General features: G+C 53.6%; 839 protein-coding genes, 19 tRNA genes, 3 rRNA genes, 1 other RNA gene, 18 pseudogenes, 3 riboswitches and 2 other annotated features (1 of these 885 only partly in view). Of the genes and pseudogenes, 352 read left to right on the forward strand and 528 right to left on the reverse strand.

Annotated elements, in window-relative coordinates; translation table 11 throughout:
- Nucleotides 1–621: the start of a phage tailspike protein gene (locus M1D91_RS13965; protein ID WP_437432650.1), read on the reverse strand. It extends 1,746 nt beyond the left edge of the window; only the first 621 of its 2,367 coding nucleotides appear in the window; it begins with the start codon at nucleotides 619–621; its stop codon lies off the left edge, out of view.
- A gap of 148 nt (nucleotides 622–769) precedes the next feature.
- Between M1D91_RS13965 and M1D91_RS13970 the strand changes: the two genes are divergently transcribed.
- Nucleotides 770–952, forward strand: a complete 183-nt coding sequence (locus M1D91_RS13970) for a hypothetical protein (RefSeq protein WP_437432651.1) — start codon at nucleotides 770–772, stop codon at nucleotides 950–952.
- 17 nt (nucleotides 953–969) lie between these two features.
- Here M1D91_RS13970 and M1D91_RS13975 read toward each other — a convergent pair whose 3' ends face one another.
- From M1D91_RS13975 to M1D91_RS14180, 42 genes are all read right to left on the reverse strand, one after another.
- Nucleotides 970–2,796 carry a DNA transfer protein gene (locus tag M1D91_RS13975; RefSeq protein ID WP_437432760.1) on the reverse strand — a complete coding sequence of 609 codons (1,827 nt, stop codon included), beginning with the start codon at nucleotides 2,794–2,796 and terminating at the stop codon, nucleotides 970–972.
- Nucleotides 2,796–4,148, reverse strand: coding sequence for a phage DNA ejection protein (locus M1D91_RS13980; RefSeq protein WP_437432652.1), 1,353 nt, complete (start codon nucleotides 4,146–4,148; stop codon nucleotides 2,796–2,798). Before M1D91_RS13980 ends, M1D91_RS13975 begins: the two co-directional genes overlap by 1 nt.
- A 9-nt stretch (nucleotides 4,149–4,157) precedes the next feature.
- The gene (locus M1D91_RS13985; RefSeq protein WP_437432653.1) at nucleotides 4,158–4,805 is read right to left on the reverse strand and encodes a DNA transfer protein; all 648 of its coding nucleotides are present in this window, start codon (nucleotides 4,803–4,805) and stop codon (nucleotides 4,158–4,160) included.
- Nucleotides 4,789–5,172: a hypothetical protein gene (locus tag M1D91_RS13990; protein WP_437432654.1), complete on the reverse strand. Its 384-nt coding sequence runs from the start codon at nucleotides 5,170–5,172 to the stop codon at nucleotides 4,789–4,791. Before M1D91_RS13990 ends, M1D91_RS13985 begins: the two co-directional genes overlap by 17 nt.
- 9 nt (nucleotides 5,173–5,181) lie before the next feature.
- Nucleotides 5,182–5,964, reverse strand: a complete 783-nt coding sequence (locus M1D91_RS13995; protein WP_437432761.1) for a phage tail protein — start codon at nucleotides 5,962–5,964, stop codon at nucleotides 5,182–5,184.
- Complete coding sequence (locus M1D91_RS14000) at nucleotides 5,964–7,382, reverse strand: packaged DNA stabilization protein (protein WP_437432655.1); 1,419 nt, start codon at nucleotides 7,380–7,382, stop codon at nucleotides 5,964–5,966. The genes M1D91_RS13995 and M1D91_RS14000 overlap by 1 nt, the downstream gene beginning before the upstream one ends.
- Before the next feature lie 8 nt (nucleotides 7,383–7,390).
- Nucleotides 7,391–7,870, reverse strand: coding sequence for a packaged DNA stabilization gp4 family protein (locus M1D91_RS14005; protein WP_437432656.1), 480 nt, complete (start codon nucleotides 7,868–7,870; stop codon nucleotides 7,391–7,393).
- Nucleotides 7,848–8,018, reverse strand: a complete 171-nt coding sequence (locus M1D91_RS14010; RefSeq protein WP_437432657.1) for a hypothetical protein — start codon at nucleotides 8,016–8,018, stop codon at nucleotides 7,848–7,850. The genes M1D91_RS14005 and M1D91_RS14010 overlap by 23 nt, the downstream gene beginning before the upstream one ends.
- Nucleotides 8,019–8,067: 49 nt before the next feature.
- Nucleotides 8,068–9,345 (reverse strand): P22 phage major capsid protein family protein, encoded by a 1,278-nt coding sequence (locus M1D91_RS14015; RefSeq protein WP_437432658.1) that lies wholly within the window; start codon nucleotides 9,343–9,345, stop codon nucleotides 8,068–8,070.
- Between the two features lie 10 nt (nucleotides 9,346–9,355).
- Complete coding sequence (locus M1D91_RS14020; RefSeq protein ID WP_437432659.1) at nucleotides 9,356–10,237, reverse strand: phage capsid protein; 882 nt, start codon at nucleotides 10,235–10,237, stop codon at nucleotides 9,356–9,358.
- A gap of 13 nt (nucleotides 10,238–10,250) precedes the next feature.
- Entirely contained in the window at nucleotides 10,251–12,410 is a 2,160-nt protein-coding gene (locus M1D91_RS14025; RefSeq protein WP_437432660.1) for a portal protein, read from the reverse strand.
- A gap of 2 nt (nucleotides 12,411–12,412) precedes the next feature.
- Nucleotides 12,413–13,828 (reverse strand): PBSX family phage terminase large subunit, encoded by a 1,416-nt coding sequence (locus M1D91_RS14030; RefSeq protein ID WP_437432661.1) that lies wholly within the window; start codon nucleotides 13,826–13,828, stop codon nucleotides 12,413–12,415.
- On the reverse strand, nucleotides 13,825–14,247 hold the full coding sequence (locus M1D91_RS14035) for a terminase small subunit-like protein (protein ID WP_437432662.1): 423 nt from the start codon (nucleotides 14,245–14,247) through the stop codon (nucleotides 13,825–13,827). The genes M1D91_RS14030 and M1D91_RS14035 overlap by 4 nt, the downstream gene beginning before the upstream one ends.
- A 6-nt stretch (nucleotides 14,248–14,253) precedes the next feature.
- Nucleotides 14,254–14,586, reverse strand: coding sequence for a DUF1737 domain-containing protein (locus M1D91_RS14040; RefSeq protein ID WP_437432663.1), 333 nt, complete (start codon nucleotides 14,584–14,586; stop codon nucleotides 14,254–14,256).
- Nucleotides 14,586–14,975, reverse strand: coding sequence for a hypothetical protein (locus M1D91_RS14045; protein ID WP_437432664.1), 390 nt, complete (start codon nucleotides 14,973–14,975; stop codon nucleotides 14,586–14,588). Before M1D91_RS14045 ends, M1D91_RS14040 begins: the two co-directional genes overlap by 1 nt.
- A gap of 61 nt (nucleotides 14,976–15,036) precedes the next feature.
- Nucleotides 15,037–15,297: a hypothetical protein gene (locus tag M1D91_RS14050; protein ID WP_437432665.1), complete on the reverse strand. Its 261-nt coding sequence runs from the start codon at nucleotides 15,295–15,297 to the stop codon at nucleotides 15,037–15,039.
- 18 nt (nucleotides 15,298–15,315) lie between these two features.
- Entirely contained in the window at nucleotides 15,316–15,501 is a 186-nt protein-coding gene (locus M1D91_RS14055) for a hypothetical protein (protein WP_437432666.1), read from the reverse strand.
- A gap of 150 nt (nucleotides 15,502–15,651) precedes the next feature.
- Nucleotides 15,652–15,921 carry a hypothetical protein gene (locus tag M1D91_RS14060; protein WP_437432667.1) on the reverse strand — a complete coding sequence of 90 codons (270 nt, stop codon included), beginning with the start codon at nucleotides 15,919–15,921 and terminating at the stop codon, nucleotides 15,652–15,654.
- Entirely contained in the window at nucleotides 15,918–16,169 is a 252-nt protein-coding gene (locus M1D91_RS14065) for a hypothetical protein (RefSeq protein ID WP_437432668.1), read from the reverse strand. Before M1D91_RS14065 ends, M1D91_RS14060 begins: the two co-directional genes overlap by 4 nt.
- Nucleotides 16,169–16,636 (reverse strand): lysozyme family protein, encoded by a 468-nt coding sequence (locus M1D91_RS14070; protein WP_437432669.1) that lies wholly within the window; start codon nucleotides 16,634–16,636, stop codon nucleotides 16,169–16,171. The genes M1D91_RS14065 and M1D91_RS14070 overlap by 1 nt, the downstream gene beginning before the upstream one ends.
- Nucleotides 16,633–16,878 carry a hypothetical protein gene (locus tag M1D91_RS14075; RefSeq protein ID WP_437432670.1) on the reverse strand — a complete coding sequence of 82 codons (246 nt, stop codon included), beginning with the start codon at nucleotides 16,876–16,878 and terminating at the stop codon, nucleotides 16,633–16,635. The genes M1D91_RS14070 and M1D91_RS14075 overlap by 4 nt, the downstream gene beginning before the upstream one ends.
- The gene (locus M1D91_RS14080) at nucleotides 16,875–17,288 is read right to left on the reverse strand and encodes a hypothetical protein (protein ID WP_437432671.1); all 414 of its coding nucleotides are present in this window, start codon (nucleotides 17,286–17,288) and stop codon (nucleotides 16,875–16,877) included. Before M1D91_RS14080 ends, M1D91_RS14075 begins: the two co-directional genes overlap by 4 nt.
- Nucleotides 17,289–17,693: 405 nt before the next feature.
- Nucleotides 17,694–18,317, reverse strand: coding sequence for an antitermination protein (locus M1D91_RS14085; RefSeq protein ID WP_437432672.1), 624 nt, complete (start codon nucleotides 18,315–18,317; stop codon nucleotides 17,694–17,696).
- Entirely contained in the window at nucleotides 18,314–18,475 is a 162-nt protein-coding gene (locus tag M1D91_RS14090; protein ID WP_437432673.1) for a hypothetical protein, read from the reverse strand. The genes M1D91_RS14085 and M1D91_RS14090 overlap by 4 nt, the downstream gene beginning before the upstream one ends.
- Nucleotides 18,476–18,601: 126 nt before the next feature.
- Nucleotides 18,602–19,276, reverse strand: a complete 675-nt coding sequence (locus tag M1D91_RS14095) for a metallophosphoesterase (RefSeq protein ID WP_437432674.1) — start codon at nucleotides 19,274–19,276, stop codon at nucleotides 18,602–18,604.
- Nucleotides 19,273–19,860, reverse strand: a complete 588-nt coding sequence (locus tag M1D91_RS14100; protein ID WP_437432675.1) for a recombination protein NinG — start codon at nucleotides 19,858–19,860, stop codon at nucleotides 19,273–19,275. The genes M1D91_RS14095 and M1D91_RS14100 overlap by 4 nt, the downstream gene beginning before the upstream one ends.
- Nucleotides 19,860–20,153 (reverse strand): hypothetical protein, encoded by a 294-nt coding sequence (locus tag M1D91_RS14105; RefSeq protein WP_437432676.1) that lies wholly within the window; start codon nucleotides 20,151–20,153, stop codon nucleotides 19,860–19,862. Before M1D91_RS14105 ends, M1D91_RS14100 begins: the two co-directional genes overlap by 1 nt.
- Nucleotides 20,146–20,316 carry a NinE family protein gene (locus M1D91_RS14110; protein WP_437432677.1) on the reverse strand — a complete coding sequence of 57 codons (171 nt, stop codon included), beginning with the start codon at nucleotides 20,314–20,316 and terminating at the stop codon, nucleotides 20,146–20,148. Before M1D91_RS14110 ends, M1D91_RS14105 begins: the two co-directional genes overlap by 8 nt.
- On the reverse strand, nucleotides 20,313–20,684 hold the full coding sequence (locus M1D91_RS14115; protein WP_437432678.1) for a phage protein NinX family protein: 372 nt from the start codon (nucleotides 20,682–20,684) through the stop codon (nucleotides 20,313–20,315). The genes M1D91_RS14110 and M1D91_RS14115 overlap by 4 nt, the downstream gene beginning before the upstream one ends.
- A 7-nt stretch (nucleotides 20,685–20,691) precedes the next feature.
- Nucleotides 20,692–21,141: a DUF1367 family protein gene (locus tag M1D91_RS14120; protein WP_437432679.1), complete on the reverse strand. Its 450-nt coding sequence runs from the start codon at nucleotides 21,139–21,141 to the stop codon at nucleotides 20,692–20,694.
- An 11-nt stretch (nucleotides 21,142–21,152) separates the two neighbouring features.
- The gene (locus M1D91_RS14125) at nucleotides 21,153–21,347 is read right to left on the reverse strand and encodes a hypothetical protein (protein WP_437432680.1); all 195 of its coding nucleotides are present in this window, start codon (nucleotides 21,345–21,347) and stop codon (nucleotides 21,153–21,155) included.
- Between the two features lies 1 nt (nucleotide 21,348).
- Nucleotides 21,349–21,570, reverse strand: coding sequence for a hypothetical protein (locus tag M1D91_RS14130; RefSeq protein ID WP_437432681.1), 222 nt, complete (start codon nucleotides 21,568–21,570; stop codon nucleotides 21,349–21,351).
- A 30-nt stretch (nucleotides 21,571–21,600) separates the two neighbouring features.
- Complete coding sequence (locus M1D91_RS14135) at nucleotides 21,601–21,780, reverse strand: hypothetical protein (RefSeq protein WP_437432682.1); 180 nt, start codon at nucleotides 21,778–21,780, stop codon at nucleotides 21,601–21,603.
- Entirely contained in the window at nucleotides 21,780–22,076 is a 297-nt protein-coding gene (locus M1D91_RS14140) for a hypothetical protein (protein WP_437432683.1), read from the reverse strand. The genes M1D91_RS14135 and M1D91_RS14140 overlap by 1 nt, the downstream gene beginning before the upstream one ends.
- Nucleotides 22,076–22,288, reverse strand: a complete 213-nt coding sequence (locus M1D91_RS14145; protein WP_437432684.1) for a hypothetical protein — start codon at nucleotides 22,286–22,288, stop codon at nucleotides 22,076–22,078. The genes M1D91_RS14140 and M1D91_RS14145 overlap by 1 nt, the downstream gene beginning before the upstream one ends.
- The gene (locus M1D91_RS14150) at nucleotides 22,285–22,608 is read right to left on the reverse strand and encodes a hypothetical protein (RefSeq protein WP_437432685.1); all 324 of its coding nucleotides are present in this window, start codon (nucleotides 22,606–22,608) and stop codon (nucleotides 22,285–22,287) included. The genes M1D91_RS14145 and M1D91_RS14150 overlap by 4 nt, the downstream gene beginning before the upstream one ends.
- Nucleotides 22,609–22,628: 20 nt before the next feature.
- The gene (locus M1D91_RS14155; protein ID WP_437432686.1) at nucleotides 22,629–22,970 is read right to left on the reverse strand and encodes a hypothetical protein; all 342 of its coding nucleotides are present in this window, start codon (nucleotides 22,968–22,970) and stop codon (nucleotides 22,629–22,631) included.
- Entirely contained in the window at nucleotides 22,967–24,340 is a 1,374-nt protein-coding gene (locus M1D91_RS14160; protein WP_437432687.1) for a replicative DNA helicase, read from the reverse strand. Before M1D91_RS14160 ends, M1D91_RS14155 begins: the two co-directional genes overlap by 4 nt.
- On the reverse strand, nucleotides 24,337–25,173 hold the full coding sequence (locus M1D91_RS14165) for a replication protein (protein ID WP_437432688.1): 837 nt from the start codon (nucleotides 25,171–25,173) through the stop codon (nucleotides 24,337–24,339). The genes M1D91_RS14160 and M1D91_RS14165 overlap by 4 nt, the downstream gene beginning before the upstream one ends.
- Entirely contained in the window at nucleotides 25,160–25,324 is a 165-nt protein-coding gene (locus M1D91_RS14170; protein WP_437432689.1) for a hypothetical protein, read from the reverse strand. Before M1D91_RS14170 ends, M1D91_RS14165 begins: the two co-directional genes overlap by 14 nt.
- Nucleotides 25,325–25,346: 22 nt before the next feature.
- Nucleotides 25,347–25,646: a CII family transcriptional regulator gene (locus M1D91_RS14175; protein WP_437432690.1), complete on the reverse strand. Its 300-nt coding sequence runs from the start codon at nucleotides 25,644–25,646 to the stop codon at nucleotides 25,347–25,349.
- A 122-nt stretch (nucleotides 25,647–25,768) separates the two neighbouring features.
- The gene (locus tag M1D91_RS14180; RefSeq protein ID WP_437432691.1) at nucleotides 25,769–26,041 is read right to left on the reverse strand and encodes a transcriptional regulator; all 273 of its coding nucleotides are present in this window, start codon (nucleotides 26,039–26,041) and stop codon (nucleotides 25,769–25,771) included.
- A gap of 117 nt (nucleotides 26,042–26,158) precedes the next feature.
- Between M1D91_RS14180 and M1D91_RS14185 the strand changes: the two genes are divergently transcribed.
- From M1D91_RS14185 to M1D91_RS14280, 20 genes are all read left to right on the forward strand, one after another.
- Nucleotides 26,159–26,878 (forward strand): LexA family transcriptional regulator, encoded by a 720-nt coding sequence (locus tag M1D91_RS14185; RefSeq protein ID WP_437432692.1) that lies wholly within the window; start codon nucleotides 26,159–26,161, stop codon nucleotides 26,876–26,878.
- A gap of 419 nt (nucleotides 26,879–27,297) precedes the next feature.
- The gene (locus M1D91_RS14190; protein ID WP_437432693.1) at nucleotides 27,298–27,624 is read left to right on the forward strand and encodes an antitermination protein N; all 327 of its coding nucleotides are present in this window, start codon (nucleotides 27,298–27,300) and stop codon (nucleotides 27,622–27,624) included.
- A 261-nt stretch (nucleotides 27,625–27,885) separates the two neighbouring features.
- Nucleotides 27,886–28,077 carry an antirestriction Ral family protein gene (locus tag M1D91_RS14195; RefSeq protein ID WP_437432694.1) on the forward strand — a complete coding sequence of 64 codons (192 nt, stop codon included), beginning with the start codon at nucleotides 27,886–27,888 and terminating at the stop codon, nucleotides 28,075–28,077.
- Between the two features lie 38 nt (nucleotides 28,078–28,115).
- On the forward strand, nucleotides 28,116–28,310 hold the full coding sequence (locus M1D91_RS14200; protein ID WP_437432695.1) for a hypothetical protein: 195 nt from the start codon (nucleotides 28,116–28,118) through the stop codon (nucleotides 28,308–28,310).
- Nucleotides 28,311–28,466: 156 nt separating this feature from the next.
- Nucleotides 28,467–28,664 carry a hypothetical protein gene (locus M1D91_RS14205; RefSeq protein ID WP_437432696.1) on the forward strand — a complete coding sequence of 66 codons (198 nt, stop codon included), beginning with the start codon at nucleotides 28,467–28,469 and terminating at the stop codon, nucleotides 28,662–28,664.
- A 147-nt stretch (nucleotides 28,665–28,811) separates the two neighbouring features.
- Complete coding sequence (locus M1D91_RS14210) at nucleotides 28,812–29,021, forward strand: cell division protein FtsZ (RefSeq protein ID WP_437432697.1); 210 nt, start codon at nucleotides 28,812–28,814, stop codon at nucleotides 29,019–29,021.
- A gap of 72 nt (nucleotides 29,022–29,093) precedes the next feature.
- Complete coding sequence (locus tag M1D91_RS14215) at nucleotides 29,094–29,390, forward strand: host-nuclease inhibitor Gam family protein (protein WP_437432698.1); 297 nt, start codon at nucleotides 29,094–29,096, stop codon at nucleotides 29,388–29,390.
- Nucleotides 29,390–30,289, forward strand: coding sequence for a recombinase RecT (locus M1D91_RS14220; RefSeq protein WP_437432699.1), 900 nt, complete (start codon nucleotides 29,390–29,392; stop codon nucleotides 30,287–30,289). Before M1D91_RS14215 ends, M1D91_RS14220 begins: the two co-directional genes overlap by 1 nt.
- On the forward strand, nucleotides 30,282–30,764 hold the full coding sequence (locus tag M1D91_RS14225) for a siphovirus Gp157 family protein (RefSeq protein ID WP_437432700.1): 483 nt from the start codon (nucleotides 30,282–30,284) through the stop codon (nucleotides 30,762–30,764). Before M1D91_RS14220 ends, M1D91_RS14225 begins: the two co-directional genes overlap by 8 nt.
- Before the next feature lie 8 nt (nucleotides 30,765–30,772).
- On the forward strand, nucleotides 30,773–31,201 hold the full coding sequence (locus M1D91_RS14230) for a regulator (protein ID WP_437432701.1): 429 nt from the start codon (nucleotides 30,773–30,775) through the stop codon (nucleotides 31,199–31,201).
- Nucleotides 31,198–31,422, forward strand: a complete 225-nt coding sequence (locus M1D91_RS14235) for a TraR/DksA family transcriptional regulator (protein WP_437432702.1) — start codon at nucleotides 31,198–31,200, stop codon at nucleotides 31,420–31,422. Before M1D91_RS14230 ends, M1D91_RS14235 begins: the two co-directional genes overlap by 4 nt.
- Nucleotides 31,419–31,949, forward strand: coding sequence for a hypothetical protein (locus M1D91_RS14240; RefSeq protein WP_437432703.1), 531 nt, complete (start codon nucleotides 31,419–31,421; stop codon nucleotides 31,947–31,949). The genes M1D91_RS14235 and M1D91_RS14240 overlap by 4 nt, the downstream gene beginning before the upstream one ends.
- A 180-nt stretch (nucleotides 31,950–32,129) precedes the next feature.
- The gene (locus M1D91_RS14245) at nucleotides 32,130–32,591 is read left to right on the forward strand and encodes a hypothetical protein (protein ID WP_437432704.1); all 462 of its coding nucleotides are present in this window, start codon (nucleotides 32,130–32,132) and stop codon (nucleotides 32,589–32,591) included.
- Nucleotides 32,592–32,593: 2 nt separating this feature from the next.
- Nucleotides 32,594–32,851 carry a hypothetical protein gene (locus M1D91_RS14250; RefSeq protein WP_437432705.1) on the forward strand — a complete coding sequence of 86 codons (258 nt, stop codon included), beginning with the start codon at nucleotides 32,594–32,596 and terminating at the stop codon, nucleotides 32,849–32,851.
- Nucleotides 32,848–33,594 carry a DUF551 domain-containing protein gene (locus M1D91_RS14255; RefSeq protein WP_437432706.1) on the forward strand — a complete coding sequence of 249 codons (747 nt, stop codon included), beginning with the start codon at nucleotides 32,848–32,850 and terminating at the stop codon, nucleotides 33,592–33,594. Before M1D91_RS14250 ends, M1D91_RS14255 begins: the two co-directional genes overlap by 4 nt.
- Nucleotide 33,595: 1 nt before the next feature.
- Complete coding sequence (locus M1D91_RS14260) at nucleotides 33,596–33,790, forward strand: hypothetical protein (protein WP_437432707.1); 195 nt, start codon at nucleotides 33,596–33,598, stop codon at nucleotides 33,788–33,790.
- A 60-nt stretch (nucleotides 33,791–33,850) separates the two neighbouring features.
- Entirely contained in the window at nucleotides 33,851–34,420 is a 570-nt protein-coding gene (locus tag M1D91_RS14265; protein WP_437432708.1) for a hypothetical protein, read from the forward strand.
- Nucleotides 34,421–34,472: 52 nt separating this feature from the next.
- Nucleotides 34,473–34,973: an HNH endonuclease gene (locus tag M1D91_RS14270; protein ID WP_437432709.1), complete on the forward strand. Its 501-nt coding sequence runs from the start codon at nucleotides 34,473–34,475 to the stop codon at nucleotides 34,971–34,973.
- 18 nt (nucleotides 34,974–34,991) lie between these two features.
- Nucleotides 34,992–35,234 (forward strand): excisionase family protein, encoded by a 243-nt coding sequence (locus M1D91_RS14275; RefSeq protein ID WP_437432710.1) that lies wholly within the window; start codon nucleotides 34,992–34,994, stop codon nucleotides 35,232–35,234.
- A gap of 48 nt (nucleotides 35,235–35,282) precedes the next feature.
- A complete protein-coding gene (locus M1D91_RS14280; RefSeq protein WP_437432711.1) occupies nucleotides 35,283–36,572 on the forward strand; it encodes a tyrosine-type recombinase/integrase in 1,290 nt (429 codons plus the stop codon).
- A 29-nt stretch (nucleotides 36,573–36,601) separates the two neighbouring features.
- Here the strand turns inward: M1D91_RS14280 and fliE are convergent, their stop codons facing one another.
- Nucleotides 36,602–36,922, reverse strand: coding sequence for a flagellar hook-basal body complex protein FliE (gene fliE, locus M1D91_RS14285; RefSeq protein ID WP_437432712.1), 321 nt, complete (start codon nucleotides 36,920–36,922; stop codon nucleotides 36,602–36,604).
- 227 nt (nucleotides 36,923–37,149) lie between these two features.
- On the opposite strand from fliE, the gene fliF reads away from it, so the two are divergent.
- The 14 genes from fliF (at nucleotide 37,150) to rcsA (ending at nucleotide 48,703) form a co-directional block, all read left to right on the forward strand.
- The gene (gene fliF, locus M1D91_RS14290) at nucleotides 37,150–38,838 is read left to right on the forward strand and encodes a flagellar basal-body MS-ring/collar protein FliF (protein WP_437432713.1); all 1,689 of its coding nucleotides are present in this window, start codon (nucleotides 37,150–37,152) and stop codon (nucleotides 38,836–38,838) included.
- On the forward strand, nucleotides 38,828–39,835 hold the full coding sequence (fliG, locus tag M1D91_RS14295; RefSeq protein WP_437432714.1) for a flagellar motor switch protein FliG: 1,008 nt from the start codon (nucleotides 38,828–38,830) through the stop codon (nucleotides 39,833–39,835). Before fliF ends, fliG begins: the two co-directional genes overlap by 11 nt.
- Nucleotides 39,828–40,535 (forward strand): flagellar assembly protein FliH, encoded by a 708-nt coding sequence (gene fliH / locus M1D91_RS14300; protein ID WP_437432715.1) that lies wholly within the window; start codon nucleotides 39,828–39,830, stop codon nucleotides 40,533–40,535. The genes fliG and fliH overlap by 8 nt, the downstream gene beginning before the upstream one ends.
- Nucleotides 40,535–41,905 carry a flagellar protein export ATPase FliI gene (gene fliI / locus M1D91_RS14305; RefSeq protein WP_437432716.1) on the forward strand — a complete coding sequence of 457 codons (1,371 nt, stop codon included), beginning with the start codon at nucleotides 40,535–40,537 and terminating at the stop codon, nucleotides 41,903–41,905. Before fliH ends, fliI begins: the two co-directional genes overlap by 1 nt.
- A 21-nt stretch (nucleotides 41,906–41,926) precedes the next feature.
- The gene (gene fliJ / locus M1D91_RS14310; RefSeq protein ID WP_437432717.1) at nucleotides 41,927–42,370 is read left to right on the forward strand and encodes a flagellar export protein FliJ; all 444 of its coding nucleotides are present in this window, start codon (nucleotides 41,927–41,929) and stop codon (nucleotides 42,368–42,370) included.
- Entirely contained in the window at nucleotides 42,367–43,602 is a 1,236-nt protein-coding gene (fliK, locus tag M1D91_RS14315) for a flagellar hook length control protein FliK (protein WP_437432718.1), read from the forward strand. The genes fliJ and fliK overlap by 4 nt, the downstream gene beginning before the upstream one ends.
- Before the next feature lie 104 nt (nucleotides 43,603–43,706).
- Nucleotides 43,707–44,183, forward strand: a complete 477-nt coding sequence (gene fliL / locus M1D91_RS14320; protein ID WP_437432719.1) for a flagellar basal body-associated protein FliL — start codon at nucleotides 43,707–43,709, stop codon at nucleotides 44,181–44,183.
- A gap of 4 nt (nucleotides 44,184–44,187) precedes the next feature.
- Nucleotides 44,188–45,192 carry a flagellar motor switch protein FliM gene (fliM, locus tag M1D91_RS14325; RefSeq protein WP_437432720.1) on the forward strand — a complete coding sequence of 335 codons (1,005 nt, stop codon included), beginning with the start codon at nucleotides 44,188–44,190 and terminating at the stop codon, nucleotides 45,190–45,192.
- Nucleotides 45,189–45,608 (forward strand): flagellar motor switch protein FliN, encoded by a 420-nt coding sequence (gene fliN, locus M1D91_RS14330; protein ID WP_437432721.1) that lies wholly within the window; start codon nucleotides 45,189–45,191, stop codon nucleotides 45,606–45,608. The genes fliM and fliN overlap by 4 nt, the downstream gene beginning before the upstream one ends.
- A gap of 8 nt (nucleotides 45,609–45,616) precedes the next feature.
- Nucleotides 45,617–45,991 (forward strand): flagellar biosynthetic protein FliO, encoded by a 375-nt coding sequence (fliO, locus tag M1D91_RS14335; protein ID WP_437432722.1) that lies wholly within the window; start codon nucleotides 45,617–45,619, stop codon nucleotides 45,989–45,991.
- Complete coding sequence (fliP, locus tag M1D91_RS14340; protein WP_437432723.1) at nucleotides 45,991–46,728, forward strand: flagellar type III secretion system pore protein FliP; 738 nt, start codon at nucleotides 45,991–45,993, stop codon at nucleotides 46,726–46,728. Before fliO ends, fliP begins: the two co-directional genes overlap by 1 nt.
- Nucleotides 46,729–46,737: 9 nt before the next feature.
- The gene (gene fliQ, locus M1D91_RS14345) at nucleotides 46,738–47,007 is read left to right on the forward strand and encodes a flagellar biosynthesis protein FliQ (RefSeq protein WP_437432724.1); all 270 of its coding nucleotides are present in this window, start codon (nucleotides 46,738–46,740) and stop codon (nucleotides 47,005–47,007) included.
- 6 nt (nucleotides 47,008–47,013) lie between these two features.
- Nucleotides 47,014–47,808, forward strand: a complete 795-nt coding sequence (gene fliR, locus M1D91_RS14350; protein WP_437432725.1) for a flagellar biosynthetic protein FliR — start codon at nucleotides 47,014–47,016, stop codon at nucleotides 47,806–47,808.
- 271 nt (nucleotides 47,809–48,079) lie between these two features.
- The gene (gene rcsA / locus M1D91_RS14355; protein ID WP_437432726.1) at nucleotides 48,080–48,703 is read left to right on the forward strand and encodes a transcriptional regulator RcsA; all 624 of its coding nucleotides are present in this window, start codon (nucleotides 48,080–48,082) and stop codon (nucleotides 48,701–48,703) included.
- A 41-nt stretch (nucleotides 48,704–48,744) separates the two neighbouring features.
- Here rcsA and dsrB read toward each other — a convergent pair whose 3' ends face one another.
- On the reverse strand, nucleotides 48,745–48,933 hold the full coding sequence (dsrB, locus tag M1D91_RS14360; RefSeq protein ID WP_437432727.1) for a protein DsrB: 189 nt from the start codon (nucleotides 48,931–48,933) through the stop codon (nucleotides 48,745–48,747).
- 128 nt (nucleotides 48,934–49,061) lie between these two features.
- Between dsrB and yodD the strand changes: the two genes are divergently transcribed.
- Together yodD and M1D91_RS14370 are read left to right on the forward strand one after the other, a co-directional pair.
- Complete coding sequence (gene yodD / locus M1D91_RS14365) at nucleotides 49,062–49,286, forward strand: YodD family peroxide/acid resistance protein (protein ID WP_437432762.1); 225 nt, start codon at nucleotides 49,062–49,064, stop codon at nucleotides 49,284–49,286.
- 304 nt (nucleotides 49,287–49,590) lie between these two features.
- A complete protein-coding gene (locus tag M1D91_RS14370; RefSeq protein ID WP_437432728.1) occupies nucleotides 49,591–50,430 on the forward strand; it encodes a mannosyl-3-phosphoglycerate phosphatase-related protein in 840 nt (279 codons plus the stop codon).
- On the opposite strand, the gene dgcQ is transcribed toward M1D91_RS14370, so the two are convergent.
- The 3 genes from dgcQ to M1D91_RS14385 form a co-directional block, all read right to left on the reverse strand.
- A complete protein-coding gene (gene dgcQ / locus M1D91_RS14375; protein ID WP_437432729.1) occupies nucleotides 50,385–52,100 on the reverse strand; it encodes a cellulose biosynthesis regulator diguanylate cyclase DgcQ in 1,716 nt (571 codons plus the stop codon). The two genes, M1D91_RS14370 and dgcQ, sit on opposite strands and share 46 nt — an antisense overlap.
- Nucleotides 52,101–52,195: 95 nt before the next feature.
- The gene (locus M1D91_RS14380; protein WP_437432730.1) at nucleotides 52,196–52,378 is read right to left on the reverse strand and encodes a YodC family protein; all 183 of its coding nucleotides are present in this window, start codon (nucleotides 52,376–52,378) and stop codon (nucleotides 52,196–52,198) included.
- A 79-nt stretch (nucleotides 52,379–52,457) separates the two neighbouring features.
- Entirely contained in the window at nucleotides 52,458–53,369 is a 912-nt protein-coding gene (locus tag M1D91_RS14385; RefSeq protein WP_437432731.1) for a DUF808 family protein, read from the reverse strand.
- 186 nt (nucleotides 53,370–53,555) lie between these two features.
- Between M1D91_RS14385 and yedA the strand changes: the two genes are divergently transcribed.
- Entirely contained in the window at nucleotides 53,556–54,467 is a 912-nt protein-coding gene (gene yedA / locus M1D91_RS14390; RefSeq protein ID WP_437432732.1) for a drug/metabolite exporter YedA, read from the forward strand.
- Nucleotides 54,468–54,474: 7 nt separating this feature from the next.
- Here yedA and M1D91_RS14395 read toward each other — a convergent pair whose 3' ends face one another.
- Nucleotides 54,475–54,936: a very short patch repair endonuclease gene (locus M1D91_RS14395; protein ID WP_437432733.1), complete on the reverse strand. Its 462-nt coding sequence runs from the start codon at nucleotides 54,934–54,936 to the stop codon at nucleotides 54,475–54,477.
- A gap of 18 nt (nucleotides 54,937–54,954) precedes the next feature.
- Nucleotides 54,955–55,656, reverse strand: a complete 702-nt coding sequence (locus M1D91_RS14400) for a phosphohydrolase (protein WP_437432734.1) — start codon at nucleotides 55,654–55,656, stop codon at nucleotides 54,955–54,957.
- A 590-nt stretch (nucleotides 55,657–56,246) separates the two neighbouring features.
- Between M1D91_RS14400 and M1D91_RS14405 the strand changes: the two genes are divergently transcribed.
- Complete coding sequence (locus M1D91_RS14405) at nucleotides 56,247–57,326, forward strand: porin (protein WP_437432735.1); 1,080 nt, start codon at nucleotides 56,247–56,249, stop codon at nucleotides 57,324–57,326.
- 294 nt (nucleotides 57,327–57,620) lie between these two features.
- Here M1D91_RS14405 and M1D91_RS14410 read toward each other — a convergent pair.
- Nucleotides 57,621–57,710, reverse strand: a tRNA-Ser gene (locus tag M1D91_RS14410).
- 93 nt (nucleotides 57,711–57,803) lie between these two features.
- Between M1D91_RS14410 and mtfA the strand changes: the two genes are divergently transcribed.
- On the forward strand, nucleotides 57,804–58,601 hold the full coding sequence (gene mtfA, locus M1D91_RS14415; protein WP_437432736.1) for a DgsA anti-repressor MtfA: 798 nt from the start codon (nucleotides 57,804–57,806) through the stop codon (nucleotides 58,599–58,601).
- A gap of 100 nt (nucleotides 58,602–58,701) precedes the next feature.
- Nucleotides 58,702–58,777, forward strand: a tRNA-Asn gene (locus M1D91_RS14420).
- 27 nt (nucleotides 58,778–58,804) lie between these two features.
- On the opposite strand, the gene M1D91_RS14425 is transcribed toward M1D91_RS14420, so the two are convergent.
- Nucleotides 58,805–59,752, reverse strand: coding sequence for a LysR family transcriptional regulator (locus M1D91_RS14425; protein ID WP_437432737.1), 948 nt, complete (start codon nucleotides 59,750–59,752; stop codon nucleotides 58,805–58,807).
- A gap of 91 nt (nucleotides 59,753–59,843) precedes the next feature.
- Between M1D91_RS14425 and M1D91_RS14430 the strand changes: the two genes are divergently transcribed.
- On the forward strand, nucleotides 59,844–60,320 hold the full coding sequence (locus M1D91_RS14430; protein ID WP_437432738.1) for a GNAT family N-acetyltransferase: 477 nt from the start codon (nucleotides 59,844–59,846) through the stop codon (nucleotides 60,318–60,320).
- A gap of 54 nt (nucleotides 60,321–60,374) precedes the next feature.
- Here M1D91_RS14430 and cbl read toward each other — a convergent pair whose 3' ends face one another.
- Nucleotides 60,375–61,325, reverse strand: coding sequence for an HTH-type transcriptional regulator Cbl (gene cbl, locus M1D91_RS14435; RefSeq protein WP_437432739.1), 951 nt, complete (start codon nucleotides 61,323–61,325; stop codon nucleotides 60,375–60,377).
- 101 nt (nucleotides 61,326–61,426) lie between these two features.
- Nucleotides 61,427–62,344 carry a nitrogen assimilation transcriptional regulator NAC gene (gene nac, locus M1D91_RS14440; RefSeq protein ID WP_437432740.1) on the reverse strand — a complete coding sequence of 306 codons (918 nt, stop codon included), beginning with the start codon at nucleotides 62,342–62,344 and terminating at the stop codon, nucleotides 61,427–61,429.
- 331 nt (nucleotides 62,345–62,675) lie between these two features.
- On the opposite strand from nac, the gene M1D91_RS14445 reads away from it, so the two are divergent.
- Nucleotides 62,676–62,751 (forward strand) — tRNA-Asn (locus M1D91_RS14445).
- A gap of 1,047 nt (nucleotides 62,752–63,798) precedes the next feature.
- Here M1D91_RS14445 and M1D91_RS14450 read toward each other — a convergent pair.
- The 15 genes and pseudogenes from M1D91_RS14450 to tssB form a co-directional block, all read right to left on the reverse strand.
- Nucleotides 63,799–64,278: an Hcp family type VI secretion system effector gene (locus M1D91_RS14450; RefSeq protein ID WP_437432741.1), complete on the reverse strand. Its 480-nt coding sequence runs from the start codon at nucleotides 64,276–64,278 to the stop codon at nucleotides 63,799–63,801.
- Nucleotides 64,279–64,280: 2 nt separating this feature from the next.
- A complete protein-coding gene (locus M1D91_RS14455) occupies nucleotides 64,281–65,660 on the reverse strand; it encodes a VasL domain-containing protein (RefSeq protein WP_437432742.1) in 1,380 nt (459 codons plus the stop codon).
- Between the two features lie 10 nt (nucleotides 65,661–65,670).
- A complete protein-coding gene (gene tssM, locus M1D91_RS14460; RefSeq protein ID WP_437432743.1) occupies nucleotides 65,671–69,195 on the reverse strand; it encodes a type VI secretion system membrane subunit TssM in 3,525 nt (1,174 codons plus the stop codon).
- Between the two features lie 18 nt (nucleotides 69,196–69,213).
- Entirely contained in the window at nucleotides 69,214–70,617 is a 1,404-nt protein-coding gene (gene tssA, locus M1D91_RS14465; protein ID WP_437432744.1) for a type VI secretion system protein TssA, read from the reverse strand.
- Nucleotides 70,618–70,621: 4 nt separating this feature from the next.
- Nucleotides 70,622–71,380 carry a type VI secretion system-associated protein VasI gene (vasI, locus tag M1D91_RS14470; RefSeq protein ID WP_437432745.1) on the reverse strand — a complete coding sequence of 253 codons (759 nt, stop codon included), beginning with the start codon at nucleotides 71,378–71,380 and terminating at the stop codon, nucleotides 70,622–70,624.
- Complete coding sequence (gene tssH, locus M1D91_RS14475; RefSeq protein ID WP_437432746.1) at nucleotides 71,377–74,040, reverse strand: type VI secretion system ATPase TssH; 2,664 nt, start codon at nucleotides 74,038–74,040, stop codon at nucleotides 71,377–71,379. The genes vasI and tssH overlap by 4 nt, the downstream gene beginning before the upstream one ends.
- A 9-nt stretch (nucleotides 74,041–74,049) precedes the next feature.
- Nucleotides 74,050–74,859, reverse strand: coding sequence for a type IVB secretion system protein IcmH/DotU (gene icmH, locus M1D91_RS14480; RefSeq protein WP_437432747.1), 810 nt, complete (start codon nucleotides 74,857–74,859; stop codon nucleotides 74,050–74,052).
- 4 nt (nucleotides 74,860–74,863) lie between these two features.
- Entirely contained in the window at nucleotides 74,864–76,207 is a 1,344-nt protein-coding gene (tssK, locus tag M1D91_RS14485; protein ID WP_437432748.1) for a type VI secretion system baseplate subunit TssK, read from the reverse strand.
- A 2-nt stretch (nucleotides 76,208–76,209) separates the two neighbouring features.
- Entirely contained in the window at nucleotides 76,210–76,707 is a 498-nt protein-coding gene (gene tssJ, locus M1D91_RS14490) for a type VI secretion system lipoprotein TssJ (protein ID WP_437432763.1), read from the reverse strand.
- A 32-nt stretch (nucleotides 76,708–76,739) separates the two neighbouring features.
- Nucleotides 76,740–78,035 carry a type VI secretion system-associated FHA domain protein TagH gene (gene tagH / locus M1D91_RS14495; protein WP_437432749.1) on the reverse strand — a complete coding sequence of 432 codons (1,296 nt, stop codon included), beginning with the start codon at nucleotides 78,033–78,035 and terminating at the stop codon, nucleotides 76,740–76,742.
- Between the two features lie 16 nt (nucleotides 78,036–78,051).
- Nucleotides 78,052–79,098 (reverse strand): annotated as a pseudogene (tssG, locus tag M1D91_RS14500) (type VI secretion system baseplate subunit TssG).
- A complete protein-coding gene (gene tssF / locus M1D91_RS14505; RefSeq protein ID WP_437432750.1) occupies nucleotides 79,065–80,882 on the reverse strand; it encodes a type VI secretion system baseplate subunit TssF in 1,818 nt (605 codons plus the stop codon). The pseudogene tssG and the gene tssF overlap by 34 nt, the downstream one beginning before the upstream one ends.
- A 5-nt stretch (nucleotides 80,883–80,887) precedes the next feature.
- A complete protein-coding gene (tssE, locus tag M1D91_RS14510; RefSeq protein ID WP_437432764.1) occupies nucleotides 80,888–81,307 on the reverse strand; it encodes a type VI secretion system baseplate subunit TssE in 420 nt (139 codons plus the stop codon).
- A gap of 8 nt (nucleotides 81,308–81,315) precedes the next feature.
- Entirely contained in the window at nucleotides 81,316–82,800 is a 1,485-nt protein-coding gene (gene tssC / locus M1D91_RS14515; protein ID WP_437432751.1) for a type VI secretion system contractile sheath large subunit, read from the reverse strand.
- 22 nt (nucleotides 82,801–82,822) lie between these two features.
- Nucleotides 82,823–83,329: a type VI secretion system contractile sheath small subunit gene (gene tssB, locus M1D91_RS14520; RefSeq protein ID WP_437432752.1), complete on the reverse strand. Its 507-nt coding sequence runs from the start codon at nucleotides 83,327–83,329 to the stop codon at nucleotides 82,823–82,825.
- Nucleotides 83,330–84,008: 679 nt separating this feature from the next.
- On the opposite strand from tssB, the gene M1D91_RS14525 reads away from it, so the two are divergent.
- The 7 genes from M1D91_RS14525 to M1D91_RS14555 all read left to right on the forward strand — a co-directional run bounded on the left by M1D91_RS14525 (nucleotide 84,009) and on the right by M1D91_RS14555 (nucleotide 94,607).
- On the forward strand, nucleotides 84,009–84,527 hold the full coding sequence (locus tag M1D91_RS14525) for an Hcp family type VI secretion system effector (protein WP_001142965.1): 519 nt from the start codon (nucleotides 84,009–84,011) through the stop codon (nucleotides 84,525–84,527).
- A 359-nt stretch (nucleotides 84,528–84,886) separates the two neighbouring features.
- Nucleotides 84,887–85,531, forward strand: a complete 645-nt coding sequence (locus M1D91_RS14530) for a hypothetical protein (RefSeq protein ID WP_437432753.1) — start codon at nucleotides 84,887–84,889, stop codon at nucleotides 85,529–85,531.
- Complete coding sequence (locus M1D91_RS14535; protein ID WP_437432754.1) at nucleotides 85,513–85,911, forward strand: hypothetical protein; 399 nt, start codon at nucleotides 85,513–85,515, stop codon at nucleotides 85,909–85,911. The genes M1D91_RS14530 and M1D91_RS14535 overlap by 19 nt, the downstream gene beginning before the upstream one ends.
- A 769-nt stretch (nucleotides 85,912–86,680) precedes the next feature.
- Complete coding sequence (gene tssI, locus M1D91_RS14540; RefSeq protein ID WP_437432756.1) at nucleotides 86,681–88,672, forward strand: type VI secretion system Vgr family protein; 1,992 nt, start codon at nucleotides 86,681–86,683, stop codon at nucleotides 88,670–88,672.
- Nucleotides 88,673–88,682: 10 nt separating this feature from the next.
- Nucleotides 88,683–89,858 (forward strand): DUF2169 family type VI secretion system accessory protein, encoded by a 1,176-nt coding sequence (locus M1D91_RS14545; RefSeq protein WP_437432757.1) that lies wholly within the window; start codon nucleotides 88,683–88,685, stop codon nucleotides 89,856–89,858.
- Between the two features lie 2 nt (nucleotides 89,859–89,860).
- Nucleotides 89,861–94,225 carry a PAAR-like domain-containing protein gene (locus M1D91_RS14550; RefSeq protein WP_457975809.1) on the forward strand — a complete coding sequence of 1,455 codons (4,365 nt, stop codon included), beginning with the start codon at nucleotides 89,861–89,863 and terminating at the stop codon, nucleotides 94,223–94,225.
- Between the two features lie 10 nt (nucleotides 94,226–94,235).
- Complete coding sequence (locus M1D91_RS14555; protein ID WP_437434580.1) at nucleotides 94,236–94,607, forward strand: hypothetical protein; 372 nt, start codon at nucleotides 94,236–94,238, stop codon at nucleotides 94,605–94,607.
- Between the two features lie 88 nt (nucleotides 94,608–94,695).
- Here the strand turns inward: M1D91_RS14555 and M1D91_RS14560 are convergent.
- Nucleotides 94,696–94,899, reverse strand: a pseudogene (locus M1D91_RS14560) (SymE family type I addiction module toxin); the annotation flags it as partial.
- Entirely contained in the window at nucleotides 94,818–95,183 is a 366-nt protein-coding gene (locus M1D91_RS14565) for a hypothetical protein (RefSeq protein WP_457975810.1), read from the reverse strand. The gene M1D91_RS14565 and the pseudogene M1D91_RS14560, both read right to left, overlap by 82 nt.
- Between M1D91_RS14565 and M1D91_RS14570 the strand changes: the two genes are divergently transcribed.
- Both M1D91_RS14570 and M1D91_RS14575 read left to right on the forward strand, forming a co-directional pair.
- Nucleotides 95,151–96,578 (forward strand): RHS repeat domain-containing protein, encoded by a 1,428-nt coding sequence (locus M1D91_RS14570; protein ID WP_457975811.1) that lies wholly within the window; start codon nucleotides 95,151–95,153, stop codon nucleotides 96,576–96,578. The two genes, M1D91_RS14565 and M1D91_RS14570, sit on opposite strands and share 33 nt — an antisense overlap.
- Before the next feature lies 1 nt (nucleotide 96,579).
- Nucleotides 96,580–96,936 carry a hypothetical protein gene (locus tag M1D91_RS14575; protein ID WP_437434575.1) on the forward strand — a complete coding sequence of 119 codons (357 nt, stop codon included), beginning with the start codon at nucleotides 96,580–96,582 and terminating at the stop codon, nucleotides 96,934–96,936.
- A gap of 47 nt (nucleotides 96,937–96,983) precedes the next feature.
- On the opposite strand, the gene M1D91_RS14580 is transcribed toward M1D91_RS14575, so the two are convergent.
- Complete coding sequence (locus M1D91_RS14580) at nucleotides 96,984–97,190, reverse strand: hypothetical protein (protein ID WP_437434576.1); 207 nt, start codon at nucleotides 97,188–97,190, stop codon at nucleotides 96,984–96,986.
- Between M1D91_RS14580 and M1D91_RS14585 the strand changes: the two genes are divergently transcribed.
- From M1D91_RS14585 to M1D91_RS14600, 4 genes are all read left to right on the forward strand, one after another.
- Nucleotides 97,179–97,982: an RHS repeat-associated core domain-containing protein gene (locus M1D91_RS14585; protein WP_457975812.1), complete on the forward strand. Its 804-nt coding sequence runs from the start codon at nucleotides 97,179–97,181 to the stop codon at nucleotides 97,980–97,982. The genes M1D91_RS14580 and M1D91_RS14585 overlap by 12 nt on opposite strands.
- A 2-nt stretch (nucleotides 97,983–97,984) precedes the next feature.
- A complete protein-coding gene (locus tag M1D91_RS14590) occupies nucleotides 97,985–98,287 on the forward strand; it encodes a hypothetical protein (RefSeq protein ID WP_437434557.1) in 303 nt (100 codons plus the stop codon).
- 138 nt (nucleotides 98,288–98,425) lie between these two features.
- On the forward strand, nucleotides 98,426–98,611 hold the full coding sequence (locus M1D91_RS14595; protein WP_437434556.1) for a hypothetical protein: 186 nt from the start codon (nucleotides 98,426–98,428) through the stop codon (nucleotides 98,609–98,611).
- Nucleotides 98,604–98,828, forward strand: a complete 225-nt coding sequence (locus M1D91_RS14600) for a hypothetical protein (RefSeq protein ID WP_437434555.1) — start codon at nucleotides 98,604–98,606, stop codon at nucleotides 98,826–98,828. Before M1D91_RS14595 ends, M1D91_RS14600 begins: the two co-directional genes overlap by 8 nt.
- Nucleotides 98,829–99,355: 527 nt before the next feature.
- Here M1D91_RS14600 and M1D91_RS14605 read toward each other — a convergent pair.
- Together M1D91_RS14605 and M1D91_RS14610 are read right to left on the reverse strand one after the other, a co-directional pair.
- A pseudogene (locus tag M1D91_RS14605) lies at nucleotides 99,356–99,581 on the reverse strand (SymE family type I addiction module toxin); the annotation flags it as partial.
- Nucleotides 99,500–99,865 carry a hypothetical protein gene (locus M1D91_RS14610; protein WP_457975813.1) on the reverse strand — a complete coding sequence of 122 codons (366 nt, stop codon included), beginning with the start codon at nucleotides 99,863–99,865 and terminating at the stop codon, nucleotides 99,500–99,502. The gene M1D91_RS14610 and the pseudogene M1D91_RS14605, both read right to left, overlap by 82 nt.
- Between M1D91_RS14610 and M1D91_RS14615 the strand changes: the two genes are divergently transcribed.
- From M1D91_RS14615 to M1D91_RS14655, 9 genes and pseudogenes are all read left to right on the forward strand, one after another.
- Nucleotides 99,833–101,206, forward strand: coding sequence for an RHS repeat domain-containing protein (locus tag M1D91_RS14615; protein WP_457975814.1), 1,374 nt, complete (start codon nucleotides 99,833–99,835; stop codon nucleotides 101,204–101,206). The genes M1D91_RS14610 and M1D91_RS14615 overlap by 33 nt on opposite strands.
- A 1-nt stretch (nucleotide 101,207) precedes the next feature.
- A complete protein-coding gene (locus M1D91_RS14620) occupies nucleotides 101,208–101,639 on the forward strand; it encodes a hypothetical protein (protein WP_437431378.1) in 432 nt (143 codons plus the stop codon).
- Nucleotides 101,640–101,800: 161 nt separating this feature from the next.
- Nucleotides 101,801–102,226 (forward strand): annotated as a pseudogene (locus M1D91_RS14625) (RHS repeat-associated core domain-containing protein); the annotation flags it as partial.
- A gap of 8 nt (nucleotides 102,227–102,234) precedes the next feature.
- Nucleotides 102,235–102,642 (forward strand): hypothetical protein, encoded by a 408-nt coding sequence (locus tag M1D91_RS14630; RefSeq protein ID WP_437431379.1) that lies wholly within the window; start codon nucleotides 102,235–102,237, stop codon nucleotides 102,640–102,642.
- A gap of 71 nt (nucleotides 102,643–102,713) precedes the next feature.
- Nucleotides 102,714–102,851 (forward strand): annotated as a pseudogene (locus M1D91_RS14635) (RHS repeat-associated core domain-containing protein); the annotation flags it as partial.
- Nucleotides 102,852–103,756: 905 nt separating this feature from the next.
- Entirely contained in the window at nucleotides 103,757–104,191 is a 435-nt protein-coding gene (locus M1D91_RS14640) for an RHS repeat-associated core domain-containing protein (RefSeq protein ID WP_457975815.1), read from the forward strand.
- 176 nt (nucleotides 104,192–104,367) lie between these two features.
- Nucleotides 104,368–104,706: a hypothetical protein gene (locus tag M1D91_RS14645; protein WP_437431381.1), complete on the forward strand. Its 339-nt coding sequence runs from the start codon at nucleotides 104,368–104,370 to the stop codon at nucleotides 104,704–104,706.
- An 80-nt stretch (nucleotides 104,707–104,786) separates the two neighbouring features.
- On the forward strand, nucleotides 104,787–104,984 hold the full coding sequence (locus M1D91_RS14650; RefSeq protein ID WP_437431382.1) for a hypothetical protein: 198 nt from the start codon (nucleotides 104,787–104,789) through the stop codon (nucleotides 104,982–104,984).
- Between the two features lie 199 nt (nucleotides 104,985–105,183).
- Nucleotides 105,184–105,510 carry a hypothetical protein gene (locus M1D91_RS14655; protein ID WP_437431383.1) on the forward strand — a complete coding sequence of 109 codons (327 nt, stop codon included), beginning with the start codon at nucleotides 105,184–105,186 and terminating at the stop codon, nucleotides 105,508–105,510.
- Nucleotides 105,511–105,643: 133 nt separating this feature from the next.
- On the opposite strand, the gene M1D91_RS14660 is transcribed toward M1D91_RS14655, so the two are convergent.
- Entirely contained in the window at nucleotides 105,644–105,877 is a 234-nt protein-coding gene (locus M1D91_RS14660; RefSeq protein ID WP_437431522.1) for a SymE family type I addiction module toxin, read from the reverse strand.
- A 600-nt stretch (nucleotides 105,878–106,477) separates the two neighbouring features.
- Here M1D91_RS14660 and M1D91_RS14665 point away from each other — a divergent pair.
- Complete coding sequence (locus M1D91_RS14665; RefSeq protein ID WP_437431384.1) at nucleotides 106,478–106,666, forward strand: YjfB family protein; 189 nt, start codon at nucleotides 106,478–106,480, stop codon at nucleotides 106,664–106,666.
- Nucleotides 106,667–106,768: 102 nt separating this feature from the next.
- Here M1D91_RS14665 and ldtA read toward each other — a convergent pair whose 3' ends face one another.
- Nucleotides 106,769–107,707: a L,D-transpeptidase gene (gene ldtA, locus M1D91_RS14670; RefSeq protein ID WP_437431385.1), complete on the reverse strand. Its 939-nt coding sequence runs from the start codon at nucleotides 107,705–107,707 to the stop codon at nucleotides 106,769–106,771.
- A gap of 180 nt (nucleotides 107,708–107,887) precedes the next feature.
- Between ldtA and acuR the strand changes: the two genes are divergently transcribed.
- From acuR to M1D91_RS14690, 4 genes are all read left to right on the forward strand, one after another.
- Entirely contained in the window at nucleotides 107,888–108,592 is a 705-nt protein-coding gene (gene acuR / locus M1D91_RS14675; RefSeq protein WP_437431386.1) for an acrylate utilization transcriptional regulator AcuR, read from the forward strand.
- Entirely contained in the window at nucleotides 108,589–109,566 is a 978-nt protein-coding gene (acuI, locus tag M1D91_RS14680) for an acrylyl-CoA reductase (NADPH) (protein ID WP_437431387.1), read from the forward strand. The genes acuR and acuI overlap by 4 nt, the downstream gene beginning before the upstream one ends.
- Nucleotides 109,567–109,701: 135 nt before the next feature.
- Nucleotides 109,702–111,156 carry an AMP nucleosidase gene (locus M1D91_RS14685; protein ID WP_437431523.1) on the forward strand — a complete coding sequence of 485 codons (1,455 nt, stop codon included), beginning with the start codon at nucleotides 109,702–109,704 and terminating at the stop codon, nucleotides 111,154–111,156.
- Nucleotides 111,157–111,191: 35 nt separating this feature from the next.
- On the forward strand, nucleotides 111,192–112,955 hold the full coding sequence (locus M1D91_RS14690; protein WP_437431388.1) for an aminopeptidase P family protein: 1,764 nt from the start codon (nucleotides 111,192–111,194) through the stop codon (nucleotides 112,953–112,955).
- 153 nt (nucleotides 112,956–113,108) lie between these two features.
- On the opposite strand, the gene M1D91_RS14695 is transcribed toward M1D91_RS14690, so the two are convergent.
- From M1D91_RS14695 to M1D91_RS14705, 3 genes are all read right to left on the reverse strand, one after another.
- Nucleotides 113,109–113,184: transfer RNA gene (locus M1D91_RS14695), tRNA-Asn, on the reverse strand.
- A gap of 111 nt (nucleotides 113,185–113,295) precedes the next feature.
- A complete protein-coding gene (locus M1D91_RS14700) occupies nucleotides 113,296–114,729 on the reverse strand; it encodes an EmmdR/YeeO family multidrug/toxin efflux MATE transporter (RefSeq protein WP_437431524.1) in 1,434 nt (477 codons plus the stop codon).
- Nucleotides 114,730–114,817: 88 nt separating this feature from the next.
- Nucleotides 114,818–114,910 carry a DUF5951 family protein gene (locus M1D91_RS14705; RefSeq protein WP_437431389.1) on the reverse strand — a complete coding sequence of 31 codons (93 nt, stop codon included), beginning with the start codon at nucleotides 114,908–114,910 and terminating at the stop codon, nucleotides 114,818–114,820.
- 6 nt (nucleotides 114,911–114,916) lie between these two features.
- On the opposite strand from M1D91_RS14705, the gene M1D91_RS14710 reads away from it, so the two are divergent.
- Nucleotides 114,917–114,992: transfer RNA gene (locus M1D91_RS14710), tRNA-Asn, on the forward strand.
- 253 nt (nucleotides 114,993–115,245) lie between these two features.
- Here M1D91_RS14710 and clcA read toward each other — a convergent pair.
- Nucleotides 115,246–116,625, reverse strand: a complete 1,380-nt coding sequence (clcA, locus tag M1D91_RS14715) for a H(+)/Cl(-) exchange transporter ClcA (protein ID WP_437431525.1) — start codon at nucleotides 116,623–116,625, stop codon at nucleotides 115,246–115,248.
- 200 nt (nucleotides 116,626–116,825) lie between these two features.
- On the opposite strand from clcA, the gene M1D91_RS14720 reads away from it, so the two are divergent.
- A complete protein-coding gene (locus tag M1D91_RS14720) occupies nucleotides 116,826–117,158 on the forward strand; it encodes a gamma-glutamylcyclotransferase family protein (protein WP_437431390.1) in 333 nt (110 codons plus the stop codon).
- 64 nt (nucleotides 117,159–117,222) lie between these two features.
- Here the strand turns inward: M1D91_RS14720 and M1D91_RS14725 are convergent, their stop codons facing one another.
- The 3 genes from M1D91_RS14725 to M1D91_RS14735 form a co-directional block, all read right to left on the reverse strand.
- Complete coding sequence (locus M1D91_RS14725; protein WP_437431391.1) at nucleotides 117,223–118,248, reverse strand: LLM class flavin-dependent oxidoreductase; 1,026 nt, start codon at nucleotides 118,246–118,248, stop codon at nucleotides 117,223–117,225.
- Nucleotides 118,249–118,463: 215 nt separating this feature from the next.
- Complete coding sequence (locus tag M1D91_RS14730; RefSeq protein ID WP_437431392.1) at nucleotides 118,464–118,916, reverse strand: hypothetical protein; 453 nt, start codon at nucleotides 118,914–118,916, stop codon at nucleotides 118,464–118,466.
- A 148-nt stretch (nucleotides 118,917–119,064) separates the two neighbouring features.
- Nucleotides 119,065–119,949, reverse strand: a complete 885-nt coding sequence (locus M1D91_RS14735) for a LysR substrate-binding domain-containing protein (protein WP_437431393.1) — start codon at nucleotides 119,947–119,949, stop codon at nucleotides 119,065–119,067.
- A gap of 100 nt (nucleotides 119,950–120,049) precedes the next feature.
- On the opposite strand from M1D91_RS14735, the gene M1D91_RS14740 reads away from it, so the two are divergent.
- The 3 genes from M1D91_RS14740 to M1D91_RS14750 are packed head-to-tail and all read left to right on the forward strand — an operon-like array spanning nucleotide 120,050 to nucleotide 121,244.
- Nucleotides 120,050–120,358, forward strand: a complete 309-nt coding sequence (locus M1D91_RS14740; RefSeq protein ID WP_437431394.1) for a carboxymuconolactone decarboxylase family protein — start codon at nucleotides 120,050–120,052, stop codon at nucleotides 120,356–120,358.
- A complete protein-coding gene (locus M1D91_RS14745) occupies nucleotides 120,358–120,747 on the forward strand; it encodes a tautomerase family protein (RefSeq protein ID WP_437431395.1) in 390 nt (129 codons plus the stop codon). Before M1D91_RS14740 ends, M1D91_RS14745 begins: the two co-directional genes overlap by 1 nt.
- The gene (locus M1D91_RS14750) at nucleotides 120,744–121,244 is read left to right on the forward strand and encodes a DUF4865 family protein (protein ID WP_437431396.1); all 501 of its coding nucleotides are present in this window, start codon (nucleotides 120,744–120,746) and stop codon (nucleotides 121,242–121,244) included. Before M1D91_RS14745 ends, M1D91_RS14750 begins: the two co-directional genes overlap by 4 nt.
- Before the next feature lie 570 nt (nucleotides 121,245–121,814).
- Here M1D91_RS14750 and fusA read toward each other — a convergent pair.
- Complete coding sequence (gene fusA / locus M1D91_RS14755; RefSeq protein WP_437431397.1) at nucleotides 121,815–123,917, reverse strand: elongation factor G; 2,103 nt, start codon at nucleotides 123,915–123,917, stop codon at nucleotides 121,815–121,817.
- A 158-nt stretch (nucleotides 123,918–124,075) separates the two neighbouring features.
- Here fusA and M1D91_RS14760 point away from each other — a divergent pair, with 158 nt between their 5' ends.
- Nucleotides 124,076–124,390 carry an ArsR/SmtB family transcription factor gene (locus M1D91_RS14760; protein ID WP_437431398.1) on the forward strand — a complete coding sequence of 105 codons (315 nt, stop codon included), beginning with the start codon at nucleotides 124,076–124,078 and terminating at the stop codon, nucleotides 124,388–124,390.
- Nucleotides 124,391–124,610: 220 nt separating this feature from the next.
- Here M1D91_RS14760 and cobT read toward each other — a convergent pair whose 3' ends face one another.
- The 22 genes from cobT to pduF all read right to left on the reverse strand — a co-directional run bounded on the left by cobT (nucleotide 124,611) and on the right by pduF (nucleotide 143,541).
- Nucleotides 124,611–125,669 (reverse strand): nicotinate-nucleotide--dimethylbenzimidazole phosphoribosyltransferase, encoded by a 1,059-nt coding sequence (cobT, locus tag M1D91_RS14765; protein WP_437431399.1) that lies wholly within the window; start codon nucleotides 125,667–125,669, stop codon nucleotides 124,611–124,613.
- 29 nt (nucleotides 125,670–125,698) lie between these two features.
- Nucleotides 125,699–126,436 carry an adenosylcobinamide-GDP ribazoletransferase gene (gene cobS / locus M1D91_RS14770; RefSeq protein ID WP_437431400.1) on the reverse strand — a complete coding sequence of 246 codons (738 nt, stop codon included), beginning with the start codon at nucleotides 126,434–126,436 and terminating at the stop codon, nucleotides 125,699–125,701.
- A complete protein-coding gene (gene cobU, locus M1D91_RS14775; protein ID WP_437431401.1) occupies nucleotides 126,433–126,978 on the reverse strand; it encodes a bifunctional adenosylcobinamide kinase/adenosylcobinamide-phosphate guanylyltransferase in 546 nt (181 codons plus the stop codon). Before cobU ends, cobS begins: the two co-directional genes overlap by 4 nt.
- Nucleotides 126,972–128,495, reverse strand: a complete 1,524-nt coding sequence (locus M1D91_RS14780; RefSeq protein ID WP_437431402.1) for a cobyric acid synthase — start codon at nucleotides 128,493–128,495, stop codon at nucleotides 126,972–126,974. The genes cobU and M1D91_RS14780 overlap by 7 nt, the downstream gene beginning before the upstream one ends.
- The gene (locus tag M1D91_RS14785) at nucleotides 128,492–129,307 is read right to left on the reverse strand and encodes an energy-coupling factor ABC transporter ATP-binding protein (protein WP_437431403.1); all 816 of its coding nucleotides are present in this window, start codon (nucleotides 129,305–129,307) and stop codon (nucleotides 128,492–128,494) included. The genes M1D91_RS14780 and M1D91_RS14785 overlap by 4 nt, the downstream gene beginning before the upstream one ends.
- A gap of 8 nt (nucleotides 129,308–129,315) precedes the next feature.
- Nucleotides 129,316–129,993 carry an energy-coupling factor ABC transporter transmembrane protein gene (locus M1D91_RS14790; protein ID WP_437431526.1) on the reverse strand — a complete coding sequence of 226 codons (678 nt, stop codon included), beginning with the start codon at nucleotides 129,991–129,993 and terminating at the stop codon, nucleotides 129,316–129,318.
- Nucleotides 129,980–130,261: an energy-coupling factor ABC transporter substrate-binding protein gene (locus M1D91_RS14795; RefSeq protein ID WP_437431404.1), complete on the reverse strand. Its 282-nt coding sequence runs from the start codon at nucleotides 130,259–130,261 to the stop codon at nucleotides 129,980–129,982. The genes M1D91_RS14790 and M1D91_RS14795 overlap by 14 nt, the downstream gene beginning before the upstream one ends.
- Nucleotide 130,262: 1 nt before the next feature.
- Nucleotides 130,263–131,000: a cobalt ECF transporter S component CbiM gene (gene cbiM, locus M1D91_RS14800; protein WP_437431405.1), complete on the reverse strand. Its 738-nt coding sequence runs from the start codon at nucleotides 130,998–131,000 to the stop codon at nucleotides 130,263–130,265.
- Nucleotides 130,997–131,707 (reverse strand): cobalt-factor II C(20)-methyltransferase, encoded by a 711-nt coding sequence (locus M1D91_RS14805; RefSeq protein WP_437431406.1) that lies wholly within the window; start codon nucleotides 131,705–131,707, stop codon nucleotides 130,997–130,999. Before M1D91_RS14805 ends, cbiM begins: the two co-directional genes overlap by 4 nt.
- On the reverse strand, nucleotides 131,704–132,498 hold the full coding sequence (gene cbiK, locus M1D91_RS14810) for a sirohydrochlorin cobaltochelatase (protein WP_437431407.1): 795 nt from the start codon (nucleotides 132,496–132,498) through the stop codon (nucleotides 131,704–131,706). Before cbiK ends, M1D91_RS14805 begins: the two co-directional genes overlap by 4 nt.
- Before the next feature lie 10 nt (nucleotides 132,499–132,508).
- A complete protein-coding gene (locus M1D91_RS14815; RefSeq protein WP_437431408.1) occupies nucleotides 132,509–133,294 on the reverse strand; it encodes a cobalt-precorrin-6A reductase in 786 nt (261 codons plus the stop codon).
- Nucleotides 133,291–134,016 (reverse strand): precorrin-3B C(17)-methyltransferase, encoded by a 726-nt coding sequence (locus tag M1D91_RS14820; protein WP_437431409.1) that lies wholly within the window; start codon nucleotides 134,014–134,016, stop codon nucleotides 133,291–133,293. The genes M1D91_RS14815 and M1D91_RS14820 overlap by 4 nt, the downstream gene beginning before the upstream one ends.
- Nucleotides 134,016–135,071, reverse strand: coding sequence for a cobalt-precorrin 5A hydrolase (gene cbiG, locus M1D91_RS14825; protein WP_437431410.1), 1,056 nt, complete (start codon nucleotides 135,069–135,071; stop codon nucleotides 134,016–134,018). Before cbiG ends, M1D91_RS14820 begins: the two co-directional genes overlap by 1 nt.
- Nucleotides 135,052–135,825: a cobalt-precorrin-4 methyltransferase gene (locus tag M1D91_RS14830; RefSeq protein WP_437431411.1), complete on the reverse strand. Its 774-nt coding sequence runs from the start codon at nucleotides 135,823–135,825 to the stop codon at nucleotides 135,052–135,054. Before M1D91_RS14830 ends, cbiG begins: the two co-directional genes overlap by 20 nt.
- Nucleotides 135,818–136,387, reverse strand: a complete 570-nt coding sequence (locus M1D91_RS14835; protein WP_437431412.1) for a decarboxylating cobalt-precorrin-6B (C(15))-methyltransferase — start codon at nucleotides 136,385–136,387, stop codon at nucleotides 135,818–135,820. Before M1D91_RS14835 ends, M1D91_RS14830 begins: the two co-directional genes overlap by 8 nt.
- Nucleotides 136,377–136,982, reverse strand: coding sequence for a precorrin-6y C5,15-methyltransferase (decarboxylating) subunit CbiE (gene cbiE / locus M1D91_RS14840; RefSeq protein WP_437431413.1), 606 nt, complete (start codon nucleotides 136,980–136,982; stop codon nucleotides 136,377–136,379). Before cbiE ends, M1D91_RS14835 begins: the two co-directional genes overlap by 11 nt.
- Nucleotides 136,976–138,115, reverse strand: a complete 1,140-nt coding sequence (gene cbiD, locus M1D91_RS14845) for a cobalt-precorrin-5B (C(1))-methyltransferase CbiD (RefSeq protein ID WP_437431414.1) — start codon at nucleotides 138,113–138,115, stop codon at nucleotides 136,976–136,978. Before cbiD ends, cbiE begins: the two co-directional genes overlap by 7 nt.
- On the reverse strand, nucleotides 138,112–138,744 hold the full coding sequence (locus M1D91_RS14850; RefSeq protein WP_437431527.1) for a cobalt-precorrin-8 methylmutase: 633 nt from the start codon (nucleotides 138,742–138,744) through the stop codon (nucleotides 138,112–138,114). The genes cbiD and M1D91_RS14850 overlap by 4 nt, the downstream gene beginning before the upstream one ends.
- Before the next feature lie 5 nt (nucleotides 138,745–138,749).
- Nucleotides 138,750–139,715, reverse strand: coding sequence for an adenosylcobinamide-phosphate synthase CbiB (gene cbiB, locus M1D91_RS14855; RefSeq protein ID WP_437431415.1), 966 nt, complete (start codon nucleotides 139,713–139,715; stop codon nucleotides 138,750–138,752).
- Nucleotides 139,712–141,091 carry a cobyrinate a,c-diamide synthase gene (locus M1D91_RS14860; protein WP_437431416.1) on the reverse strand — a complete coding sequence of 460 codons (1,380 nt, stop codon included), beginning with the start codon at nucleotides 141,089–141,091 and terminating at the stop codon, nucleotides 139,712–139,714. The genes cbiB and M1D91_RS14860 overlap by 4 nt, the downstream gene beginning before the upstream one ends.
- 101 nt (nucleotides 141,092–141,192) lie before the next feature.
- A riboswitch (cobalamin riboswitch) is annotated at nucleotides 141,193–141,371 on the reverse strand.
- 226 nt (nucleotides 141,372–141,597) lie between these two features.
- Nucleotides 141,598–142,509 (reverse strand): transcriptional regulator PocR, encoded by a 912-nt coding sequence (pocR, locus tag M1D91_RS14865; protein ID WP_437431417.1) that lies wholly within the window; start codon nucleotides 142,507–142,509, stop codon nucleotides 141,598–141,600.
- Nucleotides 142,510–142,728: 219 nt separating this feature from the next.
- Complete coding sequence (pduF, locus tag M1D91_RS14870; protein WP_437431418.1) at nucleotides 142,729–143,541, reverse strand: propanediol diffusion facilitator PduF; 813 nt, start codon at nucleotides 143,539–143,541, stop codon at nucleotides 142,729–142,731.
- 524 nt (nucleotides 143,542–144,065) lie between these two features.
- Between pduF and pduA the strand changes: the two genes are divergently transcribed.
- The 23 genes and pseudogenes from pduA (at nucleotide 144,066) to M1D91_RS14985 (ending at nucleotide 161,569) form a co-directional block, all read left to right on the forward strand.
- The gene (pduA, locus tag M1D91_RS14875) at nucleotides 144,066–144,350 is read left to right on the forward strand and encodes a propanediol utilization microcompartment protein PduA (RefSeq protein ID WP_437431419.1); all 285 of its coding nucleotides are present in this window, start codon (nucleotides 144,066–144,068) and stop codon (nucleotides 144,348–144,350) included.
- Entirely contained in the window at nucleotides 144,347–145,159 is an 813-nt protein-coding gene (gene pduB / locus M1D91_RS14880; RefSeq protein ID WP_437431420.1) for a propanediol utilization microcompartment protein PduB, read from the forward strand. Before pduA ends, pduB begins: the two co-directional genes overlap by 4 nt.
- 18 nt (nucleotides 145,160–145,177) lie before the next feature.
- Nucleotides 145,178–146,842 carry a propanediol dehydratase large subunit PduC gene (gene pduC, locus M1D91_RS14885; RefSeq protein ID WP_437431421.1) on the forward strand — a complete coding sequence of 555 codons (1,665 nt, stop codon included), beginning with the start codon at nucleotides 145,178–145,180 and terminating at the stop codon, nucleotides 146,840–146,842.
- Between the two features lie 10 nt (nucleotides 146,843–146,852).
- Nucleotides 146,853–147,524: a propanediol/glycerol family dehydratase medium subunit gene (locus tag M1D91_RS14890; RefSeq protein ID WP_437431528.1), complete on the forward strand. Its 672-nt coding sequence runs from the start codon at nucleotides 146,853–146,855 to the stop codon at nucleotides 147,522–147,524.
- A 12-nt stretch (nucleotides 147,525–147,536) separates the two neighbouring features.
- Entirely contained in the window at nucleotides 147,537–148,064 is a 528-nt protein-coding gene (gene pduE, locus M1D91_RS14895) for a propanediol dehydratase small subunit PduE (RefSeq protein ID WP_437431422.1), read from the forward strand.
- Nucleotides 148,065–148,079: 15 nt separating this feature from the next.
- Nucleotides 148,080–149,912, forward strand: a complete 1,833-nt coding sequence (locus M1D91_RS14900) for a diol dehydratase reactivase subunit alpha (RefSeq protein WP_437431423.1) — start codon at nucleotides 148,080–148,082, stop codon at nucleotides 149,910–149,912.
- Nucleotides 149,902–150,240, forward strand: a complete 339-nt coding sequence (locus M1D91_RS14905) for a glycerol dehydratase reactivase beta/small subunit family protein (protein ID WP_437431424.1) — start codon at nucleotides 149,902–149,904, stop codon at nucleotides 150,238–150,240. The genes M1D91_RS14900 and M1D91_RS14905 overlap by 11 nt, the downstream gene beginning before the upstream one ends.
- Nucleotides 150,241–150,272: 32 nt before the next feature.
- Nucleotides 150,273–150,548: a propanediol utilization microcompartment protein PduJ gene (gene pduJ, locus M1D91_RS14910; protein ID WP_437431425.1), complete on the forward strand. Its 276-nt coding sequence runs from the start codon at nucleotides 150,273–150,275 to the stop codon at nucleotides 150,546–150,548.
- 22 nt (nucleotides 150,549–150,570) lie between these two features.
- A pseudogene (locus tag M1D91_RS14915) lies at nucleotides 150,571–150,820 on the forward strand (BMC domain-containing protein); the annotation flags it as partial.
- 155 nt (nucleotides 150,821–150,975) lie between these two features.
- Nucleotides 150,976–151,068, forward strand: a pseudogene (locus M1D91_RS14920) (microcompartment protein); the annotation flags it as partial.
- A 2-nt stretch (nucleotides 151,069–151,070) separates the two neighbouring features.
- Complete coding sequence (locus M1D91_RS14925; RefSeq protein WP_437431426.1) at nucleotides 151,071–151,703, forward strand: phosphate propanoyltransferase; 633 nt, start codon at nucleotides 151,071–151,073, stop codon at nucleotides 151,701–151,703.
- Complete coding sequence (pduM, locus tag M1D91_RS14930; RefSeq protein ID WP_437431427.1) at nucleotides 151,700–152,191, forward strand: PduM family microcompartment protein; 492 nt, start codon at nucleotides 151,700–151,702, stop codon at nucleotides 152,189–152,191. The genes M1D91_RS14925 and pduM overlap by 4 nt, the downstream gene beginning before the upstream one ends.
- A gap of 3 nt (nucleotides 152,192–152,194) precedes the next feature.
- Entirely contained in the window at nucleotides 152,195–152,470 is a 276-nt protein-coding gene (locus M1D91_RS14935; RefSeq protein ID WP_437431428.1) for a EutN/CcmL family microcompartment protein, read from the forward strand.
- A 9-nt stretch (nucleotides 152,471–152,479) separates the two neighbouring features.
- Complete coding sequence (pduO, locus tag M1D91_RS14940) at nucleotides 152,480–153,484, forward strand: two-domain cob(I)yrinic acid a,c-diamide adenosyltransferase PduO (protein WP_437431429.1); 1,005 nt, start codon at nucleotides 152,480–152,482, stop codon at nucleotides 153,482–153,484.
- Nucleotides 153,484–154,875: a CoA-acylating propionaldehyde dehydrogenase PduP gene (gene pduP / locus M1D91_RS14945; protein ID WP_437431430.1), complete on the forward strand. Its 1,392-nt coding sequence runs from the start codon at nucleotides 153,484–153,486 to the stop codon at nucleotides 154,873–154,875. The genes pduO and pduP overlap by 1 nt, the downstream gene beginning before the upstream one ends.
- 11 nt (nucleotides 154,876–154,886) lie before the next feature.
- Nucleotides 154,887–155,999, forward strand: coding sequence for a 1-propanol dehydrogenase PduQ (locus tag M1D91_RS14950; RefSeq protein ID WP_437431431.1), 1,113 nt, complete (start codon nucleotides 154,887–154,889; stop codon nucleotides 155,997–155,999).
- Nucleotides 155,996–157,366, forward strand: a complete 1,371-nt coding sequence (locus M1D91_RS14955; RefSeq protein WP_437431432.1) for a 4Fe-4S dicluster domain-containing protein — start codon at nucleotides 155,996–155,998, stop codon at nucleotides 157,364–157,366. The genes M1D91_RS14950 and M1D91_RS14955 overlap by 4 nt, the downstream gene beginning before the upstream one ends.
- Nucleotides 157,367–157,368: 2 nt before the next feature.
- Nucleotides 157,369–157,923: a propanediol utilization microcompartment protein PduT gene (gene pduT / locus M1D91_RS14960; RefSeq protein WP_437431433.1), complete on the forward strand. Its 555-nt coding sequence runs from the start codon at nucleotides 157,369–157,371 to the stop codon at nucleotides 157,921–157,923.
- Nucleotides 157,923–158,273: a propanediol utilization microcompartment protein PduU gene (pduU, locus tag M1D91_RS14965; protein ID WP_437431434.1), complete on the forward strand. Its 351-nt coding sequence runs from the start codon at nucleotides 157,923–157,925 to the stop codon at nucleotides 158,271–158,273. The genes pduT and pduU overlap by 1 nt, the downstream gene beginning before the upstream one ends.
- A gap of 4 nt (nucleotides 158,274–158,277) precedes the next feature.
- Nucleotides 158,278–158,730, forward strand: a complete 453-nt coding sequence (gene pduV / locus M1D91_RS14970) for a propanediol utilization protein PduV (RefSeq protein WP_437431435.1) — start codon at nucleotides 158,278–158,280, stop codon at nucleotides 158,728–158,730.
- Nucleotides 158,715–159,923, forward strand: a complete 1,209-nt coding sequence (locus M1D91_RS14975; protein WP_437431436.1) for an acetate/propionate family kinase — start codon at nucleotides 158,715–158,717, stop codon at nucleotides 159,921–159,923. Before pduV ends, M1D91_RS14975 begins: the two co-directional genes overlap by 16 nt.
- A complete protein-coding gene (gene cobA, locus M1D91_RS14980; RefSeq protein ID WP_437431437.1) occupies nucleotides 159,920–160,663 on the forward strand; it encodes a uroporphyrinogen-III C-methyltransferase in 744 nt (247 codons plus the stop codon). Before M1D91_RS14975 ends, cobA begins: the two co-directional genes overlap by 4 nt.
- Before the next feature lie 39 nt (nucleotides 160,664–160,702).
- Entirely contained in the window at nucleotides 160,703–161,569 is an 867-nt protein-coding gene (locus M1D91_RS14985; RefSeq protein WP_437431438.1) for an L-threonine kinase, read from the forward strand.
- 24 nt (nucleotides 161,570–161,593) lie between these two features.
- Here M1D91_RS14985 and M1D91_RS14990 read toward each other — a convergent pair whose 3' ends face one another.
- The 4 genes from M1D91_RS14990 to dacD all read right to left on the reverse strand — a co-directional run bounded on the left by M1D91_RS14990 (nucleotide 161,594) and on the right by dacD (nucleotide 165,042).
- Nucleotides 161,594–161,929 (reverse strand): DUF496 family protein, encoded by a 336-nt coding sequence (locus tag M1D91_RS14990; protein WP_437431439.1) that lies wholly within the window; start codon nucleotides 161,927–161,929, stop codon nucleotides 161,594–161,596.
- Nucleotides 161,930–162,096: 167 nt separating this feature from the next.
- Nucleotides 162,097–163,155: an FUSC family protein gene (locus M1D91_RS14995; protein WP_437431440.1), complete on the reverse strand. Its 1,059-nt coding sequence runs from the start codon at nucleotides 163,153–163,155 to the stop codon at nucleotides 162,097–162,099.
- Nucleotides 163,156–163,287: 132 nt separating this feature from the next.
- The gene (sbmC, locus tag M1D91_RS15000; protein ID WP_437431441.1) at nucleotides 163,288–163,758 is read right to left on the reverse strand and encodes a DNA gyrase inhibitor SbmC; all 471 of its coding nucleotides are present in this window, start codon (nucleotides 163,756–163,758) and stop codon (nucleotides 163,288–163,290) included.
- 120 nt (nucleotides 163,759–163,878) lie between these two features.
- Nucleotides 163,879–165,042, reverse strand: a complete 1,164-nt coding sequence (gene dacD, locus M1D91_RS15005; protein ID WP_437431442.1) for a serine-type D-Ala-D-Ala carboxypeptidase DacD — start codon at nucleotides 165,040–165,042, stop codon at nucleotides 163,879–163,881.
- A 206-nt stretch (nucleotides 165,043–165,248) separates the two neighbouring features.
- Between dacD and sbcB the strand changes: the two genes are divergently transcribed.
- Complete coding sequence (gene sbcB / locus M1D91_RS15010) at nucleotides 165,249–166,673, forward strand: exodeoxyribonuclease I (protein ID WP_437431443.1); 1,425 nt, start codon at nucleotides 165,249–165,251, stop codon at nucleotides 166,671–166,673.
- 49 nt (nucleotides 166,674–166,722) lie between these two features.
- Here sbcB and M1D91_RS15015 read toward each other — a convergent pair whose 3' ends face one another.
- Both M1D91_RS15015 and M1D91_RS15020 read right to left on the reverse strand, forming a co-directional pair.
- Nucleotides 166,723–168,084, reverse strand: a complete 1,362-nt coding sequence (locus M1D91_RS15015; protein ID WP_437431444.1) for an APC family permease — start codon at nucleotides 168,082–168,084, stop codon at nucleotides 166,723–166,725.
- Nucleotides 168,085–168,469: 385 nt separating this feature from the next.
- The gene (locus tag M1D91_RS15020; RefSeq protein WP_437431445.1) at nucleotides 168,470–169,294 is read right to left on the reverse strand and encodes an SDR family oxidoreductase; all 825 of its coding nucleotides are present in this window, start codon (nucleotides 169,292–169,294) and stop codon (nucleotides 168,470–168,472) included.
- A gap of 176 nt (nucleotides 169,295–169,470) precedes the next feature.
- Between M1D91_RS15020 and hisL the strand changes: the two genes are divergently transcribed.
- The 10 genes from hisL to M1D91_RS15070 all read left to right on the forward strand — a co-directional run bounded on the left by hisL (nucleotide 169,471) and on the right by M1D91_RS15070 (nucleotide 177,907).
- Nucleotides 169,471–169,521: a his operon leader peptide gene (gene hisL, locus M1D91_RS15025; protein WP_437431529.1), complete on the forward strand. Its 51-nt coding sequence runs from the start codon at nucleotides 169,471–169,473 to the stop codon at nucleotides 169,519–169,521.
- Nucleotides 169,497–169,620, forward strand: a sequence feature (His leader region). It overlaps the preceding gene by 25 nt.
- 34 nt (nucleotides 169,621–169,654) lie before the next feature.
- Nucleotides 169,655–170,554: an ATP phosphoribosyltransferase gene (hisG, locus tag M1D91_RS15030; RefSeq protein WP_437431446.1), complete on the forward strand. Its 900-nt coding sequence runs from the start codon at nucleotides 169,655–169,657 to the stop codon at nucleotides 170,552–170,554.
- A gap of 87 nt (nucleotides 170,555–170,641) precedes the next feature.
- A complete protein-coding gene (hisD, locus tag M1D91_RS15035) occupies nucleotides 170,642–171,946 on the forward strand; it encodes a histidinol dehydrogenase (protein ID WP_437431447.1) in 1,305 nt (434 codons plus the stop codon).
- Complete coding sequence (gene hisC / locus M1D91_RS15040; RefSeq protein WP_437431448.1) at nucleotides 171,943–173,004, forward strand: histidinol-phosphate transaminase; 1,062 nt, start codon at nucleotides 171,943–171,945, stop codon at nucleotides 173,002–173,004. The genes hisD and hisC overlap by 4 nt, the downstream gene beginning before the upstream one ends.
- Complete coding sequence (hisB, locus tag M1D91_RS15045; protein WP_437431449.1) at nucleotides 173,001–174,068, forward strand: bifunctional histidinol-phosphatase/imidazoleglycerol-phosphate dehydratase HisB; 1,068 nt, start codon at nucleotides 173,001–173,003, stop codon at nucleotides 174,066–174,068. Before hisC ends, hisB begins: the two co-directional genes overlap by 4 nt.
- On the forward strand, nucleotides 174,068–174,658 hold the full coding sequence (gene hisH, locus M1D91_RS15050; protein ID WP_437431450.1) for an imidazole glycerol phosphate synthase subunit HisH: 591 nt from the start codon (nucleotides 174,068–174,070) through the stop codon (nucleotides 174,656–174,658). The genes hisB and hisH overlap by 1 nt, the downstream gene beginning before the upstream one ends.
- Nucleotides 174,658–175,395 (forward strand): 1-(5-phosphoribosyl)-5-[(5-phosphoribosylamino)methylideneamino]imidazole-4-carboxamide isomerase, encoded by a 738-nt coding sequence (hisA, locus tag M1D91_RS15055; RefSeq protein WP_437431451.1) that lies wholly within the window; start codon nucleotides 174,658–174,660, stop codon nucleotides 175,393–175,395. Before hisH ends, hisA begins: the two co-directional genes overlap by 1 nt.
- Complete coding sequence (gene hisF / locus M1D91_RS15060; RefSeq protein ID WP_437431452.1) at nucleotides 175,377–176,153, forward strand: imidazole glycerol phosphate synthase subunit HisF; 777 nt, start codon at nucleotides 175,377–175,379, stop codon at nucleotides 176,151–176,153. The genes hisA and hisF overlap by 19 nt, the downstream gene beginning before the upstream one ends.
- A complete protein-coding gene (gene hisIE, locus M1D91_RS15065; protein WP_437431453.1) occupies nucleotides 176,147–176,758 on the forward strand; it encodes a bifunctional phosphoribosyl-AMP cyclohydrolase/phosphoribosyl-ATP diphosphatase HisIE in 612 nt (203 codons plus the stop codon). The genes hisF and hisIE overlap by 7 nt, the downstream gene beginning before the upstream one ends.
- 144 nt (nucleotides 176,759–176,902) lie before the next feature.
- Nucleotides 176,903–177,907, forward strand: coding sequence for an NAD-dependent epimerase (locus tag M1D91_RS15070; RefSeq protein ID WP_437431454.1), 1,005 nt, complete (start codon nucleotides 176,903–176,905; stop codon nucleotides 177,905–177,907).
- A 44-nt stretch (nucleotides 177,908–177,951) separates the two neighbouring features.
- Here M1D91_RS15070 and ugd read toward each other — a convergent pair whose 3' ends face one another.
- From ugd to M1D91_RS15240, 34 genes and pseudogenes are all read right to left on the reverse strand, one after another.
- Nucleotides 177,952–179,118 (reverse strand): UDP-glucose 6-dehydrogenase, encoded by a 1,167-nt coding sequence (ugd, locus tag M1D91_RS15075; protein ID WP_437431455.1) that lies wholly within the window; start codon nucleotides 179,116–179,118, stop codon nucleotides 177,952–177,954.
- 553 nt (nucleotides 179,119–179,671) lie between these two features.
- Nucleotides 179,672–181,078 (reverse strand): NADP-dependent phosphogluconate dehydrogenase, encoded by a 1,407-nt coding sequence (gene gndA / locus M1D91_RS15080; RefSeq protein WP_437431456.1) that lies wholly within the window; start codon nucleotides 181,076–181,078, stop codon nucleotides 179,672–179,674.
- 191 nt (nucleotides 181,079–181,269) lie between these two features.
- Complete coding sequence (locus M1D91_RS15085) at nucleotides 181,270–182,610, reverse strand: glycosyltransferase (protein ID WP_437431457.1); 1,341 nt, start codon at nucleotides 182,608–182,610, stop codon at nucleotides 181,270–181,272.
- Between the two features lie 24 nt (nucleotides 182,611–182,634).
- Nucleotides 182,635–183,567, reverse strand: a complete 933-nt coding sequence (locus M1D91_RS15090) for an NAD-dependent epimerase/dehydratase family protein (protein ID WP_437431458.1) — start codon at nucleotides 183,565–183,567, stop codon at nucleotides 182,635–182,637.
- A gap of 78 nt (nucleotides 183,568–183,645) precedes the next feature.
- Nucleotides 183,646–184,986: a glycosyltransferase family 4 protein gene (locus M1D91_RS15095; protein WP_437431459.1), complete on the reverse strand. Its 1,341-nt coding sequence runs from the start codon at nucleotides 184,984–184,986 to the stop codon at nucleotides 183,646–183,648.
- An 11-nt stretch (nucleotides 184,987–184,997) separates the two neighbouring features.
- On the reverse strand, nucleotides 184,998–188,792 hold the full coding sequence (locus tag M1D91_RS15100; protein WP_437431460.1) for a methyltransferase domain-containing protein: 3,795 nt from the start codon (nucleotides 188,790–188,792) through the stop codon (nucleotides 184,998–185,000).
- 59 nt (nucleotides 188,793–188,851) lie between these two features.
- On the reverse strand, nucleotides 188,852–190,297 hold the full coding sequence (locus M1D91_RS15105; protein ID WP_437431461.1) for an ATP-binding cassette domain-containing protein: 1,446 nt from the start codon (nucleotides 190,295–190,297) through the stop codon (nucleotides 188,852–188,854).
- Entirely contained in the window at nucleotides 190,287–191,105 is an 819-nt protein-coding gene (locus tag M1D91_RS15110; protein ID WP_437431462.1) for an ABC transporter permease, read from the reverse strand. The genes M1D91_RS15105 and M1D91_RS15110 overlap by 11 nt, the downstream gene beginning before the upstream one ends.
- Before the next feature lie 56 nt (nucleotides 191,106–191,161).
- A complete protein-coding gene (locus tag M1D91_RS15115) occupies nucleotides 191,162–192,091 on the reverse strand; it encodes a glycosyltransferase family 2 protein (RefSeq protein ID WP_437431463.1) in 930 nt (309 codons plus the stop codon).
- Nucleotides 192,092–192,192: 101 nt separating this feature from the next.
- Entirely contained in the window at nucleotides 192,193–192,741 is a 549-nt protein-coding gene (rfbC, locus tag M1D91_RS15120; RefSeq protein WP_437431464.1) for a dTDP-4-dehydrorhamnose 3,5-epimerase, read from the reverse strand.
- A 12-nt stretch (nucleotides 192,742–192,753) separates the two neighbouring features.
- Nucleotides 192,754–193,635, reverse strand: coding sequence for a dTDP-4-dehydrorhamnose reductase (gene rfbD, locus M1D91_RS15125; protein ID WP_437431465.1), 882 nt, complete (start codon nucleotides 193,633–193,635; stop codon nucleotides 192,754–192,756).
- A 27-nt stretch (nucleotides 193,636–193,662) separates the two neighbouring features.
- Nucleotides 193,663–194,529, reverse strand: a complete 867-nt coding sequence (gene rfbA / locus M1D91_RS15130; protein WP_437431530.1) for a glucose-1-phosphate thymidylyltransferase RfbA — start codon at nucleotides 194,527–194,529, stop codon at nucleotides 193,663–193,665.
- A gap of 15 nt (nucleotides 194,530–194,544) precedes the next feature.
- Nucleotides 194,545–195,633: a dTDP-glucose 4,6-dehydratase gene (rfbB, locus tag M1D91_RS15135; RefSeq protein ID WP_437431466.1), complete on the reverse strand. Its 1,089-nt coding sequence runs from the start codon at nucleotides 195,631–195,633 to the stop codon at nucleotides 194,545–194,547.
- A 409-nt stretch (nucleotides 195,634–196,042) separates the two neighbouring features.
- Nucleotides 196,043–196,936 carry a GalU regulator GalF gene (gene galF / locus M1D91_RS15140; protein ID WP_437431467.1) on the reverse strand — a complete coding sequence of 298 codons (894 nt, stop codon included), beginning with the start codon at nucleotides 196,934–196,936 and terminating at the stop codon, nucleotides 196,043–196,045.
- A gap of 173 nt (nucleotides 196,937–197,109) precedes the next feature.
- The gene (gene wcaM / locus M1D91_RS15145) at nucleotides 197,110–198,531 is read right to left on the reverse strand and encodes a colanic acid biosynthesis protein WcaM (RefSeq protein WP_437431468.1); all 1,422 of its coding nucleotides are present in this window, start codon (nucleotides 198,529–198,531) and stop codon (nucleotides 197,110–197,112) included.
- A 12-nt stretch (nucleotides 198,532–198,543) separates the two neighbouring features.
- Nucleotides 198,544–199,764 carry a colanic acid biosynthesis glycosyltransferase WcaL gene (gene wcaL, locus M1D91_RS15150; RefSeq protein ID WP_437431469.1) on the reverse strand — a complete coding sequence of 407 codons (1,221 nt, stop codon included), beginning with the start codon at nucleotides 199,762–199,764 and terminating at the stop codon, nucleotides 198,544–198,546.
- A complete protein-coding gene (gene wcaK, locus M1D91_RS15155; RefSeq protein ID WP_437431470.1) occupies nucleotides 199,761–201,038 on the reverse strand; it encodes a colanic acid biosynthesis pyruvyl transferase WcaK in 1,278 nt (425 codons plus the stop codon). The genes wcaL and wcaK overlap by 4 nt, the downstream gene beginning before the upstream one ends.
- A 167-nt stretch (nucleotides 201,039–201,205) precedes the next feature.
- The gene (gene wzxC / locus M1D91_RS15160) at nucleotides 201,206–202,684 is read right to left on the reverse strand and encodes a colanic acid undecaprenyl disphosphate flippase WzxC (RefSeq protein WP_437431471.1); all 1,479 of its coding nucleotides are present in this window, start codon (nucleotides 202,682–202,684) and stop codon (nucleotides 201,206–201,208) included.
- A gap of 10 nt (nucleotides 202,685–202,694) precedes the next feature.
- A complete protein-coding gene (gene wcaJ, locus M1D91_RS15165; RefSeq protein WP_437431472.1) occupies nucleotides 202,695–204,089 on the reverse strand; it encodes an undecaprenyl-phosphate glucose phosphotransferase in 1,395 nt (464 codons plus the stop codon).
- An 80-nt stretch (nucleotides 204,090–204,169) separates the two neighbouring features.
- Nucleotides 204,170–205,540, reverse strand: a complete 1,371-nt coding sequence (gene cpsG, locus M1D91_RS15170; protein ID WP_437431473.1) for a colanic acid biosynthesis phosphomannomutase CpsG — start codon at nucleotides 205,538–205,540, stop codon at nucleotides 204,170–204,172.
- A gap of 193 nt (nucleotides 205,541–205,733) precedes the next feature.
- The gene (gene cpsB / locus M1D91_RS15175; RefSeq protein ID WP_437431474.1) at nucleotides 205,734–207,170 is read right to left on the reverse strand and encodes a mannose-1-phosphate guanyltransferase; all 1,437 of its coding nucleotides are present in this window, start codon (nucleotides 207,168–207,170) and stop codon (nucleotides 205,734–205,736) included.
- A complete protein-coding gene (gene wcaI / locus M1D91_RS15180) occupies nucleotides 207,167–208,471 on the reverse strand; it encodes a colanic acid biosynthesis fucosyltransferase WcaI (protein ID WP_437431475.1) in 1,305 nt (434 codons plus the stop codon). The genes cpsB and wcaI overlap by 4 nt, the downstream gene beginning before the upstream one ends.
- Complete coding sequence (locus M1D91_RS15185; RefSeq protein ID WP_437431476.1) at nucleotides 208,468–208,941, reverse strand: GDP-mannose mannosyl hydrolase; 474 nt, start codon at nucleotides 208,939–208,941, stop codon at nucleotides 208,468–208,470. The genes wcaI and M1D91_RS15185 overlap by 4 nt, the downstream gene beginning before the upstream one ends.
- 2 nt (nucleotides 208,942–208,943) lie before the next feature.
- The gene (fcl, locus tag M1D91_RS15190) at nucleotides 208,944–209,909 is read right to left on the reverse strand and encodes a GDP-L-fucose synthase (protein WP_437431477.1); all 966 of its coding nucleotides are present in this window, start codon (nucleotides 209,907–209,909) and stop codon (nucleotides 208,944–208,946) included.
- Nucleotides 209,910–209,911: 2 nt separating this feature from the next.
- Complete coding sequence (gene gmd / locus M1D91_RS15195; RefSeq protein WP_437431478.1) at nucleotides 209,912–211,033, reverse strand: GDP-mannose 4,6-dehydratase; 1,122 nt, start codon at nucleotides 211,031–211,033, stop codon at nucleotides 209,912–209,914.
- A gap of 27 nt (nucleotides 211,034–211,060) precedes the next feature.
- Entirely contained in the window at nucleotides 211,061–211,609 is a 549-nt protein-coding gene (gene wcaF / locus M1D91_RS15200; RefSeq protein WP_437431479.1) for a colanic acid biosynthesis acetyltransferase WcaF, read from the reverse strand.
- 35 nt (nucleotides 211,610–211,644) lie between these two features.
- Complete coding sequence (gene wcaE / locus M1D91_RS15205; RefSeq protein WP_437431480.1) at nucleotides 211,645–212,394, reverse strand: colanic acid biosynthesis glycosyltransferase WcaE; 750 nt, start codon at nucleotides 212,392–212,394, stop codon at nucleotides 211,645–211,647.
- Nucleotides 212,395–212,407: 13 nt separating this feature from the next.
- Entirely contained in the window at nucleotides 212,408–213,628 is a 1,221-nt protein-coding gene (gene wcaD, locus M1D91_RS15210; protein WP_437431481.1) for a colanic acid polymerase WcaD, read from the reverse strand.
- A complete protein-coding gene (wcaC, locus tag M1D91_RS15215) occupies nucleotides 213,603–214,820 on the reverse strand; it encodes a colanic acid biosynthesis glycosyltransferase WcaC (protein ID WP_437431482.1) in 1,218 nt (405 codons plus the stop codon). Before wcaC ends, wcaD begins: the two co-directional genes overlap by 26 nt.
- Nucleotides 214,817–215,309 (reverse strand): annotated as a pseudogene (gene wcaB / locus M1D91_RS15220) (colanic acid biosynthesis acetyltransferase WcaB). Before wcaB ends, wcaC begins: the two are co-directional and overlap by 4 nt.
- Entirely contained in the window at nucleotides 215,309–216,151 is an 843-nt protein-coding gene (gene wcaA, locus M1D91_RS15225) for a colanic acid biosynthesis glycosyltransferase WcaA (protein WP_437431484.1), read from the reverse strand. The pseudogene wcaB and the gene wcaA (M1D91_RS15225) overlap by 1 nt, the downstream one beginning before the upstream one ends.
- A gap of 304 nt (nucleotides 216,152–216,455) precedes the next feature.
- The gene (wzc, locus tag M1D91_RS15230) at nucleotides 216,456–218,618 is read right to left on the reverse strand and encodes a tyrosine-protein kinase Wzc (protein ID WP_437431485.1); all 2,163 of its coding nucleotides are present in this window, start codon (nucleotides 218,616–218,618) and stop codon (nucleotides 216,456–216,458) included.
- Nucleotides 218,619–218,620: 2 nt separating this feature from the next.
- Nucleotides 218,621–219,064 carry a low molecular weight protein-tyrosine-phosphatase Wzb gene (wzb, locus tag M1D91_RS15235; RefSeq protein ID WP_437431486.1) on the reverse strand — a complete coding sequence of 148 codons (444 nt, stop codon included), beginning with the start codon at nucleotides 219,062–219,064 and terminating at the stop codon, nucleotides 218,621–218,623.
- 6 nt (nucleotides 219,065–219,070) lie between these two features.
- Nucleotides 219,071–220,210 (reverse strand): polysaccharide export protein, encoded by a 1,140-nt coding sequence (locus tag M1D91_RS15240; protein WP_437431487.1) that lies wholly within the window; start codon nucleotides 220,208–220,210, stop codon nucleotides 219,071–219,073.
- Nucleotides 220,211–220,905: 695 nt separating this feature from the next.
- Here M1D91_RS15240 and M1D91_RS15245 point away from each other — a divergent pair.
- A complete protein-coding gene (locus M1D91_RS15245; protein WP_437431488.1) occupies nucleotides 220,906–222,489 on the forward strand; it encodes a TerC family protein in 1,584 nt (527 codons plus the stop codon).
- A gap of 34 nt (nucleotides 222,490–222,523) precedes the next feature.
- On the opposite strand, the gene asmA is transcribed toward M1D91_RS15245, so the two are convergent.
- The 3 genes from asmA to udk form a co-directional block, all read right to left on the reverse strand.
- The gene (gene asmA, locus M1D91_RS15250) at nucleotides 222,524–224,377 is read right to left on the reverse strand and encodes an outer membrane assembly protein AsmA (RefSeq protein WP_437431489.1); all 1,854 of its coding nucleotides are present in this window, start codon (nucleotides 224,375–224,377) and stop codon (nucleotides 222,524–222,526) included.
- 26 nt (nucleotides 224,378–224,403) lie between these two features.
- Entirely contained in the window at nucleotides 224,404–224,985 is a 582-nt protein-coding gene (gene dcd / locus M1D91_RS15255) for a dCTP deaminase (RefSeq protein WP_437431490.1), read from the reverse strand.
- 80 nt (nucleotides 224,986–225,065) lie between these two features.
- Nucleotides 225,066–225,707: a uridine kinase gene (gene udk / locus M1D91_RS15260; RefSeq protein WP_437431491.1), complete on the reverse strand. Its 642-nt coding sequence runs from the start codon at nucleotides 225,705–225,707 to the stop codon at nucleotides 225,066–225,068.
- Nucleotides 225,708–226,061: 354 nt separating this feature from the next.
- On the opposite strand from udk, the gene M1D91_RS15265 reads away from it, so the two are divergent.
- Nucleotides 226,062–229,391, forward strand: coding sequence for a diguanylate cyclase (locus M1D91_RS15265; RefSeq protein WP_437431492.1), 3,330 nt, complete (start codon nucleotides 226,062–226,064; stop codon nucleotides 229,389–229,391).
- On the opposite strand, the gene alkA is transcribed toward M1D91_RS15265, so the two are convergent.
- Nucleotides 229,384–230,229, reverse strand: coding sequence for a DNA-3-methyladenine glycosylase 2 (gene alkA / locus M1D91_RS15270; RefSeq protein ID WP_437431493.1), 846 nt, complete (start codon nucleotides 230,227–230,229; stop codon nucleotides 229,384–229,386). The genes M1D91_RS15265 and alkA overlap by 8 nt on opposite strands.
- 133 nt (nucleotides 230,230–230,362) lie before the next feature.
- Here alkA and yegD point away from each other — a divergent pair, with 133 nt between their 5' ends.
- From yegD to M1D91_RS15310, 8 genes are all read left to right on the forward strand, one after another.
- A complete protein-coding gene (gene yegD / locus M1D91_RS15275) occupies nucleotides 230,363–231,715 on the forward strand; it encodes a molecular chaperone (protein ID WP_437431494.1) in 1,353 nt (450 codons plus the stop codon).
- Nucleotides 231,716–231,964: 249 nt separating this feature from the next.
- Nucleotides 231,965–233,206: an MdtA/MuxA family multidrug efflux RND transporter periplasmic adaptor subunit gene (locus tag M1D91_RS15280; RefSeq protein WP_437431495.1), complete on the forward strand. Its 1,242-nt coding sequence runs from the start codon at nucleotides 231,965–231,967 to the stop codon at nucleotides 233,204–233,206.
- Nucleotides 233,206–236,328 carry an MdtB/MuxB family multidrug efflux RND transporter permease subunit gene (locus tag M1D91_RS15285; protein WP_437431496.1) on the forward strand — a complete coding sequence of 1,041 codons (3,123 nt, stop codon included), beginning with the start codon at nucleotides 233,206–233,208 and terminating at the stop codon, nucleotides 236,326–236,328. The genes M1D91_RS15280 and M1D91_RS15285 overlap by 1 nt, the downstream gene beginning before the upstream one ends.
- Nucleotides 236,329–239,406 carry a multidrug efflux RND transporter permease subunit MdtC gene (mdtC, locus tag M1D91_RS15290; RefSeq protein ID WP_437431497.1) on the forward strand — a complete coding sequence of 1,026 codons (3,078 nt, stop codon included), beginning with the start codon at nucleotides 236,329–236,331 and terminating at the stop codon, nucleotides 239,404–239,406.
- On the forward strand, nucleotides 239,403–239,579 hold the full coding sequence (locus M1D91_RS15295; RefSeq protein WP_437431498.1) for a hypothetical protein: 177 nt from the start codon (nucleotides 239,403–239,405) through the stop codon (nucleotides 239,577–239,579). Before mdtC ends, M1D91_RS15295 begins: the two co-directional genes overlap by 4 nt.
- Nucleotides 239,576–241,021 carry an envelope stress sensor histidine kinase BaeS gene (baeS, locus tag M1D91_RS15300; protein WP_437431499.1) on the forward strand — a complete coding sequence of 482 codons (1,446 nt, stop codon included), beginning with the start codon at nucleotides 239,576–239,578 and terminating at the stop codon, nucleotides 241,019–241,021. Before M1D91_RS15295 ends, baeS begins: the two co-directional genes overlap by 4 nt.
- Complete coding sequence (baeR, locus tag M1D91_RS15305) at nucleotides 241,018–241,740, forward strand: envelope stress response regulator BaeR (protein ID WP_437431500.1); 723 nt, start codon at nucleotides 241,018–241,020, stop codon at nucleotides 241,738–241,740. The genes baeS and baeR overlap by 4 nt, the downstream gene beginning before the upstream one ends.
- A 132-nt stretch (nucleotides 241,741–241,872) precedes the next feature.
- Nucleotides 241,873–243,201, forward strand: a complete 1,329-nt coding sequence (locus M1D91_RS15310; protein WP_437431501.1) for a HEAT repeat domain-containing protein — start codon at nucleotides 241,873–241,875, stop codon at nucleotides 243,199–243,201.
- A gap of 34 nt (nucleotides 243,202–243,235) precedes the next feature.
- Here the strand turns inward: M1D91_RS15310 and M1D91_RS15315 are convergent, their stop codons facing one another.
- Nucleotides 243,236–244,573, reverse strand: a complete 1,338-nt coding sequence (locus tag M1D91_RS15315) for a fimbrial protein (RefSeq protein WP_437431502.1) — start codon at nucleotides 244,571–244,573, stop codon at nucleotides 243,236–243,238.
- Nucleotides 244,574–244,908: 335 nt separating this feature from the next.
- Here M1D91_RS15315 and trhP point away from each other — a divergent pair, with 335 nt between their 5' ends.
- Nucleotides 244,909–246,270: a prephenate-dependent tRNA uridine(34) hydroxylase TrhP gene (gene trhP / locus M1D91_RS15320; RefSeq protein WP_437431503.1), complete on the forward strand. Its 1,362-nt coding sequence runs from the start codon at nucleotides 244,909–244,911 to the stop codon at nucleotides 246,268–246,270.
- Between the two features lie 253 nt (nucleotides 246,271–246,523).
- The gene (gene yegS, locus M1D91_RS15325) at nucleotides 246,524–247,435 is read left to right on the forward strand and encodes a lipid kinase YegS (protein WP_437431504.1); all 912 of its coding nucleotides are present in this window, start codon (nucleotides 246,524–246,526) and stop codon (nucleotides 247,433–247,435) included.
- Between the two features lie 98 nt (nucleotides 247,436–247,533).
- Here the strand turns inward: yegS and fbaB are convergent, their stop codons facing one another.
- The 3 genes from fbaB to thiM all read right to left on the reverse strand — a co-directional run bounded on the left by fbaB (nucleotide 247,534) and on the right by thiM (nucleotide 250,319).
- Nucleotides 247,534–248,586 carry a class I fructose-bisphosphate aldolase gene (gene fbaB / locus M1D91_RS15330; RefSeq protein ID WP_437431505.1) on the reverse strand — a complete coding sequence of 351 codons (1,053 nt, stop codon included), beginning with the start codon at nucleotides 248,584–248,586 and terminating at the stop codon, nucleotides 247,534–247,536.
- 147 nt (nucleotides 248,587–248,733) lie between these two features.
- The gene (gene thiD / locus M1D91_RS15335) at nucleotides 248,734–249,534 is read right to left on the reverse strand and encodes a bifunctional hydroxymethylpyrimidine kinase/phosphomethylpyrimidine kinase (RefSeq protein ID WP_437431506.1); all 801 of its coding nucleotides are present in this window, start codon (nucleotides 249,532–249,534) and stop codon (nucleotides 248,734–248,736) included.
- Nucleotides 249,531–250,319, reverse strand: coding sequence for a hydroxyethylthiazole kinase (thiM, locus tag M1D91_RS15340; RefSeq protein WP_437431507.1), 789 nt, complete (start codon nucleotides 250,317–250,319; stop codon nucleotides 249,531–249,533). Before thiM ends, thiD begins: the two co-directional genes overlap by 4 nt.
- Nucleotides 250,320–250,353: 34 nt before the next feature.
- Nucleotides 250,354–250,450: riboswitch (TPP riboswitch) on the reverse strand.
- Between the two features lie 883 nt (nucleotides 250,451–251,333).
- Here thiM and M1D91_RS15345 point away from each other — a divergent pair.
- The 3 genes and pseudogenes from M1D91_RS15345 to M1D91_RS15355 form a co-directional block, all read left to right on the forward strand.
- Nucleotides 251,334–251,978: pseudogene (locus M1D91_RS15345) on the forward strand (HNH endonuclease signature motif containing protein); the annotation flags it as partial.
- 16 nt (nucleotides 251,979–251,994) lie between these two features.
- Nucleotides 251,995–252,489, forward strand: coding sequence for a YrhA family protein (locus M1D91_RS15350; protein ID WP_437431508.1), 495 nt, complete (start codon nucleotides 251,995–251,997; stop codon nucleotides 252,487–252,489).
- 182 nt (nucleotides 252,490–252,671) lie between these two features.
- Nucleotides 252,672–253,031 (forward strand): putative T6SS immunity periplasmic lipoprotein, encoded by a 360-nt coding sequence (locus tag M1D91_RS15355; RefSeq protein ID WP_437431509.1) that lies wholly within the window; start codon nucleotides 252,672–252,674, stop codon nucleotides 253,029–253,031.
- 743 nt (nucleotides 253,032–253,774) lie between these two features.
- On the opposite strand, the gene M1D91_RS15360 is transcribed toward M1D91_RS15355, so the two are convergent.
- From M1D91_RS15360 to M1D91_RS15375, 4 genes are all read right to left on the reverse strand, one after another.
- Nucleotides 253,775–257,101 carry an AAA family ATPase gene (locus M1D91_RS15360; RefSeq protein WP_437431510.1) on the reverse strand — a complete coding sequence of 1,109 codons (3,327 nt, stop codon included), beginning with the start codon at nucleotides 257,099–257,101 and terminating at the stop codon, nucleotides 253,775–253,777.
- Between the two features lie 11 nt (nucleotides 257,102–257,112).
- A complete protein-coding gene (locus M1D91_RS15365) occupies nucleotides 257,113–258,693 on the reverse strand; it encodes a hypothetical protein (RefSeq protein WP_437431511.1) in 1,581 nt (526 codons plus the stop codon).
- Entirely contained in the window at nucleotides 258,683–259,603 is a 921-nt protein-coding gene (locus tag M1D91_RS15370) for a helix-turn-helix transcriptional regulator (RefSeq protein WP_437431512.1), read from the reverse strand. Before M1D91_RS15370 ends, M1D91_RS15365 begins: the two co-directional genes overlap by 11 nt.
- A 287-nt stretch (nucleotides 259,604–259,890) precedes the next feature.
- Nucleotides 259,891–260,964, reverse strand: a complete 1,074-nt coding sequence (locus tag M1D91_RS15375; protein WP_437431513.1) for a LacI family DNA-binding transcriptional regulator — start codon at nucleotides 260,962–260,964, stop codon at nucleotides 259,891–259,893.
- Between the two features lie 268 nt (nucleotides 260,965–261,232).
- Between M1D91_RS15375 and M1D91_RS15380 the strand changes: the two genes are divergently transcribed.
- Nucleotides 261,233–262,498: a maltoporin gene (locus tag M1D91_RS15380; protein ID WP_437431514.1), complete on the forward strand. Its 1,266-nt coding sequence runs from the start codon at nucleotides 261,233–261,235 to the stop codon at nucleotides 262,496–262,498.
- Nucleotides 262,499–262,746: 248 nt separating this feature from the next.
- Here M1D91_RS15380 and M1D91_RS15385 read toward each other — a convergent pair whose 3' ends face one another.
- From M1D91_RS15385 to M1D91_RS15410, 6 genes are all read right to left on the reverse strand, one after another.
- Complete coding sequence (locus tag M1D91_RS15385; RefSeq protein WP_437431515.1) at nucleotides 262,747–263,061, reverse strand: glucose PTS transporter subunit EIIB; 315 nt, start codon at nucleotides 263,059–263,061, stop codon at nucleotides 262,747–262,749.
- Nucleotides 263,062–263,130: 69 nt separating this feature from the next.
- Nucleotides 263,131–265,188, reverse strand: a complete 2,058-nt coding sequence (locus tag M1D91_RS15390) for a beta-galactosidase (RefSeq protein ID WP_437431516.1) — start codon at nucleotides 265,186–265,188, stop codon at nucleotides 263,131–263,133.
- Between the two features lie 159 nt (nucleotides 265,189–265,347).
- A complete protein-coding gene (locus M1D91_RS15395; protein WP_437431517.1) occupies nucleotides 265,348–266,550 on the reverse strand; it encodes a glycoside hydrolase family 53 protein in 1,203 nt (400 codons plus the stop codon).
- 4 nt (nucleotides 266,551–266,554) lie between these two features.
- Nucleotides 266,555–267,406: a sugar ABC transporter permease gene (locus M1D91_RS15400; RefSeq protein WP_437431518.1), complete on the reverse strand. Its 852-nt coding sequence runs from the start codon at nucleotides 267,404–267,406 to the stop codon at nucleotides 266,555–266,557.
- Nucleotides 267,407–267,415: 9 nt separating this feature from the next.
- Entirely contained in the window at nucleotides 267,416–268,723 is a 1,308-nt protein-coding gene (locus tag M1D91_RS15405) for a carbohydrate ABC transporter permease (protein ID WP_437431519.1), read from the reverse strand.
- A gap of 178 nt (nucleotides 268,724–268,901) precedes the next feature.
- Nucleotides 268,902–270,134 (reverse strand): extracellular solute-binding protein, encoded by a 1,233-nt coding sequence (locus tag M1D91_RS15410; protein ID WP_437431520.1) that lies wholly within the window; start codon nucleotides 270,132–270,134, stop codon nucleotides 268,902–268,904.
- 356 nt (nucleotides 270,135–270,490) lie between these two features.
- Between M1D91_RS15410 and M1D91_RS15415 the strand changes: the two genes are divergently transcribed.
- On the forward strand, nucleotides 270,491–271,600 hold the full coding sequence (locus M1D91_RS15415) for an ABC transporter ATP-binding protein (protein ID WP_437431521.1): 1,110 nt from the start codon (nucleotides 270,491–270,493) through the stop codon (nucleotides 271,598–271,600).
- A gap of 955 nt (nucleotides 271,601–272,555) precedes the next feature.
- On the opposite strand, the gene M1D91_RS15420 is transcribed toward M1D91_RS15415, so the two are convergent.
- Nucleotides 272,556–273,515, reverse strand: a complete 960-nt coding sequence (locus tag M1D91_RS15420; RefSeq protein ID WP_457975816.1) for an IS110 family RNA-guided transposase — start codon at nucleotides 273,513–273,515, stop codon at nucleotides 272,556–272,558.
- A 451-nt stretch (nucleotides 273,516–273,966) separates the two neighbouring features.
- Here M1D91_RS15420 and M1D91_RS15425 point away from each other — a divergent pair, with 451 nt between their 5' ends.
- The 4 genes from M1D91_RS15425 (at nucleotide 273,967) to M1D91_RS15440 (ending at nucleotide 276,636) form a co-directional block, all read left to right on the forward strand.
- Nucleotides 273,967–274,095, forward strand: coding sequence for a hypothetical protein (locus M1D91_RS15425; protein WP_457975817.1), 129 nt, complete (start codon nucleotides 273,967–273,969; stop codon nucleotides 274,093–274,095).
- Between the two features lie 527 nt (nucleotides 274,096–274,622).
- On the forward strand, nucleotides 274,623–275,639 hold the full coding sequence (locus M1D91_RS15430) for a zinc-binding alcohol dehydrogenase family protein (protein WP_437434528.1): 1,017 nt from the start codon (nucleotides 274,623–274,625) through the stop codon (nucleotides 275,637–275,639).
- Nucleotides 275,640–275,845: 206 nt separating this feature from the next.
- On the forward strand, nucleotides 275,846–276,178 hold the full coding sequence (locus M1D91_RS15435) for an RcnB family protein (RefSeq protein WP_437434529.1): 333 nt from the start codon (nucleotides 275,846–275,848) through the stop codon (nucleotides 276,176–276,178).
- A gap of 14 nt (nucleotides 276,179–276,192) precedes the next feature.
- On the forward strand, nucleotides 276,193–276,636 hold the full coding sequence (locus M1D91_RS15440; protein WP_437434531.1) for a GNAT family N-acetyltransferase: 444 nt from the start codon (nucleotides 276,193–276,195) through the stop codon (nucleotides 276,634–276,636).
- A gap of 1 nt (nucleotide 276,637) precedes the next feature.
- On the opposite strand, the gene apbC is transcribed toward M1D91_RS15440, so the two are convergent.
- A complete protein-coding gene (gene apbC / locus M1D91_RS15445) occupies nucleotides 276,638–277,747 on the reverse strand; it encodes an iron-sulfur cluster carrier protein ApbC (RefSeq protein WP_437434530.1) in 1,110 nt (369 codons plus the stop codon).
- Between the two features lie 1,563 nt (nucleotides 277,748–279,310).
- Between apbC and metG the strand changes: the two genes are divergently transcribed.
- Both metG and M1D91_RS15455 read left to right on the forward strand, forming a co-directional pair.
- Entirely contained in the window at nucleotides 279,311–281,344 is a 2,034-nt protein-coding gene (gene metG / locus M1D91_RS15450) for a methionine--tRNA ligase (protein ID WP_437434461.1), read from the forward strand.
- Nucleotides 281,345–281,434: 90 nt separating this feature from the next.
- Nucleotides 281,435–281,887, forward strand: a complete 453-nt coding sequence (locus tag M1D91_RS15455; protein WP_437434462.1) for a YehR family lipoprotein — start codon at nucleotides 281,435–281,437, stop codon at nucleotides 281,885–281,887.
- Between the two features lie 51 nt (nucleotides 281,888–281,938).
- Here M1D91_RS15455 and M1D91_RS15460 read toward each other — a convergent pair whose 3' ends face one another.
- The 3 genes from M1D91_RS15460 to M1D91_RS15470 are packed head-to-tail and all read right to left on the reverse strand — an operon-like array spanning nucleotide 281,939 to nucleotide 284,863.
- On the reverse strand, nucleotides 281,939–282,412 hold the full coding sequence (locus tag M1D91_RS15460) for a YehS family protein (RefSeq protein ID WP_437434463.1): 474 nt from the start codon (nucleotides 282,410–282,412) through the stop codon (nucleotides 281,939–281,941).
- 49 nt (nucleotides 282,413–282,461) lie between these two features.
- A complete protein-coding gene (gene btsR, locus M1D91_RS15465; RefSeq protein ID WP_437434464.1) occupies nucleotides 282,462–283,181 on the reverse strand; it encodes a two-component system response regulator BtsR in 720 nt (239 codons plus the stop codon).
- Nucleotides 283,175–284,863, reverse strand: a complete 1,689-nt coding sequence (locus M1D91_RS15470; protein WP_437434465.1) for a LytS/YhcK type 5TM receptor domain-containing protein — start codon at nucleotides 284,861–284,863, stop codon at nucleotides 283,175–283,177. Before M1D91_RS15470 ends, btsR begins: the two co-directional genes overlap by 7 nt.
- Before the next feature lie 220 nt (nucleotides 284,864–285,083).
- Between M1D91_RS15470 and mlrA the strand changes: the two genes are divergently transcribed.
- On the forward strand, nucleotides 285,084–285,815 hold the full coding sequence (gene mlrA / locus M1D91_RS15475) for an HTH-type transcriptional regulator MlrA (protein WP_437434466.1): 732 nt from the start codon (nucleotides 285,084–285,086) through the stop codon (nucleotides 285,813–285,815).
- A 59-nt stretch (nucleotides 285,816–285,874) separates the two neighbouring features.
- Nucleotides 285,875–285,988, forward strand: coding sequence for a protein YohO (locus tag M1D91_RS15480; protein ID WP_437434467.1), 114 nt, complete (start codon nucleotides 285,875–285,877; stop codon nucleotides 285,986–285,988).
- On the opposite strand, the gene M1D91_RS15485 is transcribed toward M1D91_RS15480, so the two are convergent.
- From M1D91_RS15485 to bglX, 5 genes are all read right to left on the reverse strand, one after another.
- Complete coding sequence (locus M1D91_RS15485) at nucleotides 285,963–286,700, reverse strand: ABC transporter permease (RefSeq protein ID WP_437434468.1); 738 nt, start codon at nucleotides 286,698–286,700, stop codon at nucleotides 285,963–285,965. The two genes, M1D91_RS15480 and M1D91_RS15485, sit on opposite strands and share 26 nt — an antisense overlap.
- Nucleotides 286,684–287,634 carry an ABC transporter ATP-binding protein gene (locus tag M1D91_RS15490; RefSeq protein WP_437434469.1) on the reverse strand — a complete coding sequence of 317 codons (951 nt, stop codon included), beginning with the start codon at nucleotides 287,632–287,634 and terminating at the stop codon, nucleotides 286,684–286,686. Before M1D91_RS15490 ends, M1D91_RS15485 begins: the two co-directional genes overlap by 17 nt.
- The gene (locus M1D91_RS15495) at nucleotides 287,631–288,785 is read right to left on the reverse strand and encodes an ABC transporter permease (protein WP_437434470.1); all 1,155 of its coding nucleotides are present in this window, start codon (nucleotides 288,783–288,785) and stop codon (nucleotides 287,631–287,633) included. Before M1D91_RS15495 ends, M1D91_RS15490 begins: the two co-directional genes overlap by 4 nt.
- 2 nt (nucleotides 288,786–288,787) lie before the next feature.
- Nucleotides 288,788–289,699 carry a glycine betaine ABC transporter substrate-binding protein OsmF gene (gene osmF / locus M1D91_RS15500; protein WP_437434471.1) on the reverse strand — a complete coding sequence of 304 codons (912 nt, stop codon included), beginning with the start codon at nucleotides 289,697–289,699 and terminating at the stop codon, nucleotides 288,788–288,790.
- 2,627 nt (nucleotides 289,700–292,326) lie between these two features.
- Nucleotides 292,327–294,624 (reverse strand): beta-glucosidase BglX, encoded by a 2,298-nt coding sequence (bglX, locus tag M1D91_RS15505; protein WP_437430821.1) that lies wholly within the window; start codon nucleotides 294,622–294,624, stop codon nucleotides 292,327–292,329.
- A gap of 172 nt (nucleotides 294,625–294,796) precedes the next feature.
- Here bglX and dld point away from each other — a divergent pair, with 172 nt between their 5' ends.
- Nucleotides 294,797–296,503 (forward strand): D-lactate dehydrogenase, encoded by a 1,707-nt coding sequence (gene dld, locus M1D91_RS15510; protein ID WP_437430810.1) that lies wholly within the window; start codon nucleotides 294,797–294,799, stop codon nucleotides 296,501–296,503.
- Between the two features lie 141 nt (nucleotides 296,504–296,644).
- A complete protein-coding gene (locus M1D91_RS15515) occupies nucleotides 296,645–297,199 on the forward strand; it encodes a GNAT family N-acetyltransferase (RefSeq protein WP_437430809.1) in 555 nt (184 codons plus the stop codon).
- Between the two features lie 17 nt (nucleotides 297,200–297,216).
- Here the strand turns inward: M1D91_RS15515 and pbpG are convergent, their stop codons facing one another.
- Both pbpG and M1D91_RS15525 read right to left on the reverse strand, forming a co-directional pair.
- Entirely contained in the window at nucleotides 297,217–298,155 is a 939-nt protein-coding gene (gene pbpG, locus M1D91_RS15520; RefSeq protein ID WP_437430808.1) for a D-alanyl-D-alanine endopeptidase, read from the reverse strand.
- A 170-nt stretch (nucleotides 298,156–298,325) separates the two neighbouring features.
- The gene (locus tag M1D91_RS15525) at nucleotides 298,326–298,913 is read right to left on the reverse strand and encodes a Yip1 family protein (RefSeq protein ID WP_437430807.1); all 588 of its coding nucleotides are present in this window, start codon (nucleotides 298,911–298,913) and stop codon (nucleotides 298,326–298,328) included.
- Nucleotides 298,914–299,079: 166 nt separating this feature from the next.
- Here M1D91_RS15525 and M1D91_RS15530 point away from each other — a divergent pair, with 166 nt between their 5' ends.
- Nucleotides 299,080–299,664, forward strand: coding sequence for a DedA family protein (locus M1D91_RS15530; RefSeq protein WP_437430806.1), 585 nt, complete (start codon nucleotides 299,080–299,082; stop codon nucleotides 299,662–299,664).
- Here the strand turns inward: M1D91_RS15530 and M1D91_RS15535 are convergent, their stop codons facing one another.
- A complete protein-coding gene (locus tag M1D91_RS15535) occupies nucleotides 299,665–300,435 on the reverse strand; it encodes an SDR family oxidoreductase (protein WP_437430805.1) in 771 nt (256 codons plus the stop codon).
- A 109-nt stretch (nucleotides 300,436–300,544) separates the two neighbouring features.
- On the opposite strand from M1D91_RS15535, the gene yohP reads away from it, so the two are divergent.
- A complete protein-coding gene (gene yohP, locus M1D91_RS15540; RefSeq protein WP_457976342.1) occupies nucleotides 300,545–300,628 on the forward strand; it encodes a small membrane protein YohP in 84 nt (27 codons plus the stop codon).
- A 116-nt stretch (nucleotides 300,629–300,744) separates the two neighbouring features.
- On the opposite strand, the gene dusC is transcribed toward yohP, so the two are convergent.
- The 4 genes from dusC to M1D91_RS15560 form a co-directional block, all read right to left on the reverse strand.
- Nucleotides 300,745–301,677, reverse strand: a complete 933-nt coding sequence (gene dusC, locus M1D91_RS15545) for a tRNA dihydrouridine(16) synthase DusC (RefSeq protein ID WP_437430804.1) — start codon at nucleotides 301,675–301,677, stop codon at nucleotides 300,745–300,747.
- A gap of 68 nt (nucleotides 301,678–301,745) precedes the next feature.
- The gene (locus tag M1D91_RS15550; protein ID WP_437430803.1) at nucleotides 301,746–303,068 is read right to left on the reverse strand and encodes a 6-phospho-alpha-glucosidase; all 1,323 of its coding nucleotides are present in this window, start codon (nucleotides 303,066–303,068) and stop codon (nucleotides 301,746–301,748) included.
- Between the two features lie 13 nt (nucleotides 303,069–303,081).
- Complete coding sequence (locus M1D91_RS15555; protein ID WP_437430802.1) at nucleotides 303,082–304,689, reverse strand: PTS transporter subunit EIIC; 1,608 nt, start codon at nucleotides 304,687–304,689, stop codon at nucleotides 303,082–303,084.
- Nucleotides 304,690–304,809: 120 nt separating this feature from the next.
- On the reverse strand, nucleotides 304,810–305,544 hold the full coding sequence (locus M1D91_RS15560; protein WP_437430801.1) for a GntR family transcriptional regulator: 735 nt from the start codon (nucleotides 305,542–305,544) through the stop codon (nucleotides 304,810–304,812).
- 296 nt (nucleotides 305,545–305,840) lie between these two features.
- On the opposite strand from M1D91_RS15560, the gene licT reads away from it, so the two are divergent.
- From licT to M1D91_RS15585, 5 genes are all read left to right on the forward strand, one after another.
- Nucleotides 305,841–306,695, forward strand: coding sequence for a BglG family transcription antiterminator LicT (licT, locus tag M1D91_RS15565; RefSeq protein ID WP_437430800.1), 855 nt, complete (start codon nucleotides 305,841–305,843; stop codon nucleotides 306,693–306,695).
- A gap of 254 nt (nucleotides 306,696–306,949) precedes the next feature.
- A complete protein-coding gene (locus M1D91_RS15570; protein WP_437430799.1) occupies nucleotides 306,950–308,791 on the forward strand; it encodes a beta-glucoside-specific PTS transporter subunit IIABC in 1,842 nt (613 codons plus the stop codon).
- 11 nt (nucleotides 308,792–308,802) lie between these two features.
- Nucleotides 308,803–310,275, forward strand: coding sequence for a glycoside hydrolase family 1 protein (locus tag M1D91_RS15575; protein WP_437430798.1), 1,473 nt, complete (start codon nucleotides 308,803–308,805; stop codon nucleotides 310,273–310,275).
- A gap of 9 nt (nucleotides 310,276–310,284) precedes the next feature.
- Nucleotides 310,285–311,676: a glycoside hydrolase family 1 protein gene (locus M1D91_RS15580; protein ID WP_437430797.1), complete on the forward strand. Its 1,392-nt coding sequence runs from the start codon at nucleotides 310,285–310,287 to the stop codon at nucleotides 311,674–311,676.
- Nucleotides 311,677–311,738: 62 nt separating this feature from the next.
- The gene (locus M1D91_RS15585) at nucleotides 311,739–312,692 is read left to right on the forward strand and encodes an alpha/beta hydrolase (protein ID WP_437430796.1); all 954 of its coding nucleotides are present in this window, start codon (nucleotides 311,739–311,741) and stop codon (nucleotides 312,690–312,692) included.
- Nucleotides 312,693–313,226: 534 nt separating this feature from the next.
- Here M1D91_RS15585 and rhlE read toward each other — a convergent pair.
- The gene (gene rhlE / locus M1D91_RS15590) at nucleotides 313,227–314,582 is read right to left on the reverse strand and encodes an ATP-dependent RNA helicase RhlE (RefSeq protein WP_437430795.1); all 1,356 of its coding nucleotides are present in this window, start codon (nucleotides 314,580–314,582) and stop codon (nucleotides 313,227–313,229) included.
- Nucleotides 314,583–314,845: 263 nt separating this feature from the next.
- On the opposite strand from rhlE, the gene cecR reads away from it, so the two are divergent.
- From cecR to M1D91_RS15615, 5 genes are read left to right on the forward strand one after another with little or no spacing between them, the layout of a single operon-like run.
- Complete coding sequence (gene cecR / locus M1D91_RS15595; protein ID WP_437430794.1) at nucleotides 314,846–315,511, forward strand: transcriptional regulator CecR; 666 nt, start codon at nucleotides 314,846–314,848, stop codon at nucleotides 315,509–315,511.
- Nucleotides 315,511–316,506 (forward strand): secretion protein HlyD, encoded by a 996-nt coding sequence (hlyD, locus tag M1D91_RS15600; RefSeq protein WP_437430793.1) that lies wholly within the window; start codon nucleotides 315,511–315,513, stop codon nucleotides 316,504–316,506. Before cecR ends, hlyD begins: the two co-directional genes overlap by 1 nt.
- Complete coding sequence (locus M1D91_RS15605; protein WP_437430792.1) at nucleotides 316,499–318,238, forward strand: ATP-binding cassette domain-containing protein; 1,740 nt, start codon at nucleotides 316,499–316,501, stop codon at nucleotides 318,236–318,238. The genes hlyD and M1D91_RS15605 overlap by 8 nt, the downstream gene beginning before the upstream one ends.
- A complete protein-coding gene (locus tag M1D91_RS15610; RefSeq protein ID WP_437430791.1) occupies nucleotides 318,228–319,361 on the forward strand; it encodes an ABC transporter permease in 1,134 nt (377 codons plus the stop codon). Before M1D91_RS15605 ends, M1D91_RS15610 begins: the two co-directional genes overlap by 11 nt.
- Before the next feature lie 10 nt (nucleotides 319,362–319,371).
- Nucleotides 319,372–320,478 (forward strand): ABC transporter permease, encoded by a 1,107-nt coding sequence (locus M1D91_RS15615; protein ID WP_437430820.1) that lies wholly within the window; start codon nucleotides 319,372–319,374, stop codon nucleotides 320,476–320,478.
- Here M1D91_RS15615 and M1D91_RS15620 read toward each other — a convergent pair.
- Nucleotides 320,440–320,850: a YbhQ family protein gene (locus M1D91_RS15620; RefSeq protein ID WP_437430790.1), complete on the reverse strand. Its 411-nt coding sequence runs from the start codon at nucleotides 320,848–320,850 to the stop codon at nucleotides 320,440–320,442. The genes M1D91_RS15615 and M1D91_RS15620 overlap by 39 nt on opposite strands.
- Before the next feature lie 131 nt (nucleotides 320,851–320,981).
- On the opposite strand from M1D91_RS15620, the gene M1D91_RS15625 reads away from it, so the two are divergent.
- Genes M1D91_RS15625 through M1D91_RS15635 form a run of 3 tightly spaced genes read left to right on the forward strand, consistent with a single transcriptional unit; the run spans nucleotide 320,982 to nucleotide 323,946 of the window.
- The gene (locus M1D91_RS15625; RefSeq protein ID WP_437430789.1) at nucleotides 320,982–321,743 is read left to right on the forward strand and encodes an endonuclease/exonuclease/phosphatase family protein; all 762 of its coding nucleotides are present in this window, start codon (nucleotides 320,982–320,984) and stop codon (nucleotides 321,741–321,743) included.
- A complete protein-coding gene (clsB, locus tag M1D91_RS15630; RefSeq protein WP_437430788.1) occupies nucleotides 321,740–322,984 on the forward strand; it encodes a cardiolipin synthase ClsB in 1,245 nt (414 codons plus the stop codon). The genes M1D91_RS15625 and clsB overlap by 4 nt, the downstream gene beginning before the upstream one ends.
- Nucleotides 322,984–323,946 carry a lysylphosphatidylglycerol synthase domain-containing protein gene (locus tag M1D91_RS15635; RefSeq protein WP_437430787.1) on the forward strand — a complete coding sequence of 321 codons (963 nt, stop codon included), beginning with the start codon at nucleotides 322,984–322,986 and terminating at the stop codon, nucleotides 323,944–323,946. The genes clsB and M1D91_RS15635 overlap by 1 nt, the downstream gene beginning before the upstream one ends.
- A gap of 43 nt (nucleotides 323,947–323,989) precedes the next feature.
- Here M1D91_RS15635 and M1D91_RS15640 read toward each other — a convergent pair whose 3' ends face one another.
- The 6 genes from M1D91_RS15640 to moaA all read right to left on the reverse strand — a co-directional run bounded on the left by M1D91_RS15640 (nucleotide 323,990) and on the right by moaA (nucleotide 327,460).
- On the reverse strand, nucleotides 323,990–324,697 hold the full coding sequence (locus M1D91_RS15640; RefSeq protein ID WP_437430786.1) for a Bax inhibitor-1/YccA family protein: 708 nt from the start codon (nucleotides 324,695–324,697) through the stop codon (nucleotides 323,990–323,992).
- A gap of 59 nt (nucleotides 324,698–324,756) precedes the next feature.
- On the reverse strand, nucleotides 324,757–325,209 hold the full coding sequence (moaE, locus tag M1D91_RS15645; RefSeq protein ID WP_437430785.1) for a molybdopterin synthase catalytic subunit MoaE: 453 nt from the start codon (nucleotides 325,207–325,209) through the stop codon (nucleotides 324,757–324,759).
- 1 nt (nucleotide 325,210) lies between these two features.
- Complete coding sequence (moaD, locus tag M1D91_RS15650; RefSeq protein ID WP_437430784.1) at nucleotides 325,211–325,456, reverse strand: molybdopterin synthase sulfur carrier subunit; 246 nt, start codon at nucleotides 325,454–325,456, stop codon at nucleotides 325,211–325,213.
- Nucleotides 325,449–325,934, reverse strand: coding sequence for a cyclic pyranopterin monophosphate synthase MoaC (moaC, locus tag M1D91_RS15655; protein ID WP_437430783.1), 486 nt, complete (start codon nucleotides 325,932–325,934; stop codon nucleotides 325,449–325,451). Before moaC ends, moaD begins: the two co-directional genes overlap by 8 nt.
- Nucleotides 325,935–325,937: 3 nt before the next feature.
- A complete protein-coding gene (moaB, locus tag M1D91_RS15660; RefSeq protein ID WP_437430782.1) occupies nucleotides 325,938–326,450 on the reverse strand; it encodes a molybdenum cofactor biosynthesis protein B in 513 nt (170 codons plus the stop codon).
- Nucleotides 326,451–326,470: 20 nt separating this feature from the next.
- Nucleotides 326,471–327,460: a GTP 3',8-cyclase MoaA gene (gene moaA / locus M1D91_RS15665; protein WP_437430781.1), complete on the reverse strand. Its 990-nt coding sequence runs from the start codon at nucleotides 327,458–327,460 to the stop codon at nucleotides 326,471–326,473.
- A riboswitch (molybdenum cofactor riboswitch) is annotated at nucleotides 327,448–327,593 on the reverse strand. It overlaps the preceding gene by 13 nt.
- Before the next feature lie 226 nt (nucleotides 327,594–327,819).
- On the opposite strand from moaA, the gene yvcK reads away from it, so the two are divergent.
- On the forward strand, nucleotides 327,820–328,728 hold the full coding sequence (gene yvcK / locus M1D91_RS15670) for a uridine diphosphate-N-acetylglucosamine-binding protein YvcK (protein ID WP_437430780.1): 909 nt from the start codon (nucleotides 327,820–327,822) through the stop codon (nucleotides 328,726–328,728).
- A 71-nt stretch (nucleotides 328,729–328,799) separates the two neighbouring features.
- Here yvcK and uxuA read toward each other — a convergent pair whose 3' ends face one another.
- On the reverse strand, nucleotides 328,800–329,990 hold the full coding sequence (gene uxuA / locus M1D91_RS15675) for a mannonate dehydratase (protein ID WP_437430779.1): 1,191 nt from the start codon (nucleotides 329,988–329,990) through the stop codon (nucleotides 328,800–328,802).
- A 204-nt stretch (nucleotides 329,991–330,194) separates the two neighbouring features.
- On the opposite strand from uxuA, the gene M1D91_RS15680 reads away from it, so the two are divergent.
- The 9 genes from M1D91_RS15680 to yejF all read left to right on the forward strand — a co-directional run bounded on the left by M1D91_RS15680 (nucleotide 330,195) and on the right by yejF (nucleotide 341,863).
- Entirely contained in the window at nucleotides 330,195–331,661 is a 1,467-nt protein-coding gene (locus tag M1D91_RS15680) for a mannitol dehydrogenase family protein (RefSeq protein ID WP_437430778.1), read from the forward strand.
- Between the two features lie 115 nt (nucleotides 331,662–331,776).
- Complete coding sequence (locus M1D91_RS15685; protein WP_437430777.1) at nucleotides 331,777–332,754, forward strand: CobW family GTP-binding protein; 978 nt, start codon at nucleotides 331,777–331,779, stop codon at nucleotides 332,752–332,754.
- 42 nt (nucleotides 332,755–332,796) lie between these two features.
- Complete coding sequence (locus M1D91_RS15690; protein ID WP_437430819.1) at nucleotides 332,797–333,489, forward strand: phosphatase PAP2 family protein; 693 nt, start codon at nucleotides 332,797–332,799, stop codon at nucleotides 333,487–333,489.
- Between the two features lie 431 nt (nucleotides 333,490–333,920).
- Nucleotides 333,921–334,484, forward strand: a complete 564-nt coding sequence (mepS, locus tag M1D91_RS15695) for a bifunctional murein DD-endopeptidase/murein LD-carboxypeptidase (RefSeq protein WP_437430776.1) — start codon at nucleotides 333,921–333,923, stop codon at nucleotides 334,482–334,484.
- A 193-nt stretch (nucleotides 334,485–334,677) separates the two neighbouring features.
- Entirely contained in the window at nucleotides 334,678–336,234 is a 1,557-nt protein-coding gene (locus M1D91_RS15700; protein ID WP_437430775.1) for a cyclic di-GMP phosphodiesterase, read from the forward strand.
- A 127-nt stretch (nucleotides 336,235–336,361) separates the two neighbouring features.
- A complete protein-coding gene (locus tag M1D91_RS15705; protein WP_437430818.1) occupies nucleotides 336,362–338,137 on the forward strand; it encodes an extracellular solute-binding protein in 1,776 nt (591 codons plus the stop codon).
- Nucleotides 338,138–338,146: 9 nt separating this feature from the next.
- The gene (locus tag M1D91_RS15710; protein ID WP_437430774.1) at nucleotides 338,147–339,247 is read left to right on the forward strand and encodes a microcin C ABC transporter permease YejB; all 1,101 of its coding nucleotides are present in this window, start codon (nucleotides 338,147–338,149) and stop codon (nucleotides 339,245–339,247) included.
- Nucleotides 339,247–340,272: a microcin C ABC transporter permease gene (locus M1D91_RS15715; protein ID WP_437430773.1), complete on the forward strand. Its 1,026-nt coding sequence runs from the start codon at nucleotides 339,247–339,249 to the stop codon at nucleotides 340,270–340,272. The genes M1D91_RS15710 and M1D91_RS15715 overlap by 1 nt, the downstream gene beginning before the upstream one ends.
- 1 nt (nucleotide 340,273) lies before the next feature.
- A complete protein-coding gene (yejF, locus tag M1D91_RS15720) occupies nucleotides 340,274–341,863 on the forward strand; it encodes a microcin C ABC transporter ATP-binding protein YejF (protein ID WP_437430772.1) in 1,590 nt (529 codons plus the stop codon).
- Between the two features lie 3 nt (nucleotides 341,864–341,866).
- Here the strand turns inward: yejF and M1D91_RS15725 are convergent, their stop codons facing one another.
- The 3 genes from M1D91_RS15725 to rsuA form a co-directional block, all read right to left on the reverse strand.
- Entirely contained in the window at nucleotides 341,867–342,211 is a 345-nt protein-coding gene (locus M1D91_RS15725) for a YejG family protein (protein WP_437430771.1), read from the reverse strand.
- A gap of 347 nt (nucleotides 342,212–342,558) precedes the next feature.
- Nucleotides 342,559–343,752, reverse strand: coding sequence for a Bcr/CflA family multidrug efflux MFS transporter (locus M1D91_RS15730; protein ID WP_437430770.1), 1,194 nt, complete (start codon nucleotides 343,750–343,752; stop codon nucleotides 342,559–342,561).
- A 14-nt stretch (nucleotides 343,753–343,766) separates the two neighbouring features.
- Entirely contained in the window at nucleotides 343,767–344,474 is a 708-nt protein-coding gene (rsuA, locus tag M1D91_RS15735; RefSeq protein ID WP_437430769.1) for a 16S rRNA pseudouridine(516) synthase RsuA, read from the reverse strand.
- 155 nt (nucleotides 344,475–344,629) lie between these two features.
- Here rsuA and M1D91_RS15740 point away from each other — a divergent pair, with 155 nt between their 5' ends.
- Together M1D91_RS15740 and rplY are read left to right on the forward strand one after the other, a co-directional pair.
- On the forward strand, nucleotides 344,630–346,390 hold the full coding sequence (locus M1D91_RS15740; RefSeq protein WP_437430768.1) for a DEAD/DEAH box helicase: 1,761 nt from the start codon (nucleotides 344,630–344,632) through the stop codon (nucleotides 346,388–346,390).
- A gap of 128 nt (nucleotides 346,391–346,518) precedes the next feature.
- Nucleotides 346,519–346,803, forward strand: a complete 285-nt coding sequence (gene rplY / locus M1D91_RS15745) for a 50S ribosomal protein L25 (RefSeq protein WP_437430767.1) — start codon at nucleotides 346,519–346,521, stop codon at nucleotides 346,801–346,803.
- Between the two features lie 54 nt (nucleotides 346,804–346,857).
- Here the strand turns inward: rplY and yejK are convergent, their stop codons facing one another.
- Nucleotides 346,858–347,862 (reverse strand): nucleoid-associated protein YejK, encoded by a 1,005-nt coding sequence (gene yejK / locus M1D91_RS15750; protein WP_437430766.1) that lies wholly within the window; start codon nucleotides 347,860–347,862, stop codon nucleotides 346,858–346,860.
- 133 nt (nucleotides 347,863–347,995) lie between these two features.
- Between yejK and M1D91_RS15755 the strand changes: the two genes are divergently transcribed.
- The 3 genes from M1D91_RS15755 (at nucleotide 347,996) to M1D91_RS15765 (ending at nucleotide 350,154) form a co-directional block, all read left to right on the forward strand.
- A complete protein-coding gene (locus M1D91_RS15755) occupies nucleotides 347,996–348,223 on the forward strand; it encodes a YejL family protein (RefSeq protein ID WP_437430765.1) in 228 nt (75 codons plus the stop codon).
- A gap of 18 nt (nucleotides 348,224–348,241) precedes the next feature.
- Complete coding sequence (gene yejM, locus M1D91_RS15760) at nucleotides 348,242–350,002, forward strand: LPS biosynthesis-modulating metalloenzyme YejM (protein ID WP_437430764.1); 1,761 nt, start codon at nucleotides 348,242–348,244, stop codon at nucleotides 350,000–350,002.
- Nucleotides 350,003–350,077: 75 nt separating this feature from the next.
- Nucleotides 350,078–350,154 (forward strand) — tRNA-Pro (locus M1D91_RS15765).
- A 299-nt stretch (nucleotides 350,155–350,453) separates the two neighbouring features.
- Here M1D91_RS15765 and M1D91_RS15770 read toward each other — a convergent pair.
- Nucleotides 350,454–350,705 carry a hypothetical protein gene (locus M1D91_RS15770; RefSeq protein WP_437430763.1) on the reverse strand — a complete coding sequence of 84 codons (252 nt, stop codon included), beginning with the start codon at nucleotides 350,703–350,705 and terminating at the stop codon, nucleotides 350,454–350,456.
- 389 nt (nucleotides 350,706–351,094) lie between these two features.
- On the opposite strand from M1D91_RS15770, the gene iraP reads away from it, so the two are divergent.
- On the forward strand, nucleotides 351,095–351,427 hold the full coding sequence (gene iraP, locus M1D91_RS15775) for an anti-adapter protein IraP (RefSeq protein WP_437430762.1): 333 nt from the start codon (nucleotides 351,095–351,097) through the stop codon (nucleotides 351,425–351,427).
- 232 nt (nucleotides 351,428–351,659) lie between these two features.
- Here the strand turns inward: iraP and mqo are convergent, their stop codons facing one another.
- Nucleotides 351,660–353,315, reverse strand: coding sequence for a malate dehydrogenase (quinone) (gene mqo, locus M1D91_RS15780; RefSeq protein WP_437430761.1), 1,656 nt, complete (start codon nucleotides 353,313–353,315; stop codon nucleotides 351,660–351,662).
- Between the two features lie 278 nt (nucleotides 353,316–353,593).
- On the opposite strand from mqo, the gene M1D91_RS15785 reads away from it, so the two are divergent.
- A complete protein-coding gene (locus M1D91_RS15785; RefSeq protein WP_437430760.1) occupies nucleotides 353,594–354,829 on the forward strand; it encodes a SulP family inorganic anion transporter in 1,236 nt (411 codons plus the stop codon).
- Here the strand turns inward: M1D91_RS15785 and mgtE are convergent.
- The 7 genes from mgtE to M1D91_RS15820 form a co-directional block, all read right to left on the reverse strand.
- Nucleotides 354,792–356,228 (reverse strand): magnesium transporter, encoded by a 1,437-nt coding sequence (mgtE, locus tag M1D91_RS15790; protein ID WP_437430759.1) that lies wholly within the window; start codon nucleotides 356,226–356,228, stop codon nucleotides 354,792–354,794. The two genes, M1D91_RS15785 and mgtE, sit on opposite strands and share 38 nt — an antisense overlap.
- A 125-nt stretch (nucleotides 356,229–356,353) precedes the next feature.
- Complete coding sequence (locus M1D91_RS15795) at nucleotides 356,354–357,997, reverse strand: multidrug ABC transporter permease/ATP-binding protein (RefSeq protein WP_437430758.1); 1,644 nt, start codon at nucleotides 357,995–357,997, stop codon at nucleotides 356,354–356,356.
- A gap of 73 nt (nucleotides 357,998–358,070) precedes the next feature.
- A complete protein-coding gene (gene alkB, locus M1D91_RS15800) occupies nucleotides 358,071–358,721 on the reverse strand; it encodes a DNA oxidative demethylase AlkB (protein ID WP_437430757.1) in 651 nt (216 codons plus the stop codon).
- The gene (gene ada, locus M1D91_RS15805; protein WP_437430756.1) at nucleotides 358,715–359,800 is read right to left on the reverse strand and encodes a bifunctional DNA-binding transcriptional regulator/O6-methylguanine-DNA methyltransferase Ada; all 1,086 of its coding nucleotides are present in this window, start codon (nucleotides 359,798–359,800) and stop codon (nucleotides 358,715–358,717) included. Before ada ends, alkB begins: the two co-directional genes overlap by 7 nt.
- 72 nt (nucleotides 359,801–359,872) lie before the next feature.
- Nucleotides 359,873–360,916 carry an FAD:protein FMN transferase ApbE gene (apbE, locus tag M1D91_RS15810; RefSeq protein ID WP_437430755.1) on the reverse strand — a complete coding sequence of 348 codons (1,044 nt, stop codon included), beginning with the start codon at nucleotides 360,914–360,916 and terminating at the stop codon, nucleotides 359,873–359,875.
- Nucleotides 360,917–361,030: 114 nt separating this feature from the next.
- Complete coding sequence (locus M1D91_RS15815; protein ID WP_437430754.1) at nucleotides 361,031–362,152, reverse strand: porin OmpC; 1,122 nt, start codon at nucleotides 362,150–362,152, stop codon at nucleotides 361,031–361,033.
- 479 nt (nucleotides 362,153–362,631) lie between these two features.
- The gene (locus M1D91_RS15820; protein ID WP_437430753.1) at nucleotides 362,632–362,874 is read right to left on the reverse strand and encodes a hypothetical protein; all 243 of its coding nucleotides are present in this window, start codon (nucleotides 362,872–362,874) and stop codon (nucleotides 362,632–362,634) included.
- A gap of 117 nt (nucleotides 362,875–362,991) precedes the next feature.
- Here M1D91_RS15820 and rcsD point away from each other — a divergent pair, with 117 nt between their 5' ends.
- The gene (rcsD, locus tag M1D91_RS15825) at nucleotides 362,992–365,661 is read left to right on the forward strand and encodes a phosphotransferase RcsD (protein ID WP_437430752.1); all 2,670 of its coding nucleotides are present in this window, start codon (nucleotides 362,992–362,994) and stop codon (nucleotides 365,659–365,661) included.
- A 17-nt stretch (nucleotides 365,662–365,678) separates the two neighbouring features.
- Nucleotides 365,679–366,329: a response regulator transcription factor RcsB gene (gene rcsB, locus M1D91_RS15830; protein ID WP_437430751.1), complete on the forward strand. Its 651-nt coding sequence runs from the start codon at nucleotides 365,679–365,681 to the stop codon at nucleotides 366,327–366,329.
- A gap of 36 nt (nucleotides 366,330–366,365) precedes the next feature.
- Here rcsB and rcsC read toward each other — a convergent pair whose 3' ends face one another.
- Both rcsC and gyrA read right to left on the reverse strand, forming a co-directional pair.
- Entirely contained in the window at nucleotides 366,366–369,212 is a 2,847-nt protein-coding gene (gene rcsC, locus M1D91_RS15835) for a two-component system sensor histidine kinase RcsC (protein WP_437430750.1), read from the reverse strand.
- Nucleotides 369,213–369,324: 112 nt separating this feature from the next.
- Entirely contained in the window at nucleotides 369,325–371,964 is a 2,640-nt protein-coding gene (gene gyrA / locus M1D91_RS15840; RefSeq protein WP_437430749.1) for a DNA topoisomerase (ATP-hydrolyzing) subunit A, read from the reverse strand.
- 158 nt (nucleotides 371,965–372,122) lie between these two features.
- On the opposite strand from gyrA, the gene ubiG reads away from it, so the two are divergent.
- From ubiG to yfaE, 4 genes are all read left to right on the forward strand, one after another.
- A complete protein-coding gene (ubiG, locus tag M1D91_RS15845; protein WP_437430748.1) occupies nucleotides 372,123–372,851 on the forward strand; it encodes a bifunctional 2-polyprenyl-6-hydroxyphenol methylase/3-demethylubiquinol 3-O-methyltransferase UbiG in 729 nt (242 codons plus the stop codon).
- 344 nt (nucleotides 372,852–373,195) lie between these two features.
- Nucleotides 373,196–375,481, forward strand: coding sequence for a class 1a ribonucleoside-diphosphate reductase subunit alpha (gene nrdA / locus M1D91_RS15850; RefSeq protein ID WP_437430747.1), 2,286 nt, complete (start codon nucleotides 373,196–373,198; stop codon nucleotides 375,479–375,481).
- Between the two features lie 105 nt (nucleotides 375,482–375,586).
- Nucleotides 375,587–376,717 carry a class Ia ribonucleoside-diphosphate reductase subunit beta gene (gene nrdB, locus M1D91_RS15855; protein WP_437430746.1) on the forward strand — a complete coding sequence of 377 codons (1,131 nt, stop codon included), beginning with the start codon at nucleotides 375,587–375,589 and terminating at the stop codon, nucleotides 376,715–376,717.
- Complete coding sequence (yfaE, locus tag M1D91_RS15860) at nucleotides 376,717–376,971, forward strand: class I ribonucleotide reductase maintenance protein YfaE (RefSeq protein WP_437430745.1); 255 nt, start codon at nucleotides 376,717–376,719, stop codon at nucleotides 376,969–376,971. Before nrdB ends, yfaE begins: the two co-directional genes overlap by 1 nt.
- A 30-nt stretch (nucleotides 376,972–377,001) precedes the next feature.
- On the opposite strand, the gene glpT is transcribed toward yfaE, so the two are convergent.
- Complete coding sequence (gene glpT, locus M1D91_RS15865; protein ID WP_437430744.1) at nucleotides 377,002–378,354, reverse strand: glycerol-3-phosphate transporter; 1,353 nt, start codon at nucleotides 378,352–378,354, stop codon at nucleotides 377,002–377,004.
- 275 nt (nucleotides 378,355–378,629) lie between these two features.
- Between glpT and glpA the strand changes: the two genes are divergently transcribed.
- From glpA to glpC, 3 genes and pseudogenes are all read left to right on the forward strand, one after another.
- Complete coding sequence (glpA, locus tag M1D91_RS15870) at nucleotides 378,630–380,252, forward strand: anaerobic glycerol-3-phosphate dehydrogenase subunit A (RefSeq protein ID WP_437430743.1); 1,623 nt, start codon at nucleotides 378,630–378,632, stop codon at nucleotides 380,250–380,252.
- Entirely contained in the window at nucleotides 380,242–381,498 is a 1,257-nt protein-coding gene (glpB, locus tag M1D91_RS15875) for a glycerol-3-phosphate dehydrogenase subunit GlpB (protein WP_437430742.1), read from the forward strand. The genes glpA and glpB overlap by 11 nt, the downstream gene beginning before the upstream one ends.
- Nucleotides 381,495–382,679 (forward strand): annotated as a pseudogene (glpC, locus tag M1D91_RS15880) (anaerobic glycerol-3-phosphate dehydrogenase subunit GlpC); the annotation flags it as partial. The gene glpB and the pseudogene glpC, both read left to right, overlap by 4 nt.
- A gap of 43 nt (nucleotides 382,680–382,722) precedes the next feature.
- On the opposite strand, the gene yfaU reads toward glpC, so the two are convergent.
- The 6 genes from yfaU to M1D91_RS15910 form a co-directional block, all read right to left on the reverse strand.
- On the reverse strand, nucleotides 382,723–383,532 hold the full coding sequence (yfaU, locus tag M1D91_RS15885) for a 2-keto-3-deoxy-L-rhamnonate aldolase (protein WP_437430741.1): 810 nt from the start codon (nucleotides 383,530–383,532) through the stop codon (nucleotides 382,723–382,725).
- A gap of 14 nt (nucleotides 383,533–383,546) precedes the next feature.
- Complete coding sequence (locus M1D91_RS15890) at nucleotides 383,547–384,833, reverse strand: MFS transporter (RefSeq protein WP_437430740.1); 1,287 nt, start codon at nucleotides 384,831–384,833, stop codon at nucleotides 383,547–383,549.
- Between the two features lie 49 nt (nucleotides 384,834–384,882).
- Nucleotides 384,883–386,088, reverse strand: coding sequence for an L-rhamnonate dehydratase (rhmD, locus tag M1D91_RS15895; protein ID WP_437430739.1), 1,206 nt, complete (start codon nucleotides 386,086–386,088; stop codon nucleotides 384,883–384,885).
- Nucleotides 386,089–386,101: 13 nt separating this feature from the next.
- On the reverse strand, nucleotides 386,102–386,884 hold the full coding sequence (locus M1D91_RS15900; RefSeq protein WP_437430738.1) for an IclR family transcriptional regulator: 783 nt from the start codon (nucleotides 386,882–386,884) through the stop codon (nucleotides 386,102–386,104).
- A 206-nt stretch (nucleotides 386,885–387,090) separates the two neighbouring features.
- Nucleotides 387,091–388,290 carry a nicotinamide mononucleotide deamidase-related protein YfaY gene (locus tag M1D91_RS15905; protein WP_437430737.1) on the reverse strand — a complete coding sequence of 400 codons (1,200 nt, stop codon included), beginning with the start codon at nucleotides 388,288–388,290 and terminating at the stop codon, nucleotides 387,091–387,093.
- A 97-nt stretch (nucleotides 388,291–388,387) separates the two neighbouring features.
- Nucleotides 388,388–388,930, reverse strand: a complete 543-nt coding sequence (locus tag M1D91_RS15910; RefSeq protein WP_437430736.1) for a YfaZ family outer membrane protein — start codon at nucleotides 388,928–388,930, stop codon at nucleotides 388,388–388,390.
- 189 nt (nucleotides 388,931–389,119) lie between these two features.
- On the opposite strand from M1D91_RS15910, the gene nudI reads away from it, so the two are divergent.
- Nucleotides 389,120–389,545, forward strand: coding sequence for a nucleoside triphosphatase NudI (gene nudI / locus M1D91_RS15915; RefSeq protein WP_437430735.1), 426 nt, complete (start codon nucleotides 389,120–389,122; stop codon nucleotides 389,543–389,545).
- Between the two features lie 117 nt (nucleotides 389,546–389,662).
- Here the strand turns inward: nudI and menE are convergent, their stop codons facing one another.
- The 8 genes from menE to M1D91_RS15955 form a co-directional block, all read right to left on the reverse strand.
- Nucleotides 389,663–391,027: an o-succinylbenzoate--CoA ligase gene (menE, locus tag M1D91_RS15920; protein WP_437430734.1), complete on the reverse strand. Its 1,365-nt coding sequence runs from the start codon at nucleotides 391,025–391,027 to the stop codon at nucleotides 389,663–389,665.
- The gene (gene menC / locus M1D91_RS15925) at nucleotides 391,024–391,989 is read right to left on the reverse strand and encodes an o-succinylbenzoate synthase (RefSeq protein ID WP_437430733.1); all 966 of its coding nucleotides are present in this window, start codon (nucleotides 391,987–391,989) and stop codon (nucleotides 391,024–391,026) included. The genes menE and menC overlap by 4 nt, the downstream gene beginning before the upstream one ends.
- On the reverse strand, nucleotides 391,989–392,846 hold the full coding sequence (menB, locus tag M1D91_RS15930; RefSeq protein WP_437430732.1) for a 1,4-dihydroxy-2-naphthoyl-CoA synthase: 858 nt from the start codon (nucleotides 392,844–392,846) through the stop codon (nucleotides 391,989–391,991). The genes menC and menB overlap by 1 nt, the downstream gene beginning before the upstream one ends.
- A gap of 10 nt (nucleotides 392,847–392,856) precedes the next feature.
- Nucleotides 392,857–393,618 (reverse strand): 2-succinyl-6-hydroxy-2,4-cyclohexadiene-1-carboxylate synthase, encoded by a 762-nt coding sequence (gene menH / locus M1D91_RS15935; protein WP_437430731.1) that lies wholly within the window; start codon nucleotides 393,616–393,618, stop codon nucleotides 392,857–392,859.
- The gene (gene menD, locus M1D91_RS15940; protein ID WP_437430730.1) at nucleotides 393,615–395,285 is read right to left on the reverse strand and encodes a 2-succinyl-5-enolpyruvyl-6-hydroxy-3-cyclohexene-1-carboxylic-acid synthase; all 1,671 of its coding nucleotides are present in this window, start codon (nucleotides 395,283–395,285) and stop codon (nucleotides 393,615–393,617) included. The genes menH and menD overlap by 4 nt, the downstream gene beginning before the upstream one ends.
- Before the next feature lie 71 nt (nucleotides 395,286–395,356).
- A complete protein-coding gene (gene menF, locus M1D91_RS15945) occupies nucleotides 395,357–396,655 on the reverse strand; it encodes an isochorismate synthase MenF (RefSeq protein WP_437430729.1) in 1,299 nt (432 codons plus the stop codon).
- An 86-nt stretch (nucleotides 396,656–396,741) separates the two neighbouring features.
- Nucleotides 396,742–397,044, reverse strand: a complete 303-nt coding sequence (gene elaB / locus M1D91_RS15950; RefSeq protein WP_437430728.1) for a stress response protein ElaB — start codon at nucleotides 397,042–397,044, stop codon at nucleotides 396,742–396,744.
- A gap of 54 nt (nucleotides 397,045–397,098) precedes the next feature.
- A complete protein-coding gene (locus M1D91_RS15955) occupies nucleotides 397,099–397,560 on the reverse strand; it encodes a GNAT family N-acetyltransferase (RefSeq protein ID WP_437430727.1) in 462 nt (153 codons plus the stop codon).
- 72 nt (nucleotides 397,561–397,632) lie between these two features.
- On the opposite strand from M1D91_RS15955, the gene rnz reads away from it, so the two are divergent.
- On the forward strand, nucleotides 397,633–398,550 hold the full coding sequence (rnz, locus tag M1D91_RS15960) for a ribonuclease Z (RefSeq protein WP_437430726.1): 918 nt from the start codon (nucleotides 397,633–397,635) through the stop codon (nucleotides 398,548–398,550).
- Nucleotides 398,551–398,627: 77 nt separating this feature from the next.
- Nucleotides 398,628–399,653 carry a chemotaxis protein gene (locus tag M1D91_RS15965; protein WP_437430725.1) on the forward strand — a complete coding sequence of 342 codons (1,026 nt, stop codon included), beginning with the start codon at nucleotides 398,628–398,630 and terminating at the stop codon, nucleotides 399,651–399,653.
- A 66-nt stretch (nucleotides 399,654–399,719) separates the two neighbouring features.
- Here the strand turns inward: M1D91_RS15965 and nuoN are convergent, their stop codons facing one another.
- From nuoN to lrhA, 14 genes are all read right to left on the reverse strand, one after another.
- The gene (gene nuoN / locus M1D91_RS15970) at nucleotides 399,720–401,177 is read right to left on the reverse strand and encodes an NADH-quinone oxidoreductase subunit NuoN (protein WP_437430724.1); all 1,458 of its coding nucleotides are present in this window, start codon (nucleotides 401,175–401,177) and stop codon (nucleotides 399,720–399,722) included.
- A gap of 6 nt (nucleotides 401,178–401,183) precedes the next feature.
- Nucleotides 401,184–402,713: an NADH-quinone oxidoreductase subunit M gene (gene nuoM / locus M1D91_RS15975; protein ID WP_437430723.1), complete on the reverse strand. Its 1,530-nt coding sequence runs from the start codon at nucleotides 402,711–402,713 to the stop codon at nucleotides 401,184–401,186.
- Nucleotides 402,714–402,951: 238 nt separating this feature from the next.
- A complete protein-coding gene (gene nuoL, locus M1D91_RS15980; protein ID WP_437430722.1) occupies nucleotides 402,952–404,793 on the reverse strand; it encodes an NADH-quinone oxidoreductase subunit L in 1,842 nt (613 codons plus the stop codon).
- Nucleotides 404,790–405,092: an NADH-quinone oxidoreductase subunit NuoK gene (nuoK, locus tag M1D91_RS15985; RefSeq protein ID WP_002463445.1), complete on the reverse strand. Its 303-nt coding sequence runs from the start codon at nucleotides 405,090–405,092 to the stop codon at nucleotides 404,790–404,792. Before nuoK ends, nuoL begins: the two co-directional genes overlap by 4 nt.
- Nucleotides 405,089–405,643 (reverse strand): NADH-quinone oxidoreductase subunit J, encoded by a 555-nt coding sequence (gene nuoJ, locus M1D91_RS15990; protein ID WP_437430721.1) that lies wholly within the window; start codon nucleotides 405,641–405,643, stop codon nucleotides 405,089–405,091. The genes nuoK and nuoJ overlap by 4 nt, the downstream gene beginning before the upstream one ends.
- 11 nt (nucleotides 405,644–405,654) lie before the next feature.
- Nucleotides 405,655–406,197, reverse strand: a complete 543-nt coding sequence (gene nuoI / locus M1D91_RS15995; RefSeq protein WP_437430720.1) for an NADH-quinone oxidoreductase subunit NuoI — start codon at nucleotides 406,195–406,197, stop codon at nucleotides 405,655–405,657.
- A 13-nt stretch (nucleotides 406,198–406,210) separates the two neighbouring features.
- Nucleotides 406,211–407,188: an NADH-quinone oxidoreductase subunit NuoH gene (gene nuoH / locus M1D91_RS16000; protein ID WP_437430719.1), complete on the reverse strand. Its 978-nt coding sequence runs from the start codon at nucleotides 407,186–407,188 to the stop codon at nucleotides 406,211–406,213.
- Entirely contained in the window at nucleotides 407,185–409,911 is a 2,727-nt protein-coding gene (gene nuoG, locus M1D91_RS16005; protein WP_437430718.1) for an NADH-quinone oxidoreductase subunit NuoG, read from the reverse strand. The genes nuoH and nuoG overlap by 4 nt, the downstream gene beginning before the upstream one ends.
- A gap of 202 nt (nucleotides 409,912–410,113) precedes the next feature.
- Complete coding sequence (gene nuoF, locus M1D91_RS16010) at nucleotides 410,114–411,451, reverse strand: NADH-quinone oxidoreductase subunit NuoF (RefSeq protein ID WP_437430717.1); 1,338 nt, start codon at nucleotides 411,449–411,451, stop codon at nucleotides 410,114–410,116.
- Complete coding sequence (gene nuoE, locus M1D91_RS16015; RefSeq protein WP_437430716.1) at nucleotides 411,448–411,948, reverse strand: NADH-quinone oxidoreductase subunit NuoE; 501 nt, start codon at nucleotides 411,946–411,948, stop codon at nucleotides 411,448–411,450. The genes nuoF and nuoE overlap by 4 nt, the downstream gene beginning before the upstream one ends.
- A gap of 2 nt (nucleotides 411,949–411,950) precedes the next feature.
- Nucleotides 411,951–413,753: an NADH-quinone oxidoreductase subunit C/D gene (gene nuoC / locus M1D91_RS16020; protein ID WP_437430715.1), complete on the reverse strand. Its 1,803-nt coding sequence runs from the start codon at nucleotides 413,751–413,753 to the stop codon at nucleotides 411,951–411,953.
- A 90-nt stretch (nucleotides 413,754–413,843) separates the two neighbouring features.
- Complete coding sequence (nuoB, locus tag M1D91_RS16025; RefSeq protein WP_437430714.1) at nucleotides 413,844–414,518, reverse strand: NADH-quinone oxidoreductase subunit NuoB; 675 nt, start codon at nucleotides 414,516–414,518, stop codon at nucleotides 413,844–413,846.
- A gap of 15 nt (nucleotides 414,519–414,533) precedes the next feature.
- Nucleotides 414,534–414,977: an NADH-quinone oxidoreductase subunit NuoA gene (gene nuoA, locus M1D91_RS16030; RefSeq protein ID WP_437430713.1), complete on the reverse strand. Its 444-nt coding sequence runs from the start codon at nucleotides 414,975–414,977 to the stop codon at nucleotides 414,534–414,536.
- A gap of 621 nt (nucleotides 414,978–415,598) precedes the next feature.
- Nucleotides 415,599–416,537, reverse strand: a complete 939-nt coding sequence (lrhA, locus tag M1D91_RS16035) for a transcriptional regulator LrhA (protein ID WP_437430712.1) — start codon at nucleotides 416,535–416,537, stop codon at nucleotides 415,599–415,601.
- A gap of 940 nt (nucleotides 416,538–417,477) precedes the next feature.
- Here lrhA and alaA point away from each other — a divergent pair.
- Both alaA and yfbR read left to right on the forward strand, forming a co-directional pair.
- A complete protein-coding gene (gene alaA, locus M1D91_RS16040) occupies nucleotides 417,478–418,692 on the forward strand; it encodes an alanine transaminase AlaA (protein WP_437430711.1) in 1,215 nt (404 codons plus the stop codon).
- Nucleotides 418,693–418,773: 81 nt separating this feature from the next.
- The gene (gene yfbR / locus M1D91_RS16045; RefSeq protein ID WP_437430710.1) at nucleotides 418,774–419,373 is read left to right on the forward strand and encodes a 5'-deoxynucleotidase; all 600 of its coding nucleotides are present in this window, start codon (nucleotides 418,774–418,776) and stop codon (nucleotides 419,371–419,373) included.
- Between the two features lie 39 nt (nucleotides 419,374–419,412).
- Here the strand turns inward: yfbR and M1D91_RS16050 are convergent, their stop codons facing one another.
- The 4 genes from M1D91_RS16050 to yfbV form a co-directional block, all read right to left on the reverse strand.
- On the reverse strand, nucleotides 419,413–421,245 hold the full coding sequence (locus M1D91_RS16050; RefSeq protein WP_437430709.1) for an SLC13 family permease: 1,833 nt from the start codon (nucleotides 421,243–421,245) through the stop codon (nucleotides 419,413–419,415).
- A gap of 75 nt (nucleotides 421,246–421,320) precedes the next feature.
- Entirely contained in the window at nucleotides 421,321–421,998 is a 678-nt protein-coding gene (locus tag M1D91_RS16055; RefSeq protein ID WP_437430708.1) for a sugar phosphatase, read from the reverse strand.
- Nucleotides 421,991–422,485 (reverse strand): YfbU family protein, encoded by a 495-nt coding sequence (locus M1D91_RS16060; protein WP_437430707.1) that lies wholly within the window; start codon nucleotides 422,483–422,485, stop codon nucleotides 421,991–421,993. Before M1D91_RS16060 ends, M1D91_RS16055 begins: the two co-directional genes overlap by 8 nt.
- Nucleotides 422,486–422,570: 85 nt before the next feature.
- Entirely contained in the window at nucleotides 422,571–423,026 is a 456-nt protein-coding gene (gene yfbV / locus M1D91_RS16065) for a terminus macrodomain insulation protein YfbV (RefSeq protein WP_437430706.1), read from the reverse strand.
- Nucleotides 423,027–423,361: 335 nt separating this feature from the next.
- Between yfbV and ackA the strand changes: the two genes are divergently transcribed.
- Together ackA and pta are read left to right on the forward strand one after the other, a co-directional pair.
- On the forward strand, nucleotides 423,362–424,564 hold the full coding sequence (gene ackA / locus M1D91_RS16070) for an acetate kinase (protein WP_437430705.1): 1,203 nt from the start codon (nucleotides 423,362–423,364) through the stop codon (nucleotides 424,562–424,564).
- Nucleotides 424,565–424,763: 199 nt separating this feature from the next.
- On the forward strand, nucleotides 424,764–426,902 hold the full coding sequence (gene pta, locus M1D91_RS16075) for a phosphate acetyltransferase (RefSeq protein WP_437430704.1): 2,139 nt from the start codon (nucleotides 424,764–424,766) through the stop codon (nucleotides 426,900–426,902).
- A 50-nt stretch (nucleotides 426,903–426,952) separates the two neighbouring features.
- Here the strand turns inward: pta and M1D91_RS16080 are convergent, their stop codons facing one another.
- The 5 genes from M1D91_RS16080 to yfcF all read right to left on the reverse strand — a co-directional run bounded on the left by M1D91_RS16080 (nucleotide 426,953) and on the right by yfcF (nucleotide 431,761).
- Nucleotides 426,953–428,749, reverse strand: a complete 1,797-nt coding sequence (locus M1D91_RS16080) for a vWA domain-containing protein (RefSeq protein ID WP_437430703.1) — start codon at nucleotides 428,747–428,749, stop codon at nucleotides 426,953–426,955.
- Nucleotides 428,750–428,751: 2 nt separating this feature from the next.
- Nucleotides 428,752–429,813, reverse strand: a complete 1,062-nt coding sequence (locus M1D91_RS16085; protein ID WP_437430702.1) for an AAA family ATPase — start codon at nucleotides 429,811–429,813, stop codon at nucleotides 428,752–428,754.
- 141 nt (nucleotides 429,814–429,954) lie between these two features.
- The gene (gene yfcD, locus M1D91_RS16090; RefSeq protein ID WP_437430701.1) at nucleotides 429,955–430,500 is read right to left on the reverse strand and encodes an NUDIX hydrolase YfcD; all 546 of its coding nucleotides are present in this window, start codon (nucleotides 430,498–430,500) and stop codon (nucleotides 429,955–429,957) included.
- Between the two features lie 53 nt (nucleotides 430,501–430,553).
- On the reverse strand, nucleotides 430,554–431,105 hold the full coding sequence (gene yfcE / locus M1D91_RS16095) for a phosphodiesterase (protein WP_437430817.1): 552 nt from the start codon (nucleotides 431,103–431,105) through the stop codon (nucleotides 430,554–430,556).
- A gap of 11 nt (nucleotides 431,106–431,116) precedes the next feature.
- Nucleotides 431,117–431,761, reverse strand: a complete 645-nt coding sequence (gene yfcF, locus M1D91_RS16100) for a glutathione transferase (protein ID WP_437430700.1) — start codon at nucleotides 431,759–431,761, stop codon at nucleotides 431,117–431,119.
- A 131-nt stretch (nucleotides 431,762–431,892) separates the two neighbouring features.
- On the opposite strand from yfcF, the gene yfcG reads away from it, so the two are divergent.
- The 5 genes from yfcG (at nucleotide 431,893) to M1D91_RS16125 (ending at nucleotide 435,023) form a co-directional block, all read left to right on the forward strand.
- Nucleotides 431,893–432,522, forward strand: coding sequence for a GSH-dependent disulfide bond oxidoreductase (gene yfcG, locus M1D91_RS16105; protein WP_437430816.1), 630 nt, complete (start codon nucleotides 431,893–431,895; stop codon nucleotides 432,520–432,522).
- Between the two features lie 60 nt (nucleotides 432,523–432,582).
- The gene (gene folX, locus M1D91_RS16110; RefSeq protein WP_437430699.1) at nucleotides 432,583–432,945 is read left to right on the forward strand and encodes a dihydroneopterin triphosphate 2'-epimerase; all 363 of its coding nucleotides are present in this window, start codon (nucleotides 432,583–432,585) and stop codon (nucleotides 432,943–432,945) included.
- Between the two features lie 18 nt (nucleotides 432,946–432,963).
- A complete protein-coding gene (locus tag M1D91_RS16115) occupies nucleotides 432,964–433,857 on the forward strand; it encodes a TIGR01777 family oxidoreductase (protein WP_437430698.1) in 894 nt (297 codons plus the stop codon).
- A gap of 77 nt (nucleotides 433,858–433,934) precedes the next feature.
- Entirely contained in the window at nucleotides 433,935–434,435 is a 501-nt protein-coding gene (locus M1D91_RS16120) for a GNAT family N-acetyltransferase (RefSeq protein WP_437430697.1), read from the forward strand.
- Nucleotides 434,436–434,438: 3 nt separating this feature from the next.
- On the forward strand, nucleotides 434,439–435,023 hold the full coding sequence (locus tag M1D91_RS16125) for a hypothetical protein (RefSeq protein ID WP_437430696.1): 585 nt from the start codon (nucleotides 434,439–434,441) through the stop codon (nucleotides 435,021–435,023).
- Between the two features lie 7 nt (nucleotides 435,024–435,030).
- Here M1D91_RS16125 and M1D91_RS16130 read toward each other — a convergent pair whose 3' ends face one another.
- From M1D91_RS16130 to dalD, 3 genes are all read right to left on the reverse strand, one after another.
- The gene (locus M1D91_RS16130) at nucleotides 435,031–436,305 is read right to left on the reverse strand and encodes an MFS transporter (RefSeq protein WP_437430695.1); all 1,275 of its coding nucleotides are present in this window, start codon (nucleotides 436,303–436,305) and stop codon (nucleotides 435,031–435,033) included.
- Between the two features lie 65 nt (nucleotides 436,306–436,370).
- Nucleotides 436,371–437,831: a xylulokinase gene (gene xylB, locus M1D91_RS16135; RefSeq protein WP_437430694.1), complete on the reverse strand. Its 1,461-nt coding sequence runs from the start codon at nucleotides 437,829–437,831 to the stop codon at nucleotides 436,371–436,373.
- Nucleotides 437,832–437,840: 9 nt separating this feature from the next.
- Nucleotides 437,841–439,238, reverse strand: a complete 1,398-nt coding sequence (gene dalD / locus M1D91_RS16140; RefSeq protein ID WP_437430693.1) for a D-arabinitol 4-dehydrogenase — start codon at nucleotides 439,236–439,238, stop codon at nucleotides 437,841–437,843.
- A 199-nt stretch (nucleotides 439,239–439,437) separates the two neighbouring features.
- On the opposite strand from dalD, the gene M1D91_RS16145 reads away from it, so the two are divergent.
- The gene (locus tag M1D91_RS16145) at nucleotides 439,438–440,385 is read left to right on the forward strand and encodes a sugar-binding transcriptional regulator (protein WP_437430692.1); all 948 of its coding nucleotides are present in this window, start codon (nucleotides 439,438–439,440) and stop codon (nucleotides 440,383–440,385) included.
- Nucleotides 440,386–440,415: 30 nt separating this feature from the next.
- Here the strand turns inward: M1D91_RS16145 and hisP are convergent, their stop codons facing one another.
- From hisP to dokD, 10 genes are all read right to left on the reverse strand, one after another.
- On the reverse strand, nucleotides 440,416–441,189 hold the full coding sequence (gene hisP / locus M1D91_RS16150; protein WP_437430691.1) for a histidine ABC transporter ATP-binding protein HisP: 774 nt from the start codon (nucleotides 441,187–441,189) through the stop codon (nucleotides 440,416–440,418).
- Between the two features lie 7 nt (nucleotides 441,190–441,196).
- Complete coding sequence (locus tag M1D91_RS16155; protein ID WP_437430690.1) at nucleotides 441,197–441,913, reverse strand: ABC transporter permease; 717 nt, start codon at nucleotides 441,911–441,913, stop codon at nucleotides 441,197–441,199.
- The gene (locus M1D91_RS16160; protein WP_437430689.1) at nucleotides 441,910–442,596 is read right to left on the reverse strand and encodes a histidine ABC transporter permease HisQ; all 687 of its coding nucleotides are present in this window, start codon (nucleotides 442,594–442,596) and stop codon (nucleotides 441,910–441,912) included. The genes M1D91_RS16155 and M1D91_RS16160 overlap by 4 nt, the downstream gene beginning before the upstream one ends.
- Nucleotides 442,597–442,681: 85 nt before the next feature.
- On the reverse strand, nucleotides 442,682–443,464 hold the full coding sequence (hisJ, locus tag M1D91_RS16165; RefSeq protein WP_437430688.1) for a histidine ABC transporter substrate-binding protein HisJ: 783 nt from the start codon (nucleotides 443,462–443,464) through the stop codon (nucleotides 442,682–442,684).
- 247 nt (nucleotides 443,465–443,711) lie between these two features.
- Nucleotides 443,712–444,494, reverse strand: a complete 783-nt coding sequence (gene argT, locus M1D91_RS16170) for a lysine/arginine/ornithine ABC transporter substrate-binding protein ArgT (RefSeq protein WP_437430687.1) — start codon at nucleotides 444,492–444,494, stop codon at nucleotides 443,712–443,714.
- Nucleotides 444,495–444,761: 267 nt separating this feature from the next.
- Nucleotides 444,762–445,343 carry a UbiX family flavin prenyltransferase gene (locus M1D91_RS16175; RefSeq protein ID WP_437430686.1) on the reverse strand — a complete coding sequence of 194 codons (582 nt, stop codon included), beginning with the start codon at nucleotides 445,341–445,343 and terminating at the stop codon, nucleotides 444,762–444,764.
- 87 nt (nucleotides 445,344–445,430) lie between these two features.
- Complete coding sequence (locus M1D91_RS16180) at nucleotides 445,431–446,825, reverse strand: amino acid permease (RefSeq protein WP_437430685.1); 1,395 nt, start codon at nucleotides 446,823–446,825, stop codon at nucleotides 445,431–445,433.
- A 59-nt stretch (nucleotides 446,826–446,884) separates the two neighbouring features.
- A complete protein-coding gene (locus M1D91_RS16185; protein WP_437430684.1) occupies nucleotides 446,885–447,988 on the reverse strand; it encodes an alanine/ornithine racemase family PLP-dependent enzyme in 1,104 nt (367 codons plus the stop codon).
- 1 nt (nucleotide 447,989) lies between these two features.
- Entirely contained in the window at nucleotides 447,990–449,411 is a 1,422-nt protein-coding gene (locus M1D91_RS16190) for an APC family permease (RefSeq protein WP_437430683.1), read from the reverse strand.
- 94 nt (nucleotides 449,412–449,505) lie between these two features.
- A complete protein-coding gene (dokD, locus tag M1D91_RS16195) occupies nucleotides 449,506–450,903 on the reverse strand; it encodes an ornithine/lysine decarboxylase DokD (protein ID WP_437430682.1) in 1,398 nt (465 codons plus the stop codon).
- 206 nt (nucleotides 450,904–451,109) lie between these two features.
- Here dokD and M1D91_RS16200 point away from each other — a divergent pair, with 206 nt between their 5' ends.
- Nucleotides 451,110–452,537: a sigma-54 interaction domain-containing protein gene (locus M1D91_RS16200; protein WP_437430681.1), complete on the forward strand. Its 1,428-nt coding sequence runs from the start codon at nucleotides 451,110–451,112 to the stop codon at nucleotides 452,535–452,537.
- Between the two features lie 37 nt (nucleotides 452,538–452,574).
- On the opposite strand, the gene purF is transcribed toward M1D91_RS16200, so the two are convergent.
- The 9 genes from purF to pdxB all read right to left on the reverse strand — a co-directional run bounded on the left by purF (nucleotide 452,575) and on the right by pdxB (nucleotide 461,887).
- Nucleotides 452,575–454,092, reverse strand: a complete 1,518-nt coding sequence (gene purF / locus M1D91_RS16205) for an amidophosphoribosyltransferase (RefSeq protein WP_437430680.1) — start codon at nucleotides 454,090–454,092, stop codon at nucleotides 452,575–452,577.
- Nucleotides 454,093–454,267: 175 nt separating this feature from the next.
- Complete coding sequence (gene cvpA / locus M1D91_RS16210) at nucleotides 454,268–454,756, reverse strand: colicin V production protein (protein WP_437430679.1); 489 nt, start codon at nucleotides 454,754–454,756, stop codon at nucleotides 454,268–454,270.
- A 267-nt stretch (nucleotides 454,757–455,023) separates the two neighbouring features.
- Complete coding sequence (dedD, locus tag M1D91_RS16215; RefSeq protein WP_437430678.1) at nucleotides 455,024–455,704, reverse strand: cell division protein DedD; 681 nt, start codon at nucleotides 455,702–455,704, stop codon at nucleotides 455,024–455,026.
- Nucleotides 455,694–456,962, reverse strand: coding sequence for a bifunctional tetrahydrofolate synthase/dihydrofolate synthase (folC, locus tag M1D91_RS16220; RefSeq protein WP_437430677.1), 1,269 nt, complete (start codon nucleotides 456,960–456,962; stop codon nucleotides 455,694–455,696). Before folC ends, dedD begins: the two co-directional genes overlap by 11 nt.
- A 194-nt stretch (nucleotides 456,963–457,156) precedes the next feature.
- Nucleotides 457,157–458,071 (reverse strand): acetyl-CoA carboxylase, carboxyltransferase subunit beta, encoded by a 915-nt coding sequence (gene accD, locus M1D91_RS16225; RefSeq protein WP_437430676.1) that lies wholly within the window; start codon nucleotides 458,069–458,071, stop codon nucleotides 457,157–457,159.
- A 103-nt stretch (nucleotides 458,072–458,174) separates the two neighbouring features.
- On the reverse strand, nucleotides 458,175–458,834 hold the full coding sequence (locus M1D91_RS16230; protein WP_437430675.1) for a DedA family protein: 660 nt from the start codon (nucleotides 458,832–458,834) through the stop codon (nucleotides 458,175–458,177).
- A 26-nt stretch (nucleotides 458,835–458,860) separates the two neighbouring features.
- Entirely contained in the window at nucleotides 458,861–459,673 is an 813-nt protein-coding gene (truA, locus tag M1D91_RS16235; RefSeq protein ID WP_437430674.1) for a tRNA pseudouridine(38-40) synthase TruA, read from the reverse strand.
- Entirely contained in the window at nucleotides 459,673–460,686 is a 1,014-nt protein-coding gene (locus M1D91_RS16240) for an aspartate-semialdehyde dehydrogenase (protein WP_437430673.1), read from the reverse strand. The genes truA and M1D91_RS16240 overlap by 1 nt, the downstream gene beginning before the upstream one ends.
- Before the next feature lie 64 nt (nucleotides 460,687–460,750).
- Nucleotides 460,751–461,887 (reverse strand): 4-phosphoerythronate dehydrogenase PdxB, encoded by a 1,137-nt coding sequence (pdxB, locus tag M1D91_RS16245; RefSeq protein WP_437430672.1) that lies wholly within the window; start codon nucleotides 461,885–461,887, stop codon nucleotides 460,751–460,753.
- Between the two features lie 113 nt (nucleotides 461,888–462,000).
- Here pdxB and flk point away from each other — a divergent pair, with 113 nt between their 5' ends.
- Nucleotides 462,001–463,008 carry a flagella biosynthesis regulator Flk gene (gene flk / locus M1D91_RS16250; RefSeq protein ID WP_437430815.1) on the forward strand — a complete coding sequence of 336 codons (1,008 nt, stop codon included), beginning with the start codon at nucleotides 462,001–462,003 and terminating at the stop codon, nucleotides 463,006–463,008.
- Between the two features lie 31 nt (nucleotides 463,009–463,039).
- Here the strand turns inward: flk and M1D91_RS16255 are convergent, their stop codons facing one another.
- Nucleotides 463,040–464,470, reverse strand: a complete 1,431-nt coding sequence (locus M1D91_RS16255; protein ID WP_437430671.1) for a 6-phospho-beta-glucosidase — start codon at nucleotides 464,468–464,470, stop codon at nucleotides 463,040–463,042.
- Between the two features lie 430 nt (nucleotides 464,471–464,900).
- Nucleotides 464,901–466,115, reverse strand: a complete 1,215-nt coding sequence (gene fabB / locus M1D91_RS16260) for a beta-ketoacyl-ACP synthase I (RefSeq protein ID WP_437430670.1) — start codon at nucleotides 466,113–466,115, stop codon at nucleotides 464,901–464,903.
- A gap of 159 nt (nucleotides 466,116–466,274) precedes the next feature.
- Between fabB and mnmC the strand changes: the two genes are divergently transcribed.
- Nucleotides 466,275–468,275, forward strand: a complete 2,001-nt coding sequence (gene mnmC / locus M1D91_RS16265; protein ID WP_437430669.1) for a bifunctional tRNA (5-methylaminomethyl-2-thiouridine)(34)-methyltransferase MnmD/FAD-dependent 5-carboxymethylaminomethyl-2-thiouridine(34) oxidoreductase MnmC — start codon at nucleotides 466,275–466,277, stop codon at nucleotides 468,273–468,275.
- Nucleotides 468,276–468,323: 48 nt separating this feature from the next.
- On the opposite strand, the gene M1D91_RS16270 is transcribed toward mnmC, so the two are convergent.
- The 6 genes from M1D91_RS16270 to prmB are packed head-to-tail and all read right to left on the reverse strand — an operon-like array spanning nucleotide 468,324 to nucleotide 472,848.
- Nucleotides 468,324–468,602, reverse strand: a complete 279-nt coding sequence (locus M1D91_RS16270) for a YfcL family protein (RefSeq protein ID WP_437430668.1) — start codon at nucleotides 468,600–468,602, stop codon at nucleotides 468,324–468,326.
- Between the two features lie 9 nt (nucleotides 468,603–468,611).
- Nucleotides 468,612–469,160, reverse strand: coding sequence for an elongation factor P hydroxylase (locus tag M1D91_RS16275; RefSeq protein WP_437430667.1), 549 nt, complete (start codon nucleotides 469,158–469,160; stop codon nucleotides 468,612–468,614).
- The gene (locus tag M1D91_RS16280) at nucleotides 469,157–469,969 is read right to left on the reverse strand and encodes a sulfite exporter TauE/SafE family protein (protein WP_437430666.1); all 813 of its coding nucleotides are present in this window, start codon (nucleotides 469,967–469,969) and stop codon (nucleotides 469,157–469,159) included. The genes M1D91_RS16275 and M1D91_RS16280 overlap by 4 nt, the downstream gene beginning before the upstream one ends.
- A complete protein-coding gene (mepA, locus tag M1D91_RS16285; protein ID WP_437430814.1) occupies nucleotides 469,969–470,790 on the reverse strand; it encodes a penicillin-insensitive murein endopeptidase in 822 nt (273 codons plus the stop codon). Before mepA ends, M1D91_RS16280 begins: the two co-directional genes overlap by 1 nt.
- A gap of 3 nt (nucleotides 470,791–470,793) precedes the next feature.
- A complete protein-coding gene (aroC, locus tag M1D91_RS16290) occupies nucleotides 470,794–471,879 on the reverse strand; it encodes a chorismate synthase (RefSeq protein WP_437430665.1) in 1,086 nt (361 codons plus the stop codon).
- A 36-nt stretch (nucleotides 471,880–471,915) separates the two neighbouring features.
- Nucleotides 471,916–472,848 carry a 50S ribosomal protein L3 N(5)-glutamine methyltransferase gene (gene prmB / locus M1D91_RS16295; RefSeq protein WP_437430664.1) on the reverse strand — a complete coding sequence of 311 codons (933 nt, stop codon included), beginning with the start codon at nucleotides 472,846–472,848 and terminating at the stop codon, nucleotides 471,916–471,918.
- Between the two features lie 163 nt (nucleotides 472,849–473,011).
- Here prmB and smrB point away from each other — a divergent pair, with 163 nt between their 5' ends.
- Nucleotides 473,012–473,563 carry an endonuclease SmrB gene (gene smrB / locus M1D91_RS16300; RefSeq protein WP_437430663.1) on the forward strand — a complete coding sequence of 184 codons (552 nt, stop codon included), beginning with the start codon at nucleotides 473,012–473,014 and terminating at the stop codon, nucleotides 473,561–473,563.
- Between the two features lie 62 nt (nucleotides 473,564–473,625).
- Here the strand turns inward: smrB and sixA are convergent, their stop codons facing one another.
- The 4 genes from sixA to M1D91_RS16320 all read right to left on the reverse strand — a co-directional run bounded on the left by sixA (nucleotide 473,626) and on the right by M1D91_RS16320 (nucleotide 478,226).
- Nucleotides 473,626–474,111 (reverse strand): phosphohistidine phosphatase SixA, encoded by a 486-nt coding sequence (gene sixA, locus M1D91_RS16305; protein WP_437430662.1) that lies wholly within the window; start codon nucleotides 474,109–474,111, stop codon nucleotides 473,626–473,628.
- 209 nt (nucleotides 474,112–474,320) lie between these two features.
- Nucleotides 474,321–476,468, reverse strand: coding sequence for a fatty acid oxidation complex subunit alpha FadJ (gene fadJ / locus M1D91_RS16310; protein WP_437430661.1), 2,148 nt, complete (start codon nucleotides 476,466–476,468; stop codon nucleotides 474,321–474,323).
- Nucleotides 476,468–477,778: an acetyl-CoA C-acyltransferase FadI gene (gene fadI, locus M1D91_RS16315; protein WP_437430660.1), complete on the reverse strand. Its 1,311-nt coding sequence runs from the start codon at nucleotides 477,776–477,778 to the stop codon at nucleotides 476,468–476,470. Before fadI ends, fadJ begins: the two co-directional genes overlap by 1 nt.
- A 163-nt stretch (nucleotides 477,779–477,941) precedes the next feature.
- A complete protein-coding gene (locus tag M1D91_RS16320; RefSeq protein WP_437430659.1) occupies nucleotides 477,942–478,226 on the reverse strand; it encodes a YfcZ/YiiS family protein in 285 nt (94 codons plus the stop codon).
- Between the two features lie 368 nt (nucleotides 478,227–478,594).
- Between M1D91_RS16320 and fadL the strand changes: the two genes are divergently transcribed.
- The gene (gene fadL, locus M1D91_RS16325) at nucleotides 478,595–479,956 is read left to right on the forward strand and encodes a long-chain fatty acid transporter FadL (RefSeq protein ID WP_437430658.1); all 1,362 of its coding nucleotides are present in this window, start codon (nucleotides 478,595–478,597) and stop codon (nucleotides 479,954–479,956) included.
- A gap of 63 nt (nucleotides 479,957–480,019) precedes the next feature.
- Here the strand turns inward: fadL and mlaA are convergent, their stop codons facing one another.
- Complete coding sequence (mlaA, locus tag M1D91_RS16330; RefSeq protein ID WP_437430657.1) at nucleotides 480,020–480,772, reverse strand: phospholipid-binding lipoprotein MlaA; 753 nt, start codon at nucleotides 480,770–480,772, stop codon at nucleotides 480,020–480,022.
- A gap of 308 nt (nucleotides 480,773–481,080) precedes the next feature.
- On the opposite strand from mlaA, the gene M1D91_RS16335 reads away from it, so the two are divergent.
- From M1D91_RS16335 to M1D91_RS16345, 3 genes and pseudogenes are all read left to right on the forward strand, one after another.
- Complete coding sequence (locus M1D91_RS16335) at nucleotides 481,081–482,028, forward strand: formate/nitrite transporter family protein (RefSeq protein ID WP_437430656.1); 948 nt, start codon at nucleotides 481,081–481,083, stop codon at nucleotides 482,026–482,028.
- 68 nt (nucleotides 482,029–482,096) lie between these two features.
- Nucleotides 482,097–482,171 (forward strand) — tRNA-Arg (locus tag M1D91_RS16340).
- 128 nt (nucleotides 482,172–482,299) lie between these two features.
- Nucleotides 482,300–482,447: pseudogene (locus M1D91_RS16345) on the forward strand (integrase); the annotation flags it as partial.
- A gap of 586 nt (nucleotides 482,448–483,033) precedes the next feature.
- Here M1D91_RS16345 and M1D91_RS16350 read toward each other — a convergent pair.
- Complete coding sequence (locus M1D91_RS16350) at nucleotides 483,034–483,909, reverse strand: LysR family transcriptional regulator (protein WP_437430655.1); 876 nt, start codon at nucleotides 483,907–483,909, stop codon at nucleotides 483,034–483,036.
- A gap of 230 nt (nucleotides 483,910–484,139) precedes the next feature.
- On the opposite strand from M1D91_RS16350, the gene M1D91_RS16355 reads away from it, so the two are divergent.
- The 4 genes from M1D91_RS16355 (at nucleotide 484,140) to M1D91_RS16370 (ending at nucleotide 490,471) form a co-directional block, all read left to right on the forward strand.
- Complete coding sequence (locus M1D91_RS16355; protein WP_437430654.1) at nucleotides 484,140–485,339, forward strand: M20 aminoacylase family protein; 1,200 nt, start codon at nucleotides 484,140–484,142, stop codon at nucleotides 485,337–485,339.
- Nucleotides 485,340–485,440: 101 nt separating this feature from the next.
- A complete protein-coding gene (locus M1D91_RS16360; protein ID WP_437430653.1) occupies nucleotides 485,441–486,745 on the forward strand; it encodes an MFS transporter in 1,305 nt (434 codons plus the stop codon).
- Nucleotides 486,746–487,256: 511 nt separating this feature from the next.
- Entirely contained in the window at nucleotides 487,257–488,780 is a 1,524-nt protein-coding gene (locus tag M1D91_RS16365; RefSeq protein ID WP_437430652.1) for a GMC oxidoreductase, read from the forward strand.
- Nucleotides 488,781–488,926: 146 nt separating this feature from the next.
- Nucleotides 488,927–490,471 carry a GMC oxidoreductase gene (locus tag M1D91_RS16370; RefSeq protein ID WP_437430651.1) on the forward strand — a complete coding sequence of 515 codons (1,545 nt, stop codon included), beginning with the start codon at nucleotides 488,927–488,929 and terminating at the stop codon, nucleotides 490,469–490,471.
- A 145-nt stretch (nucleotides 490,472–490,616) separates the two neighbouring features.
- Here M1D91_RS16370 and asd read toward each other — a convergent pair whose 3' ends face one another.
- The 13 genes from asd to M1D91_RS16435 all read right to left on the reverse strand — a co-directional run bounded on the left by asd (nucleotide 490,617) and on the right by M1D91_RS16435 (nucleotide 504,266).
- Nucleotides 490,617–491,504, reverse strand: coding sequence for an archaetidylserine decarboxylase (asd, locus tag M1D91_RS16375; RefSeq protein WP_437430650.1), 888 nt, complete (start codon nucleotides 491,502–491,504; stop codon nucleotides 490,617–490,619).
- 1,217 nt (nucleotides 491,505–492,721) lie between these two features.
- Nucleotides 492,722–493,825, reverse strand: a complete 1,104-nt coding sequence (locus M1D91_RS16380; RefSeq protein WP_437430649.1) for an acyltransferase family protein — start codon at nucleotides 493,823–493,825, stop codon at nucleotides 492,722–492,724.
- 539 nt (nucleotides 493,826–494,364) lie between these two features.
- On the reverse strand, nucleotides 494,365–494,751 hold the full coding sequence (locus M1D91_RS16385; RefSeq protein WP_437430648.1) for a RidA family protein: 387 nt from the start codon (nucleotides 494,749–494,751) through the stop codon (nucleotides 494,365–494,367).
- 140 nt (nucleotides 494,752–494,891) lie between these two features.
- Nucleotides 494,892–496,097, reverse strand: coding sequence for a cystathionine beta-lyase (metC, locus tag M1D91_RS16390; protein WP_437430647.1), 1,206 nt, complete (start codon nucleotides 496,095–496,097; stop codon nucleotides 494,892–494,894).
- Between the two features lie 620 nt (nucleotides 496,098–496,717).
- The gene (locus M1D91_RS16395; RefSeq protein ID WP_437430646.1) at nucleotides 496,718–497,995 is read right to left on the reverse strand and encodes an amino acid permease; all 1,278 of its coding nucleotides are present in this window, start codon (nucleotides 497,993–497,995) and stop codon (nucleotides 496,718–496,720) included.
- A 371-nt stretch (nucleotides 497,996–498,366) separates the two neighbouring features.
- Nucleotides 498,367–499,305, reverse strand: coding sequence for a LysR family transcriptional regulator (locus M1D91_RS16400; RefSeq protein ID WP_437430645.1), 939 nt, complete (start codon nucleotides 499,303–499,305; stop codon nucleotides 498,367–498,369).
- A 507-nt stretch (nucleotides 499,306–499,812) separates the two neighbouring features.
- Nucleotides 499,813–500,334 (reverse strand): carboxymuconolactone decarboxylase family protein, encoded by a 522-nt coding sequence (locus M1D91_RS16405; RefSeq protein ID WP_437430644.1) that lies wholly within the window; start codon nucleotides 500,332–500,334, stop codon nucleotides 499,813–499,815.
- Between the two features lie 52 nt (nucleotides 500,335–500,386).
- Entirely contained in the window at nucleotides 500,387–500,713 is a 327-nt protein-coding gene (trxA, locus tag M1D91_RS16410) for a thioredoxin (protein ID WP_437430643.1), read from the reverse strand.
- Between the two features lie 31 nt (nucleotides 500,714–500,744).
- Nucleotides 500,745–501,767: an alcohol dehydrogenase gene (locus M1D91_RS16415; RefSeq protein ID WP_437430642.1), complete on the reverse strand. Its 1,023-nt coding sequence runs from the start codon at nucleotides 501,765–501,767 to the stop codon at nucleotides 500,745–500,747.
- Nucleotides 501,751–502,884: a flavin monoamine oxidase family protein gene (locus tag M1D91_RS16420; RefSeq protein ID WP_437430641.1), complete on the reverse strand. Its 1,134-nt coding sequence runs from the start codon at nucleotides 502,882–502,884 to the stop codon at nucleotides 501,751–501,753. The genes M1D91_RS16415 and M1D91_RS16420 overlap by 17 nt, the downstream gene beginning before the upstream one ends.
- The gene (locus M1D91_RS16425) at nucleotides 502,881–503,555 is read right to left on the reverse strand and encodes a cupin domain-containing protein (RefSeq protein WP_437430640.1); all 675 of its coding nucleotides are present in this window, start codon (nucleotides 503,553–503,555) and stop codon (nucleotides 502,881–502,883) included. The genes M1D91_RS16420 and M1D91_RS16425 overlap by 4 nt, the downstream gene beginning before the upstream one ends.
- A gap of 61 nt (nucleotides 503,556–503,616) precedes the next feature.
- On the reverse strand, nucleotides 503,617–503,958 hold the full coding sequence (locus M1D91_RS16430) for a carboxymuconolactone decarboxylase family protein (protein ID WP_437430639.1): 342 nt from the start codon (nucleotides 503,956–503,958) through the stop codon (nucleotides 503,617–503,619).
- Between the two features lie 26 nt (nucleotides 503,959–503,984).
- Nucleotides 503,985–504,266 (reverse strand): hypothetical protein, encoded by a 282-nt coding sequence (locus M1D91_RS16435; RefSeq protein ID WP_437430638.1) that lies wholly within the window; start codon nucleotides 504,264–504,266, stop codon nucleotides 503,985–503,987.
- 260 nt (nucleotides 504,267–504,526) lie between these two features.
- Between M1D91_RS16435 and gcvA the strand changes: the two genes are divergently transcribed.
- Nucleotides 504,527–505,516, forward strand: coding sequence for a transcriptional regulator GcvA (gene gcvA, locus M1D91_RS16440; RefSeq protein WP_437430637.1), 990 nt, complete (start codon nucleotides 504,527–504,529; stop codon nucleotides 505,514–505,516).
- A 166-nt stretch (nucleotides 505,517–505,682) separates the two neighbouring features.
- On the opposite strand, the gene M1D91_RS16445 is transcribed toward gcvA, so the two are convergent.
- The 3 genes from M1D91_RS16445 to M1D91_RS16455 form a co-directional block, all read right to left on the reverse strand.
- The gene (locus M1D91_RS16445; protein ID WP_437430636.1) at nucleotides 505,683–506,879 is read right to left on the reverse strand and encodes an MFS transporter; all 1,197 of its coding nucleotides are present in this window, start codon (nucleotides 506,877–506,879) and stop codon (nucleotides 505,683–505,685) included.
- Nucleotides 506,880–506,942: 63 nt separating this feature from the next.
- Nucleotides 506,943–507,425 carry an OsmC family protein gene (locus M1D91_RS16450; RefSeq protein ID WP_437430635.1) on the reverse strand — a complete coding sequence of 161 codons (483 nt, stop codon included), beginning with the start codon at nucleotides 507,423–507,425 and terminating at the stop codon, nucleotides 506,943–506,945.
- Between the two features lie 43 nt (nucleotides 507,426–507,468).
- Nucleotides 507,469–508,245, reverse strand: a complete 777-nt coding sequence (locus M1D91_RS16455; RefSeq protein WP_437430634.1) for an SDR family NAD(P)-dependent oxidoreductase — start codon at nucleotides 508,243–508,245, stop codon at nucleotides 507,469–507,471.
- Nucleotides 508,246–508,421: 176 nt separating this feature from the next.
- On the opposite strand from M1D91_RS16455, the gene M1D91_RS16460 reads away from it, so the two are divergent.
- Nucleotides 508,422–509,336, forward strand: a complete 915-nt coding sequence (locus tag M1D91_RS16460) for a LysR substrate-binding domain-containing protein (protein ID WP_437430633.1) — start codon at nucleotides 508,422–508,424, stop codon at nucleotides 509,334–509,336.
- A 115-nt stretch (nucleotides 509,337–509,451) separates the two neighbouring features.
- Here the strand turns inward: M1D91_RS16460 and M1D91_RS16465 are convergent, their stop codons facing one another.
- Nucleotides 509,452–510,177: a type 1 glutamine amidotransferase gene (locus M1D91_RS16465; protein WP_437430632.1), complete on the reverse strand. Its 726-nt coding sequence runs from the start codon at nucleotides 510,175–510,177 to the stop codon at nucleotides 509,452–509,454.
- A gap of 113 nt (nucleotides 510,178–510,290) precedes the next feature.
- On the opposite strand from M1D91_RS16465, the gene M1D91_RS16470 reads away from it, so the two are divergent.
- On the forward strand, nucleotides 510,291–511,058 hold the full coding sequence (locus M1D91_RS16470; RefSeq protein WP_437430631.1) for an AraC family transcriptional regulator: 768 nt from the start codon (nucleotides 510,291–510,293) through the stop codon (nucleotides 511,056–511,058).
- Nucleotides 511,059–511,292: 234 nt separating this feature from the next.
- Here M1D91_RS16470 and M1D91_RS16475 read toward each other — a convergent pair whose 3' ends face one another.
- On the reverse strand, nucleotides 511,293–511,580 hold the full coding sequence (locus tag M1D91_RS16475; RefSeq protein WP_437430630.1) for a flagellar transcriptional regulator FlhD: 288 nt from the start codon (nucleotides 511,578–511,580) through the stop codon (nucleotides 511,293–511,295).
- A 723-nt stretch (nucleotides 511,581–512,303) separates the two neighbouring features.
- Here M1D91_RS16475 and M1D91_RS16480 point away from each other — a divergent pair.
- The 3 genes and pseudogenes from M1D91_RS16480 to M1D91_RS16490 form a co-directional block, all read left to right on the forward strand.
- Nucleotides 512,304–512,438, forward strand: a pseudogene (locus M1D91_RS16480) (pentapeptide repeat-containing protein); the annotation flags it as partial.
- 108 nt (nucleotides 512,439–512,546) lie between these two features.
- Nucleotides 512,547–513,404: a colanic acid biosynthesis glycosyltransferase WcaA gene (gene wcaA / locus M1D91_RS16485; protein WP_437430813.1), complete on the forward strand. Its 858-nt coding sequence runs from the start codon at nucleotides 512,547–512,549 to the stop codon at nucleotides 513,402–513,404.
- A gap of 264 nt (nucleotides 513,405–513,668) precedes the next feature.
- Nucleotides 513,669–514,607, forward strand: coding sequence for an IdsF (locus M1D91_RS16490; RefSeq protein WP_437430629.1), 939 nt, complete (start codon nucleotides 513,669–513,671; stop codon nucleotides 514,605–514,607).
- A gap of 37 nt (nucleotides 514,608–514,644) precedes the next feature.
- On the opposite strand, the gene M1D91_RS16495 is transcribed toward M1D91_RS16490, so the two are convergent.
- A complete protein-coding gene (locus M1D91_RS16495; RefSeq protein WP_437430628.1) occupies nucleotides 514,645–515,571 on the reverse strand; it encodes a LysR family transcriptional regulator in 927 nt (308 codons plus the stop codon).
- Between the two features lie 80 nt (nucleotides 515,572–515,651).
- Between M1D91_RS16495 and M1D91_RS16500 the strand changes: the two genes are divergently transcribed.
- Nucleotides 515,652–516,605 carry an MBL fold metallo-hydrolase gene (locus M1D91_RS16500; RefSeq protein WP_437430627.1) on the forward strand — a complete coding sequence of 318 codons (954 nt, stop codon included), beginning with the start codon at nucleotides 515,652–515,654 and terminating at the stop codon, nucleotides 516,603–516,605.
- A gap of 165 nt (nucleotides 516,606–516,770) precedes the next feature.
- On the opposite strand, the gene M1D91_RS16505 is transcribed toward M1D91_RS16500, so the two are convergent.
- The 8 genes from M1D91_RS16505 to M1D91_RS16540 form a co-directional block, all read right to left on the reverse strand.
- Nucleotides 516,771–518,105 (reverse strand): HlyD family type I secretion periplasmic adaptor subunit, encoded by a 1,335-nt coding sequence (locus tag M1D91_RS16505; protein WP_437430812.1) that lies wholly within the window; start codon nucleotides 518,103–518,105, stop codon nucleotides 516,771–516,773.
- A 16-nt stretch (nucleotides 518,106–518,121) separates the two neighbouring features.
- Entirely contained in the window at nucleotides 518,122–520,305 is a 2,184-nt protein-coding gene (locus M1D91_RS16510) for a type I secretion system permease/ATPase (protein ID WP_437430626.1), read from the reverse strand.
- A gap of 95 nt (nucleotides 520,306–520,400) precedes the next feature.
- Nucleotides 520,401–521,750 (reverse strand): TolC family outer membrane protein, encoded by a 1,350-nt coding sequence (locus M1D91_RS16515; protein ID WP_437430625.1) that lies wholly within the window; start codon nucleotides 521,748–521,750, stop codon nucleotides 520,401–520,403.
- 178 nt (nucleotides 521,751–521,928) lie between these two features.
- The gene (locus M1D91_RS16520) at nucleotides 521,929–526,254 is read right to left on the reverse strand and encodes a retention module-containing protein (RefSeq protein ID WP_437434596.1); all 4,326 of its coding nucleotides are present in this window, start codon (nucleotides 526,252–526,254) and stop codon (nucleotides 521,929–521,931) included.
- A 394-nt stretch (nucleotides 526,255–526,648) separates the two neighbouring features.
- On the reverse strand, nucleotides 526,649–526,990 hold the full coding sequence (locus M1D91_RS16525; protein ID WP_437430623.1) for a tryptophan synthase subunit beta: 342 nt from the start codon (nucleotides 526,988–526,990) through the stop codon (nucleotides 526,649–526,651).
- Nucleotides 526,991–527,014: 24 nt separating this feature from the next.
- Nucleotides 527,015–528,961 (reverse strand): cyclic di-GMP receptor LapD, encoded by a 1,947-nt coding sequence (gene lapD, locus M1D91_RS16530; protein WP_437430622.1) that lies wholly within the window; start codon nucleotides 528,959–528,961, stop codon nucleotides 527,015–527,017.
- A gap of 9 nt (nucleotides 528,962–528,970) precedes the next feature.
- The gene (lapG, locus tag M1D91_RS16535; RefSeq protein WP_437430621.1) at nucleotides 528,971–529,666 is read right to left on the reverse strand and encodes a cysteine protease LapG; all 696 of its coding nucleotides are present in this window, start codon (nucleotides 529,664–529,666) and stop codon (nucleotides 528,971–528,973) included.
- Nucleotides 529,667–529,691: 25 nt separating this feature from the next.
- Nucleotides 529,692–531,383 (reverse strand): Mur ligase, encoded by a 1,692-nt coding sequence (locus tag M1D91_RS16540; RefSeq protein ID WP_437430620.1) that lies wholly within the window; start codon nucleotides 531,381–531,383, stop codon nucleotides 529,692–529,694.
- Nucleotides 531,384–531,501: 118 nt separating this feature from the next.
- Here M1D91_RS16540 and M1D91_RS16545 point away from each other — a divergent pair, with 118 nt between their 5' ends.
- Entirely contained in the window at nucleotides 531,502–532,410 is a 909-nt protein-coding gene (locus M1D91_RS16545; protein WP_437430619.1) for an alpha/beta hydrolase family protein, read from the forward strand.
- A complete protein-coding gene (locus M1D91_RS16550) occupies nucleotides 532,407–535,751 on the forward strand; it encodes a CapA family protein (RefSeq protein WP_437430618.1) in 3,345 nt (1,114 codons plus the stop codon). The genes M1D91_RS16545 and M1D91_RS16550 overlap by 4 nt, the downstream gene beginning before the upstream one ends.
- A 27-nt stretch (nucleotides 535,752–535,778) precedes the next feature.
- On the opposite strand, the gene M1D91_RS16555 is transcribed toward M1D91_RS16550, so the two are convergent.
- Nucleotides 535,779–536,030 (reverse strand): hypothetical protein, encoded by a 252-nt coding sequence (locus tag M1D91_RS16555; RefSeq protein ID WP_437430617.1) that lies wholly within the window; start codon nucleotides 536,028–536,030, stop codon nucleotides 535,779–535,781.
- A 550-nt stretch (nucleotides 536,031–536,580) separates the two neighbouring features.
- On the opposite strand from M1D91_RS16555, the gene ypdK reads away from it, so the two are divergent.
- Complete coding sequence (ypdK, locus tag M1D91_RS16560; protein WP_099458783.1) at nucleotides 536,581–536,652, forward strand: membrane protein YpdK; 72 nt, start codon at nucleotides 536,581–536,583, stop codon at nucleotides 536,650–536,652.
- A 76-nt stretch (nucleotides 536,653–536,728) separates the two neighbouring features.
- On the opposite strand, the gene alaC is transcribed toward ypdK, so the two are convergent.
- Complete coding sequence (gene alaC, locus M1D91_RS16565; RefSeq protein WP_437430616.1) at nucleotides 536,729–537,973, reverse strand: alanine transaminase; 1,245 nt, start codon at nucleotides 537,971–537,973, stop codon at nucleotides 536,729–536,731.
- Between the two features lie 387 nt (nucleotides 537,974–538,360).
- On the opposite strand from alaC, the gene M1D91_RS16570 reads away from it, so the two are divergent.
- Both M1D91_RS16570 and M1D91_RS16575 read left to right on the forward strand, forming a co-directional pair.
- Entirely contained in the window at nucleotides 538,361–540,058 is a 1,698-nt protein-coding gene (locus tag M1D91_RS16570) for a LytS/YhcK type 5TM receptor domain-containing protein (protein ID WP_437430615.1), read from the forward strand.
- 11 nt (nucleotides 540,059–540,069) lie between these two features.
- Nucleotides 540,070–540,798, forward strand: a complete 729-nt coding sequence (locus tag M1D91_RS16575; protein ID WP_437430614.1) for a LytR/AlgR family response regulator transcription factor — start codon at nucleotides 540,070–540,072, stop codon at nucleotides 540,796–540,798.
- On the opposite strand, the gene glk is transcribed toward M1D91_RS16575, so the two are convergent.
- Complete coding sequence (glk, locus tag M1D91_RS16580; RefSeq protein WP_437430613.1) at nucleotides 540,795–541,760, reverse strand: glucokinase; 966 nt, start codon at nucleotides 541,758–541,760, stop codon at nucleotides 540,795–540,797. The two genes, M1D91_RS16575 and glk, sit on opposite strands and share 4 nt — an antisense overlap.
- A gap of 202 nt (nucleotides 541,761–541,962) precedes the next feature.
- Between glk and M1D91_RS16585 the strand changes: the two genes are divergently transcribed.
- The 3 genes from M1D91_RS16585 (at nucleotide 541,963) to M1D91_RS16595 (ending at nucleotide 544,770) form a co-directional block, all read left to right on the forward strand.
- A complete protein-coding gene (locus M1D91_RS16585) occupies nucleotides 541,963–543,195 on the forward strand; it encodes an ion channel protein (protein ID WP_437430612.1) in 1,233 nt (410 codons plus the stop codon).
- Between the two features lie 110 nt (nucleotides 543,196–543,305).
- Nucleotides 543,306–544,304 carry an L-glyceraldehyde 3-phosphate reductase gene (gene mgrA / locus M1D91_RS16590; RefSeq protein ID WP_437430611.1) on the forward strand — a complete coding sequence of 333 codons (999 nt, stop codon included), beginning with the start codon at nucleotides 543,306–543,308 and terminating at the stop codon, nucleotides 544,302–544,304.
- Between the two features lie 112 nt (nucleotides 544,305–544,416).
- Complete coding sequence (locus tag M1D91_RS16595; protein ID WP_437430610.1) at nucleotides 544,417–544,770, forward strand: DUF2502 domain-containing protein; 354 nt, start codon at nucleotides 544,417–544,419, stop codon at nucleotides 544,768–544,770.
- Nucleotides 544,771–544,819: 49 nt separating this feature from the next.
- On the opposite strand, the gene M1D91_RS16600 is transcribed toward M1D91_RS16595, so the two are convergent.
- Nucleotides 544,820–546,058, reverse strand: coding sequence for an Nramp family divalent metal transporter (locus M1D91_RS16600; protein WP_437430609.1), 1,239 nt, complete (start codon nucleotides 546,056–546,058; stop codon nucleotides 544,820–544,822).
- Between the two features lie 353 nt (nucleotides 546,059–546,411).
- On the opposite strand from M1D91_RS16600, the gene nupC reads away from it, so the two are divergent.
- On the forward strand, nucleotides 546,412–547,614 hold the full coding sequence (gene nupC, locus M1D91_RS16605; protein ID WP_437430608.1) for a nucleoside permease NupC: 1,203 nt from the start codon (nucleotides 546,412–546,414) through the stop codon (nucleotides 547,612–547,614).
- A gap of 44 nt (nucleotides 547,615–547,658) precedes the next feature.
- Here the strand turns inward: nupC and M1D91_RS16610 are convergent, their stop codons facing one another.
- The 3 genes from M1D91_RS16610 to M1D91_RS16620 all read right to left on the reverse strand — a co-directional run bounded on the left by M1D91_RS16610 (nucleotide 547,659) and on the right by M1D91_RS16620 (nucleotide 550,241).
- The gene (locus M1D91_RS16610) at nucleotides 547,659–549,842 is read right to left on the reverse strand and encodes an EAL domain-containing protein (protein ID WP_437430607.1); all 2,184 of its coding nucleotides are present in this window, start codon (nucleotides 549,840–549,842) and stop codon (nucleotides 547,659–547,661) included.
- Nucleotides 549,843–550,049: 207 nt separating this feature from the next.
- A tRNA-Ala gene (locus M1D91_RS16615) sits at nucleotides 550,050–550,125 on the reverse strand.
- A gap of 40 nt (nucleotides 550,126–550,165) precedes the next feature.
- Nucleotides 550,166–550,241 (reverse strand) — tRNA-Ala (locus M1D91_RS16620).
- Nucleotides 550,242–550,461: 220 nt separating this feature from the next.
- Between M1D91_RS16620 and M1D91_RS16625 the strand changes: the two genes are divergently transcribed.
- Together M1D91_RS16625 and M1D91_RS16630 are read left to right on the forward strand one after the other, a co-directional pair.
- Complete coding sequence (locus tag M1D91_RS16625; RefSeq protein ID WP_437430811.1) at nucleotides 550,462–550,824, forward strand: YfeC-like transcriptional regulator; 363 nt, start codon at nucleotides 550,462–550,464, stop codon at nucleotides 550,822–550,824.
- Nucleotide 550,825: 1 nt separating this feature from the next.
- Nucleotides 550,826–551,221: a YfeC-like transcriptional regulator gene (locus M1D91_RS16630; protein WP_437430606.1), complete on the forward strand. Its 396-nt coding sequence runs from the start codon at nucleotides 550,826–550,828 to the stop codon at nucleotides 551,219–551,221.
- Between the two features lie 55 nt (nucleotides 551,222–551,276).
- Here the strand turns inward: M1D91_RS16630 and gltX are convergent, their stop codons facing one another.
- Nucleotides 551,277–552,692: a glutamate--tRNA ligase gene (gene gltX, locus M1D91_RS16635; protein ID WP_437430605.1), complete on the reverse strand. Its 1,416-nt coding sequence runs from the start codon at nucleotides 552,690–552,692 to the stop codon at nucleotides 551,277–551,279.
- A gap of 258 nt (nucleotides 552,693–552,950) precedes the next feature.
- On the opposite strand from gltX, the gene M1D91_RS16640 reads away from it, so the two are divergent.
- The 5 genes from M1D91_RS16640 to M1D91_RS16660 all read left to right on the forward strand — a co-directional run bounded on the left by M1D91_RS16640 (nucleotide 552,951) and on the right by M1D91_RS16660 (nucleotide 553,996).
- A tRNA-Val gene (locus M1D91_RS16640) sits at nucleotides 552,951–553,026 on the forward strand.
- A 43-nt stretch (nucleotides 553,027–553,069) separates the two neighbouring features.
- Nucleotides 553,070–553,145: transfer RNA gene (locus M1D91_RS16645), tRNA-Val, on the forward strand.
- 46 nt (nucleotides 553,146–553,191) lie between these two features.
- Nucleotides 553,192–553,267: transfer RNA gene (locus tag M1D91_RS16650), tRNA-Val, on the forward strand.
- Nucleotides 553,268–553,271: 4 nt separating this feature from the next.
- Nucleotides 553,272–553,347: transfer RNA gene (locus M1D91_RS16655), tRNA-Lys, on the forward strand.
- A gap of 304 nt (nucleotides 553,348–553,651) precedes the next feature.
- Complete coding sequence (locus M1D91_RS16660) at nucleotides 553,652–553,996, forward strand: FlxA-like family protein (RefSeq protein WP_437430604.1); 345 nt, start codon at nucleotides 553,652–553,654, stop codon at nucleotides 553,994–553,996.
- Here the strand turns inward: M1D91_RS16660 and M1D91_RS16665 are convergent.
- The gene (locus M1D91_RS16665; protein ID WP_437430603.1) at nucleotides 553,987–554,916 is read right to left on the reverse strand and encodes a LysR family transcriptional regulator; all 930 of its coding nucleotides are present in this window, start codon (nucleotides 554,914–554,916) and stop codon (nucleotides 553,987–553,989) included. The genes M1D91_RS16660 and M1D91_RS16665 overlap by 10 nt on opposite strands.
- An 89-nt stretch (nucleotides 554,917–555,005) precedes the next feature.
- Between M1D91_RS16665 and M1D91_RS16670 the strand changes: the two genes are divergently transcribed.
- Complete coding sequence (locus tag M1D91_RS16670) at nucleotides 555,006–555,995, forward strand: bile acid:sodium symporter family protein (RefSeq protein WP_437430602.1); 990 nt, start codon at nucleotides 555,006–555,008, stop codon at nucleotides 555,993–555,995.
- Here M1D91_RS16670 and M1D91_RS16675 read toward each other — a convergent pair.
- The 3 genes from M1D91_RS16675 to zipA form a co-directional block, all read right to left on the reverse strand.
- Complete coding sequence (locus tag M1D91_RS16675) at nucleotides 555,992–556,207, reverse strand: DUF3820 family protein (protein WP_437430601.1); 216 nt, start codon at nucleotides 556,205–556,207, stop codon at nucleotides 555,992–555,994. The genes M1D91_RS16670 and M1D91_RS16675 overlap by 4 nt on opposite strands.
- Entirely contained in the window at nucleotides 556,207–558,222 is a 2,016-nt protein-coding gene (gene ligA, locus M1D91_RS16680; protein WP_437430600.1) for an NAD-dependent DNA ligase LigA, read from the reverse strand. Before ligA ends, M1D91_RS16675 begins: the two co-directional genes overlap by 1 nt.
- 66 nt (nucleotides 558,223–558,288) lie before the next feature.
- A complete protein-coding gene (gene zipA / locus M1D91_RS16685; RefSeq protein WP_437430599.1) occupies nucleotides 558,289–559,254 on the reverse strand; it encodes a cell division protein ZipA in 966 nt (321 codons plus the stop codon).
- Between the two features lie 230 nt (nucleotides 559,255–559,484).
- On the opposite strand from zipA, the gene cysZ reads away from it, so the two are divergent.
- The 5 genes from cysZ to crr all read left to right on the forward strand — a co-directional run bounded on the left by cysZ (nucleotide 559,485) and on the right by crr (nucleotide 564,329).
- Nucleotides 559,485–560,246, forward strand: coding sequence for a sulfate transporter CysZ (gene cysZ / locus M1D91_RS16690; RefSeq protein ID WP_437430598.1), 762 nt, complete (start codon nucleotides 559,485–559,487; stop codon nucleotides 560,244–560,246).
- Nucleotides 560,247–560,387: 141 nt separating this feature from the next.
- The gene (cysK, locus tag M1D91_RS16695) at nucleotides 560,388–561,359 is read left to right on the forward strand and encodes a cysteine synthase A (protein WP_437430597.1); all 972 of its coding nucleotides are present in this window, start codon (nucleotides 560,388–560,390) and stop codon (nucleotides 561,357–561,359) included.
- A 390-nt stretch (nucleotides 561,360–561,749) separates the two neighbouring features.
- Complete coding sequence (gene ptsH / locus M1D91_RS16700; RefSeq protein ID WP_039079738.1) at nucleotides 561,750–562,007, forward strand: phosphocarrier protein Hpr; 258 nt, start codon at nucleotides 561,750–561,752, stop codon at nucleotides 562,005–562,007.
- Between the two features lie 44 nt (nucleotides 562,008–562,051).
- Nucleotides 562,052–563,779: a phosphoenolpyruvate-protein phosphotransferase PtsI gene (gene ptsI / locus M1D91_RS16705; RefSeq protein ID WP_437430596.1), complete on the forward strand. Its 1,728-nt coding sequence runs from the start codon at nucleotides 562,052–562,054 to the stop codon at nucleotides 563,777–563,779.
- Nucleotides 563,780–563,819: 40 nt separating this feature from the next.
- Nucleotides 563,820–564,329: a PTS glucose transporter subunit IIA gene (gene crr / locus M1D91_RS16710; protein WP_437430595.1), complete on the forward strand. Its 510-nt coding sequence runs from the start codon at nucleotides 563,820–563,822 to the stop codon at nucleotides 564,327–564,329.
- Between the two features lie 47 nt (nucleotides 564,330–564,376).
- On the opposite strand, the gene pdxK is transcribed toward crr, so the two are convergent.
- The 10 genes from pdxK to M1D91_RS16760 form a co-directional block, all read right to left on the reverse strand.
- Nucleotides 564,377–565,213 (reverse strand): pyridoxine/pyridoxal/pyridoxamine kinase, encoded by an 837-nt coding sequence (pdxK, locus tag M1D91_RS16715; RefSeq protein ID WP_437430594.1) that lies wholly within the window; start codon nucleotides 565,211–565,213, stop codon nucleotides 564,377–564,379.
- Nucleotides 565,214–565,215: 2 nt separating this feature from the next.
- Nucleotides 565,216–566,130 carry a cysteine synthase CysM gene (gene cysM, locus M1D91_RS16720; RefSeq protein WP_437430593.1) on the reverse strand — a complete coding sequence of 305 codons (915 nt, stop codon included), beginning with the start codon at nucleotides 566,128–566,130 and terminating at the stop codon, nucleotides 565,216–565,218.
- Between the two features lie 200 nt (nucleotides 566,131–566,330).
- Complete coding sequence (gene cysA, locus M1D91_RS16725) at nucleotides 566,331–567,425, reverse strand: sulfate/thiosulfate ABC transporter ATP-binding protein CysA (protein ID WP_437430592.1); 1,095 nt, start codon at nucleotides 567,423–567,425, stop codon at nucleotides 566,331–566,333.
- Nucleotides 567,415–568,290: a sulfate/thiosulfate ABC transporter permease CysW gene (gene cysW / locus M1D91_RS16730; RefSeq protein WP_437430591.1), complete on the reverse strand. Its 876-nt coding sequence runs from the start codon at nucleotides 568,288–568,290 to the stop codon at nucleotides 567,415–567,417. The genes cysA and cysW overlap by 11 nt, the downstream gene beginning before the upstream one ends.
- Nucleotides 568,290–569,123, reverse strand: a complete 834-nt coding sequence (gene cysT / locus M1D91_RS16735) for a sulfate/thiosulfate ABC transporter permease CysT (protein WP_437430590.1) — start codon at nucleotides 569,121–569,123, stop codon at nucleotides 568,290–568,292. The genes cysW and cysT overlap by 1 nt, the downstream gene beginning before the upstream one ends.
- Nucleotides 569,123–570,139 (reverse strand): sulfate ABC transporter substrate-binding protein, encoded by a 1,017-nt coding sequence (locus M1D91_RS16740; protein ID WP_437430589.1) that lies wholly within the window; start codon nucleotides 570,137–570,139, stop codon nucleotides 569,123–569,125. The genes cysT and M1D91_RS16740 overlap by 1 nt, the downstream gene beginning before the upstream one ends.
- A 183-nt stretch (nucleotides 570,140–570,322) precedes the next feature.
- Complete coding sequence (locus M1D91_RS16745; protein WP_437430588.1) at nucleotides 570,323–571,222, reverse strand: Dyp-type peroxidase; 900 nt, start codon at nucleotides 571,220–571,222, stop codon at nucleotides 570,323–570,325.
- Between the two features lie 91 nt (nucleotides 571,223–571,313).
- Nucleotides 571,314–571,889, reverse strand: coding sequence for an RpoE-regulated lipoprotein (locus M1D91_RS16750; protein WP_437430587.1), 576 nt, complete (start codon nucleotides 571,887–571,889; stop codon nucleotides 571,314–571,316).
- Between the two features lie 65 nt (nucleotides 571,890–571,954).
- Nucleotides 571,955–572,401 carry a DUF2919 domain-containing protein gene (locus tag M1D91_RS16755; RefSeq protein WP_437430586.1) on the reverse strand — a complete coding sequence of 149 codons (447 nt, stop codon included), beginning with the start codon at nucleotides 572,399–572,401 and terminating at the stop codon, nucleotides 571,955–571,957.
- Complete coding sequence (locus tag M1D91_RS16760) at nucleotides 572,388–572,813, reverse strand: GNAT family acetyltransferase (protein WP_437430585.1); 426 nt, start codon at nucleotides 572,811–572,813, stop codon at nucleotides 572,388–572,390. The genes M1D91_RS16755 and M1D91_RS16760 overlap by 14 nt, the downstream gene beginning before the upstream one ends.
- A 212-nt stretch (nucleotides 572,814–573,025) precedes the next feature.
- Between M1D91_RS16760 and amiA the strand changes: the two genes are divergently transcribed.
- The 3 genes from amiA to M1D91_RS16775 all read left to right on the forward strand — a co-directional run bounded on the left by amiA (nucleotide 573,026) and on the right by M1D91_RS16775 (nucleotide 576,184).
- Nucleotides 573,026–573,898: an N-acetylmuramoyl-L-alanine amidase AmiA gene (gene amiA / locus M1D91_RS16765; protein ID WP_437430584.1), complete on the forward strand. Its 873-nt coding sequence runs from the start codon at nucleotides 573,026–573,028 to the stop codon at nucleotides 573,896–573,898.
- The gene (hemF, locus tag M1D91_RS16770; RefSeq protein WP_437430583.1) at nucleotides 573,898–574,800 is read left to right on the forward strand and encodes an oxygen-dependent coproporphyrinogen oxidase; all 903 of its coding nucleotides are present in this window, start codon (nucleotides 573,898–573,900) and stop codon (nucleotides 574,798–574,800) included. Before amiA ends, hemF begins: the two co-directional genes overlap by 1 nt.
- Nucleotides 574,801–574,912: 112 nt before the next feature.
- Complete coding sequence (locus M1D91_RS16775; RefSeq protein WP_437430582.1) at nucleotides 574,913–576,184, forward strand: YwqG family protein; 1,272 nt, start codon at nucleotides 574,913–574,915, stop codon at nucleotides 576,182–576,184.
- Between the two features lie 58 nt (nucleotides 576,185–576,242).
- On the opposite strand, the gene maeB is transcribed toward M1D91_RS16775, so the two are convergent.
- Entirely contained in the window at nucleotides 576,243–578,522 is a 2,280-nt protein-coding gene (gene maeB / locus M1D91_RS16780; RefSeq protein ID WP_437430581.1) for an NADP-dependent oxaloacetate-decarboxylating malate dehydrogenase, read from the reverse strand.
- Nucleotides 578,523–578,799: 277 nt separating this feature from the next.
- Here maeB and tal point away from each other — a divergent pair, with 277 nt between their 5' ends.
- Both tal and tkt read left to right on the forward strand, forming a co-directional pair.
- Nucleotides 578,800–579,750, forward strand: a complete 951-nt coding sequence (gene tal, locus M1D91_RS16785; protein WP_437430580.1) for a transaldolase — start codon at nucleotides 578,800–578,802, stop codon at nucleotides 579,748–579,750.
- Between the two features lie 20 nt (nucleotides 579,751–579,770).
- A complete protein-coding gene (gene tkt, locus M1D91_RS16790; RefSeq protein WP_437430579.1) occupies nucleotides 579,771–581,765 on the forward strand; it encodes a transketolase in 1,995 nt (664 codons plus the stop codon).
- Nucleotides 581,766–581,833: 68 nt separating this feature from the next.
- Here the strand turns inward: tkt and M1D91_RS16795 are convergent, their stop codons facing one another.
- The 3 genes from M1D91_RS16795 to aegA form a co-directional block, all read right to left on the reverse strand.
- On the reverse strand, nucleotides 581,834–582,877 hold the full coding sequence (locus M1D91_RS16795; protein WP_437430578.1) for a DUF1176 domain-containing protein: 1,044 nt from the start codon (nucleotides 582,875–582,877) through the stop codon (nucleotides 581,834–581,836).
- Nucleotides 582,878–583,004: 127 nt separating this feature from the next.
- Nucleotides 583,005–583,580: a GDP-mannose pyrophosphatase NudK gene (gene nudK, locus M1D91_RS16800; RefSeq protein WP_437430577.1), complete on the reverse strand. Its 576-nt coding sequence runs from the start codon at nucleotides 583,578–583,580 to the stop codon at nucleotides 583,005–583,007.
- A gap of 70 nt (nucleotides 583,581–583,650) precedes the next feature.
- Nucleotides 583,651–585,621 (reverse strand): formate-dependent uric acid utilization protein AegA, encoded by a 1,971-nt coding sequence (aegA, locus tag M1D91_RS16805; RefSeq protein ID WP_437430576.1) that lies wholly within the window; start codon nucleotides 585,619–585,621, stop codon nucleotides 583,651–583,653.
- Between the two features lie 224 nt (nucleotides 585,622–585,845).
- Here aegA and narQ point away from each other — a divergent pair, with 224 nt between their 5' ends.
- Nucleotides 585,846–587,546 carry a nitrate/nitrite two-component system sensor histidine kinase NarQ gene (narQ, locus tag M1D91_RS16810; RefSeq protein WP_437430575.1) on the forward strand — a complete coding sequence of 567 codons (1,701 nt, stop codon included), beginning with the start codon at nucleotides 585,846–585,848 and terminating at the stop codon, nucleotides 587,544–587,546.
- A 194-nt stretch (nucleotides 587,547–587,740) separates the two neighbouring features.
- Nucleotides 587,741–590,854, forward strand: coding sequence for a multidrug efflux RND transporter permease AcrD (acrD, locus tag M1D91_RS16815; protein WP_437430574.1), 3,114 nt, complete (start codon nucleotides 587,741–587,743; stop codon nucleotides 590,852–590,854).
- A gap of 107 nt (nucleotides 590,855–590,961) precedes the next feature.
- Here the strand turns inward: acrD and ypfM are convergent, their stop codons facing one another.
- Nucleotides 590,962–591,021 (reverse strand): protein YpfM, encoded by a 60-nt coding sequence (gene ypfM / locus M1D91_RS16820; protein ID WP_100181659.1) that lies wholly within the window; start codon nucleotides 591,019–591,021, stop codon nucleotides 590,962–590,964.
- 498 nt (nucleotides 591,022–591,519) lie between these two features.
- On the opposite strand from ypfM, the gene M1D91_RS16825 reads away from it, so the two are divergent.
- From M1D91_RS16825 to M1D91_RS16835, 3 genes are read left to right on the forward strand one after another with little or no spacing between them, the layout of a single operon-like run.
- On the forward strand, nucleotides 591,520–591,876 hold the full coding sequence (locus tag M1D91_RS16825; protein WP_437430573.1) for an ArsC family reductase: 357 nt from the start codon (nucleotides 591,520–591,522) through the stop codon (nucleotides 591,874–591,876).
- 3 nt (nucleotides 591,877–591,879) lie between these two features.
- Nucleotides 591,880–593,007 (forward strand): succinyl-diaminopimelate desuccinylase, encoded by a 1,128-nt coding sequence (gene dapE, locus M1D91_RS16830; protein ID WP_437430572.1) that lies wholly within the window; start codon nucleotides 591,880–591,882, stop codon nucleotides 593,005–593,007.
- A 12-nt stretch (nucleotides 593,008–593,019) separates the two neighbouring features.
- A complete protein-coding gene (locus M1D91_RS16835; RefSeq protein ID WP_437430571.1) occupies nucleotides 593,020–593,214 on the forward strand; it encodes a YpfN family protein in 195 nt (64 codons plus the stop codon).
- Nucleotides 593,215–593,256: 42 nt separating this feature from the next.
- On the opposite strand, the gene ypfH is transcribed toward M1D91_RS16835, so the two are convergent.
- The 6 genes from ypfH to dapA form a co-directional block, all read right to left on the reverse strand.
- Nucleotides 593,257–593,952 (reverse strand): esterase, encoded by a 696-nt coding sequence (gene ypfH / locus M1D91_RS16840; protein WP_437430570.1) that lies wholly within the window; start codon nucleotides 593,950–593,952, stop codon nucleotides 593,257–593,259.
- A gap of 78 nt (nucleotides 593,953–594,030) precedes the next feature.
- Nucleotides 594,031–596,040: a tRNA(Met) cytidine acetyltransferase TmcA gene (locus M1D91_RS16845; RefSeq protein ID WP_437430569.1), complete on the reverse strand. Its 2,010-nt coding sequence runs from the start codon at nucleotides 596,038–596,040 to the stop codon at nucleotides 594,031–594,033.
- 21 nt (nucleotides 596,041–596,061) lie between these two features.
- A complete protein-coding gene (gene ypfJ, locus M1D91_RS16850) occupies nucleotides 596,062–596,925 on the reverse strand; it encodes a KPN_02809 family neutral zinc metallopeptidase (RefSeq protein ID WP_437430568.1) in 864 nt (287 codons plus the stop codon).
- Between the two features lie 125 nt (nucleotides 596,926–597,050).
- Nucleotides 597,051–597,764, reverse strand: coding sequence for a phosphoribosylaminoimidazolesuccinocarboxamide synthase (gene purC / locus M1D91_RS16855; RefSeq protein WP_437430567.1), 714 nt, complete (start codon nucleotides 597,762–597,764; stop codon nucleotides 597,051–597,053).
- A 108-nt stretch (nucleotides 597,765–597,872) separates the two neighbouring features.
- Nucleotides 597,873–598,907: an outer membrane protein assembly factor BamC gene (bamC, locus tag M1D91_RS16860; protein ID WP_437430566.1), complete on the reverse strand. Its 1,035-nt coding sequence runs from the start codon at nucleotides 598,905–598,907 to the stop codon at nucleotides 597,873–597,875.
- Between the two features lie 16 nt (nucleotides 598,908–598,923).
- The gene (gene dapA / locus M1D91_RS16865; protein ID WP_437430565.1) at nucleotides 598,924–599,802 is read right to left on the reverse strand and encodes a 4-hydroxy-tetrahydrodipicolinate synthase; all 879 of its coding nucleotides are present in this window, start codon (nucleotides 599,800–599,802) and stop codon (nucleotides 598,924–598,926) included.
- Between the two features lie 146 nt (nucleotides 599,803–599,948).
- Here dapA and M1D91_RS16870 point away from each other — a divergent pair, with 146 nt between their 5' ends.
- The 3 genes from M1D91_RS16870 to M1D91_RS16880 all read left to right on the forward strand — a co-directional run bounded on the left by M1D91_RS16870 (nucleotide 599,949) and on the right by M1D91_RS16880 (nucleotide 601,773).
- On the forward strand, nucleotides 599,949–600,521 hold the full coding sequence (locus M1D91_RS16870; RefSeq protein ID WP_437430564.1) for a glycine cleavage system transcriptional repressor: 573 nt from the start codon (nucleotides 599,949–599,951) through the stop codon (nucleotides 600,519–600,521).
- Nucleotides 600,521–600,991 (forward strand): thioredoxin-dependent thiol peroxidase, encoded by a 471-nt coding sequence (bcp, locus tag M1D91_RS16875; RefSeq protein WP_437430563.1) that lies wholly within the window; start codon nucleotides 600,521–600,523, stop codon nucleotides 600,989–600,991. Before M1D91_RS16870 ends, bcp begins: the two co-directional genes overlap by 1 nt.
- Before the next feature lie 470 nt (nucleotides 600,992–601,461).
- On the forward strand, nucleotides 601,462–601,773 hold the full coding sequence (locus tag M1D91_RS16880; protein ID WP_437430562.1) for a 4Fe-4S dicluster domain-containing protein: 312 nt from the start codon (nucleotides 601,462–601,464) through the stop codon (nucleotides 601,771–601,773).
- A 1,264-nt stretch (nucleotides 601,774–603,037) separates the two neighbouring features.
- Here M1D91_RS16880 and M1D91_RS16885 read toward each other — a convergent pair.
- Entirely contained in the window at nucleotides 603,038–604,105 is a 1,068-nt protein-coding gene (locus M1D91_RS16885; RefSeq protein ID WP_437431926.1) for an AI-2E family transporter, read from the reverse strand.
- 222 nt (nucleotides 604,106–604,327) lie between these two features.
- On the opposite strand from M1D91_RS16885, the gene bepA reads away from it, so the two are divergent.
- Nucleotides 604,328–605,791 (forward strand): beta-barrel assembly-enhancing protease, encoded by a 1,464-nt coding sequence (gene bepA / locus M1D91_RS16890; protein ID WP_437431925.1) that lies wholly within the window; start codon nucleotides 604,328–604,330, stop codon nucleotides 605,789–605,791.
- A 12-nt stretch (nucleotides 605,792–605,803) separates the two neighbouring features.
- Nucleotides 605,804–606,163, forward strand: a complete 360-nt coding sequence (gene arsC, locus M1D91_RS16895; RefSeq protein ID WP_437431924.1) for an arsenate reductase (glutaredoxin) — start codon at nucleotides 605,804–605,806, stop codon at nucleotides 606,161–606,163.
- A gap of 35 nt (nucleotides 606,164–606,198) precedes the next feature.
- On the opposite strand, the gene M1D91_RS16900 is transcribed toward arsC, so the two are convergent.
- The 3 genes from M1D91_RS16900 to upp form a co-directional block, all read right to left on the reverse strand.
- Nucleotides 606,199–606,900: a DnaA inactivator Hda gene (locus tag M1D91_RS16900; RefSeq protein WP_437431932.1), complete on the reverse strand. Its 702-nt coding sequence runs from the start codon at nucleotides 606,898–606,900 to the stop codon at nucleotides 606,199–606,201.
- 95 nt (nucleotides 606,901–606,995) lie between these two features.
- Nucleotides 606,996–608,285 (reverse strand): uracil permease, encoded by a 1,290-nt coding sequence (gene uraA, locus M1D91_RS16905; RefSeq protein WP_437431923.1) that lies wholly within the window; start codon nucleotides 608,283–608,285, stop codon nucleotides 606,996–606,998.
- A gap of 157 nt (nucleotides 608,286–608,442) precedes the next feature.
- A complete protein-coding gene (gene upp, locus M1D91_RS16910) occupies nucleotides 608,443–609,069 on the reverse strand; it encodes a uracil phosphoribosyltransferase (RefSeq protein WP_437431922.1) in 627 nt (208 codons plus the stop codon).
- A gap of 275 nt (nucleotides 609,070–609,344) precedes the next feature.
- On the opposite strand from upp, the gene purM reads away from it, so the two are divergent.
- The 4 genes from purM (at nucleotide 609,345) to ppx (ending at nucleotide 614,863) form a co-directional block, all read left to right on the forward strand.
- Entirely contained in the window at nucleotides 609,345–610,382 is a 1,038-nt protein-coding gene (gene purM / locus M1D91_RS16915) for a phosphoribosylformylglycinamidine cyclo-ligase (RefSeq protein ID WP_437431921.1), read from the forward strand.
- Complete coding sequence (purN, locus tag M1D91_RS16920) at nucleotides 610,379–611,017, forward strand: phosphoribosylglycinamide formyltransferase (protein ID WP_437431920.1); 639 nt, start codon at nucleotides 610,379–610,381, stop codon at nucleotides 611,015–611,017. The genes purM and purN overlap by 4 nt, the downstream gene beginning before the upstream one ends.
- A gap of 234 nt (nucleotides 611,018–611,251) precedes the next feature.
- Nucleotides 611,252–613,318, forward strand: a complete 2,067-nt coding sequence (gene ppk1, locus M1D91_RS16925) for a polyphosphate kinase 1 (protein ID WP_437431919.1) — start codon at nucleotides 611,252–611,254, stop codon at nucleotides 613,316–613,318.
- 3 nt (nucleotides 613,319–613,321) lie between these two features.
- On the forward strand, nucleotides 613,322–614,863 hold the full coding sequence (ppx, locus tag M1D91_RS16930) for an exopolyphosphatase (RefSeq protein ID WP_437431918.1): 1,542 nt from the start codon (nucleotides 613,322–613,324) through the stop codon (nucleotides 614,861–614,863).
- A gap of 2 nt (nucleotides 614,864–614,865) precedes the next feature.
- Here ppx and M1D91_RS16935 read toward each other — a convergent pair whose 3' ends face one another.
- On the reverse strand, nucleotides 614,866–617,094 hold the full coding sequence (locus tag M1D91_RS16935) for a sensor domain-containing phosphodiesterase (protein ID WP_437431917.1): 2,229 nt from the start codon (nucleotides 617,092–617,094) through the stop codon (nucleotides 614,866–614,868).
- 338 nt (nucleotides 617,095–617,432) lie between these two features.
- Here M1D91_RS16935 and M1D91_RS16940 point away from each other — a divergent pair, with 338 nt between their 5' ends.
- The gene (locus M1D91_RS16940; protein ID WP_437431916.1) at nucleotides 617,433–617,624 is read left to right on the forward strand and encodes a YfgG family protein; all 192 of its coding nucleotides are present in this window, start codon (nucleotides 617,433–617,435) and stop codon (nucleotides 617,622–617,624) included.
- A 40-nt stretch (nucleotides 617,625–617,664) separates the two neighbouring features.
- Here M1D91_RS16940 and M1D91_RS16945 read toward each other — a convergent pair whose 3' ends face one another.
- The 5 genes from M1D91_RS16945 to guaB form a co-directional block, all read right to left on the reverse strand.
- Nucleotides 617,665–618,315, reverse strand: a complete 651-nt coding sequence (locus tag M1D91_RS16945; protein ID WP_437431915.1) for a LysE family translocator — start codon at nucleotides 618,313–618,315, stop codon at nucleotides 617,665–617,667.
- A 43-nt stretch (nucleotides 618,316–618,358) separates the two neighbouring features.
- The gene (locus M1D91_RS16950) at nucleotides 618,359–619,165 is read right to left on the reverse strand and encodes an AraC family transcriptional regulator (protein WP_437431914.1); all 807 of its coding nucleotides are present in this window, start codon (nucleotides 619,163–619,165) and stop codon (nucleotides 618,359–618,361) included.
- Nucleotides 619,166–619,177: 12 nt separating this feature from the next.
- A complete protein-coding gene (locus tag M1D91_RS16955) occupies nucleotides 619,178–621,151 on the reverse strand; it encodes a tetratricopeptide repeat protein (RefSeq protein WP_437431913.1) in 1,974 nt (657 codons plus the stop codon).
- 245 nt (nucleotides 621,152–621,396) lie between these two features.
- On the reverse strand, nucleotides 621,397–622,974 hold the full coding sequence (guaA, locus tag M1D91_RS16960; RefSeq protein ID WP_437431912.1) for a glutamine-hydrolyzing GMP synthase: 1,578 nt from the start codon (nucleotides 622,972–622,974) through the stop codon (nucleotides 621,397–621,399).
- 62 nt (nucleotides 622,975–623,036) lie between these two features.
- Complete coding sequence (gene guaB, locus M1D91_RS16965; protein ID WP_437431911.1) at nucleotides 623,037–624,503, reverse strand: IMP dehydrogenase; 1,467 nt, start codon at nucleotides 624,501–624,503, stop codon at nucleotides 623,037–623,039.
- A 161-nt stretch (nucleotides 624,504–624,664) separates the two neighbouring features.
- On the opposite strand from guaB, the gene xseA reads away from it, so the two are divergent.
- Nucleotides 624,665–626,020 carry an exodeoxyribonuclease VII large subunit gene (gene xseA / locus M1D91_RS16970; protein ID WP_437431910.1) on the forward strand — a complete coding sequence of 452 codons (1,356 nt, stop codon included), beginning with the start codon at nucleotides 624,665–624,667 and terminating at the stop codon, nucleotides 626,018–626,020.
- A 34-nt stretch (nucleotides 626,021–626,054) separates the two neighbouring features.
- Here xseA and M1D91_RS16975 read toward each other — a convergent pair whose 3' ends face one another.
- From M1D91_RS16975 to M1D91_RS17025, 11 genes are all read right to left on the reverse strand, one after another.
- The gene (locus tag M1D91_RS16975) at nucleotides 626,055–626,270 is read right to left on the reverse strand and encodes a zinc ribbon domain-containing protein (RefSeq protein WP_437431909.1); all 216 of its coding nucleotides are present in this window, start codon (nucleotides 626,268–626,270) and stop codon (nucleotides 626,055–626,057) included.
- Nucleotides 626,271–626,323: 53 nt separating this feature from the next.
- Nucleotides 626,324–627,802 (reverse strand): ribosome biogenesis GTPase Der, encoded by a 1,479-nt coding sequence (gene der, locus M1D91_RS16980; RefSeq protein WP_437431908.1) that lies wholly within the window; start codon nucleotides 627,800–627,802, stop codon nucleotides 626,324–626,326.
- A gap of 124 nt (nucleotides 627,803–627,926) precedes the next feature.
- Complete coding sequence (gene bamB, locus M1D91_RS16985) at nucleotides 627,927–629,105, reverse strand: outer membrane protein assembly factor BamB (protein ID WP_437431907.1); 1,179 nt, start codon at nucleotides 629,103–629,105, stop codon at nucleotides 627,927–627,929.
- A 10-nt stretch (nucleotides 629,106–629,115) separates the two neighbouring features.
- The gene (locus tag M1D91_RS16990) at nucleotides 629,116–629,736 is read right to left on the reverse strand and encodes a YfgM family protein (protein WP_437431906.1); all 621 of its coding nucleotides are present in this window, start codon (nucleotides 629,734–629,736) and stop codon (nucleotides 629,116–629,118) included.
- 36 nt (nucleotides 629,737–629,772) lie between these two features.
- Nucleotides 629,773–631,047 (reverse strand): histidine--tRNA ligase, encoded by a 1,275-nt coding sequence (gene hisS, locus M1D91_RS16995; RefSeq protein WP_437431905.1) that lies wholly within the window; start codon nucleotides 631,045–631,047, stop codon nucleotides 629,773–629,775.
- A 93-nt stretch (nucleotides 631,048–631,140) separates the two neighbouring features.
- Nucleotides 631,141–632,259 (reverse strand): flavodoxin-dependent (E)-4-hydroxy-3-methylbut-2-enyl-diphosphate synthase, encoded by a 1,119-nt coding sequence (gene ispG, locus M1D91_RS17000; RefSeq protein ID WP_437431904.1) that lies wholly within the window; start codon nucleotides 632,257–632,259, stop codon nucleotides 631,141–631,143.
- A gap of 26 nt (nucleotides 632,260–632,285) precedes the next feature.
- Nucleotides 632,286–633,254, reverse strand: coding sequence for a cytoskeleton protein RodZ (gene rodZ / locus M1D91_RS17005; protein ID WP_437431903.1), 969 nt, complete (start codon nucleotides 633,252–633,254; stop codon nucleotides 632,286–632,288).
- Between the two features lie 290 nt (nucleotides 633,255–633,544).
- A complete protein-coding gene (locus tag M1D91_RS17010; RefSeq protein WP_437431902.1) occupies nucleotides 633,545–634,711 on the reverse strand; it encodes a bifunctional tRNA (adenosine(37)-C2)-methyltransferase TrmG/ribosomal RNA large subunit methyltransferase RlmN in 1,167 nt (388 codons plus the stop codon).
- Between the two features lie 186 nt (nucleotides 634,712–634,897).
- The gene (gene ndk, locus M1D91_RS17015) at nucleotides 634,898–635,329 is read right to left on the reverse strand and encodes a nucleoside-diphosphate kinase (protein WP_437431901.1); all 432 of its coding nucleotides are present in this window, start codon (nucleotides 635,327–635,329) and stop codon (nucleotides 634,898–634,900) included.
- Nucleotides 635,330–635,488: 159 nt separating this feature from the next.
- Entirely contained in the window at nucleotides 635,489–637,813 is a 2,325-nt protein-coding gene (gene pbpC, locus M1D91_RS17020) for a peptidoglycan glycosyltransferase PbpC (protein WP_437431900.1), read from the reverse strand.
- A gap of 1 nt (nucleotide 637,814) precedes the next feature.
- Nucleotides 637,815–642,779, reverse strand: a complete 4,965-nt coding sequence (locus M1D91_RS17025; RefSeq protein ID WP_437431899.1) for an alpha-2-macroglobulin family protein — start codon at nucleotides 642,777–642,779, stop codon at nucleotides 637,815–637,817.
- Between the two features lie 278 nt (nucleotides 642,780–643,057).
- Here M1D91_RS17025 and M1D91_RS17030 point away from each other — a divergent pair, with 278 nt between their 5' ends.
- From M1D91_RS17030 to M1D91_RS17045, 4 genes are all read left to right on the forward strand, one after another.
- Nucleotides 643,058–644,602 carry a PTS transporter subunit EIIC gene (locus tag M1D91_RS17030; RefSeq protein ID WP_437431898.1) on the forward strand — a complete coding sequence of 515 codons (1,545 nt, stop codon included), beginning with the start codon at nucleotides 643,058–643,060 and terminating at the stop codon, nucleotides 644,600–644,602.
- Between the two features lie 12 nt (nucleotides 644,603–644,614).
- The gene (locus tag M1D91_RS17035; RefSeq protein WP_437431931.1) at nucleotides 644,615–645,982 is read left to right on the forward strand and encodes a 6-phospho-alpha-glucosidase; all 1,368 of its coding nucleotides are present in this window, start codon (nucleotides 644,615–644,617) and stop codon (nucleotides 645,980–645,982) included.
- 216 nt (nucleotides 645,983–646,198) lie between these two features.
- Nucleotides 646,199–647,044 carry a 3-mercaptopyruvate sulfurtransferase gene (sseA, locus tag M1D91_RS17040; protein ID WP_437431897.1) on the forward strand — a complete coding sequence of 282 codons (846 nt, stop codon included), beginning with the start codon at nucleotides 646,199–646,201 and terminating at the stop codon, nucleotides 647,042–647,044.
- Complete coding sequence (locus tag M1D91_RS17045; protein WP_437431896.1) at nucleotides 647,045–647,818, forward strand: MurR/RpiR family transcriptional regulator; 774 nt, start codon at nucleotides 647,045–647,047, stop codon at nucleotides 647,816–647,818.
- A 17-nt stretch (nucleotides 647,819–647,835) separates the two neighbouring features.
- On the opposite strand, the gene sseB is transcribed toward M1D91_RS17045, so the two are convergent.
- The 11 genes from sseB to trmJ all read right to left on the reverse strand — a co-directional run bounded on the left by sseB (nucleotide 647,836) and on the right by trmJ (nucleotide 657,142).
- Nucleotides 647,836–648,639, reverse strand: a complete 804-nt coding sequence (gene sseB, locus M1D91_RS17050) for an enhanced serine sensitivity protein SseB (RefSeq protein ID WP_437431895.1) — start codon at nucleotides 648,637–648,639, stop codon at nucleotides 647,836–647,838.
- 343 nt (nucleotides 648,640–648,982) lie between these two features.
- Nucleotides 648,983–650,272, reverse strand: a complete 1,290-nt coding sequence (pepB, locus tag M1D91_RS17055; RefSeq protein ID WP_437431894.1) for an aminopeptidase PepB — start codon at nucleotides 650,270–650,272, stop codon at nucleotides 648,983–648,985.
- Nucleotides 650,273–650,332: 60 nt separating this feature from the next.
- Nucleotides 650,333–650,533, reverse strand: a complete 201-nt coding sequence (gene iscX / locus M1D91_RS17060) for a Fe-S cluster assembly protein IscX (RefSeq protein ID WP_437431893.1) — start codon at nucleotides 650,531–650,533, stop codon at nucleotides 650,333–650,335.
- 1 nt (nucleotide 650,534) lies between these two features.
- Nucleotides 650,535–650,870, reverse strand: coding sequence for an ISC system 2Fe-2S type ferredoxin (gene fdx / locus M1D91_RS17065; RefSeq protein WP_437431892.1), 336 nt, complete (start codon nucleotides 650,868–650,870; stop codon nucleotides 650,535–650,537).
- Between the two features lies 1 nt (nucleotide 650,871).
- Nucleotides 650,872–652,722, reverse strand: coding sequence for a Fe-S protein assembly chaperone HscA (hscA, locus tag M1D91_RS17070; protein WP_437431891.1), 1,851 nt, complete (start codon nucleotides 652,720–652,722; stop codon nucleotides 650,872–650,874).
- Between the two features lie 15 nt (nucleotides 652,723–652,737).
- Nucleotides 652,738–653,253, reverse strand: coding sequence for a co-chaperone HscB (hscB, locus tag M1D91_RS17075; protein ID WP_437431890.1), 516 nt, complete (start codon nucleotides 653,251–653,253; stop codon nucleotides 652,738–652,740).
- Between the two features lie 190 nt (nucleotides 653,254–653,443).
- On the reverse strand, nucleotides 653,444–653,767 hold the full coding sequence (iscA, locus tag M1D91_RS17080) for an iron-sulfur cluster assembly protein IscA (RefSeq protein ID WP_437431889.1): 324 nt from the start codon (nucleotides 653,765–653,767) through the stop codon (nucleotides 653,444–653,446).
- 15 nt (nucleotides 653,768–653,782) lie between these two features.
- Complete coding sequence (gene iscU / locus M1D91_RS17085; RefSeq protein WP_003860661.1) at nucleotides 653,783–654,169, reverse strand: Fe-S cluster assembly scaffold IscU; 387 nt, start codon at nucleotides 654,167–654,169, stop codon at nucleotides 653,783–653,785.
- A 148-nt stretch (nucleotides 654,170–654,317) separates the two neighbouring features.
- Nucleotides 654,318–655,532: a cysteine desulfurase gene (gene iscS, locus M1D91_RS17090; RefSeq protein WP_437431888.1), complete on the reverse strand. Its 1,215-nt coding sequence runs from the start codon at nucleotides 655,530–655,532 to the stop codon at nucleotides 654,318–654,320.
- Nucleotides 655,533–655,706: 174 nt separating this feature from the next.
- Nucleotides 655,707–656,198, reverse strand: a complete 492-nt coding sequence (gene iscR, locus M1D91_RS17095) for a Fe-S cluster assembly transcriptional regulator IscR (protein WP_437431887.1) — start codon at nucleotides 656,196–656,198, stop codon at nucleotides 655,707–655,709.
- A gap of 203 nt (nucleotides 656,199–656,401) precedes the next feature.
- Nucleotides 656,402–657,142 (reverse strand): tRNA (cytosine(32)/uridine(32)-2'-O)-methyltransferase TrmJ, encoded by a 741-nt coding sequence (trmJ, locus tag M1D91_RS17100; protein WP_437431886.1) that lies wholly within the window; start codon nucleotides 657,140–657,142, stop codon nucleotides 656,402–656,404.
- Between the two features lie 118 nt (nucleotides 657,143–657,260).
- On the opposite strand from trmJ, the gene suhB reads away from it, so the two are divergent.
- Nucleotides 657,261–658,064: an inositol-1-monophosphatase gene (gene suhB / locus M1D91_RS17105; protein WP_437431885.1), complete on the forward strand. Its 804-nt coding sequence runs from the start codon at nucleotides 657,261–657,263 to the stop codon at nucleotides 658,062–658,064.
- Nucleotides 658,065–658,127: 63 nt separating this feature from the next.
- Here the strand turns inward: suhB and M1D91_RS17110 are convergent, their stop codons facing one another.
- Nucleotides 658,128–659,108: a nickel/cobalt transporter gene (locus M1D91_RS17110; protein WP_437431884.1), complete on the reverse strand. Its 981-nt coding sequence runs from the start codon at nucleotides 659,106–659,108 to the stop codon at nucleotides 658,128–658,130.
- Nucleotides 659,099–659,737, reverse strand: a complete 639-nt coding sequence (locus M1D91_RS17115) for a DUF1007 family protein (RefSeq protein WP_437431883.1) — start codon at nucleotides 659,735–659,737, stop codon at nucleotides 659,099–659,101. Before M1D91_RS17115 ends, M1D91_RS17110 begins: the two co-directional genes overlap by 10 nt.
- A 124-nt stretch (nucleotides 659,738–659,861) precedes the next feature.
- Between M1D91_RS17115 and csiE the strand changes: the two genes are divergently transcribed.
- Nucleotides 659,862–661,139: a stationary phase inducible protein CsiE gene (gene csiE / locus M1D91_RS17120; protein ID WP_437431882.1), complete on the forward strand. Its 1,278-nt coding sequence runs from the start codon at nucleotides 659,862–659,864 to the stop codon at nucleotides 661,137–661,139.
- On the opposite strand, the gene M1D91_RS17125 is transcribed toward csiE, so the two are convergent.
- From M1D91_RS17125 to M1D91_RS17135, 3 genes are all read right to left on the reverse strand, one after another.
- On the reverse strand, nucleotides 661,136–662,275 hold the full coding sequence (locus M1D91_RS17125; protein WP_437431930.1) for a 3-phenylpropionate MFS transporter: 1,140 nt from the start codon (nucleotides 662,273–662,275) through the stop codon (nucleotides 661,136–661,138). The genes csiE and M1D91_RS17125 overlap by 4 nt on opposite strands.
- Before the next feature lie 99 nt (nucleotides 662,276–662,374).
- On the reverse strand, nucleotides 662,375–663,238 hold the full coding sequence (locus tag M1D91_RS17130) for an aldose 1-epimerase (protein ID WP_437431881.1): 864 nt from the start codon (nucleotides 663,236–663,238) through the stop codon (nucleotides 662,375–662,377).
- Nucleotides 663,239–663,309: 71 nt separating this feature from the next.
- Nucleotides 663,310–666,591, reverse strand: coding sequence for a DUF5107 domain-containing protein (locus tag M1D91_RS17135; protein WP_437431880.1), 3,282 nt, complete (start codon nucleotides 666,589–666,591; stop codon nucleotides 663,310–663,312).
- A 117-nt stretch (nucleotides 666,592–666,708) separates the two neighbouring features.
- Between M1D91_RS17135 and M1D91_RS17140 the strand changes: the two genes are divergently transcribed.
- Nucleotides 666,709–667,902: an ROK family protein gene (locus M1D91_RS17140; RefSeq protein WP_437431879.1), complete on the forward strand. Its 1,194-nt coding sequence runs from the start codon at nucleotides 666,709–666,711 to the stop codon at nucleotides 667,900–667,902.
- A 158-nt stretch (nucleotides 667,903–668,060) separates the two neighbouring features.
- Nucleotides 668,061–668,387, forward strand: coding sequence for a hypothetical protein (locus M1D91_RS17145; protein WP_437431878.1), 327 nt, complete (start codon nucleotides 668,061–668,063; stop codon nucleotides 668,385–668,387).
- Nucleotides 668,388–668,427: 40 nt separating this feature from the next.
- Here M1D91_RS17145 and glyA read toward each other — a convergent pair whose 3' ends face one another.
- Nucleotides 668,428–669,681, reverse strand: coding sequence for a serine hydroxymethyltransferase (gene glyA / locus M1D91_RS17150; protein WP_437431877.1), 1,254 nt, complete (start codon nucleotides 669,679–669,681; stop codon nucleotides 668,428–668,430).
- A 312-nt stretch (nucleotides 669,682–669,993) separates the two neighbouring features.
- Here glyA and hmpA point away from each other — a divergent pair, with 312 nt between their 5' ends.
- Complete coding sequence (gene hmpA / locus M1D91_RS17155; RefSeq protein ID WP_437431876.1) at nucleotides 669,994–671,184, forward strand: NO-inducible flavohemoprotein; 1,191 nt, start codon at nucleotides 669,994–669,996, stop codon at nucleotides 671,182–671,184.
- A 38-nt stretch (nucleotides 671,185–671,222) separates the two neighbouring features.
- Here the strand turns inward: hmpA and glnB are convergent, their stop codons facing one another.
- From glnB to M1D91_RS17180, 5 genes are all read right to left on the reverse strand, one after another.
- The gene (gene glnB / locus M1D91_RS17160; protein ID WP_002438074.1) at nucleotides 671,223–671,561 is read right to left on the reverse strand and encodes a nitrogen regulatory protein P-II; all 339 of its coding nucleotides are present in this window, start codon (nucleotides 671,559–671,561) and stop codon (nucleotides 671,223–671,225) included.
- Between the two features lie 74 nt (nucleotides 671,562–671,635).
- Complete coding sequence (gene glrR / locus M1D91_RS17165) at nucleotides 671,636–672,973, reverse strand: two-component system response regulator GlrR (protein WP_437431875.1); 1,338 nt, start codon at nucleotides 672,971–672,973, stop codon at nucleotides 671,636–671,638.
- The gene (qseG, locus tag M1D91_RS17170) at nucleotides 672,970–673,704 is read right to left on the reverse strand and encodes a two-component system QseEF-associated lipoprotein QseG (protein ID WP_437431874.1); all 735 of its coding nucleotides are present in this window, start codon (nucleotides 673,702–673,704) and stop codon (nucleotides 672,970–672,972) included. The genes glrR and qseG overlap by 4 nt, the downstream gene beginning before the upstream one ends.
- Nucleotides 673,701–675,137 (reverse strand): two component system sensor histidine kinase QseE/GlrK, encoded by a 1,437-nt coding sequence (gene qseE / locus M1D91_RS17175; RefSeq protein ID WP_437431873.1) that lies wholly within the window; start codon nucleotides 675,135–675,137, stop codon nucleotides 673,701–673,703. The genes qseG and qseE overlap by 4 nt, the downstream gene beginning before the upstream one ends.
- Before the next feature lie 504 nt (nucleotides 675,138–675,641).
- Nucleotides 675,642–677,342 (reverse strand): reverse transcriptase family protein, encoded by a 1,701-nt coding sequence (locus M1D91_RS17180; RefSeq protein WP_437431872.1) that lies wholly within the window; start codon nucleotides 677,340–677,342, stop codon nucleotides 675,642–675,644.
- A gap of 41 nt (nucleotides 677,343–677,383) precedes the next feature.
- On the opposite strand from M1D91_RS17180, the gene M1D91_RS17185 reads away from it, so the two are divergent.
- The gene (locus M1D91_RS17185; protein WP_437431871.1) at nucleotides 677,384–677,509 is read left to right on the forward strand and encodes a hypothetical protein; all 126 of its coding nucleotides are present in this window, start codon (nucleotides 677,384–677,386) and stop codon (nucleotides 677,507–677,509) included.
- A gap of 151 nt (nucleotides 677,510–677,660) precedes the next feature.
- On the opposite strand, the gene M1D91_RS17190 is transcribed toward M1D91_RS17185, so the two are convergent.
- The 3 genes from M1D91_RS17190 to purL all read right to left on the reverse strand — a co-directional run bounded on the left by M1D91_RS17190 (nucleotide 677,661) and on the right by purL (nucleotide 686,299).
- Nucleotides 677,661–679,283, reverse strand: a complete 1,623-nt coding sequence (locus tag M1D91_RS17190; RefSeq protein ID WP_437431870.1) for a hypothetical protein — start codon at nucleotides 679,281–679,283, stop codon at nucleotides 677,661–677,663.
- A complete protein-coding gene (locus M1D91_RS17195) occupies nucleotides 679,273–682,287 on the reverse strand; it encodes a WGR domain-containing protein (protein WP_437431869.1) in 3,015 nt (1,004 codons plus the stop codon). Before M1D91_RS17195 ends, M1D91_RS17190 begins: the two co-directional genes overlap by 11 nt.
- A 124-nt stretch (nucleotides 682,288–682,411) precedes the next feature.
- Nucleotides 682,412–686,299 (reverse strand): phosphoribosylformylglycinamidine synthase, encoded by a 3,888-nt coding sequence (gene purL / locus M1D91_RS17200; protein ID WP_437431868.1) that lies wholly within the window; start codon nucleotides 686,297–686,299, stop codon nucleotides 682,412–682,414.
- Nucleotides 686,300–686,555: 256 nt separating this feature from the next.
- On the opposite strand from purL, the gene mltF reads away from it, so the two are divergent.
- Complete coding sequence (mltF, locus tag M1D91_RS17205; RefSeq protein ID WP_437431867.1) at nucleotides 686,556–688,121, forward strand: membrane-bound lytic murein transglycosylase MltF; 1,566 nt, start codon at nucleotides 686,556–686,558, stop codon at nucleotides 688,119–688,121.
- Here the strand turns inward: mltF and tadA are convergent.
- The 4 genes and pseudogenes from tadA to murQ form a co-directional block, all read right to left on the reverse strand.
- Nucleotides 688,114–688,684: pseudogene (gene tadA / locus M1D91_RS17210) on the reverse strand (tRNA adenosine(34) deaminase TadA). The gene mltF and the pseudogene tadA sit on opposite strands and share 8 nt — an antisense overlap.
- Nucleotides 688,681–689,316 carry a phosphatidylglycerophosphatase C gene (gene yfhb / locus M1D91_RS17215; protein WP_437431866.1) on the reverse strand — a complete coding sequence of 212 codons (636 nt, stop codon included), beginning with the start codon at nucleotides 689,314–689,316 and terminating at the stop codon, nucleotides 688,681–688,683. Before yfhb ends, tadA begins: the two are co-directional and overlap by 4 nt.
- A 3-nt stretch (nucleotides 689,317–689,319) precedes the next feature.
- On the reverse strand, nucleotides 689,320–690,684 hold the full coding sequence (locus M1D91_RS17220) for a PTS transporter subunit EIIC (RefSeq protein ID WP_437431865.1): 1,365 nt from the start codon (nucleotides 690,682–690,684) through the stop codon (nucleotides 689,320–689,322).
- 10 nt (nucleotides 690,685–690,694) lie between these two features.
- Entirely contained in the window at nucleotides 690,695–691,588 is an 894-nt protein-coding gene (murQ, locus tag M1D91_RS17225) for an N-acetylmuramic acid 6-phosphate etherase (RefSeq protein ID WP_437431864.1), read from the reverse strand.
- 119 nt (nucleotides 691,589–691,707) lie between these two features.
- Here murQ and M1D91_RS17230 point away from each other — a divergent pair, with 119 nt between their 5' ends.
- Complete coding sequence (locus tag M1D91_RS17230) at nucleotides 691,708–692,556, forward strand: MurR/RpiR family transcriptional regulator (protein WP_437431863.1); 849 nt, start codon at nucleotides 691,708–691,710, stop codon at nucleotides 692,554–692,556.
- A gap of 58 nt (nucleotides 692,557–692,614) precedes the next feature.
- A complete protein-coding gene (locus M1D91_RS17235; RefSeq protein WP_437431862.1) occupies nucleotides 692,615–692,875 on the forward strand; it encodes a YfhL family 4Fe-4S dicluster ferredoxin in 261 nt (86 codons plus the stop codon).
- Here M1D91_RS17235 and acpS read toward each other — a convergent pair.
- From acpS to M1D91_RS17450, 43 genes and pseudogenes are all read right to left on the reverse strand, one after another.
- Nucleotides 692,872–693,252, reverse strand: coding sequence for a holo-ACP synthase (gene acpS / locus M1D91_RS17240; protein ID WP_437431861.1), 381 nt, complete (start codon nucleotides 693,250–693,252; stop codon nucleotides 692,872–692,874). The two genes, M1D91_RS17235 and acpS, sit on opposite strands and share 4 nt — an antisense overlap.
- Nucleotides 693,252–693,983 (reverse strand): pyridoxine 5'-phosphate synthase, encoded by a 732-nt coding sequence (pdxJ, locus tag M1D91_RS17245; protein WP_437431860.1) that lies wholly within the window; start codon nucleotides 693,981–693,983, stop codon nucleotides 693,252–693,254. Before pdxJ ends, acpS begins: the two co-directional genes overlap by 1 nt.
- An 8-nt stretch (nucleotides 693,984–693,991) precedes the next feature.
- The gene (recO, locus tag M1D91_RS17250) at nucleotides 693,992–694,723 is read right to left on the reverse strand and encodes a DNA repair protein RecO (RefSeq protein ID WP_437431859.1); all 732 of its coding nucleotides are present in this window, start codon (nucleotides 694,721–694,723) and stop codon (nucleotides 693,992–693,994) included.
- 132 nt (nucleotides 694,724–694,855) lie between these two features.
- Entirely contained in the window at nucleotides 694,856–695,764 is a 909-nt protein-coding gene (gene era, locus M1D91_RS17255; RefSeq protein WP_437431858.1) for a GTPase Era, read from the reverse strand.
- Nucleotides 695,761–696,441 carry a ribonuclease III gene (gene rnc, locus M1D91_RS17260; RefSeq protein WP_437431857.1) on the reverse strand — a complete coding sequence of 227 codons (681 nt, stop codon included), beginning with the start codon at nucleotides 696,439–696,441 and terminating at the stop codon, nucleotides 695,761–695,763. Before rnc ends, era begins: the two co-directional genes overlap by 4 nt.
- Nucleotides 696,442–696,650: 209 nt before the next feature.
- Nucleotides 696,651–697,625: a signal peptidase I gene (lepB, locus tag M1D91_RS17265; protein WP_437431856.1), complete on the reverse strand. Its 975-nt coding sequence runs from the start codon at nucleotides 697,623–697,625 to the stop codon at nucleotides 696,651–696,653.
- A 16-nt stretch (nucleotides 697,626–697,641) separates the two neighbouring features.
- Nucleotides 697,642–699,441, reverse strand: coding sequence for a translation elongation factor 4 (lepA, locus tag M1D91_RS17270; protein WP_437431855.1), 1,800 nt, complete (start codon nucleotides 699,439–699,441; stop codon nucleotides 697,642–697,644).
- Nucleotides 699,442–699,595: 154 nt separating this feature from the next.
- A complete protein-coding gene (locus M1D91_RS17275; RefSeq protein ID WP_437431854.1) occupies nucleotides 699,596–699,919 on the reverse strand; it encodes a S24/S26 family peptidase in 324 nt (107 codons plus the stop codon).
- A 1-nt stretch (nucleotide 699,920) separates the two neighbouring features.
- The gene (locus M1D91_RS17280) at nucleotides 699,921–700,163 is read right to left on the reverse strand and encodes a DNA polymerase V (RefSeq protein WP_437431853.1); all 243 of its coding nucleotides are present in this window, start codon (nucleotides 700,161–700,163) and stop codon (nucleotides 699,921–699,923) included.
- A 545-nt stretch (nucleotides 700,164–700,708) separates the two neighbouring features.
- On the reverse strand, nucleotides 700,709–701,644 hold the full coding sequence (locus tag M1D91_RS17285) for a tetratricopeptide repeat protein (RefSeq protein ID WP_437431852.1): 936 nt from the start codon (nucleotides 701,642–701,644) through the stop codon (nucleotides 700,709–700,711).
- Between the two features lie 490 nt (nucleotides 701,645–702,134).
- Nucleotides 702,135–704,624 (reverse strand): pyocin knob domain-containing S74 family peptidase, encoded by a 2,490-nt coding sequence (locus M1D91_RS17290; protein WP_437431851.1) that lies wholly within the window; start codon nucleotides 704,622–704,624, stop codon nucleotides 702,135–702,137.
- Nucleotides 704,625–704,691: 67 nt separating this feature from the next.
- On the reverse strand, nucleotides 704,692–708,585 hold the full coding sequence (gpJ, locus tag M1D91_RS17295; RefSeq protein WP_437431850.1) for a TipJ family phage tail tip protein: 3,894 nt from the start codon (nucleotides 708,583–708,585) through the stop codon (nucleotides 704,692–704,694).
- A gap of 54 nt (nucleotides 708,586–708,639) precedes the next feature.
- Entirely contained in the window at nucleotides 708,640–709,239 is a 600-nt protein-coding gene (locus M1D91_RS17300; RefSeq protein WP_437431849.1) for a tail assembly protein, read from the reverse strand.
- Nucleotides 709,227–709,958, reverse strand: coding sequence for a C40 family peptidase (locus M1D91_RS17305; protein WP_437431848.1), 732 nt, complete (start codon nucleotides 709,956–709,958; stop codon nucleotides 709,227–709,229). The genes M1D91_RS17300 and M1D91_RS17305 overlap by 13 nt, the downstream gene beginning before the upstream one ends.
- Nucleotides 709,959–709,970: 12 nt before the next feature.
- Complete coding sequence (locus M1D91_RS17310; RefSeq protein ID WP_437431847.1) at nucleotides 709,971–710,741, reverse strand: phage minor tail protein L; 771 nt, start codon at nucleotides 710,739–710,741, stop codon at nucleotides 709,971–709,973.
- Nucleotides 710,741–711,091: a phage tail protein gene (locus tag M1D91_RS17315; protein WP_437431846.1), complete on the reverse strand. Its 351-nt coding sequence runs from the start codon at nucleotides 711,089–711,091 to the stop codon at nucleotides 710,741–710,743. The genes M1D91_RS17310 and M1D91_RS17315 overlap by 1 nt, the downstream gene beginning before the upstream one ends.
- Nucleotides 711,092–711,150: 59 nt before the next feature.
- Complete coding sequence (locus M1D91_RS17320) at nucleotides 711,151–711,546, reverse strand: hypothetical protein (RefSeq protein WP_437431845.1); 396 nt, start codon at nucleotides 711,544–711,546, stop codon at nucleotides 711,151–711,153.
- Nucleotides 711,533–712,309: a hypothetical protein gene (locus tag M1D91_RS17325; RefSeq protein ID WP_437431844.1), complete on the reverse strand. Its 777-nt coding sequence runs from the start codon at nucleotides 712,307–712,309 to the stop codon at nucleotides 711,533–711,535. Before M1D91_RS17325 ends, M1D91_RS17320 begins: the two co-directional genes overlap by 14 nt.
- Nucleotides 712,310–712,457: 148 nt before the next feature.
- On the reverse strand, nucleotides 712,458–712,847 hold the full coding sequence (locus M1D91_RS17330) for a hypothetical protein (protein WP_437431843.1): 390 nt from the start codon (nucleotides 712,845–712,847) through the stop codon (nucleotides 712,458–712,460).
- 99 nt (nucleotides 712,848–712,946) lie between these two features.
- The gene (locus M1D91_RS17335; RefSeq protein WP_437431842.1) at nucleotides 712,947–715,997 is read right to left on the reverse strand and encodes a phage tail tape measure protein; all 3,051 of its coding nucleotides are present in this window, start codon (nucleotides 715,995–715,997) and stop codon (nucleotides 712,947–712,949) included.
- The gene (locus M1D91_RS17340) at nucleotides 715,997–716,284 is read right to left on the reverse strand and encodes a DUF1799 domain-containing protein (RefSeq protein WP_457975819.1); all 288 of its coding nucleotides are present in this window, start codon (nucleotides 716,282–716,284) and stop codon (nucleotides 715,997–715,999) included. The genes M1D91_RS17335 and M1D91_RS17340 overlap by 1 nt, the downstream gene beginning before the upstream one ends.
- A 17-nt stretch (nucleotides 716,285–716,301) precedes the next feature.
- Nucleotides 716,302–716,640: a phage tail assembly chaperone gene (locus M1D91_RS17345; protein ID WP_437431840.1), complete on the reverse strand. Its 339-nt coding sequence runs from the start codon at nucleotides 716,638–716,640 to the stop codon at nucleotides 716,302–716,304.
- A gap of 46 nt (nucleotides 716,641–716,686) precedes the next feature.
- Nucleotides 716,687–717,619: a phage tail tube protein gene (locus M1D91_RS17350; protein ID WP_437431839.1), complete on the reverse strand. Its 933-nt coding sequence runs from the start codon at nucleotides 717,617–717,619 to the stop codon at nucleotides 716,687–716,689.
- Nucleotides 717,620–717,665: 46 nt separating this feature from the next.
- The gene (locus tag M1D91_RS17355; RefSeq protein ID WP_437431838.1) at nucleotides 717,666–718,115 is read right to left on the reverse strand and encodes a phage tail terminator-like protein; all 450 of its coding nucleotides are present in this window, start codon (nucleotides 718,113–718,115) and stop codon (nucleotides 717,666–717,668) included.
- A complete protein-coding gene (locus M1D91_RS17360; RefSeq protein ID WP_437431837.1) occupies nucleotides 718,105–718,704 on the reverse strand; it encodes a hypothetical protein in 600 nt (199 codons plus the stop codon). The genes M1D91_RS17355 and M1D91_RS17360 overlap by 11 nt, the downstream gene beginning before the upstream one ends.
- A 2-nt stretch (nucleotides 718,705–718,706) precedes the next feature.
- A complete protein-coding gene (locus M1D91_RS17365) occupies nucleotides 718,707–719,060 on the reverse strand; it encodes a hypothetical protein (protein WP_437431836.1) in 354 nt (117 codons plus the stop codon).
- 1 nt (nucleotide 719,061) lies between these two features.
- A complete protein-coding gene (locus M1D91_RS17370; RefSeq protein WP_437431835.1) occupies nucleotides 719,062–719,544 on the reverse strand; it encodes a DnaT-like ssDNA-binding protein in 483 nt (160 codons plus the stop codon).
- Nucleotides 719,545–719,546: 2 nt separating this feature from the next.
- On the reverse strand, nucleotides 719,547–719,888 hold the full coding sequence (locus M1D91_RS17375; RefSeq protein WP_437431834.1) for a hypothetical protein: 342 nt from the start codon (nucleotides 719,886–719,888) through the stop codon (nucleotides 719,547–719,549).
- Nucleotides 719,889–719,927: 39 nt separating this feature from the next.
- Nucleotides 719,928–721,064 carry a P22 phage major capsid protein family protein gene (locus M1D91_RS17380; RefSeq protein ID WP_437431833.1) on the reverse strand — a complete coding sequence of 379 codons (1,137 nt, stop codon included), beginning with the start codon at nucleotides 721,062–721,064 and terminating at the stop codon, nucleotides 719,928–719,930.
- Nucleotides 721,065–721,080: 16 nt separating this feature from the next.
- On the reverse strand, nucleotides 721,081–721,833 hold the full coding sequence (locus M1D91_RS17385) for a DUF6651 domain-containing protein (protein ID WP_437431832.1): 753 nt from the start codon (nucleotides 721,831–721,833) through the stop codon (nucleotides 721,081–721,083).
- Nucleotides 721,834–721,970: 137 nt separating this feature from the next.
- A complete protein-coding gene (locus tag M1D91_RS17390; RefSeq protein WP_437431831.1) occupies nucleotides 721,971–722,156 on the reverse strand; it encodes a hypothetical protein in 186 nt (61 codons plus the stop codon).
- Between the two features lie 605 nt (nucleotides 722,157–722,761).
- Nucleotides 722,762–723,871 (reverse strand): annotated as a pseudogene (locus M1D91_RS17395) (phage minor head protein); the annotation flags it as partial.
- A gap of 1 nt (nucleotide 723,872) precedes the next feature.
- Complete coding sequence (locus M1D91_RS17400) at nucleotides 723,873–725,276, reverse strand: DUF4055 domain-containing protein (RefSeq protein ID WP_437431830.1); 1,404 nt, start codon at nucleotides 725,274–725,276, stop codon at nucleotides 723,873–723,875.
- 4 nt (nucleotides 725,277–725,280) lie between these two features.
- The gene (locus tag M1D91_RS17405) at nucleotides 725,281–726,585 is read right to left on the reverse strand and encodes a terminase large subunit domain-containing protein (protein ID WP_437431829.1); all 1,305 of its coding nucleotides are present in this window, start codon (nucleotides 726,583–726,585) and stop codon (nucleotides 725,281–725,283) included.
- The gene (locus M1D91_RS17410) at nucleotides 726,563–727,546 is read right to left on the reverse strand and encodes a terminase small subunit (RefSeq protein ID WP_437431828.1); all 984 of its coding nucleotides are present in this window, start codon (nucleotides 727,544–727,546) and stop codon (nucleotides 726,563–726,565) included. Before M1D91_RS17410 ends, M1D91_RS17405 begins: the two co-directional genes overlap by 23 nt.
- A gap of 102 nt (nucleotides 727,547–727,648) precedes the next feature.
- Nucleotides 727,649–727,882, reverse strand: coding sequence for a hypothetical protein (locus tag M1D91_RS17415; RefSeq protein WP_437431827.1), 234 nt, complete (start codon nucleotides 727,880–727,882; stop codon nucleotides 727,649–727,651).
- Nucleotides 727,883–727,896: 14 nt separating this feature from the next.
- Nucleotides 727,897–728,322 carry a hypothetical protein gene (locus M1D91_RS17420; RefSeq protein WP_437431826.1) on the reverse strand — a complete coding sequence of 142 codons (426 nt, stop codon included), beginning with the start codon at nucleotides 728,320–728,322 and terminating at the stop codon, nucleotides 727,897–727,899.
- Nucleotides 728,323–728,509: 187 nt separating this feature from the next.
- Complete coding sequence (locus M1D91_RS17425; RefSeq protein WP_437431825.1) at nucleotides 728,510–728,797, reverse strand: hypothetical protein; 288 nt, start codon at nucleotides 728,795–728,797, stop codon at nucleotides 728,510–728,512.
- Nucleotides 728,798–728,849: 52 nt separating this feature from the next.
- A complete protein-coding gene (locus M1D91_RS17430) occupies nucleotides 728,850–729,731 on the reverse strand; it encodes a DNA-methyltransferase (protein ID WP_437431824.1) in 882 nt (293 codons plus the stop codon).
- 77 nt (nucleotides 729,732–729,808) lie between these two features.
- The gene (locus tag M1D91_RS17435; RefSeq protein ID WP_437431823.1) at nucleotides 729,809–730,273 is read right to left on the reverse strand and encodes a lysis protein; all 465 of its coding nucleotides are present in this window, start codon (nucleotides 730,271–730,273) and stop codon (nucleotides 729,809–729,811) included.
- Nucleotides 730,263–730,760 (reverse strand): lysozyme, encoded by a 498-nt coding sequence (locus M1D91_RS17440; RefSeq protein ID WP_437431929.1) that lies wholly within the window; start codon nucleotides 730,758–730,760, stop codon nucleotides 730,263–730,265. The genes M1D91_RS17435 and M1D91_RS17440 overlap by 11 nt, the downstream gene beginning before the upstream one ends.
- A 7-nt stretch (nucleotides 730,761–730,767) precedes the next feature.
- Nucleotides 730,768–731,007, reverse strand: coding sequence for a class II holin family protein (locus tag M1D91_RS17445; RefSeq protein ID WP_164529886.1), 240 nt, complete (start codon nucleotides 731,005–731,007; stop codon nucleotides 730,768–730,770).
- 114 nt (nucleotides 731,008–731,121) lie between these two features.
- Complete coding sequence (locus tag M1D91_RS17450; RefSeq protein ID WP_457976346.1) at nucleotides 731,122–731,199, reverse strand: DUF3927 family protein; 78 nt, start codon at nucleotides 731,197–731,199, stop codon at nucleotides 731,122–731,124.
- Between the two features lie 140 nt (nucleotides 731,200–731,339).
- On the opposite strand from M1D91_RS17450, the gene M1D91_RS17455 reads away from it, so the two are divergent.
- Complete coding sequence (locus M1D91_RS17455) at nucleotides 731,340–731,528, forward strand: type II toxin-antitoxin system HicA family toxin (RefSeq protein ID WP_437431822.1); 189 nt, start codon at nucleotides 731,340–731,342, stop codon at nucleotides 731,526–731,528.
- Between the two features lie 63 nt (nucleotides 731,529–731,591).
- A complete protein-coding gene (locus tag M1D91_RS17460) occupies nucleotides 731,592–731,999 on the forward strand; it encodes a type II toxin-antitoxin system HicB family antitoxin (RefSeq protein ID WP_437431821.1) in 408 nt (135 codons plus the stop codon).
- 163 nt (nucleotides 732,000–732,162) lie between these two features.
- Here M1D91_RS17460 and M1D91_RS17465 read toward each other — a convergent pair whose 3' ends face one another.
- From M1D91_RS17465 to M1D91_RS17540, 16 genes and pseudogenes are all read right to left on the reverse strand, one after another.
- Nucleotides 732,163–732,993 carry an antitermination protein gene (locus M1D91_RS17465; protein ID WP_437431820.1) on the reverse strand — a complete coding sequence of 277 codons (831 nt, stop codon included), beginning with the start codon at nucleotides 732,991–732,993 and terminating at the stop codon, nucleotides 732,163–732,165.
- On the reverse strand, nucleotides 732,990–733,352 hold the full coding sequence (rusA, locus tag M1D91_RS17470; protein WP_437431819.1) for a crossover junction endodeoxyribonuclease RusA: 363 nt from the start codon (nucleotides 733,350–733,352) through the stop codon (nucleotides 732,990–732,992). The genes M1D91_RS17465 and rusA overlap by 4 nt, the downstream gene beginning before the upstream one ends.
- Nucleotides 733,349–733,639, reverse strand: a complete 291-nt coding sequence (locus M1D91_RS17475; protein WP_437431818.1) for a DUF1364 domain-containing protein — start codon at nucleotides 733,637–733,639, stop codon at nucleotides 733,349–733,351. Before M1D91_RS17475 ends, rusA begins: the two co-directional genes overlap by 4 nt.
- Nucleotides 733,640–733,641: 2 nt before the next feature.
- Nucleotides 733,642–733,848, reverse strand: a complete 207-nt coding sequence (locus M1D91_RS17480) for a hypothetical protein (protein ID WP_437431817.1) — start codon at nucleotides 733,846–733,848, stop codon at nucleotides 733,642–733,644.
- Nucleotides 733,848–734,444 carry a DUF1367 family protein gene (locus M1D91_RS17485; protein WP_437431816.1) on the reverse strand — a complete coding sequence of 199 codons (597 nt, stop codon included), beginning with the start codon at nucleotides 734,442–734,444 and terminating at the stop codon, nucleotides 733,848–733,850. The genes M1D91_RS17480 and M1D91_RS17485 overlap by 1 nt, the downstream gene beginning before the upstream one ends.
- Before the next feature lie 85 nt (nucleotides 734,445–734,529).
- A complete protein-coding gene (locus tag M1D91_RS17490; RefSeq protein WP_437431815.1) occupies nucleotides 734,530–734,811 on the reverse strand; it encodes a hypothetical protein in 282 nt (93 codons plus the stop codon).
- Between the two features lie 19 nt (nucleotides 734,812–734,830).
- A pseudogene (locus M1D91_RS17495) lies at nucleotides 734,831–735,085 on the reverse strand (DNA polymerase III subunit theta).
- Nucleotides 735,086–735,418 carry a hypothetical protein gene (locus tag M1D91_RS17500; protein ID WP_437431814.1) on the reverse strand — a complete coding sequence of 111 codons (333 nt, stop codon included), beginning with the start codon at nucleotides 735,416–735,418 and terminating at the stop codon, nucleotides 735,086–735,088.
- 75 nt (nucleotides 735,419–735,493) lie between these two features.
- Nucleotides 735,494–736,099 (reverse strand): hypothetical protein, encoded by a 606-nt coding sequence (locus tag M1D91_RS17505; protein WP_437431813.1) that lies wholly within the window; start codon nucleotides 736,097–736,099, stop codon nucleotides 735,494–735,496.
- The gene (locus M1D91_RS17510; RefSeq protein WP_437431812.1) at nucleotides 736,096–736,932 is read right to left on the reverse strand and encodes a DNA adenine methylase; all 837 of its coding nucleotides are present in this window, start codon (nucleotides 736,930–736,932) and stop codon (nucleotides 736,096–736,098) included. Before M1D91_RS17510 ends, M1D91_RS17505 begins: the two co-directional genes overlap by 4 nt.
- Nucleotides 736,929–737,594: a hypothetical protein gene (locus M1D91_RS17515; RefSeq protein ID WP_437431811.1), complete on the reverse strand. Its 666-nt coding sequence runs from the start codon at nucleotides 737,592–737,594 to the stop codon at nucleotides 736,929–736,931. The genes M1D91_RS17510 and M1D91_RS17515 overlap by 4 nt, the downstream gene beginning before the upstream one ends.
- Complete coding sequence (locus tag M1D91_RS17520; protein WP_437431810.1) at nucleotides 737,591–737,962, reverse strand: DUF977 family protein; 372 nt, start codon at nucleotides 737,960–737,962, stop codon at nucleotides 737,591–737,593. Before M1D91_RS17520 ends, M1D91_RS17515 begins: the two co-directional genes overlap by 4 nt.
- 14 nt (nucleotides 737,963–737,976) lie before the next feature.
- The gene (locus M1D91_RS17525) at nucleotides 737,977–738,729 is read right to left on the reverse strand and encodes an ATP-binding protein (RefSeq protein WP_437431809.1); all 753 of its coding nucleotides are present in this window, start codon (nucleotides 738,727–738,729) and stop codon (nucleotides 737,977–737,979) included.
- A gap of 2 nt (nucleotides 738,730–738,731) precedes the next feature.
- The gene (locus M1D91_RS17530) at nucleotides 738,732–739,709 is read right to left on the reverse strand and encodes a replication protein (protein WP_437431808.1); all 978 of its coding nucleotides are present in this window, start codon (nucleotides 739,707–739,709) and stop codon (nucleotides 738,732–738,734) included.
- 84 nt (nucleotides 739,710–739,793) lie between these two features.
- Nucleotides 739,794–740,342 (reverse strand): toxin YdaT domain-containing protein, encoded by a 549-nt coding sequence (locus M1D91_RS17535; protein WP_437431807.1) that lies wholly within the window; start codon nucleotides 740,340–740,342, stop codon nucleotides 739,794–739,796.
- A 37-nt stretch (nucleotides 740,343–740,379) separates the two neighbouring features.
- A complete protein-coding gene (locus M1D91_RS17540; protein ID WP_437431806.1) occupies nucleotides 740,380–740,589 on the reverse strand; it encodes a helix-turn-helix transcriptional regulator in 210 nt (69 codons plus the stop codon).
- A gap of 110 nt (nucleotides 740,590–740,699) precedes the next feature.
- On the opposite strand from M1D91_RS17540, the gene M1D91_RS17545 reads away from it, so the two are divergent.
- The 11 genes and pseudogenes from M1D91_RS17545 (at nucleotide 740,700) to xis (ending at nucleotide 748,744) form a co-directional block, all read left to right on the forward strand.
- Nucleotides 740,700–741,359, forward strand: a complete 660-nt coding sequence (locus M1D91_RS17545) for a LexA family protein (protein WP_437431927.1) — start codon at nucleotides 740,700–740,702, stop codon at nucleotides 741,357–741,359.
- 86 nt (nucleotides 741,360–741,445) lie between these two features.
- On the forward strand, nucleotides 741,446–741,862 hold the full coding sequence (locus tag M1D91_RS17550) for a hypothetical protein (protein ID WP_437431805.1): 417 nt from the start codon (nucleotides 741,446–741,448) through the stop codon (nucleotides 741,860–741,862).
- 325 nt (nucleotides 741,863–742,187) lie between these two features.
- The gene (gene kil / locus M1D91_RS17555) at nucleotides 742,188–742,472 is read left to right on the forward strand and encodes a host cell division inhibitory peptide Kil (RefSeq protein WP_437431804.1); all 285 of its coding nucleotides are present in this window, start codon (nucleotides 742,188–742,190) and stop codon (nucleotides 742,470–742,472) included.
- Nucleotides 742,469–742,666 (forward strand): DUF1482 family protein, encoded by a 198-nt coding sequence (locus M1D91_RS17560; RefSeq protein ID WP_437431803.1) that lies wholly within the window; start codon nucleotides 742,469–742,471, stop codon nucleotides 742,664–742,666. The genes kil and M1D91_RS17560 overlap by 4 nt, the downstream gene beginning before the upstream one ends.
- 12 nt (nucleotides 742,667–742,678) lie before the next feature.
- Nucleotides 742,679–742,837, forward strand: coding sequence for a YdaE family protein (locus tag M1D91_RS17565; protein ID WP_437431802.1), 159 nt, complete (start codon nucleotides 742,679–742,681; stop codon nucleotides 742,835–742,837).
- A gap of 136 nt (nucleotides 742,838–742,973) precedes the next feature.
- Nucleotides 742,974–746,216 carry a RecE family exodeoxyribonuclease gene (locus tag M1D91_RS17570; RefSeq protein WP_457975820.1) on the forward strand — a complete coding sequence of 1,081 codons (3,243 nt, stop codon included), beginning with the start codon at nucleotides 742,974–742,976 and terminating at the stop codon, nucleotides 746,214–746,216.
- Nucleotides 746,155–747,337, forward strand: a pseudogene (locus M1D91_RS17575) (RecT family recombinase). The gene M1D91_RS17570 and the pseudogene M1D91_RS17575 overlap by 62 nt, the downstream one beginning before the upstream one ends.
- A gap of 41 nt (nucleotides 747,338–747,378) precedes the next feature.
- A complete protein-coding gene (locus M1D91_RS17580) occupies nucleotides 747,379–747,540 on the forward strand; it encodes a hypothetical protein (RefSeq protein WP_437434545.1) in 162 nt (53 codons plus the stop codon).
- A complete protein-coding gene (locus M1D91_RS17585; protein WP_437434401.1) occupies nucleotides 747,537–748,184 on the forward strand; it encodes a hypothetical protein in 648 nt (215 codons plus the stop codon). The genes M1D91_RS17580 and M1D91_RS17585 overlap by 4 nt, the downstream gene beginning before the upstream one ends.
- Complete coding sequence (locus tag M1D91_RS17590) at nucleotides 748,171–748,413, forward strand: DUF4060 family protein (protein WP_437434402.1); 243 nt, start codon at nucleotides 748,171–748,173, stop codon at nucleotides 748,411–748,413. Before M1D91_RS17585 ends, M1D91_RS17590 begins: the two co-directional genes overlap by 14 nt.
- 76 nt (nucleotides 748,414–748,489) lie before the next feature.
- Nucleotides 748,490–748,744 (forward strand): excisionase Xis, encoded by a 255-nt coding sequence (gene xis, locus M1D91_RS17595; protein WP_437434420.1) that lies wholly within the window; start codon nucleotides 748,490–748,492, stop codon nucleotides 748,742–748,744.
- On the opposite strand, the gene M1D91_RS17600 is transcribed toward xis, so the two are convergent.
- The 6 genes from M1D91_RS17600 to M1D91_RS17625 form a co-directional block, all read right to left on the reverse strand.
- Complete coding sequence (locus M1D91_RS17600; protein ID WP_437434403.1) at nucleotides 748,722–749,951, reverse strand: tyrosine-type recombinase/integrase; 1,230 nt, start codon at nucleotides 749,949–749,951, stop codon at nucleotides 748,722–748,724. The genes xis and M1D91_RS17600 overlap by 23 nt on opposite strands.
- Nucleotides 749,952–750,360: 409 nt before the next feature.
- A complete protein-coding gene (gene rseC, locus M1D91_RS17605; RefSeq protein ID WP_437434404.1) occupies nucleotides 750,361–750,837 on the reverse strand; it encodes a SoxR-reducing system protein RseC in 477 nt (158 codons plus the stop codon).
- Nucleotides 750,834–751,787, reverse strand: coding sequence for a sigma-E factor regulatory protein RseB (gene rseB / locus M1D91_RS17610; protein WP_437434405.1), 954 nt, complete (start codon nucleotides 751,785–751,787; stop codon nucleotides 750,834–750,836). Before rseB ends, rseC begins: the two co-directional genes overlap by 4 nt.
- Entirely contained in the window at nucleotides 751,787–752,437 is a 651-nt protein-coding gene (gene rseA / locus M1D91_RS17615; protein ID WP_437434406.1) for an anti-sigma-E factor RseA, read from the reverse strand. The genes rseB and rseA overlap by 1 nt, the downstream gene beginning before the upstream one ends.
- A gap of 31 nt (nucleotides 752,438–752,468) precedes the next feature.
- Nucleotides 752,469–753,044, reverse strand: a complete 576-nt coding sequence (gene rpoE / locus M1D91_RS17620; RefSeq protein WP_007370770.1) for an RNA polymerase sigma factor RpoE — start codon at nucleotides 753,042–753,044, stop codon at nucleotides 752,469–752,471.
- Nucleotides 753,041–753,100, reverse strand: coding sequence for a hypothetical protein (locus M1D91_RS17625; protein WP_437434421.1), 60 nt, complete (start codon nucleotides 753,098–753,100; stop codon nucleotides 753,041–753,043). Before M1D91_RS17625 ends, rpoE begins: the two co-directional genes overlap by 4 nt.
- A 355-nt stretch (nucleotides 753,101–753,455) precedes the next feature.
- On the opposite strand from M1D91_RS17625, the gene nadB reads away from it, so the two are divergent.
- Nucleotides 753,456–755,075 (forward strand): L-aspartate oxidase, encoded by a 1,620-nt coding sequence (gene nadB, locus M1D91_RS17630; protein WP_437434407.1) that lies wholly within the window; start codon nucleotides 753,456–753,458, stop codon nucleotides 755,073–755,075.
- On the opposite strand, the gene trmN is transcribed toward nadB, so the two are convergent.
- Nucleotides 755,060–755,797, reverse strand: a complete 738-nt coding sequence (gene trmN, locus M1D91_RS17635; RefSeq protein ID WP_437434408.1) for a tRNA(1)(Val) (adenine(37)-N(6))-methyltransferase TrmN — start codon at nucleotides 755,795–755,797, stop codon at nucleotides 755,060–755,062. The two genes, nadB and trmN, sit on opposite strands and share 16 nt — an antisense overlap.
- Before the next feature lie 130 nt (nucleotides 755,798–755,927).
- Between trmN and srmB the strand changes: the two genes are divergently transcribed.
- Nucleotides 755,928–757,262, forward strand: coding sequence for an ATP-dependent RNA helicase SrmB (srmB, locus tag M1D91_RS17640; RefSeq protein WP_437434409.1), 1,335 nt, complete (start codon nucleotides 755,928–755,930; stop codon nucleotides 757,260–757,262).
- 45 nt (nucleotides 757,263–757,307) lie between these two features.
- On the opposite strand, the gene grcA is transcribed toward srmB, so the two are convergent.
- A complete protein-coding gene (gene grcA, locus M1D91_RS17645) occupies nucleotides 757,308–757,691 on the reverse strand; it encodes an autonomous glycyl radical cofactor GrcA (RefSeq protein WP_437434410.1) in 384 nt (127 codons plus the stop codon).
- A gap of 314 nt (nucleotides 757,692–758,005) precedes the next feature.
- Between grcA and ung the strand changes: the two genes are divergently transcribed.
- Nucleotides 758,006–758,695 carry a uracil-DNA glycosylase gene (ung, locus tag M1D91_RS17650; RefSeq protein WP_437434411.1) on the forward strand — a complete coding sequence of 230 codons (690 nt, stop codon included), beginning with the start codon at nucleotides 758,006–758,008 and terminating at the stop codon, nucleotides 758,693–758,695.
- A 50-nt stretch (nucleotides 758,696–758,745) separates the two neighbouring features.
- Here the strand turns inward: ung and M1D91_RS17655 are convergent, their stop codons facing one another.
- Nucleotides 758,746–759,825: a tRNA/rRNA methyltransferase gene (locus M1D91_RS17655; protein ID WP_437434412.1), complete on the reverse strand. Its 1,080-nt coding sequence runs from the start codon at nucleotides 759,823–759,825 to the stop codon at nucleotides 758,746–758,748.
- A 204-nt stretch (nucleotides 759,826–760,029) separates the two neighbouring features.
- On the opposite strand from M1D91_RS17655, the gene trxC reads away from it, so the two are divergent.
- The 5 genes from trxC to M1D91_RS17680 all read left to right on the forward strand — a co-directional run bounded on the left by trxC (nucleotide 760,030) and on the right by M1D91_RS17680 (nucleotide 765,748).
- Nucleotides 760,030–760,449 carry a thioredoxin TrxC gene (gene trxC, locus M1D91_RS17660; protein ID WP_437434413.1) on the forward strand — a complete coding sequence of 140 codons (420 nt, stop codon included), beginning with the start codon at nucleotides 760,030–760,032 and terminating at the stop codon, nucleotides 760,447–760,449.
- A gap of 70 nt (nucleotides 760,450–760,519) precedes the next feature.
- A complete protein-coding gene (locus tag M1D91_RS17665; protein WP_437434414.1) occupies nucleotides 760,520–761,218 on the forward strand; it encodes a tRNA-uridine aminocarboxypropyltransferase in 699 nt (232 codons plus the stop codon).
- 32 nt (nucleotides 761,219–761,250) lie between these two features.
- The gene (locus M1D91_RS17670; protein WP_437434415.1) at nucleotides 761,251–763,911 is read left to right on the forward strand and encodes a bifunctional acetate--CoA ligase family protein/GNAT family N-acetyltransferase; all 2,661 of its coding nucleotides are present in this window, start codon (nucleotides 761,251–761,253) and stop codon (nucleotides 763,909–763,911) included.
- Nucleotides 763,912–764,025: 114 nt separating this feature from the next.
- Nucleotides 764,026–765,381 carry a CDP-diacylglycerol--serine O-phosphatidyltransferase gene (pssA, locus tag M1D91_RS17675; RefSeq protein ID WP_437434416.1) on the forward strand — a complete coding sequence of 452 codons (1,356 nt, stop codon included), beginning with the start codon at nucleotides 764,026–764,028 and terminating at the stop codon, nucleotides 765,379–765,381.
- Nucleotides 765,382–765,424: 43 nt separating this feature from the next.
- Complete coding sequence (locus M1D91_RS17680) at nucleotides 765,425–765,748, forward strand: YfiM family lipoprotein (protein ID WP_437434417.1); 324 nt, start codon at nucleotides 765,425–765,427, stop codon at nucleotides 765,746–765,748.
- Here M1D91_RS17680 and M1D91_RS17685 read toward each other — a convergent pair.
- From M1D91_RS17685 to rluD, 9 genes are all read right to left on the reverse strand, one after another.
- The gene (locus M1D91_RS17685; RefSeq protein ID WP_437434418.1) at nucleotides 765,745–767,046 is read right to left on the reverse strand and encodes an MFS family transporter; all 1,302 of its coding nucleotides are present in this window, start codon (nucleotides 767,044–767,046) and stop codon (nucleotides 765,745–765,747) included. The two genes, M1D91_RS17680 and M1D91_RS17685, sit on opposite strands and share 4 nt — an antisense overlap.
- Nucleotides 767,047–767,160: 114 nt before the next feature.
- Nucleotides 767,161–767,616, reverse strand: coding sequence for a DUF4385 domain-containing protein (locus M1D91_RS17690; RefSeq protein ID WP_437434419.1), 456 nt, complete (start codon nucleotides 767,614–767,616; stop codon nucleotides 767,161–767,163).
- Between the two features lie 161 nt (nucleotides 767,617–767,777).
- Nucleotides 767,778–767,893 (reverse strand): 5S ribosomal RNA (gene rrf, locus M1D91_RS17695).
- 195 nt (nucleotides 767,894–768,088) lie between these two features.
- Nucleotides 768,089–770,994, reverse strand: a 23S ribosomal RNA gene (locus M1D91_RS17700).
- Nucleotides 770,995–771,212: 218 nt separating this feature from the next.
- A tRNA-Glu gene (locus tag M1D91_RS17705) sits at nucleotides 771,213–771,288 on the reverse strand.
- An 84-nt stretch (nucleotides 771,289–771,372) separates the two neighbouring features.
- Nucleotides 771,373–772,912 (reverse strand): 16S ribosomal RNA (locus tag M1D91_RS17710).
- The 16S, 23S and 5S rRNA genes sit together here with 1 tRNA gene alongside, the layout of an rRNA operon.
- A 466-nt stretch (nucleotides 772,913–773,378) precedes the next feature.
- Nucleotides 773,379–775,952 carry an ATP-dependent chaperone ClpB gene (gene clpB / locus M1D91_RS17715; RefSeq protein WP_437433187.1) on the reverse strand — a complete coding sequence of 858 codons (2,574 nt, stop codon included), beginning with the start codon at nucleotides 775,950–775,952 and terminating at the stop codon, nucleotides 773,379–773,381.
- Between the two features lie 131 nt (nucleotides 775,953–776,083).
- Nucleotides 776,084–776,815: a purine nucleoside phosphorylase YfiH gene (gene yfiH, locus M1D91_RS17720; RefSeq protein ID WP_437433188.1), complete on the reverse strand. Its 732-nt coding sequence runs from the start codon at nucleotides 776,813–776,815 to the stop codon at nucleotides 776,084–776,086.
- Nucleotides 776,812–777,792 (reverse strand): 23S rRNA pseudouridine(1911/1915/1917) synthase RluD, encoded by a 981-nt coding sequence (gene rluD, locus M1D91_RS17725; protein WP_437433189.1) that lies wholly within the window; start codon nucleotides 777,790–777,792, stop codon nucleotides 776,812–776,814. The genes yfiH and rluD overlap by 4 nt, the downstream gene beginning before the upstream one ends.
- A gap of 130 nt (nucleotides 777,793–777,922) precedes the next feature.
- Here rluD and bamD point away from each other — a divergent pair, with 130 nt between their 5' ends.
- The 4 genes from bamD (at nucleotide 777,923) to pheA (ending at nucleotide 780,672) form a co-directional block, all read left to right on the forward strand.
- A complete protein-coding gene (gene bamD, locus M1D91_RS17730; protein ID WP_437433190.1) occupies nucleotides 777,923–778,657 on the forward strand; it encodes an outer membrane protein assembly factor BamD in 735 nt (244 codons plus the stop codon).
- A 267-nt stretch (nucleotides 778,658–778,924) separates the two neighbouring features.
- Entirely contained in the window at nucleotides 778,925–779,260 is a 336-nt protein-coding gene (raiA, locus tag M1D91_RS17735) for a ribosome-associated translation inhibitor RaiA (RefSeq protein ID WP_437433191.1), read from the forward strand.
- Nucleotides 779,261–779,363: 103 nt separating this feature from the next.
- Nucleotides 779,364–779,489, forward strand: a sequence feature (Phe leader region).
- The gene (gene pheL, locus M1D91_RS17740; RefSeq protein ID WP_437433249.1) at nucleotides 779,365–779,412 is read left to right on the forward strand and encodes a pheA operon leader peptide PheL; all 48 of its coding nucleotides are present in this window, start codon (nucleotides 779,365–779,367) and stop codon (nucleotides 779,410–779,412) included. It overlaps the preceding feature by 48 nt.
- 22 nt (nucleotides 779,490–779,511) lie before the next feature.
- A complete protein-coding gene (gene pheA / locus M1D91_RS17745; protein ID WP_437433192.1) occupies nucleotides 779,512–780,672 on the forward strand; it encodes a bifunctional chorismate mutase/prephenate dehydratase in 1,161 nt (386 codons plus the stop codon).
- Here the strand turns inward: pheA and M1D91_RS17750 are convergent.
- From M1D91_RS17750 to aroF, 3 genes are all read right to left on the reverse strand, one after another.
- Nucleotides 780,633–781,538 (reverse strand): SMP-30/gluconolactonase/LRE family protein, encoded by a 906-nt coding sequence (locus M1D91_RS17750; RefSeq protein WP_437433193.1) that lies wholly within the window; start codon nucleotides 781,536–781,538, stop codon nucleotides 780,633–780,635. The genes pheA and M1D91_RS17750 overlap by 40 nt on opposite strands.
- Nucleotides 781,539–781,604: 66 nt before the next feature.
- Nucleotides 781,605–782,726 carry a bifunctional chorismate mutase/prephenate dehydrogenase gene (gene tyrA / locus M1D91_RS17755; RefSeq protein WP_437433194.1) on the reverse strand — a complete coding sequence of 374 codons (1,122 nt, stop codon included), beginning with the start codon at nucleotides 782,724–782,726 and terminating at the stop codon, nucleotides 781,605–781,607.
- A 9-nt stretch (nucleotides 782,727–782,735) separates the two neighbouring features.
- Nucleotides 782,736–783,806, reverse strand: coding sequence for a 3-deoxy-7-phosphoheptulonate synthase AroF (gene aroF / locus M1D91_RS17760; protein ID WP_437433195.1), 1,071 nt, complete (start codon nucleotides 783,804–783,806; stop codon nucleotides 782,736–782,738).
- Nucleotides 783,807–784,501: 695 nt separating this feature from the next.
- Between aroF and dgcN the strand changes: the two genes are divergently transcribed.
- Nucleotides 784,502–785,710, forward strand: coding sequence for a diguanylate cyclase DgcN (dgcN, locus tag M1D91_RS17765; RefSeq protein WP_437433196.1), 1,209 nt, complete (start codon nucleotides 784,502–784,504; stop codon nucleotides 785,708–785,710).
- Nucleotides 785,711–785,746: 36 nt separating this feature from the next.
- On the opposite strand, the gene M1D91_RS17770 is transcribed toward dgcN, so the two are convergent.
- From M1D91_RS17770 to ffh, 7 genes are all read right to left on the reverse strand, one after another.
- A complete protein-coding gene (locus M1D91_RS17770; RefSeq protein WP_437433197.1) occupies nucleotides 785,747–787,111 on the reverse strand; it encodes a PepSY-associated TM helix domain-containing protein in 1,365 nt (454 codons plus the stop codon).
- 49 nt (nucleotides 787,112–787,160) lie between these two features.
- A complete protein-coding gene (locus M1D91_RS17775; protein ID WP_437433250.1) occupies nucleotides 787,161–787,565 on the reverse strand; it encodes a DUF2946 domain-containing protein in 405 nt (134 codons plus the stop codon).
- A 149-nt stretch (nucleotides 787,566–787,714) separates the two neighbouring features.
- Entirely contained in the window at nucleotides 787,715–788,062 is a 348-nt protein-coding gene (rplS, locus tag M1D91_RS17780) for a 50S ribosomal protein L19 (RefSeq protein WP_006178051.1), read from the reverse strand.
- 150 nt (nucleotides 788,063–788,212) lie between these two features.
- The gene (gene trmD / locus M1D91_RS17785; protein ID WP_437433198.1) at nucleotides 788,213–788,995 is read right to left on the reverse strand and encodes a tRNA (guanosine(37)-N1)-methyltransferase TrmD; all 783 of its coding nucleotides are present in this window, start codon (nucleotides 788,993–788,995) and stop codon (nucleotides 788,213–788,215) included.
- Between the two features lie 45 nt (nucleotides 788,996–789,040).
- The gene (gene rimM / locus M1D91_RS17790) at nucleotides 789,041–789,589 is read right to left on the reverse strand and encodes a ribosome maturation factor RimM (RefSeq protein WP_437433251.1); all 549 of its coding nucleotides are present in this window, start codon (nucleotides 789,587–789,589) and stop codon (nucleotides 789,041–789,043) included.
- Nucleotides 789,590–789,607: 18 nt separating this feature from the next.
- Complete coding sequence (rpsP, locus tag M1D91_RS17795; RefSeq protein WP_437433199.1) at nucleotides 789,608–789,856, reverse strand: 30S ribosomal protein S16; 249 nt, start codon at nucleotides 789,854–789,856, stop codon at nucleotides 789,608–789,610.
- Nucleotides 789,857–790,114: 258 nt separating this feature from the next.
- On the reverse strand, nucleotides 790,115–791,476 hold the full coding sequence (ffh, locus tag M1D91_RS17800; protein ID WP_437433200.1) for a signal recognition particle protein: 1,362 nt from the start codon (nucleotides 791,474–791,476) through the stop codon (nucleotides 790,115–790,117).
- Nucleotides 791,477–791,645: 169 nt separating this feature from the next.
- Between ffh and M1D91_RS17805 the strand changes: the two genes are divergently transcribed.
- Nucleotides 791,646–792,434 (forward strand): cytochrome C assembly family protein, encoded by a 789-nt coding sequence (locus M1D91_RS17805; protein WP_437433201.1) that lies wholly within the window; start codon nucleotides 791,646–791,648, stop codon nucleotides 792,432–792,434.
- Nucleotides 792,435–792,451: 17 nt separating this feature from the next.
- Nucleotides 792,452–793,741 (forward strand): HlyC/CorC family transporter, encoded by a 1,290-nt coding sequence (locus tag M1D91_RS17810; protein ID WP_437433252.1) that lies wholly within the window; start codon nucleotides 792,452–792,454, stop codon nucleotides 793,739–793,741.
- A gap of 54 nt (nucleotides 793,742–793,795) precedes the next feature.
- On the opposite strand, the gene grpE is transcribed toward M1D91_RS17810, so the two are convergent.
- Complete coding sequence (gene grpE / locus M1D91_RS17815; RefSeq protein WP_437433202.1) at nucleotides 793,796–794,389, reverse strand: nucleotide exchange factor GrpE; 594 nt, start codon at nucleotides 794,387–794,389, stop codon at nucleotides 793,796–793,798.
- A 123-nt stretch (nucleotides 794,390–794,512) separates the two neighbouring features.
- On the opposite strand from grpE, the gene nadK reads away from it, so the two are divergent.
- The 4 genes from nadK to M1D91_RS17835 all read left to right on the forward strand — a co-directional run bounded on the left by nadK (nucleotide 794,513) and on the right by M1D91_RS17835 (nucleotide 798,237).
- Complete coding sequence (gene nadK, locus M1D91_RS17820; RefSeq protein ID WP_437433203.1) at nucleotides 794,513–795,391, forward strand: NAD(+) kinase; 879 nt, start codon at nucleotides 794,513–794,515, stop codon at nucleotides 795,389–795,391.
- An 86-nt stretch (nucleotides 795,392–795,477) separates the two neighbouring features.
- Nucleotides 795,478–797,139 (forward strand): DNA repair protein RecN, encoded by a 1,662-nt coding sequence (gene recN, locus M1D91_RS17825; protein ID WP_437433204.1) that lies wholly within the window; start codon nucleotides 795,478–795,480, stop codon nucleotides 797,137–797,139.
- 148 nt (nucleotides 797,140–797,287) lie between these two features.
- Nucleotides 797,288–797,629: an outer membrane protein assembly factor BamE gene (gene bamE / locus M1D91_RS17830; protein ID WP_437433205.1), complete on the forward strand. Its 342-nt coding sequence runs from the start codon at nucleotides 797,288–797,290 to the stop codon at nucleotides 797,627–797,629.
- A 56-nt stretch (nucleotides 797,630–797,685) separates the two neighbouring features.
- The gene (locus M1D91_RS17835; protein WP_437433206.1) at nucleotides 797,686–798,237 is read left to right on the forward strand and encodes a ClbS/DfsB family four-helix bundle protein; all 552 of its coding nucleotides are present in this window, start codon (nucleotides 797,686–797,688) and stop codon (nucleotides 798,235–798,237) included.
- On the opposite strand, the gene M1D91_RS17840 is transcribed toward M1D91_RS17835, so the two are convergent.
- Nucleotides 798,207–798,497: an RnfH family protein gene (locus M1D91_RS17840; RefSeq protein WP_437433207.1), complete on the reverse strand. Its 291-nt coding sequence runs from the start codon at nucleotides 798,495–798,497 to the stop codon at nucleotides 798,207–798,209. The two genes, M1D91_RS17835 and M1D91_RS17840, sit on opposite strands and share 31 nt — an antisense overlap.
- Nucleotides 798,487–798,924 (reverse strand): type II toxin-antitoxin system RatA family toxin, encoded by a 438-nt coding sequence (locus M1D91_RS17845; protein ID WP_437433208.1) that lies wholly within the window; start codon nucleotides 798,922–798,924, stop codon nucleotides 798,487–798,489. Before M1D91_RS17845 ends, M1D91_RS17840 begins: the two co-directional genes overlap by 11 nt.
- Before the next feature lie 159 nt (nucleotides 798,925–799,083).
- Between M1D91_RS17845 and smpB the strand changes: the two genes are divergently transcribed.
- Nucleotides 799,084–799,566 carry an SsrA-binding protein SmpB gene (gene smpB, locus M1D91_RS17850; protein WP_437433209.1) on the forward strand — a complete coding sequence of 161 codons (483 nt, stop codon included), beginning with the start codon at nucleotides 799,084–799,086 and terminating at the stop codon, nucleotides 799,564–799,566.
- Nucleotides 799,567–799,625: 59 nt separating this feature from the next.
- On the opposite strand, the gene M1D91_RS17855 is transcribed toward smpB, so the two are convergent.
- The 5 genes from M1D91_RS17855 to M1D91_RS17875 form a co-directional block, all read right to left on the reverse strand.
- Nucleotides 799,626–800,795 carry an HlyD family efflux transporter periplasmic adaptor subunit gene (locus M1D91_RS17855; RefSeq protein ID WP_437433210.1) on the reverse strand — a complete coding sequence of 390 codons (1,170 nt, stop codon included), beginning with the start codon at nucleotides 800,793–800,795 and terminating at the stop codon, nucleotides 799,626–799,628.
- Between the two features lie 10 nt (nucleotides 800,796–800,805).
- Nucleotides 800,806–802,938, reverse strand: a complete 2,133-nt coding sequence (locus tag M1D91_RS17860) for a type I secretion system permease/ATPase (protein ID WP_437433211.1) — start codon at nucleotides 802,936–802,938, stop codon at nucleotides 800,806–800,808.
- Between the two features lie 23 nt (nucleotides 802,939–802,961).
- Complete coding sequence (locus M1D91_RS17865) at nucleotides 802,962–804,308, reverse strand: TolC family outer membrane protein (protein WP_437433212.1); 1,347 nt, start codon at nucleotides 804,306–804,308, stop codon at nucleotides 802,962–802,964.
- Between the two features lie 68 nt (nucleotides 804,309–804,376).
- The gene (locus tag M1D91_RS17870; RefSeq protein ID WP_437433213.1) at nucleotides 804,377–813,841 is read right to left on the reverse strand and encodes a beta strand repeat-containing protein; all 9,465 of its coding nucleotides are present in this window, start codon (nucleotides 813,839–813,841) and stop codon (nucleotides 804,377–804,379) included.
- Between the two features lie 15 nt (nucleotides 813,842–813,856).
- Nucleotides 813,857–816,805: an Ig-like domain-containing protein gene (locus M1D91_RS17875; protein WP_437433214.1), complete on the reverse strand. Its 2,949-nt coding sequence runs from the start codon at nucleotides 816,803–816,805 to the stop codon at nucleotides 813,857–813,859.
- Between the two features lie 576 nt (nucleotides 816,806–817,381).
- On the opposite strand from M1D91_RS17875, the gene ssrA reads away from it, so the two are divergent.
- Together ssrA and M1D91_RS17885 are read left to right on the forward strand one after the other, a co-directional pair.
- Nucleotides 817,382–817,744: a transfer-messenger RNA gene (ssrA, locus tag M1D91_RS17880) on the forward strand.
- 285 nt (nucleotides 817,745–818,029) lie between these two features.
- Nucleotides 818,030–818,241: pseudogene (locus M1D91_RS17885) on the forward strand (transposase); the annotation flags it as partial.
- A gap of 329 nt (nucleotides 818,242–818,570) precedes the next feature.
- Here the strand turns inward: M1D91_RS17885 and M1D91_RS17890 are convergent.
- Nucleotides 818,571–819,308 (reverse strand): ankyrin repeat domain-containing protein, encoded by a 738-nt coding sequence (locus M1D91_RS17890; RefSeq protein ID WP_437433215.1) that lies wholly within the window; start codon nucleotides 819,306–819,308, stop codon nucleotides 818,571–818,573.
- 830 nt (nucleotides 819,309–820,138) lie between these two features.
- On the opposite strand from M1D91_RS17890, the gene M1D91_RS17895 reads away from it, so the two are divergent.
- Both M1D91_RS17895 and M1D91_RS17900 read left to right on the forward strand, forming a co-directional pair.
- On the forward strand, nucleotides 820,139–820,585 hold the full coding sequence (locus tag M1D91_RS17895) for a DUF943 family protein (RefSeq protein ID WP_437433216.1): 447 nt from the start codon (nucleotides 820,139–820,141) through the stop codon (nucleotides 820,583–820,585).
- Nucleotides 820,586–821,124: 539 nt separating this feature from the next.
- The gene (locus tag M1D91_RS17900; RefSeq protein ID WP_437433217.1) at nucleotides 821,125–821,511 is read left to right on the forward strand and encodes a DUF7079 family protein; all 387 of its coding nucleotides are present in this window, start codon (nucleotides 821,125–821,127) and stop codon (nucleotides 821,509–821,511) included.
- Nucleotides 821,512–821,635: 124 nt separating this feature from the next.
- Here M1D91_RS17900 and M1D91_RS17905 read toward each other — a convergent pair whose 3' ends face one another.
- From M1D91_RS17905 to opgC, 5 genes are read right to left on the reverse strand one after another with little or no spacing between them, the layout of a single operon-like run.
- Nucleotides 821,636–822,055 (reverse strand): ATP-binding protein, encoded by a 420-nt coding sequence (locus M1D91_RS17905; protein WP_437433253.1) that lies wholly within the window; start codon nucleotides 822,053–822,055, stop codon nucleotides 821,636–821,638.
- Nucleotides 822,056–822,074: 19 nt separating this feature from the next.
- A complete protein-coding gene (locus M1D91_RS17910) occupies nucleotides 822,075–822,413 on the reverse strand; it encodes an STAS domain-containing protein (RefSeq protein ID WP_437433254.1) in 339 nt (112 codons plus the stop codon).
- Nucleotides 822,403–823,617 carry a PP2C family protein-serine/threonine phosphatase gene (locus M1D91_RS17915; RefSeq protein ID WP_437433218.1) on the reverse strand — a complete coding sequence of 405 codons (1,215 nt, stop codon included), beginning with the start codon at nucleotides 823,615–823,617 and terminating at the stop codon, nucleotides 822,403–822,405. Before M1D91_RS17915 ends, M1D91_RS17910 begins: the two co-directional genes overlap by 11 nt.
- A gap of 8 nt (nucleotides 823,618–823,625) precedes the next feature.
- Complete coding sequence (locus M1D91_RS17920) at nucleotides 823,626–824,525, reverse strand: hypothetical protein (RefSeq protein WP_437433219.1); 900 nt, start codon at nucleotides 824,523–824,525, stop codon at nucleotides 823,626–823,628.
- 10 nt (nucleotides 824,526–824,535) lie between these two features.
- Entirely contained in the window at nucleotides 824,536–825,753 is a 1,218-nt protein-coding gene (opgC, locus tag M1D91_RS17925) for an OpgC domain-containing protein (RefSeq protein ID WP_437433220.1), read from the reverse strand.
- Nucleotides 825,754–826,039: 286 nt separating this feature from the next.
- Between opgC and M1D91_RS17930 the strand changes: the two genes are divergently transcribed.
- Genes M1D91_RS17930 through M1D91_RS17960 form a run of 7 tightly spaced genes read left to right on the forward strand, consistent with a single transcriptional unit; the run spans nucleotide 826,040 to nucleotide 837,405 of the window.
- Complete coding sequence (locus M1D91_RS17930) at nucleotides 826,040–827,857, forward strand: glycosyltransferase family 2 protein (protein WP_437433221.1); 1,818 nt, start codon at nucleotides 826,040–826,042, stop codon at nucleotides 827,855–827,857.
- Nucleotides 827,854–829,185 (forward strand): DUF3131 domain-containing protein, encoded by a 1,332-nt coding sequence (locus M1D91_RS17935; protein WP_437433222.1) that lies wholly within the window; start codon nucleotides 827,854–827,856, stop codon nucleotides 829,183–829,185. The genes M1D91_RS17930 and M1D91_RS17935 overlap by 4 nt, the downstream gene beginning before the upstream one ends.
- A 41-nt stretch (nucleotides 829,186–829,226) precedes the next feature.
- Entirely contained in the window at nucleotides 829,227–830,729 is a 1,503-nt protein-coding gene (locus M1D91_RS17940; RefSeq protein ID WP_437433255.1) for a DUF3131 domain-containing protein, read from the forward strand.
- Nucleotides 830,714–832,108: a DUF3131 domain-containing protein gene (locus M1D91_RS17945; RefSeq protein WP_437433223.1), complete on the forward strand. Its 1,395-nt coding sequence runs from the start codon at nucleotides 830,714–830,716 to the stop codon at nucleotides 832,106–832,108. Before M1D91_RS17940 ends, M1D91_RS17945 begins: the two co-directional genes overlap by 16 nt.
- Nucleotides 832,105–832,539: a globin gene (locus M1D91_RS17950; protein WP_437433224.1), complete on the forward strand. Its 435-nt coding sequence runs from the start codon at nucleotides 832,105–832,107 to the stop codon at nucleotides 832,537–832,539. The genes M1D91_RS17945 and M1D91_RS17950 overlap by 4 nt, the downstream gene beginning before the upstream one ends.
- A gap of 2 nt (nucleotides 832,540–832,541) precedes the next feature.
- Nucleotides 832,542–835,211: a hybrid sensor histidine kinase/response regulator gene (locus tag M1D91_RS17955; RefSeq protein WP_437433225.1), complete on the forward strand. Its 2,670-nt coding sequence runs from the start codon at nucleotides 832,542–832,544 to the stop codon at nucleotides 835,209–835,211.
- Nucleotides 835,201–837,405, forward strand: coding sequence for a glycoside hydrolase family 2 protein (locus M1D91_RS17960; protein ID WP_437433226.1), 2,205 nt, complete (start codon nucleotides 835,201–835,203; stop codon nucleotides 837,403–837,405). The genes M1D91_RS17955 and M1D91_RS17960 overlap by 11 nt, the downstream gene beginning before the upstream one ends.
- A 59-nt stretch (nucleotides 837,406–837,464) precedes the next feature.
- Here the strand turns inward: M1D91_RS17960 and M1D91_RS17965 are convergent, their stop codons facing one another.
- The 8 genes from M1D91_RS17965 to cspE all read right to left on the reverse strand — a co-directional run bounded on the left by M1D91_RS17965 (nucleotide 837,465) and on the right by cspE (nucleotide 845,913).
- A complete protein-coding gene (locus M1D91_RS17965) occupies nucleotides 837,465–838,640 on the reverse strand; it encodes a YncE family protein (protein ID WP_437433227.1) in 1,176 nt (391 codons plus the stop codon).
- 70 nt (nucleotides 838,641–838,710) lie between these two features.
- On the reverse strand, nucleotides 838,711–840,930 hold the full coding sequence (locus M1D91_RS17970; RefSeq protein WP_437433228.1) for a TonB-dependent receptor domain-containing protein: 2,220 nt from the start codon (nucleotides 840,928–840,930) through the stop codon (nucleotides 838,711–838,713).
- A gap of 184 nt (nucleotides 840,931–841,114) precedes the next feature.
- Nucleotides 841,115–841,903 carry an energy transducer TonB gene (locus tag M1D91_RS17975; protein ID WP_437433229.1) on the reverse strand — a complete coding sequence of 263 codons (789 nt, stop codon included), beginning with the start codon at nucleotides 841,901–841,903 and terminating at the stop codon, nucleotides 841,115–841,117.
- Nucleotides 841,900–842,766: a ChaN family lipoprotein gene (locus M1D91_RS17980; RefSeq protein WP_437433230.1), complete on the reverse strand. Its 867-nt coding sequence runs from the start codon at nucleotides 842,764–842,766 to the stop codon at nucleotides 841,900–841,902. The genes M1D91_RS17975 and M1D91_RS17980 overlap by 4 nt, the downstream gene beginning before the upstream one ends.
- 233 nt (nucleotides 842,767–842,999) lie before the next feature.
- A complete protein-coding gene (gene mmuM / locus M1D91_RS17985) occupies nucleotides 843,000–843,932 on the reverse strand; it encodes a homocysteine S-methyltransferase (protein ID WP_437433231.1) in 933 nt (310 codons plus the stop codon).
- Nucleotides 843,919–845,319, reverse strand: coding sequence for an S-methylmethionine permease (gene mmuP, locus M1D91_RS17990; RefSeq protein WP_437433256.1), 1,401 nt, complete (start codon nucleotides 845,317–845,319; stop codon nucleotides 843,919–843,921). Before mmuP ends, mmuM begins: the two co-directional genes overlap by 14 nt.
- Nucleotides 845,320–845,502: 183 nt before the next feature.
- Nucleotides 845,503–845,688: a cold shock small protein YmcF gene (gene ymcF / locus M1D91_RS17995; protein WP_437433232.1), complete on the reverse strand. Its 186-nt coding sequence runs from the start codon at nucleotides 845,686–845,688 to the stop codon at nucleotides 845,503–845,505.
- Between the two features lie 12 nt (nucleotides 845,689–845,700).
- The gene (gene cspE / locus M1D91_RS18000; RefSeq protein ID WP_437433233.1) at nucleotides 845,701–845,913 is read right to left on the reverse strand and encodes a transcription antiterminator/RNA stability regulator CspE; all 213 of its coding nucleotides are present in this window, start codon (nucleotides 845,911–845,913) and stop codon (nucleotides 845,701–845,703) included.
- Nucleotides 845,914–847,004: 1,091 nt separating this feature from the next.
- On the opposite strand from cspE, the gene M1D91_RS18005 reads away from it, so the two are divergent.
- Nucleotides 847,005–848,435, forward strand: a complete 1,431-nt coding sequence (locus tag M1D91_RS18005) for a DNA cytosine methyltransferase (RefSeq protein WP_437433234.1) — start codon at nucleotides 847,005–847,007, stop codon at nucleotides 848,433–848,435.
- Here the strand turns inward: M1D91_RS18005 and M1D91_RS18010 are convergent.
- Complete coding sequence (locus M1D91_RS18010) at nucleotides 848,410–849,309, reverse strand: LysR substrate-binding domain-containing protein (protein WP_437433235.1); 900 nt, start codon at nucleotides 849,307–849,309, stop codon at nucleotides 848,410–848,412. The two genes, M1D91_RS18005 and M1D91_RS18010, sit on opposite strands and share 26 nt — an antisense overlap.
- A 98-nt stretch (nucleotides 849,310–849,407) precedes the next feature.
- Here M1D91_RS18010 and M1D91_RS18015 point away from each other — a divergent pair, with 98 nt between their 5' ends.
- Nucleotides 849,408–850,016, forward strand: a complete 609-nt coding sequence (locus M1D91_RS18015; RefSeq protein WP_437433236.1) for a short chain dehydrogenase — start codon at nucleotides 849,408–849,410, stop codon at nucleotides 850,014–850,016.
- A 7-nt stretch (nucleotides 850,017–850,023) separates the two neighbouring features.
- Here the strand turns inward: M1D91_RS18015 and M1D91_RS18020 are convergent, their stop codons facing one another.
- Together M1D91_RS18020 and M1D91_RS18025 are read right to left on the reverse strand one after the other, a co-directional pair.
- Nucleotides 850,024–850,872 (reverse strand): hypothetical protein, encoded by an 849-nt coding sequence (locus M1D91_RS18020; RefSeq protein WP_437433237.1) that lies wholly within the window; start codon nucleotides 850,870–850,872, stop codon nucleotides 850,024–850,026.
- Between the two features lie 144 nt (nucleotides 850,873–851,016).
- Complete coding sequence (locus M1D91_RS18025; RefSeq protein ID WP_437433238.1) at nucleotides 851,017–851,175, reverse strand: YqaE/Pmp3 family membrane protein; 159 nt, start codon at nucleotides 851,173–851,175, stop codon at nucleotides 851,017–851,019.
- Nucleotides 851,176–851,387: 212 nt separating this feature from the next.
- On the opposite strand from M1D91_RS18025, the gene M1D91_RS18030 reads away from it, so the two are divergent.
- On the forward strand, nucleotides 851,388–851,567 hold the full coding sequence (locus M1D91_RS18030) for a YodC family protein (protein WP_437433257.1): 180 nt from the start codon (nucleotides 851,388–851,390) through the stop codon (nucleotides 851,565–851,567).
- A gap of 448 nt (nucleotides 851,568–852,015) precedes the next feature.
- Nucleotides 852,016–852,462, forward strand: coding sequence for an L-alanine exporter AlaE (gene alaE / locus M1D91_RS18035; protein ID WP_437433239.1), 447 nt, complete (start codon nucleotides 852,016–852,018; stop codon nucleotides 852,460–852,462).
- Nucleotides 852,463–852,493: 31 nt separating this feature from the next.
- Here alaE and M1D91_RS18040 read toward each other — a convergent pair whose 3' ends face one another.
- Nucleotides 852,494–852,838: a DUF2002 family protein gene (locus M1D91_RS18040; protein ID WP_437433240.1), complete on the reverse strand. Its 345-nt coding sequence runs from the start codon at nucleotides 852,836–852,838 to the stop codon at nucleotides 852,494–852,496.
- Nucleotides 852,839–853,001: 163 nt separating this feature from the next.
- Here M1D91_RS18040 and M1D91_RS18045 point away from each other — a divergent pair, with 163 nt between their 5' ends.
- The 16 genes from M1D91_RS18045 (at nucleotide 853,002) to M1D91_RS18120 (ending at nucleotide 870,199) form a co-directional block, all read left to right on the forward strand.
- Nucleotides 853,002–853,328, forward strand: coding sequence for a DUF883 family protein (locus tag M1D91_RS18045; RefSeq protein WP_437433241.1), 327 nt, complete (start codon nucleotides 853,002–853,004; stop codon nucleotides 853,326–853,328).
- Between the two features lie 249 nt (nucleotides 853,329–853,577).
- Nucleotides 853,578–853,823 carry a glutaredoxin-like protein NrdH gene (gene nrdH, locus M1D91_RS18050; RefSeq protein ID WP_437433242.1) on the forward strand — a complete coding sequence of 82 codons (246 nt, stop codon included), beginning with the start codon at nucleotides 853,578–853,580 and terminating at the stop codon, nucleotides 853,821–853,823.
- Nucleotides 853,820–854,230, forward strand: a complete 411-nt coding sequence (gene nrdI / locus M1D91_RS18055; protein WP_437433243.1) for a class Ib ribonucleoside-diphosphate reductase assembly flavoprotein NrdI — start codon at nucleotides 853,820–853,822, stop codon at nucleotides 854,228–854,230. The genes nrdH and nrdI overlap by 4 nt, the downstream gene beginning before the upstream one ends.
- Nucleotides 854,203–856,347: a class 1b ribonucleoside-diphosphate reductase subunit alpha gene (nrdE, locus tag M1D91_RS18060; protein WP_437433244.1), complete on the forward strand. Its 2,145-nt coding sequence runs from the start codon at nucleotides 854,203–854,205 to the stop codon at nucleotides 856,345–856,347. The genes nrdI and nrdE overlap by 28 nt, the downstream gene beginning before the upstream one ends.
- A gap of 10 nt (nucleotides 856,348–856,357) precedes the next feature.
- Nucleotides 856,358–857,320, forward strand: coding sequence for a class 1b ribonucleoside-diphosphate reductase subunit beta (gene nrdF / locus M1D91_RS18065; protein WP_437433245.1), 963 nt, complete (start codon nucleotides 856,358–856,360; stop codon nucleotides 857,318–857,320).
- A 982-nt stretch (nucleotides 857,321–858,302) separates the two neighbouring features.
- On the forward strand, nucleotides 858,303–859,505 hold the full coding sequence (gene proV, locus M1D91_RS18070) for a glycine betaine/L-proline ABC transporter ATP-binding protein ProV (protein WP_437433246.1): 1,203 nt from the start codon (nucleotides 858,303–858,305) through the stop codon (nucleotides 859,503–859,505).
- Nucleotides 859,498–860,565, forward strand: a complete 1,068-nt coding sequence (proW, locus tag M1D91_RS18075) for a glycine betaine/L-proline ABC transporter permease ProW (RefSeq protein WP_437433247.1) — start codon at nucleotides 859,498–859,500, stop codon at nucleotides 860,563–860,565. Before proV ends, proW begins: the two co-directional genes overlap by 8 nt.
- 68 nt (nucleotides 860,566–860,633) lie before the next feature.
- Nucleotides 860,634–861,629 (forward strand): glycine betaine/L-proline ABC transporter substrate-binding protein ProX, encoded by a 996-nt coding sequence (gene proX, locus M1D91_RS18080; RefSeq protein ID WP_437433248.1) that lies wholly within the window; start codon nucleotides 860,634–860,636, stop codon nucleotides 861,627–861,629.
- A gap of 613 nt (nucleotides 861,630–862,242) precedes the next feature.
- Nucleotides 862,243–863,427: an MFS transporter gene (locus tag M1D91_RS18085; RefSeq protein WP_437432640.1), complete on the forward strand. Its 1,185-nt coding sequence runs from the start codon at nucleotides 862,243–862,245 to the stop codon at nucleotides 863,425–863,427.
- 121 nt (nucleotides 863,428–863,548) lie between these two features.
- Nucleotides 863,549–864,292 (forward strand): AzlC family ABC transporter permease, encoded by a 744-nt coding sequence (locus M1D91_RS18090; protein WP_437432639.1) that lies wholly within the window; start codon nucleotides 863,549–863,551, stop codon nucleotides 864,290–864,292.
- Nucleotides 864,285–864,620, forward strand: a complete 336-nt coding sequence (gene ygaH, locus M1D91_RS18095; RefSeq protein ID WP_437432638.1) for an L-valine transporter subunit YgaH — start codon at nucleotides 864,285–864,287, stop codon at nucleotides 864,618–864,620. Before M1D91_RS18090 ends, ygaH begins: the two co-directional genes overlap by 8 nt.
- Nucleotides 864,621–864,710: 90 nt before the next feature.
- A complete protein-coding gene (mprA, locus tag M1D91_RS18100; RefSeq protein ID WP_437432637.1) occupies nucleotides 864,711–865,241 on the forward strand; it encodes a transcriptional repressor MprA in 531 nt (176 codons plus the stop codon).
- A 130-nt stretch (nucleotides 865,242–865,371) separates the two neighbouring features.
- Nucleotides 865,372–866,544, forward strand: coding sequence for a multidrug efflux MFS transporter periplasmic adaptor subunit EmrA (emrA, locus tag M1D91_RS18105; protein WP_437432636.1), 1,173 nt, complete (start codon nucleotides 865,372–865,374; stop codon nucleotides 866,542–866,544).
- A gap of 12 nt (nucleotides 866,545–866,556) precedes the next feature.
- Nucleotides 866,557–868,095 (forward strand): multidrug efflux MFS transporter permease subunit EmrB, encoded by a 1,539-nt coding sequence (gene emrB / locus M1D91_RS18110; RefSeq protein WP_437432635.1) that lies wholly within the window; start codon nucleotides 866,557–866,559, stop codon nucleotides 868,093–868,095.
- A 284-nt stretch (nucleotides 868,096–868,379) separates the two neighbouring features.
- Nucleotides 868,380–869,087, forward strand: coding sequence for an RNA ligase family protein (locus tag M1D91_RS18115; RefSeq protein WP_437432634.1), 708 nt, complete (start codon nucleotides 868,380–868,382; stop codon nucleotides 869,085–869,087).
- Nucleotides 869,084–870,199: an AAA family ATPase gene (locus tag M1D91_RS18120; protein ID WP_437432633.1), complete on the forward strand. Its 1,116-nt coding sequence runs from the start codon at nucleotides 869,084–869,086 to the stop codon at nucleotides 870,197–870,199. The genes M1D91_RS18115 and M1D91_RS18120 overlap by 4 nt, the downstream gene beginning before the upstream one ends.
- A 35-nt stretch (nucleotides 870,200–870,234) precedes the next feature.
- On the opposite strand, the gene M1D91_RS18125 is transcribed toward M1D91_RS18120, so the two are convergent.
- Nucleotides 870,235–871,821, reverse strand: a complete 1,587-nt coding sequence (locus M1D91_RS18125) for an FKBP-type peptidyl-prolyl cis-trans isomerase N-terminal domain-containing protein (RefSeq protein WP_437432632.1) — start codon at nucleotides 871,819–871,821, stop codon at nucleotides 870,235–870,237.
- Between the two features lie 101 nt (nucleotides 871,822–871,922).
- A complete protein-coding gene (locus M1D91_RS18130) occupies nucleotides 871,923–872,261 on the reverse strand; it encodes a hypothetical protein (protein WP_437432631.1) in 339 nt (112 codons plus the stop codon).
- A 426-nt stretch (nucleotides 872,262–872,687) separates the two neighbouring features.
- On the opposite strand from M1D91_RS18130, the gene leuA reads away from it, so the two are divergent.
- Entirely contained in the window at nucleotides 872,688–874,346 is a 1,659-nt protein-coding gene (gene leuA, locus M1D91_RS18135) for a 2-isopropylmalate synthase (protein ID WP_437432630.1), read from the forward strand.
- Here the strand turns inward: leuA and M1D91_RS18140 are convergent.
- From M1D91_RS18140 to norR, 20 genes are all read right to left on the reverse strand, one after another.
- Nucleotides 874,343–875,113 (reverse strand): AraC family transcriptional regulator, encoded by a 771-nt coding sequence (locus M1D91_RS18140; protein ID WP_437432629.1) that lies wholly within the window; start codon nucleotides 875,111–875,113, stop codon nucleotides 874,343–874,345. The genes leuA and M1D91_RS18140 overlap by 4 nt on opposite strands.
- Before the next feature lie 52 nt (nucleotides 875,114–875,165).
- On the reverse strand, nucleotides 875,166–875,681 hold the full coding sequence (gene luxS / locus M1D91_RS18145) for an S-ribosylhomocysteine lyase (protein ID WP_437432628.1): 516 nt from the start codon (nucleotides 875,679–875,681) through the stop codon (nucleotides 875,166–875,168).
- 151 nt (nucleotides 875,682–875,832) lie between these two features.
- A complete protein-coding gene (gene gshA / locus M1D91_RS18150) occupies nucleotides 875,833–877,377 on the reverse strand; it encodes a glutamate--cysteine ligase (RefSeq protein ID WP_437432627.1) in 1,545 nt (514 codons plus the stop codon).
- Nucleotides 877,378–877,457: 80 nt separating this feature from the next.
- Nucleotides 877,458–877,886 (reverse strand): YqaA family protein, encoded by a 429-nt coding sequence (locus tag M1D91_RS18155; protein ID WP_437432626.1) that lies wholly within the window; start codon nucleotides 877,884–877,886, stop codon nucleotides 877,458–877,460.
- Entirely contained in the window at nucleotides 877,883–878,449 is a 567-nt protein-coding gene (yqaB, locus tag M1D91_RS18160) for a fructose-1-phosphate/6-phosphogluconate phosphatase (protein WP_437432625.1), read from the reverse strand. The genes M1D91_RS18155 and yqaB overlap by 4 nt, the downstream gene beginning before the upstream one ends.
- A gap of 171 nt (nucleotides 878,450–878,620) precedes the next feature.
- Nucleotides 878,621–878,697, reverse strand: a tRNA-Arg gene (locus M1D91_RS18165).
- A gap of 62 nt (nucleotides 878,698–878,759) precedes the next feature.
- Nucleotides 878,760–878,836 (reverse strand) — tRNA-Arg (locus M1D91_RS18170).
- A 63-nt stretch (nucleotides 878,837–878,899) separates the two neighbouring features.
- A tRNA-Arg gene (locus tag M1D91_RS18175) sits at nucleotides 878,900–878,976 on the reverse strand.
- 63 nt (nucleotides 878,977–879,039) lie between these two features.
- Nucleotides 879,040–879,116: transfer RNA gene (locus M1D91_RS18180), tRNA-Arg, on the reverse strand.
- Between the two features lie 4 nt (nucleotides 879,117–879,120).
- Nucleotides 879,121–879,213: transfer RNA gene (locus M1D91_RS18185), tRNA-Ser, on the reverse strand.
- Nucleotides 879,214–879,534: 321 nt separating this feature from the next.
- Entirely contained in the window at nucleotides 879,535–879,720 is a 186-nt protein-coding gene (csrA, locus tag M1D91_RS18190; RefSeq protein WP_002434672.1) for a carbon storage regulator CsrA, read from the reverse strand.
- 242 nt (nucleotides 879,721–879,962) lie between these two features.
- Nucleotides 879,963–882,590, reverse strand: a complete 2,628-nt coding sequence (alaS, locus tag M1D91_RS18195; protein ID WP_437432624.1) for an alanine--tRNA ligase — start codon at nucleotides 882,588–882,590, stop codon at nucleotides 879,963–879,965.
- Nucleotides 882,591–882,718: 128 nt separating this feature from the next.
- Nucleotides 882,719–883,219: a recombination regulator RecX gene (gene recX, locus M1D91_RS18200; RefSeq protein ID WP_437432623.1), complete on the reverse strand. Its 501-nt coding sequence runs from the start codon at nucleotides 883,217–883,219 to the stop codon at nucleotides 882,719–882,721.
- 68 nt (nucleotides 883,220–883,287) lie between these two features.
- Nucleotides 883,288–884,352: a recombinase RecA gene (gene recA, locus M1D91_RS18205; protein ID WP_437432622.1), complete on the reverse strand. Its 1,065-nt coding sequence runs from the start codon at nucleotides 884,350–884,352 to the stop codon at nucleotides 883,288–883,290.
- Between the two features lie 88 nt (nucleotides 884,353–884,440).
- Nucleotides 884,441–884,938 (reverse strand): nicotinamide-nucleotide amidase, encoded by a 498-nt coding sequence (gene pncC / locus M1D91_RS18210; protein ID WP_437432621.1) that lies wholly within the window; start codon nucleotides 884,936–884,938, stop codon nucleotides 884,441–884,443.
- A gap of 123 nt (nucleotides 884,939–885,061) precedes the next feature.
- On the reverse strand, nucleotides 885,062–885,940 hold the full coding sequence (locus tag M1D91_RS18215) for a metal ABC transporter substrate-binding protein (RefSeq protein ID WP_437432620.1): 879 nt from the start codon (nucleotides 885,938–885,940) through the stop codon (nucleotides 885,062–885,064).
- Nucleotides 885,937–886,803, reverse strand: a complete 867-nt coding sequence (locus tag M1D91_RS18220) for a metal ABC transporter permease (protein ID WP_437432619.1) — start codon at nucleotides 886,801–886,803, stop codon at nucleotides 885,937–885,939. The genes M1D91_RS18215 and M1D91_RS18220 overlap by 4 nt, the downstream gene beginning before the upstream one ends.
- The gene (locus M1D91_RS18225; RefSeq protein WP_437432618.1) at nucleotides 886,800–887,468 is read right to left on the reverse strand and encodes a metal ABC transporter ATP-binding protein; all 669 of its coding nucleotides are present in this window, start codon (nucleotides 887,466–887,468) and stop codon (nucleotides 886,800–886,802) included. The genes M1D91_RS18220 and M1D91_RS18225 overlap by 4 nt, the downstream gene beginning before the upstream one ends.
- A 225-nt stretch (nucleotides 887,469–887,693) precedes the next feature.
- On the reverse strand, nucleotides 887,694–888,782 hold the full coding sequence (gene mltB, locus M1D91_RS18230; RefSeq protein ID WP_437432617.1) for a lytic murein transglycosylase B: 1,089 nt from the start codon (nucleotides 888,780–888,782) through the stop codon (nucleotides 887,694–887,696).
- A gap of 283 nt (nucleotides 888,783–889,065) precedes the next feature.
- Nucleotides 889,066–890,580 carry a nitric oxide reductase transcriptional regulator NorR gene (gene norR, locus M1D91_RS18235; protein WP_437432616.1) on the reverse strand — a complete coding sequence of 505 codons (1,515 nt, stop codon included), beginning with the start codon at nucleotides 890,578–890,580 and terminating at the stop codon, nucleotides 889,066–889,068.
- Between the two features lie 179 nt (nucleotides 890,581–890,759).
- Between norR and norV the strand changes: the two genes are divergently transcribed.
- Complete coding sequence (gene norV, locus M1D91_RS18240) at nucleotides 890,760–892,208, forward strand: anaerobic nitric oxide reductase flavorubredoxin (protein WP_437432615.1); 1,449 nt, start codon at nucleotides 890,760–890,762, stop codon at nucleotides 892,206–892,208.
- Nucleotides 892,205–893,353, forward strand: a complete 1,149-nt coding sequence (norW, locus tag M1D91_RS18245) for an NADH:flavorubredoxin reductase NorW (RefSeq protein WP_437432614.1) — start codon at nucleotides 892,205–892,207, stop codon at nucleotides 893,351–893,353. Before norV ends, norW begins: the two co-directional genes overlap by 4 nt.
- 85 nt (nucleotides 893,354–893,438) lie before the next feature.
- Here norW and M1D91_RS18250 read toward each other — a convergent pair whose 3' ends face one another.
- Nucleotides 893,439–894,449, reverse strand: a complete 1,011-nt coding sequence (locus M1D91_RS18250) for a LacI family DNA-binding transcriptional regulator (RefSeq protein WP_437432613.1) — start codon at nucleotides 894,447–894,449, stop codon at nucleotides 893,439–893,441.
- A gap of 254 nt (nucleotides 894,450–894,703) precedes the next feature.
- Here M1D91_RS18250 and ascF point away from each other — a divergent pair, with 254 nt between their 5' ends.
- The 4 genes and pseudogenes from ascF to M1D91_RS18270 all read left to right on the forward strand — a co-directional run.
- Complete coding sequence (ascF, locus tag M1D91_RS18255; protein WP_437432612.1) at nucleotides 894,704–896,149, forward strand: PTS cellobiose/arbutin/salicin transporter subunit IIBC; 1,446 nt, start codon at nucleotides 894,704–894,706, stop codon at nucleotides 896,147–896,149.
- An 18-nt stretch (nucleotides 896,150–896,167) separates the two neighbouring features.
- A complete protein-coding gene (locus M1D91_RS18260) occupies nucleotides 896,168–897,592 on the forward strand; it encodes a 6-phospho-beta-glucosidase (protein WP_437432611.1) in 1,425 nt (474 codons plus the stop codon).
- Nucleotides 897,593–897,955: 363 nt separating this feature from the next.
- On the forward strand, nucleotides 897,956–898,195 hold the full coding sequence (locus tag M1D91_RS18265; protein ID WP_437432610.1) for a SymE family type I addiction module toxin: 240 nt from the start codon (nucleotides 897,956–897,958) through the stop codon (nucleotides 898,193–898,195).
- 50 nt (nucleotides 898,196–898,245) lie between these two features.
- A pseudogene (locus M1D91_RS18270) lies at nucleotides 898,246–898,409 on the forward strand (hydrogenase expression/formation protein HypE); the annotation flags it as partial.
- A 41-nt stretch (nucleotides 898,410–898,450) separates the two neighbouring features.
- Here M1D91_RS18270 and M1D91_RS18275 read toward each other — a convergent pair.
- On the reverse strand, nucleotides 898,451–898,795 hold the full coding sequence (locus tag M1D91_RS18275; protein WP_437432609.1) for a nitrous oxide-stimulated promoter family protein: 345 nt from the start codon (nucleotides 898,793–898,795) through the stop codon (nucleotides 898,451–898,453).
- A 311-nt stretch (nucleotides 898,796–899,106) separates the two neighbouring features.
- Here M1D91_RS18275 and M1D91_RS18280 point away from each other — a divergent pair, with 311 nt between their 5' ends.
- From M1D91_RS18280 to M1D91_RS18345, 14 genes are all read left to right on the forward strand, one after another.
- Entirely contained in the window at nucleotides 899,107–899,523 is a 417-nt protein-coding gene (locus M1D91_RS18280; RefSeq protein ID WP_437432608.1) for a hypothetical protein, read from the forward strand.
- Between the two features lie 65 nt (nucleotides 899,524–899,588).
- Nucleotides 899,589–900,338 carry a thiol:disulfide interchange protein DsbG gene (gene dsbG / locus M1D91_RS18285; RefSeq protein WP_437432607.1) on the forward strand — a complete coding sequence of 250 codons (750 nt, stop codon included), beginning with the start codon at nucleotides 899,589–899,591 and terminating at the stop codon, nucleotides 900,336–900,338.
- Between the two features lie 142 nt (nucleotides 900,339–900,480).
- Nucleotides 900,481–901,398 carry a bestrophin family protein gene (locus M1D91_RS18290; protein WP_437432606.1) on the forward strand — a complete coding sequence of 306 codons (918 nt, stop codon included), beginning with the start codon at nucleotides 900,481–900,483 and terminating at the stop codon, nucleotides 901,396–901,398.
- A gap of 680 nt (nucleotides 901,399–902,078) precedes the next feature.
- The gene (locus M1D91_RS18295; RefSeq protein ID WP_437432605.1) at nucleotides 902,079–902,819 is read left to right on the forward strand and encodes a hypothetical protein; all 741 of its coding nucleotides are present in this window, start codon (nucleotides 902,079–902,081) and stop codon (nucleotides 902,817–902,819) included.
- A gap of 86 nt (nucleotides 902,820–902,905) precedes the next feature.
- Nucleotides 902,906–903,388 (forward strand): hypothetical protein, encoded by a 483-nt coding sequence (locus M1D91_RS18300; RefSeq protein ID WP_437432604.1) that lies wholly within the window; start codon nucleotides 902,906–902,908, stop codon nucleotides 903,386–903,388.
- Between the two features lie 148 nt (nucleotides 903,389–903,536).
- Nucleotides 903,537–904,682 carry a tellurite resistance domain protein gene (locus M1D91_RS18305; RefSeq protein WP_437432603.1) on the forward strand — a complete coding sequence of 382 codons (1,146 nt, stop codon included), beginning with the start codon at nucleotides 903,537–903,539 and terminating at the stop codon, nucleotides 904,680–904,682.
- A 49-nt stretch (nucleotides 904,683–904,731) separates the two neighbouring features.
- The gene (locus M1D91_RS18310; protein WP_437432602.1) at nucleotides 904,732–906,237 is read left to right on the forward strand and encodes an SrfA family protein; all 1,506 of its coding nucleotides are present in this window, start codon (nucleotides 904,732–904,734) and stop codon (nucleotides 906,235–906,237) included.
- A 17-nt stretch (nucleotides 906,238–906,254) separates the two neighbouring features.
- A complete protein-coding gene (locus M1D91_RS18315; protein ID WP_437432601.1) occupies nucleotides 906,255–909,323 on the forward strand; it encodes a virulence factor SrfB in 3,069 nt (1,022 codons plus the stop codon).
- Entirely contained in the window at nucleotides 909,323–912,034 is a 2,712-nt protein-coding gene (locus tag M1D91_RS18320; RefSeq protein WP_437432600.1) for a putative virulence factor, read from the forward strand. The genes M1D91_RS18315 and M1D91_RS18320 overlap by 1 nt, the downstream gene beginning before the upstream one ends.
- Nucleotides 912,028–913,068, forward strand: coding sequence for a single stranded DNA-binding domain-containing protein (locus M1D91_RS18325; protein WP_437432599.1), 1,041 nt, complete (start codon nucleotides 912,028–912,030; stop codon nucleotides 913,066–913,068). The genes M1D91_RS18320 and M1D91_RS18325 overlap by 7 nt, the downstream gene beginning before the upstream one ends.
- Nucleotides 913,065–915,026 (forward strand): vWA domain-containing protein, encoded by a 1,962-nt coding sequence (locus M1D91_RS18330; RefSeq protein ID WP_437432598.1) that lies wholly within the window; start codon nucleotides 913,065–913,067, stop codon nucleotides 915,024–915,026. The genes M1D91_RS18325 and M1D91_RS18330 overlap by 4 nt, the downstream gene beginning before the upstream one ends.
- Complete coding sequence (locus M1D91_RS18335) at nucleotides 915,026–915,757, forward strand: ABC transporter ATP-binding protein (protein ID WP_437432597.1); 732 nt, start codon at nucleotides 915,026–915,028, stop codon at nucleotides 915,755–915,757. The genes M1D91_RS18330 and M1D91_RS18335 overlap by 1 nt, the downstream gene beginning before the upstream one ends.
- Entirely contained in the window at nucleotides 915,747–916,961 is a 1,215-nt protein-coding gene (locus M1D91_RS18340; protein WP_437432596.1) for an ABC transporter permease, read from the forward strand. Before M1D91_RS18335 ends, M1D91_RS18340 begins: the two co-directional genes overlap by 11 nt.
- 43 nt (nucleotides 916,962–917,004) lie before the next feature.
- Entirely contained in the window at nucleotides 917,005–918,573 is a 1,569-nt protein-coding gene (locus M1D91_RS18345) for a formylglycine-generating enzyme family protein (protein ID WP_437432595.1), read from the forward strand.
- A 126-nt stretch (nucleotides 918,574–918,699) separates the two neighbouring features.
- Here M1D91_RS18345 and M1D91_RS18350 read toward each other — a convergent pair whose 3' ends face one another.
- Together M1D91_RS18350 and M1D91_RS18355 are read right to left on the reverse strand one after the other, a co-directional pair.
- Nucleotides 918,700–919,542, reverse strand: coding sequence for an MBL fold metallo-hydrolase (locus M1D91_RS18350; protein WP_437432594.1), 843 nt, complete (start codon nucleotides 919,540–919,542; stop codon nucleotides 918,700–918,702).
- Nucleotides 919,539–920,342, reverse strand: coding sequence for an OBAP family protein (locus M1D91_RS18355; protein ID WP_437432593.1), 804 nt, complete (start codon nucleotides 920,340–920,342; stop codon nucleotides 919,539–919,541). The genes M1D91_RS18350 and M1D91_RS18355 overlap by 4 nt, the downstream gene beginning before the upstream one ends.
- A 516-nt stretch (nucleotides 920,343–920,858) precedes the next feature.
- Between M1D91_RS18355 and M1D91_RS18360 the strand changes: the two genes are divergently transcribed.
- Nucleotides 920,859–922,397 carry a methyl-accepting chemotaxis protein gene (locus M1D91_RS18360; RefSeq protein WP_437432592.1) on the forward strand — a complete coding sequence of 513 codons (1,539 nt, stop codon included), beginning with the start codon at nucleotides 920,859–920,861 and terminating at the stop codon, nucleotides 922,395–922,397.
- Nucleotides 922,398–922,746 lie beyond the last annotated feature (349 nt).

The raw sequence follows: 922,746 nt of genomic DNA on the forward strand, positions 1-922,746 counted from the left end.
CCACCACTCAGCATTATCAAATAAAAGAGTTCCCGGGCCGTAGTATCTGGCAGTCTGGCTTAAAGCCATCGGAGTGGTAATTCTGTATGTCCCTTCTGGAACATAAATAATGCCATTCGTTCCGGATGCTAATTCCGCAGCATTAAATGCTGCAGTGTCATTGGTTGTTCCATCCCCTTTGGCGCCATGATACTTGACGTTTACTGGTAGCGATTTGAATAAAGTCGTTGAGCCATGCCCTATTGCGGCAGTGCCCCCTGGTCCAGCCAGCCTTTTCTCCAACTGGTCAGGGTCATACTTCGCCACGTCCTCAAAATAGAACTGCTGCGCACCGTATGCGTCTTGGATCAGCATCGAGTAGTTCTGCACCGTGACGAACTTGCGAATCTGGCCTCCCAGCACCGGGAATCCTCCGGCGTTGATTACGATAGGCTGAGGAACCTGTACGAGCGAACCATCCTCGTTCTCAACGTAAACCGGTATCTGATTAGCCGGGTTGGTCGGGTCGGTATCAGGGATGCCGATGAAGATTTTTCCGTTTGCGTTTGCTTTAAAAGAGCGGGCCAGCGTAAAGAGTTGCGCGGGCATTCCTACCACTAAATTTGCAGTTAAATCTGGCATTTATTTTTTACTCCGGCGCGAGTAGTTCCCACTGCATAGCAGTGGTGTGTTATAGAAGGGAAATTAAGTTGTTAGTAAGTACAAAGCCAAGGGTTATGCCGAGGCGTCGATGTTTGGTGTACAGTGATAAAAAACTAAGGAGATGATTATGAAAAGATTGATCGTCAGTGCTTCAAAGGCCGTTGCTTTTATTTCATGCGCGTATGCTCTTGGAGCAAGTAATGAATACCTTTTTCCTTCAGAAGGTCTGCAGGTAACGTTTGGGTTGACCGCAATCCTTATTGTTATTGCATGGTCTGAAATAAAGGATTTAATCCGTAGTAAAAAATAACCATCCCTGGAGGTAAATCATTCCGTTATCTGAGGTGCTATCAGCGGTCTCGCAGCAATTGCCGCCTGATTGAGAGCTCGCTCATAAGCAGGAGTACCAGCCTTGGTGTTAGCCAATCTGAGCATCGCATTCCTTACCTGCTTGCTTTCGTAAAACCTCGCTACCGCACCGTAACTTAATCCTGCTGCCGTACCTACCCCGCCCGTTCCAACGATGTCAGTGGCCACGCCTGCCGGGACTGCTACCTGAAAAAGCTCCTGACCGGTTGGCGTAACAGTACCGGCCCTTGCCGCACGTCGAGTCTGATCCAGATATGTCGTAAGCCCTTTCAGGTATTGCCGCTCATCACCTTTGAACAAAATACCCGTTTGAGATGACAGGCGATTAATTTCATTCAGGAACCTGTCAGGGCTTCCGCCAGACTTCTCATACGCCTTGCCAATTACTGATGCTCTGGCAGCGCTACGCCCCCTACCGTCAAGGGAGTTATAAAGTTGGCGAACCTCGCTTGGCTTGCTACTGAAAAGCAGGTTGTTCACCACCTCCGGCGTCAGATCACCTTTCTGAAGGACGTTCTTCAGCCTGGTGTTATTTACCAGCTGAGCCTCATTGGCATAAACGGCATTGGCTTGTCGATACCTGCTGGCAACCTGGGGGCCAAGGCTGTCTGTTACGGCCTTATTTACGTCATTAGTCAGGGCAGAATAAACCCGGTTAACAGCGGCCTGAGACTGGTTAGGCCATTCAATGCGATCACCTTTAACGTCCTGCCTGAATTGCGTCCTTAAATCTCTCAACAGCCCAAAATCAGCGCCTTTATTTAACTCATCCCTGTACGTCTGCAGCTTAGAGATGGTCTGCGTATCAGCAGCGCCTCCAAGCCTGGACAGGCGGCTTATTTCTGTATCAATGGCTGATATGGCCTGAGTTGGTGTAATGCTCCCTGCAGAAGACATTGCATCGTTAACCTGACTAAGGCGATCACCCGCCGCCTGCTTAACACGGCTGGTTTGCCGCCGAAGACTCTGCACAATCTCATCAGGAGCTGGCGCGTCGAATTGCTGGGAATATCGCTGAACAAGCTCATTCCTTACTTCCTGCTGCCCTCTTCGCAAACCTCCAGTGCCGGTAGCTGGAATTTTCTCTCCCAGCGCCTGCGCGGAACGTCCGGTGAATGTCCCTGGAGGAAGAACGTCAGATGTAAGTAGCGGTGCATCTGCCTGTTCTGCAAATCTGATGGCCTGTTGAGCATCTGGCGCAATATCACCCTTAATGGCGGTGATTCCGCGCCCAACCCCCTTTGCAACACCAGAAAGAATCCCCTGAGTACCGAGGTTGATCGCAGCGTTTTTTGCAACGTTCTCGGCAAAATCCCCCTGCTGATTTGCAGCCTCTGCTACAGAGCCGAGCGCCATATTTCCGGCAACACCTGCGCCTGGAATTAGATACCCGCCGATGGCCTCACCTGTCTGCGCATACGGGTCTGTTGGGCGATCTACTGGACGATAGACATCATCCAGCACCCGCGGGCCGCCAAGCCCCTGGCTGATTGCATTAATCAGGCTGGCTCCACCCTGGAGAACGTCAAACGGGATGTTAACCAGCCCTCGACCGGCCTGCTCTGCTATCTGTCCCGCACTTTGCCCTCCGGTGAGCCAGTCGCCTGCCTGCTGTACAAGTGATGTCTCTGGTTGCTGCGCTGGCGGGCTTGCTACCGGCACTGATTGAGCCTGCTCTTGTGGCGTTGCTTGACCAGCAAAGTACTCATCAATCGCATTACCAATGTCTTCGTTACTGGTCCCGTCAGGAAAATTGAAGGTTTTACCGTTAGCTGTAACTTCCATCATTTCACCGTGAATTGGATACCTGATTTCGATGTATGCACACCGGTTGTCTGCTGCGCCGGTTGAGGAGCGGCTGACTGACGGCCTGAGCCAACATTGACGTTGTATTGCTGGTTGTAGTTGTCAGTGTATGACTTGATATCGTTTACTGATTGCTGAACAGCCTCCGGGCTGGAGAAATCGACCTGAGGCATGCCCTGAAAGTACATTTTTGCCTCTGCAACGGTGTTGATCCCCGACGCGCCCATATCCCTTGCCGCTGCTATGCCCTGATTCTGCATTTTCCCCTGGATTCTCTGCGCGGCATTGTAGATTTGCCTCTGCTCTTTGCTGCCAATTCGGCTTCTGACATCAGCGCCGAGCGCTGGCTTACCAGTGCCACCCGTTACGCCAGTCAGGAAATCAAGGCTCTCTGGGTTGGCCTGGCTAATCATGTCGATGTCTTTCTTCATCGCATAGTTTTGAGCATTGGCGCCAGAGGATGCGGTAGCTGCTATCGCAGACGGCGGCACTCTGATAGTGTTTCCTGCGTTATCAGTGGCCTCATAGAAAGCGTTTTGACCTGCCCCATGAAGCTTCCCTTTGATGCTTACTGTTCTGCCGTCAGATAACTGCACCTGCCTGTTGTCGGCACCTTCAGTTTTAATACCAGCGACCTGAGCAAACAGAGCGGCGGCTTCTGGGTCGGTTTTCAGCAGGCGAGAATAAGCGTTGAAGTTTTTCATATCGCTCGTCTCGCCGCTGGAAGCAAGCCGGGCGTTCTGAGCAGATATATTCTGTCCACGAATAGTTGCTGCGTTTTGCATGTCATTATTGCGGATTTGCTCTGCCAGTTTCGCCCGGTCATTCTGCCTCTGGGCACGGTCGTTTTCGACTCCGTAATAATCCTTGGCTCCAAGAGCACTAAGCCCAACCGCATCGACGGTATGCGCCAGGGACTGCGGGTCCTGCTGGAACTGCTGCACAATTTCCTCAGGCGATGAGCCAACGGTTCCCAGAACACCTGCGTTCTTTAATGCGGCGCTCTGCACCGCTTGGGGATTGCCTGTAGCCATAGCGATGCGCAAATCACGCGCTGCACTTCCGAGCGCCATCTGGTGCTGCTCATTCTGGAATCCAATACCGGCTTTGAGTAGCTCCATTTGCCCTGGGTATTTTGCTGCGAGGGCGGTCATTTTCTGCGGATCACCAAAAGATGCCTGCCACTCAGTCTGAAACTGAGCCTGCTGCTCTGCTGCTCTCTGGGCCTGCTCAACCGCCATTGCCCGCTGCTGTATTTCGTCCTGCAACCCCTTCAGCTGAAGCCCCTGAGCAAAGCCGTTGCCGGATGAGTAATCTATAGGTGCGATCATAATTCCACCTTAAAATAAGCCAGTAAGGAAGCTACCCAAACTATTGCCCAATGTTTTTGCAGTGCTTGTTCCCGCAAGATAGCCAAGTCCACTTGTAAGAGCATTACCATTAGCCAGGCTGGCACCGGCGTTAGCCGCACCAACCTGAGCCAGATTATTTTGTACCGAGTTGGAGTAGTTGCCTGCAGCTGCATTAGTTGCTCCGCCTGAGCTGAGTCCGACATTAGTCAGGCCGAGAAGCTGCTGATACATGTTATTTTGCTGGTCGGTCATCATTGACAGGTAATTTTGCCCAAGTTGAGGGGCGATGGATGAAAGCATGTTCCCGGTGGCGGTAGACCCAAGCCCACCGGTCGCTTCGGCAGCATTCAATCCCTGATATCTGGCCTGGTTCGACAACATCTGGTACTCAGGGCTGGACAGGTATGATAACAGTGAAGCATTGCGGTCTATTGGCTGGCCTGCCAGTCCCTGCAACCCCGTAAGCGCTGCTTGTCCGGCACCCAAAAACGGTGCGAGTGTCTTTTTCTGGTCGTTGTAAATCTGCAAAGCCGTTGCGTTTGACTGATTGGCTGCGCTTTTCTGCGCACTTGCCGCCTGATTAGCACCAGTGATAGACCCGACTATGCTACCGACGCCTTTAGCTATCCCGCTCATCTGCGTACCTCTTCATTAAAATTAATTCTCCGCTCGTATCGTCGACATACTCAACAACACCGCGCCAGGTTTCGATAAAGCCAAATTTGCGAGCCAGATTGCACACCTGCTTGTGCTCAATGCGGATTGGTGCATGAACCTCACGGTTTCCGATGAGTGCCAACACCTCTCTCACCGCATCCCGGCATCGGTATCTCTCTCCGGGTTTCATTGCCATGTGCAGGTCAACGTGGGAGCCGAAATCCATGCAAACGAAGATGCCCACGCCATTCCAGAGAAGGTGATCGCCCTCGACGACAGGGAATGACGGGACGCCCCATAGACGCATCAATTCCTGCCCGGTAAGAGGATCGATTTGTGTGAGCATGGGGAATCCTTAATTCATCAGGCCGTGGGTGCGCAGCATGTCCTCAAGGGCTTTGATGCGCTGGCGGGCCTGAATCAGTCCGTTAGCTATAGTGGTCACTTCCGCCTGGGTGTAAGCAGCGCTGACGGTGTACGCCTGGCTGGCGTTGAACGCACCGAGCAATGCAGTACCAGTTGCCGCCGTCCACCCGGTAGCGCGAGCGCCGATCACTTTGGTACCGCCGACTGAGTAAGACGTGGTTACGTTCAGTGGCGATGCGAGAGACTGGACACTTGTTGCCGATTTCGAGACGTAATCGCCATGCAGCGCGGTAATATTGCTTTCAGCCGTGCCGATACGCGTCGTTAGCGAAGATACGTCGCTTTGGAGTGTCGTTATGTTGCCTTCCGCAGTAGTAAGACGGCTACCCTGGCTTGCAATATCAGATTCGTTCTGCGTAATGCGTATTTCATGGTTAGCGAGTTCTGCCTCATTGGCTGCAATCCTGCTTTCGTGGTCAACAAGCGTTTCCTCGGCAGCAGAGATACGCGTCTCGTGGTTCTGAAGCGTCGCCTCTGCCGTATCAAGGCGCTGCTCATGGTCATCAAGCACGACATCCTGCTCATCGTTCCTGACCTGAGCATCATATGCACCCTGCCCGGCTTCATTCGCTTTCCCTGCGACGTTGGTGAAGTCCAACGACTGATTAAGGATGTACATCTGGTAAGCCGGAGACAGACCGGAAGGGAGGGAGGCCGCCGAGAGCCCAATAGCGCTTATTTTTATCGGCGTATTCAGAGAGTTATCAGCCATCATTCAACCCTAACCTGACATCCAGACAACGTAACCGGTGAGCTGGTCACTATGCGGATTTTGAACGCTATATTCTTGCGTACTCTCCCGATTCGACTCCAGATAGCTCGCTGGTCGTAACGGAACGGCGCATTCCAGGGTATCAGCTGCTCTCGACCGTGGTTGATGCCGTCAGTCGTTGCAGAGATAAACATCCGCTCCGCCATCTGCGCGACGCCGGTAGATGATTCCAGTTCGAGGTCGAACAGCCTGGCGTTGTCCGCCTTGAATAGGGGTGTGTACAGGACGTGCTCCTGCTGATTCCCGTACTGGCTGGAGATATCAAACCTGAGCCGCCCGATAAACCCCTGACCCCTGTCGCCGCAGGTGATCACGTTATCTTCGTAGATGAAGTCGACGGCACGATACGCTCCGTTATCCAGGCCAGACCGCAATACCGACCACTGAGGTCCGTTCTGACTGGCTGCGGCGTCATAGACGAGAGTCTGGTCAGTGAGGTTGATGATAAGCAACTCATGCCCATCAATCCTCAATGAGCCCATAGTCGTCAGGGCCAGGTCATCAGCAGAATAGCTGCGAATTATTTTCTCTATTGACGGAGTGGCAATGCTCTTTACTTGCCCAGACTCCAGCAGATATACCGAGGGTGCGCCGGTCGCAGGGTTGCTGATAATCGCGAAGGCATCCAGGTAGTTGCACTTGCAGAACGTTCCGGCGATGCCCTTCTGCACCAGATACGCCGGGTTATTGACGTATAGCGCCGCACCGGAAGTTGTCGCGCCTGTCAGCGTGAAAAATTCAGTGGTTGATGTGCCGAAACAGACAACAAAATCACGCCACACGCCCATGCCGATTATCCCGTCCGGCTGGGATTCCGCCCGGTACTCTGCGCTGTTACGGTCTGGATGAGACTCGTCTTCGATGTCGGAAATAAAGAATGAATCAGTGCCATCCTTCGACCAGATATAGCGACCACGAACACGCACAATATCTCTGGCGCTTCCCAGCTCATATTGCGTATAGGTGCTGGATACAGGCCAGTTGGAGATTGTCTTCGTCGTTCCGTCATACCGGTATAAAACGACCTGACCGTTTACGATAACAGCCTGGCTGTTCCGTGAGTGAGCCATTGCCGCTCGACCCCTGCCGCCAACGCTGCCAACCTGAGACAGTCCTCGGTACAATTTGCTACCGCAGACGCGGTAAACGGTGCTCTGCGCGGTGTTGTACTCAGCGCCACGTGATGGCCCGTCAACATCTGCCATTTTCTCAATGCCCGGGAATGAGCGCAGATAACCCGCAGCATTCAGTACCTCTTTAGGTGTGGCCAGCAGATTTACCGGCAGATAGTCGATGTAGTCGGCGCTCAGGTAGTCTTTGCCGACCCCTTTCATTAACGGTAATTGTTGAACCGACATTTTGTCACCTATGGATTGAGGATGTCTCCGTCCGCCTGCTGCTGGTCATCCGGGTAATAGCGCTCACCTGTCAGGGTGTCGTATTTGTTGCCCTGCCCAACGGGGAAGTCTCCGCGTCGTAGCATCGAAGGCACGACAAGGGTGTCAGTCAGCAGTGCGTCATAAGCTCGTGAGGCGTTAGTTTCAATGCGTGGCGATGGTTCAATGCTGTAATCCGACATCATTCGAAGCAGGAGTTGATAACCTACAGCGTGTTTGTATTTTCTCGGCAGGCCAGAGTCATCATCTGGCAGGGGTTCTGAGTCATCAGAAGAAAAAATGTAGCCAACGTTGCCCGGGTTAATTAGCCATTCCGACATCATGTCTTCCAGATCGTGAACCCCGTCTTCCAGTGACTGAGGTTCAACGTCTGTTAGTGTTGCGTCTGAGGCAATGGCAAATTTACGCAGGGCGAATTTTACTATTTCACCCTTTGTGAGACTCGCCATTATCTGCCGCCTTGCGCCCGCGCGTTTTGGATTTGACGTCATCAGCCGATTTAACAAACCCCAGCTTTTCGTACTCCGGGAAGTCTGTAGCGACAATTACGGCCTGGACATAACCGGCATCATTGTCTGCAGGAAGGAAAACGCTCATGCGATCCATTTGAACCTCCAAAAAAGAAAGGGGCCGAAGCCCCTGTTGATTACGGATTACCGAAGAACTGACCGCCCATGTGCGGGTTGTAGCACACATAAGCAGGCAGCAGGTCGAAACGCATTTTCTGCACGTTGGCGTCACCGTCAGCATATTTGTGAACGCGGATAGAGAAGCCTTCGTAAGTTGCGACGGCGGAGTCGATGCTGTTCAGTTTCGGCAGCGGGACCGTTCCAAGACCAACAAAATATTTGTTGTAGAACAGGTTCGGCTTCATCGTCTGCCCTGCGGTGCCAATCACCGTCACGGCGTCGCCGGAGGTCACGGCGCGGCTGACTGAGTTGTACTGCGGGTTGGTGGTGTCGTAAATCGGCACACCTGACAGCGTCACGGTTACGGCGCCACCGGCAGTAGAGTTAGCATCTGCCAGAACGGTCGCGGTGAAGCTTATCGCCGTAGAGCCGTTATAAAGAACCTGCTTGGTCTGCTGCTGCAGCCAGTAGGTGTTTGTGAACTTAAGCTGATCGCCAGCTTTCAGGAAGCCAGTGACCGAAGCCGTTGCGCCAGCCAGAGTTACCTGGAACTGATAGGTGTCTTTCACCGCATCGTAGGTCACGGTTGGGGTGCTGGAGACAGTAAGCGTACCCCCGAATGCGCCTTGGGTACGTGACGCCAGGCCGTTCGACATCAGCGCACGGATGCCGCCGAAGTTAGAGGCGATCTGCGCCTGCTCCCATGCAGTACGGACCAACTGGTCAGATGCATGCAGACCTGACTGAGCATCTGCAAGACGCTGCGCCGACCACGGGTCCATTACCGCATAGTTTTCACCTTCTTCCACGCCCAGGTCTTTCAGGAATGACGCGGTTTGAGCAACGTCAGACCATTTGTTGATCGGGGTGTTAGGGCTACCCAGCGACAATGCGCCGTTGTTCATCATGAACTTGGCGAGTTCCGTTTCGAGGTCGGTAACGATGCGCTGGCGAACAGGGGCGAGGATTTCATCCAGTTGGTTGAGCTTGATAGCCTCTTCCAACTGTCCGTATTCCACCGCCACGGTGATGTAGTTGCCAACTTTACCGGTCGCTTTACCTGAAACCAGGTTGTTTTTAGCCTGACCTGAGATGTCACCGGTTGGAGTACGCACGGATGCGAACTGGTGCGGCCGTTTGAAGCTTACGCTGTCGCCAGTGCTGGAGTTGATTTCACCTGCCAGCAACTGACGGTCTACGGTTTTTGCCAGCACCAGGTCAGACATGAAGCCCGGCAGGAATTTTTTGAGTACGATTTGACTGACGTTGCTGTCGAGTTTGTTGGTAGTAGCCATTTAGCTTTTCCTATTCGATGATTGCGCCGGGGCAGAATTTGTTGAACTCGTCTTGTTTCGCATCAGCACCGCCACCGCGAACTTCCGGCTCTGGTTTGATGGCTCTCTTCGGTTTAGGCGCAAGGCTCACTTGCTTGCTAATCTGGCCTAAGAGGAATGCTGCGCGAATTGGGTCTGTCTCAGCGGCTACACGCTGGCGTAGTTGTTGGCTCTTGCCCAGCCCGTAGGCAATAAGCTCTGAGCCTTCATCAGCGCAGTGGATCAGGATATCCTTGTGCAGGTCAGGCACCTCGGTACGCACGATTTCCTCCATCTCCTGGTAATCTTTCACCGGGAGCTTGGCGGCTCGCTGCTTATGGGCCTCAATGCGCTGCTGAAAACGCTGCTGGATTTCCTGCTTCTGACGCTCTTGCTGCTGTTTACTCTGCTCGGCACGGCCCTTCTTCTCATGCCAGTCAGTCAGTGCTGTCTCAAACGCCTCTTCATCGTAATCACACGACTCAAGAGTCGGCTTCGGCGGGAGTGCGTCTGATTGTGGCGGTTGCTGCTGTTCAGGTGGCTTGGATTGAATCTGCTCAAGCTGTCGGCGCAGTTCCCGTATCTCTTTATCTTTCTCGCGGTTGTTTTTGCGTAAATCTTTCACCCAATGAGGGGCAGGCTGACCATCAACGTGATCGTCATCCTCTTCCGTCAGAGGGATTTCCTCGTCACCGACATGCAGGGAGTACTCTTCCGGCTGCTCTTCGGCCTGTCCACTTTCGGCCTCCACTTCCTCTTCCGATTCCTGGACTTTCTCCTCAGGTTTCGATTGTTCAGTGGTTACTTCTTCGGCTGATTCCTGTTTTTCAGACAGGTCAATAACCTGACCGTCGATGATCAGTTCGCTTTCCATTGATTACTCCTGATTAACTCGGCAGTGAGTCTGCCGGTGACTGTGATGCTGTTGGGGTGTGACGCAGAATCAGATCTGCGTTATCGCGAGAGTTTTGTTGCTGCTGTTGATACCAGTCATTAAGCACCTTCAGAGCATCTTGCACTGACTTGGCATCAGTGGCTTTGGCATCGACCAGCGTCTTAACGACTTGGGCCTGGCTAAGTTGCGCATCCTGCTGGGCAGAGAACGCCTTGATCTGCACCTGCGCAGTTTCGTTCTGAGCCTTCTGAGCCTCGGCCTGAGCCGCGACCATCTGAGCCTGAGCGAGAACCATGTTCGGATCTGGCTGGCTCTGCGCTGCCATCTGAGCCTGCTGAACAATCTGCTGCTCTTTCTGGTTGCGCGGCTTAACAGCGCCAGACGTAAGCAGCTGCTTGCGGTTGAACTCTTTGAAGTCATCCATCCCCTCGCCGTCGAGGTTGTCAAGAATGATTCCCTGAATTATCGGGCGCATAGGGTCATTAGGCAGCATTGTGTTGAGAACGTTGGTAAGGGCTGAAACTGTTGCATCTCGGCGGGCGGTATAGCTCGGGCCAACGTCAACCGTGACATCGTAACGACCGGCTGAGAGGTCATTCAGAGCGACAACATTCCCCGTCTGCCTGTCGACTACCTGAGCATTCATCAGCGCGATGTCATCGGTGCCGTCATCATTAACCACCCTGACTTCACGATCAGAACCGTAAACCTCACGGGCCATAGACAGCCATACTTCACCTGCACGTTTCAGGCTCTTCGCCATGTTGTCCAGGTAGATGAATGACGCCATATCAGAGCGGTTCATCAGGTTGTTGACGGTCTCCTGAGCGATGTTGCTGGGCATCTGTTGCATTGCCTGGCTGCCACCGGTCACTTCCTGAATATCAGCACTTGTCTGCTGTAGTAGCGCAGCTAAGGCCTGATTCATCACGGCTGGTTGCGTATAGCCTGCCGGGGTAGCTCCAGCAATAATGTTACCTGCTTTGTCCTTCACCTCACGCAATGGCAGGAACGCCGGTCTTTTCTTATTGCGAGCCTCCCAGTGCTTTTCGAGACCTCTAATCTGCTCCATTCCAACAATCGGGATTTGCCCAGGGTCTTGGGCCGCAGTATCAGCAAGCATGGAAACCTGTAGGTTGTAGAGCCTCTGCGGGTCCATAGCCTTGGCAATATGGCCCTCTACTCGTTCGATATCGTCAATGAACCAGCGTTTGCCATAAACCGGAATCAATGGGATATGCTCGCCAGGTATGCGGCGCGGCTTCTCAAGGAAGTTCTCACCATCAACCACGGAGACGTAAACACGGCGACGTTTAACAGAACGCCGAGCCACCTCAATGAACCCTGCATCAGCCAGTTCATCAAGAATTTCTTCAATCTGGTCGCTGTCGTAAGTGGCTATCTCTTTGGTGAGCGGATGCTGATAGCTGATTACGTCAACGGATTCCTTGCGCACCTCGTAATACTTCGCGACGTACACCACTTCAGGCCTGAACCACTCATACTCCCAACTGGTATTAGTGGTGACATCGAGTGATGCAGGAGGCTTCTTCCCATACTCTGCCTCATATTTTTCAGGGGACAGAGAGAACATGCAAAAGGCCCACATTGCATCTGATTTTGAGTACTTCTTAGCGTCTGGCTCAAACCAAACGGACCTGCTGGGGTCGTATACCGGCTCTATTCCAATCCTCTGCCGATCATCCATTGGGTCGTTTTCGTTAACCAGCATGGTTGTTAGCCTGAAGCATCCAAAACCACCTGTTGCCGCATCATCGAATGCGTTATCGCAAGCCTCTCCGCCGTCCGTTTCTTCATAGTCTGCGCGGAAAAGGCCATTCAGCTTATTGGCTAACTCTTCGCTGGCCTCGCGGTCACCGGGGCGGAACTTGACGGTGATGCGGTTATTCCGGTACTCGGAAATGATGCGGTTAAGCTCAGTGGCTACCTTGTTGATCTCAAACTTCGGGTACTTCTCAAACTGGTCATCAAGCTTTGTCCCGGCTGCCGTCGCTCCTTCCCACTGGCCACCGGGGACGCGGGCAAAGCGAGTCGCTTCGATACACTTCTCGCGCACGTCCTGCTGCGGCGAATAGGCGCGGTCGAACCTGAGCATGATGCGCTCATGTGTTTTCTCTAATTTCTCTGCCATGTTTACCAACCGGAGGATGAGGGAACGTAGATTTCCGTTTCTTCTGGCGCCATAGCCGGACAATGCATGCACATCATCAGGGAGTCTGCCAGGTTAGGTGATGGGATGCCGAGCTTCTGCTTCATGTCGACTTTGGTCATCAGCTCAAGCTTGCCGTTACCGTTGAATTTGCGCTGAATCTGCGTGAGTTCAGCGAATGCCTTCTCCAGCATCTTCTCGCCAATAGCTTCTTTGTCGAAACTGAGCATGCCGTCAGGGTCTGCATACTCGCCATGCACAACGGCGCGGTACGTCAGATAAAGCCTGTCAGCCAGGGTGTAGTAGAACTGCGCCCGCTTATTGCGGAACACGTCGCCAATGGTGCGGATGTTGTCACCCTGCACCACTTCATCTGCCCATGCTCCAGACTGATATGGCGCATCTTCATCGAACGGGGACTCGCTGCCTTTGAACATGGTCGCAGTGATTTTCTTACCTGAGAACGAGTCAGTAATTTGACGACGCAGCCCGGCCCCGAGACCGTCACCATCCCAGAGGAAGTGATCGGCACCGTCTTTAATCGCTAATCCGGTAGCCCAATCAGCACCATCGTTAACGTCCACCGTCTCTGGAGGCTCGGCAATACGCTTGACAACCGAACCGTGACGCATGGCATAACCTTTGGCATCCGGCCCGGTATCTGACGGGTCATGAGAAGCAACGACAGCCCCTCTCGCTTTCCATCCCAGCTTCTTGTGCGCGTCTGTGGCCGCTTCCAGCCATTCACGCTTGATGATTGCCATGTCGCTTGCACTTACCGGCTCACCGAGCCAGATGTGACGATACAGAGTGGGATTGCGCCGCTTGCACTCCTCCATCTCCAGCCGGAGAACTTCGGGGAAATGCGGATTGTCGGTGTAGTTCACCGTCAGCAGGCAGATATCATCTGGATGGTCGACAACAAAGCGCTGATAGGTATCGTCGAGGATGTTCTTCGGGTTGAAGCTTACCCAGATTTCAGAGCTCGGCTTTCGAATGGTCGGTATCAGAATGTCCCACGACTCTTTCGTTACAGCTTCGGCCTCTTCCACCCAGCAGATGTCTATCCCCTCAAGAGATTTAATCTTGGTCGGGTTGTTCTTGATGCCGTAGAACATGAACTCGGCGCCGGTACCCAGGTGCCTGACCATCGAGCGCTGGATTTCGAACTCTGCCGCATATCCTTCACGCTCAATGGTGTCCTCAAGCAAGCGGATCACCGAATCACTGATACTGTTCTGCAGCTCACGAGCGCACAGGATGCGCACTGGCTGACGCCTTGCCGCTTCAACGAGTAGCCGGGCAATGGCCCACGACTTACCGCTACCTCGACCGCCCTTGGCGACTTTATAGCGATGCGCCTCGATGAACGGTTGGAAGATAGGGTTTATCGTTGTCATTTGCCGAATAGCGTACTCATTGGTGAGGTTTCAATCTGGATAGCGCCGCCGTCTTTGCCGACCAGCTCGTTAGTAACCTTGTCGCCATACTTGCGGGGATTCATTCGAGCCAGCGCCCATTTCCGGGTATCGACTCGCAGCCTAGCCTTTGCAACCTCAGCAGAATCAGGGATGACGTCATCAGCGATGTCGAACATATCTTCAAATATCGCATCTGCCCTGGCCTCGGTAGCTTTTGCGTACTTGTCGCGAAACTCTTCATGGACCGCAAGCCAGCGAAACACCGTCGACTTGTCAGGCATCTCCTGTTTCTTGCATACCTTCAGTAAGCTCTCACCGGAGGCAATCAGAGCACATATATCGTCTGCCACCTCCGAGGTATATTCAGAGGGGCGACCAGTTTTATTTTCAGTCGCCATATTTTATTAAGCCTTAGTGAATGCTTGTGCGTACTCGATGGTGCGGCCTGGTCCCATCTGGATAACACTCATGTCACCCAATGGCAGGAAGCCTGCGGTAATCTTCGCATTGCATTTAGTTGTGAAGTCGGCACGGTCAAAGCTGACCACGATGTCGTAATCAGATACCGCTGTACCGCCAGTCGCTACCACCTGAAAGTATTCCATTTTTGATGTCGTAGCTTTCACGCCGACGAGGCTACCTGATGGATATCGCAAGGCGGCAATGTGTTTTTTAACTTCTGTCACGATCGAAGAGACAGAGCCGGCAGTTGCTGTCTGTATTTGGGTGATTGCCATTATTTGGCTCCTTCTTCTGTAGGTTCATTGATGAATGGGAGGAAGTGGCTAAACATCCTGTCGAGCAGATAGCAGTAAGTCTCACTTGATAAGTCAGCATCAGTTGGTACGCCCACATCCCGGCAAACGTAAAACGCCACATGGCCACATTCGTGCACCAGGGTTGCCGCGTCATCATTGAATACGCCGAGTAGATAAAGCACCTGGCCCTCTTCCTTATTCTCAAATGTCTGAGTGCACCCAGCTTTGAAGTCATGCGACTCAGGAGCATTGCCGAGATATTCAACCGCGGCATTCCATTCTTCTTTTGAGCGGACTAGGTATGTGATGGCATTACCAAACAGAGGAATCTTGAACCATGGCAACTTAGGCCATTTCTTCTTTGCCATGTTTGTTTGGCCTTTAACGGTAAGACATTATCAAGCGCCAGGGTGTGACGCTTTGTAATGGCTACTTGATAATCGAATATCCAGACTCGAATGCCTCTGCAGGGCTATACGATTCATAACCACCCTCGTACTGCACGTAGTAACCGCCAGCCTGAGGGAGGTGCTTTTCGATGTACCAAGACTCAACATCAAAATCACCGAACCCATCCTCTTCAGGGGTAATAACTCCAGTCCCATCAGTCATGACTTTGATGGCTTTAATTTTCAGCGCCCATACTTTCTTGTGACATTGATAACGTGGCATTTCACATGAATTTGACATTTTGTCTCCGGGTTTAATTTACTGGTCTTTCTTCATCATCTCTTTCATGCGGTCCATTGCTTCGTTTACTGAGCGCATGCTTTCACGCCTCATCGCGTCCAGCTCAGCTTTGTGAGCCTGGTGCATTTTCCACATCCGCAGAACGCCAATCAGAAACCCGATGGCAACGCCTGAGAGGATGTTGTAAATCGAATACATGCTCATTTCGGTTCCTTGCCGCAGTTCAGCTTCCAGGCTTTGTTATGCGTGAGAATTGCACGCTTAGTCCTGTCATCCATTGTGAGGATGTCTGACTCAGTAACGAGGATTGGCTTTACCCAGGCGCAGGCAGTGTCTACCACTACCGGACCTGCTTTATTTGTTGAGCCATTCATTGCGCAACTCATCGTCAACAGCGCGATCAGACATGCGGGAAACATTGTCCTGAACATTTGCGGCCTCTTTGGTTGTTTCGGTCTGGCGCTTTGTTGCGGCATTCGTTTGTTCGATAATCTGCTTAGTCTTCTGCTCGTCAGCGACCCTTTCTGCTTTCGCCTTACCCTTTGAATGACCAATACCGAATGCGCCGGCTACAAGGGCAATCAGAACGCCTATGCCGGAGACAATCATCTGCAGTGTGCTCATGGCTTATCTCCTGTAATACCAGCGTCTAATTTTTGCTCGGTGATGTCTTTATCCACGGCTATCTTTTTGGCTCCAATGTAGCCAGCAGTAGCAAACCCAAAATAAAGACCAAACGTCACATCGGATAATTCACCCTTGTAGGCCTGCCAGATGATGACGCCTGAGCAAACAAGGAAGCCGAGAGCTGCCTGGGTACGGCTGAATGATATGCCGCCAGATGAGCCGCGCAGCATGCTGAATATGTCCATCAAATCAGCCCCTGATATGCGTCATAGGTGCCGGTCCGCATTACTTCTGAATGCCGCTTTGCGCGGTTGGGCGTTTGCTTTGCCCATCTGCTGTTAAGCATTCCGCTTGCAGCAGCGCCGAAGTCGCCACTGGCAATCATCTTCAGAGTGTTGATGAATCCGGCAAGACCATCCGGGCCCATCTGGTACGCCATACTGATAAGTACGTCAGCACGGGCGTCGTTGCACATAGCCAGGGCCGCTTTAATGCCAGGCCTTTTATTCATCTCAACGATGGTGTTTTCAACGAACAGCTGCTTCCATACATCCCCGACTTTACGAGGGACCGTGAAGGTGTAGTTTTTCAGCGACGCACCCTGGGGGCCAATCTTTATACCTCCTGCAACAGTCGGGTAGCCGAGGGTGTCAAGGTATGGCCTCTCTTTGTACCCTTCCTCAAAGTTGAGAATCGCGTTAACCTGCGTCATTTTTTCTCTTCCTCGGTTTTTATCTGGCTGGGTAACTGGTCAACCTTATGACTCAGGGCGTTTATTGCTTTATCCCTGGCCTCGGTTCGCTGAAGACTCTCGGCGCGGAACATGAAATATCCCGATGTCACGCCACCAAGAAATATTCCAAATGCTGATACGGCCACCACAAGAAGCAGCTGCCAGTGCGTGTACCAGGGCCTGCGCTCTTTTTCTGGTATCTGGTTATTCGTGCCGGTCATCTGGTACCTCCGATAGCCGCACGCATGTGCAGTATTTCTGTCTGCAAATCTTTGTTGGATTGGGTTAGCCCTCTGACCTGCTCAGTAAGGCGCTCATTCTGCTCCTTCAGGCCATTCAGTTGCTCCTGAATCACCTGAAGCTTGCCGTTTGCAAACGTCAATTCTTCAAAATACTTCCGTATCTGGTCATCGCGCTCTGTTATCGCCGTTCTCAGCTGCTGATTTTCTCTTTCCAGGCGATCGAGGCTTCTTTCCTGCCTGTCTAGCATGTCTATTTGCTGAGTATCGTTGGCGTTTTTTGCCCGGTTACTGACCCAGAACCTGGAGAACGCCATAATCCCTGCGGCGGCTGATGCAAGTGAACTTCCAGCGCCAATCAGAAACTCTTTAGTTAGAAATTCAAATGCCATCGCCGGACTCCGGCTGCTGTGAGAAATAACCCGCATGCAGGGAATCCTTAGCGCATACAGGCGAAATAAAAAACCCGGCGACAGGCCGGGAATATGAGGGGGTCGAGCATGATGGCCTACAGGCCGAAGAAACCCACTGGCTGGGATTTTATGTATGGCGGAAGACGCGTATTTGATGCGCATTCACCACAATGGGAAGCCATCCCTCCCGGGCACTTAGTGTCAAGCCTAAGCAGGGCATGAAGGATGACTTTCCGTTGTTTGCAAAACGCAAAAAGCCCCGAGCTATTAACTCAGGGCTTCTATGAATGACAGCGATCCATCATTAGTGTCAAATTTACCCAATGTTATTCAATATGTCAACATCTTGCGCTTAAAATGGTGCCATCCGTGGCGATGATGTGCCTATCGTGTGATTCTGGCCAAAACAGAATCGGCAGAAGCTTCTTCCTTGTGACATTGAGCCACCAGTGCGTCGTACAGCGGCTTTATCGTCCTTGACCATGTAGGTTGTGTCAGGTCATGGATATATACGCTTACAGCGCGATACGCAGCGCTTGCAGGCATCCGACTGTAGCCAACTCCCTTACATCTTCCGCACTCTTTTTCGACCAGTCTCCCCCATAGCTCTGTTTTACCCTGGTCGACCGCTCTGCCAGTCCCGTGACAGTCTTTGCATCTTGCTCCGGGAGTCGCCGCACTTCGGCAATAGTCCGCATACGCGAATGTTGCGAGCACTTGCAGCACCTTTGCCCTAACATTTCCTTCAAGTTTTGAGACGCCGCGGTATTTCCCCGATACCTTGCTGGCGAATTGCATGAGATAGTTGATCGCCTTTTGCTTATCGGTCTGGCTGAGTTCATGTTTCCCGCAGAATGCAGCCATTCCGAAACCTGCTTGTGATTGAGCCATCCCCATAGCTGTCATCACATCAGTGCCGTTCAGATTGTCAGACGCCGTAGCCCGTGGTGAGTCGCTCATCATTGGGCTTTTTGGTGAGTGATATTTGGCGACGGATTCCAGTCTCATCGTGACATCTCCCAAATGAAATAAGGCCAAGCAAGGCCGGCACCTAAAGACACCAGAGCAATACCATTTTTGGATCCAAGGCTTTTGAGTCTTGTGTGCGACCACTCAGCAGTCATGCCTGCCATGAATGCATAAAAAATCAAAAGCGCGGTTATCATGCTGTCACCTCTTTGGGTTTGGTTCGCTGCGTGCGGGAAAAAAGTCTGGTGAGTAATGGGTCTTGCTTTCGGTGACGGGGTGGACTGTTTGCTCTGATTACTGACTCTCTCTCGTAGGTGTTGAAGTTAAGCCGGTTCATACCCCTCTCCCTGCAATTGCCTGATGGTCAGGTTTCCGCAGAACACTGCGCCAGTGTCGATGTAAAGCTGATTGGCGTAACGGAGTGGAATTCTCGCTGGGGTGTGTCCAAAAACGAACAGGTCAGCGCCTTTAATTTCTTTTAGCACTCCATCCATAGAGTCACTGATACGCTCGCGATTCCAGATAACGCTTTCGGCATCGACTTGAGCACCAAACTGATAAGCATCCCGCGGGTAATCAGCATGGCAGATGACTATCGTGCGCTCGCCGGATGTGAGTTCGATAATCAGTGGTAGTTTGGCAATGAAATGCAGAAGCGCTTTCGCCTGCCGCTCTTTGTCGTAGTCCTGATGGAAGAACCAGCCGCCGCCATTAGCCAGCCAGTGATTGACGTTCCCATGCTCTGATAACCCATCCAGCATCATTTGCTCATGGTTTCCACGCACCGCCTTGAACCAGGGGAATGTTGTGAGTTCCATGCATTCGACGTTTTCAGATCCCCGGTCTATCAGGTCTCCAACCGAAATGAGCAGGTCCTGCTTCGTATCGAACTTGAGAGCATCAAGCTGATTCATCAAATTTGTGTAGCAGCCATGCAGGTCGCCTACAACATAGATATTTCGGTACTTACTGCTATCTATCTTTTCGTAGATATTCATGCTGCATCCTTCTTCAGTCCCCGTAATTTCGCTCTGTATCGAATCCTGATGCCTTCAAGTTCCTCACGGGTGTATCGGTGTGGGTTGTTGTTATTTTCAAGCGCCAGGACGCGCTCAGGACCGATTTTGGCTATCAGGTTGATGCGGTACTGAGTGATAGCGCCGGAGTGATGGACATTGCAGGATGCACACTGGCTATGTACGTTGTCCTCATTGAACCGGAGTTGCGACGCCGCAGCGGTAGTCCGGTAATGGCCGGCATGGTAGCTGACCGCCTTTGTGCTGCCGCAACTGATGCACACATCGCCGTCACGGGCACGGATGTAGTCGTTAAAAACACGCTGGGTCATCTGCACCCAATGGCTTAGTGGTTTCACCGCCGCTTTCCGCTCATTCCATTCCGCTCTTTCCCTGGCTTCCTCCTTTGCCTTTCTACGCGCAGCATCACGCTCATCAACACGGCGGTTGAATTCGAGTGCGCATTTGTAGTTGTGGCAGACTTTCTGGAGAGAACTTCGGGGGATGTATTCGGTGGAGCAGATGGGGCAGACTTTGGGTTTTGGTGGCTTACGCTGGCTAGCCATTATGGTTCGCTCCAGTAATTTTCAATTGCAACTCCCATTCTTTGCATCCACTCGGCAAGCTTAAGAGCTGCCTCTCTTTCTGATGCACATCGCGGAAAGTCTTTCATTTCCATTGACGCAACAAACGCCGGGTATCTGAGGTCGCCTTTAATAACCAATTCCTGATTTAAAATTGAACCTCTGCGGCCGTTAAACCGGGCAGTTCTTGATACGTGCTGAGTGAAGTACCGAGACTCAGTGGTATTTTCATCTCGGTTTTTGCTGAATGAGACCAGTTCTGAATAGTCACCCATGCTTCCTCCTCGCCGCTCTCCGCAGCCAGATGATGTCGTTGAGATGTGCGGTATATGAAAACGTTGGTATGTCGGATGGTTTTACTGCTTGCTTGCGTTTCTTGCGGTGGGTGACGCGGTAGATACAGTTCTCGCATATTCGCTCTATAGGGCTTCGTCTCATGATTCAGCCTTAGCTTCCTGCATCATCAGGAAGACAATCATGGCGGCGCGGAGTGGGTTTGATTGGTGCTGAATCCCGTGCTTTTGGTCTGGTGAAATAGCGTCAATCCATTCGTGATACTCACCTTCGTATTGAGGGTCAGTACCGTCAAACATGATGCTGATTCGCTTACCGACAATAATCGGCCATGCGTCGGCGGGGTTGTTGCAGTAGTCTGGGATGTCTATTTGATTCCATCCGTCACCGGTTGGTCCGCAATCGTAAAAGCATGTGCTATCTACACTCAGGCACATGTGCTTAATGTCTGGACTAAATACCTCCAGCACCTCGCAGTTAATCTCAAAATCACTCAGTTTCGAATAATCCATACTCACCTCAGAAAAATGATTGAAGCCGGTTGAGGATGTTTTGATCCGCTGTTCCGGCGAATACGTGTTTTATGGCGGCGTTAATCAGCGCACCGTACAGCTCCTCGAATTCATCTTGTTTCATGTTGGCGTAGGCAATACTCTTCGCCTCAGCCCGCACCTCACCGCGAATGTTCACAACCGTGTCGTAGTACCCGGCGAGTATCGTCAGGTCTTTGCGGAAGCGGTTGAATTGCGTTCGCTCATCGGCGTTGCCCATGCCGGACTTTTCTGCGTTCCAGAATTCGAAGCAGAAGCCGAAGAAGGCCATTACCTTGCGATGAAATTGGGGATTACGGGTTAACTTGATTTCGGCGGTGTACATCTCGCCGTTTTTGAATCGCTGGAGTCGCTCGAGGTCGCTGTCATGTGCTGGAGAAAATACGCCGCCCGGGTGTTTAACCAGGTCGAATTGCAAGTTTCACCTCGCTATTGCATGGCGGATTTTAACTGAGCTTCGATTACCTGCCGCAACTGCTGGGCCTGGTAGAGAGCCGTCTCTGAATGCTTGCTGCCGTCCGTTCCAATGGCGAGAATCTGCTGCCCCATGTTCACCGTGTTTATCAGGGCATCGTATAGGGCGCGATACTGTTTCCTTGTTAAAGTTACCGTTTTCTCTGACATCTCACTCCCCTTTAATGCGGAGGCCAACAGCGCGATGCGCCATGATTTCTGTTATTAATGCCGACAGAGCTACAGCCTGAACTGGAGTCTGATAATCACCTTGCTTACCAAATATTTCATCGAGACAAAGGAAAAATTCACTGGCGTAAATGCTCTCAGGGTCTTCGATAGCGCAATCTGCATTGAACTTGATCCTTTCCAGTTGAGAATCTGTAAGCTCCATATCCCCTCCAGTGCCAGCGTAGGCTGACGATTATTGATTATCCAGCCATTCCTGATAAGCCTTCCTGGCGCTTTCCTTGCGGTACCCCATATCGAACAACCACCCCCAGTCAGCCCACTTTGCCACGACGCTTTGCGCTTCTGGCTTTATTGAATAGTTGCGCACGATTATTTTCGCCATTTCATTCCTGAACTGACTTTTTTCGCTCATCACGCATCCCCCTCCTCCCCCATGAATTTTCCATCCTCATATGCAGTAGCAAGCTCATGACATACCCTTAAGCATGATTTTTTAGTGCCGACATAAAGTTTTCTTTCCCCGCTTCCGCAAATTACTTTATGGATAAAGCCATTTCTTTCAACGCGATACCTATTTTCTGATTGACTGATGTTGGATTTTTGCAAAATAATGTCCGCCGCCTGGTCGAGAAGTTCAGGGGTTTTCACTTCTCCTTTGCCCCTCAAGAAACAAGCCCTCCCTCTTAACATCCGAATGAGTTCTTTCATCACTGGCTCTCCATCAGCTCGTCAGGAATGTCTACCTCATCACTCAACTGGTGCGCGGCTTTAAAGCCACTCCAGGCCATTATCATGTACTGTCGTTGGCGCATGGCCGGAGTTTCTGTATCTTTAAGGTCCTGCCTCCATGCTGTCTCAAACCACGCAGAGAAAACCTTTTTCAGCTGCTCTTCGCTCAGCTCTGCTGTTTTAATCTTCATGATTTATCCCCGAGGGCTTTGGCAATGGCTGCTTGTGCGAGGAACATTGGATGTGATTCATCAACCCAATTGTGACCGTACTGGGCAGCGTGCATGTCCTCAACGTATTCACGGAGCTGTCGCAATGCTTCCAACAATTCCGGCGCGGCGGCTATGAGGTTAGCATTTGCCTGGTGATGCCCAGGCTTGCCATCGAATTCCACCCACGCAACAGGAATAATCATCCCGTATGACTGGTCATCATCTTTGCATACCGGGCCAATGCTTCTGTCAGAAGTTGAAGCAATCCAAGGGCCAGGTGTACCTTTAAATCCACTCATCTCTCTATCCCTCTCAGTAATTAAATGGCCCTACCGTAAAAAGCCAGCACCCGCTTCATGTACGGGCTGTTGCGGCAGTCAGCAATAACATCGCTGGTTTTCTCAGTGACAAATTCAACCTTCACCTTGCCTTTCCTGCATCTTTCGCTGCGCTCTGGTTTGGATTGAGCGAACCACTCGTTGTAAGCGGCATAGTCCCTGAAATAACCAACGCTCGGCATGCTGAATATCTCGCCTGATTCGAGGAGCTCATAAACTATGCGAGAGACTTTGCACTGGCTCAGATGAAACTGACTGGCGATATCTTTGCGGCTGGTTTTTGGTCTGGCGTGGATAAACATTTTGACGTCAAGCCTGTTCATACGTCTGCTCCTCTGGAGTATTTCTTCCCACGGGCGGGGTCGGCTGATTTCGTGCATATCCCTCTCGCCTCGTCCTGGTCGCATGGCAGGAAATGCCCGTTATGGAAGCGTTGATAGACAGTTCCGAGAGAGCCGAATCGGTTTTTAGTGACGATTATTTCAGCGTACCTGGCTGCCGGGCTGTTCTCGTCATACACCGCCTCTCGGTAGAGCATGATGATTGAGTCGGCGTCCTGCTCGATTGAGCCGGAGTCACGCAGGTCTGCGTTGGTTGGGCGTTTGTTTGGGCGCTTCTCCACGTCACGAGACAACTGGCTTAGTGAGATGACAGGTGTTTTCAGGTCCTTCGCCAGTGCCTTCAGGCTGCCGGAAATATGGGCTATCGCCAGGTCGTTGCGGTCGGCTTTAGGCTTCTCAATCAGGCCAAGGTAATCGACCATGATTAGCGAAAGGTTTGGGTGTTCCTGTTTCTGCCGTTCTGCCACTGCGCGGATCTGCTCGACAGTCAGCTTCGACGCATCTACCAGCCACACATCCAGGTCCTGCAGGTGTGAAATGCCGTTCGATACCCTTCCCCACGCCTCGTCATCCATGCGGGCCGGGTTGCGCAGGACGCTCACCGACATGTTGCCGGCACCGGCGATGCTACGCTCTGCAATCTGTAGCTTGCTCATCTCCATGCTGAAAATCAGCACTCCACGCTTCGTTTTGCTCCCTGGTATCTGCCGGTTAGCCACGCCTTCCGCGATTTTTAGCGCCAGTTCCGTCTTACCCATGCCGGGCCGGGCGGCAATAATCACAAGGTCCTCTGCGTTCATCCCACCGGTGATGGCGTCCAGGTCATCAATCCCGGTCTTCATCGTGTCGGATTCTTCGCCGTTGGTGAGGCGCTTCTCAAGCGTATCGGTGTAGTCAGACAACAGGTCGCCCAGACGTACCGGCTGAATCTGCTGTTTAGGCTTCCTGATGGCCCCCAGGCGCTTTGAAAGCTCGTCCATTGCCTGAGTTGACTGGTCAAGCGTTCCGTTGCTTATGGTGCCTCTCAGCTCGTCCATCAGCTGCAAAACCAGTCGGCGCTGGTATGCATCCGTCACCATCCCGGCGTAACCCTTCAGGTTTGCCGCGCTCGGACATGCCCTGGCGGTTTCCATGATGTCAGCGAAATGCCCGTCACCGCATTCCTCGGCAACCATCAGTCCATCAATCAGGTTTCGTACAGCAGCTTGCTTCTGGATGACCCGGAATGCCGTCTGGTACAGCGGGATTGAAAATGCCTCAGGCGGCACCGTCGCCAGAACTTCACTGGCTGCCGGAGTAAGTCCTCCCATCAGCAGGCCGCCGATTACGCTGGCCTCGATATCCTGTCTCATAGCGCCCCCTTGTCAGCGAATTTAGCCTCACGGACGCCTAGCAGGGTTTTATCCCGAAGAAGGTAATCAATATCCGCCGCCCATCCAGTGTCGTTCTGTCCGAAGTAAAACGGCTTGGCCTGGGAGACAAAAGCTTTCACGTAAGCTCTCCAACCTTCGACGTTTGGCGTTTTGAGCTGAGGGATTAGTTTCTTAAGTCGGCGCTTGCGGGTGTCGTTCAGCGCTACGGCGTGAGGTAGTAATTCGCCGACCTCTTCGTTGTAGGCCTGAAGAAATGACTGATAGTCAGTACGATCTGCCTTTCGCTTTTCAGGTTTAAGAACCTGCGCGACTTCCCCCTCTGGGGGTAAGGGGGTATTTGTCTTTATTGTCTTTTGAATATTGTCTTTTGTGTTTAGCTGAGTTGGCAAATGGGTATTAGCTGACTTAGCTAATGTTCCATTAGCCGAGTTGGCTAATGGTTCGCTAACATGGCTAATGTTCTTTCCTTCCCACATAGAAACATGCTTGTTAATACCTACTCGCTGACCGCTGCCAATGAGGAATCCTCTTTCCATAAGCTGGCGTTTAGCAACGCATACATGCGTGTGATGTATTCCAGTCATGGCTGCTATTTGCGTGTTGGTAAGGCGATCCATTGCTTTGTTGAATCCGTAGGTCTTGCGCATGATAGCGAGCATTACCTTCAACTGCCTGGCTGTTAAATCAGCCATCAGGATGTTGTCTGTAAGCTCGTTGGCAACGCGCATGAAACCGTCTTCAGTGTCAGCCACGCGATGCTCCACGACCTCCTGCTGAGGTCTGTAGTCTGCTAATCTCTCAACGACGCCCATCTTTCTTCACCCCTGCTTTCGCCAGTCTGAATACGCCAATAAACCGCTCCGCAAACGGTCGGTTATTAGCAGCTGCGACAACCAGTCCATCGGGTAAATCAGGGTGTCGAATCTCTTCGTTTTCCTGGTGCTTCCGTTTGCGTTTTGACATATAATTACCTCTGTAAATTGCTTTAAAAATCCATGTCTATCTGGTCATTACGCTCGGTTGCCCCCGGGCGTTTTGTTTTTGTAAGCAGTGCCGCCACTTCCTTGGCTAGTCTCGCCATATCCTCATCGACCACGCCCCACTCCAGCACCGCCAGGAGCATTGCCATCTTCGGCAACATCTGCTCTTTCCAGCGTGAAATCTGCGATTTATCGACGCCTACCGCTTTGGCTACATTCGTGGTGCCACGGATTGAAATCTGATTCATGAGCCAGGACTGAATGCGCCTGGCCTCCAGTTTGTTGCGTGATGTTGTGTCATCCATTTGTGATACTTCCCTTAGGTTGAATGCATGAAAAGGCCGTGCGCATACAGGCGCAAGCCATGTTGATTTGTTTGTTTGAAGCGCCCTTTTTCAGGGCTGAGATGTGATAAGAGCGGTGTTGCTTAAGCTGCTTTGCTACCAGAAGCTTTTCTTACGGGTGGAAAAGCAATCGCTTCTTTGGTTACAGGTTTTGGAAAGCGGAAATTCAAAGTTGCGTTGGCAATGTCACTTGCCTTTTTAGCTGAAGCTCCGCGATATCCATAAGCCAGCTGGTCCAGATTCCCAGGAGTGGTATTTGCAAGCGCTGCCAGCTTTTCCCAATCTTTCCTGGAGGCCTGTTTTCTCCAGCGCAGCAGGTCATTCATTTGTTCAAACTGCTTTACGTTGGTTTCCATAGGTGCTCCATCTGCTAATGCACAAAAGGGATATTAGCGCCATGCTAAATTTAAATCAAGGGAGAGTTTAGCTTTATGCATATTTATCGCCGTGCTAAAAAGTGGGATGATTTATGCATGGATATAAAAGACATCAGGCGGAGCAATCTCCGCTACCAACAGAACGCTGCGATCCGTAGCGGGATATCAAAAGCAGACTTCGCAGAAAAGGTCGGCACCTCTGCATCTACGATAAGCCAGATACTTGGCGATAAGGCCGTCAGAAATTTAGGTGATGACCTCGCTCGTAAAATTGAGAGCAATTTAAACCTTCCGCATGGATGGCTTGATCAAACTCACCCAGAGGTTGAGGAAAGCGGTCTAAAAGATGAAGCAAAAATAATAGGCGGAATTGAGCCTTGGGATAGCGACACATCACTGGATGATGATGAAGTTGAGATTCCGTTCCTGAAAGAAGTACAGTTGGCAGCAGGAGCTGGAAGCGCGTTTAGAGAAGACCATAATGGATATAAGTTGAGATTTGCAAAATCAACACTTCGAAAATTAAACATACATTACAGCAATGCCGTTTGTGTAGAAGTAATAGGGAATAGCATGGAGCCAGTGCTCCCCAACGGAGCAACAGTGGGGGTTGATACTGGCTGTAAAGAAGTAAAAGACGGGAAAATGTACGCGATAGATTACGGCGATTTGCTTAGAGTAAAATTGTTATACGCAATGCCCGGAGGAATGCTAAGAATCAGAAGTTACAACAGCGACGAGCACCCGGAAGAAATTAGACCATCTTCAGACATTCGTGTCATAGGTAGAGTTTTCTGGTCTTCAGTTACGTACTAACCACAAATCAGCACCATAATCCAACCCGCTTCGGCGGGTTTTTTATTTTCATAAAACCCTCACTCCTTCCTCGCTAAATTATTTCCCATTTAAAAACATTCATTTAGCAAAATATGCTAAATTTTTAGCATAAGCATCTTGCGCAGAATTTAGCATGGTGCTAATTTTATCCCATCAGCAGGACGCACTACTCACCAGGACGGTGATGCTCATTAAAATCTGGCGCTGAAAAAGCGCAAACATTCAAAGCAGCAAGCTTTGGGGTGTGACGATATTGGCCGCAGGTGACCAAAGAAGGATAAGGCTTGGACAAAGCAAACTCCATCAGCGGAATGACCGACGAAGGGTCACGACTGATCACCGTGATATCTATCGAAAGACTGCCGTCACACCACCAAAGCTAACTGACAGGAGGATGTATGAACTCACAATCACGTCGCCGCGACCGCCGCGCAGATAAACAGGCTGAGTGGAAAGCTGCAAACCCCTTGTTGGTTGGGGTGAGCGCAAAGCCTGATAACCGCCCTCTTCTCTCTCTTTCTCGCAAGCCTAAATCACGCGTAGAAAGCGCTGTAAGCCCGATTGATTTAAACGAGCTGGCTCAGTATCGGGAGCAGTTAGAAAACCGCGCTGCGGTAGTTGAGCGCAAGAATCATCTCACCTGGTACAGCAAGCCGCGCACTGAAATGGGCGTGACCTGCACCGGCCGTCAGAAAACGAAAGGCAAATCCATCGCATTAATCTGAGGTGGCATATGAAGAACAGAATCAAGTGCCCGGTATGCGGTCGGGATTTCGACCCGAGAACGCCGGTATGCCACATCAGCAGATATCACCAGGCCTCTAAGAATTGCGAGCTGGAGAAGATACGCGATGCACGTCGGCAGCATTTCAACCAGCTCCCCAGGGGCTGACGGTAAACAAACAGAGAGGTGGGTATGGAAGACGAAATTGAAGAGTTTGATGAGCATCCACAGGATGACATGAGCCAGTACCAGGACTATCCGTATGAGTACGATTACTGATTCTGATGCTTACAAATGGTGCAGCCAGTTCAATAAATGCAAAGGCTGCAAACTTGATTCTGAATGCGCTGTCGGGCCAATGGATAAAGACCCATACATTAAAGATGGAGTGATTATCGACCCGTGGGCCATACGGACAACAGAAATGATTAAACGAGAATTGGCTGCCAAATAGGCGGCCTTTTTTATCGGGTAACTACAGAGGGTAAGGCGATGAAAAGCAGTCTATTAACAAGTGATATTGAAAAAGATAAGGCCAATGAGATTAGCGAAATCATTTTTCAGGCACTGCAGGAAATCGATCCCGCAGAGTTTAAAGATGATGACTCTGGCGGCCAGGAGCGGGCGTCAGGGCTAGCTGATCAAATATCTGAACGCTTAGTGCTTAAAGGTGTATCTGTCGACTAACCCGCTCCGGCGGGTTTTTTATTACCTCATACCCAGGCTCATTTACGAGTGAGCCACGTTATGAAAGCGGCTATCCACCGCGGAAAAAATACAGCAAGCGCCCCTGGCGCGAGGTCTTTAAACGTTCAGCGGCCCGGCTTAAGGGCGGATATGATTATGAGCAAAGCACGGCCAACACCACGCCTGACTGAGCCAGAAATGGCTAAGCTGGCAGTTAAGACGGTTCAGGAATTTGTTAATGCCTGCCACTGCCAAAACGAAGATGACGTCCTGCTGGCGTTAAGTTTCTGGCTGAATGTTGGCATTGATGCCGGTGAGCTTGTTCAGCATGGGCAAAAGGTGGTCCTGCAATGATGACAGTTACTCACAAAGGCCTTCAGTACACCGTTACAAGGACAACAGAACACGAATGGAAGCTCACTCTGGTAGACAATCCACGCTGGTCAAAAACGATGAGCCGTGACCAGTTAATATTGGCTGGAATATGGGAGCAGATGGAAAATGATGTCTCATTACGGAATGACACCGCTAATTCGACAGTGCATTAAGCCTGGAATGTTCGCGCTGGTAAATGGACGGACCTACCGGGTATCAGCTGTTATTCATGAAAAGAAAAGCGTTTATCTTCACACTGCCGCAGAAATAATCCGCGTTGAGCATTGCGTACTTGATGTCCTCATAGACGGTTTCGGCAACCCCATTATTCACTAACCCCATCCCCCATTAATTCACTGGCAGCAATTACGCGGCGGCTATCGTGTACACGTTATTCAGGAGTTCAGCATGAACGCTTATTACGCCCTGGACCGGATTGAGGAACAGTCATGGATTGTTGCCCAGCACCAGATTGAATGCACGGAACGCATCAATGAGCTGGCAGATGACCTTGAGAAAGCGCTCAAGCAGAGATTCCTGGAAGACATGTGCCTTTCAGAGCTACAGCGCCTCGGGGCCAGTAAACAGGCAATTTCACGCGCTTTTGATGATGATGTTGATTTTCAGGAGCGAGCAGCAGCTTTTTTAAGACTGATGTCGGAGGTAATAGCCCAGCACCAGATTGATATTGAAGGAGAGCAGTGATGAGTGGTTTCAACATCGTCGAGTTTGTTCAGCGGCAGGAGCCGCTTTTTGTCGGAGCAGCGACAGGACAGGAAGTCACATGGGCTAAGGAAAGTCAGTTTGCCATCCAGCTTTTTCAGAAAAACGACTTCCTCGCAAAGACAGCTATCAGCAACCCTACCAGTGCGCAGAACGCGATCATAAACGTCGCAGCCATCGGCATCACGTTAAACCCGGCAAGCAAACTGGCGTACCTGGTCCCGCGCGATGGCATGGTTTGTCTCGATATCAGCTATATGGGCCTTCTACACCTGGCGCAGTCAACCGGGTCTATAAAGTGGGGTCAGTGCAAACTGGTTTACTCAAAAGACACCTACGAATCAAACGGACTCGATAGCGCACCAACGCACAAATATAACGCTTTCGGTGAGCGCGGCGAGATTGTAGGTGGCTACTGCACGGTTAAAACTCCTGACGGTGACTATCTCACGGAAGAGATGAGCCTGGCAGAGATTAAAGCAACGGAAGCCACAAGCAAGGCCAAGAATGGGCCGTGGAAGAACTTTTGGGAAGAGATGGCCCGTAAGACCATCGTTAAGCGAGCATCGAAGTACTGGCCCCGCGCAGAGCGTCTGGATAACGCTATTCACGTCATCAATGAGGATGAGGGGGTATTTCAGGAGCCGGTAATGCCGCATAAGTCAGAGGAAGATATCAGGGAAGACGAGCGCCGCCTTCAGCAGGAAATTATGGATAAAGTGCAGGCGCTTTGTGACGACATGGCCCAGGCGGAGACAATGGATGACCTGAAGCGAATCTTTGCGGATGCTTATAAGCGCACTGCTGGCATGAAGCTGCAGCAGAATGTCCAGGCCATTTATGCAGAGTGTAAGAAAAAGCTGGAGGTGAGCAGTGAGTAAGCTTTATGAAATCGCCAATAGCTACGCAAAGCTGATGGACTCTGACTTTGATGCTGATGAGATTGCAGACACTCTTGAAGGAATGGAGGGTGAGCTGTCCGATAAGATTGAGCAGTTGCTGGCTATCTGCAAAAACGAGTCGACGTATGCGGAGCGCCTCAGGGATGAGGCAAAGAACCTGACTGAGCGAGCTGTATGCATTGAGAACAAGGTTGCTAATATACGCGCCTACATCGCCACATCGCTCGAAACAGCTGGTAAGAAATCAATCCGAGCTGGTATTCACCAGGTGACAGTCCGGGCGCCGTCACGTTCTGTAGAAATTACTGACAGCGCACTCCTCCCTCATGAATACGTCGAATACGACACGGTTATTAAAGCGAATAAGCTCGCCATCAAGCATCAGATTGAGGCTGGAATTGACGTGCCTGGCGCGGCCCTGAAGGTAGGTAAACCATCTCTGATTATTAAGTAGGAGAGAATATGAAGAAATGCCCCTTCTACCGCCGCCCGGGTAAGAAAGGGAAATTCACCGGACTCAAGGAGCGAGTCATCTGGATGATTCAGACACGCGGCGCACCAGTCACCGGCGCTGAAATCGCAGAAAAGTTTGGCATCACCCTCATAGAATTCAACCGCACCGCCAACACGTTAACCCGCGGTGACGGACAGATAGTAAAAGTTATCGCCTCCCCCACATGGAAGACAGAGACAGGGATTGTCGACCGACACTTCAGCATTGAAAGCCAGCCAAAACTCCTCTCCCCCTCAGGAAAGGAAAAGACTTTCACCCGCAAAGGCAAAGACCAGGCCGCCAGAAATCAGCAGAAAGAATGCATAGCCCGCGCCGCTCGCCGGGCTCGGCTGATTGCTGCCGGTCTTTATATTGACGAATTTGAGGATGTCCTATGACCGCTGAGATTATTGACCAGGCCAGCGCACTCGAAGAATTGATGCGCGAGAACGCCATTAAAGCACACCGCATTAATCACGCTGCTGTATCTGCCATCTACTGCGAGGAATGCGACGAGCCTATCCAGGAAGGACGGCGCATTGCGGTGCCGGGCTGTAAGACATGCGCGGATTGCCAGCAAATCATCGAACTCAAAAATAAGCAGCGGGGGATGCTATGAAACAGGTAACGATGGAAAGCGTTAAAGAGCGTATTGCGCGGATTGAAAGTGGCGCTGCGGCAATAAAACCAGGCGGCATGGAATTAAGTCTTCAGCATGAATTTGAGCTTGCCTGTCTGCGCGAGCTGGTAGCAGTGACTGAGCAGCGCGACGCGGTGGTGGCGGAAAGTTTGGTGCTGAATGCTGCGGCAAAAAAAGTAATCAAGATGAACCGTCAGCACGCAAAAGACCAGCACGGGAATCCAGACATTGCTGAATCATGGGCCTGCGTAAAGGTTTTGCGCGAAGCTCGGAAAACCCCCGCCACCGACGCCGCAATCGCAGCCCTGCGAGCAGAAGGGGTGGAGATGGCTATCGAAACCGCTAAGCCATTTATTGCCAGCGAATACCAGTATTCAGATTTTGAAGCATGCGTATCTGCGTCTTTTAAGTATCCAGAAAGTGACCTGTTTGGGAAAGTTGAAATGGTCGAATGGCTTGAAGATTTCGCCCGCCAGCTTCGCGAGAGCAAAGGAGCGCAGTCATGATTACCGGCACCAGTAATTTCGACGAAGTACCAGAGGTTCAATGCAACATATGCGGTGGTTATTACAAGGCTGACGAACCCGAGCAGCATGAGTGCGAATTACCTGAAATCGAGTGTGAAATTTGCGGGTTTAAAAGTACGTCGCCTGACGGCGCGCACTATTGCTGCGAGGACAATAGCAATGATTAGCAACGAACAGATTCAGGCACTCAAAGCGGCTGCTGAGGCTGTCAAAGAAACGGCACACATCGCCCGATACACGAAAGCTATGGTAGCGCGGCAGGACTTCAAGGAAGCAGCAACGCCGGAAGCAATTCTATCCCTTCTGGCAGAGCGTGAGGCGGATAAGGCGCTGATTGCGGAACTTAGGTCTGATGTAGAAGACGCAGAGCATCGCAGAGATATGACACTGAAAAACTCCGACGCTTTATTTACTCGCATCATCGAACTGGAGTCCCGCAAGCTCATCGTTAAGTTGCCAAATGATGAGGATGGACAGCCGTATGGGTTCTCCAAATGGGCTAACCATAAATTACCCTCCGAAACGGGAACCATGACCATTTCGCGTTGCGAAGATTCATGGCGAGAGGCGTTTAACGTATTCGCTGCCGCCGCTGGCATCACTTTAGTCGTGGAGGAGTGAAGATGGGAATTAAGCAGATATGGGATGGTAAAGACCTTCCTCCGGTAGGGTGCCACGTGCTGATTGAGCTGGCATCATACGGCATCCATGAATATGAAGTTACGGGTTATGAAGTGCGCAAGTCGGTCATTGAAGAAGAAAGACGCAAGGGAATTTTTGTCGTTTGCATTAACGTCAAATTCCCTGGCAGCAACTCTACCAATCAGCGTTTTCTTGATGAGGTTTTCCCACTTGATTACCGTGAGGAAGTTAAGAAATGACCACACAATTATCGAAAGAGCGGCTGGCGCATATCGCCAACTTTCACCGTGCCATGACGCTACCTCCGTCGCATGAAGAAATCGAAGCAATGGCCCGCGCACTCCTGGCGGCATACGAGCAAGAGCCGGTGGCGTACAGGATTGGTGGCTATTACTTAATGCACGCTGCTGACCCAAAGGTTGACAACTATAGCTCAGCCGAACCGCTCTACACCCACCCAGCGCCATCAATCCCGGCAGCGGTGCCGGAAGTGCGCAACTTCAACTTTGACGACTTCATGTTTGGCGTTCGGCGCAATCCTCCATTCCGTGGTGAAACGCTGGCAGACAATCTGAAAGATGACGCGGTAGCGCTGATTGAAGAGGCATTCCGCGCCGCCATGCTCCAGGCTACACCACGAAGTGATGAGCGCTTGATGGAAGTGCCAACGGATAGCGAGATGCTTCTGGAGATTGAGGGAATCATAGCGCGTGATGACTGGATTCCGGTAAGCGAGCGTTTGCCAGATGCTGGCGAGGTGGTGCTGGTTTATACGCCACCTCAGCCAGGCGAATATCCTGGCGGAAATAGAATTGAATTTGACTATATCGACCCCGATAGCGACGACCCGACATACTGGTTTGCGCACGGAGAAAATTACGAGCACTTTTGCATGGTGGCTTGCGATGGCATGACGGGGCCAACTGAACACGCACCGTACACCCACTGGCAACCTTTGCCAGCACCGCCGAAGGGGGTGTGATGTGGAAAAACAAACAATTGTGATCCGCGCAAACAGTAAAGAGATGGCTGAAAAGCTGTATCGCGGAGTTTGGGCTGTATGCCCTGATGCTGACATTCAACTCCATTGGCCTGGTATGAATGTAGCTTACGGGCGCCAGGCTTCATCATTCAAGGGTTCTGCGACGATGATGGGATCGGCATGCCCAGTAAATTAAAACAGCGCCGCTACAAGACAGCCTCGCCAATGCGGGGCTTATTTATTTCTGGAGGATGTGATGACACTTTTAGAATTGCTGGTACAGGAATTGCCCAAGCGTGGCGGATGGCCGGATGGATATGATGTGGCCTCTATCAATCATTACGGCTGTGTTTGTTTCTACATCACTAGCCTCAACGGAAACGCTACCGGATATGTGACTGACATACACACATCGGAGAATGGTCGCATGACTCGCGAGCAATACGAAGCAGCACTGGCCGCAGCGAAGAAACCTGTATGGAAAGGTGAGGATTTACCGCCGGTTGGGACTGAGTGTGAAACCTTACATTGCTTCGTCGGCTCGGAATGGAAAAGAGTAATCATAAAGTGGAGTGATGAAAATCAATTTCTGTATGAATGGGTTAGACAGGGGCATCCAGTTCATCACATGTTAGCTTATGTAGGTCAGCATAAATTCCGCCCTATCCGCTCAGAAGCCGATAAGAAGCGCGATGAATCCACCAAAGTAATTGCTGACTCATTATTCAAGGATGGTGACTTTGACTACAAAGAATCATTGCGGTTAGCAGGGTTTGTATACGGTGACATAGCAGCCGGCAAAATCCCCGGCGTCCGCATCGAATAACCATCGCATCAACACTGACCGCCTACGGGCGGTTTTTTATTGGAGAAAATTCATGTCTGTTAGCAGAAAGGAAAACGCATCTTACGAAGAGGTCGCATCTTCCTTTGAATACGACCCATCGACCGGTCTTTTCTACAGAAAGAAGAGCCGGGGCTCATATAGGGGTTGCTGGACAAAGGGTTCAAAACATAACGCTGGATATAGATTTTTCATCATAAATGGCAAGAGACATTTGGCGCATAGGATTGCATTTTTGCTCTACTACGGATGTTACCCATCTGGAGTTATCGACCACATAAATGGAATTAAAGATGACAACAGGATAGAGAATCTTCGCGACGTTAGCCAAGCGGAGAACATGAAGAATCAAAAGATAGTCCTTGAAAGGAAGAGTAAGTTTTCTGGATGTTTTTTATCTTCAAGAAAAAACAAATGGAGGGCTGAGGCAAGAATAAATAGTAAGAGATTTGGCCTTGGAACGTTCGAAACAAAAGAAGAGGCACATGAGGCTTACATGCTCTTTATGAAAACAAAATTCACCTCGACGAATTAATTTTCCCGGAGATAACCAATGAATGACGTGTCTTTAGTTGTCCCCAATGAATGGGTGACAGAGCAAAAGCTGACTGAGCTAACCGGATTGCGCCCGGGTACGATAGAGGCGGCACGTAAAAAATCATGGCTTGTCGGCAGGGAGTATCTTCACATCGCCCCGGATGGCGAGCCCAAGCCAAACAGCGAATGCATGTACAACCGCAAGGCTATTGATCAATGGGTCGAGAGCTTCAGAAAAAAACAGCCAGGTGCGCGTTGATGATGAACCGTTTATTCTTAACACGCTCTTGGGCGTCAGGAGGGTTGTATGAGTAAGTCATACCCAACAGGCGTTGAAAACCACGGCGGATCACTTCGCATATGGTTCATTTATGAAGGACGGAGGGTAAGAGAGAATCTGGGAGTAGCCGACACCCCAAAGAACAGAAAGATGGCTGGAGAACTCCGGGCGTCGATAAGCTTCGAAATTAAAACCGGCAGATTCAATTATGCGGCGCAATTTCCCAACTCCCCTAACCTGTCCAGGTTCGGCGTTGCAGAAAGGCAGATTACGGTTTCAGAGCTTTCGGCACGGTGGCTGGAGCTGAAGAAGGTAGAAATATGCTCCAATGCTCACGGTCGATACCGCTCAGTGATGAGGAACATGCTACCGAGGCTGGGTCCATCTCGCATGGTTTCATCGTTCACCAAGGAAGACATGATGAACATACGCCGGGAACTGTTGACCGGATATCAGATACTGAAGAAGGGTCATACCACGCCGGTAAAAGGTCGCTCAGTGCCTACTGTAAACAATTACATGGGCGTGGTGTATGGGCTGTTTCAGTTTGCGATTGATGGTGGGTATATAAAGGAAAGCCCGTTCAATGGCATGGCACCGCTCAAGAAGTCACGGCCTGAACCTGACCCGCTGACAACTGATGAGTTTACCCGGCTGATTGATGCTTTCAGGCATCAGCAGGTGAAAAACATGTGGTCACTTGCGGTTTATACCGGATTGCGGCACGGTGAGCTTGTTTCTCTTGCATGGGAAGACATCGACCTGGTGCAGGGAACCATTACGGTTTCGCGCAACCACACTCTCACGAATGAGTTTACGTTTCCCAAAACTGAGGCCGGGACGGACAGGAAGGTTTATCTGGTAGACGCTGCAATACGGGTGCTGAGAAACCAGGCTGAGATGACAAGGCTTGGGGCTACGCAGGAGGTAGAGGTGAAAACGAGGGAGTACGGACGGTCGGTAATGCATCAATGCACATTTGTCTTTAATCCGAAGATTAGTGCGTTAAACGGTCGCTCTGGGAATCACTACTCGGTTAGCTCAATAAACCAGGTATGGAGGGAGGCCTTAAAAAGGGCTGGACTGAGGCACCGCAATGCTTATCAGTCCAGGCACACCTATGCATGCTGGTCGTTGTCTGCGGGAGCTAACCCGAACTTTATAGCAAACCAAATGGGGCATGCGGATGCTCAGATGGTTTACAAAGTTTATGGCAGATGGATGGCTGATAACAATCTGGATCAGATCGCAATTCTTAACCAGAAATTATCAAGTTTTGCCCCACCCATGCCCCATGCAGTTGGATCGAACCAGTAAACGCATTTAAATACAGTAACTTAACTCTATTAAACTTGCATGTTCATCACTTCCTGATACGCAGACACCAACTTGTTGCGCACCTGGATGCCCATTTGCAGCGAAATGGATGATTTTTGCAGATCGGTCATCACGTCATTTAACGCAACGCCCGGCTCACCGAGGGTGAATTTTTCAGCCTGAGTGCGCGCAGCGTTTTGCGTGTCGCTGATCCGATCCAGCGCGGCATGCAATTGCCCGGCAAAACTGACGTTTTGCACGCTGTCGGCGTTGTCAACGCTTTGATTTTTCGCGATTCCTGCCGTCGCCTGCAGCTGACTGACAACGCTTTCAATACCCTGTACTGCCATGGATTTTCCCCGGATGGTTTGATACCTGGACAAGACTACCAGTTTGTCAATGCGATAATGGCGGTAAATAACGATAAAAAACCAGGTTATTTGAAGCATAGAAAATTCCGAATCATCAAATAATGGCACTGCCATGTTAATGGTCAAATGTCGAGTTTGCCGACCCGGGAGTCTGTTTTGCTTCACTACTCAAATAACAACATCCACCCTGAGTTAAGAGGTGCACAATGAGTGCGACTTCAGCGACTGCACCACAGAATAAATCTCTGGAGTGGATGAACCGCTTACGTGCCAACCCCAAAATTCCATTAATGGTAGCGGGCGCTGCCGCCGTTGCCATCGTTGTGGCGATGGTGCTATGGGCAAAAAGCCCGGATTACCGCACGCTGTATAGCAACCTGTCCGACCAGGACGGGGGGGCTATCGTCACCCAACTGACCCAGATGAATATCCCCTACCGCTTCGCTGAGAACGGCGGTGCGTTAGAAGTGCCTGCCGATAAAGTGCATGAACTGCGTCTGCGCCTTGCGCAGCAGGGATTACCAAAAGGTGGAGCGGTAGGGTTTGAGCTGCTCGACCAGGAAAAATTTGGTATCAGCCAGTTCAGCGAACAGGTGAACTACCAGCGTGCACTGGAAGGTGAACTGGCACGGACCATTGAAACCCTCGGTCCGGTGAAAGGCGCGCGCGTCCACCTCGCTATGCCTAAGCCGTCGCTGTTCGTGCGCGAACAAAAATCCCCGTCTGCCTCCGTCACGGTCAATCTCGAACCGGGTCGTGCGATGGATGAAGGCCAGATTAGCGCCGTGGTTCATCTCGTCTCCAGCGCGGTGGCGGGTCTGCCACCGGGCAATGTCACCGTTGTCGATCAGGCAGGTCGCCTGCTGACCCAGTCGAACACGGCAGGCCGCGATCTCAATGACGCCCAGCTTAAATATGCTGCGGATGTCGAAGGACGCGTTCAGCGCCGCATTGAATCCATCCTGGGTCCGATTGTGGGCAACGGTAATATTCATGCGCAGGTCACAGCGCAAATCGATTTCGACAACAAAGAACAGACCGAAGAGCAGTATCAGCCAAACGGCGATGCCTCTCGGGCGGTGCTGCGTTCGCGCCAGACCAATGAAAGCGAACAGATTGGTGGACAGTATCCGGGCGGCGTTCCGGGTGCCCTCTCTAACCAGCCTGCACCGCCCAATACGGCACCTATTACGACGCCACCGGCTAATCAGCAACAGAATGGGCAGCAGAATGGTCAGCAGCAGACGACATCAACCACCAATGCTGCCGGGCCACGCAATACCACGCGTAATGAAACGGCTAACTATGAAGTCGATCGCACCATTCGTCACACTAAGATGAATGTCGGCGACATTCAGCGCCTCTCCGTTGCCGTGGTGGTGAACTATCGCACCCTGGCAGATGGCAAGACCGAAGCGCTGACGGCCGATCAGATTAAGCAGATTGAAAATCTGACCCGTGAAGCGATGGGCTATTCAGAAAAACGTGGCGATACCCTGAACGTGGTTAACTCACCGTTCAACACCACCGAGGATGTGGGTGGTCAGCTACCGTTCTGGCAACAGCAGGCGTTTATCGATCAGATGCTGGCTGCGGGCCGTTGGCTGCTGGTGCTTATCGTTGCCTGGTTGTTGTGGCGTAAAGCAGTACGTCCACAGCTGGTTCGTCGTCAGGAAGAGGCGAAAGCGATTCAGGAAGAGCAACGTGCACGTGCTGAAATTGAAGAGTCCGTTGAAGTACGCCTGAGTAAAGATGAGCAGCTCCAGCAACGCCGCAGCAATCAGCGCATGTCGGCGGAAGTCATGAGCCAGCGCATTCGTGAAATGTCTGATAACGATCCGCGCGTTGTGGCGCTGGTCATTCGCCAGTGGATGAGTACCGAAAATGAGCAATAATGCAGCCCCTCTTAGCGGGACGGATAAAAGCGTCATCCTGTTGATGACCATCGGCGAGGACCGCGCGGCAGAGGTGTTCAAACACCTCTCGCAACGGGAAGTACAGCATCTCAGTACCGCCATGGCCAGCGTCAAGCAGATTTCCAACAAGCAATTGATGGATGTTCTGCAGGAGTTTGAGAGCGAGGCAGAACAGTTTGCCGCACTCAATATCAACGCCAACGACTACCTGCGCTCCGTGCTGGTTAAAGCGCTCGGCGAAGAGCGTGCGGCCAGCCTGCTGGAAGATATTCTCGAAACCCGCGACACCACCAGCGGGATCGAGACGCTCAACTTTATGGAGCCGCAGAGTGCCGCCGATGTTATTCGCGACGAGCACCCGCAGATTATCGCCACCATTCTCGTCCACCTCAAACGTGGTCAGGCGGCCGACATTCTTGCCCTGTTTGATGAGCGTCTGCGTCATGACGTAATGCTGCGTATCGCCACCTTCGGCGGCGTTCAGCCTGCGGCACTGGCTGAACTGACCGAAGTGCTGAACAACCTGCTCGACGGTCAGAACCTCAAGCGCAGCAAAATGGGCGGCGTAAGAACAGCGGCAGAAATTATCAACCTGATGAAAACGCAGCAGGAAGAGGCGGTCATTACCGCGGTGCGCGAATTCGACGGCGAGCTGGCGCAAAAAATTATCGACGAGATGTTCCTGTTCGAAAACCTGGTGGATGTGGACGATCGCAGCATTCAGCGTCTGCTCCAGGAAGTGGATTCCGAATCCCTGCTGGTTGCACTGAAAGGTGCCGAGCCACCGTTGCGCGACAAGTTCCTGCGCAACATGTCGCAGCGTGCGGCAGACATCCTGCGCGACGATCTGGCCAACCGTGGTCCGGTGCGTCTGTCTCAGGTGGAGAACGAACAGAAAGCTATCCTGCTTATTGTTCGTCGTCTGGCAGAAACCGGCGAGATGGTAATTGGCAGCGGCGAGGATACCTATGTCTAATGATTTGCCGTGGAAAATCTGGAAACCCGAGGATCTGGCTATCCCCGTGCCTGCTTTCGCCCCCGCGTTTGTCGAAGAGGGCGATGCGGTAGAAGAGCACGCTGAAGACGAACTCTCTGCGGAGGAGAAACGTCAGCAGCAGCTTGCACAGATCCAGATGCAGGCGCACGAAGCGGGTTATAACGCCGGTCTGGCGGAAGGTCGCCAGAAAGGCCAGGAACAAGGTTACCAGGAAGGTCTTGCACAGGGACTGGAAAATGGCGTCAACCAGGCGCGTCAACAGCAGGCCCCCCTGCATGCCCGTATGCAGCAACTGGTCAGCGAATTCCAGTACACGCTTGATGCGCTCGACAGCGTTATCGCCTCTCGTCTGATGCAGATGGCGCTTGAAGCCGCCCGTCAGGTGATTGGTCAGACGCCCTGCGTTGACAACACGGCACTGATTAAACAGATCCAACTGCTGCTCCAGCAGGAGCCGCTATTTAGTGGCAAACCGCAGCTGCGCGTCCATCCGGATGATTTGCAGCGGGTGGAAGAGATGCTTGGCGCAACCCTGAGCCTGCACGGCTGGCGGTTACGCGGCGATCCGACGCTTCATCCGGGCGGCTGCAAAGTCTCTGCCGATGAAGGTGACCTTGATGCGAGCGTGGCGACACGCTGGCAGGAACTGTGCCGCCTGGCAGCACCAGGAGTGGTGTAATGACCACACGTCTGAACCGTTGGCTGAATACGCTGGATACCTTTGAAGCCCGGATGGCGCAACTGCCCTCCGTGCGTCGTTATGGTCGCCTGACCCGTGCGACCGGTCTGGTGCTGGAAGCGACAGGCCTGCAGTTGCCGCTGGGTGCAACCTGCATTATTGAGCGTCATGACAAAGGTGAAATGACGGAAGTCGAAAGCGAAGTTGTCGGCTTTAACGGTCAGCGTCTCTTCCTGATGCCGCTTGAAGAGGTGGAAGGTATTTTACCTGGCGCACGCGTTTATGCCCGCAGCGCCTCTGCGGATGGTCTGCACAGCGGCAAACAACTGCCTCTCGGCCCCGCTCTGCTTGGCCGTGTGCTTGACGGTGCGGGTAAACCGCTTGATGGCCTCCCCTCCCCGGACACCACTGAAACCGGCGCGCTTATCACCCAGCCGGTAAACCCGCTCCAGCGTACGGCTATCGAACACGTGCTTGATACCGGCGTGCGCGCTATCAATGCGCTGCTGACCGTTGGCCGTGGTCAGCGTATGGGCCTGTTTGCGGGTTCCGGGGTCGGTAAAAGCGTGCTGCTCGGCATGATGGCGCGTTACACCGAAGCTGACGTAATTGTCGTCGGGCTGATTGGTGAGCGTGGACGTGAAGTAAAAGATTTCATTGAGAACATCCTGGGGGCTGAAGGCCGTGCACGTTCGGTCGTCATTGCCGCCCCTGCGGATGTCTCTCCTTTATTACGTATGCAGGGCGCGGCCTACGCTACGCGCATCGCCGAGGATTTTCGCGATCGCGGTCAGCACGTCTTGCTGATTATGGACTCCCTGACCCGTTACGCCATGGCCCAGCGTGAAATCGCGCTCGCCATCGGTGAACCGCCTGCAACCAAAGGCTATCCGCCGTCGGTATTCGCCAAACTGCCAGCCCTCGTTGAACGTGCGGGCAATGGCGTCAGCGGTGGCGGCTCGGTAACGGCGTTTTACACCGTTCTGACCGAAGGTGATGACCAGCAGGATCCGATTGCCGACTCCGCGCGCGCCATCCTTGATGGACATATCGTCTTGTCACGCCGTCTTGCCGAAGCGGGTCACTATCCGGCTATCGACATTGAGGCGTCCATCAGCCGTGCCATGACCGCGCTGATTACGGAAAAACATTACGCGCGGGTCAGAAATTTCAAGCAGTTGTTATCAAGTTTCCAGCGCAACCGCGACCTGGTAAGCGTAGGTGCCTATGCGCGCGGCAGCGATCCGATGCTGGATAAAGCCATCGCACTGTGGCCCCAACTGGAAGCGTTTTTGCAGCAAGGTATTTTTGAACGTGCAGGATGGGAAGATTCTGTTCAGTCCCTTGAACTTATCTTCCCGACGGTCTAATCCACCTGGAGAGCGACGATCATGACGCAAAATAGCGCGTTAACGACGCTAAAGGATCTGGCAGAAAAAGAAGTAGAAGACGCGGCACTGAAGCTTGGAGAAATGCGCCGCGGTTGTCAGCAAGCGGAAGAGCAGCTGCGTATGCTGATGGATTATCAGCATGAGTACCGTAATAACCTCAATACCGACATGAGTCACGGGATTGATGCTCAGCGCTGGCAAAACTATCAGCAATTTATTCTGACGCTGGAAAAAGCCATCGAACAACACCGTCAGCAGTTAGCGCAGTGGTCCCAGAAAGTGGACAGCGCCCTGGACTGCTGGCGAGAGAAAAAGCAACGCCTTCAGGCCTGGCAGACGTTGCAGGACAGACAGGCAGCCGCCCTTCTTCAGGCGGAAAACCGACTCGATCAAAAGAAAATGGATGAATTTGCCCAGCGCGCATCCCAGAGGAAATTTGAATGATCACCCTGCAAACAATGCTTACAACAGATGGGGATGCAACCGCAGGAAGCCTTAGCGGGAAAGCAGGCGGCGACGCAGCCCAGGATTTTCTTGCCCTGCTTGCCGGAGCGCTCGGCGGTGTAAACGCGGCCGGTGAAGATGCCGGTGCGACGCTTTCACTGACGGACCTGCAAAATGCGGGAGGAAAATCTGCGAAGAATCTGCGTGCGCTTGTTGCTGATAACACCGGCACACCGGCGCAAAAGCTGGCTGCATTGCTGGCCCGCGAGACATCAGACGCAGCGTCGCTGTCAGCCGATGAATCCGTCCAGATGCAGCATTTGTTGTCGGGTCTCTCGCCGACCGCGAAGAGTGATGTCCTTGCTGCGCTGACCAAAAACAGCAAGAGCAGCGATGACACGAAAACCACATTAAGTGACGAAGAGATGTCCGGCCTGAGTGCATTGATGGCGATGTTGCCTCATCAGCAAACGGCCCAGCTGACGCCGAAAGTCCAGACCACTGACGCCTCCGTGAGCGCCACAGTGGCGGCCTCCGGCACCCCTAATGCCTCCTCTCTGACCGGTAAAAACAGCGATCTCTCCGGACTTGCGACCCAGTCAAAAGCAGAGGGTGCACAAACGCAGCAAACCTTCTCCTCTCTGGATGATGCATTCCAGTCGGCCGCTGCTCTGGCGGTAAAGAAAGAGGCGGATAGTGCCAGCCAGACGGTGAACACAACCACCAGCCTTGCGCCGGTCATCAGCCAGGCATCATCAGCCCAGGCCAGCGCCCCGGTGTCGGCCGCGGTACTCAGCGCACCGCTTGGCAGCAATGAATGGCAACAGACATTGAGCCAGCATGTGACCCTCTTCACCCGTCAGGGGCAGCAAAACGCCGAACTGCATCTGCACCCGGAAGAGTTGGGCAAAATTCAAATCTCGCTTAAAATTGATGATAACAATATGGCGCAGTTGCAGATGGTGTCACAGCATAGCCATGTGCGCCAGGCGCTGGAAGCGGCCCTGCCCACCCTGCGCACCTCTCTGGCGGAAAGCGGGATCCAGTTGGGCCAGAGTAATATCAGCAGCGAAAGCTTTGCGGGTCAGCAGCACGCTTTCTCCGATCAACAACAGTCATCCCGGTCAGGCCGCAGCACGCCTTTTGCCACTGAAGATGATGAGCCGCTGATTACTCCGGCAAGCCTGCAATCTGCGGCTCGTGGTAACAGTGCGGTTGATATCTTTGCCTAAACGCCAGAGGTAGCATGATTATCCCCGTCTTTTCCACCCTTTGACGCGAACAGGACACGGGATAATCAGCCTATCAGCAGTACCTAACAGGAAGCATGTATCAGATGACTGACACCGCTATAACCAAAAAACGTAAGCGTTCAATCTGGATCCCGCTGTTGGTGTTAATCACCCTTGCTGCATGTGCCACGGCGGGCTATAGCTACTGGCGCATGCAACAGCACCCGGATTCGGATGCCAAAGCAGAAGCCGAAGCGCCACCACCGCCCCCGGCACCGGTCTTTTTCGCTCTGGATACTTTTACGGTCAATCTGGGCGATGCGGATCGTGTGTTGTACATCGGTATCACGCTGCGTCTGAAAGATGACCTGACGCGCGCAAGGCTGAGTGAGTATCTGCCGGAAGTTCGCAGCCGTTTGCTGCTGCTCTTCTCCCGTCAGGATGCGTCACAGCTAGCAACCAATGAGGGGAAAGAAAAACTTTCCGCCTCGATTAAAGAAGCGCTCGCAGCACCGTTAGTGCCAGGACAGCCGAAACAGGAAGTCACTGACGTGCTTTATACAGCTTTCATTTTGCGGTAAAGACATGGGCGATAGCATTCTTTCTCAGGCCGAAATCGATGCGCTGCTCAATGGAGACAGCGATAAGAGTGATGATCCGAAACCGGGTGTAGGTGGCGACACGGATATTCGCCCCTATGACCCTAATACCCAGCGTCGTGTCGTTCGTGAGCGACTGCAGGCGCTGGAGATCATCAACGAACGTTTCGCGCGTCAGTTCCGTATGGGGCTGTTCAACCTGTTGCGTCGTAGCCCGGATATTACCGTCGGTGCCATTCGCATTCAGCCGTACCATGAGTTTGCGCGTAACTTACCCGTACCCACTAACCTTAACCTTATCCATCTCAAACCGTTGCGCGGGACCGGACTCTTTGTCTTCTCTCCAAGCCTTGTGTTTATTGCCGTGGATAACCTGTTTGGTGGTGACGGACGTTTTCCGACGAAAGTGGAAGGTCGTGAGTTCACCCACACTGAGCAGCGCGTCATTAACCGTATGCTGAAGCTGGCGCTGGAAGGCTACAGTGACGCATGGAAAGCGATTCACCCGCTGGATGTTGAGTACGTTCGTTCAGAGATGCAGGTGAAATTTACCAATATCACCACCTCCCCTAACGATATTGTTGTCAACACGCCGTTCCATGTGGAAATTGGCAACCTGACCGGTGAATTTAATATTTGTTTGCCTTTTAGCATGATCGAACCGTTGCGCGAAGTGCTGGTGAACCCGCCGCTGGAGAACTCCCGTTCTGAAGATCAGAACTGGCGTGATAACCTGGTTCGCCAGGTGCAGCACTCCGAACTGGAGCTGATTGCTAATTTTGCTGATATATCACTGCGACTGTCGCAGATACTTAAGCTCAAACCCGGTGATGTCCTGCCGATCGATAAACCCGATCGCATCATTGCGCATGTGGACGGAGTGCCTGTACTCACCAGCCAGTACGGCACGCTTAACGGTCAGTACGCCTTGCGTGTCGAGCATTTGATAAACCCGATTTTGAATTCGCTGAATGAGGAACAGCCCAAATGAGTGATATGAACAATCCGTCCGATGACAACAACAATGCAATGGACGATCTGTGGGCTGACGCGTTAAACGAACAAAAAACCACCACCAGCGGCAACAAAAGCCCTGTAGATGCCGTGTTCCAGCAACTGGGCGGTGGTGATGTCAGCGGCAGTCTTCAGGATATCGATCTGATTATGGATATCCCGGTCAAACTGACTGTCGAACTGGGCCGCACCCGGATGACCATTAAAGAGCTGCTGCGTCTGACGCAGGGGTCAGTGGTCGCCCTGGACGGTCTGGCCGGTGAGCCTCTGGATATTTTGATCAACGGTTACCTTATCGCGCAGGGTGAGGTTGTGGTGGTGGCAGATAAATACGGTGTTCGTATTACCGATATCATCACCCCGACCGAACGTATGCGCCGTCTGAGCCGCTAAGTCCCGATATGAAAACCCAGGCCACGGTGACACAACCGTCTGCCGTACCCGGTTCGCCACTGCTGCAAGTCAGTGGCGCACTGGTGCTGATTATTGCCCTGATACTCGCTGCGGCCTGGATTGCCAAACGCACCGGCTTTGCGGGTAAAAACGCAGGCGCTCGCGGGTTGAAAATCAGCGCCAGTACCTCCGTTGGCCCGCGCGAGCGAGTGGTCATCGTCGATGTCGATGATGCGCGACTGGTACTGGGGGTCACGGCCGGGCAAATCAATCTGCTTCATAAACTGCCTCCTGCACCTGTCGAACCTGAGAAGGTGAACGAGAAGACCCCGGACTTTCAGTCCGTGATGAAGAATTTGCTTAAGCGTTCCGGGAGATCCTGATGCGCCGTTTGTTACCTTTCGCGCTGGCCGGCTTAGGCCTGGTCGCCCCTGCCGCTTTTGCCCAGCTTCCCGGACTCGTCAGCCAACCCCTCGCAGGCGGAGGCCAGACCTGGTCTTTACCGGTGCAGACGCTGGTTTTTATCACCTCCCTGACCTTCCTGCCCGCCATTTTGCTGATGATGACCAGTTTCACTCGCATCATTATCGTCTTTGGCCTGCTGCGAAATGCGCTGGGTACGCCTTCTGCGCCGCCAAACCAGGTATTGCTCGGACTGGCGCTGTTTCTGACCTTTTTTATTATGTCTCCGGTCATCGATAAAATTTATACCGAGGCCTATCAGCCTTTCACTGAGAGCAAGATTTCGGTGGATGTGGCACTGGAGCGCGGGGCACAGCCGCTGCGTGAATTTATGATGCGCCAGACCCGCGAAGCTGACCTTGCGCTCTTTGCCCGTCTGGCAAACAGCCCGCCAATTCAGGGCCCTGAAGCCGTGCCGATGCGGATACTGCTCCCCGCCTATGTGACCAGCGAACTGAAGACGGCGTTTCAGATTGGCTTTACCATTTTTATTCCGTTTCTGATTATTGATCTGGTTATCGCCAGCGTGCTGATGGCGCTCGGGATGATGATGGTGCCTCCGGCCACCATTGCGTTGCCCTTTAAGCTGATGCTGTTTGTGCTGGTGGACGGATGGCAACTGCTGGTCGGTTCACTGGCCCAGAGCTTTTACAGTTAGGAGTAAAGAATGACACCCGAATCAGTCATGATGATGGGCACCGAGGCCATGAAAGTGGCGCTTGCCCTCGCTGCCCCGCTCCTGCTTATCGCGCTGGTGACCGGTCTTATCATCAGTATCCTGCAGGCTGCGACCCAGATTAACGAAATGACGCTGTCATTCATTCCAAAAATCATCGCGGTATTCGTGGCGATCATCGTTGCCGGCCCGTGGATGCTGAACCTGCTGCTGGATTACATGCGCTCCCTGTTTACTAACCTGCCGTACATCATCGGGTAAGCGGCAATGTTGCAGGTTTCCAGCGATCAGTGGCTTGCCTGGCTCAGTATGTATTTCTGGCCATTCGTTCGCATCATGGCGTTAATTATGACCGCCCCTATTCTGAGCGAGCGGAGTATCCCGAGGCGGGTGAAAGTGGGTCTGGGCCTGATGATTACGTTTATTGTCGCCCCGACGCTGCCTGTCAATAACACCACTATCTTTTCCGCAAGTGCCGTCTGGATGATCTTCCAGCAAATGCTGATCGGCATTGCGCTGGGCTTTACGATGCAGTTCGCTTTTGCCGCCATTCGTACCGCTGGGGAGTTGATCGGCTTGTCGATGGGCCTCTCCTTCGCCACCTTTGTCGACCCCACTAACCACCTCAACATGCCGGTTCTGGCGCGACTGGTAGATATGCTGGTGTTACTGCTGTTCATGACCTTTAACGGCCATTTATGGCTCATTTCGATGCTGGTGGACACCTTTCACACGCTGCCTGTCGGCGGCGATCCTATCAACAGTAATGCGTTTATGGCACTGACGCGTGCGGCTGGCATGATTTTCCTGAATGGACTGATGCTGGCGTTGCCCATTATTACCTTGCTGCTCACAGCTAACCTTGCGTTAGGTTTGCTCAACAGAATGGCCCCCCAGCTGTCCGTGTTTGTGATCGGCTTTCCCATTACCTTAAGCGTTGGCATGTTGCTCATGATGGCAATGATGCCGCTTATTGCTCCTTTCTCCGAACGTTTATTTAGCGAGATATTCAATCTGTTAGCGGATATTGTGAGCGAGTTACCCCGAAATACTATTCCCTGACGACCTCATGGACATCTTGAGGATAATCCTAAAGTGAAACTGGCGTAATACCCCCCACGATATACCCCACGCGGTTTAATTGTTTTTAGCACTCTCACATAACCTAAGATTTACTTTACTTTAAGATGATTCCTGGCAAATTATACGTAACTTTACGGGATAGTGGTTTCGCCTGAGGTCTACATCCTGCTCATTGTTATTACTATTTTGTTTTGTGATTCAGACCTTTGGCGAGGGTGAATTATCGTTACGCATTGAGTGAGGGTATGCCATGTCAACGATTATCATGGATTTATGCAGTTATACCCGCCTGGGACTAACGGGGTATCTGGCGAGTCGGGGGGTTAAGAAGCGAGAAATCAACGATGTAAATACCGTTGAAGAACTTGAATCAGTATGTTCCGCGCTACAGCCATCGGTGGTGTTTATTAATGAGGATTGCTTTATTCACGACCCGGTAAGCAGTCAACATATCAAAGAAATCATTAATCAACATCCTCGTACTTTATTTATCGTTTTTATGGCAATAGCCAATATTCATTTTGATGAATATCTGTTAGTCAGAAAAAACTTATTGATCAGTTCAAAATCTATTAAGCCTGAATCTCTGGATGTCTTTTTAGCCGATTATCTTAGTAAAGAAAAAAAGAATATTGCCCTTGCTAATTTACCTACGCTTTCCCTGAGTCGCACGGAATCAAGCATGCTGAAGATGTGGATGTCCGGGCAGGATACGATTCAGATTTCGGATCAAATGAATATCAAGGCAAAAACGGTCTCATCACATAAGGGAAATATTAAAAGGAAAATTAAAACGCATAATAAGCAAGTGATCTATCACGTGGTCCGCCTGACGGACAATGTTACCAGCGGTATTTTCGTCAATATGCGCTAAACCCAAGGGCTTCACCCTCCTTGCCGGGAGGGCGAATTTAACTATTCGACTTTTTCGACAAAAACCCCGTCCGGATGGTCCTTTTCATTAAAGAACCAGATACCGAGCGGGTAATCATCAAGCGAAACCAGGTACATTGTCCCTTCACTGAATTCTTCTATCGCCAGCACCACTCCCGGGCGGCGTGGACCACCGTCCGTCTTGACCGTCACACGATCGTTAACCTTCATAACGCTCCTCCTGTCTGATTTGTGCCAGTGTAGAACAATTCTCATTACCTGACAGCGTCCTGGCGTTCAGCTGGCTATTTTTTCTACCGACTATACTTAATCCTGGCTCAGCCGATGAGGTAAGCATGATGAAAACCGACAAAGCGAACAACGGCACCGTCAAAGGTGACGTGGACGTGGATGCGTTGCTGGCTGCAATCAATGAGATTAGCGAAAGTAACGTCCGGCGCGTGGACGACAGCGAAGGAGAGCGGGTCAGCGTCGATGGACGGGAGTTTCATACCTGGCGTGAACTGGCGGAGGCTTTTGAACTGGATGTCCATGATTTCAGCATCAGCGAGTTAACCCGCTGAAATAAAAAATCCCGGTCATGAGTGACCGGGACAAAGCTTGCTCTCGCAAGAAGCACTTAAAAATTCGTTACATCAGGGAATCTGATGTAGCACGCACTGTATCCGCAAACTATTTGCAAGACAAGGATATATTTGGGGTCTCAATCATTAGTTTTGAAATATATTTCAGGCACATAATTACGCAAACGTAAGGCTGGCGCGTCCTCCAACCCGCATCTTGCTAAGGCGGGCGGAAAGCGGCGTGGCTAAATTGAGATTTGTCTTAGCAGTAAATGCCTGGCTGATAACAACTACAGGAGTTTGTATGCCCACATTACACGATGCGCTGCTGGTATTTTCCGATGTTGATGGCACCCTGATGGACAATCATACCGGGGAATGGCAGGCGGCCGCCCCCTGGCTTACACGCCTGCGCGACCAGCAAATTCCGCTCATTCTCTGTAGCAGCAAAACGGCGGCTGAGATGGTCGCGATTCAGCGCATTCTGGGTCTTCAGGGCTTGCCCTTTATTGCCGAAAACGGGGCGGTTATCCAGCTGGATGAACACTGGCAGGACAGCGCTGATTATCCACGTATTATTCAGGGCGCGTCACACGACGAAATCTTTAGCGTGCTGTCTCAACTGCGCGAACGGGATGGGGTTAAGTTTACCGCCTTGAGCGAGCTGGATGAGCATGCGCTGGAAGAGGTAACCGGACTTCCCCCTGCTCAGGCGGGGCTGGCACGTTTGCAGGAGGCGTCGGAAACGGTCATCTGGCGCGACAGTGACGAACAGCTGGAGACATTTAATACTACGCTGGCAAGCCTGGGTCTGCGCTTCGTACAGGGGGCGCGATTCTGGCACGTACTTGATGAACGCGCCGGGAAAGATCGGGCGGTGAACTGGCTGACGCGTCAGTATCACCATTATCACAACCGCGCTTTCACTACGCTTGGACTGGGAGATGGGCCTAATGACGCCCCCTTACTGGACAACGTCGATTTTGCCATTGTGGTTAAAGGATTAAACCGTCAGGGTATTGAGCTGCGGGATGACACTCCCTCGCGCGTTTATCACACCACCCTTGAAGGCGCGGCAGGCTGGCGCGAGGGGATGGATCACATGCTGGGTGGCGCGGACGATGCGTCCTGCGCACAAACCTGATTACGACCAGAACGTTTGGCGACGTATAAACGGCTGTCGGCAACGGATTGCAGGTACTGAAAATCATAGTTACTGGTTTCCTGGGCGCTGCTCACCCCGAATGAGGCGCTGATACGGATGGTCTGACTTTTGGTCACCAGGATCTCTTTGCCACTGATGCGCGCCCGAATGCGCTCTGCAATGCGGGCAGCCTCCTCAAGGGTACTACCGGGGAGAAGAACGCAAAACTCTTCCCCGCCTACCCGACCTGCCATGTCAGGCTCGCGCAGGGAGCTACCGATCAGGCGTGCGGCATGCGACAGCACCAAATCCCCTGCCTGATGACCGTAACGGTCATTAATATGTTTAAAGTGATCCAGATCGATTTGAATCACCGAGAAAGGAAGCTGATTCGCCACGCCTTCGGCAGAGAGCACCTTTGCCCGCTCGAATAGCGCCCCCCGGTTCGGGAGCCGGGTGAGCGGATCGTACCAGGCCTGCCACTGCAATGTGTGCTGCAGGCGGTACATATTGCTGACCATCCTGCGGATAACGCCCCAGGCAATCAGCAACATACAGGTAAAGAGCAGCCATAACAGGGCCAGCGCAATGCTTATCGAACCAAAATCCCCCCCGAGTCCTTCCCGCAGGGTGTGAACGCGCAGCATGACACCCTCAAAATGCCTTAGCTTTTCCCAGCTGACAAAACGCGCTCCCACGCGCATCCAGCCCGTCATTTCACGACTCATCGCCTGGTTGAGGGTGTGACGTTCGTCAGGGGTGAAGCCATGAAGCTGCTCATCCGCGGAGGAGAGCGAGCTCGCCAGCAGTGACCATTGACTGTCATACAGCTGATAGTCACCATCTTTTTCCGTCTGTCGCGCCTCGACCAGAATCTGGCGCAATGATGTAACGGTGAAACTCATGGCTAGCACGCCATACCAGTAATTTTGGTAATCGAGCGGCACACTGGCGGTGACAACGGCGTCATTATTGCCAGCCTGATGAGCCTGATCGGTAAACCAGCGCACGCCGCGCCCCGTATTACGCGCTTCACGCTGTTGGCTAAACCACGCCCGGGTCAGCAACTGGTAGTACTCGCGGGTAATAGTGTCACGGGGCGTGACCGGGTTCGTAGAGAGATAGAAGCCCGCGCGGGAAACGTACCAGGCCTGACGCGGGCGCATCACCGATGTCGAGGCCAGCCGGAACAGATAACCCAGCTCAAGGGCGGCGGTGAGTTCGTTATGCAGGAGTTCGTTATCGCGGCTCAGTAAGGGGCTCTGATCGACAGAGTAATCTGACACGCCATACAGCGGGAGTGTTCGTCGGTTATCCAGTTCAATCTGCCAGTCAGGAAGCATTCTCTGACCTTCAAATTTTCCCTGCACATTACGTAACACCTCAAAGGCGAGCGGCGTTTGCAGCGCGCCCTGCATACCGTTGCGGAAAAAAATCAGGCGATCGACGCCGACCTGTAACTGCCTGTCCAGCTCATTGCTGACGTTATCCAGTGCATTGCGCTCGCTGGCAATATAGGCATCCCGGAGAACCACCACTTCTCGCCATGTGAGGAGAGTGGAGCAGACGAGGACGATAACGAAGCAAAGGTTAACCACCCAACTGGGATCGAACCCTTTTTTTAGCCTCTCAAGCCTCGAAGGGCTTTTTACGACGCTGGTCTGTCGCACAGTCACTCCCTGGGATGGTGAAAGGTAGCATTACGTTGCCCGCAGACGATGCGACCCTAAATGAAAACGCCCGGGCATGCCGGGCATTTCAATGGCTATGCTTGTTCGCAAGCGCACTGTCGGGTGCCAGAAACCAGCTCCTCTTCCCGAAAGGCTTCACGTTTTACGGCATATCCGTCATACCAGCGGCATTCAACCATGCCACTGGCATAACCGGTCACTATCATGGCAGGGCCGCCGTTTTTCGCTGTCACTTCATCACTGACCAAAAAGACCATTATTGCCTCCGGCATCAGGGTGAAACGTTTTCACCTTAGACGACATTGTCATGAATTGCGTAACAACGGACCTCCCTTTTTATGATTTTCCTTTGCGCAGTCCGGAGACGGCTTTGACCGCCAGCAGCACGATGGCGCCTACCACCAGCCCCGTTAACAGGTTTGCCAGCATGGGCAGCAGGGCCTGTAAAATGGCAGGGTAACCGGCAGCAAAGGACTCGATAGCATGGTGCAACGGTGCTATACCATGTACCACGATCCCCCCGCCCACCAGAAACATAGCCAGCGTACCGACGACCGATAAAACTTTCATCAGCCAGGGGGCGACAATTAACAGTCCCTTGCCGATGACCTGCGCCAGCATGGCTTTCTTTTCAACCAGCCAGTAACCCATGTCATCCAGCTTAACGATGATACCGACCAGGCCATATACTCCCAGCGTCACTATCAGCGCAATGCCTGACAGCACCAGAACCTGGTTGAGCAGAGGCGCCTCCGCCACAATACCCAGCGTGATAGCGACGATTTCGGCTGAGAGGATAAAGTCCGTACGTATTGCGCCTTTCACCTTGTCACGCTCAAATACTTTAGGATCCTGCGCGGCTATCGCCTGAAGACGCTGTTGTCTCACTTCCGGGCTTTCGGGGTGCTTACGCGCATGGAGGGTATGAACCACTTTCTCCAGCCCTTCAAAACACAAAAAGGCCCCGCCCACCATCAATAAAGGCGTAACCGCCCAGGGGATAAACGCACTGATGAGCAACGCCAGCGGAACCAGAATGACTTTATTAAGCAGCGAGCCTTTCGCTACGCTCCAGACCACCGGCAGCTCACGGTTTGCACGTACCCCCGTCACCTGCTGCGCGTTCAGGGAGAGATCATCCCCCAGTACACCTGCTGTCTTCTTTGCCGCCAGTTTACCCATCACTGAAATGTCATCCAGCAGTGTGGCAATGTCATCCAGAAGAGTTAATAAGCTACTTCCTGCCAAAATATCCTTCCTTATTAAAAGCCGTCATGATCGATTCACCACCTAAGTATGATGTAAAAAGCGAGGTACGAAAATCGCTTGAGCACTGGCAACAGAAATTTAACAGTAAAACACCACTCGCCTCTCGCAAGTCCGATAGTTTTCGCGTTAACTATATGCTTCCTTTTTATTTCGCAGTGAGGGAGTATGCGATTCCGGCACGTTCTACCGCTTCTGGGTTCACTTTTTGCACTTTATATTATCTGGGGTTCCACCTATTTTGTTATCCGCATAGGCGTTGAGAGCTGGCCACCGTTTTTGATGGCAGGGACACGTTTTCTCTCAGCCGGACTGTTGCTGACCGCCTTTTTACTGCTGACCGGACACAAACTTCCTCCGCTTCGGCCCCTTCTGAATGCCGCCCTGATTGGCGTACTGCTGCTTGCTGTAGGTAATGGTTTTGTCACCGTGGCCGAACATCAGAATGTGCCTTCCGGTATTGCTGCGGTGGTCGTTGCGACGGTGCCCCTGTTCACGCTCTGCTTTAGCCACTTCTTTGGTATCAAAACGCGCAAGCTTGAGTGGATGGGGATTGCGATTGGTCTTGCCGGCATCATTTTGCTTAACAGCGGAGGTAACCTCAGCGGTAATCCCTGGGGTGCACTGATGATCCTTGTCGGATCCATGAGCTGGGCCTTCGGCTCTGTCTACGGTTCACGTATCACACTGCCCATCGGTATGATGGCTGGTGCCATCGAGATGCTGGCGGCAGGCATTGTACTGCTGGCCGCCTCGTGGCTGTCCGGTGAACGCCTGACGACACTGCCGACCACCGAAGGGTTTTTAGCCGTGGGCTATCTGGCGCTATTTGGTTCTATTATCGCCATTAATGCCTACATGTATCTCATCCGTAATGTCAGCCCGGCCGTGGCGACCAGCTACGCGTATGTTAATCCGGTTGTGGCTGTGTTACTGGGCACAGGTTTCGGCGGAGAATATCTCTCATCAACCGAGTGGATAGCGCTGGGCATTATTATCATGGCCGTCGTGCTGGTGACCCTTGGGAAATATCTCTTCCCGGCTCGTCCGGTTATCACTGCCTGCAAAACTGAGAAATAAGCCCCGGTTAGTGAATGCCCTGAGTGTCGATCTGCGCGGCGTCACCGCCTTCGCAGATCCACTCTTCAACGCGTTCTGACAGCGCCGGGGCTGACAGTTTCAGACGCCCACGTAATGCACACTCCCAGACCACCATCACCCGCCAGCCTTGTTCGCGCAGCAGGGCGATGTCGCGCTTGTCACGCTCAACGTTTTTACCAATTTTCTCCAGCCAGAAATCCGTGCGCGTCGCCGGCACCTTAAAGAGATAGCAGTCATGGTGATGCCAAAAACAACCGTGGGTAAAAATGACGCAGCGCTGCTCATCCAGCACAAAATCGGGCCGCCCTGCGAGATCCGCCGCCTGAACACGGTAGGCCAGTCCCAGATCATCGAGTAACGTGGCGAGGCGCTTCTCAATAGCCGTATCACGGGTCGCAATCGCGCGCATATTTTTACTGCGTGTCGCTTTATCATGAACGTCAGCCATCACCTGCCTCGCTATCACTCATTCAGAGTATGAGGGACGAAAGCGTGTGAGTATGCTCTCGTCCGTGCCGTAAAAATCGCCGCGCAGTTCAGCGGCCAGTTTCGCCATAAACTGCACCAGATACCCGGCGTTATGGCGAGCCAGCTCACGCCCTTTTGCTGTCTGCATCGTCTGCGGAAGCGAGAGCAGCTTGGTGCGAAAGTGGTCCAGGGCATACTGTTTATCGTTCAGCACACGATGGTCCGCAAAAGGATCATTGCCGTCGAATAAGGCTACGCCAAGTGCGCCGGACACGGCAAAAACTCGTGCCAGCCCTATTGCGCCCAGTGCTTCAAGGCGATCGGCATCCTGTACTATTCTGGCCTCCGGCGTTTGCGGCACAATGCCGGCGCTGAAGCTGTGCGCCTCAATGGCATGCATTATCCCGTCGTAGCATTCGCAGGGAAAATCAGGGAAGTCGGTTTGCAGAATGTCGCGGGCTTTGCGTGCAGCCATTTGCGATGCCTGATGGCGTTGCGGATGATTTTTGGGCAGGCTCACGATGTCGTGAAAGTAACAGGCAGCCAGAATGATCCGCTCGTCCACGGATTCCCCTTCACATAAATGCTGCGCCGTTTGCCATACCCGGCGAAAATGGGTCACATCGTGCGCGGCATCGGCCCCGGTATAATGTTGATGCAGCCAGGCGTCAAAACGTGGCTGCCACTGCGTTACCGTCATTATCTTTCCGTTTTATCAGCACCTTCACCCCTTCTTTTTTGTATCCGCTCAGGCGGGTGAAACAGCCTGAGTGCATTTTCGGTGGAGCTTATCTGTTTTAATATTTTAATGAATAATTTCAGCCTTTGCATTTGAAGAATGAATTATTTAATTTTCAGACACAGATCTGTATTTTTCCGCCAACCTGTGACATTATTTGCAGGCTAACTGCATTGAGTAGCTTCTGATTTATTAACACTTACTTTTGCCTTCCTCAGGAATACCCGAACGTCAGTTCGGGTTTTTTTCATATAGACCCAGCAAATAGTTCATAAAAATATATTCACAACCAACATTTCATACATTAAGGCATTGTAAAATTCGCCATCCATAACTTAAATCACATTTGATTCAATCATTGCATGAATATGCTTAATTATTTGAATTCATGGCAAAAATATAACTCCTTGATGAAATATTTTGCAATATTTAAACCCATTTAGTTACATCTTTGTCGTAAATTTAAATGAACTTCATAGAATAGTATCAAGCTGTAATTTCGGATGAAGTTACTGACATTCATAAAAATTATGATCTTAAGGGAATAGATTATGAAAAGAAAAGCACTGGCACTGGTAATTCCAGCGTTATTAGCCGCAGGCGCAGTTAACGCAGCAGAAATTTATAATAAAAACGGTAATAAAGTTGATTTTTACGGCAAAGTCGTTGGTGAACGAGTCTGGACAAACACCGATAACAGCAATAGCGAAAATGCCGATACCTCTTATGCGCGTATTGGTATTAAGGGTGAAACCCAGATAAATTCCGAACTCACAGGCTTCGGTCAGTGGGAATATAATATGAAGGCGAATACCCCTGAAGGCACCCAGGATGAGAGCACCCGTCTGGCGTTCGCAGGGCTGAAGTTCGGTCAGTTTGGCTCATTTGATTATGGTCGTAACTACGGCGTGGCCTATGATGTGGCGGCCTACACCGATATGCTGGTCGAATGGGGTGGTGACTCCTGGGCTGCAGCCGATAACTTTATGAATGGTCGTACCAACGGCGTTGCCACCTACCGCGTGACCGATTTCTTCGGTGAGGTTGAAGGCCTGAACCTGGCGCTGCAGTATCAGGGTAAAAACGATAGTGATCATAGCGTGACCCAGCAGAATGGCGACGGCTACGCGATGTCTGCCTCCTATGATTATGAAGGCTTTGGTGTTGCTGCAACCTATGGCAAATCCGATCGTACCGACGAGCAGTCCTTAGACCGTAAAGGCGACAACGCTGAAGTCTGGTCAATTGCTGCGAAATATGATGCTAACGATATTTATGCCGCAATGATGTACGGCGAAACCCGTAACATGACCGTCGAAACAGATAAACAGTTCGCCAACAAAACACAAAACTTCGAAGCCGTTGTGCAGTATCAGTTTGACTTCGGTCTGCGTCCATCACTCGGCTATGTTTACTCTAAGGGCGATGATCTGAGCCGTCGCGGTAAATTCAAAGGCGGCGATGCCTCGCGCGTGAATTACATTGAAGTGGGTACCTGGTACTATTTCAATAAAAATATGAACGTTTACGCGGCCTATCAGTTCAATCTGCTGGATGACACTCACTACGTCAAAGAAACCGGCACCAATAAAGATGACCAGTTCGCGCTGGGTATCGTTTACCAGTTCTAAACTTATCCCCGCTCACTCAAGCCCGCAGACTGCGGGCTTTTTATGCCTGCCCCTGCATCGCCCTCTTTACTCTGGCACCCTCGTCGGATTTGCACTTCATTACGCTACCGGTTTTCTGGCTACGCTTTAAAAAAGAAGAGAGGCCACAAAATGAGAAAAAGGATTTCACTTCGCGGCGAATAAAAGCGTAGATTGCGTTACGTTTATGAGAGCTATGCACATGACAGGTTTGTCCATGATGTGTAACATTCATGGCCTTCAGGCGGGAGATTTCGGAAGGAAATCAATAAGAAGTGGCGGAGAGAGGGGGATTTGAACCCCCGGTAGAGTTGCCCCTACTCCGGTTTTCGAGACCGGTCCGTTCAGCCGCTCCGGCATCTCTCCGTTTCAATGGTTGCCATCATGCCAGGTTATTTGGCATTTTAACAGCCCCTCTCCCGTGAATGGGGTTCAAGTGGCGAGTTTGCGAGCAAAGCGATGATAAAGTGGCCCTGGAAAACGAAAGAAACTTCCCAAGACGCTGAATTTCCGTGGGAAGATGCGCTGAATATCCCTCTACTGGCGAGTCTGACTTTAGAAGAGCAAACGAAGCTGGTGCATCTGGCTTACCGTTTTTTGCAACAGAAACGGTTGGTTGCGCTGCAGGGTTTCGAGCTTGATGCCCTCAAGAGCGCCCGGATTAGCCTGATATTTTGCCTGCCCGTGCTCGAACTCGGTCTCGAGTGGCTGGACGGCTTTCATGAAGTCCTCATCTACCCTGCCCCGTTTGTGGTGGATGACGAATGGGAAGATGACATCGGGCTTGTGCACAGCCAGCGCATGGTCCAGTCAGGCCAGAGCTGGCAGCAGGGTCCTGTTGTCCTCAACTGGCTGGATATCCAGGACTCTTTTGATGCTTCGGGTTTCAACCTGATCATTCACGAAGTCGCCCATAAACTCGATGCCCGCAACGGCGACCGTGCAAACGGCATCCCTTATATTGCGTTGCGTGAAGTTGCCGGATGGGAACACGACCTGCGTGCCGCAATGGACAACATTCAGGATGAAATCGATCTGGTGGGAGAAAGCGCGGCGAGTATCGATGCTTATGCCGCAACCGATCCCGCTGAATGTTTTGCGGTCTTGTCCGAATACTTTTTCAGTGCCCCGGAACTCTTTGCCCCTCGTTTTCCGCTGCTCTGGCAACGGTTCTGTGCCTTTTATGGTCAGGATCCCTTAACCCGGCTGCGCGACAGGCCCCATGCACCAGATACGCATGAGAAACGCGTACATTAAAACCACAGCCTGCGGTTTAATTAATCAATTGAATCAGCAGGTTAAATTTAGCGTTGACACACCCCGACGTGGCAAGTAATATGCGCCCCGTTCACACGATTCCTCTGTAGTTCAGTCGGTAGAACGGCGGACTGTTAATCCGTATGTCACTGGTTCGAGTCCAGTCAGAGGAGCCAAATTTTAAAAAGCCCGCTTAAGGCATCTTAAGCGGGCTTTTTGCTCTCTTTCGCGCAAATTTCCTGTCTCAGTACCAGCAACGTCTGCTTCAGCCAGTCCGTTACCGCCCGTTTACCGCTGCGCTTATGTGAATAAATTCTCACTTCAAACGCCGGTACGTTAAAGGGTAAAGGAAATATCTTCACCGGAGCGGCGGAAGACAATTTTTCTGCCGCATAGCGCGGCATCGCCATCAGCAGGTCACTCTGCGCAACCATAAAAGGCGCACTGAGCATAGAGGGTGTTTTTACCGTCACCTGACGCGCATGGCCCATCTGCGCAAGCTGCAGATCCAGTATCCCCATTTTCTCATTCCAGGGGGTCACCACTACATGCCGCGCGGCGAGATACTCATCCAGCGTTAACCCGTTGCGGGCACGATTGCTGATAACCACATATTCATCCTCAAACCAGCCTATCTCATCGAGTTCAGGATGACCCCTGTCATCAGGGGCGCTGAAACCCAGCGCCAGATCGATCTCTCCGGCCAGTAATTCGGTAAGCGCCGGGCTGTGGGGTAAATAGCGGAGCTCAAAACGCAGACCCGGCGCCTGCTTCTGTAAGTGGTTCATCAACGCAGGGAAGATACAAAATGCCGTAAAATCCGTAATGGCAATCTGCAGGCAGTCCGTACTGGCCGAAGGAACAAATGCCGGTTGTGGCGTCAGCTCCTGATTAAGGAATTTGAGGGCGGAGGCAATCGACGCTGCGAGCGATGTTGCATACACGCTGGGGCACATGGTGTGGCCCTCACGGAAGAAAAGCGGATCGTTAAGGCTCACCCGCAGTCTCGAAAGCGCATGGCTCAGTGCTGACGTGCTCATCGCCAGCTCCTCTGCCGCCAGCCTTACCGAACGATGTCGGTAGATGGCATCGAACACCAGCAAAAGGTTTAAATCGAGACGCCGCAGAACTGAATGCATAATATTCATCAACCAGTGATTTCATTGCACTTAATTCTTTTAACGATAACGCTTATGCTTGGCGCTATCAATGTTGACCACCCATGAAAGGACAGAAATATCAATGAGTACCCTCATCCGCCAGGCACGCCCGGCTGACGCCCAGGCCATTTACGACATGATTTATGAGCTGGCCGTGTATGAAAAAGCCCCAGAAGAGGTTGTGACGACGCCGGATGAGATCGCCGCCACCCTGTTTGGTGAAGGCAGTAAAACGGAAGCGTTGATTTGCGAAATCGAAGGAAAAATCGCGGGCTATGCCGTCTTCTTTACCAGTTACTCAACCTGGCTCGGTCGCAACGGTATCTACATGGAAGATTTATATATTTCTCCGGATTTTCGTGGCAAAGGGGCCGGCAAGGCGCTACTTAAGCACATTGCGCAATGCGCCGTACAACGAAAATGTGGCCGCCTTGAGTGGAGCGTGCTGGACTGGAATCAGCCGGCCATTGATTTTTATCTCAGTATCGGTGCACTTCCCCAGAGTGAATGGGTGCGTTATCGCCTTGACGGTGATGCGCTACGCAAATTTGCCGAATAACGCCAGTTCATTCATACCCGCCCGCGACAGCATAGCTGCGCGGGGAAAAGGTTATTAGATCTGGTAATCAATGGCCTCTTCATCGGCTTCCATAACCTGGCGTTTTATATCCTCAACGGACAGGCCCGCATTACAAAGCTCAATAAAGCGCCAGACATAGTTACGTTGTAACTGACCCCGTTTTAACCCAAGCCACACCGTGTTGGCATCAAACAAATGACGGGTATCGAGCCGGACAAGTTTACCCTCCTCATTCTCGCCGCTTGACTGCTCGGCAACCAGGCCCACCCCCAGCCCCAGCTCAACATAGGTTTTGATAACATCTGAATCCTGCGCGCTCAGTACCACATCCGGTAGCAGCCCTTTTCGGCCAAACGCTTCATCAATACGGGAACGCCCGGTAATGCCCTGACGATAGGTTATCAGCGGCCAACGGCTGATCTCCTCGAGTGTGAGCGGCGAACATTGCACCAGCGGATGATCCTGGGGCACCAGTAGGCTATGATGCCACCGGAACCAGGGAAATGCCGCCAGCGAAGGGTCCGTGCTCAGGCGTTCACTGGCAATGCCAATGTCTGCACCACCGTTGTGCAATAACGCCTCAATCTCCTGGGGCGTCCCCTGGATGAGTTCAAGACGCACTTCAGGAAACAAAGCGCGGAAAGATTTTATCACCGACGGCAGGCTGTAACGCGCCTGGGTATGGGTCGTGGCGATAGTCAGAACGCCTGAGGTATCGTTGGTGAAGAGATCGGCAAGGCGACGCACATTGCTGGCTTCATTGAGAATGCGTTCGGCAATGACCAGTAGCGCTTTACCCGGCTCGGTCATGCCCAACAGACGTTTACCGCGACGGATGAAAATCTCAATCCCCAGCTCTTCTTCAAGCTCCCGGATATGACGACTGACACCCGACTGTGATGTGTAAAGCATATTGGCAACGTCGGTAAGATTAAAATCCCGGCGCGCCGCTTCCCGGATAATTTTCAGTTGCTGGAAATTCACCCTTCCCTCCAGGGCCATCAGACATGACGGTATTGTTAAAGTCTGAGGCCTGAGAGAACAAATAATAAAAACCCGCATCTTATTCCGTTATGGAATAAAACTTAACTCACCAGCTGTAGTTCATGGTTATCCAGCGTCGGACGGCTGACCAGAGACATAAGAATTTCTTTTACCGCCTGTGCCTGGGGAGAGAGCGCGCCTCGCGCGGAGACATTGAGCGATAAGGGCAGGCTCATTGATGGTGTGGTAATTCTCGCCATCCAGCCTCCTGCCGCGCTGCTCAAAGAACGCGCAGCGGACTCCGGCAGAACCGTAACGCCCATCCCGCTGGCTATCGCCGCTGTCAGCGTAGAAATAGATTCGATTTCGCCGATGATTTTTGCCGTCAGGCGGCGCAGGGAGAAGGCTTCATCCACCCGCAGGCGAACGGCACTGTAATCACGCGGCAGGAACAGATTCATTTCAGCGACCGCGGTTAAGTCCACACTCTGCCCGGGGCAGTCCCGCGTTCCCACCAGATAAAGATCCTCCTTCAGTAGCGGAAGGCTGGTTATCCCCGTGCCGGGTGCGCGCTCATACAGTACGGCCATGTCCAGTTGGCCGCTCAACAATTTTTCGTTCAGCACCGCACCGCTATTCTCATGCAGATAGACCGTCACCTCCGGCAGTTCATTACGCACCGCCTGCAACAGCGGCATGGTGACAGAAGAGGCCGCCGTACCCGGTGCAAGGCCTATAGAGACCTGCCCGCGCAGACACTGCCCTACATTATTTACCGCCATCTGGGCCTGCTCACATTGCCGCAGGATAGTACGCGCATGGGTATAGAGAATTTTTCCCGCTTCAGTGGGGGTAACGCCGCGTTTGGTGCGGATGAGTAATTGCTGGTCCAGCTCACCTTCAAGCGTGGCCACCTGCTGACTCAGCGCTGGCTGTGCAATGTGAAGTACTTCTGCAGCCTGCGTCAGGCTTCCGATATCAACGATTTTGACGAAGTATTTCAGGCGTCTTAGGTTCATTTTGCCTCCTGTTCGGGATACCAGTGCCACGGTGGGCATTTATGTTGTCGGAGGAGTTGCAAGATGCTTGCCAGTTTTTGGCAAGAATTTCCGTTATGCCTAAGGGGCTGGATAATAAGAGATTCTGATAAAAGCAGCGATAGTGATAACTGAAACACGGGTTCGTTATTTGCCCCATAAGAGACGCTTCTGCTTCATGATGGTGCAATACCGGGCCAGATGCTTAACCTGCGCGCGGTTTGCTGAAATTGTCAGCAAACAGTTCGCGGGAAACGTTACAGCCTTTGACAAGGTTTAATGGCATCGCTAATATGCGCCCCGTTCACACGATTCCTCTGTAGTTCAGTCGGTAGAACGGCGGACTGTTAATCCGTATGTCACTGGTTCGAGTCCAGTCAGAGGAGCCAAATTCTTGTTTTCATGCCACTTTGCGAATCACTAACGATTCAATAAGTTAGCCTGAAAAACCTTCCCGGTGTATTTTCACTTCTCTCTCCGTTTTAAGCAAAGCTGTTGGTTTGAGGCAGTGTCACGTTCCTCGATGACGAAGTGATCGCTGCTGTCTCTAGCGGCTCAAAAACACGCAACTTAACCGCACCCGCACGATCCTTTAGCGTAACCGGCTCAGGCGGTCCGTAGTGCGAGTCACCCCGGTGTTACACGCCTCTGTTCACCTGAGCGTCGCTTTAAATGAAGAGAAGGTGCATCATTTCTGACATAAAATCTGGCCGGGCCCACCCATACGAAAGGAACTGAGATTATATTGATGTATACAACATTGACGTCGTTACTTGATGCAATATTAAATCATTCAATCTTCAAGTAATAATAAAAGAATATTTTTAAAACACCCATGATAATGTAAGTGTAACAGCTTTCGATATCAATATGGATAATTCACTACTGCAATCTGATAATAAAAGATGAATAAAATAAAAACGTTGTAAAATTGCAAGAAAACACATAGCGCTACGAAGCCTCCATATATCTCCTTAAAAGAAATCTTTAATAACCTTTTCATTTCAACATTGCCTGCAACAACCGAACTGCAATATCCCCCGACATTGTTAAAAGCGATAAATAATATATTCCCGGGCAAGCCACACCCTATCTGGAGGGAAAGCACCTCAGATGATTAACATATCTGTTTTGACGACACTTCTGGTTTATCCTTTTTAAAGGCCTGCATCGTGAACGCTTACAATAGCCTAACAGGATATTGAAAAAGCCAACCAGACTCCGCTTTTATCAAGTGATTTCTGACAAAAATCGTCAATGACAGACTCCTCCTGATAGCAATGTAAACATGCATAATTTCAGGACCAACGTGCAGCCTCATTTAAATGCAATCATCCCTCTGTCGGACGTCAGAGCAATAATGTCTTTACTGTTAGGTACTGTTTTGGCATAAGCTGAATCATCCCTGGAGGCTCCACGGCAAAAAAGAGTATTTCTCAGAAAAGCCGCTCTTCCCACAGGCTGTAGGTGCTGGTTCCGGCGATACAGTGCTCCCAGCTAATACTCTCATAGGTCAACGATAATGACTCTTCGGGTTGTCCGTGACTATCGGTAACGGCGTGAGGAACGATCAGATCAATTTTTGCTATCCGGGCGTTAATCAGTTTCAGGTTATAGTACAGTTCATTTATCCCGAAACGGTTAGTACGGTAGAAATCAAAATCACAGGTCAGGCACTCATTTTCCGAGATGGCCTTATTCAGCAGGGGAGAAGATTTATCCATCGGCTTACGCACCGTCATCATCAGATGATTGACGTTTTGCGCTCGGCTCAAACTATGATTCATGCTCAGCACCATAATCTGGTCCATGTGGTCAATCTGCGCCTTATTACCAATAGACGCCAGTGATGAGCAGCCCGCTGAAATCAGCCCCTGAAGTTGTCCGTTCAGCGTCAGATACGTTACGTTTGCCATAATTATTTCCTCTCCATGTGTGGTACCTGTTTGCCGGAGCCGTCATTGTTCTCCGGGTCTTGCAATATGTTGTTTTTCAGCAGCAGCCAGCGACTTAATACGCCCTCCAGCCGTTCATTAATCTCTTTTTCGAGCGCGTCAGTGCTCTGCCCTTTGGCATGAACATCCTGGAACTGCGTTAATAGTGACTCCAGCGGAGTTTCCTGACCCAGCCCCCGCTCCGCCTGCCAGATAACATTTTTGATATACGAAAGCGTCAGCCCCTGTTTTTCCCGCTGCATCACCAGATCGGCGAAAGCATGCAAATCCTGACGGGTCTGTAGCCATCCACGCAGTTGCGGACTGTGCTGTGCGCGGGTTTTCAGCGTTTCATTCCACTGCGCCGTAGCCTGTTGCTGCTGCAGACTCTCTGGCCAGCGGCTGTCCGCTGCCTGCGTCATTTGTATGCCTGTCTCCAGCGATTGGAGCGGCGAGGCATCAGGAAGCTGTTGTAGCCTTTGCCCGTAGCTGTTCAGATCAGGGGCGACCAGCCAGGCGGTGGCAGCTCCCTGCGCAGTATCTTTCACCCGCGCCAGTTGTTGCTGCATCGGGTATACCAGCCACCACCAGAGCGCGGCAGCAACCACTACCGTAAAGGCCGCCCCCGCAATAAATTCTTTAACGCTATGGCGCGACACGCGCCGCGCTTTGCCATCGGCGAAAGCATGATGATGCACTGCTACCTTCATTTCCGGCAGGTCAGGCAAGGGCGGGAATATCTCCGCTACGGTCGATGTGGAAGGGGGGGCGCTTTCCGGGGCATACACCAGCGTTCTGACCGTGGTTTTCGCCTGTGAGTCCATGCCGTTGCGGGGTTGTGGCTCCAGTCGCTTACGCGTGTTTTGCACAAAATAGAGCAGATTTTCTACCCGCGGCTGACGTTTCAGTTCTACCTGCTGGAGTTTGTCACAGATAAGCTGCAATGCCCTTTCAGTACGGTACAACAAGGGCAAATCAGCTAAAGCAAAAGAGAGTTGCTGGCGCAATATATTGCCGGTACGGGTATTAAACCAGTCCAGCATCTCAGTACGTGCCGAATCGCCCTGCGGCCAGAATTTGTCCCAGTCATGGCTTATCATCGCCGCCAGCAGTTCCGTACCTTCACTGAAACCCGCCAGTCCCTGCGTGCGGGTACGCGCCAGGGTGTAATAAATAGCGGTATGTAAATCCACACCACTGGTCTTAAAGATGGTCAGCGCCAGCGACTCCACCAGTTTCCAGTTCAGTTCCGGCTGCGACGGGTGGCTGGCTTTGTTAATCTCTTCACGGATAGCACTGAACTCCGGCAGATCACGTGGGTCGCTGCCGGTCACAATCCTTTGCGTGAGTGCATCATTGCTCATCTCTGTCTCCTTAGTACAGCGTATCCGGCAGGCGGAACTGACTGAATAGTCCACCGCTGAACGGGTTATCATGGCTGTCGGTATGCACCCGATACACCATTGCCCCACCGTCCACGTTAAAGCGCACGCTGAAAGTGCCGGACTGCACGCCTGTGAGCTGACCAGCGCCAAAAAGCCTGAACTGTGCCCATGGCCCGCCAAAAGCGATGCTGCGCGGAGCGCTGCCGCTGGTGCTAATTAGCGTCAGCTTGCTTTCATTCCCCTCGCGCATATTATTTGGCCAGACCAGATGCGCCGTATAGTGACGTCCCTGGCTGTAATCAACCAGCTGACCGTCCAGGTTCAACACGCTGCGCCGTTTGTTGCCGGAAAGAGACACGGTTTCCACCGCAAACTGCGCGCCCAGGCCGTTCTGCTTGCTGAAGAAAGTGTCGCGGATTTTTTGCGCGGTCTTCAGTTGCGCCCGAATATCCTCACGAATAATCACCCTGTTATCCCCATCCTCCAGATTGAGATCGTTTTCCATAAACAATTTCAGGTTCTGCTGGTAGAACTTGTCCAGGATGCCCTCCGGCTCAAAGAAACGTTCAAAAGCCTCGAGCGAAGCATCCTGGGGTGAATGTGGATTGAACGGATAGCTTCCAGCCAACTGCTCGTTGAACGGTCTTACCACGCTATCGCGCCAGTCAACTTCCATGTAGTGAACGGCTTCCACCATCACGACATGCCAGGCCTGGTCTGCAAGTTTGCCTATCCAGCGGTTAAGCGGTGCAGGCAGGGTTTTCGCCATCTGCCGGGCGGCAAAAATGGGATCGCTGCTGTTCTGATCCAGCCGAAGCTGTACGGCCTTCAGCGCCGATTTGCCCGGCACTGGCGCGTTCTGTATCGCCAGCAGATAACGGTGTAATTCTGTCAGTTGCCGGTAGACAGCCTGTAGGGTGCTTTCTTTATTCTTTTGCCCCTCCAGAGCGCTGTTTTCAGAAGAAAATTCATGGCCCAGGCGGGCCAGAAGCTGATAGTCTGCTGCGCGCCCGGCATCTTCCCGCTCCTTATCATTCAGCTTTTCCGATAGCACAATGGCCTGTGTGTTGTCGCGCAATGCGCTCAAGGCCCGCTGGAGCGGCTGGTCGCCACTGATGATCTGTTCCAGCGCGCCGGTCAGTTGCGCAATGGATTCATAGTCACGCACGTTCAGGTTATCCATTCCGGCGCGCCAGGTGGCGGTATAGTCGCTGAGATACTGTTCGGTAAGCTGACGCTGGATTTCTGTCCGATCGGCATCGCTGTAGTGCACACTGTGGGTGAGATCCAACACCCAGGAGTCCAGCGCGGTCACTTCCACCAGTTCATCACGCTGCTTCACAAAATAGCGTTGCAGGCCATAACGGGTAAGTATCTGCGGCACAATCAGCCTGGCGTCATCCGCCGAAATAAACACCTGGTCAAATGTCGGCCCCACCTGAAAACGCAGGTTCAGGTCTGCAGGAAGCAGCCCCACCGCCCGCGTTTTCAGGCTCTGGTAAACACGCTGATAAGCCGGCAGTTTGCTCAGTTCATGCTGTGCGTCAGTGACGCGTTTTTCATACGGTGCCCAGCGACTGATGGCATCGCTTTCACCCTTCTCACGCTGTGTGTGCCAGTCGGTGTGCTTCAACGCATAGTCCAGATGGGAGATAAGTTGCGCCTGAATATCCCGTTGGCCATGAAACTTTTCGCTCCAGCGCTTCGCCATATACTGTTTCACCACCTCATCATTACGCCCGCTTTTATCCTCCAGCATCCGGATCACGCGCAGCACGGCCAGTTTTTGTTCGCCCCCCTGCGGCGCGGCCGCCAGATCCTTCATCAGGCCATTTAAGAGAGCCGGAAGATAGCGCTGTTCCAGCAGTTGCAGGTAGGTCTGCTCCACATACGGGCCAATGTTTCTGCCCTGATACAGACCGAAATCGGCAAGGGGGCTGCGGCTGCCCCAGTCGCCGTAAGCCAGGGTGGCATCGCGTACCGGGTTAAGCAGAGACAACTGAAGGTTGCCATACTCATCAATACCCTGTGGGGGCGGGACAGCCATAAAGGCCCTGGCCTGTTTAAGCACCTTGATACCAGACTGCCAGTTCTGGTTGTAGTAATGATGCCAGCCGCCTGTCAGCAGAACCACAAGCACGGCGCTACCCAGGGTGAACGCCATCATCCGACGGCGGGTGTTGCTAAGCCACACGCTGTTCTCCCCGGACAGATTGGGTTCAGCCAGCAATGCCTGCGGAAAGAGGTTGCGGGTAAAGTACGGGACGGAATCCACCAGAGGCCAGGCCGTGAGGGGGCTACTACCCAACCGGTACTGGCGGGCAGCAGACTGGATAAAAATATCATCCATCTGACCGCGTTGTAGCGAGGAAGTGAGGTATACACCACGCAGCATAACGTCCATATTTTCGCCGTCCAGCAGGTTGCTCAGCAGTGAGGCCAGCAGGTCATGACAACCCTGCATCTGGCGGACAAAGCTGAACAGCGCACTGCGGTTGTGGTTTTGTGCGAGCATCAGATCCGGCATGGCATTGTTGAGTTGTTCGCCCCATGTCTGCCAGAAGCTACTCAGCTGCGCGCGCCAGTCATCACTCTCGTGGGCGTGACGAGTGAAGGTGACGCCAAGAATGGCATCGCGTCCCTGCCTGTCCAGCGTCTCAAACAGCGTGGCGAAGCCAGCCAGCAGATCCAGCCGGGTCAGCACAACATAGACGGGTAACTGGCAGTGAAGATGCTGACGGATGTCCTGCAAACGGCTGCGCAGAAGTTGCACCAGTTGCTCCTGGCGACATTTATCGGCGGTCATCAGGTCAGGTAAGTCCAGGGTCAGGATCAGGCCGTTGAGTGGCTGGCGGGCGCGTTTTTGTCCCAGCCAGTCCAGCCAGTTTTCCCAAAGGCGACGGTGCAGTGTATCGGCATCTGTTTGTCCGCAGAGGCCGCCATCTGTATCAAATATTACGGCCTGTTTGCCAACGTGTGGCGTTATATACAGACGCTGTTCTGCTCCTCGCACGACTTCCGGGGTATAAATAATATCGGATGGGAATCCCTCACATAGCAGCGCGGTTTTACCGCTGCCTGCAGGGCCGATAACCATATACCAAGGCAACTGCCACAGGTAACGGCGGCTGTCGAGGTGGCGTTGCAGGCGCAGCAACCAGCGGTCGAGGTAGCGCTGCTGGAGGTTCAGTTCCACGCTTATGGGGTCCAGAGTTTCCTCACGCTGCTGCTTTTGGTGCCGTTCAAGCTGTTGCAGACGCCTCATCACTCTGATGATTATCCAGATCAGGGCAATCAGCCCCCAGGCGGCGGTCGCCAGCCAGCGGTTCACCAGTGGCTGCAGCCACTGTCTGTCATATATTGTCCACGTCGGGCCTTTCCACCATATCCATACCAGCAGAAAAATCCACGCCAGCACCAGCAGCCAGAGAGCGGAAACCTTAAACCGGGGCATCGCCGGTCGAAGCGTGGAACGCAGCCCGCTGAAGAGTCGGGGTGTCGGTAATCTGAACACAAAAGCTCCTGTTATTTCTTACTGTTCTGCCATGAATTTGCTTTCAAGCTGTTCCAGAAGGAGAGGTTCCCAGTCGGCCAGTTTCATCTGCAATCCCAGCCTTAACAGCACCCGGTAATGCTGTTGCGCCAGTTTTTCCATGCCCACCTCTTCCATGAACTGCGCGCCCATAAACTGGCGATAAAACTGGTCGCGGGGGGAGCCCTCTGGCAGCGCGTCCAGATAGCGCAGCGCGGCCTCCAGCCCCTGTCCGTTAAAACACTCGCGGGCGGCCTGCTGTTGCTTGCTGGGCGTTGCCACCGACGTGGCCTGGCGGTGATTGTCAGAAGAGGATGCCAGCCACTGTTTTGTCGTTTCGGCGATAAACGGCGTATGGTCGTTAAAGAGCAGAGTGGAAAGCCGGGGGAGCCGCGCCAGGAAACGGGCGACTTCATCGCGGATCGCCTCCGATACGTCGGTATAGCCAAGGCGTTGCGCAGCCTGTGCTGACAGGTGATGCCCGTCCAGCCAGTAGGGTGCCAGTAGCAGGCTTTTCTCCAGCTGCTGCCATAGCGCCACATCGGCACTGGCAAGCCGCATCTGGTAGTCTGCGACCATGTCGGCAGACACCGCCGCCAGCGGTGTTCGTCCGCTGCTCTCCGCCTGAGGCACGCTGGTAATGTTCTGCCACAGCGCGTGGCGACGCAGGCGGTAGCCTTGCGGGGAACCCGGTTGCCGCTCGCAGAGAATGGCAGCGACCTGCAGCAGCGTGTCGCGCCAGGCTTTATCGTCATGGCTGTCAATGTTCACGACTGGCGCGGGCGCGGCGGCTGGCGGAGCAGTGGGAGGCGCAACGGTTGCAGGGGGAGAGGCTGGCGATGCAGAAACAGGGATCGCCGGCGTGCAGTCGCGCAAAACCCGCTGACACAGTGAAAAGAGATCCTCCGCCGCCTTCGCCAGTTCCGGCGCATTATGCTGCTGCCAGCACCGTGCGAGTTTCGAAAGCTCTGCCAGCAATAAATCGCGTTGTGCCGTCCCTGCACTTTTTGCCAACGCCTCACTGGCTGCTTCAAAGCGTTTGACCACCTGAAGCGCAATGCGTTTCTTCTGTGTGGCGTTCTGCGGCGCGCCCACCGTCCAGTAATGTTCCACATATAAATTCAAAAGTCGTAAAGCGAGCAGCGGCTCGCCTGTATGTTGCAGGGTACGCAGCAGGTGTGCCAGCAGGCGAAAATCCTTGCTTTCTGATGCCAGAAGATCCAGCCCCTGCCGCTGGATTTCCGGGATATTAAGCTGGCTATGAGCCAGCGAACCGAGCTTGACGATTTCGCCGTCTATATACTCCCACGCGGGATTGTCATCTTTCAGGGGCGCAACCAGTTTTTCTTCCGGCAGGTTTTCCAGCAGGTGCGATATCCATATATCAGGATTACGTAAGTCCATATTGTTATTCTCCCGTCCAGTGGCAGGCATCGCGTAGCGGAACAATGGTTTTCGCCAGTCCGTCAATATTAAAAGTCAGTTTTCCACCATCGCTGCCCGTACCGATATCAATCGTCAGCGTTTTGCTGCCAAAAAGCTGCTTAATCTCATCAATACCGGATAAACCCCGACTGGACTCCAGCAAAGAGCCGTTTTCGCGGATAAACCAGTGGCTGCGAAACTGCCCGGTATCGGTATTCAGCGTCACTGGCAGGTCGTTTTCGGTCCGGGCATGGGTCAGCGCCACCTGCATCCGGGTGATGTTGTCTACACAACTGAACATCAGCACCGGGCGCGGTGGCACGCTGCCGATAGCGGGAGTGGTGATAATCACCATCGGGTGCTCACCGGGGCTTTGGGTCATCATCAGTGCCGTGGAGTTGTCCGGGCGCTGCTTCTCCTGGGCGAAGGCCCGCTTCCACTGTTCTCCTTCATAGCGAGCCTTCGACAGCGCACCAGTGAAGCCTTCCGGCTGCGCCGGTGCCAGAATGCGGTCATAGCAGTCCAGACGCTCCAGTGCTGCAGGCTCTTTCCTGCACGCGTTCATGGCGTTTACCGTAACCCGTGCATCTGCACCAGCAACGGCCTTAATATCCGCCGCCGTTGCCGCCGCGACGATAAGGGCGATGCCTGGAACCTTCTGCTGCGGCTGCGCCAAAGCCTGCTGCCCGGCAACCAGTGCGGCCAGCAGGGCAACAGACCGGTAAACCTGTGCGTGATTCACAGAGCGACGTCCTCTGTCTCAGGTTCCGGCGCATCATTGCTGGCAGCCGCCTCGTCGATATCGGCGGTAAATGCGCCCTTCGTCACACCGAGGCTTATCTTTGTGATCACCGCGTTTGCCGCCATTTTCTGCAATAGCAGAAGCGACAGCGGCGGCAGCATCTCGCCATCAATAACCGATTCCAGCATTCGCGCGCCGTTTTCCGCGCGGGTGACGCGCTGCATGATTTCGTCTGTCACCTCCGGCGCAATCACTACGTCTGTGTTAAAGCGCGAACGCAGTACGTTATCGAGGTGCGCCAGCTTGTCGGCGATAATGGTGGAGAGCGTCGCTCTGGAAAGCGGCAGGTACGGCACCACTTCCATGCGTGCCAGCAACGCAGGTTTGAAGAAATCCGTCAGTACCGGGTACAGCGCATCGTGCATTTCCTCAGGCCTGTCTGCATGGTCGACAATCACCTGGTAACCCAGGTTTGAGGTCAGGAAGAAAACGATATTCCTGCAGTCAATCAGGCGCCCTTCTCCGTCTGCCATCTCCCCTTTATCAAAGGCCTGGTAGAACAGGTTGAGCACATCCGGGTGGGCCTTTTCCACTTCGTCGAGCAGTACGACGGAATAGGGCTTCTGACGAATTGCTTCAGTGAGTACGCCACCCTCGCCGTAGCCGATATAACCAGGCGGTGAACCAATCAGCCGGGAAACGCTATGCTTTTCCTGGAATTCAGACATATTGATGGTGGTGAGATACTGACGCCCGCCGTAGAGCAGTTCAGCCAGCTGTAAAACGGTTTCGGTTTTACCCACACCACTCGGACCCGCAAGCAGAAACGCCCCCAGCGGTCTTCCCGGACGACGCAAATCCGCGCGCGCGGTCAGCAGGTGCTTATGCAGGTGTTTAATGGCTAAATCCTGGCCTTTAATGGTGCTGCCCAGCCACTGTGGCAGATCGGTTATCACCGCCATCTCATTCCGGGACAGACGATTAAGCGGCACGCCGGTCCATTCGGCAATTACCGCCGTAATCTGATGCTTATCGACGTGCGGAGAAACCAGCAATTGCGTGTTGTGCAGGGCATTAAGTTCGGCAATCAGCTGCGACAGGCGTTCAGCTGGAGAAAGTGCTGATGCTGCGTCGCGCGTGGTTTCAGTCTCTTCCAGTAGCCCCTTACGCAGCGCAATAATCTCCTGCACCAGCGTCCGCTGCTGACGCCAGGCTTCGTCCACCAGCTGAAGCTCTGTTTGCGCGTTTTCATACTGCGCGTGGACTTCCTCCAGCCGCGTGGTATCTGCGCGTAGACCAATACGAATTTCGCGTTCAAGCTGGCGGGTTTCCGCCTCACACTGACGACACAGAGTGGTCAGAGCCGAAATCTGCTTTGGTGGCGAGGAGAGATTAATCGCCACGCGGGCGCAGGCGGTATCCAGCACATCAATAGCCTTATCCGGCAACTGACGACCGGAGAGGTATCGCTCGCTTAACACTGCGGCAGCCTGCAAGGCTTCATCGTCAATCAACACGCCATGAGACTGCTCATACACCGCCGACAGGCCGCGCAGGATAATGGTCGCCTCAGCGGCATTCGGTTCACTGACTTTTACCAGCTGGAAGCGGCGCGACAGGGCAGCATCTTTCTCAAAGTATTTTTTGTATTCGCGCCAGGTGGTAGCGGCGATAGTTTTCAGCTCGCCACGCGCCAGCGCAGGCTTCAGCAGGTTGGAGATATCCAGTCCACCCTGCGCATTACCCGCACCAATCAGCGTATGCGCCTCGTCGATAAACAGGATAATCGGCTTCGCTGACTGAGTGACTTCCGCCATTAGTCCCTTAAAGCGTTTTTCAAACTCACCTTTTACCGATGCACCCGCCTGCAACGCCCCCAAATCCAGGGTCATGATCTCAGTATCGCGCAACGTGTCCGGCACCTGACCGGCAATAATGCGCAGCGCCAGCCCTTCGATTAAGGCGCTCTTACCGACACCCGCCTCTCCCACCACCACCGGGTTGTTCTTACGGCGACGGCAGAGAATGTCGATCATCAGATCAATTTCGTTATCACGGCACAGCACCGGATCGAGTCGTCCCTGACGGGCATCTTCGGTCATATTCCTGGTATAGCGGACAAGCAGGCTCTCGCCATCAACCACTGCGGCACTAAGGGTCTGATCGTTGGTATCCTGTATGACAGATTCGGCAGACGTTTGCGTCCATCCAGCAAAATTCTGCTGAAGCTGATCCCGGTTAATAGTAGTCAGTAACCGTGCAGCGGCAGGGGGTACGTAGCGCAGCGGCGAATGAAGCAGAGCGAGCAACAAAGCGCCGCCACGCAGCTCTGTTTGTTGCATTTCGGCCGAGGCCAGCAGCCAGGACTCTTTCAGCCACTCAACCAGCAGGGGCGAAAACGCGGGATAACCGTCAGCGGAACGGCTGGTGGCATCATTTTCCACTTTCAGCGCCTGGCGCAGCGCTTCTTTCCTGATTTCCGCTTTTTCTGCTATCACTCTGACGTCACTGCGTGGGATAGCGAGCATCTGGTCGAGAACGTGAGCAACGGTAATTTCCATCGCCTGCTGACTCATGCACTCTGACGCAGCCTGCTCCAGCGCCTGCCGTGAAAAAGTGTTGAGTCGTTTTACCAGAGTGGCTAAATCAATGTGGATCATGGGATGTCCTTATCGGAGTAACCTATTGAGCTGCAGCAGAATATCCTGCGTCTGGCTCTCCAGCCGAAGCAGGTAGAACAGATAAGCCGCTGTCAGAACGACGATGCTGCCGAGCAGCACATGTTTGATGGTAAGTCGTTTGATGAGGTGATAACGTCCGTCCTGGATTTTCTTATCCTGATGCAGTAGCGGGAAAGGGGCATCACCCCGCAGTTGATGCAGAACGTGGTGCAGGCGTCGATATATCTGCTCAAACTCACCCGGATCCTGCACCGCCACTTTGTAGCGTCCACGAAAACCGAGCGAAAAGCAGATGTATAAAAATTCAAGCAGATGCTGGTAACGTGCAGGCTCACGCATCAGCCGCTCCAGCAGGATAAAAACCTTCTCCCCGCCCCAGGCTTCATTATGGAAATGCACCAGCAACGACTGCCTGATCCATTCATTTTTATTTGACCAACCGTTGCCCAGCGCGGCTTCGTCAATAAAAGTGCACAGGATGTAGCGAAACGAAACAATCACACCAGGCTCATAGCCCTGCTCCTGAAGCAACTGCTCAACGGCCTGCACGTCAGTCACCACCTGGGTAAAGAGATGTTCCGGCATGGCGTTGCTGGTCATGCCAGCCACGCGCATAACCATGCCCAGTAGCGGCGTAGCAGCATCGATCATCGGGTTGAGGCTATGGCCACGAAGGGGGAGCCGATACTGGCGACGGCTCGTTTCTCCGTCTCGTTCAGGCCGCGCGGCACTGTCGTGAAGGCGGCTTTCCGCCAGATAATGATCGCTGCCGGACGCAGGAGCATGCTGTTCACTCATGCCATTAACCTCTTATCGCCCAGAGCTGCATATCAAGATCCGGGAAAGTGCCAGAGATATGTAGCCCCAGCGCACCGGCCTTCACCACGTCATTCCATGCAGCGGTGCCTTTTTCCAACTCGAAGTAAACGTACCCATCATGATAAGGCAGCTGCCGAGGCGCTGCGCTGAGCGGACGTAACGGGACACCTGGTACCTGGACGCTGACCACATTTCGTATCTTGTCGGTAGCTGCAATTTTCGACTGCTGAGTGAACTGAAGAATAATCTGGTTGCTCGGCATCCTCGCCCGAACAGCCAGCACAAAGGAGCCGGACTGTAACAACGTCGGATCGTTAATAGTGGCAAGATACACGCCGTCTGAAAAAATCAGCGGCAGGTTCTGTGCGCGTGGCATCAGGACAGTATTGAGTGCCCGGCGCAGTTCAGGGATCACTGTTTTAAATGACTGAGTAAGGTCCCGGTGGTTATAGACCTCCACCTCACAGGGCAGCCGGTTATTTTCGGTAAAGGTCATCAGCTCGCCCAGTAGCCGGACCAGATCCAGGTAAAAGGTCTCCGGATGCAGAGTATGCAGATGCGAGCAGTGGGTAAAGTGCATGTTATTGCGGTTGAGCATCTGTAACATCATGAACTCTGCCACATCAGCGATGCCACGTTGCTCAGGAGAACCAATACGTTTTGCCAGCTCGCTGGCACGGTTCTGAATAAGTCCCTGTACATCACCGGCAAACCCGGCTAAGACACGGCTGACCCGAATGGCCTGGCAGGTCGGGATAAAGCTGTCATCCAGCACCAGCGCACCCGTTGCCTGCGTGTTGCGGATACGGCACAGCGGCAACGTCACCATCGCGCTGAGATCTTCCGCACCGCTGACAATTCTGGGCATCAGACTGGCAACTACGATCTGCTGAACGTCGCCCTCATCAGAGTGCAAATCGCGCGCATCCACGCGGGTCGCGCTGTAACGTTCTGTGCCTTGTCCAGCGCTCTGGCGGCCACTGATTTCGCAGGTGATATCACTGACTACTGGCAGGGCGAGATAGATATCATGACTGCCCGGTTTTGAAAAATCGACCGGCTGGAAAGGAACGGGAAGATTATCCTGTTCAGGGATACTGAACACCGTGCCGTCCGGCATACAACCTGACGCGCTCGCGATCATGATTTTTCCCTGAGCCAGCAGCTCTGTATTGAGCACCAGCGAAGTGAATCCCCAGGCAAAATCGCCCTGCGCGTCCATACGTTGCTTCAGGTGGTATTCGTGATTTCGCTGCTGCTGCTGAAAATGCTGCGGCAAGGCGAACAACCCCTCCTGCCAGATAACCCTGTTCTTCATGGTTGCCATCGTCAGTAATCCTCTTGTTTCATTTCGATGCTGCTTTGTCTTACATGCACCAGCAGGCGGTAGCTGTGACCGGTGCCTTCCACCGGTACAATCTGCTTCCAGACGCTTACCCGATCATCTGAGAAGTACGCCACCACGCCGATAAACTGTGTTTTCTCATCCAGTTTCACTGGCGGCAGCGTTTTAACGGTGTCTGGCAGCAGGTTGAAATCCTGGTGGTCAAGATAATTTTTCCCCAGCACATCAGGCAGCGGCGTACTGGCTATCTGGTCATAGTCGGCGGCCTGAAGTTTCGAATCATCGGTCAGGTAAATGAGTTGCACGTCCACCGGTGCGGCTTCACCGTCTGCGTTCAGGTTGGTATCCGGCTCGGTCAGCAGCATGACGACCACTTCAGATGGCTGTGATTTCAGATCACCCACCTGGATATTTGGGTTGCTGATCACCTGCCCCAGCTTTTTGGCCGTTTCGCAACCTGTCAGGGTGACGGTAAATAACATCACCACCAGACAGAGACGAAAAAAACGCCCTGTCATGCTTCCGGCTCCCGCTGTTTTTCCCGCAGTACCCGGTCATAAACCTGAGCGTATACTTCGTTAAACAGCATCTCGAAACCCTGTTGGCGACTGGAGGCCAGCTCGTTGTAGTAGTGGCTGTACATCTGCCATGCCCCGGCATCATCCAGCTCCTGTCGCAACTCATGACTGCGGCGGTATTGCACAAAACGCTTTATCAGACTCTGCGGCGAGAACGCATCCAGCAGCACGCGCAACGACTCCACAATCGCCGCCCGGTTCGCCTCTTCGTGGTTGCGAATGTTACGCAGGCTTTCGCTTACGGCGGCAGGCGCAGCCAGATGTACCGGACTCTTGCCCTCAGAAAACATCACATCCAGCGCGCTGGCATAGTCCATATTCAGACGCAGCGGGTTATCCTCCAGCGGGCGCAGGTGTTTGTCTGACAAGCTGTTACGGCATTGCTGTAAATCGAGCAATCCTTTGATGGCTGCCTGTAATGTCCTTCCGGCCTCTTCAAGAAAATCATCAGCTTCTTGCGAGTTACGCACGGCAAGTGATGAGCCCAGCCCGCGTAACAGCGGGGCGACGGCAAGGTGGCGCTGTTTCATTTCCTCTGTAGAAGTTGCGCTGTCGCTTCTGCTCTGTGGGTCGGTATACTGCGGCGGTAGATCCATAAACGGTGTATTAATCGTATTGTCCTTTAGCGGCTCTGAGACTGGCACCGTAGAACCGGAGGGGGTCCCGGAAAACAGATCGCCCGGCGTTGTCAGGCTTTCGGCTCGCAACGCCTGCAGTGGGTCGGTGGAAAAACCGTTTATCACGGTATCGGCAAGCAGATGACGCTGGGGCATTCCCGGATAGGCAGGCTGACCATCGGTGCTCAATAATGTGTCGGCCAGGCGATCGCGGTTGGTAACAATGGTTTCCGGAGCGGCCATCTGCTCACGGTAGCTGACCAGATTGCCCTCATGGATAAATGCCTTCAGCGCCAGTGCGCCCAGACCGATTTCATCCCCCTGCCGAAGACGCACCAGGCCAGTATCCGCGGAGACCGATGCCAGGTTGATCATCAGCCCTGGCATCAGGCTACGCAGGCAAAATGCGCCATCATGCATGACAATCTGGCAGGCGCGACCAGCAATCGAACCGACCCGGTCCTGCACTGGCCAGCGGCATGTAGGGGCATGACCAATATCCCCGCCTTCAGCAGAGAAGAGGCATTTTGCGGCGCGTCCGCTCTCCAGCTCATTGCCGTTCATCACCTGCAACGTCAGTGATAACGCGGCAGGCTGTGGTTTTTCCTCAGCCATATGCGGCTCCATATAGTTAGTCCCTGATGTGGAGAGTGATGGAGGGTGGCGTTTTCGGTTTACCGATAAACGCCGTGCGTTTAATACAGGTGCAGCCAGGATCACCCAGCCGCATCCCCTGCGCCTGTTCCGGCGCCATACCCAGCTGTAAATCCTAGGCAAGCTGGTCGCGCAGCAAAAAGGAGATGAACATTTTCAGTGCGTCATGGTTATCGCCATCTGGTAAAAACGAGAGGTAGCGTGACATTGACAGGTTGCCTATTCGCAGCAGAAATTTACCGCTGCGATCCTGGACTCTGGCACCCAGCGTAAAATTGACGCCGACTACTGAGCGCCCGGGGACATACCCGGCGGTTTTCTTCTTCGGATGACGCACACCCAGCCGGTTTTGCTGGGCAGGATCGATTGACACTTTACGCAGAAGCCAGCTCTCAATAGCGACATCCGGCAGATCAAAGCAGTGGGAGACCAGATTGCAAACCACGTCTGGCGAGCGCCCGGGGGTAGCCAGAATACCAGCGTAGGCCAGCATCCGACTGTGGTTGATGGCCAGTTTGTCGCGCACGCTTTTATTACCCAGCCCAACCAGCGCGTACATGCGCTGTGAAAAAACGTCCGTACCGCCGTTGCGAAAGCAGATGTAATAGCGGTATTTACGCCAGGCGTGATAAGCAAACTGCGTCCAGCGGTGACTGAACAGGTCAAGAAATGCCGCAAGCCCCTCTTCATTCTGCGCAGACTCCCGCGCCATACGATCCAGGTAATAACCAGGCAGCGGCGACTGACTGCCGGAGAAGCCCAGAAATTTTGTGGTTAGCGTGAACTGTCCGGCATCATTGCGCGTCAGCGAGGTCAGGTCGCTGCAGGGAAAGGCAATACTGGGGTCAGATTTGAACAGAGCCACTTCCTGAGCAGGCTCAGTGCGCAGAGACGGTTCATGGCCCGGCTCGCCGTACCTGCGGTAGAGCGCATCCATCAGGACATAAAAATTCATCCCGCGTACATCTGCCGGAAAGCTGTCATGTGCCCCTACATCAGGGCGTGCTGGCCCGTGTGCTGCCATTCCCAGGCCTCCTGACTTTCCGTGTTGATGATTTTCAGACAATGAAATGAATTGATGCTGGCGTACAGGGCAAAGAAGTGCGACAGCACGGTACCCAGCAGATAAATCTCGCCTTCACAGACAAAGGGCGAAGGGTTTACCCAAATTGTGGTGGCAAGTCCCCGGACTGGTACACCTTTAAACAGGCGATCAATCGGGTGGGTATCGAGTTTTTCGATCGCATCAAGTTTCTGGCTGGAAAGCCGGGCTTGCTGTGGATGATGGATCCCGGGTAAATCGAAAGTACGCATCACCTGAATCAGCGCCTCGCGATCAAGCAGGGAGAGATAGTTCAGGTTCATGCAGGAAATCAGTGACCAGTGCATGTCGCCATCGGTAACCGGGTATAACGGGCGAGTCGGGCGCGTCACGTTGCTAAACGAAGCCACAGCCGGGTTTTTGCTGACAGCTTCACAGATGTCACCAGTATGCAGCGAAGCGGGCAGCATCCGGTTAGTACAGACCAGCGATGCGGTAAACACTTCTCCCTTCAGCCGGGACGGTTCCGGCAGGCTGCCATCGGCATGGACGAAAGCGATGGCATGTTCAAGCCCCTGGTGGAACAGGGAGGTTTTTGTCCGATGATGCCAGTAGATCACCTCGCGCTGGCGGCTGTACTCGATCTGGTGCTGAAAACCTTCAAATTCGGGCCACTGGCGGGAATGGTTGCCCTGCCCTGACTCTCGGATCTTACTGGAAACAGATTTTATCCTGAAAATATCACATGATTCGGGGTGCTGCTGGCTGGCACGAAGCGGATACTGGAACAGAGTGCCATTCGGGCTGACGGGTTCACCATAATGAAAAAAAAGGTTCACGGCAGGCGAACAGTAGGGTCGTAAGGACAGCTTACGAAGCTTGATATCCACCGGTAACGGCTGATTAAAATGCAGACGTAACGTAAAGGTGCGTACCGGAAAATCATCCGGAATTGGGGCAACGTCGCGCACATGGAAGAAGAAGAAGCTCTCTGGATAGCAAAAATACTCCTGGAGAGTACGATAGCCGTTATGGACGTTTTTTGGCCACGGCAATAGCGAATCTTCGCGCGTAAATCCGGCGGCTTCCAGCCACAAATTCGACAGAGGCAACCGTCTGTCTCCGGCGACCAGTTCGGCGTCCATCAGTCGTTCACTAAACCACAGGTAAAGCTGGTAGCGTGTGTAATCGTCCTCATTACCCAGCCAGAATGTGAGCTTATTTAAATCCAGCAGGTTCGGGGAAATATTCCCCCTGGTGAAAAAATCGACCTCAATGATCCCTTCTTTCAGAGTGCTGGTGTTACGCACATCCTGAACATTCAACGGTTGCAGCCAGGTATCGCGCGCGAGTGTAAAATGGCAGGCCGGCCGGGCACTTTGCTCATCATCAGACAATGCGCCCTGAGAGGACATTGGCGAACGGCCGGTACGGGTTTTGATCAACTCATCGCGTAAAACCTGAACCGGAGTCTGTAGCTCATTTTTGGGTTGGTATTCAATCACCGTCATAGCCGGTACAGGGCGAAGGTAATTGGGCCACAGCATATTGATTAAGCCGTGAGTAAACTCCGGGAATGCGTCCTCCAGTTTTTGTCGCAAGCCACCGGAAAGGAAGGCGTAGGCCTCCATCAGGCGTTCTACGTCTGGATCACCTTCTTTTTCAGTCAGAAAACGAGCCAGATGCGGTTTTTCACGCGCCAGTAGTTTGCCCAGTTGACGCAGGTAATCCAGTTCTTCGCGATAATAACGTTCTTCGAAGGCCATCAGGTTTACTCCACATTCCAGTGCTGGTGTTTATCCAGCAGAATGTCAAACTCCAGAACATCCTGCTGGTTGTTAAAATCCAGCGACGCCACAATATGAAAACGCAGCTCCAGCGGTGCATAGTGATCCTCTGCGACAGACATTACTGCTACGTCCGTAATACGGGGTTCGTAATGCAGAATGCAGTCTCTGATGGCCTGGAGCATCCCGTCCCGGATGTTGAGGCAGTCTGGGGATTCATCATTAAAATCAATGAGCCCCAGCTCCGGTGAGCCATAACAACTACCGGAACGGGTGTTGAGAATATTGCACAGGTTATTGCGTATCGAGTGTAACAACGCCGCTTTCTGGCACTGATGAGAAGGTGGATTTGCCGCCTCACAGATACGCTCAAAAAGACTGCTCCCGGACTCCCGCTCCGTTATCATGATGCTTATTCCCTGTCCAGACGCCCGACCAGGGACAGTTCAAACGACGCCCCCATGTACTTAAAGTGGGGACGGATGCTCAGGCCGACCTTATACCAGCCTGGATCGCCTTCCACTTCAGAGACGTCGATCTTCGCCTGACGCAACGGTTTACGGCTGCGAACATCGGCAGGCGGGTTTTCCTGGTCTGCAACATACTGACGTATCCAGGTATTCAGCTCGCGCTCAAGATCGCTCCTCTCTTTCCACGAACCGAGCTGTTCGCGTTGCAGCACTTTGATGTAATGCGCCAGTCTGTTGATAACAAAAAGATAAGGAAGCTGGGTGCCAAGTTTGTAGTTGGTTTCGGCCTCTTTCCCTTCCGGAGTGTTGGGGAAAACTTTTGGTTTCTGCACCGAGTTGGCGGAGAAAAATGCAGCATTATCAGAATTTTTGCGCATCGTCAGGGTGATAAACCCCTGCTCTGCCAGTTCATACTCCCGCCTGTCGGTGATGAGAATTTCGGTCGGAATTTTGGCCTGAAGCTGACCCATTGATTCATATAAATGCACCGGTAAATCTTTTACCGCGCCACCGCTTTGCGGGCCGACGATATTGGGGCACCAGCGCGTGGACATAAAACTTTCAGCCATGTTGGCGGCCAGAAGAAACGCAGTATTCCCCCACAAATAGTGTTCGTGGTTTTTACTTACATCTTCATGATAATTAAAGTTTTTAGTCGGATTTTCATCCGGTGCGTAAGGATGGCGCAACAGGAAGCGAGGTGCCGTCAGGCCGAGATTTCGCGCGTCCTCTGACTCACGTAATGATCGCCATTTGGTATAAGCCGGGCCTTCAAAAATAGCAGCAACATCCTTAATGCCGGGGAGTTCGGTAAATGAATCCAGCCCAAAGAATTCCGGTGATACTGAAGAGAGAAACGGGCAGTGCGCCATTGCGCTGACGGCGCTAATGTATTTGAGCAGCTTCATATCGGCAGTAGTGTTATCGAAACCGTAATTGCCAATCACGGCGGCGAATGGCTCACCACCAAACTGACCGAAACCGCTGGAGTAAACGTGCCTGTAGAACCCAGACTGAGTAATTTCAGGTGCAAATTCAAAATCATCCAGCAGCTCTTCTTTGGTAGCATGCATAACGTGAATTTTAATATTTTCACGTGGATCGGCATGGTCAACCAACAGTTTCAGTGAGCGCAGAAACGACTCCAGCTCCTGGAATTCCGGGGCGTGGAGAATAAGATCCATCTGATGCCCCATGCGCGCATCAATATCGGCAATCATTGCATTGACTGCCAGAATATCAACAGGCTCTGCTTGATCATCGCGTTGCAAAAGTGCGCTAATAAAGGCCGTTACCCCCTGGCGAGCGATATCATAACTTTCGGATTCCGGTTTAAAACGGGTCTGCGCCATGATTTCATCAAGCAGACCAGGTGCAGTGACCGGCGCGAAGGAAGCAGATACTTCCGGTGAGATGGTTTCTGACATACTGAAATCCTTGTACAAAGTGTTATTTCTGGCCAGCAAGGCCCAGCTCCGCGATCAATTGCTCGCGACTTTCTTCGTTATCCAGTAACGCCTTAATCTGGGCGCGGAAAGCAGGCAAATTACCCATCGGTCCCTTCAACGCAACCAGCGCTTCACGCAGTTCCAGTAGCTTTTTAAGTTCCGGTACCTGGGTGGTGATGTTGTCTGGCGCCAGATCGGCGAGGGATTTCACTTTCAGGTTGACGCTCATGCGTGCATCAGGCGTTTCACTAAGCGCAGAGGGAACTGAGAATTCACGTTTGATACCCGCCTGCTCCAGGACAGCGTTAAAATTATTACGGTTGATAGCAACGGGTTGCCGCTCATCCAGTGGTGTGTCATCCCGCCCTCCGGTCAGATCACCCGTTACCAACAGGTTTAGCGGCAGCTCAATTTCCGCCGTCTGATTTCCTGTTTTTGACTGAAATTTAATATTCACTCGTTCTTTAGGGGCAATACTGCCGCCACCGTCATTTTTTCTGCTGCTCATGAAAATAGTCCATCAGGTTTCAGGTTAGCGTTTTCGCCATGAAAATGGCACTGTTAGCGAAGCATAAAAAATACCAAAAAATTCGCGTTAATGGCGATAATAAATAAAGTCAGGCACTGCTTTCAAGTCGATATTCTACCCGTGAAGAATTATTTTGAAAATGCTTTTTTCATTTAAAAAAGAAAGGTATCATTAAATTAATCTAACGCACCTCGGCACGCAGTGGAACCATAAAAACCCTTATAAAACAATTAGTTATTCATATTTATTGCTTTGCAACGCATTGATTCAAATGCTCTTTTTATTAATTTTTCATGGGCCTTATAAATGAATTAACCTGGATGCATATAATATTTCTATTTAATTCATACAAAGTCATTTAAAGCGACAATGTATTTATTAAATTACAATAAAATTTTATGGATATAATATTTATTCATGATTCAAAGATGCCCATTAAAAATATCATGAAGATGCATGTTAATGACCAGCACCTGGATGTCTGAATACGCATCTAAATACACACTTGACGATTTTCGTTTTACCTGCCGGGGTAAATTTATTTACCTGAGGTGGGTACGAAAAAGCGGTTCCTGGAGAGAACCACAACACGTTACCTGCCGAAAGCTAATGGCAGAGGACGGCATTAGTCGCTGAGACTACCCAGAAGGAGTTAAACATGCCAACACCATGTTACATATCAATTACAGGCCAGACCCAGGGCAATATCACTGCAGGGGCTTTCACCGCGGATTCCGTGGGCAACATCTACGTACAGGGTCATGAAGACGAGATGCTGGTACAGGAATTCCTGCATAACGTAACAGTCCCTACTGATCCGCAGTCCGGTCAGCCAAGCGGTCAGCGCGCCCACAAGCCGTTCATTTTTACCGTAGCGCTGAACAAGGCTGTCCCGCTGATGTACAACGCACTGGCATCCGGTGAAATGCTGCCAAAAGTAGAAATGCACTGGTGGCGCACCTCTGTCGAAGGTAAACAGGAGCATTACTTCACCACGCGCTTGACCGACGCGACCATTGTGGATATGAACCTGCATATGCCGCATTGCCAGGACCCGACACAGCGTGAATTCACGCAGTTGCTCGCGGTAAAACTGGCCTACCGCAAAATCGAGTGGGAACACGTCAAATCGGGCACCTCCGGTGCTGATGACTGGCGTGCGCCGCTGGAAGCATAAATGCAGATTATGTGAACTTACAGCACCCTGCCCTTATGTGCAGCGTGCTGTTTTTGCTTGTGCAAGAAGAAAAAAGCTCGCGTCATTAAGGAGTTGCATTTTTTCTGGAGATGGCGGATGCCGGAAACTTCGGCGGTAGCATGCCTGAACACATCCGAATGCAAGCTTCACACCGTACTGCCACATTTGCTGTCCGGTAGTCGTGTCTGTTTCTGCGAACCACGGCGGTCAAAATATCACTAAGAGTTTGCATTTAATACTTCAGGTAGACAGACAGGAGGCTGACACCTTTGTCGTTGTAAGTTTTTGGTTAATACAAAGCGAATCCAAACCGTTTACACTGCATAGAGTGATAAGTGATGTCAATTTATAAATTAGGAAGCGATGACCCGAATGTTTTTACTGATGCTGGTGCAGGAGAGTGGTGTAAAATACCTCAAAGCGCATCTACGTTAGCATATAAAAGAGCTATTCAAGCGGTGATAGCATTACCTGTTATACCAAATCTTATATTTGGAAAGCATTCAATCGAACATTTCAATTATTATCTTAATATGACAGGTGATGATTATAAATTAAAAAATATGCCAGAATTACTTAAGAATTCCATAGTTCTGAGCGAAGCATATGCAAAAGAACTTAACGAGGCGCGAGAGTTTTGTGAATCATTACCACCTGAAAAATACTATATCACTTCATCTGCAACGAGTGGCGGATATTTTCAGAAGGAAAGGGATTTATACTATGCTATCGGTGGCTTTCAGTATTGGGGTAAGGGTTATGTGAATATTGAGGATTCATATGATAGAATTTATTACACTCTCGACTTTGAATTTCACATACATGATAGATACAACTGGGATAAGGGTAAGAGTATCCTTGGTTTCCTTTCGGATGATTTCTTTGGCGAGTTTCACCGAGAGTGTTTCGCCAAGGAGTTTAATATTTACGGGATTTATAAAACAGAAAAAGAAACTCCAATATCATGGTTTACAGCAAAATGAAATCTTTAATATACAAAGGATACGCTCTAATTTATATTTTTCTGATTTTTACAGGTGCAATTTATTTTAAAGAATATTATATGGTATACCGTAATCTTATCGCCGTAACCTGGGGAGATGGCCCATATGGTAAAGCAATGTATGGTGTGTATGTTTACACAGGTGCGAAAAAAAAGGGTACGGTTGAGATAAAGCTCAGAATCTACACAGGTCGACAGGATTTTTATTTTATCTCTTATTATAGAGATTTTGGTGTCATTGGAATGGTCGATAACAAGAATGAACTTGATGCATGGAGCGATATTGTTTGGCAAACTGAAGGCGTGAGAATTGGTAAAGAATTTTTCATCTCAAAAAAAATTTTAGGTGAGCATCGATGATATTTAAGTTTGGAAAAATAAAAGATAAAGTACATGCTTTTTTAATTGTATCTTTATCACTATTTACGATTTATTTTGTTTTTCAAAACCATTTTTATCATACTAAAATAATTTCCATAAGCTGGTCTACGAAAGATTTTGACATTATTCATAAGTATGGCATCGCCGTCTATATGGGTGATATACAGAATGACAGAATACAGATAAAAGCAGAACTCTATTCAGATAAAAACAGGATCATTTCACATAAATTAGGCGTAATTGGTTTATCCAGATTTAACATTAATGACAGTAACTTTTCAGACGTTATAGACCAGTGGGGAAAGATAACCTGGACACCTGAAGGTGTTTATATTGGGAAGAACACTCCATTATATTTTATTTCAGAAAGTGAGTTGAGAAAACTATGATAACGCATAACCAGTGAATTTGAATTTTTGATCGACAAACATAAAAATAACATGCAAACACATCCGTTTTTTTGGCAGCAAAGAAGTTGGCGAAGAGTGTTTTTTGTACAAAAGACACATCACCGTCTATCAAATATATAAGACCAGACTTCTGATAAACAGCACTTTGTTTTATCGAATACAAAAGCCTTTTCTACCCAGGCAGCTGTAGAAATAATAGTTGAAACACATCAAAGAACAAACATAAAAAACCAATTGAGTTAGAAATTAATGTAGTACAGATAGCTTACAGATATAGCATTCATGATTATTAAACCTGATTATTTTTCACAATTACATTCTTCAGTACAGAGGCAATTATGTCATTACAAGGTCTGCGTTTTACACTTCAGGTAGACGGACAGGAGGTAGATACTTTTGCCGTCGTGAGCTTCTGGTTAACACAACACTACTCCGAACCATTTACATTAGATATTAATGTCGCCAGCAAGCTATTTACTCTGGAAGCAAAAAACTTATTGGAAAAAAAGGTAATTTTAACTATCTGGCAAGGAATTCAGGTATTGCGTTGCGTCACCGGGGTGGTGACTGGCTTCGGGATGAAGGAGAATAATCGCTGGCAGATGCAATATTGTCTCCGTATTCAGCCCCCCTTATGGCGCTGTAGTCTGCGACAGAACTTTCGTATTTTCCAGCAACAGAATATTCAGACGATTTCTTCCACCCTGCTGGAGGAAAATGGCGTGACAGACTGGATGCCTTCCTTTAATGAAGACCACCCGCCCCGTGAATTTTGCGTGCAGTATGGCGAAAGCGATCTGGCATTTTTGTCTCGCCTGTGGGCGGAGGAAGGGATTTTCTTCTATGACAAACTGTCACCAGACAGTTCAGAGCAAAAACTGACATTATGTGACGATGTAGCCGGACTCTCTCAGACAGCAGATGCCATTACTTTCAACCCGAACACTACAACGGAAGTCACCACCGAATGTATCAGCACCTTCACTTATGAAGCCAATATCCGCCCCTCCTCCGTACTGAGTAAAGATTACACTTTTAAAACCCCAGACTGGGAAGGTAAGTATAACCAGCAAGGCCGGAATCTAAATAACCAGCTCACACAGTATGAAATCTTCGATTATCCAGGGCGATTCAAGGATGAGTCGCACGGGCAGGCGTTTTCCCGATACCAGATGGACGGCCTGCGTAACAGTGCGGAGAGAGCCGGTGGCTCCAGCAACTCACCAAAACTGTGGCCTGGGACGCGATTTACGCTGAAAAATCATCCTCAGGAAACCCTGAACCGGGAGTGGCAGGTGGTCAGCAGCGTTCTTTCAGGGGAACAGCCCCAGGCGCTTCATGGCAGCCAGAGGCGGGGCACCACGCTGCACAATCATTTTGCTGCAATCCCGGCAGACAGAACCTGGCGTTCCACTCCGCATCCTAAACCTACAGTTGACGGTCCCCAGAGTGCCATCGTCACCGGCCCGGCGGGAGAAGAGATCTTCTGCGACGAACATGGTCGTGTGCGGGTGAAATTCCACTGGGACAGATATAACCAAAAAGACGAGAACAGTTCCTGTTGGGTCCGTGTCTCCCAGGCCTGGGCGGGACCGGGATTCGGTAATCTCGCTATTCCGCGTATCAATCAAGAAGTGATCGTAGATTTCCTCAACGGCGACCCGGATCAGCCCATCATCATGGGACGCACCTATCACCAGGATAATCGTTCTCCGGGCAGCCTACCCGCCACTAAAACGCAAATGACCATCCGCTCGAAAACCTATAAAGGTGAAGGGTTTAACGAACTGCGTTTTGAGGATGCCACTGCGAATGAACATATCTACATGCATGCACAGAAGGATATGCAGACCGAAGTGCTGAATGACAAAACCACCAGGGTAAACCATGACCATACCGAGACAGTGGACAATAACCAACAAGTGACCGTGAAAGTGGGGCAAACCATTAACGTAGGCACTAAAAAAGAGGGCGGTCATGACCAGAAAACAACAGTGGCAAACGATCAGGAAATTACTGTTCACAATGACCAGAAGCTGCATGTCATCCATGATCGCCGAAAAAATGTGGACAACAACCAGTTTATTACAGTGACAGGGAATGACACCGAAACCGTGATAAAGGATCAGAACGTCAACGTTAAGCAAAGCTACACCCTTGATGTCACCAGGGAAACGAAGGTCATTTCAGGCGATCTTATTGAGCTTGTCTGTGGTGCCTGCTCAATCAAAATGGAAAAAAGTGGGAAAGTGACGATTACCGGGACAGAGTTTGACTTCACCGCAGGCGGCCCGGTGCATATCAACGGCAAAGACGTATTCATTAACTGAGGCGTGAAAAATGGAATTTCGCAATCTGACGCCATTCTCAGTGATGCAGTACGCCATGGACGACAAACACAACGAACGTCATCGCGTGGTAGTCATGAAAACCGGCTTTCGTCTTTTTAAAGATGAAGACGGCCAATGGCAGACCCAATTATTAGAAAACCCGGTACTCCCATTATGCATGGAAGATGAATATGCCGGGGAAATCAACCGCTCACCGGTACTGCGCGAAAGCGATCTTGCCCCCCTGAAACCCGCCTGCGATATAATTATCACTGGCACCGCTTACACGCCTGGCGGCGTTGCTGTGCCGGAGATGACGGCAGGGTTGCTGATCCGCTCATCGACAGGCAAGGTGCTGACAGATAAAAAGCTGCGCATAACCGGCAGACGGTTTTATCAGCGCCAGATGTTAACCGGACAGTGGTATGAAACTGAACCGGAGCCGTTCACTTCCCTGCCCCTCGATTACCGCTACGCCTTTGGTGGCGAATGTCTTGTCGAACCCGACAGCGAATACGCTGATCGTATCCCGCAGGAGTACCGTCTTACTAAATCGCAGCAGCAGGAACATCCCAGAGCAGGCAACCCGCCGCTGGCGCATATGGCCTGTCCGGTAAACCCACTCGGGCTGGGCTACACGCAGGCGTGGTATCTGCGGGCCTGCGAGCTACAGCAGATTGAAGCTCCCCGCATGATGGTACTGACCAGTCCTTTCACCCTGAAGCAGTTCACTGAGTGCCTGAACGGGAAAGCCGACTGGCTTGCGCCGGAATACCAGCCTGCGGGTTTTGGCGTGATTAGCCGTGCCTGGCTGCCACGCCTGTCACTGGCGGGCACCTATGACCAGCAATGGCTTGAGACCCGACACCCCGATTTACCGGATGATTTTAATTTCAGCTACTGGAACTGCGCCCCGGATGATCAACGGATCCCTTTCCCTCTGCCGGGTCTGGCGTTCGTGCTGACGGGGTTCAGCCCGGAGGGTGATATCCGTTTTGCCCTGCCGCCGCACGAGGGACGAATTTTACTGCGCCTGAATAACGGTGGCCTTGTGCCGCAGAAGATGCACCTCGACACGCTGAACATTGACACAAATACGCTCACCGTAGAGATGACCTGGCGCTATGTCATGCGCTTCGACATTGAAGCCCGCGTGACAGAGGTTCGCTACAACACAGGGATGTAAAAATGGCTATTAATTATATTTCGCGCAAGGACAGCGCATGGGTCGTTATCAGTTTAACACCGGATGTCTGTAAAACGCCGCGTGGTGACTCAACGCCCCCGATCCCCTATTCCGTTACCGCTAATATGGATGACTCAGTGGACACGGTTCCTTCGGTAAAAGCGAATAGTCGCCCCATACTGGTTCTGGATCAGAGCTATATCCCGCAGACAAAAGGGGACAAACCCGGCACGGCAAAGGGCGTCGCCAGCCGAACCGTGGGCGATATTTGCGAGCCGTTACAGCACAGTACGACGGTAAAAGTGGGAGGCAAAGCGGTTCTGCGGCATGGTGATACGTTCTGGATGAACAACCGCAACACCACCGGAATGATCTTCGGCCAGCCCCCCGCCATGAACGTACTTTCAGGTTTTGCTGACGCCGGCGTTAAGCCCGAGACCCCCGAAGAAAAAAGCTTCCTCGACGCCCTGTTCAGTGCTTTTGCGCATGAAGGCGCGTCCCGCAGGAACGCCACGCAAAACATGGTCGAAACACGAAATGCCTGGTCTGATGCCTTCACCGACCACACTAACGACGGAACAATGAACAGTGAGGCAATCGGGCGGATGTTATATGCATCGGGCTACTACGGCCTCTCTCCTGAGACCGCGCGTAATATTGCCGGGCAGATCGGTGGCGAGGCACTCCAGACCTACGAAGCTATCGACACGCCAGAGAATCGCGGTCTGATGATTGCCGTCCAGGCAATTGCCGGTGCGGCGTTGTTGAGTAAAGCCAATGGCATGAGCGGCAACAGGGATGGCGCGAACGTCAAGGGGAAAAAAAAGAAACAGGGCGATGAAGGCGAAGGGACTTGTTCAAGATACGGCACCTGCGAAGGTGACCCGGTAAACGTCGGCACCGGTGATTTTATCCAGCAACTCAGCGTCCTGACACTTCCCGGCTCGCTGCCGCTGACCCTCTCACGCTTCTACCGCTCCCGTGCCACGGTCGGCGGTATATTTGGCCCGAAATGGACGGATGACTGGTCTGTCTCATTGAAAATAGTCGGCAGCAACCTGCACTTTACCGATCATGAAGGCGTGGTGCTTTATTACCCTGTCGCCTGGGATGGTGTGTTCCACAACGCGGTTAACTCGCGTCAGGCAAACCTGCGGCTCTCCGGAAAACTGGGGGAAACGCTCTCCTTGTTTGACCGCCACTCCCGGCAGACACGCTGTTTCTCGCCCGCAGACCAGGGTGAGTACCGGCTCTGCGCCCTGCACGACGCCTGCGGCAACCGGGCTGAGTTTATCCACACCGACGGGCGGCTGACCGCCATCCAGCACAGCGACGGTCACACGCTCGCGCTGGGCTGGCAGGACGGGCAACTGCGCAGCATTGACCTCGTCGCACCGCAGCCGCAGCGGTTGGTTACCTGTGAGTATGATGAGCACGGCTTTCTTGTCCGCTGCGACACCTTCCAGTTCTCCCGTCTGTGGCATGAGTATTCGCCGGAGGGGTTTATGACCCGCTGGCGGGATACGGCTAAAACCTGCGTCGACATCAGCTATGACACCCTGGGCCGGGCCATCGGCACCCTGTCAACAGCAGGGTATTATGACGACCGGTTTATCTATAACGACGAAGAATACTGCACCACTTACATCGACGCCGAAGGCGGTGAGACCCGCTACTGGTATGACGACGACGGTCTGGTCACCCGCCGCCTCGACCCGCTCGGGCGCGAGAGCTTCACCGTCCGGGAGAACACACGGCTCATTTCCCACACCGACGCAGCCGGGCGGACCACCGCGTATGACTACAATGATGACGGCGACGTCAGCCGGGTCAATCTGCCGGGCGGTTACAGCCTGTATTATGACTACAACGATGCCGGGCAACTCACCCGCCTGGCCGCACCGGGTAATCAGGTCTGGCAGTGGGCGTATGATGAACGGGGCAGCATGGTCAGCCTCACCGACCCGCAGGGCCGGCAGCAGCAGTTCAGCTACAGCGAGCAGGGCGATTTACTCCGGCAGGTGATGCCCGGCGGCGCAGGCTGGCAGTGGGATTACGATGCGCTGCACCAGGTACGAAAAACCATCGCCCCCGACGGCGGCGTGACGCACACTGAGCAGGACGTCCTGGGTCGCCTGCTGAGCGTGCAGGACCCGCTGGGATTCACCACGCAGTTCCGCCAGAGCAAAACGCATGCCGGTCCACTGGGCAGTGTGGAAGAGGTTAACCGACCGGACGGCGTGCGGGAGCTGATGCGCCACAACAGCGAAAAGCTGCCGGAAAGTTTTACCGACGGAGAAGGCAGAACCACACGCTATGAGTACGGCGCGTTCGACCTGCTCACCGCCCTCATCCGCCCGGACGGCGAACGGCTCGAATGCCGCTACGACAAGCTCACCCGTCTGACCGAAATCATCAATGCCGAAGGTGAGCACTACCGTCTGGAATACGACAAAGCCGGGCAGCTCATCAGCGAAACCGACTTCACCGGGCGCACGCTGCGCTATCAGTATGATGCCGCAGGCCGCTGCATCCGCACCACCTTCCCGGACGGCACGCATCTCAACCGGCGCTTTAACGTCACCGACCAGGTGACAGACGAAACGGTCACGCACGGCGACAGCGACCGCACGCTGAGCCACACCACCTTCCGCTATGACAGCCTGTGTCGTCTGGTGGAGGCGAAAAACACTGATGCCACGGTGGCGTATGAATATAACGAGGCCAGCCGGGTTGTGGCGGAAACCCTCAACGGCAGGCGGACTGAGTACCGTTACGATGCGCAGCAGGATTATGTCGCACAGCGCACCACTGCCGGTATCACGGAGCATTTCAGCCGTGGTCTGACGGGAGAGCTGAAAGCGTGGCAGATAGCAGACCACGCCCCGCTGACCGTTGAACACGACCTGCGCGGCCAGGAAATCCGCCGGGCCAGCGCCGCCGGTTTTGACCAGCGGCAGGGCTGGACGCAGACCGGGATGCTGGCAGAGCAGCACAGCAGTGCCCTGCACCGCCAGTACCTGTATGACAAAGCGTACAACCTGACGATGACGGCCGACTCCCACCGGGGCACGATGGTCAACAGCCTGACGGCAAACGACCAGATAAACCACGCCACCTGGACGGGCAGTAAAAATGTGCCGATGCGTGAAGAGCGCCTGACCTGTGACCAGAGCCTGAATATCGCCCGCCGCCAGACGTGGGTCAATGAGGTGATGGAAAGCGAAGCGCATCAGCGCCAGCAGCATGGCCGGGTGGTTTACCGGGAACACAGAACGTACCGTCACCTTACCTCGCGCATCCACCCCGATACCGGTAAACCACAGGACGGGCATTTCGTTAAAATCAGGACCGAAGAGGTCACCTGGCAATACGACGTTAACGGCCGTCTGGTGGAGAAAGCCGTCGACAGGGGCGGCTACCGCCCTCTCCTCTGGCGCTACCGCTGGGATGCGCGAAGCCAGTTAACCGGGCTGGAAACACCGGACGGCGAACGGTGGGAGTACAGGTACGACCCGTTCGGCAGACGCATCAGTAAACGCTGCACGAACCGGGACATACCCGGTATGGACTTTCACTGGAACGGCAACCAGATGGTGGAAGAAATTCCGGTCACCCCGGACGGCACGCCGGACCATGAAAACGCCATCCGCTGGATATACGAGCCGGGCAGCTTTACGCCACTGGCACGCTACGAGAAGGGGCAACTGCTCTATGCCATCACGGATACGGTTGGACGCATTCAGGAACTGCTGACCGAAGATGGCACACTCGTCTGGCGGGGTAAGCAACAGTTATGGGGCCGGGAGGAAGGCCGCCAGAAAGACGGTGCCCCCACCTGCCGCCTGCGCTTCCCCGGCCAGTACGACGATGACGAGTCGGGGTTGTTCTACAACCGCTTCCGGTACTATGATTGCGATACCGGGCAGTATCTGAGCGCGGACCCGGTGGGGTTATTGGGTGGGGTCAATCCGTACGGGTATGTGGCAAATCCTCTCTCTTGGATCGATCCGCTTGGTCTTACTGGATGTAATGCCCAACAACGCCGTAATATATCTGATCTACGAAATGGCAAAGATGTCACGGTTAGAAGTGTTGATGAAGCAAGAGCATTATTAGATAACATGCCAGATCTTAGACCTCATGTTGAAAATTTCCCTGCAAGGTCTGGTGAGCTTTATAGTGGCACTAAGTTCAGTGATGTATGGAAACAGCCAGCGGGAACATATCGGGGTGATTTATATAATGTGAAAAATCCATTATCTGATGTTGTTCATAATTCCAAAAATCCATTACACGATAATAATCCGCACTATAATATTATCTTTGGTGATGGAACTAAAGCCGGGATAATTATCGTTCCTTAGCGAGGTTTTCATGAGAAATACAATAGATAATAGGATGTTAGGCTCAATACCGTTGGTGGAAAGGACCATTGAATCGTCTGGAAACGAACTATTTATTACATATAACATCATTGGTGATTTAGATTTCGATATTACGCTTAAGAAAATTTATTGTTCTTATGAGCAATTGGATAATTCAGTTGTGATTTTTTTATCTGATGAAAGAAAACGTAATGAAGATATATTGAACTGGAATGATGATTTTTCCATAAAGCAGAGAAAAGCAAAAAAAGAATTATTTTTAAGATTTGATGCTGGTCAGCTATTCTTACCAGATAATGGAGACGGGTTTATTTTTGATGGGGATGTCAATTACATGAGAACGTGGGTGAATAAATTATAGGGTATCTTTTGGCGATCTATTTTCATAAGCCGGGGGGATATTAAATCTTCCCGGCTTATTTTTTATTTACCCGCCGCCGTTCAGCCCACTAAACAACCGACTCCTTAATCCCCTTCACCACCTGTTTTACCTTATAAAGTTCTTCCCGCAACTCCTGCACTTCGTTGTTGTCCGCGATGATGGTCAGGCACCCCTCCGTGATCCTCACGGTCACGCCGCGCCCGGTGTCAAAACCCGCCTCAGCCAGCCAGTCGCCCTTAAAGTGCAGGCCGGGTCTTTGTGAGTAACAGGTAGCCGGGCTGGGCGGAAACCCTCAATGGCAGGCGGACTGAGTACCGTTACGATGCGCAGCAGGATTATGTCGCACAGCGCACCACTGCCGGTATCACGGAGCATTTCAGCCGTGGTCTGACGGGGGAGCTGAAAGCGTGGCAGATAGCAGACCATGCCCCGCTGAACTTTGAACACGACCTGCGCGGCCAGGAAATCCGCCGGGCCAGCGCCGCCGGGTTTGACCAGCGGCAGGACTGGACGCAGACCGGGATGCTGGCAGAGCAGCACAGCAGTGCCCTGCACCGCCAGTACCTGTATGACAAAGCGTACAACCTGACGATGATGGCCGACTCCCACCGGGGCACGATGGTCAACAGCCTGACGGCAAACGACCAGATAAACCACGCCACCTGGACGGGCAGTAAAAATGTGCCGATGCGTGAAGAGCGCCTGACCTGTGACCAGAGCCTGAATATCGCCCGCCGCCAGACGTGGGTCAATGAGGTGATGGAAAGCGAAGCGCATCAGCGCCAGCAGCATGGCCGGGTGGTTTACCGGGAACACAGAACGTACCGTCACCTTACCTCGCGCATCCACCCCGATACCGGTAAACCACAGGACGGGCATTTCGTTAAAATCAGGACCGAAGAGGTCACCTGGCAATACGACGTTAACGGCCGTCTGGTGGAGAAAGCCGTCGACAGGGGCAGCTACCGCCCTCTCCTCTGGCGCTACCGCTGGGATGCGCGAAGCCAGTTAACCGGGCTGGAAACACCGGACGGCGAACGGTGGGAGTACAGGTACGACCCGTTCGGCAGACGCATCAGTAAACGCTGCACGAACCGGGACAAACCCGGTATGGACTTTCACTGGAACGGCGACCAGATGGTGGAAGAAATTCCGGTCACCCCGGACGGCACGCCGGACCATGAAAACGCCATCCGCTGGATATACGAGCCGGGCAGCTTTACGCCACTGGCACGCTACGAGAAAGGGCAACTGCTTTATGCCATCACGGATACGGTGGGACGCATTCAGGAACTGCTGACCGAAGATGGCACCCTCGTCTGGCGGGGTAAGCAGCAGTTGTGGGGCCGGGAGGAAGGCCGCCAGAAAGACGGTGCCCCCACCTGCCGCCTGCGCTTCCCCGGCCAGTACGACGATGACGAGTCGGGGTTGTTCTACAACCGCTTCCGGTACTATGATTGTGATACCGGGCAGTATCTGAGCGCAGACCCGGTGGGGTTATTGGGTGGGGTCAATCCGTACGGGTATGTGACAAATCCGCTGAGATGGATTGACCCGCTGGGGCTGTGTAAGGGTGATGTTCAGCAATTAGATCCAAACGATATTCTTTTTAGTCAGAGTTCTGTAAATGGCACTGCTGATTTAGTAAATAATATGAAAGCTAATGGCTGGAAAGGCGATTCTATCGATGTAATCAGAATGCCGAATGGTAAATTAATAACTATCGATAATACTCGTGTCTTAGCTGCATCACGAGCTGGAGTTAAAGTTGAAGCTCGTGTTCATGATGCCTCAGAAGCATTACCTACAGAATATATTGAAAGATTTAGAACGAGGAAAAATAATCCTTCGACATGGGGCGATGCTGTTGACTTACGCATAGAAAATCAATCGGCGGGGTATAGAAATAGATATCCTGATGGTTCAATTATTATAGGATCACCTGATTAACATGGAAAAATTATTAACAGTCAATGAGTTACCTGCATGGTTCTCTTATCCTGATTCGTTTAAAAGGATTATTGATCAGGGATTAATTTATTTTGACCCTTGGATCATTATGGAAGATGAGCGGCTAAGAACCAGATATGAAGGGATGAAGAAGCGATATCCGTCCAGAGAATTAGTTCCCTTTGCTCGAAGAGAAGATAATGATGATGTTGCTTGTTGGGAGAAAGATAAACACGGAAAAGTTGTTATAATTCATGATTATGCCGGTGAAGGCTATGAGAATGTAAAAGAGTTTAATAATTTTTGGGACTGGCTACGAAGCGCCTTAGAAGCCACAATAGAATACGGTGGTGAGTAAAAATATAAAAGCCGGGTAAGATTTTATATCTTCCCATCTAATTTTATTTACTCACTGTTATTCAGCACATTCATCCTCACGCTTTTAAGTCCCTTAAAAGTCGGCTCCACCAGGTAAAGCTGCCCGCGCAGATCCCGCATCCCGTTACAGTAGGCGGGCAGCAGCCAGGTGCCGATGCGTGAAGAACGCTTTACATCGGCAGACGCATCAGTAAACGCTGCACCAACCGGGACAAACCCGGTATGGACTTTCACTGGAACGGCGACCAGATAGTGGAAGAAATTCCGGTCACCCCGGACGGCACGCCGGACCATGAAAACGCCATCCGCTGGATATACGAGCCGGGCAGCTTTACGCCACTGGCACGCTACGAGAAGGGGCAACTGCTTTATGCCATCACGGATACGGTGGGACGCATTCAGGAACTGCTGACCGAAGATGGCACCCTCGTCTGGCGGGGTAAGCAACAGTTATGGGGCCGGGAGGAAGGCCGCCAGAAAGACGGTGCCCCCACCTGCCGCCTGCGCTTCCCCGGCCAGTACGACGATGACGAGTCGGGGTTGTTCTACAACCGCTTCCGGTACTATGATTGCGATACCGGGCAGTATCTGAGCGCGGACCCGGTGGGTTTAGCTGGTGGGGTCAACCCGTACTCATACGTATCAAATCCGCTTGGTTATGTTGATCCTTTAGGACTAAGTGTTTGTGATATAGCGAAAACAAGAAATCTTGCAACAACAATCAGTGATAAGTTTAAGCAGCTTTTTCAATGTGATAAATTTGCAAATGCACTAAAAAACAAAATGCAACAAGCAGGAGTAAATGGTGAACATCTCATCCTTGAGACTAACAATAAACAAGGTGCTTTCGGTAATGTATGGAGCGATAATGTAGGCAAGAATATAGCAACCAATGGACATCATGAGGCAATAAAAGTAGGTGATACCGTTTTTGATAATATGAATCCATCAGGTATTAAATACCAGGACTGGTTAAACGATCTATACTCCCCAGGTGAGTATGCAATTACTTCTACAAGGTTTTGATTATGAATGATATTATTAAGTTAATTGATATGATAGAAAAAAGACCGGCTCTATATTTGAGCAGGCATACTATATCAGCTCTAAAAGCGTTTTTAGATGGTTGGCAAATGAGAGAGCCTAAAGACATTGTTAATATGGAAGTTTTTGCAAATTTTCAATCTTACATTGAAGATTATTATGAAATAAATGGTCATTCCTGGGATAAAATAATATTACTGTTCTCTCAGGATGAGAGTGATGCATTAAGTGATTTTTTTGTCAGATATAAAGAAATGAAAATAATATATCGCCAGAAAAATGTGTGATATTTCTCAGCTTTTATTATGAAGTAGAATGGTGTTACCAGAAGATCACGATATGATGTATTAGTTGTAGACATGTATGAATGGAATCTACAGTGTGATTTGTTGGTTGGGTAGACTCTCTGTCCTTGACTATTAGGGTTGGCGGGAGTTGGTATTGATATTGCTAATAATGAAATTGTTGTATTAGATAAAACCCGAGCTTTAACAGATAATATTGACGAATATCATGGGTACGTACGTGATTGGGATGCTTTAGATAAAAAACAGCAGCCTGCGTTGACCAAATCTGGCAAGACAACAAGAAAAGGAAAAATTTGTGGTTGATGAAAATAAACTACATCTAGAAAAACTGCTTGACTCTGGTGATTCAAGCAAGCTAACTAAAACTCTTCTTTATATTTCCTATAATATAAGTGATGTGGAATGGGCTGGGGAAGAGCTAATGAGGATGGCAAATGATCCTGATGATGATATTAGTGGATTAGCTTTGACTTGTTTGGGACATTTAGAAAGGGTAAATGGAAAAAAAATAAAGATATAGTGATTCCTTTCTTAAAAAACAAAATAGCACGTTCAAATTAGATTATATCACCGAGAGCTGAAGATGCTCTTGATGATATTAATATGTTTACTTGACCATTGATTATGTTAAGGTCAGATATCTGAAAGAGAATGGCGGTTCCAGGTTGCCAGTGAGAGCGCACTGAATATACCAAAAGTCATCCCTAATATCCAGAGACCCGCACTTTCCTGTTATTACCGAATGTAAAAATAAAAGGTTTTATGAGTAAAACCCCACTAATCCCTTGTCGGGTTACTTTGATAAAGAAAAATCTGTTTATCGTGAATATCCAAATGAATTAATGATAGAAAATCCTGTTATTATTTCTGAAAACATTAGCGATGAATATCTTTTTTTCAATCGAGGAAGATATTAGCCGTGTCTTTGTTACTGATAAATTTAAGCAACGTGATGAAGAAACCGGGTTATTAGGCTTTGACTTTTCTGTTGAAATACCAACTTCATAATTTCAATAGCCGGGTAAGATCCTCTCAAATCTTCCCGGATTATTTTTTATTTACTCGCCGCCGTTCGATCCACTTAACAACCGCCCCCTTAACCACCTGCAGCACCTGGTAAAGCTGCTCGCGCAGCTCCTGCACTCGTCGCCGTCGGCGATCAGCACGATGCACCCCGCGAAATCCGCACCGTCACGCCGCGCCCGGTGTCAAAACCCGCCTCAGCCAGCCAGTCGCTCTTAAAGTGCAGGCCGGGTCTTTGTGAGTAACAGGTAGCCGGGCTGGGCGGAAACCCTCAACGGCAGGCGGACTGCGTACCGTTACGATGCGCAGCAGGATTATGTCGCACAGCGCACCACTGCCGGTATCACGGAGCATTTCAGCCGTGGTCTGACGGGGGAGCTGAAAGCGTGGCAGATAGCAGACCACGCCCCGCTGACCGTTGAACACGACCTGCGCGGCCAGGAAATCCGCCGGGCCAGCGCCGCCGGGTTTGACCAGCGGCAGGGCTGGACGCAGACCGGGATGCTGGCAGAGCAGCACAGCAGTGCCCTGCACCGCCAGTACCTGTATGACAAAGCGTACAACCTGACGATGACGGCCGACTCCCACCGGGGCACGATGGTCAACAGCCTGACGGCAAACGACCAGATAAACCACGCCACCTGGACGGGCAGTAAAAATGTGCCGATGCGTGAAGAGCGCCTGACCTGTGACCAGAGCCTGAATATCGCCCGCCGCCAGACATGGGTCAATGAGGTGATGGAAAGCGAAGCGCATCAGCGCCAGCAGCATGGCCGGGTGGTTTACCGGGAACACAGAACGTACCGTCACCTTACCTCGCGCATCCACCCCGATACCGGTAAACCACAGGACGGGCATTTCGTTAAAATCAGGACCGAAGAGGTCACCTGGCAATACGACGTTAACGGCCGTCTGGTGGAGAAAGCCATCGACAGGGGCGGCTACCGCCCTCTCCTCTGGCGCTACCGCTGGGATGCGCGAAGCCGGTTAACCGGGCTGGAAACACCGGACGGCGAACGGTGGGAGTACAGGTACGACCCGTTCGGCAGACGCATCAGTAAACGCTGCACGAACCGGGACAAACCCGGTATGGACTTTCACTGGAACGGCAACCAGATGGTGGAAGAAATTCCGGTCACCCCGGACGGTACGCCGGACCATGAAAACGCCATCCGCTGGATATACGAGCCGGGCAGCTTTACGCCACTGGCACGCTACGAGAAGGGGCAACTGCTCTATGCCATCACGGATACGGTTGGACGCATTCAGGAACTGCTGACCGAAGATGGCACACTCGTCTGGCGGGGTAAGCAACAGTTATGGGGCCGGGAGGAAGGCCGCCAGAAAGACGGTGCCCCCACCTGCCGTCTGCGCTTCCCCGGCCAGTACGACGATGACGAGTCGGGGTTGTTCTACAACCGCTTCCGGTACTATGATTGCGATACCGGGCAGTATCTGAGCGCGGACCCGGTGGGGTTATTGGGTGGGGTCAATCCGTACGGATACGTGGCTAATCCGCTGAGGTGGATTGACCCGCTGGGGCTGTGTAAAAAGGATGCACCAAAACCTTTTAAAGCATCACTTAACAGTATTGAAACTATATTTAAAGATCCAATGGTTTTAAAAGGGCATACACCAGAATCTTTATTAGGGGAATTAGGTAGCGTACCTATTGGTTGGATCTCGGGAGAAATGAGAAAATCTCGTAGCGCGGGAGGTTTTACTCTTCGTGAACTGAACACTAGAAGTACTGATGTAACTGACAGATATATTCAATATCATCCAGGTTCATCAAGACATTATAATGGAGCACCTTATTGGAAGGTCTCGTCTGGCTCTAAAGGAACTGTAAGGTTTCCGGTTGAAGGGAATTAACATGATAGATATAAGGTCTGAAATAAAACCAGCTAACGGATTGGGAGGAATTCTTCTTGGTGAGCCTTTGTTAAAATATGAATTTTTACTTAAAGGTAAATTTGTAAAATACAAACAGGATTCATTATTCTCTGTGAGATACTTACTACCCGACTACCCCATAGAGATAGGAATTGATATTAGAAGCGGAATTATTTATAAGATATCCGCAATCAATGGGTACTTAGGATTATATAAGAACTTAAGTGTCGGGTCGCCTATAAAAAAAATAGGGAGAGATTTTTTCTATGATGAATGTGACGAAGGTTTTGTTAGCAAAGAAGTACCAGGAATAATTATTGAACCAGACATTGACGATCCTTTGCCTGACGAGTTAAAAACCGCTCATATCGGTGTCATTTCTGTATACGACCCTAAATTATTTAATTATTGAAATTCTCAATAATACCCTAAAGGATCTCTTTCAACTTATCGGCTTTTGCGTTAACTGGCACCCATTAAAAATTCTAGTATAAAGTAATGGAGCAGCGCTCAAAAAATAATAAATAATCCTAACTAAATTCAACTAATCATTCTTATAACTTCAATACAAACGAGTCGGGGTTGTTCTACAACCGCTTCCGGTACTATGATTGTGATACCGGGCAGTATCTGATCGCGGACCCGGTGGGTTTAGAGGGAGGTATAAACTTCTATGCCTATACGCCAAATCCTCACTCTTGGATCGATCCGCTTGGTTCTACTGGCTGGCAAATCGATGGAGATAGGCCGACAGCTATATTGCAAGGTAGGCCTTTCAAAGAAAAATATTATAAAGATGGAAAAACAGGATTATGGTGGTCAAAAGATACAACCGGACATGGTGGTTCAGCCTATAAAATTTACACAGAAAATTCCACATCCCTGGAATGGATCGCAGATGCTGATAAAGATGGCCAGTTCATGCCAGATAAGCATAAAGGTGATACAGGGAAAAACATTGCCAAGAAGGATTGTAAAAGCATATCTGTCAAGAAATAGGGTTGCTTATGATTAATTCACCTGAAGAGTTTATAGAATTAAGAAATAGTGATACTTTCGTCAAATACAATAGAGCCAGCACAGAGGAAGCACCCATTTCGGTATGGAATGAAATCATTGCAAAAAATCCAGAAATGAGAGTTTGGGTGGCAAGGAATAGAACTATTCCTAGAGAAATAATAGGTCGTCTTTCAAAAGATAACGATCCTTTAGTACGGGATGCAATCTGCTCTAAATACCCACTTGACATAGATATATATCTTTTATTTTCTAGAGATTTAGATGAGGGTATTAGAACAAGATTAACATATAACAAAGGGTTACCTCTCGCTATTTTAAAAGAGATGTCTGAAAACGATCCTAGCGATTTTGTAAGATCTCAATCCTTGGATAAGTATAACCAACGGGTATCTTGAAATAGTAAAAAGCCGGGAGGAATATTAAATCTTCCCGGCTTATTTTTCTTTACCCGCCGCTGTTCAGCCCACTAAACAACCACCGCTTCCGGTACTATGATTGCGATACCGGGCAGTATCTGAGCGCGGACCCGGTGGGGTTATTGGGTGGGGTCAATCCGTACGGGTATGTGACAAATCCGCTGAGGTGGATTGACCCGCTGGGGTTGGTTTGTGTATGTATTCAGCCAGGTGGCAAAACCCCATATGATCGTATATTTACAGAGCATGGAGCGATAAGAGCGAATGAGCGTAATTTCACTTCCGACTTAGTTGATAGTATCATAAATAATAACAAAGCGAAAAGGGTTAAAGAAATTGATAAACAAACAGGCAAACCTGTCTGGCGCTATCAAGATAAACGAGGAAATACAATCATTACGGATGAATATACAAAAAAAATTATAACTGTATATTCTCACCCCAAAGGCACGAATGATGGTTCTTACATTCCGAAACAGAGGTGAAACATGTTTTGTGAAAAAATTAAAAATATAAATCTTATAACCGATCCAGGCATTTATTTTGAGATAAATGATTTCTTTTCATCTCAAAGTGATATTAATAATGTGGATATTGAAATAAATGAGAATGCATATATTGTTACATTTTCGATCGCCAAGAATAACATGCCAAAGTTGAAAAATATATTAACCACATTTGTTTCTTTCATTCAACACCCTCATCTAACTTGCTATACACGAACTATTGTTAATGAAAATATAACATATGAATTAATCACAGCCGACGAGGAATTAAATGGGTTTTATTGCGAACTAAACATCAAGGTTGAAAAAGTATAAGTAATCAGAACTATCTAAAGAGAAAAGCGAAAACGTTTAGCGTAATAATTCCCAAGATGAAAATAGAGCAGGAGTAGAATTCTCACCTATCCCTTCGGATACGTCGGAAACGATTAGCGACCCGCTGACAACAACAGTAATGCCCGTACGGCGGGAATCTCCCAAGCAAGACCCAACCAAGTCAATGGAAATGATTAGTGTATATATTTATTGGAACAGTGTAAAAGGCACGCTACGAGAAGGGGCAACTGCTTTATGCCATCACGGATACGGTGGGACGCATTCAGGAACTGCTGACCGAAGATGGCACCCTCGTCTGGCGGGGTAAGCAACAGTTATGGGGCCGGGAGGAAGGCCGCCAGAAAGACGGTGCCCCCACCTGCCGCCTGCGCTTCCCCGGCCAGTACGACGATGACGAGTCGGGGTTGTTCTATAACCGCTTCCGGTACTATGATTGCGATACCGGGCAGTATCTGAGCGCGGACCCGGTGGGGTTATTGGGTGGGGTCAATCCGTACGGGTATGTGACAAATCCGCTGAAGTGGATTGATCCGCTGGGGTTGACTAAAATTTTAACTGAGGGCTCAGTTTATCGGATGGGAAGTGGTACTGATTCAAATTTAACGCCACGTCCCGGTAAAGATACAAATACAGGATATCAACAACTATCGAAAAACCAAATGGGAAATATCAAACGCTTAACGTAAAAGTTCTCAATGAGAAAGGATTAGATATAGTTCAGGATGGTAAAAATCATGCTTCGGAAAGACCCGCAAACGATCCCGATATGTCAAAACTGAGAAAATGGGCTGAAACCCGTGGCACGGATAGAATATCGCCATTTACAAGGACAATAAAAGATTCATGTGGAGCCTAGTTTTATATGAACATACTTATTTTCAAAGAATTATGCACTTTGAAAGAAAAATGCAAACATCATTTCATTAAATCTATATCGATCGAGGTTAAAAATATAGATTCAAACTCAAAATTTTATTTTAGCATATTGATCACCGATACTTTAAAAGATGACATTGCATATGATGAGATAGTTATTGAAATATCATCAAGAGATGGAATAATTTATCACGCAGACCTTTCAGACTCATCAGGTTACATTTATATAGAAAAAAATAATATAGTCAATAAACACTTGCTGACTGATTTTGTTAGAAGGGCAGAAGAACAATTTGCCAATATTCAAAAGATATTAACAAAGTAAAACGTCATTTCCCTGCCAAGTTATGAAAGCACCTGCCGGAACACCAGACCTGGCAGTGCACGAACCGGGGCAAACCCGGTATGGACTTTCACTGGAACGGCGACCAGATGGTGGAAGAAATCCCGGTCACCCCGGACGGTACGCCGGACCATCAAAACACCATCCGCTGGATATACGAGCCGGGCAGCTTTACGCCACTGGCACGCTACGAAAAAGGACAAAAAATCGGCTGCCTGAAGGCAAAAACGGTGACACGGGTCCAAAAAATGGTATTTTAAATAAGACAAATCCAGAAACAGGCACATTACAGCAATCCAGACGATACGATGAGAATGGGAAGCCTGTTAAAGATATTGATTATGGACATGATCATGGCGCAGGAGATCCTCATGCACATGATTGGTCATATTCATCACCAAAAGCACCTAATAAAACAAGAGGTCCAGGAAGACCATTAGATCCAGGAGAATCAATATAATGTGTAATGTGGATCTACATGATGCCATTATTACTGGTGTCAAATCTAGGAATGAAGGTAACAATCTGATAATTAGCGTTAAAACAGAGGCAGGAGCATCTTACGAAGTCATATTCAGTAATATATATGACTGGGTGCTTACGCCATTCGAAAACCAAAACATTATATTTTCCATAGAAAAATACACAGTAATTCCTAAGTGGGTATCGGATGAATACGGACTCATGGATAATATACCTAGTGGAGTGTTTATTTTTGTCATAAATTCTAGTTGTGGAATGAATGGTTTTATATTTTCAAAGGAAATGAATATCAATAAATTATAGCGCATAAGGGATTTAATCTTAAGTTCGATATTTCTAAAATATTTGATAGAGTAAAAGCCGGGTAGGAAATTAACTCTTCCCGGCTCATTTTTTATTTACTCGCCGCCGTTCGATCCACTAAACAACCGCCCCCTTAACCCCCCTCCAGCACCTGATAAAGCTGTTCGCGCAGCGCCTGCACCTCGTCGCAGTCGGCGATCAGCACGATGCACCCCTGCGAAATCCGCACCGTCACGCCGCGCCCGGTGTCAAAGCCCGCCTCAGCCAGCCAGTCGCTCTTAAAGTGCAGGCCGGGTCTTTGTGAGTAACAGGCCAGCCGGGTTCGGTGGAAACCCTCAACGGCAGGCGGACTGCGTACCGTTACGATGCGCAGCAGGATTATGTCGCACAGCGCACCACTGCCGGTATCACGGAGCATTTCAGCCGTGGTCTGATGGGGGAGCTGAAAGCGTGGCAGATAGCAGACCATGCCCCGCTGAACTTTGAACACGACCTGCGCGGTCAGGAAATCCGCCGGGCCAGCGCCGCCGGGTTTGACCAGCGGCAGGGCCGGACGCAGACCGGGCTGGAAACACCGGACGGCGATCGATGGGAGTACAGGTACGACCCGTTCGGGCTGCGTAAAACAGTAGACCGCCGTAAACGTCACTATCCAGAATGAACAACCACACCAGGCCACGACACTCACAAAAGCAACCAAGTAGTCGACGTTATTACCTTAATAAGTCTTACTTCCTGATTTAACAAAAGTATACAGCCACTTAACGGCAAAGACGCTTCACGTAAAAGGAGTCTGATTTCACGAGCCCGCTCTATAATTTAAGGGTGTTGCATTCCGGCCAACAGCAGTCTGCTCGACACTGCATTCCCCTCCCCTTTGGCCTAAAGTTTTTGCTGACAGCGCCGATAATTCAGTGAGGCTCTGTCCTCACGCTGTTAATTTTTTCTTAACAACAGGATGATCGAAATGGATAGCTCGCAGATCGTATCATTATCAACCAGTCTTAATTCCTACCAGCTTAACAGTCAGGTAAGTACGCTGGTTCTGAGAAAAGCACTGGACGCACAGGAGTCGGCCGCCGTTGATCTCATCAACCAGATCCCGCAGTTGCCTTCAAATCCGGCTATTGGTCGTAATATCAATACTACCGCCTAGTCAGGCTTGCCCGATGGCGCGCAACATCTGATGATTTGAACCCTCTGGCAAAACATGACAGCAAGCCCGCCGTTAATCTCAGCGGGCTTTTTTGTGCCCTGCTTACAGCAGGCGGGAAGATGTGGCGGGCAGGCTCAAATTCACCGGCATGCCGGAACGGCGTTCCAGCACGTCATTCGCCTGATTGAGGTCAACATCGTCAGCGTTAATCACAGCACGTACTGCCGGTGTTATCGACAACGGAACTTTCTTATCTGATTCAAACTCTGCACGATTGCGTGACAAAGGTTCATGGACCTCCACCCAACGACTGCCATCGGGTTCAACGGTTGCCTTCACCGACTGATCGATAATCTGCACCCGTGTGCCTACCGGGACATTATCAAACAGATATTTTATGTCTTTAGCCCGTAAACGTATGCAGCCCTGACTGACGCGCAGCCCGATACCAAAGTCAGCATTGGTTCCATGAATAGCATAGAGCCGGCCAATATAAATAGCATAGAGTCCCATCGGATTATCCGGTCCGGCAGGCACCATCGCAGGCAACGTAATTCCCTGTTTCGCATACTCACGACGCGTGTTAGGGGTCGGTGACCAGGTTGGCCCTTGCTGTTTACGCTCGACGGTCGTCACCCAGTTGCGCGGGGTTTCACGCCCGGCCTGACCGATACCAATCGGCAGTACCTCGACCGTGTTTCCCCCTTTCGGGTAGTAATAAAGACGCATTTCCGCCACGTTGATCACAATGCCTTCACGCACCGTGGCCGGCAGAATAAGTTGCTGCGGGATGGTCAACTGCGTTCCGGCTTTAGGCAGAAAAGGATCTACTCCGGGATTGGCCTCCAGCATATTGCTCAACCCCTGTCCGTACTGCGCCGCAAAAGCTTCAAGGGGCTGAATGTTTCCAGCAGGAACAGTAATAACCTGCGTGCTTCCCACCAGTCGGCTCCCTTCCGGCGGAAGCGGGTAGCTTACGGCCAGCGCACTCTGACTGGCGAACAGAATAAAAAGTCCATAAAACAGTTTCATACGACGCATGATTTCCTTTCCTCAGACGCGACGGGCGTAACCTAAGCATAGCGGTTTTTACTTATTTTCTCGCTTAACCGTATAAGTAGCGGTTTTAGCCGGTGCCAGCATGGCATTGAACTACGCCCCTTGCGTGCAGTTTCAATCCAGCGTAGGCTTACAGCCAATTAAAACCGATCGGTCTAAATTATGAGTCGTGAAACACTCCCAGTGCAGAAACCCCGTCGTGGAAGGCCGCCTAAGGTCGAACGCGAATTTACCGACACCCGGCAGGAGCTGATTCGTTCCGGGCTTGCGGTGCTGACGGAAACGGGGTATCTGTCTGCCGGTATTGAGGCGGTGATTAAAAACATCGCGGTACCGAAGGGATCGTTTTACCACTGCTTTAAGAGCAAACAGGAATTTGGCCTGGCGGTACTTGCCGCCTACGGCACCTACTTTGCGCATAAACTAGACAAACACCTGCTCAACAGTGACATGCCACCGCTCGACAGAATGACGGCATTTGTTCTCCATGCGGGACAGGGGATGGCGAAATATCAGTTCCGTCGTGGGTGCCTTGTGGGCAACCTGCTGCAGGAATCGCCGCTTCTGCCCGACGAATTCCCCGTACAGCTAAAGGCCATTCTTAACGAGTGGGAAACCCGTGTCGCCCGCTGTTTCACCCAGGCGCAGTCACAGGGTGCTATTGCGCCCGATGCCTCGCCTGAGAAACTGGCCCGTGTGTTCTGGACAGGCTGGGAGGGCGCGGTAATGCGCGCAAAACTCTGCCAGTCTGCCGATCCGCTGAACCAATACTGGGAGTTCTTTTTGCACAGTATTACTAAAATAACACCTGCACAGGACGGCCCCGACGCCGAAAATCACACTCAGACGAGGAAAACTCCGTCATGAAAGCTTTAGTTCTGGAACAGACTGAAAACAAAACCCTGGCAGCCGTAAAAGAAATCGCCCTGCCTGCTCTTGCCGACGGCGATGTACTGGTCGACATCGACTGGTCCAGCCTTAACTATAAAGATGCTTTGGCTATTACCGGCAAAGGTAAAATCATTCGCCAGTTCCCGATGGTTCCAGGCATCGATTTTTCCGGCATCGTCAGCGAAAGCCGCGATCCGCGTTTTGTAGCAGGTCAGCCCGTGCTCCTGACCGGTTGGGGCGTGGGTGAAAACCATTGGGGTGGACTGGCAGCCCAGGCCTGCGTGAAAGGCGACTGGCTGGTCAGCCTGCCGCAGACGCTCAGTGCCCGTAACGCAATGATCATCGGTACTGCGGGCTTCACCGCCATGCTGTGTGTCGATGCGCTGGTAGAAGCAGGCATTAAACCTGAAAGCGGCAACGTTCTGGTGACGGGTGCCAGCGGCGGCGTGGGCAGCACGGCGGTGGTACTGCTGAAAGCGCTGGGCTATACCGTTGTCGCCGTCAGCGGGCGTGAATCCACTCATGATTACCTGCGACAGCTGGGGGCAGACGATATCCTGTCACGCAGCGAGTTTGAAGAGACCCGACCGCTGGAAAAACAGCTGTGGGCCGGTGCTGTCGATACTGTCGGTAACAAAGTGCTGGCGAAAGTGCTGGCACAAACGCAGTATCGTGGTTGTGTCGCAGCCTGTGGTCTGGCGGGCGGTTTTGAACTGCCGACCACCGTGATGCCGTTCATCCTGCGTAACGTGCGGCTACAGGGTGTGGACTCCGTAATGGTGCCCACCGCCGAGCGTGCTGCCGTCTGGGAACGTCTGGCAAGCCTGTTGCCGGCGAGCTATTACCAGCAGGCCGCCACCGAAATTGAACTGGAACAGGCGCCTGCCTTCGCAGCCGACTTCCTGAGCAATAAAATCCAGGGTCGTACGCTGGTTAAAATCAACGGCTAATTTACCCTCTCCGGTATGGCATTCGTCATACCGGAACCTCAGGCCAATCCTAAAACCTGCTCTGCTCTTTTTGTTTCACAAAGCTGTGACATACTGTTGTTCACAGCCGCACACCCGTGGAACAAGGAGTACATGATGGATAATAAGGGTGCCAATCTGACCCCTGAAGAGGCGCTGGACCAACTGGAAGCGCTCTATGACCAGTCTGTTAATAATCTTCGTGATGCCATTGGCGTTTATATCGAAACCGGTTCGCTTCCTTCCCCTGAAGCCCGAATTAAAGGCCTGTTCGTATACCCTGAGCTTTCCGTCAGCTGGGATGGCAGCGCGACCAATCCAACCAAAACCCGTGCCTACGCGCGTTTCACCCATGCCGGTTGTTACACCACGACCATCACCCGTCCGACGCTGTTCAGACAGTATCTTCATGAACAGTTAACCCTGCTCTGCCAGGATTACGGGGCACAGATTGAAGTGAGGCTTTCTGCCCATGAGATCCCCTACCCGTACGTTATTGACGGTTCGGAGCTGACCCTCGACCGCTCCATGAGCGCCGGGCTGACCCGCCATTTCCCGACCACCGAGCTTGCCCAGATTGGTGATGAAACCGCAGATGGCCTTTTTCATCCGACCGAGCTCTATCCGTTGTCACACTTTGATGCCCGTCGGGTAGATTTTTCCCTGGCCCGCCTGCGTCATTACACCGGCACGCCGGTAGAACATTTCCAGCCGTTTGTTCTGTTTACGAACTACACCCGTTATGTGGATGAGTTCGTGCGCTGGGGATGCAGTCAGATCCTCGATCCTGAAAGTCCCTACGTCGCGCTCTCCTGCGCCGGGGGCCACTGGGTCACCGCCGACACCAACGCGCCGGAAGAAGCTATCTCCGATCTGGCGTGGAAAAAGCATCAGATGCCCGCCTGGCACCTGGTCACCGCCGACGGACAGGGCATTACGCTTATCAACATTGGTGTTGGTCCCTCAAATGCGAAAACTATCTGCGACCATCTGGCGGTTTTACGCCCGGATGTGTGGATGATGATCGGCCACTGTGGTGGCCTGCGCGAAAGCCAGTCGATTGGCGATTACGTGCTGGCGCATGCTTACCTGCGCGACGACCACGTACTGGATGCGGTGCTGCCGCCGGACATTCCCATCCCGAGCATTGCCGAAGTACAACGTGCGCTGTACGACGCCACCAAAACAGTGAGCGGGATGCCGGGTGAAGAGGTAAAACAGCGGCTGCGCACCGGCACCGTTGTGACCACCGATGACCGTAACTGGGAGCTGCGTTATTCCGCCTCTGCGCTGCGTTTTAACCTCAGCCGTGCGGTGGCGATTGATATGGAAAGCGCCACCATCGCCGCCCAGGGTTATCGCTTCCGCGTCCCTTATGGCACGCTGCTGTGCGTTTCCGATAAGCCCCTGCACGGTGAGATTAAACTACCCGGTCAGGCTAACCGTTTTTACGAAGGCGCAATCTCTGAACACTTGCAGATTGGCATCCGGGCTATCGATCTTTTACGTGCCGAAGGTGACAGGCTGCATTCGCGTAAACTGCGAACGTTTAACGAACCCCCTTTCCGTTAATCACGATGACAATAAAAAAATAAAGAAGGATTTTTATGCAAAACCCAACCCCTCTTACCGCATTGCGGACGCTGCTGGCGGCCATGGATGTCGACGGTATGATTGTGCCGCGTGCAGATGCATACCAGAGCGAAGACTGTGCCCCTCATGATGACAAACTCGCCTGGCTCACCGGTTTTACCGGCTCTGCGGGCCTGGCGCTGGTGCTGCGTGACCGGGCGCTGATCTTTGTTGACGGACGCTACCAGGTTCAGGTGCGTAACGAAGTGGATACTAATGATTTTGAGATCCACCATCTGCACAACGAACCGCTGCCCGAGTGGCTCAATACCTTCCTGCCGGCGGGAAGTCGCATTGCCTTTGAACCTATGCTAATGGTGAACAGCCAGTTCACTGCGCTTGATGCCACCCACTGCGAACTGGTCGCGCTGAGCGAAGATCCGTTCAATGCTATCTGGCTGGATCGTCCGGCACCGCCGTGCGGGACGATTCATGAGATGCCGGTCGCGATAAGCGGAGAAAGCAGCAGCGATAAACGGCAGCGGATTGCTGCCGTGCTGGCAGAAAAAGGAGCTGATCTGCTCGCCATTACCCAGCCGGATAACATCGCCTGGCTGCTGAATATTCGTGGTTCAGACGTGGCGATGAATCCGATCGCGCACTCCTTCGCCCTGCTCAGCCGCGACGGTGAACTTGAGTGGTTCGTTGATCACGCTAAAACGCACAACCTCTCCGGGACGCTGAAATCGTCGCTGCGACTCTCTGCCTGGCACAATTTTCTGCCGCATTGCCAGCAGATTGCGCCGGGGAAAAAAGTGATGCTGGATGGCGACGGCGCACCGGTCGCGCTGCGCTTTGCTATTGAACAACATGGCGGGGAGATCCTCTGGCATGCCGATCCCGTTACTTCCATCAAAGCACACAAAAACGCCGTTGAGCTAGAGGGCTACAGAGAGTGTCATCGTCAGGATGGCGCAGCATGGGTGAACTTTCTGGCCTGGCTTGCCGATGAAGTGCCGACCCGGGAGGCCGCAGGCCAACCGCTGACGGAGCTTGAAGCCCAGCAGAAACAACTCTATTTCCGCCAGCAGCAACCCGGATTTATTCAGCAGAGTTTTCACACCATTTCGGCGTCTGCCAGTAACGCCGCCATGTGTCACTATCACTCAAGTGAGGCGACCAACACCGCCATTACCGGCGCGAATTTTTACCTGAACGATTCCGGCGGGCAATATCACAACGGCACCACAGACGCCACGCGTACCCTCTCATTCAGGACATTGTCAGAGGCACATCGTCTGCACTATACCGCCGTACTGAAAGGCTTTTTATCGATGCTGACGCTGCAATTTCCAGGCGGTACTCAGGGGCACCAGATTGATGCCTTCGCCCGTCGTGCCCTGTGGGAGTTAGGTCTGGATTACGACCACGGCACCGGACATGGTGTTGGACACCAGTTGTTGATCCATGAACAACCCCAGCGAATTGCCAAAAAGGTGAATCCGTGGCCACTGGTCGCCGGCAACATTATGACCATCGAGCCGGGCTATTATCTTGCTGACCATTATGGCATCCGTATAGAAAATCAGGCCGAAGTAGTGGAAAGCCGCCCGGGTTTTTGTCGTTTTCGCTCTCTGACACTTATCCCTATTGATTTACGTCAGGTTGAACGTGCGTTGCTCAGTGAGCAAGAGATAGTGTGGCTCAATGATTACCATCACCTGGTGCGGGAAACCCTGATGCCGCTGGTGGACAGTAACGCACGCGCCTGGCTGACGGCCGCAACGGAACCCTTTTAACGGTTGAGCCTTACTTTCACCCTGTAGTGCCCTGGCGTTACAGGGTCGTATCGCCCGAGGCTGCGAGGATCTTGCCCGACCAAACAGTGGCGAGCATCCGAAACCAGAAAGCAAAAAGCCTGCTTAAGTTTCCTTAAGCAGGCTTTTCAAATTTGGCTCCTCTGACTGGACTCGAACCAGTGACATACGGATTAACAGTCCGCCGTTCTACCGACTGAACTACAGAGGAATCGTGTGAACGAGGCGCATATTAACGATGGCTCCCGCCCTTGTCAAAGGCTGTTTTCACAAAACCGTTCGTTTGCCGATTTATTCTCCACTCTGTGGGAAAATGAAGCGGTTACGTCTGATCGCGCGGGATTTTTGGGTATTTCCACAGCCAACGGCCACTTACCATTCGCCAGTAAAAGAGCGCACCGCGTACCGCCCAGTCGAGCACCATGCCAAGCCAGACGCCCACCACGCCCATCCCGAGCATGATCCCAAGGGTGTAACCTGCAACGACGCGACAGCCCCACATCCCGAGCATTGATACCCACATAGCAAAACGGGCATCACGCGCCCCTTTCTGCCCGGCAGGCAGAACCCATGAAGCGGCCCAGATGGGCATAAACGCGGCGTTAAGCCAGAGGAGGGTCTTCACGACCTCTTTCACATCCTCTTCATGGGTATAGAACGAAGCCAGTAGCCCGGCAAAAGGTGCCGTGCCCCAGGCTATCAGCGTAAGCACAATCGTCGACAGCCAGAACACATGGCGCAGCTGCCGCTCAGCTTGCCCTCTTTGCCCTTTGCCCAGACGTTTACCGGTAATAATGGTGGATGCCGAGCCAAGGGCATTACCCGGCAGGTTAATCAGTGCGGCGACTGAGAAGGCGATAAAGTTGCCCGCGATAACGTTAGTGCCCATCCCCGCCACGAACATCTGCGTCAGCAGTTTCCCGCCGTTAAACAGCACCGATTCGATGCTTGCCGGGATACCAATTCCCATCACTTCCCAGATAATGGCGAAGTTAAGCGGTTGGAAGTAACTTTTCAGGCTGATGCGTAGCGCCGGATTAAAGCCAATCATCAGCACCCAGATAATGGCTATTGCACCAATGTAGCGGGAAATGGTCAGCCCCAGCCCTGCACCGGCAAACCCCATACCCGGCCAGGAGAAAAGGCCATAGATCAGCACGCTACTGATAATAATATTGAGGATGTTCATCCCCCCGTTAATCAGCAGCGGAATTTTCGTGTTTCCGGCACCACGCAGCGCACCGCTGCCAATCAGCGTAATGGCCGCCGCCGGATAGCTCAGCACCGTCAGTTCGAGGTAGGTGAGCGCCAGCGCCTTCACCTCAGGAGTGGCTGCACCAGCAATAAAATCGATGATTTGCGTACCAAAGGCATGGATCACCGCCGCCAGCAGCACGGCAAAAATGGTCATGATCACCAGCGACTGTCGCGCTGCCGCCCTTGCCCGGCGTTTGTCGAGTTTACCGAGGCTAAAGGCCACCACCACTGTGGTCCCAAGATCGATAGCGGCAAAAAAAGACATCACCACCATATTGAAGCTGTCCGCCAGTCCGACGCCAGCCATAGCTTCTTTCCCCAACCAGCTCACCAGGAAGGTGCTAAGCACGCCCATCATCAGGACGCAGGTATTTTCAAGGAAGATCGGGACAGCCAGCGGGGTGATTTCTCGCCAGAAAAGGACTTTATAGCTCTTGCGTTTGGCGTACCAGGGCGTGCGCATGACGGCCTGGCGTATTGGGGCGACGACGTTCAAAATTGACCTTAACGAGAAAGATGAAACTTCATTTCAAATGATGGGGGAGAAAAGCTGATCCTGCAAAGCATTTCCAAAAAATTGTAGGTAATTACAGCAAAGTGACGGGAATTGCGCCAGTTGCACCACGGGAACAGAAATGAAGTTTGACAAAAGTTTTTTCGCCGCTAAGATACGACTCCACACCGATTCCTCTGTAGTTCAGTCGGTAGAACGGCGGACTGTTAATCCGTATGTCACTGGTTCGAGTCCAGTCAGAGGAGCCAAATTTAAAAAGCCTGCTTAAGGAAACTTAAGCAGGCTTTTTGTTTTGCTCGCGCGAGGCACCCCACCTTTTGTCCTGATAAAGGGCAATCTCACCCCCCACGCAAGTTCCTCAGCGCGAGGGTAACAGGCGGCCAGGGTGTGCCTGTCGCTGTGTCACCCCCGCAAAGCGCCAGCTTTTTTCCCCTGAGGCGTTGAGACAGTAAAAGGGCTTACGCTGACTGCACGCAGCGGGCTCAGGCAGACACCTGAGCGTTACCGGGTCGCGTCTCTGGCTAACGTGCGCGCAAGGATGGAGGAATATAAGGGTTTTCCTCCAAGGAATTGTGCCAGCAACGTAGCCCCCAGACAGGTGATAATCATGGGCAGAATTAACTGGTAGTTATCTGACATCTCCAGCACCAGCACAATGCCCGTGAGGGGTGCCCTGACGGAAGCCGCAAAGAGCGCCCCCATACCGGCTATCGCAAACGTACCGGCCTCAAGGCCATAAGCAGGAAACAGATCCGAGGCCCCGACGCCATAAGCGGTTCCCAGCACGGTGCCTAATGCAAGCATGGGCGCAAATATGCCACCAGGCGCCCCCGAACAGAAGCACAGCAGTGTGGCCAGCAAACGCACCAGGAACATCACAATGAGGGCGTAAAGGGTAAAATCGCCTTTCGCCACATCTGGTATAAGCTCAAAGCCACCGCCGGTACCTGGGGTATAAAAGAGCGCCAGAATACCGCAGCATCCGCCAATAACCCCGCCAGTTGCAACAGCGCGCCAGCTGCGTCCGGCGTAAAGCCGTCCAAAAGCATCCTGAAATATAAAAACGAGGCGGTTAAATAAGACACCGATCAACCCAAATACCATGCCCAGAACGAGGTAAAGCCAGAGTGTATTCACTGGCGCGCTGGCTAACTGCCCTACTGCAATGACCGGGCTCTCGCCATTGAACAGGCGAAACACAATACTGGCCATGATCACGCCAATGAAAACGGCTTTAATGGAAATTAAGTTGTAGCGGAACTGCGGCCTCATCTCTTCTAGGATGAACAGAATGCCGGCGAGAGGAGCATTAAAGGCGGCAGCTAACCCCGCGGCCGCCCCCGTCGCCAGTAAGGAATGGCGCGCGTCGCTGTGCTTAACCCCCAGCAGGTCAGTCACCATCCTGCCGATATTGCCGCCAAGCTGTACCGTCGGGCCTTCTCTGCCCAGTACCATGCCTGCCCCCAGCGTTCCCATGCCGCCAAAGAATTTCACCGGAATAACGCGCCACCAGCGAACGGGACGCAACTCCTCCAGCGCCCCTTCAATCTCCGGAATACCGGAGCCGGAAGCTTCAGGAGCAAAACGTCTGACAAGGAAATAGCCGCCCACGGCCAACAGGCCGGAGGTAACAAACGCTATAGCCCATAACACCCACCCGCGAAAGCCGGACTCGACAAGGACACCGGCGCGTAGATGTTGAACGGCATTCACGGCGCGAAAAAAAGCCACACCAACAAGGCCAACCAGCGTGCCGACAACCGCAGCGCAGGCCAGCACCGCAACAGGCGTTCTGTCACGATGCAGCAACGCCCTGAACATACTGTTTCGGGCACGCTCGGTTTGTGGAACATGCACCTCTGAGGACTGTGGATTAATCATGAGTGGTAATGACATCTTGTTCTTAAGAGGGCGAAGATTTTATCCCGCTTTCGAAACCTGGACAAAAAAATCTCACCCTGCGCTTCGCCGTTCTCTGTAACGACCGCCCTCGCCGCGCCTGATGAAATGCTTTATTCCCCCCGGCCCTGCGCGTTATTCTCCAGCCTTTGGCATTCATTGCGCTGATCGTTGAGGGGAAAATGGAACGTTTGTTTGTATACGGTACGCTACGACCGGGGCAGGTTAATGCGCACATTCTGGCGAAGATCGGCGGCGAGTGGCAGCCCGGCTATGTCCTGGGCACCTTTTACGAGCGTGGCTGGGGCGCGGCGGCAGATTTTCCCGGCATCGTGCTTGATGACAACGGGCCGCGGGTAGAAGGTTTCCTGTTTACCTCCCGGGACCTTGAGGCGCACTGGCCGATGCTGGATGCGTTCGAAGAGGGTTACGATCGCGTCAGCGTGCAGGTGACGACCAAAGAGGGTCAGCAGCTCACCGCGTGGATTTATCAGCTCTGCCCACGCACGTTGTGATAACTGCCGGTCCTAACAAGCCCCGCAGCAGGTCAGCCTGCGGGGCGTTTTTATATACGCTTACTCAGTCGCGCCAGCCCATAGCCGGTGCCACGTGTTTCAGAATGGCGTCAATGACATGCACGTTATAATCCACCCCTAACTGGTTGGGTACGGTCAACAGCAGAGTATCCGCTTCAGCAATGGCTTCATCTCTCTTCAGCTGTTCAATCAGTTTATCCGGCTCAGCCGCGTAGCTGCGCCCGAAGATGGCCCGCGTCTTCTCATCGAGGAAGCCGACTTTATCGCTGTCACTACCGCTGCCGCCAAAATACGCACGGTCGCGGTTGTCCATCAGCGCGAAAATACTGCGGCTGACGGAAACACGCGGTGTGCGGGTATGACCGGCCTCTGCCCAGGCTTCACGATAGGCCCGGATCTGTTTCGCCTGCTGAATATGAAACGGCTCGCCGGTTTCATCGTCTTTCAGCGTCGAACTTTGCAGGTTCATGCCCAGTTTTGCCGCCCAGACCGCCGTTGCGTTCGAACCGGCACCCCACCAGATTCGCTCACGCAGGCCTTCAGAGTAAGGTTCCGGGCGCAACAGTCCTGGCGGGTTCGGGAACATCGGCTGCGGGTTCGGTCTGGCAAAGCCTTCACCGCGTAGCGTGTCCAGTAGCACTTCGGTATGACGACGCGCCATGTCTGCTTCACTTTCGCCTTCCGCAGGCTGGTAGCCAAAGTAACGCCAGCCGTCGATGACCTGCTCCGGTGAGCCGCGACTGATACCGAGCTGTAAACGTCCGCCGGAGATCAGATCGGCTGCACCGGCATCTTCTGCCATATAGAGCGGGTTTTCGTAACGCATATCGATAACGCCGGTACCAATCTCTATCTTGCTGGTTCTGGCACCAATGGCCGCCAGCAGCGGGAAGGGAGAGCTCAGCTGACGTGCGAAATGGTGCACCCTGAAATAGGCGCCGTCTGCCCCCAGCTCTTCAGCCGCCACGGCCAGATCGATGGATTGCAGCAGCGCATCCGCCGCCGAGCGGGTGCCGGACTGCGGTGAGGGTGTCCAGTGGCCAAATGACAAAAAGCCGATCTTCTTCATGGCGTTTGAATCCTTATTTTCAGGGACAAGATTGCAGACAGGCTTTATTGCCTCAGATGCCTCTACTCTACCCACTCACGGATGAGAATAAATACCTTTTGTTTAACGATAAGATTCAAATTAATTGATAAAGACACAGCTAAAAAAGCGAACGACTGCTCAGGCGTGACGGGAGAGCGAAACCGGAACTAAAGTGATGCCCTGGTTTTTGGTGCTTAACTGACGATTGCAGTTACGCCATCTTCAGTGCGTAACCACCTTGGCGCATGCATCTCTTCGGCAAAGAACCACACCAGGTCACACAGAAGCCCGCGCACCGTTTTTTCCAGCGCCGGAGGCAGAGATGCCTCATGGAGCAGTGCACTCAGCGCAAGGCAATAGTCGCAGAGTTGATCGGCCTCGGGCTCAAAGCGCGGCGTGCGTTCAGGCAGCGTATCCACGGTAAAGGTCGCCACCAGATGCGCGGGAATGGCTTCATAAAGCATCGGGCGGAGTTGAGACAGGCTGGTGTGCAGGAAGTGACAAATAACGCGTCGCTCAGCAGCGTCTTTGTTATCGATAAGCAGTGATGCGTACTCATCGCAGTCATCAGCGAGATCAATAAAGTCGGGTTTTACAGGGTGTTGAAGGGTCATTAGTGGGTAAGTCTGGTTGGGGGTCGTCGCCATACACCAGCCTCCGGAAAGAAAATAAAGTGAAGTCGTTCAGGGCTCCAGTCCCGGCACCTGCGATGAAAAGTGCGGGCACAAGATACCCTGTTAAGTTATTGACAGCAAGGGAGTTTCTGGAAGGTGACTCGCAAAATCAGAAAGGCAATCACTTCACCTGCCGGAGCGCTTCTTCCATCAGTTTTGCCAGCATTACGCGTGCGCTGTGAACCGCCTCGCCACCCTGTCGTTCCTGAAGCGTTATGCCAAGATTACCCGCAGAGGGCAGTATCGGGCCCACGCTCTGCAGGTTGTCCGGCATACCGATGCGCGTACGCAGTGTGATCCCCAGTCCCGCCTGTACCGCTGCCCGGATACCGCTCAGGCTGTGGCTGACGAACACGATGCGCCAGGGAATACCTGCTCTGTCGAGACAGGCAGTGGCGCGACTGCGCATCAGGCAGGGGTGTTCAAACATCACCAGCGGCAGGGGGTCGCCGGCGGCAAGCAGCGCGGCTACATCCAGCTCCGGATGCTGGAGCCAGATCATTTCACACTGCCCGACAAGCTTACCGGCAGGCGACGTGTGCTCCGGTTGCCAGAGCAGCGCCATGTCCAGCGTGTCGTCATCCAGCGCCGATAACAGCGCCTGGTTGCGATCTACGCGGGCGATAATGCGCAGCCCCGGATGGTGACGTCGGAATGCACCGAGGATGCCGGGCATCAAAGACTCGCCAAAGTCCTCCTGCATCCCGATGCGCACCTCTCCCTGAAGCAACTCCCCCTTCATCGCCCGCTGCGCCTCGTCGTTAAGGGCCAGCAGACGCCGCGCGTAGCCCATCAGGATCTCGCCATGATGGGTGAGTTCAAGATGGCGTCCGCGTTTAACGACCAGCTCGCTGCCGCACTGCATCTCAAGCTTCCTGAGCTGGGCGCTGACGGCAGACGTGGAACGACACAGACGGGTTGCCGCCTGCGCAAAGCTCCCCGCCTCGATACCGGTCACAAAGCTTCGCAAAGCATCAAGGTCGAGGGTTACGGGAAGTTTGTCCATAATCGTCCTGAAATGCGGGATGGTGAGTCGCGAATAATTTGATTTTCAGGATGACACTATCGCGCCAGGATGGATTTACTGTCAACACGGAGAGAGCACGATGAAACCATCCCTGGACCGAAACACACTCACCCGCGTCGCCCCCAAGCTGGCTGAACTCAGTCAGGACGTCCTGTTTAACGATATCTGGCAACGTGACATCCTTTCGCCGCGTGAACGCAGTTTGGTAACCCTCGGTGCGCTGACGGCGCTCGGCCGCGTGCAGCAAATCCCCTGGCACATTAACTTTGCACAACAAAACGGGTTGAGCCGGGAAGAGATCGCTGAAGCTTTCACTCACCTTGCGTTTTACGCAGGCTGGCCCGCTGCCGTCACCGCCCTCGGCTGCCTGGATGAGGAGCAAAGCTGATGCCCTTTACCCGAATCACCCTGCGCGAGGGGTACAGTGATGCGCAACTTAAACTGATTTCCGCCACCCTGCATCACTGTCTGGTAGAGGAATTCGCCGTGCCGCCTGACGACCGTTTTCAGGTTTTCGAAACGCTCCCGGCCCGCCAGCGCGTTTTTGATAAGCACTATAAAAGCGGCGGGCGCAGCGATGATTTTATTCAGTTTCATATTTTTGCCGGAAAACCGCGCACCAAAGCGCAGAAACAGAACTTCTTCCGTTTACTGAGCGCACGCCTGAACACGCATCTGAATATTCAGCCGGACGATGTGATGGTGATAATTCAGTTTAATACCGCTGATGAGTGGAGTTTCAGCCACGGGCACATGCTTTCTGAGGAGGCGTTATGATCGTCATGCAGTACCGTTTTACGCTGCCCGCCGATTACGATATGGCGGTGATTGAGCAGCGCATTGCCGCAAGTGGCGCGAAGCTGGACGGTTTTCCCGGCCTGCTGTTCAAAGCATTTCTCTTCTCCCGCCGGGAAGAGCCCCATATCAGTGAGAACCGTTATGCGCCGCTATATCTCTGGCAGAACGCGCAGGCAATGGCGCGCTTCCTGCAGAGCGCGGGCTTTAAAAAACTGACCGACGATTTTGGCTGGCCGGCGATCGACAGCTGGCTCGCCCTTCGTGTACCAGAGGTGGAGATGGTGAAAAAGGCGTCCTGGTTGTCACTCACAAAAATCCCGGTGCTGCCCCATGCGGATTTAGCCTCACTGCCTCTGCAAAGCCCGCTCTGCGCCTGGGATGTCAGCCGCTGGCAGTTGTTGCAGGTGGACGTGGGTGATGCACCTTTGGCAGGCCGGGAGAATTATCGTATTGGGTATGTGGCGACGGGTGCGTAGTAAAGTGATGCGCTGATATTCACCCTCACCCCGGCCCTCTCCCTGAGGGAGAGGGAGAAAAACGGGCAGAGACGCTACATCAGAAGCACATTCGTCAAAGCAAAAAAACCCGCCGCAGCGCTGAGGAAGCCCCAGTAATGTTACGTTTTACAGCGATATCACGGAGAAATGAGAATAAAGCCGTCACCGCGATGACAGTGTCCGGCTGAAAATCGATGAGGCGTTGACGGATGACCGTGGCCGCTCGCAGGGAAGCGGGCGGAGGGGATAGCCTACAAGGATCCAGGCTGGTCCCCGACCCGATAGTCAGACGACATAAGCCGAATGCACCGCGTCAGCGGCGATTTTCCTTGCCGGGAGCCCGGGTCGCCAGGGTGGTGGCGGTGAACCACCCTGGCACGTTCACGGGTTCTGTCGCTACAGACAAGCAGGGAACATAAGGTGAACGGAATGCCCACAAGCGCCGCATATTTCCCCTCACCCAGGCCCTCTCCCCAAAGGAGCGAGGGGACTTTCCGTGCGCGTATTATTTTGCAGGGATCCCTCAGTGCCGCAGCGTGGTTAGGATTGTTACGCTTTTGCACGACTGGCAATGATATCGTCCGCCACGTTGCGCGGCGCTTGCGCATAGTGATGGAACTCCATGCTGTAGGTGGCGCGGCCTTGTGACATGGAACGCAGCGTGGTCGAGTAGCCGAACATTTCGGCCAACGGCACAGCAGCACGAATAATCTGGCTGCCGAAGCGCTCTTCCATCCCCTGAACCATTCCGCGACGAGAAGAGAGATCGCCCATAATGTTCCCGGCATACGCGTCTGGTGTTTCCACTTCCACATGCATCACCGGCTCCAGAATCGCCGGGTCCGCTCTGCGCGCTCCCTCTTTGAAGCCGAAGATGGCGGCCATGCGGAACGCCATTTCCGAGGAGTCAACATCATGATACGAACCAAACGTCAGGGTCACTTTCACGTCCACTACCGGGTAGCCTGCCAGCACACCGCTGTTCATGGCCTCACGCAAGCCCTTTTCCACAGAAGGAATATACTCGCGCGGTACCACGCCGCCTTTGGTGGCATCCTCAAACACAAAGCCACTGCCCGGCTCCAGAGGTTCGAGGCTGAGCACGACATGGCCGTACTGCCCCTTACCGCCTGACTGGCGCACAAACTTGCCTTCCACCTCTTTCACCGCTTTACGTAACGTCTCGCGGTAGGTGACCTGTGGACGACCGATGTTCGCTTCCACACCAAACTCACGTTTCATACGGTCAACGATAATCTCCAGGTGCAGCTCGCCCATCCCGGAAATAATGGTCTGGCCGGACTCTTCGTCGGTTTGCAGACGGAACGACGGGTCTTCCGACGCCAGCCGCTGCAAGGCGATGCCCATTTTCTCCTGATCGGCTTTGGTTTTCGGCTCAATGGCGAGAGAAATCACTGGTTCCGGGAACTCCATGCGCTCAAGCGTGATGACTGCATCCGGGTCACTCAGGGTGTCGCCGGTGGTCACATCTTTCAGCCCGACACAGGCCGCGATATCGCCTGCCCGCAGTTCGTCCACTTCATGACGATCGTTGGCATGCATCTGCACGATACGACCGATACGCTCTTTCTTCCCTTTGACCGGGTTCCATACTGCGTCGCCTTTTCTCAACACGCCGGAATAGACGCGGATAAAGGTCAACTGGCCGACGTAAGGGTCAGTCATCAGTTTGAACGCCAGCGCCGAGAAGGGTTCATCGTCGCTGGGGTGACGTTCTGCAGGCTGACCTTTTTCGTCCACGCCCTGAATAGCCGGGATATCCAGCGGCGATGGCATCAATTCCACCACTGCATCGAGCATGCGCTGCACGCCTTTGTTTTTAAAGGCACTGCCGCACAGCATCGGCTGGATTTCGCCCGCCACGGTGCGAATACGCAGCCCATTGATGATCTCTGCTTCGTCAAGGTCGCCGGTTTCGAGATAGTTATCCATCAGCGCCTCGCTGGCCTCCGCCGCCGCCGACACCATTTTCTCCCGCCATTCTTGAGCGGTTGCCAGTAACGCATCCGGCACCGGCGCATAGCTAAAGGTCATGCCCTGAGTGGCGTCATCCCACAGAATGGCGCGCATTTTGATGAGATCCACCACCCCGGTGAAGTGCTCTTCAGCGCCAATGGGGATAACAATCGGCACCGGGTTCGCCTTCAGGCGATCAATCATCATCTGCACCACGCGGAAGAAATCGGCCCCGGGGCGGTCCATTTTGTTGACGAAGGCCAGGCGCGGCACATGATACTTGTTGGCCTGCCGCCAGACGGTTTCCGATTGCGGCTGTACGCCACCAACGGAGTCATAGACCATCACCGCGCCGTCGAGCACACGCATGGAACGCTCCACCTCAATGGTGAAGTCCACGTGTCCGGGGGTGTCGATAATATTGATACGGTGCGGCTCAAAACCTCCGTCCATGCCCGGCCAGAAGCAGCTTACGGCCGCGGAAGTGATGGTGATCCCGCGCTCTTGCTCCTGCGCCATCCAGTCAGTGGTTGCCGCGCCATCGTGTACTTCACCCAGTTTGTGGCTCATCCCGGTGTAAAACAGGATGCGCTCAGTGGTTGTCGTTTTACCGGCATCGATGTGCGCGGAGATACCGATGTTGCGATAACGTTCGAGAGGGATGGGTCGGGGCATGATGCGTCCTTAGTCAGTCTGACAATTTAAATCGCGACCGGGATGGTCGCGTGTTCGTTCGTTAAGTATAATAGTCCTATTGTACGAGTATGTTCGAACTATTTTCTTATGATTGAGCGATTGTTGATATCGCTCAACCCTATGACGCCTGGAGCCAAATGATCCCAAATCATCCCGATACCGAACAAATACTGCTGGAAAACGTCCTTTTTGCGCTGGGCAACCCGCTGCGTCTGGCGATGGTCAAGCGACTCGCCGATGGCACTGAACTGAGCTGCAATGCGTTACGCCCGGAGGAAATAGCAAAGTCCACGATGACCCACCACTGGCGAGTGCTACGCGACAGTGGCGTCATCTGGCAGCGCCCCCAGGGACGCGAAAATATGATTTCGCTGCGCCGGGAAGATTTAGACGCCCGTTTTCCTGGGCTGGTGGATACACTGCTGAAGGTGATGCGGGAGGGAAAGGCTTAGGGAATAGCGTGTTGTACTCGCCCCAATATGCTGACTCTCCCGCAATAAAAGCAGACATGAACGGTTCCCTCGCCCCTCCGGCGTGAGGGTTAGGGTGAGGGGAAACATGCGGCTCTGAGGGTTATTCCGTTCACCTTATGTTCCTTGCTTTTCTGTCACGCCAGAACCCGTGAACGTGCCCCAGGGTCGCAAAGATCGAGGGAACCCATCGCGCAGTCTGTTACTTCGTTTCCGGCAACACGATATTGCTGCTGGCAAGCGTGCCCATGTTGTTGTGCATCGCGCAGGCGGCATCCACCAGTTGCATCGCCAGCGCCGCGCCACTGCCCTCTCCCAGACGCATCCCCATATTGAGATACGGCTCCAGCCCAAGATTTTGCAGGGCAATGCGCGCCCCTTTTTCCGCCGACAAATGAGACGGAATGAGATAATCCTTCACTTTAGGTTCAATGCGGCAGGCCGCCAGCGCCGAGGCGTAAGAGAGATAGCCATCGAGCACCACCGGCAGGCCACAGGAGGCGGCTCCCAGCATTACTCCGGTCATCCCCAGCAGATCAAAACCGCCCACTTTTGCCAGCACGTCGAGTCCGTCACGGGCATCCGGCTGGTTGATGGCAATCGCCCGGCGTACCACCTGGGCTTTATGGCCGAGTTGCGATGCCGGCAGATTGGCGCCGATTCCTACTACGGCTTCTGGCTCCTCTCCTGTCAGTACGCTGACCATTGCCGCCGCCGGGGTGGTGTTTGCCATGCCAAGCTCACCCACACCAAACAGCTGAACACCCTCAGCGGCCAGTTCACGAGTATAGCGAATGGTCTCCAGCAGCAGCTCCTGCGCCTGCCCTGCACTCATCGCCGGGCCCTGCGCAATGTTGCCACTGCCGCGCGCGACCTTCATATTCACAAGCCCCGGCAGAGGGTCGCTGTCGATCCCGACGTCCAGTACATGCACTGTTGCTCCCGCCTGGGCTGCCAGCACGCAGACGCCGGTGGTGCCCTGGGTCATATTGGCCGCCTGAATCGCCGTGACGATCTGCGGCGAAATGGCGACGCCCTCATGCCAGACACCATGATCCGCGCACATCACCACAATCGCCTTCCTGCCAATTTGTGGTTTGCCGCCAAGCCCCGGCAACCCGGCAAGCTGCACTGCCAGCGACTCCAGTCGCCCGAGGCTACCCGGTGGCTTAAGCAACCCGTCGATGTGGTGTTGCGCATGAGCCATCGCATTTTTGTCGGGTGCTGGAATAGCGGCCAGTATCGAAGTCAGTGTTTGCATAGAAGTTCTCATCAGGTTTAACGGGCTGCTCAGAGCAGCGCCAGAAGAAAGACCAGCTCACCCAGTTCAATGGCAGCACCGAGCGTGTCGCCCGTCTGCCCGCCCAGCGTGCGTTTGAGCATCAGGCCAAGCGCACAAATCGCAATCGCTGTGACAAGCAGCGCCATCACCCCTTTCATGCCTTCAAGGCCGATGGCAATCGCCAGCGCCAGTGCCAGCGTAATCAGGGTCTGACGCAAGGTGACCTTGCCAATAAAGAGATTCCCCAGCCCCTCTTCACGGGCATAGCGGTGACCGTACATCATCACCACCGCACAACCGCGCCCGGCAGCACAGGCAGCACCCAGCGCGGCGGGTATCGACAAACCGCGCAAGCTCAGTTCGCTGATGACCAGAATTTTTGCCACCAGCACAAACACCAGCGCCAGCCCACCGTGGGTACCAAGGCGGCTGTCGCGCATGATCTCCAGCATCCGCTCACGTGTGCGGGCGGAGAAGACGCCGTCGCACGTATCCGCCAGCCCATCAAGATGAAAACCGCCGGTGAGCAGTGCCAGGGCAAGCAGGGTAAAGAGTGCCGCCAGCGGGGTACCGCACCAGGGCTCAAGCACCATCCAGACCACGCCACTGAGCGCGCCGAGCGTCAGCCCTACCAGCGGAAAATTTACAATGCAGCGCACGTAGTCTTTGGTTTCCAGCCCATGAGTCCAGCGCTCAGGCACCGGCAGCCGGGTAATAAAGGCGAAGGTTGCCCATAACAGTTTCATTTGATTTTGACTCCAATCCCGGAGACGACCAGCCAGACCTCATCGGCAGCCTGCGCCAGACGCTGATTCACGCGCCCGGCAATATCGCGAAAATGGCGGGCGAGGCGGTTTTCCGGGACGATCCCCATCCCCACTTCGTTGGTTACCAGCACTACCGTCGCGGGGCAGCGGGCGCAGGCGGCGATAAGCGTTTCAATTTCATGATGCACCCGTGCTTCAAGCACATCGTAATCCCAGCCGTCCGGATCGCTGTCGCCGCCGTGGGCAAACAGCAGGTTCGTCACCATCGTGGTAATGCACTCCAGCAGAACGGCGTCGTCTGGCTTACTGTGAGCGGTAATGATCTCCGCCAGATCCTGCCATCGCTCTTCGGTGCGCCAGTGGGCGGGACGTCCGTCGCGATGGTGCTGAATGCGCGCGGCCATCTCTGCGTCATAAATCTGGGAGGTGGCAATATAGAGAACCTCTTGCGCGCCTGCGACGAGCGATTCGGCATGGCGGCTTTTTCCGCTGCGCGCGCCGCCGGTAACCAGCGTTAACATGGCTGCTCCTGGTGCTGATGCATAATCTGATAGATCCTGTCGATGTCGATATTTTTACGCATGGCATCTGCCAGCAGATCGAACTGCCGGGATTTGTAATGCGCATAGTCCACGGCGATATCCAGCGCGGGGAGTCCTTTGCGGGTTCGCAGCGCGTTTATCAGCGTGCGGGTAAATTCGTCGCTGTCGAAAAGGCCGTGCAGGTAGGTGCCGAACACCAGACCATTCTCGCTGACCGCGCCATCGGCCACCTGCGCGCCGTTCTTCTCCAGCCACAACAGCGGACGGCAACCCGCCTGTAAAAGAGTTTCGCCCATGTGAATTTCGTAGCCGCTGAGTTCAAGGTTGCCACAACCGGCCAGCAGGCCGGGGAGTGCCGTTTGTACCCTTGCTTTCACAAGCGTAGTGGTTTTGTTAACAGCAAACCGGGTGACCGTGTTCAGCAATCCCAGTCCGGGCAGCGTCCCCAGGCAGGACTCCACGTCATCAATGATGGTTTCACCGAGCATCTGATAGCCGCCACATACCCCGAGCACCGGGACGCCGTCACGACTGGCCTGCAGCACCGCCTGTGCCAGTCCGCTCTCCTGTAGCCAGCTGAGATCGCCCAATGTATTTTTACTGCCCGGTAAAATGATGAGATCGGTCGCTTGCAGCTCGTCGGGGGAACGAACATAGTGCACTCGTATATCAGGCTGGGCTGCCAGGGCGTTAAAGTCGGTGAAGTTTGAAATGTGCGGCAACTGGATTACGGCAATATCGATAGCCCGTTCCCCGGTGCGCAGGTATTTACCCCGCTGGAGCGCCACGCCATCCTCATCTTCTAAATCCACCTCCAGCCACGGCATCACCCCGAGCACCGGGACGCCGGTCAGCGCTTCAATCTGCTTAATGCCAGGCGTTAACAAGGTAACGTCACCACGGAATTTATTGATGATGACCCCTTTTACACGCCAGCGCTCGTGCTCCTGCAGCAGGGCAAGCGTGCCATAAATGGAGGCGAATACCCCGCCGCGGTCGATGTCTGCTACCAGCACCACCGGGCACTGGGCCATTTCCGCCATGCCCATGTTGACGATATCACGATCGCGCAGGTTAATTTCCGCCGGACTCCCCGCCCCTTCGAGCACAATGGCATCATACTCGCGTCCGAGGCTCTGATAGACATCGGTAATTTGTTCGCGCAGGTGAGGCTTATATTCATGATAACGGACGGCATCCATATCTGTTGCCACTTTGCCCATCAGCACCACCTGCGCTTTACGATCGCTTGTGGGCTTGAGCAGCACCGGATTCATGCGCACGTCCGGTACAATACCTGCCGCTTCGGCCTGAAAAATCTGCGCACGCCCCATCTCCTGGCCGTCGGGCGTGATACCCGAGTTGAGCGCCATATTTTGCGATTTAAAGGGTGCAGTCTTCAGCCCGTCCTGATGCAGGATGCGGCACAGCCCCGCCACCAGTACGCTTTTACCCACGTCTGAGGCGGTTCCCTGAAGCATAATTGCCAGCGTCATGACGCCTCCTTAATCATTGTTGCCTGTACAGAAGCAAAAAATGCGGCTTCGTTTCTGCAAAGCGGCATGCCCAGTTCGGTGTGCATTTTTACCAGCCACGGCTGAGTCAGCCCGGCCTGTTCAATCAGCGTTTTTTGGGTAAAGACCTCTGCCGGTGTGCCTTCAGCCAGCAGTTCGCCACGGCGTAGAACATACACCGCATCGCAGACTTCATAAATCAAATCAATATCATGGCTGGAGATCACCACATGATCTCCCTGAGCCACGATACGCTGAATGATGTCAATCATTTGCGCCCGCCCGGAGGGGTCGAGACCCGCCGTTGGTTCATCGAGCAACAGGTATTTAGCCTGCAATACCAACGCCCCGGCTATGGCTACGCGCTTTTTCTGCCCGTGGCTCAGACACTGGACTGGCTGATGGCGGAAGGCGTGGGCATCCACCAGGGTCAGGGCATCATCGATACGCCGGGCGATTTCCGGCGCTGGCACGCCGAGGTTACGCAGGGCAAAGGCAATGTCACTGTCGATATCGGTATAAAAAATCTGCTGATCCGGGTCCTGAAAGACGGTGGCCACCTGCTGGCGCAGCGCGAGCATCCCGCGCTTGCTGTAATCCAGCGGTTTACCCTGCCACAGGACCTTCCCCTGCTGCGGGCGCAAAATGCCGTTCAGGTTCATAAACAGCGTCGATTTTCCGCAGCCGTTCGCGCCCACCAGCCCGGTAACCGGCTGAGAGGAAAAATCGAGCGTAAGCCCCTTAAGCGTTGGCGCATCCTGGTAGTTGAACCATAGCTCATCGGTTGCCAGCATTACGTTCCTTACAGGTGAAAATCACCCTGATAAAGTTTGACATCCAGCGTGACGGCCAGCGCCCTGTAGCGCAGGAGCACGCGGGTAAATAGCAGGCCCACCAGCATTGACAGAGATCGGTAGCCCTGCGGCAATGTGCAATACCCAAAGCGCAGCGTCTGCGCCCGATGGATAGCCATTGCTTCTTCAAGCAGGATAAAAATAAAGCGCCAGATGAGCAGAATTTGCTCGGTCAGCAGACGCGGCACTCGTCCTTTTTGCAGTAGCACAATGAGCTGCACAAAGGGCAGATTAAGCACCAGCCAGAGGGTCGCGGCCAGAGCCGCAAGGCTGCGCCAGAAGGTGGCATTCGCCATCGCCAGCCCCTCCGGCATCACACCCAGCCAGTACGATCCCAACGGGACGCCCACCAGCAGACGGGCAGGATCAGTGGTGACGCTGAACAGGATAGTCAGCACGCCCACCAGCAAGAACGCCAGCGGGATCGCCATCCAGCGCAGCCAGCGCCAGAAAGTCATACGCAGCAACCAGCAGGTAAAAGCCGCCTGGCACACCAGCAATATCCCCTGCCCTACCGGAGGCAGGGAAAACGCCAGCAGCATCATCAACAGCCAGAACAGAAACTTGCGTTCCGGCGCGACCGTAAACCAGCGGCTCTGATAGCTCAGGCGATCAAGCCCGTTTATCATCACGCTGTCTGCCTTTCATATAACCCAGGATGTAGAAAATGACCGCGGCACCAAGAGAGCCCTGTAGCGTAAAAAGCAGGCTCTCAATTTCGCCACTGGCCGGTTCATACAGCGGCTGGAACCAGGGCTGATAATGCGGTGCGACAACCTGAATCTGACTTTCCGCTTCCCCGTCTGAGCCACCGTACTCCCCCCCGTGATTGATAAAAAACGGCAGGATCACCAGGGCTATTACCATCGCAAGTAAAATCACTGTTTTTTTCATCTTAATGTCCTTGTGCGGCAACCAGTTGCCGTTTGGTCAGTTGATCGTAAATCATGACCGTCAGTAACCCTTCTGCAATGGCAATCGGGATCTGAGTCAGGCAGAAGATGCCCATGAATTTCATGACTGAACCTGTTGCGCCAGCTTCCGGGTCCGGGAAGGCCACACCGAGCTGCACGGACGTGACAAAATAGGTCACCAGATCCGCCAGCATGGCGCATAAGAATACGCAGACATCACGGCGTAACCCGGCGCGGCAGGCCATTTTCCAGACCAGATAACCCACAACCGGGCCAATCACCGCCATCGACATGCCGTTGGCGCCAAGCGTTGTCAGACCGCCGTGGGCCAGAAGCAGCGCCTGAAACAGCAGGACGATAGCGCCAAGGATGGCCACGACGCCCGGCCCGAAGAGAATAACGGCCAGACCAACCCCCGTCGGATGCGAGCAGCTACCGGTGACCGACGGAATTTTCAGCGCCGACAGGACGAAAACAAAGGCACCGCACAGGGCCAGCAGCACTTTCTGATTGCTGTCTTCTGCCACAATCTGGCGTAACCGCACCAGCCCGTACCACAGACAAGGTAAAAACAGCACCCACCAGGCTACCGCCCACATCGGGGGTAAAAAGCCCTCCATGATGTGCATAGCAAACGCCTGCTCAGGTACCACCATGAGCAGCAAGGCCGCTGCCAGTCCGCTCAATGACAGACGTTTGAGCTGTTGTTCCTGTTTCATACTCTCTCCCACTGTTTATTCACGAGGATGGTCGAAAAATAGGGTAGTGCCTGGTCATCCTGCACCTGAGCAAGTTCCCGCCAGCACTGCTCTGCGGGTAGTGTGGCTTCCGCCATCATGATCGCCTTGTCCAGTAGCCCGACCTCGGCCAGCAACGCTTTAATGCGGGCAAAACGGCCATACACTTTCATCAGCACCAGACTTTCATGGTTCGCCAGCGCCTGTCGTATCTCCGCTTCAGGTGCGGTACAGGACACCACCGCCAGCGACTGTTGTTCCATAGCAAGCGGGATCTGGGTGCGGGCGGCGATAGCGGCGAACGAGGTCACACCCGGCACTATCTCCAGCCAGTCTGGTCGGCCAATTCGTTGCAGCAGGAACACCCAGGTGCTGAACAGCATGGCGTCCCCAAGGGTAATAAAACCAACCTGTTTGCCTGCCAGTGTTTCGGCGCGTAACGCCGCCGCCACTTCATCCCATACCGCCTCTTTTTCCGCGCTGTCACCACTCATGGGAAAATGGGTAGCGCGGATTTCAGTGTGCTCCCCCAGATACTCCCGCACGATGGAGAGGGCCAGACTGTCGCCTCCTCGTCGTCCTGCCGGCGCATAAAGCACATCCAGTTTGCCCAGTATGCGTGCGGCACGGACGGTAAGCAGATCGCTTGCCCCCGGCCCGATCCCCAGGGCGTAAAGCATGCCACTCATGCGGCTTCCTCCAGTTGTTGGTCCAGCGCCTGATGCAGGTGTGAGACAAACATCGCGCGAATATCACTGTTCTCACCCAGCCCCTGTAACCACGGGGTGGCGCTAATGCCGACACGCTCAAACTGCGTTTTCCAGGACTCCTCATCGTCAGATGCCATATCGTTGATGGCATGATCCCCGGCCACCAGCATCAAGGGCATCAGGTGCACCGCGCTGATACCCTCACGGCGTAGTCCATCGATGATGACGTCTATTTCCGGGTAGCTTTCTACTGCCCCGACCCGTGCCGGGAAGCGATGCGCGGCCATCATGTGGTCAAGGCAGGCATAAGCGGCGAAGGCATGGTGGCTGGCTCCGTGTCCCATAAAAACGACCTTTTCGCCGTCAGCCAGCGCAGGCATCTGGCGGGCCAGCGCCTGCATCAGCTGCATATAGTCGTCATGACCACTGAGCAGCGGCGCGCCGATGACCATGCGACTGAAGAGGTGACGTAAGGTCTGCACTTCACGAACGATTTTTTCGTATTCATCGCCATTAATGATATGCAGAGACTGAATGGCGACATCCTGATAACCCTGCTCCGCCAGTTTTTGCAGCGCCTGTAAAGGGGTATCAATGTGCAGGTTATCGCGCTGCTTCAGCTTGCGAATGATCATCCCGGAGGTAAACGCCCGGAACAGGGTACGATCCGGGCAGCTCGCGGCCAGATCGCGCTCGCACGCCACAATGTTTTTTTCACACGTGTCGTGATAACTGGTACCAAAACTGATAACCAGAAGGGCTTTTTTCATAGTGTTATCCTCACTCTGTGGCGAGCCAGCGCCCTAATCGTTGCGCAAAGGCCTGCTGGCTTTCCAGTAACTCATCTCCCGACACCGCAGGCGCCGGGCGGGTAATCACGATGCAGGGGATACCGGCATCAAGGCATGGCTCTACTTTTTCCCGGTATCCACCTTCAGCGCCGGAGGCTTTGGTTATCACCACATCGGCCCGGCACTGGCGGTAAAACGCGGCGTTAAACTCGGCGCTGAAGGGCCCGCACATGGCGTAAATCTCCGTCACGCCAAAGCCGCTTTCGGCACACTGCACCATCACATCAGCCACCGGCAGCACGCGGGCAAGCAGGGTTTTCTCAGCCAGCCCTGCGCGCCAGCGTGCTAAATCTTTACTGCCGGTGGTCAGAAGTACGCGTTGGCCAAGCCCCTTTGCCACTTCACATGCCGCTTCCAGGGTCGGCACTTTGTGCAGCAACGGATGTATAAGACGTTCGAGCTGGTCCGGGCGCTGGTAGCGACTCAGGAGCACCTTAACCTGCTGGCAGGCGCGGGTGAGGGTATCGCTGACCACCTCGGCATAGGGATGAGAGGCATCCACCACCCAGCGCGTCTGGTTCTCGGTAAGCCACGTCACCATGGCGTCAAAGTCCATTCGTCCACAGCGCACTTCGCCCCCGATCTCGCCCGCCAGGTGCTGCCCGGTAGGGGTTGCAACCGACAGGGTGTACTTCACCCCGGCGGCGTCCAGTTGCTGGCATATCAGGCGCGCATCGCTGGTGCCGCCCATTACCAGCACCTCTCCTGCCCTCACAACTCGTAGCCCCGTGGGGTAATCATCAGGCCATCAGCGATATAGGTGGTTTTGTTGCCCACAATCACCAGACTGGTCATGTCTACAGGTTCAAAGTCCATCTCACCCAGAGTGGTGAGCCATTTTTCCTCTTTTTTACGCCCGGCGGATTTCACCACCCCTACCGGCGTTGCGGCGCTTTTGCTGGCAGCCAGCAGTTCAAAAGCGCGGGCCAGATGGCCTTCACGCCCCCGGCTGCGCGGGTTGTAAAAACAGATAACAAAGTCCGCTTCACCCGCTGCGATAATGCGTTTTTCAATCACCGGCCACGGAGTAAGCAGATCGCTGAGGCTGATATGGCAGAAATCATGCATTAACGGTGCCCCCAGCAGAGCAGCGGCAGCGATACTGGCGGTCATGCCAGGGATCAGGCGAACCTCCACATCGAGTTTTTGTTTGCTCACCAGTTCCAGTACTAACCCTGCCATGCCATAAATGCCGGCATCACCGCTGCTGATAAGCGCCACGTTTTTTCCCGCCTGTGCCAGTTCGATCGCCGCCTGGCAGCGTTCGATCTCTTTGCACATGCCGGTTTTGATCACCTGCTTGTCGCCGGTGAAGGATTTCACCAGGTGAGTGTAGGTTTTGTATCCCACAACGATTTCTGCAGCCTGTAAGGCTTCGATCGCTTCCAGGGTCATCATGGCCTGTGAGCCAGGGCCAATTCCGATTACGCTTAACATCAGTGTGCTACTCCCAAAGTAATAGTGACGCCCTGCTCGCGCAGGGTTTCGCCCACCAGTTGCCCGTGACTCATCAGCCAGGCTGCGGGACCGGAAACGCTGCCCACACCAGTTGTCTTTCGGACAAATTCAGACGCCGGGAAGCGATGTTCATGCTGACGCAGGGCGTCAGCGCTAAAAATTTCGAACGGCACGCGCAGATGTTGCGCCAGCTGCGTGAGGGCTTTTTCATGCTCTTTTAAGGTGATACTGCCGATGGCTCGTAGCGCCAGAGGATCAAGCGCGTGGGCCGCCAGCTGGCGGTTGAGCAGGGTTGAAACCACCGAATACGGGGTATCGCGGCGACAACCGATTCCTGCTATCACCCGCCGGGGGACCAGTTTGAACACTGGCACCGCAAGCTCCGGTAAAGCTGCCTGCACCGTCACACACACCAGTGCGGTCAGGTCGGGTAACGCGTCCAGCGAGTCCACAGGGATAAAGCCACGTGTGTCGCAGCGGGCGACCTCAGCGCGTAACGCGTTGTCACACCACAGGCCGATGCGTTTGCCGCTGACCAGCCAGTGGTTGATGGTCTTTACCCCGGTGCGCAGATCCTCCATCCGCGCATCCAACTGACAGGCGAGGGTATCCAGCGCAGCCAGATCGTTCACGTCCGTGGCGGTAGTGATAACAGGGTCCGCCCCCAGCACACCTGCCAGGTAACGGGCAAGCTCGTTAGCGCCACCAAAATGGCCGGAGAGGAGACTGATCACATGCTGCCCGCGCTCATCAATCACGATCACCGCCGGATCGCTGAATTTGTCATTGACCAGCGGTGCCAGTACCCGCACGGCGATACCAGTCGCGCCAATAAACACCAGCGCCGAATGTTCGCTGAAGGCGCTACGCAGGGCGCTGGCAAATCCACCATCAAAAGGTACAAAGCCCTCTTCCAGTAACTTTTCACTGGTGTAACAGGTCATCGGCAGCGCCAGTTTCAGTTGGTTTGCCAGTGCAACGCCGCCGGGCGTCAGGCAAAACAGAGCGATGGATTCAGGCTTTACGGTATTCATGGCTAAAGTCCGCTGCATAAAGACGTGAGTAGTGGTACTCCTCGCCAAGAAATGCGCCAACGAGGATCAGAGCCGTTTTGCGGATCCCGGCGTCGCGCACTTTGTCCGCAATATCCGCCAGCGTGCCGCGCACGGTCTGGCTTTCAGGCCAGGTGGCTTTATAAATCACCGCAACGGGCGTGGTAGCCGGGTAACCCCCTTCAATCAGCCGCTCTGCCACGCGGTTAATGCGCTGCACGGAGAGGTAAATCGCCATTGAGGTCTGATGGCTGGCAAAAGACTCCAGCTGTTCCAGTGGCGGAACCGGCGTGCGCCCTTCCAGGCGGGTGATGATGAGACTTTGCGACACTTCCGGGACGGTATATTCCACCCCCAGTTCCGCCGCCGCCCCAAGGAACGCACTTACACCGGGCACGACCTGCCAGGCGATGCCGCGAGCGGTCAGCACTTCACCCTGCTCACGCACTGACCCATAAAGCGACACATCACCGGTTTGCAGACGCACCACCACTTTTCCGGCTTTCACACCCGCTTCCATCAGGTCGATAATCTGCTCCAGATGTAGCCCCGCACTGTCGTGGCACTCCGCGCCCGGCGAGCAGTAGTCGAGTAGCTCAGTATTGATGAGCGACCCGGCATAGATAACGACCTGCGCCTGTTGCAATAAGCGGTAGCCTTTGAGGGTGATCAGTTCGCGATCCCCCGGCCCCGCGCCAACAAACCAGACGGTTTGTGCATTAAATTGTTCAGCCATGAAACGCTTCCTTCTCGCAGGAAATCACAAAAACAGGGTTATTTGGTCTGAAGTAGTGACCGCAACCGAGCGGGTTCAGGAGCGAGACCTGGATCTGCTGGCAGTCCAGCGCCGCAACCTTGCAGGTGGCGAGGTGACTCAGCGCCGCGCTCAGGTTCTCTTGTAAAATAAAGGTCATTACCAGGCGTCCACCGGGAACCAGTTGCGCCAGCGACCAGTCAATCAACTGGGTCAGATTGCCCCCGCTGCCGCCCATAAACACCGCATCCGCAGGCTGCTCAACAAACAGCGGAGCCACACCTGAAACAATCGCAATATTGCGACAGCCAAAATGCTGGCAATTCTCCTCCAGTAGCCCCAACGCCGCCGGATTGCGTTCGATGGCGGTGATCTGCAACTGCGGGTAACATACCGCCGCCTCGATGGAGACGCTGCCGGTCCCGGCACCGATGTCAATCAAATGGCGCGCCCTTGCGAGATCCAGACGGGACAGCGCCAGCGCGCGAACCACTTCTTTGGTCATCGGCACGCTTTCACCACGTAAAAACTGTTCATCTTTCATTGAGGATCACCACCACGTTCATTTCATACTGCGCACTGACGTCATGGGCCTTTAGCCAGTGGATGCGCTCATTTTCCATACCCAGGTTTTCGCCGATAACCAGCCAGCGCTCGCCGGCCCCCCGTGCGGTCAACGCCGCCGCAATTTCCCGTGGCCCACACCGGGAATCGGTGACCATTGCGGTTTTGCTGGAACGGACCAGGGCGTCCACATCCACCTCACGCCCGTGGGAGCTGGTCAGCCACATCTCGTTCATGTCGATTCCGGTTCTGGCACAGAGGTACTGCACGGCGCTGATGCCTGGAATGATGCGCACCTGGTCGATGCCGAATTCCATGACCAGCCGTTTGCCGATACCGTAAAAAAGCGGATCGCCGGAAGCGACCACCACCACGCGTTGCTCCTGGCGGGCCGAAATCCACTGCATCAGGCCCGCAATATCTGCATCGAGGAGGCGGCGTTCTCCGCTAAAGTCTGGAAATTGCGCCAGGTGGCGCTTACCGCCTACCAGCACCTCCGCCCCGGCGATAGCATCAAGGGCCATCGGGGTCATTAACGCCAGCGTTGCAGGCCCCATTCCGACGACGGTCAGCATCGCAAATCCCCCACAATTGCCTCGAATGGCCGATTCGTGCCGAGGATCTGGTTATCAAACGAGAACATAACGGCATCACACTGGGGTGGATTTTTCGTAAAACGCAGGTTGAGCATGACGCGCTGACAGATGCGCTGTGCCAGATGGTTATAGAGATGGCTGAATCCTGCGGCATCGATGTGTTCCATCGCCGCTTCGGTAGTGTCGCATTCGCTCACCTGCATGAGCAGCGGGTGCGGGGCGCCAAGCAGGGCCAGATGCGCCACCAGGGTTTCCATGCGCGCATCGGCAATATGGCTGTGCGTGTGGAAGATACCGGCGGCAATTTTTACCAGCTTGCCCGGATGTCCGATGAGGACAATCTGCCTGTAGCCCATGCGCACCGCCTCTTCGATCATAAAACCGACGAAGTTGCTCATGGTCACCACGATGTCGCCCGGTAAGCCCATCTGTTCGCGCACGAAGCGCTCACCATGATTACCTGGCACCAGTACCACCCGCTCCAGACCGGCTTCTCGTTTCATTTCCATTTCCAGCGACAGCGAGCGTTTCCAGCTCTCTTCTGACATCGGTGTGACAATGCCGGTAGTGCCGATGATGGAAATGCCACCGAGGATACCAAGCCGGCTGTTGTAGGTTTTCTTTGCCCGCTTGTCGCCCTCCGGGGCAAAGATTTCTACTTGTGCCCCGCGCGATGGGCCAATAACTTCGCGTACAGCCGCTTCAATGGTCTGACGCGGCGTGCGGTTAATGGCAGCACTGCCGATGGGTAAGCCGATACCTTTGCGGGTGACCCTGCCTACGCCTTCACCGCCGGACAGCGCAATTTCGCCGCTGTCGTTCAGGCTCACGCGGGCAAAAATCAGCATACCGTGGGTGGCATCAACGTCATCCCCCCCGTCTTTACGAATAGCGGCAACAGCCTGCTGCCCTTCGATATGCGGAGATTCCACATTCAGACGTAGCGTGACGCCTGACGGGGTGACAATCGACACCTGGTGAATAATGTGCTGGCGCAGCACCATCAGCGCGGCAACTTTTGCTGCGGCGGTCGCGCAGGAGCCCGTGGTGTAACCCTTACGCAGCGCCTTGCCGTTGTGCCATACCGGAGTGTCGAACGTCTCTTCGCTCATTCCGCCTCCCGCAGGCTATAAAGAAATGCATTAACGATGGCCGCTGCGACGTTGCTGCCCCCCTTGCGGCCCAGTGCCGCAATGGCGGGCAGTCCACTCTCCACCAGCGCATCTTTGGATTCCGCCGCGCCGACAAATCCTACGGGTACGCCCACGATGCCTCTCACCTGTGCTTTTTGCTCCAGTAAGCGGAACAGTGCCGTTGGCGCATTACCAAAGATGAAGACTTTTTCCCCACTCTCGGTCAACGCCAGATCGACTGCGGCCATCGAGCGTGTGATGCCGTTTTCTTTGGCAACCTGTACCACGCGCGGGTCACTGATGTAACACTTCACTTCCCCCCCAAACGTCGCCAGCAGCGTTTTGTTTATTCCGGAAAGGGCCATGGTGGTGTCGGTATAGAGGGTGCAACCGCATCGCAGCGCGTTGCTCAGATTGTCCAGCGCGTCCGGGGAGAACCAGAGAATATCGAGCCAGTCGAAATCAGCGGTGGTATGAATGACGCGTTTTATGATGGCTTCGTGCAGTGGGCTGGCAAAACGGTAATCAGGCCGCGTGTCGCGAATGATGTCGCCAATAATGACAAAGCTTTTGTCTTCAATGGCCTGGGGTTGCTGTAAGTAATCCATCGTTTTCATATCAATGCTGCTCCTGCCAGCATAACGTGCGTAAGCGCAAACAAGATCAGCGCCAGCGTGGACGCCACCCACATCAGGCGGATGGTGTGCGTGATGTCCTCCACCGTGATGGTGCGCAGGTCATCACCAATCCAGGGCTTCTCCACGCGTTCACCGAAATAATCATTGGGGCCACCAAGACGCACCCCCAGCGCACCGGCCACACTGCCCTCCGGCCATGCGCAGTTGGGGCTGCTATGGTTTCGGCGATCGCGCCAGCCCACATGCAGCGCCCTGGCCGCGTTCAGTCGGCAGAGCCCGGCAGCCAGGCTCAGCAGCAGCCAGCTCAATCGCGCCGGAACAAAGTTGGCGACGTCGTCAAGGCGCGCGCTGACCATGCCAATAGCACGGTATTTTTCATGCTTGTAGCCGACCATCGAATCCAGGGTATTCACAGCTTTGTAGGCCATTGCCAGCGGCGCACCGCCCAGTAAGAGGAAGAACAAAGGGGCAATAACGCCATCAACCGTGTTTTCAGCCACGGTCTCCACCACCGCGCGGGTAATTTGCGGTGATTGCAGCTGCGAGGTATCGCGCCCCACAATCCACGAGAGCTTTTCCCGGCTTTCGCTTAAGGTGCCGTGGCGTAGTGCCCGCTCCACCTCACGCGCCGCGTCGTCCAGGCAACGGGCCGCCAGCAGGGTGTAGATCATCCACACCTCCACGCACCATCCGAACCAGGGGTGAATGAGGGTGGCGAGCTGTAATCCTCCCCAGGCGACAGCCCAGGTGACACCGACCACGACCAGCCACATTACCCCTCCGCCAATGCGCAGAGCGGTATCGGAATGGCAGAACCGGCGAACGATATGCTGTGTAAGCGTGATCAAGGTGCCAATCCAGCGCACCGGATGCGGCCAGTGCGCAGGGTCGCCCAGCCAGCGGTCCAGAAGCCAGGCCACGCCCCAGGCCAGGATCGTCATACCGCGCTCCTTGCGGCCTTTATCCAGCGGTTAAGCATTTGCGGGCGCTGGGCAAAATGAACGTGCAGGTAGCTGGCGTACGTGTTACCCACCTGCCAGCCACCCTGCCATTTCGCCAGTACTGCATTATCCCGCCTCTTCTGGCAGTCCATCACGGCTTCATGAACGGGGGTAAAATCGGAGTAGTGGAATTCATGCCCGCGCAGCGTTTCACCTTCATCCGCCAGCAGCGTTGGCTGGCGGGCGGTGGCTTCGCAGTAGCCAAAGCGGGTCAGTCGTTTGCCCATCTCGCTGTGACCGGGGATGACGCCCGCCAGGGTATGCATCTGGCCTTCGGCATCACGCAGGGAGGAGCCCAGATACATCAACCCGCCGCACTCCGCGTAAATGGCGACACCACGATGATGTGCATTGCGAATGGCTTCCAGCATGAGGGTGTTAGCCGCAAGCGCGCGAGCATGCAGTTCCGGATAACCTCCGCCAAGCCACAGCATCTGGCACTCCGGCAATTCTGTGTCATGAAGCGGGCTGAAGCGGACAATAGTCACGCCAGCGTTTTTCAGCAGTTGCAGGTTATCCGGGTAGTAGAAATTGAATGCTTCATCATCAGCGAGGGCAAGGGTTAATCCTGCCCCGGCATCCCGGGCAGGGAGCGCAGGCCACTCTCCTTGTGGCAACGTGTCGAGCGCCGTTAACGAGAGGAGTGTGTTGATATCAACCGTTTGCTCCAGGCGCGCGGCGAAATCCTGCCAGGCCTGAGCGTCAACCATCGACTCCCGGGCGGTCACCAGCCCAAGATGGCGTTCAGGTAATACCACCCCGGCGCTGACCGGGATATATCCCAGCACGGGAATACCACAATAGTGCTCAATGGCCTGTTTAAGCAGATGGTAATGGTTGTCGCTGTTAACACGGTTAACAATCGTGCCAACGATGCGTACTTTCGGGTCGAAATGCTGGAATCCCATCACCGTGGCCGCAACGGAGGTAGAGACCGCTTTGCCATCCACCAGCAGAATAACCGGCACGCCAAGTTGTTTGGCCAGTGCCGCACTACTGCAATAATCGGGGTCAACGCCATAGCCGTCATACAGCCCCATTACCCCCTCAATCACCGCCACATCAGTATGTTGCATCTGCTGGCTGAACAGCGCATTCAGGGTGGAGTCGGGCAGCATAAAACTGTCGAGGTTACGGGAGGGGATGCCGGTAATCGCCGTATGCCAGGCGGTATCGAGGTAATCGGGTCCTGCTTTAAAAGGTTGCACCCGCATGCCGCGCTGTTGTAAGGCCCTCAGCAAACCGAGCGTGACGGTGGTTTTCCCACAGCCGCTGCCGGTTCCGGCAAGAATAAAGGCACAACGCTTGTCAGACATCCTTTAAAACCCCGTTAAGGGTGGAAAGGCTGCGTCGGGATGCGCGTGGTCCCAGTGCTATGACTGTACGCGTCTCTGCAACCGACTTCCCACCGAAGTTGTTGAGTGTCACCTGTCAGGTCGGTCTTCTGGCTTAGCGTCATCCTCGCCCGTCCTTCCCGACCCTAAGGTCAGTGGTCTATACGGGGTTGTCGGCATCACAGCAGCGGGGGCTGCGGGGGAGTCTCACCCCCTTCCCTGCCACAAATAGTTGTGGCGAACCTGATGGCTTCATTTTCACGCTTCACCCGATACCACGATATAAGCTCAGGTGAAACGGCAATTTTGCCCTGACTGCAATCTATCGCATCAGGGAAATAAAAACTGGTTGAGTTTATCTTTATGGATGCAATATTTTGTTGCGCTATAACAATTTATTGCGATGCAATATCTTCAAGCCCTTATCAGAACAGCAATTCAGACCATTTCATTACCTTCATCAACAACAAAAAATTGTTCCTGGAAAGTTAATCGCTGTCACCATTCGCATTATTTTGCAGGCGAAAGACCTGCGGTGTGACCTGATAAGTCTGACGAAACACTTTGCAAAAATAGCTGGTTTGAGAAAATCCTAAATTGCGGGCAATACTGGCAATGCTCCAGTCGCTATGACACAACATCTCTTTTGCACTGGCCATTCTCTGCCGATTCACCCAGGCATTAAAACCAATACCCTGATATTTCTTGAACAGTTTGCTGAAATAATAAGGGCTGAGGTAGACATGGGCGGCCACATCCTCAAGACGAAGTTCGTCAGAAAGATGGGCATCGATATAGCGGAGCGCCTTTTTCATCTTACTGTCGTGAGGACCCTGATTACGACTCGTTTTTCCCGCTTCCGGGGATGGCTGCTGATCTTTGATGACGACAAAATTAAGCTGTTTCTTAAGGCAGTTTTCAACGATGAGTTTCAGCAAATCCGCGGACGCCATTACCCGTGAATAGTCCATTTCGGGCACATTACGAAATTCATCCATCAATTTCTGATCGGTTTGCCAGCGGTCATCTGCATTGAGAATATTGATTAACTCCACGCTCTCTCCTTCCCGTAAGCGCACCTGCCCGCACAGCACAAATCCTACGAGGTGACCTGCGATAACAAGGGGAATGGAGAAATCCGTTAATCCCGCATGACAGCGATATATGCAGGGCTGATTTGATTTCGAAGCTTCAAAACCACCGCAGCGATCGCTCATGCGACACCGGGCGCTATGTTGCGGATTCTGCCGCATCAGCTGGCAAAAGGGGGTGAAATTAAAAAGCTCGGAAATTTCTTCGCCGTGGATATTAACGACAACAACGGCCAGACCGGTGGCTTGTGCAAAATCCTGGGCGATTTTATTAATGAGTTCCGAGTTGAGGGCACTCGCAGAAATCATGATAAAACCTCTCAGTTAATTTTAATTTATTGTTATAAAAAACCAGTTCGTTTACAGCTTTTTAATGTTGCTGGTTAATTGTCAACAAGTTAAGCCGATAAACTCAATGCAAGATAACAAAAGTCTCCCATCCCTGGGAGACGATTTCTTACGTTCGTGAAAGCAGATCACGAAATAAATTTTTAACGTTGCTTTAACGGCGCGGAATATTACCCCTCATTATGAGTGCTCTTTTTCCTCTAACGTACAGAGATTACAGGGCAAATTTTTGCCAATAAGGTAGCGATAACATGCGGCACCACCGCAGGCACCCATTATCGGGGCAATAACAGGCACGAGGAAGTAAGGGATATCCCGCCCGCCAGTAAAGGCAATGTCGCCCCAGCCTGCGAAGAAGAGAAAAAGTTTAGGACCAAAATCGCGGGCCGGGTTCATGGCAAACCCTGTCAATGGCCCCATAGAGGCTCCAATCACCGCTACAAGTATCCCAATGAGTAATGGCGCAAGCGGGCCCCGCGGCACACCGTTACCATCATCCGTTAATGCCATGATCATACACATCAGGATAGAGGTAATCACAATCTCAACTAACGCAGCTTCCCATACGCTTAATGCGGCGGCAGGATAGGTGCTGAACAAGCCTGCTAACTGCAGGCTCTCAGTGCTTCCACGAACCAGGTTATGTGCAGCTTCATATTCCAGAAAAACATTATGGTAAAGCAGATACGCTATAGCCGCGCCGCCAAACGCGCCAGCCACTTGCGCCACGATATACGGCAGGACTTTACGCGCCGGAAAACAGGCAAAAAGCCATAACGCGATAGTAATCGCCGGGTTTAAATGTGCGCCTGATATCGCTGCGGTCAGGTAGACTGCCAGGGAGATTCCAAGCCCCCAGATTATGCAGATTTCCCATAGCCCCAGTGATGCGCCGGCAACTTTCATGGCGCATAAACAACCAATACCAAAAAACAAGAAAAGCCCTGTGCCTAAAAACTCGGCGATGCATTGCGCCTTAAGTGAATCATTCATGTGTCACCTTCCAGGTAGAGTCGCTTCTCACCAGCACGCCTGAAGCTGGCAGCAGAGTACAACGTCGCACACTATAGAAATGTGTTATTAAAAAGTGTTGGCAACCTCGCAGACAAAACACCAAAAAAATCGCCTGTCAGTAACATTATTTTGCTATTAAAAATAGCGTTAAAGGGTGCAATGCCTCTTATTTACTGAATATGACTACGATTATTAAATAACAAATTATTGTTATTTTGAATGCAGAGTTTTACAGCCTTGCTCACAAAAAATGCTCGCACGCGCAAATAACACAACATTTGAAGCCTGTCATTCTAAAAAATAAAAATATGAAAATGCGTTTGCAAAAATTTGGCATGCCTGAATATTTAAATAAACCATAAAATTCAATGCATTAAAAATATCCAAGACAATTATTTAGCCTGAATAACCCAGGAAGTTTCGCCGGTAATTCCAAGTCAGCCATTCTTTTTCTTCGCTTATTTGTATATTCAAAAAATCAGGGCAACCCTATCGAGGTCTTTATGCAACAAGAAGCATTAGGAATGGTGGAAACCAAAGGTTTGACGGCGGCAGTTGAAGCAGCTGATGCAATGGTTAAATCCGCAAATGTCATGTTAGTAGGCTACGAGAAAATAGGTTCTGGTCTGGTAACAGTGATTGTTCGCGGTGATGTGGGTGCCGTGAAAGCGGCAACGGATGCAGGCGCTGCTGCTGCCGCTCAGGTGGGAGAAGTGAAAGCCGTACATGTTATCCCGCGTCCCCACACTGATGTAGAAAAAATCTTACCCAAGGGAATTAGCCAATGAGTAGCAATGACCTGGTGGAACAGATCATGGCGAAGGTGATTGCCAAAGTTTCTGCACCGACATCACAGGCCACCCCCACTGTAATCCATCCCATACGAGAGACGGCTATGGCAGAAAAAAGCTGCAGTTTAACGGAATTTGTCGGCACAGCGATCGGCGACACGGTTGGTCTGGTTATCGCCAACGTTGACAGCGCGCTACTGGACGCAATGAAGCTCGAAAAACGGTATCGCTCCATAGGCATTCTTGGTGCACGCACCGGGGCAGGTCCACACATCATGGCGGCCGATGAAGCGGTAAAAGCCACCAACACTGAAGTTGTCAGCATCGAATTACCCCGTGATACCAAAGGTGGCGCTGGTCATGGTTCATTGATCCTCCTTGGCGGGAATGATGTCTCCGACGTTAAACGCGCCATTGAAGTTGCACTCAAAGAGCTCGACCGCACCTTTGGCGATGTGTACGCCAACGAAGCGGGTCACATCGAGATGCAATACACCGCCCGCGCCAGCTATGCCCTGGAAAAAGCCTTTGGCGCTCCTGTTGGCCGGGCCTGCGGCGTGATTGTTGGTGCACCGGCCTCTGTCGGCGTGCTGATGGCTGATACCGCGCTGAAGTCCGCCAATGTGGAGGTGGTGGCATACAGCTCCCCTGCCAAAGGGACCAGCTTTAGTAACGAAGCCATTCTGGTCATCTCGGGTGACTCAGGCGCCGTTCGTCAGGCCGTTATCTCTGCTCGCGAAATCGGTAAAACCGTGCTGGGCACCCTGGGTTCTGAACCGAAAAACGACCGCCCATCCTACATCTGATAACAGAGAGGCTGTTTCATGAGATCGAAAAGATTTGAAGCGCTGGCGAAACGCCCTGTTAACCAGGATGGTTTCGTGAAGGAGTGGATTGAAGAGGGCTTTATTGCAATGGAAAGCCCCAACGATCCTAAACCTTCTATTCGCATCGTCGACGGTGTCGTTACTGAATTAGACGGCAAACCCGTCAGCCAGTTTGACCTGATTGATCATTTTATTGCCCGCTACGGTATCAATCTGCAGCGTGCAGAAGACGTAATGAAAATGGACTCCGTGAAGCTTGCCAATATGCTTTGCGATCCGAACGTCAAACGCAGCGATATTGTGCCGCTGACCACCGCCATGACCCCAGCGAAGATAGTGGAAGTGGTGTCGCACATGAACGTGGTTGAAATGATGATGGCCATGCAAAAAATGCGTGCGCGTCGTACCCCATCCCAACAGGCGCACGTGACTAATGTGAAAGACAACCCGGTTCAGATTGCCGCGGATGCAGCCGAAGGCGCCTATCGCGGGTTTGACGAGCAGGAAACCACGGTTGCCGTCGCACGCTACGCCCCTTTTAATGCTATCGCGTTACTGGTGGGTTCACAGGTGGGACGTCCCGGTGTATTAACCCAGTGTTCTCTGGAAGAAGCCACGGAGCTTAAGCTTGGCATGCTGGGCCACACCTGCTATGCCGAAACAATTTCCGTCTATGGCACCGAGCCTGTCTTTACCGATGGCGATGACACCCCCTGGTCGAAAGGTTTCCTTGCCTCTTCCTATGCCTCCCGCGGTTTGAAAATGCGTTTTACCTCCGGCTCCGGCTCCGAAGTGCAGATGGGTTATGCCGAAGGCAAATCCATGCTTTATCTCGAAGCGCGTTGCATTTACATCACAAAAGCTGCGGGGGTACAGGGTCTGCAGAACGGCTCCGTCAGCTGCGTTGGTGTTCCTTCAGCCGTACCGTCCGGTATTCGCGCCATCCTGGCAGAGAACCTGATTTGTGCCGCGCTGGACCTGGAGTGCGCATCCAGTAACGACCAGACCTTCACTCACTCAGACATGCGCCGTACCGCACGTTTGCTGATGCAGTTCCTGCCAGGGACCGACTTCATCTCCTCAGGTTATTCCGCCGTTCCAAACTACGACAACATGTTCGCCGGGTCGAACGAGGATGCTGAAGATTTTGATGATTACAACGTCCTCCAGCGCGACCTGAAAGTGGACGGTGGTCTTCGTCCGGTACGCGAGGAAGACGTCATTGCCATCCGTAATAAAGCGGCGCGCGCGCTGCAAGCTGTCTTCGCCGGCATGGGACTGCCGCCCATCACCGATGAAGAAGTCGAAGCGGCAACCTACGCCCACGGCTCGAAAGATATGCCGGAACGTAACATCGTTGAAGACATCAAGTTCGCGCAGGAGATCATCAATAAAAACCGTAACGGCCTCGAAGTGGTGAAAGCGCTGGCAGAAGGCGGCTTCCGCGATGTTGCGCAGGACATGCTTAACATCCAGAAAGCCAAGCTAACCGGGGACTATCTGCATACATCCGCCATCATCGTCGGTGATGGTCTGGTGCTCTCGGCGGTGAACGATGTCAACGATTATGCCGGTCCGGCAACAGGTTATCGCCTGCAGGGTGAACGCTGGGAAGAGATCAAAAACATCCCGGGCGCACTCGATCCGAACGAATTGGGCTAAGGGGTGAATGATGGAAATTAATGAAAAGTTACTGCGCCAGATAATCGAAGGCGTGCTGTCGGAAATGCAAACCAGCGACAAACCGGTGTCGTTTAGTGCTGCACCGGCCACCCCGGCAAAACTCGCCACGGGTAGCGAAAGCAGTTTCCTGACCGAAACCGGTGAAGCGAAACCAGGCACCTTACAGGATGAGGTGATCATTGCCGTCGGGCCAGCCTTCGGACTCTCTCAGACCGTGAATATTGTGGGCTTATCGCACAAAAGTATTTTGCGTGAAGTTATCGCAGGTATTGAGGAAGAAGGCGTTAAAGCACGTGTTATCCGCTGTTTCAAATCGTCTGATGTCGCATTTATGGCCGTGGAAGGCAACCGTCTGAGCGGCTCCGGTATCTCCGTCGGGATCCAGTCCAAAGGCACGACGGTTATCCACCAGCAGGGACTGCCCCCGCTCTCAAACCTTGAGCTGTTCCCGCAGGCCCCCTTGCTGACGCTGGAAACGTACCGCCAGATTGGCAAAAACGCGGCGCGTTACGCCAAGCGTGAATCACCACAACCTGTGCCCACGCTTAATGACCAGATGGCGCGTCCGAAGTATCAGGCCAAGTCAGCCATTCTGCATATCAAAGAAACAAAATTCGTCGTGACGGGTAAAAACCCGCAAGAGCTGCGCGTTGCGCTTTAAAAGGATAACACCATGAATGCTGATGCAATTGAATCAATGGTTCGTGATGTGCTTAGCCGGATGAACACTCTGCAAGGGGCGACGCCTGCTGCAGCAGTCGCTCCGCCTGCGAGCGAAACGGCACATCAGGCAAAGGTTAGCGATTATCCGCTGGCGAATAAGCACCCTGAATGGGTCAAAACATCAACCAATAAGACCCTTGATGAACTGACGCTCGACAACGTGCTGAGCGGCAAAATCACCGCCCAGGATATGCGTATCACCCCTCACACGCTGCGTATTCAGGCATCGATCGCCAAAGATGCCGGTCGCGACCTTCTGGCGGTGAACTTTGAGCGCGCGGCGGAACTCACGGCCGTGCCGGATGACCGCATCCTTGAAATCTACAATGCCCTGCGCCCTTATCGCTCCACTCAACAAGAGCTGCTGGACATCGCTGAGGATCTGGAAAGCAGGTACAAAGCAAAAATTTGTGCAGCGTTTGTTCGCGAAGCCGCTGCGCTGTATGTCGAGCGTAAAAAGCTCAAAGGTGACGATTAAATACAGGGATGATTTATGCGTTATATAGCTGGCATTGATATTGGAAACTCATCAACCGAAGTGGCGCTTGCCGTAAAAGATGATGCGGGCACGTTAAAGATTGTGAGCAGTGCACTTGCTGAAACCACCGGCATTAAAGGCACGTTGCGCAATGTGTTTGGTATCAAAGAGGCACTCAACCGTGTGGTTGAAGGGGTCGGTATCTCTGTCAGCGATATTTCGCTTATCCGTATAAATGAAGCAACACCGGTAATTGGTGACGTGGCGATGGAAACCATAACGGAAACCATCATCACGGAATCCACCATGATTGGTCACAACCCCAAAACCCCAGGCGGTATTGGTCTGGGGGTTGGTATTACCATCACGCCGGCGGAACTTCTCACTCATCCGGCGGAACAGCCATACATCCTGGTCGTTTCCGCTGATTTTGATTTTACTGATGTGGCAGAGATGGTGAACGCTGCCTCAAAAGCCGGTTACCAGATCAACGGCATCATCCTGCAACGGGATGATGGTGTGCTGGTCAGTAATCGTCTCGATCGAAAGATCCCTATCGTGGATGAAGTTTTATATATCGAACGTATTCCGCAGGGCATGCTGGCGGCCATTGAAGTAGCAATGCCGGGCAAGGTGATTGAAAACCTCTCTAACCCTTATGGCATAGCGACCGTATTTTCATTAAGCGCCGATGAGACGCGCAACATCGTGCCTGTAGCACGAGCGTTGATTGGCAACCGCTCCGCAGTGGTCGTCAAAACCCCCTCAGGAGATGTGAAAGCACGATCCATTCCGGCCGGAAACATTGAGCTTATCGCCAAAGGCAGAACGTGGCGTGTTGATGTTGCCGCCGGAGCCGATGCCATCATGAAAGCGGTGAATGAGTGTCCGGCGCTGGATAATGTTACCGGTGAATCCGGTACGAATATCGGCGGTATGCTTGAGCACGTTCGCCAGACGATGGCTGAACTGACCAACAAACCGAGCAGCGAGGTCTTTATCCAGGATCTGCTGGCCGTCGATACCGCGGTTCCCGTCAATGTAACCGGCGGCCTGGCCGGAGAATTTTCACTGGAGCAGGCAGTGGGAATCGCCTCCATGGTCAAATCAGACCGTCTGCAGATGGCCATGATCGCTCGTGAAATTGAACAACAGCTGCATGTCGATGTGCAGGTTGGCGGCGCAGAAGCCGAAGCGGCCATATTTGGCGCTCTCACTACGCCGGGCACATCCAGACCTCTGGCTATTCTTGATTTAGGCGCGGGCTCAACCGATGCCTCCATCATCAACCCTCAAGGGGACATTACCGCCACCCATCTCGCGGGAGCCGGGGACATGGTCACCATGATCATCGCCCGGGAACTGGGCCTTGACGATCGCTATCTGGCTGAAGAGATCAAAAAATACCCGCTGGCGAAAGTAGAAAGCCTCTTCCATCTGCGTCATGAAGACGGCAGCGTACAGTTCTTTCCCGAACCACTCCCGCCCACTGTGTTCGCCCGCGTCTGCGTCGTGAAACCAGACGAGCTGGTGCCTTTACCTGGTGACCTGGCGCTGGAAAAGATCCGTTTGATTCGTCGCAGTGCGAAAGAGCGCGTTTTCGTCACCAACGCTCTGCGTGCACTACGCCAGGTTAGCCCGACCGGCAACATTCGCGATATCCCCTTTGTCGTGCTGGTTGGCGGCTCTTCGCTCGATTTCGAAATACCGCAGCTGGTGACCGATGCTCTCGCCCATTACCGACTGGTTGCCGGACGCGGCAACATTCGCGGCGTTGAAGGTCCACGTAACGCCGTAGCCACCGGCCTCATTCTCTCCTGGCAGAAGGAGTTCGCTGATGGAAATTAATCAGGACAGCCCGGTGATAGTGATAACGGCACTGTCGGAGTGCCAGTCGCTCTGGCAGGAAGTGCTGTGGGGTATCGAAGAAGAAGGTATTCCCTGGCGCTGGCAGCAGGCCTCCGGCGTGGACGTTGTTGCCCATGCATGGCAGGCAGCCAATCAGTCGGCGCTGCTGGTCGGCGTAGGCTGTGACAATGAAAAACTGGTGATCCACTACCGAAATTTACCTGCATCAGCGCCGCTTTTTTGCCTGATGCGTCATGAAGATCTCCAGTCCCGGCGAGCCGCGGGTAACAACGCCGCCAGACTGGTTAAAGGGATACCGTTCAGGTAACCCCGTTTATCCATAAACAGGAGAATCGCAGTATGAACAATGCATTGGGACTGGTCGAAACGAAAGGTCTTGTAGGGGCAATTGAAGCCGCTGATGCGATGGTGAAATCCGCCAACGTGCAGCTGGTGGGATACGAAAAAATTGGCTCAGGTCTGATAACCGTTATGGTGCGCGGAGATGTGGGCGCAGTAAAAGCGGCCGTAGACGCAGGTGCAGCTGCGGCCAGTGCGGTGGGTGAAGTGAAATCAAGCCATGTGATCCCGCGTCCGCATAGCGACGTCGAAGCCATTTTACCTAAATCAGCCTGACAGGCAGTCAGAGGAGCACAGCGTGAAGCAATCACTGGGGTTACTTGAAGTTAGCGGTCTGGCACTGGCCATCAGTTGCGCGGATGTTATGGCGAAAGCCGCTTCCATCACGCTGATTGGTATGGAAAAAACCAATGGTTCCGGCTGGACCGTTATCAAAGTTACCGGTGATGTGGCCTCTGTTCAGTCGGCCATCATCACTGGTGCACATTTTGCCAGTGCGCGGGACGGGCTGGTAGCGCAGAAAGTTATCGCGCGGCCTGCAGAGGGTCTTTTGCCAGCGGCACCAGAGGCCGCCCTCATCGCCGATACGCCAACAGAGACGATGGAAGAAGAGGCAGTGACGCCAACAGATACCGTCGCGGACATGCACATCATAGCAGGAGAACCCGCACCTTCACTCCTGCTTCACAACGTGGGAAATCAGGTCACTTGCAATCTTTGTCTGGATCCGGCCTGCACCCGTCTGAAGGGGGAACCACGCACGCTATGTCTTCATAGCGGACAGCGAGGAGAATAACTATGGATAAGCACGTCGTTGAAAATGCAGTAACTCAGGTGCTGGATGAGATGCGGGCGCGTCCCATTCCGTTGGGTATATCGAACCGACATATCCATTTGTCGCCACAGGATTTTGAACGATTGTTTCCAGGGCAATCCGTCACGGTTAAAAAAGCGCTGATGCAACCTGGTTATTTTGCTGCGGAACAAACCGTGACCTTAGTCGGCCCGAAAGGGCAGCTGAAAAATGTGCGCCTCCTTGGCCCACTGCGCGGCGCAAGCCAGGTTGAAATCTCTCGCACCGACGCGCGCACGCTGGGTGTCGCGGCCCTGCTTCGTATGTCCGGCAATCTGGCAGGCACACCGGGCATCAAAGTCGTCAGCCCTTATGCCGAAATCGAGCTGGCGAATGGGGTGATTGTGGCGCAGCGCCACATTCATATGTCGCCGCTGGATGCCTTAGTCCTGCGCGTATCCCACGGTGAAAACGTGAGGGTAGCCATTGAAGGAACCGGACGCCGCGTCATTTTTGATGATGTCGCGGTCCGGGTTTCACCAGGCCTGTTACTTGAAATGCATATCGACACTGACGAAGCCAATGCATCAGGCGCCGACGAACCGGGCGCATTCGCCCGCCTGGTTACGCACGCATGAGCAACGAACAGATGCAGCACCTCGTCGACATCATCGCTGCGCGTCTGCTTGCCCGCGTCAACAATGCTGTTGCCATTAGTCAGGATGCGCTGCGTCACGCCTCAGCGACGGCGCTTTTTCTGAAGCATGACACATTGCATGTGCAGCATACGGACATCTGTTTCTTGCGTCAGTTAGCGGACGGAGACCAGGAGAACACTGCCGTTGCCAATTTGTTCGAAGCGTTTTCATTAGGGATGAAGGTGACCGTCAGTATCAACAGTAGCCTGTTGCGCTGTCTGCCGCTCGCCGGACTGGCAACCCTGCCGCTGTCGCTCTGTGATGAACATGAAAACAGCATCAGGTATTGCAAAAACAAGGTGCTGAGCTATCGGGATATCCTCGGGTTGGGCGGCGGCTGGGTAGTCACATCCCGTAAGACCATTATCACTGTGCTGGCTCGTGAGGCGATGGCAACACAGCACATTCGACTCGTGCAGCAGGAGTAAATCATGCATCTCGCTAAGGTTACAGGTTCGGTGGTTTCCACCCAAAAATCGGCGTCCCTGGTCGGCAAAAAATTGCTGCTGGTTCGTCGGGTGAGTGCCGACGGCACGTTGCCGCCCCACCCCACGCAAGGCGATGAGGTTGCCGTGGACTCCGTGGGGGCTGGCATTGGTGAACTGGTGCTTCTGAGCAGTGGTTCCAGTGCGAGACATGTGTTTTCCGGCCCCAATGAAGCCATCGATCTGGCCGTCGTGGGCATTGTTGACACCCTTTCACGCTAAGGAGACGCGATGGCCATTTATACCCGAACAGGCGACGCGGGCACTACCGCCCTTTTCAGCGGTCAGCGCGTAAGCAAAACCCATCCGCGTGTGGAAACCTACGGCACGCTGGACGAGCTGAATTCAGCCTTAAGCCTCTGTGCCTGCGCAGTGCGTTCGCCTGAAAGCCGCGCTCTGCTGGAAGCGATTGAACTGCAAATTTTCTGGTTCAGCGCCGAGCTTGCCAGCGAAAGTGAGACGCCCTCTCCTGAGCAGCGCTACATCAGCGCCGGGGAGATAGAGGCTCTGGAACGGGCTATCGACACGGCCATGTCTCTGGTCGATAGCGTACACAGCTTTATTTTACCCGGACGGTGTGAAGCCGCCGCCAGATTGCATTTTGCCCGCACGCTTGCCCGGCGAGCCGAAAGACGTCTGGTTGAATTAAACGAGCAGATTAACGTCCGCCAGGTCCTGATGCGTTACATCAATCGCCTTTCCGACTGTTTGTTTGCCCTGGCGCGTCTTGAAGACCATCTCGCCCACCAGGAAAAGGTCATTCGCGAGGTGACGACACGATACCGGGCAGCCACACAACTGCCTGAGAGAAAAGAGGATCCGCATTCGCTTTCCTTTCATGAGCTTCATCAGGTAGTTAAAGCCGCAATGACCCGTGCGGCTGAATTGCACATCCCGGTCGTGGTTAGCGTAGTGGATGCAAACGGGATCGCCATGCTCACCTGGCGTATGCCAGACGCATTACTGGTGAGCAACGATCTGGCCCCCAAAAAAGCATGGACAGCGGTCGCCATGAAATCGCCTACGCATGAACTCTCCGACGCAGTCCAACCCGGCTGCGCGCTGTATGGACTCGAAACGCACATGGACGGCAAGGTCGTGACCTTTGGCGGAGGTTTTCCCCTCTGGCGCGACGGCAACATTATTGGTGGTCTTGGTATCAGCGGAGGCTCCGTTGAACAGGACATGGATATTGCTCAGACCGCACTTGCGGCGATAAATATGGGAACAAAATAATGAATTCATCAGATCTGGAAACGCTCATTCGCGCCATTCTGAGCGAACAACTCGCTCCGGTTGAGGAAAAACAAGCGAGCGCCAGCCACGGGGTGTTTGCCACGCCTGCCGAGGCAATTGAGGCTGCACATCAGGCTTTTTTACGTTACCAGCAGTGCCCATTAAAAACCCGCAGCGCACTTATCAGCGGTCTTCGTGCAGAACTGGCACCACATCTGGCCACCCTTGCAGAAGAGAGCGCCGTTGAAACCGGGATGGGCAACAAAGAAGATAAATTCCTGAAGAACAAAGCCGCGCTGGAAAACACGCCAGGCGTTGAGGATCTCACCACCACTGCCTTGACGGGTGACGGCGGTATGGTGCTGTTTGAATATTCGCCCTTCGGCGTGATTGGTTCAGTCGCACCCAGTACCAACCCGACCGAGACCATTATCAATAACAGCATCAGCATGCTGGCTGCGGGCAATACCATCTATTTCAGTCCGCATCCGGGTGCCAAAAAAGTGTCCCTTACGTTGATTCGTCTGATTGAGGACATTACGTTTCGCCACACGGGCATTCGCAACCTGGTGGTTACCGTTAGCGAACCGACTTTTGAAGCCACTCAGCAGATGATGGCCCACCCCAAAATTGCTCTGCTGGCCATCACCGGTGGGCCAGGGATTGTACTGATGGGTCTCAAAAGCGGCAAAAAAGTGGTGGGTGCAGGCGCTGGCAACCCACCCTGCATCGTTGATGAGACCGCTGATCTTGTCAAAGCTGCCGAAGATATCATTAACGGCGCTTCCTTCGATTACAACCTGCCCTGCATTGCAGAAAAAAGCCTGATCGTTGTGGCGTGCGTTGCTGACAAACTTATTCAGCAGATGCAAGCCTTCGGCGCACTGCGCATCACCGGCAGTGATATCGATAAACTGCGCGCCGTCTGCATTATTGACGGTGTCGCCAATAAAAAACTGGTTGGTAAAAGTCCGGCGACCATCCTGCAGGCAGCCGGGTTAACGGTTCCACCTAAAGCGCCTCGCCTGCTTATCGCTGAGGTTGCCGGAGACGATCCCCTGGTAACCGCTGAACAATTGATGCCGGTTTTACCCGTCGTCCGTGTAGATAACTTCGAAGCCGCACTGGCACTGGCGTTGGTGGTTGAAGAAGGTCTGCACCATACGGCAGTCATGCACTCGCAAAACGTCTCCCGGTTGAACCTGGCCGCACGCCGTCTGCAGACGTCGATTTTCGTGAAAAACGGCCCTTCCTATGCCGGCATCGGCGTCGGTGGCGAGGGTTTCACCACCTTTACCATTGCAACCCCGACGGGTGAAGGTACGACGTCGGCAAAAACCTTTGCCCGTTCCCGTCGTTGTGTACTGACGAACGGCTTTTCGATTCGCTAACCGGAGTGGTTATGAACAGATTCTCGCTACAAACGCGACTCTATAGCGGAGTGGGAAGCCTCGGAGCCTTAAAACGCTTTCGCAATAAGGACATCTGGATCATTTGCGACGGTTTTCTTGCTCACTCGCCGCTGATTGATATGTTGAAGCAGGCGATTGCGCCGGATAACCGACTGAGTGTCTTTAGTGATATTACGCCGGATCCGACCATAGCGACGGTGGTTGAGGGCATCGCACAAATGCAGACGCTCAAGCCGGCTGTGGTCATCGGTTTTGGTGGCGGCTCTGCTCTGGATGCAGCGAAGGCGATTGTCTGGTTCAGCAAACAGCTGGGTATTGATATCGAAACCTGCGTGGCGATCCCTACCACCAGTGGGACAGGATCCGAAGTCACCAGCGCGTGCGTCATAAGCGATCCGCAGAAGGGCATTAAATATCCGCTGTTTGATAACGCACTCTACCCGGATATCGCCATTCTCGATCCGGCACTGGTGGTGAGCGTCCCACCCGCTATTACGGCAAACACCGGGCTCGACGTGTTGACTCATGCGCTTGAAGCTTACGTGTCTCCTGAGGCCAGCGATTTTACCGATGCGCTGGCCGAAAAGGCAGCCCAACTGGTGTTTAAGTATTTGCCGGTCGCAGTGCGCAACGGAGACTGCCTGGCCACGCGCGAGAAAATGCACAATGCCGCCACGCTGGCTGGCATGGCGTTCAGCCAGTCCGGGTTGGGCATAAACCATGCCATAGCCCACCAGTTAGGAGGGCAATTTCACCTGCCGCACGGACTGGCGAATGCGCTGCTGCTGACCCCTGTCATCCATTTTAATGCCAAAGACAAACGTGCAGCCCATCGCTACGCGCGTATTGCCAAAGCCTGCCATTTTTGCCCATCGACGGCTAATGAACAGTTGGCCGTCAATGCTCTGGTGCGACAGATCGAGCAACTGAAAAAGCAGTGCAACATTCCGACCCTTGCGGGGGCGCTCAATACCACCGCTTCTGCTTTTCGCGCGCGCATTCCCGGCATGGTCGACGCTGCTCTGGCAGATGTCACCCTCAAAACGACACCGCGCCATGCTGATGCCAGCGCCATTCGTCATTTGCTGGAGGAATTATTGTGAGTGAAGTCGCCTTTGTCGCCCCTGCGTGGGGAGAGGTTAGCCCTGCCAGCGCAGATGATATTCGTGAAAGCGTCCGTGCTGGAGGCGTGGTTGGTGCCGGAGGCGCAGGTTTTCCCACCCACGTGAAATTACAGGCTCAGGTCGAGATTTTTCTCGTTAACGCCGCTGAATGCGAGCCTATGTTAAAAGTGGATCAACAGCTTATGCCACAGCAGGCCGCGCGTCTGGTGCGCGGCATTCTTTATGGCATGCGCGCGACCGGGGCAACGCAAGGCATTATCGCGCTAAAAGAGAAGTATCACGCCGCAGTCGAGGCGCTAACCCCCTTGCTGCCGCCGACAATCCGTCTGCATATTTTGCCGGATGTCTACCCTGCGGGAGATGAAGTTATCACCATCTGGCTGGCAACGGGTCTGCGGGTGCCTCCGGCGGCATTGCCTACCAGCGTTGGCGTGGTGGTGAACAATGTGCAGACGGTGTTGAATATCGCCCGGGCCGTGGAAGATAACTACCCCGTTACGCGCCGCACGCTGACCGTCAACGGCGCGGTTCATCATCCACTGACGGTGACCGTTCCCCTGGGCATCTCCCTCAGGGAGGTGCTTACCCTTGCCGGAGGAGCAACGGTTGATGCGCCGGGTTTTATCAACGGCGGGCCTATGATGGGAGGGCTTATCACCTCTCTGGATACCCCGGTCACCAAGACCACCGGCGGCTTGCTGGTTCTGCCAGATACGCATCCGTTAATTACCCGCCGCAGGCAGGATGACAAAACGGTACTCAGTATTGCCCGTACTGTTTGCGAGCATTGTCGACTCTGCACCGATTTATGCCCGCGCCACATTATTGGTCATGAACTCTCGCCACACCTGCTGGTGAGAGCGGTCAATTATCAGAATGTCGCCACCCCTTCCACGTTACTGAGCGCATTAACCTGCTCAGAGTGCAACGTTTGCGAAAGCGTTGCCTGCCCGGTCGGCATTTCGCCTATGCGGGTAAATCGTCTCCTTAAAGCCGAACTTCGCGCCAGCGGCGCACGTTATGAAGGCCCGCTGCGTGAGGCTGATGAAATGGCGCGCTATCGCCTGACGCCGGTCAAAAGGCTGATAACCAAACTCGGATTAAACGACTGGTATCAGGATGCACCAATTAAAGCGCTCACCGTTACCCCTGCTCAGGTGGTACTCCCGCTGCGTCAGCACATTGGCACGCCCGCCGTACCCTCCGTAAGGCAGGGCGACAGGGTTTCACGAGGTGAATGCATTGCGGACGTTCCTCTGGGGGCGCTCGGCGTGCCGCTGCATGCCAGCATCGACGGCGTTATTGCGTCGGTGACGGACCAGGCAATTACAGTTGTACGAGGATAACCATGTCACAAGCTATTGGAATACTTGAACTTACCAGCATTGCGAAAGGGATGGAGCTTGGCGATGTCATGCTGAAAAGCGCTAACGTCACGCTACTTGTGAGTAAAACCCTCTGCCCCGGCAAGTTTCTGCTGATGATTGGCGGTGATGTGGGTGCCGTGCAGCAGTCCATTGCGGCCGGTGAGAGCAGAGCCGGCGAAATGCTGGTCGACAGCATTGTGCTTGCCAATATTCATGCAGCAGTCTTACCTGCGATCAGCGGACTGAACGCTGTAGAAAAACGGCAGGCCGTGGGTATCGTCGAAACCTGGAGCGTGGCCGCCTGCATCAGTGCCGCCGACAGGGCAGTCAAAGCAGCGAACGTGACGCTGGTACGCGTACATATGGCTTTCGGCATCGGTGGTAAGTGTTACATGGTGGTTGCGGGCGACATTTCTGATGTTGAAAACGCGGTGACAGTGGCCAGTGAGAGTGCAGGAGAGAAAGGGCTGCTGGTCTATCGGTCCGTTATTCCTCGTCCTCACGAGGCTATGTGGCGACAGATTGTGGAGGGCTAATGGAAACGCAACACACTACGGAACGCATGATCCAGGAGTATGTCCCGGGTAAACAGGTCACACTGGCCCATCTGATAGCCAATCCCGGAAAAGATCTCTACAAGAAACTGGGGTTGAGCGAGACGGCATCGGCGATTGGTATTTTAACCATTACCCCCAGTGAAGCCTCCATCATTGCCTGCGATATCGCCACAAAATCAGGTGCCGTCGAGATCGGTTTTATCGATCGATTTACCGGTGCCGTGGTACTGACCGGGGATGTCTCTTCAGTGGAATATGCCCTGCGTCAGGTGACCCGTTCGCTGGGGGAAATGCTGCGCTTCACCACCTGTCAGGTGACACGGACCTGATGCCATGAAAAGAATGATGTTAATTGGCCCAAGCCAGTGCGGTAAAACCTCACTCACCCAGCGTCTGCGGGGTGAGGCGATTCGTTACCAGAAAACACAAGCTATCGTCTGGTCACCGGAAACGATTGATACACCGGGTGAGTACCTTGAAAACCGTTGTCTCTACAGCGCGCTGCTAACCAGCGCCTGCGAGGCAGACATTGTCGCACTGGTACTCAATGCCGATGCCCGGTGGTGTCCGTTCTCCCCGGGATTTACCTTACCGATGAATCGCCCGACCATTGGCATCGTCACTAAAGCCGATCTGGCTGGTAAAGACCAGACAGACCTGGCAGGTCAGTGGCTGACGCAATCCGGCGCTCAACAACTTTTCATCACCAGCGCGCAGACCGGTCAGGGCATTGCGGCGGTGATTGCTCATCTTCAGTCTCAGGAGTCTTCATGTCCCGCACCATAATGGCGGTTAACGCCGGTAGTTCTTCCCTGAAATTTCAGCTCATTACCATGCCTGCCGGAACGGTACTGTGTCAGGGTTTGATTGAACGTATTGGGCTTTCAGATGCCATCTTTACCCTGAAACAGGGTGAGAAAAAATGGCAGGAGACTCGCGCCATAGCCGATCACAACACCGCGGCGATGCTGCTGCTGGAAACGCTGCTTTCACATCAGATAATCTCCTCATTGGCGGCGATTGACGGCGTCGGGCATCGTGTCGCGCACGGTGGTGAAAGCTTTAAAGATTCGGCCCTCATAACCGATGAGGTGCTGGCAGAAATTGAACGCTTGTCAGAACTGGCGCCGTTACACAATCCGGTCAATGCGGCAGGCATTCATGTTTTTAAGCAGGCACTGCCCCACGCTCCTGCCGTTGCCGTTTTCGATACCGCTTTTCACCAGACGCTGGATCAGGGGGCTTTTATCTATCCTTTGCCGTGGCGTTATTACACCGATCTGGGCATTCGTCGTTACGGCTTCCACGGCACCAGCCACAAATATGTCAGCCAGTTAATGGCAGAGAAACTGGGTGTACCTTTGAGTGCTTTGCGCGTCGTTACCTGTCATTTGGGCAACGGTAGTAGTCTGTGCGCCATTAAAGAGGGGCGCTCTGTTAATACGTCGATGGGCTTTACGCCGCAGTCAGGTGTGATGATGGGCACGCGCAGTGGCGATATCGACCCCTCGATTTTACCCTGGGTGGCACAGCGTGAAGGGCTTACGCCACAACAGCTGAATACCCTGATTAATAATGAATCCGGATTGCTGGGTGTATCGGGCGTGTCCAATGATTTCCGCGATGTCGAAGAGGCCGCCCGGGAAGGCAACGAGCGTGCGGCGCTGGCGTTGACGCTTTTCGTGGAGCGCATACGGGCAACCCTTGGAAGCTACATAATGCAAATGGGTGGGCTGGACGTCCTGCTGTTTACTGGTGGTATTGGTGAGAACTCGGCGCGTGTGCGAGCGGCGGTGTGCCGCGATCTTCACTTCCTGGGAGTGGAGGTTGACGCCGGAAAAAACAGCCGCAATGAGACCTTTATTCAGACGGAACAATCGATGGTAAAAGTCGCCGTTATCAGCACCAACGAAGAGCTGATGATAGCGCGTGATGTGATGCGTATTGCGCTGCCGGAATACGCCGGGGAGTGCGTATGATAGGTAAAGTCTGGCTGGTCGGCGCAGGCCCCGGCGATCCGGGGCTGATGACGGTAAAAGGATTAGCATGTTTGCGCGACGCGCAGGCAGTGGTCTATGACAGACTGGTTAATCCGCTTCTGCTTAAGGAAGCGCCTGATAACAGTGAGTTTTATGATGTGGGCAAAGAAGCCAACTGCCACCCGATTCCACAACCACAGATCAACCAGATCCTGATTGACTGCGCCCGTCGTGGACTCAGAGTGGTCCGCCTGAAAGGTGGTGACCCTTTTGTTTTCGGACGCGGGAGTGAAGAGGCTCAGGCCTTGCATGAAGCAGGGATCGCGGTCGATATCGTACCTGGAATAACGTCTGCCATCGGCGGACTGGCAATGGCGGGGATCCCAGTGACGCATCGCCACTGTGCTTCCAGCTTCCATGTTGTGACGGGTCATTTACAGGATGGCAAAGCCCCGCAGGACTGGAGCGCACTGGCGCAACTGTCGGGTACGCTGGTCATTCTGATGGGTATGTCGCAGATTCATACGATTTGCGATGAACTTATCAGGGCGGGGAAAGCGTCGGCAACACCCGCTGCGGTCGTGATGCGGGCAAGCACCCCCGCCCAGCAGGTACTGACGGCTCCGCTGTCGCAACTTGCAGCAAAAAGTGACGCCGCAGGCTTTTGCGCACCGGCGCTCATCGTCATCGGTGAGGTTGTTTCATTACGAGAAATCCTGGCCTTCAGCGGATCCGCGTGACACTATCCGTCGGTAAGTGCTTTAGTTGAGAGGTAAAGTGTGGCGCTGGCACGGTGTCCCGCATCCTGCGGTGAAATCATTCAGGGTTGGATCCTGGGCAGTGAAAAACTGGTTTCCTGCCCGGTTGACTGGTACAGCGAGGTTGAAATCTCCACTGGTTCACCTTTGCCGACTGAACGCACGCGGATGCGGGCGATGGTTAATCTTGTGCTCCGACACTGGCAACTTCCCTCTTCCTTAAGCCGGGAGATTCGTATTGAGTGCCGCTCGACCATTCCGGTTGCTAAAGGAATGGCGAGCAGTACAGCAGATATTGCCGCCACGGCCGTCGCTACCTCACGGCACTACGGCTATTCACTGGATGAACCGACCCTTGCCCGGCTCTGCGTCATGCTCGAACCCACCGACAGTACCGTTTTTCGCCACCTGACCCTCTTCGATCACAATAGCGCCAGCATGCATATCGCCTGTCACGGTCTGCCCGCAATGGATATCCTGCTGCTTGAAAGTCCGTTGATTTTGCGTACGGAAGATTATCATCGTCTGCCGCGTGAGCCTGTACTGAAAACCCATGCGGCGGAACTGGACAGTGCGTGGCAGCAGGTGCAGCAGGCCTGCGCGCACCGCTCTCCTGCTTTACTTGCCGAAGCGGCCACCCGCAGCGCGATCGCCAGCCAGCGGCTGCTTCCTAAACCCGCCTTTCGGGAGTTAATGTCGCTGGTGGAGAAGTGCGATCTCTATGGCTTGAATGTTGCCCATAGCGGCAGCGTGGTTGGGCTCTTTTGTGACAGGAAAAAGCAGGATGTGGAAAAAGTGTGCTGGCATCTGAAAAAAACGCAGCTATCTGCTCACTGGCCAGAGCAGCATCTGTTACGGCTGGTTGAGGGGGGAGTAAAAGAACGGTGAGGAGTTCCCTCACCGTAATAAGCGTTATTCTGCTTTAAGATCAATGGTTTTTTGTTCGCCCATTGTTTTCAGCTTTTTGGAGATTTCGCGACGCTCTTTAGAAATTTCAGCGTTTTTGATGATGTAATCATCTACGCGATCTTCGTAATCGCTTTTCATGCTGGCGATGATGCCCTGGATGGCTTCAACGCTCATACCCGGTTTGATGTAGTCGCTCAGGTTGTCCAGCAGCAGAACACGCTTCTGGTTGTCACGGATCTTTTTCTCGACGTCCTGGATTTCACGCTGCAGTTTATTCTTACGACGGAACAGACGAACAAACTCCAGAACGTCCTGGAATGAAGGCTTGGTTGTTTCCATTTTGACACCCCTGATAATGTGAGATTCGGATTCGTTAAAGCAACCGCTGAAGGGTAGACCTTACTTTTTGCCGTTGCTGATGACAATGGTTTTATCCTTTTACCTATCATAACCTCAAATCAGGCTGAATCGAAACAACCTCCCTGCTTTTCAGCATCAGATGAGGCTTATTTGCGCAGCGCCCGGCAAATGAGGTGCGACAGTAATTCCAGCTGGCGGGCCAGTTCCATACTCAGCCACACATACCCGTGAATGGAGTTTTCCGCCAGCGCATCACCCTGATGATCGCGCAGAAGCTCGCGCAGCTCGGTAACTATCTCAGTGAGTTTTTCGGTATTAGCTATAATCGGCTGCGGATTCCCTTCGTATAATGCATGCGCAATGGTCAACAGCGTCTGTTGAGTCATCTGCTGCGTTTCACGAAGCGTGTGGGCATTGAGCATCACAAAATGGCTGGAGCGCGATGCCCAGTGGGCGTTAATCTGTAACTCGAGCATGCAAACCAGATTGCGGCTGACCGTCTGAATGGCTTCAAAAATAGCTTTCTGGATGTGAGTCTCTTTGCTCGCAGGGGTGATCAGTCCGCGCATTCTGACGACATCATTAAGGATTTTTTGCAGATGTTTTTCCAGGCGGGGACGTTCAACCAGATTCACTGAGAACCCCGCCTGGTAGACCCGGTTAAAGGCCGTGACATAACCCGCCATCTGAATTCGCCAGTGCAGAAATGCCCGTTGAGGCCAGATGCCGGTAAATAACATGGCCAGAAGAGAGCCAAAAATGACATCACCGCTTCGCCAGAGTGCCGTTTCCATGTCGCCTGCAGGCGCACCCACGACCACTGCCAGCGTAATACCAATAAGCAATGCCTGATAGGGTTTCTTCCCCAGTGCCAGCCAGCCGCAAAGGAACATAGCGGCCGCGCACCAGAGCAGCATGACTGGCATTGAGAGGAGTTCAAGCCGCAGGGCAACCAGGCCCAGAGCAGAGCCGCAGATAGTGCCGCCAATACGGTCAAAGGCCCGGGGAACCACATTCCCCCAAAAGGAGATGGGCCCCATCACGACAACAAGCGTAATCAAAGGCCAGGTCCCTTCAGGGATGTTCAGCAGACGCACCAGTAAAAATGTCAGAACGAAGGCCAGCGCAATACGCACCCCATGCACAACGCGGTAGTGACGATAAAGCCTGATTTCAAAAGGACTGAGTGACTTGTCGGGACGCACACCCGTTCTCCAGCCAAAAACGAAAGCGCGATTGTAACGACTTTTCTGCGGTACAGATCACTGTTCAGGACAAAAAAAGGGTAACTGACCGCATTCTGCGCTTCAGTTACCCGGTACAGGCAAGGCTAACTGTCAGGACTTGGGCTCAACCGGAATGTACATGTCGATTTCCCAGTAGCCATCCTCCTGGTCACCATTGAGGTAAAGCTCAAAGCACGGGCGCAGCGCAATCTGGTAGTGCTCATCCACCAACAGCTCGTCGAAGAAAAGATCCCAGGATTTTTCAAACTCATTGTTATAGACCTTCGCGCGAGCCACGGCGTAGTCCCCACCCGGTAACTCCGTTTTCATTACCCCTTCGCTGTTTTCCGGAATAACAAAGTCCTCGGGCACAGACACCACCACATCACAACGTAACTTGTCCGCCGGAACCTCATCGGGGTTATCGTAGTAAGCGCAAATCCAGTCGATGGGCTGAATGTGCTTATTCTTTACCCACATGTTCAACTGCGCGAAGCCCTGTTTCACCGTGACATCCCACGGCCCCACCAGATGGAACCCGGCGATAGTGCGCGTATCAACCTGCTTAACGTGGTATTCCATGCGACTCTCCTCACTGACACCGATGTTTTATACAGTGTAAATAACGGATGCTCGTCCGCCATCCTGCACGGGTCAATTATGGGAGCAGACTCGTGCACTCGCCACTTTGCCATGTCAGCCTCATTCTGGATGGTGGAAGTAATCGCTCAGACGGGAAAACAGTCCACCCTTGCCCACGTTGTCCAGGGCTACCAGCGGCCAGTGCGCTATCACCTGGTCGCGATCGTAAAGCTGGATCTCTCCTACCCGCTGGTGTGCCGCCATCGGCGCTTCCAGACTCTTGTTGTCCATGATGTAGCGCGCTTTAATATTGGGCAATTCGGCTTTTGGCAGCGCTAGCCAGAAATCATCCTCGGTGCCGACGTTCACCTTTTCTTTATCGCCGTACCAGATACGTTCACTGCCCACCTTTTTGCCCTTGTGCAGAATTTGTACGGTGTCAAAATTATCCTGCCCCCAGTGCAACAATTTACGCGCCTGCTCTTCACGCCCTTTCGGGCTTTCCGCCCCCATGATGACCGCAATCAAACGACGCTGCCCGTCCACACTTGAGGCGATAAGATTGAAGCCTGCGCCAGAGGTATGGCCGGTTTTCAGGCCATCCACATTCAGGGACTTGTCCCATAAAAGACCATTACGGTTCTGCTGGGTGATACCGTTCCAGGTCAGGCTCTTTTCACTGTACATATGATAAAAAGCGGGCTCGCCATGAATGATGGCACGTGACAATACGGCAAGGTCATAGGCCGAGCTGTGTTGGCCCGGCGCATCCAGCCCATGCACGGTTTCAAAGTGAGTGTCTTTAAGGCCAAGTTTGTGCACATAGTCGTTCATCATGGCGACAAATTGCGGTTGCCCACCGGCGACATGGTCAGCCAGGGCAACACAGGCATCGTTGCCTGAGTCGACAATCAGGCCCCGGCTCAGGTCGCGCACCGTGATCCGATCGCCGGGCTTAATAAACATGAGCGATGACCCTTCAAACACCGGATTTCCTCGTGCCCACGCGTCTTTCCCTACCGTGACCACATCGTCAGCACTGATGCGATGGCTATCAATCGCACGGTCGACCACATAGCCGGTCATCAGTTTAGTGAGGCTGGCCGGGTTACGCTGCTGGTGTTCATTGCCTGCGGTTAAAATCTGTCCGGTGGTAAAATCCATCAATACCCAGGCACCGGCCTGAATGACCGGAGGCTTCGGTGCCTGAGGCATCTCATCAGCACAGGCATGATGGACGGCGGCTGACAGAAGAGTGAAGGCAAAAAACAAACGGCATTTCAATGGAATATCCTCATTTACGTCAAATTCGCCGTCCTTTTTACGCAACTTAGTGTGTAGATACTCGGACAAATTGCAAAAAAATGTGACGGAGATCAGCTTTTACCGGCCTGATGGAGGCAAAAAAACGGGCATAGCGGGGTTTTTCTTCGGCAGAAATGGCCTGATGGTTTACCATGCAGGGGTTATTAATGAACAGGATAAGCTCAGTGTCAGATTCCAACGCAGCGCCGACATTTCTCTTCCATGACTACGAAACCTTTGGTACCCATCCGGCGCTGGACAGGCCCGCGCAGTTTGCTGCCATTCGCACCGATGCTGATTTCAACATCATCGGGGAACCTGAAGTTTTCTTCTGCAAACCTGCCGATGATTACCTGCCACAACCTGGTGCCGTACTTATCACCGGCATCACTCCGCAGCAGGCGAAAGCGAAGGGGGTGAATGAAGCCGGGTTTGCCAGGCGTATTCACGATCTGTTTACCGTCCCGAACACCTGCGTACTGGGCTACAACAACGTTCGCTTTGATGACGAAGTGACACGTAACATTTTCTACCGCAATTTCTACGATCCCTATGCCTGGAGCTGGCAGAATAATAATTCACGTTGGGATCTGCTTGATGTCATGCGCGCCTGCTATGCGCTGCGCCCGGAAGGTATTAACTGGCCGGAGAATGACGACGGCTTACCCAGTTTCCGGCTTGAACATCTCACCCGGGCGAACGGGATTGAGCACAGCAACGCCCATGATGCGATGGCTGATGTATACGCCACCATTGCGATGGCAAAGCTGGTGAAAACACATCAGCCGCGTCTGTTTGAATACCTGCTTAGCCACCGAAGCAAGCAAAAGCTGGCCACCCTGATTGACGTGCCGCAAATGGCTCCGTTAGTGCATGTTTCAGGCATGTTCGGAGCCGATCGCAGCAACACCAGTTGGGTCGCACCTCTGGCCTGGCACCCGGAAAACCGCAATGCAGTGATCATGGTTGATCTGGCAGGCGACATGACGCCTCTGCTGGAATTGAATGCCGATGCGCTTCGTGAACGGCTCTATACGGCAAAAGCCGCGCTTGAGGGGAAATCCCCCATCCCGGTGAAACTGGTGCACCTCAATAAATGCCCGGTGCTGGCGCAGGCTAAAACGCTACGTCCTGAAGATGCTGAACGGCTGGGCGTTGACCGCAAACGCTGTCTTGATAATCTGAAAATCCTGCGCGAAAACCCGCTGGTGCGGGAAAAAGTGGTCGCAATTTTTGCAGAAGCGGAACCCTTTGTGCCTTCGGATAACATCGATACACAGCTCTATAATGGTTTCTTCAGCGACGCGGATCGCGCAGCGATGCGCATCGTACTGGAGACTGATCCGCGTAACCTGCCTGCCCTGGACATCACCTTTGCCGATAAACGCATCGAGAGATTACTCTTCAACTACCGGGCGCGTAATTTCCCCGGCACGCTGGATGAAGTTGAGCAGCAGCGCTGGATGGAACACCGTCGCGAGGTGTTTACGCCCGCGTTTTTGCAGGCCTATGCTGACGAATTACAGATGCTGTTTGCACAATATGCGGATGATAAAGAGAAGGTGGCCCTGCTGAATGCCCTGTGGCAGTACGCTCAGGAGATAGTGTAGGGTAAAAAAAACCGGAGGTCAGAGCCTCCGGTTTTTAATGACGCCGTTATTACTGCGGAATGTCTTCGTACTGCGGCACCGGGTTGCGGAAGCTTCTGGTCACGCAGGCCAGATACAACAGACCAATCGCACCCCAGATAAGACCCAGAATCATTGAGCTCTGCTCCAGGTTCACCCACAACGCGCCAACAGTAAGCGCACCACACATCGGCAGTACCAGATACTGGAAGTGGTCTTTCAGCGTTTTGTTACGCTTCTCGCGGATCCAGAACTGAGAGATCACCGACAGGTTTACAAAGGTGAAGGCGACCAGCGCACCGAAGTTAATCAGAGCCGTTGCCGTGACCAGGTCAAAGTTAATCGCCAGCAGCGCAATGGCACCTACCAGCAGTACGTTCCACGCCGGCGTACGCCATTTCGGATGAACGTAGCCAAAGAAACGGGTCGGGAAAACACCGTCACGGCCCATCACGTACATCAGACGGGAGACACCTGCATGAGCAGCCATGCCGGAAGCGAGAACGGTGATGGTAGAGAAGACCAGCACACCGAACTGGAAGGTTTTACCCGCCACGTAGAGCATGATTTCCGGCTGTGACGCATCCGGATCTTTAAAGCGAGAGATATCCGGGAAGTACAGCTGCAGGAAGTACGACGCCACGATAAACACCAGACCCCCGATCAGCGCGGTCAGGAAGATGGCTTTCGGAATCACACGCTCTGCGTCTTTGGTCTCTTCAGACAGTGAAGAGATACCATCGAAGCCCAGGAACGAGAAGCACAGAATGGTCGCACCGGTAATCATCGGCACCACATGCGCACCTTCAGACCAGAACGGACGTGAACTGGTCAGGGTCCCTGCGCCTTCGCCGTGCGCCACACCGTAGACGATCAGGCCAACGATAATGGCAACGATACCCATCTGCAGAATAACAATCAGGGTGTTGAAGTTCGCAACGGACTTAATGCTGCGCAGATTGGAGATGGTCATAAAGGCCACCAGCGCAACCACAAACAGCCACGACGGTACGCTCGGAACCAGCGCTTCAAAGTAAATTTTTGCCAACAGAATGTTGATCATCGGCATGAACAGGTAGTCCAGCAGCGACGACCAGCCCACCATAAAGCCAACAGCCGGGCTAATGGATTTCTGGGCATAGGTATAGGCAGAGCCAGCGGACGGGAAGCGGCGGACCAGCTTACCGTAGCTCAGCGCAGTAAAGAGGATGGCAACCAGAGCAAAGGCATAGGCCGTTGCAACGTGACCATCAGTCAAACCAGAGACAATGCCGAATGTATCGAACAGCGTCATCGGCTGCATATAGGCAAGACCCATCATGACAACCGGAATCAACGTAAGCGATTTACGCAATTCCACGCGAGAGGTTTTTGGAGTAACGTTATGCGACATGATTATCCTCCTGAATGGCGGAAACCATTGCAAATACAAAAAATTGCCCCATTTTTTTCTGTTTCCTCAGCGACAACAACTGTCGGTTTTTAAGTAAATATCTATCCGGTACGAAGCCCGGCCTCTTGGTATTGAATGATGTTTCAAGAATGCAAAAAAATAACCGACGTGTTTACGTCGGCTATTCCTTTTTTGCGGGGCATATTTTGCACCAAACTGAGGCGCAATGACAACCCTGTGAGACGCGGCTCAACCAATAATTTCTGTCAATCGGTTGATTTTTAACACCTCAGGCAGGATTCGGATAAAAAAAAAGCATTTTTTGCAACAAATAAACGCGCCCCCGCAGGGGGACGGTTAGCCCCCTGCGGTTTGGTTAACCCGGTTAGTTCATTGGCATGGTCATCGGGTCGGGGTACTGGTATTCAAAACCCAGTTCATGGCAGATTCGGTTGCCGTCGACAAGTTTGCCTTTTCCCTGGCCGGGAGCGTCAAGAAAGAGAGGTTCAGCCAGACCAAGCTGGCGGGCCATCAGCGGATAAAAAACCGAACGGGCCGGGTGCTGCGGCGCGCAGAGATTATATATATGTCCGCCTTTTGGGGACTGAAGCAGCAATGTAATTGCAGAGATAACATCGTCCAGATGCACCAGATTCACGCCGTGCTGCCCATCCGGTGCCGTTTTGCCTGCAAAGAAGCGTCCGGGATGGCGCCCTGGCCCCACCAGCCCGGCGAGCCGTAAAATATCGACGGAGGTTCCCGGCAGATTATGCAACCAGTCTTCCAGCTCTTTTAGCACCCGCCCGCTCGCGGTAACCGGGTTGCGTGGCATCGTTTCTTTAACACTACCGCTGACATCACCGTAGACCGAAGTCGAGCTGGTAAAGAGTATCCGCGGAACACGCCAGGCCAGCGCGCTGTCGACAATTTCCTGTATCGCCTGCAAATAGAACTCTTCACCCGGACCGCTGCGCCGTGCCGGTAGCGTGATAACCAGCGCATCTGCCTGCATTAACGCCTCCAGATCGTCGGCGTCGCAGACCAGTTCAGGCTCAAGTTTCAGCACGTAGCTTTCGACGCCGCTCATTCTGGCCGCCTCCACCCCGTCCTGGGTCGTTTTGCTGCCGACCACCTGCCAGCCTCGCGCGGTAAGCGACAGCGCTAATGGCATACCCAGCCACCCTAAACCGACAATTGCGACCTTTTTCATCTGTCTCTCCCGACGTTTTGCTGATTCCCTTGTAAGGCTACGCCAGCGGGGCAGAACTGACAATTCATACCCTGAATATGAAATCATTTAATGATGTAAAAAAGCCCTTGCCTTCGTAGGCAAAAGTGGTTTAGGTTAAACGACATCAATGTGAATAAGCATTCAACGAGATTTTTATGACAAGCGTTCAGATTAAACTTCACCACCATCATCATCATCCTGACTAGTCTTTCAGGCGATGTGTGCTGGGAGACGATAAAATCTTCCAGTGGTGCATGAACGCAGAAAAAAGCCCCCGGAAGATCATCTTCCGGGGGCTTTTTTTTGAACCAAATTTAGCAGGATAACGAGGACAACAGAATGTTAGACAACAGCCGTTTACGCATAGCTATTCAGAAATCTGGCCGACTTAGCGAAGAGTCCCGCGAATTACTCGCCCGCTGTGGCATTAAAATCAACCTGCACACCCAGCGTCTGATTGCTCTGGCCGAAAATATGCCGATTGATATTCTGCGCGTGCGTGACGACGACATTCCAGGGCTGGTCATGGATGGCGTGGTTGATCTGGGTATTATCGGCGAGAACGTGCTGGAAGAAGAGCTGCTGACCCGCCGCGCTCAGGGAGAAGATCCTCGTTATTTCACCCTTCGTCGTCTCGACTTTGGTGGCTGCCGCCTGTCACTGGCGACCAACGTAGATGAAGTCTGGGACGGCCCGGCGGGGCTTGATGGCAAACGTATTGCCACCTCCTATCCGCACCTGCTCAAACGCTATCTGGATCAGAAAGGCGTCTCCTTTAAATCCTGTCTGTTAAACGGTTCTGTTGAAGTCGCGCCGCGCGCTGGACTGGCGGACGCTATCTGCGACCTCGTCTCGACAGGGGCTACCCTTGAAGCCAATGGTCTGCGGGAGGTGGAAGTCATTTACCGCTCCAAGGCCTGCCTGATCCAACGTGACGGTGAAATGGACGATGCCAAACAGCAGCTCATCAACAAACTGCTTACCCGTATTCAGGGTGTGATTCAGGCCCGTGAATCGAAGTACATCATGATGCATGCGCCTACCGAGCGCCTGGACGAAGTGATTGCTCTGCTACCGGGCGCTGAACGCCCGACTATTCTGCCGCTGGCAGGTGACCAGCAGCGCGTCGCCATGCACATGGTGAGCAGCGAGACCCTGTTCTGGGAAACTATGGAAAAACTCAAAGCACTGGGTGCCAGCTCCATTCTGGTTCTGCCGATTGAGAAGATGATGGAATAACCCTGCCTTTACGCCCGGTGAAAATGCGCCGGGCCAACGGGTTTAACGTGAGTGGGCCTCAGGCGCTTACAATAAAGGAAAACACTTATGAGCTTTAACACCCTCATCGACTGGAACGGCTGCAGCCCCGAACAGCAGCGCGCGCTACTTATGCGCCCGGCAATGTCGGCCTCCGAAAGCATAACCCGCACGGTGGCGGAAATACTCGAAAACGTCACTGCCCGTGGCGACAGCGCCCTGCGCGAATACAGTGCAAAATTTGATAAAACGGATGTCACTGACCTGAAAGTCACCGCCCAGGAAATCGCCGACGCCAGCGCGCGCTTAAGCGATGATATTAAACAGGCGATGGCCGTGGCGGTGAAGAATATCGACACCTTCCACGTGGCCCAGCAATTACAGACCGTGGATGTCGAAACCCTACCCGGCGTGCGTTGCCAGCAGGTGACCCGCCCTGTCGCCTCGGTGGGTCTCTACATTCCCGGCGGCTCCGCCCCGCTCTTTTCAACCGTGCTGATGCTGGCAACCCCTGCGCGCATCGCGGGTTGTAAAAACGTCGTGCTGTGCTCCCCGCCACCGATTGCCGATGAGATTTTGTATGCCGCGCAACTTTGCGGGGTACAGGAGGTGTTTAAAGTCGGCGGTGCGCAAGCGATTGCGGCCCTGGCCTTTGGCACCGAATCCGTTCCGAAAGTGGACAAAATCTTTGGTCCTGGCAACGCATTCGTGACCGAAGCCAAACGTCAGGTAAGTCAGCGTCTGGACGGTGCCGCCATTGATATGCCTGCCGGCCCGTCTGAAGTGCTGGTGATTGCTGACAGCGGTGCGACGCCTGATTTCGTCGCCTCTGACCTGCTTTCTCAGGCCGAACACGGCCCCGATTCACAGGTGATTTTGCTCACGCCGGATGCCAGCATGGCACGTGCGGTAGCCGACGCCGTTGAACGCCAGTTAGCCGACCTGCCGCGTGCGGAAACGGCACGCAAGGCGCTCTCCGCGAGCCGCCTGATTATTACCAAAGACCTGGCGCAGTGCGTGCAGATTTCCAACCAGTACGGCCCGGAGCATTTGATTATTCAGACCCGCAATGCACGCGACCTGGTCGATGATATCACCAGCGCTGGCTCCGTCTTTTTGGGCGACTGGTCACCGGAATCGGCGGGTGATTATGCCTCCGGCACCAACCATGTGCTACCGACCTACGGTTATACGGCAACCTGCTCCAGCCTTGGGCTGGCGGACTTCCAGAAGCGCATGACCGTACAGGAGCTCTCGCGTGAAGGCTTTGCCGCACTCGCCCCGACCATTGAAACGCTGGCAGCGGCTGAACTGCTGACCGCCCACAAAAACGCCGTCACCCTGCGCGTTAACGCCCTTAAGGAGCAAGCATGAGTATTGAGGAACTGGCTCGCGCCAACGTTCGTGCCCTGACCCCGTACCAGTCAGCGCGCCGTCTGGGTGGTAAGGGTGATGTCTGGCTGAACGCCAATGAATTCCCGACGGCGGTGAACTTTGATTTATCGCAACAGACCCTGAATCGCTATCCGGAAGGCCAGCCGAAAGCGGTGATTGAACATTATGCCCGCTATGCCGGGCTCAACAGCGATCAGGTGCTGGTCTGTCGCGGGGCGGATGAAGGTATCGAACTGCTGATTCGCGCCTTTTGTGAACCAGGCAAAGATGCCATCTTGTTCTGTCCACCAACGTACGGGATGTACAGCGTCAGCGCAGAAACCTTTGGGGTGGAGTATCGCACTGCGCTGACGAAGGACGACTGGCAACTGGATCTGGAGAGCATCTCCAGCCAGTTGGATAACGTTAAACTGGTTTACATCTGCAGCCCGAACAACCCGACCGGGCAGATCATTAACCCGCAGGATATTCGTGATGTTCTTGAGATGACCCGCGGTAAAGCACTGGTGGTGGCTGACGAAGCCTATATTGAATTTTGCCCACAGGCGACACTCACCGGCTGGTTGAGCGAATATCCGCACCTGGTGATTCTGCGTACGCTCTCAAAAGCCTTTGCGCTGGCCGGTCTGCGCTGTGGCTTCACCCTGGCGAATGCCGAGGTGATTGCCATGCTGATGAAAGTGATTGCCCCCTATCCGCTTTCTACACCGGTCGCTGACATTGCCGCCCAGGCGTTGAGTCCTGAAGGGCTGGTGGCCATGCGCCAGCGGGTTGCACAAATCGTTGAAGAACGTGAATTCCTGGCCAACGCCCTGCGCGACATTCCTTGCGTAGAGACGGTATTCAGCTCCGACACTAACTATATTCTGGTGCGCTTTGTTGCCTCCAGCGCCGTCTTTAAATCACTGTGGGATCAGGGCATTATCCTGCGTGACCAAAATAAACAACCCACCTTAAGTGGCTGCCTGCGCATTACTATCGGCACCCGCGAAGAGAGCCAGCGCGTCATTGACGCTTTACGTGCGGAGTCTGTATGAGCCAGAAGTACCTTTTTATTGACCGTGATGGCACCCTGATCTCTGAACCACCGAGTGACTATCAGGTTGACCGTTTTGACAAACTGGCCTTTGAGCCAGAAGCCATTACCGCGCTGCTGAAACTGCAAAAAGCGGGCTTTAAGCTGGTGATGATAACCAATCAGGACGGGCTGGGCACCGCAAGCTTCCCGCAGGCGGAGTTCGACGGCCCGCACAATCTGATGATGCAGATTTTTACTTCGCAGGGTGTGACCTTCGAAGAGGTGCTGATTTGCCCGCATCTGCCGGCGGACAACTGCGACTGTCGCAAGCCGAAAGTGCAGCTGGTTGAGCGCTGGCTGGTTGAGCAGGCGCTGGACAAAGCGAACAGCTACGTCATCGGTGACCGTCAGACCGACCTTGAACTGGCCGAAAATATGGGCATCACCGGCCTGCGTTATAATCGCGAGACGCTGAACTGGACAATGATTGTTGACCAGTTGACCCGGCGCGACCGCTACGCACAGGTTCTGCGCAACACGAAAGAGACGCAGATTGACGTGCAGGTGTGGCTGGACAGAGAAGGCGGCAGCAAGATCAAAACCGGCGTCGGTTTCTTTGATCACATGCTGGATCAGATTGCTACCCACGGCGGTTTTCGCATGGCCATCACGGTGAATGGCGATCTCTACATTGACGATCACCACACCGTGGAAGACACGGGCCTGGCACTGGGTGAAGCGCTGAGGAAAGCGCTGGGTGACAAGCGCGGTATCAACCGTTTTGGCTTCGTCCTGCCAATGGATGAGTGCCTGGCGCGTTGTGCGCTCGACATCTCTGGCCGCCCGCACCTGGAGTATAAAGCCGAATTTGCCTACCAGCGCGTCGGCGATTTGAGTACCGAGATGGTGGAACATTTCTTCAGCTCGCTCTCCTATACGATGGGTGCCACGCTGCACCTGAAAACCAAAGGCAAAAACGATCACCACCGCGTTGAGAGTCTCTTTAAAGCCTTTGGCCGCACCCTACGCCAGGCGATCCGCGTTGAGGGCGATACCCTGCCTTCTTCAAAAGGAGTGCTGTGATGAATGTGGTGATTCTGGACACCGGTTGCGCCAACCTCAACTCGGTTAAATCCGCCGTCTCCCGCCACGGTTATGAACCGCTGGTGAGTCGCGATCCCGACGTGGTACTGCGTGCAGATAAGCTGTTCCTGCCTGGTGTTGGCACGGCACAGGCAGCGATGGATCAGCTACGTGAGCGCGATCTTATCGACCTGATAAAAGCCTGCACCCAGCCGGTACTGGGCATCTGTCTGGGTATGCAGTTGCTTGGCCGTTTTAGCGAAGAGAATACAGGCGTCGACCTGCTGGGCATCATTGAAGAAGAGGTGCCGAAGATGGTCGACGTTGGCTTGCCGCTGCCGCACATGGGCTGGAATCGCGTCTACCCGAAAGCCGGTAATCGTCTTTTTCAGGGCATTGAAGACGGTGAATATTTCTACTTCGTGCACAGCTATGCCATGCCGGTCAACCCTTACACCATCGCGCAGTGCCATTACGGTGCCCCCTTTACTGCCGCCGTGCAAAAAGACAACTTCTACGGCGTGCAATTCCACCCGGAACGCTCAGGCCGTGCAGGCGCACAGCTGCTGAAAAACTTCCTGGAGATGTAATGATTATTCCTGCATTAGATTTAATTGACGGCACCGTGGTGCGTCTGCACCAGGGGGATTATGGTCAGCAGCGTGATTACGGCACCGATCCCCTCCCCCGCTTACAGGATTATGCCGCGCAGGGCGCAGCCGTGCTGCACCTGGTGGATTTAACCGGCGCAAAAGATCCGACGCGTCGCCAGATCCCACTGATTAAAACCCTTGTCGCCGGCGTTACTGTCCCAGTACAGGTTGGCGGCGGCGTGCGTACTGAAGAAGATGTTGCAGCCCTGCTTGAAGCGGGCGTGGCACGCGTTGTGGTCGGCTCAACGGCGGTGAAATCGCCGGAGGTGGTAAAAGGCTGGTTTGAACGTTTTGGTGCCGAGGCGCTGGTACTGGCGCTTGACGTACGCATTGATGCAGAGGGCAAGAAACAGGTTGCGGTCAGCGGCTGGCAGGAAGATTCCGGCGTCTCGCTGGAAGCGCTGGTGGAGACCTATCTGCCGGTTGGCCTCAGGCACGTGCTGTGCACTGATATCTCCCGCGACGGTACGCTCGCCGGGTCAAACGTCTCTTTATATGAAGAGGTCTGCGCGCGCTATCCACAGGTCGCTTTCCAGTCCTCCGGCGGGATTGGCGACATCAACGATGTTGCCGCTCTGCGCAATACGGGTGTTCAGGGGGTGATCGTCGGTCGCGCCCTGCTGGAAGGTAAATTCACCGTAACGGAGGCTATCCAATGCTGGCAAAACGGATAATTCCTTGTCTTGATGTACGCGATGGTCAGGTGGTAAAAGGCGTGCAGTTCCGCAACCACGAAATTATTGGTGATATCGTTCCGCTGGCCAAACGCTATGCAGAGGAAGGTGCCGACGAACTGGTTTTTTATGATATCACCGCCTCCAGCGATGGCCGTGTGGTTGATAAAAGCTGGGTGTCGCGCGTAGCAGAAGTGATCGACATTCCCTTCTGCGTAGCGGGCGGCATTAAGTCTGTTGAAGAGGCGGCAAAAATTCTCTCTTTCGGCGCGGACAAGATCTCTATTAACTCCCCGGCGCTGGCCGACCCGGAGTTAATTACCCGTCTGGCAGATCGCTTCGGCGTACAGTGTATCGTGGTCGGCATTGATACCTGGTTTGATGAGGCGACCGGTAAATATCACGTCAATCAGTATACCGGCGACGAAAGCCGCACCCGGGTGACCCAGTGGGAAACGCTGGACTGGGTACAGGAAGTGCAAAAGCGCGGCGCAGGTGAAATCGTCTTGAATATGATGAACCAGGATGGCGTGCGCAACGGCTACGATCTGGAGCAACTGAAGAAAGTGCGCGAGGTCTGCCATGTGCCTCTGATTGCCTCCGGCGGCGCGGGCACGATGGAGCATTTCCTCGAAGCCTTTCGCGATGCGGACGTGGACGGTGCGCTGGCAGCGTCCGTGTTCCATAAACAAATCATTAATATTGCTGAATTAAAACTTTACCTGGCAAGTCAGGGTGTGGAGATAAGGGTATGTTAACGGAGCTTCAACTCAGCCAACTGGACTGGGAAAAAACCGACGGGCTGATGCCTGCCATCGTGCAGCACGCGGTGTCTGGCGAAGTACTGATGCTGGGTTATATGGATAAAGCCGCGCTGGCAAAAACCCAGGAAACCGGCAAAGTCACCTTCTTCTCGCGGTCGAAAGGCCGCCTGTGGACCAAGGGCGAAAGCTCAGGCCATTTCCTGAATCTGGTGAGCATTGCCCCGGATTGCGATAACGACACGCTGCTGGTCCTCGCAAACCCTGTTGGCCCTACCTGCCACACCGGCAGCTCAAGCTGCTTTGGCGATACCCGCCATCAGTGGTTGTTTCTCTACCAGCTTGAAAAGCTGCTGGCTGAGCGTAAAACTGCCGACCCGGCCAGCTCTTACACCGCAAAACTGTACGCCAGTGGGACCAAGCGTATTGCGCAAAAGGTGGGTGAAGAAGGCGTGGAAACCGCGCTTGCCGCCACGGTGAATGACCGTGCTGAACTGACCAATGAAGCCTCCGACCTGGTCTATCACCTGCTGGTCCTGTTGCAGGATCAGGATCTTGACCTGACGGCGGTGATTGAAAACCTGCGTAACCGTCACAAATAACCCTGCGGGGAGCCTCGCGCTCCCCTCTTCCCTTCGCTAATAAACAGTTATCTTTCTTCCCGGTAGCAGGTATGATCGTCCGACTGGTTCAGCGTTTGCCATAAAACGCTGCATGTTTAGTACCACCAAATATTGAGGTTGAAGATGAAATTTCTGGTCACCGGCGCGGCGGGCTTTATTGGTTTTCATGTCAGCGAGCGTCTTTTGCAGGCTGGCCATCAGGTCACAGGGATAGATAACCTTAATGATTACTATGATGTCAGCCTCAAACAGGCACGACTGGATCGCCTGACGTCAGCACACTTCAGCTTTAAGAAACTTGATCTGGCGGATCGTGAAGGCATGGCCCGGCTGTTTGCCGACGGGAAATTTGATCGCGTCATCCATTTAGCCGCACAGGCTGGGGTGCGTTATTCACTGGAGAACCCGCATGCCTATGCTGATGCCAACCTTATCGGTCATCTGAACGTACTGGAAGGTTGCCGTCATAATCGAGTAGGTCACCTGCTGTATGCCTCCTCCAGCTCGGTCTATGGTCTGAACCGTAAGATGCCATTCTCGACGGACGACACCGTTGACCACCCGGTATCACTCTACGCCGCGACCAAAAAAGCCAACGAACTGATGTCTCACACCTACTCCCATCTGTACGGTTTGCCGACTACCGGTCTGCGCTTCTTCACCGTTTATGGTCCGTGGGGCCGCCCGGACATGGCGCTGTTCAAATTCACCAAAGCGATGCTCGAAGGCAAAAGTATTGACGTCTATAACTACGGCAAAATGAAGCGTGACTTCACCTACATTGATGACATTGCCGAAGCCATTATCCGTTTACAGGATGTTATCCCGCAGGCGGACCCTCAATGGAGCGTTGAGGAAGGTACCCCGGCGACCAGTTCCGCGCCATACCGTGTTTACAACATCGGCAATAGCTCCCCGGTTGAACTGATGGATTACATTACCGCACTGGAAGAGGCGGTCGGCATCGAAGCTCAGAAAAATATGCTGCCTATCCAGCCTGGCGATGTGCTGGAAACCAGCGCGGACACCAAAGCGCTGTACAGCGTGATTGGTTTCAAACCTCAGACCTCGGTGAAACAGGGCGTGAAAAACTTTGTTGACTGGTATCGCGCTTTTTATCAGGTATAAAAAAACGGCCCTGACGGGCCGTTTTCTTTGGAGCGGTTTATGGCTTAGTCGTTGCCGAAAAGATCGCGGGTATAGACTTTCTCCGCCACGTCAGAAAGCTCTGGCGCCATACGGTTTGAGATAATGACGTCCGCTTCCTGTTTGAAGGCTTCCAGATCACGTACCACACGGGAATGGAAGAACTCCTCTTCCTGCATCACTGGCTCATAGACGATAACCTGTACGCCTTTGGCCTTAATGCGTTTCATGATCCCCTGAATGGAGGAGGCGCGGAAGTTATCCGAGCCGCTCTTCATAATGAGTCGATAGACCCCCACCACTTTCGGACGTTTTGCCAGGATGGAGTCGGCGATAAAGTCTTTACGCGTACGGTTGGCATCCACAATCGCGGAGATAAGGTTGTTCGGCACCGACTGATAGTTCGCCAGCAGCTGCTTCGTATCCTTCGGAAGACAGTAACCGCCGTAGCCGAATGAAGGGTTGTTGTAATGGTTGCCAATACGCGGATCCAGACATACCCCTTCAATAATCTGGCGCGTGTCCAGCCCCAGCGTCTCTGCATAGCTGTCGAGTTCATTAAAGTACGCGACGCGCATCGCAAGATAGGTGTTGGCGAAGAGTTTGATTGCTTCAGCTTCGGTAGAGCCGGTGAACAGCACATCGATATCTTTCTTGATAGCACCTTCCTGCAGCAGAGCAGCAAAGCGCTCAGCACGTTCGGAGCGCTCCCCGATGACGATACGCGACGGGTGGAGGTTATCGTACAGAGCCTTACCTTCACGCAGAAATTCTGGCGAGAAGATGACATTGTCGATGCCCAGCTCTTCTTTGACAGACTGGGTGAAACCCACCGGGATGGTGGATTTAATGATCATTACGGCGTTCGGGTTGATGTGGTGAACATCGCGGATAACGGATTCTACGCTGGAGGTGTTGAAGTAGTTGTTTTTGGGATCGTAGTCCGTTGGCGTGGCGATGATGACATAATCCGCATCACGATAGGCGTCATGCTTGTCAGTGGTTGCTCGAAAGTTGAGCGGCTTATTCTGTAAATACTCCTGGATTTCCTTGTCCACTATCGGGGAGATCTTCTGATTAAGCATGTCAACTTTGGCCTGAACAATATCCAGCGCCACAACCTCGTGGTTCTGCGCAATCAGAATACCGTTTGATAAGCCAACGTAACCGGTTCCGGAGATGGTTATTTTCATTAGATAAGCAACTTATGTGGTTTAGGTTTAGGGCGAACGAACTCTCGTTGCCAGATCAATGTTACTATCGAGGGTTCTACCCCCGCTGGTAGTAAGTGTCAAGAAAACAGCGATATTATAAGAATTTACCGAATAAAAATCTCCGCAATATGCAATAAATTGTTTTCATTCAGTGCGCATAAAGGCCAGGTGTGTTGTGGCGGCAGAGTAAATTCACGAAATATCATAAAAAAACGTTGCACTGTAAAAACAGGCGCGAAAGAGGCGGGCTTAAAATATTGTTATCCGGCGAGGGCTTCGCATTCCTGCGCGAAAATATAAACCCATCAAATATAAACACCCTGAATCACATAAAACTCAAATATATTATTGCGACGCATCAGCAAGCCTTAGTAATAAAATACGCTGAACGCAGTGAAGCCAGACCGGCTCAGCGATACGAAATTCGGTTTCATTCAGGAATGTGCATTAACAGGGTATAGCGAACCTGAAAAAAAAGACCATCCTTGCGGATGGTCTTCGATTTAAAACGCCAGGTCGTTACAGCGGAAAATTAATCCAGCCATTCCGTGTGGAATACGCCATCTTTATCAGTACGCTTGTAGGTGTGCGCACCGAAATAGTCACGCTGTGCCTGAATCAGGTTGGCTGGCAGTACCGCAGCACGGTAGCTGTCATAGTAGGCCACTGCAGCGCCGAAAGTCGGAACCGGAATGCCGTTCTGTACAGCGTAAGCCACGACATCACGCAGCGCCTGCTGGTACTCGTCAGCGATCTGCTTGAAGTAAGGCGCCAGCAGCAGGTTAGCAATAGCTGGAGTCTGCGCGTATGCATCGGTAATTTTCTGCAGGAACTGGGCGCGGATAATACAACCGGCGCGGAAGATCTTCGCGATTTCACCGTAGTTCAGATCCCAGTTGTTTTCGTCAGAGGCGGCACGCAGCTGCGAGAAGCCCTGTGCGTAAGAGACGATTTTACCCAGGTAGAGTGCACGACGGACTTTCTCAACAAACTCAGCTTTGTCACCAGCAGGTTTAGCCTGCGGGCCAGTCAGCACCTTAGAGGCCGCGACACGCTGCTCTTTCAGAGAGGAGATGTAGCGAGCGAAGACGGATTCCGTTATCAGGGAGAGCGGTTCACCGAGATCCAGGGAGCTCTGGCTGGTCCATTTACCGGTGCCTTTGTTCGCCGCTTCATCCAGAATCACATCAACCAGGTATTTACCCTCTTCATCTTTTTTAGTGAAGATGTCTTTGGTGATATCAATCAGGTAGCTGCTCAGCTCACCTTTATTCCACTCGCTGAAGGTTTCCGCCAGCTCTTCATTGGTCAGGTTCAGACCGCCTTTGAGCAGGGAGTAAGCTTCGGCGATCAACTGCATGTCACCGTACTCAATCCCGTTATGAACCATTTTCACGTAGTGACCCGCACCGTCAGCGCCGATATAGGTTACGCAGGGTTCGCCATCTTCTGCAATCGCAGCAATTTTAGTCAGGATCGGAGCGACCAGCTCGTAGGCTTCTTTCTGACCGCCAGGCATGATTGATGGGCCTTTCAGTGCCCCCTCTTCACCGCCGGAAACGCCGGTACCGATGAAGTTAAAGCCTTCAGCAGAGAGTTCACGGTTACGACGAATAGTGTCCTGGAAGAAGGTGTTACCACCATCAATGATGATGTCGCCTTTATCAAGATACGGCTTCAGAGAATCGATCGCCGCATCGGTGCCTGCACCTGCTTTAACCATTAACAGGATGCGGCGAGGTGTTTCGAGGGATTCAACAAACTCCTGAACGGTAAAGAAAGGAACCAGTTTCTTGCCAGGGTTTTCAGCAATAACTTCTTCGGTTTTATCGCGGGAGCGGTTGAAAACGGAAACGGTATAGCCACGACTTTCAATGTTAAGCGCCAGGTTGCGCCCCATCACTGCCATACCAACAACGCCGATTTGTTGCTTGGACATTACATACTCCTGTCAGGTGTGATCGCCCGGACTGAAACAGATGGCCGGGTATAAGTATCAGGAATGTTAACTCAATACTGTCCGCCAGCGATAGTCATAGCTGCTCGCCGAAAGAGCAGTTCGTACAGATTACGCAGATTTAGATAAAAGACGTAAGGCACACTGGCAGACAAGCGCCAGAAAACAAAACCTTATACCCTCCAAATTCCGCTCAGTTCATCCACGTAATACGCCGTCGTTTTGGGAGGGACGGCATTATTACTTAATGTGGCGATCCCTATGGTTTGCGCCTCTGTTATTTTTCTCGCCAGATCCTGTTCACTTCCGGCCTCAAACAAAAGCCCGTTTACGCCATGCGTGATAACGGCTGAAATGCCCGGCATATCCGAACCGATGACCGGACATTTTGCCTGTTGGGCCGAATAGATAACTAAAGGCGTATTTTCAAACCAGACTGAGGGAATGATCAGGATATCCAGCTCCTGAAGAATGTCGGTCATCCGGTTGTTAGGAAAGGTGCCGCAGAAGGTAATGGCTTCATTACCTTTGGTAAGCGCGTCAAGCTCTTCCAGATACTCAGGGAACTCATCACCATTCCCATAAATCTTTAAGGTCGCCACGCCCGGCTCAAGATGATTTAACGCTTTTATTAATACGTGACAGCCCTTGTGGGGCGCCAGCGTCCCAATAAAGCCTAATCTCAGGGGCGAACCGGGTTGCGTTTCTTTCACCGGTACAAGGGTGCTGACAGGCTCACACTCAATGCCGAACGCAGACTCATGCAGGCGATGCGTCTCAACACCATAGCGCTGAAAAAGGTCATACATAAATTGGTTTGGCGCCACAATACCCTGCAGACGATTCAGCGCACCCACGGTTGACGCTAAACGAGACGTGACTGCCCGCACCTCGTTACTCATCGGATACTGAAGCACCTTTGCGCCGCGCGTTATTCTGGCGATTTCGCCAAATACCCGGTCAGGCGTGAGCGAAATAACCTTTGCTGCAATGCCATGCACCGCGTCATAAGCGAAATGCTTAACGCAGTTTCCGGAAAGCGCATCGGGGCCCTGGCAGGACGTGCCATCTGGCAAACGTAACTGCGCCGTTGGACAAACCATCCAGAAATCCGTTGGCGTATAAAACTGTGGAATAGCGTTATCGGCCAGCCAGTTAATTAACCCTATTCCCAGGCGATTAAGATGGAAATGGTGTACCAGCTCAACCTTAAAATCATCACATATTTTCCGGAGGTAGCGGACTGCCAGTTGATTTTTATAACCCACTTCAATCATGGAATTTTGCCCGGCCATCGGGACATAGGCGTGATGAAAGCGATAAATATGAATACCTTCATATTCATATTCATCAAAACGTTCATCTTCCGTAAGCACTGCCGTGGAAGGATAACCGGTAAAAATTCGAACATCATGACCGCGCCGAATCAACTCTCTGGCAACGGATAACGTCAGAACTTCAGTGCCTGCTTTATAATCCGGAAAAAATTGATGAACGGTTAATAAAATACGCATTACAGATGACTTATTCCCCGCGGCTTATTTTTCCAGCGATTTCTTCATCCAGCCTGCGGCACGAGACAGGCCATCACGCATGCTGACCTGTGGCTCCCAGCCTAATTCTTGTCTGGCGAGTTGATTACACAGAACGCTGATATCGAGGTCAAAGGTTCGGCCAGGTTTATACTGAACGTCGAGTGGTTCAGGAATAATGTCACCGAGCATCGAAATTAACTCATTCAGGCTCGTCCCCTTCCCTGAGCTAATATTGAAGCACTCTTTGTCGCCGTTATACTCGATGGCTTTGGCAAAGGCATCAGCAACATCGCTGACATGAACATAGTCACGCTGCACGCTGCCATCACCCCAAATTTCAATAGGCTGACCACGTAAAGCACGATGCAGGAAAACGCCTACCGCCCCCTGCGCCGTTTCAACTCGCTGTCTTTCACCATAGGGGTTCGCCACGCGTAAGATGACCGGCTTGATTCCATGTAATTTATGGAACATATGCAGGTATTTCTCAATCGCCAGCTTGGTAATGCCGTAGGAGACAACGGGTTCGGTCGGATGTTTTTCATCAATAGGAATATATTGTGGGCTACCGTAGACCGTTCCGCCGGAAGAGATAAAGACTATCCGGGAGACCTTCATTTCCACCATCAAATTCAGCATGGTGATAGTCGGTACAATGTTCGTCTGAACATCATATACCGGGTCGTCATTCGAGCTTTTCGGCAGCGTGGTGGAAACCAGGTGCACCACCCCTTCCATTCCCTGAATGGCATCCCGCAGATCGTGTGTGCTGCTGAAATCGCCGGTTGTCCATTCAACCTTTTCATTTTCTGCAAATACCCGATAGGGGGGAACGCGTGGACGCTCAAAAATGCGCAATTCATGACCATCAGCCAGCAGCCGCTCACAAATAGCAGATCCGATAAATCCACCACCGCCAAAAACAACAAGTTTCATTTTCCCTCCGGGAGATTACAGTGCTTCACCATGAAAACAGATGATCCCGGAAGCCTTTGCAGACTCCCGGGTCTTTTATTAGTCCAGTTGGTAAAGGCTAAATGTTTCTTTCGCCATGACTTCCGTGGTACGCAAATACTCTGTCGTCAGAGACAGTTTTCGCAGCAACCCGGGCGTTTGCAATACATAGGCAAGTTTCTCGGCAAGGCTGTCGGCATCGCCACGTTTGAAACTGTACCCATTCTCCCCTTCGGTTAGAAACTCTGTCATGCCCTCTACGTCTGAAACCAGCACCGGCGTGTGAGTTGCCAGGGAATTCAGCAGTACCAAAGGACTGTTTTCATACCAGCGAGACGGAATGACAAAGAGATCAAGATCGCGGAAAACCTCCGCAGTGAGCGATTGCTCGAAAGTGCCCATAAAGTGTACACCCTCTACGCCCTCGCTCATTTTGTACAGCTCTTCCATATAGCTCAGCGACTGATTGGTCGGGCCATAAATTTTAAGCACCGCGCTGTTTGCAGGCAGACGTTTAAAGGCCTCAATAATAAGGTCAGTTCCTTTATGAGGCGCAATCTGACCGATATAACCTATTACCGGAATATGGTCGGGACTGCGTTCAGGTTTTGCCTGGCGGTCAATATCCATACCAAACCACAGTTTGGTCATCGGCACGGTAATGCCGTTACTCTCATAAGCTTTTTTAAGGAAGGCGGTGGGCGCAACGGCCCCTTTATACCAGGAGTTATAAAGGTAAGCGAGCGTATCCGGTCGCTGAATTAAATCCTCCGCCAGCCCTTTAAGATGACCATTTTTGAGGATCCCGGCTTTATGGGTTCCGACCAGTCCTTTGGCGATAATTGTCGCCGCGGCGGGCATCGCTGCTTTTTTAAGCCAGCCACTGGCATAACCGTTTTGTGCGGACTCTTTGAGGTAACAGGCAACGCAGTTCGCTCTCGTCGGGGACGGCCCGGTGCACAAATCCCCATTTGCCGCTTCCAGTTTGTTATTAAAACAAAAACCAAAGAAGTCGGTGAACGTCGTATAGGTGGGGATCTTAAGCTTGCCGGTGACTTCAAGCAGCACTGACGTATGGTTTATCAGATGGGTGACATGAACAACATCTGGCTTCAGCTCCGTCAGCACCTCTTCCAGCACATCACGCATTTCCGGCTGGTAGTACGTTTCCTTAATTCTCGAATGCGGGATCGCATTTTTATCAATAGAGACGACCGGAATGTCTTCCCAGGTATAACGAGTAATCAGCTCTGATTGCTTAGGTTCACCCTGAAAAACAGCAGAAACGACAGAGACATCGTGCCCCCATGCACGATAGTGCTTTGCGAGGCCCAGCGTATAGGTTTCCGTACCATAAAAATGGTCAGGAAAAAAACAGTGTACAAAAAATACAATTTTCATAGTTCGCCGTATTATTTTTTCGTCATTTCAGCGTAAAGGCCAGCATAGGCGCTGATCATTGCCTGCACGGAGAACAGCCCTTCCGCACGCTGCTGATGTTCGCGTCCTAATGATGCACGCAACTCATCGTTTTCCAGGACTTCAACCGCAATTTCAGCCAATTTACTGGCATCACCCGCTGGTGCAAGCATCGCTTTTGAATTAACGATTTCGCTGATAGCCCCCACGTCATAACCGATTACCGGTACGCGCATATTCATGGCAAACGGACTGACCTGCCCGAAGCTCTCTTTCCACACCGGGGCAATGAAGAGCGACATACGGCGGTAGTAATCCGGCAGGGTGTCGTAATCGACATAGCCTGTGAATTCGAACTGCGACTCGACTCCAGCCTTTTTCACGGCTTGCTGGAAGGGGCTCAACAAGCTTCCGCCGCCAACAATCAGTATTTTGGTTTGCGGGCGTTTAAGCGCTATCGCAATAAAGGGCTCAATGGCGTGTTCGTTTAATTTATCGCACTCGAGGCGATAGACCATCCCGACACAATCGCCCGGTACCGCTTCACTGTCATCCCGCATGAAGTGGGAGAAGTCAGAGCCAGGGTAGATGGTGACGTGGGAATCGTCAGGTCGACCAAAGACATGACGGACATAATCACTCACGTAGACATAACGCTTCACCGCCGGAGACATGTGCGGGGCGATTGGCGTATTCACGTTTTCAACGACCGGTATATCCAGCACTCTTGCCGCTTCGATCGCCTGAGCATACCAGGGTTCATCCACGTCGCCCCAGTAATGCACATGGACGAAGTCAGGTTGTGTCCGCTTGAAGTAGTTAATAAACGGCGTGATGTCGTTGCAATCACGCTGCTCTTCAATACTCATACCAATATAGGCAGGCGGATTAGGCGCATAGCTGGTTAAAACAAACTGTTCATAGTCATGGCCCAGGTATTCAACTAAATCCACCACCAGACGCGAGGAGCCGCCGGTCATAAAGTTGGCAATGACGTGAGAAATTTTAGGCGCGCCAGGTTTGGTAACCGGCATTTTAATACGATAACCGCTTGAAACTTCAGCTACCGTGGTCGTGGTCTCAGCGCTTTCCACCTTCGCAACCGGCGCCGGCCGACGCGAGAAACGGGAACGCAACCACTGGGTCATTGGCTGCATGGTGCGGCGTAATGCGCGTGGCGTGGCGAGCGAGGCGCCCAGGTAGCCCATATGCAGCACTTTACGCGCCCCCCAGGGCTGATAGAGCATGACGTTACGCAGGCGCATCAGTCGGGTTTGCATAATGGCATTGAGTTGATGAATATTTGCAGCCTGCTCGGCAATGGCCTGATCTTTGAGCTGCAAGGTATTCATCAGTTCAGTAACCGTGGAGTTTAGATCCGCAATAGTGGTGCTCAGATCAACAACGGTGCTGTTCAGATCGGCATTGGTATTATTGAGATCCTCGACCGTAGTACTCATCTCCATGACGGTACTGTTCAGATCGGTATTGGTGTTATTAAGACCTTCGATCATCGCGCTCAAATCAGCAACGGTATTATTTAAATCCGTCACCGTGGTGTTCATTCCCGTAAGCGTCGTATTTTGCTCGGTAATAACAGATTGCAGTGAATCGATAGTGGTGTCTTTCACCGCCAGAACGTGCTTAAGCGCCTGATACTCTTCCTGCTGCTTACGCAATACGTTAGTCTCTTCAACGGCTTTTTCCAGGGACTGCGCGTACTGACCAAGGGAGGCCAACTGGACGTTAAGCACGCTATTTAACGCGCCTTTGGAAGCCGCCTGAGCATGTGGGCTACGGCTTACCTGCAACCACCACCAGGGTTTATCTTTAAAGCTGTCGATGTTCACCAGCGCATAAGCGCAGTTACTTGCAAAGTCGAGGACCGTCGAAAGCTCCGGCAGACCGAATTCGACCGGATCGCTTAAATCACCGAGACTCTTTTTCCAGTCGGTGCTTAGCGCTCTGTGAGCAAAGGCGATGCCTTCAGCCCAGGATTTGGTGGCAGCCTCAACCTCACCTGCATTCAGATTCAAAATCCCCAGATAGAGATAGGACTCCACCACCCGGTTCGCCAGTAACGGGCTAAATTGCAGCGGATCGGTCGCCACACACTGCTCGAATGAGGCTTTCGCTTTTTGATGCAGGCCGGCTTTGAGCCATAACCGCGCCATGACGAAATGTAACGAGACCATCCAACGGATTGCGTGCGGTGTGCTGGGGTTGCTGGCGATATAACTATCAACACGCTCAGAGAACGCCGTCAACCTGTCGAGATCGGTGCCTTTTTTCTCCCCAAGGAGCTGATAGCCCTGAACGCAGAGTGCCGCGCCCGCGTCGGCGCTATTGTCTTTATTAGAAACGTAAACCTGTTCAGCCATCTGCGTCAGCAGCGCTTTATTTTTCTGTCGCCAGCCAATATCAACAATGCCCCGCACTAACCACGGATTTTTATAATCTCTGGCGAAGGCGGTCACATTCCAGTCAGGGTCCTGATAGGTTTTGTGCTGCGTTTCCTGGTAAGGGACATCCTGCGCGGCTAACGGCGACTTCATGCCCACCGCCAGCCACCACTCTGATGGCGGCGCGTCAGATTCGCTGATGTTGGTATCAATACTGTAAATCTCGCGTCTGGCTGGCACCCACTCTTTGCTTCCCGCCGTTTTCTTATAATGGGTGGCGGACTGCACGGTGATATTTTCGATATCAAAATGGGCGTTTATCTGACTGCGAATTTTATCAAGCGTGTAAACGTGTAAATGGAACGGATTCGGATCTTCTCCCGTTTCGTCGCTCCAGTCATTCGGCACGCTAACAATAATACGGCCCGCAGGCGTCAGGATACGCTGGAATTCTTTAAGCACGCCCTGCGGATCAGGGATGTGCTCCAGGGTTTCAAAGGAGATAACCACATCGACAGAGTTGTCAGCAAAACCATATAACGCTTCCGGGAGCATACCGGCTTCAAAGCGCAGATTTTTCACTTCCGGCGCAAAATTGATGTTCGCATAATCGATTGCATAATCACTGCCATCGATGCCGATGGTCTGCTTTGCCATCGTGCCGCACTGAATAAGATAACTGCCATATCCGAGGCCACAGGCCGCATCAAGGACGGTGTCACCGGGGCGAACAAAAGACGCAGCCCACTGATAACGGGCAATATGGGCATCGGAACGCTCCCCGGCTTCACGGGTCATATCCATGTGCAGATCGCGTTCTTCTTTCAGCGCCTCCAGGGGGTAGCGAGACATTGCTTTCTCAGAGACGCGCTCTAAAAGAATAATGGCCTCACCGCTTTCACGTCCCAGCGCTTCGTAATCGTTAATCAGATAATAAGAAGGATGTTTGCGGAAACCTTCGTCAAAGAAAAGGCGTTCCCATGCATTTCTGTCCTGCACGGTACGGGTTTCATTATCCTCAGGGCGTTCAGTCGTGGTAATACGCAAATAGAGAGAGCGACGGGTTACCCGGCTAATCTCTTTAATCACCGCAGCAAGTTGCTCAGGTTCAATATTTTCCAGACAGAACAGGGCTATTGTGGTGTCGATTTCATGGTCACCAAAAGGCAGCTGCTGGTAATCCGCTTGCGTGAAGCGTTCAGGCATAATGCTATTTGCATAGGCCACGGCATCTGCTGAGTCATCTACACCATGTGCGTCCATACCCCGGGAGAGGAACTCCTGAACAAGCTTGCCGTTTCCGGAGCCGATGTGAAGGTAGCGCTGGCCGCCACATGAATTTAAAATTTCACGAGTAATAACATCAGCGTTTTCAAAATTCTTCATTTAAGTAGCCTGTAATTATCAGGTTTATTTCAGAAACCATGTCGTGGTTTTTAAAAAAATCAAAGCAAGTCACTGGTCATGCGCAAATCGGCAACACCACCAAAATGATAAGCCTGTGGATCCGTGTTAACCGTAAAGAATGCAGCCTCATCAATCCAGTGGATCATCCTTTGTTCGGCATAGTACGGTTTTCCTTCTTCGGTAATCGAAACCTGAATTTCGTAAAGATTCGGTCCCATCCCGCAGATGAATTCAAATTTCACGCTGAAGCGGTGATCTGAGTCGAACTCACGGTGCCAGAAAACATCCTGAGCATCAGAGGCACCATTGAGAATGGCCATATCCTGATTAAGGGTACCCCAGGAGTACATCTTCACGCCCTCTTTATTTCGGATACGTAATCCGACATTAAGATGCTTGAGCGCAGTGTGCGTCTTACATTGCACAATAACCGTGACGGGATCGCGAGGATCAAAATTCGAGCAAGGTTCACCCTGGGCGTTAAAGAGGGAGACATCCAGCACTTCTGCGTCCAGATCGCCAAAGGAGAAGGCTTTTAATCTTTCAGACAGTGCAGGCATTGCCTGTCCATCTGCATCAGCCTCAACGGCAGCTTTTGTATTTTCTTCGCCGTTTTTAACCGCCTGCTCCGCTTTCAGCTGCGCTTTCTCATTCATGATTTCGCGCGTCTGACGGGCCTTCTCTTTCAGCTGCTGCGCCGCCTGATTCAAGCGCTTCGATTCCACTTCATGCAGCGATTTACGATATTCCAGCAGCGCATCCGCTGAAGTCCCGGAGAATTTAACCACGCCATGTTCAAGGAAAATGGCCTTGTTCGTCATGGTACGAACAGATTCCTGATCGTGGGATACAAAAAGCAGTGTCGTCCCGTTAGTACGCAGTCGATCCATTCGCTCGAAACAGCGTTTCTGGAATAAGGCGTCGCCAACGGCCAGGGCTTCATCGACAATCAGAATATCGGGTTCAATACAGACCTGAACGGCAAAGGCGAGGCGTACCAGCATACCGCTGGAATAGGTCTTGGTAGGCTGATCGATAAATTCACCGATGTCGGCGAAATTCAGGATTTCGTCAAACTTCTCGTTAATTTCGGCTTCGCTTAAGCCTAATACCGCGCCGTTCATATAGACGTTTTCGCGCCCGGTAAATTCCGGGTTAAAACCTGAGCCGAGCTCAAGCAGGGCCGCTACGCGTCCGTGGGTTTTGACAAAACCAGAGGTCGGGTTGAGCGTCCCACAGATAAGCTGCAATAATGTCGACTTGCCGGAACCGTTCTGCCCGATGATGCCGACTGATTCGCCTTTTAAAATATCAAAGGAGATATCATGCAGTGCCCAGAATTCACGAAATAACGGTTTCGCTTGCTTGCCGACCAGACGGCGAAGCCCGGAATAGATAGATTGTTTTAAACGATCGGAAGGACGATCGTAAATTTGGTAGCATTTACTCAGGTTTTTAACCTGAATGGCAAAATCAGAGCACATCCGCAAACCCCTTACGCGTTTTCTGGAACCAGGCAAAACCGATCCAGGCAATAACAAAAGCAGCAACCCAGTAAATGGCAAGCACACCAAAATCAGGGTGTTTACCCCAATAAAGCGTGTTCCTTGTTTGTTCAATCACTGTGGTTAAGGGGTTGAAGTACATAAGTTGTCTGAACTCAGGCGGGAGAATTTCCGCTGAGTAAAAGACAGGACTGAGAAACATCAGCGCAGTAGTAAATAAGGTTATGAACTGATTAATATCACGCAAATAAACACCAAGCGACGCCAGTATCCAGCTCACGCCCAGGGTGATAATCATCAGCGGTAGCAAGATAAGCGGGAAATAGAGGACCGTCAGGTGCGGTATCCCAAAGAATACACAGTACGCCACCAGCCACACAAACAGGCTAATCAGGGTGTGAAATAACGCTGACCCTAAGGCAACAACGGGTAAAATCTCGAGTGGGTAAACGACTTTCTTCACATAATTGACGTTAGACAAAATCAACTGCGGCGCTTTGTTCAGACACTCAGAGAAAAGGTTGAAGACAATCAGCCCGGCAAACAAAACCAGTGCAAACTCACCTTTTGACGTACTACCACCGTGCCATCTGGCTTTGAATATTTCACTGAAGACAAAGGTGTACACCGTCAGCATAAACAAGGGGTTAATCAACGACCACACTATCCCCATTGACGAACCACGATAACGCCCCTGCACTTCCCGAATGGTCGTAGTTTTTATTAAATATCTGTTTCGCCAAAGAGTCGCCAGCATTTCAAATGGGCTTATTGAAAATAATTGCATTAAAACACCTTATTGATAACGCCTAAAAAGACATAGCTACGTTGCATTAACATCCATCACACTTTTTTTAATAGTGCTGATATAAAAACAGCTAACGTATCCACAGTATTCTGTCTGTAGACACCCAGTTTAAGAAAATAATAAACCCGGGTTAAAATACATTTGTTATGTATTGCCTTAAACCAGGTAAACTTTTCTTGATTTTCCGCCGTGAGCAGCGCCCGGTTTTTATCAAGCTCACGGATATGCAGCGCATTCCAGTTACGATACTGACCCTGAATAATTTTTTTCAGTCTTAACAGACGTGCGCGATAACCAAGGTTGGTGCCAATCAAATTCTCACCGTGCTGTCTGTAAGCCAGCGTCGGTTCAGAATCATAATGAATGGCGCCATTTGCCCCGGAAATAAGGATGTAAATCCACCAGTCATGACTGACCACGTTCACCAGACCTGCCTGTTTGATCAGGTCCCGTGCAGCCTTGTTCATCACCATCGTATTCCCACCACCAATGTTTTGTACTAACGCATTAGAGAATGAGGGCAGACGACGAAACAGCGGTGAATTCCCAAGGCTTTCCTTATCATTATTGACGAGATGCGTCCGGGAGCAATATAAGGCAGGTTTATCAGAGGGTATCTCTTTCAACCACGCCACCGCACGCTCCAGCTTATCATCAAACCAGATATCGTCTTGATCAGAAAAAGAAAAATAGTCAGCTTCAATGTCGTCTCTGAACAGCAACGAGAGAAAATTACTGACGAAACCTTGTCGTGGTCCGTTGACAATATTAACTTTCGCCGGATTCCTTGATGCAAAGTCATGGACCATGTCGAGAGTCTTATCAGTGGAGCCATCATCTGACACTATTAACTGCCAGTTATCGTAAGTTTGTCTTTCAAAAGAATCCAGCTGGTCGCTAATATATCGTTCACCTTGATATGTAGCCATCAGTATTGCAACGCGGTGTTCTTTTGCAAATGTCATTAAAAGTCTTCTCGTTAAAACATCTAGTCAGGCAAGCCAATAACAGCAAAAATCAAATATGAATTTACATCCATTTTTGCACGATACTTCATGACTATTCTTTATTTGTAGCATTCCGCTTCGGACAAAGATTTACCAGACATATCTTTTTGAGATAATTGCAATTCAGGAAGTTCAGGCCACTCGATATTCAGTGTCGGATCGTTCCAGATAATGCAACGCTCTGTCTGCGGCGCATAATAATTGGTTGCTTTATAGAGAAACTGTGCGCGTTCGCTAAGGGTAACAAAGCCGTGCGCAAAACCTTCTGGGATCCACAGCTGGCGTTTATTTTCAGCGCTTAAAACGACGCCTGTCCACTGCCCAAAGGTCGGTGAAGATTTCCTGACATCAACCGCGACATCAAATACTTCACCCACCACGCAACGGACCAGTTTACCCTGCGCACAGGGGTCAAGCTGATAATGCAAACCACGCAAAACGCCACGCTGTGATTCGGAGTGGTTATCCTGCACGAAATCAACGCTACGCCCTACCGCTTCATCGAAAATGAGCTTGTTGTAACTTTCTAAGAAAAACCCACGCGAGTCACCAAAAACATTTGGCTCGAAAATAATAACTTCCGGAAGATCTGTTTTAACTATTTTCATCTTGAGGCCTGACTACTTTTGCAAAATTTCAGTAACGACACGTTCCACACCAACTTCCCATGCGGGCAAAACAACATTAAATTCACGCTGGAATTTTTCATTCGACAGGCGTGAATTCAGCGGACGTTTTGCAGGCGTAGGATAAGAAGAGGTTGAAACCCCTGATAGCGCATTGATTTTTAATGTTTCGCCCTTCTCTTGTGCAAGAGAAAAAATATAGCTGGCGTAGTCGAACCAGTTTGTCACACCGCTGGCCACCAGATGATAGATGCCGTAGTTTGTGGAACCAGAACGAATCGCAATCGCAGTGCAATCAGCCAGTAACTCAGCACCCGTAGGGGCACCATGCTGATCGTTGATGATGGAGAGCTGCTCTTTCTCTTTCGCCAGCCGAAGCATGGTTTTGGCAAAATTGGCGCCGCGAGTGGCGTAGACCCAGCTCGTACGGAAGATAAAGTGGCGAGGGTTAAAGGCAGCGATGGCAACTTCACCGGCCCGTTTGGTCGCGCCATAGACATTCAGCGGCGCGGTCTCCTCATCCTCAAGACGGAAATGATCGCTTAAGCCATCAAAGACGTAGTCCGTGGAGTAATGGATCAGTAATGCACCCAGTTTTGCCGTCTCCTGGGCAATCACAGCGACGCTGTCAGCATTTAAAAGCTGAGCGAGCTCTTGCTCGCTCTCTGCTTTATCCACTGCGGTATGCGCGGCCGCGTTGACAACAACATCAGGTTTCACGGTGCGAATAGTCTGCGCGATGCCTTCAGGATTTGTCAGATCACCGCAAAGTTCAGTGTCAAAAAAATCGACAGCCACCAGTTCGCCGAGCGTAGAAAGGGAGCGTTGCAGCTCCCATCCAACCTGACCGTTTTTGCCTATCAATAAAATCTTCATGTGTTTACAACCGCAGCAATGTCAGGGTTACTCGCTAATCAGGTTTTGCAGATAGCGACCGTAATCTGTTTTGGAAAGGATCTTAATCTGGTCAGCTACCTGCTCTTTACTCAGCCAGCCTTTACGGAAAGCGATCTCTTCCAGGCACGCCACTTTCATACCCTGGCGTTTCTCAATGGTATGAATGAACTGAGATGCTTCAACCAGGCTGTCATGCGTCCCGGTATCAAGCCACGCAAAGCCACGGCCTAACAACTCAACCTGCAGCTCACCCCGATCCAGGTACATCTGGTTCAGCGTGGTGATTTCCAGCTCGCCACGGGCAGAAGGCTTAACCTGTTTTGCCATTTCCACAACGTTTTTATCATAGAAATAGAGGCCTGTTACCGCCCAGTTGGACTGCGGCTTCAGCGGTTTTTCTTCAATCGAGAGCGCTTTGTAGTTGGCATCAAACTGAACCACGCCAAAACGTTCAGGATCCTGAACCTGGTAACCAAAGACCATCGCGCCCTGAGTTAACTGCGCGGCCGCTTCCAGTTTTTTGCCGAAGCTTTGACCAAAATAGATGTTATCGCCCAGTACCAGCGCACAAGGTTCGTTGTTAATAAACTCTTCACCAATAATAAAGGCCTGCGCGAGACCGTCCGGGGAAGGCTGAACCTCATAACTTAAGCGAATGCCGAACTGCTCGCCATTGCCCAGTAGCCGCTGGAATGCTGGCATATCATCAGGCGTCGTGATAATTAAAATGTCACGAATACCTGCCAGCATTAGCACAGAGATGGGGTAAAAAATCATTGGCTTATCGTAAACAGGCAACAACTGTTTAGATACACCCTGAGTAATAGGGTAAAGGCGAGTACCGGATCCACCCGCTAAGACGATGCCTTTCATCATTATTTCCTTTAATTAATCCGCAAGACCTAAACGTTCACCTGCATAAGAACCATCCATTACACGCTGCCACCACTCTTTGTTGTTCAGATACCAGTGGACGGTTTTGCGAATGCCCGATTCGAATGTCTCTTCAGGAACCCAGCCCAGGTCTTCTTTAATTTTGGTTGCATCAATGGCGTAACGCAGATCGTGACCAGGACGATCGGTTACATAGGTAATCAGATCGGCAAAATGCGCGATCCCTTGCGGTTTGTTCTCAATGACCTCATCAAGAATGGCGCAAATGGTTTTCACGACTTCAATGTTCTTACGCTCATTGTGGCCGCCGATATTATAAGTCTCACCGGCTGTGCCACTGGTTACCACTTTGTACAGCGCGCGCGCATGGTCTTCAACAAACAGCCAGTCACGAATCTGTTCTCCGTTGCCATAGACAGGCAGCGGCTTACCGGCCAGCGCATTGAGAATAATGAGCGGGATCAGTTTTTCCGGGAAATGGTAGGGACCATAGTTGTTTGAGCAGTTGGTTACCAGGGTAGGCAAACCATAAGTGCGGCGCCAGGCGCGAACTAAATGATCGCTGGAGGCTTTGGAGGAGGAGTAAGGACTGCTTGGAGAGTAAGGCGTCGTTTCTGTAAACAGCGGCAAAGGTTCGCCAGCAGGAACGTCATCCGGATGCGGCAGGTCGCCGTAGACTTCATCCGTTGAAATATGATGGAAGCGAAACGCGGATTTACGGGATTCATCCAGTTGCGACCAGTATTTACGGGCGGCTTCCAGCAATACGTAAGTACCCACGATATTCGTTTCAATAAATGCAGCAGGCCCTGTGATTGAGCGGTCAACGTGGCTCTCGGCGGCCAGATGCATAACAGCATCAGGCTGATGGGCGGCAAAAATTCGCGCCATCGCCTCGCCATCACAAATATCCGCATGCTCAAATTGATAACGAGAATTATTTTCAATATCAACTAACGACTCAAGATTGCCTGCATAGGTTAACTTATCGACGTTAACGACAGCGTCCTGAGTGTTATTAATGATATGACGAACAACAGCAGATCCAATAAAGCCTGCCCCACCTGTGACCAGTATTTTCACGAGAATATTCCGTTTACTTATGCAAATTTCATCTGTCCCACTGGAAAACAGAGACCAGGACCGTAGACAGTGGTCAAAACAAACCATGCTACCGCCCCTGGCTCATCAGCTACCAGCGTGCTATGTGTGACTACATACAATCAATCTGGATAATGCGTCGGTTACTTAACGTTCAACCTCAACCGGCACAAAATGTTAAAACTATTTTCTGCTTTTATAAGCACTGAAACAAGAAAAATCTCAACGATTTAAATGAGAAAATTCTCATCCCGCTAATTATTACTTCTTGATCTAACAGCAAAAAACAAAAAAAACAGTGGGAATGTTCTGAAGCCAACCGCAGCCCATTACCACTCACCACTGTCTTTTTTTTATAAGTTAATTATTTTGCGGGAAATTTTTGCGCGCTTCACTGCGTTAACAATTTTTGAATTCTCTCCCGGAACTTCTGGCCTTCTTTTAAATTTCTCAGGCCGTAACTGACGAATGCCTGCATATAACCCATTTTTTTACCGCAGTCGAAGCTGTCGCCCGTCATCAGCATAGCGTCTACAGACTGCTTACCGGCCAGTTTGGCAATGGCATCTGTCAGCTGAATACGTCCCCATGCGCCCGGCTCGGTTTGCTCCAGCTCCGCCCAGATATCTGCAGAGAGCACATAACGCCCTACCGCCATCAGATCGGAGTCCAGTGTTTGTGGCTGATCGGGTTTCTCAATGAACTCAACAATACGGCTGACTTTCCCTTCGCTGTCCAGCGGCTCTTTGGTCTGAATCACCGAGTATTCGGAGAGATCGCCGCTCATGCGTTTAGCCAGCACCTGGCTACGACCGGTCTCGTTAAAGCGGGCTACCATGGCCGCGAGGTTGTAACGCAGCGGGTCAGCGGAGGCAGAGTCCAGTACGATGTCCGGCAGAACAACCACAAACGGATTATCACCAACGATAGGACGCGCACACAGAATGGAGTGGCCCAGACCCAGCGGCTGCGCCTGGCGCACGTTCATGATGGTCACGCCCGGCGGGCAGATAGACTGTACTTCGGCGAGTAGCTGACGCTTAACGCGCTGCTCCAGGAGCGCTTCAAGCTCATAGGAGGTGTCAAAATGGTTTTCAACCGCATTCTTGGAAGAATGGGTGACAAGAACGATCTCTTTGATGCCTGCAGCCACAATCTCGTCGACAATGTATTGAATCATCGGCTTGTCAACGATCGGCAGCATCTCTTTAGGGATTGCCTTGGTGGCGGGGAGCAAATGCATCCCTAAACCGGCTACCGGTATAACTGCTTTCAAATTAATCATTATATCTTCCACCTGTAAATGATTGATAAATTATAGACCTTCAACTTTTTTTCGCCAGTAAAGCCATGACGATGCGCGGCGAAAGATGTTACGCCGATTGTCGAAAAATTGCTGTAGATGTAATCCCAGCAGCGGGCGCAAGTCTCCAGGATTCCTCGCATTTCATTGTGAGGTCAGGGCCAGAAAGGGCGCGACGGTAAGCGGAAATTGACGTTTTCAACATTAACGGTATGGTGGTCAACGCGATCGATATCGACAGAATTTTCACCTTTTTCATTCACCGCTTTAATATTTGCCAGTGACAATAACGTATCCTGCTTCGCCATAAAGCGACCGCGCACATCTTTACGCAAATCAAAATTCAGTTTCAGAGCAGCGCCCACTTTGGAATCCTGCATCACATTGATATTCCTGAGAAAGAGATGTTGTGGTTTGTTATGCAGCTCGAGACTGGCGCGGCGTAAATTAAGATTTGTGATGGCTACAAAGGAGGTCGCATTACCTGAAGAGATCTGAATGCCGCGCAATTTATACTCACTTTCACGGTTATCAAGTTTGATGTCATTCAGCTTGAAGTTTTGCGGTATGGACAAATAATCGCCTTTTATGACGCCATAACCGATGAGCATTCCGGCACTGTTCACCATGGTTACATCATCAATCACAAAATTATCACAGCCATAAATGGCAACCGTGGCGTTATCAATACCCGCTTTTTTACTGTAATCGGGGGTAATATTTTTTGCGTTGATATTGCGAATAATGAAATGCTTGCCGTTTTCAACATGGACCAGTTGCCGGCAATGGCTGCCGGTGATATTCGCGACCACAAAGTTTTTTACCGCCTGCGCTTCAGGATACGCATTGTCATAGGTGCTTCCCGCAAGACCAATGCCGATACCCCAGTTAATTTTGCCGTTGGTACAGTCGATATGGTCGATAACATGATCGGAAATCAGGATATCGTGATCGTTGATAGCCACGTTCCACTCAATAGCATCGCCCTGCAGGTAGCTGAATCTACTGTTTGTAATGCGCGCCCCCACGACCTGATTATGAAAGCCCTGCCGCAGGATGGCGTAGTTGGCTTTCGTCACGGTAATGTTATCAATAAGCAGGTTGCGCATCACCTGGGGCTTTTTTCCACCGATATAGATTTGCGTCACCGGCCCATAACCACTCAGGCTAATGCCCTGGATAACGCAGTCCGAGCCCCGGACATCCAGCGTCAGGTTGTAGAGACTACCGCCTTTCTCCCCAATCACTTTACTGCCATCCTGCAGCACCAATCGCCCGCGACCATTACTTTTAATGGCCCCGCGCACTAACAGCGTTTTACCCGGCGGGATAAAGACGCCGGTATTCATATTTTCACACACCAGGTCGGCCGGAATTTCAACCGTCTGCGCCTCACTAAAGCCCTGCTTTAACGCAGCGGGCCAGTCGGTCGTCTGGTAGCGCCGAATGTCGACAGAGTGGCTGCCAGTGGCTGCACGCAGCAAAGGCGCGTGCAGCAGCGGCAGTGCCGCCAGTGCGCTACCGGTTGCAAGGAACTTTCGTCGTGTAAAGACCGTTTTTGCATGTTGTTCAGCCATAAAACCTCTAAGTCAAAGTGCCTGAAGCAGCGTGGCAAGATTCTGATTAATACGTTGCTGATTAAAATCGGTTTCAACTTTCTCGCGGGCAAGGGTAATGACGGGGGCCAGATCCTGACTCAGCATGCCGGAAAAGGCCGCCAGCCGCTGCGCCAGTGCCACGGCGTCGTTTTCTGGTACCAGCCAGCCGGATCTGTCGGCGTCCACCAGTTCAGGAATGCCGCTGTGGACCGTTGAAACCACCGGGATCCCCACCGCCATCGCTTCCATCAGGGCCACCGGGATCCCTTCCATGTCGCCATCGCTACCGGTTACCGACGGCAGGAGGAAGACATCGGCATCGTCAAGAATGGCCTTGACCTCATGGCTCGGTTTAAAACCGGGCATCTCGATCACATCTTCAAGTTCAAACTGCTCGATTAGGGTACGAAGACGACGCTCCCACGGGCCGATACCGAGGATCCGGTAAGTAAAGGAGACGCCCTGCGCCTTGAGTAACCGGCAGGCTTCAATGGCCACATGCAGCCCTTTTTTCTCCGTGAGGCGGGCAACCGAGACGATTTGCAACGGTGTGCCCGGGGTTTTCACCGGTCGCAGGGTGAAACGGGTGATGTCCACGCCCATACGGGAAATGGCAATTTTTTCCTCCGGGCAGCCCATCGCAAGCAGGCGGGAGGCCCACAGCTCGCTGATGGGCAACATTAAATCGCCACGGCGGAAAAGTTGCTGGTACTCCGGGGTGTAGTGGTTAAGCACGTCGCGGTGGGAGACATCAATACCATGAAAGACGGTAGCAATTTTGCCGCGCAACATGCCAAGCTCGCGCAGTTTGGCGGCCGTCACCCCCGCCGGGCCAAAGTGGGCGATAAACACGTCAGCGGTGAACACCCGAGGGGAAAGACCGCAGATAGCCGCCAGGATCAGATTCCGTGCCTCGTCGCCATAGCGCGACATATTCAGGGCTTTCCAGGTGCTGGCTCTGCCCGCCCCGCGCACAATGGCCTTCCCGCGGTAACGCAGTTTTGCAAGCTTGCCTTCCGGCTCATCCAGCAACCAGTGCGTTTTTTCTGCCAGCTGATAGTCCGTCCACGCCGCATGGGTATTGCTCAAATCCCCTTTATGCAAGGCAACGATTTCCACCTCGTAGCCCATATTGATAAAGGCAACAATCTGGTTCAGTACGAAGGTTTCAGAGGAGAGCGGAAACTTCAGCAGGAAAAAGCTGACTTTCATTTCACCTCCCGGATACGGTCCAGCACCGATTTCACCATCACTGCCCCTTTCTCCCGTTCGGCAGCAACCGCAGTTGCAAGGCGCTGGTTTAGTGCGGGGAGCTGCCCGAGAGTGTCGGCGGTCATGGCCGCAAGAGAGCCGTCCAGCAGATGGCGAATGTCGACCGCCATCTCCGGCATGCCGAGCTGCTTCATAATCCCGGCTGATTTATGCTCATAGTTAATAGCAATGGCAGGGGTGCCAAAGTTCATCGAGATAATGGCGGAGTGCAGACGGGTGCCCACCGTTAAGTCGCAGGCTGCAAGAATTTTACCCATCTCCAGATCGTTAAGCTCATCCATCACCACGTGGTAGCGCGAGGGATCGCTGATGTGCTGACGCAGGTTCAGCGCCACCATCCGGTCATCTTTGTTATAACTATCAATACCGGTACAGGTAGAGAGGGCGATGACCTGCCAGCCGGCATCAATAACCCGGTTTACCACGTTGGCAAAGGCGGCTTCATAGGCCTGCTGCGTGGTACCGAGACGTTTATCAAACGGTGCCAGTTCACGCAGGGTGATCGCGACCGTTTTCTGCCGACCTGCCACCTCCAGCCAGTGACGCACCGCATAGCTCGGGGTGAAGTCCTCATCGTCCTCGACCAGCCAGGCGGTATCCACGCCCTGCTCCACTTTCGCGGTGGTGATGTCACTTTTCTTCATCAGGTCAAGACTGACGCTTTCACGCAGGATCAACGCCTCACAATGACCAAAGGCGTAGTTTGCCAGTTGATTAAACTGTGGATCCTGGAACGGCCCCACGCTGTGCCCAATCATATAGAGGGGTTTTTTCGCCATAAAAGTACAGAGGGCATGCTCAAACTGCGGTGCGCCATAGAGGTCGACGAAAAAGGAGCCGCCCACCTGTACGATGGCATCGTAATTCGCGAGCAGGCGCACAAAGTCAGTAAAGCCCTGGGCAATGGCGATGTTACGCAGTTTGCCGCTGTCGGTGACGCGCGAGAGCAGCACCTGATGCTGATAGCGTCGACGAAGAATTTTTTTAACCCGTCCCACCAGTCCCGCCGCCGTGTTGTGAGCTTTCATCTGGCTGTATAACGGGTCACCCATCACCGGGCGGTTAAGCAGCCACGAAGAGCTGACCGGATAACGGCTCATCACGTCAACGTCTGCCTGGGGCTCAATACGGGCAATCGCGTCCAGTAACCCGCGCAGAATGGCGCTGTCGCCACGGTTACCGCAGGTGTGATTACCAAGAATTAATAGTTTCATACTGACCTCTTAAAGTATTCCCCTCACCCTAACCCTCTCCCCTGAGGGGAGAGGGGACTGCATGGCGCGTCTGTTCACCCTCGCCCCTCAGAGGGAGAGGACGGCACGGCGCGTCTGTTCACCTTCGCCCCGCAAAATAGAGGGCCGGGGTGAGGGGGAAATTAATTTCAACCTGCCCGCAGTAGCGTTTTCATTTTCTCGCTGCGGCAAAACTGGCGTTTCAACTCAACCACCAGGGCATTGCGCGACAGCACAATCATCAGCGCAAAGGCCAGCACACCGGCTCCCACCTGAAGCGCGAGTAAGGCGGCTGTCGACAGATGACCATCAAGCGCAAGGCCAAGGCCATAACTCACGACAAGCGTTGGCAAAGAGAGATAGAACGGCAGCCACAGGCTCAGGATGTACTGCCGATAGCTTGAGCCGAGCACCGGTTTTATCATCACGAAGTAGCTGAGAATGGTGTTGATAATCTGCACCAGCAGGAAGCCCAGCGTGACGCCAATGGCCCCCGCCATATGACCACCAATAACAATGGCCGGAATGAACAAAAAGGTTTTGAAGACATTGAATTTAAAGCTGATATCCACCCGTGCTTTTGCCATCAACAGTGAACCTATAGGGTTACCCACAGCCCGTAACAGCCCGACGATGCACAGCAGCTGCAAAATGGGGATGATGCTGTTCCATTTTTCACCGAATACCAGCGGCACGAAATTATTGGCCACCACCAGCAGCCCCAGCAGAACCGGAAAGTTAATGATGCCAACCACGGAAAGTAGCTTGTAGAAGTTGAGGCGCAGCTTTGCGGTGTCATCCTGGATTTTGGCAAAAGCCGGAAACAGGACGCGGGTAATAATGGGGTTGAGCTTCATGGGCGGCACAACCGCCACGTTGTAGGCCAGGTTATACCCCCCCGCCACACCTGCGCCAAGAATACGGGCCAGCACCAGGGTTGAAAGATTGGTATTAACGTAATTAATGATGCTGTCCGCCGTCAGCCAGGCACCGAATTTCAGGTTCGAACTGACCGAACGCAGGGAAAAATGCAGTCCCGGACGGTAAATTTTACGGCCAAACCAGCCAAACAGCAGGGTACGCACGGTGCTGTTCACCAGATAACCGAGAATGGCCGTCATTGCCAGCGGCCAATAGAAGGCACTGATGACGGTGAAGGAGAAGCCTGCCAGCACCGACAGCGTCTCAATACTGCCGATTTTATTGAACTCCATCTCTTTTTGCATAAGTGCACGAAACTGCTGTCCGTGAGGAATTACCACGAACGCCAGCGACAGTGTCCTGATAAGCGGCGCGAGGTCGGGGTTATTCAACACATCGGCAATCAGGTCGCTCAGGGCAAAAATCGCCGCACACACCACCAGCCCCAGCCCCACATTCAGCCAGTAGAGCGTTGTCAGCTCAAGATGGCTTATCTCCTTGCGCTGGATGATGGAGTTGGCAATGCCAAAATCCGACAGCGTGTCCGCCAGGGCAATGATCACCAGTGACACGGTCAGCAGTCCGAACTGATGGTTATCGATGATGCGCGCCAGCACGGTCATCTGGATCAACCCAAGGCCGATGATGGTCAGCGTGGCCATCGCTGACCATTTTGCCCCGCTGATGGTTTTTTCTCTCAGGCTCAAGGCAAACTCCCTAGTAGGCCGCTTTATTAACAAAGCCTTTGAAAATCGTCAGAAAAACAATTTTGATATCGAACCACAGGCTCCACTCGCGGATGTATTCCAGGTCGAATTCAATACGTTTTTCCATTTTTTCCAGCGTGTCGGTCTCGCCGCGCCAGCCGTTAATCTGTGCCCAGCCGGTAATGCCGGGTTTAACCTTGTGGCGCAGCATGTAGCCTTCGATCAACTGGCGGTACTGCTCATTGTGCGCGACCGCATGCGGGCGAGGACCGACAATCGACATCCCGCCCGTCAGCACATTGATAAACTGCGGCAGTTCATCAAGGGAGGTGCGGCGCAGGAAGCTCCCTACTCTGGTCACCCGCGGATCGTTCTGTGTGGCCTGGGTGACCACCTTGTCGTTCTCCATCACTTTCATGGAGCGGAATTTCCATACCATGATGGGTTTACCGTCCATGCCATAACGCTTCTGACGGAAAATCACCGGCCCTGGCGAGGTGGTTTTCACCGCCAGGGCAATCCCCAGCAGCACCGGAGAGATGAGCATCAGAATAAGCGAGGCGAGTACGATATCCTCCAGCCGCTTGAGCACGCGGTTAATGCCGGAAAGCGGGGTGTCATACAGCGGCACGACGGGCACGCCATTCACCTCCTCAATGCGTGAATGGAGGATATTAAAGGTGAAGACGTCCGGGATAAGAATAACGGAGCAGGTGGTGTCGGCGAGGTCACGTACCAGCTTCTTAATGCAGGCCGCGTCATTCATGGACATGGCAATGTAAACGTTATGGATCTTGCCGGCACGGGCGTCATCGAGCAGTTGATCAAAGTTCCCTACCCAGTCATTACTCACCCCGCCGGGTTTTGCATCATGGTAAACCCCAATCACCTCGTACCCCAGCCAGGGTTCATTGCGAAAACTGTCAAGCAGCGCCTGGCCCGCAGGGAGGTCGCCTACTACCGCAACACGACGGGTGTTGTAACCATGATTACGCAGCCAGCCTGCCGCAAAGCGGATCACGCCACGGCAGATGATTAGGCCTGAGCTACTGAGTAAATACCATGCGAAGTAGAGGGCAAAGGTGTTGTTGATTTCGCTGCGAAAGGCCACCAGACCTGCGCTGAAGATAAAGCTGAGCGTCCAGTTTTGCAGCAGCAAAACCAGTTCGGTCATAAAACGCACGCCACGCCATGAACGATAAAAATCGGTCATGCCGCCAATCATCTGGAAAACCACCAGCGTAATCAGGGCCATCACCAGATGCTGATAAAAGAACGGCAACGCATTGAGTCTACAGACCACATATAGCCCACCGAACATGATGGTGATGTCTGAAAATCGCTGCACGATTGAGATTAACGATGCATTCGTTCTGGCCCGGTCGCGCTTTTTTAGATTTGTCATCGTCTTACCTGTTCATAAGTTCTGCCCCCGCCCCTCCCCGCTCATCACGCAGAGGAGGAGGCGTGGGGGAGAAACATGGGTTACTGATTCAGCAGTGCCAGAATGTCCTGTGTTCGCGCCTCCATCAGCGCCACATTGCCACGTGATTCAACGTTGAGGCGCACCACCGGCTCGGTGTTGGAGGAGCGTAAATTAAAGCGCCAGTCCGGGAAGGTCATGCTGATGCCGTCGGTTCTGTCGACACTGAGCGCACTGGCCTTAAAGTGCTGTTCTACCCGCGAGATAGCCTCCGCAGGCTTCACCAGTGTGCTGTTGATTTCACCGCTTGCCGGGAAGGCGAGCATGCGATCCTGAACCAGTTCGGCCAGGGTCTTACCCTGCAGGCAGAGCAGTTCGGCCACCAGTAACCACGGGATCATGCCGCTGTCGCAATAGGCAAAATCGCGGAAATAGTGGTGTGCGCTCATCTCACCGCCGTAAATGGCGTCTTCGTGGCGCATACGCTCTTTAATAAAGGCATGACCGGTTTTCGACATGACCGGCTCGCCGCCAGCGGCCTTAACCACATCCACCGTGTTCCAGGAAAGACGCGGGTCGTGGATGATTTTGGCGCCGGGGTGCTTTTCAAGAAACGCCTGCGCCAGCAGACCCACGATGTAGTAGCCCTCGATAAACTGCCCTGCGCCATCAAAGAAGAAGCAGCGATCAAAATCACCGTCAAAGGCGATACCGAGATCTGCCCGGTGTTCAATCACCGCATTACGGGTGTCATCACGGCACTCCGGCAGCAAGGGATTAGGAATACCGTTGGGGAAGGTGCCATCCGGGGTGTTATGGATTTTAATAAAGGTGACCGGGATGTTCCGGGCCTTGAAACGCGCTTCCAGCGCGTCAATGACCGGGCCTGCTGCACCGTTGCCGGCGTTAATGACCAGTCGTAGCGGCGTGAAATTGGCCAGAGAGACATAGCTCAGCAGATGGTCAATGTAGGCCTCGCGCAGAGAGATTTTCTCATAGCTGCCGCGTTTACCGGGATCGACCAACGGGAAGTCGTTCGCTTCTGCCAGACGCTGGACGTCACGCAGACCGGTGTCGCCACTAATGGGGCGCGCACCCTGACGCACCAGCTTCATCCCGTTGTAATCCATAGGATTATGGCTGGCGGTCACTTCAATTCCGCCATCCACGCCGAGATGGAAGGTGGCGAAATAAATCTCTTCAGTGCCGGAAAGCCCGATATCCAGCACATCAACACCCGCATCCTGCAACCCTTTCGCCAGCGCCAGTTTTAACGCTTCACTGGTTAAACGGACGTCGCCGCCCAGTACGATGGTTTTCGGCTTTAAATATTCGCCGTAAGCGCGGCCAATGCGCCAGGCAATATCTTCATTGAGTTCTGAACCCAGCTTGCCGCGAATATCGTAAGCTTTGAAACAGGTTAATTTTTCCATTATTACCTCGTTTTCAGGCAACAGTCGGCCCTCTCCGCTGCGGAGAATTAATCAAAATTATCAATTTTTTATATCCACTCTTTACGCGTCACTGGTGGGGTGCGGCTCCCTGGCTTCCCGGACGCTCAGTCAACACCGTGACCTGCGTGAGAAAAAGCGCTCCCCCCTGCGGCGTAAAAGAGGTTGGACAGAATCAAATACGTCCGTATCGATCTTCAAAGCGCACAATGTCGTCCTCTTCGAGATAAGAACCCGAACGCACTTCAATCAAATCGAGCGGAATTTTGCCTGGATTTTCCAGGCAGTGCCGGGCACCGAGGGGAATATAAATCGATTCGTTTTCGCCCAGCAGCTTCACCTCTTCATCGATGGTGACTTTAGCCGTCCCCGCGACCACCACCCAGTGTTCTGCCCGATGGTGATGCATCTGCACCGAGAGTCCCTCGCCCGGTTTCACCGTGATCCGTTTCACCTGATAGCGATCGCCGGCATCAATGGAGTCATATTTGCCCCAGGGACGGTAAACTTCGCGGTGAATATGGTGTTCATGACGGCCATCCGCTTTAATCTGCTCGACCACCTTTTTCACGTCCTGAACGTGATTGCGGTCGGCAATCAGCACCGCATCCTTGGTCTGCACCACCACCAGATCTTTCACGCCGACGGTGGTGACCAGACCGGACTCCGCGTAAACGAAGCTGTTTTCCGTTTCATGACTGATGACGTCGCCGTGATGTACGTTTCCCTCAGGGGTATGGGCACTGATTTCCCAGAGCGAGGACCAGGAGCCGACATCGCTCCAGCCTGCGTCCATTGGAACCACCACCGCATCGGCGGTTTTTTCCATTACCGCATAGTCAATGGATTCGTCAGGACAAGCGAGGAACGGCTCCTCTGCTACACGGATGAAATCCAGATCCGGGTCAGTGACGTTCATCGCCTTTTCGCATGCGCTGTAGATATCGGGACGGTACTTTTTCAGCTCTTCCAGATAGCGCCCGGCACGGAAGAGAAACATACCGCTGTTCCAGTAATACTCACCGCTGGCTACGTAGGCCTGTGCGGTGTCAAGATTGGGTTTTTCAACAAATTGTGCCACGTCAAAGGCAACGGCATCTTCCTCGCCCTGCGCCAGGTCGCCACGACGAATGTAGCCATAGCCGGTTTCCGGCATATCCGGCACGATGCCGAAGGTCACCAGTTTGCCCTTCTCTGCCCAGGGCATCGCCTGACGTACTGAGGTACGAAAAGCTTCTTCATCAGCGATAACGTGGTCGGCTGCCAGCACCAGCATCAGCGGGTCCGCCTCCGGGTTGTGCCGTTTTACCGCCATCGCTGCGAGGGCAATCGCTGGGGCGGTGTTGCGCCCGGCCGGTTCCAGAATAATGTTCTCTGTCAGCTTATTAAGCTGGCGAAGCTGCTCGGCAACAATAAAGCGGTGCTGTTCATTACAGATGACAACAGGGCTTTCACACTCCACGCCCTCCAGACGACAGACCGTGGTTTGCAGCATGGTCAGGTCGCCTTTCAGGCACAAAAATTGTTTCGGGTAGAGCACGCGGGACAGCGGCCACAGACGGCTACCAGAGCCTCCGGCCATCACGACCGGGTACAATTGTGTTTGACTCATGATTTATCCCCATTCCCTTCGTAATTCAGCGTGTCACTCTGCGACGAGGCAGTGCGGGCTTCGCCAGCGGCTGGATCACGACGGGAAATATCAGTCATAAACTGGGTTAAGACGCGCTCTTTTTCGAGCGTGTTTTCGGCATATTCACGTGCCACCGTGTTGTTATGCGGCATCAGCAGCGCCTGCTGGATCCCGGCCGTCAGTGCTTCAACGGATTCGGGCTCGACACGCACGGCAATGCCAGGAAAGGTCTGGCAGAGTTCGCCAAGTTCGGTGCCCGCTTCGGCGGTAATCACCGCATTCCCGCCTACCGCCAGAATATTGGTCAGTTTTGAAGGCAATACCGCGTCTGCGGCGCCGCGTTTCTGAATCACCAGATGGCAGTCAGCCATTTTTAACAGCGCAGGCAGTGCGTCGTAGGGCTGCAGAGGATAAAACCTGACGTTGTCGAGCTTTTCTGCCTGCACCTGTTTTTCCAGCCGGGCTTTTCCCCCACCCTGCCCGACAATCACAAACAGCAAAGGCTGCTCGCGTAGCGCAACGGCGGCGGCAATCACATTTTCCAGCCCCTGCTTTTCGCCAATATTGCCGGAGTAAAGAATGATTTTTTTGTCATCCGGCAGACCCAGCTCACGCTTAAGCTGCATGACGCGGGGAGCGTCGACATCACGAAAACGGGCCACTTCAGACCAGTTCGGGAAGAAGATCACGCGCTCGGCGTTGACCCCTTTCTCGCGCGCCTTGTTCATCATGGAGCGGGAGATGGTAGAGACGTTATCGACATTGCGCAGGTTGCTGCGCTCAAAAGCGCTGGCAAGCTTAGCGACAATGCCGCCTTTGCCTTTGCCAGCCATGCCTAAACCGAGCATGGCATCGACTTCATAATCCTGTATATGCACCAGCGTGCGCGCGCCGGTCAGTCTGGCCAGCAGGCGCATACCCGGTATGCAGAACAGGGTCGGAACCACCCCGATGATGCGATCCGGCTTCCAGCTGCGCTGCGCCATCAACGGGAAAAAACTGCTCACGGCAAAACTCGTCAAATGGATAAGCCGCTTGATGGTCGAGGGCTGAGCGGGAACATACAGCGGGCAGCGCCAGACGGTTGCCGCCCCCGTTTCCCGGCGATAGCGCCAGGCTGACCAGGGCTTAGCGACACGCCATTGTGGATAGTACGGCGGCGCTGTAATTACGCGAACGTCATGGCCCTGCCGGGCCATCCACTCCACCATTTCGCCGGTGTATTTCCCGATACCGGTTAATTCCGGCGACGCGTTGATGCCGTAGACCAGAATTTTCATAGCCCCGGCACCCCACGCGCTTCCTGGAAATAGGCGCGGCTGTTGTCGTGTACCAGCGGGTCAGCAATCAGTACATCCGGCGTCAGCCAGCGGTAGTCGTCGTGCTGATCCTGCGGTAACGCCAGGGTGTCCTGATCCACGCGCAGTCTGAACCCCAGCACAATGTAGTGCGTGCTGAAGTCGCTTCCGGAGAAGTTATCGTCGTAGAAGTGTTGCCAGACGCCATAAAATTCCCCGGCAGACATAGGAAGACGCAGGCCCAGTTCGGCCAGCGTCAGGCGTTCAAAGGCGACAGCCAGCGGCTCATCTTTCTGTACCCGCCCCCCTGGCACGAACCAGTACCCCTGCGCGGGGCGGTTGGTGCGCTTACCGACCAGATACTCCCCATGCGCATTCTCAACGATAAGATCGACAGAAATGAGCGGGGTAGAACGTACTACCGTGGCAAAATCGTCCGGACGTAAAAACATAGTTACCCCCTGAACCGCTGCTGGTTTTCAAGGAACCACTGGTAGGTGCTGGCCAGCCCCTGCTCCAGGGAAATCTCGTGATACCAGCCAAGCGCATGCAGGCGTGTGACATCCAGCAGTTTGCGCGGCGTACCGTCGGGTTTTGTGGCATCAAAGACCACGCGCCCTTTGTAGCCCACCACCTGTGCCAGCGTCTGCGCCAGTTCACGGATGGTGCAATCGATGCCGGTACCCACGTTAATGTGCGACAGCATGGGCTGGGTATTCTCCTGCCACACGCTCTCATCAAGCTCCATCACATGGATACTGGCTGCCGCCATGTCGTCTACATGAAGGAACTCACGCATCGGGGTACCGCTGCCCCATACCACCACATCTGGCGCATTGCTGACGGTCGCTTCGTGGAAGCGGCGAAGCAGTGCGGGTATCACATGGGAATTGCTCGGATGGAAGTTATCGTTCGGCCCGTACAGGTTCGTAGGCATCACCGAGCGATAGTCGCGGCCATGCTGACGGTTGTAGGACTCACAGAGCTTGATACCCGCAATTTTCGCAATGGCATAAGGCTCATTGGTGGCCTCAAGGGTGCCCTGCAGCAGTTCGCTTTCAGCGATGGGCTGGGCCGCCAGTTTCGGGTAGATGCACGAGGAGCCCAGGAACAACAATTTATTCACGTTATGCGTGTGCGCAGCGTGAATGATGTTGCTCTCGATCATCATGTTCTCGTAGATGAAATCTGCCGGGAAGGTGTTATTGGCCACAATGCCCCCCACCTTCGCCGCCGCCAGGTAAACCTGATCGATGCGCTCGGTGGCAAAAAAAGCATTTACCGCAGCCGGGTCAAGGAGATCGAGCGCGTCGCGATTACGCAACACCAGCTCCACCTCCTCCCGCTGTTCAAGCTGGCGAACGATCGCCGAGCCGACCATGCCGCGGTGACCCGCGACAAAGATACGTTTTTTCGTCATGCTCAGGACTCCAGCGCGATGGCCACCTCGTAGCCGTGGGCCCGCAGCAACGAGTGTTTTTTCGCTGCTTCAAGATCGTGTGCCACCATCTCGGAGACCATTTCCTGCAGCGTGGTTTCTGGTTTCCAGCCCAGCTTCTCATGCGCTTTCGTCGGGTCGCCCAGCAGGGTTTCCACTTCAGCAGGACGGAAATAGCGTGGATCAACGGCAACAATCACATCACCTGGCTTCACGCCCGGCGCATCATGCCCGGTAACAGAGACCACAATCCCTTTCTCTTCCACACCTTTACCTTCAAAGCGCAGTTTGATGCCAAGCTGAGCCGCCGCCATCTCAACGAACTGACGCACCGAATACTGAACGCCTGTGGCGATAACGAAATCTTCAGGTTTGTCCTGCTGCAGCATCATCCACTGCATTTTTACGTAGTCTTTGGCATGGCCCCAGTCACGCAGGGAGTCCATGTTGCCGAGGTAGAGGCAGGACTCCAGTCCCTGGGCAATGTTGGCAATCGCACGGGTGATTTTGCGGGTCACGAAAGTCTCGCCACGACGCGGGGATTCGTGGTTAAACAGGATACCGTTGCACGCGTACATGCCATAAGATTCACGGTAGTTGACGGTGATCCAGTAAGCGTAGAGTTTTGCCACGGCATACGGAGAGCGCGGGTAGAACGGCGTGGTCTCTTTCTGCGGAATTTCCTGCACCAGACCGTACAGTTCGGAGGTGGAGGCCTGGTAGAAACGGGTTTTCTTTTCAAGACCCAGGAAGCGAATCGCCTCCAGCAGACGCAAAGTACCCATACCGTCAACGTCGGCAGTGTATTCCGGTGATTCGAAAGAGACCGCCACGTGGCTCATCGCGCCCAGGTTATACACCTCATCCGGCTGCACTTCCTGCAAAATACGGGTCAGGTTGGAGGAGTCGGTCAGGTCACCGTAGTGCAGATGAAACTTAGGATTGCTGGCATGTGGATCCTGGTAAATATGATCGACACGTTCAGTATTAAAGGAAGAAGCACGGCGTTTAATACCATGAACCTCGTAGCCTTTCTCCAGAAGCAGTTCCGCCAGATAAGAACCATCTTGCCCGGTTACGCCGGTGATGAGAGCGACTTTTGACATTTTCTATTCCTCTGTACTTATCAGAAATTATTCAGTTTCTACGCGTTCGCGTATCACCACTGCGGGATTGCCCCGGCAAATTTTGTTTGCCGCAAGCGTCTTAAAAACACTGCTACGCGCACCGACGACCGTTCCGTCGCCAATGCAGACACCGGGCGCAACGAAGACATCCGTCGCCAGCCAGCATTTATCGCCAATCACAATCGGCTGCGCATTAATATCAAAATGCGCGCTCATATAATCGTGACTGCCCGTACACAAATAACACTTCTGCGAAATCACCGAGTTAGCCCCAATAGTAATATCGCCTAAGGTGTATAACACCGCGTCATCACCCACCCAGCTGTAATCGCCAAGGGTAAGTTTCCACGGATAAGTAATTTTCACTGAAGGACGTATTACTACGTTTTTTCCGATTTTTGCTCCAAACAGACGTAGCAAAAAAGCCCGCCAGCGATACATAATTTGTGGCGACCAGGCAAATAAGGTTGACTGTACCGCCCACCACAGCTGAACTTTAATAGCATTGCCGCCCCGAAAGCCTTTCGGCACGGAAAATCCTTGTAATTCTTGCATTATTAACCCTTAGCGCTCGGTGCTATTTTTTCTTATCACCAGGATTTGTTATATAAGGCTTTTGTTTTACCGGTAGTACGTAGCCGTAGGAGATAAGATAATTGCGCCCAAAATCCCGGTACGCGTAATATCTTGCGCTGGACATTGCGCGCATCCTGGCATAATTCCAGATTATTCGAGGTTGACACGCCGCCCATAGAGAATTCGGAAATTAATCCCGTCAGGCGTTTAAACGGAAAACCTGCTTTATACATTCTTGCAGCCAGAGCGTAATCGGAAGAAACTTTATATTGTAAGTCGTAGGGGTAGGTTTTCAGCGCACTTACCGGGAAGAATATCGCCTGATGGCTGGCCGGTAAGCTGTGGTAAATATACCAACCGTGTTTAGCGCCACGGCGAATTTTGGTGCCATCGCCAAAATCTAATAACGCATCGGCAATATACATCGCATTATCACGGGCACCGGCAAGCTGGCGAATCACATTTACGCTGTCAGCGTGCAGAATATCGCCAGAGTTCAGGAACAGCGCGAAGCGGCCGTTCGCCATATCGATACCCTTGTTCATGGCATCGTAAATACCATTATCTTTCTCGCTTACGTAACGTAAGTTGTACTGACCCTTAAGGTTTTCGAGAAATTCTACTGTACCATCCTGCGAGCCGCCATCAACCACAACCCACTCGAACGTCACGTCGGTTGCCTCAGCGAGATGCGCCAGTGACGCCCAGGTTTTCACAATGCCTTCGTAATTTCGAAACGCAACGGTAATAATACTTAGCAGCATGTGACGCACCTCATCAGGAACTCGTTATATTCAGCGCTTTGCGCAGAATAAACGGGCAGACAATTAAAAAAGCGTATTCTGGACTAAAAATCGAACCGGTAAAGAACAACGATATCGGCGTAAAGAGATAAAGCTGAACACGATAATTCTGATTATCACCAAATGCGTTCATCATCATCTTCATGACTTTTATCAGATACCACGCGGTTAATATTACAGCGAACCACGAAAAATAAATTATTAACAGATACAGGCCATTGTCTATGGTTTTACCCACATCCGCACCGTTAAAGATTCCGAATGATGCGACATATTCATAAAGTGAGCCAAATCTTACTACACCATCAACATTGGTCAGGGAATATCCCACCATCACAAGCGGACCAATGATGCGATAATAAGAGGATGAGCCTTCTGTTCCTAGATCACCGAGACGTTCCGCAATATAAGGAAAGGCGAAGACAACCCCGACTACAAATACGGCCAATGAAATGATGGCCAAAGGAAGTTTCTTGCGGATCGCCTCTTTGTTCAGATACTGAAAAGCCCACTCCAGTAAATAGAACAGGATAAATGTCATAACCCCGGAAAACGATCCTGAAAGAACTATCCCTGCCAAAATCATAGCATCGGTCTTTGGCGTTTTGATACCAAACTGTTTGATGCTGAGCCAAATTGAGATTAACGCCAGAGCAAAGAATGCCGGTTCGAAATAAAGTGCAGTGGTTCGCTTACCGCCAAATTTGATAAAATTCAGCACGTAACTGTTACTGTAAATCAGATATTTCGAAATTGTCTCCATCAAACTACTGCCGCCACTGAGAATAATTTGCGCCATTTCGGCGGCCGCCAGCATGACAACCAGCCCTACCACCAGCCAGAAAAAGCGCAATATCTTACGGTGGTTATGGGGCGATATCGTCTTAAAGCGAATACTCCAGACCATGCCAATAATGATAACGATATAGACAAACAGCATGGTTGAGGTGACGTACTTACCAGCATTGAGCGACTGACCAAAGAGGTAGTTAAACAGCGTTAACGCTGCCCCTGCTCCCAGGGCAATCATTAACTTCTTCAGGTTAATTTTGTCTACATACAGCAGTAACAGCAGCGGAAGAAACGTCACAATGGTTATCGGGAAGCTTTCGCCAAGCTGGAGAAGTTTGACGTTCACCAGCAGATAGATAAGCGGCAGCAGAAGATAACTACAGATTCTGATAGAACGAGACATATTCCTCCAGCATCTGTTGACCACTGTAGGCGACGCGGCTGCGGGCGCTGAACGCCTCAAGCGACGTGGCAAAAACAGCCTGGGCAATATCGGCTTTAGACTGTTGCACCAGAGGGAGGATCTCCTCAGCGCGGAAGGTTTTTCCCCCGGATTTATGCAGCACCTCACGCGCTGCATCGCTGTGGGTCGCGATGACCGGTACGCCAATCGACAGCGCTTCACACAAAATGAGCGGGTAATTATCCACTCTTGAGGTGAACAGTAACGCATCCATCTGGTTCAGCTCGCTCATCAGTTGGCGTTTATCGGTCATAAAACCATGATTCACCACGTTGGGACCTTCAAAAGGCGAAAACTTACCGAAGGTATGCAGCTCAACGTTTTCGCCGGTGGCGATGACGTCACGCACCAGTTTCTGGTTGGTCTTCCCGTCATAGCGCAGGTCATGGGCCACCACGGCAATTTTCGGGCGACCGCGCGTCACGGTGACCGGCGACAAATCGGCCAGAATCGCTTCGGTAGCCACATCGATGCCGTTATTGATGATGCGGCAGCGCCCTGCGCCGTAAAGGCTGTTAAAAGCGTCGGCAACATGCTGGCTGGGGGAGATAAACTGACAGCCGAGCGCCAGCATTTCACGAAACCACTGCCGCTTTTGCCCTACAAGACGATGGGCACGATCGACCTTCACCGGCGGATAATTGGTCAGCGTCGGACAGGCCTCGCAGCCGGTTTTCCAGCCCTCACAACCATCAGTGAAGGCGCAGCGTCCGGTCACACTCCAGTGATCGTGCAGGGTCCAGACCAGAGTCACATCCGGTTTATGGGTTTTCACTTTCTGACAGAAGGTGACGACGTCCGCCAGATTGAGCCAGTAGCTGTGCATCACATGAAAATGCAGCACTACCGGGCCGCTGGTACGGCTGACCGTCCGGTAGAGGTTGTTAAGGTTGCCAAACAGGTCGCGGTTAAACAGACGAAACAGCGCCAGGTTGGCAAGGGAGGTCAGGCGCGGTGTCTGCTTTATCACCTGGGGGTAATCATTGTGACTGACGCTTTTCTTACCGCCTTTGCCGTACCCATAAACAAAGCGGGAGTGCATCCCTTTTTGTAACGCGCGCTGATGTAAATCCAGCGCTACGCCAGCGGCGCCCCCTTCAGCAAGGCGCACGTTAAATTGTAATATCTTCATTTAATCACCTTCACGCGGGCTTTCTCGCCCACCACCAGCGCGTTGTCCGGCACGCTGTCCAGAACCACGCTGCCCGCTCCGATAACCACGTTATTGCCGATGGTTATCTCTCCCAGCAGGACCACATTCGCCCCCAGCTCAACCCCGTTACCAATCACCGGGCAGGCGAGTGTCTCTGCCCCACGGTTACCGATGGTTACGCCGTGGCGAATGGTGAAATCATCACCCGCGACCACATGCTTGTTAATCACCACGGCATAGCCATGATGAATGGTAAAACGCCGACCAATGGTCGCCGCCGCCTGAATCTCGTAACCGAACAGACATTCGGTAATGAAACGGTAGGCCAGCAGGATCGGAGCTGCCCACAGGTTGTGCAGGACATTTTTTTTTTCGCCATACCGAGCAGAAGTGAGCGATGCGATACGCCGCCACCATACAGCACGGACGCAAACTCCAGTGGTTGGCGCGAAAATCTTCCAGACGCATTATTTCCCCCGCAGGCCATCGGCCAGACGCTTACCGTTACGCACGGACAAGAGGGTAAATAAGGTGCGCCAGTTCATGCGCTTATTGCGGATTTGATAAAGCGTAAACAGCTGATATTTCTTACTGGCTCGGTCAAATTTGGCTTTGTGTTTACGGTAAAAATGGAAGTAGCCGGAGAACTTTTTCGGCGACGAGGTGATCTGCATTTCACCGTGATTAATGTGCAGGATCTGAGTGGCCTTTTCGATTTTCCAGGGTTCACCGTACTGCTCTACCATGCGCAGAAAAATGTCGTAATCCTGCGCGGCTTTCAGTTGCGTATCAAACAGGCACTCCTTAAAACGCCATGACCAGCTGAACACCTGGTTGCCAACAATGTTGCGCTTGTAGAACAGCTTGCGGGAAAACGGCGATTTCGGGTACAGCGGCAGGCTGGCAGGCTGCGAGTAAACTTCACCCTGACAGACATAGTCGTTGGCATATAAAAACGCCCGCGTTTTAAGATGATGGCAATGCGCCAGGAAGACCGACAGGCGGTCAGGCGTCCATTCGTCATCGTCATCGATGCCGGTAATAAACTGCCCGGTGGCTTGCATAATGGCCTGGTTACGCACGGCGCATGCCCCGGAGTTAAAAGGATTGCGGGTATAGCGCACGCGCGCATCACCCAGCTCGTTCACAAAGCGCTCCAGTTGTTCAAAGGTCGTTGAGCAGTCATCGACAATGATCATTTCCCAGTGGTCATAATCCTGGCGCAGCACCGATTTAATGGCACGAATTGCCAGCTGCTGACGGTTCCACGTCGGCATATAAATCGAGATTAATGGACGTTCTGTGGTCATTTTTTCCCCGACTGTTTGAAGTGTTGTGCGCATATTCCCCTCACCCTACCCCTCTCCCCTGAGGGGAGAGGGAACGGTTTGCGCCTTTCAGCCTCTCCCTCAGGAGAAGAGGAAACGGTTTCGCCTTTCAGCCTCTCCCTCACGGGAAGAGGAAACGGTTTGCGCTTTTCAGCCTCTCCCTCACGAGAAGAGGAAACGGTTTCGCTTTTCCCCCTCCCCAGTTGAAAAGGAAACGGTTTCGCTTTTCCCCCTCTCCCCTGTGGGGAGAGGGAGGGGTGAGGGGTACAGAGCCAACATGGCTTTATCACTTGTTGTCAGATTTATATTCGTACTCGTAGTACCCGTAATCCTGGTAACCGGTCGCCCGGCGGAAGATAGAGTTAAGAATGACGCCCTTAACGTGGATACCGTTCTGCTCAAAGCGGCTAAGGCTTGTCTGCACCTCTTTCACCGTGTTAACCGCGTAACGCGCCACCATCAGCGTGGTACCGGCATGGCGACCCACAATGGCGGCATCGGTCACGGCGAGGATAGGTGGGGTATCAATCAGAACCAGATCGTAATTTTTACTTGCCCACGCCAGCAGTTGCGTAAAGCGTTCGCTCATCAGCAACTCAGAGGGGTTGGGTGGGATCTGACCACGGGGTACCAGGTCGAAATGGGGAATCGACGTCTGCTTGGCACATGTTTCAATGCTGCCTTTACCTACCAGAAGCTCAGAGAGGCCGTTAACGTTGTCCGTACCCAGCAGCTCGTGGCTATACCCTTTGCGCATATCGCAGTCGATCATCAGTACCCGTTTATTGGCCTGACTAATGACCGCCGCCAGGTTGGCGCAGACGAAGGTTTTACCGATGGAGGGGCTGACCCCGGTCATCATCAGTACATTGTTGCTGGCCTGCATCATGGCAAAATGGAGGCTGGTGCGCAGGCTGCGAACCGCTTCAATCGCCAGATCCGTCGGGTTACCCACTGCCAGCAGCTGGCTCTGTTTGTAACGTTTAACCCCTTTGACGGTTTTGACGCTATCACGGGATTTTTGCCATTCCGACAAGGGGATGCTGGCGTAGACGCTGATCCCCTGCTCTTCCAGCACCTGCGGGCTTTCAATCCCACGGTTAAAGAGCGAGCGCAACAGCACCACCACCACCGACAGAATCAAACCAAGAATGATACTCCCCAGTACGATCAGCGCTTTTTTCGGTTTCAGGACGCCAGGCTGGGTGATAGCGGGATCGACAATACGCACATCGCCCACGGTGCTGGCTTCCGTTATCCGCAGCTCCTGCTGTTTATTAAGCAGTTGCATGTAAACCTGCTGCCCGGACTCCACATCACGCGTCAGGCGAACAATCTCCTGCTGCGTTTTGGGCATTGCGGTGACGCGGTTATTGAGTTTTGTTTTTTCATCTTCCAGCGCCTGGCGCTTTTCAAGCAGCGTGCGGTATGCCGGGTGCGCTTTGGTGTAAAGCTTGGAGATTTCTGCTTCTTTAAAGGTCAGTTCATTTAACTGGGCATCAATATTGACCATCGAATCCAGTACCGCTTTCGCTTCCTGGGGCAAATCGACGGAGTCTTTTTCCTGACGGTAGGTATTGAGTTTGTTCTCAGCCGCGTCCAGCTTCCCACGCACATCAGGCAGCTGTTTGTCGAGGAAGGCGAGGCTTTTCGCCGCTTCTTCTGACTTGCGCTGAATATTCTGCTCAAGGTAGTTCTTCGTGATGCTGTTGAGGATGGCACGGATCTGTTCACGATCTTCACCGGTGTAAGTCAGGCTCAGTACGCCAGTGTCTTTGCCGTTTTCGGTGACGCTGAGATTACTCTGCAGATTGTTGATCATCCCAAGCGTAGAATAGCGGGTGACCGTAAATTCGCTGTCGGTCCCTGCGGCTATCTCACTGACGGTAATGCTTACCCCATCTTTTGACAGCATCTGGCCCACTGTACCTTTGGCGCTAAATCCACCGTCGCTGGTAAGCTGGTACTGTTTCGGGCTGAGCACGGTGAGGGTGAAGGTCTGTTCCGTCATGCCCTTTGGCACCTCAAATTGGGTAACCTTCACGGCCTCATTCTGCCGACCCATCAGCCGATCCCAGCCGGAGCCAAATACCGGAAAGGTATTTTTGGTCACTGCAATATCAAGATCCAGATCGTCGACGGTTTTCCCCAGTACCATGCGGGACTGAATAAGCTGAATTTCAGCCTCCGAGGCGGGCGGTTTATTTGCCAGCGCACTGTTCAGGTTCTGAACCAGCGAGTTTCCACCGTCCTGTTCAATTTGTACCAGCGCATCAGCGCTGTAGATGGGTGTCGCAAACAGGCAGTAGATGATGGCGCCGATGGCAAAGAGTGAGGTAATCGCCAGTACCCACCAGCGGGCTTCCACAACGGTGCCAATCAATCGGCCAATGTCGATCTCATCGTTACCCACCGCCGGGGCGGCAGAATGGTGTGTTTTTTCGGTCATTGTTATCCCTGCTGAGCGTTAAGGGCCTGCGCCCACTGACGGGCAGACTGGTCAATTAAGGTGTAAACGGCCTCGAAAGCGTCACGGCTTTTGCGGTAGGGGTCCGGGATCTCCCGTTCCCCATCCCAGTGACCCAAAAGCATCACTTTGCCGCGCATTTCGGGCGCGATTTCGCACAGTGCGGCAATGTGCCGCTTCTCCATAACCAGTATCAGGTCGTATTCCCGGCACATCTTCCCGGAGATCTGCCGGGCAATGTGCCCCTCAAGGGAGACACCATTGTCCTGAGCCACGCGCGCTGCCTGCGCATCGGCCCCTTTTCCCACCAGCGCCCCTAATCCTGCGGACGCCACCGTTAATGACGGCTGATATTTCTGTAGCAGCCGCTCCGCCGTGGGGGAACGGCAAATGTTCCCCACACACACCACCAGAATTTTATTAAACATCGCGTATCACCAGGTATGAACGTCACGTGCCGTGTCCGTCATATAACGAACGCCATTGATGGTTGGCAGCAACTGGTTGATGAGACGGTTCCAGCGGGCAACCGGAGCGGTTGTGACATACACCACGTCATACGGCTGGAGACGGAATTCCGTTGCCATGACCAGTGAGGTGGCATCGGACATATCAAGCTGATAGATATTGGCAATCTTGCCTTTTGCACTGCCCTCGCCTTTCAACGGCCTGATGACGAAAATACCGCTGGCATTGGAGGTGGTGAGATCGATGCCTTCGGCCTGGCCCAGCGCTTCGGTCAGCGTCATGCCACTGAAGTCCATTTTGAGGGTGCTCTGTTTCTTAACTTCGCCCATAACAAACACTTTCAGGTCGTCGTTACGTGGTACGAAGAGAATGTCGCCGGGGTAAAGCAGGCGGTTCTGGCTCAGATCGCCATTTTGCATAAGTGCCTGCAGGGAGAGGCGTTCCTCTTTCCCGTTATGCGTCAGCACCACGTTGCGCCAGTCTGCCGTATCCGTCAGCCCACCGGCGGCATTGATAGCATCGAGTACGGTGAGCGGCACGTTCGTAATGGCCTGCTGGCCCGATTTTTCAACCTGACCCGAAACATAGGCTTTCTGCGAACGAAACGCAGCGATGTTAACGTCCACCTGCGGGTCAGCGATGTACGTCGCTAAGCGGCCGGTAACATCGCTGCGGATTTCGGCGAGTGTTTTTCCTGCAACATGCACGCGGCCAATATAGGGATAGAACATGGTGCCGTCCGGTTGTACCCAGTTACCGGTGTCGCTTGAGCTGCGGTATTGCCCTGCCGGGGTGGTCAGTTCCGGGTGGTCCCAGACGGTGACGCTCAATACGTCGCCAGGCCCAACGCGATATTCATAGTTGGATATTTCCTGGTCTAAGGAGATATTGGGTTGAGCCACATTGGGTCGCGGGCGTAATTGTTCAACCAATCGTGGCGTCAGTGGGTAAACATTCACCATGCGGTCTAAATCAAAATCAGCATCCTGCTGTTTGATCACATCCTTTCCCATCGTAGACATATTGCTACCGGGAAGTACGGTGCAGCCACTCATCAAGGTCATGGACACCAATAATGGTATCAATTTCGTTTTGGATTTCATCATTGATTAATTATCACTTTTGCAGAGTAATTATCCTGTGTATTTAAATAAGCGCTTGCGTTTCCAGGGAAGCAGAATGCAGTTAATTGAAACTTAAATTAACGGGTATCAGTCCTAAAATTCGCTTATTCAACCACATGCTATTGACAGAATAATCCAGACGTTTCGACACGCTGTCAGGCATGCTACCGCCCTTGGCTTCCAGCTACCAATCTACTGTTTAAACAGTAACTTATTGATTCACACCCCTCGTACCTCAGTCGTTTCACGCATTTTTCTGAATGCGGAAGATTCGGCAGGCATAAGAAATAACGCTGATAAAATGCATTTAAAATAACTTTACGGGTATATTTGAAACAGGCTGGGGGAATTGTTGCAGCTAAGCGAATTACAGGCAAGATAACATCCTGCCAACCACAACTTTTTAAGATTAATATTAAGCGCAAATATTCCGCGTTTTAGGATTTTCTCGATATTGACAAAGCCCTTACTCACTTTTACGTGTGCGAAATATCCGAAAACGAGATTGTTAAAATAAAAAGATTAATCTCACTTTTATTAAGGGAAAATGAAATTATTTATATTATGCCTGTGGAGCAATTATAAGATAAATCGTAGGCTGCCATTGCAATTTAGGTCAGCTTTATCCATGATCTCATTATGACAATTGTCATATTACATAAGGTGTTAAGCATAAGATGGAATGGATTGCCGATCCTTCAATATGGGCGGGGCTGGTCACGCTGATTGTGATTGAGCTGGTGCTTGGTATTGATAACCTGGTTTTTATTGCGATTCTTGCGGAGAAATTGCCGCCAGCTCAACGCGATCGCGCCCGCGTAACGGGACTGATTCTGGCTATGTTGATGCGTCTGCTTCTGCTGGCCTCAATCTCCTGGCTGGTCACCCTGACGAGCCCCCTCTTTTCATTTCGGGATTTCAGTTTCAGCGCCAGAGATTTAATCATGCTGGTGGGGGGGCTGTTCCTGCTGTTTAAAGCCACGGTTGAGCTCAACGAACGGCTGGAGGGTAAAGACAGTGATAATCCCACCCAGCGGCGCGGGGCCAAATTCTGGAGCGTGGTGGCGCAGATAGTGATCCTTGACGCCGTGTTTTCCCTCGACTCGGTGATAACTGCCGTGGGTATGGTGGACCATCTGGCCGTGATGATGGCGGCGGTCATTATTGCTATCTCGCTGATGCTGCTGGCCAGCAAAGCCCTGACCCGCTTTGTGAATAGCCACCCAACCATCGTTATCCTCTGTCTGAGTTTCCTGCTAATGATAGGGTTTAGCCTGATTGCCGATGGATTCGGTGTCCATATTCCGAAAGGCTACCTTTATGCGGCTATTGGCTTCTCGGTGATGATTGAAGCGCTTAATCAGCTGGCAAACTTTAACCGTCGTCGCTTCCTGTCGGCGAACCAGACACTGCGTCAGCGTACCACTGAAACGGTCATGCGCCTGCTGAGCGGAAAAAAGGAAGATGCGGAACTGGATGCCGACGCCGCCTCGATGCTCGCCGACCACGACAACAGCCAGCTCTTTAATCCGCAGGAGCAGCGAATGATTGGCCGGGTGCTCAATCTGAACCAGAGAACGGTAAGCAGTATCATGACCTCGCGCCACGATATAGAGCATATCGATCTTAATGCCCCGGAAGCAGAGATCCGCGAACTGCTCGATAAGAACCAGCACACCCGCATCGTGGTGACAAGCCAGGATGAAAAAGAGGATTTACTGGGGGTCGTACATATTCTTGACCTGCTGGCGCAATCGCTGCACGGCGAGCCGTTGGATCTGAAAGTGTTGATTCGCCAGCCGCTGGTCTTTCCGGAAGGGCTGCCGCTTCTACAGGCACTTGAACAGTTCCGTAACGCGCGCACCCATTTCGCCTTTGTGGTGGATGAGTTCGGCTCCGTAGAAGGGATCGTCACCCTGAGCGATGTGATGGAAACCATCGCCGGTAATCTGCCCAACGAAGTGGAGGAGATTGACGCGCGCCACGATATTCAGAAAAACAGTGACGGGAGCTGGACGGCGAATGGTCACATGCCGCTGGAAGACCTGGTGCAGTTTGTGCCGCTGCCGCTTGATGAGAAGCGTGAGTATCACACTATTGCCGGGTTGCTGATGGAGTATCTGCAGCGTATCCCCGTTCCCGGTGAAGAAGTTGAGGTGGGAGATTATCTGTTAAAAACCCTCGACGTCGAGAGCCATCGGGTGCAGAAAGTGCAAATCTTTGCACGGCACTCCCCTGACGACCCCGACGACGAACTCTGACGCACGCCGGGGAAACCCGGCGTTGAGTAATGACTCAGAGCTTATCGAGTAGTTTTTTCAAATCTTTGCCGTTCTGACTCTCTTTATTGCGATCCGCCCACTCATTGAGTCGGCGTTTCGCCTCCTCCTGCAGATGCTTACGCAGGATCTGATCCACCTGCAGGCTGTAGTTCAGCGACTGCCATTTGCCGTAAACCGTTAACGGGATGGCGGTATTTTTCAGATAGTCAATCAGCTTACCGTCACCTTTCCAGCCCTGGAGCACGCGCACGGCAAAGCGGGTGTCACACTGTTCATTAACCAAATCCAGTTCGCCTTCGCCGGAGAGCGTCAGCAGAGGGGAGGCCCCTTGCATATCACTCATCGTCATGATGCCCTGGTCCAGGGTTAGCCCGGTACGGAAGCTGTCCAGTCGGGTGGTATTGTCATAATTCTGCTGCACCTGAACATCACTACTGCGCGCCACCGCCTGCTGAATCAGCTGCTGGAAATTAAGACCTTCCATGCGGCTGTTTTTCAGCTCGACCTTCGCCGTACCCTGCCAGTTCTGGCGGAAGTCATCAGCATCAATCCGGTTGCCGGAGAAATCACCGTCCAGCGAAAGGTTACCGGTCAGAGAAATGGGGTAACTGAAGGCCTTAAGGATGGTGCCAATCTCAACATTATCCAGGTGCGGCTGGAAGCGGGCCAGGGAGCGCTCGGTACGAACATCAAGCGTACCCGGCAGGGAGATCAGCCCCTCCCCCATTTTCCCTTGCAGGGTAGGGATGGTTAGCAGACCGGCATCATTGGTGAATGTGCCGCTTACGTCGGCAAACTGCATTCCGCGCCACTGAATATGGTTAGCGGAGAGCGAGATGTTGGCCGAGAAATCACGCAGACTGGTGTATTCAGGCGGCACCGAACTGCTGGCAATGACCGGGCGCGGCAAGCGCGGCGGCAATTTTTGCCCCTGCTGAGCACTCTCATTGTTGGTGGAGGGACTGCGCTGCACCGGCAGCAGGTTATCAAGATTGAGGGTGTCAAATTGCACATCGAGCGCCCATTGCGGGTTCCCCGCGAGGGTCACACTGCCTTTACCGCTGAAGGCGCTGTCGTTTGCTGTTAACTGTAATGCATCGAGAGTGACACGCTGGTTGTCGCTCTCCCAGCGGGCGGCAAAGCTCCCCTGACCGGCGATCCCCTGAGGGGGCACGTCGCCGCCCTGGATTTGCCATTGCAGATCGCTGACGGCGGCGCTGAGATTGCGCGGATAGTCGCTGGCGTCAACCTTTGCCTTGAGGGAGAGACTAAGGTCACGCTGATCGCGATTCACCCGGCCAGATACGTCAAGGGTCGCTTTATGCTGATTATCCTGCTCCATCCGCAGATGGATATCACGAACGGTAATCTGTTCGTCACCTTCCTGCTGGACCACCAGCACGCTGTCGGCCACCTGCAGACGCGCGATATCCCATGACCACCCCCGATCTTCGGCCACCTGAGGCAAGGTGTTCTCTTTCGGGGCGACAGGCGCATCCTGCTGAACCACCGCACGCGTCTGCGGGGTCAGTTGAATCACGGCCCCCTTGAGCATGACCTGTTTGACCTGTAACTGATGCGAAAGCAGCGGCAGCAGGCCAACATCAAGCCGCATGTTATCGGCTTTGACCACGGGCCCGGCGGCACCGGGCGCGGTAAGCGCGACCCGTCCGGAGAGGATGCTAAGCTGAGGCCAGACATGCCAGCGCAGAGGGCCGTCAAGCTGCAGCTGATAGCCGCTGCGAGCCTCGACCTGGCGCACCATGTACGCGCGAAAATCATTAGGGTTGACCATTATGACCAGCGCCGAGAGGCCTGCGACAAGCACGACCAGTAGAATCATCAGCGTGGTTAATACTCTTCTCATGGGCAGCCTCAGTGGGGGTGAATCACTCAGTCTTTATCAATACGACTGGCTACAGCGCCTTGTTGATCGCGATATTTCGCATCCTGGCGACGATTGTAAGGACGATCGGCCGGACCTGAGAGGGGTTCAAAGCTCAGTGCGCCAATCAGCATTCCGGGACGGAGCGCCAGCGGCAGTTTGCCGGAATTATAAAACTCCAGCACGATACAGCCTGACCAGCCCGGATCGATACGGTGCGCGGTGACGTGCACCATCAACCCCAGACGCGCCAGTGAGGAGCGCCCGTCAAGCCAGCCGACTAAATCGGATGGGAGCGTAACGGATTCATAAGTCACCGCCAGCGCCAGCTCGCCTGGATGAAGGAAAAAGGCATCGCCATCGGGAAGGACAATTTCATCACTCATCACCCGTTCGAGCGCTGCACTGACCTCATCTTTCGGGCCGCTCAGGTCGATAAACGCGGCGGTATGACCGCGGAATGTACGAAATTTATTACCCAGACGGACGTCCACCGTAGCGCCATTAATGCGCTCTACGGGCGGTCGCGGTTGAATCGACAAACGACCCTGGTCAAGCCAGGCTTCAATATCGCGATCACAAAGACGCATAGCACTCTCTCCTGTCGTGCATCAGGCCCCTGAAAAAACAGGGCCAGACAAATTAACTTAAGGGTACAGCCTAACATGTATTATTCAAAAAACTGGCTGATTTTGGCTTTAAGTATGTCAATCGCAATACGGTTTTTACCACCGCGCGGCACAATGATATCGGCGTACTGCTTGGAGGGTTCGATAAATTGCAGGAACATCGGACGCACAGTTTTTTGATATTGCGCCATCACCGAGTCCATAGAACGACCGCGCTCATTAACGTCACGCTTGATACGACGCATCAGGCAAATATCCAGGGGGGTGTCGACAAAAATGGAAAAATTCATTTCATCGCGCAGACGGGCGTCTGTTAATAACAAAATCCCCTCAAGAATAATGACTTTTTTCGGCTGAATATGGATAGTTTCGGGCGTGCGGGTGTGTTCAACATAGCTGTAGACCGGCAACTCAATGTCCTGACCACTTTTCAGCATCTGAAGATGTTGAAACAGCAGGCTGTGATCCATTGAACTTGGATGGTCATAGTTGGTTTTGACACGCTCTTCCATCGACAGATGGCTCTGATCTTTGTAGTAACTGTCTTCTGGAATAACGCCGATGTGCTCATCGCCGACCTGTTCGCGTAATTCGCGATAAAGCGTACTGGCAATAAGACTTTTACCCGAAGCCGATGCGCCGGCGATGCCAATAATGACGCACTGATGTGACTTATCAGTCATAAATTTAGCGACCTGATTAACCTGGATGTAAAGGAAGGAGACGCCGTGGCGTCAAACGCGGCAATTATAGGGATTTCACCGCCATGATACCAGTCGAATAGGCAACGGATGTTGCAGAACAGAGAAGTTGGCTACTTTCAGCGCGCCGCATGACTTTTCCAAAATTTTAACGGTTAAAATTACGGCGCCCGTGAGCATTTTAACGCGGACTAAGTAATTAATATCCTTATGATGTCAAATTCTGAGCAGACAGCATAGGAATTGTAAATTGTTTGTACTAGCATAACCCGAATTCATCTTTCACTCGTCCGGACCCCGTTCCCGACGGTTCAGGGGTCGGCGGATTAAGCGGTAATGAAGAAACAACATCAGCGAGCTTTGATTGCCACTCCTTTCCCTATTCTGCGTCTTCTCAGTTTGGGGTTGCTGTCGTTCATCTTTACGCTGTTCTCGCTGGAGTTGACTCGTTTCGGCACCGGTCTCGCCCCGCTGTGGTTCCCGACAGCATTAATGATGGTGGCCTTTTACCGCCACGCCGGCCGTATGTGGCCGGGCATTGCTGCCGTCTGTTCAGCAGGGAGTCTTGCCGCATGGGGGGTTTTATTCTCTTTTGCCAGTATCAAGCTGACCTACACCGCCATCAACATTGCTGAAGCGGTGGCCGGGGCCATTCTGCTACGTAAGCTTCTGCCCTGGTATAACCCTCTGCAGAACCTGAACGACTGGATCAAACTCGCGATCGGCAGCGCCCTTGTTCCCCCGCTGCTCGGCGGCCTGTTAGCCTGCCTCGTGACCGGTACGGACGACGTTCTGCGCACCTTTTTTGTCTGGGTACTTTCAGAAGCCATCGGGGCACTCGCGCTGGTGCCTATCGGCCTCTTGTTCAAACCGCATTACCTTTTGCGGCACCGAAAACCGCAACTGCTGATTGAAACCCTGATAACCCTGGCGGTGACGCTGGCGTTGAGCTGGCTGGCATTACACTACCTGCCCTGGCCCTTTACCGCCGTGATTGTTCTGCTGATGTGGAGCGCTATTCGTCTGCCACGCATGGAAGCCTTCCTGATCTTCCTCATCACGGTCATGATGGTATCGCTGTTTATGGCAACCCATCCTTCGGTCGAGGTGACCCCCAAAACCGGTGTGATGCTGAACGCGCCCTGGCTTCCCTTCTTAATGATGCTACTGCCGGCAAACATCATGACCATGGTGATGTACGCCTTTCGCGCAGAACGAAAACACATTACCGAGAGTGAAGAACGTTTCAGAAATGCGATGGAGTATTCTGCCATCGGGATGGCGCTGGTAGGTACGCAGGGGCAGTGGCTGCAGGCTAACAAAGCGTTGTGTAATTTTCTTGGTTACAGCCAGGATGAGCTGCGGTTAATGACGTTCCAGCAGTTAACGTGGCCGGAAGACCTGAACAAAGATCTCGAACAGTTAGAGCAGCTTGTCCGTGGGGAAATTAACAGTTACTCCATGGAGAAACGTTATTACACCCGGAATGGTGACCTGGTCTGGGCGCTGTTGGCGGTATCCGTTGTTCGTCATGCCGATGGCACACCCCGCTACTTCATCGCCCAGGTCGAGGATATCAACGATCTCAAGCAGACCGAATGGGTCAATAAGCGTCTGATGGAACGCATCACGCTCGCTAACGAAGCCGGGGGTATTGGCATCTGGGAGTGGGAGCTTGAACCGGACATCATCAGCTGGGACAAACGCATGTTCGAGCTGTATGAAATTCCGTCGCACATAAAACCCACCTGGCAGTTATGGTACGACCGGATTCTGCCGGAAGATCGTGCAGAGACCGAGCGCGTCATTCGGGACTCGCTGGTCTCCCGCGTCGCCTTTAAGCTCGAATTTCGTATCAGCGTTAAGGAAGGGGTGCGCCATATCCGCACCCTGGCTAACCGTGTGCTGAATCGTAACGGCGAAGTAGAACGCCTGTTAGGGGTCAACATGGACATGACCGAAGTGAAACAGCTGAACGAAGCCCTCTTCCAGGAAAAAGAGCGGCTGCACATCACCCTCGACTCTATCGGCGAAGCCGTGCTCTGTACCGATGTGCATATGAACGTCAGCTTTATGAACCCGGTCGCAGAGAAGATGAGCGGCTGGACGCAGGAGCAGGCTATGGGCCAGCCGCTGCTCACTGTCCTGCGAATCACCTTCGGCGATCATGGCCCGGCGATGGAAAACATTCACAGCGGCGATATGTCGCGCTCGGCTATCGAGCAGGATGTGGTGCTCCACTGTCGCACCGGCGGCAGTTATGACATTCACTACAGCGTAACGCCGCTTAGCACCCTTGACGGGCAGAATATCGGTTCGGTGTTGGTTATCCAGGATGTGACCGAATCCCGTAAAATGCTGCGTCAGCTGAGTTACAGCGCCTCCCACGATGCCCTGACGCACCTGGCCAACCGGGTCAGTTTTGAAACGCACCTTAAACGCCTGCTGCAAACCGTGCAGGAGCTGCATCAGCGGCACGCGCTGGTGTTCATCGATCTTGACCGCTTCAAGGCCGTAAACGATACAGCCGGCCACGCGGCAGGCGACGCCTTGCTGCGGGAAATCTCCTCCCTCATGTTAAGTATGTTGCGTTCCACCGATATTCTGGCCCGCCTTGGCGGCGATGAGTTCGGTCTGCTGCTACCTGACTGCAACGTTGAAAGTGCCCGTTATATTTCCGGTCGTATTGTCCAGGCCATCAACGATTATCATTTTATGTGGGAAGGCCGCATGCACCGGATCGGTGCCAGCGCCGGGATCACGATTATTGACGAAACCAATCATCAGGGCTCTGAGGTTATGTCTCAGGCGGACATTGCCTGTTACGCCTCGAAAAATAACGGGCGCGGCATGGTGACGGTTTACGAACCTCAGCAGGGCACCATGCATCATGAACGCAGCATGATGTCCCTGGAGGAGCAGTGGACGATGATCAAAGACAATCATCTGATGATGATTGCCCGTGGCGTCGCCTCTCCTCGCGTTCCTGAAGCCTGTAATTTCTGGCTGTTGACGCTACGCCTGTGGACCAGCGAAGGTGAAGTTATGGAAGAAAATGCCTTCCGTACAAACCTCAATGAACCGGAACTGATTCGCGCACTGGATCGCCGGGTATTTCAGGAGTTCTTCCGTAACCATGCTGCCGCCGTGGCGGGTAAAGGGCTTGGCGTTGCCCTGCCGCTCTCTTCCGCTGGGTTGTCCAGCCACAGCCTGATTGCTGAGATAATAGACCTTATAGAGCAGGGTCCGCTTCCGGGACGCCTGCTGCACCTGATGATTCACGCCGATGCGTTACTGCGGGAAGGTAAGATCATTAGCGATAACCTGAAGAAACTGCGCCATGCAGGTTGCCGTATTATCCTCAGCCATATCGGTCATGATCTTGAAATCTTTAACCAGCTTGCGCCACACACGGCGGATTACATTCTGCTCGACCAGGAGCTGGTGAATAACGTACATGGCAATTTAATGGATGAAATGATGGTGACTATCATCCAGGGCCATGCCCAGCGGCTGGGGCTGAAAAGCATTGCCGGGCCGACTAACCAGCCCCTGATGATGGATACCCTTTCAGGCATCGGCATCGATCTGATTTATGGTGACACCATCTCTGCGCCGCAACCGCTGGATCTGATGCTCAACACCAGCTATTTCGCTATCAACTGACGTCGTCAGGTTTCCAGCCATCGGTATACCAGATGTGTAATAGCGCATAGGAACGCCAGGGGTGCCAGCGCAGGGCGTAACGACGGGTCTGCGCTGGCGTCATGCCGGCGAAGCGCTGCTTTATCAAATAATCATCAGCAAGAAACACATCCTTCGCCTGCCAGCCGCGCAGGGCGAAGTAGTTTGCCGTCCAGCGTCCGATCCCCGGAAAGGTTATTAAGGTTTTTATTCCCTGCTCAATGTCCTCAGGCGGCGTAAGCGGAAAAGTGCCGTTTTGCACCGCGCGGGCGAGGAAAATCAGGGACTCAGCGCGTTTGACGGGCATACCCAGCGCCTTAAGGGCCAGCGGATCGACGGCTGCAAGCTGGGCTGGTTGCGGAAAAAGCATGAACTGCGCATCAAGCCGCTCGCCGCAGAGTGCGACTACCCGTGACGTCAGTTTTGCCGCCATCGCAACGCTAACCAGTTGCCCTAAAATGGCCCGCACCGCCTGCTCGAAGGGATCCATGCAGCCTGGCAAGCGCAAACCCGGCCGGGCTGCGCCCAGTGTTCCGAGCGCGTCGTTGACGACGTGTGGCATACACTGCAGATCAAACAGTTTCCCCAGGGAGTGTAAACAGGCTGCCGCCACGGGTTGTAGCCCGTCGCTTAGTGTGACGTTAAGCACACCCAGGGCTTCATCTGGTTCTGCACAAAGGGTGCCCCGATATTCACCGAGGGCGAATGAGCGGGTGTAAGCGGTCTCGCTGACTATCTCCACACCCGCCACCGCGCGCGCACGTAAAAAATTTAACATCCATGACCAGTCGTAAGGCGGCTGCCAGCGCAGTTTGTACATAGTGACTCCTGTTATGTAAGCCCATGAGCATATAACGGATTATGAATTTCTGCTTTGCGTTGATATTCCGGTTGTCCTGTTTTGCGCATTCCGTTAAAGTCGCCCCCCTTCTTCACCGGCATGGGGATTAAACGTGTTTGTAGGCTTTGATTATGGTACCGCTAACTGTTCCATCGCGGTTATGCAGGACGGTAAACCGTCGCTGCTGAAAATGGAAAACAACAGCACTCTGCTGCCCTCTATGCTTTGTGCACCGACACGTGAAGCCGTCAGTGAATGGCTCTATCGCCACCATGATGTCCCGGCAACCGGTGCTGAAACCCAGGCGCTTTTACGGCGTGCCGTCAGCTTTAACCGCGAAGAAGATATCGATGTCCAGGCCACCAGCGTCCAGTTTGGTCTGAGCGCGCTGCGCCAGTATGTCGACGACCCGGAGGAGGTTTACTTTGTTAAATCACCAAAATCTTTTCTTGGCGCCAGCGGATTAAAAGCTCAGCAAATCGCCCTGTTTGAAGATCTGGTCTGCGCCATGATGGTCCATATCCGTCAGCAGGCCGGGTCACAGTTGCCAGAGGTAATCGATCAGGCGGTGATTGGCCGCCCCATTAACTTCCAGGGGCTCGGTGGCGCAGAGGCCAATGCGCAGGCGCAGGGGATCCTGGAGCGTGCCGCTAAACGCGCGGGCTTTCATGATGTGGTGTTCCAGTACGAACCGGTTGCGGCAGGACTCGACTTCGAAGCAACCTTGCAGGATGAGAAACGGGTGCTGGTGGTGGATATCGGCGGCGGTACGACTGACTGCTCCCTGCTGCTGATGGGACCAAAATGGCACGACCGCCATGATCGCGAAAACAGCCTGCTAGGCCACAGCGGATGTCGTGTGGGGGGAAACGATCTGGACATTGCCCTCGCGTTTAAAAATCTGATGCCCCTGCTGGGCATGGGTGGGCAGACGGAAAAAGGCATCGCCCTGCCGGTTCTGCCGTGGTGGAATGCTATCGCCATTAACGATGTCCCGGCGCAGACCGATTTCTACAGCACTGCTAATGGTCGCAAGCTGAACGATATGCTGCGTGACGCCCGCGACACGGATAAAGTCGCCTTGCTGATTAAAGTCTGGAAACAACGCCTGGGCTACCGACTGGTGCGCAGCGCCGAAGAGAGCAAAATCGCCCTTTCCGACCAGCTGCAGACTCAGGCACATTTGCCGTTTATCGGTGAATCACTGACGACCGCTATTGACCAGATGGGGCTGGAAGCAGCACTGGATCAGCCTTTGCGTCGCATTCTGGAGCAGGTGCAACTGGCGCTGGAGAGCAGCGAAACCTCACCGGAAGTGATATACCTCACCGGCGGGAGCGCACGTTCACCGATTATCAAGAAAGCGCTGGCGCAGGCCCTGCCGGGTATTCCTGTTGCCGGCGGCGACGATTTTGGTTCGGTAACCGCCGGTCTTGCCCGTTGGGCGCAGGTAGTATTTCGTTAACCACCAACGGCTCACCAGACGGCGTAAGTTTTAAGCCCACCGCACAGGAGTATGATGACCCTCTCATCATACTCCTTCGTTTATTAAGACCCTTCCCGGCCTTCATTACCGCGGAAAGACCGGGGCGACAGAGAGTACGTTCTCAGACGATTCCCGACCGTCCTTCATATTCTCTCCATTTTTCTGACGGTCTGACTTACTAAACTAGTATGATTCAGGCAAATGTTTCAGGACGAGATACGTAGAACGATGAAAGGCAAAAAGAGTTCCCGCCAGGTTTTAGCGGCAGCAGTAGTATTGTTGATTGCGGGTATTGCCGCCGTCTGGTACGGATTCGGCCCTCAAACGGATGGGAAAAACGCCACCGCCACCAGCGGACAGCAGCCGCGTGGCAAAGGCCAGAGCGGCCGTCAGGGAATGCGCGCCCTGCCGCCGGTTCAGGCCGCCACGGCAAGCCATGAGTCGGTTCCCCGTTATCTGACCGGGCTTGGCACGGTGACCGCCGCCAGCACCGTGACGGTGCGAAGCCGCGTCGACGGTCAATTACTGGCCCTCCATTTTCAGGAAGGGCAACAGGTAAAAGCCGGCGACCTGTTGGCAGAGATAGATCCCAGTCAGTTTAAGGTGGCGCTGGCTCAGGCCCAGGGGCAACTGGCGAAGGACAACGCGACCCTGGCAAATGCCCGACGGGATCTTGCCCGCTATCAGCAGTTGGTGAAAACCAACCTGGTTTCCCGCCAGGAGCTGGATGCCCAGCAGGCGCTGGTCAGCGAAACGCAAGGCACAGTGAAGGCGGATGAAGCTGCCGTCGCCAGCGCGCAACTGCAGCTCGACTGGAGCCGCATTACTGCGCCGATTGACGGGCGCGTCGGTTTAAAGCAGGTCGATGTAGGTAATCAAATCTCCAGCGGCGACACCGCCGGCATTGTGGTACTCACGCAAACACACCCTATCGATCTTGTTTTTACCCTGCCTGAAAACCAGATTGCGACCGTGGTACAGGCGCAAAAGGCCGGTCAACCGCTCAACGTCGAGGCCTGGGATCGCACGAATAAACAGAAACTCAGTACCGGTGCATTGCTGAGTCTGGACAACCAGATTGATGCCACTACCGGCACCATCAAACTGAAAGCACGCTTTGCTAATCAGGATGATGCGCTCTTCCCAAACCAGTTCGTCAATGCCCGAATGCTGGTCTCCACTCAGCAGAATGCGGTGGTGATCCCGGCGGCTGCCCTGCAGATGGGTAACGAAGGCAACTTCGTCTGGGTACTGAATGAACAAGACCAGGTCAGCAAACACAGGGTAACGACCGGCATTCAGGACAGTCAGAAAGTGGTGATTTCAGCCGGCCTCTCCGCTGGTGACCGTGTGGTCACCGACGGCATCGATCGCCTGACCGAAGGGGCGAAAGTGGACGTGGTTGACGCGTCAAGTGCCGTTCAGATGCCCGCTAAACGCGAACATCCGGCGAAAGGAGCGCAGTCCTGATGCAGTTGCTACCGCCAGGCAGAACCGGCGGGCCGTCCCGCCTGTTTATCATGCGTCCGGTCGCCACCACCCTGATGATGGTGGCGATTTTACTTGCCGGTATAATCGGTTATCGCTTCTTACCCGTTTCAGCGCTACCGGAAGTCGACTACCCCACGATTCAGGTCATCACGCTCTACCCCGGCGCCAGCCCGGATGTCGTCACATCGGCGATAACCGCCCCCCTTGAACGTCAGTTTGGCCAGATGTCTGGTCTCAAGCAGATGTCATCGCAAAGCTCAGGCGGCGCATCGGTCGTCACGTTACAGTTTCAGTTAACGCTGCCGCTGGACGTCGCCGAGCAGGAAGTGCAGGCCGCTATTAACGCCGCCAATAGTCTGCTTCCCTCCGACCTGCCAAACCCACCGGTCTATAGCAAAGTGAATCCGGCCGATCCGCCCATCATGACGCTCGCGGTAACCTCCACGGCGCTGCCCATGACCCAGGTGGAAGATATGGTGGAAACCCGGGTCGCCCAGAAAATTTCACAGGTTTCAGGCGTCGGTCTGGTGACCCTTGCCGGGGGCCAGCGTCCCGCGGTGCGCGTGAAGCTGAACGCCCAGGCAATTGCGGCCCTGGGCCTGACCAGTGAAACCATCCGTACCGCCATCAGCAGCGCTAACGTCAACTCCGCAAAAGGGAGCCTGGACGGCCCCACGCGCGCGGTCACCCTCTCCGCCAATGACCAGATGCAGTCGGTCGAGGAATACCGCAAGCTGATTGTCGCCTACCAGAACGGCGCACCGGTGCGGCTGGGGGATGTGGCCACCATTGAACAGGGCGCAGAAAACCGCTGGCTCGGAGCATGGGCAAACCAGCAGCAGGCGATTGTGATGAATGTCCAGCGTCAGCCTGGTGCAAACATTATTGATACCGCAGACAGCATTCGTACCCTGTTGCCAGCCCTTACTGAAAGTTTACCGAAATCGGTAGAGGTAAAGGTACTTTCCGACCGGACCACCAATATTCGCGCCTCGGTCAGCGACACGCAGTTTGAACTGATGCTGGCTATCGCTCTGGTGGTCATGATCATCTATATCTTCCTGCGCAACATTCCGGCGACCATCATCCCCGGCGTGGCGGTCCCGCTTTCCCTGATTGGCACGTTTGCGGTGATGGTGTTCCTCGACTTTTCAGTCAACAACCTGACCCTGATGGCCCTGACCATCGCCACTGGCTTTGTGGTGGATGATGCGATTGTGGTTATCGAAAACATCTCCCGTTATATCGAAAAGGGGGAGAAACCCCTTGCCGCCGCCCTGAAGGGCGCGGGGGAAATCGGCTTTACCATCATCTCACTGACCTTATCCTTAATAGCCGTCCTGATCCCGCTGCTGTTTATGGGGGATATCGTGGGTCGTCTGTTCCGCGAGTTTGCCGTCACCCTGGCGGTGGCGATCCTCATTTCAGCGGTGGTGTCCCTGACGCTCACGCCGATGATGTGCGCCCGCATGCTGAGCGCCGCATCGTTGCGTAAACAGAATCGCTTCGCCCGTGCCTCGGAGCGGTTTACCGAAAGGGTTATCGCCGGTTACGGACGGCTGCTGGCAAGAGTGTTAAACCACCCGTGGCTGACGCTCGGCGTCGCCCTCGGCACCCTGCTGCTGTCAGTTATGCTGTGGGTCTTTATTCCTAAAGGATTCTTCCCGATTCAGGATAACGGCATCATTCAGGGTACCCTCCAGGCACCGCAGTCGGCGTCGTTTGCCAGCATGGCCGAACGCCAGCAGCAGATTGCGAAGATCATCATGAAGGACCCGGCGGTGCAAAGCCTGACCACCTTCGTCGGTGTCGATGGTACAAATCCGGCGCTGAACAGTGCGCGGTTGCAGATCAATCTCAAACCGCTGGCGGAACGCGATGACCGGGTGTTGCCGGTCATTGAACGTCTGCAGCAGGCCGCCGGACGGATACCGGGTGCGGCGCTCTACCTGCAACCGACTCAGGACTTGACCATTGATACCACTGTCAGCCGTACCCAGTACCAGTTCACCCTGCAGGCTACAACGCTTGATGCGCTCAGTACCTGGGTTCCGCAGTTAACGAAAAAATTGCAAACCCTGCCCCAGCTTGCTGACGTGAGCAGCGACTGGCAGGACAAGGGGCTTGCGGCCTATGTAAACGTGGACAGAGACAGCGCCAGTCGCCTTGGCATCAGTATGGCCGATGTGGACAATGCCCTCTACAATGCCTTTGGCCAGCGCCTTATCTCCACTATTTATACTCAGGCCAACCAGTATCGTGTGGTACTGGAGCATGACACCACCCACATCGCCGGGCTGGATGCACTGGAGAGCCTTCGCCTTTCCGGCAGCGACGGTGCCGTGGTGCCGCTTAGCGCCATCGCCAGGATTGAGCAGCGCTTCACACCACTGTCGATTAACCATCTCGATCAGTTCCCCTCCACCACTATCTCGTTCAATGTGGCTGACGGCTACGCCCTGGGTGAGGCGGTACAGGCGATACTTGATAGCGAGAAAAACCTGAACCTGCCAGCCGACATCACCACGCAGTTTCAGGGCAGTACCCTCGCTTTCCAGGCGGCACTGAGCAGCACCGTCTGGCTGATTGTCGCCGCGGTAGTGGCAATGTACATCGTGCTGGGCGTGCTCTATGAAAGCTTCATTCACCCCATTACCATCCTCTCAACCCTGCCGACCGCAGGTGTGGGTGCGCTGATGGCGCTGATGATCGCGGGTAACGAACTGGATGTGATAGCCATTATCGGCATCATTCTGCTGATTGGTATCGTAAAGAAAAACGCCATCATGATGATCGACTTCGCCCTCGCCGCCGAGCGTGAAGAGGGTATGTCGCCCCGGGATGCCATTTATCAGGCCTGTCTGCTGCGTTTTCGCCCGATCCTGATGACCACCCTGGCCGCCCTGCTTGGCGCCCTGCCGCTTATGCTCAGTACCGGCGTGGGTGCCGAGCTTCGTCGCCCGCTGGGCATTGGTATGGTAGGAGGACTGCTGGTAAGCCAGGTGCTGACGCTCTTTACCACGCCGGTGATCTACCTGCTCTTTGACCGACTCGGGCTCTACGTGCGCAGCCGTTTTCCCGCCCGTGAAGAGGAGGCGTAAGTGAAGTTTTTCGCCCTCTTCATTTACCGCCCGGTGGCGACCATCCTGATTTCACTCGCCATCACCCTCTGTGGCGTGCTGGGCTTTCGCTTGTTGCCGGTCGCCCCACTGCCCCAGGTGGATTTCCCGGTGATTATGATCAGCGCCTCTTTGCCGGGCGCTTCACCAGAAACGATGGCTTCGTCCGTTGCCACGCCGCTTGAGCGCTCCCTGGGGCGCATTGCCGGGGTCAGTGAAATGACCTCATCGAGCTCACTCGGCAGCACGCGCATTATCCTCGAATTCAATTTTGACAGAGACATCAACGGTGCCGCGCGCGATGTGCAGGCCGCGCTCAATGCCGCGCAGAGCCTGTTACCGAGCGGTATGCCGAGCCGCCCGACCTACCGTAAAGCCAACCCGTCAGACTCGCCCATCATGATCCTGACGCTCACCTCCGATACCTACTCTCAGGGGCAGCTTTACGATTTTGCCTCCACCCAACTGGCGCAAACTATCGCCCAGATTGAGGGCGTCGGTGATGTGGCCGTAGGGGGCAGCTCCCTGCCTGCCGTGCGTGTCGGCTTAAATCCGCAGGCGCTGTTTAACCAGGGTGTGTCACTGGATGCGGTGCGCACCGCCATCAGCGAGGCCAATGTGCGCCGCCCGCAGGGTGCAATTGACGATGGCGATCGTCGCTGGCAGGTGCAGGCCAACGATGCGCTGAAAACGGCCGCTGAATATGAGCCGCTGATTATTCATTACCGCAACGGCTCGGCCGTGCGCTTAAGCGATGTCGCCACTGTGACCGACTCGGTACAGGACGTGCGCAACGCCGGGATGACCAACGCGAAGCCGGCAATTTTGCTGATGATCCGCAAGCTACCGGAGGCCAACATCATCCAGACGGTCGACAGCATTCGCGCCCGTCTGCCGACGTTACAGGCGACTATCCCTGCGGCTATTAATCTGCAGATTGCCCAGGATCGCTCTCCGACCATCCGCGCCTCGCTTGAAGAGGTGGAGCAGACGCTTGTCATCGCTGTGGCGCTGGTGATTCTGGTGGTATTCCTCTTTCTGCGTTCCGGTCGGGCGACCTTAATTCCGGCGGTGGCGGTGCCGGTGTCGCTGATTGGCACCTTCGCCGCCATGTATCTTTGCGGCTTTAGCCTGAACAATCTGTCATTAATGGCGCTGACCATTGCCACAGGCTTTGTCGTGGATGATGCCATTGTGGTGCTGGAAAATATCTCCCGCCATCTTGAAGCGGGCATGAAGCCGCTTCAGGCTGCCTTACAGGGCACGCGTGAAGTCGGCTTCACGGTGCTCTCGATGAGTGTTTCTCTGGTGGCGGTATTTCTGCCGCTGCTGTTGATGGCAGGGTTGCCGGGCCGTCTGTTGCGCGAGTTCGCCGTTACCCTGTCGGTAGCAATAGGGATATCGCTGGTGGTCTCCCTGACTCTGACCCCCATGATGTGTGGCTGGATGCTAAAACGGCAAAAAACCCACCCGCCCACGCGCGCGAAAGGCTCTGCTCGCCTTCTGGTGGCTTTACAGCAGGCTTATGCCCGTTCGCTGAAGTGGGTGTTGCGCCACACGCGGCTGGTTGGGCTGGTGCTGATTGGCACCATTGCGCTTAACGTGTGGATGTACATTTCTATTCCCAAAACCTTCTTCCCTGAGCAGGACACTGGCGTACTGATAGGCGGAATACAGGCCGATCAGAGCATCTCTTTTCAGGCCATGCGCGTAAAGTTGCAGGACTTTATGAAAATCATCCGCGACGATCCCGCAGTGGATAATGTTACCGGCTTTACCGGTGGCTCGCGCGTGAACAGCGGCATGATGTTTATCGCTCTTAAACCCCGCGATGCCCGTCATGAAACCGCCCAGCAGGTCATAGATCGGCTGCGCGTTAAGCTTGCGAAGGAGCCCGGCGCGAGTCTCTTTTTGATGGCAGTGCAGGACATTCGCGTCGGCGGCCGTCAGGCCAATGCCAGCTACCAGTTTGCCCTGCTCTCTGACGATCTGAGCGCACTCCGCGAATGGGAGCCTAAGATCCGCAAAGCACTGGCCGCGCTGCCGGAGCTGGCTGACGTCAACTCCGACCAACAGGATAATGGTGCGGAGATGAGCCTGATTTACGACCGGGAGAGCATGTCACGTCTTGGGATCAGCGTACAGGAGGCTAACAGCCTGCTGAATAACGCCTTTGGGCAGCGGCAGGTGTCCACCATTTACCAGCCGCTTAACCAGTACAAAGTGGTAATGGAAGTGGACCCGCGCTATACCCAGGACATCAGCGCACTGGATAAGATGTTCGTCATTAACAGCGAAGGCAAGCCTGTCCCGCTCTCTTATTTTGCCCGCTGGCAGCCAGCCAATGCGCCACTCTCGGTCAACCATCAGGGACTCTCTGCGGCCTCGACTATCGCCTTTAACCTGCCCGGCGGCGTGTCGCTTTCCGAGGCCAGTGATGCTATAAACCGCGCCATGACCCAGCTTGGGGTGCCCTCCACGGTACGCGGTAGCTTTGCCGGAACGGCGCAGGTGTTCCAGGATACCATGAACTCGCAGGTGATTTTGATTCTGGCGGCAATCGCCACGGTCTACATCGTGCTGGGGGTCCTGTATGAAAGCTATGTGCATCCGCTGACTATCCTCTCGACCCTGCCCTCAGCAGGGGTAGGCGCGCTGTTAGCCCTGGAGCTATTCGGGGCCCCCTTTAGCCTGATTGCCCTGATTGGCATTATGTTGTTGATAGGCATTGTGAAGAAAAACGCCATCATGATGGTGGACTTTGCGCTTGAGGCACAACGCAAAGGTAATCTGAGCGCCGAAGAGGCCATCTTCCAGGCCTGCCTGTTGCGTTTCCGGCCAATCATGATGACTACCCTGGCCGCCCTCTTTGGCGCGCTGCCGCTGGTGATGTCCGGTGGGGATGGTTCTGAGCTACGCCAGCCGCTGGGGATTACCATCGCCGGAGGACTGGTAATGAGTCAGCTACTGACGCTTTACACCACGCCGGTCGTCTATCTCTTCTTCGATCGCCTGCGTCTTCGATTCGCACGCCACCGCAGGGAGCCTGTGACAGAGTGACCGAATTTGCCCACAACCTCTGGCGGTTATCGCTTGTCGCCTTCGGCTTATTTTTGCCGCTACGTGACGCCTCCATTACCCCTGGCGCGCTGCCAGCCTTTATCTTTGCCCGTCTCCCGGCGGCGGCCGGGCAGCGTGCCGTGCCCGCCCGGCGCAACAGGAGTTACTCATGAAATTCTGGCGACCCGGTATCACTGCCAAACTCTTTCTGGCTATCTTCGCCACCTGTATCGTTCTGCTGGTAACGATGCACTGGGCCGTGCGCATCAGCTTTGAGCGCGGGTTTATCGACTATATCAAGCACGGCAATGAGCAACGCCTGCAACTGCTGAGCGATGCCCTGAGCGAGCAGTATGCCCAACAGGGAAGCTGGCGCTTTTTACGCAATAACGATCGCTTCATCTTCCAGCTCCTGCGCTCGTTTGAGCGGGAAAATGAGCACAATGAAGGCGGCCGGGATCGTGCGCCACCGCCAGGCCCTCCGCCAGGGCCGGGCAACGGGATGCCACCGCATGGCTGGCGCACCCAGTTCTGGGTAACCGATGCGGAACATAATGTGCTGGTTGGCCCACGCGCACCCGTTCCATCCGACGGTAGCCGCCGCGCCATCACCGTGAACGGCGAGACGGTTGGGTGGGTTATCGCTTCCCCCGTCGAGCGACTGACCCGCAACACCGACATCAACTTCGACAGGCAACAGCGGCGCACCAGCTGGCTTATCGTGGCGCTGGCGACGCTGCTTGCAGCGCTGGCAACACTGCCTCTGGCTCGCGGTCTGTTGGCACCGGTTAAGCGTCTGGTGGAAGGTACGCACAAACTTGCCGCTGGCGACTTTACCACCAGGGTCAACACGGGCAGCGCCGATGAACTGGGGAAACTGGCGCAGGACTTTAATCAGCTTGCCAGCACCCTTGAGCGCAATCAGCAGATGCGGCGCGATTTTATGGCCGATATATCCCATGAGCTACGCACCCCGCTCGCGGTTCTGCGTGGCGAGCTGGAAGCTATCCAGGACGGGGTTCGCCAGTTTACCCCTGAGTCCGTCGCCTCCCTGCAGGCGGAGGTGGGCACCTTGACCAAACTGGTCAACGATCTGCATCAGCTGTCGATGTCCGATGAAGGGGCGCTGGCGTACCAGAAATCCACCGTTGATGTCGTCTCGCTGGTGGAGGTCGCCGCTGGTGCCTTCCGCGAACGTTTTACCGCACGTAAGCTGACGCTCATTCTGTCGCTACCGACGCACGCCTGTGTGTTTGGCGATCCGGACCGCCTGATGCAACTTTTCAATAACCTCATGGAAAACAGCCTGCGCTACACCGACAGCGGCGGCAGTCTGCACATCAGCGGACGTATTGAGGCCGATACGCTGGCTCTTGAGTTTGCAGACAGCGCCCCTGGGGTCACCGACCTTCAGCTTGGCCGCCTCTTCGAGCGTTTTTATCGCGCCGAAGGGTCACGTAACCGTGCCAGCGGTGGCTCCGGGCTGGGTCTGGCCATTTGTGTGAACATAGTCAGCGCCCACGGCGGAAGCGTCAGTGCGGCACATTCGCCATTCGGTGGGGTTAGCATTACAGTAAAACTGCCGCTGGAACGGGAGAAAGCGAAAAGCGTATGAATGAATTACCGATTGATGAAAACACACCACGCATTTTGATTGTGGAAGATGAGCCCAAACTCGGGCAGTTACTGGTGGATTACCTGCGTGCGGCAAGCTACGCGCCGGTGCTTATCAGTCATGGCGACCAGGTTCTTCCCTATGTACGTCAGACGCCGCCGGATATGGTGTTGCTGGATTTAATGCTTCCCGGCACCGACGGGCTGACGTTGTGTCGTGAGATCCGCCGTTTTTCCAACCTCCCCATCATCATGGTGACGGCAAAAATTGAAGAGATAGACAGGCTGCTGGGGCTGGAAATTGGTGCTGATGATTATATCTGTAAACCCTACAGCCCGCGGGAAGTGGTGGCGCGCGTGAAAACGATCTTACGTCGTTGCAAACCTCAGCGTGAGTTGCAGGCAATGGACGATGAAAGCCCACTTATGGTGGACGAGAGCCGTTTCCAGGCGACCTGGCGTAATCAGCCGCTTGATTTGACCCCGGCTGAATTCCGTCTGCTGAAAACCCTCTCCTGCGAGCCAGGTAAGGTTTTTTCCCGCGAGCAGTTGTTGAATAATTTGTACGATGACTATCGCGTCGTAACTGACCGCACCATCGACAGCCATATCAAAAACTTACGTCGTAAGCTTGAGACGCTGGATGAAGAGCAGTCGTTCATCCGCGCGGTGTATGGCGTCGGTTACCGCTGGGAAGCGGACGCCTGCCGGCTGGGATGATCCTGCTGTCGGATATTGGGATCGGTTAGCCGGATGAGACAGACTGACCGGCTTACGTTTGCACGAAGCGCATAAACCACTATGGACATTAAACAGCTCCTGACACACTGGTTCACCGGGAAAGGAAACCCCATGTACGATAACGAAGCGCAGTTACATCAGCAGATCCTGGCACTGCTTGATAAGCCCTGGTGCGGCTATGTCACAACCGGAGGCGACGGCAGGTTCCTGGTTGACGCGCTGCGCGAGCTGACGCGGCACCATAATGGCTATGTCCGGGAAAAAGCGGTTAAGGCACTGGCGTTAAAGCGTGATATCTCGGCGCTCGGAGAACTTATCGTCGCCGTTAATGACTGGGTTGAACCTATTCATCATGCTGCCGATGAGGCCGTCAGAGCGCTGCTGACCGTCGACCATATTCCGGCGTTTATTGACAAGCTACCAGCCATTCGCCAGCTTGCCGGGCGCACGCGCTACGACCATCGTGAATTTGTGGCGGCCGTTTCGACTTTTCTGGTGACCAAAGATCTCCCCGCTTTGCAACAGGCGCTGTGCTCCCCACAACGCGCGGTACGCGATGCGGCACTGCACACGCTGATTGAGCAGGACAGGCTCGATGATGAAGACGCACTGCTCGCGGTGCTTGCCAACCGTGACAGCAACCTGCGCGCACTGGCGGTCGACGACTGGCTGGCGCGTAACCGCGCGCTCTCTGCCGCGCTGCAAATACGCCTGCTTTGCGACCCCTGGGTGCGTATTCGCCGGGCAGTGCTTTTCTATCTTGATGAACATCGGCAATTACCTCCCGAGACGCTGCATCAGCGCTTGTTACTGGATAAAAACGCGCTGATTCAGCAGCGTACACGCCATATGCTCGAAGAGTGTATTGATGCCCGTGCATTCTGGCTAGAGATATTAAATTCCACCGATGCCGCCCCAACCCAACGCCGCGCGGCGCTATATGGGCTAAAAGAGGCGCGTTATCCGGAATTGCTGCCGCTGGCAAAGCGCGCCTGGAGACAAGCGGAACCGGGAGTGCGTAAAGCAGCTCTGCATATTCTTATTGAGTTGCAGGGGGAAGAGAGCAAACCTCAGCTGCTGGATGCGCTGCTACAGCCTTCGCTGTCTATGGCACTGGCTGCACACCATCTGCTCACACGGGCGTCATTTACCCTTACGCCTGATGATGTGAAGCAGCTTTTGAACACCTCCCCCTCTCCCGCACATCGCGCTATCTACTTACGCTTGCTTCGGCAATTGAACAAGTGGGATGGCTTGATTCTGCTCCTGCACCACTCCACCCGATTGACCGCGGATGAGCGCGAAGCCGAGTGCCAGCTGTGGATCAGCCGCTTTAATCAGGCAGGCATCCCCCCTACTTCCGTGCAGCGCGAAACTCTGGCAGCACTGTTGCCGCATGAACCCAAGATAGACAAGATGATATCTGGCTACCTGCCGTAAGCGTTCTAACGACTGGCCAGTGTTCTCTTTCAGGTCAGTTATAACTGGCGATCACTTCCACAGCTGAATTAGCCGTGCCGGGTGCGACGGCCCCCGGTGTGCGGATGTAACGAGCCGCCATTTTAATGAGTTGCGGGGCCGGGATCTCGCCCAGGTTATAGGTTTTTGTGACGTAATCTGAAATAGTGGCGGCATCAACGGCCTGGGTAAAACTCACGGCTTTGGCAGGAGGTGCATTTGTTGTCGGTAAGGTTGAAATATCTCCCCACGCAAGCTGCACACCATATCCGGTTGCCGAACTGGTACCGTCGAGGGTGATAATGCCATTCACCGCATCCTGCACCGTTGCGCCTCTTAACGGCGAGACGGATATGATTAACCCGCTGTTTTTGTATTTTGCATTACTGGTGCTGGCAACCACTGTATTTGAAGAGAGCGTATAGTCAACACCGTAGCCCCTGGCTGCCGGGCATTGCACGGTAAAACTGGCGTCTTTCCAGTCGGATATACCGCCAGTCATATTCATATTGTGGGAACCCATAGATACGGTTTTATTGTTTAAAGAGCAGGTACCGGAGGTAGTGTCCAGTTCCCCTCGAATTTCGAATGAACTTATTGTCCAGCTGTTAGCCAGTGAATAGGTACCATTATTAGGTGAAGTTGCACTGTAATAATCCATCGCACTGTCATTCATTTGTGCGGCGATGATAGTCGCACCGTTAAATAAAACCTTACCGACAGATGGAATTTCTGACTGCCCGCTGATTACCGGAATTTTCCATAAGGATACTTTAAATTTTAGAGGAAAATTACTAAAATTACGGCCTGCCTTTACTGAAAGGGAGGTTTCAAGTTTCAACGGATTTGATGGCGGACCAACTGGGGCATTATTGGTTACAGGAGAGACTGACCCCATGTCACGGAAAGAGAGACCCAGGCCTTTTATTGAGGTTGGAAAGATATAATCACTGCCGTTTCGCAGAACCGTTGTTCCCGGATAGGCTTCAATATAAGTGACGTAATGGGTCGCACCCGCTGATGTTCCGCCTCGTGGGTGACATTCGGCGGCCCTGGTGCTGCCCAGAAACTGTACCCAAGACGCTATTTCACGATACTGCCCAGAGAAACCGGCCAGTCCCGTTGTCATCGATTTTTTGTTCGAAGGCACGGGTAAATTAATGACGGCTTTTGACGCTCCGCTTGAACAATCAATGGCGACTGCAAATGTTTTCGGTACGACCAATAAAGACAAAAAAATTAACAGAAGATATTGTTTCATCGCATATTCCTTTGCTTCCTGAAGGAACCGAAAAAATAAAGACAATAGTTCCTCAAGAAAAGATATATATCTCTTCAAAAAAGCTAAATCCATCCTCCCTCGTCCGTAAAATTTTTACATAACTGCTTGTGTCCTTTATAAATATCAATATTAATCAATAACCTCATAATATAAACTGAATAGCGTTTTTCTGGTTTGTTCTTTATGTTTAATTTCGTAATTTTTTACATCCGTTTTACTCGCTACAAATTCTCAACATAAATGATAAGCCATCATACGTGTCCTGCGTGCCCACGCAGACAAACCCGGTCAAACAGTGGTTTACTCACTCCGTGCGCAGCGCTACAATCCCGCCCTAAATTTATGGGATCTCCCCTACTGCCTCACCTGGTGAGGTGGATCTGACCTGTCATCAGAAAGAGCACATCATGTTTAAACCGGAACTCCTCTCCCCGGCGGGAACGCTGAAAAATATGCGTTACGCTTTCGCTTACGGTGCGGACGCCGTGTATGCGGGCCAGCCTCGTTATTCACTGCGCGTGCGTAATAACGAATTCAATCACGAGAATTTGCAGTTGGGCATTAACGAGGCCCATGCGCTCGGTAAAAAATTCTATGTGGTGGTAAACATTGCACCGCACAATGCCAAGCTGAAAACCTTTATTCGCGATTTGAAACCCGTAGTGGATATGGGGCCGGATGCACTGATTATGTCCGATCCGGGCCTGATTATGCTGGTACGTGAGCACTTCCCGCAGATGGATATTCACCTCTCCGTGCAGGCTAACGCCGTTAACTGGGCGACGGTGAAATTCTGGAAACAGATGGGGCTGACCCGTGTGATCCTCTCTCGCGAGCTCTCACTGGATGAAATCGAAGAGATCCGCACCCAGGTGCCGGACATGGAAATTGAAATCTTCGTTCATGGCGCGCTGTGCATGGCCTACTCCGGCCGCTGCCTGCTTTCCGGTTACATCAATAAACGCGATCCGAACCAGGGCACCTGTACCAACGCCTGCCGTTGGGAATATAAGGTTCAGGAAGGCAAAGAGGACGATGTGGGTAATATCGTGCACGTCCATGAACCTATTCCCGTACAGAACGTAGAGCCGACCCTTGGCATTGGTGAGCCGACCAGCAAAGTGTTCATGCTCGAAGAAGCCCAGCGTCCGGGAGAATACATGACCGCGTTTGAAGATGAACACGGTACATACATCATGAACTCCAAAGATTTGCGCGCCATTGCCCACGTGGAGCGTCTTACCCAAATGGGCGTACATTCGCTGAAAATTGAAGGCCGCACCAAGTCCTTCTACTATTGCGCCCGTACCGCGCAGGTCTATCGCAAAGCGATCGACGATGCGGCTGCAGGTAAACCTTTTGATCCAGCGCTGCTCGATACCCTGGAAGGGCTCGCCCACCGTGGTTACACCGAAGGCTTCCTGCGTCGTCACACTCATGACGACTACCAGAACTACGAATATGGTTATTCCATCTCCGAGCGTCAGCAGTTTGTCGGCGAATTCACCGGCGAGCGTAAAGGCCCGCTGGCCGCCGTTGCGGTGAAAAATAAATTTACGATGGGCGACAGCCTCGAACTGATGACGCCGCAGGGCAACATTAATTTCACGCTGGAGCAGATGGAAAATGGCAAAGGTGAAGCGGTAAGCGTAGCGCCGGGTGATGGTCATACCGTCTGGCTGCCGGTTCCGGATGATGTGCAGCTGGAATATGCGCTGTTAATGCGTAACTTCAACGGGCAGAGCACGCGTAACCCGCACGCGAAGTAGTTCACTGACGTTATTTTTTACCAGCAGAAGAATCTTAGAATCGGATCACATACCGCTGCGCTCAATATGGGTATTATCTTTTTCGCTGAAAAACATAACCCATAAATGCTAGCTGTACCAGGAACCACCTCCTTAGCCTGCGTAATCTCCCTTACGCAGGCTGATTTTTTTCTCCTCTCCTTTTCCATCCGCAGGCACACTTCTCACTCCTGAGATACACTTTCCCCAACAGTGTTCTGATAAGGCAGAAAGGATGAGCAACTTTCCGAGCAGTTTATTGATCCTCAACGGGAAAAGCGCAGGTGACGAACTCCTGCGTGAGGCCATTACGTTACTTCGCAATGAAGGAGTGGCGATCCAGGTTCGGGTGACCTGGGAGAAAGGGGATGCAGAACGCTACGTTGCCGAGGCGATTGCGCTGGGCGTTGAGACCGTGATTGCCGGTGGCGGAGATGGCACCATCAACGAGGTGGCCACGGCGCTGGTCCGCAGCCAGTCTCAGCATGCACCGGCAATGGGTATCTTGCCGCTGGGCACGGCAAATGATTTTGCCACCAGCGCCGGGATCCCAGAACCTCTGGATAAAGCCCTTCAGTTAGCTATCGCTGGCGACGCCGTCTCCGTGGATATCGCCGAAGTTAACGGCAACACCTGCTTTATTAATATGGCAACAGGCGGTTTCGGCACCCGTATTACTACCGAAACCCCGGAGAAACTCAAAGCGGCCCTTGGCAGCGTCTCTTATGTCGTTCATGGCCTGATGCGTATGGATACGGTAAAACCAGACCGCTGTGAAATCACTGGCGAGAATTTTCACTGGCAGGGTGATGCGCTGGTGATTGGTATTGGCAACGGACGTCAGGCAGGCGGCGGGCAACAGCTCTGTCCTCAGGCGCTTATTAACGACGGTCAGCTGGAGCTACGCATCTTCACCGGCGATGAAATTCTCCCGACGCTGTTTACCACGCTGACGCAGCCGGACGACAACCCGCATATTGTAGACGGACAGTCCGCCTGGTTTGAAATTAGCGCGCCGCATGACATCACCTTTAACCTCGACGGCGAACCGCTTAAGGGGCAGAACTTCAGCATTCACATCCTGCCCGCCGCCCTCAAATGCCGCCTTCCTGCCGACTGTCCGTTACTGCGCCAGGCGGCCGTCTGACGCGCCAGAGCTTTCCCGGTACAGGTGCAGGAGAAGTGAACAGGTGCAGCCATCATCACACCGCGTCCCTCCCCCTCACGAGGGAGGGAAAAGTGGCATTACGCGATGGTGACTTTGCTGTCCAGATAGACATCCTGAACGGCATTGATCAGCTTCACGCCATCAGCCATAGATTTCTTAAACGCTTTGCGCCCCAGAATTAACCCCATGCCGCCGGCGCGCTTATTGATAACCGCCGTGCGCACGGCGTCGCTCAGGTCTGTTTCCCCGCCTGCGGCACCGCCGGAGTTGATCAAGCCTGCCCGCCCCATGTAGCAGTTGGCCAGTTGATAACGCACCAGGTCGATAGGGTTATCACTGGTAAGCTTGCTGTAGACTTTATCATCGGTATAACCGAAGTTTACTGCTTTATAGCCACCGTTGTTTTCCGCCATTTTTTGCTTAACGATGTCCGCCCCGATGGTCGCGGCAATGTGGTTTGCCTGGCCGGTCAGATCCGCCGAAACATGATAGTCGACACCATCTTTCTTAAAGGACGAATTACGCAGGTAGGCCCAGAGCACCGTCACCATTCCCAGTTCGTGAGCGCGTTCAAAGGCGGCGGAGATCTCTTCAATCTGACGACGCGACTGTTCAGAACCGAAGTATATGGTTGCGCCGACAGCAACGGCCCCCATATTGAACGCCTGCTCTACGCTCGCATAAAGGGTCTGGTCATACTCCGTGGGATAGCTCAGGGTTTCGTTATGATTCAACTTAACGAGGAACGGAATACGGTGCGCGTAGCGGCGTGAAACCGACGCCAGCACCCCATAGGTGGATGCAACGCAGTTGCAGCCCGCTTCAATCGCCAGCTCAACGATGTTTTTAGGATCAAAGTAGAGTGGATTAGCAGCGAACGACGCGCCGGCAGAGTGCTCAATACCCTGATCCACCGGCAAAATAGACAAGTAGCCTGTCTTCGCAAGCCGCCCGGTGTTATAGAGCGTCTGCATGTTACGCAACACCGCTGGCGGGCGATTGTTATCCATCATGACGCGGGTGACATAATCCTCCCCCGGCAGGTAGAGCTGATCCGCCGCAATGGTGGTGCAGCGGTGTTGTAAAAGCGTGTCGGCATCTTTGCCAAGCAACTGCGCAATATCAGTCATTTTCATGCTCCCGTAAGCTTCGCCCGGCGGCGAAGGTGGTTGTCCTGACCCGATAAATGGGCAGACTAAGCCTGGTACGCATGCCCCCTTTTTGCCACCGCCGCCGCTTTTTTCAGCATTTTCTGCTGGCACGTTTCGGGTATAACGTTACCACCACTGATGAAAATGATGCACCGGGCCCGCGCCGTGACCAACTTCCAGGCTGTCCGCCTGCGCAAGCGCCCCATTAAGCCAGATTTTTGCCGCATCCACCGTTGCGTGCCAGTCAGCGTGACGCGGGCGCAGTGCCGCCAGCGCAGCCGACAGCGTGCAGCCGGTGCCGTGGGTATTTTTGGTCATTATGCGAGGCGCAGTGAAACGGGTTGCTCCCTCGCGGGTAAAAAGCCAGTCCGGGCTTTCGGCGTCATCGAGATGCCCGCCCTTAATCAGCACCGCCTCACAGCCCAGCGCCAGCAGTGCCCGACCCTGTTCATGCATCTCCCGTTCGTTACTCGCATGAGGCGCATCGAGCAGAGCTGCGGCTTCCGGCAGGTTCGGGGTAATCAATGAAACCTGCGGCAACAGATGGTCCCGCAGTGCTCCTACCGCCGAAGGCGACAGCAGAGGATCGCCACTCTTTGCCAGCATTACAGTGTCGAGGACAACGTTTGCTACCTGATAGTGACGTAATCTGGCGGCCACTGCTTCAACGATATCGGTCTGCGCCAGCATGCCTACCTTGGTGGTATCAATACGGACGTCACTGAAGACAGAATCGAGTTGCGCAGCGACGAAGTCAGGATCAATGCGATAAACCGACTGCACACCCCGCGTATTTTGCGCCACCAGCGCGGTGATAACCGAGCAGCCATAGGCGCCCAGCGCCGAAAAGGTCTTCAGATCGGCCTGAATCCCCGCGCCACCGCTGGGATCCGTACCGGCTATCGTCAGTGCATTGATACGTTTCATGCCATTCCCTCCCCGCCCAGGGTATAGAGCGCATCGAGAAACGCAGGTACAAAGCTGCCCGGCCCGCTACAGTTCGTCATCGCCAGGCTCCCCGCCTGCGCCACAAACGCGCATCCGGCTGCGACGTTACAGAGCCGGTCACCGGGCAGCACGCAGCAGGCCGCCACCACCGCCGAGAGTGCGCAGCCAGTGCCAACCACGCGGGTCATCAGCGGGTCGCCTCCGATCACTCGTAGCGTTTGCATGCCATCCGTGATGTAGTCCACTTCACCAGTAACGGCAACCACTGCGCCGGTCTGGCGGGCAAGCGCCTTAGCGGCAGGAAGTGCCGTACTGGCCGCGTCGGTGGTATCGACACCGCGACCACCTTCGCTCATCCCCGCCAGGGCGAGAATTTCAGATGCATTGCCACGGATGGCCGCAGGCTGCAGCATCATAATCTCGTGACAGAATCGGGTACGAAACGACAACGCGCCCACGGCAACCGGGTCCAGTGTCCAGGGCGTTCCGGCTTCGCGCGCGCTATGAATGGCCGACAGCATCGACTGTGCGCGTTCATGGGTAAGGGTGCCCACATTGATGAGCAGGGCATCGGCAAGTGAGGAAAACTGTTGTGCTTCTTCTGTCTCAATGACCATCGCCGGAGAAGCCCCCAGCGCCAGCAGCACATTAGCGGTAAAGGTTTGCACGACGTCGTTAGTCATACAGTGAACAAGGGGAGAACGGGTTCGAAACTGGTGAAGGATTTGCGCGACGTGGGCGCGGTGAAGCAGGTCAGGTTGCATGGTTCGCTCCTGCCAGGCTGTGAAGAAGGGATGCCTGGCAGGCATCTGACTTCCCTACGCTGGCATTATCCAGATCAGGTGGTACGGGTATTTCTCAGCCTTCACAAAGAAGGGCACCCCGAGTCATAGTGATAACATTTATTTATCGGTTAGCAGGTTACGCGAAGTCACGTGTTGACACAAGATTGAGCTTATGAATATTACATTTTCACGCTATCTTACCTTGTACCCCATTTTGTACCCCACAAGAAAACTAAAGAACTTAATGTTTTTTCAAATCAACGTCTGACCTACTCAAACCATTAGCATCTCTACACTCAGTATCAATCAATATATATACGGCGTAAGATTAAATGTGCAAGGGGAGAAGCAGACAACCATGAATCCCCATTAAGCATTAGCATGTAATAACCCATATAAAATACCACTTGCATTAACAATTTATTTTTGTAAAACGGATTTTTTCAATGCCCTCTGGTTATAAAATGCAAAAACCGTTACCAAAAGAAGCTGGTTATGAGTTTTAGTCTGCCGGGGTTTTACTTGTTTTACCTTTCAAGGGATAATCTTGAACCAGAGTAGTATGAACTGATAACCCGTCCTTCTTTTAAAGGGGATTACATCAAACAGGAGTACGAGTTTGATGATAAATACCGTAATCATTATTACGTTAAAGGGCTGAGACCACGACCCTCATATTCGCGTAGCTATGCGTATCAGAATAATCATTCCAATGGATTCATTACGGAAAGACGTATAAGGTATCTTGTTTTCAGAGGCGAAGTCGTGATGTTAAACCGGTACGGTTCGCCTGGAGGACTTTTCTATATTGATGAAGAAGGCTTACTTATCTGTAAGAATTACCAGGCCTTTGAATTGAATGGTGCTGAACAGATCCTGAAAGAGTACCGGAATTCTGTAGGATGCAGATACTACCGTTCAGGAAAGCCCCGCCCAACTTCGTTTTTACTGTCGTTCTCCGGGGGAACATCAGCACCAGCTTCTGAGCAGACATACCAGACGATTAACAGCAAGTCCGCAGGACGTTTACTGGCTGCTGGCGGTGTTTATAATGGTAATGTTGAGGGCTTCAGGAAAACAGCAGAGCAGTAAGGCGGAGACGCAGTAAAGGGTTATGATCAAGTACTGAATGAACAAACGGCTGGTACAGCTATTGCGGCGGCTTCAATTCTGTTAGCGAAACGACCTAATAGTGATTCTTTAGAAGGGGTATATAATTACTTAGATAAGGTAAGGGGAGAGACGAAAGTATTAAACAATATAGAAGTGAAAGAAATAAACTATATAAAACGTGATCCTCCTGAAACTATGTTGCTGAGGAAAGAATTTAATAATACAGTGAGGAAGAAATTTCTTAATCAATTATCAGATTCTTCTGATGCAGCTAACGTCTTCAAACCTTCAGATTTGTTCAAAATGAGTAAAGGTACAGCACCAAATGGCTGGGAAGTTCACCATAAATTACCTTTAGATGATGGTGGAACAAATGCTTTTGAGAATTTATCTTTAATTGAAAAAGAGCCGTTCCATAAGGTGTTAACAAATATGCAAAGAACATCGACAAGAGGTATGCTACCGGGAGATAGCAAAGTTACTCCATGGGTTATGCCTACCGGCTCGATTTATCCGCTTAAATAATTTGATGGGTATAAAAATGAATTCAGATGTAATAAGCATGCTAAAACAATTGAGAACGATGATGACCGATTTGGAGTACCCAATCGAACAGCCCATTAACGCATCATTTCTTGATGATTTAAAAAAAGGATGTGAAAAAACGGCATCATCAATACTTAATCAAATTGGAAATGAAACTCGTCTTCTTCTAGTAAATCAACCTGATTATAAGACATTGATAGAAACGATGGATGGGTTTGAATATAACGGGCTTACAATGTTCAGTTTATCAATTCCAGGACCAATAGTTAAAAATTTATTCATCATGAATGAGTTTTATCGAAATAATGATTATTTAGATCCTGAATTACAAGAACGCTTAGTTATTGGCGAGGATGGCATATCATTATTTACATATGATACACAAATGAATCTATTTGAAATTCGTGATAATGCCTCTACAGAATCGATATACGGTTCATTTGATAACTTTAGTGATTTTTTAAAAGAAATACTCGATGCAGTCAAATAAACACTTTCCTTGTAAATCCATATGTAAGTGGCTTTATGTAGGCCACTTTGCTTCTTCTGAATTAATTGGTACATAGGTTCTTATGGTCACGGTAATCTTTATGCCTGGAGAGAGTATGATCCATCAGTACCTGCAAGAGATTTATTATCCAAATATGAGAAAGTATTAGGGAGATTTCAGAGATGATAAAATATTTTTTTGTTCTTCCAATAGTTATATTGCTAACTGGATGTCTAGGAAAAGGTCGAGAAGGGGCGGAAACAGGTGAACGGCAATCAATCTATATCGATAATGGGCGGGTTTGTTTTACCGTAAATAAAAAAGATATACTTAGCCGTTATGTTCTTTCTACAAATGGAAGTAATTATAAAGAATTACTGGTTGGTGATAGGGTTCGTCTTTCATATCCAGATAGTTGCTTTTCAGTAAGTTTAGAGAAAGGTATTATATACGGAGTAAGCTACACCCTGAATGGAAAAAATTATTACTACACATTCATTCTTGATAATGATGGAAATGTTCTTGATCTAAATGAGGAGTAAAGGTTACTTCTGTTACCTCTTGTATATAATGCCCTACAATAAAACCCTCTATAATAGAGGGCCTTATATCTAAATAATTATTAATAGCTTTCCTATACCATAGAGATGAGAGCTGTTAAGATTACTTGCCTTCAAAACACAAAATAACTGAAACCCTGCCCATCCATTTTTTGCTAATAAATCCAGGTATTCATTTACTCAGAAAAAAGTATAGCCAATTTTTATCGCCTAAATTAAAATCTCGTTCACTCGAGCCGCTTCAACCCCGCCTACAGAATGCCGTGTACTCAGATTACAGAATTAATCTTTCCACTAACCTGATATCGACTAAAACACAAACGTTTAAAAATCTCTTCGGGGTACACCCTGTCGATACTTTAATCACAACCTATTTTGGCAATGGTAACTTCTCATTAATAAAATATGAGAAAAAGGGTTTAAATATGACGTTATTTTAGGGTGTCCACTACCGGTAAGTAGATTAAAAAGACTTCGTACGGAATGCCAGGCTGGTCACGCACACCAGCAAATTCTTTACTGTTAGTGCTTCTCCCGTAAATAGCCAACCCTCCGCCGTTCCTGCATTACCAATTCCTTTTACAATCGCAGTGCAGCGTGCCAGATATTTTCTGACAGAAACCCAAAAATTAAGAAGCCCCCGCCGTTGATGCGCGACGGGGTGCTTGATTACCCGATCCTTTACACGTGCATGCCGCAAGGATGGAAGTGAAGGCATGACTTATTCACTCCACCGTGTTGGCATCCCCTTCAGCCTTGAGCAGAGCAATCCTTTGTCGCAGATAACGCCGTTCTTCGTCGAATTCCCGCGTCCTTTCGTTATCAATCAGATCGGCAATGCAGTTAACCTCTTTGATGATACCGTCATCCAGCGCACTGACGCGTCCTCCCCTGCGGGAGGCTATTGCCTCCAGGTGCCTGCTCTGTTCTTCCTTTAGAAGGAGGATTGCTTGCAGCAGTGTCTTACGTAATGCCGGCATCTTTTTGCTTCTCTCGACCAAGAGTTCCCGCACTTTAGGTGTCAGCGCAGGGTTACCCAACAGATTAGCCAGTACGCCAGCCTGAGTGCTTTTCGCGAGCATAATTTGTACCGACGGTGCCAGCGACGGGTTTGTGGCTAACTGAGGGTGGACTGTAACACTGCTTTCGAAAAGACGCATTTGCACCTCTTCATCACAGGCAGGGTTCATTGCAAGGTCGGTGAAATTCGTCTCACTGGCCACCAGTTGCTTTAGCTGCTCCGCGTGCAGATGCGGGTTTTGTACCAGCGCCATGCGATTTTTATTTTGTTTTGCTAAATCGTTAAACAGCTGAGGTGCCAGATTGGGGTTGAGGCACAATGCGGCATTAACCGTATCATCGTCGTAATACCGGAATAAAATTTCCTGATTCTCCGGAGTCAGCGCCGGGTTTCTTGCCATCAGCACTGTTGCGGTCGTCAGCGTCCAGAAATTATCAATGATGTGCTTTTGGTGTTCAGGAATGAGATTGGGGTTCAGCGCCAGCCCCTTAACCACATCCTCAACATCGTCTTTTATCACTTTATCCTGCACCGCCTTGCTCAGCGTCGGGTGCAGCATCAGCGCTACTTTGGTTGCGAGCACACCGGTGTCGTAGAGGTACATTTGCAGCTCTGGCGTCAGGGAAGGATTGGTTGCAAGAACATTGCGCACCTCAGCCGGACACTCCTGGGCGATTTTCCGCTGCACGTCGGCGGTAATGCTTGTATTGGCCGCCAGGGTAGCTAATACGGCTTCATTGCTACTCTCACGGATAATCTGCAACTGGACGTCGCATGTCAGCGTGTTCTGCCCGGCCAGCGCCACCAGACGCAGCGGCGACAGGGTGTCCAGACACTCACGTACCGGCGCGGTCTGACCGCTCGGGTCGGCTGCTTTCATCGCCGCGATAAACGCATCCCGTACCCCGATATCATCATCGCGGGAAAGCTCTACCCGGGTCGCTTCATTAAGGTGGCGGTTATAGGCCAGCGCGATACGCACGTGCGGATTGCGATCGCTAAGTAAGATCTTCTGCTCTTCATCCGTAATCGCCGGGTTACTGGCGAGGGCTGAACGGAACGCTTCGTTATGGTCAGCAATATGGTTAGCGCGCAGCGTGTGGGAACAATGAGGATGGCGTAAAACCGCAGCCTGCAACGCCTCATCCCCCGAGCGGAAAACATCCTCCAGCAATAACTTACTGCAATGAGGCTGCTCAACCAGGGAAAGCAGCAGACTGGCCGGCAGCATATCTTTACTGATGAGCGAATGCATCAGGCTCTCCGGCGCGTTGCGATGCAGGCAGGCGATGCTGAACAGGTGGTCGACCGGCGCCCCCTGATCGATAGGTTCCAGATAGGTACTCAGAATAGAAGACGGGCAGTCGGGATTGTTAAACACCGCATTGCGTACCTCCTGATGATTGTCGCGCGACAGTTTGATAAACAGATCCACCGAGCACTCTTCGTTACGGGCCACCCGCACACGTTCGTAAGGGTTAGGATCGTCTGCCAGCGCAATCATCTGCGCGAGACTCAGACCTTCATTACGCGACGCGGCCTTAAGCTTCATCTTTTCAAACAACGTTTCATAATGATTCACCTGGTCGCGCAGGGTTTCACGCAGCGGCACGGTATGATCAATGGCTTCCCGCAAATGGGAGAAACCTATCTCCTGCCCGGATAAAAACGCCGCTTCCCGCGCTTCCATAACCGCGTTACGGATGTCTGCTCCGGCAAAGTCACGACACTTCACCGCCAGTTGTCGCTGGTCCTCTGCACTCAGGTTCCGCCACACGTCCTTCAGGTGAATGCTGAGGATCGACATGCGTTCCGAGATATGCGGAAAACCGACGTAGAACACATCGTCAAAACGCCCTTTACGTAGCAGCTCCGGTGGCAATGCCGAGATGTTATTCGCCGTGGCGACCACAAACACCGCCCCGGTTTTCTCCTGCATCCAGGTCAGAAAGTAGCCCAACAGGCGTGAAGTGACCTCCGAGGTGTTGTTGCCTCCGATACCAACAAACGCCTTTTCCAGCTCATCCACCCACAGAACGCAGGGACTGATGGACTCTGCCATTGCCAGCGCACGGCGCATGTTGTGCTCACTCTCGCCCACATATTTGCCGAGCAGCGAACCGATATCCAGGCGTAGCAACGGAAGCTGAAACAGGTTCGCGACGGCTTTAGCGGTCAGGGATTTTCCGCATCCAGGCATCCCGGCTACCAGGACACCACGCGGCGACTGTAATCCTTTGCTCTCGGCTTCAGCCAGACGGTGAAGCACGCCAGCCTTGCGTTTGAGCCAGGCTTTAAGGTTTTCTAACCCGCCAATATCATCAAGATTCTCCGAAACTTTCACCATCTCCAGTACGCCACTCCTGGCGATTTTCTGCTCTTTTTCCGCCAACAGTGTCTCAAGCGCAGTCTCGTCCAGCCCCCGGTGATGCGCCATCGCCACGGCCAGCGTCTGGTGGATTTCGCAAACGGTTAATCCCGTCAGGACGGCACCGATTCTCCCAATCAGGGTTTCATCCAGTACCAGGCCCTGCGCGTTGGCAAAACGTCCGATCAGGACAGCTATTTCATCACGGGTCGGCAGGGAAATCGTCACCCGCGTGATCAGCGGTTCGATAAGCGCCGGGATCTCGACGCGTTCATCAAGCAAAATCACACAACTTTCGCCGCAGTGGTGGCGCTGTACACGCAGCAGTAGCTGTTGCAGACGCGCCACCGCTACCGGGTTCGTGGTCAACGCCTCGCGGGCGTTTTTTATCACAATCAACCGATTTTCCAGATCCTCGTCCAGCAGTCCGGCCAGATCGGCGCACAAATCCGGCAGATAGTTATCCTGCTCACGGATTGGCTGTTTATTCCCCGCACTGACCCAGCCCCATGCCTGGTTCCACTCCAGCAGGTTAAAACCGGTCTGCGTCGCCAGTACGGCGAGCAAATCATTAATCCGATCATCTTCATTGCTTTGCAGATAGAGTCCGGGATGCCCGGCGTTAATCCATGTTTTCAGGCGTGTCGCCAGAATTTTGTCCACTCTTTATTACCTCACCCGAAGAGCTTTGCAAACGCACGCCCGGCTTTTTTCACACCTTCCCAGCCTGCGGAAACCGCTCGCCCGACGGTTTCCACGCCGGTTTTAATCAGGGCTTTGCCCGCATTGTATAATTTGTCAGCGATGGCCGACCCGGCAATACCCCCGACAATTCCCCCGGCCAGCCCCCCGGCAAACGTACCGACGGGTCCAAATACCGATCCCCAGGCAGCGCCGAACGCCATGCCTTCTCCGGCGGCCATCAGCCCGGCCGCCGAGGTCAGGGTGGTATGAGCCATCTGATCGACAGCCTCCTGCTTGCCAATCTGCCCGCGCGCAAGGCGGCTCAGCACTCGCAGATTATCTACCGCTACTGAGCCAATCATCGCAATACGTCCGGCCGGGCTGTTTTTTAGCAACTCTCCCAGCAGCCCGCGTTTTGCCGCCACCATCAGCGCGCCCGAGACGGCCACCGTCACCGCGGTACTGGCCCCGGTCTCAATGGAACGGGTCACAAACTCTTTTAGATCTTCCCCTGGCGTGGCGTTGGGCTTACCGGTTAATGCATTCCAGCAACGACGCGCGATGATACGTCCTCCCTGAAAGGCCACGCCCAGACCGGCGGCCATCGCCGCCTCTTTACCGATACGTTTGCTGATTGCACCCGCATCAGCTGTTTTCCAGTCAAAGCTGTCAATTTTCCCGCTGCGCTGCGCCTCATTCTGCTGGCGTTTAGCCTCTTCTTTGCTGTACCGCCTGGATTGAACGCCGTCATATTCAATGGTTTCAGTGGCCTTGCGCTTCATCTCGCCGGCATGATCTTCGGGCACCAGCGAACGCTGCCCCTGATAGTTGCCTTTATTAAAGAGATCTTCTGTCGCCCCGGCGTCTTTACCGTATTTCGCCTGGTAGCGACGCACCACCTTGCCGTTAGCGTCTTTAATCTGCACATCAACGGAGTTTTTGGGAAAGCGTTCACCGGGGCGAATAACCAGTTCCGCTCTGGCCCCGGAGCCTGCCGCAGCGGCATTAATGTTAAAGGTACTGACGTGATGAGCTTCGGCGATAAAACCGTCCAGATTGCGCGCCTGGCTGACAATGCCGTTTTTGGTCAGGATAATGTCCTGCATCTGCTGGTTAGTCTTTTTCAGCGCAGTATCAATAACCTGCCCGTACTGGCTAACATTCAGCGTGCCATGACGTGTCGCCGCATCACTCAGTTGCCTGGCAAACCAGTTGCTGGCGCTTTTGCCGCTGTTTTGTGCTGCCTCAAGAGACTGGCGCAACGTCTGCTGCCGTTGTGCGGTTTCAACAATCGTGTTCGCATCGCGCAGCAGGGTCTCATCGTTATCCCACAAACTGGCATGATGGCGAAAACGCGTCACCAGCCAGTGGTGTAAATCCGCATGTTCAGTGCGCGGCAGGTCAACAACAAATTCGGTAATAAGCGATGAGGTCTCCAGCGCCTGATCCGGGGTGATACTGCCCGTCTCTGCATCGCCCTGCAGGAGATCGATTTGTACCTCATCCTGATGTAATGCTGCCACCAGCACACTTTTCGCGTCCGGGGTCGTAGTTTGTTCTTCATTCAACATGCGTCATGCCCTGCCCTTCGCAAGAAAGTGCTTCCAGCGCCTGCCGGAGCTCCCCTTTCAGTTTTTCAGTGAGTGATGCCGGGGTCTGGATTTTAAGATGGGGTAGCCAGTAGCGGATGACAGACAAAATCTGGCGGTCATCCGCTACCCGCGTAGACAGCAGCAGGCTGCCATCTGCTTCCCGGCGCAGGATCTGCTGATGCGGCAAAAGATCCCTGCGCAGAAAGTATTCAGCCGCCGCGGCCGCAACCGTCAGGGTGACTTCAAATTTCTCAAGGCTGAACCATGCCTCTTCTTCATCCTGAATGGTCTTCAGGACCGCCGGGTCTGGAGTGAACACCTCACGCGTCACGGTCAGAAATTCAATCAGGCTCAGCCGGAAAGCTTTGAGCTGGTTATCTTCAATAGCCGCCAGATACCAGATGTTTTTGATATTTCTGAGCTGGTAAGGATGGGCCTGCCGTGGCTTCCCTTTGTAGTTAAAGGTGCAGCAGCGATGGCTGTCGACAGCACTCTGCAGCAGAGTAAAGTAGCGGTTTATCGCTTCCCCTGCCGCATGCTCGGCATTCAGCGTTTTGACGAAATAGCTGTTCTGGTGTGAAGCTAGCGAGCGCATCACCCTGGCGTCCGGCATCGAAAAATGGCCCGCGCCGCCGGTAAGATCAATGACCGTTTGCAGTATGCCCGCCTGTAACCGCTGACGGTACTCGTCCCGCAACCGGTAACGCTCGCCGCCGATATGCTCGATGACGCCTTCAAAGCGGCTAAGGTCCCGAAATACCGTCCTGTCACTGACGCTGAACCGTTCGGCAAGATGGGTGCGGGTAACCGAATCATTTTGTTGTAATACCACCAACGTCTCTGCCAGACGCCGCGCCAGCTTCTCACTGTTTTCAGAGCGTTTATTCATAACATCTCTCCCTGTATTTATGAGACTTATCTTAACGAAACGGAATGACAGGGTGTGTCATTGATGCCATGAATTGAAAAATATTTTCCCGCCTGTCAGAGATCTTCCCTGCACTACCCGTACTCTCAGCACGCGCTTTTACCAGCCTGGTACGGTAGCGAAAGGGGAAATAACATTGACGTCTTTACACGGTGAGACGAGGGAAAGGGATTTACGACCGGCGCCGTATTGTTAACTGCAATGTGTTGCGGCAAACCAGGGGCCGGTTGCCGGCCCCTGACGGTTACTTATTTCATCAACTGATGTGCTATTGCCTGTAACTGTTCAGCAATGGCCTGCAGGTTGGTCGCTTTGCTCTGCAGCGGCCCGGTGGAATGGCGCACAATCAGGCGCGCCGGTAACACTGATGATGTGCGCGCCGTATCACTATGTCCACTATCCAGCAGCCGGCGAACCGCCTCTTTACCCTGTAGGTCGAGATCCAGAGAGACGGTGGTGAGTGCCGGGTAAAAAAACGAGCTCTCGTAAGTGTCATCGTAACCCACTACGGACTTCTCGCCCGGTATGGCGATGTGGTGCTGATGAAAAGCGCTCAGGGCACCCAGTGCCATCTGGTCATTGGCCACCAGCACGGCGGTGAAGTTCGGCGTCTCGCGCAGCATCTTCAGGGCGCCCGCATAGCCGCTTTGCGCATCCCAGTTGCCGTGAAAAATCAAAGCCGGTTTCAGCCCATAACCACTGAGAGTTTCAACCCAGCTTTTGAGGCGCAGATTAGCCGAGACTGAGTCCTGTGGCCCGGCAAGCAGCGTAATCTCCCGATGCCCGTGATCGTAGAGATGCTTGACGCTGGCGCGGGTGCCATCAGCAGGGTTAAACGAAACGTTAAACACCGAACTGTAGGGGTCGACATCGAGAAACAGACACACAATATCATCGTTGTCCGCTGCGATTTTTTGCGCTCTTTCGGTCTCCAGTGGGACGTTGATAATCATCTTATCGACACGCTGAGACTTAAGCTCGTTGATGGCGGCCTGGATATGATGATTGACGTTCTCATCAATCATTGAGATCAGGACCTGATACCCGTCCAGATTAGCATAGCGTTTTACCGCTGCGGCAACCTGAGAAGGGGCATGTAACGCCAGAGAGGTGGTCACTAACCCAACGGTCTGACTCTGCTTACCTACCAGCTGTTGAGCGAGGCGGTTAGGCACATAGCGTAGTAGCTCAATGGACTTCTCTACCTTGAGACGTGTGGCTTCGGATACATTGGCAGATTTATTGAGTACCCTGGACACGGTCTGATAGGAGACACCCGCATGACGGGCAACGTCTTCTAAGGTCGCGCTTTTAGACTTCATGGTCCGGTTCCTTATGTTGTTATGCGCCAATTGTAACAGGGGCCATTTAAAAAAACGCTCACTCCGCTTTTCCTCGGTTAAAAAACGATAACTAAGTATCACGCTCACATTACATGACATCGTGAACGCATTCTCTTTTTGTCACAAAAAAGACTGATTTATTTGCAGTTAATCACACAATTGCAATCGTTAGTTTGCCAGTTTTTACATTTAGGCATTTTATGGCAGCGTTTATGTGAACGTAATACAAAACTATAAGAGGAATGATATGAACACTACGCTACGCACACTGACGATAGCGTTAGCCGCTGCGCTGACTTCACCTTCATTACTGGCCGCGTCATCTGTCCCTATCGACTTTCACGGCTACCTGCGTTCCGGCATCGGCGTCTCCGGCGATGGCGGAATGCAGGAGTGGCAAAAGAACAAAATTGGTCGTCTGGGTAACGAAGCAGATACCTATGGCGAGCTTGAGTTAGGCTCTGAGGTCTATAAAAAAGACGAAGTGAGTTTTTACCTGGATACGATGGTCAGCATGGTATCCGATGGCTCTAATGACAGTGAAACGACCTTCGGCGACGATGCTGAATTCGGCTTACGCCAGTTAAACCTGCAGATTAAAGGCCTGATCCCGGGCGATCCTAATGCCGTGATTTGGGGCGGTAAACGCTACTACCAGCGTCATGATCTGCACATCATCGACACCAAATACTGGAATATTTCAGGTGCAGGGGCAGGTATTGAAAACTACAGCGTCGGGCCAGGCGCCGTCTCTGTTGCCTGGATCCGGGGTGATGCCAACGACGTGGACTATCGCGTGGATGGTGATAACGATGTGAACATCAACTATATCGACCTGCGCTATGCCGGCTGGAAGCCCTGGTCTGGTGCATGGACGGAGTTTGGCGTGGACTACGCCATGCCAAACCCAACCGACAAACAGAAAAACTATGGCGGCCTTTACGAAGCAGATAATGGCGTGATGGTCACCGGTGAAATCAGCCAGGACATGCTGGGGGGTTATAACAAACTGGTGTTGCAGTACGCGGATAAAGGTCTGGCACAGAACATGGTGTCTCAGGGCGGTGGCTGGTACGACATGTGGCACTATGTTAACGATGCCTCCGGCTACCGCGTCATTAACACCGGGCTTATCCCGATCACTGATAAGTTCTCCTTTAACCATGTGCTGACTTACGGTTCCGCAGACGATATCACCGATTACACCGACAAATCTCGCCTGGTGTCGCTGGTTGGGCGCGCGCAGTACCAGTTCACTGACTATGTGCGTCTGATTGGCGAGGTGGGTGGTTTCTACCAGAAAGACACCTACAATAACGGCACGCATTACAAACAGAGCGGTGAGAAATATACCCTTGCCCTGGGGCTGGCCGATGGCCGTGACTTTATGTCGCGCCCGGAACTGCGTGTATTTGCCTCTTATCTGAATGATTCAGAAAACGGCAAATCGTTTGATGATCACACCGCCAATAATACCTGGAACTTTGGTGTGCAGGTGGAAGCCTGGTGGTAATACCCGCATCGTTCACGTTGCAAGTGTGCTGGCTGCGTTTGTTTATCCCGTCATGTTATTCAGGGGATTCTCGCTCTCGCCGGTTTATGCAACGCGCATGAATGAGGGTGAATATTTTTTGTATTTACTGCGCTTAAACATCGTTATTTATCTCCGGGATCTGGCCGTTAATTAGCGGGTAGTGACCTTTATTTCCCTGGATTTACTTATTGACTATTCTGGATGCCCTTTCGGGCATCCTTTTTTATTTAACGTCGGGAGGTAAAATGCTCATCCAGTAATTTCCTCAGCGCATCTGACTGCTTACCAAATATCGCATGAACCTGTTGACCGAGAATAATAACCCCTAACGCCCCTTCCTGTTGCAGCGCCTCGGAATCCACCAGCGCAAGATTATTTACCGTGACGCGCAACCGGGTAATACAGGCGTCCACGTGACTGATGTTCTCTTCACCACCGAATGCGGCAATCAGACGCTGAATAGTCGCCACCTCGCTGTCGCTGAGTGGTGTACTGGACTGAGGTTGAGAGAAGTAGTGCAGAAACGATTTAAGGCTCACCATGACAATTGTCTCCTGATAATCAGCAGATAAAAAAACGCCTGCTCAGGTGAGCAGGCGTGGTAGGAATACTCAGGCTTTACGGCGAAGGATACGGCAGTCGAAGGCAGAGAGAACCAGCGGCGCAGTGACAGGTGCGCTGGAGAGACAGTCGGTGTAACCCTGCGGTAACGTCACCGTCTGTGACTGCCGGGAATAGTTCTGGATAAACACGAAAGTGGCCTCACCGTCGGTACGCGCTGTCGCTACAACCCCAGGCGGGAAGTCAGCTTCCACCGCGCGCGGCAGGCCCAGCGTATCGATAATATGACCGAAGAAATCACGCTGGAAAGCGAGATCGTTACGCGAAGCCACATGCCAGGCTTTCCCCTGCCCAAAGGTATTGACCGTAACCGCCGGGCGACCGGCGTAGAAATCATCACGATAGATAGCAAGCGAGATGGCGCTTTCCGTGTGGATCAGTTCACACAGGTGGCGTACCTGGTACGGCCCCTGAAGCCCGACTTCATTCCCTGCCAGGCCCTGAATCAGATTGCTTTCGCCCTCCGCCAGACAATCGATCTCCTCAGCCCAGATGCCCAGCAGCGGGCGCAGTGGACCAGGGAAGCCTCCGGTAAAGCAGAGATCGGTATCATTGACTATCCCGCTCCAGTAGGTGGTGACCAGATGCCCGCCCTGTTTAACGAACGTTTCCGCCCGCCCGGCAAAGCCTTCACGCACCATATAGAGCATTGGCGCGATGACAAGCGCGTAGCGGCTTAAATCACCATCCGCATCAATAATGTCCACGGCAATGCCTTTCTCCCAGAATGCCCGGTAGTGCTCATTAACCGTTTTTTCATACTCCATGCCGACGTTGCGCGGCCCCTGCGCATCATCCAGCGCCCAGCGGTTCTGCTGATCGAAGATGATGGCCACTCGCGCGTCAGTGCGACAACCCATCACCCCGGACAGGCGGCTTAAGATATCACCCAGTGCCGACACTTCACGGCCGACACGGGTATCCAGATGCCCCACATGGTCAATGATCGCTCCGTGGAACTTCTCCACCGAGCCACGGCTTTTACGCCACTGGAAATACTGCACCGAATCCGCACCGTGCGCCACCGCCTGCAGGGAGGAGAGAATGTGCATCCCCGGTTTTTTCAATTTGCTGGTAGGCTGCCAGTTGGTGACGCTGGGCGATGACTCCATCAGCACGAAAGGCTTCCCTCCTTTCAGGGTGCGCATCATGTCGTGGTACATCGCCGTGTAACAGGCAAGCGTCGAATCGTCTTTATCACGATGCCACATCGGGTAGCTGTCCCAGGAGATAAAATCCAGAGGTTCTGCTAACTGCCAGTAGTCGTAATCGTAGAAATACTCCATAAAGTTGGTGGTGACCGGCAGCGATGCGTTCGCCGCTTTCAGGGGCACGATTTCATGGCGACAGAAGTCAGTTACCTGCGCCGTATTAAAACGACGCCAGTCCAGATTCAGACCATGAATGGAAACCTCCCCCTGCGGCGCAGGGGACTGAACCTGCGACCAGTCGCTGTAGGTGTGGCTCCAGAAGTCGCTCCACCAGGCATGGTTGAGGGCATCAAGGGTCTGATAACGCGCTTTCAGCCAGTCACGAAATTTTCCCTGACACAGTTCGCAGTGGCATTCGCCACCGTACTCGTTCGACAGGTGCCAGCCGAGCACCGCCGGGTGCTGGCCGTAACGCTCTGCCAGCAGGCTGTTAATCTTCAACGTCTTTTCACGGTAAACCGGCGAGGTCATACAGTGGTTATGACGACCCCCGTGCAGCGCCGGTACACGGTCACGCCCTACCCTTAAGACTTCCGGGTATTTTTGCGACATCCAGGCCGGACGCGCGCCGCTTGGCGTTGCCAGAAATACATGGATCCCCGCCGCATAAAGTTTCTCCAGGATGTTATCCAGCCAGCCAAAATTAAATACCCCTTCCTGCGGCTCCAGTTTCGACCAACTGAATATACCAACAGACATGACATTGCATTTTGCCTGTTTCATCATGGCAATATCTTTATCAATAATATCGGGGTAATTCTCCCACTGCTCCGGATTGTAGTCAGCGCCATGCAATAGCGTGGCGACCTTCGGACTCAAAGGCGCAAATTTATTCATATTAAAAATCCTTCAAAATTGACAGCGTATACCCTAAATAATTCGAGTTGCAGGACAAGGTACTGGTGCCTTGAACAGCGCTTGCGCAGGCCCCAAAGGGACGAGGTCAAAGGCCGAGTAATGCCAACGCACATGCGACTTGAAATATGACGGGTAAAATTAGTTAAAGACTTTTACCGACGGCAGAACTTTCCCATTGCAATCAAATAACGCCTGATTTTCACGGGCATTCCCCTCTTTCCACTGGTCGTTGATATATTTCATTCCGGCCTGAGTAGCCCAGGTATTTCCACCAACTGCAATCCAGGTTGGCTCCCAATAAAAAATGCCTTTCCCGCGATGATCCTGAACATTTATAACGGCCTGCATTAAGTCATGAATATAGTTATATTGTCCCTGAACGGTGGCGGGATAACCGCCGTCTTTTTCCTCTTTCGCCTGGAAACTGTTTTCTGCGTTATCGCAATTTTGCAGGGTATAAGCGTAGGCCGCCTCCACCACAATCACGTCTTTGTTATAACGTTTACTGATGTCATCCATGTTGTTTTTCAGCGCGCTGAGAGGACCGTTCCAGTAGGTGTACATCGACAGGCCAATGACATCGAAGGGCACATTGCGTTTAGTGATTTCATCAAACCACCAGCGGAAGGTATCGTTTTTTGTGCCTTCAGCCAGGTGAAGCATGATTTTGACCTGCTCACCACCCTTAAGGTTCTCTTTGAGGCCATCGATAGCAGAATTCAGCAGGCCGGCCAGACGGTCGAACTCACCGCCACCCTGCCCCCAGCTTTTACCTTCCGGCCACAGCATCCCGCCGTTGATTTCGTTGCCAATCTGCACCATGTCCGGCAGCACACCTTCCTGTTTAAAGCGCGCGATGGTATCGCGGGTGTAGTCATGGATAGTGGTTTTCAGCTGCGGATAATCCATTTTCTCCCAGGCCTTCGGTTTAAACTGTTTGCCCGGATCGGTCCAGAAATCGCTGTAGTGGAAATCCAGCAGCAGCTTCATGCCCTGCGCTTTTGCCCGTTTTGCTAGTGCAATAGTGCTGGCAAGATCGTTATCACCGCCGCCATAGGCTTTGCCCTGCGGGTCCTTAGGGTCAACCCACAGTCGCAGGCGCACGTAGTTGACGCCATTCTCTTTGAGAATGGCTATCGCATCCTGTTGCTGATTTTGGTCATTCAGGAACCTCGCGCCGTGCTTTTCCGTATCCAGTAACGTGGAGATATCAGCCCCTTTGATAAAGTCCGCTGGCATGGCGTTAAAGGGCCGTGTGGTCAGGGTCTCAGCGGCCAGCAGGCTGGCGGAAAAACTGCAGCTCAGGCAAACAGCAAGCAAAGCGGGTGCAAACCTTTTCATATGATCATCCTTTGGTACTGCCGGAGGTCAGGCCGGAGACGAAGTACTTTTGTAATGCCAGGTAGAGGATTGCCACCGGCACGGCGATAAGAACCGCTCCCGCCGCATAGGTGGTGTAACTGGCGCCCATTTTTTGCGCCACCAGGTTATAAAGCCCGATGGGCAGCGTGAATTTGTCCGGAGTACGCAAAATGGTGCTGGAGAGAATGAAATCCCCGAGCGGCCCGGTAAACGAGAACAGCGCCACCACTGCCACAATAGGTTTAGAGAGCGGCATGATTATCTCGATGAAAATACGGAAGTTGCTCGCCCCGTCCATGCGTGCCGACTCATCCAGATCTTTCGGAATGGCATCAAGATAGCCCTTCATCAGATAGGTATTCATCGGGATCATCCCGGCAACGTAGATCAGCACCAGCGCCAGATGGCTGTTAATAAGGCCCAGCAGTTGCGAGAGCACAAAAATGGCAATCAGCGCGGAAAACTGCGGGATCATCTGCAACAACAAAAACAGCATCAGCCCATTCTGCCGCCCCTTAAAGCGAAAGCGGGAGAAGGCGTAGGCGGTAAAGCTCACGCTTATCAGCGTCAGTACCATGGTCATGAAGCTGATTTTCATCGAGTTCCAGTACCATGTGAGGTAGTTCACCTGACCGTTAAACAGATCGGCATAGTGCTGGAAGGAGACGTTTTCCGGGATTATCGAGGTGCTGAGCAGGCTGTTACCCGCGTTCAGCGATGCCCCGACCGTCCATACCAGCGGGTAGATGATAATCAGCGAAACCAACACGATAATCAGCCAGGAGAGAGAGAGGCGAACCCACTTCTCACGACGAATGCTTTGTGATGTAGCCATTTTTCTTCCTTATGCCATGTCGTCGTTTTTGAAGGATTTGGTGGCGCGGAACTGCCACAACGCCAGGCCGACAACAAAAATCGACAGCAGAATGGTGATGGTCGCGGCAATGGCGTACTGCGAAGAGGACATGGTCAGCTTATAGATCCACGATACCAGGATGTCCGTTCCGCCTGCGTTTGACCCCGCCACCGCCGGGCCACCGTTGTTAAACAGGTAAATGATGTTGAAGTTATTAAAGTTGAAGGTGTACTGGGTGATGATGATGGGTGCAATTGAGTAGAGCACCAGCGGCAGCGTAATCGTGCGCAGCCGAGTCCAGGTACCCGCGCCGTCCATCTTCGCCGCTTCATACAGGTCATCAGGAATGGCCTGTAACACGCCGGTCGTCATCGCAAAAACAAACGGAAAGCCGAGCCAGGTCTGCATCATGATGAGCGCCGTTTTGGTCCAGAACGGGTCGGTCAGCCAGGCTTTGGGGCCAATGCCAAAGAAGGCGAGAATCGCATTATTGATAACCCCGAAGGTGTCGTTAAACATCCCGGCGAAGACCAGAATGGTAACAAAGCCCGGCACCGCCCACGGCAGAATAAAGATGGTTCTGACAAGCGGCTTAAAGCGAAGATCCTTCTGGTTCACCAGGATGGCGAGCAGCACCCCTACCGTGCATTGCAGCGTGGTGGCAAGCAGGGTCCACACTACCGTCCACTGCAGCACGTCAAGGAAGGTTGAGCGCCAGATGGAGAGCGTGAAGATGTTGACGAAATTTTTCAGCCCCACCCAGTCCACCAGTTTCGCTGGGGGCGTGTGGTAAAGGTTGTAGTTGGTAAAGGCGATAGCAAAACCAAAAAGAATCGGGAATATCACCACAAACACCAGCAGGATGAAGCCTGGCGTTATCATCAGATAGGGAAAGCCGTCGCTTAAGAGCATCTGGTACTGCTTACGCACGCTGTTGAGCTGATGGCCTTCGTCGCGTTTTTTCCCGTTCACCCAGGCATCACGCAGCGAGAAGTAATACACCGTGACGCCAAAGGCGATTATCAGGACGCTGATTATCCCTTCCGCGAGCAAAAAGATGGAGTTGTCGCGCGGAACCTCTTCCCCCAGGGTATAAAGCCCCCAGAGACCTTCGCGCAGAAAATCATAGAAAATGCCCATAAAGCTGCTGAGCAGCACCAGGAAGATAAGGCCTTTTAACCACTGGCGGTGATAAAACTGGCCAAAGCCCGGCACAATAGCCAGCAGCAGCCCACACCACGCGTGCCGTCCGGCACCACGCGCTTTCGCAAAATTTTCGCTGGGACTGATAATCACGTACGACTCCTTCTGAAAACGGGAGGAACGCCCTCCCGTTTAATACTTCTTTATTTACGCTATGCCCTTAAGACGTCCTGTTTCAGTCTGGCGCCAAGAGCGTGCGCTCCCGGCACGCATAGGTTGGCAACCGGGAAAAACGCCGCCATACACCTGCAACCTGAAGAGTGATGAGCCTTTATTGGTTGCTGGCCTGCATGGCTTCAACCTGCATATGGATCTGTTTCGCAGCACCGTCCAGCGCCGCTTTTGGCTCCTGTTTTCCGGTCAGGCTCAGTTCCAGCGCGGCGTTCGCCGGTCCCCAGACTTCGCCCATTTCCGGAATGCCTGGCATCGCGGTGGCGCGGGCAGCCTGGACCGCGACCGCACTGGCTTTTTCATCATTTTTAATCATCGGATCGTCGATCATGGCTTTCTGCGCTGGGATCTCACGGGTTGAGATGTAGCGGATTTTCACGTACTTCGGCTGGTTGATAAACTCGATGAATTTCTGCGCCATCGCTTTATCCTTACTCCAGGTGGAGACCACATAGCCTTTCACCCCGAGGAAGGAGCTCATCGGTTTGCCGTCCGGCAGCAGGGGGAGTGGCGCCACGCCGTAGTTGATCCCGGCCGCTTCATACGGCTGGAACGCCCACGGGCCGTTGATCACAGCCGCCGCTTTCTTTTCCGTAAACAGAGAGTCGATAGCATTCAGGCCGTTGTCACCGAGGATCCCTGATGGGAAGACGCCTTCGGAATAGAATTTTTTCAGGAACGTCACGGCGGCCACTGCACCCGGCTGGTTGAGGCCAATGTCGGTTGGGTTGTAGCCGCCTTTGTCGTTTTTACCGAACAGGTAGCCGCCCATCGGGCCAATTGCGCCCCAGCTGTAATAAATCTGATCAAACTTTGCCAGCAGGCCGTACTTGTTTTCTGCACGCTGTTTTTTCGAGTAGTCGAGCCAGGATTGCAGGCTGTCCAGCGGTTTGTCGATCAGATCCTTGTTGTAAATCAGCACCAGGGTCTCAACGGCTTTTGGTACGCCATAGAGTGCGTTATCCATGCGAAATGCGTTGATTGAGGCAGGCGTGAAGGCGTCAATCTGTTCTTTGTCCAGATTCAGGGGGGTCAACAGACCTTGCACAACGGCACCGCCGACCTGATCATTGGGGATGACCAGTACGTCCGGGCCAATGCCCGCCGGGCCATCCAGGCGTAATTTTTCCAGCTGCTGGGCGAAAGGCATCTCCTGCACGTTGACCTTCACGTCGTTCTCTTTTTCGAAATCCTTGATGGCATCCTGAATGCCAACCGATTTCTTAATGTCCTCCCAGACGTTCAGTTGGGTGGTGGCATGTGCCTGAAGGGTCAGGCTCTGACCCACGGCCAGTGCGGAGAGGATCAGTGCAGTAAGGGTGTTCTTTTTCATTATCAACCTCATGTCAAGGTATAACAATTTCATGGTTTTTATGGCGCGCTACCTGATGTCGTTACAACAAAACCACCTGATATTGCGTGAGTTAAAGCGTATTCACTCGCTTTATTGATTTTGTTATACGCTACACTTGAGGTCGCAATAAAACGAGAATTAACTGCCAGTTGTGTGACAAGTACGACAAAATCGAAAATTCGATATAGGGCGCGTAAATGCTGGAAGTTATAGTCTGGCCATGAATTATCGCTGTTGAATGGCATTATCGCTGGCTTGTTATACGTAAAACAAAACCACACTAAACAGCCTGATTAGCAACAGCCACTAACCGCTACCAACTCCGGGGAAACTTGATGTCCAATATACGACTGAGGAATGTCACCAAACGCTTTGGCGACACTGTCACGCTGCACAATGTGAATCTGGATATTGAAGACGGCGAATTTGCCGTGTTTGTTGGCCCGTCCGGCTGCGGGAAATCTACGCTGCTGCGCATGATTGCAGGCCTTGAAGAGGTGAGCGACGGCGAGGTGTTGATTGGCGATGAGGTGATGAACGATGTCGCCCCGGCGCACCGTGGCGTGTCGATGGTGTTTCAGTCTTATGCGCTCTATCCCCACATGACGGTGGCAGAGAACATGGGCTACGGCCTGAAAGTCAACAAAGTGCCGAAAGACGAAATCCGTCGCCAGGTGGAGATGGTAGCGAAAACCCTCCAGTTAGTGCATCTGCTGGACCGCAAACCTAAACAGCTCTCCGGCGGGCAGCGCCAGCGTGTGGCCATTGGCCGCGCCATTGTGCGTAATCCGCGTGTATTTATGTTTGATGAGCCGCTTTCAAACCTCGATGCGGAACTGCGCGTCGACATGCGTCTGCACATTGCCCGTCTTCACCATGAACTCAAAACCACCATGGTCTATGTGACGCACGATCAGGTTGAGGCCATGACCCTCGCGGATAAAATCGTGGTGATGAATTACGGCAACGTGGAGCAGATGGGCTCGCCGATGGAGCTTTACTACAACCCGGTGAACAAATTTGTGGCCGGGTTTATCGGCTCGCCGAAAATGAATTTCCTGCCCGCGACCGTCACTCAGTGGCAGCCGGGCGAGCTGACCCTCACTCTGGCACAGGGCCATAGCCTGACGCTGGGCGTTACCACATCGCCACTGGAGTCGGGCGCCAGCATCACGCTCGGTATACGCCCTGAACATCTGGCAACCGACACCACCCGCGATACCCAACTTGAATTCCAGTGTGAAGTGGTGGAGCGTCTGGGGAACAATACCTATCTTTTTGGTCAGAGCTATGGCCATGACAACATCAAAATCCTGCTACCGGGTGATGTGCATTTCCGCCCCTGGCAGAAGGTGACCCTCTCCTTTGAAAACCGGCATTGTATGATTTTTGATGATGAGGGTACGCGCATAAGTGCGGGTATTGAGGTGCCGCACGCGCACTGAGTAGTCGGGGCTGTGGTGCAGAGGCATTGGTTTAATCGGTATAGGGTTTCGCTAACGGTAAGCGGCAGCGTTCCCTCTGCCAGGGGAAGGGTTCCGCTTATCATGGTGGAGTCGTTCCGTTCACCTTGCCTGTAAAACCAGGCATGCTTTTCCCCCTCGCCCCTCCGGGGAGAGGGTCGGGGAGAGGGGAACAGTGGGTGACAGGCTCAAAGGGTTTCAGCCGTAAAAAGCGCGGTTCCGCTAACCGCCGGTGGAACTGTTCCGTTCACCTCACATGCAAAACCGGGCACGCCTTTCCCCCTCGCCCCTCCGGGGAGAGGGTCGGGGTGAGGGGAACAGCGGGTGACTGGCTTAAAGGGTTTCAGCCGTAAAAAGCGCGGTTCCGCTAACCGCCGGTGGAACTGTTCCGTTCACCTCACATGCAAAACCGGGCACGCCTTTCCCCCTCGCCCCTCCGGGGAGAGGGTCGGGGTGAGGGGAACAGCGGGTGACTGGCTTAAAGGGTTTCAGCAGTAAAAAGCGCGGTTCCGCTAACCGCCGGTGGAATCGTTACGTTCACCTCATGTGCCGCACTCCCGTGCAACACCTTCACCCGTGAACGTGTTAAGGGCGTTCTCCGCCACGCCCTTAACAATCCCGGCTCCCGGCACGAAAACTGCCGCTTCGCGGTGACCCTCCGCTTATTTCTCCGGGCTTACCGGGACCGGGCGCGATGCAGCGTCCCTGCAACGCGCGCCCTCGCCGCGCCTCCCTGCGCGTCGCCCCGGCCCTGCGAAAACGCGTCGGCAGTTTCCAGCCGGACCCGCCACGCCTGACCCTTTTCACTGTCTGTAGGTCCTTAAAGCGATGCGGTGTCTGTTGAAACGCAGTGACATGGAGCGGAGCGTGCGGTCCGGCTGAAAAACGGGCACGCTTTTCTCCCTCGCCCCTTTGGGGAGAGATACCGTCTTGCGGTTCAGGCCGCAAGCGGTATCTCAGCGTCGAATATGCGACCCGATTTCACTACGCCATAAGCCAGTTGCAACAGCTTTCTCATTCCCGCGCAGACCTGCTCTTTCCCTGATTTTCCTCGTTCAGCCAGCCGCCCCATCAGGCTCTTCACCACTTCGTTATATCTGCCCGCGACGATGGCAGGCATGTACAACGCGCTACGTAACTCTCCCTGCCCCACCTTCGATATCCGGCTTTTCCCTTTCCACAACCCCGATTCACAGCGCCGTGGATTCAGTCCTGCATACGCCACCAGCGCCTTGCTGCTACTGAACCGGCGCAGGTTTCCCGCATATGCCAGCAGGCTGGCACTCAGCATATCTCCCACGCCCGGAATGCTCTTCAGCAGGGCTTTATCACGCTTCAGATCCGGGTTGTCGTCGATGTGCTGATTGATTTTCTTCTTCGTCTCTTCTATCAGCGCATCCAACTGGGCGATATGTTCAGTCAGGGACGCAAGGATGACCTCTTCAGCCCCTTCCAGCCGGTTTTCCTCCATCTGGCGCATCTCTTCCAGATTTTTCAGATGGCGGACCAGCGCAGTCAGTTGCCGCTCGTACAACGGCGCCGGGAACCAGGCCGATGGCTTATGCAGGGCGCAGTAACGCGCTATCAGCGCAGCATCACCTTTATCCGTCTTATTGCGGGTCAGTTCAGCCTTGCCAAAAGCGCTGATGCGCGCCGGATTTTCGAGGCTTACCCTGCAACCGTTATCAGCCAGCAGAGTGGCAAGTTCAGTGCTGTAGCAACCGGTGGCTTCCATGCAGACATGGCAGTCGCCAAAGCGCTTCAGCCAGGCCAGGAACTCGCGCGCCCCGGAAGAGGTATTCGCGAATTTTTTAGTTTTGTATTTCTGATTAGGAAGCAGAACGGCAACATCAAATTTGAGTTTGGCGATATCCACGCCAACAGGAACAAGATTCATGATGGCACTCCGTAACCTTATGACAATATCGCCGGACCATCCTTATATGTGGGTGCTCAGGGCACAGGATACCGTTCGGTCTTGAGGCGACAGGGAAACAGGTGACCGGGGCATAATCTCTCCCACGGGCTCAGAGGCACCAGGGCCAGGGGATGCTCACCGGTCACCTCCCGATGATCAGTCGGGGATCTTCTCCGGCTGAGCGGAGAAGATCAAGACATAAGGGTCGGGGTGAGGGGAACAGTGGGTGACTGGCTCAAAGTGTTCCGCTTACCTCAGGTGGAATGGTTCCGTTCACCTCATGTGCCGCGCTCACGTGCAGCACCCTCCCCCGTGAACGTGTTAAGGGCGTTCTCCGCCACGCCCTTAACAATCCCGGCTCCCGGCACGAAAACTGCCGCTTCGCGGTGACCCTCCACTTCTTTCTCCGGGCTTAGCGGGACCGGGCGCGATGCAGCGTCCCTGCAACGCGCGCCCTCGCCGCGCCTCCCTGCGCGTCGCCCCGGCCCTGCGAAAACGCATCGGCAGTTTCCAGCCGGACCCGCCACACCTGACCTACGGCGCGGTTTTTGGCTTTTAACAGCAAGGGCTTTTTATCTGTAACTCCTGGCGTGCAGCGGGGGGTTGCGGTCCGGCTGAAAATCGGTGAGGCGTTGACGACGGGCCGGGACCGCCCGCAGGGACGCGGGCGGAGGGGATAGCCTGCAGGGATGCAGGCTGGTCCCCGACCCGACAGCACGGCGGCATAAGACGAACGGACCGCGCTGCGGCGATTTTCCTGGCCGGGAGCCTGGGTTGCAAGGGAGGCGGCGGCGAGCCTCCCTTGCACGTTCACGGGTGCGGTGGCTTCAGAGGGAGAATGCACTCAGGGTGAACGGAACCATTCCACGTAGCCTGCATGGGACGAGTCCATGTAACCTGAATAATCCCTTTCGCATCCGTGCGGAATTCTCCCCTCACCCTGACCCTCTCCCCGGAGGAGCGAAGGGATTGTCCGTGCCCCGCCACATTTTCACTCCGCGAGGATAAGTCCTACCCTCATTCCCCCATTTTTCTCCCACAATGCATAGACTAGCCTTACGACATTCCCCTTCACATGGAGTCCGTATGAAAGCTATCGCCATCACCCGCGCCGCGCAGAGCGCCAGCAATATCGATTTTTTAACTGACATTGAACTGCCCACCCCGCGGGCAACCGGCCATGACCTGCTGGTGGAGGTGAAAGCCATTTCGGTAAACCCCGTCGACACTAAAGTGCGCGCTGGCTTTAACGCCGATACGCCTCGTGTGCTGGGCTGGGACGCGGTAGGGGTGGTCGTCGCTACAGGTAATGACGTAACCCTCTTCAAGCCCGGCGATGAAGTCTGGTACGCCGGTGCCCTCACCCGCCCCGGCAGCAACAGCGAGTTCCAGTTAGTAGATGAACGCATTGTTGCACTGAAGCCCAACACCCTCGATAACGCATCCGCAGCGGCCCTTCCCTTAACCGCCATTACCGCCTGGGAACTGCTCTTTGACCGACTGGGCGTGCAGGAAGACGGCAATGAAGGTGACATACTGCTGATTGTCGGTGCAGCGGGTGGCGTGGGTTCGATTCTGACGCAACTGGCACGTCAGCTTACTAAACTGACGGTGATCGGCACCGCGTCACGACCGGAAAGTCAACAGTGGGTCAGCGCTCGCGGTGCACACTATGTCATTGACCACACCCGGCCACTGGCTGAGGAACTGGCACGCATTGGCGTTAAGGAGGTCAGTCATGTCGCCAGCCTGACCAACACCGACGACCACTATCAGCAACTGATTGATGCCCTGCAACCCCAGGGCAAGCTGGCGCTGATCGACGACCCGGAAACGCTCGATGCGCGCCCGCTGAAAGTGAAGAGCATCTCGCTGCACTGGGAGTTTATGTTTACCCGCTCAATGTTTGAAACCACAGACATGATTGAACAGCACCGTCTGCTGACCCGTGTTGCTGTGCTCATCGATAATGGCGCACTGAAAACGACGCTGGGTGAGCACTTTGGCGAAATTAACGCTCACAATCTGCGGCGAGCCCATCAGCGCATCGAAACCCAACGTGCCGTCGGAAAAATTGTGCTGGAAGGCTTTGCATCCCGCTGATTCTTACCAGGATTTTTCTTAAAAACACGTTTACCTTCAGGCGGATAGCAAATATTGCTCTCCGCCTGTCCTGCTGTGCTTCGCTTTTGTTTACACTTTTTACTATTGCCGTAACTTCATAACATTTTTGCGATTGCGGCCCGGTAGCGCTCCGGCAATCATGGCACCTTGCAAAATGAATAAAACCTAAGGAATCTGGAGAGATCATGGGTAAGACAAAAGTTGCACTTCTGGGAATACTGCTGGCTGCGGCGAGCAGTGCATTTGCTGCACCGCAGACCGCTGCTGGCTCGACGGGAATCAAGTCTTATGAAATCCAGGCTTTCGTGGCCGATTTCACCAAATTCAACATTGGCGATACCGTGCCGGAAATGTACCGTACCGACGAGTACGCCATTAAGCAGTATCAGTTGCGTAACCTGCCAGCGCCCGATCCGGATACCCACTGGACCTACATGGGCGGCTGCTACGTGCTCATCACCAATACAGACGGCAAGATTATCAAAGCCTATGATGGCGATATTTTCTATCACCGCTAAGGACGAAAACATTGTTGACTATTCGCCCCTGGCAGGAGAGTGACCGCCCTTTTCTGCGTACCCTTTTTCTGCACTCTCGTCGCGCCAACTGGACATGGCTTGATGGCAGTGACTGGACGCTGGAAGACTTTGACTCAACAACATTAGGTGAAGTGATCTGGGTGGCCGAAGAAGCGGGTCATCGCAAAGGCTTTGCCGCCGTTCACGTTAACGAGAACTTCCTGCATAGCCTGTTTGTGGATCCGGCCTTTCAGGGTCAGGGCGTCGGCAGTGCGTTACTGAAAAAGGTACAGTCTGAATTCAGCGGGACGGGGGCGCTTAAGTGCCTTGCGCGTAATGAAAGCGCGCTGGCGTTTTACCGCCATCACGGCTGGCATGTTGAAGCGAAAGGGGTTTCACCTCAGGGCGATTATTTGCTGATGCATTACAGGCTGCCCTCTCGGGCAGCCAATAAGTGACTTACACCGCGCGGAAAGAAATTTCGCTCGGTATAACTTCACCCTGCCAGTAGAGCTGCGCGGCTACGCGATCCGCCAGCTGGCGATAGAGCGCTGTGAATTCACTATCAGGACGATGGATGACGGTCGGCGTACCTTTGTCCAGGTCTTCACGCAGCGTGATGTGCAACGGCATTTTGCCCAGAAGCTGTGTCTGGTATTGCTCCACCAGCTTCTCTGCACCGCCGGTACCAAAAATAGGCTCGTGGTGACCACAGTTGCTGCACACGTGCATGCTCATGTTTTCCACTACGCCAAGCACCGGCACCTCCACCTTCTCAAACATCACGATGCCTTTTTTAGCGTCGTTAAGCGCAATATCCTGCGGTGTAGTAATCACCAGCGCTCCGGTCACCGGGATGTTCTGCGCAAGTGTGAGCTGAATATCACCCGTACCCGGTGGCATATCCAGCACCAGATAATCGAGATCAGGCCAGAGCGACTCCTGCAACAGTTGCAGCAGCGCCTTGCTCGCCATCGGCCCACGCCAGACCATCGCGTTGTCGTCGGTGACCAGATAACCGATAGAGTTGGTGGCAAGGCCGTGGGCGATAATCGGTGCCATGTGCGTGCCATCCGGGGAGGTGGGGCGTTCACCCTCCGCCCCGAGCATCATGGGTATTGACGGGCCATAAATATCCGCATCCAGAATACCGACCTTCGCCCCTTCCGCTGCCAGCGCCAGCGCCAGGTTTACAGCAGTGGAGGATTTACCTACTCCGCCTTTCCCCGAACTGACGGCAATGATGTTCTTCACGCCGTTAACGCCCGCCTGGTTTTTGACACGCTTCATAGTGGCAATGTTGTGCGACAGCTTCCAGTCAATCGCACTTGCCCCCGTGATGCGCAATAATTCCGCGCTGCATGCCTCTTGAAGCGCTTCGAACGCGCTACGCCAGACAAAAGGCATCACCAGTTCGATGTGCACAACGTCATCGAGCCAGGCAACATGATGCACAGCTTTCAGGGCAGTAAGATTGTGCTTGAGGGTGGGGTGCTGAAAATTAGCCAGCGTTCCGGCAACCAGCGCACGCAGAGCTTCCGGGGATTTGGCCTGGGACTGAGAGTTCATCCCGACTCCTTTTTATGTTGTTCTGAAAAGACATTGTTAAGGTTCAAGTTTACTCCACTGTCACCAAATATTCATTTCTCAATAGTGCCCAATCAGGGAAGCAGGTGGTGGGTGATGAGAGGGAGCCTCTTTAAAGGGTGTGGGAAGGTTCTGTTTATCTTAAGTTCCTTGCTTATTTCCAGCAGCATCACTGGTGAAGGTGTCAAGAAATCTCGTCGCCGCCCTTGCAACCCTGGCTCCCCGCCGCGTGGCGGTCTGTTCCCCTCACCCCTGCCCTCTCCCCGCAGGGGCGAGGGAGAAAAGCGAGCCTGGTTTTGTATACGAGGTAAGCGGAACCGTTCCGCTTTCGACTGGCGCAGTTTCAGGCGGGCACCAACATTTTCCTCTCTCTGAGGGAGGGGATCAGGGTGAGGGGGAGTTGTATGCGGGCAGGAATCATCCCCTCGCTCCTTTGGGGAGAGGGCCAGGGTGAGGGGGAAACTGTACGCGGGCACGGAACATCCCCTCGCTCCTTTGGGGAGAGGGCCAGGGTGAGGGGGAAACTGTACGCGGGCACGGAACATCCCCTCGCCCCTTCGGGGAGAGGGTCAGGGTGAGAGGGAACATTCCGCACGATTGCTCAAGAAGAGACTATTGCGGATAGTGGAACACTCCCATGCAGGCTACGTGGAATGGTTCCGTTCACCCTGCGTGCATTCTCCCTCTGAAGCCACCGCACCCGTGAACGTGCAAGGGAGTTACAGATAAAAAGCTTTTGCTGTTAAAAGCTGAAAACCGCGCGGTGGGTCAGGTGTGGCGGGTCCGGCTGGAAACTGCCGACGCGTTTTCGCAGGGCCGGGGCGACGCGCAGGGAGGCGCGGCGAGGGCGCGCGTTGCAGGGACGCTGCATCGCGCCCGGTCCCGGAAAGCCCGGGGAAATAAGCGGAGGGTCACCGCGAAGCGGCAGTTTTCGTGCCGGGAGCCGGGATTGTTAAGGGCGTGGCGGAGAACGCCCTTAACACGTTCACGGGGGAAGGTGTTTCAAGGGAGCGCGGCACATGAGGTGAACGGAACGATGCCACCGCAGGTAAGCGGAACCCTTCGGGCCAGTCACCCACCATTCCCCTCACCCCGACCCTCTCCCCGAAGGGGCGAGGGAGAAAAGCGTGCCCCGTTTTGCATGTGAGGTGAACGGAACGATGCCACCGGCGGTTAGCGGAACCGCTCTTTTTATGGCTGAAACCGTCCGGGCCAGTCACCCGCTGTTCCCCTCACCCCGACCCCCTCCCCAAAGGGGTGAGGGAGAAAAACGTGCCTGGTTTTGCACATGAGGTGAACGTAACGATTCCACCGGAGGTAAGCGGAACCCTTTAAGCCAGTCACCCTCTGTTCCCCCCCCACCCCGGCCCTCCCCCCAAAGGGGTGAGGGAGAAAAACGTGCCCCGTTTTGTTCAAGGGGTAAACGGCATCATTCAACAGGCACCCTCACGAACAAACCAATCCGCATCCTGCTTTTATGGCACAACATTTACCTTTCAGGTAACATCGAAACCCCTTTTTACTGAAGAAGAAGTAATACCCACTATGACTCAAGTCGCGAAGAAAATTCTGGTAACGTGCGCACTGCCGTACGCCAACGGCTCAATCCACCTCGGCCATATGCTGGAGCACATCCAGGCTGATGTCTGGGTCCGTTACCAGCGAATGCGCGGCCACACTGTCAACTTCATCTGCGCGGACGATGCCCACGGCACGCCTATCATGCTGAAAGCTCAGCAAATGGGGATCACGCCGGAGCAGATGATTGCTGACATGAGTCAGGAGCATCAGACGGATTTTGCGGGCTTTAATATCAGCTACGACAACTACCACTCCACGCACAGCGATGAGAACCGTGAGCTGTCGGAACTGATTTATACCCGTCTGAAAGAGAACGGGTTTATTAAAAACCGCACTATTTCTCAGCTTTACGACCCGGAAAAAGGCATGTTCCTGCCGGATCGTTTTGTGAAAGGCACCTGTCCGAAATGTAAGTCTCCGGATCAATATGGCGATAACTGCGAAGTGTGCGGCGCGACCTACAGCCCGACCGAGCTTATTGAGCCGAAATCCGTGGTATCCGGTGCAACGCCTGAAATGCGTGATTCCGAACACTTCTTCTTTGATTTGCCGTCATTCAGCGAAATGCTCCAGGCCTGGACCCGCAGCGGTGCCTTGCAGGAGCAGGTCGCTAACAAGATGCAGGAGTGGTTCGAGTCGGGTCTCCAGCAGTGGGATATCTCCCGTGATGCGCCTTACTTCGGCTTCGAAATTCCGAATGCGCCGGGTAAATATTTCTACGTCTGGCTGGATGCGCCTATCGGCTACATGGGTTCGTTCAAGAACCTTTGCGACAAGCGCAACGACGTCGTAAGCTTCGATGAGTACTGGAAGAAAGACTCTGACGCCGAGCTCTACCACTTCATTGGTAAAGACATTGTTTACTTCCATAGCCTGTTCTGGCCGGCAATGCTCGAAGGCAGCAATTTCCGCAAACCCACCAACCTGTTTGTGCATGGCTATGTCATGGTAAACGGCGCGAAGATGTCCAAATCGCGTGGCACCTTTATCAAAGCCAGCACCTGGCTGAACCATCTGGATGCAGACAGTCTGCGTTACTACTATGCGGCAAAACTGTCGTCACGCATTGATGACATCGACCTGAACCTGGAAGATTTCATTCAGCGTGTAAATACCGATATCGTCAATAAAGTGGTCAACCTGGCCTCCCGCTGCGCGGGCTTTATTGCCAAACGCTTTGACGGCGTGCTGGCGGCAGAACTGGCCGACCCGGCGCTCTACAAAACCTTTACCGATGCGGCAGCCTCCATCGGTGAGGCCTGGGAGAGCCGCGAATTTGGCAAAGCGATTCGTGAAATCATGGCGCTGGCAGACGTTGCCAACCGCTACGTTGACGAGCAGGCCCCGTGGGTAGTTGCTAAACAGGAAGGCCGTGACGCTGATCTGCAGGCCATCTGCTCAATGGGTATCAACCTGTTCCGCGTGTTAATGACCTGGCTCAAACCGGTATTGCCAACCCTGAGTGAGCGCGTGGAAGCGTTCCTCAACACCACGCTGGAGTGGAGTGCTATCGAACAGCCGCTGCTGAGCCATAAGGTAAACACTTTCAAAGCGCTCTATAACCGCATTGATGCAAAACAGGTGGAAGCACTGGTTGAAGCATCGAAAGAAGAGGTGAAAGCGACGGCCGCGCCGGTCACCGGCCCGTTGGCAGACGACCCGATTGCAGACACCATCACTTTCGATGATTTCGCCAAAGTTGATCTGCGCGTGGCGCTGATTGAAAACGCGGAGTTTGTGGATGGTTCCGATAAATTGCTGCGTCTGACTCTGGATTTGGGTAGCGAGAAGCGCAACGTCTTCTCCGGGATCCGATCTGCCTACCCGGACCCGCAGGTACTGATTGGACGTCTGACCGTTATGGTCGCTAACCTTGCGCCACGCAAAATGCGTTTCGGTATTTCTGAAGGCATGGTGATGGCGGCAGGCCCTGGCGGGAAAGAAATCTTCCTGTTAAGCCCTGATGAAGGGGCAAAAGCAGGTCAACAGGTTAAATAAGCGGCAAAAGGCGTTGAGAAATCAGCGCCTTTTTAATATTGCACTATCCTTCTATGGACAGGACATTTCTAACAAAAGGGGCTTTAAAATATGTTTAAAAAACTCATCGCTTTTACACTGACCACAATGATGTTGTTTGTACTGAGTGGCTGTGGCGATAAAGAGCAGAGCAAGACGTTTAACTGGACCGATGGCAAGACAGAGATTTCACTGACCTACTACTACAAAGATGATGTAGTGACCCGTCAGTCAGCAAAAAACAAAATCAACTATGCCGCTATGGGCATTGCTAATAAAGAACAGGCTATGCAGCGTCTGGGGCCAATCAGCGAGAAATACAAATCCATTAAAGGTGTAACGGAAAGTATTGATTATCAGGATACTTACGCGACCGAAACGCTGGATGTGGATTACTCGAAAGCGGACCGTAATGCACTGCAGCAGATGCAAGGCTCCGCCTTTACCGGCGACGCAAAAGACGGCGTAAGCATGTCAAAATCCCAGCAGTTGCTTGAATCTCGTGGCTTTAAAGAAGTGAAATAAGAGTCATAAGGATGAAAAAGCCAGCGCGGCACCTGTACGCGCTGGCTTTTTTTATTTGGCAGGCTTTGCGTGTTCGCGCACCGTCAGCCCGCGCAGGAAGTAACGTAGAAACTGGTCACCGCACTCACGGAAGTTTTTATGCTCGCTGGCGCGCATCATGGCGGTAATTTCTGGCATCGACACGCGGAATTTCTGCTCGGTCAGGATAGCCAGAATATCATCGGTCTTTAAGGAGAACGCGATGCGCAATTTCTTGAGAATAAGATTGTTAGTCATCTTACGTTCGGTGGCCAGCGCAGGCTGCGTGTCGTCCTTGCCACGACGTTCGTAGATGAGACCATTGAGGAAAAGGGACATCATAATGTCCGGGCAGCGTTGAAAACCCGCCTCGTCTTCCTTTCGTAACCAACCGACCAGCTGTTCATCACTTACCGACGCTTCCGCCAGCGTGAAGATACGTTTAAGGTCGTTGTTATTCATTTTCAGGGCGTAGCGCAGGCTACGTAAAATATCGTTATTGAGCATAAAGCCTTCGGGACATATTTTTTGCAAACGCGAAGTGTAACACCGAAATTTACAACCCCAGTGCTTCTTTTAGATTCTTCAGGTACCGGCGGCTGACGGGGACCGTCTGGCCGTTGCGCAGTAGCAGCTCTGCCTGTCCGTTATCTTCGAGCTTGATCTCGCTAAGATGAGCCATGTTAACCAGATACTGGCGGTGGCAGCGCAGCAGTGGCGTCCGGCTCTCCAGGGTACGCAGGGTCAGTTCGGTAAATCCCTCTTTGCCCTCGCTGCTGGTGACATACACCCCACTCATCCGACTGCTGACGAAGGCCACTTCACTCATTTGCAACAGGTAAATACGGCTGTGCCCGGTGCAGGGGATAAATTTCAGCACATCCTGATTTTCTGGCAGTACCGACACATCCTGTACCGTACGTTCCTGACGCAGACGTGTGAGCGTTTTTGCAAGGCGCTGCGTCTCAATAGGCTTGAGCAGGTAATCAAAGGCATGCTCTTCGAAGGCCTTCACCGCATACTCATCAAAGGCGGTGAGGAAAACAATGTAGGGACGGTGGTCCGGGTCAAGCATACCCACCATTTCCAGGCCACTGATGCGGGGCATCTGAATATCGAGAAACAGCACATCCGGGCGGAGTTTATGCACCGCGCCAATGGCCTCTATCGCGTTGGCACATTCGCCGACAATGTCAATATCGCTCTCTTCCTGCAATAAAATCCGCAGATTTTCCCGCGCCAGCGGTTCATCATCGACAATCAGCACTTTTAACATGCGCTCTCCTCCAGCGGGAGTCGTAGGGTAACTCGGGTAAACCGATCCGGTTCACAGGCGACGGTTATGCCGCAGCCGTCACCGAAACGGGCGCGCAGTCGTTTATCAACCAGACTCATCCCTAAACCACTGGCGTCGGTTTTGGGCTGATAGAGCCCGGCATTATCTTCGATATCCAGTACCAGATGATTGCCGTCCTGACTGGCATTAATGGCAATCTCTCCCACACCCAACAGTTGCGAGGTACCGTGCTTGATGGCGTTCTCCACGATGGGTTGCAGGGTAAACGCCGGCAAATGCTGGTGAGAAAGGAAATCCGGTACATGTAACTGCACCTGTAACCGCGTCTGGAAGCGGGCCTGTTCAATTTGCAAATAGGCGTTAACATGCTCAATTTCATCGGCAAGGGTGACAATTTCCGACGGGCGTTTGAGGTTCTTGCGAAAGAAGGTGGAGAGATACTGCACCAGCAACCCGGCCTGATCGCTGTCGCGACGAATCACCGCTTTAAGGGTATTGAGGGCATTAAACAGGAAGTGTGGATTGACCTGCGCATGCAGCAGCTTGATTTCCGACTGCGTCAGCAGCGCTTTCTGTCGCTCATACTGCCCGGCAAGAATTTGCGCCGACAACAGCTGCGCAATTCCCTCTCCCAGGGTGCGGTTAATGGAACTGAACAGGCGATTTTTCGCTTCATACAATTTAATGGTGCCCACCACTCGCTGGTTTTCACCGCGTAAAGGAATGACCAGCGTCGAACCCAGTTTGCACTGCGGATGTAATGAACAGCGGTAAGGCACCTCATTACCGTCGGCATAAACCACTTCGCCTGTTTCAATCGCTTTTTGCGTCCAGCCGGAGGAAATAGGACGTCCGGGCAGATGGTGGTCATCCCCTGCCCCTCTGAAGGCCAGCAGCTTTTCACGATCGGTAATTGCCACTGCACCGATATCCAGTTCGTTATACAGCACCTGGGCTACCTTCATACTGTTCTCTTCATTAAAGCCCTGGCGCAAAATTCCCTCGGTGGAAGCCGCGACTTTAAGGGCGGTCGCGGAAAAGGCTGAGGTGTACTTTTCAAACATGGCGCGCTTGTCCAGCAGGATACGCATAAACAGCGCCGCGCCGACGGTATTGGTGACCATCATCGGTGCCGCAATACTCTGAACCAGATGCATGGCACTGTCATAGGGGCGCGCAATCAGCAGGATGATCAGCATCTGGGTCAGTTCTGCCACACAGGTAATCGCCCCCGCCGTCAGGGGGCTGAAGACCTTATCCGTGCGCCCGCGCTTGATCAGAATGCTGTGCACCAGCCCACCCAACAGCCCTTCAACAATGGTCGAAATCATGCAACTGAGTGCCGTCATGCCCCCCATCGAATAGCGATGCAGTCCGCCGGTTAGCCCCACCAGCCCACCGACCACCGGACCGCCCAGTAAGCCGCCCATTACCGCGCCAATAGCCCGAGTATTGGCGATGGAGTCTTCGATATGCAGACCAAAATAGGTCCCCAGGATGCAGAAAATCGAGAAGGTGACGTAGCACAGCAGCTTATGCGGCAGACGAACGGTAACCTGCATCAGGGGGATAAACAGACGGGTTTTACTCATCAGCCAGGCGATAACCAAAAACACACACATCTGCTGAAGCAGCAGCAACACCAGATTAAATTCGTACATATTTGCATCACCGCGATGAGAGAAAGCGCGTACCATACAGGGAGACGCGTTCAGATTCTTTGAAGGCTTCCAAAAAACTCGTAATTCGTGCGCATTATCACAAACCTGACGACGTGATGATACGAAAGCGTTACAGCCTGAACAAAAAACAGCCACTACCGCCTGGTTTTTGCCAAAATGACTACAGTTATGGTGGGGATCTTTTGGCGAAGGTGGATCCATGGCGCTTTACACTATCGGCGAAGTCGCGTTGTTGTGTGATGTGAATCCTATCACCCTCAGGGCCTGGCAGCGTCGCTACGGCCTGGTGAAGCCCCAGCGTACCGAGGGGGGGCACCGCCTGTTTACGGAAGCGGATATTGACCGCATTCGCGAAATCAAACGCTGGGTCGATACCGGCGTACAGGTGAGTAAGGTTCTGTCCCTGCTCAACAACGACCCTGCGAACGAACGGGATGGCTGGCGCGATCAACAGGAACTGATATTACAGTACCTGCAAAGCGGCAATCTCCACCGGTTGCGCTTATGGATCAACGAGCGCGGCCATGACTATCCTGCTGAAACCCTGACCACCCATTTGCTGCTCCCCCTGCGCCGTCGTTTACAATGCCAGCAGCCCGCCCTGCTGGTGATGTTAAGCCTGCTGGATGGGGTCCTGATTAGCTATATTTGTAGCTGCCTGAGCAGCGCCCGAAAAAAGTACAATCGTGACGCACTGGTTATCGGCTGGAATGTGCAGGACACCACCCGGTTATGGCTTGAGGGGTGGATGGCGAGTGAACAGGGCTGGCGGGTAGAGGTGCTGGCGCACTCAGTAAGTCAGCTACGTCCTGAGATGTTCGAAGGTCAGACGCTGCTGGTGTGGTGCGGCGAAGCGCCCACCTCCGCTCAGCAGAAACAGCTGCTTGACTGGCGGGCCAGCGGGTATGACATTCTGCCATTAGGCATTTAATCGTTCATTAACACCCTCGTTTCGCCCTATAATACTTTTCTTAACACATGGAGAACGCAATGAACCTGTCCAAACTTTCCGTCATCGCTATTTTCCTGCTGATGGCAATCGGCGGCATCGGCGGCGTGATGCTTGCCGGCTACTCATTTATTGTTCGTGGCGGTATTGGCTGAAACGCAGCGCCAGCCGCTCAAATCCCCGATCAACGATAATGGCCGCCAGCGCCACCAGAACGGCCCCCTGAATCACGTATGCCGTATTAAATCCACTCAGGCCGATGATAATGGGTGTGCCTAACGTGCTGGCCCCCACCGTTGAGGCAATGGTCGCGGTGCCGATATTAATGATGACCGAGGTGCGTACCCCGGCAATGATCACCGGTGCCGCCAGCGGGAGTTCAATTTTGCGTAACCGCTGCCCGTTGCTCATCCCTACCCCTCTTGCGACATCCTGCACGCTCTCCGGCACTGCGGCTATTCCGGCAAGGGTTCCCTGAAGAACGGGCAGAACCCCGTACAACACCAGGGCAATTATCGCAGGCTCTTTACCAAAACCGAGGACCGGCACCGCAATCGCCAGTACCGCAACCGGCGGAAAAGTCTGGCCGACGGCAGCGATGGTTTCCACCAGCGGACGAAACTCACTGCCCCAGGGGCGGGTGACCACAATGCCTGCCCCCACCCCGAGGGCGATCGCCAGCAGGCTGGAAAGCCCCACCAGTTCAAAATGCGCCAGCGTGAGGGCCACGAAAGTTTCCTGTTGATAGAGCGGGCGAGGCAGCTGAGGAAACAGTGCGCTGAAAAGCGCCCCGCTGTGCGGCAGCGCATACAACAGGGCGATGAAGGCACCTGTCAGCCAGAGCAACGGATCACGAAAGGGTTTCACGCACAGGCTCCGTGGTCAGCAGGTCGGAAAAATGCAATGTTCCGTACGGCACGCCGTCGGCAGCGGCGACCGGCAGGACATCACGCTGGCGGGCCACAAAAGCAGAGAGCGCTTCCCTGAGCGTCATCTCTTCGCTCAAGGGCTCACCCGGTGCAGGCGGTTCATCTTTACGCACATAGGCTTTGACCTGATGCAGAGAAAGCAGCCGCACCCCCAGCTCGCTGCGACCAAAAAAGTCCTGCACGAAGGCGTTCACCGGCGAGGTCAGCATCTCAAGCGGCGAGCCCTGCTGGACAATAGCCCCTTTGTCCATTAATACCAGGTGATCGGCGAGTTGTAGCGCTTCATCAATATCATGGGTAACCAGCACGATGGTGCGTCCGAGCAGGCGATGAATACGGATCATCTCCTCTTGCAGCGCCCCACGGGTGACCGGGTCAAGCGCACCAAAAGGTTCATCCATCAGCAGCACTTCCGGATCTGCTGCCAGCGCACGGGCCACGCCGACACGCTGTTGTTGACCGCCAGAGAGCTGATGAGGATAACGAGAGCGTAGACCTGGCTCAAGACCGAGCAGTGCCATCAGCTCATCAATCCTGCTGTTGATTTTCGCCTTCGACCACTTCTGCAGTTGCAGCACGGTGGCAATGTTCTGCGCCACCGTCCAGTGAGGAAACAGGCCGATGGACTGAATGGCATAACCCATCCGCCGACGCAGCTCCAGTACGGGTAAACTGCGAATCTCCTCACCGGCGAAGAGGATTGTGCCCTCATCATGCTCAACCAGACGGTTAATCATTTTAAGGGTGGTGGATTTCCCTGATCCCGAGGTGCCAATCAAAACCGAGAAAGCGCCGGTTTTGCAGGCAAGATTGACATCCCTGACTGCCGGTACGCCGGCAAACGCTTTACTGACATGACGAAATTCGATCATGACCCTTTCACCTCCAGTAGCGCGATACCCAGTGCAAACAGTGCATCCACGAGTACCGCGAGGGCAATCACGGGTATCACGCCCAGTAAGACTAAATCCAGTGCGCTACTTAGCAGCCCCTGAAACACCAGGGCACCAAAGCCCCCTGCACCGATCAGTGCGGCTATCACGGCCATCCCCACGGTCTGAACCGCCACCACGCGAATGCTGCGTAGTAAAACAGGGAGTGCGAGGGGAAAACGCACCTTCCAGAACCGCTGCCCGGCGCTCATTCCCATCCCTCTTGCGCTTTCCAGTACCTCCGCAGGCACCTGGTTTAACCCCGCCACCACGCCGCGCACTATCGGTAACAGCGCATAGAGAATTAACGCGATCAGCGCCGGGGTCATGCCCGTGCCTGCCACGCCAAGCGTCCCCAACCAGGGAAAATGGCTGACCAGCCCGGCCAGCGGTGCAATCAGCAGGCCAAAAAGGGCCACTGAAGGCACGGTCTGAATGACATTGAGTACGGCGAAAACCGACCCCTGTCGCGTTGGATGGCGATAGCATCCCAGTCCAATAAGCAGCCCGAGAAGCAGTGACGGAAAGAGTGTCGCAAAAAGCAGGGTCAGGTGTCGCCCGAGGGCATCATCGAACACATCCTGACGATTTACGTACTCTTTAAGCAGTGAGAGGTTATCGAGCTGGCCGGTGAGCAACAGCACAACGGGTAGCCACCAGATTTGTGCATGCAACACCCAGCGCCAGACCGGATCCTGGGTCAAACGACGGATCACATCGCTACAGGCAAGAAGCGCCAGCGCCAGCCATAGCCACCAGCCGCTGCCCGGTGAGGTGCGCGCCAGGTGGCTGCCGGCATTGGCAAGATCGCCTGCCGCCCGGCCAGCACTCCAGACCAGTAACCAGAATGTACCCTGGGCAATAATCAGCGTGACAATGAGCGGCAGACGGCGTGGCAGAAAGCTGAGCAGGAGTAAGGCTGCTGGCACCAACAGGCCAATGGCCGCATAAGCGGGCCACAGCTGCCACAGGGCGCGACTTTCGCCTGAGACGAGCCGGTTCGGAGCGTAATTCACAAACGGCAGCGCCGTGGCTGCCAGCGCAAGGATAACCAGCAGCAGCACGACGCGATTATGACAACGGATATCCACCTTTATTTAACGAGTCCCTTTTCCTTCAGGTAATCAGCCGCCACTTTTTTGGCATCCAGGCCTTCAACCGCAATGCTGGCGTTCAGCTTTTGCAGCGTTTTTTCATCAAGGCTGGCAAAGACAGGTTTCAGCCACTCGTCCAGTTTAGGATACTCTTTTAACACCGCTTCACGTACAACCGGAGCGGGTGCATAAATGGGCTGAACGCCTTTCGGATCGGTGAGGGTTTGCAGGCCCAGCGCGGCCACCGGGCCATCGGTGCCATAAGCCATAGCCGCATTCACTCCGGACGTTTGTTGGGCCGCGGCTTTAATGGTTACTGCCGTGTCGCCCCCGGCCAGGGAGAGCAATTGCGGTTGGTTCAATTTAAAATCATAGGCTTTTTCAAAAGCAGGCAGTGCATCCGCACGCTCAATAAATTCAGCAGAGGCGGCCAGTTTGAAGGTGCCGCCCTCTTTCAGGTAGCGACTGAGATCGTCTAATGACACCAGTTTGTTTTTCTCTGCCAGATCCTGACGTACCGCGATGGTCCAGGTATTGTTGGCGGGAGCGGCTGTCAGCCAGACCAGTTTATTCTGTTCAGCATCCAGCTTTTTCACTTTCTCGTAGCCCTGTTGGGCGTTTTTCCAGGCCGGATCGTTCTCCTGTTTAAAGAAGAACGCGCCGTTACCCGTATACTCGGGGTAGATATCGAGCTCACCCGAGGTGATTGCGCCTCGCACCACGGGTGTGGTGCCCAGCTGGACTTTATTGACCGTTTTAACACCGTGGCTTTCCAGTACCTGCAAAATAATATTGCCCAGCAGCGCCCCTTCGGTATCAATCTTCGAACCGACTTTAACAGGCTCCGCCGCCTGCGCACCCGCAGCCAGTATCAGCAGCCCTGCTGCGCTCCATTGCGAAAATGATTTCATGCTCGATCCTCGTTTTTGTGATGCCCGGAATTCTGGCTTTGCAAAAAGCGTAGTTGAGAATTGGCGTGGAGGACATCTCCGCCTGAGATTTTGCTGCTTCTGGTTAGACGAAGCGGTTATAACGTGGCGATTTTAAAGAAGAATCAAGCTTTAGCGGCGAGCAGGAGGAGTTCGTTCGCGCCTGGCCCGAAGGGTTTCATCCTTAAAAAGCGCGGTTCCGCTGACCTGCGGTGGCATAGTTCCGTTCACCTCATGTGCGAAACCAGGCACGCTTTTCCCCCTCGCCCCTCTGGGGAGAGGGTCGGGGTGAGGGAGCCGTGGGTGACTGGCTGGAGCGGTTTCAACCGTAAAAAGAGCGGTTCCGCTGACCACTGGCGGAGCTGTTCCGTTCACCTCACATCCGAAACCGGGCACGCTTTTCTCTCTCGCCCCTTGGGGGAGAGGGCCGGGGTGAGGGGAATGGTGGGTGACTGGCCCGAAGGGTTCCGTTCACCTCACATGCTTAACCGGGCTCGCTTTTCTCCCTCGCCCCTTCGGGGAGAGGGTCGGGGTGAGGGGAATGGTGGGTGACTGGCTTAAAGGGTTCCGCTGACCTCCGGTGGCATCGTTACGTTCACCTCATGTGCCGCACTCCCTTGAAACACCTTCCCCCGTGAACGTGTTAAGGGCGTTCTCCGCCACGCCCTTAACAATCCCGGCTCCCGGCACGAAAACTGCCGCTTCGCGGTGACCCTCCGCTTATTTCCCCGGGCTTTCCGGGACCGGGCGCGATGCAGCGTCCCTGCAACGCGCGCCCTCGCCGCGCCTCCCTGCGCGTCGCCCCGGCCCTGCGAAAACGCGTCGGCAGTTTCCAGCCGGACCCGCCACACCTGACCCACCGCGCGGTTTTCAGCTTTTAACAGCAAAAGCTTTTTATCTGTAACTCCCTGGCACGCAGCGGGGGTGCGGCCCTGCGAAAACGCGTCGGCAGTTTCTAGCCGGACTCCCCACACCTGACCCACGGCGCGGTTTTTAAGTCCTTAAAGCGATGCGGTGTCTGTTGAAACGCAGTGGCGTGCAGCGAGGGGGTTGCGGTCCGGCTGAAAATCGGTGAGGCGTTGACGACGGGCCGGGACCGCCCGCAGGGACGCGGGCGGAGGGGATAGCCTGCAGGGATGCAGGCTGGTCCCCGACCCGACAGCACGACGGCATAAGACGAACGGACCGCGCAGCGGCGATTTTCCTGGCCGGGAGCCCGGGTTGCAAGGGAGGCGGCGGCGAGCCTCCCTTGCACGTTCACGGGTGCGGTGGCTTCAGAGGGAGAATGCACTCAGGGTGAACGGAACCATTCCACGTAGCCTGCATGGGACTGTTCCACTATCCGCAACAGTCTCTCCTTGAGCATCCGTGCGGAATGTTCCCCCTCACCCTGACCCTCTCCCTCAGGGAGAGGGAATGATTTGTGCCCGCCTGAAACTGCGCCAGCCGTATGCGGAACAGTCCCGTTCACTTCGCCTGTAAAACCGGCCACGCCTTGCCCCCTCGCCCCTTCGGGGAGAGGGTTGGGGTGAGGGGAAGAGCGTGCGGCTGGCTCAAAGTGTTCCGCTTACCTGCGGTGGCATCGTTCCGTTCACCTCATGTGCCGCGCTCCCATGCAGCACCCTCCCCCGTGAACGTGTTAAGGGCGTTCTCCGCCACGCCCTTAACAATCCCGGCTCCCGGCACGAAAACTGCCGCTTCGCGGTGACCCTCCGCTTATTTCTCCGGGCTTACCGGGACCGGGCGCGATGCAGCGTCCCTGCAACGCGCGCCCTCGCCGCGCCTCCCTGCGCGTCGCCCCGGCCCTGCGAAAACGCGTCGGCAGTTTCCAGCCGGACTCCCCACACCTGACCCACCGCGCGGTTTTTGGCTTTTAACAGCAAAGGCTTTTTATCTGTAACTCCCTGGCACGCAGCGGGGGTGCGGCCCGCCACACCTGACCCACGGCGCGGTTTTTGGCTTTTAACAGCAAAGACTTTTTATCTGTAACTCCTGGCGTGCAGCGAGGGGGGGCGGTCCGGCTGAAAATCGGTGAGGCGTTGACGACGGGCCGGGACCGCCCGCAGGGACGCGGGCGGAGGGGATAGCCTGCAGGGATGCAGGCTGGTCCCCGACCCGACAGCACGGCGGCATAAGACGAACGGACCGCGCTGCGGCGATTTTCCTGGCCGGGAGCCCGGGTTGCAAGGGAGGCGGCGGCGAGCCTCCCTTGCACGTTCACGGGTGCGGTGGCTTCAGAGGGAGAATGCACGCAGGGTGAACGGAACCATTCCACGTAACCTGTATGGGAGTGTTCCACTATCCGCAACAGTCTCTCCTTGAGCAATCGTGCGGAATGTTCCCCCTCACCCTGACCCTCTCCCCGAAGGGGCGAGGGGATTATCCCAGCCCCCTGGTTCACCCTCTTCCTCAGGGAAAGGGAAAGGTTTGTGCCAGTATGAGGAACCGCGCCGGACTCACCAAAGGGAGAGTAAGGCACCCCAACATACGTTGCAGAGCCCCTCTGCGCAGACCCTTACTTCATTTCGAAAAAACCTTACTTCACCTTACTCCAGTTCATATAACCCTTACTTCTGTTCATACAAACCCTACTTCATTTCAAACGCGCCCTACTTCAGCTCAAACGCGCCTTGCTTCACGCGGGCAGAGTCGAGACCAATAAAGACGTTGAATTTGCCCGGCTCCGCATCATATTTCATGCGCTGATTCCAGAATTTCAGGGCGTTAAGGTCAATCGGGAAGCTGACGGTTTTAGTTTCACCCACTTTCAGATCCACTTTCTCAAAACCGCGCAGCTCTTTAACCGGACGGCTCATCGTTGCGGTTTCATCCTGCAGGTACATTTGGATTACCGTTGCACCATCACGCTTACCGGTATTCGTCACCTCAACGCTTGCGGTAACGGTGCCCTCACGGGTCATGTCAGGTGCAGACATTTTCACATCTGACACAGTAAAAGTGGTGTAGCTCAGGCCATAACCAAAGGGATATAACGGGCCGTTGGCTTCATCAAAATACCGTGAAGTATATTTATTCGGCTTATCGGCATTATAGGGACGACCGGTATTGAGGTGGCTGTAGTAAACCGGTACCTGACCAACAGAGCGGGGGAAGGACATCGGCAACTTACCCGATGGGTTGTAATCACCAAACAGCACGTCGGCGATGGCATTACCGCCCTCGGTACCTGCAAACCAGGTTTCCAGAATCGCATCCGCCTGTTGATCTTCTTTCACCAGCGCCAGCGGACGACCGTTCATTAATACCAGCACCAGGGGTTTACCGGTCGCCTTCAGCGCAGCGATCAAATCGCGCTGGCTCTGGGGGATAGTCAGATCGGTACGGCTCGACGCTTCGTGCGCCATGCCCTGCGCTTCACCGACGACAGCTACCACCACATCAGATTTCTTCGCCGCCTCGACCGCTTCGTCAATCATCGCCTGAGGGGTACGTTTATCCTGCTCAACGGCGGGTTCGTACTGGTTAAGGAAGTCAACAATGCCCTGGTCATCCGTCACGTTTGCGCCACGAGCATAAATAACCGTGCCCTGGCTACCCATCGCATTACGGATCCCCGTCAGCACCGTCACCGACTGCCCTGCCACGCCCGCAGCAGACCAGCTTCCCATCATGTCACGCTTGCTGTCTGCCAGCGCACCCACCACGGCCACGGTGGAATCCTTTTTCAAAGGTAAAGTATCGAGACGGTTTTTCAGCAGTACCAGACTCTGGCGTGCGACTTCGCGCGCCTCTTTACGGTGAAGGCGGCTTTCAGCATTGGTATCCTGCGGATCGCTCTCTTTCGAGCCTAAGTGGCTGTAAGGATCGTTAAACAGCCCCATATCATATTTCACGTTGAGCACGTGCCGGGCCGCGTCGTCCAGCTCCGCCATCGTCACCTTGCCGGACTTCACAAGCCCCGGCAGATACTTACTGTAATACTCATCGCTCATGCTCATGTTGATGCCGGACTTCAGCGCTACCCGCACCGCATCTTCAGGATCGGCGGCCGTACCATGTTTGATGAGTTCCTTGATAGCCCCGTGATCGGAGACCGTAATGCCTTTAAAGCCCCACTCGTCACGCAGCACATCTTTCAGTAGCCAGGGATCCGACGTTGCAGGCGTACCGTTGAGCGAGTTCAGCGCCACCATTACGGCACCGCTCCCCGCATCCAGGCCGGCTTTATAGGGCGGCAGATAGTCGTTAAACAGCCGCTGCGGACTCATGTCCACGGTGTTGTACTCTTTGCCGCCTTCAACCGCACCGTAAGCGGCGAAGTGTTTCACGCTGGTCATTACCGAGTAGCGGTCTGCCGGGCTTTTGCCCTGCATGGCTTTCACCATCGCCACGCCCATCTCGGTTGTCAGGAAGGTATCTTCGCCAAAGCCTTCGGAGGCACGTCCCCAGCGCGGATCGCGGGAGACGTCCACCATTGGCGCCCAGGTCATGTTCAGACCATCGTCCGCTGCTTCGTACGCCGACACGCGTCCCACGGTTTTCACGGCATCGAGGTTAAAGCTGGAGGCAAGACCAAGGCTAATCGGGAAAACGGTACGCTGGCCGTGCAGCACATCGTAGGCAAAGAAGAGAGGGATTTTCAGGCGGCTCAGTTGCATCACCTGGTCCTGCATCGCCCGGATATCCTGACGCGTAACGGTATTGAAAATCGCACCGACCTGGTTTTTGCTGATCATGTCGCGGATGGCTTCTTTCGGGTTGTCCGGCCCCACGCTGATTAAACGCAACTGGCCGATTTTTTCATCGACCGTCATTTTTTTGAGTAAATCAGTGACAAATGCATCCCGTGCTTCAGGCGTTAACGGATGATTGCCAAACATCTCTTCCGCCAGCGCAGGCTGCAACGCCAGGCTCACAGCGACACCTACAGTACATAGCCATTTCATGTCGTTCATTCTCTCGTTATATAGCCCACAGACCGACCAGACCGTGAAAAAACGCAGTGTGCCATAATCGTAGTCGCGCTTGCAGAGTTATTCTCTGATTTTTCTGAGAATTCCTTGCTTTCCGGGACTATTCTTTAAGGCAAGATCGTTCTTTCACCACAAGGAGTGGAAAATGTCTTCCCCAACTTCTCAGGAAAATTCAGCTTTTATCGGCGATTTAAAACGCATTGTTGGCACAAATCATCTGCTTACAGAACCGGCCAGGACGGCCCGCTATCGCACGGGTTTTCGCTCAGGCCAGGGGGATGCGCTGGCGGTGGTCTTCCCCGGTTCCCTGCTCGAACTCTGGCGTATTCTGGTAGCCTGCGTAAGCGCCGATAAAATTATTCTTATGCAGGCCGCCAACACCGGCCTTACCGAAGGCTCAACGCCAAACGGTAACGATTATGACCGCGATATTGTGATAATCAGTACGCTCCGTCTGGATAAACTGCATCTGATCGATAAAGGCCAGCAGGTCCTGGCCTACCCCGGCACGACTCTCTACGCGCTGGAGAAAGCCCTCAAGCCGCTGGGGCGCGAACCCCACTCGGTTATCGGATCGTCCTGTATAGGCGCTTCGGTAATGGGTGGCGTGTGCAATAACTCCGGCGGTGCGCTGGTGCAACGCGGCCCGGCCTATACCGAAATGTCGCTCTTTGCCCGTATAGATGAGAACGGCAAGCTGCACCTGGTCAATCACCTCGGCATTGATCTTGGCACCACGCCGGAGCAGATATTAAGTAAGCTTGATGATGAACGTGTGAAGGATACCGATGTACGCCATGATGGCCGTCACGGGCACGATCGGGATTACATCACCCGTGTGCGCGATGTTAACGCTGACACGCCGGCACGCTATAACGCCGACCCCGATCGCCTCTTTGAATCATCCGGCTGTGCCGGCAAACTGGCCGTCTTCGCCGTGCGCCTTGACACTTTTCCGGCCCAGCCGCGCCAGCAGGTTTTTTACATCGGCACCAATCAACCGGAGGTGCTGAACGAAATACGCCGTCATATGCTTAGCGACTTTACCCACCTGCCGGTCGCAGGCGAATACATGCATCGGGATATCTATGACATTGCCGAGCGTTACGGCAAAGATACCTTCCTGATGATAGACAAGCTTGGCACTGACAAAATGCCCTTCTTTTTTACCCTCAAGGGCCGTACTGACGCCCTGCTGGCAAAAGCGTCGGTGTTTAAACCCCATTTTACCGATCGCGCTATGCAAAAGCTGGGGCATCTTTTCCCCTCGCACCTGCCGCCGCGAATGAAAAGCTGGCGGGATAAGTATGAACATCATCTGCTGCTGAAAATGTCCGGTGAGGGAATAGCAGAAGCCCAGAAGTGGCTCTCGGAATATTTTACTCACGCCGAAGGGGGATTTTTTGCCTGTACCTCAGAGGAGGGCAACAAAGCTTTCCTGCACCGCTTCGCGGCGGCAGGTGCAGCCATTCGTTACCAGGCAGTACATGCGGACGACGTGGAAGATATTCTGGCACTGGATATCGCGCTACGCCGAAACGATCACGACTGGTTTGAACATCTTCCACCGGAAATCGACAGCCAGGTAATACACAAACTCTACTACGGGCACTTTTTCTGCCATGTCTTCCATCAGGATTACATCGTGAAAAAAGGGGTGGATGTGCACGCGCTCAAAGAACAGATGCTGGCATTATTACGGCAACGCGGGGCGCAGTATCCTGCCGAACATAACGTTGGGCATTTATATGACGCAGACGAGCATTTAAAACGTTTTTACCTACAAAATGATCCAACTAACAGCATGAACCCTGGTATTGGTAAAACGAGCAAGAGAAAATACTGGCGGTAACCGGTTACCTCAGGTGAACCGCATTGCCTGAGTGACAGGGGTAGCTTTAGCAGAGCTGTATTGTGCACTTTATTCGTACTACAGTAGCGCGGTGGTCAGAGAAACGTTTCTCTGGCCTGCTACCCTGAGGAGCACCCCATCATGTCTGCTGTTGATGTCTTTTCCGAAAATGCATTGATTGTACGTGATGCCATTCCTGAAGATGTTCACGCTATTGCGTCCCTGTATGCCTGGCATGTCCTTCACGGTCGTGCCTCTTTTGAAGAAGTGCCGCCCACCATTGACGAGATGCGCCAACGCATGCTTAAAACAACCAGCGAGGGGTTACCCTGGATGGTTGCTCTCTATCACGGCATTGTGGTGGGGTACTGCTACGCGACCCACTACCGCCCACGCCCGGCTTATCGTTATACCCTTGAAGAGTCGATTTACGTCGACGCCAGTATGACCGGTCGGGGGATAGGCAGCATGCTGATGGAGGCGCTGATCGCCCGCTGCGAGCAGGGACCGTGGCGCCAGATGATCGCAGTAATTGGCGACGGGCATAACAATGCGGGTTCACTTCGTCTGCACAAAAAGCATGGCTTTGAACTGGCAGGGCAGTTGCGCAGTGTGGGCTATAAAAAAGGAGACTGGCGCGACACGCTCATCATGCAGCGCCCACTCAATGACGGTGACTGGACGCTGCCGGAGTAATAAAGCACCGGGGTAACTTAATCGTTTTGCGCGGTCTGTGCGCCCTGGTTCTGCGCCATTTGCGCCGCCTTCTGACGCTTATAATCCAGTGCTGATGCTGGCACAGGCTGGACTTTTCCTGTTTCAATCCAGGTACGCAGACGGCTGGCATCGGCAAAGTGAGTAAATTTGCCGAAGGCATCCATCACCACCAGGGCAACCGGTTTATTGTTGATAACCGTGCGCATCACCAGACAGTGTCCGGCTGCATTGGTAAACCCGGTTTTGGTTAACTGAATATTCCAGTTATCGCGGTAGACCAGGTGATTGGTATTGCGAAAGGGCAGCGTATAGGCCGGACTGGAGAAGGTCGCCATGTCTTCCCGCGTGGTGCTCAGTTGCCCCAACAGCGGATACTGCTTCGTCGCAATCAGCAATTTGATTAAATCTTCCGCCGTAGAGACGTTGCGCACGGACAGCCCGGTCGGCTCAACATAGCGGGTATGCCTCATTCCCAGCGCCTGCGCTTTGGCATTCATTGCGCGAATAAAAGCACCATACCCACCGGGATAGTGGTGGGCAAGACTCGCTGCGGCACGATTCTCTGATGACATCAGGGCCAGTAATAACATCTCTTTACGGCTGATCTCGCTGTTCAGACGTACGCGGGAATAGATGCCTTTCATATCCGGCGTCTGGCTGATATCAACCTTCAGTTTTTCATCCAGCGGCAGACGCGCGTCGAGCACGACCATCGCCGTCATCAGCTTGGTGATGGAGGCAATCGGGCGAACCAGGTTGGGGTGGCTTGAATAGATAACCTTATTGGTCTGCAGATCGACAATCATCGCGCTGCCTGAGGCAATTTCCGGCTGGGCGGCGGTGGCCATAACAGGCGTTTTTGCCAGCGCAGTGTGCGCAGCAGGCAACGTGAAGAGAAGCGCGAGGCTTAATAAAGAAACACGGAATTTCGGCATGGTGTGACTTCAGAAAATTATTCAGGCACGTTATTACGCACACCGCAACTGTTCAGGAAAACAATAACAGATGCTGGCATTTGCATAATAGCCGCCAGGCTTTGCCGCCGCCACCGAAGATTCATTGCAGAAGATTGCGTTGCTGGCATTTACGCCAGCAACGCCGGAAGTCAGAACAGACGATAGCCATAGCCCCACAGGATAACCGTCAGCGCCAGCAACACTTCAAGCACCAGCACGCCGATAGCCAGTGTGGAACTGGAAAAACTCAGACCCTCTTCCCGATTAATATTAAGGAAAGTTGGTATCCCCACATACAAAAGATAACCGGTATAAAACAGTGCCACGGTTCCAGCCAGCGCGCACAGCCAGACCAGCGGGTAAAGTGCCACAATTCCGCTTACGAACAGCGGCGTTGCAACATAACCGGCGAAGACCATACACCGCGCCAGCGAGGGCCGCTGGGGATAGTTGCGCGCCATCCACCAGATAACCCGCCCCATCACCGCAACACCCGCCAGCATTAAGGCATAAAAGATCACGGCAAGAGACAACCCTGTTAGTCCACTTAAAGGGACAACGTTGTTATCGCCGAAATTCCAGCCGATCTGTGTGGTGCCGATAAAGGCGCAAATAACAGGAATGGCCGCCATGATGAGCACATGGTGGGTGTAGTGATGCGAAACGGTTTCGTTTTCGCCTTTAATAGCATGCATTTCACGATCGGGATGGGAAAAGAGTCCCCAAACATGGTTCATAACGCCCCCTTGCTGACTGCCCGAACTACAACATAACGAGTATAAGCCACTTTATGGTTAATTTATGCACACATTGTTTAATTTATGTACAGCTTAAAAATAGCGGCCCTGCGGGATCAATTCATTGGGTGTATGCTTATGGGGACAAACAGGAGAGTGGTTTACTATGGATATCAATACCCTTATCAGTCAGTACGGCTACGCCGCCCTGGTGGTTGGCAGCGTCGCCGAAGGTGAAACGATTACCCTGCTCGGCGGCGTGGCGGCGCATCAGGGACTGCTGAAATTTCCGCTGGTGGTCGCTGCCGTGGCGCTTGGTGGCATGATTGGCGATCAACTACTTTATCTGCTCGGTCGCCGCTACGGAATGAACATACTGCGCCGTTTTAAAAAGCATCAGAACAAAATTGAAAAAGCGCAACGGCTCATCAACCGCCGCCCCTGGCTGTTTGTCATAGGCACACGTTTTATGTATGGCTTTCGAATCATCGGGCCGATCCTTATTGGCGCAAGTCACCTGCCGCCAAAAATTTTCCTGCCGCTTAACATTTTTGGCGCTATCGTCTGGGCGCTGATTTTTACCACCCTGGGCTATGTGGGTGGAGAAGTGATTGGCCCCTGGCTGCATCAGTTCGACCAGCACGCCAAACGCTTAATCTGGCTGGTGCTGGCCGTGATACTGGTTTTCTCCGTTCGCTGGTGGTTTCGCCGCCGACAGAAAAAACAGCGCGCCCGTGGGTCAGATGAGTAGCTAGCGGGTGGCGTTAAACTGCGGATTCGCCAGCATAAAGCCGCCATCAACAATAAAGGATTGACCGGTGGTATAGCTGGCATGTTCAGAGCACAGCCAGGCCACGAGGCTTGCTATTTCTGCCGTTTTACCGGGTCTGGCGAGAGGAATGATTGGCATTGAACCGGGTGTGGCATCCTCATCACTCATGTCGTTCATCGGGGTCGCTATAGCCCCCGGTGCGACCGCATTAACCAGTATGTTGTCACTAACAAGCTCAAGGGCCATCGATTTGGTCAACCCACCCAGCGCATGTTTGGCTGCCGTATAGGCGCTGGCTTCGGGCAGCGGCGTGTGTTCATGCACCGAGGTAATATTCACAATACGCCCCCCCTGCCCCTGTTTTACCATCTGGCGTGCCGCAAGTTGTGAGCACAGCATGGCCCCTTCCACGTCGACCGTGAAAATCTTGCGCCAGTCATCAAGGGTGACGTCAAGAAACGGCGCTTTTGTCATTGCCCCGGCGTTATTAACCATCACGTCGATGCGCCCGAACTGGCGAATCAGCTCGTCTATGGCCTCTGCCCCCTCAGGAAGATGACTCAAATCGAGTTGAATGGTACGTACCTGTCTGCCCCGGGACTCCACTTCACGGGCGGTATCAAGCGCCCCCTTTTCGTCTGAGTGCCAGGTAATACCAACGTCAAAACCCTGGTCTGCCAGCATAAGCGCGCACGCTTTGCCAATACCTGAATCTGCTGCGGTCACAATCGCAACTTTTTGCGTCGTCATCGTGCTCTCCGGTTTTTCAGTTAAAGGCTAAGTATAGAAAAAAAGCATAATCCGGGGGGGTTGCTACACTTTGCGGTGAGTGATCGAAAAAAAGGGAGATAAGACTATGTTGAAATTACTGTTATGGGCCGTTTTGATTATTTTTATTATTGGGCTTTTGGTGGTGACCGGCGTATTTAAAATGATTTTCTGATGTGATTCGCCCTCCCGTTCGGGAGGGCGTTGCTCCGCCCCGTTAACCCGCAGCACGCCCTACTCTGCCTCGCGCATTATGGTTCACTTATCAGTATGGTTACCTGCAAAGGCTGATTACAAAGCCTGAATGACTTTTGCAATCTCTGCTGAGGTCTTAAGAGTACGGATCTGTTCAAACACACCCTGTGATTCATCGTACTCTTTGCGCAGATAGCCCAGCCACTGCTTGATACGCGCCACATGGTATAACCCCGTGTCCCCTTGCTTTTCAAGACGGGTATATTTTTGCAGTAGCAACACAACCTCAGGCCAGGGCATACGCGGCGCGTTATATTTCACCACCCGGCTGAGATTAGGAATATTGAGCGCTCCACGCCCAATCATTACGGCGTCGCAGCCGGTGGCGACCATACACGCCTGCGCACTTTGCCAGTCCCAGATTTCGCCGTTGGCAACAACCGGAATGGAGAGACGCTGGCGAATTTCACCGATGGCCTGCCAGTTGATACGCTCGGCTTTATAACCATCCTCTTTTGTACGCCCGTGCACCACCAGCTCAGAGGCACCCGCCTGCGCTACCGCGTCGGCAATCTCAAACTGACGCTCACCGCTGTCCCAGCCGAGCCGGACTTTCACCGTGACTGGCAGATGCGAAGGGACGGCTTCACGCATGGCTTTCGCGCCGCGATAAATCAGTTCGGGATCTTTTAACAGCGTGGCCCCGCCGCCGCTGCCGTTCACCATCTTAGAGGGGCAACCACAGTTCAAATCCACGCCCCAGGAGCCCAACGCCACCGCACGCGCCGCGTTTTCCGCCAGCCACTCCGGATATTGTCCCAGCAGTTGTACGCGCACCAGGGTGCCCGAGGGGGTGCGACTCTGGTGCTGGAGTTCAGGACAGATGCGATAAAATACTTTGCTGGGCAAAAGCTGGTCGACCACACGTACAAACTCGGTAATACAGTGATCGTAGTCGTTGACCTCGGTCAGCAGCTCCCGCACCAGCGAATCGAGCACACCTTCCATCGGCGCCAGTAACACGCGCATATCTTGCCCCTGAAAAAAAGAGGCGCCATAGTAGCGCCTCTTTTCAGGGGAAGGAAGCCTAACGCCCTCTACTTCAGCACCGGCCAGTAAGCTTTGTTCGCCTCAATTAAGGCATCCAGCACTTTACGCGCCTTCTTCGCATCAATGATGGTGCGGTTCAGGGTCAGCGCCTGTAGCGCTTTGGTGTAAGAGCCTTCAAACCAGGCCTCCACCGTCAGACGCTCGTAAGCGAACTGCTGTTCGATCATCCCTTTATAGAAGGTCGGAATTTTACCCACACCGTAAGGACGCGGGCCGTTGCTGCCAATCTCCGCCGTCAGTTCTACCATCACGTCATCATCAAGATTTTCGACAAGGCCGTTATTCGGCACCATAACAATAAATTTTTTCTTCAGGTTGAAGGCTATCGCTTCAGCCAGCTCTACGATCATGTCGCCGTGGGCGTCGTTATGCACCACATGGACGTTGCGGGTCGTTCCTTCCGCTACCGCAGTTCGGCACTCCTCAAATACCCGTTTCTCACGACCGTTAATCACTTCGTTGGCACGTGTAAAGTTCGGGTCAAGTTTTGAGAATTTATACTCCGGGTAGAGGTAGTACTGAAGATAGGTATTTGGCAGATAGTCCGGAAAATCGCGGAGCATATCGGCCACAGCGGCGTAGGTATCGAGCCAGGACTGATCGCGTTGCTCGGCATCCGCCGGAATAAAGCCATTCTTCGCAATATACGCTTTCAGCTCAGGCGCCAAATCATGCCCGTTTTCATCATAAAGATGGGTGAACCAGCCAAAGTGGTTAAGACCAAAATAGACCGGATCAAAGGTTGCCGGATCGCGCCCCAGCAGACGCCCGTAGGAGCGCAGCAGATTGACCGGCTGATCGCAGATGTTCAGGATACGATCGTCATCAGGGAAGCGTTTATTCAGCGCATCGGCCACAATTGCCGCCGGGTTGGTGTAGTTCAGGATCCAGGCACGGGGCGATCGTGCGCGGACATCCTGCACTAATTCAATCATGTCACGAATGGAACGCATACCATAGGCAAAGCCGCCCGCGCCGCAGGTTTCCTGGCCTATGACTCCCAGACTCAGCGGGATTTTTTCGTCTTTTTCACGCATGGCATAACCGCCGGTGCGCATCTGGCAGAAGATGAAGTCCATATCGGCGAAAGCGATCTCTTTATCACCGGTATAAACAAACTCCAGCTCAGGATACTCTTCGCGGAAAAGCACTTTGGCATATTCGCCAATAACAGCCTGACGCTCTTCATTAACATCGAACATCACCAGTTTTTTTAACGGCAGACGCTCTTTGAGTTTACAGAGGGCTTTTAATAAACCCGGTGTCCATGTGGAGCCGCCACCGACTAATACAATATTAAATGTTTTCATATCATCTGTTCTCTTATTGCGTCTGTTGAACAAGTAAGTGCTGTTTTACGGCACTGGCAATACTCTCGACCTGCGGGCCGTAAATAACCTGAATATCGTTTTTTGTTGCGCGAACAAATCCGCTCGCACCACTTTGTTTAAGCTGTTTCTCATCAACTTTCTGCATATCGACAATTTTCACCCGCAGACGGGTAAAGCAGCAGTCGACATTCTGGATATTTTCCCGCCCCCCAAGACCGGCAATAATTTGTTCTGTTGCAGCGTCACCTTTGACTGATTCATTGGGGGTCAGGGAAGCGTTATCCTCTTCTTCACGCCCCGGCGTTCTGGCGTTGGTGCGTAAAATTATCCACTTAAAGGCGAAGTAATAGACCGGGGCCCAGATACAGCCGAGCAGTAAATCAAACCACCAGTGGGTCTTGGTTCCACCCAGCACGCCAAAGACCATAAAGTCGATAAACCCGCCCTGAATATTGCCGATCATCACCTGGAGCAGTTGCGCACTGGCAAAAGAGAGACCGGACATAATCGCATGGAATAAAAACAGCAGCGGCGAGACAAAAATAAAGCTGAACTCCAGCGGCTCAGTGATGCCAGTGGTAAAGGAGGCCAGCGCTCCCGCCAGCATCAGGGCTTTCACACGTTGTTTATGCTCGGGCTTCGCACAGCGGTAGATAGCCAGCGCCGCGGCGGGCAGACCGAACATCATGACCGGAATTTTCCCCTGCGCCAGGAATCGGGTTGCTTCGCGCACTATGTCATCGGCCAGCGCGCCAGGGTGGGCAAGCGCATAATTGAAAATGGAGAGCGCCCCGATAACGCTTTCGTTATTCACATGCACCATGCCGCCGACAGGGGTAAAGCGTACGGTCTCGTTGAGAATGTGGTGTAAACCGGTTGGGATCAGGATGCGTTCAGTAAACGCATAAATAAAGGTGCCAAAGGGCCCGGACTCACCAATAAATTGCCCGAGGTGAATGATGGCGTTTGCGATATATGGCCAGATTAGCGACATCAGCACACCGACAATGGGCAGGACAATCACGGTAATAATGGGAACAAAGCGACGGCCACCAAAATAGGCGATGGCCGCCGGGAGTTTAATCGTATAAAAACGGTTGTGCAGAATAACGGTAATCAGGCCGGCAATAACCCCGCCAAGCACACTCATCTGGTAAGAAAATATGCCCAGCGTGCTGGCAAATTCAGCGGAATACATTACCGCATCGGCCTGGCTGTAGCCTTTTTCCATTAATGCAGCGACTGAGGTAGTTTGCGGCGTTAAACCTTGCGCCAGTAAGCTGTAATTCACACCCACATGGAAGGTAATAAAACCGATAACCGCCGCGAGAGCTGCCGTGGGTTTTTCATCACGCGCAAGGCCAATGGCCGCAGCAATCGCAAACAGCAGCGGGAGATTACCAAAGAGCGCCCCGGCGACCTTGCGAATAAAGCCAATGACCTGTTGCATGGCCTCAGCGTGAATAATACTTTCACCGACAATCGCCGGATTCTGTAATGCCGCCGCAAGGCCGAGGAATATCCCCGCTGCGGCGATCACGGAAATGGGCATCATCAATGCCTTTCCTAAATCCTGAAGAAACTCACCCGTCCGACGCATTGTTATTTTCCTTATGGGTACTGGCTGAACATAGTCAGAGTATAGTCAGTATCAATGTATAGTTGTCTAGCCCACTAATTTTAAAACGCGGTGCGGATCACAAACCTGGCCTCCCGGGCCTCAGGGACGGGCGGCAGTCAGCGTGAAACGGTAGTGCTGTTGGTTGTAGTAAATTTCTGAGAGCTCAAACGGCGTATCTTCGCGCAGAAAGGCCACTGAGGTGGCGTGCAGCACGGGTTCATCGCGATTGATGCCCAACATATCGCGAACGTTTTGCGACGGTAGCTCAGCGCGGATCTCCTTTTCCGAGCGCTCGACGGTAAAACCTTTACGGCTGATATAGGCATATTTTGAGCGGTTAAGATCCGCCTCACTGAGATCCTCAAAGGGGTGGGTAATCATCCAGGATTGTTCAAAAACAAACGGAATATCCCCTACGAGGCGCAGGCGCTGCATAAACCACACCTCACTGTCAGGCGCAATCCGCAGCTTCCCGGCTATCTCCCCGCAAGCGGGCTGGCGCAAGAGGCAAATCAGGCGGTTGATAACCGGCTCATCAAGCCCCAGCGTCGCCTCACTGGAAGAGAGATGTCTGTCCAGGGGCAGCGAGATGCGCACGTTTTTGCCTGACTGCACCACGAACGTCCCCTGCCCCCGGCGACGCTCCACTTTGCCCTGTCGCACCAGATAGTCCACCGCTTTGCGCGCCGTCATGCGGGAAATAGCAAACTGCTGGCAAAGCTCATTCTCTGAGGGGATGACATCGCCAGGCTTCAGCGAACCGGCGGCGATTTTCCCGGTAAGATAGTGTTCAAGCTGTAAATAGACTGGCACGGTGGAATGTTTGTCGATCATTGGCGCAACTCCCTCTTTCATTCCGGTATGGTAGCCACAGCCGCGCAAAGTGACAACGTTTGTCCACCCTGTGCGATGTTCAGGTACTCTCCACCTTTTCGCAAACCGGATCACAATTTGGCATACGAATTTACTCATCCCCTTGTGTTGCATTGAATATTCTTTTTGGCAGTGCTAGGTTTTAACTGCATTACGCTTGTTACCGACTATCGGGCAAAACCTAAATGCAGACTGAGAGGCAAAACTGCCTGTATCTGTATTTATGTCTTGCCCGTTTTTGTTTTCAGGAGTTGGCGATGCTGGTCAAACAAATATTAAATAATAATGTTGTCAGCGCAGTGGATGAGGATGGCCTGGAGGTTATTCTAACCGGTCGTGGACTGGGGTTTAATACCCACAACGGTGCCAGCATCAATCGCGATGCGATTGATAAAATATTCCGGCTGGAAGATTCACAAATTTCAGCCCGATTTAAAGATCTGGTCAGTGAAGTACCGGTGGATATTTTGCAGATCACGGCGGATATCATCACTCACGCCCGCAGCGTGCTCAATCATAAGCTCAGTGAGGGGTTATACGTCACCCTCGCCGATCACCTGCATTTTGCGCTGCAACGCCAACAAAATAATGAAGTTTTACCTAACCCCCTGGAGTGGGAAGTACGCCATTTTTACACTGCGGAATACGCCATTGGTCGCCAGGCTTTGGGGATGATTGTCGCCCGCACCGGCATGCTGCTACCGGACAGCGAGGCGTGCAGTATCGCTCTGCATATTGTGAATGCCGGACTCAATGACACCTTAGGAAAAACCACGCAGATCACGCGGCTTATTTATCAGTTACAGAATATTGTGAAGTACTTTTTTAATATTCCGCTTGATGAACATAGTCTCAATTACCAGCGGTTTATTACGCATCTGAAGTTTTTTGCGCAACGGGTGATTGATGGTGTGGTGTTAAATAATGACGATGAAGAATTCTTTGCACTGGTACAGCGACGCTATCAGGCGACACTGAAATGTGTCGAAGCCATCAACGAATTCGTCACCAGACATTATCACCACACCATGAGCAACTCGGAAAAACTCTACCTGACGGTGCATATTGAAAATATTGTGCAGCGGACGGTGCCCGACGCAGGGAAAGTTTAAAATGTTAAGTTATACGCAAAATAATTCGGGCTACAGGAAGGCGGCGACGCAGTAAATCTCCAGGAGCTTACATTGGTAAGTGACTGGGGTGAACGAGGAAAGCCAACGCATCTGTAGCACGAAGGATGAAGCGTATAAATTCCATCCAGGCTTGTTACTGTTTAATCAGGCAAACCCCAGAGGAAACAAAGTCCCGGTGTAAACCGGTCATTGTGGATGAAGTCGGCTTTTGACTTCAGTCTGGAGGAATTTTTATGGATTATCAGGACACGGCTCGCCAGATCCTTAACAGGATTGGCGGCAAAGAGAACGTACTCTCACTGTTTCACTGCATCACCCGCCTGCGTTTTCTGCTCAAAGAGAACGACAAGGCCGACCGTGCCGCCCTGGAAGCACTTGAAGGCGTGATGGGGGTCAATATCTCCGGCGACCAGTTCCAGCTCATTATTGGCAACAACGTCGAACCCTTATGTAAAGCCCTTCTGGCCGAACTTCCTGAACTGGACAATGCGGCCCGCCCGACCAAACGGCGTAACCCGATTTCGGTCATCTTCGAAGGGCTGTCGAGCATTTTCTCCCCTGTCATCCCTGCTATTGCCGGGGCCGGTATTCTCAAAGGCTTGCTGGCGCTGATGGTAGCGATGAAGTGGGTAGATACCGGCAATCAGACCTATCAGATCCTGCTCGCGGTCAGCGATGGCGTGTTCTACTTCCTGCCCTTCGCGCTGGCGTTCAGCGCAGCAAAGAAGTTTGGTGCCAATCCCTACGTCGCTGTGGCGCTCACCGCCGCGCTGTTTCACCCGGCAATTCAGACCCTGTTCAAGGCGGGCGGGCCGGTTAGCTTTATTGGTTTACCCGTGCCCACCGTCAATTACGCCTCAACCGTGATCCCGATTCTGTTTGCCGTCTGGCTGTTGAGTTACGTTGAGCGTCTTGTCGACCGCGTTATGCCCGGCCCGCTGAAAACCATGTTCGTCCCGCTGCTTTGTCTGCTCATCGTGACTCCCATTACCCTCATCGCCATCGGCCCGGTGGGAATTTATGCCGGTAACGCGCTCTCAGGCGGCATCATCTGGATGGTGGAGAACATGGGGATCGTGGCAGGCATTGTGGTGGGCGGCACGCTGTCGTTGATTATTATCACCGGTATGCACTACGTGATCGTCCCCATCATGATCAACAACATCAGTACCATCGGCTTCGACCCGATTAAAATCCTCTTTTACATCGCCAACCTCGGACAGGCCGGTGCCGCCTTCGGCGTCTTCCTGCGCGCCCGCGATAAAAAACTCAAATCGCTGGCACTGACCACCAGCTTTAGCGCCGCGATGGGGATCACCGAACCGGCGATGTACGGGGTCAATATCCGCTATAAACGTCCCTTTGCGGCCGCATTGATTGGCGGGGCCTGCGGCGGCGCGTTTGCCATGGCGATGGGAGTGAAAACCTACGCCTTCGCCTTGAGCGGCCTGCCGGGTATTCCAGGTCTGGTCGGCCCCACCTTCTTATGGGCGCTGGTCAGTATTGCCATCTCGTTTGTCGGCGCCGCCATCATCACCGTCATCATCGGTTTTGAAGAGACCACCCAGCCGGTGGTCGCAGGGGTCAGCGCGATGCCCCTTGCCCGGTCAGAAGAGACCCTGTTTGCCCCGGTCAGCGGTGAGCTGAAAGCGCTGAACACACTCAGCGATCCGGTCTTTGCCGACGAAATTTTCGGCAAAGGGCTGGCGATTTACCCCACCACCGGTGAGCTGCGTTCACCGAGTAACGGCAAAGTCGAGTCCCTCTTTGAAACCCACCATGCGCTGGCGCTGCAAAGCGATACCGGGGCGGAGATCCTCATTCACATCGGGATCGACACCGTGAAGCTGGGCGGCAGGCACTTCACCAGCCATATCGAAGCCGGGCAGTTTGTGGAAGCGGGCGAGCTGCTGATCACCTTCGATCTCGATGCACTCAAGGCGGAAGGCATTGACCCAAGCGTCATCCTGGTGGTGACCAACAGCGAACGTTACGGCGATATCAGCCCGGTCAAAGCGAAAGGCGATGTCGCCAGCCGCGACGAATTTCTGACACTGACCGCATCTGCGGCATGAGGAGTAAGCGCATGACATTTTCTAAATCATTTCCGGAAGGGTTTATGTGGGGTGGCGCGACGGCGGCAAATCAGCTTGAAGGGGCGTGGAACGTCGGGGGTAAAGGGCTGTCGGTCTCTGATGTTTATACCTTTGACATCAACACCCCAAAAGCACGCTGGCTCGACCAGTGGCTGGGCATGACCCACGCGCAGGTGCGCGAAGCACAGGATCCGAACAGCACGAAGTACTATCCAAAACGTAAAGGCAACGACTTCTATCATCATTTTAAAGAGGACATCGCCCTCTTTGCCGGCATGGGCTTTAAATGCTTTCGCATGTCGATAGCCTGGACCCGCCTCTTCCCGCGCGGTGACGAAACCACGCCTAACGAAGCCGGGCTGAAGTTCTATGATGAGGTGTTTGATGCCCTGCATTCACACGGCATCGAGCCCATTGTGTCGCTCTCTCACTATGAAATGCCGCTGGCGCTGGTGACTGATTATGGTGGCTGGCCCAATCGCGAGGTGGTCGATTTCTATGTGCGCTTCGCGACCACCTGCTTTACCCGTTATCGCAAAAAAGTGAAGTACTGGATGACCTTCAACGAGATCAACTGCGTGAAGCACCATCCTTACGTCAGTGTAGGCGTTATTGAAGAAGACAACCCGCACCTTGAGCAGGATAAATACCAGGGCGCGCACCATCAGTTTGTGGCCAGTGCTCTGGCGACCAAAGCCTGCCATCAGATCATTCCCGGCTCGAAGGTCGGCTGCATGATAAGCTACCAGATGCTCTACCCGCACAGCTGCCACCCGGATGATTTGCAGGCCTGCGAAGAGATGCAGCGCGTGTCGCTGTTCTTCAGTGATGTCCAGGCCCGCGGCTACTACCCGGCGTACACCGACCGCATGCTGGCCGAAAAAGGGGTCACGCTGCAAAAAGTGGTCGGCGACGATGAGATCCTGCGCCAGCACCCGGTGGATTTCGTGTCATTCAGCTATTACATGTCCAGCACCGTCAGCGCGCACCCGGAAAAACTGGAAGGGGCCGAGGGCAATCTTATCACCGGCGGCATCCGTAACCCGCACCTGCCCACCAGCCAGTGGGGCTGGCAGATTGACCCCAAAGGGCTGCGTCTGGCGCTCAACCAACTCTATGACCGCTATCAGAAGCCGCTGTTTATTGCCGAAAATGGCCTGGGCGCGGTGGATACCGTTAACGCCGATGGCTCCATCAACGACGATTACCGCATTGAGTACCTGCGCCTGCACATTGAGCAAATGCAGGAGGCGCTGGCCGACGGCGTGGATCTCTTTGGCTACACCTGGTGGGGGCCGATTGACGTGGTCAGTGCGGGCACGGCGCAAATCTCCAAACGCTACGGGTTTATCTATGTTGACCAGGACGACATGGGCAATGGCACCCAGAAGCGGTCCCTGAAAAAGAGCTACCACTGGTACAAAAAAATGATTGCCTCCAATGGCGAAGATTTAACAGATTAAGGAGTGAATATGTCTGTTTTCCCGAAAGATTTTTTATGGGGCGGTGCGATTGCCGCCAACCAGGCGGAGGGCGCATGGAATGTGGACGGCAAAGGGCCCTCCATCTCCGATGTGGTACGCGGCGGGATTGCCTCCGGCAAACACGATGCGGTAATCGATCCCACTAAGTATTACGCCAGCCATGAAGCCGTGGATTTCTACCACCACTACAAAGAAGACGTGGCGCTGTTCGCCGAAATGGGCTTCAAATGCTTTCGCACCTCCATTGCCTGGACGCGCATCTTTCCGCGCGGGGATGAGACTACCCCTAACGAAGCCGGTCTGCAGTTCTACGATGACCTGTTCGATGAGCTGCTGAAATACGGCATTGAGCCGGTTATCACCCTTTCTCACTACGAGACGCCGCTGGCGCTTTATCAGGAGTACGGCGGCTGGAAAAACCGCAAGCTGGTGACCTTCTTCACCCGCTACTGCGAGGTGGTGTTTACCCGCTATCGCGAGAAGGTCAAATACTGGATGACCTTCAACGAACTGAACAACATGAACCGCATGCCCTTTGCCACTGGTGCCGTTGACCCCAGTGCCACGCCGCAGGAGCTCTACCAGGCGAACCACCATCAGTTTGTGGCCAATGCGCTCGCCAACAAGCTGTGCCACGAGATTATCCCGAACGCGCAGATTGGCTGCATGCTGTCACTGAGTACCGTCTACCCGGCGACCTGCAACCCGGAAGATATCTTCTCGACCATGCAGCTGCGCCGCCGTTCGCTGTTCTACTCGGATGTAATGATGCTCGGTGAGTACCCGGCATGGACGCCGCGCCTGTTCCGCGAACAGAACATTGCGCTGTCCATCGAGGAGGGTGACCTGGAGTTAATCGCCAACTACCCGTCCGATTATCTCGGTTTTAGCTATTACCGTAGCGTCCTGCATCAGGCTGGGGGAGAATTTCGCATCGACACCGGGGGCACCGTTGGTCAGGACAACCCTTACCTTGAAAAAACCGCCTGGGGCTGGCCGATTGACGCCAAAGGGTTTCGTCTCGTCTGTAATGAGCTGGCGGACAGATACCGTAAGCCGCTTTTTATTGTGGAGAACGGCTACGGCGGCGTGGATGAACCGGATGAAAAGGGTGTTATCAACGATACGGCACGCATCGATTATGGCCGACAGCATATCCGCGAAATGGCGGAGGCCGTCGCCGATGGCTGCAACATCATGGGCTACACCTGGTGGGGACCGATTGATATCGTCAGCGCCGGGACCGGCGAGATGAAAAAGCGTTATGGCTTTATCTATGTCGACAAAGATAACGACGGAAAAGGCACGCTGAAACGCAGTAAAAAACGCAGCTTTGACTGGTATAAACAGGTTATCGCCAGCAACGGCGAAACGCTGTAAGGTAATGACGGAGCGGGAAATTCCTGCTCCATACCTTTACCAATACCGACAAGGCTACCGCAATGAACACATGGCATTTGGTCGATCCTGAACTACGCCCCGCTTTGGCCGACAGCCGCCCTCTTCCCCTGACTCAGGATGCCCTGGTGATCCTTCGCCAACAGCGGCAGCAGGCTGCGCTGGCCAATGTGCAGGCGTTCAGAGAGGCCGGGGTAAATGTGGTTGAGTATGTTGTAACTACTGCCACTTCCGTTCGGGTTTGTGTTATTTCACCTGCCACATCTGGCAAAGAGAGAATGGGGATTTTGCATATTCACGGCGGCGGCCATCTGCTCGGTAGCCCGGAACAATCCCTCTCGCTCACCTGTGCGACCGCTTTGCAACACGATTGCGTGGTTGTCTCAGTGGATTACCGACTGGCGCCCGAAACTGTCTTTCCGGGTTCGCTGGAGGATTGCTACACCGCCCTGGTCTGGATGACAGAACAGGCTGAAAGCCTCGGCATTCACCCCCAGCATATTGGCCTGATGGGTGACAGCGCCGGTGCCGGCCTTGCCGCGTCGCTGACACTGCTGACACGGGATCGCAACGGCCCTCGCCTCGCCTTTCAGAACCTGATGTTCCCGATGCTCGACGATCGCACGGTGACAGAAGAAAACCCGAACCCGGTGACCGGAGAATTCGTCTGGACGCGGGAGTACAACCGTTTTGGCTGGGCCTCGCTGTTGGGCTGTGCGCCGGGGTCGGAAGGTGTCTCGCCCTATGCCGCACCTGGTCGGGCAACGGACCTGGCTCACCTGCCGCCCACCTGGCTTGGCGTCGGTACCCTGGATCTGTTTCTCGATGAGAACCTTCGCTTTGCCAAGGGGTTGATTCGCGCGGGCGTGGCGGTTGAGATGAATGTCTGGCCGGGAGCATACCATGGGTTTAGTTCAGACCCGGTCGCCCGTGTGGCGCAGCGGGCACGCGAACAGCGGCAGACGTGGATAGCGCAGTTCAGGCCGACACAGGGGTAAGATTTACTCAGCGTCGGCCCTCTTCCTAAAGGCTGAGGAATCACCAGTAATATTACGTATTACAGCGATAACACAGCGCCATGAGAACACAACAGTTAAAGCGATGACTGGGTCCGGCTGAAAATCGACGAAGCGTATCCGTAAGGCCGGGGCGACGCGCAGGGATGCGCGGCGAGGGCGACTTTACAGGGACGTTACCTTCGCCCGTCCCCGATTAGCCTGAAGGAATATGCGTAGTGGACCGCGAAGCGGCGATTTTCGTGGCCGGGAGCCCGGGTCGCCAGGGCGGTGGCGGTGAACCGCCCTGGCACGTTCACAGGTCCTGGCGTTATAGAAAAGCAAGGAACTTAAGGTGAACGGAATGACCACCAGAGCCGCATGTTTCCCCTCACCCTTACCCTCTCCCCAAAGAGGAGAGGGGACTGTCCGTGCTCGTATTATTTTGTAGCGATCCCTCAACCGCAGGGACGAGGGTAACAACCGGCACCGTACTAAACCCCATAAAAAAGCCCTGCACGCTGGCAGGGCTTGTTATCAGGCGTTCGCCGCAGGTTTACGCGGGCGAGGACGGCGCGGTTTTTCCCCCGCGGGTTTTCCGTCCTGAGAGCGGGCTGGTTTTGCCGCCGCTTTCGGTGCGCCGCCGTCATTACGACGTGGCTGCTGACTACGACCGCCGCCGCCCTGACCGCGTCCTCCGCGGCCCTGACCCTGGCTCTGGCGACCGTTCACAATCGGCTCTGCCTTAATGGAGGGATCCGGCTCGTAACCCGGCAGGGCGATACGTGGGATCTCTTTTTTCAACAGGCGTTCGATATCACGCAGCAGTTTATGCTCATCCACGCAGACCAGCGACAGCGCTTCACCGGTGGCCGCCGCACGACCGGTACGGCCAATACGGTGCACGTAATCTTCCGGCACGTTCGGCAATTCATAGTTCACCACGTGTGGCAGCTCTTCAATATCCAGACCACGGGCCGCGATATCGGTCGCGACTAATACGCGAATGTCGCCGGATTTGAAGTCAGCCAGCGCACGGGTACGCGCCCCCTGGCTCTTGTTGCCGTGGATAGCCGCGCTGCGAATGCCGTCTTTGTTCAGCTGTTCAGCAAGGTGGTTTGCGCCATGTTTAGTACGGGTAAAGACCAGCACCTGCTGCCAGTTGCCTTCGCCAATCATCTGCGACAGCAGTTCACGTTTACGCTTTTTATCGACCATATGAACGTGCTGGGTCACCTGCTCCGAAGCGGTATTGCGACGCGCAACTTCAATTTCCAGCGGGTTATGCAGCAGCTTTTCGGCCAGACCTTTGATGTCGTCAGAGAAGGTGGCGGAGAACAACAGGTTCTGACGACGCGCCGGCAGTTTAGCCAGCACGCGACGAATATCGTGGATGAAGCCCATATCCAGCATACGGTCGGCTTCATCGAGTACCAGAATCTCTACGCTGTCCAGTTTGACGGCATTCTGGTGCTCTAAATCGAGCAAACGGCCCGGCGTTGCGACGAGGATATCGACGCCACTGCGCAGCTTCATCATTTGCGGGTTAATGCTCACGCCGCCGAACACGACCATCGAGCGCACGTTCAGATATTTGCTGTAATCGCGCACGTTTTCGCCAATCTGTGCGGCGAGTTCACGGGTCGGGGTGAGGATCAGGGCACGAACCGGACGACGCCCTTTCACATGCGGCTCTTTCTGAACCAGACGTTGCAGCAACGGCAGCGTAAAGCCCGCGGTTTTTCCGGTGCCGGTCTGGGCGCTTGCCATCAGGTCGCGACCATCCAGTACCGCAGGAATAGCCTGCTGTTGAATAGGGGTTGGCTCGCGGTAGCCCTGCTCTTCTACTGCACGCAGGATTTCCGGGTTAAGGCCAAGGGAATCAAAAGACATAACAACTCCGCACCGCCCCGACCATAACAGGTGTAGTTTTCGAGGAGATAATAGTGTGACAGATGACAAAAACCACAATGCCATGAAGCGGCGGAGTGTAGCAGCTTTTGTGATACAGCGCATAAAATACTGCTGTTCTTAACCCTGATGAGATATTTCTCCCCGGCCGGAGAGCAATAAACCGCTGCAGGTTGCTGGACAAGGTGAAAAATTAACCATAAAGTTAATCAATCGATTGATTAATTTTTTTACGGCAGCAACCTATGCACTCCACAACCAGTAAAGGGGAGCTGGCCCGCAACCAGCTTATCAATGCCGCACTCGCGCAGTTTGGTGAGTATGGCCTGCATGCCACCACACGTGATATTGCCGCGCAGGCGGGGCAAAACATTGCCGCTATTCCTTATTACTTCGGCTCGAAAGAGGATTTATATCTCGCCTGTGCCCAGTGGATCGCGGATTTTATTAGTGAGCACTTTCGCCCTCATGCCCAGGCCGCTGAGGCCCTTTTCACTGCGGAGCACCCTGACAAAGCGGCAATGCGGGAACTTATTCATCAGGCCTGCCGCAATATGATCATGTTGTTGACCCATGACGACACGCTCAACCTGAGTAAATTTATCTCGCGCGAGCAGCTCTCACCCACCCGCGCCTACCAGCTCGTCCATGATCAGGTGATTGCCCCGCTGCACAGTCATCTCACCCGACTTATCGCCGCCTGTACGGGGCGTGATGCCACGGATACCCAGACTATCCTGCACACCCATGCGCTGATTGGGGAGATCCTCGCCTTTCGTCTGGGGCGTGAAACCATTTTGCTGCGTGCGGGATGGACGCAGTTTGATGAGGAAAAAGCAGACCTAATCTGCCAGGTCATTACCTGTCACATCGATCTTATTCTTACTGGATTAACAAGGAGCAAAGCCTGATGAAAAAGCCCGTTGCGGTGGCGTTACTCGTGGTTATCCTGCTGGCGGCCCTTGGCGGCGGCTGGATGTGGTATCAAAGCCGTCAGGAGGAGGGCCTGACGCTGTATGGCAATGTTGACATTCGCACGGTGAATCTGAGCTTTCGTGTCGGTGGACGGCTGGCCTCCCTGACCGTCGACGAAGGGGATGCCATTAAAGCCGGGCAGTCGCTCGGCACCCTGGATAAAGCCCCTTACGAGAACGCGCTGCTGCAGGCAAAAGCCGGTGTCTCTACTGCTCAGGCTAAATATGACCTCGTGACGGAGGGCTATCGTAACGAAGAGATAGCTCAGGCAGCGGCTGCGGTTAAACAGGCGCAGGCTGCATTCGACTACGCGCAGAACTTTTACCAGCGCCAGCAAGGGTTGTGGAAAAGCCGTACCGTCTCCGCCAACGATTTAGAAAACGCCCGCTCATCGCGCGATCAGGCGCGTGCCAGCCTGAAATCAGCCCAGGACAAACTCAGCCAGCTCCGCAGCGGGAACCGGCCACAGGAGATTGCGCAGGCAAAAGCGAGCCTGGAACAGGCCCAGGCGCAACTGGCTCAGGCGCAACTGGATTTACAGGATACGCAGCTTATCGCTCCGTCAGAAGGTACCCTGCTGACTCGTGCCGTGGAGCCGGGCAGTATGTTAAGCGCCGGCAGTACCGTACTCACCCTGTCGCTGACCAGACCGGTCTGGGTGCGCGCTTACGTTAACGAGGTCAGCCTGCATCAGGCCGCGCCCGGTAACAGCGTACTGCTTTATGTCGACGGTCGCCCTGACAGACCCTACCACGGCAAAATTGGTTTTGTTTCCCCGACGGCTGAATTCACACCAAAGACCGTGGAGACACCGGATTTGCGCACCGACCTGGTCTACCGCCTGCGTATCATTGTGACCGATGCCGATGAGGGGTTGCGTCAGGGAATGCCGGTCACGGTCCGTTTCGACAGCGGAGCCGGTGATGAGTGATGCGACGCTTCGCCTGAACGGGCTGATGAAGCGCTTTGTCGGGATGGATAAACCGGCGGTAGCCCACCTCGACTGCACCGTTCACGCCGGTTACGTTACCGGGCTGGTCGGGCCGGACGGCGCGGGTAAAACCACGCTGATGCGCATGCTGGCCGGGTTAATGAAACCTGATGAAGGCAGCGCAGAGGTCATCGGGTTTGATCCCATTGCTGATAACAGCGAACTGCACGCGGTGCTCGGCTACATGCCACAAAAATTTGGCCTCTATGAAGATCTCACGGTCATGGAGAACCTGAACCTGTATGCGGATCTGCGTAGCGTCACCGGCGAACAGCGAAAAGCCACCTTTGACCGCCTGCTGGAATTTACCGCACTTGGCCCCTTTACCGGACGGCTGGCGGGCAAGCTCTCAGGGGGTATGAAGCAGAAACTGGGGCTCGCCTGCACGCTGGTCGGTCAGCCTAAAGTGTTGCTTCTGGATGAACCGGGCGTTGGCGTCGATCCCATTTCGCGCCGTGAGCTATGGCAGATGGTGCATCAGCTTGCGGGCGAAGGGATGCTGATTTTATGGAGCACCTCCTATCTGGATGAGGCGGAACAGTGTCGCGACGTGCTGCTGATGAACGAAGGGCAGTTGCTCTATCAGGGTGAGCCGCGAGCGCTGACGCAAACCATGGCCGGGCGCAGCGTTCTTGCCAGCAGTCCTGAGGAAAATAATCGTCTGCTGCTGCAACGGCTGCTTAAACTGCCCCAGGTCAGCGATGGCATGATTCAGGGTAAGTCGGTACGTGCCATTCTGAAAAAAGAGGCTACGCCCGATGCCCTGCGAAAGGCGGCGGAGCTTGAAACGCTGAACATTGAAGAGACGCCCCCCCGCTTTGAGGATGCGTTTATCGATCTGCTCGGCGGGGCCAGTTTTACCCAGTCACCGTTGGGGGCCATTTTGCATACCGTGGAAGGTCAAGCGGATGAGACGGTTATTGAGGCCCGACAGCTGACGAAGAAATTTGGCGATTTTGCCGCCACGGATAACGTCGATTTTGTCGTGAAGCGTGGTGAAATTTTTGGCCTGCTCGGCCCTAACGGCGCCGGAAAATCCACAACCTTCAAAATGATGTGTGGCCTGCTGGTGCCCACCGCCGGAAAAGCGCTGGTGCTGGATATGGATTTAAAAACCAGCTCCGGGAAGGCGCGCCAGCATCTGGGCTACATGGCGCAAAAATTCTCCCTCTACGGTAACCTGACGGTCACCCAAAATCTGCGGTTTTTCTCCGGCGTGTATGGTCTTCGCGGTCGCACGCAGCAGGAAAAAATCTCGCGCATGGTCGAGGCATTCGGATTGAAAGCCATTGCTGACCAGGCCACCGACGCCCTGCCGCTGGGCTACAAGCAGCGCCTCGCGCTGGCCTGCGCCCTGATGCATGAACCGGACATTCTGTTTCTGGATGAACCTACTTCCGGGGTCGATCCTCTGACTCGCCGCGAATTCTGGTTGCACATCAACAGCATGGTTGAAAAAGGGGTCACGGTAATGGTCACGACCCACTTTATGGATGAGGCCGAGTACTGCGACCGCATCGGGCTGGTTTATCGCGGCAAGCTGATTGCCAGCGGTACGCCGGACGATCTCAAAGCGCAGACGGCGGACAGCGACACCCCCGACCCCACAATGGAACACGCGTTTATTACGCTCATTCATAACTGGGATAAGGAGCACCATAATGCGCCATAGCCCTCTCTCTTTGCGCCGCGTGCGCGCTCTGTGCGTCAAAGAGACGCGCCAGATTGTGCGCGACCCCAGTAGCTGGCTGATTGCGGTGGTGATCCCGTTGATGCTGCTGTTTATCTTCGGCTACGGCATTAACCTGGACTCCAGCAAGCTGCGGGTGGGCGTGCTGCTTGAGCAGCGCAGCGAAGAGGCTCTCGATTTTACCCATACACTCACCGGTTCACCTTATATTGATGCCACCGTCAGCAATAACCGCCCGCAGCTCATTGAGATGATGCAGGCCGGGCGTATACGCGGACTGGTTATTATACCGGTCAACTTCGCAGAATTGATGACGCGCCCGGGCGACGAAGCGCCGCTGCAGGTCATCACCGACGGCAGCGAACCCAACACTGCAAACTTTGTGCAGGGTTATGTTCAGGGTATCTGGCAAATCTGGCAGCAGCAGCGGGCCGACGATCGTGGTGAGACCTTTAAGCCGCTGATTGAGGTGCAGATGCGCTACTGGTTTAACCCGGCAGCCATCAGCCAGCATTTTATTATTCCGGGGGCGGTGACCATCATCATGACGGTGATTGGCGCGATCCTCACCTCGCTGGTGGTGGCCCGCGAATGGGAGCGCGGCACGATGGAAGCGCTGCTCTCCACCGAAGTGACCCGTACCGAGCTGCTACTGTGCAAACTTATCCCCTATTACTTCCTTGGTATGCTGGCGATGCTGCTCTGTATGCTGGTATCGGTGTTTATTCTCGGCGTGCCTTACCGGGGGTCGCTGCTGATTCTCTTCTTTATCACCAGTCTGTTTTTACTCAGTACCCTGGGGATGGGGCTGCTGATTTCGACCGTCACGCGCAATCAGTTTAATGCCGCCCAGGTGGCGCTGAATGCCGCATTTCTGCCGTCGATTATGCTGTCCGGGTTCATCTTCCAGATAGACAGCATGCCGGCGGTTATCCGTGCGGTGACCTATATCATTCCGGCACGCTACTTTGTGAACACGCTACAGAGCCTGTTCCTGGCGGGAAATATTCCGGTCGTACTGGTTATCAACGTGCTGTTTTTGCTGGCCTCGGCGGTGATGTTTATCGGTCTGACCTGGGCGAAGACTAAACGTCGGCTGGATTAAGGAGTACATGATGATTCATCGCTTATGGACCTTGATTCGTAAAGAGTTACAGTCGTTGCTGCGTGAGCCGCAAACCCGGGCCATACTGATTTTACCGGTGCTCCTTCAGGTGCTGCTGTTCCCCTTCGCCGCTACCCTGGAAGTGACCAATGCGACAATCGCTATTTACAACGAAGATAACGGCAAGCACGCCGTTGAGCTCACCCAGCGCTTCGCCCGTGCGAAAGCCTTTACCCACGTGGTTGTGCTTCACAGTCCGCAGGATATTCGCCCGACGATTGATGAACAAAAAGCGTTGCTGCTGGTGCGGTTCCCGGCCGATTTTTCGCGCAAGCTCGACAGTTTCACTCCGGCCCCCTTGCAGCTCATTCTGGACGGGCGCAACTCCAACAGTGCTCAGATAGCCGCAAACTATCTGCAAACCATCGTTAAGGATTACCAGCAGGAACTGTTGACCGGCAAAACGAGGCCTAATAACAGCGAACTGGTGGTGCGCAACTGGTATAACCCGAACCTGGACTATAAGTGGTTCGTGGTGCCGTCACTGATCGCCATGATCACTACCATCGGTGTGATGATCGTGACCTCGCTGTCGGTTGCCCGCGAGCGCGAACAGGGTACCCTCGATCAACTGCTCGTTTCCCCGCTGGCGACCTGGCAGATCTTTGTTGGCAAGGCGGTTCCGGCGTTGGTTGTTGCCACTTTTCAGGCCACCATAGTACTGGCGGTCGGGATCCTCGCCTACAAGATCCCGTTTGCCGGTTCGCTGCTGCTTTTCTATTTCACTATGCTGATTTACGGATTGTCGCTGGTGGGCTTTGGCCTGCTTATTTCGTCACTGTGCGCGACGCAGCAGCAGGCCTTTATCGGGGTATTTGTCTTTATGATGCCCGCCATACTGCTCTCGGGCTACGTCTCACCGGTGGAGAATATGCCGGTCTGGTTGCAGAATCTGACGTGGGTGAACCCTATTCGCCACTTCACGGATATTACCAAACAGATCTATCTGAAGGACGCGAGCTTTGGCATTGTGTGGGGAAGCGTGTGGCCGTTACTGGTGATTACGGCCACGACAGGTTCAGCGGCGTATGCCATGTTTAGACGAAAAATTGCCTAGCTTTTTATCTTTTGCTAACAGAGATACCAGCGCAGGGCCGGCAAGGATGACCAGCCCAACCAGCGCCAGCAGCAGATTATTTTGCATAACGCGGGAGAGAAGCCAGAGCACAATCATGGCCACGCCGAAATACCAGGTGGTGGTCAGCTCCTCAAGGAAATCGCCGCTGTCTCGCCAGCGCGCGTCGTGATGGCGCTGTAAAAACAACATCAACAGTACAGTCACTCCGTAGACCACACAGAGTCCCAGCCCGACACGCACCATGGCGGCGTTCATCCAGGCCACCACCAGCACCGCCACAATCAGTAAATGCAACATTATCTGCCAGCAACTCAGACCGGTTGTGACACGAACACGTTGTTGCCACTTCATGGACTCTCTCCGGAAGAATGTTTAACTGATCAGAGAGTACTGATATTTGCAGAAAATTCTGTAACCCCGACTCTTTTTGTGACAGAGACTACAATTTATTTCATGAGGATAGTGACGCTGGCAGGAGAAATATGACCCAATCAACCCGGCAATTTTCATTAAAAGTGCTCACCATTAATACACACAAGGGCTTTACCGCATTTAACCGCCGCTTCATTTTACCGGAACTGCGTGATGCCGTGCGTACCGTGAGCGCAGATATTGTCTGCCTGCAGGAGGTGATGGGCGCGCATGAAGTGCATCCCCTGCATGTAGAGAACTGGCCCGACACCACCCACTACGAGTTTCTCGCCGACACCATGTGGAGCGATTATGCCTACGGACGCAATGCCGTGTATCCGGAAGGCCATCATGGCAATGCTGTGCTGTCGCGTTTCCCGATTGAGCATTATGAAAACCGGGATGTGTCGGTTGATGGCAGCGAAAAGCGTGGACTGCTTTACTGCCGCATCGTGCCCCCGGAGATTGAACGCCCGATACATGTGATTTGCGTGCATCTTGGCCTGCGCGAAGCTCACCGGACCGCGCAGCTCAACATGCTGGCGCAGTGGGTCAACTCCCTGCCGGAGAACGAGCCGGTGGTGGTGGCCGGTGATTTTAACGACTGGCGTCAACGCGCCAACCACCCGCTTAAAACTCAGGCCGGTCTGGATGAAATTTTCACCCGCGCCAATGGTCGACCGGCGCGTACGTTTCCGGTCAGTCTGCCGCTCCTGCGTCTTGATCGCATCTATGTAAAAAATGCCAGCGCCAGCGCCCCGACAGCGCTGCCTCTGCGCAACTGGCGTCATCTCTCGGACCATGCCCCTCTTAGTGCGGAGATCCACTTATGAAATGCAGCTGGCGCGAAGGGAACCGGATTCAGTTGCTGGAAAACGGCGAAAACTACTATCCGGCGGTGTACGAGGCTATTGCCCAGGCAAAACAGAAAGTTATCCTTGAGAGCTTTATCTGGTTTGAGGATGAGGTGGGCCGTGAGCTGCACGGCGTGCTGCTGAAGGCGGCCAGGCGTGGGGTCAATATTGAAGTGCTGCTGGACGGCTACGGCTCGCCGGATTTAAGTGACGATTTCGTCAATGCGCTAACCTCTGCCGGGGTGGTCTTCCGTTACTATGATCCACGCCCGCGTCTGCTCGGCATGCGCACTAACGTCTTTCGCCGGATGCACCGCAAAATCGTGGTTATCGATAATACCGTTGCCTTTGTCGGCGGCATCAACTATTCGGCCGAGCATGTCAGCAGCTATGGACCTGAGGCCAAGCAGGATTACGCCGTGCGTGTCGAAGGGCCGGTCGTGGAGGACATACTGCAGTTTGAGGTGGAAAACCTGCCTCAGAATGCGCCGGTCCGGCGCTGGTGGCAACGCCGTCGCCATGAGGCGGAGGATAACCGCAAGCCGGGTGAAGCTCAGGTCCTGTTTGTCTGGCGCGATAACGACGATCATCGTGATGATATTGAGCGCCACTATCTGAAAATGCTGGCTAATGCGAAGCGTGAGGTCATTATCGCCAATGCTTATTTCTTCCCGGGTTATCGCCTGCTGCATGCCATGAAGAATGCAGCACGTCGTGGTGTCTGCGTGAAGTTAATTGTGCAGGGTGAACCGGACATGCCTATCGTTAAGGTTGGGGCAGAACTGCTCTATAACTATCTTCTGAAAGGCGGAGTGCAGGTGTATGAATATCGCCGCCGACCGCTGCATGGCAAGGTGGCGCTGATGGATGACCACTGGGCAACCGTGGGTTCAAGTAATCTCGACCCGTTAAGCCTCTCCCTGAATCTCGAAGCCAATTTGATTATCCATGATCGCGAGTTTAACCATACTCTGCGGGAAAATCTTAACGGCATTATCGCCCGCGACTGCCAGCGCGTGGATGAGTCAATGGCGCCGAAACGGACCTGGTGGAATCTGGCAAAAGGGGTCGTGGTGTTCCACTTCCTGCGCCATTTCCCTGCACTCGTAGGCTGGCTGCCGGCACATACCCCTAAGCTCGCGCAGGTGGACCCGCCCGTACAACCCGAACTGGAAACGCAGGATCGCATCACGCCTGAAAACTCGGAGGTGAAATCCTGATGGCGAAATCTCATTCACGCTGGCGGTTAACCAAAAAAATCCTCACCTGGCTGTTCTTTATCGCAGTGGCGGTCCTGCTGGTGCTCTATGCGCAAAAGGTCGACTGGGAGGAGGTCTGGAAAGTCATTCGCGACTATAACCGTACCGTGCTGCTCGGGGCCGCCGCACTGGTGGTGATAAGCTACCTGATTTACGGCTGTTATGACCTGCTCGGGCGCGCCTATTGCGGCCATAAGCTGGCTAAACGTCAGGTGATGCTGGTGTCATTTATTTGTTACGCCTTCAACCTGACGCTAAGTACCTGGGTCGGCGGGATTGGCATGCGTTATCGCCTCTATTCCCGCCTGGGGTTGCCAAGCAGTACAATCACGCGCATTTTCTCGCTCAGTATCACCACGAACTGGCTGGGTTACATTTTACTTGGTGGCATCCTTTTTACCTTTGGCGTCGTGGATATCCCGGCCCACTGGTATATCTCTGACACCACCCTGCGTATTATTGGCGTGGTACTGTTGCTGTTTATCGCCTTCTATCTGTGGGCTTGTGCGTTTGCAAAACGTCGCCATTTCACCATTAAAGGCCAAAAGCTCGTTATCCCCTCCTGGCAGTTCGCCCTCGCGCAGATGGCTATTTCCAGCGCCAACTGGATAGTCATGGGCGTCATTATCTGGATGCTGCTGGGCCAGGAGGCTAATTTCTTCTTTGTGCTTGGTGTGTTGCTGGTGAGCAGTATTGCCGGGGTGATAGTGCATATCCCGGCCGGGATTGGCGTGCTGGAAGCGGTATTCCTGGCGCTGCTTGCCGGAGAGCATACCTCACAGGGGGTCATCATCGCGGGCCTGCTGGCCTACCGCGTGCTTTACTATTTTATTCCACTGCTGCTGGCATTGATTGCCTACCTGCTGCTCGAAAGCCGGGCGAAAAAACTGCGGGCGAAAAACGAAAAGGCAATGGCCAGATAAGGAAGCGCCGGATGATGGCCTGGCCCCATCCGGCTAAACGGGATTAACGGCGGTTGCCGAAGATGCGCAGTAGCATCAGAAACAGGTTGATAAAATCCAGATAGAGGGTCAGCGCGCCGAGAATGGAATATTTGCGCAGTGTGGATTTATCCTGCACGTCAATTTGCGTGCCGATGCTTTTCAGTTTCTGCGTGTCGTAGGCGGTGAGCCCGACAAACACAATCACGCCGACGTAAGTCACTACCCACATCAACGTCTCGCTTTTCAGCCAGAAGTTAACCAGCGACGCCAGAATAATGCCGATGAGCGCCATAAAGAGCATATTGCCAAAACCGCTAAGATCGCGCCTGGTGGTATAGCCATAAAGACTCATGGCACCAAACATCCCGGCGGTAACAACAAAGGTCGCGGCGATGGATTCTGTGGTGTAGATGTAAAGGATGCTTGAAAGCGTAAGCCCGGTCAGTGCCGAGTAGAGCATAAACAGCGTCGTGGCAACGCCAGCGCTTAAGCGCTGAATCATGCCCGACAGCACAAACACCAGCCCAAGCTGGGCGATGATAAGGCCAAAGAAAGTGATCTGGCTTGAGAATACCAGGGCCATGATATTTTCATTGCTGGCGGCGTAACCGGCGACAAAGGCCGTCAGTAACAGCCCGCAGGTCATCCAGCCATAAACCTGTGCCATGTACGTTTGCAGGCCCGTGCGGGCAGATGACACTATCGAATCGGATCGTGGAAATCGGTCCATAAATCGCTCCTGATTAATGGGATTAGTCGCCTTAAGCCTAACACATTCGGGGTAAAACGTTACCAGCGCTGCGCGGCCTGCTTATCGCTGTCCCGCGCGTCCACCCAGCGCTCGCCCTGTGCTGTCGCTTCTCGTTTCCAGAACGGTGCCCGTGTTTTCAGCTGATCCATGATGAACTGTCCGGCATCAAAGGCGCTGCTGCGATGGGCGCTGGTGACGCCGACGAAAACGATATCATCTCCCGGCCAGAGCTCACCCACGCGATGGATAACGGTTACCCGGCCAAGGGGCCAGCGCCCACGCGCCTCTTCAACGATAGCCGCAAGGGATTTCTCCGTCATGCCTGGGTAGTGCTCAAGCGTCAGAGCGCTTACGCTGTCGCCCAGATTATGGTTGCGGACTTTGCCGGTAAAGGTGACGACAGCACCGTCTTCATCCCGCTGCGCAAGCCAGCTGTATTCGTCACCAACGCTAAACGCTGCGGTGCCGACCTGAATGCGTGTCTGTGTCATCTCAGCCTCCGGTCACCGGCGGGAAAAAGGCGACTTCATCGCCGTCTGCGATGGGGCTGTCGAAACTCACCAGCGTCTGATTCACCGCTGCCAGCAATTTGCCCTCTTCCAGCGCCAGCGCCCAGCGGTCACTGCGTTGGGCGAGATGGGCACGAAGCGCCTCCACCGACGTGAATTCCTGCTCAAGCGTCAGACGATCACAGTCGGTCAGCTCACGGACCTGCGCGAAAAAAAGTACGTTAATCATTGCTCTCCACCCTGAAGTCGCCAGATTTGCCGCCGCTTTTAGCCAGTAGTCTGACCGGGCCGATAACCATATCCTTCTGGACGGCTTTGCACATGTCGTAAATCGTCAGCGCCGCGACCGAGGCGGCGGTCAGCGCTTCCATTTCGACGCCCGTTTTACCGCTCAGACGGCACACTGACTCAATGCGCACCCGATTCTGCTGAGACTGCGCCTCCAGTTGCACTTCCACTTTACTAAGCAGCAATGGATGGCAAAGCGGAATCAGATCCCAGGTTCGTTTCGCCGCCTGAATTCCGGCAATGCGTGCGGTGGCAAAAACATCGCCCTTGTGATGGCTGCCGTCAATGATCATCGCCAGGGTTTCAGGAAGCATGGTAACAAAGGCTTCGGCGCGCGCTTCGCGCACGGTTTCTGCCTTGGCAGACACATCGACCATGTGCGCTTCGCCATCGGCGTTAATGTGGGTCAGTTGCGTCATCGTTCAGGACTTAATGTGGGAGTGAAAATTACACGGACGCGTACGGGCATCCAGCTGCGGCGCAATGATATTTTCCCAGGCGGTACGGCAGGCTTTCGGCGAGCCGGGCATGGCGAAAATCAGCGTCTTGTTTGCCACCCCTGCCAGCGCGCGGGATTGTAGGGTTGAGGTACCAATCTCCTCGAATGAGAGCATACGGAACACTTCGCCAAAACCTTCGATTTCACGATCGAAGAGCGGCAGCAGGGCTTCGGGTGTCTGATCGCCCTCGGTAAAACCGGTGCCGCCGTTGACCAGCACAACCTGAACTTCATCGCTGGCGATCCACGCCGAGACCTGGGCACGAATGGCATAGCGGTTCTCTTTTACAATTGCTCTGGCAACAACCTGATGACCGCTCTCCTGAGCCGCATCGCGCAGCCAGTGACCGGCCGTGTCATCCTCTTCGCTACGCCGGCTGGACACGGTAAGAATAGCGATACGGGTTGCTACAAACTCCGCACTGACCTGACTCATTCACTATCTCCTTGCGGCGTTTATCCGCCGATGTAAGAAAGGTTTTGCGTAATGCCAGTATGACCCTGATGCAGGAAATGGGTCTGTTTTTTGTGGCCGAGGGCTTCGGTAATGCGCCTCTCAAGCGACTCCTGCTGCCAGTCCTCCTGGAGCAGATCGCGCAAATTCACGCCCCCGTCGCCAAACAGACACAGGTGCAGTTTGCCGGTTGACGAGACGCGCAGCCGGTTACAGGTGGCACAAAAATCTTTTTCATAAGGCATGATGAGGCCGATTTCGCCGGCATAATCCGGGTGGCAGAAGACCTGTGCGGGGCCATCGCTGCGCTGACTCAGCTGGCGTATCCAGCCACGACGCAGAAGTTCATCGCGCAGCACCATGCCGGACAGATGATGTCTGCGAAACAGGTCGCTCCCCTCACCCGTTTCCATGAGTTCAATAAAACGCAGTTGAATGCGGCGAGGCTGGATCCACGCCAGGAAGGTGTCGAGCTGATGATGGTTCACGTCACGCATCAGCACGGTATTCACTTTTACTTTTTCGAAGCCCGCAGCAAAGGCAGCATCAATGCCGTCCATCACCTGGCGAAACTTGTCCTGACCGGTGATGGCATGAAACTGTCGGGCATCGAGGCTGTCCACGCTGACGTTAAGCGCTGTCAGTCCGGCCTCACGCCAGTTGGCAATATCACGTGCAAGACGATAACCGTTGGTGGTCACCGCAATCTGGCGGATAGTGGGATTTTCGCGTACCGCAGCGATGATGTCGGTGAAATCACGGCGCAGCGAGGGTTCCCCGCCCGTCAGTCGGACTTTCTCGGTACCCATTGAGGAAAACGCACGCGTGACGCGCCGGATTTCTTCCAGACGGAGAAAACCGTTATTGGTGATGCCACCAGGCTTGTAGCCATCAGGCAGGCAGTATGTGCAACGAAAATTGCACACATCTGTGATCGACAAACGTAAATAATAAAACTTACGCGCGAACGTGTCAGTGAGTTGTGTGGCCATGTACACCTTTCCAGATACGGGAGATGCAGTCATTTCTTCCTGCACCCTGGCGGCTGATACCCGAAGGCATCGCCACGGCCAAAATGCCTTATCATCAGACGTAGGCACAGAGGCTTGAGTGTATGTTGTAGGTAACGCTACCTGAGCGTTACGGCGATAGTAGCGCGAACTGCTTACCTGCGCCATCATCAATATCGCTATGTAAAACTATATATAACGAGTTAATTGTACATTTTCGATATAGAGTACGTGTAAATGGTATTTTTGCTTTGATATGTGTCATTTTCCGCCGGACAGGGCATCGTCTTTTGGTGGTATTTAGGCTAACGTAACCGGGTAATTTTCTTTCAAGGATTTCTATGCGTAATCGCACTCTTGCTGACCTCGACCGGGTGGTTGCACTCGGCGGCGGCCATGGTCTGGGCCGCGTGATGTCGTCGCTATCATCATTAGGTTCAAGGTTGACCGGCATTGTCACCACCACGGATAACGGCGGCTCAACCGGTCGAATTCGCCGCTCTGAAGGCGGCATCGCGTGGGGCGATATGCGCAACTGTTTAAATCAGTTAATTGCTGAACCCAGCGTCGCCTCAGCCATGTTTGAATACCGTTTTAGCGGTAATGGCGAACTTTCCGGGCATAACCTCGGAAACTTGATGTTAAAGGCGCTGGACCACCTCAGCGTGCGCCCGCTGGAAGCCATTAATATTATTCGTAACTTATTGAAAGTGGATGCTTTCCTCATTCCCATGTCCGAACAGCCTGTCGATCTTATGGCCACGGACAGCGAGGGCAACCTGGTCTATGGCGAAGTGGATATCGATCAGCTGGAGTCCCCGGTACAAGAGCTAATGCTTTTTCCGAAGGTCCACGCGACGCGGGAGGCGATTCAGGCCATCGCCGAGGCGGATTTAATCCTGATTGGGCCAGGCAGTTTTTATACCAGTCTCCTGCCGCTGCTTTTGCTGGAAGATCTGGCGCAGGCGCTCAGACGGACTCCTGCTCCCGTGGTCTATATTGGCAATCTGGGAAAAGAGTTGAGTGTCGCAGCCGCCAGCCTGACGCTAAAAGATAAGCTGAGCATAATGGAACAGTATGTTGGCAAGCCGATCATTGATGCGGTTGTGGTGGGGCCACACGTTGATGTCTCGGCGGTCAGCGATCGGGTGATCATACAGGACACCCTTGAAGCCAGTGATATCCCCTACCGCCACGACCGCCATCTGTTACGTATGGCGCTGGAGAAAGCAGTGCAGCGGCTGGGATAAATACCCGCCCTTCTCACCCGCCACGTCGTTACGCGCTTAAGCAACGTGGCGGGCTACCGGCAGTGTGTGACTTACAACAGCTCGGGGTATTTGGTCATTTTCAGCGCAAGCTCAACGCCACGCACTTCCGCCATCCCTTTCAGACGGCCGATAGCAGAATAACCTGGGTTGGTTTTTTTACGTAAGTCATCCAGCATCTGATGCCCGTGGTCCGGACGGAACGGAATGGGTCGTAAATCACCGGCATGTTTACGGCGACGTTCTTCCTTCAGAATCGCGTCTACCACGGCCACCATGTTGACGTCGCCACCCAGGTGCGCCGCTTCGTGGAACGTTTTCGGATTGGCTTCGCGGCAGGTCGAACGCAGATGTGTAAAGTGGATGCGGTCGCCAAAAGTTTCAATCATCCGCACCAGGTCGTTATCGGCGCGCACGCCATAGGAGCCGGTACACATGGTAAAGCCGTTATGGATGCTGTCTACCGCCTCTTTCAGCCACTGCATATCTTCCAGCGTGGAGACAATGCGCGGCAGGCCCAGAATAGGACGCGGCGGATCGTCAGGATGTACAGCAAGACGTAAGCCGCAGGCTTCTGCCACCGGAACAATGGCACGCAGGAAATAAGCCATGTTTTCACGCAGCTGCGCTTTATCAATGCCATCATATTCCGCGAGGCGAGCATGGAATTGTTCAAGGGTATACCCCTCTTCCGCACCCGGCAGACCGGCGATGATATTACGCGTCAGCTTCTCTCTCTCTGCGGCACTCATTGCCTCGAAACAGGCCAGCGCCTGTTGCTGCTCTTCGTCGCTGTAGTCGGCTTCGGCACCTTTACGTTTTAAAATGTGCAGTTCAAACGCGGCAAAGGCAATCTGATCAAAGCGCAACGCTTTTGAGCCATCCGGCAACTGATACTCCAGATCGGTACGGGTCCAGTCCAGAATCGGCATGAAGTTATAACAGACCGTATCAATGCCGCATTCCGCCAGATTGCGGATGCTCTGCTGATAGTTCGCAATCCAGGTATCAAACTGGCCGGTGTGGGTTTTGATCTCTTCGTGAACAGGAATACTTTCTACGACAGACCACACCAGCCCTTTATCTGCCAGCAGCGCCTGGCGTTTTTTGATCTCATCGATCGGCCAGACCTGCCCATTTGGGATATGATGAAGCGCAGTCACCACGCCCGTTGCGCCAGCCTGACGCACATCATCCAACGACACCGGATCATTCGGCCCATACCAACGCCAGGTTTGTTCCATCGTGTAACCCTCAAAAAGTTGTTATACCAATATAATGCCATTAATGACGACTACCATACAGGCTTCCCGAATCAGGTCAAAGCCTACGCCAGCAATGATTGATCCAGCTCACATTCCCCGGATATATAAGGCACACCAATTTAATTTGCTGTCATATAACTTTACACTGCATATTGTTAATTATTAGTTAAACAGGTGTCATCTATGCAGACTATTGCCTCCGCTACCCTACCGGATTCGGTAAAGCGTCCTCAATACGACCGTCACGCTTTACGTTCACGTATTGTTCACTTCGGCTTTGGTGCTTTTCATCGTGCGCATCAGGCGCTGTTAACTGATACCGTGCTGAATGCCCGGGGCGGCGACTGGGGTATCTGTGAGATTAGCCTGTTCAGCGGCGATCAATTGATGACGCAACTACGTCAGCAGGACCACCTCTATACGGTGCTGGAAAAAGGCGCGGAAGGGAACGAGGCCCGCATTATTGGGGTGGTAAATGAATGCCTGAACGCAAAACTGGACTCCCTGGCGGCCATCATTGAAAAATTTTGCGAACCCCAGGTCGCTATCGTTTCTCTGACCATCACTGAAAAGGGCTATTGCATTGACCCAGCGACGGGCAAGCTGGACCTTAGTCAGCCACGTATTGCCCATGACCTTGAACACCCTGACGAGCCCCACTCCGCACCGGGTATTCTGGTGGAGGCGCTTTCGCGCCGCCGCGAGCGCGGTCTGTCCCCTTTTACGGTACTCTCCTGTGACAATATCCCGGACAATGGTCATATCGTGAAACATGCCGTGATTGGTATGGCGCAAACCCGCTCGGCTGAACTGGCCGACTGGATCAGCGAGCAGGTGAGTTTTCCCTCCACAATGGTTGATCGCATTGTACCTGCCGCAACAGAGGAATCCCTTGCGGAGATCGCCGATGTGCTGGGGGTTGCCGATCCTGTTGCCATTAGTTGTGAGCCATATATTCAGTGGGTCATCGAAGATGCGTTCGTGGCAGGTCGTCCGCAATGGGAAGTGGCCGGGGTGCAGATGGTGCAGGACGTCCGCCCCTGGGAAGAGATGAAACTGCGCATGCTGAACGGCAGCCACTCATTTCTGGCCTACCTTGGCTACCTGGCGGGATTCGCGCACATTGCAGACTGTATGGAGGATGCGGACTTCCGTGCGGCAGCGCACCAGCTCATGCTAAAGGAACAAGCGCCCACCCTTACCATCAGCGGCGTCGACCTCAATGCCTATGCCGCGAGTCTTCTTGCACGCTTCGCCAATCCGGCCCTTAAACATCGTACCTGGCAGATCGCGATGGACGGCAGCCAGAAGCTTCCGCAGCGTATGCTCGACAGCATTCGGATCCACCTTCAGCGTGGCAGCGACTGGTCGTTGCTGGCACTGGGCGTGGCGGGTTGGATGCGCTACGTCAGCGGTAAGGATGATGCCGGTGCTGACATTGACGTGCGCGATCCGCTGGTCGATAAAATTCGCGCCATCATCGGGACCAGCAGCGAAAGTGAGCGCGTCGTGGCGTTGCTGACCCTGAGCGAAATCTTCGGTAGCGATCTCAGCACGAACCCCGTGTTTGTCGATGCCATTCAGTCAGCCTGGGATAATCTTGCACAGCACGGTGCTCATGCAGCTGTGCACAGCCTCCTTTCGCGTTAACCTTTTTTGCCTTTAAAAAGAGTGGAGAGTGCTTTCTCCACTCTCACCCTTCTCTTTTTCTTACTTATTCGCCAGGATTATTGCACTAACAATTGTGCGTAATGATGGAGTGTATGTGACCAGGACCAACCTTATCACTGGCTTTCTCGGCAGTGGAAAAACCACCTCAATTCTGCATCTGCTGGCAAATAAACCCCAACACGAAAAATGGGCCGTGCTGGTCAATGAATTTGGTGAAGTTGGCATTGATGGTGCCTTACTGGCTGACAGCGGTGCGTTGCTTAAAGAGATACCCGGCGGATGTATGTGTTGTGTCAACGGGCTGCCGATGCAGGTCGGTCTCAACACCCTGTTGCGTCAGGGCAAGCCGGACCGCTTACTGATAGAGCCAACCGGCCTGGGCCATCCCAAACAGATCCTTGATATGTTGACGGCGCCGGTGTACGAACCCTGGATCGATCTGCGGGCCACCTTGTGCCTGTTTGACCCCCGCCAGCTGCTGGATGAAAAAACGCTTACCAACGAAAACTTTCGCGATCAGCTCGCTGCAGCCGACATCATCGTTGCCAATAAACAAGACCGGGCGACACCGGAGAGCCTTGAGGCGTTCGGGCAGTGGTGGCAATTATATGGCGCAGACCGTCAGCTCATTAACACCACACAGGGCGATATTCCTGCCGAACTACTGGATATGCCGCGTCGTAATACCCGCACGCTGCCGACCAGTGCACAACATCACCATCATACGGGAGAGCAAAAAGGACTTGCAGCATTGAGTCTTCCGCAACATCAGCGCTGGCGCCGTAGTCTGAATCAGGGGCAGGGTCATCAGGCCTGCGGCTGGATCTTCGATGCTGAAACCCGGTTCGATACTATCGGTCTGATGGAGTGGGCGCGCCTCGCCCCTGTTGAGCGGGTTAAGGGCGTCATGCGCATACCCGAAGGATTAGTGCGGCTTAATCGTCAGGGCCAGGATTTTCACATTGAAACGCAAAATGTTGCCCCACCCGATAGTCGAATCGAGCTCATTACCTCGTCAGAAGCCGACTGGAATGCGCTTCAGTCCAGTCTGTTGAAGCTTCGTTTAGATTAAGGGTACTAGTGTGGCGCCCGTGTCTGTTAAGAATGGCTAATGATGAAAACTCGCTTACCGCAAATTTTACTGCTTAATATCGCCGGCCTGGCGCTGTCCCTCTCCTGGTACTTACCTGTAAATCATGGTGTCTGGTTCACGCTTGATGCGTCCATCTTCCATTTCTTCAATCAGGGTCTGGTCGAGAGTCGCGCCTTTTTATGGCTGGTGGCGTTAACAAACAACCGTGCCTTCGACGCCTGCTCATTACTGGCGATGGGATGTCTGATGTTGAGCTTCTGGATGAAGGAGGACCGCCTGGGGCGTCGCCGCATCCTTATTATTGGCCTGACCATGCTGTTGTTTGCAGTGGCAATCAACCAACTGGCGCAATTACTTATTCCGATAAAACGTGCAAGTCCTACGCTCTTTTTCAGCGATATTCATCGTGTCAGTGAATTATTATCTTTCCCGACGAAAGACGCCTCAAAAGATAGCTTTCCGGGCGATCATGGAATGATGTTGCTAATTTTTTCCGCCATTATGCTGCGCTATTTTGGGAAAAAAGCCTTTGCCATCGCCCTGATTATTTTTGTGGTTTTCGCCTTCCCACGGGTAATGAGTGGCGCGCACTGGTTTACTGATATTGCCGTTGGATCGCTCTCCGTGGCGCTAATTGCTCTGCCGTGGTGCCTGATGACACCGCTCAGTGACAAAATAATCGCCGCTTTTGAACGGTATTTGCCGGGAAAGTAAACAACCGCCTTACATCTTATTAACAAATCTACGCTGTTACTATCAGGGATCGTTTTGATCCCTGATACAAACTGCCTTACACTCCTGCATCTTCGTCATTGCCCTGTCACAATTTTCATGTTGTAAATGAGTCAGTTGTAGGGTTTTTAACCTAAATTGATTATTTTTTGCGCATTCCTGGAAATTAACTTTTTGTATCATTATTTCTTATAAAAAAACGCCTAAAAGCGCTCGCAATGCTAAGGGTGATAGGGTACTCTCGGTCTGCCTCGTTGAAAAAGAGCGATATTCTTATTGCGAATAATTTTGTGCGGTCTACCACAGATTTGACCATCAAGAATTGTCTCATTGAATCCAGGTAATTACTCTCGCTGCGTTGGCATTTTTTATAACGAATTTTTCGTTAAGGACTTCAAGGGAAAATAATTAACATGGTCAAATCTCAGCCGATTTTGAGATATATCTTGCGGGCGATTCCCGCGATTGCAGTAGCCGTTTTGTTGTCAGCGTGTTCCTCGAACACAGCAAAGAATATGCATCCTGAGACGCATGCTGTGGGTGAAGATCCTTCTTCACTGCAAGCCTCTCAGGATGAATTTGAAAGTATGGTTCGTAATCTGGACGTCAAGTCCCGCATTATGGATCAATATGCAAGCTGGAAAGGCGTTCGTTACCGTTTAGGTGGTGACACCAAGAAAGGTATCGATTGTTCCGGTTTTGTTCAGCGTACTTTCCGCGAACAGTTTGGTTTAGAGTTACCGCGCTCAACGTATGAGCAACAAGAGATGGGGCGTTCAGTTTCACGCACCAGCCTTCGTACCGGTGATCTCGTTTTATTCCGGGCAGGTTCTACCGGTCGTCATGTAGGTATCTATCTGGGCAATAACCAGTTTGTGCATGCCTCCACCAGTAGTGGTGTAATGATTTCCAGCATGGACGAGCCATACTGGAAGAAGCGCTATAATGAAGCGCGCCGCGTACTGAGCCGTAGCTAATCTTTGTCTTTGCCGGTTATTCCCTTGGCTGGCGCAATGACAATAAAAAAACACCGCGATGGCGGTGTTTTTTTTGGCTAAATTCCACCATAAAAATCTATGTCTCGCCATGCTATTCCAGGCTATATTCCAGGCAGGCAAGCAGCGCAATGGCTTTGTTCAGCGCCCTTTCACATCGGAATAACGCGTACTGATGTTTACCCGCAACGTGACAGCAACCCGAAAAATCCTTCTGCTAAGTATACTGGCAGGTTTTCTGGCAGCCATGATTGTGGGTGGGGCCCAGTTCTTAATTTTACAGAATAAGCATGAAGAAAAGTTAGATGAGATGGTGGGTGGCATTCAGCACTGGCTCGTCGACTATCTCTCCGATATCAGAAACACTGCGGAGTCGTTACAACCTCTCACGCTGAACGAATGCCGCGAGGTTGCGAGCGAACTGACCTCCCGCGCCGCTTTTACGCTCAACGTGCGCGCCTTTTTGCTCATTAAAGGTGACAGGGCCATCTGCTCCTCGGCAACCGGCGTCATGAATAGCTCTATGCGGGATCTGGTACCTGAAATAGATTTAGAAAAAGATGAGGATATGGCGCTCTTACCCGGCACCCCCATGATGCCGGGTAAACCCTCAGTGGTGATGTGGTTCCGTAGTCCACTTTTAGATGGTCGCGGCGTCTTTGCTTCGTTAAATATTAACCTTGCCCCTTTTCTTCTCTATAGCCCACAACAACAAGAGTTGAACGGCATTGCGCTGGGAATAGGCAATAACGCTATCTCCACCTTTTCACCGGGTCTCATTGACTTACAATCCCTGCCAGCGCCGCCTTTTCGTGTCGCTCCGCTGCCGGGCCTGCCGTTGACCATTTATCTGTACGCTAAAAAATGGAAAGCTGAAGATATTCAGTTCGCCACCTTATTCGGCGTTGTGTCGGGGATAGTTGCAGGAATGCTGGCCGCTTATGTGTTATCCATTCACCTGCGGCCCGGAAAAGAGATCCTGACAGCCATCAAGCGTGACCAGTTCTATGTGGTCTATCAACCCGTGCTGGATGCCACTGATCTTAAGGTTCGTGGCGCAGAAGCCTTAATGCGCTGGAAGCACCCCACGGCTGGCGAAATTCCAGCCGATGCCTTTATCCAGTTTGCCGAGGCGCAGAAACTGATTGTCCCGTTGACGCTGCATCTTTTTAAGCTCATTGCCCGTGATGCCGCAACACTCCAGACCCTGCTTCCCGAAGGCGCAAAACTTGGTGTCAACATTGCGCCGGGCCACCTGCACGCCAGTACATTTAAAGATGACATTCGTGCTTTCTCACATGCGCTGCCTGCGGACTATTTTAGTCTGGTCCTGGAAATTACCGAGCGCGACATGCTTCACGAAGCAGAAGCGGCAACGCTTTTTCAGTGGTTACACAATGAAGGTTATGAAATTGCCATTGATGACTTTGGCACTGGCCACAGCGCGTTGATCTACCTTGAACGTTTTACCCTTGATTATCTGAAAATCGATCGCGGTTTTGTCAATGCAATTGGCACCGAAACCGTTACCTCACCGGTGCTGGATGCCGTTCTGACGCTGGCGAAGCGGTTGAATATGGCGACGGTGGCAGAAGGCGTCGAGACTCCGGAACAGGCGCGCTGGCTGCGTGAGCATGGCGTCCATTTCCTGCAGGGTTACTATTTCAGTCGCCCCATGACGCTTGCGCAGTTCATGGCATGGCAACCCGCCCCCTTCTCATCACGACTTTAGTGCCGTTATTATTTCACAACGGACCTGCCCTCCCTTATTATTCAATAAGAAGACGACGTTGCGCCCGGAGCGCTGCTGGTAAAGGAACTCACCCATGACGTTTTTGCGCGTAGTGATTGCATTTTTGATGCTCGTAAGCCTGGCAGGTCAGGCGCAAACAATAAAAGAGAGTTACTCCTTTGCGGTCATTGGCGAACCTAAATACGCTGTCAACTTCACCCATTTTGACTATGTAAATCCCGCCGCACCCAAAGGCGGCAGCGTGACTCTCTCCAGCATTGGCACTTTTGATAACTTCAACCGTTTTGCCCTGCGGGGAAACGCCGCGGTTCGCACCGAGTCCCTTTACGATACGCTGTTTACCACCTCCGATGACGAACCGGGAAGTTACTACCCGCTCATCGCCGAGATGGCCCGCTATGCCGACGACTACAGCTGGGTGGAGGTCATGCTCAACCCGAAAGCCACGTTTCACGACGGCTCTCCCATTCGCGCCAGTGATGTCGCCTTCACCTTCCATAAATTTATGACCGAAGGGGTGCCACAATTTCGCCTGATCTATAAAGGGACGACCGTCAAAGCCATTGCGCCACTGACGGTGCGCATTGAATTAGGTGAACCCGGTAAAGAGAACATGCTGAGCCTCCTCTCTTTGCCAGTGATGCCGGAAAAATTCTGGAAAGATCATAAACTAAGTGATCCCATTGGCACGCCCCCGCCTGGCAGCGGCCCCTATCGCATCACTGCCTGGCGCATGGGTCAGTATGTCACCTGGTCGCGCGTGAAGGATTACTGGGGAGCTAACCTGCCTGTAAACCGCGGGCGCTGGAATTTTGATACTCTCCGCTACGATTACTACCTCGATGATAATGTGGCCTTTGAAGCCTTCAAAGCGGGCGCGTTTGATATGCGTACCGAAGGCAGCGCGAAAAACTGGGCTACCCGCTACATCGGCAACAACTTTAGCCGTGGCTATATCGTCAAAGATGAACAGAAGAACACCTCAGCTCAGGACACACGCTGGCTGGCGTTTAACATCCAACGTCCCGTCTTCAGTGACAGGCGAGTGCGCGAAGCCGTCTCCCTGGCGTTTGACTTCGAATGGATGAACAAAGCATTGTTTTATAACGCTTATAGCCGGACCACCAGCTATTTTCAGAACACCGAGTATGCCGCTCGTGGTTACCCTGATGCGGCAGAACTGACGCTGCTGGCACCGATGAAAGCCGAGATCCCCCCTGAAGTTTTCACAACCATCTATACCCCTGCCGTCTCGAAAGGGGATGGTTACGATCGGGAAAACCTGCTGAAGGCAAGCGAATTGCTTACCCAGGCGGGCTGGGTAATGAAAAACCAGCAACGGGTTAATGCAAAAACCGGTAAACCCTTCGTTTTTGAGATACTGCTGCCTTCAGGGGGCAACAATCAGTGGGTGCTCCCTTTCCAGCATAACCTCGCGCGTCTGGGCATCACGATGGACATTCGACAGGTTGATAACTCACAGATAACCAACCGCCTGCGCAGCCGGGATTACGATATGATGCCGCGCGTCTGGCGGGCAATGCCGTGGCCCAGCGCCGACCTGCAAATTTCATGGGGGTCGGCCTATATCGACTCTACCTATAACTCCCCCGGCGTAAAAAGTCCCGTCATCGACAAGCTTATCGCGCAAATTATTCAAGCGCAGGGCGACAAGGCACGGCTGCTTCCCCTGGGACGCGCGCTGGATCGTGTACTGACCTGGAATTATTACATGTTGCCGATGTGGTATATGTCTGCCGACCAGATAGCCTACTGGGATAAATTTTCGATGCCGGGGAGTCGTCCTGTCTATTCGCTCGGCTTTGATACCTGGTGGTATGACGTAAATAAAGCGGCAAAATTGCCCGCCGCCAGACGTTAAGGAGAAGGAATGGGCGCTTATCTGATTCGCCGCTTATTGCTGATAATCCCGACGTTGTGGGCCATTATCACCATTAACTTTTTTATTGTGCAGATAGCACCAGGCGGCCCGGTTGATCAGGCCATCGCCGCTATTGAATTTGGTCATCAGACCGGATTGCCGGGCACAACGACAGAGGGTGCCAGCGCCACTCACGCCCGCACCGGTGTTGGCAGCGCGCTGAGCAATGACAGCCACTACCGCGGTGGCCGTGGGCTGGATCCTGAGGTGATCGCCGAAATTACGCAGCGTTACGGTTTTGATAAGCCCCTGCATGAGCGTTATTTCAAAATGCTCCGGGATTACGTGCGTTTTGATTTTGGCGAGAGCCTGTTCCGCAGTGCCTCCGTCCTGCAGCTTATCAAAGAGAGTATGCCGGTTTCGATTACGCTCGGCCTGTGGGGAACGCTGATTATCTACCTGGTTTCCATCCCGCTTGGCATTCGTAAAGCCGTCTGTAACGGCAGTCGGTTTGATATCTGGAGCAGTGCGTTCATTATCATCGGCTACGCGATCCCGGCATTTCTGTTTGCCATTCTGTTAATTGTTTTCTTTGCCGGCGGCAGCTATTACGACATCTTCCCACTGCGAGGGCTGGTATCCGCAAACTTCGATACCCTGCCCTGGTATGGCAAAATCACCGACTACTTATGGCACATCACCTTACCGGTACTGGCAACGGTGATTGGCGGCTTTGCCGCACTGACCATGCTCACTAAAAATTCCTTTATGGATGAGATCCGTAAGCAGTACGTGGTTACCGCGCGGGCAAAAGGGGTCAGCGAGGGGCCGATTATGCGCAAGCATGTCTTCCGTAACGCCATGCTGCTGGTTATTGCCGGCTTCCCCGCGACCTTCATCAGCATGTTCTTTACCGGCTCGCTGTTAATTGAGGTGATTTTTTCGCTAAACGGCCTCGGCCTGCTGGGTTATGAAGCGACCGTCTCCAGGGATTATCCGGTGATGTTTGGTACGCTCTATATTTTCACCCTGATCGGCCTGCTGCTGAATATCCTCAGTGATATCAGTTACACGCTGGTCGACCCGCGTATCGATTTCGAGGGACGCTGATGTTTCACTTAAGCTACGTCAATCAGACCCGTTGGGCGCGCTTTCGCCACAATCGTCGCGGCTACTGGTCGCTGTGGATTTTTATGCTGCTGTTCGCCTTCAGCCTCTGCGCTGAACTGATCGCGAATGATAAACCGCTGCTGGTACGCTATCAGGGGCAGTGGTACGTGCCAGTGGTGGCAAATTACAGCGAGAGTGAGTTTGGCGGCCCCTTTGCCACCCCGGCGGATTATCAGGATCCCTGGCTGCAAAACCAGATAAACCAGCACGGCTGGATGCTACAGGCGCCGATTCGCTTCGGCGCGCGCAGCATTAATTACAGTACCACGCAGCCCTTCCCCTCCCCGCCCTCTGCACAAAACTGGCTCGGTACTGATGCAAACGGTGGCGACGTACTGGCGCGCATTCTCTATGGCACACGCATTTCCCTGCTCTTTGGCCTGATGCTCACCGTCTGCTCCTGCGTAATTGGCGTGCTGGCCGGCGCGATTCAGGGCTACTACGGCGGCAGGATCGACCTCTGGGGGCAGCGCTTTATTGAGGTGTGGTCAGGCATGCCAACGCTGTTCCTGATTATTTTGCTCTCGAGCGTGGTGCAACCGGGATTCTGGTGGCTGCTGGCGATTACCGTATTATTTGGCTGGATGAGTCTGGTGGGCGTGGTGCGTGCTGAATTTCTTCGCACCCGCAACTTTGACTATATACGGGCGGCACAGGCACTTGGGGTAAACGATCGCAGCATAATGCTGCGCCACATGCTGCCCAATGCGATGGTCGCAACCCTCACCTTTTTGCCGTTTATTTTATGCAGCTCCATCTCAACGCTCACCTCCCTCGACTTCCTCGGCTTCGGTTTACCTCTGGGGTCGCCTTCTCTGGGCGAGCTGCTGTTACAGGGTAAAAATAACCTCCAGGCACCGTGGCTGGGTATTGCAGCCTTTCTGTCCGTCGCGGTGCTTTTATCACTGTTGATATTTATTGGTGAAGCCGTGCGCGACGCCTTTGATCCCAATAAGGCGGTCTGAAATGACAACCCCGCTGTTACACATTGATTCCCTCTCTATCGCCTTTCGCCAGCAGGCGACCCTGCGCACCGTGGTAAGCGATCTCTCCTTACAGGTTCATGCAGGCGAAACCCTGGCGCTGGTCGGCGAATCCGGGTCCGGTAAGAGCGTAAGCGCCCTGTCGATTCTGCGCCTGCTCCCCTCCCCCCCCGTTGTTTATCCGCAGGGTGACATCTTTTTTCATGGTGTAAGTCTGCTGCACGCCAGCGAGAAGACGTTGCGTCAGGTGCGCGGTAACAAGGTCGCCATGATTTTTCAGGAGCCGATGGTGTCGCTGAACCCGTTACATAACGTGGAGAAACAACTTTATGAAGTGCTTTCGTTGCATCGTGGCATGCGCCGCGAAGCAGCCAGGGCAGAGATCCTCACCTGCCTCGATCGCGTAGGTATTCGTAACGCCCGCCAGCGCCTGGGGGATTTTCCGCATCAGCTTTCCGGCGGCGAACGCCAGCGCGTGATGATTGCTATGGCATTGCTGACGAAACCAGAGCTGCTGATTGCCGATGAACCCACAACGGCCCTGGACGTGACCGTTCAGGCGCAAATCCTCGCACTGTTACAGGAGCTGCGCCATGAGCTCAACATGGGGTTGCTGTTTATCACCCACAACCTTGGCATCGTCAGAAAACTGGCGGACAACGTTGCGGTGATGCAGAACGGCAAATGCGTGGAACAAAACCGCACGGAAGCCCTTTTTTCCGCCCCAGCTCACCCCTATACGCAACGGCTGATTAACAGTGAACCGGCCGGAGATCCCGTTCCCCTGCCGACAGCCACGGCCCCGCTGTTGCGTGTGGAGAACCTGGGGGTGCGTTTCCCCATTCGTAAGGGCGTCCTGAAGCGTGTCGTTGGGCATAATGAGGTGGTCAAAGGGGTGAGTTTTAACCTGCGCCCCGGTGAGACGCTGGGGCTGGTAGGGGAATCGGGTTCAGGTAAAAGCACCACGGGCCTTGCGCTGCTGCGCCTGATTGCCTCTGACGGGAAGATTCATTTTGATGGGCAGCCCATTGACCAGTGGGATCGCAAAAAGATGCTGCCAGTACGCCATCGTATTCAGGTGGTCTTCCAGGATCCTAACTCATCGCTTAATCCGCGACTTAATGTTCAGCAAATCATCGAAGAGGGGCTGCGGGTGCATCAGCCAACGCTGACCCCACAGGCGCGGGAGGATCAGGTGGTTCGGGTAATGGAAGAGGTGGGACTGGATCCTGAGACACGTCGGCGGTTTCCCGGTGAGTTTTCGGGGGGCCAGCGCCAGCGTATCGCGATTGCCCGTGCGCTGATTCTGAAACCGTCACTTATTATTCTCGATGAACCGACCTCGTCGCTTGACCGCACCGTGCAGGCTCAGATTCTGACGTTACTCAAGACCCTTCAGCAGACGCACAGGCTGGCCTACATTTTTATCAGCCACGATTTGCAGGTCGTGCGAGCCTTATGCCATCAGGTTATCGTGCTAAGACAAGGGGAAGTGGTCGAGCAGGGAGAGTGCGAGCAGGTCTTCAACAACCCGCAACAGGCGTACACGCGTCAGCTGCTGGCGCTACGCTGACGCTCAAAACGGGTTCTGGCGGGTAAACGGCTCGGCGATGGCTACACCGAAGTTTTTCAGACGACAGGTCGCCGCGTGCTCATCCTGACAGTTTACGAACAGGCAGGGTTCCCCTTCGCACTCCACCACAGAGCAATCCACTTCAATATCACTTAACGCCTGACTGAGTTTATGCATTACCGGCCAGGCGTTATCACCGTCCGGACTCAGCAGCTTCAGGGCGACCAGGCTACCTTCCGCATCGTTACCATTCTGCGGAATCGGTTCAACCCTGGCACCTGCAAAACCATCCAGCCAGCGATAGCTCTGAGGGAGACGATGGATGATGGAGAGTTGTAATGTATTCACGTTCATTCCCCGGAAGTCACTTAACTTCACAAATATTTTACAATCATGTTAACACATTATTGACAAATCGTCGCGCCACCTACGGTGAAAAGGTGAAAAGCGTTGTGTCATGCGGATTAGCGGTTCATTTAATAAGGTTTTCTTGTCGAACAGCTGCCACTTTTTCGGCTATATGTACCTGTTTATGAGATCTAACTCAACCTTTTTCACTACAAGGATGTGACTTTTTACATTAATTGATTTTACATAAAAGAAACAAACGCGTGCGAATGTAAGTCGGTTTGGGTTGATATGTGTCAAAAAAGGAAGCAATTTTGCTCCCTTTTGTTGATAGCCACTCACCGCAGTCAGGCAGATTTTTTACCGCGGCTGGCGTAGAGGTAAAAGAGAATTGAGCAGGTCGCGCAGAGGCTGATTGAGCCAATCATCGGCCAGGCGGAGGTGAAGGTCGACAGCGATAACAGCGCACCCACAATAGCCCCGATACCAAAGCGGAACGTGCCGGCCAGAGAGGACGCGGTGCCAGCCATGTGTGGAAACTCATCTAAAATCACCGCCATCGCATTCGAGGACACCAGCGAGACGCAGCCAATAAAGGCGGCAACCCCTACCACCAGCGACCAGAAACCGGCCCCCAGCAGTGCCGTAACCACCATCCAGACAGCCATAGCAAACTGGATCCACAGCCCGCCACGGAACATGTTCAGCGCGCCTACGCGGCGTACAAACCGTCCGTTAATAATGGTCAACAGGAACAGAAACACGATGTTTAACGCGAAGTAATAGCCAAAATTCTGCGGGGAAACATGGTTGACTTCGATGTAAACAAAAGGCCCGGCACTGAGAAAAGAGAACATGCCGGCAAAACTAAAGCCACTTGCCAGCATGTAGCTCAGTACGCGTTTATGGCGAAATAAAGCGGCAAAATTGCCCACCGTGGTACGCAGGTGAAAAGGCTGACGTCGCTCCGGCGGCAAGGTTTCACGAATGAAAAACGCGATCATGGCTGAGGCCAGCAACGCCGCAATGGCAAGGATCCAGAAGATAGTGTGCCAGCTAAACCAAATCAGCACCGCCCCGCCCACCATAGGTGCCAGTAAAGGGGCAATCGTGGTCACCAGCATGACGAAAGACATCATGCGGGAAAATTCTTCTCGCGGATAGATATCCCGCATCAGGGCATTGATTACCACGCTCGCCGCGGCGGCAGCGAGACCGTGAAAAAAGCGCATGGTAATGAGCTGATCGATAGTTTGTGCCAGCGCACAGGCGACGGCGGCAGCGGCGAAAATCAGCGTGCCGCCAAGGATAACCGGTTTACGTCCGATACTGTCGGCCATCGGCCCGTAAAGCAGTTGTCCCAGCGCAAAACCCAGAATGTAGGTGCTGAGGGTCATTTGCGCACTGCCCGCAGGTACACCAAACTGCTCAGCGATAACCGGCAGTGCGGGCAGATACATATCAATCGACAGCGGCATTAGCATGGCCAGCAGGCCAAGGATGAAAACAATACTCAGTGATGAGTGTGGCCTGGTGGTCACGTCAAGCTCCTGTCTCAGTGCGGCGGTAACCCGACGCTGGCTATCTCTTCTTCTGTCAGCGGGCGGTACTCCCCCTCTGCCATTCCGTCATCGAGCGCAATTGCGCCGATACGCTCACGGTGCAGGCCCACAACGTGGTTGCCCACGGCGGCAAACATACGTTTGACCTGGTGGTAACGGCCTTCACTGATAGTCAGGCGCACCTGGGTTGGGGTGATCACTTCAAGATGTGCCGGGCGGGTGAGATCTTTTTCATTATGCAGTTGCACGCCTTTGGCAAACTGCGCGGCGGTATCCTCTGAGACTGGTGACTCCAGTTCAACCAGATAGGTCTTCTCGCAATGGTGGCGCGGCGAGGTAATACGGTGCGACCATTGTCCGTCGTCGGTCATCAGAACCAGCCCGGTGGTATCGATATCCAGGCGCCCCGCTGCATGCAATTTGTGCGCGACGGGCTCATCAAGAAAATAGAGCACGGTCGGATGATCGGGATCGTCGGTAGAACACACATAACCCTGGGGTTTATTGAGCATGAAGTAACGCGGGCCTGTCTGCTGGGCCAGTGCGTTACCCTCATACTCTACCTCCTGTTCCGGGAGCAGTTTGAACGCCGCATCTCTTACAATTTCGCCGTCTACCGTAACGTGGCTGGCGCGGATTTGACGCCCGGCAATAGCACGGCTTACGCCGAGTTGCTGAGCGATAAATTTATCAAGTCGCATGAAGTTGTTTTGCCTGTATGGTGCTGGGAGCAGGACTTTCGTCCTTAAGAAGGCTCAGGTGATTTACGCCTGTCAGTATAGCGGTCATTCTACTCCGCTCAAGGGAAAGATTCGTGGCATACTTGTGACATTGATGTTGTCACACCATGAAGAGCATGACTTTTACTTTACGCCCTTATCAGCGCGAAGCGGTCGACGCCACCCTCGCCCACTTTCGCCACCATGATGAACCTGCCGTGATTGTCCTGCCGACCGGCGCGGGCAAAAGCCTCGTGATTGCCGAGCTGGCAAGAGTCGCGCGCGGACGCGTGCTCGTCCTCGCCCATGTGAAAGAACTGGTGGCGCAAAACCACGCCAAATACCTCGCTCTCGGGCTGGAAGCGGATATTTACGCCGCTGGCCTGAAAAGCAAGCAGAGCGAAGGGAAAGTGGTGTTCGGTAGCGTGCAGTCGGTTGCGCGTAATCTCGACCACTTTCAGGGTGAATTTTCATTGCTGATTGTCGATGAGTGCCACCGCATCAGCGACGACGATGAAAGTCAATATCAGCAGATTTTACAACATCTGCGCAAGGTAAATCCCCGCGTGCGGCTGCTCGGCCTGACCGCTACCCCCTTTCGGTTGGGCAAAGGCTGGATTTATCGTTTTCATTACCACGGCATGGTGCGTGGAGATGCTAACGCGCTGTTTCGCGACTGTATTTATGAACTGCCACTGCGCTATATGATCAAGCACGGCTATCTTACGCCGCCGGAGCGGCTGGATATGCCCGTTGTACAGTATGATTTCAGCCGCCTGCAGGTACAGAGCAACGGGCTGTTCAGTGATGCAGACATGAATCGCGAGCTGAAAAAGCAGCAGCGCATAACGCCACACATCATTAGTCAGATAGTTGAGTTTGCAGCATCACGTAAAGGGGTGATGATTTTCGCCGCCACCGTTGAGCATGCCCGTGAAATTACCGGTCTGCTGCCGGCGGATGATGCCGCACTGATCACGGGCGAAACACCCGGCCCCGAGCGGGACGCGCTGATAAATGCGTTTAAAGCGCAGCAGTTTCGCTTTCTGGTCAACGTCTCCGTACTCACCACCGGCTTTGATGCCCCGCATGTCGATCTTATTGCGATTCTGCGCCCGACGGAGTCCGTCAGTTTGTATCAGCAAATTGTGGGCCGCGGTCTGCGTCTGGCGCCGGGTAAAACCGACTGTCTGATCCTCGACTATGCCGGGAATCCACACGATCTTTACGCTCCCGAAGTGGGCTCACCAAAAGGTAAAAGCGATAACGTGCCGGTGCAGGTCTTCTGCCCGGCCTGCGGCTTTGCTAATACCTTCTGGGGCAAAACCACCAGTGACGGCAAACTCATTGAGCACTTTGGTCGTCGCTGTCAGGGGTGGTTTGAAGATGATGACGGGCTTCGCGAGCAGTGTGATTACCGTTTTCGCTTTAAAAATTGCCCGCAGTGTAATGCGGAAAACGATATTGCTGCCCGCCGTTGTCGTAGCTGCGACGCTATTCTGGTCGATCCCGATGACATGCTGAAAGCCGCGCTGAAACTCAAAGATGCGCTGGTGCTGCGCTGTAGCGGGATGGATTTACAGCACGGCGCTGATGATAAAGGCGAATGGCTGAAAATCACCTATTACGATGAAGACGGGGCCGACGTCAGTGAGCGTTACCGCTTGCAGACTCCGGCGCAGCGTACCGCCTTCGAGCAACTTTTTATACGCCCGCACACCCGTACACCCGGCGTGCCGCTGCGCTGGATAACGTCCGCCGATATCATTGCCCAGCAGGCGCTACTGCGCCACCCGGATTTTGTGGTCGCACGCATGAAAGGGCAGTTCTGGCAGGTACGCGAAAAAGTGTTCGATTATGAGGGACGCTTTCGCCGTGCCAATGAGTTACGGGGTTAACTCACGCCCGTGTGACTTGTCACAGAGGGGGGATATGGGTATAATCCCGCCCGCTTTTGCATCCGCAGAGCAGAAAATCTGCCTGTTGCTGGGTCGCCTGCAGCAGGAACTATAGAAGAGAGTTTTAAATGTTTACTATTAATGCAGAAGTACGTAAAGAGCAGGGTAAGGGTGCGAGCCGCCGCCTGCGCGCAGCGAACAAATTCCCAGCTATCGTTTACGGTGGTGAAGAAGCGCCGTTCGCTGTTGAACTGGATCACGACAAAGTATGGAACACCCAGACTAAAGAAGGTTTCTACACTGAAGTTCTGACCCTTGCCGTTGACGGCAAAGAAGTAAAAGTGAAAGTTCAGGCTGTTCAGCGTCACCCGTTCAAGCCAAAACTGACTCACATCGACTTCGTTCGCGCGTAATCGCCGACATCGTCGAAAAAAAACCCCGCCATGCGGGGTTTTTTTATGGGCAAATTATTTACCGCTCATTCTGCGCTGGAGCTGATCGCGAAGATTAGGCGGGGTGCCTTTAATGGTCAGGGTATCCGTGGCCGGGTCCCAGAAGATGCGCTCGCCCAATAGCATGGCATCGAAGTTAATGGTCAGGCCGCCGCCGCTACCCGCATATTTGGTTAGCTGGCGTAACGTACTGCGGTCTGCCGGAAAACTCTCTTCGAGCTCATAGCCTTTTTCGGCGGTAAAGTCCTGGAAGCTGACTTCACTGACACCGGCTAACTCTTTCGATAAAGACGCCAGCTCAATTTCTTCGCCCGCCTGCAACTGCTCATTGCAGTAGGTATAGACCTGCTTACGGACCTCCTGGCGCTCAGACTTATCCAGCTCGGCTTGCGCGGTAAAGTCATCCACCGCCTGCAGCAGGCCACGGTTCTGAGCTTTTGCGTTTAATCCTTCACTGGCACCCAGGAAGTCCATAAAGAAATCAGAAACCTTTCGCCCTACCCGCCCTTTCAGGAAGGTCAGATAACGGCTGGACTCCGGGTTGGTTTCCCATTCGGTTAAATCAATACGCGCCACGATATCGGCGTGGTTGATGTCCAGATAATGCGTTGCACTGATGTCCAGCTGTTCGTTGACGCGCATGCTGCTGAGGTTGTTCAACACCGTTATCAACAGATATTCGACAGCCAGGTAGCGGTAATGACAGAAGAGCACCACGCCGCCGTCAGCAAACGGGTACTTCACCAGTTCATCACGCAGGCGTCCGGTCGCTGCACGGCTAAAGGCCAGAAAATCCTCTTCACCCTGACGTTGCTGGCGCAGAGCTTCTGCCAGTTCGCTCTCTTCATTAAACATGCCATAGGCTTTATTTTTGGCGCTGTAGACCCGGTGTAACTCGGCAACCATCTCCTCAACGGGGGCTGTCGGTTCCAGCAGTGAATCGCGCAGCACCAGCTCAAGATTCTGCTCATCGCGCTTGATAAGCTGATGCAGGGCAATCTGGTTGATATCCAGACTCATGATAAACTCTCCTTTGTGACCGGGCGGTATTCAACCATCCCCCAGGCAACTGTGCAACCGCTGATAAAAAAGCAGAAAAAAAGCTGTTGCTACGGTAATATGTTGGACTTTATGAATAAACAGATTTCGATTTATGCCACAGATTTCCCGTTATAGTGATGAACACGTAGAGCAACTGCTGAGTGAACTGGCCCAGGTGCTGGAGCAGCATAAGACACCAACCGATCTTTCCCTGATGGTTCTTGGGAACATGGTGACGAATTTGATCAATACCAGCGTTGCACCCGCTCAGCGCCAGGCTATCGCAAAGTCTTTCGCTCAGGCTCTGCAATCGTCTGTTAATGACGATAAAGCGCACTAAGGTAAACAGCGACATTATATGGTGACTCATCGTCAGCCCTACCGAGAAAAAGTCTCCCAGATGGTTAGCTGGGGGCACTGGTTCGCCCTGTTCAATATTCTGTTGTCCATGGTGCTCGGTAGCCGCTATCTCTTTGTTGCCGACTGGCCGACAACCCTCGCCGGACGAATTTATTCTTACCTGAGCGTTGTCGGGCATTTTAGTTTTTTGGTCTTTGCGACCTATCTACTGATTTTATTTCCTCTCACGTTTGTTGTGATGTCGCAACGTCTGATGCGCGCGCTCTCCGCCATTCTGGCGACCGTGGGCATGACGCTTTTACTTATCGACAGTGAAGTTTTTACCCGTTTCCATCTCCATCTCAATCCCATCGTCTGGGAACTGGTGATTAACCCCGATCAGAATGAAATGGCCCGCGACTGGCAGCTTATGTTTATCAGCGTGCCGGTTATCCTGCTGATTGAGATGCTGTTTGCGACGTGGAGCTGGCAAAAACTGCGCAGTCTTACTCGCCGCCGCCATTACGCGAAGCCGGTGGCCGGGTTCTTCTTCGTGGCGTTTGTCGCCACCCATGTGATGTACATCTGGGCTGATGCCAATTTTTATCGCCCCATTACCATGCAACGTGCGAATCTGCCGCTCTCGTATCCGATGACAGCACGCCGTTTTCTTGAGAAGCACGGTTTGCTTGATGCGCAGGATTACCAGCGTCGCCTGGTCGAACAGGGGAATCCTGAGGCCGTGTCGGTACAGTACCCTCTCAGCGATTTGCGCTATGTGGATATGGGGCCTGGCCATAATGTGCTGCTGATTACCGTCGACGGGCTGAACTACTCCCGTTATGAAAAGCAGATGCCGCAACTCGCCGCTTTTGCCGGGCAGAACATTAACTTTACGCAACATATGAGTTCAGGAAATACCGCAGATAACGGTTACTTCGGCCTTTTCTATGGCATTTCCCCGGCGTATATGGATGGCGTGTTATCTGCCCGCGTGCCCGCCGCACTGATCACTGCGCTTAATCAGCAGGGCTATCAGCTGGGTCTTTTCTCTTCAGATGGCTTTAGTAGCGCGCTTTACCGGCAGGCACTGCTTTCTGATTTCTCCCTGCCTGCAGCGAGAAAACAGAGCGATGCGCAGACCGCCGATCAGTGGATTGACTGGCTGGGTCGCTACGCGCAGGATGAAACCCGGTGGTTCTCATGGGTCGCTCTGAACGGCACCGGTTCCCAGGACAGCAATCAGCAAAACTTTACCCGCCGCTACAGCCATGCGGTGAGCGATGTCGATACGCAGATAGGTCGCCTGCTGACTACGCTGCGTGACGCCGGCAAACTGGAGAATACCGTGGTCATTATTACCGCCGGTCACGGTATGCCAGCCGCGAAAGCTAAAAATGATTTTGCGTGGTCCCGTGAAAACCTCCAGGTGCCGTTAGTGATCCACTGGCCGGGTACGCCTGCCCAGCGCATCAACAAGCTGACCGATCATAAAGACATCATGACCACGCTGATGCAGCGCCTGCTGCATGTCAGCACACCAGCTAATGAGTATTCACAAGGACAGGATCTGTTTAACGCCACCCGTCGCCATAACTGGGTCACGGCGGCAAGCAACAACGCACTGGCGATAACCACCCCGCAAATGACATTGTTGCTCAATCAGAACGGCAATTATCAGACCTGGAACGTTCAGGGCGAGAAGGCAGAAGATCAGAAACCACAACTCAGCTTACTGTTGCAGGTTCTGACGGATGAAAAACGATTTATCGCTAACTGATTGATTAATTATGAATCACTCAGTTAATCGGTACTTGCAATCATCTGTGAAAAGGGTACTATTAGCGCCACAAATCGGCACGTAGCGCAGCCTGGTAGCGCACCGTCATGGGGTGTCGGGGGTCGGAGGTTCAAATCCTCTCGTGCCGACCAAAATATCCCTTAAAAAAACCAACCTTTCACGGTTGGTTTTTTTATGCCTGCACTTTGCCAGTGGCGTAAGTAAGGTGAAACTGATTTAGATAACCTGGCCCCTTTACTCATCCACCCTGTTACGCAAACACCGATCAGCCCATTTACTACATGTCCTGCCAACTCCTCGCACGCATACGCGTTACCATCCAGTGCCTGCCGTGCAACCGAACGACTGGCAGCGCCGAATTTGTAGCGCATACAAACTCAGAAACGCTCGCCCAACATACGGACTCAAAATGAACCAACAAAAAGCGGCTTTACCACATCGTTGCTAACCCGACCATGCTTACAAAAAGGATATTCTCCGAGTACTCTTTGAGTTCGTTAAGATAGCTATCATCACTATTTTTCAGCATTTCAATCGCGGAGGCAGCGCTTTCTGCTTCAGCCTCAAAATGATGTTTTTTGTAGCCGTGTCTTTTAAGAAGTGCAGCTGCGTCCTTATCCACACTCTCTTTAGTAAATACACGTGCGCAGGAATCATTGTAATAAAAAACATAAACAGTCATTTACACCTCCACGGATCAGGCCAATGTGCCGAGGTTCCTAAATTAACTTTTTTAACAGGGGGAGACTGACTGGTGGGATCAAATTACCTACTAATATCATTGATGAATATGTAACAGTTTTACACGGCGGAAGATGACGCCTTTCGGCTACCCCCACCTCTTTCTTCAGGCAATATTCATTCGCCCCCTTTAGGTTCCTCATCGCAGGTAGTTCATCAACCATGCCGGTTGTTTTTTATCGCGGCTATTTACCGGCTTCTTACCCCCGCCCCTTCTCATGATGTTTTCACTAATGTGTGCCAGGCGGCATTCTTTTACCGATAAAATGACCTAAGCTCGTTGGCACTTGCGTGCACATAAGCTGACTACCGTGTAAGACGGGGGATTCGATGAAAAATGTCATCATAAGCATGATTGCCAAAATTTCTAAAATGGACGCAGAAGCAAAACAGCTTACGGCGCGTGTTGAAGCACAATCACTGTTACTCAGCGCACTGATGCTGACCATAGGCAAAAACGGCGGCGTTCGCGATATCATCGACAATGTAAAAAAGGCGATAAACACAGCCGTTGACGCAGCGGAAAGCCCCCTTAAATCGGACGCAGAGATGTTGCTTACTGAGTTTACAGAACTGCTCTCCGTCACCCGCCTGCTGGATGACGCCGATGCCGAGATTGACTACCAGTCACTGAATAACCAGCTTTCTGACTCCAGTCAGTAGGCCTGACCTGAGAACGCTGAGAGGCAAACCAGGCCCCCTCTCTCCGACGGCGTTGTTACGATCCTGTCAAGGGGACAGGAGCGATGCGCAGGGGCGTCAAAGAGGATCGTTAAATGCAATCAGTACTCACGCAAATAAAGATCCTCTTATCCAGAAGCCGCAGAGGGAAGTATCGCGGTAACTGCCATAAAAAGGCGAGCGGTACAGGTGTCTCTTCCCGGGCGGATGCGGGTTACAGCGCGATATCCGAGACCGGTTCGTTATCTGCAGGCACGACCTGCGCAGGTTTACGTACCGGTGGGGTGACATCGGCAATCAGCGATTCATCGCACTTAAGCCCCAGCACACGGCTGGTGTACTGCGACTCTTCACTGGCAGCGTCGGTGTTACCATCCAGCTGTACGCCGAGGAACGGGATGATCCTTTTGAGCGTAGCCTGCCATTCTGGTGAGGCCACTTTTTCCGGGAACACTTTTTCCATCAGCTCCAGCATAATCGGGGCCGCCGTGGACGCGCCTGGTGAGGCACCCAGCAGAGCGGCAATGGTTCCTTCTTTGTCGCTGACGACTTCCGTGCCAAGGCGCAGCACGCCACCTTTTTTCCCGTTACGCTTAATGATTTGCACCCGCTGACCCGCCTGCCACAAACGCCAGTCCTCTTTTTTGGCAAGGGGATAATATTCACAGAGCGCGTCAAAACGGTCGTCGTCGTTCTGCAATACCTGGTTGACCAGATACTTCACCAGACCAAAGTTCGTCAGTCCGACGCTGACCATAGGCAGGAAGTTAGAACGGTTGGTTGAACCAAGCAGATCCCACAACGAACCATTTTTCAGGAAACGGGTAGAGAAGGTAGCAAAAGGTCCGAAGAGCACCACGCGTTTACCATCGATGATACGGGTGTCGATATGGGGAACCGACATCGGTGGCGCCCCTACGGATGCCTGACCGTAGACCTTCGCCAGATGGTGATTCACCACGTCCGGATTTTCCGACACCAGGAACTGTCCTCCCACCGGGAACCCGGCGTAGTCTGCCGCTTCCGGAATGCCCGATTCCTGCAGCAGTTTCAGCGCGGCTCCCCCTGCGCCAATGAAGATAAACTTCGTCTTCACCACCTGCTCTATGCCCGAATGCTTACCGGCAATGGTGACGTTCCAGGTGTTGTCCGCGTTGCGTTTAATCGCGCGCACTTCGCTGCCCAGTTTCAGCGAAAAGTTCTCTTTTTTCTGCAGCGATGTAATCAGCTGGCGAGTTATCTCGCCGAAGTTGACGTCGGTGCCGATCTCCGTGCGCGTGGCCGCCACTTTCTGCTGGGGATCGCGCCCTTCCATCACCAGCGGCGCCCACTGTTTAATCTGGTCGTGGCTTTCGGAGTAACGCATACCACGGAACAGCGAGCTTTGCTGCAATGCCTTATAACGGGCACGCAGGAAATTCACGTTTTCATCGCCCCACACCATGCTCATGTGCGGAACGGTATTAATAAAGGAGCGGGGATTGCTCAGCACACCGGTTTCCACCTGATGCGCCCAGAACTGGCGAGAGATACGAAACGCTTCGTTAATCTCAATCGCCTTCTTGATACTGATAGAACCATCCTGGTTTTGCGGGGTGTAGTTCAGTTCCATTAACGCAGCGTGCCCGGTACCGGCATTGTTCCAGCCGTTGGAGCTCTCTTCCGCCAGGGCATCCAGCCGCTCGACCATGGTGATTGACCAGTTGGGCTCCAGCTCCTGGAGGTAGGTCCCCAACGTGGCGCTCATGATCCCACCACCGATTAAAAGCACATCCGTTTCCTGCGCTTTCGACGCGTTAGCTTTTGCCGCCGCTGAGACAGCATTAAGCCCGACAGCCATCGAAAACAGCTTGGCAGTCATTCTTTTCATGATGTTATTGCCTTACTTTTAGTGCTGCTTTATTAGCATTTATCGCGGGTAAACTTGTTAGCGAGACTAACCTAGCACTTAAAACGGCGTTTTTAAATAATGTTTAAACATTAAATAGTCATTATATAAATGTTACTAATAAGTTGCTTTTTAGCATTAAAAATAACCGTTTTTACTGGCATTGTGGTTTGATTATCAGTACTATTTTGCCCCTTAATAAAACCGAGGCACTCATATCTTTTTGTTATGCTTTTGGTCACTTTCCAGTCCGAGAAGTCATGTCTGAAAAAATAAACGGTTCTTCTGACCTCGTAAGTGAGGTTCTGCGTTCGCCCCGGCGGTTGACACGCGAAACGCTGGCGGGCGTTATCACTGCACTGGCACTCATTCCTGAAGTTATTTCATTTTCGGTGATTGCCGGGGTCAGCCCGATGGTGAGCCTGCTGGCCTCCGTTGTGCTGTGCATCAGTATGTCTGTTCTGGGTGGCCGTCCGGCAATGGTGACGGCGGCGGCAGGTTCCGTCGCGCTGGTTATTGGGCCGATGGTTCACCAGCATGGGGTGAACTACATCCTGCCAGCAGTCGTGCTTGCGGGTGTGATTCAGATTATTTTCGGTGTGACACGGATGGCACGCCTGATGCGCTTTATCCCGCAGTCGGTCATGACCGGCTTTGTCAATGCGCTGGGCATTCTGATTTTCTTTGCTCAGGTGCCACATTTCTGGAGCCGCGACCCGCTAATTCTGGCGCTTTTCGCGCTAACGCTACTGATAGTGCTGTGGTGGCCGCGCTTTGTTAAAAGCATTCCGGCACCGCTGGTGGCGATTGTGGTCCTGACGCTATTCTCGTTTTATAGCGGGCAATCTCTGCCGACCGTCGGTGACGCAGGCCCGATGCAGGGTGGTCTGCCAGGGTTCACTCAGTGGCTGGTTCCCCTGAACCTCGACACGCTCGCAATAGTCTGGCCCTGTGCGCTGAGCATTGCGTTTGTTGGCCTGCTGGAATCCCTCCTGACTGCGCGTCTGGTGGATGACATCACCCATACCCCTTCCAGCAAAAGCCGCGAAAGTACCGGCCTTGGCATTGCAAATATTCTGGCCGGTTTTTATGGCGGGATTGCTGGTTGCGCGATGATCGGTCAGACCATTGTTAACGTCGAGATGGGCAAAGGCCGTAGCCGGGTATCAACGCTGGCAGCGGGCCTGGTTCTGCTGCTATTGGTCACCGCTTTAAGCCGGGTGATGGCAGAAATTCCGATGGTCGTGCTGGCCGGTATTATGGCGCTTGTCGCTGTCAAAACCTTTAACTGGAAGAGTATTCAACCCGGAACGCTCCGGGTTGCGCCTGTTGCCGAAACCCTGGTCATGCTGGTCACCGTTGTGGCTACCATCACGACCGATAACCTGGCGATTGGCGTTGTCGCTGGCCTGATTACGATGGCCATCCTGCCAGCCCGTTTGCATACCAAACGTGGTGCTACAGCAGAAAAAGTGTCGCCAGTCCAAGAAAAATAAAGAACCCCCCGGTGTCGGTAATAGCGGTAATAAGCACGCTGGAACCGACTGCCGGGTCACGACCCAGGCGCATCATTACCATAGGTATAGTCACGCCCATCAGTGCCGCCACCAGCAAATTCAGGACCATCGCCAGCGTCATTACGCCTCCCAGCGCAATGTCACCGTAAAGCAGCCAGGTCACGCCCCCCATGATCCCGCCCCATACCAGACCATTTATCAGCGCCACGCCCAGCTCACGGAAAATTAAAAACCGAAAGTTCCCCGGCTGGATAGTTTTCAATGCCAGCGCACGGACAATCATCGTGATGGTTTGATTCCCCGTATTGCCGCCAATGCCGGCGACGATAGGCATCAGAGAGGCCAGTGCCACCAGCTGCGAAATGGTGTGCTCAAAACCATCAATAACCCGTGAAGCAATAAACGCAGTGCACAGATTGATGGCCAGCCATGCCCAGCGGTTTTTCACCGCACGGGTTACCGGAGCAAAGACATCCTCTTCACTGCTGAGCCCTCCCATGCGACGCAGATCGTTATCCGTTTCTTCATAGACCACGTCAATAATTTCATCGATGGTCAGGCGACCCAGCAGTTTACCGTCCGGTTCCACCACCGCCGCACTGATTAAGTTATCGCGCTCGAAGGTTCGGGCCGCATCTTCCGCATCTTCATGGGGGGAAAATACCACTGGTTCGGCGTTCATCACCTCGTCGACGCGCCTGTCACCTGTGTTAAGCAGGATAGTCTGAAGAGCCAGTTCACCGACCAGTATGCCATCCTCTCCGGTGACAAAGAGTTTGTCGGTGTTTTCAGGCATCGAACGACGCTGGCGTAAATCATGCTGGACCGTTTCGAGGGCCACATCCGGTCGGACGGTGATCACCTCAAACTCCATGATGGCCCCGACACAATTTTCCTGATACCGCATCACCTGATAGACGCGGGCACGCTCTGCTGCGGGTAGTGTTGCCAGCAGCCGGCCGGTGAGGTTACGTGGCAGATGTTGTACCAGCCAAATCTGCTCATCAATATCGAGAGTTTCAAGCGCATTCAGCAACGCTTTATCGCTCATCTCCTCAACCAGGTCTTCCCAGACGCTGACGGAGGCCTCAAGGAGAATTTTGCCGCGCTTCTCATCTTCTACCGTGCGCCAGAGGGCGTGACGTCCTTCAACCGGCAATCCTTCGAGGGTGTCGGCTAAATACGGGGGCGGCAGGTGCGAGACCAGAGCCTTTACTTCATTAATGTCACTGGTCAGTGCATGCGCATCAACCTGCTCTGCCAGGGTCAGTTCTCCACGCAACGCTGCGGTGAGGGCTTTATGGGTGGTAAGTAACCAAATCAGGCGAGCGCGTTCCTGATCGCGTAAGCGGGCGCTCTTTTTGGTGATAACAGACATAACAACGTCCCTGCAAAGTAATCCGGCAGGCTTAAGCATAGCGGCAGGTTGTGTAAAAAAAACTAAACGAGAAGCGTGAGTGGGGAAAAAACAGACAGCGCCCCCGCAAGAGAGGGCGCTATAGCTTATGCGGTACGGGCGACGGCGTCCCGGGAGGCCTGCGCACGCTCTTCGCCGGTCAGCTCGCTGAGCTGCCCGTTACGCATCTCAAGCAGGCGATCGGCATGGACAAAGTAGTGATCGTCGTGGCTGATGGCGAAGATAGTCTTGCCCATCTCCTGCATCAACGGCAGCAGGATCTGATAGAACTCACGCCGGAAATGAGGATCCTGGTCTGCGGCCCACTCATCAAGCAGCAAGATGTCGCGTTCTTCGGCCAGCGCCAGGAGCAGAGCCACCCGCTTCTTCTGCCCTTTCGATAATTTAAGATCGAGGATTTTACCGTCTTTAAGCGTCAGTTTATGCGACATCTTCAGCTGGTAAAGCCATTTATCCACCAGCTGCGGGTTAGCCTGCTCCCCCTGCGGCCCCAACAGCTGATCGAACAACCAGACGTCGGTGAAAACAGCCGAGAAGAGTTTGCGATAATCTTCCGGTTTTTCCTGGGCCAGAGGTTTGCCATCGAGCAGAATTTCACCGGAGGAGGGTTGGTACAGCCCGGTGAGCAGCATGGCAAGCGTGGATTTTCCGCTGCCGTTTCCGCCAATCAGGAACACCTGCTCACCGCGCTTCAGGGTCAGGTTAACAGGCCCCACGGAAAAGGTATTGTCCTGGTAGGCGAAGGTCACATCGCGCAGTTCAAGCGTCTTCCAGTCCGGGTAACGTTGCGGGCGGGGAAAGTCGGCTTTATAAGGCGTCAGTGAGAATTGTTTGAGCTTATTGAAAGCGACCTGAGCGCTGAGCAGCGTAGGTAACGCGCCTACGGCAGAGAGCAAGGGAGTGCGCAGGAAGAGCAGCGTCAGCGAGTAGGTCGCCGCCACGTTGGTATCGGCCCAGCCCAGACTGTTTGCCATCCAGAAGACAAGGCCTATCGCCCCCAGCATCATAATGTTCGACCAGTTCACCGCACTCAGGTGGAAGGTGTCAGCACGAATAATATGGTGACGATATTCACGGGCATCAGGAAGGTAGAGATGGTTAAAGATATGTTCGGCACGTTCCCGGTTGAGGGTCAGCTCTTTACGGCCTTCCAGTACGGTCTGAAAATCGTTGTACAGCTTGTCTTCGGTTTCACGTAAGGTCGCAATATGTTTATAAACGCGCGACACCAGCACAAAGCCGCCCCAGATAGTAATAGCCATCCATACAGCGGTGATCACCAGCATTTTACCTGATAACCATGCCAGATAAGCCGAGGAACCTACCGTCAGGATTATTCCCTGCACCAGCTCCGGCAGACGTACAAAAGCAATAGTGATGTTGCGCACATCGCTGGTCAGCCCGGCAAGCAACGACGCGCTACCCAGCTGTTCAATACGTTCAATGGGGGTATCGAGGATGCGCTTTATGAACTCGCTGCGCATACGATAAACAAAGTGATGACCAAGAGCCGTCAAGGCCAGTTGCGATCCCAGCGTAACGGCCATTAACAGCAGCAACAGCCCCAGGAACTCCGGTAACACAGCAAGCGAAATGTCTACGGTTTCGATTAAACGCAGATTGATAAAGGCAATAAGACCAATGCCAAGCGCCGCGCTCAGTAACGTCAGCGCGAGAACGGCAATAAACGGCCAGCGATACTGACGCCAGACCAGCAAAAGAAGTTCCATAGCAACAACCTGTCAACATAAACAGCCCGCAGTTTAAACGGCTCGCCGTTTACATCAAGAATAATTCTTATTTTTATTCGCCTTTCCGGGCCTGACGAAAAGTGAGGTTGTACCGGCACTCGCCCGTCGCCGGGTGATGCCCCCGTTTCAGGGGAGAAATGCCATGATAGAAAAGCCGGGATTCACCTCCCCAGACCACCACGTCACCGTGTTCAAGCAGCAGCCGCTTAAGCGGATCGCTGCGCCTGAGTCCGCCAAACTGGAAAATCGCCGGTAAGCCCAATGAGACGGAAACAATAGGGGCGCGTAAATCGGGTTCGTCTTTATCCTGATGTAACGAGAGTTTTGCGCCAGGAACATAGCGGTTAATCAGGCAGGCATCCGGGGTGAAATCCGCATACCCCGCCGCCACGGCGGCATCATGGCAAAGCGTCGTGAAAACGGTCGGCATGGCAGGCCAGGGGAGACCGGTTTGGGGATCGACAGCAGAGTAAAGGTAACCGCGAGGATCTGTGGTCCAGCCAACTTCGCCACAGTTAGTCATCGCCACCGACATGGTGTAGCCCCCCGGCGTGACCATGTGGCGTAGCGGTGAACGCTGCGTAACCTGCGCTATACCTTCGAGCAGCGCCCCGGCCCGCGTGAGCGCAAAGCGTCGTAGCACCACCGCACCGGGAGCCAGCTCCTCCTGCCAGGGCACTTCATCGGGAAATAAATCTAACATCCTCTCTCCTTCTCTTCGGCTTCCTGTTGCAGTAATCGCGCTTTGCGCGTAGCTCCCCAGCGATAGCCCGACACGCCGCCATCCGCACGGACGACCCGGTGACAGGGCACCACAATTGCCAGGGTGTTTGCCCCACAGGCGCGTGCGACAGCGCGCACCGCCGTGGGTTTACCAATCCGGGTTGCCAGCGTCTGGTAACTGATGGTCTGGCCGGGGTCGAGAGCACGTAACGCCTGCCACACCTGAAGCTGGAAAGCCGTACCACGCAGATCCAGGGGCAGCGAAAAAGGCGAACGCGGATCGTTAATCCGCCTAACCACCTCAGCAACCCGGCCGGCAAAGTCCACGCTGCCCGGTTCGCGCTGCGCATGAGGGAAAATCTGCTGAAGTTCGGCCAGTAGCGCCGCCTCGCTGTCCGCCAGCAGGACGGCGCAAATGCCGCGCTCGCTTTCTGCCACCAGACAGTGACCTAATGAACAGCGGCTAAGCGCGTAGTACACAGCGGTGTTATTACCGCCCCGCCGGTACTGGCTGGCGGTCATACCCAATGCCGCATCGGCCTGTCGGTAGTAGCTGCTGTTATCCGGAAAGCCTGCCGCCAGTACGGCCTCAGTGATGGTATGACTCTGCGTTAACGTACTTTGCAGGCGTCGGGCGCGCCAGGCTTGCTGCCAGTTTTTAGGCGTCATCCCGGTTACATGCTTAAAAAGTCGGTGGAAATGCCAGGGGCTCATCGCCACCGCGTTCGCCAGCGCATTCAGGCTGACGGGGGTATCCTGTTCCAGCAGACGACAGGCCTGTTCTACCTTCGCCTGACGCTGAAGCAGCGGATCGAGTTTATGGGGCTGACAGCGTTTGCAGGGGCGAAAGCCGGCGCTAAGGGCGGCGTCGGCATCCGGATAAAATGCAACGTTTTCCCGCAACGGGCGGCGTGAACGGCAGGACGGGCGACAAAAAATGCCGGTCGTGCGTACCGCAAAAACAAACTGCCCGTCATAACGACTATCCCGCGCGCAGACAACCTGCCAGCGCGGGTCATCAGCGTGGGGGGCAACGGAAAGCGATGTGGCTGTTTTCATCTCAGGCTCCTCGTTCAAGTCTAGCTCCACTTTGCGCGCGCGCCCGAGCGAAAAAACCCGCAATCTTGCTCTCTAATTTTTTTCTGTTAGCAAAAACGCTGAAAATTGTGGCGACATCCAGTGGGTAAAGCGATCGCCTTCGCGACTTACCATGTAGACAGCCAGACCTTCGCGCCGGGCGACAGCCTGCGCTTTTTCCTTACCCAGTACCATCAGACCGGTGTCCCAGGTGTCGGCCTCCAGCGCCGTCGGCGCGATTACCGTAACCGACACCAGATTATGCTCGATGGGCCTGCCCGTTTTCGGATCTATCACGTGAGAGATACGTTTCCCATCAAGCTCATAATAGTTGCGGTAGCTGCCTGAGGTGCTGATGCCATGACCGTTAATGTCGACCACGGCTTCCACCGCGTTTTCCCGGTCCGTCGGTTTTTGAATCGCTACGCGCCAGGGTGTTCCCTGTGCATTCATACCCCGGCTGACCAGCGCCCCCCCCACCGAGACGAGATAGCGTGAAATCCCTTCACGCTCCATCAGCGCCGCAAGATGGTCGGCAGCGTAGCCCTCCCCGACCGTCGAGAGATCAACAAACAGACCCGGCAGGTCCTTTTGCAGATACTGCTGCTGAGTCTGGTTAATGACCTTAAGGTGCTGTAAACCGGTTTGGGCTTTTGCCGCGTCGATTTGCGCCTGAGTGGGCGTCTTCACTGGCTGTTTATCGGGGCCAAAGCCCCATAAATTAACCAGTGGTCCAATGGTCACGTCCATTGCGCCATCGGTTTTTGCCCCGATGCGCAATGACATTGTGACGATATCCGCCATCGCTTCGCTCACCGGCCAGGGCTCAGGCGTGGTGGCATGGTTAAACTGCATCAGGGCAGAATCCTGTTTCCAGGTCGACAGCAGCCTGTCATCGCTGTCGAGCAGGGTCTGAATTTTTGCCACCAGGGCTTTTTTCTGCTCAGGCGTGGTCGCAGGTAGACTCACTCGCCAGAAGGTTCCCATGGTCTTACCTTCCAGCACCGTTTGCTGTTCCGGTTTCGGGGAGGTGTTATCACATCCCATAAGAGTAACAAGCACAAGCAGGATGCCCGCGCGCCAGAAGGTTGTCGCCATCGTTATGTCTCCCTGATTTCTGGTCGAAAGCCTACACCAAAATGCCCGCCTTGTGAGGCGGCAAACAGGCATAAAAAAAGGGGCCTTGCGGCCCCTTCATCTAACCTGTGCGGCTTAGAACTGGTAAACCAGGCCCAGGCCAACCACGTCGTCGGTGTTGGTGCCGGTACGACGGGTAAAGGAGTTGTCATCCAGCAGGTTGATTTTGTAATCAACATAGGTAGACATGTTTTTGTTGAAGTAGTAAGTCGCGCCGACATCTACATATTTCAGCAGATCCTGGTCGCCGTAGTTACGGGTACCGTTGGTGACGTCTTTACCTTTGGACTGCAGGTAAGCGATGGACGGACGCAGGCCGAAGTCGAACTGGTACTGTGCCACCACCTCGAAGTTCTGGGCTTTGTTAGCAAAGCCATAGTCAGTGCTGCCGTTCTGGGAGTTACCGAAACGGGTCGCATTGTAAGTCTGGGAGTACTGTGCTGCCAGGTAGAGGTTATTGGCATCATATTTCAGGCCGCCGCTGTAGACGTCCGCACGATCGCCATCACCGTAAACGCCTGCTTCATTTTGATCAGCGGTACGTTTGGAGGAGGACATCGCTGCACCTGCGCTGAAGCCTTCGCCCAGATCGTAGGTCAGGGACATGCCATAGCCGTCGCCATTCTGTTTCAGGGTGCTGCGACCGGTATCGTTTTCACCGCTGGCGCTGCCGTTTTTGCCCTGATATTGCAGAGCAAAGTTCAGGCCATCAACCAGACCGAAGAAGTCAGTGTTACGGTAAGTGGCAACGCCATTCGCACGCGACTGCATGAAGTTATCTGCGCCATAGGTGTCTCCACCGAATTCAGGCAGAACGTCAGTCCAGGACGTTACGTCATAGATAACACCGTAGTTACGACCGTAGTCGAAAGAACCGGCATCGGCTACACGGATACCTGCGAACGCCAGACGGGTCCAGGCCTGGTCGCTTGAACCTTCGGCGTCGTTAGCCTGAACGTTGTATTCCCACTGGCCGTAGCCGGTCACCTGGTCATTAACCTGGGTTTCACCTTTGAAGCCGAAACGTACATAAGTCTGATCGCCATCAGAACCCGCGTCATCGGAGAAATAATGCAGGCCATCAACTTTGCCGTATAAATCTAATTTATTGCCGTTTTTGTTATAAATTTCTGCTGCATTAGCGGTACCTGCTACCAGCAAGGCTGGTACCAGAAGGGACAGTGCTTTAACTTTCATGTTATTAACCCTCTGTTATATGCATTTTTATTGCCACTGCTTACTGATCGCATCCTCTCATCAGTCGGCGATTTCATTTTCCTTAAAAATACAGAATAATCCAATGAGAATATGATACTAATATTTTGAAGATGTTTCACATTTGCAAGAGATGTTTCATTTTGTAATTCTCAGGGAACTTTTTTAAGCACAAATAGCTAAAGAATAAAGCACTAAACAACAATTTATAATAAAAAACATTTTAAAATCATATGATTATGCAATGCATAATTTTTTAGCACTGATTGCAAAACCTAAAACTAAAAACGCCATTAGTATTAATACCGCTATCATCATTAACTTTATTTATTACCGTCATTCGATTCTGAATGTCCGTTTATCCCTATTATGACCGAATGCAATGCATTCGGTTTTTTTTTGCCCATCATCGAAATCCATTCGATTTATCCTAAAAATCGATAATTTGTAATGACTATTAATTAATCAGACCCCATGCCACAAAATCGCCCCTTCATTATTTTTAAATTAATATCTTGGTAATTTGTGCGGTTTACTTCAGTGACAGGGGAAATATTGCGCATTATTCGCACATATTGTGCAATTTCTACCGCATCGTTTAAAAAAGAGGCTTTTCTTTTGCTGGCCAGGCACTTGCCTGTAAGAGGGTCTGGAAATTCATTGCGTACCCGATATACTGCCTGCAGTACACTGCTCTGCAACATAACATCTACAGGACTGCCACGACTGCTGGCTGGCTCGTATGGCATGGCAGCAATAATGTCTCAACGCAGGCGTTGAGTTTCTTCTGCAGTGCTGTCATTACGGGTTTATACACACGAATGAGTCGATCGGACACCATGATCCCTGGCAAGTTTTCCCTGATACCGGGCAACATCACCCGCTTCTTCCTTCTTTTAACCATCGTTCTGCTGGTGACGATGGGTGTGATGATTCAAAGCGCCGTCAACGCCTGGCTTAAAGACAAAAGCTATCAGGTCGTTGATATCACGCACGCGATGCACAAACGGATTGATACCTGGCGTTACGCGACCTGGCAGATTTATGACAACATCGCCGCGGCGTCGTCAAACGGTAGCAGTGACGGGCTTCAAGAAACCCGGCTCAAACAGGATGTCTACTATCTGGAAAAACCACGGCGTAAAACCGAAGCGCTAATTTTCGGCTCGCATGACAGCTCAACGCTGGAGATGACGCAGCGCATCTCCTCTTATCTGGATACGCTCTGGGGTGCTGAGACCATTCCCTGGTCTATGTACTACCTTAACGGCCAGGATAACAGCATGATCCTGGTCTCTACCCTGCCGTTAAAAGATCTGTCTTCGGGCTTTAAAGAGTCGGCGATTGGCGGCATTGTTGACTCCCGACGCGCCGAGATGTTGCAACAGGCTAACGCGCTTGATGAGCGTGAGAGTTTCTCCACGTTGCGCCATCTCGCCTGGCAGAACGGGCACTACTTTACGTTGCGCACGACCTTTAATCAGCCAGGTCACCTGGCAACCGTGGTGGCCTTCGATCTGCCGATTAACGATCTCATCCCCCCTGGCATGGCGCTCGACAGCTTCCGCCTTGAAAACGATCCGACTCAAACCAATCTTCGCACTCAGGATAAAGAAGGCGCTGACAGCGTCATCATTAATTTCAACAGTTCTAAAATTGAGATAGCCTCCTCGCTGAACACCACCGGCCTGCGGCTGGTCTGGCAGGTGCCGTTTGGAACGCTTCTGCTGGATACGCTGCAAAATATTCTGCTACCGCTGCTGCTCAATATTGGCCTGCTGGCGTTAGCGCTTTTTGGCTATACCACGTTTCGCCATCAGCCGGGCCGCAGTAACGATAGCCTGGCTCCCAGTGCGAACAGTAATGAGCTGCGCATGATGCGTGCCTTTAATGAAGAGATTGTGTCACTGCTGCCACTGGGGCTGCTGGTGCACGATCAGGAGGCCAACCGCACGGTGCTGAGTAATAAAATTGCTGACCACCTGCTGCCCCACCTGAATTTGCAAAACATCACCTCGATGGCAGACCAGCATCAGGGGGTTATCCAGGCCACCATTAATAATGAACTGTATGAAATTCGCCAGTTCCGTAGTCAGGTCGCCTCCCGCACGCAGATTTTCATCATTCGCGATCAGGACAGAGAAGTGCTGGTAAATAAAAAGCTTAAACAGGCACAGCGCTTGTATGAGAAAAACCAGCAGGGACGTGCCGCCTTTATGCAGAACATTGGCGATGCCCTTAAACAGCCCGTGAACGCACTGGTCAGCGAAGCAGCCGCGCTGGGTGAAAAAGAGACAAACCAGCTTGCCAACCACGCCGAAGCGATTGCCCGACTGGTGGACGATATTCAACTGGCGAATATGCTGGAAAACGACAGCTGGAAAGGACAGTCCACCCAGTTCTCTATTCAGGATTTAATTGATGAAGTCGTGCCGCAGGTGCTGCCGGTTATCAAACGGAAAGGGCTGCAGCTTCTCATCAACAATGCGCTTCCGGCCAACGAAATGCGCCACGGCGATCGCGATGCCCTACTGAAGATCCTCCTGCTGTTGATTCACTATGCGGTGACCACCACGCAAATTGGCAAAGTCACCCTTGAGGTGAGCCGCGACGAGTCAGCGGACGATCGCCTCACCTTCCGCATTCTGGACACCGGTAACGGGGTCTCCTCCAGCGAAATAGATAACCTGCATTTCCCGTTCCTGAATGCAACCCAGGAGGATCAGTACGGTAAAGCCAACGCGCTGACCTTCTGGCTTTGTGACCAACTGGCGAGAAAGCTTGGGGGGCATCTCAACATCAAAGCCCGGGAAGAGCTAGGAACGCGTTACTCCCTGCATATGAAGATGGCCGCCCGCTCGCAGCAGGTGGAAGAAGAAGAGCGGTTACTTGACGATGTCGTCGCGATGATTGATATCACCTCCAGCGAAATCCGTAATATCGTGGTTCGTCAGCTGGAAAACTGGGGAGCAACCTGTATCTCCCCGGATGAACGACAATTAAGTCAAGAGTTTGACCTGTTTTTAACGGATAATCCGTCTAATCTTACATCCTCGGGCTTGCTTTTAAGCGATGATGAGGCGGGTGTGCGGAAAATTGGTCCCGGCCAGTTACGCGTCAACTTTAATATGAGCAATGCAATGCAGGAAGCCGTATTGCAACTCATCGAAGAACAGCTTGCCCAGGAAGAGGTAGTGGCGTCACCGCTCGGGGGCGATGCAAACGTCGAACTCCACGCCAGCGGCTATTATGCGCTGTTTGTTGACACAGTACCGGATGATGTTAAGAGGTTGTATACTGAGTCAGCGCTGAGCGATTTCGCTGCACTGGCGCAGACAGCGCACCGCCTTAAAGGGGTGTTTGCCATGCTCAATTTGGTTCCTGGTAAGCAGTTGTGTGAAACGCTGGAGCAGTTAATTCGTGAGAAGGATGCTCCAGGCATAGAAAATTACATCAGCGACATTGACGCTTACGTCAAGAGCTTGCTGTAGCAAGGTAGCCTAAATACATGAACAATATGAACGTAATTATTGCCGATGACCATCCGATTGTACTGTTCGGTATTCGTAAATCACTCGAACAAATCGAATGGGTTAATGTCGTTGGCGAATTTGAAGACTCCACAGCACTCATCAATAATCTGCCGAAACTGGACGCCCATGTTTTAATCTCTGACCTCTCCATGCCGGGCGACAAATACGGTGATGGCATCACGCTGATTAAGTATATCAAGCGTCACTTCCCTAACCTGTCGATCATTGTCCTGACAATGAACAACAACCCGGCGATCCTGAGCGCGGTACTGGATTTGGATATCGAAGGGATTGTGCTGAAACAGGGTGCGCCGACCGATCTGCCGAAAGCCCTGGCGGCGCTGCAGAAAGGCAAAAAATTTACCCCGGAAAGCGTCTCCCGTCTGCTGGAAAAAATCAGCGCAGGCGGTTACGGAGACAAGCGCCTGTCGCCTAAAGAGAGTGAAGTGCTGCGTCTGTTCGCGGAAGGCTTCCTGGTCACTGAAATTGCCAAGAAACTCAACCGCAGTATCAAGACCATCAGTAGCCAGAAAAAATCGGCCATGATGAAGCTGGGCGTTGAAAATGATATCGCCCTGCTGAACTATCTCTCCTCCGTCACCCTGACACAGACTGAGAAAGAGTAATCCTCATAACCCCGGCGCCCGCCGGGGTTTGTTTTTCTAACGTCTGCCTTTTCTGACCTGCGCGCTGTACTGAGCAAGCGTCACTTTGAGCACATCCAGCGTCACCGGTTTCGAGAGACAGCTATCCATACCCGACTCAAGGCATCGCTGTTTCTCTTCGGCCAGCGCGTTTGCCGTCACGCCAATGACGGGTAGAGCAAGTCCCATCTCGCGAATACGCTGGGTCAGTCGATACCCGTCCATGTTTGGCATATTAACGTCACTCAGGACAATATCGATTTTGTTTTTACTCATGACATTCAGGGCATCCACCCCGTCGGCGGCGGTTTTACAGTAATACCCAAGCGATCCAAGTTGATCGGCGAGCAGACGGCGGTTAATAGGATGATCGTCAACCACCAGTATCATCAGGTCATCATTTTGGGTTTCAATGTTGCCCGGTGCGGCCAGTGTATTGCTCGCCTCAGGCACATCAATTTCAATACGGTAAATATGCCCCATCAGCGCAATCACATCATGGGGCGAGGCGACACTCAGGACCCACTCCCCGGTGGCGCGTTCTAACGGTACCCCGATATGCCGACGACAGAACTGTAGCGCTGCCCTACCGCTCCAGTTTGCCGGTAACTCATCATCAGTGATAAAGGTATCCTGCCCATCCAGCTCCCGCCCGTCCCAGGTTTTCGCCACGATGCCATTATGGGCCAGCAGAGTGCGAAGATAGCTGGACAGAAACGCGTTGCGCACCGACAGCCAGCAACAGGTATTTTTCAGTCCATCCACATCCAGAGGCAATGGCGCGACGGCATTATAAAGCGGAATACGAAGAGTGAACTGACTGCCCATACCCGGTTCGGTATCAACGGAAATATCCCCGTCCATCATATTGACGAGCTTTTCACAAATCGCCAGTCCCAGTCCCGTCCCCTGGAAGTTACGTTGTACCCCTGTCCCTACCTGGAAGAAGGGGTCGAAAAGCCGCACAACCTCTTTGCCGGGGATCCCGACGCCCGTATCGCGCACGCGGATACTGAGGTAATGCTCATCGCTGCGCACGTGCAGCATAATGCAGCCGATGTCGGTGAACTTAATCGCATTACTGAGCAGGTTAGAGATAACCTGTTGCAGTCGCATCGGGTCACCATTGAGGGTGGCGGGGACATCAGGCTCAATGAAGCAGTAGAGGCCCAGCTGTTTTCGTACCACCAGCGGCGCGTAGTTCGCCGTAATGTGATTCATCACCTCGCGCGGGGAGAACTCACGCGGTTCAATTTTCAGCTGTTCCGATTCGATTTTTGAGAAATCGAGGATATCGCTAATAATCTTCAGTAACAGGCTGGAGGAGTTGTTCATGGCGGTAACCAGCCTGTCCACGCCCTGCGGCAGGGTTTTGGTTTGCAGCAGATCAAGGTTACCAATGATGCCGTAGAGTGGCGTGCGCAGTTCGTGGCTGACGGTGGCCAGGAACATCGATTTTGACTGGCTGGCCTGCTCTGCCGCCTGAGCCATCTCCTGTAACGACTCTTCCATTTTGACACGCGCAGAGACATCCACCAGAACGCAGATGGCCACGTTTTCATTCCGGTAGCGCGAATGCACAAAGCTAATCTGCAAATTGGTATTGTTACTGGTCAGCACATCGACAAAGTTAACCTGCTGCCCGCAGATGATTTGCGTTAACCGCTGTCTGTCCTCATGGGTGAGCATGTTCAGGTAATTATGCGCCAGTTCGTTACTCAAAATGTTGGTGCCATCCAGCGTGCGCAGAATACAGATCCCAACGGGCGCAGAGGCGACGATTTTACGGTTGAACTGCTCGTGCTCCTCCAGCCGCTGGGCATCCGTTTCGGCGGGAATAAAAATCCGCCGTTCGTACATACGCGCCAGGGTAAAGAGCGCCACCCCCACCAGAATATTGAGCAGCACTGCATTGAGGACCAGCATTCTGATGCGCTCAAGCACCAGATCGACCGGTACGGAGTAGACAATGCTCAGTGAGGACGGCGGCATACTCTTTTTAAGAACCAGCTCATGGAAACCAGAGCTGTATCCAAACCAGGTTCGGGTCTGCATCCAGCGCGGGTCAATCTCAAGATGGTTTTCTGGCCCGGCAAGGGAGATAAGGGGGTGGCCGTTTTCATCCAGCACCGTCACCCCCATCGGCAGGCTGCCAGGGGTGTAAAAATTCTCCATCCGAATGGACTGTTCAGTGCCCAGCAGCGCCTGAAGACGATTGCCCAGATAGACCGGCGTTAGTGCGAAGAAATACCCCACCCCCGGTCTTGCCCCCTGGCTCATCCAGTACAGATTATTACCGCGCTCTTCCTGCGGCGCGTTGCGGTATTTCATGATCCGCTCATGCAGGCTGGTCAGGGTATTATCCCGCTCAACCGGCACGTCTCGCAGGCCAAAATCCGCTACGCAGAGGTTTTCATTACCAATCAGGAAGACGCGGTTGAGATCATAGGCTGCGGAGAAATTGTCGCGCCAGTAGCGCATGAACCAGGTCAGGGATTCGAGTGAACCTCGCCAGGCGCTGCCCATGCGTGAACAGTCTGAATCGGGAAATAAGGGCTGAAACTCCGGTACTTCGCCCCTGGCATTAAGCCCACGGGTAGAGAGTATACCGTTCTCGGCGGTCAGCCGGTTTTCCGCAATATACTTCAGCTCTTTCATCACGTCCGATGTTCGCTGAATATACCGCTGGGCCTGATCGGCACTGATATTGATTTCCTGACGTATTTCCGACTCTTTATCGCGTAACGCAGTAACGATGTAGAACACCGAAAATAAGGCAATCAATAACCAGAGTACCAGCGCCAGCGCGCGGAAAAGGTAACGGGATACCTTAAGGGTACTGCGAAAAGAGACGAGGTATTTCAACCTGGGGAAGCTCCGCCTGGGGGGGTGAATAAAGTGAGGTTAAAGTAGCGTTAAAACGCTGATGCCGCAACGGAAAGAGAAAGGGCCGGATAACCGGCCCTGCTAAGTCAGATTATTCGTCAGCGTCGTTGGCTTCGTCGCCCGCGCCATCGTCAACTTCCGGGGCGATATCCTCATCCCCTTCCGCGACGCTACCGTCGATGGAGTCGAGTTCTTCGTCATCCACCGGCTCGGCCACGCGCTGCAGACCTACAACGTTTTCATCTTCCGCAGTACGGATAAGAATCACGCCCTGGGTGTTACGCCCTACCACGCTGATTTCCGATACGCGGGTACGCACCAGCGTGCCAGCATCCGTAATCATCATGATCTGGTCGGTATCAGTCACCTGCACTGCACCCACCACTGCGCCATTACGCTCGGTCACCTTGATGGAAATAACGCCCTGCGTGCCGCGCGATTTGGTCGGATATTCAGCTTCAGCGGTACGTTTACCATAACCGTTTTGTGTCACAGTCAGGATAGCACCTTCGCCGCGAGGAATGATCAGCGACACGACCTTATCTTCGCCCGCCAGTTTAATACCGCGCACCCCGGTTGCCGTACGGCCCATCGCACGCACTGCGTCTTCTTTAAAGCGCACCACTTTCCCTGCGGCAGAGAACAGCATGGCTTCGTCCTGACCTGAAGTCAGATCGACGCCAATCAGTTCATCACCCTCATTGAGGTTAACGGCGATGATACCCGCAGAGCGCGGACGGCTGAACTCAGTGAGCGCCGTTTTCTTCACGGTACCGCTGGCGGTAGCCATGAAGACGCTGACGCCTTCTTCGTATTCACGCACCGGCAGAATAGCCGTAATACGTTCATTGGCCTCCAGCGGTAGCAGGTTAACGATAGGACGACCACGCGCACCACGGCTCGCTTCCGGCAGCTGATAGACTTTCATCCAGTACAGGCGGCCACGGCTGGAGAAGCAGAGGATAGTGTCATGGGTGTTGGCCACCAGCAGGCGGTCAATGAAATCTTCTTCTTTAATGCGCGCTGCTGACTTGCCTTTACCGCCACGACGCTGCGCTTCGTAGTCGGTGAGCGGCTGATACTTCACATAGCCCTGGTGAGACAGCGTCACCACAACGTCTTCCTGATTGATCAGGTCTTCGATGTTGATGTCCGCGCTGTTGGCGGTAATTTCCGTGCGACGCGCATCGCCGAACTGATCGCGGATCAGCTCAAGCTCTTCGCGAATAACTTCCATCAGGCGATCGGCGCTACCAAGGATGTTAAGCAGTTCAGCAATCTGTTCCAGCAACTCTTTGTATTCGTCGAGCAGTTTTTCATGCTCAAGGCCGGTCAGCTTCTGCAAACGCAGATCGAGAATCGCCTGGGCCTGCTGTTCAGTCAGGTAGTACTGACCGTCACGCACGCCAAACTCAGGTTCCAGCCACTCCGGACGCGCGGCATCATCTCCAGCACGCTCCAGCATCGCTGACACATTGCCCAGATCCCAGGAGCGGGCCACCAGGCCTGCTTTCGCCTCAGCCGGGGTCGGAGCACGACGAATCAACTCAATGATCGGGTCGATATTCGCCAGCGCCACAGCCAGCGCTTCCAGAATGTGCGCACGATCGCGGGCTTTACGCAGTTCGAAAATAGTACGACGCGTCACCACTTCACGACGGTGACGAACAAACGCAGAAAGAATATCTTTCAGGTTCATGATCTTCGGTTGACCGTGGTGCAGTGCCACCATGTTGATACCGAAGGAGACCTGGAGCTGCGTCTGCGAATAGAGGTTATTCAGTACGACTTCGCCGACCGCATCGCGTTTGATCTCAATAACGACACGCATACCGTCTTTATCAGACTCGTCACGCAGCGCACTGATACCTTCAACGCGTTTTTCTTTGACCAGCTCGGCGATTTTCTCAATCAGGCGTGCTTTGTTCACCTGATACGGAATTTCATGCACGATGATGGTTTCACGGCCTGTTTTGGCGTCCGCTTCGACCTCCGCGCGCGCGCGGATATAAATCTTGCCACGGCCGGTACGGTAGGCCTCTTCAATACCACGGCGACCATTGATGATCGCCGCCGTCGGGAAGTCCGGGCCAGGAATGTGTTCCATCAGCCCTTCAACGCTGATGTTTTCATCGTCGATATAGGCCAGACAGCCGTTAATGACTTCTGTCAGGTTATGGGGAGGAATGTTGGTTGCCATCCCTACGGCAATACCGGATGAGCCGTTCACCAGCAGGTTTGGCACCCTGGTCGGCATAACATCGGGGATTTTTTCCGTGCCGTCGTAGTTATCGACAAAATCGACGGTCTCTTTTTCAAGATCGGCCATCAGCTCGTGCGCGATTTTCGACATACGGATTTCCGTATAACGCATCGCGGCGGCGGAGTCGCCATCTACCGAGCCAAAGTTACCCTGGCCATCAACCAGCATGTAACGTAAGGAGAATGGCTGTGCCATACGAACGATGGTGTCATAAACGGCGGTATCACCATGAGGGTGGTATTTACCGATGACGTCACCCACGACACGGGCAGATTTTTTGTAGGCTTTGTTCCAGTCATTGCCCAATACGTTCATGGCGTAAAGTACGCGACGGTGAACCGGTTTTAAGCCATCGCGGACATCTGGTAACGCGCGGCCAACAATGACCGACATGGCGTAATCCAGATAGGAGCTTTTCAGCTCTTCCTCGATGTTAACCGGTGTAATTTCTCTCGCAAGGTCGCTCATCTAACCGCTATCCCTCTACTGTATCCCGGATTCAAAGGTCGCAAATTATAACACAACCGTAATGAATCAGGTAAAGGGAAAGACCCCGTGCAACGCTTTATTCATGCCTGCGGGCTGTTATACTCATCCGTCTTGAAAAAAAAGGAGTCATTGCGCCCATGAATGCCGAAAAAACATCGGATGCTCAAAACGTTGACCAGGCTGAAATCGCCAAATTTGAAGCCGTGGCATCACGTTGGTGGGATCTGGAGGGGGAATTTAAACCCCTGCATCGCATCAACCCGCTGCGTCTTGACTATATTGCCGGCCGTGCCGGAGGCTTATTTGGCAAAACGGTGTTAGATGTTGGCTGCGGCGGCGGCATCCTCGCTGAAAGCATGGCCCGTGAAGGCGCGCATGTTACCGGGCTTGATATGGGTTTTGAGCCGTTACAGGTCGCGCGACTGCATGCGCTGGAGTCCGGCATCACCGTCGATTATGTTCAGGAAACGGTTGAAGACCATGCGGCACAAAATCCGCAGCGTTACGATGTGGTGACCTGCATGGAGATGCTGGAGCATGTGCCAGACCCGCAGTCAGTGGTACGCGCCTGTGCGCAGTTGGTCAAACCCGGCGGTCACGTCTTCTTTTCTACCATTAACCGCAATGGTAAGGCCTGGCTGATGGCGGTTGTGGGGGCCGAATACGTATTAAAGATGGTGCCCAGGGGCACGCATGACGTTAAAAAATTCATTAAGCCTGCCGAGTTGCTGGACTGGGTCAGCGCGAGCGGTCTGCAGGAGCGTCACATAACCGGGCTGCATTATAATCCGCTGCTTAACCGTTTTAAGCTCGCCCCCGGCGTGGATGTTAACTATATGTTGCATACAAGCGCAAAAAACGTCTGACGTCATGCGCAATGCTTATAAAGATTGCACGACATCATGTGGTGCAATCTTTCCTTCCGCTGAAGAAATCGGCATTTGATCATATTTTCTATTTTTTTTATCCAATATTGACATTCCCGCCAGGCCTTATGCGACGAGGACTTAGCGTTTATTACCCTTTTGCAACCTCAAATTAACCTCAAAATCAACTCTTGTACTCAAAAGAATCCTTACTAGAATACTCACCATATAGCGTTTCTCTTATCTAAAACCCCCTATATATAGTATTTATCCACAGAGTTAGTCACAAGGCTGCTTTGTGGATAAGCGGGGGATATTTTTATTCACGGACAGGTAAATCTTACATGAATCAGAGTCTACTGGTGACAAAGCGCGATGGCGCGACAGAACGCATCAATCTCGACAAAATTCATCGGGTGCTGGATTGGGCGGCAGAGGGGCTGACCAATGTGTCTATTTCCCAGGTGGAATTGCGTTCACATATCCAGTTTTATGACGGTATCAAGACCTCTGATATCCATGAGACCATCATTAAGGCGGCCGCGGACCTGATTTCCCGTGACGCCCCGGATTACCAGTACCTCGCCGCGCGCCTGGCCATTTTCCATCTGCGTAAAAAAGCATACGGTCAGTTCGAACCGCCAGCACTCTATGATCATGTTGTTAAGATGGTTGAGCTTGGCAAATACGACACGCATCTGCTGGAAGACTACACGGAAGAAGAGTTCAAGCAGATGGACGGGTTTATCGACCACTGGCGCGATATGAACTTCTCCTACGCGGCGGTAAAACAGCTCGAAGGTAAGTACCTGGTGCAGAACCGCGTCACCGGTGAAATCTACGAGAGCGCCCAGTTCCTTTACATGCTGGTCGCCGCCTGCCTCTTCTCCGGCTATCCGCGTGAGACCCGTCTCGATTACGTGAAGCGTTTTTATGACGCGGTGTCGCTGTTTAAGATCTCACTGCCAACGCCTATCATGTCCGGCGTGCGTACTCCGACCCGCCAGTTCAGCTCCTGCGTGTTGATTGAGTGCGGCGACAGCCTGGATTCAATCAATGCCACCTCCAGCGCCATTGTGAAATACGTTTCCCAGCGCGCCGGTATCGGCATCAACGCCGGTCGCATTCGTGCGCTGGGCAGCCCGATTCGTGGCGGCGAAGCGTTCCATACCGGCTGTGTTCCGTTCTATAAACACTTCCAGACCGCCGTCAAATCCTGTTCGCAAGGCGGTGTGCGCGGTGGTGCGGCAACCCTTTTCTACCCGATGTGGCACCTGGAAGTTGAAAGCCTGCTGGTCCTGAAAAACAACCGTGGCGTGGAAGGTAACCGCGTTCGTCATATGGACTACGGTGTGCAGATCAACAAGCTGATGTACACCCGTCTGCTGAAGGGTGAAGAGATCACCCTGTTCAGCCCGTCCGACGTCCCGGGCCTGTATGATGCGTTCTTCGCCGATCAGGACGAATTCGAGCGTCTGTACACTCGTTACGAAAAAGATGACAGCATCCGTAAGCAGCGCGTGAAAGCGGTGGAACTGTTCTCTCTGATGATGCAGGAACGTGCCTCTACCGGCCGTATCTACATCCAGAACGTCGACCACTGCAACACCCACAGCCCGTTTGACCCGGTAGTAGCGCCGGTGCGCCAGTCCAACCTGTGCCTGGAAATTGCGCTGCCGACCAAACCGCTTAACGATGTGAATGACGAAAACGGCGAAATTGCGCTGTGTACGCTTTCAGCATTCAACCTGGGTGCTATTTCAAACCTGGATGAACTGGAAGATTTGGCGGTGCTTGCCGTCCGTGCGCTGGACGCCCTTCTGGACTATCAGGATTACCCGATTCTGGCGGCGAAACGTGGTGCAATGGGCCGCCGTACCCTGGGTATTGGTGTTATCAACTACGCCTACTGGCTGGCGAAAAATGGCAAGCGTTACTCTGACGGCAGCGCCAATAACCTGACGCATCAGACCTTTGAAGCCATTCAGTATTACCTGCTGAAAGCCTCAAACGAACTGGCGAAGGAGCAAGGTGCCTGCCCGTGGTTCAATGAAACCACTTACGCCAAAGGTATTCTGCCGATCGATACCTATAAAAAAGACCTGGATGCTATCACCAGCGAGCCGCTGCATTATGACTGGGAGCAGCTTCGCGAATCCGTGAAAACACACGGTCTGCGTAACTCCACCCTCTCTGCGTTGATGCCGTCTGAGACCTCTTCGCAGATCTCTAACGCCACTAACGGCATTGAGCCGCCGCGCGGTCATGTCAGCATCAAAGCCTCCAAAGACGGCATCCTGCGTCAGGTTGTGCCGGATTACGAGCTCCTGAAAAACAACTATGAACTGCTGTGGGATATGCCTAATAACGATGGCTATCTGCAACTGGTGGGTATCATGCAGAAATTTATCGACCAGTCGATCTCTGCGAACACCAACTACGATCCGTCGCGCTTCCCGTCAGGAAAAGTGCCGATGCAGCAGTTGCTGAAAGACCTGCTCACCGCCTATAAATTCGGCGTGAAAACCCTGTACTATCAGAACACCCGCGACGGTGCTGAAGATGCGCAGGACGATCTGGCACCGTCTATTCAGGACGATGGCTGCGAAAGCGGCGCATGTAAGATCTAATAATGCATACCCTCCCCTGACCACTGCTCCGTGCGGTCTTCTCCCTCGCCCCTTCGGGGAGAGGGTCGGGGTGAGGGGAACAATCAATAACAGGACTCACATCGAATGGCCTATACCACTTTTTCACAGACGAAAAATAATCAGCTGCTGGAACCTATGTTCTTCGGTCAGCCGGTGAACGTGGCGCGCTACGATCAGCAAAAATATGACATCTTCGAAAAGCTGATCGAAAAGCAACTCTCCTTTTTCTGGCGTCCGGAAGAAGTGGACGTTTCCCGCGACCGCATTGATTACCAGGCGCTGCCGGATCACGAAAAACATATTTTCATCAGCAACCTGAAATATCAGACGCTGCTGGACTCTATTCAGGGTCGTAGCCCGAACGTAGCGCTGCTGCCGCTGATCTCAATTCCCGAGCTGGAAACCTGGGTGGAGACCTGGGCCTTCTCAGAGACTATCCACTCCCGCTCCTATACCCACATTATCCGTAACATCGTCAACGATCCCTCGGTGGTTTTTGATGACATTGTGACGAATGAACAGATCCAGAAACGTGCGGAAGGGATTGCCCATTACTACGACTCGCTGATCGAGATGACCAGCTACTGGCATCTGCTGGGGGAAGGCACGCATACCGTTAACGGTAAAACCGTGACCGTGAACCTGCGTGAGCTGAAAAAGCAACTCTATCTGTGCCTGATGAGTGTTAATGCCCTGGAAGCCATTCGCTTCTACGTTAGCTTCGCCTGCTCTTTCGCCTTTGCCGAGCGCGAGCTGATGGAAGGCAACGCCAAAATCATCCGTCTGATTGCCCGTGATGAAGCCCTGCATCTGACCGGCACTCAGCATATGCTGAACCTGCTGCGTTCCGGGGCCGACGACCCGGAAATGGCGGAGATCGCCGAGGAGTGCAAGCAGGAGTGCTATGACCTGTTTGTTCAGGCTGCCGTGCAGGAAAAAGAGTGGGCAGAATACCTGTTCCGCGACGGCTCCATGATTGGCCTGAATAAAGACATTCTCTGGCAGTACATTGAGTACATCACTAATATCCGCATGCAGGCGGTCGGTCTGGATCTGCCGTTCCAGACCCGCTCTAACCCCATTCCGTGGATCAACACCTGGCTGGTATCTGACAACGTGCAGGTTGCCCCACAGGAAGTGGAAGTGAGTTCCTATCTGGTCGGCCAGATCGACTCTGAAGTCGATACTGACGATCTGAGCAACTTCCAGCTCTGATGACACGCGTAACCCTGCGTCTGACGGGCACTGAGCTTCAGTGTCAGGAAGAGCACCCTTCTCTGCTGGTGGCGCTGGAGTCACACCGGGTGACGGTAGAGTATCAGTGTCGTGAAGGCTATTGCGGTTCGTGCCGCTGCCGCCTGGTCTCAGGCCAGGTGGACTGGCTGACTGAACCGCTGGCCTTCATCCAGCCGGACGAAATTTTGCCCTGCTGTTGCCGGGCAAAAGGCGATATTGAGATTGAGATGTAAAAAAGGGCCTTTCGGCCCTTTTTTATGACGTTACTGACGCTTCGTCGCTACCTGCGCATGGTGTCTGCGCTCACCGATCATGACCACTATCAGCAGTAGCACCGCCAGGATACTGCCGCCGATCATCACCATAAAGCCGCCGTCCCAGCCGAAGAAGTCGACCGTGTAGCCGACGATGGCGCTGGCCGCCACCGACCCGCCAAGGTAGCCAAACAGGCCGGTAAAGCCTGCGGCCGTTCCGGCCGCTTTTTTCGGTGCCAGCTCAAGCGCATGCAGGCCAATCAGCATGACCGGGCCGTAAATCAGGAAGCCGATGACAATCATACAGGCCATGTCCACGTGCGGATTGCCCGGCGGGTTAAGCCAGTAAACCACGGTGGCAATGGTCACCAGCGTCATAAAGAAGACGCCTGTCGCGCCACGGTTGCCCCGGAACACTTTATCGGACATCCAGCCGCAGAGTAAGGTGCCAGGGATCCCGGCATATTCGTAGAGGAAATAGGCCCAGGAGGACTTATCCAGCGCGAAGTGCTTAACCTCTTTAAGATAGGTGGGTGACCAGTCAAGAATGCCGTAACGCAGCAGGTAAACGAATACGTTAGCGATGGCGATATACCACAGCAGACGGTTCGGGAAGACGTACTGCATAAAGATCTGCTTCGCCGTCAGCTCCTCTTCCGCTTTGTCACTGTAATCGTCCGGATAATCGTTTTTGTACTCTTCAATCGGCGGCAAGCCACAGGACTGCGGCGTGTCACGCATCATGGCAAAGGCAAACAGCGCCACGATGATCGCGCCGAATGCTGGCATATAAAGTGCCGCCCGCCAGTCGTTAAACCAGGCCATCCCCAGCAGGAACAGCAGCGGTGGAATACCGCCGCCCACATTGTGCGCGCAGTTCCAGACAGAGACTATCCCGCCGCGCTCCTTCTGCGACCACCAGTGCACCATGGTGCGCCCGCAGGGTGGCCAGCCCATGCCCTGAAACCAGCCGCACAAAAATAGCAGAACAAACATTACAGCGATGCTGGAGGTGGCCCAGGGCACAAAGCCCATAAACAGCATGACGGCAGCGGCAAGAATCAATCCGGCCGGAAGAAATACCCGCGGATTCGAGCGATCCGACACCGAGCCCATGATGAACTTGGAAAATCCGTAAGCAATGGAGATGCCGGACAGCGCGAACCCCAAATCCCCACGGGAGAACCCCTGCTCCACCAGATAGGGCATCGCGAGAGCAAAGTTTTTGCGTACCAGGTAATAGGCAGCGTAACCAAAGAAAATGCCCAGGAAAATCTGCCATCGCAGGCGTCGATAGAGAGGATCAACGTGTGCAGGGGCAACTCTCTCCCGATGCGCTTCAGGTCTGAAAATACTCAGCATATTAGCCTCCGTGGCGTGTATTTCTCGTTATTTATTACTGTCATGAGTGAAAACGAAACTACGGTATGTTTCTGCGGCCCTAATAGTAAGGAAAGTCTAATAAGAAAAACGCAACTGTCGCTGTTTATGTTACAGAATTATGACAAAGCTCCAGGTTCACGCAGCAAACGTCCTTTTCATTTTCGTTTTTTGTTCGAATATGCGCGATATCAAACAAACCACAGTGCCAGTGTGGCTAAATGTGAAAAATGATTTCGCGGTGGAAGGACTGGACGATGAGCAACGTAAATGACTTCGATGTCATCATCATTGGCGCAGGGGCGACCGGGGCCGGGATCGCCCGGGACTGCGCCCTGCGGGGTCTGCGGGCGGCGCTGGTTGAACGCCATGATATTGCCACGGGTGCAACGGGCCGCAACCACGGTTTACTGCACAGCGGCGCACGTTATGCAGTGACGGATAACGAATCCGCACGGGAGTGCATCGCAGAAAACCAGATCCTCAAACGTATTGCCAGCCACTGCATTGAACCGACCGGCGGGCTGTTCATCACGCTGCCGGAAGATGACATGGCGTATCAGCAGCGCTTTATTGCTGCCTGTCAGAAAGCAGGCATCAATGCAGAGGCCATTACGCCTGAAGCAGCAATACGCATTGAACCCAGCGTCAATCCGACGCTGACGGGCGCGGTACGCGTACCGGACGGCACCGTCGACCCCTTCCGTCTGACCGCCAGCAATATGCTCGATGCACGTGAACATGGGGCAGTGATCCTGACCGGGCATGCGGTCTGCGGTCTGATTCGCCACGGAGACCGGGTGTCTGGCGTGCAGCTGCTTCACCCTCAGTCTCACGACGTTTATGCCCTGCATGCGCCGGTGGTGGTGAACGCTGCCGGGATTTGGGGGCAACAGATTGCGGAATACGCCGATCTGCGCATCCGTATGTTCCCGGCGAAGGGTGCCTTACTCATCCTCGATCACCGCATCAATCAGCAAGTGATTAACCGCTGCCGCAAACCGGCTGACGCCGACATACTGGTACCGGGCGACACTATTTCTCTGATTGGCACCACCTCCACCCACATTGATTACCGGGACATCGATAACACCCGGGTCACGCCGCAGGAGGTGGATATTTTACTGCGCGAAGGGGAGAAACTGGCCCCCCGCATGGCGCAAACGCGCATCCTGCGCGGCTACGCCGGCGTCCGTCCGCTGGTCGCCAGTGATGATGATCCAACCGGACGTAACGTCAGTCGCGGCATTGTTCTGCTCGATCACGCTGCGCGTGACGGTATGGAAGGGTTTATTACCATAACCGGCGGCAAGCTGATGACATACCGGCTAATGGCGGAGTGGGCAACCGACGCGGTCTGCCGCAAACTCAATCACAGCGCCGCCTGTACCACGGCGATAACCCCTCTGCCTGGCTCCCAACAACCCACGGAAAAAACGCTGGAGAGGATTATCTCTCTGCCCGTTCCGCTACGTGGTTCAGTCGTCTATCGTCACGGGGACCGCACCCCGGACTGGCTGGGAAGCCATCGTCACAACCGTAGCCTGGTCTGCGAATGCGAAGCGGTGACCGCGGGCGAGGTCCGGTATGCCGTGGAAAATCTTAACGTCACCTCCCTGCTGGATTTACGTCGCCGTACCCGCGTGGGAATGGGCACCTGCCAGGGCGAACTATGTGCCTGCCGCGCCGCGGGCCTGCTTGCCAGTCTGCGGGTCACCCATGACACGCAGTCACTGCAACAGCTTTCTGCATTTCTGAATGAGCGCTGGAAAGGGGTGAAGCCCATCGCCTGGGGCGATGCGCTGCGCGAAAGCGAATTTACCCGCTGGGTTTATCAGGGACTGTGCGGGCTGGAGAAGGAGTCATCTCATGAAGTTTGATACGGTCATCATTGGCGGCGGGCTGGCCGGTTTACTGTGCGGCATTCGTTTGCAGGCACAGGGCCAGCGCTGTGCCATCGTCAGCCGTGGGCAGAGCGCCCTCAGCTTCTCCTCCGGCTCGCTCGATCTGCTCTCCCATCTGCCAGACGGTAAGCCGGTGGAAGCGATAGATGATGCGGTTAACGCCCTGCGCGCCATGCACACTCCTCACCCGTATGCCCTGCTCGGCGCGCAACGTGTCCATCACTACGCGACACTCGCCCAAACCCTGCTGGCAGAGTGCGGTGTCGCGCTTCAGGGCGATGTCGACGCGCCCCATCAGCGTGTTACTCCCCTTGGGACCTTTCGCCAGGCGTGGTTAAGCCCTGTTGAAGTGCCTCTTAAACCGGCGACCAGCAGCGCCATTGGCGTGACAGGTATCAGTGGTTTTCTGGATTTTCAGCCATCGCTCATCGCCGCCTCGCTTCGTGACCACGGCATCAATGCCAGTGCAGAAGAGATAGAGTTACCAGTGCTGGACAGGCTTCGCGATAACCCCAGTGAGTTTCGCTCAGTGACTATCGCCAGGGTTCTCGATAATCCGGACAACTACGATGAACTCTATCGCGCCCTGCTCCCACTTAGCCGCCGCTACGACATGCTCTATCTGCCAGCCTGTTTTGGGCTGACCAACAGTGAGGTTTTTGCCGCGCTAAATCAGTCACTTTCTTGCCCGATATTCCTGCTGCCGACCCTTCCGCCTTCGGTGCCAGGCTCCCGAATGCAGACCCTGCTGCAACAGCGTTTTGTACGCAGTGGCGGCACCTGGATGCCCGGCGACGAGGTGATGAATGCCAGCATGGTAGAAAACCGGGTTACCACTCTCTGGACGCGCAAAAATGAAGACATTCCGCTCACCGCAGCGCATGTGGTTCTTGCCAGTGGCAGCTTCTTCAGTAATGGCCTGATAGCGGAGCGCACAAAGGTACGTGAAGCCGTGTTTAACCTCGATGTGCTTGAACATGGCGCACGTGAAACGTGGTACCGCGACGATCTCTTTGATGCCCAGCCGTGGCAGCAATTCGGCGTAGTGACGGACGAGAAGCTCCACGGGCTGCGTGGTGGAGAGAAAGTGGAGAATCTGTACGTTATCGGCTCGGTGCTGGGCGGATTTGATGCCATAGCACAAGGGTGCGGCGGCGGGGTTTGTGCCGTTACGGCCCTGTTTGCTGCCGATGAAATCTGCGCTGCAGGAGAGAATAAATGACAATCACCCGGTTTGAAAGCTGCATCAAATGCACCGCCTGCACCACCGTCTGCCCGGTAAGTGCGGTCAATCCCCTCTACCCCGGCCCAAAACAATCCGGCCCCGACGGTGAACGCCTGCGCCTGAAAGATCCGGCGCTGTTCGACGAGGCGCTAAAGTATTGCACCAACTGTAAACGGTGCGAAACGGCCTGTCCGTCCGGGGTGAAAATTGGTGACATCATTCAGCGCGCCAAAGCAAAACATGCGCCCGGAACGCGCTCCTTACGTAACGCTATTCTCAGCCACACCGACGTGATGGGGTCTCTGTCCACCCCCTTTGCTCCACTGGTTAATGCCGCTACGGGGCTAAAACCCGTCCGTCAGTTGCTGGATGCGGCGCTGAAAATCGACCATCGCCGCATGCTGCCAAAATATGCAACCGGCACCTTCCGCCGCTGGTATCGTTCGGTCGCAGAACAGCAGAAAAACTTCACTCAGCAGGTGGCGTTCTTCCACGGCTGTTACGTCAACTACAATAACCCGCAGTTGGGTAAAGACATGCTGAAGGTGCTCAATGCGATGGGGATCGGCGTGCAGTTGCTGGAAAAAGAGAAATGTTGTGGCGTGCCGCTTATCGCCAATGGCTATATCGAAAAAGCTAAAAAGCAGGCCGAATTTAATCTACAGGCCATTGAACAACGCGTGAATAACGATGGTTTAGCGATCATTGCCACCTCCACGACCTGCACCTTTACGCTGCGAGACGAATACCCGCATTTGCTGGGGGTGGATAACGAGCATCTGCGCTCACATATCGATCTGGCTACCCGCTGGGTCTGGCGCAAACTGGCGGACGGGGCTGAATTACCGTTGCGCACCCTGCCTTTAAAAGTGGTCTATCATACCCCCTGCCATATGGAGAAAATGGGCTGGACGCATTACACCCTTGACCTGCTGCGACGCATTCCAGGGCTTGAACTGACGGTGCTGGACTCTCGTTGCTGCGGTATCGCGGGCACATGGGGCTTCAAACGCGAGAACTATCCTACCTCTCAGGCCATCGGCGATCCTTTATTCCGCCAGATTGAAGAGAGCGGCGCTGATCTTGTGGTCTGCGACTGCGAAACCTGTAAATGGCAGATTGAGATGTCCACCAGCAAACGCTGCGAGCACCCTTTCACCCTGCTGGCTCAGGCGCTGCGCCAGGCTAACCCCGCCAGCGACGACGCTGGCGGGAAGTTGCTTAGTAGCTCGTTTTTTGCGCGGCCGGGCTGACGACAGTTTTGAACTGCGCAAGGCGATTATCCAGCGCTTCGGTATAGAGCATGGTATCGACGCCGACGGCGACAAAGTTCGCTCCCCACGCCAGCGCCTGATGCGCCATCTGCGGATCCACCGCCAGGAAACCTGCTGCTTTTCCTGCTGCCCGAATACGCTTCAGGGCATCCTGGATCAGGCGTTGCACCTCCGGATGACCGGCGTTATCAGGGTAACCCAGCGAGGCGGAGAGATCGGCCGGACCGATAAACACCCCATCAATCCCCTCCACCGTCAAAATCTCATCGAGATTCTCCAGCGCCAGTTTGCTCTCTACCTGAATCAGCAGGCAAAGCTCCTCATTGGCACGTGCCATATAGCGTTCAACCCGCCCCCAGCGTGCCGCGCGGGCGACGCCAGCCCCGACACCTCTCACTCCCTCCGGGGGATAACGTGTGGCCGCCACGATATCCCGCGCCTGCTGCGCGCTGTCCACCATAGGAATAAGCAGCGTTCTTGCGCCGATATCCAGCACCTGTTTAATCAGTGCCCGGTCTCCTTCCACCGGGCGAATCACCGGCTGGCTGGCATACGGGGCAATGGCCTGCAGCTGGTGATAAAGATCCTGAACGGTGTTGGGCGCATGTTCCCCATCAATTAACAGCCAGTCGTAGCCGGAGGTCGCCGCTATCTCTGCCATATAGGAGGATGTTGAGCTGAGCCACAATCCAATCTGGGTCTCACCCTTACGCAACCCGGCTTTAAAGGGGTTAGATAAAATCGCCTCTGCATTCATTTACGTGTCCTTCTCTATTGATGCGCGTTGTGCTGCGCCACCTGACGCGTCACGCTTAATGTGAAAATGATCAGCGACCCCGCAATGGCGACGGCAGCCAGCGTCAGCAGCCCGGCAGCGCTGCTGGCAAACATGGTTTCGGCTTTAACCCGGATAATGGGCGCCAGAAATCCACCCACTGCGCCAAAGAGGTTCACAAATCCAATCCCCGCCGCCAGCGCCGTGCCGGATAACAGCTGGGTGGGCATGGTCCAGAAGACCGGCTGTACCGCAATAAATCCCACGGCGGCTACGCACAGGGCGAGGATTGCCAGCACCGGTGAGACCAGTCCCGAGATACCGATTCCCAGTCCGGCGGCCAGCAGGGTGAAGGCGGCGATGTTGCGACGCTCACCGGTTTTGTCGGAGTAACGGGGAATAAGCCAGGTGCCGAACAGTGCGGCAACCCAGGGAATGGCCGTCACTACCGAGGCGGTAAAGCCAACTTTGGTGCCCAGTAATGCCGCCACCTGGGTGGGCAGGAAGAAGATAAGCCCATAGACCGCCACCTGAATCGTCATATAGATAATCGCCAGTTGCCACACCCGCCCGTTACGTAATGCATCAGAGAGACGCGAGGTGACTTTGGTCTCCTCTTCAGAGGCAAGCTGCCGGGTTAGCACCTCTTTTTCATCGGCAGTCAGAAAGCGGGCCTGTTCCGGTGTATCGTCCAGCCAGTAGAAGGTGAAGATCCCCGCGCCCACCGCGAGCAGCCCCTCAATCAGGAACATCCAGAACCAGCCGGGGTGCCCCATAAAGCCGTGCATCTCAAGCAGTGCACCAGAGAGCGGCGATCCGAGCGTCAGGGCCAGCGGTGCCCCCATATAAAACAGCCCCATGATGCTGGCCCGGTTACGCTGGGGGAACCACTGGGAGGTCAGGTAGATCATACCGGGGAAGAAACCGGCTTCGGCAGCGCCTAACAACGTGCGTACCAGTAAAAACTTCGCTTCGGTATCCGCCCATGCCATTGCCGCAGACAAAAATCCCCACAACAGCGTGGTACCGCCAATCCAGTAGCGGGCGCCAAATTTGCGCATCAGCAGGTTCGCCGGCACCCCTAAAAAGGCATAAACAACAAAAAAGATCCCCGCCCCCAGGGCATAGGCTTCATTACTCAAGCCGGTATCAATCTGGTAAGTCTCTTTCGCAAAACCAATGTTGGAGCGATCGAGAAACGCAAGCACATACAGCATCAGCATAAACGGGATCAAACGGGCGCGGTTTTTCTTCACCACGCTGGCAAGCAAGGTCGTGTTCATGAATGATTCCTTGGACGCCCGCCGCGCGACAGGGCGCGGCAGATGAACATTAATGGCTGTAAGGACGCTTCAGGTTGCAGTCGCGGTTGAGTTCAACGCCAAACCCGGGTTTATCGAGCACGGATTTATGAATACGGCCCTTCTCCGGCACCGGTTCATCGAGCAGGATGGGATCGAACTGCGGACGCAGGGTGGCGCAGTCCGGACTGGTCATTAAAAACTCACTGAACGGCGTATTGGTGAAGGTGATCACCGCGTGGTGGGAATAGACGGAAGAACCGTGCGGCACCACCAGCTGCCCACGCGCCTTGGCAATGGCGGCTATCTCCACAAGCGTGGTCAACCCGCCACACCAGCCGACGTCCGGCTGCATGATGTCGATGCCGGTCTCCGACAGCGTCCGAAATGATTGCAGGGTGCCGTGGTGCTCGCCGCTGGTCACCATCATGCCGGCTGGCGCATTACGTTTGAGTTCACGGTAGCCTTCGTATTGCTGCGGCGGCAGACACTCTTCAATCCATTTGAGGTTGTACGGCGCACAGGCGTGGGCCAGTTTTGTCGCGTAGTTCACGTCCTGACTCATCCAGCAATCGAGCATCAGCCAGAAGTCTTCACCGCATTTTTCACGGTATTCCGCCACCATCGCCGCATCTTTGCGGATCCCTGCATCCCCGTCGTGCGGTCCCCAGTGGGTAGGCATTTTACCGCCGATGAAGCCCATCTCTTTGGCTAAATCCGGTCGTGCACCGGTGGCGTAGAACTGTATTTCTTCGCGCACTGCGCCGCCCAGAAGTTTATACACCGGCAGCCCCACGACTTTGCCGAACAGATCCCAGAGCGCCAGATCGACACAGGAAATCGTGTTCATTACCAGGCCGCCGGAGCCCGCGTAGTAGTAAGTCGCCCCCAGCATCTGGTCGTGAATGAGCTTGATGTCACTGACGCATTTGCCCTCGATAAAACGGTTGAGATGCTTTTCAACGATGAAACAGCCCATCTCGCCAGCGGTGGTGACGGCAAAGCCGGTCTGACCGTTTTCAGCCTCCACCTCCACTATCAGCGTACCGAGTACATTAATGCCAAAAGACTGACGGGACTGCTCATACTCTTTGTATTTACTCATGGGGGTCGCAATATGACTGTCAATCCAGTGATCTGCCCCCTGGTCATGATAATCACCGCCGCCTGCGCCTTTTTCAGCCGTGGCTCCGCCGGTAAACCAGGCGCGGACATGTTTAATTTTCGGTAGGGTCATGATGTTCTCCTTGTTATGAGGCTTGTTTTTCGAAGGGGCTCATCCACCCCAACAGACGGGAAATATCTTTCGCGCAGGCGATGGCCTTACCGGCGAGATAGTCCCGGTTATCTTCATTAATTTGCAGGCAGGTACCGACGACAGAGATGGCTGCGGTGAGTGTGTCACTGGCGTTAAAAACGGGAGCAGCGACACAGCGGACGTCGGGATAATCTTCCCCGTTGTCATAGCTCCAGCCGCAGGCGCGAATGCGCAGTAACTCATTCTGCAGGGCTTCTGGCCCGCTAATCGTCGTTGGGGTGGTTTTTTCCCACTCAAGCTTTTGAATGATCTCATCGCGCACCACGGGAGATTGCCAGGCCAGCAGACATTTCCCGATACCTGAACGGTGAAGGGAGAGACTTTTGCCTTCGTGGGAACGCACACTGATGGTTGAGGAAGACTCTATTTTGAGAATGTAATAGGCGTTGGCGTTATCGATAATACCCAGGTGGCAGAGCAGCCCGGTCTCGTCCATGAGACGAGTCAGGCGAGGACGAGCAATTTCGCGAAGATCCATTTTGCTGAGCGCCTGTCCGGCAAGTTCAACCAGCTTTGTCCACAGGCAAAAATTATCCTGGCTGTCCGTGCGCAGCAGCCGCTCTTTTTTTAATTCGCCAAGAAGCAGATACGCCGTACTTTTGGGGATGCCGGTTTTTTCAATAATGGTTGCCGCGCTACAGGGCCCTACGCTGGCAATAAGATTAAGTATTTGAATGGCACGGGTAAGTGCCGGGACTTTACTTGATTCCAACATACTGGACTCCGGTCTCAGGGATTGGAATCAGTGTTGCGGCCTGGCGCGGAGAATTTTGTGAAGCACGTCATGAAGCGTGGACTGTCTGACCCTTTGCACAAAATCATGAGAAGATTTGTGAGAGGCCACACAGATTTTTTTACGATGAGTACAACCGGCTGGACAAAAAATGAGGGAGGTCAAGTAAACCTCCCTTTAAGAACAAATTATTCCACCGTCAGCGTGTCGACGACGTTAACCCATCCATGCTCACTGGTGAGATCTTTACCCAGTAACCAGCGGCGCAACATGTTCAGCGCCATCATCGCGCACACCTCCTGACGCACCGCCAGGCTATGTCGGTTGGTGTTGAACTTCACGCGCAACGCATGAGTGCCTTCGGGTGTCGCCAGGGCAAAATTCAGATATTCCTCCTCAAGCCCCGTCACGGTTAACGCCAGGCCTGCAAGATGCCGGTCGCGCAGGCCCGCTGCCCAGCGTGCTGCCTGCAGCAGGGCTTCATCCTGTGAGGGAAGCACCTCACTGACCAACAACGGTGCGCCGGCGCGGGAAAGCTGCAGCGCCACCAGTCCAGCCGTAAATTGTTCGCTCACTGTCAGACTCAACTGGCGCTCACGCAAATGCCGGGCAATAAGCGCAGGCAACCCTTCCGTGCCTTCGAAAATAAGACTTTCACCGGCAACCCGTTTGACTTCAGGCCACAAGGCGTCCATTGCCTGCTTATGTTCCGCAGGTCCGGTAAGTTTTAGCTCAATGATGGGCATGGAAGAGCGATAGCCCATGACCACCCCTTGCGGTAAGGCGAGATGCGCCAGATTTTGCGCAAGGTCGCTTTCTGAGCGGCCAAAGGTGGTCAGGCGCAGGCAAACCGGCGGCGCAGGTAGCGTGAAGCGGGCTCGAATACGGGGCAAAATCTCCTGCTCGACCATCACCTTAAATTCTGAAGGTACGCCGGGTGTAAAGAACATCAGGCAGCGGTTAAGCTGGACGGCAAAACCACAGGCAGTCCCGACCGGATTATCCACAAGCTCTGCGCTGGCGGGAATTTCGGCCTGCTTACGGTTGCTCGGTGCCATCACGCGGCCACGTTCGCTGAAGAACCGCTCCATGTGGGTAAGCCACTCTTGGTGCATAACGAGTGACTCCCCTTTAGCAGTGGCAGCGGCAAGCGCGCTGAGATCGTCGCTGGTCGGGCCTAAGCCACCGTTTACGATAAGGATATCGGCATGTTCACTGCGCTCGCGCAGGATGGCCACCAGGTCATTCAGGTTGTCTCCCACGGTGTTACGGCGGGTGAGCGGTACGCCCTGATTAAAGAAAAAATCTGCCAGCCAGGCTGCATTAGTATCCACGATTTGCCCATGCAGCACTTCATCGCCGGTTGACAGCATCTCCACATTTAACATTATTTTCTCCTGCAATAGCGGTCGAAATACTATAACGCATGGGTGAGGGAAAGGCGGGAAGAAACTGGCGCAACGAAGGTCGCGCCAGAAAAAGCCATCAGAAGCTCGCGTTGACGCCGACGTACGGACCGTCAGCCACGGTGCTGTCGCGTTTGCCGTCTTTGCCTGTCAGTTCGACATAACGGTAACCGGCTTCAATACTCAGCGGGCGCAGAATAGTAAAGCGTGCGCCTGCATTCGCTTCTTTGTAATCATCCACGCCGCTGGAGAGAGAGTCCGGGGAGTAGTAATACTCACCAAACAAGCGGAAGCTGTCAGTGACCTGCCATGCCAGACCGCCACCGACCGCGGCGGCATAGCCTTCGCTGCCTTCATTAGGGTTGAGATAGACCCCTTTTCCACCGACAGTGCCCATAAACGGGCCAAGCGGAAGATTAAACCCGAGACCCAGGCCAGCAATATCGCCATCGTTGTCGTTATGCGCCCAGTTGCCGCTCAGTGCCAGACCGCTGCTTTCCGTCCCCATGCCTACGCCAAGGTTGGTGTAATGCTCGCCTACCTGTCCGCTCAGACTGATTGCGTTTGCCCCCGTTGATACCAAAAGAGATGCCGCCAGGGCCATAAAAGCTAATTTTTTCATTTCCATATTCCGCGCAAAAAGGATCTAACAATCAAAGCGGCTGATTGTACGATCTTTTTTTTCGTCGGGAGCGAACTAAAAATGAATTGTTACACCAATTGCTGATTTTTATTCTTTTCATGGCATGAACTGCATAATCAGTCGGTAAATGGTATAACCCTTTCACTGCGTGTGGATAAGGATAAGACGATGCGACAGAGAACCATTGTGTGCCCGCTGATTCAAAATAATGGCGACTATTTGCTCTGCAAAATGGCCGACGATCGTGGCGTGTTTCCCGGACAATGGGCGCTTTCGGGCGGCGGCGTTGAACCCGGTGAAAGGATTGAAGAGGCGTTACGCCGTGAGATCCGCGAAGAACTGGGGGGCAACATTGTGCTGGAAAGTATAACCCCGTGGACGTTTCGCGATGATGTGCGCCTGAAAACCTACGCTGACGGCAGTAAAGAGGAAATTCATATGCTTTATCTGATCTTCGACTGCGTCAGTGCAAACCGCGATATTACGCTCAATGAAGAGTTTCAGGCGTTTGCCTGGGTCGCTCCGGCTGATTTAGCGAATTACGATCTGAACGTTGCCACCCGTCAAACCCTGGCGCTTAAAGGCGTGCTCTAAGGCCGGTTATCTGGCACACAAGGGCTGAACCGGTGCCAGCCCTTCTTTATGCCCGCCATAGTGACCCTTTTTTCGCGGCCCACTCAGCCTCAACAATCAGGAGTGTGCCAGGCAAAATCATCCGTTGACCTGAACCGCCACCCAGTTCTGCAACGCCCGGCGGGAGATTTTTATGCCCCCCTGAAGGAGATCGTCAGGCAGGGTAAGCCACTTCACCGGTTGCTGAAAACGGGCCAGCTTGTCCCGAGACCAGCGCTCAAGGTCATGAAGCTCCAACAGCGCGTTCCCCTGCACAACGGCCACCGGGCGCTGACCAAACTCCCGGTCATCAATAGGGGCGACAAACACCTGGCGGACATGAGGATACGCGCAGAGAACCCGCTCAACCTCCTCGGGCTGCACGCTTTCACCGCCGCTGAAAAAGAGGTTATCCAGCCGTCCTGAAATCGTCAGCCGCCCCTCTGTCAGCATGCCCCGATCGCGGGTGGCAAACCAGCCGCTCTGATTGGTGATGGGCTGTAGCGCCCCGTCACGCCAATAACCTGAGGCCATACTGCTGGCACGTAGCCAGACTTCATTGTCGACAATGCGAACCTCCCGACCCGGAAGGGCGAAGCCGACGTCGGCTCCCCCGTCTGCCGCTTTCGCACAGACGGTTGAGGCAAATTCCGTTAACCCGTAGCCGCACCATGTGCTGATCCCCCGCTCCAGGGCGTGATGCGTCAGGTCGACAGGAATGGACGCGCCTCCCAGCAGGACCGCTTTGAGGCTCACGGATGCGCCGTCGTTAAGCAAGCGCCAGAGTTGTGTCGGCACCAGTGACGCATGGGTGCACCCCTGTAACGCCTCAGCCAGTGGCCTTTCCGAGACCGTCAGCCTTGCACCGGCCAGGAGCCAGCGCCAGAGTATTCCCTGCCCGGAAACATGAAACAGCGGCAGGGATAACAGCCAGTCATCCCCCTCTACAAAAGGAATTAACGAGAGCACCCCCTGCGCACTGGCAAGGTGTGCGCGGCAATGGTGCACTGCCGCTTTCGGTAATCCCGTCGAGCCTGAGGTGAGCGTCATGGATGCCAGTCGCTCTGGTTGCCAGCCCGCGTCATATCGGCCGGGTATTAAGCGCCAGTCGAGGGAGGTCAGCCCAGGCCAGCCGATCTCCCCCGTAAGATCCAGGGCAAAACGCAGCGTCAGAGAGGGCAACAGCTCCCGAAGCAATGCATCAGGAAGTTGAGGGTTAATGGGCAGCACACGCGCACCACACTGCAACAATGCCAGCCACGCCAGAAGGGTCCGCGGATGATTTTTCGCACGCAGCATCACACCGTCGCCAGGCTCAATCCCCTGCGCAGCAAAACCGCAGGCCAGGGCATCAACCTGTTCACATAACGCCACCCAGCTCATTGACTCTTCGTGCAGACGAAGTGCTGTGGCCTCCCCCCGCTGGGCTCGCCAGTGACGCCACGGCCAGTCGCTGAAGTTCATAGTAACGGCTCCAGCGCCTCACGCTGCTGACAGGGCAACGGACTGTCAGGCCAGCGACGCAGCAGTTGGGTCTGCATGATGCTCAACGTGTCGAGTCCGGGGATGCTGCCCGGCGTTAACCAGGCGGCAATACGGGCAAGCTGCGTCAGGCCCAGACTTGACTCAAGCGAGGAGCTGATGACCACCTCCAGGCCCAGTTGCGTCGCCGCCACCACCTGCGCCTGTACTTTTTCCAGGCTTCCCGTCAGGGTCGGTTTGATGACCACAGCGCGCACGCCCGCTTCCGCTACAAAACTGAAATCGTCGTCCCGCAGGCTTTCATCCCAGGCTATCGCAATGCCGGTTTCCTGCGCAAACGCACGGGAGTCCTCCCGCGTCCTGCAAGGCTCTTCCAGAAACGCGATACGATTGCGGCAGGCAGGACTGACGTATTTTGCGAACTGCCGGGCTTTAAGCGGGGTCCAGGCGCGATTGGCATCAAGTCTCAGCTGTAAGTCCGGAATGGCCTCCAGCATCAGATTCACCACCATTCCGTCGCGTACGGCTTCATAGAGTCCGACTTTCATTTTTGCCACTTTCGCGCCAGGCAATGCCGCCAGCGCAGCAAAGAGCGCATCCGGATCGCCGGTGCACAGCATCGCCGCGCGGTAATCAGCAGTCTCGGGTAGGGTATTGTGCAGTTCTGCCAGCGCACAACTGATACCAAAATCGGCAGCGGGCAGACCCGGCAGTGCCGGCTCCTCGCCGGCTTGCCAGGCTTTCACCCAGGCAAGAGTCGCGGATGTGGCCTCTTCCAGTGACTCCTGGCTGAAGCCGGGCAAAGGGGCTATCTCTCCCCAGCCTTCGCTCGCGCCATCCTGGAGTTGTACAAAGAGCCCATCACGCGTTTTCAGCCTCCGCTCACGCAGCACCACGCCCGCGTCCATCGGTATCTGCCAGCGGTATACCTGCACCTCACGCATTACGGATTCCGTTTGAATTTACTGAAGTCAGGCTGGCGTTTTTCGTTAAACGCGTTACGGCCTTCCTGCCCTTCTTCTGTCATGTAAAACAGCATGGTGGCATTGCCCGCCAGCTCCTGAAGTCCTGCCTGGCCATCACAATCTGCATTGAGGGCCGCTTTCAGACAGCGTAAGGCCATTGGGCTGTTTTGCAGCATTTCACGACACCAGCGCACGGTTTCGCGTTCCAGCTCAGCCACCGGCACCACCGTGTTAACCAGCCCCATCTCCAGCGCTTCTTTGGCATTGTACTGACGACAGAGGAACCAGATCTCTCGGGCTTTCTTCTGCCCCACGATACGGGCCATGTAAGAGGCGCCCCAGCCGCCGTCAAAGGAGCCGACTTTTGGCCCCGTCTGGCCGAAAATGGCATTCTCAGCGGCAATAGTCAGGTCACACATCATGTGCAGGACATGACCGCCACCAATGGAATAACCGGCCACCGCAGCGACAACGGGTTTAGGGCAGGTGCGGATCTGGCGCTGGAAATCGAGCACGTTCAGATGATGTACCCCGGAGTCGTCTTTGTATCCGCCGTAATCGCCGCGCACCTTCTGATCACCACCGGAACAGAAGGCCTGATCACCCTCCCCGGTCAGGATGATGACGCCGATATCATCGTCATAACGCGCATCCGAGAGCGCCTGAATCATCTCTTTGACGGTCAACGGACGAAACGCGTTACGCACCTGCGGGCGATTTATAGTGATTCTGGCGATGCCGTCAGCCGATTTATGATAACGGATATCGCTAAATTCTCCGGAACAGTCCTGCCAGTCAATGGGTGCATAAAGCATGGTTTCATCAGGATAAATCATAGGGGGCCCTTTATATCAGACGCAGAATTTGTGCCAGGCAGGCGGCAACCGCTTCGGGATTTTCCCGGTGTGCGTTGTGCCCGGCGGCGTTAATGAGATGAGAGCGTGCAGCGATCTCCGCCGACAACGCCCGAAATTTACTGTCCCGTTCACCACAAAGGTAATGAACCGGAAATGCGCATTGTCGCAGCGCAGCGCGTAAATCAGCCTGAACCGCCAGCGAGGTGGCTTCCAGCATCGCCGCCAGCGCCCTGCCGCTGTTCTGGCTGCGAAGGGCGATCAGTTGCGCCCGCTGCTGCGCCTGAAGAGAGGCAAAAACCGGCTGCTGATACCAGTCGGTAAAGACCTCGCTCAGAGGCTCATGGCGTAATCTTTCTGCCCAGCGCCGATCGCTGGCCCTGCGGGAAGACCGTTCAGCCTCATCAGTGAGCCCGGGATGCCCGCCTTCGACCACCAATCCGCAGATGCCTGCAGGTGCCTCACAGGCGAAGTCCATCGCTATGCGCCCACCGAGGGAATAGCCCACCAGCCAGTACTTTAGTATGTTGTAACTATTTAAGGTGGCGGACAGCAGATAACGCATCTCAGCAAAGGACCCGACGGTTATTCCGGCGGAGCCACCGTGCCCGGGAAGGTCTATATAGAGGCACGGACACCCGCAAATGCGGTCGCCCACCGGCTGCCACTCCAGGCTATCGCCGGAAAAACCATGCAGGAAAACCAGCCAGGGGCCGGTCGCCTGCGCGTGCGCCATCCGGGCATGCAGTATCAAAACCGACTCACCTGTGCCAGCAAACTTTGCAGGGTCTGTGCGCCTTCGGCGCCGTCCACAACCAGTTCAATTAACGTGGTGCCTGGTCGTCCCCAGGCGCTTGCGAATACCTCTTCCAGCGCCTGCCAGCTGTCAGGCCGGTGATATTTAAGCCCGAACATGGCGGCCGCATGCTCAAAATTGACATGCTGCGGCATCAGGTAAAACGCTTCACGTTCGTCAGGCGCTGTGGGTAGCAGCGAGAAAATCTGCCCGCCATTGTTATTAACCACGATGAGCACAAAGGGTGCAGAGGCCTGACGCAGCAACGCCAGCGCATTCAGATCGTAAAGCGCGGAGAGATCCCCCACCAGCGCCAGCGTGGGCCGCGCATTGCCCCGCTGTACGCCTGCCGCCGTGGAAATGAGACCGTCAATACCGCTCGCGCCACGATTGCTGTAAACCGGATAGCCCGCCGGCAGTTGTCCCAGCGCGTCAACAAGCCGCACGACCAGGCTGTTACCCAGAAAAAGCTGCCCCTGCTCAGGCAAATAGCGAGCAAGTCGGTGGGCAAGCTGTGCTTCACCAAAGGTTTCCCGTCGCATGAGGACGGCTTCCCAGGCCTGCTTTGAAAGCTCAGGAAGTTCAACACACCAGGGGGCGCGAACTTCAGCAGGATGAGCATTCAACCAGTCAGCAACCGGCGACGTCAGACGGCGACCACGATGGTGCGCCGGATCGAGCCTGCCCGGCATGGGATCAACCAGCCAGTACTCTTCCGGCTCGCAGGTCGCCTGCCACTGTAAAAGACGTTTTCCCGTCAGGCTCCCGCCGAGCTGAATAACGATCTGCGCCTGCTGCAGCTCAGTGACCGCGCGCGCATTGCCCAGCCATAAATCTGCGCACGGCAGCGGCTGCCCGGTCTGCGAGAGCACATCGCCAATTAAAGGCCAGCCGAGGGTTTTTGCCCAGGCCGCAACCTGTTTACCTTCTGCCGCGCTCATGCGCCCTGCGACCACCACACCCCGTTTTTGCCGCCAGAAAAACCAGTCACGCTGGGCATGGCTGCCGGTATGCAACGCTTCACGCAGCCAGGGTTTATCGTCCTGCCACCAGTCGCCCGGGGCCTGTTGCCAGCCAAGGCCGGTTTCATCCATCTCGCCGTACAACGGTTCGGCAAACGGGCAGTTAATGTGCACCGCGCCGGCCTGAACGGAGCCGAGCAGATTATCAATGGCTGAGATCAGCCAACGAGCCGGTATCTCCTGCGTGGGACGTGGCAAGGCCAGAGACTGGGTTGGGTGAGTTGCAAACATACCGGGCTGACGAATCGCCTGATTCGCCCCGCAGTCAATAAGTTCCGGTGGACGGTCCGCGGTAAGCAGAATCAGCCGCTCACCGGTCAGACTGGCTTCAATCAGCGCCGGATAGAGATTCGCAACCGCCGTACCGGATGTAACAATGACGGCGACAGGCGATTGATCCGATTTGGCAAGGCCCAGCGCAAGGTGCCCCAGTCCGCGTTCATCAAAGTGCGTATGGCGGATAAAGGCCCTGTTTTCAGCCGCCGCCAGCGTCAGGGGGGTGGAGCGGGAACCTGGGGCGATACAAACATGGCGCACGCCATGACGGGTTAACGCTTCGAGGATCACCGCGGCCCAGCGTCGGTTAAAGCTGCTCACTGACATAAATTTGTCCGGTATCAATAATGCGGTTAAGTATAAAGAATCGAAAACGATGGATTTTTGATATGGGTCGGTTATGCGTGCGACAACACCAATAAAGATCGCAGTCCCGCCGCCTTATTCTCGATTTCCTGCCACTCCTGTGCCGGATCGGAGCCGGCCACTATCCCCGCACCGGCATAAAGCCGCACATTGTCACCCTTAATCATTGCACAACGTAGGGCGACGCAAAATTCACTTTCGCGTAATGAGAGATACCCTGCTGAACCGGCATACCATTCGCGGTCAAAAGGTTCCGCCTGCCGGATAAACGAGTGCGCTGCCGCTCTTGGCAAGCCAGCTACCGCCGCCGTCGGCTGCAGGAGAAACAGACACTCTGCATCATCTTCGCTTGCAAACTCGGTCCAGATGCAGCGGCGTAAATGCTGCACATTGCGCAACCTTATAATCTGCGCTGGCAGGATATCCAGTGTGGATACCACGGGTTGTAAACGCTGGCAGATATCCTCCACCACCAGCATATTTTCCCGCTGATTTTTATCGTCCGTCATCAACCAGTTGCCCAGCGCTTGCGCCTGAACATCGTCCGGATGACTGGCCACGGTCCCGGCCAGGGCTTCGGTGCGCAGAGCACTCCCCCGCCGACGCCATAAACGCTCTGGTGAGGAGCCCAGAAAGGCCTCCTGGGCCGTAAACGCCATATAGAAGTGGAAGCAGTGATGGTTTAACCGCCGACTGGCGGCCATCAATGCAGCGGCATTAACGGGTCGGCAAAAACGGTGGTCCGTCGTGCGGGCAAGCACCACTTTTTCCATGACGCCGTCGCGAATAGCGCAGGTGGCCTGTGCCACCAGATGCTCCCAGTGAGATTGGTCAGGCGTATGGTTCTGTTCCAGCAAAGGTTGTCGGACGTCAGGAAGGGGGACGGCGCTCACGAGAGCGGCGAGAAAAGCTCTGGCGCTCTGCACATCCGTGGCCTGCTGAGCATCATTGTTGACAATGAGCCGGAGTGAGGCGTGCCCGCCTGACCTGCGCCATTCGAGGCGAGGAAGGAATAAGTCTCCCTGCGAAGGGGTAAAGGCATTCAGTCCCCAGATGCGTAGATCGTGTTCAGGATGATCGCGAAGAAAGTGTTGTGCAAGGGGAAGTGATGGAAAGCGTAACACTGCACCGAGGGCGGCGGCTTCATCCTCACCACTGCGTTGTTGCCAGTAAAATTGCGGCCAGGTTCGCTGCCCTGCCAGCCAGGAGAGTGGGTCAAACGCGTCATTCAGCGCGAAGGGAACATCAAACACCTGCAGGCCAGGCGAATGCGCAAGGTCGCCTGATAATTTTTCCAGCAAAAGTTCAAGCGCAGCAGAAACAGACAGCACGCAACCCCCTCCCTTCTAAAACCGCACATTATACGGGGTGTACGCCATAAAGAGGAGTACCCCCGTAGAGGGAGGGGACTTTTTGGTTAGCGACGCAACAACAGGCCTAACACCAGACCGACCGAGGCACCAACACCGATACCGTGCCACGGATTTTCGTGCACGTAATCATCCGCACGATAAACCGCTTTTTTAGCCCGATAGTAATAGGTGTCCGACGCGTTACTGACGCGATTTTTAACGTCACTCAGCGCCTGCTCAGCACGAGCTTTAAGCTCAATGTACTTCTGGTCAGCGGGGTCGCCCGATGAGCGCAGGACTTCTTCCAGCGTTTCGCTCAGCAGGGCCAGGTCGTCATCGATACGTGAATCATAAAATTGATTAGACATCAGTTATCTCCATGTTGTGAACCTGTCCGCTAAACTATAGACAATCCCTTTGGGTTACGCCTGGCCTCCTTCTCGCGCCATTCCGACGTGAGGGATACCATCTTCCTCGTAAACCTCGGTTACGGCTACAAAGCCAAATCGACCATAAAAGTGTTGCAAATGTGCCTGCGCACCCAGATATAGCGCGTGTTGCGGCCAGTGTTGCTGGCAGACCGCCAGGGCGCGTTCCATCAGTTGACTACCGGTTTTTTCACCGCGAGTTGTATGGCTGACAATCACCCGACCAATCACAACTGGCGCCGTATCGTCGTCATTTTTCAGAATCCTCGCATACGCCACCAGCGCATTATCCTGCCAGCCGAGCAGATGACGGTTATCTCCCACAAGATCTTCACCGTCTACGTCGGCATAGGCGCAGGCTTGTTCCACAACAAATACCTCGCAGCGCAGTTTGAGCAGGGCATAGAGTTCGGCCACGGTTAATTCAGAATGGTGCAGGTCCTGCCAGCGAATCATGTTGTGCTCCTTATTAGCGTTGACCCCGTTATACTAAAACTCTCGCTTTAAACGCAAAGGACGTCATCTCCTGTGGAACTGATTTTTTTAGGCACCTCCGCTGGCGTGCCCACCCGAAGCCGTAATGTCTCGGCTATTCTCCTCAACCTTCAGCACCCTACCCGAGCCGGGCTGTGGTTATTTGACTGCGGTGAGGGCACCCAACATCAACTGCTCAATACGGCGTTTAATCCAGGCAAGCTGGACAACATCTTCATCACTCATCTGCACGGCGATCATCTGTTTGGTCTGCCGGGGCTGCTGTGCAGTCGGTCGATGGCGGGTAACGTTCAGCCCCTGACCATCTATGGCCCCAAAGGCATCAAGGCGTTTGTCGATACGACGCTTCGTCTGAGCGGCTCCTGGACCGATTATCCGCTGACCATAGTTGAAATCAGCGAAGGTCTGGTGCTGGATGATGGTTTACGCCGCGTCAGCGCACGAGCGCTGAATCATCCGGTTGAATGCTATGGCTATCGTATTGAAGAATATGACAAACCGGGCGCGCTCGATGCGCAGGCATTGATTGAATGGGGCGTCCCGCCTGGCCCGCTATTCCAGAAACTTAAAAAAGGGGAAACCGTCACCCTCGACGACGGCCGAACCATCAGAGGTGAAGATTTCCTTGCCCCGCCAGTGGCGGGAAAGACAGTGACAATTTTCGGGGACACTGCCCCCTGCCCGGCAGCTCTTGAGCTTGCACGCGAGGTCGATCTTATGGTGCACGAGGCCACCCTTGAACAGGCGATGGAAGAGAAAGCAAACAGTCGCGGTCATAGTTCGTCCCGCCAGGCGGCACAGCTGGCAGCGGATGCCGGAGCCAGAGAGCTTGTGATTACCCATCTCAGCTCCCGTTACGATGAAGAAGGGGCGCAGCGTTTGCTCCAGGAGTGTCAGGCGATATTCCGCGATACCCGGCTTGCAAAAGATTTTCAGATTGTTCCTCTGTGATGTGATATTGCGCACTCTACTTTTTGCACATTGTGCCGATAACAGTATTAACGCAGGCATTTCACACTGAGGGCACGATGGATAATTTCCAGAAAGATATCGATGACAGGGCGAATCTCACCCTGTCGAACCGTTTTGAGCTGTTGCTGTTTCGTCTTGGTGCCTCACTGAATGATGAAAAGTCGGAGCTTTTCGGCATAAACGTTTTCAAATTGCGCGAAATTGTTCCTATGCCAACCTTTACCCGTCCGGCCGGAATGAAACCGCCTTTGATGGGGATGGTCAATATTCGCGATCAGGTCATCCCGGTCATCGACCTTGCGGCAGTCGCGGGCTGTAAGCCAGCCACCGGTCTCAATATTTTGTTGATCACCGAATATGCGCGCAGCGTGCAGGCGTTTGCCGTTGAGTCGGTCGAGAACATCATCCGTCTGGACTGGAAGCAGGTACACACCGCCGAGAAGGCCATCAACGGCCATTACATCACCAGTATTGCCTGCCTTGATGAAGATAAAGACAGCAACAACCTGGCGATGGTGCTGGATGTGGAACAGATCCTGTATGACATTTCACCGGCCGATCATGATCTGCACGGCAACCATATCCCGGACAAGAAATTCAACATCAAGCCTGGTGCCGTCGCTATCGTGGCGGAAGACTCAAAGGTAGCGCGCGCGATGCTGGATAAAGGTCTGCAGGCCATGCAGATCCCCAACACCATGCATATTACCGGGAAAGATGCGTGGGAACGTATTCAGGTTCTGAGCCAGCAGGCCGACGCCGAAGGGGTACCAATCAGCGATAAGATCTCTATGGTACTGACTGACCTTGAGATGCCGGAGATGGATGGGTTTACCCTGACTCGTTTGATCAAAAGCGATCCACGCCTTAAGCAAATTCCGGTGGTTATCCACTCATCGCTCTCCGGCAGCGCGAACGAGGATCACGTGCGTAAAGTCCAGGCTGATGGCTACGTGGCCAAATTTGAAATTAACGAACTCTCTTCCGTTATTCAGGAAGTGCTTGAGCGTTCCGCGAGCCGCATCAGCGGGCCGCTGGTCAGTGGACAGAAAATCATGGCGAAACCGCTGTTGGCTAAATAAATTCGCAGCGTCTTCAGAGCATAAAAAAACCGCCGGAACCGGCGGTTTTTTATTTACTGAGCTGGGTTACATCAGCGGTGTCGCCAGCGCGACCAGCGAGATGAGCGGCTGCGGGTAAATACCGAGCAGCAGCACCAGCAGCGCAGAGATCAGCACCACGATACCACCTGCACTGTACTGCCAGTCAGAAGGCGCATCACGGTTGAGCTGTTGCGGCGCATTCAGATAGAGACTCACGGCCACGCGCAGGTAGTAGTAAAGACCAATGGCGGAGCCGAGAACCACGCCCCCTGTCAGCCACCACAGGTGCGCCTGTACACCCACTGCCAGAATGTAGAACTTGCCGATAAAGCCCAGCGTCATCGGAATACCGGCCAGTGACAGCATCATCACGGTCATTACAGCCGCCAGAATCGGACGGTGCCAGAACAGACCACGGTAGGAGTAAAGCGACTCTGCATCCGGACCGCGATACGGGCTGGACATCAGGCTCACCACACCAAAGGCGCCGAGGCTGCTGAAGAGGTAACCCGCCAGATAAACACCCACTGCTTCCATCGACATCTCACCGCTTTGCAGGGCAATCAGCGCCACCAGCAGATAACCTAAGTGAGAAATGGACGAGTAACCGAGCAGACGCTTGATATTGGTCTGACTCAGCGCCATCAGGTTCCCGAAGATAATGGAAACGAAGGCGATGATACCCAGCACCAGGCGGACGGCTTCGCTGTCGCCTACCGGCGCATACAGGAAAAGACGCATCACCACACCGAAGATAGCGATTTTACTCGCTGTCGCCAGGAAGGTGGAAACCGGGGCAGGAGCACCCTGGTATACGTCTGGCGTCCACAGATGGAAGGGGACCAGCGAAAGTTTAAAGCCGAGTCCCACAATCATCAGACCCAGACCAATGAGCAACAGCGGTTCATGCAGCGCAGTGCCACTGAGGCTTTTGCCCAGCGCGACAAACGACAGACTTCCGGACTGTGCGTAGACCAGCGCCATACCAAACAGCAGGAATGACGAGGCAGCCGCTGACAGGATGGTGTATTTAATACTCGCTTCAAGCGAACGCTTCTGACGGAAGGCATAGCCAATCAGGCCAAACAACGGCAGAGAGATAAGTTCAATACCGAGGAACAGCGAGGCCATATGGTTTGCATTGGCGAGCAGTATCCCACCCAGTGCCGCAATCAGCACCAGCAGATAGAACTCTTCTTTATTGTCGTTATAGCCTTCCAGCCACGGATAAGCAAAGGTACAGGTGGCGAGGCTCGCCAACAGTACCAGCCCGGTGTAGAGCATGGCGTAGCCATCGACGCGCATCAGCGGCGTGACGTCCATCGCCCCCGCCTGGCCAACAAACCAGAGGGAGACTAACGCAACGTTCAGGCCCACCACTGACAGCGTGGCATTGAGGAAATGGTTGCGTCGCCACGCTATGGAGAGCATCACAACCACCACCGTCAATCCGACGATCAGCAGCGGCAGCAGCGCAATCAGGTGTTGTGTGGTTAAAGTCATAGCGCTTTACGGCCTTGTAGTAGAAACAGAATTAACAAACCACTGCTGGATATTACTCATCGCAGAATGCGAGGTATCCAGAATCGGCTGCGGATAGAAGCCAAGCAGTACCAGAAGTACAACCAGCGACAGAATCATCAACAGCTCTCGCAGTGACATCCCTGGCAACGCTTTACTGGCAATCTCGCTTTTTGCTTTACCGAAGTAAGCGCGATGCAGCATCGCCAGTGAGTAAACAGACGCAAACACCAGGCCAAAGGTGGAGATGACGGTGATCACCGGAACCACCTGGTAGCTACCGAACAGGATCATGAACTCGCCAACGAAGTTACCCGTCCCCGGCATCCCGAGCGTGGCAACGGCAAAGAACATGGAGAGTGCAGGCAACCACTTAATCTTGCTCCAGAGTCCACCCATCATGCGCATATCACGAGTATGCAGGCGCTCGTACAACTGGCCGCACAGGATGAAGAGACCCGCTGCGGACAGACCATGCGCAATCATCTGAATCACCGCACCCTGGTAAGCCAACTGGCTACCGGTGTAGATAGCAATCAGTACGAAGCCCATGTGGGAAACGGAGGTGTAGGCAATCAGACGTTTGATGTCGTACTGGGTGAACGCCATCCATGCGCCGTAGAAGATACCAATCACACCCAGCCACATGGCGACAGGCGCAAACTCTGCCGAAGCGTTCGGGAACAGCGGCAGCGCGAAGCGCAGCAGACCGTAGGCCGCGGTTTTCAGCAAGATACCGGCGAGGTCAACGGAACCTGCGGTGGGTGCCTGCGAGTGCGCGTCAGGCAGCCAGCCGTGCAATGGTACCACCGGCATTTTCACCGCGAAGGCGATAAAGAAGCCGAGCATCAGTAGATATTCCACGCCAGAAGACATAGGCGTTTTCAGCAGATCTTCATAATCGAAGGTCCAGGCGCCCGTCGCGTTGTGATGCACCAGTACCAGCGCCAGAATCGCAATCAGCATCACCAGACCACTCGCCTGGGTATAGATGAAGAACTTAGTGGCTGCGGTAATACGTGTCTTCCCGTCAGAGGCTTTGTGGCCCCAGAGTGCGATCAGGAAGTACATCGGCACCAGCATCATCTCCCAGAAGAAGAAGAACAGGAACAGATCGATGGCAAGGAACACGCCAATGACGCCGCCAAGGATCCACATCAGGTTCAGGTGGAAGAAGCCCTGGTATTTTTCGATCTCACGCCAGGAACACAGTACCGCCAGAACGCCGAGGAAGCCGGTCAGCACCACCATCAGCAGGGACAAACCGTCCAGCGCTAAATGGATATTGATGCCAAAGCGCGGGATCCAGGGGAGTAAAAACTCCGACTGCCACTGTGGGATACCCGCAGATTGCGTCAGTGAATAGCCGCCCTGCAACCACAGTTGCAGACCAAGCGCCAGCGTCAGTCCCATGGTAATCAGCGCTATCCAGCGCGGCAGCTTCACGCCGAAGCGTTCGGTCTGCCAGCACAGGAAGCCGCCGATAAAGGGAATTAATATCAACCAGGGTAATAACATAGCTAAGTATGTCCCTTATATTTACTCCTGCTCAGGCTGTCTCGCTTGCCAGCCCGAATCCCGGCAGTGCTCGCACTCCTCACGTACTCAAGTACGCTCCGGTTGCTCTGCGCTGGCGGTCTCCGGTCTGACTTCGCCGATGACGCCTGTACTTCAGGAACAGATTTTCAACGAATTCTAAAATAGTTATGGGTTTGTAGGCCGGATAAGCGCAGCGCCATCCGGCAAGCCAACAAACTCAACGCAATACCAGCAACAGCGCCAGAATCACGACGGCCCCGATGCTCATGGATGCCACATACCAGCGCAAATACCCACTCTCACTAAGCAGCAGACCTTTGCCTGCAAAGCGAGAAAGGATGGCCGGGATGTTCATCAAGGCATTCAGCGGGTCACGCTTCAGCAGCCACGCAATGCCGAGGAACGGCTTCACGAAGATGAGATCGTAGAGCCAGTCGAAGCCCCAGGCGTTGTACCACCAGGTACCCAGCAGGCGGCCCGGTGCGCTGTTGGCAACAGATGTCACCAGCGTACGTTTGCCTAGCCACAGCCACGCAGCAATCAGGATGCCAGCAATCGCCACCACACCCGAGGTGATTTCAAGCATCATCACATGGCCATGCTCAAGCTCAGTCGTTTCAGGCAAAACACCGTGCAACGGCGGTACAATCATTGCGCCCACGAAGGTAGAGAGAATCAGCAGCACAATCAGTGGCAGATGGTGGGTTATCCCCTTCCCTGCATGCGCATGAATTTGTTCTTTCCCGTGGAAGACGATGAAAATCATACGGAACGTATAGAGCGAGGTCATGAACGCACCGACCAGCCCTGCAACCATCAGGTTGATGTGTCCGTTTGCCATAGCCCCGGCAAGGATTTCATCCTTACTGAAGAAGCCTGCGGTAATCAACGGCAGGGCCGCCAGCGCCGCGCCACCCACCAGGAAGCAGGCGTAAACCAGCGGAATGGATTTACGCAGACCCCCCATCTTAAAGATGTTCTGCTCGTGGTGGCAGGCCAGAATCACCGAACCAGACGAGAGGAACAGCAGCGCTTTAAAGAACGCATGCGTCATCAGATGGAAAATCGCCGCATCCCATGCCTGCACGCCCAGCGCCAGGAACATGTAGCCAATCTGGCTCATGGTGGAGTAAGCGAGAACGCGTTTGATGTCGGTTTGAACCAGCGCAGCAAAACCTGCCAGCACCAGGGTCACTGCCCCGACGATACCTACCAGATGCAGAATCTCCGGGGTCATCAGGAACAGGCCGTGAGTACGGGCAATCAGGTAGACCCCGGCGGTGACCATGGTAGCCGCGTGGATAAGCGCTGAAACAGGTGTCGGACCCGCCATCGCATCGGCAAGCCAGGTCTGCAACGGCAGCTGCGCGGATTTACCAACCGCCCCGCCCAGCAGCATCAGCGTCGCCCACCACAGCATCGTGTTGCCGTTTGCGAAGTGCGCCGGTGCCAGTTCAACCATCTCCCGGAAGTTCAGGGTGCCCAGTTCGTTATAAAGAATGAACAGTGCGAAGGCGAGGAAGACGTCACCCACGCGGGTCACGACAAACGCTTTCATGGCTGCGGCACCATTCTTCGGATCGGTGTAGTAGAACCCGATCAGCAGATAGGAACACAGACCCACCCCTTCCCAGCCGAGGTACATCAGCAGCAGGTTATCCGCCAGTACCAGAATCACCATGCTGGCGATAAACAGGTTGGTGTAGGCGAAGAAGCGGGAATACCCCTCTTCACCGCGCATATACCAGGAGGCGAACATATGGATAAGGAAGCCGACGCCAGTGACCACGGAAAGCATGGTCAGCGACAGGCCATCCAGCACCAGGCTAAAGCTGATGTTGAAATCGCCAACGGACATCCAGGTCCACAACGGCAGCGTAAAGACCTGACGACCGTTGTTAAAGAAATCCACGCCTGCAATGGCGGTGACCAGAGCCGCCAGGCCAATAGAACCCATTCCCACCGTGGCAGAGAGGTTTTCAGACCAGCGTCCACGAGAGAAGGCGAGCAGCAAAAAGCCAATTAAAGGAAAAATAATGGTTAAGGCGAGCATGTTCATCCACGCATCTCACTTACTGAATCGATATTCAGATTCTGGCGGCGACGATGGAGTTGCAGCAGCAACGCCAGGCCAATGCTTGCTTCCGCAGCGGCGAGGCTAATGGCGAGGATGTACATCACCTGACCGTCGGTCTGGCCCCAATAGCTGCCCGCCACGACAAATGCCAGGGCGGCCGCATTGATCATAATTTCAAGACCAATCAGCATAAACAGCAGGTTGCGTCGAATGACAAGACCCGTCAGCCCGAGAACAAACAGGATCGCGGCAAGGATCAGTCCATGTTGTAAGGGGATCATGCATGCTCCTCCGTTTTTCTTTTCGGGCGATCGTCCGTACGGTTGCTCAGCACCTCACCCTGTCGGTCTTCACGACCAACATGGAAGGCCACAACCAGACCCGCCAACAGCAGCATTGACGCCAGCTCTACTGCGAGGACATAAGGTCCAAACAGCGTGATACCGACGGCTTTCGCGCCAATTGGCGTACCGTCAATACCCTGGTCATTAATGCCGGTAATGGCGTAAATGATTACGCCCAGCAGAACAGCCGACAAGATGGCCGGGCCAATCCACACCTGCGGTTTCAGCCACTGGCGTTCTTGTTCGATTTCAGAACCGCCCAGGTTGAGCATCATCACCACGAACACAAACAGCACCATAATGGCCCCTGCGTAAACGATGATTTCCAGCGCACCCGCAAAGTAGGCACCTAATGAGAAGAAGACCCCTGCAATAGCCAGCAACGACACAATCAGGTACAGCAAAGCGTGCACCGGATTGGTGTGGGTTATCACCCGCAGTGTCGTCAGGATGGCAACCAGGCCACAGATATAAAAAGCGAACTCCATTGCCCCTCTCCTTACGGTAACAGGCTCTTGACGTCGATAGGCTTGGCTTCGTTCTGCGCTTCGCCCTTATCTTTGCCGTCGATTGCCATACCTGCCATCCGGTAGAAGTTATATTCCGGGTATTTGCCCGGACCGGAGATCAGCAGATCCTCTTTTTCGTAAACCAGATCCTGACGTTTGTACTCACCCATTTCAAAATCCGGCGTCAGCTGGATAGCGGTCGTCGGGCACGCCTCTTCACACATACCGCAGAAGATGCAGCGTGAGAAGTTGATGCGGAAGAACTCCGGATACCAGCGTCCGTCTTTGGTTTCTGCTTTTTGCAGGGAGATACACCCTACCGGACAGGCGACCGCACACAGGTTACAGGCAACACAGCGCTCGGCACCATCCGGGTCACGGGTCAGAACAATACGTCCACGGTAGCGCGGCGGTAAATAGACCGGCTCTTCCGGGTACATACGGGTTTCGCGTTTAGCAAACGCATGCAGGCCGATCATCCAGATACTGCGCACCTGGGTGCCGAAGCCCACGAGTATTTCTTTTAAAGTCATGGTCTTAAGCCCCTTATTGCGCTTGCCAGAGAATGACAGCCGCCGTGCCCAACAAATTGAGAAGCGTCAGCGGCAGGCAGACTTTCCAGCCGAAAGACATTACCTGGTCATAACGAGGACGGGGTAACGCTGCGCGAATCAAAATGAACATCACCATAAAGAACGCGGTTTTGATCGCGAACCAGAGGAATGGCGGTAAGAACGGGCCGTGCCAGCCACCGAAGAACAGCGTCACCATCAATGCTGAGATGGTCACAATCCCAATGTATTCCCCGACAAAGAACAGACCGAATTTCATACCGGAATATTCGATGTGGTAACCATCAGCGAGCTCCTGCTCGGCTTCGGGCTGGTCAAAGGGATGGCGGTGACACACTGCCACGCCGGCAATCGCAAAGGTAATAAAACCAAAGAACTGCGGGATGACGTTCCAGATATCAGCCTGGTTGTTGACGATGTCGGTCATATTAAAGGAACCGGCTTGCGCCACTACGCCCATCAGGGAGAGGCCAAGAAACACTTCGTAGCTCAGGGTTTGCGCAGATGCACGCATTGCCCCTAGCAGGGAGTATTTGTTGTTACTCGACCAGCCCGCGAACAGCACCGCATACACCGCGAGGCCGGCCATCATCAGGAAGAACAAAATCCCGATGTTGAGGTCGGCAACCACCCAGTTAGGGCTGACCGGAACGATAGCGAAGGCCAGCAGCAGCGAGGTGAATGCAATGACCGGCGCAAGGGTAAAGATCATGCGGTCCGTAAATTTCGGCACCCAGTCTTCTTTGAAGAACATCTTGATCATGTCCGCGACGATCTGGAGTGAGCCACCCCAGCCTACGCGGTTCGGTCCGTAACGATTCTGGAACAGCCCCAGCAGACGACGCTCACCAAAACTCATGAGCGCGCCACAGGTGACCACCACCAGCAAAATGACGACCGCTTTCAGGATGCTTAACAGAATGTCGATAACATCCGGTGTTAACCAACTCATGCTTGCGCCTCCTGCAGATTTTCAAGACGAGCACCCGCGAGCACCGGCGCGATGCCCGGCATGCCCATCGGTAAACCAACCTGCCCTGCCGTCAGCTTTTCGGACAGCTCAAGCGGAAGGCTGAGCGTCTGGCCGTCGTAACTAAAGGAGATACGCGCACCGGCATTCACCCCCAACTTCGCGGCATCGGCCGGGTTGAGTTTGATATAGGGTTGCGGCATACGGCTCTGGAAGACCGGGGAGCGCTGAGACATTTCGTCACTACCAAACAGATGATAGTAAGGGGCGATCAGCCACTGCCCGTCCTGCGCTTCGAAGCTCGCGGGTACGTGAGTGAAGTAATCGAGACCACTTTCCGAGGCTTCAAACAGACGCACACCAGGATCGCCATGACGCAGGTGCCCCCCGACCTCAGCCTGGAACTTGTTCCACGCCTGCGGTGAGTTCCAGCCTGGTGCCCAGGCAAATGGAATTTGCGAGCGCGGTGCGGATGGCTGGTTGTTCCCTTCCATTGAGAAGGCGAACATGGTGTCTTTATCCTGCGGTTGACGCGGTTCGTGCACGCTAATGTTGGCGCGCATCGCAGTACGGCCACTGTAACGGTGCGGTTCACGCGCCAGTTTCTGACCGCGAATGCGGAAGCTTGCATCAGGTGCTGCATCTTTGATGCCGGCCAGGTGCGGCAGCTTCTCAACAACGGCATCAATCACATGGTCAAGCTGCGTCCAGTCCACCTCACGGTTTTGCACCGTGCTGTGCAGGGAGTGCAGCCAGCGCCAGCTTTCAAGCATGATGTTTTTGCTGTCGTAATAGGACGGGTCATACACCTGGAAGAAGCGCTGCGCGCGGCCTTCATTGTTGATAACCGTGCCGTCACTTTCTGCAAAGCTGGCAGCGGAGAGCACCAGATGCGCATGATCCATAATCGCCGTGCGTTGATGGTCAATAACCAGTACCAACGGCGCTTTAGCCAGCGCGGCGTTCACACGGGTGGCGGACGCATGACGATGCAGATCGTTTTCCAGCACCACCACGGCATCTGCCGCACCGGTTTCCAGTTCGTTCAGCGCCTCATCAAGCGAGCCACCGCCAATCATGCCAAGCCCGACGCTGTTGGTAGAACGGGCAATCATGGTGACGCCGACGTCCGCACCACGCGTTTTCAGTGCCCTGGCAACGTTAGCCGCCGCCTGAATGACATCCACGCTACCGTTATTAGTGCCGGAGATAATCAGCGGTTTCTTCGCGCCAGCCAGCGCCTGAACCACGACGTCGATTTTGTTTTGCAGATCACGGCTGATGCCCTCTACTGCAGGGGCATTTTCATCGAGTGCATGGGCAATGGCATAACCCAGTCGCGCCTGATCTTCAACCGGTGCGCAGTAGGTCCACGCGGCGATATCGTCCAGACGGGTAGTGTCGACGTTGGTGACAAACAGCGGATGTTTTGCACGCTGACCAATGTTCAGGATGGCGGCAATCTGCCAGTCAGCTACCTTTTGCGCCGCTGCCATTTCGCGTGCCTTGCCTTTCACGGCCTGACGCACCGCCAGCGCAACACGTGCGCCGGTTTGCGTGATGTCTTCACCCAGAACCAGCACCGCATCATAAGACTCAATTTCGCGCAGGGTCGGGGTACGAATACCGCCCTCACGCAGCACTTTGAGCATCATCTGCAGGCGTTCCTGCTCGCCTTTCGCGATACCGGTATAGAAGTTCTCAGCGCCCACCAGCTCACGTAAGGCGAAGTTGCTTTCAACGCTTGCACGCGGCGAACCAATACCAATCACTTTTTTGGACTGACGCAGGATATCTGCTGCGCCCTGCATGGCCTGCTCGGCGTTGAGGGTGATGATATCATCGCCACGACGCTGAACCGGCTGACGCGGCCTGTCTTTCAGGTTCACGTAGCCATAGCCAAAACGGCCACGGTCGCAGAGGAAATAGTGGTTCACGGAGCCGTTATAACGGTTTTCAATACGACGCAGTTCACCGTAACGCTCACCGGGGCTGGTGTTACAGCCCAGAGAACACTGCTGGCAGATGCTTGGCGCAAACTGCATGTCCCATTTACGGTTGTAACGCTCGGAGTGCGTCTTGTCGGTAAATACGCCGGTCGGGCAGATTTCAACCAGGTTACCGGAGAACTCGCTTTCGAGCACCCCGTCTTCCGGGCGACCGAAGTAGACGTTGTCATGTGCGCCATAAACGCCCAGATCCACGCCATCAGCATAATCTTTGTAGTAACGCACGCAGCGGTAGCAGGCGATGCAGCGGTTCATTTCGTGAGAAATAAACGGCCCCAGGTCCTGGTTTCTGTGGGTACGCTTCGTAAAACGATAACGGCGGAAGCTATGACCGGTCATGACCGTCATATCCTGCAGGTGGCAGTTGCCCCCTTCTTCACAGACCGGGCAGTCGTGCGGATGGTTGGTCATCAACCACTCTACGACGCTCTCGCGGAATTGTTTCGCCTCTGCATCATCAATAGAAATAAAAGTGCCTTCGGTTGCCGGTGTCATACAGGACATCACCAGGCGACCACGCGTGTCTTCCGCGTTCTGGTATTGCTTCACCGCACACTGGCGGCACGCACCCACGCTGCCCAGCGCCGGATGCCAGCAAAAATAAGGAATATCAAGGCCCAGTGAGAGACATGCCTGTAGCAGGTTGTCCGCACCGTTAACCTCGTATTCTTTGCCGTCTACATGAATCGTAGCCATTAGCATGCTTCCAGTTGGCCCAAATAACCATCACCCTTCACGCTGTTGTCGCGTTGGTTGCCATCTCTCATCCGGCGAGTTCAGTTGACTCCCTTTTCCGGAATTCGCTCTGTTGCCGCCTTGCTACAGTGCGAAGGATTGGGTTATTACTCAGGCATTAATCGAAATTTCTCAGGTATCGCGTTTGGGCGAGATACCCCTATCACCAGCGCGCTTTCAACAGGTTCGGCTGAATACCGCCTATGGCGTTGGTATTGCTGAACTGCTGCTTGATGCCTGCTTCGAATTCTTCTCGGAAATATTTAATCGCGCTTTGCAGGGGTTCAACCGCACCTGGCGCATGCGCGCAGAAGGTTTTACCTGGACCCAGGAAACGACACAGTTGCTCAAGTGTCTCGATATCCCCGGGCTGGCCTTCGCCACGCTCAAGCGCACGCAGAATTTTCACGCTCCACGGCAAACCGTCACGGCAAGGTGTACACCAGCCGCAGGATTCACGGGCGAAAAACTCTTCCAGGTTACGCACCAGCGGCACCATGCCAATTTCGTGGTCGACCGCCATCGCCAGCGCCGTACCCAGGCGGCTGCCCGCTTTGCCAATGCTTTCAAACTCCATTGGCAGATCCAGGTGAGACTCGGTCAGGAAATCGGTACCCGCTCCACCCGGTTGCCAGGCTTTGAATTTCAGGCCGTCACGCATACCACCTGCATAATCTTCCAGGATTTCACGTGCGGTAGTGCCAAATGGCAGCTCCCACAAGCCGGGGTTTTTCACGCGACCTGAGAAGCCCATCAGTTTGGTGCCGGCATCTTTACTGGTCGAAATGTTCTGATACCACTCAACGCCGTTCGCCAGAATAGCCGGGACGTTACACAGGGTTTCGACGTTGTTGACGCAGGTCGGTTTACCCCATACGCCCGAACTTGCCGGGAAAGGCGGCTTGGAGCGCGGATTAGCACGACGCCCTTCGAGGGAGTTAATCAGTGCAGTCTCTTCACCACAGATGTAGCGCCCTGCCCCGGTGTGCACGAACAGTTCGAAGTCGAACCCGCTGCCGAGGATGTTTTTGCCAAGCAGACCGGCTTCGGTCGCTTCGGCAATCGCACGACGCAGGTGCACGGCGGCTTCAATATACTCACCGCGCAGGAAGATGTAGCCCCGATACGCTTTCAGCGCAAACGCGGAGATGAGCATGCCCTCCACCAGCAGGTGCGGCAGTTGCTCCATCAGTAAACGGTCTTTATAAGTACCCGGCTCCATTTCATCAGCGTTACATAACAGGTAACGAATGTTCATGGACTCGTCTTTGGGCATCAGGCTCCACTTCAGACCGGTGGAAAAGCCAGCGCCGCCACGGCCTTTAAGACCAGAGTCTTTGACCGCATTGACGATTTCATCCGGGGCCATACCCGACAGCGCACGACGCGCGCCGGCATAACCATTTTTACTTTGATATTCATCCAGCCACACGGGCTGTTTGTCATCACGCAGACGCCAGGTCAGCGGATGCGTTTCGGGAGTACGGATAACGTCTTTCATTTATACCGCTCCAGTAATTCGGGGATGCCTTCCGGGGTCAGATGTGCATGAGTGTCCTCATCAATCATCATGTTTGGCCCCTTATCGCAATTGCCCAGACAGCAGGTCGGCAGCAGCGTAAAGCGTCCGTCAAACGTCGTCTGGCCCGGCTTGATTTTCAGATGGCTTTCAATCGCAGACTGAATGCCCTGATAGCCGGTAATATGGCAGACCACGCTGTCGCAATAGCGAATCACATGACGCCCCACCGGCTGGCGGAAAATCTGGCTGTAGAAGGTGGCAACGCCTTCGACATCACTTGCCGGGATGCCCAGCACCTCAGCGATGGCGTAAATCGCCCCATCCGGCACCCAACCGCGCTGTTTTTGAACAATCTTCAGCGCTTCAATGGACGCCGCACGCGGGTCTTCGTAGTGATGCTTCTCGTGCTCAATGGCTTCACGCTCTGCCGCACTCAGCTCAAAGGCCTCGGTTTCTGGTAATTGATTCTCGTGCATAATTAGCGGTCCACATCTGACATAACAAAATCGATACTACCCAGATACACAATCAGGTCGGAAACCAGGCTACCGCGAATGGCGGATGGTATCTGCTGCAGGTGCGGGAAGCTTGGCGTCCGCACGCGCGTACGGTAGCTCATGGTGCTGCCATCGCTGGTCAGGTAGTAACTGTTGATACCCTTGGTCGCTTCAATCATCTGGAAGGATTCTTGCGCCGGCATGACCGGACCCCAGGAAACCTGCAGGAAGTGCGTGATCAGGGTTTCGATATGTTGCAGCGTGCGCTCTTTCGGCGGCGGCGTGGTCAGCGGGTGATCCGCTTTGAACGGGCCTTCCGGCATATTGTTGAGGCACTGCTCAAGGATGCGCAGACTCTGGCGCAGCTCTTCAACTTTCAGCATGACACGGGTGTAGCAGTCGGATACCCCACCACCAACCGGCACTTCAAAGTCGAAGTTTTCATAACCGGAGTAAGGGCGCGCCTTACGCACGTCAAAATCGATCCCGGTAGCACGCAGGCCTGCACCCGTGGTGCCCCACTCCAGCGCTTCTTTCGCGCCGTAGGCGGCAACACCCTGAGAACGCCCTTTCAGAATGCTGTTGCGCAGCGCGGCTTTCTCATACGAAGCCAGACGTTTTGGCATCCAGTCGAGGAATTCACGCAGCAGACGATCCCAACCGCGCGGCAGATCGTGTGCCACACCACCGATACGGAACCAGGCCGGGTGCATACGGAAACCGGTGATCGCTTCCACTAGATCGTAAATTTTCTGACGATCGGTGAAGGCAAAGAAGACCGGCGTCATTGCGCCAACGTCCTGAATAAAGGTCGAGATATAGAGCAGGTGACTGTTGATGCGGAACAGTTCAGAGAGCATCACACGAATCACGTCCACACGCGCCGGGACAGTAATACCCGCCAGCTTCTCAACGGCCAGCACATACGGCATTTCGTTCACGCAACCGCCGAGATACTCGATACGGTCGGTGTAAGGAATGTAGCTATGCCAGGACTGGCGCTCACCCATTTTTTCAGCACCACGGTGGTGGTAACCGATGTCCGGGACGCAGTCGACAATCTCTTCGCCATCAAGCTGAAGAATAATGCGGAAAGCACCGTGCGCAGAGGGGTGGTTAGGACCCAGGTTGAGGAACATAAAGTCCTCGTTACTGGTGCCGCGCTTCATGCCCCAGTCTTCCGGTTTGAAGGTCAGCGCTTCCATTTCCAGATCCTGCTTGGCTTTGGTCAGCTCAAAGGGATCGAACTCGGTTGCACGCGCCGGATAGTCTTTACGCAGCGGGTGGCCTGTCCAGGTCTGCGGCATCATGATGCGCGTCAGATGAGGGTGGCCTTCAATATCAATTCCAAACATTTCCCAGGTTTCACGCTCATACCAGTTGGCGTTCGGGAAAAGTTTGGTGAACGTCGGTACGCGCAGATCGTTTTCAGACAATGCCACCTTGAGCATGATATCGCGATTGCGTTCAATGGAAATCAGGTGGTAGAAAACGGAAAAATCCGCGGCAGGTAAACCCGCGCGGTGCGTGCGAAGACGTTCGTCCATGCCGTGTAAATCAAACAGCATGACGTAAGGTTTTGGCAGTCTCTTTAAGAAATCGCCCACTTCCAGTAACTGTTCGCGCTTCACCCATACTACGGGCACCCCGGTGCGGGTCGCCTGAACGGTAAAGGCATCCGGCCCAAAACGGTTGCGCAGTTCGCCAATGACGGGATCATCAAGGTGATCCCGGGTCTGCCATGTGGCGTCTTGCGCAGTTAAGTCAGTCATATTGTTCACCATTGCAAAATTTCCGTGGTGACTGTCAGGTATGGCTTCGCGTTAGTTGATTATTAAAATGCGAAGATTGATGCCACAACCCGCAGGCGCAAATTAAATCTCGTCAGGCGTACGCAGATTCGTGACTGCAATACGCTCGCCGCGTTTGCGGTCGCGTTCCGACTGCATGTTGGCGCGGTATACACCTTGATCGCCAACGACCCACGACAGCGGGCGGCGCTCTTTACCAATGGATTCCTGCAACAGCATCAGAGCCTGCATATAGGCTTCAGGACGCGGCGGACATCCTGGGATATAGACATCCACGGGGATAAATTTATCGACGCCCTGAACCACGGAGTAGATGTCATACATCCCACCGGAGTTAGCGCATGCGCCCATGGAGATAACCCATTTTGGTTCCAGCATTTGATCGTACAAACGCTGAATGACCGGGGCCATCTTGGTAAAACAGGTTCCTGCAACCACCATCAGGTCGGCCTGACGTGGGGAAGCACGCAGTACCTCAGCACCAAAACGCGCAACGTCGTGCACGGCGGTGAAGGAGGTCACCATCTCGACATAACAGCAGGACAACCCGAAGTTATAAGGCCAGATTGAGTTTTTGCGGCCCCAGTTAACCATGTCATGCAGGGCATTTTCGAGTTTGCCCATGTAGACGCTTTTGTTAACTTCCTGTTCCAGGGGGTCGGTTACGATCTCCTGTTTTTGCAGGGGGTAACGGTCGTTCTCACCGTTGGGATCTATGCGGGTGAGCGTATAATCCATCTTATTGCCTCGCGGTTAGCGTTGACGATTAGTGTAGTTGGTAGTCTCTGGGTTGATTTGAGCACGACGTGAACGCGACGGCGTCCAGTCCAGCGCGCCGATTCGCACCAGATAAAAAAGACCTGCCAGCAGCACTAAAATGAAAATTGCGGCTTCGGCAAAACCGAGCCAACGACTCTCGCGAATGGAAGTTGCCCATGCATACAGATAGAGCGCTTCAACATCGAAGATGACGAAGAACATGGCCACCAAATAGAACTTAGCGGAGAGACGCAGGCGTGCGGTACCGACCGAATCAATACCCGATTCGAAAGGAACGTTTTTGTGTCTTGCGCGTGCGCGACCGCCGAGATACCAGCCGCCGAGCAACATCAGGCAGCACAGGCCAATTGCGACAATAAGAAAGACTGCGAACGCCCAATGATGAGCGATGATTTCAGTGGATGTTGACATACGCATTGCTTAGCTCAAAAGGTAGCGCTTACTACTCTGCTCTTTTCGGCAGATGGCGCTACATCGATTCATGGGGAGGAATAAAACCACACGTTAAGTAAGAATTTGACAAGTCAGCCAAACGATGTGGGTTTTACTCCTTTCTATAACCTTTTGTCAACTTTAACAAAAGTTTCCTCACATTAGTTTACATCGGCAGCAACTCATTAACATTAAATGCCGTTTTCTTATTCAACCTCGACGAAGCCCATGATCTTTTAGGGTGTTGAATCGTGTCCGTTGTGAGGTTTTACAAAAATTACCCTCTTATTTTGACAGGATTTTGCACGGATTCCTCCCCCTCTGTGGGAGTATTTTCTTGATCTGAGACACGCTTTTGTTAATTCATCACTAAAAACGGCAACAAAATAGCCTGATTTTTAACATGCCGCAGTATCACTAAAAACTATAGAACATGAAGGGGAATTGTGGAGGAAAGATTGTTAATCTGTTGATATAGCAGCATTTTATAATTTTCATTTCGCTCATCCATAAGCATTGGTGTCAAAAATGAACCGATGACTTGCTTTTTTCCATCAGCGGTCCATTTTTGCATTTACAATTTGTTACCAGTTTTTGCCGTGCCTGTCAGCCAAAATCATCCTCCGCGACCAGCGAGTCGCCTCCTCCTTCGGTGGCACGCGTGCCATACTGCCACGGATTCTGGTAGTGCTCCATCGCCTGGAAAATGACCTGCGCCAGTTTATTCTGGCTACGGGCGTTGACGCAGAGCACATATTCGGTTTCAGGAAGCGCGGGTAATCCCTCCGTATTGCCAAGCACTCGCAGATCGGGACTCATCATCTCAACAGGTCGTGCCGTGACGCCCAACCCTGCCTTTACGGCGGCTTTGACCGCTGACAAAGTCGAAGCAACATAAGCAATGCGCCAGGCAACGTCAGCGGCGTTCAGCGCGTTAAGGATGAGCTCGCGAAACGGACTGGGTTCATCGAGCAGCACCAGAGGTACCGCCTCGCCTTTTTGCAGCATAAAATCAGCCGCGCAATACCAGTGGGTTGGAGACGTCCTCAGTGTCAGGCAGTTCTCCAGGCCTGATCGGTGGGTGGTCACAATCAAATCAACATCGTCTTCCTGCAACCTTTCCCCGGCGAAAGGGTTACGTTTTACACGAACATCTAACGCCAGCTTTGGGTAAACCGAACTTATACGGTTGAGCAGGAACGGCAGGATGGTATCGGCCGATTCATCAGACGCGCCAATCGTAAGCCCCCCCTGTAAATTGCTAAACATCAGCGAGGTACATGCTTCATCATTAAAGCGTAAAATTTTTCTGGCGTAGCCCAGTAACTGAATGCCGTGTTCGGTGAGAAGCTTATTACGACCGTGACGGGCGAAAAGCTCTTTTCCAACCAACTGCTCCAGCCTCTGCATTTGTTGACTGACCGCAGACTGGGTGCGACAAACCGCAGCGGCTGCCGCAGCGAACGTGTTCAAATCAGCGACCGCAACGAAGGTTCTCAGCAGATCGAGGTCGAGATTCAGTATCGGACGATTTGCATTTATCATAATTTTTCACTTACGGGTTCCTCACTCGGAGTTACCCGGGTTTATGCTGTGCGCGTAAGATTTAAGCAATTCCCTTTAAAATGTGCATCCAGCAGAGTTATAGCCTGGTCAACCTGACTGAAAGTTCTGGTGCTTATAGTTCGCCATGTGATCCCAGGCGAACGTCGCGTCGTTATTTACGACTCCCTTCTTTTTGAATATATAAACCATACGAATACATGTTAATCCTTTTAAGGGAAAAGCATTTTTTTGCAACAATATCGACTGTAGATAACGGATGTCTCATATACAGCCCATACATATGGCTAACCGGGAGTTAAAACTTGTAATAACAGACAACGGACAGGCAGAAATAGTCCACAAAGCAAGCGGGGACTCTCATGTGCACCATTTCGAACGGCAGTTTAACCTAAAACCCTTATATTTATAAGTCCTATTGCGATTAATCTGAAGCATAACATTAACTCGCGAGCTACTTAATCTTATTAATATTACTGTTATTGATCGTAACCATTCTCAATATTAAATATACAAAAAGGGAAATAGCCCTATGTATAAATAATACTTAACAATGCTCTTACAGTTTAGTCGATTACCGTTGATAATTTCTTCCGGGTCCATGATTTTCATCGTCCTGATGAAGGTTTATAAGACTGATGAGATTATCGCCAGTTTTCCCCCACGCTGCCTGGGGACTTCTTTTTAGCATAAAATTCGCAACAAAATTGGGATAGTAAATATAATCACTGAATTATAGTGTTTTACCCTGAAAAGATAGAGATTTTGGCAATAATTCCAGTGTAAAAATCGTTAAATGTGATGTGGTTAAGGCAAAATCTTCTCCTGCCAACCCTTCAAAACGAGCCGTTGTGGGAGTACATTATTCCGTGCTGACTTCCACGGCAGGGAGTGGCATCCATAGCTAAAAGGTTCAACGTTCATGTCCTCCATTGAAAAATCCAGCAAATTAGATAACGTCTGTTACGACATTCGTGGGCCGGTACTTAAAGAGGCTAAGCGCCTTGAAGAAGAAGGCAATAAAGTACTTAAGTTAAATATTGGCAACCCCGCCCCCTTCGGCTTCGATGCGCCGGATGAGATTCTGGTTGATGTGATTCGTAATTTGCCCACGGCGCAGGGGTATTGCGATTCGAAAGGCCTTTATTCTGCACGCAAAGCCATCATGCAGCACTATCAGGCGCGCGGCATGCGGGATGTCACGGTTGAAGACATTTATATTGGCAATGGCGTGTCCGAACTTATCGTACAGTCGATGCAGGCTCTGCTAAATAGCGGCGATGAAATGCTGGTTCCGGCTCCGGATTACCCGCTCTGGACTGCCGCAGTCTCGCTGTCCAGCGGAAAAGCGGTGCATTACCTTTGTGATGAGTCTGCGGGCTGGTTCCCGGATCTCGACGACATTCGCGCAAAAATCACGCCGCGTACCCGCGGTATCGTCATCATCAACCCCAACAACCCCACCGGTGCGGTTTATTCGAAAGCGCTGTTGATGGAGATTGTGGAGATTGCGCGCCAGCATAATCTGATTATTTTTGCCGACGAAATTTACGACAAAATTCTCTACGATGATGCCGAGCACCACTCCATTGCGGCACTGGCACCGGATCTGTTCACCATCACTTTCAACGGTCTGTCCAAGACCTATCGTGTGGCGGGCTTCCGTCAGGGCTGGATGGTACTGAGCGGGCCGAAGAAGCATGCAAAAGGCTATATTGAAGGTCTGGAGATGCTGGCCTCCATGAGACTGTGCGCCAACGTTCCTGCGCAGCATGCGATTCAGACCGCTATCGGCGGTTACCAGAGCATCAGCGAATTTATTGTACCGGGCGGACGTCTTTATGAGCAGCGCAATCGTGCCTGGGAACTGCTCAATGAGATCCCGGGCGTCTCCTGCGTTAAGCCTCAGGGCGCGCTTTATATGTTCCCGAAAATTGACGCGAAACGCTTTTCTATCCACGACGATCAAAAGATGGTTCTGGATTTCCTGCTGCAGGAAAAAGTGTTGCTGGTACAGGGCACCGCCTTTAACTGGCCCTGGCCTGACCATGTGCGCATCGTGACCTTACCGCGCGTGGACGATTTGGAAATGTCTATTACCCGTTTCGGTCGTTTCTTGTCCGGTTACCACCAGTAATCGTGTCGGGGGGAGGATTTGCATCTTCCCCCCAGGTCTGCGCACAATGACCCACCGTCGCAGTTACAGACAAGGTCACTTATGAGTCAGAGTCATTTCTTCGCACATTTATCTCGCCTTAAACTTATCAACCGCTGGCCTTTAATGCGTAACGTCAGGACGGAGAACGTCTCCGAGCACAGCCTGCAGGTTGCGATGGTGGCGCATGCCCTGGCAGCCATCAAAAACCGCAAATTCGGTGGGACAGTGAACCCGGAACGTATTGCGTTGCTGGCGATGTACCATGATGCCTCTGAAGTGCTTACCGGCGATTTACCGACACCTGTAAAATACTTCAATTCGCAAATCGCTCAGGAATACAAAGCCATAGAGAAAATTGCTCAACAAAAACTGGTTGATATGGTGCCTGAGGAGCTTCGCGATATCTTCTCTCCGCTTATCGATGAGCATCAATACAGTGCTGAAGAGAAAGCGATTGTGAAACAGGCAGATGCCCTGTGCGCGTATCTGAAATGCCTGGAAGAGATGTCTGCGGGAAATAATGAGTTTCGCCTGGCCAAAACTCGTCTTGAAAAGACCCTTGAGGCCAGACGTACCCAGGAAATGGACTATTTCATGCAGGTCTTTGTACCCAGCTTCCACCTGTCACTGGATGAAATAAGTCAGGATTCGCCCCTGTAACTGCCCTTTTCTTCCCTCTCTGCCGGGGAGGGAAGCCTGTCAGAACGGAAACAGCACCGGGATCATTACCACACACACCACCATCACCAGGAAGGTGAAAGGCACACCGATTTTTACAAAATCACTGAACCGGTAATGGCCTGGCCCCAGCACAAGCGTGTTAACAGGTGAAGAGACGGGAGTCATAAATGCCGCCGACGCCGCCATGGCTACCACCATCGCAAATGGATAAGGCGAAACCGCCATTGATTTTGCTGTGGCCAGCGCAATCGGCGCCATTAACACCGCCGTCGCCGTATTGGAGATAAACAACCCGATGGCTGAACACATCGCAAACAGACAAAAGAGCATCATATAAGGGCCGTAGCCGCCACCAAACTCCAGCAGACCTTTAACCACTAAATCAACGCCGCCTGTCTTTTGTAATGCCAGTGCAAAAGGCATCATTCCTACAATTAAAATAATGCTGGGCCAGTGGATAGCTTTATAAGCACTCTCGGCATCTATACAGCGAAATTTCCCCATCAGCAGGCAGGCTACAATCGCCGCAACAGGATTGGGGATTTCGTCGGTCAGCATCAGAGCGACCATCAGCACCAGACAAAAGACGGCGTGAGGTGCCTGGCTGTGCGCGGGCGACACGGCGCTCTCTTCAACAGGCATATTCAGCACCAGAAAATCGCGCCCGTTCTGGCTCATCTGGCGGATGAGTTTCCAGTTGCCGACCACCAGCATAATATCACCCAACTGCAGTGGCTCATCCACCACGACACCTGACATGGCTACACCATCACGCTTGAATCCCACCACGTTAATGCCATAGCGACTACGAAACCCAATTTCCCGGATGGTCTTACCGAGCATTTCTGATTCCGGCATCGGTGAAACTTCGGCCATGCCCACATCCAGCGCCTGGTCGGAAAAATAGTCACCACGCAGGATCATCGGCTCGAGCAACTGTTCCCCACAAAACTGGCGTAAATCAACATCGGCCGCAGACATGTCAATGAGCAACACGTCTCTTGCACGGAATTCCGACCCGCCGGTGACGTTGACTATTACCCGGCGAAAGCGTCGCCAGCGTTCCAGGCCAATGACGTTAGCGCCGTAGCGTTCGCGCAGTTTAAGGTCGTCCAGGCGCTGCCCGATTAACGGCGATCCCGGGCGAATAGCAAGACGGCGGGCTCGTCCGGTGAGGTGATACTCCTTAATGAGATCGCGAAAGGTTCGACGCTTCCAGCTATCGCGTTGATGCTCTTCTTTTTCGCCTTTGAGCATAACGCGCATCAGCAGCATATAAAGGATGCCTGTCACGAGGATGACCAGCCCGAGCGGTGTCACGCTGAAAAAGCTAAACCCCTCAAGACCTTCACGCAGGAGTTCACTGTTAATCACCAGATTCGGTGGCGTCGCCACCAGCGTCATCATACCGCTGATAAGTCCGGCGAAGCTGAGCGGCATCATTAAGCGTGACGGTGAGATTTGCATGCGCATCGAGACGCTCAGTACCACCGGGATAAAGATAGCCACCACGCCGGTTGAGCTCATAAAGGCGCCAAGCCCCGCAACGGTAAGCATTAGCAGCACCAGCATTTTGATCTCACTGCTGCCGGCCATCTTCATCAGCCAGGCCCCCATACTGGTTGCCACCCCGGTACGAACCAGCCCCTCGCCGATAATAAACAGTGCGCCAATCAGAATGACGTTGGGATCGCTAAACCCGGACAGGGCTTCCGTCATTGTCAGGGTTCCACTGAGGATGAAGGCCACGATAACGAGCAACGCCACGGCATCCATTCGAACCTTACCCGTCGCAAAAAGCACGACTGCAATCGCCAGCAGGCACAGAACCCAAATCAACTCACCGTTCACAACATTTCCTTGTTTTAAATGGGGAGATAAATCATGCCATAAAAAAGCCCCGACGGTGCGGGGCTAAATCATGTCTCATGCTTTTCGGGTGACCACTGCCGAACCGTCGTCTCGTTTGCCCACCGTAACCTCATCCAGTCTGGTCAGGACAAAATCGACTTCATCAAGCCGTGGCGAATCCGCAGGCACATTCACCGCAATAACATGGCAGTTAGCCGCAAGACCCGACAGTACGCCAGCGGACGCATCTTCCACCACCACACACGATTCCGGTGTCAGACCAAGCAACTTTGCGCCCAGCAGATATGCGTCGGGTTCGGGTTTCCCACGCGCCACCTGCTCTGCCGTTACAAATACCTCCGGCATCGGCAGGCCAGCAGCACGATGACGTGCATGGGCAACAGGAACAGAACCGGAGGTCACTATCGCCCAGGGGATCCCGAGGTCGTTTAGATGATTAAGCAGCTCAACGGCACCCGGTAAGGCGACAATGCCATCGGTATCTTTGGCCTCGATCGCTTCCAGGCGGGTAAACTCCTCCTGGATATCGGCTTCGGTTTTGCCAGGCATGAAGTGGCGTAACGAGGTGATGGCCTGTTTGCCATGAATAAAATTGAGCACCTCGTCATGGGCAATACCAAAGCGGTCGGCCCATTCACACCATGAACGTTCCACAACCGGCAGAGAATTCACCAGCGTGCCATCGAGGTCAAAAAGAAATCCTTTGCACTGCACGTGTCGCTCCTTAAGCATTACTGATCTGATTAATCTCATTGGCGCTCAGATGATACTGACGCGGGCAGGAGTGCCACACACTGAGCATGCGCTGATATTTTTCCCACATTGGCGTTTGCGCATTGAAACCGTGCGTGCCTGCATCAAAGTGGGTATAACGCCCTTCGACGTTAACCATAAAACGCACATAGCCCAGATAACGCGCTTCCGTTGCGGCATCAAAGCCTAAGAAGGTCACGCGGCGTTCATCAATGGCCTGTGCATCCTTCAGGTTGGCCCAGGAGACATGCAGAGCATGGTACATCTCCATGATGTCGATGACGATGCGACAGGTTTCTTCCTTCAGCTCACCGAACTCTCTGTCCAGTTCACGCATCTGCAAACCATAACCACGCTCAATAATGGTCTGCAGACGACGGTAACGCTCTGCATTGGCAGGATCCATCATCGTCATCATTTTGTACTGATTGGATAAAATCAGTCGTTGGGCATTGGTCATTTCCATCGTTCTGCTCCTGTGGCACATCGGTGCAATAAAAAAGAGGCACATAAATTATGTGCCTTCTTTTATATGCGTATTCCGGGGTCAATTACAAATCATCCAGGAAAGTTTTATCCAGTTGTTTGAAGGCGCGCTTAAGCGTGTCAGCTAACGCCTGATAGTCCGGCTTACCTTCGACAGGCGAGAGCGCCTGCCCCGCCTCCTGCAGTTTGCCTCTTACCTCATAAAACCACTGTAAAACAGAGGGAGGCAGCGGCGTGACGGAGCGCTTACCCAACCACCACAGGCCCTGCATCGGCAGACTCAGTGCAAAAAGGGCCGTGGCGATGGCGGGGCCGAGCTGCCCACCGAGAGCAATCTGCCAGCATAGCGTAAACACCGCGACCGGCGGCATAAACCGAATGGCATAGCGGGTGGCGCGAATGACACGACTCTCAACAAAAATCGGGGCGAGGCGTTTATCCATAGGCCAGGTTTTTGAATACTGCTGTCCCCGGCGAAACAGTCCAAAAAAACTGACCGGGTGCTTTTCGGAATTGGACATGGCTTTACCTCAACTTCACATATAAAAATTAAAAAAATTGTGCAAAACAACAACTGTCTATGACAACGTTAAAATTTTTTGTCAATTGGACTGCGTATCAGGTATCCTGTGCCGGCCTTAGTGGGCCATAGACGAGGTCACGCCAATCGTCAAATTTGTGCCTATTATGCCACTGTCGGTAATTTGAGCAAAATGGCATAAAATCATAAGTATTCTTTCATCATGCCAGAAAGTTGCTCGGGCATGATGTTAATCATAAATGTCAGCCTCATCATGCGCTACGCTGAGAGACTCACTGACGTTTTTTTAGCCACGTATCATAAATAGGTACTTCCATGTCGAGTAAGTTAGTACTGGTTCTGAACTGCGGTAGCTCCTCACTGAAATTCGCCATCATCGATGCCGCTAACGGTGAAGAGTTCCTTTCTGGTTTAGCCGAATGTTTCCATCTTCCTGAAGCACGCATCAAGTGGAAAATTGACGGTGGTAAACAGGAAGCGGCTTTAGGTGCAGGTGCCGCTCACAGCGAAGCGCTGAACTTTATTGTTAATACTATTCTGGCACAAAAACCAGAACTGTCCGCACAGCTCACCGCGATCGGTCACCGTATCGTGCACGGCGGCGAAAAATACACCCGCTCTGTTGTTATCGACGAGACGGTTATTCAGGGTATTAAAGATGCAGCACCGTTTGCTCCGCTGCACAACCCGGCCCACCTTATCGGTATCGCTGAAGCGCTTAAATCCTTCCCGAATCTGAAAGACAAGAACGTTGCCGTGTTCGACACCGCGTTCCATCAGACCATGCCGGAAGAATCTTACCTCTATGCTCTGCCGTACAGCCTGTACAAAGAGCACGGCATCCGTCGCTACGGTTTCCACGGCACCAGCCACTACTACGTGACACAAGAAGCCGCGAAAATGCTGAACAAGCCGGTTAACGAACTGAACATCATTACCTGTCATCTGGGTAACGGTGGTTCTGTTTCTGCTATCCGTAACGGTGAATGTGTTGATACTTCTATGGGTCTGACCCCGCTGGAAGGGCTGGTTATGGGCACCCGCACCGGTGACCTGGATCCGGCGATCATTTTCTTCCTGCACGACACCCTGGGCATGAGCGTTGAAGCTATCAACAAAATGCTGACCAAAGAGTCTGGCCTGCTGGGTCTGACCGAAGTCACCAGCGACTGCCGTTATGTAGAAGATAACTACCAGGATAAAGCAGACGCTAAACGTGCTATGGACGTTTACTGTCACCGTCTCGCCAAGTACATCGGTTCCTACGCGGCGCTGATGGAAGGCCGTCTGGACGGTATCGTCTTCACCGGTGGTATCGGTGAGAACGCAGCAATGGTTCGTGAACTGTCCCTGGGTAAACTGGGCGTTCTCGGCTTCGAAGTTGATCACGAACGTAACCTGGCTGCCCGTTTCGGCAAATCCGGTTTCATCAACAAAGAAGGCACTCGTCCGGCTGTCGTTATCCCGACTAACGAAGAACTGGTCATCGCGCAGGACGCGAGCCGTCTGACCGCCTGATACCACACCGCCAGCGATAACCCTTAATAATTCGAGTTGCAGGAAGGCGGCGACGTAGCGAATCCCCGGGAGCGTACGAGTAGTACGTAACTGGGGTGAGCGAGGAAAGCCAACGCACATGCAACTTGAAGTATGACGGGAAGCTGGCGGTGCTGTTTTGTAACCCGCCCACTTGCGGCGGTAACGAAGAGGATTAACCGTGTCCCGTATTATCATGCTGATCCCTACCGGAACCAGCGTCGGTCTGACCAGCGTCAGCCTGGGCGTTATCCGTGCTATGGAACGTAAAGGCGTTCGTCTGAGCGTCTTCAAACCTATCGCTCAGCCACGCGCGGGCGGCGATGCGCCAGACCAGACCACCACCATCGTACGCACTAACTCCGGCCTGCCTGCAGCAGAGCCGTTGAAGATGAGCTACGTTGAGTCCCTGCTGTCCAGCAACCAGAAAGACGTGCTGATGGAAGAGATCGTCGCACGCTACCATGAGAACAGCAAAGATGCTGAAGTGGTACTGGTTGAAGGCCTGGTCCCGACCCGTAAACACCAGTTCGCCCAGTCGCTGAACTTTGAAATCGCGAAAACCCTGAACGCAGAAATCGTCTTCGTGATGTCTCAGGGCACCGATACTCAGGAACAGCTCAAAGAGCGTATCGAGCTGACCCGCAGCAGCTTTGGCGGCGCGAAAAACACTAACATCACCGGCGTGATTGTTAACAAACTGAATGCGCCGGTTGACGATCAGGGTCGTACTCGTCCTGACCTGTCTGAAATCTTTGATGACTCTTCCAAAGCGAAAATCATTAAGATTGATGCAGAAAACCTGGCCGCCTCCAGCCCGCTGCCGGTTCTGGGCGCGGTACCCTGGAGCTTCGACCTGATTGCCACCCGCGCAATCGACATGGCTCGCCACCTGAACGCCACCATCGTTAACGAAGGCGAAATCAGCACCCGCCGCGTGAAGTCTGTCACCTTCTGTGCACGCAGCATTCCGCATATGCTGGAGCACTTCCGTGCAGGCTCCCTGCTGGTCACCTCTGCTGACCGTCCTGATGTTTTAGTTGCCGCCTGTCTGGCTGCGATGAACGGCGTGGAAATCGGTGCCATCCTGCTGACCGGTGCCTATGAAATGGACTCGCGTGTCAGCAAGCTGTGCGAACGTGCCTTTGCAACCGGCCTGCCGGTATTCATGGTTGACACCAACACCTGGCAGACCTCACTGAGCCTGCAGAGCTTCAACCTGGAAGTTCCGGTTGATGACCATCAGCGTATCGAGAAAGTTCAGGAGTATGTAGCAAGCTACATCAATGCTGACTGGATCGAGTCCCTGACCGCCACCTCCGAGCGTAGCCGTCGTCTCTCTCCGCCTGCCTTCCGTTATCAGTTGACTGAGCTCGCACGTAAAGCGGGTAAACGCGTTGTTCTGCCGGAAGGTGACGAACCGCGTACTGTTAAAGCAGCGGCAATCTGTGCTGAACGCGGTATCGCGACTTGCGTACTGCTGGGTAACCCGGACGAGATCAACCGCGTTGCCGCCGCACAGGGCGTTGAACTGGGCACCGGCATTGAAATCGTTGACCCGGAAGTGGTACGTGAAAGCTACGTGGCGCGTCTGGTTGAACTGCGTAAGAGCAAAGGCATGACCGAAGCGGTAGCGCGTGAGCAACTGGAAGACAACGTTGTTCTGGGTACCCTGATGCTGGAGCAGGACGAAGTTGATGGTCTGGTTTCCGGTGCGGTTCACACCACTGCGAACACCATTCGTCCGCCGCTGCAGTTGATCAAAACCGCACCGGGCAGCTCTCTGGTTTCTTCCGTGTTCTTTATGCTGCTGCCGGAGCAGGTTTATGTATACGGCGACTGCGCGATTAACCCGGACCCGACTGCAGAACAGCTGGCAGAAATCGCCATCCAGTCTGCGGACTCCGCGATTGCCTTCGGCATCGAGCCACGCGTAGCCATGCTCTCCTACTCCACCGGTAACTCTGGTGCAGGTAGCGACGTTGAGAAAGTGCGTGAAGCAACCCGTCTGGCACAGGAAAAACGTCCGGATCTGGTTATCGATGGTCCGTTGCAGTACGACGCCGCCGTTATGGCCGATGTTGCAAAATCCAAAGCACCGAACTCACCGGTTGCAGGTCGCGCGACCGTGTTCATCTTCCCGGATCTGAACACCGGTAACACCACCTACAAAGCGGTACAGCGTTCTGCCGACCTCATCTCCATCGGGCCGATGCTGCAAGGCATGCGCAAACCGGTTAACGATCTGTCCCGTGGCGCGCTGGTAGATGACATCGTCTACACCATCGCCCTGACCGCGATTCAGTCTGCTCAGCAATAATTGTTGCCCTTGCTGATGCTAAAGGCCCCTGTTTACAGGGGCCTTTTTTGTCAGCTCAGGAAAAATACCTTTCCCCGGGGGGCGAAGGGCAACCGGTTATTCTGCGGTAATAACCAGGCATGCTCCATCTTCACTGACACGTGATCCTCGCAATAGCCATCGGTAATGATAAGCAACGGGCCACCGCGTGGGAAATCGCCCTGTAATGAGAGCGTATCCAGCAGATCCACGCCCGGTTGCAGTAGGGTTCCGCCCCGCCCATAGAGCGTGAAATGGTGGACCATCTCCTCTGGCCGCACCCAGCCGCGATCGTATGCCCGGGCGTCGCAGCAGATGAAACGCACGGCAAACACATCGCGGGATAAGGCATAACTGGCGATGGCCCCCAGCGCTTTTCCGAGCAGCTGCGGCTCCATTGAACCGGAGGTATCCAGAATCACGCCAAATACCCGCGAACGCTGCTCCTCTTCGTCCGGCTTTTTAATCGAGGCTCTGGGGATATCGGGTGTCGCACTCTGCCGCCTTGAGGGGCGAGCGTATGAGCGCCGATGCTCTGGTGGTGGAAAATGCTCATCAAACCATTCTGCCAGCGCTACATCCCACGGTACGGGAGGCTGAGCCAGACTTCTGATCTCTTCGATTAATCCGGCTGGCAGCGTGCCGCGCGATGCGCCATACAGGCAGCGATCCATCCCCTGATAAAGTGCCCGCCGGCAGTAGGCCTCGGCATCGGTAAACCGACTGTCACCCATCTCGCCAATTATATCGCCCCCCGCGCGACCACGAAGGGTGATGAGCTTGCGCGCTTTGCGCATATCCTGGGCGAGAAAATCGTAAATCTCTTCCGCGGACATAGCGGAAAACTGTGCGTCATAAAGCAGCCCGATGGCAGGAGGCGTGCCAATCTGCATCTCGATTAGCCAGTCATTGATTATAAAATCGCAGGCGACGTTCCACAGTTCGGCATCCCGCCCACGTCGGCGTGACGCATGATTTAAACCGGCGTGCAGCAGTTCATGGGCAAAAACAAACAGCATTTCAGTTGCCGACAGTCGCGCGGTTGGGTTAATCCAAATCTTACCAGCACCCACATCAATCGCGGCGACCGCGATATCATACTGGCTGCACAGCTGCGCATCTTCTTCGATATCAAAGCTGGCCGCCAGCGCGCCCAGTAACGGATAAAGGGTCATCATCTGTCGGCGCGCTTTCTGCGCTAAAGTTATACGCGTCTTGCCGCCGTTCGGCTGATAGCCCCCGACTTTGTTCAGCGCATCGCTCACGCTGTTACTCAGCCCCTCTGCAAGCAGCGACTGCCAGGTCACGCCGCGAGGATGAGAAGGTTCAGACTCGTAAAGAAAACAGTCGTCGCCGCCGCCATAAATGGTGCGCCAGTGCGATAGCTCACGCGAGATCCCCTCATCAGTAAACTGACGGAACAGGCCTTGTGCGTCAGAAGGTCCTCCCTGCGGAAACGGGAACGACTGTAATTCCTCCGGCAGCGTGCCAATTTTCAGGGCTTCGCAGAAACGCATTGAGGCCGTCAATACCGCAAGCTCCCAGATCTCTCTGGGCTGGCGGGGTTCTATGTAGCCAAACCCCAGCGCTGCCAGCGCCTGCGCTATCATACGCGCCCACTGTTCTGGCGTAGCGTGGCGTTTTGCATTCAGCCACAGGTAACCCCGGTTGCTCAGGGTCAGCCAGCCACGTGAGGAGACATAATGATGGTCGTTATCAATACGTTCATAAACATGCGAGAAAATGGGTGAGAAGAGCGCATGTTGTTTGATAATGTTCAGACCCGCGTTACAGGCCTCCAGCGCCGGGTTGCGACCAGGCTTTCGCATTCTCAGCCTCCCCTTGACGCCAGTCGAGGGAGATCGCGGGCCACTTCCAGCAGGAACCAGGCCGGTAGTGTCCTGCCATTTTCATCTTCGCTCATGACCGACTGGGCTATCTCAACGCTTATGCGTGCAAGGCTTTTGAGCACGTCCTTCGCACGAATAGCGAGCTGGGTATGCTCAGCGCGGAGGGATTTCTCGTTCTCCGGCAACTCCTTGTACAGATGCGAACGGAACGACTGGGCCAGAAAATAGAGCACATCACGATCCGCAGGATCGTCCGGCCAGGCGGCATCACCTTTCAGAATCGCAGCGATCGTGTGCTTCTGGCGCACCTGTTTAATAAAACCTTTAAAACTTCCCGCATGGGAGGGCGAAAGCAGACCATAAATCAGCGCTTCCAGCATGTCGTCTTCAATGCCCTCACCAAATGAGTGAAGCGCATCGGAGAGCATGTGCCAGCTACGGGGGGTCGAAAAGGGTTCTTCATGCTTGGGCGGCTCGTTCCAGAGCTGATCGGGGCGCAGCTGAATGTACTGCACCACCCAGGGATGTATACCTTCACTATTAATCGCCCAGTTCAGCCACTGGCGATGATCGGCGCGCAAATGGATGTGCACCATGCGATTAATGAGCGCCGATGGCATGGGCTTCACAATCGCAGCATCTTTTGCCCGGTTGCCGGCACCAATCACAATAGTGCCTTCGGGCAGGCGGTACTCCCCGATTCGCTGCTCGAGAATTAATGAATAAAAGGCTTTTTGTATCTCATGGGATGAGGCGTTGAGCTCATCCAGGAAGAGTACGAAGGGACGTTCGCGTACGATACTGGCAGGTGGGAAGAAACGAGAGCATTTCCCGTCAATTTGCGGAATGCCCAGCAAATCTTCTGGCGCAAGCTGACTACCCAACAACGACACGCACTCCATACCCACTTCGTCGGCAAACCGCCTAATCAGGGCGCTTTTACCAATGCCTGGCGGACCCCATAAAAAAACAGGGCGGGTTATGGCCACGTTGAGCAGAAAAGTAAAGGTGTCATCCGGGGTAAGTTGAATCGCGGAAAGCATAAAATTCCTTTTAGCTAAGAGGGTTGCGGCGGTACTCCAGGGGGGGCCCGTACAGTCGATGACGTATGCATGAGGCTGGTTATAAAAAAAAACCAGTCGCTGAACCACAGACTGGTTTTCAGTAATGCAGAAACAAAGACGTTACTCGGTCTCTTCTGCCTTTTCAACACTGTTGCTGGCGTTACGGCTCATCCACAGCGCCAGCGCTTTTAGCGAATCAGACGTAAACTCGTCGCAGCGGGCGGTTATCTCTTCCGGGGTCATCCAGAAAACTTCGCTGACCTCATCTTCCTGAAGCGCGAAAGGCCCGTGAGAAACACAGCTGAATAATCCGCCCCACACGCGGCAATGTTCATCTTCGTAGTAAAAAACGCCATGCTCTGCAAAAGGGACGCCGGCAATGCCGAGTTCCTCTTCCGCCTCACGGCGCGCAGAGTCGAGTAACACTTCATCGGCCTGAACCACGCCGCCCGCCGTGCAGTCCAGCATACCCGGCATAAAATCTTTGGTTTCAGTGCGGCGTTGAACCAGGATTTTACCCATACCATCGTGCACAACGATGTAGGTCGCTCGATGGCGCAGGCACTGCGCGCGCATTTGCTGGCGGGTAGCCTGAGCGATGACTTCATTTTCCTCGCTAACAATATCCACCCACTCCGTGTCTGCTAAATGATTCTGTTCCACCATCAGGTATGTCTCTTCATGGCGCTCTTATGGCGCGTTTTTAGTTGAACGGTAAATTACGGATTAATCGCGACCTGTGCAATAACCCGATTATCATTGAGTGCCTTTATGCTCAGTAATCCTTCATCCAGCATCCCATAGCTTGCCGCAAAGCCCCCTTTCGGGATGCTGACGGAGCCGGGATTAAAGTGGAAAATCTCCCCCCGTTTTTCCGCGACAGGCAGATGTGTATGACCATAGACCAGCACGTCACCCTCCGCCAGCGCCGGCAGGTTATCCGGGCCAAACAGATGACCGTGGGTTAAAAAGAGTCGTTGTGAAGGCAGTAGCACCTGCTGCCAGGGAGCAGTAACAGGAAAGTGCAACAGCATCTGGTCCACCTCACTGTCGCAGTTGCCACGAACCGCAATAATACGTGAAGCCTGAGTGTTAAGACGTTCAGCCACCTTTGCCGGGTCATACCCCTGCGGCAATGCGTTTCGCGGGCCGTGATAAAGCACATCCCCGAGAAGGATTAACCACCGTGCGCCGCTTTCGGCAAAGCGTTCCAGCACCCGTTCGGCGGCAGGCAGTGAACCGTGGATATCTGAGGCAAACATCAGTTTCATTGTCATCTCTCTTAGCCTGCCCGTCTGGCCGACAGCGCCACAAAGCGCTGCACTGACGAGCGCTGCCACTGGAAGGCGGCATAATTGAGCAACAGCTCCGGCACCTCATCCCCGTGCATGACCAGGCGGTTGAGCATCAGCGCGAGGTCAGCATCGGCGATACACCATTCGCCAAAAAGATTAGGTTTACCGTGTGAAAGCAGTTCGCCGGCAATGGCAAAAAGCTTCGCTGCCGCCTCGCGGGCCGGGTCAGAGAGCGGCGCTTTTTTTGCACCCGCAAAAATGACATCCGTTGCCCGCTCTTCGCGAATGGGCATCAGGTCGCTGCGGATCCACGCCTGTATCTGCCGAGCGCGGGCGCGTTTTTGCAGGTCGTGGGGATAGATGCGTTCATATTCCGGTGGCGCAAAACGCTCTTCCAGATATTCAGTAATGGCTGAAGATTCGCTGATTTCAAAACCGTCAATTTCCAGCACCGGCACCCGGCGCGTCAGGCTGTAGCCTCGCCAGTTATTCAGATTGTTTTCGCCTTTATTAAGATTGACCGTCTTCAGGGAGAAAGGCAGACCCTTTTCATGCAGTGCGACGAAAACGGCCATCACATAAGGGGAGAAAAAATTCGAATCTGACCATAAGGTTATTGCCGGTGCGCTCATGATAATCCTCTCAACGATTAGGTTTTCAACAAAATATAACGTCTCGTTAAGCGTGTCACTTGATGAAAACTCACACATGACCGGTAAGACCTATACTCATAGAGAGAATAACCCGCGAAACGGGAGTCATGATGATAGATCTCTTTTACGCCCCTACTCCAAACGGGCTGAAAATCCTTCTTTTTCTCGAAGAGGCCGAACTGGCATACCGCCTTATTCGGGTAGATATTAGTAAGGGTGAGCAGTTTCGTCCTGAGTATCTGGCTATCTCGCCCAATAACAAAATTCCCGCCATTATCGACCACGCCCCGGTAGACGGAGGCCCCTCCTATACGCTGTTCGAGTCCGGCGCAATACTGCTCTATCTCGCCGGAAAGAGTGAAAAACTGCTGAGTGGTGACTGGCGGGAGCGAAACCTCACTCTGCAATGGCTTTTCTGGCAAGTGGGGGGACTGGGGCCGATGCTCGGGCAACATCACCATTTTAATCACGTAGCCCCCCAGCCGATTCCCTATGCCATCGAACGTTATCAGGGTGAAACCCGGCGCCTCTATGGTGTGCTCAACAAGCGCCTGGAAACCTCTCCCTGGCTTGCCGGTGAACACTACAGCATTGCGGATATTGCGGTCTGGCCGTGGATTAATGGTCATCAGCGTCAGCGTATCCAGCTGGAACACTACCCGGCGGTGCAGAACTGGTTTATGCGGATCCGTTCCCGCCCTGGCACGGAGCGCGCCCTGCACAACGCTCAGCAAATCTGACAAACGCAGCGCAGAGGCTCGTGTATCATGGGCACATCCGTTACGTTCAGGAAAGTTGCAATGTCACAACCCGACGCCATCATTCGTATTAAAAATTTACGGCTGCGTACTTTTATTGGCATCAAAGAAGAAGAGGTGGTAAACCGCCAGGATATCGTCATCAACGTTATGGTGCATTACCCGGCGGAGCAGGCGCGCGCCAGCGAAAATATCAATGACGCACTGAACTACCGCACCATCACCAAAAGCATCATTCAGCATGTTGAGAGTAACCGCTTCTCGTTACTGGAAAAATTAACGCAGGATGTGCTGGACATCGCACGAGAACATCACTGGGTCACATATGCTGAAGTAGAGATCGATAAACTTCACGCGCTACGTTATGCCGACTCGGTGTCGATGACCATGAGCTGGCGGCGTTAAGCGCAACCGGGAGGTGGCATGAAGATACTGATTACCGGCGGTACGGGCCTGATTGGCCGCTTTTTGATTCCGCGTTTACAGGAGGCAGGCCACTCTGTCACCGTGGTGACGCGCGATCCTGGCAAAGCGCGGCATATCCCAGGAGCCAGCGTAGCCCTTCTGACAGGGCTCGATGAGCTGGACAATCTTAATGACTTTAACGCCGTTATCAATCTGGCTGGCGAGCCCATCGCCGACAGGCGCTGGACTGATCGGCAAAAGCAGCGACTGTGTGAAAGCCGGTGGTCGATAACGCAAAAGCTGGTGGAACTGATACAGGCGAGTGAAACGCCGCCCTCGGTGCTCATTTCCGGCTCCGCCGTTGGCTATTACGGCGATCTGGGCGAAGTGGTGGTTAATGAAGATGAACCGCCACATAACGAATTTACCCACAAACTCTGTGCCCGTTGGGAGCAAATAGCCTGCGGCGCGCAAAGCGACAGCACACGCGTTTGCCTGCTGCGTACCGGCGTCGTCTTCGCGCCTCAGGGCGGCATTCTGGGCAAAATGCTGCCGTTGTTCCGGCTGGGGCTCGGCGGTCCCGTGGGCAATGGCCGTCAGTACATGGCATGGATCCATATCGATGATATGGCCAACGGCATTATCTGGTTGCTCAATAACGATCTGCGCGGTCCGTTTAACATGGTTTCACCCTACCCGGTGCGCAACGAACAGTTCGCCCACGCGCTCGGGCATGTGCTTAAGCGCCCGGCTCTCCTGCGTGCGCCAGCCACCGCCGTGCGTCTGATGATGGGGGAATCTTCCGTGCTGGTGCTTGGAGGTCAACGGGCACTGCCCAAACGGCTGGAAGCGTCAGGATTCGCCTTCCGCTGGTTTGATCTGGAAGAAGCGCTACAAAACGTAGTGAAGTGACCCACTTGATCCAGGGGTTTACCACTCGCCTTCCGGTGCTAAGCTAATGCTTTCCACCGGAAGGAATGCCTTTTTTTATGATATTACGCACCCCGCGTTTGACGCTTTCCCCCTTTACGGATGCCGACTGGCCCTTTTTTCTCGCCCTGCGTCAAAGCCCGGATATTATGCGTTTTATGGGCAATATCGCGGCGGAGTTCGATACGCGCACGCTCTTTACCACCCGTCTTAGTGATGAAAATGCCTTTATCATTCGCGACAGCTCAGGTGAGGCGCTGGGCGACATTGGCCTGCAAATCAGCCCCCAGCACCCGCAGGAGGCCGATGTCGGCTATTCAATTGCCCCTTTTGCGCAGGGAAAAGGCTTTGCCAGTGAGGCACTTACCGCTTTGCGGGATCACGCTTTTAAGCAGACGGCTGTGACTGCGCTCAACGCCTGGGTGCTGGCAGATAATCAGGGATCGGTGCGGGTACTGGAAAAGCTCGGGTTCACGCGTGTACAGGTTCTTCAGCAGGCTTTCACCCTTAACGGCAAAAAGTATGACGACTGGGTTTACCGCCTGGAAAAGGAGGCATAACAGATGCCCCCGGCGACATATCATATCAATACATCGAAACGTCTCCACGTCATCCTGATTACGATATTCGGAATATGGTTGGGATGGCTAATCACCACGGCCTCGCTTGGGCGTCGGGTTTACCTTAGCGAACATGCGCCTGATATGCTGATAATCCTCACCCTGGCCTGCGTGGTGGGTCTGTTCTTTGCCTGGCGTCACCTGATGCGAGGCGCACTGGTTGCAGGTAACCCCTTTTCGCTCTTCAAGGCTTTTTTCTTTGCGGCAATGATGGTCATGGTCACGTTCTGGTTTACGCCAGATGCGCTGGTCAGGCTGACTGCCGACCAGAAGGTGAGCCGGATGGTGGCATTTTCAATAGAACACCCTGGCCCGGCGACCGCTCGCTTTAGCAGCTGTAAGGCTGGAATGCGCTTTTATGACGATGACCTTCAGCGCACGATTTTCTTTTGTGAGGATGACAAAAATGTTCCTCCTGGCTCCCGCAGGGTCGAGGTGGAGAAACACATCAATAACCACGGTGGGCGCTTCCTGCGCTACCGCTTCATCCTTGCTGATAATTCGCGTTCACCCTGGAGAAACTGGTAAATCTGACCTACACGCTCTGTTCTGCCTCTTTTGCCCCTCGCTCAGACGGAACACGCTTCGGCTGCGGCACCTTGATGATAAAGGTCAGCACACCGGCAAAGAGGTATAGCCCGGTGTAAGCCCACACCACGCCTACGATATCGAAGAAGGGTAGCAGTGCCGAGGCGATAGCCGGGGCAACAAAGTTACTCATTCCGGCGGAGAGGTTATAAATCGAGACCGCAGCGCCTTTATGATGCGGTTCAAGGGTCGGGAAGACCGCCGTCATCGGTACGAATGCCGCGACAAAAATCCCCAGCATCACCGCAGGAATCAGGGCGACGGCGAAATTATGCCCGGCGTAAAGGGGCAGATAGTAGAAGGTCAGACTGGAAATCGCCATTCCCAGGCAACCAAACCAGCGCACCTGGCGGATCCAGCCGATATACTCGCCAGCGATACCCCAGAAGATATTGGTAAAAATGGTGACGAAGAAGAATACCGCCCAGATTTGCAGCCATTCAGAGATGCTAAAGCCCAGCCGGTCAACAAACAGCAGCGGCATGACGATGGCAAAACCGAACAGCGACAGCGTATTGATGATGCGGATAAGGCAGGCGTAAAAGATATCGCGGTTGGTAAACAAGATGGTGCCCGCACGGGAAAGCTCGGTCATTTTATCGCGCAGCGGCAGGTTCACCCGCGAGCGATCCACCGGCACGTTACGCAGGCTGAACCAGGCAAGCAGCCCACCGCAGGTCACCCAGACAATAGCAAACCACAGGGTGCCGGTTTCACCAAACATCGGGATAGTCAGGCTCGGCAGATAGCTACCCACCACGCCAATGCCGACAGAGTACATAGCCCAGAACCAGCCGGTGGCCGCCGCCAGATTCGGACGCGGCAGCACCTGCACCAGCATCAACATGAAGGAGTAAATAAACAGCGGATAGGCCAGACCGCGGATACCATAGAACAACAGCATCAGCGGGTAGTTACGCATCCCAAGGCCTAACGACATAAACAGGGCATGCATGATGACCCACAGCACAAAGCCGATGATCATTGCCCGCTGTGGTGTTATTAGCTCCGCCACCACGCCGGATGCCCAGGCCGCCAGCGCTGCCGCAAGACCATACAAGGTAAAGACCAGTGCCGACTGAGCAGGCGTGAATCCCATGTCGGTAATGTGCTTGGACAGGAATGCCATTTCAAAGCCATCGCCAGCCATAAAAATCGCGATGGCGACAAATCCCCAGAGCAGTTTTTTCGGTAAGCCAAACCAGTAGTCATTAGATTGCATAACAATCTTCCTTTATTAGCCAGGAGAGTCACCCCGACGACGGTACAGAGGTCGGGGCATGTGGATTAAGGCAGTAACGCGCGCGCTTCCTGTTGTTGCTGATAGAGCAGGCGGAACAGCGCCAGTCGTTTTGCCAGCCAGTCAGCCCGTGCGGGCTGCGGGGTATAACGCGCCACCACCGGCGGTTTAAGACACACGTTTTCCTCCTGGCCGCCGTCAGCGAGCCACGCCAGGCGAGCGGCGCCCAGCGCACCGGATGAGCTTGCGGGATGGGTCACCATCGGGATGTTCAGCACATCGGCAATCAGTTGCGCCCAGACGGTACTGCGGGCGCCCCCGCCCGTGAGGCTGCACTGGGTAATGTTGGCGTTACCGAGCACATTCAGACCATCAGCCAGACCGAAGGTAACCCCTTCTATCACCGCATACCCCAGCAGTGCACGGCTGGTTTCATGGCGCAGATTAAAGAAGCTGCCCGCCGCCAGCGGATCGTTATGCGGCGTGCGCTCTCCTGAAAGATAGGGCAGGAAGAGCGGCGCGCGTTTTCGCACATCGTCACTAAGCTGTGCAATCTCTTCCATAAGCTGGCTCTCGGTCACCGACAGCAGATCGCAGACCCAGCGCAGACAGCTCGCCGCGCTGAGCATTACGCTCATCTGGTGCCAGCGGCCCGGCAGCGCGTGACAGAAGGCATGTACGCCAGAGTTCGGGTCAGCCTGCAGCGCCTCGTTGACCACAAAAATCACCCCGGAGGTGCCGAGTGAAATAAACGCATCGCCCGGCGCTACTGCCCCTACGCCCACCGCAGAGGTGGCGTTATCGCCTCCGCCACCGGCGACGATAACCGAGGAACTTAACCCCCACTCGGTAGCGAGTGTCGCTCGCAGCGTTCCGCTGCACTCACTGCCCTCCACCAGCGCAGGCATCTGACCGCGGTTGAGAGAGGTCATCGCCAGCAGTTCGTCAGACCAGTCGCGTTTTGCCACATCCAGCCACAACGTGCCGGCCGCATCAGACGGATCGCTCACGAACTCCCCGGTGAGACGCCAGCGCAGGTAATCTTTCGGCAGCAGCACTTTGGCGACACGGGTAAAAATCTCCGGCTCGTGACGGGCTACCCACACCAGCTTGGGCGCGGTGAAACCCGGCATGATCATGTTGCCGCTGAGGGTCATCATTTCCGGATGATGCTCACTCAGCCATGCGCACTCCGCGGCGCTGCGGGTGTCATTCCATAATATGCACGGGCGCAAAACCTGGTTCTCTTTGTCGAGAAGCACCGCGCCATGCATCTGCCCCGACAACCCTATCGCGCGAATTGCCGCCCACTGCTGCGGATGCTGCTGACGCAGTTCGGCCACCACGCGGCCACAGGCCTGCCACCAGGCAAGCGGGTCCTGCTCCGCCCAGTGCGGATGTGGACGCTGCACGGTGAGTGCAGCGTGCGCCGAGCCAACAATTTCGCCGGTGGTGTCAATAAGCAGTGCTTTTAATTCTGAGGTACCAATATCAATGCCCAGATACATAGCGCCCCCTTACACTGCCGCCAGTTGCGATTCAGGTTGCGTTAACCACTGCTCAAGTTCTGCCACGGTGCGGCGCAGCAGAGTGAGGAATTCAGCCGAGTTCGCCAGCTCTGCAAAAAGCGCCTCGTCAGCAGCCCACACCGCAAGCGGGTCTTTTGCTTCAAACACCGCACGCACCGCGTCAGGTTGCATCACCCCATCCTGATAGGTGTAGGGCAGAGAACCATCGGCCCAGCGTTTGAGGAACAGGAAGAAAAGGGCGGGCAGCACGGCGGTGGCAGTCGGTGCGGCACCGCGTTTGTAACACGCGATAAGCGTCGGTGTGACCATCCCCGGAATTTTTGACAGGCCGTCCGCCGCGACACGCTGGTTGGTATCTTTGATATAGGGATTACTAAAGCGCGCGAGGACTACGTCGCGGTACTGCGCCAGATCCAGCGGGCTTGGCGTTAGCGATGGGATCACATCGCGGGAGACATACTCCCAGGCCATCTGGCGGATGGCGCTCTGCCGGGTGCTGTCGTCTATATAGCTCAGACCAATCAGCGTACCTGCCCAGGCAATGCAGCTATGGGTGGCATTAAGAATACGAATTTTCGCCTCTTCCCAGGGGAGCACGGAGGCCACCAGCTCAACGCCAACTTTTTCCAGCGCCGGGCGACCATTGATAAAATCATCCTCAATGACCCACTGAATGAAAGATTCACCCATCACCGGTACGGCGTCATGGATGCCCGTTGCTGCCAGCACGCGCTCTGCCACATCCGGCGTCGGACGCGGGGTGATGCGGTCAACCATGGTGTTGGGTGAGGTGGTGTGGGCTTTGACCCAGGCAAAGAGCTCCGTTTCACCTTTGGCCTGCAGGAAGGAGAGAAAACCATGACGGAAACGCTCGCCGTTATGACGCAAATTATCGCAGTTCAGCAGGGTCACCGGTTCGCCATGCGCCGCAATACGCGCTTTCAGAATACGGGTCAGCGCGCCGTACAGGGTGCGGATGCCATCCTGTAAATCCGCCTTCACATCCGCCTGTTGCATATCCAGCTCGTGCTCCGGCGTCAGGTAATAACCGCTTTCGGTCACGGTAAAAGCGATAACCCGCGTTTGCGCATCGGCGCCCTGTTTCACCAGGGCGCTGATGTCGCGGTCCCACGGCAACACCTTGCGAATGGAGGTAATGGTTTCGTACTGGCGCTCGCCCTCCGGGGAGACGGTTTCCAGCACATATTCGCCATTCTGAGCGGCAAGGCTTGTGAGCAGCGCACTGGCATCATCACGAATGTTTCCCAGCGCGATACTCCAGCGGTCATCCCCCTGCTCCAGCAATTTGTGCAAATACCACGCCTGATGAGCACGATGAAACGACCCGGCACCAATATGCATCCACACCGCTTTCTTCTCGGACATAATCATCACCTTTTATGAGCATTTGACTGTTTAACGGGCTTATGCCCGTTTGTTGAACGTATGTTAGTAGCCGGATACAGGATCGTTCTGCGATGCCCTTCACGAAAATGGCTTTTGCCCTTAAAAATTACATTTGCCCATTTTTGTTGCGCTGCCCGTTTCGCGTACACTGTCAGCAGAACTTTTGGGGAATGCGTTGATGAACAAAGAAGAGAAGAAACAGGAACTCGCTGCCCGCGCCGCCTGGATGTATTACGTCGCCGGGTTGACGCAGCAGGACATTGCCGCCGCGCTGGGGTTATCTCGTCAGGTTGCCCAACGGTTGATTTCCGGCGCGCGGGAGATGGGAATGGTGACGGTAAATATCAGCCATCCGGTGACACGCTGTTTGAAACTGGCGCGGGATCTGCAGGAAAAGTACGCCCTTGGCTTATGCCGGGTCGTGCCCTCTTCCGGGCTTGAGGACGAGGCCATACAGCAGATGCTGGCGGTGGAAGGGGCAGAGGTCATGTCGCAATTTATCGACAATACCGCGCCACAGGTGTTTGGGGTAGGCTCCGGAAAAACCCTGCGCGCAGTGATTGACGCCCTGCCCTGGCAGGATCGCCCGCAGCATCAGTGTGTCTCCATGATTGGCGCTATCGCCCGGGATGATTCCGGTACCCGTTACGATGTGCCGCTGAAAATGGCGGAGAAAATGCAGGGCAAGTATTACTTTATTCCCGCCCCGCTTTATGCCGACAGCCCGGAAGATAAAACCAGCTGGTGTCAGCATCAGGTTTATCAGCGTGTCGCCGCCCGTGCCCTGGCAGCCGATGTCACGTTTCTGGGGATTGGGGAAGTGCAGCTGGGTTGCCCGCTGAATACCGAAGGCTTTATTACCGACGCGCAGGTCCGGGATCTGGAAAAGCAGCATGTCGCAGGAGAAATGCTGGGTCATTTCTTTAATCACGACGGGGTACGCCTTAATTCAGAGCTGGACGCCATGTTAACCAGCGTGCCTCTGAGTAGTCATACCGACCGGTCGGTAGTGGGGTTTGCTGGCGGTGAGCGTAAATATGCCGCTATTCGCGCAGCCCTGATTGGGGGATGGGTTAACGGGCTGGTCACGGACGAGGATACCGCGTTGAAACTGCTCGCAGAATAAGGGCTACCGGCGCTGCCGGTAGCCTGTCTGTTACTTAAGTGAGCCTTTAAGAAACTGCTGCAGACGGGCACTTTTGGGATTGCCGAACAGCGCATCCGGTGTCCCTTCTTCTTCGATTTTGCCCTGATGCAGGAAAATCACGTGGCTGGAGACGGTTCGGGCAAAGCCCATTTCGTGCGTCACCACGACCATTGTTTTTCCCTCTTCCGCGAGCTGCTGCATGATACGCAGTACTTCGCCCACCAGCTCCGGGTCCAGTGCGGAGGTCGGCTCATCAAACAGCAGCACTTCCGGCTCCATCGCCAGCGCACGGGCAATAGAAACACGCTGCTGCTGTCCTCCGGAAAGGTGCACCGGATATTTGGCCCGCTGCATCTCATCAATACCGACCTTAGCCAGGTATTTGACAGCACGGTCGCGGGCTTCCTGTTTGCTCAGACCCAGCACCTGAATCGGCGCTTCCATGACGTTCTCCAGTACCGTCATATGGCTCCACAAATTGAAGTGCTGGAATACCATGGTCAGGCGGGTGCGCAGCATCCGCAGTTGATGCTTATCGGCAACCTTCAGCTGGCCGTCTTTATCGCGTACCAGATTGATATTCTCACCGCTTACCACGATTGACCCTTCACTCGGTTTTTCGAGGAAGTTAATGCAGCGCAGAAAGGTACTCTTGCCCGAACCTGACGAGCCGATAATGCTTATGACATCCCCGGCATTAGCCTTCAGCGACACCCCTTTCAGCACTTCATGCTCGCCATAGCGTTTATGCAAATCGGTAACGTTTAATTTATTGTCAGACATGATGTTCTCAGTGCGTCGAAGAGGGTTTTATATGCTGCAGCCAGCGTTTTTCCGCTTTGCGGAACATGCTAATCAGTGCATAAGAGATAATCAGATACAGCACCGCAGCAAGACCAAATGCGGTAAAGGGCTGATAGGTGGCGGAGTTAATGTCACGGGCAATTTTCAGCAAATCCGGCACCGTCGCGGTGAAGGCAAGCGCCGTAGAGTGCAGCATTAAAATAACTTCGTTGCTGTAGGCCGGTAACGCAATACGCAGCGCCGAGGGTAGAATAATGCAGCGATACAGCTTCACAGATGAAAAACCATAGGCCCGTGCGGCTTCAATTTCCCCGGCCGGTACAGAGCGTATCGCCCCGGCAAAAATCTCGGTGGTGTAGGCGCAGGTATTCAGCGTCAGCGCCAGCACCGTGCAGTTCAGACCGCTTCGGAAAAACGCGTTCAACAGCTCCGTCCCCTTCACGACCTCCAGGGTATACATACCGGAATAGAAAACCAGCAGCTGCACGTAAAGTGGCGTGCCACGGAAAATATAGGTAAACAACCAGATGGGGAACTGAATGTATCTGTTACTGGAGACGCGTCCGATCGCCAGAAACAGTGCCAGGATCCCGCCCATCACTACGGACGAAATGAGCAGCCATAAGGTGACAGCCACGCCGGTAAAACGGTAGCCATCGGTCCATAACAGCGATTTCCAGTACTCCTGAATAATCTCGATCACAGGTCAGCCCTCTTCACACCGACGGAGTAGCGACGTTCGAGAAGAAGCAGTACGCCATTAGATACGGTGGTAAACACCAGATAGATAACTCCACACACAATGGCGAAGTAGAACGGCTCCCAGGTGCTCTTTCCGGCAAGCTGGGTTGCTTTGACCACATCTTCCAGTCCCAGCAAGGAAACCAGCGCCGTGGCCTTGAGAATAACCTGCCAGTTGTTACCGATACCCGGCAGCGCAAAACGCATCATCGCCGGAAACAGAATGCGGCGGAAAGTCTGGCCGTTGGTGAAACCGAACGCCGTCGCAGCTTCAATATGCCCTTTCGGCACGGCCATAAACGCGCCACGGAAGGTCTCAGTAAAATAGGCTCCGTAAATAAAACCGAGCGTAATGATACCCGCCACCATAGGATCAATATCGATCTGATCCATGCCTATTGCATCGGTCAGCGTATTGAGCGCGATTTGCAGTCCGTAAAAGATAAGCAGCATCAGAACGAGGTCCGGCACGCCGCGAATGAGGGTGGTGTAACCTTCGAAAATCAGTGCCAGCGGACGATTTTTCGAGAGTTTCGCTCCCGCGCCCGCAAGCCCAATCAGCACCGCCAGCACCACTGAGCTGATAGCCAGCTCAAGAGTGACCAAGGCACCGTGGAATATAACTTGTGAAAACCCGTACAGCATGCAGCTTGCCCTGTCGTGTAATCATGTTTGCCGCGTCTCTTCCCCTCCCGGACCGGGAGGGGTCGCACGTTAAACACGCGTGGAATTAACCACCATAAACATCAAAATCAAAATACTTTTTCGCCAGCTTTTCATAGGTGCCATCGGCACGCATCTCAGCAAATGCTTTGTTCAGCGCTTCACGCAACTCATTGTCTTCCTTACGCACGCCCATTCCGGTACCGACGCCAAACAGCTGTTCGTCTTTCACAGACGGACCGCCAAATTTGTAGTCTTTACCGACCGGGGTTTTCAGGAAGCCTTCGCTGGCGGCCACTTCATCCTGGAAAGCCGCATCAATACGTCCTGCCGTCAGGTCAGAATAGATATTGTCCTGCCCCTGGTAAGAGACGATTTCAATGCCTTTCGGCGCCCAGTGCACATTGCCGTAGGTTTCCTGCGTCGTACCTTGCAGCACGCCTACACGCTTGCCTTTAAGCTTATCGATGTCAGGCTGAATATCAGAATCTTTGGCAACGACCAGACGCGAATCGGCTGCGTACAGTTTGTCGGTGAAAGAAATTTCCTGCTGGCGTTTTTCAGTAATTGACAGAGACGACATGATGGCATCAATTTTCTTCGCTTTGAGCGAAGGGATCAGCGCATCCAGTGGGTTCTCAATAAACACACACTGCGTTTTGATGCGTTCGCACAGCGCTTTAGCCAGATCGATATCAAAACCCACCAATTCTCCCTGTGAATTCTTCGATTCAAAGGGGGCATAAGTAGGATCGGTACCGATACGAAGTTTTTGTGGGATGGCTGCGAATGCGCCGGAGGCGCTGGAGATAGCGAACACCAGAGAAAGTGATAACACCAATTTTTTCATAGTTATCCTCAACTGACTGTCTTTCCTAAGGGATTTATTAGAAGAATACGGTGTCGCTATCGTGCCATTAGATGGCACAGCAAGGCAAAGCATTCTGCCCGCCCGGCGGCTTTTTTTGCACTGTTTCTGCTTATTTATGCAGTGATGCGCCAAATCAGTGCAACCTTTGCACCATCATGAATCATCACTGGTAGTTATGCACCACGCTGGCGGACCAGAATGGCGCATAGTTCAGCTACGTAGTTAATCAGTCACCGTAGACATTAAAGTCGAAGTATTTCTTCGCCAGCTTGTCGTAGGTGCCATCTTTACGCAGTTCATCAAAAGCCTTATCGAAAGCGGCTTTGAGTTCCTTATCATCTTTACGCAGACCAATGCCTGTGCCGTCACCAAAGTATTTTTTGTCTTTAACCGAGGCACCGGCAAAAGCAAATTCTTTCCCCGCAGGCTGTTTCAGGAAGCCTTCGCTGGCAGCCACTTCATCCTGCAAGGCGGCATCCAGACGGCCTGCCGCCAGGTCTGAATAGATCAAGTCCTGATTCTGGTACGCCACCACATCAATGCCTTTACTGCGCCAGTTATCGTTAGCGTAACCTTCCTGGGTAGAGCCTTGCAGAACACCTACATGCTTACCTTTCAGCGAGTCGAGCGTAGGCTGAATGGTTGAGCCTTTGGCGGCAATCAGGCGAGAGTCAGCAGCGTACAGTTTTTCAGAGAAGGCAATTTCTTGCTGACGCTTCTCGGTAATGGAAAGCGAAGAGATGATTGCGTCGATTTTCTTCGCTTTCAGGGAGGGAATTAAGGCATCAAAATCGCTGCCCACCCAGGTGCATTTCACCTTGATACGGCTACACATCTCGTTACCGAGATCGATATCAAAACCGACGAAATCCCCTTTCGAATCTTTTGAAGAGAATGGCGCATAGGTCGCATCTGTACCAATACGTACCGTCTGGGGAAGTGCTGCGTAAACGCTGGATACCGCGGACAAACCCAGCAGTAAAGACAGAGCAATAACCGTCTTCTTCATACATAACCCTCAAGTGTTCTGATTTTATTATCGTGCGTTGTGTTGTTGCTGACGGATACCTTGCACGTCTTATGCCAGTTTCTCCCGCAGGAAAAACATCAGCGTTAGATTTGTTAACAAAACGTTGCAAAGTCACCTTAATGGTGAAAGATAGCAGGTCGACTAAACGATCCAGAGCGTTAGAGGCGCAAAAAAGGGATTAAATGTTGAGGATATGATCGCGGTTACAAAAATGCCCTAAAAAAGGGCACCTCCGGGGACGACGCACTATTTTGCGCCATTCCCCCCCTGCCAGCGCAGAAAAAGATCCTGCGGCAGTTCAATAGCAAACTGATCCAGTACCCGATTGACGGTCTGATTGATGACATCATCGAGACTCTGCGGGTTGTGATAAAACGCCGGGACCGGGGGCATGATAACCGCGCCAAGCTCAGAAGCTTGCGTCATCAGGCGCAGATGGCCAAGATGCAGTGGCGTTTCACGCACGCACAGTACCAGTGGACGACGCTCCTTAAGCACTACGTCCGCCGCGCGGGTAAGCAGGCTGTCAGTAAAGCTGTTCACAATGCCGGAAAGGGTTTTAATCGAGCAGGGTAAGATAACCATGCCTGCAGTTTTGAACGAGCCAGAGGAGATGCTGGCGGCGATGTCACGCACATCGTGCACCACATCGGCAAACGCCTGTACATCGCGCAGCGCGAAGGTTGTTTCGAGGGAGAGGGTCTGGCGGGCTGCAGGGCTCATCACCAGATGGGTTTCCACATCTGCTACGTCGCGTAATACCTGCAACAAACGCACGCCGTAAATGGCGCCGCTGGCACCGGAGATCCCCACAATGAGTCGTTTCATAGCTGTCGTCCTTAGTCACACTGAGGCAGACTTTGCCGGAATATGGCAGCAGTTGCAATAAGGCGTCTCATCCTCCGGCCCGGCCGACTACCCCTTCTCCCCCCGCCCGCCCGGCAGACAAAACCAGGAAGCCACGATCAGCACCATCAAGAGCATCTCAATAAGCATTATCAGCCCGCCTTGCTCACTAAACCAGGTGCCAATAATAATCGCCGTATTGCTGAGAATAACCCCCCACGCCACCCACGGGAAAAACGGGGAGCGATAACGCAACACGCTTTGCGGATAGCGACCGTGGTTGACTGCACACCGGAAACGGTACTGACACCAGCCAATGGTTATCCAGGCCAGACAACCCACCTGCCCGGTGCTGGCAATAAGATAAAGATAGAACTGTTGCGCGGGAATATAGCGGGTTAACAACGAGACGAGCGCCAGCGCGACGGTCAGTAAAATCGCCTTTACCGGCACACCTGCCTGATTCACCGCCCGGAAACAGGCAGGGGCGAAACGGTCGCCCGCCATAGACCAGAGCATCCGTGAGCTGGCATAAATGGCCGAATTTGCCGCTGACACGGCGGCAGAGAAAATAACCAGCATCATAAGTGTACCGGCGCCCGGAATGCCAACCTGGGAAAACACCCATACAAAAGGACTTTGCCCGTCGGGTATCCTGTCCCGCGGATACACCAGCGCAAGAACGGCAATCGCCAGACCATAAAAAAGGATGATCCGCAGGCCAATGCCCAGAATGACTTTTGGCAATACCTTCTGTGGCGATTCGGTCTCTCCTGCGGCGTTGCCCACCAGCTCCACGCCCTGAAACGAGTAAATCACGATGGTCATACAGACCAGAATTTGCCACCCGCCATGAGGAAACCAGACCCCGCCCATTTTCAGTGTCGGGTGCCACTGCGCATCACCGGACAATGAGGCAATCAGTAAACCGCCCGCACCGATAAACAACACAATCGCAAAGACTTTAATTGCCGAAAGCCAGTATTCACATTCGCCAAACAGTTTCGCCGAAAGCAAATTAACCAGTGTCAGGATGCAGAGGATGAAGAAACAGAAATAGTGAACGGGGATGGCAGGAAAATAGTGACTGGCAATGAAGCTGGCGGCGGTTAAATCAGCGGCCAGCGAAAATACCCAGCTTAGCCAGTACAACCATCCAATGGTGTAGCTGAAAAGTGGATGAGGCATAAACATCAGGGCGTAATGCTGAAAAGAGCCGGAATGGGGAAAGGCACATGACAATTCACCGAGGCAGGCCATCGTCGCCAGCATAATGGCACCGGCAAAAAGATAGGCCAGCAATGTGCCGGCTGGCCCGACGCTGTATAAAGGTTCAGCAATGCCGATAAACAAACCTGTCCCAATCGTTCCCCCGATCGACATCATCAAAAGATGGCGCTTTTTCAGGTTACGCTTTAGTCCATATTCTGACTCCGCAGGCGGGAGTTCTTGCAGGGCGCTCATGGTTGCTTCCTGTCTGTGGCTATAGCGTTGCCGCGGACGCGTGCCCGCGGCGCTAACATCTAGTGTTTAAACCGCATGGCAATGCCTTTGGTCTGACATGCCATCAACAGGCCGGTGTAATCCAGTTCGAAGCGAACCACATCCCCGACGTTTAATGGCTGCTGGCAATCCTCGATGTCAACCAGGGTATGATCGCTGGTCTGCCCTAACACGCTGATTGTGTCATCACAGGGCACACAGTTATCTGAAGGCACATCCTGTCGACCAAACGCCAGTAAGGCACGGCGGCGCACACCATGATCGACAAAGGTTTTAGTTTGCAAAAACGCATCCACACCCAGCTCTCCAACCGGGACCGTCGGTTTACTGTTCAGCTCGATGATTTCGGCTTCCAGCACGTACAGACTGGAGCAGGCTTTGTCGACAGGCTTCGCTGAATGATGAAATTCATCCAGATATTTCATATCCACATATTCGATGCCGAATTCATGCAGACCGCCTATGCGCAAATGATTGAGCCCCGCCGGCCATAACCCCTTGTCGAGCAAATGGTAGCTGGTGCAGTTTCCGGCAGAGAGACGGCGAACCGTCGTTCCGCTGTCTGCTTCCAGTCGTGCAACCAGCGCCAGGAAATCTTCACCATTTTTCACCGACGGCAGGACAGTACCGTAGCAGTTGAAATTTGTACCCAATCCGTAAAGCGCCAGCCCTGGCAACTCAGTAATCAGTGTGATGGTAGAGAGAATTCGTTGATATTCACTAAACCAGATCCCCTCACGCAGATCGCCCATGTCGATCATCAGCAAAATCTGATGCGTTTTATTCTGCCGTTGCGCCTCAAGGGATAATGCCTGTAGAACCACGGGTTCGCTGTTCAGGCTGATATCAGCGTAACGAACGACCTCTTCAATTTCACTCAGGCATGGGCTACGCAACAGACAGGTCGTGCAGCCAATATGGCGAATTTTTTGCAAATTGTAAGTTCGTGATTCGGCAATAACCTCAATTCCCGCATTAAAAACGGCCTGGGCTGTTTCGACGCAACCGTCAAAAACTTTGTTTACTGCCATCACTTCTATACCGCTGTTTCCCAGTATGGCTTTTTCCGTGCGGGCATTTTCTTCAAGCTTACCTAAATCAATTTCAAGAACTGGCATATACATATTATTTTCCTCTCGCCATGCTCAGACGAGCATTACGCCTCTGGGCCCGTTGGTAGATAAATTCAGCCACGATAATTGCCAGCAGGGCACCGCCAATAATTTTGCCCGCATACTGAAAATAGCCACCCATATCTACCTGAGAGGGCGGAATAAAAAGCAGGACCACAGCAAATGCGATGGAAATAAAACCCAGTGCGGGTAGAAGCGCCGGTAATACCTTACCGGGTATTTTGAAACTTCTTGGCGTATTGGGCTGCGTGTGACGCAGACGCCAGAAGGCCGGGAACATCACCAGATATGGAATAAAATAGGTGATGGTAGTGAGTGCGGTCAGCATCCAGTATGCCGCGGCAACGCTTGGAGATATAAAGGTGGAGAAACATAAAACCGTGACAATAATCGCCTGAACGGTCAATGCGTAAGCGGGCGTTTTCCATTCCGGATGCAGGTGTGCAATTTTATCCCCCAGCAAATTATCCTCACGTGAGGCTTCCTGCAGCATATAGATGGGACCGACAAGCCAGGAGTTAATCTGACCTAAAGCACCAAAAAACATACAACAGGCCATGACGGGAATCAGCCACGGCATATGTAGCGTGTCCGCAGCGGAGTGCATGGCCTGCATCACACCGGCAACAATATCGGTTTTGCCTGCAGGTAGCAGGGTATTTAAGGCCCATGTTCCGACCATATAAATACCGACAATAACGGCGGCTGAAACCGCCATCGCGCGCGGAAAATCGCGTTGCGGATTACGGGTTCGCCCGGCAATCATCGGCGCGACTTCCAGACCGGCAAAGGCAAACATCATGCTCGAAAGGAATACAACCGTGTCCCAGTGGCCAAGATCGGGGATCCAGTTCCCTGCCGTCGCATAGTCTGTTTGCATTTGATGCCCGGTGGCCAACCATACAATAGCGAGAATAATCAGGATGGCGGAGGGGATAAATACCCCGCACCAGGCACTGATACTGTTGATTATCTTGGTCCACTCCATTCCGCGAATATTCATCAGCGTCAACAGCCAAAAAATAACCGCCGACCCAATACCTATAAACGCTTTATTTTCTGCAAGACCACCGCCAATCATGTAGCCGAGGGCGGTAAAACCGAATTGAAGCATCAAAGGAAAAAACAATACGCAGGAAAAAAGGAAGCACACCACCACAATCCATGCAATACGTTTTCCGAACGCCTCTTTTATCCAGACAAATATTCCACCATCTTTCGGCCAGCCGGTGGAGAGCTCCCCACACACCATTGCCAGCGGAAAGAACAGACAAAATGCAGCGATAACCCAAAGCAGCATTGCCGAGGCCCCATAAGGGGCGACGTTGGGAATTTGCCGCAAACTTAATATTGCAATGACATTCATGAAAACAATGTCTTTGATGCCAAGTAAGCCAGACTTATCGTTACTCATGGCCATCTCCTGTTATTCAATTAAGCGCTTCAATGCGCTCTTCGAATGCATGACAGCCGGACTCTGACTGCGCCAGAGTCCGGCGGGTACGGTTTTAAAAAATGTCGTACTTGACCATATCTTCATAAGTATCTTCGCGACGGATAAGGCGATCGTTTCCGTATTTATCGATCATCACCACCGCCGTTCGCGGACGGTTGTTATAAACAGTCTGGCTTTCGATGGTATAAGCCCCGGCATCAAGAAAGGCGACAATATCCCCCACTTGCGTCTCTTTCGGCATCAGGAATTCTTCGCCCTTCACCCCCATATGGAAATAGTCGCCTCCGTCGCATAACGGGCCTGCCAGTTTGATCCACGCGTCATGTTCGCTGGTAATGCGGGACGCGTTATAAACATAAAAGAACCAGTCAAAATGCTGACTGTCAGAGAGAACGCTGTAGCCTGCGTCGACAAATTTCCACTCGACGTGGCATTCAACGTTGCCAGTGATGTCATAGTTCGTTTTGCGTTTTTCACAGGAGACTTCTGTCAGCAATACCGCTGCGGAGCCGGTCACTTTGCGCCCGGGTTCAATGCAGATTTCGACGTCAGTACGCCATTTATGAACTTCGCGGATGACCGCATCGGCAAAATCTTTCGCCGTGATGCCCGCATACATATTGTCTTTCAGCGGATCGCCGTTTTCTTCATCATATTTATAGGGAACCGGGATCCCACCGCCAACGTTGATCAAGTCAAATTTAATGCCTAACACCTCCTCCAGACGGCGGGATTCATCCACCAACACCTTTGTCGCTTTGGCAAAGGGTTCAGATTCCGGCACCTGGTCCCCGACATGCATATGTAAGCCCCGCAGATGGACATAGGGCATTTCAAGGATTCGACGACAGGTCTCTTCCGCCTGCTCAAGGTCAAGACCGGATTTGGCATGAAACGCCGTGACCAGTTCCGCATGGGTTGCCGAAGGAACGTTGGGTTCCACACGTACGCAAACATTGGCCGTTTTGTTCAATTTGCGGGAAATACGGTCAATATGATCGAGTTCATACAGACTATCGACATTAATCAAATAGAGATCGTTTGCGATGGCAAATTCCAGATCGGCAGGCTTTTTCACCACGCCATTAAAAACTATTTGATCGCCGCGAAAACCAATTTCAAGACATTTGCGAACTTCGAACTGCGAGTTGGCTTCGGCACAAATTCCGGCATCACGAATAGCCTGTAAGACCCCCATGACGGAACAGGTTTTTGAAGCAAAAAAGGTTTTCACCTTATTATGCGCAGCAAAGGCCTCCTGAATTTCATTGATGTTACGGATAATTTCGGCTTCAGAGAAAACATAAAACGGCGTAGGATATTTACGAGCCAGCGCATCCAGGTCTACCCCATCGAAATATAAGTGCTCCTCCTGGTTTTTGAAACGACGATCCTGTGTGAGTAATTCATCACGTAAATGGTTGTAATTTTCAGCAATAAAATCAGACATAACACCCTCTGCTTGTTGTTGTAAGACTTGCCCTTATGGTTAAAAAGGCTAAAGCAACAGGCATGCCATTATTTTATTGTTAAATTTCAATAAATTATAATTTTACCTGTTTTAAAATTTTTGCCACTTTCGCAATTTTTCATCAAAACGCCGAATTTTTGTCGCTCTATAATCGTGCTTTCGTCAATCGATTAAGGCGTCAATGTATGAGTGCAGCAGACAAGGAACTGGTCACCGCATTACAGATGTTCTCCCGCTTTTTTGATCTTATCCATCAGCCTCTCGCGGTAATAAACCTGCAGGGTGAATATGTCTATTACAACCAGGAGAGTGCAGAGCTTGATGGTTATAGCAGAGAGCGAGCAATAGGAAAGCACATGCTGGAGGTCTACCCGGCAATGAAAGAGGCGCAAAGCACAATGCTTTCCTCTCTTAAAAGCGGCGTAGAATATATAGGCCATTATCAGATTTATTATAATGCCCGTGGCCAGGCGGTTGATTATCAACATACCACTGCCCCCCTTTATTCAGGCAGTGGCAATATGATTGGTGTAATAGAAATTGGCAGGAATATGTCCGGCGTCAGGAGGTTGCAAGAGCAGGTCGTTGAGCTTAATCGCTTACTCTATGCCGGAAGCAATGAGCAGTACCCATGCATTATCACCGAAAACCCCGAAATGCTCGGCATTATTGAAAAAGCTAAACGCCTGGCAGCCAGTAATATCCCCGTCACCATCATTGGTGAAACGGGAACCGGAAAAGAGCTTTTTTCACGTTTAATACATCAGTACAGTAAACGCGCTGATAAACCTTTTATTGCCCTGAATTGTAGCGCGCTGCCGCCAACATTAATTGAGAGTACTCTTTTCGGTACGGTACGCGGCGCATTTACCGGCGCAGAAAATAGTCAGGGTTATCTTGAACTCGCCAGTGGCGGCACCCTCTTTCTTGATGAACTCAACGCGATGCCTCTGGAGATGCAAAGTAAGCTGCTTCGCTTCCTGCAGGATAAAACATTCTGGAAGCTGGGTGGTCAGCAGCAGCAGTGCTCAGATGTGCGTATTGTCGCTGCAATGAACGAAGCCCCCTCTGAATTAATTCAACAGGGGCGGCTGCGCGCCGATCTTTTTTACCGGCTTAACGTGGGCATGCTGGCACTGCTACCGCTTCGCAAGCGGCCAGAAGATATCGTGTTACTGGCCAATTATTTCATTGATAAATATCGTAACGAAGTGCCACAGGATATTCATGGTCTGGGCGAAGAGGCCCGAATAACGCTCATTAACCGTCAATGGCCGGGAAATATTCGCATGCTGGAAAACACTATCGTTCGCAGCATGATCATGCAGCAGAAAGATGGCGTATTAAAAAGAATTGTCTTTGATGAGGAGGAGCTGCATTTGGGTTTAACGCAAAGCGTTCCGCCCACTGCGCAACAGGCTGTCAGGCCCGGCGATCCCTGTAGCCCCCTTGACCTACAGGTGGCAAATTTCGAAAAGAGCGTTATTGAATCGGCTCTGGATATGCATCAGGGCAATATTGCTGCCGCCGCGCGCAGTCTGAGTATGTCGCGCACGACACTGCAATACAAAGTTCAAAAGCACGGTATTCATATTGGTGTTGTACACCACTAAAGGCTGCCAGCGATCGGCGGATCGCTGGCAAACGCAATTACCCTTCGTTATGCATCTCTAAGCTTTCCACTTCGTTCAGAAGCTGCACGGCTTTGGCATCATCATTACGCAGGGAGTCGAGATAGTCGAGGTACTGCTGGTTGACGTCTTTAGTCACATAAACGCCATTAAAGACAGAGCATTCGAATTGCTGAATGTCCGGGTTTTCTGCACGAACCGCATCAATCAAATCGTCCAGATCCTGGAAGATTAATGCATCAGCGCCGATAATCTGGCGGATCTCATCAACTTCACGGCCGTGAGCAATCAGCTCGTTAGCCGTGGGCATATCGATACCATAGACGTTGGGGAAACGAATTTCCGGTGCCGCGGAAGCCAGATAAACTTTCTTCGCGCCCGCTTCGCGCGCCATCTCGATAATCTGCTCTGAGGTGGTGCCACGCACGATGGAGTCATCCACCAGCAGGACGTTCTTACCGCGGAACTCAGCGCGGTTAGCGTTCAGCTTACGGCGCACGGACTTACGGCGCAGCTGCTGGCCCGGCATGATAAAGGTACGGCCAACGTAGCGGTTTTTCACAAATCCCTGGCGATACGGTTTACCCAGAATACGGGCCATCTCCAGCGCGATGTCGCAGGAGGTTTCCGGAATCGGGATCACCACGTCAATGTCTAAATCTTCCCATTCACGGGCAATTTTTTCACCAAGTTTGGTGCCCATATTAACGCGGGCGCTGTAGACGGAGATTTTGTCAATGAACGAGTCCGGACGCGCGAAATAGACATACTCAAACAGACACGGATTCGAGACGGGATTATCAGCACACTGACGGCTAAAGAGCTGACCTTTCTCAGTGACATACACCGCTTCGCCAGGTGCGACATCACGCAGAAATTCGAAGCCCAGCGTATCCAGTGCCACGCTTTCCGAGGCCATCATGTATTCCGTGCGCCCGTCGCCCAGCTCGCGCTTACCCAGTACCAGCGGACGAATTCCGTTCGGATCGCGGAAGCCAACCATACCGTGGCCGATAATCATTGCGATACAGGCATAAGCCCCGCGAATATGACGATTCGTCGCGGCAATGGCGGCAAAAATGTTATCGGCTTCCAGCGGGTAGTGGCGGAAGTTATCCAGCTCGCTGGCAAAGATATTGAGCAGGATTTCTGAATCAGAGGTGGTATTGATATGACGGCGCTTCTCTTCAAAGAGTCGGGTGCGCAGCTCATGAGCATTCGTCAGGTTGCCGTTGTGGGCAAGCGTGATGCCGTAAGGGGAGTTTACGTAAAAAGGCTGTGCCTCGGAGGCACTGGAGCTCCCTGCAGTCGGATAACGGACATGACCGATACCCATGTTTCCCTGCAGGCGCTGCATATGGCGGGCTTCGAAAACGTCGTTGACCATGCCATTTGCTTTGCGCAGACGGAAACAATTATTTGCATCAATAGTAATGATGCCAGCAGCATCCTGGCCACGGTGCTGAAGCACCGATAACGCGTCATAAATCGACTGGTTGACCGGCATGAAACCGGCGATTCCGACAATACCGCACATACGTCTTTTTCCTCGTTAAGAATCTGCTTATCAGGCCTCATTGTCGTAGCCAGTTTGAAGGGACAGCGCAGCAACCGGAACGTACGGTGAGTACGTAAGGATTGTGAACACCGCCCTGGTTCAAAATGGCACCTAAACCAGCCTGATGAGCCAGGTTCTAAGCCACATCTCAGAGCTAAACCCTGGGCAAGAAACTTGACGAACTTTGCAGATAGTCAAAGAACCATCTGATGATGAAACTGAATTGCGGAATAAACTGCGACTTCTGCCAGTCGTCACTTTTCGACAGGCCCGTAAAGGTATCAAGAAAGAACAGAATGGCGGCGACGATCAGTACACCTCGCAGCGCACCAAAGCAGATCCCCAACACCCTGTCTGTACCCGACAGGCCGGTTTTTTCCACAAGTTGACCTATCACGAAGTTAACGATAGCGCCAACGATCAGTGTCGCAATGAACAGCGCCGCAATGGCGATTCCGTTGCGAACCAGTTCATCTTCAAAGCCCGTGAACCAGACTGACAGGTAAGTGTAGTAATGACTGGCAACAAAGAAAGCACAGCCCCATGTCACCAGCGATAACGCTTCACGAACAAAGCCACGGATAAGGCTAACCAGACAGGAAAAACCAATCACCGCGATGATGGCGTAATCAATCCAGACCATATGTGTCCCACGATTAATCGCCCTGTCGTCCAGTTCGGGGCGAATTCTAACAGAAAAAGAAAACGTTTGCGTAGGGATTTCCTTCCCATGCGTAAATAAAAATGGCGCTGAAAAAACATTCAACGCCATCGAATCTTAAGCCTCTTCGGGCGTGTTTTTAAATTCGTATTTACACCCTCACCCCGGCCCTCTCCCTCAAGGGAGAGGGAGCAAACCATCCCTTCGCCCCTATGGGGAGAGGGTTAGGGCGAGGGGGAAAACCGCATACTAGTTCGCGCTGTAATTCATCACCACGCCGTTGAGCCCCGAAATCTGCTTCAGTTCACCCAGTGAACCTTTCAGTTTGTCCTTCGAGGCATCAGGCCCTACCAGAATGCGGGTTATTTTACCCGGGACAGGCGTGGTCGGCGACGTATAAACGCGATAACCCGCCCCCCGAAGTTTGCCGACAATTTCCGTGACTTTATCAGCGTTCTTCAGGGCACCCAGTTGAACAACATAGGCTTTACCAATCGGAGCAGATTTATCTGCCGCAGGTTGTTCCACCACCGGAGGGGTTGAGGCCACCTGCTCAACCGGTTTTTGAGACTGCGGCTTAGGCTGCGCTCTCTCTGCGGTTTTGGGCTGTTCGCTGCGGGCAGGTGTAGTGATCTCGGGATTCGCTGCACCACTGGCGGCCTGGCGCGAAACATCCAGCGAGGGCGCGGCGGCATCTCCCGCACGCACCTCTTCTGCCGCGCCTTCCGGCGGCTGGGCCGGCAACGCCTGAGTCGCAGCAGGCATCATGTCGGGCTCATCACGATCTCCCGGTTTGGGCACCAGTGGGATCGCGGCGAACTCATCCTGATAATGCTTTTTTTGCCCGTCCAGCAGGCCCGGAAGAATAATAACCCCCAGCGCTACCAGCACAATGGTCCCCATCAAACGGTTCTGAAACTTACTCGCCACCGGTTCTCCCCGCCTCCAACGCTTCCATGACATGTGCCACCGTGTGGAAAGAGCCACACACCAGCACGGTATCTTCGGCTTTTGACTCCGCCATCGCTGCCTGCCAGGCAGCGGCAACATCCTGATATTCATGGCCCGCGGGCAGATGCGCCATCAGCTGCTGCGCCGTAGCGCCACGCGGTCCTTCCAGAGGGGCACAATACCAGCTATCGACCACCGGCTCCAGACAGGCAAGCGTCCCGGCGATGTCTTTATCATGCAGCATACCAATGACCGCCAGTACCCGACCTTTTTTTGGTTCTGCACTCAGGCGCCCGGCAAGATATGCCGCCGCATGAGGATTATGCGCCACATCCAGAATCAGGCGAGGGTTGTCACCCACAATCTGGAAGCGTCCAGGCAACATCGCGCCAGCGATGCCCTCACGAATGGCCGCTTCGCTCACCGCTAACCCACTGGCGCGAAGCGCGGCCAGTGCCGTCGCCGCATTGGGTTGCGGCACCTGAGGCAGCGGCAGACCGGTTAACTCGCCCTGCGCATCCGTAAAGCGCCAGCTTTCGCCCTGCACCTCATACTGCCAGTCAACGCCACGACGCATGAGCTGCGCCCCTTTCTCATTCGCCACCTCTGCGATGGTCTGCGGCATATCATTTTCACCGACCACCGCAGGTTTGCCACCGCGGAACACGCCCGCTTTTTCGCGGCCAATACTTTCACGGTCCGGCCCCAGCCAGTCGGTGTGATCGAGGGCGATACTGGTGACAACCGCCACATCGGCATCTACCAGGTTGGTGGCATCCAGACGCCCGCCCAGACCCACTTCAAGGATAACCACATCCACAGCTGCCTGTTTAAACAGCCAGAGCGCTGCCAGGGTGCTGTACTCGAAATAGGTCAGGGATGTTTCGCCACGTACGGCTTCAATCTGCGCAAAGGCACGGGTGTGGTAACTGTCGGCAAGCTCGGCGTTCTGAATGCGCACGCGTTCGGTGTAGCGCACCAGATGAGGGGAGCTATAGACCCCAACCTTAAACCCTGCGGCGAGAAGCATGGCTTCCAGCGTACGGCAGGTGGTGCCTTTGCCGTTAGTGCCTGCCACGGTAAAAACAAAGGGAGCCGGACGCGACACATCAAGACGCGCGGCAACCTGACTGACGCGCAGAAGGCCCAGATCGATGGATTTACTGTGCAGGTTTTCCAGATAAGAAAGCCACGCGGCCAGGGGCGACGTGGCTTGCAAATTGCGTTTAATTTCCATGATGCCCGTAGTTTTTGATGATAGTTACCCTGTTAATTCGAGTTGCAGGCAGGCGGCAAGCGAGCGAGTCCCGATGAGCTTACTCCAGTAAGTGGTTCGGGTGAACGAGTACAGCCAACGCACATGCAATTTGAATCAGGACGGGTAATAAAAGCAAAAGGGCAGCGCCGCGATGGCACTGCCCTTCGGTATTATCAGGCTTCGGTTTCCTGATCCGGCACCGGCGGCACCACCACGCTTTCACGCGGCGCATCCGGGTCTGGTGCAGGCTGATTGGTCAGCTTCGCCAGAATGCTTGCCAGCTTAAAGCGCATGTCGGCACGGCGAACGATCATATCGATAGCGCCTTTCTCAATCAGAAACTCACTGCGCTGGAAGCCCGGCGGCAGTTTTTCACGTACCGTCTGCTCGATGACGCGTGGACCGGCAAAGCCAATCAGCGCTTTCGGCTCGGCGATATTCAGATCACCCAGCATCGCAAAGCTTGCAGAGACGCCACCCATAGTCGGGTCGGTGAGCACGGAGATATACGGCAGACCGCGCTCCTGCATCTTCGCCAGCGCCGCAGAGGTTTTGGCCATCTGCATCAGCGACATCAGTGCTTCCTGCATGCGCGCGCCACCGGAAGCGGAGAAGCAGATGAGCGGGCAGTTATCTTCCAGCGCCTGTTCCACAGCGCGGACAAAACGCGCGCCGACAACAGACCCCATTGAACCGCCCATAAAGGCAAATTCGAACGCGGCAGCAACCACCGGCATGCCATGCAGCGTACCTTTCATGACTACCAGCGCATCTTTCTCGCCGGTCTCTTTCTGCGCGCTTGCCAGTCGATCTTTGTATTTTTTAGAGTCGCGGAACTTGAGCACATCTTTTGGCTCGAGTTCGCTACCCAGCTCGACCATTGAACCTTCATCCATCAGGCTATGCAGGCGATTACGCGCTGTCATACGCATGTGGTGGTCACACTTCGGGCAGACCTCAAGGTTACGCTCCAGCTCGGCACGGTAAAGTACCTGACCGCAGCTGTCGCATTTCGTCCACACACCTTCAGGGATGCTCGCCTTACGGGTGGGGGTAATATTGCTTTTGATTCGTTCAATCCAGCTCATTGATAACCTTTATGCATGAACCTGGTAGCCCATAAATGGGGCACATTAAAACATAACAGTTCGAAACTTGGGATAAAAAAGTGGTCGAACCGCCGATGAGTTCTTATTTTGTCTGTCGAGACGCCGCCCGGCGGTGACGAATCACCTCAATCACCCCAGGTAGTATAGACACCACGATGATGGCGACAATCAGCAACTTAAGATTTTCCTGCACCAGGGGCAAGGTGCCAAAAAAGTAACCTGCATAGGTAAAGAGTAACACCCATAACAGCGCGCCCGCCACGTTGAACAGGGCAAAGTGGCGATAGGACATATGCCCCATCCCGGCGACGAAAGGCGCAAAAGTGCGCACGATCGGCACAAAACGCGCCAGGATAATGGTCTTACCGCCGTGTTTCTCATAAAACTGATGTGTTTTATCAAGATAAGCGCGGCGGAAAATTTTTGAATCGGGATTGCTGAAAAGCCTGTCACCAAAAAGCCGCCCGATGGTGTAGTTGACCGCATCCCCGACGATTGCCGCGACCAGCATCAGTAAAACCATCACATGGACGTTAAGGTCGTTGGTCTCAAGCGATGCCAGCGCGCCGGCAACAAACAGCAGCGAGTCACCGGGTAAAAACGGCGTCACTACCAGTCCGGTTTCGCAAAACAGGATGATGAACAGGATCGCGTAAACCCACATGCCATACTGCGCCACCAGCTCCGCCAGGTGCACATCAATATGCAGGATGAAATCAATAAGAAAGCGTATTACGTCCATATTGTCTTTGCCTTGGTTGATTGCGACTAGTCCGCAAGAAACAGCGGACCCATTGGCAATGCAGGCAGGCCGAAATGCGGTGGGTAATCCACGGCGACAAGATACAACCCTTCTGCTTTTGCCGTTGCGGCTGCCAGCGTTCTGTCCTTAGCTGCCAGTAGCTCTGCTATCCAACTCTCCGGCTGGTTCCCGGCCCCCACTTCCAGCAGGCTGCCGACGATATTCCTGACCATATGGTGTACAAAGGCATTCGCTTTGATGTCGACCACAACGTAAGCGCCATAACGTTGCACCTGAATGTGCATCATAAAGCGCCAGGGTGTACGCGACTGGCACTGTACGGCACGAAACGAGGTAAAATCATTTTCACCCAGTAAACATTGTGCCGCACGCTGCATCCGCCCGGCATCCAGCGGCAGATGGTAGTGCGTCACCCCCTGGCCCAGCACCGCAGGGCGCAGACGATGATTGTAGATGACGTAGCGGTAACGGCGCGCGGTGGCACTGAAACGGGCATGAAAATCGTCGGGAACATGTTTCACCCAACGCACCGCGATGTCTCCAGGTAAATTCGCATTTACGCCTAATGTCCAGGCTGCATCTTTGCGCACCGCGCTGGTTTCGAAATGTACCACCTGGCCTGTGGCGTGTACGCCAGCGTCAGTACGCCCGGCGCAAAATACGCCAATGGGTTCATTCGCCACCTGTGAGAGCGCTTTTTCCAGTTTTTCCTGAACGCTACGCACCTCCTGCTGACGCTGCCAGCCGTAATACTTACTGCCGTCGTATTCGATGCCCAGTGCGATTTTTAGCAGCGGCTTTTCCACAACGTCGGACATCAGTACAGGTACTCCTGAATCAATTTTTCAGCGATCCTGACCGACATCAGTGCGCCGCCAAAGCGGACGTTGTCGGCAACCGACCAGAACTGAACCTGCTCAGGTATGCCGTAATCATTGCGCACGCAGCCTACTGATAAATGGGCGCTACCGGAGGCGTCGGCAACCTGAGTCGGAAACGCCTGTTCTTCAGAAAGCACAATGTCTTCACCTTGACCAAACGCATCGCGGGCTTCTTCTGCCGCCAGAGGACGCATCGCCTCAAAGCTCACCATCTGCGCATGGCCGTAGAAGACCGGAGCGCGAACGCTGTTGACAGAAACCATCAGCCCCTCGTCCTGAAGAATCTTACGCACCTCATCGACCAGACGACGTTCAACCGGCACCACACCTTCACGATCCGGCAGCATCGGGAGCATATTGAATGCCAGCTGGCGACCAAAGAAATCATCTTCATCGATCGGAATGCCGTTGAGCAGTTTGGCGCTCTGCCCGGCAAGCGCATCAACGGCCTTTTTACCCAGCGCCGAAACGGACATCAGATTGGTGACGGAGATACGTGACAGCCCACCCACATCAATCAGTGGCTTTAGCGCCGTCAACAACTGGCTGGTCATCGCGTCCGGCACGGCAATGATATTGCGGTTACGATAATCGCTCAGCACGAATGGGTTCACGTCCGGTACCACCAGCGGAACATCCGGTTCCAGCGCAAACAGGCCGCTGGCATCAATAACCAGGCACCCGGCGTTGGTGGCTTCTTCAATGTAATCCGCAGAGGCCTGCGCACCTGCCACAAAAAACGCCAGTTGCGCCTGGGTCCAGTCAAACCCGGCAGCATCCTGAACGCGCACGGTTTTTCCGTTATAACGCAGTGATTCACCGGCGCTTTCATTGCGCGCCAGTGCATGCAGCTCTCCGACGGGGAACTCACGGGCGGACAAGGTTTCAAGTAAGGCTTCGCCTACGGCACCGGTGGCACCCAGGACGGCAATATTCCAGCCTTCAGACATGGTGATTTACTCCAGAAATAAAGCGTGCCCGCCAGAGTACCCGGCGGGCAGCATTAAGAAGACATTAGCGGGTTGGTTGATAAACCGCGTTGAAACCCAGCTTTTGCAGAAGATCGGCGCCATGAGCATCGTCGCACTGTACTAACAGTGATGACCACTCCCGGCGCTCACGATAATGTTTACGCAGCTTATCAAACTCGCCCGGCACGGCTGCCACTTTTCTCAGCAGCGCATCGTCGCGGCGCACATCATACACCAAATGAACCAGTCTTTTCAGAGCGGACTCATCGAGCGGGCCGTGCAGGGTTATGCGGCCAAACTCCGGGGCCGGTAAAAGGGTCGACAGCGCGACCTGCTGACGTTGACCAATAAACTCGCTGAATGCCTCAAACACCTGGGTGGTACCACGCGCTTTGCCTTCAAGGGTGTAACCGGCGATGTGTGCGGTGCCAATATCCGCTTTTTCCAGCAGGGCGACGTTGAGATCCGGTTCCGGCTCCCACACGTCCAGCACCACGCTCAGTTGTTGACCCGCCTCAAGGCAGCGCAGCAGCGCGGCATTGTCCACCACCGGCCCACGACAGGCGTTGATGAGGATCGCACCGGGCTTCAGGCGCTGAATCAGGGCGTCATCGGCCAGATGCAAACTTTTGTAAGGGCCCTCTTTAAACAGCGGCGTATGGAAGGTGAGCACATCTGCCTCGCCGACCAACTCCTCCAGTGAGCGGAAGTCGCCCTCCTCTCCCCGATCGGCGCGTGGCGGATCGCAAAGCAGCGTGCGAACGCCCCAGGCCTCAAGCCGCGCCTGCAGACGACTGCCGACATTGCCTGCGCCAACAATGCCAACGGTGCGGTCGCGCAGGGAAAACCCGTCGCGTTCGGCCAGCATCAGCAGGGACGAGAAGACATACTCCACCACCGCAATGGCATTACAACCTGGCGCGGCTGAAAACGCGATCCCCGCCTGCGCAAGCCAGGCCTCATCAACATGATCGGTGCCGGCAGTCGCCGTTCCAACAAATTTGATGCCCGTGCTGGTAAGCAGCGTTTCGTTGACCTTCGTGACTGAGCGCACCATCAGCGCTTCTGCATCCGCCAGTTCAGCAACCGGAATGGGGCGCCCTGGCACGGCTTTTACCTCCCCCAGGCGACAGAATAATTCGCTGGCATAAGGCATATTTTCATCAACAAGGATTTTCACGTTACAGGACCTGTTTGAATACGGGAATTCAGCCATCAAGTGTGCCATAATCTCGCCGCCAGGCATACCCGCAATGCCGCGTCACGACGAGCGAGACCCAGAGGATTTTCATGATGCAACCCATTCAGGGAGCGCCCGCGCGCCCTCCAGGGCAAGACCCGACCCCCACCAGTAACGTTGCCGGCGAGCAACCGCTCACCACGCTTCAACGGACTGTGCTGGAAAGACTGATTACCCGCCTGGTGGCGCTCACGCAACAGCAAAGTGCAGAAGTCTGGGCAGGGGTGAAGCACGATCTGGGTCTGAAAAATGATGCCCCGCTGCAGTCGCGTCATTTTCCGGCGGCTGAACAAAATCTCAATCAGCGCCTGGATACCGCCTCGCAGAATCACACCACCCGCCAGGTGGTTTCTCAGCTGACCGAACTTTTAAGCCAGGGCAACAACCGACAGGCCGTGAGTGATTTTATTCGCCGCGAGTTTGGTCAGACTGCACTGAGCCAGTTAACGCCTCAGCAGCTCAAAACCGTGCTGACGCTATTACAGAATAACCAGATTTCGATCCCTCAGCCTCAGCAACGTCCGGCGACCGATCGCCCCCTCCTGCCGGCGGAGCACAACTCGCTCAATCAGGCGGTGACAAAACTTGCGGCAGCAACGGGCGAACCCGGGAAACTTATCTGGCAGTCGATGCTGGAGCTCTCGGGTGTGAAAACGGGCGAGCTGATCCCGGCGAAACATTTTGCGCCGCTGATGACATGGCTGCAGGCGCGTCAGACATTAAGCGTACAGACAGCCCCAACGCTGCATACCGTGCAGGCGGCGCTCAAGCAGCCGTTAGATGATACGGAATGGCAGAACATGAACGACTATGCCCAGAAGCTGTGGCAGGTGACGCCGCAGACGGTACTGACTACAGCCCAGGTGCAGGACATCCTCAATCAGGTCTTCCTGCGTCGTGCTGAGCGTTCGCAGGGTATACCGGAAGCGCGTGATGTTAAGCCTATTTACAACCCGCTCTTTGCGCCCGTCATAGAGAGTGTGAAGCACCTTTCCGCTCGCCCGGGGCTGCTGCTGGTCGCGCTGCTGGTCGCCTTTGCCCTGCTCTGGATAGTTATCTGAAAAAACCCCTCCAGGCGGAGGGGTTCGGTTGTTACAGGTCACTGCCGTTATTGCGAATGGTCTCTTTATACCAGTTAAATGATTTTTTACGGCTGCGTTCGAGCGTCCCGTTACCATCATTATCTTTATCAACATAGATAAAGCCGTAGCGTTTTTTCATCTCACCGGTGCCCGCTGACACCAGATCAATACAACCCCAGGGCGTGTAGCCCATTAACTCCACGCCGTCTTCCACGACCGCTTTCTTCATTTCACGCAGGTGGTTTTGCATGTATTCGATACGGTACTGATCGTTGACCGAACCATCACTCTCTTTCTGATCGATAGCGCCAAAGCCATTTTCTACAATAAACAGCGGCAACTGATAGAGATCGTAGAAATAGTTCAGGGAGTAACGCAGGCCCACCGGGTCAATCTGCCATCCCCAGTCTGACGCTTTCACATAGGGATTTTTCACCAAGCTTTTGGTTTCGTCATAATCCAGCTGCGGATTATCGGCGCTCGCTTTGGTGGCAAAAGACATGTAATAACTAAAGCCAATGTAATCCACACAACCACGTTTGAGTATCTGCAGATCTTCTTCGGTGATATCGAGGTCAAAACCTTTGCGTTCGAAATAGTTAAGGATGTGACGAGGGTAATAACCGCGCACGTGTACGTCAGTAAACCAGTAGCGACGATGCATCGCGGCAACGGACATCATCATGTCGTCCGGATCGCAGGTGAGCGGGTAAATCGGGCACATGGCTATCATGCAGCCAATCTGAAAATCAGGGTTAATGGCGTGGCCAGCTTCCACCGCCAGGGCGCTGGCGACCAGCTCATAATGCGCCGCCTGGTACATGACCGGCTCACGGTTTTCCCCTTCAGCGTATTTCAGGCCGGAGTTGGTAAAGGGGGCAAAATCTTCGTGATAATTTGCCTGGTTATTAATTTCATTAAACGTCATCCAGTATTTCACCTTGGTTTTATATCGGGTGAAGACAACGTTCGCAAAACGCACAAAGAATTCGATAAGCTTACGATTACGCCAGCCACCATATTCCGTGACCAGATGGTAAGGCATTTCAAAATGGGAGAGCGTAATGACGGGTTCAATATTATATTTCAGGCACTCATCAAAGAGATCGTCATAAAATTGCAGGCCAGCTTCATTTGGCTCCAGCTCATCACCCTTAGGGAAAATACGGGTCCAGGCAATGGAGGTGCGAAAACATTTAAACCCCATTTCCGCAAAAAGCTTAATATCTTCGGGATAGCGATGGTAGAAGTCGATAGCTTCATGGTTAGGGTAATTTTTTCCCGCGATGACGCCATCGGTAATTTCACGAGGTACGCCATGTGCGCCGGCAGTCATCACGTCCGCAACGCTGATACCTTTCCCCCCTTCTTTCCATCCACCTTCAAGCTGATGTGCCGCGACCGCGCCGCCCCACAGAAAATCCGCTTTGAATCCTGCCATGCCTTTCTCCTTACTCTTTTAGTGGTGTCAGTAAAAGTCGAAAATATAGCGAAGCCTGACTATAACAGTCCTTATATTGAATAGAAACGATGCAAAAAATTATATCGCTGGAATATGTCACATCAATAAAACGTGATGTTTTTTCTGTGTGCTGGCGCGTATTTTTTAAATAAAATAAATATAAAAAGATGACACTGTCCTGTTATGCCACATTGCACAGGAAAGACATATATACCTTTATTATCAAAATACATTAGCGTTGGGATAATACCTCAACGGGCATGAACCGTTGCGGCGTTAAGTCCAGACGGACAGCAAACAGCCTCAGCAGGTGAGCATGTTGCGGGACGACGCGTTTGCGCTGGCAACAGCAAAAAAGAGGCATAAAAAAGGGAGCCAGTTGGCTCCCTTTTCACTGCGTCACAGTTGATCAGTTCAGTTTACGCATCACCAGCGTCGCGTTGGTGCCGCCGAAACCGAAGCTGTTGGACATCACGGTGTTCAGTGTCGCCTCAGTCGGCTGGGTTACAATGTTCAGGCCAGCAGCCTGCTCATCCAGCTGTTCAACGTTAATGCTCGGGGCGATAAAGCCGTGTTCCAGCATCAGCAGGGAGTAGATAGCTTCCTGAACGCCAGCCGCACCCAAGGAGTGACCGGTCATCGCTTTGGTCGCAGAGATTGCCGGGCTGTTGTCACCGAACACTTCGCGGATCGCACCCAGCTCTTTCACGTCGCCTACCGGCGTAGAAGTGCCGTGAGAGTTCAGGTAGTCGATTGGCGTATCCACACCGTGCATCGCCATCTTCATGCAGCGCACCGCGCCTTCACCGGAGGGAGCAACCATGTCGGCACCATCAGAGGTTGCGCCATAGCCAACAATCTCAGCGTAGATGTGCGCGCCACGGGCCAGCGCATGTTCCAGCTCTTCAACCACCACCATACCGCCACCGCCCGCGATGACGAAACCGTCACGGCTTGCATCATAGGTGCGGGACGCTTTTTCAGGCGTTTCGTTGTATTTGGTGGAGAGCGCACCCATCGCGTCGAACTCACAGGCCATCTCCCAGCCCAGCTCTTCGCCGCCGCCAGCAAACACGATGTCCTGTTTGCCCAGCTGAATCTGCTCTACCGCGTTACCAATACAGTGAGCGGACGTCGCGCAAGCGGAGCTGATGGAGTAGTTAACGCCGTGAATTTTGAACGGGGTCGCGAGACACGCGGAAACTGCGGAGCCCATCGCTTTGGTCACCACATAAGGGCCGACCGCTTTCAGACCGCGTGGGCTGCGCATGGCGTCAGCACCAAAGACCTGTGCTTTGGAAGAGCCACCGGAGCCTGCAATCAGACCCACACGCGGGTTGTTCTGGTAAACCTCAGCGCTCAGGCCGGCGTCTGCGATAGCTTCCTGCATGGAGAGAAAAGCATAAATGGAGGCATCGTTCATGAAACGGACCACTTTACGATCGATGAGACCCGTGGTGTCCAGTTTGACATTACCCCATACGTGGCTACGCATACCGGAGTCCTGAAACTCCTGGGAGAAAGTGATCCCTGAGCGTCCTTCACGCAGAGATGCCAGGACTTCCTGCTGGTTGTTACCGATGCTGGAAACGATGCCCAAGCCAGTAATCACTGCACGTTTCATTCAATACCCCTGTAAGTCGCACTAATTTTAAGTTTCGAGTCGCAAGATAGCGTACACTTGTACGCCGAACAAGTCCGATCAGACAATTAATGGGTAAATTTGCGCCTGAACGCCCGCATGGTTAAGATCGTGCCACTGCCTGTCCGACGAGTAACTTACGTGAAACAAACCGCTATACAATCTGCCAACCTGACGTTCAACGCTGAGGGTACACCTGTTTCCCGAGATTTTGACGACGTCTATTTCTCCAACGACAACGGGCTGGAAGAGACCCGCTATGTGTTTCTCGGCGGCAATGCTTTAGCCACCCGCTTTCCTGAACATTCACGCCCGTTGTTTATCGTGGCCGAGAGCGGCTTTGGCACGGGGCTTAACTTTCTGACCCTCTGGCAGGCCTTTGACGCTTTTCGCGCCGCGCATCCACAGGCTACCCTGGAAAGATTACATTTCATCAGTTTCGAAAAATTCCCCTTAACCCGCTCTGATCTCACCCTCGCGCACCAGCACTGGCCCGAGCTGGCTCCGTGGGCCGTTCAGCTACAGGCGCAATGGCCGCTTCCGCTGGCAGGCTGCCATCGTCTGCTGTTAGATGAGGGGCGCGTAACGCTGGATCTGTGGTTTGGCGACATCAATGAACTGACCGATAAACTGGACGACTCTCTGAATCAGCAGGTCGACGCCTGGTTCCTTGACGGCTTTGCACCGGCGAAAAACCCGGACATGTGGACGCCGACGCTCTTTGCCGCAATGGCTCGTCTGGCGAGGCCTGGCGGTACGCTTGCGACCTTTACCTCCGCGGGTTTTGTAAGACGGGGATTGCAGGACGCCGGCTTTACCATGAAAAAAAGCAAAGGCTTTGGCCGCAAGCGTGAAATGCTCACTGGCGTGATGGAAAACAGCCCCTCCCCTTCCCTGCGCGCCCCCTGGTTTGCCCGTAGCGGAACGAATAAGCGGGAGGTCGCTCTTATCGGCGGCGGCGTCGCCAGCGCGCTGCTCTCGCTGGCACTGCTGCGACGTGGCTGGCAGGTCACTCTCTATTGTGCCGATGATGCTCCCGCGCAGGGTGCCTCCGGCAATCGTCAGGGCGCGCTCTATCCGCTGTTAAGCGCTCACGACCCGGCATTATGTCAGTTCTTCCCGGCGGCCTTTACCTTCGCCCGCCGCCTGTATGATTCCCTTCCGCTTACCTTCGATCACGACTGGTGCGGCGTCACCCAACTGGCGTATGACGAAAAAAGTCAGCACAAAATCGCGCAGATGCTGGCCCTCAATCTGCCGGATGCTATTGCACACGCGGTGGACGCTGAGCAGGTGTTAGAGCGCACAGGCGTGCAAACCGACTGCGGCGGCATTCACTACCCGGCAGGCGGCTGGCTGTGCCCGGCAGATCTGACCTCTGCGGCGCTGGCCTTCGCGCAACAGCAGGGGCTGCGCGTTCACTATCGTCATGACGTGAAAAACCTGACGCAAACTGCGGCTGGCTGGGCGTTGACTCTGCAGGAGGGGAGCGTACGTCAGCATGAGTCTGTTGTCCTGGCGAACGGCCATCAGGTCAGCGATTTTGCGCAAACGGGAAAACTGCCGGTCTACCCGGTGGGCGGTCAGGTCAGCCACATTCCGACCACTCCGGCCCTCAGCCAGTTACGCCAGGTGCTCTGTTATGACGGCTATCTGACACCGCAGAATCCGGCTAACCAGCACCACTGCATAGGCGCAAGCTACCATCGGGGTCAGCGTGATGTTGCTTACAGCGAAGAAGATCAACAGCATAATCGCCAGCGTCTGCTGGACTGCCTCCCGCAGGCAACATGGGCGACGGATGTGGATGTCAGCGATGGCGAAGCGCGGGTGGGTGTGCGTTGTGCTACCCGCGATCACCTGCCTCTTGTGGGGAACGTAGCCGATTACGATGCTACCCTGCATGCGTACGCTGACCTGATGGGGCATCAGGCTGAGGCGGTCAGCGCCCCGGTTTACCCCGGACTCTTTATCATCGCTGCTCTGGGTTCGCGCGGTTTGTGCAGCGCGCCGCTGGCGGCTGAGCTGCTGGCATCCCAGATGAGTGAAGAGCCGCTGCCGCTGGACAGAGATACCCTCGCGGCCATCAACCCAAATCGGCTTTGGGTGCGGAAGTTACTGAAAGGCAGGTTAGTGAAGTAAACAGACTATGTCGCCCTTTCCCACCGGGAGAGGGCGAATACCACACCCTTAGTTTGCCTGCGCTTTCTGGAACAACCTGTCCCACATACCCAGCACCAGCACCTGATCCGGCGGTGAGAGTTCACCCGCCTGAATCGCTTTTTCCAGACTCAGGCTGACTTTCTCATGCAGCGCCTGTTCAGAGTGATCGTCACCGCTTTCCAGTTCAGCCACGGCGAGCGTCAGGTGACCGCGCAGATAACCGCCTGCAAACAGCTCATCGTCACTGGCGTGCTCTACCATGTCATCAATCAACGCCAGGATGCGGGTTTCAAATTCTGCGATCATCGTTTTTCCTCAGTTAAGATCTTCCGGCCACGGGAAGTGTTCCGCCTTCAGTTCAGGCGTGTGGTAATAATTTTGCAGCGCCTTAATAAAGCGCGCCGGGCGTTCAGGGATGCCCTTTTCGAGATATTCCATGACCTGCGCATGCACGCGGCGCTGGAAAACAATGCGATCCGGCTCGAAATCCCCTTCCAGGTTGTCGCAGCTGACGTTAAACGGATAACCCGCCGCCACGCAGAAGAGCCAGTCAAAAGCCTGCGGTTTTACCTCAACGTCTTCAAACTGACACTGGGTCTTTTCATCGCGACCGTCCGGGCAGTACCAGTAGCCAAAATCCACCTGTTCGCGACGTGCTTTACCCGCGATGCACCAGTGGGAAATCTCATGCAGTGCGCTGGCATAAAACCCGTGGGCAAACACAATGCGGTGATAGGGTGTCTGCTCATCTGCCGGAAGGTAAACCGGTTCGTCATCGCCTTTAATCAGGCGGGTATTAAAGTCGTCGGCAAAGCAGCCGTCAAAAAGAGTAATTAATTGTTCGTAGTTATGCGTTGTATTCATGCACCCATCCCCAGAAACTGGAGGATCTCCTGCCCGTGACTATCAAAAAGTAATTTTGCACTCATCACCGCCGAGACAATGACAATCATCGGCCGGATGAGTTTCTGCCCTTTACTGAGTACCAGACGGGAGCCCATGCGTGCGCCAAGAAACTGACCGACAAGCATCACAAACCCGGTTGCCCAGATAACTTTGCCGCCAATGATGAACAGTAAAAGCCCACCCAAATTGGAGGTGGCATTCAGCACTTTGGCATGGGCGGTAGACTTCGCCAGATTAAAACCGGCAAGCGTCACAAACGCGAGCGCGTAAAACGACCCGGCGCCAGGCCCAAAGAAACCATCATAAAAACCGACGCATCCGCCTGCTATCAGGGCAAACGGCAGGCCATGAAGGCGACGCTGCCTGTCCTCTTCACCCAGCTTTGGCATCAGCAAAAAGTAGAGACCAATGCAGATGACAAGAACAGGCAGGATCTGTCGCAATATGTCTGATTTTACGTACTGCACCAGCAACGCGCCGCTGGTGGAACCAATAAAGGTCATCAGAATATTGAGCTTTTGATCGGCCAGATTGACCACTTTGCGGCGCACAAAGTAGATCATGGATGAGAACGAACCGCCGCAGGCCTGAAGCTTGTTGGTTGCCAGCGCCTGGGCTGGCGTCATACCCGCAGCCAGCAGCGCGGGTACCGTTAAAAGTCCGCCACCACCCGCCAGGGCATCGATAAAACCCGCGAGTAAAGCCACGAAAAAAAGCACCGCCAGCATCAGCGGCGACACCATAAACATGTCCAGGAAAGCGTCCATTACAATACGTGTTCGTCCAGTAGCGCCTGACAGGAAGGAGGCAACGGTGGTGGCGTGGTTTTCCCCGGCGTCGTTGATGGTTTCGCGGGTTCAAACCAGCTCTGAAGTTCTGCGCCACAGCCATCGCCTGGGGGAGGCAGCGCCTGATCTTCACACTCCAGGCTATCCGCCGGGCAGCGCAGACGCACATGCATATGGGCACGGTGCTGGAACCATGGGCGAACTTTACGCAGCCAGTCGCGATCCGTTCCCGCGTCCAGGCAGAGCTGCTGCTTAATCGCCGGGTTAACGAAAATACGCGTGACGTCGTTATCCTTCGCCGCCAGCTTGATCATGCTGCTGATTTCCGGCTTCCACAAGGCGGGTACCACGGCTTTGCCGCTGCGGGAAACTAAATCCAGCGCCTGGGGTTTCAGCAACTGGGCCGACGTCCAGCGGGTTTTCGGCAGCTGCAAAAAGATATCGACGTCGAGGCCCGACTGGTGGCTCGCGTGCCCGCCGTTAAAACGCCCGCCCGCCGGCATCCCCATATCGCCAATCAGCATGGTGCCGAGGCCAAGATTGTGCACCTGGTTACCAAGACGCTGAATAAACAAGATCAGGTCCGGGTGGCCGAAATAGCGCCGCTGATCGGTGCGCATCACCTGATAGGTGTCTGACTGCAACGGCAGCGCGTCAGCACCGACGATGCAGCCATTAGAAAATGCCCCAATGGACTGCGGCGTACCAGGGATGGGATGGGTGATTTTCTGCCAGGGCGTTGCCGCCTGGCAGGTTAGGCTAGCAACAAGCGCCAGCAGGGCGAGGGCTGTTTTTTTCATCATTTACCAGCGAGGAATAGTGGTCGTCACATCGCCATTCTGCGCACGCTGGCGCATAAAATGATCCATCAGGACGATAGCGAGCATGGCTTCGGCAATAGGTACAGCGCGGATGCCAACGCACGGGTCATGACGCCCTTTGGTTATCATCTCTACTTCTTCGCCGAAACGGTTGATGGTCTGCCCCGGAACAGTAATGCTGGAGGTCGGTTTCAACGCCATCGTGGCCACGATTTGCTGCCCGCTGCTGATGCCGCCCAGAATGCCGCCCGCGTGGTTACTCTGAAAACCTTGCTGGGTGATTTCGTCACGGTTCTGACTGCCGCGCAGGTTGACCACGCCAAAGCCGTCACCTATCTCCACCCCTTTTACCGCATTGATGCTCATCATGGCGTGCGCAATGTCAGCATCCAGACGGTCAAAGACCGGCTCACCAAGGCCTGCGGGCACACCATCGGCGACCACAGTCACTTTCGCGCCGATAGAGTCACCCTCTTTTTTCAGGCTGCGCATCAGCTCGTCCAGCGCCTCGATTTTGCCCGGATCCGGGCAGAAGAACGGGTTCTGTTCGACCTGCTCCCAGTCCGCTATCGCCAGGGGAATGTCCCCCATCTGGGTCAGACAGCCGCGGATGACGATGCCAAATTTATGCGCAAGAAATTTCTTGGCAATGGCGCCTGCTGCCACACGCATTGCGGTTTCACGGGCGGAAGAGCGGCCGCCGCCACGGTAGTCGCGCAGGCCATATTTTTGTTCATAGGTGTAATCGGCATGTCCGGGGCGGAACACGTCTTTAATCGCACTGTAATCCTGCGAGCGCTGATCGGTGTTTTCAATTAACAGGCCGATACTGGTGCCGGTGGTCACCCCTTCAAATACGCCTGAGAGTATTTTTACCTGGTCCGGCTCGCGACGCTGCGTGGTGTAGCGAGAGGTGCCAGGACGACGACGGTCAAGGTCATGCTGAAGATCAGCTTCAGTCAGTGGGATGCCCGGCGGCACACCGTCGACGATGCAGCCCAGCGCGATACCATGAGACTCGCCGAAGGTGGTGACGCGAAACAGTTGTCCAATTGTATTTCCTGCCATCACGGCTCCGTTATTTTGCTGTTGTTGAGCGTTTGCTTAATCTTTATAAATGCTGAAATGTTCACGGGCGGCAAGAAGTTGCGCTTTGGTCAGCATAAAGACACCGTCACCGCCGTTGTCAAATTCAAGCCAGGTGAACGGCACATCCGGGTACTGGTCCATCAGATGTACCATGCTGTTGCCCACTTCACAAATCAGAACGCCGTTGTCGGTGAGGTACTCCGGCGCGCAGCCGAGGATGCGACGCGTCAGCTTCAGGCCATCACTGCCGGAGGCCAGACCCAGCTCCGGTTCGTGGCGATATTCAGACGGCAAATCGTCCATATCTTCTTCGTCGACATACGGCGGGTTGGTCACAATCAAATCGTACTGCACTTTTGGCAGGTCGCGGAACAGATCGGAACGGATGGGGGTCACGTGATGAATCAGACCGTGCTCTTCGATATTGTGCTCAGTTACCGCCAGGGCATCCGGAGAGATATCCACGGCATCCACTTCTGCCTCCGGGAACGCATAGGCGCAGGCAATCGCAATGCAGCCGCTGCCGGTGCACATATCCAGAATGTGCTGCGGTTGCCCATCAATAAGCCCGGCGAAACGGTTATTGATAAGTTCACCAATTGGCGAGCGCGGCACCAGTACGCGTTCATCGACGTAAAATTCGTGACCACAGAACCAGGCTTTATTGGTGAGGTAGGCCACCGGGATACGCTCGTTGACGCGACGAATCACGCGCTCAACAATACGGTGGCGCTCGCTGGAGGTCAGGCGGGCATTGCGCATCTCTTCCGGGATATCCAGCGGCAGGTAGAGGGTCGGCAGTACCAGTTGGACCGCTTCATCCCACGGGTTGTCGGTGCCGTGGCCGTACCAGATATTTGCCGCGCTAAATCGGCTGACCGACCAGCGCAACATGTCCTGAATGGTATGCAGTTCATTCACTGCTTCATCAACGAAAATTTTATCCACTTTATCCCCCAGGACATGCTCTTTGTAAATTCGGCGGCTAGTTTGCCATGAAGACGGCGATAAATCAGCATTGACGCTTACACTGCGGGCGTAAAAATGCATTTTGCTGAAAAGCGCAGGCCGAGTCGGGTAAACTAAAAGAAATAAGAGATGAGATGAACAGATGAAAAAGAAAGCATCGCTCAGCGAGGAGGAACAGGCGCTTTTCCGCCAGCTGATGAGCGGCACCCGTAAACTCAAGCAGGATACGGTCGTGCATCCGCCCACGCGCAAGAAGGTCAGCGAAGTCCCGGTGAAACGGCTGCTGCAGGAGCAGGCCGACAACAGCCACTATTTTTCTGATGAATTCCAGCCGCTCATTAATACAGAGGGGCCGGTGAAATACGTTCGTGATGACGTCAGCCACTTTGAGCTGAAAAAGCTCCGCCGTGGGGATTACTCACCCGAGCTGTTTTTAGATTTGCACGGCCTGACCCAGATGCAGGCCAAACAGGAGCTGGGGGCGCTGATTGCCGCCTGCCGCCGCGAACATGTGTTCTGTGCCTGCGTGATGCACGGCCACGGAAAACATATACTGAAGCAGCAAACACCGTTATGGCTGGCGCAACATCCACATGTGATGGCCTTTCACCAGGCACCAAAAGAGTATGGCGGCGACGCCGCCGTGCTGGTGTTGATTGAAGTTGAAGAGTGGCAGCCCCCCGAACTTCCCTGAGTGGGACCGACCAGCAATAAAAAAGCCGCCCTTGAAGGCGGCTCTTTTCACGGTCCGGCGAGTCAGATGGCTTTAGCCATCTTCAGGTTGCAGGGACTCATTTGCCAGTTAAACACACCTTTACCGTCTTCATCCAGCGTAACGCTGGCAATGGCGGAGGTGGTGAACATGGGCGGTGCTTCTCCAGGACAGAGCTCGGACACCAGATAACCCACCAGCGGCAGGTGAGAGATCACCAGCACGGATGCGGTTCCTTCACTGGCGAGAGCCTGCAGATAGGCGCTAACCAGACCAATATCACCACACGGAGTCAGTTCCGGCAGAACATCCACGCTGTCAGGCAGGTTCATACAGCCGCCTACCTCTTTGAGTGTTTGCTCAGCACGCAGGAACGGGCTGACCAGAACACGGTCGACATCCACTTTTTGGCCTTTCAACCAGGTTGCCATTTGGCGCGATTCGTCACAACCACACGGGGTTAAGGGACGAACAGCGTCGCTGGCTGCATCGAGGGCTGCATCGCCGTGACGCATGATGAAAACTTGCATATTGCACCGCTTTTGTTAACCAGAAGCATTGATATTCCCGCGTGAAACAGTTCCATTACGACGAAAATTATCAATGGCCGGGCATTGTGCCTTATCCATTCACTGAATGAAACGCAGTCTTTTACCCTAATGCCGTAAGTATAGTCAATCACTGTTTACTAATTGACCACGACAATGTCATTCAGATCCGGATTTACCCTTTTTTGACCTTAACTTACAAAATCAGTTTCTTTGTGGCCCCAAAAAGTTTCGCCCTGTTCAGCCATTTGTAACAAATGCTGACAAGGGGTGAAACGCTCCCCATACTGCCCTGCCAGGCGCTGAAGCGTGGCCACCACTTCACCCGCTCCAAGGGTATCCATATAGCGGAACGGGCCTCCCAGGAAAGGGGGAAAGCCGATGCCGAATACCGCGCCGATATCACCATCCCGCGGACTGCGAATGACCTTCTCGGCATGGCAGCGTGCGGCCTCGTTAAGCATCATCATCACGCAGCGTTCGGCCATGCTCTGCGCGGACGAGTTGCCCGGGCCTGACGCCCCGATAAGCGGGTAAATTGCCGGGTCAGGCTGTTTGTTGCTTTTACGCCCTTTCTTTGCGTAAAGATAGAAACCGCGACCATTTTTTCTGCCTTTGCGATCGTCATTCAAAATCGCTGAAACGACGCTTGCAGGCGCACTGAATCGTTCACCATAAGCCGCCTCAAGGACGGGAATAATTTTCGTGCCGGTGTCGATCCCCACTTCATCCAGAAGCTGGACAGGGCCGACCGGAAAACCAAACTTCACTAAAGCTTTATCAATCTGCTCGATGCGCTCGCCTTCACTGAGCAGACGCATCGCTTCACTCATGTAAGGCGCGAGGATACGGTTGACGTAGAACCCGGCTTTGTCTGCCACGACAATCGGCGTTTTGCCCTGCTTCTTCGCCAGTTTGACCACCGTCGAAATGGTCTGTGCGGATGTTCCGGCGTGAGGAATCACTTCCACCAGCGGCATCTTCTCTACCGGACTGAAAAAATGTAATCCGATAACCTGCTCAGGACGGGCTGCACGGGCGGCAATGTCGGCGATGGGCAACGATGACGTATTCGAGGCAAAAATCGTCTGCGGGCCACACTGCGTTTCAATCTCGCCAACCATCTGCTGCTTAAGCGCCAGATCCTCGAACACCGCTTCGATCACCACATCCCGATGCGAGAAGCCACGGTAGTCCGTAGTACCGGAAATACGCGACATCTGCGCATCCCGCTCTGCAGGTCTGAGATGGCGACGACGCACCTTTTTATCAAGCAGCTGCCAACTATATTGCAGGGCGTGGTTAATACCCTTCGGGTTAATATCTTTTATGCGAACCGGCAGACCGCCTTTCGCCGCAGTGACGTAAGCAATGCCGCCGCCCATCAGTCCACCACCGAGAATACCGACGCTGCGTAACGGGCCCGCTTCCACCGCGCTACCCGGATCCTTTTTCACCTCGGTGCTGGCAAAGAAAATATGACGCAGAGCGCGCGATTGTGGCGTCATCGCCAGTTGCCCAAACGCCCGGGCTTCGGCGTCATAGCCGCTGCTGCTCCCCTGACTCAGTCCGGTTTCAATAACGTTGAGAATGCGCGACGTCGCCGGGTAGTTCCCCTGGGTTTTTTGTTCTGTTTTTTTGCCCACCATGCGAAACAGTATCGCCCGACCCAGCGGCCCGGCCAGTACGCGTTCACGTACCGGAAGATGACGACTTGCTGGTCGTCCCTGGAGGGCAAGTTTTGCGGCGGCTTCCAGTAAAACAGAGGCCGGAACGACTTCATCCACCAGCCCGGCCTTCAGCGCCTGGCGCGGGCGTAGCTGCTTCCCGGTCAGGATCATCTCCAGCGCCCCACTCACCCCAATCAGCCGCGGTAAACGCTGTGTTCCGCCCGAACCTGGCAGCAGCCCCAGTTGCACTTCCGGCAACCCGAGCACGGTTTTCGGGGAGTCAGTACAGATGCGGCGATGGCAGGCCAGCGCCAGTTCAAGACCGCCGCCGAGGCAAGGGCCGTTGATCGCCGCGACGGCCGGGATCGATAAGCCGTGGATCTCCGCCATGATCTGTTGCCCCTGACGGGCAAGCTCTTCCGCCTCTTTAGCGCTCTGGCAGCGGTCTATCATGTTAATGTCCGCCCCGGCGATAAAGTTGTCGGGCTTGCCGGAGATAAACACGACGCCACGCAGATTTTTGTTTTCACGAATTTGCTTAAGCACGACGCGTACCTGACTGCCAAACTCCGCCTTCAGGGTATTCATTTTCTCGCCGGGCACATCGATGGTGACAACAGCCACAAAGTCCGGGCGAATGGTCAGGGTAAATGCCGGGTTCATTTCCATTATTCAGCCTCCAGTACCATGGCCGCACCCAGTCCACCCGCCGCGCAGGCGGTGACCAGGCCAAAACCTCCGCCGCGCCGGCGAAGTTCATTCAGGGTTTGCGTGATCATGCGCGCGCCCGTGGCGGCGAACGGGTGGCCGTAAGCGATAGAGCCACCCAGCACGTTAAATTTGCTCTCATCCACCTCCCCTGTCGCCTGAGAACGCCCCAGCACATCACGGGAAAAGCGGTCGCTTGCCATCAGTTTCAGGTTGGTCAGCGTCTGGGCGGCAAAGGCTTCATGCATATCAAGCAGAGTGAGATCCGCAAGCGTCAGTCCTGCTCTGTCCAGCGCAAGCGGCGTGGCCCAGGCGGGACCGAGCAACATGTCCTGCTGAACATCAATGGCGGTAAAGGCGTAGCTGCGCAGATAGCCCAGCGGTTTAAGCCCCAGTTCACGGGCGCGGGATTCCGTCATCAGGATAACTGCCGCGGCACCGTCGGTGAGGGGCGTGCTGTTGGCGGCGGTCACGGTGCCGTGCCTGCGGTCAAACGCCGGGCGCAGCTTCGCGTAATCCGCAAGGCTCGAATTCTGGCGCACGTTATTATCCTGGACAAGGGGTTCACGATAGGGAGGGGTATAGGCGGTCATCACCTCTTCACTGAGTTTGCCTTCAGCCCATGCACGGGCAGCAAACTGATGGGAACGGTGGGCCAGCGCATCCTGCTCCTCACGGGTAATCGCGTAGCTTTTTGCCATCTGTTCGGCGGTGTCCCCCATACGCAGGCCCGTCGAGTATTCAGCGACAGCCGGAGGAACGGGCAGCAAATCTTTTAACCGCAGGTGCGAGAAAAGTTTCAGTTTCTGACTCAGGGTACGGGCTTTATTGGCATCCACCAGCGTACGGGCCAGTTTTTTGCTGACGCCAATAGGCAGGACGGAAGAGGAGTCCGCCCCACCGGCAATACCGGCCCGGATGGTGCCCGCCATCAGGCTTTCAGCAACATTGGCGACTGCCTGGAAGCTGGTGGCGCAGGCACGGCTCACGCTATAGGCATCAGTATGCACATTCATGCCGGTTCCCAGCACGATTTCACGGGCAATATTTGGTGCCTCAGGCATCTGTACCACCTGGCCAAAAACCAGTTGCTCAATGACGTCCGGGGGGATTTCGCTGCGAGCAAGCAGCTCTCCCACCACCAATTTGCCAAGTTCAATAGCAGGAACACCGTGGAAGGCCGTAGCCTGTCGGGCAAACGGTGTGCGCAATCCACTGACAATAGCGATGCGGTCCCCCTGGCGGGTGACAAGCGGTAATGCCTGACTCATAACACTCCCCTGTTAACAGCGTGACCCGTAAAGTGGTCTGACCTGATAACAGTCTTAACTATTTTTTTACATTTAGCCAATCAGGGGGGAGAAAAAATGGGAGCTAAGCCACAGAGATTATTGAGAATAACGCTCCCGCAGGACGCGGAAGCGTTGGCAGGATTTAACGCAGGCCCAGCTGGAAAATCAGGGTCTCAGCTTCGCAGGCAAAGACAAAGTCGATGTCCAGACGGACGCCCTGCGCTTCTTCAGTAAAGGTAGAAGTGATAGTGCAAGGATCGGATTCCACTCCACGCGCTTTTGCGGTCAGGGCTGCCAGGGTCTCTTCCGCTTCGGCACGGTTGGCAAAAACCCGGCTGTAAGAGGCGGTGCAGTCAGTGTTGTCCATAATGGTGCCAACATCCATACAACAGCAAACCGGGGTTTCATCAGCACTGCATTTACTCATGGTGATTTCCTCTGAATTCGCACCCAAGGTGCCAGATAACGTTGTGCATATTTTACCCCCCCTGCCCGACACCTCTCCAGTTGATAATGGGTTTAATGCCTTTAAGTGACCGAAATCACACTTAAAAATGATCTAAAACAATTTTCATCCGATCTGCTTATTCTGTCTGCCCACAATTTTGCCACGCAGATCCCGTTTCGATGATCACATTTGAAAAATCCTATATACAAGCTTGCAACATTTGCGCTGGTCAGACCTATACTCTCGCCACTGGTCTGATTTCCAAGATGTACCGCAGACCCTACACTTGCGCCCCTGTTACGCTATGTAACATAGTTTAAATAAATATAATTGATGAGGTTTTGGTCATGAGCCAGAAAACCCTGTTTACCAAGTCTGCTCTCGCTGTTGCAGTGGCAATCGTCTCTTCCCAAGCCTGGTCAGCAGGCTTCCAGCTCAACGAATTTTCTTCTTCTGGCCTTGGCCGTGCTTATTCAGGCGAAGGTGCTATTGCTGATGATGCAGGTAACGTTAGCCGTAACCCTGCGTTGATCATGATGTTTGATCGTCCGACTTTCTCGGGCGGTGCTATTTTCGTTGATCCCGATGTAAACGTGACCGGTCGCTCCGTGATTGGCAACAATGCCAGTCAGGACAATATCGCGCCAACAGCGTGGGTACCTAACCTGCATTTCGTAGCGCCTATCAACGATCAGTTTGGTTGGGGGGCTTCACTGACCTCTAACTACGGTCTGGCAACAGAATTCAACGACAGTTACGCGGCAGGTTCAATGGGCGGTAAAACTGACCTTGAAACCATGAACCTGAACCTCAGCGGTGCCTATCGTCTGGATAATCACTGGAGCTTCGGTCTGGGCTTTGATGCCGTGTATGCCAAAGCGAAGCTGGAGCGTTACGCGGGTGACCTGCCACAAATCATCGGTGCCAATATCCCGGCACTGGTGCGCGCGGGCCGCCTCTCACCTGCTCAGGCCGCAGCCATTGGCTCGCAGGCAGGCGGCATCAGCCGTGATACCCAAATCGCTTACCTGAAAGGTGATGAGTGGGGCTTCGGCTGGAACGCCGGTATCCTGTATGAACTGGATAAAGACAACCGCTACAGCCTGACCTACCGTTCTGAAATTAAAGTCGACTTTGATGGCGATTATAAGAGCAACCTGCCAGCAACGCTGAATCCGGTCAATGCCGCGCTGGGGCTGGGTCTGCCATACGGCACCGGCGGTCAAACTACCGGCGGTGCGCTGACCCTGAACCTGCCTGAGATGTGGGAAGTGTCCGGTTATAACCGTGTTGCACCACAATGGGCAATTCACTACAGCCTGGCGTACACCAGCTGGAGTCAGTTCCAGGAACTCAAAGCCACCAACAGCAACGGCCAGACGCTCTTCAGAAAAGACGAAGGCTTTAAAGACTCTTACCGTATCGCGCTGGGTACGACCTACTACATGGACGATAACTGGACCTTCCGTTCCGGTATTGCCTTCGATGACAGCCCGGTGCCAGCAGAAAAACGTTCTATCTCCATTCCGGATCAGGACCGTTTCTGGCTGAGCGCAGGGACCACTTACGCCTTCAACAAAGATGCTTCTGTAGACCTGGGCGTCTCTTATATGCACGGTCAGAAAGTGGAGTTCACCGAAGGCCCCTATACCTTCAAATCTGAAGGTCGTGCATGGCTGTACGGTGCGAACTTTAACTACGCCTTCTGATTTCTTGCAGGCATAAAAAAAGGTGAGCCCTGGTGCTCACCTTTTTTGTTGCTCCGAAAGACGTTATTCAGAGTCGATATCTTTCAAATCGCCCTCAATGGCTTTCGCATTTGGATTTTCATCCGGCTTAAGCTTACCACCGTTGGCGATAAAGTCGTGGCGCTGGAAGTAGGCTTCACGCACCAGAATGTAAGGATCGGAAGACTGACGCAGCAGGCCATCAGAGTCCAGCAGTTGCGCACGTGACTCGATCCCCTGCACTGTCCATTTGCCGACTGACAACGGCCATGTGAGCCAGGAGAGCACCGGATAGAGCGTATCGGCCATATCGCCGCCGTCTTCACGTAGCGTGAAACTGCCATAGAACGGCAACTGCACGTAAGGGCCATAACCCACGCCATAATGACCGAGTGTGCTACCAAAGCGGTGCGGTTCAACCCGTTGCAGTTTCGGGTTCGATAACCCGGCGACATCCATCAGGCCGCCCATCCCCAGCAGGGTGTTCAGGAAGAAGCGCGTAAAGTGCACCATGCCCTGGTAGGGATCGCCCTGCAGGAAGTAGTTAACCATGATGGCGGGTTCTTCAAGGTTGCTGGTGAAATTGCTCAGCCCGTTTCTTGCCGGTTGTGGCACATAATCACGCCAGGCAACCGCAACGGGGCGCAGAACATAGGGATCCAGCACGTTGAAGTTGAAGCTGTACATGGTACGGTTGAACCCTTCAAGTGGGTCTGAACGTCCCTGCTGATCCCCAGAACTGGCACAGCCAGCCAGCACGGTTGAGGCCAGCGCGAGCGCTGACAGGCGAAATTTCATAGAGGTCTCCCTGGAGAAAATGGCATTGGCGAAACGCCATCCATGTGCACGCAAACGCAACGCAATGCGGTTTGCGTCATTAACATGTAACGCATTGTATCAGTACACCTTGTGATGTCTACGAAACGGGCATCCCACCATTGAGCATAGTCGCAGTTTGCCGCGGCGTTTCCCCACCATGCTATATAAAATTTACGGCTGAGTTATCGCCATCCTTGCCGTTAAACATAAATTAAGAATGAGCTGCCCCGACGAGCGCCTAAAAGCCGCTACGCTTAAAGAATAAGAGTATTTCTGGTGGAGTTATTATGGGCGAAGTCGCGGAAGAAAAAATCGACAAACAAACCGAAGACATTAAGGTGGAGAGCGATGAAAAACAGCGTGGCGAGGAGATAGAGGTTGATGAGGACAGACTTCCCTCGCGCGCAATGGCCATTCATGAGCATATTCGTCAGGATGGTGAAAAGGAGCTTGAGCGTGATGCGATGGCGCTATTCTGGTCTGCGATTGCCGCCGGACTCTCAATGGGGGCGTCGTTGCTGGCCAAGGGCATTTTTCACGTCCAGTTAGACGGCATTCCGGGGGCTTTCTTACTGGAAAACCTGGGCTATACCTTCGGGTTTATTATCGTCATTATGGCCCGGCAGCAGCTCTTTACCGAGAATACCGTTACCGCCGTTCTGCCCGTCATGCAAACGCCCTCCTGGGGTAATTTTGGCCTGATGATGCGTCTGTGGAGCGTGGTTCTGCTGGGTAATCTGGTGGGTACAGCTATTGCGGCATGGGCATTCGAGTATATGCCCATTTTTGACGAACAGACCCGGGATGCCTTGGTCAAAATTGGTATGGACGTCATGAAAAACAGCCCGGCAGAGATGTTTGCCAATGCCATTATCTCCGGCTGGATAATCGCCACCATGGTCTGGATGTTCCCCTCCGCCGGTTCGGCAAAAATCGTGGTGATTATTCTGATGACCTGGCTTATTGCCCTCGCCGATACCACCCATATTGTGGTCGGTGCCGTCGAGATCTTTTATTTAATCTTTAACGGCACGATTCACTGGAGCGAATTTTTCTGGCCCTTCGCCCTTCCCACCCTTGCGGGCAACATTTGCGGCGGTACTTTTATCTTTGCCCTTCTGAGCCATGCGCAGATCCGCAATGACATGATTAACGCCCGCAAAGCGGAAGCCAAAGCTAACGCAAAAGCGCAGCGCTCCCCCCAGGAATTTGCAGAAAAAGAGGCGAAACGGTGACACTTTAACCATTCAGGCGCAGGTGAGCTTAACGCGCAGCCAGAATGACGTTATACTCCTGCCGCCTTGTCCCCTTAGTTAAATGGATATAACGAGCCCCTCCTAAGGGCTAGTTGCAGGTTCGATTCCTGCAGGGGACACCATATACGCCTCTCCTGACATCTACCTATTTCAATAATCCCTCTCCTTATCAAGAACAAACGTTCTACTCAGGCTATGCGGCGTCAACCGATGTCTGCCCTATCAACGTGGTTCAGACCCTGAAAAAGTGGGTTACGACAAGAAAGTGACCGGCCGTGGTTTTCGTCACGGTATGAGCACAATCATTACATAATGAAAGATTCAGTACTGCGTGGACTGAGACTCAGCTTGCGCATGTGGACAAAGATGCATTTCGCGGCAGGTATAACCCTGCGTAGTATGTGGAAAAGAGAAAGCGATGATGCATTGATATGAGGATTATCTGAAATGATTAAGGCCTATGAGTATTTAACTTCCAAAACAGGGTAAATTGAAAATTCATTCTTCAAGAGCCGCGTTATTTCGTAAAAATCTGCTTTGCAAGCTCATGAATGTACTTAATCAGGGTACTATTTTTAATAAGAAAGAAAATAACTTCCCCGGTGATACCTTGCCATAATTCTATCGGCATCCCTGATAATAATGATGCTGGAAATGCGGATAGCATACAAATCTTCATTTTTCCTCTATGTATTCTGACAGTTCAATGCCACTACCACATAATTTATATGGCCAATCTCGCCAGATCTTTTGATCCACTCTGCTTAAACTACTGATGCTCAACGGTGCCAGTAAAATCGCCTGGAGTCGTTAGTGCTAAGCCGCAGGCCGGCTTTTGATGTCTTTTTATCCGAATGATTTTATCAGTGGCATTAAGGATGATTATGATTGAATAAGTGTCGGGTCACCCATCCTGCTCCACTAATAACAAACCATAACAGCCTGCTTGCTCGATTTCTGATTAATATGCAGCATCCTGTTTTTTCAAATCAGTTTAATCAGCCTCTTTAATACCTCAGAACATCGGTTTTTTCGCCATACCAATTCCCACTCCTGTTCCAGATTTAAATCATGTAACGTTGCAAATGTGACATTGGGTGGCGCCAGGAAACGAGTCCCTTCCGCCACAATGGTGCACCCCATTCCGGCTGATACTAAAGTTAACATCGACACTGCATCCACACCTTGCATAACCGAACGTGGTATAAAACCTGATTCATAAAAACAGTGAATTAGCCTGTCATGCCAGGCCGGTGCAGCCGTTCTCGGGATCCAGATAAAGTCCAAACCTTGTAAGTCCCTCAAATATTGAGGCTCTTTATTATCTGGCCATTTCCAGTCAGCTGGATAGGCTAATAACATTTTTTCTTTATAAACAGGAATACCCTCAAACAATGGATCATTTTGAGGCCTAAATAATAAAAAACCTGCATCCAGTTGCCCTTCTGCGATCCGCGACAGTTGTGTTTCTGATATAAGATGATGAAGGGTTATACCAACTTGCGGCACTTCTTTTTTGAATTCCTTTAACAGCGTTGTTATGCATGGCGCTGCATTTTGTATAACAGGAAGTGCAAGAGATATATTTCCAAATTCTCCTCGTGATGCCCGTATCGCTCGTTCCCTGGCATTAGCAGCATCATCCAGTAATTTTTCTGCATCCATTAAAAACTGAACACCCGCATCAGTAAGCTTCACGCCTCGTCCCGTTCTTTCCAGCAACAATACTCCCAAATCCTCTTCGAGCTTTTGAATCTGCCGGGTTAGCGCGGGTTGAGCGATGTGCAGTTCCAGTGCTGCCTGACTAATACTTCCGAGTTTAGCCACCGCTGTGAAGTATCGAAATTGACGCAAATCCATGGATATACCTCAATGGCATGGGTGAGATGTTTAAAAGGTATTTTACGGTATACCCCACAGTATTTATCATTCCTCTTGAGCAGGTTCAAGCCTGACAGGGCCAGACACGGCCATGTTAATAAAACAATCTGCTGACTGAACATTTTATGTGAGCCAGGTCTACAAAAATAGCAGAAAGGCTTTACCTGATAAAAATTACTTCCAGCCCTATTAACGTTGAGAATGAATATATGCACGATAAATATGAAAAAGCACTGAATGTGAAACGACTCACATTACTGAGACATGATTTACATATGTATCCTGAATTAAAATTTAAGGAATATCGTACTTCGGATAAAATTGCAGAGTTTCTTACTGCTTTAGGTATCCCCTTTATGAGAGGTCTGGCGACCACCGGTATTGTTGCCAGCGTATATGGTTTGAATCATAGTGCTGATAACCCAGGCCCTGCGCTTGGAATTAGAGCAGATATAGACGCTCTTCCTATGGAAGAGGTTAATGATTTCGATTATGTAAGTAAAAATAAAGGATGTATGCATGCTTGTGGGCATGACGGTCATACCGCAATGTTGCTTGGTGCGGTGGAGCTTTTGTCTGCTGATCGTAATTTTGATGGCACTGTTCATTTTATTTTCCAGCCAGGCGAAGAAGGCGGGGCTGGTGCTCGTGTTATGATGAATGAGGGGCTTTTTAAAAAGTTTCCTTGTCAGGCAGTTTTCGCACTACATAACTGGCCAAATCTCCCGCAGGGGCAGATGGGAACAAAAACCGGCCCAATAATGGCATCAGGAATAACCTTTGAAATCCTTATCCAAGGCAAAGGTGGGCACGCCGCACTTCCACATTCGACCATTGATCCTGTTCCGATAGCTTGCTCCATTGTGACACAGCTGCAAAGTTTAGTTTCGCGTCGCATCAACCCACTGGATGCGGCAGTGCTGACAATAGGTAAAATACAAGCAGGAAGCTCGCCTAATATTATCCCCACAGAAGCCAGAATTTCAGGAACATGCAGAACTCTGACAGACGAAGCTCAATCCTTAATTTTAAATGGTATACAACGTATAGCCTCTTATATAGCTGAAGCACATGATGCACACGCCGAGGTGATAATAAATCATCAAGGCTACCCGAACACCACAAATCATTCTAAAGAAGCGAAGTTTATGGCAAGTATTATGGCCGAAGTCGTTGGGGAGAGTAATGCCTTCTCTAATGTCACACCTGCCATGACCGCCGAAGATTTTGGGTTCATGCTACAAGAAGTACCAGGCGCGTATGGATGGATCGGAAATGGCAACGATGAGTTTTCACATGGAGATCTTCATAGTACCTCCTATGATTTTAATGATAAAAATATAGCGTTAGGTGCTTTTTTTTGGGAAAAGCTTGCTCGAGAATGGTTTATTACAGAAGCAAAAAGATAATTGACTGTTGTTACGTGTAATTAACATTGGAATGGTAATCTCCTTTTCAATCATTTGAATAGAAATCGTTTACCGCCCTACCGGATGTTAAGGAATACAATATGAAAAGTAATAACCTTCTTCAGGCAATGCAAAATACCACAATAACACCAAAACCGACCAGACAAAGATTTTATGTGCTCGCAATTTTATTTATCAGCCTATCCGTCATATACTTAGATCGGGTAAATATTTCTATTATCGCTGCAAACCCTCAATTTTTGAACGAAATGGATTTAATCGGCAAGCCAATTTATATTGGACTACTGATGAGTTTATTTTTAATCACTTATGGTATTTCAAATGTTATCCTGAGCCCTTTAGGTGACCTTATTGGCCCACGAAAGGCTATGATTATAGCTTATATTGTCATAAGCTTATCTCTTCTTTTAGGAGGCATATCAAGCATTTTTGGATTTTTATTAGCAACGCGTATGTTATTAGGCGTAGGTGAAGGGCTTTATTATCCTATGCAAAACACATTTATTAAAAACTGGTTTCCTGCGCGTGAAAGAGGAAGAGCAAATACCGCATGGATTTTAGGGCAGTCCCTATCCCCTGCTGTCGCTATGCCTGTTTTTACCTGGATAATAGCTGAATATTCATGGAGACATACCTTTTACTTCTCGTTCGTATTGAGCCTTATCCCTCTGGCATTTATATATTTTTTCACAACAAATACGCCACGTGAGAATAAATATATTAACAAATATGAACTTGAGATAATTGAAGAAAGCATAACAACTGGCGACCTAACCAGTAGTGAGAATGAAAAACCGTCAATCATTTCGCGATCTAAAATTTATCTTTGTAATGCAAACTTCTGGATGCTTTTGGTGATTTTTTCCTCAAATTCAATGTTATCATGGGGTATTGTCACCTGGCTGCCAACTTATCTTAATACCGAACGCGGTTTTTCATGGTCTAATGTCGGTTGGATGTCTTCATTGCCTTTTATATTTGGTTTGTTATTTAAGGTTATCTCCGGAATTGCGGTTGATCGAACCGGGAAGAAAGGCATGATTATGCTTATCTCTGCTCTGCTATGCGTTGCAGGCATTCTTGCTGGCGTAAATATTTCTAATAATTATATAGCAGCAATATTGATATCATTTGGCATAGGCGCATCATCTATGCAGCTTCCTTGTGTATTCACTCTGTTACAGGGAATGGTGCCTTCCGAAGCGATCTCTTCCGCTGCGGGAGCATTGAATGGAATGGCGGTTGGCTTTGGTGCCTTATCTCCAGTTTTGATTGGATTTATATTGAGTTTAACCCATAATTTTTACGCTGTTATGTATTTTTTAATTAGCATTGTAATGATCGGTGGACTTTTTTCACTCTTCTTTGCAACAAGACGCCTTTAATTTCTTCCTGTCAATCATCTAAACCCCTGCTACTAAAAATGGCGACACGCCAGTGTCGCCCTCCCCCCCGCGTTGATAAAATAAATTAGCATCTTAACTACTGAGTCTTTTCATCTTATGCTCCTCTGGATACTGTGAACTATTTACACATAGTGCTCTTTCCAGATTACACACCTTAATTCGATTACGTTCCCCCCTTAAAAATTCGAGATAAAAGGAGCTATTTTTTGAATTAAATTCATATTAGCTATGAGTTTTCTTCGGCTGAATAGCTTTCTACCTAAAAATGCTTTTAAATTCGAAGCGTTACTGACTGGAAAGATAATCTTTTTATAGCTGATACATTATCTAGCTTGTCGTCATTTTATTTACTCCAGACAATGATTCCGTAACAAGATACAACCTAAACGTTAACAATAATGACCAAATTAACGTAGTTAGATATTTATATGCAGTCCCAGATTTTAATCATTACCTCAGGAAAATATTTATACATAACTCAGGTGTTTTAATGAAAAATCAGGCAGAAATTGTTGTTATAGGAAGTGGTTTTGGCGGTGCCATAGCTGCAAAACGCCTCGCGGATGCCGGACGCGATGTACTAATGCTGGAAAGAGGGCCCTGGCGGGATACTGTCCCTAATAGATCGACAGGATTGGAAAATCTTGCGCCTTTACCTCAGGGAAAAAAAGTCTTCACGCACGGCTTACGATCCATCGGTTCGCATCGGTTAAAGAAATTTCTCCTGCTTAATAAAAAAGGCTTTATCGAAGTATTCAGCGGCAAGGGCATTAATATTATTTGCTCATCCAGCGTCGGCGGAGGGAGTCACATCTATGCAGCCATGCTGGCAAAACCCTCCGATCCTGATTACTGGGCTAATCGTCATCCGCTCTTATCAAAAACAGCAATGGATAATTATTATGCTGAAATCCTCGATCTTCTGAATGCAAGAGCTGCTAACAAGGATGATCGGGTGCCGAATGATATCTGTCAGACAAGTTATGAGGGCACATTATCTACACAGGGACTGGCTAACCCTTTTATTGGGATCTTGCTCCCTGCTAACCCCGGCACGGTTGAAAAAGTTGTTGATACGAATGGCGTGACACGTTGGGAGTGTGAATATAAGAATAATAGCATCCTGGGTTCCCCCAGCGGCGCTAAAACCACGCTCGACTTTTCGGTTGTCTGGCCGGCCATACGCAGTGGTCTGGTTGTTCGTGATATGTGCGAAGTGAAGGTCATTCACAGGCTGCAAACAAGTGAAGCTGACGCCATGCGCTATGAAATTCACTATCGTAATCATCATAAAGCCACGAATGAATGCGTACGAGCCCGGCATGTAATTTTAGCCGCAGGCTGCCTGAACACTGTTCGCTTATTAATGCATAGCCGTAACACCAGTGCAGGCTTGCAGGGTATGCCGCGCCTGGGTAAAGGATTTGGTACTAATGGCGGCTATTTTGGTTTCTGGAGAGAGAATAGCACTCTCGACCTCTCGACCGGTCTTCCTCTGAGCGGCCCCTTTCGGGTGGCAAATTCCACCAGCCGATCCGTCCAGGTATTACGTGCCGCCATTCAGGGGCTGGATGACATTCCCTGTCCCGCCTTCCTTAAAAGATGGTTGCGCAAAAATACCTTTATCGTTGCGCTAGGCAAAGACAATAACAACGGGGTGATGACATTAAATCGTGGCAAATTCAGCGTGCTCTATAACAAAAAGGACAGCCACGTCTATCAGGAGATAGATAACGAAGTCAGTGAGATCAGAATCAGGACCGGCACCAAAATCTACTCCCCTTCTGAGCCTGTCACCGTTCAGCCACTTGGAGGTGCTTCCCTTGGTAATTCTAACCAGGACGGCGTAATAGGTGCCAATGGAGAGGTATTTGACAACCCGGGCCTCTACATTGCCGATGCGGCCGCGCTACCAGAATCCCCTGGCAGGCCACCCAGCCTGACTATTGCCGCCTGGGCTGCCAACGTTGCCGACAGACTGCTCGACACACTTAAAAAAGAGTCATTGCAATAGCACAATCCTGCTTCGCAAGCTCGTTAATACCGCTAAGCGGACCTTTTTCCGAACGGAGCTGTTTAGCCAGACGCTCCGCCCTTATCCCCTTCCCTCTCTGGTTTGCGCTTACTTGCGCCTGACAGGAACATTTACAAGGTTAATCAATGACAAAACAAGTTGAAGTACTGATTATTGGCAGTGGTTTTGGTGGCGCGATTGCTGCGCAACGTCTGGCCGCTGCGGGCCGAGACGTCTTAATGCTGGAGCGCGGACCCTGGCGCGATACGGTACCTAACCGTTCACTTGGTATTAAAAACCTCGTTCCTCTCCCCCAGGGGAATAAAGCCTTTACGCATGGTCTGAGAACAGTAGGCTCACATCTGTTTAAAAAAACATTCACGCTTAATAAAAAAGGCTTTATCGAGGCTTATGCGGGTAAAGGTATCAACATTATCTGCTCATCAAGCGTGGGCGGCGGTAGCCATGTTTATGCAGGTTTTCTGGAAAGGCCATTGGCCGCAGATTACTGGGATAACCATCACCCAGAGATAAACCAGATGAAAATGGAACGCTACTATGAAGAAATAACCAGGGCCTTTAATGCCCGCCCGCTGACCGCTGCCGATAAGGTACCCAACCGTATTGAAGAGGCGAATTATAATGGTTTACTCACTCCTCTCGGCGACCCTGCGATCGGCATGTTGATACCTCAAACACCAGGCTACCCCGTCAAAATAACGGATCGCGATGGCATTGAGCGCTGGGAGTGTGACATGAAAAACAACAGCTTCCTGGGTTCGCCTTCAGGAGCCAAAACCACCCTCGACTTTACTTTTATCTGGCCTGCGATGAAACAGGGCCTGGCAGTGCAGGAGATGTGTGAAGCCCTGTCGATCCATAAGCTTGACTCTCAGGATGACTGCAACATGCGCTACGAGGTGCAGTATCACAATCATCTGAGCGGTAAAGTTGAAAACGTGCAGGCAAAACATCTGATTATGGCTGCCGGAGCCCTTAATACCTTGCGACTATTACTGCGCAGTCGTGACAGTGAAGGTGGCCTTTCGGGCATGCCCCGGCTCGGCCATAAATTCAGCGGTAATGGCGACTTCTTTGGCGTCTGGAAAGAGAACAGCGCTACTGACCTGTCCAAAGGTATGCCTATCGCTTCACCTTTCCGCCTGAAGGACTCCACTAACGAACGCGTTATTGTCCTTCGTGCTGGCATTCAGGGCCTGGACAATATACCTCTGCCATCATTTCTGAAACGGTGGTTACGTAAGCAGTCAGTTATCATTGCTTTCGGCGGCGACGACAGCAACGGTTCCGTTGCCATGAAGCGCGGTAAGTTTAAAATTTGCTATAGCAAAAAAGAAAACAGCATTTATGCAGACATTGCTAATGAGTTAAAAAACATCAAGGCCCGCACTAACACAAAAATCTATGCACCGCGAAACCCGGTCACCGTCCATCCAATGGGGGGAGCCTGCCTGGGGATGTCAAACGCGGATGGTGTAGTAGGTGCCAATGGGGAAGTATTCGATCATCCCGGATTGTACGTCGCAGACTCATCCGCCCTTCCCGCCTCTCCGGGTGGCGCCCCCAGCCTGACCATTGCCGCCTGGTCGGCCAACGTCGCAGACCGGCTGATAAAAAAACTGGAAGAAAGTGACGTCACTGCTGTAAAGGTTCACCAGACGATGGGTTAACAAGAATCAGGCCCGCCTTTAGCGGGCATCTTGAGGGTTACTACCTACGCAGGAATATCAGGCATGTCAGACTACCGCTATGGGTTCGCTCTCTGCACATGATGAATAGCAATACTCTAAGAACGATCCCCGATGAGTATGTCCGCTATTTGATTAACGACCCTTTTTCACACTTACCCTCACCGATCTTCTCCCCAACCTGCACTACCTCCCCTGGATTTAATGTTTCCTCCCAGTTAATCTTCCCTGCGCTAAACAGGACGATCACAGTAGATCCCAACTCAAAATGCCCAAGTTCTTCGCCTCTTTCGAGTCGGAGCATCTTATTCGTCAGTCCTTTATAGCTCACTGATTTCACGCCCCGCCCCGCTGGATTTATTCGACCTGCCCATGAGGTCACAATCGACCCCACAATCATGGCTCCAACCAGAACGACTATCATAGGTCCATGCTCAGTATCAAAAAGACAAACAACGCGTTCGTTACGCGCAAAAAGATTGGGTACCTGCCTGACCGAAGTATCGTTAACGGAAAAGAGTTTGCCAGGAATAAAGATCATCTCGCGTAAAATGCCCGTCACTGGCATATGCACGCGGTGGTAATCCCCAGGTGAGAGGTAAACGGTGGCAAACGCCCCTGCTAAAAATGGCAACGCACGATTTTCATCACCACCAAGTAGTGCTGTCAGGCTATAGTCATGCCCTTTCGCCTGAAAGAGGCGGCCCTGTTTGATTATTCCGATCTGGCTAACAGTGCCATCTGCAGGGCTCAATATGGCACATTCTTCATTCACAATTGGCCTAGCATCAGCTTTTAACGTGCGGGTAAAAAAGGCATTGAAACTCTCATACTCTTCAATATCTTCGACGAGCGCATCACTCATATCCACATTGTAACGATGCACAAACCAGGCGATGATAATTTTTTTAAACCAGGAAATCCGACAATCTGCAAGACTGCCCATTAACCGCGACAGAAGATGTTGTGGTACCAGATATTGAACCAAACCGAAAATATGGTCTTTGAGAGACATAAACAAAACTCCGCGACAGATAAACGTCGATACATTTCTTATTAGATTTAAGTAACAGACTATTCTCCTGATCTAACGAAATCTCGACAAGGAAGATAAAATTTGTAGTCCAGACAGATATTCTTTCAACCGCGTTAACGTAAAGCATACTCTATAGTGCGATAAAGAAATAATCACCAGCATGTTTGTTACCCAACTACATTCTGGGGCTAATGACCTCCCCTACAAAAATTACATCTTTCACCAGAAGAAAAAACAGAAATGAATATAATTTATTAACGAAAAAACAAAGGAATCAGAACAGGATGCTATGTGAAGCATAGGAACAACATACTGAATATTATATCTAAATCATAAAACACTGCGCCCCAAAACAGTAGTGACAATAACTAAACAAATTTAAACCGATCGCACATTCTTGATAAATCAGGACCTGACTACATCATTACTTGTTATCATCACCTTTCACTCAACATTAATCTGATCAACCGATTTAAATAACTTACCACTTCTGAGGAAGAATTGTGTTTAAAACGACACATTCCCGTATTCCAGCGATCTGCCTGTCCATAAATTCAGTCTAACTGGAGAACCCATGTTGGCGATTGATTGTGAGTTATCGAAGTTAATCCCTGTAAAACAGGTTATTTAGCGTAGTCCTTCTGTTCCCAGCATTGCAACACGTCCCGATATCCTCCCCATAGCCTTTACGTCTGGATAAAGAAGGATGGTACGGATGCTTCTCCTAAACAAGAACCGTAAGATGCTCAGGCCGGGGGCCGTCGACGCCATAAAGAGCCAAAACGCTAACGGTTAAATAAAAAGATCTACGATAAGCTGGAAAAAGCCCACAGCGATATCTTTATAACATCGAAATATTTTATAGCAGTAAGCGTCGGCATGGTTCAAGTCATCAGATGCCACGGACGGAATATGAAAGTGAATATTATCAACAGAGCAGAAGTGTGAGGATTATCCTCAGCAAAACATATCGTTGTAAGCTTACATAAAAATTTATTCCTCGTGGCGTTCCTGCACAAGGTAAACCTAAAATGATTCCTGCAGGAGCACCATATAATCCTGTCGCTTAATCAGGGGCGTCCTTCACCCCTCTTCATTGTCACTATTTTTTTAAGAAAACACCATTTCTATACGTTGTCAGCCAGATTCGGTTATGTCGCCATGCACTCATAAAAAAGCCCCATAAGGGGCCTTTTTTATGTATTCGCCTCTACGGCAACCGGTCTGATTTTCCGATTAATTATCCATCGGCCAAGCTTCATACCAGGCATTTCAATAAGATGATATGTAAAGTTTGAAATCAGGGTCGTCAGAGATGCGGTGATAACTGCAGCAATCAGGAACTTAACAACCTGGGAAACCTCAAATACATTTATCCATTTATATAATCCTACTGCCTCAAGCAAATACAGCACAATTCCATGCATCAGATAAATACTGTAGCTGGCCTTGCCAAGGAAACGGGTAAAGGTCGTATTAAGAAACGAAGGCATTCCTACGATAGAAGCGGAAATCATTCCTATCCATACAAGGGAATAACAGGCATATAAATTTAACGGATATCCGGACAGGCTGAAGTAGTAAATAAGGAAGGCAAAAAGAGCCAGCAGCATCAGGCCAGATACGGTAGTGGCTTTACTTCCCAGCATTGCTTTCAGTTTGTGTAGCTCAGGAAGCCAGAGATAAACGGCAATACCGGAGATGAAGAACACCATGTGGTTAAGGATGTTCATGTACACTTCACTCTCAGTCGCGCCGGGAGCCTGCGCAATACTGGACGAAACAAAGATAGAGAGAGCCCAGAGTATGGCAATCAGCTTCTTGTGGTTGCACATAACAAAGATGACCGGGTAAAGCAGGTAAAATATCCACTCAATACTGAGAGACCACCCCGCCCACACGATACCCTCCTGCATCTTAGGTACAAGATTAAAAAGGAATGTTCCTGACATCAGCAGTTCAAATGCGGATGGAAGATGATGAAAGACGTACCAGATGATTATCCCTTCAATCAGCATAGCAATGTAAAACAGCGGCGCCAGACGGAAAAAGCGTTTAATAAAGAATGCCTTAAAGTCAGCCTTATTTATAAATTCATCATTGTATGTATATGCAATTGAGAAAGCGCTGATGGCGAAAAATAATGTTACGCTTGCGGTAAACTTGCTTCCTATGTGGCTGATTACTGGGCCGTAATCTATTCCTGATTGCGCAATAAGATGAACGATAATAACGGATATCGCAGCAAAGCCGCGCAAAATATCCGGCCCATCTATACGGGCCTTCTTCGTAGCATGCATGTTTTTCGCCGAAAAGAGGAAAGTTATCGTAATAATATAGGCGATTCTCAATTTACAGAAGTGATAAAAACACCCTATTAACAAGCCATTATTAATTTAACCTGTCACGGACTGTTAACGAAGCAAAAGCCACCCTACCTGGCTGGTGCATCTCTCGCTGCATCTACACGGTCCTTGCCTGGTCGAAGACGGCAACAGATGACCTGCTCGCGCAGATCTTCAGACCGCGTCATCATCCGCGACGTAAGGTCACCTCTGCCAAAGAGATACGGCCTCACGTTGCTCATGCACTGCGTCAGAGCCAACGTTAAGCCCCCAGGTGTGGGGGCCTTATGCTGTTACACTTTCTCGACACGTGCAGGCAACCCTGACGAACAGAGGACCCTGTTACCCGGTCTGGCCAGTGCTGACGTGCGCCCCTCTCCTTATGGCCCGCGTTGTTCGCGTTGTTGTTAATCAGCCATTGAAAACTAAAAAAAGGAGAGCAATAGCGAAACGGCACCACCCCTGATGCATTGTTTCGCTACGCTCTCCCACCATTATTTTTTAATGTATGCAACCGCTTCGATTTCTACCAGTGCATCTTTTGGCAATTTTCCTGCCTGAATACAAGAGCGCGCCGGTGCGCCAACATCACCAAAGAACTCGGTATAGACTTCGTTAAATGCGGCAAAATCTTCCATTCTTGCCAGGAAGCAGGTGGTTTTAATAACCGTATCCAGTGATGCGCCTGCCTGTTCCAGCACCGCTTTCACATTGAGCAGCGACTGCCGAGTTTGTGCTTTCACTTCATCGGCGGGAAACGCCATCGTTTCCGGGTTCAACGGCAACTGCCCGGAAGTGAATACCAGATCGCCAAACGAAATGGCTTGCGAGTAGGGCCCGATCGCAGCGGGCGCAGATTCTGTATTAATAATCGATTTCATTGTTTCTCCTGATAATTAAAAAGGCCCGTTGGGGTGGAAAATAAACAGGCAAAACATCCCGCTTACGGCGGCGGGTAAAGGTGAAAAAATCTGTCAGCCTCTTTGCGCCAGGCAGGCTGGCGCAGACAGCAGGGACAGGATTAGCCTTGCAGATGACGCATAGCCTGATCGAGGTCTTTAACCAGATCGATAGGATCTTCCAGGCCAATCTGCAAACGGAATGCCTCACCTTCATAGGGCCAGTGGTATTCAGGGCGGTCTTTGCGTGGATTGAAAGGTATCGCCAGGCTTTCAAACCCGCCCCATGAGAAACCAATACCAAAGTATTCGAGGCTATCAATAAATTTCTCAACAGACGCTTTTGAGTACTGCGGCTTCAGCACAACGCTGAACAGCCCGCTTGAGCCGGTGAAATCGCGTTTCCAGATCTCATGACCCGGGCAGGAAGGCAGTGCCGGGTGCAACACCTGTTCAACTTCAGGACGCTCTTCAAACCACCGGGCAATTTTCAGTGCCGAAGCCTGGTGGCGCTCAAGACGCAGTGACATGGTACGCAGGCCACGCTGCGCAAGGTAGACATCATCCGGGGCGGCATGCAGGCCAAACAGATAGACGAAGCGGCGAATGGCAAGCCAGGTCTCTTTATTTGCGGTAATCAGCCCCATCTGGGCATCTGAGTGACCAACAATGTATTTCGTGGCGGCATGGACGGAGACGTCAACACCATGATCAAAGGGTTTAAAGAACAGAGGTGTAGCCCAGGTGTTATCAATAATCACTTTGGCATTACGCTCATGGGCGATGCTGGTGATGGCCGGGATATCCTGAATATCAAAGGTCTGTGAACCTGGAGATTCCGTAAAGACCACCGTCGTGTTTTCTTTAAAGAGATCGGCGATACCGTTGCCAATTGTTGGATCAAAGAAGGTGGCTGAAACACCCATTTTTGCCAGCACATTATTAACGAAACCGCGTGTAGGCCCGTAAACGCTGCTACTGACAAGAATGTGATCCCCGGCTTTCACCAGTGCCAGTAACGCACTGGTACAGGCCGCGAGGCCGGTCGGGACTAACAGCGCACGATAACCGCCTTCCAGTTCTGCCAGCGCCTTCTGTACAGCGAAGGTCGTCGGTGTTCCGAAACGGCCGTAATACATGACTTCATCTTCCGCGTCTTCAAACAGCGCCTGATGACGTTCACTAAGCTCTTTGCAGTTTTTAAAGATAACGGTTGATGCATGGTAGACCGGTGGGTTAACTACGCCCCCGAAGACATCCGGATCAAACGGGCCGTGGCAAAGATAGGTTTCTGCTGACACCTGGTTATCAAAATTGTGATTCGACATTTTTCCCTTCCTTTACTTACTACACTTACTGACTCAATTTATCTGCCCTTTTCGCTACGAATGAAAAGGGCAACGCATTCAGAGAACGTTTCAGCCTAAACACTACGTCTTTAAGATGCTCGCCCGATACGGTTACGTATGACATCCTCAGGGTTGAGCTTTCAGCTGATGACAGTAAAAAACGTTCCTGGAACATAAACGACGCCCTGGCTTAATAGGTTGCTTAACCATTGGGCTGTATTCATTTCATCTTTGAACTTTGCCTAAAGAAACATTCCGCCTCAAACAGTACAGGATTGGGAATACCGCCTCCTGATGAAATGACGCCTTCCCTTTTACTCTGCCTGAGTCACTCCATGAGGACTGGCGACGGCAAGTTTTGTACTCCTTTGGCAATTTTCAAACTTAACAACTTTTACCCTTTTCTGACTTTACCCTGGTACTGGCATTATGCCTTCGACTTTCAATAATCAATATTTACCTATAACTAAATTCAACTCTGCGGGTCTTCATCGCATTATTTCATGATGACCCGCAGCACGACCAAAAATACAGAAATCAATCAAAAAAGTGTTACCTGAAGTACCCTTCTGCCACTCACTTCACTGCACCTCATACCACTACGAGAACAGCATGACAAAGGGTCCGATACACATCAGCATGCCAATCAAAATAACGTAGTAGACTGACGCCCCACGTAAATCGACGAATTTGTCATTCCTCAGAATAATAACGCCGGGCACGATACAACTGATAAGACCATAGGTTACGCCACCAAACACAAACACTTTCAGAATCGGGAAGTTAGTTAATACAATCAACCACAACACCAGAACAACCATGAAGAAGGCAGTAATGCTGTTGAATTTCTCGCTGTTATCTTTTTGTTTGAAAAGTTTCTTAGCCGCAACCTTGATTAACCCAACGAAGGATTCGTGCACTGCCAGATAGAGCGCAAGGAATGCCGTCACGATGGAAAAAACGTTGAGGATCACGCTCATGTATTTTACGGTGGCACCCGGTATCACTTTTGCCGCCAGCGCAAGGGCAGAAATGTTGTCCTGATAAGCGCGTAAAGCGTCTGCTTCGCTGATAGACAACACGATAGACACCACGAACAGTAACACCGTTGCTACCAGAATTCCGTAGGCCACTTTGTGTACACGCAATACTTTGTATTTCGCCACCTCTTTATCTTCTTCACGCCTTTTGTAAGCGATGTTCATCGGGTTCAGGATCCCGACGAACATAATGGAGAAGATGGCAAAAGGCAGAGTCGGGAAAGTGCCAACAACCAGGTGGCTGACGCTTGGGAAATCACCAATGTTATTAAGGTCCCAGAAAGGCACAACCACAAAACCAATAGCGACAATGATCACCAGTTTCACCGCAATCATACTGCCTGAAACTTTGAACAGCATCTTTTCGCCTTTGGAGGCCACCAGTGAAAGACCGGCGATTAATAATAATGACCACCACCAGTGTTCGGATAATGTCTGAGTCGTCAGACCGAATGTTTTAAGGTAAGAAGCACTGTCATTAGTAATGGCCAGTGCATATTCGACCATTGATTTCAGCATGGTGATGGAATAAAGCGCCCCGAGGAATACTCCCCAGCGACTACCCACATAGCTGGTAATAATACTCAGGTAAGAATCATGTTCATCGCTACGCGCCATCGTTTCGATGAACAACTTTTGCATATAATAAACTGCCGGGTAGCCCAGAATAACTGCCAGAGCAAATACCCACACACCTTTCAGACCAACCTGTAATGGAAAAAAGACAATTCCGGAGCCGATAGCAGCACCGATACACAGTACCACCCACCCCAGATCATACATGGTGAAGGGTATATTCTTTTTATTAATCATTTCGTTATTAATTCCTACGCTCATAGGAGTCCCCACTCAACTATAAATAATCAACCGGCTGAACATTACAACGCAATATGCTCTTACACTTTGTCAAACTTGCATGGGAAAGTTTCACTAATTTTTTTGCCGATATTTCCACTCTAATAACCATGTGGTTATTAATGACTGAGTAGAGAAAGCTTTACACACCAAAAAAACGATAGCGAATGAATATTAGAGAAAACAGTTTCCACTTTTATTCACAGCCAATTATCTAAAAAACTTATGATCAACCACGCAATTATTTATTTTTTGTTATCGCTAAATGTGATCCAAACAATAGATTTTTATAATAATGTTTATTGACCCATAGATTTAAAAACGTGATCTGAATCGTGTTTGATTATTTTCTGTTATACCAGTGCGTCGATATCTTTTTCCCAGGCACTCCACGGCTGCTTTTCTTCAACCAGGAAATCGATAAAAGAACGGACTTTGGGGTTACGAAACTTGCTGGGGAAGTAGAGTGCATAGAGGCTGTGCGTAGGATACGCATACTTCCCGTCCAGCTTCAGCGGCAGCAGTTCGCCACTGGTGATATGCTTACTGATCAGATAAGAGGGCAGCCAGGCAATGCCCTGCCCGGAAAGCGCAGCCTTGAGCAGTACGAGGCTACTGTTAGCCTGCACCGGCGTCTTCGCCTTAAGGTCACAGTGCGGATGCGACGATGACACATCCGTAAAGCGTAAAGGCGGGGTCAGACCTGGGTACACCAGACACTGATGGCTTATCAGCTCAACGCGTTTCGTCGGCGTCCCCATGCGCTGCAGATAGTTCGGGGAGGCACAATACATCCAGCTAATTTTGGAAAGTTTACGAGCCGCATAATTCTGCGGTGGTGTTGCGGTGATCCTGAGCGCTATGTCTACATTATTTTCGTTCAGGTTAATAAGATGATCGTTGAGGTCAAGAATGAGTTCTACATCATGATTCTTTTGCCGGTACGCTTCAAAAATATCGATCAAATGCGCGTAACCAAATGCGACGGAACAGGTAATTTTTAATGCACCATGCGGGTGATTAAAATAACCGCAGGTCGTGTTAACAATATCATCAAACTCGTTTAATAATTCGCTGGCACGTGACACAAAATATTCACCCGCTTCGGTCAGCTGAAAGGTACGCGTGGTTCTTTGAATAAGCGGAACCCCCAGGTTTTCTTCCATCACCGCAAGCCCTTTGCTGATGGCGGAAGGTGAAAGATTAAGCAGTCGGGCTGCTTCAGAAAGTCCTTTCCCTTCGCTTATCTTAACCAGCATTTCTATCTGTTTGATTGTCAGTGGTATTGGCATATCGTCCACTCTTAATGAAGGTACACAAGCTGAGTGATTAAGAGTGAGTATCACTCTTTAGATAGCAGCAGTATGTGTTGAAAAAAATTCACAACCAAAGCAGATTTACTTTACCAGCCAGAAAGTTTTTCTTTCATAAAAAGCCTGTACCGCCCCTGCACAGGCTTGATGCCAGTCATCACATCAATTTGCGTTTTTCACTTATGGAGGGTGTTAGCATTTTAAATGCAAAACCTGAAAAGCGAGGCGTATGTCTCTCCCCCACATGCCTTTGGGACACCCAGGTAGCGCACAAGGCCAGGGATAATGGCGGGGAAAATAAGATGGAACGACACCGTAAAAGCGAATTAAATTCGTGCGAGATGAAATGTATCTAAGCCAAACCTTATCTCCCCTTGTTACTGTCAAAATCATCAGGAATGCTATTCCTGATGATTTCGCCCATAGCAATCCCTGCGGATTATCGGCAGGGATATCCGGAAAAGATAACCAGCGCGTTGGTAGTCGTTAGATATCCAGCGCAACCAGAAAACGTGAAACCATGTTATAAGCAGCAACTGTCGCCACGGCTTCAACCGTTTGGGTATCACCGATCCATGATTTTAGTAATGCGATCAGTTCAGCATCCACAGTAACGTTCTTTGTCGACTGATCGGTAAGGGAGATCAGTGCCAGCTCAATTTGGTTAAATAAGGCTTCATCGATAATAGCGTGTTTTAGGGCCCGGGCTTTTGCTTCGTTGCCACCCGCTTGCAGATATGCAGGGTAGTGTACTCCCCATTCGAATTCCGCCGCGTTCAGTACCGCAACGCGTAACATGATAAGTTCACGGTATTCAAGCTCCAGGCTTAAATCCGCGCGCACCCGACGCAGAAGTTCATTCCAGCCTGTAGCCAGCGGGACGCTTTTAAGCAACACCCGATCAATACCAATTAATTCCCGATTCGGTCGACGCGCTTGCATCGCTTCCAGTAATGGCGCAGGAACAGCCTCGTTATCCTGCCAGGGGGTAACCCGTACATTGCTCATTGTGGCCTCATGCAGATGAATTTTTATATTTCTTAATGAGAAGCGTGCATTATTACTGACTCAGAATATGCGAAAGCAGCGTATCAAAATCGCTTTTAGGTCTGACACCTGCAAACTCCATAATGACCTCACCCCCGACAAAAAACGTAAAGAAGGGAATAGAACGAATGCCGTGGCGGGCCGCTAATTCGGGTTGCTCATCAACATTCACTTTAAAGACTTTTAATTTCCCTTCATGTTCCTGGGCAATGTCGTCAATAACAGGGGAAACAGCACGACATGGATTACACCAGGGTGCCCAGAAATCAATTAAGACCGGGAGCGTAGCGTTCAGCACTTCGTCAGAAAACTCATCAGCAGACAGCGACTTAATGGTCATGACTCTTTTCCTTTTCCTTATGTGGCATATTTTACTGATTCATGGTGAGAACCATGCGGAATTTAGCCCGGCCTGAGCGCATTTTTTCCCAGGCCTGCTGTGCGTTTTCCAGCGGCAGGGTTTCAATCATGGCGCGTACATCAGCCAGCAGGCTGAAATCCAGGGCTTTTTCTAATTCAACCGGTGTTCCGGTAATGGCTCCCTGTACCGAAATTTCTCTTCCGACCATCAAGCCTGGCATCAGTGAGAGGTTCTCTTTCCCGACCCCCACCACCATCAATTTGCCCTGAGGGGCAAGTGCAGGTACCAGCGCGGATACGGCCGGGCTGTCGGTAATGGTTGATAAAATCACCTGGGCGCCCCCTAACCCTTTAATGACCTCTACCGCATCCTGTTGAATAATGTCGATATAGACGTGTGCCCCAAGAAGGTCGACCTCCTGAGCAATGTCATCCCCTCGACCCACCGCCACCACGCGAAATCCCATTTTTCGCGCATATTGCAATGCAAGATGGCCAAGCCCACCCACGCCCTGAATGACCACGGTATCACCTGCCTGCGCCCGGGATTTTTTTAACGCATTGAAGGTAGCAATACCGGCGCAGAGCAAGGGCGCGGCATCGACGGAAGAGAGGTCTTCCGGAATAGCCACCAGCCCGGTGGCCCGCGCGAGCATGTACTCCGCATAGCCACCATCGCGCGAGCTGCCGGTCACAGGTTGATTCTGGCATAGGTTAAAGTGACCGAGGCGGCACTGATCACAGGCATTGCAGTGTCCGCCCAGGCGACCGACGCCGACGCGCTGACCGACTTTCAGATAAGCCGGAACCTGTTCCGACAGTTGAGCGATAGTGCCCACCACCTCGTGACCGGGGACACGCGGGTATTCCACCCCTTTCTCAACCCCTTCAATGGCCCCCGTGTCGGCACCACAAATGCCGCACGCTTCCACTTTTATCAACACCTCGCCCGGGCCGGGAACCGGTAATGCGCGTTCGACCATCTCCAGTTGACCGGGGGTAGTAACCTGCATGGCCTTATAGGTCTTTTTCACTGTTTCTCTCCGTGTCATTCCAATCCTGAAAGGTGGGGTTATCTGATCTCATTTTTGCCATCACCCGGTTAACACCTTCTCGCGCTGCTTCAATAGCACCCGCGAGATAACCTGGAAATGTTGGGGACCATTCACTGGCAATTCCGGTCAGAACGTGCGCCCACGCTTTCTCTACCGCAAAGGCTGGCGGAACATGGTGCCCTGCCTGTAACGTTAAATCGTGCGGCGTCGCCGTGAAGGGATCGGCAGACCAGTCTTTAAGAAACTCCTCAACAGGAGATGCCGCTTTTTCACCAAACAGTCTGACCAGCTGCGCGCGGCACAGGGAAAGCACGGTCTCTTCCCCAAGCGTCTGGCGGGATTGCGCAGGAATGCCGAGAAAACCAAACAGGGCGCTGACGCCGCCAGGCACGGATACGTCATGTAGCTCCACAAGCGGGCCAACCATACTGCGCCCTTCGCCGGACAGCCCATCAGCCAGCCAGAATGCTTCATTAAAATGCGCAACATATTTTGCATGTGGCGCCATCCACGTGCCGGTGTGCCGCCATTCATCCGTGAGTGCCTCAGGGAGTGAGGGGGTAAAATGAATGTTGGCTGCAAGTCCGGGTGGCAAGGCCAGCAGAAGCTGTTCAGCCTGTACAACGATACGATCGCCGTGCGTTGTGCTCCCCCGGAGCATTATCTTCTCATCCACACGTTCAGCATGGGTGATACGTACACCGGTAGTGATTTTTTCTCCTGGCAGGCGTTGCTTCAGCTTTTCAGTGACCTGATACATGCCGTCACGTACACGCATGGCAGCAGGAGAAGAGACATACCCCGGATAGCGAGACAGCGATCCCATTGCGCGTTCATACAACAGATCGCCCGACTCATTCTGCGGGATAAACGTTATGCCGAGATCCGCAAGCACGCCGGCGGCCTCAGGCTGAACGGCAGGCCATATCCAGGTTGCGCCCAAATCGAGCCCCGTCTCTCCCGCCTGCTGAATACGCCCCCCGACCCTATCCCTGCCTTCAAGCACCAAATAATCGATATTGGCTTGATCCAGCAGAGTGGCGGCATACAAGCCACTTAAGCCCGCGCCGACAATAGCCACCTGCGTTTTTATCATGGTGCGGTTTCCTGCATCGCTGAGAGATGCCCTTTTTTCAGGTACAACAAGGTATTGTCCGAGCCGGCGCAGAAAACCAGTGGTTGCGTGACGGGGATGCGAAGCCAGCTTCCTTTTTCGTAAAGGCCATTTCCCTCAAGAAGCGAGCCTTCCACAATGAACAGTTCTGCCCCGCCGACCCGCGCAGGTTCATGCAGCAGGGTCCCGGTCGTCAGGCGCAGCAGGAAAGTGCTCTCCTGTTCATTTTCAAACAGGGGACATCTCATCATTCCGTCATGCTCATACCAGTTCGCCGCATCACACGTGTCGATGCGAACGCGTGGGTACTGACCGGCCATCATCTGCCCCAGTTTGACGAAAAGCATCGTGCCTTTTTGACTATGCGGTTGATGAGAAGACCCCGGAGGGTTGCGTAGATACCATCCGGCCGGGTAGTCACACTCTCCTTCAGAAAACTGGCCGGATAACACCAGAATCTCTTCACCGCCTGGATGATGATGGAAGGGGAAAGCCGTTTCAGGACGATAGCGGACAATACTGGTAGCACGTGCAATTTCCCCACCCATACGATCCAGCATCACACGATCGACACCAGCCTGTGGCGAGTTCACCCATTTATAATCATCAGTGGCTATTGTGACCCGCCGGTTGAAATCGTGATTAATTAACATCCTGGAAATCCGAAAATTCTGTAAAAAGTGACTCTCCGCAAGGAGAGCCACCGTGCTCTGCTTATTTTGGTAATGCGTCAAACGCATCAAGTGCACGGCTTGAGTAAACCAGTGCCGCCCCGGTATTCAGGGTAATAGCCACAGCTAATGCTTCAGCAATCTCTTCACGCGTAGCGCCATGCTTTGCCGCAGCTTCTGCGTGAACAGACAGGCAACCATCGCAGCGCGTTGTAATAGCCACCGCCAGCGCAATCAGCTCGTGGGTTTTGGCATCCAGATGCCCGGACGCAGCAGTACTTTTCTCCATGGTGTCGATACCCTGCATAAAATCAGGCTGCAGGCCCGCAAATTTACCGACGGCAGAGCGTAATTCTTTACGCAGTTCAGTCCAGTCCAGATACATATAAGCCTCTTTAAGCGTTGGGGTTTTCAGGCAATCGCGTAGATACGCACATCGGGCGCACTGTTGAGATAGGGTTTCAGTGCTTCAACCACATCGTCCGTAAAAAGCTGAGAACTCAGGTATGCCTGCGCCTGTTGTTCAGTTTTAAAACCATGCAGAACCTGAACATCCTCTTTACGTACCAGCAGCGATTTTGAAACCGCACCTTCAATGTTATTAAGGAAAGGAGCTTTATATTTCTGGTACACCGCTGCTGCCGCAGCGCGGTTTTGCTCACTGATATCCAACGTAATTTGCAAATAAGCCATGATTAACTCCTGGATTCGATTAATTACCGGTCGGTTATAAATAGAGCCGATCGCATCCCATATGTTGCACGGTGACGGTATCTTCCAGCGCTCTTCGAAAGGAAAAACAGAAAGAAAATCTTTTTGTTAAAAAATGACCAATAACCAAGCTATTTTCGAAATTTGTTATGATCATCCTCACCGTTTCTGCATTATGTTGATGATGTTTACACTGAACAAATGAGATAATCTTGGCTCTCTAAAAAGTTTTTCTTTCAAATATGAAGATACCCATTTATCTCAACGCATTACGCGCCTTCGAAGCCAGCGCCCGCCACCAGAGCTTCTCCCTGGCCGCTGAAGAGCTGAACGTGACCCCTGCAGCCGTCGGGCAGCTTGTGCGCTCCCTGGAGGATGTGGTGGGTTACCCGTTATTTCATCGCAGCAATAACCGACGCGCTCCCCTGGTGCTGACCGAACCTGCGGTGCGTGCATTACCCGACATCCGCGCCGGGTTTCACAGCCTGAACCTGGGGATGACGTTAATGCGTGAGGGGGCGACAAACGGCATTCTCAATGTCACCATCAGTCCCGCCTTTGCGGCGAAATGGCTGCTACCGCGCATTGAAGATTTCCAGAGCCGCTGGCCGGATATTGATGTTCGTCTTGAAACCAGTCTTAAAATTCTCGATTTCACCGCCCAGGGTATGGATGTGGGGATCCGCTATGGGCTGGGTCAGTGGGAGGGGTTGCAGGCAGAACTCTTGATGTCGGAAGAGGTATTCCCGGTTTGCGCACCGTCGATGATATCTCTGAACCCGGCGCTAAATTGCCTGACTGGCGTACCGGAACAGACGCTGATCCACGATCTGTCGATGGAATATCACAAAGATTTTATTACCTGGGAGCAATGGCTTAAGCGTTTCAATGTCCAGGCCATAGCGCGTAAACCCGGTCTCAGGATCAATAGCTCAGCGGCAGTGCTACAGGCGGCCATTGACGGGCATGGCATTGCGCTGGCGCGCAGCATCATGGTTGAAGATGATCTTAAAAGCGGGCGCCTGGTAAGGCTCTGCCCGGAACTGTCTCTGCCCAGCCCGCTGGCCTATTACCTTGTCTATCGCCCCGGCTGCGACACTCTTCCAAAGATTGCTTATTTCCGCGAATGGGTTATCCAGCAAGCCACCGTCGTTAACCATACCCAGCAGACTAGCTCGGTTACCGGCAATGCAGGCGGGAAAAAACATGCTGAATCAGGCAAACCATCATGATGAAGCCTGCCTGCAGCAAAAGGCGTTTCCCCGCTGATTGACGCTAAGTCATAGTACGCGCTTCCAGCCAGACGTCTGAACCGTAGCGAAACAAACCGGACTTACACGCTTTCACGTTGTAAGGGCATGTGTGAACAGACCTGCAAAAAGTCCGGTTTGACCGGCGCTATCCCTGCGCTTTCGTCGCCCTGCCACTTTTAATAATACTGAGAAACGCGAGGCCGACCGGGACAAGCGATCCCCATAGCACCGCATTCCAGCCAAAGAGATTGAGCAGTGCCCCCGACGAAAATGATCCAATAATCATCACGCCAAATACCACAAAGTCATTGAGCGACTGCACCTGGGTCTTTTCTTCAGGGCGATGGTAATCGATGATTTTTGTCGACGCGCCAATGAAACCAAAGCTCCAGCCAATCCCCAGTAAAATCAGTGATAACCAGTAGTGAAAAATCTCTGTCCCGCTTAACCCTGCCATCACGGACCCGGCCGTCACCACGAGTCCGAGTGCGGCAATACGCATAGCGCCAAAACGGTTAATGAGCCTGCCGGTAAAGAAGCCGGGACCGTACATCGCAATCACATGCCATTGGATGCCAAGATTTGAAGCCTCCTGCGAGATGCCATGCATATGCATGGACAGCGGGGCCGCCGTCATCAGGAAATTCATGACCATGTAAGTCACTGCGCCACTGAACACGGTTCGCATAAAGCCCGGCTGGCGGATGATCTCTCCCAACGGGCGTCCGGCTTTTTTTTCAACCACAACCGACTCTACGGGAATTACGCCTTTGAGCACCCATGCCGAAATGGCTGCGACAAGAGATTGCGCGATGAAAGTTATCGCAAAGGTGTGAGGCGGCCAGAGATGCATCGTGCTTGTTACCAGCATGGGGCCAATAACCCCGGCTGCCACACCGCCCCCCATCACCAGCGACAGCGCACGCGCCCGACGCGCTGCGTTGACGCCATCCGTCGCCGCAAAACGGAAACTCAATGCGACAGCGGCATAGGCCCCGCCGAGAAAGGCTGCGATACAAAACAGGAGGAATGAACCCAGCACCACGGCAAGCGCAGCCGTCAGGCCCGTAATTACCCCCGTTCCGGTTCCGGTCATAAACGCTGTTTTGCGTCCGTACTTTTTCGCAAGCGCACCCAACGGGAGAATACACGCCGCCATGCCTGTTACAAACATGGTAACAGGTAGCGTCGCCAGTGAGCTATCCGGGGCAAGGGCGTTTCCCACAATTGCCCCGGTGGCATAGAAAACAACCGAATTCGCTCCGGCTAACGCCTGGGCTGAAGCCAGGCGAATGATATTATTATTCTGCTTTGCGACAGACAGCGTTGATTCGTCGGTCATGAGATTACTTTTCCTGATGTATTGTGAGTCGCGCTGAACAATCTGTATTCATTGGGGGGCAGCTCAGATCACGATTAAATTTCCTTCAATCGTCATATTCCGGGCCAGCAGCCAGCGGTTAGGGGAAAGATTTATCACTTGCCGATGAATCTGCTCATACTGTGTGATGCTGCCGTTCCCACTTACGTGAATGATGTACTGAACCCGGCCGGGCGCTTCTTCCGCAAGCGGCAAAGAAGCAGCCGGAATGCCTGTACTGAGTTCACCCCATGTCTGAATTTCCAGGGATGTCAGGACTATATTCTCCCGACTGGCCTCATGAACGAAGGCCGCGGTCATGCAGGCATTAAATGCCGCCAACAGCAGCTCCTGAGGACTCGGCGCCGCTCCTTTCCCCCCTAACGCTTCAGGCTCATCGGCATGGATGACCTGACCGTGTGAGGGCTGCAGGGTTTGTCCGACAATGCAGGAATGGCAGCGGGTCTGACTCGCCATGCCGCCACGCCACGTTGTTACGATGTCATACTTCGCAACGTCGCTTTCCATCTTTTCTCCTGTGCCGTGCACCTTTACCTGCACGGCGTCTTCATCAGGCGTTACGCCCGGCCATGACACCACCATCAATATCCCAGATGGCGCCAGTCACCCAGTCGGTCTTATCCGACAGCAGGAAGACGACTGTTTCCGCAATATCGCCAGGCGTACCCACACGACCGATCGGGTGGAAGCTGTCGAAGCTGTTCATCACCTCTTTCACATCGTCTTTAGGGATAAAGCCTTCATAAATGGGCGTGTGTACCACGGCCGGAGAGACGGCATTAACCCGAATACCTTTACTGCCGAGCTCAATGGCCAGATTTTTGGTCAACGCATGCAGCCCCGCTTTTGCCATGGAATAGGCAGAAGATGGCGTTGCGCCAATGGCCTGCTGCGCCCACATTGAACCAATGTTGACAATAGCGCCTTTAATACCCGCCTCAACCATGTTGCGCACCACGTCACGGGTAATAAAGAAAGTGGCGCGGTTAATGCTCATATAGCTGTCATAATCCGCCGCTTCATGTTCAGTGAATGCTTTCGGGAAGAAGACGCCCGCAGCATTAACCAGCAGACTGATATCTTTATGCTCGGCATTAATGGTGTTCACCACATGCTGCATGCCCGCTTCCGTCATCAGGTCGGCGACGATGACAGAAACCTCGCCGGCACCGGCCAGCGCCTGACGCGCCTGCTCCGCTTTCTCCTGGCGGTTGCCGACCAGAACGACGCTACCGCCATTGTCGAGAATACGTTTTGCCGTTTCAAAACCCATTCCACTCGTACCGCCCACGACCAACAGCTTTTTACCGCTAAAAGATGCACGCATTATGAACCTCGTTTTATTCAAAAGTTACGCAAGATGAGTCGGCGTTTCGCTCATCGGGTGAAAGCAGGATGCCACGCCCTTATAAGGCTGACGAATGAGAAGAAATTGCGAGACGAGAAAGAAAATCTATCTCCGTGACGTATACTGGCTGCCACTGAACAGAAAAGAGGTCAGGTATGCGCTCCCTGAATCGACTGAAATGGCTACATGCTTTTGAGGCAACAGCCCGCCACGGCAGCTTTACCGGCGCCGCGCAGGAACTGGGCGTTACGCCTGCAGCAATAGGCCAGCTTGTTCGCGCTCTTGAAGAGTGGGTGGGCCATCCCTTACTTCATCGCACCCGCTCAGGTAAAGCACGTCTGACGCTGGTGGAAGAGGCGCAGGATGCACTTGAGGACATTACCAACGGGCTGGATAAGCTTGAGGCAGGCCTGCATAAGTTGCGCGGCCGCCGGTCCCGCTCGGTGGTAGTGATCACCGCCTCTCAGGTACTGGTAATGAACTGGTTGATGGAGCGTCTGAACCGATTTTCTGAAACCCATGACAATATTGATCTTCGACTGAACGTGACTGAAAAAATCATGGATGTCTCTCACGGCGAGGCGGATATCGGCATCCGTTGCGGTCAGGGAGACTGGCAGGGCGTGAACAAAACCTGGCTCATGGATGAAGAAGCTGTTCTGGTGTGTAGCCCGCGGCTTGCTCCGCCGGAGAAGATAAGCTGCGGCGAGTGGCTCGCCACACAAAAGCTGATTCACGATGATACTCCCCACCCTGGCGCCGGCTTCCCCACGTGGGAAGAGGTCTTTACAGCCGTAAATGCGCCTGCGGCACAAGAGAGCGGGCTACATATCAATTCAACCTCCACGGTCATACTTTCCGCCCTGAGCGGTCGTGGTGTGGCGATTGTTCGCAAAGCGTTGGTAAAGCAGCATATCGAAACAGGGCAGCTGATACAGCTTCACGCCGATCATCGCTGGCCGTTAAAATGGGCGTACTACATCGTCACCTCCCCCAACACCAGCGAACGCCGCGACGTGAAAATTTTCCATGACTGGCTTATTGAAGAGGTGATGAAAGAGGAAAAGTGAGCGCTACACCCGGACCCGCATCATTATGATGGTCTGACCGCACTTGCTTAAACAGCGTGCTTCAAATTTTACGGATGCGGGCATAACCCATGCCTTTGGGTTGAGGTTTAGAAAATCATCCCTCTAACCGGGCATAGCGCGAAGCAAGCTTGTCGAGAAAGGTATGTAGTTTCAGGTTCATATCGCTATAATCATTCGCCCGCAGTTCTTGCGGGGTCTGAACGAAACGGTATTTTCCCGCTCGCTTTAACTCCTGTTCAGACTGCGCTATCAGTAGTTCCACAAGCTCTGGCGTGAATTCCATATGACACTGAAAACCAAACACCCGATCGGTATAAGCCACTATCTGGCGCGGGCACCCTTCGCTGCAGGCGATGATTTCGGCTTCAGGGGTCAGCCCAGGCATATCATTATGCCAGTGGCCTGCCATAAAGGTCTTCCCGACGTGTGTAAAGAGCTCGTGGCTCTCCCCTTTGTCAGTCAACGTAACCGGAAAGGCACCCATCTCTTTTTCAGGGCTATGGGCGAAAGGGGCACCCAGCGCTTCGCCAGTCAACTGCGCTCCCAGACAGACCCCAATCACGGCTTTTCCCGCGCGTACCGCTGAGGCAATAAGCGCCTGCTCTGCGTTGGCATCAAAATGGGCGCACTCTTCCACGGTAACGGAGGGATCCTGCGGCCCGCCCATGACGATCAGCAAATCGATGCCGCCTGCGTCGCTGGGCAATTTTTGACCTTCATAAAGACGGGAAAAGGTGACCTCATGGCCCCGGCTCCTGGCCCAGGTTTCGTAAGCGCCGGGGGCTTCAAAATATTCATGCACAACAAAATGTACTCGCATTGGCGTATGCTCCTGTAAACGTGCTCAACTCCGTTATGCGTAGGGTTACGGCGCAAAGGCATTGGCCGGATAACCGCAGCCAAAGCATGATAAACAAGAGGGTTACATCTGAAATGCCAGTAAGCATTGATAAAGCGCCAAGACATGATGAAGCGACAGGCTGGTCAGCAACGGCTATCTCTTACCGGCGCGGAGAGGTCGATCTGCCCCACTATCATCTTGAAGGACAGCTTTTATTTGCTACCCGAGGAGTGATGCTGGTGGAAACCACAGACGCAAGGTGGGTTATTCCTCCACAGCGCGCGCTATGGATCCCGCCCTTGATGATCCATTCCTACAGGCTGCTTTCGCAAACGGAATTACGCGCCATTTATGTGAGTGAGAGTCTGATTTCAGCATGTGCAAATTTCACCCGCAGTCATCTGGTTCATATCATTAACGCCACGCCGCTGGTAAAAACCCTGATAGCGGATCTGTTCACAGACGACTATAACGGCCCGTTAAAGCGAAAAATGCTGCTTTTATTACTGGAAATTCTCAGCGAGGCCCCAACGGTAGCGGCCGAACTGCCAATGCCGCAAGATGAGCGCCTGTGTCATGCTGCGAAAGCACTGATGCACAGCTATCGATGGGAGACATCTTTAACGGATATGGCTGACCTTGCTGCGATGTCGGAGCGATCCTTTACCCGGCTGTTCTTACGTGACACGGGATTTAGTTTCAGAACATGGAAACAGCGAGCCAGAATATATGCCTCGCTGGATCTGCTCTCTGCTGATGTGCCCGTTAAACAGATTGCGTACCAACTCGGCTTTTCATCTCCTGCTGCGTTTTCAGCGGCATTCCGTTCAGTAATGGGGGTAACGCCAGGTCAGTATTGATCCGGGTGGCGCTTGCATATCACCACCCTTTTTCGGACAAACCGCGCGCTTACCGCTAATGTCACCCGTTGCCGGTTCGCCTTTGAGCTTCCTGCTCAATAAGCCTTCCGGCAACCTGTTGCGAGGGGCATAAAAAGGAGTTTTACCTGCCTGAATAGTTGTCAATAACAGGCACGTTTATTCGCTGTGACAGACGTGATGTCACTTAAAGCGGAGCCAGAGAAAGAGAAAGCATTATAAAAACTTATTGAATACACTGCCTTTATCCAACTGAGTTGAACCAGAAGGTAAAGATATATCTTTAATAATTCCTGCTGCAGGTTTGACGAGAAACTGATTTGTCTCGGCAAGCGATGCTAATTTCGGTAAGTCCAGCGACTGAATTGCCGCTATCATTTCCTCACTCAGGCCAGATATAGTGGTTACATCAGAGTCTGTTTCGCTTGCAATCCTCTGGATAAGCAGGAGGTAGGATAAATTAAACTGCTGAACATCTTCTAAAACCGTGCGTTTGTTTGTCATTGCTCACCAGTGATTGAACCAGATTCGTGGAAAATTTACCCAACGGCCCTTTAAAAATCGGGCAAATGATACATTGAAAATACAACTTATCCATATATATTTTGTAAATTTACAATTTAATTTTAACCAATAAAAACAATGAATTAAAATTTTAGCCGCTGGCATTATATATGTTAGTCAGAATAAAATTTATACAGGCAATTTACCTGTAAGCACCTCTCCTGATGTTGAATACGAATAATTCCCCTTCCGGTTAAAAATCACTATTTCATGGTAAACAGGGAGCTATTTATCTGGTCCTGTTTTCAGGGCACTTCATCTGCCTGTTAATATCAGACTCTGAGGGGCGGGTATTCATGCTCCGGCCATAAGGGGTTGTCACCCGCCCATGCATGGCAACAAGGCAGCCTGTCTCTGGCTCAACGTTTTCCGCTAAAACGCTGTTAGCCTGCCCATCGAAGAGAAATGTATTGACGGGACAAGCACTTGAATAAATGTAACCTAATGTGAGCATTTTTATTGAGGTATTTCTGAAAATTAACAGCCCAGGTTGCGGCCTTAAGAAGAGAGTGATTAACTGCACTCCTGATTTATTGTCGATGCTAAAAGTAAGCAGACATGAACAGCAAAAACACGTTTCGTAGAAAATTGCTGAAATACCATCAAAATAGTTTAAATAACTCAAAATATCAGGCCGATATGTCAGGCGCTGACCTGCGATTTATGGACCTGCGGGGACTCAACTTGCAAAATATAAACTTAACAGGTAGCGATCTTTCATTTAGCGATCTCCGTGATGTTGATTTCTCAGGGGCCTCTCTTAAAGGCGCTAACCTCAGTCACTGTAAGACCGAAGGGGCGAAATTTACTCTTGCAGATTGTACTGGCGTAGATTTTTCAGGAAGTGACGTGCTGCCCGTCCCTTCTGCTGAAGCCCTGAAGGACAAGGATATCGTCATCACTGAAATGCTACCGCCACGGCCACTCATCACGGTCTATATGCCGACCTGGAATCGTGAAGCGCTCACTATCCGGGCAATAGAGTCTGTCCTGAAACAGGACATGGATAACTGGGAACTTATTATTATCGATGATTTCTCGTTATCCTATGAAACACTGCAGGCGTATATCACCGATCTTAACGATCCGCGCATTATCTATATTCGTAATCCGTTTAATTCAGGCGCCTGTGCTGTCCGGAATCAGGCAATACGAATGGCCAGAGGTTATATGATAACGGGCCTCGATGATGATGATGAATTTCTGCCAACGCGCCTGTCATCTTTTCTTGCCTTTGAATATAAGCTTCAGCATCACGGATTTATATATGCCGATGATTATCTTTGTGACAGTAAAGGATATGAGAGACTGGAGGAGTTGCGGGTCTACCCGAAACCGGCCTATAAAAAGCGCTTATTTGATAAGCGAAATATTATAGGTAATCAGATGCTGACCTTAACCAGTCGCCTGCAGGAGATCCTGTTTGATGAAAATCTGACCGCTGCACAGGATTATGACGCCTTTTATCGACTGGCCGAAAAATACGGCGACCCTTTTAAGGTAGACGCGATCACCCAGGTACTCTATGTCAATCACGGCGAGGTACGCATCACCGCTTCAGGGCGTAAATTTGCGGGCTATCTGGATTTTTACCGAAAACACAAAGCTAAACTCGACGCATCGAGTAAAAAATATCAGCTTTTTACGCTGTACTATATCCGCAACAAAAAGATGGGCGCGCGTACCCTGTTAACACTCCTGACGCTGCGTAACCTCAAACGATATCTGATGATGTTTTCCACCTTCCGCAGCAAAAAATTTTAATCCCCCCAGATGAGGCTAATTCCAGAAGTGCGACCAGGCCTGGCCACTCGCGTTGCGGCCCCCTCCGGTAATAATGAATAACCATGTGCGCTTATCCTTAGCGCACATACCAGACGACCTCCGACACCCGCTCCAGTGCATTCAATAAGGTTAGGCTGGCCTTGCCATGTTAAAGTGAACTCACGCCTGTGAAAGCGGTATAAGCAGGCCTGTTGTGCCACAAAAATGGATAAAGCGACAGCGCAGAAAAGGAGCAAGACATTCATGACCAACCTGAAAAGAGCGCAACACGCTGGCGGATATCTGCCCCGGGGTATGATTTTCAGCGTATTTTTCCTGACGATTTTTTCAGCGCATTCGCAGAGCCTGACTGACGCGAAATATCTTTTCTCGTTCCAGTCCAACAAAAGTACTTGCCTCCTCAGGGTGAATGACCTGCCCGCGTTTGATAATACTACCGATGATGACGGCACAATCTCCGCTGCCTTTACAATGACCGCCTTTCTGGAAAAGGGTAACAATGATATCGAGCTGTTAATGGGGCCGCAGGACGCCGGTGATCCTCAGTCGTTATTTTCCGACTCCTCATGCCAGGTCACTGTCACCAATGAAACCCCTGGCGGCACGGTACTGCTGGCTGACTATCGCCTGACCGTGAATAATAAAAATGAAATGACTGCGGTTAATTCACTAAATCATGCGAACGGTGCGAAAGTAACAGAAGGCTATACCACATCAGACAAAGACTTCGGATTATATAAAATGCAGAGCGTGGTTACGCCTGACCTGCTACCAGAGTGGTCATGGGTTAAGGCGACGCCAGTCACGCAGAAGGATCTACCCAAAATTCGTCAGGCCTATGACGCTATCTGGATGCAAATAAAGCATCGCGATATTCAGGGGCTGAAACGCACGGCGAAAATCTCAAATGAGGAGATGGCAAAAGCCGAAGGAACGACGCCGGAGATGATTTTCCTCTCAACCGATTTGCCTGAGCATGTTAACGATCCCCGACTCACGCCTGCAGATATCGAATGGGATAAATATGACCTGATGCGCTATCGCGGAGGGCGTCTTTTTCGCATGGGTGTCGGGTTCTTCCAGAATTCTCCGCTGAGGTTTAAAAATGCCGAAGGCAAAGTGGTCTACACCTACAACCCCTACTTTTCCATGATCAACGGTGAGGTGGTTTTAGTACGCTAACCGCTATCCTGACTATACCTGCAGGTATTTCAGCAGATTACAGAAGCCTCTTGATCACCTTTTCCAGGGCTGTTCTGAACCAGAGAAGCGCCAGATCGTTGTCAAAACTTTTATGCCAGAGTAGCGAGAGCGCTATCTCTGGCGTCTTCACCGGAACGAGACTTGTGCATAAGCCGTAATGAGAAACCCAGTCGGCAGCCAGTCCGGAAGGGACGGTGGCTAAGGCGGGCAGACGCCCTAGTACGGGCGGTAAAGTGGAGAAATGGGGAGTGACATAACGCACCTGACGTGATTTCCCCCGCTGTGCTAACTCCTCATCAATGGCGCTCCAGGACGAGCCGCGGTAGGAGACCAGCAGGTGATCATGTTCCACGTAATCTTCCAGCGTAAGCGGCACGTTTAGCGAAAGCTGTTCAGGGTGCCAGACCGTACAGAAGCTGAGTGAACCCAGAGGTTCCCGCCTCAATGCAGAGGCCGTGCCCTGTCCCACTGAAATCGCGAGATCAATCTCCCGATTGAGCGCTTGCTCACTGTCCCGAAACGGATCGCTGGCGCTTACCTGAAGCGTGATTCCCGGTGCCTCGCACGCCAGGTATGCCTGCAGTTCCGGCATTATCCACTGCTCCACCCAATCGCTCATCCCCAGCCGGAAGCAATGTTTTGCTGTTGCAGGCGAAAAGGAGGGCGGCTGAAAAAGAACCTGTTGCATCTGTTCCATCAAGGGTCCGAGTGCCGCAATAAGCGCTTCGGCGCGTGGTGTCGCTACCATGCCTGCGGCGGTGCGCACGAAAAGGGGATCGTCAAACATGTCACGCAGTCGACCAAGGGCATTGCTGACAGCAGGTTGTCCAAGATGCAGTTTTTCAGCAGTACGCGACACACTTCCTTCCCGGTGCAAAACCAAAAGTACCGTCAACAGATTGAGGTCGATCCGATGAAAATCATTTTCCCTGATAGCGAACATTATATTAATCAATTTGAGTGATAGTGATGGGATGAGGATACTGCCTCTCACCTTCTGATGACATACCGATGAGGAATGTTATGAAAATTTTGATGATGTTGATTGGCTCCCTGCTTTTCTCCAGCCCGCTTCTGGCCGCCGGGGGGACGGACCCGCTGAAGCAGCAGGCACCCGGTTATTATCGAATGATGCTGGGTAAAATGCGGATCACGGCCGTATCCGACGGGACGGTGACTATCCCCCTCACTACCCTGCTGATGAATATTTCCGCAGACAAATTACGCCAGGCGATGGCCGACGAGGCAATGACCCCGCAGGCAGAAACGTCGATTAACGCCTATGTCATAGACGACGGTAAAACACGTATTTTAGTGGATACAGGCGCGGGCGATCTGTTTGGTCAAAACGGAGGCCATCTGCTGGAAAATCTTGAGGCTGCTGGCTATCCGCCACAATCCATTGATGCCGTACTGCTGACCCATATTCATGCCGACCATTCCGGTGGCGTATCTCGCTCGGGCAAACCTGCTTTTCCTAATGCGCAGGTATATGTGGATAAACGCGACGCAGACTTCTGGCTGACGCCAGCTAACGTCAATAAGGTCGGGGCCAGTGAAGCCCATACCTTTGCGCAGAGTGAGCAGACCCTTCGCCCGGTCATCAATGCCGGTCGGTTAAAAACGTTTCTGGCACCGGCTACCCTCTTTAGCGGTATCCAGGCGGAGTCAACGGCGGGTCATACGCCCGGCAGCGTGCTCTATCGGGTGGAAAGTGAAGGCCAGACGATGGTCCTCTGGGGCGATATTATCCATGCCAAAGCGGTGCAACTGCCCGACCCGGACGTGGCCATCCACTTTGATGTCAACAGCCAGCAGGCCATTGCCACCCGGAAGCGCGTGCTAAAACAAGCGGCCGATGAAGGCTACTGGGTCGCTGCTGCCCATATTTCGTTTCCAGGTTTTGGTCACGTCAAGCGTGAAGGGAAGGGTTATCGCTGGGTAGAAAGTAACTATACGACGCTGTCAGGGCAGTAGCGAGGTTACCTCTGAAGCCGGCAGCTATCTCTGTGCAGAAACCTCTTTCCACACAACCTGGTTAAGGAGATTTTACCGTGAAATCAAGCCGGATGATGTTGACCGCTCCACCGACCACGTGGGTGCGCAGAGAGGCAACATCATCCGGCTTTTTCATGTGAAAACTTACCGCTCCCGAAACGCCTCGGCTTTGGCGCGTAAAATGGGCTTCAGCAGATAGGCCATAATGGTTTTCTTGCCGGTAATAATATCCACCGAGGCGACCATCCCCGGAATAATCAGCAGCGGCTTCTCATCCGTACCCAGATGATTTTTATCAGTACGTAGCCGAATGATATAAAAACTTTTGCCGTCTTTGTCCGTCACTGTGTCCGGGCTTATCTGCTCGAGTTTTCCCCTGAGTCCACCGTAGATGGTGTAGTCGTAAGCGGTGAATTTCACCGTTGCTTCCTGACCGGGGCGCAAAAAGGCGATGTCCTGCGGGCGAATTTTCGCTTCCACCAGCAGGGTGTCATCGAGCGGGACTATCTCCACCAGGTCGTTGCCGGGCTGGATAACGCCACCAATGGTATTTACCAGCAGTTGCTGGACCACACCGCGCACCGGTGAGGTCACCAGCGTGCGATTTACCCGGTCGGTAATGGCTTTACCGGACGCCTCGATTTTGCTCAGATCGGTTCGCGCTTCATTAAGCTGCCCCAGCGCTTCGCTGCGGTAGCGGCCACGGGTTTCCCCCACTTTACTTTCGATCTCTTTAATGGCCGCTTCTGCACGCGGAATGGCGAGGATCACTGAGTCCAGTTGCCCCTGCGTTTCAACACCGGCCCGGCGCAAACGCAGCATCTCCACTTTGGAAATCGCCCCTTTCGCCACCAGTGGTTCAGACATGCTGATCTCCTGCTGTTGCAGCGCCAGGCTCCGCCGGTACTGGGTTAATTTGCCCTGGAAATCGAGCAGCTCCTGCTTCTTCTGCACCAGTTGCTCATTAAGGCCGGACAGCTCGCTCTGAATACGCTTATTCACGCTACTGAACAGCTCCATTTCACCGTTTGCGATTTCCGGTGCCTGTCGGACGATTTCCGGTGATAAGGTCAGTGAATCCGCCCCTTCAAGCTGTGCGGTCAGGCGCTGAATTCTCGCCTCCAGCGCCAACCGATCCGCCTCGGTTTCCCCGGCATTGGAGCGAAAACGGGTATCATCAAGACGCAGCAACGGGGAACCGGCCTTCACCACCTCGCCTTCATGAACGAAAACCTCGGCAACAATTCCACCCTCAAGGTTCTGTATTTTTTGCAGGCGTGAGGAGGGAATAGCCCGCCCTTCTCCGCGCGTCACTTCATCAATTTCAGCCAGTGATGCCCAGACGATCATCGCGATAAAGAACGCCAGTATTGCCCAGAGCGTTACGCGCACGACGCGGGGTGCATCATCCAGCAGCGCCTTATTGACCTCACTGGTGGTAAAGGCAGAAGGCTTTTTATTTCCCGACAGCCACCCCATCAGGCGGCTAAGCAGATTAACGGTTCGCATGAATCTGCCCCTTCTTCAGCGCGTTCATCACACTCTCTTTCGGGCCGTCAGCGATAATTTTGCCGTTATCGACAATGATCAGGCGGTCCACCAGTGAGAGCAAAGAAGCACGATGGGTCACCATCAACAGCGTCTTATTACTGATAACTGGCGCTAAGGCTTTTTTGATTAACTCTTCGCTGGTGTTATCCATCGAACTGGTGGGTTCATCCATCAACAGGACGGGGGGATCGAGCAGCAAGGCGCGCGCCAGGGTCACCGCCTGCCGCTGCCCACCGGAAAGGCTCATCCCCCGCTCGCCAACCTGCATGTTGTAACCGGAGGGATGGCGGCGGGCAAAATCGTGTACGCCGGTCAGAGTGGCAACCCGCAGCATGGTTTCATCGTCAACATAACTGGCACCGTAGAGCAAATTTTCGCGCAGCGTGCCGCTGAATAAATGGATATCCTGGGGGGCATAGCCAATGTTATGGCGCAGATCGTGGACATCAATCTGGCGGGCGTCTATGCCGTCAATCAACACGCTGCCGCTGTCCGGCTGGTAAAAACCAACCAACAGCTTCGCCAGCGAACTTTTCCCCGAGCCGCTTCGTCCGATAATTCCCACCTTCTCTCCGGCCCCAATCGTCAAAGAGACGTTACTGAGAGAGGCGTACTGGTTACCAGGATAGATAAACGTCACGTCACGCAGTTCAATCGCCCCAGAGAGCGTCTCACGCTTTAACGGCACGTCGCCCTCCGCCACCTCCTGCTCCAGCCCCATCATTCTGTCGATGGTTGATTTGGTCATACGTGCGCGCTGATAACGGGTGATCAGACTGCATAACTGGCCAACAGGCATCATGGCGCGACGGTGCAGCAGGTAACAGGCAATCAGCCCTCCCATGCTCAGATTGCCGCTGATTATGATGTACACCCCGGCGACAATGATCGCCACACCGCTGGCCTGTTGCAGCCAGGCGGTGAAATTGACGGCCACATACGAGAGAGATTTTACCCGCAGCTCCAGCTTGCTAAGCTGGCTGGTCAGGTGTTCCCACTGATACTGGCGCTCGCTCTGGGCGTTATTCATTTTGATGGCATCAAGACCAGTCAGGGTCTCCACTAACATCGCCTGTCGCTCGTTGGATAACTGATATGTCTTCTGTACACGGGACATTAACGGACGCTGAATAAGCCAGCTCACCAGCAGCGCCAGCGGGTAACAGAGCAATGGAATAAACACCAGCGGGCCGCCTATCACACCAATGACCACCAGAATCAGCAGCGTGAAAGGAAAATCGATAAAGGCCGTGAGGGTCAGTGACGAAAGGAAGTCGCGAATCGACTGAAACTCCTGGAAGTTCTGGGCAAAGCTCCCTACCCGTTTCGGGCGCTGCTTCATTTTCATGCCCAGCAGACGTTCGAACAGCGCCGAGGAGACCACCAGATCGGTTTTCTTCCCCGCCAGGTCGAGACAAATACCACGCAGGATCTTCAGTATAAAATCGAAAATAAAAGCAATGCTGACGCCAATAGCCAGCACCCACAGCGTGGCCGTCGCCTGATTCGGCACCACGCGATCATAAACATTCATCACAAACAGCGGGGCGCAGAGCGCTACCAGGTTAACAAGGAAGCTGGCGACAACCGCGTCCAGATAGAGGTATTTCGACAGCTTCAGCGTGTCCTGGAACCAGGCCGTGGTGCGGGGAAGCGTTGCGGTTGGCTGCGCATCAAACTCATGGCTGGGTGATAAAAAAATCGCCTGCCCACTGTAATGCTCTGCCAGCTGTTCGCGCGTCAGGGTAATCTCACCGCCTTCGGTTTCGCCCGGCAGCAAACGCGCCTGTTGAGCATCCCACCCCACCAGCACGGCGGTCTGATTGTTTTTCAGTAGCAGAATGGCAGGCAGCGACAGGGCCGAGAAGGACTCCAGCTCACGCTGCAACACCCGCGCCTTGAGCCCGGCCCGGCCAGCGGCGCGGGGAAATGCGTCCAGGGTCAGCGTATGGGATGCCAGCGGGAGCCCTGTCGTCAGAACGGTGCGGCTGGTCGCGATGTTGTGCAGTTTGCAGATAATCAGCAACGCGTCCAGCAGCGGATCATCGTGACGCTGGCGGGGATCCTGTCGGTCGGACAGTGGCAGGGTGGCTTCAGCGTTTTCAGGGGTGCCAGTATCAGGCGTCATTCTCATTCTCGGTGGTCGGCAGACCCGGTCGCAGTGAAAAATAAGGGGTATCACCGGTAGATACCGGCAATAATCCCCTCAGACGTTATATCGCGTTACTTGAGTTCCGGCAGTTCGGCCTGCGCTGTCTGCCCTTCATCAAGCGGCTGCGAGGCAGTCGGTGCCTGAACGTTCAGGCTTTTCAGCAATTCACCGGTACGGGCGTTAATGCGGTAGGCGGTAAACATATCGAGAAACTGCAGTTCAACATAGCGGCGCTGGGCGCTGAACACTTCGTTTTCGCTGTCCAGCATATCAAGCAAGGAGCGGTCACCCAGGCTGAACTGCTCCTGATAAGCACTGCGCACGGTCACGCTGCGGTCAGCATACTCCTTAGCAATAGGCACCTGCTGTGCTGCGTTATTGCGGGCGTTCCACGCCAGGCGTAACTCCTCATTCAACTGACGCAGGGCATTATTTTTCACATCCTGAGCTTCCTGCATTTTGTAGGCATAGGAGGTGAGCGTCGCCTGATCGCTGTTGCCGTTGTAGAGGTTGTAGCGCATGCGCACCATCGCCTGCCACTCCTGATTGTGGCCCCGGGTTCCATCAATGTTGTTATCCATGGTACGTCCGACTTCTAGGTTAACGTTCGGATAAAACCGTGACTTCGCCGCTTCGTACTGCTGGCGCGTAGCCTCCACGTCCGCATCGGCCTGTTTAAGCAGTGGGCTGCTGGCGAGCATGACGGAACGTGCAGCGGCCAGCGATTCCGGTACGGCTATTTTTCCAGGCATGACCAGCGAGTCGGCCTCTTTACCCGTGACGCTTTCATAGTTTGCGCGGGAATCTTCAAGGTTAGTTTGCTCGGTAAGCAGGTTGTTGCGCGCCTGGGCGAGACGAGCCTGTGCCTGATCGAAATCGGCCTGACGCCCCACCCCCTGTTGGGTACGCAACTGGATCTGATCCATGACGCGTTCGTGATTCTTCAGGTTATCTTCTGCGAGCTTGACCATTTGTTCGCGCATCAGCACATCAAGGTAGCTCTGGATAGCCTGCAGCGCTGTCGTTTCGCTGGTGTTGAGCACCGTCCAGGCGCGTGAATTTACCGTCGCTTTCTGGCGGGCCACTTCACTGGTCGTGGCAAAGCCGTTAAACACGTTTTGCGTCAGCGTAATAGCGGATTCGCTGCGGTTCAGGTTTCGTTGATGATCGCCTGCGGCGCGGGTCGAGGCATTATCCGTCTGTTCCCAGCCGGTTCCGGCGGTCACATCTAACGACGGCAGATAGCCCCCTTTTGCGGCACGAAGATCCTGATCCGCAGAGTAACGGCTGTTAGCCGAGGCACTCACCTGCGGGTGCCATGACAGGCTGTCCTTAACGGCCTGTTCAAGCGTCGTGGCCTGGCTTTGTGAAACGCACAGCGTGAGTGCTGCCCCCAGAAATAACGGGCTACCAACTTTCATGTGTCATCCTTTCCTTCATACCGCGGGCGACATTCAGTATCCGCCGGCGAAAATGGTGCGTGAGCGTGGGAATAAATACATCCTGACGACGTGATGTTCGGACGCAGGCCTTCGTCTGACCTGAATTCACATCCGACGCCTGGCCGCGCAGGTTGAAACAGAACCTGCGCGGCCCCTGTCAGGACATCTCTTCGGGTCTGGCGATAAGGCTTTCCATCATCGCTTCATGACCGGCATCGTAGCTTTCTGCCCCGGCACCGCCTCCCCCTTCAGCAGGAACATGCTCTACCTCAGGTGTGCTGTGCGCCGAATCACTTACCGGACCTGCCTGAATCAGGCTACTGAGATCCTGATGTTCCCCATCGTGCAGAATATCGTTGAAATTCAGCGGCGCCTGACAGGAGGTATCCGGCGCGCTCACCGTGTCGCCATTGTGCTCATCGACTACGGCATCAGGGGCGGCGTTCTCTGCCAGCGAGTGGGACATATCGCTGTTATCAAGGGTCTTATCGGCACTATCCATCGTGAGCGTGAGGCTCGAATCATCAATTAACGATGCGCTGTGCTCCCCACCGGCACTATGGTCGGTTTGCGATGACGCAGCATCGTCCGTGCCGGCGTTAAGCATCAGCTTATCGTTAAGCGCAGTGTGGAGCGGGTCGGCTTCGCCGTCGACATGGCTATCCCCGCTATGGTGACTGGCAGTAAGCGCATGATCATCCGTAGCATCCTGGCTTTCGGCCATGCTCATTTCGCTGTGGCTGTCACTGATCTGCTGCCCACCAGCCTCACCATCAAATTCGAAATGGGTGTCGTGATGATTGGATGCGGTGGAGTCCACATCCAGCGTGATACCGGAAAGCGTGCTCTTACCAGCCGGTAAATCAACGCTAACCTGCCCGCTGTAGTGCGAGGTACTGCTATCTAACGTCATGACGTAAGTCTGGTGGGCCGCGTCATAGGTGACGTTGACATAATTACCCGTGAAGGTGGCATTTTCCGGAATGCCGCCAAAGGTCACGGTCGTCAGATGATCGCTGCTGTCGCTGCTTTCGAGGTTAACGTCCAGGTTCAGGGTAACTTTGTAACTGACGTCGGTATTACCGCCATGTGATGAAGAAGGCCCATCCCCAAACACCACTCCCTCGATATGGTTGGCATTTTCAAAGGGGCGCTTACCGTCTTCGTCTGTAACCTGAAGGTTATCAATATCGTTGTTCTGATGGTTCTGCGGATGTGGGACGCCGGTAACCTTGTAATCCTCACTGTTACCCTGGACAAAAATATAGTCCTTGCCCACATCCCCTTCTGTCACGCCACCATTGCCCGTAATCCCTTTCAGCGAGACAAAATTGTAGCGGGTGTCCGGCCAGTCGCTCTGCTGATAGTACCCACCCGTGTGATCGCCCACGACAAAAATATCGGTGTGGCCTTTGCCACTGTCATCGGTATTCGCATTGCCGCTGCTGGTGTAGTAGTGGATCTGGCTCGCGCTGGCCGCCGCCGGTACGGCATCCCCTTTAATCGCACCATCCGGGCTGTCCGGGGTTAACCAGACATGCACATTATTGCCAATCGCCACGATAACGCCGTTCTGGACATCATATCCATTAGGGTTCACGCTACCGCCGTTAATATGGGTGATGGTGTTGTCTGATGTTTCAGCCGTCTTGCTACCGGGCGTAACGGTCACGGTGAGTTTTACATCGGCATCAGCGTCAGCGTCGGCGTCGGCATCGGCATCAGCATCAGCATCAGCATCAGCATCCGCATCGGCGTCGGCATCGGCATCGGCATCCGCGTCGGCGTCAGAATCGGCATCAGCATCAGCATCAGAATCCGCATCGGCGTCGGCATCTGCATCGGCATCAGAATCGGCATCCGCGTCTGAATCTGCATCTGCGTCCGCATCGGCATCGGCATCCGCATCAGCATCAGCGTCAGAATCCGCATCCGCATCGGCGTCAGAATCCGCATCGGCGTCTGCATCTGCATCGGCATCCGCATCTGCATCAGCGTCGGCATCTGCATCTGCATCTGCGTCCGCATCGGCGTCCGCATCGGCGTCTGCATCTGCATCGGCATCGGCATCAGAATCTGCATCTGCGTCGGCATCCGCATCGGCGTCGGCGTCGGCATCCGCGTCGGCATCGGCATCCGCATCAGCGTCGGCATCCGCATCGGCGTCAGCATCTGCATCGGCATCCGAATCTGCGTCCGCATCCGCATCGGCATCAGCATCTGCGTCGGCATCCGCATCCGCATCGGCGTCCGCATCAGCGTCGGCATCCGAATCTGCGTCCGCATCGGCATCGGCATCGGCGTCGGCATCCGCATCCGCATCCGCATCGGCATCGGCGTCCGCATCAGCGTCGGCATCAGCGTCGGCGTCGGCGTCGGCGTCGGCATCAGCATCCGCGTCCGCGTCGGCATCGGCATCAGAATCGGCATCCGCATCGGCATCGGCATCCGCATCCGCATCGGCGTCAGAATCGGCATCCGCATCTGCATCGGCATCCGCATCCGCATCTGCATCAGCGTCGGCATCTGCATCCGCGTCGGCATCGGCGTCGGCGTCAGAATCGGCGTCCGCGTCGGCATCTGCGTCAGAATCTGCATCGGCATCGGAGTCGGCATCGGCATCCGCATCGGCATCGGCGTCAGAATCCGCATCCGCATCCGCGTCGGCATCCGCGTCGGCATCTGCGTCGGCATCGGCGTCCGCATCCGCATCCGCATCCGCATCCGCATCCGCATCTGCATCGGCATCCGCATCGGCGTCAGAATCGGCATCGGCATCCGCATCAGCATCTGCATCCGCATCGGCGTCCGCATCCGCGTCGGCGTCAGCATCGGCATCCGCATCAGCATCCGCATCCGCATCGGCGTCAGAATCGGCATCCGCGTCAGCATCTGCGTCGGCATCAGCATCTGCGTCGGCATCAGCATCAGCATCCGCGTCCGCATCGGCATCTGCATCTGCATCGGCGTCCGCATCGGCATCTGCATCAGCGTCCGCATCAGAATCCGCATCCGCATCCGCGTCGGCATCCGAATCTGCGTCGGCGTCAGAATCCGCATCCGCGTCGGCATCGGCATCCGAATCTGCGTCGGCGTCAGAATCGGCATCCGCGTCGGCATCTGAATCTGCATCCGCGTCCGCGTCGGCATCGGCATCGGCATCGGCGTCAGCATCAGAATCGGCATCCGCATCGGCGTCAGCATCAGAATCGGCATCCGCATCCGCATCGGCATCCGAATCTGCGTCCGCATCGGCATCCGAATCTGCGTCCGCATCGGCATCCGAATCTGCGTCCGCATCCGCATCGGCATCAGCATCCGCATCAGCGTCAGCATCTGCGTCGGCATCGGCGTCCGCATCCGCATCCGAATCGGCATCCGAATCTGCGTCCGCATCGGCATCAGCATCCGCATCCGCATCCGCATCCGCATCGGCGTCGGCATCCGAATCTGCGTCCGCATCCGCATCAGCGTCGGCGTCGGCATCTGCATCCGCATCGGCATCCGCATCAGCGTCGGCATCTGCATCGGCATCAGCATCAGCGTCGGCATCGGCGTCGGCATCGGCGTCGGCATCCGCATCAGCGTCCGCATCAGAATCCGCATCCGCATCTGCATCCGCATCGGCATCGGCATCTGCATCCGCATCTGCATCGGCATCAGCATCAGCATCAGCATCAGCATCAGCATCAGCATCAGCATCGGCGTCGGCGTCGGCATCCGCATCAGAATCGGCGTCGGCATCCGCATCAGAATCGGCGTCGGCATCCGCATCGGCGTCTGCATCCGCGTCCGAATCTGCATCGGCATCGGCGTCGGCGTCAGAATCCGCATCCGCGTCGGCATCGGCATCCGCATCCGCATCCGCGTCGGCATCAGCATCGGCATCGGCATCGGCATCGGCGTCGGCATCGGCATCCGAATCTGCATCCGCATCCGCATCAGAATCGGCATCCGCGTCGGTATCATCAGGGATAGCAGCCGCGCTGGCAGGATCGAGGAGGGTTAATTCCTGTGGGGGTTGCGCATCGGGGAAGTCAAGGCCAGTGGTAGGGTAGCCCGCGCCGGGATCAACTATCTGCCCGGTGAGATCGAGCACAACATGCGTATGAGAGCCGCCCCCACTGCCGCCACTCTCTGCGCCGCCAGCCGTCCCGGCCTGGGGACCTGCCGCTGTCGCTTCCAGAGTCTGTGTCGGGTCCTGACCCTCAGCAATCGCCTGTTGCAGCGCCGCAACGTCTTGTTGCTGGGCAGCTGTCGCGTCAGGGGTTACCGTACCGGCACTGTCCCAGTGGCTATAACGACCAAGATCAAGCGTTTCTCCATCCGGCAGAGATAAGGTGATCGCACCTGAATTCCCCGTCTGGACTTGTTCGCCTTCAACTATCCTGTCACCTTCGACCAATAAACGCCTGCTGCCGTCGGGACTTACTGCATACACCTGTCCCATTACCGCTTTGACTATCCCTGATACGCCGCTCATGTGTAGTTTCCCTCGATCCTGTTCCCGCCCGTTTCATCCGTGATTCAAGCGTAGAATGCTAAAAGAGAATGTAATTAGAATTCGTCATGTATTACGTAAGAAATGACAAAATGGCTGGCGGCAGAAAATGTATTGATGCCGCTTCGTTTAAGATAGGTATATTAATAGATGGCGTGAATGAATAGTAGGGTGCAAGGGTGCATAAAATAAAAAAAGAACAGCGCAGCAGTTTCTCTTTGATACATGATATATAGCCACTCTTCTTCGAACGAAAAATAGGGTAGCGCCACTGGCAGGCCTGACGTTTCTTCCGTAATTCGTGGAGAAATGATGCCAGGCGACCTCTGCTGATAGCAAATTATTCAGCCGTTCAATTAAAAATGAAGGCAATAATCTAAATTAACCCTTCGTCATCCTCGGCGATTAATCCCTCCAGCCCGCTCAGTGAGCGGCGCGCCTCGGCACGGCTGGTCAGTTTTGACTGCGCCATCAGCGGGAGATCGGTAATGCTGATAATACCTTTACTCATCAGCACCTCAATTAAGTCTTCAAGCACACGTACCATCTCAAGGTCGCTCTGCCGAAGCTGAGATAACGAGGCCTCACGACGATCCCGCTGGAGAAGCCACTCATCTATCTCAGGTGTGCGGTCATCACGCTGTTCTGTCATTGTCGTAAAGGGCACCTCTTCGATCTGAATAATCCGCCCTGATGCATCGCGTTCTATGTAAAACATATTCAGCCCCTTTTGCGTGAGCGGTTAATTTCTGACCATAGTGCTGGCATCAGCAAAATAGCGACCCATTGCACCGTGTAAACCAATTTTTTCCAGAACACGAAGTTCCCCTGCCGTTTCTACACGCTCGGCTATCAGCGGCAAATTAATCTGGCGAGTGGCCCAGTAAATGGCCTCAATAAAGAGTTTTTTATCGTCTTCGCTATCAATATTACGAATATAACTGCCGTCGACTTTAATCCAGGCCAGGCCCCATTGCGGTAAATTTCCGATAAGGTGAAAGCGTCCGCCAAAGTGCTGAATGCCAAGACGACATCCCAGCTCCTTAAGGCGACTTACCAGAATATTTACGCGCTCGGCATCGGGAAGTTCATTTTCATCCAGCTCAAGCGTCAGGCGCGAGGCCAGCTGTGGCGCGTTCTTCAGCGGTTGCAGGAGCGCATTCAGGCTCTGGTCGTCCGCAACGCTGGCTCCGCTGATACTTAATGCGAGCGGTTTGACCGTTTTTTCCATCTCACGCAACGTCTGCCGTAACATTACGATGTCCATCCGGCGACTGAGATCCAGGCGATGGATCCACGGCATGAAACGTCCGGCCGGCACAAGCTCTCCCTCCTGGGTACGGATACGCGCAAGGATTTTATGGTGCAGGACGCTTTGCGTGTTGCTGCACTGATAGACGGGCTGTGAGAAGAGTTCGAATGCCCCGTCGGTGAGCACCTTGTCCAGCCGGGTAAACCAGCTGTGGTGGTCTTCTTCGTTGTCGCTGACGGATGCCGTCTCCTGGCTTGCAAAGACACGCATTTCGGTTTCTGCCATAGCCAGCGCCTGATCCGCCTGCATCAGCAGCGTCTGCGGCTTATCACCCACCTGAAAAGGGACAATGGAAAAATGGGCCACCGGGCTTACGTCGCTCATTCCGGTTTCTGACAGCGCTTTAAGCTGGGTGCTGAGGCTGTTGCTGAGATTTTCCAGCTCCTGCGAGAGGATGTGCGGCGCAATAATGGCAAATTCCCCGCCCCTTACACGCGCGAGAAAGCCTTCATGATGAAAATAGCGGCTCTGTAAGCCGTTGAGGATCTCCGCCACTGCGGTCAGCAATTGATCGGTCTTCGCGCCGCCGAGCCGCTGGTTCAGCCCCATCAAATCCTGCACCCGCAAAAGCATCAGGTGGCCCGGAGCATTTTCTTCATCGCTCAGGCGCGACTGTAGCTGCATATCGAAGGCGCGGCGGTTGAAAAGACCGGTCAGGCTGTCGTGATAGGCCTCCTGACGTAAAGACTCACTGCGCTGCGCCTGTTCGCTGAACAGCACTTTAAGCTGCGTTACCATCAGGTTGGTCGCCTCAACCACCCGGCGCAGCTCCGGGGTTTTCGGCAGCGCAGGCATATGAAGAAATTCACGACGGCAGATGGCCATCGCCTGACCCACGATATAATTGAGCGGTTTCAGAAGCCGACGCAGCAGTAACGTCACCCCAAAAATGCCTATCAGACTACAGCCCGTCAGCCATAAAAAGCTGGCGACCATACTGTCCCACAAGCGGGCGAGCGCAAACATCGGGTGGCTGACCACTTCCACGCGGGCAACCTGGGTCCAGCCGCGCATGACGATGGCATCCCCAACGCCAGGGCTCAGGTTAACCAGCCGGACGAACCACTGAGGTACGCGGGCGCTTTGCGGCGTATCGCTGCGTTCGATAAGGGGTTTATTGGTTTTAATATCGACCACGCGGATACGATAAAAATAACCGCTGTCGAAGATGGAGTTCACCATCAGCTCGGTCATGGTCGGGTCGTCAATATTGGTGGTCAGCGACAACCCCAGGGCCGTCGCGGCATCCTGCGCATGGGCGCTTAACTGGTTACGGTATTGTTCTCGCGAACTTTCCAGGGTCACAAAAAAATTACCGCAGAAAATGACGAGCGTAAATAAACAGATGCCGATCAGGAGCTGCTTATAAAGAGACATGTCCACATCCTATTCATTAATTACAAATCCTTCTGCACGCATTTTGGTGAGAAGATCCTGCCAGCGGGAGAGTCGTTTACTGTCGCCCACACGTTTGTTACCGCCCGTTTGCGGCAGCCACAGCCCTTCCCCGTTAAAGGCGTACACCGGGAGGAGATCAGGTCGCTGCGAGGCAGGCAAAATAGCGGTTTTCAGGTTGTCCAGCACCAGCGGGACAGCATCAGGCGTGGAGTACCAGGTCACTACCATATGCGCCTGGTTAAGCGTGAGCGCTTTTACGTAAGTAATACGCAGCTGGTTAGCGGGCACGCCCATCTCGCGCAGGGTGAAATATTTCGCCAGCGCAAAATCCTCGCAGTCCCCCGCCCCTTTACGTAAAAATTCAATTGGCGTTGCCCAGTAATCCTGCTGTTTCCAGACGACAATATCATCCTTGAAGGCCATTCTTGCGTTAAAAAACCGGTTAACCAGATTCAGTTTTTCATGAATCGAGGCCGGAGGCGGATCCCTTAATAACGTGACCCATTCAGCAATACGTTGCTTCGCCGCAGGGGTCGCCGGGCCATAGAGCTTTTCAGTGCGAAGCGTAATGGCGTTAAAGTCCCAACCGGCACCAAGTCCGGTGGAGAAGATCAACACTGCCGTCAGCAGGACGAATACACTGCGACGGCAAGCACTACGCTGAGGGAAAAGCCACCGGCCCATGCGTTAAGGCATCCCGGCTATGCGGCTAACGAGTCGAATCAGTCGTTTCAAGGGGCTCACCTTCAACCGCCAGCTCGCGCCAGCGTTTACGATACGCAATATAGCCTGAAAGGTAATGCTCAACGTCGTCTATTCGCACACGGTAGCTGTGGTGACGAATAAAAAAGCTACCGACAATTCGGGCAGGAGCTTTGAAAAAGAGAGCCAGTTCCGGCCAGAAAAAGCCATTTGCGAGGTAGCGGGCGCGCGTTTCCAGCGCCTGATTGAACGCAGTCATATCAAAACCGTCCAGCAGATGCCGGTGCGGAGTGGTCGCCAGCCGGGCAATCATGCGCGAGGCCGCCATCATCAGCTCCAGCAGCGTGGGATAGGTGGTGATGCGCGTCTGCACAAAGGTAAGATGATCGCGCACATTATCCAGCCCAAACTGGTAATAGCGCGCCAGCGGACGGTAAAGCGTGAGCTCATTTACGCAGTAACTAAGCCAGTGATCGTGCGCCTGCCAGTGTTTTTGTTCGATGAAATAGTCCATCGCCCGTTCCACCATTGCGAGCCACTGCGGGGCTTTCGTCAGCCCATAGAGCCGCATCAGGGCGAAAGCGGCTTCGCCATCATAATAGATGATGCGATACGCAGACTTCAGCGAGAGATCAGGTGCATTCAGCACATGCACAAAGCCGCCGGTTGCGGGGTCCTGCATGTAGCCTATCCCCGTTGCCAGCCGTGCCATCGGCTCAAGGAAGCGCGATGAACCGGTAAGCTCAGTGTATTTCGCCATTGCCAGAATGCACACGGCATTCCCGCCGAGCTTGATCTCCTCGCCGGTATCCACAAGAAAATCAGCGCGGGTGCCATCGGGCAACGTAAAGGTGCGAATAAACATCGAGCAGAGCGCGTCAAGGGCGCGTTCAATCGCAGTGAAATGTGCGGGCTGCTGCGTCACTTCCCACCCTTCGAGCAGCGCATAGGTCGAACTGGCATGGCGCAGAGCGTTATAGGTCGGGATCGCGCGGTCAAAACAGGGGAACCAGCCGTAGTGGTAGCGTCCCGATGCGGTGACCTGGCGTGCCAGGTAATCCGTTGCGCAGTGAATCATGGGATCAAGCGCCTGCGTCTGCCAGTGTGGCAACTGCCGGTAGCCGCTGTTACGCCCTTCGGACTCAATGGTATACACCTGCTCGCCGTCGCAAAACAGCGCACGCGTGGTAAATCGCCATACGGTCTGGTCGGGCTGCACAGGCCATTGCACTAACGCGCCGAAACGGCGACGGGAAAAATGGGCAAGGTTAGTCGGGTTAGGCGTAGCCACACCGTGGTCGCCGTTATAGAGCAGGGCGTTGGCGGCGATTTCCTGCTCCAGCATCGCATAGCGAAAGCCAGGATCCAGACTCAGTCCGAAGCGAAAATAGTTGCGTTTGGTTTTTGCCAGTCGGGCCTCAAGATCATCCCAGCGTAGCGCATCCACCCTGTCCACCACATCTACCCGTAGCCAACAGGGTTCGATGCCACGTTTGTTACGCCACTGCTGCAACAACCGTGCGCCCTGCTGCCAGGCAAGCTCGGCGGTCTCCCCGTAACCCTGCACGACATGGGCGCGACTTTTACCGTCTGAAGCACTAAAGAAGATGATCCAGGCCGGGCGGAGCGGCGATGCGGTGGCGCACGCCAGGGTGCTGATGACCGGGCGGGTTTGCGCAAGTAAGTGACTGAGAGACATATGACTCCTTAATTGCGCCCGATAAAAGCTGGCCCTCAAAATCCTTTCATCATAATAACATTATGAATGCGTGGTTGTGTATTCTGTATATCTATATCTTTCCCCCTGAGGCGATATCGTGAAGGGATATCACATACTCTTTTTTCTGCTCATGTTCGCAGTTTCTGCTCATGCCGATACGCCATTGCTCTGGAATCAGAAAGCCAGCAGGCAGCACTGTCCGGTGGGAGATGATGCGGTATGGGTGACCTACGCAGGCGGTGCGGCCTGCATTCGCTACTTCAGCGCAGGCGATATGCAGGCCTCACCGCGGGTGCTGGTTATTCTGAAAGGTGACCGTGTCTCACTGATTGCGCGTCCTCCAGAGAGCATTCCGGCCAATACCGTACAGGCGCAGCGCAAGCAGGCCGAGGCCATTATGCGCCGGAGCGGATTGCCCACCGTCATTATCGCCCGACCCGGCACGTATGGCTCCAGCGGCAACCATTACCGTCGCCGCCAGCAGGAGGAGTTCCTCGCGCTCAATGCTGCACTGGATGCCATTAAAGCGCGCTACAACATTCAGCGTATCATCCTCAGCGGGCACAGCGGCGGCGCCACCGCAGCCTCAGCGCTGCTCGCCCTGGGTCGCCGGGATATTGATTGCGCCATACTGGCCTCCGGGGCCTGGGGGTTACTGGAACGGGCCGAGCGCCAGCGCCAGGAGCGCGGCGAGCCGTCAGCGCCAACCCTTGACGGCACCGGGCTGGCCCACCCCTGGGATCCCCTGGATCACATTGGCGGCATTGTGACCGATCCTGCCCGACTTATCCTGGTCATCGGAAATCCAGAGGACACTGTCACCCCGTTCGATTTGCAAACACGTTTTGCCGACGCGCTGCGCAGGCAGGGTCATCAGGTCAGGCTTCTGACGCGACCCGCCGTTGCGCCAGCGTTTCATAATCTTAAAGGTAACCCCGGCGTTAACGCCGTCGCCCTTTGCCCTGCGCCCCGAGCAGCCGGTTTACCATCAGGAACACGACCATGAGCCAGAAATCAGCCTCCTCACCCCGCGCGCGTGCTCGTCTGCCGGGCTGGACCGCCGCCGAACTCGCGCAGTTGCTGCCGGGCAGCAGGTGGCTCGCTAAGCCCGGCCCCGACTGGCACACGGGGGATATTGCCATTTTGCATGAGAAGGCGACCCCTCCCCTGCCCTGCCTGTTTGTCGCCATCGATGCCGATACCTGGCACCGTGGCTCAGGCAATACCGGCATCTACGCCGGTTGGGATGACACGCACACTACCCTGGCGCAGCACGCCTCAGCTTACTGCGGGGCTATCGTTCAGCGCCCCGTCGCCGGTTTGCCTGCGGATTTCCCTCAACTGATTACCGATGACAGTTACCAGGCACTTCACCTACTGGCGGAAGAGGCGCGGCGGCGGATGAACGGCAGGCTGGTAGCCATCACCGGTACTGTGGGGAAAACCTCCACCAAAGCAATGCTGCACGGGATTTTGGCGGGCAGCCGGACGGTGGTGGCAAGTCGTGGCAATCACAACACCCGCACGGGGGCCTCGGTAACCCTGGCCAGAGCCATTGGCGACCCCGACGCCGTGGTTATGGAAGTCGCCCTCTCAGCCCTGTGGATGCGTAACGGCGGCATCGGCCCGCGCATTAAGCCGCACATCGTCATCGTGACGGAAATAGGTTTGACCCAGGTGGGGAAAAACGTCAGCACCCTGCAGGACGTGGCACGCTTCAAGTCACGCATCAGCCACGGTCTTATTCCCGGCGGCGTTGCTATTTTGAATCGCGATATGGCGGAATACCAGACCGTGGCGGCGGGGGTCGCCCGGGATGGGGCGCGTATCATCAGCTATGGTTTTGATGCGACAGCCCAGGTACGCATCATCAGCATGGAGCCCGATGGCCAGGGAAGCGTTATTACGCTTTTGTTTCATCAGCAGACAGTGCGTTACCGGCTGGCAGTGCCAGGCAAAGGAGGCGCGCTCAATTCGGTGGCCGCGCTGATCGCAGCCGATCTGCTTGGGGTAAGCCAGGCGCAGGTTATCGCCGGTCTTGAGGCTTATCGTAGTGATAAGCAGCATATGCACATCACCCCGCTGTCGCTGCCAGACGGGGGGGAGATCACCTTAATCGATGATAGTTACAATGCTGAATATCTCTCGATGCGTAATGCGTTCGGGGTGGTGGCAGAGCGTGCCCGCGATACCGGCGGCCGTGTTGTGGCCCTGCTCGGACGCATTGTGAATCTGGGCGATAAAGCCGATGAGATCCACCGCTCGCTTGCCGCTCCCTTGATGGAAACGGGGTGCCAGCAGGTGTTTTTGCACGGCGAAGAGATGGCGGCGTTACAGGGCGCACTCCCTCCGGCGCGGCAGGGCGGGCACTTTCTCACTGCCGGTGCGCTGGTAGACGCCGCAGCGCCGGCGTTGCGCGCCGGCGATATTGTACTGGTCAAAGGCAGCGTAAGGCATTCCGACTTCGGTCAGGTTGTCGGGCTGCTTAAAACACGGCTCGCCACAACGCCTCCTTCCACCAGCGATACAACGGCGCGCCTGCTGATCAATCTCACCACCGGTGAGCCACGGATTGCTGAGCAGGCAGACAGCCCTTTTACGCCGCACTACTTTAGTCAATTGTTACTGGCCTGCTGCGTTGCCGGGCGGCTGGTAAACAAAACCGTGACGCTGGAGACCGCCATCAGCGTGCGGGAGATTGCGCCTGACATTCTCAAAGGCCACCCGGCGCTCGGCTTCCAGCGGGCAGGCACATACCCTCTCAAGTCGCTCCTGCAAGGGATGCTGCTGCATAACGCCTGCGATGCCGCCATTAATCTGGCAGAGCACCTTGCCGGCAGCAGCGCCAGCGCGCTTGGCCTGCTGCGTACCCAGTGTGCCAGCCTCAATATGACGCAAACGCACGTCAGTAACGTATCGGGACGCAGCCGCCGCGGTCAGCACACGACGCTTAAAGATGTGGCAACACTGCTGCGGCATTTCGCTTTGCGCTACCCCCATTTTTTGCCGTGGTTTAGTGAAAGTGAAGCGGTCATTGGTGAACGTCTCTATCGCAAAAGCGGTAATTTGCAGAGCGACGGCAGCGCGTGGGGGCAGTTCAGTGCGGGAAGCTGGGGGTTTGCCCTGCAGTGGTTCGCAGGAGAGCTGTGGCTGGCTGGTGTGGCAGGGGCGAGTGACGCTTTCCATCTCGACTATCTGCTGGATGAACTGCTGGCCGATGTCGATGCCGCCTCCCCTGTTTCGACCGTGGGGCCCGCCACTCGACAGCTTCATAAACCTGCCGCCACGCTCACGTTTTTGGGGGATACTTACTTTGGTGAGTGGTATACCCGTAAACGACAGGCCCGGGGCATTGATGATGCGCTACAGCGCTACGGTTACGACCACAGCTTCGCGGCCATTGCCCCTTTATTACGGGGCAGTGATATTACCATCGCCAACCTTGAAGCGGCACTGGCCACGGATTTAAGCGCGAGCCTTGCAGGCCGTAAACCTTTCTGCCTGACAGGTGATCCCGATGCCACCGTCACGGCCCTGGTGAAACAGGGGATTAGCGCCGTGGCGCTGGGAAATAATCACGTCATGGATGCAGGCCTGCCGGGGCTGCAACAAACGCTGTCAGCGCTGGATAAGGTTGGCATCAGTTGCCTGGGGGCTGGTCTGAACGCCCGGCAGGCGCACGCGCCGCTGGTGATAACCGTCGGGGGACAGACCTTTAAGATTTACAGTGCCTACTGGTACAGAGAGTACATGGAACGAGACTGCGCGTTTTATGCCCGTGCGCGTCGCCCGGGTGTGGCCTGTTTAAGCGGTGGGCTGGAGAGGCTTTTACGTGAAGAGAAGGCCTCAGAACAGCCGGCAACGACCATCGTGCTTGCCCACTGGGGAGTGGACTACCGCCGGACCACCTCCGCACAGCGGGCGCTGGCGCAACGGCTTACCCGCGCGGGGGCCGATTTGATCATCGGCTCAGGGCCACATATGCCAGGTGAAGCTGTCCAGTTGGGGCAAAGCCTGGTGGTTTATAGCATCGGTAACGCTGTTTTCAACAGTAACGGCGAGTTCAGGGAGCGCGGTGCACCGCCGTATGGTTTTATTGCCCGCTTACAGGTGGGTGCCGGCACGCCACAGCTCCAGCTGTTGCCCATTTTTACCGATAACAGACAAACTTTCTGGCAGCCGCGCCCGGTCACCGAGGAGGAGTTTACAGACCTCCTCGCAGAACTTACCGCGCAGGGGATGCTTCTTAAAAAAGAGGGGCAGACCGGGGAAGGATGGTCTGCCCGCACGGTGAATAACGAGCATATGCTGACGCTTTCACTGGATACTCGTTTTGGCAAAAGCTGAAGACAGATGGCATCCGGCCTGGTGCTGCTAGCGCATCAGGAGTTGTGCGGTGACCTCATCACTTTTAGCCTGTAACCGCGTAAGCCAGGCCGGGACCTCGTCACTGGTACATTGCAGTACTATGCAATAGCCCTCAATCCAGACGTTGGTCCCCTGGTCAGCAAACTGGCGTTCAAAAAGCATGCGCCACTCATCACCCGGCATCCCTTCCAGTTCAAAATACTTCAGTGCTCCGTTTCCGCGCAGCACGCGATACTCATCCAGCCCCAATATTTTCATTGTTTTATCCTTAACAAAGAACGTCCGAATCATACCCCTTTACATTGTGTTGAAATGTACCCTTAAGAAAAAAACGGTTTCAGGCCAACTTAACGAAAACTTCCAGCGTTTCTGGCTTTTATTGACTGAGGGCGTCGAGGTTGAAGAGGGAAGCCACAGGCGCAGGGGTGGAGTAAGATTCGCCTGAATTAACGAGAAATTGTGCGAGAGATCACGAAATAGCCTTATGAATCAAGGCTGAAAATGTCAGGTTTCAGGGATGTTAAAACGCGTCGCTGAACGGCCATTTATTACGCCGCGAAATCAAAGTGTCGCCAAAGCCCGACAGTGCGTAAGTGACGGAAATTATTTAAGAAAAATGCCCTTGTAAGCCTCCATTTTTAAGCGTACATTAGCCCCCGTTTGGCGCAGATAGCGCCATAAATTCTGAGATGGAGCTGTGGCCAGAAGGGAGAAAATTCCCATTTTCACTTTGGCGTAGTTTCACCTCTCTATACTCAGTCCTGATCTGGTCATGAATGCATACCTCGGGTATGCGGAGCGATGAACTGTGAAATATTTCTTTATGGGCATTTCGGTGATGGTCATTGTGTGGGCCGGCACGTTCGCCCTGATGATCTGAGCAACGACGCAGCACGAAAAAATAACAGGAGCCTTCTGGCTCCTGTTTTCATTTGTCTTCTCGCTACGCCGTGGTATCAGGGCTGATTCGCCTCTTCCGAGGCCGCTTTCCCGGAGGCTGGCAGTAAGCCATCTGCACGGAACATAGCTTTTATCCCGCGTACCGCCTGGCGAATACGATCGCGGTTTTCTATCAGGGCAAAGCGCACATGGGTGTCACCATAATCGCCAAAACCGATGCCCGGAGAGACGCAGACTTTCGCCTCCTGAAGCATTTTTTTGGCAAATTCCAGTGAGCCCATCGCAGCGTAGGGTTCCGGAATTTTTGCCCAGACATACATCGACGCTTTTGGCATCTCGACCATCCACCCCGCTTCGTGCAAGCCTTTAACCAGCACATCGCGACGACGCTTGTACTGGGCGGCAATATCACGCACGCACTGCTGATCGCCCTCAAGCGCTGCGATTGCCGCCACCTGCAACGGCGTAAAGGTGCCGTAATCGTGGTAGCTTTTAATACGCGCAAGCGCATTGACCAGGGTTTTATTACCTACCATAAAGCCGATACGCCAGCCTGCCATGTTGTAGCTTTTTGACAGGGTGAAAAATTCTACCGCAACATCACGCGCGCCCGGCACCTGCATAATCGACGGTGCTTTCCAGCCGTCATAAACGATATCGGCGTAAGCCAGATCGTGTACCACCAGCACATCATAACGTTTGGCCAGCGCCACCACTTTTTCGAAGAACGACAGTTCGACACACTGCGCGGTGGGGTTGGAGGGGAAACCCAGAATCATCATTTTGGGCTTCGGGTAACTCTCGCGAATAGCGCGTTCCAGTTCGTTGAAGAAATCGACACCCTCCACCAGGGGAACGGAACGGACCTGCGCGCCGGCAATGACCGCACCGTAAATGTGGATTGGGTAGCTGGGGTTGGGCACCAGTACGGTATCGCCATGATCCAGAGTGGCCAGCATCAGGTGTGCCAGCCCCTCTTTTGAACCTATGGTGACAATGGCTTCCGTTTCCGGGCAGATATCAACGTCATACCGCTCCTGATACCAGCGGGAAATGGCGCGGCGCAGACGCGGAATACCGCGTGAGGTCGAATAGCCGTGCGTATCCGGACGCTGAACAACGGTGCAGAGTTTTTCAACGATATGGGGCGGCGTCGCACCATCAGGGTTCCCCATGCTGAAGTCGATAATGTCTTCGCCGCGCCGACGCGCAGCCATTTTCAGTTCAGCGGTGATATTAAATACATAAGGGGGGAGACGATCGATACGCGTGAAACGGCGTTCAGGACTGAATTCAGCCATAGATTCCTCAGATTAACGTTAGCGCCCGGACCGTCCGAGCGACGCTGCCACGATGGTGGCGTCCTAAGAAAATAGCCTGAAAAAAAAGCGGCTGTCGAGAGGAAATGAAAAAATAATGCCGTCTGGTAAAAGAGGAAGAGTAATCATCACGAATTAAGAATGATGGCGTGTTAAATCGCTGGTTGCATTAAAAAATTAACATATTGATATCATTAAATTTACACATTAACTGCCCATTTTCCGACGGAACCCAGAAAATCGCACGCCTGACCACAATCCCCTTTTAAGGAAGTGGTTTTTCCTCATTGCATCACTGGCGCACTTAACTGGTCATCTGCACTGATGTTTTTTATCATAGCTTTTTCACGCTTTTTACATGGGTTTTCCGTGCACGAAATATTCAACATGCTGTTGGCGGTGTTCGATCGCGCGGCGTTGATGCTGATCTGCCTCTTTTTTCTGATCCGCATCCGTCTCTTTCGCGAGTTGCTGCATAAAACAGCCCACACGCCAAAAGAGCTGCTGGCCGTTACGGCTATCTTCTCCCTCTTTGCCCTCTTCAGCACCTGGTCCGGCGTGCCGGTTGAAGGGTCGCTGGTCAATGTGCGCATTATCGCCGTGATGTCCGGCGGGATCCTTTTTGGCCCCTGGGTGGGGATAATCACCGGCGTTATCGCCGGGATCCATCGCTATCTGATTGATATCGGTGGCGTGACCGCCGTGCCCTGTTTAATCACCAGTATTATTGCCGGCATTCTGTCGGGATGGATAAATATTAAGATCCCGAAAACCAGGCACTGGAGCGCGGGCATTATCGCCGGAATGTTATGCGAGACCCTGACTATGACCCTGGTGGTTATCTGGGCACCGACCACAGCGCTGGGGCTGGATATTGTCTCAAAAATCGGTGTGCCGATGATTCTGGGGAGCGTTTGCATCGGCTTGATTGTTCTGCTGGTGCAAAGTGTGGAAGGTGAAAAAGAGGCCATCGCCGGGCGGCAGGCGAAACTGGCGCTGGATATTGCCAATAAAACGCTGCCGCTCTTTCGCAATGTTAATAACGCCTCGTTGCGCAAGGTCTGCGATATTATCCGCCGCGATATTGATGCAGACGCTGTCGCCATTACCAATGTTGACCATGTACTGGTTTACGTCGGCGTCGGTGAAGATAATTATCATGATAATGACGATATTATCAGCCCTACCACCAGACAGGCGATCGACAGTGGCGAAATCATTATAAAAAACAATGACGAAGCACATCGCACGCCGGAAATTCACTCCATGCTGGTCATTCCGTTATGGGAACAGGGTGTCGTTACGGGCACGCTGAAAATTTATTACTGTCACGCGCATCAGATAACTTCGTCGCTTCAGGAAATGGCGGTGGGCCTGTCGCAAATTATCTCCACTCAACTGGAAGTCTCTCGCGCTGAACAACTTCGTGAAATGGCCAATAAGGCCGAGTTACGCGCCCTGCAGAGTAAAATTAATCCCCATTTTCTGTTTAATGCATTGAACGCTATATCGTCGTCCATTCGCCTTAATCCGGACACCGCCCGTCAGCTTATTTTTAATTTGTCGCGCTATTTGCGTTATAACATTGAATTAAAAGATGATGAGCAAATCGACATTCAGAGAGAGCTGTATCAGATTAAAGACTATATAGCGATTGAGCAGGCGCGCTTCGGCGATAAGCTCACCGTTATTTACGATATTGATGAAGAAGTGCGTTGCGTCATCCCCAGTCTGCTTATTCAGCCGCTGGTAGAAAACGCCATTGTGCATGGTATTCAGCCCTGTAAAGGTAAAGGCGTGGTGACCATCAGCGTGGCGGAGTGCGGTCGGCGTGTACGCGTTGCCGTACGCGACACCGGAAACGGCATTTCGCCAGAGATGATTGCCCGCGTTGAAGCCAATGAGATGCCCGGTAATAAAATTGGCCTGCTTAACGTTCACCAGCGGGTGAAATTACTCTATGGCGAAGGGCTACACATTAAGCGCCTTTCGCAAGGCACCGAAATCGCCTTTTATGTTCCCATGCATGCTACACCCGCTGCGGTGGCCGCAACCTTGTTGCCCTGAGAGATTAATGAATGAAAGCCATCATTGTTGAAGATGAAATACTGGCTCAACAGGAGCTAAGCTGGCTGGTTAAAGAGCACAGCCAGATGGAAATTGTGGGCACTTTTGATGACGGCCTGGATGTGCTGAAATACCTGCAACACAATAAAGTCGACGCCATATTTCTGGATATCAACATCCCGTCTCTGGATGGTGTTCTGCTGGCGCAAAACATCAGCCAGTTTGCCCATAAGCCGTTTATTGTGTTTATTACCGCATGGAAAGAACATGCGGTTGAGGCGTTTGAGCTTGAAGCCTTTGACTATATTCTGAAGCCCTATCAGGAGTCGCGGATTATCAGCATGCTGCAAAAGCTGGAAAGCGCCTGGCAACAACAAACCGGAGCGGTCAGCCAGCCGGCGCTACGTGAAAACCTGACGATTAATCTGGTGAAAGATGAGCGCATTATTGTCACCAGTATCCATGATATTTATTACGCTGAAGCCCATGAAAAACTCACCTTCGTCTATACGAAGCGGGAATCGTTCGTAATGCCCATGAATATCACGGAGTTTTGCAGCAAACTTCCCGCCTCGCATTTTTTCCGTTGTCACCGCTCATATTGCGTCAATCTGGATAAGATTCGCGAGATTGAACCCTGGTTTAACAATACCTATATCGTGCGGCTGCGGGACCTTGATTTCCAGGTGCCCGTCAGCCGCAGTAAAGTCAAAGAGTTCAGGCAGTTAATGCATCTTTAGAGGTAAAAACCCAGCGTCTGACGCAGGTGCGCGCCTGCGCCCAGCAGGCCTGGATTGTCATGAACGATCAGGTAGACCGGAATGTCCTGAACGTAGGATTTAAAGCGCCCTTTATCTTCAAAGCCGCCACGAAAGCCCGAGGCGGTGAAAAAGTCGAGGAAACGTGGCACGATGCCGCCCGCGATGTAAACGCCACCAAACGTACCGAGCGTGAGCGCCAGATTACCGCCGAAACGGCCCATGATGACGCAAAAGAGGGACAAGGCACGACGACAATCAGTGCAGCTGTCAGCCAGCGCACGTTCCGTGATGTCTTTCGGTTGCAGGTTTTCCGGCAGGCGACCATCCGATTTAACAATAGCCCGGTACAGATTGATAAGGCCAGGGCCCGACAGCACGCGTTCAGCTGAAACGTGGCCGATTTCTGCCCGCAGCTCTTCAAGGATAATCCCCTCTTCTTCGCTGTTCGGCGCGAAGTCAACGTGCCCGCCTTCGCCAGGCAGACTGACCCAGCGTTTATCCACGTGCACCAGATGGGCTACGCCCAGCCCGGTACCGGCGCCGTAGACGGCAATAGGTTTGCCTTCCACCGCATCTTTTCCCCCAAACTGAATCAGATGATCTTTATCAAGCATCGGAATGGCCATGGAGACGGCGGTAAAGTCGTTAATAATTTCTAAGTGCGCGAAACCAAGGTTAGCTTTCATCTCCTGAACAGAGAAAGCCCAGGTATGGTTGGTCATCGCCACCCAGTCCCCGGTAATGGGGCATGCAATGGCAATGCAGCCATCTTCAACACTGACCTTATGCTCTTCAAGGTACACACGTACCACGGCCTCAAGGCTTGGATAATCCAGACCAGAATAGGTTTTTGCCCGGGAAATGATGCCGCTGTCGACATCGCACAACGCAAGTCGCGCATTGGTGCCGCCCACATCCCCTACTAAAGCATATTTTGTCATTCTTTTATGGCTCCGCTAAAGTCAGAATAAATCTTTGGCACACTGTAAATTCAAGGCGCTGTAACAACAACGACCATAGCATGAGTGCCCCATGATTATCGATCTGCGTCACATATTAACGTAACGATTTCCGTAGCGTGTGCACTTACCTTTTTTTGTAACGCGTAAAGTGATGCCGTTAATCGGCCTAAAGGAAACGAGTATGCTTCATCCGCGCGCCAGAACCATGTTGTTACTGGCCCTCCCTGCCCTGGCAATAGGTGTCGCTTCCAGTTTAGTGCTCCTGCTGGTTATGAAGATAGCCTCTGCACTGCAACAGCTTCTCTGGCAGCACCTGCCCTATCGGATGGGTTTTACGCCGGACGCCCCCTTCTGGGTCGTACTGGTACTGACACTGACCGGTATCGCGGTCGGGATGGTGATTCGTTTTAGTAAAGGTCAGGGTGGGCCGGACCCTGCAAGTGAACCGCTGATTGGTGCCCCTGTGCAGGTCTCCGCCCTGCCGGGGCTTACGGCTGCGCTTATCATCGGTCTTGCCGGCGGGGTAAGCCTTGGTCCTGAACATCCAATCATGGTGCTGAATATTGCCCTTGCCGTTGCGCTCGGTGGCAAACTTTTCCCACGCGTCGCCCCGCTGGACTGGACCATTCTCGCCTCAGCCGGAACCATAGGCGCCCTGTTTGGCACCCCGGTTGCAGCCGCACTTATTTTTTCCCAGACCCTTAATGCCAGCAATGACGTGCCCTTATGGGATAAACTGTTTGCGCCACTCATGGCGGCGGCGGCAGGGGCATTGACCACCAACGTTTTCTTTCAGCCGCATTTCTCTTTGCCCATAGCCCATTACACGCAGCTGCATGTCGTTGATATTTTTAGCGGTGCGGTGGTTTGCGCTATCGCCATAGCACTCGGCATGGTCGCCGTCTGGTGTATGCCTCGCTTGCATCAGCTGATGCAGCGCATTAAAAACCCGGTCATCGCATTAGGCATCGGTGGCTTCGTGCTGGGGGTACTGGGGGTTATCGGCGGGAATATCACTCTGTTTAAAGGGCTGGAGGAGATGCAGCAAATGGCCTTTTCCCAGACCTTTACGGTGACGGATTATCTTCTCTTCGCGGTCGTGAAGCTGGCCGCGCTGGTGGTCGCAGCAGCCTGTGGTTTCAGAGGCGGGCGTATTTTCCCGGGGGTATTCGTTGGCGTGGCGCTGGGCCTGATGCTCCATGAACATGTGGAAGCGGTTCCGGCAGCGATAACCGTCTCCTGTGCCATTCTCGGTATCGTGCTGGTGGTCACTCGCGATGCCTGGCTCAGCCTGTTTATGGCCGCCGCAGTCGTGCCTGACACCTCTCTGCTTCCTCTGCTATGTATCGTTATGCTGCCCGCGTGGGTACTGCTTGCCGGTAAGCCGATAATGATCGCTCCCCGGAAAAATTAGCTGCGCCATGCTGAATATTTTTCCCGTGGATAAGCGGCAAGGGCCACTCTGGTGTAAGCTCAACCCTGCTTTTATGTAAACGTATACACCAAAAAAATAAGGGTACCGGAATGGTTTATCAGGCTGATGAAGCACGTTACCAGCGTATGGATTACCGCCGTTGTGGCGACAGCGGTTTGAAACTTCCGGCAGTATCGCTGGGGTTATGGCATAACTTTGGCGATGCAACGCTGATTGAAAACAGTCGCCAGTTGCTTCGCCATGCTTTCGATCTGGGCATTACCCATTTCGATCTTGCTAATAACTATGGTCCACCGCCAGGTTCGGCAGAGCGTAACTTTGGTCGCCTCCTGCAGGAGGACTTTCTGCCCTATCGCGATGAACTGATTATCTCAAGCAAAGCCGGTTACACCATGTGGGACGGCCCTTACGGTGACTGGGGCTCACGTAAATACCTGATTTCCAGCCTTGACCAGAGCCTTCGCCGCATGGGGCTTGAGTATGTTGATATCTTTTATCATCATCGCCCGGATCCGCAAACGCCGCTCAAAGAGACCATGCGCGCGCTGGATCACGTGGTACGCCAGGGCAAAGCACTCTATGTGGGACTGTCCAACTATCCGGCGGATCTGGCGCGCCAGGCAATTGATATACTGAATGATTTAGGCACCCCCTGCCTGATTCATCAGCCAAAATATTCCCTGTTTGACCGCTGGGTAGAAGATGGTCTGCTGGACGTGCTTGCTGAGAAAGGGGTCGGCAGTATTGCCTTTTCACCGCTTGCCGGAGGCCAGTTGACTGACCGCTATCTCAACGGCATTCCAGCGGATTCCCGTGCCGCCAGCGGCAGTCGGTTCCTGAATCCGGATCAACTGACAGAAGAGAAACTGGCCATCGTGCGTCAGCTCAATGATATTGCAGCAAAACGTGGGCAAAAACTTTCACAAATGGCGCTGGCCTGGGTGCTGCGTGGCGACAGAGTGACCTCCGTACTGATCGGGGCGAGCAAGACCAGCCAGTTGGATGATGCGGTGGGTGCGATGGCGAACCGTCATTTCAGCGCTGCCGAGTGTGAAGCTATCGATGCTCTGCTGGCAGAGGCCCGCTGATCGCATTTTAGCAAAAAATGCTGTCACCCCGGATTTAGGAGTTGTGCCGAAGATGCGGGGTAAAACGTTACATAATATTGCTGCAACAGACCCGTTCGTGAAGGAGAAAACTATGTTCAGGTCACTTATTCTTGCAGCAGCATTAACCGTGTTTTCCCCTCTGGTCACCAGTGTCGCCCATGCGGGCGAAATCACGCTGCTGCCCTCAATCAAGTTACAGATTGGCGACCGCGACAATTATGGTAACTATTGGGATGGTGGTCGCTGGCGCGATCGTGATTACTGGGGCCGTCATTATGAATGGCGTGATAATCGCTGGCGTCCGCACGATCGCGGCTATCATCGCGGTTGGGATAAACGCAGCGCCTACGAGCGTGGCTACCGTGAAGGCTGGCGCGACCGTGACGATCACCGTGGCCCAGGTCGCGGTCACGGGCGGGGTCATGGACATGGGCATCATCACTAAGTAGATGATATTCACAAAAAGGAGCGCGAGCGCTCCTTTTTTATGTCGTTTATAACCCGAGCAATGTGCCCACCAGCAACCAGCCATTAAGCCCTACCACCAGTATCACTATCAGCCAGCCGGTGCGTTTCACCCAGGGCGTGTTCACCAGCTCGCCCATCAGCGTCGGATTGCTGGTGAATACCAGTAGCGGTACCAGCGCCAGCGCAATACCAAAGCTCAGCAGAACCTGGCTCATGACCAGAATTCGCGTCGGGTCCAGCCCCATTAAAATCACCACAAACGAAGGCATCATGGTGATGGTCCGACGTACCCACAACGGAATGTGAAAGCGCACGAATCCCTGCATCACCACCTGCCCTGCCAGCGTCCCTACGACGGTAGATGACAGGCCTGCGGCCACCAGACTCAAGCCAAAGATAGTTGCCGCGGCGTGGCTCAGCAAAGGCTCAAGTGTTAAATAAGCCTGGTCAAGATCGGCAACACCGGTGTGACCGTTAAAATGGAACGCGGCGGCCGCGGTGGCCATCATTGCCAGATTCACAAAACCGGCAATCGTCATGGCGATGCCGACATCCCATTTGGTCGCTGAGTAACGCTCACGACGGGTGCCGTCATGCAGATGCTGGGTTAATGAGGAGTGGAGATAAATGACATGCGGCATGATGGTTGCTCCCAGCACTCCGGCCGCGAGGAAGACAGCTTCGGTACCAGGCAGAGCCGGAATAACGATGCCTTTCATCAGCGGCGCTACCGCAGGTTGCGAGAAGACAAGCTCGACGATATAGGCCGCCGCGACAAAAAGCAGTAACCCGCCGATGACTTTTTCCAGCGGCTTTTGCCCCCGGCGTTGCAGCATTAAAATCAGGAAGGTTGCAATCCCCGTCAGTACCGCCCCCTGCAGGAGGGAGACGCCGAGGATAAGTTTAAACCCGATGGCGGCACCGATAAATTCCGCGAGATCGGTTGCCATTGCGATGATTTCCGCCTGCACCCAGTAGAACCAGACCAGCGGGCGCGGGTAATGATCGCGTATCTGTTCGGCGAGATTTTTACCGGTAGCAATTCCAAGCTTGGCTGAAAGCACCTGAATCAACATCGCCATCAGGTTTGCCCAGACGACGACCCACAGCAACTGATAGCCGAAGCTGGCACCGGCCTGGATGTTGGTAGCAAAATTACCGGGATCGATATAACCGATGGCGGCAATGAACGCCGGTCCCATTAACGCGAACCGTAATTTGCGCGCTGTACGCCCACTGCTATTCTCAACGCGACTATTGCTCATTATTTTGCCTCTAATATAGCCTTTGCTATGTTTAATGCTACCAAAATGAGAATGATTATCAAGTTCATCCAGTGTACGTTATCGTGATTTCTCTGATAGCCAGAAACGATTGAAGGACCAATGATGGTAGACGGAGGTTAAAAGCGATTGTGGGTCACACAATTCTGTTAAGAGTGTAGCATTTAAGTGCAACCTTTCACTTCTTTACTTAACATAACCGAAATGTATGTTGGATCACTAATTTTGAGTCTGGTCACAGGTCATTAATATACTGTGGGTTTGATCTCGTTTTCTTTCCTCTTGTTACATAGAATGTGCACGAAATTCCTACCCGTCTCATATTTGGAGCAAATATGTCCCGCGTTCTGCACTTTGTTCTGGCGCTTGCTGTTGTGGCGCTGCTTGCACTCCTTGTCAGCAGCGACCGCAAAAAAATACGCATTCGCTTTGTTATTCAATTGCTCGTGATCGAAGTACTGTTGGCATGGTTCTTCCTGAACTCCGACGTTGGTCTGGGTTTTGTAAAGGGCTTCTCCGAAATGTTCGAAAAACTGCTCGGGTTCGCCAACGAAGGGACAAACTTCGTCTTCGGCAAAATGAATGACGAAGGTCTGGCATTCTTCTTCCTGAAAGTACTGTGCCCGATTGTCTTCATCTCTGCGCTGATTGGTATTCTGCAACACATTCGCGTGCTGCCGGTCATCATCCGTGCCATTGGGACCGTGTTGTCCAAAGTTAACGGCATGGGCAAGCTGGAGTCTTTCAACGCCGTCAGCTCCCTGATTCTGGGTCAGTCTGAGAACTTTATCGCGTACAAAGATATTCTGGGCAAGATGTCCCGCAACCGCATGTACACCATGGCGGCAACGGCGATGTCTACCGTATCCATGTCCATCGTCGGTGCCTATATGACGATGCTGGAGCCGAAATACGTTGTCGCTGCGCTGGTTCTGAATATGTTCAGCACCTTTATCGTGCTGTCGCTGATTAACCCGTACCGCGTCGATGAAAGCGAAGACAATATTCAGATGTCCAACCTGCATGAAGGCCAGAGCTTCTTCGAAATGCTGGGCGAATACATTCTGGCGGGCTTTAAAGTGGCCATTATTGTTGCAGCGATGCTGATTGGCTTTATTGCACTGATCGCGGCTCTGAACGCCCTCTTCGCAACCGTAACCGGCTGGTTCGGTTACAGCATCTCCTTCCAGGGCATTCTCGGTTACATCTTCTATCCGATTGCCTGGGTAATGGGTGTGCCGTCTTCAGAAGCGCTGCAGGTGGGTAGCATTATGGCGACGAAGCTTGTTTCTAACGAATTTGTGGCCATGATGGATCTGCAAAAAATTGCCGCGACGCTGTCACCACGAGCAGAAGGTATTCTGTCAGTCTTCCTGGTGTCCTTCGCTAACTTCTCCTCCATCGGGATTATCGCTGGTGCGATCAAGGGCCTGAATGAAGAGCAGGGCAACGTGGTCTCTCGCTTCGGCCTGAAACTGGTTTATGGTTCGACCCTGGTGAGCGTGCTGTCGGCGTCCATCGCGGCTCTGGTACTGTAATCACGTTTCATTACGCTTAACAAAACCGGGGAATTTTCCCCGGTTTATTTTTTTAGTGGCTGCGGTTTTCCAAGCAAGTATCCCTGCAAATAATCCACCCCCGCCTGAAGCAACAGCTCCCGCTGCGCCTGAGATTCGACATACTCCGCCACCACCGTCAACGATTTAGCTTTCGCCAGCTCGCATATCGCTTTAACGATTAGCATGTCCTGCGGATCCTCGGTGATATCTCGCACGAAACAGCCATCAATCTTGATGATATCGGCCTCCAGACGTTTGAGCCGTTCAAAATTGGCGTAGCCAGTACCAAAGTCATCAATAGCTATCCTGAATCCAGCCTGACGCAAACGCTGAATGTTTTTAATACTGGTTTCAGCGTTTGAGAAGGCCTGCTCTTCGGTTACTTCGATGATGATTTCGCCGGGAGAAATAGCATAGCGAGCGCAACGTTCCACCAGCTTCTGGCCCGCATCCTCTTGCATTAAGGTAAGTGGCAAGAGATTCACTGAAAAACGGGCTGCCGGGGAGGGTGCAGGATGGGCATGCATCCACTGTAAAAGGGTCTCAAAGACATGCATATCGAAACGCAAACTGAGGTTAAAGCGGGCAATCACCGGGATAAATTGCGCCGGGCTTAGCATCCTGTTGTCACTCATCAGCCGCGTTAATATTTCGTGATAGCCATTGCCATTTGCATCCTGAATAGGTTGTGCATAGAGCACCAGCCCATTCTCATCCAGCGCGCGTTTTACCTGGTGCAGTAAATGCACACGCGCCGACGTCTGCAGGCTGACATCGCTAAGGCTGAGGGTTAACGCCATAACCTGCCGGGTCATACTGGCTTGTTCTGATAACCAGCTCAGTTGCCCTAACGTATGGTGGAGTGTCTCCCCTGCCCCGCTCATCTCCCCCCAGGAAGCGCCAAATTCCACATCCATTCCGTCGTTGTGCCAGTAAATCCGTCGACTGTTAAGATGTGCAACCATCTGATGGAGGCGCTCGACGGCACCCTCCCCCTTTAAAACCAGAATTAATTCGCTGCCAGGCAACTGAAAAAGCTGCTCTCCACGCAGCAGGAATGGCTGCAATTCCCGTGTCACGCTCCGTTTAAAATGAACCCGCATCATCATGCCGTAATGTCGGCTGAGAAATTCGAGGTTATGCATATGTAAACAGCAGACGACATTGTCCGGAACTTCTGCCAGACATAACTCCAGCGCCCGTAAGTTAGGCAGACCAGTGAGAGGGTCGGTGAGGGCCTGTTCCTGCCAGCGACGCTTTATCCACTCATTGCGATGATGAATTCTCGTCATATATATCAGACAGATGGAAAAGCAGATCAGGACTGACATAATGAAGGCCAGAGAATATTCCGTATTCACCCCTTCCAGAAAATGATGGTTATAACTCAGCAGCGTAAATGCGGAAAGTGGCCATAAAAGCATAATTAACGGATATCGTAATTTACTGACCGCAAGGGTAAAAATAATAAAAATAACCGGAACCAGATAACCGGCAATATAGTCGGATTCCGTATAAGAACAGAGAGTGCTGAGTAATGTAATAAGGGCAGAAAGCCAGGAAAAGGTAAAAAGTCGGTTCTTCTTACTTATACAGGGTTTAATGTTCGTTAACCAGAATGCACGTCCATAGCGTGGATTGAGTATCATCCGAAGCGGGTAATAGAACATCATCGTAAAGATAAGCGCAGCACAAATCAGATTCTGGATGTCGATAATAGTGTAAACAACCGATGCAGACCCAAAGTAACTGGACAGATAAACCGGGAATGAAAACCAGCGTCCGGCGATATACATCAATGCTTTTATGGCAAGCGGGGTAGCAAAACCCAGCAAAAAAATCCGTAGCCCCATGTTTTTATTAGGAATGCCATGACGCCACCTTGAACCTAATTTCCACCGTACGATGGCACATGCGGCAAATGCGGGTAGTAACTGGCAAAATAAAAGGATACTCGCCTGCATTAAAGTTAAATTTAACAGCCATTGATTAACAACAGCAAAGCTTATGATAATCGGTAAAACAGCCCGGCGACCAAATAATAATAAAACAGAAAACATGATGCTCAACGGTAACCAGGTGAGGTAAACAGGGCTGGAGTCTACTACCGCAACAGGTGAAATAATGCGTGAAAAAGGAACAATGAATAAACAAATAATTAACGCTATGATAAACGTTCTAACGTTTTTATTCATTTTCACTTTCATAGGCGCTAATTGTCACTGACTGGTCATTTTATGAGTAGGCCGGATAATAGGTTTATTCATAATGTGAAGCAAGTTGGCGGATCAATAAAGCACGCTTATTACGGTGGTTTTAACAATATGAAACTAAACAACCAACAATGAAATGAATTTACAGGAGATGGAGCGTAGAAAAACAAAAACCCCCGCGTAAACGCGAGGGTCTGAAAGTGGTGGAGCTAAGCGGGATCGAACCGCTGACCTCTTGCATGCCATGCAAGCGCTCTCCCAGCTGAGCTATAGCCCCAAATTTTCTTTACGCACCAAATTCACCTGGGATGATGATTTGGTGGAGCTAAGCGGGATCGAACCGCTGACCTCTTGCATGCCATGCAAGCGCTCTCCCAGCTGAGCTATAGCCCCATCGCGTAAAGCGTGTCGTGTTGACGGGCGGCATAATATGAATTCCCTCGCCAGGTGTCAACGGCAAAATCATATGCCTGCAATCAACCGCTGAAAAAGCAAACAACTGGAGAACATTGCGAAGCCACTCGCAGTCAGTAGTTAAACCTGTCACATTTTCTCGTAAAATGATGCTATAACATCAACGCGTAATTACCCCTACTTTGACTCTGGAAATATGATGCTCAAGGAACGAATGACGCCAGAAGAGTTAGCAAAACTCACTGGCTATAGTCGTCAAACCATAAACAAATGGGTGCGAAAAGAAGGCTGGGTGACCACACCCAAACCGGGGGTTCAGGGCGGCAAAGCTCGGCTGGTTCTGATCAATGAGCAGGTTCGGGATTTCATTCGTAATACGCAACGCGCCGGGAGTGACCTCCCCTTCTCTGTTGAACCGGCAAAAGACGCAGCGCTGGAGACGTTACTTCTCACGTTGGCCAAAGAGATGACCCGCCTGGAACAACAACAACTTTCATCACTGCTTTTGCGTGAAGGCATCACAGGATTATTGGCTCGATTAGGGATCCGCGAAAACAATTAATATGAAACTTCCAGATAAAATGACCACCGAGGAGTTAGCGGAATTTCTTGGGGTGGCTAAACAAACGGTGAATCGCTGGATACGTCAGCATAAGTGGTCAACGGAGCGTTTACCGGGCATTAAAGGTGGGCGCGCCAGGCTGATTCATCTGAATAAAGATGTGCGCCTGTTTATCATGAAAACGCCAGGGATGCGCCATCGCATTTCCCCGGCCGTCGCCACCGAGCCGTTACCCTATTACGCCTCGGAAACACTTACTCCTGCCCTGCTACGTATTCTCAATGTCCTGAAAAATTTAACGCCTTATGAGCAGGAGGCTTTGAGTGTATTGCTGGCAAGAGAAGGTATTCACGGGCTTCTGGACAGGCTTCAAATCACGCAGCCTGAAGAGCGATAAGAAAACGGCAGGAAAATCCTGCCGTTTCATTTCATTCTAACGAGGGGGAGCTACTTTACTGCTGGCTTTCACGCTCAGCAATGAAACCCAGCGCTTTATTAATACGCTCAACGCTGCGGGTCTTACCGATAGCGTGGACGGTGACATCTAATGCCGGAGACTGGCCTGCCCCTGTTACCGCTACACGCAATGGCATTCCCACTTTCCCCATGCCCACTTCCAGCTCATCCGCCGTAGCCTGAATTGCCTGGTGAACGTTCTCAGCCGTCCACACATCAATCGCAGCCAGTTTATCGCGGACGACTTCAAGCGGCTGACGTGCAACCGGGCGCAGGTGTTTCTTGGCCGCATCGGCATCAAACTCTGCAAACTCTTCATAGAAGTAACGGCAGGTAGCCGCCATCTCTTTTAAGGTCTTGCAACGCTCGCCAAGCAATTTCACAAGATCTGCAAGCTGCGGACCGTTACGGGTATCTATATTTTCCTGCTCAATGTGCCACTGCAGGTGAGTAGCAACATATTCAGGTGCCAGCGTATTAATATAGTGATGGTTCAACCACTGGAGTTTTTCAGTATTAAAGGCACTCGCTGACTTACTTACCGCGTTCAATGAGAAGAGTTTGATCATCTCTTCACGGCTGAAGATCTCCTGATCGCCACTCGACCAGCCCAGACGAACCAGGTAGTTCAGTAAGGCTTCAGGCAGATAGCCATCATCCCGGTATTGCATCACGCTGACCGCACCGTGACGTTTAGATAACTTTTTGCCGTCATCACCGTTAATCATTGATACATGGGCGTAAACCGGCACCGGCGCGTTCAGCGCTTTCAGAATGTTTATCTGGCGCGGCGTGTTGTTGATATGGTCTTCACCACGAATAACATGTGTGATTTCCATATCCCAGTCATCTACGACCACGCAGAAGTTATAGGTTGGAGAACCATCAGTACGACGAATAATTAAATCGTCCAGTTCCTGGTTGCTGAACTCGATAGGACCGCGGATCTGGTCGTCGAATATCACTGAACCGTCCTGTGGGTTCGCGAAACGCACCACGCAAGGCTCATCATCAGCATGATGCTCGTGGCTGTGGCGGCAGCGCCCGTCATAACGTGGTTTCTCATTATTTGCCATTTGCTCTTCACGCAGGGCGTCGAGACGCTCTTTAGAGCAATAACATTTATAGGCTGTGCCAGCTGCCAGCATTTCATCAATAGCCGCGTCGTAGCGATCAAACCGTTTAGTCTGATAGTAAGGGCCTTCATCCCACTCCAGACTCAGCCAGTTCATCCCATCCATTATGGCTTCGATCGCTTCCGGCGTGGAGCGCTCAAGGTCGGTATCTTCAATACGCAGTACGAACTCACCGCCGTGGTTACGCGCAAAAAGCCAGGAATAAAGGGCAGTACGCGCGCCGCCTACATGCAGATAGCCGGTCGGGCTTGGCGCGAAGCGAGTTTTGATTTTCATGAAATGGCCTTACGTTTGATAAAGATGCCGATAGCCGGCAAATCAGGAAAAATGAAGTCGGCGATATTCTATCACCGTGAGGTGAATCCTCAATGTTGTTGCCACAATCCCGGCTATTCATCTGTATTTTGTATACAAATCAGACAACAAAGACCATTTAAAGCTCGCTTTGACTAATTTTACGACGAACGAACAATTTCTTTAGAAAATGCGTTGACTCATTTTCAACTCTCCCTATAATGCGACTCCACACAGCGGGGGTGATTAGCTCAGCTGGGAGAGCACCTCCCTTACAAGGAGGGGGTCGGCGGTTCGATCCCGTCATCACCCACCAACTACTTATGTAGTCTCCGCCGTGTAGCAAGAAATTGAGAAGTGGGTGATTAGCTCAGCTGGGAGAGCACCTCCCTTACAAGGAGGGGGTCGGCGGTTCGATCCCGTCATCACCCACCACTTTCTCGCCAGCTGGATTTCTTGCAGTAAAATGAAGTACCGAAGTGGGTGATTAGCTCAGCTGGGAGAGCACCTCCCTTACAAGGAGGGGGTCGGCGGTTCGATCCCGTCATCACCCACCACTTCGGGTCGTTAGCTCAGTTGGTAGAGCAGTTGACTTTTAATCAATTGGTCGCAGGTTCGAATCCTGCACGACCCACCAATGTAAAAAAGCGCCCTAAAGGCGCTTTTTTGCTATCTGCGATTTATAAGCTTCGAACCTGAAGCAGTTTCTCTTTAGTCTGCGTTTTTCACGCATCTCAGCGCACATCCTAAGCCATAAACTTTGCCATAATTGTTCTATGCAAAATAAAAATACCAATAAAATCAATGTACAAATTAAGTGACCTTTATCCATAATTTATCCTTAATGTCAGGATATGATTCCCGAACCGCGCCAACGGTGCGTGGCTAAAGAAAAAATATAAATACGTCAATACTCCTCTTTTACGGCAAAGGTATTAATAATGACAACAATCCAAACGACGACATCGTCAGTGACCAGCGGCAGTGGCAGCAGTAGTTCATCTTCTGGTGCCAGCGATATTGCCTCCCAAATAAGCCGCATCACTCAGCAAATCTCCACGCTCACGAAACAGCTGAAAAGTATTTCTGAAGGAACGGGTACGACCGAGCAGAAAAAGACGCAGCAACAGCAAATTCAGGCTCAAATCGATTTGCTACAGACTCAACTGGCCCAACTGCAACATAAGCAGGCAGAGGAAGCACAGAAAAAAGCTGATGAGAAGCAGGCCAAAGTAGAAGGTGTCAACACGCCTTCAACTGACCATCAGATCGATATTTATATCTGAGTAAACAGCGGGTCTTCTGCTCTGGCCTGAGTCAAATACCGGGCCTGTTCCCTCGCCACATCCCACACCGCCTGCGCCGCCCCCGATAATGAGCGATTTTTACGCCGCACCAGCATAATTTTACGTTCTATCTCGGGCATCAGCCGCTTCACGCACAGCTGGCTCCCCTGTGGCAGAGGCAAAGCCAGCGCAGGCATAACACTGACGCCTATTCCCGCCTCGACCATAGGAAACAGGGTAGCCGGGTGTCCAATCTCCTGAACAATCCGCGCGTGAATACCAAAGCGCATCAGCGCCGCATCAATAAGCGGGCGGCTTCCCGAAGCATAGTCCTGTACGACCAGCCTCGCCCCTTCAAGTTCTGACCAGCGCACTCCGGGCTTATCAGCCCAGGCGTGATCGCCCCGGCAGAGGAGAAAAAAGGGTTCAGAGAGGATCTCTTCGCACTCAAGATCGCTCACCGGACCCGGGTCGATAACCATGCCAAAATCGACTTCTCCATGCCGAATGCTTTCCAGCACCCACTGCTGCGGCCGATCGTGAAGCATAAAATCAATTTCAGGATAGCACCTGTTACTTTGGGCAATACACTGCGGGATAAGATGGGCGGAGAGCGTCTGGCTGGCTGCCACACGTACGGTGCCCGTCAGTTGCTGCCCAACACGCCCTGCTTCACGCAACGTGCTATTAAGCTCATCCAGAAGACGCTCCAGACGCGCAGCAAGCTGTTGTCCAGCCTCTGTCAGAATGACCTCGCGGGTGGTTCGGTCGAGCAACCGCACACCCGTCTGGGACTCCAGCTCTTTGACTGAGTGGCTTACCGCAGACTGACTCAGGCCGATAATATCGCCCGCCCGGCTGAAACTGCGGGCCTGCGCTACCGTTACGAAAACGCGCAACTGTTTAAGGGTATAATTCATCTAAAAAATTCATAAATTCATTCAATAAATCAATTTTATTTCTCAAACCAATAAAAGCAAACTATTGGCACTGATTTGCAGGAGTCTTTATGAAACTTTTTCGTATTCTTGATCCCTTCACGCTGACGCTTATCGTAACGGTACTGCTGGCGACTTTTTTACCGGCAAGAGGCGGTTTTGTCCCCTTCTTTGAATGGCTGACTATGGCGGCCATTGCGCTACTCTTTTTTATGCATGGCGCAAAGCTATCCCGCGAGGCGATTATTGCTGGCGGCAGCCACTGGCGATTACACCTCTGGGTCATGTGTAGCACCTTCATCCTCTTCCCGGCCCTGGGCGTGCTTTTCGTCTGGTGGTCACCGGTAAATGTCAGCCAGGAACTTTACACCGGCTTTTTATACCTGTGCATCTTGCCTGCGACCGTCCAGTCAGCCATTGCCTTTACCTCGCTCGCAGGCGGTAATGTCGCGGCGGCGGTCTGCTCCGCTTCCGCATCAAGTCTGCTGGGTATCTTCCTCTCACCGCTGCTGGTAGGACTGCTGATGAATTTGCACGGTGCTGAGGGGAGTTTTGAGCAGGTCGGTAAAATTATGCTGCAACTGCTGCTGCCGTTTGTGCTGGGGCACCTTTCCCGCCCGTGGACGGGAGCATGGGTCGCGCGCAATAAAAAATGGATCTCGAAAACGGATCAGACATCCATTCTGCTGGTGGTCTATTCTGCCTTCAGCGAAGCGGTGGTTAATGGTATCTGGCAGAAGGTGGGCGTGGGATCATTACTGTTTATCGTGGTGGTGAGTATTGTCCTGCTGGCTATCGTTATTGCGGTTAATGTCGTGGTCGCCCGTCGCTGCGGCTTTAACAAAGCCGACGAAATTACTATTGTTTTCTGCGGCTCCAAGAAAAGCCTGGCCAACGGTATCCCGATGGCCAATATCCTCTTCCCTACCTCGGTCATCGGCATGATGGTGTTGCCACTGATGATTTTCCATCAGATCCAGCTGATGGTCTGCGCGGTCCTTGCCCGACGCTATAAGCATCAGGCTGAAAAAACCCAGGCGCAGGAAGTGGCTAAAACCTAATGGCGCTTAAGGGGCTGAACCAGATGCGTCAGCCCCTCGGTTTTAATCACCAGCACCAGTTGCAATAGCTCGCCCAGGTGCCCGGCGGGGAAAGAATCCTTACGGGCAAACCACAACAGATACTCCTCCGGCAAATCAATCAGTCTGCGACCCTGATATTTCCCGAAGGGCATCGGCGTGTTGGCGATTTCAATCAGCTGCGCTTTCTCCACTACTCCCCCAGCAGTCGGATCATCTCCGCCTCATCAATGACCGGAATGCCCAGCTCCTGTGCTTTTGCCAGTTTTGAGCCAGCCGCTTCACCGGCAATCACAAGGTCGGTTTTTTTCGACACGCTCCCCGCAACCTTAGCACCCAATTCAACCAGCCGCGCTTTGGCATCATCGCGGGACATCTGACTCAGGCTACCGGTCAGTACTACGGTCTTGCCGGCAAAGGGACTGTCTATCTCTGCGGCGTTAACGACCACCGGTGCGGGCCAGTGGATACCTTCAGCCAGTAGCTGGCGGATGACGTCGCGGTTACTCTCTTCGGCAAAGAAATTGAACACATGGGCGGCGACCACTTTGCCCACGTCAGGTACTTTTTGCAGGTCTTCCTCCGACGCTGCTTCCAGGGCTTCCAGCGTACCGAAAAAGGCCGCCAGACCTGCTGCTGTCGCCTCACCTACCTCACGTATACCTAAGGCATAGAGGAAACGGGCAAAGGTAGTCGCTTTCGCCTTTTCCAGCGCATTAACCACGTTTTCAGCAGATTTTGGCCCCATACGGTCAAGACCGGTGAGTTTGCCTGCGGTTAAGCGGAAAAGATCGGCTGGCGTGTGGACGTACTCTTTCTCCACCAGTTGATCGATTATTTTGTCGCCCATGCCATCGACATCCATTGCACGGCGGGAAACAAAGTGCTTAAGCGACTCTTTGCGCTGTGCGCCGCAGATGAGACCGCCGGTACAGCGCGTGACCGCTTCACCTTCCACACGCTCAACGTCGGAGCCACAAACCGGGCAATGCGCAGGGAACACAATATCCCGTGTTTCATCGGGGCGCTCAGATTCCACCACATTGACCACCTGTGGAATAACATCACCAGCGCGACGGATCACCACTTTGTCACCAATGCGAAGACCGAGACGGGCAATTTCATCCGCATTATGTAGCGTTGCGTTGCTGACCAGCACACCCGCAACCTGTACCGGTTCGAGGCGGGCGACCGGGGTAATCGCGCCTGTGCGGCCAACCTGAAATTCTACATCGCGCACAAAAGTGGTCTGTTCCTGCGCCGGGAATTTAAAAGCGACGGCCCAGCGCGGGGCTCGCGCCACGAATCCAAGCTGCTCCTGCAACTCCAGCGCATTAACTTTGATGACGACACCGTCGATGTCAAACCCGAGGTGAGGACGGTCGGCTTCCACCTGATGATAAAAATCGAGCACCGCCTCAGGAGAGTCGCACAGACGTATGCGCTCACTGACCGGCAACCCCCATTTTTTGAACTGCTGTAAGCGCTCCAGATGACCACGAGGAAGTCCGCCGCCTTCCAGGATCCCCACCCCATAGCAGAAGAAAGTAAGCGGACGCTTAGCGGTGATCCGCGGGTCAAGCTGACGTAATGATCCGGCGGCGGCGTTACGCGGGTTGGCAAATACTTTTCCCCCGGTACGGCGCGCCTCTTCATTGATTTTTTCGAAGCCCGCCTGGGGTAAAAAGACTTCCCCGCGAACTTCCAGACGGGCGGGGATATTAGCGCCGTGCAGCCTGAGCGGAATGGCACGAATCGTCCTTACATTGGAGGTGATGTCCTCCCCGGTAGTCCCGTCTCCCCGGGTTGCAGCGCGTATCAATACCCCATTCTCGTAAAGAATGCTGACCGCCAGACCATCCAGTTTCAACTCACAGCAGTAAGTCAGGGCATCGGTGTTCTTCAGGCGATCCTGGACGCGTTTATTGAAGGCGAGGAAACTCCCCTCATCAAAAACGTTATCCAGCGACAACATAGGGACTTCATGACGAATCTGGCTAAAAGAGGCCAACGGCGCAGCACCCACGCGCTGCGTCGGTGAATCGGGAGTAATGAGTTCAGGATGCTGCGCTTCAAGTTCGCGCAACCGGACCAGCAGCTTGTCATATTCTGCGTCCGGGATCTCGGGCGTATCCATGACATGATAAAGATATTCATGATGGCGAAGCGTTGTTCGCAGTTCGGTGAGTTGTTGTTCGATTGATTCCATGTCGCACCATCAATATAAAAAACCCCCGACGGGCGGGGGTTTTGGCTGATAACAAAAAGGTCTGGGCTACGCGCGTGATTCTATCACTTCGCGGATCCGGTCCTGATACTCGCGCAATTTCTGCGGCGTCATCATACGACGTTGATCGTCAAGGACCACGCCACCCACTTCATCGGCGATATACTGCGCTGACTGAAGCATAAGTTTGAAGTTCTGCAGTTCATCACCGTAGGAAGGAACCTGCATAAAAATTGTCACGCCCGGCGTAGTAAAATCCGTCATCTCCGGATCAAACGTACCTGGATTCACCATGTTTGCCAGGCTGAATAGTGCAGGGCCGCTTCCATCGGGGCTCAGGTGACGATGAAAAATGCTCATATCACCAAATTTAAAACCAGCCTGCTGGATGCTGTTAAGCAGCAGCTCACCCTGAAGCGCGGTGCCATGATGGGCAGAGACGTTCATAATAATTACCGTCTCTTTGCGCACCGGTTTTTCTGCAACCGGGGCTGGCTCAACAACAGGTTCAGGTTCCGGCTGCGCCACTGGCTCCGGGTGCACTGGCGTAGCAACAGGCTGTGGCGGCGGTGCGACGGGTTGCGGTGCCGCAGTTGGCCTCGCTTCCTGACGGACGGGCTGCTCAACATAAGTCGCTTCAGGCGCAGGTTGCGTGGCAGGCTGCACCGGGCGCTCCTCATGATGCTGGGCAGGCGCAGCGGCGCGAGGTTGCGCGGATGCATACGGCGGCTGGTACTGATGCTGCGGCTGCTGACGAGGCGTCTCCGGCTCGCTGCTGGCTTTCGGGGCAGTATTTACCCGATGAACGCGAACTTCACCCACGCTGTCGTCTTCTTCCTCGACATCCTCGTCGTACTCATCATCATCCTCACGTCTCGACTTCATACGTTTCAGCGGACGGTCACGGAACATTGAAGAACGTTCTTTACGGCTGGTCCAAAAACCATGAACCAGTAGAGCGATTATGGCGATCGCGCCAACAATGATTAATATCAGACGCAAATCCTGCATCATTATATTCTCTGTTGTTCTAACACCTTGCCAACACGGCAAACATTTACTTACTAAGAGTATTTGCCGATTACGTCAAGTGCAAGTGTACACATGCCTTTCACGGCATAAAGATGAACGAAATCGTGCTTTTTGCTGTTTTTTCGAACATTTCCGAACGGGTTTTTTCTCCCGCGAGCAGATAATATAGTCTGCTGATTTCCGGCTGTAATACAAAGGAGTATAGCCAGACTATGGTTTCATCTTCATCCGTCCCCTCGCGCAGCGGTTTTTTTTACTTTTGTCATGGCTGGAAGCTTATCACCCTGCCCGGCATCCGCCGTTTTGTTGTTCTGCCGCTGCTGGTTAACATCGTGTTGATGGGCGCGGCATTTATCTGGCTGTTTACCCGTCTCGATAACTGGATCCCCGCGCTTATGAGCCATGTACCCGACTGGTTACAGTGGTTGAGCTATTTGCTATGGCCTGTTGTTGTGCTCTCCATTTTGCTGGTGTTCAGCTACTTTTTCTCCACCATTGCGAACTGGATAGCCGCGCCTTTTAATGGGCTGTTAGCTGAACAGTTAGAAGCACGCTTAACGGGAGCAACGCCGCCTGATGCAGGCATTGGCGCTATCCTTAAAGATGTCCCGCGCATTATGAAGCGTGAGTGGCAAAAACTTGCCTGGTATTTACCTCGCGCCGTTGTGCTTTTGCTGCTCTATTTTATTCCGGGCATCGGCCAGACGGTGGCGCCGGTGGTGTGGTTTCTGTTCAGCGCATGGATGCTGGCGATACAGTATTGTGATTATCCTTTTGATAATCATAAAGTGCCGTTTAAAACGATGCGTGCATCCTTACGCACCCGCAAAGGGACAAATTTACAGTTCGGGGCGATTACCAGCCTGTTCACACTGATCCCGGTACTGAACCTCGTTGTAATGCCCGTAGCGGTCTGTGGCGCAACCGCGATGTGGGTAGACTGTTATCGGGAAAAAAATGCACTCTGGCGCTAAGGGCGTTATTCCCGTTCTTATTCCATACTGATTGCCATTATTTCACCTCAGCATATAGATATGCGATTTCCTTACTTCCGCCCGTGCGGTAAGTGGGTATGCTGGGGTGGTTCCCAAATTTCATACAGTTAAGGACAGGCCATGAGTAAGATTTTTGAAGATAACTCGCTGACTATCGGTCATACGCCGCTGGTTCGACTGAACCGTATCGGTAATGGACGCATCCTGGCAAAGGTCGAATCCCGTAACCCGAGCTTCAGCGTGAAATGCCGTATTGGTGCCAATATGATTTGGGATGCCGAAAAACGTGGCGTGCTGAAACCGGGTATTGAACTGGTTGAACCAACCAGTGGTAATACGGGGATCGCTCTGGCCTATGTCGCCGCAGCGCGTGGTTATAAGCTGACGCTGACGATGCCGGAGACCATGAGTATTGAACGTCGTAAGCTCTTAAAGGCGCTTGGCGCTAACCTCGTGCTTACCGAAGGCGCGAAAGGCATGAAAGGGGCGATCCAGAAGGCGGAAGAGATTGTTGCCAGCGATCCATCAAAATTTTTACTGCTTCAGCAGTTCAGTAATCCGGCCAACCCGGAAATTCATGAAAAAACCACGGGTCCGGAGATTTGGGAAGACACTGATGGTCAGGTGGATGTATTTATCTCTGGTGTAGGCACCGGCGGTACGCTGACGGGCGTCTCCCGCTATATTAAAGGGACTAAAGGTAAAGCCGACCTCATTACCGTTGCGGTTGAACCCACGGACTCTCCGGTCATTGCTCAGGCACTGGCTGGCGAAGAGATCAAACCCGGTCCGCATAAAATTCAGGGCATTGGTGCGGGTTTCATTCCCGGTAACCTTGATTTGAAATTGATTGATAAAGTGGTTGCCATTACCAACGAAGAAGCCATCGACACCGCGCGTCGTCTTATGGAAGAAGAAGGCATTCTGGCAGGTATCTCTTCCGGTGCTGCCGTGGCCGCCGCGCTGAAACTTCAGGAAGACGAAACCTTTACCAATAAGAATATAGTGGTTATCCTTCCTTCCTCGGGTGAGCGCTATTTAAGCACCGCGTTATTTGCCGATCTGTTTACTGAGAAAGAACTGCAACAGTAATGCCAGATTGTAACAAACGCACAAAAAAGCACCCAATGAGGTGCTTTTTTGTGGCGCACATCAAACTTTCACTCCTCCTGCCATTGCTTCGACCACGCGGGTCTGGTATTTAACCATCACATTTATTTTGATGCGCGAAATTAATCGGTTTCTGATTTCACGAAGCTGAATCGATTTTATGATTTGGTTCAACTCTCGCTTTCGCTGCATAATGTTTAATGACGTTTAAGACGTTGTTCGCCAGAAGCGCCAGCATCACACTATGCGTTAATGACGCCTGTGGCTTACGAGTCGTATCTTATACGCCGGCGCTAACGATACAGGCTAAAGTCGAACCGCCAGGCTAGACTTTAGTTCCACAACACTAAACCTATAAGTTGGGGAAATACAATGTTCCAGCAAGAAGTTACCATTACCGCTCCGAACGGTCTGCACACCCGCCCTGCTGCTCAGTTTGTTAAAGAAGCTAAAGGCTTCACTTCTGAGATCACTGTGACTTCCAACGGCAAAAGCGCCAGCGCGAAAAGCCTGTTTAAACTGCAAACTCTGGGTCTGACTCAAGGTACTGTTGTTACCTTGACCGCAGAAGGTGAAGACGAGCAAAAAGCAGTTGAGCATCTGGTCAAACTGATGGCAGAGCTCGAGTAAGTTTACGGGTTCTTTTAAAGATCAGTCACAAGTAAGGTAGGGTTATGATTTCAGGCATTTTAGCATCCCCGGGTATCGCTTTTGGCAAAGCATTGCTGCTGAAAGAAGACGAGATCGTCATTGACCGGAAGAAAATTTCTGCCGATAAGGCTTCCCAGGAAACTGAACGTTTTTTGAGTGGCCGTGCGAAGGCATCTGCGCAGCTCGAAGCGATTAAGACGAAAGCTGGCGAAACGTTCGGTGAAGAAAAAGAAGCCATCTTCGAAGGCCACATTATGTTGCTCGAAGATGAGGAGCTTGAGCAGGAAATCATAGCCCTGATTAACGATAAGCATATGACGGCAGACGCTGCTGCTCACGAAGTTATCGAAGGTCAGGCCACTGCCCTTGAAGAGCTGGACGACGAATACCTTAAAGAACGTGCGGCTGACGTGCGTGACATCGGTAAACGTTTGCTGCGTAACATACTGGGTATGCCGATCATTGACCTGAGTTCTATTCAGGATGAAGTGATTCTGGTTGCCGCTGACCTGACGCCATCTGAAACTGCGCAGCTGAACCTGAATAAGGTCCTCGGTTTCATTACTGATATGGGTGGTCGTACATCACACACCTCTATCATGGCACGTTCACTGGAACTGCCAGCGATTGTGGGCACCGGCAGCGTTACCTCTCAGGTGAAAAACGGCGACTATCTGATTCTCGATGCGGTTAACAACAACGTCTATGTTAATCCGTCAGATGAAGAGATTGAGACCCTGCGCAGCGCGCAGGCTCAGGTTGCTGAAGAAAAAGCTGAACTGGCTAAACTCAAAGATCTTCCGGCTATCACCCTTGACGGCCATCAGGTTGAAGTCTGTGCCAACATCGGTACCGTGCGCGATGTCGCAGGTGCAGAGCGTAATGGCGCAGAAGGTGTTGGCCTGTATCGTACCGAATTCCTGTTCATGGACCGCGACTCTCTTCCGACTGAAGAAGAGCAGTTTGCCGCGTACAAAGCGGTTGCTGAAGCCTGTGGCTCTCAGGCCGTGATTGTCCGTACCATGGACATTGGCGGCGATAAAGAGCTGCCGTACATGAACTTCCCGAAAGAAGAGAACCCATTCCTGGGATGGCGCGCGGTGCGAATCGCCATGGATCGCAAAGAGATCCTGCGTGACCAGGTTCGCGCCATTCTGCGTGCCTCTGCTTTCGGTAAACTGCGCATCATGTTCCCGATGATCATCTCTGTTGAAGAAGTGCGTGCACTGAAAAAAGAGATTGAGATTTACAAGCAGGAACTGCGTGACGAAGGTAAAGCCTTTGATGAGACCATTGAGATTGGCGTTATGGTGGAAACACCTGCAGCGGCAACCATTGCTCGTCATCTGGCCAAAGAAGTTGATTTCTTTAGTATCGGAACCAATGATTTAACCCAGTACACCCTGGCAGTTGACCGCGGTAATGATATGATTTCACATCTTTACCAGCCGATGTCACCGTCTGTCCTCACCCTCATCAAGCAAGTTATTGATGCATCTCATGCCGAAGGCAAGTGGACAGGTATGTGTGGTGAGCTTGCAGGCGACGAACGTGCTACACTTCTGTTGCTGGGGATGGGTCTGGATGAATTCAGTATGAGTGCCATTTCTATCCCGCGCATTAAGAAGATTATTCGCAACACGAACTTCGAAGATGCGAAGGTTTTAGCAGAGCAGGCTCTTGCTCAACCGACAACGGACGAGTTAATGACGCTGGTTAACAAGTTCATTGAAGAAAAAACAATCTGCTAATCCACGAGATGCGGCCCAAATTACTGCTTAGGAGAAGATCATGGGTTTGTTCGATAAATTGAAATCTCTGGTTTCTGACGATAAGAAAGACACTGGAACTATTGAGATTATTGCTCCGCTTTCCGGCGAAATCGTCAACATTGAAGATGTACCGGATGTTGTTTTTGCTGAGAAAATTGTTGGTGATGGCATTGCTATCAAACCAACCGGGAACAAAATGGTAGCTCCGGTTGACGGTACTATCGGTAAAATTTTTGAAACCAACCATGCCTTCTCTATCGAATCCGATAGCGGCATCGAACTCTTTGTTCACTTCGGTATTGATACCGTGGAACTGAAAGGCGAAGGTTTCAAACGCATCGCGGAAGAAGGCCAGCGCGTTAAAGTTGGCGATCCGGTCATTGAATTTGATCTGCCACTGCTGGAAGAGAAAGCCAAGTCTACCCTGACGCCGGTTGTGATTTCCAACATGGATGAAATCAAAGAACTGATCAAACTTACCGGTAGCGTGACCGTGGGTGAAACCCCGGTTATCCGCATCAAGAAGTAATTCTTCGCGGTAAAGAAAATGGCGCCTGATGGCGCCATTTTTGTTTGTCAGGCAGGAAGAATCAACTCGTCATACCCTTTTTCCAGCGTGTAACTCATCACCTCTGTTACACGGTCGCCAGCGCCATATATCGCCCCGGCAAGCGGCTTACCTTTCACAATGTTGCTCACGAGCTCAGAGCAAAAGAGATCGCCCGTTCCTTTTAGATCGGTCGCAATACGCGGGTGGGCGCTAATTTCAACCGAGTCTGCCGTCACCAGTACCACATGAATACTGTTATCATCGGACACCACGGGTGCGCTGGTTATGGCGACCCACCTGAGCGAGTCGGAAAGTAAGCCTTTTGCCGCCGCGACGGCGCTGTCGATATCACGACATGGTTTACCGCTCAGGATCTCAAGCTCGAAGACGTTCGGTGTAATCCCCTGCGCCAGCGGCAGCAAATAGTCGCAATACGCCGCCGGGATGTCCGGTTTTACGTAGATCCCACTGTCCGTATCACCAATGACCGGATCCACCATGATCAGTAAATCCGGGTGCTTTTCTTTTAGCGCCGTAAGCCATTTCGCCAGAATCGCAATCTGGCTGGCGCTGCCCATATAACCGGTGGTCACCGCTTTAAGCTCACGCATAACATCGCGCTCTTCAAGAGCCTGTAAATAGCCGGTAAACCAGTCGTCAGGGATGATACCGCCATAGAAGGTGTCATAATGTGGTGTGTTACTGAACAAGACGGTGGGTACGGCAGTGACGTTTAAACGATGCTGACGAATGTTGGGTACCGCAATACTGTTACCCACGCTGCCATAAACCACCTGCGACTGCACGGCGACGATATCGGTCTGCTGTGCCCGGGTTTTATCCCTGAAAAGAATCATTTCCATAATTAAATTCCCGCTCCCTGAGAGTAACTTTCTTCACCAAATACGCCGGTGGAGAGGTAGCGATCTCCACGATCGCAAATTATCGCGACCACCAAGGCACCTGGGTTTGCCCTGGCTATCTGTATCGCACCTGCCACCGCCCCGCCGGAACTGACGCCGCAGAAAATGCCTTCCCGCACCGCCAGTGCACGCATGGTATTTTCCGCATCATGCTGGTGAATATCCAGCACCTCATCCACGAGGTTCGCATTAAAAATACCGGGCATATATTCCGCAGGCCAGCGCCGAATGCCTGGAATACTACTCCCCTCCTGCGGCTGCAGGCCAACAATCGTGACCTTTTTTTCTTGTTCTCTGAGGAAGCGAGAGACGCCGGTAATGGTACCGGTGGTGCCCATACTGGAGACAAAATGCGATATCCCACCCGCCGTTTGCTGCCAGATCTCAGGTCCGGTGGTGGTGTAGTGGGCGTAAGGGTTGTCAGGATTATTAAACTGATCCAGTAGCTTGCCTTCGCCACGCCCGGCCATCTCCAGCGCCAGGTCACGCGCCCCTTCCATGCCCTGCTCCCTGGAGACCAGAACCAGCTCGGCGCCGTAGGCACGCATAGCCGCGCGGCGCTCCTGGCTCATGTTGTCGGGCATTAACAGCTTCATGCGGTAGCCTTTCAGCGCCGCAATCATCGCCAGCGCAATACCAGTGTTACCACTGGTCGCTTCGATGAGCACATCGCCGGGTTTTATTTCCCCGCGCTTTTCCGCCTCGACAATCATCGATAACGCCGCTCTGTCTTTTACTGAACCCGCCGGATTATTGCCTTCCAGTTTGACCCAGATTTCGCTGCCGTTATCCGGCGTCAGGCGCTGTAATTTCACCAGCGGCGTATTACCGATGGTCTGTTCTAATGTGTTATTCACTGACCCTGTCCAATAAAAAAGCCCGGTCGCGTATTCGCTTACCGGGCCTACGGATAAGTGCATTCTGATGCCCTCACCCCTTCCCTCTCCCACCGGGAGAAGGCGCAAACACTAAACACAGCCAGGGCTGTTTTGCATTTACCGCGTAGGCCGGGTAAGCGCAGCGCCACCCGGCAACCATTTCTGATGGCAATAACCTATCAGGCAGATTGTGCGAGAGCAAGTTCCACGCTCTCTTCTATACGCGTATTACCGTGGTACAAACGGGCATTCTGCAACCCCACAAAAAGACGATCGCCACGCTCTGGTGCATCATCCCCCGTGAGTACCACGCTTAACGGCTCGTCGTGCCAGCCCAGGGGTTGTACCACCAGCTGGGTGTAATGACCTTTAGGCGTCGCTTCCAGCACCTGCACAGGCAGCGGTGAATCGAGGCTGGTACGGCGACTGATATCCACTTCCCACGGGCGTAAAAACAGGTCGACTTCTCCCTGATGGTCCGGGGTATATCCCAGCGGCCAGCGGTGCGCGCCCACGTGGAATTGTCCGCCGCTGATGGTGCCTTTGAGCCGGTTAACTTCACCCATAAATTCCAGTACAAAACGGGTAGCAGGCTCGCGCCAAACCTGATTTGGCGCATCGGCCTGCTCAATATTGCCCTGGCTCATGACCACCACCCTGTCGGCAACTTCCATCGCCTCTTCCTGATCGTGGGTGACGAACACGCTGGTAAACTTTAATTCCTCATGCAGCTGTCGCAGCCAGCGACGAAGCTCTTTACGCACCTGCGCATCCAGGGCGCCGAAGGGTTCATCAAGCAGCAGGATCTGCGGCTCGACCGCCAGCGCACGGGCCAGCGCCACACGCTGCTTCTGCCCTCCGGAGAGCTGAGCGGGGAAACGATCGGCAAGGTGGGCCAGTTGAACCATTTCCAGCAGCTTCGTCACTTTCGCTTTGATCGCGGCGGCGTTCGGACGCTCGCGTTTAGGCAATACGGTTAAGCCGAAAGCGATATTGTCGAACACGGTCATGTGGCGGAACAGCGCGTAATGCTGGAACACAAAACCCACTTTGCGTTCACGGGCATGAATACGGCTCACATCGGTACCGTGAAAGCGAATACGCCCGCTGGTCTGATGCTCAAGGCCCGCAATAATGCGCAGCAGCGTCGTTTTCCCTGACCCGGACGGTCCCAGCAGCGCGACCATTTGCCCGGTAGGAATATCCAGCGAGATATCATTCAGCACCTGGGTGCGACCAAACGACTTCTTAATATTGGCAATCTCAATGCTCATGATTTTCCTCCTGCCGCGCGCGTTTTTCCTGATTCTCTAAACGCCACTGCACTGCACTTTTTAAAAACAACGTCAGAATAGCCATTAATGTCAGCAGGGCCGCCGCCGTAAAGGAGCCGACCGTATTGTAATCCTGCTCCAGCAGTTCAATCTGTAATGGTAAAGAGAGTGTTTCGCCACGGATAGAGCCCGAAACGACCGATACCGCGCCGAACTCACCGATAGCACGCGCATTGGTGAGTACCACGCCGTAGAGCAGCGCCCAACGGATATTGGGTAGCGTCACGCGTTTAAACATCTGCCAGCCGGACGCGCCTAACAGGACCGCAGCTTCATCTTCCTGACTTCCCTGGCTCAGCATGACCGGCACCAGTTCACGAACCACAAACGGGCAGGTGACAAAAATGGTCACCAGTACCATGCCCGGCCAGGCGAACATAATCTGAAGATTGTGCGCATCAAGCCAGGGGCCCAGCGGGCCATTAGAACCGTAAAACAGCAGGTATACCAGCCCGGCCACGACCGGCGAGACGGCAAAGGGAATGTCGAGCAACGTGAGCAGTAGCTGACGGCCCGGAAAATCAAAACGCGTCACCAGCCAGGCCAGTAAGGTGCCAAACACCAGGTTAACCGGCACCGAAATCAGCGCTATCAGCACCGTGAGCCAGATAGCGTGCAGCATGTCAGGATCGGTCAGGTTTTCTAACACCGGGGCCAGTCCCTTACTAAACGCCTGCACAAAGATATAGATCATTGGCACCACCAGAATAAACGCGGAGACCGCAATCCCGGTGCCAATCAGAAACCATTTCCCCCAGTTAATACGGGGCGCATCATAGCGTTTCAATTCAGTTACATCCGCCATTAGTGACCTACCACACGTCGACCAAAACGACTCTGGAGCGTATTGATGGAGAACAGCAGCAGCAGCGATGCCGCGAGGATCACCGAGGCGATGGCGCTCGCCGCCGGGTAATCAAACTCCTGCAGGCGTACAAAAATCATCAGCGAGGTCACTTCTGTTTTCCAGGCAATATTGCCGGCAATAAAAATCACCGCCCCGAACTCCCCCAGACTACGGGTAAAGGAGAGCGCCACTCCCGCCAGCAGGGCAGGCGAAAGTTCAGGTAATACTACTTTACGAAAGCTCTGCCAGCGCGTGGCACCCAGTGTCTCAGCCGCCTCTTCGTACTCCGGACCAAGCTCCTCCAGGACGGGCTGCACGGTACGCACCACAAACGGAATGCTGGTGAATGCCATCGCCACGGCAATACCAAGCCAGGTATAGGTGACTTTAATATCGAGCATCGCCAGCCACTGACCATAGAAGCCATTTACCGAGAACAATGACGCCAGCGTCAGGCCCGCGACTGCCGTAGGCAGGGCAAAGGGCAGATCCATCAACGCATCCAGCAGGGTTCGGCCAGGGAAGCGGTAACGGGTCAAAATCCACGCCATCAGCAGGCCGAACACGCCATTGAACAGGGAGGCGACAAAAGCCGAGAGTAGCGTGACTTTATAGGCCGCGACCACCTGAGGATTGGTGATGACCTCCCAGTACTGTGCCCAGCTCATCTCAGAGAGCTGCATTACCAGCGCGCTCAGTGGTAACAGCAAAATCAGGCAGACGAACAACAGGCTGGTTCCCAGACTCAGGGTGAAGCCTGGCAGCACACGTCTGGAAGAAATCGCAAACATTACTTACGCCCCGCCGCCAGCAGTTTGTCTAACTCACCACCGCTATTGAAGTGCGTTTTCATTACTTCAGGCCAGCTGCCGAACTTGTCTTCCACGCGGAAGAGCTCGGTCTGTGGGAATTTATCTTTCAGTTTGCCCATCACGTCAGGGTTGTTCACGCGGTAGTAATAATCAGTAATGATGGTTTGCGCCTGCGGGCTATAGAGATAATTCAGGTACGCCTTCGCAGCCTTCTCAGTCCCGTTCGCCGCGACGTTTTTATCCACCCACGCCACCGGGAATTCTGCCAGAACGTTGGTCTTTGGAATGACCACTTCGAAGCCCTGCGCTTCATACTGCTTGCGAATGTTGTTCACTTCCGATTCAAAGCTTATCAACACATCACCCAGACCGCGCTCGGCGAAAGTCGTGGTCGCGCCACGGCCGCCGGTATCAAAAACCTCCACGTTTTTCAGGAACTGGGTCATGAACTGTTCGGTTTTGGTTTTATCGCCGCCGTCCGCTTTATCAGCCGCGCCCCATGCCGCCAGATAGGTATAACGGGCGTTACCGGACGTTTTCGGGTTCGGGAAGATCAGTTTCACATCAGAACGAACCAGGTCGCTCCAGTCATGAATGTTTTTTGGGTTGCCCTTACGCACCAGGAAGCCCATGGTGGAGTAGAAAGGCGAGCTGTTATTGGGCAGGCGGCTCTGCCAGTTCGCAGGAATGAGGTTGCCTTTGTCATGCAGGATCTGGACGTCAGTGACCTGATTGTAGGTCACCACATCAGCTTTCAAACCTTGCAAAATAGCCAGTGCCTGCTTGGAAGAACCAGCATGGGATTGTTTAATCGTCAACGCGTCACCACTGTTATCTTTTGCCCACTGCTGTTCGAACGGTGGATTCAGGGCGGCGAACAGCTCACGGGAAACATCATAAGAACTGTTTAACAACTCCGTTGCCTGCACCTGTGTAACCACCAGCGCCATTGCTGCCAGCGTCAGGTATCCTTTTTTCACTACATTAACGGCCATTGCGCACCCTTATTCGATGATGACGATTTGGCCTTCAGTTTATTTATATCGAGTGTGAAACCAGTAACGGTTTTATATACCGTTTGGTGCTTTGGAAGTTGAAAAGGGAATAAGCATTATGGGGTAGATGAGCGGGTGCCAGGCTGCCCACGCTTCACGCAGGCACCCCCTAACGAAACGTCTTTACAAGGCCAGCAGGCGTTCTACTGACGGCGCAAAATAGTAGCCGCCGGTGACAGGCCTGGTAAAGCGCAACATCGCGTCATGCTTACCATCAGCGTCGCCGAACATGCTCAGCAACTGCTGTTCAATGTTATACAGACGCGCGCAATAGGCACAAAAATAGAGACCATGTACACCGCTTGCAGTGCCATAGGGCAGGCTCTGGCGGACAATCTTCAGCCCCTTGCCCGCTTCTTTCAGATCAACACGGCTCAGGTGTGACGTAACCGGACGGGCATCGCCATCAATCTCTTCATTCGCGATTTTGGTGCGACCCATCATCATCTCCTGGTCACCCACGCTCATGCGGTTAAGCTGTTTGAGGTTGTGCTCCCAACGCTGCACCAGCACATAGCTGCCGCCAGCATCTACCCCCTCTTTGATGACGGCAACATCACGGCGTTTTTCATCACCTGTTGGGTTTTCGGTGCCGTCCACGAAACCGCTTAAATCTCTCTCCTCCACCCAACGAAAACCGTGGGTCTCTTCTTTTACTTCCAGTACCTCACCGAAGGCATTCAGGGCTGCCTGCGCGATGGAGAAGTTGATGTCATGACGTAGGGAGAGAATATGAATAAGTACGTCATGTTGCGTGGCAGGAGCCAGCCCTTTGCCGAGTGGGGCGAAATCTTTAAGTTCTTCCGCCCCTTCGTCTGCACTCAGTTTGCGCCAGAGGGTATTGCCAAACGCAATAACCGCACCGGCAGCAGCGTCCGGGTAAGCAGCTTCAAGGGTAGCCAGTTTATCAATAAATATTTTACAGCCTTCACGCAGTGCATCCATGCTGCCCACGACACTGGCTTCAATCCAGATTGCCGCACGGCAATGTTCCGGCAATATGCCGCTTTGAACCTGAGACATCGCTCCTCCTGAAAAAAAGATGCCACGCAACCGTGGCATTGTTGGGGTTATTGTACCCGTTTTTCTTCCAGGAGCGGAACCGCAGACTGCACTAGCGGTGCCAGATAATCTTGTGCAATTTCCAGGATTTAAGCGCATCGTCAGGCGGCATAAGCCCATCCGGACCGCTCCATTCTCCAGTAAAGATAAAGCTAATATGCTGACTTTCAGGCGCTTTGCACGCCACGCCCTTGGCGTCATCGCCCGTCGCGGCCGTACACTGGCCAAAGGCCTTATCGTAAAGCGCACTAAACGGTGTACCGATTTTGACACCTTTTTCCGTTTCAATGCTGCTGTCGAGCACATCTACCTGGCTTACCGTGCCATTTTCTCCGTTGACGACCAGCGCAACATTGTCATCTTTAAGCGCCTCGAAATAGCGAATGATATTGCCTTTATCGCTCTTCATACCGCTTCGCAGGTGATAATCACCACCGAGAGCCTCGTTAATGGCTTTTTCATCAAGCGCGGTGCTGGCTGTAATGCCGCCGACTCCCTGCTCACTCACTTCGGTTGATGAACCAAACCAGGTCCACGGATTGGCCGCCGACCAGTTGATAGAAGAGAGGGTAGAACAGCCTGATACCACCAGCGCCAGGGCGCACACGCTTAAACGAAGGGACTTCATCGTAACTTCCTTTCAAGTTTTCTCATCGGCAATTGGAGTACCGGAAATGCAAAAAGTGCCCGTTATTACTCATCCTTACGGAAACAGGCATGAAAACGGGTATTAGTGAGTAACCAGCTAAGGGCAACCAGATCCACCACCACCAGAGCGAGGCCAACGCCACTCAGCGCTTCACCACGCAGCCAGAATAAAGGTTGCCAGAGGAGTAAGGCGACTTGTGCGAGGATCAGCAGTGGACGCAACGCATGCCAGAAACGAGGAAAACTCTGCCGTCGGCCACAAACGAGAAAGGTGAGCACCGCAGGAACGCCGGGGAGCAACCCCCACCAGAACGCATCGTGATCGGGATAAAACAGCGTGAGCAGTGCATCCCCCTGCCCACGAGAGGCACCCGCCATCACAAACAGCACCCAGGTTCTCGCCTGAAGAAGCAAAACACACCAGAACAAAAACGGCAGTCGCAGACAACCGTGCGCATCGTAGTCAGCAGGGGAAAACTCAATACTCTTCATCTTCGATCAAGCGCTTACCTAAACTCAGTGAATCCGTATGCTCATAGCCGAGCCGTTCATACATGCCGAGAACCACATCATTATCTTCACGCACCATGATGTTAATTTTCGGGCAACCTCGGGCAATGAGTTTTTTCTCAAGGCGGCTTAACAGGGCATTGGCAATGCCCCGTCCACGAAATTCTGGATGCACGCCAAGATAGTAGGCCGAGCCGCGATGACCATCGTAGCCGCCCATTACCGTACCCACGACTTCGCCGTTCACCTCAGCGACCAGAAAAAGCGTGACGTCGTGGTTAATTTTGCGTTCGATGTCCATTTCCGGATCGTTCCAGGGACGCAGCAGTTCGCAGCGCTCCCACAGGGTCACGACCTCTTCAAAGTCCTGCTGGCGAAAAACGCGTATCTCCATGGTTTGCTTGCCCCTTTTAAACGATAGTGCTGATGATTATGGCGCGTACGCACGCCGCCGCCAATATCCGGCGAAAATGAGACGGGGAAATGGCATACTGTCACTCTGTCATGCATTGAAATGAAAAGTAAAACTTTTCTCACGACGGAATGTCGTAACGGCCAGGACGATACGATATAACACCAGGGACTATGGATAATAAGACTGACCGTATGAGCACTTCAAAACCGTTAAAAATATTCACCTCGCGCCGTCAGATCCTCAAAGCCGGTCTTGCCGCTTTGACGCTGACAGGCATGTCGCGAGCCATCGCAAAAGAAGAAAGCACGTTAAAAACCAGCAACGGCCATACCCCGGTGAGGACGAAAAAGGCGGGCGGAAAACGCATCGTTATGCTCGATCCCGGTCACGGCGGTATTGATACGGGTGCCATTGGCGGTAACGGTTCGAAAGAGAAACATGTCGTGCTCGCCATTGCTAAAAATGTTCGAACCATTCTCAGAAATCATGGGATTGATGCGCGACTTACCCGCAGCGGAGATACCTTTATCCCCCTGTATGATCGTGTGGAAATTGCCCACCAGCACGGTGCTGACCTGTTTATGTCGATACATGCCGATGGTTTTACCAACCCCAGTGCAGCCGGCGCATCGGTCTTTGCGTTATCAAACCGTGGGGCCAGTAGTGCAATGGCGAAATACCTCTCCGATCGTGAAAACGCCGCCGACGATGTGGCAGGTAAAAAAGCCAAGGATAAAGACCACCTTCTCCAGCAGGTGCTGTTTGATCTCGTCCAGACGGATACCATCAAAAACAGCCTGACGCTGGGTTCACATATTCTGCGACAGATCAAACCTGTCCATCGCCTGCACAGCCGTAACACCGAGCAGGCTGCGTTTGTGGTGCTAAAATCTCCTTCAATTCCTTCCGTACTGGTAGAGACCTCCTTTATTACCAATCCGCAGGAAGAGAAGCTGCTTGGCACAACGGCCTTCCGGCAGAAAATTGCCAGTGCCATTGCCTCCGGTGTGATCAGTTATTTTAACTGGTTTGATAATCATAAAGCCCACTCGACGAAACGCTGATGACTCTACCCGATACCCGTGATGTTAAGGCCTTCCTGCTCAACCTGCAGGATGCGATTTGCCAGCAGCTCTCTGCGCTTGATGGCACTGCTTTTAGCGAGGACAACTGGCAACGTGACGCTGGCGGCGGCGGACGTAGTCGGGTGCTGCGTGACGGAGGCATCTTTGAGCAAGCGGGGGTCAATTTTTCCCACGTCACCGGGACGGCAATGCCTGCCTCCGCGACTGCGCATCGGCCTGAGCTCGCCGGACGCAGTTTTGAGGCGATGGGGGTGTCGCTGGTAGTGCATCCGCGCAATCCTTACGTTCCGACCAGCCACGCTAACGTGCGTTTTTTCATCGCCGAAAAGCCGGACGCTGACCCGGTCTGGTGGTTTGGCGGCGGGTTTGATATGACCCCTTTCTACGGTTTTGAGGAGGATGCCGTTCACTGGCACCAGACTGCTCACGACCTGTGTCAGCCATTTGGTGAAGATGTCTACCCGCGCTATAAAAAATGGTGTGACGACTACTTTCATCTCAAACATCGCAACGAGCAGCGCGGCATTGGCGGCCTGTTTTTTGACGATCTTAATACGCCGGATTTCGACACCTGCTTTGCCTTTATGCAAGCGGTAGGCAGAGGTTATACCGAGGCGTATCTGCCGATCGTTGAACGGCGCAGCGCCCTCGCTTACGGTGAGCGTGAGCGGGCCTTCCAGCTCTATCGCCGTGGTCGTTATGTGGAGTTCAATCTGGTGTGGGATCGCGGCACGCTCTTTGGCCTGCAAACCGGTGGACGCACGGAATCAATTTTAATGTCGATGCCCCCGCTGGTTCGCTGGGAATATAACTACCAGCCTGAAGAAGGCAGCGCGGAGGCGGCATTACGCGAGTTTATTCAGGTGAGAGAGTGGATTTAAGCTGATAAATCGGCAACGCATGCTGCCTGTCATCTTCTCCACCGCTTGCCTGATCGGTGTCTCCTGATGCTTTCGGGCAATCACTCCCCCTTCTGAAACGGGACATAACAATATGGATGACCGTATTCCCTGTAAGAATCCACAGTGCGCAAACCGCATCCTGCCCGCAACGGCAGACCGAACGGAGGGGTTTTGCATGCCCTGCGTCAATGCGCGCAAGCGACAGGAGCATGACGACTTTATCAGGAAAAACAGAAAAACCGTAGACGTCTTCGCCGGGACAGAGGATCCGGTTGAATGGTTAAAACGGGTTCATACGCCCAGAGAACCCGATCCATTGATACTCTGGACCCCCTGCCCGGTTCCTACCGATGTGCTTTACAGGCGTCTTAGTGCCAGCGAGCGTCGCCGTATGGCGGAATATGCTGAGACATTGTTTGCCGCCGGATCGCATGAGATCGCGCAAGAGATTTGTACTTGTCTGGCCGCATTCACTGACGTCAGGCTGGATGTCTGCTTACGCGCATGGCTGCATCAGGGCGAGCCTGATTTTTATTCGGCCCTGCCTTTTCACCGCGCGCCGCCAGATGTGCGTGATACCCTTTTACAGCGGGTGGAACATGATGAGAAAAACCGTAACGGGTTGCTTATCATCCTGGCCTGGATTGGTGACGATGTTGTCGTCGAACAGTTTACACGCTGGCGTCAGACGCCACCGGCATGGTGCCGTTCACTTCATGTCCCCCCTCATCACTATGCGCATCAGGCGGGCTGGGAGCTGACCGTGGAAGGCCGTCGACGGGACCTTTATTTTCAGCACTGTTTCCATCTGGTCAAACACGCGCCTGCTCAACCCGCGGTGTTCCGGGCCGTCACGGGTTCCGGCGTGGACTGCCCACATTGTGCTACGCCGCTGACTACCCTTTTTGACGTTACCCCTGAGCTTATTGGTATCAGCGCCGGGTGCTGGTCTGGTCATATTCGCATTCTGACCTGCGAGTGCTGTACGGCATATGAAACCGTCTTTGCCAGGGCTGATGCTGGCGAAGCTCCGCAATGGCTTACGCAAAACAGATGCTCTACGCTTGCGGTTGAGCACGCCACCGACTGGGTAAAACTGCCATCGGAAGGGTTGCACCTCGGTGAAGCCCGTTTGCCTCTGTTCGCCGCGGATCAATTTTTACCGACAACGTTCTCGCAACTCGGCGGGCATCCTACCTGGATACAGGATGCGGAATATCCTCCATGCCCTGAATGCGCGCAGACAATGATGTTTCTTGCTCAGATAAGTTATGAGGATCTTGATGATTGCGCGGAAGGGATGCTTTACGGGTTTATCTGTCCGGAGTGCCGCACAACGGCAACCTCGTATCAGCAAACATAAAACCTGATGCTCAGAGCCTGCTCCTTCAGGCTCTGAGGCTTCTTTAAGGGACAGCCTTTTACAGCGGCTGCGTCTGCGCTTCGACCACGGCCAGCGCCACCATATTCACGATACGTCTCACCGACGCAATGGGTGTCAGCACGTGAACGGGCTTCGCAACGCCCATCAGTACCGGCCCGACGGTCACCCCTTCCGAGCTGGAGACGCGTAGTAAGTTGTAACTAATACGCGCGGCTTCTACGTTCGGCATGATGAGGATATTGGCAGAGCCCTTAAGCGGGCTGTCAGGCATCCTCTCCTGACGAATACTCTCTTCCAGCGCCGCATCGCCGTGCATTTCACCATCAATCATCAGTTCCGGCGCCCGCTCGCGTACCCGGGCCAGGGTTTCCCGCATTTTGACTGCCGCTAACGATTTTGACGATCCAAATTGCGAGTGTGAGAGCAGCGCGACCCTGGGCTCAATACCAAATCGGCGTACCGTTTCCGCTGCCAGAAGCGTAATTTCTGCCAACTGCTCCGCGCTCGGATCTTCGTTAACATAGGTATCAGCAATAAAGGTGTTACCGCTTGGCAACAGCAGCGCGTTCATCGCCCCCGCCGCATGCACCCCTTCCCGGTGACCGAAGATCTCCTGCACCACGCTGTAATGCTCGTGATAATCACCAATAGTGCCGCAGATCATGGCATCCGCTTCGCCACGGTGCACCATGATTGCACCAATCACCGTGGTGTCGCTGATAACGGCCCGCTGCGCCTGCTCCTGCGTCACCCCACGGCGCTTCATAATGTTGAAGTATTCGGTCCAGTACTCTTTAAAGCGTGGGTCCGATTCATTGTTAACTATTTCAAAATCCACGTCAGGGCGAATCTGCAGCCCCAGTTTCTGAATGCGCATCTCAATAACGCCGGGACGGCCAATCAGAATTGGTTTTGCCAGGCCTAAGGAAACCAGTTCCTGAGTGGCATGCAGCACGCGCGGCTCCTCCCCTTCCGTCAGCACTACACGTTTGGGATCTTTGCGGGCCTGCGAGAAGATGGGCTTCATAAATAAATTGGTTTTGTAGACAAACTCCGTGAGCTTATCGATATAGGCGTCCATATCCGCTATGGGGCGTGTCGCCACGCCAGAATCCATCGCGGCTCTGGCGACCGCTGGCGCTATCTTCACAATCAGGCGGGGATCAAAGGGTTTAGGGATAAGATAGTCGGGGCCAAAACTCAAATCCTGATCGCCATAAGCCGAGGCCACCACCTCGCTCTGCTCCGCATGAGCCAGCTCTGCAATGGCATGCACCGCGGCCAATTTCATCTCTTCGTTAATCGCCGTTGCGCCAACATCCAGCGCGCCACGGAAAATAAACGGGAAGCAGAGCACGTTATTGACCTGGTTCGGATAGTCAGAACGCCCCGTGCAGATAATCGCATCCGGACGCACTTCTCTGGCAAGCGGGGGGAGAATTTCCGGCTCCGGGTTGGCCAGGGCGAGGATCAGCGGTTGACGCGCCATTTTTTTTACCATCTCCGGCGTCAGCACTTTTGGACCGGAACAACCGAGAAAAATGTCCGCGCCGTCCACCACCTCATCAAGGGTGCGCCTGCCGTCATCAACCACCGCGTAGGCCGCTTTGGTTTCCGCCATATTCGGTTCACGGTCTTTGTAAATCACCCCTTTGGAGTCGCAAACCACAATATTGTGCTTTTGCATGCCCAGCGCCACCAGCAGGTTCATACAGGCGATAGCTGCAGCACCTGCACCTGACACCACCATGCGCACGTCAGAGAGGTTTTTTTCCACCACTCGCAGGCCGTTCAGAATGGCGGCTGTACTGATAATTGCCGTCCCGTGCTGATCATCATGGAACACGGGGATATTCATACGTTCACGCAGTCTGGCTTCAATGTAGAAGCACTCCGGCGCTTTAATATCTTCAAGGTTAATGCCACCGAAGGTCGGCTCCAGCGCCGCCACCACGTCGATAAGCTTATCCGGGTCATGTTCATCGACTTCAATATCGAAGACATCAATTCCCGCAAATTTCTTAAACAGTACGCCTTTACCTTCCATGACCGGCTTGCCGGCCAGCGCGCCAATATTTCCCAGCCCCAGTACGGCAGTCCCGTTTGAGACAACGGCAACCAGGTTGCCACGCGCGGTGTATTTGTAGGCTGCCAGCGGATCTTTGGCTATTTCCAGGCAGGGCGCGGCGACACCGGGGGAATAGGCCAGCGCGAGGTCACGCTGGGTGGCGAGCGGTTTCGTGGGTGAAACCTGAATTTTCCCCGGACGGGGGAACTCGTGGAAGTCGAGGGCACTTTGTTTTAACTGGTCGTCCATTTGCTGTTCCTTTCACGTATCGTTCAAATATGAAGCGTGATAACTGTCCAGATGCACTAACCAGTATGCCCTCCACCTCCTTCGCAAACTTTGAACACCACCAAAGTCTGAGGACGCCATAACAAAAATTGCTATCAATTCATAACAGGCTTGTTACAACCAGGTGAAAGCAGAACGGCTCCGGTCTGCTATGCTTTTTGGTTATGCACTTCACATTTTTGAATGCCTGACCCTGCAAGACATTCATATAACACCCTGATGTTAAAGGAGAATAACTATGAATCACTTAGACGGCATAAAACAATTTACCACCGTAGTAGCGGACAGTGGCGATATTGAATCGATTCGCCATTATCAGCCGGAAGATGCCACCACTAACCCCTCGCTGTTACTGAAAGCAGCCGCGCTTGACCACTTTAAACACCTGATTGACGACGCCATTGAGTATGGTAAGCGCCACGGTAAAACCCAGGAGCAGCAGGTAGCGGAAGCCTGCGACAAACTGGCGGTCAACTTTGGGCAGGAAATTCTGAAAAGCATTCCAGGGCGGGTATCAACTGAGGTGGATGCGCGACTCTCCTATGACAAAGAAAAAAGCATCGCCAAAGCGCGCAAGCTGGTAGGGCTTTATCAGGAGCTTGGCATTGATAAATCGCGCATCCTAATCAAATTAGCCTCCACCTGGGAAGGCATACGCGCCGCAGAAGAGCTGGAAAAAGAGGGGATCAAGTGTAACCTGACGCTGCTGTTTTCCTTTGCGCAGGCGCGTGCCTGTGCTGAAGCCGACGTCTATTTAATCTCCCCCTTCGTGGGCCGTATCTACGACTGGTATCAGCAGCGCAAGCCTATGGACCCCTACGTGGTGGATGAAGACCCAGGCGTTAAATCGGTGCGTAATATTTACGACTACTTCAAGCAGCACCGCTACCAGACTATCGTCATGGGGGCGAGCTTCCGACGCACGGAGCAGGTACTGGCTCTGGCAGGCTGCGACAGGCTGACCATCTCACCGGATCTCCTTAAAGCCTTGCATGAGCAGGAAGGCACCGTTGAACGCAAGCTTATTCCCCCCACACAAAGTTTCCCCCGTCCTGAGCCGCTTACCGAAGCGCAATTCCGCTGGGAGCACAATCAGGATCCTATGGCAGTAGAAAAACTGTCTGACGGGATCCGTCAGTTCGCCGTCGATCAGCGCAAACTTGAAGATCTTATTGCCGCAAAATTTTAACCCTGACCAAGGAGAGAGTGATGTCCCGTAAAGAGCTCGCTAATGCGATTCGTGCCCTCAGTATGGACGCGGTACAAAAAGCCAATTCTGGTCATCCCGGTGCACCAATGGGCATGGCGGATATTGCCGAATTACTGTGGAATGATTTTCTCAAGCATAACCCTACCGATCCGACCTGGTATGACCGGGACCGCTTTATTCTCTCAAACGGTCATGCCTCAATGTTGCTCTACAGTCTGCTGCACCTGAGCGGGTACGATTTGCCCATTGAAGAGCTGAAAAACTTCCGTCAGCTTCATTCAAAAACGCCAGGGCACCCGGAAATTGGCTATACGCCAGGCGTCGAAACCACCACCGGCCCGCTCGGTCAGGGGCTGGCGAATGCGGTGGGTCTGGCTATTGCGGAGCGCACCCTTGCCGCGCAGTTTAATCAGCCCGGCCACGATATTGTCGATCACTACACTTACGTATTTATGGGCGACGGCTGTCTGATGGAGGGGATTTCTCACGAAGTGAGCTCCCTGGCTGGCACCCTGGGCCTCGGTAAACTCATCGGTTTTTATGACCACAATGGCATCTCCATTGATGGTGAAACCGAGGGATGGTTTACCGACGATACCGCTAAACGTTTCGAAGCCTACCACTGGCATGTGGTCAATGAGGTGGATGGACACGATCCTGACGCCATCAAAAAAGCCGTTCTTGAAGCACAAAGCGTGAAGGACAAACCTTCCCTTATCATCTGCCGCACGGTTATCGGGTTCGGCTCACCAAATAAAGCCGGTAAAGAAGAGTCACACGGCGCCGCGCTGGGCGAAGAAGAGGTCGCGTTGACCCGCCAGAAACTGGGCTGGAAACACCCGGCATTTGAGATCCCAAAAGAGATCTACAAAGCCTGGGATGCCCGTGAACGTGGTGAGAAAGCGCAGCACGCCTGGAACGATAAATTCGCTGCCTATCAAAAAGCGCATCCCGAACTGGCCGCTGAATTCACCCGCCGCATGAGCGGTGGCCTGCCTGAAGAGTGGGACAAGCTGACCCAGGCCTACATTGAAAAATTGCAGGCAGAGCCGGCTAAAATTGCCACCCGTAAAGCCTCACAGAATGCGCTGAATACCTATGGCCCCGCGCTGCCGGAACTTCTCGGCGGGTCGGCGGATCTTGCCCCCAGTAACCTTACCATCTGGTCGGGGTCGCGCTCCCTGAAAGAGGACGCTGCGGGTAATTACATCCACTACGGCGTGCGTGAGTTTGGCATGACGGCCATCGCTAACGGTATTGCTCACCACGGCGGCTTTGTTCCCTATACCGCGACCTTCCTGATGTTCGTCGAATATGCACGTAACGCGGCGCGTATGGCTGCATTGATGAAAGCGCGGCAGATTATGGTCTACACCCATGACTCCATAGGACTTGGCGAGGATGGTCCCACTCACCAGGCGGTGGAACAGCTTGCCAGCCTGCGTCTGACGCCAAATTTCAGCACCTGGCGCCCCTGCGATCAGGTTGAAGCGGCGGTGGGCTGGAAGCTGGCGATTGAACGCCATACCGGCCCAACCGCGTTAATCCTCTCCCGTCAGAACCTGACGCAGATGGACAGAACGCCGGAGCAGGTGAAGGCGATCGCCAGAGGGGGTTATATTCTGAAAGACGCCGAGGGTCAGCCGGATCTGATACTGATTGCGACCGGTTCAGAGATCGAAATAACGGTAAAAGCGGCCGAAAAACTCACTCAGGATGGTCATAAGGTGCGGGTGGTTTCACTGCCATCAACGGATATCTTCGATGCCCAGGACGACGCATACCGGGAGTCGGTGCTGCCTTCAGAGGTGAGCGCCCGCGTAGCCGTTGAAGCTGGCATTGCCGATTACTGGTACAAATATGTCGGGCTGAAAGGGGCAATTGTCGGTATGACGGGCTACGGTGAGTCGGCCCCTGCCGAGAAACTCTTCCCCTTGTTTGGTTTTACCGTCGAGAACATCGTTGAGAAAGCGAAACGCGTACTTAAGGTGTAATCACACAGGGCCCGGCGGCGAATAGAGGCCGGGCCCTTTGTCCCGCAATCCGCAGCACAGTCACCGCGTTAACGGGTAACCCACAGGGTGGGCCAGGCATCTGGCCCATGCCAGTTATCACAGGTTGGCTCTTCGGCATAGCGCACCAGGTTAAAGCGTTGACCATTAAACCGCCAGCGCGTCAGGATGCCACAATCGTTAAGTCCCCGGCCTTTCGCGAGCGTCGTCAGTTCGCGGGTTTTTTCATCAAAGGAGGCATTCATCAGCTCCAGTTCGTTGCTGCCGCTGGCAGGCGTAAAGGGTAATCGCAGGCGCACCAGCCGCGAGGCAAAAGGCTTTACGCGAGACACCAGCCAGGCGAGCTCCACCGTGTTATACGCCCCGGCTTCACAATCAATGATCAGCAAGGCTTTGTCATCCGTCAGTGCCGTAACCCTTACCTCTCTGCGGCCAGGATCAAGGGAGCACTGACTGTTATTCATTCGCCAGTTCCCGTAATCGAGCAGATCATTGAGTTCATCATGCGTAAGCGGTGTGGGGGTGGGATTGACCAGGGCAACTTCTTTCAGCGGGGGCGCAGGCGGCACGCTGAGCGGAGGGCCGTCCCCTTTTTTAATCCACGCCGTTTTATTGCCCACTCGCTTTTGCTGGGCGTCAATAAAAAGCAGCGCGGCCTTAAGACCCACCAGTGAAATAATCCCTTTCCCGTCCTGTAATGAAATGGACTGTCCCTCCTGAATCGCTTGCAGGAAGGTGGTGATAGTTACGGGATTGTCGGTCATGAGATGCCAGGGGGTGATGCGCCAGCGTTCGCCAGCCAGCACAAGCGGGGCCCCATCAAGACGCAGGCGAGGGGCAATGGCGGGTTCTTTTGCAGAAGGCAGTTCTCTTCCACCAAAGTCGATGCGCAGCGCGGCATCGTTATGTGCGCCAGCGCTACGGCCAAGCGTCATCACCAGACCCTGATGTTCACCCGTATTGCGTGCCACGCAGAAGTTCTGGTTATTGCAGGTTACTTGCCAGTCAGAAAACGTCTGTTGAACCGGTGCCGCAAAGGATAACGACATCGGAATAAGTCCCAGAAAAAAAGCAAGCAAAACGCGATAACGCATGAATAACACAGCCCCAAAAAGAAGATGACAGCAAACAACCCGCGTATCTTCGTGTTACCACGCCTGCTGCTCAATCAGAATTATCGGATAGATTTATTTAAAATGCACGTTATTAACCATAACAAAATCAGTCCATTAGACCCGACGTTTTTAAATATTGCAGTAAAATCACCGTCTTGCCGTCGCGTATATCTCCGTTCGAAACCAGATTAAGTGCCTCAACGAAGGGTAGCTCCAGCACCTCAATATCTTCATCTTCCACGCCACCGCCGCTATTGGCCCGCGCGTTTTCATCATATTCAGCGATAAAGAAATGGACGATTTCGGTGACGCCGCCTGGTGACATGTACAGCTCAAAGACCTTTTTTACCTCGCCAACCTGGTAGCCAGTCTCTTCGATGGCTTCCTTACGAATACACACTTCCGGCTCGTCGTCATCAAGCAGTCCGGCACAGGTTTCAATCAGCACACCATCCTTATTGCCGTTAACCCAGGTGGCAACACGGAACTGGCGGATTAACACTACGGTACGTTTTTCACGGTTGTATAACAGGATAGTGGCGCCATTGCCCCGGTCATAGACTTCACGTTTATGCCGGATCACTTCCCCGTTTTTACGCGTCAGATCGTAAGTAATGTTACGCAAAATGAAATAGTTATCAGAAAGGACTTTGTCTTTAATCAGCTCAATGTTAAACGACATACAGGCTCCACACCGTAATACAGTCAGCGACATATTACGCGGCAAAGCCTGGTTTGTCGCGGCGGGGAGGTTAATGTCCCCCGGTAGATTTCACCCCCAGCCACGCCATGATGCCCTGCGCCGCATGACGCCCTTCCGCCATCGCCGTCACCACCAGATCCGCGCCACGAACCGCATCCCCCCCGGCGAAGATCTTTGGATTGCTGGTCTGATAGCGATAACGACTGTTCACACCCGCAGCGATACGCCCCCAGTCATCCACCTGTACACCCTGGCTTTCAAGCCACGGCATTGCGTGCGGGTTAAAACCAAAGGCCATGATGACCGCATCAGCCGGCATCACAAATTCACTTCCTGCAACAGGTACGGGTTTGCGGCGCCCTTTCGCATCCGGCTCACCCAGTTCGGTACGAAGCAGGCGAACACCTGCCACTTTACCCGCGGCATCCAGCTCAATATTGACCGGCTGGACGTTGAATTCAAACGCCGCCCCCTCTTCCCTGGCGTTCCTGACCTCCTTTTTCGACCCCGGCATGTTCGCCTCATCACGCCGGTAAGCACAGGTAACATGGGCCGCACCGTGGCGCAGCGCGGTACGCACGCAGTCCATCGCGGTATCGCCACCGCCAAGCACAACAACATTCAGGCCAGCGGTGTTGACATAGGGCGCGTCCGGGGCGTCCGGCAGCCCCATGACCTGCCTGGTATTGGCTATCAGGAACGGCAGGGCGTCATACACTCCTGGTGCCTCTTCATTAGGCAGATTGGCTTTCATTGAGCGATAGGTGCCAACCCCGACAAACACTGCGTCATATTCCTCCACCAGCGACGGTAACGGAATGTCTTTGCCAATTTCGCAGTTCAGTTCGAAACGGATGCCCATAGCGCTGAATATTTCGCGGCGGCGCGTCAGTAAGGATTTATCGAGTTTGAAAGCGGGGATCCCGAACGTCAGCAGCCCGCCGATTTCCGGATGCCTGTCGAATACCGTGGTGCTGACTCCCTGGCGCGCCAGCACATCCGCACAGGCAAGACCGGCGGGACCCGCGCCGATAATCGCGACACGTTTATTGACTGCCGTGACGTGCCGGAGGTCGGGTCGCCAGCCGTTCGCCAGCGCCCGATCGGAGATATAGCGCTCAATATTGCCGATCGTCACGGCACCTGCGTCATCGCGCAGGGTACATGCCCCTTCGCATAACCTGTCCTGTGGGCATACGCGCCCGGTAATTTCCGGCAGGCAGTTGGTCTGATGCGACAGTTCAACCGCCCCTTCGATATCCCCGGCTTTCACGCGCTCAATCCACTGCGGGATATGGTTATGTAACGGGCATGTCCATTCACACACGCTGTGTTCACCACATGTCAGGCACCGCGCCGCTTCACGCTGCGCCTGATCGGCGCGAAACGGCAGGTAGATCTCATCAAATCCGGTTTTACGGGCGGCAATTGCCAGTTTTTCGGGTTCCCCGCGCGGTGGCATTCTGAGCATCTGTTTGACTTTGTTATCTTTTCGTTCGGCTTTCGGCTCGTGATCGGCCAGTGCCTGCTGGCCTGCCGCTCGCAGACGCCGCTTTCTGGCAATGTCGTTCAGCGCTTCCCCCGTCACTAGCCGGAGGGCATCCGCCGGGCAGTGCTGCACGCAGGCCGGGCCTGCAGGGCGGTCAACGCAGAGATCGCATTTGTGCGCGGTCGCTTTCACGCGATCGTTGCCGGATGGATCCACCAGAATTTGCATGGTGCCAAACGGGCAGGCGACGACACAGGATTTACAGCCGATACATTTGTCCTGATTTACCTGCACCGACTCATTTATGCGGCTGATAGCACCATTCGGGCAACTGCGAGCACAGGGGGCCGCCTCACAATGATGACAGGTGACCACACCGCGCTCTTGCTGACGTTTTACAACCGTAATCCGCGGATGAAAATGCGCCGGGCTGACGACATGTTGCTCATGATTATGCGCCATGACACAGGCCACTTCGCAGGTACGACACCCGATGCATTGCTGGCTGTTAGCCATAATAAAACGATTCATGGCAACCTTCTTTTCTGGTTTAATAAACCCTGGTTTTTTTAGGATTACTGTATTACCTGGGCTATTCAGGTCAGACAATGTACATTTGCACAAAAGAGTTACTTAGTTGTCACACGCATGTTGCAGATCAATTTATTGCGCCATAAATGAAAACCAATCTCATTTGAAGTGCTACCTGCCGCTGTTCTGTTGCCGGGTGGCCTCAGGTAGCAGGAACCGCTTTTGTGACCGTAAAACAACCTGTTTCAGCCAGTCTTGCGAAAGCCTTTTTCGGTATCGTCTTACTCTCGTTACTCTCAACCGGTGTCGCGCTGATAACGCTCGCCAGCAGCCTGCGGGATGCCGAAGCGGTGAATATCGCCGGGTCGTTACGGATGCAAAGCTATCGTCTTGGTTACGACCTTGAGCGCGGTGCCGGGGAGACAGATGCCCATCGCCAGCGTTACCAGCAGACCCTCAACTCGCCGGTTTTACAGCAGCTCAATCGTTGGTATGTTCCTGAAATAGTAGGCCTTCGCTATAAACAGCTTAAGGAAAGCTGGCAGGAAATGGATGCGCGCATCGGCGCGAATGACAGCGTCTGGTATCAACACAATATCCAGCAGTACGTGGAGAATATCGATCAGTTTGTTCTCGCGCTGCAACGATACGCGGAGCGTAAGATGCTGCTGGTGGTGGGAATGTCGCTGCTGGGCGCTGGCGGCATTTTTATGCTGGTCTTTTTTACGCTTAAACGTATCCGCCAGCAGGTGGTTGTGCCGCTCAATCAGTTGATGGTGGCAAGCCAGCATATTCAACAGGGGCAGTTTAGCTATCCGTTACTTAACGGTCACTTAGACAACGAACTGGGTCTGCTGGCGTCCACCTTTGACCGCATGTCTGGTGAATTGCACAAACTCTACCGAACCCTCGAAGCCCAGGTGGAGGAGAAGACCCGCGACCTGCATGAAGCCCACCGCCGTCTGGAAGTGTTGTACCAGTGTTCCCAGGCCCTCAATACGGGTCAGATTGATGTCATCTGTTTTCGTCATATCCTGCAGATAGTCCATGAGCATGAAGCCGCCAGCTATCTGGAGCTTAGTGTGGGGGAATACTGGTCGATAACCCAGGGAGAACGTCAACAGGAACTGCCGGTGAATGTACTGCCAGTGGGGATGCAGGAGACGGTGTTTGGTGAGTTGCGCTGGCAGAGCGAAGAGGCCCAGGCTTCAGCGCCATTACTGCGAAATGTGGCCACTATTATTGGCCGCGGCCTCTATTTTAATCAGAGCCAGAAACATTATCAGCAGCTCATGCTGATGGAAGAGCGGGCCACCATTGCAGGCGAGCTTCACGATTCGCTCGCTCAGGTGCTCTCTTATTTACGCATTCAGCTGGCGCTACTCAAACGATCCGTACCGGATGAGAACGCGCCCGCGCAGACCATCATTGCCGATTTCTCCCGTGCGCTGAACGATGCTTACCGACAGCTGCGTGAGTTGTTAACCACCTTCAGACTGACGGTGTCGCAAAGCGATTTACCCTCAGCGTTGAAAGAGGCGCTGGATATCCTGCAAACGCAGACCCCCGCCCTGCTGACGCTCGACTGCCGTCTCCCGACCCTGGCGCTGGATGCCCAGCAACAGGTCAATGTTTTACAAATCGTCCGCGAAGCGGTCATTAATGCCATAAAGCACGCTGAAGCCACCGCCATCACCGTAAGTTGCGTGACGGATCCTGAAGGGCTCTATTCAATCTATATTCGTGATAACGGTAGAGGGATGAGCAATACCCAGCCAGAGGGACACTACGGGTTGAGCATCATGCGCGAGCGCGCCGCCCGGCTGGGCGGAACCCTCACGTTTTTACAGCCGCCCGGTGGCGGGACTCTGGTTCAGTTCACTTTTCACGTACCAGCGTTAAGCTTAAAAAGCCAGCAAACGTAATGAAACGCAAGCGACTGTGAGTGGCAGAAGGGTAACGTCAGGGTTAATGTAGCGAATGCAATTTTATGCGTTGATTTTGCATGATCATTTACATTTTCTCCTTTATTTCTCCACGATTACCGACACCATTCCCGCTACAGTGGTTCACGCAATGTCAAAATAATGATGCGTAGCATAATGAGGTTTCTTTTCTGATGGCGAATTTTTTTATCGATCGCCCCATTTTCGCCTGGGTGCTGGCGATACTGATCTGTCTTACCGGGACGCTGGCTATTATTTCCCTTCCTGTTGAGCAATATCCCGATCTTGCGCCCCCTAACGTTCGCATCACCGCTAACTACCCTGGCGCTTCAGCACAGACCCTGGAAAACACCGTTACGCAGGTTATAGAGCAGAACATGACGGGGCTCGATAACCTGATGTATATGTCCTCGCAAAGCAGCAGCACGGGTCAGGCGACGGTCACACTCAGTTTTACCGCAGGCACCGATCCTGACGAAGCGGTGCAACAGGTTCAAAACCAGCTGCAATCGGCGTTACGAAAGCTTCCTCAGGCAGTACAAACGCAGGGGGTTACGGTACGTAAAACCGGTGATACCAACATTCTGACTATTGCCTTTGTCTCAACCGATGGTTCGATGGATAAACAGGATATTGCCGATTACGTCGCCAGTAATATTCAGGATCCGCTCAGCCGCGTTAACGGTGTAGGAGACATTGATGCGTATGGCTCGCAATATTCGATGCGCATCTGGCTCGATCCGGCGAAGCTTAATAGCGTGCAAATGACCACCAGCGACGTGACGGCGGCGATTAAATCCCAGAATGCACAGATTGCCGTAGGACAGTTGGGAGGGACCCCCTCTGTCGAGAACCAGGCCCTGAACGCCAGTATCAATGCCCAGTCGTTATTAAAAACGCCGGAGCAGTTCCGGGCCATCACCCTTCGGGTAAATCAGGACGGCTCAGAAGTGAAGCTTGGTGACGTGGCGACCATTGAAATGGGCGCGGAAAAATATGATTACCTGAGCCGCTTTAACGGACATGCCGCATCTGGTCTGGGGGTAAAACTGGCCTCCGGCGCAAACGAAATGGATACGGCGAAACAGGTCCTGAGTCGACTGGATGAACTGGCGAACTATTTTCCCCACGGTCTGGAGTACAAAGTCGCTTATGAAACCACCTCTTTCGTCAAAGAATCTATCATCGATGTGGTGAAAACCCTGCTTGAAGCTATCGCCCTGGTTTTCCTTGTGATGTATCTCTTTTTGCAGAATTTCCGCGCCACGTTAATCCCGACTATTGCCGTGCCGGTGGTGCTGCTCGGCACTTTCGCCGTGCTCTATGGTTTCGGTTACAGCATCAACACCTTAACCATGTTTGCCATGGTCCTTGCGATCGGCCTGTTAGTGGATGACGCCATCGTGGTGGTGGAAAACGTTGAGCGCATAATGAGCGAAGAGGGACTGACACCCCGGGAAGCGACGCGTAAATCTATGGGGCAGATTCAGGGGGCGCTGGTGGGTATCGCGATGGTGCTCTCGGCCGTTTTCATCCCGATGGCCTTTTTTGGCGGCACAACCGGTGCCATTTACCGTCAGTTTTCTATCACCATTGTCTCGGCGATGGTGCTCTCCGTGCTGGTGGCGATGATCCTCACCCCTGCCCTGTGCGCAACCTTGTTAAAGCCCCTGCATAAAGGCGAGCATCATGGTGAAAAAGGCCTCTTCGGCGCTTTTAACCGCTGGTTCAATCGTAACGCCGATCGTTATGAAAACAGCGTCGCCAGCATTCTGCATCGCAGCCTGCGCTGGATCCTGCTTTATGTTCTGCTGTTAGGTGCCATGATTGTGCTTTTCCTGCGCCTGCCCACCTCCTTTCTTCCCCAGGAAGACCGGGGAATGTTTATCACCTCCGTGCAGTTGCCAGGGGGGGCGACGCAGCAACAGACCCTGAAAGTGGTGCAAAAAGTCGAAGACTACTTCTTTAAAAACGAAAAGGACACCGTCTCCTCCGTCTTTGCCACGGTCGGCTCCGGGCCGGGGGGCAATGGTCAGAACGTCGCCCGTATGTTTGTCCGTCTTAAGGACTGGAATGAACGGGATCCTGACAGCGGTAGCTCCTTTGCCATTATCGAACGCGCCACTCACGCTTTTCGTCACATCAAAGAAGCACGGGTTTTTGCCAGCAACCCGGCTGCCATCAGCGGCCTCGGCAGCTCTGCCGGGTTTGATATGGAGTTGCAGGACCATGCGGGGGCGGGCCACGATGCGCTGATGGCCGCACGCGATAAGCTTCTTGAGCTGGCAGGGGGAAACAGCACGCTGACGCGTGTTCGCCACAATGGTCTTGATGACAGCCCACAATTGCAAATTGATATCGACCAGCGTAAAGCGCAGGCGCTGGGCGTTTCAATTAATGATATCAATGACACGCTGCAAACCGCCTGGGGCTCAAGCTATGTCAATGATTTTATGGACAGGGGCCGGGTGAAGAAAGTTTACGTCCAGGCGGCCGCCCGCTACCGTATGCTGCCGGGCGATATCAATCTCTGGTATGTGCGAAACAGTGAGGGGGGAATGGTGCCGTTTTCCGCCTTTGCCACCTCGCACTGGCAGACAGGGTCGCCGCGTCTGGAACGGTATAACGGCTATGCTGCGGTGGAGATTGTCGGGGAAGCGGCGACCGGTGTCAGTACCGGCACGGCTATGGACACAATGGAAAATCTGGTCCATCAGATCCCCGGCGGTTTTGGGCTTGAATGGACGGCGATGTCTTACCAGGAACGCCTCTCTGGGTCGCAGGCCCCTGCGCTCTATGCGTTGTCGCTGTTGGTGGTGTTCCTTTGTCTGGCGGCCCTTTATGAAAGCTGGTCAGTGCCGTTCTCCGTCATGCTGGTGGTGCCATTAGGGGTCATTGGTGCCCTTCTTGCCACCTGGATGCGGGGGCTGGAAAACGATGTCTATTTCCAGGTCGGACTGCTCACCGTCATCGGCCTTTCCGCGAAGAACGCGATCCTTATCGTCGAATTTGCCAATGATCTGAACGCCAGGGGCCACGATTTGCTCTCAGCTACACTTCATGCCTGCCGCCAGCGTTTGCGGCCAATTCTGATGACCTCCCTGGCTTTCGTGTTTGGTGTACTGCCGATGGTGACCAGTACCGGGGCGGGTTCTGGCAGCCAACATGCCGTTGGCACCGGCGTGATGGGCGGCATGATCTCGGCAACCGTACTGGCTATCTTCTTCGTACCCCTGTTTTTTGTGCTGGTGAGACGGCGCTTTCCTCTTAAAGAGCCGCAAAAATAAGCGCCCAATAAAAAAGGCGACCTGCTTTATAGGTCGCCTTTCTGCTGCGTGATGATATTCACACTTTTATCGTTTTAAGCACTCACTGCTTTTTGTTTCTTCTGAAATTATTTACGAAGCATGCCTTCGATAAAGTCTTTCCAGTTCCCCAGTTCATGTTCAATCATAACTACCTCTCTTATTATTGTGCGTATTCTACGAAAACCTTTCTTCAATGTGAAGATATTTTCACCAATCAATTTGATTAGGTTTTCGTCTTATTCGCGTTGGTGAATAAACTATGCGCTAATGGAGGGATATTTAATGTGACGCTTCGCAATATTTTGAAATATCGCCAGCAAGTCGCATCATAGCTGGCCTGCGTGACTCCCATTGTCTGCGAACCACGTATCGTGAAGGTGAATGTAATGGTAAATTTTTACCATTTGGTAAAAAAATTGTTTATCTTGCAGCCAATATAATTAGCCTGCCATTGTTATATATTTATTTCCGTTTTACATTCCCGCTCGCACGTCAGTACATATTGCTGTTAGCATAAGTTTTCACTTGCCATTAATAAGTACGGATACCATTACCCTGCGAATGATATTATGTGATATCACTTGTCAGACCCATTATTCTAAATTTCTGGCTAACTATCCAAAATTAAGACAAAAGGATTCACCATGCATACGCTTTACGGCATCAAAAATTGCGACACGATAAAGAAATCCCGTCGCTGGCTTGATGAACACCAGGTTGAGTACCGTTTTCATGACTATCGTGTCGATGGGCTTGATGCAGATTTATTGCATACTTTCATCGATGCACTGGGGTGGGAGGCCTTGCTTAACACCCGTGGCACAACCTGGCGAAAACTGGATGAGAAGGTGCGTTCCGGCATCAATAATGCGCAATCTGCCGCCACTCTGATGCTCGAAATGCCAGCAATCATCAAACGCCCATTGCTCTGGACGCCCGGTAAGCCTATGCTGCTGGGTTTCAGTGAATCCAGTTATGAGAAGTTTATCAACGAGGTGTAGTTTATGTCGTGCCCGGTTATTGAGCTGACTCAGCAGCTTATTCGTCGCCCTTCTCTGAGTCCCGATGACGCAGGATGTCAGGCGTTAATGATTGAACGCCTGAAAGCTATCGGTTTTACCATTGAACCGATGAACTTTGGCGACACCCAAAACTTCTGGGCATGGCGCGGTCAGGGTGAAACCCTGGCCTTTGCGGGCCACACCGATGTGGTTCCCGCTGGCGATGCCGACCGCTGGATAAACCCACCCTTTGAACCCACCATCCGTGACGGAATGCTGTTTGGTCGCGGCGCAGCAGACATGAAAGGCTCGCTGGCTGCAATGGTTGTAGCGGCAGAGCGTTTTGTTGCTGCACATCCTGACCATAAAGGGCGGCTCGCTTTTCTTATTACCTCGGATGAAGAGGCCAGTGCGGCCAACGGCACGGTTAAAGTCGTTGAAACTCTGATGGCGCGAAACGAGCGCCTCGATTACTGCCTGGTGGGCGAGCCGTCGAGCACCGAGGTGGTGGGTGACGTGGTAAAAAATGGGCGTCGTGGCTCCCTGACCTGTAACCTGACGATTCATGGCGTTCAGGGGCATGTCGCCTATCCGCACCTGGCGGATAATCCGGTCCATCGCGCCGCCCCCATGCTCAGTGAACTGGTCGCCATTGAATGGGACAAAGGGAACGACTATTTCCCTCCCACCAGCATGCAAATCGCTAACATTCAGGCCGGTACGGGCAGCAATAACGTCATCCCGGGCGACCTGTACGTGCAGTTTAATTTCCGCTTCAGTACCGAACTCACTGACGAGATGATCAAGGCACGCGTAGCCGCACTGATGGAGAAACATCAGTTACGCTACACCATTGACTGGTGGCTGTCGGGTCAGCCATTCCTGACCGGGCGCGGCAAACTGGTGGATGCAGTGGTCAAGTCCATTGCGCACTATAATGAAATAAAGCCGCAGTTGCTCACCACAGGTGGCACCTCTGATGGCCGCTTTATTGCCCGCATGGGTGCACAGGTTGTCGAACTGGGGCCGGTTAACGCGACTATCCATAAAATCAACGAATGTGTAAATGCCGCAGATTTACAACTGCTGGCAAGGATGTACCAACGCATTATGGAAAATATCATCGCCTGACGGGGAGGAAGCATGGAGTGGCTAGCAAAATATTGGTGGATTTTAGTACTGGTGTTTTTAGTGGGCGTTGTGCTTAACGTGATTAAAGATCTCAAGCGCGTCGATCATAAAAAATTCCTTGCCAACAAGCCCGAGCTCCCGCCGCATCGTGATTTTAACGATAAGTGGGATGATGAGGACGACTGGCCGAAGAAAGATAAGAAGTAAACCTCGCCTTGCCCGGTGTGCTCATGCCACCGGGCAACGCCTTCACAGCAGCTCAATAATGTCATCATCACTGGGTCTGCTTCCACTCAACGCTTCGTCGAAATAGTGTTTCGGCACGGTAAAACGCAGGTGGTCAAGCGCCAGCTGCAGACTACGGTCGTCAATCGCATGGCCTAAATCCTCCACGATATCCAGCGTTACATCCCCACCGGCTTGCACTAATGCCTCCTGCGCCGCCACCGCATGGGCCAGATCGATAACCCGATCCTCACCACCGTGTATCAGGTGGATGGTCGCCGCCGGGGAGACCGCTGTCGGCAGGCTGGCATAACGACCATTAAACGCAATGACGCGTGAGGCGAGGTCAGGCTGCGCTTTGAGGCTTTCAAGGGACATAATTGAACCCTGAGAGAACCCAACCAGTGCGGTTGCCTGAGCCCCCACGCCGCTCTGTTGCTGCCAGTATCGTACGGTATCCACAAACACCGGCATGATGGCATCAATTCGCGCCTGTCGATTCTCTTCCGTAACACCCTGCACGGAGAACCATTGCCGCCCGGTTGGCCCACTCGCCTCACTACCCCCGACGCTGACAATCAGCGCCTCAGGAAACAGGGGAGCAAACAGACGGGCAACGCTGCCCATATTTACCGGGTTGTCGCCCACGCCATGAAAAAAGAGCAGGAGTTGTTTCGCGGCGTTATCCGGTTTTTGCACAATCAGATGGTCATGTTTCATGGCGATCTCCTTCATATAGTGAGCGCAAGTCTACGCCGGGCAAAAATAATGACCATGACATTTAACTGAATGAGTTAGTTAAAAAAACTGCAACTGTTGCACCCATTCTTTGATTTCAGCTGCGCGGTCAGCATCCAGGTAAACGAGCGCCGACGCGGTTTCCGCACGCAGCATCTGCAGTACGGCTTTGCGCCCGTTCAGCCCGAACCTGAGAGAGATGTCAGCGTCATTGCCTCCTTCCAACAGTTTTGTTCTTAATCCCGGAAGGGGCAAATCAGTCTGCACCAGCAGTCGGCCGAGGGCACCGACGGAGGCGGAAAGCGGACGATGGGCAAAAGCAAAGCCAGCAAGTTCGAGCCAGTCATCCTCAACTGACTTGTCGGGCGCGACCGGCAGTGGCAGGGAGTGATTCTTCCACGCCGCAAGCCAGGGCAGATCGCGTGCCAGACGGCGCTGCTCATGGGCAACCAGCGTTCTGCCGGCGTCGCTCAGGGGCAACAGAGCCATAGCGTTAAAGCAGCCGCTACTGGCTTCACGATGGCTGCCCAGCCGTACAAGCTGGAAACCGCATTGCTGCCAGAAATGCCACAGCGCCTCGGTGTAACCAAAGCTGACGGAGAGATAATCGTACTCACCGGCGTGGGCATGTGCGTGATGAATTAATGCGCGTCCCAGCCCCTCGCGCTGACGATAGGGATGAACGGCAATACGACTGACGCGCCATCCGCGCAATGTTGCCGCCAGAGGGCTGCCCCCGTGCGCGGATAACGACTGCGCAACCAGGTTTCCGCGTGGACGGCGAAATCCCGCCCACACCGCCCGGCTCAGATCTGCGGATAATCCCCCCTCTTGTACCAGCCAGGCACCGGCCAGCACATCGCTTCGGCTGGCGGTGAGCCAGAACTGCTGCCCGGGCGCGTCCATCATACGACGCAGGTCCAGCGGAGAGGTACGGTAATGGGCGCTGGAGAGCAGACGATAAAGTGCGGCGGGACGTTGTGGGTTGTCGAGCCAGTCATCCTGGGGTAACGCCTGTATCTCGCCCTCACCTTCAGGCTTTATTAATACCTGCCGATCGTCAAAAAGCAGCACATCGTCGACGAAAGCTTCAAGCGGGCACCCCTTCGCCCAGCGCAGCGGCGTATAAAGCTGGTGATGAACCAGCGGTGTAAAACGGGCGCAGAACTTCAGCAGGAACCCCTGCCCGGTGCCTTCATAGCCCTGCACCGTCGTGGTCAGAAGGACATAGCGAAAGGCGCTCGCCAGTTTATGCAGGAGCGGGCCAGGGATAGCGGCGGCTTCATCAACAATCAGCCAGTCCGGCAACACCGTATCACGCTTTTCGGTCTGTTCCAGCAGCGCATCAGGTGCCATGAAGGTCATGTCGCCCGCATAGCGAGAGAGCACATCAGTTGATGCCCGCGACGGCGCAGTGACGATCGCGTTGCCCTGCAGACGCGCAACATGCATACCCGCCAGCGCAGATTTTCCTCTGCCACGTGCAGCGGTCACCACCATGATACCCGGAGGCATTACCAAAAGTTGCGCCAGCACATCCGCCTGTTCGCGCTCGGGTGCGCCTGTCGCGGCATGCCAGGCGGGACGCGGGGTAAGAGCGGGCAGAGATAAGGGTGTGTCCTGCTGCCAGATAAGCGTCTCATCATTATCTGCTAACTGCCGGCAAAAATAGTGAATAAAGCGCGGCGTAGGAACAGGCTCAGGGGTGTCGCACCAGCGGGCGCTGTCCGCATCGGGTCGCTTCGGCCACGAATGCAGAGGGGGAGTGAGCAGCACCAGCCAGCTTCCGGGCTTAAGCGTTCCGCTGAGTGCAGCAAAAGCGGCGACATCAAATCCCCGACGCGCATCCAGTACACCGTGCGTGAATTCGCGTCCCAGCATCGTGGCTAATGCCGCAGGAGCACAATGCAGTCCGTCAGTGGCCTCCCCCACCCACAGCCAGTCGCCGGATAAGGTTTCGCGCAGGCGGTTCGCCTGTTGCTCGCTCCAGCCCTCATCACCAGCAATCACCAGCAGCCGACGGATCCCCTCACTCGCCATTTGTGCGCTCAGGGTATTAAGATGCTGCATCCTGCTCTTCCCTGCGTATTATCAAAGCGCACGACCAAAGGTATTGCACTGAGCCGGATCGCCGGTTTCCATGCCCCGTTTGAACCAGCTGTAACGCTGTTCAGAAGTACCGTGGGTAAAGCTATCCGGAATAACGCGCCCCTGACTTTGCTGCTGCAGACGGTCATCGCCGATGGCACGGGCGGCGTTCAGCGCCTCTTCCAGATCGCCGGCCTCAAGCACGCCCTGTTGCTGCATGCTGTGTCCCCAGACACCGGCATAACAGTCGGCCTGTAGCTCCATCCGCACCGAGAGCGCGTTGATTTGCGTCTGGCTGGCACCCTGCTGGAGCTGCCGTACTTTGGCCTCCGTACCCAGCAGTTTTTGCACGTGATGGCCGACCTCATGGGCAATCACGTAGCCCTGGGCGAAATCGCCGTCTGCGCCAAGCTTATGCTTCATCTCGTCATAAAAAGAGAGATCAATATAGACTTTACCGTCAGCCGGGCAGTAAAACGGCCCCATAATGGATTGACCGGTGCCACAACCGGTGGTGATGCGGTTGCGGTACATCACAAGCCTCGGCTGCTGATAATGACGTCCCATCTTGTCGAAAAGTTGCCCCCAGGTGTCTTCTGTCGTCGCAAAAATGACGCTGGTGAATTTTGCCGACTCATCTTCCTGGGGGTTAACGGCCTGCTGCCGGGACGTGTTTTCTATTGGCTGGCCGGTGATCAGCCCGGTAAGATCAACCCCGTAATAGCTGGCGCAGATGACAATAACCAGCAGGATTATTCCCCCTTTCCCGCCCGGCAGACGAAAGCCGGGGCCGCGAATAACGGGTCCGCCGGATTCGTTACGCCGGTCTTCTACATTGTTACTTTCTCTACGTCCTTGCCAGCGCATACGCACCTCTTAACATCAGGTAATAAGAGTGATCGTAGGCGGTTACCGCGTGGATTACCATAAGAAATGGGTGCAGAAAACCAGAGGATGTAAACACCCTCTGGTTAATGATATCGGAGGTGGGTCTAGTCGAGTTTCACACCCAGACGGTGCGCAACGGCTTCATAAGCTTCAATCAGGCCACCCAGGCTCTGACGGAAGCGGTCTTTGTCCATTTTATCCAGCGTTTCTTTGTCCCACAGGCGGCTGCCATCAGGCGAGAACTCGTCACCCAATACCACTTCACCTTTGAACAGACCAAACTCCAGTTTGAAGTCGACGAGAATGAGACCTGCATCGTCAAAGAGCTTTTTCAGCACATCGTTCGCTTTGAAAGTAAGCTCCTGCATACGGGCCAGATTCTCTTTACTGACCCAGCCAAACGTTTCGCAGTAAGACTCGTTTACCATCGGATCATGCATGGCGTCGTTTTTCAGGAACAGGTCGAACAACGGCGGATTCAGTTCGATGCCTTCTTCAATGCCCAGACGTCTTACCAGCGAACCGGCAGCACGGTTACGCACGACACACTCAACCGGCACCATATCCAGTTTCTTAACCAGACACTCGGTATCGGAAAGCAGCGCTTCCATCTGGGTCGGGATGCCCGCTTCAGCCAGTTTGCTCATAATGTAATGGTTGAACTTGTTGTTCACCATGCCCTTACGATCGAACTGCTCAATGCGCGCGCCATCCCCTGCTGACGTATCATTGCGGAATTCGAGCACCAACAGGTCCGGGTTTTCCGTGCTGTATACGGTCTTCGCTTTGCCACGATACAACTCAGCTTGCTTTTGCATCTTTGTCACTCCAGGTGTGATGATTTAACTAAAAAAAGCTATTTTACCCCGACGCACACGTTTGCGTCGATGAAATAAAAAAAGGCCGGAAGATTCCGGCCCTTACGGTTACTTGGTAAATGCGGCTTCGAATACGGCCACCAGCGCATCGTTCTGCGCCTGGGTCAAGGTATGACCTTTCGGGTCGATAAACTGGAGGCTGCTGCGGTTGTCGAGATCCCCGACCTGCAGTTTATAGTCACCAGAATTCAGCCCCGGGTCCCTGGCCCCCAGATCGCGCCATGCGCTATCAGACAGCGGCTTGTAGGTTACCGCCATGCTGCCCGTAGAGCGGGTGCTGTCGGTGACTTTCATACCCACTTTTTCAAGCGTTGCAGGCAAACGTTGCCATACCACGTTGAACGGACCACGCACCACAAGCATCGGCAGACCGGTATCGTCTGCGGCACTCTGTACGTCCAGCGTAGAGACGCTACGGTTTTCAGCCGCGTTCTGTGCTGCGGTAGCCGTTTTGTCGAGCCCTTCTGAAATCGCATTCAGCATTTCGGCGCTATAGCGCTGAAGAGAGGCAGCATCGGCAACCGGCTTGCCTGCCTGCTCAAGGTTAATCAACTTGACGGTCACCGCCTGCTGATAACCCTGTGTTTTTACCGAGATTTGATAACGACCACGGTATTGCTGGTCTTCATCAAGGCGATTCCATTCAACCCAGTCAGTGGATAGGGTCTGGCTGGCATCATCACGTTTGGCAATCGTCATATTTTTTGCCTGAATGATGCTAACCACCTGCGGCCATAGATTGGCGCTGCGGCCGTTTTCCACCAGCAACGTGGCGGTATCGCCGGTAAACTGCGTGCGCGCACCCGTTACCAGAGCCAGCGGTTGCGCCGGCGGGCGAATATCTAATGCTTTACCAACCGCGCCGTTACCTTGCGTGACAGGAATAGTGTAATCGCCATTTTGCACCGGCAGGATCATGCCAGCAGGCGCATGAAGTTCCGCAAGCGGCTCGGCATCCAGATAGGATTCGTCACCGCTGACCTGACGCTTGTAGCGTGAATCTGAACTACAGGCCGCGAGTAACATCACAAGTGAAACACCCGCTACCTTCGCCAGGCGCGACTTCTGTACTGAGTAAGCCATCAAATCTCCCTAAACTTTACAGCAATCCGGCATGCTTAAGCGCAGAACGAACCACTTCACGACCGTTATCGGTGATCGGTGTCATCGGCAGGCGCAGCGTGTCAGTTGCCACAAGCCCCAACTCCATACAAGCCCATTTCACCGGGATAGGATTGGGTTCGACAAATAGTTTGTTGTGTAATGGCATCAGACGCTTGTTAATCACGCGCGCTTCTGCAAATTGCCCTTCCGCAGCCAGTCTGCACATATCGGCCATGTCTCGCGCCGCTACGTTTGTGGTCACGGAAATCACACCGTTACCACCAAGTTGCATGAAGTCCATTGCCGTTGCATCGTCGCCGCTGAGCAGGATGAAGTCATCTGAAACCAGCTCTTTGATCTGATGAACGCGACTTAAGTTCCCGGTGGCTTCTTTAATACCAATAATATTTTTGATTTTCGCCAGGCGACCTACGGTTTCAGGCAGTAAATCACAACCTGTACGCGACGGTACATTATACAGAATTTGCGGTAAATCGGTGTGTTCAGCGATGGCTTTAAAATGCTGGAACAGCCCTTCCTGCGTCGGGCGGTTGTAGTAAGGAGTGACACTCAGACAGCCAACCACGCCGCTGTCGTTAAAACGTTGGGTCAGACTGATGGCCTCGGCGGTAGCATTCGCCCCTGTACCCGCAATAACCGGAATACGCCCGTCTGCCAGCTCCAGCGTCATCAGCACCACGTCGCCATGTTCCTCATGACTCAGTGTGGCGGATTCGCCCGTTGTTCCTACAGAAACAATCGCCGAGGTTCCATTGGCGACATGGTAATCAATCAGTTTTTTAAGGCTTGGCCGACAGACTTTACCGTTATCATCCATTGGCGTGACAAGCGCGACTATACTTCCCGTGAACATGGGCCATCCTCTGTGCAAACAAGAATCTCAATGGTACGTGTGGTCTTGCAAGAAAAGCAAGCGACCTGAGGGGCTTCCAGCGGTTGTATGCCGGTTTTTTTTATGCTTTCCTTATGATTATCTCAGGTTTGACAGGAAGCACCGGTTTGACAGCCTCATCACAACATTTTCTGGTTATCACTGCGCTGGGTGCCGACAGGCCAGGTATCGTAAATACCATTACCCGTCATGTCAGTAGCTATGGTTGCAACATCGAAGACAGCCGACTGGCCATGCTCGGCGATGAATTTACGTTCATCATGCTGCTTTCTGGCTCATGGAATGCCATTACGCTCATTGAATCGACGTTGCCGTTAAAAGGTGCAGAGCTGGATCTGTTGATTGTCATGAAGCGCACGGGTGCTAAACCCCGTCCTGCCATGCCCGCTTCGGTGTGGGTGCAGGTGGATGTCCCCGACTCACCGCATCTGATTGAGCGCTTCACTGCGCTGTTCGATGCCCATGATATGAATATTGCGGAGTTGGTTTCCCGAACCCAACCTGGGTCTCAGGAAAATGCGGCACAGTTGTTTATTCAAATAACTGCGCATGGTCCCGCGTCACAGGATGCATCAAATATTGAGCAGGCATTTAAAGCCCTATGTACAGAACTGAATGCACAGGGCAGTATTAACGTTGTCAACTATTCACAGCATGATGAACAGGATGGAGAGAAGTAATGAATCCACTGAAAGCCGGTGATATTGCACCGAAATTTAGCTTGCCGGATCAAGACGGAGAACAAGTAAATTTGGCCGACTTCCAGGGACAGCGTGTTCTGGTCTATTTCTACCCGAAAGCAATGACCCCAGGCTGTACCGTGCAGGCATGTGGCCTTCGCGATAACATGGATGAGTTAAAGAAAGTGAGTGTCGACGTTCTCGGCATCAGCACTGATAAGTCGGAAAAGTTATCCCGTTTCGCTGAAAAAGAGCTGCTCAATTTTACGTTGCTGTCTGATGAAGATCATCAGGTGTGCGAACAATTTGGCGTCTGGGGCGAGAAGACCTTTATGGGTAAAACCTATGATGGCATTCATCGCATCAGTTTCCTGATTGGAGCAGACGGTAAGATTGAGCATGTGTTTGATGATTTCAAAACCAGCAATCACCATGACATCGTGCTGAACTGGCTCAAAGAAAACGCCTGATCGCTTATCAGTTAAATGGATACCCGGCGGCCCGGTGGTCGCCTTTCTGCCTTTCTCTTCTTCTCTTCTGCTCTTCTTCTCTTCTTCTCTTCTTCTCTTCTTCTCTTCTTCTCTTCACCCGATTTTGTGACATTAGTCACACTTACATATTCTCCTCGACACCAGTGCCGACATCAGGTTTTTCACTTTTCTCCGGTACCATCGCTTTTGTTCATCCTCGTTAAAAAAATAATTTAAAGTATTGATTTATATAATATTTAAATCATAACACGCCTTGTACTTAAAAAGCTCAACGATGTTTGCTTTCTTCATCATAGGGCCGACATGAACAGCTTTGTGATTGCAGACTCCGAGTGGTGTAGAGGGTATAATACCTGACTTGCCGCGTGTTCGGATGTAAATAAAACGTAAGGGCTTCAGCATCACCCGCAATTAACCTGGTCAAAACGGAGCCCCAGACCGGGCCGGTCATGTGTCTGCACTGTGACGACGCCCCCTGTAAACAGGTATGTCCGGTTAATGCGATCGCTTTCCAGCACGATGCAGTCTACCTGAACGAAACGCTGAGTATGGGCTGCACACGGTGCGGTCTGGTCTGCCCTTTTGAGGTCATCACCCTTTCTGACAGCCATCCACTGGCTGCACCTTCCCGCTACCAATACTTTATTTCTGACGCCGAACTCAGGGATGTTCCTGACAGCCCCCTCACCCCTTTGGGGAGAGAGGGTCAGGGTCAGGATGAGGGGAATTGTGCGCGGGCAAAAATTATTCCCTCTCCCTGAGAGAGAAAGTGAGGGTGAGGGGGAAATTGTATGTGGGCACGGACCATTCCCTCGCCCCTCTGGGGAGAGGGTCAGGGTGAGGGGGAGAATTCCGCACGATTGCTCAAGGAGAGACTGTTGCGGATAGTGGAACACTCCCATGCAGGCTACGTGGAATGGTTCCGTTCACCCTGAGTGCATTCTCCCTCTGAAACCACCGCACCCGTGAACGTGCAAGGGAGGCTCGCCGCCGCCTCCCTTGCAACCCGGGCTCCCGGCCAGGAAAATCGCCGCAGCACGGTCCGTTCGTCTTATGCCGCCGTGCTGTCGGGTCGGGGACCAGCCTGCATCCCTGCAGGCTATCCCCTCCGCCCGCGTCCCTGCGGGCGGTCCCGGCCCGTCGTCAACGCCTCACCGATTTTCAGCCGGACCACAACCCCCGCTGCATGTCACTGCGTTTCAACAGACACCGCATCGCTTTAAGGACTTACAAACCGCGCGGTGGGTCAGGTGTGGGGAGTCCGGCTGGAAACTGCCGACGCGTTTTCGCAGGGCCGGGGCGACGCGCAGGGAGGCGCGGCGAGGGCGCGCGTTGCAGGGACGCTGCATCGCGCCCGCTCCCGGAAAGCCCGGAGAAACAAGCGGAGGGTCACCGCGAAGCGGCAGTTTTCGTGCCGGGAGCCGGGATTGTTAAGGGCGTGGCGGAGAACGCCCTTAACACGTTCACGGGGGAAGGTGTTTCATGGAAGCGCGACACATGAGGTGAACGGAACCATTCCACCGGAGGTCAGCGGAACCACGCTTTTTACGGCTGAAACCCTTCGGGCCAGTCACGCGCTGTTCCCCTCACCCCAAAGGGGCGAGGGGGAAAAGCGTGCCCGGTTTTGCACATGAGGTGAACGGAACCGTTCCAACGAAGGTAAGCGGAACCGCGCTTTTTAAGGCCGGAACCCTTTGAGCCAGACACCCACTGTTCCCCTCACCCCGACCCTCTCCACGAAGGGGCGAGGGGGAAAAGCGTGCCCGGTTTAGCACATGAGGTGAACGGAACGATTCCACCGGAGGTCAGCGGAACCACGCTTTTTACGGCTGAAACCCTTCGGGCCAGTCACGCGCTGTTCCCCTCACCCCGACCCTCTCCCCGAAGGGGCGAGGGGGAAAAGCGTGCCCGGTTTAGCATGTGAGGTGAACGGAACCATTCCACCAGTGGTCAGCGGAACCACGCTTTTTACGGCTGAAACCCTTAAGCCATCCCCCCTTCCCCTCCCTGAGGGAGAGCCGCCGGTCAGTGTGGGTCGTCCACTACTACGCCATCAGGCCAGGCGTGAATCACAGCTTTGACCAAGGTCGCAAGAGGAATGGCAAAGAAGACGCCCCAGAACCCCCATAGTCCGCCGAAAATAATCACCGACAGGATGATGACCAGCGGGTGTAAATTCACCGCTTCCGAGAAAAGCACCGGCACCAGCAGGTTACCGTCCAGCCCCTGAATAATGAGATAAACAGCAAAACAGCTCCAGAACTCCGTGCCCGCGCCGAACTGGAACAGCGCCACGCAGATGACCGGAATGGTGACCACAAAGGCACCGATGTAAGGAATCAATACCGAGAACCCTACCAGCACGGCTAACAGCAGCGAGTAGTTAAGGCCAAAAAGTAAAAAACCAAACCAGGTGGCAACGCCCACCACCACCATTTCCAGCACTTTGCCGCGAATGTAGTTGGTTATCTGCTGATTCATCTCTTTCCACACCTGGCCTGCCAGCCCCCGGTTGCGGGGCAGCACGCGGCGCACGGCATTGAGCATCTGATCTTTATCTTTTACCAGGAAGAAGACCATCAGCGGCACCAGCACCAGATAGACCGCCAGGGTTAACAGGCCTACCAGTGAGGCGAGCGAGTATTTGACCACTGAGTCGCCCATGCCAAGCAGCCGGGTACGCATATTTTCTGCCATTGCATCGATAATCCCGGCGTCCATAAGCATCGGATAGCGGCGCGGGAGCGTGGCGGCAAAATCAGAGAGTTTATTGAGCATGCCCGGCATGTCGCGGATGAGATTCATCCCCTGCTGCCAGGCAACTGGCATCACCACAAAGGCCATCACCATCACAATACCGACAAACAATATGAGGACCATTGATGCCGCCCAGCGGCGGGAAAAACCGATACGCTCCAGGCGAACCGTCGGCCACTCAAGCAGATAAGCCAGCACCAGCGCAACCAGAAGCGGGGCCAGCAGGCCATTGAAAAAGAAGAGAATAATGAAACCTGCCAGCAGAATAACCAGCAACGCAATCGCCTCAGGATCACTGAAGCGACGACGGTACCACTGCATCAACAATTCGAGCATATGTTCCTTCCGGGAAAACCGGATTGAGCGGTGTAAGTAGGGGAAGTGTATCGAAATGCCACAAAAAAGACTTTGCTTTTTAGCGCCTTTCGCTGAAACCGCCTGCGGGGTAAAAAGATTTAAATCCATGAGTAACGCAGCTAAACTCCTTGTTCCATCACGCTGGAACAAACGCCAGCGCCGTCGGTCAAACGGTAACATCCACATTACAGGACTGAGGTTATGTTCAGGCAGTTGAAAAAAACGCTGGTCGCAACCCTTATCGCCGCGATGACGTTTAGTCAGGCTGCGCCCGCTTTTGCGGATTCGGTAGATGCGTTGCCGGATATGGGAACCTCCGCAGGAAGCACCCTGTCAATCGGCCAGGAGATGCAGATGGGCGACTTTTATGTTCGCCAGCTGCGTGGCAGTGCTCCGCTTATAAACGATCCCCTGCTGGTGCAATACATCAATGCCCTCGGTATGCGCCTGGTCTCGCATGCTGACTCGGTGAAAACGCCCTTCCATTTTTATCTGGTTAATAATGACGAAATCAACGCCTTTGCCTTTTTCGGGGGCAACGTGGTGCTGCATTCCGCGCTTTTCCGCTATGCCGATAACGAGAGCCAGCTGGCATCGGTGATGGCACATGAAATCTCCCACGTGACCCAGCGCCATCTGGCGCGCGCGATGGAAGATCAAAAACGCAGTGCCCCGCTCACCTGGGCAGGCGCGCTGGGATCGATTCTGTTAGCAATGGCCAGCCCGCAGGCAGGGATGGCAGCGCTGACCGGTACGCTCGCCGGTACGCGTCAGGGGATGATTAGCTTCACGCAACAAAATGAGCAGGAAGCGGATCGCATTGGTATCCAGGTGCTTCAGCGCGCCGGGTTCGACCCTCAGGCCATGCCGACCTTCCTCGAAAAACTGCTCGATCAGGCACGCTACTCTTCACGTCCCCCGGAAATCCTGCTGACCCACCCGTTGCCGGAAAGCCGCCTGTCGGATGCCCGTAACCGCGCCAACCAGATGCGGCCCGTGGTGGTGCAGTCGTCAGAGGATTTTTACCTGGCAAAGGCCAGGTCGCTCGGCATGTATAACTCCGGACGTAACCAGCTGACCAGCGACCTGCTTGATGCCTGGGCGAAAGGCAACGTTCGCGAACAACGCGCAGCGCAATACGGTCGAGCCCTGCAGGCAATGGAAAGCAAAAATAATGCAGATGCCATGCGAGCGCTGCAACCGCTGCTCAGTGCCGATCCGAATAATGCCTGGTTCCTGGATTTAGCGACCGATATCGATCTGGGGCAGAACAAAAACGCCGAGGCCGTTAACCGTCTTAAAAATGCCAGAGAGATCAAAACTAACCCGGTGCTGCAACTGAACCTCGCGAATGCCTATCTGACAAGCGGTCAACCGGCGGAAGCAGAAAAGATCCTCAATCGCTATACCTTTAACTGGAAAGATGACGTCAACGGCTGGGAGTTACTCGCGCAAACGGAAGCCGCGCTGAATCACCGCGATCTGGAACTGGCTGCCCGTGCTGAAGGGCAGGCTCTGGTAGGACGCCTCGATCAGGCCATTACCCTGCTCAGCAGCGCCAGCACCCAGGTTAAACTCGGCAGCCTGCAGCAGGCACGCTATGACGCCCGTATCGACCAGCTTCGTCAGCTGCAGAAAACGTTCCGCCCGTACGAGAAGATGTAATCAGGAGAAAAAATGACCGACGCGGTGAAGATTTATCACAACCCCCGCTGCTCAAAGAGCCGTGAGACTCTGAATTTGCTGAAAGAACATGGCGTTGAACCTGAGGTAGTGTTGTACCTGGATACCCCTGCGGATGCCGTGACCCTTCAGGCTTTACTTAATATGTTGGGCATGACCAGCGCCCGTGAGCTGATGCGTCAGAAAGAGGATCTCTATAAATCGCTGGAGCTTGGCAACAGCGCGCTTTCAGAAAAGGCGCTGATTCAGGCAATGGTGGAAAATCCGAAGCTGATGGAGCGTCCGATTGTGGTCGCCAACGGCAAAGCGAGGATTGGCCGCCCGCCGGAACAGGTGCTTGAGATAATCACCTGACAGCCGGATGCCCGGTAGCGCGTTGTCTGCCGGGCCTACAGTTTGAGAATATCTTTAACAAAGGGAATGGTGAGTTTGCGCTGTGCTGTGATCGAGGCGCGATCGAGTTCATCTAAGGTGTCAAACAGCGTGCGCATTTCCCGGTCAAGACGTTTGAGCAGAAAGCGCCCCACATCTTCCGGCAACTCAAATCCACGCAGTCTTGCCCGTAGTTGCAGCGCCAGCAGTTTATCTTCGTCTGAAAGGGGTTGCAGCTTGTAGATTTGCCCCCAGTCCAGGCGTGACGCCAGATCCGGCAGCCCCAGCTTAAGCTGGCGTGGTGGCCTGTCACCGGTTATCAGTAAACGCGTTTTGCCCGATTCCAGAATGCGATTGTAGAGATTAAATATCGCCATCTCCCAGAGCTCATCCCCTGCGACACATTCGATATTATCAATGCAGACCAGCGAAAGGTGCTCCATGCCGTCCAGCACTTCCGGCACAAACCACGTTCGCTTATCAAGAGGCACATAGCCGACCGCATCACCACGTTGGGATAACTCCGCACAGGCCGCATGCAGCAGATGACTGCGCCCCGCACCTTCACGCGACCAGAAATAGATGTATCCGCTATGATCCTGGCGAAGGACATTTTGCAACGCCGCCAGCAAAGAAGGATTGTCGCCCGGCCAGAAACTCGCGAAAGTTTCGTCGTCAGGGAGATAGAGTGGCAGGGAAAGCTGTGCCGGTGTGTTCAGACGTACCTCAACAGGGCTTTAATAAAACGCAGCGAGTTTATCATAAAACTACGCTGCGTTTGAACCGGACAAAATACCCGGCTTACGAATGGCCTTTAGTGCGTATTCGCGTTGCTGTCCTCGGCGTCCAGAACCACCTCTTCCGGGCGCAGCACGCTGATCAATTTGAAGATCAGGCTCAGGCCCACGCCGACGATGGTCGCCAGTGCCATGCCTTTCAGTTCAGCTGCACCAATATGCACTTTCGCACCACTCACCCCGATAATCAGGATGACGGAAGTGAGGATCAGATTTTGCGCTTTGCTGTAATCCACTTTGGATTCGATCAGTACGCGTATACCAGAGGCACCAATGACCCCGTACAGCAGCAGAGAGACGCCGCCCATCACCGGGACCGGGATAATCTGAATCGCCGCCGCCAGCTTGCCAACACAAGAGAGCAGGATAGCAATGATCGCCGCACCGCCGATAACCCAGGTACTGTAGACGCGGGTGATAGCCATTACACCGATGTTCTCACCGTAGGTGGTGTTCGGCGTGGAGCCAAAGAAGCCGGAGATCATGGTTGAAAAACCGTTGGCAAACATGGAGCGGTGCAGGCCCGGATCGCGAATCAGATCTCTCTTCACGATATTGGCCGTGACCACCAGGTGGCCCACATGTTCTGCGATAACCACCAGCGCAGCAGGCAGAATAGTGAAGATAGCAAACCATTCAAAACGCGGCGTGTAGAAGGTAGGCAGCGCGAACCAGTGCGCCTGAGCAATCGGGGTGAAATCGACCACGCCCATAGCGAAGGAGAGCGCATAGCCCGCCAGCACACCGATAAGAATCGGGATGATGGCCATAAAGCCACGGAACAGCACGGAACCAAACACCGTCACGCCCAGCGTGACCAGGGAGATGATGACGGTTTTAGTATCAGCAGACTGCCCTTCGGCAGGCAGCAATCCTGCCATACCCGCCGCTACGCCAGCGAGCTCAAGCCCGATGACGGCAACGATTGCGCCCATCGCCGCAGGCGGGAACATAACGTCCAGCCAGCCCGTACCGGCTTTCTTAACGATAAACGCCACGACGCAGAACAAGGCGCCACACATGATGAAACCACCTAAGGCCACTTCGTAACCCAGCGGCAACAGCAGTAAAACCGGTGAAATAAAGGCAAAGCTGGAACCCAGGTACGCCGGAATTTTCCCTTTACAGATAAAGAGATACAGTAGCGTTCCGACACCGTTGAACAGCAACACGGTGGCCGGGTTGATGTGAAACAGGATTGGCACCAGCACGGTTGCGCCAAACATCGCGAACAGGTGCTGCAAACTAAGCGGGATTGTCTGTAAAAGCGGCGGTCTTTCACTCACCCCGATAGCACGGCGCGTCATAGTGTTTTCCTCTGAGTGTGATTCATGTGTTATTAATGTTCCGCTCATCGTTCATCGCACAGTTTTTGTGAACTGTGTGAGGAAATCAGGCGGATTCTGTTGTGGTTTACGCCAAAAAAAAGCCGACTCTCAAAGTCGGCTTTTATTTTTAATGCATTTACTTGGTACCAAAAATCTTGTCGCCGGCATCGCCGAGGCCCGGAATAATGTATCCGTGCTCATTGAGGCCGTGGTCGATGGACGCGGTGTAAAGCTCAACGTCCGGGTGCGCTTTCTCCAGCGCGGCGAGGCCTTCCGGGGCAGCCACCAGGACCAGCACTTTGATGCTGTGGCAGCCCGCATTTTTCAGCAGGTCAATGGTGGCAATCATCGAGCCGCCAGTGGCCAGCATCGGGTCAACGACCAGCGCCATACGCTCGTCGATGTTAGAAACCAGCTTCTGGAAGTAAGGAACCGGCTCCAGCGTCTCTTCGTTACGGTAAATACCCACGACGCTGATACGTGCGCTCGGCACATGTTCCAGTACGCCTTCCATCATGCCAAGACCGGCACGCAGAATCGGTACTACGGTGATTTTTTTGCCCTTGATTTGATCCACTTCAACCGGGCCATTCCAGCCCTCAATCACGACGCGCTCTGTTTCAAGATCCGCAGTCGCTTCATAGGTCAGTAAGCTACCGACTTCCGAGGCGAGTTCACGAAAGCGTTTGGTGCTGATGTCATTTTCGCGCATCAGGCCCAGCTTGTGTTTGACGAGTGGGTGTTTTACTTCCACGACCTTCATACTCTTCTCCTTCCCCAGAAAGGTGGTAGCCACAAAAAAAATCGCCGGATTATACCGCTTTTTTTCCGTTGCGCTACAGATTCAGCGTTGATCCGGATCAAATAGACTGGAAATGAGTATATCTCAGGAAACCAGACCGCCCGGAAATAATGGACTCGCAAACGTTTGCCTTCGCTGTTAGAATTGCGCCGAATTTATTTCTATCCCTGTTAACGTCAGGTGCCTACCTGAACGATAACAGGTGAACCGCAAGCAAACGCGTGGGGACTCAAGCAGTGACCGATAAAACCTCTCTTAGCTACAAAGATGCCGGTGTTGATATTGACGCAGGTAATGCTCTGGTAGACCGAATCAAAGGCGTAGTGAAGAAAACCCGTCGTCCCGAAGTGATGGGCGGCCTGGGTGGCTTCGGCGCGCTGTGCGCTTTGCCGCAAAAATATCGTGAGCCAGTTCTGGTTTCCGGCACTGACGGCGTGGGTACAAAACTGCGTCTGGCGATGGATCTGAAACGTCACGACAGCATTGGTATCGATCTCGTGGCTATGTGCGTGAATGACCTTGTGGTCCAGGGGGCCGAACCGCTGTTTTTCCTCGACTATTACGCCACCGGCAAACTGGATGTGGACACCGCCTCCAGCGTGATCACCGGTATTGCAGAAGGTTGCTTACAATCAGGCTGTGCGCTGGTCGGTGGCGAAACCGCTGAAATGCCGGGCATGTACCACGGTGAAGATTACGATGTAGCGGGCTTCTGCGTTGGCGTTGTTGAAAAATCAGAAATCATCGACGGCTCAAAAGTGACGGATGGTGATGTCCTGATCGCACTGGCCTCCAGCGGCCCACACTCCAACGGCTACTCCCTGGTGCGTAAAGTCATCGAGGTCAGTGGTTGTGATCCCGAAACGACCCAGCTTGATGGCAAATCACTGGCTGACCATCTGTTAACGCCAACCCGCATCTATGTGAAATCGATCCTTGAGCTGATTGCGAACGTCGATGTGCACGCCATTGCCCACCTGACCGGCGGCGGCTTCTGGGAAAATATTCCGCGCGTACTGCCCGACAACACCCAGGCGGTGATTGATGAATCCTCATGGCAGTGGCCTGCCGTGTTTGACTGGTTGCAAACCGCCGGTAACATCAGCCGTCACGAGATGTACCGTACTTTTAACTGCGGCGTCGGCATGGTGATTGCGCTGCCGGAATCAGAAGCGGATAAGGCTATCGCCCTGCTGAATGCAAAAGGTGAAAACGCCTGGAGAATCGGTATCATCAATGCCTCCGATTCCAGTGAACGCGTGGTCATTGAATGAAAAATATCGTGGTGCTCATTTCCGGTAACGGAAGCAATTTGCAGGCGATTATTGATGCCTGCATGCAGAAGAAGATCAATGGCACCATCAGGGCAGTATTCAGTAACAAGGCCGACGCGTTCGGCCTTGAACGGGCGCGTGAGGCGGCGATCCCCGCCCACGCCCTTCTGGCCTCCCAGTTTGCCAGCCGTGAAGCCTTCGATCGTGAGTTAATGCAGGAGATGGATGCCTACGCCCCGGATCTGGTCGTGCTGGCGGGTTATATGCGCATCCTTAGCCCGGCGTTTGTCGCGCACTACGCGGGCCGCTTAATCAATATTCATCCTTCCCTGCTGCCGAAATATCCTGGCTTACATACCCACCGTCAGGTGCTTGAGAACGGCGATGAGGTTCACGGCACCTCAGTGCATTTTGTTACTGACGAACTCGACGGCGGCCCGGTGATTTTACAGGCACAAATCCCGGTGTTTGAAGGCGACACGGAAGAGGAGATCACCGCCCGGGTGCAGACGCAGGAACACGCCATTTATCCTCTGGTGGTGAGCTGGTTTCTGGAAGGACGTCTTACCATGCACGATAACAGCGCCTGGCTTGATGGCCTCTGCTTACCTCCTCAGGGCTACGCTGCGGAATAAGCGCATTTTTCCGTTACCTGCGCGCGACTTACGGTTGCGCGCAACATCTGAATCCGGCTAAAAACGGATTACTGTCATACTTATCTGTCACAGTTGGACATCTTAAGGCAAAGCTCGCCATAATGTAGGGTGTCTTTCTCACGCAAACGCCAATAACGTTTACCTGCACATGAGGACACCGCCTGGCGAGAAGGAATTGCCGTGTCCCGAGAGTTAACTGGAGTGTAAGCTGTAATGGGTCAGGAAAAGCTATATCTGGAAAAAGAACTGAGCTGGTTGTGCTTTAACGAGCGTGTGCTTCAGGAAGCGGCAGACAAAAGTAATCCGTTGATCGAACGCATGCGTTTTTTGGGCATTTATTCAAATAACCTTGATGAGTTCTATAAGGTCCGCTTCGCAGAACTTAAACGCCGTATCATTATTAGCGAAGAGCAAGGGCAAGGAACGAACACCCAATCACGTCATTTGCTGGGTAAAATTCAGACCAGAGTCCTTAAGGCCGATCAGGAATTTGACTCGCTCTACAATGACCTGCTGCTGGAAATGGCGCGTAACCAAATCTTCCTGATTAACGAACGCCAGCTCTCCGTCAACCAGCAAAACTGGCTACGCCATTACTTCAAACAGTACTTACGCCAGCACATCACCCCGACGCTAATCAATCGCGAAACCAATCTGGTTCGTTTCTTAAAAGACGATTACACCTATCTGGCGGTTGAAATTATCCGGGGCGACGCGATTCGCTACGCGCTGCTGGAAATTCCGTCAGACAAGGTTCCGCGCTTTGTGAATCTGCCGCCGGAAGCGCCGCGCCGTCGCAAGCCCATGATCCTTCTGGACAACATCCTGCGCTACTGTCTGGACGATATCTTTAGCGGCTTTTTTGATTACGATTCACTGAACGCCTACTCGATGAAAATGACCCGTGATGCCGAATATGACCTGGTGCACGAAATGGAGTCGAGTCTGATGGAGCTGATGTCATCCAGCCTGAAACAGCGCCTGACGGCAGAGCCGGTGCGTTTTGTTTACCAGCGTGACATGCCGGATGCGATGGTCGAGATGCTGCGCGAAAAACTGACCATCTCCCGCTTTGACTCCATTATTCCGGGGGGGCGATACCACAACTTTAAAGACTTTATTGGCTTCCCGAACGTCGGCAAAGCCAATCTCGTCAACAAGCCGCTGCCGCGCCTGCGCCATCTCTGGTTCGATAAATTCCGCAACGGATTTGACGCCATCCGCGAGCGCGATGTGCTGCTCTATTACCCATATCACACCTTTGAGCATGTGCTTGAGCTGCTGCGCCAGGCGTCATTTGACCCCAGCGTGCTGGCCATCAAGATCAATATTTACCGTGTGGCAAAAGACTCACGCATCATCGACTCAATGATCCACGCCGCCCACAATGGTAAAAAAGTGACCGTAGTGGTGGAACTGCAGGCGCGTTTCGACGAAGAGGCCAATATTCACTGGGCCAAACGTCTGACCGAGGCGGGCGTACAGGTTATCTTCTCCGCCCCGGGCCTGAAAATTCACGCCAAGCTGTTCCTCATTTCACGCATGGAAGGGGAAGAGATTGTACGTTATGCGCACATCGGGACCGGTAACTTTAACGAAAAGACCGCGCGTATTTATACTGACTACTCGCTGCTTACCGCCGATGCACGTATTACTAATGAAGTACGTCGGGTGTTTAGCTTTATTGAAAACCCTTACCGCCCGGTGCATTTCGACTATTTGCTGGTGTCGCCACAGAACTCGCGTCCGCTTCTTTATGAAATGATTGATAAAGAGATTGCGAATGCGCAGAAGGGCATTCCAGCGGGTATTACCCTTAAAATCAACAACCTGGTGGATAAAGGGTTGGTTGACCGCCTTTATGCTGCCTCAGGTTCGGGGGTACAGGTTAACCTGCTGGTACGTGGTATGTGTTCATTGATTCCCGAACTGGCGGGCATCAGTGATAATATTCGCGTCATTAGCATCGTTGATCGTTTCCTTGAGCACGACAGGATCTATATTTTTGATAACGGTGGCGACAAAAAAGTCTATCTGTCGTCGGCCGACTGGATGACGCGAAATATTGATTACCGTATCGAAGTAGCGGCCCCGCTACTGGACCCACGCCTTAAACAGCAGGTCCTGGATATCATTGACATTCTGTTTAGTGATACCGTTAAGGCACGCTACGTCGATAAAGAACTGAGTAATCGTTATGTGCCGCGCGGCAATCGCCGTAAAGTGCGCGCGCAGCTCGCGATTCATGACTATCTGACTTCACTTGAACAGCCTGATTAATCTATGCCGATAAATGACAACACACCACGACCGCAGGAGTTTGCGGCGGTCGATTTGGGTTCGAACAGTTTTCATATGGTGATCGCGCGCGTTGTGGATGGGGCAATGCAGATCATCGGCCGCCTTAAACAGCGTGTGCATCTGGCTGATGGCCTTGATGCAGACAGTATGCTGAGCGAAGAGGCGATGGAGCGCGGGTTGAACTGCCTGTCGCTTTTTGCCGAACGCCTGCAGGGTTTCGAACCCTCCAGCGTCTGCATCGTGGGCACGCACACGCTGCGCCAGGCTCGCAATGCCGCTGAGTTTCTCAAACGCGCGGAGCAGGTCATCCCCTACCCTATCGAGATCATTTCCGGTAATGAAGAAGCGCGTCTGATTTTCATGGGCGTTGAGCATACGCAGCCGGAAAAAGGGCGCAAGCTGGTTATCGATATTGGTGGTGGCTCGACGGAACTGGTCATCGGTGAAGATTTCGAACCCAGACTGGTGGAGAGCCGCCGTATGGGTTGCGTCAGTTTTGCCCAGACCTACTTCCCTGGCGGCGCTTTAAATCGTGAATGCTTCCAGCGTGCCCGCATCGCAGCTGTACAAAAGCTGGAAACGCTGGCATGGCAGTACCGCATCCAGGGGTGGAATGTCGCTTTAGGAGCTTCAGGCACCATCAAGGCTGCCCATGAAGTGCTGCTGGCTATGGGTGAGAAAGATGGATTTATCACCCCTGAACGCCTGGATAAACTGGTTGCAGAAGTGCTGAAGTATAAAAATTTCAGCGAACTGAGTCTGCCGGGCCTCTCTGAAGAGCGCAAAGTGGTCTTCGTGCCAGGCCTTGCCATTCTTTGCGGGGTTTTTGATGCGCTGGCTATCAAAGAACTCCGACTCTCTGATGGCGCGCTCCGTGAAGGCGTGCTCTATGAAATGGAGGGGCGCTTTCGTCATCAGGACATCCGCAGCCGTACCGCTCAGGCATTAGCCAATCATTACAACATCGACCGCGAGCAGGCGCGTCGTGTGCTGGAGACCACCACGCACATGTACGATCAATGGCAGGCGCAAAATCCGAAGCTGGCGAACCCGCAGCTGGCGGCCTTGCTGAAATGGTCCGTCATGCTCCACGAAGTAGGACTCAACATAAATCACAGCGGGATGCACCGCCACTCAGCTTATATTTTGCAGCACAGTGATTTGCCCGGCTTTAATCAGGAGCAGCAACTGATGATGGCCACCCTGGTGCGCTACCATCGCAAAGGCATCAAGCTGGATGACTTGCCGCGCTTCACGCTCTATAAGAAGAAGCAGTTCCTGCCCCTGGTGCAGATATTGCGCCTCGGCGTGCTGCTCAATAATCAACGGCAGGCCACCACCACGCCGCCGACGCTTCGCCTGACCACGGATGACAATCACTGGACGCTCAGTTTCCCGCACGACTGGTTCAGCCAGAACGCCCTGGTGCTTTTCGATCTGGAAAAAGAGCAGGATTACTGGGAGGCCGTCACCGGCTGGCGCCTTAAAATTGAAGAAGAGCGGGCACCTGACGTAGCGGCCTGATGTCAGGCCGCCTTATGCTGGACAGCCAGACTTTCCAGCGGCTCCGGTTTACCTATCAAAAATCCCTGAAGATAATCGATACCCAGCGCGATAGCCGCGCTGCGTATCTCTTCACTTTCGACATACTCGGCCACCACCAGCATCCGTTTCATGCGCGCCAGATGACAGATAGAGGCCACTATCTGGTAATCCAGACTATTGGAGACAATGTTGCGAATAAAACTGCCATCGATTTTAAGGATGTCGGCATTCACATTTTTCAGACGGGCGTAACTGGCATAACCGGTTCCAAAATCATCAATCGCCACTCTGCAGCCCATCTTCTGCAGCTGCGCCAGCGTCTGGTTAGCCTGCTGAATATTGGAGAGTGAATTGCTTTCAGTAATTTCAAAAATGAGCTGCCAGGCTTCAATATTATATTTCTGCAGTAGAGACCCAATGTCAGGTGAGAACTGAGCCCGGCAGACGGAGGTCGGCGACAGGTTGATGGCAAAACGCTGGCCGCGTAACGCCTCCCGGTGCGAGGCCATAAAACTCAGGACGTGCTCAACGACCCATAAATCTATACGTGAGGAGAGGCCAAATTCATGGGCAATTGGCAGGAAGTCATCAGGGTGAATGTACTCGCCGTTCTCCTCGTTCATACGCAGTAAAATTTCGTGGTAATCATCCCCCCGCATACCCGTGATCGGCTGCACCATCAGGCTGAACCTGTTTTCTTCCAGCGCACGCTGCAGACGGCTCATCATATCCACCTTGCTCTTCAGGCTGCGCTGCAGATTTACCGCACCACGCTGCTGCAAACTTTCCGGGTGATTGGTCGCCAGCGACAGGTCCGCAATGGTGCTGAGCTCTCCCAGCAGTAAATAGAGATGCTGCACCGGCGAGCGCACATAGCAGTAGCTCATTCCAACCTGGGGCTGCAAAGGCATAGCGTCCCAGTCAAAACGAAACAGCTTAATACGCTGATCCAGTTCATCTATACGGCTCTGGTGGGATTGGGAATGCAAACGGATCGCAAGGTCATACCCTGTCAGTAGAAAAACGCCTTCCCCTTGTCCCAGCATCGGGCGTAACCACTCCGCCAGTTTTTGCTTGTACTGAATGCGCAACAGGATACCGTAATTACGACCCAGTAGTTCAAGCTCAGGAATTCGCAACAGGCACACCACCGACCAGGGCGAGTCAGCCAGGGCCCGGCTTAACGCCCGCAGGTTAGGCATATGGACTATCGGATCCAAAAAGGCCAGACGCCGCGCGCGCTCATGAAGCTGCCGCTGCCGTGTGGCAAGCAGGGCCACGCTAAGGATGATAACGGTGTAGACCAGGTAGCAGGACGATGCGATAGCCAACTGCACTTCATACCTTGCATAGGCGGGCAGATAACGAAAGTAGTAGTGGATGAAAACCGTCAGCAACAGCGCCCACAGCAGCGACATCAAACGATAGCCGAAGCGCATTGAACCCCAGAGCATCACCGGAAGCAGTAGTGACAGGGTGTAATTGGTGCTAAAAATCGAACTATTTTCTGTCATTGGCATCAGCAATAAAATGACCATCCCGGCCACAATAGCCCCCCATGTAACGAACTCCGCACGGGTCACTTTGGGATCAAATTCATTGCGCAGTTGCGAAAACCAACTTCGCAGATAGCGAGGGTGATGAAATACGCGAATGAGTAAATAGCTAAGCGGCGTGCCAATCATGGTTCCCACCAGCATAGCCTGATAATCAATAAGCAGATGCGTATCAAAGGTTAATGTATTGGTATTACTTAACGCTGTATCGTATAACGACAGCCAGATAATAAACTGCAGAATAATGATGTAGAGCGTAGCCGGGCAAAACACCTGCCAGAATAAACGTTGAGCAAAAAGTCTGGCGTCGCTATAGGCTATATTTTGCCGTCGGGTAACAAACACCCGATAGCCGCCCCAACTGAGCAGCGCCGGCACCAGTAAATGCAGCGACTGTGCAATAAGTTGCCCTGGTTCATCAGGAGTAAACAGCAATACCACCCCCAGCATAATGCCCGGCAGTGCCGCCAGTCCGTAGACCACCAGCATAGCCATGATGATGCCCAGCGGCAGATAGAAAAGCACGACGCCTTCGCCAGCAACCGTAGTCCAGGTATTTGCCAGGCTAAAAACGGAAAGTAACAGGCTGGGTAAAAGGAGGGGCAGCGCCCACCATTTATCTTTAATTCGGCGGTATTTTTTTATGAAAGTCATAGATGCTCGGTGAAACCCAGGATCCTGCGGGGCATTTTCAGACAGGCATCCGACCCGACTGTTCATGTTTAACGCGATAAATGAGCTGGAATTTTAGTTCTGAACCGCAAGTTATAATTGACGCACGTCAAACAAAACACCGCAGCTTAATTAATAACGCCACTTTTTATCGTCCGGGGCGAATTTAGCATTTACGCGATAAATATTTAATTTTTTTATATAAATCTGCGGAATATTTTTTATTGCCTCGTTTTTATGTGGTGATGAATTGACCTTATCGGCACTCTGTGACTTAATGTCCCCGTCGCCCTTCAACAGGGCTTATCCAGGGAAACATTGTGAGTCAGGCAACCCCTATGCGAAAACGACATCGATTTGACAGTCGCATGACCCGTATCGTACTGCTTATTAGCTTTATCTTTTTCTTCGGCCGCTTTATCTACTCCTCCATCGGGGCCTGGTATCATCATCAGGATAAGCTCCAGTCGCAACAAATCAGTCAGCCTGTCGTCTCTTCTGCAGAGCGTTAACGTCCTGTTTTAGCATTCACATGCTTTTGCGTCTCTGTCGCTATGCAGCTGTTTGACGCAGCATTGCAGCAATCATCAGCAGGCCAAACCCGCTGAGAACGGCGCCAGCAATGCGTTCAATGATGTGAATGCATGACGCGACGCGTTTTTGCACCATCGCATGCCCTGCCAGTGCCGCCACCAGCAGATTCCAGACAAGAACCGCAAGACTCATCCACACGGCGGAAAATATCTGCTGGGGGAGCGTTACCGATGCCCCCAGAATCGACGTCATCAGTGCCATATAGAAGAGTGCATTTTTAGGATTGAGCAGTGCTGAGCTCAGCCCAAGCAGGCACTGCTTACCCGCAGAAGGGCGTGCCTGCGCCGTCGCATTAAACGTTATCGCCTGTTTACGACTGCGCAGCAGGTGGCTGCCAATCCAGATTAAATAAAGCGCGCCGGCGATTTCAATCAACCGGAATAACAGCGCATGTGTCTGCAACATATTCCAGCCAAAGAGAGCAATCAGGATATAGCACGCGTTTCCCAGCGCGATGCCCACCCCAATTCCTGCACTTCCGCGCAGACGATAGCGGACGGCATAACCTGCCTGTAAGAAGAAATCCGGGCCAGGGCTGACCAGCGCCACAAAATGCGACAGGGCGAGAAGGGGAAACGCTGCGGGAATAAACTGCGAAACAAATGACATAGTGACCTCCGGTAAAAACGGTCACTGTAATGAAGTCGTTGCGCTATTTATTGTCGGATATTGATCGCCCCCGCGCGTACTGACGCGGTGTCGATGCCGTAAAGCTCACAAAGGTGCGGTGAAAATGGCTTTGATCCGAAAAGCCGCTCTGATAGCCGACGTCGGTAATGTCGCCCCCTGCCCTCAGGCATGATCTCGCAAACTCAATACGGGCATTGTTCAGCCAGGCGCCGGGCGTCAGCCCTGTCGCCTGTTTAAACTGGCGGATCAGCGTCTCTTTACGCAGAGAATAGTGGCCTGCCAGCCTGTCAAACGACGGTGCAACGGTAAAATCTGCCTGTAGAGCCAACTGCATGTCATAAAAAGCGTGTTGAGGTTGAGGACGAGCGGTGAGCCCTGGCACTTTTAGCAGCAGTTCACGCACGGCAGTGGATAATAACTCGATGTTGCCTTCGATCATCAGTTCAACGATCCGCTGATATGCTGCAAAAAGAGACGGATGGTGAATAAGCGTTTGATCGCAACACAGCGTCTCTTCAGGGGCCGCGCCGAGCTGCGCCAGGCACCATGCCTTATCGATATAAAGCATATGATAACTGCGCGGAATGCCCGCGACCGGATTACAACTGTGGGCCACTTCCGGGGCAATCACCACAAGCTCGCCCGGACGCAGATGATACGTCTGCCCGTCGCAACAGGTCAGGGTATCCCCTTCCACTATCGCGCCAATCGACAGCTGCGCATGCTGATGCAGCTTGTAGGCCTGCAGGCTTTGCCGGGTCGTGCGTAGCTCAATCCAGGGCGCGAGCCCGGAGCGCCAGAACGCTTGTTCAATGTTCCGCGTACTCATTGTGCCCCTCGATTATTCAGTGATGCGTCCAAGCCAGGCCGCGTAGTCCGCGCGGGTCTCTGCTGGCAGGGCTTCCCGGTACGCATTCAGTTCTTCCTGCATGCCGAATATTTTCCATACCAGCGGCGCCAGTTTCTCACAGGGAGTACCTGATGCGCTCTCCAGCAGCGCCAGCGTGCGCTTTTTATATTCCGCCAGCACCTCGGACTGATAATCACAGGCTTTACTGAGCCCGGAAAGATACATCAGTTTTGGCACCTCCGCCTGGGGCCATTGCAGCGCCATGTTGAGCGGCCACTCCAGCATTGAACGCTCGCCCCATAGCGCGGCACGCGGAACATAGTTGTTGGCTACCATCGTCAGGGTAAAGGCCTGGCCCAGCTCAGCAAGGTAGATATTCATCGCCTCAGCTGACGGGCGAGTATAGAACGCATCGAGAGCCTGCGTAACAGGCCCACCCATTTTCGCCAGCAGACGCTGCTCAAGCTCAAGCACCCATGCGCCCAGTTCAGCCTGAGGTACGGTCGCACTCTCAACGGCGCATTTTTCCCGCAGGCGACAATCCCAGAGCGAGAGAGTGAGCTGCCACTGGCGTTGATCCCCTTCCCCTTCGCACCCAAGCTGTCCGGTAACAAAGTACTTCATTGACGGGGGAACGAGATCGAAGAGTTCATTCCCGTCTGTTTCATGGGTCGAGAGCACCGGTCCCAGACCTGCGGCAACCTGGAAATAGCACCGGGCGGCAAAGGGAGTCCAGTAGTGAGCGGCTTCTGCCAGGTATAACGGAATAGCGCGGGTGAGCCTTCCGACATCATCCTCGCGCTGCGACTCGGCAGGCTTTGTCTCATCGGTAATTTTACTGAGCGCAAAGAAACCGACAATGTCTGCCTCCTCGGGTTTTTGCCCGAATAGCCAGTCGGCTTTATAGAGACCGTAATGCCAGATGGGCTGCGAGAGCGCCAGCGTACTGATTTCCACCTGAGCAGGATCGGTGGGAACACCCTGCGCACCTTGTTCACGCATTTGCTGAAAAGCCTGGGCGAATGCATCCAGATGCTGCTTGAGCGGCGGATATTCAAGCGCATACATTCGGCTTAACAACCGTTCACCTGCATCAGGGTTACCCAGCTCCTGATAAGCGCGCAGCAGATTCATGCCCGCCATCGGATCGTGACGATGCTCATCATAAACGGGGGCGATCAGGTCGACAAGCAGGGGTATTTCACCGTTCCTGCCCAGATCGCCTGAGATCATCATAAGCGAGCTGCCGTCGTACCTCCCTCCCGCCAGCACCTCGTCATAGAGCGTTTTCGCCGCCGCCACGTTTTTCTGTTCCAGGTAGTGCCGCGCCAGCCACAGCTGGGCGCGCCATGCCCCCGGCAGCGCCGCAACGGTTTTAAGTCCCGCTACGTACCCCGCAGTTCCTTCCCGCTCCTCTTTTAAAGAGGCCCACCAGAGTAAGCCATTGTCCTGATTCGGGTCGGCTTTAATGGCCTGCCAGAGCAGCGCGTCGGCGCGGGCACTGTCGCCACGTTCAGCGTAGACTTTCGCCAGATTGGTCAGCAGGGTTCCCGTGGGACCGGCTTTATCGATTCCCGCGTTTAGCGTCGCTTCGGCCTCGTCATGCAGGTTGTTTTGCATCAGTACAATGCCCTGAAGCGTATGACTGCGTTCAGGGTTATCATCGATTGCGACCAGCCGCGCCGCCGCAGGAAGAAGGTCAGTAGCAAAACCGTCGTTCAGCCCGGCCAGAATGGCATCGTAAAGTTCGGCCGGATCATCCCACTTCTGCTCAAGCCCCGGCAGAAAAACCTTTTCTCGCCAGTCGCTTCGGGTGATATGCATCTCCCGCCCGTTGGCGTCATAAGCAACAATACGCTCTTCCTGCGGCGGTTGCGCCTCTACGGGATGAGCCTGTTCAGGTTCAACAGGGGCCTGCGATTTATCTTTTTGGCCGGTCAGGCCGGAGAGCAGTTTTTTAAACATAGCGCGTGTCTGCCGAGTGAGATGAGCCGAAAGTCCGTGTTCCCTTTCGCGCACGATGCCGATGGGATGCGCTGAACACTCAGCCAAAAAGGGTGGCACAAAAGGCAGGCTTCGTCTAATGCCAGCAATGGGGGGTCGGCCGGTAAGGGTGTCTGGGCACGATGCGGCCCAGGTAGAAAAAAACACCAGCAGCGCGAGGCGTACTGGTGTTTTTATTCAACGTTTATGCGCCGAGGCGAAAACGATTATTCCCACTCAATCGTTGCTGGCGGCTTACCGCTGATGTCATAGACCACGCGGGAAATGCCGTTCACTTCATTGATGATGCGGTTGGAGACGCGGCCCAGGAAATCGTACGGCAGGTGCGCCCAGTGGGCGGTCATAAAGTCGATGGTTTCAACGGCACGCAGAGAGACAACCCAGTCGTACTTACGCCCATCACCCATCACGCCTACGGAACGTACCGGCAGGAAGACGGTGAAGGCCTGGCTGACTTTGTTGTACAGGTCGGCTTTATGCAGCTCTTCAATGAAGATAGCATCGGCACGACGCAGCAGGTCGCAATACTCTTTCTTCACTTCGCCAAGCACGCGCACGCCCAGACCCGGCCCCGGGAACGGATGACGGTAGAGCATGTTGTACGGCAGGCCCAGCTCCAGACCAATTTTGCGCACTTCGTCTTTGAACAGCTCACGCAGCGGTTCAACCAGGCCCATCTTCATCTCTTTCGGCAGGCCGCCCACGTTGTGGTGAGATTTGATGACATGGGCTTTACCGGTGGCGGAAGCGGCGGATTCAATCACGTCAGGGTAGATGGTGCCCTGCGCCAGCCACTTCACATCTTCCAGTTTCAGGGCTTCTTCATCGAAGATTTCCACGAAGACGCGGCCGATAATTTTACGTTTGGCTTCCGGATCGTTCTCGCCCGCCAGCTCGCTCAGGAAGCGAGACTCACCTTCAACATGAATGATGTTGAGGCCGAAATGGTCGCCGAACATGTCCATCACCTGCTCTGCTTCGTTCAGACGCAGCAGGCCATTATCCACGAAGACACAGGTCAGGTTTTTACCGATAGCGCGATGCAGCAGCATGGCGGTGACGGAGGAGTCCACGCCGCCGGAGAGGCCGAGGATCACTTTGTCGTCACCCACCTGCGCACGAATACGTTCGATAGCATCGTCGATGATTTTTGCCGGCGTCCACAGGGCTTCGCACTGGCAGATATCGATAACGAAACGCTCGAGCATGCGCAGGCCCTGGCGGGTGTGGGTCACTTCCGGGTGGAACTGCACGCCATAAAAGCGTTTTTCTTCGTTAGCCATAATGGCGAACGGACAGGTTTCCGTGCTGGCAACGGTCACGAAGTCAGACGGGATCGCCGTGACTTTATCGCCGTGGCTCATCCAGACGTCCAGCAGCGCTTTACCGTCGGAAGTCAGGGAGTCTTCAATACCGCGAATCAGCGCGCTGTCGGTCTGAACTTCCACCTGTGCGTAGCCGAACTCACGCTCGTGAGAGCCTTCAACGTGGCCGCCGAGCTGCATGGCCATGGTCTGCATGCCGTAGCAGACGCCGAATACCGGTACACCAGCTTCGAAGACATACTGCGGGGCTCGCGGGCTGTTCTCTTCAGTGGTGCTTTCCGGACCACCGGAAAGAATGATGCCGCTTGGGTTAAATTCGCGGATCTGCGCTTCGGTGACATCCCATGCCCACAGCTCACAGTAAACGCCGAGCTCACGCACGCGGCGGGCAACCAGTTGCGTGTACTGCGAACCGAAATCAAGGATAAGAATGCGATGTTTATGAATGTTTTCCGTCATTGACGCTAATTCCGAGGCAAGTGAAACAAAATCGCCCGGCATAAAGCCGGGCGTGGAAACGATCAGGAACCCATACGGTAGTTAGGCGATTCCTTGGTGATGGTTACATCATGGACATGGCTTTCCTGAATACCCGCACCGCTGATGCGCACAAATTCCGCTTTCGTCCGCAGCAGATCAATGGTGCCACAGCCGGTCAGCCCCATACAGGAGCGCAGGCCGCCCATCTGCTGGTGAATGATCTCTTTCAGGTAGCCCTTATAGGCCACGCGGCCTTCGATGCCTTCCGGTACCAGTTTGTCGGCGGCATTGTCGGTCTGGAAGTAGCGATCGGAGGAGCCTTTGGACATCGCGCCCAGAGAGCCCATACCGCGGTAGGATTTATAAGAACGGCCCTGGAACAGTTCGATTTCGCCTGGCGATTCTTCGGTACCAGCCAGCATGGAGCCAACCATCACCGCAGCAGCACCCGCTGCAATGGCTTTGGCGATGTCACCTGAGAAACGGATACCACCGTCAGCGATAACCGGGATGCCGGTGCCTTCCAGCGCTTCTACTGCATCGGAAACCGCAGTAATTTGCGGAACACCCACACCCGTCACGATACGGGTAGTACAGATGGAGCCCGGGCCGATACCAACTTTCACCGCGCTGCAACCGGCGTCTGCCAGAGCGCGAGCGCCTGCGCCTGTTGCTACGTTGCCGCCAATGATTTGCAGATCAGGATATTTCGCACGGGTTTCACGAATACGTTGCAGCACACCTTCGGAGTGACCATGTGAGGAGTCAATCAGCAGGACGTCAACGCCTGCGGCAACCAGCGCATCAACACGCTCTTCGTTACCCGCGCCCGCGCCAACTGCCGCACCTACACGCAGACGGCCATGCTCATCTTTACAGGCGTTGGGTTTACGTTCCGCTTTCTGGAAATCTTTCACGGTGATCATGCCGCGCAGGTGGAAGCTGTCGTCAACGACCAGGGCTTTCTCAACACGCTTTTCGTGCATTTTCGCGAAGACAACCTCACGATTTTCGCCTTCACGCACGGTGACCAGACGCTCTTTCGGCGTCATATATACGCTCACCGGCTGGTTCAGATCGGTCACAAAACGCACGTCACGTCCGGTGATGATCCCCACCAGCTCGTTATCTTCCGTCACCACCGGGTAACCGGCAAAGCCGTTACGCTCGGTCAGCGCTTTGACTTCGTGCAGCGTGGTGCCTGGCAGTACGGTCTGCGGGTCGGTCACAATACCGGATTCATGTTTCTTCACGCGCTTCACTTCTTCAGCCTGGCGCTCGATAGACATGTTTTTGTGAATAAAGCCGATGCCGCCTTCCTGAGCCAGGGCGATAGCCAGGCGCGCTTCCGTTACAGTGTCCATCGCTGCGGAGAGCATTGGAATGTTCAGGCGAATGGTTTTAGTAAGCTGCGTGCTGAGATCGGCAGTATTCGGCAGAACGGTGGAATGAGCGGGAACGAGGAGGACGTCGTCAAACGTCAGGGCTTCTTTAGCGATACGTAGCATGGGCAATATCTCTGACCTGGGGGTGGTTAAATATTGCCGTGGCATTATACAGAGCGTAACCGATTGCTTCCACATTTTTTTAAGAAAAATACTTGCGCTCACGGGTGAGCGGGTTACTATCGACTGAATAACTTGCTGATTTAGAATTTGATCCAGCTCACATGTTACCTTCCCAGAGTCCCTCAATTTTTACCGTAAGCCGTCTCAATCAAACGGTTCGCAGCCTGCTGGAACGCGAAATGGGCCAGGTCTGGATCACGGGCGAAATCTCCAATTTCTCGCAGCCCTCATCCGGCCACTGGTACTTCACGCTAAAAGATGACACCGCCCAGGTACGCGGAGCAATGTTCCGTAACAGTAACCGTCGGGTGACGTTTCGTCCTCAGCACGGCCAGCAGGTGCTGGTGCGGGCATCGGTCACACTGTATGACCCCCGCGGCGATTATCAGATAATTGTTGAGAGCATGCAGCCAGCGGGTGAAGGGCTGCTGCAACAAAAATATGAGCAGCTGAAGGCCGCGCTTTCCGCGGAAGGCCTGTTTGATCAGCAGTTCAAACAACCGCTCCCCTCGCCTGCCACCTGCATTGGTGTGGTGACGTCGAAAACCGGTGCGGCTTTGCATGATATTTTGCATGTGCTTAAACGCCGCGATCCGTCGCTGCCGGTGGTGATTTATCCAACGCCGGTTCAGGGGGACGATGCGCCCGCGCAAATTGTTCGTGCCATAGAACTGGCGAATGCCCGTCAGGAGTGCGACGTGCTGATCGTCGGGCGCGGCGGTGGCTCACTGGAAGATTTATGGAGCTTTAACGACGAACGTGTGGCACGCGCCATCTTTGCAAGCGCAATACCGGTAGTCAGCGCAGTGGGTCATGAAACGGACGTCACCATCGCCGACTTTGTCGCCGATTTACGTGCGCCTACGCCGTCGGCGGCAGCCGAGATGGTCAGCCGTAATCAGGCTGAACTGGCTCGCCAGCTTCAGGCCGCACAGCAGCGTCTGGAGATGGCGATGGATTTCTACCTGGCTAATCGCACTAAACGCTTTACGCAGATAAACCACCGCCTGCAGCAACAGCATCCGCAACTGCGCCTGGCGCGTCAGCAAACCATCCTTGAGCGTTTACAGCAGCGCATGCGCAACGCGCTGGACACTCGCTTCCGTCAGGCATCGCTGCGCCAGCAGCGCGTAACGCAACGACTGAACAGCCACAATCCGACCCCCAAAATTCATCGGGCGCAGACTCGCGCGCAACAGCTTGAATTCCGTCTGGCCCAGGCCGTTGGGTCGCGAATGAGCCAGACGCGTGAGCGTTTTGGTTCGGCGATTACCCATCTTGAGGCTGTCAGCCCGCTGGCAACCCTTTCCCGTGGTTACAGCGTGACAACCGCCAGCGATGGCAGGGTGCTGAAGCAAACCGCCCAGGTGCATAAAGGCGATATATTGACCACGCGTGTCAACGATGGCTGGCTTGAGAGCGAAGTGAAAACGATCATCCCGGCGAAAAAAGCCTGAAAAAAAAGCCGCATCTCAATGCGGCTTTTTTATTTCAGAGCGGGACGAACGCCACCCGTTTTTTCGATATCAAACCATGACCATGCTGGCAAAAATAATCGACCGCACCGCAGGCTTTCAGGATCTCTAACGGCTGATGGCAGTCCGGGCACAGGGCGTTAACAGGATAATCTTTATCGCAGCCAAAACAGTGTGCGTGGGTGCCAACCAGTTCGAGCGGGTTATGACAGGTTGGGCATTTGAGTTCCATACATATCCTCCCAAAGTTCAGCGCGCCCGGCACAAATCTGCGGGCGCTAAAACTTACTTACTCTTTTTGATATGCTTAATCAAACGTTTACGCTTACGCATCTGGTTCGGCGTCAGGGTATTGCGTTTATTCGCAAACGGGTTCTCGCCTTCCTTGAACTGAATGCGGATAGGCGTACCCATGACGTCCAGCGATTTACGGAAGTAGTTCATCAGGTAACGTTTGTACGAATCCGGCAGGTCTTTCACTTGGTTGCCGTGAATCACCACGATCGGCGGGTTATAACCACCGGCATGCGCATACTTCAGTTTGACACGGCGGCCACGCACCAGCGGCGGCTGGTGATCTTCTTCAGCCATCGTCATGATACGGGTCAGCATCGCCGTACTCACGCGGCGTGTGGAGCTGTCATAAGCTTCGCGCACCGATTCAAACAGATTCCCCACCCCGCTGCCGTGCAGTGCAGAGATGAAGTGAACGCGCGCGAAGTCGATAAAGCCCAGACGGAAATCGAGGGTCTCTTTTACCTGCTCACGCACTTCATTGCTCAGACCATCCCACTTGTTTACCACGATAACCAGTGAGCGCCCACTATTGAGGATGAAGCCGAGCAGTGAGAGGTCCTGATCGGAAATGCCTTCGCGGGCATCGATGACCAGCAGCACCACATTAGCGTCTTCAATCGCCTGCAGCGTTTTGATCACAGAGAATTTTTCTACCGTATCGGTGATTTTTCCGCGCTTACGCACCCCAGCGGTGTCGATGAGCACATACTCACGCTCATCGCGCTCCATCGGGATGTAAATGCTGTCACGGGTGGTGCCGGGCATGTCATACACCACAACACGATCTTCACCGAGAATACGGTTCGTCAGTGTGGACTTACCTACATTGGGACGACCAACGATGGCGAGCTTAATCGGCAGATCCTGCGGGTTGAAGGCCTCTTCTTCTTCCTCAGGGGCTTCACCGTTCTGCTCAGCTTCAAACTGCGCCCAGTATTCAGCCTCTTCGTCCACTTCCTCTTTCGGATCAAGTTCATCCATCCACGGCAGCAGTACGTGCTCCAGCAGACTCAGAACACCACGACCATGAGAGGCGGCAATCGGATGAATTTCCCCTAAGCCCAGGGCGTAGAAATCAATGATGGCCTGATCGGGGTCAAGGCCATCGGTTTTGTTCGCGACCAGGAAAGTGGGTTTTTCACGTGAACGCAGGTGCTTTGCGATTGCTTCATCAGCAGGCATCAGCCCCGCACGCGCATCCACCATAAACAGCACGACGTCTGCCTCTTCAATCGCCAGCAGCGACTGTTCAGCCATACGCGTTTCGACACCGTCTTCGGTGCCATCAATACCGCCCGTGTCGATACAGATAAACTCACGACCTTCGACTTCTGCACGACCGTACTTACGGTCACGGGTCAGCCCCGGAAAATCCGCCACCAGCGCATCACGGGTGCGTGTTAAACGGTTAAAAAGCGTGGATTTTCCAACGTTAGGGCGCCCGACCAGCGCGACCACAGGTATCATGTTAAAGCCTCATTACTTAAAATTCGAAAACCATGAACGCCGCAGGTTGTGCGACGCTTTAAAAACAGTAAAACGGCCCCTGCAACAGGAGCCGTCTTCGGACGCGTGACTGACTACGCCTGAATTAGCGCGTAATGGAGTACAGTGTACCGTCTTTCGCCTGAATGAGCAGTTTGCCATCAGCTACGACAGGATCGGTCAGGAAACCGGAACTGTCCACTTTTTGCTGAGCCACAAAGTGACCATCCTCAACGTTGATCCAGTGCATGTAGCCTTCGCTGTCGCCCGTAACAATGTAACCATTATACAGCACAGGAGAGGTCAGGTTGCGGTGCAACAGATCGCTTTGCGTCCACAGCGTTACTCCACCGTCAGTGGTGAGCGCCAGCACGCGATCGTTCTGGTCAATCATATAGATGCGGTTGCCATCAACGATGAAATCACTGACTGAACCCAGTTCACGTTTCCACATGATCTGGCCACTGCGCAGATCCATCGCCGTCAGGTTGCCGTTGTACGCCAGAGCATAAACAACCCCGTTAACAATTACAGGGGTGGTATCGACGTCGCTCAGACGATCGATTTCCGTCGGGCCGGTGGCCTGAGAAATACGTTGCTGCCAAATCAGCTGGCCCTGCTGCATCAGAACCGCACTTACACGACCGTTGTCACCGCCAACAATCGCAGCACCAAAAGCGGTTGCCGGGGCAGATTCGCCGCGCAGAGAAAGGGATGGCATGTCGAGGTTAACGGTCCATTTGATCGTACCGGTACCCTCATCAAGCGCCTGCAGCTGACCATTGCTGGTGTGAATGAGCACCAGACCGTCGCTGACAACCGGACGGGATAAAGCCTCACCCGCTACCTGCGTGGTCCAGGCTTCAGAACCATCACTGGTGTTCAGCGCATACACTTTCGCTTTTTCGCTGCCAACGAAAACGTGCGCGCCTGCCACAGTTACACCACCGGAGAGCAGCGCCGGGTTGGTAGAAAACCACCCTGATTTTTCCGCGAGGCTCACAGACCAGATCTCTTTGCCATCGCTTTCGCTAACGGCTTTCACCGTACCATGACGATCGGCAGCATAGACCACGCCGCTCACCAGGGCCGGGTGCAGGTTAGAGTAGAACTCGCCAATACCATTTCCTACCGAGGTACTCCATGCGGTAGTCGGGGTAAACTGGTTTTCAACTGTCGGCAGAGGAGACATTTTCACAACATCTTCTTCGCCATTAAACAGGGAACAACCGCTCAGTAAGGTGACGGACAGCAGCCCAGGCAGAAGTAATTTACGCAATTGCATCGGGTCCCTCTTAGATGGACAAATTATTGATTTTCATCTGCATCATTTCACTCAGCGCAGGGGAAGCGTTATTTTTAACGCCACTTTCCCAAGCGGTGCGCGCACCTTGTTTGTCGCCCTTACTCAGCAGCGCTTCGCCACGCAGGTCAGCAACGATAGCTGCCCAGCCCTCACCTTTCACGCTATCCAGCGTTTTCAGTGCGGCATCCTGCTGCTTGAGCTGAACCTGAATGCGAGCAAGGCGGATATTAATCATACCTTTAAGATTGTCGTCGCTGGTTGCAGCGAGGCCTTGTTGCAGCTGCGCAGACGCTTTTTCGAGCTCGTTACGCTCAACATACTGTTGCGCCAGTTCAAGCGACGCCAGTGCACCATAGGTATTTTTGTTTTCGGCCGCAAATTTCTCTGCGGTGGCGAGGGTTTCAGGTTTATCCGCTTTTAACGCAGAGATGGCATGCTCATACGCTACAGAAGCCGATTGTGCTGATTCGGTTTGATGGCTCGTCCAGTAGCGCCAGCCAACCAGTGCCCCAATACCTAAAATCACCCCAACGGCCAGGGCTTTGCCATTCTCAGCAAAGAAGCGCTTAAGCGCGTCTACCTGGTCGTGATCGTTTTCGTAAATTTCCACGCAGTCCTTCTCCTTAACGATAATTCACCGGGGAGATTAGCCCAGTAGTGTGCGCAAATGCGCCGCAACGCTCTCCTGCGCTACCGTATTTTGCTCACCAGAGCGCAAATCCTTCACCACAACGTTGCCGTCGGCGATTTCAGACTCACCCAGCACCAGTGCGAGCGTAGCGCCCCACTTATCGGCACGAGCAAACTGCTTTTTGAAATTACCGCCGCCGTGGTTCGTCATGAGTTTTACGCCAGGAAACGCATCGCGTACCTGTTCAGCCAGCTGCATTGCAGCAGACTGCGTATTCTCGCCTGACGCGACCAGGTATATATCGACAACAGATTCTGCTTTAAATTCCGGATTAACGGCCTGAACTAATAAAACAAGTCGTTCCAGACCCATCGCAAAGCCAACCGCCGGGGTCGCACGACCGCCGAGTTGTTCCACGAGGCCATCATAACGACCGCCTGCACATACGGTTCCCTGCGATCCCAGACTGCTGGTGACCCACTCAAAAACGGTACGGTTATAATAATCAAGACCACGCACCAGCCGTTGATTCACGGTATAACGAATTCCGGCGGCATCAAGAAAAGCGCAAAGACCTGAGAAGTGCGCTTTCGAATCCTCGTCCAGATAATCGCCCAATGCTGGCGCATCGTTAAGTAAAGCCTGAACGTCCGGGTTTTTGGAATCCAGCACCCGCAGCGGATTGCTGTACATGCGGCGTTTGCAGTCTTCGTCCAGTTTGTCTTTAAACTGTTCAAGATATGCCACCAGCGCTTCGCGGTATTTCGCACGTGCATCCAGGGAACCGATGGAGTTGAGTTCCAGTGTGACGTGGTCAAAAATGCCCAGCTCACGCCACCAGCGCGCCGTCAGCATAATGAGTTCAGCGTCAATGTCCGGTCCCTGCAGGCCAAACACTTCTACGCCCAACTGGTTAAACTGGCGATAACGCCCTTTCTGCGGACGTTCATGGCGGAACATCGGCCCGATGTACCACAGACGCTGTTCCTGATTGTACAGGAGACCATGCTCGATGCCGGCGCGTACGCAGCCCGCCGTACCTTCAGGACGCAGCGTCAGGCTGTCGCCGTTACGGTCCTCAAAGGTATACATCTCTTTTTCAACCACGTCGGTCACTTCACCGATGGCGCGTTTGAATAACGGGGTCTGCTCTACAATCGGCAAACGGATTTCGCTGTAACCGTAGCTGCCGAGCACACTTTTCAAGCTGCTTTCAATGCGCTGCCAGATAACAGTATCGGCAGGCAGATAATCGTTCATGCCGCGAATGGCTTGAATGTTTTTTGCCACGTTTGTTCTCTTTATGAATGCAAAAAATGAACCCTCAAGGCGCCAGGCCTTGCGGGCTCATCATACACGGGAAGCAAGCCGCTTCCCATCACGTTATTTTTCTACCTGATGAATATCAATACGATTCGCTTCATTTAGCATGGAGGCTTTCGCACGAATACGCGCTTCGAGCTGGGCAATCATATCGCTGTTGTCCAGACGATCTTTGCGCACACCGTCTTCGTAAAGACCGCTCTTTTTATTGCCGCCGGTCACCCCGAGGGTGGAAACCAGCGCTTCGCCCGGACCATTTACGACACAGCCAATGATTGAAACGTCCATCGGCGTAATAATATCTTCCAGTCGCTGCTCAAGGGCATTGACCGTTCCAATCACGTCAAACTCCTGACGGGAACAGGTTGGACAGGCGATAAAATTGATGCCACGCGAACGGATGCGCAGCGATTTCAGGATATCGAAACCGACCTTGATCTCTTCAACCGGATCTGCCGCCAGGGAGATACGCAGCGTGTCGCCAATCCCTTCAGAGAGCAGCAGACCAAGACCAATTGCAGATTTTACCGAACCTGCACGCGCGCCACCGGCTTCGGTAATCCCAAGGTGTAAAGGCTGATCGATCTGTTTTGCCAGCAGACGATAAGATTCTACGGCCAGGAAAACATCGGAGGCTTTTACGCTGACTTTAAATTGATCGAAATTCAGCCTGTCCAGGTGATCCACATGCCGCATGGCCGACTCCAGCAGTGCCTGCGGTGTCGGTTCGCCATATTTTTCCTGCAGATCTTTTTCCAGGGAGCCCGCGTTAACGCCGATACGGATAGGAATATTTTTGTCACGTGCGCAATCGACAACCGCGCGAATACGCTCTTCGTTGCCAATGTTGCCCGGGTTGATACGCAGGCAGTCAACGCCATATTCGGCCACTTTGAGCGCTATGCGGTAATCGAAGTGAATATCCGCCACTAACGGAACACTCACCTGCTGTTTGATAAATTTAAACGCTTCAGCTGCATCCATAGTTGGTACAGATACACGAACAATATCCGCACCGACGCGCTCAAGGGCTTTGATTTGGTTAACCGTTGCTTCCACATCCGTGGTACGGGTGTTTGTCATCGATTGAACGGCAATGGGGGCACCATCACCAATCGGTACATTACCAACGTAAATCCGTTTCGATTTCCGACGCTGAATCGGAGCCTGGTTATGCATGAAAAATCTCCCGCCTTGCCCGTCTGTTACTGTGCTGCTGATTGTTCGGCATTGAGGGTCAGACGTGCAACCTGGTTATTTCTGATAAAGCGGCTCAGATCAACAGGTTTTCCCTGATACTGAATCTGAACAGCGGCCGGGGCGCCAATTTTAAGTTTATAAGGTGCCTGACCCGTTAAATTTAAAGAGGCATCTTTGCGCTGCACACCGCTGAATAATTTCTTACCGCTGGCGTCAGTTACTTCAAGCCAGCAGTCGGCCGTAAAGTTCATGACCAGCGCATTAGCATCAACAGAGGGTGCGACGCCCGCCTGGTTGGTAGGCAGCGCAGCGCCATTTGTTGTCGCCGCAGGCGCTGTATCAACCGGAGCCTGTGAAGGTGGAACGACCGGATTGGTATTTGCCGTAGCGGCAGGCGCTGAGGCAGTAGGGGCGGGTGTTTCAACCGGGGTGGAGGCATTATCCTGAACTTCAGCGGGCGCTGTTGCGGTCTCGTTATTCAAGGGGACATTTTGCCCCTCACCACTGGCGTTCAGTTCGGCAGAGGATTGATCGGCCATGGTGGTAATTTCTTCCTGCTGCGCTTTGTGGTTCTGCCACCACCATGCGCCCGTCAGACCCACAACCACAAACAGTACCAACCAGGTGAAACTCATCAGCCAGCCATCGCGTTTTTTGCGACGTTTACCTAACGCATAAGTCTGCATGGGGGCTACTTTCGCCGTCCGGACAGGGGCCTGCTTTTCAATCATAGGCAGCAGCTCTTCTTCCGGGATATGGACAAGACGGGCGTAGGATCGGATGTAACCACGCAGGAATGTTGAAGCCAAATCGGCCGGAGCCTTATCGTCTTCAATATCGCGAACCGTGGAGACTTTCAGACACAGGCGTTCGGCAACCACCTGCTGGCTGAGTCCAAGTTGTTCACGGGCGTTGCGCAGACGAACGCCTGTGGTTTGTGCTTCATGTTGTTCGTTAGTGGCTTCAGTATTCATTCGCTACAACTGCTGGTACGTGTTTTAAGATTCATGCGCGTGTTCGGCCAATGCCTGGCGCACCGCGAAATATCTGGGTCAAATAAACTTAGACCGACAGTATAAGACTGTCAGGCCAGTGATGACAGAACAGCTTTCAGCCCAATTGCTAAGCCATTGTTCCATCATTACATACTGCCTTAAAGTCAGACGAAACGCACCGTAATTATTGACTACGCGAGTCGTTGGAGGCGATTTATTCAGCATAGTTATGCGGCGCTGTAAATTAATTTACCGCGCCGCCAGAATGATCAGAGTGCTTTAACCGCAATCGTCTCGCCCTGCATACGTTTACGAATAGTACGCTTCGTACGATCTATTACGTCACCCGCTAACTGGCCGCAGGCAGCATCAATATCATCACCACGGGTTTTACGAACAATGGTCGTAAAACCGTACTCCATCAGAACCTTGGAGAAACGGTCAATGCGGCTATTGGAGCTTCGGCCGTATGGCGCACCCGGGAAGGGGTTCCAGGGAATCAGGTTAATTTTGCACGGCGTGTCTTTCAACAGTTCGGCAAGCTGATGCGCGTGTTCCGTGCCGTCATTAATATGATCAAGCATCACATACTCAATGGTCACACGGCCCTGATTCGCATTGGATTTCTGCAGGTAGCGGCGTACCGCATCCAGGAACATCGCAATGTTGTACTTTTTGTTCACCGGAACGATTTCGTCACGGATCTCATCATTAGGCGCGTGCAGGGAGATGGCGAGTGCTACGTCAATCATATCTCCCAGTTTGTCGAGAGCAGGCACGACACCGGAGGTAGAGAGGGTGACGCGACGTTTTGACAGACCAAAGCCAAAGTCATCCAGCATGATTTCCATCGCAGGTACAACGTTGGTCAGGTTCAGCAGCGGCTCGCCCATGCCCATCATCACCACATTGGTGATAGGACGCTGTCCAGTGACTTTCGCTGCGCCAATGATTTTAGCGGCACGCCAGACCTGGCCAATAATCTCTGACACTTTCAGGTTACGGTTAAAGCCCTGCTGCGCGGTTGAGCAGAATTTACACTCCAGCGCGCACCCTACCTGGGAAGAAACACACAAAGTGGCACGGTCATCTTCCGGGATGTACACCGTTTCAACACGCTGATCGCCTACGGCAATCGCCCATTTGATGGTGCCATCGGAAGAACGTTGTTCTTCAACAACTTCCGGCGCACGGATCTCGGCGACCTCTTTGAGCTTATTGCGCAGGACTTTGTTGATGTCAGTCATGTCATCAAAGTTATCGCTGCAATAATGGTACATCCACTTCATCACCTGGTCGGCGCGGAAGGGCTTTTCGCCTAAGTGTTTAAAAAACTCGCGCAGCTGCTGACGGTTTAAATCCAGCAGGTTAATTTTTGCATCTTTGTTGGGAATCGTCAGTGCGACGTTCTCAGGCGTGACAATCTGTTCAGACATAATCGTATTCCGGCCTCGTTGTTACACGTTGTGGCCCCTGGAGGGTGGTTGAAAAAAGAAGCGCCCCGGGAGAGCGTCAGCTTCTCTCGGGGCGCTGCATTGTACAAATTCTGGTGTACAGATGCCACGGTTGCACGCGGCATTGACGAAATAAAGTGTAAATGTCCTTACACTTTTCTCAGTCGATCAGCGTGTACGCGGGCAAACTTCACCTTCGGCGAAGAAATAAGCGATTTCGCGTGCGGCAGATTCAACAGAGTCAGAACCGTGCGTGCCGTTCTCGGTGAAGCTGTCCGCATAGTCAGCGCGCAGCGTACCGGCCAGGGCGTTGTCCGGGTTGGTCGCCCCCAGCAGGTCACGGTGACGCTGGACCGCGTTTTCGCCTTCCAGAACAGAAACCACGATCGGGCCAGAGGTCATGAACTCGACGAGGCCGTCAAAGAAGGGGCGGCCTTCGTGCTCAGCATAGAAACCACGAGCCTGTTCAGTGCTCAGGTGCAGCATTTTGGTGCCAACAATTTTAAAACCCGCAGATTCAAAACGAGCAAAGATGCTACCAATAACGTTTTTTGCTACCGCATTCGGCTTGATGATGGAGAAAGTACGTTCAATAGCCATGTTAACCCCTGTAAGTTGTTCTGTTGTCGTACATACATGCGTATGACCTGGCGCGGATTATAATGAGCAACGATGATATTGCCTATGGATATAGGTAACATTTTTTTAAAATAAGACGAGTTTTAGCAACACTCCGCACTAACTCGCTTATTCCGCCATTTATTGCACCGCAAACTGCACGGCCTGTACCTGACCCACATCGTCCATCACCAGTAACTGATACTCACCGGAGGTATCTATCTTCAGGCTGAGCAGACCCGCATGGGTGGATAATGGCTCACCATTTAAGAACCACCAGCGACTGCCCTGCCCGCCGGAAGCCAGCACCGGTAGCGTAACCAGAGTCTGACCGGGAACGCGTTTAATCACCCCGCCTTCACGAATTCCTGACAGTACCAGCGGAGGCGGCGCATTCTCATCCTGAGGCGGGCAGATTGTCGAGCGGGCAGGCAACCGGGCAGCACGTTTTTCCGTAACCGGCAGCCAGGGTTCAAGAGGCAACGGCCAGACGATCATCATTTTCTGTTGCGCATCCGGGCAGTCTGCCGCCACGCGTTGCCCCTGTGCGTTTAGCCAGACAGGGAACCGGATACCTTTCACCCCCTCCTGCTCAGGCATCAGGAGTGTAGGGGGTTGACTGTTGTCGAGTAACCAGGTCGATAACCGGCGGCGGCAGTTGCTGTCGCCGGCAGGGAGGCTTTGCCCACCGGGCCAGCAAATCACTCCACTGCTGACCGATTCTGGGCGTGGATCTTCAGGCATTTTCGCCTGCTCAAGCGCCGAACGCGGTTGCAGCAGGTTATTAACCTGATTCAGCACCGGTACTGCGCTTGCGAAGCCAAACTGCCCGGCAACCGGCGTGCCGTCTGGTCTGCCGGTCCAGACGCCTATCAGATAGCGTCCATTGAGGCCGATGGACCAGGCATCCCGGTAGCCATAACTGGTGCCGGTTTTCCACGCCAGCGGCACCACGCGGGGCAGTGCGCTGTCCGGTAAAGGCTGGGCTTCATTTGCCAGAATCCGGCGGATAATCCAGGCGGCACCCGGCGACATTAAAGGCCGTTCAGTCAGGGGATCGTCAGGCTGCAATCGAAGCTGTCCGGCTTTACCCTGACGGGCAAACGCGCTGTAGGCCGCCGTTATATCCGCCAGTCGTGCCCCTGCCCCGCCGAGGATTAGCGACAGATTAGGTTCTGCTCCCTGCGGTAACGTCAGCGGCAGTCCTGCATTACGCAGCACACCTGCAAATTTTTTCGGTCCATAGGCCTCCAGTACCTGGACGGCTGGAAGATTAAGCGAACGTACCAGCGCCTCGCTCATACTCACCGGCCCGTGAAATCCGCTGTCAAAATTCCCCGGACGATAATCCCCGGTACGACGGGGTACATCCTGCAACAACGAAGCAGGATGGATAAGCCCTTCGTCCATCGCCAGCCCATAGACAAAAGGTTTAAGCACCGATCCCGGTGAGCGAACGGCCGTCACCATATCCACATGCCCAAACCGGCTGTCATCCGAAATATCGGCGGAACCCACCCAGCCACGCACCGTCATGTCAGTGTGATCAACAACAATAATGGCCAGCGAACTGCGCGCCGGAAGCCGTGATTTAACGTTTAACGCCAGCTCTTCAAGCTGCCGTTGCAGGCTGGCGTCCAGGGTCGTGGTTATCTTCTCCCCGGTGTGTTGACTCACCATCATTCTGGAAAAGAGCGGCGCGAGCTGAGGCATCTGTCGGGGTGCCAGCCAGACGGGTTCCTGGCGGGACTCCGCCACCTGTGCCGCACTCCACACGCCCTGGCTCACCATACGATCAAGCACTTTATCGCGCGCCGCCTGTGCCCGTCCCGACCATCTGTCCGGTCGCAGTCGACTCGGTGCCTGCGGCAGCACCGCCAGCAATGCCGCGTCGGCATAGCTCATCTGCGCAGGGGATTTACCCAGATAGGCCCAGCTTGCCGCCCCCACCCCCTGCAGCGTTCCGCCAAACGGGGCGCGGTTGAGATAGAGCGTCAGGATATCGCGCTTGGAGAGATGCCACTCCAGCTGCAATGCGCGCCAGAGCTGGCGGATTTTGCCACCAAACGTGCGCGAATGCGGATCGAGCAGACGCGCCACCTGCATGGTTAACGTGCTGCCGCCGGAGATAACGCGTCCGGCGCGTAAATCCTGCCAGGCGGCACGGAGAACCGAAAAGGGATTGACGCCCGGATGGGTCCAGAACCAGCGATCCTCATACTGGATGAGCGCCTCCAGATAGCGGGGGGACACCTCTTCGATAGTGACCGGATAGCGCCAGATACCGCCGGCATCGGCGAAACGCCAGAGTGGTGTCCCGTCTTTTGCGACAACCACCCGCGCCGGGTTCACCTCAGTAAGCGGTAACGGCCAGATCCTGTCGGCAATGCATACGCACACCAGTAATAAAAGCGGCGCTCCCGCCAGCCAGAGCCAGCGGGAGCGCAGGAGACGCCTGTTTTTCATCTTACGGGCGAACAATCATCGGACCACTCGCAGCCCCCGTCGCCCGCCACTGCGGAACGTACATTGACTCCACCTGCGGCATCGGCAGTTGGTAGGTGCCCGGTGTCACCGCGCGCGCCAGGTAAATCAGAGTAACCGGCTGCCCCTGACTTACCGCCACTGCGGCCACAAAGCGATCATCACGGAATTCCATATGCTGGATATCCGCCTGCTGCATCCGGTTGAGCAACTCCTGGACTTCGCTGGCGCTGTCTCCGAGGCTTGCGCTGCTGCTGGCGAGGTTCTGGTTTTCCAGCTCCATCCCTGCAGGCAACAGATCGACCACTAACGCATCCGGCACGTTATTGCTGGCGGTAACCTCCAGCCAGACCAGCACCAGTTCGCCACTCTTAAGGGAGTCCAGCGCTTTGGTTTGTCCGTCGGTTCCCAGAATATGGCGTTCGATTTTCAGCACATTACTGGACGGGGCCGGGGTGTATTCCGGGTAACCGGTGCTGTCCAGACGCAACCACATCGGACTTTCCCCGCTATTGGTCACCTGCAACGCCGCCATCTGGTCGGCATTAAGTTCACGGGTTTGCTGTTTGTCACCTTTGAGCATTTCGGCCTCCAGGCTCGTCTGCGCCTGCCAGGTACCCGGTAAGCTTTGCAGATGGCGTCCGGCAAGGAACAGCGCATTGCTCTCTTGTGTAGAGAGCCAGCGCTGGCCATACGCCTGTTCAGAGAGCGTGGTCAGCAGTTTATTTTGTTCATCCGGTAACAGCTTGTTCTCCTCAAGCAGGGCGAGCATCAGTGCATTATCGCGCAGGTCACTGCCGTAATCGGCCATCCAGCGTTCAGACGGCAGACGTTTAGTCACCCGCGCCTGAGCCAGGGCCTGCTCACTACGCGGAGCGTCACCCATCAGTTTCAGCGCCACGCCCAGTTGCATTAACGGAAGGGCAGCTTTTGCCTGGCTGTTACGCTGCCAGAGCTCACGCAGTGCACCTAATGGTGCTTTTTGCTGACGAGCCAGGACCAGCGCCGCATAGCTTTGAGTCGCAAATTTCGTTGCCGCGACATCGTCGCTGTATCGCACTGCCATCGCAGCGGGATCCTGCAAATAGCGCAGCAGGCGGTTGTTGGCACTGGTCAGCGCATCACCGGGCACGCTGTAACCCTGCTCGGTAGCACGGAAGAGGAAGTCCGTCACATACGCGGTGAGCCAGTACTCTTCAGGGCCGTTTTTATCCCAGAGCGAAAAGCCGCCATCATCGCGCTGCATTTGCAGCAGGCGTGAAATGCCGATATCCACCGCAGCACGACGTTGCTCATCGCTGTCACCCTTGATCCCTAATGCTTTCAATTGCGCGGCATTGGTATAGAGCGACGGGAACAGGCCGCTGGCGGTCTGTTCAAGGCAGCCGTAAGGGTAAGCGCGTAACTCCTGAATATAACGGGCAATGTTCAGCGATGGACGCCCGCTCAGCAGGAGCTGCCCCTGGAGTGCCACCGGCGAAATACGCGTGGTGTGCTCGGCAGGCGCGTTCCAGCTTTCATGCGGGTAAAGCATCACGTCACTGCTGATGGTCTGGGCAGGCCAGGCCGGACGTACCCCGATTTTCCACTGTTTATGCTGCGGGGCAAAGGTTTCACCCGGCAGTTGCAGTCCCGAAATATCGGCGCTGATTTCGCCATCACCAAAGCCATCAAGCGCACGAACCGGGATAAACAGCGTGGTACGGGCACCCGGCGCAAGATTGACCGGTTTCGGCTGCTGACTTTGCAGTGCCACCAGACCGCTTGCCGCTACCGCTACCTGCAAACTTTGCGGTTTGTCTGTGAGGTTTGTGATGTCCAGAGTCAGGCGCGAGGTGTCACCACCCGCGAGGAAGCGCGGCATATTCAGTTCAGCAATAACCGGTGCGGCTACCACCACTTTACCTTCGCTGCTGCCAAAGTCCTCTGTCGTCCACGCCTGCGCCATCACGCGCAGCTCACCGTTAAAATCACCAATCGGCAGGGTGACCGTTCCCTCACCGTTGTCATCCAGGGTGACCGGCTGGGCCTGCTGGGCAACAATAGTGACATGGTTAACCGGCGGTTTACCGCCACGGTTCAGTTCATCTCCATCACCACCAAAGCGCAGCGCAGCAAGCCGTCCCTGCCCTTCAATGACCTGACCATAAATGTCGTAAATATCCGCGCCGTAACGCTTCTGCCCGAAGAAACCGGCCCAGGGATCTGGCGTCACGTAGTCGGTGATATTCAGTACACCGCTGTCAACAGCGGACACCAGGACATTCACCTGTTTTGGTGCTTTACCGTCTTTCAGGCTGGCCTTAATTTTTACCGTCAGCGGCTGGTCAGGACGCATTTTTTGCGGACTTTCCATCGTTACGTTCAGTCGGCGGTTTTCATCACCCATCGGCAGATGCAGCAAACCGACTGCCCGTTTCGGCGTAGCCGATTTCGATTTATCTCCCGGGCGCACAACCAGCGTACTCAGGTAGAGATCATGGCGACGCCATTTCTGATCGACGGGAATGGCGATATCCAGACCGCCCTGCGGCACATCGATCTCCTGCCACCACAACGGTCCTTCACTGGATTCGATCATGGCATAGCCTTTACCCGCTGCCGGAGCAGTAATATGCAGATTGATGGTATCGCCAGGCTGGTAAGCGGGTTTATCGAGCTTCATGGTCACGCGGTCAGGGCGTGCGGCACCGGCACCGTCGCTGTTATCCTGCCAGCTATAGCCAGCCCAGAAACGCACGCTGCTGACGCTCTCATCCGGCGCTTTCACCTCCAGACGATAAGAGCCCCACTCCACCGGGAAGCTCACCTTACCGGTTTCATCAGCGGCTAAATCGAGAGACTGCTCCCCTTCGACCAGATCTTTTTGATCGAACTGAGACTGCCAGCCATCGCTCTCAGACCAGTTCCAGTAGTAGTCGCGACGTTCGCGGATGAGGCGCACCTGAAGGCCGGATACTGCTTTTTTAGCCCCCGTCGGGTCGGCATAAACGATATCGAAACCGGCCAGACCGTTCTCATCAACAATCGGCTGATTCACCGTGGTGTCCGTGCGATAGTCATACACGGCTTTCGCCGCGAATTGTGGACGGATGCCCGGTAAGGCAGGCGCAGGCCAGAGCGGTTGTTCTGCACGACGCGTCACTGGACGCCCACCCGACTCCAGCAGGCTTGCCTGCAAAATCACCTGCAACGGTGAATGCAGATCTTTCCACTGGCTCGCCGTTGCAACCTCCCCATGACCTTTTTCATCCAGCTGAATTTGTACTTCATCCAGACTGCGGCTCTGGTTCTCTTCGGCAATATCACCGAACTGGAAGCCAGGCAACGCTTTCACCGCTTCACGCAACGGGCGCAGGAAAAGCTGCCCTTGCAGGGTGTTTCCGCTGGCAGGCGCGCCGTAAAGGTAGTAGCCCACAACGCCAAAGTTGACGTCATCCGCCAGCGAGAGCGGCGTCTGTTGTGGGGTGAGATTGAGCGCCATCCGCTCCGGCATAAAATCTTCGACGTGGAAAGACCACGTGCGTAGCTGATTATCACCGGTATTGGCACGAATAGCCCAGGTGCCGGTTTGCGCGCTGGCATCAAGCGTCCAGGTAAAGCGGTAAAGGCCATTTTCAGGCTGGCTGACCACGCTGCGCATTACCTGGCCGTCCGGTTTCACGACCTCAAGTTTCACCGGTTGATCCGCAAGCGGTTTACCGTCGCTGTCACGCAGCAGCGCATTCATGATGACCGTTTCGCCAGGGCGATAGAGATCGCGCGGGCCAAACATAAAGAACTGTTTGCTGTAACCAGGATCGCCGGCGATGGCAAATTCAGCAAGATCCAGCGCTGGCAGTTTCAGATCCAGCAGCGTGGTTTCACCCTCTTTGCGCGCCAGCAGCAATGCCGCCTCTTTATCGGTATTAAGTGTGGCATGGCCCTGGGCATCGCTCGTTGCCTGCGCCAGCGTCTGTCCTTTGTCATTCAACAGGACAACATCAATCCCCGATTGCGCCGCACCGTTTTCCAGACTCTGGGTAAAGATATCCAGACGGTTGTGGTAGCGGTGGGCAGAAACGCCAATGTTGCTCAGGGTAAAGAGCGTGGCTGCATTGCTGTAATTATAATGACCGGCCTGATTCATCACCGCGACGTATACGCCCGCCTGCTGCAGAGGGGCGACCTCTTTTAGCGGCAGCAGCAGTTTTTCCCGCGTATTGCGCGCTGGCTTGAGGTCAAAGCGGCCGGTGTAGACCAGGTCGACCATTTTAAGGAGGCTTTCTGATTCCCAGTTGGTCAGCGAGTTGCGGTACTCCCACTGGCTGACAAACGCCGCCAGAGATTCTGGTTTAACGCGATAGAAATTGACGTCAATGTTGTCCACATTGAGCGCAATCACCGGCAACCCTTCCACCACTTTACCCGGCAGCAGCGAGCCACGGCTGGCGAACCCTACAGTCGGTTCAATATCACGGGTGGTGAGCGATTTTTCGTAATCAATGCCAAAGGTGGCGTTATTCAGGGCCTGTAAACCACGATCAACCGATACCAACAACTCCCGGTTCGGTTCAATATGACGTAACCGCAGCTCTTTCAGATTAGGGGCAAGCTCCCATGCACCGTCCACCTTACCGTTCTTCTTGTCGACCACATGAACGGTGTTGGCAAAATTCTGGTCTGGATTGAGCGGAATGGAGAAGGTCAGCACCAGCGCTGCCGCGCCGTCCAGCTGCACTTCTGAGGCATCCACCAGTTTCAGGGCTTTGCCTTCACTGCTTTTCGCCAGCTGTTTAATTTTTTCCGCATCAGGTTTCGCAGCGGCAGGCGTCTCCTGCCGCGCTGAAGAGGGCGTTGACGCAGGTGCTGATTGCGCTTCCTGCGTTTTATCGTTGTTATCACAGCCTGCCAATGTGAACGTAGTCAAGAGCGCGACAGCTATCGCCGCTAAACGTAACGGTGTCATCCTTTATCCCTGGCCCCATAGCCTGTTAAGTAAATATGCGTAAGTATTATGCGTGAGTTTGCCAATTTCAAACAGCTGTTGTGATTCCGGAAAGCACATCCGTGCACACTGAACGAAGCGACTAACATGTTACCGCGATCACAGGGTGAAACGTAACATGTTACCTTCAAGGTCATTTGTTTTTAAAACAATAAGATAAGTGGATAAACTCCATGACTGGCTGCTAACGTTACCTCATCTTTATTCGCATCCCTGCGGTTCATAGAAGAGAGAACGTAATGAGCAGAGCCGTCAATGCCCTACAAAATTTCGGTAAGTCCCTCTTTGGTCCGGTCCTGATTTTGCCCATCGTTGGCTTGTTTATCGCTTTTGGTAACATTCTGGGCAATGGCAATCTTGCCGAGTACCTCCCCTTCCTCGGTCATCCGCTGATCCAGAATACCGGGCAGTTAATTGCTAAATCCGCCGTCTCGGTGCTGGCAAACCTGGCACTGGTTTTTGCCGTGGGGATCCCGGTCGGCCTGTCTGCACGCGATAAAGGCTACGCGGCCCTGATCGGTCTGGTGACCTTTATTGTCTTTATCAATGCTATGAACGTGACCATGCAGTTACAGGGCGCGTTAGCTCCGGCGGAGCAAATGAAAGCAGCCGGGCAAAGCATGGTGCTGGGCGTGCAGGTGCTGGAGATGGGCGTCTTCGCCGGGATCCTGACCGGCGCACTCTCAGGTTATCTTTACAATAAATATTCCGGCGTGCAGTTTTCCGGCGCGATGGCGATTTACTCCGGTCACTGCTTCGTTGCCATTATCATGCTACCGGTATCGATGGTTCTGGGTGTGGTCATGAGTGAGCTGTGGCCTTTCGCGCAACACGGCATTAGCACCCTGGCAATGGCTATCAAAGGCGCTGGCCCTGTTGGCGTCGCGGTCTACGGCTTCCTTGAGCGTATTCTTGTGCCCACTGGCCTGCATCACCTTGTTTATACCCCGTTTCTTTATACCGAGCTTGGCGGTACGCAGGAGGTCTGCGGCTCGCTGTATCAGGGTGCGCGCAATATCTATTTCGCCGAAATGGCCTGCCCGGAGGTGAAGCAACTCAGCAGCACTGTCGTCTGGGATGCACGCGGTATCAGTAAAATGTACGGTCTGCCCGCGGCGGCACTGGCGATGTACCTTACCGCCAGCCCCGAACGGAAAGCAGCGGCAAAAGCGATTTTGATTCCGGCCGCGCTAACCTCCTTTCTGGTGGGCGTCACCGAACCTATCGAGTTCTCGTTCCTCTTTGTCGCCCCGCTGCTGTTCGTGGTGCACGCGGTGCTGACCGGCCTCGGCATGATGCTGTTCTACCTCTTTGACGTCCATGCCATCGGCGCCAACGGCATTATCGATTTTATTCTCTACAACCTGCCGCTGGGCACTGAAAAATCCAACTGGCCAATGTACATCGTGGTGGGGCTTATCATGTTTGCCCTTTACTTCGTTATCTTCCGCTTCCTGATCCTGCGCTTTGATATGAAAACCCCCGGTCGTGAAGACGCCGAGGAAGAGACACGTCTGTACAGCAAACAGGATTATCAGGCCAAAGGGAATAACGACGGGCTGGGCGAAGCGATTATTGCGGGCCTCGGCGGTCGCGACAACATCGAGGTCGTGGACAACTGCTACACCCGCTTACGCGTCACCGTAAAAGATGTCGCCACTATCGATGAACCTCGCCTTAAGGCGACAGGCGCGAAAGCGGTAATCAAACAAGGTAATAACGTTCAGGTGGTCTACGGGCTGCATGTCAAAAAAATGCGAGAAGCCGTTGAGCTGTTTCTCTAAAGGAGACTGATGATGTTTACACCCCCGTTTATTCTCTCTATCGCCGGTGGCGGCAGCACCTATACGCCCGGGATTGTGAAGAGCCTGATGGTACAGCTGGAGAAATTCCCGCTGGCGGAAATCCGTCTTTACGACATTGACGAAACCCGGCAGAACACCATTGCGCCGGTGGTCGAAAAGGTTCTGCGCGACCACAGCCAGAGCATTAAATTTACGGTGACCACCGACCCGGAAATCGCCTTTAGCGGCGCGCACTTCGTTTTTGCCCAGATGCGCGTGGGTCAGTACAGGATGCGCGAACAGGATGAGAAGATTCCCCTGCGCCACGGCGTTGTGGGTCAGGAAACCTGCGGACCTGGCGGACTGGCCTACGGCCTGCGCACCATCCTGCCAATGGTGGAGCTTATCGATCACGTTGAGCGCTACGCCGACAAAAAAGCCTGGATTGTGAACTACTCCAACCCGGCGGCTATCGTGGCAGAAGGGGTACGCCGCCTGCGCCCGCAGGCACGCGTGCTCAATATTTGCGATATGCCGGTTGCCGCCATGCGCAATATGGGCGCGGTGCTGGGGGTGGATCGTCACAAACTGGTGGTGGATTACTTTGGCCTTAACCACTTTGGCTGGTTCACCCGCGTGCTGGTGGACGGCGAAGATAAGCTGCCCCAGTTGCGTGAACATATCGCCCGCTTTGGTCTGCTCACCGAAGATGCCGCGCAAACCGATCCGCAGCACTCGGATCCGTCATGGGTGAAAACCTGGCGCAATATCAAACCGATAATGGATCACTTCCCTGACTACCTGCCGAACCCGTATCTGCAGTATTACCTGATGCCCAATGACATCGTCGAGCACCAGGATCCAGATTACACCCGCGCCAACGAGGTGATGAACGGTCGGGAGAAAAAGCTGTTTGCCGCGGCCGAAGAGTACAAACGCACCGGGCTCCTGTCGGATGCCTTCCACGTAGGGGTGCACGGCGAGTTCATTGTTGACGTCGCCCGCTCGCTGGCCTTCGATCTACGCCAGCGCCATCTGGTGATTGTGGAAAACAAAGGGGCTATCGCCAATTTACCTTACGATGCAATGGTGGAGGTGCCCGCCTACATCACCGCTGAAGGGGCAGAGCCGGTGCGCATGGGGGCCGTTCCCCTCTTCCACCAGACGCTTTTAATGCAGCAACTGGCCTCGGAACAACTGCTGGTGGAAGCGACCATCGAAGGCAGCTACGAGAAGGCGTTGCAGGCCTTTACTCTCAACCGCACGGTGCCCACCATGCAGCATGCCAAAGCCATACTCGACGACATGATTGAGGCGAATCGCGACTACTGGCCTGCGCTGCAGAAAGCCTGGCAGGAGGGGAAGGCGGTACAAAAATAACGAAGTGACTCGCGCCTTTTGCGATGGTTGCTTGTCGGGTCAGGAAAAAACGTTAACAATTCAGGATATACCCTAAATAATTCGCGTTGCAGGCAGGCGGCAGGTGAGTGCCTCTCCGGGCGCTGACTGAAGTCAGTGAGCGGAGTGGCCAAATGTAGCCGACACGCCTGCAGCGTGAAGCATGATGGGTTTCCTGTTGATGACCCGGAGGCAACCATGTCCACCTCTTATTTCGTCTCAGCCGACTGGCTGATTGAGCACGGCGACAACCCTGAAGTACAGATCATTGATGCCCGTATGGCCCCCGCAGGCCAGGAGCACCTGCGCGATATGACCGCGGAATATCGCGCCGGGCATATTCCTGGCGCCATCCGCTTTGATATCGATGCCCTCTCGGATCACACCTCTTCTTTGCCTCATATGCTGCCACGCCCGGAGGCTTTTGCCGTCGCCATGCGTGAGCTGGGTATCAGCCACGATAAGCATCTGGTGGTGTATGACGAGGGCAATCTCTTTTCCGCTCCGCGCGCCTGGTGGATGCTGCGTTACTTTGGCGCTGATAACGTTTCTGTTCTGGCAGGCGGGCTTGCCGGCTGGCAGCGCGATGAACTACCGCTTCAGCAGGGTGACGTCACAGCTGTGGAGTCCGAGTTTGAGGTTAAAAGCGATCCGGCAGCAGTAAAACGCCTGACGGATGTGCTGCTCGCCAGCCATGAAGGTACGGCTCAGCTTGTAGATGCTCGCCCCGCAGCACGCTTTCAGGGCGAGGCCGATGAACCCCGTCCAGGCCTGAAACGCGGTCATATCCCTGGTGCGCGTAATGTCCCCTGGGGCGATCTGGTGGTGAACGGTGAACTGAAAACTACCGATGAACTGGCAGACATTTTTGAACGCCAGGGCGTGGATCTTGATAAGCCGATTATTGCCAGTTGCGGCTCCGGCGTGACGGCATGCGTGGTGATTCTGGCGCTGGCGACGCTCGGTGCGGATAACGTCAGGTTGTACGACGGCTCCTGGAGTGAATGGGGCGCACGCGACGATCTGCCGGTTGATCCTGCCTGAATGGATAACCGACTCGCGCCGCTGTTGACGCGTGGCGAATCCCTGACGCGGGCGGAGTACCGTGTGCTGGCCCACCTGACGGAGCATCCGTTACTGGTGGGTAATATTACGGTACGCGACCTTGCCACCGCCACCTTTGTCTCGACCGCCACCATTATACGACTCTGTCAGAAATTGGGGTTTAGCGGCTACAGTGAGTTTATCTGGCACTGCAAACAGCTGCTTGCCGACACGCCGCATATCAACGAGCCACCAGTCAGCCACAGCGACAGGCTACCCGGGCTGTTTCAGCAGTTCGTCGCCAATTATCAGCAGACCTTTCAGTGGGTGACGGAGGAGAAACGGCAAACCTTCGCCCGCCTGCTGCGTGAGAAAGAGAGCTTCTTCCTTTATGGCGCAGGGTTTTCTTATCTCTTTGCTGAGTATCTGACCAAGAAGCTGCAGGTGCTGGGTAAAACGGCGTTTATCTCAGGCCCTGGCGACAGTCGCAATATTTTTCTTAGTAACGCCGCACGCTATCAGGTGTTTATCGCCGTCTCCCGCAGCGGGGAAACCGAGCAGGTGCTGGATAAAGCCCGCATCGCCCGCAACGTGGGGATGACGGTTATCGCTTTTACGCGCGCCTCTGCGAATACGCTGGCAAGCCTTGCGGATCTGCACTTTGCCCTTTACGACGAAGCGGTGCATTTCGCCGCCGAGGCCGCTGGCGTTACGTCGTTCGAGTCGAATCTGGTGCTGATGATGGATTTACTGCTGCTGGAAGCGACGGGCTAATCCAGCCCGTCGTGGCTTCAGATGATGCGGTTCGTTTTCAGGTCGCGCAGGAAGCTGCCCCAGCGACGTTCATAGAACGGGGTAATGTGGTCAATCATAAAATGGCTGATCCCCTTTTCGCCTTTCACTACCTGGCAGATATCCACCGGATCGTCCCCCGGCAGGGTATCCATTGCCACGCTGCCCGCCGCCTGAATGATCTCCTCGATGTCTCCATCGGCTTCAATGCCAATCAACAGGTTGGCGCGGGCGTCGTTTTTCTCTTTTATGGAGCAGAGATAGGCGCACTTCACATGGTTGAAGGTGCTGAACAGGGTGGTGAGGGAATCCACCATCTGCGCAGGCGGCTCGGTCACTTCTGAGAGCAGCAGCGATGTACCGCCTTCAAGCACCTCCTGCTCACTGAGCGGGCTGCCCTCTTTACCGACCAGATGACTGATTTCACGCGGCGTCAGCTCTTTGCCCGTCGGCAATTTGGCGTTGAGGAACAGTGTTTCGCCCAGCGTCATTTCGAACAGCGTACGGGCAGGGAGCACGACAAACGCCTGCTCGGTATCCACTGCCTGTTGCAGTGCTTCAAGCGAGGTGAAGAAGGGAATGACTGACTCACCGTCATCTTTTTCCCAGTGCTGAATATCCAGCGCGCTGTCTTCGACAACGGATTTATCATCCGCTGCCGTGCCCGGCACCCATACCGTGGACTCCAGCAGCGCACGGAAAAAGGCCGGGCGGTAGGCAGGCTCGGTCGCCGCCTTTTCCAGCAAAGTTTCGAGTGTATCTGGCTCGTGATGATGGTCGTGATCGTGGTCTGAATGGGACATAATTTTTACTGTTCGTCTCGATCTGTTTGATGCCCTCACCCCTGCCCTCTCCCACTGTGAGAGAGGGAATGGCCTGTACCGTGCACTCCCTTTCCCATCGGGAAAGAGGAAACGGCCTGCACCGTGCACTCCCTTTCCCATCGGGAAAGAGGGAACGGCCTGCACCGCGCTACCCCTCTCCCACCAGGAAAGAGGGAACGGCCTGCACCGCGCTACCCCTCTCCCACCAGGAAAGAGGGAACGGCCTGCACCGCGCTACCCCTCTCCCATCGGGAAAGGGGGAACGGCCTGTACCGTGCACTCCCCTCTCCCCTTTGGGGAGAGGGTCAGGGTGAGGGGAAAATTACTTGCTGGTCAGCAGATTTGCCAGCGCGCGTACACCAAGGCCTGTTGCTCCCGCAGCCCACTGCTCGACACCCGCTTTGCGGTAGGTGGCGGAACAGTCGATGTGCAGCCAACCCTGCTGATAGTTCTCAACAAAATGAGACAGGAAACCGGCTGCCGTGCTGGCACCCGCCGGGAAGGCTGCGCTGGCGGTGTTGTTAAGTTCAGCGAAGTTTGACGGCAACTGATGGCGGTGGAACTCGGCCAGCGGCAGACGCCAGAATGGTTCGTTCTCTGCGGCGGCGCTCGCAAGCAGTCGGTTAGCCAGTTGGTCATCAAAGCTGAACAGCGCATGGTAATCATTGCCCAGCGCGGTTTTGGCCGCACCGGTCAGGGTGGCAGCGTCGATGATAAGCTCCGGTTTCTGCGCGCTCGCGTTAATGAGACCATCGGCCAGCACCAGGCGCCCTTCTGCATCGGTGTTCATCACCTCAACGGTTTTGCCGTTACGGTAGCGAATGATATCGCCAAGCTTAAAGGCATTACCGCTAATCATGTTATCTGCGCAGCAGAGGTAAAGCTTCACGCGTTTGTTCAGCCCGCGCGTAATCGCAAACGCCAGTGCGCCCGTGACCATCGCCGCACCGCCCATATCGGATTTCATGGAATCCATAAACGCGGTCTGCTTGATGCTGTAACCGCCGGAGTCGAAGGTGATACCCTTGCCGACCAGACAGGCGAAAATCGGCGCGTCTTTGTCGCCGGTCGGGTTGAAGTCCAGTGACAACAGCACCGGCGGGCGGGAAGATCCACGTCCCACGGTGTGAATACCCAGGTAGTTCTGTTCACGCAGATCTTCACCCTTAACGATGCGGTAAGAGATAGCCTCGCCACCCACATCGCTGAGCAGATCCACCGCACGCTGCGCCAGTTGTTCCGGCCCTAAATCTTCCGCCGGGGCATTGATGGTGTCACGCACCCAGTCGATGGTTTTCAGCCGTGCATCAAGCTCTTTCTGCCCGGCATCATCCAGCACCGCCCAGTCGATGTTACGGGTGCCTTTCGGCCCCTTATAACCGGCCCAGAAGGCCCAGCTCCGGTCTGCATCCCAGCCTTCGCCGCTCAGCGCGACATGCTTAATGCCCATGCCATCGATTTTGCGTGCGGCACGCTGAATGAGGCCGGTATCGTCTTTGCCTGTCAGGTGCAACGTGATGCCGTCGTGATTAATGCTAAACGCTGCTTTTTCGCCCCAGCGAGCGTCCGCGCCCTGGGTCGATAAGGTAATTTTCATCGCTTCAGTTGTCATTGTTTTGTCCTTTAGCGCAGGAGATATGAAAACGGGCCACCAGAAGGCAGCCCGTCGATATCAAGATGCTTCGTCTAACCAGACTAGCAGAATTGCCTCGAGAATTTTTTCGTTCGATGCGTTTGGATCATCATCAAACTCCTCCAGCTCGCAAATCCACTGATGCATGTCGGTGAAACGCACGGTTTTCGGGTCGAGATCCGGGAAGGTGTCGTACAGCGCTTCGCCAATTTCGCGGCTGTCTGTCCATTTCAGTGACATATTAATGCTCCCGCGCGTGGTTGATGGTGTAGCGAGGGATCTCTACGACCAGATCTTCATCGGTGACGCGCGCCTGGCAGCTCAGACGGCTCTCCGGCTCAAGACCCCAGGCTTTATCCAGCATGTCATCTTCATCTTCGGTGCTTTCCGGTAACGAATCGAAACCTTCACGCACGACACAGTGGCAGGTCGTGCAGGCACAGGACTTCTCACAGGCGTGTTCAAGCTCAATGCCGCCACGCAGGGCCACATCAAGAATGGTTTCGCCGGTCTTTGCTTCCATAACTACTCCATCAGGGCATAAATCCTGATGAGGCAGAAAAACGATCTTAGGCATATTAAACCTCGTCGACGGAATGGCCTTTTAACGCGGTACGTACGGACATATCCATACGGCGCGCGGCAAATTCCTGGGTTTGTTTATCTACATTTTTAATGGCGTGTTCAATGGCGTCGGCATCATTACCTTTGGCAACGGCAACAAGTTGCGCGATAGCCTGGTCAATGTCCGTACGCTCTGCGGCGCTGAGCAGCGCGGCATCCGTTGCCAGCGCACCGGTCAGACTCTCCAGTACGCGGGCGGCCTCCACTTGCTGTTCTGCGAGCATACGTGCTTTCACGTCCTGCTCAGCAAAGCTCATGGAGTCCTTAATCATGGTGGCGATTTCGTTATCGGTCAGGCCATAAGAGGGCTTAACCTGAATTGCGGCTTCAACACCGGTGGATTTTTCCATCGCGGTGACGTTGAGCAGGCCGTCGGCATCCACCTGGAAGGTGACGCGAATATGCGCGCCGCCTGCGGGCATGGCCGGAATACCACGTAGCGCAAAACGCGCCAGCGAGCGGCAATCCTGCACCAGCTCACGCTCGCCCTGCATCACGTGGATAGACATGGCGGTCTGCCCGTCTTTGAAGGTGGTGAACTCCTGCGCACGGGCCACCGGAATGGTAGTGTTACGCGGGATAACTTTCTCTACCAGACCGCCCATGGTTTCAAGCCCGAGCGACAGCGGGATAACGTCCAGCAGCAGCATATCGCTGTCCGGTTTGTTACCCACCAGAATATCTGCCTGAATCGCGGCGCCCAGGGCGACAACTTTATCCGGGTCGATAGAGGTGAGCGGCGTGCGGCCAAAGAATTCGCCTACGCGTTCACGCACCAGCGGCACGCGGGTGGAGCCGCCTACCATCACCACTTCCAGTACCTCATCCGCCTCAACGCCTGCATCTTTCAGTGCGCGGCGGCAGGAGAGTAAAGTGCGTTTCACCAGGGTCGAAATCAGCGCCTCAAACTGCTCGCGGGTCACTGTACCCTGCCAGCCTGCGACGTCAACGGTGACAGAGGGCGCATCGCTCAGGGCGATTTTTGCCGCGATGGCCGCATCCAGCAACGCTCGCTGTAAATGGTTGTCGCCATGCTCCGGCAGACTGGCCTGTTCACGAATAAAATCCGCGAGCAGGTGATCAAAGTCGTCGCCGCCGAGGGCAGAGTCTCCGCCCGTCGCCAGCACTTCAAACACGCCACGGCTTAAGCGCAGGATGGAGATATCAAAGGTGCCGCCGCCAAGATCGTAAACGGCGATAACGCCCTCTTTACCGGAGTCCAGACCGTAAGCAATGGCTGCGGCGGTCGGTTCATTCAGCAAGCGCAATACATGCAAGCCCGCCAGCCGTGCGGCGTCTTTCGTCCCCTGACGCTGAGCATCATCAAAATAGGCCGGAACGGTAATGACCACGCCGTCCAGCTCCCCGGAGAGGGATTCCTGGGCACGCAGGGCCAGAGTTTTCAGAATGTCCGCTGAGACACGGATGGGGTTCACCAGGCCTGCGCGGGTCGCCATCATGGGCAGCCCATTTTCGCTGGCCTGTAACTGGTACGGCAGGTGAGGATAACGTGCCTGGATATCGGCCAGCGCGCGGCCCATCATGCGTTTTACCGAACTGATGGTATTAACCGGATCCTGCGCGGCATTGGCACGCGCGTCATAACCCACCGTCTGCCCCTGCGCATGATAGTGCACAACAGACGGTAACAAATGACGCCCTTCGCTATCGGCCAGCGTTTGCGCCTGACCACTGCGTACGGTGGCGACCAGTGAATTCGTGGTGCCTAAATCGATCCCTGCTGCCAGACGACGCTGGTGAGGCGCAGCGCTCAGACCCGGCTCACTAATTTGTAATAAGGCCATAATGTGCTTCCAAAATTAAAAACCGAGCAGTTTTTCTTCGAGTTGTTCTGTTGAGCTGCGCAGTTTATCCAGAAAACGGAGTTTACGCACGGTATCCGCCGCGTCGTCCCACGCTTCACGACTGAATTGTTCCACCATCTGCTGATGACGAACGTCGTACAGTTTTTTGACTCGCTGGGCAAAGGCCTCCAGGCGGTCAGCATCGCTGGCCGTACCAATCTCATCGAGCTCTTCACGAAGCTCCAGCTGCTCCATCAGAAACGCGGTATCCCGCACCGTGTGCTGCTCAGAACCGAGATCAAAGCCGTGCAGGGAGAGCAGATATTCTGCCCGTGCGAGGGGATGGCGCAGCGTTTGCCAGGCCTGATTAATGGTCGCAGACTGCTGCACGGAAGCGAGTTGTTCCGCTGGCGTGCCGCTGGCGAAGTTATCAGGATGATACTGCCGCTGAAGATCCTGAAACCGGATGGTCAGGGCCGGAAGATCGACGTGATAGTGAGCGGGTAAGCCAAAGAGGGTGAAGTAATCCATAAAGAGTCCTGCTATAACAAGCCCCACACGCAGGATGACGCTTTATCATTCGCACTGTCTCGGCACTGGCTGTGGTCAACGTCCCGTTCACATCGTTCTCTCTGTTTACGGGACGTTCTCACTTGCCGCCTCGACTCAGCATAAATGAGGTTGAGTCTTTTCCAGGGTGGGGCTTATCGGTAACACGCGATTAAACGTTGAAGCTTTCGCCACAACCGCACTCATCTTTCACGTTCGGGTTGGTAAATTTAAACCCTTCGTTGAGGCCTTCTTTTACAAAGTCCAGCTGAGTACCATTGAGGAACTGCAGGCTTTTGCCATCGACCACCACCTTCACGCCTTTGTCTTCGAACACGGTATCTTCAGCCGCAGGTTCATCAACAAATTCCAGTACGTAAGCCATACCAGAGCAGCCGGAAGTCCGTACGCCCAGTCGCAGGCCAAAGCCTTTACCACGGTTCGTCAGAAAGGCACTCACACGCGCGGCAGCGCTGTCGCTAAGGGTAATCGACATAACAACCTCAACTGATTATTTTGCTTCACGTTTGCTTTTGTAATCCGCAATGGCGGCTTTAATCGCATCTTCTGCCAGGATGGAGCAGTGGATTTTAACCGGCGGCAGTTCCAGCTCTTCGGCAATATCAGTGTTTTTGATTGCCTGCGCTTCGTCCAGGGATTTGCCCTTCACCCACTCGGTGACCAAGGAGCTGGAAGCGATAGCTGAACCGCAGCCATAGGTTTTGAAGCGCGCGTCTTCAATGATGCCTTCGTTATTGACTTTGATCTGCAACTTCATCACGTCGCCGCAAGCCGGTGCACCCACCATGCCGCTGCCTACGCTCTCATCGCTGTTGTCGAAAGAACCCACGTTGCGCGGATTCTCATAATGATCGATTACTTTTTCGCTGTAAGCCATGTTCTGTTCTCTTTATATGTACCCTAAATAATTCGAGTGGCAGGAAGGCGGCAAGGGAGCAAATCCCCAGGAACGTACATAAGTACGTAACTGGGGTGAGCGAGCGCGGCCAACGCATCTGCAACTTGAAGTCTGACGGGTATACCGATTAATGATGTGACCATTCAATACTGTTCAGATCCACGCCCTGTTTGAACATTTCCCACAAAGGAGAAAGGTCGCGCAGACGGCCAATGGAGTTGCGAACCAGCGTGATGGTGTAATCAATTTCTTCTTCGGTAGTGAAACGACCTAAGGAGAAACGAATGGAGCTGTGGGCCAGCTCGTCAGTCATACCCAGCGCGCGCAGCACGTAGGAAGGCTCAAGGCTTGCAGAAGTACAGGCAGAACCAGAAGAGACCGCCAGATCTTTAAGCGCCATGATCAGCGATTCGCCTTCAACGTAGTTAAAGCTGACGTTGAGGATGTTCGGTGCGCCCTGCTCAAGGTCACCGTTCAGGTAAACCTCTTCCATATCTTTCACGCCTTCCCACAGACGGTTACGCAGCGTACGCAGGCGCGCCATCTCGGTATCCATCTCTTCTTTGGCAATACGGTAGGCTTCACCCATACCAACGATCTGGTGTACAGGCAGGGTACCGGAACGCATACCGCGCTCGTGACCGCCACCGTGCATTTGCGCTTCGATACGGATACGCGGCTTACGACGCACATACAGCGCCCCAATGCCTTTCGGGCCATAGATTTTGTGGCCGGAGAAAGACATCAGGTCTACTTTCAGTTGGCTCAGATCGATTGGCAGCTTGCCCACGCTCTGGGTCGCATCAACGTGATAGATGATGCCACGCGCCCGGCACATTTCGCCGATGGTCGCGATGTCCTGCACCACACCGATTTCGTTGTTCACGTGCATGATAGAAACCAGGATGGTGTCATCACGCATTGCGGCGTCGAGTTCTTTCAGATCGATAATGCCGTTGCTCTGTGGAGCAAGGTAGGTGACCTCAAAACCTTCACGCTCAAGCTGACGACAGGTGTCCAGCACGGCTTTATGTTCGGTTTTGCAGGTAATAATGTGCTTGCCTTTTTTCTGATAAAAGTTGGCCGCACCTTTAATTGCCAGGTTGTCAGATTCGGTTGCACCGGAGGTGAAAACAATTTCACGCGGGTCGGCGCCTACCAGCTCAGCAATCTGATTACGGGCGATATCTACCGCCTCTTCAGCATGCCAGCCAAAACGGTGTGAACGGGAAGCGGGGTTACCAAAGTTTCCGTCCAGGGTCAGACACTGCATCATTTTCTCAGCAACACGCGGGTCCACCGGCGTCGTTGCGGAGTAATCGAGATAAATCGGTAATTTCATTGCTCTTAAACTCCGTACATCACTCAATGCAATGAACCAGGCTTTCGGCTGGATGTTCAACCGTTCTACGGGGCAATCTCTCACCCCGGCCTGATTCTGAAATCTTATAATTTATTACCCTTCCTGTTTTAGGGTGCGGCAGGCGTAGCAGCGCCCGGAAACAGGACGGATAAATTAAGCGCGCAGTTTGACGTCGATTGCGTCCTGACCACGGGTCGTGCGATGGGTTTCGTGCGAATGCTGGCGATCGGACACATCAAGGATCTCCTGGTTATTAACCAGTTCACCCAAGGTGATATTATTCAAAAAGCCGGTCAGACGATCGCTCAGGTCGCGCCACAGTGCATGGGTCAGGCATTTATCGCCGCCCTGGCAGCCGGTTTTACCCTGGCAGCGGGTTGCATCCACGGATTCATCAACGGCGCTGATCACTTCGCCAACAGCGATGCTGCTGGCATCTTTACCCAGCAGGTATCCGCCGCCCGGGCCACGAACGCTGGCCACCAGGCCATTTTTACGCAAGCGGGAGAAAAGCTGTTCCAGATAAGAAAGGGAGATCCCCTGACGCTCGGAAATATCAGCCAACGGCACCGGACCGGTCTCGGAATTGAGCGCAACGTCAAGCATTGCGGTCACGGCGTAACGCCCTTTAGATGTCAGTCTCATGTCTTAACTTAGCCTCAAACTCGCCCCTGCCCGGGGTTTTTATTAAAATTTCAAATAATGTCGCATAGCGGAGGCAAGTCTGACATTCCTGACTAAATTGGTCAACTATTTACTTGACTGTTTTAGTCAGGTATTAGGCTTTACGTGCCGTTTAACTTAAGTGCAGATTGAGGTACCCTCCCCGAAAAGGGAGGGCAAGAAAACTATTGTTTTTCCTGAGTTTTCTGCTCAATAGATGCCAGCATGCCACGCAAAATATTGAGCTCCTGGCTCTCTGGTCGGGCACGGGTAAAGAGGCGGCGCAGCTTATTCATGACCTGACCCGGATGGTTTTCGCGAATAAATCCGGTAGAAAGCAGGGTTTTTTCCAGATGGCCGTAGAACCGTTCCAGATCGTCAACCAGCGGATACGGTGCTTCTTCTTCTGTTTGCAGAGCAGCGTTACTCTCCTCCTGCGTTGCAAGCCAGGCCATACGCACTTCATAGGCAATCACCTGCACCGCCATCGCCAGATTCAGCGAGCTGTATTCCGGGTTAGCGGCAATGGCAACGTGGTAATGACACTTTTGCAGCTCATCATTGGTAAGCCCCACACGTTCACGACCAAAGACCAGCGCGACGGGGGCATGCTTGCCTTCGTCCACGCTTTTAAGTCCGCATTCACGTGGATCAAGCATAGGCCAGGGCAGCGTGCGGGAGCGTGCGCTGGTGCCAACCACCAGGCTACAGCCTGCCAGTGCTTCATCAAGCGTATCGACAATCTGTGCATTGCCAATAACATCGCTTGCGCCAGCGGCCAGTGCGATAGCCTGCGAGTCCGGTTTCACCAGCGGGTTAACCAGCCACAGGTTGGTCAGCCCCATTGTTTTCATTGCGCGGGCAACAGAGCCCATATTGCCGGTGTGAGAGGTCTCCACCAGTACGATTCGAATATTTTGCAGCATAGTTTTTCTACGGCTAAAGAATATTTGTGCATATTATCATAAACCGAAGACATATTCCGAATACGCTGCTATCATACGCGCCGTTTTCCCGTTCTTTAACATCCAGTGAGAGAGACCGATGCATCCGATGCTGACCATCGCCGTGCGCGCAGCGCGCAAGGCGGGTAATGTAATTGCCAAACACTACGAAACACCTGACTCCGTAGAATCCAGCCAGAAAGGCAGCAATGACTTTGTGACTAACGTCGATAAAGCCGCAGAAGCGATTATTATCGAAACCATTCGCAAATCTTACCCGCAACACTCCATCGTCACCGAAGAAAGCGGTGAACATGAAGGCGCAGATCAGGATGTTCAATGGGTTATCGATCCACTGGATGGCACCACCAACTTTATCAAACGCCTTCCCCACTTCTCCGTCTCCATCGCCGTACGCATTAAAGGTCGTACTGAAGTCGCGGTGGTTTACGATCCTATGCGCAACGAACTGTTCACCGCAACGCGCGGTCAGGGCGCACAGCTGAACGGTTACCGTCTGCGCGGCAGCAATGCGCGTGACCTCGATGGCACCATTCTGGCGACAGGCTTCCCGTTCAAAGTGAAGCAGCATGCAGCCCCTTACATTAATATCGTCGGTAAGCTGTTCACCGAGTGCGCGGACTTCCGTCGCACCGGCTCTGCGGCGCTGGATCTGGCCTATGTGGCCGCTGGTCGCGTTGATGGTTTCTTCGAAATCGGCCTGAAGCCCTGGGATTTTGCTGCTGGCGAACTGCTGGTACGTGAAGCAGGCGGTCTGGTATGTGATTTCACCGGTGGCCACGGCTACATGATGAGCGGTAACCTCGTTGCCGGTAACCCGCGCGTCGTTAAAGCTATGCTGGCCAGCATGCGTGACGAACTGAGTGAAGCGCTGAAGCGTTAATTCGGTTGAGGCTTTCTCCCTCGCCCCTTTGGGGTGAGGGCATCTGGCCCCCTCCCCTTCACCTCAAAACGGCCTTATCCCTCTGCCTTGCGGCACTGCACTCATCCACATCACTACCGCAGCCGCTATTAACACCATCCCCCCTGCTAATGCCAGCGTCGTCCACCCTACCTGTTTCCACACGGCGGGCGTTTTACTGCCGCTCAGTTTTACCGCCAGGGTACGAAAACTATGCACAAGTAGCGCCAGCGAGCTGATGGTCAGTGCGGTGCCTGCGGCCATCGCCATTGCCGACGCCACTCCCCAGCCAAACACGCCGACCACCTTGCTGAACAGCAGCACCATTATCGCCCCCGAACAGGGTCGCATGCCCATCGAAAGCACAATCACCAGCCGGGCGCGCCAGTCGTCACCCTGCTGTAATTGCTGAGGTGTCGGCAGATGCTGATGTCCGCAGCCGCACTGTTCATGGTGAACATGATGAGGGGTAAAGGTTTTAAAGGTCGGTTTGCGTAAAATACCATGCAGTTTTTTAAGCGCCCGCCAGCAGAGCAACAGTCCTAATACCCCCACCAGCGCATAGCTTCCCTTCTCCAGCCAGAAACTGCCGAGAGGAAGCTGCCGCGCGGGCAGAGCCAGCACCTGGAGCACCACAACCACCAGCAGCACTGCCACCAGGCCCTGCAGTAATGAAGAGGCAAGCGTAAGGCCCATGCTGGATTTCAACTTAGACGGGTGGGTGGCAAGCCAGGTCGTGATCACCACTTTCCCGTGCCCCGGCCCCAGTGCATGCAATACCCCATAAAGGAAGCTCACCAGCAGCAGCGAACTTCCGGCTCGGGTCGGGTTATCCGCCACGCCTTGTAATAGCGAGCTGAGTTGCTGGTTAAATTCCCGCTGCCAGACAATGCTTTCGCGCAGCACCTGCGGCCAGGCCTGCCAGAGCCAGGCACCACCCACCGCTGCCAGCACCAGAAAAAGAGCCAGCGGCCACCACTGGCGAACACCTGTCTTTTGCAAACGCGCGGCGGATATCACTGACATTGCAGCGTCACCGTCTGTGCAAATTGTTTACCCAGCTCCATACTCTCCTCCGGCGCATCGGCCTTATCCAGCGACTGAGCATAGTCCAGGACATCGTCGCCAGGATGTGGCGTGTGCAGGCTCAGCTTACATTTTGCGCGCAGTTCAGCAGCCAGGGTTACGTCGCTATCGTGTTCATAGCTCATATCCACATAATAGGTAGGATCAAAGGTGGAGAAAGTGTAACTCTGCCCATTAAGCGTCTGGGGTGCGGCAAGCGGAAGGGCAAAGGTCAGTACGGCCTGGTGCCCCTCTCTCTCCATGCCATAATGCAGAGGACGGTTAACAAACCTCACTTTTTTGCCGTTGTGCCAGACCTCCGTGAAATAGTGCTGTCCAAGCACATTGGCCATGACCTCGGCGGCCAGTTTTTTCCATATTTCGTCCCCGGGTCTGGCATCTCCGGCATCGTAAAGTAGATCAGCCGAGGTGATTTCATCCATCGTCCAGCGCATCAGAAGCCCGGTCCACTGACCATTCTCCACCATTACTTCGGTTTTCAGACGGATAAAACTATGGGGATGCGCCGTCACCGCGGACGATAAAAACGTGAGAATAAGCCCTAAGGCATACGGTTTCACTGCTTGCATGTCTTCCTCACGATATAAATTCTGTGATGTTCTCCGGCATTCCTGAGGTAAAGGGCTGCGGCTGCGCTTTCGTCAATCATACCTTTAGCTATTCTTATCGAACACCCTAACTGGAACTTCGCAGATGACAATCGTAATGACGCCACCATCTGTGCTCTCCAGTCCGCAGCGCCGCTGCCAGGTGCTACTACTGCTTGCGTTACCGGGGCAGACGGTCACCACGGAAATCATTCGCGCCGTCAATGGCGTTGACGAAGAGATCGCGCGTCAGGATATCGCCGACACCGATCATGAGATCCAGCGCTACCATCGGCTCACTATTGCGTCCCAACAGGACGGAAGCTATCGGATTGAAGGCACAACCCTTGACCAACGTTTATGCCAGCTACAGTGGCTTCGACGCGGCCTGCGTCTGTGTCCACACTTTATTTCCGAGCACTACACGCCAGCCCTGAAATCGGCGCTGAAACAGCAGGGCATTGCCCGCACGCTTTACGACGACACCAATCTTCGCGCGCTGATTAATCTCTGCGCTCGTCGGCTGCAGCGCTCATTTGAGTCTCGGGATATGCAGTTTCTGGGCCTCTATCTGCAGTATTGTCTGCTGCAGAGCCATGCTGGCTTCTCACCAGAATTTAACCCGGTGCAGCATGCCTGGACGCAAATGCGGGCTGAATACGTCGTAGCGCAAGAGATTGTGCGCCACTGGCAGCGACGCGTCGCTGCCCTCCCCCCGGACAATGAACATGCATTCCTCGCCCTGCTGTTTATGATGCTGCGCACGCCCGACCCCCTGAACGACAGCCACCAGGAGGATCATCGCCTCCGGCAGGCCATTGTCAGTATGGTCGCTCTTTTTCGTCAGCGCGCTGGCTTGCACTTTAGCGACGAACAGGGTCTCACCGATCAGCTTTATGTCCATATCACGCAGGCGCTGGACCGCCATCTCTTCGGCATTGGTATTGATAATAGCCTCCAGGAAGAGATAGTACGCCTTTATCCCCGGCTCATTCGCACAACCCGCGAGGCGTTAGCGCCCCTTGAGGCTGAATATGGGCTGCGTTTCAGTGATGAAGAGGCCGGCCTGGTGGCAGTGATTTTTGGTGCCTGGCTGATGCAGGAAGCGGAGCTGCATGAAAAGCAGGTGGTGCTGATAACGGGCAACGAGCCGGAGAGGGAGCAGGAAATTGAGCTGCAACTACGCGAGTTGACGCTGCTGCCGCTCAATATCAAATACCTGCCGGTGCGTGAGTTTAAAAAGCAGGGGGCCCCCCGTGACGTAACGGTAATTGTCACCCCTTACGCCACGCCGCTGCCGCTGTTCTCCGCGCCGCTTATCCATACGGATCAGTCGCTGAGCGAACACCAGCAGCAGCATATTCGTACTATGCTGGAGTCCTAACGCTGCAAGGTGACTTTCGGGCGCAGGAACAGCGCCGGAAGTGCCAGCAGTGCCATTACCCAGAAGAGGCCCTGGTGAAGATGCTGGTACAGGAACCCTGACACCATCGTCATCAGGGCAATACTGCCCCCCATCGCCACGGCGGAGTAAATAGCCTGCAGGCGGATAATTTCACTTTCCTTACGCGCGGCGATATAACGCATGCCCGCCAGATGGCAGACGGTAAAGGTGCCGCAGTGGAGTATCTGCACCACGATCAGCCACGGCAGATCGGTCGTCCATCCCATCAATCCCCAGCGTGCCAGTCCGCTTACAGCCGAAAGAAGCAGTAAATCACGAGCGCTGAAGCGGCGGAACAGCCGGTTGCTCAGCGTAAAGACCACCACTTCCGCCACCACGCCAAGCGACCATAAATACCCGACGGTCGAGGCAGAGTACCCGGCTTCCTGCCAGTAGAGCGCACTGAAGCCGTAATAGGCGGCGTGTGCCCCCTGGAGCAGCGACACGCAGGCCAGAAAACGCCAGTTTTTAACCACCAGATCGCGCCAGGCCTGCCAGCCTGTGGCATCCTGATGACGCCTCTCCCCTTGCGGCAGAATCGACGGGCGAATCAACATGCCAAGCAGCATGGAGACCACACCGAGGGTAAGCATCGCCAGCACCGCACGGTAATCAAACTCGCTAACCAACTTGCCTGTTGCCGCCGAGCCAATCACAAACGCAATAGAACCCCAGACCCGCACCCGGCCGTAGTCCATCGGGAACTGTTTTTGCCAGGTATTTGCCAGCGCATCGGTTAGCGGCACCAGCGGGGAGAAGAAGAGGTTAAACCCGATAATCACCACCATCAGCCAGGCCACATTCGTGCCAGCCCAGAACCCGAGGGCGAACAGCAGGGTAATCAGTGCCAGAATACGTAAGGCTTTAATCAGCAGCGAAGGATTACTGACGCGTGGGGCAATCAACAGGCTGCCGAGAAAACGGGCCACCAGACCTGCACCAAGCAAAATACCGATGGTTTCAGGCGTCAGCCCTGTCCCTTTGAGCCAGACGCTCCAGAAGGGGAGAAAAATACCGTAGCTAAAAAAGTAGGTGAAGTAAGCGAGCGCCAGCCAGCGCGTGGACTGCAAGACCATGATTTCCTCCTGAATGGTGGCGATAGTCTGGAGGGAAACCGACGACCTTGCAAGCAACAATGCCATAACAGCCGGCCCTGTTGCGCGCAGGTCTGCTTTTCAGATCTGCAAGGTGATCACCATCGTCTGGCTGAAGCTTTCTCCCGGTTTAAGCGGCGTCAGATGCCCACCCCGGGGTCGGTGATGGTCGTCCGGCGCGTGGCTCATCGGTTCAAAACAGAAGGCGTCAAACGCATAGCCCTCCTCAAATTCAGGGGCGGAGACAAAAACAAAATAACAGGGGGCCGCCGGTGTCGTTTTTATCTGCAGACTGTAGCCCTGCTGGCTGATAAGTGCCTCACCGTTCCAGCCTGCAAAACCATTGTTAACCCACTGGCGCGGGAGTGCGTTGGGCTGTTGAAAATTTAACGCCGCAGGCAGGCTATCCTGATACTCACCTGCAAGCCACTGCTCGCGCTCCAGCCAGTAGCCGGTCGCTTGCGCCTGCAAACGCGTCTCCCTGGTCAGGGGAAAATAGGGATGCCAGCCGAGGCCAAACGGCAGCGTCTGCCTCCCCTCATTTTTTACGCTAAGCGTGACTGTCAGTGACGAGGCACCGAGAGTAAACCGCTGCTGCGCGAAATAACGGTAAACGCCGTGGTTATGCCGGTATGCCAGCGTCAGCGCGACTTTGGATTTCTGCCCGCACGTCCAGTGAGCCAGCCAGCCATCGCCGTGCAGATAATGGCGGTCCCACGCCACGTTTGGCTCAAGGCAACAGGGGGTTCCCTCCCACGTAAAGTGGTTCCCGCTGATGCGATTGCCGAAAGGCACCAGTGGGAAACAGGCAGACTCTGTCGCCACGCCGCTCTGTTTTCCGGGACGTAGCAGGGGCATATCCTGGTGCCAGAACCCCTCTATCACGCCTCCCTGTTCGGACACCATCAGCCGCAGCGTCCCGTTCTGTAAGCTGTGAATTGTCATCGCACTCCTCTTCCTCCAGGGGGTAGTCGGGTGCGGCGGTCAGGCCGCGCCCGGATTGCAGAACGCAGGCGCTAGCGAACAAGGTGCAGCACGTAAGGCATGACGCGCACGAAGAGCGCGGCTTTTGGCCAGGCGGGGTTAAGGGCGCTTAGCGCCGTGCAGGCCTCATGCCACTGTGGTTCATCGCCCATACCGGCTGCTGCCAGCGCCTGGATGTAGAGACATTTTTCCTGATGCTGCTGCTGGAGAGAGCCGTACAGCGAGAGCAGATCGGGTTGCGAGACGGCAAAAAAGTCGGCCTGTGCAGGTGTGTCTGCCATGTTGATTGCCCACTGCGCCATATCCGTAAACAGCGCGTCGGCAGCGGCGCCATCGCCAAGCATCCGCAGCGCCATCCCCTGCCAGAAGAGATAGTCCACGGGCTGATCGTTGTAATAGCTGTGAACATTGAGCGTGCGGTCGCCCTGCATGGCTTTTTGCCAGGCCACCTGCGCCTGCGCCTCGTCGCGTTGTAACCGGGCGCAAACGCCCAGCCAGAACCAGATGTCATTATCCGTCTGGCCGGGCAAGCGGCCTTCGCTCAGGTTTTCCGGGTAGCGTAAGGCGCCCATCAGCAAATGTTCTGCGCGGGCAGGTTGCCCGGCACCAATGGCCTCCCAGGCCTGAAGCAGTCTGTTGAGAATGAACTGGCTGGTGACTTTACCTTCCCCGCCTTCCCAGGGGTGGAATTTACGGCTTTCCAGCACACGAGTGGCGTTGTCGGTTTTACCGCACAGGTGCCAGAGGTTCAGTAACTCTGCCGTCATGTCATCGCGTTTCAGCGCGCATGCCAGATTCGCTTCCAGCCGGGCAAGCCGACTTTGGGGCGAGGCCCCGGCGAGTCTGGCGAGCAAATCACGCTCAAACAGCAAACGCGCATCATTCGGTAATAAACCACAGGCGGTGTCGAGGTAGCGGGTCGCTAAGACTTCATCCTGCTGTCTGTTCCAGGCATGAATGGCCAGACCGCGCCAGGCATCGGCCAGGCGGTCGTCCATCGCCACGCACTGCTGCCAGAGGGCAACGGCTTTTGCCTCACTGCGTTTGCTGTAATGGAAGCAGGCCAGCAGATGGCGGGCAAAAGCGCTCTCCTGCAGGGCGTTAAGGGCATCGACTTCATCAAGCGTATTCGGGAAACGGACAAAGCGCGGAAAGAGGTCAATCGCGCGGGCGATAAGCGGCGCCCGTTCGGCTTCAGGCAGCAGACTGGCCTGCATCAGGAGCGGCAAAGTACGTTCGCAGTTAAGCGTATTCAGCACGCTGAGCGCCTCGTCAGCCATTCCCCAGCTCAGTAACTGCCCGGCGGTGGTCAGCGCATTGATATCGCGCCCACCGCAGAGGTTGCGCCAGGTCGCGCGTGCGTCATCACTCCCCTCACTCTGCCATTGCAGCCACCACACCGTCGGGTTTAACGGGTAGTCGCGCCTTAACTGTGACAGCATCGCCACCGCATCGTTTTGCTGCCCGCTCAGTTGCAGTAGCCGGACCAGCAAACAGTGGGCCTCCTGGCAGCCAGGGCCAGCCCGCAGGCTCTGCTGGCAAAATGCAATCCCCTGCGCGTAGCGGCGATCGCGTGCAGCAAGCCGCGCCAGGCCGTAAAAACCAGCTGCTTTGCTGTTGCCGCTCCAGGTAGCACGCCAGAAATCCTCCTCCGCCTCTTTCCATCGTTGCAGGCGTTCACAGGCGCAGGCACGAATAAAACTGGCCATCCCGCACTGGGGATTTTTATTGAGCCGGTGTGCACGCGTTAACGCCTGGGTGGCAAAATCGACGGCACGAGCATAGTCGGCCCGGTTGTATTCAAGCGTTGCCAGCGCCAGGTTGCAGCGATAATCAAGTGGGTCGATCGCCACGCCGCGGGCGTAATAATCCAGAGCCGGGCGGCTGGCATGGTGGTACTGCTCAAGGTGTTGACCAATAAACCAGGCCTCGTCAGCGGAGGTAATGTCATCGGCGGCGGCAGGCGCCGTGGCGACATCCGGCAGCGGCATTTCGCCCGGCTGATGCTCTTCGTAGGCCAGCACTGTCGTACCCGTAGCATCAAAAAGCGTCAGGGTCAGCCGTGCCGGGTGAGCAACATCAAGCGCGCCCTGCGTCACTGAGACGGGCGTAAGGGTGACGTTTTCATCCAGTAACGGTGTCGGGTTGCCTGCTTCAGTAAGCGTCAGGCGATGCCCCGTTAACGGGGCGATGGCGTAGAGCCCCCACTCCAGCCCTGCTTCGTGTCGCTGGAGTTTCAGTACCGCATCCTGCGAGGCGTTATGCACCATACCGAGCGAATGGTAGGGCAGGAAATACTGTACGAAACGTTTTTCTTCATACGCATCCAGCCAGGTAAAATCGGGCTGGTTATCGGCAAAAATCCCGGTCATCAGTTCGATATAGGGACCGTTGTGGTCGGTGAGGCTACGATCCCAGGCCTGACCAAATTCGCTATGCCCCCAGCTCCACTGCTTTTTGCCGGGTGCTATGTGGTGATCGGCAACGTGCAGCAGTCCGCCATTTTCATCCTGCGACCAGGCACCAACAAAATCGTAGGCAGACTTTTCCGCCATATAGGAGGTCGGGACCGGTACGTTTTTATAGCGGGAGATATCGACACCGGCCGAATAATCGACTTTGTAATATGTCCCCGTGGCAATCGGGAAAGAGGAGACGGCGCGTTTACCATGATCGAACACGGCGGTCACATCTGGCGGGAAGACGCTCTGATGATCATCGCCCCCTTTCACTGCCGGGTTCGCCCACCACAGGAAATGGCGCGGCGTCGCATTAGCGTTGTAAACACGGCTGCCGATTTCCAGCGCCGCCCGCTCCGGCCGCAGAGTGAAGCCCGTCATGACCTGCAAGCCATGCATCGGCTCGGTTTCACCGACCCACACCGTTTTGCTGCCGTCCTCATGCTCTTCGAGCATAGAGTCCACCGGCATAAAGGTGGTTGGACGATGATGCTGCGGCCAGTTGAATTCGATACCCCCTGAGATCCACGGGCCGAGTAGCCCCACCAGCGCTGGCTTGATCACCTCATTGTGATAGACAAAATCGCGCTGTTTGACCTTATCGAATGCCTTCTGAACACGACCGCCAAGCTCAGGGAGGATCATGATTTTCAGATACTCATTTTCCAGCCAGACCGCCTGCCACGCTTTATCTGTCCGGCTGTCGCTCAGCGTGTCCGTCACGCCGTAAGGGTAAACCGCCCCGGTCGAGCCCTGGTAAACACGGTTTTCCAGAAACATGGGGTGAACATCCTGTGGACCGGTTTCATAAGTGGGGATAATGACGGTTTCGCGCCAGACTTTTACGGGTTCCATAGTGCCCTCTTTATTAATAAGACTTACTAAAACGGGGAGTTGTGGGCAGTCTGACAGACAAAGAAAAGGCGTTTTTGCATAATAATCACGCATTACACTAAACAAGGTTTAGTAAACATGAGCCTCTGCCTGACTCACCAACAGATTCGCCGCATCAATAAATGCGTGGTACTTGAGCATCTCTATCGTGAAAAGCGCGCCACTAAATCAAGCCTGGCGCGGCTGACGGGGCTCTCTGTCCCTGCCATCAGTAATATTCTGGATGATCTGGCGGCGGAGAACCGCGTACTGAACGTGGCGGATGATAAGCCCGCGCGCGGGCACAGCAGCGGATCCTGGCTTATCGCGCCGCATGGAGACTGGACGTTGTGCATGAACATTACGCCGACCAGCCTGGAGTGTCAGCTTGCCAACGCCTGCATGAGCCCAGAGGGAGCGTACCAACGCCATACGCTGAACGCGCCCCATCCTCAGGCCTTACTGACGGCCATTGAGCAGTGCTGGCAGCGCTACCGGAAAGCCTGGCCGGGGCATCGAATCAATCTTGCTCTCGGCGTACACGGGCAGGTCGATCCGCTCACTGGTGTGTCGCAAAATATGCCCCAGGCACCGTGGAGTGAACCGGTTGAACTGAAATATCTGCTGGAAGAGAAGCTGGGAGTCCGCGTAAGGGTCGATAACGACTGCGTGATGCTGGCGCTGGCGGAAAAGTGGCAGAACGCCGCGCAGGAGCGGGACTTCTGCGTGATCAATGTCGATTACGGCATCGGTTCATCCTTCGTGATTAACCAACGCATTTATCGTGGGACGCTCTACGGTAGTGGACAGATTGGTCACACCATCGTTAATCCCGACGGAATGGCCTGCGATTGTGGGCGCTATGGATGTCTGGAAACCGTTGCCTCGTTGAGCGCCCTGAAAAAACAGGCGCGGATCTGGCTGAAATCTCAACCGACTCCGGCTATCGACCCTGACACGCTTACCACCACGCAGTTACTTGCAGCCTTTAAGGCGGGAGATGCGCGGGTCCAGGCCTGGGTGGAAAACGCCGCCAGCGCCATTGGCCTGAGTTTGTATAACTTTCTCAATATCCTGAATATCAACCAGATATGGCTCTACGGGCGCAGCTGCGGATTTGGCGAGCGCTGGCTGAACGCCATTGTGCAACAGACGGGGTTAAACCCGTTTGATCAGGGCGGGAACCCACGCAATAAAACCACCCACATTGAAATGGGGCGGTTAAGCCGCGAGCAGCAGATCATGGGGATTGGTTATTTGTACGTCGAGGCGATGCTGAGCGAAATAATGTAATAGCCGGTGGTCTGGTATATGCCGTTCATTGATGCGCACTCGCACGGGTGTCGCCCCTGACGCCCCAATCATGCAGCCACATATTGGTAGTGGAACCGAATAAGGCGTCTGGCCTACACTGCGTTTATCCATCCCTTCAGTACAGTGGCGCCGCTCATATGCTTAAGCACCTCCTGCAAACTTTAAAAATGGGGTACGTTAAGGCGTTCGACTGCTATGGCAGGGATACGAAGCTTGAGTATCTGACGATTTTGTCCTTTCAGCAGTGCTGGTTTGCCTTTTACTTATGGCAGCCTTACACCAGCGACTACTCGTTAATTATCTTTCTGCTTTTTATCCTGCCGGTTGCGTCAAGCAATGCCCGCTGCATACGTTATTGCGGTTACTCCCGCGCGCTGTGCCTGCTGTGGTTTATTGCGCCTTATGTGCTGTTGTTCCTGCCTTTCATACTCAAAAAAAGGCAAGTGACGCCACTGACGCCATAAAAAAAGCCCGCTATGCGGGCTTTTTCATCACGCAACGGGCTTACGCGTAAACCGGGAAGCGCGCACAGATAGCCAGGACTTTCGCTTTGACGCTTTCGATAACAGTCTCATCGCTGATGTTATCCAGCACGTCACACATCCAGCCAGCCAGCTCTTTGACTTCCGCTTCTTTAAAGCCACGACGGGTTACCGCCGGAGAACCGATACGGATACCGGAGGTCACAAACGGGCTCTTCGGATCGTTCGGTACGCTGTTTTTATTCACGGTAATGTTGGCACGGCCCAGGGCGGCATCCGCTTCTTTACCGGTCAGGTTTTTATCCACCAGATCCAGCAGGAACAGGTGGTTTTCCGTGCCGCCAGACACTACTTTGTAACCACGGTTCAGGAACACTTCCACCATCGCTTTGGCGTTTTTCGCAACCTGCTGCTGGTAGACTTTGAACTCCGGCTCCATCGCTTCTTTGAGCGCCACTGCTTTTGCGGCGATAACGTGCATCAGCGGGCCGCCCTGCGCGCTTGGGAAGACAGCAGAGTTCAGTTTCTTATACAGCTCTTCGTCACCGCCCTTCGCCAGGATCAGGCCACCGCGCGGACCCGCCAGGGTTTTGTGGGTGGTAGTGGTCACCACGTGAGCGTGGGGGACCGGGTTCGGGTAAACGTCTGCGGCAATCAGACCGGCAACGTGGGCCATGTCAACGAACAGGTACGCGCCGATGCTGTCGGCGATTTCGCGCATTTTTGCCCAGTCAACGATACCGGAGTAGGCAGAGAAGCCGCCGATGATCATTTTCGGTTTGTGCTCTTTAGCCTGCTTCGCCATGTCTTCGTAATCAATTTTACCGGACTCATCAATACCGTAAGGAATGATGTTATAGAGCTTGCCGGAGAAGTTAACCGGAGAGCCGTGAGTCAGGTGGCCGCCCTGCGCCAGGTTCATGCCCAGAACGGTATCGCCCGGCTGCAGCAGTGCGGTATAGACCGCGAAGTTTGCCTGAGAACCGGAGTGCGGCTGCACGTTGGCATAGTCAGCACCAAACAGTTCTTTGGCACGGTCGATCGCCAGCTGCTCTACCACATCAACGTATTCGCAGCCACCGTAGTAACGTTTGCCCGGGTAACCTTCGGCATATTTATTAGTCAGCTGAGAACCCTGAGCCTGCATTACACGCGGGCTGGTGTAGTTTTCGGAGGCGATAAGTTCAATGTGCTCTTCCTGACGTACTTTTTCTTGCTCCATAGCCTGCCATAACTCGGCATCATAATCGGCAATGTTCATTTCACGCTTTAACATCCGCTTCTCCTGCTCAGCTAACAATAAAACCGCTTAAATTGAGGCCCGTTTTGGGGAACGGCTCACAGTATAACTGAATCAAATCTTGATAACAGGTCTTGACAAAGGTTTTTACGCAAACGATTGGCTGCCCGTCAGACAAGGGTTTATGAGATCAGTCACTTTGCCTTAGCAACGGAATTCTTTTCACCTTTGTGATGCAGCAACTTCATCTTGTTTTTACCGCATGCAGATAAAGGCTTTACAAACGCAGGGGTAAATCTATAACATGTATTTAAAATGCATGTTATAGAAAATCATAAGGAAGACATCATGCTCGACGCCCAAACCATCGCCACGGTAAAAGCCACCATTCCCCTGCTCCTGAAAACGGGTCCGAAACTGACCGCCCATTTTTACGATCGGATGTTTACCCACAACCCTGAGCTCAAAGAGATCTTTAACATGAGCAACCAGCGCAATGGTGACCAGCGGGAAGCGCTGTTTAATGCCATTGCCGCCTACGCCAGTAATCTGGATAACCTTGCTGCCCTGCTCCCTGCGGTAGAAAAAATTGCCCAAAAGCACACCAGCTTTCAGATAAAACCCGCCCAGTACAATATTGTGGGCGAGCATCTGCTGGCCACGCTCGATGAGATGTTCAGTCCGGGGGAGGCGGTGCTGGAAGCCTGGGGCAAAGCCTACGGCGTACTGGCAGGGGTATTCATTCAGCGCGAAGCGCAGCTCTATCAGCAGAATGTTGAGAAAACCGGCGGCTGGGAAGGCACCCGCGCGTTTCGTCTGGTCGCCAAAAAACCACAAAGCGCGCTTATCACCAGTTTTGAATTCGCCCCTGTAGATGGTGGCAAGGTCGCTGACTACCAGCCGGGGCAGTATGTTGGCATCTGGCTGAAGCCCAAAGCTTTCGCCTTTCAGGAGATCCGCCAGTATTCCCTGACTCGCGCCGCCAATGGCAATACCTACCGCATCGCGGTAAAACGTGAAGAGGGTGGCCAGGTTTCCACCTGGCTACATCAACATGCCCGTGAAGGGGATATTGTGCACCTGGCCGCGCCCGCAGGGGATTTCTTCCTGACGGTTGCCCCCACAACGCCTGTTACGCTGATTTCCGCAGGCGTAGGCCAGACCCCTATGTTGGCGATGCTGGATAGCCTGGCACAGGCTAAGCATCAGGCTCAGGTTAACTGGTTTCATGCATCGGAAAATGGTTCAGTACATGCTTTTGCCGATGAAGTGGCCGCACACGGCAGCGCCCTGCCGCGCTTTCTATCACACGTCTGGTATCGTGAACCTGCCGCTGAAGATAAAGCGGCGGCACGATTCAGCCATGAAGGTCTGATGGATTTAGCGCAGTATGAAGAGGCAGTCAGCGACCCGGATATGCAGTTCTATCTCTGCGGGCCTGTAGCCTTTATGCAGTTTGCCGCGACGCAGTTAGTGGGGCTGGGAATTAATACCGATAACATTCATTACGAATGTTTTGGTCCGCACAAGGTGCTGTAAAGCAGGAGGCCCCTCACCTCCGGGCGAGGGGCTAAAAATCAGATTGCCGCGTCATCCTCTTCGCCGGTACGAATACGTACCACGCGCGCGACATCAAAGACGAAAATCTTGCCATCACCGATTTTACCGGTCTGGGCGGTGCGGATAATGGTATCCACACAGGTGTCGACGATATCGTCGGTCACCACGATTTCAATTTTCACCTTCGGCAGAAAATCCACCATGTATTCCGCACCACGGTAAAGTTCAGTGTGGCCTTTCTGGCGACCAAAACCTTTTACTTCAGTTACCGTCATCCCGGTGATGCCAACTTCGGCCAGCGCTTCACGCACGTCATCCAGTTTGAAAGGTTTAATAATCGCATCAATCTTTTTCATGGTGGGTCCTTATACACGCTTGCCAGTAGTCGTCTTCGTAATCGGTTGCTCACACTACCATATCCGTAACGCCTTTACTCTTTAAAGTCGTTAGCATCGAGTTCATGCCGGGAGAGCAGTTTGTAAAATTCCGTTCGGTTGCGCCCCGCCATTCTTGCCGCATGGGTGACATTCCCCCTCGTGATTTGCAGCAGTTTACGCAGGTAGTTCAGTTCGAACTGATTGCGCGCTTCAACGAAGGTGGGCAGCGCGGTGTTCTCCCCTTCCAGTGCCTGTTCCACCAGCGCATCGCTGATGACCGGGGACGACGTAAGCGCCACGCACTGCTCAATCACATTTACCAGTTGACGAACGTTGCCGGGCCAGCCCGCAGTCATCAATCGTTTCAGGGCATCGGTTGAAAAGGCGCGCACAAAGGGTTTATGCCTGTCCGCGGACTGGCGTAAAAGATGGTTTGCCAGCAGCGGAATATCTTCCGCGCGCTCGGCAAGCGCTGGGATCTTTAGATTGACGACATTCAGGCGATAGAAGAGATCTTCGCGAAACTCGCCGCGCGACATCGCCTTCGGGAGATCCCGGTGAGTGGCGGAGATAATGCGCACATTGATGTCTATGTCACGGTTGCTGCCCAGCGGACGCACCTTGCGCTCCTGCAGCACACGCAGCAGTTTCACCTGCAACGGATTGGGCATATCGCCGATTTCATCCAGAAACAGGGTTCCCCCCTCCGCCGCCTGAAACAACCCTTCACGGCTACTGACCGCACCGGTGAAGGCGCCGCGCGCATGGCCGAAGAGTTCCGATTCCAGTAACTGCTCAGGCAGGGCACCGCAGTTGATGGCGATAAAGGCATTTTTACTGCGGGGACTGGCGTTGTGAATAGCCTGAGCAAGGATCTCTTTCCCGGTCCCGCTCTGGCCATTGATCAGCACGCTGACATCGGACTGCGCCACCATTTGCGCCTGCTCCAGCAAGCGCAACATCAATGGGCTACGGGTAATAATGGTTTCACGCCATTTATCGTCGGACACCGGGGCCGTATGCTCCAGCGCATCGTCTATCGCTTTATACAGCGCGTCTTTGTCTACAGGTTTGGTGAGGAAGCTGAATACCCCCTGCCGGGTGGCGGCTACCGCATCAGGAATGGAACCATGAGCCGTCAGAATAATAACCGGCATCCCCGGCTGAACCCGCTGGATTTCGGCAAACAACTGCATGCCGTCCATTTCGTCCATCCTGAGATCACTTATCACTAGGTCGACTTTTTCGCGCGCCAGGATCCGCAGCCCCTCCTGACCACTTTCTGCGGTGACAATACTGTAGCCCTCGCTGGTCAGGCGAAGCCCAAGCAGCTTCAACAGGCCCGGATCATCGTCCACCAGCAGGAGATGGGCAGGTTTTCGACGGGTCATGGCTTACCATCCTCAGGTTTTACATCGCTCCGTGACGGGTGCGCACTGTCCGGCAGATCGTTTCCGGCAGGTTTACGCGTGGAAAGCCGCCGTTCAATATCAGTCAGATTTTCCAGTTTGCGCGTTGTCGTTTCCAGCTGTTCACGTAAGAACTGCTGTTGCTGGCGCAATGCATCCAGTTCAGTGTCAGTTGTTTGCTGAAGTCTGGCGTAACGGCCCCGCTCTTCTGCAAGCTGTATCTGCAGAACTTCGCCGTCACGCCAGAGTTGATAGAGTGGACGCACCGGCGAGGGTATCTGCGGGCTTAGTGCATCCAGACGTGCAGCATTTTCGCGGCGTTCGACCGGCGTAATTTTGGCACTCGACAACAGAATGCCGCGCTTGAAGAGATCCTGCCAGGTTTCATCACCGTAAATGCGGGCTTCAGCACGTGCAGCGGCGGGTGCCAGGCGGCTGGCACAGTCCATGCCGCGCATCCAGAACAGGGGATTGGTATCAAAAACCTGACCGGAGAGCGACCAGATATCGTTGCAGTCGGCCATCAGAAAATCGGCTACCTGATGTTCAGGCACCTGTTCGCCCCGTTTTTCCCGTACAGCACTCTCCGGGGCCTGCATCACACAACCTGCCAGCAGAAGGCAGGGCAACGCTCGCCCTATCTTTTTGGACCATGACTTCACGTCAGTCACGCGGGTTAAAACGTGCGACATACTTAGCTTATTTCGCTTCATTTAATGGATTTTTCCGGGGCACTGAGCGGCAGCTCAATGCGAAAACAAACATCTGCGTGGCTGACAGCCACCAGATGTAATTCACCCTGCATACGACGAATACAGTCTCTGGCAATACTCAGACCCAGCCCGCTGCCTTTCACCGCCCCTTTTCGTTGATGGCTACCCTGAAAGAAGGGTTCGAAAATCATGCCGCGTTCCGCTTCCGGGATAGCGGTCCCGGTGTTTGATACGTCAATACGCAGTCGCGAGCTGGCAAGGTAACTGTGGATGTAAATGTTACCGGATTCAGCACCATAGTGCACCGCGTTAGAGTAAAGATTATCCAGTACGCTCATCAGTAACATGGGTTCGGCAATGCAGCTTTTCGCATCAAGGGTCACCTCGGTATGCATCATTTTAGCTCGCGCAGGCAGACTATGAGCAGAGATGACCATCTCCAGTAGCGGCGCTATTTCAACCTGTTCGAGTTCCACGGCGCTGTCCGCAAGCTTACGGTTGTAGTCAAGCAACTGCTCAATGAGCTTTTGCAGGTTGCGGCTGCTGTCGTCAAGAATATCGACCACTTCTTTCTGTTCTGCGGTTAACAGCCCCACAACCTCATCCGCAAGCAGTTCAGTGCCTTCGCGCATACTGGCCAGGGGCGTTTTTAGCTCATGGGAGAGGTGACGAAGAAACTGGTGGCGTTGCGACTCAAGCCAGGTAAGCCGCTCGCTGAGCCAGATAATGCGCTCGCCAACGTAGCGAAGCTCCCGTGGCCCTTTAAAAATCACGGTATGGCCAAGCGATCGTCCTTCCCCCAAACGATTGATCATTCGCTCAATGCCTTTTACCGGCCCGATAATCATGCGGGTAAAAAGCAGCACCATCGCGAGGCTGACCATAAAGAGCACCAGCGCCTGCCAGCCAAAAAACTGACCGCGCTCGGCAATGACCTGCTGCAACTGCTGGCCACGGGAGAAAACCACCTGACGAGTGGATTGCACCATCTCGGTATTGGCGGCGGCAAAGGCTTCGAGGCTGGCAGCGGCTTGCGGCGCCGGGCTGCTGTTTTTGCACTGCAGCTGCGCCAGTGCGCTTAAATCCTGGCGCAGCGCCTGGTACAATTTTTCATCAGGCAGGACGCCGGCATGAGCATCCAGCATTTCGCTGTAGCGCTTGAGCTGACTTTGATATACCCGTTGCAGCGTATGGTCGTCGAGCACGCAGTACTGACGATAACTACGCTCCATTTCGAGGGCGGCATTGGTCATCGCCTCGCTGCGCCGTGCGTCAATGAGCGTTGTCCGGTTAGTCAGTGCTGCCTGGGCACTCAGGGCATTCAGGCTTTGCCATGCCTGCCACGCCAGCACCAGCAGGGGCAGCAGAATCAACAGGAACGCCATCATAACGACCTGGCGAAGGGATCGGGGGAAAACAGGCCAGCGTTTCAACAGCTCGACTCTCTTAAAAACAGGTTTACAGGATGCTAGCTGAGTAACGCGCCGTGGGGAAGCCAGAAACAACAAAGCCGGGTATAAACCCGGCTTTGTGATGGAATAGGCGGTGCCTAACTCGACGTTTCGCCCGGGGTCTGAAAAAGCGAACTTTTATCAGCAGTTGGACGGCAGGCACCTTAAGTGCATCATTCGAAGTTTATGTAGCGCGTCCCGAAGGGGCTGACATAAGAGGGTGAATGAGCCACTGGTTTATATTATGCAACAGCCATGCCAGAATGCAAATTTATTTATTAACATATTGAAAATAAAGTCATTTACTCCAAAGCCATTCTGAATGCGACTGGATGATTTGCATGCTAACTGTCGCTGATTAGCAACACCCTCTGCTTCGCTTTTTCTGTTCTATATAAATCAATAACTTAAGTGTCTCCTTTTAGAGACACCTCGATCAGGCGTTTGTCGCATTTTCCCGACACTACAACATGACGTAGTTAACGTTTACAGCATTCGCGCCACGATAAACACCAGCAAAACAAGAATCAGCACCACCCAGAGCCGTAAGGGTGAACGCGGTGTTTCAGCCGTCGGGCGTGGCGGGTCATCAGGCGGCGTTTGCGGGACCGGGTTAACTGCCGCTACCGATACGGGCGCCAGGGCATCCTGTTGCCGGGCAGTTTTTTCCAGAACCGGTGCCGGGGAATGTTGTGCCTGCCACCAGTTTTCCCGCGGCGCTTCTCCCCGGGCGGCCTTCGCACGAAACAGCTTCTTATTCAGCGCCGTAATACGGCCCGGCGGAGTGGGATAGCCGTACTGCCGCTTAAGATCGGTGACCTGTTTTTGCAGGGCTATCCCTTTTTCAGGCGCTACCATCGCCACAAAGTTAGCGTATCCCTCGAGGCTCGCCATCAGTTCACCCGCCCCCCAGCGCTTTCCTTCGGTTCCATCTTTCGCAATCTGAAACAGCAGGGCACGAAATCGTTTTAGCGTTTTGCGATCCAGTGAGGGTTTTTCATTCACCACAATACCGGTCACTTCCTGCTTTTGGGATTTACGCATCACCCGCGTTTTAGCCGGATGAAGGGTGAATCCTTCATCCTTAACAATCTGCCTGCAGCGCCAGAGGAGTTGCTGAACATTGGCTGTGGATTGCGCACTGGAAAAGGTCATGTCATCAGCATAACGGGTATAAACAAAGCCGAGTTTGCGGGCCATCGCCTGCAGGCGGCTGTCGAGCCGTCGGCAGATAATATTGGAGATGGCCGGACTCGTTGGTGCCCCCTGCGGAAGGAGACGATTATCCTCCTGCACATACCAGGTTTCGCCATCCAGCATAACCTGCTCAACCTCAGGCTCTGTGGTTAACAGCGCAAGCTCTGTGGCGAGCTGCCCGGCATAACCTAACTGGCGAAACATCCCTCTGACACGGCGGTAGTTCACCGTCGGAAAAAAGTTTTCCATATCCAGGTTGACCACAATGGCCTGATTCACATGCGGCAGTGCGTTACTCAGAATGTTGCGACCATTCACAAAGCCGTGCGCGGCATCGTGCAACGTCACCCGGTTCAGAATGTTATCCAGGATCCAGTACTGCGCACGTTTCATTCGTGGCATCGGGGCCGAAATCAGCCGCTCGCCGCCGCTTTTTTTGGCAAGGGTAAAACGTCGGTAGTGATTGATGCGGGAAACATTTTTCTGAAAGCAGAGAAACCGCAACTCATTAAGGGTAATGCCCATCGCCGAGGCCAGTGCCTGGCTGTCAGCCAGCAGAGGCAGATGTTGTGCGCGTAGCCGGGCTTCGTTGTGCGCGGTATCCGCCAGATCAAACGAATAGCCCTCCCCAAGCCAGGTAATTTCCGTCTGCTGTTTCTGATGCCATTGCACTGCACGGGCATAACGCGCTTCATTACGGGCAATACGGGTTTGCTCTCGTTTCTCCAGCGCTGCTTTTTTCCGTGTCCTGTGCATCTCCCGTAACGCGAGCTGCGGGTCGCTGTAGAGCCGCTGCTTTTGCCCCAGTTCGGCCAGCTGTTTTTGTAACGCCGCGCGTTGCGAAATAAATTCCTTCGTGAGCGTCGGTTTTTCCTGGGTTTCATCCCAGAACCCAAGCCGGATCATTTCCGAAAGGATGTACTCCTCTTTGCTGGATTCACGGATACGTTCGTAAATTTGCTGGCGGGTGAGTTTTGGTGATTCAGACATAACGAACACTCCCTGAGCGTGATGCGCAAGCGGAGAGGGTGATGAACGGGAGGGGTAGCGGCGTGGCGGAACAGGTCTTCGAAGCGTTCCTGGTACTGAGGTTATCCACTCGACGCAGAGTGGAGTACCTGTCACTCATTGGCTTCGTTGAAGCCATACTGCAATAGTGACAGGTACTCACACTCTGCCCAGTGAAGATGACATCAGTGACGCGTGGGCAGTCATAAAACCTGAATGGCGATCCACCATCCGGGATGCAAGGTTCCTGCGCCACGCCGCTATTAAAATCGAGTATACCAGCTGAAAAAGTCCTTTTCATCATGCTTTTACCCTGACTGCCAGCCGCAATGCCAGCATATGTTCGCACGGACCGCGACGCAGGCGGTTCTGATGGTAAAAGTGGCAATTGCACTCCCCCGCCGTCAACCGCTGGTCTCCATCCAGAGTGAGGGAGACCCTGTAACGCACGGCGTTGTCCAGAACCTGCCCCTGACAGGCCATTCCTGCCGTATTGCCGGCGCAGTTTTCCACCTTGACGAGCCCGGCGTTGACGAAATTAACGGCTTTTTCTTCCCGTTCATGGCTGAAACGCAGCTGTTCCAGCGGAATGGGCTCCCGACAGAGGGCGCGTATACGGTAGACATCCTTGTTTAAGTCATACAGCACCTGCCCGCGCTGGCTGTAGCCCGCCAGCGCCGCTTTTACGATGCTCTCTTCCAGCCCAAGTTCGGCGGCAAGTGCGGCGCTTGACGCCAGGTGGCGCGTGCTGAGCGCCTGATAGACGCGCTCCAGCGTCAGGGTATCGACCGTCTGGCGTGGCGCGAGCAGATCAAAATTGCCCTGGGCCGACCAGTCGTTTGCGCTCCAGCCGGACAGGCCGAGCGTAAAACTCATCGCCCCTAAATCGGCTGTCCAGAATGAAGGCATTCCATCATCCAGAAGAGCGACATCAAATTTTTCAGCGACCGGGATCAGACGCTCAAGGATATGCAGCCTGCGCCGCCCCCAGATACGAATGGAACGCGGCTGGTCGCCGTTGTACAGCGAGCGGGGACAGACCAGCGTTTCGTTCCAGGGTTCGAAGATGATCCGCACCGGCTGGCCCGGCAACAGTTCAAAACGCAGCGACCGCGGTCCGTTTCGCTCTTTTTTACGCCTGAGCCGAAAGCAAATATTGTGCATATCCATAGGCTCAAGCGAGAAATTCACCTTTGGCAGAGTCATTGCTGAACTGACCTGTAAAAAGCCCCGCACCCAGCTGTCCGGCAGGTCGATCTTCTTCTCGTCGTATACCGTGCCATCGGTTTTTACGGCAAAGCCGTCCGGGTCGATTTTTAACTGCGTCGGGTGGTAATCACGGATCTTCTGAAACGCCTGGTAGAGACCTTCGGAATAGTCAATATTGGTCGTGCCAAAGGCATGCTCGCTGATATGGTTGAAAACATCGTAATGGCAGCTCAGTTTTCCATAGCTTGATTCATCCTCAGAAAAACATTCAAAGAACACTTCATCAGGATGTACGGTGATAACCGGGTCCAGCACATACCAGGCGTCGATATCGTTTTTATAGAGATAACTAAAATAGGCTTTTTGCGCCTGGTGATAAGGTGCAAGCAGAGTCGTGGCCGCTTTGTTCATGGCATCCAGTTGCCCGCTTAGCTTCCCGACCTCTTGTTCAAGCTGGCTTTTTTGCGCAATAAATGCCGCCAATAACCGCTGCTCTTCCCCCGCTAACCAGTTGCGATACTCGGTTTTGTCTTTCGGCCGGAAACGCATATCTGACACCACCACGTTATGCAGCGCCGAAATAGCCTCGCGAAACGCCAGCTTTTGCTTCAGTTCACCGACAAAAAACGTCGGTGGACGCAAGCTATCCGGCGAGAAGGTCAGTCCCGACGCCTGCGCGTGACTCTTTCCCTGATAGCGATAATTAACCTGCATGAGGCGCTCCTTGTCCGGGTCGGGTGATGATAGCCAGTGGTAGATTCAGATGAGGATGCTGCCGTTGCAGTTGCAACATCGCCTTAATCAGCGGGGCCTTGTCTTTCTGCACGACGGTCAGCGACAGGCGGGTGAGTAAAGAGGCAACCATTTCAAGCACCTGCGGACTCGCCGCCGCCTGCTGCGTCAGAAAGGCCAGGGTTCTGTCCTTCGCAACACGCCCACGGTTGACCTGAGATAGGATGGCCAGGAAACAGGGTTTCAGCGCCAGGATAACGGCGGGCTTTCCGGCCGCGTACTCTTCAAAAAAATGCGTCACGAACGTCTGTACCGTCAGAGAGGGGTGCTGGCTCAGCTTTAATAAATAGGTCTCTCCCTGCTCGTGCCGGAAGAAAGTCTGCAACAGCTCCCGCCCCCATGCCTGCACATCTTCACGGCTGCTGTCACACAGGTTAACAATCATATCCGGAGTCCATACGGAGTCAGGCATGTACTGGCGCAGATAGGCAAATCCGAATTCGCGGGTGGCAGGCCAGTCACTCTCGACAAGCCCCAGTGCGGCTTTACTCTGTTCCCGTAGCACATCGGGGTGTTCAGTAAAGGCCCGCAAGCCGTATGCGCGAACGTGATGGTCAGGATGATTTGCCAGCGCAACCCACTGACTAACGCTCCACTCTTGCGGCGAGCGGGTCTGGAGGATGGTATCGCCCAGTTTCTGCGCACCAGGCGACCTGGCGTTGAGCAGCCGCCAGAGCGTGTTGTTATCAAGCGTAGCCAGGCTGGCACTGAGCTTTTGCGTGAAGAAGCTCAGGAGCGCCTCATGCGTGCCCTCCTGTGGCTCCTTTTGAAAGACTAAAGGCAGCAGCGCCGTAAAAACATCAGGCGCATAGTGTTCCGCCAGCTGCCCCAGAAGGGCGAAGCAGGCCTGCCGCTCCTCCCTCTCTCCCTGACCGAGAAGCGCAATCAGATGGGGTAATTGCAATTGCAGCAACGCCGGACTCTGTTTACCCAACAGAGCGATACCAGCGGCGCGGATAGCCGCAACGGGAGACTGGTGAAGGTGCGCCAGAAGCGGTTGCGGGAGACGGTCCAGCGTGACATCGGACCCCACCAGCAACTCAGCAGCTAAAAGTTGTACGCCCGTATCGTCATGGGCCAGCAGCCCGCTGATGGCCTCTGTCGTCAGTAAGGGTAACGAAGCATGCAAATGGCTCATCATAATGGTAGCCAGCCAGAGCGCATGTTGTTCAGAAATACGGGTGTGCGCGGCGTTAAGCTGTAAAAAAAGCGCCTGCGTCAGCGACTCCTGCTGCTCAAGGGTCAGCGGCTGGCGGGCAAGGTGCCCTTCTGACCAACCTCTGATTTGCGCATCGTCAGCCAGCATAAGGGCAACCGCAAGCGCCGTGTCATCGAACAGGTCGCTCACGTTGTTCAGGTGGGTCAGTGCCAGGGCGCGAGCCTGTGGATGAGCGCAATGGATAAGCGCGACCAAAAGCGCAGGGCTAAGCGAACGGTCAGCCAGAAGCGACAGCACAAAATCAGCAATACGGGTAAAAGGGCGCGCCAGCAACTGGGTTAGCTGGCTCTCGGACAACGCCTCACAGAAACCCCGATTCTCTTGCAGTGCCCTGATTGCAAAGGCGCAGACCGCGTCACTGTCACTCGCGTTTAATAACATCAGCAACGCATCAGGCCGTTTATCCCATAATGCCGGAAACGCCTCATGACGGCTGTCGTCAGGGGTATCGTCAACCCGAAGCCATAATGCTCTTTGCCGGTGGCGCTGATAGTGAGGGTGACGCAAACGCAGAATGGCGTTCCATACGAAGAGATGCGCATCGCTGGTATAGACGCCCGCTTCACTCTGCTTTTCTGGCAGCAGACTCTCTTCCTGATAACGCAGCAGAATGGCGCAGGCCATATCGACATAACGCGTATCACCACGGGCACCGAGCCGACGCAGAGCGCGCCAGCTACGGCGACGCAGGTAATTGCGGGTTTTGCGCGAGTAAGCCAGCCGGCTGTCGTCACGCAACAGCTCCTGGCTGGGTTTAAGATAGCCCACGCCATTTACCCAGACGCCATCCCACTCGGCGGCGTAATATTCGCGCGTGGTATCAAAGCGCCAGGCCAGCAGCGCAAACATGGGGGCGTCGAGACGGAATTCCGCCATTTTGAACAGATAGCGTACCCCTTTAAACAGCCCGGGGCGCAGAGGCAAAGTGGTCAGGAGGCGAAGCAGGCTCTGGTGCAAGGGCACGCTCTCCAGGGCCGCCAGATAGAGCGTTTTCAGTAACGCGCTGGCATCCGGATTGTGCTCCGTTACCGTATGCCGGAGGCAGGCATCCAGTAACTCAGGGTCGTTAGCTGCTAAGGCATTGACCAGCTCCTGGGGTAACGCGGCCAGCAATTGCTCCCTTTGCAGCGCACTATCATCATCGTCGCCAAGGCGCAGGCACACTTCATACGCCAGGCTGCTTAATGGGGCAGAGTGGCTTGTCAGAAACGGCTTCACCCGCGTGAGGTGGCGTTGATTACCCACCCGGCCCAGCACCCAGAGGCGGGCGTAATTTTCCAGCCAGTGGTGCTGCTCGTTAAGCCCCTTTTCCAGCCAGTCGGCCAGCATGTCATCCGGCTGCTGCGGCAGTCGCCATATGCTGCGGGCACGCTGTTCGCTTGCGTTAATGCGATGGATTTGGCGCAGTAAGGTGGGTAACGACGAGGAGAAAGTGCTGACTGCGGACGGAGAAAGGGAACCGGCTTCAACGTAGCCTTTGTTGGTTTTGGCAACCACCACGCTTGCGAAAATAGCCTCGGCCTGGGCGAGATCAACGGGCGCAGGGGTTTTAGTCCCCTCCCGCAGCGTAGCGCCGCGTCGGCCATAGCGAAAATTCACCCAGTAACGATTTGCCTCGTTGCCTGGCTGTTCACAGAGATCCACCTCATAAACCTTGTCAGAGGCTCCCTGCGTAAAGCTTAATTTTACCTTTTTAATCAGCTTCATAACCGTCCCCTTCCCTGTTAGCACCGGAAACGATTGTACTCAATATCGCCAGCGCTGTCCTACAGATAAACACCTGGAAAGCGCGGGTACGCCCGACCACACGGGCCGGGCGTCACAGACCGGGTTAACCCAGCTGCTTACGGGCGTTACGGAAAATGCGCATCCACGGGCTATCTTCGCCCCAGTTTTCCGGGTGCCAGGAGTTGCTTACGGTGCGGAACACACGTTCCGGATGTGGCATCATCAGGGTTACACGACCACTTTCGTTGGTCACCGCCGTGATCCCGTTTGGTGAACCGTTCGGGTTTGCCGGATAGGTTTGGGTCACTTTGCCGAAGTTATCAACGAAGCGCAGCGCCACCAGCCCTTTGCTTTCAAGCTGGGCCAGGTGCGCGTCATCACGCACTTCCACACGCCCTTCGCCGTGGGAAACGGCGATCGGCATTTGCGAACCTACCATGCCCTGCAGCAGCAGCGACGGGCTTTGCGTGACTTCAACCAGGCTGAAACGCGCCTCGAAGCGGTCAGAATGGTTGCGTACAAAGCGTGGCCACAGTTCACTGCCCGGCACCAGCTCACGCAGGTTAGACATCATCTGGCAGCCGTTACAGACGCCCAGGGCCAGGGTCTGTGGACGGTGGAAGAAGGTTTCGAACGCATCACGCACGCGGTTGTTGAACAGAATCGATTTCGCCCAACCCTCGCCCGCCCCCAGCACGTCACCGTAAGAGAACCCGCCGCAGGCCACCAGCGCCTGGAAATCGTCCAGACCGGTACGCCCAGCCAGCAGATCGCTCATGTGTACATCAATGGCATCAAAGCCCGCACGGTAGAAGGCGGCCGCCATCTCCACATGGGAGTTCACACCCTGCTCACGCAGTACGGCCACTTTCGGGCGTGCGCCGGTCGCAATATACGGTGCCGCAATGTCTTCGTTGATATCGAAGGAGAGCTTCACGTTCAGGCCCGGATCGGCATCATTCGCTTTCGCTTCGTGTTCCTGGTCTGCACATTCCGGGTTATCACGCAGGCGTTGCATCTGCCAGGTCGTTTCCGCCCACCACATACGCAGGGTGGTGCGGCTTTCGCTGAACACCGCCTGACCAGCGGCTTCAATCACAAAGCGATCGCTCGCGGTGGCCTGACCAAGGTAGTGAACACAATCCGCCAGACCGTTTGCCGCCAGCAGCGCCTCAACCGCTTCGCGATCCGCGGCGCGCACCTGAATCACCCCACCCAGCTCTTCATTGAACAGAGCGGCCAGGTGATCGTTACCCAGGGCAGCGATATCAACATTCACGCCGCAGTGACCGGCAAAGGCCATCTCGGCAAGCGTGACCAGCAGGCCACCGTCAGAACGGTCATGCCAGGCCAGCAGCTTCTCTTCTGCCACCAGCGTCTGCATCGCATTCCAGAAGCCTTTCAGTTGCTCGACGTCACGCACATCGGCGGTTTTATCACCCAACTGGCGATAAACCTGCGCCAGCGCAGTCGCCCCCAGCGCGTTATGCCCTTTACCCAGATCAATCAGCAACAGGGCATTGTCTTCGCTGGAGAGCTGTGGCGTTACGGTGCGGCGCACATCCTCTACGCGGGCAAAGGCGGTGATCACCAGCGACAGCGGCGAAGTCATCTCACGTTGTTCATTACCGTCCTGCCAGCGGGTTTTCATCGACATCGAGTCTTTACCCACCGGAATGGTCAGACCCAGCGCCGGGCAAAGCTCTTCGCCGACGGCTTTCACCGCGTCGTAAAGGCCCGCATCTTCACCGGGGTGCCCGGCGGCAGACATCCAGTTTGCAGAAAGTTTAATGCGGTTAAGGGCGCCAATTTGTGTCGCCGCCATGTTGGTCAGCGACTCTCCCACTGCCAGACGGGCGGAGGCCGCGAAATCCAGCAGCGCCACCGGGGCGCGTTCGCCGATAGACATGGCTTCACCGTAATAGCTGTCGAGACTGGCGGTAGTGACCGCACAGTTCGCTACCGGAACCTGCCACGGGCCAACCATCTGGTCGCGTGACACCATCCCGGTGACGGTACGGTCGCCAATGGTCACCAGGAAGGTTTTCTCAGCAACAGCAGGCAGATGCAGTACGCGATTGACCGCGTCAGCAATGGAGATCTCCCGTGAATCAATGGCTTCGCCAGCTGCCTGGCGGGTCTGCACATCGCGGGTCATTTTCGGGGTTTTGCCCAACAGCACATCCAGCGGCAGGTCGATTGGCTGGTTGTCGAAGTGACTGTCGTTCATCGTCAGATGCTGCTCTTCCACCGCCTCACCAATCACGGCATAGGGCGCGCGCTCGCGGCGGCATAGCTCGTCAAACAACGGAAGCTGGTCGGCCGCCACGGAGAGCACATAACGCTCCTGAGATTCGTTACACCAGATCTCAAGCGGGCTCATGCCCGGTTCATCGCTCAGGATGTCACGCAGCTGGAATTTGCCGCCGCGCCCGCCGTCGCTCACCAGCTCCGGCATGGCGTTCGACAGGCCACCTGCGCCTACATCGTGAATAAACTGAATCGGGTTGGCATCGCCCAGCTGCCAGCAGCGGTCAATCACCTCCTGACAGCGACGTTCCATTTCCGGGTTGTCGCGCTGAACGGAGGCAAAATCCAGGTCCGCATCGGACTGACCGGAAGCCATAGACGAGGCAGCACCACCGCCCAGACCGATGTTCATCGCCGGGCCGCCCAGCACAATCAGTTTCGCACCGACAGTGATTTCACCTTTCTGCACATGGTCAGCACGGATATTGCCGATGCCGCCTGCCAGCATGATGGGTTTGTGGTAACCGCGCAGCTCTTCACCGTTGTGGCTGTTCACTTTTTCTTCATAAGTACGGAAGTAACCGGTGAGCGCGGGGCGACCAAATTCGTTGTTAAAGGCTGCACCGCCCAGCGGGCCATCGGTCATAATATCCAGCGCAGTAACGATACGCTCAGGCTTACCGAAGTCCTCTTCCCACGGCTGTTCAAAGCCCGGAATACGCAGGTTCGAGACAGAGAAGCCCACCAGACCCGCTTTGGGTTTGGCGCCACGACCGGTTGCACCTTCGTCACGAATCTCACCACCGGACCCCGTTGCCGCACCCGGCCACGGCGAGATTGCCGTCGGGTGGTTGTGGGTTTCGACTTTCATCAGAATATGTGCGGCTTCCTGGTGGAAGTCATAACGCCCGCTCTCATGGTCAGCAAAGAAACGCCCGACCTCTGACCCTTCCATGACCGCCGCGTTGTCTTTATAGGCAGACAGCACATAGTCAGGGGTCTTTTCGAAGGTGTTTTTGATCATTTTGAACAGCGACTTCGGCTGCTGTTCACCGTCAATGACCCAGTCGGCGTTAAAAATTTTGTGGCGGCAGTGTTCGGAGTTAGCCTGCGCGAACATGTACAGCTCAATATCGTTAGGGTTCCGGCCAAGACGGCTGAACGCCTCCTGGAGATAATCTATTTCGTCTTCCGCCAGCGCCAGGCCCAGACGCACGTTTGCATCAATCAGCGCCTGACGTCCCTCACCAAGCAGATCTACGCTCTGCACCGGTGCTGGCTGATGGTGTTCAAACAGCGTTGCCGCCTCCGCTTCTGCGGTAAAGACGGTCTCCATCATGCGGTCATGCAGCGCTGCGGCAACACTCCCCCACTGCGCCTCGGTCAGCGTGGAGGCCTCAACGTAGTACGCCACTCCGCGCTCCAGACGATTGATTTTGGCCAGGTCGCAGTTATGAGCGATATCCGTTGCTTTAGAAGACCAGGGAGAGATAGTGCCAGGGCGAGGCGTCACGAGGAGCAATTTGCCGGACGGGGTATGGCTGCTTAAGCTTGGGCCGTACTTCAGAAGGCGCTGCAGTCGGGTCAGTTCTTCCTCGTTCAACCGGTCATTCACGTCGGCAAAATGGACATACTCAGCGTAAATGTTGCTCACCGGGAGCTGGGCTGCCTGAAAACGCGCCAGCAGTTTGTTGATACGAAATGCGGACAGTGCAGGCGAACCACGCAGAATTTCCATCATAAGTCTCTCGTCGTCGAAGCTTTAAGTGTGCATCAGGGGGAAAACGGGCGTCATTATAGTGAATCCTGAGCAGCGACGAAACCGTTTGCGTCGAAATAAAATTGCCTGCGCCAGTTGGCTATGCCGATGCGCCCCTTCGCTAATTAGTTGCCAACTGGCGTATTGTTGCGCAAAATGCCGCTCAATTACGAATAAACCCCCTGGTATTGATAGCGGCTTTTCACTTGGGCGACGCACGGCGCAGAGAATTAACTAATTGAAAAAATTTAAGATTAATTATCTGCTCATAGGCATCGTTACCCTTCTGCTGGCAGCCGCGCTATGGCCTTCTGTCCCCTGGTTCGGCAAAGCTGAGAATCGCATTGCTGCCATTAAGGCGCGCGGTGAGCTTCGTATCAGCACCATTGTCACTCCGATGACCTATACAAACGTAGACGAAAAGCCCTACGGCCTCGACTATGAACTGGCGCAGCAGTTTGCCAGGTACCTGGGGGTAAAACTGCACGTCACCGTCAGGCAAAATATCAGTCAGCTGTTTGATGACCTGGACGAGGGCCGGGCCGACATGCTTGCCGCCGGCCTGGTCTACAACAGCGATCGCATTCAGCACTACCAGCCAGGTCCGGTTTACTACTGGGTCTCCCAACAGCTGGTCTACCGTGTCGGCAGCTATCGCCCCCGAACGCTGGCAACCGTAAACGACAGCCAGTTAACCATCGCGCCCGGCCACGTCGCCATCAACGATCTACGTGAACTAAAAGAGAAGAAATTTCCCGAACTGAGCTGGAAAGTGGATGAGAAGGCAGGCACCACCGAGCTGCTGGAGCAGGTGGTGAACGGTAAGCTCAGTTATACGGTTGCCGACTCTGTTGCCATCAGTTTGTTTCAGCGCGTCCATCCCGAACTCGCGGTGGCTCTCGACATCAGTGATGAACAACCGGTGACCTGGTTTACCCGCCGTGATAATGACAATACGCTCTCCGCCGCGATGCTCGACTTCTACAACAACATCAACGAAGACGGGACGCTGGCACGCCTGGAGGAGAAATATCTGGGTCACGGGGAGGATTTCGATTACGTGGATACGCGTAGTTTCCTGCGGGCAGTGGATAGCGTCCTGCCTGAACTCCAGCCACTGTTTACGAAATACGCGCAGGAAATTGACTGGCGTCTGCTGGCTGCCATCTCTTATCAGGAGTCGCACTGGGACACCCAGGCTACCTCGCCAACCGGGGTGCGCGGCCTGATGATGCTCACTAAAAATACGGCCCAGAGCCTGGGCCTGAGCGATCGTACAGACGCGGAACAGAGCATCAGCGGCGGCGCGCGTTACCTGCAGGATATGATGGCGAAAGTGCCGGAAACCGTCCCCGCTGAGGAGCGCATCTGGTTTGCCCTCGCGGCGTACAATATGGGGTATGCCCATATGCTGGATGCCAGAGCGCTGACCGTTAAAACGAAGGGTAATCCCGACAGCTGGTCGGATGTAAAGCAACGGCTTCCTATGCTGAGTCAGAAGCCCTGGTACAGTAAACTGACCTATGGTTACGCGCGCGGGCATGAAGCCTATGCCTACGTGGAAAATATTCGTAAGTATGAAATCAGTCTGGTGGGTTATTTGCAGGAAAAAGAGAAGCAGGCCGCGAAGACGTTGAAAATGGCGCAGAGTTACCCGGTGGTGGGGGCAGATGAGTTTAATAAAACGCCCTACGGTGTGATGCCCTTTAGTGCGTTTAATCCCAATCCCAGTGACGCCTTCCCACGCAATCCGCTTCTGGTGCCAGACAGGCTGACGGTACCGGTGCCAGCAAAGGTCAAATAAGCGCGTCAGGCCCTTTTCGGAGGGCTTTTTTTTCGAGACGGCGCTGACGGAAGAAGTCGCTCAGTATAACTGCACACTCGTCCCGCAATACCCCTTCGATAACCTCAGGACGATGGTTCATTCCCGGATGCTGCAGTACGTCCAGCAGTGAACCCGCAGCGCCGGTTTTGGCATCGCGCGCCCCGAAAACCACCTGCCCGATGCGACCATGCACCATTGCGCCTGCGCACATCACGCAGGGCTCCAGCGTCACATATAACGTGGTGTCGATAAGCCGGTAGTTTTGCAGCACCATCCCCCCCTGACGTAGCGCCATGATCTCGGCGTGCGCGGTAGGATCGTGGCGACCTATCGGGCGATTCCAGCCTTCACCAATCACCTGGTTGTTGTGCACCAGCACGGCGCCAACGGGCACTTCGCCTTCATCCCATGCACGTTTTGCCAGGGTTAAGGCGTGGCGCATCCAGTATTCATGATTCAGTTCAGGGTTGGACAAGGGGGAGGACTCCAGTTAACAAGCGGGGCGCATTATACACACCCGCTATGTATTGCACATCACTCATTCCAGCTGCTGGAGCTTACCCTGAGGAGTCACCCGCCAGCGGTGCTGGCAGAAATAAAGCAGTGGGTTATCCTGTTTGCTGTCGCTGTAGCCGCTGTAAAGCCGCAGTGGCGTACCGATTTGCCGCTCAAGCTGCGCCACTTTTTCATGACCGAGACAGCGCATCGTCAGTACCCAGCCACCATAACGACGCCCAATCTGGCTGGCGATGATGTTCACACGCGGCAGCCAGGGGGTATCAAAATAGACCTGCTCCACCAGCGGCTGCGGTGAGCCGGTAATCAGCCAGATATCAGCATCGGAAGCCAGCAGATACTGCGTGAGACGCTCCTGGACCACCGGGAATGCTGTCACCTGCCCCCGAAACCAGGTGGCAAATTTCTGCTCCAGTTTCTTCATATGCGCTTCGCTATAGCCAAAGGTACAGGCCCACAGCAGCAGGCTCATAGGCCAGCGCGCCGCCCGGCCTTTGACAAGAAGTGCAATGCCGATAACCGGCAGTACAGGCAATACCAGCAGAACATTCAGCGGGTGATGACGCAGAACATAGCGCAGAAAAGTGCCGAACATGTCCTGCTGGTGCAACGTGCCATCAAGATCAAAAAAAACAACGCGACGCTCACTGGTAGTCAAATGTTACTCCTCAGGATCGTTGAAACCTAAAAGCCAGGTGAACAGGAAGCCGGCAAAAACCGCTACCAGATAGCCTAACAGATAGAGCATCACTTTTCCGGTAACGATAGTTAATGCGAGCGGCAATCCAGAAATACCAAACGTAATCACCGTTGCCACTTTCGTATAGCCGATTACTGCTCCACCTACAGCGCCCCCCAGACAGGCCCCCAGAAAAGGTTTACCCAAAGGCAGGGTGACACCAAAGATGAGAGGTTCTCCCACCCCTAATAACCCAACCGGCAACGCGCCTTTAATGACTTTTTTGAGCCGGATGTTACGGGTTTTCATCAGCACGGCGATAGCGGCCCCTACCTGCCCTACTCCCGCCATGGCCAGAATCGGCAACAGCGCATTGTAACCATGCGCCTGGACCAGTTCGACGTGAATAGGCACCAGTCCCTGGTGCAGCCCCGTCAGCACCAGCGGCAGGAAAGTGCCTGCAAGTACTGCCCCCACGAGCAGGCCGCCACGCTCGATGGCCCAGGTGGCCCCGTGGGCGATGGCTTCAGAAATAATGCCGCCCAACGGCTGCAGGGCCACGATTGCGACCGTCCCTGCAATCAGGGTCGTTAACAGCGGGTTGAGGATCAACTCGACCGAACCGGGTAAAATGCGCCGAAGACGTTTTTCAATCCAACACATCAATCCCACTACCAGCAGAACGGCGATCACCCCGCCGCGCCCCGGTTGTAAGCTTTCACCAAAAAGCGTGATTTGAGCGAGCTGTGGGCTGGAAAGGATACCGGCCATCACGCCACCGAGCGCCTGAGAGCCGCCAAACACTTTCGCCGTGTTTACCCCCACCAGAATGCTCATAATGGCAAAGACCGCGCTGCCAAAAATGCCCAGCAGTCCAAGCATGTTGGGGTATTGCGTGGCAAAGTCACCGACGATATCAGGGCGTTTTAAGATGTTGATAATGCCGGTAATGAGTCCAGATGCGATAAAAGCCGGAATGAGCGGAATAAAAACGTTAGCCAGCTGACGCAAAGCATCACTCATCGGGGCTTTGTATCTGGCTTTTGCCTGCGCTTTGGTGCGATCTATGTCGTCAAAACCTGGCGTGACTGCCTCCTCCGCCATGCGTGCATGCATTGCCTCTACCACCTGAGCGGCTTTTCCGGGCCCAACGATAAACTGATGCTGCTGGCCCTGTTTTACGTAGCCGCTGATACCGGTTAGCTTTTTTATGCCTGTAAGATTTAACCTGTCGTCGTCATGCAACTCAATACGCACGCGTGTCATACAGTTTTCGAGCCGCAGAATATTACCTTTCCCACCGACACCCGTAAGGATGCCGCTGGCGAGCGCCGCTGTCTTCTCCATCACTGCCTCTTTAGTTTTCTAATGCTGCCCGTAAAAAACCCTGGTGATGTTCAAGTCGGGTTCTGGCTGCTGTCGCATCAAGACCGCTCAACACCATTAAAATGGCGGGCTTAACCTCATATTCCGTTTGCTTAAGCACAGTTTCCGCCTCCTTACGGGTTACTCCCGTCGCTTCCATTAACATCCGACAGGCTCTGTCTATCAGCTTCACGTTAGTCGCTTTCATATCCACCATCAGGTTCTGGTAAACCTTGCCAAATTTCACCATCGCCCCGGTAGAGATCATGTTCAGTACCAGTTTTTGCGCAGTACCGGATTTCAACCGCGTGGAGCCGGTAAGCGCTTCCGGGCCCACCACTGGTGAGATGGCGATATCGGCTTCATGCGCAATGGGAGAGTCCGGATTACAGGAGATGGCGACCGTGGTGCAGCCCGAACGGCGGGCAAACTGTAGTCCACCAATGACATAAGGTGTGCGCCCGGACGCGGCCAGTCCGACCACCAGATCCTGCGGCTTAAGCGTGAGGGCCACCAGGTCGTCCTCACCCAGTTGGGCATTATCTTCCGCCCCTTCAACCGCTTTAAGCAGCGCCCCCGGCCCTCCGGCAATCAGCCCCACGACCAGCCCGTGTTCGACACCAAAGGTCGGCGGACATTCAGAGGCATCCAGCACACCCAGTCGCCCGCTGGTCCCCGCCCCCATATAAATAATGCGCCCCCCTGCTTTAAGGGAGGCCGCCGCCGCCTCTACCGCGCGGGCGACGTCGGGTAAGGTTGTTTTAACGGCGTCGGCAACCAGCGCATCCTGCTGGTTAAAACGGGTAACAAGCTCAAGGGTTGATAAGGCGTCTAAATCCATCGTCTGTGGATTACGCGTTTCTGATACCAGTGCGCCCAGATTCATTTTTTGCTCCTAAGGAATTTTTAATTCATAATAACCGTAATAATCTGGAATATAAAATTCATCTGCCTGCGTAACATGGCTGTTTGTAATTGTCGTCACATTTTTGCACCGGAGTGGTTATGAATTGTTTGATGCACATTCGCCAGCGTTATGCCGGGTTTGCCCAGAGCGACAGGAAACTTGCTGATTTCCTGCTGACTCATCCTGAACTGGCGCGCCATTTAAGCTCACAGCAGCTGGCGGCCGATGCCGGCGTGAGTCAGTCAAGCGTGGTGAAATTTGCGCAGAAGCTTGGGTATAAAGGTTTTCCGGCTCTGAAGCTGGCGCTCAGCGAAGCGCTGGTCAGTGCGCCTGAGCCCTGGTCAGTAACCGTGCATAACCACATTCGCGGCGACGATCCGCTGCGCGTGGTGGGTGAAAAGCTCATCAATGAAAACCTGAGTGCGATGCGCGCTACGCTTGACGTAAACAGTGAAGAGAAGCTTCGCGAAAGCGTCGAGATGCTGCGTAATGCCAGGCGGATTGTAATTACCGGTATTGGTGCGTCGGGTCTGGTGGCACGAAACTTTGGCTGGAAACTGATGAAGATTGGCCTCAACGCGGTTGCAGAGCAGGACATGCATGCTCTGCTGGCTATCGTGCAGGCGATGTCGCCTCAGGATCTCCTGCTACCGGTTTCGTATTCCGGCGAACGCCGCGAGATCAATATGGCTGCGGATGAAACCTTGCGTGTCGGTGGAAAAATTCTGGCTATCACCGGTTTTACGCCTAATGCGCTTCAGCAGCGCGCCACCCGCTGTTTATATACGATTGCTGAAGAGCAGGCCACGCGCAGTGCGGCCATCTCATCGTCCAGCGCGCAGATGATGCTGGTGGATGTGCTCTTTATGGCGCTGATCCAGCAGGATCTCGACCATGCGCCGGATCGTATCCGTCAGAGTGAAGAGTTGGTGAAAAAACTGGTCTGAGCAGGGAATGCGCGTATAATTCCCGCCCTGTTTGTGTGAGGTTTCTGAGATTTTCCTGATGGCGCTGTTAATCACTAAAAAATGCATCAATTGCGATATGTGCGAACCGGAATGTCCTAATGAGGCCATTACGATGGGCGACAGCATCTATGAGATTAACAGCGATCGCTGTACCGAATGCGTCGGTCATTATGAGACGCCAACCTGCCAGAAAGTGTGCCCGATCCCCAATACCATTCTGAAAGATCCGGCACATCCTGAGAGCGAAGAGCAGCTGTGGGATAAGTTCGTGCTACTGCATCACGCTGATAAACTCTAACTTTCGAGGATAACCGTCGCGCAGGCATAGCGGCGTTCATCTGCCAGTGTGACGTGCATATGTGTCACCCCAAGCTTTTCTGCCAGCAGTAACGCTTCGCCCCATAAGCGCAGACAGGGCTTACCGAGCGCATCGTTATAAACTTCAAACTGGTCAAAGGCGAGCCCGTTACGAATGCCGGTGCCAAAGGCCTTGGCGGCAGCTTCCTTCACCGCAAAACGTTTAGCAAGAAAGCGCACCGGTTGCTGGTGCGTTTCCCAGATTGTCCACTCGTAGTCACTGAGTACACGTTTTGCCAGCCGATCGCCACTGCGGGCGATCACCGCTTCAATACGGGCGATTTCAACAATGTCCGTCCCCAGCCCCAGAATCGCCATTACTTACGCGCTTCCACCATCAGACGCTTCATTTCTGCAACGGCTTCTTTAAGGCCGCTCATGACCGCCCGGCCAATAATCGCGTGACCAATGTTGAGTTCATGCATTTCCGGCAGACGCGCGATTGCCTGAACGTTATGGTATGTGAGACCGTGCCCGGCGTTCACTTTCAGACCGAGGCTTGCCGCGTAGGTTGCGGCTTTGGCAATACGCTCAAGCTCATGCGCCTGCGCGGTTTCGTTTTTCGCTTCGGCGTAACAGCCAGTGTGAATTTCGATATAGGGGGCACCGACATCGGCTGCGGCTTTGATTTGCTCAACGTCAGCATCGATAAACAGCGAAACCAGGATGCCCGCATCCGCCAGACGTTTGCAGGCGTCGCGCATTTTGTCGCGCTGGCCTGCCACATCAAGGCCGCCTTCGGTGGTCACCTCCTGGCGCTTTTCCGGTACCAGACAGCAAAAATGCGGCTGTGTCTCGACGGCAATCGCCAGCATCTCTTCGGTTACCGCCATTTCGAGGTTCATGCGCGTATCCAGCGTCTGACGCAGCACGCGCACATCGCGGTCAGTGATGTGGCGACGGTCCTCACGCAAATGCACCGTAATGCCATCTGCCCCTGCCTGTTCGGCAATAAACGCCGCCTGCACCGGATCCGGGTAGGCGGTACCGCGCGCATTGCGCAGGGTGGCGATATGGTCGATGTTGACGCCCAACAGTAATTCAGACATGACAATCCTCATTCTTCATTATTCGTTTTGGTTGCTCGCTTCGGCATGAACTGCCGGAACAATTCCCGACTCTTCAGCGGTTTACCTCCAAGATACGGCTTTAGCGCTATGCGGGTAAAGCGTTTAGCCGCCCTGAGGGTGTCCATATCAGGAAATTCACGTTCAGCCAGCGCGCGCAGTTGGCGGCCGGTAAAGGTGGTGTTATCTATCACCACGCTGGCGATAAACCCTTTTTCTTCACGGTAGCGGTAGGTCATGGTGTCTTCCACAGCCTCGCCGCTACCTGCACAATGCAGGAAATCCACGCCATAGCCCAGGTGCCCGAGCAGGGCCAGTTCAAAGCGCCTCAGGGCGGGTTCTGGGGATCCTGCCGCCCCCGCCAGTGCCTGAATGCAGTGCAGATAATCAAAGAAGAGTTCAGAAAAGCGGGTTTCCTGTTCAAGGACGCGTGCAATGAGTTCGTTAACGTACAAGCCGCTGTAAAGGGAGATACCGCTGAGCGGGAGCGCCAGCGAAACGGCTTCCGCGCTGCGTAGCGTTTTGACATCGCCGCGGCCACCAAAGCGCACCAGCAGAGGGGTAAAGGGCTGTAATGCGCCTTTGAGGTTAGAACGTTTGGAACGTGCACCTTTGGCAACAAGGCGCACGCGACCCGACTCTTCCGTGAAGACGTCCAGCATCAGGCTGGTTTCGCTCCAGGGACGACTATGCAGAACGAAGGCGCGCTGCCAGCCTTCCATTAATGCTTATACTCTATGGCGTTCAGGTTGCAGGAAGGCGGCAAGCTTGCCAGCCCCCTGGCGCATAGATAGCTATGTGACGGGAACGAACAAGCGTAGCCAACGTCTATGCAGCCTGAAAGATGACGAGGATCAGAGATCGTCGACGTAACCGAGACTACGAAGTGCGCGTTCATCGTCGGCCCAACCGGATTTCACCTTCACCCAAAGCTCCAGGTGTACCGGGGCTTCGAACATCTCCTGCATATCTTTACGAGCTTCAATACCGATGGTTTTGATTTTGGCACCCTTGTTGCCAATCACCATTTTCTTCTGCCCATCACGTTCCACCAGGATGAGACCGTTGATGTCATAGCCGCCGCGCTCATTGGCAACGAAACGCTCAATTTCAACGGTGACCGAGTATGGCAGTTCCGCCCCCAGGAAACGCATCAGCTTTTCACGAATGATCTCAGAGGCCATGAAGCGCTGAGAACGATCGGTGATGTAATCTTCCGGGAAATGGTGAATCGCTTCCGGCAGATGCTTGCGCACGATGCCTGCAACTGTATCGACGTTAAAACCGGTCTCAGCAGAGATCGGCACGATATCAAGGAAGTTCATCTGGCTGCCGAGGAACTGCAGATGTGGCAACAGGTCCGCTTTTTCCTGCACGTTATCAACTTTGTTGATTGCCAGGATAACCGGTGCCTTACCGTCACGCAGTTTATTCAGCACCATTTCGTCGTCCGGCGTCCAGCGGGTGCCCTCAACCACAAAGATCACCAGTTCAACATCACCAATGGAACTGCTCGCCGCCTTGTTCATCAGGCGGTTAATGGCGCGTTTTTCTTCCATGTGCAGACCGGGGGTATCCACATAGATAGCCTGATAAGCCCCTTCCGTGTGAATGCCCACGATACGGTGCCGCGTCGTCTGCGCTTTTCGCGACGTGATCGACACTTTCTGCCCCAGCAGATTGTTCAGTAAGGTCGATTTACCAACGTTAGGACGACCAACGATGGCGATAAAGCCACAATAACTTTTTTCTTCAGTGCTCATTCCAGCTCCAGATTTTTCAGTGCCTGTTCGGCGGCAGCCTGCTCAGCCTTACGGCGGCTTGACCCTGTGCCAACCACCGGCTCTTTCAGGCCACTGACCTGGCAGTGGATAGTAAATTCCTGATCGTGCGCTTCGCCCCGCACCTGCACCACCAGATAGGAGGGCAGCGGTAAGTGGCGACCTTGCAAAAACTCCTGCAAACGCGTTTTCGGATCTTTTTGTTTATCGCCCGGACTGATTTCATCCAGACGCGTCTGATACCAGCTCAGGATCAAACGCTCGACGGTCTGGATGTCGCTGTCCAGAAAAACACCACCGATTAAGGCTTCAACCGTATCAGCTAAAATAGATTCACGACGAAAACCGCCGCTTTTCAACTCGCCCGGCCCTAAACGCAAACATTCGCCCAGCTCGAACTCACGAGCAATTTCTGCGAGCGTGTTACCACGAACCAGCGTTGCCCGCATACGGCTCATATCACCTTCATCCACACGGGGGAAACGGTGATAAAGCGCATTGGCAATCACAAAGCTCAAAATGGAGTCACCCAGGAATTCGAGGCGCTCGTTGTGCTTGCTGCTGGCACTGCGGTGGGTTAATGCCTGCTGCAACAACTCCTGATGTAGAAAAGTGTAGCCCAGCTTCCGCTGAAGCCGATTTATTACGATGGGGTTCATGCGATACCAATAGAATGAATGCGTCAACAATGCAGCACACGAAACCGACCTGTAACAACCAACGCGGTTTCGTGTGCTGTGGCACCCGTAGGGCCAGCCTTAAACTTCGGGGGAATATTCTATACGTAACGACAAGGTATGTCGTTAGTCTGAAGGATTTATAACTGAAATAATTTGGGGTGCAGAATTTGTTCTGCACCCCAGGTAAATTAATGAATCCCACCGATGCGATTTAAACGCACGCCGGTCGGCCATTCACCTTCCTGTTTCTCGAAACTCATCCAGATAGCCGTTGCCCGACCTACCAGATTCGCTTCCGGTACAAAGCCCCAATAACGGCTGTCAGCGCTGTTATCGCGGTTGTCGCCCATCATAAAATAGTGTCCGGGCGGCACAATCCAGGTCGCCAGCTGTTGGCCCTGCTGTTTGTAATAGATCCCAAGCTGATCCTGGGCAATCGGCACGGTCAGAATGCGGTGGGTCACGTCGCCCAGCGTCTCCTGACGTTCAGTCAGACGTACGCCATCGTCGCGGGTTTCGCTTTTGGGCATCTGGAAGAAGCCACTATTTGCTTCACCGCCTTCACGACGACCAAAGGTCTGTACGAAATCGCTCGGCTCAACGTTGCTGTAGGTTATCGGTAAGGCATTCGCACAGGCCTGGCCAGAACTGCAATTTGGCTGAACCGTTACCTGCTTGGTCACCGGATCGTAGCTCACTTTATCGCCAGGAACACCAACCACACGCTTGATATAGTCCAGACGAGGATCGTCGGGGTATTTGAACACCGCAATCTCGCCGCGTTTCGGGTGCCCGGTTTCGATCAATGTCTTCTGGTAAATCGGATCCTTGATGCCATAGGCAAATTTTTCTACCAGAATGAAGTCACCAATAAGCAGGGTGGGCATCATCGAACCTGACGGGATCTGGAAAGGTTCGTAAATAAACGAGCGCACGACCAGTACAATCGCCAGCACCGGAAAGACCGACGCGCCGGTTTCCAGCCAGCCCGGTTTCGGCCCCACTTTCTTCAGCGTCTTTTTATCGAGCGCATCCTGCGTTGCGAGCTGAGCCGCAGCCTGTTGCTCACGACGCTTTGGTGCAAAAACAAACTTATCCAGGCACCAGAGCAACCCTGTAACCAGGGTCGCAATCACCAGGATCAGGGCAAACGTATTCGCCATGCCAACTCCTTAAAGGTTATTTGCCGTCTTTCCCAACGTGCAGAATGGCGAGGAACGCTTCCTGGGGCAGCTCGACGTTACCGACCTGCTTCATTCGCTTCTTACCGTCTTTCTGTTTCTGCAGCAGCTTTTTCTTACGGCTGACGTCACCGCCATAGCATTTCGCCAGAACGTTTTTACGCAGCTGTTTTACGGTGGAACGCGCGATAATGTGGTTGCCGATGGCCGCCTGAATAGCGATGTCGAACTGCTGGCGCGGAATCAACTCTTTCATCTTTTCTACCAGCTCGCGACCACGGTACGGCGCGTTGTCATTGTGGGTGATCAGCGCCAGCGCATCCACGCGCTCGCTGTTGATCAGTACGTCAACACGCACCATGTTGGAAGCCTGGAAGCGCTTGAAGTTGTAATCCAGCGACGCATAGCCGCGGGAAGTGGACTTCAGGCGGTCAAAGAAGTCGAGAACCACTTCCGCCATCGGGATTTCATAGGTCAGTGCCACCTGCTTACCGTGGTAAACCATGTTGGTCTGTACGCCACGCTTTTCGATACACAGTGTGATGACGTTACCCAAATATTCCTGAGGCAGCAGCATATGGCACTCAGCGATGGGTTCACGCAGCTCATGAATGTTATTCAGCGGCGGCAGCTTGGATGGGCTGTCGACGTAGATAACCTCTTTCGACGTGGTTTCCACTTCGTACACAACGGTAGGCGCGGTAGTAATCAGATCCAGATCGTATTCACGCTCCAGACGCTCCTGGATTATCTCCATATGCAGCAAACCGAGGAAGCCGCAGCGGAAACCAAAGCCCAGCGCTGTGGAGCTTTCCGGTTCATAGAATAATGACGCGTCGTTAAGACTCAGCTTGCCAAGCGCATCGCGGAAGTTCTCATAATCGTCAGAACTTACCGGGAACAGGCCCGCATAAACCTGCGGCTTAACCTTTTTAAAACCAGGTAGCGCTTTGTCGGCGGCGTTACGAGACAGCGTCAGGGTATCGCCAACCGGTGCACCAAGGATGTCTTTGATAGCACAGACTAACCAGCCAACTTCGCCGCAATTCAGTTCGGTGCGATCGACCTGCTTCGGCGTGAAGATACCTAAACGGTCGGCATTATAAACCTGACCGGTGCTCATCACTTTAACTTTATCGCCTTTGCGTAAGGTTCCGTTTTTCACCCGGATGAGAGACACAACGCCCAGGTAGTTATCAAACCAGGAGTCGATGATCAATGCCTGCAACGGTGCATCCGGGTCGCCTTCAGGGGCCGGGATTTCACGTACCAGACGTTCGAGAACGTCAACCACGCCCACGCCGGTTTTCGCTGAACAGCGAACGGCATCGGTTGCATCAATGCCCACGATGTCTTCAATTTCTTCAGCAACGCGCTCCGGATCGGCAGCTGGCAGGTCAATTTTGTTCAGGACCGGCACAACCTCAAGGTCCATTTCCATCGCCGTGTAGCAGTTTGCCAGCGTCTGCGCTTCTACGCCTTGTCCTGCGTCCACCACCAGCAATGCGCCTTCACAGGCTGCCAGTGAGCGGGAAACTTCATAAGAGAAGTCAACGTGACCGGGCGTATCGATAAAGTTCAGTTGATAGGTTTCACCATCGGAGGCTTTGAAATCCAGCGTAACGCTTTGCGCTTTGATGGTAATACCGCGTTCACGCTCCAGATCCATTGAATCCAGCACCTGGGCTTCCATTTCGCGATCGGACAACCCGCCACAAATTTGAATAATGCGGTCAGACAGCGTCGACTTACCGTGGTCGATGTGAGCAATAATGGAGAAATTTCTTATGTTCTTCATAAATATGAATTTATTAACTCGCTATGCGGATTGATTCTTCTTGATGGACACAGCGGTGGACATTCCACGATAACTACCCCATCAACGACTGGCGAGCATATTACACTGTACCGTTGAAATCGTCAGCAAACGATCTGTTAGTTAACATATGATGTTACATCACCGGGCAGCCGTCCTCATCCGCCCTGTTTACAAAAAAAGTGACCAGACCGATCACCTGAATCCCCTCCATACCCTCACCCTCGTAAACGTCACCATCAGGCGTGACGAATGCCTGTCCATGCAGCCGTACAAATTGAAATCCAACGCTCCCTCCAATAAGCAAAGTATCCCCCTGCTCGATTCTGACCGGTTGTGTTTCAATAATCGCGTATCCGGTGGCAGTATCAATAACGCCTGCTGTTGGCGTTAGTCCGCAGACCGTGTTCAGGTTTATTCGCTGCTCTACGTAGTCGTGCGCTGGCGACGGGAATCCCATATCAAAGCCCCCCGTTCGGGTTGTAAAGCATGAAAGTGCGGTTATCGCCCTCCTGGGTGGAGATGTCTTTAAAGGTGCTGACGTAATTCTCAATCCACTGATTCGCCTCTTTTAATGTCCAGTTCCAGTTATGTTTAGCCAGCTCTCTTACAAAGCCTTGAGTAGTGACCGTTCTCTGCCCATTTTTCGGCCCAAAGACGATTGCCTGCCGAAACGAATGCTCAATATCACTGCGACGCGCCATAAATCCCCCTATCCAAAATACTGTATATACAAACAGTAGTTTTATTTGACGGGCAAATCAATACTGGTTTCAGCTATTAATCTTTACGGCAGAGGAAGTTGTTGGTTAAGGCTGTTGGCTGTCAGAGCAGTCATTTTCAGATGACGAACAAAATTCATGGATGCTTTGTGGAGTTGGCCAAATGTACCTGTCTCAAGAGAAGCCTGATAAGGCTAGTTTGTGCCAGAAGTGGACGCTCGTAAAAACATTAACGTCAGTAAGAAAAGGTTTGTCTCACTACATTCAGGTTAGAAAACCGATCTCATCTTCTAATTATTTTTCGCTGTGCGATTGTCACGATATCTTCAACGAAGCCGTGGAGGGGTCACTCCACGACTGGGATTGCTTCTCACCGGGACAGGGAAGACGAAAAACGTAGCGCAGTTTACGCTCAGTAAGTTTTTAATTATCGTCTTAGATCAACAAACTTTACTTCGAATTTTGCCAGACTGCAATTCACTGCCCAAATCAGAAGAAAATAAAAGTGGATTTATGAGGCTGAAGACTTAGCTTCTGAAGAAATAAGCTGTTTTCTTGCCGAACAGTTTACCAAATACGATTCCCAGAACCCATATAAACATGAAAATAACGGATGTTTCAACAAATGAATAACCCTGAGTTATAGCATATCCCACGAAAGCAACAGCGAGACCTAAACCTATCCATTCATATAGTCTTATAGGTTCGTACCTAATCCGAGCTGTGCAGCCCCGGCAATATTTTTTTCCCCAAACGCTTTCCGTTTCGCAGTAAGGACAGGTGACTTTTTTGATACTGTCTTCGGTTCTCTTTTTTTCTTGATCCGCTTCAATTTTCTTTAGCGTTTCAAGAGCACTTTGGTTGCCATTCTCACCTGCCATACGAAGATAGTCTTTGCCTTTTTCATAGTCATTACGGGCAATGTACATTCTCCCCAATTGCGCTTGGCTATCGCTATCCCCTTGTTGCGCTGCCAATGAATAGTATTCGAGTGCCTTATTTTCATCTTTTGGCACCCCTAATCCTCCCCTGTAAAAGTTTCCGAGATTATATTGACTAGTGCTATTACCCTTTTCCGCCGCAAGTGCGTAATATTCCGCAGCTTTTGAGTAATCTTGAGGAACCCCAAATCCCTTTTCGTGTAGCCACCCCACGTAAACCTGAGTATCCGAGTCGCCCTGATCTAACGGAAATTTGAACCACTCAAGGGCTTTTGAATAGCTTAGAGGGACTCCATTTCCCGAAGCATATATGTCGCCCAAAAAGTAATGGGCATTTAGACTACCTTGCTCAGCGGCCTTAGTTAACCACTCGACGGCCTTCTTGCCGTCTTTTTCAACTCCGTCGCCGTCACGGTACATTTTTCCGAGTTTAATTTGGGCCTCGACATCTCCCGAAGAGGCAGATGCATAGACGGGATTATAATCGCGACCTGAAACTGAATTTGATTTAAGTTCTTCCATTTCTGTAACAACCCTCTGAGAAGTGCCGTAAGTTATTTATCGTCTTGTAAAGCTAGCGCGGACCACTATCTGGGAACCTTTCAATTGAGGTTAATTCATGTACGTCCGGCGATATGATTATCGAAAACACCTTACTAAAATATCATGAATCAGTTTCGTCATTAAAGTACCAGGTATCGAACCATTTATTTTAAGCCATGCTAATCAAAAATTAATTACTAACTCACTTCGTACGCAAGTTGACACCCACCCCTAATATTTAGTATGAGCAAAAATATTAGCACTCGACAGGGATTGTACGAACTAAAGCCAGCGTAGTTAAGAATGTCAAATCACCTCGTAAAAGGCATAGTGATTGACCAGCTCTAAGATATGACGCTGATTAAGGCAAACTCAAGGTCCACTCCTCGCTCTCAACAGACACTGATTACGCATAATCTGCCCGGGAGCATATTGGCGGGCAGGTCGATACCTGTTCAATCATCATTTTTCACGGCTGAATATCTGGCTGTTTTTCTTCGCTCGCAGATGTATCAGATGGTGAGTTACCTTCTTCAGAATTACCTGGCTCTTCTGCAGTCGGTGTTTCCGTGGGAGCCGCCACCTGCTCACGCTGCAAATCTTCCAGCGACACCGTTAACGCCTGCGCCTCAGCCTCAATATCTGCAATCTGCTGACGCGCTGCATCCGGGTCATCCAGCGCCAGCTTAACCAGCCCGAACAGGGCCTTTATCGCCTCGTTATGGTAGGCCGCTGAGACCCCCGACACGTCCAGGGATTTATGTTCAGGCAGGGCGGTCCCGTCATCAAAATACGTAACCTCATCGTGAATCGTGACGGCTTCCGGGTGGAATCTTTCCACCTGCTGCGCAATCAGACCGATGCCCGGCACCGGTGCGGTGGTCACCCCTTTTCGTGGTTTATATTTCCACTGCGCTCCGACCAGAGAAAGCACCGCCGGCAGGGCCGCTGTCACCGGTTCCACATCATATTTAACGTGAATATCTGAGCCTGTCTGCCACCCTCCCGAGGCATAACCGATCCCCGTGTTTGCCAGGGTGAACCGGGACATTTCCTGGCTGTTTGCCTGGTTTACGGTGCGCATTACCCAGCCACCGGCTGTGCCCGCGCCGATATTGCAGGTTAAAACCCCTGACCCGGATGAGCCCAGATTCCAGCCCAGATACGCGCCCTGGTTCGACGGTGAATACGTGTCGTTTGCACAAATAAACGGCAGCGTGATACCGCCATTGATATTCCCGCCCCCCATGCCATTTACGGAACTGAATCGCGGGTCGTTACCCGCGGCTACTGTCCCGGCTGCTGAACCCACATTCAGCACTGCGGCTCCACCCAGGCCAAGGCGTGAGCGTGTGTCCGCCGCGTCCACGCCCGCCGCCACCTCCAGAATGGAATAAACGCGGTTGCCGTTTGTGCCGCGAAACACGCCGTTGAACAAACGCCGGGATGTCCCCCCTGTTGAATACACGGCCACCTGAAACAGGCACCAGGCAATCGAGGTGGTGCTCGACGGGTCCCCCGACATGCCGAGGATGTTTACCCCTAACGACGCGGAGGTAAATGCATTGAGGGGCGCAGGCGCGTTTGCCTGACTGGCACCGGATATCTGATAGGCAGCGCCGTTTACGAAACTGAACGTCTGCCAATCCACGCCGGACTGAGACGAATTGGATGCCCCGATCCCGTAGATAATCCCGATGCTGCTGTCGTCCAGTACCTCACGCCACGGCGTCCAGGGGTTGGTGCTGTATTTTGAACGGGTGAATTTACGCCCGTTATACTGAGCCCCCGAACCGTACAAATACCAGTCCTGTGTCACGCACAGGTTAGCGCGCAGGGTGCGCACCTCAAGGCGGCAGTTATTCACGCCCGACGATAATCCGGCAACGGCAGGTAATCCCGTCGTGGTTGCCAGTGTCGGATAGCTGCCGTCGTCAAAAAGCGTATCCGCGTTTCCCGTAAAATAAGCGGGGCAGGCCTGAATCGACGCGTTGACCCACGCTGACCAGGCGGTGGGGGTATTCAGGTAACGCAGGTAGACGTTGCCGTAAACAGATACGGCGGTCTGTTGTGCGCCGCTGCCGTAGCCCTGCTCGACAGTCAGCGTCCCGGAAAACCCCTCATAGGGCCAGCCGTTGGCTACCGTGCCGTTTGCAGCCGCCACACGATACGAGCCGAACGCGTTAACGTTATTCAGGGTGCTGATATCCACGTTACCCAGCAGGGTGGACCGCAGGGAGCTTGTCGCGACGTTACTCCAGCCTGACCAGGGTCCGTCGGTTCCGTTCCAGGCGGCGGTTAATGACCGTACCCAGATATACGCGGGGCCGTCGTAGCCGCTGTTGGTATAAATCTGCGTCCCGCCGAATCGACCGCCAGCGACAACTTTCAGCACCCCGGGTAATGCGCCAGCGGGAAAGCCGTTCGCCTCATTCAGTCCGGTGCTGCTGCCTTTGCCCCACTCACCCTCTGTGGTGGCCGGCGCCATCGTATTCAGATTAGCGTCAGGCGGTAACGGTCCCCTGTCCTGCCACGACGATCCGGCGTCAGCCTTCAGCTTTGCCCAGGACGGGCCGGAAACCTGTTTACCTGTCGGGGTGCCGTCGGGAAGCGTTACAGTGATATCCCCGCTGCCGGAGTAAAACGCCTGCCAGTTGGCATTCTCCTGGAGAATACGCCTCACGGCCTCTGCGGTCTGCGTGGCCAGCGCGGCAGTGATGCGGTTGAGCGCCAGCTGCGGTACCGCGACGTATGAGACCCCGGTGGTCGTCGGCCCGGTAAACGGGTCAGTAATAGTGACAGCGGTGTTACTGGTTACGGTATCCACAAACAGGGTGTAAAACACCCCACCGACGGTCGCCGTAATCACGTCGCCCGATTTCAGGTCTGAGGTGAATGTGGTGCCGGTACCGACAACCGCTGTCGAATTGTTCGTGAGTCTGATTGTTCCTGCGGACATATTTTCTCCGGGCATAAAAAAACCCGGCCGGAGCCGGGTCTGCTTGTTGTGAGGACGTGAGGACTAATTATCTTGTCTGTACGAATGAGCCGCTGCCACGCATGACCAGCACCGTCGGACTGAGTATTTGCACTGCGCCCATCCGTGCGAAAAACGAACAATCAACCACCGGCGCTCTGGTTTTTACAGTAAACATCAGGGTGGTATAAAAACTTGCGGTTGAACCGGATGGATACGCAGGGCACTGAATCACAAACTCCTTGGTTCTGTTACCGATAGAGATAGCAGCTGTTGCCCCTCCGCCGTTAGCCAGTCTGTATGTGGCCATTAACGTTATATTTTTTTCACGATTAGTCGTTCCTGAGTCCGTATATGTGAATGACACAGTTGAGGAGGTGTCATACCCGGTATCAGGGAACGACTGCCCGTTTGCAACGTCACCGACAAACGAATCAGCCTCTACGGTGCCTTTAAAGGAGCCGCTGGTCGCAGTAATTTTCCCGGTAAATTCACCATCTCTGGCATAAACAACTCCATTAAACACGCCATCGTTAGCATAAACATTGCCGCGAACCGTCACACTGTTAAACTCCGCGTCGCCGCTCTTGTTTATCAGCCAGCCCGAGACATTAGTCCTGTAATTATTCGAGGCGATGTAATTGCCAATTTTCGCGTTTGTGATAGTGCCGTCCTGAATAAACGCGTCATTCAGAAACACCTGACCGTTTACGATTGCAAACGGCGAGAACATCTGGCTCGTACTGCTGCCGGATAACATCACCAGCTCGTTGGCGTTGATGGCCACACGCGTCGTGATCCTCCCGTTGTCAGCCAGCACAGCGACTGACAGGCCTGCGTCGTAATAATTGCCGTTGTACTGAACGCCTGCCTTCAGGGTGTAGATAGCGTTGGCACTGGTGGCGTCTGCGTAAGCCGTGAATTTCTGGTTTATCGCTGCCGACTGCTCGATAAATTTCTGGTTAGTCGCGTTTGCCTGGTTAACAATCTGCTGATCCTGCACCGTAAATTTTGCCGTCGCCTGCTGCTCAAACGTAGCCAGAGACTGCTGTGTATCAGTCTGTGCCTGGCTGATACTCACCACACTGGCTTCAGTTTTCGTGATCCTTCCAGTAAGAGCATCCACACTTTGCGTGGTGGCCTGTACCGTTGTGGTCAGAGAGGCCATCGCAGAATCCGTGGTAGCCTGCGCTTTTTTAACGGTCAGGATTTCAGCTGCACTGTCACCGAACTGAACAGCGACCAGATCCTTGAACTCGGCGTAGGCCTGATTGGCATCAGCGATTAACGTCTGAGCCTGGGATATTTCAGCCCGCGCAATGCCAAACTGCTCGAAAGAAACCTTTGCCCCCTGGATGTCTGCCAGCGTGCCCTGCAATATCCCGGCGATGCCAAAATCAATTTTTTCAGTCAACGCCTTACCGTCCGCGGCCAGAAGCACCTGGTCTTTGATGGCGTCCAGATAATCGCTGGCCTGGTCGTTCGACATCCCGCGCACCCAGTCAGTCCAGTCTGACTGGTTACCGATACGGTCGACAAGGCGTGCCCGGTACCAGAACTCCTGCCCGGCACGTAAACCCGCCTGGGTGTATGAATGCTGGGGATAAGGTACGCCGGCCAGGAGCATCGGGGTGTTACCCGTGCTTGATACTGAGTATTGAACTTCTGTCTGAAGAGTATCTTCGCTGCCTGCTGGGAACGCCCAGTTGAGTTGAATACCCCAGTTGATTGGCGTGGCAACGAGCCCAACAGGCTTGGGTACCGCGCCGATTCGCCCACTTAGGTGCGTAAGAGTGGAGGAAGCCCAGAGGCTCGTCGCCCCCCCGGAATTAATGGCACAAACTCTGACGAGATAGTCGCCTTCAAATATCCCAGGCACTTCAATATTACGTAGCCCTGTCGCAGGAACATTGATCCACTCGTTCTCACCCCGCTTCCACTGCACCCGGTATGAAACTATATCTGCCTGGGGGTTGCCGTTCTTATCCAGAGGAGGATCCCAGGATGCAACCAGAGTGGCGATACGCTGCCCCTGCCGGACTGAGTCATAACTGGAGATAACTACATTTCGTGGTTGTGCCACCAGCCCGGTCGGGATGAGGCTAATTGGAGGCGTATCCAGGCGGGCATTATTATCTACGGCATCGTATTTTGATGCATTGTATTCGACCCCGGTAATGGTGAATGTATTTTCCTCATCATTAAATGTCAGGTTTGTTACTCTGAAATACTGCAGACGGAGTTGTCCGGCATCGATAACGAATATGGCGTTAGGGAGTGGTGCAGCTTTGAACGGTGTGGATACAATCAGCTGCGTGCCATTTACTGCCTGGATAATCCGACTTTCAACAGTGCCGCCCTGAGTGCGGATCAGCAATGTATCCCCTGCAACAGCACTTGTCCCGCGATCCGTTGTAACAGCTTTAATCCCGGCCTTATATTCGGTGATGCGTCCGCCATAAATGCGACCGGACACCCGTTCATCAGCAAAGGCAAAAACTGTTCCCGGTACATAAACAACCCCGTCCAGACCCGTCTGCAGTGTGATGATTCGGTCCAGGAAATTAGAGTAAACCGCCCATCCACCTCGTCGCTGCGCCTCGCTTTCACGCGTACAACCGATAGCTGTTAACTGTGTCTGCTTAAATTTGAACTGCTTCACGAGTTCGGGGAACATCACTGCCGTAGTACGGTCCTGATAGTGATTGTCCGGATCGCTGAAGTTAACAAGCGCACTGGAGAAGCGGGTCTTTTCACTGGCGCTCGAGTACACCGGCTTGCCAACAACCGAAGCACGGGTAAGGATCTGCAACCTGGACGTGTCAGCTGGCATATCGGAGACAACATTGAACATGTTGTTGCCCCAGAAAGTCATTCCGTTGAAGCCCGCGGCGATATCCTTAATTACCTGCCAGGCATCGGCTTCGGACTGGATATAGACGTCGAACATGAAGCGAGGCTCATTACCGTTGCCACCTTTCCCGTCCGGTACCTTCTGATCGCAGCGTTGGGCAATGCGGTAAAGCTCCCACTTATCCAGCATGTCTGCAGTTACACGACGACCAAGACCAAAACGCGGCTCAGTAAGAACGTCGAACCATATCCAGGCTGGATTGTTGCTCCATCCCCATTTGAACGTACCGTTCCAGGTTCCGCTGTAACTGCGGGCAACCGGGTCATAGTTTTGGGGAATACGGATGATGCGCCCTTTGGGCTTGCAGGAGATCTTGGGAATATTGCTGAATGATTTTGCATTAAATGACACATACAACAGCGCTGTATGCGGATAACGCAGGCGCGCATCGATCACTTCAGTAATCGCCTGCACCTGCGTTTTATTTTGCAGCAACTGACTGGTACTGTCTGCGGTGTCGCGGACTACACGAATTTGCCAGCCAGTATTGGCCTTTGGCAAATTAATGCGATGCGTCAGTTCGTACAGCGCGCTGAGTTTCTCCGTGACTGTTTTAGTCATGATGGTGGAATAAGCGCCACCATCTGTAGCCAGGTCGATATGGTATTTGACGGTTGTGCCAACAATATCACCGTCTTTTTCCTGCTTTTGTAGCTGCGGAATACCAATGCGCACCAGCACTGCGTCGAGCTGGGTATTGCTGATAGCCCGTGTCCATGACGTTGCTTTCGTGAGTGAAACGCCAATACTTGTTTCATTTTCGACAGCGGGGAAACCGGGAATTGGTGTCTGGGTCTGCGTTCCCGGTCGAAAATCCCACGAAATGCCCTCAAAATTCATTGTGCCGTCAGCATTGCCCAGCGGAGTGCCATCCAGGAATATACGTGTCGCATCCAGCCCACCCGCAAATTCCCCCTCCCCTAACGCCAGCAGCATACGGCACCGCGCCATCGACTGAGCTGAATCCGGCTGTTCAACGGGCTTATGCTGCTTCTGGCCGCCGCCCTTTGCACCAGTAATCGTTGCCATATTGCATCCATAAAAAAGCACCCGATTGGGTGCTAATTGAAGAGTAAGAAATTCTCAGATGTCCTCGGCCACGATCCCCGCACTGATTATGGCGCCGCCAATCTCGCGCTCACCATAAAGCAGGGCTACAGGATTGCCCATTGCCATCGTGTTAACAGCTCCACCGAAGGCATAGCTTGGTTTGTTATCAGGATCTTCTCTGCCCTGTAACCCCTTAGGTTGAGGAGAAAGCATCTGATAGATACCGCCAGCCATCATTGAGGCACCTGACATAATAAGTCCTGCGCCAAAAGTTAGACCGGCACCTGTCCACAGCGTAGAAACACCGACAACGATCCCGGCGACAACCATCACTGCCCCCAGTATCGTCTGGAACATGCCCGCCTTTTTAGCGCCCTCCATCACTGGAGCAATACGAATATCGCTATCGCCATTCAGATCTTTGAAATCCTCCACGCTGATATTTCGCTTTCCGCGAAACACCGCGAACGTCATTCCGTTATTTTTGGCATTCATCAGGTAGGCTTCCAGCCCATCAAGGTTGATACACAATGCCTTCACCGCTTCGGCTGATGTCTGAACAGCCAGTCTGTGAACGCGTCCAAACCGCGCACCCATTACGCCATAAAGTCGAATAGTGGTTAACCGCGCCATGGCTTAATCTCCTGAGGCAAGTTCTTGTGGCGGACGCATATCATCGTCCGGTCTTTGAAATAACCGCGGGCGTACGGCGTAATACAGGATGGCTGGCCGTACAAGTGGTGAAGCAGCTCGCCTTCTTCGGTGATGATCCCCGCATGGTTCCACTTGGCAGACTCAACCTGCATGATGACCATGCAGCCCGGCGCCGGGTCGCATTCGATAAACCCCTCACGCTCCCAGTTCTCGAAATACAGGTTGTCCGGGTACTGGCTCTCCCACCATGGATAATCCACACGGAAATCGTTAAGCGTCACGCCCTGGGTGGCGTGCCAGTCCATGATCAGCCCCCAACAGTCGTGCGAACCGAGGATGAACGGGCGGCCAACTAATGGGGTGACATCAGGTGCTATCTCTGCATACTCATCGCAGTCCGGCGCGTAGATTCCCCAGACCACGCCGGAGTTATTGCACTGCTGGCGATCGCGGTCTGAAGGAATAGGCCGCGCCCCATCGCCCGGATGGGAGTGGATGACGCGAACAATCGTTCCGACATCCTCAGCATTCGCCCAGTGCTCGCCGTCAATGCGAAAATGTTCTGTCGGATTTTCGTGGCTGTTCAGTACCGGGATGTAACGCTGACGACGTCCCGACTGAACGACGAAGCCGCAGCATTCACGCGGAGATTCCTCCAGCGCATGTGCGCGGATCGCCGCCATTATAGTTTTGTTCATTGGTATGTCCGGTTATCGGGAGAAGAGAACAGTTGCCGGGAAGCCGCCAAAATCGAGGTTTGCTGCGTTAGGTTCTGCCAGTCCGGCCCCAAACCGCTTACGACAATCACTCAGGCAGCCGCCGCACACATCCAGCGCCGGATCAGTGATTGCATTCCCCTTCGCATCGAAATACGCCGTGCCGTTGTAGGTGCAGCCGTCACCGCTGCGATATTGTCCACGTAGTGCCCATTCGCATAATGACGTGATTTGCCGGGTTGGAATCACGAGGCTTTGCAAATCCGCAGGGCTACTCAGTGACCACGTTACAACCTCGTCGTCTTCAGCCGTTTTCGTATCAAACCAGAAGGTCTGGAGAGAGAACATTGTCGAATCTGCTGTCGGGTTAACACCACCCGGGAAGTTCACCGCATCGATGTAAACCGCGTAGGTGTCGATGATGCTCACTTTCGCATTCACCATGTCCTTAAACTGAAGGCAGAGCGCCGTGATGTGCCCGTCAAGGTTGGAAACGCTCAGGGTTGGCTCAGCGGCCTGGTCAGTGGAGAGGGCGAGACCTGTTATCTGGAACGGCCAGTAATCGAAAGTTTTACCACCCCATATAATTGGTTTGGGCCCCAGTTTGTTCTCGTCCCCTTTAGCCGCATCGATTTCAGCTGGGGTATGGTGAAATGGCGCGTAGTGAAAGCGGTGGATCCCGCCGCTGAACTCGGAGGCGTCTACTTCGACCAGGCGGACCCTGCCACCCGGTGCCAGCATCGCCGCCTGATCGACAAGTGCCATTATGCGTATACTCCGTAGGCCCGTTTGATAGTGAAGGTCAGCTCAGAGAATTTACTGCTCAATTGGTTTTTCCGCACGGAGTCAGCGACAACCCGATAAAGCCCTTTCACCTCACCTGGCGGCGTGATGATGAAAGCCTTGACCGTGTGGGCCAGCAGAAAATCGCGGATCGTGTTTACTTCCGCCTCAGTCCCAGTGTGCTTCATCGGCACCTGAATGGCCGTGGAGTTGATGCCATTGTCAGCAACCTGTTCATAGCCATCGCCAAACTGAGCTGTTCGTATAGCGTGACTGTATTCGATAGCGCCCGCTCCAAGTTGCGAACGCCAGCTGTAGGTTTCAACTGCCATATTTGCTCCATAAAAAAACCCAGCCGGAGCTGGGTTCGTTGTTAATATATGTTTGATATTCAAGATGCTATAGCTTTTTTTAGGTCATTCCATTTTTGGAAAAACAGTCTGGAACTAGCTAGTGCTGTTTCAGCCATTACCTTACTTACAGTAACTTCCGATATATGGTAATCAGCCTCGTTACGCGCCTCTCGCTGTTGGCGCAAACTGTAACCGAGCAGTTTCATCTGTGCGGAGTCGTATGGCTCTAATTTGTTTTCCGACTTGTTGCACATGTATCCAATCAGATTGCTGTGATGATTTGATGAAAATGCAGGAACGGACTGAAGTGATTCTATAGCGTGGTGATAACTCGCATAGTAGGCACGAGAAACACAACTGCGATAGCCAGTTTCGTTTTGCAATTCAATTAAGGAATCAGCACAGCTTAAAATATCATTACTATTCACTGGCATAACTAATCCCAGAATGTAGTTCACGAGAAGGTGAGAATCTGGCCACCAAACCACAATCATCTAACAAATCGACATTGCATATTTCTTGGGCTAACTCCCAATTGAGATCTGCGATAAAATTCGCATCTTTATCAGGCACATCAACAATGTAGCATGGGCTCCGGTTTTTACTAACCTCTACAAAACCAGTTATAAGTCTGTGCTTTTCAGTTAAGTCCCAAATGATACTTGCAAGAGTATGGAATTGTTCTGAAGTGCAGCCACTCAGAGAGTATGCTCCGTCCACCTCAGATAGAAGCTCAAGTTTATGCTTCTCAGCACCAGCACGATTTTCATCCTCAGAAAGTAGCTTAATGTGCATGTCCATGTAGTGAATTAAACGCTCCCTATCCCCAAATCGATAGGCCATGGAGTAGGCCGTGCAACTTAAGGTTTTCGAACGATGGACATCAGCTATGGCATAGATCCGAGAATTTAAAAGATTTACGCAACCAGAGTGGCGTAGCATAAAGCAATAATTTGTGGCGAGTGTCGAGTTATTCATTATGTCGAATGACTCAAACGTTGTTATTGCTTCTTGTATATTTCCATAAAGTGCATGCAAGAAACCAAGCGCAGAAATTGAAAAGTTTGAGCTCAGATTTTCTAGCTCTCTCACGCCTCGCCTGTAAGAAAATTCATCAATTGGCATACCCTCTAACAGCATGTGCCCGTAGAGTTCCAAAAGTTGAATGGCCTTTTCTTGAGGTACACCTGTTGCCATTTTCAAACCCAATTACAGAAGATAGAAAAAGTCTACGCGACGGATAACGCTAACGCAATCACTGTACAGGTACTGTATAGGCAGCGCCAAGTTTTAACCAGAGGCCAAAAGCCCCGCGTTAGCGAGGCTGGTGTTAAGGTGGACGGCTTTAAAGAAGATCCACTCCGCAGTTAGTTTTATACAGCTTTTTCAGTGTTGAATCAGGTTGGGGAATGATCCGGTTTGCCTCAACTGAGTAATTCACCCCTCTTGAAAAGATACCTTTTGAAGTCATCGTCAAATAGACATAAAAGGGGTTATATCCACCGTAAGCGCCATAAAGGTTTTTTCCGTTTATTTGCCCACAGATATAACCGCTTACTTCATCGCCATTATCCTTATCTAAGCGAAATATTACATCGCGGAACTTGGCGCTTTCCGGGTCCATCATAAGGTCAGCGACTTGTTTTTTACCTAGCTCAATCGCCTTTTTTTCATCGGGTTTGCAGGCTGTAAGCGCCAGACAAGCAAGACCCAAGCATAGCCATTTATTCATCATCAACCCCTTGATTGCCGTGTATTTCACATAATAACCAAGGGATGCTTTTGTGTAACTAAGTGCGTGTGATATTGCTATCTCAGAATCAAGCCTGGCCAGTCATTTGGTCTGGAATTGCCTACCAAGCAGGCCATCACTTCTTGCCGCCCTCATTAAGACCTCGGTCACCTTGGCCTCAATCTCCTTTCCTAATGCCCGTGCCGCAGAACTACCATCTCCGGAAGTGTTTGCTGATGTGTTCCCCTTATTGTCCACATAGATATCAATATTCACCTGCGGCGCACTTCCGCCACCGCCCTGCGCCCTGACCCCCAATCGCCCAGCAGAATCACGCGTCAAAGGCATTATCGCCTCAGCACCAGCCTCAGCAAAAACACCACCTTTTGCAAACTTCGACGCGCCCTGGAAGCTGAAATACTGCGGGGAGTCATAGACGCCATTCACATACTTACTGAGGCCTGGAGAGTCATAGACTCCGCCTTTAGCATTACGGATGGGCCCTTGAAAATCGGGACTGCCGATACCACCGCCTTGAGGGTTAGTTTTTGCCGAACCACTTATCCAGCCCATTGCAGCCTGGACTGCATATGCTACAAGCAGTTGATTAACTACTTGGGCAATCATCTTCAGCATTGAAGTAGCGAACGATTTAAAACTGGCTGTACCTGTTGTCACAAGGTCTGTCAGCATGTTGGAAATGCCGCTAAAAGCTGACCCGGCTGCATTCCGCATTGCTTCATATGTGTTTGTGGCCGTATCCACATAATCAGCCCATCCGCGTTTTGCTCCGGCTTGCCAATCACTTCGGAGTTCGTCCTCTTTTCGATATGTTTCCTCTTGCTGCGCTAACACCTTTTCCTGCGCAGCAGGATTGAAAGCATATGCTTCGGATAACCGCTGCCGGGTAGCCGCCCGCTCTGTTTCGCGGGTAGATAATCCCCTTGCAGCGGCCTCAATTTCCGCCAGCTTTGCCGCCTGCTGTTGCGTGAACTTTGTGGCTTGGTCGGCAAGAGTATTGAGTTTCTGCTGCCTAGCAATCTGATCACCTAGCCCCGCATTTATATCTGCCTGGGCCAGCAACTTCTCTTTGTTCGCCAGCAGAGACTTTTCATCCAGCGTCAGTGCGCGACCTTTTGGGTCATTCGCCGTCGCTTCGAGAATGCTGATTTTAGAGATAAGATCCCATTGCTGCTTTCGCTGCTGGCTTATCACATCGTTGATATCTCGATGTTCTTGCAATGTTTTTAACTGCGACTGAAGCGCAAGCGTCTCAACGTTGAAAGTGTCAACAGAACGGTCGCCAGCATCAACTTTCACTGCTGGAGTTTTAGGTGTCTTCGGATCTTTATACCGCTCGTTAAATTGAGCAAGATGTCTATCCGCTTCAACCTGCGTGATATAGCCAGCCTTAACTGCCCGTGCGTATTTCTCGGCCTCTTCTGTTCTTTTTTGCGCATTGGTAGCTAACGATTTCTCACTGGCATCCATTTTAAGGCGAAATGCCAGTTGCTCATCATTGAACTGCTTGGCTTTTGCTGAGTTTTCCTGCTGTAGGTTTATCAAATCCTGCAGACCAGCCTTCGCAACCTCTACAGTGGGGAGTTGTGGTTTAGCTGCCTCGCGGTTGACGTAATCCCATCCAGGCAATTCATTCCCACCAGTCCGTATACCTTGCTCCCGAAGCCCTACGGTTGGGGTCGCTTTGAGGTCATCCAGCGAGAACTTATATTTACCCACCTTATCAATCAGTTCATCCCACCAACCGCCCGTGAGCTGAAGAGATGACACAGAAACATCTCCGAATTTCTTCTGCGAGCCAGCCAGTTCATCGACAATGGCTTTGGTAGCCCCAGCCTTATCTCCTGATTCAGTGAGGGCTTTAACGTGCTCATACAATGCAGCAGTGGCGAAATGGTATTGTTCGTTCAGGCTCACCAGTGACTGAACAGGATCATTACCAATGCGGGAAAATTGCTTTAGCAACTCATCAACGCTTTGCCCGGTTGTTTTGGTCATCAACAAGGCGGTTTCGGAGAATTGTGCTATTTGGTCTGCAGATGCTCCCAGGGCCGTAGCCTTGGTTACGGCATCAACGGCAACTGATTTACTAACATCCCGAGCCGATGCCAATTGCCGGGACAGCGCCTGCAGGCCTTCGGCGCTTTTCCCCGAAATATTACCAGTCTTTGCCAATGCCTGATTGAGTGCCTCAATCTGCTTATTGTTCTCATACGCCTGATAAGCAAGGTAAGCAAATCCACCAGCTACAGCCGCCAGCCCAACGGTTACAGGATTTAATAGTCCCAAAAGGCCTGTGATATAAGAAGTCACCCCCGAGATTGCGCCCTTCACCCCACCAAACTGGTCTTTTATCTGCCCGCCCTGCTGTAGCAGGATCAGGAATGGAGATTGCCCGCCAGCAAGCTGCGTTGCAATGTCAGTAAACTGCGCCGGCAGCGTGCGCATTGCTGCATTGTACTGACCAACTGAAATACCTGCTTTGCGTGCCGCTGCCTCCTGTCGGGACAGCGCTTCAGGGATTACGTCTGCGACGCCAGACAGGCGCTCACGCGTCTGGTTAAGAAGGCTGTTGAAGTGTTCGAACTGCGCGCCGTTAATGCGTCCTGCTTCAAAATGAGCCACCAGTTGCGCATGCTGCTCATCCAGTGAACTGAACGCACGAATCGTAGGGTCGATTGCACCCAGCAGGTTTTTCAGTGACGCCGATTGCTTCTCAGCTGCCTGGGTGGCTTCCAGTTTAATCTGAGCACGGGCAGCAGCCTCGCCGGTATCCGTCAACTTCAGGCGCGTATCGTCGAGAATCTTGTTATAGGCCTGGAAGGTGTCGGTATCCAGAAAACCCCTGGTCTTGAAATTACGCAGTGCATCCTGCTGTTCATCAAGGCGATTCAGAGCCTTGGTGACAGGATCGATATTTTCCAGCAATCCTTTCAGCGCTTCGCGCTGTTCCCGGATGCCTTCCGCTCCCTCGCGAGCGGACGGCTTCACCCTCTTCGCGGCGTCTGCCAGGGCATCAGCACCAGCAACTGCACCCGTTGCGGCTTCGTTCAGTTTATCGAGTTCATTACTGGCTGTTTTCAGGTCGGAAACATCGGCCCGCAAAGTAATCGAGGCGATTTGATCTGTCATTAGCTCGTCTCCTTATGCATCACTTTGAGAGCTTCACTTTCCATAATTTGAATATCAGCCATGCAGGCCGCCGCATCCTCAACCCCGTGTAATTTGAACATCCAGGGGAGAACGTTGTAATCAAGGCCAGTAGCCCCGCTCGCGCCGACGCGCCATTGTGTCGCCAGGGCAGAGAAGATGGTGAAGGCACGCCAGGCCGACGGCAGGATCCCCACCTCTTCCTCCACATCCTCAGGCGTCAAACCAAAAGCGGCCAACTCCGCGAGAGTCGGTCCAGGCGTATACAACGCTGCAGCGACCTGCCTTAGTTTTTTTCGCGGATCGCCATCAGCTCTTTGGTATACGCCAGCCCGATGTGGTCGAATGCGCGGGGATAGTTCTTCAGCAGGGTAATAACGTTTTCACGGTTGAAATCGTCCGGTAATGCCCACGCCTCAACGATCTCAAGCAGGTAATCCGCTTGAGGTTCTACAGCTGATTTCTTGCCTTCGGCACCCTTCTGGAGCTTTTCATCCATGGCGTGCAGTTCGTCCAGGGTTTTGTGGCGAAAGGTGAAGGTCAGCTTTCCATCCTCTTTCCCGGCACGAGGGATGCTCGCAGTGGTGGAAAAAGTGGGGTCCGGAATCAGGGAAAATTGGGTCATTTTGGTTCCTCAGAGAAAAGAAAGCCCGGCGAACCGGGCCAGTTAATTAGCTGACGGTGACCGTGCAACCAGATGAGGCCAGGGTCTTGCCTGCGGCGTCGGTGACCTCGCAGGTGTAAGAACCGGCATCGCCGGATGCAACCGAAGGGATGTTGAACGTCGAGGCTGTTTTGCCCGGGATAGCGGTACCGCCTTTCTTCCATACGTACGTGTAAGGCGCGGAGCCGCCCTGCATAACCACCGCCAGATCCAAAGAAGAACCTGCAGCAACACTTTTGGTGGATGGAAGGTTAGTCAGGAAGGCAAGAGGTGTAGCGGATGAGTCGGCGATCGGGTAAATCTGCATGTCCGATTCGAAGTTCATGCGCGCTTCGTTACTTTCCACTGCGTTGATTTCGGTTTTAGGCACGCGCTGGAATGACACCTTGGCGGAATAGAAGCGGTCGGCCTTACCACGCGGATTGTTAAACCATACCGCAGTGGTATCACTCGAATCATCGAGGTCAATCAGACGCTTATAGATAGCCAGTTGCGGGTCGTGGGCGAACGTATAGACCTGAACCACGGCGTTTTTAAACGTCGGGATGGTACGGGCCTTATCATCTTCCAGGAACTGCACACTGATGGTCTGCTGGTCACCACCTTCGGTGGACAGCGTCATAACCTGCGGCATGGTGATCCACGAGTCGATTTTGCGCAGAGTACCCGCGCCGGTGCCCGCGGGGAATTTCCTGGTGTCGGTGGTATCGAATGCTTCCAGCACTATCTTGGTGCTGGTAACCGATTTAACGCGTAGCACCATGTTATCGAGCTTCAGCCAGCCAGAGCTGACCTGAACGACATCGCCCGCCAGAATGCCGGCAGCGGAGGAAACAGTAAGCTCACACTCCGTTGCATTCGATGCTGCAGTGAAAACAATTGGTGCCAGATAGGCCCTGGCCACGTTCACACGTGAGCCATTGGGGATAGCGAATGCCATAGCACTCTCCTGAATTTAGATAATAAAAAACCCACCGGGTGGTGGGTCAGTAATCAGCGCGGTACTGCATGCTGACGGGAGTGGTGTAGGTGATGGAGCCGCTGCTGCCGTTTGGTGCTGACGTTGGTCGGTCCTGTACTGGCGTACGAACTTGTGGTGGTCCGTTTATGTACACTGTCAGGTCGCCATCCACGAGCGGCAGACCTTCAGGGAAAGCATCAGCAACAGACTTAGCTAACCCCCTGGACAAGCTCACACCGTTACCTGCTGGTGCGATGATGTTGAGTTGGAGAATGCCCTGATAGGTGCGCAGCTGGCCTTCCATATCCTGCCCCACGGTTTGCGCCGGTAAGACATAAACGCGCCCATACGGCGCATTATCAGGGGGAGCGAAGCCGATGTTTGGCCAGGCCACTGGCAGCCCAATAGAGGAGCAAACAGCCGCTACACGACCTTCCAGCAGATCAGCAATCCGCATTGACTGATCACCGGCCATTACGCACCTCGCTCATTGCTTCACGGAATAGTTGTGCCGCGTCAAGTGCTGTCAGTCCGACCATACCGCCTGGCGCCTGATTTGAATGTCCGTTTTCCAGCGCCTGCGCATATGGCAGGTTGTTGGTGAAGAATATCGAGCTGACCTGCCCTACCCTGAACACCTCAAGCACCGCCAGGCCGCGGGAATTTGAGCCCTGGCCGGAGGCGTCAGGCGTGTCGTTCGACTCTGTCGGCTGGCTATCAAAGCCCACATACCAGTTGTTTTTGAAGCGCCCACCGACATAGCCATCTGGCTTTTTGATGTCCATCGAATCATTGACCTTAAGCCCACGCTTAAGCCGCCCGGCCTTCGTCAGGTTTGCCGGGTCATCACGCAGCGCAGCATTGTGGTCTCGTACCGCATCGTTATAGGCTGATGCAGTCTGGTTGACCTCCCAATTATCAGGCTGGCCAACCGGGGACATATCCACCAGCCGCCCCAGGATTTTGATACCCGTTCGCCTGATAACGTTATCCATTTCCTCCTTAGAGCCATCAACGAACAACTTAATGGCAGCCAGGAACGGCTGATTAGCAGAACTGTCCATAGTTACGCCCTTAGTTGGATGTTATAGGAGATCAGCACGCCGGCAGGTTTAACCGGATTAGGCTGTACCACCCGCCATGCCTTGCCGTCGATCTCAATGCGGTCGTCAATACGCACTTCAGTTTCAAACGTGGCTGCGAGTTTCTTGTCACCAGTGGCAATCAAGGAGCCATCGATTTCACGGGAGGAATACTCGGTGATAACGCCAGTGACGGTCGAAGTGATCGCCGGAGTCGTTAACTCTTTACCGAACTGATCGCGGGTAGTGCCGCCACCGCGGGTTAGCGGATAGGCCTTCCCGTTCTCGGTCAGCAGCCGGGTCGCGGTGTTTCGCATGCGTCGGTAGTCGATTGCCATATCACCCCCTTTCAATGCGGATCTGATTGCCGCCGACCACCAGCCCGCGCAGCGAGGAATAGAACCAGGGGAACGACGGCGTAGCCTTGTTCGTGCCAGGTTCGTACTGGACCGTTACCGCGCCCTCAACACGCTCCATAACCACCGCGCCACCACCAGCGACCGACGGCGTGAGGTCAATCTCCTGCGACTCGATAGCCAGGCGACATTGCGCATCAACCAGAAGTTGAGGGATGGCGTCATCCGGCATGTCAACGCCATCGAAGCGCACGCCCGAACGCGGCCATGACAGCGGCTGCGATGCGCTGGAGCGCTGCCCTCGCCATATTTTCCCTTCCAGAAAGTCCATCGCCTGCATCAGCAACGTCTCACACTCTTCATCGTCGGCAGGAATGGTATATCTGCGCCCCGCCACGAATGCGCGCAGGTCAACCACGCTGGCATAGCTGTTGAAATCACGTGAATGGGGATCGGCAACCAGCATGGTTATTCCTCCAGACGCCAGTCCAGCGCCAGCCAGTTGTCAACCTCGTCAGGGTGAACCCCAGCGCTCAGCGGGCCGCCTGGGAACTCCGGGGTATCACGCACCATGACCACCAGCACAACTCCCTGCTGTTCCTGCTGCTGTTCCTGCTGCTGTTCCTGCTGCTGTTCCTGCTGCTGTTCCTGCTGCTGTTCCTGCTGCTGTTCCTGCTGCTGTTCCTGCTGCTGTTCCTGCTGCTGTTCCTGCTGCTGTTCCTGCTGGGCAGGAGTTTGATCAGCACCGTTCTGCGCGGCAAGCTTTTCAGCTTCACGCTTCGTGCGTTGCTCTCTGGTTAATCCGGCCATTGGGCCTCCTGAAAAACAAAGGGGCCGAAGCCCCTGTGGTTAACCCATGATGATGGTGGAATGCTCAGGCTGAACGGATGCAACACCCCACGCTACACCAACCTCATAGCGCACCTGACGGTACTGGCGATAAAGCGCGATCTGGAAGGTGATGCCAGAGACCGGATCGGTTACGTTCATCACGTCGTCAGCGGTATCTCCGCCTTTTGGCATGGCCGGGGTACGGCAAGCCAGCAGGAATGCGTTACGGTCAAAGGCAACGTTTGGCACGAACTCGCTCAGCACTGTGACAGTTGCCTGGTCTGCAAGGTCCTGACGCAGGCCGGGCGCTCCGATGGTGATAGCGGAAGAGGTTGCCGCTACGACCATGTACTGGTTGTCATCGCCATCGAACTTCACTGCGGTCCCGGCAGCAATACCGCCAGTGCCAGCAGAGATAGCAACAATGATGTCGCCCTCTTTCTTCGCGCCGTTGACCTTATAGCCAGCCGCAGTGCTTTTCGCGGTGCGCTTGATGTTGGCAGATTCGTGCAGGTTAAAGCCCATCACACGACCAATGATGCCTTCACGCAGCAGTTGATCGGTACCGGCTTCGTTCGCTTTGAACAGTACGGACTGTTTGCCACGGATGGACGCCATCGCTTCGCCGCCCAGGACCATGCGCAAGTCAGTGGTTGGTGCGCCGTTATCAGTCAGCACCTGGCGAGCGTTCGCCGCATCAGACAGGTCGTCTTTGATGCTGAACGGGGTGTCTTTCGGCGCGCCAACTGCGCGGGAAGACTTGTAAGCCAGCGCTGCCAGGTCAGCGTCCATTTCGTTGCTCAGTGCGCGGAACGCCTGAGAGAACTGGTCAGCCAGAACAATGTCATAGGTGCCTGATGGCCCGATGGCAAGCTGCTCTTCACCATTCCATTTGACCGGAGCCATTTTGGATTTGGTGATTTTGACGTCCACAGTACCAATGTTCTGATCACCGTCGTTTGGCGCGGTTGCCGCCGGAGTGATATCAACGGTGGTGGTTTTTGGTGCGACCGGTGCGGTCACGGTCTGGTTTTTAGCCGCGGCATCGGCTTTGGCGTTACGGGCCACTGCCGGGATAAAGCCTACCTGCTCACGGGATACGCGATTCAGGGCGGTGAAGATAGTTGGGATAAGGCCAGTGAGGGTGTTGGACATTCAGGTTTCCTTTCGGTTAATCAACGATGCTCGTGCCGCCGCCAATTACCGTTTGTTGTTCAACTGGTGGTAAGGCGTCGAAAGCAGCGCGTTTCATGGTTTTCTGCCCGGCCTGATGCTGCGACTGGTGAGAGCCACCGCCGCTGGTGCCGGACGATTTGAGGATGTAGTCTTTCTGCGGATGCAACTCGACCAGGGATTCCAGCGCTTCATCGAAGCCAGCCAGTTCGCCAGGCTTGGTGCGAGAGAACACCTTGTTGCCCTGCCCGTCGTAGGCCACGACCTTGCCGTCTTCGATTTTGAAGTTCTGGCCGAAGTGGGAACGCACGAACTCAGCCGGGATCGCCATCTTCTCGGAGATAAATTTCGAACCACCGAAGCGGCCGCCGATCATCTCGTCGTAGAGCTGGGTTTCGAGCTGTTTGGTCTTGCCGTTCGCTTCGTCCAGCTGCTGCTGGTAAACCTTGGTGATCTCGGCCTTCACCTGGTCAACGGCGCCAGCGTCGATCAGCTTCTTCTGGTCGATTTTGGTCATCATTTCCAGGGCCTCAAGCGCCTTGGTCGGGTCGGAGATGCCAGCGAATTTCGCGAGACTGGCTTCCGCCGCCTCCTTCGCTTCGCGGTGAGATTTGGCTTCACCGTTCAGGGAGGTGATTTTGGTCATCGCTGCGACCGCGTCAAACGGGATTTCTTTGCCGTCATCATGGACATAGACAGGCATACCGTTTTCAACGACCACATTGCCGTTAGCATCAAGTTTGAGTTTCATTGTTTTGCTCCAGCCTTCCGGCCATTGATAATGGGTCATCCGACCCGGGCGCCGCGTCGCATCCGCTCAGCGGCAGGCATAAAAAAAGGCCGCCGGGAGGCAGCCTTGATTTGATTTATGAAAATCAGAGGTGGGAATTATTCAGTGCTGTGAAGCCTGGTATAGACAGAGCCGATCAGGACGCCAATCATTCTTCCTTCAGGTGTGTTTTCTCCGGCCTCCTTGCAGATAACATCAAGCTGCTCAATAACGTCATCAGGCAGCGGTTCGGCATGGGCCAGTTCAGATGCTTTTTTCAGGTACGGGAATTTATTCTCAGCCACTCTAATATCTCTGGGTCGATAATGTTTTGGTTATCACCATTCATGAATGCGGAAATAATCTCAGCAAACAGTTCCCTGGGCGATTCTGCAGAATAGGCGCTTAATGCACGCCACCAGCCTTTATCATAGGCACTTTGAATAAGTGGGCCAACTTCTGGATTAGCGTAATACAGGTGATGCCCCATCTCATGCCAGACAGTGCCCTGCACCGAAGGTACTGCGACAAAAGGCAACTCTGCGGGGGCAACATCGTCTACGGATTTGGCTATTTCTCCGGATAAGAGTTCTGGCCGCACCATGAAAGTCATGTCCACGCCGACACTGTTTTTCCTGATGGTTTCCCATGCTGCCGGGTCAAGCGCCCACGGGGCCACATGCACTGCCTTACGATCTGACAAATATGCACCGGCGGCCGTACTTTTAATTCCTTCCTGTTCGCCAAACGACGTCAGTGGGGGCAAGTCAAATCGAGTGATAACGTCTCGCGCAGCGCCAGCCGCCACTCTTGCAGACTCAATCGAAGTACCCTCAGGGAAGTGAAGATCCTCAGCAATAACACCGCGCATACCATGTTCAATTTCTGCAACGGTCTGCGCATCTTCCAGTGAAAAGTTTTTGCCTTCAGGACTCGATACACGCCTCAGTTGTTGAAGGGTGAGAAACTCCCCACGGTCGTTAAACATCTCAGGTACAGTGATTTTGCCATCACGCAACATCAGTGCCCTTGTCACGCCCAGTACCTGTTCCTGCCGTGCGTATGGCTGCCGGGCGAGCCAGTCGGCATAGCTGGTTTGCGCTGGCACCTGTCCATCCATTGATGCGCGTGTGGTGCTACTCAGCTCGCCGGAGGGAATCTTCAGCTCTTCCCACGATTTCGTAACCAGAATTTCGCATGAGCGACAACAGAAATGGATTTTACCGGGTCCGCGCAGATACGGAATCTGATGCCCCAGCGGCTTGCCATCGAGCGAGTAAAGTTTGCGGTCGCGGATGATGCACCACTGGCTGGTATGGGTGTCCAGCGTGGATGACCACTGTTTGGCCTTCACGATATCACTATTAGCCTGGGCGAACTCCTGACGCGCAGTGGCGGCCATATGATTAACCGCTGTACGCGTCACTACAGCCAGGTCGCGCCGGGATGCGTTGATTGCCCCGTCTTCACGGTTGAGTTTTGGTGTGCCGGCAACGCGCCGGACAATCTGCTCTACTGTTTCCCCCTGGAGGAACCCAGATCGGACAGCGTTGGTGATTTTGTCCAGCCGGTCAGCCTCAAGCTTCTGGCCCCACTCCTTCAGCAAGCGCCCCTGGAACGGCTGCGCCACTGCTGCGGCGTAAACCTGCTCAGATGCGATGCTCTGCAGCGGCACATGCTTGAGGATTTGCTGCGGTATGATGCTGCTGAACAGGTCCAGTTGATACCCGACCTCATACTCAACGTAGTGCATCAGTTCGCGTGCCAGCGCCTCGTTAATCGGTTCGTAGGCCTGCTGATTAAGCTCACGTACTCCAGCCAGCATCGATGCCAGGCGACGGGCGGTGTAGGTATCCGCCCGTTTGCCGTCCAGAAGCACCAGCAGTTTCGCGGCCAGCTCTGCATCCAGTTTATTCAGCAGCGCCACCATGCGCCGGGCGACGCCAGTGCCGTAGCGCGTCACATACAGGCCATGCGCTATCGTCTCATCCTGCAGACGGTCGTTGACGGAACGGGCCATGTCACACCTCTTCTGTTGGAGGTTCGGTCAGGGAGGCCGACTCGGTCAGCAGTTCGCTCAGCACCACGTCAGGGTCCGCATCGGCATCGATGATGTTCAGCTTCTGCAGGGATTTGATAGCATCCACACGACGGATATCACCGCCCTGACGTAACGCCTGGATGGCCAGCGCAGCTGGTGGGTTAAACTCTTTCGACTCCACATCCAGTTCGGTACGGACATCAACGCTGCCGCCATCTTTCTCACCGATGTACTCAGCCATGATTTGCAGGATGTTGTCTATCGCATCCTCCAGGCTGGTTGCCATGGTGTAGAGCGGCGATTGCTCCTGCATTTTCTCTTCAGAGGTCTGGTCTACAGACTTGGTCGAGGTATTGTCGGTGCGCAGCAGCTTCGCGCCAGCCTGGCGCATCTGTTCTACCAAATCGGTAAGAGAATCTTTTCCGGCACCAATGGCAGACCCGGTGTGCTCGGTGTATTCCATCCCCTGCTTTTGCCGATCGGAAAAGCTGGTAGCCGAAGAGGAACCAATAATTAGTTCCTGCCCTTCCTCAAGCCCAAAGACGGACAGAATGGGAACTCGAACAACATGGAGAATGTTGTCCTGCTCGCTCTGGCTCTGCCAGTGCTTCACGTTCAACAGTGCCATATTCAGCAGCGGCGGCGAGCCGCACATAAAGCCGGTGCGCTTGGTGTAGAGCGTGACCAGGGTGATATCCCGACGGGAGGTTTGCCATTCGTCGTGTAACGCCCAGGTGGCCTGCACCTCTGCACCGGTAGACTTCCGGAAAATCTGCACCTTGCCCGGCGTCAGGAGGCGGATCTGTTCGACTTTCGTTTGCCCGAAGTCATCACCGTCTTCGACCACCACCTCTTTTATGCGCAGCGCAGTGAGCTGAACCTTGCCACCAACCATCCTCGACTTCCAGCCGATCACCTGGCGGGGATTCAGCATGGTGACGTACGGGCGCGCGCCGGTGGCCTTCTCATCCGCTTTGGTCTTCACCTGTTCGGTGTCAACGCGAGGATAGTCCACCAGCGCATGGGAAAGGCCATACTGCATCGCCAGGCTAAAGAACGACTGCGCCCATACATCCAGACGGGTGCCTTCAAGGTCCACGTTTTTTGCGAACTCACGCAGCTGGTCCGGCACGTTCTCGCCCAACTGGATTGGCTCAGCGAATACGCGTCCGACGTTCTGGTTGATCGTCTCTTCGTAGGCAGGAAGGAGCGTGGCTACCGCCAGGCGCTTTTTGTAATCCTCTTTGTCTTCTTTAGGCCAGCGCGGGAGATATGTTTCACCGAGCTCGCGCATGTACAGTGTGCCGCCCATGAGGGCGTCGTTAATGTCCCACGCCTGCACCATGTTCCCATAGTCCAGATTGGGTGTTGAAATATCAGGCATGGAGTTAAATCCGAAGTTGAGTGACTTTGCCGGTAGGCTTAATGATCGGGAATTGCTTCACGATGTAATACCCGCCAGCATCATTGGGGTGATCGTTGTCGGCTGATTTGTCCGGCTCGCCGTTCGCCGCCCAAACCTGCTGTTCCAGGCTGTCGGTATAGACCGGACAGCGGGTAACGTTCACTTTGTAACGTCGCTCGCCGTTGCCGTTGCAGAACATGGCATTCATGGAGTTAATGCGATCTTTCACCGGCGGGTTGGCTGCATTCACCACCACGCTGAATCCGGCCTGTTTGAGCTGCGCGATGTCCGTGGCGCTGGCATTGTTCGATTTGCGCGAATCACCGGAGGCGTCGGGATAGATGTAAATCTGACGCGAGGCGACGTAACGCCCACCTTCATAACGCCAGAACTCCTCCTGGATGCGCTTAATCATCGCCGGGGTATCGTAGACCTTCACCAGTTCACGAACGGCACGTGGCTCTCCGTTACGCAGCACATGAACAATGGCCGCCATCTTCCCGACGTTGAAGTCCATACCGATGTAAAGCGGTTCGCCAGCTTGTTCCTCATCGACACATCCATTCAGCCGGCGGTCGAACTGGTGGTAGATAGTGCCGCTGGTCAGGTTGGTGAACCGTCCTCGCAAATACGCCTTAATCAGCTCTGGCGGATAGGAATCCATCAGCGAAGGGATGTAATCGTGGGGAAGGTTCGCTTCATTATCGAACGTTGAGGCCTGTATCAGGCCATACAACGTCGCCAGTTCAGGCTTATCGCGCACCGCTTTAACAAACTGCTGGTAGACGAACTTAAAGCCCTCTGGTGTCGTGGTCACATCAATGCCGTTACGCAGGCCGTCAACCTTGTAACGCATACGAGCGATGATTTTTCGCCATGCCTGCTGCGCTTTTGCAGCGGCCATAACGTCCAGTTCATCAACCATCGCGTTGCCGATTTTGAAACCGACAATAGAACCGGGCTTCTCCATCGAACGGCAGATAGTCGTTCCGCGGTACTGACGCCCGGCGTAGAAGTGAACCTCTTTGTTCCCCTCGTTAATTTTGACGTTCATGCCCCAATCGAACGCTACCTCTTCTACTGTCGGGTAGAAGATGTCACGGATCTGCGGATAGGTCGGCGCGAAGTAGCCCTGGTTGATTTTGGGGAACTCCCACATTCCTTTGCAGATACCGCCGCAGCCAACCCACGTCTTACCGGAACCGAACCCGGCAACGTAGGCCTTAAACTTATGCGGCATAGCGAGGAAGCGCGCCTGGGGAACGTTAAGCGTCGGCGCTATCATCACGAATCCTCGCGTCTACCACGTTAATGTTGATTGCAACTGGCGCCGGAACATCATCATCAGGATCGGCTGCCAGCTCTTTGCGGAGTTTTTCCACCTCCAGCTGCCGACGCTCGATTTCAATCTGTTGCAGACGCTGCGCAAACTCACTATCGGCCAGGCCAAGCCGCTTCATCACGGCTTCATACATGCGCTCGCGGCTTATGGCTGTTATCTCAACGCCATTCTTACCCAGCTTCACGCCGGAATAAGCCAGGGCAGCATCAGGGGGAAGTTTCCGTGTATCCGCGAAGTATGGCTGTCCTATTCCGTCGCCATTGCATCGTGGACAATCAGGGTTAGGTTCCCGGTTGTGGTCGTAGCCATAGCCACCAACGTCTACCGGCTCTTTACCCTTTTTCTCGAGCGCTTTTAGCCGATGCTCTTCAAACTCCACCATGTCACGCCACTGGTAATGGTGGCCGAAGCCCCAGCAGTAACGACACGCACCGCGGCGATACTGCGAAAGCTGGTTTGCATCGAAGGTGGCGAGCTGCCACATCTGCGCGAGGACTTCATCTGCACTACCAAGGGTGCGCTCAATAGATGCTTTCTGCTGCTGCGCAATAGCCTGAGCCACACTAACTTTTGCTAACAGCCTTGCACCCTGCTCATTGGCTGTCTTTTTACTGTACCCCGCCCGGATAGCAGCCTGTGTGGCATTGCGATCCTTAAGGTATTCTGCGACGAAAAGTCTTTGCTGTGCCGTCAAGCCATCATCATCCACCAGCTCATCTGCGCACTTTTCCTTTTGCGCAGTGCGAACTTTCTTCTGCGCAGTTTGCGCAGTAGGCTTTTTGATGTGTCGGCGTGCGGTTGCATAATTCAGTCCCTGCGCTTCACACCACTCCTTCGGTGATACGCCGGTTACGGCATGGTCGGACAGGAACCGTTGCTGAAGCTCGCCCCAGTCCGGTTTTGCCATAAATTATCTCTTGAGCTTTGCAAGTGGTGGCAGATAGTTACTCAGTCACTAATTAAACAGAGTGATAAGAATGAAATTGCTTAATTTGGAAGGTCAGCAGGTTTAACGTGGTAGGCGTTCGATCTTTACCTCGCCATAACGAATGCGATGTTGCACTTCACCGTTTACCGCCACAATGTGGCCTCTATAATCACGCTCAACGTACACGACTTCCCCCTTAACATCATCAGCAGTCAGACACGTCTTCACTTCAACGCCATCGAGATACACGGTGATACTTTCACGACCGGGGATGATTCGCTCACCCGGATCATCTTCAAGGACTGTTATTCGCATCGTGACCATCCTCCTTAACGCAACAAACCGCCGGGATTTAACTCTTTACTGATGGCAGCTTTGACGAGGCTGGTAGCCAGCTCGGTGAAGCGCTCATCAACAGTCTGCTCCCATGACTTCACCGAAGAAGCTGAAAAAATTCTGCCGGAAATGAAAGCTTCATTGATGAACACATGTCCATCCTCAGTCTTAAATTGCGGTTGTTTGCCGAAGTCGCCCTCCACCAGATAGCTAATAGCAAACTCTTGCCCGGCAGCGGTGAGGAAGTTGTAATGATTCTCACCACGAAACGCCGCCACCGTATCCTGCGTCTTCACAAAGCCCAGCTCACGCAGTTCGGCAGCACCAGCCTTTGACGGCAAATCGCCATTCGCCAGCGCGCCACGAAAGAAAAGCGCGTGCAGGACGTCGCCAGCAGCGCAGGACAATTCTTTATTCATGGTTGTTTCCCTTTTAGGTGTGAGCCTGTCGAACGGGAAAACCGCCGCTGAAGCGGAATGCCCCAGGCTCACTACTGAAAGATATCGTTAGGCTGCGCGTACGAGGCGCAATAAAAAAGCCACCAGCGGATGCCAGTGGCTTAGACAGAGAAAGTAAAAATCCGCCTAAAGGGGATTAAGACCACATTTAGGAATTATCAGCACCGCCAGGGCGGTTAACTGGATTTGTAACTTCAAACAGGCGAACTACAGGTTCAGATACACCATCGCTTACTGATGTTCGAATGGTATGATCATCACGTGGGGTGAAAGTAACATCAACTTCATAACCCATTGCTGCATGCTCATCGCACAAATAAGCGTTGGTATTTTGTGCCCAAATGGCAGAAAGATCATCGAGTTCACGACGAAGACGAACGCCGATAATCTTATTTGCCGGACGGCCACACCCTCTAATGATACAGATGCCTGACATCCTATTTTCCTTTTCTGGTTAACCACAAAGGAAAGTATCACATCAATAAAGGTTATTCAGCGACTTTTCTAAATGTAACCATTCCGTGCTGAATTTTACTCTCAAGCCCAATACGCTCTTTAGCAACTTCGCAATGACTTGCAAGCAATTCAAATCCAACTGAATTTCTGGATAATTTTTCAGAAACCAGCAAGGTGGTACCTGATCCAGCGAATGGATCCAAAACGAGATCACCCGGTTTAGTGAAAAGCTTAATAAACCATTCAGGCAGAGACTCTGGAAACGCAGCGCTATGGCTTTTGTTTCCGCATTCGGTAGCCATGTGGAGAACGTTTGTTGGGTAAGCCATTTCTCTTTCCTGCCAGTTAGAAATATTCTTTCCAAAGCCACTTCCCACTCGCGACTCATCACGAATGACGTCTGTAGAGCTAAGTTTTTTCAATCGCTCTTTTTTCCAATCCCCCATTGGAACCATAACTGCATCTTGGTACATCGCGAACTTTTTGGCTTTTGTAAAATGTAGACAGCGCTCCCAAGAATCTCGAAACCGATTCGGCCATTTCCCAGGGAAAGAGTTTTTCTTATGCCAGATATATTCTTCCGTCCATAACCATCCAAGCTGGCGCAGTCGGATTATTAACTCCAGTACGTATGTGTGCCTTTCGCCATTTACAGCCTTTTCTTTGATGTTAAGCACAAACGAGCCAGTTGGTTTAATAACACGATGTAGTTGCTCAGCGATGGGAGAGAACCACTCCACATATTTATCGGGAGAAATGCCACCATAAGTCCCTTTGCGCTGGTCTGCATAAGGTGGAGATGTAACAACGAGATCGACGCATGATTCATCCATCATGGATAATAAATTGAGACAGTCACCCTGATAGAGATTTGTTCCCTCTGTCATGATTTTAGTGGTGGCTTTTTTTAACATCCCATAGACCTCATTATGAAAGTGTTTGGATACTATCAAGCAAAAGAAAAAAGGTCCAGTGATTTGTGCAAAAATGATCACCTCAAGCACTGCCCACGCACATACGCCTGCAGGCCAGTCAGTTGTTTGGTGATGGTTTCGATTCGCTCTCTGAGGGTGAAATAATCCCGTTCAGCGGCGTCAGTAAGTCGGGCGGTGTTGCCATCATCCACGCTGGTGGTGCTGGCCGTTCCGTTCGTGGGACATTTTGCGTTGATGCGCAGCCCGCACTTGCCAGAGCTAACGCAACGCTGCAGATCATCAAGCTGCTTTTTCGCATCTGCTAAATCCTTTGTGTATTTCTCATCCAGTGCGGCAACGTCACGCTGGCGCACCTTCATATCGTTAATGGTGTCGTTCGCCAGGGCGAGTTGTTCAGCAGCCTTATCGCGCTGCTCTTTGTAGGTGATGGCATTATCGCGGTAGTGATTGACCGCCCAGCCGAGCGCCACCAGCAGGCCGGCGACTCCCAGCAAGATAATTAGTTTTGCTTTAAAGGTCATGTTTACCTTCCGCCAGGCACATGGAGCGCTCCATCTCGCGCCGGTTCTGTAGTCCCTTCCATTTCATGCCACCAGCGTAAACCCAACGGCGCATCTCTTCGCACGCACCTGCATGGTCGCCTGTATTGAGTTTCCGCAGGAGAGTGGATTTAGAAAACGCGTCAGCTCCGACATTGAACACGAAGCTGTAAAGCGCCGCACGCTGGTATTCTCCAAGAGGTACTTTCACCAGGCTGTCCACCGTACGCTTGGCTGGCTGGAGGTCTTTCCACAGCAGCTGATCACACTCGCGATCGGTATACGTTCTACCCCTGACGATATCCCGCCCTGTATGACCGTCACAGACAGTCCACACACCTGCGACGTCTTTATAGGCTTCATACTTCCGGCCTTCGACGCCATCCTGCCCACCGAGGAACAGTGAGGCGATCAGCATCGCGCCACCACCAGCTGCGGCTATCAGTTTATTGCGAAGGCTACTGGTCATCGGCATATCATTCATCTCCTACCTTTACCGCCGGACCGTATTTCTCCAGTGCTTTTACCTGCGCATTGGCGACCTTACGTTTGAAATACCAGTTAATGAGTCCGGTAACGATTATCCCGGCAATACCTGCCAGTACGCCGATGGCGCTCCATTCGTCAGGACTCAGTTTTGTGAGGACGCCGTTCAGGATGGTTCCTCCTGAGGTGCCGAGGGCGACTCCGGTGACTAGTTTGCTCATATGGGACATATCTCTCACCTCCGATAAGGTCGGGGTGCTGTGTGAGTAGTTGGAGGGTGACAACCAATTGGCGGCCAAAATGCACTCTGTAAAAGACGCCCGGCGGACGCCTTTAGAAGAATGTTATTTCGTTTTCTTAAGGAGCGGCCAGAGCAGAAGTACCGCACTAGCCACCAGCACACAGTCAGCCAAGATCGACATCAGCTTGCTGGTAAAGTCGAGGACGATTACCGAACAGCAGGACTACCGAAACGCATTTAGTAGGTATGATACCCACAAATATCTTGACCTCCATAGTATGAGTGGGTATTATACCCACAAGTTAACGAGATGGAGGATTGATGAGCAGTGCAGAGTTAATGAACAGACTGATGGCTGATGGATGGGTTAAGCAGCGGCAAAACGGAAGTCATGTAACGCTGAGTAAGCCAGGGGTACAGGATATTATCACCGTACCCCACCCCAGAAAGGATGCATCAAAGGGGGTTATCCGACAGGCTCAAAGAACGTCAGGAATTAAGTTGTTATAACAAGGGTGCGGCGCAAGCCGCCCCTCTCTGCAACGGTCATCATCCGTAACTGATGAGGTGAATATGATTTATCCGCTCTTTATTTTCAGAACAGACAGCGGCACGTATGACGGCTATTTTCCTGATGTGGAGGGATGTTTCTTTGCCGGTGATACGTTCGAGTCGGCCATACGCGATGCGGAAACCGCGTTCGGGCAGCACATGGAAGTGCTCACGGAACAAGGCGGCCATGTTCCAGCGCCTCGCGATCCGGGTGATTATCTGGGTGACGAAAGATTAACCGCCGATGGTGGTTTTCTCGCGCTGGTGGAGATTGATCCGACCAAGTATGAAACCAAAGCTGTTAAGTTCAATCTTACGATGCCTGGCAATCTGTTAAACGCGATGGATCGTTACATCGAACAGAACGGGCATAAAAACCGCTCTGCGTTTCTTGCCGACTTAGCCAGGAAAGAGATCGCCAGAAACTGATTTATGGGCACCTTCGGGTGCCTTTTCTTTTGACGCAAAAAAACCCGCTCAGTGGCGGGTTTCGTAACGGTGAACACACAATGCCCATCGTTGAAATGAAATTAACACAGATTCGGGAAAAGTAAACAGTCCACGATTGAAACGCACACCGTTTTCGTGAGCTTTATCGTGTTATCAGCTTGAGCTGCGCTTCTGCCCAGGCTTCTTCAATATCAAACTTGGTGATCAACTGGTCGTAAAATGGCTTGACCGACTTCTTCCATGTATCCAGGCTGATTGCATCAGTGATCTGGCAGACAGCTGCATGAGCCTCTGTCGAAGGAATCCGCTCATAACCGCGACCACTGCAGCGCTTACAGGCAGCCAGCACTGGCACGCCCTGCTCCTCTGTAAGTACCTGATTCACTGCCAGCCCCCTCCCATGACAATCTCTACAGGCGCAGCTGACAACCTTCTTCCCTTTGCAGGTCGCGCATAGAACACGAGCCATTCCTTTTACCTGGCGCCGGTTCTGATGCTGCGAGGGAATAACCTTCAGTCCCCATTTCTTGGATTTTTGTATGATGTCCTTTGCGCACCCAGACATGCTGGTTTTCATAGTGAAGACATCAGCCTCGATAAAACCCTGCCCCGCGCAGCAATAGCACAGTTTTACGCTGGCAGCGCTGCGCGAGTAGTCTTCAAAAGCGAACGTAGCCAGATGATGCATTACCAGCGGCTTAACTCCGTCGCCCAGCTTGCGCAGCGCAGCAACTTTGTCGCATTTGGTCAGCGCATATTCGGTCAGCAGCGCGATCGCCCTCTCCCGGTCGTTATGACTGATCCCCATCTTACCGAGGAAAGCGCTGTAACCCATGGCGGCACGTTCCTGTGTCATGCCAATGGCTGCCATGACGTCCGTACCAGTCAGAGAATCTGATGAGGTGGCACGCGGGGAATCGCTGATCATCGTGGACTTTGCAAAGTGGTATTTCACGGTGTTTTCGAGGTTCATGCTGGCTCCAGCTCAGTGATGGTTAATTCCAGTTTGCCGCCCTTAATAATCGGCATCCGCTTTACGCGGTAATCGTCTACCTGCTGGTCGTCCTGCCAGAATCCGGCTTTCGTCAGCGCGTCGAATGCCGCCTTCTGAAGATTGTCCAGGTCTCTGCGTCGGCGGTCTGGCATATGGCACTTGATACTGATCTTCACCGGCGCAGTGATGCCGATATCCAGCATTCCGTCTTTGATGATTTGGGCTACGTGGTCGCGGTACGCCTGCCCTTCTTTGCTGATGTGCGTACGTCCACGATTGTGCCGGTAGTAGCGGTTGTTGCTCGGCGGCCATGTCAGGCTGATTCGATATTCGTTCATATTTTTACTTTCCCTTCTTTCAGCCAGATAACCTGTGTGCGGGCCATGCCTTCAAGCGCGCACTCCTTTGCGTAATCTGCATCGACTACGCGGGTGCGGCGGTCTAATTCGTCGTGGCAACTGCTACAGGCGATAGTAGCGATCAGATCAGGCGGCTTGATACCGGTACCGCAAAGTCCGGCCAGGCGGATATGCGCCAGAACTGTCGTTTCAGGATTGCCATTGCAGACGCCGGGGATCCGCATCTGACATTCGCGACCGCGGGCCTCTTTGCGTAAATCTGCCATGATCACCCCCAGACCTTTTGGCAGAATGCCCTCGGCGTACGTTCTTGCCGCCGGGCTTCCGGTAACCAGACGCTGACGGTCCAGGTGAAGTAATCGTGGTTCAGGCTGCGCTCGACCTTCACGCCACGCGCACGGTATGTTGCCACCAGTTCGTCAGCCTGCGCCGTCGTGCAGTCGGTATGTTGGAACCATGAGGATTTCATCGCCATCACCCCGCATAGCTCATCAACTGCGCTGCAGCATTCTCCGCTTCCGATTTACAGGTAAATACGCGGGAGAGGATGAAGCGCCATAACACGTTGAGAGATTCGTTGTAGAGAGGGGCAAACGTGGTGTCGTCCATGTTTGCAAATGAAATGCTTTTTGCTCGCTTGCGCTGGGTGCCATCCGGCAGGTTTACGATGTCATAATACCCGGCGCTTACTATGACCCATTCCCGATAAGCGTCGAACGATTTACTGGCAGTGATATTTGATGAACGGCGCTCTGCTACGTCAGCAAAGAACTCTTCTGCATAAGACGTAAGGGCGTCACCGTTACCCACCCGGAGGGCCAGATAACCTGCATAGCGATTTACTATGGATTTTTCAGCAGGCGTTATCGCACCGCCGTTCGGCTCCCAGTATTCGAAGCCCAGATTCAGGAGAGAGAAATATTTGCGGTGTAAAGCGGCATTGCGTACCTGGCGGAACTCGCCTTCCAGCACGGCACCGAGCTTGCATTTAGAATGCAGAAAATCTCTGGTCTCCGGCGTAGCGGGGATCAGGATTCCTGAGGGGTGCTTGATGAGTTGTAACTGCGCCATGGGTTTCTCCGTGGCGCACAGGTTGTCAGTTGTTCAGGCTGACAGAGGTATTATGAATGGGTGATTTCAGGAAATCAAAGAATGTTTAAATCTCTCCATGAACCTCTGGAGGAACGGGGCTCATTCGTGAAGATTCTATCAAATCCACAATCTCTTTCCCTGATACATCTCGTGCAATAGCGACAGCATACCGCTGCCCCATGTGATGAATTATCTGTACAGAAAAATGCCTGGTAGGGAACTGAGGGCTATCTCCATTCGCAGGGTCAAATGTGATGTCAGAATACAAAACATCACCCTCTTCATGCTCAACATGCTTGATCTCGCCATCTCGCTTATAACCAATCAAAAGATAATCCACCAACATTACATCACCTCTCATCGTGTTACTTTTTAGTGGCATCAGCCATTTCAATGTACCGCGAGTCGCTCGCTCGCGGCAGATGCAAGCTCTTTTCTCGGTAGAAGCGCACGCGCTCCATGAAATATTCGAGAAGGTGATCAGGCTGATCGCGAGCTGACTATCCAGCGATTACCGGCATGTTCAGTCGCTCTTTATGTACTACCCCGGAGGCGGCAAGATCAACGTTAACCCTGTCGCGGTCCTCCTGAGGTTTTGCTGCAATATTCCAGTCTGACATTTATCTAGCCACCTTTGGTGAGTATTCTTTTTTCCACAAGTCATACTCAACTGGTATCGGATCGCCACATGATGTCTTGATTAACTCGTTCTTTCGATTTCCTTCCGCGTTACAAACGACCATGACCACATCTTTAAGGACCTCATCAAAGCAAGTAAAGATTGCATTGACCGTGTAACTATCTCCCCTCCAATTGACATAAGCCTTGTCTAAAGCCCACTTTGATTTCGCTTGGTCGGTAAACGAACTTCTCAGAAGATTATGGATTGCCTCGTATGCTGAGCCGTAGTCACACCAGAGGTCGTCTTCATCTTCAATTCTGAATAATTTCATAAGCCAATCGCCTCACTTTTTAAGGCGTATGTTATGACATATAAAGCATAAGGAATACGCCTAATGGCTCCTTAACTACATCTCGTGCTGCGGTACTATTGCGAGCAAGCGCATTGACTCCTCACGAGCGTCACAGCTCCATACCGCGCTGAATGTTCCACGGCTGCCGTCGCTATCCAGTAGACGATTAATCGCACCACGAACATCAGCAGGCAATGTGCAATCCGTAGTAATAGGTTCGTCTCTACCCTGAAGCATGGCGGCGCAGGCAACGCGGAAACTTCCTACCACGGCACATGTGCCAATCATGTCCATATTTCTGCTGCCGTCAGCGTTGTAATACTCATCCGGCAACTTAACGGTGAGCGTGAGGGACTCCACCGAGCAAAGGCGCTTACCTAATCCGTGGTTTGTCCTCTCCAGAGAATCAATCCGGTCGGCCTGCTGATTGATGTGGCAGTCCTGCGCTGCGTTAGCTGTCTGTAATTTCGCAATCAGCGCCTTATCAGCCTCACTTTCGACCAATAACGCCTGGATTTTCTGTGCCTGCATTTCAATGACGTTTACCGGGCATAACCCAGTGATAACTGAATATTCCCGTGAATTACCGCGCAAAGCGTGCGCCTGCATTTCAACATTCGCGTACAGCGCTTTGAGTGCCTGAATCTGTTCGTTGGTCATGCTGCACGCTCCTGTTTCTGCTGTGCTGCCGGGTTAATCCAGAGGCATTCGGTACGGACTTTGGTGCCTCGCCCAGCGCTGATACGCGATTCCTTTTCTGACTTAAACCAGCCGGTCAGCATGTCGTTATAAACTTCATGGTCGTAACCGCTGATCATCACCATTCCCTGCATCGTTCTGGCCACAGCAAGCAGTTGCTCATGACCCTGAACTGTCATTTCATGGTTGTAGTAGCGATTTCCCTGGACGCGTGTTTCGGGAACATACGGCGGATCGATATAGTGCAAGGTCGTTTCGGCATCGTGGGCCCGCATCACTTCAAAAGCGTCTTTGTTCTCAATAATGACGCCCTGCAGGCGCTGGCAGATGACAGCAAGGTTTGAAGGGTAACGCTCCCACAGATGTGCAGCTGTAGCGTATTTGCGCTTGCTGTCGCTGCGGAAACCCGATGTGCCGCCGATACCAGCAGCTGAACCAAATCCCATGCATGCACGTACCACCATGCGGCGGGCACGTTCTACCGGATCAGTGGTTTCTTCGCGAGCGGCGCAAAACTCATCGCGGGAATATGGCGTAAGAATGCATGCATCCTGCAGGCGCTGATTCATATCCGCATCACGCAGTACGCGAAACAGGTTCACTACTTCGCCATCGAGATCGTTATAAACTTCGGCGTAACTACGGGGCTTTTGCAGGAGCACCCCGGCAGCTCCTCCGAACGGCTCAACGTAGCAAACGTGATCCGGCATCTGCTGGATAATCCACGATGCCAGACGGAACTTGCCGCCGTGGTAACGGATTGCCGGGTGCTTGATTTTGGTTTCGGTGCTCATCCCTGCGCTCCTTTGCTCTCGCGAAGCTGGCGGGCGAATGAAGACGCAAGTTCAGACAACTTGGCGTAGATAACAACCTGCCTGTCGAAATACCCTCCAGACTGTAATTTTTGATGCTGGGCAGACATTTCGGCGGCAAACATCTCTACCCCTTCTGCTCGAAGGGCTGCGATTGCGGCGTCGGTAGCGGGGGTTTCGATATTGGGTAGAAGAGCGTAATCGCAAACCGTATCAATAGAAGGGTCGCATCTATCATCTTCATTACGTGGGCGTTCGCCAACCTTCGAAGATGTTTGCATGATTACACCCCAGCAAATACTGGTAACTTCTTCCGACCACCCATCGCAAGCATCACCGCGATAGTCATCAATTGCTGCCTCTGCGTTTTCTGCGGCTTCTTTGGCTGTTTTGTGCCATTCAAATCCGTGCTCTGAACCATATGAGAAAAACGCATCACCAGATTTCAGGGCTTCCATCTCCGCCACCACCGCGTCGCGCTGCTCAGTCAGCAGGCGGACCTGTTCGGCTTGCTCTGCTATGCCACCCTGGTAGGCTTCCCACATGTGCTGGGTTTTTACACGCTCAAATTCACCTGCAGCGTTAACAGTTGGCGGATAGCCGTTGTTGTTCTGGGTAAACCACGCGATAAATTTCTGTTTCATGCCCGTGCACTCCCGAAAATTTTGTGGATGCGGTAGCCCTGCCAGTTCTGACGGCACTCATCGAAAATGCCATTACCGTTTCGCTGCATCGCCTCAATCTTCAAACGTCGTTGGCCATACGGGCGGCGTGCGCGGGAGATGTTGTATTCCGCTATCGTTTTTTTGTTGCGGAACAGGCCGAATTTTTCAAAGCGGATTACTTCGCCAGTGGCCCCTGCGTCAAGGAAGCGGCGCCGCATGGTTTCCTGCTCAATGCCAAAATGTTTGGCGGCCTCAGAGGTTGTCAGGCGACCGCGTGATTTGACCAGGGCGATGATTTCGCGAATCAGCTGCTCGCGGAGTTCTTTGGTTGCGTATTTATGTGCCATGTTTATCTCCCGATTCACTTCACTGGCCGCAGGTGGCTAACGTTCTTGCGGTAGCTTCCCCAGTCAAAATTCACCCACATTCCGCCATCCATTTGCAGGCGGTCCATGACGCGAGCACCCAGCGTTGAAACCAGCTCGCCGTGGTTCAGGTTGGTCAGGATGCCAACGGGACGCATGGAGGACAGCCGGCGATCGATAACCTGGTTGATGATTACCTTTTCGCCGCTGGTGCCGCGCTGAATGCCGACCTCATCAAGCACCAGAAGGTCTACGCCGCAGAGGTCATTGAGCAGTGACGATTCGGACTGCCCATCGTCGTAGCACTCGCGAACGCGGAGCATCAGGTCAGGAATAGTCACCACCAGAACAGAATGGCCAGCAGCCAGCAGGTGATTGCCAATTGCCGCTGCAAGATGATTCTTGCCCGTGCCTGGCGCGCCGCTGAACACGAAGCTGGCGAACCCGCCGCCGCCAAAGTTCTGCGCATAGCTTTTCGCCATGCTGAATGCCTGCCGTTGTTCAGGGCTGGAAACCTTGTAGTTTGCAAACGAGCAGCTGCGGTGAAGCGCCTGGATGCCGGCACGACCGAAGATTTTTTCTGCCCGGTTACGCTGGTTAAGTTTGTTGATTTCATCGCAGCGCTTACGACCTTCCTCCTCCTGCCATGCCTGCCACTCAGCTACGCTGGTGAACTTCGGCGTAACAGTTTCTGGGATGATTCGCTTCAGACGCTCAAGCGCGCCACCAGTACCGATCATGTTTTTCATCGTTACCCCCTGAAACCATCTGGAATATTTTTGCCAGGCTGCGAAATCTCGTTCACATCCCGGGCAGCTTTACGACTCTGGAAGCCGAACTTTGGCTTGAACAGGCCCTGATATCCGTTTGCAATGCTGGTGTTAATGACTTCGACAGGGTCAAAGCCTTCATCCAGGCAATCCTTCAGGAGCTTGAAAGCTTTGGTGACGGTCAGTTCGGTTTTGATGGCTTTGCCAGACTGTTGGCGATAAGCCACCCATTCCTCCCAGGACGATGAATTCAGCCATTCAGGAACTGGAATACTCAGTGGGTCAAACTTCACTTTCCCCTTTGGGGGATTAAAGGGGGTTAGATCTTTTATATTTGTCTTTGGAAGAATGTCTTTGGTGTTCCCTGTTTCCGGGGATACCTTTCCCTGTTTTTGGGGATAACTATCCCCGTTTTCAGGGATGGTTTGAGGTGGGTTTTCCCCATCCCCTTTTTCAGGGATAACCATCCCTTTTTTCAGGGATAACCATCCCTGTTTCCGAGGAATGTAGATATTGTCTTCGGGGATGGTAATAACCAATGCAAATACTTCAGCAACCGGAAATTCAACCGGACACTTTGTGCAATTGGGCTTAATGTAGGCCCATTTGTCTAGGCTGGTATTGATCCCTATGTATCTTGTTTGCCCGATACGGCGCAGGGTAATGATGTTCCGATAGGCAAGACTCAGCACGGCTTCGGATACGTGTTTTACCTTCAGCGTGGTTTTATCCGCAATGAGGCTGTTAGCGATCCGGTCTGTTTTTTTTGACCAGCCATACGTCAGCCGGACAATCGCATTCAGAACACGGAACTCACGCCCCGACAGCTCGACGATACACAAGGCGTCCTGGATCTGATTGGCTAAGCGAAGATAGCCTTTTTCCAGATCGGCCATGCGACTCTCCTGATGCGCCGGAAGAGGCGCAGGGAATTTGAATATTTCAGCGGTGTTTGACATACTGCTCTCCGCAATTACGCACAGTTTTTGCACCTGAAAGCCGTTGGTGTTCGAGCACCTCGGCTTTCGCCATTTTTGAACCTGTCATACTGCCCCCAGCATCGACGTTACGATTGTCATCAGTGGGCCAACCTGATCCGGCATCAGCCGAAACAGGCTTGCTATCCCCTCACTCACCTCCTTCAGTTTTTGATGCTCAGGTGCGCCCAGCAGCACCGCCTGCTTTGCTTCCGCACACTCCTTCATTGCTGCCGCTATGCGCGACATTGTGTCCTCCTGCGGCGCCAGGCGGGTACGGAACTCCAGCGGGAGAACGGCCATGATTGCCGGTGTCAGTAAACGGACGTTTTCAGCTGCGTACTCCGTCTCGCCATCCAGCCAGCGAAAAATCTTCTGCATCTGCCGGGCCGGTTCAGTCGGTATTTCCAGCCCTTCACCACCAACGCGATGCCACTCTTCAGCTATCAGTGCGGCCACAAATTCACGACTGCGACAGTCAGCTGCCCAGGCGCGAACGGCGGAACGGACAGCCGCCGGGCCCGGTATTTTTTCGCCTTTTACCTGATTTCGGTAAATCACTGCCTCAGGTTTAAAGGCGTTATTCTCTTGATACCTAAGTGATTGCGTCTGCATTGCTTTCCCTTTCGTGGTTTCACCATGAATATGGTGATTAAAGAGTTATTGGTGGAAGAACATCGTCAATGCCCACTGCGGCACCATGCCGATTGAGCACTGCAACGATTTTTCTGCATTGCTCAACGCTCAGGCTTCGTCTGCCATTTTCGTAATGACAAATCGCGCCTGTTGTCAGGTCGAGTTCACTCGCCATCTGGCGCTGTGTTAAGCCAACACGTTGGCGTATGTTTCGAAGGTTGTTCATTGGTCCTCCTTAAGAGACAAACTTAATATACAAATTGTATTCATATCATGCAAGACAAAATATACGTTTTGTGTCTCGCAGAAAAATATACAACTTGTATCATTTGGGGTATGACTATGAAATGGTACGAATTAGCTAAGTCCCTCATGAAAAGGGACGGCATCACTCAAGAGCAATTAGCGGAGCACCTTGGTATCACCAAAGGTGCCGTTAGCCATTGGCTAAACGCCAGAAGGGAACCCAGTATTCAGGAGATCGCAAAAATACTGAGGTTCTTAGGTAAAAAATCTTTTTCTGTTGGCGCTGACGGTTCAATCATTGATGAGAACCTCGGTGGTGACATTGCCTACGTTGGGCCTTACAAGCCAGGAAACAAATATCCAGTGCTCAGTAGCGTGCAGGCCGGAGCATGGAGCGAAGCGATTGAAGCTTACACCCTAAAAGACATTGATTTATGGCTAGAATCTGATGTCCATATTCAGGGGGAGGCATTCTGGCTTTACGTTGACGGTGACTCTATGACCGCTCCCGCTGGTTTAAGTATTCCTGAAGGTACTTACGTCCTTTTCGATACTGGCCGGGAAGCAGTAAATGGAAGTTTAGTTATCGCTAAACTTTCCGATTCCAACGAAGCAACCTTCAAAAAATTGGTGATCGATGGTGGGTTGCGCTACTTAAAAGGACTTAACCCACAATGGCCAATTGTGCATATCAATGGTAATTGTCGAATCATTGGAGTAGCGGTAGAAACTAAATTGCGTCTTATATAATTAGAATAATAGATTTTTATCATGTCTTTATGTTAGAAATCCTAGAAAAATCAATAAACTAATATTAATACTGAAAGGGATGAATCATGCTTGCAAAAGCTTTGCAATTTTGTGCTTTATTATTTATTTTTAACTCCTCACTAGTCTTCGCCGTCTCGCCTTATGACGACGACTTAAGAGCCATGTCTGGCGATCTTCGTGCAATGATAATGCAGGCTGAAAAGATAAAGAATTCTCAGGAAGCGAATAATTTGGCTAATAACTTATTTGAGTTATCTAAAAGATTGCATCGACTTGAAGAGGAAGCTGGAAGCGCAAATAACTACCTAGCACAGCAGGGCAAACCAAGCGATAAAGGCCTTGAATTTGCTCAGAACATTTCTAAGTCATTGGATTTGTCCCAACGTCTTTTAACATCATATATGTATACGATGGATCAAAAATTCTTGAACCTATCTAAAAAACAAGCGACCTTTTCACGTGAGATGCTCGCTAGCCAATAAAATTTTGGCCTGGGATAGCCAGGCTTTCACGTCACAATCTCTACCCCCTCCATTTAGATTTTTGCTGATCTAAGCTAAATCAATTTCCTTACCCTAATTCCTTCAGCATCTACGATGCTCATCCTGCAGATGACGTTCTCACAAGCATCTTAACCAATAAATAAATACCTATATAATACAAAGCGTTACCTATTTTCGCGCTTTTGGTATACATTTCGTATTGCATTGATTGGATACGTTTTGTATATTCAGTCCATCACAACGAAACAGCTTCGCGCACAGGTTTCATTAACGTTCTGACGCCGGGAAAGACCGGGAGGATGAGTTGGAAGTAACTCATAACAACGAGCAGTACAAAGTCACACCGCTGGCCAATGGCTCGCTCTGGCGTCTGACATCAATCAAACACCCTCGCGAGTCAGTTGTTCTGAACCGCAAGCAAATGAGTGTCGCAGGTCTGCTTGAACTGATGTCTTCAAGCTCCACCATAGACCTTAACAAAGCCCGTGCGGCTCAAAACAAAATCGTGATTGCCCGCTTCCTGGGTGATGCACACATGTGGCATCAGGCTGTTCAGGAATACGGCCAAGCAACGGGAGCAAAACCATGAGTACCTTGTTCGCATTAGTTCTGACGATCGGCATGACCAACGGTGATTTTCAGGATGTGGTTCTGGGCGTCTACGAAAGTCAGCAGGCATGCGAAGCAGCTGCTGTTGAGCAGAAGGTTGCGGGAGTGTGCTTTGAAGTCGAACGCATTGTCCGGGCTGGCGAACAGCCAGTTGGTTACAACGCGAATTTGTGAAAGGAGTGATTTGTGGAAATCAAATGCGGTTATTGCAGCAAACCAGTGAAGCCTGAAGAGGTAGTGAAGAGCACCCTGCTCTATCGCCACGGCGCGCAGCTGGCGCGCAAAGAACACGATTATTGCTCTGAGCAGTGCGCAGAGCATCACCAGATGGCAAACGAGCCATAACGTAAAAACCCGCCGAAGCGGGCCTGTACGTCCGGTGCCACCAACCAAAGTACACCGGAAATTACCAAAACCAATGAATACCCAATGGGCGCTATCAATGGCTCGGGGATCTTACATCCAAAAATGAGGATCTGACATGGAATTTTTCAATCTGCTTAAAGCCAGTCAGAAGTCTGGCAAGAAGGATGCAGTGATTTGGTTCACTGCGAAAAGTGCAGCGCGCGCCAATCTCCAGCTCGATGTGGCGCTTGAAGAAGCAGGCATTGAAGAAACCGGCCGCGGTAAAGATTACGCAAAACCGATCCGCACCGATTTTCCGGTAGTTAACGACCTGCCTGAGGAAGGCGCAGTGGATTACACCTGGTGCGAACGATATGAACTGGCCGAAGATGGCCGCACATGGCAGCAGAAAGCCGGCAAGGCGTCGGCAGATGAATTTCACCCTGCTTCTGAAGATACCGTCGTGGCTGATAACGCTGAAGTACTGCTTGGAAACCGCTCTGGTGCCGTTCGCCTGGCTGTTCACCTTCTTAACGACAAATACCTTACCCATATCAGCAAAGAGCAGCAAATGACTGCCAGCGAACTGTCTATGGATGAAAGCAACCTCTACATGCAGAACCTGTTGCTGGCCAAAGCAGAAGCACCGGGGTTTACGGATTTGTCAGTGCATGCCGAGTGGAAGCTGGTGCAGGCGGTTAAATCTGTTTTCCCCCAGGATGCCGACCACGACCCCGTGCTTATTTGTGAATTCATGACGGACTGGATCCAGGCTGAACCAGAGGCGCGTAATCAGATGGTTGAAGACTGGCTAAGTGCAAAGTCTGAGGACGGTACTTCGGAAGATTTTAGCAGCGACGTTGAAGAGGCTATGCAGTGGCCGGTTGCCCAATTGCCGTTTCGCAATTTACTTCTGTCCCAGTTCATCGTCGATGAGTTTACTCACCACGTCACTGCAGAACAGCGCAAAGAAATCTCCGCGCTGGAACTGGACATGGACAACAGTTATATCCAGAACATGCTGCTGGCGTCTGAAAACGCTGACGGTATGAAAAAACTGTCTACCAACGATGTCTGGAAATACACCCAGGCAATCAAAGCGGTCTTCCCTCAGGATAAACGCCATGAGCTGGGGTCGGTGGTCGCCTTCACAAAAGCCTGGCTGGGTACACACCATATAGACCGCGGGTTGCTCGTTAAGGAGTGGGCCGCCGGTAAACGTATCTCCGCTATTCAACGTACCGATGCTGGCACAACTGCTGGCGGCGGCATCACGACTGATCGTAATTCCGATTACGTCCACACGCTGGACACGCTGGATGTCGAAATTGCTGCGGCAACTATGCCTATGGACTTCGACATCTACAACATTCCTGGCGGGATCTATCGTCGGGCAAAAGAAATCGTATCCACCAAAGAAAGCCCGTTCAAAGAATGGTCTGCGGTGCTGCGCAAAACGCCCGGCATTCTAGATTATTCCCGCGCAGCAATTTTCGCCGTTATCAGAAGCGCTCATCCTGAGCATTACAAATCCTCAGGTCGTTTGAGCGGTTACATAAACGCCAACCTTACCGAAACTGATCACACCAAGCCAACCGCCGAAACCCTCGCGGCCGCCCGCCAGATTGATAGTGCAGCAGTGGTTGCAGGAGTTATTCAGGGTACCGAACCGGTTGAGAGCCTCGATAAGCTGGACACTGGATTTGCTGTAGTTGGGAAAATGGCGGTAGAGGCTGCCAGTAAACCTGAGGCGGTGACCACAACAAAATCAGACGTCGCCAACCTTGGCGCCGGCATTTTCTCCATCGACAACCTGATGGGCCAGCAATCCACCACCAGCACCACCACTAAATCAGAAGAGGCTACCGACAATGTGCAGATGGAAACGACTGTCCAGGTCGAAAGCGAAGCTGGTAGCGCGGTATCAGCAGGCCAGAGCGTTGATGAGTCTGGTACAGAAACAGCTACCCTGACAGCCAAAGAGATTCTGGCTCCGGTCGGCGAAATGCTGGCATCTGCGATGGCGAAATTCGATCAGGCCGAAGAGTTGCAGGATGCCACTACCGAACCTGAACCTGAATACCCGGCCTATTTCGAACCGGGCCGTTATGAAGGCCTGCCGAATAACGTCTACCACGCAGCCAATGGTATCAGCAGCACACAGGTAAAAGACGCCCGTGTCAGCCTGATGTATTTCAACGCGCGCCACGTCGCCAAAACCATCGCCCGCGAGCAGTCCAAAGTGCTGGATATGGGAAACCTGGTGCATGCGTTGGCACTGCAACCGGAAAATCTGGATGCTGAATTCAGCGTTGAACCGGTTATCCCTGAGGGTGCGTTTACCACCACGGCGACGCTGCGCGAGTTCATTGATGCACACAATGCCAGACTGGCACCGCAGTTAAGCGGTGACGACATCAAAGCCCTGCTGGAAGAGCATAACGCCACGCTGCCCGCTCCGGTGCCAATGGGGTCATCTGTTGAAGAGACTGGACAGAGCTACATGTCTCTGCCAGCCGAATTCCAGCGCATTGAGGCAGACCAGAAACAGACAGCTGCAGCGATGAAAGCCTGCATCAAAGAGTACAACGCCACCCTGCCCGCGCCGGTGAAAACCAGCGGTAGCCGTGATGCTCTCCTTGAGCAACTGGCGATTATCAACCCTGACCTGGTTGCACAGGAAGCTCAGAAGCCCGCGCCGCTGAAAGTGTCCGGTACTAAAGCGGACCTGATTCAGGCAGTGAAGTCCGTGAAACCGGATGCGGTATTCGCTGACGAACTGCTGGATGCGTGGCGCGACAACCCGGATGACAAGATTCTGGTGACCCGCGCGCAGCTGGCGACGGCCCAGGCCATTCAGGATGCCCTGCTGTCACACCCGACTGCCGGTAAGTTCTTAACTCATCCTAACCGCGCTGTTGAGACGAGCTATTTCGGCATCGATGATGAAACCGGTCTCGAAATCCGTGTTCGCCCTGACCTTGAAATTGACATGAGCGGTGTACGCATCGGCGTTGACCTCAAAACCATCAGCATGTGGAACGTCAAGCAGTCTGGCCTGCGGGCGAAGCTGCACCGCGAGATTATCGACCGCGATTACCACCTGAGCGCATCCATGTACATGAACACCGCGGCGCTTGACCAGTTCTTCTGGATTTTCGTCAACAAAGACGAGGGTTATCACTGGATAGCCATCGTCGAGGCCAGCCCGGAACTGATTGAGCTGGGCGCGCTGGAATACCAGACCACCATGCGTTCAATCGCAAACGCTTTTGATACTGGCGAATGGCCAGCTCCGGTGACTGAAGATTACGCCGATGAGCTTACTGATTACGACCTGCGCCGCCTTGAATTTCTGCGCACTCTGGCAAATGCATAAGGGGATCAACCATGGAAAACACGAACATCATCACCACCGAACAGCAGGCACCAAACACTATCTCTGCCAGCAATGCCATTTTCAACGTCCAGGCGCTGGGCCAGTTAACAGCATTCGCCAACCTTATGGCTGATTCTCAGGTCACTGTCCCTGCACACCTTGCAGGTAAACCCGCTGATTGCATGGCTATCGTAATGCAGGCCATGCAGTGGGGCATGAATCCCTATGCGGTCGCGCAGAAAACCCACCTGGTAAACGGCGTTCTTGGCTATGAAGCCCAGCTGATAAACGCAGTTATTGCCAGCTCCAGTGCCATCCGTGGACGCTTCCATTATCGCTATGGCGGTGAATGGGAGCGCTGCACACGGACCCGCGAAGTCACCAAAGAAAAAAATGGCAAGAACGGTAAATACCAGGTAACTGAGCGCGTTCGCGACTGGACTGACGAAGATGAAATTGGGCTCTATGTTGAGGTCGGGGCCATCTTGCGCGGTGAAAGCGAAATCACCTGGGGTGAACCCATTTACCTGTCTGGCGTGGCCACGCGTAATTCTCCGTTATGGGTCTCGAATCCTAAACAGCAGATCGCCTATCTCGGCGTCAAATACTGGGGCCGCCTGTACTGTCCTGAAGTCATTCTGGGTGTTTACAGCCCGGATGAGGTTGAGGCACGTACTGAACGTGAGATTAACCCTGAATTAAGCCAGCGCATGTCGGTTAAGGAGATCACCTCAGAAGTGGAATCAGCTGCCAAAGGACAGGAGTCCGCAGTAAACATCGATGTGATGGCAGACGACTTCCGCGACCGTATTGATGCTGCCCAGGATGTCGACAACGCCAAAGCGGTGCGTGCTGATATCGAATCGCAGAAGGTCGTACTCGGTACCGCGCTGTTTACTGAGCTGAAGAACAAGGCAGTTAAACGTTATTACCTGGTGGATGCTCGCAATAATGTTGAAGCGGCTATCAACTCCCTGCCGAACCCTGGCGAACCGGGCGCCACCGAGCAATTTGCCGAAGCCGAGAAAATTCTGGCATCAGCCAAACGTCACCTCGGCGATGAGCTGTACGAAAAATACAGCGTCAATCTGCTGGATCTGAAACCTGAATACGTGGGCTAAGGGACATGGGAGGGGAAACCCTCCCATGCCTAGGAGGAACTATGGGCTGGAGTATTGAAGAACTTGAGATCCTGGCGCGGAACAACAACAAAGTGGTTGCCGAACTGACCGGGCGCAGCGTGGATGAGGTGGCCGAACGCCGTCTGCTGCGAAATATCGAAGCTAACTGCTGGGATAAATACGACCCGGAGCGTACAGCATGAAAGAGCGCGGAATGATTTTTAACGCCGAGATGGTGCGCGCCATTCTCGACGGCAGGAAGACTCAGACGCGGCGGATTATCCAGTCAGCGGCCAAAAATATGCAGGCACGCGGTCACGAGGTTATCTCTCACCGTGCCCCTGGCGACAAATGGTATGGAAACCACGTTTATTCCATGCGCGATCGAAGCGGTGTATGGCAGGACTTCACCAACGAGGAATTTCTAGCTAAATGCACGTTCGGCCAGCCCGGCGATCACATCTGGGTGCGCGAGACTTTCGGCGATTGTGGGGATCGGCTTGTTTACCGTGCTGATATTGACGACGGGGCTAAATGCAAAGTGAAGCGCTGGACGCCATCAATTCACATGCCGCGTTGTGCTTCCCGCATCACGCTGGAGATTACCGACGTGCGCGTGGAACGACTGAACGATATTAGCCAGAAGGATGCAATTGCAGAGGGCGCGCCGCCGAGTCATCCGTCTATCGACTCGGTATCCCAGCAGTTTGGTTACCCCGATTTTTCCCGGTCATGGTTCGGCCAGACATGGCAGTACATCTATGGCGAAGAAAGCTGGCAGGCCAATCCGTGGGTATGGGTTATTGAGTTTAAGCACATTGAAGGAGATGACCGTGCGGCTGATTAACCGTGGCAATCAACAATCACCGCTGGCGCGCCAGGCATGCGACATCGCACTGGCCGCCCACCATCAAAGATACGGCGACTATGGACGCAGCAAGATGAAAGAGACGTATACGGTGAGGGTAGAAGGCGTGAAGGTTTGGGTGGAGGTGGTGAACCGCAAGGCGAGCTATGTGGCCACGGCAATGACAGGCATGCGCCGCCTGCGTGCCCTTCCCGGCCAGGTGTCCTGATAAAGAATTATCAAACGGCCCCGGTTGGGGCCCTTGGAGAATGAAGATGAGCAAAGCACCGAACAAATTTGAACTGATGAGCACTAAAGACATCTGCGGGCAGCTGTGTATTTCCTCACGTACACTCGAACGCTACAGGAAAAGATCTCCACACGAGAATCCATTTCCAGAGCCCGATTGCGCTTACATGGGTGGCCCCAATAAATGGCTAAGAACCAAAGTCACCGCCTGGCAGATAAAAGAGATGTCCAGGACTACACGCAAACCTATGTCTCACTTAAACCTCACGCGTGATGATAAAGGCCGTCTCACCCGGCCTGACGCGGCGTGAACTCCAGAATGTCGGGCTCGACGATGCTCATAAGTCGGGCCCACCACTTACCGTATGCCTCTCTCATTTCCTCAATATAAGTATGTTTGTCGTAGACCGACCACACCCCAGGCAGTTTATGACCGAGCATCATTTCAGCGATATGCGGCTCAGTTAGCTCTGAGAAATTCGTTCGCGCAGTCCTGCGTAGGTCGTGAATAGTAAAGTGTGGGACCTGCTCGTTATAAGCCTTCAGCATGAACTTAACCAGGTTGCTGCTGATACTCATATGGAAGCCTTCACTCATCGGCTTGCTTTCATATTTTGAAAAAACAAAGCGGCCTGGCGCCAGCTCGATCGCTCTCCTGAGCATCGGGAGCATTTCGGGGATGATAGGACGTATAATCGGCTTCTTGCTCTTCCTTCCTGTTTTGTGGTTTTCCCACGGTACCGTCCAGACTCCCTCCTCAAAATCAAAATGCCCAGTCTCAGCCTGCCGGAGCTCCCCGACCCTACAGGCCCAAAGAAGCGACAATTTATAGAGGATCTTGTTTCGCTCAATAAGGCGGGAATCCTCTATCGCGCGCCAGACAATAGCCAGTTCTTTCCGGTCAAGTGTTCGCTCGCCCATCTGTTTCTGTATGCCAAAGTCACGACCAGACATTTCAGACAGGGGATTAAAGTCCAGAAGCTGTCGTTTCACCGCCCAGGAATAACACTGACGCCCATTACTGATTACGCGACGAGTGATCTCGCTGTATCCCTGAGCCAGCCTATCAAGAACAGTAAGCCAGTTGTGAAGTGTCAGCTGATGCGCCGGGTATTTTCCGAGCTTGGGGAAAACGTGTAGCTCAAATGTTCGCAGAATTTGCCCGGCCGTTTCTTTCTGAATGCATACCATTGAATGCCATTCACGGAAAAGCTCTTCGAAAGAATACTGGCTATTAATTTTGGCTTTATCGAGGTTCTGCCGAATTCTTGGGTTTTCGCCACGGGCAAGAATAGCGGCCCACTTAGCTACTTCATCGCGCGCGGCTTTTAATCCGAACTCCGGGTAGCTGCCGATCGTCATCTTGTCCTGTTTGCCCAGGAAGCGGAATCGGTAGAAAAAAGTAACGGTACCCTTTTTAGAGATGCGTACCCACAGACCATCTCGGTCTGCCTTTTCTTCAACTTTGTCTCGTTCGCGCCCCAGGCACGACTTAAGATAACTATCTGAAATAGCCATAATTTTTCCCTGAGTGTGTCCATCAGGACGGGGAGTTATGTGTCCATCATAGGATATGGACGCACTGGTGGACACAAAAACTATGACTTATGATGTCGCAGGTTGACTGTACATGCAAACAGTATTGTTTTTGGAAAGGCTGATTTGATAGGGATCTTGAGGGGATTTTGTCGGAGGTTTGCGGAGGCTGGCGGGGTATCAATTATCGATGTGAGCAATGATCGAAAAGTTACGTATATTCTTCATATAGGGAGATTTTTTGCCTTACGAATTACTAAGAGGCCGCTGTTCTGAGCCTGACGTCAAAAGTCTGAAACGCCGCATTCTACACTACAACGACAATGCGGGGAAATGCTCAAACGGTTAACAAATTCGCCTTTGCACTTCCCCGATTAAGACGGGATATTAACTAACGACTTTCGGCGGAAGGATCCTCGACACGCACCATATCAGGCGGCAAACCTACGCTGATAATAACGGGCTGCCAGTCATTACGTGCGGCGAGTTTTTGTGAGGCGCTTCGGGCAAGTAAGAAACCCCCTACCCCGCCGAGGAGAGCGCCGCAAAGTGTTGCCAGGTCCTGATTAAATAAGGTCTGAAAGAGCGCGGCCATGATGAACAACCCCACCAGCGGGGACATGTAAACCAGCAGCGCGGAGCCAAGCAGACTCCCTTCACCAATGCCCAACTCAACCTTTTGCCCTTTTACTAATGGCTGATCGCAAGGTATAGCGATGGTATGCACCATTTGCGGGCCAAGCTTGTTCAGGACACGTGTTCCACATCCTGAACGAGAAGAGCAACTTTTGCAGGACGTTTTCACATCACAGGAGACCAGGGCCTGCCCCTTGCTCCATGACACGACCGTTGCCCACTCTTTAATCATTGTGCCGCCTTATACTTAATGCTGTCGGCAATACGTTTCGCCGTTTGCGGGGGAAGTTCGCCCACTATCGTAATCTCATTATTATCACGCACGGTCGTGCTCACCGTGCGACGGCCGGTGCGTAACATCTGGTCGGTGCTGTTTTGACTGGCGCGATTAAGGTTCACGGAGAAGCTGAATAGACCATCCGAATAGAGGCGCGATTCCACCGGCATATTAACAGTAGGCAGTTGCCGACGACTGCTGGATATTTCAACGAACCCCTGCGGCACCCAGGAAGGCGCCCAGTTAAAGGTCACTTTATCACCCGTCGGCACGGAGAGCAGCGGCGGCAGATTGGCATTCGCCAGGGTTTGCATGTTATTTGCCACCTGGGCGTTCACGCTGTAGGCAATAACCCGAAACTGCTCCAGCGTCTCGCCATCGCGATCGAGAAGATCCACACGCATAGGTAAACGGGTTTCTGCATCCATCCAGACGATGTAGCTATAGCGCGTTCCGTCCCGCGCCACCACGCGAATCACCTCGCAGAGACGATCCGCAATACGCGTACGGCCTACAGAGATAAAATCGTAGTACGGAGAGAGGCGTTTAAAATCGGTATAAACCAGCGAAGGCAATGAATCGACAATGTAATCGCCGTTCAGCGTGAAGGGCTCAAGGCCTGGCTCGAAATAGCTAATCTCGTTTCCACGCTGGACCACTTCCCGACGAGGACCATCCAGTTGCAACAGTTGCGCAAGCAGCTGATTGTTAACACGAGCATGGCGGTAGCGTAATGACTCCACCCCTTGCTTGCTCATGCTGATAAAGGACAGTTCATAATTGAGTGACTGGCTCGCCACGTTCATTTGCTGCAACAACGCCCCGGACGTAGTATCTGCCGAGGCGTTGCTGGAGAAGAACAGGCCTGCTGCCACAAAAGACATGGCACACCAAAGTTGCTTCATTACTGCGATTGAGTTCCTAACGTTTGATTTCCTGGCACTTGCACAGCGGCTTGCTGCGTTTGCGCTTGTTCAAACTTAAGCTGTTCGGAGTGCAGGCGACGCTGCAGTTCATAGTCCTGAAGCATCGCATTAATACGGCGGCGCTGCTCCTGAACCTGCTGCTGCTGGCCAACATCGGCGGTCGCATCAGCCGGTACACCCAGGCTGACCGGGCTGGCTTTACCCATCATCGGCATCGTGTTAAACACGGGCGCGTCAGGCTGTTGGGTGGAATCGGTCTGCCCATTATAGTGTTGCACACCAACGATCACGGCAAGCGACACGCATGCTGCTACGCCCATTTGAGTAAGCTGAGCGGCCCAGGGACGCACTTTCGACCAAAAGGGCATTTTCTGCCACTCCTGCGGTGCCGGTTGTGCTTCCGGTATCAGTGGGGTTGCCTGATGAGCAGGTTCATTTTCAATCGCGGCCATTACCCGGGCTGAGATATCGAAGTGGAGAACATCCGCGGTGTCACCACGCAGGGTGTCACGGATGAGATGGTAACTCTCCCAGGTTTTCTGCATTTCTGGAGAGTGAGAAAGCTCTACGAGTAACTCGCTATCCAGCGTTTCACCATCCATTAAAGCGGAAAGTTTTTCTTTCTGCATGCCTAATACCTTTTCCAGTATCCCGCTATCATCAACGCCTGATAAGCGGTTGAACTTTATTATCAATAGCTTCCCGCGCACGAAAAATACGTGAACGCACTGTACCTACCGGGCAATCCATGATGACCGCTATCTCTTCATAGCTAAGTCCATCCAGCTCCCGTAACGTAATTGCCATGCGTAAATCTTCGGGGAGCGACTCAATGGTACGGAAAACTATTTGTCTCAGTTCCTCTGACAACATTAAGTTCTCAGGGTTCGAAATTTCTTTCAGCGCACCGCCACTTTCGAAATTTTCTGCTTCGATAGCATCCACATCGCTTGATGGTGGCCTGCGCCCCTGAGCAACCAGATAATTTTTTGCTGTATTCACTGCAATACGATACAGCCAGGTATAAAAAGCACTATCTCCCCGGAATGAATCCAGCGCACGGTAGGCTTTTATGAATGATTCTTGTACAACATCAGGTACATCACCCGATGGTACATAACGGGACACCAGACTCGCCACTTTATGCTGGTAGCGCACCACCAGTAAGTTAAACGCCTTCTGATCTCCTTTCTGGACCCGCTCAACAAGGACCTGATCCGTTAACTGCTCGCTCATCCGAGGTAAAGTCTCCCCAAAACCAATTTCCACGCGTAAAAGAAACGCCACTCCATTACTGCAATATGAGCAAGCAGCTAATTAGAGGGTAGGCACATTGAAAAGTTCCGTTACGCCTTTGTTTTTGTTTCATTCTGCAGACTTTTCATTATGTCTCATTATAAGTCTACAAACGCCGAACGCTGTAGTTATGCACATAAAAGTACGCACGACCGGCAGAGAGTAACGCAATACCATCTTTATTTCACCACCTAATCCATCCCGCCTGGTTTTATTGCCAGCCTCCCCCTTTCAGGTCGGTTACAAAGCCTTTCGGTTTAGCCTGCGTTACAAACCATAAAAAAAACGTACATCATGGCTATTTGTAGTGCTATGCTGCTGCCACATTGTTTAGTAAATTAAACACACGCTATGAATAAACCTTCTGAACTCTCCTGCGATGTGCTGGTTATCGGTAGTGGTGCCGCTGGCCTCTCCGTCGCTCTGCGTCTTGCAGAACACCACTCCGTGATCGTTTTAAGTAAAGGGCCGGTGAGCGAAGGCTCAACCTTTTACGCGCAAGGCGGTATCGCAGCGGTATTTGATGACACTGACAGCGTTGAATCCCATGTTGAGGACACGCTAATTGCCGGAGCGGGCATTGTCGATCGCCCCGCAGCCGAGTTTGTCGCAAGTCATGCGCGCCCGTGCGTTCAGTGGCTTATTGACCAGGGCGTGCTATTTGATACGCAGATCGATGCTAACGGTGGAGAAAGTTATCACCTGACGCGTGAAGGAGGTCACAGCCATCGTCGCATTCTTCACAGCGCTGATGCCACAGGAAAAGCGGTAGAAACGACGCTTGTGAGCAAAGCGCTCAGCCATCCTAATATTCATATTCTCGAACGCAGTAACGCCGTTGATCTCATCGTTTCCGACAAAATCAGCTTGCCCGGTACGCGTCGCGTTGTCGGGGCGTGGATATGGAACCGTAATAAAGAGAGGGTGGAGACCTGCCACGCCAAAGCCGTGGTGCTGGCGACAGGCGGTGCCTCAAAAGTGTATCAGTACACCACCAACCCGGATATCGCCTCTGGCGATGGGATTGCGATGGCATGGCGTGCAGGCTGTCGGGTTGCCAACCTGGAATTTAACCAGTTTCACCCCACCGCTCTGTTCCACCCGCAGGCGAGAAATTTTCTGCTGACAGAGGCACTGCGTGGTGAAGGTGCGCATCTAAAGCGCCCCGATGGGACCCGTTTTATGCCCGATTTTGACGAGCGAGAAGAACTGGCTCCGCGTGATATCGTTGCACGCGCCATCGATCATGAAATGAAGCGGCTTGGTGCCGACTGCATGTATCTTGATATCAGCCACAAACCCAAGGATTTTGTTCGCCAATATTTCCCGATGATTTATGAGAAATTACTCGGCCTTGGTATTGATCTGACCAAAGATAGTGTCCCTATTGTGCCGGCAGCGCATTACACCTGCGGCGGGGTGATGGTCGATGAGCATGGTCAGACGGACATAGAGGGGTTGTATGCCATCGGCGAAGTCAGTTACACCGGCCTGCACGGCGCAAACCGCATGGCCTCGAATTCGCTGCTCGAATGCCTGGTTTACGGCTGGTCTGCTGCAGAGGATATCGCCCGACGCATGCCCCATGTTCGTGCCACTGCCTCTCTGCCCGCCTGGGATGAAAGCCGCGTTGATGATGCTGACGAGCGGGTCATTATTCAACATAACTGGCACGAGCTGCGGCTATTTATGTGGGATTACGTGGGTATCGTTCGCACAACAAAAAGGCTTGAGCGCGCCCTGAGGCGCATCACTCTGCTGCAACAAGAGATAGATGAGTATTACGCCCATTTCCGCGTATCGAATAATTTGCTGGAACTGCGTAACCTGGTCCAGGTTGCCGAACTGATTGTCCGCTGCGCCATGCAACGCAAAGAGAGTCGTGGCTTACACTACACGCTGGATTACCCGGATATGCTGCCTGAATCCGGGCCAACGGTACTGGCGCCGCGCAACTACATGAATAGATAAAACGCCTGGGTTAATGCGGTGTAGCTGTCAGAATAGCGCTGATCTGCACCGCGAATCACCAGCCTGTCGGTAAAGCACTCACCGGGCGCAGGGGAAAACGCCAGCATCACCCGGTGAGGCAGCCGCACTTCATATTCGGTCACGTCTGTGCGTAAGCGCAGATGCCAGCCCATACTCAGCGCCTTCGCCGTAAAGGCGTCACTGACATCTACCGGTAAAATAACGCAAAAAAAGCCCTCTTCCGTAATAAGCGTTGCCGCGCATTCAAGCAGTGAATGATGATTCAGCGTGGTGGTGTAGCGCGCCTGCTCGCGCTGCGGCGTGGCACACTCTACTCCCTGCTCATAATAAGGCGGGTTGCTGACAATGAGATCGTAACGCGCCGTTTGCCCCTCGGCCCAGGTCATGACATCAGCATGATGCACCACCAGCCGGGAGGGCCACGGAGAAGCCAGTGCATTATCTCTCGCCTGAGACGCTGCGTCCTCTTCGAGCTCGATGGCGTCAATCACAACATTTTCAGCAGTACGCTGTGCAATCATCAGCGAAATCAGACCGCTTCCGGCACCAATATCAAGAATCCGTTTCGCACGGGAGACGGGGGACCATGCACCGAGTAAGATACCATCGGTACCGACTTTCATGGCGCAACGATCGTGTGCAACGAAGAACTGTTTAAACGTGAAGCCATCACGGCGCAGGTGAGCCTTTGGCTGGGGCATCTTTACAACCTCAATACGGAAACAGACGTAGCATAGGGTAAAGCGAAGCGCTGGAAAAGGAATAAGCAGACAAACAGATGAAGATTGCAGCCGTAACGTCTATAATCGGCGCCCCACACAGAGGTAGATAATGACTGTAACGACTTTTTCCGAACTCGAACTTGACGAAAGCCTGCTGGAATCTCTCCAGGAAAAAGGCTTCACACGCCCGACTGCCATCCAGGCTGCCGCTATTCCGCCTGCGCTTGAGGGGCGTGATGTTCTCGGTTCCGCACCGACAGGGACGGGGAAAACGGCGGCATATTTGCTGCCCGCGTTGCAGCATCTGCTGGATTTTCCGCGTAAAAAATCTGGCCCGCCACGTATTTTGATCCTGACGCCAACCCGTGAGCTGGCGATGCAGGTTGCCGACCATGCCCGCGAACTCGCGAAGCATACTCACCTGGATATCGCGACCATCACTGGCGGCGTTGCCTATATGAACCACGCCGAAGTGTTCAGTGAGAACCAGGATATTGTGGTGGCAACCACGGGGCGTTTGCTGCAATACATTAAAGAAGAGAATTTTGACTGCCGGGCTGTTGAAACGCTGATTCTGGATGAAGCGGATCGCATGCTCGACATGGGTTTTGCTCAGGACATCGAACACATTTCCGGTGAAACACGCTGGCGTAACCAGACCATGCTCTTCTCCGCCACGCTCGAAGGCGAAGCCATCAAAGACTTTGCTGAACGCCTGCTCAAAGAGCCTGCTGAAGTATCCGCTACGCCATCCACCCGTGAACGCAAGAAAATCCACCAGTGGTATTACCGTGCTGATAACTACGAGCATAAACTTGCGTTGCTCAAGCACCTGCTGAAACAAGACGATGCAACCCGTACGATCGTTTTTGTCCGTAAACGTGAGCGAGTGCATGAGCTGGCCTCTCAATTGCGTTCTGCAGGCATCGATAACTGTTATCTTGAAGGTGACATGCCGCAGGTGAAACGCACCGAAGGGATTAAACGCCTGACTGAAGGTCGCGTGAATGTCCTTGTGGCCACTGACGTGGCGGCGCGCGGTATCGACATCCCTGAAGTAAGCCATGTGATTAACTTTGACATGCCGCGCAGCGGAGATACCTACCTCCACCGTATCGGTCGTACAGGACGTGCTGGCCTAAAAGGTACGGCTATTTCTCTGGTTGAAGCCCATGACTATCTCCTGCTGCAGAAAGTGGGCCGCTACATTGAAGAGCCGGTGAAAGCGCGCGTGATAGATGAACTGCGCCCAACGACGCGCCCACCGAGCGAGAAAATGACCGGTAAGCCATCCAAGAAAGTGCTCGCTAAACGCGAAGAGAAGAAACAGAAAGAAAAAGAGAAGCCGCGCGTGAAAAACCGTCACCGCGATACCAAGAACATTGGTAAACGTCGTAAGCCAAGTGCGGCGGCCGCTCCTGAAAATCAGGGTAGTGAGGAATAAAAAAACGCCGGGGTAACCCGGCGTTTTCATTTCTGCGCCCGGTAATTACAGGCTTTCAGTAAAGGTACGAGCAATAACGTCGCGCTGTTGCTCCGGTGTCAGCGAGTTGAAGCGAACGGCATAACCAGAAACACGAATGGTCAGCTGTGGGTATTTTTCCGGATGTTCTACCGCATCAAGCAAGGTTTCACGACGCAGAACGTTAACGTTCAGGTGCTGCCCGCCCTCTACACGAACCTGAGGCTGAACTTCCATTGGGATTTCACGGTATTCGATTTCACCCAGCTTGCTCACGGCAACAACGTCATCTTCGGCATAACCTGCTTTCGCACAGACGCAACGCGCTTCGCCTTTTTCGCTATCGAGCAGCCAGAAGGAATTTAACAGTTCATCGTTAGCGGCTTTAGTAATCTGGATACCAGTAATCATGTTGTGCCTCCCTTGGGCATTATTTTTGATTTGACCGGTTTGTTAGCGGCCAATTGGTAAAACCATTGTTGCTTGAGTGTATATATACCCCCCACTCGACCCTGATTCTTTGATTAAAATCAAAGAAAACCACACCAAGAAAAGGGGAATGGCCGGAATTTATTGTTTTACATCAAGTTACGCCAACTGAAATAACTAATATTTTTTTCATTTTTCAACTTATTTTAGCGCAATGTTGCCGTTGTCCACGCCTGATTTTGTTACCGGGAAAGAAGCAGTTAAGCTAGTACCATGCAGAGCACCTGGAGAATACGATGACAACCCCATTAACCTGGCACGATGTGCTGGCGGAAGAAAAACAGCAGCCCTACTTTATCAACACTCTGAATGCCGTTGCCGCGGAGCGTCAGGCTGGAAACGTGATTTACCCTCCGCAAAAAGAGGTATTTAATGCGTTTCGCTTCACAGAACTTGGGCAGGTCAAGGTGGTGATTCTCGGTCAGGATCCCTATCACGGCCCCAACCAGGCACACGGCCTCTCTTTTTCGGTGCGTCCGGGAGTGGCCATCCCGCCTTCTCTTATGAATATGTATAAAGAACTTGAGCAGTCGATTCCCGGCTTCACCCGACCACAACACGGTTATCTGGAAAGCTGGGCGCGTCAGGGAGTGCTTTTACTCAATACCGTGCTCACCGTCAGGGCGGGGCAAGCACATTCGCATGCCAGTCTGGGCTGGGAAACCTTTACTGATAAAGTCATCAGCATCATCAATGAGCATCGTGAAGGTGTGGTGTTTTTACTCTGGGGAGCGCACGCGCAGAAAAAAGGGGCGATTATTGATGGCGGACGCCACCATGTTTTAAAAGCGCCACACCCTTCCCCACTGTCAGCCCATCGGGGATTTTTCGGTTGCCGTCACTTCGCTATGGCGAATGAGTGGTTGATTGAGAAAGGAGAAACCCCGATTGACTGGACACCGGTTCTACCGGCAGAGGAAGAGTAGAATAAACAGGCACGGCAGACTTTGACTGCCGTGCCTGTTTATAAGAGCCATTACGCTTTGTTCTGACGCCACCATTCGGCAAGCAACACGCCGGTTGCTACCGAAACGTTAAGACTTTCAACATTGCCAGATCCATTGATAGAGACGCTCAGGTCCGCGCTGTCGAGTGCCGCATCAGACAAACCATCGCGTTCCTGACCCAGCACCAGCACCATTTTCTTCGGCAGTGTCGCACTGAAGAGCGGCGTACCTTTATGGCTGGAAGTGGTAACGATGGCATAACCGGCTTTACGGAACGCGTCCAGCGCATCGAGGAAGCTGTCGCCCGTGATAGCCTGGACGTGTTCAGCCCCACCTTCAGCGGTACGCACCGCAGCACCGGACTCAATCACCGCCGCATCCTGTAACAGGACACCTTTCACGCCGAAATGCGCGCAGCTGCGCATCATGGCGCCAAGGTTGTGCGGGTTGCCGATATCTTCCAGTGCCAGTACACAATCTTCTTCACTCGCCCGGGAGACCCACTGCTGAACGCTGGTGCCGTTACGTTTTTTAATGAGGAAGCATACGCCACCATGATGTTCAGTACCGGACGCTTTCGCCAGTTCTGCATCATCAACCACGTGATAGGCTTTACGGTTTGCAGCCATCCAGCGCAGGGCCTCTTTAAAGCGCGGGGTCACGCTCTGCACAAACCAGGCGCGGACAATGCAATCCGGGCGGCTGCTAAAAAGCGCCTGGCAGGCATTTTCGCCATACACTCGGGTCTCTTCAGCGCGCTGACGACGTAATACCTCAGGGTCGATAAAGCTTTTACCGCTAATACCACCGTGATCGGCTTTCGCCGGTGCGTCATCAAAGGGTGCACGGGAAACGGTACGCCACGGAGAATCGCCCTGAGGACGTTCACGGTCACGACCGCGGTCATTGCTTCGCTCTTCGCGAGCAGGACGACGGCCACTGTTTTTCTCTTCGCGAGCGGGGCGACGACCCGCGTCAGTACGAGACGATCCGCTACGAGCTGGCCCTTTCCCGGTACGCGGGTTCTGGCTGCGTTTATCGGAATCATCATCACTGCGGACATACATCACTTTGACTTTGCCGCTTTTGTTTTTCAGTTCATCGTTCATGCTTTTCTCCACCAGCGCTGCGCGAAGCGCGCAGATTACCTGATGTGCCGACGCTTAGCCATTAATTCGTTCAAAAGCTACTGACTATTATATTCATTGAATAAATCGCATTGTCGTTTAGATCTCGCTCACCGATAATATGTAACATATGAGAAACATATCGGCCCTGAGCCACTCTGTACCAACGCTTCCCTGAGGTTAGTTATGAATACCGTATGTGCAAGCTGCCAGGCGTTAAACCGCATTCCCGCAGAACGGGTCAATGATGTTGCAAAATGTGGTCGTTGCGGGCATGAGCTATTTGATGGCGACGTCATCAACGCGACAGGCGACACTCTGGATAAACTGCTTAAAGACGATCTCCCCGTTGTGGTCGACTTTTGGGCACCCTGGTGTGGCCCCTGTAAGAGCTTTGCGCCGATCTTTGAAGACGTGGCGGAAGAGCGCAGCGGCAAAGTGCGCTTTGTGAAAGTGAATACCGAAGCCGAACGCGAACTGAGTGCGCGTTTTCGCATTCGAAGCATCCCGACCATTATGCTTTTCAAAAATGGTGAAGTCGTCGACATGCTCAGCGGCGCGGTGCCTAAAGCCCCGTTTGACAGCTGGCTGAACGAATCACTTTAATTCCTCCGGGGGCACATCGCTTGTGCCCCTTTCGTTGCTCTGCGACAATGGCGTTTTTCGTGCAATTCTCATGACTGATAACGCTGTTCTCCAACTCCGGGCTACACGTCTTGCCCGTTCAACGCGTCCCTTTCTTGCCCGTGGTAATAGGGTTATTCGCTGCCAGGGATGCCTGCTGCCAAGAAAACGCTGCCTGTGCGATACGGTAAAACCAGTAACCGCCCGCAGCCGTTTCTGTCTGGTGATGTATGACACTGAACCGATGAAACCCAGTAATACCGGGCGCTTAATCGCCGATATCCTTCCGGATACCCTTGCTTTTGAATGGTCCCGCACCGAGCCGCCCCAGGCGCTGATAGACTTATGCACCAGCAATGACTATCAGCCAATGGTCGTCTTCCCTGCCTCTTATGCCGGAAGTGAACGCGAGGTCTTAGCCGCACCACCTTCCGGTAAGCCCCCGCTCTTTATTATGCTGGACGGCACCTGGACCGAAGCGCGCAAAATGTTCCGCAAAAGCCCCTGGCTCGACGCACTGCCGGTTATCTCTGTCGATCTGGCACGGGTCTCCGCTTACCATTTGCGCGAAGCCCACGCAGAAGATCAGTATTGCACTGCCGAAGTGGCCATCGCACTGCTGGATATTGCCGGTGACGGGGATGCCGCAAAAGGCCTTGGCAGCCACTTTTCTCTTTTTCGCGAACGTTATCTTGCTGGTAAATCACATCATCAAAGACGTATCACAGCAGAATCCGCACAAAACGTTTAAAATCATCAGGTCACTCTTTTACGGAGACCGGTATGAGTCAACGCGGGCTGGAAGCGCTACTACGTCCTAAATCGATTGCGGTGATTGGAGCCTCCATGAAACCGGAACGCGCCGGTTATCTGATGATGCGTAATCTACTGGCAGGCGGGTTTGCTGGCCCTGTTCTGCCGGTGACCCCCGCTTACAAGGCCGTGCTGGGTGTGCTTGCCTGGCCGGAGATAAGCCAGTTGCCCTATGTACCCGATCTGGCGGTATTGTGCACTCATGCAAAGCGTAATCTTCCTTTGCTGGAGGCGCTGGGTAAAAAAGGATGTAAAACCTGCATTATCCTCTCTGCGACACCCGAGCAGCATGCTGAGCTGCTCGCCTGTGCCAGCCGCTATCAGATGCGCTTGTTAGGCCCCAACAGCCTGGGACTGCTTGCCCCCTGGCAGGGGCTTAATGCCAGCTTTTCGCCGGTGCCCATTACCCGCGGGAAGCTGGCGTTTGTCTCCCAGTCAGCGGCCGTGTCCAATACCATCCTTGACTGGGCGCAGCAACGTGAGATGGGATTCTCTTACTTTATTGCGTTGGGTGACAGTCTGGATATTGATGTGGATGAGTTGCTTGATTTTCTCGCCCGTGACACTAAAACCAGCGCCATTCTGCTCTATCTGGAACATTTAAGCGATGCCCGCCGCTTTGTTTCTGCGGCACGTAGCGCCTCCCGAAATAAACCCATTCTGGTTATTAAAAGCGGTCGTAGCCCGGATGCTCAGCGTCTGCTACAAACGCCGTCAGGTCTTGATCTGGCGTGGGATGCAGCTATCCAGCGCGCTGGCCTGCTTCGCGTTCAGGATACCCACGAGCTTTTCTCCGCCGTTGAGACCCTGAGCCATATGCGCCCCCTTCGTGGGGATCGTTTAATGATTATCAGTAATGGTGCCGCACCTGCGGCCCTGGCGCTGGATGAACTGTGGTCGCGTAACGGTAAGCTGGCCACGCTCAGCGAAGAAACACTAACGATGCTCCGTAATGCACTTCCGGATTACGTAAGCGTAGGAAATCCTCTGGATCTCAGGGATGATGCCGGTAACGAACGCTATATTGCAGCGCTGAATATTTTACTGGATAGCCAGGAGTATGACGCACTGATGGTGATTCATTCGCCGAGCGCCGCCGCACCAGGAATGGAAAGCGCGCAGGCCCTGATTAATACCCTTAAATCGCACCCGCGCGGCAAATATATCACCGTGTTAACCAACTGGTGTGGCGAGTTTTCATCTCTTGAAGCACGGCGTTTATTTAGTGAAGCGGGACTACCAACCTATCGCACCCCGGAAGGGACCATCACCGCATTTATGCATATGGTTGAGTACCGCCGGAACCAGAAACAGTTACGTGAAACCCCAGCCCTTCCTCTTCATCTGGCCGCCAACACCGCCGAAGCCCATCGCCTGTTACAACAGGCGGTTTCCGAAGGGGTCACCACCCTTGATACACATGAAGTGCAGCCAATCCTGAACGCATGGGGTATTCAAACTCTACCGACCTGGATTGCGGGAGACAGCGCAGAAGCGGTACATATAGCCGGACAGATTGGTTACCCGGTGGCATTAAAATTACGTTCACCGGACATTCCGCATAAATCGGAAGTTCAGGGTGTGATGCTTTACCTACGTACCGCTTCTGAGGTGCAGCAGGCGGCAAATGCCATCATCGATCGTGTAAATATGAACTGGCCTCAGGCACGCATCCACGGGCTTCAGGTTCAGAGCATGGCCAACCGTGCCGGGGCGCAGGAGCTGCGTGTAGTCGTAGAACACGATCCCGTCTTTGGGCCGCTGATTATGTTGGGTGAAGGCGGCGTCGAGTGGCGCGCGCAGGATCAGGCCGCTGTTGCCCTTCCCCCGTTGAACATGAACCTCGCCCGCTATCTTGTTATCCAGGCCATTAAAAATAAGAAAATCCGTGGCCGCAGCGCATTGCGTACGCTGGATATTGCCGGCCTGAGCCAGTTTCTGGTGCAGGTTTCAAACCTTATCGTTCACTGCCCGGAGATACAGCGGCTCGATATCCATCCGCTTCTGGCGTCGGGCAACGAATTTACTGCGCTGGATGTGACGCTCACGGTTGCAGGCTATGATGGCGAAGGAGAGAGTCGTCTGGCGATTCGCCCCTATCCGCAACAACTGGAGGAAGGGGTCATTCTTAAAAACGGCGAAGCCTGCCTTTTCCGCCCCATTCTCCCCGAAGATGAGCCGCAGTTGCAGCAGTTTATCGCGCGGGTGACGAAGGAAGATCTTTACTATCGTTACTTCAGCGAGATCAACGAATTTACCCATGATGATTTAGCGAACATGACGCAGATCGACTACGATCGGGAAATGGCTTTTGTCGCCGTACGCCGTACGGGTGAGTCAGAAGAAATCATGGGCGTCACGCGGGCAATTTCCGATCCGGACAACATCGATGCTGAGTTTGCAGTACTGGTAAGGTCCGATTTGAAAGGTCTGGGGCTTGGAAGACGTTTACTGGAAAAGCTCATCAGTTATACGCGGGATCACGGACTTAAACGTTTGAATGGTATTACTATGCCCAATAATCGCGGCATGGTTACGCTTGCGAGAAAGCTGGGATTCGATGTCGACATTCAGTTAGAAGATGGCATTGTAAGTTTATCTTTGAATCTGGTGCCGACCGGTGAAACATAAGTAAGCTACTGGAAATGTTGCGCACTTTACCACTTACTGGTGTTATCATCGTCCGCTTCTGTCGATTTCATCGTACAGAGGCCCTTTCAATAAACAGAGAAGATACGCACTGTGATGTTGTCAAAATTTAAGCGTAATAAACATCAACAACACCTTGCCCAACTACCTAAGCTAACTCAGTCAGTTGATGATGTAGAGTTTTTCTACTCTCCCTCTCATTTCAGGGAGAATCTGCTCGAGAAAATCGCCAGCGCTACGCGCCGCATCTGTATTATCGCGCTCTATCTTGAGCAGGATGATGGCGGTAAGGCTATTCTGAGCGCTCTTTATAATGCCAAACGTCTGCGTCCGGAACTTGAAATTTGTGTGCTCGTTGACTGGCACCGTGCACAGCGTGGCCGTATCGGTGCTGCGGCATCCAATACCAATGCTGACTGGTACTGCCGGATGGCGCAGGAAAATCCAGGCATTGAGATCCCGGTTTACGGTGTGCCCGTCAACACTCGCGAAGCATTAGGCGTCCTGCACTTCAAAGGCTTTATTATTGATGACAGCGTGTTTTACAGCGGTGCCAGCCTGAACGACGTCTATCTGCACCAGCACGATAAATACCGCTACGACCGTTATCAGCTGATTCGCAATCCGCAGATGGCAGACATCATGCTGAACTGGGTTAAACAGAATCTGATTGAAGGCCGGGGCGTTAACCGTCTGGATAATGCGCAGCGCCCCAAAAGCCCTGAAATTAAAAATGATATTCGCCTCTTCCGCCAGGAGTTGCGGGATGCGACTTATCATTTTCAGGGTGACGCGGATAACGAACAACTGGCGGTGACCCCACTCGTTGGGCTTGGTAAATCCAGTCTGCTGAATAAAACAATTTTCCATTTGATGCCCTGCACGGAAAATAAGCTGATCATTTGTACCCCCTATTTCAACCTGCCCGCCGTGCTGGTGCGCAATATCATCCAGCTTCTGCGTGATGGAAAAAAAGTTGAAATTATCGTGGGTGATAAGACAGCAAATGACTTCTTTATTCCCGAAGATCAGCCCTTCAAAATCATCGGCGCACTGCCTTATCTCTACGAGATAAATCTGCGGCGCTTCCTGAGTCGGCTGCAATATTATGTCAACACCGATCAGTTGGTTGTGCGCTTATGGAAAGACGACGATAACAGCTATCACCTGAAAGGAATGTGGGTCGATGATGAGTGGATGCTGCTAACGGGGAATAACCTCAATCCGCGCGCCTGGCGTCTGGATCTTGAAAACGCGATTCTGATCCATGATCCTCAGCAGCAGTTAACGGCACAGCGTGACAAAGAGCTGGAGCTTATTCGCACACACACAACGGTCGTGAACCACTATCGCGATCTACAAAGCATCGCCGATTATCCGGTCAAAGTGCGCAAGCTCATCCGCCGTCTGCGTCGAATCCGCATTGATAAGCTTATTAGCAGGATCCTTTAACCTATAAGCCTCATCCCTGATGAGGCTTCTTTCAGGTTCGTTTATGCGCCATGTCATCCTCGTCTGCATAGTGTTATTGACAGGCTGTGCCCATACCGCCAGGGATCAATGGAGCGGACAGGACAAAGCGCAGCATTTCCTCGCTTCTGCAATGTTATCGGCAGCAGGTAATGAGTATGCCAGGCACCAGGGCTACGGGGGCGATCGAGCTGCCGTTTATGGCCTGATGTTTTCTGTAAGCCTTGGGGCATCAAAAGAATTTTGGGACAGCCGCCCGAACGGAAGCGGCTGGAGCTGGAAGGATTTTGCCTGGGACATCGCCGGGGCAGCTACAGGTTTTGCCGTCTGGCAGTTAGCGGACCATTAAAGCCGTATCCCCTTTCCCTTGCGATGAAGCATCAGCGAAACAATGAACGCCAGTGCGCATAAAGCGGTCACGTACCAAAAGAAGGCCGTCTCAATCCCCATCGATTTTAGCGACAGCGCAACATACTCTGCGGAACCACCAAACAAGGCGTTCGCCACAGCGTAAGACAATCCCACGCCAAGCGCACGCACCTGGGCTGGAAACATCTCCGCTTTCAGGATGCCGCTAATGGAGGTATAAAAGCTAACGATAAGCAACGCCAACATGACCAGGGCAAATGCCGCCCACGGTGATGTCACATTCTGCAATGCACTCAGGACAGGCACGGTAAAGAGGGTAGCAAAACCCCCAAAGCAGAGCATGGAGGCACGACGGCCTATGCGATCGGAAAGTGCCCCGACAAGCGGCTGAATAAGCATAAAAACAAAAAGTGCCACGGTCATGATGACACTGGCCACGTTTGCATGCATACCCGCCGTGTTGACAAGGTACTTCTGCATGTATGTCGTGAAAGTATAAAAACTTAACGATCCACCTGCGGTAAAACCCAACACCATGATGAATGCTTTTCGGTTCCGCCACAGGCCACGCAGAGAGCCAGCATCTTTTAATGCGCAGACTTCCTGCTTTGATGTTTCATCAAGTTGCCGACGCAGCCATAACGCCACCACGGCTAAGGCCGCACCCAATGCGAAAGGGATGCGCCATCCCCATGCACGCAGTTGCTCATCTTCTAATATCTGCTGCAACACCACCACAACCAGCAGCGCCAGAAGCTGGCCACCAATCAACGTAACGTACTGAAATGAAGCATAAAAACCCTTTCGACCTTCGAGGGCGACTTCACTCATATAGGTTGCACTGGTGCCATACTCTCCTCCTACAGAGAGTCCCTGAAATAACCGGGCCAGCAACAATAATGCTGGGGCCCATGTGCCGATAGTATCGTAACCGGGTAAGCAGGCTATCACTAACGACCCCATACACATCATGCAGACGGAGATCAGCATAGACTTTTTGCGCCCATGCCTGTCAGCAATACGACCAAATAACCAGCCCCCTATCGGACGCATAAGGAACCCGGCAGCAAATACCCCTGCGGTTTGTAAAAGTTGGGTTGTGGTATTACCGGCTGGAAAAAAGATATGCGCAAAATACAGTGAACAAAATGAGTAAACGTAGAAATCGAACCATTCCACCAGGTTACCAGATGAAGCGCCAATAATGGCCCATACCCGGCGGCGCATGTCCGTCACATCTACAGTTTTGTTCTCCTGGCGAGTAGTGACCTCAGCCATTTTTCTCCCCTTTGGTCTGTTTCTCTGGGAAATCAGATTACGCCCCGACCAAAAGTAAATACAGTGTTAATGATTTGTCTGCTACCATTTCAGAATGTTAAACTGCGATCTGACCTATCCCCAGCGCGAGATATGCGCTCGTTTGCGCGCAAGATAATCTTCATCCGCCCGGATTTTATCCCACCATTGTTTGAAAATGGCTGCGGCCGCAGCTTTTACCGGATCGTTCCCGCGCTCATGGGTACTGCCATCTTTTGCATATTTTCTGCCGCCTTTGTAATTAGCGTAACGCCGTGCACGGGTATATCCCATTTGTATAAATTTGCGGGCCATATCCATGCCCACAAAATCGTCCTGCTGCCGATAGGCTTCAAATAACTGATAGATTTTTTCAGCTGATTTTGTCGCAGATTCAGGATCTTTATAACGCCACCAGGGCAGAATCTCGCTCTTATAAGGCTCGACCAGCAGTACGCCTTGCTCGCCCCGTCCTACCTGATAACACTCAGGATGCTCGCGAAAATTGATAAGGGTGAAGTCCTGATCGTAATTGAAAGATTTGCTGCTCACATCACCGCTCCTTATAGACTACGAATGAATAAGGATAGGTTATGCAGAGTACAATGGAGGACAGGAAGTAAGCGGAGAAACAAGATAGTGGCTTGTTAGCGTTTTTTGCAGCAGAAACGCAAAAAGCCCATCCGTCAGGATGGGCTCTTTACTTGTTTGATGCCTGGCAGTTCCCTACTCTCGCATGGGGAGACCCCACACTACCATCGGCGCTACGGCGTTTCACTTCTGAGTTCGGCATGGGGTCAGGTGGGACCACCGCGCTAGTGCCGCCAGGCAAATTCTTTGTGCTCTGTACGCAATCTTTTATCGCATCAGCCGCGTTGCCTGCGCTCGCAAAGTCAGTCACATACCTCAGTATGCTCCTTCCTTTCCCTCGCTGGCCGCCTTGCTGCTGCGCAAATTATTGCGCACTTAATTCTGGAATCAGCTGAAAATCGTGTCTCTCACGCCAAAACAGCTTCGGCGTTGTAAGGTTAAGCCTCACGGTTCATTAGTATCGGTTAGCTCAACGCATCGCTGCGCTTACACACCCGACCTATCAACGTCGTCGTCTTCAACGTTCCTTCAGGAGACTTAAAGTCTCAGGGAGAACTCATCTCGGGGCAAGTTTCGTGCTTAGATGCTTTCAGCACTTATCTTTTCCGCATTTAGCTACCGGGCAGTGCCATTGGCATGACAACCCGAACACCAGTGATGCGTCCACTCCGGTCCTCTCGTACTAGGAGCAGCCCCCCTCAATTCTCCAGCGCCCACGGCAGATAGGGACCGAACTGTCTCACGACGTTCTAAACCCAGCTCGCGTACCACTTTAAACGGCGAACAGCCGTACCCTTGGGACCTACTTCAGCCCCAGGATGTGATGAGCCGACATCGAGGTGCCAAACACCGCCGTCGATATGAACTCTTGGGCGGTATCAGCCTGTTATCCCCGGAGTACCTTTTATCCGTTGAGCGATGGCCCTTCCATTCAGAACCACCGGATCACTATGACCTGCTTTCGCACCTGCTCGAGCCGTCACTCTCGCAGTCAAGCTAGCTTATGCCATTGCACTAACCTCCTGATGTCCGACCAGGATTAGCTAACCTTCGTGCTCCTCCGTTACACTTTAGGAGGAGACCGCCCCAGTCAAACTACCCACCAGACACTGTCCGCAACCCGGATCACGGGTCCACGTTAGAACATCAAACATTAAAGGGTGGTATTTCAAGGTTGGCTCCACGCAGACTGGCGTCCACGCTTCAAAGCCTCCCACCTATCCTACACATCAAGGCTCAATGTTCAGTGTCAAGCTATAGTAAAGGTTCACGGGGTCTTTCCGTCTTGCCGCGGGTACACTGCATCTTCACAGCGAGTTCAATTTCACTGAGTCTCGGGTGGAGACAGCCTGGCCATCATTACGCCATTCGTGCAGGTCGGAACTTACCCGACAAGGAATTTCGCTACCTTAGGACCGTTATAGTTACGGCCGCCGTTTACCGGGGCTTCGATCAAGAGCTTCTCCTTACGGATAACCCCATCAATTAACCTTCCGGCACCGGGCAGGCGTCACACCGTATACGTCCACTTTCGTGTTTGCACAGTGCTGTGTTTTTAATAAACAGTTGCAGCCAGCTGGTATCTTCGACTGGTTTCAGCTCCGTGAGCAAGTCACTTCACCTACGCACCAGCGTGCCTTCTCCCGAAGTTACGGCACCATTTTGCCTAGTTCCTTCACCCGAGTTCTCTCAAGCGCCTTGGTATTCTCTACCTGACCACCTGTGTCGGTTTGGGGTACGATTTCGTGTTACCTGATGCTTAGAGGCTTTTCCTGGAAGCAGGGCATTTGTCACTTCAGCACCGTAGTGCCTCGTCATCACACCTCAGCGTTAAAAGGTACCGGATTTACCTGGAACCTCCGCCTACATGCTTAAACCGGGACAACCGTCGCCCGGCCGACATAGCCTTCTCCGTCCCCCCTTCGCAGTAACACCAAGTACAGGAATATTAACCTGTTTCCCATCGACTACGCCTTTCGGCCTCGCCTTAGGGGTCGACTCACCCTGCCCCGATTAACGTTGGACAGGAACCCTTGGTCTTCCGGCGAGCGGGCTTTTCACCCGCTTTATCGTTACTTATGTCAGCATTCGCACTTCTGATACCTCCAGCAGCCCTCACAGGCCACCTTCAACGGCTTACAGAACGCTCCCCTACCCAACAACACATAAGTGTCGCTGCCGCAGCTTCGGTGCATGGTTTAGCCCCGTTACATCTTCCGCGCAGGCCGACTCGACCAGTGAGCTATTACGCTTTCTTTAAATGATGGCTGCTTCTAAGCCAACATCCTGGCTGTCTGTGCCTTCCCACATCGTTTCCCACTTAACCATGACTTTGGGACCTTAGCTGGCGGTCTGGGTTGTTTCCCTCTTCACGACGGACGTTAGCACCCGCCGTGTGTCTCCCGTGATAACATTCTCCGGTATTCGTAGTTTGCATCGGGTTGGTAAGCCGGGATGGCCCCCTAGCCGAAACAGTGCTCTACCCCCGGAGATGAATTCACGAGGCGCTACCTAAATAGCTTTCGGGGAGAACCAGCTATCTCCCGGTTTGATTGGCCTTTCACCCCCAGCCACAGGTCATCCGCTAATTTTTCAACATTAGTCGGTTCGGTCCTCCAGTTAGTGTTACCCAACCTTCAACCTGCCCATGGCTAGATCACCGGGTTTCGGGTCTATACCCTGCAACTTAACGCCCAGTTAAGACTCGGTTTCCCTGCGGCTCCCCTATACGGTTAACCTTGCTACAGAATATAAGTCGCTGACCCATTATACAAAAGGTACGCAGTCACACCACGAAGGTGCTCCCACTGCTTGTACGTACACGGTTTCAGGTTCTTTTTCACTCCCCTCGCCGGGGTTCTTTTCGCCTTTCCCTCACGGTACTGGTTCACTATCGGTCAGTCAGGAGTATTTAGCCTTGGAGGATGGTCCCCCCATATTCAGACAGGATACCACGTGTCCCGCCCTACTCTTCGAGTTCACAACAGATGCATTTTCGTGTACGGGACTTTCACCCTGTACCGTGCGACTTTCCAGACGCTTCCACTAACACATTTGCTGATTCAGACTCTGGGCTCCTCCCCGTTCGCTCGCCGCTACTGGGGGAATCTCGGTTGATTTCTTTTCCTCGGGGTACTTAGATGTTTCAGTTCCCCCGGTTCGCCTCATGCCACTATGTATTCATGACATGATAGTGTGACGAATCACACTGGGTTTCCCCATTCGGGTATCGCCGGGTCAAGGGTTCATATCACCTCGCCGGCGCTTATCGCAGATTAGCACGCCCTTCATCGCCTCTGACTGCCAGGGCATCCACCGTGTACGCTTGGTCGCTTAACCTCACAACCCGAAGCTGTTTCGTAAAACGCTTCAGTGTCGTGAAAATTTGAGAGACTCAAACACGCCTGTTTTTCTTTTCTTATTACGGAGAAAAGAAACAGGGTGTTGTTTCAATTTTCAGCTTGATCCAGATTTTTAAAGAGCAAATATCTCAAACGTCACCCGAGGATGAGTTTTGAGATATATCAGCAGGTGACTTTCACTCACATACCAGCAAGTGGCGTCCCCTAGGGGATTCGAACCCCTGTTACCGCCGTGAAAGGGCGGTGTCCTGGGCCTCTAGACGAAGGGGACACAAAGTCTCAATCGCAAGACGCCTTGCTATTTACTTTTCATCAGACAATCTGTGTGAGCACTGCAAAGGCAGGTTCTTTAAGGTAAGGAGGTGATCCAACCGCAGGTTCCCCTACGGTTACCTTGTTACGACTTCACCCCAGTCATGAATCACAAAGTGGTAAGCGCCCTCCCGAAGGTTAAGCTACCTACTTCTTTTGCAACCCACTCCCATGGTGTGACGGGCGGTGTGTACAAGGCCCGGGAACGTATTCACCGTGGCATTCTGATCCACGATTACTAGCGATTCCGACTTCATGGAGTCGAGTTGCAGACTCCAATCCGGACTACGACGTACTTTATGAGGTCCGCTTGCTCTCGCGAGGTCGCTTCTCTTTGTATACGCCATTGTAGCACGTGTGTAGCCCTACTCGTAAGGGCCATGATGACTTGACGTCATCCCCACCTTCCTCCAGTTTATCACTGGCAGTCTCCTTTGAGTTCCCGGCCGAACCGCTGGCAACAAAGGATAAGGGTTGCGCTCGTTGCGGGACTTAACCCAACATTTCACAACACGAGCTGACGACAGCCATGCAGCACCTGTCTCACGGTTCCCGAAGGCACCAAGGCATCTCTGCCAAGTTCCGTGGATGTCAAGAGTAGGTAAGGTTCTTCGCGTTGCATCGAATTAAACCACATGCTCCACCGCTTGTGCGGGCCCCCGTCAATTCATTTGAGTTTTAACCTTGCGGCCGTACTCCCCAGGCGGTCGACTTAACGCGTTAGCTCCGGAAGCCACGCCTCAAGGGCACAACCTCCAAGTCGACATCGTTTACAGCGTGGACTACCAGGGTATCTAATCCTGTTTGCTCCCCACGCTTTCGCACCTGAGCGTCAGTCTTTGTCCAGGGGGCCGCCTTCGCCACCGGTATTCCTCCAGATCTCTACGCATTTCACCGCTACACCTGGAATTCTACCCCCCTCTACAAGACTCAAGCCTGCCAGTTTCGAATGCAGTTCCCAGGTTGAGCCCGGGGATTTCACATCCGACTTGACAGACCGCCTGCGTGCGCTTTACGCCCAGTAATTCCGATTAACGCTTGCACCCTCCGTATTACCGCGGCTGCTGGCACGGAGTTAGCCGGTGCTTCTTCTGCGGGTAACGTCAATCGACACGGTTATTAACCGTATCGCCTTCCTCCCCGCTGAAAGTACTTTACAACCCGAAGGCCTTCTTCATACACGCGGCATGGCTGCATCAGGCTTGCGCCCATTGTGCAATATTCCCCACTGCTGCCTCCCGTAGGAGTCTGGACCGTGTCTCAGTTCCAGTGTGGCTGGTCATCCTCTCAGACCAGCTAGGGATCGTCGCCTAGGTGAGCCATTACCCCACCTACTAGCTAATCCCATCTGGGCACATCTGATGGCAAGAGGCCCGAAGGTCCCCCTCTTTGGTCTTGCGACGTTATGCGGTATTAGCTACCGTTTCCAGTAGTTATCCCCCTCCATCAGGCAGTTTCCCAGACATTACTCACCCGTCCGCCACTCGTCACCCGAGAGCAAGCTCTCTGTGCTACCGTTCGACTTGCATGTGTTAGGCCTGCCGCCAGCGTTCAATCTGAGCCATGATCAAACTCTTCAATTTAAGTTTGATGCTCGTAGAATTAAACTTCGTAATGAATTACGTGTTCACTCTTTGAGACTTGGTATTCATTTTTTGTCCGAGGACATCAAGAGTCCATGTCACTTTGAGTGCCCACACAGATTGTCTGATAAATTGTTAAAGAGCAGTGCAACGCGGCTTTCGCTCACCGTTGCGAGGTGGCGTATATTACGCTTTCCTCTTTCAGAGTCAAGCGTTTATTTTCGCTTTTCTCTGCGGGCTTCTCAGTGAATCTCACCGGAACACCCTGCTGACCCGGCGGCGTGTGTGCCGTTGTTCCGTGTCAGTGGAGGCGCATTATAGGGAGTTATTCCGGGCTGACAAGTCTAAAATTCAAAAAAGTTATCGTTCGCTCACTTTCCAGGCAATCCATATCTATAAAGTCTGTTTTCGCCTGCTTTTTAAACAAAAACGAGCCCCAAAGGACTCGTTTTTGTAGTTCTGTTATTTACTGCACTGCGACTATCCGCCCATCTTTAACCTCAAGCTGGACTCGTTTTCCAGGAATCAGCTCGCCAGAAAGGATTTGCTGCGCCAGCGGATTCTCAATTTGCTGCTGGATAGCACGTTTCAATGGACGGGCTCCATAAACCGGATCGTAGCCATGCTCGCTCAACTGCTTTAAGGCCTCGTCAGAAATGTCGACCTCATACCCACGCTCTTCGAGACGTTTATACAGTCTTTGCAACTGGATACGGGCAATAGAAGCAATATGTTTCTCGCCCAGAGGATGGAACACCACTACTTCATCAATACGGTTGATAAATTCCGGGCGGAAACTATGGCTTACCACGCCCATGACCAGCTCTTTCATATGGCCATAGTCCAGATCACCAAAGCGTTCCTGAATTAAATCCGATCCAAGGTTCGAGGTCATGATGACCACGGTATTGCGAAAATCGACCGTTCTTCCTTGCCCGTCGGTCAGGCGGCCATCATCCAGCACCTGCAACAGAATGTTGAACACATCCGGATGCGCCTTCTCGACCTCATCTAACAGAATGACCGAGTAAGGGCGCCGACGAACCGCTTCGGTTAAATAGCCACCTTCTTCGTACCCGACATATCCCGGAGGTGCCCCCACCAGGCGAGAGACCGAGTGTTTTTCCATAAACTCTGACATGTCGATACGAACCATCGCATCGTCACTATCAAACATAAAGTTCGCCAGCGATTTACAGAGTTCTGTTTTACCCACCCCGGTTGGCCCGAGGAACAGGAATGAACCAATAGGACGATTAGGGTCAGCTAACCCCGCCCGGCTACGGCGAATTGCGTTGGAAACCGCTTCGACTGCTTCATCCTGACCAATCACCCGATGATGAAGGTCATGTTCCATCCGTAACAGTTTATCGCGTTCCCCTTCCATCATTCGCGCAACGGGGATCCCGGTCCAGCGGGCAAGGACTTCGGCAATTTCCGCATCAGTTACTTTATTACGCAGCAAGCGCATCGTTTTGCCTTCAGACTGCGTGGCGGCTTCAAGCTGTTTTTCGAGCTCAGGAATTTTGCCGTATTGCAGTTCAGACATCCTTGCGAGATCGCCCACCCGACGAGCCTGTTCAATGGCAATTTTAGCCTGCTCAAGTTCAGCCTTGATGGTCTGAGTGCCAGACAAGGACGCCTTCTCCGCTTTCCACTCTTCTTCTAATGAAGAGTATTGGCGTTCTTTATCGGAAAGCTCGTCGTTAAGCATATCCAGACGTTTTTTACTGGCATCGTCAGACTCTTTTAGTAAGGCCTGCTGTTCCAGCTTGAGCTGGATAATACGGCGGTCAAGCCGGTCCAGCTCTTCCGGTTTGGAGTCAATCTGCATACGAATGCTGGATGCCGCTTCATCAATAAGGTCAATAGCCTTATCCGGTAACTGACGGTCAGCGATATAACGATGAGAAAGCGTTGCTGCCGCTACAATCGCCGGATCGGTGATCTGCACGTGGTGATGCAGTTCGTAGCGTTCTTTTAAACCGCGCAGAATGGCAATGGTGTCTTCCACTGAAGGCTCAGCCACAAACACTTTCTGGAAACGACGCTCAAGGGCCGCATCTTTCTCAATGTACTGGCGATATTCATCAAGCGTGGTAGCCCCCACACAGTGCAGTTCACCACGTGCCAGTGCCGGTTTGAGCATGTTTCCGGCATCCATCGCACCATCGGCTTTACCGGCACCTACCATAGTGTGCAATTCGTCGATAAACAGAATGACGTTACCTTCCTGTTTAGCAAGATCGTTCAGCACACCTTTCAGACGTTCTTCAAATTCACCGCGGTATTTCGCCCCGGCCACCAGCGATCCCATATCCAGCGCCAGGACGCGACGGCCTTTTAAGCCTTCTGGCACTTCGCCGTTAACGATACGCTGCGCAAGCCCTTCGACAATGGCGGTTTTACCCACGCCAGGCTCACCAATGAGGACCGGGTTATTTTTGGTACGACGTTGCAGCACCTGAATAGTACGGCGAATTTCTTCATCGCGACCGATAACCGGGTCAAGTTTGCCCTGCTCTGCACGCTCCGTCAGATCAACGGTATATTTTTTCAAGGCCTGACGTTGGTCTTCAGCCCCCTGGTCGTTCACGTTTTCACCTCCACGCATTTGTTCAATTGCCTGCGTCACATTCGCGGTGGAAGCCCCTGCCGCTTTCAGCAGATCGGTCAGCGTTCCGCGAGACTCAAGCGCCGCCAGAACAAACAGCTCTGACGAAATAAAGTTGTCCCCACGTTTTTGCGCCAGCTTGTCGCAAAGGTTGAGTACACGTACCAGATCCTGAGAAGGCTGCACGTCACCGCCAGTACCCTCGACCTGCGGTAAGCGGCTTAACGCCTGATCGATAGCCGTACGTAACTGTCCGGCATTAACGCCCGCCGAGGTTAATAAAGGACGTACTGAGCCCCCTTCCTGATTCAGTAAGGCGCTCATTAAATGAAGTGGTTCGATGAATTGGTTGTCGTGCCCCAGTGCGAGAGACTGGGCATCGGCAAGAGCAAGCTGGAATTTATTGGTAAGACGATCCAGACGCATAACTCCCCCCATATAACAGGTCAAATTTGCTACTGGAGATTAAATGAGGTCATCCCTCAATTATTCAAGGTTGATGACCTGAATTATGTGGAAAGAAAGTGCTGCGCACTGGATCGTCTTGATTCGTTAGGTTATATCAGCCAAATGAAACTTGCCATACGGCCTGTCGTCTTGTCGCGACGATAAGAGAAGAAATCGTGCTTTTCTGTGAAGGTGCAGCGGTCGCCTCCAAAAACATGGGTGATGCCCACACTTTCAAGACGCTGGCGTGCCAGAGCGTAAATGTCTGCGTAAAATTTCTCACCTGCGGGTTTGAAGGCACTGTCGGCACGATTATCCACCGCCATGAAAGCCTCACGAACCTCCGCCCCGACTTCGAATGCATCCGGGCCAATCGCAGGGCCGAGCCAGGCGATTATGTTTTCAGGGTTATCTGTAAAACAAGCCACCGTATCTTCAAGCACACCCGCGCATAAGCCTCGCCACCCGGCATGGGCAGCTGCCACTTCCGTACCCGCCCGATTGCAAAAGAGCACGGGCAGGCAGTCAGCGGTCATGACCGCACAAACGGTGCCGGGGAGCGTGCTGTAAGACGCGTCCGCACGTTTACTGGCACAATCACCACCAGTGAGAGTTAATACAGCGTTGCCATGAACTTGCTCAAGCCAGACGGGTTTCGATGGCAACCCGCCAGCTGCATAAAGCCGCAGGCGGTTTTCTTCGACGTGTTCCAGATTATCACCGCAATGAGCACCCAGATTTAGCGAATCATAAGGCGGTACGCTGACACCACCGTGTCGCGTCGAGCTACATGCAGCCACACCTTTGGGTAGCGGCCATTCGGGGATAATCAAGTGTGTCATAGCCAGGCCACATCATCCTTATGCGTTTCAAAATCGTCGCGCATAGCGGCAATCAGCTCCACCATATCCTGCGGGATAGGCGCATGCCATTCCATCTCAATACCAGTAATAGGGTGATAGAGTCGAAGCATGGTGGCATGCAAAGCCTGGCGATCGAATTTACGCAGCTCGGTGATGAACGCTTCAGAAGCGCCCTTAGGCGGACGTGGGCGGCCGCCGTAGAGCTGGTCACCCACCAACGGATGCGTGATATGTGCCATGTGAACACGAATCTGGTGAGTTCGGCCCGTTTCCAGACGCAGGCGTAAACGCGTATGGACGCGGAAATGCTCCATGATGCGGTAATGCGTTACTGCAGGTTTCCCCATCGGATGCACGGACATGTGTGTACGCTTGGTCGGGTGGCGGCTGATGGGTTCTTCAACCGTACCACCAGACGTCATATGACCAATTGCTACCGCTTCATATTCACGGGTAATTTCGCGCAGTTGCAATGATTCAACCAAACGCGTTTGCGCCGGTATGGTTTTGGCCACGACCATCAGGCCGGTGGTGTCTTTGTCCAGACGGTGAACAATACCCGCGCGCGGTACATCAACAATAGGCGGGTAATAATGAAGTAATGCATTCAGTACGGTGCCATCGGGATTACCTGCACCGGGGTGGACCACAAGGTCGCGAGGCTTATTGATAACCAGAATATCGTCATCTTCGTAGACGATAGTCAGCGGAATATCTTGCGGCTCAAACCGTACTTCTTCCTCGATTTCAGCGGTAATGGTGACGCTTTCGCCCCCCAGAACCTTCTCTTTTGGTGTGTCCCAGAGTTTGCCATTTACCTGAACATTTTGGGCAAGGATCCACTCTTTTATGCGCGAACGCGAATAATCAGGGAACAATTCGGCTAAAGCCTGATCTAACCGTTGTCCAAGTTGTTTTTCGGACACCGTTGCGGTGAGTTGTACTCGTTGTGCCATATACAGCTTCTTCGTTAACGTTGGGTTTTACGGCTTCGCCGTATAATATAGTGTGCTATTGTAGCTGGTCTTAGTCGGGAGCAGGAAGAGACAATCTCCCGCATAAACATTTGAGGAAAGTCTAAACGTCATGACGCGCATGAAATATCTGGTGGCAGCCGCCACGTTGAGCCTGGCTTTGGCGGGTTGCTCCGGTTCAAAGGAAGTGGTGCCTGATAATCCGCCAAATGAAATCTATGCGACTGCCCAGCAAAAGCTGCAAGACGGTAACTGGAAGGCAGCAATAACGCAACTAGAAGCGCTGGATAATCGCTATCCATTTGGGCCTTACTCGCAACAGGTGCAGTTGGATCTCATCTACGCCTACTATAAAAATGCTGACTTACCGCTGGCGCAGGCTTCCATTGATCGCTTTATTCGCCTGAACCCGACGCACCCGAACATCGATTATGTTATGTACATGCGCGGTCTGACTAACATGGCGCTGGATGACAGCGCGCTGCAGGGCTTCTTTGGCGTGGATCGTAGTGACCGAGACCCTCAACATGCTCGTGATGCTTTCAATGATTTCTCCAAACTGGTTCGCGGCTACCCGCGTAGTCAGTATGTGACAGATGCCACCAAACGTCTGGTCTTCCTGAAAGATCGTCTCGCAAAATATGAATATTCCGTGGCGGAATATTATACCCGCCGTGGTGCCTGGGTGGCCGTCGTAAACCGTGTTGAGGGGATGCTGCGTGACTACCCGGATACCGCCGCTACGCATGATGCGCTGCCGCTGATGGAAAATGCCTATCGCCAGATGCAGATGAATGCGCAGGCGGATAAAGTGGCCAAAATCATCGCATCCAACCAAAGCAGCTGATGCGAGCAAAAAACTAAAAAGGCAGCCCTATAGGTTGCCTTTTTTTATTGGAGGATGTTCAGCTGAAGCGTGTTAGCGTCAGGTCATCCAGTCAACTATGACCGGTAATCCTGACTTCGACAAGCGATATTTCCCCTCTTCCTGCCCTGCCTCACAAAACCTCTTCTTTGACAAAAAGTGACAAAATAATGTGACTTTAATCACACATTTTGACATTTTTAGCGTTATGCTGGAATTACCAAGACGGAAAGACAAGAGGTAACATCTATGACAATGAACATTACCAGCAAACAAATGGAAATCACTCCTGCAATTCGTCAACATGTCGCAGACCGTCTCGCCAAACTGGATAAATGGCAAACTCACTTAATTAATCCACATATCATTCTCTCTAAAGAGCCTCAGGGCTTCGTCGCTGACGCCACCATCAATACGCCAAACGGGCATCTGGTCGCCAGCGCTAAACATGAAGATATGTACACCGCGATTAACGATTTAATCAACAAGCTGGAGCGCCAGCTCAATAAAGTTCAGCACAAGGGTGAAGCGCGTCGGGCCACCACCTCAGTGAAAGATGCAGACTTCGTTGAAGAAGAAGAATAAGTCATCACATTGCGTTAATCTGCAACGCGCCTCCGGGCGCGTTTTTTGTTGACAGAGCGAAAACAGTACGGGTACTTTACTGTTACGCACTAAAGGAAATTACCATGTATCGTGTCCCGTTTTTCTTCGCATTCTTTTTTACCTTCCCCTGACCGGGAGGCGTTTCGTCGTGTAATAAAGAATGCGAAGACGAACAATAAGGCCTCCCACACCGGGGGGCCTTTTTTATTGATAACAAGAAAGGCAACGCTATGACATCGGAAAACCCACTGCTGGATTTACGTTCCAAAATCAGCGCATTAGATGAGAAGCTTCTTTCACTCCTGGCGGAACGACGCGAACTTGCTGTTGAAGTGGGCAAAGCGAAGCTGGCCTCGCACCGACCCGTGCGTGATATCGATCGTGAGCGTGACTTACTTGAGCGGTTAATTGAGCTTGGAAAAAGTCACCACCTGGATGCCCACTACATCACCCGCCTTTTCCAGTTGATTATCGAAGATTCTGTTCTCACTCAGCAGGCACTGCTGCAGCATCATTTAAATAAGATCAACCCGCACTCTGCTCGTATCGCCTTCCTGGGGCCGAAAGGGTCCTACTCGCATCTTGCCGCTCGCCAGTATGCCGCCCGTCATTTCGAGCAGTTTATTGAAAGCGGTTGCCCAAAGTTCCAGGACATTTTTAATCAGGTTGAGACAGGTCAGGCTGACTATGCCGTGGTGCCGCTGGAAAATACCAGTTCTGGCGCGATCAATGATGTTTACGATCTGCTTCAGCATACTACTCTGTCGATCGTCGGTGAGCTGACAATCCCCATCGATCACTGCGTTCTGGTCTCAGGCTCAACGGATTTGCAGACCATTGAGACGGTTTATAGCCATCCGCAGCCTTTCCAGCAGTGCAGTCAGTTCCTGAATCGTTATCCGCACTGGAAAATTGAATATACCGAGAGCACGTCCGCGGCAATGGAAAAAGTCGCTCAGGCTGGTTCGCCACACGTTGCGGCACTGGGTAACGAGGCCGGTGGAGCACTGTATGGTCTGCAGGTGCTTGAACGTAATCTGGCAAATCAGACACAAAACATTACCCGTTTCGTGGTACTCGCCCGCAAAGCGATCGAGGTCTCCGACCAGGTGCCGGCAAAAACCACGCTGCTGATAGCCACCGGGCAACAGGCGGGGGCGTTGGTTGAAGCCCTGCTGGTGCTGCGAAACCATAATCTGATCATGACCAAACTGGAATCGCGCCCGATACACGGTAACCCGTGGGAAGAGATGTTTTACCTGGACATTCAGGCTAATCTGCACGCCCCGGATGTACAGAAAGCCCTGCGGGAACTCACCGCCATTACACGATCGCTAAAAGTACTGGGTTGTTACCCCGGCGAGAACGTCGTTCCCGTTGATCCGGCCTGATCCCTAAATCGCGGCTTCTTCATTCCTGCCACGCTGACCGGCAGGGTGAAGATAGCGCCGGAAAGGGGATAGTCTGCCACTTCCTCCGCCGTCATATTCTCCCGTGTGGTCGTAATGAACAGAGTTTTCATATCAACGCCGCCAAAACAGACCATTGTCGGACATCGTACGGGCAACCGATACTCTTCCAGCTGTTCGCCCTGAGGTGAAAAACGGGCGATGCGCCAGCCATCATATAGCGCACTCCAGTAGCATCCCTCTTCATCCATCGCTGCGCCATCAGGGATACCTTCATTCGGCTTGAATTGCCGAAACACTTCGCGCTGGCCCGGCTCACCGTGTTCATCCAGTGGGGTGCGGTAGATGACGCCATTCGGCGTATCAGAGGTGTACATCCACTGGCGATCCGGACTGAATGCCAGCCCATTGGCTCCATGAATATCGGCCTGGATAATCTGCGGTTTCAGCTGGGTATCGACACGCACTAATAGCGCACCATTGTAATCACCCGGACTCCAGAAAGTGCCCGCATAGAAGCGACCCGCGTGATCGGTGCCCCCATCATTAAAGCGCGCAAGCTGTGGGTTAGAGGGGTTATCACAGACTTTTTGCACCAGCAGGCCATGCCTGTCAGCCAGCCAGATAGCATTGCGCATGGCGACAATAAATCCGCCTTTCTCACGAAGCGCAAAGCAGCCCACCTCTTCGGGAAAGGAGAGTACGCTATGCTCCCCGGAAGCGAGATGGTAACGATGAAGTTCGCCTTCCAGTATATCAGCCCACCAGAGCGCCTGTTCCTCGTCGCTCCAGGTCGGGCATTCCGGCAAATGTCCGGTGTAGTCAAATAATGTCTGTAATTCAGCCATATCCTGCCCTCAAAAAGAAAAAGCCAGCGGCATCCCGCTGGCTTTTCAGTATATACGGCATTTTAGTTACTGGCGGCTGTCGTTCGCCTGACGCAGTAAAACGCGACTTTCATTCTGAAAACGCTTCGCATAATCACCGAACCAGTGCTCAACTTTGCGGAAGCTGTCGATAAACGCCTGTTTATTTCCCTGCTCAAGCAAGGCAATCGCCTCGCCAAAGCGCTGGTAATAACGCTTAATCAGGGCCAGATTACTTTCCGAAGACATGATGATATCTGCGTAAAGCTGCGGGTCCTGGGCAAAAAGGCGTCCCACCATCGCCAGCTCAAGACGATAGATAGGCGACGAAAGCGCCAGAAGTTGTTCAAGCTGAACATTCTCTTCCGCCAGGTGAAGCCCATACGCGAACGTAGCAAAGTGGCGAAGCGCCTGGATAAATGCCATGTTCTGATCGTGCTCGACAGCACTGATACGATGTAGCCTTGCTCCCCAGACCTGAATCTGTTCCAGGAACCACTGGTAGGCTTCCGGCTGGCGACCGTCACACCAGACAACAACCTGCTTGGCAAGACTGCCGCTGTCAGGCCCGAACATAGGGTGCAGCCCCAGTACCGGGCCTTTATGAGCCGTTAACATAGCCTGCAAGGGTCCGGTTTTCACGGACGCCAGATCGATAAGAATGCAGTCTTCCGGCAGTGGCGGGAGCTGTGCGATAACCTGCTCAGTAACGTGAATCGGCACGCTCACAATTACCATGCCAGCCTCAGCCACAATCGTCTGCGCCTGCGCCCAGTCTTCTTTTTCCAGAATGCGTACCTGGTAGCCAGAAAGCGTCAACATTTTGGCAAACAGCTGTCCCATTTGCCCCTTCCCACCGACGATGACAACGGGCCGTAGTGACGGACAAAGGGTTTTAAACCCTTTATCGTTTTCACTGGAATAGGATTCTCGCATTACCCGGCGAAGCACATCTTCAATCAGGTCCGGTGGCACGCCCAGAGACTCTGCCTCTTTACGACGAGATGCCAGCATTGAGGCTTCACGTTCAGGGACGTAGATCGGCAGGCCATACTGACTCTTAACCTCACCGACTTCCGCCACCAGCGCCATGCGGCGCGCCAGCAGCTCCAGCAGCGCCTTATCTACTTCATCAATTTGATCGCGTAATGCGGTCAGCTCTGCAACCATAACACCCTCTTAAGCCAGACGAGCCGCAAGGCTGCCACGCAGATCGTTATTTATTTCGCGCAACAAGGATTCGGTGGTTTCCCAGTTGATGCAGGCATCGGTGACCGACACACCGTACTTCATTTCACTACGCGGCTGCTCGGATGACTGATTGCCTTCATGAATGTTGCTTTCAATCATCAGGCCGATGATTGATCGGTTACCATCTTTGATCTGTGCCACAACCGACTCAGCCACAGCAGGCTGGCGGCGGTAATCTTTGTTTGAGTTACCATGGCTGCAATCTACCATCAGTGAAGGTTTGAGTCCTGCCTGCTCCATCTCTTTTTCACATTGCGCCACGTCTGCCGGGCTGTAGTTTGGTGCTTTACCACCACGTAAAATCACATGACCGTCCGGGTTGCCCTGCGTTTGCAGCAGACAAACCTGGCCTGCCTGGTTGATACCGACAAAACGGTGTGGCATGGCGGCGGCGCGCATTGCATTGATGGCGGTTGCCAGACTACCGTCAGTACCATTTTTAAATCCAACCGGCATTGACAGGCCGGATGCCATTTCACGGTGGGTCTGGGATTCCGTTGTACGCGCGCCAATAGCTGACCAGCTGAACAGATCGCCCAGGTACTGAGGACTGTTTGGATCAAGCGCTTCCGTTGCGAGCGGCAGACCCATACTCACCAGTTCAACCAGCAAACGGCGGGCAATTTTCAGACCGCCTTCGACATCAAACGAACCATCCATGTGGGGATCGTTAATCAACCCTTTCCAGCCGACGGTGGTACGGGGTTTTTCAAAATAGACGCGCATCACCAGATAGAGGCTATCGCTGACCTCTGCGGCAAGGGCTTTAAATCGACGAGCATATTCAATCGCGGTTTCAGGATCATGAATTGAACAGGGACCACAGACGACCAGCAGACGTGGATCGCGACCGGCAATAATATTCGAGATGGTCTGGCGGGACTGTGCAATTTGCGCTTCCTGTTCGGTCGATAACGGGAAAGCTGCTTTTAATTGATCGGGCGTGATCAAAACATGTTCGTCGGTGATATGTACGTTGTTCAGCGCGTCTTTTTGCATGATAGCGATCCTGTAGTGCTCATTTGCGATAGTTGATCCTCAGTGAGGTGAAGACAACCATATCACAATCAGTAAAGATTTCAATCCATATTATGTACACTTTTATTTACATTAAGAGAAAAAAGAGCAAATAATGCCCTGCTATATGTAAACAAAAATGAACACTGGCTCTTAGGCACCCTTTTCATTCTTTAACGTCAGGGTACGAGGGCGTGTATAGGGTACGGGCACGCCAGGCCGTTTCCAGACCCTGGTGACGGCGTTTATGGTTATATTCACTGACTGTATGGGAAAACAGGCTGAATTCATGAAATGTGAATATGACAAAATTCACCAGGGCCTGAGCCGGATATAATCCCTACATTATGTGCAATCGGGTGTCAGGCAACGATGTTATTTTGCCACGACCGGGCTTCAGAAAGGTTTCAGGTAGGAAGTGGATGACTTCCGGCAAGTATTCGACGCAGGCACAACCCACGTCTGCTACTGCTTCACATTGTCCTGATGCGCTTCTCCTCCTCCCTTTTGCGCAACCGCCGCTTGTTGATAGCAGGAGCCTGAATGCCGGCGCAGCGCTGCTTTTTGTCTGCCTGCTCACGCTGCCCGGGCCTGCTTCATAACCGCTATGGATGCGCTAAAGCAGAGCGGCATAAACGTTAACACCGATATATTAATGCTTGCCCGGAAGAACAAGGATGGATAAGTCATTTTCTCGCCCGACGTTTATTAGCCGTATGCGGCGCATAAGCCTTGTCAGCGTCACTATAACGATGACGCTGATCTGGTTATTGTTAAGCATCGTCTCGGTTTTCACCCTGCAACAATACGCGCGAAAAAACCTTGAGTTTACGGGTGTTGCCATGAGCCACAGCCTTGAAGCAGCACTGGTTACTGGTGATGAAGCCGCAGCCTCAGATCTGCTGACCACGTTTGGCGAACAAGGTTATTTTTCCGGGGCTGAAGTGCTGGACTGGCGCCACCGCCTGATGGCAGGCTGGAGCAAATCTCCCGATGACACCTCCGGCACCTTTAATGGGGTTTTGAGCCGCTGGCTGTTACCCTCTGCGTTAACTCAGCCGGTAATCCACAACGGTCGTTATATCGGCGAAATCAGGTTACAGGCTTTCGACAATCTCATTGGTCATTACATTCTTTTGTCGCTACTGGTGCTGACAGGCTGCATTATGTTCGCCTCTGCGATTGCCTTTCTTATTACCCGACGCCTGCATAATGGGCTCGCGGATGCTTTGCAGAATATTACTGATGTCGTTCATGATGTGCGTACCCACCGTAACTTCTCCCGCCGCGTGAGCGATGAGCGTATTGCTGAGTTCCACCTTTTCGCTCAGGATTTTAATAGCCTGCTGGATGAAATGGAGGAATGGCAGCTTCGTCTTCAGGCAAAAAATGCCCAGTTATTGCGCACCGCCTTGCACGATCCGCTCACCGGTCTGGCAAATCGTTCAGCCTTTCGCAACAACATCGCTACTCTCATGAAGGAGATGACCTCACGTGCCAGCTCCGCCCTGCTCTTTCTGGACGGGGATAATTTCAAATCCATCAATGATACCTGGGGTCATGCGGCCGGGGATTGCGTACTGATTGAAGTGGCGAGAAGGCTTATGGCATTCGCCGAAGGCCATCACCTGGTCTACCGCATTGGGGGCGATGAGTTCGCGATGATTCTGGCAGACGTTCACTCGGATGCCGATGTCCAGCGCATCGCCTCCCGGCTTTCTCTGCAATTTGCAAGCCCCATCGACCTCTGTAATGGCAGCATGGCAACCATGACGCTCAGTATCGGTTATGCTCTGACCTGGGAACATGCCACTGCCGAAAGTCTGCTGGAGCTGGCGGATAAAAATATGTATCAGGTCAAAAATCGCCGGGCCCGGTCATCCTGAGGAAAAGCAAAAAGGCGGGTGAGCCCCGCCCTTTGATTAAACTCCCTGGTGCAGGTGCTGCTGCCTGGCGTGGCGCCAGCGTAAATAGTCCATCAGTAACAGCAATACCAGGCTTACGCCCATTACCGGTAATGCCACGCCCAAAGCAAGCGCCAGACCTACCGTCAGGATCCGGCCAGGAAGGGCAAGGTTTAACCAGCACTGACTCAGCGTTTCGCCAGGGCTTACCGTTGCGCCTTCAGGACGGCGCAACCACCAGAGCCGGTAGCCCAGTATGATTGCCACGCAGAGCGCCGCGCCGAACGTTATCAGTAAAAGCTGGTTAGCCAGGCCAAACAGCACCCCCATATGAAAATCCACTCCCCAGCGCGTCAGTTTCGCCATCAGGGGATAGTCGGCAAATCGGGTGTGATCGAGGACACGATGCGTTGCACCATCTACTGCCACAGCATCAACCTGTGTTGGCCAGGATCGGTCTATTTCCGTTACTGTCCAGGCCCGTGTGGCATCACGCGGCGGTCGAATCTCAAGCTTACCGGCATGAATGCCTGCGTTGCGTGCCGTCTGTAATACCTCATCGAACAGGCGCAGCTCCATGTGTTGCGGGGGCATTACCCCTCCCCCATGATGCATGTGATGCTCAGCGTGGGGATCATGTAATTCCGCCCCTTCATTCAGCAGCGTGTTTACCTGAGGGGTCAACCAGCCGAACGCCGCACGCATTTTATCTACATTTCCCCCCGCCCATTGTGACCAGGTCAGCCCTGTCGCGGAGAAAAGCAACATCCCCGCCAGTAACCCCCATCCGAGGCCGGCATGCAGACGCCGAGTGTTTTGCAGCCGGTTATTGAGCCGCCGTTTTGGGCGGGTAAAAAACCAGAGAAGGATGCCACCCACTGCAGCTACCCACATCCAGGAGGCGGCCAGTTCGCTGTATAGGCGGCCGAAATTACCTAACAGCAGTGAGCGATGCGCGTAATCAATCCACTGGCGAAACGGCAGAATACCGCTGGTGCCATACACAGTCATATCACCCTTAACTGCCAGCGTTACCGGATCGATAAAAATTGCGCGGTTTTCTGATTCCCCAAGGAGTGGATCAGCAAACATCACCCGCGTGGTTTCACCAGCGGCCGGGGCCGGGCGTACTGCCGAAATCCTCAGCGCTTTGCCGGTAACCTCTTCAGCAACAGCTACCTGAGCCGCTAAAGCCTGCTGATTACCGGATACCGACCCCGTCAGGGCATCTTTGTAGAGGTGCTGTTCCAGCTGTGGTGAAGCAACGTAGAGCGTGCCGGTGAGCGCGGCAACAAAAATAAACGGCCCGATAAACAGCCCAATGTAAAAATGAAGGCGACGCAGCAGGTGGATCCAGGCCGCGCGCGGAGTGCAGGTCGTCATACTTTTCTTTCCTGAAAGTAAAAATTATCGCTGTGCCTGAGCACAGTTATCAGAGGAAAAAAGCAGACAGATGCGGTGGCGCGCGCGTATCAGGCCAAAGCGGCGGGAAGAGTCGCCAGTGTCGAAGCACCGGACGCGGTACAGACAGGCGTATACGACTCAGGATCAGCGAGATCAATACGACAAGTGCCAGCAGCAGGCCGGGAACATGTGCCATAAGCACGCAGTAGCCACAGGCCTCTGCATGATCGAGGGGCACGGATGCCGGCGTCATATCATGATGACCAGCCATTTCAGGTTGCACGGTCATCGACATCGAACTCATGTCATGATGCATACCAGGCATCGCGCTCATCGGATCTTTTTGCAGGGCAACGGAGATGAGTGGCGCAATGACGATAAGCAGGATCGAAAACAGGGCGAGCGCTGTCCCCGCTCGTTGCCAGATTGTCATTTGCTGTTTTTTCGTCACATATCCCCCACAACGGCGCGGGTAGTGTAAACGATTTATGGCTGAGAAGTTAATATGATCGCGCAACGACAATAAAAAAGGGCCAGCCCACAGGCCAGCCCTTTTATTCAGGATGTCGCGAAAGCGATACCTTAGTTCAGACGCTCTTTGATACGAGCAGACTTACCGGTACGCTCACGCAGGTAGTACAGTTTAGCTTTACGTACAGCACCACGACGTTTAACAGCAATGCTGTCAACTACCGGAGAGTGAGTCTGGAAGACACGCTCAACGCCTTCGCCGTTGGAAATTTTGCGAACAGTGAATGCAGAGTGCAGACCGCGGTTACGAATAGCGATAACCACGCCCTCGAATGCCTGCAGACGTTTTTTGGAACCTTCAACAACCCATACTTTCACTTCCACGGTATCACCCGGACGGAAGGAAGGTACGTCCTGCTTCATCTGCTCTTGTTCAATTTGCTTAATAATGTTGCTCATAATTTAATCTCTTATCCTGGGTAAACTGATATTCGGGGGCTTACGCCATCCCATCATGTTTATACACTTCGCTCTTCAGCCTGCCTCATCGTGAGCTGCCTTCATTCACCTCAGTCACTTACTTTTGTAAGCTCCTGAGGATTCACTCAGTTACTGCCTTGATGCATCCTGAATGCTCTCGTGTATCCGTTGCTGTTGTGCGTGTTCCTTTTTGAACTCCGCCAGCAACCTTGCTTGCTCTTCAGTCAGAGCCAGGTTTTCCAGAAGTTCAGGTCTTCTAAGCCAGGTCCGGCCCAGCGACTGTTTCAGGCGCCAGCGACGTATCTCAGCATGGTTGCCCGACAGTAATACCGCCGGTACTTCCATCTCTTCTAACACTTCAGGACGAGTATAGTGTGGGCAGTCCAGCAGCCCGTCAGCAAAAGAATCTTCCGTTGCTGATGCTTCATGTCCCAGCACACCCGGAATAAACCGGGAAACCGAGTCAATCAGCGTCATGGCTGGTAACTCACCACCGCTGAGAACGTAATCACCGATAGACCACTCTTCATCTATTTCGGTTTGGATTACGCGCTCATCTACCCCTTCATAGCGACCACACACCAGAATCAATTTCTGATTTGTTGCCAGTTCGCTCACGCCTGCTTGATCAAGCTTGCGCCCCTGAGGTGACAGATAAATCACTTTCGCGCCTTCACCCGCCGCGTCTTTTGCTGCATGAATGGCGTCCCGCAAAGGTTGCACCATCATCAGCATCCCCGGTCCGCCGCCGTAAGGACGATCGTCCACGGTACGGTGCCGGTCATGAGCGAAATCACGAGGACTCCAGCTCTGGATGCTCAGCAGGCCATTTTTTACTGCCCGGCCAGTTACCCCGTAGTCGGTAATCGCACGAAACATTTCTGGAAAGAGGCTAACGATACCTATAAACACAAGCCCATCCCCATAGTGCCGTATTTTTACCGTATATCCGGAGGTTTAAAAACCAGGATCCCAATCTACAACAATAGTTTGCGTAGCGAGATCGACTTTCTTGATAACCTGCCCATCGAGGAACGGAACCAACCGCTCCTTGATACCAAATGCATCTTTCAGGTTTGCCTTAATGACGAGAACGTCATTGGATCCGGTTTCCATCATATCGATGACTTTACCCAGACCATAACCTTCAGTGGTCACTACCTGGCAGCCCATCAGGTCTTTCCAGTAGTAGTCACCCTCTTCCAGTTGAGGCAACTGCGTGGTATCTACGACAATTTCGCAATTGGTCAGTAGATTCGCAGCATCGCGGTCATCAACACCTTTCAGTTTGATGACGATGTCCTGATTGTGGTAGCGCCAGCTTTCCAGCTCAATGCTCTGCCACTGACCCGCCTTCTGGATGAACCAGGGCTGATAGTCAAAAATGCTTTCGGCGTCTTCGGTGGAGGAAAACACTCTGAGCCAACCACGGATACCGTAAGAAGATCCCAGTTTACCCAGAACAATCGGATTAACAGGGTTCTGCGCGGCGTGTTGCTTGCTCATCATGACCACCGTGACAGATTAAGCTGCTTTGTTTGCTGCTTTGATCAGCGTAGCTACGCGATCAGAAACGGTAGCGCCCTGGCCAACCCAGTGTGCGATACGATCCAGATCCAGGCGGGTGCCTTCTTCTTTCTCGGACGCGATCGGGTTAAAGAAGCCAACGCGCTCAATGAAGCGACCGTTGCGTGCATTACGGCTGTCAGTAACAACAACCTGGTAGAACGGACGCTTTTTAGCGCCGTGACGAGCTAAACGAATAGTTACCATAACATCCTCTTGTGTGAATAAAACAACAGGCCCCGTCGAGGAACGGAGCCCGGTGTCATATTAAAAGCCCGAAAATTTTACTGATTTTTGGGGAAAATGCAATCAGCATCTCTCAAACAAGGGATATAAGGCGTATATCGGTGCAGCCAGTTTAGTTACGGCGTGCGCGCAGAAAGCGGAGCGTACACGCAGTACGTGAGCATTTCGAGCACACCCCGGGGCTAAAATGGCAAACAAGATAGCCTTATACCCTTGTTTTTAGCGGCCAGGGAAACCAGGGGGCATCATGCCTTTCATGCCGCGCATCATCTTCGCCATCCCACCCTTCTTCATTTTCTTCATCATGCGCTGCATGTCGTCGAACTGTTTAAGAAGGCGGTTAACGTCCTGCACCTGCAGGCCGCAGCCCTGGGCGATACGACGTTTGCGCGAGCCCTTGATAATTTCTGGTTTAGCACGTTCTTTCAGCGTCATCGAATTGATGATCGCCTCCATGCGTACCAGCACTTTGTCGTCCATCTGCGATTTAACGTTGTCAGGGATCTGGCCCATGCCCGGCAGCTTGCCCATCAGGCTTGCCATTCCGCCCATGTTTTTCATCTGACGCAGCTGCTCAAGGAAGTCGGTCAGATCGAAACCATCGCCCTTTTTCAGCTTGGTCGCCAGTTTCTCAGCCTGGGCGCGGTCAACTTTACTTTCGATATCTTCAATCAGCGAGAGCACGTCGCCCATGCCGAGAATACGGGAGGCGATGCGGTCCGGGTGGAACGGCTCCAGCGCTTCGGTTTTCTCGCCAACACCGAGGAATTTGATGGGCTTACCGGTGATATGACGAATAGAAAGTGCCGCACCGCCGCGGGCATCACCGTCTACCTTGGTGAGGACCACACCGGTTAACGGCAGCGCTTCATTAAACGCTTTCGCAGTATTTGCCGCATCCTGACCGGTCATCGCATCAACAACAAACAGGGTTTCGACCGGTTTGATGGTCGCATGTACCTGTTTGATTTCGTCCATCATCGCTTCGTCAACGTGCAGACGACCGGCGGTATCCACCAGCAACACGTCGTAGAATTTCAGCTTCGCTTCTTTGAGCGCCGCGTTAACGATGTCGACAGGCTTCTGGGCAACGTCGGACGGGAAGAAATCCACGCCAACCTGTTCGGCCAGGGTTTCCAGCTGTTTGATCGCCGCCGGGCGATAAACGTCCGCAGAGACCACCAGCACTTTCTTCTTGTGCTTCTCACGCAGGAATTTACCCAGCTTACCGACGCTGGTGGTTTTACCTGCACCCTGCAGACCCGCCATCAGCACCACGGCTGGCGGCTGTGCGGCCAGATTCAGCACCTGATTCTCTTCGCCCATCGCCGCAACCAGCTCGTTACGGACGATTTTGACGAACTCCTGACCCGGAGTCAGGCTTTTGTTAACTTCATGACCAACCGCTTTTTCTTTCACGCGGTTGATGAAATCACGCACTACCGGCAGGGCGACGTCCGCCTCCAGCAGCGCCATGCGCACTTCGCGCAGCGTGTCTTTAATGTTGTCTTCAGTGAGGCGTCCACGACCACTGATATTGCGCAAAGAGCGCGACAAACGATCGGTTAAATTATCAAACATTGTCTCTCGCCTGAGGTAAAACGATGGGCCGCCAGAGCGACGCATAACAGAAATTTGCAGCAGTATAACATGAAGACATTATTGATGTATGTGATGCAACGGTTGGAGCCAACGTCACGTAACGCTATACTGCTTTTCTTTCTCCTTGGGTCTAACTGTCGACGCTACTATGCCCGTTTTCGCCTTACTCGCTCTTGCTGGTTACTCCGTAAGCCTTGCGCTGATCATTCCCGGTTTGCTTCAGAAAAACAGCGGCTGGCGGCGTATGGCAATGCTTTCGGCGGTCATTGCCCTGATGTGCCACGGCTTTGCGCTCAAAGAACGCCTCTTCCCGGATGACGGTGGTCAGAACCTGAGCCTGCTCAATGTGGGGTCGCTGGTCAGCCTGATGATCTGTACGGTGATGACCATTGTGGCGTCCAAGAATCGTGGCTGGTTACTGCTGCCAATCGTTTATACTTTTGCCCTGATCAACCTCGCCTTTGCGATTTTTGTCCCCAATGAATACATCACCCATCTCGAAGCCAGCCCAGGGATGATGGTGCATATCGGCCTGTCCCTGTTTGCTTACGCAACGTTAATCATTGCCGCAATGTATGCGTTGCAGCTCGCCTGGATCGACTATCAGCTGAAAAACAAGCGTCTGGCATTCAGCAGCGAAATGCCTCCGTTGATGAGCATTGAGCGCAAAATGTTTCACATTACCCAGGTCGGCGTCGTGCTCCTGACGCTGACGCTGTGTACCGGTCTGTTCTATCTGAAAAATCTATTCAGCATGGAAAATATCGATAAGGCCGTGTTGTCTATCATCGCCTGGTTTATCTATATCGTTCTGCTGTGGGGCCACTATCATGAAGGGTGGCGCGGTCGCCGTGTCGTCTGGTTCAACGTCGCAGGCGCGGGCATTCTCACGCTGGCCTATTTTGGCAGTCGCGTAGTGCAACACCTTGTGAGCTAATCAAGAAGGAATTTCCTCTGGAACACATATCCACCACGACGCTGATCGTCACCCTGATCATCATGGTGGTGATCTCGGCCTACTTCTCCGGTTCCGAAACCGGCATGATGACCATCAACCGTTACCGCCTGCGCCACCTGGCAAAGCAGGGACACCGCAGCGCGCGTCGGGTTGAGAAGTTACTGCGCAAGCCTGATCGCCTGATTAGCCTCGTGTTAATTGGCAATAACCTGGTCAATATTCTCGCCTCGGCGCTGGGTACCATAGTTGGCATGCGCCTGTACGGTAACGCCGGGGTGGCGATTGCCACCGGTGTGCTGACCTTTGTGGTTCTGGTGTTTGCCGAGGTTTTGCCGAAAACCATCGCGGCGCTCTATCCTGAAAAAGTGGCCTTCCCCAGCAGCGTACTACTCGTCCCTTTACAAATCCTCATGATGCCGCTGGTCTGGCTGTTGAACAGTGTGACCCGGATATTGATGCGCATGGTCGGCATTAAAGCTGATGTCGTTATCAGTAGTGCGCTCAGTAAAGACGAGCTGCGTACTATCGTGAACGAATCGCGCTCGCAGATTTCCCGCCGTAACCAGGACATGCTGCTGTCGATTCTCGATCTGGAAAAGGTCAGCGTGAATGACATCATGGTGCCCCGCAGTGAAATCCTCGGGATCGACATTAACGACGACTGGAAGTCGATTGTTCGCCAGCTTACCCACTCTCCTCATGGCCGCATTGTGCTTTATCGTGGCTCGCTGGATGACACCATCAGTATGCTGCGTGTCCGCGAAGCCTACCGTCTGATGACGGAGAAAAAGGAGTTCACTAAAGAGGTTATGCTGCGTGCGGCAGATGAGATTTACTACGTGCCAGAAGGGACACCCCTCAGCGTACAACTGGTAAAATTCCAGCGTAATAAAAAGAAAGTTGGCCTGGTGGTCGACGAATACGGGGATGTTCAGGGGCTGATTACGGTTGAGGATATTCTGGAAGAGATAGTCGGTGATTTTACCACCTCTATGTCCCCTTCTCTTGCCGAAGAGGTGACACCGCAAAACGACGGTTCCGTGATCATTGACGGTAGCGCCAACGTGCGCGAACTGAACAAAGCCTTTAACTGGATATTGCCGGAAGCTGAAGCCAGGACAATCAACGGAATGTTACTGGAAGCCCTCGAAGAGATACCGGCAGCCGGAACGCGAGTGCGCATTGAGCAGTATGATATTGATATCCTTGATGTACAGGACAATATGATTAAGCAGGTGCGGGTGATTCCGGTCAAACCAATTCGTGACAGCGTGACGGACCGGTAGGCGGGAAGAATAAGGGCCGGGGAAGCGTAAACGTCACCGGCCCTGAGAAGACGCTTAGGCCTTAGCTTTGGCGACGGTCACCATCGCAGCACGAATAGTGCGGCCGTTCAGCGTAAAGCCTTTTTGCATAACACCCAGCACGTTTCCTGCAGCAACGTCCTCAGATTCCACCATCGCAATGGCCTGATGTACGTTCGGATCCAGCGGAACGTTGGTTTCTGCAATGACTTCCACACCGAATTTTTTTACAACATCCAGCATGGATTTCAGCGTCAACTCAATGCCTTCGACCATCGAGGCCATGTCGGCATTGTCTTTGTCCGCCACTTCCAGCGCACGCTCAAGACTGTCGATAACCGGCAGCAGCTCGTTGACAAACTTCTCCAGCGCGAATTTATGCGCTTTCTCAACGTCAAGCTCAGTACGACGACGCAGGTTTTCCATTTCGGCTTTAATACGCAGAACACCATCGCGTTCGCGATTCTGCGCTTCAACCAGTTGCGCTTCGAGGTCGGCAATCTTCTCATCGCGCGGATCCACCTGCTCAGCAGAAGCGTCTGATTCAACTGCCTCAACTTCCTCATGCTGTTCCATGATAATTTCTTCCGGGGCTTGCCCGTCAGGCGTTTTCTGTTCTTTACTACTCATGAATTTCTCCGCGTTTTTTTCGCATTCATCTCGCTAACTTCGCTTATTATGGGGATCTGTTTCCGGGTTTCAAGGGAACGCGGCACATTGTCATCATTCATTTGGCACAAGGACCACCAGAAAATGGCTCAACATTTCAAGTGTATTGGTATTGTCGGTCACCCGCGCCATCCAACGGCACTGACCACACATGAAATGCTCTATCGATGGCTCTGTGCAAAAGGGTATGAGGTCATTGTGGAACAGCAGATTGCGCAGGAGTTGAAGCTTACCTCCGTGCGCACCGGAACGCTGGCGGAGATTGGTCAACAGGCCGATCTTGCTGTGGTTGTCGGTGGCGATGGAAATATGTTGGGGGCAGCACGCACGCTGGCTCGTTATGACATCAAAGTGATCGGTATCAACCGCGGTAACCTGGGTTTTTTGACCGACCTTGATCCGGATAATGCGCAGCAACAACTGGCCGATGTCCTTGAAGGGCATTATCTTGCCGAGCAACGTTTTCTGCTGGAAGTCCAGGTCTGCCAACAGGATTGCCAGAAGCGCATCAGTACAGCCATTAATGAAGTTGTGCTCCACCCAGGAAAAGTGGCGCATATGATTGAATTTGAAGTTTATATCGACGAAATCTTCGCCTTTTCTCAACGTTCAGATGGCCTGATTATCTCAACCCCTACCGGCTCGACAGCCTATTCTCTCTCTGCGGGCGGTCCTATTCTCACCCCCTCACTGGACGCCATTACCCTGGTGCCGATGTTCCCGCATACCCTGACGGCACGCCCGCTGGTTATCAACAGCAGCAGCACCATTCGTTTACGCTTCTCGCACCGGCGCAGCGACCTTGAGGTGAGTTGCGACAGTCAGATTGCGTTACCTATCCAGGAAGGGGAAGATGTGCTGATCCGCCGCTGCGATTACCATCTCAATCTCATACACCCTAAAGACTACAGTTATTTCAACACATTAAGCTCTAAGCTGGGTTGGTCAAAAAAATTATTCTGAAACCGGGTACAGGGCTTTACTGTATATAAAACCAGTCATATACTGTATTTAAATACAGTTATGGTTTTTCATACAGGAAAGCAACCATGTTGGCACAACTGACCATTAGCAACTTTGCGATTGTTCGTGAGCTTGAGATCGATTTCCAGAGCGGAATGACCGCTATTACTGGTGAAACCGGCGCAGGTAAATCCATCGCTATCGACGCGCTTGGCCTCTGCCTGGGTGGTCGTGCTGAAGCCGACATGGTGCGTGCGGGTGCCGCCCGCGCCGACCTCTGTGCTCGCTTTGCATTAAAAGATACCCCCGCAGCCCAACGCTGGCTGGAAGCTAATCAGCTTGAAGACGGACGTGAGTGTTTACTTCGTCGCGTGATCAGCAGTGACGGCCGCTCACGCGGCTTTATTAACGGCACTGCGGTTCCTCTCTCTCAACTTCGCGAACTGGGTCAGCTGTTGATTCAGATTCACGGGCAGCATGCGCACCAGTTACTGGTGAAAGCAGAACATCAGAAGGCCCTGCTGGATGGTTACGCCGGTGAGTATGCGCTTACGCAACAAATGACCAGCCACTACCGACTCTGGCATCAGAGCTGCCGTGAGCTGGCGCAGCACCAGCAGTTAAGTCAGGAGCGTGCCGCGCGCGCAGAGCTGCTGCAATATCAGCTTAAAGAACTTAACGAATTTAACCCCCAGGCGGGTGAATTTGAACAGATCGATGAGGAGTATAAGCGCCTTGCGAATAGCGGGCAGTTACTCAGCACCAGCCAGCATGCACTTAACCTGCTGGCAGATGGCGAAGAGGCTAATCTGCAAAGCCAGCTTTATACTGCCCGTCAGTTGGTGAGCGAACTGACCGTCATGGATGCGGGTCTCTCTGATGTGCTTACCATGCTGGAAGAAGCGGCCATTCAACTTAGCGAAGCCAGTGATGAATTGCGTCACTACTGCGATCGTCTGGACCTCGACCCGAACCGTCTGTATGAACTCGAACAACGTCTTTCAAAGCAGATTTCGCTGGCACGTAAACATCATGTCAGCCCGGAAGCGCTGCCGCAGTTCCACCAGTCCCTGCTGGATGAGCAGCAACAGCTCGACGATCAGGCTGATTCCCAGGAGACGCTGAAGCTCGCCGTGGATAAACATCACCAGCAGGCACTGGAGAGTGCTCGCCTGCTCCATACACAGCGCAAAACCTATGCCGAAGAACTGGGCCAGCTGATTACCGAAAGTATGCATATGCTTTCCATGCCGCACGGCGTCTTCGTGATTGATGTTAGCTTTGATGAACACGCTTTGACTGCCGAAGGCGCAGACCGCATTGAGTTTCGGGTCACGACCAACCCCGGTCAGCCGTTGCAGGCCATCTCGAAAGTGGCTTCAGGTGGCGAACTGTCCCGTATTGCACTGGCGATTCAGGTTATTACTGCACGAAAAATGGAAACGCCAGCGCTGATTTTCGATGAAGTTGACGTGGGGATCAGTGGGCCAACCGCAGCCGTGGTGGGTAAGCTGCTCCGCCAGCTTGGAGAGTCAACCCAGGTCATGTGCGTCACCCACCTGCCGCAGGTGGCAGGCTGTGGTCATCACCACTTCGTTGTCAGCAAAGAAACCGATGGCGCCATGACGGAAACCCATATGCAGCCGCTGGATAAACGCGCTCGCCTTCAGGAGCTGGCTCGTCTGCTGGGCGGTAGTGAGGTCACGCGAAATACGCTGGCAAATGCGAAAGAGCTGCTTGCTGCCTAAACTTTTTGGCACAAACAGGGTCAGAGTTCAGGATAATTTCGCCGCAGGACCAGGTAGCAAAGGTTTCAAACTGGCTAAAGGTCTATTATTATCGGCACATTACAAATGAGCTACGTACTGTTCGGGCCCGAAAAGGAATCAAATCATTATGCGTTGTAAAATGCTGACTGCTGCCGCAGCGGTTCTACTGATGTTGACCGCAGGCTGCTCCACTCTGGAGCGAGTGGTATACCGCCCTGATATCAATCAGGGAAACTACCTGACCCCGAATGACGTTTCTAAAATTCGCGTCGGGATGACGCAACAGCAGGTTGCTTACGCACTGGGCACGCCGATGATGACCGACCCGTTCGGCAGCAATACCTGGTTCTATGTTTTCCGCCAGCAACCTGGCCATGAAAATGCCACCCAACAGACGCTGACCCTGACCTTTAACAGCAGCAGCGTGCTAACAAACATTGATAACAAACCTGCACTGACAAAAGAGTAATCTCAGAACATCGAATGGCGCCCCCGGGCGCCATTTTCATTTCAGGGAGAGAATTAATGTCCGTACCGCAGAGCAGGGCCGCGTTGCTGGAGGCGATGGAAAAATCCGCCGCTGCGTTACGTAAGAAACTCGACCGCATTCCAGCGCAGGTTGCCTTCACCCCTTGTCTGGAAGGGCACGCAGCAGGCACAACAATAAGTCCCGCCTCTCTGGTCAGCTACCTCATTGGCTGGGGCGAGCAGGTGCTTTACTGGCATCATCAGGAAGCCTCAGGCAGTGAGATTGATTTTCCGGCGACAGGATTTAAATGGAATGAGCTGGGCAAACTGGCGCAAAAATATTATGCCGATTATGCCCATATTCAAGCGTGGGCGGCGCTGCTCGCCAGGCTTGAAGAGACTCAGCGGCAGTTGCGCCATCTGGTAGAGGCCTTTAGTGATGAAGCGCTTTACCATCAGCCCTGGTACGGGAAGTGGACGCGAGGACGAATGATTCAGTTCAACAGCGTCTCACCCTGTAAAAATGCCAGTGCGCGGCTGAACCCACTGCTTAAAAAATTAGCCTCGTCCCCCCCGGACTATTTCTTAGCCGACTGCTCCGCGCGCTGACGGCGCAGCTCTTTCGGGTCCGCAATCAGCGGGCGGTAGATCTCAACGCGGTCGCCATCGCCTACCCTGTCATGCAGTTTGGCCGGGCGACTGTAAATCCCGACCTTGTTTTTGGTTAAATCGATATCCGCACGCAGCTCCAGCAGGCCTGAGGCCACAATCGCCTGCTCAATAGTCGCCCCCTCCTCCAGGGTTACCCGTTGCAGATACTGCTTTTCAGGTAACGCGTATGCGACTTCAACAACGATTTTACCCGGCACTGTAGACCTCTTTGGCACGGTGAGTAAATGCCTGCACCATGTTAGCGGCCAGCTCTTTAAATATGCTGCCAAACGCCAGTTCGATAAGTTTGTTGGTAAATTCGAAATCCAGGCTGAACTCAATACGGCAGGCATCCGCACTGAGCGGAACAAACTTCCAGCCACCCATTAATTTTTTGAACGGTCCATCAACCAGATGCATCAGAATGGTCTGGTTAGCCGTAAGGGTATTCCGGGTGGTAAAGGTTTTACTGATCCCCGCTTTCGAGACATCCACCGCCGCCGTCATTTGCGTCGGGCCGGATTCCAGTACCCGACTGCCCGTACAGCCAGGGAGAAACTCCGGATAGGATTTCACATCATTGACCAGTTGGTACATTTGCTCCGCGCTGTAAGGCACCAGCGCAGTCCGGCTAATCTGTGGCATAACATTTCCTGCGATCACACAATCCTTAAATAATAACATTTCCCATAGATGAAAGGAAAACGCTATGCCGGAACTCGTGCTAAGATGACACGTTGAACCTCACAGGATGCAATGAGGTCTTTTTTTGGATATCAGATTACAAATGGCTTCACGACACTTATGACGAAGAAAAAAGTACACAAACCCGGTTCCGCTACCATCGCGATGAATAAACGCGCCCGCCATGAATATTTCATTGAAGAAGAGTTTGAAGCAGGACTCTCTTTACAGGGCTGGGAAGTGAAATCCCTGCGCGCAGGTAAAGCAAACATTGGCGACAGTTATGTGATCCTGAAAGACGGGGAAGCGTACCTGTTTGGCGCCAACTTCACCCCGCTGGCCGTGGCTTCAAGTCACTATGTCTGCGACCCGACCCGTACCCGCAAGCTGCTACTTAACCAACGCGAGCTCGACTCCCTTTACGGTCGTATTAACCGCGAAGGCTATACCATTCTTGCTCTCTCGCTGTACTGGAAGAATGCCTGGTGCAAAGTCAAAATCGGCGTGGCGAAAGGTAAGAAACAGCATGACAAGCGCTCCGACCTTAAAGAGCGTGAATGGCAACTGGATAAAGCCCGCATCATGAAAAACGCGGGCCGTTAAACCCGGCGTCAACCGGACGCTTAACGCAAGCGTCCGGGCCTATTCCCCTTTTCCGGCAACTACCGTTCTCGCAGCGCCTCGTTGACCTTGTTCAGCGGTTTAATCAAATAATCGAGCACCGATTTCTGTCCGGTTTTGATCTCTACGTTCGCGACCATCCCCGGTAAAATCGGGAAGCGCTTCCCGCTTTTATTCTCCAGCTCCGCGCTTTTAGTCCGTACATAGACGCGATAGTAAAACTGATCGCGCCGGACCTCATCCTGCAACGTATCCGGTGACACAATCTCTACGGTACCTTTGAGATCGCCATAGATCGACGAGTCATAGGCCGTCACTTTAACGGTGGCCGGCAGCCCTGGTCTGATATAGGCAATATCTCGCGGGTTGATCCTTGTCTCCACCAGCAGTTGATCTTCCAGCGGCACGATCTCCATCAGCTTGCCACCCGGTTGTAACACACCCCCGACGGTCGTCACCTGAATATCTTTGACAATCCCGCGTACGGGCGAGGAGAGGGTTGCCCTGTCAACCTGGTCGGCCTTACCGGCAAGCACCTGCAACTGAGCATCCAGATCGGCATTATTTTTCACCTGTTCTTCGCGCGCACGCACCGCATACTGGTTACGCGCTTCGTCGATTTTGCCCTTCAGTTCCGAGGCCTGACGCTGTAGACGAATGACTTCAACATCGCTGGCCGCCCCTCTCGCCACCAGCGGTTGAGTCATTTTAAGCTCAGCGTTCACCAGCTTCAGCGCCTGCTGGAGGTTCGCCACCGTCTCATCCAGGTTACGCCTGCGGGATTCATATAGCTGACGCTCGCGGGCCACCAGATCGGGTTCGCGTAGTGATTCAGCGCTGAAACGCAAAGGCTCACCGGTCAGCTCTGAGCGCAGACGCTCACTCGACGCACGCAGGGTTCGCGCACGGGCGGCGGCTTCACCGTAATTGGACTGAAAGCGGGTAGGATCGAGGCGGGCCAGCATCTGCCCACGCTCAACAATATCGCCCTCTTTCACCATCAGCGCACTGACGATCCCACCGTCCAGGCTCTCAATCACCTGCGCATGCGTTGAAGGGGTAATTTTTCCCGTCCCGACCGTCACCTCATCAAGGATGGCCCAGGCCGCCCAGGCCACAAACAGCACCATCGCAATCAGCGTCAGCCAGATAACCGATGAGTAAAATCGCCCCTGGCGCGCCAGGTCTTCCTGCATAGTCAGTTGACTCATCCGCGGCTCCTCAGGCGACCGACGCCACGTTGCTGTTACGCGCTGCCTGTTGCAGCAGCGAATCCCGTGGCCCGTCCGCCACCACCTTGCCGTTTTCCATTACCACGATACGATCCACCAGATTCAGCAGTGCCGGGCGATGGGTGACCAGCACCAGCGTGCGTCCAGTGAGCCACTGCTGAAGCTGGCGAATCACCCAGCTTTCCAGTTGCTCATCCATCGAGGCCGTCGGTTCATCCAGCAGAACAATTTGCGGATTGCGCACAATCAGGCGGCTCAGCAACACCATCTGGCGCTGACCACCGGAGAGCCCGCGCCCCCCTTCATTGATAAGACGATCGAGGCTGGCCGCATCCTGTTGGATCATGCCAATCGCCCCGCTGATTCGTAACGCCTGAATCAGCTCAGCTTCAGTGGCATGCGGATGGCCCAGCATCAGGTTCTGGCGCAACGTGCCAAAAAATAGCCTTGAATCCTGAGACAAATAGCCCACCTGGCGGCGGACATCGACGGGATCGATATGCGCCATGTCGACGCCATCAATAATAATTTTCCCCTTACTGGCCTGCGCCTGCCCGGAGAGTAATTTCAGCAAGGTGGATTTGCCCGCGCCGGTTTTACCCAGAATAGCCACACGCTCACCCGGTTTAATTTCCAGTTCACCGAGTTGCAGTGCCTGGTCACCTTTTTCCACATCGTAGCTGTACTGCACCTGCTGCACCTGGTAGTGGCCTGCCAGCACCGGGCAGTGGGCCATTTTTTTATCGGCTTCTTTATCCAGGGGCTTTTTCAGCAAATCGTTCAGCCCCGTCATGGCCATTTTGGCATGCTGCCAGCGCGAGAAGACCATGGTGAGCTGCATCAGTGGTGCAATGGTACGTGACGAGAGCAGGCTACAGGCCACCAGCGTACCGGTGGTAATAGCGCCATCCAGCACCAGAAAAGTGCCATAGACCAACATGCCAGCGTAAGTAATTTGCTGCACGGTCGAGGCCCAGCCGCTCAGGCGGGCGCCCCAGACGCGCTGTTTCATGCCAATGTTCGCCCCCACCGAATGGGTATGCTCCCACTGGCGCTGGAAATAGGGTTCCGCCTGCAGAGCTTTAATGTCCTCCACCCCTTCAATGGACTCCACCAGTACCGCATTACGGATCGCACTCTCACGCATCCCCTCTTTGGCGAGCTTCGCCATCGGCCATTGCACCAGCAGCCCTGGAATCACGATCAGTGGAATCGCTATTAAGGGGATAATGACCAGCGGCCCGCCCACCAGCGCCATAATGGCAAGAAACAGCAACACGAAGGGAATGTCCATCGCCGCCCCCACCGTGGTGGAGGTCAGTAATTCACGTACCTGATCGATTTCACGTAGTTGGGAGATAAAGGATCCGGTGGATTTAGGCCGCGCATCATTTTTAATGGCCAGCGCACGGGCGAAGAACAACGACGACACTTTCAGATCGATGTGCTTACCCATAATGTCCGAAACATGGGTACGGGCCAGACGGATGAAAAACTCAAACGCCGCCGCCAGCAGCACACCAAAAAAGAGTACCCACAAGGTGGGGAAAGATTGCGCAGGGATAACGCGGTCATAGACCTGCATGGAGAAGAGGATCCCGCCCAGCGCCAGCACGTTACTGGTGACTGACGCCAGCGCAATCTCCGAGAGCTTACGTCCGGTATGGCGAAAATGACGCCAGAACCAGTGTGCTTCCCAGGGTCGCGTAAAATCGTCCACCCGTGAATCCCGTCCACGCGCCGCAATGCCCAGCATCACGGCTTCCGGTTTCACGCGGGTAAGGAGCGTCTCCAGCGGCTCTTCCCGCACCAGGTCACCGCCGTTGCTGAGCCAGTAACTGGCAAGCCCGTCGGCATCCAGCGCTTCAATCAACAACAGCTCACCCGTCTCAAGCTGTAAGATGACGGGCAGATTATGGGCGCTCCAGCGCAGCTTCTCCACCGGGAGCAAACGAACCTGAAGCCCCATCAATCCGCTGAGTCGTTCCAGGCGGCCGCTTAAAGGAAGCGTTTCAAACCAACGCATTTGCTGACGAACAGCGGGGGCATCCGCAGGCAGGCCAAAGCGCCCCGCCGCACGGACCATCACGTTAATCCAGCTTTCGGTATCCGGCTCTTGCATGACATCTCCTGCGCGGTAAGCGCTTAAAGCGTGGGCAGGTCATCGCCCACGGTACGACTGCGCTCAATGCCCAGCATATCGAGTAAATTGTCGGCGGCCCCCGCATAGCGGACGGCGGCGTCCCAGGCGTCGTAGCGGGCGACAATCGCCGAACTTTCAGCCTGGAAAACATCTTGTTCAATACTGAGAAGATCGTTGAGGCTGCGCTTACTCAGACGGTACTCGTCCCGGTAGACACCCCGGGCGCGGTTGGCGCTACGCATTTGCGCTTCCCCCGCCTCCTGGCGTTGCTGTGCGCCGGTCAAATCGGCCCAGGCCGTTGCCGCACGCTGGTTAATGTCCAGTTTGCTGGCTTCCACCGCCGCCTGGGTGCTGGCGCGATCGCCTTCTGCCGCATCTACCCGCGCACTCACCGCCCCCCCCTGGTAAATCGGCGCATCGACCACCAGTTGCACCTGATCGTCCCAGTAACTACTGTTCTCGTTTTCATAGCGTGTTCTGCCCGCCTGAACGGAGACCGTCGGCCAGTGCTGTGCCTGTGCCTGTCGGATACGCTCTTGTGCCGCCAGCTGCTTAGCCTGCGCGCTACGGACCGCGTAGTTCTGCTCATAAGGGAGGGACTGGAGGGTGATCTTCTGCTGCATCAGTGAATCAGGCAGATCGGGAAGTGAATCAGACACCACGCCGGTGAGCACACTGAGCGCCGCCTGCGCGGTGCGCATCTGGGCTTCATAGGTAGCAAGCGTGGCATTCAACCCGGCAATACGTGACTGGGCCTGAAGCCCGTCAGACTGCGAACTTAAGCCAGCGCCGGCACGCAAGTCAGCCATCTCCTGCACGCCCTGAAGCGACACAATATTATTGCGCGCCGCCTGGGCCAGTGCCTGATAGCGTTTAACCTGCAGATAAGATTGCAGAGTCTGCATGCCCACTTCATTCAGAGTGTGGTAGAGATCGTACCGGTACGCATCGGACAAATTATGCTGCTCATCGATACTGCCGCCGGTTTTGCCAAAATCATATAACAACTGCTTTAAGGTCACGCCCCCGGAGCCGTTATTATTCAGCGAACCGGCAGAGTCTGTACGGTGCGATCGCCCGACATTCCCCTGCAGAGAAACCTGAGGAAACCAGGCGCTTTGCGCCTCTTCCAGATTGGCCTTCCCGACGCGGATTTGTGCTGATGCCTGCGCAATTTTGGGGTTTCTGGCGAAGGCACGCAGGATCGCCTCTTTGATGGTCAGTTGCGCCTGAAGCTGTTCGCTCGGCGCCGCCTGCCAACGGTACTGCGGTTGTGTTTCTCCATAGACGGGGAGCGCGCTTATCCCCGGCACCACCAATAGCAACAAACTCATGACCTTCTTTTTCATGTTCCACCTTTGGGTTGCCCGTGGTGATATTTTGCTGTTCAGGCCTCGTCCCTGAGGCCACTGCCTTTTTACACCATATTGACGTGCAGGCCGTGCTGAATCAGGACATCGCCGAGGGTATTGGTCTGCGAGCTGTTGTGATAAACGTCGAACTGCACGCCATCCACATCTCGCTGACCGCTGACCGCCCAGACATCGTTACTACCGTGTTTGAGATTCACCTGGTCACCCGTCGTCCCCTTGATGACCAGATCGTCTTCAGGTTTATCCGTCATCGTTAAGGCTTCGTGAACATCCAGCGTCACGCTATTGGTCCCGGACTTACCGAGATCGATAATTTCGATATGCTGTACCTTCGTCGAGGCCTCAATCAGATTGAGGATGATGTTTGCGCCATCCAGTACCAGGGTATCGGTTCCCGCGCCACCGTCGATCAGCGCAAAGCCCAGCGTTGAAAGATGGATGGTGTCATTACCCGTATTCCCCAGAACACTGTCACCACTCAGTTGCGTGCCGTCAGCGTAATCAATGGTGACGCCGCCGATCGTGTACTCTTCCGTTGTGGTGGTACTTTCACTGCTGGTTGTTGTGGTCGTAGCTGCCGCCGTGGTGCTGGCCGCGTGCACCGTTGAGGTCTCAGCACTGTCCGTTGAGGCATGCGAATCCGACGATTCCACCGCACTGGCCGCCAGGAGAGAGAAACTGGCTGCCTCAGCAGACAAGGTGGAAACCGGTGGGTTGGTGTTCGCATTGCCGCCACCTAAGCCCACGTTCAGATATGTCATGTTGCCTGCTGTATCCGATGCCGAGAGATGCACTACCGTCGAGAGCGACAGAATTTTCAGCAGATCAACGCCCAGTAAAACCTGCGTTGACCAACTGCCATCCGCTGCCGTTTTGGCGGTTGCGGTCACGGTGTTCAACAAGTTGAGATAAACAGTCGATCCTGCTTCAAGATTAGCCGAAGTCCCGGAAAGCGTGAGCAATTTTGGTGAAAGTAACGAGCCGACCAGACTTAATAGCCCCGTCAGACTGAGCGGCGTCAGCGCCAGCGTCGGCTGAGTGAACTTAACGCCAATATCCGTTTCGGTCGCCGTGGTATTTCCGACACGATCGGTGACTGCAACACCAATCTTCGCCGAACCGCTGGTCAGGCTTTGCAGAATGTTGGTGCTCACCGCCGTTGACCATGTTCCATCAGCAGCGACGGTCGCGTTAAGCTGGACGCCACCCACCGTGACGACCACCTTCGCCCCGCTCGCCACCCCGTTGATTTTGCCGGTGATAAGCTGACCGGATGCCGCTTCAGCAATGTTGAGCAGTCCATCACCAAACAGCGGGTTCAGGGTCACGGTTGGCAGCGCATGGGAGATAACATCCAGGATGCCGCTGGTCGTTGCGACGTTTCCGGCGGCATTCGTCACCGAAACGCTGACGGCCGGCTGGCCATCCGCTAACTGGCCGAGATCGGCTTTCGGCACCGTCACACTCCAGCTTCCGTCCGCGGCAACGGTCGCGTTGTAGCTTTTTGCACCCAGCGATACGGTCAACAGCGATCCCACGGCATTCAGGCTGACACCCGAGATCTTCTGGTCGACGCTCAGATCCGCGACGCTCAAACCGCCATCACCAAACAGCGAGGTGATTGCCACAGTTGGCGCCGCCTGAATTGCCACACTGGCAGACTGGCTGGTGGAGGCAACGTTGCCGGCTACGTCTCTTGCCGTAGCGCTGACCTGCAAAATGTTGGTTCCGTCCTGCAAGCCTTGCAGCGAAAGGGCAGGTATCGGCAATTGCCAGGCTCCGTTTGCCCCCACCGTGGCGGTCAGGGTAAGCGGCCCGACTTTGACATCAATCAGCGTACCCACCGCCAGATTGGTACTGGTCCCCGACAGTATCGGGTTAGTCAGCAGATCGGACAGGTCAAGGATCCCGTTACCAAACAGCGTCCCCAGACCAATGGTCGGCACCGCCTGAACGATGGTATTCACCACCTGACTACCGGTCACCACGTTACCCACGGCATCCGTCACACTGGCGGTCACCTTCAGCGAACCGTCCGCAATAGAGGCCAGCGCCCCGGCTGAAAGCTGGAGTGACCAGGTACCATTGTTGATGGTCGCCTGATACGGCGTCGTTCCAACGGTCACGTTGACCGTGCCGCTGGTCAGGCCCGTCACCGTCCCGGAGATGGTTTGCGCAAGCCCGGTTTCCGCTTTGTTCAGCCAGCCATCATTACCGAACAGGGAGGTGACGGCGACCGTCGGCAGGTTGCTCAACCCAATACTCACGTTCGCGCTGGCGGCCGTGGTCGAAGTATTACCGTCCGGGGTGGTGATTTTCACCTGCGGGGTGAAGGTCCCATCCGCCAGGCCGGCAAGTCCCGAAGGTGTCAGATTAATGGTGAAGGTGCCGTTTGCCGCCACAAGGCCGGTAAACACTTTCGCGCCGATCTGTACTTCGACGGTAGACCCCAGCGGGGCGTTGTTCACCACGCCCGTAATGGTCTGATTAACCAGAGAATCGGCCACGCTCAGTAAGCCATCGCCAAAGGCCACTACATTACTGACAACGGGCGCCAGCAGATCAAGTTTGATCTGCCCGGTCTGCGACGCCGGGTTACCATACTGGTCAGTGGCCGTCACGGTCACCGCAAGGTTTCCATTGCCCAGAGCCTGCAACGCACCGGTAATGGCGCTTAAATCCAGTGACCACTTCCCGGTTCCGTCAACATTGGTGGTGAAGGCCTGAATATTCCCTATCTGTACGGTCAGCGTGCGTCCGGCAAGCCCCGTGGTGGTGCCGCCAATCAGGGCATTCGCCAGCTCAGGAATGCTCAGCGTACCATCGGTAAAGAGCGGGCTTAAGGTAATGCTTGGCAGAACGTTACTGGCCACGGTAATACTGGCATTGCTATTGACCACGTTGCCATATTTGTCCGTGACGGCAATGCCCACCGAGGCCTGACCATCCGGCAGAGTACTGAGAATAGATGACGGTAAGGTCGCGACCCAGCGTCCCGTGCCATCCCCCAGCGACGTGACGGCGGCAGTCACCGCACGGCCACCGAAGTTGACCACCACGCTTGTGATATCGGCCAGATTACTGACCGTCCCGGAAATGACCTGATCGACCGTGCTCTCTGCCCGGTTAATCACGTTGTCTACCGCGGCCAGCACATTGCCTACCACCGGCAGATCGCTCAGTGCCAGGTTGAAATCGATGGTTTCATACCTGGTATTCCCGTTGGCATCGACCACCTTCACTTCCGCAGTCAGGGTCTGATTGATCAGCCCCTGCCAGATGGACGGCGGTAACTGGAAGGAATAGGAGCCATCTGCCCCCACCAGCAGATCGTTAATCGTCAGGTTCGCGCCAGCGATATTCAGCGAAACTTTCGCGCCGCGATAATCCCCGTTCACCCGCCCGGTCAGCGTTTGAGTGACCAGTGACTCCGCAACGTTCAGGATGCCATCGTTAAAGACCTGATCGATCAGGACACCCAGCCCTTTGTTGAGGGCAACGTTGAGGGAGACCTTGTTGGTCGAGACGTTACCGGCGCTATCCGTGGAGGTGACACTGACCACCTGGGCGCCATCGGTGAGGCTGTTCAGGTTGAGCTCCGGGAAGCGATAATTCCAGTTCCCGTTCTGATCGACCGTAGTAGTCCAGCTTAGCGGTCCCAGGGTGATGGTAACCGAGTTACCCGCTTCCCCCTGCCCTTGCACCAACAAGCCGCCCACCGCATTGACCGTTGTGAGTACGGCCGGGACGCTGAGCGTATCTACCGTCAGCAGCGGTGAGGCTGTATCAATGGTGAACGTCTGTTGTTGCGTCGTCGCGTTACCTGCCGCGTCGCTGATGGTGGCGTTAATGGTGTAAGAGGCGCCGTTCAGTGCTGCCATATCGGCCTGCGGCACCTGAACCGCCCAGCTTCCGCCGGTAACCAGCCCATAGTAGGTTTTGCCGTTCAGCGTCACCGTCACCAGGCTACCGTTTTGATCCGAGGTACCGGTAATGGTCTGCGCAATGGCTTTCTCATCACCGTTAATCACGTTATCGCCCGTGAACTGCGCCAGGGTCAGCGCCGGTGGAATACGATCAACGGTAAAGGTCTGTGAGGCCACTGGCGTCGCAGGCTGGCTGACGCTCGCCGCCGTGATGGTGTATGTCCCATCAGGAATTGCGCTCTGCGCAAGTCCGTAATTCCAGGTTCCATCCGGGCCAACCGTAACCGTGGTCAGGACCGTGCTTGTGCCGCCCTCAGGCGTTAACGACAAAGTAATCAGTTGCCCGGCCAGATTGGCACTGGCACGCCCGCTGACCGGAACCTCACCGTTAACAATTTCCGTTGCGTTCACCAGGTTGTTACCGGTGACCTGATCAAGAATGACTGCATAAGTCGGGGGCGTCAGGTTGATAGTCAACGGGGTAACGTTTGTGGCGCTACCGGTATTATTGGCTTTATCGATCCCCTGCACGGATATGGCACCCGCCTGCAGCGTTGCCATATCCGCGGGCGAAAGCTGCAATGACCAACTGCCGTTGGCCTGCACCGTCGCGTCCCGCACCAGCGGTCCGTTAGAAGACGGGAAGGTCACCCGAACAATATCGCCGGTTTGCAGATTGGTGGATGTGCCTCCGATGGTCTGCGAGGTCTCGCTTTCCAGATAGGTCAGTTGTCCGTCTCCGGCAAACTGGGTCGTTACGGTAACCGTCGGTTGCGTCAGAATAATATTGACTGGCGTGGTGGTGGTGTTGCTGTTGAGCGCCCCATCCGTCACCGTGACGGCGAGGGTCTGCTGCCCACGTTCGGGGATCTGCGCCCATTCGGCAGCGGTCAAATCCAGCGTCCACGTATTACCGATCACATTCGCTGCGAAAGTCTGGCTGCCAATTTTCACATTCACCGTCGCCCCGGTCGGGTATGACGAGTTAAAGGTCCCGCTCAGTGAGGTGAGACTTTGTGATTCAGCAAGGTTCACATAACCATCGGCAAAGACCGGAGTGGTGATGGCCACGGTCGGTGGGGTAAAGGCCAGAGTAAAGTCTTCAGTGTGGGTACCGGTGTTACCGTACTGATCTTCAGCGGTAATGATGATCGCATGAGGTACCGCAGGATCCAGCGACTGCAACGAACCCGCAGGCAGATTCACCGTCCAGGTGCCGTTTGCGACGCTGGCGGTATAAATGATGCCGCCCACGTCAATCTGTACGGTCACATACTCATTACCGACAACACCCGTTCCCGTCGAGCCCGTCAGCGTTAACGGACCCGCGGCTTCGGTGAGGTTGAGGATGTTATCGGTGAAGAGGTTGGTCGCCGTCGGTTCTGGCAGGTCGGTGTGGATGCCTACGGTCGTCGTTAAGGTTGGACTCTCGTTACCCGCGCGATCCGTAATGGTGACCGTCAGGTCTGGGGTGGCCCCCTCAGCGAGTCCCGTGAAGGCGGCCTGCGGGATGGTCACCGACCACTCCCCGGTGCTCTGCACAGTTTGGGTATAAGGTACGCCGTTAAAGACCACGGTCACCGTCTGCCCTGCCGTTGCCACGCCCGTGTTGCCGGTTATCACCTGGTCGGTTGCCGCTTCGGCGTTATTCAGGGCACCATCCACAAACGGTGTGTTAAAGGTCGCCACCGGCAGACTATGAATCTGCACTTCAAAATTGCTCTGCCCGGTAATCTGGTTGCCCGCTTTATCAATCACCGTCACGTTGACCGTCGTCGTACCATCCGGCAGGGCGGCCAGCGCAGCAGGTGAGAGCGGTAATTGCCAGGTACCATCAACGGGATTAATGACCGCCTGTACCGCCGTACCGTTATTCAGGGTCACCATCACTCTGTCGATGTTAGCCACCGGCGTGTTCAGCGCCCCCGTGAGGGTTTGCGTGACGCCCGACTCTGCCACATTCAGGAAGCCATCGGTAAACGGTGTGGCAAGCGCCGGCGCCGTCAACGGATCGGTCAGCACGGTTATCGTGTTCGCCGGGGATGAGGTGGCGGTGTTACCCGCACGGTCACCCACGGTCACCGTCATGGAGTGGGTTCCATCAGTCAGCCCCTGGAGTAAGGCGGTATCCAGCACTACCGACCAGTTCCCGTTCACATCCACGGTGCCGAACACATCCTGGTTACCGTCAAAGGTGATTTTCACCGTTTGCCCGGCGCCTGGCTGACCGGTGGAGCCTGTCAGTTGGGCAGTGGCACCCGCTTCCGCCTGGCCGATAAAATTGTCGCCAAAAAGAATCCCCGGTAAGGTTGCCGTAGGTTGAGCCAGTACTACATCCAGAACCGACGTGGCGGTAGCCGGGTTGTTCCATTCATCTGCTGCGCTGACGGTCACCGCCAGTTGCCCACTGGTTGTGAGCTGGTTAGGGGGAATCCCCACCGTCCAGATGCCGTCGGCCACACTGCCGGTGAAGGTTTGTGTGCCGATGGTCAGAGTGACAACCGTGCCATTCGCAAGCCCAGTTGCGTTACCGCCAATGAGGGTGGTATCGCCCGCTTCCGCGAGGCTCACGATGTTGTCGTTGTACATCGCATTCAGCGTCAGGGTTGGTACGGCGGCAGGATCGGTGTGGACATCAACATTGATGATTTGCTCGCTGCGGTTTCCCTGGGCATCCGTTGAGTGGAAGACCAGCGTGCCCGGCCCTTGATCCAGAGCTTGCAGCTCTGCAGCCGGGATCGTCATGCTCCAGGTCCCGTTATTGCCTACGGACGTGGCAATGGTTTTTCCATTAATGTCCAGGATAACCGTTTGACCTGCGAGACCCGTCCCGGTAACCGTTCTGTCGATGCTGGCCTCAGCAATGTTAATAATCTCATCAGCAAGGATCGTGCCTGCAACAATCACCGTCAGCCCCGGCCCGGTCGTATCCACCGAGACATTGTGGGAAGCATTGGCGCTATTCTGTGCAGCATCCTGCGCCGTTGCGGTTATCGCGTAGGCGGGATTAACAAGGGTCGAATCAGAGAGTGCCTGCACATCGGCCTGCGGCACCGTCACTTTCCAGTTGCCACTGCCATCAACGGTCGCCGTATAGGTTTTGGCATTGAAGGTCAGGGTAATGACTGTACCGGCCGCCAGTCGGGTTGACGTACCGGTGATATCCAGCGCCGCGTTATGCTCCTGCGCGTTAATCACGTCATCCTGCGCGACAGTATTAATCGTCAGGGTCGGCTGTGACGCCGCATGGGTGACAAAATTCACGCTCTGGCTGCTGGTTGCTACGTTGCCGGCGAGATCGGTCACGCTAACCGAAATGACCTGGGCGCCATCCGGTACGGCGGCGACTTCATTCTGCGGAATACTCACCGACCAGACACCGTTCAGAACGGTAGCCGTGTAGTTTTGCCCGTTCAGTGTGATGGTCACAGTCTGGTTGTTTTCAACAAGGATCGCCGTGCCGCTTATCGTCAATGCGCTCAGGGATTCCTGCGTATTCACGTAGTTATCACTGGAGACGGTGTTAACCGTTATCTGTGGCGCACCCGCAGGAGAAGCATCCAGTATGAAGCTGGTATTGATGGTATTGCTGTTGCCCGCCGCATCCGTAATTGAAGCCTGAACAGCGACCGGTCCATCCGGCACACCGGCGAGCGCCCCCGCTGGCAGCGTGATACTCCAGGTACCATTGGGTTGCAGAGTTGCATCATAATTCTGACCATTAACCAGTACCTTGACCGTTTGAGCATGCAGCGGATCGTAGGTCCCGGTGCCGGAAATACTCAATGCTCCTGCCGCTTCTACCGTGTTAACGATGTTGTCACTGGTGACGGCGTTCATACCCAGATTGGGTGTCTGAGTATCTATTGATAGCGGGGTGGTTACCGTGTTCTGGTTGCCCGCCGCATCGGTCACGGTGACCGTTATGGTGTGATTACCCTGCGTAAGCGCGCCAAGCTGTGTGGAAGTGACAGGCGCACTCCAGTTACCGTTCGCGTCCACCGTGGCGGTAATGGGTGTGCCGGAATCGAGCGTGACGGTGACCGTCTGACCGCTGCCTTTACTGCCAGTAACACCGCTTAATACGCCACCTGCCGCCGCTTCAGCGGCGTTCACTATTCCATCCGTAAACGGCGTGTTTACTACCGGCTGCGGCAACTGGTGAGTAATGATAGTGAACGACCGCTCCCCGGAAACGGGCAGATTATCAACATCGCGAGCCGAGACGGTCAGCGTCGCGGTACCATCCGCAATCGCCGCTGCGTCAGCCTGCGATATCGTCAACTGCCAGTTGCCGCTGCTGTTAATCTGGGTGGTGTACTGTTTGCCATTCAGGGTGACGGTGACGGTCGCCCCTTCTGCGAGACGTGCGGAGATACCACTGATGGTCAGGCCATCCTGAATATCCGCTGCGCTGATTTTGTCATCAGACTCGACCGGACTGATTGCAATCGCGCTGGCGTTGGTATTGACGCTAAAATTGACGTTCTGGGTTGGCGACGCATTACCCGCGGTGTCCGTCACCGTAACAGACACCGGATAGTTGCCGTTCGTCAGCCCTGCCAGATCGCTTGCGCTGACCGGAACCGACCAGCTACCGTCAGCCGCCACCACCCCCGTTAATGTTTGGCCGTTAATAGTGACGCTGACTTGCGCCCCCGGATCGGCTGGAACAGTTCTACCGGTCAGGTTAAAGCCACTGTTTAACTCGGCGATATCCAGTTGATTGTCACGAGTGACAGGGTCCACGACCAGGTTAGGCGCGGTGGTATCGAGCGTCAGGGTATGAGAAACCGTAGTGGTATTGCCTGCATTATCCGTCGCCGTCACGGTGATGGCGCTCGCTCCGTTTGGCAACGCAGCCAGGGCAGTTCCCGGTATCGCTGCCTGCCATACCCCCGCATTCAGCGTGGCAGGATAATCCGTGCCATTGATGCGAACAATGACACTACTCGCATCGGTTGAGGCGTTAACACTTATCGTCTGCCCTGCCTGTACCTCGGCACCATTCAGTACGTCAGTACCGTTGATGGGCTGCACCGTGACGGTCGGCGGCACCTTATCTACGGTAAAGCTTACGTTGCCTGAAGACGGGTTACCTGCCACATCCCTGACCTCAACGCTGAGGGTACCCGGACCGGATGCCAGAGTGCTCAGCGCACCGGATGGGAGAGTGACAGACCAGATGCCATTAGTATTCACCACACCGATGTACTGTTGACCATTCAGCGTGGCAACCACCGTCTGCCCAGGCCCATTGACACCGGTTGTTCCGGTTAGCGTCTGGTTCTGGGTCGATTCCACCTGATTGACGATGCCATCGCCGAAGGGTTGATTAATCACTACCTGCGGCAGCGTGTTAATGATGACCGTAAAATCATGGCTGTCAGTGACGGTGCCGTTGACGGTGACGGATGAAGCAGTAATGGTGTTGAGACCATCAGAAAGCTGACCGAGATCGGCGGCAGGGATCGTGGTTTGCCATGCGCCGCCAGGCCCGACCGTGGCGGTATAGGTCTCACTGCCGAGGGTGACCGTAATGATTGCGCCTTCCGGCAACCCGGCACTGTTTCCGCGTACCACCAGATCGTTGCCGGATTACGCCAGGTTCAGGTAATCATCGCTGGCGACGATGCTGATCGCCACCGAATCAGCCGAGGTATCAATGTTAAAATCTTTCGTCTCGGTCTGCGTTTGCCCGTAAGCATCGGTGACGCTGACGGTATAAGAGGTTGTCCCCTGCGTCAGCTGTTGCAAGTCAATCGCCGGCAGGACGACCTTCCAGTTACCCGCCGCGTCGACGACGCCGCTGTAGCTTTTGCCACCCAGGTTGACCGTAACGATACTGCCTATTTCCGCATTTGTGGTGCCCCCAAGCGTCTGATCAACTTTGATCTCTGCCGCATTGAGGATGTTGTCCGAGGTTAAATTCAGCACATCAAGGGTCACTGCGCTGGTTTTCACATCGAATGAATGGGAGACCGTGGTGGTATTGCCTGCGGCGTCCGTAAGAGACGCCGTATAGGTGTGATTTCCCCCGCCCAGCGCCACGAGGTCGGCAGAGGGAAGAGTCACCTGCCAGTTACCGTCGTTGCCCACTACCCCGGTGTAGGTTTTCCCGTTAAGGGAGATAGTGACGATTTGTCCCTGCTCACTGACCGCACTGATGCCGCTGATGACCTGATCCTGGTTCAGTTCGCTGGGGTTCAGTTTGTCATCGCCGGTCAATGGCAGTAAGGAAAGTGCCGGAGCAAGCGTATCGACCTGTGCTGAATCGCTGAGTGAAGCGCTATTCCCCGCCGCGTCACTCACATTCACTGTTACAGGCAGGACGCCGTCCGGGAGGGTTTGCAGGTAGGTGGCCGGTACCGTAATTTTCCAGTTCCCGTCAGCATCCACCGTGGCCTGATAAGTTTTATTTCCTACCTGCACCGTGACTGTCTGCCCGCCGCCAGAGACACCTGTATTGCCGCTCAGTACCTGATCTACTGATTTTTCAGCGCTGTTCAGGTAGCCATCACCAAAGGGCTCGTTGATAGTCGGCTGTGGCAGATGGTTAATCTGGACATTGAGCGTGTGATTATCTTCGGCGGTTTGTGTTCCATCGGTGACCACAGCCGTTATGACTGTCGGGCCATCTTTCAGCAATAGTAAGTCAGCAGGAGGAATGATGACGCTCCAGTAACCCGCATCATCAATGTTGGTGACCTGATATTCTTTGCCGTTAACGGTCACCGTAATGATCGCTCCGGCCCCAAGCACCGTCGTCACCCCACGAATTTCCAGTGGCTGTTCAGCTTCAGCCGCACTGAGATAATCGTCGGTCGACAAAATGGCGATCGCAATGCCTGCCTGGCTGGTATTCACCTCGACGCCAGCCGTTTTGATAACCGGATTGCCGTCAATGTCATTGACACTGACGATCAGGGTAGTGTTCCCTTGTCCCAGTGCCGCAAGATCGCCTGCGGGGATAATGGTTTTCCAGGATCCATCCCCCGCCACTTGTGCGTAATAGGTTTTGCCATTGAGAGTGATGGTCACGATTTGCCCGGCAGGAATGTTCACCGTGTGGCCAGAGACGGTTTGATTCAACAGCACTTCCGCAGCGTTAAGAACGTTATCGCTGGTGACCGGATCGATGGTGACCTCAGGAGTCGAGAAATTGGTAGTGACTGACTGTGTTTCCTGCGTCACGTTGCCGGCCAGATCCACCACCCGGTAGGTGATGACATAGCTTTCACCGTCCTGAAGCAGCGCCATGTCTGCCTGCGGAATGGTCAGTTGCCATTGCCCGTTCGCGTCTACCGTGGTGGTATAATTTTTGCCATTTAACGTGACCGTCACCTGGCTGCCTTCATCCGCAGTACTGGAATAGCCGCGGACCAGCTTATCGCCATCAATCAACGCCTGGTCGATAATGTTGCCCGAAGCAAATTGCGTAAGCGTGAGCGCGGGGGGAATCGAATCGAGAGTGAACTCCGTCGTTTCCGTTACCGTTCTGCCATCGAGCGTGGTGAGTGTGACGTCGACGATATGGGCACCCTGCTCAAGTTGGCCCAGCACCGACGGCGGCAGGAAGACCACCCAACTGCCATCGCTCTCAACCACCGTTGTCCAGGTATTGTTGCCAATACGTACCACCACCTGACTACCCGCATTAACAGCATCGGTGGAGCCTGACAGCGCCTGCGATACCAGAATATCGTTAGCGTTGAGCATATTATCCGTGCCGATGACCGCCAGTCTCAGCACCGGAACACCGGGTTCAGGGTCGGTTCCACCATTGCCGGGGTCGGTACCGCCATTACCGGGATCCGTGCCGCCATTGCCTGGGTCTGTGCCACCGTTACCGGGGTCCGTACCACCATTGCCTGGGTCTGTTCCACCGTTACCCGGATCGGTCCCCCCGTTTCCTGGGTCTGTGCCACCGTTACCGGGGTCCGTACCACCATTGCCTGGGTCTGTTCCACCGTTACCCGGATCGGTCCCCCCGTTTCCTGGGTTGTTGCCGCCATTGCCTGGGTTTTCAGGGTTAGTGCCGCCGTTATTGCTGTCGCTGCCACCACCGCCGCCACCGCCACCGCCAGATGCTGCCGCAATACCGACAATGCCACCCACCGCAGCAATCCCCCCCAGCACCGCAAGGGCCGAAATACCGCTCGTCCCAACCAGGGAGTCCATGGCGACATCCGCATAGGTGGGAACAATGGCCTCTGCCGCTGCCGGACCCGATTCAGCCGCATACGGGAATACCGCATGATGGGTACCGAGATTGTCTTCAAAGACCAGTTGGCTATGCAGGCCATCGCTATCCAGCAAGAAAAAGCTTTGATAACGCACAGTAGAACCGTCCTTCATATGGACAATCAGGTCATTTCCCTGACGTTCATAAAAATTAACGGTTTCTGGAGAAGCATTAATACGCACGATACTGGTTTCAGTGAGGTTAACGACGCGATCGCCACCTTGCGCATATTGTGCAACGACATCACCTGTTTTTTGGTTAATTACCTGCATGGTTCCTGTAACGACGCTTTGCGTAGCCATATAATTCACCTCGAGTACCAGAGCAATAATTTGTGGCATCGCCAGCAAATATCAGAGCGTAGGGGTACCCACACCGAGTTTTGGCTGGTGATATAAATAGGTTTTGCTATATGATTTTTGAGATTAGTTTAAGTGGTTGATTTTATATAGGATTGATCCTTTTACCGCGTTTAGCTTGTTTAATGCCGTGTTAAATAAAGATATAATCAAGGTTCACACTTTAGGCAAACTCCTATTTCACAATTTGTTGTAAAAGTTCTGAATACAGAATATATCAGCAATATATCCTGGGTATTATTAAGCTACGCTTAAATTAATATGCGAATCATTAATTAAAATTTAAATAATCATTAATTTATACAAATTAAAGCAGCAATACATGATATACCAGCGCTGGTTAAATGCTGCACTCATATAAAACTCGGCTTTTACTATGCATATATAAATTAAATCCGGCATCTGTACGCCGTCATTACCAGGTGCTCATACTTTAAGCAACGGAAAATAATAAGAAAGTTCTACCTATATGGACTGGCATGCCACGGTCAAAAGCTGTTATACTGTTTAACACACTTAGGGGCTGATTCTGGATTCGACGGGATTTGCGAAACCCAAGGTGCATGCCGAGGGGCGGTTTGCCTCGTAAAAAGCCGCAAAAAAATAGTCGCAAACGACGAAAACTACGCTTTAGCAGCTTAATAACCTGCTAAGAGCCCTCTCTCCCTAGCCTCCGCTCTTAGGACGGGGATCAAGAGAGGTCAAACCCAAAAGAGATCGCGTGGATGTCCTGCCTGGGGCTGAAGCGTTAAAACTAATCAGGCTAGTCGGGTAGTGGCGTGTCTGTTCGCAGGTGCCCGGCGAATGTAAAGACAGACTAAGCATGTAGTACCAAGGATGTAGGAATTTCGGACGCGGGTTCAACTCCCGCCAGCTCCACCAAAATTCTCCATCGGTGATTACCAGAGTCATCCGATGAAGTCCTAAGAGCCCGCACGGCGCAAGCCCTGCGGGCTTTTTTGTGCCTGCAATTTGTCCTGCGAAGTCTGATGCCAACCAATTAAATCTGAACCTTTTAGGCCCTTCGATAGGCCCAACGAAAAGCTATAGTGTTCCCGTTGGGCCTAAAAGCAGGGAGACTCACATGGTGTAAGTACCCTGCATAATCGTGCCATTCACATTGAGAGATCATCCGGCATAATCAGTCAGCCAGCGCAGGAGATAGCTTTGCGTAAAGCCCGTTTTACTGAGCATCAGATCATCGCGGTGATGAAGTCGGTTGAAGCCGGACGAATTGTTAAAAAGGTCTGCCGGGAGGCCGTTATTTCTGAAGCCACCTGATACAATTGAAAGTCCAGACACGGTGGCATGGGGGATTCTGATATTAAAGTCCTGAGGACGAAAACCGATGTCTCAACCAGCTGTTTGCCGATGTGAACGCCCGTATGAATCACTGAATACTATGACGCCGGAGAAATACCGACAACACCATTATCTGGCCGGGAACTCAAAAAATGCCTGGAGCTAAAACGGGTCTGTTTACATCTCCTGGGCCTCATGATGAAAGCAGTATGCGGCTGGATGTCTGGCTGGGTGAGGATGGCCGATGGAAAATTTAGCGGGTAGCTGATAATAGTGATAACTACATACAGTATGAATCGCAGTAATTGAGATGTTAAGAATAGTTAGCTGAATCGGCCAGCAGTGGAATTAACCTCTGCTGTTCGTCAGCATTGATGAGCTTCTTATCCAAAAAAAGCGTCATATATTAAACACCGAGATTTTTAAGTTTTTTGTCCAGTTTCAGCAGGTTATCGTAGTAACCACTGCCTTTTTTAACCTGAGAAATCCTTCTATCAACCATTTGTCGGAAAGATCGTCCTTGCTTATTTACCGGGTTTGGATCGGCTCCGTGATCCAGCAGGAAAAACATTTTATCAAAATCGGCACTAAAAAAAGCATCAACAAGCGGAGTTTCACCGAGTGAATTTCGTGCATTTGGATCAGCTCCTCGCTCTATTAATAGCGCCAGCGTGGAGGTATTTTTTGAATCGATCGTCGAGAAGATAAGTGGGACATGATACAGCTTGTCCTTGGCGCCAGGGTTTAACCCTCCATCCAGTAATGCCTTTAACCATATGTCTTTATCGCCTTTAGCCGTTATTTCAGCAGGGCTACCTGGCATATTCATCTGTGGCTGTAATGGGTCAGCGCCAGCGCGAACCAAATCCGTGACTATCTGTAATCGCTCAGGAGGATTGTCATTGTAGAAGCACTCATTAAGGGCATAAAAGAGGATAGTCAGCTCTTCAGCTCCGGGCGTTTTTAGGTCAGTCACTTTTGCCAGTCGAAGAACAGACTCGCGATCTGCCGCATCAATCGCGTTAGCCAGAACAAGTTGCGGGCCAGTAAAATGTTTTTCAGGTTCTATCTTTTTCATATCATTACACGCCGATAACAGCGCTAACAGAAAAGAAAAGAATATCGCGCAGGTGATTTTTTTCATGCTAAATCCTGCTTTTAATAATTCCCGTATCCTCATCCTTTTGTGCCTCAAGCAGTTAATAACCTGTGACAGGCCGTGCTTGTCCGTATGTTACCCGTACCGCCAGAAAGTCCAGCACTGTGTCATCAGGAAACATGTTTGCTACGCCCACTTTCATAGCAATAAGTGACGTATCAAAAAAGGATATCGTTCGGGAGCGACTTTTTCTTCCAGGATGTAGGTCAGAGACATGTAATTTGTCATAACACCAACTCCCCCTTCTCACTACTCCCTTTACTGATATGCATGGATGCTCCAGAAGGGATAATCATTTAGCATGCGAGCTGTTATTAAACGCGCTGATAGTGTCCTAAACGACTAGATAAACAATTATATAAATAATTACTGTAAATGACAGGGAGATGTGAAAATGATTCACATAAGTCTTATGGGATGAGGATCATCTAACCAGCCCCTATGATTTTTGATAGTTGAAATTTTTGAGAGAATAAATGAGTTGTATTTAACTGCATTAACTATTTGATCTATCAATAAATTAGCACTATATATTACGTTGCACCCTGATTTTCCATGTTGCCAGTGTACTGAAATTATCGTGGTGTCAGATAATTCAGTGCTGAATGTGGTTCACACTCGTTATCTTCCTGCCGCCAGGTATTAATGATTTTCTTGAGGTAGACAATATCTTTATGACATCTATATCGGATCGCGGTCAGTCTGCAATGTCCCTGATGTATCGGTTAAACTGGTTGCGGTTCAAAATTGCAAGATTTCAAGGTCTAATTTCCATGAAAGTGATACCCTCCTATAGTCATTCCCGCGAAAAAACGATGCCTAAGTATAAAAGGACTGGAACAATTATAATTGCTTTAATTATTGCATACTGCATATGGAGTTATGTCAGACCAACAAAAATAGTCAGGGTGGATGGTAGTGCGGTTTTTGTAGAACATTTGCCAGTAACCACAGAAGGAAAATTAAAATGGTGGATGAAAAACAAACAGTTACTGCAGGAAAAATATCACGTCATCAAGACACCCTATAACTTCACAGTTACCATCATGAACTTTAATGGTTATGAAGAATTACCTAAAGGAACAAGGGATGGTTCTATCGATGATTATACCTGTTTTGATGATGCAAATGGTAAGCATGAAAAATGTGTATATAATACTATGGCGATAATTGTCAGAGGTAACCTTAATGAAAAGCAATTCATAAACATAGATCATAAAACTTACGTGCAGACCCCTGAAGGAAAAATAGAGTTAGAATAAATAGTCTTTACCGACTCAACAGGTAAACCCGGCACGAGCCATTATGAAACGAGGGGTTCATTTAATGAAAAATAACACTATTTCTCACGCTATACCTGCTAAAAAGCCTCATGCTATGAATACGGTCGACAAAAACTGACGCTACACCTATTTAAATTATTTCACTCTAAATTTGACGGCAATGCCATCAGTACAGGAGTAATAAAAAAGGTTACGCTCCTTATCGAATTAATCTTATAAAACTGCTCGAATCAGTCGGTGAGCAACACATTGCTTCAGATATCCGACCTTATGAGGATGTCCCATGTGAATTATGAAGAGACTACTATCGCGGTGTATTAACCAGCGGGAGCAGGTCAACAGAACTACACTTATTACTTCACAGTCCTAACGCAATGACCGAAGTAGCCAGTATCGGGTGGTGAAACCTCAGCTATCAAAACCGTCAGGTCGCACCATAGCCGATTTTGCCGAACATTACGCAACGAAAATATTTCACAAGACATCTGACTCACTGTCTGAACCGCAGGGAAAAATAAATGCACCTTAACGAGGATGAGCTGGCCATGCGCACTCCTGTCTGGCATGCCTTATCGGAGCTTTTTACCGGGCGCGAACTCATGGACTATGACTATCGATTCATGGCTAATTTGTTAAAGGAATCCGGGTACAGCCGGGAAGCAATCTTCGCGATTCTCGATGAGGAAGTTGCCCCTGCCCTCCAGTGGAATCTTCTTTACAACCCAACGCCGGTGATGGACGGCTGGACAGAAGAAGATGTTAAGCGGCTCGTAACAGAATACGTAAGCAGGAAGCCGACCCTTATTGAGCGTGTTGTTCCTGCCCGCGTACTGTTAAAACAGCGCCGTAAACATATTCAGGACCCCCTCACCAGGCTATCGGCCCTGCTGGAATCATGCTCCTGAAAGCCCGCACGGCACAAACCCTGCGGGCTTTTTTGTGCCCTGAATGTGTCCCGTGAAGTCTTACGCCAAGACATTAAATCCGAACCCAACGTGGTTACGCATTACATTATCAGCAAACACGCCCTTATCGTGAGCATTGTCCCGGCATTAACTTTTCCAGGGTCGTGACATTCATCCCCCCGGTATTTTCTACCTTAAAGAGATCGACACTCAACAAAACTAATTTTAGCCCCCGTCCACTTTCGGCAAAGGGATCTGCCCCGAAGGTGCTGTCTTCTTTCGCCGCTGCGAGGCGCGTTGCCGGAAAGGGATCGCCCGTGTCGGTAAAACGCAACGTAATAGCCTCCTCGCTCTGGATAAATTCCACGGAAAATTGGCTATGCCCGTCTTCATGCAGAGCGTGGCGAATAATATTGGTTGCCGTCTCGCAGGCGGCAAGATCGACAGAAAACCGCCATTCGTCGCTAACGGGAAGGGGCGCCAGCTGTTGTGTAAGCCACTCCGCCAACCGGGAGAGTGACGTTAAGGTTGCCGGAAATACCATGTTGTTAGCCACGGGAAGGTCACGGATTCGTCGGCGTTAGCGCCGAGGCGCGATCCGGGCAGATTCGAAAAATGCGATCCATCCGGGTCAGGGTGAACATATTTTGAATTCCCGGGTTTAAGGCACACAGCGTCATTTCTCCCTTCCCGTTCATCATCTTGAGTAAAGAAACCAGCATCCCCAGCCCACTGCTGTCGATGAAGTCAATTTTGCAAAAGTCGACGATCAGGGCTTTGCGGTCATCACCGATTTCGCGAATAACCGCCTCCTTAAAGGCCGCAGCCACCGAGGCGTCGAGCCTGCGCACCGAGGGGGTAAGGATATTCACGTGCGCCAGCCGCTCTGTATCAATATTCATCATCTTCTCCTTTATGCTCAATAACCAAGAGTGAGACATCATCAGCCATTGCCTGCTGCTCTGCGTTTTCCCCGCTGTGCCAGCGGATGAGATGCTGACCAAAGTGCGTCAGTAGTGCGTCCAGCGGCAGGGCTGCCCCCTCCTGAAGCCAGTGCTGCAGCCGCATCTGCCCGAACTGCTCTGCGGACGCATTTTCACACTCCGTAATGCCATCGCTAAACAGATACAGCCGCTCGCCGGGTGCCAGGGTGAAGGAAACGTCGTTCCAGACAAGATCGGGCATCAGCCCCACCGGTGCCCCGCCGCTACCTACTGTTCTCACCTCTCCATTCAGGCTCACGATAAAGGGGGTAGGATGCCCGGCCTGACACAGTTTCCCCTGCCCGGTATCAAGATCGATCACGCCGTAGATCATGGTGAAATAGCTCACAATCTCAGTCTCTTCACTACAAAAACGACCATTCAGGATGCGCACCACCTCCGCCGGTGACTCCACGCCGCCATCATCACAAAAGAGAAAACGCTCCACCGCCCGGCCATGTAAAAACTGTCTGGCGACGGCGAGCGACATCATCGCGGCCCCGACGCCGTGGCCGGAAACGTCCACGCAGTAAAAGCCCAGATGGTTATCCAGCGGGAATACGTTAAAAATATCCCCGGAGACCCAGGCCGACGGCAGAAATAACCAGTCGGAAAAATAGTCGCGGTAGCACAGCTGATGAGCGGGTAATACCGACCGCTGGATGCGGGCCGCCACCTCAAGATCCTGTTCTATCTGTTGCAACGCCTCGCTAAGGCGCGCGTTGCGGGCGGCGAGCGTCGCCTCCAGCGACAAAATACGCGCCCCCGCATGCAGACGCGCCCGCAGCTCGGCCTGCTCAACGGGTTTACTCAGAAAATCATCTGCACCAGCATCAAACCCCAGCGTCAGATCGGAGGGATCTTCACGGGCGGTCAGCAAAATAAGATAGATATAGTGACCAAACTGACGGCTACGGATCTCCTGGCACAGCGTCAAACCGTCCATCTCCGGCATTTCCCAGTCGCTAATCACCATGCTCACCGGCTGGCTTGCCAGCAGAGTGAGGGCGGCAACACCGTTTTCCGCCTCGCTGACGCGGTATCCCCACTGCGTCAACATACGGGCAAGCAGACGACGGTAAACCGGTGAATCTTCCACAATCAGTACATGCTGTGCCGTCATACCCCCCCCTATAGCGGTAAGAACCAGATAAGACTGACCGTGCCTTCACGGAATTTCCCGTTACCACTCTTATGACCAGGGTAGCGCGTACCGGCGTAGTTCGCATACTGCAGGGAGAAGGAACCAGGGGTGTAGCCCGCGTAGCCAAAGCTGTAACTGTAATCACCGTTCCACGGCTGCTGCTGGCTACGATCCGGGAACCAGAAGGCTGTGGCGCGTACAAAGAAATGCTGTTTAAAGGTATATCCGCACCCGCCCAGCATGACGTTTTTATTTTTACGGATATCGTTGTCGCTGAGGTCGTAGTAACGCGGCACCCAGCTGTAGCCCACCTGGCAAATAATCGAGTCGCCTTTATTAATCAGCAGAGCGTGCTCCATCGGCTTTGGCAGTGAGAATTTATAAGCAAGCGTGACGGCCCCTTGCTCAAAATAGGTGCTGCGGCGTTTGTCTGACGTCCAGAAGTGGTTATCGCCGTAATTGCTGTAGACGAGACTGAGGGTATTAGCATGCCAGTCGTCATAACCAAAGCTGTAGCGATAGTCGGCGGTGTAACGACTGGTATCCGTCACGGGTAACCGCGAGGTGATGTTGGCAAACCAGAAGCTGTAGGGGGAATACTGCAGGCTGAGGTTAAGCGTCTGATTAACCTTTTTCTTCCGCTCTGCGCTATCTGAATTATTGGGAATGGTCATCCACTGCTCTTTGAGACCCGAGCTAAAGCTTAACGCCCCCGAGAACGTCTTCTCATTACCGGAAAATAACCGTCCCCAGCGACTGGTAAAAACCCCCGCCTGCACCGGCTCGCCATCTTTATCCCGCAGCGTCGGGTTATCATCCGTTTGCGCCGCTTGCGCCCCCAGAGCAGCGCTCATCAGCAGAGTGGCAGCTAAAAATCTCTCACGCATTTGCCTTTCCTTAGTTAGGTATCCAGCGTGCCGCGACGTTGTATTTCGCCATCAGCCACAGTGCGCCAAGCGCCGCCGCATGAATTATCGTGTTTTCAATCCAGGCATGACGCCATAAATCGAAGGTCACGAACTGGCTGACCGCAAGAACAACGTAAACGTGCAAAATAAAGGTGTAGAGGGAACGCTGCCCCAGCGGGATGAGAAACCACCCCGCCAGCCGGTAGACAGGAAGCCAACACCAGGTCAGCAGCAGGTAGACCGTAACCATCAGGCAGATATCATTGAGCACCCGAACCGGCCCCAGCCCATTTTTCGCCGCCCAGGTGTGATAAAAGGCATTAAAATCCGCCGGCGGGATGGTATGCATCAGCAGGGCGGAGGGCATAAAGGGGTTGGTGTGGTTTTGCGCGATAAACCCCAGGATCAGCGCCAGAACCACCAATGCAGCGACAGTAACCCTGCCAGCAGGGGTGCGGGCAAAGGAGAGCAGCTCCGCTTTGTACCAGCCACTGCTCATGCCCAGTACGAAAATAAATTGCCAGGCCAGCAGCGGAAACGCGAACTCAAATTCAGCGGCGGTAACCCGCACCGGCCAGCGCTGCCAGCAGCAGTAGACCAGCAAAGAAAGCCCGAGAAGCCAGTACACCTTGCCGCGTTGTAGCATTCCCAGAAACAGCGGGCTTAATAGCAACAGAAAAATATACAGACCAAGGATTTGCGTCTGGTGGGGGCCAATCTGTAAATAGAGAATAATGTTAAACCAGGTCTCTTTTATTTGCGGCGTAACCGGATAAAGCGACCAGCTGGTGCCCGAAAAACGATCGGTAAAATGGGTCACCTCAAAAACATTAATAAAGGGAATATACCCAATCAATAAAAAAGAGATGATGATGATGATATTTACGCGATATATTTTCCATGCGCGAAGATATAACCCCCACGAAACCGTGAGCAAGACGACTTTTTGCAAACGGGCCCGATTAAGCATTCCCAGCATAAATCCGGAAAGAATGACAAAGCCTTCAGCCCCGGTCGTCAGGCCAAATCGCTCCCAGGTAAATATATTAAATATCGACATTACCTCAGTGTGAGCCACGACCATCATCACCAGCGCTATCCCACGCATGAGATCAATTCTCAGGTCACGATTACCCGCCACATCATAGCGCCATGCGATTGATTTTTCTCTTTCTTTCTCAGAAATCGCTGACGCAACCTGGCTCATAGGCAGACCTTTTATCTGTGCGATAAAACAGCTGATAAATTATTTAGATAGCGTATAGACCTGTATAAGGCAATTAATAAGAGAACCAAAAGTTATATTAAGCAGCAATGATTTTAAGTTAAGTGAGCCTGTATTGTTGCTATTTACCCGGCTGGACACTTTTTCTCAGCCATCTACACTTATTTTACCTTTTGTTTTGACAGACGTTATTTTCTCAGGCGGAACCGCTCCTGCCAGCACAGCGTCTTTAATTCAGAACCCGTGTGGAAACAGGATATCCTTTGCTATGGATTTTTACTTTTCCCGTTTTGAACATCGCCAGCCGCCTGAGCCACTCAACACACCTCGCTGGGTGATGATGACCTGGCAGGTTTTAGCAGTAGCGGCGCTGATCCTCGGAGCCAATTATATTTACTGGCGCTGGACAGCCTCATTAAATACCGATGCCCTCTGGTATGCCCTGCCGCTGGTGTTAGCAGAGACCCTGGCCTGGATCGGCACGGTGCTGTTTACCATTAATTTGTGGAAAGAAGACGATCCGCTGCAAACCACACCGCCTGCGGAGATTAACGATTGCCTGCTGGCGGAGGAAAAGGTCGAGTCCCGTCCCATCAGGGTGGATCTGTTTATTGCGACCTACTCCGAAGATGTGGAGCTTGTCAGACTTTCCATTCGTGACGCCATGAAAATGGAGTACCCCTTCCCGCTGGACTACCGTGTGCATGTGCTGGACGACGGGCGTCGCCCGGCGATGCGCGCTGTCTGTGAAGAGGAGGGGGTAAATTATATTACCCGCCAGACCAACACTGGCTACAAGGCAGGGAATCTGCGCAACGGGCTTGAGCAGACCGACGGCGATTTTCTCATTATCTGTGACGCCGATACCCGCGTTTTCCCGACGCTGCTCAGCCACACAATGGGCTATTTCCGCGACCCTGATGTAGCCTGGGTGCAGACGCCGCAGTGGTTTTACGATCTTCCTGAAGGGGAGAACCTGGCCCGCTGGCTTGAGCGTAAAGCGGGCAAGGCAGGCTATGGCGTGGGCTGGCTTATGCAAAAACTCATCGGGCCTGTTACCGTTGGCCGCGATCCCTTCTTTAACGATCCACGAATGTTCTATGACGTCATTCTGCGCCGTCGTAACTGGGCCAACGCCGCATTCTGCTGCGGCGCGGCCTCCGTTCACCGCCGCGAAGCGGTGATGCAGGCGGCCCTGCGCAGCTATGTCTGGACCGTGGAGGAGGAGATTAACCGCCACACCAGGGATATACGCGATCCCGCCACGCGTCAGGCACTGGAAGAGGCTATGCGACCGCACGTGGCGTTTGACACCGAACTCACCCCCTATAAATTTCACGTCTCTGAAGATATCTATACCTCGATTTTGCTGCATGGCGACGCTGCCCGGCGCTGGCGCTCGGTAATGCATCCGCGTATCGAGTCCAAAATGCTTTCGCCCCAGGACATGCTGACGTGGATGATCCAGCGTTTTAAATACGCCGCAGGCTCGCTGGACATACTGTTTCACGACAATATTTTCAGTCGCCGCCGCTTTAAGCTCTCCCTGCCGCAAACGCTAATGTACGCCACCACCTTCTGGTCCTACATGGCCTGCGTCTGGAATACCGTTTTTCTGATTTCGCCGATTATCTATTTGTTTACCGGCATCCCGCCGGTCTCTGCATGGTCGACGCCCTTCTATCTCCATTTCCTGCCCTTTTTTATTCTGTCAGAGCTGGCCTTTATGTTCGGCACCTGGGGCATTTCCGCCTGGGATGGCAGGGCCTCATACCTCTCTTTTTTCTCTATGAACCTGCGAGCGCTCAGCACCGTGCTGCGCGGTGAGCAGATAAAATTTCATGTCACCCCGAAGGAGCGCCAGGCGGGCCGTTTTCTCTACCTCGTAAAGCCACAAATTGCCATTGTGCTGTTAACGCTTGTCGGGCTTATCTGGGGCGGCATTCAGGTAGCACGGGGACAGGTTGACGATCCTTCCGGCTACGTCATCAATATCTTCTGGGGAGCGGTCAACATTGCCGCCATGCTGCCATTGATACTGGCTGCCATCTGGACGCCTGCGGAAGACGCGGAGACGAGCCAATGAGAAAACGCGATGCGCTACTCTCTGCCCGCAGCTACCTCACTATCCTGCTCGGCTTTTTGCTGGGCTTCGCCATTGTCGTCTGGGTCGAAAAACAGATGCCTACCCGCATTGAGAGCAGCAGCGGCATGACGCTCAGCAAGGATTTTCCGCCGCTGCCTGCCCCACGTGAGTTAACGTTTGATGAGGCCATCTGGGCGCGGGTCGCCTGGCAGTATTACGTGAATAATACCCAGCCCAATGGGCTGGCGAATGGGCATGACCAGGAGCCGTGGTTCAGTCTGTGGAGCATTGGCAGCTACCTCTTTGCCGCAGTGGCGGCAAAACAGTTGGGTATTCTGACTACTGACGAGTTTGATGAGCGGATCGCGACGGCACTCTTTACCCTGGGCCAGCTTCCGCTGAACCCGCAGGGGCTGCCTGCGGCTTACTATCACGCGGACACGCTGAAAATACTGGGAAAACCCGAGTCATCTGCCATCGGAATGGGCCGTTTGTTGAACGCACTGCAAGCGCTGTTGTGGCGTTACCCGCAGCATGCCCCCGCCGTACGCGATCTCTTTAACCAGTGGAAGGTGGGAGCGCTGATTGAAACCAGCACCACCAGCCAGGCCGCAGCCGCTTTGCATCACTGGGCGCTGGCGACCGACGAACCACGAAACAGCTTTGGTTACCGACTGTATGCCAGCCATACGCTGCGGCTGATTGACAGTGCCGCGGGGCTTGCGGTGACAAACCCGCCTCAGGGCCAGCAGATGATTGATATCGACGGCATCATGGTGCCTGACGAGGGGCTACGCACCCCGTGGGGACGCCAGCCTTCTCTGATTAGCCTGCCCTACCTGCTTACCGGGCTGGAGCTCGGTTTTGACGCCCAGAGCGCAGAAATCACCTGGCGCATTATGCAAATACAGCAGCGTCGCCACAGCCTGCGCGTCAGCAAACCGCCCATCAGCACGGACTACGCCGAACCCGCCCCGGACTATGTTAACGACCTGCCGGACCGCCAGCCTCTTCAGAACCGCGCCCTGCGCGATGCAACCCCGGAGCAAACGGCCATCGTCTCAACCCGATCCGCGTTTGCCTGGTATGCCCTGTTTCGCAACGGCTGGAGCGAAGCGTTGCGCCAGCAGGTGCAGCGGCTGCAAGTCCCCGGTAAAGGCTGGCAGCGGGGTCTGAACCTGAACAGCAGCGTAAATGACGTTGTTGATGCCGATACCAACGCGATTGTCCTCGAAAGCCTGGCCTACATTGCCCACGGGCAGATGCTTTGCCTCGCCTGCCTTAACGCCGACGCCCACCCCCTCTCTTCAGCAGGAGCGACGCCATGAAGCTGAAATTCATTCTCTTTTTCCCTCTTCTGGCCGGACTCATGGCGTTCTGGCTGGCGCTGTCTGCCGCTAATGCCGCGCCGGGTCTGCCGGCGTCTGATTACCGCCCACGCAGTGGGGAGCTCAGCCCCCGGGAGATGGCTATCGCCAAAAATGCCTGGCAATATTTTGTCTCTAACTATCAGCCAACGACCGGGCTTGTGAACGCGGTAAATAAGTATCCCTCAACCACGATGTGGGACAGCGCCTCTTATCTGGCTGCCATGACTGCGGCCCGCGAGCTCGGCATCATTGATAAAGCCGAATTTGACCGTCGGATGCTGAAATTTCTCGCCACGCTGAACAAACTGGTGCTGTTTCGCAATGAACTGCCCAATAAAGCCTATAACACCATTAGCGGGCAGAAGGTGGACTACCAGAACAAACCCGGCGAGATCGGCTTTTCAGCCCTTGATATTGGCAGGATGCTGGTGTGGCTTAAGGTTATCAAGGAGCGCTACCCGGAATACGGCAACAGCATTGACAACGTTGTGCTTGGCTGGGACTTCAGCCACGCCGTCGATCCTTGTGGAACACTCTATGGTGCCTACCTGGAAAATGGCCAGCCAAAGTATGTGCAGGAGGGGCGGCTCGGCTATGAGGAGTACGGTGCAGCGGGCTTCCAGCTCTGGGGTTTCACCACCTGCCAGGCCAGCCGACCGCAGCCCTATGAGCTGGCGGAAATTTACTGCGTTCTGGTGCCCTATGATTCACGCGATCCCCGCCGTACCTCGCAACACAACTACGTGGTGACAGAGTCATATCTGCTTTATGGCCTTGAGTTTGGATTCGATAATCCGACGGATCGCAATAACAGCCCGCGGGATTATTCCCACCCCTGGATGAAGAACTTTGCCGATCGCGTCTATCAGGCGCAGGAGAATCGCTACGCGATAACCGGCGTGCTAACTGCCCGCTCGGAACATCAACTCGATAAATCCCCCTACTTCGTTTACGACACCGTATTCAGCGATGGCTTTAACTGGAACACCATTACCGATAAGGGACAGTTCGTGCCTGAAACAGCCGCCGTCTCCCTCAAAGCCGCGCTTGGTATGTGGGTGTTATGGGATTCTCCCTACACGGACCGCCTGTTTAATACCATTGAAAACGCCAATGAAGAGGGCAAAGGATACTACGAGGGGTTGTACGAAAATGGTGACGGTCCTATCAAGGAGTTTACCGCCAACAACAACGGCATCATGCTGGAGGCACTGCTGTTTAAAAAAGAGGGCAAGCTGCTGCAGTTCAACAGCGACAACCCGAAAAATCACGATTTCGCCCCCTCGTTATGGGACAAAAAGCTTCTCGACCAGTTCGAAGAGAACAACACCCGACGCAACCGTCCATTCCTGAACAGTACGCCAGCCGTGAAAAGCTGGTGTGAACAGACCGGGGTTACGCAGCGGACCAGACCTGCCTGTCAGGCCTGCCAGTGTGCCGCCTGTAGCGCGGATGAGCCGATTAAACTTCCGCCGGTAACCGCGCAATGCTTAAAACCCTAGCCGGCTGGCTGACCGCTGTCGCCCTTGTGGCCCTCATCGCCTTCGCGCTGTTCAGCCGCGACGGCGAGGGGTGGCGCTGGGTGACCAAAGGCGGCTGGCATACCACGGCGCGCATCGGCAGCCTGACGCCGCAGGAGCAGGCGTGGGCGCGTATCGCCTGGCGTTACTTTCAGAACAACACCCAGCCGCAGACCGGGCTGGTTAACGGCAGTGATAAACAGCCGCGCGTCACCTTATGGCAAATGGGCGATACCCTTATCGCGCTGCTCGCCGCCAGAGAGCTGGGGCTGGTGAAGGAGGATGAATTTGACGCAAGGCTGACCCGCCTGCTCGGCACGCTTAACCGCCTGACGCTCACTGACACTCGAACCCCTGGCAGACTTTACTCCAGCCTGACGGCGACCCCGGTCGATTTTTCCGGTAAACCTGCCCGCAGCGGCTGGTCTGCAAAAGATATGGGGCGACTGATGCTGGCGCTGCGCCTGACCGCTGAACGTGCTCCGCAGTACCGGGAGTATCTGGATAAAATTGTCCTGCGCTGGAACTTCTGCCCGGTCATGGACAAAGAGGGAGAGCTGTGGTCCGCCTCGCTGCAAAACGGGAAACCCGTGGTGCGTGAGGAGCTGCGGCTCGGCGAGAGCGAATATGCGGCCAGCGCGTTTCGCCTCTGGGGATTCCCGGTGGGAAAAGCCCTCTCCCCGCCGTCGCGCAACGTCATAATCTATCAGCGCAGCCTTGCCGTGGATGCACGCGATCCGCGCACCACCTGGCAACCTTCACTACTGACGACCCTGCCCGCCATGCTCCCCGGACTGGAGTTCGGCTGGCAGCCCCCTGGCATCCCGGACGAGCTACAAAAAAACCTGCGTAGCCGGGCTGAAGGGGTATGGCTGAGCCAGAAGACGCGCTGGGAGCAGGATAAAGTGCTGACCGCCCGCGCCGATTTCTCCCTCGCCCAGGCGCCGTGGCATATGGAGGATACCGTCTGGGGTAATGGTTATGCCTGGAACACGCTCGGCGATGATGGTCGCGACTACCCCCGCCTGGCGCAGGTGTCGACTAAAGCGGTATTTATGCTCTGGACGCTCTGGGATACCGACTATACCGATGCCCTGATGGCGGTTATCCGGCATCTGAATAACCCGCAGCAGGGCTGGTACGAAGGCCGCCTTGAAGCCACCGGTGACGTCAACAGGGTGGTCACCCTCTCCACCAACGCTATGGTTCTGGAGACGCTGCTTTATAAACACAACGGTGGACCGCTATTTAACGACGGCCTGACGGATGCGGAGAGCTATTTCTCGCGCCGCACCGCAGACGAATTCAACCCACCCGGCCTCTGTCTGCCGGGCGAGCGGGACACGAGGACCGCACCATGAAATTTTACCGGGATCTCTTTGAAGCCAGCCTGAACCGCGTGCTGCCTGACGACGATAAAACCCCCTTTTTTGAGGCCTTCTATGAGGCCTTTATGCATATGTCCCCCGAGACGGAGCGCCACTTTGCACGCCGCCCGAGTGAAGAGGGCCAGCGGATGGTTTTTAAAAGCTTCTTTGCCATGCTGGCGGTTGACGGCGCCCTTTTTGTCCCTGACTTCCTTGAGCGGCTGGCCCGTGAACAAAGTCATGATGGGCTGCGTCTGCCGCCTCAGTTTTTTGCGCAGTGGCGGTTAGCGATGCTCAGTACCGTTCGCGCCCGCGATCCCCTTTGTGATGAGGAGATCATCACCGCATGGGCGATGGCCATTGCCCCGGGTCTGGAATACCTTCGTCGTCAGGCAGAGCTGCACTATCAGGCCGGAGGCGACTAACGATGCACACCTCCTCCTGTTTCGATCTTAACGTCCTGCCGTCGGCGGTGATGATTTACGACGCGACCGGCTGCCTGCTGGCATGGAATGATAAGGTGGCGCTTTTTTACCCGGTGATTGCTCCCTGGCTTGCGCCAGGGGCGACGCTGGAAAGCCTGGCGGAAAGATTTATTGATGCGGGCTATAACATCGATCCCCTGCGCCGCCAGACGCTACGGGACGCCATCATCCGCAACTGCCGTCAAACGAGCCATTGTGAAGTCCGCCAGTCGGGACAGCGGCGGCTTTATGTGCAGCATCAACGGCTACCGGACGGCGGCATTGTCAGTCTGCATACGGATATCACCGAACTTGACGAGGCGCAGCGCTCGCGGAGCCAACTGCACGACGATTTTTTACTGACGGCGGAGTCAATTCAGATAGGCATTTTCGACTGGCAGGTGTCCCACGACATTCTGCAGGTCAACGACACGCTGCTGGCGATGGTCGGCCAGTCCCGTGGGCAGTGGCGCTACCCGCTGCGATTTTTGCTTAATCTGGTTCACGAAGAGGATCGCGCCACCCTGCGCCACGCCCTGATAACCTCAAAAAAAGATCATATGCCGGTATTTGAGTGTGAAATCCGTGTTCAGCATCAGACCCAGGGCTTACGCTGGATGCTGCTGTCCGGGCAGGTGGTGACACTCACTATCGATCAAAAAGCCGAGCGCGTGATAGGCACACTCCAGGACATCACCCGGCGTAAAGAGGCCGAACTGCTCGCCATTGAAGCGGCTAAGGTCGCCAGGGAAGCTAACGAGGCAAAAAGCGCGTTTCTGGCCAACATGAGTCATGAAATTCGCACCCCTATGAACGGCATTCTGGGGATGACTCAGCTCTGCCTGGACACGCCGCTTAACCCCGATCAGCGCGAATATCTGTCGCTGGTGATGAGCTCAGCCCGGTCACTTCTGCACATCATTAACGACATTCTCGACTTCTCGCGCATTGAGGCGGGTAAGGTGGTGATGGATGAGGAGCCGCTGGATATCCGCCCCTTTCTTCAGTCGCTGATCCGCCTCCATATGCCTGCTGCCAGCGAAAAGGGCATTGAGCTACTGGTGGATGTCGCAGCCGGCGTGCCGGAGGTGCTGATAGCGGACGGGCCACGGCTGCGTCAGATCCTGACCAACCTGCTGGGCAACGCCCTGAAGTTTACCCACCAGGGGGAAGTGCTGCTTGCAGTACAGCCTGCTGAGAAGGAGGGGCACTGGCGTTTTCTGGTGCGCGACAGCGGCATCGGCATTCCCGTGGAGAAGCAGCAGGCCATCTTCGAAGCCTTCAGCCAGGCGGACAGCTCCACCACCCGACGCTATGGTGGAACGGGGCTCGGCCTGACCATCTCCGCACGGCTGGTCTCCCTCATGGGCGGGACGCTGACGGTTGAGAGCGAGCCGGGCACGGGCAGCGAGTTTTCCTTTACCCTGCCTCTGACCGGGCAGCAGGCCGCGCACGCGCCCCTCAGACGCTTTAACGGCGAACGGGTGCTGGTGGTGGATGATAACAGCACTAACCTGCGTCTGCTGGATACCATGCTCCGCCAGATGGGGCTTACCCCCACCGGTGTGAATAATGCCAGCGAGGCGCTGCGCCTGGTCGCTTCCCAACCCTTCTGGCCGCTGATCCTGCTTGATGCCCAAATGCCGGACATGGACGGCGTTTCGCTGGCGCTTGAGCTCTCCGTACTGCCGCAGACCAGGCAAAGCCATATCATCATGCTGAGTTCAATGAGCCGCCACTTTGACCCTAAAATGCTTAAGCGCATCGGCGTCGCCCACTATCTGCATAAACCCGTGGCGCAACATGAACTGCATCAGGCAATAGCCAGTACTTTTGAACCCGCCCCTCCGGTAGTTCTGCCCCCTGCCCCAGCCGCCGTTGCGCCATGCCGTGAACAGCCAGGGCTGCGCGTGCTGCTGGCCGAGGATAACCTGGTCAATCAGAAGGTCGCCAGAAGGCTTCTGGAGCGGCTCGGACACCAGTGCGAGGTGGTAGACAATGGCCGTATCGCGCTGGAGCACTGGCGCGCGGCGTCCTGGGACGTTCTGCTTATCGACCTGCAAATGCCGGAAATGGATGGAGAAACGGCCATTCGCCTGCTCCGTGAAGAGGAGCAGGTGCAGGGTCGCGGCCACCAGCCCGCCATCGCCATGACCGCACACGCCATGCAGGGGGATAAAGCGCGCTGTCTTGCGATGGGCTTTGATGGCTATATCGCCAAACCCGTCAGCCAGGAGGCCCTGCATGACGAAATCACGCGTATTGTCTCCGGCAGCATTCAGGGACTGCCGGATGAGGCCCGCCTGTTAAAACAGTGTGCCGGGGACCCTCAGCTGGTCCTGGAGCTGTTAGGCCTGTTCAGCGAAGGGCTTGATGCGGCGATGGACGCCATCAGACAGGCCATCGATAACCGGGATCGCGAGGCGCTACGCCGCGCTGCACATAAGCTTCGCGGTGAAGCGGTCACCCTCGATTTTTCCGCGCTCGCCCGCGAGCTGCAACTGCTTGAGAGTCAGGCGCTGACGCTGGACGAGGCCGGGCTTATCGCGCTACGTCAAAGTCTTGACGAGGAGTGCAGCCGCGCCACAACCTGGCTGCACCACAGAATGCAGGAGACCAGCCATGCTCCCTAAACTTATTCTCCTGCTGCTGTTGGGCACTTCGCTGGCGCAGGCTACGACGCTCCCCGTGACCTGGTCGCTGGCGGGACTCTGGCGTGTGCACGACGCCCGCGACGACACTTTTAACGGCGCGACCGCCACCACGACCGACTGGCGTGCGCTTCGGGTCCCGGCTAACTGGTACAGCGCCGGCTACGATCATCAGGGCGCGCTATGGTACCGACACGCCTTTAGCGTGCCTGATCTCGCCCCGGATACGATGTCGACGCTGGTTTTTGACGGCGTGGATTATTTCGCCGATGTCTCGCTCAACGGCAAAGCACTCGCCCACCATGAGGGCTATTTCCAGCGCTTCCCGGTGGACGTAAGCGAGGCTATCCGCCGCCATAACCAGCTTACCGTTCGGGTAGACAGCCCGTATGAAGATCCTAAAAAAACCTGGCCGTTACACAAAACCCTGGTGAAAGGGGTGCTTAATCAACACGACACCCGCCCTGGCGGCGCCTGGTCGGAGCGCGGTCAGGATGCCAACTCCGGCGGCATTTGGGCACCGGTGAAGCTGCATCTCAGCCGGGGCGTGACCATTGACGAGGTGATCCTGCGTCCGGACTGGCGTGAGGGGCTGGCACGCCCTGCGCTGCGGGCCGAGATCCGCTATAGGGCCTTAGCGACCGGGCCTGCCACCCTGCGGCTGACCGCTACCCCGGACAATTTTAACGGCCATCCTTTTCAACAGGATTTTCCGGTAACGCTCACTAAGACGAACGGCACGGTGCAGAGCCTGCACGTTACGCTTCCTATGGAGAAGGCCAGGCTATGGTGGCCTGCGAGTGTCGGCAAGCCACACCTCTATCGGGTTCGTGCCTCGCTCCGGGACACCAGAGGGCTGATGGATACCGCCGTCACGCGCACCGGCTTACGTAAGCTGGAAGAACAACCGGATAACAAAGGCTGGCTTATCAATGACCGACGGCTGTTTATCAAGGGCAGTAATTACATTGGCTCCCCGTGGCTGGGCACCATGACGCGGGAAAAATACCGCCGGGATCTCGCGCTCGTTGCCGCCATGAATGCTAACGCTATCCGCGTTCACGGCCACGTGGCGGGGCGCGCCTTATATGACATGGCCGACGAGATGGGGCTGATGATCTGGCAGGACGTTCCCCTGCAGTGGGGGTACGATGATAGCGTCGCATTCGCCGACAATGCGGTACGGCAAACCCGCGAGATGACAGAGCAGTTCGGTAACTCCCCGGCCATTATCGTCTGGGGTGGTCATAACGAGCCGCCGTGGAACTCGCCGTGGATGGAAAAACGCTTCCCGGACTGGAATAAAACGCTAAATCAGGCGCTGACCCGGCGGGTTGGCGATACCCTGGCTGAAGATACCTCGCGCATTGTTCATCGCTTCTCTGCGGTGGAGGAGCACTACTGGGCCGGCTGGTACTTTGGCACCCTGCGCGATCTGCTCGGCCCTGCAAAGACGGCGATTATCACGGAATTTGGAGCCCAGGCACTGCCGCGACTCTCGACGCTGAAAACCATTATCCCCGCCGGTCTGATGTGGCCAAAGAGTACCGCCGCAGACGATCCTGGCTGGGCACACTGGAAGTACCATAACTTTCAGCCCTTCCAGACCTTTAAATTTGCGGGCATACCACGGGGTAAAAATATTCAGGAGATGATTGATAATACTCAGGCGTATCAGGCGAAGCTGGTGGCGATGGCGGCGGAGAGCTATCGCCGTCAGCGCTATCAACCCGTCACCGCCCTTTTTCACTTTATGTTTGTTGAGACCTGGCCCTCAATCAACTGGGGGGTGGTGGATTATCTGCGACAGCCAAAACAGGGCTACTATGCTCTACAAAAAGCCTACCAGCCGATTTTGCCGTCCATTGAGCCGGTTACCGCAGTATGGCGAAAAGGAAGCCAGGCGACGGTCCGCCTGTGGGCTATCAACGATACCTGGTCAGCCTGTGAGGCGTGTCTTCTGACGTGGCAGGTAACGCAAAACGGGCAGCAGCTGGCAAAAGGGAGCACCACCATGACCCTGCCGCCCGACTCAGGTATTCGCGTGAAGGAGATTACCGTTACCCCCACCAGCAGCGACGACGTGACGATTGCGTACCGCATCAGGAATAAAGCCGGTGCCACCGTGGGGCAAAACCAGCATGAAGAGCGCGTCGAGCTTCCCGCCACCCCATAATGGTCAGTGAGGTGGCGGGAGGCTGCGCGGATGTTCAGGGTATCCAACGCAGCTGTGAATTACGACTTCTTCAGATTAATGCGCAGTATTCGCTCTTTTGCCCCTTCCACAAATACGTCCGGGTCCCAGTCGCGGTTGAATCCTTCTTTGATCCCCACGTAAAGGGTGTCCATATCGGGCGAAAGCACCATCTGGTTTGGATAGACCGGCGTTGTAAACTGGCGGGTGACGGTATACGTCGTCGCATCCACTACGCTTATCGTCCCGCTGGTGAAGTTAGTAACGTACAACTCATTATATTTAGGGTTGTACCTTACCGCGTTAGCCCCGGCGCCGGTATGCACATAGCCGAGCTGCCTGCCATCACGCAGGTCGAAGACATAGAGCCCGTCATGCGTACCGGTGCGGTCATCATGGTCAAACACCACCACAAAGGCGCGCTGAGCGTCTCCATCCACCGCCAGATTCTGCACGCTGGTAATGGCCGGCTGCGGCGATTTCAGTTCAATCGTGCGCACCTTATCCGGCTGCTTCGCATCGATTTCGTTGATGTAATCCCTGCCGCCTACATAGATTTTCTGCCTCTTTTCATCCAGTGTCAGACCGTAGGCCGTCCCTTTGTAGGCCTTCTGTACTTCTCCTTTCAGCGCCAGCGTCGTACCATCCAGCATCAACAGCTTGTGCAGAGGCGTCATGCCGTTACGGGTTTTGAGCATATTGCTGTAACTGACAAACAGGGTGTTGGCCGCTTTGCTGTAAACCATATGGCGCAGGTGCTCAAAGCGTGAATCGGCTGCATCCGGCTCCCTGAAACTCAGTTTCTCGCTGGTTTTCGTCAGCGTGCCGCTGGCCGTGTCGAGCATACTGATGCGCAGCGACGCCGACTGCGTGTGGCCGATATAAAGCTGATGCTTTTCCTGATTCATGGCCAGTGAAAACGCGCGGTATGGCATGTCGAGACGGTGTTCAATAGCGAGCGAGACCGGGTTAAAGGCGTACAAATACCCTTTATTGGCCTCCCGGTTCACGCGATCGGTGACGGCGGCATAGACGGTATGATTTTTGTTATCAATGGCCATCTCATAAATGCCTTCACTGGCATCCTGAAGATAATTGGTCTTCAGCGCGAAGCGCGAAAGCTCACGCTGGGGCGGGTCAATCGCCAGGGCCATCGTCGGGAAAAGCCCGGCAAGAAGTAAACATCCAAGCTTAGGGGCAAAGGTAAAAAGGTTCATTTTCTTTCCTGCAATCAAGAGTGAACAGAGGGAGGGCACGGCGCCAGGCCTCCCTGAGATAAAAAGCGACTCAGAAGCGAATCTCCCCGCCAAAGAGATAGGTGCGGCCACGGGCAGTGGTATTGACGGACGATCCCTCTTTGGCATAATCCAGGCTCTGGTTCATGCGGTTGAGCGCGTCGGCATAGTTACGATTGGTCACGTTCTGCACGCTGAATCGCAGCATGACGTTATCGGTCATCTGCCAGTTGCTGTAGAGATCGATGATGGTGGGAATATCCGGCATGGGCGCTTTTGGCACGGTATTGGTATCCGTATCAATACCTTCGGTACTCAGGCGTTTGGATTTACCGGTGAATTTAACCAGGCTGCCGATGGTCAGCTTTTCATTGAACAGACGGCCGCCCACATCCAGGGTGGCGTAGCTGTCCGGCAGATCGCTCAGATCGCTGTAAGCAAAGCTGTAGACCGTGCTGGCAATGGAGGTGGGCTGATCGGTATGTTGCTTGCTCCAGGAGACATTCACATAGGCAAAACCTGCGTCATACCCGGCTTCAATTTCATAGCCTTTCGTTGTTACTGGCGAGGTGGAATTGAGGTAGACGTTGGCGTTAAAGCCGCCAAAGGAGTCGTCCAGATCCTTACACAGACTGCCGTCGTAGCAGAGCATAAAGGACTCACTGGTGATGTAATCCTTAATGCGTGTCTGATAGGCCAGCGCCTTCATGTGGAACTGGTCCTGCTCGGTCAGCAGCCCCTTTTTATTGACGTTAACGCCCGCTTCCCAGGTTTCCGCTTTCTCAGGCTTGAGGAACGGATTCATGGAGGCCCCCCCTTCGTTCGCGAAGAAGACTTCCTGTACATTGGGCGCACGCGACGATTTGCTCCAGCTCACAAAAGGCTGTAGCCAGGGGGTGACCTGCGCCGAAAAGGTCGCGGAGGGATTAAAGGCTTTATCATCCAGATGCAACGTGGCCTCGCCCTGCGGGAAACAGCGCTCATATTCACTACAGGCCGGTTTACGCCCTTCAACTCTGCTGCGGGTATAGTTGAGGTTTAACGCCAGTTCATAGATATCTTTATTCAGCGTCAGACCGCTGTATAACGAGGCTATTTTCTGTTTACCCGCTGGCGCAAAGGCGTTGCGTTCGGTTTCATTATCCTGCACAAAACTGCGGGAATAGCGGGTATCCATAAGTTTGCCGCCGACCTGGAAAGTAGTAAGGAGATCCTCGCGCATGTTGAAACGACTGGTATTGCTCACATCCAGGGCATTTGATTTATTGGTCGTCGATGACTTATTAAAATTGTACAGCGACTCCGGCTTATAATCCTGGTTACCACGACTGGTACTGGCCAGCACGTTAAATTCAATCAGTTCATTCAGTGGCGCGTAGTGATATCGCAGATAATAATCGTCGCTGGTAATATCCCGACGCGTAAAACTATTGGTGTAATTGCGCCCGGAAAATTCGAAGCGATTATATTGATCCGCATTGACGTTTATTTTATAGAGCTCGGAATGGGGTTCCTGACGCAGGTATTTATTATCTTCGCCAATGAAATCCTTACTGCTCCGGCCGCCGCCATTTTTATAAGTGGCATAGGTGCGAGTGCCGCTGATACCGACCAGCGCGCCGAGGCCACCGCCGTTCGCAAAGGTATCAGTCTTCCCCGCCACGGCGACCATGCCGGTACGACCCAGCCCATTATTCCCGACCTGAAAGCGGGACAGCACCCCGGTTTGACGCCCCTGACTTATGACGTCATCCACACCTATGGTGCGCATATTGGCGCTGCCTGCCAGCGCATTGACCCCTTGTGAACCGGCGCTGCTGCCACGGGTAACATCAACGTCGGCCAGGAAGTTCGGATCGAGCGGAACCCCCGCTGCCGTATTGGCCCCGCCATGATAGTTAGCGGGCGCCATGCCAAAGAAGGTCTGGGTGACGCCATCCACCATCGTGTTAACGCGACCCAGCCCGTTCATGCCGCGAATATTCACGCTAATCGTACCCTGCAACGGATCGAGTTGGGTATAGCTTCCCGCCATGCTGCGCAATGATGCATCCAGACTTTGCAGGTTTTTATTTAATGTCCGCGAACTGTAAGCGCCCGGACGGGTATAACTCTCCTCTGACGACCCGGCCTGATATTTATCTTCATACGGGTTATCCGTAATGGTTAAAGGAGAAAAGAGTGACTCACCGTCGCCGTCAGCCGCAAAGGCATGGCCGTTAACAATGAGCAGCCCGGTAAGAAGCCCTTTGGCCACCTGTGATTTTTCCATAATCAATTCCTGTTTTTTCGTAAAAAATGAGCGTCTGCCCGCCGCACTGAATAAGAAATACGGCAGCAACGTGCTCATCATAAAAACCTGAATGCATAGCGGGTTTAATTAAAAAATAAGCATGACCTTTCGTTCGCTCTATTTATATTACGTACCCTGTATCCGCAGAAAATAACGGGTTTATTTATAATGTTTTAGACAATTCAAATTCCACCGGCATGGTGACTTTATGCACACCATTTCTGAGGATCATTTTTGGCGGTGGCGGTAAAGGCCGTGCGTTTTCCACGGCGTTGAGTGCCGCTTTGTCCAGGGAGAGCGTGCCGGACGGTGTTACAAGCTGCGTACTGAGGATGTCGCCCTGTTCATTGACATTGAACATGACCACGGCGGTGCCGCTGCGGTTGCGCCGCCGGGCCTCCATCGGGTAGCTGCGCATTTTGTTGATTTTCCCCTTCACCAGCGATTCCCAGTTTACTTTGCTGCTGGTGATGAGCGAGGAGTCCGTATCGAGCGGTGCCGCATTACGCTGGGTCTGCACCGTCTGAACCGGGGGGGCTGCCAGGCTGTTGGCGGTGGAATTACCCTGTTCCTCTCTCTGCTGGCGCCGGGATATTTTTTTTATTTCCGTTTTCTTTTTTGGCTGATGTTCCTGTTTAGCAGCGGCGACCCTGATGTCCGCCTCCTCCTGTACCAGGAGTCTGGGCACCGCTTTATCGTGCGCCGTCTCCTCCTCGGTCATCGCTTCCACCTTACGCTGCTGGGTGACACCCGGCTGTAGATCCGTCCTGACAAAGGACATTTCAAACTCGGGTGAAAATGTGACCATCACGGTGGCGGGTGTGGCATCCGGTGAGGTCTGGTCGACAGGGATGATAAAGGGCAGCACCAGCATAACGTGGAACACCACGCTGGCGACGATACCGCCTGCCCAGGAGCGATGGGGCTGCATGAAAGCCGCTGGGTTCATCATTTCGTCGCCGTTACGGGCCAGATGTAGTCAGCCTGTTTTGCCGTCAGAGTTGTCCCCTGTGTCGTTAACATGACCACCACCGGCTTATCGGCCTCTAGATCGGCCAGGTGCAGCGGAACGCCAATGTCTTTTGAAGCATGGTAGCCGCCTGCAATCAGCAGGGCCGGGCGCGGCGCGCGGTAAAGCTGCTCTGCCATAAAGCGGTCACGCTGCTGCTGAACGGCCATCATTGCAGTCACCTGCTCTCCCTCAATCTGCCCTCCATGCATGAGATAGATGATGGCCGACAGCGCCTCATGTACCTGCGGGCGGGAGACGCGTCTGCCAGGCGGAAAAGTGGGGTTTTTATAGAGCGCGTTGACCTGCGCGCGGCTGATGTTGGCAGCCAGTAACGGGTAAGCACCGTCAATGGCGGTCATGACCACATCGCGATACATCTCCCACGGCCAGCCCGGGTTCCAGCGCATCGTTTCGGCGGCCCGTGCAGCACTCACCGGCGTCCCCGCAAGACGAGCCTGCCTGACACGATTTACCCCCTCCTGCTGGCTAAGATCAATCATCTCCATCAGCACACTGCCCTGCGGGCGTCGCGCGGCAAGATGTTGCAACAGCCACTGTTCGATTTGGTGATGGTGCGGGTTGATGTGCTCCTCACCCACGATAACCATTGGTGCGTCGCCAAGTCGTTCAAGGAGTTGTTGCGGCGTGAGTGCCTCCCCCGTTGCCGCCTCCAGGACCGAGGCCTCTTGCGTGACCGCCGCAGCGACAATGGCGGAATTGCCCGTTGATGTACTCTTGCAGGCGAAGAGTAGAGCGGTACCGCTGAGAACCAGAGCGCGTAAGAACTTATCCGTACTAAACATAAACATCCGTTATTGTTTTTTTAATAGCAGCTTTTCTTGCTGATGAAATTTAACGCAGGATTATATGTATTAATAATAATGATTATCAAGATCATTCGCATTATCAAAAATAGATTTGCTGGAGCCAGCAGCAAATTTACGTTAAGGCGAGGGGAAACATGCGGGGTAATCCGAAAAAAAGCCCGCATGGCGGTGTACCAGGCGGGCGGTGGTGCTTCTCTTACGCGTGCGGCTTATTTAGCGGCGTTCAGCGCGGCAATATCGTCAGGCGTGGTGCGACAGCACCCGCCAATCAGCTTCGCGCCTGCCTCCAGCCACTGAGGCAGAGAGGCGGCCAGGGCTTCACTGGCCTCACCATGATGGTGCCAGGTTTTGCTTACCGCATCATAGTGTTCACCGGAATTGGGATAGACCACCAGCGGCAAGGGGGTAAGACGTTGTAACACGCGGAGCGCATCGGTGGTTTTGTCGAGCGCAATGCAGTTAATACCCAGCGCCACCACCTGCGGATAATCTGCCAGGAAAGTGACCACCTCAGCAAGCGGGGTGCCATCACTCAGATGTTCGCTGTCACGCAGGGTGAAAGAGAACCAGGCACGTGCGCGAGGACAGGCGCTGAGCAGTGCGGCCAGCGCCTTTATTTCAGCAAAGTTGGGTAAGGTTTCACAGGCCAGCAGGTCAGCCCCTGCGTCCAGCAACGCCGTGACACGCGGGCGGTGAAACGCAATGAACAGATCATGGCTGCGAACATAGTCGCCGCGATACTCAGAGCCGTCAGCAAGAAAGGCGCCATAGGGTCCAACCGAACCTGCCACCAGCAATCTTCCGGCGTCAGGATTTTCAGCAAGATAAGCCTCACGCGCCTTGCGGGCCAGCTCAACACTTTTACTGATGAGCGCCAGCGACTGGGCTTCATCGAGCCCTATGGCAGCGAAACCAGCGGGGGTCGCCTGATAGCTTGCGGTGATAGCCACCTGTGCGCCTGCGCGGAAATAATCGAGGTGCACATCGCGGATTAACGCCGGGTTTTCCATTAACACCCTGGCGGACCAGAGGCTGTCGGCGAGGTTACACCCCCGCGCTTCCAGTTCGGTGGCCATTGCCCCGTCCAGTACGATAAAAGGCTGCTGGCTGAGGATGGGACTTAAGGGGTTATTCTGCGGCATGTTTTGCCTCCTGCATTTTCGCTGTTCGGGTCAGATAGTAAGCACCATAACATAAGGCAACAAAAGGCAGCCCGCACCACAGGGCAATTCTCTGGCTCGGATCAAACGCCAGCCCCACGCAGGCCACAAGGCAGAGGACGATGCCAAGCACCGGTACCAGAGGATACCAGGGGGCGCGGTACTGTAACGCGTTCAGCGGTTTGCCCGCCTGGAGATGGCGGCGGCGAAAGACAAAGTGCGACGCGCAGATGCTTATCCAGACGGCGACAACGGCAAAACCGGAAATGGCCGAGAGGGCGACAAACACCGTGTCCGGGGCCACTACGCTTGAAAAGAGTGCCAGCAGGCCACCCAGCATCGAGACCAACAGCGCGGTCAGCGGCACGCCGTTTTTGGTCAGACGTGAAAAACAGCGCGGCAGCGTTTTTTCATTCGACAGTGACCACAGCATCCGACCGGAAGCATACAGACCCGAGTTGGCGGCGGAGAGGATAGCCGTCAGGATCACAAAATTGAAGATATCGGCAGCGTAAGGAATGCCAACTTTTTCGAAAACCAGTACAAACGGGCTCTTCTCAACCCCTGCCTGCTGCATAGGGATCAGTGCGGCCAGCACGAAAACCGTGCCGATAAAGAAGATAATCAACCGTACTATCGTGGTGCGGATAGCGACGGGAATGACGGTATGTGGATTTTCGGTTTCACCGGCGGCAATGCCGATAAGCTCAGTGCCTGAAAAGGCGAAGTTTACTGCGACCATCGTCATCAGGATCGGCAGCCCCCCGTGCGGGAACCAACCTTCAGCAGTAAGGTTTGTCAGACCTGGCGCGGGTGAACCGTCCTGCATTGGGATAAAGCCAAACATGGCGGCCCCACCAAGCAGGATAAAGGCAATGATAGTGATGACCTTAACCAGTGAAAACCAGAATTCACCTTCGGCAAAAAAGCGGGTCGAGATAACGTTAAGGGCGAAAATCATCACGCAGAAGACCACGCACCAGATCCATACCGGCACCTGCGCAAACCAGTACTGCATACAAAAACCTGCCGCAGTCAGGCTCGAACCGAGCGCAACTGTCCAGGTAAGCCAGTAGAGCCATGCGACCGTATACCCGGTGGCGGGGCCAAGATAACGGCTGGCGTATACATGAAATGCCCCGGTTTCCGGCATCGCCACTGCGAGCTCACCAAGGCACTGCATGACCAGCCAGACAACGGCTGCGCCAATCAGGTACGCCAGCAGCGTGCCCGCCGCCCCGGTTGTTGCAATGATATAGCCCGTGTTAAAGAAAAGGCCCGTGCCTATGACGCCACCCAGTGAAAGCATAATGAGGTGACGGGTTTTCATGGTGCGCTGAAGCTGACCGGCATGTTGTGGTGTTTGCATATTACCTTCTAAACGTATGGACATCTAAACATCCAAAGAAGGGATTTATACCGTGAATGGTAATAAATTTCCAGCGGCAGGAAAGGCGAGGGTCAGGATCGGGCATAAAAAAAGCCACCGGCATGGCCAGCGGCTTCTCTTTTTCGTCCCGGATAAACGCGCGTAGTGCGGTTTACCTTTGAGTTACCGGCAGTATTCGGCCAGTTTGAGCGCGGGGCGAATCATCGGGGCGTGAAAATTCACATTTTCAATCATGTTGCTTTTGCAAAAAATACATTTTGCGCCATGGGGATTTTTCTCATTCACATCATAAGGTGAACTGCGAAATTGCGAACCATGGCAGGTCGGGCAACGAAGATGCAGACTCATACTTAATCCTCCTTAACGTGCTACCACATTCACAGCTGACGGGCCTTTCGGGCCGTTTTCAACCGAGAATTCGACTTCCTGATTTTCGTTCAGCGTACGGAAATCATTGCTTTGGATCGCAGAAAAATGCACAAAGACATCTTTACTGCCATCTTTTGGGGAAATAAACCCAAACCCTTTTTCAGGGTTAAACCATTTAACTACACCAGTCATTTTAGTAGACATTTTATTACCTGATAAATTCATTTGAGCCCGTAGGGCCATACAGGGTCCGAATACAGATTAATCAGAGCTTACAATCGGGACTCAAAAGAAAAGGGTAACGATGACACTTCAAAATGAGGGGATGTACTGGGATGCTTTAGATAGGTCTGTGTATCAAACCGACGTTCATTAAGACATGCCGTTAAAAAGAAAGCAAGCGTTATTTTCACTCTGCTCTGTTTATAATTTTTTAGCGCCTGAAGAGTCGTGCGATAAAATTTCAGAACGCGCTCCGTGCGCCTTTAAGAATAGTCCTCAAATTAACCCGACACAAAAAAACCAATAATTTTAGCCCATTACATAATGCAGAAATATGACGTTACTGCGCTGGCAAAACGTCTTACCGAAATGGCACCTTTAGATGAATAAAAATGACAAACCTTTTCCTGCGCTATCGCTGGCAGCGGGTCCCACCGGCAATGCTAACATCAAATAGAAACATACATTTCAATAGGTTACATATAAATAAAAGTTGAGAGCGTTAATTATACATAAGCCGTACCTCTGCCATACCGTGACAACTTTTCCTCCCTGGTACGTTTTCCCGGCTCTTTTACAGATGTTAAGGGAGAGGCTGACAGGAAATATTACGTTGCTACTGATTTCGTTCATTATCTTAGAGAGGCAAAAATATTACTCTCTACTGGTTGGCGCGGCCTGTCGTTTTAATGTGTTGTTTCTCTTTATGCGCTGGAGGCTCTCACCTGCATAATGCCGAGGTAAGTGCCACTACCACGCCTAACGGTGAACTCTTCTCCACTGACGTTAATGCTGGTATGACTTATCAATTCTGAAAGTGTCCGCAGCATGGATAAATAGAGTGTGCCGCAAGGAATATATTTTCCACTTCTTCGGCATGAGCATGTTTTCAGGTCACCGCGATACTGTCTTGATTCACGCTGCCGCGTAAGTGCCACCCACTGCGTGACTTGCTGGGTGCGCAACCAGACCTGCCCAGGTGTGGTCGCAGGCCCGGATCGGCTTGCACAATTCGCTCCCCCTCTGGGTCATTTGAGTGATATCTTTTCACGCAGCCAACCCAAGGAGACGTCATGTCGGAATTTGATTCAATCGCGAAAGAGTTGCTGGTGCAGGCCGAAGCAGAAGAGAAGCGGCAACAGGAACAAGATAAGCATCTGCTGGACCGGGTTCTCGATATTTACGGGCAAAAATATGTGGCCGAGAAATTACGTTTACTCGGCCAGAATGAGTGGAGCCGGGAAAGGCTGAACCGTCGGGTTAATGGTAAAGGTGCCAGTGCGCCGCTTACCAGTGCTGAGGTCTCCCTGTTGCACAAAATGCTCCCCTCACCTCCCGCACATCATCCTCATTATCAGTTCCGCTTTATCGATCTTTTTGCTGGCATTGGCGGCATCCGCAAGGGGTTCGAAGCCATTGGTGGCCAGTGCGTGTTTACCAGCGAGTGGAACAAAAATGCGGTGCGCACTTACAAAGCAAACTGGTTTAACGATGAACGTACGCACCGCTTTAATCAGGACATCCGCGAGGTGACCTTAAGCAGCACGCCCGAGGTAAGCGATGCTGATGCCTACGCCCATATTGATGCGCGGATCCCGGATCATGACGTTTTACTGGCCGGTTTTCCCTGCCAGCCCTTCAGTCTTGCCGGGGTGAGCAAGAAGAATGCGCTTGGCCGCGCGCACGGCTTTGAATGTGAAGCACAGGGTACCCTGTTCTTTGACGTAGCGCGGATTATAAAAGCCAAGCGTCCGGCCATTTTCGTGCTTGAAAACGTTAAAAATCTTAAGAGTCATGATCAGGGTAAAACCTTTACCGTCATCATGAACACGCTGGACGAACTGGGGTATGACGTTGCGGATGCTGATGCCAGCGGAAAAGATGACCCCAAAATCATTGATGGCAGGCACTTCCTGCCCCAGCACCGTGAACGTATTGTGCTGGTGGGCTTTCGTCGCGACCTCGACCTGCGCCAGAGCTTTACGCTACGCGATATTCACCGCCACTTCCCTTCGCAACGACCGACCTTTGGTGAACTGCTCGAACCCGTTGTCGACGAGAAATACATCCTGTCGCCGAAGCTCTGGAGCTACCTTTACCACTACGCAAAAAAACATGCGGCGAAGGGCAATGGTTTTGGCTTTGGCCTGGTGGACCCTGGCCGTGTTGACAGCGTGGCGCGTACCCTTTCCGCACGCTATCACAAGGATGGTTCTGAGATTCTGATCGACCGCGGCTGGGACAAGACCCTGGGAGAACGCGATTTTCTGGATGCCGCAAACCAGTTACGTCGCCCCCGCCGGCTTACGCCACGGGAGTGCGCACGGCTGATGGGCTTTGAGAAGGTCGGCGATAAACCCTTTCGTATTCCGGTGTCGGACACCCAGGCTTACCGCCAGTTTGGAAATTCGGTGGTCGTCCCCGTATTCGCGGCGGTAGCGACCCTGCTCAAGCCCTACATTGCCCGTGCCGTTACCCTCACCCGGGAGCAATCCAGTCAGTAATATGCTCCAGTAAGTGCGCGCGGTAGCGCGCAACTTTGGGCAGAGGCCGCTGCTGTGGCCTTGAGAGCAGAAAGACGGGGCGTGGCAGGGGAGTGAATTTTCGCAAAACCGGGATCAGTTGCCCTTTCTCCAGCGCCTCTTTAACCAGTATTTCCGGTTGCATAAGCAGCCCGGCACCGGCACGCGCCGCCATGCTTAACCCCAGCCCATCATTACAACGCAGAACGGGCTCCTGTCGCCAGGATGCCTGCGCGTTCTCATCCGGTAGTTTCCATTCATTCTGCGAGTTCCATACCATGTGGGAGAGGCAACGATGCTGCTGCAGATCGCGTGGCGTTTCCGGCACGCCAAAGCGGGCCAGATAATCGGGCGACGCGCAGATCACCATCCGGTAGAGGCACAGAGGTTTTGCCACCAGCGTGTCATCGTAAGCACCACCGATACGCACGGCCACATCAATTCCCTCCTCCACCAGATCGACCCGCCGGTTGCTCAGATCCAGCTCCACTTTGACGTGAGGATGCGCATTGAGAAAAGCTGCGGTCAGCGGGGCAATGACGCAGGCACCTAAGGTCGTCGGGGCGCTCACCCGCAGCGTGCCGGCGGGAGTATTACGTAAGCGCTCTATCGCAGTATCTGCCAGATGCACCTGCTCCAGGACGCGTCGTGCCTCTTCGTAATAGACCCGCCCGGCATCCGTCAGACTCTGGCGACGAGTATTACGCTCCACCAGCCGGGTATCCAGTTGCGCCTCCAGAGAACTGATGTATTTCCCTACCATTACCGCTGACATCTCCAGGCGGAGGGCAGCGCGGGTAAAACTCCCCTCATCAGCAACAGTAATAAACACTGCCATAGCGCGCAGTTTGTCCATATTTCTAACCTGTAGTTAGTAATCAAATAACATTTCGCTCATTTATCTTATCAGTCATTAGCGAAAGAATGGCCTCTCTGTAAACTGAGGAGCACAACATGAAGATTCTGGTGATTGGTGCAAGCGGTACTATTGGTCGTGCCGTCGTGGATATGCTCGCCCGTGAGGGGACGCACGACATTATTCGCGCCGGGCGCACAAGTGGAGATGTGCAGGTAGACCTGACCTCCGATGAGAGTGTGTCCGCCCTGTTCAGGAAGACCGGCAACCTTGATGCTATCGTTGCGGCGACGGGCAGCCTCTTTTTTGGCCCCCTGCAGACGATGACGCCTGAGAATTTCTCCGTTGGGTTGCAGGATAAGCTGCTTGGCCAGGTGCGACTGACGCTGGCAGGGCAGCATGCGCTGAACCCGGGCGGGTCCATTACCCTGACCAGCGGCATCGTCTCACAAGAGCCTATCGCCCAGGGGGTGAATGCCACTACGGTCAATGCGGCGCTGGAAGGCTTTGTAAAAGCGGCAGCGTGCGAACTCGCAAAAGGTCAACGCATTAATATTGTCAGTCCCGGCATGCTTACGGAGTCAGAAGCGGACTACGGCGCATTCTTCCCCGGTTTTGAAAGCGTACCGGCTGCACGGGTTGCGCTGGCCTACCGGCGCAGCATTGAAGGCGTACAGACCGGGCGCGTTTTTACGGTCGGTTACTGACTGCCGATCATGCCTCTTTTTTCAGGCTGTCGACGAAGGTCTGCCACTGCGCTTTGAGGGCACCGATATGATTTTTTTCAATATCAGCCATGTACGGCAAGGCACGATGGTCATTGACCCACTGGCTCATTGAGGAAAACCACAACTCACTGTCACTGCTCGTGGCGGTAAGGTTCAGCATCTCGTTGCGTACGCGCTGTGAAGAGTGCGTACCCTCAGCCAGCTGAGCGACAGCGTCCTGATGATGCCGGGCCTGTTCACGGTCGCCCAGACTTTGCGCCAGCTTGGTCGCCTGTGACAGCGCCACTTTGCTCAACTGATCGGCCTGAGCGGACTTCTCGTCGATAAACTGCGACACAAAGGCACGGGCTTCCTGATGATAATCGGCGGAGATCCAGGTCTCGACGACTTTATTGAGTTTTCCCTGCGTCAGGGCGAGATCCATAGCGTTGGTCGTGTAGTCGCCGCTATCGGAGGGGGAGGTGAGTGCGCTATGCAGAGCCTCTGCCATCGCATCTGCCGCTACGGTGGCGTGCTGGAAGAAATCGAGAAAACGAACAGCATCATTTGCCGTGGCCGGATCGCCATAGAATTCGCTGGCAAGACTGGGGCCACCGGGCGTACGAGCCATCGCTTGATTGCGCAGCGCCTGCATTGCCCGCGCAGCGGCGTCTTGTTCCTCTTTCGTGGGCGGTGTTGGTTGCTCTTTTGCCTGTTCCATCGCCTCCCGGGATAAGCTCACCTCATACGCGTCCGCGAGCCCCGTCTCTTTTCCTGTTAAAGCGCGTACAGCCTCCTGGCGCGTAACAGGCATGGACCTGATGCTGGCCATCGAACTGACATCCTTAATGCTCATCTCTTCTCCTTGGAATCGTTGCCAAACCTATTTTTTATCGTCTTCCAGGCGAAGAACTTTACGCGTTTGCATAAAAAACACGGAGAAAGTGAAGTAGTAAACAGAGGGGATAGAAATAAGGCGACCGGGGCCGCCTTAAATGGATTAGTCGCGCGACTGTACCCAGAACGCATGAATGAGGCCCGGAATGTAGCCACACAACGTCAGAACGATATTAAGGAGAAAGGCAAAACCGACCCCTTTGCCCAACAGCACACCCAACGGGGGGAGCAAAATAGTAAAAACGATACGCCAGAAACCCATACTACCTCCATGCAAAAAAATGCAGCTAATTGTTTAAAAAAGAATTTAATGTTAAAGCGTAGTCATTCTGGCTACCGCCGCCAGGCCTGCCCCGCGCTTTTACCCTCTTTTACGCAAAACAACATTTCATCAATCACTGTCATCGCCATCGACGACTGTACCTTCTCTTTGCTTCAGGCTATGTTTTGTAAACCATTAATCAGGAGGTAATGATGTTTGCGATTGGCGATGTAGTGCAGCCCCACGTAGGTGGGCCAAAATTGGTTGTTCGCGAAGTGCATGAGGATCAGATTGTCGCGGTTCCCGCCCACGATCAGAATGCAGAAAGCATTACGCTTAAAGCTGCCGACGTTTCACTCTACCAGGAAGACGGCGACTTCGGCGTCTGCTGATGCCTCGCGGTGAAGGCTTCTTCACCGCCCCTTCTTTTTATGCACTTTGAACGCATAAATACCCATGCATTAAAACAGCATCAAACACCACAAATAAGCATCTTGCAGCATAAAAAATGCTGCTGACCATTTTGTGGCTACGTTCAAAGAATACTCCGCTTTTCCGCTCCCCTGCTCCCGCGCGCATCCTGCCAATAACAGTGACGAATAAATATAAATTATTGATATTAAATATAATTTCTATGCCGATCCAATGAAAATAATGAAATGCGCAAAATATAACCAACCGCAGAGTAATTTATCCATGAAAAGGCAATAAATAAAAATTTATAGCTAGTTGTTAGTTTATATGCAGAAGGATAACCTATCGGCAAAGAACGAAGCCCGGCAACGTGCTAACACTCGTTCCATACCCGCACGATTTCTTGCCTACTCAAGGAGCAGTACCATGTTCTCTTCGCAGTCCCGCCTGCGCCATGCCGTGGCAGACACCTTTGCCATGGTCGTCTATTGTTCGGTGGTGAACATGGTGATTGAAATATTCCTCTCCGGAATGACCTTTGAGCAGTCACTTTCATCACGTCTGGTTGCCATCCCGGTGAACATCATTATTGCCTGGCCCTATGGCTTTTATCGCGATGCTTTTCTCCGCCAGGCGCGTCGAATTACGCCGGCGAGTTGGATGCGTAACCTTGCAGATGTGCTGGCGTATGTGACATTCCAGTCACCCGTGTATGTGGCCATCTTATTAACGGTAGGCGCAGACTGGCAGCAAATTATTGCAGCAGTCAGTTCCAATATTGTGCTGTCGATGATGATGGGGGCGGTATACGGCTACTTCCTTGATTACTGCCGTCGCCTGTTTAAAGTGAGCTACCAGCAGGCTAAAGCCTGAGTGATGATGACAGGCCTCGGCCTGTCTTCGGTTATTGAATTTCGCCGAACAAGCCCGACAAAAAGCGCTCCAGCGCCATGCGTGAACTAAAACCGTGTGGAATGCCGTAATGTTCCTGAGCCTCTCCACCTAAGTAGAGCGGAAAATTCTGGTAATGATCGCAGGTTTTGATATCCGTGGCCGGTTCCGCAAGGGACATACTTCGTTCTTTGAGCGTAGGGTGAATGACCAGCGCAGTGCGTCCCATCCGGGCCTCACGGTTCACATACACATAGTTATCGCCACGGCGGTAACCATAGGTTTTTGTCGTCGCCACATCCATTTGAAAGCCTACTTTTTCCAGAACGCGCGCCACCTCATCGGGTCGTAAATACATATTTTTTCCTCGTCATCTTTTCACTGCGTCGCAACCTTACAGTATTCAGCATTACCCCTGCTTTCAGAAAAGTCCATAAACGTGGGTAAATGCCTGGCCAGCCGGTAACGAAGCGAATTTATGGTCTAAACTAAAATTCTCTTCGAAAACAAAGGAGGTTCCGATGTTTAACAGACCTAATCGCGCAGATGTAGACGAAGGCGTCCATGATATCCAGAAAGATGTTCATCAGTTAGCGGACAGCCTGGAAGATGTTCTTAAATCGCTTGGCAGTGATGCAAAAGATGAAGCGGATAGCGCGCGTCGTAAAGCTCAGTCACTGTTAAGAGAGACCCGGGCCCGGATGAATGGTCGCTCAACCACCTATCAGGCCGCACGTGATGCGGTGGGCTGCGCAAGCACATTCGTCAAAGACAAGCCGATGTACGCGCTGGGCGCAGTGGCGGCAGTAGGTATTTTCCTTGGTGCGCTGATCAGCACCCGTCGATAACGTCTGACGTCTGATTCTGAGAGCCCGTTCGCCGCTGGTGAGCGGGCTTTTTTTTGCCTGCTGCCACGATTTTCACGCACAACATGCCCTTCCCGCTACGCTCATCATCCGGAATAAACTAATCGCAATTTCCTATATCTTGTGTGGTTGAAACTTTTATTAACTACATCTAGTATTCCTGTTAGCAATACAGAGACAACTGACGCGATCGCTCGCGCCGTTCCTTCATTTTAAACGGAAATACAAATCATGCGCATTACTATTTACACTAAAAACGATTGCGTACAGTGCCACGCCACTAAACGCGCAATGGAGAGTCGTGGATTTGATTTTGAAATGGTGAACGTTGACCTTGAACCTGGTGCTGCTGATGCGCTGCGTGCGATGGGTTTTCGTCAGTTACCGGTCGTTGTGGCAGGTGAAACCCGGTGGTCAGGTTTTCGCCCGGACATGATTAATCGACTGCAGTCTGCGCCTGACATCGCCCGCGCATGAGTCAACTCGTCTACTTCTCCAGTAGCTCGGAAAACACGCTGCGGTTCATTGAGCGGCTGGGGCTACCGGCAACGCGCATCCCGCTTAATGAGCGAGAGCGTATTCAGGTAGACGAACCCTATATCCTGGTGGTGCCAAGCTACGGCGGGGGAGGAACGGCAGGCGCTGTCCCCCGCCAGGTCATCCGCTTTCTGAACGATCCGCATAATCGCGATTTCATTCGCGGCGTCATCGCGTCCGGCAACCGTAATTTCGGCGAAGCCTATGGTCGCGCCGGGGACGTGGTCGCGCAGAAATGCAGTGTGCCCTATCTCTACCGTTTTGAGCTGATGGGCACCCAACAGGACATTGAAAATGTGCGTAAAGGAGTGAGCGAATTTTGGCAACGACAACCGCAGAGCGTGTGACCCAGTCCACGCCCGATTACCATGCTCTGAACGCGATGCTAAACCTGTACGACAACGCAGGTCACATCCAGTTTGACAAAGATCGCCAGGCCGTCGATGCGTTCTACCAGCACCATGTGCTGCCCAACACGGTCACCTTCGCCAGTCAGGATGAACGTCTGAACTACCTGGTGGAGGAGTCCTATTACGACGAAAGCGTGCTGGCGCGCTACGATCGTGCTTTTGTGAATGACCTCTTTGCCCGTGCGCATGCCAGCGGGTTTCGCTTTCAGACATTCCTTGGCGCATGGAAGTATTACACCAGCTACACGCTGAAGACCTTCGACGGTAAACGTTATCTTGAACATTTTGAAGATCGCGTCTGCATGGTCGCGCTCACGCTGGCGCAGGGCGATGAAAGACTGGCACGTCAGCTGACCGATGAGATCCTGGCTGGTCGCTTTCAGCCCGCCACCCCCACCTTCCTTAACTGCGGCAAGAAGCAGCGCGGCGAGCTCGTCTCCTGCTTCCTGCTGCGTATTGAAGATAATATGGAATCCATTGGACGGGCGGTGAACTCTGCCCTCCAGCTGTCCAAACGCGGTGGCGGCGTGGCCTTCCTGCTCTCGAACCTGCGCGAATCAGGCGCCCCCATTAAGCGCATTGAGAATCAGTCATCGGGCGTGATACCGGTGATGAAAATGCTCGAAGACGCCTTCTCCTATGCTAACCAGCTGGGTGCACGCCAGGGAGCGGGTGCGGTTTATCTCAATGCGCACCACCCGGATATTTTGCGATTCCTTGATACGAAACGTGAAAATGCTGACGAAAAAATTCGCATCAAAACACTCTCGCTCGGGGTGGTTATCCCGGATGTGACCTTCCGTCTGGCAAAAGAGAATGCCGAAATGGCGCTGTTCTCCCCTTACGATGTAGAGCGTTTGTACGGTAAACCCTTTGGTGATATCGCGGTCAGTGAAATGTATGAGCAACTGGTTGCTGATGAGCGCGTGCGTAAAAAGTACATTAATGCCCGTGATTTCTTCCAGACGCTGGCCGAAATTCAGTTCGAGTCGGGTTACCCGTACATCATGTTCGAAGATACGGTTAACCGTGCAAACCCGATTGCCGGGCGTATCAACATGAGCAACCTCTGTTCTGAGATCCTGCAGGTTAACAGTGCCTCAACGCTGGATGAAAACCTGGATTACGTGGATATCGGACATGACATCTCCTGTAATCTTGGCTCGCTGAACATCGCTCACACTATGGATTCACCGGATTTTGGCCGCACGGTAGAGACCGCCGTGCGCGGCCTGAGTGCCGTCTCCAGTATGAGCCACATCCGCTCGGTGCCCTCTGTGGCAGCCGGTAATGCTGCCTCTCACGCTATCGGTCTTGGGCAGATGAATCTGCACGGCTATCTGGCCCGCGAAGGGATTGCTTATGGCAGCGAAGCGGGGTTGGATTTTACTAACCTCTATTTTTACACCATCACCTGGCATGCGCTGAACACCTCCATGATGATGGCCCGCGAGCGTAATACGCGTTTCGTCGGCTTTGAGCAGTCGCGTTATGCCAGCGGAGAATATTTTAACCAGTACCTGGAAGGGCACTGGCAGCCGAAAACAGAGAAAGTCCGTGCGCTCTTTGCCCGTAGCGGCATCACAATCCCTGACCGCAATATGTGGGAGCAGTTGCGTGAGAATGTGATGCGCTACGGCATCTATAACCAGAACCTGCAGGCGGTGCCGCCTACCGGGTCTATTTCTTACATCAATCACGCCACCTCAAGTATTCACCCGATCGTGTCGAAAATTGAAATTCGCAAGGAAGGCAAAACCGGGCGCGTCTACTACCCGGCCCCGTTCATGACTAATGAAAACCTGGCCTTTTACCAGGATGCCTATGAGATAGGCCCCGAGAAGATCATCGACACCTACGCTGAAGCCACGCGTCATGTGGACCAGGGGCTGTCGCTGACGCTGTTCTTCCCGGACACCGCCACCACGCGCGATATCAACAAAGCGCAGATTTATGCATGGAAGAAAGGCATCAAAACGCTGTACTACATTCGCCTGCGCCAGCTTGCGCTGGAAGGGACGGAAATCGAGGGCTGCGTGTCCTGCGCGCTGTAAGGAGAAAAGGATGAAATCATTAACACGCGTAAGCGCAGTCAACTGGAATAAGATTCAGGATGATAAGGATCTTGAGGTCTGGAACCGCCTGACCAGCAACTTCTGGCTACCGGAAAAGGTGCCGCTGTCGAATGATATCCCCGCCTGGCAGACGCTGAGTTACGCAGAGCAGCAGCTGACGATACGGGTTTTCACCGGGCTGACGCTGCTGGACACCATTCAGAATACTGTCGGCGCACCTGCGCTGATGGCCGATGCGCAGACACCTCATGAAGAGGCGGTGTTGTCGAACATCAGCTTTATGGAAGCGGTGCATGCCCGCTCCTATAGCTCGATTTTCTCCACACTCTGTCAAACTAAAGATGTGGACGCCGCCTATGCGTGGAGTGAGGAGAACAGCGCGCTGCAGCGCAAAGCCCAGCTCATTCTGGCCTATTATCGCGCCGACGATCCGCTCAAAAAGAAAATTGCCAGCGTCTTTCTGGAGTCGTTTTTGTTCTATTCCGGCTTCTGGTTACCGATGTACTGGTCCAGTCGAGGTAAGCTGACGAATACGGCGGATCTGATTCGTCTTATCATTCGCGATGAGGCGGTACACGGTTATTACATTGGTTATAAGTATCAGAAAGCGCTGGAAAAAGTCAGCAGTGAAAAGCGTGATGAGTTAAAAAATTTCGCCCTGGAACTGATGCTTGATCTCTATGATAACGAAGTGGCCTACAGCGAAGCGGTGTACGCGGAGTCAGGCTGGGCTGAGGAGGTGAAAGCCTTCCTGTGCTACAACGCCAACAAAGCGCTGATGAATCTTGGCTATGAACCTCTCTTCCCGGCAGAAATGGCGCAAGTTAATCCGGCAATCCTCGCAGCATTATCGCCGGGAGCGGATGAAAACCACGACTTCTTCTCCGGTTCCGGTTCGTCTTATGTGATGGGAAAAGCGGTAGAGACCGAGGACGAAGACTGGAATTTTTGAGGCGTCCTCTCCCCTCACCCCGCCCTCGCCCCATCGGCTGAAGAATCCCCTGAAATAAATGCGAGCACGCTCGGTCCCCTCGCCCCTTTGGGAAGAGGACCAGGGTGAGGGGAACATGGGGCGCTTAGGGTCATTCCGTTCACCTTATGTTCCTTGCTTGTCTGTAGCGACAGAACCCGTGAACGTGCCAGGGTGGTTCACCGCCACCCCCCTGGCAACCCGGGCTCCCGGCCAGGAAAATCGCCGCTGGCGCGGCATTATTCACCCCATCCCTGGGGCTCACCCTTTCAGGGCTAGCGCAGGCGCTATTCAACATTGCTTCCGGCAATTTTGTCGTCTTATGTCGTCTGACTATCGGGTCGGGGACCAGCCTGCCTCCTTGTAGGCTATCCCCTCCGCCCGCTTCCCTGCGGGCGGCCCCGGTCAGCCGTCAACGCCTCATCGATTTTCAGCCGGACCCTGTCATCGCGGTGACGGTTTTATTCTCATTGCGCCGTGGTATCGCTGTACAACGTAATACTACTGGCGATCCCTCAGCCCCATTAGGGAGAGGGAGAAAATTGGGGAGAAGGAGAAAAGCAGGCCGCACCCGGCTTATTTAACCCGCGTCGATCCGATCCCCTCTCTCCAGTGGGGAGAGGGCCAGGGTGAGGGGAAATATCCGCACATTGCGCAATATAATTCTCGTGCACGCCTTACAAATATTCTGCAATATTTCATGTGTCATTCTTTCGTCATATTTCCCTTCAATCACCACTCTTACCCCAGAATTCCACCTTCAAATACGAAAAATCTCACATTAATTCAACTACCGCTCAGCCCTTATCTCATGGGAAATTCTCACCATTTTTGCATTGCCAAATTCCATCAAGAGAGGATTGAAGGGTTGTCACAGAATCTCAGTATGCTAGGGTATACGCGGTCAATTATTCGCATCAGGTAACATATCGACATAAATAAATAACAGGAAACGTTTTATTGCATGGCAATTAAATTAGAAGTTAAGAATCTCTATAAGATATTTGGCGAGCATCCGCAGAGAGCTTTCAAATATATCGAAAAAGGACTTTCGAAAGAACAAATTCTGGAAAAAACGGGGCTATCGCTTGGCGTTAAAGACGCCAGTCTGGCCATTGAAGAAGGCGAGATATTTGTCATCATGGGATTATCCGGTTCGGGTAAGTCCACAATGGTACGCCTTCTCAATCGCCTGATTGAACCCACCCGCGGGCAGGTGCTGATTGATGGCGTCGATATCGCCAAAATATCAGATGCTGAACTCCGTGAGGTGCGCAGGAAAAAGATTGCGATGGTCTTCCAGTCATTCGCGCTAATGCCGCATATGACAGTGCTAAATAACACTGCGTTCGGCATGGAATTAGCGGGTGCCAGCGCCAGTGAACGTCAGGAAAAAGCACTTGATGCATTGCGTCAGGTAGGGCTTGAAAATTATGCCCATGCTTATCCTGATGAACTCTCTGGCGGTATGCGTCAGCGTGTAGGTCTGGCCCGCGCATTAGCCATCAACCCGGATATCTTATTAATGGATGAAGCCTTCTCTGCGCTCGACCCATTAATTCGTACCGAGATGCAGGATGAGTTGGTTAAATTACAATCGCGACATCAGCGTACTGTGGTCTTTATTTCACATGACCTGGATGAAGCGATGCGTATTGGCGACCGGATTGCCATTATGCAAAACGGTGAAGTGGTGCAGGTCGGTACGCCGGATGAAATTTTGAATAATCCGGCGAATGATTATGTGCGCACCTTCTTCCGTGGTGTGGATATCAGTCAGGTATTCAGTGCAAAAGATATTGCCCGCCGTACCCCGGTTGGCCTTATTCGCCGCACGCCGGGTTTTGGCCCTCGTTCCGCCCTGAAACTGTTGCAGGATGAAGACCGTGAATATGGTTATGTCATTGAACGCGGTAATAAATTTGTTGGCATTGTCTCCATCGACTCCCTGAAAACGGCGCTTGGCCAGAATCTGGGTATCGATGCGGCGTTAATTGACACCCCGCTTGCGGTGGATGCCGAAACGCCGCTCAGCGAGTTGCTCTCTCATGTAGGCCAGGCACCCTGCGCGGTACCGGTCGTGGGTGAAGAGCAGCAATACGTGGGCATCATCTCCAAACGGATGCTGCTCCAGGCATTAGATCGTGAGGGGGCAAACAATGGCTGATCAAAACAACCCGTGGGAGAGCGCACCCGCAACAGAGAACGCAGCACAATCGGCAGACGCATGGGGTTCTTCAGCAGCCCCGGCACCGACTGACGGTAGCAGCGCAGACTGGCTGAACAGCGCCCCGGCCCCGGCGCCGGAGCACTTCAACATCATGGATCCGTTTCATAAGACGCTGATCCCACTTGATAGCTGGGTCACCGAAGGGATTGATTGGGTCGTGACCCACTTCCGTCCGGTGTTCCAGGGCATTCGTGTGCCGGTGGATTACATCCTGAGCGGTTTTCAGCAACTGCTGCTGGGCATGCCTGCCCCGGTTGCCATCACTCTTTTCGCGCTGATTGCCTGGCAGATCGGCAGCGCAGGAATGGGGGTGGCAACGCTTGTCTCCCTGATTGCGATTGGCGCGATTGGTGCCTGGTCGCAGGCAATGGTGACTCTGGCCCTGGTACTGACCGCCCTATTGTTCTGCATCATTATCGGGCTACCGCTCGGCATATGGCTGGCGCGCAGCCAGCGCGCGGCGAAAATTATTCGCCCGTTGCTGGATGCCATGCAGACAACGCCTGCCTTTGTCTACCTGGTGCCCATCGTCATGCTGTTTGGTATCGGCAACGTACCTGGCGTGGTGGTAACCATTATCTTCGCCCTGCCGCCGGTGGTTCGTCTGACCATTCTGGGTATTAATCAGGTGCCGGAAGATTTGATTGAAGCGTCACGTTCATTTGGTGCCAGCCCGCGCCAGATGCTGTTTAAAGTACAGTTACCACTGGCCATGCCCACCATTATGGCGGGGATCAACCAGACGCTAATGCTTGCCCTCTCCATGGTAGTGATCGCATCAATGATCGCCGTCGGTGGGCTTGGCCAGATGGTACTTCGCGGTATTGGCCGTCTCGATATGGGGCTGGCAACCGTCGGTGGCGTGGGGATCGTTATCCTTGCCATCATCCTCGACCGCCTGACACAGGCGATGGGTCGCGATGCCCGCAGCAGGGGTAATCGCCGCTGGTACAGCACCGGCCCGCTTGGGTTAATTACCCGCCCGTTCACGAAGTAACGATGTCGCTGCCCGGCCAGCCGGTCGGGCCAGCAACGTCTTATCCCACCACATAAAAAGGAACAACGATGCGACATACCATACTTCTTGCCACAGCGTTTACCACCCTTGTCTCCACCAGCGCTCTTGCTGCCGACCTGCCAGGAAAAGGCATTACCGTTCAGCCTTTCCAGAGCACCATTTCTGAAGAAGCTTTCCAGACGCTGCTGGTCAGCCGTGCGCTGGAAAAGCTCGGCTATACCGTTAACAAACCCAGCGAAGTAGATTACAACGTCGGTTATACCTCAATGGCCGCCGGCGACGTGACCTTCACTGCCGTAAACTGGAAACCTCTGCACGACGACATGTATGCGGCTGCTGGGGGGGATAAAAAATTCTACCGTGAAGGCACCTATGTGACCGGCGCTGCGCAGGGCTACCTCATCGACAAAAAAACCGCAGACCAGTACCACATCACCAATATTGAACAGCTAAAAGATCCGAAAATCGCCAAAATCTTCGACACCAACGGCGACGGCAAGGCAGACATGATGGGCTGCTCACCAGGCTGGGGCTGTGAAGCCGTCATTAATCATCAGAATAAAGCCTTCGATCTGGAGAAAACCGTAACCGTCAGCCACGGTAACTACTCGGCGATGATGGCCGACACCATCACCCGCTTTAAAGAGGGTAAACCGATTATCTATTACACCTGGACGCCATACTGGGTGAGCGATGTGATGAAACCCGGTAAAGATGTCGTCTGGTTGCAGGTTCCGTTCTCCTCCCTGCCAGGCGAGCAGAAGGATATTGACACTAAGCTGCCGAACGGCATGAACTATGGCTTCCCGGTTAACACCATGCACATTGTGGCCAACAAAGCCTGGGCCGAGAAAAACCCGGCGGCGGCAAAACTGTTCTCCGTGATGAAACTGCCGCTGGCAGACATCAATGCGCAGAACGCTATGATGCACGCGGGCAAATCTTCTGAAGCGGATGTGCAGGGTCACGTTGATGGCTGGATCAAAGCCCACCAGCAGCAGTTTGATGGCTGGGTGAAAGAAGCGCTGGCGGCGCAGAAGTAAGGGTTAGCTTTTTAGTCGCCCTTCCCCTCAGTTTTCTCCCTCTTCCTATGGGAGAGGGAGCCCCACAAAAATTTGCGAGCACGATCGGTCCCCTCGCCCCACCGGGGAGAGGGCCAGGGTGAGGGGAACATGCGGCTCTTGTGGTCATTCCGTTCACCTCATGTTCCCTGCTTTTCTGTCACGCCAGAACCCGTGAACGTGCCAGGGTGGTTCACCGCCACCACCCTGGCGACCCGGGCTCCCGGCAAGGAAAATCGCCGCTTCGCGGTCCATGATGCTTATGTCGTCTGACTATCGGGTCGGGGACCAGCCTGCCTCCCTGCAGGCTATCCCCTCCGCCCGCTTCCCTGCGGGCGGCCCCGGTCAGCCGTCAACGCCTCATCGATTTTCAGCCGGACCCAGTCATCGCGGTGACTGTTTTGTTCTCATTTCGCCGTGGTATCGCTGTAAAAGGTCATATTACCGGGAATTCATCAGCCCTTGAGGGTGAGGCCATCAGACCGCACGCCTGCCTGACCGCACTAACCGACACGCGATCGCGCTCACATTTTTCCCCTCATTCGTTATTATTGGTTTCTACAAAATAATCAGCTAACGAATCATTCAAAGAAAAATGACAAAAACAGATCAAGGGCTTAGCCCGGCGCTGATTGCGCTCATGTCCATCGCCACGGGGCTCTCCGTTGCCAATAATTATTACGCGCAACCGCTGCTTGACGCGATTGCCCGCGCCTTTTCACTCTCACCTAATCAGGCAGGATTTATTGTCACTGCCGCGCAGCTTGGCTATGCCGCTGGTTTGCTCTTTCTGGTGCCGCTGGGGGATATGTTTGAGCGCAGGCGGCTGATTGTCACCATGACGCTGCTGGCGGCGGGTGGCATGTTGATTACGGCGAGCAGCACCACGCTGGGGATGATGATTCTGGGCACCGCGCTGACGGGGCTATTTTCGGTGGTGGCACAGATCCTCGTGCCGCTGGCTGCTACGCTGGCGACGCCGGCAAAACGGGGTAAAGTCATCGGCACCATCATGAGCGGCCTGCTGCTCGGCATTTTGCTGGCCCGAACTGTCGCCGGCCTGCTGGCAGGTTTAGGGGGCTGGCGAACGGTCTACTGGGTCGCCAGCGTGCTGATGGTAATGATGGCTATCGCCCTGTGGCGTGGGCTGCCCAGAGTCAAACAGGATAACCACCTGAATTATCCGCAGCTTCTGAAGTCCATTTTTACCCTGTTTGCAAAAGAAAAGCTGTTGCGAACCCGTGCGTTACTGGGCTGCCTCTCCTTCGCCAACTTCAGCATTCTCTGGACCTCAATGGCCTTCCTGCTCGCTGCACCGCCGTTCAATTTCTCAGAGGGCGTTATTGGCCTGTTCGGGCTGGTTGGGGCGGCGGGTGCGCTCGGCGCGCGTCCCTTTGGTGGTCTGGCTGACAAAGGGAAAGCCCATCTCACTACCACTGTCTCTCTCGCCCTGCTGTTTTTGTCCTGGCTGGTCATCGGCCTCGGGCAAAGTTCGGTGCTGGCGCTTATCGTCGGGATTCTGGTTCTGGATTTGACCGTACAGGGCGTGCATATCACTAATCAGACGGTAATTTATCGTATTAAACCGGATGCACGTAACCGGCTTACCGCCGGTTATATGACCAGCTACTTCATTGGTGGCGCAGCGGGATCGTTAATTTCTGCTTCTGCATGGCAACAGGCAGGCTGGACAGGGGTAAGTATCGCCGGCGGCTGTTTCGCTGCCCTGAACCTGCTGGTCTGGTGGCGAGGCTACCATCGCCAGTCAGACGCAGAATAAAATCGCGCCGCGATGGCTGCGATCACCAAAAAAGCGGGGTGTTAAGGCGCCCCGTAGTCTGTTAAGGTTAATGCACTATTTATCCCGGTGATTTTAACGTGGGTGATATTTAACACAGACTATGGATAGTTCAGCCACGAGTACGGAGTCCACTCCTCTCTCTTCCGCCACCTTTCTCGAAGGGTTCAAAGACAGCCTGCCCATCGTACTCAGTTACGTTCCCGTTGCCTTTGCATTCGGCCTGAATGCGACCAGACTGGGTTTCTCCCCCCTTGAAAGCCTCTTTTTTTCCTGCATTATCTACGCCGGCGCCAGCCAGTTTGTCATAACCGCCATGCTTGCGGCAGGCAGCTCACTCTGGATTGCCGCCCTCACGGTGATGGCGATGGACGTCCGCCATGTTTTGTATGGTCCCTCTCTGCGCAGCCGCATTCAACAGCCATTAAAAAAATCCAGAACCGCGCTCTGGGCTTTTGGTCTTACTGATGAAGTTTTTGCTGCCGCCACGGCTAAACTGGTGCGCGACAACCGCCGCTGGAGTGAAGCCTGGATGGCGGGCATTGCGCTAAGTGCCTGGCTCTCCTGGGTGGCAGGCACTTTTCTCGGTGCCTTTTCGGGTAATGGGCTGCTTGCGGGCTATCCGGCGGTTGAAGCCGCGTTAGGATTTATGCTTCCGGCCCTGTTTATGAGTTTCCTGCTGGCCTCCTTTCAGCGCACGCAAAGCCTGTGCGTCACCGCCTCCCTGCTCGGCGCGCTGGCGGGCGTCACCCTGTTTTCCATTCCGGTGGCCATTCTCGCGGGCATCGTCTGCGGTTGTCTGACTGCACTGGTGCAGGCGTTTTATCAGGGAGCCCCCGATGCGTAACGATGTTCTCCTTCTCGGACTGCTGGTCGGCTGCGTTAACTATCTGTTTCGCTATTTGCCGTTACGCTTGTATTCCGGGCAGCCCCGCCCGGGCAAACGCGGCGTCACCGGGGTGTTGCTTGACACCATCGGCATCGCCTCTATCTGCGCATTACTGGTGGTCTCAACCGCACCGGATGTTATCCATGATGGTCGCAGACTGCTGCCAACCCTGACTGGCTTCGCTGTTCTGGGACTGAGTTTCTGGAAGACGCGAAGCATCATCATTCCGACTTTACTCGGCGCCCTCGCGTACGGAATCGCCTGGAAACTGCTGACAGTCCCATAACTAAAGCAAATGTATTCGACCAAATAATACATTTACTTTATTTGTCACTGTCGTTACTATATCGACTGCAATTAATGAGGTTATGCCCAAATGGATAGTTCGTTTACACCCATTGAACAAATGCTTAAATTCCGCGCCAGCCGTTATGAGGATTTTCCTTTCCAGGAAATTCTGCTGACTCGCCTGTGTATGCACATGCAGGGAAAACTGCTGGAAAACCGCAATAAGATGCTGAAAGCTCAAGGGATTAACGAAACACTGTTTATGGCGTTGATCACCTTAGAGTCGCAGGAAAACCACAGCATCCAGCCTTCTGAACTGAGCAGCGCGCTGGGTTCTTCCCGCACCAATGCGACCCGTATCGCCGACGAACTGGAAAAACGCGGCTGGATTGAACGCCGTGAAAGCAACAACGACCGCCGCTGTCTGCACCTGCAGTTGACGGACAAAGGCCATGAATTCTTGCGTCAGGTACTGCCTCCCCAGCATCACTGCCTGCACCAACTCTGGTCCTCCTTAAGCAATGAAGAGAAGGGCCAACTCGAGAACATCACCCGTAAGCTTCTTACACGCCTTGATCAAATGGATGAAGACGGTGTCATTTTAGAGGCGCTGCGCTAAGGCTGAAGCTGCCCGACCATCCAGATTAATAAGAAGAATGCTGACAGGCCGGCACGTCATACTGCTGGCCTTTCTGACTAAAGAGGTCGGCCTGAGCCGATAAGAAAAAAATAAGATCGTGGAGAAAAACATGAGCGCAAATGCGGAGACTCAAGCCCCGCAGCAACCGGTCAAGAAGAAAGGTAAACGTAAAGGTGCCCTTCTGCTGTTGACCTTGCTCTTTATTGTTATTGCCGTGGCATATGGAATTTATTGGTTTTTGGTGGTGCGTCATTTTGAAGAGACCGATGATGCCTACGTGGCAGGTAACCAGGTGCAGATCATGGCGCAGGTATCCGGTAGCGTGACGAAAGTCTGGGCCGACAATACCGACTATGTAAAGCAGGGGGATGTTCTGGTGACTCTGGATGCCACCGATGCCCAACAGGCGTTTGAAAAAGCGCAGACGGCGCTCGCCTCAAGCGTGCGTCAAACCCGCCAGCTGATGATTAACGGTAAGCAGCTGCAGGCCAGTATTGAGCTGCAAAGAACCGCCCTTGCACAGGCGCAAACTGACCTTAACCGCCGTGTTCCGCTGGGCAGCGCTAACCTGATTGGTCGCGAAGAGCTCCAGCACGCCCGCGATGCGGTTACCAGCGCTCAGGCGCAACTTGACGTCGCCATCCAGCAATACAACGCCAACCAGGCGATGATTATGGATACCCGACTGGAAGATCAGCCTGCGGTGAAACAGGCGGCAGCCGAAGTGCGTAACGCCTGGCTTGCCCTGCAACGCACCAAAATCGTCAGCCCCATCACGGGCTATGTCTCTCGTCGTGCCGTTCAGCCTGGTGCCCAGATCAGCCCGACCACTGCCCTGATGGCCGTAGTCCCGGCCACCGGTTTATGGGTCGATGCTAACTTTAAAGAGACGCAGCTGGCCCATATGCGTATTGGGCAGACCGCAACCGTTGTCAGCGATATCTACGGCGATGACGTGAAGTACACCGGTAAAGTCGTGGGCCTGGATATGGGTACCGGCAGCGCCTTCTCGCTGTTACCCGCTCAAAACGCAACGGGCAACTGGATCAAAGTGGTACAGCGTCTGCCGGTACGTATTGAACTTGATGAAAAGCAGTTGAGCGAACATCCGCTGCGTATCGGTCTCTCCTCTCTGGTAACGGTGGACACCACTAACCGTGACGGTCAGGTGCTGGCAAGTCAGGTACGCACCCGCCCGGCTTACGAAAGTAATGCGCGTGAGCTGAATCTGGAGCCGGTTAACACGCTGATCGAAGAGATCGTGAAAGCCAACGCGGGTTAATCTGAGGTGCAAATGCAACAGAGAAAACCGCTCGAAGGCGCGCAACTGGTCATTATGACCATTGCGCTTTCCCTGGCGACCTTCATGCAGGTGCTGGATTCCACCATCGCCAACGTGGCTATCCCCACTATTGCCGGCAACCTTGGCTCATCCCTGAGCCAGGGAACCTGGGTTATTACCTCGTTCGGGGTGGCAAACGCCATCTCGATCCCGATTACCGGCTGGCTGGCGAAGCGGGTCGGTGAGGTCAAACTGTTCCTCTGGTCGACGGTCGCCTTTGCCATTGCCTCCTGGGCGTGCGGCGTGTCGAACAGCCTGAACATGCTGATCTTCTTCCGTGTCATTCAGGGGATTGTGGCCGGGCCGTTAATTCCTCTGTCACAAAGCCTGTTGCTGAGTAACTACCCTCCCGCAAAACGCTCCATTGCCCTCGCGCTCTGGTCGATGACCGTGATCGTGGCACCAATCTGTGGCCCGATTCTGGGTGGTTACATCAGCGATAACTACCACTGGGGCTGGATCTTCTTCATCAACGTCCCCATTGGCATCCTGGTGGTGGCATTGACGTTACAGTCCCTGCGTGGGCGGGAAACCCGTACCGAACAACGGCGTATTGATGGCGTAGGCCTTGCGCTGCTGGTGCTCGGGATCGGTAGTCTGCAGGTGATGCTGGACCAGGGGAAAGAGCTCGACTGGTTTAACTCGAAAGAGATAATCATCCTCACCATCGTGGCGGTGGTATCGATAAGTTTCCTGATTGTCTGGGAGCTGACCGATGATAACCCGATCGTGGATTTGTCGCTGTTCCGGTCGCGAAACTTCACCATCGGCTGTTTGTGTATCAGTCTTGCCTATATGCTCTACTTCGGCGCGATTGTGCTGTTACCGCAGCTGTTGCAGGAGGTTTATGGCTATACGGCCACCTGGGCAGGGCTGGCGTCGGCGCCGGTCGGGGTGATACCGGTACTGCTGTCACCGATCATTGGCCGCTTTGCTCATAAGCTGGACATGCGCCGTCTGGTCACCTTCAGCTTTATTATGTATGCCGTCTGTTTCTACTGGCGTGCCTACACGTTCGAACCCGGAATGGATTTTGGCGCATCAGCCTGGCCGCAGTTTATCCAGGGCTTTGCCGTGGCCTGCTTCTTTATGCCACTCACCACCATTACCCTTTCCGGCCTGCCGCCGGAGCGACTGGCGGCGGCATCAAGCCTGTCAAACTTTGCCCGAACCCTGGCAGGCTCTATTGGTACGTCGATTACCACCACGCTGTGGACAAACCGTGAGTCGTTGCACCATGCGCAACTGACCGAATCGGTTAACCCCTACAACCCGAATTCGCAGGAGGTATATAACCAACTGCAAGGGATGGGGATGTCGCAGCAGCAGGCCTCAGGATGGATAGCCCAACAGATAACCAATCAGGGGCTGATTATCTCTGCCAATGAGATATTTTGGGTGTCGGCAGGTGTGTTTCTGCTTCTGCTGGGGCTGGTATGGTTTGCCAGACCGCCGTTCGGCGCGGGCGGCGGAGGCGGTGGCGCCCACTAAGCAATCGGCAATACACGACATTGATAAGGGATCCTGGGATCCCTTTCTTTTTGCCTTTTCCCGCAGGTGGTTGTTTTATCATCACAAGCGGTGTATCTTTACGCCCGCCCCGAAATCTTCCATTCACCCTGACTGGTTCTGAGCATCGCGCTCAGGTTGTTTATCCCTCTGACGTCATCCACCCCTGTGCGGGTGATTCATATTCCACCACTTTTAACCTACTCAATCTGGCATTCGCACGCCGCGCGGGCGAACAATAATTACACAACAAATGATGGATTATCATGAATTCGCAACGAAAATACGGGAGAACCTGGCACTATCCATTCTCCCCCGGAACCACCAGCGATGACCGCATCAACGCCGACTACTGGCGTGACATTCAGGCATTGTCGTCGCTGATACATACCGAAAAGCTGGACGGCGAAAATAACTGCCTTAACCGCTACGGCGTTTTTGCGCGTTCTCACGCCGCCCCAACCCAGTCCGCGTGGACACATAAAATTCGCCAGCGCTGGGAATTGCTGAAAAACGATCTCGGTGACCTCGAACTTTTTGGTGAAAACCTCTATGCGGTCCACTCCATTGAGTATCACGCGCTTGAGCAGGACTTTTACCTGTTCGCCGTGCGCTGCCAGGACATGTGGCTCGGCTGGGAAGAGGTCAAATTTTATGCCGCGCTCTTTGATTTCCCCTGCGTGCCTGAGATGCAGGGACCGCAGCCTGGCATGGATGAGAAACGCTGGCAGCGTGAGTTTCTGGCGCTGACAACCGGCAGGGGGGCATTCGATCCCTGGGACACCCAGACCGGCATGCCCTGCACGCTGGAAGGGGTGGTCAGTCGCAACAGTGAACCATTCCCGGTGGATGATTTTGGCCACAACGTCTTTAAGTTCGTGCGCAAAAATCATGTTAAAACCTCCGAGCACTGGAAGCGCAACTGGCGGCGCGCCCGCATGGCATATGAATTTTCCGCAGGAGAGACACCATGATCTGGCAACTGAGCGACGACAAACGCTGGCCCACATTACGTCAACGTTTTAGCTTCGTGGAGGAGATGCATCAGGTACCGCAGGACCCTTACCATCATGCGGAAGGGGATGTGGGCATCCATACCGGAATGGTGATCAGTGCGTTAACGAGTATGCCTGACTATCAGCGGCTTCCCCTCCAGCAGCAGGAGATAATGTGGGCGGCGGCGCTGCTGCACGATGTGGAAAAGCGCAGCACCACTTATCAGGATGAAGCGGGGCGTATCCACTCGCCTGGGCATGCGCGAAAAGGAGAACTGACCGCGCGACAGATACTGTGGCGCGACATCCCTGCCCCTTTCGCGCTGCGTGAGCAGATTGTGGCGCTGGTCCGTCTGCATGGCCTTCCGCTCTGGTTGCTGGAACGTCCTGCGCCGGAGCGCTTGCTGTTAAGCGCTGCCATGCGCATTGACACCCGCCTGCTGGCACTGCTTGCGCGCGCTGACATGGAGGGACGTGAATGCCAGGATAAGCAGGAGATGCTCGACCGCATCGCCTTATTCGAACTCTTTTGCGAGGAGAATCAGTGCTGGGGGCAAGCTCGTATGTTTGCCTCCGACGCCGCGCGCTGGTACTACCTGACCCATGAGAACAGTCCGGCCGACTTTGTTCCCTGGGAGACGGACTCCTTTGAGGTGACGCTCCTTAGCGCGCTACCGGGTATGGGCAAAGACAGCTACATCCAGGCGCACTGTCAGGGCATGGCTGTCGTCAGCCTGGATGATATCCGCCGACGGCTGAGCGTGGATCCTGGCGATCGCACGGCAACCGGGCAGGTCGTTCAGCTAGCGAAAGAGGAGGCCCGGGTTTTGTTACGGCAGAAAACCCCCTTCGTGTGGAATGCCACAAACATCAGCCGACAGCTGCGAACTCAGCTCATTAGCCTGTTTACCGCCTACGGCGCGCGGGTAAAAATTGTCTATCTGGAGGTCCCCTGGTCGCAGTGGAAAGCGCAGAATGCCAACCGTCAGCATGCCGTACCTGAAGAGGTCATTATGCGTATGGCGGGCAAACTTGAGGTACCTCAACCCGACGAGGCGCATTGCGTGGAGTATCGGGTTACAGATGCATAAACTCAAAGCGCCTCTTCTTAAGAGGCGCTTTTTCGCTACTTCGTTTTTCCCGTCACTTCCAGAGTCAGTTCCGAGGCCACTCCGGGAGGAACCGTGCCAGGTATTCCTTTTTCACCATAGGCCAGTTGCCAGGGAACGGTAATTTTCACCTTCCCGCCAACGCCTAAACGTCTTATGCCCTGCTGCATGAGATCGGGCAACCTGCTGACCTGCCCGGTTCGCCGCTCACCTTTCGCCATTACTTTTCCGGTGCTGAGTTTCTCATTCAGCGTAAAGTGAATCACATCATCCGCAGCAAGCAATGGCCCGCTCCCTTTCCTCAGTACCTGATAGACCACACCGTTTGCGACTTTCTCGGCACCTTTTGCTTTCTCAGCCTGAGCAACGAACCTTTCGCTTTGCTGCTGGTTACTGGTGCTCTCGCGGCTGTGTTTTTCAGCCACTTTGCTGTCGAGCCTGGCCAAAAGAGTGTGAATGTCTGCTTGCGAGAGCTGTGGTCTGTTTTGTAACTCGTCCTCAATCCCCTGCACAAGCGCGTTGACCCTATACTGATACCCCGCCTCCTCAAGCACCTTTATTTCACTGCGTACCTGGGTGGCGTAATAGATACCCAGGGCATAGTTTGTCTGTGCGTTTTCGGAAGGTTTTTTCTTCATCGAGAACGACGGCGCGTTCGCTTTATCGCGTTCCGCTGAGGCTTTGATTTCGGCGTCCAGCGTTGTCAGCCGCTTCGCCATCTCTGAATTTTCATTGCGCGCCTGCATCACCGTCTTTTCCAGTTCAGCGATTTTCTGGCGCTTTTCTTCGCTGTCTTTCATGGCGTCATCGCGTGCCTGGGCAGTTCTGGCAAGTTCTGTTTCAAGCGCTTGAGTGGCTTTACTGTGGTCGGTACGCGCCACCTGCTGCTGCCTGAGCGCCGTCACTTCGCCCTGCGCCTCTTTTAAACGCTGGCTCAGCGTCGCGTGTGCCCGCGCCGCCTCCTCGTTCTGCTGCTCAAGTGCACGATTTCTGGCCTCCTGCGCGGTAGCTTTTTCCTGCAAAGCCCTGAGCCTGTCGGCCCATTCCTCCTTCCCTTTTTCTGCTTCCGCCAGTTTTGCCGTCAGCTGAACGAGGGTGTTATCACGTTCGGCAAGGGTCGCCTGTTGCTGCTCACAGACCGATCTGTCTGCCTGATGTCGGGCTAACGTTGCGGAAGTGCTCGCGACCCTGGCTTTCAGCTCTTCGACCTGGCGGTTGAGGGTGTCTATCTCTTTGTCATCACGGCGACGACTATCTGCAATCTGTTTTTCCGCAGCCAGAAGCTGCTGATGTAATTGTTTATTTTCATCCCTGAACGATGTCGCCTCCTCAGAGAGCGCCTGTGGCGGAGAAGCCAGCAGCGCCTGGTACTTTTTGTTGAGCGCGTTGAGCTGGTTCCGGGTTTTGCTGAGTTGCCGCTTAAGTTCGGTGAGCGCATGACCAGATGAGACTGGCGTATCCTTGACTGAAGCGGGTTTGATTTTACAAGTTGAGCTTTCAGTCGCAGGGGCTTTTTCTGGCGCGATCACAGGAGAAGGTGGAGGGTTATTTTGCGCAGTCGCCTCAGGCTGGTTAAACAGCGTTGTCGGTTCCGGTATTAACATCCCCTCGTGTTTAAGACGATCAATTAATAATTGCGCCTCAGCATGAATGAGGCCCGGAAATGTTGACCATAATAATATTACGATAACAGATAATAATTTTTTCATAATTTATTCAGTTCATTTGCGCGAGTTGCCATGCTCGTGAAGACTGCACTACGCACGCGAGCACAAACCAGATCTACTTTATTATTCAGTTCCATACTGATAATTTCAGCCGCGTCACCCTTGATAAATGCCTGATTCTTTTTGTAGACCTCATAATTGCTGTTAATGATGCTGAACTGTTGCTGGTAACGCCTGAAGGTGGCATGGTCGAGGGTTTTGAGGGCGGTAAACATCTGATAACACTGCAACTCCTTTTGCTTCTCCTGCTGCGCCAACGTTGTACTGGCCGGTTTGGGTTTCGTGCATCCTGCCAGTACACAAGCGAACATAATCAAACACAATCCATAGTGAAATGACCGCATAATTACCTCAAATTATTGCATTGCATTTTTTAAATTATTCAAAAAATGAATACGTTGATTCCGCAAGGGTTTCAAATGAAATTTAGAAAATCAAAAACTACCATGAGACCATAAAAATAACAACCAACCGCTAATAAATCCCCCCTCTCTACGTCGCAGAGCACAATGCTATTATTGAATTAAAAAAAGTAACCCCAAAATAATATTCCTTTCGCCAATGGGTTTATAAAAATGCTTATTAGGTTCTCACGTAATACCCCACTGACAGCGCGAGATAAGCTGCAGCCTGAGGGCTTATTGCCAGCGAAATTGTCCAAAACGCTATAGCTTCTGTCAGTTTTGCTAAAGCAGCGTGTTGTTATTCATTGCACGATGAAACAAAGACAACAGGAGCGCCACATGCTGCAGAATCCCGCACAAAAATATCAACCTCATCCACCTATTTCATTACCCGATCGCCGTTGGCCCGACAGGCAACTGACCCAGGCACCGCGCTGGCTCTCGACCGATCTTCGCGACGGTAATCAGGCTCTGGCGGAACCGATGGACAGCGAGCGAAAACTGACGTTCTGGGATCTGCTGCTCGGCTGCGGATTTAAAGAGATTGAAGTCGCTTTTCCCTCCGCCTCCCAGACGGATTTCAATTTTGTTCGTCAGTTAATTGAAGAAGATCGCATTCCTCGGGATGTCACGATTCAGGTGTTAACCCAGGCCAGAGAAGATTTGATTCACCGGACCTTCGAGTCGCTCAAGGGGGCACATAGCGCCACCATCCATCTGTATAACGCCACCGCACCGCTGTTTCGCAGGCTGGTGTTTGGGATGGAAAAAGCCGATGTGATTGCCCTTGCCGTTCGCTCCACGCGTTTGATTCGCGAGTGCTGCGAGGCCCGGCCAGAGACGCGCTGGCAGTATGAATATTCACCAGAAACGTTCTGCTTTACTGAACCAGAATTTGCGCTGGAAATTTGTGAGGCCGTGGCGGATGTCTGGCAGCCTTCCTCTTCACGACCGATGATCGTCAACCTGCCCGCCACGGTGGAAGTCAACACACCCAATGTGTATGCCGATCAGATTGAGTATTTTTGCCGTCACTTTACCCGGCGCAGGCAGGTCAGTATCAGCGTCCATCCGCATAACGACCGTGGCACCGGTGTCGCCAGCGCAGAACTGGCCCTGCTGGCAGGAGCGGATCGCGTCGAAGGGTGCCTGTTTGGTAATGGAGAGCGTACCGGGAACGTTTGTCTGGTGACCCTGGCAATGAATCTCTACAGCCAGGGCGTCTCCCCTGCGCTGGATTTCAGCAATATGCAGCAGATCGTAGAAGGGGTAGAACGATGTAATCAGCTTCCCGTTCACCCACGCCACCCCTGGGCTGGACGCCTCGCCTATACCGCCTTTTCCGGCTCCCATCAGGACGCCATCAAAAAAGGGTTTGATGCCCGTAACGCGGACGATCGCTGGGAGATGCCTTACCTGCCCGTAGACCCGCAGGATATCGGTTGTAGCTATGAAGCGGTGATCCGCGTTAACAGTCAGTCCGGGAAAAGCGGCAGCGCATGGCTCATCGAACAAAACCACGGCCTGAAGCTGCCCCGCGCGCTGCAACAGGACTTCAGCCAGTTTGTCCAGCAGGAGGCCGATGCTCACGGCAAAGAGATGACGCAAAACGCCGTGTGGCAACGCTTTCGGGAGCGCTATGGGTTAATGGCACAGCCGCCGATTGCGCTGGTAAATTATAAAAGCGAAAGCCAGGAGGACGGGCAGCTGCTGTTGCAGGCCACGGTCAGTTTTGATGGCGTGGAGCGAAGACTGGAAGGTCAGGGGAATGGGTTGCTTTCGGCCGCCGCCGGAGCCCTGAGCCAGGTGCTGAAAAAATCGTTCAGCATTAAGGATTATCATGAACATACGCTCGGTGAGCGTAGCGATAGCCGCTCCGTTGCTTATATTCACTGTCTCTTTCCCGATGGCACCGGGCACTGGGGAGTGGGCATCGATAATGATGTCGCACGCGCGTCGTTACAGGCGCTGCTTAACGCCCTAAACGGCGGACGTTAATTTTCAGGTGAGCGAAAGTACTCGCTGGGTGATATGCCCATCACCCGGCGAAACATTGCGGAAAAGGCGCTGTGGCTGCCATAGCCGAGATCGAGCGCCACGCGCAGTACGGAATGACCGAGCGCCAGCCGTACCAGCGCTTCCATCAATTTCGCCCGGCGTACCCACTCGCTGAACGTCAATCCCGTTTGCTGCTGGAAATGGCGGTTAAGCGTCTTTTCGCTGGTGCCTATAAGGCTCGCCGCGGCGGGCGCGCTCCAGGGCTGTACTATCGCATCGCGAATCTGCTGACAGAGCTTTCTCAGCGTGTCGCTTTGCGGTTCAGGTAACCAGAAGGGTAACGCCTGCATGCCGCGAATCTCATCCAGTACCAACTCATAAATTCGCTCATCGCGGCTACCGGGGCGATAAGCTTCTTCCAGAGAAAAAGCGGCCACGATCAGTTCGCGAAGCAGTGGGGTGATTTGCACAATCTGGCAGGAGGCGGGGAGATCTGCCCTGGCGAGAGGGTCAATAAACAGCGTTCGGGCTGCGACGTTGCCGGTAATGCGAATGGCATGCTGCGTGCCGGCCGGTAACCAGACACCGCGCCCCGGAGGCACCACCCAGCAGCCAGCGGCAGTCTCTACCCGCACGACGCCGGTGAGAATGTGCAGCAGCTGTGCGCAGTCATGATAATGCCAGGGTTCACTTTCACCGTGCACATAATCGCGGGCATAAGGGACGAAGGGTCGGTGCCGGAAGCTGAATGAAACGGTTGTCGTCATCGGTGTGAATAACCCGAACCTTCCCTCTCCCGCAGGAGAGGGAAAAGGTGCACTAGATGTGCAGTTCCTGCAGTTTTTCTTTTGGCAGCGCCAGCTCGTCATTGCTGTTCACGCGCACGTCGCGATCGAGAATATGACGGGCAATCTCCTGCGCTTCAGTCAGTGAGTGCATATGGTAGGTGCCGCACTGGTAAACGTTCAGCTCAGGGATCTGGTTCTGCTCTTTCACTTTCAGTACGTCGGCCATTGCCGCTTTCCACGCCTCAGCCACGCGCACTTCATCAGGCGTACCGATCAGGCTCATGTAGAAGCCGGTGCGGCATCCCATTGGCGAGATGTCGATAATCTCCACGCCGTTCCCGTTGAGATGATCGCGCATAAAACCAGCAAACAGATGCTCCAGCGTATGGATCCCTTTCTCAGGCATCACTTCTTTATTAGGCACACAAAAACGCAGATCGAATACGGTGATGGCGTCGCCATGCGGCGTGTTCATGGTCTTAGCAACACGAACAGCAGGCGCTTCCATACGGGTATGATCGACAGTGAAGCTATCCAACAATGGCATTTAGTCACCTCCACAGTGATTTTTTTAAAAATAAAATGAACTCTTTGAACGCATGCGAGTCTGAATCTATGAAAGACGCGCATTTGTTATCATCATCCCTGATTTAGAGATGAATATTTTGGCCACAGTAATGTGGCCTTTTTCTTTTCTGTCAGGCGTGTCTTGCCAGCAGTGCCTCGAATGGCTCCGTATCCGCTGCCTCAACCTCTTTCTGTCGGGACCAGGATGCTTCACACTCGTTGCGGAAATCGTCCTCGCGCAAAATCTCCAGCGGCTCTTCACGCAGCATCGAACGATATTCATCCGCCAGGGCTTTGCCCGTACCGCCGATACCTTGATCAATCATAGAACGCAGAATACGCGCCGAGAATGTCAGTTCCGGATCGTCAAAGCTTGCCACCAGCGCATCACAAACATTCTCGTAGTGATGATCACCGTCAAGTCCATCAAGGATCTGCGCAACCCGTTTCAGATCGCTAAACAGATCTTTACCGACCTGCTGAAGCGGGAACTGATCGGCTTCACACCCTATCCCCAGTGTCAGACCTGGTTTGCGTCCTTCCAGGATCACGCGGTTCCAGTTTTTACGGGTGCAGAGTAATTCATCACTGCTCATCTCAGGCGCATCGGCCAGTACACACCAGACCATGAAGAGATCCAGGAAGCGAACCTGTTGCTCATCCACGCCAATTGGCGTGAACGGGTTGATATCCAGTGAGCGTACTTCGATGTATTCAATCCCGCCGCGCTGCAACGCTTCAGAAGGCGTTTCACCACTACGGGTTACGCGTTTTGGACGAATCGGGGCGTAAAGTTCGTTTTCAATCTGCAGGATGTTGGTGTTGATTTGCAGATATTTGCCGTCTTTCTCCAGACCGAGCTTCGCGTACTCCCCGGAAGGGGTTTTAATGGCACGCTTAAGCGCCGCCACGTAGTCATCCAGATTATTAAAGGTGATGCCAAGATTACTTTGCGATTTATTGGTATAGCCAAGATCGCTCAAACGCAATGAGGTGGCGTAAGGCAGATAGTACATCCCGCCTGGCGTTTTCTCGAATGGCAGGGTCGTCGGCTTGCCCTGCAGGAAAGAGGGGCAGATTGCCGGAGATGCACCGAAGAGGTACGGGATTACCCAACCAAAACGGTAGTAGTTACGAATAAGACGGAAGTAGCCTGCCGATACGGAATCTTTGTCGGTGTCACCGCATTTCGCCTGCCAGAATGCCAGGGGCAGCGAAAAGTTATAATGTACCCCTGAAATGGTCTGCATTAACGCACCGTAACGGTTTTTCAGCCCCTCACGGTACAGTGTTTTCAGGCGACCAATGTTCGAGCTGCCATATTGTGCCAGTTCAATATTCTGGCCGTTCTCGATGTAGCACGGCATGCTGAGCGGCCACATACGCTCGTCGCCAATTTCACGCGCGGTATAACGGTGAACATCGCGCATGATGGTCAGCATATGCCTGATATCACCATCAACAGGCGTGATAAATTCCAACAATGCTTCCGCAAAGTCGGTAGTGATCCATTTATGGGTCAACGCGGAACCCAGCGCGGATGGATGACCGGTTGTTGCAAGGGTGCCATCCGCATTGACGCGAAGCGTCTCACGCTCAAGACCACGTTGAATCCCCTTCAGAGCCTGAGGATTTTTTTCCAGCCAGGACAATGCCTGCGATACGTCCGGGATCAAATTGACCTCCCGCCTGTAATAATCATTTTATTAAGCATAATTGTAATGGTTGACGATTAAAGGTCACTCACTCAGTCCAATTAGTGCCACCACGTCATACCCTGTAGCGTTACGATGGCCAGAAGCACATAGCGTATCGCCTTTCCAAGGCATAAAAAAAGTACTACTGGCCCCCAGGAGAGGCGCATCCACCCCGCCAGCAGGCACAGCAAATCGCCTAAAACAGGCATCCAGCTCAGTAACAGTGTGGCTGCACCATAGCGTCTTAGCCAACCTGTTGCTTTTTCCTGCCAGCGTGATTTTTCACGCAATGGAAAGAAACGCCCAAGAATAACGTTTGTCAGCCCTCCAAGGCTATTACCCATTGTTGCTATTAACACAAGTAGCCAGGGCTGACTGATTCCAGATAGCAGCATTGCCACCAGGACGACCTCAGAGTTGCCAGGTAATAACGTGGCGCTGAGGAAACTACTGGCGAACAATGACAAGAGTGACAACAGCTCACTCACAATAAGCGTACATCCACCGCGTCCATACCCGCTGCACGCGCAGCCTGCAGTCCAAAGTCCGCATCTTCAAAGACAACACAACGGTCAGGGGCGACACCCATACGTTCAGCGCACAGCAAAAAGGTGTCCGGGGCAGGTTTGTGATTTTTTACATCGTCTGCGGCAACGACGGTGTCGAAATAGTGACGCAGACCCAGGTGCGCCAGCAGCGCTTCTGCAATCGCCGTTTCACTACCGGTTCCTACGCCCAGCGGACGACGGCCATGCCACTCCTTCACAACCTCTATCAGCGGCAAAGGGCGTACGGTGTCGAGCAGCATCGCTTTGACCGCATCGGTTTTTTCACGCGCGAGGGCGTAAGGATCGAGATCGGCATGATTGAATTCAATAACAGATTGCGCAATACGCCATGTGGGCGAGCCGTTTAATGCCACCATCGCCTGTAAATCGTAACGCAGACCATAATGGCCCAGAACTTCATGCCAGGCTTTACGGTGCGTCGGTTCGGTATCCAGGATGGTGCCATCCATATCGAAAATCAGGCCATCATAACGTTGGTACATCGTGTTCTCACAAACCGGATAACGGAACGTTACTTTATCGTAAACAAGGATTTTTGTCGCTGTTAACGAAATGATGAAGCAGGGATGCTTTGAGAAAACATGTTGCTCACTGCAAGGCAGGTGCATGAAAGAATGAATGGGGGGGGTGGGAAAAAAGTGCAACCGGGGAGATGGTGCATCCGGGAGGATTCGAACCTCCGACCGCTCGGTTCGTAGCCGAGTACTCTATCCAGCTGAGCTACGGATGCATTGGGATTACTGCTTTACTGCTGATACCTGATGTTATTACTACGCCACATCAGATTAAAGATGGTGCATCCGGGAGGATTCGAACCTCCGACCGCTCGGTTCGTAGCCGAGTACTCTATCCAGCTGAGCTACGGATGCATCGGGATTACTGCTTTACTGCTGATACCTGATGTTATTACTAAAACAACAGCAGATAAAAGATGGTGCATCCGGGAGGATTCGAACCTCCGACCGCTCGGTTCGTAGCCGAGTACTCTATCCAGCTGAGCTACGGATGCATCGGGATTACTGCTTTACTGCTGATACCTGATGTCATTACTAAAACAACAGCAGATAAAAGATGGTGCATCCGGGAGGATTCGAACCTCCGACCGCTCGGTTCGTAGCCGAGTACTCTATCCAGCTGAGCTACGGATGCAAAATGGCGGTGAGGCGGGGATTCGAACCCCGGATGCAGCTTTTGACCGCATACTCCCTTAGCAGGGGAGCGCCTTCAGCCTCTCGGCCACCTCACCACACGCGCCTCTTACGAGTGCTTCGAAGAACTTGTTTCTGCTCATCGTCGCTGCGTGGCGCACATATTACTTTCTGGGACTTATAAGTCAAACAATTTTTCCTGCACCTGAATCGTTTGCACACTTCGCAGACAATTCGTCGGTTAAAAGCGCAAAAAGGATGTTTTATCAGCACATTTTAAGCGATGAGGTCAGTTCATAAGAGGCAAAGAAAAGTGTCGTAAAGCAGAAGATTCAGCGAGGAGAGCAAGCAAAATAGCATCAAGCAAAGGAAGTACTGGCAGAGTGTTGCGTCTCGCCGGGCGGCGAGACGCGGTAAAATCAAAAACTGGATTGTTGCGATTTTTCAGCCTGGATACGCTGGTAGATCTCTTCACGGTGCACAGACACCTCTTTAGGGGCATTAACGCCAATGCGTACCTGGTTACCCTTAACCCCTAAAACAGTCACCGTGACCTCATCCCCAATCATGAGGGTCTCACCAACTCGACGAGTCAGAATCAGCATTCTTTGCTCCTTGAAAGATTAAAAGAGTCGGGTCTCTCTGTATCCCGGCATTCTCCATCATATAACGCCAAAAAGTAAGCGATGACAAACACGTAAAGTGTAAGCAGTCACGGCATTACATTCTGTTAGATGTAAGTTTAGCCGATATACACAACTTCAACCTGACTTTATCGTTTTCAATAGCGTAGTGGCAAGAACGCCATAACCGCAAGGCTATGGCGACTGCATTCGCTTTGTAATTATTACAGCTTCGCGTCTACCCAGCTTTTCACGCTGGCAAGAGCAGCCGGAAGGGCTGCAACGTCAGTGCCACCGGCTTGCGCCATGTCAGGACGTCCACCACCTTTACCACCCACTTGCTGGGCGATCATTCCAACCAGTTCCCCTGCTTTCACGCGGTCGGTCACATCCTTAGACACACCCGCAATCAGAGAAACCTTACCCTCTGCTACCGTAGCCAGGACGATAACCGCAGAACCTAACTGGTTCTTCAGGTCGTCGACCATCGTGCGCAGCATCTTCGGCTCAACGCCCGTCAGTTCGCTGACAAGCAATTTGACGCCGTTGATCTCTTCAGCCTTGCCAGACAAGCTTGCGCTTTCCTGAGCAGCCTGTTGTTCTTTTAACTGTTGCAGCTCTTTTTCAAGCTGACGCGAACGTTCGAGCGCCGAACGTACTTTATCGCCCAGGTTCGCGCTGTCGCCTTTCAGCAGTTGCGCGATATCCTGCAGCTGATCGCTCTGTGCATGCAGCGCGGCGATAGCACCCTCGCCCGTTACAGCTTCAATACGGCGTACACCCGCTGCGGTACCTGATTCAGACACAATGCGGAACAGGCCGATATCACCGGTACGCGAGGCATGCGTGCCCCCACATAATTCGGTAGAGAAATCGCCCATGCGCAGTACACGCACGCGTTCATCGTATTTCTCACCAAACAGCGCCATCGCACCGGACGCCTTCGCGGCATCAATATCCATGATGTTGGTTTCGATGGGCAGATTGCGGCGAATTTGCGCATTGACCATATCTTCTACCGCACGGATCTCTGACGGTTTCATGGCTTCAAAATGGGAGAAGTCAAAGCGCAGCGCTTTGTCATTTACCAGTGAGCCTTTCTGCGCTACATGCGTACCGAGCACATCACGCAGTGCGGCATGCATCAGGTGAGTGGCGGAGTGGTTCAGGCGAATGCGCAGACGACGTGCTTCGTCAACTTCCGCTTTCACACCGTCGCCAACTTTCAGCGAGCCGGTAGCAACGCTGCCGATATGACCAATCGCCTGGCCATATTTCTGGGTATCACTGACGGTAAAGGCAAAACCATTCCCTTTCAGTTCACCCTTATCGCCAACCTGACCGCCAGATTCAGCATAGAACGGGGTCTCATTCAGGACGACAACCGCATCCTGACCCGCGCTCACGACGTCAACAGCTTTACCGTCCACAAACAGTGCCGTGACTTTCCCGTTCAGTTCCAGATGATCGTAACCTTTAAATTCTGAGCTGCCCTCAACGCGGATCATTGTGTTGTAGTCGGCACCAAAACCGCTGGACTCACGCGCACGACGACGCTGCTCTTCCATCGCGGCTTCAAAGCCCGCTTCGTCCACTTTGATATTGCGCTCACGGCACACGTCGGCGGTCAAATCGACCGGGAAGCCATAGGTATCGTACAGGCGGAATGCGGTTTCGCCGTCCAGAGTGTCGCCTTTCAGCTTCGACAGCTCCTCGTCCAGCAGAGCCAGACCACGCTCCAGCGTACGCGCAAACTGCTCTTCTTCGGTTTTCAGAACCTGTTCAACCTGCGCCTGCTGACGCTTGAGCTCTTCGCCTGCCGAGCCCATCACTTCCAGCAGCGGTCCTACCAGTTTGAAGAAGAACGTGTCTTTCGCGCCCAGCATATTCCCGTGACGAATAGCACGACGGATAATGCGGCGCAGCACGTAGCCACGGTTTTCGTTGGAAGGAATCACGCCATCGGCGATCAGGAAGGCACAAGAGCGGATATGGTCAGCAATGACGCGCAGGGACTTGTTACCAAGGTCGGTTGCGCCAGTCACCTCGGCAACGGATTTAATCAGTTTGCTGAAGAGATCGATTTCGTAGTTAGAGTTCACGTGCTGTAGCACGGCAGCAATTCGCTCAAGGCCCATTCCGGTATCAACAGATGGCTTCGGCAGCGGTTCCATAGTACCGTCCGCCTGGCGATTGAACTGCATGAAAACGATGTTCCAGATCTCAATGTAGCGATCGCCGTCTTCTTCCGGGCTTCCCGGAGGGCCACCCCAGATATGGTCGCCGTGGTCAAAAAAGATCTCAGTACATGGCCCGCACGGACCCGTGTCACCCATCTGCCAGAAGTTATCAGAGGCGTACGGCGCACCTTTGTTGTCGCCGATGCGGATAATACGCTCGCGAGGAATACCGACCTCTTTTTCCCAGATGTCGTAGGCTTCATCATCGGTTTCGTACACGGTAACCCACAGACGCTCTTTTGGCAGATTGAACCAGTTTTCACCAGTTAACAGCTCCCACGCGTACTGAATGGCATCATGTTTGAAATAGTCGCCGAAGCTGAAGTTACCCAGCATTTCGAAGAAAGTATGGTGGCGCGCAGTGTAACCGACGTTTTCCAGGTCATTATGTTTACCGCCCGCACGGACGCAACGCTGTGCTGTAGTCGCGCGGGAATAATTACGCTTATCGAGGCCAAGGAAAACATCCTTGAACTGGTTCATCCCGGCGTTGGTAAACAGTAAAGTAGGGTCGTTATTCGGCACAAGGGAGCTGCTGGCAACTACCTGGTGGCCCTTGCTATGGAAAAAGTCGAGAAACGCCTGACGGATCTCAGCGGTGCTCTTGCTCATAATTATCCTGGAATCAAGCTAGCGAAATGTCGTACCGGGCCACTGCCTTTTGTCAGACAGCAACCCGCTACTGGAAAAGTGGGAATAAGATAAGTTTTCTTTACTACGAAGTAAAATCCCGTATGCGCTCAATCGGCAAAATTTCGCCAGATTTCCTGAATATCTTCCAGTAAATAGCCGCGGTAGAGTAAAAAGCGTTGCACTTTTACTTTGCTGGCAAACTCGGTCGGTAAAGGCTCACCAAATTTGCGCAGCGCCTGCTCCCGGGCCCGTTCGCTCCAGTCGATATCGCAGTCGCGCATCGCGCTTTCTCCGATGTCCCGTGACAGCCCCTTCTGCCCCAGCTCCTGGCGGATGCGGGCAGGGCCATATCCTTTGCGGCTCCGGCTGGCAATAAACTGCCGGGCAAAACGTTCATCGTCGAGATAGCGGTTTTCGCTGCACCACTCGACAACCTTGTCGATATCTTCCTGGCTTACATCTACTTTTTCCAGGCCATTCTTACTGACTACCGGCGCCGTAAGTTTTCGCCGCAGCTCCGCTTCACTATGGTCGCGCATTGCCAGGATGCGCAAGGCGCGATCGAGCACACGGGCATAATCGGAGCGACGGGGTGCGTTTTCAGACATAGCTAAATCCCCGGGACGTTAAAAGCAAAAAGGGCTGCATCAGCAGCCCTTGATTGTCATTCAGATTATCAGAAATCTTCGTTGGTTTCTTCGACGTCGTCACCGTTATCGTCGACAGAAAAGTCCGGTTTATCGCTCGGATTGCTGAGCAGGATCTCACGTACTTTCTTCTCGATTTCTTTTGCCGTTGCCGGGTTCTCTTTCAGCCAGTTAGTCGCGTTCGCTTTACCCTGACCGATTTTATCGCCGTTATAGCTGTACCAGGCACCGGCTTTCTCAATCAGCTTCTCTTTCACGCCGAGATCAACCAGCTCACCGTAGAAGTTAATACCTTCACCGTAAAGGATCTGGAATTCAGCCTGTTTGAACGGCGCTGCGATTTTGTTCTTCACCACTTTAACGCGGGTTTCACTCCCCACGACGTTATCGCCCTCTTTCACCGCACCAATGCGGCGGATGTCGAGACGAACAGACGCGTAGAACTTCAGCGCATTACCACCGGTGGTGGTTTCCGGGTTACCGAACATTACGCCAATTTTCATACGGATCTGGTTGATGAAGATCAGCAGCGTGTTGGACTGCTTCAGGTTACCCGCCAGCTTACGCATCGCCTGGCTCATCATACGTGCCGCAAGGCCCATGTGAGAGTCACCGATTTCACCTTCGATTTCCGCTTTCGGCGTCAGCGCCGCCACGGAGTCGACGACGATAACGTCAACTGCGCCTGAGCGTGCCAGCGCGTCACAGATTTCCAGCGCCTGCTCACCGGTATCCGGCTGAGAACAGAGCAGGTTATCAATATCAACGCCCAGCTTACGTGCATAGACAGGGTCCAGCGCGTGCTCTGCATCGATAAACGCACAAGTTTTCCCTTCACGCTGCGCGGAAGCGATAACCTGAAGGGTCAGCGTAGTTTTACCGGACGATTCCGGCCCGTAAATTTCGACGACACGGCCCATTGGCAGACCGCCTGCACCCAGCGCGATGTCAAGGGAAAGTGAACCCGTGGAGATGGTTTCCACGTCCATAGAACGGTCTTCACCCAGACGCATGATGGAGCCTTTACCGAATTGCTTTTCGATCTGACCCAGCGCTGCCGCAAGTGCTTTCTGTTTGTTTTCGTCGATAGCCATTATTACTCCTGTCATGCAAGGTGAAGCGCTATGCTTCGCCATGAATTTCTGATCTGATGCCGCAATTATACTGTATGGTCATACAGTATCAAGTGTTTTGTAGAAAATGTTGCCAGAGCGTATTGAGCGCATAAATCGTGGCCTGACGGCGCACCGCTTCACGGTCTCCCTCAAAGCATTCGCGGCGGGTAATCCCCTGTCCGTTCACCCCGGCAAAGCCGAACCACACCGTCCCGACCGGCTTTTCCTCACTGCCGCCCTCTGGCCCGGCGATACCACTGACAGAGATAGCATAGTCGGCTCTCGCCGCCTTCAGCGCACCAATTGCCATCTCCACCACTACCGGTTCACTGACGGCTCCGTGTGCGGCCAGCGTTTCCGGCTTGACGCCGATCATCTGGGATTTGGCTTCGTTGCTGTAGGTAACAAACCCGCGTTCAAACCAGGCAGAACTGCCTGCAATATCCGTTATCACCTTCGCTATCCAGCCGCCCGTACAGGACTCAGCGGTGGTCATCGTTGCGCCACGCGCTTTTAACGCCAGGCCCACTCGCTCGCTTAAATGCATTAATTCACTGTCAGTCATGATGACTCCTGTCGTGCCAACACCGTGGCAGAAAGATAGCACTTTCACGACAAAGGTGGGGGCGAGGTGATGAATTTACGAGGGGGCTTCAGAAAAAAGCCAGCGTACGCTGGCTTTCACTAGTTATTTCATGCTGTTGGCAATGGTTTCAACATTATGGCGAAATGCCTGAGTGTAGGTCTCTGCCACCCCGCCTTTCTTGCTCAGTGCTTCCGGGTAAAGCTCGCCGCCTGGCTGCGCCCCGGTGGCGGTGGCTATCTGTTTAACCAGGCGTGGATCAAGCTGGTTTTCCATAAACCAGGTGTGCACGCCGTCCGCTTTAATCTGCTTAATGAGTCCGGCAACCTGCTGCGCGCTGGCTTCACTTTCTGAAGAGAGCCCTTGCGGTGCGAGGAAGGTCACCCCGTACGCGCGACCAAAATAGCCGAAGGCGTCATGGCTGGTGAGCACTTTTCGTTTTTCCTGCGGGATGCCGTTAAACTGGGTTTTCGCCCAGCTGTCAAGCGAGTGAAGTTGTTTGATATAGCCTTCACCCGTTGCCTTCAGCGCCGCCTGGTCCTGCGGGTCGGCTTTCACCAGCGCCGCCAGAATATTTTGTGCATACAGTGCGCCATTGGCGGCATCATTCCAGGCATGTGGATCGGTCACAGTTTGGCCATCTTCTTCCAGCGTATGGGTTTTTACCCCCTCGGAGGCCACCACAACACTCCCTTTAAATCCTGAGGCTTTGACCAGTCTGTCGAGCCAGCCCTCCAGCCCCAGCCCATTGACGACAACCACATCCGCGTTGTTCAACAGCGCACTGTCTCTGGCAGTGGGCTCAAAAGTATGGGGATCGCCGTCAGGTCCCACGAGCGTGGTGACATTGACGTGATCGCCACCGGTTTTCGCTGCGATATCGCCCAGAACCGAAAAACTGGCGACAACATTTAACGTTTTCGCCATTGCCCCTTGCGTCATCAGCCCCAACGCCAACGCCAGCACCACCCCTGTTTTTTTCATCCTGTCCCCTTGTCTGATGTTTGTGCACGCAGACTGCTGCGTGCGCCGAATAAAATTGAAAAGATAAAAATGGCGCTCGCCGTCAGCACAATCGACGGCCCCGCCGGTAGCCCCGCCCCCCAGGAGAGACTCAGTCCCAGCCAGGCGCATACTGCACCGGTAAGACCTGCAAACAGCAGCAGTCCCGGCAAAGTCCTCGCCCAGCAGCGTGCCGCCACGGCCGGTAAAATCATCACCCCCACGGCCATTAACGTGCCCAGCACCTGAAACCCGGCGACAAGGTTCAGCACCAGCAGTGCCAGAAAGAGACTGTGAAAACGGGCGGCCAGGCGTGGCGCATTAATGTCTAAAAAACGGCTGTCGAACGCCTCACTGACAAAGCCGCGATAGCACAGCGCCAGGCTTAGCAACGTCAGCGTGGCAACGCCCGCTACAAAACGCGCAGCATCGCGGTCGACTGCCAGCACCGAGCCAAACAACAGATGAAGTAAATCAACGCTGGAGCCTCGCAGGGAGACCAGGGTTACCCCCAGAGCCAGCGATGCGAGATAGAGCCCGGCGAAGCTGGCGTCTTCCTTAAGCGGCGTGCGACGGCTGATCATGCCTGCCACCAGCGCCACCACAATCCCTGCGATAAACCCGCCCAGGCTCATCGCCAGTAGCGACATACCGTTAAGCAGAAAACCTGCAGCCACACCCGGTAAAATGGCGTGCGACAGGGCATCCCCCATCAGGCTCATGCGCCGCAATTGCAGAAAAACCCCCAGTGCCGTGGTACTGATGGACAACGCCAGACAGACCATCAGCGCGCGTCGCATAAAGCCGAACTCAATAAACGGCTGGAAAAAGAGATGCCATATCATGACTGGCCCTCCTTCTGCATTGGCAGGGGCGTTGCGCCCCACCTGGCGCTGGCACCGTCAAGACGCAACGTCTGCGGGAAATAGCGGGAGACACGCTCGCTGTCATGCAGGACGGCGAGAATGGTCTGACCGTGCTGATGCATGTCCACAATTTGTTCCATCAGCACCTGGCTTGTGGCTTCATCGACCCCGGTAAAAGGTTCATCCAGCATCACCAGCGGCGCCTGTTGCAGCCACATCCTGGCGAAGAGCATGCGCTGAAACTGCCCGCCGGAAAGGGTGTCAATGGTATGGCCTGCTAAAGCCCGTATTCCGACGCGCTCCAGCGCCTCCGGAACCTGTTTACGCTCTTTCGAACTCAGCCCGCGGAACAGCGACACGCGCGGCCAGCTTCCCATGCTCACCACATCCTGTACGGTGACAGGAAAATGGGGATCCAGGCTTTGCCGCTGAGCCAGCCAGCCGATGACCGGACGTGACTCGGGCCAGCGCAGCGCACCGCTCACCGGAACAAGCAGACCTGCCAGCGTCTTCAGTAACGTGGATTTTCCACACCCGTTTGCGCCGACAATCGCCGTCATACTGCCGCGCTCTACGACACCACACAGCGAAGGGGTTACAGCCTGGCCACCGTAGCCCGCGACGACATGATCAAGCTCAATCATGGCAGCGCCACCGACCAGGCGGTTAAAAGCCAGAGCGCCAACAGCAGTAGTGTGGCAAGACCGAGGCGTACCCACGCCGAACAGGAAAAAAGCGTCATCTTCGTCTTCAATGTTTACTTTATGTTATAACATAACAATAACCAGTGAGCGGGAGGAAGTAAACGGAACTTTGTTGCAGGAGTGCGTCGAAATGTTTCTGTCCCCTCCCGCAGGAGGGGAACAGAATTAGCGGATACGCGCCAGTGAGACCGCCTGGCCAAGCTGCCAGACCGCCATTGCGTAGTGTGTGCTGTGGTTGTAACGGGTGATGGTGTAGAAGTTTGGTAAACCAAACCAGTATTCGTAACCGCTTCCGATATCCAGACGCAGCAGGCTGGCCTGTTGATGATTACCCAGCGGCTGCTGCGGCGTTAATCCGGCGGCCATCAGCTGCGGGACGCTGTACTTAGTTTTAAAACCGTTCTCCAGTCCTGGCGCCTGACCGTTTGCCAGTACCGCGACCGGATCGCCTTTCACCCATCCATGCTCTTTGAAATAATTGGCCACGCTGCCAATGGCATCAACCGGATCCCACAGATCAATATGCCCGTCCCCGTTGAAGTCCACCGCATACTCTTTGTAGGACGACGGCATAAACTGACCATAGCCCATCGCACCAGCGAATGAGCCGGTCAGTTCCAGCGGATCGTCGCTCTCATCGCGCGCCATTAGCAGGAAGGTCTCCAGCTCACCCGCAAAATAGTCGGCACGGCGCGGGTAGCTAAAGGCCAGGGTCGCCAGCCCGTCAAGGATACGGGTTTTGCCCATCACGCGGCCCCAGCGGGTTTCCACACCAATAATGCCGACAATGATTTCCGGCGGCACGCCGTAGACCATCCAGGCGCGATTGAGCGCGTCTTCATACTGATTCCAGAACGCCACACCGTTTTGCACATTGTCCGGGGTGATAAATTTGCTGCGATAGCGCAGCCAGGCGCCGTTAGGTCCGGTCGGCCCGGCGGTAGTCGGTGCCTGACGATCCATAAGGTCCAGCACATAGTTCAGGCGCCTGGCCTGAGAAAGAATTTCGTGCAGTTGCTGACGATCAAACCCGTGCTTGCTCACCATCGCATCAATAAATTTTTCAGCGGCGGGGTTATTGGCGAAATCGCCCCCCATCACGGTGACATTATGCTGCGGTTTAAGCAGGAATCCGCCGGAGGGGGCGCCTGCTGTCGGCGATGAGGCCGGTGCTTCTGTTTTCTGAGGTTTGCTGGTGCAGGCGGCAAGGAGCACCAGCGCAGGGAGAAGGGCTGCGTAACGACGCTTAAACATGAGACATCCATTTAACAAGACAATCGACCAGGAGGAATTATGGTAAAGCATGCGGCCTTCCACAAGGAAGCACCATCGTTCTCTTATTCTCTTATCTGAAAAGCGCACCCTTCTTCATCTCAACAATTCAGTGCAAGGTTAATGCACGACAACCGCGCCGATAAAAGCCCATCATTTTATTCGTGCGGCTACAGCACGCCAGGGGGCATCCAGGACAGGCGCGGCGTCACCCTGCTGGCGCTGGCGGCAAACGGGCCGGGGACAAAAATCGGGCGGTCATTATCTACCCTTTCAGCCCCAGACGCTTCGCCAGCCGGTGCAGGTTGGCAACGTCAATATCCAGCGCACGTGCACTTGCCGCCCAGTTATGCTGATGCTGCTCCAGCGCCTGGCTGATGATGCGACGCTGAAACGCCTCGGTGGCTTCGCGCAGGTTGGGTGTTTCCGGCAGAGCTTTCACCGTCGTCGTTACCAGTTCCGGCTCCTCACTGAAGGCGAAATGGTGAATATCCAGCACCACCTCATCACTGCTACGGGTGGCGCGCGCCAGCACAATCGCGCGGTGTATCGCATGCTCAAGCTCACGCACGTTGCCCGGCCAGCGATAATCCAGCAGCTGCGCCCGCGCCCGCGGGCTGAGCACCACGCGTCCCAGCCCCAGACGCAGCCGCACCTGCTCGCAGAAGTAGCCCGCCAGCAGCACCACATCTTCCCTCCGCTCGCGAAGCGGCGGCACAATCAGCGGGAACACGCTCAGGCGGTGGAAGAGATCGGCACGAAACCGCCCTGCCAGCACCTCTTCGCGCAGGTCGCGGTTGGTGGCCGCCAGTACACGCACGTCCACCCGCAGGCTGCGATCGTCACCCACGCGCTGGATGTCGCCATACTGCAGTACGCGCAGCAGCTTGGCCTGGAGTGCCAGCGACAGCTCACCAATCTCATCAAGAAACAGCGTGCCCTTGTCGGCCATTTCAAATTTACCGCTGCGGTGGCTGATGGCCCCGGTAAACGCCCCTTTCACGTGCCCAAAAAGCTCGCTTTCCGCCACGCTTTCGGGCAGCGCGGCACAGTTGAGGTAGACCAGCGCATCAGCAGCACGTGGCGAATTTTCATGAATGGCTTTCGCTACCAGCTCTTTACCGGTGCCGGTCTCCCCGCTAATCAGCACGTTTAAATCCGAGGCAGCAACGATCTCAATCTCTTTTTTCAGCTGCAGCATACCGTCGCACAGGCCAATCATCTCGGTATGGGCCACCTGCTCAAAGGTTGCCGCCGGACCGGGTGCCATATTCTGGCTTTCAAGCTGTTCAATCAGCAGCGCATTATTGAGCGCCCCGGCCGCCAGAGCGGCAATCAGGCGCAGTTCTTCATCACTGAAACTGTCGAACTGATCCGGTGCCATACCGTCCAGGGTCAGCGCACCGATCAGGCTCTGTCCGGCGAACAGCGGCAGCCCCACGCAGGCATGTACCTTGAGGCTTTCCTGACCGGGGATCAGCCCGTCGTAGGGATCGGGCAGTGAGCTGTCGGCCGGAAAACGCACCACATCCCCGGCGCGGGCAATGGCTTCAAGCCGCGGATGGCCTTCCAGGGTGAAGCGGCGCCCCAGCACATCCTGCGCCAGCCCGTCGATAGCCAGCGGAATAAACTGACGTGATTCGTAGCGCAGCAGCGCAGAGGCATCACACTCAAGCACCTGCCGCAGAGTGGTGATTAAACGCTGAAACCGGTCCGCATGACCAATTCCGCTCTGTAATTCAATGGCGATCCCCGCCAGCACATCCACTGAAAAACTCATTTTCGCCTCACTGTCATTTTGACAATGGATGGTGTCATATTGACCATAAAAATAGTAGTCATTATGACTACCCCTGTCGGGTTACTTAAATAAAAAATAAAATTTATCAGTCACATAAAAACTGGCACGCCTTTTGATATAGCTAACACAACTTCTTTCATTCCGAACAGGTAAGTAAAATGACTATTCATGTAAAAAATAACATTCACTGGGTTGGCCAACGTGACTGGGAAGTTCGCGACTTTCATGGCACCGAGTACAAGACGCTGCGCGGCAGCAGCTACAACAGTTATTTGATCCGTGAAGGGAAAAACGTCCTCATCGATACCGTCGATCACAAATTCAGCCGCGAGTTCGTGCAGAACCTGCGCGCTGAGATCGATCTGAACGCCATCGACTACATCATTATTAACCATGCGGAAGAGGATCATGCCGGGGCGTTAACGGAGCTGATGTCTTACATCCCGAACACCCCGATTTACTGTACCACCAACGCCATCGACTCCATCAACGGTCACCACCATCACCCGGAGTGGAACTTCCACACCGTGAAAACCGGTGACGCGCTGGACATCGGCAATGGCAAGCAACTGATCTTTGTTGAAACCCCGATGCTGCACTGGCCGGACAGTATGATGACCTACATGACCGGTGATGCGGTGCTGTTCAGTAATGACGCCTTTGGTCAGCACTACTGCGACGAACGTCTGTTTAATGATGAAGTTGATCAGGCCGAACTGTTCGAACAGTGCCAGCGTTACTACGCCAATATCCTGACGCCGTTCAGCCGTCTGGTAACGCCAAAAATCACCGAAATCCTCGGTTTCAACCTGCCGGTAGAGATGATTGCTACCTCCCACGGCGTGGTGTGGCGCGATAACCCCACCCAGATAGTCGAGCTGTACCTGAAGTGGGCGGCAGATTACCAGGAAGATCGCATCACGATTTTCTACGACACCATGTCCAACAACACCCGCATGATGGCGGACGCCATCGCCCAGGGCATTAACGAAGTCGACCCCAATGTGGCAGTGAAAATCTTCAATGTCGCCCGCAGCGACAAAAACGACATTCTGACCAACGTCTTCCGTTCCAAAGGCGTGCTGGTAGGCACTTCCACCATGAACAATGTGATGATGCCGAAAATCGCCGGTCTGGTGGAAGAGATGACCGGCCTGCGCTTTCGTAACAAGCGCGCCAGTGCTTTTGGTTCTCACGGCTGGAGCGGCGGCGCGGTCGATCGTCTCTCCACCCGTTTGCAGGACGCAGGCTTTGAGATGTCTCTGAGCCTGAAAGCCAAATGGCGCCCGGACTTTGACGCCCTGGAAGTGTGCCGCGAACATGGCCGGGATATTGCCCGCCAATGGGCGCTCGCTCCGCTGCCTGCGCCGGTAAAAGCCACGCCGGTTGAGGAGTCCGCCTGCGCCTGTGCTGCCAGAGCCGCTGCGGACCTCGGCCCTTGCATGCAGTGCAGCGTCTGCCAGTGGGTTTACGACCCGGCTACCGGCGAACCGATGCAGGATGTGGCACCGGGCACCCCGTGGAGTGATGTCCCGGATAACTTCCTCTGCCCGGAATGCTCTCTTGGCAAAGAGGTGTTTGACGCCCTGGCGACGGAGGTCGTATGAACGCAGGCATTGCGATTATCGGCTCGGGCTTTGCCGCCCGACAGCTGGTGAAAAACATCCGCAAACAGGATGCCGCCGTCCCGCTTACGCTTATCGCCAACGACAGCATGGACGACTACAACAAACCGGACCTGAGCCATGTGTTAAGCCAGGGCCAGATGGCAGGCCACCTCACCCGCCAGTCGGCGGGGGAGTTTGCCGAGCAGTTCAATCTGCGCCTCTTCCCGCACACCCGCATCACCTCAGTGGACGCGCAGGCGAAAGTGGTGAAAAGCGCCGACAACAGCTGGCAGTACGACAAGCTGGTGCTGGCGACCGGGGCGCGGACTTTTATACCGCCGGTGGCGGGCAGCGAACGGATGTTTACCCTCAACAGCCAGCAGGAGTATCAGGCCTGTGAAACCCAGCTTCGGGATGCAAACCGGGTGCTGATTGTCGGCGGCGGGTTGATTGGCACCGAACTGGCGATGGATTTTCGCCGGGCGGGCAAAAGCGTCACGCTGGTTGATAACGCGGCGAGCATTCTCGCCTCGCTGATGCCGCCGGAAGTGAGCAGCCGCCTGCAACACTGCCTCTCAGAAATGGGGGTTCGTGTATTGCTGAATGCACGTCTTGAGGCGTTGCGTAAGGCTCCATCAGGCATAACGGCACGCTTTGAGGATGGGCTGGAAGTTAACGTGGATGCGGTGGTCGCCGCCACCGGTCTGGTGCCGGAAACCGCGCTGGCGCGCGAAGCGGGGGCCAGGGTTAATCGGGGAATTGTGGTTGATAACGCGCTGCAGACCAGCCAGCCGGGCATTTACGCGCTGGGTGATTGCGCAGAGATCAACGGCCAGTTGATGCCGTTCCTCCAGCCCATCCAGCTGTGTGCCATGTTCCTCGCGAAGCATCTGCTCGGGGTGAATTCGCCGCTCAACCTGCCCGCGATGCTGGTGAAGGTGAAGACCCCGGCCCTGCCGCTGCACCTGGCTGGTGAGAGTGCACGTCGTGATCTTAACTGGCACATCACTACCGATGCGCAGGGGATGGTGGCAAAAGGGGTGGATGAACAGCAGATCCTGCGGGCGTTTGTCGTCAGCGAAGATCATATGAAAACCGCTTTCGCCCTGCTTAAAGCGCTGCACACGACCTCGCCGCAGCAGTGACCCCCAGCCCCAGGGCGATAGTGCCGTCGCCCTGGGGCTGGCGCTGCCATCGAGAGAAGTGACGATGACAGCTCACGAGAAGGTATTATCGGGAAAGTGTAATAAGCGAATCGCGTAATATTAATTCGCCCATAAAGGGCGGACGAAATTTAAAGTCGCCTCCGTCCAGCATGAAGATTAAACGCTCAATCGTTTCCTGAATCATTTCTGTTACCGGTATTTTTACGCTCGATAAGGCAGGCACAACATAGGGCGCAATAGCAATATCATCGAAGCCTATCACCGAAACCTTATCCGGAACCAGGATGCCGTTATCGTGTAATTTCTTGATGGCACCAATAGCCATATCGTCATTGCTGGCGACCAGTGCGGTAAAATGCTCGCCGCGCCCAAGCAGCAATTCCACTCCTGCCGCCCCACTCTGCGGTGTCCATTTTCCTTCAATAATCAATTCACTGCGAATTTTTATGTTTTTTTTCGTTAATGCGTCTTTGTAGCCTGACAGACGTTCAATTCCGGTAGGCGAATCGAGCGAACCGGTAATAAACGCGATATCACGATGACCCATCTCAATTAATCTACTCACTGCATTAAAGCTGGAGGCTTTTTGATCGCACCATACACAGTGGCTGCTGTTATTATGCAGACGGCGATTCAGCACCATTATCGGCTGCGCATGTTTTTTAACGATTGCATCCATTTCTTCAACGCTTAAAAAGCGTGGATAAATAATGATCGCGTCACATTTGAGATCGAGTAAATACTGAATAGCATCACGCTCCTCTTCGGCGCTATGTTTGCCGTCAGCAAGGATCAGCTGCCGCCCCTGGTCTTCAGTCATCCGCGCCGCATGAAACAGCAGCTCGCTGAAATAAACCCCGTGGTAGAGCGTGTTGGTCACCACCAGCCCTAGCGTCTGCGTCTTTTTGGTCGCCAGATTGCGTGCCAGCAGGTTCGGGCGGTATCCACTCTCTTCAATCGCCTGAAACACGCGGTCTTTTGTCTCCTGGCTGACGTAGCCGTTGCCCGACAGCACGCGCGAGACCGTTGCTTTCGATACCCCAGCCCGCTTCGCCACCTCAAGCATTGTGGTCATGTTGCTTATCCGTTTGATGATGATGCGTTGCAGTGTACTTCACCCGGATTGGAATGTCGTAACGCGAAAACCAACCCTCAAAATTAATGAGCGATCATCGTCACAAATTTTAAACAAGATGAAATTTTGACCTTGTTTGCTTTAAAAAAAGTAATCATGATTTTGTGGAACCGGTTTCCTATTCAGTGTTTCAGACCCCGTTCCACAATGGCGGTCTGAAGTCATACCTAATTGATAAAACAGGATATAACCCGATGTCGAAGAACTATGCGGCACTGGCTAACGCCGTTGTCAGCGCCCTGGGTGGGGTGGATAACGTTGCTGCCGTTACCCACTGTATGACGCGCCTGCGTTTCGTGGTCAAAGATGAGAGCAAAATCGACAGCCCCGAACTCAAAGGCATTACAGGGGTGATGGGGGTGGTGCGTAACGACAACCAGTGCCAGGTGATCATCGGCAACGCCGTATCACATGCGTATCGTGAAGTGGTAGCCCTGCTGCCGGGCGATATGCAGCCAGCCGTGCCTGCTGGAAAGCAAAAACTGACGTTACGGCGCATTGGCGCGGGGATCCTGGATGCTCTGATCGGAACCATGTCCCCGTTGATCCCGGCGATCATTGGTGGTTCGATGGTGAAACTGCTGGCGATGGTGCTGGAAATGTCCGGCGCACTGCCCAAAGGCTCCTCAACGCTGACCATCCTGACCGTGATCGGCGATGGGGCCTTCTTCTTCCTGCCACTGATGGTGGCCGCCTCTGCCGCCGTAAAATTCAAAACCAATATGTCGCTGGCAATTGCGATTGCCGGTGTGCTGGTGCATCCGAGCTTTATTGAGCTGATGGCGAAAGCCGCGCAGGGCGAACACGTTGAGTTTGCGCTGGTGCCAGTGACGGCAGTGAAATACACCTACACCGTGATTCCGGCGCTGGTGATGACCTGGTGCCTGTCATATATCGAGCGCTGGGTCGACAAAATTACCCCGGCGGTAACCAAAAACTTCCTCAAGCCCATGCTGATTGTGCTGATTGCCGCCCCGCTCGCCATCGTGCTGATTGGGCCGTTGGGCATCTGGATCGGTAGCGGTATATCGTCGCTGGTCTATACCATCCACGGCTATCTTGGCTGGCTGTCCGTCGCCATTATGGGCGCGCTGTGGCCGCTGCTGGTGATGACCGGTATGCATCGTGTATTTACGCCGACTATCATTCAGACCATTGCCGAAACCGGCAAAGAAGGCATGGTCATGCCGTCTGAAATTGGTGCCAACCTGTCGCTGGGCGGCTCATCCCTGGCGGTGGCATGGAAAACGAAAAACCCGGAACTGCGCCAGACAGCGCTGGCTGCCGCCGCCTCTGCTATTCTTGCTGGCATCTCTGAGCCGGCCCTCTACGGGGTGGCGGTGCGCCTGAAACGTCCGCTGATTGCGAGTCTGATAAGCGGGTTTATCTGCGGTGCGATTGCCGGTATCGCAGGTCTTGCCAGCCACTCCATGGCCGCGCCCGGCCTTTTTACCAGCGTTCAGTTCTTCGATCCGGCCAATCCAGTGACCATCGTCTGGGTGTTCGGCGTAATGGCACTGGCGGTGGTGCTCTCCTTTGTTCTGACGCTGCTTCTCGGGTTTGAAGATATTCCGGTCGAAGCAGAGGCGCAGAAACCGCAGGCGAAAAGGTCTGCACCCGTTCAAGAAGCACAAGCCTGAATACAAGCGAGGTAACGCATGTCAGTCTTTCCGAAAGGATTTTTATGGGGCGGTGCCATTGCCGCCAACCAGGCCGAAGGGGCCTGGCAGGAAGGCGGTAAGGGAGTGACCACCGTCGATATGATCCCGCATGGGGTTAACCGCCTGCCGGTCAAACTGGGCCAGGAGAAGCGCGTTGCACTGCGTGAGGATGAGTATTACCCAAGCCACGAGGCGATCGATTTTTATCATCGTTATAAAGAAGATATCGCCCTGATGGCGGAGATGGGTTTTAGCGTGTTTCGCACCTCCATTGCCTGGAGCCGTCTCTACCCGAATGGTGATGAAGTCACGCCCAATGCGGAAGGTATCGCCTTCTATCGCGATATGTTTGCCGAGTGCAAAAAGTACAATATCGAGCCGCTGGTGACGCTGTGCCATTTCGACGTGCCGATGCACCTGGTGACCGAATACGGTTCCTGGCGCAACCGTAAGATGGTGGAGTTCTTCACCCGCTACGCGCGCACCTGTTTTGAAGCCTTTGATGGTCTGGTGAAATACTGGCTGACCTTCAACGAAATCAACATCATGCTGCACAGTCCCTTTTCCGGGGCGGGGCTGGTGTTCGAAGAGGGGGAGAATCAGGATCAGGTGAAGTACCAGGCGGCGCACCACGAGTTGATTGCCAGTGCGCTGGCGACCAAAATTGCCCATGAAGTGAACCCGCACAACCAGGTAGGCTGTATGCTGGCAGGCGGTAACTTCTACCCTTACTCCTGTAAGCCTGAGGATGTGTGGGCGGCGCTGGAAAAAGATCGTGAGAACCTGTTCTTTATTGATATACAGGCACGCGGTGCCTATCCCGCCTACACCGCACGCGTGTTCCGTGAAAAAGGGGTCAGTATTGTCAAAGAAGCAGGCGACGATGAGATCCTGAAAAACACCGTCGATTTTGTCTCTTTTAGCTATTACGCCTCACGCTGCGCCTCGGCGGAAATGAATCAGCTGAACACTACGGCGGCGAATATCGTGAAATCGCTGCGTAACCCGCATGTTCAGGTGAGCGAGTGGGGCTGGGGTATTGACCCGCTCGGTCTGCGCATCACAATGAATATGATGTACGACCGATATCAGAAGCCCTTGTTTTTGGTGGAAAATGGACTGGGTGCGAAAGACGAATTCAATGCTGAAGGCGAAATTGAAGATGATTATCGCATCAGCTATCTGCGTGAACATATCCGCGCGATGGGCGATGCCATCGAAGATGGCATTCCGGTGATGGGGTATACCAGCTGGGGCTGCATCGATCTTGTGGCGGCATCCACTGGTGAGATGAGCAAACGCTACGGCTTTATCTATGTTGACCGGGACGATGCCGGCAAGGGTACGCTCGAGCGTAAGCGCAAAAAATCCTTCTGGTGGTATAAAAAAGTGATTGCCAGCAACGGTGCCGATCTGGAGTAAAGTGCCCGTTAAGCGCCTGGCGACTTCACGTTGCAGGCAGGCGAGGAGAACCAGCGCACCTGCAATCAAGGAGGTAACGGGTCTCTTTACCCTCTCTTTATTTGTGTCGGGAGAGGGTATTTTTCCGCCATCACCTGCGGTGTGCGAGATGGTCTCAGCGCCAGGGATGGCGTTTCATGAAAACCCTTTAAGCGCTTCCCCTGTTTCCTGTTGCAGACGTTGCATTGATATTACTGGAGCCGCCTTCCATTTCTTTACCGCCACGCTTCCATCAAGGCTGTATTTATATACAGTATTCACACAGGGTTGTCGGGTCAGACTCTGACCACTGACACTTTTCAGGATGAATAAAAGGAGCGAATTATGGATAAGAAGCGCGTTTCTTCTGCACAGCCCGTTGTCAAAGCTTTACGCCATCTGAAGGTGGGCTACGTCAGAAAACGGCATGAAGATCCTAAAACTTTTCTTGCGACCCATTTTAGTCGCCACGCCTCACTGAATTTAACCGGAGACTGGTTGCAACAGGCGGGTTTTCCTACCGGTGCCACGGTGAAGGTCTCTGTCACCCACGGGCAGTTAATTATTGAACTGGCGAACCCGTAATGGAACGAACGTCCCTGCATTTACCCTGGCGCTCAGGCCTGCCGGGAATGGTTCAACGCCAGTCGGCTGAACGCGTACTCTCTCAGCAGCAGGCGCATACGCGGGGCCAGGATGCAGCGATTATTGGGGAAGTGGTGGAACGTAAAGGGTGCGGCTGGTCGATTTGTAGGGCGTTAAACGCCTTCTGGATTTACCGCATGCGGAACTCCTGCCCCCGCATTTGTTAATCCCGGACGCCGTGACGCTCGCGGCGTGCTACTTTTTTGGCCGGTATTTCTCTGGCAGTGGCGGAACGGGGCGGCGATCGTCTATCAGATGGCGAATCGTCAGAATCGGATGTCGCCATAACATGCGCGGCCCCGCCCAGCGCATGATCTGTTTCATCTCTTCCCGTTTCGCAGGCTGATAGCAGTGTACCGGGCACTGTTTACAGGCAGGTTTCTCCTCACCGAATACGCATCTATCCAGCCGCTTATCGGCATAGGTGTTTAGCGCCTGGTAATGGGTTTTATCCTCTGTTGCCTGCGGATTGTGCTGCTGATACAGGGCGATCATTTTATGGATCGTCAGTTTTTCGCGGCGTATACGTTTACCGTTCATCGCTCCCCCTAAAAGATGCAGTAATTTTACATCTTTTACTGCGCCATGACGAAGGACTTTCTGAACCGAAGGCGTGTAGTGCCTTCCCGTTGAAAATACCCTCACGCTCTTGCGGTACAAACGTATATTATTGACGAAAGACCGGTCGCCAGATGCAATGATTCATCGGGTTTATTATCCGGAGCCGCCTCAACCTAAAGGTTGACTGTACTGGTGCCCGTAATGCCGGACCGGGGCCTGTTAAACGCCTGTCGCCGTATACGGCCTGAGGCTGACGCTGGCCGGTGCCGTACTAATAAAAGAGTGCTGAAATGAAACTGACAGTCATCACCACCGTTATTCTGCTTGCAGCGTCAGGGTATGCGCTGGCATCGCCAGCAAGTGAGGAGGCCGTCGCGGCGGCGAAAACCACCCTCGGCGAGGCATTATATAAGTCCGCGTTGTTAACAGGCGCTATGCCTGATGACACTACCAACCCGATTGAAGCAGGCAAAGCAATGGGCGCAGAGATGAGCCAGCGCCTGGATAACGTTGTGATTGGTGGCCTGAATCAAGGCGCTGACTGCGAAGATATAACTGCCAATGTTCAAAAAAGCTTCGAGATTATGCAGCGCGGTGCGGTGAATCAATTCGCCTCGTCCTCGGCCATTAAAAAAGCCCTGGATAACGTGCCCCTCAGCGCTGCGCAATATGCCTCTGCGCAGTGCCATAATCTGACGACCCAGTAAGTTCACCACCAGGCTTGAGCAATTGCTCTCGTTGAAGCCCTCCCCCGCCCAACAGGAGACCCTGCATGGTTAAATATGCCGCACTCTTTGCTATCTTACCTGCCCTGGCTTTTGCCAGTGAGCCACTTCCACTGCCGATTCAGCAGGTCGAGAAACAGGGCATCAAGATTATCAAAGAGGTAAAAACGGAAGGCGGCCTGCGAACATGGCTGGGACAGTATCAGGAGATGGGCGTCACCCTCTGGCTTACGCCGGACGGCAAACATGCCATTTCAGGTTACCTTTATGATGAAAAAGGACAAAACCTGAGCGAGCAGCTCTTTCGGGATGAACTCTATATCCCCCAGGGGCGCAAATTGTGGGAAAAACTCACTGCCGCTAAGGGCATCAGGGAGGGCAACCCGGAGGCCAGCCGTAAAGTGGTGCTCTTTGCTGACCCTTTCTGCCCTTACTGTAAGCAGTTTCGTGCAGCAGCCCAGCCGTGGATCACCGCCGGAAAAGTCGACCTGAGTACCTTACTGGTGGCCGTTATTAATCCGCAGAGTGGGCGCTACGCCTCGGCTATTCTGAGTGCTGAGGATCCGGCAAAAGCGTGGCGCACCTATGAATTATCCAACGGCAAACAACTCCCCCCTTTCCCCGAAAAAACGTCAAAAGCGGTGTTCAGCGCGGTGCAATACCATCAGCAGTTGATGGACGAAACCGGAGCGAATGCCACGCCCGCAATTTACTACATGAACGACAACCAGGAGCTCCAGCAGGTGGTGGGCATGCCGGATGAAAAACAGCTGGAAGCGATGTTTGGCCCCAGATAACCCTTTTTAACAGAGTATAAGCGCCCCGGTGAGAGACGCTTCGTTCTCGCCGCTTGCGGGAAAGTACGATCTGATTACAATTCTCGCGCCAGCACTGCACTGGCCACCTGCGATTAAAATAAAAGCATGTAAAGGAATTTGTATGATTGTTCGTCCTCCCCAGAGCTGGTTTGTCCGGCTGTTTAACTGGCACGGCTCGGTGCTGTCCATGATTATCTTCCGCCTCGGTCTGAACCTGTTTATGGCCATCGTCGCCATCATCGCCTGGCCGTACTATGAGAACCTGAACATTCATCTGACGGTAGCCCCGTTTAGCCTGCTGGGTATCGCCATCGCCATCTTTTTGGGTTTTCGCAATAACGCCAGCTATAGCCGCTACACCGAGGCAAGGATGATTTGGGGGACGGTTTCCATTACCTCTCGCAGTCTGATGCGTCAGGTCATGAGCGCCCTGCCCGCCGATCGGGAGGTACAAATGACGGTGTCGCGTCATCTCACCGCATTCAACTGGCAGTTGAACCATCAGCTTCGCGAAACAGACGCTACCAGTGACCTGCAACGACTGCTACCCGCAGAACGTGCCGCCGAGGTAAAGGGGAGTACCTCTCCTGCCAATCGCATCCTGCTGCTGCTTGCCACGTCGCTGGCGAACTTACGCCGGGAAGATAAAATCAGTGATTTTGTCTGGCAGAATATGGATGAAAATCTGAACGAACTGTCCCGCTGCCTGGGCGGTTGCGAGCGTATCGCCAATACGCCGGTGCCCTTTGCATACTCACTGATTCTTCAGCGCACGGTGTACCTGTTCTGTACCCTTCTGCCGCTGGCGCTGGTCTCCGATCTTCATCTGATGACGCCGTTCGTTTCCGTATTTATCTCGTATGCGTTTCTGTCATGGGATTCAATTGCCGAAGAGATGGAACACCCTTTTGGCACACACCCCAATAACCTTGCCCTCAACGCCATCTGCACTTCTATCGAGCGAAACCTGATGGATATGACCGGGCAGAGTCCGCTGCCACCGCTGCCGGTGCCGGATGAACGTTTTAACCTTATTTGAACAAACCTGCCGAACGTCACCGGTCACGCAGATTTTCGGCAGGGAAAGGTAGCAACCCATAATTTACTATTAAATATAGCAGTTGATTATTATTTTATTTTCAATAACGCCACAAATACCCATCAGTAGAATTTATTAAACCTGCGTAATTCAGCACCCCTGACAGGAAGGAATGCATTAAAACCGGATCAATTCATTACAGTAACTGATGAAATATCACCCTCGCCCCGGGATGAAAATACAAAGCGATACGATAAGATTTACTAATTAAAATTAGCGTCATCAATAGTTCAAAATTAAAGAGTAATCACTAAGATCAACGATGGCCTGCCAGATTGCATCGTCATGCCAAAACTGGATAATCAGCGAAGTTAATGGCCATAATGTCCGTTATCCCTAAAGATTTTTATTCCCTTGCCGATGACTATAAAATCTTTTAAGAACCCAGCGCTACTCCACATCTTTGTCGTGATTTTAGCAATGTTTATCGAATATAATGACAGTCATGGATTAGTGAGAATACGCCTCTTAAAAGTTCTTAAGCTGAGTTAACGGTTGACCAGACCCGAAGTACCTCAGACTTATTATAAGTTTCTCGTATTAATTTCTCGTTTCAATAGTGTCGATGGACAGCACACTTCCCCCTTGCACTGTGCCAGCGACAATTTAAGGATAAACCGATGGCGATTAAGTTAAACCGTAGCGCAACCTGTCTTCTTGTTTCACTGACTCTTCTTCTCAGCGGCTGTGCTAATACCGGAAGCTCCCTGTTATCGGGTACCAAACCCGATCCCCGCCTGACCAGCACGGAACAAGCGAAATTCTTTAGCGCTTCGGGCGCGCAAGGCTGTGGCGTTGGTGCGCTGGCCGGTGCAGGTATTGGCGCGCTGGCTGGCGCACTGGCAGGAGACACCAAAAAAGCTGTCATGGGTGCCGCTATCGGTGGCGCTGCAGGCTGTGCCGTGGGTCTGACCGCCAACTATTATCTGGACAGTCTGAAAAAAGATTACGCCTCTACGGCGGATCGCCTGCAAGCCATGGATAAAGACATTACTAAAGATACTGCGGACGTAGAAAAATCCTCTGCGGCGATGAAGCAGGTCATCAGCGAAAACCGTGCATTGCTAACAAAAATGAGCCTGCAGAAAGATAACGCCGGGTTTGATAAAGCCAAAGCCACTAAAGATTTGGCGCAGATCGATGCCAATATCAAAACCATGAAAGAAACCATCAAAGGAATGAAAGATAAAGATGCAGCCTATAAAGTGGCGCTGAAAGGACAGAAAACATCTAACACAGCAGATAAGGTTAAATTAGCCACGCTGGACAAAGAATACAGCAAACTTAATGGTCAAATTACCGCTCTGGAATCAGAAGCGAACGGTTTGTTCAGTCAACGTCAGGCTATATCACTGGGTTGATAATTACGGGCCGGTATTATCACCGGCCCGATTATGGCTTGTTGCAACCACCCTTTATACCGCTTCTTCTCTTCACGGATACCTTCATGAGAAAATACGCACTATTTGCTTCATTATTACTTGCTGGCTGCGCAACCTCACCCCAGGATTGTGATTTACATGCGCAGGACCCCAGCTTTTTAACGAAATTGAGCTGCACAACGTCAGGCGGTTATCGACAAAAGGTTGACCAACAGGAGCAGCAGGTTCTCCAGAGCCAGCGTGACAATAAAATTGCACATCAAGAACTGGCCGATACACAAAGCAGAGTGCAGGACTCAAGTCAAAAACTGGCAGCTGAACAGGCCAGGGTAACAGCGATGCGCTCAGACCTGACACAAACACTTAATAAACTGCAGGCGAGCAAAGTTAAGAACAAGCAAAGCCAGCAGGAAATCCAAAAACTCAAAGAGTTGCAGTTGCAAGCGCAACAGGCGAGCAGCGCCAGTGACGTGACCGCGCTTGAGCAAAAAATTGCTGAGGCCAAAACGAGAATCGCCGAGCTTGAGCAAGCTAACGCGCTTAACTAAAGGCACCGATACGAGGGTCACCCTTCATGGCCGCTATTACGCCTGATACTGACCCTCTGATAGCAGTAAATGTGACTAATACCTTTACCGATAAGTTGCCAGAGGCTCACCAGGCCTATGGGGCTGATAACAATTATGACTCTGGGCTATGCAACGATTAACACGATCTGCGCCAATTGATGATTCTGCTCTGGCAACGTATGAGGAAACGGTAGCGATTATTCATCGCCATCTTCCTCCGTCTCTGGCGCTGCTCTACGCGACCGCACGTCGCAGTACTGATGGCCATCTTGAGTGGTGGACAGAGCGTCAGGGCCTTGCCAGACCTGCGTCTACGCTGAATGAGGCGGAACAGCTTAAAGTACAGAACAAGCGGCAGCATTATCAGGACATTGTTGCGGGCCTGGTCGAACAACTTACCGCACGGGGGGAGGATAAGCCGGCCAAGGCTTTGCAAACCCTACTTAACCACTCCGGGCAATTGACCTGTTATGACGTCGGCGGCGAACCAGTATTAATCGACTGGGTAACGCCGTCTCAGATGGCATCCGTGCCCATTCCTCCAGCACCTCTCATACCGTGGTGGCGACGCTTTCTGCCCTGGTTGCTGTTGCTGCTGCTCTTGATCCTGCTGGCACTCGCAGGCTGGTGGTACTTCTGTCATAACCGCCCTGTCGCCATTCAGCCGGAGCCGCCTGTCACCGCTGCTGCGTCCTCCCCGGCGAATACCGAATTAACCCAGGACAACCCGAGCATAAACCTGGCCAAAAGAAAGGATTTCGGACGGATCAGGGCCAATCTGACCTGGCAACAAGGTGCGAACAAAACCCCTGTTGATCTGGATATCGCCGCGTTTGTCCGCTTCAAAAATGGCGACATTGGCGGGGTTGAAGCGCTCAGTAAATTTCTCGGTCACTACGATAACCCCCCCTATATGTTGCTGCAGAAGGATTTACGCGGGGGTGGCGACGAAGATGGTGAGTGGCTCGATATCAACGGTAGCCAATGGCAGGAAATTGATGAGGTGCTGATTTACAGCTTCATCTACGGCGGTACGGACAACTGGCAGGGAACGAATGCCACTATCACCCTCTATATTCCCGATCAGGCCCCCATTAGCTCCACGCTGGTTGATGGCAATGAACGTAACAACGTTGCGGCTATTGCCCGTTTAAAAAATGTGGATGGCAACATCAAAGTTGAACGGCTCGACAACTTCTTTGCCGACAGAGAATCGCTGGATAAGCATTACGGTTGGGGCTTTGAGTGGACGCCCGGCGCCAGCAAAAATTAGCCAGATACATCTTACGTGCGTTAATTAACAGCCTCAAAAGGTTTAGACAATGCGAAATTCGATTCAGGGACCTCTGTTACGTACCGGCAATAACTCCTCGTTTAAAGCGCTGGGCGAAACTGGTTATCCCGTTTTTAAGATGGCGTTTCAGCTTCGTGAAGCCATCTATCGCCTGGATGCCGGGCGCGATCTGGCCCGACACCTTGCCGTCCCGCAAAACGATCAGGGGGGCGACAGAACTGACTGGTACAGCAGTTTTCCCGGCGACGTCATTCCCTGGAGTGGAGCAAGTGAAGCCGAGCAAGCCTCTGCGCGTCAGCAATTTGAAGAGTTCCAGGTGGCAGTCCAGGCCTTAAGTGAGCAAATGCTTAATGCCGATCAAACGGGTGCAGGCGGTGACCGACGGGTATTTGCGCAATTATTAAAATCGGTGGTCCATTTTCCGGATTATGACTTTGTCTATCTGGTTAACGGGGTGCTGGTCATTACGTTTTGGGGATTTGTGCACCCCACCGGCGTACAAAGCAATCCTATGCACTGGCTACAATCCTCTTCAGTAGCCGCCGCAACGCCGTCGGCCGCCAGCGCAGCGCAGCCTGAAACGCCGCCCCGCACCTCATGGGTGCAAAACGCGCCCGCTGTGGAGACGGTGACACCTGTCCGCCGCTGGAACTGGCGCTGGTTACTCTGGCTGCTTCTGGCATTGCTGTGTCTGGCACTCTTGCTGGGTCTGCTTCGTGGCTGTGCGCCATCGCTGTCATTACCCGGGCTACCGTGGATTTCAGCGGATAAAAATCAAAGCCTGCCGACGGTAGAGGTCGGAAACGGCAAGGTTCCCGAGGTGACACTCCCGGCAGGAAACTCCGTCAATGCGCCGAAAGTGGCGACAGAAAACAACGAAACTGTCGGCACCACGACGGCCGCCCCCGACGCCAGCAGTTTAGTACCCGAGACCCCCTCCTCTGCTGCGCCTGCTGAGGCGCCTGTCCTGGATGCCAGCCCGCGTAGCGGGGAAGCGCAAAATGCGCCAGCAGGTGAAGACGCCACCGCTGCCGTTCCGCCCGTGGATGCAGTGCCGCCGATGGTTCAGGAACCTACGGTGAGCGAAGCGCAAAATCACGATGCGCAACCGCATGATGTTGCCCCTCACACTCAGCCGCCTGTTATTCCCGCGCAGGGCGAGCCACTGATTATCCCTCCCTCAGTCAGTGATGGACCGGCGCAATTTCTCAATGGGCAATGGCGCGTTAATGGCGGTATTCAGGACAAGCTCACCGGTCGCCCTTTGCAACTGCAATATAACTTCAACCAGGGTAACGGCACCGTCAGCGTCCGTCAGTCCAGTGGCGTAACCTGTACCGGAGCCGCCATGGGGAACGTCGAAAAAGGTGCGTTAAACATCTCTAATCCTGAACAGATGAAATGCAGTGACGGTTCAAACTTTATCGGCCCGACCATCGCATGCAAATCGCCTGCTTCCGGCCACGCCGATTGTGTCGGCAGCAATGATGGGGATAAAACCTTCCCTATTCGTATGCTACAACCCAATACTTAACAGGGACGAATTACATTATGTTGCCTGAGATTATTTCTTTTGATCGTCAAATCACACTGGTTGGCGATTCCGGGATCCAGTTTATGGATTTTGGTTTAACGCTTAAACGTCAGCCTGCGGGTGAATTTGTCAAACTCGCCAACGGCGTGCTTACGCGTCTGATTTACAATGAACAACGTGATTACTATTTCTATCAGCCGACAGCTGGCAACATTGAAAAGGCCAAAAGTCAGTACGATATTCCAATCGAACAGAGCCTTAAATTACTGGATAGCGTCTGGCTGCCTCTCCCCCTGTTTCGCTTCAGTCCACCGAATATTTATCAGGAAGGGCCGCTAAACTGGGCGCGTTTTCGTTTAGTGAAGCTGGATGAACCCGATTTGGATGGTCATACCCACCGTATGACGCTGGCGATTGATACCCGCATTATGGCGAAGCAGCAGGCCGCCGCCGATCTCAGCCCGAATCAAGAGGACGTGAATGCCGGTGCGACCTTTGCTGTCGCTACCGCGACCTATGCGCTTAACTGGTATCTGACTCAGGAATGGGTCAAGGACTGGCTGGTTGAAGTCTATACGGACGCCAGTAAAGGGCGGGACATTGACGAGCGTGAAGAAGAGCTTGCTCAGCAGTACCCTCTGGCGCACTACCTTAATCTTCTGTCATTGATGGCGATTCCTGTGGAAGGCCTACAAACGCAGACCGAACCGGTGATTGAACTCCCCCAGTTCAGAATGATCGCGAATCGGGAGGTCAATGCCATCAAACCTATCGCGGTTGATCTCATTCTTGATGTGGGTAATTCCCGCACCTGCGGCATTTTGATTGAAGACCATGGTCAGTCTGGTTCAGGGCTTATGCACAACTATGTGCTTAAACTGCGCGACCTCAGCTCCCCTGAACATGTCTATACAGACCCCTTTCAGAGCCAGGTCGAGTTCTCTCAAGCCTTTTTTGGTAAAGATCACTGCTCAGTACGCAGCGGCCGTCACGATGCTTTCCAGTGGCCAACCATCGCCCGTATTGGCGGTGAAGCCAGTCGTTTAGCCGCCCGCCGTCGGGGCAGTGAAGGTTCCACGGGGTTATCCAGTCCTAAACGCTACCTGTGGGATGAGAAGTTCTATGGCCAGGGCTGGCGCTTTAACGGCAGCTATGTGCAGGATACCAACCCCCTCGCCACAGCGGCCCCCTTTGCCAATCTGATCGATGAAAAAGGCGAAGCGCTGCACACCATTGAAGACGAAATGGATCGCATCCCCGTTTTCACACCACGTTACTCCCGCAGTTCTCTGATGACATTTATGCTGTCGGAAGTACTGACGCAGGCGATAAGCCAGATCAACAGCCCGGAGCAACGCATTCGTGAAGGTCATGCGGGAATCCCTCGTCAGCTCCGGCACATTATTCTTACCGTTCCGCCAGGTCTGCCGATGGCAGAGCGCTGCATTCTCGATGACAGAATGCGTCAGGCGGTGGGCTTAGTCTGGAAATCTCTGCGCTGGCATACGGGCGAAAACAATCCTTATGATGATGAAGTAGAGCCACATACCCAGGGCAATATCAAAATCCCGCTGCCAAAAATTCGCGTGGAGTGGGACGAGGCTTCCTGCGCTCAACTCGTGTATCTCTATACCGAAATCAATCAAAACTTTGCGGGTCATCCAGAAGTGTTTTTTAACACTTTGGGTCGCCCGGATCGCAAAGATCGCGAAGCCATTACCATTGCCTCCATCGATATTGGCGGTGGCACCACAGATCTGGTGATTACCGATTATCGTCTGGATCGCAACGGTTTAGCCGGGGGGGGCGCGAACGTTCACATCATTCCTCACCAGCGTTTTCGTGACAGCTTTAAAATCGCCGGTGATGATATTCTGCTGGATGTCATTCAGTCCTATGTACTTCCCGCTTTCGAACAGGCTTTACGCGAAGCGGGTGTGCACACGGTAGACACCCTGATGTCGCAGCTGTGTGGTTCACAAAATATCAGCGCAGCCGAAGCGGTGTTGCGTCAGCAGTTAAGCCTGCAACTGTTCGTGCCGCTGGCACTGCACATCCTGAGCCGCTATGAACACTTCGATCCGCTGGATGAACAAACGCATCTGCTGATAAATCAGCAGGTCAGTGAGTTACTCCCCACGGGCAGCCTCAGAGAAGAAGTAGAAGCCTTTGTGCGCCGGGAAGTGCAAAAAGCAGGCGGGCCTCAGGACTTTAAACTGGGTAACATCGTCCTGAATCTTCCGCTGGCGAAAGTGCACAGCGATTTGTGCTCCGGTAAGTTCAATATCGATAAAGTGCTGACGGCCCTGTGTGAGGTCGTCTCCTGCTATAACTGCGATTTGTTGCTGTTGACTGGACGCCCATCCCAGTTGCCAGGTATTCAGGCTATCGTACGACGGAATCTGCCGTTGCCGCCGGGGCGTATTTTAGCGCTTCATGGCTATCAGACAGGTACCTGGTACCCATTCCACAAAAACGGTCATATTGACGATCCGAAGAGCACGGCATCTGTGGGCGCGATGTTGACGCAACTGTGCGCCAACCATAGCATTCCGAACTTCCATTTCCGCACTTCGGCGCTGAAACCTTATTCAACGATTCGCCATATCGGCATCATTGATATGGATAACCTGATTCACGATGCTGATGTGGTCTATCGCCATATCGAATCTGAAAATGGTCAGATTAAGTTGCCTGTTATTACCAGCCCTGAGGGTGAAGCCACGACGCAGAGCATCGTCATGCGCGGTGACCTGCGCCTGGGGTATCGTCAACTGGATGCTGAGCGCTGGTCAGCATCCCCACTCTATACCCTACGGTTTAGCGAAGAAGGTCGCAGAAAATTTTCGGCCGCGACCTCAACGGACAACGGTTCGCCGTACCTCAACGTCAGGCTGATGATTGATAAAGGAAAAGATGCTCGCCGATTAGGACTCATCAGCGATCGTCTGATCGTTGCCGACGTCAGCAGCAACACCGATAAATCGTTCAGCAAAAAAGATATAGAGCTGGAGCTCAATACCATGCCGGATACCGGGCTCATTGACAACCGCCACTGGCTCGATAGCGGGAGCGTTAAAAAATAATGAACAACGAACAAATTTCCCTTCAACAAGGTTGGGCAGCTATCGCCAAAGGCTGCCAGGATGCACTGGGCTGGGTAGAGACAGTACGCCCCCGTTCCCGCCGCCTGGATAACGAAGCGGATAAGCTCAACTTAGGTTTATTACGCACTAAAAATCTTGCCAACAGTTTGGGCCGGGTCTCCACCACCCCCATGACGGTGGGTTTCTTCGGCATCTCACAAGCCGGTAAGTCCTATCTTATTTCGGCATTAGCCGCGGGTAGCAATGGTGAGCTGGAAGCGCTTTACGGCGATCGTAAAGTAGACTTCATTAAAGAGGTGAACCCGGTCGGCGGGGGCAAGGAAGCAACGGGGTTGGTCACCCGTTTTACCCGGCAGGTCCCTGATGCGCCGACAGGTTATCCGGTTCCGTTGCGCCTGTTCAGTGAGATAGACCTTGCAAAAATTCTTGCTAACACCTGGTTTAATGACTTTAACCACGAACAACTGTCTTACCAGTTGGATGAAAGCCGAATCGAAGAGCGCTTGCGTCCGTACCTGCAACGTTCAGGCCAGGCAAACGCACACAGTGGCGTCAGCAGTGAGGACGTTGTAGCGTTATGGGATTACCTGAACGCGTCATTCAAGAAATCAGTCGAAAAACTGGAGCATGCATACTGGCCGCAGGTGCTTAAAGTCGCCCCGATGCTCAGCCCCAATGAGCGAGCAGAACTCTTCTCTTTGCTTTGGGGGGAGTTACCTGAGCTGACCGAAACCTATCGTTCGCTCGCCAATGTGCTGGCAAAACTTAACCACGCCGAAATGGTGTTTGCTCCGCTGGAGACACTGATCGATCATAGTCGTGGCAGCATCATGAATGTCGATAGCCTTAATAAGCTTGGCTCAAATCAGAGTCACTCTGTCGAAATTCGATTCTGGAAAGAAAACCAGCAGACGGGTAGCGCCAGCTTGTCACAAGCTGAACTGGCGGCACTGACCTCTGAGCTCATTTTCCCGCTGGCAGAAGTGACCGACCAGAGCGTGACCAGGCAGGTCGACTTACTTGACTTCCCGGGCTACCGTGGACGCCTGAAGCTCACCGCTCTGAAAGATGCTGATCCGGATAACCCTGTCTCACAGCTCCTGCTTCGCGGCAAGGTTGCCTACCTCTTTGAGCGCTATACCGATAACCAGGAAATGAATGCCCTGGTCGTTTGCGCCAGCTCGTTTAAACAAAGTGACGTTGCCGATGTTGGTCCGGTGTTAACGCGTTGGGTGGACAAAACCCAGGGCAAAAATGCAGACGAGCGCGGAGGCACGAAGCCGGGGCTATTCTGGGCCATTACCATGTGTGATATGCGCATCACTGACAGTCTGAAAAAGACGGAAAGTCAGTTGAAAGAAGCCTGTGACGGCATGCTGCATATCACGCTATTGGAACGTTTTGCTCAGTATGAATGGCTAAAAGAGTGGTCGCCTGGTCAGCCTTTTAATAACTGCTTCCTTGTACGTAAACCCGGCATGGATAACCCCTTCCTGACGCTGGAAAACATCCCCGGCCAGGAGAGCCTTAAAGAAGTGGCTCTCGCCGATCGCTATCGCGGCGTACTCGATACAATGGGCACCGTCTTTGCCAGTGGTGAAAAAATTAAACGCCACGTAGCCGACCCCAGCGCGGCGTGGGAAGCCATGCTCTCCTTGAATGATGGAGGCATGCATCGCCTGACCGAAGCACTTCGTGGTGTCGCCAATCTGGAGTTCAAATTAAAACGTCTGCAAACGCAGTTGCGAGCGTGCCGTGAGAATACGGTCGAAAAACAACTGGGACGCTGGTTTGAAAAGGATGGCGAGGGCAAGATTGAGCAGAAGCAAGCCATTGCTAAAGATCTCTGGCAAGGTTTATCGGCCTGCGCACCGAGCATAGGCGAAATGATAAATCGCCTGGATCTGCCGCCGCATGAACTGCGTAACATTTATCTGAGTATCCGCGACCAGGACAATGAATCTCAGGCGGCCGGTGAGCCTCGGGCAGCGGTCTCCTTTGCAGCTAATCCATTTGGCGCTAACCCGTTTGCCAGCAATCCTTTTGCCGATAATCCTTTCGCCACTGCGCCTGCTGATGACAAAAGTGCTATGGATGAGGCAGCCGCGCCGCTGCCTGAACGCGTGGGCCGTGATGACGCCTTTGCACATGAAGTATTCAAAGTCTGGGTAGCGCATTTACGCGATTTACCGCTGCAAACCGCAAGCTGGCAGCAGTTGGGCATGAACAGCGACATGATCACGCTGCTTTGTGAAGAGCTCATCACTGCCAGTACTCGTCTGGAACTGGAGGGTAAGCTGAAACATGCCCTCGCAGGACAGGAGCAGGCAGGCACGCTTCGTAGCCAGTTGATGGCTCGCCAGGTGTTACGTGCGCAGCTGACCATCCGCGATTTTATCGCCTGGTTTGGTTACCTTTCCTTGCCTGAGGATCAGGTTCCCAATAGCTATGTGGGCGAGAAAAAGAAAGTCTTTGCCCGACAGGCAACGCTTGGGCAGGATGAGCTTCCACAACTGCCTTCTCTCGCGCCGCAACCCGGCGTCGCCTACATGGGTGACTGGTTGTCCGCGCTGATGACCCTCATTCTGGACAATGCGGGTCATAGTGCCACCCGCGATATCTCCATCGAACATAACCGGCAACTTGGCCAGATTATCGGCCAAATGAAACAAGAGAACCTGTCATGCTAGCTAAAATTTTTGCCTGTCAACCTGCCGTGCCGGGCACTGCCCAGTTGATGATCCGTTTGCGTGGTGAACAGTCTCTGCTCGCCAGCCTGACCTTTTGCCTGTGCAATAACGAACAAAACTATCTGCAACCCGACAGCAACTGGAGCCCGGCTCCCCACTGGTTCACCATTGATGGTGGTTATCCGCTAAGCAACGGCAGTGGTTTCCGTATCGGGCCGACCCTTCTGAATCCGCTGCTGGAAAGGGCAAGTCAGGTGCAAATTCAGGTCAAACTGGCGTCAGGTGAAACGCGCAGTACGACACTGCAAATGGTGCGTGATGAGCTGTTCTCATCGGATGCGCGTGGCCAGACGGGGAATTACAGCAGTAGTAGCGTGCTGTCGACACCCGCACCGGTTCCGGCCCCTGAAGCCCAACCTGAAGTGGCGCCTGCACAGCCGACGATTGCTCCTCAGCCTGTGCAGGACACGCGCCCACCAAAACGCAGCGTATCCCTTATACCGATCGTGGCCGGCATACTCATCGTGCTGCTCATTGCGGCCGGCGCGTTATGGTGGTTTATGGGACGAGACGCCTCTGCACCGACGCAGGAACCCGTGAACAGTCAGGCCGAAGCCCCAGCTCCGGCGGCCCCGGCTGAACCTGCTGCACCTGCTACCCCGGCAGCGACAGAAGCCAAACCGGAGGTCAGCGCGTGCTCAGTGGCCAATCTGAACAGCCAGAGTGAACTTGATTTCGTCCAAAACTGTGTGCAGCAAAAGCTCGACAGCGCGGCATTGTTGACCATCATTCAGGCTGCCAAAGAGGCGAAGAAGTGCGGTGTAGCGCAGCGCTTGTATGCTAACCGTGCCCAGGGCGGAGATACCCAGATCGCGCTCGCTTACGCCACTGAATACGATCCTAAAGAGCATAAGCCAAGCGAGTGCTTTAAAACGCCCGATCCCGATACTGCCGCTTACTGGTATGAAACGGTGCTGCAAACTGAGCCGGATAACCAAAAGGCTAAGCAGCGCCTTGAGGAGTTGGGCAAATGATGAAGAAACATTTTCTAAAACTGGCTTTACCGTTGTGTAGTCTGCTTTTGGCTGGTCATGCGTATGCAGCAGAGGGGGATAAGCCCCTGCTGCAGGAAGGCAAAAAAACGCTGTTTCAACGGGTGCTGACCACGCCAGGCTGCAAACTCGGCACCGCGGCAGGTGATGACAAAGGGGTACTGCAGCCTGCGTTTAGCAGTCTTTATGTTTATCAGAAAGCAGAGGCTAACGGACAAAGCTGGGTGCAGGTGGGGCCAGACAGCTATGGCAAGGTTATCGGCTGGCTGCCGCAGTCGTGCACCGTGGACTGGAAAATGCAGCTTACGCTTGCCTTTACCAACCCCGCCAACCGCGATCGCTTGATGTTTTTTAAAGAGCGAAAAAGCCTTGATGATATTCTTTCTGCCCCCGATCCGGTCTCACTGGTGGCACCGCTTCGTGCCCATCTCAAACGAGACGGTAACGCCGAGGGCGTATTAGCCCAGGAACCGGAATATTTCGTGGACCTGCAAAAGCAGTTTTACTTGTTGCCTATTTTGAGCGGTGAAGAAGTGATGACTGAAAATGGGTTCTACACGCGCTTACTCAATGTTGCCTCGGTCAGCAAAGCAGACCCTGAAGTCAAACAGGGTGATGACGTTAACCAGCTAAAGGGCTTTAATGCGACGGTCGTGTTCGTTATCGACTCAACCATTTCCATGGGTCCCTACATCGAACGCACCAAAGAAGCGGTCAATAAAATTTACGACAAAATCAAACAAGAGCACCTGCAGGATCAGGTTAAGTTTGGTCTTGTCTCATTTCGATCAAATGCCAAAGCCGTACCCGGTCTGGAATACACCACGAAGATCTACGCTGATCCTAATCAGGTAAAAGATGGCGACGATTTTCTTAAGAAAGTTGCAGGGCTGAAAGAAGCAAAAGTTTCCAGCTCACTTTACGATGAAGATGCTTATGCAGGCGTAATGTCCGCAATCGACAACGTTGACTGGAGCCCGTTTGGCGCGCGCTACATGGTGTTGATCACCGATGCGGGAGCAATTGAAGGTAGCAACAAACTTTCGGGAACCGGCCTGGATGCGAAACAGCTCAGACTGGAAGCCGGCAATCGCGGTATTGCTATTTATACCCTGCACTTGAAGACCCCTTCCGGCAAAGATGACCATGCGAAAGCCGAAGGCCAGTATCGTGACCTCTCTAATTTTGACAGCACGCAGTCTAACCTTTATCAGGCGGTGGATGCCGGTGACCTGAAAACCTTTGGTAAGCAGGTCGATGCCCTGGCGGCAGCGATTACCGAGCAGGTGAAGTCAGCCTATATGGGTGACCCGGCCATCGGCAGCGCACTCTATTCGAAAGATGAAGGGAAAAAGTCCACGCCGGAAGAGAAATTGCTTGAGGATACCGCGCTCATTGGTCACGCCATGCAGCTCGCTTATCTGGGCAAGAAGAATGAAACCCAGGCCCCGCTGGTCTTCAAAGCCTGGATCAGCGACCGCGATCTTATCAAGCAGAACATCCCAACCACGGATGTTCGCGTGCTACTGACAAAAGGGCAGCTGAGCGATTTAAGCGATGTGGTCAGCCAGATTCTGCAGGCGGCAAATGAAGGCATGATCTCTCCTGATAAGATGTTTGAGCGGCTACGTACCGTCGCAGCCACCATGGGCGCTGACCCTAACCAGCTCAAACAGAAAGAGAATAGTAAGATTAACGAACTGGGGGTCCTGGGCGAATATCTTGCAGATCTGCCGTACCGTAGTGATGTCCTGAATCTTGATGAAGAGACGTGGAAAAGCTGGGATGGCCTGTCGCAGGAGAAATTCATCCGTACCCTGTCAGCCAAACTTCGTCATTACCAGAAATACAATGCCGATGTGGACCGCTGGGTTGAGCTTGCTAAAGACAGCGATCCCCGTGAACGCGTCTATCCTGTACCGCTGGAAATGATGCCCTGATGCTGCACATTGAAAATTTGCACGTTGTTCGCGGCGAGGGTGTTCAGGCGCATCATGTTTACCTGCCGCAGCTCGTGCTGCGGCCAGGTCAGTTGGTGGCAGTGACTGGCGAAAGCGGCTGCGGCAAAAGTACGCTGCTTGAAGCGATTGGATTATTGTTGCGTCCCGACCATATCGGGCGCTTCACGCTGACGGATACCGATAAGCAGCATGATGTTGCATCGCTCCTCACTACTAATCGGCAGGCAGACCTCGCAGACATTCGTGCGCGTCATTTGGGATTTGTTCTGCAAAACGGCGGGTTATTACCTTTTCTCAGGGTACAGGACAATATCCGGCTGCCGAGTCAACTGCTCGGCATCACGCCTGATAAACCGTTGCTCGACAGAGTTATCAACACGCTCAAGCTCGGTCCGTTACTGGGGAAATACCCGTCACAACTCTCATTTGGTGAGCGACAGCGAACCGCATTTGCCCGCGCCATTGTACATCGCCCCGGACTGGTGCTGGCCGATGAACCCACCGCGGCCCTTGATCCCTACAACGCTCAACAGCTATTTAGTCTGTTTATTGACCTGGTGCAGCAGGAGAAGATGATGGCACTCGTGGTCTGCCATGACTGGCCGCTGGTGCAAAAATTCAATTTGCCCTGTCTGGTCGCCCGTCCCGACACGGATTCAGGCGAACACGCAGAATCACCGGCCCGGAGGGGAACCCATTTTGTCTTTTAACCGAACCCTACTGCTTGGCCGTCTTGCGGTACAGGATCTGTGGCACGACCGTATTATTTCTTTTTGCATTGTCTCTTCTCTGGTTGCAGTGATTGCCCCCCTCCTCCTGTTGTTTGGCCTGCGCTTTGGGGTAATCAGTCAATTGCAGGATGATTTAACGCGCGATCCCCGCAACCTTGAAATACGGATGCTCAGCAGCGGAAGCTACGATCAAGCCTGGATAGATGCTTTGCGCCAGCGCCCTGATGTGGGTTTTGCCATAGGGCAGACACGCTCCCTAAACACTCTTGCTGATTTGCAAACTGACAGCAGTCACTTCATTGAAAATGCCGAAGTAATACCGACGGATGCAGGCGATCCGCTGCTGGGTAGTCTGGAAATTCATCATGAAAATGAGATTGTTTTAACGCAGGAAGCAGCACGCAAGCTGGCCGTAAAGGTGGGCGACACCCTTACCTTACGCGTGAGCCGACAGCGCGAAGAACGCCGGGAGTGGGGGCGTAAATCGCTCACCGTGGTTGGGATCCTTGCACCGACTTATTTCAACCGGGCCGCCCTGTTTACTCAACCGGCACTGCTCCTGATGCTGGAGCGTTTTCGTGACGGTTATGCCGTGAGCGAGCTTGGTATTAGCAGCGGCAGTCAGCTTAACGACAAACCGCCCCTCTATGCGCGCGCGCGCCTGTATGCCAGCGATATCGATCAGGTTGCCAGCCTTGAGCGCGTTCTGCGCGCGCAACGCATTGAAACCACCAGCCGGCTGGCTGACATCGAAAATGTGAAAAGCATTAACCGCGTGCTGGGGGTGATTTTCAATACTATCGCGGCAACCGCGCTTATCGGGTGTGTTGCTTCGCTTATTGGCTCCTTTATCGCTAACGTCGATCGTAAACGTAGACATATTGCCGTGTTGAGATTGTTGGGATTTACCGGTCCGGCAGTCGGGCTGTATGTCATTTTACAAGGCTGCCTGCTCAGCCTGTTGGCCTATGTAGGGGGTTATGGCATTTATTTACTTGCCAGCCAGATCTTTAACCGTGCGCTGGCGGGCAGCCAGGCAACCGATCAGATGCTTTGCAAAATAACGTTACAGCATAGTCTCTTCGCCATGGCGTTGACGCTGCTCGTTGCACTGCTGGTTGCAAGTATCGGTGCCCGCCGCGCCATCAACATAGAACCTGCGCAGAGCCTGCGTGAGGTATGACCTTATATTCTTATTTTAATCACTTGATTCGCGGAGAGTGTTTGTGACCTTGACTCTTTCTTCACTGCGGTACGCTTTAGTGCTCGGCCTGCTTCCCCATATGTCTTCAGCGCTGGCGGAGCCCTGGGCCACCAATACCTGGAACCCCAATCCTGATGATGAAGATATCGTTTTGCCAATGCCTTGCGAAGGTTCAATGGCGTTTCGTCGCGTCGAGATCCCCGTGTCAGGCCCGCTGGACGATCTTCCCATCACGCTAGGGCAGGATGGAGGAGACTGGGGCGTTGTCGAACACAGTTACCCGACTTTCATTGCTGGTAGCTTTAGTGAGAGCAAAAAAAGCAAAGGTCGTTATTACCTGATGGCCAAGTACGAGCTTACGGCTCTGCAATATAAAGCCCTGATGGAAGGAACCTGCCCGACTCCGTCGCGAATGCTCAGTATGCCTGCAACCAGCATGAGCTGGTTTGATGCCATTACTGCTGCCGATAAATATAATCAATGGCTACGCACTAACGCCCTCGATAAACTGCCTCAGGAAGATGGGAAGCCTGGATTCTTGCGGCTACCGACGGAAGTAGAATGGGAATTTGCAGCGCGCGGCGGCCTCAAAGTGAATAGTGCTGAATTCCGGGATGCCCATTATCCGATGGATGATATGAAAAACTATGAATGGTTTTCTGGCGCGCAATCCTCTAACGGTAAAGTCCAGCTCATCGGGCGATTGCATCCCAACCCGTTGGGCTTGTATGACATGCTGGGTAATGTTTCAGAAATGATGTTTACACCGTTTTATCTTAACAAGCTGAACCGTCTCCATGGCCAGGCCGGGGGGTTCGTGGTGCGTGGGGGTAGCTTCCAGTCAAATCCAACCGATATTCGCAGCGCGACCCGTAAAGAAGTCAATTACTACGACAACGCCACCCCCTCGACCAGTAAAACCACCGGCCTGCGTCTGGTGCTGGTCGCCCCTACCATCACCTCTACCGATAAAGTGAAACAACTCGAAAAAAGCTGGGAAACCCTGGGGGCTGAAAATCAAAACGGCGAGAAAACTAAAGATGAAGGTAAAGATACGGCCAAAGCGCTGGGAAGTCTTGCATCTGGTATCGACGATGCGGCACTAAAACAGAAGCTAAAAGATCTCGAAAATCAACTTCGCGCCAGCAACCAGAAGCAGCAAGAAGAGCGTGCTCAGTCGATTCGCGCCAGCCTTAATTTAGGATCGTTCCTGTGCACCAAGCTGCAGGATGATGGTCGCTTCCTTGATTTCCTGAATCATAACTATGAGCTGCTCTGTAAAGATAAAGATGCCAGCGACACCAACTGCGCTAACCGTAAAAGCAAACTGGGAGAGCAATCAGACAGGCTGCAACAGCTTACGGGCTATTACGCCAGCAGTCTGGTCGACTCGGCGACCTTGTACGGTGCGGACAGTCTCAAGCATGAAGTCTCGGTATTCGAAGAAATGCTCACGATCAATAAGCGGCTCACGGGTTTGAAGCCCTTCCTGGCGGCGCATTGGCAGAATCAACAGAAGTATCTGGAAAACGGTAAGATAGATACCGCAGGTTGGCTGGAAAGCTGCAAAAAGACCGCCGGTGGGCAATAACCGTCGCTGAAATTCCAGGCGGTAATAGACAGTATTGTGAGGAAAGACGCCGTTGATTCATTAGCGGTGGCGCGTTTTTGGTACTGAATGTCGCAGCCAGACTGGCCTGCGGCATTCGGCCGGAGATTATGGGGTGTCATTTTGTGTAGCCAGCGCACGTAACTCCAACGCATCGTGGCTGCAAAAAAGGGTGATCTCATCGCCATGACGAGAGACAAGCTCCCTCAGTCGCTGTTGATTATGCCGTCTCGCCCCATTATCCATTGCCATCATCCACTGATAAAAGCGCAGCCCAGGCGTACAGTGCGGTTTCTGCCCCTGCATTTCACCGCGAAAAAACCAGGCATCTCCGCCATGCAATAGCCAGCCTTGCGGCTGTTTTATCGCAATACCGGCATGCCCCAGCGTATGCCCTGCCAGCGGCACAAGCAGGATTTCAGGCAAAAGCCCTTGCAGAGCCGTTACCGCCTCAAAGCCATACCATGTCTCACCCTGTGGCTGATAGCCTGTCCAGCCAGAAATGCCGCTCCACTGGCCGGGACGATAGCGTTCTCGCGCCAGCCAGCTATGCCGCTGCTGAGCGTTATCTATCTCTGTTTGCAATAGATGAACTCGCGCATGTGGGAAATCGGTAATGCCCCCGGCATGGTCAAAATCAAGGTGCGTCAAAATAATATGTCGAACATCTTCGGCATGAAATCCCAGCGCTTCTATTCGTGAACGGGCAGTCAGTTCTTCCCGTCGTTGAATGTTATTCAGCACGCGAAAAAAGCCAGACAGACGCTGATCTGGGCGATGTATGTCATCCTTGCCGAATCCCGTATCCACCAGCACCAGCCCATCACTGTCTGTTTCAATGAGCAGACAATGGCAGACCAGATGCGCGTGTAACCCCTTGCTGAAGCCATCGTATAACGCGCCGCCAACAGGGCACATGCAGCCGCAGTTAAGGTGATGGACCTTCATCATTTCGCCTCCGGGATGGCCTGCCGGGTCTGCTCCGCCTGTCCAAAGTGGCTGGTCTCCCCGTGGGCATGTTCTCCCGCGCCCTGCACCCGTTTGAGCTGGATAACATCGCCCTTCTGCCATGCGTTCGCTCCCTCGATAATCGGGTGCGCCACTATATCGGCACGTTCACGTTTGATGGTCTGCGTGTTGACATCAAGTCGTTTGTCCCTGTCAGCCAACAGTTGAGGATCAAGCTGCCCTTCCCCGGTAAAGCCCATCATCAGCGCCGGGATGCCAAGGGGAAGCGTCTTGTCGCGATCGGTATGCCAGGTGTGCCAGGTCTTACCATACGTATTCACAATTTTGCGCATCAGGGCCTTATCTGCCACTGCCGGTAATCCGGGTGCTATCAGACTGCCGGACTTCACTTCATACTGATGGCTGTGCCAGAGTTTTTTCTCCTCCGGCGGCAGGGTTCTGAACAGACGCTCACTGATAATGTATTCAACCCCCATCAGGCGGGCATCCTTTGTGTTGCCGTCATAAATCACCGCCTGCATGACGTCTTCATTTAGCACCGTCACATAATGGTGGGCTTCCATCTGCCCGTTTTTGTCACCGCTGTAAAAATGAAAACCGTCAAGATAAGCACTTATCGCCTCAACAGGCGGACGGGACTGCACTATCTGCGCGCCGGTTTCCAGCACCTGTAGTTCAGAAGAGGTCTTTTCACCGGGAAGTGGGGTTTGAGGCGGGGTGGTATTTGCCCCGCATCCTGCTAACGTCAGGCTCGTTAAGAGTGCAAAAAATAGAGGTTTCATCTGCTTTCCTGGTCAGGGTCGTTGTACTCAACGTAGTACATGACGCGAAAAGCGACGATAAATTTGTACCGATCCATGCAAGACGTTTTGAAGAGAACGAACTTTGCCCGCTGCGCCGGCCATAAATCAACGCAGAGCTATCCTGTTGCCAGAACCTCACTGCCGTTACGCTTAAGGTGCGCAAGCACGTGCGTTTCTCTCACTGGCGCACCTTAAAAGTGAAGTTATAAATTTGAAATACATCACACTCCTGAACGAACGGTAAAAATGTACAGCATGATCATAAACTCGCAGGTTTGCACATAATGCATTGATATAAAAAACTTAATTAATTTAACTACCACATTCCAAGCCTGGTAAAAAAGCTTAAAAATATAGCTGCGGTTTAATAAAAATCCTTACCCTTTGATTTTATGAAAGATCCGCGGCCGGCCTGACCATTATTATCATGTTAAAGGTTTAGTCTTGAAAGCCGATAAAGAAGGATATTTCCATTGGCCTTTTCAGGAATTTCTAATGACCGTCTCTAAGAAACTCACACTTATATTCAGTTTCGCGCTGCTCGCGTTGTTAATGCTTGGGATAATCAGTATTAACTCTCTGTATCAAGCACAAAATCGTTTTGAATATATTGCGAGTAACTCGTTACCAAGCATTAATCAGATAGGCATTATCACCCAGAACAGAGAAGAGGCACGACGTCAAATCCTGATGGGTCTTCTATCTAACAATAAAGAAACATTCTATAAACATCTTGATACCGCACGCCAATACTTAAATAAAGTGCAGGATGGCTTAAATTATTATAAAGACCATTTGATTACGGATGATAAAGACGCACAGGGGATAGATGCGACTAATAAATTATTCCAGGTTTATCTGGAAAAGGTTAATAAAACCGTTAATATTTATGAAACTCAAGGCAGTGATGCTGCCAGTATGATGGTCGCAGATGAAGGCGAGACAGCGGTTGCCTCGGTTGCGTTAAGCAACAATATAAAACAGCTGCTTTCCTACAATTATGAAATCGCAACCAATTTTGCAGCAGAGAATAACAAACAGTATTCGAGCACGCTTTGGTTACTCATTGGCATCATAAGTGCAGCCATAGTATTGACCGCACTTTCATCGTTTTCCATTTTGAAATATATCAAAAAGAGTCTGCATACGTTGCAAGAAAGCATGAAGCATATCAGCGAACATCTTGATATGACGCAGCGGGTTAACCTGACCAAAAAAGATGAGCTTGGCGCAACCGCAAATAATTTTAATACGTTGTTGGAAAAACTTCAGGATGTGCTGTCTGGCGTAAAAGCTGCCAGTAAAGAGGTGGATAGCGCAGCCAGCGAAATCGCCCTCAGCAATGACGATCTCTCTTCACGTACGGAATCACAAGCCTCCTCGCTGGAAGAGACGGCTGCAAGCATGAACCAATTATCTGCAACCGTGAAACGCAACCTTGATAATGCGAAGGAAGCTAATAATTTCATTAGCAACGTCCAGACGATAGTCAATGACAGTAACCGTGAATTAAGTTCACTGCAAAATTCGATCAATGATATCTCTGCTTCCTCAAATAAAATTGCCGAGATAACAAATATTATTGATGGTATTGCATTCCAAACCAACATACTCGCACTTAATGCCGCAGTGGAAGCCGCACGGGCAGGAGAACAAGGTAAAGGGTTTGCCGTGGTTGCCGGCGAAGTACGCTCATTATCGCAGCGTTCATCCGTAGCGGCGCGTGATATCAGAACCCTTATCGAGGAAGCAATCCATAACGTTGGTAAGGGCGTAGAATCTGCTGCAAATGTCACTGCACGGATGGATCAGACGCTTAGCGCTGTAAATGAAACCACTCAACTTATCAATCAGGTTAACCATTCTTCGAAAGAACAGAGCTATGGCATTGATCAAGTCAATATCGCAGTAAACAATATGGAAGGAAATCTGCAGCAAAACGCGGCGATGGTAGAACAAATGGCGTCGGCAGCAAACTCACTTAGCCAACAGGCAGGTAAGCTTTTAAGCGGCGTTAGTTCATTTAAGCTTTAACCCACACCGAAACCTGGCACAGCGTTAACAGGCCAGCAAAGCATAACCCATCGCATGCTTTCGCTGGCCTGCATGCTGCAAAATCAATCCCAATGAGCTGGCAGGATGAAGATCGGGTAATTAACCGCCCAACCTGCGCAGGCTGGCTTTATCTGGTCGGAGTGGAAAAGCGTCACTCTACCGCTCCGTTACCCTCTTCAGACGCTCGCCCGGCGAGCACTCAGATGTCTCGCAGCCCCCCCGAATGCTAAAGTCTTTGCTTACCCTTTTGCGGGGTAACGTCTTGTTAATCAGTCACACGCTTTCGTCTGAAGGCGCACGCTAAAAAAACATCTCCTATACTCTGTTA

The organism is Enterobacter sp. SA197, from assembly GCF_054131575.1.

What these genes read in the sequence shown, in the direction of transcription:
- M1D91_RS13970 (WP_437432651.1), top strand. Translation starts at nt 770, where the DNA reads ATGAAAAGATTGATCGTCAGTGCTTCAAAGGCCGTTGCTTTTATTTCA.
- M1D91_RS13975 (WP_437432760.1), bottom strand. Translation starts at nt 2,796, where the DNA reads ATGGAAGTTACAGCTAACGGTAAAACCTTCAATTTTCCTGACGGGACC.
- M1D91_RS13980 (WP_437432652.1), bottom strand. Translation starts at nt 4,148, where the DNA reads ATGATCGCACCTATAGATTACTCATCCGGCAACGGCTTTGCTCAGGGG.
- M1D91_RS13985 (WP_437432653.1), bottom strand. Translation starts at nt 4,805, where the DNA reads ATGAGCGGGATAGCTAAAGGCGTCGGTAGCATAGTCGGGTCTATCACT.
- M1D91_RS13990 (WP_437432654.1), bottom strand. Translation starts at nt 5,172, where the DNA reads ATGCTCACACAAATCGATCCTCTTACCGGGCAGGAATTGATGCGTCTA.
- M1D91_RS13995 (WP_437432761.1), bottom strand. Translation starts at nt 5,964, where the DNA reads ATGGCTGATAACTCTCTGAATACGCCGATAAAAATAAGCGCTATTGGG.
- M1D91_RS14000 (WP_437432655.1), bottom strand. Translation starts at nt 7,382, where the DNA reads ATGTCGGTTCAACAATTACCGTTAATGAAAGGGGTCGGCAAAGACTAC.
- M1D91_RS14005 (WP_437432656.1), bottom strand. Translation starts at nt 7,870, where the DNA reads ATGGCGAGTCTCACAAAGGGTGAAATAGTAAAATTCGCCCTGCGTAAA.
- M1D91_RS14010 (WP_437432657.1), bottom strand. Translation starts at nt 8,018, where the DNA reads ATGAGCGTTTTCCTTCCTGCAGACAATGATGCCGGTTATGTCCAGGCC.
- M1D91_RS14015 (WP_437432658.1), bottom strand. Translation starts at nt 9,345, where the DNA reads ATGGCTACTACCAACAAACTCGACAGCAACGTCAGTCAAATCGTACTC.
- M1D91_RS14020 (WP_437432659.1), bottom strand. Translation starts at nt 10,237, where the DNA reads ATGGAAAGCGAACTGATCATCGACGGTCAGGTTATTGACCTGTCTGAA.
- M1D91_RS14025 (WP_437432660.1), bottom strand. Translation starts at nt 12,410, where the DNA reads ATGGCAGAGAAATTAGAGAAAACACATGAGCGCATCATGCTCAGGTTC.
- M1D91_RS14030 (WP_437432661.1), bottom strand. Translation starts at nt 13,828, where the DNA reads ATGACAACGATAAACCCTATCTTCCAACCGTTCATCGAGGCGCATCGC.
- M1D91_RS14035 (WP_437432662.1), bottom strand. Translation starts at nt 14,247, where the DNA reads ATGGCGACTGAAAATAAAACTGGTCGCCCCTCTGAATATACCTCGGAG.
- M1D91_RS14040 (WP_437432663.1), bottom strand. Translation starts at nt 14,586, where the DNA reads ATGGCAATCACCCAAATACAGACAGCAACTGCCGGCTCTGTCTCTTCG.
- M1D91_RS14045 (WP_437432664.1), bottom strand. Translation starts at nt 14,975, where the DNA reads ATGGCAAAGAAGAAATGGCCTAAGTTGCCATGGTTCAAGATTCCTCTG.
- M1D91_RS14050 (WP_437432665.1), bottom strand. Translation starts at nt 15,297, where the DNA reads ATGTCAAATTCATGTGAAATGCCACGTTATCAATGTCACAAGAAAGTA.
- M1D91_RS14055 (WP_437432666.1), bottom strand. Translation starts at nt 15,501, where the DNA reads ATGAGCATGTATTCGATTTACAACATCCTCTCAGGCGTTGCCATCGGG.
- M1D91_RS14060 (WP_437432667.1), bottom strand. Translation starts at nt 15,921, where the DNA reads ATGAGCACACTGCAGATGATTGTCTCCGGCATAGGCGTTCTGATTGCC.
- M1D91_RS14065 (WP_437432668.1), bottom strand. Translation starts at nt 16,169, where the DNA reads ATGGACATATTCAGCATGCTGCGCGGCTCATCTGGCGGCATATCATTC.
- M1D91_RS14070 (WP_437432669.1), bottom strand. Translation starts at nt 16,636, where the DNA reads ATGACGCAGGTTAACGCGATTCTCAACTTTGAGGAAGGGTACAAAGAG.
- M1D91_RS14075 (WP_437432670.1), bottom strand. Translation starts at nt 16,878, where the DNA reads ATGACCGGCACGAATAACCAGATACCAGAAAAAGAGCGCAGGCCCTGG.
- M1D91_RS14080 (WP_437432671.1), bottom strand. Translation starts at nt 17,288, where the DNA reads ATGGCATTTGAATTTCTAACTAAAGAGTTTCTGATTGGCGCTGGAAGT.
- M1D91_RS14085 (WP_437432672.1), bottom strand. Translation starts at nt 18,317, where the DNA reads ATGAGACTGGAATCCGTCGCCAAATATCACTCACCAAAAAGCCCAATG.
- M1D91_RS14090 (WP_437432673.1), bottom strand. Translation starts at nt 18,475, where the DNA reads ATGATAACCGCGCTTTTGATTTTTTATGCATTCATGGCAGGCATGACT.
- M1D91_RS14095 (WP_437432674.1), bottom strand. Translation starts at nt 19,276, where the DNA reads ATGAATATCTACGAAAAGATAGATAGCAGTAAGTACCGAAATATCTAT.
- M1D91_RS14100 (WP_437432675.1), bottom strand. Translation starts at nt 19,860, where the DNA reads ATGGCTAGCCAGCGTAAGCCACCAAAACCCAAAGTCTGCCCCATCTGC.
- M1D91_RS14105 (WP_437432676.1), bottom strand. Translation starts at nt 20,153, where the DNA reads ATGGGTGACTATTCAGAACTGGTCTCATTCAGCAAAAACCGAGATGAA.
- M1D91_RS14110 (WP_437432677.1), bottom strand. Translation starts at nt 20,316, where the DNA reads ATGAGACGAAGCCCTATAGAGCGAATATGCGAGAACTGTATCTACCGC.
- M1D91_RS14115 (WP_437432678.1), bottom strand. Translation starts at nt 20,684, where the DNA reads ATGGATTATTCGAAACTGAGTGATTTTGAGATTAACTGCGAGGTGCTG.
- M1D91_RS14125 (WP_437432680.1), bottom strand. Translation starts at nt 21,347, where the DNA reads ATGTCAGAGAAAACGGTAACTTTAACAAGGAAACAGTATCGCGCCCTA.
- M1D91_RS14130 (WP_437432681.1), bottom strand. Translation starts at nt 21,570, where the DNA reads ATGGAGCTTACAGATTCTCAACTGGAAAGGATCAAGTTCAATGCAGAT.
- M1D91_RS14135 (WP_437432682.1), bottom strand. Translation starts at nt 21,780, where the DNA reads ATGAGCGAAAAAAGTCAGTTCAGGAATGAAATGGCGAAAATAATCGTG.
- M1D91_RS14140 (WP_437432683.1), bottom strand. Translation starts at nt 22,076, where the DNA reads ATGAAAGAACTCATTCGGATGTTAAGAGGGAGGGCTTGTTTCTTGAGG.
- M1D91_RS14145 (WP_437432684.1), bottom strand. Translation starts at nt 22,288, where the DNA reads ATGAAGATTAAAACAGCAGAGCTGAGCGAAGAGCAGCTGAAAAAGGTT.
- M1D91_RS14150 (WP_437432685.1), bottom strand. Translation starts at nt 22,608, where the DNA reads ATGAGTGGATTTAAAGGTACACCTGGCCCTTGGATTGCTTCAACTTCT.
- M1D91_RS14155 (WP_437432686.1), bottom strand. Translation starts at nt 22,970, where the DNA reads ATGAACAGGCTTGACGTCAAAATGTTTATCCACGCCAGACCAAAAACC.
- M1D91_RS14160 (WP_437432687.1), bottom strand. Translation starts at nt 24,340, where the DNA reads ATGAGACAGGATATCGAGGCCAGCGTAATCGGCGGCCTGCTGATGGGA.
- M1D91_RS14165 (WP_437432688.1), bottom strand. Translation starts at nt 25,173, where the DNA reads ATGGGCGTCGTTGAGAGATTAGCAGACTACAGACCTCAGCAGGAGGTC.
- M1D91_RS14170 (WP_437432689.1), bottom strand. Translation starts at nt 25,324, where the DNA reads ATGTCAAAACGCAAACGGAAGCACCAGGAAAACGAAGAGATTCGACAC.
- M1D91_RS14175 (WP_437432690.1), bottom strand. Translation starts at nt 25,646, where the DNA reads ATGGATGACACAACATCACGCAACAAACTGGAGGCCAGGCGCATTCAG.
- M1D91_RS14180 (WP_437432691.1), bottom strand. Translation starts at nt 26,041, where the DNA reads ATGGAAACCAACGTAAAGCAGTTTGAACAAATGAATGACCTGCTGCGC.
- M1D91_RS14185 (WP_437432692.1), top strand. Translation starts at nt 26,159, where the DNA reads ATGGATATAAAAGACATCAGGCGGAGCAATCTCCGCTACCAACAGAAC.
- M1D91_RS14190 (WP_437432693.1), top strand. Translation starts at nt 27,298, where the DNA reads ATGAACTCACAATCACGTCGCCGCGACCGCCGCGCAGATAAACAGGCT.
- M1D91_RS14195 (WP_437432694.1), top strand. Translation starts at nt 27,886, where the DNA reads ATGAGTACGATTACTGATTCTGATGCTTACAAATGGTGCAGCCAGTTC.
- M1D91_RS14200 (WP_437432695.1), top strand. Translation starts at nt 28,116, where the DNA reads ATGAAAAGCAGTCTATTAACAAGTGATATTGAAAAAGATAAGGCCAAT.
- M1D91_RS14205 (WP_437432696.1), top strand. Translation starts at nt 28,467, where the DNA reads ATGAGCAAAGCACGGCCAACACCACGCCTGACTGAGCCAGAAATGGCT.
- M1D91_RS14210 (WP_437432697.1), top strand. Translation starts at nt 28,812, where the DNA reads ATGATGTCTCATTACGGAATGACACCGCTAATTCGACAGTGCATTAAG.
- M1D91_RS14215 (WP_437432698.1), top strand. Translation starts at nt 29,094, where the DNA reads ATGAACGCTTATTACGCCCTGGACCGGATTGAGGAACAGTCATGGATT.
- M1D91_RS14220 (WP_437432699.1), top strand. Translation starts at nt 29,390, where the DNA reads ATGAGTGGTTTCAACATCGTCGAGTTTGTTCAGCGGCAGGAGCCGCTT.
- M1D91_RS14230 (WP_437432701.1), top strand. Translation starts at nt 30,773, where the DNA reads ATGAAGAAATGCCCCTTCTACCGCCGCCCGGGTAAGAAAGGGAAATTC.
- M1D91_RS14235 (WP_437432702.1), top strand. Translation starts at nt 31,198, where the DNA reads ATGACCGCTGAGATTATTGACCAGGCCAGCGCACTCGAAGAATTGATG.
- M1D91_RS14240 (WP_437432703.1), top strand. Translation starts at nt 31,419, where the DNA reads ATGAAACAGGTAACGATGGAAAGCGTTAAAGAGCGTATTGCGCGGATT.
- M1D91_RS14245 (WP_437432704.1), top strand. Translation starts at nt 32,130, where the DNA reads ATGATTAGCAACGAACAGATTCAGGCACTCAAAGCGGCTGCTGAGGCT.
- M1D91_RS14250 (WP_437432705.1), top strand. Translation starts at nt 32,594, where the DNA reads ATGGGAATTAAGCAGATATGGGATGGTAAAGACCTTCCTCCGGTAGGG.
- M1D91_RS14255 (WP_437432706.1), top strand. Translation starts at nt 32,848, where the DNA reads ATGACCACACAATTATCGAAAGAGCGGCTGGCGCATATCGCCAACTTT.
- M1D91_RS14265 (WP_437432708.1), top strand. Translation starts at nt 33,851, where the DNA reads ATGACACTTTTAGAATTGCTGGTACAGGAATTGCCCAAGCGTGGCGGA.
- M1D91_RS14270 (WP_437432709.1), top strand. Translation starts at nt 34,473, where the DNA reads ATGTCTGTTAGCAGAAAGGAAAACGCATCTTACGAAGAGGTCGCATCT.
- M1D91_RS14275 (WP_437432710.1), top strand. Translation starts at nt 34,992, where the DNA reads ATGAATGACGTGTCTTTAGTTGTCCCCAATGAATGGGTGACAGAGCAA.
- M1D91_RS14280 (WP_437432711.1), top strand. Translation starts at nt 35,283, where the DNA reads ATGAGTAAGTCATACCCAACAGGCGTTGAAAACCACGGCGGATCACTT.
- fliE (WP_437432712.1), bottom strand. Translation starts at nt 36,922, where the DNA reads ATGGCAGTACAGGGTATTGAAAGCGTTGTCAGTCAGCTGCAGGCGACG.
- fliF (WP_437432713.1), top strand. Translation starts at nt 37,150, where the DNA reads ATGAGTGCGACTTCAGCGACTGCACCACAGAATAAATCTCTGGAGTGG.
- fliG (WP_437432714.1), top strand. Translation starts at nt 38,828, where the DNA reads ATGAGCAATAATGCAGCCCCTCTTAGCGGGACGGATAAAAGCGTCATC.
- fliH (WP_437432715.1), top strand. Translation starts at nt 39,828, where the DNA reads ATGTCTAATGATTTGCCGTGGAAAATCTGGAAACCCGAGGATCTGGCT.
- fliI (WP_437432716.1), top strand. Translation starts at nt 40,535, where the DNA reads ATGACCACACGTCTGAACCGTTGGCTGAATACGCTGGATACCTTTGAA.
- fliJ (WP_437432717.1), top strand. Translation starts at nt 41,927, where the DNA reads ATGACGCAAAATAGCGCGTTAACGACGCTAAAGGATCTGGCAGAAAAA.
- fliK (WP_437432718.1), top strand. Translation starts at nt 42,367, where the DNA reads ATGATCACCCTGCAAACAATGCTTACAACAGATGGGGATGCAACCGCA.
- fliL (WP_437432719.1), top strand. Translation starts at nt 43,707, where the DNA reads ATGACTGACACCGCTATAACCAAAAAACGTAAGCGTTCAATCTGGATC.
- fliM (WP_437432720.1), top strand. Translation starts at nt 44,188, where the DNA reads ATGGGCGATAGCATTCTTTCTCAGGCCGAAATCGATGCGCTGCTCAAT.
- fliN (WP_437432721.1), top strand. Translation starts at nt 45,189, where the DNA reads ATGAGTGATATGAACAATCCGTCCGATGACAACAACAATGCAATGGAC.
- fliO (WP_437432722.1), top strand. Translation starts at nt 45,617, where the DNA reads ATGAAAACCCAGGCCACGGTGACACAACCGTCTGCCGTACCCGGTTCG.
- fliP (WP_437432723.1), top strand. Translation starts at nt 45,991, where the DNA reads ATGCGCCGTTTGTTACCTTTCGCGCTGGCCGGCTTAGGCCTGGTCGCC.
- fliQ (WP_437432724.1), top strand. Translation starts at nt 46,738, where the DNA reads ATGACACCCGAATCAGTCATGATGATGGGCACCGAGGCCATGAAAGTG.
- fliR (WP_437432725.1), top strand. Translation starts at nt 47,014, where the DNA reads ATGTTGCAGGTTTCCAGCGATCAGTGGCTTGCCTGGCTCAGTATGTAT.
- rcsA (WP_437432726.1), top strand. Translation starts at nt 48,080, where the DNA reads ATGTCAACGATTATCATGGATTTATGCAGTTATACCCGCCTGGGACTA.
- dsrB (WP_437432727.1), bottom strand. Translation starts at nt 48,933, where the DNA reads ATGAAGGTTAACGATCGTGTGACGGTCAAGACGGACGGTGGTCCACGC.
- yodD (WP_437432762.1), top strand. Translation starts at nt 49,062, where the DNA reads ATGAAAACCGACAAAGCGAACAACGGCACCGTCAAAGGTGACGTGGAC.
- M1D91_RS14370 (WP_437432728.1), top strand. Translation starts at nt 49,591, where the DNA reads ATGCCCACATTACACGATGCGCTGCTGGTATTTTCCGATGTTGATGGC.
- M1D91_RS14380 (WP_437432730.1), bottom strand. Translation starts at nt 52,378, where the DNA reads ATGGTCTTTTTGGTCAGTGATGAAGTGACAGCGAAAAACGGCGGCCCT.
- yedA (WP_437432732.1), top strand. Translation starts at nt 53,556, where the DNA reads ATGCGATTCCGGCACGTTCTACCGCTTCTGGGTTCACTTTTTGCACTT.
- M1D91_RS14395 (WP_437432733.1), bottom strand. Translation starts at nt 54,936, where the DNA reads ATGGCTGACGTTCATGATAAAGCGACACGCAGTAAAAATATGCGCGCG.
- M1D91_RS14400 (WP_437432734.1), bottom strand. Translation starts at nt 55,656, where the DNA reads ATGACGGTAACGCAGTGGCAGCCACGTTTTGACGCCTGGCTGCATCAA.
- M1D91_RS14405 (WP_437432735.1), top strand. Translation starts at nt 56,247, where the DNA reads ATGAAAAGAAAAGCACTGGCACTGGTAATTCCAGCGTTATTAGCCGCA.
- mtfA (WP_437432736.1), top strand. Translation starts at nt 57,804, where the DNA reads ATGATAAAGTGGCCCTGGAAAACGAAAGAAACTTCCCAAGACGCTGAA.
- M1D91_RS14430 (WP_437432738.1), top strand. Translation starts at nt 59,844, where the DNA reads ATGAGTACCCTCATCCGCCAGGCACGCCCGGCTGACGCCCAGGCCATT.
- nac (WP_437432740.1), bottom strand. Translation starts at nt 62,344, where the DNA reads ATGAACCTAAGACGCCTGAAATACTTCGTCAAAATCGTTGATATCGGA.
- M1D91_RS14450 (WP_437432741.1), bottom strand. Translation starts at nt 64,278, where the DNA reads ATGGCAAACGTAACGTATCTGACGCTGAACGGACAACTTCAGGGGCTG.
- M1D91_RS14455 (WP_437432742.1), bottom strand. Translation starts at nt 65,660, where the DNA reads ATGAGCAATGATGCACTCACGCAAAGGATTGTGACCGGCAGCGACCCA.
- tssA (WP_437432744.1), bottom strand. Translation starts at nt 70,617, where the DNA reads ATGGACTTACGTAATCCTGATATATGGATATCGCACCTGCTGGAAAAC.
- tssH (WP_437432746.1), bottom strand. Translation starts at nt 74,040, where the DNA reads ATGATCCACATTGATTTAGCCACTCTGGTAAAACGACTCAACACTTTT.
- icmH (WP_437432747.1), bottom strand. Translation starts at nt 74,859, where the DNA reads ATGAGTGAACAGCATGCTCCTGCGTCCGGCAGCGATCATTATCTGGCG.
- tssK (WP_437432748.1), bottom strand. Translation starts at nt 76,207, where the DNA reads ATGGCAACCATGAAGAACAGGGTTATCTGGCAGGAGGGGTTGTTCGCC.
- tssJ (WP_437432763.1), bottom strand. Translation starts at nt 76,707, where the DNA reads ATGTTATTTACCGTCACCCTGACAGGTTGCGAAACGGCCAAAAAGCTG.
- tagH (WP_437432749.1), bottom strand. Translation starts at nt 78,035, where the DNA reads ATGGCTGAGGAAAAACCACAGCCTGCCGCGTTATCACTGACGTTGCAG.
- tssF (WP_437432750.1), bottom strand. Translation starts at nt 80,882, where the DNA reads ATGGCCTTCGAAGAACGTTATTATCGCGAAGAACTGGATTACCTGCGT.
- tssC (WP_437432751.1), bottom strand. Translation starts at nt 82,800, where the DNA reads ATGTCAGAAACCATCTCACCGGAAGTATCTGCTTCCTTCGCGCCGGTC.
- tssB (WP_437432752.1), bottom strand. Translation starts at nt 83,329, where the DNA reads ATGAGCAGCAGAAAAAATGACGGTGGCGGCAGTATTGCCCCTAAAGAA.
- M1D91_RS14525 (WP_001142965.1), top strand. Translation starts at nt 84,009, where the DNA reads ATGCCAACACCATGTTACATATCAATTACAGGCCAGACCCAGGGCAAT.
- M1D91_RS14530 (WP_437432753.1), top strand. Translation starts at nt 84,887, where the DNA reads ATGTCAATTTATAAATTAGGAAGCGATGACCCGAATGTTTTTACTGAT.
- M1D91_RS14535 (WP_437432754.1), top strand. Translation starts at nt 85,513, where the DNA reads ATGGTTTACAGCAAAATGAAATCTTTAATATACAAAGGATACGCTCTA.
- tssI (WP_437432756.1), top strand. Translation starts at nt 86,681, where the DNA reads ATGTCATTACAAGGTCTGCGTTTTACACTTCAGGTAGACGGACAGGAG.
- M1D91_RS14545 (WP_437432757.1), top strand. Translation starts at nt 88,683, where the DNA reads ATGGAATTTCGCAATCTGACGCCATTCTCAGTGATGCAGTACGCCATG.
- M1D91_RS14550 (WP_457975809.1), top strand. Translation starts at nt 89,861, where the DNA reads ATGGCTATTAATTATATTTCGCGCAAGGACAGCGCATGGGTCGTTATC.
- M1D91_RS14555 (WP_437434580.1), top strand. Translation starts at nt 94,236, where the DNA reads ATGAGAAATACAATAGATAATAGGATGTTAGGCTCAATACCGTTGGTG.
- M1D91_RS14570 (WP_457975811.1), top strand. Translation starts at nt 95,151, where the DNA reads ATGCTGGCAGAGCAGCACAGCAGTGCCCTGCACCGCCAGTACCTGTAT.
- M1D91_RS14575 (WP_437434575.1), top strand. Translation starts at nt 96,580, where the DNA reads ATGGAAAAATTATTAACAGTCAATGAGTTACCTGCATGGTTCTCTTAT.
- M1D91_RS14585 (WP_457975812.1), top strand. Translation starts at nt 97,179, where the DNA reads ATGGACTTTCACTGGAACGGCGACCAGATAGTGGAAGAAATTCCGGTC.
- M1D91_RS14590 (WP_437434557.1), top strand. Translation starts at nt 97,985, where the DNA reads ATGAATGATATTATTAAGTTAATTGATATGATAGAAAAAAGACCGGCT.
- M1D91_RS14615 (WP_457975814.1), top strand. Translation starts at nt 99,833, where the DNA reads ATGCTGGCAGAGCAGCACAGCAGTGCCCTGCACCGCCAGTACCTGTAT.
- M1D91_RS14620 (WP_437431378.1), top strand. Translation starts at nt 101,208, where the DNA reads ATGATAGATATAAGGTCTGAAATAAAACCAGCTAACGGATTGGGAGGA.
- M1D91_RS14630 (WP_437431379.1), top strand. Translation starts at nt 102,235, where the DNA reads ATGATTAATTCACCTGAAGAGTTTATAGAATTAAGAAATAGTGATACT.
- M1D91_RS14645 (WP_437431381.1), top strand. Translation starts at nt 104,368, where the DNA reads ATGAACATACTTATTTTCAAAGAATTATGCACTTTGAAAGAAAAATGC.
- M1D91_RS14650 (WP_437431382.1), top strand. Translation starts at nt 104,787, where the DNA reads ATGGACTTTCACTGGAACGGCGACCAGATGGTGGAAGAAATCCCGGTC.
- M1D91_RS14655 (WP_437431383.1), top strand. Translation starts at nt 105,184, where the DNA reads ATGTGTAATGTGGATCTACATGATGCCATTATTACTGGTGTCAAATCT.
- M1D91_RS14665 (WP_437431384.1), top strand. Translation starts at nt 106,478, where the DNA reads ATGGATAGCTCGCAGATCGTATCATTATCAACCAGTCTTAATTCCTAC.
- ldtA (WP_437431385.1), bottom strand. Translation starts at nt 107,707, where the DNA reads ATGCGTCGTATGAAACTGTTTTATGGACTTTTTATTCTGTTCGCCAGT.
- acuR (WP_437431386.1), top strand. Translation starts at nt 107,888, where the DNA reads ATGAGTCGTGAAACACTCCCAGTGCAGAAACCCCGTCGTGGAAGGCCG.
- acuI (WP_437431387.1), top strand. Translation starts at nt 108,589, where the DNA reads ATGAAAGCTTTAGTTCTGGAACAGACTGAAAACAAAACCCTGGCAGCC.
- M1D91_RS14685 (WP_437431523.1), top strand. Translation starts at nt 109,702, where the DNA reads ATGGATAATAAGGGTGCCAATCTGACCCCTGAAGAGGCGCTGGACCAA.
- M1D91_RS14690 (WP_437431388.1), top strand. Translation starts at nt 111,192, where the DNA reads ATGCAAAACCCAACCCCTCTTACCGCATTGCGGACGCTGCTGGCGGCC.
- clcA (WP_437431525.1), bottom strand. Translation starts at nt 116,625, where the DNA reads ATGATTAATCCACAGTCCTCAGAGGTGCATGTTCCACAAACCGAGCGT.
- M1D91_RS14720 (WP_437431390.1), top strand. Translation starts at nt 116,826, where the DNA reads ATGGAACGTTTGTTTGTATACGGTACGCTACGACCGGGGCAGGTTAAT.
- M1D91_RS14725 (WP_437431391.1), bottom strand. Translation starts at nt 118,248, where the DNA reads ATGAAGAAGATCGGCTTTTTGTCATTTGGCCACTGGACACCCTCACCG.
- M1D91_RS14730 (WP_437431392.1), bottom strand. Translation starts at nt 118,916, where the DNA reads ATGGCGACGACCCCCAACCAGACTTACCCACTAATGACCCTTCAACAC.
- M1D91_RS14735 (WP_437431393.1), bottom strand. Translation starts at nt 119,949, where the DNA reads ATGGACAAACTTCCCGTAACCCTCGACCTTGATGCTTTGCGAAGCTTT.
- M1D91_RS14740 (WP_437431394.1), top strand. Translation starts at nt 120,050, where the DNA reads ATGAAACCATCCCTGGACCGAAACACACTCACCCGCGTCGCCCCCAAG.
- M1D91_RS14745 (WP_437431395.1), top strand. Translation starts at nt 120,358, where the DNA reads ATGCCCTTTACCCGAATCACCCTGCGCGAGGGGTACAGTGATGCGCAA.
- M1D91_RS14750 (WP_437431396.1), top strand. Translation starts at nt 120,744, where the DNA reads ATGATCGTCATGCAGTACCGTTTTACGCTGCCCGCCGATTACGATATG.
- fusA (WP_437431397.1), bottom strand. Translation starts at nt 123,917, where the DNA reads ATGCCCCGACCCATCCCTCTCGAACGTTATCGCAACATCGGTATCTCC.
- M1D91_RS14760 (WP_437431398.1), top strand. Translation starts at nt 124,076, where the DNA reads ATGATCCCAAATCATCCCGATACCGAACAAATACTGCTGGAAAACGTC.
- cobT (WP_437431399.1), bottom strand. Translation starts at nt 125,669, where the DNA reads ATGCAAACACTGACTTCGATACTGGCCGCTATTCCAGCACCCGACAAA.
- cobS (WP_437431400.1), bottom strand. Translation starts at nt 126,436, where the DNA reads ATGAAACTGTTATGGGCAACCTTCGCCTTTATTACCCGGCTGCCGGTG.
- cobU (WP_437431401.1), bottom strand. Translation starts at nt 126,978, where the DNA reads ATGTTAACGCTGGTTACCGGCGGCGCGCGCAGCGGAAAAAGCCGCCAT.
- M1D91_RS14780 (WP_437431402.1), bottom strand. Translation starts at nt 128,495, where the DNA reads ATGACGCTGGCAATTATGCTTCAGGGAACCGCCTCAGACGTGGGTAAA.
- M1D91_RS14785 (WP_437431403.1), bottom strand. Translation starts at nt 129,307, where the DNA reads ATGCTGGCAACCGATGAGCTATGGTTCAACTACCAGGATGCGCCAACG.
- M1D91_RS14795 (WP_437431404.1), bottom strand. Translation starts at nt 130,261, where the DNA reads ATGAAAAAAACAGTGATTTTACTTGCGATGGTAATAGCCCTGGTGATC.
- cbiM (WP_437431405.1), bottom strand. Translation starts at nt 131,000, where the DNA reads ATGAAACAGGAACAACAGCTCAAACGTCTGTCATTGAGCGGACTGGCA.
- M1D91_RS14805 (WP_437431406.1), bottom strand. Translation starts at nt 131,707, where the DNA reads ATGAGTGGCATGCTTTACGCCCTGGGGATCGGGCCGGGGGCAAGCGAT.
- cbiK (WP_437431407.1), bottom strand. Translation starts at nt 132,498, where the DNA reads ATGAAAAAAGCCCTTCTGGTTATCAGTTTTGGTACCAGTTATCACGAC.
- M1D91_RS14820 (WP_437431409.1), bottom strand. Translation starts at nt 134,016, where the DNA reads ATGTTAAGCGTAATCGGAATTGGCCCTGGCTCACAGGCCATGATGACC.
- cbiG (WP_437431410.1), bottom strand. Translation starts at nt 135,071, where the DNA reads ATGAATACCGTAAAGCCTGAATCCATCGCTCTGTTTTGCCTGACGCCC.
- M1D91_RS14830 (WP_437431411.1), bottom strand. Translation starts at nt 135,825, where the DNA reads ATGGCTGAACAATTTAATGCACAAACCGTCTGGTTTGTTGGCGCGGGG.
- M1D91_RS14835 (WP_437431412.1), bottom strand. Translation starts at nt 136,387, where the DNA reads ATGAAAGATGAACAGTTTTTACGTGGTGAAAGCGTGCCGATGACCAAA.
- cbiE (WP_437431413.1), bottom strand. Translation starts at nt 136,982, where the DNA reads ATGCTGACCGTCGTCGGAATGGGGCCTGCAACGCTGGCGTTAATGACC.
- cbiD (WP_437431414.1), bottom strand. Translation starts at nt 138,115, where the DNA reads ATGAGCGAAGAGACGTTCGACACTCCGGTATGGCACAACGGCAAGGCG.
- M1D91_RS14850 (WP_437431527.1), bottom strand. Translation starts at nt 138,744, where the DNA reads ATGGATTACTTACAGCAACCCCAGGCCATTGAAGACAAAAGCTTTGTC.
- cbiB (WP_437431415.1), bottom strand. Translation starts at nt 139,715, where the DNA reads ATGACGATCCTGGCCTGGGGCGTGGCCTGGCTTCTGGACCGCTGGCTG.
- M1D91_RS14860 (WP_437431416.1), bottom strand. Translation starts at nt 141,091, where the DNA reads ATGTCTGACAAGCGTTGTGCCTTTATTCTTGCCGGAACCGGCAGCGGC.
- pocR (WP_437431417.1), bottom strand. Translation starts at nt 142,509, where the DNA reads ATGATTTCTGCGAGTGCCCTCAACTCGGAACTCATTAATAAAATCGCC.
- pduF (WP_437431418.1), bottom strand. Translation starts at nt 143,541, where the DNA reads ATGAATGATTCACTTAAGGCGCAATGCATCGCCGAGTTTTTAGGCACA.
- pduA (WP_437431419.1), top strand. Translation starts at nt 144,066, where the DNA reads ATGCAACAAGAAGCATTAGGAATGGTGGAAACCAAAGGTTTGACGGCG.
- pduB (WP_437431420.1), top strand. Translation starts at nt 144,347, where the DNA reads ATGAGTAGCAATGACCTGGTGGAACAGATCATGGCGAAGGTGATTGCC.
- pduC (WP_437431421.1), top strand. Translation starts at nt 145,178, where the DNA reads ATGAGATCGAAAAGATTTGAAGCGCTGGCGAAACGCCCTGTTAACCAG.
- M1D91_RS14890 (WP_437431528.1), top strand. Translation starts at nt 146,853, where the DNA reads ATGGAAATTAATGAAAAGTTACTGCGCCAGATAATCGAAGGCGTGCTG.
- pduE (WP_437431422.1), top strand. Translation starts at nt 147,537, where the DNA reads ATGAATGCTGATGCAATTGAATCAATGGTTCGTGATGTGCTTAGCCGG.
- M1D91_RS14900 (WP_437431423.1), top strand. Translation starts at nt 148,080, where the DNA reads ATGCGTTATATAGCTGGCATTGATATTGGAAACTCATCAACCGAAGTG.
- M1D91_RS14905 (WP_437431424.1), top strand. Translation starts at nt 149,902, where the DNA reads ATGGAAATTAATCAGGACAGCCCGGTGATAGTGATAACGGCACTGTCG.
- pduJ (WP_437431425.1), top strand. Translation starts at nt 150,273, where the DNA reads ATGAACAATGCATTGGGACTGGTCGAAACGAAAGGTCTTGTAGGGGCA.
- M1D91_RS14925 (WP_437431426.1), top strand. Translation starts at nt 151,071, where the DNA reads ATGGATAAGCACGTCGTTGAAAATGCAGTAACTCAGGTGCTGGATGAG.
- pduM (WP_437431427.1), top strand. Translation starts at nt 151,700, where the DNA reads ATGAGCAACGAACAGATGCAGCACCTCGTCGACATCATCGCTGCGCGT.
- M1D91_RS14935 (WP_437431428.1), top strand. Translation starts at nt 152,195, where the DNA reads ATGCATCTCGCTAAGGTTACAGGTTCGGTGGTTTCCACCCAAAAATCG.
- pduO (WP_437431429.1), top strand. Translation starts at nt 152,480, where the DNA reads ATGGCCATTTATACCCGAACAGGCGACGCGGGCACTACCGCCCTTTTC.
- pduP (WP_437431430.1), top strand. Translation starts at nt 153,484, where the DNA reads ATGAATTCATCAGATCTGGAAACGCTCATTCGCGCCATTCTGAGCGAA.
- M1D91_RS14950 (WP_437431431.1), top strand. Translation starts at nt 154,887, where the DNA reads ATGAACAGATTCTCGCTACAAACGCGACTCTATAGCGGAGTGGGAAGC.
- pduT (WP_437431433.1), top strand. Translation starts at nt 157,369, where the DNA reads ATGTCACAAGCTATTGGAATACTTGAACTTACCAGCATTGCGAAAGGG.
- pduU (WP_437431434.1), top strand. Translation starts at nt 157,923, where the DNA reads ATGGAAACGCAACACACTACGGAACGCATGATCCAGGAGTATGTCCCG.
- pduV (WP_437431435.1), top strand. Translation starts at nt 158,278, where the DNA reads ATGAAAAGAATGATGTTAATTGGCCCAAGCCAGTGCGGTAAAACCTCA.
- M1D91_RS14975 (WP_437431436.1), top strand. Translation starts at nt 158,715, where the DNA reads ATGTCCCGCACCATAATGGCGGTTAACGCCGGTAGTTCTTCCCTGAAA.
- cobA (WP_437431437.1), top strand. Translation starts at nt 159,920, where the DNA reads ATGATAGGTAAAGTCTGGCTGGTCGGCGCAGGCCCCGGCGATCCGGGG.
- M1D91_RS14990 (WP_437431439.1), bottom strand. Translation starts at nt 161,929, where the DNA reads ATGGAAACAACCAAGCCTTCATTCCAGGACGTTCTGGAGTTTGTTCGT.
- sbmC (WP_437431441.1), bottom strand. Translation starts at nt 163,758, where the DNA reads ATGGAATACCACGTTAAGCAGGTTGATACGCGCACTATCGCCGGGTTC.
- M1D91_RS15015 (WP_437431444.1), bottom strand. Translation starts at nt 168,084, where the DNA reads ATGTCGCATAACGTTACTCCAAAAACCTCTCGCGTGGAATTGCGTAAA.
- M1D91_RS15020 (WP_437431445.1), bottom strand. Translation starts at nt 169,294, where the DNA reads ATGAAAAAGGTCGCAATTGTCGGTTTAGGGTGGCTGGGTATGCCATTA.
- hisG (WP_437431446.1), top strand. Translation starts at nt 169,655, where the DNA reads ATGTTAGACAACAGCCGTTTACGCATAGCTATTCAGAAATCTGGCCGA.
- hisD (WP_437431447.1), top strand. Translation starts at nt 170,642, where the DNA reads ATGAGCTTTAACACCCTCATCGACTGGAACGGCTGCAGCCCCGAACAG.
- hisC (WP_437431448.1), top strand. Translation starts at nt 171,943, where the DNA reads ATGAGTATTGAGGAACTGGCTCGCGCCAACGTTCGTGCCCTGACCCCG.
- hisB (WP_437431449.1), top strand. Translation starts at nt 173,001, where the DNA reads ATGAGCCAGAAGTACCTTTTTATTGACCGTGATGGCACCCTGATCTCT.
- hisH (WP_437431450.1), top strand. Translation starts at nt 174,068, where the DNA reads ATGAATGTGGTGATTCTGGACACCGGTTGCGCCAACCTCAACTCGGTT.
- hisA (WP_437431451.1), top strand. Translation starts at nt 174,658, where the DNA reads ATGATTATTCCTGCATTAGATTTAATTGACGGCACCGTGGTGCGTCTG.
- hisF (WP_437431452.1), top strand. Translation starts at nt 175,377, where the DNA reads ATGCTGGCAAAACGGATAATTCCTTGTCTTGATGTACGCGATGGTCAG.
- hisIE (WP_437431453.1), top strand. Translation starts at nt 176,147, where the DNA reads ATGTTAACGGAGCTTCAACTCAGCCAACTGGACTGGGAAAAAACCGAC.
- M1D91_RS15070 (WP_437431454.1), top strand. Translation starts at nt 176,903, where the DNA reads ATGAAATTTCTGGTCACCGGCGCGGCGGGCTTTATTGGTTTTCATGTC.
- ugd (WP_437431455.1), bottom strand. Translation starts at nt 179,118, where the DNA reads ATGAAAATAACCATCTCCGGAACCGGTTACGTTGGCTTATCAAACGGT.
- gndA (WP_437431456.1), bottom strand. Translation starts at nt 181,078, where the DNA reads ATGTCCAAGCAACAAATCGGCGTTGTTGGTATGGCAGTGATGGGGCGC.
- M1D91_RS15085 (WP_437431457.1), bottom strand. Translation starts at nt 182,610, where the DNA reads ATGCGTATTTTATTAACCGTTCATCAATTTTTTCCGGATTATAAAGCA.
- M1D91_RS15090 (WP_437431458.1), bottom strand. Translation starts at nt 183,567, where the DNA reads ATGAAACTTGTTGTTTTTGGCGGTGGTGGATTTATCGGATCTGCTATT.
- M1D91_RS15095 (WP_437431459.1), bottom strand. Translation starts at nt 184,986, where the DNA reads ATGAAAATTGTATTTTTTGTACACTGTTTTTTTCCTGACCATTTTTAT.
- M1D91_RS15100 (WP_437431460.1), bottom strand. Translation starts at nt 188,792, where the DNA reads ATGAAGAATTTTGAAAACGCTGATGTTATTACTCGTGAAATTTTAAAT.
- M1D91_RS15105 (WP_437431461.1), bottom strand. Translation starts at nt 190,297, where the DNA reads ATGTGCTCTGATTTTGCCATTCAGGTTAAAAACCTGAGTAAATGCTAC.
- M1D91_RS15110 (WP_437431462.1), bottom strand. Translation starts at nt 191,105, where the DNA reads ATGCAATTATTTTCAATAAGCCCATTTGAAATGCTGGCGACTCTTTGG.
- M1D91_RS15115 (WP_437431463.1), bottom strand. Translation starts at nt 192,091, where the DNA reads ATGACATTTGCAAAAGAACACCGCGTTGCAATACTGATGGCTACATAT.
- rfbC (WP_437431464.1), bottom strand. Translation starts at nt 192,741, where the DNA reads ATGAAAATAGTTAAAACAGATCTTCCGGAAGTTATTATTTTCGAGCCA.
- rfbD (WP_437431465.1), bottom strand. Translation starts at nt 193,635, where the DNA reads ATGAAGATTTTATTGATAGGCAAAAACGGTCAGGTTGGATGGGAGCTG.
- rfbA (WP_437431530.1), bottom strand. Translation starts at nt 194,529, where the DNA reads ATGAAAGGCATCGTCTTAGCGGGTGGATCCGGTACTCGCCTTTACCCT.
- galF (WP_437431467.1), bottom strand. Translation starts at nt 196,936, where the DNA reads ATGATTAATTTGAAAGCAGTTATACCGGTAGCCGGTTTAGGGATGCAT.
- wcaM (WP_437431468.1), bottom strand. Translation starts at nt 198,531, where the DNA reads ATGGCTGAACAACATGCAAAAACGGTCTTTACACGACGAAAGTTCCTT.
- wcaL (WP_437431469.1), bottom strand. Translation starts at nt 199,764, where the DNA reads ATGAAAGTCAGCTTTTTCCTGCTGAAGTTTCCGCTCTCCTCTGAAACC.
- wcaK (WP_437431470.1), bottom strand. Translation starts at nt 201,038, where the DNA reads ATGAAACTATTAATTCTTGGTAATCACACCTGCGGTAACCGTGGCGAC.
- wcaJ (WP_437431472.1), bottom strand. Translation starts at nt 204,089, where the DNA reads ATGACAAATCTAAAAAAGCGCGACCGGGCCAGAACGAATGCATCGTTA.
- cpsG (WP_437431473.1), bottom strand. Translation starts at nt 205,540, where the DNA reads ATGGAAAAATTAACCTGTTTCAAAGCTTACGATATTCGCGGCAAGCTG.
- cpsB (WP_437431474.1), bottom strand. Translation starts at nt 207,170, where the DNA reads ATGAGTCAAACACAATTGTACCCGGTCGTGATGGCCGGAGGCTCTGGT.
- wcaI (WP_437431475.1), bottom strand. Translation starts at nt 208,471, where the DNA reads ATGAAAATTCTGGTCTACGGCATCAACGCGTCGCCGGAATTAACCGGT.
- M1D91_RS15185 (WP_437431476.1), bottom strand. Translation starts at nt 208,941, where the DNA reads ATGTTTTTACGTCCGGACGATTTTGCCACGGTAGTACGTTCTACCCCG.
- fcl (WP_437431477.1), bottom strand. Translation starts at nt 209,909, where the DNA reads ATGACGAAAAAACGTATCTTTGTCGCGGGTCACCGCGGCATGGTCGGC.
- gmd (WP_437431478.1), bottom strand. Translation starts at nt 211,033, where the DNA reads ATGTCAAAAGTCGCTCTCATCACCGGCGTAACCGGGCAAGATGGTTCT.
- wcaF (WP_437431479.1), bottom strand. Translation starts at nt 211,609, where the DNA reads ATGCAAGAATTACAAGGATTTTCCGTGCCGAAAGGCTTTCGGGGCGGC.
- wcaE (WP_437431480.1), bottom strand. Translation starts at nt 212,394, where the DNA reads ATGCTGCTAAGTATTATTACCGTTGCGTTTCGAAATTACGAAGGCATT.
- wcaD (WP_437431481.1), bottom strand. Translation starts at nt 213,628, where the DNA reads ATGTCTCGTTCTATCAGAATCTGTAGTTATCTTCTGCTGCCGCTTATC.
- wcaC (WP_437431482.1), bottom strand. Translation starts at nt 214,820, where the DNA reads ATGAAGATATTACAATTTAACGTGCGCCTTGCTGAAGGGGGCGCCGCT.
- wcaA (WP_437431484.1), bottom strand. Translation starts at nt 216,151, where the DNA reads ATGACCACAGAACGTCCATTAATCTCGATTTATATGCCGACGTGGAAC.
- wzc (WP_437431485.1), bottom strand. Translation starts at nt 218,618, where the DNA reads ATGACCGAAAAAACACACCATTCTGCCGCCCCGGCGGTGGGTAACGAT.
- wzb (WP_437431486.1), bottom strand. Translation starts at nt 219,064, where the DNA reads ATGTTTAATAAAATTCTGGTGGTGTGTGTGGGGAACATTTGCCGTTCC.
- M1D91_RS15240 (WP_437431487.1), bottom strand. Translation starts at nt 220,210, where the DNA reads ATGATGAAATCCAAAACGAAATTGATACCATTATTGGTGTCCATGACC.
- M1D91_RS15245 (WP_437431488.1), top strand. Translation starts at nt 220,906, where the DNA reads ATGGAATGGATTGCCGATCCTTCAATATGGGCGGGGCTGGTCACGCTG.
- asmA (WP_437431489.1), bottom strand. Translation starts at nt 224,377, where the DNA reads ATGAGAAGAGTATTAACCACGCTGATGATTCTACTGGTCGTGCTTGTC.
- dcd (WP_437431490.1), bottom strand. Translation starts at nt 224,985, where the DNA reads ATGCGTCTTTGTGATCGCGATATTGAAGCCTGGCTTGACCAGGGTCGT.
- udk (WP_437431491.1), bottom strand. Translation starts at nt 225,707, where the DNA reads ATGACTGATAAGTCACATCAGTGCGTCATTATTGGCATCGCCGGCGCA.
- M1D91_RS15265 (WP_437431492.1), top strand. Translation starts at nt 226,062, where the DNA reads ATGAAGAAACAACATCAGCGAGCTTTGATTGCCACTCCTTTCCCTATT.
- alkA (WP_437431493.1), bottom strand. Translation starts at nt 230,229, where the DNA reads ATGTACAAACTGCGCTGGCAGCCGCCTTACGACTGGTCATGGATGTTA.
- M1D91_RS15280 (WP_437431495.1), top strand. Translation starts at nt 231,965, where the DNA reads ATGAAAGGCAAAAAGAGTTCCCGCCAGGTTTTAGCGGCAGCAGTAGTA.
- M1D91_RS15285 (WP_437431496.1), top strand. Translation starts at nt 233,206, where the DNA reads ATGCAGTTGCTACCGCCAGGCAGAACCGGCGGGCCGTCCCGCCTGTTT.
- baeS (WP_437431499.1), top strand. Translation starts at nt 239,576, where the DNA reads ATGAAATTCTGGCGACCCGGTATCACTGCCAAACTCTTTCTGGCTATC.
- baeR (WP_437431500.1), top strand. Translation starts at nt 241,018, where the DNA reads ATGAATGAATTACCGATTGATGAAAACACACCACGCATTTTGATTGTG.
- M1D91_RS15310 (WP_437431501.1), top strand. Translation starts at nt 241,873, where the DNA reads ATGTACGATAACGAAGCGCAGTTACATCAGCAGATCCTGGCACTGCTT.
- M1D91_RS15315 (WP_437431502.1), bottom strand. Translation starts at nt 244,573, where the DNA reads ATGGATTTAGCTTTTTTGAAGAGATATATATCTTTTCTTGAGGAACTA.
- trhP (WP_437431503.1), top strand. Translation starts at nt 244,909, where the DNA reads ATGTTTAAACCGGAACTCCTCTCCCCGGCGGGAACGCTGAAAAATATG.
- yegS (WP_437431504.1), top strand. Translation starts at nt 246,524, where the DNA reads ATGAGCAACTTTCCGAGCAGTTTATTGATCCTCAACGGGAAAAGCGCA.
- fbaB (WP_437431505.1), bottom strand. Translation starts at nt 248,586, where the DNA reads ATGACTGATATTGCGCAGTTGCTTGGCAAAGATGCCGACACGCTTTTA.
- thiD (WP_437431506.1), bottom strand. Translation starts at nt 249,534, where the DNA reads ATGAAACGTATCAATGCACTGACGATAGCCGGTACGGATCCCAGCGGT.
- thiM (WP_437431507.1), bottom strand. Translation starts at nt 250,319, where the DNA reads ATGCAACCTGACCTGCTTCACCGCGCCCACGTCGCGCAAATCCTTCAC.
- M1D91_RS15350 (WP_437431508.1), top strand. Translation starts at nt 251,995, where the DNA reads ATGAATTCAGATGTAATAAGCATGCTAAAACAATTGAGAACGATGATG.
- M1D91_RS15355 (WP_437431509.1), top strand. Translation starts at nt 252,672, where the DNA reads ATGATAAAATATTTTTTTGTTCTTCCAATAGTTATATTGCTAACTGGA.
- M1D91_RS15365 (WP_437431511.1), bottom strand. Translation starts at nt 258,693, where the DNA reads ATGTTGAATGAAGAACAAACTACGACCCCGGACGCGAAAAGTGTGCTG.
- M1D91_RS15370 (WP_437431512.1), bottom strand. Translation starts at nt 259,603, where the DNA reads ATGAATAAACGCTCTGAAAACAGTGAGAAGCTGGCGCGGCGTCTGGCA.
- M1D91_RS15375 (WP_437431513.1), bottom strand. Translation starts at nt 260,964, where the DNA reads ATGAAGTCTAAAAGCGCGACCTTAGAAGACGTTGCCCGTCATGCGGGT.
- M1D91_RS15380 (WP_437431514.1), top strand. Translation starts at nt 261,233, where the DNA reads ATGAACACTACGCTACGCACACTGACGATAGCGTTAGCCGCTGCGCTG.
- M1D91_RS15385 (WP_437431515.1), bottom strand. Translation starts at nt 263,061, where the DNA reads ATGGTGAGCCTTAAATCGTTTCTGCACTACTTCTCTCAACCTCAGTCC.
- M1D91_RS15390 (WP_437431516.1), bottom strand. Translation starts at nt 265,188, where the DNA reads ATGAATAAATTTGCGCCTTTGAGTCCGAAGGTCGCCACGCTATTGCAT.
- M1D91_RS15395 (WP_437431517.1), bottom strand. Translation starts at nt 266,550, where the DNA reads ATGAAAAGGTTTGCACCCGCTTTGCTTGCTGTTTGCCTGAGCTGCAGT.
- M1D91_RS15400 (WP_437431518.1), bottom strand. Translation starts at nt 267,406, where the DNA reads ATGGCTACATCACAAAGCATTCGTCGTGAGAAGTGGGTTCGCCTCTCT.
- M1D91_RS15410 (WP_437431520.1), bottom strand. Translation starts at nt 270,134, where the DNA reads ATGAAAAAGAACACCCTTACTGCACTGATCCTCTCCGCACTGGCCGTG.
- M1D91_RS15415 (WP_437431521.1), top strand. Translation starts at nt 270,491, where the DNA reads ATGTCCAATATACGACTGAGGAATGTCACCAAACGCTTTGGCGACACT.
- M1D91_RS15420 (WP_457975816.1), bottom strand. Translation starts at nt 273,515, where the DNA reads ATGAATCTTGTTCCTGTTGGCGTGGATATCGCCAAACTCAAATTTGAT.
- M1D91_RS15425 (WP_457975817.1), top strand. Translation starts at nt 273,967, where the DNA reads ATGCAGCGTCCCTGCAACGCGCGCCCTCGCCGCGCCTCCCTGCGCGTC.
- M1D91_RS15430 (WP_437434528.1), top strand. Translation starts at nt 274,623, where the DNA reads ATGAAAGCTATCGCCATCACCCGCGCCGCGCAGAGCGCCAGCAATATC.
- M1D91_RS15435 (WP_437434529.1), top strand. Translation starts at nt 275,846, where the DNA reads ATGGGTAAGACAAAAGTTGCACTTCTGGGAATACTGCTGGCTGCGGCG.
- apbC (WP_437434530.1), bottom strand. Translation starts at nt 277,747, where the DNA reads ATGAACTCTCAGTCCCAGGCCAAATCCCCGGAAGCTCTGCGTGCGCTG.
- metG (WP_437434461.1), top strand. Translation starts at nt 279,311, where the DNA reads ATGACTCAAGTCGCGAAGAAAATTCTGGTAACGTGCGCACTGCCGTAC.
- M1D91_RS15455 (WP_437434462.1), top strand. Translation starts at nt 281,435, where the DNA reads ATGTTTAAAAAACTCATCGCTTTTACACTGACCACAATGATGTTGTTT.
- M1D91_RS15460 (WP_437434463.1), bottom strand. Translation starts at nt 282,412, where the DNA reads ATGCTCAATAACGATATTTTACGTAGCCTGCGCTACGCCCTGAAAATG.
- btsR (WP_437434464.1), bottom strand. Translation starts at nt 283,181, where the DNA reads ATGTTAAAAGTGCTGATTGTCGATGATGAACCGCTGGCGCGGGAAAAT.
- M1D91_RS15470 (WP_437434465.1), bottom strand. Translation starts at nt 284,863, where the DNA reads ATGTACGAATTTAATCTGGTGTTGCTGCTGCTTCAGCAGATGTGTGTG.
- mlrA (WP_437434466.1), top strand. Translation starts at nt 285,084, where the DNA reads ATGGCGCTTTACACTATCGGCGAAGTCGCGTTGTTGTGTGATGTGAAT.
- M1D91_RS15480 (WP_437434467.1), top strand. Translation starts at nt 285,875, where the DNA reads ATGAACCTGTCCAAACTTTCCGTCATCGCTATTTTCCTGCTGATGGCA.
- M1D91_RS15490 (WP_437434469.1), bottom strand. Translation starts at nt 287,634, where the DNA reads ATGATCGAATTTCGTCATGTCAGTAAAGCGTTTGCCGGCGTACCGGCA.
- osmF (WP_437434471.1), bottom strand. Translation starts at nt 289,699, where the DNA reads ATGAAATCATTTTCGCAATGGAGCGCAGCAGGGCTGCTGATACTGGCT.
- bglX (WP_437430821.1), bottom strand. Translation starts at nt 294,624, where the DNA reads ATGAAATGGCTATGTACTGTAGGTGTCGCTGTGAGCCTGGCGTTGCAG.
- dld (WP_437430810.1), top strand. Translation starts at nt 294,797, where the DNA reads ATGTCTTCCCCAACTTCTCAGGAAAATTCAGCTTTTATCGGCGATTTA.
- M1D91_RS15515 (WP_437430809.1), top strand. Translation starts at nt 296,645, where the DNA reads ATGTCTGCTGTTGATGTCTTTTCCGAAAATGCATTGATTGTACGTGAT.
- pbpG (WP_437430808.1), bottom strand. Translation starts at nt 298,155, where the DNA reads ATGCCGAAATTCCGTGTTTCTTTATTAAGCCTCGCGCTTCTCTTCACG.
- M1D91_RS15525 (WP_437430807.1), bottom strand. Translation starts at nt 298,913, where the DNA reads ATGAACCATGTTTGGGGACTCTTTTCCCATCCCGATCGTGAAATGCAT.
- M1D91_RS15530 (WP_437430806.1), top strand. Translation starts at nt 299,080, where the DNA reads ATGGATATCAATACCCTTATCAGTCAGTACGGCTACGCCGCCCTGGTG.
- M1D91_RS15535 (WP_437430805.1), bottom strand. Translation starts at nt 300,435, where the DNA reads ATGACGACGCAAAAAGTTGCGATTGTGACCGCAGCAGATTCAGGTATT.
- dusC (WP_437430804.1), bottom strand. Translation starts at nt 301,677, where the DNA reads ATGCGCGTGTTACTGGCGCCGATGGAAGGTGTGCTCGATTCGCTGGTG.
- M1D91_RS15550 (WP_437430803.1), bottom strand. Translation starts at nt 303,068, where the DNA reads ATGAAAACATTTAATATTGTATTAGTCGGTGGCGGCTCCACATGGACA.
- M1D91_RS15555 (WP_437430802.1), bottom strand. Translation starts at nt 304,689, where the DNA reads ATGCGTCGGACGGGTGAGTTTCTTCAGGATTTAGGAAAGGCATTGATG.
- M1D91_RS15560 (WP_437430801.1), bottom strand. Translation starts at nt 305,544, where the DNA reads ATGATCGACAAACATTCCACCGTGCCAGTCTATTTACAGCTTGAACAC.
- licT (WP_437430800.1), top strand. Translation starts at nt 305,841, where the DNA reads ATGCTGGTCAAACAAATATTAAATAATAATGTTGTCAGCGCAGTGGAT.
- M1D91_RS15570 (WP_437430799.1), top strand. Translation starts at nt 306,950, where the DNA reads ATGGATTATCAGGACACGGCTCGCCAGATCCTTAACAGGATTGGCGGC.
- M1D91_RS15575 (WP_437430798.1), top strand. Translation starts at nt 308,803, where the DNA reads ATGACATTTTCTAAATCATTTCCGGAAGGGTTTATGTGGGGTGGCGCG.
- M1D91_RS15580 (WP_437430797.1), top strand. Translation starts at nt 310,285, where the DNA reads ATGTCTGTTTTCCCGAAAGATTTTTTATGGGGCGGTGCGATTGCCGCC.
- M1D91_RS15585 (WP_437430796.1), top strand. Translation starts at nt 311,739, where the DNA reads ATGAACACATGGCATTTGGTCGATCCTGAACTACGCCCCGCTTTGGCC.
- rhlE (WP_437430795.1), bottom strand. Translation starts at nt 314,582, where the DNA reads ATGTCTTTTGATTCCCTTGGCCTTAACCCGGAAATCCTGCGTGCAGTA.
- cecR (WP_437430794.1), top strand. Translation starts at nt 314,846, where the DNA reads ATGCACTCCACAACCAGTAAAGGGGAGCTGGCCCGCAACCAGCTTATC.
- hlyD (WP_437430793.1), top strand. Translation starts at nt 315,511, where the DNA reads ATGAAAAAGCCCGTTGCGGTGGCGTTACTCGTGGTTATCCTGCTGGCG.
- M1D91_RS15605 (WP_437430792.1), top strand. Translation starts at nt 316,499, where the DNA reads ATGAGTGATGCGACGCTTCGCCTGAACGGGCTGATGAAGCGCTTTGTC.
- M1D91_RS15610 (WP_437430791.1), top strand. Translation starts at nt 318,228, where the DNA reads ATGCGCCATAGCCCTCTCTCTTTGCGCCGCGTGCGCGCTCTGTGCGTC.
- M1D91_RS15615 (WP_437430820.1), top strand. Translation starts at nt 319,372, where the DNA reads ATGATTCATCGCTTATGGACCTTGATTCGTAAAGAGTTACAGTCGTTG.
- M1D91_RS15620 (WP_437430790.1), bottom strand. Translation starts at nt 320,850, where the DNA reads ATGAAGTGGCAACAACGTGTTCGTGTCACAACCGGTCTGAGTTGCTGG.
- M1D91_RS15625 (WP_437430789.1), top strand. Translation starts at nt 320,982, where the DNA reads ATGACCCAATCAACCCGGCAATTTTCATTAAAAGTGCTCACCATTAAT.
- clsB (WP_437430788.1), top strand. Translation starts at nt 321,740, where the DNA reads ATGAAATGCAGCTGGCGCGAAGGGAACCGGATTCAGTTGCTGGAAAAC.
- M1D91_RS15635 (WP_437430787.1), top strand. Translation starts at nt 322,984, where the DNA reads ATGGCGAAATCTCATTCACGCTGGCGGTTAACCAAAAAAATCCTCACC.
- M1D91_RS15640 (WP_437430786.1), bottom strand. Translation starts at nt 324,697, where the DNA reads ATGGACCGATTTCCACGATCCGATTCGATAGTGTCATCTGCCCGCACG.
- moaE (WP_437430785.1), bottom strand. Translation starts at nt 325,209, where the DNA reads ATGACACAGACACGCATTCAGGTCGGCACCGCAGCGTTTAGCGTTGGT.
- moaD (WP_437430784.1), bottom strand. Translation starts at nt 325,456, where the DNA reads ATGATTAACGTACTTTTTTTCGCGCAGGTCCGTGAGCTGACCGACTGT.
- moaC (WP_437430783.1), bottom strand. Translation starts at nt 325,934, where the DNA reads ATGACGCAACTGACCCACATTAACGCCGATGGCGAAGCGCACATGGTC.
- moaB (WP_437430782.1), bottom strand. Translation starts at nt 326,450, where the DNA reads ATGAGTCAGGTCAGTGCGGAGTTTGTAGCAACCCGTATCGCTATTCTT.
- moaA (WP_437430781.1), bottom strand. Translation starts at nt 327,460, where the DNA reads ATGGCCACACAACTCACTGACACGTTCGCGCGTAAGTTTTATTATTTA.
- yvcK (WP_437430780.1), top strand. Translation starts at nt 327,820, where the DNA reads ATGCGTAATCGCACTCTTGCTGACCTCGACCGGGTGGTTGCACTCGGC.
- uxuA (WP_437430779.1), bottom strand. Translation starts at nt 329,990, where the DNA reads ATGGAACAAACCTGGCGTTGGTATGGGCCGAATGATCCGGTGTCGTTG.
- M1D91_RS15680 (WP_437430778.1), top strand. Translation starts at nt 330,195, where the DNA reads ATGCAGACTATTGCCTCCGCTACCCTACCGGATTCGGTAAAGCGTCCT.
- M1D91_RS15690 (WP_437430819.1), top strand. Translation starts at nt 332,797, where the DNA reads ATGAAAACTCGCTTACCGCAAATTTTACTGCTTAATATCGCCGGCCTG.
- mepS (WP_437430776.1), top strand. Translation starts at nt 333,921, where the DNA reads ATGGTCAAATCTCAGCCGATTTTGAGATATATCTTGCGGGCGATTCCC.
- M1D91_RS15700 (WP_437430775.1), top strand. Translation starts at nt 334,678, where the DNA reads ATGTTTACCCGCAACGTGACAGCAACCCGAAAAATCCTTCTGCTAAGT.
- M1D91_RS15705 (WP_437430818.1), top strand. Translation starts at nt 336,362, where the DNA reads ATGCTCGTAAGCCTGGCAGGTCAGGCGCAAACAATAAAAGAGAGTTAC.
- M1D91_RS15710 (WP_437430774.1), top strand. Translation starts at nt 338,147, where the DNA reads ATGGGCGCTTATCTGATTCGCCGCTTATTGCTGATAATCCCGACGTTG.
- M1D91_RS15715 (WP_437430773.1), top strand. Translation starts at nt 339,247, where the DNA reads ATGTTTCACTTAAGCTACGTCAATCAGACCCGTTGGGCGCGCTTTCGC.
- yejF (WP_437430772.1), top strand. Translation starts at nt 340,274, where the DNA reads ATGACAACCCCGCTGTTACACATTGATTCCCTCTCTATCGCCTTTCGC.
- rsuA (WP_437430769.1), bottom strand. Translation starts at nt 344,474, where the DNA reads ATGCGACTTGATAAATTTATCGCTCAGCAACTCGGCGTAAGCCGTGCT.
- M1D91_RS15740 (WP_437430768.1), top strand. Translation starts at nt 344,630, where the DNA reads ATGACTTTTACTTTACGCCCTTATCAGCGCGAAGCGGTCGACGCCACC.
- rplY (WP_437430767.1), top strand. Translation starts at nt 346,519, where the DNA reads ATGTTTACTATTAATGCAGAAGTACGTAAAGAGCAGGGTAAGGGTGCG.
- yejK (WP_437430766.1), bottom strand. Translation starts at nt 347,862, where the DNA reads ATGAGTCTGGATATCAACCAGATTGCCCTGCATCAGCTTATCAAGCGC.
- M1D91_RS15755 (WP_437430765.1), top strand. Translation starts at nt 347,996, where the DNA reads ATGCCACAGATTTCCCGTTATAGTGATGAACACGTAGAGCAACTGCTG.
- yejM (WP_437430764.1), top strand. Translation starts at nt 348,242, where the DNA reads ATGGTGACTCATCGTCAGCCCTACCGAGAAAAAGTCTCCCAGATGGTT.
- M1D91_RS15770 (WP_437430763.1), bottom strand. Translation starts at nt 350,705, where the DNA reads ATGACTGTTTATGTTTTTTATTACAATGATTCCTGCGCACGTGTATTT.
- iraP (WP_437430762.1), top strand. Translation starts at nt 351,095, where the DNA reads ATGAAAAATGTCATCATAAGCATGATTGCCAAAATTTCTAAAATGGAC.
- mqo (WP_437430761.1), bottom strand. Translation starts at nt 353,315, where the DNA reads ATGAAAAGAATGACTGCCAAGCTGTTTTCGATGGCTGTCGGGCTTAAT.
- M1D91_RS15785 (WP_437430760.1), top strand. Translation starts at nt 353,594, where the DNA reads ATGTCTGAAAAAATAAACGGTTCTTCTGACCTCGTAAGTGAGGTTCTG.
- mgtE (WP_437430759.1), bottom strand. Translation starts at nt 356,228, where the DNA reads ATGTCTGTTATCACCAAAAAGAGCGCCCGCTTACGCGATCAGGAACGC.
- M1D91_RS15795 (WP_437430758.1), bottom strand. Translation starts at nt 357,997, where the DNA reads ATGGAACTTCTTTTGCTGGTCTGGCGTCAGTATCGCTGGCCGTTTATT.
- alkB (WP_437430757.1), bottom strand. Translation starts at nt 358,721, where the DNA reads ATGTTAGATTTATTTCCCGATGAAGTGCCCTGGCAGGAGGAGCTGGCT.
- ada (WP_437430756.1), bottom strand. Translation starts at nt 359,800, where the DNA reads ATGAAAACAGCCACATCGCTTTCCGTTGCCCCCCACGCTGATGACCCG.
- apbE (WP_437430755.1), bottom strand. Translation starts at nt 360,916, where the DNA reads ATGGCGACAACCTTCTGGCGCGCGGGCATCCTGCTTGTGCTTGTTACT.
- M1D91_RS15815 (WP_437430754.1), bottom strand. Translation starts at nt 362,152, where the DNA reads ATGAAAGTTAAAGCACTGTCCCTTCTGGTACCAGCCTTGCTGGTAGCA.
- M1D91_RS15820 (WP_437430753.1), bottom strand. Translation starts at nt 362,874, where the DNA reads ATGTTGCAGAGCAGTGTACTGCAGGCAGTATATCGGGTACGCAATGAA.
- rcsD (WP_437430752.1), top strand. Translation starts at nt 362,992, where the DNA reads ATGAGTCGATCGGACACCATGATCCCTGGCAAGTTTTCCCTGATACCG.
- rcsB (WP_437430751.1), top strand. Translation starts at nt 365,679, where the DNA reads ATGAACAATATGAACGTAATTATTGCCGATGACCATCCGATTGTACTG.
- gyrA (WP_437430749.1), bottom strand. Translation starts at nt 371,964, where the DNA reads ATGAGCGACCTTGCGAGAGAAATTACACCGGTTAACATCGAGGAAGAG.
- ubiG (WP_437430748.1), top strand. Translation starts at nt 372,123, where the DNA reads ATGAATGCCGAAAAAACATCGGATGCTCAAAACGTTGACCAGGCTGAA.
- nrdA (WP_437430747.1), top strand. Translation starts at nt 373,196, where the DNA reads ATGAATCAGAGTCTACTGGTGACAAAGCGCGATGGCGCGACAGAACGC.
- nrdB (WP_437430746.1), top strand. Translation starts at nt 375,587, where the DNA reads ATGGCCTATACCACTTTTTCACAGACGAAAAATAATCAGCTGCTGGAA.
- yfaE (WP_437430745.1), top strand. Translation starts at nt 376,717, where the DNA reads ATGACACGCGTAACCCTGCGTCTGACGGGCACTGAGCTTCAGTGTCAG.
- glpT (WP_437430744.1), bottom strand. Translation starts at nt 378,354, where the DNA reads ATGCTGAGTATTTTCAGACCTGAAGCGCATCGGGAGAGAGTTGCCCCT.
- glpA (WP_437430743.1), top strand. Translation starts at nt 378,630, where the DNA reads ATGAGCAACGTAAATGACTTCGATGTCATCATCATTGGCGCAGGGGCG.
- glpB (WP_437430742.1), top strand. Translation starts at nt 380,242, where the DNA reads ATGAAGTTTGATACGGTCATCATTGGCGGCGGGCTGGCCGGTTTACTG.
- yfaU (WP_437430741.1), bottom strand. Translation starts at nt 383,532, where the DNA reads ATGAATGCAGAGGCGATTTTATCTAACCCCTTTAAAGCCGGGTTGCGT.
- M1D91_RS15890 (WP_437430740.1), bottom strand. Translation starts at nt 384,833, where the DNA reads ATGAACACGACCTTGCTTGCCAGCGTGGTGAAGAAAAACCGCGCCCGT.
- rhmD (WP_437430739.1), bottom strand. Translation starts at nt 386,088, where the DNA reads ATGACCCTACCGAAAATTAAACATGTCCGCGCCTGGTTTACCGGCGGA.
- M1D91_RS15900 (WP_437430738.1), bottom strand. Translation starts at nt 386,884, where the DNA reads ATGTTGGAATCAAGTAAAGTCCCGGCACTTACCCGTGCCATTCAAATA.
- M1D91_RS15905 (WP_437430737.1), bottom strand. Translation starts at nt 388,290, where the DNA reads ATGTTAAATGTGGAGATGCTGTCAACCGGCGATGAAGTGCTGCATGGG.
- M1D91_RS15910 (WP_437430736.1), bottom strand. Translation starts at nt 388,930, where the DNA reads ATGAAAAAATTAGCTTTTATGGCCCTGGCGGCATCTCTTTTGGTATCA.
- nudI (WP_437430735.1), top strand. Translation starts at nt 389,120, where the DNA reads ATGCGACAGAGAACCATTGTGTGCCCGCTGATTCAAAATAATGGCGAC.
- menE (WP_437430734.1), bottom strand. Translation starts at nt 391,027, where the DNA reads ATGAACTTCAGCGACTGGCCGTGGCGTCACTGGCGAGCCCAGCGGGGG.
- menC (WP_437430733.1), bottom strand. Translation starts at nt 391,989, where the DNA reads ATGCGTGAGGTGCAGGTATACCGCTGGCAGATACCGATGGACGCGGGC.
- menB (WP_437430732.1), bottom strand. Translation starts at nt 392,846, where the DNA reads ATGATTTATCCTGATGAAACCATGCTTTATGCACCCATTGACTGGCAG.
- menD (WP_437430730.1), bottom strand. Translation starts at nt 395,285, where the DNA reads ATGTCAGTGAGCAGCTTTAACCGACGCTGGGCCGCGGTGATCCTCGAA.
- elaB (WP_437430728.1), bottom strand. Translation starts at nt 397,044, where the DNA reads ATGTCTAATCAATTTTATGATTCACGTATCGATGACGACCTGGCCCTG.
- M1D91_RS15955 (WP_437430727.1), bottom strand. Translation starts at nt 397,560, where the DNA reads ATGATTCGCTGGCAGGACCTGCACCATTCTGAATTAACCGTGGCCGAA.
- M1D91_RS15965 (WP_437430725.1), top strand. Translation starts at nt 398,628, where the DNA reads ATGGATAATTTCCAGAAAGATATCGATGACAGGGCGAATCTCACCCTG.
- nuoN (WP_437430724.1), bottom strand. Translation starts at nt 401,177, where the DNA reads ATGACTTTAACCACACAACACCTGATTGCGCTGCTGCCGCTGCTGATC.
- nuoM (WP_437430723.1), bottom strand. Translation starts at nt 402,713, where the DNA reads ATGTTATTACCCTGGTTGATATTAATTCCCTTTATCGGCGGCTTCCTG.
- nuoL (WP_437430722.1), bottom strand. Translation starts at nt 404,793, where the DNA reads ATGAACATGCTCGCCTTAACCATTATTTTTCCTTTAATTGGCTTTTTG.
- nuoK (WP_002463445.1), bottom strand. Translation starts at nt 405,092, where the DNA reads ATGATCCCCTTACAACATGGACTGATCCTTGCCGCGATCCTGTTTGTT.
- nuoJ (WP_437430721.1), bottom strand. Translation starts at nt 405,643, where the DNA reads ATGGAGTTCGCTTTTTATATCTGTGGCCTGGTTGCCATCCTGACGACA.
- nuoI (WP_437430720.1), bottom strand. Translation starts at nt 406,197, where the DNA reads ATGACTTTAAAAGAAATACTCGTGGGCTTCGGCACCCAGGTGCGCAGT.
- nuoH (WP_437430719.1), bottom strand. Translation starts at nt 407,188, where the DNA reads ATGAGTTGGTTAACACCGGATGTTATCGACATTCTGTTAAGCATCCTG.
- nuoG (WP_437430718.1), bottom strand. Translation starts at nt 409,911, where the DNA reads ATGGCTACGATTCATGTAGACGGCAAAGAATACGAGGTTAACGGTGCG.
- nuoF (WP_437430717.1), bottom strand. Translation starts at nt 411,451, where the DNA reads ATGAAAGACGTTATCCGTACTCCCGAAACGCATCCGCTGACCTGGCGT.
- nuoE (WP_437430716.1), bottom strand. Translation starts at nt 411,948, where the DNA reads ATGCACGAGAATCAATTACCAGAAACCGAGGCCTTTGAGCTGAGTGCG.
- nuoC (WP_437430715.1), bottom strand. Translation starts at nt 413,753, where the DNA reads ATGGTGAACAATATGACTGACTTAACTGCGCAAGACGCCACATGGCAG.
- nuoB (WP_437430714.1), bottom strand. Translation starts at nt 414,518, where the DNA reads ATGGATTATACGCTCACCCGCATAGATCCCAACGGTGAGAACGACCGT.
- nuoA (WP_437430713.1), bottom strand. Translation starts at nt 414,977, where the DNA reads ATGCGTATGTCAACATCCACTGAAATCATCGCTCATCATTGGGCGTTC.
- lrhA (WP_437430712.1), bottom strand. Translation starts at nt 416,537, where the DNA reads ATGATAAATGCAAATCGTCCGATACTGAATCTCGACCTCGATCTGCTG.
- alaA (WP_437430711.1), top strand. Translation starts at nt 417,478, where the DNA reads ATGTCCTCCATTGAAAAATCCAGCAAATTAGATAACGTCTGTTACGAC.
- yfbR (WP_437430710.1), top strand. Translation starts at nt 418,774, where the DNA reads ATGAGTCAGAGTCATTTCTTCGCACATTTATCTCGCCTTAAACTTATC.
- M1D91_RS16055 (WP_437430708.1), bottom strand. Translation starts at nt 421,998, where the DNA reads ATGCTTAAGGAGCGACACGTGCAGTGCAAAGGATTTCTTTTTGACCTC.
- M1D91_RS16060 (WP_437430707.1), bottom strand. Translation starts at nt 422,485, where the DNA reads ATGGAAATGACCAATGCCCAACGACTGATTTTATCCAATCAGTACAAA.
- yfbV (WP_437430706.1), bottom strand. Translation starts at nt 423,026, where the DNA reads ATGTCCAATTCCGAAAAGCACCCGGTCAGTTTTTTTGGACTGTTTCGC.
- ackA (WP_437430705.1), top strand. Translation starts at nt 423,362, where the DNA reads ATGTCGAGTAAGTTAGTACTGGTTCTGAACTGCGGTAGCTCCTCACTG.
- M1D91_RS16080 (WP_437430703.1), bottom strand. Translation starts at nt 428,749, where the DNA reads ATGCGAAAGCCTGGTCGCAACCCGGCGCTGGAGGCCTGTAACGCGGGT.
- M1D91_RS16085 (WP_437430702.1), bottom strand. Translation starts at nt 429,813, where the DNA reads ATGCTTTCCGCGATTCAACTTACCCCGGATGACACCTTTACTTTTCTG.
- yfcD (WP_437430701.1), bottom strand. Translation starts at nt 430,500, where the DNA reads ATGGTGGAACAGAATCATTTAGCAGACACGGAGTGGGTGGATATTGTT.
- yfcE (WP_437430817.1), bottom strand. Translation starts at nt 431,105, where the DNA reads ATGAAACTGATGTTTGCCTCAGATATCCACGGTTCACTGCCTGCCGCC.
- yfcF (WP_437430700.1), bottom strand. Translation starts at nt 431,761, where the DNA reads ATGAGCGCACCGGCAATAACCTTATGGTCAGATTCGAATTTTTTCTCC.
- yfcG (WP_437430816.1), top strand. Translation starts at nt 431,893, where the DNA reads ATGATAGATCTCTTTTACGCCCCTACTCCAAACGGGCTGAAAATCCTT.
- folX (WP_437430699.1), top strand. Translation starts at nt 432,583, where the DNA reads ATGTCACAACCCGACGCCATCATTCGTATTAAAAATTTACGGCTGCGT.
- M1D91_RS16115 (WP_437430698.1), top strand. Translation starts at nt 432,964, where the DNA reads ATGAAGATACTGATTACCGGCGGTACGGGCCTGATTGGCCGCTTTTTG.
- M1D91_RS16120 (WP_437430697.1), top strand. Translation starts at nt 433,935, where the DNA reads ATGATATTACGCACCCCGCGTTTGACGCTTTCCCCCTTTACGGATGCC.
- M1D91_RS16125 (WP_437430696.1), top strand. Translation starts at nt 434,439, where the DNA reads ATGCCCCCGGCGACATATCATATCAATACATCGAAACGTCTCCACGTC.
- M1D91_RS16130 (WP_437430695.1), bottom strand. Translation starts at nt 436,305, where the DNA reads ATGCAATCTAATGACTACTGGTTTGGCTTACCGAAAAAACTGCTCTGG.
- xylB (WP_437430694.1), bottom strand. Translation starts at nt 437,831, where the DNA reads ATGTATCTGGGCATTGATATTGGTACCTCAGAATTAAAAGCACTGCTT.
- dalD (WP_437430693.1), bottom strand. Translation starts at nt 439,238, where the DNA reads ATGTCCGAGAAGAAAGCGGTGTGGATGCATATTGGTGCCGGGTCGTTT.
- M1D91_RS16145 (WP_437430692.1), top strand. Translation starts at nt 439,438, where the DNA reads ATGAACAAAGAAGAGAAGAAACAGGAACTCGCTGCCCGCGCCGCCTGG.
- hisP (WP_437430691.1), bottom strand. Translation starts at nt 441,189, where the DNA reads ATGTCTGACAATAAATTAAACGTTACCGATTTGCATAAACGCTATGGC.
- M1D91_RS16160 (WP_437430689.1), bottom strand. Translation starts at nt 442,596, where the DNA reads ATGCTGTACGGGTTTTCACAAGTTATATTCCACGGTGCCTTGGTCACT.
- hisJ (WP_437430688.1), bottom strand. Translation starts at nt 443,464, where the DNA reads ATGAAAAAATTGGTGTTATCACTTTCTCTGGTGTTCGCTATCTCCAGC.
- argT (WP_437430687.1), bottom strand. Translation starts at nt 444,494, where the DNA reads ATGAAGAAGACGGTTATTGCTCTGTCTTTACTGCTGGGTTTGTCCGCG.
- M1D91_RS16175 (WP_437430686.1), bottom strand. Translation starts at nt 445,343, where the DNA reads ATGAAACGACTCATTGTGGGGATCTCCGGTGCCAGCGGCGCCATTTAC.
- M1D91_RS16180 (WP_437430685.1), bottom strand. Translation starts at nt 446,825, where the DNA reads ATGAGCGCCCTGCAAGAACTCCCGCCTGCGGAGTCAGAATATGGACTA.
- M1D91_RS16185 (WP_437430684.1), bottom strand. Translation starts at nt 447,988, where the DNA reads ATGTATATGCCAGTTCTTGAAATTGATTTAGGTAAGCTTGAAGAAAAT.
- M1D91_RS16190 (WP_437430683.1), bottom strand. Translation starts at nt 449,411, where the DNA reads ATGAGTAACGATAAGTCTGGCTTACTTGGCATCAAAGACATTGTTTTC.
- dokD (WP_437430682.1), bottom strand. Translation starts at nt 450,903, where the DNA reads ATGTCTGATTTTATTGCTGAAAATTACAACCATTTACGTGATGAATTA.
- M1D91_RS16200 (WP_437430681.1), top strand. Translation starts at nt 451,110, where the DNA reads ATGAGTGCAGCAGACAAGGAACTGGTCACCGCATTACAGATGTTCTCC.
- purF (WP_437430680.1), bottom strand. Translation starts at nt 454,092, where the DNA reads ATGTGCGGTATTGTCGGAATCGCCGGTTTCATGCCGGTCAACCAGTCG.
- cvpA (WP_437430679.1), bottom strand. Translation starts at nt 454,756, where the DNA reads ATGGTCTGGATTGATTACGCCATCATCGCGGTGATTGGTTTTTCCTGT.
- folC (WP_437430677.1), bottom strand. Translation starts at nt 456,962, where the DNA reads ATGGAAATTAAACGCAATTTGCAAGCCACGTCGCCCCTGGCCGCGTGG.
- accD (WP_437430676.1), bottom strand. Translation starts at nt 458,071, where the DNA reads ATGAGCTGGATTGAACGAATCAAAAGCAATATTACCCCCACCCGTAAG.
- M1D91_RS16230 (WP_437430675.1), bottom strand. Translation starts at nt 458,834, where the DNA reads ATGGACGTAATACGCTTTCTTATTGATTTCATCCTGCATATTGATGTG.
- truA (WP_437430674.1), bottom strand. Translation starts at nt 459,673, where the DNA reads ATGTCCGACGTTGTGGAAAAGCCGCTGCTAAAAATCGCACTGGGCATC.
- M1D91_RS16240 (WP_437430673.1), bottom strand. Translation starts at nt 460,686, where the DNA reads ATGTCTGAAGGCTGGAATATTGCCGTCCTGGGTGCCACCGGTGCCGTA.
- flk (WP_437430815.1), top strand. Translation starts at nt 462,001, where the DNA reads ATGCAACCCATTCAGGGAGCGCCCGCGCGCCCTCCAGGGCAAGACCCG.
- M1D91_RS16255 (WP_437430671.1), bottom strand. Translation starts at nt 464,470, where the DNA reads ATGGCAGGATTCAAAGCGGATTTTCTGTGGGGCGGCGCGGTCGCGGCA.
- fabB (WP_437430670.1), bottom strand. Translation starts at nt 466,115, where the DNA reads ATGAAACGTGCAGTGATTACTGGCTTGGGCATCGTTTCCAGCATCGGT.
- M1D91_RS16270 (WP_437430668.1), bottom strand. Translation starts at nt 468,602, where the DNA reads ATGATCGCAGAATTTGAAACCCGCATCCTGGCGTTGATTGATGACATG.
- M1D91_RS16275 (WP_437430667.1), bottom strand. Translation starts at nt 469,160, where the DNA reads ATGAATACAACGCATAACTACGAACAATTAATTACTCTTTTTGACGGC.
- M1D91_RS16280 (WP_437430666.1), bottom strand. Translation starts at nt 469,969, where the DNA reads ATGGACGCTTTCCTGGACATGTTTATGGTGTCGCCGCTGATGCTGGCG.
- mepA (WP_437430814.1), bottom strand. Translation starts at nt 470,790, where the DNA reads ATGAAAAAAACAGCCCTCGCCCTGCTGGCGCTTGTTGCTAGCCTAACC.
- aroC (WP_437430665.1), bottom strand. Translation starts at nt 471,879, where the DNA reads ATGGCAGGAAATACAATTGGACAACTGTTTCGCGTCACCACCTTCGGC.
- smrB (WP_437430663.1), top strand. Translation starts at nt 473,012, where the DNA reads ATGAAAAAGAAAGCATCGCTCAGCGAGGAGGAACAGGCGCTTTTCCGC.
- sixA (WP_437430662.1), bottom strand. Translation starts at nt 474,111, where the DNA reads ATGCAAGTTTTCATCATGCGTCACGGCGATGCAGCCCTCGATGCAGCC.
- fadJ (WP_437430661.1), bottom strand. Translation starts at nt 476,468, where the DNA reads ATGGAAATGAACCCGGCATTTACCCTGACCATTCGCCCGGACTTTGTG.
- fadI (WP_437430660.1), bottom strand. Translation starts at nt 477,778, where the DNA reads ATGAGTCAGGCATTACCGCTTGTCACCCGCCAGGGGGACCGCATCGCT.
- M1D91_RS16320 (WP_437430659.1), bottom strand. Translation starts at nt 478,226, where the DNA reads ATGAGTAAATGCAGTGCTGATGAAACCCCGGTTTGCTGTTGTATGGAT.
- fadL (WP_437430658.1), top strand. Translation starts at nt 478,595, where the DNA reads ATGAGCCAGAAAACCCTGTTTACCAAGTCTGCTCTCGCTGTTGCAGTG.
- mlaA (WP_437430657.1), bottom strand. Translation starts at nt 480,772, where the DNA reads ATGAAATTTCGCCTGTCAGCGCTCGCGCTGGCCTCAACCGTGCTGGCT.
- M1D91_RS16335 (WP_437430656.1), top strand. Translation starts at nt 481,081, where the DNA reads ATGGGCGAAGTCGCGGAAGAAAAAATCGACAAACAAACCGAAGACATT.
- M1D91_RS16350 (WP_437430655.1), bottom strand. Translation starts at nt 483,909, where the DNA reads ATGGATTTGCGTCAATTTCGATACTTCACAGCGGTGGCTAAACTCGGA.
- M1D91_RS16355 (WP_437430654.1), top strand. Translation starts at nt 484,140, where the DNA reads ATGCACGATAAATATGAAAAAGCACTGAATGTGAAACGACTCACATTA.
- M1D91_RS16360 (WP_437430653.1), top strand. Translation starts at nt 485,441, where the DNA reads ATGAAAAGTAATAACCTTCTTCAGGCAATGCAAAATACCACAATAACA.
- M1D91_RS16365 (WP_437430652.1), top strand. Translation starts at nt 487,257, where the DNA reads ATGAAAAATCAGGCAGAAATTGTTGTTATAGGAAGTGGTTTTGGCGGT.
- M1D91_RS16370 (WP_437430651.1), top strand. Translation starts at nt 488,927, where the DNA reads ATGACAAAACAAGTTGAAGTACTGATTATTGGCAGTGGTTTTGGTGGC.
- asd (WP_437430650.1), bottom strand. Translation starts at nt 491,504, where the DNA reads ATGTCTCTCAAAGACCATATTTTCGGTTTGGTTCAATATCTGGTACCA.
- M1D91_RS16380 (WP_437430649.1), bottom strand. Translation starts at nt 493,825, where the DNA reads ATGCATGCTACGAAGAAGGCCCGTATAGATGGGCCGGATATTTTGCGC.
- M1D91_RS16385 (WP_437430648.1), bottom strand. Translation starts at nt 494,751, where the DNA reads ATGAAATCGATTATTAATACAGAATCTGCGCCCGCTGCGATCGGGCCC.
- metC (WP_437430647.1), bottom strand. Translation starts at nt 496,097, where the DNA reads ATGTCGAATCACAATTTTGATAACCAGGTGTCAGCAGAAACCTATCTT.
- M1D91_RS16395 (WP_437430646.1), bottom strand. Translation starts at nt 497,995, where the DNA reads ATGAGCGTAGGAATTAATAACGAAATGATTAATAAAAAGAATATACCC.
- M1D91_RS16400 (WP_437430645.1), bottom strand. Translation starts at nt 499,305, where the DNA reads ATGCCAATACCACTGACAATCAAACAGATAGAAATGCTGGTTAAGATA.
- M1D91_RS16405 (WP_437430644.1), bottom strand. Translation starts at nt 500,334, where the DNA reads ATGAGCAATGTACGGGTTACCCCCTGGCAGGATAACGAGGCTGTTCCT.
- trxA (WP_437430643.1), bottom strand. Translation starts at nt 500,713, where the DNA reads ATGACCATTAAGTCGCTGTCTGCTGATGAGTTTTCTGACGAAGTGCTG.
- M1D91_RS16420 (WP_437430641.1), bottom strand. Translation starts at nt 502,884, where the DNA reads ATGATAAAAACGCAGGTGGCTATTGTCGGCGCGGGCTTAAGTGGCTTG.
- M1D91_RS16425 (WP_437430640.1), bottom strand. Translation starts at nt 503,555, where the DNA reads ATGTTAATTAATCACGATTTCAACCGGCGGGTCACAATAGCCACTGAT.
- M1D91_RS16430 (WP_437430639.1), bottom strand. Translation starts at nt 503,958, where the DNA reads ATGTATCTGGACTGGACTGAACTGCGTAAAGAATTACGCTCTGCCGTC.
- M1D91_RS16435 (WP_437430638.1), bottom strand. Translation starts at nt 504,266, where the DNA reads ATGGCTTATTTGCAAATTACGTTGGATATCAGTGAGCAAAACCGCGCT.
- gcvA (WP_437430637.1), top strand. Translation starts at nt 504,527, where the DNA reads ATGAAGATACCCATTTATCTCAACGCATTACGCGCCTTCGAAGCCAGC.
- M1D91_RS16445 (WP_437430636.1), bottom strand. Translation starts at nt 506,879, where the DNA reads ATGACCGACGAATCAACGCTGTCTGTCGCAAAGCAGAATAATAATATC.
- M1D91_RS16450 (WP_437430635.1), bottom strand. Translation starts at nt 507,425, where the DNA reads ATGGAAAGCGACGTTGCGAAGTATGACATCGTAACAACGTGGCGTGGC.
- M1D91_RS16455 (WP_437430634.1), bottom strand. Translation starts at nt 508,245, where the DNA reads ATGCGTGCATCTTTTAGCGGTAAAAAGCTGTTGGTCGTGGGCGGTACG.
- M1D91_RS16460 (WP_437430633.1), top strand. Translation starts at nt 508,422, where the DNA reads ATGCGCTCCCTGAATCGACTGAAATGGCTACATGCTTTTGAGGCAACA.
- M1D91_RS16465 (WP_437430632.1), bottom strand. Translation starts at nt 510,177, where the DNA reads ATGCGAGTACATTTTGTTGTGCATGAATATTTTGAAGCCCCCGGCGCT.
- M1D91_RS16470 (WP_437430631.1), top strand. Translation starts at nt 510,291, where the DNA reads ATGCCAGTAAGCATTGATAAAGCGCCAAGACATGATGAAGCGACAGGC.
- M1D91_RS16475 (WP_437430630.1), bottom strand. Translation starts at nt 511,580, where the DNA reads ATGACAAACAAACGCACGGTTTTAGAAGATGTTCAGCAGTTTAATTTA.
- wcaA (WP_437430813.1), top strand. Translation starts at nt 512,547, where the DNA reads ATGCTACCGCCACGGCCACTCATCACGGTCTATATGCCGACCTGGAAT.
- M1D91_RS16490 (WP_437430629.1), top strand. Translation starts at nt 513,669, where the DNA reads ATGACCAACCTGAAAAGAGCGCAACACGCTGGCGGATATCTGCCCCGG.
- M1D91_RS16495 (WP_437430628.1), bottom strand. Translation starts at nt 515,571, where the DNA reads ATGTTCGCTATCAGGGAAAATGATTTTCATCGGATCGACCTCAATCTG.
- M1D91_RS16500 (WP_437430627.1), top strand. Translation starts at nt 515,652, where the DNA reads ATGAAAATTTTGATGATGTTGATTGGCTCCCTGCTTTTCTCCAGCCCG.
- M1D91_RS16505 (WP_437430812.1), bottom strand. Translation starts at nt 518,105, where the DNA reads ATGGGGTGGCTGTCGGGAAATAAAAAGCCTTCTGCCTTTACCACCAGT.
- M1D91_RS16510 (WP_437430626.1), bottom strand. Translation starts at nt 520,305, where the DNA reads ATGACGCCTGATACTGGCACCCCTGAAAACGCTGAAGCCACCCTGCCA.
- M1D91_RS16515 (WP_437430625.1), bottom strand. Translation starts at nt 521,750, where the DNA reads ATGAAAGTTGGTAGCCCGTTATTTCTGGGGGCAGCACTCACGCTGTGC.
- M1D91_RS16520 (WP_437434596.1), bottom strand. Translation starts at nt 526,254, where the DNA reads ATGAGCGGCGTATCAGGGATAGTCAAAGCGGTAATGGGACAGGTGTAT.
- M1D91_RS16525 (WP_437430623.1), bottom strand. Translation starts at nt 526,990, where the DNA reads ATGTTTTACATAGAACGCGATGCATCAGGGCGGATTATTCAGATCGAA.
- lapD (WP_437430622.1), bottom strand. Translation starts at nt 528,961, where the DNA reads ATGTCTCTTTATAAGCAGCTCCTGATCGGCATCTGTTTATTTACGCTC.
- lapG (WP_437430621.1), bottom strand. Translation starts at nt 529,666, where the DNA reads ATGGGCCGGTGGCTTTTCCCTCAGCGTAGTGCTTGCCGTCGCAGTGTA.
- M1D91_RS16540 (WP_437430620.1), bottom strand. Translation starts at nt 531,383, where the DNA reads ATGTCTCTCAGTCACTTACTTGCGCAAACCCGCCCGGTCATCAGCACC.
- M1D91_RS16550 (WP_437430618.1), top strand. Translation starts at nt 532,407, where the DNA reads ATGAGCCAGAAATCAGCCTCCTCACCCCGCGCGCGTGCTCGTCTGCCG.
- M1D91_RS16555 (WP_437430617.1), bottom strand. Translation starts at nt 536,030, where the DNA reads ATGAAAATATTGGGGCTGGATGAGTATCGCGTGCTGCGCGGAAACGGA.
- alaC (WP_437430616.1), bottom strand. Translation starts at nt 537,973, where the DNA reads ATGGCTGAATTCAGTCCTGAACGCCGTTTCACGCGTATCGATCGTCTC.
- M1D91_RS16575 (WP_437430614.1), top strand. Translation starts at nt 540,070, where the DNA reads ATGAAAGCCATCATTGTTGAAGATGAAATACTGGCTCAACAGGAGCTA.
- glk (WP_437430613.1), bottom strand. Translation starts at nt 541,760, where the DNA reads ATGACAAAATATGCTTTAGTAGGGGATGTGGGCGGCACCAATGCGCGA.
- M1D91_RS16585 (WP_437430612.1), top strand. Translation starts at nt 541,963, where the DNA reads ATGCTTCATCCGCGCGCCAGAACCATGTTGTTACTGGCCCTCCCTGCC.
- mgrA (WP_437430611.1), top strand. Translation starts at nt 543,306, where the DNA reads ATGGTTTATCAGGCTGATGAAGCACGTTACCAGCGTATGGATTACCGC.
- M1D91_RS16595 (WP_437430610.1), top strand. Translation starts at nt 544,417, where the DNA reads ATGTTCAGGTCACTTATTCTTGCAGCAGCATTAACCGTGTTTTCCCCT.
- M1D91_RS16600 (WP_437430609.1), bottom strand. Translation starts at nt 546,058, where the DNA reads ATGAGCAATAGTCGCGTTGAGAATAGCAGTGGGCGTACAGCGCGCAAA.
- nupC (WP_437430608.1), top strand. Translation starts at nt 546,412, where the DNA reads ATGTCCCGCGTTCTGCACTTTGTTCTGGCGCTTGCTGTTGTGGCGCTG.
- M1D91_RS16610 (WP_437430607.1), bottom strand. Translation starts at nt 549,842, where the DNA reads ATGAAAGTGAAAATGAATAAAAACGTTAGAACGTTTATCATAGCGTTA.
- M1D91_RS16625 (WP_437430811.1), top strand. Translation starts at nt 550,462, where the DNA reads ATGCTCAAGGAACGAATGACGCCAGAAGAGTTAGCAAAACTCACTGGC.
- M1D91_RS16630 (WP_437430606.1), top strand. Translation starts at nt 550,826, where the DNA reads ATGAAACTTCCAGATAAAATGACCACCGAGGAGTTAGCGGAATTTCTT.
- gltX (WP_437430605.1), bottom strand. Translation starts at nt 552,692, where the DNA reads ATGAAAATCAAAACTCGCTTCGCGCCAAGCCCGACCGGCTATCTGCAT.
- M1D91_RS16660 (WP_437430604.1), top strand. Translation starts at nt 553,652, where the DNA reads ATGACAACAATCCAAACGACGACATCGTCAGTGACCAGCGGCAGTGGC.
- M1D91_RS16665 (WP_437430603.1), bottom strand. Translation starts at nt 554,916, where the DNA reads ATGAATTATACCCTTAAACAGTTGCGCGTTTTCGTAACGGTAGCGCAG.
- M1D91_RS16670 (WP_437430602.1), top strand. Translation starts at nt 555,006, where the DNA reads ATGAAACTTTTTCGTATTCTTGATCCCTTCACGCTGACGCTTATCGTA.
- ligA (WP_437430600.1), bottom strand. Translation starts at nt 558,222, where the DNA reads ATGGAATCAATCGAACAACAACTCACCGAACTGCGAACAACGCTTCGC.
- zipA (WP_437430599.1), bottom strand. Translation starts at nt 559,254, where the DNA reads ATGATGCAGGATTTGCGTCTGATATTAATCATTGTTGGCGCGATCGCC.
- cysZ (WP_437430598.1), top strand. Translation starts at nt 559,485, where the DNA reads ATGGTTTCATCTTCATCCGTCCCCTCGCGCAGCGGTTTTTTTTACTTT.
- cysK (WP_437430597.1), top strand. Translation starts at nt 560,388, where the DNA reads ATGAGTAAGATTTTTGAAGATAACTCGCTGACTATCGGTCATACGCCG.
- ptsH (WP_039079738.1), top strand. Translation starts at nt 561,750, where the DNA reads ATGTTCCAGCAAGAAGTTACCATTACCGCTCCGAACGGTCTGCACACC.
- ptsI (WP_437430596.1), top strand. Translation starts at nt 562,052, where the DNA reads ATGATTTCAGGCATTTTAGCATCCCCGGGTATCGCTTTTGGCAAAGCA.
- crr (WP_437430595.1), top strand. Translation starts at nt 563,820, where the DNA reads ATGGGTTTGTTCGATAAATTGAAATCTCTGGTTTCTGACGATAAGAAA.
- pdxK (WP_437430594.1), bottom strand. Translation starts at nt 565,213, where the DNA reads ATGGAAATGATTCTTTTCAGGGATAAAACCCGGGCACAGCAGACCGAT.
- cysA (WP_437430592.1), bottom strand. Translation starts at nt 567,425, where the DNA reads ATGAGCATTGAGATTGCCAATATTAAGAAGTCGTTTGGTCGCACCCAG.
- cysW (WP_437430591.1), bottom strand. Translation starts at nt 568,290, where the DNA reads ATGGCGGATGTAACTGAATTGAAACGCTATGATGCGCCCCGTATTAAC.
- cysT (WP_437430590.1), bottom strand. Translation starts at nt 569,123, where the DNA reads ATGTTTGCGATTTCTTCCAGACGTGTGCTGCCAGGCTTCACCCTGAGT.
- M1D91_RS16740 (WP_437430589.1), bottom strand. Translation starts at nt 570,139, where the DNA reads ATGGCCGTTAATGTAGTGAAAAAAGGATACCTGACGCTGGCAGCAATG.
- M1D91_RS16745 (WP_437430588.1), bottom strand. Translation starts at nt 571,222, where the DNA reads ATGTCTCAGGTTCAAAGCGGCATATTGCCGGAACATTGCCGTGCGGCA.
- M1D91_RS16750 (WP_437430587.1), bottom strand. Translation starts at nt 571,889, where the DNA reads ATGAAGTCCCTTCGTTTAAGCGTGTGCGCCCTGGCGCTGGTGGTATCA.
- M1D91_RS16755 (WP_437430586.1), bottom strand. Translation starts at nt 572,401, where the DNA reads ATGAAGAGTATTGAGTTTTCCCCTGCTGACTACGATGCGCACGGTTGT.
- M1D91_RS16760 (WP_437430585.1), bottom strand. Translation starts at nt 572,813, where the DNA reads ATGGAGATACGCGTTTTTCGCCAGCAGGACTTTGAAGAGGTCGTGACC.
- amiA (WP_437430584.1), top strand. Translation starts at nt 573,026, where the DNA reads ATGAGCACTTCAAAACCGTTAAAAATATTCACCTCGCGCCGTCAGATC.
- hemF (WP_437430583.1), top strand. Translation starts at nt 573,898, where the DNA reads ATGACTCTACCCGATACCCGTGATGTTAAGGCCTTCCTGCTCAACCTG.
- M1D91_RS16775 (WP_437430582.1), top strand. Translation starts at nt 574,913, where the DNA reads ATGGATGACCGTATTCCCTGTAAGAATCCACAGTGCGCAAACCGCATC.
- maeB (WP_437430581.1), bottom strand. Translation starts at nt 578,522, where the DNA reads ATGGACGACCAGTTAAAACAAAGTGCCCTCGACTTCCACGAGTTCCCC.
- tal (WP_437430580.1), top strand. Translation starts at nt 578,800, where the DNA reads ATGAATCACTTAGACGGCATAAAACAATTTACCACCGTAGTAGCGGAC.
- tkt (WP_437430579.1), top strand. Translation starts at nt 579,771, where the DNA reads ATGTCCCGTAAAGAGCTCGCTAATGCGATTCGTGCCCTCAGTATGGAC.
- M1D91_RS16795 (WP_437430578.1), bottom strand. Translation starts at nt 582,877, where the DNA reads ATGCGTTATCGCGTTTTGCTTGCTTTTTTTCTGGGACTTATTCCGATG.
- nudK (WP_437430577.1), bottom strand. Translation starts at nt 583,580, where the DNA reads ATGTCGTTTAACATTGAGCTGATTAAAGACAAAGTCCTTTCTGATAAC.
- aegA (WP_437430576.1), bottom strand. Translation starts at nt 585,621, where the DNA reads ATGAATCGTTTTATTATGGCTAACAGCCAGCAATGCATCGGGTGTCGT.
- acrD (WP_437430574.1), top strand. Translation starts at nt 587,741, where the DNA reads ATGGCGAATTTTTTTATCGATCGCCCCATTTTCGCCTGGGTGCTGGCG.
- M1D91_RS16825 (WP_437430573.1), top strand. Translation starts at nt 591,520, where the DNA reads ATGCATACGCTTTACGGCATCAAAAATTGCGACACGATAAAGAAATCC.
- dapE (WP_437430572.1), top strand. Translation starts at nt 591,880, where the DNA reads ATGTCGTGCCCGGTTATTGAGCTGACTCAGCAGCTTATTCGTCGCCCT.
- M1D91_RS16835 (WP_437430571.1), top strand. Translation starts at nt 593,020, where the DNA reads ATGGAGTGGCTAGCAAAATATTGGTGGATTTTAGTACTGGTGTTTTTA.
- ypfH (WP_437430570.1), bottom strand. Translation starts at nt 593,952, where the DNA reads ATGAAACATGACCATCTGATTGTGCAAAAACCGGATAACGCCGCGAAA.
- M1D91_RS16845 (WP_437430569.1), bottom strand. Translation starts at nt 596,040, where the DNA reads ATGCAGCATCTTAATACCCTGAGCGCACAAATGGCGAGTGAGGGGATC.
- ypfJ (WP_437430568.1), bottom strand. Translation starts at nt 596,925, where the DNA reads ATGCGCTGGCAAGGACGTAGAGAAAGTAACAATGTAGAAGACCGGCGT.
- purC (WP_437430567.1), bottom strand. Translation starts at nt 597,764, where the DNA reads ATGCAAAAGCAAGCTGAGTTGTATCGTGGCAAAGCGAAGACCGTATAC.
- bamC (WP_437430566.1), bottom strand. Translation starts at nt 598,907, where the DNA reads ATGGCTTACTCAGTACAGAAGTCGCGCCTGGCGAAGGTAGCGGGTGTT.
- dapA (WP_437430565.1), bottom strand. Translation starts at nt 599,802, where the DNA reads ATGTTCACGGGAAGTATAGTCGCGCTTGTCACGCCAATGGATGATAAC.
- bcp (WP_437430563.1), top strand. Translation starts at nt 600,521, where the DNA reads ATGAATCCACTGAAAGCCGGTGATATTGCACCGAAATTTAGCTTGCCG.
- M1D91_RS16880 (WP_437430562.1), top strand. Translation starts at nt 601,462, where the DNA reads ATGTGTCTGCACTGTGACGACGCCCCCTGTAAACAGGTATGTCCGGTT.
- M1D91_RS16885 (WP_437431926.1), bottom strand. Translation starts at nt 604,105, where the DNA reads ATGCTCGAATTGTTGATGCAGTGGTACCGTCGTCGCTTCAGTGATCCT.
- bepA (WP_437431925.1), top strand. Translation starts at nt 604,328, where the DNA reads ATGTTCAGGCAGTTGAAAAAAACGCTGGTCGCAACCCTTATCGCCGCG.
- arsC (WP_437431924.1), top strand. Translation starts at nt 605,804, where the DNA reads ATGACCGACGCGGTGAAGATTTATCACAACCCCCGCTGCTCAAAGAGC.
- uraA (WP_437431923.1), bottom strand. Translation starts at nt 608,285, where the DNA reads ATGACGCGCCGTGCTATCGGGGTGAGTGAAAGACCGCCGCTTTTACAG.
- upp (WP_437431922.1), bottom strand. Translation starts at nt 609,069, where the DNA reads ATGAAGGTCGTGGAAGTAAAACACCCACTCGTCAAACACAAGCTGGGC.
- purN (WP_437431920.1), top strand. Translation starts at nt 610,379, where the DNA reads ATGAAAAATATCGTGGTGCTCATTTCCGGTAACGGAAGCAATTTGCAG.
- ppk1 (WP_437431919.1), top strand. Translation starts at nt 611,252, where the DNA reads ATGGGTCAGGAAAAGCTATATCTGGAAAAAGAACTGAGCTGGTTGTGC.
- ppx (WP_437431918.1), top strand. Translation starts at nt 613,322, where the DNA reads ATGCCGATAAATGACAACACACCACGACCGCAGGAGTTTGCGGCGGTC.
- M1D91_RS16935 (WP_437431917.1), bottom strand. Translation starts at nt 617,094, where the DNA reads ATGACTTTCATAAAAAAATACCGCCGAATTAAAGATAAATGGTGGGCG.
- M1D91_RS16945 (WP_437431915.1), bottom strand. Translation starts at nt 618,315, where the DNA reads ATGTCATTTGTTTCGCAGTTTATTCCCGCAGCGTTTCCCCTTCTCGCC.
- M1D91_RS16950 (WP_437431914.1), bottom strand. Translation starts at nt 619,165, where the DNA reads ATGAGTACGCGGAACATTGAACAAGCGTTCTGGCGCTCCGGGCTCGCG.
- M1D91_RS16955 (WP_437431913.1), bottom strand. Translation starts at nt 621,151, where the DNA reads ATGTTTAAAAAACTGCTCTCCGGCCTGACCGGCCAAAAAGATAAATCG.
- guaA (WP_437431912.1), bottom strand. Translation starts at nt 622,974, where the DNA reads ATGACGGAAAACATTCATAAACATCGCATTCTTATCCTTGATTTCGGT.
- guaB (WP_437431911.1), bottom strand. Translation starts at nt 624,503, where the DNA reads ATGCTACGTATCGCTAAAGAAGCCCTGACGTTTGACGACGTCCTCCTC.
- xseA (WP_437431910.1), top strand. Translation starts at nt 624,665, where the DNA reads ATGTTACCTTCCCAGAGTCCCTCAATTTTTACCGTAAGCCGTCTCAAT.
- M1D91_RS16975 (WP_437431909.1), bottom strand. Translation starts at nt 626,270, where the DNA reads ATGGAACTCAAATGCCCAACCTGTCATAACCCGCTCGAACTGGTTGGC.
- der (WP_437431908.1), bottom strand. Translation starts at nt 627,802, where the DNA reads ATGATACCTGTGGTCGCGCTGGTCGGGCGCCCTAACGTTGGAAAATCC.
- bamB (WP_437431907.1), bottom strand. Translation starts at nt 629,105, where the DNA reads ATGCAATTGCGTAAATTACTTCTGCCTGGGCTGCTGTCCGTCACCTTA.
- ispG (WP_437431904.1), bottom strand. Translation starts at nt 632,259, where the DNA reads ATGCATAACCAGGCTCCGATTCAGCGTCGGAAATCGAAACGGATTTAC.
- rodZ (WP_437431903.1), bottom strand. Translation starts at nt 633,254, where the DNA reads ATGAATACTGAAGCCACTAACGAACAACATGAAGCACAAACCACAGGC.
- M1D91_RS17010 (WP_437431902.1), bottom strand. Translation starts at nt 634,711, where the DNA reads ATGTCTGAACAGATTGTCACGCCTGAGAACGTCGCACTGACGATTCCC.
- ndk (WP_437431901.1), bottom strand. Translation starts at nt 635,329, where the DNA reads ATGGCTATTGAACGTACTTTCTCCATCATCAAGCCGAATGCGGTAGCA.
- pbpC (WP_437431900.1), bottom strand. Translation starts at nt 637,813, where the DNA reads ATGAAAAACAGGCGTCTCCTGCGCTCCCGCTGGCTCTGGCTGGCGGGA.
- M1D91_RS17025 (WP_437431899.1), bottom strand. Translation starts at nt 642,779, where the DNA reads ATGACACCGTTACGTTTAGCGGCGATAGCTGTCGCGCTCTTGACTACG.
- M1D91_RS17030 (WP_437431898.1), top strand. Translation starts at nt 643,058, where the DNA reads ATGAGCAGAGCCGTCAATGCCCTACAAAATTTCGGTAAGTCCCTCTTT.
- M1D91_RS17035 (WP_437431931.1), top strand. Translation starts at nt 644,615, where the DNA reads ATGTTTACACCCCCGTTTATTCTCTCTATCGCCGGTGGCGGCAGCACC.
- sseA (WP_437431897.1), top strand. Translation starts at nt 646,199, where the DNA reads ATGTCCACCTCTTATTTCGTCTCAGCCGACTGGCTGATTGAGCACGGC.
- M1D91_RS17045 (WP_437431896.1), top strand. Translation starts at nt 647,045, where the DNA reads ATGGATAACCGACTCGCGCCGCTGTTGACGCGTGGCGAATCCCTGACG.
- sseB (WP_437431895.1), bottom strand. Translation starts at nt 648,639, where the DNA reads ATGTCCCATTCAGACCACGATCACGACCATCATCACGAGCCAGATACA.
- pepB (WP_437431894.1), bottom strand. Translation starts at nt 650,272, where the DNA reads ATGACAACTGAAGCGATGAAAATTACCTTATCGACCCAGGGCGCGGAC.
- iscX (WP_437431893.1), bottom strand. Translation starts at nt 650,533, where the DNA reads ATGTCACTGAAATGGACAGACAGCCGCGAAATTGGCGAAGCGCTGTAC.
- fdx (WP_437431892.1), bottom strand. Translation starts at nt 650,870, where the DNA reads ATGCCTAAGATCGTTTTTCTGCCTCATCAGGATTTATGCCCTGATGGA.
- hscA (WP_437431891.1), bottom strand. Translation starts at nt 652,722, where the DNA reads ATGGCCTTATTACAAATTAGTGAGCCGGGTCTGAGCGCTGCGCCTCAC.
- hscB (WP_437431890.1), bottom strand. Translation starts at nt 653,253, where the DNA reads ATGGATTACTTCACCCTCTTTGGCTTACCCGCTCACTATCACGTCGAT.
- iscA (WP_437431889.1), bottom strand. Translation starts at nt 653,767, where the DNA reads ATGTCGATTACCCTTAGCGACAGCGCTGCCGCGCGTGTGAGTGCCTTT.
- iscU (WP_003860661.1), bottom strand. Translation starts at nt 654,169, where the DNA reads ATGGCTTACAGCGAAAAAGTAATCGATCATTATGAGAATCCGCGCAAC.
- iscS (WP_437431888.1), bottom strand. Translation starts at nt 655,532, where the DNA reads ATGAAATTACCGATTTATCTCGATTACTCCGCAACGACGCCGGTGGAC.
- iscR (WP_437431887.1), bottom strand. Translation starts at nt 656,198, where the DNA reads ATGAGACTGACATCTAAAGGGCGTTACGCCGTGACCGCAATGCTTGAC.
- trmJ (WP_437431886.1), bottom strand. Translation starts at nt 657,142, where the DNA reads ATGCTGCAAAATATTCGAATCGTACTGGTGGAGACCTCTCACACCGGC.
- suhB (WP_437431885.1), top strand. Translation starts at nt 657,261, where the DNA reads ATGCATCCGATGCTGACCATCGCCGTGCGCGCAGCGCGCAAGGCGGGT.
- M1D91_RS17110 (WP_437431884.1), bottom strand. Translation starts at nt 659,108, where the DNA reads ATGTCAGTGATATCCGCCGCGCGTTTGCAAAAGACAGGTGTTCGCCAG.
- M1D91_RS17115 (WP_437431883.1), bottom strand. Translation starts at nt 659,737, where the DNA reads ATGCAAGCAGTGAAACCGTATGCCTTAGGGCTTATTCTCACGTTTTTA.
- csiE (WP_437431882.1), top strand. Translation starts at nt 659,862, where the DNA reads ATGACAATCGTAATGACGCCACCATCTGTGCTCTCCAGTCCGCAGCGC.
- M1D91_RS17125 (WP_437431930.1), bottom strand. Translation starts at nt 662,275, where the DNA reads ATGGTCTTGCAGTCCACGCGCTGGCTGGCGCTCGCTTACTTCACCTAC.
- M1D91_RS17130 (WP_437431881.1), bottom strand. Translation starts at nt 663,238, where the DNA reads ATGACAATTCACAGCTTACAGAACGGGACGCTGCGGCTGATGGTGTCC.
- M1D91_RS17135 (WP_437431880.1), bottom strand. Translation starts at nt 666,591, where the DNA reads ATGGAACCCGTAAAAGTCTGGCGCGAAACCGTCATTATCCCCACTTAT.
- M1D91_RS17140 (WP_437431879.1), top strand. Translation starts at nt 666,709, where the DNA reads ATGAGCCTCTGCCTGACTCACCAACAGATTCGCCGCATCAATAAATGC.
- M1D91_RS17145 (WP_437431878.1), top strand. Translation starts at nt 668,061, where the DNA reads ATGCTTAAGCACCTCCTGCAAACTTTAAAAATGGGGTACGTTAAGGCG.
- glyA (WP_437431877.1), bottom strand. Translation starts at nt 669,681, where the DNA reads ATGTTAAAGCGTGAAATGAACATTGCCGATTATGATGCCGAGTTATGG.
- hmpA (WP_437431876.1), top strand. Translation starts at nt 669,994, where the DNA reads ATGCTCGACGCCCAAACCATCGCCACGGTAAAAGCCACCATTCCCCTG.
- glnB (WP_002438074.1), bottom strand. Translation starts at nt 671,561, where the DNA reads ATGAAAAAGATTGATGCGATTATTAAACCTTTCAAACTGGATGACGTG.
- glrR (WP_437431875.1), bottom strand. Translation starts at nt 672,973, where the DNA reads ATGACCCGTCGAAAACCTGCCCATCTCCTGCTGGTGGACGATGATCCG.
- qseG (WP_437431874.1), bottom strand. Translation starts at nt 673,704, where the DNA reads ATGAAGCGAAATAAGCTAAGTATGTCGCACGTTTTAACCCGCGTGACT.
- M1D91_RS17180 (WP_437431872.1), bottom strand. Translation starts at nt 677,342, where the DNA reads ATGTCTGAATCACCAAAACTCACCCGCCAGCAAATTTACGAACGTATC.
- M1D91_RS17185 (WP_437431871.1), top strand. Translation starts at nt 677,384, where the DNA reads ATGAACGGGAGGGGTAGCGGCGTGGCGGAACAGGTCTTCGAAGCGTTC.
- M1D91_RS17190 (WP_437431870.1), bottom strand. Translation starts at nt 679,283, where the DNA reads ATGCAGGTTAATTATCGCTATCAGGGAAAGAGTCACGCGCAGGCGTCG.
- M1D91_RS17195 (WP_437431869.1), bottom strand. Translation starts at nt 682,287, where the DNA reads ATGAAGCTGATTAAAAAGGTAAAATTAAGCTTTACGCAGGGAGCCTCT.
- purL (WP_437431868.1), bottom strand. Translation starts at nt 686,299, where the DNA reads ATGATGGAAATTCTGCGTGGTTCGCCTGCACTGTCCGCATTTCGTATC.
- M1D91_RS17220 (WP_437431865.1), bottom strand. Translation starts at nt 690,684, where the DNA reads ATGGAGAAGACAGCGGCGCTCGCCAGCGGCATCCTTACGGGTGTCGGT.
- murQ (WP_437431864.1), bottom strand. Translation starts at nt 691,588, where the DNA reads ATGAATCTGGGCGCACTGGTATCAGAAACGCGTAATCCACAGACGATG.
- M1D91_RS17230 (WP_437431863.1), top strand. Translation starts at nt 691,708, where the DNA reads ATGAATTGTTTGATGCACATTCGCCAGCGTTATGCCGGGTTTGCCCAG.
- M1D91_RS17235 (WP_437431862.1), top strand. Translation starts at nt 692,615, where the DNA reads ATGGCGCTGTTAATCACTAAAAAATGCATCAATTGCGATATGTGCGAA.
- acpS (WP_437431861.1), bottom strand. Translation starts at nt 693,252, where the DNA reads ATGGCGATTCTGGGGCTGGGGACGGACATTGTTGAAATCGCCCGTATT.
- pdxJ (WP_437431860.1), bottom strand. Translation starts at nt 693,983, where the DNA reads ATGTCTGAATTACTGTTGGGCGTCAACATCGACCATATCGCCACCCTG.
- recO (WP_437431859.1), bottom strand. Translation starts at nt 694,723, where the DNA reads ATGGAAGGCTGGCAGCGCGCCTTCGTTCTGCATAGTCGTCCCTGGAGC.
- era (WP_437431858.1), bottom strand. Translation starts at nt 695,764, where the DNA reads ATGAGCACTGAAGAAAAAAGTTATTGTGGCTTTATCGCCATCGTTGGT.
- rnc (WP_437431857.1), bottom strand. Translation starts at nt 696,441, where the DNA reads ATGAACCCCATCGTAATAAATCGGCTTCAGCGGAAGCTGGGCTACACT.
- lepB (WP_437431856.1), bottom strand. Translation starts at nt 697,625, where the DNA reads ATGGCGAATACGTTTGCCCTGATCCTGGTGATTGCGACCCTGGTTACA.
- lepA (WP_437431855.1), bottom strand. Translation starts at nt 699,441, where the DNA reads ATGAAGAACATAAGAAATTTCTCCATTATTGCTCACATCGACCACGGT.
- M1D91_RS17275 (WP_437431854.1), bottom strand. Translation starts at nt 699,919, where the DNA reads ATGGGATTCCCGTCGCCAGCGCACGACTACGTAGAGCAGCGAATAAAC.
- M1D91_RS17280 (WP_437431853.1), bottom strand. Translation starts at nt 700,163, where the DNA reads ATGGCGCGTCGCAGTGATATTGAGCATTCGTTTCGGCAGGCAATCGTC.
- M1D91_RS17285 (WP_437431852.1), bottom strand. Translation starts at nt 701,644, where the DNA reads ATGGAAGAACTTAAATCAAATTCAGTTTCAGGTCGCGATTATAATCCC.
- M1D91_RS17290 (WP_437431851.1), bottom strand. Translation starts at nt 704,624, where the DNA reads ATGTCCGCAGGAACAATCAGACTCACGAACAATTCGACAGCGGTTGTC.
- gpJ (WP_437431850.1), bottom strand. Translation starts at nt 708,585, where the DNA reads ATGGCAACGATTACTGGTGCAAAGGGCGGCGGCCAGAAGCAGCATAAG.
- M1D91_RS17300 (WP_437431849.1), bottom strand. Translation starts at nt 709,239, where the DNA reads ATGGCGCGGTTAACCACTATTCGACTTTATGGCGTAATGGGTGCGCGG.
- M1D91_RS17305 (WP_437431848.1), bottom strand. Translation starts at nt 709,958, where the DNA reads ATGAACAAAACTATAATGGCGGCGATCCGCGCACATGCGCTGGAGGAA.
- M1D91_RS17310 (WP_437431847.1), bottom strand. Translation starts at nt 710,741, where the DNA reads ATGGCACTTGTCGATCAGGCGGCGATGCTGGCACCGGGTGGCAGGGTC.
- M1D91_RS17315 (WP_437431846.1), bottom strand. Translation starts at nt 711,091, where the DNA reads ATGGCAGTTGAAACCTACAGCTGGCGTTCGCAACTTGGAGCGGGCGCT.
- M1D91_RS17320 (WP_437431845.1), bottom strand. Translation starts at nt 711,546, where the DNA reads ATGCCAGTGAATAGTAATGATATTTTAAGCTGTGCTGATTCCTTAATT.
- M1D91_RS17325 (WP_437431844.1), bottom strand. Translation starts at nt 712,309, where the DNA reads ATGGCAACAGGTGTACCTCAAGAAAAGGCCATTCAACTTTTGGAACTC.
- M1D91_RS17330 (WP_437431843.1), bottom strand. Translation starts at nt 712,847, where the DNA reads ATGATGAATAAATGGCTATGCTTGGGTCTTGCTTGTCTGGCGCTTACA.
- M1D91_RS17335 (WP_437431842.1), bottom strand. Translation starts at nt 715,997, where the DNA reads ATGACAGATCAAATCGCCTCGATTACTTTGCGGGCCGATGTTTCCGAC.
- M1D91_RS17345 (WP_437431840.1), bottom strand. Translation starts at nt 716,640, where the DNA reads ATGACCCAATTTTCCCTGATTCCGGACCCCACTTTTTCCACCACTGCG.
- M1D91_RS17350 (WP_437431839.1), bottom strand. Translation starts at nt 717,619, where the DNA reads ATGGCATTCGCTATCCCCAATGGCTCACGTGTGAACGTGGCCAGGGCC.
- M1D91_RS17355 (WP_437431838.1), bottom strand. Translation starts at nt 718,115, where the DNA reads ATGGCCGGTGATCAGTCAATGCGGATTGCTGATCTGCTGGAAGGTCGT.
- M1D91_RS17360 (WP_437431837.1), bottom strand. Translation starts at nt 718,704, where the DNA reads ATGGACAGTTCTGCTAATCAGCCGTTCCTGGCTGCCATTAAGTTGTTC.
- M1D91_RS17365 (WP_437431836.1), bottom strand. Translation starts at nt 719,060, where the DNA reads ATGGCAATCGACTACCGACGCATGCGAAACACCGCGACCCGGCTGCTG.
- M1D91_RS17370 (WP_437431835.1), bottom strand. Translation starts at nt 719,544, where the DNA reads ATGCTGGTTGCCGATCCCCATTCACGTGATTTCAACAGCTATGCCAGC.
- M1D91_RS17375 (WP_437431834.1), bottom strand. Translation starts at nt 719,888, where the DNA reads ATGGCCGGATTAACCAGAGAGCAACGCACGAAGCGTGAAGCTGAAAAG.
- M1D91_RS17380 (WP_437431833.1), bottom strand. Translation starts at nt 721,064, where the DNA reads ATGTCCAACACCCTCACTGGCCTTATCCCAACTATCTTCACCGCCCTG.
- M1D91_RS17385 (WP_437431832.1), bottom strand. Translation starts at nt 721,833, where the DNA reads ATGAAACTCAAACTTGATGCTAACGGCAATGTGGTCGTTGAAAACGGT.
- M1D91_RS17400 (WP_437431830.1), bottom strand. Translation starts at nt 725,276, where the DNA reads ATGCCTGATATTTCAACACCCAATCTGGACTATGGGAACATGGTGCAG.
- M1D91_RS17410 (WP_437431828.1), bottom strand. Translation starts at nt 727,546, where the DNA reads ATGGCAAAACCGGACTGGGGCGAGCTTCAGCAACGGTTCCTGTCCGAC.
- M1D91_RS17415 (WP_437431827.1), bottom strand. Translation starts at nt 727,882, where the DNA reads ATGCGAATAACAGTCCTTGAAGATGATCCGGGTGAGCGAATCATCCCC.
- M1D91_RS17420 (WP_437431826.1), bottom strand. Translation starts at nt 728,322, where the DNA reads ATGAATAAAGAATTGTCCTGCGCTGCTGGCGACGTCCTGCACGCGCTT.
- M1D91_RS17425 (WP_437431825.1), bottom strand. Translation starts at nt 728,797, where the DNA reads ATGTCAGGCATCTGTATCATTAGAGGGTGTGGCCGTCCGGCAAATAAG.
- M1D91_RS17430 (WP_437431824.1), bottom strand. Translation starts at nt 729,731, where the DNA reads ATGTTAAAAAAAGCCACCACTAAAATCATGACAGAGGGAACAAATCTC.
- M1D91_RS17435 (WP_437431823.1), bottom strand. Translation starts at nt 730,273, where the DNA reads ATGACCTTTAAAGCAAAACTAATTATCTTGCTGGGAGTCGCCGGCCTG.
- M1D91_RS17440 (WP_437431929.1), bottom strand. Translation starts at nt 730,760, where the DNA reads ATGACCAGTAGCCTTCGCAATAAACTGATAGCCGCAGCTGGTGGTGGC.
- M1D91_RS17445 (WP_164529886.1), bottom strand. Translation starts at nt 731,007, where the DNA reads ATGTCCCATATGAGCAAACTAGTCACCGGAGTCGCCCTCGGCACCTCA.
- M1D91_RS17450 (WP_457976346.1), bottom strand. Translation starts at nt 731,199, where the DNA reads ATGTCGATCTTGGCTGACTGTGTGCTGGTGGCTAGTGCGGTACTTCTG.
- M1D91_RS17455 (WP_437431822.1), top strand. Translation starts at nt 731,340, where the DNA reads ATGAGCAGTGCAGAGTTAATGAACAGACTGATGGCTGATGGATGGGTT.
- M1D91_RS17460 (WP_437431821.1), top strand. Translation starts at nt 731,592, where the DNA reads ATGATTTATCCGCTCTTTATTTTCAGAACAGACAGCGGCACGTATGAC.
- M1D91_RS17465 (WP_437431820.1), bottom strand. Translation starts at nt 732,993, where the DNA reads ATGAACCTCGAAAACACCGTGAAATACCACTTTGCAAAGTCCACGATG.
- rusA (WP_437431819.1), bottom strand. Translation starts at nt 733,352, where the DNA reads ATGAACGAATATCGAATCAGCCTGACATGGCCGCCGAGCAACAACCGC.
- M1D91_RS17475 (WP_437431818.1), bottom strand. Translation starts at nt 733,639, where the DNA reads ATGGCAGATTTACGCAAAGAGGCCCGCGGTCGCGAATGTCAGATGCGG.
- M1D91_RS17480 (WP_437431817.1), bottom strand. Translation starts at nt 733,848, where the DNA reads ATGGCGATGAAATCCTCATGGTTCCAACATACCGACTGCACGACGGCG.
- M1D91_RS17485 (WP_437431816.1), bottom strand. Translation starts at nt 734,444, where the DNA reads ATGGCGCAGTTACAACTCATCAAGCACCCCTCAGGAATCCTGATCCCC.
- M1D91_RS17490 (WP_437431815.1), bottom strand. Translation starts at nt 734,811, where the DNA reads ATGTTGGTGGATTATCTTTTGATTGGTTATAAGCGAGATGGCGAGATC.
- M1D91_RS17500 (WP_437431814.1), bottom strand. Translation starts at nt 735,418, where the DNA reads ATGAAATTATTCAGAATTGAAGATGAAGACGACCTCTGGTGTGACTAC.
- M1D91_RS17505 (WP_437431813.1), bottom strand. Translation starts at nt 736,099, where the DNA reads ATGACCAACGAACAGATTCAGGCACTCAAAGCGCTGTACGCGAATGTT.
- M1D91_RS17510 (WP_437431812.1), bottom strand. Translation starts at nt 736,932, where the DNA reads ATGAGCACCGAAACCAAAATCAAGCACCCGGCAATCCGTTACCACGGC.
- M1D91_RS17515 (WP_437431811.1), bottom strand. Translation starts at nt 737,594, where the DNA reads ATGAAACAGAAATTTATCGCGTGGTTTACCCAGAACAACAACGGCTAT.
- M1D91_RS17520 (WP_437431810.1), bottom strand. Translation starts at nt 737,962, where the DNA reads ATGGCACATAAATACGCAACCAAAGAACTCCGCGAGCAGCTGATTCGC.
- M1D91_RS17525 (WP_437431809.1), bottom strand. Translation starts at nt 738,729, where the DNA reads ATGAAAAACATGATCGGTACTGGTGGCGCGCTTGAGCGTCTGAAGCGA.
- M1D91_RS17530 (WP_437431808.1), bottom strand. Translation starts at nt 739,709, where the DNA reads ATGTCAAACACCGCTGAAATATTCAAATTCCCTGCGCCTCTTCCGGCG.
- M1D91_RS17535 (WP_437431807.1), bottom strand. Translation starts at nt 740,342, where the DNA reads ATGCAGACGCAATCACTTAGGTATCAAGAGAATAACGCCTTTAAACCT.
- M1D91_RS17540 (WP_437431806.1), bottom strand. Translation starts at nt 740,589, where the DNA reads ATGAACAACCTTCGAAACATACGCCAACGTGTTGGCTTAACACAGCGC.
- M1D91_RS17545 (WP_437431927.1), top strand. Translation starts at nt 740,700, where the DNA reads ATGACTATGAAATGGTACGAATTAGCTAAGTCCCTCATGAAAAGGGAC.
- M1D91_RS17550 (WP_437431805.1), top strand. Translation starts at nt 741,446, where the DNA reads ATGCTTGCAAAAGCTTTGCAATTTTGTGCTTTATTATTTATTTTTAAC.
- M1D91_RS17560 (WP_437431803.1), top strand. Translation starts at nt 742,469, where the DNA reads ATGAGTACCTTGTTCGCATTAGTTCTGACGATCGGCATGACCAACGGT.
- M1D91_RS17570 (WP_457975820.1), top strand. Translation starts at nt 742,974, where the DNA reads ATGGAATTTTTCAATCTGCTTAAAGCCAGTCAGAAGTCTGGCAAGAAG.
- M1D91_RS17580 (WP_437434545.1), top strand. Translation starts at nt 747,379, where the DNA reads ATGGGCTGGAGTATTGAAGAACTTGAGATCCTGGCGCGGAACAACAAC.
- M1D91_RS17585 (WP_437434401.1), top strand. Translation starts at nt 747,537, where the DNA reads ATGAAAGAGCGCGGAATGATTTTTAACGCCGAGATGGTGCGCGCCATT.
- xis (WP_437434420.1), top strand. Translation starts at nt 748,490, where the DNA reads ATGAGCACTAAAGACATCTGCGGGCAGCTGTGTATTTCCTCACGTACA.
- M1D91_RS17600 (WP_437434403.1), bottom strand. Translation starts at nt 749,951, where the DNA reads ATGGCTATTTCAGATAGTTATCTTAAGTCGTGCCTGGGGCGCGAACGA.
- rseC (WP_437434404.1), bottom strand. Translation starts at nt 750,837, where the DNA reads ATGATTAAAGAGTGGGCAACGGTCGTGTCATGGAGCAAGGGGCAGGCC.
- rseB (WP_437434405.1), bottom strand. Translation starts at nt 751,787, where the DNA reads ATGAAGCAACTTTGGTGTGCCATGTCTTTTGTGGCAGCAGGCCTGTTC.
- rseA (WP_437434406.1), bottom strand. Translation starts at nt 752,437, where the DNA reads ATGCAGAAAGAAAAACTTTCCGCTTTAATGGATGGTGAAACGCTGGAT.
- rpoE (WP_007370770.1), bottom strand. Translation starts at nt 753,044, where the DNA reads ATGAGCGAGCAGTTAACGGATCAGGTCCTTGTTGAGCGGGTCCAGAAA.
- nadB (WP_437434407.1), top strand. Translation starts at nt 753,456, where the DNA reads ATGAATAAACCTTCTGAACTCTCCTGCGATGTGCTGGTTATCGGTAGT.
- trmN (WP_437434408.1), bottom strand. Translation starts at nt 755,797, where the DNA reads ATGCCCCAGCCAAAGGCTCACCTGCGCCGTGATGGCTTCACGTTTAAA.
- srmB (WP_437434409.1), top strand. Translation starts at nt 755,928, where the DNA reads ATGACTGTAACGACTTTTTCCGAACTCGAACTTGACGAAAGCCTGCTG.
- grcA (WP_437434410.1), bottom strand. Translation starts at nt 757,691, where the DNA reads ATGATTACTGGTATCCAGATTACTAAAGCCGCTAACGATGAACTGTTA.
- ung (WP_437434411.1), top strand. Translation starts at nt 758,006, where the DNA reads ATGACAACCCCATTAACCTGGCACGATGTGCTGGCGGAAGAAAAACAG.
- M1D91_RS17655 (WP_437434412.1), bottom strand. Translation starts at nt 759,825, where the DNA reads ATGAACGATGAACTGAAAAACAAAAGCGGCAAAGTCAAAGTGATGTAT.
- trxC (WP_437434413.1), top strand. Translation starts at nt 760,030, where the DNA reads ATGAATACCGTATGTGCAAGCTGCCAGGCGTTAAACCGCATTCCCGCA.
- M1D91_RS17665 (WP_437434414.1), top strand. Translation starts at nt 760,520, where the DNA reads ATGACTGATAACGCTGTTCTCCAACTCCGGGCTACACGTCTTGCCCGT.
- M1D91_RS17670 (WP_437434415.1), top strand. Translation starts at nt 761,251, where the DNA reads ATGAGTCAACGCGGGCTGGAAGCGCTACTACGTCCTAAATCGATTGCG.
- pssA (WP_437434416.1), top strand. Translation starts at nt 764,026, where the DNA reads ATGTTGTCAAAATTTAAGCGTAATAAACATCAACAACACCTTGCCCAA.
- M1D91_RS17680 (WP_437434417.1), top strand. Translation starts at nt 765,425, where the DNA reads ATGCGCCATGTCATCCTCGTCTGCATAGTGTTATTGACAGGCTGTGCC.
- M1D91_RS17685 (WP_437434418.1), bottom strand. Translation starts at nt 767,046, where the DNA reads ATGGCTGAGGTCACTACTCGCCAGGAGAACAAAACTGTAGATGTGACG.
- clpB (WP_437433187.1), bottom strand. Translation starts at nt 775,952, where the DNA reads ATGCGTCTGGATCGTCTTACCAATAAATTCCAGCTTGCTCTTGCCGAT.
- yfiH (WP_437433188.1), bottom strand. Translation starts at nt 776,815, where the DNA reads ATGACACACTTGATTATCCCCGAATGGCCGCTACCCAAAGGTGTGGCT.
- rluD (WP_437433189.1), bottom strand. Translation starts at nt 777,792, where the DNA reads ATGGCACAACGAGTACAACTCACCGCAACGGTGTCCGAAAAACAACTT.
- bamD (WP_437433190.1), top strand. Translation starts at nt 777,923, where the DNA reads ATGACGCGCATGAAATATCTGGTGGCAGCCGCCACGTTGAGCCTGGCT.
- raiA (WP_437433191.1), top strand. Translation starts at nt 778,925, where the DNA reads ATGACAATGAACATTACCAGCAAACAAATGGAAATCACTCCTGCAATT.
- pheA (WP_437433192.1), top strand. Translation starts at nt 779,512, where the DNA reads ATGACATCGGAAAACCCACTGCTGGATTTACGTTCCAAAATCAGCGCA.
- M1D91_RS17750 (WP_437433193.1), bottom strand. Translation starts at nt 781,538, where the DNA reads ATGGCTGAATTACAGACATTATTTGACTACACCGGACATTTGCCGGAA.
- tyrA (WP_437433194.1), bottom strand. Translation starts at nt 782,726, where the DNA reads ATGGTTGCAGAGCTGACCGCATTACGCGATCAAATTGATGAAGTAGAT.
- aroF (WP_437433195.1), bottom strand. Translation starts at nt 783,806, where the DNA reads ATGCAAAAAGACGCGCTGAACAACGTACATATCACCGACGAACATGTT.
- dgcN (WP_437433196.1), top strand. Translation starts at nt 784,502, where the DNA reads ATGGATAAGTCATTTTCTCGCCCGACGTTTATTAGCCGTATGCGGCGC.
- M1D91_RS17770 (WP_437433197.1), bottom strand. Translation starts at nt 787,111, where the DNA reads ATGACGACCTGCACTCCGCGCGCGGCCTGGATCCACCTGCTGCGTCGC.
- M1D91_RS17775 (WP_437433250.1), bottom strand. Translation starts at nt 787,565, where the DNA reads ATGACAATCTGGCAACGAGCGGGGACAGCGCTCGCCCTGTTTTCGATC.
- rplS (WP_006178051.1), bottom strand. Translation starts at nt 788,062, where the DNA reads ATGAGCAACATTATTAAGCAAATTGAACAAGAGCAGATGAAGCAGGAC.
- rimM (WP_437433251.1), bottom strand. Translation starts at nt 789,589, where the DNA reads ATGAGCAAGCAACACGCCGCGCAGAACCCTGTTAATCCGATTGTTCTG.
- rpsP (WP_437433199.1), bottom strand. Translation starts at nt 789,856, where the DNA reads ATGGTAACTATTCGTTTAGCTCGTCACGGCGCTAAAAAGCGTCCGTTC.
- ffh (WP_437433200.1), bottom strand. Translation starts at nt 791,476, where the DNA reads ATGTTTGATAATTTAACCGATCGTTTGTCGCGCTCTTTGCGCAATATC.
- M1D91_RS17805 (WP_437433201.1), top strand. Translation starts at nt 791,646, where the DNA reads ATGCCCGTTTTCGCCTTACTCGCTCTTGCTGGTTACTCCGTAAGCCTT.
- grpE (WP_437433202.1), bottom strand. Translation starts at nt 794,389, where the DNA reads ATGAGTAGTAAAGAACAGAAAACGCCTGACGGGCAAGCCCCGGAAGAA.
- nadK (WP_437433203.1), top strand. Translation starts at nt 794,513, where the DNA reads ATGGCTCAACATTTCAAGTGTATTGGTATTGTCGGTCACCCGCGCCAT.
- recN (WP_437433204.1), top strand. Translation starts at nt 795,478, where the DNA reads ATGTTGGCACAACTGACCATTAGCAACTTTGCGATTGTTCGTGAGCTT.
- bamE (WP_437433205.1), top strand. Translation starts at nt 797,288, where the DNA reads ATGCGTTGTAAAATGCTGACTGCTGCCGCAGCGGTTCTACTGATGTTG.
- M1D91_RS17835 (WP_437433206.1), top strand. Translation starts at nt 797,686, where the DNA reads ATGTCCGTACCGCAGAGCAGGGCCGCGTTGCTGGAGGCGATGGAAAAA.
- M1D91_RS17845 (WP_437433208.1), bottom strand. Translation starts at nt 798,924, where the DNA reads ATGCCACAGATTAGCCGGACTGCGCTGGTGCCTTACAGCGCGGAGCAA.
- smpB (WP_437433209.1), top strand. Translation starts at nt 799,084, where the DNA reads ATGACGAAGAAAAAAGTACACAAACCCGGTTCCGCTACCATCGCGATG.
- M1D91_RS17855 (WP_437433210.1), bottom strand. Translation starts at nt 800,795, where the DNA reads ATGAGTCAACTGACTATGCAGGAAGACCTGGCGCGCCAGGGGCGATTT.
- M1D91_RS17860 (WP_437433211.1), bottom strand. Translation starts at nt 802,938, where the DNA reads ATGCAAGAGCCGGATACCGAAAGCTGGATTAACGTGATGGTCCGTGCG.
- M1D91_RS17865 (WP_437433212.1), bottom strand. Translation starts at nt 804,308, where the DNA reads ATGAAAAAGAAGGTCATGAGTTTGTTGCTATTGGTGGTGCCGGGGATA.
- M1D91_RS17875 (WP_437433214.1), bottom strand. Translation starts at nt 816,805, where the DNA reads ATGGCTACGCAAAGCGTCGTTACAGGAACCATGCAGGTAATTAACCAA.
- M1D91_RS17890 (WP_437433215.1), bottom strand. Translation starts at nt 819,308, where the DNA reads ATGAAAAAAATCACCTGCGCGATATTCTTTTCTTTTCTGTTAGCGCTG.
- M1D91_RS17895 (WP_437433216.1), top strand. Translation starts at nt 820,139, where the DNA reads ATGCCTAAGTATAAAAGGACTGGAACAATTATAATTGCTTTAATTATT.
- M1D91_RS17900 (WP_437433217.1), top strand. Translation starts at nt 821,125, where the DNA reads ATGCACCTTAACGAGGATGAGCTGGCCATGCGCACTCCTGTCTGGCAT.
- M1D91_RS17905 (WP_437433253.1), bottom strand. Translation starts at nt 822,055, where the DNA reads ATGGTATTTCCGGCAACCTTAACGTCACTCTCCCGGTTGGCGGAGTGG.
- M1D91_RS17910 (WP_437433254.1), bottom strand. Translation starts at nt 822,413, where the DNA reads ATGAATATTGATACAGAGCGGCTGGCGCACGTGAATATCCTTACCCCC.
- M1D91_RS17915 (WP_437433218.1), bottom strand. Translation starts at nt 823,617, where the DNA reads ATGACGGCACAGCATGTACTGATTGTGGAAGATTCACCGGTTTACCGT.
- M1D91_RS17920 (WP_437433219.1), bottom strand. Translation starts at nt 824,525, where the DNA reads ATGCGTGAGAGATTTTTAGCTGCCACTCTGCTGATGAGCGCTGCTCTG.
- opgC (WP_437433220.1), bottom strand. Translation starts at nt 825,753, where the DNA reads ATGAGCCAGGTTGCGTCAGCGATTTCTGAGAAAGAAAGAGAAAAATCA.
- M1D91_RS17930 (WP_437433221.1), top strand. Translation starts at nt 826,040, where the DNA reads ATGGATTTTTACTTTTCCCGTTTTGAACATCGCCAGCCGCCTGAGCCA.
- M1D91_RS17935 (WP_437433222.1), top strand. Translation starts at nt 827,854, where the DNA reads ATGAGAAAACGCGATGCGCTACTCTCTGCCCGCAGCTACCTCACTATC.
- M1D91_RS17940 (WP_437433255.1), top strand. Translation starts at nt 829,227, where the DNA reads ATGGCGTTCTGGCTGGCGCTGTCTGCCGCTAATGCCGCGCCGGGTCTG.
- M1D91_RS17945 (WP_437433223.1), top strand. Translation starts at nt 830,714, where the DNA reads ATGCTTAAAACCCTAGCCGGCTGGCTGACCGCTGTCGCCCTTGTGGCC.
- M1D91_RS17950 (WP_437433224.1), top strand. Translation starts at nt 832,105, where the DNA reads ATGAAATTTTACCGGGATCTCTTTGAAGCCAGCCTGAACCGCGTGCTG.
- M1D91_RS17955 (WP_437433225.1), top strand. Translation starts at nt 832,542, where the DNA reads ATGCACACCTCCTCCTGTTTCGATCTTAACGTCCTGCCGTCGGCGGTG.
- M1D91_RS17960 (WP_437433226.1), top strand. Translation starts at nt 835,201, where the DNA reads ATGCTCCCTAAACTTATTCTCCTGCTGCTGTTGGGCACTTCGCTGGCG.
- M1D91_RS17965 (WP_437433227.1), bottom strand. Translation starts at nt 838,640, where the DNA reads ATGAACCTTTTTACCTTTGCCCCTAAGCTTGGATGTTTACTTCTTGCC.
- M1D91_RS17970 (WP_437433228.1), bottom strand. Translation starts at nt 840,930, where the DNA reads ATGGAAAAATCACAGGTGGCCAAAGGGCTTCTTACCGGGCTGCTCATT.
- M1D91_RS17975 (WP_437433229.1), bottom strand. Translation starts at nt 841,903, where the DNA reads ATGATGAACCCAGCGGCTTTCATGCAGCCCCATCGCTCCTGGGCAGGC.
- M1D91_RS17980 (WP_437433230.1), bottom strand. Translation starts at nt 842,766, where the DNA reads ATGTTTAGTACGGATAAGTTCTTACGCGCTCTGGTTCTCAGCGGTACC.
- mmuM (WP_437433231.1), bottom strand. Translation starts at nt 843,932, where the DNA reads ATGCCGCAGAATAACCCCTTAAGTCCCATCCTCAGCCAGCAGCCTTTT.
- mmuP (WP_437433256.1), bottom strand. Translation starts at nt 845,319, where the DNA reads ATGCAAACACCACAACATGCCGGTCAGCTTCAGCGCACCATGAAAACC.
- ymcF (WP_437433232.1), bottom strand. Translation starts at nt 845,688, where the DNA reads ATGAGTCTGCATCTTCGTTGCCCGACCTGCCATGGTTCGCAATTTCGC.
- cspE (WP_437433233.1), bottom strand. Translation starts at nt 845,913, where the DNA reads ATGTCTACTAAAATGACTGGTGTAGTTAAATGGTTTAACCCTGAAAAA.
- M1D91_RS18005 (WP_437433234.1), top strand. Translation starts at nt 847,005, where the DNA reads ATGTCGGAATTTGATTCAATCGCGAAAGAGTTGCTGGTGCAGGCCGAA.
- M1D91_RS18010 (WP_437433235.1), bottom strand. Translation starts at nt 849,309, where the DNA reads ATGGACAAACTGCGCGCTATGGCAGTGTTTATTACTGTTGCTGATGAG.
- M1D91_RS18015 (WP_437433236.1), top strand. Translation starts at nt 849,408, where the DNA reads ATGAAGATTCTGGTGATTGGTGCAAGCGGTACTATTGGTCGTGCCGTC.
- M1D91_RS18020 (WP_437433237.1), bottom strand. Translation starts at nt 850,872, where the DNA reads ATGAGCATTAAGGATGTCAGTTCGATGGCCAGCATCAGGTCCATGCCT.
- M1D91_RS18025 (WP_437433238.1), bottom strand. Translation starts at nt 851,175, where the DNA reads ATGGGTTTCTGGCGTATCGTTTTTACTATTTTGCTCCCCCCGTTGGGT.
- M1D91_RS18030 (WP_437433257.1), top strand. Translation starts at nt 851,388, where the DNA reads ATGTTTGCGATTGGCGATGTAGTGCAGCCCCACGTAGGTGGGCCAAAA.
- alaE (WP_437433239.1), top strand. Translation starts at nt 852,016, where the DNA reads ATGTTCTCTTCGCAGTCCCGCCTGCGCCATGCCGTGGCAGACACCTTT.
- M1D91_RS18040 (WP_437433240.1), bottom strand. Translation starts at nt 852,838, where the DNA reads ATGTATTTACGACCCGATGAGGTGGCGCGCGTTCTGGAAAAAGTAGGC.
- M1D91_RS18045 (WP_437433241.1), top strand. Translation starts at nt 853,002, where the DNA reads ATGTTTAACAGACCTAATCGCGCAGATGTAGACGAAGGCGTCCATGAT.
- nrdH (WP_437433242.1), top strand. Translation starts at nt 853,578, where the DNA reads ATGCGCATTACTATTTACACTAAAAACGATTGCGTACAGTGCCACGCC.
- nrdI (WP_437433243.1), top strand. Translation starts at nt 853,820, where the DNA reads ATGAGTCAACTCGTCTACTTCTCCAGTAGCTCGGAAAACACGCTGCGG.
- nrdF (WP_437433245.1), top strand. Translation starts at nt 856,358, where the DNA reads ATGAAATCATTAACACGCGTAAGCGCAGTCAACTGGAATAAGATTCAG.
- proV (WP_437433246.1), top strand. Translation starts at nt 858,303, where the DNA reads ATGGCAATTAAATTAGAAGTTAAGAATCTCTATAAGATATTTGGCGAG.
- proW (WP_437433247.1), top strand. Translation starts at nt 859,498, where the DNA reads ATGGCTGATCAAAACAACCCGTGGGAGAGCGCACCCGCAACAGAGAAC.
- proX (WP_437433248.1), top strand. Translation starts at nt 860,634, where the DNA reads ATGCGACATACCATACTTCTTGCCACAGCGTTTACCACCCTTGTCTCC.
- M1D91_RS18085 (WP_437432640.1), top strand. Translation starts at nt 862,243, where the DNA reads ATGACAAAAACAGATCAAGGGCTTAGCCCGGCGCTGATTGCGCTCATG.
- M1D91_RS18090 (WP_437432639.1), top strand. Translation starts at nt 863,549, where the DNA reads ATGGATAGTTCAGCCACGAGTACGGAGTCCACTCCTCTCTCTTCCGCC.
- ygaH (WP_437432638.1), top strand. Translation starts at nt 864,285, where the DNA reads ATGCGTAACGATGTTCTCCTTCTCGGACTGCTGGTCGGCTGCGTTAAC.
- mprA (WP_437432637.1), top strand. Translation starts at nt 864,711, where the DNA reads ATGGATAGTTCGTTTACACCCATTGAACAAATGCTTAAATTCCGCGCC.
- emrA (WP_437432636.1), top strand. Translation starts at nt 865,372, where the DNA reads ATGAGCGCAAATGCGGAGACTCAAGCCCCGCAGCAACCGGTCAAGAAG.
- emrB (WP_437432635.1), top strand. Translation starts at nt 866,557, where the DNA reads ATGCAACAGAGAAAACCGCTCGAAGGCGCGCAACTGGTCATTATGACC.
- M1D91_RS18115 (WP_437432634.1), top strand. Translation starts at nt 868,380, where the DNA reads ATGAATTCGCAACGAAAATACGGGAGAACCTGGCACTATCCATTCTCC.
- M1D91_RS18120 (WP_437432633.1), top strand. Translation starts at nt 869,084, where the DNA reads ATGATCTGGCAACTGAGCGACGACAAACGCTGGCCCACATTACGTCAA.
- M1D91_RS18125 (WP_437432632.1), bottom strand. Translation starts at nt 871,821, where the DNA reads ATGTTAATACCGGAACCGACAACGCTGTTTAACCAGCCTGAGGCGACT.
- leuA (WP_437432630.1), top strand. Translation starts at nt 872,688, where the DNA reads ATGCTGCAGAATCCCGCACAAAAATATCAACCTCATCCACCTATTTCA.
- M1D91_RS18140 (WP_437432629.1), bottom strand. Translation starts at nt 875,113, where the DNA reads ATGACGACAACCGTTTCATTCAGCTTCCGGCACCGACCCTTCGTCCCT.
- luxS (WP_437432628.1), bottom strand. Translation starts at nt 875,681, where the DNA reads ATGCCATTGTTGGATAGCTTCACTGTCGATCATACCCGTATGGAAGCG.
- yqaB (WP_437432625.1), bottom strand. Translation starts at nt 878,449, where the DNA reads ATGTACCAACGTTATGATGGCCTGATTTTCGATATGGATGGCACCATC.
- csrA (WP_002434672.1), bottom strand. Translation starts at nt 879,720, where the DNA reads ATGCTGATTCTGACTCGTCGAGTTGGTGAGACCCTCATGATTGGGGAT.
- alaS (WP_437432624.1), bottom strand. Translation starts at nt 882,590, where the DNA reads ATGAGCAAGAGCACCGCTGAGATCCGTCAGGCGTTTCTCGACTTTTTC.
- recX (WP_437432623.1), bottom strand. Translation starts at nt 883,219, where the DNA reads ATGTCTGAAAACGCACCCCGTCGCTCCGATTATGCCCGTGTGCTCGAT.
- recA (WP_437432622.1), bottom strand. Translation starts at nt 884,352, where the DNA reads ATGGCTATCGACGAAAACAAACAGAAAGCACTTGCGGCAGCGCTGGGT.
- pncC (WP_437432621.1), bottom strand. Translation starts at nt 884,938, where the DNA reads ATGACTGACAGTGAATTAATGCATTTAAGCGAGCGAGTGGGCCTGGCG.
- M1D91_RS18215 (WP_437432620.1), bottom strand. Translation starts at nt 885,940, where the DNA reads ATGAAAAAAACAGGGGTGGTGCTGGCGTTGGCGTTGGGGCTGATGACG.
- M1D91_RS18220 (WP_437432619.1), bottom strand. Translation starts at nt 886,803, where the DNA reads ATGATATGGCATCTCTTTTTCCAGCCGTTTATTGAGTTCGGCTTTATG.
- M1D91_RS18225 (WP_437432618.1), bottom strand. Translation starts at nt 887,468, where the DNA reads ATGATTGAGCTTGATCATGTCGTCGCGGGCTACGGTGGCCAGGCTGTA.
- mltB (WP_437432617.1), bottom strand. Translation starts at nt 888,782, where the DNA reads ATGTTTAAGCGTCGTTACGCAGCCCTTCTCCCTGCGCTGGTGCTCCTT.
- norR (WP_437432616.1), bottom strand. Translation starts at nt 890,580, where the DNA reads ATGAGTTTTTCAGTGGATGTGCTGGCGGGGATCGCCATTGAATTACAG.
- norV (WP_437432615.1), top strand. Translation starts at nt 890,760, where the DNA reads ATGACTATTCATGTAAAAAATAACATTCACTGGGTTGGCCAACGTGAC.
- norW (WP_437432614.1), top strand. Translation starts at nt 892,205, where the DNA reads ATGAACGCAGGCATTGCGATTATCGGCTCGGGCTTTGCCGCCCGACAG.
- M1D91_RS18250 (WP_437432613.1), bottom strand. Translation starts at nt 894,449, where the DNA reads ATGACCACAATGCTTGAGGTGGCGAAGCGGGCTGGGGTATCGAAAGCA.
- ascF (WP_437432612.1), top strand. Translation starts at nt 894,704, where the DNA reads ATGTCGAAGAACTATGCGGCACTGGCTAACGCCGTTGTCAGCGCCCTG.
- M1D91_RS18260 (WP_437432611.1), top strand. Translation starts at nt 896,168, where the DNA reads ATGTCAGTCTTTCCGAAAGGATTTTTATGGGGCGGTGCCATTGCCGCC.
- M1D91_RS18265 (WP_437432610.1), top strand. Translation starts at nt 897,956, where the DNA reads ATGGATAAGAAGCGCGTTTCTTCTGCACAGCCCGTTGTCAAAGCTTTA.
- M1D91_RS18275 (WP_437432609.1), bottom strand. Translation starts at nt 898,795, where the DNA reads ATGAACGGTAAACGTATACGCCGCGAAAAACTGACGATCCATAAAATG.
- M1D91_RS18280 (WP_437432608.1), top strand. Translation starts at nt 899,107, where the DNA reads ATGAAACTGACAGTCATCACCACCGTTATTCTGCTTGCAGCGTCAGGG.
- dsbG (WP_437432607.1), top strand. Translation starts at nt 899,589, where the DNA reads ATGGTTAAATATGCCGCACTCTTTGCTATCTTACCTGCCCTGGCTTTT.
- M1D91_RS18290 (WP_437432606.1), top strand. Translation starts at nt 900,481, where the DNA reads ATGATTGTTCGTCCTCCCCAGAGCTGGTTTGTCCGGCTGTTTAACTGG.
- M1D91_RS18295 (WP_437432605.1), top strand. Translation starts at nt 902,079, where the DNA reads ATGGCGATTAAGTTAAACCGTAGCGCAACCTGTCTTCTTGTTTCACTG.
- M1D91_RS18300 (WP_437432604.1), top strand. Translation starts at nt 902,906, where the DNA reads ATGAGAAAATACGCACTATTTGCTTCATTATTACTTGCTGGCTGCGCA.
- M1D91_RS18305 (WP_437432603.1), top strand. Translation starts at nt 903,537, where the DNA reads ATGCAACGATTAACACGATCTGCGCCAATTGATGATTCTGCTCTGGCA.
- M1D91_RS18310 (WP_437432602.1), top strand. Translation starts at nt 904,732, where the DNA reads ATGCGAAATTCGATTCAGGGACCTCTGTTACGTACCGGCAATAACTCC.
- M1D91_RS18315 (WP_437432601.1), top strand. Translation starts at nt 906,255, where the DNA reads ATGTTGCCTGAGATTATTTCTTTTGATCGTCAAATCACACTGGTTGGC.
- M1D91_RS18320 (WP_437432600.1), top strand. Translation starts at nt 909,323, where the DNA reads ATGAACAACGAACAAATTTCCCTTCAACAAGGTTGGGCAGCTATCGCC.
- M1D91_RS18325 (WP_437432599.1), top strand. Translation starts at nt 912,028, where the DNA reads ATGCTAGCTAAAATTTTTGCCTGTCAACCTGCCGTGCCGGGCACTGCC.
- M1D91_RS18330 (WP_437432598.1), top strand. Translation starts at nt 913,065, where the DNA reads ATGATGAAGAAACATTTTCTAAAACTGGCTTTACCGTTGTGTAGTCTG.
- M1D91_RS18335 (WP_437432597.1), top strand. Translation starts at nt 915,026, where the DNA reads ATGCTGCACATTGAAAATTTGCACGTTGTTCGCGGCGAGGGTGTTCAG.
- M1D91_RS18350 (WP_437432594.1), bottom strand. Translation starts at nt 919,542, where the DNA reads ATGATGAAGGTCCATCACCTTAACTGCGGCTGCATGTGCCCTGTTGGC.
- M1D91_RS18355 (WP_437432593.1), bottom strand. Translation starts at nt 920,342, where the DNA reads ATGAAACCTCTATTTTTTGCACTCTTAACGAGCCTGACGTTAGCAGGA.
- M1D91_RS18360 (WP_437432592.1), top strand. Translation starts at nt 920,859, where the DNA reads ATGACCGTCTCTAAGAAACTCACACTTATATTCAGTTTCGCGCTGCTC.